Genomic DNA, 922,746 nt, shown 5'->3' with positions numbered 1-922,746 from the left:
AATTTTAATTGTCAAAAAATATTTTCGTTCCTTTTTACCAAAAAAGGCCATCTATGTGATATAATTGTTCACAGATTAACGATTATCGATTATAATATCTGGTTAAGGAGGAACTAATGAAACATTCCATTGTCAATAAATCTCTTTCTGCACAGATTTACGAATCATTGCGCGATCAGATCATAAAAGGGGAACTTCAACCTGGTGACAGGATTGTTGAACTTGAAGTGGCGAAGAACTTTGGTGTCAGCCAGGCGCCCGTTCGTGAAGCTTTCCTAAAATTGGCTGATGAAGAATTGGTTGTCAGCCAAAGAAATAAAGGTACAGTTGTTTCAAATATATCCACAGATGAAATGGACGAATTATATGGCTTTCGTTTAATGATGGAGGAGATGGCCATCAAACGAGCGTTTGAAAGAATGACTGAAGAAGACGTTAAAATACTTGAAGATTTTTATCATGAGATGGTTCAAGCCGGAGAAAATAATGATCTAGACTCGCTTCGCATTGCAGATGTTAACTTTCATTCCAAAATTTATGATATGGCCGATCATAAATTTATGCGGAGTGTATGGGACACGTTAGTATCAAAACTGAATAGAATCTGGTATCTTACCAGTCAAATGTATTTTACCCATCTATCCGAAGTAGCGAGCATTCATGAACCTATTGTTAAGTCATTCAGAGCTGATGATTTAAATGGCTGTATAAAAGCATTTGTTAACCACGTTAATTATGAGAAAAAAATGAGCGGGCTGCGTGCGATTAATTAGTGGATCATTAAAGAAAAAAGGTACTTCCGAAGCTGATCGGAGGCACCTTTTTTTGATTGCAGCGGTCATAAAAACAACGGATCAGAAAAACATCGTGGGCCATACCGCTCTCTCCTTTCCCCTCCTAGAAGATTTACGGCCGCTATGTGGAACGACGGACGGACCGGCATTAGGAAAGCTTGGCTAGCGGCAAGCGTAGCGACGGCGATAGCCTTAGCTGCCCTTATACCGTTTAGGTGCAAACATCTGGGTATCGGGGTGATGGGTGTTCCACACGCTCCATTAGAAAACTAGGTTGCGCCAAGCTATAGTGCAGGCAGCAACCTTAGTTGCGTGTTGACACCTGTCGGCTGATGCAGGTCATGCCGCAACAGAAATTTTGTCAACCGATGTCTAGCACGAAGTTGGTCTTCTTTCGCATCTTCACGGGCACGAACCAGATCCCGAAGGGCTTCGTCTTCATCTGTAGGAACATAAACAGAGGTTAGTTCTCCAGCACGGAATAATTGGGCCAAGCGCAGGGAATCACGCCGATCGGTCTTCACCCGATCACCAGGTCTTTTTGGAATTAAAGAAGGGGCAACCACCACACATTCAATCCCCAGGCTTAATAGTAGACGATACAATCCATAACCTGTTGGACCTGCCTCGTAACAAACTTGAAACTGATCGGGTGTTCCCAGTTGAGCCATTAACTTCTTAATCGCTTCCGGACGATTGGGAATCATGCCCCAATAACGAGGGGCCTCGCGGCCCTCATCGGCAATCGCAACAGCAATTTTTTCATTAGACACGTCTAAACCTACATATTTTGTGTTATCCTGCATAGTATCGGCTCCTTCCGTAATGTAGCTAGGCTTTGGTATTGGTAATACACTAAACAGTGTAACCAAAGTAACCTACGAATTTACGAGTAAGGGGCCGTCCGCGTTCATGATAACTTATGCCGAAAGGTAAAATCGAAACACCTTTCGCCTGGGGGAAAGAAAGGTGCGGACATGCGTCTCATGGTGTTTTTCTTTGGTCTTTCGGGACCGGAGGTCCCATTTAAAAAATCGCTCAAGGTACACTTTATCACATTAAAGCAACATATACTTCCTTTACCAAAAATAAAAAACCCGAATAGCGGGCTGAGTCTCCCATGCCCATTATTCGGGTTACGGTCGATTGCAGGCAAATCCCTAAATCGTTAAGAGAGTTCCGAGTATTGTTCCAATTTATCCCGGTTACGCCTGACGCTTAGCATATCCTCTGCCCTTTCGTTTTTTTCTAAAGTCCCTTGTAAGGGCTTTACAAAAAAGGCAACAGCTAAAGCGCCAATAATGGCCAAACCACCCGCAAGCAGAAAAGCGCTTGTGAACTTGCCCGTATACTGGACAATTAATCCTGTCACAGTCGGACCGATGATACCGGATATATTGGCCAACCCATGAACAAATCCGCTTACCCCGCCGACCTTTTCACCGATTACCGTATCCTGAATGATTGCCCAATAAATAGAGGCGGTCATGTATAAAAAACAAATGCCAAGTGCCATTAAGGTCACGATACTGTTGACGGATGAGACAATTCCTGTTAAACCGACACACACGGCCGAACCCAGTAAACAGGTAACTAACACCACTTTCCGCGAAAACATCAGTTTTCCGGTCTTATTGTAAATATAGTCAGTAATAATACCTCCGCCGATTAAACCTAGTGCACCAACACTCCAGGGAATCATGGTAACCACGCTCATTTTCATAATACTTAAATGTTTGGCCATCGTGAGGTAACTTGGGAACCAGGTCAAGAAGAAAAAGATAATGTAGTTGTAGGCGAAAAATGCAATCGCTGTTACCAAAACAGTAGGCTGTTTGATATAGTGTGACAATGGAAGACTGGCTGAAGAAGAAGATGCTGTTGTCTCCTGTTGCCCTTTCCGAATAACTTGCAGTTCCGCTTTCGAGACTTTTGGGTGATCCTGCGGCCGGTCTGTAACTGTCTTAACCCAAATGACAGTCCAAAGCAATCCAATTAGTGTAATGACGACAAAAGACCATTCCCACCCCCAATGCAGAGCAATCAAACCCACGATAGGCCCTGAGATTGCACCGCCTATCGGAAGCCCGGCCTGATTGATACCAACCGCACGCGCCCTTTCTTTGATCGGGAACCAGTTATTGACCGCTTTATTGGCTGTGGACGAAAACGGCCCCTCACCAATTCCAAACATCAGGCGGACAATAAACAGCGATGTAAAACTAAACGTCATAGCTGTCAGTCCACAAAATATGGACCAAACTGTCATCGATACTGCAAAAACTTTTTTTGGTCCGATAACATCGGAGAAATAGCCGCCAATGAAATTAAACAACGCATAGCCAATAAAGAAACTGCTTAGAATCATTCCCATCTCAGCTGGGTCAAGGTGAAACCGTTTGGATATGAAAGGCATTGCTACGGATAAGGCAGTACGGTCGATGTAATTAATGATCGCTGCGAGAAACAGTATAAACACTATATACCATCTATAGTTCCGAAACATTCTTCCACCTCTTTTACATTCTTGAATTGCAAAACAATCGTAATCGGTACTCGTTTTTTAAAAGCGCTTACAAACTTAAACAAAAACTGTTATGTTATGCAATCCTTACCTGGCTTTAAATTTTAACTTCCTCCTAATCCGTAATATTGATTATCGATAATATATTATTTAAAATATCACCAAAAATAATAATTGTCAAATAACTTTAATAGAAATCTACCATTCTCCCTATTTGTGTTACATCGTATGAGACTATAGGTAAAAATGAGCCGCTCTACCCCTTTTTCATTAACGGGTGAGCAAACTCATTACTAGTTTCGGTGACAGCAGAACTCGGACGGCCCACTCTCCCAAAGAGATAAACACCAAAGGCACTTGCAGCGGTCAGGATTAATGAAAAAAGTGTTTCCTTGCCGCCAATTAAAAAGAAGCTTAAAGGGTACACAGAGGCGTCTACCAGGAAAATGGATGTGCTTAGTGAGTATCCGTATCGCAGGTTAATCATTTTACCGAGTAAGGAACCGCCCCCTAAACTGGCGTTCATTTTAGCAAGAATTCCTAAGGAAATGCCCATCCATAGTCCTCCGACAACACTGCCGACCCAAATATTGTGGATTCCAAACGGAATTAAATAATTCTGTAGAATTCCAACTAACACAGAAAGCACCGTCATACTTATGACAGAATTATAAAAAAGAGGCCGGTAGTAGATAAACGCTAAGATGAATAAAGGCAGGTTAAACAAAAAAAGATTTAAACCAATATTGTTATGAAAAAGATAGTAAACCATTAAGCTTAAACCCGTCATTCCGCCGTTCATAATATGATTAGGAACAGCAAAAAGCAGATTTCCCACTGCAAAAGACAAAATGGCGAAAAACAACTTCACATACCGCATTTCATCACCGTCCGAATTTAGAGTAAATTTATTATATTTTGTGGATAGTATATTACTATATAATATCACACTGAATATTATTTATTTCGAATTAAATTCAAAAATAAGCAGGCCGCGAGTATGATGGTTCCTTGGATCCATCATACTCGCGGCTTAGTTTGTCACATTTATTGATCTACCGGCATATATAAGCGAAGAAAACCAGCGCATACTTATATCAAGGGCTACACACTAATAATTACAATGCGTATTGTACTTGGCAAAGGAAGCACCGTGACGAGACCGTCAACACGGGTTGTATTCGTGTAGATAAAAAATCAAAAACTTACAGGTTCTTATCCGATAAAGGAGATAAATAAGATGAAGAAGTGGTTGAAAATCTGGATGCTGCTGGATCGGTTCTATTTTTCTTGTTCTCGGTTACATTATGTGAATCGGGAAAACAAAAACATCTTTCGCGTTAAACTTATTACTTACCGTGGACGAAAAATCTCTCTTGCCAACGGAAATTGGGTCCAGGCCAACGATCTTATGGTAAAAATACATTTGCACAACTGTTTGCTTATGAGTGAAATCGCCCATATAAAAAGCGGAATAAAACGAGCCTTATATATTTATCAACGTGTTGAATCCTCCCTGCCCGGATTGGCGGATTTTATCGCTAAACATCCGAAATCAGACAGCATTAAAGGTATTCTTGGTGTAACCGTATTGTCGCGGGGAGTTGAACATCTCGGATTCGAGGTAAAGGACATCCCCAATTTGTATTATCAAAAAATGAGACAGCTTTATATGAAACCCCTGTTCATCTTAAGCAGTTCAAACCATATGAAAGAAGCTTGGAAAAAGGATAAATTTGTCCCCAAGTTTCTGGTGATGTCAAAGGACCAGATTTTTAGCAGGTATTTACAGGAAGCATAGCTAGCTGATCAAGTTTTTGGACTATACCGGACATTTCTTACGCAATTTAAGACTCTGGGTAAAATATTGGATTGACGAATATAGCACATAAAAATTAAGACCCATCCTTTCTACTATTGTGGTATATAATGTAATAAGTTTATTCTTTAATAATCGCTATATCATTTTAGAGGAGAAAACAATTGGCCCGTAAAGAAGTTCTTACTATTTCAGACCTTTCAAATAAAAAATATGAGTTTATAAACGGTGCCCGGGGAATGCTGCCGATCGCTATGTCTGGCATTCTCGACGCTTTGGTCTTTGGGTTACTGGCCCGCCAAGCGGGACTGAGCGTTACTGAAACTGTTTTATTTTCGATTTTGGTAAATGCCGGATCATCACAGTTTGCAGCGTTGGGTTTGTTTTCCCAGGGGATTTTTGGTGTTCCTGTTTTACTTTCTACTTTTCTTCTCAACGCCCGGCATATACTGTATGGGCTTTCGCTTGGAACTGCTTTTCGAACCATACCTACATGGAAATTAATGAGCGTAGCTTTATTGTTAAACGACGAGACGTATGCTTTAAAATCGAAATATTTAGAGGAAGGCAAAAAAACAAGCCTTACCTATTTTTTCGGAGCAGGCCTGTTAGATAGCGGAATATGGATTGGAAGCACTTTTGTTGGCGCCATTTTCGGCACTTTCATCAGCCATCCTGAAAGATACGGCCTCGACTTCGCTTATACCGCTACATTTCTCGGTTTTCTTGCAGTAAATCTAAAATCATCTTTCTATATTAAGGTTGCTGTTGGCAGTGCTGTGGCTGCATGCCTTGGATACGCGTTAAACGGTCCTTCCCTTTCCGTTATTCTAGGAACTGCTTGTGCAATCGTACTGGGGGTGCTGTTTCATGAACGATAGAATCTTGATCGTTATTATTTTGATGGCTATTATTACATACCTTACTAGGTTTCCCATGCTGCTGATTAGCGCACGTAAAAGCCTGCCCAGCTGGGTTGAACGGGGCCTAAAGATGGTACCTGTGGGGGTATTTACCTCGCTTACCATTCCCCATATTGTATTTCGTACTTTCAATAATTCATGGAATCCGGATTATGCAATCGCCGGCATGTGTTCACTGATTATGGGCTTATGGAAGAAACAAATTTTCCTTGCCTTGCTTACAGGGGTTGGCGTCATCGCGATATGGAGATTTGCCCTGGAATAAGGATTTCTACTAAGAAAAAAACTTATGCTAATGGATAAAGTATCATCCTTCCTTTGCTCTGGCCTTCCTGATATCATCTTCTTGCCTTCTGCCTGCGTAGTACATCATATCCTTTACTCCTTTATCCTCTTTCGCCGTTACCCTTTCCGGTTGAATACAATAAACGCAAACGGGGCTGCCCATGCCTGAACGGTATTTCTCCACATGACCTTGTGCTAAAGCAGAAGAAAAGTAGCCAGGGACATATTTATCCAGCATAGCCTGCAAAGCACCTGTAGCCTCTTGTAGGTCGATCACCTTATGGACCTTACCGAAAACCATCACGCTCATAAACGAAGCGGAACGACATAGGTCCCTTCATCATCCACTAGTCCCAGATAACCGACATGGGACTGATCTAAAAACGCTTCAATCTTGCTTCGATCTGTAACCTCTTTTGTCGCGCGCCGCATACGACGCGGGTCTGGATGTTTCGGTTGTGTAACATGCTCCATTACTTTGCCTCCAAGTCATCGTCAGAGTATTCGCCATTGCAAATCAATGGCTCTCCCTAGTATAACCGCAATTTTACATAAAATCTATGAGCCAATTTTGCCGCACACAATCAAATGTGCTTATCATTCGGCTGTGCTTCACTCTGGAAGCCACCTATGTCGCATTCTATTTGACCTGCTAACGGTAATGTTTATTATAACTATTATCCTAGTTTATTCTTTAAATCATTGAGTAATTTGGTATAATTTTAGAAGAGAAAATTACACATAGATATTACTAGGGGGAAACTATGTTTTGTATTAAATGTGGACATCAACTGGCAACAAACAGCTAGTTCTGTATGCAATGTGGTACCGAAGTGATACATAGCCAGCAAGAACAAATCCAGAACGCTGAACAAAGCGCGCCAAGTGAGATGCGGGCCCCTGCCGTCTCAAAGAAAATTTGGCTCATCCCGGCAGCTTCCGCTGTAATTGTCGCAGCGGGTTTATTAGCGGATTATGGCTATCAAAGCTACATCAATAACCGAGTGTTTAAACTTCGGCAAAATGCTGAAAGCATGGCCCTTGAAGGAAATATTAAGACTGCGAAACAATTAATCAGCCAATCATTAGCTATGAGGCCAACCCTGGCAGTATTAAAACAAGATAAACAACTACTGGACGATGCCTCTGCCATCGAAAGCAAGGTCAATTCGGCTCAGTCCCTTACAGCCAACCATAAGTATCCCGAGGCCATTACCGCTATCGAACAGGCAAAAGATATGCTCCAAACACGTTCTGGCCCTTTATATACGATGCTTTTAAAGAAAACACAAAATCAAGAGGAAGCCGCCACTGTCTCCCAAATTAAAAGCGAAATGGTTAACAAAAACACGATGACTGATTTAGCACCCCTGCTGACAAAGTTAGATGCTTTTAAAGGAATTGAAGCAACAAAAGCCAAAGACTCGATTACACAAAAAATGTCAGACGTTGCTTATTCGACTGCAGCCAAAGCACTGAAAGATAAAGACTTTGATAAAGCAGACAGTACGATTAAAGAAGCGCTCAAATATGACGAGCAAAATAGAAAACTCGTTTCATTTCAACAGACGATATCATCCCAGCGTAAAAACTTTGAGCAGGCTGAACAACGAAGCATGGAACAAGCGGCAGAAGCTGCAACACTTGAAGATATAAAAAACCGAACGCAGGCTGTTCAAGTATCGAAGATAAGTTATGGGGTTAATAATGTCGGCGACTTTGAGATTCGAGGAGATGTTGTAAACAAAGCAACCCGCCCCATCTCATCCATCATCGTCACTTATCAAATACTGGATGATCAAGGCAATACAGTATCACAAAACTCTACTTATGTTTATCCCTATTACCTGAATGTTGGAGAGACAGGAAACTTTGATGCCACAGAATATTTTGATCCCACTATGAAAACAGCTAAAATTTCGCGCGTGGCGTGGAGCCTAAATTAATTAGAAGGAGAAATTTGTTTATGAAGCCAGTTATGCACAAGGTATTGTCTATCGCGTCTTCATTTATCATTTTATCTGCCGGCGGTTTTGCCTTTTATTATACAAATCTACATGTTACTAATCCTGCGGTAGAAGCAAAGTCAACGCTGGGACAGCCGCCCAAGGCAACCTCAAATAAAAACGCTTTAGATCTTAAACAAATCATTAATTTGAATCAAAAAAAGGTTGTTTCTATCCAGGTCGAAATGCCGGATGGAGTCGGCCAGGGTTCAGGATTTATCTATAATAATATTGGAGATGTAATTACCAATGCGCATGTGGTAGCAAATGCTTCTACTATACGTGTGAAAACGTCGGATACGAGCGTATATTCTGGAAAAGTTATTGGAATGAGTACGGATAAGGATGTTGCTCTGATAAGAATCTCCGCCTTAGCCGGAAAAGAGCCAATGATGATATCCAATACGAAAAATACGGAACTTGGGGATCCTGTAATCGCTTTTGGCAGTCCACATGGTTTGGATAATACCGTGACTACCGGTATAATAAGCGGCCTTAACCGGGACTTTACGATCGGTGATACAAAGTATACAAATGTGTACCAAATTTCAGCCCCCATTGCACCTGGAAATAGCGGCGGCCCTTTGGTCTCCCAAAGTACTGGTGAAGTAATCGGAATTAACTCCGCTGGCGGCAATGATGGAAACATCGGGTTTAGTATTCCATTATCTCAAGTCATATCGATGATACAAGGCTGGAGTGACCATCCAGATGACCAGCTATCCGCAAAATCAACCAGCACAAGCGACCAACAGCTATCAGATACATATACGGCGGATTCACTTTCACAGGATGCGACCTACTTAATTCAATATTTCTATGAGAATTTGAATTCCGGAGACTACGTAACGGCCTATTCCTTATTAGGCAGCGATTGGAGGAATAAACAGTCGTATGAGACCTTCCGCCAGGGATACATTGAGACCAAAAACGTCACACTTAACCATGTGTCCGTTTTATCTTCAACTCCATCATCTGCTGAAATTGAGGGTATTATAGAAGCCCAGGAATCAAACGGTACCGATGGTAAATTGAGTTCTTACAAACTTTTGTACACGGTAGCAATGGAAAATGGCAAGTTAAAAATCATTAAAGGTACCGCAACAAAATTGTAAAAATAATCCCCCCCCTTCAGACAAGGGGGGTTGCTGCATTTATGTCATACGAGGAATTCTCCGATCTTCTCCCCCATTTTAATGGTGGATCCTTCCACTAATCCCTGCCGGATTGTTGCTATCGATTCCTCGAACAACAAAATAACGGTAGAGCCAAACTCGAAAAATCCTATTTCCTCACCTTTTTTGTACTCCAAATGCTTATCCAACGAACGAATTAATTCATTTCCACGATGTTGGTGGTGTACGCTATGCTCATACGAAAGTTGAACACTGCCTACAATGAATGCGCCGACCTTTACTAACGCGACCTGTCCGAAGTCCGTCGTTATATAAGAAGTTAGCCGTTCATTCTTTGTAAAAAGCCCCGGTACGTGATGAACGCCTATCTCATTTACCGGATAAAGCCGGCCAGGGATGTAGTGATAAGATGTGATTTTACCCGAAACCGGCATGTGAATGCGGTGGTAATCCCTGGGGCTAAGATAAATCGTGATAAACGTTCCATTTTGGAAGCAATGCGCTTTTTCTTTTCCTAGCAGTTGCTCGACTGTATAATAAACACCTTTCGCTTGGATAATCGAACCGTCTTTAACTTTTCCCAACTGAGAAACCGTCCCATCTACTGGGCTTACAATGCTGTTGGGATCGAGATCAACAGGGCGGGCATCCCTAACAAGCTTCCTTGTGAAGAACTCATTGAGGTTTTTATACAATTCCACCGGTTTTTCGATATCCGATGTGTCTATCCCATATTTCTGTACATAAAGCCTGATAAACCGTTTGCTGAACGGAGATCGGGTTATTCTTCCTGCTAATGCGGATATCTGATTTTGTGGGAGGAGAGAGATAACGGTTTTAGCTAATCTTTTCATATCACTTTACCCTTCCATTGGTTGGCCCATATTGTGTTCGTTACCTAAGATTAGGATGCACTCATATGAATATGCTACCTCTCATAATACCATCAACTAAGCCATTTGTAATAATCTGCCGAAAAAAAGGGAAAGAACCGCAAAAGCGTCCTTTCCCTTTTTTTAAGGCTAATCTATAAAGCCTGGCGCAACAATTCTTCAAAAGTTTTCTGAGTGGGTACGCGCGGATTGTTACGAATCAAGCGCTCAATTGGAAGAGCGTTTTTGGCGATGTCTGGGATATGACGCTCTTGAATGCCTATCTCAGATAATTTCGTTGGGAGCCCGATTTCTTTTAAGAGACGAAGCACAGCCTCAGATGCTGCGTAAGCCAGTTCCTTTTCCGATCGGTGGTCTGGCTTCACACCAAAGGCCTGCGCGATTTTGGCCATCTTGCTCGGCTCCACCGCTGTGTTATAAGCCATCACATATGGCAGCAATAACCCTGTCACTTCACCATGTGGTGATTTAACAAGCCCGCCGATTGGATAAGCAAGCGCATGGGCTGCAGCTGTCCCCGCATTTGAGAATGCCAGACCCGCTAGCAAGCTGGCAAGCAGCATGTTGGAACGTGCTTCAAGATTACTGCCCTGTTGGACAGCCAACGTCAGGTTGTTCGCAATCAATTCGATGGATTGCATGGCCAGCGCATCACTAATTGGAAGAGATCCCTGGAAGAGGATGGGCCCTTCTGCGGGAATAAACTTAGAACCTTTTGCCGTATACGCTTCCACTGCATGGGCTAAAGCATCGATCCCTGTACAAGCCGTTACATAAGGAGGCAGGCCTAATGTTAATTCTGGATCTAGCAGGGCAACAGCAGGGCGCAAATAGTTGTCTGAAACCCCAATTTTAATGTTGTTCTCCACATCTGTTAGCACAGCAACAGATGTGACTTCCGAACCAGTGCCTGCCGTGGTTGGAATAGCGACCAGCGGAGCGATTGGTCCAGGTACTTTATTTTCGCCAAAGTAATCCGATGGGTGTCCACCGTGGGCCATGAGAAGTGCAACTACTTTAGCCAGGTCAATGCTGCTGCCGCCGCCCAGGCCAATAATTGCATCCGTAGCTGCCTTGTTCTTGGCGAATTCAAAACAATCAAGCGCTGTTTGAATTGGCGGCTCAGGGACTGCCTGGTCATACACGACTACCTCGTACCCGCTCTCGCGCAGAAGACCCTGCACCCGGTCAGCAATTCCTGCTCCTTTAATCCCGGGGTCCGTTACTAAGAAAACATTTTTGGCTTTCAAGCGCTGAAGAATGGCATCAAGTTGATTAATCGACCCATTTCCAAAAACAATACGCTCTGTGGAATAAAATTCCCAAGTGTTTCTCATCTCTCTCTTTCCTCTCTCTACAAATTAATCACAATAATGCGTTCGTCTGTCATTTCTTGAATCGCAAAACGAGGGCCTTCTCGTCCAATGCCGCTATCCTTGACGCCGCCGTAAGGCATGACATCCGCGCGCGTTGTGGACACATCATTAATAATAACGCCGCCAAATTCTAATTCTTGTGTGGCGCGCATCGCCAGCTGAAGATTAGAAGTAAAGAAGCCCACCTGTAAGCCAAAGCACGTATCATTGGCCCAGGCAAAAGCCTCTTCAATATCCTGATAAGGAACAACATTGATAACAGGAGCAAAAATTTCCTGGCACATGACCTTCATTTCAGGCTGTACGCTGGAAAGGATAGTTGGCTCAAAGATGGCGCCGTTCCGTTTGCCACCGAATGCAATATTCGCCCCCTGCTGGACGGCTTCTTCAATCCAGCTTTCCACCCGTTTGGCTTCTTTTTCAGAAATCATGGGACCCACATCTGTGGCTGGATCTTCCGGGTCTCCAACTTTTAACGCTTTTGCAACGTTTACTGCCGCTTCAATGAATTTATCGTATATATCCCGATGAACGTAAACGCGCTGTACGGAAATGCATGCTTGCCCGTTATTGCCAACGCCTCTGGTCACACAAAGCTCAGCCGCCTTCTCTACGTCAGGCGCATCAACGTGCACGATGTTTGGCGAATTGTTTCCCAGCTCCAGGGTAACTTTGCGGATACCGGTTACACTTTTAATATGCCGGCCCACTCCGGGGCTTCCGGTAAAGGTATACATCGCAATCCGCTCGTCTTCTAATAAATATTGGCCCGTTTCCTGGCCAAAGCCATTGACCACATTTAAATATCCGGCGGGCAGCCCAGCTTCCAGGAAGATATCTGCAATCTTACAAGCAATAATCGGTGTCATTTCTGCCGGCTTCAACACAACCGTATTTCCTGCTGCGATGGCCGGCCCAACTTTATGAAGCGTCAAATTAAACGGATAGTTGAAAGGCGTGATGGCGCCGATCACGCCAACAGGCACCCGTACGGTAAAGGCCATCTTACCGTCAAAACCAGGCTGGGATAGTGGAACGCCAATGCCAGCAATGCGTTTGGCCTCTTCTGCAGAAGCGATAAGCGTTTGGATCCCGCGGTCAATTTCTCCCCGCGCATCTTTCAGTACCTTCCCAACTTCCTGGACGATAATGAGTGCCAGTTCCTCTTTTCTTGCTTGAAATAATTCCGCGGCGCGCATAAGGATGTCATACCGCTGGATAGGTGTAAGTTTGTTTGTCTTAAATGTTGCTTGGGCGTCGTTAATCGCGTCCTGTACATCCTGTCTGGACGCTTTGCCAATGCGTGCGATTTCTTCACCTGTATGTTTATGGACGACACTGAATGTGTCGTCTGTTTCTCTCCATGCCCCATTAAACAGTAAGCCATATTGATGAAGTGTTTTTTGGGTGGTTGCCATTTGATATCCCTCCGTCTCCTGGTAAAACGCTTTGATTTCGTTGCCTATTTCGTTACGGGAGTTTTTCCATACCTGCGAACACGCAGCTTCGCCTGTTCAGCGTGGCCGGCGAAGTTTTCTAATTCGCACAGGCGGGCACAATATTCACCTATCGTTGCGCTGGCTTCCGGCTTTACTTTTTGGTATGTGCAGGTTTTTATGAACTTGCCTACCCACAGTCCGCCTGTATAGCGTGCGGCTCCTTTAGTTGGCAGGGTATGATTCGTTCCTATCACTTTGTCCCCGTACGCTACGTTTGTTTCCGGTCCAAGGAAGAGTGCGCCGAAGTTGGTCATGTTGTCGAGGAAGTAGTGAGGATTCTCGGTCAGCACCTCTACATGTTCATACGCCAGTTTATCCGCTTCGATAACAGCTTCTTCCAAGCTGTCCACCAGGATAATAATGCCGTTGTCCTCCCAGGCTACGCGCGCTACATCTGCTGTGGGAAGAGATGCAAGCTGGCGCTCGATTTCAACTAGCGTTTCTTGTGCCAGTTTTTCAGAGGTCGTAATGAGAGAGCAGGGGGAAGTAGGTCCGTGTTCAGCCTGGCCTAGCAGGTCAGTCGCTATCATTTCTGCGTCAGCCGTTTCATCGGCAATAACAAGCGTTTCTGTTGGACCTGCCAGAAGATCAATGCCAACTTTGCCGAACAGCTGCCGCTTTGCTTCGGCAACAAAGGCATTACCCGGCCCGACCAGCATATCCACCGGGGCGATCGTTTCGGTTCCAAGCCCCATGGCTGCCATGGCTTGAACGCCGCCCATAATAAAGATTTCGTCGGCCCCGGCTAACGCCATCGCGGCAACCGTTGCTGCCGGAATCTGTCCGTTAATCGGAGGTGTGCAGGCAATCACTCGCTTGACGCCTGCCACTTTGGCAGTCAATACGCTCATGTGGGCGGAGGCGACCATTGGGTATCTTCCACCCGGAATGTAGCAGCCAACGCTGTTTACGGGGATATTCTTATGGCCCAGCGTTACGCCCGGAAGCGTTTCCACTTCTATGTCACGGAGAGCCGATTTTTGAGCTTCCGCAAATCTCCTTACATTCGCCTGAGCAAACTTAATGTCTTCCAGCGTCTGTTTCGGAATACTCGCCACAATTTCATCAATTTGTTCGCGAGACAGCTGAAGGCTTTCAGGTGACCACTTATCAAACTTAGCTGACAGCTCGCGAACCGCTGCGTCTCCTCTCTCCTGCACATCCGCTAGAATCTGCTGTACCGTTTCCCTTACCTGCGCATCCGCTTTTGCCAGTTCAGACTTACTTTTGCCTACTTTCAGAAATTTTGCCATTCTATTTTTCTCCTCCTATTTCTTCTGTTTTGCATACGTATGCAACATCGGGTAAAAAAATCTATTCAAGAAAATAATATTTATGCAAACGCATTCATTATTAGTAGATTATAGCTGCTGTATTATTTTGTCAAGATCAAAATGGCTCTGAACACTAGCTACTGGATCAGCAGCTAGTGTTTCTGTCTGACTGAACCCCGTTCCACTAATAGGCCTTTGATCCATTTGCACTCAGTTTCACACTGATTTGAGTTTCCGTTGCTATCACCTAGCAATAGATCGATCGTATAGGCAATCATTTCATTGACAGGCTGCTGCCAGGTTGTCAGCGAATACGCCGACCACGCTGCCAGATCAATATCATCAAATCCTACAACGGAAACATCATAAGGAACACGTAAGCCCATTTGCTTCGCGGCATCGATCACACCAAGTGCCATAATGTCATTGGCACAAAATATCGCATCAGGCGGGTCAACGCTTTTTAACAGACGAACAGCCGCTTCACTCCCGCCTTCGTAGGAATAATGGCCGCAATCCGTAATCAGATGATAGCCGTGCTTCACCAGCGCTTCCCGGAATCCCGTCTCTCGCTCCAGGCTTGTGGATGTATTGGGGCTGCCAGCAATGAATGCAAGCCGCCGGTGTCCTTTTGCTATTAAATATTCCCCAATCTCAAATCCCCCGTGCATATTATCACAGCAAACCGTGTGGCACATGGGAATCTGGTTATGGCGGTTAAATAAAACAATCGGAATGTGGTTATCCATAAAATGCGCAGCGATAGACGAGGACAGAAGGGCATCTGTGACAACTACACCCGCAACATTGTACTCTAAAAACTGCAAAACCTCTTCGCTTTGAATGGTATCGCTCTGTGCATTGACTAATAAAACATGGAAACCCCTTTTCCGCAACTCCCCGGAAAACTTGCTCAACACAGCTGGATAAAACGGGTTTTTGGTATCCCCCATTACAAGTCCGATTATATTGGTTCGCTTCGTACTTAAACTCCTCGCCAGTGCATTCGGGCGGTATCCCAATTCTTTCGCCGCCGCAAGCACCCTTTTTCGGGTAGTTTCTGATACGCTTGCACCTGCGGTAAATACCCGGGAAACGGTAGATTGGGAAACGCCCAGATGCTTGGCAACATCAAAAGCCGTCACATTTCTCTCCAAATTTTCCGCCCCCGATCGTTGATTTTTCTTGATTATATCATAACGTAGCATTCATACGTTGAAGGTCCTTTTTTAACCATTCTATTAGTTCCTTCTCGCGTTCCTCATTCATTTTATCGGAGAATTCTTTCGTCCATTTATAAAAGCCCTCGCCGTTTTTCTGCCCGAATTTGCCCGCGTCCACTAATTCTCGCATGGCAGGAAGCGACGCCTGTTCCGTGCTGAGATCCGGGAAAAGATAGCTGCTTATCGAATGGAACACATCGAGGCCACCCATATCAGCCGTCATGAACGGCCCCGTAACAGGCAGGCGGCGCCCTATGCTGTATCGGACAGCTGCATCAATATCCTCCATGGTTGCAACACCCTGCTGGAGAATGTATTGGGCTTCACGGAAAAGCGCATACTGCAGCCGGTTGCCAATTGAGCCTAGGATATCCTTCTTCACTTCAATCGGTCTTTTATTCATTGTTCTTAAAACGGCCAATGCCCGCTCCACGGTGAGATCGGCTGTGTGCTCCCCGCGTACCACTTCGACAAGCGGAATCAAGTGGCCGGGGTTCCAGAAATGCGTCACAACCATGCGCTCCGGATGCCGCATCCGGGCTGAAATGGCCGTCGGGCTCAACCCCGACGTATTGCTTGCAAGAATGACCTTGCGTTCACACTGTTCGTCCAACTGTTCATATAAGTCTTGCTTTAACTCTAGTATTTCGGGAACCGCTTCGATGATAAAGGTGGCATCCCGGATACAATCTTCCATCGCAATGGTGAAGACGACTCTTTCTTTGCTAGCATCCGCTTGCGACTCATGAATGACGTCGTGCTTGCGTAGAATAGCCAACTTTTCCGCTATCCCTTGTTGCCCACGTGCGATATCTGCTTCACTATTTCCCCAAACCGTAACGGACATCCCCGACATCGCTGCTGATAGCGCAATCGAGTGCCCCATCGTTCCCGCACCCAGTATGGACAGTTTTTCAGCTGACATAGCCATCCCCCCAAAATAAAGTTGCTAAATCGCGGTCCAGCCGCCATCTACACGAATCGTTTCACCCGTGACAAAATTCGCCAGGTCGGATGACAGGAATAACACAGCTCCAGTCACATCGGACGGCTGCGCCAATTTTCCAAGGGGAATTCTCCGCAACACATCCTCATAGAATGATTCGTCACTAAACATTGATTTGGTTAACTCTGTTTCAATAAAAGTGGGAGCGACCGCATTGACTTTAATGTTATGCGGTGCCCACTCAATCGCTAACGCTTTCGTTAATTGAACGGCCCCACCCTTGCTCGAGCAGTATGCAGAACGTTTCACGTAGCCCACGAAGGCCATCTGTGACACAATGTTGATAATTTTGCCTCGCTTGTGCGGAATCATATACTTTCCTGCGCGCTGGGAACAAAAGAATGTTCCTTTTAAATTGGTATCGATAATACGGTCCCAGTCTTCTTCTGTGACGTCCATTGCAGGTTTGGCAATATTGATACCTGCGTTATTGACGACAATATCCAACCCGCCTAATCGGGAGAAGGCCTCATCTACCATTTCCTGCACGCTTTGTACCCGCTGCATATCTGCCACCAAATAAGAACAGTTAGGGTTAAGCCGCGTTAGTTCATCCACTGCAGATACGAGAGACGACTCATCCCTGCCGGTTATGAGGACATCCGCCCCAAGCCTGGCAAAAGACACGGCAATATCTTTTCCTATACCTTTGGAACCGCCCGTAACGATTACTTTTTGTCCTTTTATCTCCTCAAAATAAGCCATCCTGTTTCCCCATTTCCCGTCTTGGCATTACGCCGAAAATGTTTTATCTGAAGGACTATTTTTCTTCATAAATTCATTGACGATTGCGTTATCATCACGCACACGATAAAGGATAAAGAATAGGAATGCACATACCAGTGTTACACCTGCAGAGATTAAAATAGCAGGCGTGAAACTATTAAAATACTGGAGAACATACCCCATTAGCAGTGGAGATAGAATTCCCCCGACATTTCCAACGAAATTTACAAAACCGCTGACAAATCCGGCTCCTTTTTTGCCACCCAGTTCGGCCGCAGTTGACCACATTGGGCCGAGGATCGACATGACAAACGCGTATCCGAGCGACATGCAGGTGACAGAAGCATAGATATTATTGATGTATGGTGTTACGAAAAGGGTTACAGTACCCAACAGGAGCCCGAGAGTAATCACGAGTTTTCTCGCAGCAACAGAATCGTGCCCTCTGTTTACCATGCGGCGCACGATTGCACCTGATCCTAAAACGGTAATTAGGCCGAATAGGTAGGGTTCCATCGCCAACACACCCATTTTGCTTAACGTCATATTGTATTTTTGCGTAAGATACGTAGGATACCAGGTTAAAAACATAAAGTTTACAAAATCTAATCCGAAGTTTGCCATGCCAGCAGCCCAGAGAGACGGGCGCTTGACAAGCATTGAAAATAAACCGGCGGGTGCTGGTGAATCATCCTCTTCGACCTCATTGCCATCTTGCTTAATCCACGCCAGTTCATCTTTTGACACGCCGCGGTGATCTTCAGGATTATCCTTGGCATATAAATAAAACACCACACCAAGAACGGCGGCAATGAGACCTGTAATGATAAAGGCTACCTGCCATCCCCATTTAACCAGGATAAAGGCAACGATCGGCGGGGCAATTGCGGCCCCGATTACCAGACCAAGATTTTGCAGTGACATGGCTTGCGAGTATTCAACTTTTGGAAACCAGCGGCTTAACAGAACGGACGCAGCTGGCCATGTAATGGCTTCAGCAATTCCAAATGGAATGCGGAAAATCACCCATGCTCCGTAAGATGCAGCCTGCGTCGTCAGGATAAGCAGAACGCACCAGGACAGCATGCCATACAAATAAGTCTTGCGGGGGCGCAGCCAGTTGGCGAAAATACCCGCAGGGATTTGTGCGATGGCATAAGACCATGAAAACGCACTCAAAATCATCCCTAACTGCACAGGCGAAAGGTGAAACTCTTTTTTAATGACCGGGGCAGCAACAGACAGGTTTGTCCGATCTAGGTAACTGACGGTACTGATCAAGAAAACCAGAAACATCACGATCCAACGTGTATTCGTAGATGGTTTTTTCACAGGATCCTTCCTCCTCATCATATGATCCACATGTAAGTTATAATAATATGAATCCGTTTACATGTATGCTTGCATATTTTCTTGCATGCGTATGCAAACATAGCCTTTTAAAAAGGCATATGCCTATACCTTTTAAAAATTGAAAGCGTATTCATATCTTTCTAAAGCCTATCATAAAAATATTTCACACAATTGTCAAGCTTCAAAAAGCAATACATCCAGCAGATAAATTGAATTTGATTTATACATAACAATCTGGCTGTGAATGTACGGTGACGGCCCTGGTAGTTTTGTATGGATTTACTTAGCCAATCCTCCGCGGACAAAAGTAAGCGTTTCCTCTTTAATTTCTACTATTCTTTAAAAAAAATTGTTTTTTTCTCTTGCCTAGCTTTATAAAAATTGTTATCATATTCAACATTCGATAATTTATTAATCAAATAATTTAAGGAGGATTTCACTACATATGGGTAGAAAATTCATAATCTTTTTGCTAATTTTGCTTCCTATTCTATCCCAGTTGGCGGCCTTGCCTTTTGTCAACGAGATTAAACCGATTATATTTGGGCTTCCTTTTCTCCATTTCTGGTTGTTCCTATGGATAATACTAAGCCCGTTATGCACGTTTGGCATTTATAAGCTTCAAAAATCATCAGGAGGTCTGGATTGATGCACGGTAATAAAACAGCGTTGGCGATCACTATCATTGTAGTGCTTGCCGTGGTACTTATCGGATTTTTATCAGGGAGAAATAAATCTAACCGGAGTTCAGTTGAAGAATGGTCGGTAGGCGGCAGAAGGTTTGGCAGCTTACTTGTCTGGTTCCTGGTCGGCGCAGACCTGTATACAGCCTATACGTTTTTGGGGCTTACGAGCACGGCGTTTAAGGGCGGCAGCACGGCCTTCTTTGCCATCCCCTATTGCATTCTTGCTTATTTTCTCGCTTATTTCTTCCTTCCCAGGCTCTGGAAGGTTGCAAAAGTTCATAAATTTATGACGCTTGCTGACTATGCAAAAGGTCGTTTTAACAGCAAACTCTTGTCTTCACTGATAGCCATAGTAGGCGTGTTAATGCTTATTCCGTATATCGATTTGCAGTTAAGTGGGATTCAGGATACCATCCGGGTAGCCGGAACCGGATTTATTAACGTAAACGTGGTTGTTATTGGTTCGTTTTTCTTAGTTGCCCTGTATACATTTTTTAGCGGTATAAAAGGTCCAACCTATACAGCTGTTATCAAAGATATTCTCGTATGGGCCATTATGCTGTTTATGGTTATTTCGCTCCCCATTATTCATTTTGGCAGCTGGAATCACATGGTTGGAGCTATTTCACAGAAAGCTCCCCAACTTTTAACCATACCAACCTCAGGTCCAAAAGGAATTCCCTGGTTTATTACCGCTTCTATCGTTTCAGCGCTGGCGCTGTTTATGTGGGCCCATGCTGCTACCGGGGTATTCGCCTCTAAAAGCGCCGAGGCACTGCGGAAGAATGCAATGCTGCTGCCGTTATATAACATTGTGTTAATTCTCGTGATTTTCCTTGGCTTCACAGCGTATATGGTGCTGCCAAAAAACACGGACCCGCGCTTCGCCTTCCTTAACCTCATTCAGGTTTCGTACGGAGGGGTACCGCAAGGATTAGCATACGCAACCATAGCACTCGCCTCGCTGATTCCATGTTCAATTATGGCGATTGGCGCTTCCAACTTATTCGCCAATAACATCTACCGTGATCTCATTAATCCGAAGGTGGAAGGCAAAACATTAACGCTGGTAACCCGGCTTATGGTGTTTGTTGTTATCGGTTTAGCTCTGCTGTTTGGTTTACTGTTCCCGACTGCTCTTGTGTCGCTTCAACTGCTTGGTGTATCCGGAATGGTTCAAATATTCCCGGCAATCGTGATCAGTCTATTCTGGCGCAACCAGTCAAAAGAGGCGACAATTATCGGATTGATTGTAGGATTGATTGTAACATTCACCGTTTACGCTACACATTTTACGTTTGGCATATACGAAGGTTTCTGGGGTCTTGTGGCCAACTTCCTGGTTGTATTTATCCTCAATCCGCTGTTCGTGGCCAAAGCTAAGAATGAACACAATTCGGTAATCGATCATTTATTTAACGGCAAAAAGGAATTGGCTCAAATGAAAAAAGGAGCATAGCGTTATACCCTGAATAATTAAATACGTAAAAATACAAGAGCCGGCCAGCGTGCCGGCTTTTAATCAATGCAACACATTTTGGACACGGCTATTGGATATATACGTATAAAATTCAATGTAGCGCTTGGCTGTCTTCACCCAGTCAAATTTTTGCAACGCCAGCGCTCTTCCATTGCGTGCGAGGGAATCTGCAAGATTGGGTGACACAATCAGTTTTAGAATGGCTTTGGCGAATGCTTCCGGGTTCTTATAATCCTCTATTAAGATGCCGCAGTCCTCGTTAATGATTTCGGGAATTCCGCCTCTCTTCGAAGCGATAACGGGCAGGCCTGATGCCATCGCCTCCACATTGACAAGGCCAAACGCTTCAGGCAGTTGTGTGGGACAAACAAAACAGTGAGCAAGCCAATAAATTTGATGCATAGCTGATGGTTTTACTGTTTTAATGAATTGAACCTGAACTTCTGCTTTCTGCGCTTCGTGGTGCAGTCTTGTTTTATACTTTTGGCTAATGCATGGCCCTACGACAAGGAGCCGTACAGCCCGGTGTTTCTTCCTTACTTGCCCTAACGCCCGGATAAGAATGTGAATCCCTTTACCTGGCACGATTCGGCCCGTATAGAGTACGTTATAAGATCGCTTTGGCAGTGTGTTGGCGATCATTTTTTGCTTTTGCCTGCGAGTTGGAGGAGTAAAACGCTTGGTGTCTACGCCCAGATGAAAATAGTGGAATTTATCAGTGTAGGCAGGGAATTCCTGCACATAAGTTTTCATCAAAAAACTGCTGTTGCAGATTATTGCATCCGCTGCCTGCAAAACCTTATCCTTTTCAATTCTATCCAGTTCATTCATATAAACATAGGAATGCAGAACAAGAATAAGCGGTGTGGAAGGAAACTTATTCCGCAGTGAAAGGACATAGCGTGGACGATTCTCGATTTGAATACAGTCATACTTATGCCTTGAAGCATAACTAACGGCCTTTTCCAAATAATTATCTTTACCTGTAACCCTTACTATTTTCAGGTTGTCATTGGTGGAAATTTTAGGCAAATTGTTTCGCTTTCTGCTGAATATTGTAACGTTGTGGTATTTTGCTGTTTGCTTCGCTATCTGGTAAATAGATATTTCCACTGAGCTTCCTGTACCGGCAGAAACCGTATATATGGAAGGTGCGATAATTAATATGTTCAACGCATCACATCCTAACTTCGTTACCGTACTCTTTGGTTCCTTTAAATGCAAGCCAGTTTATTATTATTTTCCGTATACGCTTCTGCCGATGCAAAAGAAGTCTTTTAATAAACAAACTCTCTTTGTGGCGTAAATATCCCCGGGGGACATTTTTAAGTGCGGCATCAATTTCAGAAGATCTAAGGGATTCTATTTTCCGGATCATCGGCTCCAATGCGGAAAAAGAGGATTGAATCCGAAGCAGCCCATTCGGTACATGGTAAAACCGCCACAATTGCTGCCATAATAAACTATTCCAGGCTCCACGCTTCCATTTTCGCGGTGAACCATACAAAGCATGGCCGTGATCAATGAGGTACCAGTTGTACTTCTCATCAGGGTGATCGCGGTAAAGAATGAGGTTTTTACCTAACGCCCGGTCAATATTCGCAATCCATGCATCAAACACAACAAGGGTGCATAATTTCTCAATGTGGTTCAAATACTGCTCAGGCGCACAATGGACCTTCTCATCTGCCTCCCGCCATGTGATAACCTCTTGTGCCGGCACTTCTACAGAAACAACCCCTCTACGAATGACGCCATCTGGTCCGCGTACGGATGCAGTGGTCAATTGTGCCACAGGAAATCCCAACCGGTTAGCAAGAGAAGCCGCTATCCACTCATTTGCAATCATGGGGCCTGAAAAATACCATTGTTTACGTGTTGTAAATTTAAAATAACCGCGTGTACCCTCTTTATTTTTTACAATCCATACCTGGCCTTGGCGCTTCGACTTCCATGCCTTAACAAGCTTCCACCTTTTTTGTTTCAACTGGCCCTCTCCTTTTCTTACAAAATGGAAGTGAACAGACTGTGATACCTTGCTGCAATATTCGGCCACGAATATTGCAAGGCCATTTTTCTCCCTTCCGCTACCCTCCGATTGGTTAGTTCCTCCTGTTTCCACATATTTTCAATGGCCTGTGCGATCTCTTCAGGGCTCACCCGGTGTATGATTTCTGCAACGCTGCTATTTACAAATTCCGCTAACCCGCCTGAGCGGGTTGACACCAGCGGAATATTGTTCGCCAGCGCTTCAAGCGCTACAAGACCAAATGATTCATTCGGACTTGGCACAACTACAACCCCATAGGACGAATAAAGTTGTTGAACCTGCTTCGGCGTTTTAAATCCAAGCCAGCGGATTCGTTCCGTTATCTGATATGTTCGGGCAAGTAAGCGTAAATGCTTGCGGTAAGCAGAGGAACCCGTGCCTACCACATCCAGCTTTAGCTTCGGGTGTTTTTTGGACAAAATAGCCACTGCCCCAAGCAGCTTTTCGATACCTTTAGAGCGAACCAGACGGCCAACGTTAAGCAGATGATGACGCGGGCCGCTGCATCGTTCCCTTTTTACATGGACGCCATTTTCAATCACATGCAATTTATCTTTCAGATGAGGGTACAGCTCTTTCGTTTTACTTTTAAGCCACAGGCTGGGTACGACAACTGCATCGGCAAATGAAAGAAGCTCTTCCTGCTGCCTCGCTACTAAGGACCTGGCCTTGCTGAGTTTTTCCATCCTGACTAAAGAATGGCAAGTGTATACAACCGGGGCGTTAAATTTGAGCTTAAGGTAGCGGGCTGTTTTGGCAAAATGCACGCTGTGGATATGAAGAATCTGTGGCTTTTCATAGCTGTTTTTTGCCAGCCAGTCATCAATAGAATGGGAGCAGAACGTACGGTCTTTGACGGAATAGTACTTTGATGTCGCAGGAAAGCGGACGATGTTCAGATGTTTTTTTCGATTCGTTTGGATATGGGGCTTGCCAGACCGGGAAATGACCGTTACATCCAGCCCGTCTCGGGCAAGAGACCGGGTAAGATGGGTGGCTACAATACCGAGCCCGCCAATGATGAAAGGATTGTATTCATAGGTTAATACCCAGCAACGCATCATGGTCACTTCCTGTTCCTATAACTATCAAGGCGATTCAGAAAAACAGAAATATCCTGTTCGTCTTTTATTGTATTTGCTAGTTTATGCTCCAGACGCCGTCTGTGTTGTTGATTTGCGTGTTCATAAGAGGAAAGCAATTTACATGCCTTATAAGGGAATTGCAGCCACACCCTCAACAAATCATATTCAATAGGTTCCAGCTTTGAAACCGCTTGATAACCGTCTAGAATACAACGCGCAGTATCGATATTCCAGCCGCTGCTTTTGCATGAGAGGCGAATAAGGCGAAACAGGTCATAAGTCCGCAAGTCAATACGCAGTGTTTCAAAATCAATCAGATAATTGCCTTTCTGGCTTAACACAAAATTTTTCGGGCCGCTGTCTCCATGACACAGCACACCTTTATTTGCTGCTTTCCGGCAAAATAAAGCGTAATCAGTTTCATCCAACAGCTTTAAAGCTTTATGCACTCTCTCAGCCAGCCAATCTCCGTGTGTATGAAGAAGCCCAGTAAGTGCAGCACTGCTCTCATTTTTTTCAGCTCTTTGAATGTTTTTAAACAGCATACGGGCCTTATCATTCAGCATGTTGGGCCAGCGGCCGAGCATATTGGGTGCTCCTGCAGTTGAAATCTTTATTTTTTGACCTGCAAGATGAAAGTCAGCCAATGTTGTCGCACAAGTACGCAAGTCTTGGCATGACTCGATGGAAGGCATACGTCCTTGAATCCACGGGGTTAAAATATAGAAATATGGTTGTTTACTCGATCGAACAAATAAAGTTCTGCCGGTTGCCGTGTGCGGCCGCCGCCACGCTACAGTGGCAAAGCCGTGAGTTCGAAGTTTTTGGAGTGTTTGATCCATCCATCGTAAGCGTTCGGAAGAGTATCTCATTCTTTTTAGGCAATAGGGTTTTCCTTTGGCTGACACTACACGGTACACGCCTGTTTTTATTAAAAAAACTTTTTTTGCCTTAAGATTAAATTTTATTGCAGTTTGGATAACCTGTTTTTCAGTGACCATTCGTTTGCTCCGCTCTTCTGTTGGTTTTTTTCATAGCATATGACGGGAGTTTTTTATTGGATATTCACAATTGGCTGTTACAAGGCAAAATTTTGCCAGGGGTACAAATCCAGAGAAAGTGCCGTCTCTGCGTGGTGAATGCTGAAATTTTACATAGCCCTGATAGATGCCGCATATGTAAATGAGTTCAATCATAAGATGTATTAAAAAGGAGTGACAGGTTATTATCGAATTGTGTATTACGTGCGGCAGGGAACTGGTGTCCTGGGAAAAAAATCGGGTGGAATGTATGGATTGCAGAGAAAGAGCAAGCGAAACATACAGCGATGATTTTACGCAAGAGTAGAACGAGGAAAAAAGCAAACCTTTTGGGTTTGCTTTTTTTAGTAAAAACGCTTTTCCTACCACTCTAGCTGAGCCCGATTGAAAAAGGGAAAGTATTACACACCAGTCGATACATTATTTATTATTTAGCATAAAAATAAAGTAGTAATATTTTATGTAAGGGGAATTCTTATGGAGGAAATCAGCAAACTTATTTCAGATGTCACGCTTGATCCTGCATTGCTTGGGGTGATACCAGCACTGCTTGTATTAGGAACAATCCTAAAAATCACACCCAAATGTCCTGATTGGATCATTGCGTGGATTATCTTGTTTGCTGGAATAGCATCTGGGATTGCTACTGTGGGTTTTTCAGTTAGAGGAATTGCGAATGGCATGATTGCCGCAGGATCAGCAATAGGAACCCATCAGCTTTGGAAACAAACCACAAAAAGGCAATAGTCCGATTCAACGGCTACTAGTAGAAACCATGTTTAGGTTGGCTGGGACAATGATCTCGCATCACTCCCCGATAAATCTGAGAACATCGATACTCAAGCTATAAGACGAGAAGAAATGACCGTATGAATAAGCCTTTTGGTGGGGAAATTAAGCTACGGAAGATAGAGTTTTTGCTTGACAATTATGCATAAAAACTGGTAAACAATACGGAGGTATAAAAATCATTATGGAACATACAAAACATCAAACAGAGCATAGCATCCGATTAACCGCACCAGAAATAGCAAATCTTTGGACCAATTACATGAACGACAGTATGGCCATTTGTGTACTTAAATACATGTTGGAAAAGGTTGAGGATCGTGAAATCCGACCAGTTTTTGAATACGCCCTGGAGTTAGCAAAAGTTCATGTCAAAACCATTGCCGGGATTTTCAAGGAAGAAGGCTATCCTGTTCCTTACGGATTCACGGATGAAGATGTGAACCTAAAAGCACCTCGTTTGTTTGCAGATACATTTGGGTTAGATTATTTACTTCAAATGACAGTTCATGGTTTAACTGGATATGCACTTTCATTGACTACCTCAACCCGTTCAGATATTCGTGATTACTATATTCATTGTAATGAAACCTCTATGGAATTGTACCAGAAGTCCATAAATGTTCTACTGTCTAAGGGACTTTACTCAAGACCCCCCTATATTGCAACACCAGAAAAAGTTGATTTTGTTGAACGGCAATCATTTTTAAACGGCTGGTTTGAAGGAAAGAGACCTTTAAACTCGCTTGAAATTAGCCATATCTTCTTCAATTTAAAAAAAACCATCATGACTAGAGCGTTACTCATTGGCTTTAGTCAAGTTGCTAAGTCAAAGGAAGTTCGGGCGTTAATGGTAAGGGGAACTGACATTGGTCTTAAACACATCGATGCTTTTAGTTCCATCTTACATAAGAACAACCTGCCCTCACCTAAACATTGGGAATCAGAAGTAACCAATTCGACGGTTCCGCCCTTTTCAGATAAATTGATGACGTATCATGCACTGTTCTTGATTAATACAGCGGTAGGCTTTTACGGTACTGGAATGTCAGTATCAATGAGAAAAGATTTAGTTGTTCAATACCAACGTATTATTACAGAAACGCAAGTGTATGTCGAAGATGGAGCTAATATTATGATTAATAATGGCTGGATGGAGCAACCACCGCAAGTAGAAGACCGTAAACAGTTAGTACGACTTTGATTAACAGTAAAGTAGAGCTGGGACGGGAATGAAAAAGCACCACGGTATCGAGGTATTGCTTTGGAGTATTGCCTTACCTGGGTTTGGGCAAATTCTGAACGGTAAGTTTTTTAAAGGTCTGTTACTCATTGGCTTGGAATTTCTAATTAATGTCCAATCCCATTTAAATGAAGTTATCATTTCAAGTTTCCACGGTGATATATCAGAAACAATAGCCAATACAAATTATCAATGGTTAATGTTTTACCCATGTATTTATATGTTCGGTATTTGGGATGCATATAAAGACGCAGGGGGTGGTAGTTCACCCTATATTGCTGTTCCGTTCGTATTCGGTGCATACTTTGGAACAATTGGTGTCATATACTCAAGAGATGTATTGGGCGGAATATGGTTAGGTATTTTCGGGATTTTTGTGGGTGTAGGCATTGGATTATTCCTTCTTAAAAGAATAAAAGCTAATAGGGGCAATCCATGAAAGTTGCTCTTTCTTTTTTGTCCAATTTTACCTTCTTGTTCCGAAATTTCAGGCAACCGTTGAATATGTTATGAAAAAACACTTTTCTCAGCGAAAAGTGTTTTTTCTATCTAGCGCCGCGCCAGTCACCAAACGTTTTTGAAATTACCGATGATTTTATGGGCTGGCATAGCCGAAATAAAGGCGTTGCGGTCAACACTCAATACGGTTTGACATAACTCTGTCCATTGAATATTTACAATGACACAAAGGATCACTTTTTTCTCCGTATGTGAGTAGGCACCTAAAGCTTCCCATGATGTAACTCCACGGTGGAACGCTTGATTCAAAGCCTCCGATATTTCCTCTCCCTTATCTGTAACGATCAGCACCGAACTTCTTTCAGCGATATTTAATAGGGATTCATATGTCTTAGCTCCCACATACAATGAAAGAACTGTAAACATAGCCGCCTGTACATCAAAAATTACAGCAGAAACAGCAACGATAATAAGGTTTACAATAAGACCAAATTTGGCAATGGATAAATTTTTATGTTTCGCAATCACTCTGCCTATAATATCCAACCCTCCGTTGGAACCCCCAACACGTAGCATGATCGCTCCCCCTGCAAATGAGACTACACCGCCAAAAACGGAAGCTAAAATCACGTTGTTGGTCCACATAAGATGAATTGGAATCAAGTGAAGAAAAATGGTATCAAAAACAACTGCAAGCACCGTATAAAAGATAAATTTCTTTCCAAGGTGGATATATCCTATGATTAAAAGAGGAATGTTATAAATGAAGTACTGTGTGCCTACTGACCAGCCTAAAAAGTGATATACAATCATGCAAATACCTATGACGCCTCCTGAAAGTAGATTGGATGGAATCAATAAAGTATTTGCGCCAACAGCAAGCAGCAAACTACCAAATATAATACTTATAATTTCAATAAAAATTCGATAATTTTCTCTGTTTACCATAAATCCTCCCCAATCAATTCTCCTGATCATCCTTTCGTTTAATTTCTCTCATGGAAAATTTTTTATCTGTTTTTGCAGTATAACACGCAGGGTTAATGTCAACGAATTCTCATTGGGGGAGCCGTCATGGCTCCCTTCAAATGTTGTGTTTAACGCCTGCCGCCCCGGATGCGCATGAACGCCGGAATATCTAAGTTATCCTCCTGATGTTCCTCAGGGTCCGCCTTCGGCCTTTCAGCCTGTTCTAACATTGGCTTCGTTGAAGATAACAAAGGGTGGGTCACCTGGTCTGGCTGAGACACATTTTGCTCACTGAACCCTGTTGCAATCACAGTTACAACGATCTCATCCTTTAGATTTTCATTTATTACGGAACCGAAGATCATATTCAATTCTTGATCCGAAGCAGCGGCCACAATATCGGCAGCCTCTTGAACTTCATGAAGACTCAAATTGGCACCAACCGTAATATTCATTAAGATATTCTGGGCGCCATCAATGGGTGTCTCTAACAGGGGGCTCGAAATCGCATTTCTCGCTGCTTTTGCGGCACGGTTTTCGCCTTGTGCAATGCCAATCCCCATTAGGGCAGCACCCTTATTAGACATAATAGTCTTTACATCTGCAAAATCTAAGTTGATTAAGCCGGGAACGTTGATTAAATCCGAAATACTTTGTACTCCTTGGCGCAAAATATTGTCTACCTCACGGAACGCTTCAATCATTGGCGTCTTTTTATTCACCATCTCTAATAAACGATCATTAGGGATAACGATCAATGTATCCACCGCATCTTTCAAGGAATCAATACCTTTAGCAGCCTGAGTTGCACGCTTTCTGCCTTCAAAAGAAAACGGCCGTGTGACAACGCCTACGGTTAGCGCACCAAGTTCTTGTGCGATCTGTGCAATAACTGGCGCTGCCCCAGTACCTGTGCCACCACCCATTCCAGCCGTAACAAATACCAGATCTGCCCCTTCTAACACTTCCTGAATTTGACGTTTGCTTTCTTCGACCGCTTTTCTGCCTATTTCGGGATTAGCTCCTGCTCCCAATCCTCTGGTGAGATTGTCACCAATTTGTATTTTGATTTCGGCGTGTGACAATTTAAGTGCCTGGGCATCGGTATTGACAGCAATAAATTCCACCCCTTGCATTCCATGCTGAATCATGCGGTTTACCGCGTTGTTTCCGCCACCCCCAACCCCGATAACTTTTATTGTTACTAACTGATCTGCCATCACATCAAACTCTAGCATGATTACGCCTCCTAAATCGTTCCGTTCTTATAATTTTTTTATTGCGTTGTTAAAGGGCAGAATTCGGCTCTCCCCGTGTTTGTCTTTGTTTCAGGCTCCTTCTTACTTATTTGCTGGATTAATACAATACAACTGTGTCATCAACATATGTACAACTAAACATCACGCATAGGCGCGGTTTAACTATCCAACGTATTCTTTACTGAATAAAGTGATTTTACCATTAATCGGTGTCCTATTTATACCGAATAACAAGAAACCTTCAATGAAATATATTTTCCTGATAATTTTGTGCCCATTCTCCAATCGGATTAGGCCCTAAGACATATAGTTTTCCCTGTGTTTTAGGACCGATTTGTGTGAATATCTTATCAATACTGCGTATCTAAGGAAATGTTATAATAACTTAGATATCATACATTTTGAAAAACTGATAGATTTTATAATCAATGGGGTAACGTCCTTGTGACTGGTAAATGGACGATATGCGAAAGGATGCTGCACAATGAGTGACTTTTTTGATAACTTTAGACATTTCGTTGTCCTTCCCCAGACAGAAGAAGGGTCGGAGGCAATAAATTTTGATCCTGAGCAGTACGAGAAACACTATATTATAACTCTGCTGCTAAACCAGCCGGTGATTTCGAGCTGGCGTGAAGCACCCCATGATGAACTCAATGTTTCGGAAAACCTTCGTATGGCTATTTCGAACTTCAATAAACGGGAAGCTGCCTGTTCTTTTCTGCAACTGCTTGAAATGGAGATGGACAAAAACTATCTGGTTATGGCTCTTTCATATAACCCGCCAGCCATGCCAAATTCCCCCATTGGAGCAGAGATAAACGATGCAGGCGAACCCGATATTAGCCAATACTTAGAATCCACCATAGGATGCTGGCTGTATAACCGTGATCGATGGTACCAACTGGTCAGCCGTGAGGCGCGCTTTAAACGCAAATTATTCGTCATACACGCCAAAGAATATGAAAGAAAAACCGCACAAAACGTGTTTTGATTAAATAATTGCTATTCAAAAATAAAGAACAGGGCACCGCTGCTTCACACGAATGCAAGCGATGTCCTCTTTTTGAGTCCTGCCTTGCAGGATCTCCTCGTTTACAGACACAAAAAACCGCTATCCACAGGGATAGCGGGGGCAAATGAATACTCAGACATATAATATCCAGAATTTTCTGATTTACAATTTAAAGAGTATTCGTTACCTTAGATTAATACATATGCTGGACAGTTACTGTGCAGGGCAATTAAAGGGTGCAACTGGGAAATTGGACTGTTGCAGCGGACAATTAGACTGCTGAACAGGAGTAGTGGAAAGCTGAGCCGGAAGACCATTGCTGTTGTTATTTTTACCAAATAATTGTTGCATAAAGTTATTTAGATTTCCATTGTTAGTGGAGCTGAACGGGCTTGTTACCACGTTAGGCGCAAAATTTTGTGCTCCGTTTGAGAACGGGCAGCTAGTTGCAGCACTTGCGCTACCTACATTGATCGCCAACAGAGATGCACCGAGAAGAGCAGCTGCTAATAACTTTTTCATTCTTGTAATCACTCCTAAGTTAAAGTATGTTGTTCTATCTCTTGTTCTATACTAACATAACCACAAGGCATTTTGGCTGGTAAATGTTCGCATCAAAATGCAGCCCTGTCTTTGCAAAAATTTAAACACCACTTATCGTGGTGTTTAAATATTAATCCATTTTTAAGTTTTTCAATTCTATACGGTACAAATCACGTCGCCTGTCGCGCAGCTGACGGACAGACCCGGAATTTCGAGAACGCCTTAGCTTTTCTAGGTCAACGTCACCGACTACAACCGTGTCAACATTCGCATCACATTCCCCAACAATTCCATCTCTCGCAAACCCAAAATCGGAAGGGGAAAAAATGGCAGACTGAGCATACTGAATATCCATGTTCTCTACGTGCGTCAAGTTCCCTACGGTTCCAGCAATACACGTATAGACCTGGTTCTCAATGGCCCTCGCCTGGGCACAATAACGAACGCGGAGGTATCCTTGTCGATCGTCCGTTGAAAACGGAACAAAAATGATGTTTGCCCCTTTATCGGCGGCCATCCGCGCAAGCTCTGGAAACTCAATGTCATAGGAAATTTGGATGGCTATCCTCCCACAATCCGTGTCAAAAACATGAAGTTTATTCCCCTCTGTAATGCCCCACCATTTGTGCTCATTTGGCGTGACGTGAATTTTAGGCTGTTTCTCAATCGTACCGTCCCGTCGGAAAAGATAAGCAACATTATATACGTCCCCATCTTCAGCTACGAAATGGGACCCGCCGACAATGTTGATGTTGTATCGTACTGCAAGCTCCGTAAATAACTCGATGTATTGATCCGTATAGTTTGCCAGGCGTCGGACGGCCTGATCAGGCCGTTTTTCTTCGAGAAATGATAGCAATTGGGTTGTAAATAATTCGGGAAATAAAGCAAAATCGGAACCAAAGTCAGCTGCAACGTCCACATAGTACTCGACCTGCCTGGTGAAGTCCATCAACGAATCGATTTTTTTCATCATATACTGAACTGCGCAAATTCGTACAGGGAACGACGCACGATATACACGCCTGGACTTGGGAAGATAATCAATGTTGTTCCATTCCATCAAGGTAGCAAAAGCCTCAGAGGCCTGATCATCTGGTAGGTAGCGTGTATTAATTCGCTTGATGCTAAAACCCTCAAGCAGCTGAAATGATAAAACCGGGTCATAAATGTTGTGCTTCTCAACCTCTGCTACATATTCGCGCGGTGTCATTTGCCCTTTATAGTTATGGTAATTCGGGATGCGTCCGCCGATAATGATGCTCTGAAGATTTAATTCGCGGGCAAGTTCCCTGCGCGCCTCATAGAGACGATGTCCAATTTTCATGCGGCGGTATTCCGGATCAACCATCACCTCAATCCCGTATAGATTGAGTCCAGTAGGGTCGTGATTGGTAATGTACCCATTGTCTGTGATAACATCCCAAGTATGCTGATCATCATACTCATCAAAATTCACAATAAGACTTGAGCAAGATCCAACAATTTTGTCTTCATACTCCACACAAAACTGGCCTTGAGGGAAAATCCGAATATGACTTTGCAACTGCTCCCGCTTCCATGGCTCCATGTTAGGAAAACAGCGCGTGCACAATGCGACAAGCTCCTCAACGTCTTCCATGCGGGTATTGCGGACAACAATTTTCTTCTCATATTTTGACATATCAGTTTCTGACACGTTCCCACATCCCTGCTTTAATTGTAATGCCTATGCAAATCTTACCACCACTTCCACCCGAGTCAAGCGGTACCATCCTTTCTATTTAGCGTACCCTGGAATCCCACTTTTTTTCAGAAGCACTCCAGTTTTTTAAGAAAAGCTTTAGTGCGGCATGGTAATGAAAACACACATTTTTTGGGTGAAATCTTCTGTTCCAGGAGAGGATAACACGAAAAAGGAGGATGGAATAACATGAAGGATCAGGATACCTATAGGCAGGAGGAAAACGAGCGGACATCTCAGGCATTGAATCATATGTTGAAAGTTATAAATGCCAAGGGTGATACAGGTGAATTAAAGGAAATCGCCAACCAGAGGAAGGAGGAGAGTTTACTCTGCAGCGATGAGTTGTTTGATAAACAACTCCGGGTCATCGTGGAAGATACGATTCACGAGGACGATTGAAAAGGCAGTCCACACGGACACTTTCAGGATTCGGGCAGATTTGTGTAGAAAATCTGCCCTCACTCCGATAAAATCATTTGCTGATATAATTAAAGCGGCATCACCGTAATTTCCGTTTCAAAATTCTTTTCTTTACCAGGCTCCACTCCCATTAGCCCGGTCGTTTCTGCCGGAAGTTGCAAATTTGGAGCGTTTGTAATCCACGAATACGGCTCAACAGCCACGAAATCCTCTGTCCCTTGCCCATTAAAGACAACCCAGTGTTTAAAAGTATCCCCTACACTGTATACAATCGATATCCCAGTCTCTGGCATGCTTAACACCGCTTTTTTATTGTCTGTCATCACAAAAGCGTCGTCCAGCTTTCTGCCTTCCAGCAGGGCCCCCGCAGCCAGTTCGTTTTGGACGGCAGAGTCCAGCAGTTCCCCTGTTGGGAGCATACGATTGTTAAGCTCCCATTGTTTCCCAACTTCCAATTGCAGACGCGAAGAATGTATGGGAAAGTTAAACGTTGTATGATATCCCAGCCCGACTGGCATCGTCTCCGTTCCACGATTCGCTACAGTAAGGCTTTGTCTTAAACCTTTGTCTGTTAATGTAAAGGAAAGGGTTAATTCGAATGAATGAGGAAATTGCCTAATGATTTCTGGAAAATCTTCCGATCGCAGGCGCGTAATCAACTGATTCTTGTCATCTTCCATAGACACCATATGCCAGGGCTTATTATGCACAAAACCATGGATGTGGTTATTTTCCTTGGCCCGGTTCATTTCAAGATGGTACGTCTTGCCTTTAAAGGTAAATACAGCATCCTCTATTCGATTTGGCGGAAACAGTACAGGTGTCCCGTATAGCATAGGACGCTGTTCGTATTCTTCTCTGTTTTCCGGCGTACGTACGAGTTCCACATTGTGCTTTTTATCATACAGCGAGAGCAAATTGCTCCCCAGCCCGGGGACTACGATTGCCTTAAATTGGTCGCTCTCCATTTCGTAAGCCGGTTCTTTTATAAAAGTAACTTTTCGTATGGCCATTGTATCTTCCTCCAGGAAATCGTTTTGCCCAACATTGTGCATCGAAAGCTAGCCGGACAGCTCTTTTTCCTAGTATACCCTATTTTAGTTTTCATTGGCTAATGGGTGGTCTCGGCACGCTTCCTTTGCCGATAAATGAAAGATGCAATCCGTTTAGCTTGTTTTACAGCCGGTATAAAAAGGTAGAGGTACATCATTTTAGTTGGAGGGATCGGGACTCCCGGGTGCCCAAAATATACAAACTGGGGTATGATAAGGACATAACAAAATTGGCTAAATGGAGTGGTAAAATGTCACAGCAATTAATTTTCTTTGATATAGACGGAACCCTACTGGACCATGATAAGCAATTGCCTGAGTCCACCAGACAGGCCGTTCAAGCGTTGAAGGATAAAGGGCATGAGGTTGCTATCGCAACTGGAAGGGCACCGTTTATGTTTGCGAAACTTCGCAAAGAACTTGATATCCAAACATATGTAAGCTACAACGGCCAATATGTCGTTTTGCAAGGCCGGGTCATACATACCAATCCATTAGATAAACAAGCGCTCCAGGCATTAACGGATATAGCTGTCTTACATAATCATCCGATTGTCTATATGGATCATGAAGATATGAAAGCAAATGTTCCACACCATGACTATATAGTGGAAAGTATTGACACGTTAAAAATCGATAATTTTCCAGCACATGATCCCCATTACTTCAAGGAAAGAGAAATTTATCAGTCTCTATTATTCTGCCAGGAGAAAGAAGAAGACTTTTATGAAGAAAGGTTTAAGCAATTTGACTTTATCCGTTGGCATCCGGTTTCGGTAGATGTGATTCCCGCAGGCGGTTCAAAGGCAAAGGGCATTGCAAAAATAACGCAAAAACTCGAGATTGAACCTGAAAATGTTTTTGCATTTGGCGATGGACTCAATGACATTGAAATGTTAAAGACAGTAAGAAATAGTATTGCGATGGGAAACGCTCATGATTTGGCTAAGAAAGCGGCAAAATACATAACCAGCTCCGTTGATGAGGATGGCATTTTACATGGCCTACAGAAGGTTGGCTTATTAGACTAAACAACCTAAGCCCTCCCTCTTATTTTATCTCGACCGTCAAAATAGGCGAAGTACCGCATATATATTATTGACACGCGTGTTAACTTCCCCCAAATAATTCCTGTAGTGATAGATGCGTTCGAGATGGATAAGAGGAAGGCGGGCATCTTATGAAAAAGTGTTTCAACTTACTACTGCTCTGTATTTTTCTTGTTGTAACTATAGGCTTACCGGTTTATGCTGATGACACTCCTTCGATTGAAAGTGTGGCAGCGATTGTTGTGGATGATAGCAGTCAATCTGTTTTATATCAAAAGAATGCGGATGCTCCCATGTTCCCCGCAAGCATAACCAAAATCGTGACCGCAGTTCTTGCCATTGAAAGTGGCCGATTAAATGACAAGGTCACCATTTCAAAAGAAGCCGCTGATGTAGAACCTACTAAACTTTACATGGTTCCAGGCGAACAGAAAACGGTGAAACAATTGCTCTACGGGTTAATGCTTCATTCAGGCAACGATGCGGCGATTGCGCTTGCTGAACATTTTGGAGGGAGCATTCAAGGTTTTGCCGTAAAAATGAATGCATTTGCTGAAAAAGTAGGCGCTACAACAACCCATTTCGTCAATCCAAATGGCCTGCCGAATGCTTTTCATTATACGACTGCGCGCGATATGGCCAAAATTACAGCCTATGCAATGAAAAACCCTATGTTTAGGCATATCATTTCCACCAAAACGTACTATTGGAAAGGGCTTAAATGGTCAGCTACGCTCACCAATTCTCAGCCGCTGCTCGGAACTGTCCAGGGTGTAGAAGGGGGAAAAACAGGATACACGGATAAAGCGAAAAACACGCTGGTCACTTCTGTCGATCGAAATGGTAAACGATTAATTATTGTTACGTTACAAGCGGATGGCAAAGCGAGAGCGTACGATGACACGCTGAAGTTGATGAATTACGGCTACTCTGTACTAAGCCAGAAACCAAAAAATTCTCCTGTTGTCCAGAAAGCCGCAGCAGATCTACAAATCCCACCACACAAAAGCCTGATAGAAAAGCCTCAAATAGATAAAACCAAAACCGAAAAGTTTCAAACGGTAAATTCCGTAAAATCCCCTGTCCTGCCTGTATGGATAGTAGGTGCACTACCGCTATTACTTTTTGGCCTCATTTACTATATTAGGCTGAAACGCAGAGTGTTCAATTCACCAAATAAAATAGGATTTCCAATGTGATCGCTCTCCAGTGAACGGAGAGCTTTTTACGTAATCGGAATTTCACCTATGTTAAAGGCCCCGAATATACATTAATTAGTGCTTTTGATCCGGGGGAGGGGAATTATGAGCTATCTACGATGGGCAAAGGTGCCATATGCAGGTGAAAAAAAACCGCCTGCGAATCCTGTAGATCCACTGGCTGGAACATGGCCTACTGTATATTTGCAGAATAGGCAAGGGATTTTTCGGGACCTTCGCGGCAACCGCATTCATTTCAACATCAAAGATCCTGAAACGGTTGATTGGGAAGCCCAATTGAAGGAAGTGCAGAAAACTTTACGGGGATTAACCAAGAGACAATCAATCATAGCCAAGTATTGGGGTTCAGGTGTGGCAACCAAGCAATGGACCCCCATCATTGACCGCCTGATTGATACTTATGAGATCAGCCCTCCAGAAGCCGCACGCCTATTATCCATCGTGCAAGCCGGCATTAATGATACGTTTGTCGTCACCTGGCATTATAAATACCTGTGGGATGTGGCCCGGCCCAATCAGTATGATCGGACACTTGCTACACTCCTTTGTACACCCCGGTTCCCTACTTATGTATCCGGCCATGCAGCAATTTCAGGGTGTACTGAGGTCATCCTAAGTTATTTCTTCCCTGCGGAAGCGAAGAAACTAAACAAATTTGCTGAAGAGAATGCGATATCACGGGTATATGCCGGTGTTCATTTTCCCATTGATTCCAGTGAGGGATTAAAACTTGGCAGAAAAATAGGAGGCATTGTGATTGAAGTCATTCGCCGACAGAGAAACGGTGACGGCGAGCCAATCGAAGTTCCCATTCGCAAAAATTTTGATGCCAAACTTCCACCCCCACCTTATAGACAAGTGATACCGTTCCGGTTCAGCAACAGCTGTACCTCAAAAATTATACCGAAAGCAAAGAAGCCTGTAACTTTTAAAAAAGGAATGAAACCATCACAAGCAAAAAACAAGACGGTCAAGCGGAAAGGGATTCACAAAAATAGAAATGCCGATAGTCCTTAAAAGACTATCGGCATTCGTTTTCGTTAAGATTGGACAAATTGTTTAACTTCCGCCTCAGGAATCGCCCCTACCGAACGATTTGTTTCTTTCCCATCGAGGATCTTAATTAATGTCGGGATGCTTAGTACGCCAAACCTTGTTGCTAATTCTGGCGATTCATCTACATCCACGTAGTAAAAATCCACATCTTTTTGCTGCTCAGCAACCATAGAGACCACCGGTCCCAAGTAACGGCATGCCGGTCACCAATCTGCGCCAAATTCGAGAATAACGGGTTTGGCTGCATTTTGCACGAAGGCATCGTACTGGCCAGTGTTTATTTTCTTAGACATTTTCCATTCCTTCTTTAGGCGATTTTTCTCGATTCATCAAATTGCTTTAACACGTTATTAGATGGTTTAGCTGTTAATAAGCTCGCGACATATATTGCTAATAAGTTGGCAGCAAATCCTGGCACCATTTCATACAGATGGTTTTTCAAAAATGGGAAACGAGTCCAAACAATGATCGTAGCTGCGCCAATGATCATTCCACTTAAAGCTCCCCACTTGTTCATTCTTTTCCAGAACAGGCTTAATAGAATAACTGGCCCAAATGACGCTCCAAACCCAGCCCACGCATAGCCAACAAGCGACAAAATCGTGGCGTTTTGGTTAAAGGCAAGCATTGACGCGATTACCGCAACAACCAGGACAGCTAGACGGCCTGCGAAAACAAGTTCTTTATCTGTTGCCTGCCGTCTGAAGAAGGTTTTATACACATCTTCCGTTAGCGAGCTAGATGTGACAAGTAGTTGCGAAGAAATGGTACTCATAATGGCGGCGAGTATGGCCGCAATGATAAATCCGGTTAAAAGAGGTGTAAACAGAATTTTTCCTAATTCAATAAACACCGTTTCTGGATTAGCAATCTTAAGGCCATGCGTTTGATAGTATGCGATTCCGAAAAAGCCGGTCAGCATCGCACCGAGCACTGAAAAGATCATCCAGCTTATGCCAATACGGCGGGCTTTTTTGATTTCCCTAACATTTGTGATCGCCATAAAGCGCACAATAATATGAGGTTGTCCAAAATACCCCAATCCCCATGCAAGCAGCGATATAATTCCCAAAGCAGAAGTTCCTTTAAAGAAATCCATGTAGGACGGATTAACGCGCTGGACAACTTCTAATGTATTCGCTATGCCGCCTGAGTGAGCCAGCGTAACGGCTGGAACCATAATAAGCGATAAAACCATGATTAATCCTTGAACAAAATCCGTTAAACTGACAGCGAGAAAGCCTCCAAAAAGTGTGTAGGCCACCACAACCCCCGCTATTAAATAAAGCCCCGTGTGGTAGTTCATCCCGAACGTATTTTGGAAAAGAACGGCGCCAGAAACAATACCTGCTGACACATAGAACGTGAAAAAAACCATAATAACGATTCCAGAGACTAGCCGAAGCAGATTCGACCTGTCTTCAAACCGATTTTCCAAAAACGATGGAATGGTAATCGAATTTGAAGCAATCTCCGTATAGATCCGTAATCTTGGTGCCACATACAACCAGTTCGCATAACTTCCAAGCGTCAGCCCAATTACAATCCAGGAAGCGCTTAGTCCCTGCGTATACATCGCGCCTGGCAACCCCATCATCAACCAGCCGCTCATATCTGACGCACCAGCACTGAGAGCCGTAACTGCGGGTCCCAAATTTCGTCCACCCAGCATATAGTCCGATAAATCCGCTGTACGCTTATAGGCATAGTAACCGATCCAAAGCATCCCAATCATATATATGGTTATTGAGATAATAAGCTGCATTTCCAATGTCTCACCTTCCTCCTTAATCATTTCATTAGTTTATCACGCATATTCATTCAAGAAAATGAATTTTAAAAATTACACAAAATTCAGACCACACAAAAGAAACCCATCCCGTTTAAGGATGGGTCGTGCATCTATTATTGGGCGGGCTCTTTGGCTCGACGCCCAACCGCTGCTGTTTCCACGCCAAACAAGCGGGACGGATTGCTCACCATCATCGTATGGAGAACTTCAACCGCCTTGAATCCCGAACCGGTCAACGAAATATTAACGCCGTGTGCCAATGTTCTAGCATGATAAGGCAACATCTGTATTGCCGCACATGTGGCCGATCATAATCCGTGCCGGATCTGCCCCCCCCTATGATTTAGCTGTTTTGCTTTGTTCCAGCTCCTGAAGTTTACGCCAGAGAATTTTGCCGCTGCCTGATACAGGCAACGACTCAACAAACTCAATAATGCGTGGGTATTTGTACGCTGCCATCTGTAGTTGGGACCAACGAATGATTTCTTCTTCGCTAATAAGCCCCCGCTGATTTTCCTGCAACACCACATACGCTTTAATCTCTTCACCTTTTCTTTCATCAGGAACCCCAACTACACAGGCTTGTTCAATGGCAGGATGCCGGTATAGAATAGACTCCACTTCAGACGGCCACACTTTAAGCCCGGATGCATTAATCATCCGCTTTACTCTGTCCACCATAAAGAAATAGCCTTCTTCGTCATAGTAGGCAATGTCGCCCGTTCGGAAAAACATCTTTCCGTCTATATTTAAGAAAGCATTCTCATTTTCTTCGGGACGCTGCCAGTATCCTTTGAAAACTTGAGGGCCGTTAATTACAACCTCGCCTTCTTCTCTTACCCCTTTTTCCTCTAACGTTTCCGGGTCAATAATTCGGGCATCGACATCAAATGCAGGGATCCCCATGCACTGCAATTTTGGCCGGTCGATTGGATTGAAGTGTGTTTGTGACATGGTTTCCGAAAGGCCATACCCTTCTACATAGCGCAGGCCGGTTGTCTGGTATAACTTCTCCCCAACAGCTGCCGGCAGCGGGGCTCCGCCTCCATCTATTACTTGCAGTGAGCTCGTATCAAATTCACCCAGGCGCGGGTTCGCCAGGAAATCAACAACCATCGTGCTAATATTCGTCCAGTGTGTACACTTATGCTGCTGAATCAAGGCAGCCGCCGTATTCCGATCCCAGCGGGTCATCACGACCATCGCAGCGCCTGTGTAAACGGGTGCATGCATGCTATGCACCATACCCGTCACATGGAAAAGCGGTAGCGTAGTAAGAGAAACAACGTCAGGTGTCATTGCGCCCCATACTGTGGTAGACACCACATTTGCTTGAATGGTTCTATGCGTATGCATACAGCCTTTCGGTTTGCCTGTGGTGCCTGATGTGTAAGAAAGAACGGCTAAATCATCTGCATGAGTTATAGGCAACTGAGGCGGATCATCCACCTCGGTAAGCGCCTTCATCCATTCGATAGCCGCAGGGGAGGGAACGCTCATTCGCGGTGCTTTTACTACATCCGACGCTTCAGTGGCATCTCCGCTATAATCGGAATAGGTGGCGTTAATCACCTGTTCGAGACTACTGCTCCCGATTAAAGGAGCAATTCGTTCGAACAGTTCCTGCCCAACAAAACCTAACTTCACCGCTCCATCTTGAATATAGTGAGACAGCTCCTCAGTTAAATTCATAGGATTTACAGGCACAACCACTGCACCTGCACGTAAAATGGCATAATAAGCAATAATAAACTGGGGGCTGTTCTGCATATACAGCAAAATCCGATCCTGTTTTCTCACACCTGCCAGATGCAAATAAGCAGCCATTCTGTCCACATCCTGCAGCAGCTTCTGATAGGAAAGCCGAGCCCCGTAATACATCACCGCCATTTTATTTGGATAACGGCGTGCTGTCACTTCCAGATTGTCATACAACGTAGTCTCCGGAACAGAAAGTGAAGTGGGCATGCGGGACGGCCAGTAATTTAGATGCAAACGCATCATAGACATACCTCCCAACTATTTAAATGTCCATTAGTAATATTATATTATTTTAAAGATTCTACCAATTGGAAATATACTCGATTTACCTTCCTTTAAAGGCAGGCTTGCGTTTTTCCTTAAAGGCCCGTACACCCTCTTCATGGTCTTCGGTTGTAACCATCATCGCCTGTGTAATTCGCTCCTGTTCTAAAATATCTTCCAGGCCAGACACCAGTGACTGATCCGCGATTTTTTTCAAAAGCCCGTACGCGCGGCTAGGTCCATTAGCCAACTTCTTCGCGTATTCCATAGCAGCTGTCTGTAGCTCCTCTAGCGGATAAAGCCGATTAACGATTCCCCATTCATAGGCCTTAGCCGCTTCCAGTGGCTCAGCGCTGAATAATAACTCTTTTGCCCGATGGATGCCAATCAAGCGGGGCAAAAAGAAGGAGCCGCCTCCGTCTGATATCAATCCTACCTGGGAAAAGCTGAGCACAAACTTGCTATCTTCCGCAGCGATGATTAAATCACAAGCTAAAGCGAGATTAAAGCCTGCGCCAGCAGCAAATCCATGTACAACCGCAATAATCGGCTTCTCTACCTCTTTCATCAGTTTAATTAACTGGTTCAGTTTGCCAACATGTTCATAGACCTGGCCAGGAGAAGATTCCCCCATTCCTTTTACGTCCCCGCCTGCACTGAACGACCGGCCTGCACCAGAAAGCAGAACTACTCGAATGTGTTCATTGTTACGCGCCTCTTCCAGAGATGCTATTAAACCTTCAATCATAGCTGGGCTAAATGCGTTGAGCGCAGTTGGCCGGTTCAGTTTCAAAGATAGTATCGGTCCTTCAAAGGTAATGAGCAGATCATTATTTTCCATTTTCATCCTCCTAGAAATTTGATGATACTCTCTTCCATCCACACACTAGAGTGGATATGTAGCTTGGTGAATCTGTTGCATGAAGCCTGTCCACTGCAGCTAACTGTATGATAATTACCTTTTCACCATATAATGATAAACAAATATAAAAATTCAGTCAAATATACAATCGAATGCGCTGCAGTTTGAAACGAACTGGCATAATAATTGAAATCCCCTGCAGTTCACTCCTATTATCCTTTAACGGAATAATAATATTTGGAACCACAGGGGGAAAACGCCAAATGACTTCATTTTGTACGATTAAGATCCTTTGGACATTTCGTGTATTTCTTTTATGCGCTTATCAGTAGGAAGTAACCACGTTAAAATGCCCAGAATTGGTAAGTAACTGCATAAAAGCATAATAAACTGAAGGCTGTATACATCAGCTAGTTTCCCGAAAATAACGGCCCCTAGTGCTCCCATACCGAAGGCAAGGCCCACAATTAAACCTGATACCAGGCCGATTTTACCAGGGAGTAATTCTTGCGCATAAACAACGGTCACACTAAAACTAGATTGAATAATAAATCCTATTATGACTAACAACGGTGCAGCAAAAGCAGCAGATACATGTGGCAACAGCAGGGTAAATGGAGCCGATCCAAGCATAGAGAACAGCAAAATGTTTCGCTTGCCAAAACGATCGGCCAATGGACCGCCGAAAAATGTACCCAGCACCCCTGTAATCATAAATAAAAACACATAGAGCTGTGCGGCTTTAATGGAAAAACCAAACTTTTCAATCACATAAAACTGAAAATAATTCAAAATACCTGCCCCATACCAAGAACGGGCAAATACGAGAAAAATCAGCAGACAAATGGCAAAAACCACTTGTTTGCTTAATGTAAGAGTTTCGGAGACTGGCTTCTTTTTCATTTGTTTGCGGAATGCCAGCTCACCTTTATACCAAATAGACACGGTGTACAATACAACAGCTCCAATGACGGCCAATATTGTAAACCAGATCGTTCCAAATTGACCCAGCCCAACAAAAATAAATGCTGTGAAGAGCGGTGCCATAGATTGCCCAGTATTGCCGCCGACCTGGTAGATCGACTGCGCTAATCCTCGTTTTCCCCCTGCCGCCATATAGGCTACACGCGAGCCCTCTGGATGGAAAATCGCCGAACCAAATCCAACAAATAGCACAGATGCGACCACCAAATAAAAATTAGGCGCGATCGCTAATCCAACCATTCCTATCATACTGACACACATAGCAATAGGAAGTAGAAAAGGAGAAGGCCGCTTGTCAGAAAATACGCCAAAAACCGGCTGCATAATGGATGATGTCATGTTAAGTGCAAAAGCGATCCAACCGATTTGCGTGTAGTTGAGCGCCATGGATTTTTCCAGGATTGGAAAGAGCGCTGGCACGACCGACTGCATCGAATCATTTAAAAAATGGCCTAAACTAATGGCAAATAACACGCGATAAATAGTTGTAGGTTGTACTTGTGGTGTTTTAAGCGCTAATTGCATGTGTATAATCCTTCCTTATTTTTCAGTTAAAATCCAATATTTGAATAAAAATCCTCCTTTTCTATCTTAAACAGCGTTGGCTTTGTCCTGCAACATAAAAATGCACATATTATCCTTTTTACTTCTGTTGTTTGTATTCAGAACAATTAACTCGTTTCGATAAGTCAATGTTCAATAGATAGATTATCTTTCTCGCCTACACTCATTACGAAGGCTAATTTTTTAGACCCTTTAACAACTCACTTTATCAGTTACATCATTCTATTTTAAAATCATATAATTATCAACCAATTATAACAACCGGCTTCAGTTTTACCAAGCCGGCTGCTGTCATTTTGATTTATATAATTAAGGGAAAATTTCTGGTGAAATTTAAAAAGCAGCCTCCCTGATAGTGTTCAAGGAAAGCTGCTTTCATCTTTACATTTTTTCTTAATTAAGGAATACTTTGAGGTTAACCCTCTATTCCCAACAGTTGTTCAATTTTAGGTTTCACATTCTTAAATCCTTTGTCTCCTGCCGCCCGGTAAAATAATTTTCCTTCTTGGTCAAATAAGAAAAATGCCGGGAAAAACTGATTCTCGAATGCATCCGCAAGCGCATAAGCGTTATCAACAGCGATCGGCTGCACGATGCCATACTGTTGGATATCTTTTTTTACTTTTTCGATATCCATATCACTTTCCTGCTTTGGCATGTGAACCGCGACCACTTGTAATCCTTTGTCCTTGTATTGATGGACATAAGATACTACTTCATCCATCACTTCATGACAGATGTGACAAGAGACTGCCCAGAAATGAATCAGAGTAGGTTTTCCAATTAGTTGTTTGGGATCGAACCCCTCAGCGTTAAACCATTCGGTTGCCCCTTTTAGCTCTGGCATCGGGCTTTTTAATCTCATTGGCATTTTTCATAAACCTCCTGTTCGGATTCGTCCATAATAGTCTTTTCACGCCTAGTCTGCAGTGCGCAGTGCACACTGTTATATTGTGGCATTTGAAGCCATTGTTTTCAAGTCTGCTTAGCATACAGAAAACTCAAATTCATTACTAATTTCATTTGCCGCCTCTTTAATACCATCAACATACTCATTGAATAATGTATCACTAACCCTTACCATGGGAGCAGATATGGACAAGCCACCTATTAAATCGGTGCCTCTGTATAATATCGGAGCACTGACTGAACAGACACCAAAAACACGTTCCCCATAACTAATGGCATATCCCTTTTGTTTTATTTCCATTAATTCTTCCTTTAGTGACTCTTTATTTGTAATAGTCGACTGGGTAATAGGAGTTAATTCGACTTTTCCAATATAATCTGTTATTTCATAGTAAGGAAGAAAAGCCAGTAACAACTTAGCGGATGCCCCTGCATACAAAGGGGAAGTTTGACCAATGTATGAAATGGTCATTAAATCATGAGTGGCCTCTTCTAAAGCAATACATTTTCGCTGATTGTTTTCAATTATATTTAAATAAACGCTCTCTCCAAACCGATCTCTTAACTTCTTTAAGTAAGGTTTAGCTATAGTTAAAAGATGCGAATGCTCTTCAACAAGTTTACCTAAATAATAGAGTTCTATCCCTAACTTATATACTTTTTCTGTGTTGTCTTTTTCGATAAATCCATTTATGACCAATGTGTTCAATATCCTTTGAAGGCTCGATTTAGACAAACCAAGTCTATGATGAATATCGGCCAGGGAAAGTACTTTCTCATCTTTTGAAAAGCACTTTAAAATCTGAACCGCTCGATTAATTGTCTGCATGGAATTTTCTACACTCACAGCTATCACTTCCAATTCGTTTCAAGTAAGTTTGTCTATTCCTGCGACAATGCAGATTGATGGGTGAGTTGACATTTACGGCTACCCCCGCATTCATTCAAACATTTCTCTATCCCAGATAGGCTTCGATTACCCTTTCATCTTTCAATAAAGAGCTTGATATGCCTGAAAACTTAATCTCACCTGTCTCTATAACATAAGCCCGCTCAGATGCCTCCAGAGCCAGATGTGCATTTTGTTCAACGAGTAACACCGTAATTCCCAACTTTTGAACTTTTTTAATGACATCAAAAACAATATCAACCATTACCGGTGCCAATCCAAGAGATGGTTCATCTAAAATAATCAGTTTCGGTTTTGACAGTAACGCCCGGCTTAACGCTAACATCTGTTGTTCTCCTCCTGACAATGTGCCTGCCATTTGATTCACACGTTCCTTTAAAATAGGAAAGAGGGAGAAAACTTCTTCATAATCCGCTTTCAATTGTTCCTTATCTTTTCTAAGATAGGCACCAATTCTTAAGTTCTCCATTACCGTCATGTTGGTAAAAATCCTTCTTCCCTCTGGAACATGGGCAATTCCACGACTGACGATCTTGTCAGGATTTGAATTTGTTATTTCTTCGCCCTCAAATAGAATGGAACCGGCTTTTGGTCGAATTAATCCCGATATCGTCTTAAGCAAAGTTGATTTACCTGCGCCATTCGAGCCGATCAGTGTGACCGCTTCTCCTTGTTTTACTTCCAGCGACACTCCTTTTAGTGCTTGAACATTCCCATATTGAACGGCTACATTATTGATTTTGAGCATCTTCGTACCTCCTGCCTAGATAAGCCTGAACAACATTAGGGTTGGCGGTCACTTTTTCATAGCTTCCCTGGTCTAGTAGCTGACCAAAATGAAGGACAGCAATTTCATCACATATTCCTTTTACTAATTTCATGTCATGCTCGATAAGAATGACTGTCTTTTTTTCATTTTTCAGCTGCCGAATCAGTTTCATGAGCTCAACAGTTTCAGAAGGATTTAATCCAGCAGCAGGTTCATCAAGGAAAATAACTTCCGCCCCGGTTGCTAAAGCCCTGATTATTTCCACCTTACGCTGTAAACCTTGTGGCAACTCACTGGCAATGTGATCCTGAAATCCTTCCATATCGTATTTTTCCAGTAAGTCTATCACGATTTTTTTTGCGTTCATTTCGTTATCTCTAAATTTTTTTAAATTAAAGAATGCGGAAATGAAGGTGTAATGTAACCTATGATGAGTTGCAAGCAAGAGATTATCGACAACAGAATGGCCTTTAAGCAACCTTATATTTTGAAATGTTCTTGAAATACCTAATGGCGTGAACTCATGAGTTTTCAATGAGGTGATATCTTGCCCTTTAAAAAAGATCCTTCCATCGGTTGGCTTGTAAATACCTGATAATAAGTTGAAAAAGGTAGTTTTCCCTGCACCGTTTGGTCCGATTAGGCCGAATATCTGCCCTTGTTTGATGTGGACACTAACTTTATTGACGGCAATTACCCCGCCAAAACGTATGGTTAAATTATCAGTCTGAAGAATGGGTTGACTCATTCGTTCCAAACCCCCTTTTAAGCAGCAGACTATTTTCTTTTTTTGGGCGTCTCGAAAAGAAAAGTCTTTTGTGAAGCAGCCCGCTAAGCCCTTTAGGCATAAAAATCACAATTAAAACGATAAGTACGCCGTATATCAACATCTGATATTGTGCAAAAGTACGAAGATACTCTGATAGAACGGTAATAAATAACCCGCCGAGTACAGATCCAGGGATACTTCCAATTCCACCAATTAACAGCATTAACAAAATATTAATTGAGGCGGGTAGACTAAAGGTTTCAGGACTCAGAAAAAGGATAAAGTGAGAGTAGGTTGCACCCGCAATACCTGCAATTGCTGCACTTAAAGTGAAAGCAAAAATCTTATAATACGCAATATTTATTCCCATGGCTTTAGCTGTAATCTCATCCGTACGGATAGCCAATAACGCACGCCCCATCTTCGAATGCTTTACCGTTATCGATAGGTAAAGAGCCAAAAGGACAACAACAAGAATTAAATAGTAATAATTTGATTTCAAGCTGAAATCCATGAAGAGGATATTTTCCGGTGTCGGTATACCACTTAATCCCATTGGGCCGCGTGTGACATCAACCCAGTTGTTTAAGACTAAATGAATGATTTCGCCAAATCCAAGCGTAGCTATCGCAAAAAAATGGCCACGTAACCTTAGCACTGGAGAGCCAATTAAAAAACCCAAAATCGCAGCAACCAAACCAGCAGCAGGAATTGCCACCCATACGTTCAATCCTTTCATAGATAACAAGGCAGAAGCATAGGCACCAATACCGAAAAACGCTGCATGACCGAGCGAAATTTGGCCTGCAAAACCGGATATCAAGTTAAGGCTAAGAACTAAAAGTATGTTAATCCCACTCATAATAAGAATCTGAATGAGGTAGTCGTTGCTGGATACCAACGGAACTACGACGCTTATAAGGACAATGAACAACACCAGTATTTTTTTATTCATTTACACCTTCTCCTGTACGCTTTTTCCAAACAGGCCTTCAGGCTTAAATAGTAAAATAAGGATCAGTATGACAAATGCAATTACATCTTTGTATTCTGATGACCAATAACCTGCCGCGTAGGTTTCAACAAGCCCAAGAATAAAACCGCCAAAAATGGCACCCGTGACATTTCCCACACCCCCAAGTAAAACAACCACAAATGCCTTTACAGTAGCCATCACACCCATGGTTGGGTAAACACTAAAGATAGGAGCTAAAAGTGTACCAGCAGTTCCTGCAAGTCCCGCCCCAATTGCAAAAGTAGCAACAATGATAGAATTGGATTTAATTCCCATCAATTTTGTAACTTCCATATCAAAGGCGCAGGCTCGCATTGCGATTCCCATTTTTGTTTTGTGTATAACGAAATAAAGAAAGGAAATCAATAGAGCTGAAACGAAAACAATTACTATCCGCTGCCCATTTAACGCTAACCCGGCCAGATGAATTTGAATGTTGCTAAATGGAGATGCCAAATTCCTTGGATCAGGGCCACATATTAACTGGACGGCATTTTGTAAAATGATAGATACCCCAAGTGAGCTTACTAAAAGGTTAATGCGATCAGAATTATGGAGCGGACGAAAGGCAAAACGCTCCATGACAATTCCTAGAACAGCCACAGCAATCATTGATAAAGGAATCGCAACAAGGTAGGGAACATGCCATCCCATTATCAGCCCGACAGATACAAATGCTCCTGCCATAAGTAGTTCACCGTGAGCAAAATTGAGCATATCCAGCATGCCAAAAATTAACGTTAATCCTAGAGCTGTCAGTACATAACTGCTTCCCATAACCAGGCCATTAATTGTTTGTTGGAGAAATTCAATCATATTTACAAACCCCCCTTTCAAGGATTAGTTGTCCCTGATATCAGGGACAACTTTGTAAATCCCATTTTTCAATTTAAATCAATTAATATCCTTATCCGATCCAATAGGAACGCGTTTTCCGTTTTCAATTTTTACGAATACCAATCCCTTTTTGGCTTGGCCGTTTTGATCGAATGTGGTCGGTCCACAAATGCCTGGAAGATCCTTAATCTGTTTCATTGCATCATCAATTTTTTGACGATCCCCACTGCCTGCTTTTTTTATTGCTTCAGCAAGAATATAGGCTGCTTCATAGCCATTGCCAGCATACATATCCGGCATTTCTCCAAATTTTTTGGAATAGCTTTCAACAAATTGTTTAGAGTCCGGAAAATATTTATAGGCATTTGGTTCAAAGTAACTTATGTGAATCATTCCCTCGGCTGCTCCCTCCGCAAGCTTAGGAAAACTATCATTTGTGAAACCAGCCAGTCCGAGCCATTGTGTTTTAATTCCTAAATCACGTGCTTGTTTCAGAATTTGCGCCCCTTCTGTAGTCACCCCTACCATAAAAATTCCATCTGGATGTAAATCTTTCATTTTGGTTAGCTGAGCATAAAAATCTTTATCACCTTGATTATAAAATTCAACTGTTGCGATCTTCCCGCCCAGTCCTTCAATGGACTTTTTAAAAGCATCAGCTCCTGAACGTCCATAATCTGTGTTTTCAGCCAGTATCGCTATGTTTTTCAGGTTCAATTTTTTTGTGGCGTACATTGCCATCTCCGGCCCTTGAAATGTATTTGGCATAATATTCCTAAACATATAAGGGTGACCTGGTTCTGTTATTGCATCAGCTGTTGACCCTGGGGTTAATTGAACCACCTTCGCTCTTTCTGTAACCGACCTTACTGCTAACGTCACCGATGAATTATAATCACCAATAATCGCGGAAACTTTATCCTGTGTAATTAACTTTTGGGCAGCGTTAACCCCTTCCGCCGGAACTCCTTTGTCATCTTCAAAAAGAAATTTCAACTTACTTCCATTAATCCCGCCTTTAGCATTGATTTCTTCCTCTGCTAATTGCACAGCCTGCTGAAGGCTTTTGCCTGTATATGCTGAACCTCCTGTTAGAGGGAAGGCTGCCCCTATCTTAATAAAGCCGTCATTACTAGTACCGCCCTCACTAGCCGCTGATTTGCTCGTACTTTGTGCGCTGCATCCAAACAGTAGTGTACTTGCTAAAAGTGTCGATGCCAGAAATACCTTAGATAAATTTTTATTTAACAATTTCAATTCCCCCTTTAAGGTTGGTGCTGATCATTACTCTTAGATTTGTCCGAAATCAAGCAGAAAGCGTTTGCATTCACGTTTAATTTTAATTGAATTTCGGTTTGCGTTTATCCATAATTGCCTTTACACCCTCTTGGTAATCCTCGAGTTCAGTAACGATGCCCATTGTGGATGAGATCATATCCAGAGAAGAACGAAGGTCCATTGCAAGTCCTTGATAAACGGCTCTTTTTATAAAACGGAGGACTTCCTTAGGTCCCTCAATCGTCCTTTGAATATAGGCTTCAACAAATTCATTCATTTTTTCATCCGGAATCACATGCGTTACTAAACCTAGCTGTTTTGCTTCTTCCGCAGAGTAAGTATCGCCATGCCAAAGCATCTCTAAGGCCTTATCAACACCTACAATTCGAGGTAAAAAATACGCGCCTCCATCACCAGGAACTATACCTGCTTTTACATAACTTTCTGCTAGTTTAGCGCTTTCGGCCGCTATTCGGATATCGCACATGAGTGCCATATCCAGCCCAGCACCCATAGCCGATCCATGAATGACCGCAATCACCGGTTTATCAATTTCTTGCATAAGAAGAGGAATTCGTTGAACCTTCTTCCATAAACTGTTCTTCCGGGCCAGAGCGGTAGATACAAAATCTTCAGATCCATTATTGTTAGAGAGAAATCCTTCGCCTCTGGCCATCGATTTTATGTCGCCTCCAGAACAAAAAGCCCTGCCATTCCCCGTTAAAACAACTACCCGTATTTCTTCATTGTCCCGGATAGTCTCCAATGCGTTAATCCACAAATGGATCATCTCTGTGCTAAACGCATTCAGTTTATCCGGACGATTTAATGTGATGCGTGCTACCCCATTCTCTACTGCAAAAAGTAAATCACTCATTCCTCTTCTCCTTTTTCTTGGTATTTTATTAGTCTGTTATCTCCCTGTAAGATAGGTCCATAGTCCATCTCTGCCTATTTCTATTAAGTCTGGAGATAACCGTTCTCCCCACACTCTCTCTGTACCAAATTCATCTCTCCACGCCCATAGACGCCTCGTGCTATGATGGAGGCTATGTTCATAAGTAAAACCAATTGCTCCATGCACCTGGTGAGAAATGGCAGCTGCCAATCCTGCAGCTTCGTTAATCCTAATCTTAGCCATAGCAATCTCTTTTGATAGAAGGCCATCCTCATACGCTTTGACAGCATATTCACATGCAACACCTGCCGCCGCCACCTCTCCAGCCAACAGCGCTATTTGATGTTGGATAGCCTGAAAACGGTGGATAGGCCTTCCAAACTGTGAACGCTCTAAAGAATAGGCTAGCGTCTGTTCTAACACTCTATCTAGAGCTCCCGCCATTAACACTATCCGCGCGACGGCTCCGCCGTACCAAAGTTGCTTCTTAACATTCTGCAATGACACAGGAATTACCTGGCAATCCCTGACCAGTCTGTGCTCATATACAACCGTATCCCTTGCTTCACCAGCAAGATTTTGACCTGTTATGATTTTTCCGTCTTCACGTGAAAGTAGTGCTACAACGTGTTGTGAGTTTGTTTGTCCAAATACAAGGATTCGTTTAACATATCTAGCCCATGGTACAAAACTGGCTTGGCCAGAGATGACCCATCCATTGTCTCGTTTATCAAACAAGAAACTCTCATTGTCATATGGAAGGGCAAAAGAGATAGGTTCGTCTGAAACTTGTTGATTTAGATTGGCCAACAGCCAATTTACTAGAAAGGTTTCGGCAAGTGGAATAGGCGCAGAGTATTTACCGGCCAAGCGAAGAATATGTAAGGCATCTGTCACACTCCCTCCGTTTCCACCCAGCTCTTCGGGAATGGCTACCGTTATCATGCCTGCTTCTTTCAATGTAGCCCACAGCGCAGTGGACCAATTCCCTCGTTCCGCTTCATTTATAAGCTCCTTTGTACATGTATCCTTCATGATTTTAGTGGCAGAGTTAATGAGCATTTGTGTGATGTCGTTCAATTTGCAATTACCCCCTTGGCAACAATACCGCGAAGTATTTCAGTTGTTCCCCCACGAAGGGTAAAACCTGGAGCGTGCAGGATGGCCTGTGCAATCAGCTTTTCGAATCGGGAAGGCGAAATTGTAGACGGAGAAACAGAGACGAGCAGTCGTGCTATTTCGGCAACTTGTTGTTCAAACCTGGTTCCCATATCTTTAACCAGTGCAGCTGCTATATCTGGCGTAATCCCTTCCTGCAACATTTGGGCAATACCAATCGACATATGCCGAAGTGTCCACAAACGGGAAACCAATTTGCTAAGTTCACCCATCAACTGCTTGTCAGGCTTTTCCTGCAGTACATTTAACAGTTCTTCCAAAAGAGAGAACGTGCTTAAAAATCTTTCCGGACCGCTTCTTTCATAGGCCAGTTCGGTCATTCCCTGTTTCCACCCATTTCCAACTTCGCCTATCACCATTTCATCCGGAATAAACACATCTTCAAAGATAACTTCATTAAAATGGTGTTCACCTGTCATCAGATGTATCGGACGAACTGTTACGCCGGGTGCAGACAAGTCCACAATGAATTGGGTCATCCCATCATGGCGTCTTTCAGGATTCAACGGAGAAGTTCGACAGAGGCTAATCATATAATGGGCGAAGTGAGCACCGCTGGTCCAAATTTTGCTTCCATTCAGTATCCATCCATTTTCCACTTTGATTGCTCTCGAATTCACTGCTGCTAAATCCGAACCTGCATTTGGTTCACTCAGTCCGATAGCAAAGTAACATTCCCCTATAGCAATTTTCGGCAGGTAAAACTCTCGCTGTTGTTCTGTTCCAAAACGGAGTAATAAAGGTCCGCTTTGCCGATCCGCGATCCAATGGGCAGATACTGGAGCTCCTGCCGCCAACAACTCTTCCGTAACTACGTATCTATCAATGGCAGAACGTTCGTGTCCTCCATAACGTTTTGGCCAAGTCATTCCAATCCATCCGCGTTCTCCCAACTTTCGGCTTAATTGCGGAGAATAACCACTTAACCAACTGTCACACTTTGGTTCAAATGTTCCATTTTCTCGTTGATCGTATATAAATTGCCGTATTTCCCGTCTTAATGACTGCTCGTGTTCCGAAAAATAAACAACAGGTATTTTTAAACTCTTCAATATTAAATTCACCTCACCAGAATTGAAATACTGATTATTTAATTACGAAATTGCTTCAATACAATTTTCCCAATCATCCTACCGCTTTCTAATTTTTTATGGGCCAATTCCATATTAGCAGCGTTTATTGGTGTAAGACATTCGGCCACAGTTTGTTTTATTTTTCCGTGGTCAACTAATTCCGATAAAGCATTAAGAATTTTATGCTGCTCGATCATATCAGCTGTTTGGTAGCTTGATCTGGTAAATACAGCTTGCCAGGCAAAAGTAGCACTTTTGTTTTTAAGTAAGGAAAGATCAACCGGGCAATCAGGATCGACTACGGAACAGATTTTACCTTGTGGAACAATAACTCGAGCCATTTGCCCCCAATATTTCCCTAAACCATTTAAACAAAAAATGTAATCCACGCTTGAAAAACCAATTTCTTTTAATTGAGGGGCAAATAAATGATTATGATCAATAGCAAAGCTTGCTCCATGGGCTGTCGTCCATTTAATAGACTCCTCGCGTGAAGCAGTTCCAATCACATAAAGCCCAGCCAATTTTGCGAGCTGCGTCGCAATAGAACCTACCCCACCAGCAGAACCAATAATGAGAATGCTCTGCTCCTGGTGAGCATCGTTCTGCAGAGAAATACTCAAACGTTCAAAGAGTCCTTCCCAGGCTGTAAGCCCAGTTAATGGCAGGGATGCTGCTTGTGCAAAATCCAAGGTTTTCGGTTTTCTCCCGACTATACGTTCGTCTACAAGGTGGAACTCACTACAGCAACCAGACTGCATAATACTTCCTGCATAATATACCGCATCACCTGGCTTAAAGAGAGAACAGTCCGGCCCGACTTCTACAACAACACCTGCTGCATCCCAACCGAGAACCATTGGGATTTTTTTGACTAAATCGCCGCGAGACCGCATTTTCACATCCAGTGGATTAACAGAAACCGCTTTTACTTCTACAAGTAAATCGCGGCCAGTTGGAAGCGTTTTTTCGATCTCAAATTCCTCGAAAGATCCCCCGTTTATTAATGGGTCACGCAAAAACCCAATTGCTTTCATCTCATTCTCCTTTTTAAAAAGGGTATATCTGACTCCCATGCGGACTAATTCGTACCGCTTACAGGTATACTATGTTGATTAACGGTATTGTAGAATACTAAAAGTTTAAAATTTACGTTATATTTTTTGACCATTTCGTATACAAATATTGTGATAAAAATAGTTAAGTTTGTTACTCTTTTAAAACCGGAGGTGCGGCAGTGAAAAAAGCATTGGATGGAATAACAATTTTAGATTTTTCAAGAGTAATAGCTGGACCCTTTTTCACAATGTTGTTAGGAGATTTCGGGGCAGAGGTTATCAAAGTTGAGTTGCCTGGTGGCAGCGATGATACGAGAGGATGGATACCGCCTGATATAAATGGTGAAAGTGCATATTATTTATGCGCAAATAGAAATAAGAAGAGTTTAACTGTGGATTTGAAAACCGAAGAAGGTAAAACAATTATAAAAGAGCTTGCTAAAAAGGCGGACGTTGTTGTTGAAAATTTTAAAACAGGAACCATGAAAAAGTTTGGGCTCGATTACGATTCTCTTAAAGAGACTAACCCTCGCTTAATTTACTGTTCAATTACTGGATTTGGACAAACAGGACCATACGCTTCTCACCCTGGATACGATTACATTGTTCAAGCCATGAGCGGATTAATGAGTATAACAGGCCCTAAAGACGGAGATCCTTATAAGGTTGGGGTAGCTATTTCAGATATTATGGCCAGTTTATATGCTGGAATGTCTGTATTGATTGCTTTACAGGCACGTAAACATACTGGAAAAGGCCAAGCCATAGACATTTCCTTATTAGACTGCACAATCGCCTCTTTAATTAACATTACGAGTAATTATTTGGCAACAAATAACCCACCACAGCGCCTTGGAAACGATCATCCCAACGTTGTTCCCTATCAAACGTTCAAAGCGAGCGATGATTACCTGGTGATCGCGGTAGGAAATAACCTGCAGTTTAAAAGACTGGCACAATCGATTGGAAGAATGGAGTTAGCAATAGATCCTAAGTTTGAGACTAACGAAATGAGATTAAGGAATAGAGAAGCACTTACTGAAATCCTTAGCTTTGAAATACAAAGAAAGACTGTTCATGAGTGGTTAGAAATCTTCAATAGCAACCAAATACCCTGCAGTCCCATTAATACAATTGATAAAGTGTTCAAAGATCCCCATGTTACTGAACGGGGGCTACTAAAAAAGATGAACCACCCACAACTCGGGGAGTTTGCTTATGTTAATAACCCAATTCGGCTTTCTGATACACCTGCTGGCGTGTATGCTCATCCCCCTATGTTAAGTGAGCAAACGAATGAAATTTTAATAAATTTAGGATATACAATAGAACAAATTAAGCAGTTAAAAGAAAAAAATATTGTATGATTTACTTTCTGTAGTCTAATTTATCTTTGGTAACGAAGCCTGTATCCTTGAAACCTGTATTCTTAATGAACAAACCACTGGTTGATACAGGCTTTTTCTTCAGTTATATTTATAATGTTTTAACATAAAATGTCCCTAATGCATGGGCTACTGCATCACCCTCCTGATCTTCAATGGTACACTGTGCTACTATGGTTGTTCTTCCCCAGTGTAAAAAATGCGTCTTGGCAAATAGTTTATCCCCTTTCCCCCTTTTTAAAAAGTTCATCTCATAATGAAGATTTCCGACCCCAATTTGGCTATTTTCTAACGAACCTTTATAAGCTTGGATTACCCGTTGTATTTCATTTAATTGCTCAGGTGACAATGTCTTTAAATCATGAAGGATCTGATCCATCATCTGCAGCACCTCTTTAATTCCCACTGGGGTTCATTTTATATAGTTTTTATAATTATTCTACACGAAAGTTAGCTTGACCTTCTTGATAAAGGTCGCCTCCATATACATCATTTATGACGATTACCGGAAACTTCTCTACTTCAAGACGATAGATGGCTTCTGTCCCCAGATCCTCATATGCTACAACCTGGGATGATTTAATAGTCTTTGCTATTAGAGCAGCTGCCCCTCCTACCGCTGCAAAATAAACAGCTTGATGTTTAATCATAGAGTCTTTCACTTCCTGATTACGTTTTCCCTTACCAATCATCCCTTTTAGTCCTAGCTCTATCAATATTGGCGCATATTTATCCATTCGACCACTGGTGGTTGGACCCGCGGAGCCAATCACTGAACCGGGTTTGGGAGGAGTTGGCCCTACATAATAAATGGTTTGGTCTTTAACATCTATAGGCAACGCCCCCCCTTCTTCTAACGTTTCAATCATACGCTTATGCGCCGCATCACGGGCAGTATATAATATACCCGATAATTCCACCCTTTCACCTGTACGTAACGCCAGGAGATCATTGTGTACAAAAGGAATTGAAATTTGCTTTGTCGACATCTCGACCCCTCCTACAAGTGTGCCGTTTTATGCCTGCTTGCATGGCAATTGATATTGACAGCAATGGGCAAACCGGCAATATGGGTGGCAAACACTTCGATATGTACATCCAAAGCAGTCGTTGTGCCACCCATCCCCTGTGGCCCTATTCCCAACTTATTGACTTTTTCGATAAGTTCTTGTTCAAGATTTGCTATATCTTCTCTACGGTTTTTTTCGCCAATGGGTCTAAGCAATGATTTTTTGGCCAGATAGGCAGCCTTTTCGAAATTGCCTCCAAGTCCAACCCCTACTACCATTGGAGGGCATGCATTTGGTCCTGCTAATTGTACGGTTTCTAAAACAAATCCTTTAACTGCTTCGATACCATCAGCAGGCTTGAGCATTTTTAACCTACTCATATTTTCACTGCCAAACCCTTTTGCGGTCATGTGAATTTTACATTGTTCTCCCTCTGTAAGTTCTACATGAACGATCCCTGGTGTATTGTCTCCCGTATTTTTTCGCTGCAATGGGTCCTGAACAATAGAGGAACGCAAATAACCATCTCTATAACCTTCACGAATTCCTTCATTAATCGCATCATACAGACTGCCACCTGTAATATGGCATTCCTGGCCCAATTCAACAAAAAAGACGGCCATTCCAGTATCCTGACACATTGGGACTTTTTCAGTTGCTGCTATTTCAGCATTCTGAACAAGCTGATTAAGTACTTCTTTCCCTACTTCGGACTGCTCCTTTCTAATTGCATCCCTAAACGCTAAAACAACATCATTATTTAAATGATAATTGGCATCCATACATAAAATTTTTACAGCATTTACAATTTGCTCATAGGTAACTTCCCTCATAATTGAATCCACTCTCCTATTCCATCGCTTGTATTTATCCAAAACTTCCCTCCATATCTGGTCCGGGGAGATAGCTTTATATTTAAAACTTAAACAATCGTTTCAAGGCCGCTTTGTTCGCATCCCGATTTAGTTGCGCCAACGCCGTTGTTAACGGGATTTCTTTAGGACATACCTGTACACAATTCTGAGAGTTCCCACAATTACTGATGCCGCTATCGCTTGTGACCGCGTCTAAACGCTTCTCCTTTTGCATACTCCCTGTAGGATGCATATTAAAATAATAAGCCTGTACAAGAGCTTGCGGTCCCAAGTATGAGGAACGATCATTAACATTTGGACAGGCTTCCAAGCAGCACCCGCAAGTCATACATGTTGAAAACTCATATGCCCACTGCTGGTCTTCAGGAGAAATTTTAGGACCTGTTCCTAATGGATAAGTTCCATCTATAGGTATCCACGCCTTTACCGTCTTTAAAGCTTCAAACATACTTGAACGGTCTACAGCTAGATCTTTTTCAACAGGAAACGTACTCATTGGTTCCAGTGTAATCGGCTGTTCTAATTTATCAATCAGGGCCGAACACGCTTGTCGAACTTTCCCATTGATTCGCATTGAACAGGCCCCACATACTTCTTCAAGGCAATTATATTCCCATGTAATAGAACGAACCTGCTGTCCTTTTTGATTAATTGGGTTACGTTGAATTTCCATTAATGCTGAAATTACATTCATTCCCGGGCGATACGGCACCTCAAATTCTTCCCAGTAGGGCGAACTCCCTTTCCCATCTTGCCGTTTAATACGTAACTGAATGATTTTAGACTGGCTCATTTTTGCAAAGCCCCCTCTTTAGCAACGTCATAGCGGCGCGCTCTAGGTGGAATTAAACTCAAATCTACCGGTTCATATTCAAAAATAGGACCATTAGGCGTATATCGTGCTTTCGTTGTTTTCAACCAATTCTCATCGTCACGCAAAGGAAACTCCGGCTTATAGTGGGCTCCGCGGCTTTCATTCCGATGATAGGCTCCAAGTGTAATCACTCTTGCTAACTGCAGCATATTCCATAGTTGGCGAACAAACGGAACTGTTTTATTATTCCAGCCCGTTGTATCATCTAACCCGATGTTATGCCAACGTTCCATCAGTTCTTTGAGTTTCTCATCAGTTTTTAGCAATCGATCGTTATAGCGAACAACCGTGACATTCTCAACCATCCAATCACTCATTTCTACATGCAGTCGGTAGGGATTTTCTTTACCATTTTTCGTTAACAATTGAGCGTAACACTTTTCTTGTTTCTTTAATTCTTGATCGAACAAGGTTGTTTTTAAATCCTCTGTCAATTTAGTAAGACCTTTGACATATTCCAGCGCCTTCGGTCCTGCAACCATTCCGCCAAAAATAGCTGAAACTAACGAGTTAGCACCCAGACGGTTAGCACCATGATATTGATATTCACATTCACCTGCTGCGAATAATCCTGGCATGTTAGTCATTTGATTGTAATCGACCCATAGTCCTCCCATAGAATAATGCATGGCTGGGAAAATTTTCATAGGGACTTTTCTTGGATCATCTCCGACGAATTTTTCATAAATATTTAAGATACCACCTAATTTTTGCTCTAATCTATCCGGCGGAAGATGAGAAAGATCTAAATAAACCATGTTTTCACCATTTACACCTAACTTCATGTCAACACAAACGCTAAAAATTTCCCGTGTTGCAATATCACGGGGAACTAGGTTTCCATAAGCCGGATACTTTTCTTCTAGAAAGTACCATGGCCTTCCGTCTTTGTACACCCAGACACGCCCACCTTCACCGCGGGCTGATTCACTCATTAATCGAAGTTTGTCATCCCCTGGAATGGCACTTGGATGGATCTGGATCATTTCTCCGTTGGCATAATAAACACCGTGTTGAAAGGCAATACTGTGGGCACTGCCTGTGTTAATTACTGAATTTGTGCTCTTCCTATAGATCATACCGATTCCGCCGGTTGCCATAATGACTGCATCAGCAGAAAAACTATGTATACTCATATCTTTAAGATTTTGGGCAGTGACTCCTCTGCATCGGCCATCCTCATCTTGAATAATGGAAAGCAACTCCCAATGTTCGAGTTTATCGATAAATCCTTCGGTTTCGTAACGACGCACCTGTTCATCAAGCGCATACAATATTTGCTGCCCGGTAGTAGCGCCTGCAAAAGCAGTGCGAGAATATTTAGCACCGCCAAGACGGCGGAAATCGATGTTTCCCTCAGGTGTTCGGTTAAATTGAACCCCCATTCGATCGAGCATGTAAATAATTTCTGGAGCCGCCTCACACATGGCTTTTACAGGCGGTTGATTGGCTAAGAAGTCCCCTCCGTAAATCGTATCGTCAAAATGCTCCCACGTCGAATCTCCTTCACCTTTTGTATTTACCGCTCCATTAATTCCACCTTGTGCACAAACCGAGTGAGAACGCCGGACTGGAACTAAAGAAAATAGCTGTACATATTCGCCCGCTTCAGCAATTTTAATGGCGGCCATCAGTCCGGCTAGACCGCCACCCACAACAATAAATTTCTTCTTTGACATGTTTATCCCCCTCTAGAAGCTAAATAAAGTCGCAATACCAATGCCACCTAAAATTAAAAAAAACGTATAAGCTAACATGGCTGATTTTTGCTGAGCTTTTGGACCTACAGTAATACCCCAGGTAACAAGCGCGCCCCATAATCCATTTGAAAAGTGAAAAGTTGTTGACATAATACCAATAATGTAAAAAGATAAAATCCATGGATTCGCCAATTGCGTATGTACAACATTGAAATCGATAGGAGTACCAAATAAAAGGTGAGCAATTCGAAAAACCCAAAGATGGTACACAATAAAAATTAAAGTAACCACGCCACTCAATCGCTGGAGAAGAAACATCCAATTTCTAGAGTAAGAATAAGAAATAGTATTATTACGTGCGATAAACGCAAAATAGAGACCAAATACGGCATGGTAGAATAAGGGAATCGCAATAAGGACTATCTCCACTACAGATAGAAATGGAATGCTCTGTAGCCGCTCCACTTGCTGGTTATATTGTACTGCCCCAAACATAGCTACAGAGTTTGAATATAAGTGTTCGATCAAAAACAACCCTAAGGGGAAAATTCCAGCTAATGAGTGTAAACGGGTAAGTAAAAAGTTTCGCGCCATGGTTGTCCCTCCTAACAGTTTCTATCAAAAGGAAGGGGATTATTGTAGGCTCTGTATTTCCCCTTCCTCAATAGAGATTAATTTATTTGGTTAATCCCAAAGGATTTTGTGCAGGATTAATCGCTTTTTTAGAACTGGTTCTGCCTGGTTTAACAAAAATCATGGCAACCATTCCGATAACGGTAGCGACTGTAGCCGCTATAAACATACCCCCGTAACCATTACTCGCAACAAGCGCTCCCGTCAATGTAGGGGCTACAATTGTTGCTATATTTATAATAAAGTGTGTGACACCACTGAAGCTGCCAGCTTTGGAGGGTTCCGTATCAATAATAACCGTCCAATAAATTGAATTTGGCAGGAAATTAAACGCATTACCGATTGCCATTAACAATAGTACACCGGAAACACTATGAACAAACTGCACCAATATAAAGCATATTGCCGTAAGAAATAATGAAACAGCGGCTAACCCAGAACGGGCTACACGAAGACTTCCTGTTTTTCGCCTCAACGCATCCGAGATCTTTCCTCCAAGAACAACTGTGAAACATGCTCCAATCCAAGGAATCATACCCAGATACCACAAAGACCCAAGTTTAAAATGGAAAACATCCTGTAGATATTTAGGTGTCCAAGTTAGAAGGAGAAAATTCACATATTGAAAAGCAAAGAATCCTATTGAATTCATAATCAATGTTGGATTTTTGAAGAAATGGTACCATGGTACCGCTACCTGTTCTGACTCCGTCAGCGTCAATTCAGTATGCAACAAATCTTTTGCTGAACGAATTTCTTCTAGTTCCTCCTTTGAAACCTTCGCGTGTTCTTCTGGACGATTGGTGAATATTTTCGCCCATATAATAACCCATATAATACCAATCAGACCTAGAATAACAAACATTATTCGCCATTGCGTAACCGAAAGTAAAGCAACGGCAATAGGCGCAGTCAACATAGCACCGAGCGGTACTCCGAGCAGTCCGAGTGCAGAAGCAAATCCTCTTTCTTTTTGAGACGCCCAGTTTGCCATTGTACGATTAATTGTAGAGAACACAGGACCTTCAGCCGCCCCAAACAAAATACGAAATATGGCAAACCCTACAAGAGCCGAGCCACCAAGTAAAGCCATCCCAATATCTCCAGCCCATGCAGTAGCTATTTCAAAAACTGACCATGCTGTGCCGGTTAACATCCAAACAAATTTCGGTCCTTTTCGGTCAGCAAGAAGTCCTCCCAAAAAAGCCCCAATCATATACCCATATCCAAAGTAACCCAGTACTTCACCCCACGTCTTTGGATTTAAGTGAAATTCTTTAATAATGGCTTCTTGGGCATAAGCAATTGCACCACGATCGATATAATTGATACCGGTTACAAATGCGATCATAACGATAATTACATAACGATAATTACTCTTCAATTTTTATCCCTCCATATATTGAGCAAATTTAACGTTGTAAACATTTGTAATACCGGTTAGTTTGGTTAGCGTTTTCATTTGATTAAAGAGCTTAAGAATTCTGATTTTTCAATAATCTTTTTTGCGCGTTCAATTACTGGAACATCGACCATTTTCCCTTTTACTTGAACGACACCTATTCCCTCGGATAATGCTTTACCATAGGCCTCGACTATTATTTGTGACTCTTCTATTTCTTGTAAGCTCGGCACAAAAACCTCATTTACAGTTTGAATTTGGTTGGGATGAATGACGAGTTTCCCTTGAAATCCTAATTGTTTTACAAAACGAGTTTCTTTCCATAAACCACCGGTATCTTTTATGTTTAGATAAACGGCATCAATAGGCGGCTCGATACCAGCTGCTCTTGAGGCAATCACTAGTTGTGATCGGGCATATAATAATTCGTTTCCATCCTCTGTCAGTTCCGCATTTATATCGAGTGCAAAGTCAACAGAGCCAAAAGCCAACCGTTGTATACGATCACATGACCGTGCTATTTCATAGGCGTTATATATACCACATGCGGATTCAATTAAGGGCATAATTTCTATTTTTTGTTTTAGATTTTTGTTGCGTTCAAGCTGGTTCATCAAGTAATCGATTAGTAATAACTGTTCCTTATTTTCTGACTTGGGCAAAATTATTCCGGCCAAGCCTTCCCCTACAATGCTATTTATATCTTCTATCAAAAAAGGGGTAAAAAAACTGTTTACTCGAACATATTTTAATTTTCCGTCTCTTGTGTTTACAGCTTCTTTTACTTTGTTCCTTGCTGAACTTTTTTCATTTACAGAAACTGCATCTTCTAAATCAAATATCACAACATCGGCCAATGACTCCCTTGCTTTTTCAATTTTTTTCGAATCAGAACCTGGAACAAACAACCAGCTGCGTAAAACATGCATGGGGACTTCACCCTTTCCTCCTCTAAATAACACCCTGTTCACGCCAGTCATTAATTGTTTCTTTTTCAAAGCCTAATTCTTTTAGAATAAGTTCATTGTGTTCTCCAAGTTCTGGAATTGGCTTCATAACGATTTCCATTTCCTTCATCGTTACAGGAGGAATCAGGGATCTAAGTAGACCAACAGGCGAATCAATGGTCCTCCACCTATTACGGGCCTCAAGCTGAGGATGTTCAAAAAACTCTTTCATTGTATTCATGCGGGCATTTGCAATCTGGGCAGTATCAAGTCGATCAATAATCTCATCCGACGTTAGTTTTTTAAAAGCCGTGTCAATAATAGGTTTCAAAAGATGACGATTTAAGTCTCTGTTCGAATTGTTAATAAACCTGGCATCTTCTTTTAAATTAGGCTGTTGTAATACGTTTTCACAAAAACGATCCCACTCACGTTCATTTTGGATTCCGAGAAAAATTGTTTTCCCATCTCCAGTTGGAAAAGATCCATAGGGATAAATTGTTGCATGGCTCGCGCCCGTTCTTTTGGGGTCATTTCCCCCATACCCCGCATAATACATGGGATATCCCATCCATTCCCCCAGTGCTTCTAGCATAGAAACTTCCAGTATGGTTCCTTTTCCTGATTTAGCCCTTGCAAGTAAAGCTGTCAAAATACCTGAATAAGCATACATCCCCGCACAAATATCTGCAATTGAGATACCAGTTTTAGACGGAGTTTCCTCAGTCCCCGTGATTGAGACAACACCCGCTTCGCATTGTATAAGTAAGTCATACGCCTTTTTATCACGATAAGGACCTGATTCACCGTAACCTGAAATACTGCAGACGATGAGTTCAGGATACCTCTCTAGTAAAGAAGCAGGGCTGTAACCCAGTCGATGGACAGCACCTGGTGCCAGGTTTTGTATGAATACATCAGCCTTTTCGAGAAGCTCATCTAGAACTTGTTTCGCTTCTGGTTTCTTGAGATTAAGTGTCAAAGATTCTTTAGAGCGATTACACCATATGAAGTGACTTGACATTCCTTTAACGGTGGAATCATATTGCCGCGCAAAATCACCAACTTCAGGCCTTTCTATCTTGATCACCCGTGCTCCTAAATCAGCTAATTGTCTTGTAGCAAAAGGCGCGGCCACCGCTTGCTCTAAAGAAACTACTGTAATTCCTTCTAATGGTAGCATCTGTCATACCTCCAGGAGATTACTTTCATCATTTTAAGTGTGTTGGCGAACAATATGATATATGGGATTAACTTTTTTTAATCAACTTTTTCAGTAAGAACGTGGTAACTTTAGTACATGTTCCGCTACGTAGGATAGAATAAGATTTGTAGAAATTGGGGCAACTTGATAAAGACGGGTCTCGCGAAATTTTCTTTCAACATCGTATTCTTCAGCAAACCCAAATCCACCATGAGTTTGCAAAGCCGCATTCGCTGCCTCCCACGAAGCATCTGCCGCAAGTAGCTTTGCCATATTTGCTTGGGCTCCACAAGGCTGGCCCTTATCAAACAACTCTGCTGCCTGATAACGCATTAAGTTAGCCGCCTCGATATTCACAAAAGATCTTGCAATCGGAAATTGAACGCCCTGATTTTGACCAATGGGGCGCTGAAATACAACCCGCTCATTTGCATAATTCGTTGCACGTTCAATGAACCACTTACCGTCTCCTATGCATTCGGCCGCAATCAAAATTCGTTCAGCGTTCATGCCATCAAGAATATATCGAAACCCCTTGCCCTCTTCACCGATAAGATTTTGAACCGGAACCTCTAAATCTTCGATAAATAACTCGGTTGTAGCGTGATTCATCATTGTACGAATAGGACGAATCGTCAATCCGTTCCCTACAGCCTCTCGCAAATTGACCAGCAAAACAGATAAACCATCTGTTCGTTTTTTAACTTGATCTAGAGGAGTTGTACGAACAAGCATAATCATCATGTCAGAATACTCTACACGGGAGATGAACACCTTCTGTCCATTCACCACATATTTGTCGCCCTTGCGAACAGCTGTAGTTTTTAGTTGGGTAGTGTCTGTTCCGGTATTGGGTTCGGTTACACCAAATGCCTGGAGACGTAGTGTGCCGTCAGCTATCTTGGGTAAGTATTGCTCCTTTTGTTGCACTGATCCGTGACGTAGCAAGGTACCCATCGTGTACATCTGTGCATGACATGCCCCGGCATTCCCCCCAGATCGGTTAATTTCTTCAAGTATTATTGAAGCTTCTGTTATACCAAATCCAGACCCGCCATACTGTTCTGGAATTAAAGCAGCTAGATATCCGCCCTTAGTTAATGCTTCGACAAATTCCCCGGGGTAAGCATGGTCTGCATCTAACCTACGCCAGTATGAGTCTTGAAAATCACTACAAATTTTCCGGACTCCTTTTCGAAGTTCTTTATGTAAGTCGTTATCAAACATGTGAGGCCTCCTCAAAAATTTAATAGTGATTAAGCATTAATGTTTGTATTTAAAACTTTGTCGAGCAAATCGCTTGTCGCATCTGGGCCATGCCCGTTCTTATAAACCATAAATGTCCGTTTAAATTCAATAACCACCTTTCCTTCCTGGTTATATCCGGCTGTTTTTACACTTACAATTCCTACATTAGGACGTGTCTTCGATTCACGCTTATCCAGGACCTCGCTAAATGAATAAATCGTATCTCCTTCAAAAACGGGATTCGGGAGTTTTATCTCGTCCCACCCAAGATTGGCCATTACATTTTGTGAAATGTCTGTTACCGATTGACCAGTTACTAAGGCCAAAGTAAAAGTGGAGTCAACAAGAGGACGTCCGAATTCCGTTTTCTCCGAATAAACTGCATCAAAGTGGATTGGATTTGTGTTTTGTGTAAGAAGTGTAAACCAAATATTATCAGTCTGGGTAACAGTTCTGCCTAAAGGATGCGGATAAATATCACCAACTTGAAAATCTTCAAAAAATCGTCCATTCCAGCCTCTTTTAATTGCCATGTTGATCATCTCCCGTATTGTATATGTTATCCTGTATTCTGGATCCAATATTTATTTATATATTAGTCTAACAAGATTAAAGTTGTCAATAATAATCTGAATCTTTATAACCATTATATAATTTGATTAAAGAGTGGATTGACCATAGCTCATCTTTTTATAGACAAAATGTATTGGATTCAATATCCTAAAATGAGTAACAGTTACACGGAGTGCTCTTTAATTCTTCAATCAACAAGTGTTTATCAAGCCATTATGGTGACGTCAGCTTAATGGTAGTATGGAGATAAGAGAGGCCAATGCTACTTATACGCCAAGAACAATACCAGTCATCAATACTGGCTTAATCCATAGTTAGCGAATGAAGGAAGGAAGGATGGAGTATTTAATGAAAAAAAATATAGATTTAAAATTAGAAAGCCGTGATTTGGAAACAGTACATTCAAAAGTATGTCGTGTTTTAAGAGAAGCTATATTACGTGGTGATTTTGAGCCTGGGGAGAGATTGGTTCAGGAGGAATTAGCCAATTCATTAGGTGTCAGCAGGATGCCTGTGAGGGAAGCCTTGCGAAAATTAGAAATAGAGGGACTTATTACAATAGAACCCCATCGTGGAGCAATCGTTAAATCAATATCTGTAGATGACATAGAAGAGATCTATCAACTACGTTCTAAGTTCGAAAAAATCGCCGTCGAGGAAAGTGTTAAACGAATGGACACCTCGTCCATTAATGAGTTGGAACGTCTGGTATCTTTAATGGAACAAGCAGACCAGATTGAAAATTTTGTACAATTAAATATTGAGTTTCACCGTGTACTAATGAGCAATTGTCCCTGGAAAAGGTTGCTTTTTTTTATCGAAACGCTATGGAACGGGTTTCCTCAACACACTCCTCATATGATTACTGGACAAACCGAACAATCAAATAAAGAACATTATGCAATCTTACGAGCAGTCAAATCCCAGGATGCGAACAAGGCAGCAGATCTTGTCTCGGAACACATCAATCGTACCAGAAAAGCGCTTGTGGGTAGTATTCATGGAGATGCGTAGTTACCCTAATGCAGTCATACTCATGAAAACACTGCTGGTTACACCCCACATTGTCACACAGGTATTTAACAATCTAACTTTTAAATGGAAGAACAGATTCGAAAGCAGCTTTCTTAAACAATTTGAAGAAAGCTGCTTCAGTTTTAAAATTGCTACACAAAACACAAAACGCCCCTGCATTGTGGTCCATTACATTATCTGGTGAACGCCTACTCCGATTAGCAAAAAACCTGCCGCTAATGAAGAGTATTTACCGAAAAGTTTTGACACGATTCCAATTCCTATAATATTCCCAAGAAAAATCATAATATAGCCCCAGGCGGCAATACTTATAACTGTTGTCCACAAGGTGGCAGAATTTGCAATGGTGGCACTGAAACCGCTTGCTACGTTTGTGAACGATAAACCAATTCCTAAGAGGACCCCTTGTTTAATTCCAGGCCTATGTAATTCGACTTTAGAAGTACGCTTGTAAATAAGAGGATGTAAGTAAGCAGAATACAAAGTAAATGACCCGATTCCACATAATACAGCACAAGATACGAATTGAGCTGTATTTAGAGAAGTGTAGTGGCTGATGACCTCGCCCATATACGCGCCTAACAGTGCCGTACAAGCTCCGAGCAAATTAATAACCATGTTTATCCTATGCGGAAACTTAATTTTTTGAATTCCATAAGCGATGCCAACACTTGTATTGTCAAGATTTGATCCGATGCCAATTAAATTCGCGATGATAAAAGCATTGAGCCAGTTCATTTTTATCACCTTATCCCCTCTATACGTTTTTCCCCCATCTCAGGAACATCCCTGTTCCCTGTCGGTATCAACATTATTATTTTAGAACACCTTCGTCTTATGCTGGCTTCCAAGCTAATTTTTTTTAAAATTTTGGGGGGATAATAACAAAGAGGTCATGGACATGAAAATCAACTTTAGTAAGCTCCTGTTCCTGGGGCTTGAAACACAAAGAAAACAGACTCAATTATTACCAAAGTAAAAATAAAAAACAGAGGAAACCTACGTTATGTAGGGAGATTACCTACAATTCAAAACGAAGGAGAAACAAAATGAAAAAAATCGCTACCTTAGCTTTATCTGTTTGCGTTATTTGTTCATCAGCTCCTGCTTTTGCCGCTGGTATTCAAGCCGGAGTAAAAGCAGAAGGCGGTAAACAAGGTGTAGGCATACACGGTGGGGTACAAGTAAAAGGAACTCAAGGAACTCAGGGTGCACATGCTAAAAAGGGCACAGCAGGTACTCGAGCAACAACTCCGGCTAAACAACCAGGAACTACTACAGGACAACCTGCAATGCCGAAGACAGGTGCAGGCGGAGCAAGTGATACCGAGTAACCGAAATGGGAAAAGAGGCCACACCTCTTTTCCCTTTTATCTGCCGGGAGCGTAATATGAAACAAAACCTCTTTATGTTTCTATGTTCTGTTCTCATTTTTTTATCAGGATGCTCAGGAACTTCTATTCAACAAGAAAACACACCAAAAAGTGAACAGCCGGTAAAAAGCCAGCAGTCGCAAATCGATCACAAGAGCCATTTACAAACTCAGAAATTAACCGCCACCAAATCCATTAAAAAAAGCGGCATCATGCCTTCCCGCTTGCAGATCCCTGCAATTCATCTGGATACCCGGGTAGAACCCGTAGGTATCCTTAGCAACGGACAAATGGGCGTGCCGGCTTCTTTTAGTACGGTTGGTATTTTAAGCCCATGGACACTGGCAGGCGAGCATGGAAATGCCGTGATAGCCGGGCATTTGGACCACTTCACTGGACCAGCGGTTTTTTATAATTTAAGGAATTTAAAATCAGGGGATAAAGTGATTGTCTCGAATGAAGCCGGAAACAAGCTGATTTTTACAGTAAAAGAAGTAAAGGCATATAAGGTACATGAAGCACCGCTTGAAAAGATCTTTGGAAAATCCGACAAAAGTCAATTAAATCTTATTACATGTGCCGGAAAGTATAACAAAAAAACAAAAGAGCATGCCAAGCGGCTTGTTGTGTTCACTGAACTGGCAACACCAGAAAATCAGCCCCCCCTGCAGAATGGATCAAGAGTGGTACGAATACTGCAGCTGTAATTACGCCATAACAACTCGGCAACAGGTGTACCAACTTTTGGTGCATCTTTTTCCTGTGTTTTCCCCCTTACACTAACTTTGTTTTTATATAATGAACAACATCCACTAATTGTGTGTTATTGCATTTTATTAAATCTTTTTCAGACATCGCAATTCCATGATCAAAAATAAAGTCAGCAACCCGGTATGCCGCATCGGAATTGCTTTCCGCTAAAAAATATTCGTTAAAATTTTTCTCAAAGTTGTCAAAGCTTGAATTCGGATCTTTAATTCTATTGATTATCCTGCGCAAATCTTCAGCTTCAACATCTTTTAGCTCCCTCATTTCATAACCCTTCCTTTCTTATGCTGAATTGTAGTACGCACAGCTCTATATGCTACAATATCATGCAGAATGACGCCCAAAAATGGACTGGTCATCATTTTATCAGAAAACGAAAGGAATTTGCCAGTTGCCAGACCCAAAAACATTAAGAATGCCGAACCTGTCCTAACTATTAGTCTAAACCAATGTTCCTGTTGTAGCTTTCATAGACTTGACGGGCAATTACAGCTGCCGAACCCGCACCATATCCCCCTTCTGGAACCACTACGGCAACAGCTAATTTAGGCCTATCAATCGGTGCATAAGAAATAAAGACACCGTTTGAAGCTGAACCATACTTATACCAGTTATTGGAATCTGTAGATTTAACAAAAATATCTTGATCGGATGTACCTGTCTTTGCCGCGATGTGAAAGGGGAAACCTGCAAACACCCTTCCGGCTGTACCGTTTTTCGACACTCGGCCCATTCCCTCCCGAATGGTTTTCCAATAGATGTCTGGTTCATAAAACCTGCTTAGCACTTGCGGGTTAAATCGTCGTACAGTATTTCCATTTCGATCTACAATGCGGTCTACGATCTGAGGCTGTATACGAATTCCGTTATTAGCCAGCGTCGCCGCATACTGTGCCAGCTGCAGCACTGTATAGTGAGTTTGTTGGCCGAAAGAAGACTGCACCATGGCCGCAAGTGATCCATATACCTTATCCATGGTTAAAAAATCTTGGATGCCCTTGCTTTCAAACGGTAAATCAACTTTGGTTTTTACGCCTAGCCCAAACGCCTGATGGTACGTTTTCATGATGGAGATAGCCTTTTTTCCATATTTCTGTTGTGTTAAATCTCCAATACGTGCAACATAAGTGTTCGACGACTTCTCCAGGGCCTTTTGGGGTGTGAGAAATCCATAAATATCATAGCTATCGTTATGGACACTATCACTGCCCCTTCCATAATGATAATCACCCTGGTCCAGCCACTTATCTTGTGGCGATATAATTTTTTCACCTAAACCCATCATAAGGGTGGCGGGTTTTATAACAGATCCCGTTGGTACCAGAGAACTTGGATGTTTCGCAACCTCCGTTTCCGCATCTTTGCCAGTAAGCGGACGTACATCATAGGGAGCACTACGAATGGTTCCATTTAGGAGCGAATATTGTATTTGATTATAATCATTTGTATCTAACAAGTTTTTCGTCCAAATATTAGGGTCATATTCCGGATAACTAATCATGGCAACAATTTTACCCGTCTTAACTTCCATGGCAACGGCATAAGCGGTCCGCGGGTGGTTGCTTCCTTTATTTTTCAGTGCGGGCAAGAAGCGCTTGATGAAATCGCGTGACTCCAGTTGAACACGTTCATCCAGGGTAAGAAAAAGGCTATTCCCCTGTTGAGGAATAATCTGCCCAATTTCTTTTTGGATTTGCTGATCAGCGGTTATTTGGTATAAATGGGAGCCATTTTTTCCTTGTAAGTATTTTTCATATGAGAATTCAACCCCATCAAAACCCACCATTTGATCGGGCTCTACCAGGTCTGTTTTATCCATATAATCAATAATGCGTGACGTCTGTGCAACTCCGTATTTTCGGACATATCCCACCGTCTGCACAGCAACCTGTTTTTCGTTATAGACTCGAATCGGTTTTACTTCTACATGGACTCCAGGAAAATCCAATCTGTGTTCAGATAAGAATGCTATCTGATGAGGGGAAAGGTCATATTTTAAATCTTTGGTTGAAAACTTAGACATTTGGCGCCCTGTTTCCACCATACATCCATTCTGCATTTTCCAGCCACAATCCATTAGGTTGAGTATTTTTTTGCGGTCCATTCCAAGGACAGGTTCCAGTTTAGTGGCCAATTTCAGGAATTCCACCTTTGTCATCCTATCTGTTTCTTTAAATACCGCCGTATATGTACCTTTACTAGTGGCAATCATATTCCCTCTTCTGTCATAAATATTTCCACGCATAGCCGGAATTACCATTTTGATATTGGATTTCTGGTTAGCTATTTCTGTGTACTGTGAGCCATTTGCAATTTGAATATAAGCAAGCCGCAAAATTATAATAGAGAAAGAAAAAAAAGCTAGAAATAAAAGTAGATTAAATCTTATCGCTAAAAATTTTTGGAAATCTTGCTCCTGCAATGTATTTTTGCTCCTTTGCAGAGGATTTGGAACCAATCTTATCCCTTATCCTCCCCATTTGCCTGGAAGGTATCCCAAGAGCAGGTTTTTTTATGTCACACACTCCTAACCACAAAACCAAACAAGAAGATAATAAACGGGACCAGTATTTTAAAGACCGGGCTGGGACTGACGAAGCAAGGATCCATGTTGTACCGTATGACAAGGAAGGATGGGCGGTGAAAACAGAGGGTAAAGACAAGCCTGATTACATGACCGGCTTAAAGCCAGAAGCGGTGAAGGAAGCCAAACTAATGGCAGAAGAAGCCGGGATCATGGTTCATCGGCATTTACATTTGCACTCTACAATTACGCGTAATAAAAGAACCTATTTTAATTAATGCGATACTTCTCCATAAACACCATGCTCAAGTCCAAACCAACTTCCTCTGTCCTGAATAGTTGGAAGCCCCACTTTTCATACAGAAAAATATTTTTCTGACTTTTGCTGCCTGTGAATACTTCATATCTTATTGCGGTACTGAAAAAGTCTTCTACTTTTTCCATCAACTTTTTACCAATTCCCTGATTCTGATAGTTAGGATGCACAAACAATTTCCCTACATAGCAAGTACCTGCATTGAAATAACCCCTGACTGAACCGATAATAGCATCATCAATGAGAGCCTTAAACACTGCCTGTTCCCGAATTTGCTTTTTGAGACTTTCTAAGGATTGGACGAGTGGTTCAATCGTATAGTCGTTATAGATTTGGGCTTCACTTAAATAAGCCATTTTTTGAAGCACAAGTAGTTCTTTAGCGTCAGATACGATGGCTCTCTGGATTATCATCTCTCCACCTCCAAAACGAGCTTCTCTTCTAATTATAATTATTTACAATTTTGTGACTTATGCATTTATGGGGTTTAGATAGACAAACACAAAATGAAAAAGCACCACAAGGGTGCGTTTAAAGTTAAACAACGGGTGCTTTTTACATACCAGATACTTAAGATAAACCGAATAAATTACCGTCTTTATCAATATCCATATGCAGAGCTGCAGGTTGCTTTGGAAGACCAGGCATCGTCATCATATCACCTGTTATGGCTACAATAAAACCTGCTTCAAGAGAGGGCCTTAATTCCCGTACGGTGATTTCGAAATCACGGGGACGTCCAATTAAAGTAGGATTATCAGAGAAGGAATATTGTGTTTTCGCCATACAGATAGGCAATTTATCCCAACCTAATTTTTGAAAGTTTTCTACTTGTTTTTTGGCTTGATCCGTGAATACGGCCCCTTTCCCTCCATAGACAATCCGAACGATTTTTTTAATTTTATCTGGAATGGAATCATCACTATTATAAAGCGAACGAAAGTGATTTTTATTACTATGTATCGTTGCGATTACTTTCTGCGCGAGACCTATTCCTCCCACCCCTCCTTGTTCCCAGATTTCTGTTAAAGCAAGTGGGATATTTTTTTCTTGACAGAGCGCTTGAAGAGCCTTTAACTCTGCCTCCGAATCTGTCCACTTGCTCTTTATTTATCACAGGGCCAATTCAAGTAGACTCCCTTAAATGGATCTCCCACCTTCAATTCTCGCACAAGCTTTACAAATTCATTCACAAACCAATCGTAAATTTCTTTTTATACAAATACGGGAATATTAACATTTAATATGAGCACTTTAAAAAGGAAACAGGCGAACAAGAACCTTTCTATAGATTCATTTGAGGCTTGACATATAAACAGAGGTGATCTTCTTATGACCCATGTAAAAGTGAAAGATGGTTACTTACATTACATCATCCAGGGAAAAGGAATCCCACTTATTTTTATTCATCCACCCGTCCTTAGTAGTGTCAATTTTAAGTATCAACTCGATGAGTTATCAAAATTTTTTACGATCATTGTATTCGACATAAGAGGCCACGGAAAAAGCCACGCCTCCAAACAGACATTAACCTATCCACTCATTGTCGAAGATATCAAACAAATTATGGACCATCTAAGCGTGGAAAAAGCATTCATATGTGGTTATTCAACGGGCGGTTCTATTGCCCTTGAGTTTTTATTAACCGCTCCTGAACGGGCATTAGGTGCCATTATCGTTAGCGGAATATCAGAGGTTAACGATTTTCGGCTAAAAAAGAGAATGTCGGTAGGGGCTTCACTTGCCAAGATGGGGGCAATTTATACGCTAGCCTTTTCTATTGCTTGGACAAATTCCGATACTTTTGGGTTGTTCTGGAAATTATTAAGAGACGCTAAAAAAACGAACATTAACAATGCTAAAGAATATTATCTATACAGTTTGACCTACAACTGTACAGATCAGCTAAAGGCTATTCCCTTCCCAGTTTTATTGGTATACGGAGCTGAGGATAAAGATTTTCATACTTATGGGATGCTCCTGCATAAAAACCTACCCAATAATGAATTGGTTTGGATACCTGGAGTTAAACATCAGATTCCAACATTGGCTCATCATCAATTAAATAGCCTAATCAAGCAGTTTGTGTTTACCTCCTCTAGTTCTCATGCAAAAACGTAATCACTTCGACTTCACCTGATCCATTTTACTGCCCTGAATAGGATTGCTGCCATCGGTTCTTTTATGCCCAACCAATGTAAACCAGGTTACACCGGCAATCACTAATAAAGTACCAATAATTTGTACTAGGGTAACACCAACCCCGAGTAATACGAATGCCAATATGGCTGTAAAAATGGGATTGAAATTAAGAAATATTCCAGCTCGTGTTGGTCCTACTCCTTTAATCCCAACGTTCCATAGTATTGTAGCGATAACGGTTCCACCAATTACGGAATACAACATGTAACTCCAGAATGTAGCATTGGGATGTATCAGATGAACAGGTAAATTAAAAGGAAGCATGATTACTACGCCAAAAATAGATGCCCAAAGTGTGGACATATAGGGTGAAACGTACTGCATCGCCTTGCGACCAGCCACCGCAAACAGCCCCCAGGTTACCACCGCGGCCAACATCCATAAATCTCCTACATTAAATCGGAAATGAGCCAATCTGGTCCATTGGCCATTGGAAATAACGACAATCACCCCGATAAGCGATATCAACATCCCAATAATTTGTTTTAGAGATAACCTTTCTTTAAAAAACAAGTAAGCAGCAATAGCAATGGCAATCGGATTTATGGCTGTTAACAGACCTACGTCATCTGGTGAGGTCCTTTGTAGTGCTATGTATGTAAAAATGTTGAATAAAGACAGACCAGTGGCTCCCATGACAAAAAGAAATGGAATGCTTCTAAGTGGCGGGAGCAGCTTACGTTCTTTCATCCATACAAGGCCAATCAGCAACGGTATCGCTAAGAGCAATCTAAGGTCTGTAACAGTGAGAGGTGATGTATACCTAACAAGAACCTTTCCAGAAACAAAGTTACCAGCATAAAGTAAACTGGTTAAAAGTAAAAACAAATAGTACAAAATTCTTTAACCTCCCTTTTATAATATTAATTGAAAATTTTGATTTAAGTCCCGGTTTTCCCTAGTTACTACCCACTGATCACTTTAAATCAGGAGTAATTTTCCAATTATAGAACGTAAACAATTCTGTGTCAATTGTGCGTCAGGTTATTCTTCATCGTTGCCTGTATAGTAAGCATGAACCAATCACTTCACTAACTTCCCCATCTTTCATGATAGGTTGTAAAGAAGCTAAATAATAGACTCCGTTTATTTTCCCCTCGTATTTTACATCGAGTTGCCCATCCCATGCTCTTTTATAATATTCCAGTTTCCTATTTGCTTCATGTATTGGTAAAAAATCAAACAATTCTTTGCCAACCACCTGACTTTTGCTTAATCCTTACAATAATACCAATTATATCGGTAACAACCTAAGTAAAATAACATTCCTTTTTTCAGGCATCCTCTCCCAACGTTGGATACATAATAGCAGTGATAACAGCCACTTATCAAGCAGCAGCAAATTTCATATTTTATCAAACGCTCCTCGTCGGCATATGCCTTATCTCCTTTGTGTTTCAAGCGATGCTGGTGAAAATTGTGTTATATTGCCGTTCATTGAGGGAGAAAATAAACTAAGTGAAGCGGCACCGAAAACCCATAAAGTCTTTCCAAAAATGTTGGATGGGGTACATAATAATCTGCATCTGTAGAGGTGTCGAAATTGCAAATAGCTGAACCTATAAAAGATACCTGATAAAAGGAGCTGGATATGTTTGAACGTGATACAACGAATGTGGTCAGGTCCGGTCAGGCGGCGACGAGCACATAGGCTGCAACATCTCGAAATGCTCTACCGGCAGAAACGTAATCATGAAAAATCCCTGGCCACTTTGTACGAAACGATTCCGCAAATTCCGAATTTAAGGATCCGCAAGAAGTTTTCAGACGAAGCGGAGAGCTTAGTGGGTATAATTGAAACGCTCGATAAGGAGATCAAGCTGCTGGAGACGAAATGGAAGTAGAAATGGAAGTAATTCAATATTAAAAACTTTTGGGGTGTCCATAAATAGGCGCCCTTTTTCACAAATTGCTTTGTAGCAAAAAGAAGTAAGTATTCCTCTGCGATTTTTTGACTTACTGTAAAAACCCGATAAACGGTTATATGGCCGAATATCGGGTTTCTGATTAGGAGTTAACTTTATGAGGTCAAATCACTGGAGTCTGCAAAAATCATCATCGGAGGAGTAGGTAGGAATTTCATAAGATTTGACACATCTGCGTATAACGCCTGACCTTCTGGTGATTGGAGAGATTCATTCATTAGTTCTCGATTTTCAAAACCAAACTGGACAACGAAATAGAGTTCAATATCAAAATTGTGTACTTCAAAAGAGCGCATGATCGATACATCCTTAACATTTGGCAGTTTTTCGACTAGTGGTAAATGAATTCCAAAATAATATTCCTCAAACGCTGCCTGGTCATCCGGTTTAGGTAAAAGTACAGTGATTTTTGTCATCTTCAAACTCCTCTTTATAAATTTTTTGTTCTTATTAAACTTACTATATTTTTTATATTTTTAACATTCCATATAACAAAAAGTGTTAATATTAAATATATTCTTATATGAGTTCACCTCTTCCCCATTGGTTATTTTTCATAACAAAGCGGAATAAAATAGTATGAATTAACTATCAAGGAATGTAATTCACAAAAAGACAAAGGAGCGAAGAACAATAGGATGCTTTTTAAAGAAGTCAAATTATTAGGCACCATGCTATTCATTCTATTAGCGGGGTGCCAACATACTACCAGCAATAAACAGCAACCAGCGGGAAATCAAAACACTGTTATTTCCTCTTCAGAATCTTCGCCTAATACATCGGTGACGACAACAAATCAGCAGACACAGGCAGGTGTTACAAATCATTCACACAGCCAAACTACGAAAACACTCCCTCCTGTTAAAAAGCAGTTCCTCAATATCCGAATGGATAAAATCACAGCCTTGAGGCTGGTGAATGCCCGATCGGGATGGGTAGCAGGAGAAGGCTGGATTGCTAAAACAGAAAACGAAGGCAAGACGTGGACAGTACAATATCGACAAGCCGGAACGATCCATCAAGTGTTTGCTTTGAACAGTACAGATGTATGGGCCACCATTTCTTCCAGTTACAATTTGCTCCACTCAACAGACGGAGGAAAACATTGGATTTCGATAGGTAAGGTTCCGAACCATGGTTTTCTACATTTCATTTCGAATAATGAAGGATTCAGCGGTAATGCTGAAACAGTAAATGGAGGAAAAAGCTGGACTGCACTTCCTGTACCTCCTCATGCTGTAGGTTATCCTTATTTCCACGATAAAGATTATGGTTGGATTGTGACGCAAGAAACAGATCAGATACATGTTCAACGAACTAAAGATGGCGGTAAAACGTGGCTCACCGTTATGTCTCGTAAAACCCAGAATCCGATTAATGATGCGCAAGTCCAATCCGCTGGTATAGATGATGCATGGATTAAATTGGTGGGTGATTCAGGAATGTCTCAAACCTCTTACTCTTTATTTCATACCATTAATGGCGGTAAGAATTGGCGTACCGTAATTGCTAACTCGACGGCGGGCGGTGGTGCTGCACCAGGTTTTCCTATGGGTTATATAGAAGGCCCAAAAAATTCTGGTTCTAAACCAGGAGCCATGTACGTTGTCGATTCACGAGTTACATTTATGGGAGGACAATGTGATTCATGTGATAAACCCAATACGATTGGCTGGACAACAGATGGTGGGCAAACCTGGGTGAATGGTAAACAATCATTTGCAGGTTACGGTACACAGCTGATAGGTATGGTTGATGCCAAACATGGGTGGTGGATTTGTACAGATAACGCTAGGCCGTCCGTCATGTATGCCACATCAAGCGGCGGTAATAATTGGAGATTGGTGCACACGTTTGACCAACCAAAACAAACTCAATAATTAGAGGCTAACATGCACTTACAAAATCATAGAATTTCTCCTCAAATCTCCCATTCCAAGTACATAATGCCACAGTTTCACAATAATAAAGTCAATACCAAGTCATTATCTATTTATGTAAAAGATCCCCATAAGTGGTTCAACTGGGGATCTATCCTGATGCACCAGGGTTCCAGTTAGAGAACTAAAAACACCGGGCACAACCACCGCAACGGAAGAAGCCTCCACAACGGAAAAAGAAACCACCGCAACCAAAGCAACCGCCGCAACCAAAGCAACCGGCACAACCGAAGCAGCTAAAAAACCCGAAACCAACACATAGTCGAGTGTCATTAGTTGTATACTGTGTTTCAGCCCTAACAGGAATCATGGGTCCCGCCTGAAATCCAGCTACACTTAATTTCTGAAGTTCTTTTTGGAAATCATCCATCTTATAACCTCCATCTGTCACAAATAAGGTAGGTAGGCATGTATAACCTAAGGGAGCATACATCGAAGACAATTACAAAAAATAAACGGGTAAATCCTCCAAATTTTGAATACTTCCTTGTGACAGCGTATGAAAAAACATGGGCGATGGTTACGGGTTGAAGTTACTTTTCGAAAAACTTCTCAATCGGTAAAAATAAATCATATTGGTTAAATACGATTCAGAGCAACTTAGCTGCAGTCAAGTGAAAACCTCTCAATAAAATATAAAAAGCGCTTAGCTGTATCAAGCGCTTATTTGACTATGTATGAAAGCTGCTTTATTTGGGCAGCAGCCATGCCCCTGCGATCCATACCTTAACCGTTTGCAGTCACGGTCTTGGGAGGTACAATTATTTACTTGCTTTATTTACCCCTAAAGCAATGGTGAGTTAATAATTGTTTTGGGGAGATACAGAGTTATAACATAGTATGCATATTGAACGGACAAGTGTTAGGTTCTTGTCTTTCTTTATGAAATTGTTCGTTTTACTAGGAATTTTTGTCATCATTAATAGACGCTTTACTCAGGCAGCGCCAAAGTTCAAGAAATGTGCAGTAAAGTGAAAAAAACGGATAGGTCTTCACCCATATAAGCCCAAATGAATAACGTGTTTTTCAAGAGACTTTTACTAAATTGGGGGAATCTGTGTGGGGCACTATGTTAGAGTAGAACCAGATGTAAAAATTTATGTGGAAGATATTGAGCCAGGGTGTGGGAAGCCAATTTTATTTATACACGGTTGGCCAGCAAACCACAAGTTGTTTGAATATCAGTTTGATGTACTTCCCACGATGGGATATCGATGTATCGGAGTCGATATCAGAGGCTTCGGTAAATCAGATAAGCCTTGGGGAGGATACTCCTACGATAGATTGGCAGATGACATTCGATGTGTAGTTGAAGCACTTCAATTACAGAACTTTACACTTGCAGGCCATTCCGTGGGAGGAGCGATTGCCATTCGATACATGGCTCGGCATTATGGATATGGAGTATCTAAACTTGCCCTTATTGCTGCTGCCGCTCCTAGTTTTACTAAACGGCCTGATTTCCCATATGGGTTACCAAAAGAAGATGTAAATAAACTCATTATAGAAACATATAATGACCGTCCTAAAATGTTGGAGCGATTCGGGGACATGTTTTTCTTTCAATATGTAACGAAGCCTTTTTCGGATTGGTTTTTCCAAATGGGACTAGAGGCAGCGGGTCACTCCACTGCGGCGCTTGCAGCCTCACTCCGAGATGAAAGCTTGTTTTCCGATGTAGGAACAATATACGTTCCTACTTTAATTCTCCATGCTATTCATGATAAAGTTTCTCTATTTCCACTTGCTATGTCCCTCAATAATGGAATTAAAAACTCCAAACTTGTGACATTTGAAAACAGTGGGCACGGATTGTTCTGGGAAGAACGTGATAAGTTTAACAAGGAATTGATACAATTTATAGGATAGTATGGTAATTCATTCGAAATATTCCAACTGATTTTTTAATAAAAGATTACTTTCGGAAAAACGACCCTATTTATGGACAGTTTTTACAATCGGTATTCCTTCGATTACAGAACAAAAAAGACGTTTCCGAATCAGTAATTGTTACTGATTCGAATGGAAACGTCATTATAAATAAAAACACTCAATCCATACATAGATTCCGATGCAATTAATCACAATTATAGCTGAAACTTCTATTACTATAAATGAAGGTTATGTATCTAGTAATCTAAAAGTGGGCCACCGTAGTCACCGAAAATTCCCCCATTATATAATTAAACCCTACAGATATTATTTCATAATGTGGGGAGCCTGGAGTGTTGATTACGTTGAGAAAGAAACAGGAAGTCTTACTGATGTACTTAAGGGAGGCAAAGTCGCAAAGGGAGATTGCAAGAGAGACAGGGATTGACCGCAAGACGGTAAGCAAATATATAAAAGAATATGAGAATAAAAAGATTGAAGTGGAACAATGTGGTGATTCTGTACATACAGGAGAATTGATCCAGGAACTTGTGGAGGCCCCAAAGTATAAGGTGGGCATTCGTCAAAAGCGAGTGATGACGAAGGAAATAGAACAAAAGATAATACGATACCTTGAAGAAAATGAACAAAAGCGGAAGAAAGGGCTGCGAAAACAACTAAAAAAACCTATTGATATTTTTGAAGCGCTAGAGGCAGAAGATATCGGAGTCAGTTACAGTACCGTCCTTCGGACCATCAGGCAGCTGGAGAAAAAAACAAAGGAAGCATTTATAAAAGGCACTTATCTACCCGGTGATATATGTGAATTCGACTGGGGCGAAGTGAAGGTCAAAATAGCGGGAAAATGGCGTAAGCTGCAGATGGCTGTTTTCACTTCGGCTTTTGGAAATTATCGCATGGCCTACCTGTTCATGACCCAGAAGATGGAGTGTTTCCAGGAAGCACATGCCCTCTTCTTCCAGAACACCGGCGGTGTTTACCAAACCATGGTCTACGACAATATGAGAGTCGCCGTCAAACGGTTTGTCGGAACTGAAAAGGAACCTACCGATGGGCTAATGAAGCTATCCCTGTATTATGGATTCAGACATCGCTTTTGTAATGTAAGGAAAGGAAATGAAAAAGGACACGTTGAGCGGAGCGTTGAGGTCGTTCGAAGAAAGGCGTTTGCTTTTCAGGATAGCTTTGCATCTTTGGAAGAAGCAAATGAATACTTAATGAAAGTCTGTGAGCGGCGAAACCGAAAATCCCAGCCATCCCAACAAAACCATACTGCCGAAGAGTGTCTGGAAATCGAGCAAGATGAATTCCTCCCCCTTCCCCCTCCATTCGATGCCGCACGAATCCAAAACGTGCGTGTCGACAAGTATTCGACGGTAGTAATTGATCAAAGCCATTATTCGGTCCCCGATCATTTGGTTGGCGAAATTGTAAAGGTGAAAGCCTACTCAAACCGGATTATTTTTTTCCACGAAGAAAAAAGAATAGCTGAGCATCTTCGCCTGACAGGATGCCATGAATGGAGTGTGCACTTGGAGCATTATCTTGAAACACTAAAGAAAAAGCCTGGTGCATTAGCTGGTAGCACAGCATTACAACAGGCAGACAAAAAGATAAAATCAATTTATACGACTTATTATAGCAGTCGGGAGAAGGAATTTATAGAGTTGATGCAGTTTTTGAAGGAAGAATCAAGCATAGCCGAGATTGAACAGAGCATCACGAAACTCAAAAAGATCAATGCAAGCCATGTGACGACGGATAAGATAAAGATTCTTTGTGCCAAAAACAGAGAGATAAAGCCTCTTGACTCTGCCCTTTCAAAGGAAACAAAGGACATCAGTGAACAATCGAAAGCACATTTGAAAATGTACGATGCCCTGTTCAAGACGGAAGAAGTAGGGAACAAGGAGGCCATCGCATGAGCAAACAGAAGGAATGGGCGGAAGAAATCTTCAATTACAGCAAGGATCTTAGGCTCCCCATCGTCCGCCAGTGCTTCCAGGAACTGATCAAAGAGGCGAATCAAAAGGATGCGAGCTATGAGGAATTCCTGGCAGCCTTATTGCAAAAAGAGTGGGACTCCCGACAGGATTCCGCGCAATACAACAGGATCCGGAGGGCTGAGTTCCCTTATAAGAAGCATTTGGAGGATCTATCGGTGTATGATTTGCCGGAAGATGCCCAAAAGAAATACAAGCGTTTGAAGACCCTTGAATTCATCAAGGAAGGCAGGAACCTCATCCTAGCCGGAAACCCCGGAACCGGAAAGACACATATGGCAATAGGCTTAGGGATGAAGGCGTGTGTAGAGGGTTATAAGGTTTGGTTCACGACCGTCCCACTATTGATCAACCAAATCAAGGAGTGCCGGTCCGAGAGGACCCTTCGGGCTTTCCAGAAACGCTTTGAGAAATACGACTTGGTCATCGCTGACGAGATGGGATATATCTCCTTCGACAAGGAAGGGGCGGAATTATTGTTCACGCACCTCTCTCTCCGTGCGGGGCAGAAATCCACCATCATCACAACAAACCTATCATTTGAGAGATGGGAGGAAATATTCCAGGATCCCGTGATGACGGCAGCCATGATTGACCGGCTTACCCACCAGGCTTATCTTGTCAATATGAACGGGAATTCCTATCGAATGAAACAAACCAAGGAATGGCTGGAAAAGCAGCAACTGGTGTAGCGGAAACCGAAAGTTGATGAATGAATTACTAACCAAGTTGGAATACTTCCCTTTCTAATGGAAAAATAGACATTCCTGCGCCTAAACGGAAAACTTAGGCGGGGGAATTTTAAATGATTAAGTGGGGGAATTTTGAGTTGACAAATACATATTACTATAAATGAAGGTTAGATACTGGGGCAGTTTAAGATAACGGAAAAGCAAAAAAATTAGTGTAAAGCCGTATTATCTACAGGTACATCTGACACACAGAAGAAGCCTACGTCATAAGTTACTAAAGATTATATAATGGATTATTGCTGAGTAATCCGAAACAAGAAGAGAGTATTCGTACACGACAACCTGCATGTAGGACCAGAACTGATAAATGCACTGCGGAAGGAAAAATGGTCTGTCGTCAAATACCCGGATACTACGGGATATCCAGGCAGTTGTTAAACCCACTGATAGTTACTTTAAACACTTGCAGAATGATGTTTTATGTTTCTAGAATATAATGTTTTTAAGCATAGATTGCACCATTGGGTTTTTTAAAAAATTTAAGATTTGGCTGGGATCCACATTGCCAAGTAAATTATCTAGGAATCCATTTTTCTTACCATTGCTATCTGGGATTATTTCTGAAAGGGAACCCTTTCTGCTTATGTCAGGTGCTTTTTTCCTTTTCAGGTCTGCAGCCGGGGGATTTTCAACACCATCTGTTTCTCCCTTATTACGACGCTTCCTGGACAGTCTCCTGTTTTTTTCGGTTAGATGCTGTTTAACCTCCGCTAATTCTGCCTGGATTTTGTCAAGTTTTTCTCTATTATTCTTTATCTCAATAAAATGGGCTTGTAATTCATGTAGGAATTCTTCAAGTTTTTCCCTATTACTATTTTCCTCCCTAACATGGTCTTCTATTTTATGCAGCGTATTTTTAATTCCTGATAATTGCTGGTTGATGTCAGGCTTTTGTCTTCTCCGGTTTTGATTGTACTTCGTCTTTATGATAAAACACCTCCTTTTCCTTTCATACGACGCGTTTAATACCAGAAAATAGATCGGATTCAATTATCAGAATCAAGTTTTTTCTTGATTTCATCGATTTGATCTGCACTTCCTCCTAGGTACAATAACCTAGATATCGTTGATGCGGAAGAATCCTCTTCAGCAAATTCCCTGAACTGTTGCACAAACTGGTTTAATTGGTCATCCGTAAACGTTTTGCCTGTTCCTTTTGCAACAAGATTAATTAATGCTTTTATGGTTTCATCGTCGTTCAAGCTTTCTTCCGGCACGCTATTAATTAGTTTAATAATCATGTCTATATCCATGTTTACTTTCTCTCCTTTTAATGTAAGGTCAGGTACGATACCCGCACCTTCATTTGTATTCTTGTATAGTCTCGTACATTGTTTTATCTTCTAATTCAAGAAACACATAATCATGTGGTGAGTTATTGGCTTCAAGGATCCACACTTTCCCATTGGTATCCAAACACATATCAAACCCAATGACTCGAGTATTTGGATATTGGTGATGAAGTCGTTCCGCAGCCCATAATGCTACCTCATCTAATTGGGATAGAATCGTTTCGTGTGAGACATGCTTTAAGGACGAAAGTTGGAGTGCGGTTTCAATAGGGAGTATGGTTGCCCCAAGGTTTACATTGGTTATGGCATACCCTGAGCTCGCTAATTTTGCTAGCTTCCCTGTCACTTTCCATGGAGAATCGTTTTTACGCTGAATCATCACTCTAATGTCAAAGGGACGATAATCTATCTTCGCTAAAGGAATTTGACATTGAACAATATATGTTTTAGATAGAATTTTATTTACTTCCCCACTATTGATGTATTGGGCAAACCACCCTAAGATTTCCCGTGTTAGGTAGGAATAAAGTTCATCACTCGTTACGACTTGTTTTGTCGATTTAACCTGAACCCCAAAACACTCGTTTCCTTCAGAAGAGATGGTAACAATACCGCGACCGCCACTACCGCCCGCAGGTTTAAGAATGACTGCACCATATTTTTTGAGTAACTCCCATAGGTGTTCCTCTGTCATGCATCGGGTCTCCGGTACAAAGGAATTGATCCGTTTATCTTCTTTTAGGACTTGAAAAGTTTCTAATTTATTCATCATCTTATCAATCCCCCTAACAACGATACTGAGTTGTACCAAGTTTCTATACTATATTTAAATGGACAAATACATGTGCAAAAAAAAACAGAATTCCACTAATAACTAGAATCTATTATTTATCTAGGGTTTGCTCATTTTTATACTCTATTTATAGTCTTGAATGGTCTCATACATTGTTTTATCTTCTAATTCAAGAAATATATAATCATGGGGTGTGAAATTGGCTTCAAGGATCCACACCTTCCCCTGTGTATCCAAACACATATCAAACCCAATCACTTTAATATTCGGATCTTGGCGTTGAAGCTGATCTGCTGCCCATAATGCTACGTGATCTAACTGGAATAGAAGCGCTTCATGTGAGAGATGATTTAAGGAAGAACGTTGGAGTGCGGTTTCAATAGCGAGTATAGTTGCCCCAAGGTTTACATTGGTTATTGCATACCCAGAGTTGGCCAATTTTGCTAGCTTCCCTGTCACTATCCATGGAGAGCCGTTTTTTCGTTGTACCATCACTCTGATGTCAAAGGGGCGATAATCTATCTCCGCTAAAGGAATCCGATATTGAACAAGGTAGGTTTCAGATAGGATTTCACTTACTTCCCCACTAGGAAAGTATAAAGTGAAATCCCCTAAAATTTCCCTTGTTAAATACGAATAAATGTCTTTACTTGCTATGACTTCTTTTCTCAACTTAACTTGAACCCCAAATGCTTCGTTTGCTTCGGAAGAGATGCAAAAGATACCACGGCCGCCACTGCCTTCTACTGGTTTAAGAATCACTGCACCATATTTCTTTAGTAACTCCCATAGGTGTTCCTCTGTCATGCATCGGGTCTCCGGTACAAAGGAATTGACCCGTTTATCTTCTTTCAAAACATTAAATTTTTCCAATTTGTTCATCGTTTTATCAATCCCCCAATCAATTCCGAAATTTACAATCATAATGACTTGGAATTTCTATACTTTATTTAAATAGACAAGTTCAGGTGCAAAAAACAAAGCGAATTCCACTCTCAACCATTACTCACTACTTATCGGGGTGATAGGTAAAGACGTTCATCTCATCAGCTGCATAACCGGTACTACTTGAGCATATTTCACAGAGTCATTCTTCTCCTTTAAAAAACCATAAAAAACACCCCTATTCAGTGAAAATAGGGGTTTTAGTATGAGTTGCTTCGGGGATATTTCCATATTATTCAGACAGTTAAGGACAAGTGCTAGATTCGTATCTCGCTTTTTAAACCTATGTAGCGCTTCCTAGAAAGTAAGTGTTTTGTAGTGGCCTAATAGGAATGACTACTTTTTAATGTATCCCATACACTAATCATCACACCATACCATTCCTCTTATTTTTTCTGGACGATTCCACAGTTTACGTTCGTTTACGAGTTTATTAAACCAGGCTTTATCCTTTATAGAAAGAGATAAATCGATTAGAGTTGGTAGGTCATCTAGATGTAATAAGATACTTGATTTTAAAATTATGTTTTTACTGACTATAATTTCTCCATAATTAATCGGAATTGTAACAAATATCGTTGCTTTTTTATTATTTATTTCTGTTATAAAGCCTGTTATCTTATTTTTATTATGAACGGTATAGACCCAATCTGATACTTTCAAAATCTTTTACCCCCTTTTGGATAAGTTTTTCAATATTATCCATGGTCATCTGTTTACAATATATGAGCAAGCATTTGGAATCGAACTGGGTAATCCGATTAAAGGGCTACTGTGCTTATCATTACATTGAGGTATGATATAATAAAAAAACACCCGTTTAGAGTGCATACGCATTCTTAACGGGTGTTTATCAAATGAGAGTCCCTAAGCCGGTGGTTCTCAGGTTAGATGTTGTGTCCTTTCTAAATATTGGATCCTGCGTTTCTCCATCATATTTTGCAGGTCCTTCGCCGTTTTCCTGATTGCAAGCTGTTTTTTGGTGACATACAAAATTCTAAAATGCGAAAGACACTGTGTGATAGTTTGATGATTTGATAAATTTATCCGTTTTACGTCGTTTTTTGAACTTTTTTTTATCTCATAGATGGATAGGATTTTATTTACAGCTTGGCAATATGGACAAATTAATTCAATTTCAAGAATGTCTTTAGAATGTCTTTAGAATTTCGTTCGATACCGAGCCAGTCAAAATTTCGTTTACAAACCTTACATCTTTTACTCCCGTACAACACAACTAATTCCACCTCACTATTCATTATATAATTGGACAAAAAGCCTTCTTGCTGGTTGCGTTTTTCACAGAGGAAATTGCCCTGTGTTCTCTGAATTGTATAACCTCCTCAATACGGGAAAAGGCCAGATGATTAGAAAATAATTGAACATTTTCGATAGTAGCGACAATGAAAGGGAAATGTTTGTGGCAGTGTAAAATCTGAACGCCGCGAACAGTTCATACATGCTTCACGCGCTCGCCCTGGGAGTAACTGCACCTGTTGTTGAACACTGTTTAAAAGAAGCGAAAAAAATCTCCTATCAACATGCGCTACAACAAGCAGTAGCTATAAGCTTTTTAATGGGGAAGGGGTATAACTTTTTAACAGCATGGCAAATTGTAGAGTCGTGGTGGAAAGGCAGGGAGCAAGGGCAAAGCTAAAAATAATTCCCGACTATGAAAAAAGGCTCCTTAGGAGTCTTTTTTCTGTCTCTTTTGCAATGGCGAAAACATTTTATGGGTATCTGTGGTTCTAAACAAGGAGTCGGAGATTGCGTCCACTATCTTCTTAACCTGGCCCTTTATACAAGATTTGATTTCCTGGAATTCGAGAAATCCTTGTTCAACCAGTCGGGCTAAAAGGTTCCGACCTGAAACACCGAAAATCTCAGAGATTACATTTTATAATTTAATATTGTAGACCTCTAATACTTTTTGTATCCTATTTTTCTCCGCTGTCTGGTTCTGTTTATTCTTCTAGTTATTATCGTCTGTTCATGTAATTGAGTTTGCAAAAACAGGCTATTCCATTTTAATGATCATGGTATTCGTCTAACACTCGTCCATAATGATCTGCGTAGTATACATTGTAGTTCAATAACTTTAAACCTAGGAGGTCATACTATGGGATTCTTTGGTTGTGGAGAAAGTGGAATTGCGTTCATTCTGGTTCTGTTTATTCTCTTAGTTATTATCGCGTGTGCATGTGAAAATTAATTGCGATAACTAGGAGATAAAGAAAGCCCACCTGAACTGAACTGCCCCCTGTCAAGTAGACATCGGAAATAAATATACGTAACTAGGCGGCTTTAGCCCTGTATTCTAAGGGGCTAAGGCCGTTTAGTCTTTTTTGTAATCGTTCATGATTATAAAATTGTATGTATTCCTCAATGTCTTTTTATAACTCTTCAAACGTACTGTACTTGTTTAGATAATACTTCTCACATTTCAATGTTCCCCAAAATGCTTCCATGGGTCCATTATCAATGCACCTTCCCACCCTCGACATACTTTGCACCATTTGTGTTTTCTCAATTTTCCTTTTAAATGCAGGGGAGGTGTATTGAAATCCCCGGTCACTGTGGAGAAGGGGAGTGGCTCCCGGATTGGCTTCCACTGCTAAATCTAGGGTTTTAAACACCAACGCATTATTATTGGATGTACCTAATACATAGCTTACAATTGACCCATCGTGTAAATCTAAAATCGCACTTAAATAAGCCTTCTGTGAGGCCCCGTACTTCATTTCGGTCACATCTGTTAGCCATTTCTCATTTGGCTTTTCTGCGTTGCAATCCCTGTTCAATACGTTTTCGGCCAAATGTTGCGGGATGCTCCGCTTATAATTCTTACGCTTGCGTCGAATAACCGACTGGATTCCGACGATCCTCATCAGTCTATACACACGTTTATGGTTAATAGGCTTCGATAGGGTACGGTTCAGGTTCATCGTCATTTTGCGGTATCCATATATGCCGTCGACCTTCTCATATAGGTGCTTTATCTCCTTTAGAATTTCCTTATTCCACTGTTCATTCCCGGAGGGGATGCGATGAAGCCACTTGTAATAGGCAGAACGTGAATTCTGGCAATCTCGCACAATAGCACACTGGAGAAATTCTCTTCCTTACGAAGTTCCTGAATGGCTACATATTTATCGGTTAATCGAATCTGACTTAAGGACGCCTCTTGAAACGCCTCCTTTCGAGTTCCTCTAGCTTTTTTAAGAATGCATTTTCTGCCCGAAGACGCTCATTTTCACGCTCCAATCGCTTTAATTCGCGCTGGGTCTTCTCTTCAGGGATTAACTCTGGATCTACCTTACGGTGGCCTCGCTTATCTTTAAGACCGTCTTCTCCTTCTTTCTCGTACTTCTTCACCCACTGATACACCTGTTGATACGTGACATTGAAATGTTCAGATGCCTGATGATAATTTTTCTCGTTTTGCAAACAGTACATAACGATTTCCAAACGTTCTTCCAGTGTGGTGGACCGGCCTTTAATCATAGAGTTCTTCATCCTTTGCGTGTCTTTTAAATCTCTATGATCATTATAAATGTTGATCCACCTTCTCAACACTGAGCCGCTTGAAATTTCATACTTGCGTACAATCTCGGTCTGGGAATAGTTACCGGAAAGGTAATCATGTACGGCAGCCGTTTTTGCCTCTTTGGAGTACCGTTTCCATCCACTGGAACCATGAAGTCCATCCATTCCATACGTCTGAAATCGATAGACCCATTCTTTGATTGTTCTTTTAGATATATTGTATTCACGACAGAAGTCTGGAACCGAGGTTTGTCTGTTCTCATACGCGTCAATTAACGCGTACTTTTCTTGTACAGAATAAGCACTTTTGGCCATACAAATAGCCCCCAATAAAGTAAACAGATTTTTATTATTTCATCTGTCTACTTTATTGGGAGCATATCAGTTTTAGCTGAACCCTTGCAATCAGAGGCCAAAGGGCTTTATTTTTATTAAGCTAACGGTAAATTGATAGCGTATACGCACGTTTCGGTATCCCGTTTTTTGTTGTTCCGCTATACCAGATAATAGGTTGTCAATGTTTCTATATAAATTTCGCAAAAAAATGATAACTACTTAATCGATCATGAGCTTTTGAACAAAGTTGATTATGATATGTGGGGATTCAAATTATAAATGTCCAATGACGCCTTCACATGTCATACGTTTATTACACAACCATGTTTGCGGATATGGGGGCAGAAATAAATAGGTATCATTTTGTATACTCTTGAATACTTTATAAGTACCGGTTCATCTGTCAGATTTTATTGGTAAGCAAAAGGTTGTTCTAACAGAATGGCCTTTCCTGTAGGAGGGAGCTTTTCGGAGATAGCATCTGTCAGATTTAATTGGTAAGCAAAAGGCCGTTCTAATTGAACGGCCTTTTCTTTAGGAGGGAGATGCATGGGTTTTCAGAGATAGCATCTGTGAGACTTACGCATTCTCACTTATACCCATTAGTTTTCGCAACCTTCAGTAATTATGACGAGCAGAACGAAAATAACAAGAATGAAGCGAATGCTTGTAAAGAACATACTATCACCTCCCATGTTCAACGGATTGAACTACACTTCATACGATGGAGAGAAGGATAGACAAGTATTGGATTATCGAAAAAAATGGAGTGGAGCAATTAGTTTTTACTATTTAAAATGTAGTTTCCATATATACTATGTTTGCCTTTTATCTTTGTTGTGGACAAGTGCTCAGTAGACTCATTTTTGGATTTATATCCAATAACATAGCAAAAGCAGGATAGCGAGTAAGGTAAAGTGTACGAGTATGATAATAAATTCGCTGTTACTAATACTGGAAGTCAGGAGATTTCCCTCCCTTTTACATAAGGGATGTATGAATAAACGGGATTGAATGGAGTGGGGGGCATGATAGCCTTATTGGTGAGCTAGCCCTTGATACAGCGGAGGTTTTGGCTCATTAATCATGCCCGTGGAGGCTCTATGTCAAGTTGCAATACTCTGTACTCGTTCTTGCACAACTCTGTATTTTTTGCTTGCAGAAAACAGTTACGGTTAATACTAAGTTTCTAGGCTCCGATCGATAGAGGATGCATCATCAGTGCCTGACTTTGAAATGTTCTTTTTGTTCGGGAGAGATTATTTAGTTCCCATTTTTTTCATAATCTCATCCACTTGGCCCATGGTAACCCCGCTTTGTAAAAGCTTAGTTATCAATGAAAGCGCGGATCCGCCGTTAGAAAAACCTTTAAATTGCTGAACGTATTTGTTAAGTTCGGCATCTGAAAAAGTTTTTCCATCCGCTTTTCCGGCAGCTTTTATTGCATTCTTAATTGTTTTTTCATCGTGCAACTTGTCTATTGGAATCTCCCTCTATAAAATAAGTTTTTCTCTTGAATACTCTTATTTTCTCAGTATTTCTTGCAAGTCAGCAAACGTTATAAAACCAAAACTCTCATGGTTTTTCAGCCGCAACCCTGACATGAAAATCAGGTTTAGCGGCTCTTTTTTTCTCCTACACTGGTAGTAACTAACTCAGGGGTTGATGAATACGTGCTTTTTTATGGTGGCTTGACCCTGGAACCAAAACTGTTTGGAAAGACGTGGAGCACAGCCCTTTGTTAACATCCCTTCGGGATGATTACGGACAGAAAAATATCATTCGTTCCGTCTTTCCAACAACCTCTGAAATTTTGTCATAGGAGTTAAACAGATGGAAACCATTATTACTCATTGTGCAGAATTAGATGTTCACCAAAAAAATATTGTGGTAGCTGTCTTGGCTAGAAAAGAAGATGAAACCCCAGAAACGGAAGTCCGTTCTTTTCCTACAATGACAAACCGATGTCTCCGATGCCGAATGGATTGCGAAATTGTTACGTCATGGCTTAATCGAAAAAAGCTTTGTTCCTTCGGCCGATATCCGTGAATTACGTGACTTAACAAGACTTCGCAAAAAATGGATCGGTAACCTCACAGCGGAGAAAAATAGGATTCAAAAAGTATTAGAGACTTCAAATATTAAATTGTCCAATGTGATCTCTGACATTTTCGGTGTTTCAGGTCGCAACCTTTTAACCCGACTGGTTGAACAGGGATTTCTCGAATTACAGGAGATTGAATCTTGTGTAAAGGGCCAGGTTAAGAAGAAAGTGGACGCGATCTCCGACTCCTTGTTTGGAACCATAGATACCCATCAAATGTTTATGATTCGCCACTCATGGAACCACATTGAATACCTTGAGGAATCCATTCGTCATCTTGATGTAGAAATCGATAAACACCTCGAACCTTACCGTAAAGAAGTAGAAATTATCCAAAGTCTTCCGGGTGTGAACAAGATTACTGCTGCTTGCGTTATTGCCGAAGTCGGAGTAGATATGAATCAGTTTCCTACCGCCCATCACTTAGCCTCCTGGGCAGGAGTGGCGCCTGGAAACCATGAGAGTGCGGGTAAAAAAAAAGCACACGGACCACAAAAGGGAACCCGCATATAAAGGCGGCTCTCTGCGAAGCTGCATGGGCGGCTTCAAAGACAAGGAACACACAGTTTTCTGCAATGTTTTGGCGATTGGCTTCCAAGCGTGGGAAGAAAAAAGCACTGGTTGCATTAGCTCACAAGATGTTGCGGATTCTTTATTTCATGCTTTCTAATCAAGCATTGTACATGGAGATGTTACCCACGGCATAACAGATCATCTTTTCCAAAAAATATAGTGATTAATCAAGGGAATTTAAAAAGATGACCCTTACTTTCGCATTGTCTTCTTTCAAAATGTGTATGTGCAATCATACTTTATCACTTCGTGATTTTCACAGAAAAATTATGGTAGCACAATGGATCTCCACAATAGCCCAGGTGGTGTACCCTCCCATGTCTCACGGGGTCCTTACGGCCCTTACATTCCTTCGTTCTACCTATCCGTGGGGTGGAGGCTGAAAAAGCTCCTTTGCAGGGTCAAATGCCCGAATGGTAAAAAATAACGCTCAGCTTCTCCATGCTTACTTTTTTACAATGATGAATGAGAAAAACTAAGTATGTTCAAGAAAAAGTAGATTACGCAACGTTTATTTTAAGTGCATGTTGAGATGGATTACTCACAAGCGTAGCGTCATATGGCTGTTGTTTGCGCCCTAATGCAAAGAAAATACGAATCAATTTACAACATAAAGCAATAAGCGACTGCTTCTTACGAAGCGGGTTCACAGCTCGGGTAGTAAACTCATGGTGTAGGGCTTTAAACTGCTGATTTTTAGCGACAAGTGGCATCACACATTTAAACAGGAGGGCACGCAGTTTCGGACGACCTCTTTTCGTAATACGGGTTCTGCCTTTATGCTTGCCTGAACTGTTTTCTTTTAAATTAAAGCCAGCTAATTTTTGAATCTGACGAGGGTGAGAGTAACCCATAAGATCCCCGACTTCCGCAAGGAAGCCTGCCCCTGTAACCAGTCCTACACCAGGGATCGTCATCATCTGAGCGGATCCAGGAATCTCTTGAATCAGACACTCGATTTGTTGCATACACGCTTCAAGCTGTCCACAAAGCAACTTGTGTTGGCTCAACAGAGCTTGGAGTCCTTGTCGGGCCATTCTTACTCCGGACTGAAGCCCGATAGACTTCTGAGCCACTTCAATAAGCTGAGAGGCTTTTTTTATGCCAACAGCACGTTTAACCTCAACTCTCCACACTTGGACAATACCTTCTGCATCTCGCTGTACAATATCCTCTGGTAATGGAAAATGACGAAGTGTAGATTGTGCTGCTTTTCCCTCCCAATCTTTAAAGACTGTTAAAAACTCAGGGAAATAGCGATCTAGCCAGCTGTGAATTCGCCCTTTAACTTGCAATAAGTCTTTAGATAGCTGTTCTCGTATGTTCATTCCGACACGAAGTTCGGCATAGATTCCTTGCGGAATCTGAGGTTCAGAGTAACGACCATCTTTCATAAGTTGTGCAATGACACGGGCATCTTTCACATCATTTTTGGTTGGTGAGTTATCATCAAGTTCTTTACTACGCTTAACGTGCAGCGGATTAACCAGAACAACGGGAACGCCTTCGTGACGTAAAAACTGAGCTAGAGGCATCCAGTAGTGCCCCGTCGGTTCCATTCCAAATAAAACGTGAGTTTTACAATGGGCATCCATAAGCGAACGTGTCCATTTCCACAAATGAGTAAATCCAAACCGTGAGTTGTCAAACGTACAAGGTTTCCCAATTTCGATGCCTCGATAATCCTGCGCCCTCGCAACATGTTTGTGCTTGGCGATGTCAACCCCTACCACTAATGTAAACTCATTCATTTGCTCGATACGCTGATTTTGCTTATAATTCATGTTGAGTACCTCCTCTGTTATTTAAGGGTCGCCTGCAGACTGACACCTCGTATGTTAACAGGAGGTACTTTTTTTATCGAACCTCAAATTTTCCCTTAACAGGAATGCTCCTTTTAAAGTAAGGCACGATATCGTAACCTTTATTTATATAATCTATTTCCGCTAAAGGAATCCGATATTAAACAAGGTAGGTTTCAGATAGGATTTTACTTACTTCCCCACTATCAATTAAATTTTTCAATTTTTTCATCAATTTATCAATCCCCAAATCAATTCTAAGGTTTACAAAAAGGTGACTTGAAATTTGTATACCTGATAAAGGCAGAATTGCCTTACAACCATCACTCACTATTTATCCAACTGATGGATCAAAGGTAATTGTTCATCCATATAGGTGCACCTAAGTCGAATGCTCCAAAGTGTGATATTATGCAATAATTCTTGTTATCGATGTGGCTCGTTTCTTGGAATAAACCCAATTTCCCTAAGATAATCACTGAGTGCCTTCAGAAAAGATTCAATATCTTTAGAAGTTATGTTCCCTATGTTGGCAATCCGAAAGGTATTTAAATTTTCCAGTTTTCCCGGATAGATCGTAAAGCCTCTACTATATAAATAGTCATGCATCTGCTCAAAGTCATAACCTTCACAATCAGGTTCCAGAATGGATGTAATAATTTTCGAGTGGTCTTTTTTATCAACAATATGTTTTAATCCAAATCGGGCAATCCCGTTAATTAACGTGTACCAGGACTTTGAATACCTTGCATATCTTTCCTTTATACCTTCCTGCTTTAATTCTTCAATCGCTTTTTTTAAAGCATATAGCGTCTGGACAGGCGGGGTGAATCGCATTTGAAACGTTTCTGAAAAATACTTATACTGTGCATATAAGTTGAGATAATAATTTCTTGTTTTTTGGCATTTCAAGCTTTCCAATTTCGTTTTATGTGCGACGACAAAAGCTACGCCTGCGATCCCTTGAAGGTTTTTGTTGGAGCTCGCCGCCAAGTAACTGATATTCATTTCTTCCATATGAATCGGGATAGCGCCAAATGAACTCATCGCATCAACAATCATATCAATTTGATACCGTCGGCATAATTTCCCAATTGTCTCAATATCATTTAAAAGTCCGGTAGTGGTTTCATTGTGTACAACAGCGAGGTGGGATATGCTGCAGGGTGAGTCACGGATTAGCTTTTCCAAAGCGGTTACATCGAGCGCATCATCTACAGGACTGCTGAACTCAATAAATTTTAAACGAAATGCAGTGGCAATGTCACACATGCGCTGCCCGTATGCCCCATTATTTACAATCACAAGGGTCCCTTCGCCCACTACTGAACTGAGGATCGATTCAACTGCTGCGGTACCCGATCCACCAAACAATATTGTCGTATAATGTTCTAAATCAGAAACCAACCGGGTAAGTTCTGTTGAAATGGACTCCATAATATACCCGAATTCCTTTTCCCGAGGGCAGATATCCGGTACCACTTGAGCATATTTCACAGAGTCAGTCGTGGTTGCCGGTCCGGGATTAAGCAAAATATTTCGCTTTATCGTCCGCATGAGTATCCGCCATCCTTCATCGGTGTAGTATTGTTAATATATCGCTGCAACCGTTCCTTTACTTCACAGGGTTTTATTTTGGGGCGTCCAAGCCCTTTTTTAGAACCTTGTGATATCTTCATATACAGAAACGTTAATTGTTTCGCTTCTTTCCATTCTTGGATGGACGCCTTTAGCTCTTCCAAGTTATGAATATAAATTGATATTGTATAGCCGCTTGCCGCCGCAATGTCAACAAAGTTTACATGGTGTGAAACGGTGTTTTGCCCACCTGTTGATTCATATGAATTGTTGTCCAGTAAAATGTGAAGCATGTTGGGTGGTTTGTAAAAGCCATTTGTAGCTAAACTTCCCATGCGCATCAGCAAAGAACCGTCTCCATCTATAACGATTAAATTCATGCATTTTCTGGCCAATGCCATTCCAAGGCCAAGTGAACTGGCACACCCCATTGAACCTACCATATATAAATTAGCGTTATGATCTTCTATTTCATACAATTCACGACCAGTCTTTCCGGTTGTAGCAATCTGAACAGTTTTGTCATTCTTCAACGCATTTATGAGGGTCAATGCTTCGTATCGCAAGGGCTTTTCGTCAGGATTATTTTTATTTACTTTAAATGGAGTGAAATTAGGAGACCTTAGTTCAGTACGAAGGGACTCTTCGGAAAATGTTCCTTTTCGTACAACGAAGAAAAATGACTTATTTCGCTCAATGTAGGAATTGGCAAGTAATAATTGGCTTTGGGCTTCATTAATTTCACTGGCCAAATACCGCCACTCAATCTGCATCAAATCCAAAAGCTTAGTTGTCATATTTCCCATTAATTCATGCTGTGGCTCATCAGACAACCCCGGCTCTCCTCTTTGACTGACAAAACCGAGTAAAGGGATCTGAAACGGGTAGTTTAGCGATACTAAGGGTGATACTGCATTCGTTAAGCCCGAGTTTTGCAGTAATACGACCGACTTTCTCCCACCGATCATCGCGCCGGATGCAATCGCGACCGCATCGCCTTCATTGGCAGCCCCCACATATTCACACTCATTAATGGCATAATTAATAAGGCTTTTCAAGAAGGAACATGGAACCCCAGTATAAAATGTAAAACCGATTTTTTGCAATTCCTTCCCAAATAATTGAATATTAATCATAAGCTATCATCCGAATCTTTCCCCTGAGGTAAATATTTTATCTCAGCTTCTTTCAACTCTGCAACACCCTGAAGCCTGAATACTTCGTCAACTTTCGCAATATTGCTTTCGACACTAATAAGACTTTGTTCATTAAAGATTTGTCTCGATATTTTTTGCATGGCTGTGATTGATGCTCTTAAATTATGGTTAGCCCAGATAACAACGTTAGCCCCCAATTCGCGGAATTTTTCTGTTGGAGTAGCAAAATATTTTGTAGGCACGATTACTACTGGGATCCTTCCCGCCCATTCTTTCATAAACGACTCTATTTCGGTTATATCCGTTCTTTTGCTGTGTATAAGAATGGCGTCCGTTCCCGCTTTCCGATAGGCTTCCGCCCGCCGCAGCGCCTCTTTCAACCCCCAACCTGTAATAAATGCTTCCACCCTCGAAATGACCATGAAATTTTCATCGCATTGTGTATCTTTCATGGCTTTAATTTTTCCGCAAAACTCATCAATATCAGCCAGCGGTTGTTTATGGCCTTCTATAAATGAGTTGGTTTTCGGAAACAGCTTATCTTCTATACAGACGCCTGCGATGTTTCGTTGTTCGAGTTTCTTCACCAATCGACGTGCATTGTTGAAATTCCCGTAACCGGTATCTCCATCAAGCAATATCGGAATGGATGTGGTATCACTCATGAATTCTAATACGTCCAGCACTTGTGTCCATGAAGCTTCATTGTTATCCCTTACTCCCATGGCTGCGGATATGGATAAACCGCTCGCCCAAATTCCTTTAAAACCTGTCTCTTCCACGATTTTGGCAGCCAATCCATTATGAGCTTCCATCAAAAAATCTAAGCTTGACGAATTAACTAACTCCTTTAATTTGTATGTTTTTTTCATATAAGATTCCTTTCTTTTAAAGGTTCAATAAATTGTTTTGTCATAGCTTATGAATATTTACTCTCAAGCGTCAGAAATGTAATGGTTTTTATGCGATATCCCAAGGCTACTTTAAACCTCTTATGGCTATAGCCACGAGATTTCTAAATCGTATTTGCTTTCCAAAGGATTAAGCTATACCGTTAAACCTCTTAATGCCACGATTAAATAAAGAAAGAATAGGTGAAAAGCGATCACGAAAATATCTCCAACAACAGACATTCAGTTATCGCTTGATATAGGCTAGTAAGGACAGATATAATAGGCGAACATTATGTATGATTATGAATACTTTAAAATTATGGAATTATCTATACTAATGTACTGTTATCCTTTGCCCCTTTCTCCCCCAGCTTTGTGTTACCAAAAGTGGGGCAGGGGATTAAGATTTCCAGATGTACTTGTTATCCTTTACTCCATTAGTGTTCACAGGCTTCTGTAATAATTACCAGGAGTACAAATATAACAAGAATGAAACTAATACTTTCTCCAAAAAATGCTCCCATACAAGCACCTCCTTTCTCCCTGAATCTAATTCCATGTTATTCAGAGAAGTAAGGACAAGTGCTAGATTCGTATCTTGCTTTTTGAACAGTATTTAAAAATAGGGAAGAAATTACTTATGAAAAAGCAAAAAAATTACACGCTCTGCTCCGCTAAAAAACCATAAAAAAAAGACCCTATTCATAGTGAATAGGGGTTCTAAATTTTAATGAAAAAAAGCAATGGTTAGAATCATCCATGGCAAAATTAGCATCTTATTAAATGAAGAAAAAGAATGGAAATAAAAATCGATGGAAGCGTCTAAAACGTCTGAAGCGTCTGAATGGACGTCTAAAGAACTCTTCCCCTTGAACATCTTCTGCTTTAACATCTACGTTCTTCTCAACGAGTTGAGCAGAAGGATGAGTAACCGTATAAAGGTCTGGTAGTAATACTGTAACAGCGTTGTTGCCTACGTTCTCAATTTTACCATAGAAGGCACCAGACTTTGTATGAATCATCGTCCACTTCCCTAAATTTTTAGTCATTTCTTGTCGAAGATTGGCCATCTCAGATTCCTCCTTTCTTATCAATTACTACAAATTATGGAGATTAACAATTACTTGTCCTAGTTGATGGCCTATTTTACTTTAAAGAAGGAATACAATTTATAGCAAAAAAGTACAAAGAACTTTTTTAATACAAAGAAAATCCTATAAAAGAAGGGGATCCATTGTTTTTATTCCTCTTCGTAATTATTTCGTGTGTGTTGAAAATTAATTGATAAGCGAGGATGATAGCCTACACAAAAAAACCTCAGCACATATTCAGTATTTAACAAACGAGAAAATCATTCTTTCTTATAAATAGAGAGGAGTTATACGATGATGTCAAAATCTGCATCAAACCAGAATGATAAAAATTTTTCGAATACGGAAACCGCACGCATCGAACAACTGGAAAATGAAATGATGATCCAGGTGACACTATCGGGATACCACCGCAAAGATATAAGGCTAACAATCTCGAACGACTCTTTATCAATTATGGGTGCATATACTTCGGAAAACATCATAAAAAATATCCAATTACCAGCAAATGCAAATATAGAAAAGACGAGAGCACACTACCGCGATAAAGTGCTTACCGTTACAATTCCACTGAGGGGTCCTGAAGAGATGAAAATACATATTTGGGAACCACGTAACATTCCAATTGAATGAGCATAGAAAACGGAGTGCTCGCAACCAATGTCTTAAACTAAAGAACTAAATACAGTGATGTGGAGTAAAATTCTAACTTGGATATTCGATTTCCCGTACTGGAAAAGGATGCCCGCTTCATGTCACGGTCAACCGCTCCTACCGAGATAACCCAGGGAAAACGAGCCGGGTAGTCGATACTACCACCGCATTCCCCGTCGTTTCCTGCTGAAGCGACGAGAACCATTCCTTTTTGATGCGCTCTCCGTGTTGCGTACTCTAAAGCGGTGTTATGGCTACTGCTTCCAAGGCTCATATTGAGCACCTGTATATTATTATCAATGGCCCATTCAATTCCCCTAATGATATCGCTGATTCGTCTGGTTCCGTTCCGGTCCATTACTTTAATGCCATATAAATGCACACCCGGGGAAACGCCGTACAAGCTACCGGATTTTCTAGCGGCTAAGATTCCGGATACATGGGTGCCATGGCCATTGTCATCCTCAAAGTTTCCGTTATCCGAAATGATATTATATCCACCTGCGATTTAACACGCAAGGCGGGGTGGGAACGGGCAATGCCGGTGTCTAATACACCTACACGGATGCCTTTACCTGTGGATTTATGCCAAACATCTGGTGCATGAACGGCCAGAATATTCGAAGGTACATTGGAAACTAGCTGGTTTTGCACAGAGGAAATTGCCCTGTGTACTCTGTTTTGTATATCCTCCTCAATACGGGAAAATGCCGGAGGGATGAAATGTTCTCCTATCAAAAAGCCAACCGAATTAAACAATGACAAAAGGTACCAGGTTTTATTAGGGCAGTTTATTTCAGAATATATACGATTACCTTGTTCCATATTAAAATTTTCAACAGTAAAATATAGTATCTTCATGAAAGGAGAGAACAGTCAATAGATATAAATAAAATTGTTTAATTATTCAGTATTCGTGAAAAGACAATTAAAACATTGGACCAAATGAATGAGATTAATCATAACAGAAGGCTAAAGATTAAATAATCAAAAGGTGATGATGATGCATCCTCTATCGTCCCTTCGTTACACCGCGATAGGAGACTCTATTACAGCAGGGGCGGGAGCTTTTTATATCTATGGATATGCGCACCAGTATCGAAACCTTATAGAAAAAGATTTAAAGACGCCTGTCACTTTTCATAATTTAGGAAAGTCAGGCTGGACGAGTTATGAATTGTTACAAGCACTCAGACATGACCCTGCCTTTGTCAAATCCGTACAAAAGGCAGATATCATCACATGCTCCATCGGTGGAAACGATTTACTTCAGGCGGGCCGAGTTTATGAAAAAACATTAATGAAAAAAGCAGGAAAAATTGCACTTCAAAATTTTCAGCGAAATTTTTTATCCATCGACCAAAGAATTAAAAACATAAAAAAATCTTCCAATAAACCTTATAGCATCCGCTATATCGAACTCTATAACCCTCTGCCGGAATTTCCTCTAGCTCGGCAGTTGGTAAAAAAATTAAATCAAATTCTCCATAAAGCGGCCGATTCCCATACAAAAATTGCCCCTGTGTATGCTGCCTTTTTACATCACGAAAATAAACTGCTATTTATCGATGGGTTACATCCCAACTATAATGGGCATCGATTAATAGCTCAAACCATTAGAAACTTAGATTATACACCCTAACGCTTCAACTCCGTGCACGTAATATCATCCATCCCTTATTTAAAGAGGAAGAGGATATGGCTTCCGGTATTAATAACAGCGAATGTATATCATCTCATGCTCTTCCCCCTTACTTTTTAACCTGCTTTTGTTATTCTATCGGATATAAATCCAAAAATGAGTCTACTGAGTACTTGTCCAGAACAAAGATAAAAGGGAATCATAGTATGTATAGAAACTACATTTGAACATGGGAGGTGATAGTATGTCATTCTTCGGTACAGGAAACACAATTGGGTTTATTCTTGTCATCTTTGTTCTGCTCGTGATTATTACAGAAACCTGTGAAAACTAATAAGAATAAGTGAGAACACGTAAACCTCACAGATGCTATCTCTAAAAACCCATAGATCTCCCTCCTAAAGAAAAGGCCGCTCAATTTGAACGGCCTTTTGCTTTACTAAGACATTTTCATTTCTAAAAAATGAACTTTTGCAGTGCCCTATGGATTGGCGGCTTTTTTATCATGAATTATGTACCATCCTTTTTCTTATAAAAAAACAAATAAAAAAGATTAAGATGAGTAGTCACTTTTAGAATATATGCGATAACCTCGTTTCATATCAAAAGAATTAACAATAAAATGTAGTATCTTACAGGAAAGGGGAGAATAGCCGAATGGATATAAATACGATTATTAAAATTGTTAAGGAAATTCCATTAGACAAATTGAACGATGAAAAAACAATTAAGAAAGCTATAAAAGCTGCCGGAAAAGCGAATGGAAAAACTTTTTCAGATGCTGAACTTAACAAATACGTTCAGCAATTTAAAGGTTTTTCAAACGGCGGATCGGCGCTTTCATTGATCGCTAAGCTTTTACAAAGCGGGATTACCATGGGACAAGTGGATGAGATTAAGAAAAAAATGGGAACTAAATAATCTCCCGAACAAAAATAACATTTCAAAAGTGAAAAAGTAATCCTTACTCTTTCACTTTTCCCCTTCTTTACCTAACACAGGAAGATATCGCCTTTTTCCAATGGATTTTAAATGATTTAATCATACATCCCTTATGTAAAAGGGGGGGAATTTCATGACTTCTGGTATTAACAACAGCAAATTTATTATCATCCTCGTGCTCTTCACCTTACTCGCTATCCTGCTTTTGCTATGTTATCGGTTATGAATCCAAAAATGAGTCTACTGAGCACTTGTCCACAACAAAGATAAAAGGCAATCATAGTATATATGGAAACTACATTTTAAATAGCAAAAATCAATTGCTCCATTTTTTTCGATAATCCAATACTTGTCTATCGTTATCTTCACAGCCTGGTGTAGTTCACTCCCTGAAAGATGCGAGGTGATAGTATGTTCTTTACAAGCATTCGGTTCATCCTTGTTATTTTCGTCCTGCTCGTGATAATTACCGAAAATTGCGAAAACTGATGGGTATAAGTGAGAATACGTAAATCTCACAGATGCTATCTCTGAAAACCCGTAGACCTCCCTCCTAGATAAGGCCGTTCAATTTGAACGGCCTTTTTGCTTACCAAGTAAATCTGACAGATGCTATCTCCGAAAAGCTCCCTCCTACAGGAAAGGCCGTTCTCTTAGAACAACCTTTTGCTCACCAAGTATATCTGCAGATGAACCGGTACTTACAAAGTATTCATGATTATACAAAATGAGCAATTAACAATAAATCTCGCCATTTCTCATCATGTCGATGAACAGAGAAAGCCTTATTAAAGCGAAACTTTGATTACTATTCACCTTACGTAAGGCATTTAATTTTATCTACGATTTGGAGAGAGAAGATTAAATGGGTACTTAAACAGCACTGGGAGATGCCACTCTAATTATTAACCACTTCATCAAAAACCCATCGATTTCTCTCTTTTTCTAATAACGGTGCCAGTAATTTAACGTTTTGGGAATCGGCATATTCATCCCGAATTCTATCGGCAGCTTCACGACTTTCCCACTGACTAACTACAAGTATGTGTGCAGGATTGTCCTGATCAACGAGCATAGAGTGGGAGCAATATCCCTTAAAACTTTTCATATCGGACCATATTCTTCTAGTTAGTTCTAACCCTTCACTAGCCTTCGAAATTTGCAACCAAGTCTCCCATACTACTGTCACCATTGTAAAAACACTCCTTGTCATAGTTTGAATCACTTATTCTACTTTCTGTTCATTGACTTGTTGCGGCTGGTTATATCATCAACCGAAGCTTTCACGGCATCACTCAGTGAGTACTTTGTCTCAAAGCCTTGTTTTCTTATTTTGCTATCATTCCAAATTCTATTTACAGTAAAAGTCTTCAGTGCAAACGGTGATAGTTTATACTGAAGCATTTCATCATCCGTTAATGTATCTGGTAAATTCACTGTCTTCGAAATCTTACCTGCCGCCTGATCCATTTCTATTTTTAACTGTTTCCAAGTTGTGTCAAATCCTTTGAGTAAATAGATGCCATTGTCATGCTCGGGTTTTTGATACGTTCCTAACCAAACCATTGCACGTCCAACATCACGTGTGTCGACAAAGGAAACCTTAGTCGACACATTGTTTATCATCGGATGTCGATCATTAGCATGCGAGGTAAATAGACGCGAGAAAAATGATGATTTATCCCTAACACCGATGGTACTCGCTGGGCGTAAAATGATGGTTTCGATGCCGGTTTCCGTACCCACTTCTTGGATAACTTTCTCCCTTTCCAGATTTAGTTGTTGAACAGGGTACTCGGGCTGCGTAATATATGATTCATCAATGGGTTCGTTGGTTTGAAAATCATAGATAACTATGGTACTAAGCTGAATAAACCTTTTAGCTCCATGTGAAGCGGCTGCTTCAATAAGATTTCTAGTCAATTTTACTTCTATTTCATCATCTAAAGATTTGGTATCTGCGATGCAATTGTATACGACTTCATTTCCTGCAATCACTCGGCCAATTTCTTTATTGTCAGAATAATCAATTACTTCTATCTTGACCCTCAACCTATCTAAAAATGCTGTGTCACTACTATTCCTAACAGCTGCAGTAACTTGATGACCAGCTAATTGTAATTGTTCAACAACATGACTACCAATAAAACCTGTTGCTCCCAAAACAATTGATTTCATATTTAACGTCCTCTCATTTCAAAATTTTAATGAATTACGTTACACCTTTCAGTATTGAAACAGATGAAGAAATACTTGCACAGTCCCATTTGTAAAGGAACACTCTGCTTTTTGGGTTTACTAAAGGGGCCCTTGTGAACTATACTAATTGAAGTGATATTCATTTTAAAGTACTGATATTTTTTATAGTAACTATAATGTTATATAGTGAGGGGGACATAACATGTCTATAGATAGTGAACAAAACAACAACAAATGCCCCATCGAAAAGACTATTAGTGTAATAGGTGGTAAGTGGACGTTTATTATTCTTCGAGATCTCTTTATAGGTCCTAAACGATTTGGTGAAATCCAAAAATCTTTAAAAGGCATTAGTCCCAGAACGCTATCAATGCGTTTGAAGGAGTTGGAGGAAGAAGGGATAATTAACAGGGTTATCTACTCAGAAATTCCCCCGCATGTGGAATATTCATTGACGGCAAAAGGGAAAACCCTCCGTCCGATATTTGATGCAATGAAAGACTGGGGGAATACTTGGAACATTTTAAAACTGTGAATCATCCCCTGCTGATCGTAATTTTATTAGAAAATTCTAATTTTAACCGCGTTTAATCACGGTGGTTGTTTGTTTATTGTCTTTTACCCGGGTAAATTTCCACGCTTCACGCGCTCGTTTTTCTATCGGATCTTCCACGACATATAATAAATAAGTCGGAATTCAAGCATTATCCCTAGTAGACAAGCATATACTTACCATTATCGTATATGGGGGTGTTAACTATGTCGAAGGTCATTTCGCTAATCGAATATAAGAGAAATAAGAAGAGGAAGGATTCTCTTTATTTGATTGTCATTTTCTCTTTTTGTATTGCCTTTTGTGCAATGTTGGTTTTGGCTGCTCCAAATATTTCTTCTAATATTCCATTGAACCAAAATATAAGTGATCTTCAATTGGATGGAAACAAAATAGCGGAATTGGGACCCCCCTCTCATTAAGATGAAACTCAATTATTACATCTTCTAAATAAAAAAATCCAATCCGAACATTAAGCACATCCAATTTCTAAATTATGATGATTTCTTGACATGTTTTTTGAAAAAGGCGTATACTACCAATTAGTTATCAAGGGTAACTAATTTTTTATAAAAAGGTGGTAGTGAATTGCAAGGTTTTTTTCAGCGTTATCTAGTTCTATACAGACCTCTCATAACGAGATTGAATGAACTCCTGGGTACATATGATCTTTCCTATTCTTTGTGGCAGGTTATCTTTTATGTGAAGAATAATGGCCCTTCTACGCTCGTAGATATTTCTAGCAACTTTAATGTAGAAAAGCCTACTATTACGAGAACGGTCCACCGCTTGGAAGAGACAGGATTGGTGAATCGAATTCCGGGCAAAGACAGGCGTGAAAAAATCATTCAGTTAACGGAATTAGGTGAAGAGGTTTACCAAGCTTGTCGCAAAAAAATAACGGAATTGGAATACCGTGTGATGGAAGGTATTCCGGCAGAAGAACAAAACGCTGCTTTTCGTATACTTCCAAAAATGCGAGAAAATGTAACGAACAAAGAGGGTAATAATAATGAGTAAGTCAAAATTGTGGACAAAGGATTTTTTAATTGTTTCAGCAGCTAATTTTTTTCTATACTTTACCTTTTACTTATTGGTAGCAACCATAACCATTTATGCAACGGAAAAATTTCAAGCATCACCAAGTATGGCCGGACTCGCATCTGGAATTTTTGTCTTAGGGGCACTTATTGCGCGTCTTTTTGCCGGGAGATCCATTGAACAGGTTGGACGGAAAAAGATGCTTTATATTGGCTTTATTTTTATCTTAATTGTCACGCTCCTTTATTTTGCAGTTAACAGTGTGACTTTCCTATTAGTCATTCGATTCCTGCATGGTGTCGCCTTTGGGATAGCTTCCACGGCGACAGGAACGATTGTTGGAAATATTATTCCGGCTGAGCGCCGCGGGGAAGGGATTGGTTATTATGCATTGAGTCTCACCCTTGCTGCGGCGATCGGTCCTTTTTTAGGAATGTTTCTCACTCAACACACTAGCTTTAGCATGAATTTTGTTTTATGTACCCTTCTATTAGCCGTTAGTTTTATTGCCTCGCTCTTTTTGAAGGTTCCCAAGACGGAATTAACCAAACAAGAATTAGGAAGAATGAAGGGATTTAAGTTTAATAGTTTCTTTGAACCTAGCGCCATTCCGATTGCAATCATCACCGCTTTTATTGGTTTTGGCTATTCTAGCGTTCTCTCCTTCCTTACATCCTATTCAAAGGAAATTCACTTAGTGGATGTGGCGAGCTTTTTCTTTATCGTCTACGCTGCTGTTATCTTAGTTTCTAGACCGTTCACCGGGCGCTGGCTTGATTCGAAAGGTGAAAATTTTGTAATGTATCCGGCTTTCCTGTGTTTTTCGATTGGATTACTCGTCCTTAGTCAGGTTCACCAAGGCTATTTCCTTTTAGTGGCAGGGGTCTTTGTCGGTCTCGGCTATGGTACGTTATCGGCTAGTGCTCAAGCCATTTCCATTAAAGGCTCTCCGAAGCATCGTATAGGAATAGCAACTTCTACCTACTTTATTTTCCTGGATGGAGGAATTGGAGTCGGACCATTCTTATTGGGCTTTTTGGTCCCATCCATTGGTTACCGAGGATTGTATATATTTATGGGCATTATTATGTTCACTTGTATCTTCCTATATTATTTCTTGCATGGAAGAAAAGCGGCACTGGGTGAACAGCTTGCGAAGGCTAGCTAGCCGATGGTGCGCTGCACGATAAGCCTCCTCATTGTATCAAAGGCGGGTTATTTGTTTGCATATGTATAGTTACACTAATGGATGTCCACATCTTTCTTCTCGATTGGTCATTATTGCTTGTGCATGTGAAAACTGAAACCGTCAAAGCAGCCTTTCTCCGAGGAAAAAGGCTGCTTTGGTTTCCTCGGTTTTTTATTTTTACAATAAAAAGTTGTTCTGAATGAGGACGAACATGATAAAAAACAACTCAGAATCTTAATGAGGGTGGATTTTATCAACTTTCACTGATAAACGGTTATGCCTAATCTATTTTACTTTTTTGTTATTTTCCACAATGCACCTGTATGCGGCTGGGGATTAGATAGTCTTCCAAAATCAACAACATAGAGTGCCGTACCGTCCGGGCTAAATTTAGCCTGCAAAGGACGAATCGGGCCATGTGTATTTGATTCTGCCATGGGATTTACAAGAAAATCACGGATTTGCCCAGTTTCAGTATTTAACCGTACAACTTTAAAACCTTCCAGCTGTGCAACAAATACCTCTCTTACATGACCAAAAACAGGATTCCTAGAAAAATCAAACTTATTAGAAGAAGTGTGACGTGCAAAACGTGCCATTGGTTGACATGCCAGTGGGGGATGCTTCTTAATCAAAAATGTAGGTTGCGGTTCATCGGCTACATGAAAGTGGGGAAGTATGCAGGGAAGACCGCTAAAAAAATCAGGCCAGCCATACCAGCCGTTTATAGTTATCTCCCAAAAATTATCCCAATCGCGGTTAATCGGACGGCTTCCCCTCTCATCAGCCCCGTTGTCCGTTATATATAATTTTCCATTAAAAGGTGAAAACCGCATTCCGAATGGGTTGCGGAACCCATCCGCTATAATTCGTAAATCGTTACCATCTAAGTCGCAACTGTAAATTACTCCATTCGCAAACAAATTTCCTTTAACAGTTTCACCGTCGAAGCTCGGGACACCAAAAGGTTTATAAGCACCAGTAATATTTATGTTTTGATCGTGTTCAATAATGCGAGGGCTAATAAAATTAGTTCCGTTAAGCACGAAATTCCGAGCTGACGTGTCATGAAAATTAGGATGTAGTTTGCGCCATTCTGTATTATCCGCCCCTACCACAGCTGAATTGGTTGCAGTACCAACTGTAAAATAAAGCTTATTGTTAGGACCAACTTTGATATCACCTGTAAAATGATCACCGCAACTTACTAGGTTGGACACTATTACCTTTCTGCGTCCATCAAGCGAAAACTTTGTTATTTTTCCACCATCTCTATCCCCACCCCCACGATTTCCTTCCGCTGTGTAGAAGTATCCTTGATGCCAGGTAAGCCCTGTAAGCGGACCTTTAAAACCACCCGCAATTTCGGTTAAGGCTCCATTGTTGCCTACGCGTAGTACCCGGCCTTCCCCCGGAGGCGTTCCGTAAGCAAAACCCGATTCTGCAATGTACCAAAAACCTTGATCATCTACTGTAAGAGAAGTAGGAAAAGTTAAATTAGCGACTACTTTTTCTAATTGATACCCCTCCTCAAGCTCAAAGGGGACCGTGGCCTGCGCAATGTTTTGATCATGGTGTTTGGAAATTGCGGACATGTATTTTTTGATATCAATCAGCATGTTAACCTGCTGCATTTTCGTATCAATAAGAGCCTGTAGCAGCAGATCATTTTTCACATCAGCGGATAAAAAATAATAAGCATAGCTTTCATACTCTTGAAGAAGCTGATACTCCCTATCGTAAAGTTCATCAGCTATACTTGAAAATGATTTGTATACTTCAAAATATTTCGGAATTTCTTTCGGGAATGTCGAATGAATAGAAGCAAATCGCTGCAGCAGTGACAACTGCTGTTCTTGCTTTCTGCCTAATTCTAAAGCGAAATTTTTCAATTCGGAATAAGGGTTAATTTGCTGTAAGCGCTCATACAGCTTATAGTTAACGACTTCCAATGTATATTCTTTTTCAATCATTCCACTAGGGATATATGCACTCATCTTCCTCTTCTCCTTTTTTATTCAGATGGGGAGAGATGATATTCTCACCATCATAAGAATTGAAAAATTAGCTCCCCCCAAACGGGAAGAGCTAATCACGAGTGCGACATTCTCGGACAAGTTTACTTTCATTAGTTACTTTCGTTTAATACGCCAAACTGCGCCGGTATCTGAATGAGGAATAAAAGTACCAGGTGTCGCTTCTAAGATTCCGAAATCAACTATAAATAGTGATTCCCCGGAAGGTGAAAAGCGAAGGGCTAATGGTCGTTCAGGCCAGTTTCCGCCTTTTCCGGGATTAAAGTTTATGTAGAAATCACGTACCTGCCCGGTATAGGGATTGGCCTTTACAATTCGATATCCTTTAGGTTCTAAATCATCCGTTGTAATTGGCGGACCACTGCCAAACTGAGCGAAAAAGATCTCATTTATTGTGGAAAAGAGTGGATTTCGGCAATAATCAAACTTTTGGGTTGCTGAATGGGGTTTAAAGCGAATCAATGGCTGTTCGATAATCGGAGGGTGCTCTGCAAGAATAAATTCAGGTTGAGCATTACCCTCTGGTTTGAAATACGGTAATGTAACCGGTAATCCGCTGGCAAAGTCCGGCCAACCATACCAACCAGAATTCACTTCGTAGAAAGGATCCCAATCCCCTTCAATTGGGCGACTCCCCCTGAAATCAAAACCATTCGACGTGGCATACAATTTTCCATCTGGTAAGAAACCTAAGCCGAATACATTTCTCATCCCATCGGCCACGATTTCCAAACCACTTCCATCAGGGTTTGCCCGGTAAATCACACCATTGGCCATTACCTGCCCTTGTGCCACTTCCCCAGGATAGCAAGAAACCCCGAAGGGACGAAACGCTCCTGTCATAGCTCTGGCATTCGGGTTCGTCTTGTCTAACAGGTTGGGACTTTCAAAATTTTGCCCTGCCAATTTGAGATCACGTGCCGGAACATCATGATATTTCTTCTTTAAACCCACCCATCCATTAAGAACGTTATCCATTCCTACTACCGCAGAATTTGTTGTCGTTCCTACTGCGAAATACATTTTCCCGTCTGGACCGAAAACTATTTCTGACGTATAGTGATCTCCTCCACCTCTTAAACCTTGAATAATGATTTCTTTTTCCCCTGTTCGACTCACTCGGTACACTTTTCCATTAAAACTTCCAGTTACCACATAAAAGTAACCCTGATGCCAAGCAAAACCCGTTAAGGGCCCTTCAAACCCGGAAGCAATCTTGCATATCTTCCCATTTTTCCTGATATGAAGAATTCTGGCTTCTTCCACAGCGGGTCCGTAAGAAAAGCCTGCTTCCCCAACATACATCTCTCCATCATCGTCAAACACGATACTTGCCGGGAACGTAAGACCCGAAACGATGCGCTCTAGCTCATAGCCTTGGTTTAACCAGTACCCCCTTTTCATTCCTTTAAGCAGTGCTTCTTCTTTTTTTCCTTTGGAAATTGTTTTTTCCACTCCAACAATAAATCGACCTGCCGGCTGTGTAGTTCTTGTAATGATTCGATAACAGGCACTAAACTAGGAGAGGAACCTAAAAAATAGGAATAGGATTGATAGACGACTTTCAGCTCTATTTGTCTTTCCATTAATTCATTCATAAGAGAATGGGGGTCATGATGATATTGAACGATTCCCTCAGGAAGTGCAGGTTTTAAAAGAGTAAAGGCTTGGATAAGCGTGTTGAGAAGGGTCTTCTTTTGGCGTTGTACATCTAATAACGCCGCTGCGTAAGGATTTTGGCCTCCGACGATTTGATTCAATCTGTGGTACAACTTGGTGTTTACCTTTTCCCAAATGTATTCACGAATCAGTAATTTATTCGGCAGATAAGGCACACATGTCTCGATCATGACTCACCCTCCCTCCCGACAATCTGATCAAGATATTCTTTAAATTGAACCCATTGAGCAAAAAAGTCATGGTCTACTTCGGTTTGGCTCCCAAATGGCGCATAAGGAGATTTAAAAAACATGTTCAAATGGGACATGATTCCCTTTTCCCCTCGGCGGTGAGCGTAATCCATCAAGCGTGCCATATCCAGCAGTATAGGGGCAGCAAGGATTGAATCACTACCGATCCAGTTGACTTTCATACTCATTGGGCTTCCCATCCACCCTTCAAAATCAATGTTATCCCATGCCTCTTTGTGATCACCCCTGGGCGAGTAATAGTCGATTCTTACTACATGATCAAAGTCTTCATACCCTAAAATCTGCTTCAGTCCGGAAGATTTAGATTCAAGTTTGGATCTTGCGTGCTTGTCGTTACGAAGGATTTCCCCATCGTGATTTCCTAAAATATTAGTACTATACCATCCATTAACCTTAAGCTGTCTTGCCTTAAACATGGGTGCAAGAACTGTTTTATACAAGGTCTGGCCTGTTTTACCATCCTTTCCAGCTATTAAGGCGTTCTTTTCGATCGCCAGTTCCTGAAGCGCCGGTACTTCCATACAAATGCTTGGAGTAAAATTGACAAAACCACAACCCGACTGAATAGCTGCGTATGCATAACTTATGCTAGGTGGAATCCGAAAGTCATTTTCTTGAATTCGAGACTCGAAAAAGGGCAGATCCCATTCGTATAATTCCCGTGAAATCATCGGCTCTGTCGAGGAAACATTGATTACTACAGTGAAATCCACATTGTGTTCGTCTTTAAAACATCTGATTTCTTCCATAATGCGTTGGATCGCCTGGTAAAGGGACTCCTGGATATTAGTTGTGAAAGCGCCATATACCTGTTTCGTTATATCGTCCACATTGACCTGTATTCCCTGATAAACCGGTATCGATTGCATTTCCTCCCACAGACAACACAATATATTCTCCGGTATCGTTGCATTTTGTTGAGCAGCCTCGTAAAGATTGCGATTTCGGATATCCCAACCGCCAAATGCAATGTCACTTAATGGGGTATAGTGAACCCCCTTCACAAAATCTGACTCGGTAATTAGTCCGCGAACCGGAACAAGTTTTTTCTTAATCGCCAAAGCTCCGGACATGACAGTCGTAGCAACCGAACCTAAGGCTCCTACAAATAGAACGCCCAACTTTTGTTTCAAAATCTGTCCCCTCCCTCCTTATATTTGATAACCAAGTTGCTCAAGAAGGAAAGCGGGGATTTCATGTGCCTCCCATACCTCTTTGTTGCTCAATGATTGTGACTGGGGTCCCGTGACAATGATACTAACCAGATCCTCGTCCGTAGTTGGAGGGACTCCATGCGACCCTTTGATCAACTCTGCTTTTAAAGGGATGGTTCGTGTTTTAGCATCGAAAAAAAGCTCTACCGGGTCATAGCCAGGTTTGCGGTGAATATCCACCGTATGCGCAAACGAAGGGGCAAATGCATCCTCATACCACCAGTAATATGGAAACCAGGCATCTCTTTCTGCAACAACTACCAATTCGCCCGCGTTAGCATGATCCACCTGCCATTTCCTCTTTCCAATCTGCCCCCACACTTCAGCGATCCCGTCCGTTTCCTGCAGAACTTTTTGCACTTCACTTTTAATATCATCCTGCACATAAATATGCGCGACTTGATGATCTACCAAAGCAAAGGCTTTGCTATGGTAAAGATCCAAGTATTCCTTCCCTCCAATTCGATTCACCTTTAGCCATCCGTAATCCCGCAATGTTCGGTTGATGAACACAGGGCGAGATACTGGTTGAATGGCGTATTCCGAAAGTAAGACGAATGATATGTCTTCCCACCTGCCCATTGCCTGCAAATCATCAACAAACTCCCCTACCAAGACATCGATCTCCTTAACGGATTGCTTAGCCTTTTCGCTGTGAGGACCAAATCGCTGGGCGTCATAATCGAGATTCGGCAGATAAACCATTGTTAATGTGGGATTTGAGGTTTTTATAATGTCTAGTGCTGCCCTGGCGATCCATTCGCTGGATGCAAACGAAGCCAGCGGACCCCAGAAGGAATGAAGATGGAATGGCCCATTTCTTTTCGCTACTTGTTCATACAAACCCGCAGGCTTTGAAAAATACCATTCTTGCATCCCGTCCTCGAGGTGAATCGGAGAGGGAGTGATCACGATATCAGCTGAAGCATATTTGATATACTGCCAGAATAAAATCGCCGTTTTAGCCGCAGGATCATATTGTTTTAATACATCCCAGATCCGGTCCGCTTTAATGGGAGCCCCAGTTTGTTCCCACAGGGTTACTTCCTGTCTGCTTCGGTCATAAAGTCCATTGCTGATAATGCCATGGCGGCCCGGAAGATACCCCGTAACCAATGTGGTCTGTACCGTTCCAGTCACCGGCGGAAATGGAGGTTTTATTTTAGCTACATGTCCCTGAGATGCGATCCGGTTGAGATTCGGTGTTAGTTCTCGATCTTTAAGATGCGATGGTGTTAACCCGACAAGATTCAAAACAATGACTTGCTTAGCAAAACGTGGCAACTTTTTACCCTCCTCCAAATGTCTTATGTCATGGAGAACCAACGAGCAATCAACCATGGAATGATGAATAATGATGCTGTCATCATGGCTTGAAATCCACCACTAAAAATCGCAACTAAGGCCGCATTGAGCAGGATAAGCGATAATAACCCATATTTTACCCCACGGCCAATAAGAAAGGGCTCCGGCCTTCGAATGGCGGGAATTAGCGCAAACCCTTCCCCAAGCAGATATAGCACGATAAAAATAAAGACGACGGAGAGCGAGGCTTGAAATTGAAGGCCCAAGACGAATAAAAGGATGGCTAATCCCATCGGGACAGCGGTTAGAAACAACACGTGACGTTGGGATAAACCCGTGGTTTCTCCCTGACTGAGGGATGTAACGGATACGATATGGAAAAAAGGAAAAGCAAGGAGAAAAGCGTAATGCCATATTTGGTGCGGAGCGATTGAAAACCCCAGCAAAAGATTTATGGATCGACAAAGTCCCATCACGATGGAACCCAACGTATGACTTTTCTTGGCCCACCCATTATAGAAAATAATCGTGCCGACGAGAACAATAGCTATCATAAAGCTAAGAAAACTCGACATCCAGGCAGCGATTAGTCCGCCAATTAACAGGTAGGAAGCTAGTAACGCTGCCCTTTTCCTACTGACCTTCCCGGATGGAATGGGTCGCTCCGGCCGTTGCATTGCATCGATTGCTACATCCACCACATCGTTTAACGCAACACCCCCACTATAGAGAAGGCAAGAGGAAACAATCAACCAAGCCATCGATCCTTGTATAATTTCAGTAATTGCAGCCATAATCCATACCCCAGCCAGAACATCCGCAGCAGATGTTACAATATTGGGTAATCGCAACAATTGAAAATAAGCTTTCATTTTTCCTCACCCTTCGACGAGGTTTCCATTATCCGCTGTAATACGGGACCAATATGTTGCAGAGCCTGATTTGCCGTAGAACTAGAGATTCTTTATAGGGATAAATTTTGATGACGGGCGCAGGGGTCAAGAACGGAATGGGACATCCTGTCATAATAATCCATCAGTCTTGAATATATATGATTATGAAGATTATCCATGAGCGCATTCATGACCATTTTCACTGATTATATCTTTTAAATAAGAAAGGGATCGTTTCGCAGCATCATCTGGGGCATCATTATAGGTATACAGCTCCATCGTGATAAATTGTTGATAGTTTATAGATTTCAACGCATCTAACACTTCCTTAAAATCAATATCTCCATCACCCGGAACAAGATGATAATGCTTACAACCACGAATATCCTCCAAATGTACATTCCAAATTTTATCTGAGAATTTGCTTATGGTTTCTGCTAAAGGTTCCCCTATGACTTGACAATGACCAATATCTAAATTTACTCCTAGATTTGGACAGGGCAGATCCTGAAATAACTGTATTAGTTCAACCGAGTTTTCTATCAATAACCCAGGTTCATATTCGATCCCTACACAAATATCTTTTTTTACTGCGTAATCTAAAACCTCGTTAAGTGAGTGATAAAAATTTCGATAAGCCGTGTGCGGAGGATTTCCTGGAAGAGAACGCCCAGAAGTCACACTAATACAAGTAGCCCCCCATTCTACAGCTAGATCAATACACTGCTTGGTATATTCAATTCTGTTTCTCCTTGTTTCTTCATCGTTACTGCACAAGGAAGGCTCAAATATTACCTCCCCACTTCTAAAGAGGGAAGGATAGAACCCAGTTGCTGTATTTGCGTTAATATTGCTGACTGGTATTCCTGTGTTTTGTAAAACACGGTACACTTTGCTGATTTCTTCGGTAGAAATCGTTGAGGCGAAAGCATGGGGAGCATCTGCCAAAATCTCTACCCCATCGTAGCCATGGGCATGTATTTGTTCAATAGCCTTAACCAAAGGAAAACGAGTAAAGGCATTTGTACCAAATGCGAGATACATACGATATTCCTCCCTTTCTTGTATTAATTTACAATCCATATTTATTAAAGAGATCAATCCTTTATACTCTAACCTTCCAAAAATATCACTGCTTAAAGAAGTCTACTAAGGTTTTTAATGGCTATCAGTTAAAGGAATACACGCTCGAGTTGGTACCCATTTCCACCTTTTAAAAAAGTGACATAAAAAAGACCGGGGCTCCTGCTATTAGGAGCCTCAGCTGAGCTTAAACTAAACGGACATTCTGTAAACCTTCGATGACTCTTGTTACATACCGATAAGCTTCTAAGGAAGCTTCAAAAGCTTGATTTTCATATGGATATAGTTCAATTGTTATACAGCGATCATAACCCGTTTCTTGAATCGCTTTTAACACACGTGGGATGTCGATACTCCCGTGACCAGGTATTAAATGATGATGTACGCGATCCTCTGCTATATCCTCCAGATGGTAATGGTGCGTATAAGGTAATAACTTATCTACCAATTTCACAGGGTCCTCTCCCACACAGAAGAAGTGACCAATATCGAAATTTAGACCAATTGCTTCGGAGGACACAGCTTTTTTTAATTCAAGGAACTGGTCACTTGTTTCGATTAATAAATCTGGTTCTGGTTCTACTAGAATAGTTACCCCAGCCTTTTCCGCATGATCCGCCAATTCCTCCATAGCCGAGATAAAAGCACGATTAGCCCATGATCGATCGACTCCACCCAGCGGTCCTCCTGGTTCTGTAGAGAGGGTCCTTGCCCCTAACCGAACCGCTATTTCTATACAATCATGCGTATGGTTAATTCGCTGTCGACGCTCTCTTTCATCGGCTTCAATAAACGAAGGATGCCAGCAGTCTTGAATTCCATAAAGCATAAAGGCATTGAGATTCGAGATCACCATGTTTCTCTCGATTAATTTTTGTTTGATGGATTGCACTTTTTCCTCTGTCGTATGGGGAGGAAAAGCATGTGGAATATCTAGTAAGATTTCAATCCCTTGGTAACCAATATCAGCCGCCATATCAATGGTTTGTATAATATCAAACTTTTTAAATGCATTACTGCTAATAGCAAGCTTCATTTACGCTTCCTCCAACTCTGCGAGCTTTAACTTACCCGACTGACGATAGAATTGAATTGGATTATCCCACACTAATTTCTCAATAACATCTTCTGCGTATTCTTTGATTCTCATTTCTAAAGCGGTTTTAACAACATTCAAAGGATTCGATGGTCCCCAATCGGCCGCGGTGTTAACCATCATTCGGTCGGTTCCGTAACGAGCAAAAATTTCGATTGCTTGTGCTGGGGAGACCTTAGTCGGATAAATGGTCATTGCACTCCAGCCTCCATAGGCGACAGAGAGATCGATCGTATCTAAATTGTTATGATCGATAATGACCTGATCCGGGTCGAGCCCGACTTCTTTAAGGAGGTGAATCGTACGTTCCGTTCCTTCACGTTTATTCTGGTGCGGAGTATGTACCATTACAAGCATGTTTAACTCTTTTGCTATTTTCAACTGACGTTTCATCACTTCTTCTTCCGCAACTGTGATACGGTCAAATCCGACCTCCCCTATCGCCAGGCAACGGTCATGTAATAAATACCTCTTCAAGCCATCAATCACTTCATGAGCAAGATCAAGATTGTTTGCTTCCTTTGGATTCATCGCAATACAGCAATAGTGATCAATTCCATACTGTTTCGCGCGTTTGGGTTCGAATGACAGTATATGTTCAAAGTAATCGAAGTAAGTTCCTGGATATCGTCGTTCACTACCGAGCCAGAAGGAAGGCTCAACCACGGCCCTTACACCCGATAAACTCATTCGTTCGTAGTCGTCCGTCGTACGGGAATAACAATGGATATGCGGATCAAAAAATTTCATCTGTTCCTCCCTGCTTGATAAAAGAATTGTGTTAGAAGTCTGTCTTTTTTAAATTACATCTAATATTTATTTAACAACGCTATCCTTTATGCTCCACTATCATAATTCCACGAGAAATTCCTGTGACTATTGTTTGCAGATGACCAAATGTTCAAAATATTTTTTCAACTATAATAGAGATGATTGTTGAAAGGACCGTAATAGTTGATTCAAATCTATGTGTGCTGAAAGATTAATTGTAATGGATAAGCACTAATTACTGGTAACGCAAATATGCTACATTAGCCTATATTTGAACATTCGAAAAGAGGGAAACACCCGATAATGTTGATGCTGTTAGAAGGTTAAATGAGGACAGCATTCAACTGGTTTATGGTTTTAGAAACTTTAAAAGGAATCTGTTAATTCTCATCATCAATTGTAAGATACACGGCTTTAACTTCCCCCTTTTAGTCGATCATATTGCTCGTGAAGCCGAATATTTTATGGGTACTCTTCAAAAATTTAATCAGGGAATACTTGAGCCTGTTCAGGATGCCATTAGATGTCCCCGATAAAAACCAACTCCAAAAAATACACCAAACAGGTTGAAGACAACAACAAGGTATATGACGTAAAAAGTGGTTGGTTAAGTCGTCTAACTGGTGACAAAGATTCAGCCATTCCTCGTTATGCTGATCAAAAGTCCCCCATTAAGCATGTGATTTACGTTATTAATGAAAATCGCGACCAGGTATTTGGAGATTTAGGGAAAGGCAACGGTGATCCGAGTTTAACGCAGTTCGGTAAGTCCTTTACGCCAAACCTGCATAAACTCGCAACTCAATTTGTGACTTTGGACAACTTCTATGCAGATGGTGAGGTCAGTGAGCAAGGACATCCATGGATGATTCTGGGTATGAAACCAATGACCCAGTTTGACGCGTCTGCCATTCCAATGCTCAATTCCTTCACCAACCATCCTAACCTCGACCCTTATAAGGTTGAACAATTAACATATCCATTGAATGCAATGAATGGTCAAAATGCACCGATGGCGGCAGTTTCCAAGCAAATGGACTTCTCTAAACCTGATGCTGCAGATTCAAACAAACTTAATCAGGCTATCTGGAAAGCAACAAAAGGAAATCAACCATATCCCATTTCAAAAAAATAAACAATACATTTGAAGGAAATATACGGCCTAAAGATTTTAAAGGCAGGCTTGTTCAATATATTAAAATGAACTTAAAATCTATACAACACAAAGACGTTGAATAAGACAAGCCATATAAAATGCCTACATTAGACAGTGGTAAAACAGAGATTTACAAATCAAAATTAACTTAAATCCGTCTGGCTAAGACGGATTTTTATTTGCTTTTTGTTTTATGTAGCGGGCATCGTTTTCTGAAACAATCAAATACCACACAGGTTATCCCCTCTTGAAAATAAACTACTGGGTTTAAGCTTCCGTCTTTTAAGTTATGCTGGGTAAAATAAAAATAAGGTACAAACGATATGTAAAGGATAAACCGTCGAGATGCAACAGATATAAAAGGAGGGTAACTCTTGGGGTATCTAACAACGTTGATGAACCATTATGGATATATGGTATTATTATTTTCCTTTATATTGGAGCTTATTGCGTTTCCTGTGCCAGGCGAAGTGCTGATGGGTTACACTGGCGTTCTTGTTTTCCAGGGCAAGCTGAATTGGATATTTAGTATATTCACGGCATGGATAGGATGCTGTATCGGAATATCGATTGCCTATTGGATAGGTTTTAAGTTAGGCACCCCATTTTTTCAAAAGTACGGGCATAAGTTTCATTTGGGACCCGAAAAATTAGAAAAAACATCCCAGTGGTTTGAGAAATACGGCAATAAGATGCTGGTTATCGCTTATTTTATCCCAGGTGTTCGACACATTACAGGTTACTTTTCGGGCATAACGAGGATTCGCTACCGCACCTTTGCCTTGTATGCCTATCTAGGAGCTTTATTATATACAGGTACTTTTATTTCATTAGGCAAAGTGTTAGGTCCACAGTGGGAACATTTTCACAACTCCATTAAAAAGTATTTACTTATAGCCGGCATCATTGCGGCGATAGTCGTTGCAGCCGTTTATGGATATAGAAAATTTAAGGAACAGATTAAGGAGAAGATAACAAGTGGTTTAAACAGGGGGATACACTTGTTTCATTCCCTTCGGAGGGTAAGGCTTCTTATACTTGCGATCGCTGCCGTTTTTCTGGAGCTTGTTGTTTTTATGGGTGGTTTAATTCAAGATTATTTAAGCAGTGAATATGAAGAATTTAATTTAGTGGTGTCTGTGCTGGTGCGATTGATGTTTAATAAAACCTGGATGCCATGGATGCATACGTTCGGCTTACTAGCATCCGGAAAGATACTATTGACCCTTAGTATTCTTATTTTTCTATGGATTTGTTTTAAGAAAAAATACCGAGTGATTGAGGGAGCATTTCTGGTTATTGTGATCGCAGGAGGTGATCTCTGGAGAGAACTTCTGCGACATGTATTTATTGTTGTTCACCCATCTCCCATGGAAGGAAGCAACCTTTATGCCTTTCCCAATGAACAAACGCTTATGGCAACCATTGTGTATGGTTTTACTTCTTTTGTGCTTGCACGAAATTCAAGAAAACCATCAATATCAATCGTTGTTTCGTTACTGACATTTCTCGTTTTATTTGTAATTGGTTTAAACGGCATATACTTTGGTGCACAGTCTCCTAGCGGAACAGTTGCAGGGTATGTCTTCGGGGGTGTATGGCTGACCTTAACCATTTTTCTCCTCGAAATTTTCCGCCTGATTAAAAAGAATTTTTAGCATTCATGTAAATCTAAACCTGGCGCTCAGTTTGGTCGGCCGTTATCAGCATCCGGATGGCCGGCACACGGTTCGTATACTGGATTTTTTTGTAAATCCTTTGCGAAATTTAGGGTAAACGCGGACTCAGACATCATATTTCTTGCATATTATAAAATGTTTCTACTAATTTTGATCAAAGGAGAGTCGATTGATGATACACGAGGAACTATCGCGTCAAATAAGTGACATGCAAAAAGATTTAAAGCGAACGTTTCATCCTGCCTTTGACTTGGCGAAAAAAGAAGTACTGGATTTCTCTTTCTCTTTCAAAAAAATGAATCGTGTCGCGGAATTGGGCGGCGTTGGAGAAATCGATTGCGCCTATGGCCTATACGCCATGGAAAAGTACAATCCGAATGAAATGATTATGGTGGATGTGCAATGGCCAAATAGTGCCAAACGCTTATGTGACAAGCATAAGGAAATTTCCACCATGCAGGCTAACTTCGGCAGCCCGGAAATGCCCGAACGCATCGGCCATGTGGATACCATCATCTTGTTCGACGTCCTACTGCATCAAGTAGCGCCTGACTGGGATCAAATTTTGGAGATGTACGCACCGTTTACTCGTTCATTTATTATATGCAATCCACAATTTACTCCATCATCCAGTACAGTAAGATTACTTGATTTAGGCAAAGAGGAGTACTTAAAGAACGTCCCGCATGAACCGACACATCCGAGTTATGTTCAATTATTTTCACATATGTACGAAGAGATTGTGCCAGGCCGCATTTGGAGAGACGCGCCGAACGTATGGCAATGGGGTATTACAAACAATGATCTGATTCGAACCATGGACCGGTTAGGGTTCCAACTCGACTTTTTGAAAAATTATGGACAATGGCACTCGTTGTCTAATTTTGAACACTACTCCTATTTCTTTTATAAGAAAGATTGACCGATCTATTTCTTATCAATTCGGTGGTGAACCATGGAAGGGGCCTTCATCGGTCCCTTCTTTATTTTCCCTTCATCCGCTTGCTAATTTCACAATATATTCGAATGCCAAATTAACAGTTGCTGTCATCACACCCGGTAGTCAACTTTCCCAGAAGCGCCGATCTCCTTTAGTGCTCCTTCAACGGCATTCACACAATACCCACAAGACATGCCTTCTACTTTAAGTGTAATGTTCTTCATTGGTAATTTCCTCCTGCTTATTGTTAAATCATTTCATAAGTTTATTCATTGTGGTCAGCAGTTCATCAATGACGTCATGATCGCCTTCTTGAATCCGTTCAATCACGCAGCTTTTCATATGTCCCTCGAGCAAAAGTTTCCCCACACTGTTTAGTGCGGATTGAATTGCTGCTAATTGATTGAGAACATCATCACAGTAGGCATCTTTTTCAATCATTCCTTTTACCCCTCTGATTTGTCCTTCAGTCCGATTTAATCGGGTCGTTAAATTTGCTTTTACTTTTTCTGAATGGTGACTTTTTCTTCCCTCACCATGCGAACAACTATCCGGTTCGTGCATAGACTTATTTTCTTTCAGGTTGTTCAACTCCTTCCCACTCAGATATACCATACCCCCTTATAGTATGCAAATGGAGCAATGCAAGTTACCAACAACCTCTGTGGATAGATTAGCCGATAATCTGTGATTCTTCCTCGGCTGCCCATAATCAGTATGTAAAACGTAACTTGCATACATATGTGAATAGAGAATACGGAGAGAAACCGATGTTGAAAGAAAAAGACACAGACTTTTGTCTGCGCCAAGTAGAGAGTATTCAAAACTGATGTTCACGATGTTATGCACCTTGACTTTGTCCGAAAGAATAGATTTGACCGTTAGTATACCGTCTCTATTCCATCTGCATCTTTAACAAAAGCAACACTCGCACTGGCACCTATGCGGCTGGCGCCAGCTTTTATCATTGCTTTTACATCATTTAATGTACGAATACCGCCGCTAGCTTTCACCCCGAACTCTAAGCCCACAATCTTCCTCATTAATGAAACATCCGCAACGGTTGCCCCAGCTTTCGAAAATCCTGTAGATGTTTTAACAAAATCAGCACCAGCTTCCTTACTAAGCTTACAGCCAATTACTTTTTCTTCATCTGTTAGAAGGCAAGTTTCAAGAATAACCTTCACAGTTTTTTCTCCTGCTGCCTCTACAACCATTCGTATATCCCGCTTTACACTATCCATCTTACCCGATTTTAAGTCCCCAATATTTATTACCATATCAATTTCAGTCGCTCCATTAGCTATGGCATCCCGCGTTTCCATTGCTTTGATTAAGGTTGTTCCCGCTCCAAAGGGAAAGCCAATGACGGTGGTAATTCCGATGTTAGACCCGTTTAATTCCTTCGATACAAACGGTACCCATACTGGATTTATACAAACGGTGGCAAATCCAAAGGTTTTAGCTTCATTACAAACCTGTATTACTTCATCTTCTGTAGCTTCTGGTTTTAGAATCGTATGATCTATCATTTTTGCTATTTCTTTTAGAGATTTAATTTCGTTCATTGGTAAGTCCCCCCTGAAAAATAGAGGTAGGGTTAGAACCTACCTCCAAATAATTTTAGTCTCTTGTTTTTACTTGATCCACGTTATCCTTTTTAACAATTTCCGCTTTAAGAATTACATCTTTCTCTAGTTTTTTGCCGTCAGATAAATCCTTTGCTGCCTTCACAGCATCTTTCCCTAAGAAATAGGGCGGATTAGCAACCGTAGCGTTTGCTTTTCCCTGTTTAATTAGTTCCTTCATGGGATCTGTATCATCTGTTCCCACTATTTTTACTTTACCTGTTAAGTTAGCTGCTTCTAGGGCTTGCTCTGCTCCAATTGCCATTTCATCATTAGCTGCATAGACCGCATCAATTCTAGGGTTAGCCTGTATAATGTTTTCCATAACTTTGAGGGCTTCTCCACGGTCAAAGTTTGCAGTTTGTTTAGCGACAATTTTAATTCCAGGATTTTGTTTCATTACTTCGTTAAACCCTTTATCTCGATCCTGGGCCACATTGGTTCCCATGATTCCAGTGATTTCAACTACATTTCCCTTTCCCTTGAGCTCTTTTGCCAACCAATCTCCTGCCATCTTTCCTGCCTCGACTGCGTCAAAACCAACATGTGCGACAACTTCTCCACCATTTGCCTTTCGGTCAATAGTAAGAATCGGTATATTTGCTTGATTCGCTTCCTGTACTGCGGGTACAATAGCATCGGAATCAGTTGGGTCGATAATGATTACGTCCGGTTTTTGTTGAATCATACTTTCAACGTTACTCAACTGGGTGCTTACATTATTTTGTGCATCCGTAACAATCAACTCAGCTCCTATTGCTTTTGCTTGAGCTTCTGCCCCTTCCTTTACGGCAACGAAAAACGGATTATTCAAGGTGTTCATGGAAAGACCAATTTTAAGTTTTTTTGTTGCGTTTGTTGAGTTTGGAGCAGAGGTTGATACGGCTTGCTTATCTGAACTTGATTCTTTGGTGCTACTACAACCAGCCAGCGGTGCAGCCATAGCGATAGTCGTCAAGAAGGCAAACGCTAATGCTTTTTTTCCTTTTTTCACTACTTATACCCCCATTTTTTAATATGATAGTGAAGATACTTATTAGTTAAGTATCGTTACTCCCTAGTTGGCTTTGGCTTCTTCAACATTTGCTTCCTTTACATTTGTTTCGGGCTGCGATTTGAATCGAGCTACAGCTATCGATCTGAATTTGTTATCAGTAAAGACAGCTAAGATGATAACCACGCCTTTGACTATGCCTTGATAGTAGGGGTTAATATTCATGAGATTTAAGATATTATCAAGGATCCCCATAATAAAAGCACCTATCAATGTCCCAAAAACTCCACCCTGACCCCCCGCTAGACTCGTTCCACCTAAAATTACGGCCGCAATTGCATCTAGTTCAAGTCCTGTGCCAGCTGTTGGTTGTGCTGAACTTAATCTTGCGGTGTAAATTAGAGAAGCAATAGATGTAAATATTCCGCTGAGTATAAAGGTCGTAATGATAACACGGTACGTGTTAATCCCGGTTAAACGACTTGCTGATTCGTTCCCACCGACAGAATAAATATAACGGCCTAACTTTGTATGCTTAAGTAAAATATGTAATAGCACGAATATTACAACCATTAAAATTACGGGTATAGGAACGCCTAAAATATGACCGTTTCCAATTTCACGAAATGACGAACTGCGAACAACAACTGGATACCCATTTGTTAACACCAAAGTGAGTGCTCTCGCTACCGCCATTGTAGCTAGTGTCACAATAAATGATGGCATCTTCCCTTTGGTTGATAAAAATCCATTAATTGAGCCAAAAAATATCCCGACAATTAAACTTACCAGTATCGCTAACATCACACTGTTTGTCGAAGCCAGAACACCTGCTACTATAGCACCTGAAACAGCAAGCACTGCACCTACTGACAAGTCAATTCCAGCAACTAGGATTACTAATGTCATTCCAGCACCCACAATTGCTGTAATAGAAACCTGACGAGCAATATTTAAAAGGTTTGTTGTTGTAAAAAATGCATTACTCAAAAATGAAGCAATGATTACAATCACCAATAAGACAAACAATGTACGATATTTACTAAGCTGCCCCATTGTTCTCACCACCTGTCGCACAAATCATGATTTTTTCCTGTGTAGCTTCATCCTTGTTAAATTCACCGGTAATACATCCTTCGTGCATTACGAGAATACGATGACTCATACCGAGTAATTCAGGTAACTCGGAAGAAATCAATATAATGGTCACCCCTTGTTCAACCAAGTTCTTCATCAATTGGTAAATCTCTGCTTTGGCACCAATATCAATGCCACGTGTTGGCTCATTTAAAATAAATATTTTAGGATCGGTTTCAAGCCATTTTCCTAAAACCACCTTTTGTTGATTGCCCCCACTTAAAAATTCAACTTTTAAGTCTGCACTCGCTGCTTTAATCTTCAAAGCCTTAAAATTCCGTTCAACTAATTCCTTTTGCTTCTTTTTATCTATGAAAATCGACCGCAACACCGATTTCAAGTTAGCAAGTGTCAAATTTTCCTCAATTGACATTGAAAGAACAATTCCCTCTCCCTTTCTGTCATCCGATACTAAAGCGATCCCCTTCTCAATTGCATCTTTACAATTTTTTAAAAAAACCTTTTCTCCTTCTAAAAAAATGGAACCTTGACGAACTGGAAGAGCACCAAATATTGCCTTGGCTAACTCCGGGCGTCCAGATCCTATAAGACCCGCAATGCCAAGAATCTCACCCTTATAGGCTTGAAATGAAACATCCTTTACGCTATCATCAACACAAAGATCTTTAACTTCCAGCCTTACTTTCTTTTTTGCATTAGGCAAGGTTGGGTAATAGTCAGTCAATTGACGTCCTACCATGAGTGAAATAAGTTGCTCTTTACTGGTATCTACTGTCCGCATACGCTGAATAAATTTTCCGTCACGTAGTACCATAATAGAATCACAGATTTCAAATATTTCTTCCATTCGGTGAGAAATATAAATGATCCCCACCCCGTCTTTCTTTAATTCTTTTATAATATAAAAAAGCTTATTCCTTTCTTCGTCATTTAGAGCAGCAGTAGGCTCATCCATAATAATTACCTTGGCATTGAAGGAAAGTGATTTTGCAATTTCAACCATTTGTTGTTCCGCTACACTAAGTGTACTAACTGATCTTTTTGGATTAACTGACAGGCCCACTTTTTTCAATAACTGCTCAGTATCCTTGAACATCTTGACCCAATTGATAAAAAGATTTCCCGGTTTCATTGGCTCCCGGCCTAAGTAGATATTCTCCGCAACACTAAGATAGGGAATTAAATTAAATTCTTGATGTATAATTGAAATGCCAAGGGCTTGTGCATGGTTTGTATCCTGTATTTTAACTGACCTTCCTTCAATTCGTATCTCACCCTCATCCGGTTGATATACACCTGCTATTATTTTCATCATTGTCGACTTTCCTGCCCCGTTCTCTCCTAAAACAGCTAAAACTTCACCTGTTGTAATTTCAAGGTCCACACCGTCAAGTGCTTTTACACCAAAAAAGGATTTTCTAATTCGATGTAAATCAAGCAAGAATTGATCCATCTCTTCTCAACTCGCTTTCAACATCTAATTGTCATTGTGGAAACTTTTAGTAAACTACTCCAGCAACTAAAATAACATTTGCGTATGATGTAAATTCACCTGAGCGAATTGCTGCTTTTGCTTGCTTAGTTTTTTCTTTAAAGGCTTCATGAGGCATAGTTTCAATAGGTATTCCAGGCAGCAGGTTTACAATATCCCTATACATATTAGGACTTATCTTTTCTGTTTCTTCAGCAAGAATTATTTTTTCGACTTCTAATTCGGTTACTACTTCCCGTAGGACGTCTAGGAATGCCGGTTTCCCCTGAACAAGAGACAAATCTACCCGCTCTATTTCTTGCGGAATGGGTAGCCCCGCATCCGTAACAACCAAAAGATCAGTGTGACCAGTTTCTGCTATCACCCTTGAAAGCTGTGGATTTAGAATGCCTGACCTTTTCATGTGAAATCCCACCTTAATTTTTATTTAATGAATGAGGCACCTGGTGTTTTAAAAAGTTGTTGACTTCATCAATAGAAGGTAAGGAAGACTGTGCTCCGAACTTGGTTACAGCAAGAGTACCGACTAGTCCGCCATATGTAACTGCTTCTTTAATTGACATTCCTTTTAAAAGTCCAACGGCCATACCACCGTTAAAGGCATCTCCTGCCGCAGTGGTATCCACCACTTCGACCTTCTGAGCGGAAACATGGTGGAATTCCATCCCATCTGATAGTAGACATCCATTTTCTCCAAGTGTTATGACAACATTTCTAACGCCACGGTTTAGCAATTCTTTTGCGGCTACTTTTGCAGATTCTATGCTGGTTATTTTAATGCCAGTTAATATTTCTGTTTCGGTTTCGTTTGGTGTTAGATAATCGATATAGGCATATAATTCATCAGGGAGACTTTGTGCTGGTGCCGGATTTAAAATGACTGGTATATTGTGTTTTTTTGCAACTTTTGTTGCATGAAGGACTGTTTTAAGTGGAACTTCGAGTTGAAGCATAAGCAGTGCTGAACGGGAAATAAGATCTTCAACCTCGTTAACATCCAGTTCATCCACATTTGCATTTGCAAGTGGCACAATTATAATACTATTATCGCCTAGTGCATCGACGCTAATATGGGCAATACCGGTAGCAGTTTCGTTATCCGTTTTTATAAACTCGGTAACTACTCCTTCTCTTGCTAAATTATCCAAGATAGAATTTCTAAACAAGTCATTTCCTAACCTGCCCACCATATATGTTTTTGCCCCTAATTTAGCAGCCGTGACTGCTTGGTTTGCACCTTTTCCGCCGGGAACCATGGCAAAGGCTTCTCCCAAAACCGTCTCTCCCTTGATGGGCCTTCTTTGCGTTTTAGCTACTAAATCCATTGTCATGCTTCCTAAAACAGTGATAAATTTTTCTCTCAAAATTACTCACTCTCCAATCTAAACGTTTACATTTTTAGTTTTAAAAAAATTATTTGTTATTGGTGGATTTTCGTATAACTAATTGTGGTAAAAGTACAATTTTCCTAGGTTCTTTAAACTCTGCTCCATTTATTCTTTCGATAAGTAAACTTGCCGCAATTTCCCCCATGTATCGCATTGGACGGGAGACCACGGTTAATGGAGGTTCAATAAATGTAGCAAGATCCAAGTCGTCAAAACCAATAACGGTGATATCTTTTCCTAATTGTAGATGCCGACGTTGAATGTACTTCAATAATCCAAGAGTCATCAAGTTGTTAGCCGAAAAAATTGCTGTTGGTGGCTGACTCATCGCCAACAATTTTTCTCCTAGTCGATAACCGCTCTCTTCTTTAAAGTCTCCTTCCAGAATATACTCTTGGCGAATTGGGATTTCGAAGTCCGTATGGGCTTGTATGTATCCCTTAGTCCGGTCCCTGCCAGGAGTAACATTCGATGGTCCTCCAATGAGGCCAATTTTTGTATGACCTTCGGTAACCAAATGTTTAACAGCAGTGTATGCCCCTCTTGTATTATCAATTACAACCGAATCATAGGGGGATTTATGAATATAACGGTCAAGTAGTACAATTGGGGAACTATCAAATTCAAATTCAACTAAAGGACTGTCTAGTTCACTTGCTGTTGTTACAATTAGTCCATCTACACGTCTTTCTCTTAGTGCACTCAGAATTCTTGATTCTTCATCCACTGATTCATCGCTGTTTGCTAAGAACGTGGTAAAACCATATTCTCTTGCATATTCCTCAATACCTTTAATTACTTCCGGAAAGAAAGGGTTTGCAATATCGGGAACAATCACCCCAATTGTTTGAGTCCTTTTGACAACCATACTCCTGGCTATTACGTTAGGAGAATAATTTAACTCTTCAATGGCCTCCCGTATACGGCTCTCAGTAGAAGGTTTTACCCCTCCTAAACAGTTAATAACACGTGAAACTGTAGCAATTGAAACATTTGCTTTTTTCGCAACATCCTTAATCGTGGACATAATACTCCTTTGCGGTCGCTTACTAAGAGAATATCTAAACGTTTACATTTTATATATTTGATAATAATCTGATTATATCTTGAGTGTCAAATGTTTTTTTTACACTACCGTTTTGCTATTTATTCATCGCCTATTATTTCAGAATTGGTTAGTTAATGAAATACCTATTTAAAACTAAATTTTATGGTATAATAGACTTGAAGCGGAATATGCATTTTATTATCGCGCTTCGTAACACCATTCCGCATGCCATGTCGATTCTTTGTCTAGCATTAAACGAACGTCCCAAATTGTTTAAAATCTCGACCCTTCTTATAGAGTCCATAGCATAAACTGCTATGGACTTTTTTAGTTCCCTTATTGAACATTGCGTGACCATTGTCTGAATACTAACTACCCGTTTTTAACTGGTGCTATAATGTTTTTTGCTAACAAGTAGTATAAGTTAGCACTCCACTCCTTTATGTTTTAACAGACTCCAATTGTTGAAAAACTAGAGTCCATAGTTTTGTTAGCTATGGGCTTTTGTTGTGCCCATTTTACCGAAAAACGGTAATAGGAAAAACTAAGTTGTCATTTTTAATTTATTATGATATTTAACGCAGAGGCAGCTTTAGGCCATCCAACGTAAAAGGCCATTTGTGTTATCAAAGCAATAATTTCGTTTTCGTTAATTCCATTCTTTTGAGCTAATTGTAGATGAAATGGTAGTTGTTCAGTGTTGCCAATACTAATCAAAGCGGAAAGTGTAATTAAACTTCTTTCTTTTGATGTTAAAGTAGGATCTCTCCACACTTTTTCGAATAATACGTTTTCACTGTAATCAACAAAATCGGGAGCAATTTCTCTCATTTTCTTTGGTATATTGGATTCAATACGATCATTCACTATTCCTTTTCCTCCTTCGTATTAACCATTTGTGCTATTCCTTGACCAAATGACCAGTTTTCAGCAGATGTCTCGTTTAATGTAATAAAAATATCAGTTGTGGAGATGTTTAAATCATTAGAAATAGCTTTCGATATGGATTGATATAAATTACTTTTCTGATTCATTGTTCTTCCTGGCCCACATGCAATGGAAACATGTATCATTTTTTCTCTTCTCTTTTTCTTTCCTTCTAACAGGTAAAACGGATCGTAAAAAAATTGATTAGATTGGTAGGGAAAAAACATGTGAAAGTAATCATTTTCCGGAACTTTAAAATGTTCAATTAATGAACGATGAATACTATTGCTCACCTTTTTTAATTTTTCTTGATCCGTTACACCTTCAGGATAATAAACATTAACAAAAGGCATATAGTCTCACTCCCTTTCTTGTAATATTATTTTAATTCGCATACTTCAATTTGTATAATTGAAAATACGTTATATTATTATCAATAAAACCGATAAAGATGAGGTGTGAGATGGATATAAAAGAGTTAAAAACATTTAAAATGATTGTTGAAGCAGGAACTTTTTCACTTGCGGCAAAAAAATTAAATTATGCTCAGTCAACAGTAACGACACATATAAAAAAACTAGAAAAAGAGCTTGGTTTTCTTCTATTTGAACGAGGGTGGGATGCTCGACTAACGGATGAAGGTAACTTATTTGCGGAGGAAGTAGATAACTTGTTAATGCATTGGGATTATTCAATATCTCAAGCACAGCGTATAAGCAGTGAGGAGAAGGGGAAATTAAGAATAGGATTATTAGAGTCTTTTACTAAAAAATTAATGCCGTCTATATTAAAATATTTAAACAATGAGAAACCGTACATACATTGTGATTTTGTCGTGGGAAATACAGCTCTTTTATCAAAAATGATCGATCAAAATCAGATTGATTTTGCTGTATGTGGAAATAACCAAAATATCTCCAACGTCAATTTCACTCCACTTTGTAAAGAACAAGTTGAATTTATAGTAAATAATCCTAATCATCCGGTGTTACAAAAAGAGTCAGTTGAAATATCTGATATAATCAATTATCCTATTTTCATTGGAGAAAATAGTTGTTATTATTACCAATCAGTGAACGCTTTCTTATTAGAAAACAATTTAGCCTTTAAAAGAGTCTATAATTGTAGTTCACTACATCTAATTCCACAAATGGTTGTTGGGGATGCAATAGGCATCATACCAAAGGGAACTGTTTTAAACCAAAATACAATATCATTTAAGGTTAATGGATATGATCCCAAATTTCCTATAGGATTATTAATTTCTTCTAAAAAAAGAAACTATTTAAGCCAAACAAAGCAACAACTTATTAAATTGATTGTATCGTCGATGTAGATTTAGTTTGATTTGCCTTAATTCATATTGGACACTTCCTCTTATATTTCATATTAGAGCGTTAACTAACAAGTGTCCATGAAACTGTACGAATAGTATGAAACCCAGATGAGCTTACATTCCAATGAAGATATAGATAGGGAAGCAGCCGTCTTGATTGCCAAATTGATAAAAAAAGGAATACAGACAGCTTAGTAATGTGCTTACAAATAGAACTCGCATCCTTCCCACGGTGGACTGGATGCTTTTCTTTTATTGCCTGTACAATTAGAACGTCAAGTTTTTGACTAATTTCAATTACATCCGGATGCAGGAAGTTGAAATTATATTTCTCAGCTGTACTTGTCATTAACCTTTTCAGTTCGCTAATTTGTGCATCAACCGAGCAATCCATTAATATTTCATCCCTTTTATGTATAGTAACAACTTAATTAATGTATTATTTTTAAAATTAATAATCAACTGAAATATTTCGCCCTTATTCTACAAATTATGAAACATCAAAGATTTTAAAATACATTGAATTTTTAATTTAATTATTTTATATTTATAGATGCGGCATGCCATGGCAACTTAAAAAATTCATGCATATGAATCTATTCAACATGCGATCATTGATTATAGCACTCGGTTTACGTTAAAGGATCATGTGCTTTATCTAGTTCCGGGAAAAGAGTATACTGTTTTCGAAATCGAAGGGCACTTGTCCTCAGTTGAAATTTGTTATGATATCCGCTTTCCGGAACTAGCAAGGGCCATCGCATTAACAGGTGTGAAAATCTTGTTTATACCAGCTCAGTTTCCGATTCAAAGGGAAGACCATTGGTGAATATGGTAAAACGTTCACGTTTACGATGGTGCTTAGAAGCGAATCGCCGGCTGGCAAGCAAAGGAAAATAAGGCCTCGATAGAAAAAAGAGGGATCTCTCCCTCCTAAATGGGTACCGTTTAAAATATAGCAGCAACATAATACTGTACAGACTGATTCCAGATACTAAAGATGGTTCAGCAACATGAATTACTTTCGCTGATTCACCTATACGAGTTCCTTTTTTTGAGCACGGTAAGCTTGATCCAATAGATTCCGTATCCCAACATCTAAAAGAGAAAAACGCGGATCCTGGGTGTCACCTTTTTTCCAGCGATAATAGATCTGCTGGAGAACTGCAGCAATTTTATAAAATGCAAACGTGAGGTAATAATCAATCTGTGAGAGGTCTCTTCCAGTTTTTTGGGCATAAAGCTCGATAAATTCTCGACGTTTAATAAAACCAGGATTCGCTGTAACGGATGTAAGCCCCGTTTCCGCTTCTCCTTCCTCTGTCCAATAGGCAAGTGCAATTCCTAAGTCCGTTAACGGATCGCCAACAGTGCACATTTCCCAATCAAAAACTGCAACGCCCTGACTTACATCATGAGGAGATAACATCATATTATTTAACTTAAAATCATTGTGGACAATCGTTGCAGAATGTGAAGTAGGGATGTTGTCTATCAACCACTTTTCGATTTCCTGCGCCACATCTATGTGATCCGTTTTTGCATTCTGGTAGCGTTTGATCCAGCCATAAACTTGTCTTTCCAGAAAGCCCTCGGGGCGCCCAATATCTGATAATCCAACTTTTTGATAATCAATTTCATGAAGCTGTATGAGTGTATTCACCACCGTTTCAGAAACGACACGGCAGGTGTTCTTTTCTTGAAATGCCGGTGGTAAGAAATCATCTACTACAACCCCGTGTTTCTTTTCCATGATATAAAAGTGCTTATCCATAATCTTAGGATCTTCACAATATAGATAAGGTTCGGGAGCTAAAGGATAAACGGGATGGATTTTTTGTAAAATGCGGTATTCCCGTTCCATGTCGTGTGCCTTTGGAGGGATTTTCCCGAAAGGTGGGCGGCGAAGTACGCCTTCCCAATTTCCAATCTGGATCAGATAAGTCAAGTTGGAATACCCAGTTGAAAATTTTTTGACCTCCATGCTATCTTGGGTAAGACCATTGTTGTGGAACCGAATATAGCGTTCAATTTCAACCCAGTTAATCTCTTCACCTGAACGAATCGTTAAAAGATCCTCTTGACTCATAAACTACCTCCCTATTTGGAATGCTTTTAAAACCTGCTTCGCCACTACCATGCGATGTACTTCGTCAGCGCCATCATAGATACGTGCAGAACGAGCTTCTCGGTAAAAACCCTCCAGTGGTGTATCTGCTGTAATACCGAGTGCCCCATGAACTTGAATGGCACGATCAATGACATCTTGTAATACTTTTGCGCCAAAAAATTTGATCATCGAAATCTCTTTGCGTGCTTGATCACCTTGATCCATTTTCCAGGCAGCGTACAAAGTCATTAATCGGGCTGCTTCAATTTCAGTTGCCGAGTCCGCAATCATATTTTGTATGGTTTGGAATTCGGCCAATTTTTTTCCTCGGGTTTCTCTACGAAGGGAGTGATCAACCATCAGATCGAAACTCCGTTTAGCTACACCAATCCAACGCATCGCATGTGTAATTCGCCCAGGCCCTAGACGCAGCTGAGCCAATTTGAAACCCTCCCCACGATTTCCAAGCATATTTTCAGCAGGAATACGGCAATCGATATAACGCACCTCACCATGCCCCCCGGTATAATGATCTCCCATGAGCGCGATTTCCCGAACGATGTCAAAGCCTGGATTGTCAGCATCCACTATGAACATACTGAATCGCTCATGAGGAAGAGTATCCGGATCAGTGGCCGCCATGACAATCGAAAAGGAGGCACCAATTGCACCTGTTGTGAACCATTTATGGGCATTTATTACCCAATCGTTCCCGTCCTTTTCTGCACGAGCTAGTAGGGTTGTCGGATCAGAACCAGATACTTCGGGTTCAGTCATGGCAAAACAGGAGCGAATGTCTCCATTGACTAAAGGGAGTAAATATTTTCTCTTCTGCTCGGGTGTTCCGGCATGCCATAGAATCTCAGAATTTCCGGCATCCGGTGCCATGGAACCGAAAATATAGGGAGCGATTGGGCTTCTGCCGATAACTCATATATTTTTCATTGTGATACACATATTCGTCCATAAAAATAGATGCCTTTTCAATCATTTCTTGTTGTTCACCGGTTGAACTAAAATCGAACATACTCATCACTCCTATCAAAAGTTTTAGAAATTTTCTGAATATAATTGTTATTTTTACTCGTGAGAGATAACACTGCTACGAGTAATCAGCAACTGTATAAAGTTTAATTTCTTCTATATGTTCTTCCATTAGTTTTTTCGCTTCGTCTACTTTTTCATTATATAGTGCTGTCAAAATCCTTTTATGCATGTCGTTAGCTTGCAAGGGTCTATCAGAATCTTTCGCAATAATAATTCCAAACCATTTAATTTGCAATTCTAATGTGTTCATAAAGGATATCAACCGTTGATTTTCCGAAAACTGAATAATCGTCTGGTGCAATTGTCTATCAGCCTGAAAAAACGTTTCTGCATTGCCCTTTTTAATTTCTGCTTCAGCATGACCAGCCTCGTTTAACAATGATTCCAATACCTTTTTCGGGATTCTCGGGCTAGCTAATTGAATAGCCTGGCTTTCTAATGCTTTCCGAACATCATAAATCTCTACTATATCCCTCACTTTTGGTATACTGACAAAGGTTCCTGACCTTGGCTTTACTTCAATCAACCCTTCTTGTTGCAGACGATTGACCGCATCTCGTAAAGGCGTCTTACTTACTCCTAATTCCTCTACTAATTCTTCATAATTAATTCTAGATCCAGGCGGTAACTGATTAAGGACAATTTTATCCCGTAAATATATATACACTCGCTCATGTAAGTTGCGATTATCAAACTGAACCTGTTTAAGCATCTAACTAAATCACACTACCTTCCTTTGTTAAATAGATAGGCTGAAGAGCAGACAGATTTAAGACGTTAACTATACTCCATATGCAGTAAGGCCGCCATCGATCAATAATGTATGACCCGTTACATAATTTGCTAAATCAGAAGCCAAATAAAGTACTCCACCCACAACCTCATCAGGATTTCCTAATCGTTTACTCGGTGTTCGAGAAGTTATGGTATGTAAAAACTCTGGATCCTTTATGGCATTGGTAATTAAATCCGTCTTAATGTATCCTGGACCAACCGCGTTTACCTGGATGTTATATTTCGCCCACTCACTTGCCAAGACTTTGGTAAGTAATACAACTCCCCCTTTGCTTGAACTATACGGAGCTGAATTGGTGATCCCTACAACCCCACCTACTGAGGCCATATTCACAATTTTTCCATAACCTTGTTTAATCATTTCTTTCCCTACAGCCTGACACATAAAAAAATATGATCTTTGGTTAAGATCCATAACAAAATTCCAATCCTCTTCTGTCACTTCTGTTGATGGCTTCCTTTTTGAGACTCCTGAATTATTTACTAATACGTCTATCGTGGGGTAATTTTGTTTAATGTTCGCCACAACTTCTTCAATCGTATCTGTTACTGATAAATCTGCTGGAATAACAGCTGCTTTTCCTCCTGCATCTCTTATCCGGGAAGCTGTTTCTTCTAATTGATCTTTGCTGCGGCTAATCAACACTACATTCGCACCTAGCGAACCAAAGCCAACAGCGATATTCTTCCCAATTCCCCTGCTTGCACCGGTTACCACAACAACTTTGTCCTTAAAATCCAATTGGTACTTCATAAATTAAACACCTCCCATGGTTTGGAAAAAAGGGGTAGAGGGAAGGAGAATCGTTCCCTCTTTTAAAAATTCAATACTATGCAAGTTTAGATCGAAGATAAGCTACCAAATCACGATCCTCACTCTTGGTTTGTTCAGTAGATTTAATTGAGTCATTGTTATACGATTTCCACAGTACTCCTACAGGCATGGAAGGTTGGCTAAGGATTCCCACATACTCCTGCGGAGTTTTCGCAGGATTTTCTTGGTAATCAATATTCTCACGATAAAAGTCATAGCCTTGAGTCTTATTAAAAACTACACAAGGACTAAAAACATTGATTAAAGAAAAACCACTATGTCTTATTCCCTGTTTAATGAGATCTTCAAGGTGTTTAGCATCGCCAGAAAAACCCTGGCCAATAAAGGAAGCACCGGAAGACCAGGCCAGAAGCAGTGGATTTATAGGTACATCAGGATTTCCTGAAGGAGTTGTTGAAGATTGATATCCCAAACGGCTCGTGGGTGATGTTTGCCCTTTTGTATTCCCATATACTCCATTGTCCATAACGATATAAGTAATATTTAAATTTCGTCTAGCGGCATGAACAAGGTGACCTACGCCAATACCATATCCATCCCCATCTCCACCCGCTGCAATAACCGTTAAATCTGGTCGGGATGCTTTAACTCCTTGCGCAATCGGCAAGGAACGTCCATGTGTCCCATGAATGCTATATCCGCCGTAATAATGTCCAATCTTTCCGCTACAACCTATTCCTGAAACTAAGACCGTGTCTTCCGGATTAATTTGCAGGGAAAATAATGCGCGCTGCATGCATTTCAATACAGAGAAATCACCACATGCTGGGCACCACGTAGGTGTATTGCCATTCGAATAATCTTTTATAGTAAGTGAATCTGGCATTTACATTACCCCCTAATTAATTCATTATTTGTAGACTTAGTAGTTTTCAAGGCATTTTCAAATTCTTCAAGTGTGTAATGTTCACCATCAAATCGAAGGAGAGATTGTATGTTTTGGTTAACAAGAGCTGATTCGATAATAGAGCGTATTTGTGCTGTTGCATTATATTCAGCAACAATAACTGTTTCTGCATTGGATAAGGCAGCAGATATTTCTTCAATTGGAACTGGATGTAGTTGGCGAAGCAAAATACCGACGTATTTGTCAGGGTGAAGATTAACAATGTTTTCAATGAGCTCTCCCATTGAACCGGTTCCCACAATAGCCACCGAAGCTTCTGTATCGCCTACAATAGATAACGATCGGTTATACTGTATCTGATCTGCCTTATGCAATCGTCTCATGTGCAGCGTGTGTCGTACTTCTTTGTAATCGGGCTCCATAAATCCCCTTACGTCGTGTTCATCTCCGCTAGCAACGTAAGCCCCGCCTTTAATCCCAGGAATCGTTCTCACCGGAGGGGCACCATCAACCGAACGATATCTCACGTAGCCTTCTAAAGGAGCTGATTGGGTAAGAGTCGGACCTCTGTCGACCGCTACACTACGAATGGCTTTCTCTACGGAACACCACGGAATAGAGATCCGTCTTAATGCAAGGTCAAGATCGAGGGCAATAATCACCGGGCACTGGTAATAATCGGCTAGATTAAGGGCTTCTTGAATCACCACAATACAATCAAGGACATTTGTTGGGGAAAGTAAAATTCGTGCAAATTCGCCGTGACCAGCATAGCGAAGATGTAAGAGGTCGCTTTGTTCCGTTTTTGTTGGCATTCCAGTTGATGGGCCCCCACGCTGGTTATCGATAATAACAAGAGGAATCTCAGTAGCACCGAGATAACTAATCCCTTCTGTCATGAGTGCTATTCCAGGACCACTGCTCGCAACAAATGTCCTTTTACCGGCAAAGCTAGCCCCAATCGCAGCATGTATTGCAGCAATCTCATCTTCGACTTGATAAGTTTTTCCACCGACGGGCGGAAGCCATTTGGAGAGGTTTTCCAAGATTTCAGAAGCAGGAGTGATAGGATATCCGAAGTAATGACGAACTTCTCCAGCAATAGCTCCGATGGACAAAGCATCATTGCCCGAAATTGTTACATTACTTAGGGAGGAAGGTTGAAAGATCGGACCCTGTGCTTTAGATTGCCCTAAGAGATAGCCGCGATGGACTAATTTTTGGTTTGATTCGCCACCGAATCGGTCGCTTATAGCATCCTCTATTAGGGAAAATGGGAGCCCGAGATAGCCGGCAATAATTCCAAGACTCCAAACGTTAAATCCTAATTTCGGGGATTCTTCCCGATTTTCTTCAGGTACAAGTGTAGTAGACGATGGCCCGAATAATAGTCCTTTATCTTTTACTCGAGATATGTAACGTTTTGCTCCCTCATCATCCCATACCACTGCAATGTCGATAGCTTCTATCCGTGGAGGTGGGGATTCTTCCCCTTGTTCGGAAATATAAATCTCAAATGCGGTATGCCCACCTCTAATAATAGTGGAGAAGTCTCTCCATGCCCGGTGAGAAAAACCTTGTGATTGCAAAATACTAGATAAAATCTCTCCTGCTGTTTCTATACCTTGCCCTGTCAATCCCATTAGCGCAGCCGTCTTCATTATACATGCCTCCCAATAGATTATATAAAAAGGTCAAAATCTTATTTCTAATATCTGATATATCAGATTAAACATGCTATTACTAATAATCTAGGTGTAATCTTTATCTCGGTGGGAATAACCTTGAGAGCGAATCGCACCTGCTACTTCTATCCTATCTCATTAACGCAGCCATCTACACTACGCTTCCCTCCCAATACATTATATAAAAAAGTTAAAATCTTATTTCTAATATCTAATTCAATTGTATTGAATATTGTTAATATTGTCAATTATCGATCTAACAAGGAACTAAACTGGGTGTATCGACGAACCGACACTTACACCACTTAGGTTATAACACATAGGCTTTCGCTTAGTTAACTTCTTCTGGATAGGTAATCTTTTACTCTCCATTAATTTGAAGGAAACATCTGAAGACTATTTAGAATATACGGTTAATGCCGGCCTTTACACCGATATTAACCGTATAAAATCTAGTAACCGCGTCTACAGAACTAAATCACCAACCATTGGTTGTATGGACCGGATGAAGTCGTTGTGATACCATTTTCCAGCTTTCATTACCCCGACGATTCGTTCTGTTTCTTGTAATATCCTTACATCCTCTAATGGATTCCCTTCAACTACAATGAGATCTGCAAACTTACCTGATTCTAGTGTTCCGATCATTCCTCGTGGTTTCATTGCGGCCCCAGCGTCCCTGGTTGCTGCAAGAAGAACTTCCTTAGGAGTATATCCGAAATACTCGACAAAATTCTGGAGATCACGAGCGTAAGTACCATGGGGTGACCAATTAAAGCCAAAATCGCCACCGGGTAGAACACGCACACCTGCTTCTTTCATTCTTTTAACACTGGAAACGGTTTCATTTATTTCTTCCTGATATCCTGTAGCATCTAGAAATTCTCGTGAAACACCAAACTCTGCCCCGCGTTCGTAAAGCCCTACATGCCATTCAATAGCCGGTACTACAAAGATTCGATCCCTTACACTTCTTAGGAGTTCTACCGTCTCATCATCAAGCACGTTTGCGTGACCAATAATATCCATTCCAGCTTTTACCGCTATCCTTACGGCTTCCGCCTCACGTGCATGACAAACCGCCAACAGACCGCGGCGATGTGCCTCGTCCACAGCAGCACATACCTCTTCTTCGGTATACGTTAATTCACCGGGTTGATCATTATCAAGCATTCCTTCTCCATCGATATAAATCTTAACTACATCAGCCCCACTCTTTCGAATGCTTCTTACTGCTCTTCTTAATTCCCAAGGCCCATCCGCTTTTATTCCTAGCCCTTCCATTCCAAGTTTTAAATAATCAGGATTCCAATCAGGCATGCCTCCCGTTGCAGTAAGATCTCGTCCGCATGCAAGATAGCGGGGACCTTCAATTTTCCCTACCTGAATCGCATCACGTATCGCAACATCTACTCGGGAGATACTTCCGAAACTAATTGCCGACGTATAACCAGAGCGGAGCATGATTTTTGCGTTAAGCATTGCGTTTACTACTGTTTCTTCAACGGGAGAATTGAGATCGAGATCTTGAACGCTGTTTGCCCCAGAATAAGACAAATGAGCATGAGCTTCAACTAGGCCAGGCATAACAAAACGACCACTAAGATCGATACGGGGTACGTCCTCAGTTACCTCCCGCAAAAGGTCTTCTGTGGAACCAACTCTGACAATCTTGTCGCCTTCAACCAAAATGCCACCATTTACAGGATCTCCTCCCCGTCCATCAAAGATAGTCCCATTCACCATTAAAACACGCCTATTTTCCATCAAGATTCCTCCCTGATAAAATTTATAAAGGTCATAAACTAATATCCGATATCTGATATATCAGAATGGCCAATCTGTTTTAAGCGCTTTACCATTAAGCAACCCCTCAATAAATCACCCCTTTTCATATAAACCTTCAATCAATAAACAATTGCAAACACATCTGTTTTCATTTATGTAACCCCTTTCATTTATTTGTATTATACTTGCTCAAAAGATATACCTATTTGAACTTTTCAAGCAAGTAGATAAAGCGAACCAGATATTACACGAAAAATAATGAATTAACTTCAAAGATTTTCTCGTAATATAGATTTTAGTTGGTGATTTCATATTACCATACGTTAAAATATTCAGTCAATTGTGAATTTTATAATAAAATATACTCGATCAATAGAATTACCTGAATCACCGGATGTCGTCGGCATGGCCTTTCACCAAAAAAACTCATACTATCTCCTCCCATAGACAAAGATTCAATTACAATTCCATACTAATATGCTTATGGACTAGTACTAGACGAATGCCCATACTTTAAAAATCCAATAGATCACTGAACACCAATAACCCCTTTTTATTTATAAAGAGGCTTTTGGTTGGGCGGCATATCGTTCGGTTCAATTCTGGTACTCTTTATCCTGCTCGTAGGATACTAACATGCTATGTAGAAGGGTTTAAACGAGCGCTAAGGCACTCCCCTATTTTTACTGTTACTCATAAATGTACGGTAAGCGATAAATACAACGCAAGAACCAGAATGAACGAAAATGCTCGTTCTTCAGCAAAGAATCCCATTGTATGGCCTCCAATGTAAACTCACTGGAACTACCATTTATACTACTCACACAGGTTGAGACCACAGTTTTAAAATGGAAGGGCGTTTACATCTATTTGAAATGACACTGAACGCAACAAACCCCTTTGGATAAAAGAGGTTTGTTGGGAGTGGCATGAGTTTTTCGGTGACATTACAAGTTATGTAGAAGCGTTTCAACTGGTGTCAGGGCTATCTCATAAGATTCGTGCTCGATACTTCTATTTCAAAAACACGCAATAGAAGGCAACCAAATTAAAAAAGCACTTAAAAGTAAAAAGCCCACCTCAACTGATATGCTCCCAATAAAGTAGACAGCTGAAATAATAACAATCTGTTTACTTTATTGGGGGCTTTTTCTATTGCCAAAATTGCTTATTCTGTACAAGAAAAGTACGCGTTAATTGTCGCGTATCAGAACAGACAAACCTCGGTTCCAGACTTCTGTCGTGAATACAATATATCTAAAAGAACAAGCAACGAATGGGTCTATCGATTTCAAACGTATGGAATGGATGGACTTCATGGTTCCAGTGTCTTAAAGATAAGCGAGACCACCGTAAGGTAGAGACAGAGTTAATCCCTGTAGAGAAGACCCAGCGAGAAAATGAGAAATGGCTAACAGATGTGACCAAAATGAAGTACGGGGCCTCACAGAAGGCTTATTTAAGTGCGATTTTAGATTTACACGATGGGTCAATTGTAAGCTATGTATTAGGTACATCCAATAATAATGCGTTGGTGTTTAAAACCCTAGATTTAGCAGTGGAAGCCAAAGGAATACATACAATTTTATAATCATGAACGATTACAAAAAAGACTAAACGGCCTTAGCCCCTTAGAATACAGGGCTAAAGCCGCCTAGTTACGTTTATTTATTTCCGCTATCTACTTGACAGGGGGCAGTTCAAACGGAGTGGGCTTTCTTTATCTCCTAGTTATCGCAATTAGTTTTCACATGCACACGCAATAATAACTAAGAGAATAAACAGAACCAGAATGAACGCAATTCCACTTTCTCCACAACCAAAGAATCCCATAGTATGACCTCCTAGGTTTAAAGTTATTGAACTACAATATATACTACGCAGATGATTATGGACGAGTGTTAGACGAATACCATGATTATAAATATGGAATAGCCTGTTTTTGCCAAATCAGTTACATGAACATGCGATGATAACTAGAAGAATAAACAGAACCAGAACAATCTCGATTCCCCTTTCATAATCACAGTCCATACTATCGCCTCCCCTTTAACAAACTACGCAAGTATGTAGACAGGGTCCTAGAGGGAAACACACATTTTAACTATAGACCTTTAATAAAGGCAATCACCTAACACTTGTCCATATTAATTGGAATAGTATGTATTGCAACTTAATTCGATAATAAAAAGGGATGATAGAATGCCAGATCTGCGTCTAGTGATAAAAGGAAACATGGGGAAATGGACGATAATTCATACTAAGTCCGGTTCTTTCCATGGAAAAATTGAAAGCATAAATAAAAAAGGAATTACCGTATTGCTACCTGATTTTTATAACGTTCAACATCCCTCAATTAAACTCATGGAAGATAACGTAAAAGTAAAAGCAGAAGAGGTTGTAGAAGCGCAAGATTTTTTTAGAGGACGAGGTTTCCGTCGCTTTTTCTTCCCGTTTGCTTTTCTACTTCCATTCCTATTCTTCATTTAAGCTATTTCATCTTCGACTAATATTGTTCAATTTCATCATTTTACCTTGAGGAAATTTCTTGATTTTATGGGTAATCACACTGATTAAATATGTCAGGTAAATCACGTTTCATAATCAAAACCCATACTATCGCCTCCCTTTTGTAAAGGTTGTAAATTTCATTTATTGTACACGGGCAGGTGCGGACGAGTGCTAGACGAATGTATATAGCTTAATATGTTACGGAGAATCTCAGTACAAAATCATTAGCCAAGGTATAATTAGGTACATTATTTATACTTCTGTCTCTGTTATTTGCCCATTGTAAAAAACAAAAAGGCAGTTCTCCTAATCCATTGGAGAGCTGCCTTGTCAATTGATAAATTATCGGATGTAAATTTTATCGGTTTTCAATTGCTCCAACCACTTTTTCTGCTGTACTTCTGCTTGATTGTGGATTCTGCCCTGTTACCAATTTCCCATCACCAACTGAAAAGTCAGACCAATTTTCGCCGGAAACAAAGTTACAGCCCTTTTCAAGCAGCTTTGATTCAAGTAAAAATGGCATATGCCGATCCAATTGCATCTCTCTTTCTTCACTATCTGTAAAGGCAGTTATCGTTTTTCCTTTGACTATTGGTGTTCCATCTTTATATGTTGCATTTACAAGACCAGCGGGGCCATGACAAACAGCGCCAATTACTTTGCCATCCTCTGCGAATTCCTGAAGAACATATTGTAAGGTTTCATTGTCAGGGAAATCAAACATCGTTCCGTGCCCACCCGGTAGGAATATCGCATCAAACCCTTTAGCATCCTCTCTGCTTAATTTTACCGTGTTTTTTAACTCTTCTTCCGCTGCAGCCCAAGCAGCATTTTTTTCTTCTGAAATACTGGTTGGATCCAGTGTAACTTCCCGGCCTTGAATACTGGTCACTTTTACCTTATAGCCTTTTTCTTTAAAAACGTTATAGGGTACAGCAAATTCCTCTAACCAAAGACCAGTTTTATGATCATCCGTAATTTTGGTATGGTTGGTGACTACCATGAGAATCCGCTTATTATCAGCCATCACAAACACCTCCTTTGTTACTACGTATAATTCTTACCCTTTTCATACTCTATGTATGCATTGAATAGCAGCCCTTTACCTTAACTCATCAAACATTTGGTCAGTTCAAAAAAAACTGATGCAAATCTGGATTTAGGTCAGTAACTTGGACACAAAAAAGTTAAGGGTCTTGGTGACAGAATGATCTAAAAAAGTGAAAAAAGGAAAAGCAACCTTGATTTTTAGGGTATGTTGCCCATCCTCCTTCTCGGGGGATTTTACTGAAGAAGGTGAAAAAACAAGAGAAGCAGTGAACAATTGAATTAGAACAAGTAGACTGTTTGACGGTAGTTGCCCTAATGGCAATATAAAAAAACTTTGACATACTGATAAAAATATTGTAGGTTACCAAATGTAGGAATTCATTTGTTTAACTAACTTTTAATCGTCTTTAGGGGTGTATTCATGGAAAATGTGTTTGATTACGAAGATATACAATTGATTCCAGCAAAAAGTGTGGTAAATAGTCGTTCTGAGTGTGATACGACTGTAACCTTTGGCGGTCGTAAATTTAAATTGCCTGTGGTGCCTGCAAATATGCAGACTATTATAGACGAAAAAATTTCAATTTACTTGGCGAAAAATGGTTACTTTTACATTATGCATCGTTTTGAACCAGAGAAGCGGATATCTTTTATTAAAGATATGAAATCACGTGGATTATTTGCATCTATTAGTGTTGGAGTCAAAGATGAAGAATATAGATTCATACAGCGATTAGCAGAAGAAAATCTTTCACCGGAATACATTACGATTGATATTGCACATGGTCATTCCAATGCAGTGATCAAGATGATTCAGCATATTAAGAAATACTTACCGCAAAGCTTTGTTATCGCTGGAAATGTCGGAACTCCAGAAGCAGTGAGAGAATTGGAAAATGCCGGTGCAGATGCTACAAAAGTAGGCATTGGACCTGGAATGGTATGTATCACTAAAATTAAAACCGGATTTGGAACGGGAGGTTGGCAATTAGCTGCAGTACGTTGGTGTGCAAAGGCAGCAAGTAAACCAATTATTGCAGATGGGGGCATTCGAACACATGGTGATATAGCTAAATCAATTAGATTTGGTGCATCTATGGTGATGATTGGTTCATTATTTGCTGGACATGAAGAATCTCCAGGAGAAACAATTCAGAAAGATGGAAAACTTTATAAAGAATACTTTGGTTCAGCTTCGGAATTTCAAAAAGGTGAAAGAAAAAATGTAGAAGGGAAAAAAATATTTGTGGAACATAAAGGGCCTCTAAGAGATACTTTGCTAGAGATGGAGCAAGATCTTCAATCCTCTATTTCTTATGCAGGAGGAAACAAGTTAGAAGCAATTCGTAATGTAGATTATGTGGTAGTTAAGAATTCAATCTTTAACGGTGATAAGGTTTATTAAAAGTTCAGACCAAAACTTACCATCGTATTATAAGGTCAGCCAGTTTTTTCTGGTTGACCATTTTTATTGAAGTGATGTAATTTCGGGAGTCAGTCGCCTTGAAGCCCATCATTTATGATTTTCAATAATCTCCCCGATATAAATATCCGAAGGATTTTCCAATTTGTCGAATGGTGTTGAATCCTTTAGTGCGGTAGAGTAGAATAAAACAGTTGCAAGATTATGCACATCATTGGAGAAAAATACAAGGAGGAGTTATAGATGAAAAGCAACAAACTGGGCCTTTGGCTTCTGACAGCACTGGTTGTCGGGAACATGGTCGGGTCCGGTATCTTTATGTTACCACAATCGCTTGCAAAAGCGGCAAGCCCGACAGGCGTCTTGCTCGCATGGCTTTTGACAGGGGCTGGTGTTTTGATGCTTTCTCTTGTGTTCGGGAATTTATCCATACGCAAGCCTGAGCTAAACGGAGGCGTTCAAATGTACGCCAAAGCACTTTTCCCTGATGGATCGGGTGCTGGAGTGATATCGGGATATGTCGTGTCATGGGGCTATTGGATTGCAAACGTGACAGGTAATGTCGCAGTTCTGACAACATTTATCGGATACCTTTCTACGTTCTTCCCAATCATGACAAGCAATGCCAAACTGTTCACCATCGGCTCTCTGACAGTGAAAGTTGGCGGGTTGATCACCTTCCTCATCTGCACAGCAATGCTTTGGGTGATGAACGCCATTATTCTTCGCGGCGTCGAAGAAACAGGCCGCATCAACTTTGTGGCTACGGCAGCAAAAGTGGTTGGATTTATGATTTTCATTTGCTTCACGCTTTTTGCGTTCCAAAAAACCAATATGTTGCCGCTCATGCAGACGCGTACAGATCAAAGCGGAGCAGCCCTTGGCCTTCTTGGCCAGGTCAACAATGCTGCAGTCTCAACACTTTGGGCATTTGTCGGTATCGAATCGGCCGTCATGTTCTCAAAACGTGCCAAACAACAGTCTCACATCAAGAAAGCGACCGTTCTCGGCCTCATTATTTCCCTCGTCATCTATGTAGGCATTACCATGCTGGTCATGGGAATCCTGACGCAAAGCGAACTGATGAAAGCAGACAAACCACTCGTGGACGCTTTGCAAAAAGTGGTCGGTCACAATGTTAGCTATGTCATGGCGGTTTTTGACCTAATCGCATTAACCGGGACGACAATCGGATGGATTTTCCTAAGTGCGGAAGTGCCGTATCAAGCAGCCAAGCAAGGGCTTTTCCCTCCAGCTTTCTTGAAAGAAAACAAAAAGGGCGTTCCAGTAGCTTCTCTAATCATTACGAACGCGTTCTCCCAACTCTTCCTTTTCTCAACGATTTCGGATACGGTCAGCAACGCATTTAACTTTGTTGTACAAGTGGCGACGCTCGCCTACCTCGTTCCGTATGCAGCATCGGCTATTTATCAGTTGGAGCTGGTGCTTACGGGCGAGACTTACAAAAACGGGGAAGGCCGTTTGGTTGATGGCATCATTGCCGTTCTCGGAACCGCGTACGCGATTTACGTTATCAAGGCGGGCATGTCTGACATGAAAACGTTCCTGCTTGGTGTTGGCTTGTACGTTGTAGGCATCATCCTGTACCCGTTTATGAAGATTCCTAAAACCTCAATGACAAAAACCGAACAACAACTTCAGAAGCAAACCACGTAAAAAGGGCATCCCTCTTAGCTTGTAGAAAAGCCTAACTTTTAGGCAGATCTACAAGCTTTTTTAAGGAGCAGAAAATCACATGCTTTCGAAACATTCGCTCGAAGGACTACATCAAATGAATGTAATTACTTTGGATTTTATGCCCGTGGACCATCTGTTCCGGAAAAACGATGCAGCAATGGCAGCTGATGCTCCCGACTCTAATTTTAAATTATAACCTTGCCGAAGAGGCAAAGTTATGCTTTAAGTAACATTATTTACACAAAATGATTAACGGTAATTGAGAGATTCTATGATAGGTGCCAAATTGTGAGATTTTTATTAACGCTTATTCCGTATGATGATGAAAGTTTAGGGAGCTATCTAATTCGTCTAACTAAAGAAAACAGGTACACCTCAAATTTCTTAATATACAATAAACTAAAATTAGTAAAAGGAAATACTAAAAAATCTGTAAATTTACATTTGATTAACCCCGGGAAATTAGTCTCTCCTTTCTAAGTAATATGACGGGAATACACGAAGCTCATTTATGGAAAATGACACTTTTTAAAGAATTAGGGTACTAAGTAAAGGGGAACAAGAAGATAGTTACATAACTAAATTTGCTTGCCGTTAAAATTTTATGAATTTTTAAATGAGTATATAAAAATATCAAAAACTAGTAACCACAGTGGGCTAAGAAAAGAATTTGGTTAGTTATACAGGATAATTACTGAAATTTCAATTAAAAATAAATATTATACCTTCTTGAGTCAAGCTTTTCAACAATATTCTTAACTGCAACAGTATGTCACCGCCGAAATTTACCAGATTTTAAATAGCTAATAACTACCATATAGTACTAAAAAATATTTTTAATCTATAAATCATAGTGTTACACTATGATAGAGTTATAATTGATCCAGAAAAGGTGTGTGACTAGGTCGCGCCTGGGTTGCTGTAGCGCCTAAGCGGGAGCGCCTACATCCTGCAAATCTTAGGGTAAGGACGGTCAAAATGAGTAACAGACAAACTAGAACAGACGTTATCTTAATTGGCGCCGGAATCATGAGTGCGACTTTGGGGTCACTGTTGACAATAAAAAATCGTTGCTCTTTGGACCGTTTGCCGGCTTCTCACCAAAGTTTTTAAAAACCGGTTCAATATTTGATTTGTTAGGTTCCGTACAACCGGATAATGTCTTAACTATGTTGGCAGCGGGCGCAAAAAACGTTCCATTGACAAAATACCTGATCCAGCAAGTTATGTTATCGAAAGAAAAACGCATGGAAGAGTTACGCGAGTTTATCCCGAACGCCAAAAGCGAGGATTGGGATATAGTGGTAGCGCGCCAACATGTGCAAGTTATCAAAGATACTGCTGCTGGCAAAGGAACGCTTCAATTTGGTACGGAAGTTATTAGTGCCGCTGATGGCTCGATAGCTGCATTGCTCGGCGCTTCTCCGGGTGCTTCTACCGCCGTTTTCGTGATGCTTGAGTTAATTAAAAAATGCTTCCCGCAACATATAAAAGCGTGGGAACCGAAAATAAAAGAAATGATCCCTTCTTTTGGCGTGTCACTATTGAAAAACCCAGAGCTTATCCACGAAATTCATACTTCAACAGCGCAGACGCTTGGCTTAGCGGATAAAAAACAGTACGCATACGCATATAGATGGTCCTTATTTGTCACGACCATGCCGGATACAGGGGGACGGTTCTTCTGTATGTTCAGACATTTCCTTACACTTATATTTATTACGGAAACACAATGTCCATAGGAAGACAAATCAGCAATGCCGTATCAGTAAAATTGGCAAATCCGGAATAACCGAAAAACCCGTACGTGAAAGGAAGCATAAATTGCCGTTTTGGCAAATTTATGCTTCCTTTAGTTTTTTCAAGTACGTTTATTGGTTTAGTCGACAGAAGTCAATTCGATAAATGTTGACGGCTGAAGTGATCTTACAAGCATTTACAAACGCTTATGATGCCCAGAAGCCCGCTGAAGGCTTACTTTTTCACTCTGATCTAGGTTCTCAGTATACAGTGGTCAGTTCATACTTCGTTTATCCCTTGGTATCATGTAATCCTTAAATCAAAAGGGATGCCCTTATGATAATTCCTATATTGAATCTTTTCATGCTATTTTTAAGAAAGAAAAAGTAAATCATACATAGACTATTCTTCTGCCAAACTAGCCATCTATCGGTTCATTGAAAGCTGGTACAACAGAAGAAGATACACAGCAGCTTCGGGTACAAAACCCCACAAGCCATTGAAGATGAAATCAAACAATTAGTATAAAACTTAACTTCTTTGTGTCCAAGATGTTGACCTGAATACAGTCTTACAGCTCTATACGCAAGAATTATGCGAAACGCCCAAATAAAAAACACCAAATAAATTGTTTGGATCTATCCAAACCTTTTCAGGAAAAAATCCATTGTTTCTCACCATATCCTGAAATTCCATTATAGAATACTTATAAGAATTTTCAGTGTGTATAGTTTCACCTTTCGTGAAAGAAATGTTTTCGTTTGCTACTCGTACTGTTTGGTCAGTTAAACTAATTAGATGCATTTCAATACGGCCAAATTCCTTGTTATAGAAAGCATGGTGCCGAAAGTTATCTAAAATAAAATCTGCGTTCAATTCTCGATTGATTCTTCGTAAAAGATTACTGTTAAATTCTGCTGTTATTCCTTTCGCGTCGTTATAGGCGGCATGAAGGACAGAAGGATCCTTCTTTAAATCCACTCCAATAATCATCCCATCCCCTTTTTTTAATGTTCTAGATACCCTTCTTAGAAATTTTTGCGCAGCTAACGGTTCGAAATTACCGATTGTTGAACCAGGGAAAAAAGCGACTTGCCTTGCGGCGTGCTTAATGTCCGGTAAATGTAGCAGCTCTGTGTAATCAGCGCAAACCGCTACGATAGGCAAATTTGGAAAATGATGTGCTAATATTTCTGTAGATTCTTCTAAATACTCTTTAGAAATATCAATAGGCATATAGGCTGTCAAATCTGGTAATTCATCCAGTAAAATCCTTATCTTTTTACTACTCCCGCTCCCGAATTCTATTAAGATGGAATCGATTCCTACCATAGATGCAATTTCCTTCTTATACTGTTCCAATATAAAAATCTCTGTCCTCGTAGGATAATATTCATCTAACATTGTAATTTCTTCAAATAACTCCGAACCGAGTTTATCATAAAAAAATTTAGCGTGAATCTCCTTCTGTGGTTTGCGTAATCCATCCAATATTTCCGTTTTAAAACTTGCGAAAGAAGGATAGAAATCGTAAATCTTCACCGTACTATTAGATTGTGTCATCGTAAATCCTCCGCTAAACGAAATCCACTAAACTGCCAGCGCTTTTCAGGCTGAAAAAAATTGCGATAGGTCAGGCGAATATGAGATGAAGATGTCGCGCATGAACCCCCTCGCAGGACCATTTGATTGCACATAAATTTTGCATTATATTCACCAAGCGCTCCTTCCAAAGGCTTGCTTCCAGGATACGGTGTATATGGACTTTGTGTCCATTCCCACACATCTCCAAACCCTTTGCTTAGGCCTGTCTCCTCAGAATCAACGAAAGAAATCGGTTGATAATAACCAGATTCCACGAAGTTGCCCTCCTGTCTCACATGAGAAAAGGCGTACTCCCATTCAGCCTCAGTGGGTAGCCGCTTCTTAGACCAGCGGGCGAATGCGTCCGCCTCATAAAAACTCACATGACATACTGGTTCATGCAGATTGACTTTCTGGAAACCAGATAAAGTAAAGGAGTACCATTCGTCATCAACTTTTTCCCAGTACAGTGGTGCCTCCCATCCTGTTTGTTTCATTTCGGCCCAACCATCAGACAACCAATTTTTCGCGTCTTTATACCCACCATCTTCAATAAATTCTATAAATTCTCCGTTAGTTATCGGCCGAGAAGCAAGTCGATAAGGTTGTAACCATACTTTATGCTTTGGTCCTTCATTATCAAATGAGAAGTTTGTGCCTTCATATCCAATCTCCACAAGTCCCCCTTCAAAGTCATACCAAGTAAAAGGGATTTCACTATTTTGGAAACTATCCCTTTTTGAAGAGTACACCGGTCTAAGCGGATTAATGAAAAAGTTGTACTTTATATCCGTTAATAGCAATTCCTGATGCTGCTGTTCATGATGTAAGCCGAGTTCCACAATAGATTTAATTTTTCTGTATACTCTTTCGTCTGCACCTTCTATAAAATCAAGCATATGTTCATCCACAAATTCTCGGTATGCAAAAACTTCAGATACAGTGGGACGAGAGAGGTTACCACGGGAATGGCGCGGAAAAAAGTGCCTACTGTTTCATAATAGGAGTTGAAAAGATAGCTGAATGCCGGGTTAAACTCCTTAAAATTTTTCAGATGAGGCTTTAATACAAATGTTTCAAAAAACCAGGTGGTATGCGCTAGATGCCACTTCGGCGGGCTCACATCTTCCATAGATTGAATGACAAAGTCTTCCGTCTCAAGAGGCTTCACAAGCTGTTCTGTGAACTGTCGTATCTTTACATATGTAGAAGTTATCTTTCCGGATAAATTAACCGTAGTGGAACTTTCCCCAACAAAAGAAGACAAATTCATTTCTTACCTCCCTGTAGAATACAAATAAGTTTGGATATTCCTCTCATATTACATTTGGTACACACCAAGATTTTTATTACCCAAAGCCTCCTCATGTTAATCTTACAATTAACTGAGTTCCCTCAGTCTGAATTTTTTCAAGAGCACATTGGTATGCTCGAAGTTCCAAATTACAGTATGGGCACCTACCACCACGATAGAATGAAAGTACAACACTCCTTTTGCAAGTTCTTCATATAAATGCACATTTGCACCAAAGGCGTCTACCCATCACATTGTATTTTTCAGCAATTTCACGGAATTCATCTTGATCAATTTCATACCATTGTTTAATTTGATCTTCACTCACGATATCATCAATAAACATATTTAATTTTTACAATCTGGACACCAAGTTGTTGTGAATTTCATTACTACTAACGTTTCTTGATTAACTCTATTTTGAAACTCTTGTTCAGACAAAATTTTTTGCATTAACCTCGAATCCTTCATGTAAATTTATTTCACGTTTATAAATGTACAATATATATTAACGTATTTATGTAATGTACTTCACAAATGATGTAGTAAAGCTTCGGTAGTCTTTTAGTTATTTGCGCAAATTAATTTCCGCTGCCTCTCACAAGTGAATAAGTTTATAACAAATATCCCAGATCTGAAGTACTGGTAGGATAAGCGTATGTCATTTTTTTAATATCTTTTGTTGTAAGTTAAAGTGAATCGCCGTAGCAAAATGGTTAATAAGTTCATCGGCCTCATTACCTATTAAATGTGCTCCAAGAATATGATCAGTCTTCTTATCGATAATTACTTTAGCTGCTGCATGGTAAAAACAACTGTTGGCATTACTTTATAATCGGGCTTACAGTGGTTTCCTTTCAATAAATTTGAGGCAACGACTTGCGACTCCATCCCAGCAATAGGGGTTAAAGGTAAACCAGGAGTCGCCGGCGCATCTCCCGCCGCATAAACGTTTGAATTGCTAACACTTTGAAGGTAAACATTCACAATAATACCGTCTTTTTCTCGTTCTACATTTCCACGTGCTAATTCCATATCCTCTAATTCCGGGATACGCCCTGCCCCATGAACTATTAAATTGCCTTCTAATTTTATGTCTTCTTTTCCTTTTTGAGCACCTCGTACGATAAATCCATCCCCATGTTTTTCAATCGCCTGCACTTCAGTTTCCAAATGCAAAGTGATGCCGATTTCTTCCGATTTTTGCATTAATAATTCAACCAGGTCTGGATCAAAATGTTCGAGTGGGCGTTGACCGCGATGAACAATATGAATTTCAGAGTCAGCTCTCGCAGCGATATGAGCAAATTCAAAGGATAAAAGCCGCCTCCAATAAAAATGATTTTTTGAGGTAGTTCATCCAATTCTAGAAATTCGTCGCTATAAGTAAGATGTTCAATTCCCTCTATTGGCAAAGGAACCGGTTTAGCGCCAGTTGCAATTAAAATATATTTTCCCTTTAAAATGTCATCCCCTACTTGGATCTGGTCTTCACCGATAAACTTTGCTCGACCATGAAACGTTTGAATACCAGCTTTAATTAAACCATCTTCTCGTTTTTCAGGAACGGGCTCTGTAAAGCTACGTTTAAACTCCATTAATTCATTCCAATCAATACGGCTACCTGATGCCACGTCCTTTCATTCTTTGTATCCAATCGATGGCTTCGGCAGCTCCTACTAATACTTTTTTAGGGTCACACCCTCTGAGCGCACAAGTGCCACTAAACGGACGTGAGTCAATCATCGCTACCTTTTTCTCGATACGGGTGGCACAAGCTGCACAGGTCATTCCCGTTATATTCAGGTCGACATGATCAGCTGTTTCCAGACGACCCGTTGCCTCTGTGAGCATTTGTAAATCCCTCCTTACGTTTAGTATTAGACTCGTTTCATCAAACAACCCGAGTGTTCCTGAGGTTTTTTGGTTAAATTAGCTAACACAATAAATTACTATACCGTAGTAAGGTATATTTTAAAGAAAACAAAGGTGGAATGACTTTTTCGATCCGTTGTCGGTGAACAACATGTATCTATTTCCAACGTTTGATATTCATCTGATACTTCTGATTTCTTAATTCGTTTACTTCCTGAAGTAACGTTTCAATTGTTCAAAGAATGTAATTGTGCGCTAAATCATTTTAACCTTGCTTCCTGTATATTAGGAGATTAACTTGTACTGTTAATTGGATGTTTTTTTAGGAATTACTATCCTGCACAACAAGATAATTTGGAAACGTCCTTATCTAAAGTGAGAGCTGCCAATTTTAATCCTTCAGCCATTGTTAAATAAGGCGCAAGACTGTCCCGAATATCTTCCACGGTTAATCCAACCTTTACAGCCAATGTCGCAGCATATATAACATCTCCTGCATTTTCAGCAACAACGTGAGCTCCTAATATTTTAAGAGTTTTTGCATCTACTATTAATTTAAAAACACCTGTCGTTTCCCGATTAACGAGTGCTCTTGGTACGGAATTTAACGGCAAAACGGATGTTTTAATTTCAAGGCCTTTTTCTCTTGCCTGTTGTTCAGTTATACCAACCGTTGCAATCGACGGAGTAGTAAACGTAACACCCGGAACAACTTCTAAATTTGCCTTTCGTTTGAGTCCTCCGATGGCATTATCCGCGGCAAGCCCACCTTGATAAGCAGCTACATAAACAAATTGTGGACCAAGTGTTACATCTCCAGCTGAATAAATTCGCGCATTAGTAGTTTTGCAATATTCATCAATAACGATTTCACCACGGGAGCCAACTTTAACGCCAGCTTCTGGTAAATTCAAGGTTTCTGTATTCGGTGTTCGTCCTGTTGCAACTAGCAATTGTTCTGCTTCGATAATTCGCTTTTTACCGTTTATCTCAACATAAACTTTTTTAATGTCTCCATCTTGTTCTATTCGTTCATAGGTTACGCCGGTCATTACATTGATACCTTGCTCTGTAAATGCTTGCGTAATGACTTCCGAAACTTCAGGATCGTATTCTTTTAACAGGCGCTCGCTTCTTTGCATCAACGTTACTTCTGCACCTAAATGATGAAATAGTTGTCCTAATTCCATGCCTATATATCCAGAGCCTATAACCGTAAGCCGCTTTGGAACTTTTTTTAATTCCAGCAAAGAAGTGCTTGTTAAATAATCTACATTCTCTAACCCAGCAATAATTGGAACAGATGGAGAAGCACCTGTGGCTATTAAAAATCGTTTCGCAGTGATTTGCTTGCCATTCACTTCCACTGTTTTTTCATCTACAAATCTTGCTTCACCTTTTATTAATTCAAAACCGTACTCATCAATTAAATTCACATACTTTTGATTACGAAGCTCAGTGACCAATTCATTTTTTTGCTTTAGTAAGAGTGCTATATCAGCATCTGATGCTGAGGTGTGTAATCCAATAAACGGATTATTTTTCGCTAAATAATTGATTTCCCCTGCTCTTAACAGGGTTTTAGAAGGAACACAGCCGATATTAACACATGTTCCACCCACCGTTCCACGTTCGATCATCGCCACTTTTGCGCCATATTCCACGGCTTTAATAGCGGATGAAAAGGCTGCACCACCCGAACCAATGATGATGTAGTCATAATCACCTTCATCATCTAACACTACTTTTTCTTGCGATTGTATTTCTTCATCAGCTCCTGGTTGATAATTTGCTTCAGTGATTGCTTTTTTCGCTGTTTCAACCTCTACATCATTTGGTAACTCAAACACAGCTTCCCCGCGGCGAAAATTTGCTTCAATACTCTTTGCACCTATGTTTTCAAGAGCAACAGAAACATGCTCTTCACAACCCGTACAGGTCATTCCTTCAACTTTAACTCGGTATTTTTTCATTTTAAATTCCTCCTTCACTTTATTCCCGTTGTATGTCTTCTAACTTCTTAACCGTGAAGTCATAAATATCACTGCACTTTGCTTCATTCCGATCGATAACACCCAAAAACTTGTCAATTTCACTTAAGTACAAGGTCAATATATATCTTTTTACTGTATAAAAAAACTGAAAGGCTTGCTATAAATATAGCAAGCCTTTCAGTTTACATAATGCTAACTAATTCATCTAAATTAGAAATGATTTGTTTCGGTTTTTGACCCATATAGTCAAACACAGCATTTTTTCGATTTACCCAAGCTGTCTGGAATCCAAAACTAGCTGCACCTGTAATATCCCATGTGTTCGAAGAAAGAAATAGGACTTCTTCTCTTCTGCAGTCTAACTGTTCTAACGCATAGTTATAAGCTGCAGGTGAAGGCTTATACTGTTTCACGTCATCTACAGTAATAACTTGGCTGAAGTATGGGTTGAGCTGGTGATATTCCACTAACGGAAGAAGCATGCTAGGTGAGCCGTTTGACAAAACAGCAAGCTGATAACTGCCTGCTAATTGTTTGAGCGCCTGGGGTACTTCTTCATACGGAGAAAGTTTCAAATAGGCCTGCAGGAGTTCCTGTTCGTTTTGTCCGGTAAGTGACACCCCCAATTGCTCGCAAACATACTGAAGAGCATTTTTTGTAATTTCGTCAAACGGACGGTAGCGCCCGATAATATGCCGTGTAAATGCATAGTCAAGCTGCTTAGTACGCCAAAGCTCGCTAATTTGTTGACCCCGTCCTGGATAAAGCTCCTCACATTTCTGAATGACAGAATGAACGTCAAACAATGTTCCATATACGTCAAAAATAATGGTTTTTACATCTGATATGCTCATTATGAGCCTCCTCAAAGGGTAATAAAGTTTTTTTGCAAGTGTTAGGCTTTTACCCAATTGGGTACGAGGTCCACATTCGCCGCTTTTAGGGTTGTATAAACCGGACAGCGCAAATCGGTTTTTTCCTGGAGTTCTTGTACTCGTTCTTCGGATTCGCTTGTTTTCACTTTTGCATTAATCGTTACTTTTTGAAAGTAAGGTCGAACGTTAGGATCACCCATTAATCCACGCGGGTCAAACTCACCCCGGATATCAAATTCAATGCTTTGTAGATCAAAGTTAATTTCTTTGGCCACCATATTTGCAATCACATTTTCACATCCAGCGAGCGCGCTAAGCAGCGTTCCAAGTGGGTTAGATCCAGTATCTTTTCCGCCCATCGCAGGGGGTTCATCGATAATTAATTCATGATTTTTCGAACGGACTTTTGTTTGCATACCTTGTGAAACAGCAGTCACTCTTTCAATAATTTTTGGCATTTTATATTCCTCCGTGATTCGTACTTTTTACATTTTTATCATGGTTATTCTCTACTTAGTTTATCCCTGCTGATGAAGATAAAAGATTCACACTGATACTTAGTCCAGTACTTCTGAGATGTTTTTCCGGGTAATATTCCAGTGAGATGTGTTCCAATCTTCTATACTATTGATTTCCGTTAATTTCGAACATGCTCATTGCCCTCCTTCTCTCTTATGATAAAACAGTTGTTCGCACTCCTTCTGTAAGATAGATTACAATAGCCCATTCCCTTTCCTCGGTAACTATGATTGACCATTAAAAATAGGAGTGACGACGACGCCATATTTATCCTTTCTTTAAAATCCTCCTGGCTTCCATCAGACGTTGCAATGCCGTAAACAATTCAACAACCAAAAAAATTCCTGTTGTCCATAACAGCCAATGCGGCAGCGATAGAACCGTCCACCGCGTCCAAATATCCGGATATCCAGAGTATAATAAACGCTAGATACGGATGACTTATATAAATTAAGAATCCGGTTGCACCCCAAGCAATAATGCAATCCATGTGACTTGATTTGCCGTCAATCCCAGTTTGATTAAGAATTTGGCTGTTTCTGCAATTATGGGTTGCACCCATTGCCTTGCGTGTGTATCAAGCATTATTCTTCCCTCCTTTCTTTTAGTGAAATTGCGGAATAAAACAAGCTTGCCGGATATCAAAGTGGATCATAATGGAATCCCCTTGATTGGGAAATGAAGCTCCTCCCGGTTTCTCAAGCACGTCGATAATAGTAGAACCTACCACGCTCATGTGGTAAAATCCTTTACGAAACGAAATTTCCGTAAGGGTCCCTTGAAGAGTCCTTAGATTGTCATCTGAAAATTTATCTTTTATGTAAGATAACGCATCATGGGTTACGGCTCTTCCTAGTCATGCGTTACAAACAAAATTGTTATTTTATATTACTGATGGATTCGTTTCACTAATTCCCTCATTTCATCACGTAGACCAGGGTCAAGTGCACTAAATGGTTCATCCATAAGCAGCAATTTTGGTTTAGACACAATGGCACGTGCTAGAGATACCGCTGCTGTTGACCACCACTCAATTCCATTACTTTCAGTAGTGTTGTTATTCCGCATCCGGAAGGACCAAGCAACGCAAAAAATTCCCCTTCCTCTACAGTCAACCTCACCGGCCTTAACGAAAAGAGAGGGGAAGCATCCCCCTTTGTCTTTCCATAATGCTTTTCTATATTAATAATCTCTAAATTCGACACTCGCTTCCTCCCTCCATTAAAAATGGATGATTATTTGTTTACTTATTTTTAGAGGGATTACTCTGTAAGATGGATTACATAACAACAAAATTTTAAATGTAATTTACTTCACAAAGGTTAAAACTAAAAGAAGAGTATAATGATGTATAAAATAAACCTTTATATATGGGTGATCCAAAATGGAAATAAAAATATATGTAAGTGATCACTGCTTTTCATGCAGAGAAGCCATTCAATACTTCTTTGAAAAAGAGTTGAATGTAAAGCAAATTAATGTTACGTACAATCAAGAAGGGTTTAAAGAAATGATTACACTAGGAGGAATTGCCACACCGCTTATCGTGATTGAAAATCAGGTTTTTCACACTTTTGAACGAGCCAAAATAGAAAAAGTACTGGAGGAGAAAAATGAATAAGTTATGGTATTTATCACAAATTAGCCTATTTAATACCCTACCCATGGAAGATCTAATGGAAATTGAAAAGATGGGTCCCATGTCTACTATACAGAGTCATACACTTATCCAAACACCAGAAACCTTCCATGAAGGACTGTATATTGTTAAGGAAGGAAAACTCCGGCTTTATAAAGTTAATGCGGAAGGAAAGCAGTTTACATTAGGTATATTAGGCAAAGGAAACATTTTCGGAGAAATTGACTCCTTTTCATTGGGGACACGGGATATCTATATTGAAACTATGGAGAAAACCTTGTTATGTTCTTTAGGAAAAGAGCAGTTTGAAACGTTTCTAACCTCTCGTCCTAAGTTGGCACTAAATTTTTTGAAATTATTAAGTGAACGCTTAAAAGAACGTGATGCCCTTCTTGAACAGCTTGCTCTGGGAGACTTACGAGACCGGGTACTTCATTTATTAATGAAGTTAGCTAAGCAGTTTGGTATAAAAGATGGCAACTATCATAAGATTGATTTTCCCTTGACTCATCAGGAACTGGCAAATATGGTTGGAGCTACGAGGGAGTCAGTTACAATGATTCTAAAACAATTATCAAAAGAGGAAATAATACGTACAGGACGTATGTCTATTGAGGTAAATGCAAATAAAGCTCAAGAATATATACAGTAAAGCTTGCTACCTGTCATGCGAATTAATTCCAGTGGTTTTTTGTATTTCTAAATAGCCTTTACATTTTTCAAGTTCGATATCATTCAATTTGCCTGTGTACCCCTTTGACTGTTGAATACCTTCTTTGTTGCCCTCCTGTTGCAACAAGTTCCTTCTCCACAACACTAAACAGTGCTAAACCAAGTCATTACAGACACCCCCGGCATAGAAACGTTGTGCTATAGCTCCTAGTTCATCCGCCGTTACCTATTCCACCACTTTCACATTATCTTATAGGATTACAGTGGAAAGGGTTGAAAGTTAGTGTCAGGAAGTATCCTTGCATCCGAGATTGTTACAGCTGTTTGGGAACGAGATCCGTTAACAGGGATCATACAAATTGTTCGTTGGGAATTCAGTTTAAACAAATGACATGATTTGATAATACTTGAACACCCTCATTATCCCCATTTAGTACGAACCAAAGTAAGCCGCTGCCCTTGTGGGTGGTGGTCTCCACTCACTTACGTAAAGCTTCAGCTGTTCTTCCACCTCGCTTCCTAAAATCTTTTAAGCAAAATGCCAATGCCAACCGGTGATTCAGGCCTTACAAACCTTACGGGGTGTAGCCGAAGTCACAGCCGTCACGTTAGTGGCGGAGATTGGACAGTTTTCTCGTTTTATAAATCCACGGCAATTGATGTCCTATGCAGGTCTGGTTCCAAAGGAATATTCCAGCGGATCGAGTCGTTGGCAATGTTCCATTACGAAAATTGAAAATCTCCAGATTCGTCGCCATTTGATGGGAAAAAGGAGCTGGTTTGTGACACATTTATATGTAGCTTGCATTTTCACTTTTATAAGAGCTGTATTAACAATTCCGGCTCCAACTCCTTTGGATTTCCCGGCTCTTTTTTTCACGGCCGGATTTATATGTCGACCCGCTTTTTAACATCCTGTGTGGATATCCGGAATAATAAAGGACTAAATGGACAAACGCCGATACACCCTCTTACTCCTCCGCATATGTATAATTTCGTAACTAAAGAAAAGATTGGGGAGCCAAGAAAATGGGAGATAGGTTAAAGTATCACCTCAAAAAAGCGAAATTGTATGGATTATTAAGGAAAAAATACAAGTATGATAACCCGCAGCTGTATGACCGTTTAAAGCATTCGTATCACACTGTTTGGGAAAGCTCAGGTACAGATGATTGGTCAGATGGAGCATACTCTGCAGCTGGGTGGTCGGGCACCGGTTGGCCAGTAGGCGGTTCACATGGAGCAGGTTGGCAAGGTATGGGGTGGTCAAGCGAAGGTGGACCCGGAAATTAAATACACCTTCTACATTTAAAAATTTAAGGCCTCTTACCAAGTCGGATTAACCCCCGCGTCTTGGACACACACATTCTTGTTCTCGTTTTTACACAAGATTATATTTGAGTAACACACGAACTTCCTTAAAAACGCTTTCTTGATTGAATTTTCACGTAAAAACAACTACTTAAGGGTCTTTTCGTTAGCATTGTTTTTATTCAACGCAGTGGTAAAAGCAATGATGATAGGTGAGCTAATGCTCGAATTAATCACTTTGCTTGCACCGCCCATCAGTCAAAAAGGATTGAATTTCGTCGAAAAAAAGAGCCATAAAATGGCCCTTGATAAATTAATTAAAGTCTTTAAATAGTAAGAATGCACAGCTAGTTTTTTTCCAATGAAACAGACTTACGATTGAGTGGAAGAAAAATTTCAAATGAGGTTCCTTCACCTGGCTTACTTATTATATTTACCGTTCCTTTGTGATTTTTAATAATGTTGTAGCTTACCATTAATCCTAGGCCAGTGCCTTTTTCTTTGGTAGTATAAAAAGGTTCTCCTAATTTTGTGATTTTCTCAGGTGGAATGCCACACCCTTGATCAGTAAAGTGAATGACAATGCCGTTCTCTTGTCTTTTTACTTTTACTGAGATTGTTCCTTCGTTTGGCATCGCTTCCATTGCATTTTTTAAAAGGTTTATAAAGACTTGTTTCAGTTGATTTTCTTCACACTCTATCAGAGGGAGATCGTCATCGTATGCTGTAACAATGTTAATGTTTTTCATAATCACTTGTGTTTCAAATAATGTGACTGTATGTTGAATAATTTTTTGAATAGAATTCTCTTTAAAAATATGTGATTGGGGTTTGGAAAGCATCAAAAATTCGCTGATAATCAATTCGATTCGATTTACTTCATCCAATATAAGATCAAAGTATTGAGTGTTCTTTTTATCTTGTTGTTTGAACAACTGAATGAAACCCCGTATAACAGTTAATGGATTTCGAACTTCATGAGCTACGCCAGCTGCTAGGTTTCCAGCAATAGAAAGAGTATCTGCTTTTCTAAGAGCTTCCTCTGTTCTTTTCCTTTCTGTGATGTTACGACTTACACATAAAGATGCTGGTTCTCCCTCATAAGTAATTGGAATAAAGATTGTTTCCAGGTCGATTACTCTATTATCTAATGTAACAATTTCATGCTGTGATGGTCCGATGACTACTTTTTCTCTTTGTACTTTTTCGATAATACTTTTTATATAGTTTTGGTAATCTTTTGGGATAAAATCGGTTGAATTTTTTCCTATTATTTCCTCAGGTGTTTGTGCACCCATCATAATGGCTCCTTCTTTATTGATAAAGCAAAATCCGTCTTTGTTTAAGACGATGATTTTGTCCAATGAGTGCTCAACTAAAAGACGATAGCGTTCTTCACTTTCTTTAAGTTTTTCTTGTATTTCTTTTAAACTTGTAACATCTAAGAATGTACAAAGAACCTTTCTAGGCGGATCGTTTGCTGTATTAGATATAGGTTCACAATTTGCTAAAATCCAACGATACGGCGATTGTTTGGAAAATTGAACGCCCATTATAAAATTTCGTATACGTTGTCCCGTATGAAGAGCAATCATATATGGGTGCTCATGAATGGGGAGAATAGAACCGTCATGTTTGAAAAATTTCCAGGAGCTAAGATTAGTACCATGAATTTCTTCAGGATCAACTCCAAATATTTTACAAGCTTCTTTATTGGCATGCAAAACGTTTCCTTCAGCATCTTTTAGAATAACTCCACCACTTATTGAATTATAAAGACTTTCATATCGTTGTTCACTTTCTTTTAATTTGCTTTCTGTTAACTTTCTTTCTGTTATATCTCGTGCTGTTACCACAAGTACTTTGGGTTCGCCATCAGAATCAAAAATAGGCACCTTAATCACATCGTAAGTTTTAGAAGTACCGTCTTTTTCAAGAATTTGTTCATAGCGAACACTTTTTTTACTGGTCCAAGCCTCATAATCCGTACGTTCGCAAACAGATGCAAAACTCGCCTTGTCTTTATATGGATTAATGATAATTGCGCTGATTTTGCCTTTATATGAGGAATTGTCTATTTTAAAAAAACGAACAGCCGATTCATTAGCTTCTATCCATTCGCCTTTCTCATTTTTTAAATAAACGAGATCGGGGATATTATTAATTAGTGTATATAGTGTTTTTTGGTTTTCTTCTAACTTTCGGTGAGAAGCTTCGATCTTTTTTCTCTTTATTTTGATAATCCTATAGAGAATTAAACTGCTAATAACAACAAAGAATAGATCTTCCATAAGATGAATAAAACTAAGCAACTTTGGATGTAAGGAATACGCTAGTAACAGTTGGTTTGTAATAATGAAGTAAAAGGACAGCAACAAAAAGTATAATACGAGAGTCTTGTAGGAACTCCATTCCATTTTTGCCCGCTTTCCATTTAACGAGTCAGCCATCTAGTACCTCCATTTAAAATAAGAAAGAATAATATCTTTATGATATCATTTTTTAGCAAAATGTAAGAGTTATATATTGATAATTTGTAATTTTACTATAGTAAATCAGTCATTTTTTGTATTTAACTCTTATATCGGAATAAAGACTACTGTCATTATAATTGAATAATAAAAAATTACTTGTGGGATCTGTAGAGTAGAGAACTGAAATTTCATTGCGGACGAAATTCCACTTTTACTTTTCCAGCACCCTAAATCAAACCGGACGTGAGGTTTTCCCTCATCCGGTTTTCCGATGTTCTTTTTTTTCCTCCGCTTTACAGTACTTTCTCAGACCACAAGTTCCTTTAATCCAGATTTTTGAGCCATGCCCACCAGTCCTAATGTATGATGCTTTTTACGACGATTGAGTTTCTTGTTCCAAAACAGTGTGACTCTCTTTCAGATGTACCAGTCTATTTTATTTGAGAAACTTATTTGCAAACGAGTCCAAGGCATAGTAGTTCCTCCACCCTTGTATACGTGGATTGAGTTCTTCAACCATCTGATTCATTGTCCAGAATAGTCGATGGTCAGTAGCATCGGTTTAATTGATTGAAATAGCATTTTTCCACCTCACCCTAACTATCCTATTGCTTCTTAATGGCATCCACTGAGTTTAGATGGAAGAGAAGTAGATTTAATCCATCGTTCACCACTGAACTTGACCACTGTTTATTTTGGTTGACCTAAACCAAGCAGGAATTGAACTTTTCAAAGCGCCTTCAAAGGATGCTATTTTAGGTAAATCAATCTTTGACAGTGTTCCTCCGGACTACTTATCACTTGTTAAAAAGAGGTCGCAAACAGTCCTTGAACTTAAAAAAGAAACTGAACTTATGGAACAACAAATAAAGTGCTACGACGGAACGATCATTACTGTAGAAACAAATGCCGTACCTATCCACTACAAAGATAAAACTGCGTCTCAGATTGTTTTTCGCAATATTACAGAAAAAAAACAAACTGAACAAGCACTTAAGGATGCAGTAAATGAATTAACTAAACTTCCTGCACCTCTCTTGCCAATTTCGGAAAAGATATCCATACTTCCTCTTGTAAGGTCTATCGATACACACAGGGCTCAATATATTTTAAGTAGTATCCCTGGTAAAGTAGCTGAACAAAATTTCAGTATTTTAATTATCGATTTTTCAGGTATCCATTCACTAGATACCATGGTGGTTGACCATCTTTTCAAAATCAATCATATACTTAGGTTGCTCGGTGTTACATCTATCATAACCGGTCTGCGACCCGACCTCGCCCTTACTGCTGTGAATCTAGGAATAGATTTGTCATCATTACAAACATTCGCTTCTGTAAAACAAGCGTTAAAGAGCTTTAAATTTCAGTCGCCTACTTCACGGTGGCTCTTTTTGTTTCTTACAAGTTTGTCAACCAATCAATGTTTGAACTGTTGGCGATAGGTTGAGTTTTCGATCGTGTGTTGCGCGAGGTGTAGGCTTTTCATCCCCGCCTTTTTTTGCTTTATACTCGTTTATCGCTTGCATGTGTATCGTCCTTTATGCAAGGGTTTCGGGTGCACAGTATCTTCCCAGCCAACTTCGTTCCCCATGGGCATCTCCGGCATTTCTCCAACTGTTGCTTATGCTAATTCTTTTCTGCTCTGGTACGGCGCTTCACATCGTTCTCACCCCTTTCAAGCAAACAAAAAGACCGTCCCACTGGAACGGCCATTCGCTTACTATTAATTGTCACGATTCAATTTTTTAACTTTGTCTATACCCAATGGAAGTAGTGATATATGATACTCATCTATTCCTTTACATTCAAAATTAACGAAGTTCATTTGAGCAAAATATCTATAAGATAAATACGTCTTATCTTTTTTATTTAGCAACACAACTTTTGGCTTTTCGCCATTTTTTAAGTAGTGAGTATATAAGTCTATTAACATGTTTATCCTACTATTTGTTATCCCTGAATGTTGTTTTAACATAAATCATAACTCCTATCTTCCTTTATAAACAGGGATATTTTACTGCAACCTATTGCTTATTTAAAGCTGAAATACGATGAATTACTTTTTTTGCCACAATTTACCCAAGAAAAGACCACTCCTATTTTAGGAACGATCTCTCTTTTTTCTTCCTGCGCCAAGCATAACACTCAGCGTCTTTTATCCGCAAAAAACGTCAAGAATGTAAGGAAACGTCTACCATGTAAACAAAAGTCTAAAATGTAAAGAAAAAATAATTCATTACTGATTATGTTAGCCTCCATCAATGATAATCTTCTATCATATGTTTCGATTATTTCTATATTTTACAATCAATAGATTTATATAATCACAATTGCTATACTTTCCTATGGAAAGGAGAGAAAAATGAATCACTTGAGCAAAAAAGAACTTATTTTACTTAGTTTTATGTTATTCTCAATGTTTTTCGGAGCCGGAAATTTAATTTTCCCTGCATTTTTAGGTCGTTCATCAGGTAGTGAGATTACGGCTTCTGTTGTTGGTTTTATTATTTCCGCTGTTGGTCTTCCAATTCTCGGAGTGATGGCCATTGCAAAAACAGGTAACTTGGACACATTATCAAGGCGTGTTCACCCTTTGTTTGCATTTATTTTTCCATTTGCTATTTATGTTTCGATTGGCCCCGCATTAGCAATTCCACGTGCTGGTACAATTGCATATGAAATGGGAATGAAGCCTTTTATTTCGGAGACGCTTGCTACAAAACCAGTTACGCTAATCGTTTATACCATTATCTTTTTTAGTCTTGTATTATGGTTAAGCTTGTCACCTTCTAAACTTGTTGACCGCTTCGGGAAACTATTAACTCCAACTTTATTATGTCTAATCGCTATCATTTTTGTTAAAAGCTTGTTGACACCAATGGGATCGTTTATAGCTCCTTCTAATGCTTATCGTAGCCATCCTTTTTTCAAAGGGTTTTCAGACGGCTATTTAACTATGGATGCACTTGCATCACTTGCATTTGGTATTGTTGTGGCCACTACGATTCGTGTAAAAGGTATAACTGACAGCAAGAAAATGTCTCAATATATGATAATTGCAGGACTAGGTGCTGGTACATTGCTTGCAACCATTTACTGTATATTGGGGTATCTTGGTGCATCAAGCGCAGCACTGGGGAAAGCGGGTAACGGTGCGGAGGTTTTAACGATGGTTATGAATGCATTGTTTGGCCAAATTGGGATAGTGATGTTAGGCATCTTATTTACACTGGCTTGTTTGTGCGTATCAATCGGTCTTGTTATTTCCTGTAGTCAATATTTTTCAAATGCTTTACCAGTGCTACCTTACAAAGCTTGGGCTGTTGTATTAACAATCTTTAGTGTAATCATTGCCAATTTAGGCTTAAACCAAATTTTAGCCATTTCGGTTCCTATTTTAGGTCTACTTTATCCAATTGCCGTGGTCCTTATTGTACTTGGTTTATGGGATCACTATTTAAATCACATACCATCTGTATATTTTATGAGCACTTTATTCACTAGTATTTTTAGTTTAGCAGATACGATTAATAAAACATTCTTATCAGGAGCATGGGATTCTATTTTAGGAAGTTTCCCTTTGTATGCCGAAGGTATTGGTTGGCTCCTTCCTTGCGTGATTGGTACAGCATTGGGTCTGTGCGTAGGTAAGTTAAAAAGTATATACAAGCAAAAATTAGCATGAAAACTTTCTTCATCGAACCATTCGGTGAAAGATATACAAAGTCTAAAGGCCAGCCGTTAAGCCGGCAGGCCTTCCCTCATGTGGTTTTCATACATATTCCACGCCAGGTTCCGAATCATCGACCGCTTTATCTCATGAATGGTCTACCTGCTCACCAACTCTGTACCTTGCCAATATGTTCACCATGAATTTGGCAGCGCGCTGTTTTTCCCCAAGCTGTTCCCGGACATTTCGAACATACTTTCTCTAAAAACATAAAATTATCCACTAACTATTCCCCCTGCCATGGTAAAATATTCTTGTCAGATAGTAAGCAGGGAACCCCTCACCGGCCCCGAACCGGTAGAGGGGCTTTTTTGTACAATTTATTAACTTTAAGGGGATACTACAATTACCAATTTTTTATTTCTTTCCACTTCCCTTTCCCCCACGTGGAGGGGCTTTTTAGTTTAAGTTTTGAATTTTATGGGAATACTTTAAATACCGACTTAAATCTCTTTTTTACCCTTCTGAATCACGGAAGGGTCTTTTTTGTTTCAGTTAGATAATTACGAGGAATAGAAGTAGGAAAATAAATAACCCTCCTGAATATCAGAAGGGAATCAAGGGAAGTAGTTTCAAAGGTGTCTCTGGAAAGCGTCCATACTGAAGTAATCTCTAACCTTCGAATACATTCCATGGCGTTGCTATGGGCTTTTTTAGTGACTTTTTGAACATTGCGTGACCGTTATCTGAAAACGGACTACTCCATTTGTACTAATGCTATAATGTTTATTGCTAACAGGTAGTAGACGTTAGCACTCAACTCCTTATCTATTTTCTAGTCTCCAAATATTCATAAACCAGAGTCCATAGTATGGGCTTTTGTTTGCTCATTAGTTGATCTGTCCAGCTATTTCAGTGAAAGGATATTCCCACAAGTTTAGCTTTCCTTTTGCCAAAATGGGTTCCTCCAGAACATGGGCATTCACCAGCTCCCTCGCAAACCTTCCTTCACTAAAATCATCAAATTTATACTCATTACCGCTGACGGCATGGCCAGCATCCAATACGGCCGATGCTCCCTCATCTGCGATTACCTTAAAACAATTAACAAGCTCACAAGTTGCAAGTATAACACCAACAGGGAGGTCGCTTTCTGTGTAGCCATGTTTCACAAGGACAGAGGGCGGAACGGTTCTTGTCCACAAACACTTTTGTCGATTTTCTTGCTGGAATGAATGGCCAAAAGGCCGCGATGTGTGGTACTCCAGGACCTTGTTTCGAATCTCTTTTCACCAACTGCAATGAGTGTGGCCCGAGGCTGAATGATTGATATGACCTTCACTCAACCTCATCCTTTTCACGCCACTCTGCCAGGACCTTGGTTGCTTCGTATACCCAATTACTCACGTTGATTGCGATGTCTCCTTTCATATTCCGCTGCAGAGCTGATAGTTGGCTAAGATGTATGATCTTTGCACGGTAATCAGGAGGAGATAAACAAGATGAACCCAGTCAAAGTTGAGTTTATTGTCCGTTGAATCTTATTTTTTTCTGTAAATCTTGATCTTCTCTTGCTTCTTTAGCCATAGCAAAAACCAATTCTGTCCAATACTCCTGTATTAAATACCAATCATGGTTTTCTTCTAACTTTTCATTATCAGGAAGGGCTACTAGCTCGCAGCTTGAAAATTACTACTTTTTTTGCATTGGACCTGTTCCCCATTTGTATTTGTTGCTAGACCTTTATCCTCATCTAGTTCATTTATTTCCTTATGGCTACCTATAGAAGTTCTTTACTTTTGGCCCGGTACGCTTGTTGCATTAAATTGCGTATCCCTATATTTAATTTAGCAAAACGTTGATCTTGGGCCTCTCGTTTTTTCCAACGATAATACATTTGTTGTAGAGCGGTAGCTGTTTTATAGAAAGCAAACGTTAAATAATAATCAATGTTCGACAGGTCCCTTCCACTTTTCATTGCGTAAAGGTGAGCGAATTCTCTGCGTTTGATAAAACCGGGTGTTATTGTAACTGAAGAAAGTCCCGTTTCTGCTTCGCCTCCCTCCGTCCAATAGGCAAGAGAAATCCCAACGTCCGTTAGTGGATCACCAATGGTGCACATCTCCCAATCAAAAACAGCAACAACTTTTCCTGGATCACCGGGAGAAAACATCATATTATTTAATTTGAAATCATTATGAACAATCGTCGGTTGAGGGGAAGAGGGAATATGATTTACCAACCAATCTTCGATTTCATCGACCATCTCGATTTCATCAGTTTTTGTGTTTTTATAACGTTTAATCCAGCCATAAACTTGTCTTTCTAAAAATCCTTCTGGCCTACCGATATCCGATAAGCCTGCCTCTTTATAATTAATTTCATGAAGTTGCACCAACGTTTTCACTACGGTTTCTGAAATCACACGGAAAGTTTCTTCATTTCCTTGATATTCGGGTGGTATTACATCATCCAATAACACTCCTTGCTTTTTCTCCATCACATAAAAATGCTTATCCATGATTTTAGGATCTTCACCGTATAAATATGGTTTAGGTGCTAAAGGATATACCGGATGAATTTTTTGCAGAATAAGAAATTCACGTTTCATATCATGAGCTTTTGAAGGAATCTCCCCAAAAGGGGGCCGACGCAATACTCCTTCCCAATCTCCAATCTGTATGAGATAAGTTAAATTGGAATAGCCAGCCGAAAATTGCTTTACTTGCATAGGATTTTGGCTAAGCCCTTCGATGTGAAACCGAACAAAACGTTCAACTTCGGCCCATTTTATTACTTCACTATTTATTAATTCACTAGAATAGGTAGATAAAAAATCACCTTGATTCATACAATTCCCCCCTTGCCCGGAATGATCTTAGAACTTGCTTTGCCACGACCATACGATGGACTTCATCAGGACCATCGTATATACGTGCAGAACGAGCTTCCCGATAAAAACCCTCCAAGGGTGTATCAGCAGTAATACCAAGCGATCCATGGACTTGAATTGCGCGATCAATGACATCTTGCAACACCTTGGCACCAAAAAATTTAATCATGGATATTTCTTTACGGGCTTGCTCCCCTTGATCCATTTTCCATGCAGTGTATAACGTCATTAAACGGGTAGCTTCAATTTCTGTAGCCGAGTCTGCAATAAAGTTTTGGATCGTTTGGAATTCGGACAATTTTTTCCCTCGGGTTTCTCTTCTAAGAGAGTAATCGATCATCAGATCCAAACTGCGTTTGGCTACACCAATCCAACGCATAGCATGCGTAATGCGTCCAGGTCCCAAGCGCAATTGAGCTAATTTGAAACCTTCTCCACGATTCCCAAGCATATTTTCAGCGGGGATACGACAATCAGTATAACGAACCTCAGCATGGCCACCCGTATAATGATCACCGATGATCGGGATTTCACGAACAATTTGGAAGCCAGGATTATTGGCGTCCACAATGAACATAGTGAAACGCTCGTGTGGAGGCGCGTCGGGCTCAGTGGCGGCCATGACAATGGAATAGGAAGCACCAATGGCTCCGGTTATAAACCATTTGTGAGCGTTGATTACCCAGTCATCCCCATCTTTTTCTGCCCGAGCTTGTAGGGAAGTCGGATCGGAACCAGAAGAATCTGGTTCTGTCATAGCAAAACAGGACCGAATATTTCCGTTCACTAAGGGGATTAAATATCTTCTCTTCTGCTCGGGTGTTCCAGCATGCAGGAGAATTTCTGAATTCCCGGCATCTGGTGCCATTGAGCCAAAAATATAGGGACCAATAGGACTTCTTCCAATAATTTCTGAAAGTAAGCCGAGAGAAACGAATCCCATGCCCATGCCTCCAACTTCTTTCGGCATATGCCCGGCCCACAAGCCTAAATTCTTTACTTTTTGCTGAAGAGGTTTTAAAATATCTTCCGGTAATCCGCGGTGCGGAACCATATATTTTTCATTGCGGTATACATATTCGTCCATAAAAGCAACTGCCTTTTCAATCATATCTTGTTGTTCAGTGGTCGGGCTAAAATCGAACATTATGATCACTCCTATCGAATTTTTAGTTATCAGACAAAGCCGTTAAGTTTAATAAGATACGTTAGGCTTTTGATTATACACACTCAGAAACCTGTGTCTTAAGTACTTATGATAAAGATGCTCTAATGCCATGTTAACTCCTTCAAGTCAAAAAGTATGAATGATTGATTCATTTAAATCCAGTATTCCTGCTTTAACCATGCTGATTACATCTTCAATTGTTTGAGTCGTAAATCCTTGTATGCCTCCTTAATTTTGATTAGATACATATAATTCTTGAAGTTTACGTTTCATCAACTTTCCAGTCGGTGTTTTAGGTATTTCTTCAATAAATTGAACATGCCTTATCACTTTATATCTTGCAAGTTTTGAAAAGCAAAAATCAATAATTTCCTTCTCTGTTAGATCGTGGCCCTTTTTTATTGCAATAAAAGCTTTAGGCACTTCTCCCAGGCGTTCATCTGGAATTCCTATAACTGCTGCTTCTAGTACAGCAGGGTGTTCATAGATGACATTTTCCACTTCGACCGGATATACATTATATCCACCAACGATGATGAGTTCTTTCTTCCTATCTTTTAGAAAAAGAAATCCTTCTTCATCTACATATCCGATATCTCCCGTATGCAGCCATCCATCCTTAATAGTAGACTTCGTGGCTATTTCGTTTTTCCAATATCCACTCATGACACAGTGTCCCTTGACGGTTATTTCTCCTATCTCCCCGTTCAGTACACGATTCCCGTCTTGATCTACGATTTGAATCTCAAGATGGTTCATAGGATAGCCAACGCTCTCAAATTTTCTCCCTTTATCAAAGCGATCTACGCTGATAACGGGAGAAGTTTCAGTTTGTCCATAAGCTTGAATCGTGAAAGTAGAAAACCTTTCTTCAAATTGCTTTCTGATTTCTAATGGCATTTGTGCTCCGCTTGTAATGCAAATATCCAGACAGCTAAGATCATATTCATCTGTTTGCGGTAAATTTAAAAATGAATAATACATAGCTGGGACACCGATAAAAAAGTTGATTTGGTATTTCTTAATTTTCTTCGCAACCGTCTCTGTTTGAAAACGTTCAAATAAATAAAACTTTCCGCCCTTGAGGAAAATCAGATTCAAACCCGCCATAAGAACCAGCAAATGTGAAAGCGGCGTTACAATACAGCCGAAGTGGTTTTCGGTTAATTGGATATGATCTGCATAAAATTCTGCGTTCGTATAAAGGTTGTAGTGAGATAAAACGACCCCTTTCGGCAACCCGGTTGTACCGGAGGTGTACAAAATGGCAGCTCCATGATCCGGCGAAACATCAACAGCGGGATAAGAAAGGCTACCTGACTTTTTTATAGAGTAATACCAACGATATTTGTTGCTTTCCAATTCCACGCTTTGCTGGTGGTCTACAAAGATGACGTTTTCAAGACTCGGAATCGAATCAATCACATTTGTTAAAATCGGTCGTACAGCAGATGTGGTAATTAAGACTTTCACCTCAGCATTCGATAACATATGTGAAATTTCTGTTTCTCTGAATAGCATGTTCATAGGAACAACCAGAGCTCCCAGTTTGAGAATCCCATAAAACGCCCCGATAAAGTCCAATCCGTTTGGAAGCCATATGGAAACACGGTCCCCTTTCTCTACACCTAAACTTTCCAAGGTATAGCTGTACTCGTTAGCCAATTGATTGATGTTATGATAATCATAATGATTGTCTTCGTAAATCACAGCTGTGTTGTTCCCTCGTTTGATCGCTTGTAATTCCAGAATATTAGCTAAATTCAAATCAAGCACTCCCTTCAATAATGAAATAGTCTATAGCAGTCTTAATTCCTTATGAATGATTTCAGCTAAATAAGATAATCTGGCAGCGCCAGATAGCATTTCTATCTTTCGAATTCCCAACGGATCAATCTTTGTTCGTATGAGATGCAATTTTTCGCTTGATGGAGGCTCGGTTATATGAAAATTGTTCGAAAGTTCAAATGAAAAACCAGTGTTTTCTTTCACTTCATCCAGGGATGAGTAAGGATGTAAAGACAATAATTGTGCTCTTCCTTCTACAAACTCAAAGACACATAATTCTGTGATGATTTTTTTGGGGCCATGTTCTGGAAGTCCCATATCTTTGCGCGACAATCCATCCCTTTGCCATCCGAATCCGCTGACAAAATCAACTTTTTCAACCAATGTCTTTTTGTTATGCCTAGGAATATAAAACATGATGTTTTCCAAATAGTTTGTGACATCTGCGATTCCAGCGCAACCAGGTAACCGGATTTTTGGATTTTTATAATTCCCGATTACCACATTATTCGTATTTCCATAAGCATCAATTTGGGCAGGCCGAAAAAACTCAATCCACGGCTTTAAATGATGAAGGTATTGTGTAGCCGCCTCCATAAATGACCACTTCATTAAAGCATTTCCGATTGTCATGGTTTCATAGTTACGCAGACTGATCGGGAGCAATTCTTTTGAAAAGGTATTTCCAACCGTATAAGAAATTGTTAGTTCCGGCGCATGTGTGAGTTTTGCCAGATGATATCCGGCCGACACTAGAGGTGTGGCAATGCCTTGAGCCGCAATTCCTACGGGTGGAATCTCCCTTGCTATGCTGCAGGTTAGCATTTCATCTCTTGTATATTCCGTTTGCATTCGCTCGCACCACCTTATACTCTCAGTTTCTTGTATTGCATTGTTTAACATATTCTAGCAAATATTCATAATCAACAGGATAAAGTGGATAGCACGAGGTAGGATGCGCGCCAGTTGGGGCCACGACGACAACATCCACCGACTCTGCCATGATATCGACTTCCTCCAATTCAGATGTTTCTACAATTTGTTCGGCTGTAATAATGACCTTCTTTGCCGCAAGAGCCAATTCTTTATCCATGCAATACTCCCCATACAAACTACAATTTCCCTGCGAATCCGCCTTCACAGCGTGGATGACCGCGATATCCACATCAATAGCCGGCACCGCAACATAAGATTGATCAGTATAAGGGCAACTTATTGTTTTTAAATCAGGACGAACATGTAAAATATCTGTCCCTTTTAGTGCATGAACCGGCATAAAGCTTAAGCCCGCCAACTTCGCCTTTAATCCGAAGGCCAGAGTTGCCTCGGTTTCTTCAATAATCTCAATTTGATGATGCTTTTTTGTATACATGGGAGCCAATCCAAGAGATTCCAGGCCGAAATAGCAGCTTCTCACTGCATTAATGCTATCCGAGCCCACTAGCAGGTCGCTTTCATACCCTGCCGTGAACGTCATAAGGTTAATTCCGGTAACCTTTTTCTTTACGAGTTCATTCACAAAGGCGACAGGGCGCCGGTACAGGGTCATTCCTCCAAGCGCTAGCCAATCTCCCTGTTTTATAAAGTCGACTGCTTCTGACATCGATACTATTTTGTGATTAGACACAATATCCCACCTATCAGAGACATTTTTAACTATCCTAATGTTTTGTTCTTGCTGAAAAAGGAAAGACTTTTTATATTCATCTTAATTAGCCTATTAAAATTAAATCCCCAACAAATAACAGTGAAAATTCTCTTCAAATGGATTAAACATAATCCTACCTGGTTACGCCCTCAAAGCTTCTCTTCTGTGGTATAGTCATAGAAACCCCTACCGCTTTTTCTACCAAGACGACCACTGTTGACCATCTTCACAAGCAGGGGACATGGCCGGTATTTGCTGTCCCGATAGCCATCCCAAAGCACTTCAAGTACATAGAGAAGGGTATCCAATCCTACCAGATCAGCCAAATAAAGAGGTCCCATCGGATGATTGAAGCCCAGCTTCATTACTTTATCGATTTCTTCTGGCTCTCCTACCCCTTCATACACACAATGAAAGGCTTCATTCATCATGGCCAGGAAAATACGATTTGATATAAATCCGGGGTAATCATTCGCTATTGCCGGTGTTTTCTGGAAGTGAACGACGAGCTTTTTCGTCGCTTCAAGTGTTGTCTCTGAGGTTTCCAGGCCGCAGATGATTTCAACAAGCGGCATCACAGGAACCGGATTCATAAAATGCATCCCAATGACAAGAGAAGGCCTATTTGTGCTTGAAGCGATTTCAGTAATGGATATAGATGAAGTATTGGTGGCAAGAATAACGTCCTCTCTGCAGATCCTATCAAGTTCTTTGAAGATAGCTGCCTTAATTTCCTTCTTCTCGGTTGCCGCTTCAATAACAAAATCCGCCTCGATCGCATCTTCTAGCGAGGTGGATAGAGAAATTCTTTTAAGTATCGTCTCTACGCTTTCACTGATGATTCTTTTGGCTTTTTTCCTATTTATATTCGTCTGTATCGTTTGAATAGCTTTCTCCAGTTGAAACTTAGAGATATCGTGTAGGATCACACCAAATCCGCTTTCAGCACACACCTGTGCAATCCCATTGCCCATTGTACCTGAGCCAATGACCATAATATTTTTCATTTGTTTTTTTGCACTTCCCCTCTATGATTATTCTTCTACTTGTATAAGAATGGCATCCCCTTGTGCTCCCGCCCCACACAAGGAAGCAATACCGAGCGAATGACCCTTTCTTCTTAACTCATAAATTAACGTCATTACAATTCTCGCCCCTGTGACTCCAACTGGATGACCAATGGCAATTGAGCCTACATTCACATTCGTAATTTCCGAGGACAGATCAAGTTCTTTCATGCTACATAATGTGACCGCAGCAAAAGCCTCGTTAATTTCAAAGAGCTGAACATCTTCTTTTTTCAGGTTGTAATCGGTCAGCAATTTAGAGATTGCCCATGCTGGAGTTACTGCCATATCTTCTGGCTTTCCGCCTACTTGTGCATACCCTCTGATGGAAGCTATTTTTCCAACGATACTGGCTTAGATGCGCATATTCATCCTGCTCTTCTCGCGATATATTTCGTTCCTTGGCAGACTTTTCTGCAAATTCACCCATAAGCGTCTTGGTAAAGGGCCATGTTAATCCTTCCTGCAAGTAATCGGTTATGGTTGCATCTCCCATACGAATTCCCCTTCTCATCTGCTTTTGCAGGTAAGGGGTTTGCGTCATGTTTTCCATGCCGCCAGCCAAGACGATCTGTGCTTCACCTGTCTTCAATGCACGGACTCCTTGAATAATGGCTTCTGTGGCTGAACAGCAAGCTTTGTCGATTCCCGAGGTTATCACTCTATCGGGGATGCCCGCCAAAAAAGCTGCCTGACGGGCCGGAACTTGACTTAATCCCCCCGGATACACGGTTCCTAAAAAAACATGCGTCACATGGTCAGGAGTAAGGGGCACCGAGGATAAAACATTTTTTATCGCTAGTGACCCCAGGTCTATAGCTGTGAGCTCGGCATAGCACCCACCAAATTTTCCAAATGGTGTCCTTGATGCACTGACAACGACTACATCCGAATCCCTCAATGACTTTCCCTCCTACGATCTGATTACCATTCACTTTTTAAACGGCTACTGTGCAGTCCATCCACCATCCACAAAAATAGTCTGACCCGTGATATAATTTGCTAAGGGCGAGGCTAAGAATATGGCCGTTCCGGCAATGTCATCAATACTTCCCAGTCGCTTCTGGGGAATCTTATTTAATATATAATTTTGATAAAACTCACTTTTAAATGCCTCACTGTTCATCTCTGTCTTGACGTAGCCAGGAGCCACAGCGTTCACTTGAATGTTATACCTTGCCCACTCTAGGGCAAAGGCTTTACTCAACTGTATGACCCCGCCCTTGCTGGCACAGTAAGGCGAGATGGAAACGTCTGCCACCGCTCCCATGACAGATGCAACGTTGATAATTTTCCCCCCACCTTGATCCTTCATAACGGTAGCCACTGCCTGGCTTGAGAAAAAAACTGACTTTAAATTTGTATCAATGGTGTTCTCCCAATCCTCTTCTGTAATCTCCAGTGCCTTCTTTGGCACGACGATTCCTGCGTTATTTACAAGTACATCGATACGATTTTCTTTTCTTCTTATTTGGAGAACTGATTCATGGATAAAAGAGTTCAAATTGAGATCACCGGCAACATAATCCGCTCTTCCGCCTCTTGCTTTAATGCTCTTAACGTTCGCCTGAAGGAGTTCTTCGCTCCTACTTATGAGGTACACTTTTGCTCTCGCTTCAGCAAACATATCGGCCATACCTTTGCCTAACCCTTTGCTGGCGCCAGTTATAATGACGATCTTATCCGTCATGTCCAAATATCCATTTATATTCATTTTAAACCCCCGCTAAAAATTTCTGGGGACGGTTGCAACCTTCCCTCTGTGCATTTCTGTTTGTCATCTATAAACGGACGGACTAGTCGTTTATGTGTAATGGACTGACTAGTCCATCCGTACCTTATACTATTTCTACATAGAATTTTTTAAAATAGACTATATCGTTTACTCATTTATTATTTTCACCGATGGATGTGCCTACATGGATCATGCTTGCACACCCTGGACAGATGTACTCATCTACATATACGAAAGGAGCAGAATCTCGTCTTTTCACCCACATTCCGAATTTTCCAAGGGCTTCTGAAGCCTCTGTTTGCTTCATTCGTACCCCGTCCTTCCAGTCTAGCATCTCCTCTGCTAATGGATGTCCGCAATCTGCACAGCATACATAGCGCAATTCATTCTCATCTTTCTTAATGTGTAAAGACTCACCGGACGACTTAACATATATTAACTCTTTGGTATCTCCTTTGCATTCTGCCTTCGGCGGTCGACTCATACCCAGCCGTTCCTTCTTCATAGCTGCTCGGAACAATTGCGTGTCCTCCTCAACGAGTTGTCCTTTTCCATCGATGATAACCCCATATGCATTCTTTGCCATTTCTTGTGTGATGTACCCGTCCTGGTGGTCTTGGAGAACAGTTTTAGGGTTTCTCTTCAATGGGTCACCGAGACCTCCGCCGCCGCCTTCAAATTGGACAAAGACGTCATCACGGAGAATAGGAAAACCAGAGTGCTTAGCCGGTAGTAATGCCTTTTCACCTTCTAGTTCACTGAACATCGGTACTTTTCCCTTCTCCATCAATCGATGGACATTGGAATGTTTCACAACCCAATATCCGCTAGTTCCGCCAGGATATCCACCCATTGTTCCACGGGCTGGTACTTGCCAGCAAGCCGAATTCACATGTTCCTGACCACCCGGAATGTCCCAAGGAATCCATGCAAATTCAATTCCTTGTCCACCACGATATTTACCAGGTCCTCCGGAATTAATGTTCAGCTTTCGCCATAAATAAAGAACAGGGAAGGCCAGTTCATTGATTTCAATATCAGGTAGGCCATTGCTCAATTGGGTAAAGCTGGCTGCTGCATCGAGTCCATCCTGATTCGTTTGAGCTCCCCCACCTGCGCCACCGCCATTCATATCTAAGAATACAGTGGGATTCCCTTCACTATCCGATCCGGCAAATGTGCCTGCAATCCAGGCATCATGAAAACAAGCCATGGCATGGCTTCTTACCATCTCTTCCTCGCTTTCCATCATCGCTTGACTGAGCAACTCTGTCAGAAGCTTCGTCATACGCATCCCGGTTTCCATATGTCCGGATGAAACGGGGGCGGGCATTTTGCAATTTACCAATGTGCCCTCCGGAAGAATAAATTCAATGGCTCGAAATATCCCTTCGTTAAATGGTATATCCGGTGTAAGCACGAGCATCACCGGAGTAACCGCACAGCCAATGGCGGCACCTTCGGAAACGTTGACGAACCCATCCGTTTGCGGGGCTGTACCGGTAAAATCGAAGGTAAGGTGTTCTGCATGAATGGTTAACTTGCAGTGAATAGGGAAAAACTGGTTTACATGACCATTGTGTTCTACCCATTCTGTGCCTTCATACGTCTTTTTAGGCAGTTGACTAATTCGCTTTCGAAATGCATTTTCTGTCAGCACTTTATTGAATTCAACATATTCTGAAAATTCATCCAAACCATATTTGTCGATTAAATCGATAATGCGATTTTCACTCACATTGCAAGCTGCGATAAAGCAACGGATGTCATTGAGATTTCGATTAGGAAGCCTGAAGTTTGCTTGAATGAGCTGAACGATATTTTTCAGGAGTTTACCCTGACTTACTATTTTAACCCCCGGAAATCTCAGCGCCTCTGAATAGGCGTCATGGGCACCAATGGCAAAGCCACCGGGAGACATGCCACCAACATCCAGTAAGTGTCCTTCCGCCCAGCACCATGCGACCAATTGGTTTTGATAGAAAATCGGCTTCACAATGCCAACATCTGGGGGATGACAGGCTCCTGTTGTATGAGGGTCATTGCATATAAAGGCGTCTCCCGGTTGAATTTCTTCTTCAGACAAAGTCTGAAGAATATAGCGCACAGCTTGTCGTGCAGGACCCGCATGCATTGTCATATATCCGGAAAAGGAAATAATTTCGCCATTTTTATCAGCAATAAACGTTGAAAAATCTACCGCCTCAGAGATGACTGGATCGCCTGAGGTCCTTATCATTACCGTCCCCATTTCTTCTGCAATGTTGTAAAGCTGCTGACGGAAAATTTCAGCTTTTACTAAACGGGCTGATGATTCGATTCGTTCGGTCATCCATATTTCCCCTTTCCTTTTTACATTTCAAGTAAGTAATTTCGGAAACTATCCATGTAAGCACTTACTTCATTAGGAATGAAAATGGTGGTTTGTGTCCTTTCTATAATTGCAGGCCCAAATAAGGTCGTACCCGGCGTAATATCTTGATCATTGTACACAGAGATATCCTCCCATCTGCGTTCCATCGGCAAATAAACGTTTCTTTGTCTTTTTGGAAGATCTGAAACCATACGCGGTCTGATTTCAAACGATTTTGGTGTAAATTTTTCTACATGACCTATTCCTGTTACACGAACGGTTAGCATAACAACTTCTGAATCAATCCAGGCTGTGTCCGGCCCATATTCCGCTTCATACAAAGGGGCAAAATTTTTCGCAATCTCTTCTAAATCTTTTTCTCCAAACTGTCCCGAAGGAAGCGGCACGGAAAGTTCAAAAATTTGCCCTTCAAATTTAAAGTCTCCAAATCTCTGAATTTGGATGTTGCTCCGTTGAAAGCCACTGTGCACCAAACTGTCCGTTATTTTCTCCTCCATTTCCAATAAAACGTTGTTCACATGCTCGACGCCTTGACCACCTCTCCAAAAGCAAGATTTAATTAGATTCCGTACGTCATCTCCCGCCAGCAGCCCTTGAGCAGAAAAAACAGCAGAGGTTGCTGGTATGACGGCATTTCTTATCCCAATTTCTCGACAAATTTCTGCTGTGAATACAGGCAACGCCCCTCCATAGGAAATAAAGGTAAATTCCTTCGGATCATGCCCACGTTCCACGCTTACGCTTCGAACGGCATTACTCATCGAGGCAATGACGAGCTGGTAAACAGAAGCGGCAGCGTCTGCAACACTCATGTTTAAGGGTGCTGCCAGCAAGTCATGAAAGGCGGATTCGGCAGTTTCCTTGTCAAGCTTCATCCTTCCTCCAAGGAAAAATGCCGGGTCAATAAATCCAAGAATTACATTAGCGTCTGTAACAGTAGGAAGTTCTCCTCCGCGACCATAAGAGATAGGTCCAGGATAAGAACTGGCGCTTTGCGGTCCAGCTTGTGGGATGCCGCGAGAATCAATCCACGCGATGGAACCACCCCCAGATCCAATGGCCGTTACATCAATTTTGCTTAGACCTGTTAAAAATTCCCGTAAATAGACACGCTGAGTTTTGGTATAGTTATTATTCTGAATAATAGAACAGTCAAAGCTTGTGCCTCCCATATCCCCGGTGATCATATTGGATATTCCCAGCGTCTTCCCGAGGAAGTTTGAACCTAACACTCCACCAACAGGTCCTGAATCTACCAGTGTGATTGGAGCTACCCTGACTTCTTCTGAACTGAGGCTTCCACCAAATGATTGAACAAAAACGACAGGAGTTTTAAGGCCTTTTTCTTCTAGCGTTTGCTTGATTACATCGACATAACGTACGACCTTAGGACCCGTGAACGCGTTCAATGTTGTTGTAATCATTCGTTCATATTCTCGCATGACAGGGTATACTTCCGATGAGATCGTTACATAAATGGAAGGGTAGTGTGACTCGATGACTTGTTTTACTTGCTGCTCATGGGCATCGTTCAAGAAAGACCAGAGAAAAGTAACAGCGATGGACTCTACCTTCTGAACCTCAACCAACTGTCTCACTGCCTCTAGTACTTCTTCCTCGTCCAATTTCACCACAACCCGACCGTTCTTATCTATCCGCTCGTTTATCTCAAGAATGGCGTTACGGTCTACAAGTTCCGGCATATTTCTTTGTTTATGATGGTCCCGTTCGGCAGTGCGAGGTGAACGTGCAATGCGCAAGGTATCCTTAAACCCTTTCGTAACTAATAAACCCACCTTGGCCCCCTTTAGTTCAGCAATACTATTTGTCACAATGGTTGTGCCATGTACAAATCGGCTGCACTGATTGAGCAGCTGTGTTTGAGGTACTTCCATTTGATTTGATACATTATTTATACAGTTCATTAGACCTTCAATCAGATTTTCTGGCGTTGTATCTGCTTTATCGGTCCACATTTCACCTCTTTGGTTAATCACTACAATGTCTGTAAAGGTCCCACCCATATCGATTCCAATTTGATATGAATCAGCCATGCGCTTCCCACCTCTCTGGTTTTTAAAGGAATATATACTGATAAATCTCCTGTTACACTTACACTCTGTGGTACCGACTAGTCCGTCTGTTTTACTTTTAGTAAACACTTTTATAGACTTGGAATGTTATGGAGGATCAGCTCCCTTCCGTTCATTCAAATCTACAACTTACAATCATATTATTAAACTTTATTTGTAAGCCCGTCAATGATTTATTTTTGACATTTCTAAATATTATGTAATTATTGATATTTCGCAATGGTCTATTGTCTATTCATCTCTACTAGTATATATTTTACTTGTATATAATATTCTAAAAATATAGAAAACGAGGTTGTTATATTGGATAATCGGGTGAGCTTTAAAAAACTTTTTCAAAAAGAAGGCATTATCGTAGCGCCAGGTTGTCATGATGCATTAGGGGCAAGAATCATTGAACATGTTGGATTTGAGGTCTTGTACATGACCGGTAATGGTGTTTCTGCAAGTTTGCTCGGAAAACCGGATATTGGATTGGTAACCATGTCAGAAATGGTAACCAGGGCTCGAGGAATTGTATCCTCCGTCAAATTGCCAGTTATTTGTGACGCTGATACAGGGTATGGAAACATCAACAACGTGATAAGGACAGTTCAAGAGTTTGAAGCTGCGGGAGTAACCGCGATTCATATTGAAGATCAAATTACTCCTAAAAAATGCGGAGCTATGGATGGACTTCAATATATTTCTATGGAAGAACATGTTTCTAAAATTAAAGCAGCTGTTAAGGCAAGAAAAGATAAAAACTTTTTGATTATCGCCCGTACTGATTCCCGGGTTTCCCTGGGTTTAGAGGAGGCGATTAGAAGGGGAAAGGCTTGTGCCGAAGCTGGAGCCGATATTATTTACATTGAAATGCTTGAATCAGTAGAGGAATTAAGAGAAGTTGCTCGAAAAATTGATGCTCCTCTCATGTATGACATGTTAGAGAATACCAGGGTTCCATATATGAATATAAAAAATATAGAAAATATTGGATATAAGCTTGTCATTTTCCCTTTATCATCAACATTTTTATATGCTAAAACCACGCTTGAATTGATGGCATCATTAAAAGCCACTGGGACAACTTCTGATTTTTTAGATAGAATGATGACGATTCATGATTATGAAATGTTGTTAGGTCTAGATAAAAGAATTGGAGAATGAAATGGTGGAAATGCCTCGTAATTTCCTGAGTAACTTGAAATAGGTAAATAAATTTCCATAGTGTTCAAACATCCAAGACAAGTAAATAATACCGGGAACAGTAAATATCACGGTTCCTGGTATTATCCATTTCTCGCTCCACCATATTCTCTTGCATTTAATAAGTTTCTAACATCATTATTAGATACTCAAGATGGGAATTAGCACACTAATTAAATCGGTTTGTCTCATATACTAACTAATATGTTGCTCTTTGTTAACTAATGGAGAAGTAAGCGTCGTTACTTGTTGTTCTTTAAGAAGGATCGCACATAATGCCGCCACTGCCGAAGTTAGGGCAAAAAATATAAAAACGCCACTGAAATTTTGTGTTCCATTTGTCCCCACTTTTACTAAATAACCCGCTACAAGAGGGGAAACAAAAGAGCCCATTTGACCAATTCCATTAGCTAGCCCGGTAGCACTGCCAACGACTTCTTTTGGATAACGTTTTTGCAAATAAGCATAAGCGGAACCAAAGTTTAAGTTAACAAAGAAACCAGCGAGCAAGAGAAGCGTAAGCAAAAGTCCGGTATTCCCTTTTTCTACCGAACCAAGCATCCATAATACAGGGATACTTCCTATATATCCAATCAAAGCAACTGGTTTCATTCGATAAAGAATCTTATCCATTAGCCATCCCCCGAGCATCATAGCAAAGAAAGCAACAATATAAGGCGCAGATGCGAAAAAACCCATTTGCTTAAGGTTTAATCCATGCTGCTTAACCAAAAAAGTAGTTAACCAGGTTGTAGTTCCCCAGTATACAGCTAATTGACAAAAAAGGAGCAGCGTGTAGAAATAAAAATGAACATCTTTTAGGAAAAGCCCGTAATTTTTTCTTTTCTCTTCCTTTGACATACTTTGTTCATCAGAACGAGTTGGTGCATCAATATCCTGATCCTTATTTAATCTCCCTTTATCAATCATTTCTTTTGGTGTATCTGTTACAAAATACCACAGCAAAAGTATTCCTACCGCACCTGGAATAGCTAGAAGGTAGAATACGGGTCTCCATTCCCCTCCAAATAAGTAGAAAGAGAGTGTAGTGATGATGACCGGTACAATTGCAGGTGCCACTGCCCACGATGTTGCAAAAAATGAAGTTGCTCTTCCTCTTTCTTGAACAGGGAACCAGTTATTTATTGATCGACACGCCGGGGGAAAGTGGTGTCCTTCCCCAAGTCCCAAGCCGATCCTCAATGCTAGAAATTGAGCAAAGCTTTTGACCATTCCTGTTAATGCTGTAACGAAGGTAAATACTACAATTGCAATGTACATAACTTTTTTGGGGCCAATTTTATCAGCAAGAAATCCAGCACTTACTTGAGCAATGGCATAGGCAAAGAAAAACACGGATGCAAGTTGTCCCACTTGCACCGGGGTTAAGTTTAAATCTTTCTGAATGAATGGAAGAAATGTTAACACAGATATCCTGTCAAAATAATTAATGATATAAACCAACCAAAGAATAAAAAGAATGGAATACCGATACCCCCATGCTCTTTGAATAAGTTTAGACAAGTTCATCTCTCCTTTTAATAAGAAATAGAAAAATTACTACCAATATAGAAATGAAAGCGATTGCAAAAATGTTATTTTTAATCTGAATAATCAAAAAATTAACTCCATGGGAAATTTTTGGGTTTCCCTTTAACCTTCTCTTATTAATTCCCTTATTGAAGTTTTTTGGTCAAAAGCAATGTAACAAACCATATAGACCAACTACGTAGATGGACCTGATGAAATTGGTTCACTAGTCTCGGAAAAAGAAACTAGCTTAGTTCAACAATCTTCATAATTCACCCCCCTTCAAACTAACTAGTCAGTTCGGCATGAATACATAACATACCAAAACCAGTCTTTATATCTTATTTTTCAAAAAGAAGGACGCATATATTTCTTTATCTTTTAGATCATTTGTCAAAATGGAATTTATAATAAGATCAACAAAAATATCAGCGATCTGCTCGATGGAATACTTCCCCTCCTTTCGGTACCAAATGTATGTCCAATCAATCATGCCAAAAATAGCCATAGCAAGAATTTTTGCTGGTAATTCACTCCTTATTTCCTTTGAATCGATCCCTTGCTCCAATATATTAAGCATAATTTCAACATATTCATCACGTTTTTTTTCGACAATTTTGTAATTGTTTCCTGTAAGATATCTATAATCTTGAAAAAAAACAGTTACAGATGATTTATACTTATCAATCCCAATTAACAAATCCCTAATCATAGCAGTTAAACGCTCAATTGGGGTACCTTCTCTTTTATAACATTCATAGCCTTGGGTTAAAGTATCTTTTATATATTGGTCGTGAATCGTAAAAAGGAGTTCTTCTTTTGATTTAAAGTTATGATAAAAACCGCCTTTTGAAGAACCGCTTTCTTCAATAATTTCATCAACCGAAACTCCGTGATATCCCTTCTCTTCAAACAATTTGATCGATGCATTTAAAATTCGCTGTCTTGTACTCAGTCGGACTTCTTCATTTACCATTTTCTTCTCCATTTTCTTCTTGTTTTTAGTACAAATCTAATCAAAGAGGTAATCTCAGTAGGATTTTACAGGAAAAGGAGGACAGGGGATGTTGAACTTTACTATAATAACTATTTCTGCACTTATTTTTTTCTACAAATTTTTTCCAAAACTCCCGTTGTCAACTGTTTTGTCATTCTTAGTGTTCCTTACATCTGAAAAAGGTTGATTATAAGACGGACTGGTTCGTCTGTATTTATATTATAGGACTGTTTAGATAGGTGTCAATAAAATTTACTGAAATTTCTAATGTTTTTTTATTTCTTGCAACTTTCTTTCGCGGTAAAGGTGTTTCAACAACATATAATCCGCCAGAAGCGTTTTATATTCAGTTTTTTCGAATTAATTACTGGTTCAAAACTTTTTTGGCACCAGACCTGTGCCTTCTATTTCAACAATTATGAGAAACAAAAAATAATCATTAATAAAAAAAAGCCAAAGAAACATCAATATGGCTACTCCAAATCCGATTTAAATAGCTGGTATATTCTACTGAAACTTCAATTAAAAATAAATATTATAGCTTCTTGTCTCAAGCTTTTCAACAATATTCTTAACTGTAACAGTATGTCACCGCCGAAATTTACCAGATTTTAAATAGCTTATAACTACTATATAGTAGTAAAAAATATTTTTAATCTATAAATAATAGTGATACAATATGATAGAGTTAAAAATTGATCCAGAAAAGGTGTATGATAAGGTTCGCCTGGCTTGTTGTAGCGCCTAAGCAGGAGCGCCTACATCCTTTCTGCAAATCTTAGGGTAGAGAAGGACGGTAAAAATGAGTAACAGACAAACTAGAACAGACGTTATCTTAATTGGTGCCGGAATCATGAGTGCAACTTTGGGAACACTGCTGAAAGAATTAGTACCGGACTGGGAAATTACAGTGTTTGAGAAGCTCCCAAGCGCAGGAGAGGAAAGTTCTAACGAATGGAATAATGCGGGAACGGGGCATTCAGCACTGTGCGAGCTTAACTACACCGTCGAAAAACCGGACGGATCCATAGATAGCAGCAAAGCTATAAAAATTAATGAACAGTTTCAGCTTTCAAGACAGTTTTGGTCTTATCTTGTAAACAGCAATCTGATAAGTAATCCGCAGGACTTTATCATGCCATTGCCTCATTTGAGTTTAGTACAAGGGGAAAAAAATGTAACGTTTTTAAAAAAACGTTTTGAAGCGCTGTCAAACAATCCTCTGTTTGAAGGGATGGAATTTTCTGATGACCCTCGAAAACTGATGGAATGGATTCCGCTTATTATGAAAGAACGTGAATCGAATGAACCTATAGCGGCAACAAGAATCGAATCTGGAACTGATGTCAACTTTGGCGCTTTAACACGCATGTTGTTTACCCACTTAAAGAATAAAAACGTCGATATAAAATTCAACCATAATGTTGATGATATTAAACATACTAGCGATGGCTCGTGGGAATTGAAAGTGCGCAATGTTGATAGCGGTACCGTTGAACGCCATACTGCAAAATTCGTCTTTATCGGCGGCGGTGGAGGAAGCCTGCCGTTACTGCAAAAATCCGGTATTCCTGAAGGAAAACATATTGGTGGATTCCCGGTAAGCGGACTATTTCTGGTGTGTAATAATCCGGATGTTGTAGCGCAGCATCATGCAAAAGTATATGGTAAAGCGAAGGTTGGGGCTCCTCCAATGTCTGTTCCGCATCTTGACACAAGATTTATCGACAATAAAAAATCGTTGCTCTTTGGACCGTTTGCCGGCTTCTCACCAAAGTTTTTAAAAACCGGTTCAATGTTTGATTTGTTAGGTTCCGTACAACCGGATAATGTCTTAACTATGTTGGCAGCAGGCGCAAAAAACGTTCCGTTGACAAAATACCTGATCCAGCAAGTTATGTTATCGAAAGAACAACGCATGGAAGAGTTACGCGAATTTATCCCGAGCGCCAAAAGCGAGGATTGGGATGTAGTGGTAGCGGGCCAACGCGTGCAAGTTATCAAAGATACTGCTGCTGGCAAAGGAACGCTTCAATTTGGTACGGAAGTTATTAGTGCCGCTGATGGCTCGATAGCTGCATTGCTCGGCGCTTCTCCGGGTGCTTCTACCGCCGTTTTCGTCATGCTTGAGTTAATAAAAAAATGCTTCCCGCAACATATAAAAACGTGGGAACCGAAAATAAAAGAAATGATTCCTTCTTATGGAGTGTCACTATTGAAAAACCCAGAACTTATCCATGAAATTCATACTTCAACAGCGCGGACGCTTGGCTTAGCGGGTAAAAAACAGTACGCATACGCATAGAGACGGACCTAATTTGTCACGATCATGATGTATCGGATACAGGGGGACGGTTCTGCTGGATGTTCAGACATTTCCTTATGCTTATATTTATTACGGAAACACTATGTCGATAGGAAGGCAAATTAGCAATCCCGTACCAGTAAAATTGGCAAATCCGGAACAACCGAAAAACCCGGATGTGAAAGGAAGCATAAATTGCCGTGTTGGCAAATTTATGCTTCCTTTAGTTTTTTCAAATACCTTTATTGGTTTAGTCGAAAAAGTCAATTTTGCTTGAGCACCATACCGTTCCTTACTGTCCAGGTGCATTTGTCGGATTTTCTTTGTGAACTATTAATTTTTTCACTCTCACGAGAGGATTCTGTTTTGTGTAGCGACTCTGTGCTACTTTGGCAATATCACAGATGCTATCTCTGAAAACCCATAGACCTCCCTCCTAAAGAAAAGGCCGTTCTATTTGAGCGGCCTTTTGCTTTACCAAAACCTATTGTGTTTAACTGGTTATTAGGCAGCGACTTTCGGAATATATGCGATAACCTCGTTTCCTATCAAAATAATTAACAATAAAATGTAGCCTCTTACAAGAAAGGGGAGAATACAAGCTACATCAGCTTCTGCACAAGCTACATTAGCTGGACAATTATCAGATTTTGTTAAAATTGAACATGATATGCTAAACCATGTAAACTCAAAGGACTTTGCTTCAGCGCATAATGGGGCTGACGATTTGGAACATCAATGGGACACATCGGAGCCTAAGCTTAGAAAAATAGATGGCACAACATGGACTAAAATTGATGGAACGATTGACGTTGTATTAGCAGCAGTTCGTTCAGGAAACCCTGATGCCAGCCATTGCAAATCTGCACTTAACAATTCGCTAAGTATCTTAAGCGGAGCAAATAAATAAAAATGAAAAACGGTCGTCTGTTTTAAGACAACCGTTTTTCGCTTGATTATGACAATATCTAACTTCGCAAAACTGTCAATTGCTTAATAATGATTAGAGAAGCTGAGAAACAAAAGATTCCTTATATGCTTGTAATCGGTGATAAAGAGGTAGAGAACCGATCCTTGGCTATAAGAAAGCGTAAAGGCGGCAATCTTGGTACAATAAATGTTCAAGAAACGATAGAACGATTCAATAGGGAAATAAATGGTAGTGAATAATTCGCATCTAAAGTCCAAAAGTGTTAAATTTCTTTTGGACTTTTCCTCTCAAACATATCGATACGAAGCACCCATCTGCTTAGCAAACAGAGAGGTGTTTTTATTTTTACTTTGCTACACTCATAATTCTGTCTTTATTATCATCGAACAATGTTAACATTCCTTTTTGTGTTGTTTTTACATCGTTAACAAAGTTACTAATGAGAGATTTAATTTGATCCCGCGTTTTTTGTTGTTGTTCAATCAGCCTCTTGAAGGAATCCTCCATCTGCTGCTGTGAGTTGTTTACGGCAGAAAACCCGGCTTTCTCGGGAGTTTCTGAAATTTGATTAATACGGTCTGAAATCTCATTAAGACGTTTATTCCATTCATCAAATAGGTTGCTAAATTGTTCCCCGCCTACAGTTTTTAAATGATTCTGGTAGTCCCGTCTTGCATCTTCAAGGAATCCTTTTACTTCTTGTTGCAACTTATTAGATTTTTCAATCGCAACATTCCAAAGTTCCTTTTGACGTTCCGCCGTTAACAGTACAACTTTTTCGATTTCTTGTTGGTATGCATATACCGTATTTATCCCATTTAACCAGCTATCCCACATGAAATCCACAATATTACCTGCGTTTTGCGTCTGTATTTGCACCACTTTTGTCTCTGTAATTATTTCTTTGTTTGTCGTCATTTGTAAATTCCTCCTTAAAGTAAATAAAAATCCCAATGCCATGATAGACTTCGTTATTCAATTATTTGTTAATTTAACGAATAAAAATAGGCGGAATAATAATCCATATGTGTAATTTACACCTATCGTTATTGCATGTCAATCATTTCCTGGATTGAATAATAAAAAAATTAGTTTTATCGTGTGAACGGTCATTTGCTTTACTAAATGACCTACTGTGTTTAACTTTTATACAGAATATACGCAATAAACTCGTTTCATAACAAAATAATTAACAATAAAATGCAGTATCTTACACAAAAGGAGATATTCGACAAATGGATATAAATACAATTATTAAAATTGTTAAGGAGATTCCACTCGACAAATTGAACGACGAAAAAGCAATAAAGAAGGCAATAAAAGCTGCCGGAAAAGTGAATGGAATAACTTTTTCTGATGCTGAACTTAACAAATACGTTCAGCAATTTAAAGGTTTTTCTAATGGCGGATCGCTTTCGTTGATATCTAAACTTTTACAAAGTGGCATTACGATGGACCAGTGGATCAGATTAAGAAGAAAATGGGAAATAAATAATTTTCGAACAACACAGTACACCGTTTAATTACTGAGTAAAAGAGAGGACAATTTCATGACTTCCGGTATTAAAAATAGCGAATTTATTATCCTCGTGCTCTTCACCTTACTCGCTATCGTGCTTTAACTATGTTATCGGATATAAATCCAAAAATGAATCTGCTGAGCACTCGTCCACAACAAACATAAAAGGCATTCATAGTATATATGGAAACTACATTTTGAATAGCAGAAACCATTCGCTCCATTTTTCGAAATCCAATACTTTCTATTTTTCTCTCATCGCTGAAGTGTAGTTCACTCCATTGTTCATGGGAGGTGATAGTATGTTCTTTACAAGCATTCGCTTCGTTCTTGTTATTTTCGTTCTGCTCGTGATTATTACTGAAGGTTGCGAAAACTAATATGTATCACTGACAATGTGTAAATCTCACAGATGCTGTCTCTAAAAACCTTAGTTACTCCCTCTCCCTCCTAAAGAAAAGGTCGCTCAGCTTGAGCGGCCTTTTACTTACCAAGTAAATCTGACAGATGCTATCTCCGAAAAGCTCCCTCCTACAGGAAAGGTCATTCTCTTAGCTAACCTTTTGCTCACCAAACGAATCTGACAGATGAACCGGTACTTTCAAAGTATTCAGCATGATGCAAATTGATAGCCCATATATTTCTTTTTTATGGACTTTATAAGACAAAAATTGCAATGAAAACCAAACATGTATCTATGCCACTTTCGAGCCCGTCCTCATAGACTAGCAGGAGGTGATGAAAATGGCTTCACCAAGTACAATGGAAATTGGTTCCAGATGTATCTTCAGAGTAAATGGATATTTTTTCTTCTAGCCGAGATCGAGGCAAAAACCACAGGCATTGAAATTGACCAGGACGTTATCATTCGACTCACAAATGCCCAAGCTGCTCGACTTCTTGCTGGTGGCATGAAGTGGTGCCAAATTAGTAGTACGAAACCTACTGCCACGCCATGTACAAAAGTTGAATTTAAATGTATCTTTATCGATGGCGACAAAGCATTCTCTATATTTGAGGTTGAAAGCTGTGCTAGGGACGATGCAGTATTAGTACCTATTACCGTACAACGGGCTAGAAAACTGATTCGACGAGGTGTCCGCCGTTGCACTCTCATACGTAGGACGTTCAAGGAACCATGCAAGTAATGCCATGCAAAAGCCTGCCTCATTGGTGGGCTTGCTTTAGTTCACATTACTGTAAAAATGGGGGAGTGCCTTAACACTCGTTTACACCTTCTACATAGCTTGTTATTATCCTACAAGCAGGATAAAGAGAACCAGAATCTCCCCAAAAAAAACTCACCTCCCACCCAAAACCTCTTTTTAGAGGTTTTTTTGTTTTATTGGTACGGTCCATTTGTAGGTTTCTCACCAATTTTACAAAGTACAAGTATTCGTCCAATCTCGTCCCGTTTTGTCTACATAGGATAAATTACATCTCTTTGGAGGAGGTAATATTATGGGATTCTTTGGTTGTGAAGAAAGTGGGATTGCGTTCATTCTGGTTCTGTTTATCCTCTTAGTTATTATTGCCTGTGCATGTGAAAATTAATTGCGATAACTAGGAGATAAAGAAAGCCCACCTTCCGGTGGGCTTTCTTTACTTTACATTCTGAATGTTATCGGACGTTATCTTCCACTTCTTAATTTTGTTACACTATGCTTGCAATATTTTGATCTGCAGTATGGGGCTCGACAGTATTTGTTGAACTAACAGCATTAAAGTTTTCCATAAAATTAGCCGTATTACCGGAACCTGAACCCGAATTTGTTCTTGAACTACTTTTGGGAGAAATAATAAAGGATTCTTCCAATATTATGAATGAACCGTGGTCCATGGTTAATATATTTAGAAATCCAACGAATAAAGACATAGACATCACCCCTAATAACGTTATTGCGTTATCTTACTTCTTAAATTTTATTACACTACCTCTGCAATATTTTGATCAGCAATATGGGGGCGTTTAGTATTTGTTGAACTAACAGCATTAAAGTTTCTCATAAAATTAGCCGTATTACCGAAACCGGAACCCGAATTAGAAGTTGAAGTGGCTTTGGGAGAAACAAGAATAGATTTTTTCGTAATAATTGATGAACCGTTATCCATCGTTCCTATATTTATACCTCCAATGAATGAAGACATAGACATCACCCTTTGTAACCAGATTTAATAATGTATAATATGATGATATTCCCCAGAAGTTTATGATTCAGTTTAAATTTTACGTTTTTTAATTTGTCTCTTCACCATTTTTTGTGGTGCCGCGAGGCACCGGTAAACTATGTTAGCATCAAAAAAGATGATCACCAGTATCGGTAGAGGTTACTCTATCACACCAGGATCATCCCTTGTCCAGTAATAAGTATCTCTAACTGATAAGTTTTCTATACCAGGTTGGTTTGAGGCTTATTCAGGAACATCAGGGTCATCCCTTGTCCGTCTTTAGCTTATTTTATGGATCCACTCTATGAGTGGTGTTGCACGTTCTAATCCAGTACATTCTAACATCACACGAAGACGAAAACGAGATAAGTTTCGATATCCGTACGCCCTTCGTTTAATGTTTTTGATCTTATGATTTGTGCCTTCAGTGCGGGCATTCGTGATGAAAACATTAAAGTAACCTAGAATTTCATTTTGCCAACGACGAATTGTCTTTGCGACTTTTCTAAAAGACGATAAACCGCTATTTTCAGCCTCTGTTAACCACCTTAACAACAGTTTGCTTGCTTCTTCATAGGAAGAAGCTTTATAGATATTACGAAATGATTCCTTTAAGAAATAGGCTTGAGCTAGCAGTGGGGAAGCATCTAGCATATTATCAAGTTTGTGATGATGTCTCTTTTAACTTCTCCCAGCTTCTTAAAAGGAGAAATCGATGACTCTTTAGCGGATTCTTTGCTTTTTTGGTGCTGCTTTGAAGTTCCTTACGGACTTGATCAAGTGCTTGTGTTACCTTCTGTACAACATGATATTTATCGATAACGATAGTAGCCGCTGGAAATATCATGCGTAATGCTTTATGGAACGGCTCCCACATATCAACAACGATTGTCTGAATGCTAGCCTTTGATAAAATAGCATGATGGCAAAGGAGCTGAGTTACAGAATCGAAGGAACGATCGCGGTTCATTCCAATGACACCACCGTGAACAAGGTGAACTAAAACTGTTTCATACACATGTCCTTTACGGACAGCAATTTCATCAATACCTATAACGGTAACCTCTTCCTTTAATGCAGCCTGGATTTGTAACTCTTTTCGTTGTTTGGCCATCTTTTCTTTAGCTATTGCGTAATAAATTCGTTCAAGCGTAGAGTAAGGGACTTTCTGTTGTTTGCATACTTTTTGTATCGTTGTTCCTTGGCACTGTTCAAAAAGGTATTCCTGATAACGTTTCGTAAAATGTTGGTTAGCTTTTATGGAATCAAAGGATTGAGAAAATACCTCTTCACAGTTTTGACAGCGAAAACGCACGATTTCAACCAGTAAAAATAAAGGCTTCTTTAGGACCGCAAGGTCTCTTACCTTTCTTGTTCGGCGATCGTGGATTCCCAAAGAACAAAAACCACAAGCTGGGCATCTTTCGATGCCACATTGTTTTCTGACCAAAGCAAAATGTGCTTCCTTTTCTGACCACTGATTAACAATCTGAAATTCTGGCAATTCTAAGGGTATGGAAAGCATTTGAGACACCCGCGATTCCTCCTTGGAATGTTTTGGTAGCACTAACATTCTTGCCAGGAACTCGCGGGTGTTTTCATGTTTCCTTTAACTCTCCACAAAAAGTGGTGATGAATCTTTAATTTAAACTGAATGACTAGCTATAATTCAGACTTGAAATCTAAATTAAATAGAGACCAAGTTTTCGGGATTCAAAAGTAAGGCAGTTCTCTAACGATTTGAGAACTGCCTTGTTTACAGTTGACGATTATCGGCGTAGGGGCTCTTCACCCTAGAAAACTAGAAACAACGGGCACAATGACCGCAATGATGAAAACAATGGTGAAAACAACGGAAACAATGATGACAATGGAAGCAATTAAAACAACGGTGAAAACAATGACCACATTGTCGAGCCGCATCATAGTACTGGCCTTGAGTGCTGACAGGAATCATATCGCCCGCCTGGAACCCGGCAACATTTAACCCTTGGAGTTCTTTTTTGAAATCATCCATTTTTACAACCTCCGTTTATTAAATTAATAAGTTGTGCCGGCAGTATAACCACAAAACGGTAAAACGGACAGAACGAAGAGAATCAGAAAAACAACTGCGTAACGGATGTATCCACCAAATAATTTGAATACTCTCCTCGACAAAATATGAACGCTAATGGACTATTGTTACTGATTCAAATTACCAATCTAACGACAACAAAAAAGACAGGAAAAAGAGTATCAGACACAGCAAAGCAACCCATCTAATGTTCAGGTGAGCTGCTTTAGTTTTTGTTATTATTGGACGTCTCGGATAATAGGCAAATGTCCATAACACATGTCTACATAACTTTGTTATTACGTTGCGTTACTGATTTGATTTAAGGGAGGCGATTTTAATGAGTAGAAAAAAAGGTTTCGGGAGAGTTGAAGCCTTTTTGCTATTTGCTATGAAATTCCGTACCTACCCGCATTGCTAAGATGCTTAAAACTGTTTATTTTATGCTCGCCATAAGTAATTTTTTAAAAAGCATACTGAGGTTACTGAACGTAATAGGCACTTGCATAATCGAATGTACATGATTTATTTTTCAGGTTAGCTTTACTTTGCAAATTAGGTTAATACCTAAGACTTATCTAAGCTAATTCCCATAATGTAGACTGTACTAAATCGTTAGATAAATAGGAGGATGAACATGGACGAAAGATATATGCATCATATAGCAAAATCTAAATATCACTATGAGAAATACGTGTATCACATGGAAAGATGCTGGTATTATGCGCCAACAGCTGTATCCCCAGCGTTTGCTCCGCCGCATGCACTAAAGGGTAAAGGTGATAGTAGCAGTTCATAATCTAATAAAATCCGATCTCAGTACTCTTAGATCGGATTTTTACATAAGCGCGATTAGCGGACGCTCCCATTCTCGAATTAAATTCAAAGGGCGTCATTCGCTGACAAGGAAAATAGCCTAGCACTTGACCTGTCTTATGTACATATTATGCTTATACGTTTGTACAAAAGAAAAACTCGCACATAGATGCGAGTTACAATCAGGGTAAGTTAGCTTGAGTAAGGAGGTGGCGCTAACTTACCCACCCCATATGATATATTATGCGAGTCCAATTCCACATTGTACAAGAAATACAGCAGTATTGTGAATGGTAAAGTAAAAGGGACAGTAGATGGCAAATAAAAAGGGATAGTATCCTTCTCCCTCTGTTGGTACAATGACGTAGTCATTCTATCAACAGGGGGGAGAATAAAAAGTATGTTGGGGTGGTCTATGTACAACAAGATACAGCAATACAAAGAGCTGGGCTTTAATAAGTCACAAATAGCTAGAAGGCTAGGAATTAACATTAAAACAGTACGGAAATATTGGGTACTTAAACCAGAAGAAGTGGTAGAAATGAAATACCAAAAGAGGGTTAGTAAGTATTCAGAGTATGAAGGAATCATGCTAGAGTGGCTGCAAAAGTATCCTGATTTGTCTAGTTCCCAAGTGCATGATTGGTTAAGGGAAAGATATACAAGTTATAACGGGAAACCAAGATCCATTAGGAATTGGGTTCAGCAATTACGAAGGAAATACAGTATTGCCAAGACCACAATTCCAAGGCAATACCAAGCGGTAGAAGATCCTCCTATGGGAGGGCAAGCTCAAGTAGATTTTGGAGAAAAGAAAGTTAGGAATGAACAGGGTGAAATTACTAAACTTTATGGATTTGGTTTAGTCCTTTCCCACTCCCGGTACAAATATGTAGAATGGACTAATCAACCCATTACTACAGCCAAAGCCATTGAAATGCACAATCATGCTTTCGAATATTTAGGTGGGATACCAACGGAGTTGGTCTACGACCAAGATCGAGTGTTGGTGGTAAGCGAAAATGCAGGGGATATTTTATACACAGCAGAGTTTGAAAAATATCGGCAAGCCATGGGATTCCAAATCCGTCTCTGTCGTGCGTATGATCCGGAAAGTAAAGGTCGAATTGAGGCTGTCATCAAATATGCGAAGAATCATTTCGCCCATCATCGTACATACAGGGATTTAGCAAGCTTTAATCAAGAATGCAGAGATTGGTTAGAACGCACAGCCAACAGTAGCGTGCATGGTACAACAGAAAAGGTACCAGCTCAAGTCTTCTCCGACGAAAAAGACCACTTGAAGCCGATACCTCCACTCTTTGGATTAAACCCTAATAAGATCGCTTCTGGCATATTACGACATGGCCACTCATCTTCTGATATCTCAACATCATATTCCTTGCAGAATTTAACTTTATCCGAGGCTGTGTTCGCTAAAGCCATCATTGCACCTATCCAACTTGGACCTTCAAGTCCTACATATAGACCAACAATCATTCGACTAAATACATCGATCACAACATAAATTACCGGCCTACCTATAATCCAATTTTTTTTATATTCGGACAGTAGGTAAACATCAGCTACAGTTGCATCGATTTGAAATTTGGATCCTGGACCCATGGCTTCCCTGGTGGATGTTCCAAGAACAGGTCGATACTCCAGGTCGAATTTCTTCGCCCCCTTTCGTTTTTTCAGCTTTTCTTCGATGTTTTCATTCTTTGTCATCCAATAGTGAAATTGCCTGTAGGTCGGTATTTCTCCGGGAGGTGCCAAAATAGGCTTTCGAATACCATTTACAATGGAATAACTTTCAACATAGAACTCCTTAAGCATTAATTCGTAGGCAACTGTATAATCAATCTCCTTTTCTGTAAGGTAATGTCTAGATCGAATTATCCAGAAAATTTTTTTCGTTGCCTCATCGACATTAATTCCTTCTCCCCTGATATGCGGAAATTTCGGTGGTCTGCCACGTTTTTTTCCCCTGCAACCTTTTCTTTACCGTCACCTCCACATTTTCCGAAATCAGGCAATAATGTGTTTATGGTCTTCCCTCTTTGCTAGTATTGTCTAAGGAACTTCCATACGCTCTTATTCGTTACATGATGTTGTTCCATCGCATTCTTTATAAGGTCCTTCCTAATATGATCGTGGTAAATAGCTGGTTCATTTTCAGCAATTGCTATAGATTTAACAATCTCCCAGCGTTGATCCCTTATTTTTATGTCTTTTCCCTTTATCTCGCTGTCATTTAAAAACTTCATATAGGGATCATCAACACACTTGAAGGCGACCTTATTTTCTAAATCCTCCTCGATGTCTTTTAGCCTCCTCATTACTGGTACAGGCTTCTCTGCAAAAATATCGATGGTGAAGGTTACCCATTCATCCATCCAGAGCACTCTTTCAAAGGTTTTTTCATCTTTATCCAAAGAAGAAAAAACAATGATGTCATTTACAAGAATACTCATATAATTGTTTTTTCCTCCTCCACGGCAAACTTTATATTTTCAATCATATCTTGTGGCCTATTTTTTATCACAAACTTGTCATTCATTTTGATTGCTACCTCCTTGGTGGCTATCAGGTGTTTCAATACGAAAAGGAATGTTCCTGCCGGTGCATTTGTCTCCTCATCTAATCTGTTAAGAATTGTCCGCATTGAGCATTTGTCATTCAACAAATGCCTTTTTAAACGATCGGAATAGATGGTTATATTCCCAGAGTCCACTCCATGGGAGCCGTCCAATCTAAGGGCTTGATGAACCCATTTAACATTATTGACAAAAGTTTTGGGAATTTCTTTTTCCGTAACAATTCCCCAATTTATTCCCTTTTCTTCCCAATAAGCGCGCTCGATTTCAAACTTTGCTATTGTTCTTGGGTTATCCAGTTTGTCGGAGGGCTTTATCGTCCTTACCACCACAAATTCCTTGCCGTTCCTGTATCCGCTTAATAAAAAATCACTAGTCATTACTACGGGTGTCTGACTTTTGGTATCAATCGGATGTTTAATACCTTTTGTTTCAGCAATCCGTAGTGTTATTTCACGATCCAAGGGAAACTGCTCTCGAATATCTGTTATATAATCTGACCAGTCCAATAAATAAAAATAATTTGTCTCCAAATCCGACATGAAATGGTGAATTCGATTCGTCGTCCACCCATGTACTCTGGATACTCTGCCTGAGGAAGGAAAGTCCCGTATGGTGAGCCAAGGGGCATATTTACTGCCTTCCCCTTGGCCCCTTCCTTCCTTCAGGTATCGGTTTATTTTATCTTCCGTCCACACCGTCCCTCGCTTAGGCAAAAAAATACCACCTTTCTGAATAATTTAGTATTACCCAGAAAAAGTGGTTATGATACAACTTTTTTGTCTACGATACAACTTTTTTGTTTAAGATACGACATTTTTGTTCAGGATACAACTTTTTTGTATAACGACAACAATATCATTAGCATTGTGCAATTCCTACTCAACTGTCAGCGACTTAGCAAGGTTCCGGGGCCTATCAACGTCGTGGCCCCGTACAGTGCCAGAATAGTAAGCAAGCAGCTGCAGCGGGATAGCGGCTAAGATCGGCATGAGAAATGGATGCGTCGATGGTATATACATCACTTCATCCACAACGCTTTCGACGAGTTCGTCGTCGACCGTTGTTATGCCAACCACAAAGGCTTCCCTTGCTTTTACTTCTTTGATGTTGCTTATGGTTTTATCCAGGACATGCGGCTGGGTTGCTAGAGCGATAACGGGTACACCCGGCGTGATGAGCGCCATGGTGCCGTGCTTCATTTCGCCGGCCGCGTAGGCGTCGGCGTGGATATAGGCAACTTCCTGCAACTTAAGCGCGCCTTCCAGGGCAAGCACGTGGTCAAAGCCGCGCCCAATGAGAAAGAGATGGTCCTGGTCATAAGTTACCTGTGCGAACTGGTCAATCGCATCCTTGGTCATGATTAGAGTCGATTCAACATCCTGTTTTAAGCGGGCGAGTGATCGCAGGAGGTCCGAAACGTCCTTCTCCCCGGCACCCCCGGTTTTATCTGCAAGCCAGATCGTAAGCACCATAAGCAGCGTTATTTGGGCCGTGTACGATTTTGTAGAGGCGACCGCCATCTCGGGTCCTGCTTTGGTTAGAATTGTGCAATCAGCCTTGCGGGTGATCGTACTTCCTGCTGTGTTTGTTACCGCAATAACGGTACAGCCATGCCGTTTCGCTTCGCGCAAGGCTGATAGCGTATCAGCTGTTTCCCCCGACTGGCTTAGAAAGATGACCAGATTGCTTTCTGAGAGAGTTGGATGCTCGTCGTGAAAGTCTGACGAGTAGGACACAGAAACCGGTATCTCCAGCAGGTGATCCATCACTTTTTTTCCTATCATTCCTGAATGGTAGGAGGTGCCGCTGGCGACGATATGGATTTTGCGAACATTTTGCAAGCGTTCATCCGTTAAGACATCTTCCAGCTCAGGGAGACGTACGCCATCCGCGTCCAGCCTATCTTTGAGCGTTTCTTCTACTGCTTTAGGCTGCTCAAAGATTTCCTTCAGCATGAAATGGTCGTAGTCCTGCAGCATCATATCCTGCGGGTTGTATGCAGCCGTAATATGGTTCGGAGACAGGATTTCGCCACAACACGTTTTTATGGTGACTTTATCCGGTGTGAGCAGCGCGATTTCTCCGTTTTTGATCGGATAGAACTCGCGGGTATAAGAAAGAAGGGCCGGAATATCTGATGTTAGAAAAGTCTCCTCCTTTCCAAATCCGATAACAAACGGGTTATCCTGAGAAACCGCAATGATTTGGTTAGGATGGGAAGCCGACATGATCGCAAGTGCGTAGGAGCCTTTAAGCAAAGGCAGTACTTTGCAGACGGTTTCCTCAAAATCCCCCGTATCATTTTCCTCCAGGAGATGGGGAATCACCTCTGTATCTGTGTCTGTCGTAAATGTATGGCCTTTCTTCACGAGCTCTTGTTTAAGGCGCGGGTAATTCTCAATAATCCCATTATGGGCGACGACGAACTGGTTGGTGCAGCCGCCCAGCGGATGCGCGTTGACGGAAGAAGGATTTCCGTGTGTTGCCCACCGGGTATGCCCGATTCCAAGGACTCCCGATTCCATCGGTTCAACTAGAAGTAGGTCACGCAAATCCTTTATCCGTCCTTCTGTTTTTCTAATTTCTATCTGTTTAAGGTCTGATATGGCAAGCCCTGCCGAATCATACCCTCGGTAATCTAACCGTTCCAGGCAGTCAAGCAGGATGGGCTTCGCCTTTCTTTTTCCTATGTAGCCAACGATGCCGCTCAAATAGGTTCACCTCATTCATCTGCATTATGCTTCTCATTGTTTTATTTTACAGTGAATGCCATGAAAATCCTATAAAAACATCGCCGTCAGCTGCTTCAAACTTTTTTGAGGCGTAGATAAATGGATGGCATGGTGTTGAAAAATTAATTTGTAAGCAAAAAAATAAGCCTCGCAGGATTGCTCTCCAACGAGGCGTTACGTAAAGCTTTTTAAATAAAAGGAGGATTCGCGCCTTGTTTATAATGTTTTATCACCAACAAGGCTTTTCCATCATCGAGTTTGGATGAATAATAATCCGCTTCATCAGAACTAAACCCGAGATTCTGTAAGGCGTTCTGAGGTTGATCTCCCTCTTCCTGTATATATTTATCCACGCCATTAATATCGTTCAAGTTTCTTGGGGTATTCGTGTCCTTCGCAAAGATGTACATGTTACCTTCTGTGAATTGCTTATCCTTAAAGTTCTCGATGTCTTCATGAAGTGCGGCCAGGTTCATGTATTCCTTTATAAAAACGTCGTCATTCATGCTGTTTCCACCTTTCTCAATTGGGTTCCAACTTAATAGAAAGCAACCTGCAGCTCTTCCCGAAATAAAGAAGATTCAAGTTGTTATTACCCATTGGGAAGTGAAAATAAAAACATCCAAGGCAAATACTGAGCCTTTTATTTGAGCAGGCTCATAAAACGATTCATGAAACCTGGCAGATCTGGCCAGGCGTGGCCGGACACGAGATTTCCATGCGTGTGCAATGTTTCTTTAATATAAGTCGCACCACACGCGGTTACATCAGGGCTACAGGCGATGTAGGCAGTATACTCTCGGCCTTTCATCAGTTCAGGAACAACGGAGAGAACCTGAGCTGCGTGGCAGATCGCGCCAACCGGCTTATTATTTTCAAAGAAGTGCCGGAGAATGTGGGGAACATTCTCATCAAGTCGAATATACTCGGGTGCACGGCCACCTGGAATGATGAGTCCATCATATTCTTCCGGATTGACATCAGCAAAAGCAAGCTGCGAATCCAGTCCGTAAGCCGGCTTTTCAATGTATGTCTCGGTCCCTTCAACAAAGTCATGGCACACGGTGTACAGTTTTTTCACTGATGGCGATGCGATGGTGACATCAAATCCTTCTTCAAGGCAGCGGTAATACGGATAGAAAACCTCAAGTGCTTCTACTGCGTCTCCTGTAATGATGAGAATTTTTTTGCTCATGCCACATAGCCCCCATTTCGCAATTTTATTGTTGCAAATAAGCTTTCTACACCCTTTTTCCATTTCCTGCTGATCCACACTCAATTTCTTGAGGTTAACACACGCCACTAAGTTGCCAGTTTTGCTTTTAGCTTATCAAGAGCGTACTGGACAATTTCTTCAGCCGGAATCTCGGTAACCGCTCCCCCCTGTGCGATCGCGGCACTGCCCCCACCTTTACCGCCTATAAAAGGCATAATTTCTTTAATCCAGTCCCCTGCAGACAACACAACTTCCGTTCCTCTTGCAGCTACTACCTGTGTACGATTTCCTGTTGAAAACAATAGGACAACAGCGGATGCTTCCTTATCGGCAATCATTTTGGCAAGCTTCTGAAGTTCAGGCAGCGGGCGATTCGAGTAGATCCGTTGAATCCAAGCAGCACCTCCCAATGCGACGGCTGCGGCGATACACGCATCGGCTTCATAAGCAAGCAGTTTATCGTTTGCTTCACCCAGCTGTTTTTCAAGATTTTTACGTTCGGCTAGCACTCTTTCAATGTTGGCTGCAAGCTCTGTCTCGCTGCTTATGAGCAGGCGTGTGGCATCACGCAGAATCCGCTGCTTCTTATCCAACACTTGTAAGGTCCTAGCTCCGCAAACAAATTCGACACGGATATTCCCTTTGTTCTTTTCCCAGCCAAGGACTTTAATCGGCCCCACGTCGCCGGTTCTGGCAGGGTGGGTGCCGCCGCAGGGGTTATGATCAAATCCTTCGATTGTGACGATCCGGATATTCTCTGTTACGGTAGGTGCCTTTCGAAGCGGCAGCTCTTTTAATTCCTCTGATTCTACAAAACGCGGGGTAATGATTCGATTCTCAAAAACAATCCGGTTGGCCAGTTCTTCTGCCTGCCCTGCCAAATCCCACGATAAATCCGAAATGGCCAGATCAATCGTGACAATTTCACTGCCCATATGAAAGCCAACGGTTGCGGCACAAAAAAGCTGTTCAAAGGATGCGGATAAAATATGCTGGCCGGTGTGCTGCTGCATGTGATCCAAGCGGCGTTTCCAGTTAATACGACCGCTTACCGTTTGTGTATGTTCAAGCGGATGCTCAAGTATATGGCGGATTTGGCCGCCGACCTCTTCGACATCAATTACAGCTGTGCCATTAAGCTCCCCCGTATCATACGGTTGTCCACCGCCAGTCGGATAAAAAGCGGTCTGGTTGAGAATCACATACGGTCTGCCATTGTCATCGATGCCCTGGCCGATTAAAGATGCAGTAAATTCGGTTATGTAGGGGTCCTGATAATACAGCTTATGTTGCATGAGGCTTACCTTCCTTATCAATAAATTGATAGCTCTGTTGTCGTACCATATTGATTCTTATACAAAATGAAGACCGCCATGAGGTATTAGGCGGTCATGTGATATTACGAATGTTGCATGAGAGCTGAATAAAGGCTGTCATTACACCTAATTCCTTTGAATTTGAACAAAATCTCCCGGGTGATTACGAATATAATCTGCGATTATTTTTATTGTTATCGGTGCGGCTTCGTGAAGTTGGGCGTACAGAGAGCTTACAGAAGAGCACAATTCAGGGTCATACCTTAGATCCTGAGTCGAAACATCGAAATTTTCTAAATTCCTTGGGTGATTTCTTTCTCTGAGACTTGCTTCGAGATCCTCAAGTAGATACCTTGTGGCGCGATCCCCGAACAAACGAAGCCCGTTTTTTAATGCTGGCCATCTCCCGGGTTGTGCCATAAAATAGGCACTCCACCAGTATAAATCAGCAGCAGATTTCCTTACGTGGGTGTAATAGGCCCGAAATATAAATAATGCTTTTTGTCCGTCAGATAGTCGCTGGTAGAGCCCTGTACTGAAATCGTCTCCTCGAGTCTGAATCTCCTTATAAGCTTGGTTGATTGGCTCGAAACACGCCAATCCGAGTGCTTCATCCTGCAAGGTGTTGAATGCATCCCACTTCATTTTAACCAACAATATATAATCACTCCTTCATGCTAATCATACATCATCGTTACCTTTTTATAAAAGTTCATTTTTTGTTTGGTCAACGCTATCGTTTCATTTAACCTTGCTTTTTGTTCTTCCAATTGCTGCAAATGCTGCTGTAATAGATCAAGCCGGGTTTGCACGGATTCCTTAAGCTCTGCACCTTCATTTCCAACCCTATGCAACAAGCAACCATCCTGTACAAAGTGCGCAATGTGGGTGAGCGGCATGCCGGTTTCTTTTAAGCTTATAAGAAACTGAATAAACTGCAAATCCTCTTCCGTATAAAGCCGGGCACTGTTGGTTCCGCGCCGGCCCACTTCTGGAAGCAGATTGATTTTTTCATAATAGCGCAGCGTGTGGGTGGTTAGCCCAAGACGCTTGGCCGCTTCCCCTATCGTGAACATGCCCATTCCTCCTCATTCGGCATACATTAATCAGAACAGTCTAACGTTATTTTCCCTACCACCTTCGAATGTTCAATGAGGCGGTGAGCCTCTGCCGCTTCTTGCAGCGGAAACGTCGAATGCAGAATCGGTTTAATTTGTTTGTTCAGCAGCATGTCAAACAATGTATGCAAATCCTCCTTGAACCAGTTGGGGTGTTCTTTTTTCCACTGCGTAACACTGTAGGTGCAGGCATGTACGGATTGCATAGCGGATTGTCCCCGGGAAAGCAAGCGCCAATCTTCCTCGATGCGGGCTATGCTTTCTGACTCCGGTTCGTGCGTGAGTGCAGATGTAAAACCGAATCCTATTAAGGTTCCTCCGGGCTTTAACGTCTGAGCAGAGCGATACCAATTGTCTCCTCCAATTGGGTCAAATACGGCATCGATTCCTTCTGGAAAACGATGCCGAACAGCTGCGACAAAATCCTCTGCCCGATAATCAATGGCCGTGGCACCATAGGCAGATACGGCCGCCAACTTAGCTTGCGAAGCCGTTCCGATCATGGTAAGACCAAGCAGCTGACCGACTTGAAGCATTGCTGTTCCAACTCCTCCCGCCGCACCTTGTATGAGGATGCGGCTGTGCGTACCAAGTGCAACAGCTCGATGGAGGAGCTGGTAGGCCGTAACATAGTTTAATACCAGGGATACTGCCTCATGGGAATCAAGCGATTTTGGAACTAACACAACTTCCTCTACCGGAACACACACATAATGTGAATAGCCGCCGACGCCGTCCAGGCAGACAGCCACTCTATCTCCTTCTCGATAACAGGTGATGCTATCTCCAGCTTTTTCAACCCGTCCCACGACGTCATAGCCCGGCGTAAAAGGCGGCCGTGGTCCGCCCACAAACACTCCTCTTCTGCGTAAAACATCGCCGAGCGCGACACCGGCGGCTTCTACCCGGATTAGCAACTCTCCCTGCCCTGGTTGTGGTATAGGTTCTTGAACTATCTTTAAAACGTCCGGGTCTCCATACGCTGTGGCTATTATCTTCTTATTAACGTTCACGTTCATCCTTCCTTTCATAATCGGATGAACTAAGCATACTCGTTAGAGTTAACTCTAAGTCAACCTGAAAATTTGCAGGAAGTGGGCGGCCATCCTATTTCCCTTTTCGGAGCGAAAAAAGACAGCCAGCTTCTGCGCGAAGCCGCTGCCTTTTTCACCCGAGATTTTAGCATATATGTTACAGAAAGGGCTCAGCAACTTTCACAAGCTGCTTTCCAAGGTTCTCACCTCTAAACAAGCCTATAAAGGCATCGGGTGCATTTTGTAATCCTTCAATTATATTTTCTTCGCATTTGAGTTTTCCTTCATTCAGCCAGGCTGCAAGTTGCTTAATGCCCTCAGGAAAGCGCTCCGAGTAGTCAGAAACAATAAAACCTTTCATTAACGTACTACGACCTGCCCCACAACCCCTCCGGTGAGGACATCGTTTAACCGGAAAGGAGCCACGTACGATTTTGCATCGCTCATTCTGCCCCTCATGTAAGGATCAACAGACAGAAACAACGTCCGCACTAACACTTCACCCTCAGATGGTTCGGGAACAGGGCCTTCGACTAATTTAAAATTTCGTTCAACCGGCATACCTTTTGCTCTCCCGGCTAACAGTATCTGGCGGTTTTTTCGGCCATCCTGATTTCCTCCGTTTCATAACTTTTTTTTCGCATTTTAACTGTTGATAACGCCACTTACTTTATACCCTGTTCAGGAGGATTATAACAGGAGCGCTTTACACGCGGAGCAAAAACAGCGATACTAATAGGGATCCATAAAGATTTTTTGCCAAGCGGGGTGACTGCGTTGTATCCGGACGCCTACATTGATTACCTTGTGTATTTTCATGCGGATCGCGATCTGTTTGAATGCCACGAGGTTCTCGAAGAATATTGGAAGCAACTCAGTGAAAAAGAAAATAGCGATATATGGGTTGCCCTCATCCAAATAGCGGTTGGCCTGTATCATCAAAGGCGCGGAAACGGGCCGGGTGCACACAAAATGCTAAACAGCGCCTTGTCCAAGCTAAGGTCAGAGGATGTAGAGGCTTTAGGTTTGGATAAAGCCGAGCTTCTGGCACAGCTGGAAATGAGGCTGATGGATCTTAATGGGGGTAGCACTGAGCTGTATGTGGACTTTAATCTTCCCATTAAATCGCCAGAACTACTTGACGCCTGCCTGATGCGGGCGGCGGAGCGAAAAGTTACCTGGCTTTCCCCCAGCAATCTGGCTAATGAGTACCTAATGAATAAACATACACTGCGTGACCGCAGCGGCGTCATAAAGACGCGGTACGCGCAATTAGCAAAACGGCGCAGCAGAGAAAAGTAAGACAGGAAGGGAATGTTTTGATTGGCTGAATTTCAATCACCACAAAGTGATACTACAGAAGATGCACCGAAAAATCAGCTTATACTGGCTGCTATTTCGTTAATTGCGGGAATATGTGCCGTTGTCTGCCTGGCGTTATTCGCATCTACGTTTCTTATTAAAGCAGAACTGACAATTTTATGGTTAATGCTGGCGATTACACTGTCCTTGTTTGGATTTATGCTCGGTTTGCTTGCCAGGAGGTCGACGAAGGGAGCAAAGCTTGCTTCAGCCGGAATCATCCTCAGCTCCATATCCCTGCTAGTCATGGTAGTTATGCCTGTCTATACGGTTATTTACTATTTTCGTTAAGCACGAAAATCCGAGCAGATTGTCTGTAGAACAAATTGGGGTATTATTAAAAAATAAGGGTCGATAATCGTGTTATTAAGAAGTTATCGACCCATTGCCCTAACACCATTAATTATTTAAAAAAGTAGTTCCTAACCTCTTTCCAGCTGTTCACTCTAACATAGCCGGTTTCATGAATGTTGTGCGGTGCAGTAAACAGAATTCCCTGACCACAAAAACCCTTGAAATTCTTTACGTTGTCATCAATGAGGTAATCTGCATTGATTATACTTTTGTCACCGCAATACACATAGAAAAGGCATCGCAATAACTTCATCCATATCAATTGCAATTTTCCCCTTTTTACTCATTTTAGCACCCTCATTTCTCTATTCCCTTACTCATACTCTTACCTTACAATACTTCATGGCGGATACGGCTGCCCCTGCCAGAAGGCTCAGCAGGTTCCACGATGAGTTTCCGCGGCAGGCGCGCCTGCAGTTCCGGAACGTGGCTGATAATGCCTACTGACAGCCGGCTGCTCTGCAGTTTTTCAAGCGCGGTAATAACCGTGTCGAGCAGTTCCTGATCCAGTGTGCCAAATCCTTCATCCAGGAAAAAGAATTCAAGCGGGTATTCACCGCGCAACTGTATCTGGCCGGAGAGGGCAAGCGCCAGCGACAGCGAAGTGAGGAATGTTTCTCCGCCGGAAAGTGTGGTGACCGGGCGCCTGATCCCGCCGTTCGCATCATCCCGGATAATAAATCCACCCGTTGAATCTACTTCAATGGCGTAACGCTGCCTCGTTAGGCTTGCGAGACGCATAGAGGCCTCGTAGCTGACCTGCATGAGCTGCTCTTCTGCGATATATTCGACAAACGAGTTGCCTTTAAAAACGTTCTGAAGTTTGACAAGCCTGTCAATTGTTTGCTGCTGCTGTACACGCAGTTCTTCTAATTGAGCCCAGCGCGCGTGGCGCAACTCCAAATCTTCCAGGTCGCGTTCCGAGCGGATTTTTTCCTTTGCCGCTAGATCCAGCGCTTCTCTTGCCCGTGTACAGGCAGCATTGGCTTCTTCCCATTCTTCATCGGATACGGTCTCTCCGCTAAGGAGGGAATGAATTCGCTGCAGCTCGTTCTCAAGCTTTTTCTCTTTATCGCGATATCGTTCGATCCGCTCCTGCCAACTTTTTTGCGATTCCAATCCAGCCATCGCCTGCTGAACTTCTTCCTGTGTCTGAAAAGGGGCGGCAGCAACGGCTTTAATCCACGCAGCTTCGGCTTCTGTTTTTCTTGTACTGGCCAGCCTAAGCGATTGCCGCGCTGCACTTTCGTCTTTTTCATTGGCCTGCAGCTGCGTCCGTGCTTTTTCTTCTTTTTCAGTGATGGCCGCTGCCTGCTGCCGCAGATTCTTAAGCAGGTTCTCCGTTTCCTTGTATAGAACAGCTGCCTCTCCTTCTGGCACGATCTGCTTAAGCCGTAACATCTTCTCAGTCAGATTTTTACGGTTAGCTGTGAGTTCTGCTTCTAGGCGAATGCGTTCATGTTCAGTTTTTGTCAGCTGGTTCTGCAGCCTGTCCAATTCTGCTTCCCTTTCGGCTATATAGGGGTAGCTTTTCTCAAGCTTCTGCTGCAGTTCCTCTGCCTCCACATCCAGTGCCTGTATCCTGGCTGCTTCTCCTTCGGCATTTTCGTATACGAGAGGGGCAAATGCTTCGTTCCATTGCTGCAGGCGGGCAGTAATGCGGGACTCTTCCTGAGCCGCTTTCTGGCTGCGCTCCTCCACCGCCTTGCGTTCGTTATCCATCCGGGCGGCCGCTGCAGCTTGCTGCTGTTCAATCAGAGAACCCTTCTTGAGAGCAGAACGCATTGATTCTTCCAGTCTCTGCAGATCATTCTCATATGAAGTTAGCTGTTCCCTTATCTGGCGGCAGCCCTGCTTAATCTGCTCGATCGTTAATAAAAGGTCAGCCTCATCGCTTGCCTGTTCTTGAAGCAGATGCGAATCAAGTGAAGCTGCAGCTCCGTCAGCACCTGAGTTTTCATGCATAAGCCGATCATAGAGCGAAGAGGAAACCTGTTGAAGCCTGGAACTGAGTCTGTCATATTCGTGCCCGGCGGCGGTTAACGCGCGCTCCTCCTCTTCTAATTTTCCAATTCGCTCTTCAATCTGGCTGCGCCCCAAATCGTTTTCCGCCGGTATCGCCGGTGACGGATGCTCAGATGAACCACATACCGGGCATGGCTTTCCATTCTGCAGACTTGCTACAAGCTGTACTGCCAGGTTGCGGTCTATCCATTCTGCGAGCGCACCTCTCTCAGTTGCAAGCAATTGCTCGGCTGCTGACCGGACACCATTTACCCTGTCAATCCCGTCCCGTACCTTCATATACTGCCGTTGCGTATCCTCAAGCAGTTCCTGAAGATGCCTCTGGTATTGTGAACCTGCATCCCGGGCAAGTGCAGCATCCTGTTCCGTCTTCAGGCAGCGCTTCTGGTACTCTTGGATTTCTTGCTGCAGATCCGCAAACCTTTTTTGCTCGGCTTTTATCGCCTGTTTTTCTTGAACAGCCTGGTTAACCTTCTGCCGCTCAGCTGGCGCCACCGATTTCTTCAGGAGTTCTTCCTGTAAAAAAGCCTGCCGCTGTATCGCTTGTTCCCGCATTTTCGCCGACCATTCGTGCGCTTTTTGCGCATCTGCCAGCTGTTCGGCATACACGCTGTACTGCTTTTCTTGAGCTGCAATCGAAGCTTGCAGGACATGCAGTTCATCTTCGAGCTCCTGCGCCTGTTTTAACCTTTCCAAACGCACCGTAAGCCTAGGCTCTTCTTCAGCCAGCTTCTGGCGTATCAACCGCAATTCTTCCTGCGCAGCCCCATAAGCCGTACGGCTGGCGGCAAGCTGTTGCGCGGCCTCGTCTGCTCTCGCCTGCCAGCGAAAAAATTCCTCGCGGCCCTTGGTGAGTTCATCTGTATAGGGCCGAAGAATCTCTGCCTGCCTTGCCAGCGAAAGCTGTTTTTCCAATTCAATTATTTCATGTTCAAGCTGCCGGTGTTCTGCGAGCTGTTTCGCTGTTTTTACTGATTCGGCCTGCAATTCCCATAGTCGTTTCTTTGCTTCCAACAGCTTCTCCGCTTCTGCTGTTCGCGCCTGCTGCACTTGATGGCTCTGCTGCGCCAGAACCACACGTTCCTTAGCTTGCGCTATGGTTTCAACCGAGGCTTCACCTAACCCCTGCTGTTCAGCTGTCAATTCATTAACTCTTGACTTTGCAGTGTCGGTTCGCTTGCGCAGCCTTGTGTTTAATATATCGCCATATTTTTCTAGGTGAAAAAGGCGCTGCAGCATCTGGCGCCTTTCGCTGCCTTTCAAGGAAAGAAATTCTGCAAACTTCCCCTGCGGCAGCACGACTGCGCGGGTGAAATCGTCTACGGTAAGCCCCAGTATATCCTGCACATGCTGGGTTACATCGCGATCCTTATCAGCTAAAACCTTTTCCTCCCCATCTATCTCAACGAAGCGGCAGGTGGCAATTTTTAGCTTTATTTCATCGGTACGCTTATAGCGCCGCTCCACGCGGTACCGCTTCGTTCCAGCCGCATTCCCAAGCTCAAATGTAAAGGACACGGACAGCTGGTCCTCCGCATGGTTCATAATCCCCTGTGTGTTGTTGCTGGCGCGTTCGACCTTACCATAGAGTGCCAGCGTCATAGCATCAAGCAGCGATGATTTACCGCTTCCTGTCGGTCCAAAAATACCGAACACGCCGCCCCCGCAAAGATTTTCAAAGTCTACTTCCTGTTCTTCGCGAAAGCTGTGCAGGCCTTTCACTTTTAATAGGATAGGGCGCACGTTATTCTCCCCTTTCCAGTGTAATATCAGGACTCTAGTTCTGCGTCCAGCTCGTCTTCTCCGATTAGCTCCAGAAACATCCGGACGGTTTCATCGTCCGGTTTGGCCCCGCCGGTTTGGCGTTCATAAAAACTGCGAAACATCTCATCAATCGGCAGACCTGAACGCGAAACGGTTACGCTCTCCAGTTGAGCTGCGGGGTATACGGGTTGTATCGTAATCAGACCTTCATGCGCTTTGCGAAGCTTATGTATATCCTCGATCGGAATCGAATCGGCTACATGCACTTTTAGGTCGATCCACGCGCCGAGATCCCGCCCCTCTTCAATCCAGCCGTGTACCTGCTGGAGGCCTTCTTTCGCCTCCCATCTCACAAGAGGTTTGCCAGAAGACAGGAATATCTCTTCCATGCGGGCAGGTTCACCGGGCTTCACGTCCAATACAGTTACCGATTTGGCATGGCCTGCTTCGCTAAAACTGTACGCGAGCGGTGAACCTGAGTAGCGGGCAAGCGTGGGAGCTTTCGGTACATTCTGCGGTTTATGCAGATGGCCAAGCGCCACATACTGCGCGGCAGCCGGAAGGGTCGTCGCGGACACCGTATACGCTCCTCCTACCTGTATCGGCCGCTCTGAATCGGATTCATAACTGCCCAGCACGTATATATGGCTCATAGCCAGGTTTACCGTATGCGGGCTGAACTTACGGCTTTGCACCTCAAAAATATGGGCCAGTTTCTGATCGTAAGCCTTGCGCAGCACTTCTTCCTCGCTGCTTTCCGCAAGCAAGGCCTGCAGACGTGATTCAGACGGATAGGGAAGCGCAAAAATACGGGCTTCTTCCTGGACCGCCGGAATGGGAATCGATAATACAGTAGGTTCCGGCAATCCAAGCAGGGTGATTCCATGCCGGTCAGCTAGCGGACGGGATGCCGCAACGCGGTCCGGATTGTCATGATTTCCTGCGATAATCACCACCTGGCGTTTTCCGCCGTCTGAAAGTCTCGCGAGGCAGTCATAAAATAGCTGCTCCGCTGCGGCTGGCGGATTCACCGTATCAAACACATCGCCGGCGATCAGAATTAAGTCAATATTTTCCCGGGTAACAATTTCATACAGTTCATCAACAAAAGCCTCCTGTTCAGGCAACCGGCTCCGCCCCTCGAGGGAGCGGCCGAAATGCCAGTCAGCCGTGTGTAAGATTCTCATCGTCTATCACCCCTTCTCTCTACCGATTTACTAGTCATGTCCGCATAGTCATATATCGTCTTAGGCATACTTCGCCGCTTAGACATGGATCGTGCGGCCGCCGTTAAAAAAGTATAGAACTTTCTCCAGCACAGGCTTTTTCACGATCCGTTCAACCGCCTTCGCATACCAATCAAGCTGGGTTTGATAACGCCTTGCCAGCTGTTCATCAGTTAAGCCTTCCGTTTCGTCTGATTTATAGTCTAAGAGAATGCAACCTGTCCCATAATCCAGCAGACAGTCAATCACACCCTGTATGATAATCTTTTCACCATCCGTTTGGGCACCTGCTACTGACTGGATGAACGCTGCTCCCGGTTTGCCGGCATCTGAGTTAAGCCCATTTAATCTCGCTTGCTGATCAAGTTCGTCAGCATTAACAGCGAGATTAAACGCCATTTCTCGGAATACGCGGGGGGCTCTCTTTATCTGTTCTGCAGCCGGAGATGTGAAAAACGCCAGAATCCCTTCCCTGTCAACAGAAGCAGCTTCCGCTTCGGTCAGCTGTTCATTCACAATCATTTGCGCAATGAACGCTTCCAGTTGCCCGGCGTCAGGTACAGGTTCAAATGGAATGGTCTGCATCACCGTATGCATGGCTGTTCCCCGTTCGGCAGCTGTCACTTTTTTTTCACTTAGAAAAAGGGGGCGCTCGGCAGACTCCCGCCTGAAAAGAGGGATGCCATATGCATCTGTCTGCTCCTCAGCGGCCATCTTTTGGCTGCGGCGTTTTATTTCGGAAACTGACTGCTTCGCCATTTGATGAGAAGACTGCCGATAAGCATAGTTCCATTGAAGCTGAGCCGCTACCTTTTCACTAAATGGGCTTTCCATTGTAACGGGGAGCCCCTGTTCTAAGGCCTGTTCAATTTCACTCCGGCTGAGCGAATCTTCTTCCATTGGTTCCACGAATTCTTCCGCCAGGTACGTAAAGATCCGGAAAACGGACGAGTCATTGTACACTTCTGCCACCGCTTGCTCCGGTTCGGCAATATAGCGGAGAAGCGGCGTGGCATTTTTATGCCGGATCAACGCCGGTCCCAGCCAATCAAGGAAGGTCTTTCCCCTGGCCAATTCAAAATCCGGCAGTGTCCAATCCGGCCATGCCAGCGTGTTTGCCCATTTCGCTGCGGCTTTTTCCAGATTGCGCAGGGTGCCAACGAGAATCAGTTTTTCCCTTGCTCTTGTTAACGCTACGTATAACACGCGCATCTCCTCTGCGAGCTGCTCACCCTTCATCCGCCGCTTTATCGCGATATTTGGCAGCGTCGGAAATGTCACACGCAGCTCGGGGTCCACGTGCCGAGGGCCAAAGCCCAGTTCCTTGTGAAGAAGGAAAGAACCCCTTACATCCATAAAGTTAAACGATTTGCCCAGGCCAGCAACAAAGACTATGGGAAATTCCAGGCCTTTGCTTTTATGAATCGTCATAATCCGCACGACATCCTCTTGCTCGCTCAAGGACCGTGCCACTCCAAGATCACTGCCCTGGCCTCGCATCCGTTCAATAAACCGCAAAAAGCGGAAAAGTCCGCGGAAAGAGGTTGATTCATATTGGAGTGCCCGCTCATACAGCGCCTGCAGATTGGCCTGTCGCTGCCTGCCACCCGGCAAACCTCCGACAAAATCGTAGTAGCCGGTTTCGCGGTATATTTGCCAGATAAGCGAAGACAGCGAACCCTGTCTGGCCTCGGTACGCCACCTGTTCAGCCGCTCCACAAATAACATCAGCCTCAAGTGAAGATCTGGGTTAAGCTCCGACGTCATCTCCGCCGCTGTTGATGGATCCTCCTGCTCAGCGATGAAAGCCACTAAAGCCTCATAAAAGCTACCTTCGTTATTCGCGAGCCGCACCTGCGCAAGCTCATCCGCGTTTAGCCGCACAATAGGCGACCGTAAAACGGCCGTCAGGGGAATATCCTGATACGGATTGTCAATGACCTGCAAAAGCGAGGTCATGATCTCTACTTCAGTGGCACTAAAATAGCCTGTTGATACCTCTGCATAGGCGGGAATTCCCTGAAGTTTAAACTCCTCCGCCATCGCTTCAGCCCAACCGCTGGTGGCCCGCATTAAAATAACCATGTCGCGATACTCTACAGGCCGCATCACTTTGTTCTTTTTATCGTAAACAAACTGCCTGCCATGGCCGTCCGCATCCCCTGAAATCATTTGCTTGATCTTACGGGCAACAAGCCTTGCTTCAAGCTGCACATTCTCCAGTTCAGATGCATCCAGCGGCGCAGCATGGGGATCATTTTCAATTTCCACATCAATGGATTGCATGGCACTGTCGTCCTCGGAATCATCCGGATCTTCCTTCTCGACGAACCGATCAATCAACAACACGTCCACTGACATATCAGCGGCTTCCACTTCCGGGTAATCAGCAGCGCCCAGAACCAGTTCAGCGGCCTTATCATAGGCGATTTCACTGACCGTTTCATTCATAATCTGGCGAAAGAAGAAATTGGTTGCGTCGATGACTTCACGGCGGCTCCGAAAATTTCTTGCCAGATCAATGCGCCAGCCGTTCGCTCCACCGCCAGGCGTAAACCGCTTGTATTTGTCCAGAAACAGCTCCGGCTCGGCCAACCTGAACCGGTAGATGCTCTGCTTGACATCCCCCACCATAAAAAGGTTTCCCCTCTGATGGTCATCATGGCGGCTGACAAGTCTCACGATCGCTTCCTGAACCGCATTCGTATCCTGATATTCATCCACCAAGACCTCTTCGAATTGCAACCGGTAATCAAGCGCCGCAGCAGAGGGCTTCAGTTCATCTGCAGATGAATCCGTATCGCTCAGAATTTGAAGCGTAAAATGCTCCAGGTCGGAGAAGTCCACGAGGCCCTTCTCCTTCTTTGCCTGCCTGTAGCGATCTTCAAAAGACAGGACAAGCTGAACAATTTTATTCATAAACGGAGCGTTTTCCTGGACATTTTGCAGATAATCCCCAGGGGCCATCCGAAATAGTTCGTCCTTAATAGCCAGCACGCGCTTTTTTACTTCATCACGAATCGCTTTGACCTGGTCTTTCTTGGCCGCGTCGATATCTTTGCCGCTGCACCTCTTTAAGGTGGAGAACGTGGCTGCCGCAAACGCCTCATACAGCGCGTCCCACGTCTGTTCGGACGCTTGAATAAGTGTGTAAACCAACTGTTGATCAAGATTTAATGTTTCAAGATAAGGCAGCGGGCCTCCTTCTGACTGTGCCAGGATCTCCGCTCTCCGAAGCATCGTAGACAGGCCGCGCAATTCAAGCCGCACGTCATCCTGAATGGCACCAAACCAGGGCAGCCGGTAAAAAGAAACCAAATTATGGACGTGATACATGGCGGCCATATCCGCGAGCCAGCCGTCAGGCCGCGGGTGGCTTCTGGAGAAATGGTACAGGCGCTGGATTAGCGACTGAAGCGCGGCATCGCTGCGGTCACCCGAATAACTGTCGACCAGCCGGAAAAAGGCGGGGTCAGCCAAACCATATTCCTCTTCAAAGAGCTGTTCCATCACGTCCTGGCGCATCAGTTCAGCTTCCGCCTCATCTGCTATCCGAAATCCCGGATCAAGGTCAATTAAGTAGTAAAAACGTTTCAGCACTTCCATGCAAAAGGAGTGCAGGGTCATAATCGACGCCTTGTTCAGCAATGTCAGCTGCCGCCTCAAATGCAGTGAGGATGGATCAACAGCGAGGGCTTTCTGTATGGCCTCCCCGATCCGCTGGCGCATTTCGGAAGCGGCTGCCTTCGTAAATGTGACCACAAGCAGCCTGTCAACATCAAGCGGGCTCTCCTTTTCACTTATCCGCCTGATAATCCGTTCAACAAGGACCGCCGTTTTGCCAGACCCCGCTGCGGCTGCAACCAGGATGTTAGCATCGCGCGCCGCTATCGCTTCCCACTGCTCATCCGTCCAGGTCGCATCTGCTGGTTTCTCAAGCATTCATAATCCCTCCTCCCTCTAGCACGAATTTTTCCCAGAGCGTTTCTTTTGGTTCCTCCCGAAGCACCACATAATCGTTATCCGGCATCTCCCGGTCAAACTGACAGACCGGTTTATACGAGCAAAACGTGCAGGGGGTTTCCTTCCTTTTCCAGTATGGCGCTATGGACACGACGCCATCGGTAATATCCTTTCCGATCTCATAGATCATCCGGCGCGTATGCCCGCGCAACAGGTCAAACTGTTCAAGCGAAGCAACAGCAGCGTTAGAATAAAAGCCATTCTTTCCAATCGCTACCGGTAAAATTTCCGAATAGCCGGATTCGAACCTGGTATCCATCAGACGCACCACCTCTTCATCCTGCAGTACAAGGCCCTTCATTTTAAAGCTTTTTACGATTTCGCGGAATACCGCTTCAGAACTGAAAGGCGGCTGCGTTTTGATGATCGGATTGTGGACGTGGAAGTAAAGGACACCTGCCGGGATCGCTTTGCGTCCAAAGACCAGCTCCGAGTGGGTAACGAGAACATCCAAATACGTAAGCATCTGCAGGGCAAGCCCGAAATAAATGTCGGATAAATTCAGCCCTTTCTGGCTTGATTTATAATCCATTACACGGATTAACAGACCCTGCGACCCTACCGCACCATCAACCCGGTCAATTCGCCCGACAAGTTCCATTTTGCAGCCATTCGGCAGCGTAAAAACGATCGGCGGGATGGGACCGCCCCCGCCAAACGCCATTTCGAGAGCAAGCGGCGTAAACTCGCTGCGGCGGGCGTGTTCACCTAACACTTGCGCGGCACGCCCGACTACGTTTTTCAACTTATAGGCAAGATACTTGTTTCGGTTTGTACTTAACAGCACCTGTTTTTGGAGGAAAGGGGTAAGTCCATCAACCGTTTCAGCCGCAAGCTCGTTCAACTCATCAGTCCCAAGTTCACCCCAGTTAACCTGCTCGTGGCGCATATGTTCCCCAATCATCCGCAGAGCTGCGTGAAACAATTGGCCGATGTCCGGCATTTCAACCCGGTATAATTCCCGCTCTTTTAGTTTCAAGCCGTATGACATGAATTGCGAAAATGGACACGACTTGTACATCTCCATTCGGGAGACGCTCGCCTTAATATGGTGTCCGTAAATTTTCCGGCTGGTCTCCGGTTTCAGGTTGCGCTCCTGGTTATAGTAGAACAAGCTGCCAAGTACATAGCGGCTTTGCACAGGTTCGTGCTGGGCAATCCAGTTGTAGGCGTCCCACCATAGCGGAGCCATTGGGTAGCCGCGCCTCCACTGCTGAATCCGGGCTGCAAGGTAGGATAGCGTCCGCGCCGGATTGGTGATACATGTCAGCTGGGCCTCTACCGGCAGCTCCCCCGGATCCGCAGGTATAAATTGTTCTGTAAGCAACGGGAACATGTCTTTAATCCGCTTAATCAGGCCGGCCGGCTGCTGGGCTTTTCCATCCTCATCCGCAAGCGGATAGCTCAAATAGAGCTGCCGTGTCGGAGACAACAGGGCACGGTATATCATCAATTCTTCTTCGATCAATTTCTGCCCGCTGCCGGGTGAAAGTTCCAGCCCCGCTTCTTTAAGTCGGGCCTTTTCACTGTCGGACAGCATTCCGTCATCCTTCTGCCTGGCGGGTATGACTCCATCGGTCACACCAAGCACCAGCATACAGGCAACATTGCTCGTCCTTGTTCTGTCCAAGCTTCCCACCAGCACTTGATCAACTGCAGGTGGAATCAACGCAAAGCGAAGACTTTCTAGGCCGGATTCGATCATGGACATAAAGTCAGAAATTGAAACGGCCTCATCTCCCATAACTTCCACCAGCTGATCCAGCATATGAATCACTTCCTGCCATACCTGGGCATGCTCACGTGCCCGGTCAAGCTGTCCATCCTCCACCGCTTTACCGCTCCACACCTCTAGCCGCTCCGGTACATCAAGTGAGATAAGAAAGCGGTATAGCGACTCACACATTCCCCGGACAGACCCTGCCTTGTGCAAATCCCGCTGCAGCACCTGAATAGGGGCCGCAATCCGGTTGCGCAGCACATTCATTTCAGCTTCCACTTCCCGTTCGTGCTCGGTAGCAGGGCGATTCGGATTTTCTGCTTCCTGGTCCAGCCCGCGATAGGTTTTGTAATTCCATGGACGTCCTTCTGTCCAACGGTAGCCCTCGATTCCGTAAGCCAGCACATAATTCTCCAACCGGTCTAGCCTATTTCTTAACTCCCGCGTCTTCTCTTCCGGCAGCGGCGCGGGTAGAAAGTCCGTTTTGATACAGCGGAAAACACTTTCATAGCCCCAGTTGTATTCGATTACTTCAAGCACAGACCGGATGAGTTCCGTTAAAGGATGATGAAGCATGGAACGTTTGTGATCGAGGAAAAAAGGAATCTGGTAGTCTGTAAATACGGTTTCGATTAGATCTGCATAACTTTCCATATCCCGCACGAGAACTGCCGTATCGCGGAAACGATAATCCCCGTCCCGCACCAAAGAAAGGATTCGCTGCGCGGCACCCTCTATTTCCGCCCTTTTGTTTGCGGCGCTCTGTACCAAAATCCCTTCCGGGTTTGCTGTAAATTTCCCCGGAGGCCTCGCATTGAATTGGGCCTCAAGGTGGGCAAGCGCCGGATTTTGTAGAAACCTTGGCAAATCCTGTCTGTCAACTGGGAGTGCAACACCCTGTTCAATAGATACCCGGTTCTTCTCCGCCAGGCGCAGAAGCCTGCTGTATGTATGATTTGGCGTATAAAATACATCAAACTCACTGTCGCCTGCATCATGCCTGGGCTTATCCATGCACAGGGTAACCGTAACCTTCCTGGAGCCCTTTAACAGTGCCAGCAGCACGCTGTATTCCTGAGGTGTAAAAGAATCAAAACCATCGATCCAGAAGCTTGCCTCGCTAACAAATGCAGAACGGGGAATACGCTCCGCAAGCAACGGCAGGTAATGTTCAGCATCCAGATAGCGTCCGCTTAGATACGATTCCAGTTCCTCAAAGATAATCGTCATATCGTGAAGTTTATCAGCAAGAAATCCAGAGTCTTCACCCTGGGCCATACTAGACATCATTCGCTCGCGTTCTGCGGCCAGGTCTTGTACCGTTACACAGTGGCGCGCAAGCTCACCGTACATTTCTTCGAGTTTATCCGTAAACCCCGTCTGTGAAGCAGCCCGGCCGAAAACGCGAAGTTCGCTTTTCCGGTTTTGTACAATTTTGCGCAGCACCATTTTAATGCCTGTGCTGTCCACATGAATCCGGGAAAGGCCACCTACCTCCTGGAGAACCTTATAGGCGAGCCTTTGAAAGCTTAGCACCTCGGCCCTCATCATTCCGTTCAGCCCAGTCGACATCGCAAGCTCATTCTCCGCCTGGTAGCTCATCTGCTGAGGTACAATATATACAAGCGGCGCGCCCAGTGGTTCCTTCTCCAGCTCCTGCCGTATTTCTCCCATGCAAAACGTACTTTTTCCACTTCCGGCGCGGCCGGTTACAATACGAAGCGGCATCTCTTCCCCTCCTCCAACTTAAGTCTGTTTCTTTATCTTAACACAGAACAGGCGTTCTTTTGTATGCTGGAATATACTGAGAAAAACATCGCGGGCCATGCCGCTCTCTCCTTTCGGCCTGGGGGAAAAAAGGTGCGAACATGCGCCTCACGATATTTTTCTTGGGTGTTTCGGGACCGGAGGTCCCATTTAAAAAATCGCTCAAGGCACTTCAACACTGTGAAGCACATAAGCTTTCCATATCTACAAAGAGAAAGGGACCTATCGGTCCCAGTAGAAATAACCTTAATACTTTAAAACGAAATAACTTCTTATACGATAAAAAGTCCACGCAGCATGCTCCCTGTAGCGCATGCTGCGGGCTGTGGTTGAACTGAGGGCTAAAATAATCAACCAGCCTTAATCGTTTTGTTTTTCTAGAGCAGCTTTTAGCAAATCGCCCAGGCTTGATGTAAACCCTTCATTGCTGCTGTACTTCTTGACAAGCTCTCGCTCCTGACGCTTGTTAATTTTGCTGCCTCCGCTCTTGTCTTCCAGCATTTCAATCACAGAACAAGATTTGCACTGGAAGTACTTGCCGGCCTTTCCGGTGCGAATTTCCATTTTCTTATGGCATTGCGGACACCGGTGATTGGAGAGCTGTTTTTCTGCGGTGCGTTTGTAGCCACATGATCGGTCAGGACAAATCAGCATTTTTCCTCGTTTGCCTTTAAATTCCTGCAGGTACTGGCCGCAGTCCGGGCATCGTGAACCGGTGACGTTATGCGGTTTATACTCGGTCTCACTTGTCTTAATTGTCTTTACCATCTCAATCGTCTGTTGCCGGATTCCCTTAATAAACTCGCCGCTGTTTCCCCGGCCGCGGGCAATGGATTCCAGCTCTTTTTCCCACTTTGCCGTAAGCTCAGGGGAACGTAGCTCGCCTGCAACCAGGTCCATCAGCTGAAGCCCTTTTTTCGTCGGGAAAAGCCGGCCTCCCTGGCGTTCAATCGTATCGCTCTGCAAGAGCTTCTCAATTATGTCCGCCCGTGTTGCAGGTGTCCCAAGGTTGTTCTTTTCCATCTGCGTGAGAAGCATAGCTTCCGAATACCGCTGCGGCGGCTTCGTCAGCTGGCTGCGCTGGCCGCAAGATTTCGCATGGACAGCCGCCCCTGTTTTAACATCAGGCAGCTCCTGATCTTCCGGTTCGTCCCCGTCTTCTTCCATACTGTCTGCATGGCCGCCACCGTAAACGGCTTTCCATCCGCTATCGCGCACCGTTTTGCCCTGTGCGGTGAACGTTTCTCCCGCTACTTCAACGGTAATCGTCTTGGCATCGTATTTGTATACCGGATAAAAAAGAGCGATAAACCTTCTTACAATCAGGTCATACAGCTTTCGTTCATCGTTTGAGAGCGCCCCAAGGTCAACCCGCTCCTCTGTCGGTATAATGGCGTGGTGATCGGTCACTTTGCTGTCATCCACGATTCTTTTGGTGATTGGCAGCTCCTTTTTTAGGAGGGGGCGAATCAGAGAAGCATACGGGCCGACCGCCGTGATGTCGAGCCGCGCCTTCAGAGTAGGCACCATATCCGTTGTTAAATGCCGGGAATCGGTACGCGGATACGTGACAAGCTTGTGCTGCTCATACAGCCGCTGCAGGACGTTTGAAGTTTGCTTGGCTGAAAAACCATAACGCCTGTTGGCATCCCGCTGCAGTTCAGTCAAATCATAGGCGAGCGGCTGCGGTTCTATTTTCTCGCGTACTTTAATATCTGCAATGTGCGCTTGCGCACCCTCTACCTTTCGCTGAATGGATTCAGCTTTTTGGCGGTCAAACAGGCGTGCCTCATTCGTACCCGCATCCCGCCAGGAAGCAGTAAACGTACCGAAGTCAGCCTGCAGTGTCCAATATTCGACCGGCTTAAAGTTTTTAATTTCATTTTCACGCTGTACCATCATAGCCAGGGTCGGGGTTTGAACACGCCCGGCGGCGAGCTGCGCATTAAATTTGCTCGTCAGTGCGCGGGTCACATTAAGACCGATTAGCCAGTCGGCCTCAGCGCGGCATACAGCCGAATCATACAGCGCATTATAATTTTTGCCGGGTTTTAACTGGGCAAACCCTTCTTTAATCGCTTTATCCGTCTGGGAGGAGATCCAGAGGCGTTTAAAAGGTTTCTTCCAGTTGATGAGTTCCATAATCCAGCGGGCAACCAGCTCCCCCTCCCGCCCTGCGTCTGTCGCGATGATCAACTCGGATAAATCGTTTCGCTTCGCGAGGTACTGTACAGCCTTAAACTGGTGGGACGTTTCTTTTAATATTTTCAGCTTCATGTGTTCAGGAAGTATTGGCAGATCTTCCAGGTTCCACGTTTTATACTTTGGATGATAATCTTCCGGTTCCGCAAGCGTCACCAAGTGCCCCAGCGCCCAGGTTACGACATATTTGGGACCCTCGATATACGCTTTGTTTTTTTGGGTGCAGCCGAGCACGCGGGCAATCTCCCGCGCAACACTTGGCTTCTCTGCTAATACTAATGATTTCATCTGTATGTTATAAACTCCTTATGGTTTTCATTAACTTGTTAAAATAATCGGCAGCTTCTTTCATGTGTGATCCATACCAGGAAAACATCTCGCCATCCACGAGCATCGTTTTCATACCAGGCAGGCGTTGGGCGAATTCTGCCTGATGCTTTTCACCAAACGGAAAAGGCTCAGATGATAGCAAAATGATGTCCGGTTTCTCTTTGGCAAAATCCTCATACGTTACGGTCGGGTAACGGCTATTGTAACCAGCAAACACATTCACAAACCCGCAGCGCTGCATCATTGAATGGATAAAAGTGTTTTGACCAGCTGCCATGTACGGTTTACGCCAGATGAGGTAAGCCGCTCGCAAGCCTTCAAACCCGCTAATTGAGGTGAACCGTAGCTCGGTGTCGCGCACCATTTGTTCGGACTGGCTGATGCATCCGGTAAGCTGCCCCAACTCCCTAATCATGCCAAGTGCATCTGCGTAGTTTTCTACATTTGAGACAAACACAGGATAGTGCTGCGCAAGCTCTTCCACCAGTTCCTTTGGATTCTCTTCTTTCTCCGCAATAATTAAGCCGGGTTCGAGCTTATCCATTTCTTCCATTGAAATCTGTTTCGTGCCTCCCACGATCGTGGCCTGCTCAATTCGTCCGGCTGGATGAATGCAATACCGCGTTCGCCCCACGACTCGATCACCTAAACCGAGCGCATAGAGCGTTTCAGTAATCGATGGACACAAGGATACAATCCGCTGTGGAGGGTATAAGACACTCACACTGCGTCCAAGGCTATCTCTAAATGTTTTCCGTTCCATATGGTTCACCGCCCTGATTAATGGAAGTCTGCTTCCTTTATCATACCATAATCCAGATCCCAGAGTGTTAGAACGATTCTGAGGCAGGAGAGCCGACGCCAGCGATGGTGCTGCTGCGATTTTTGGAAAAAAGTATGGTATGATGGTTACAAAACTTGGGGTTGCAGTTGATTTTTCTCGTCCAATCAGCCCTATTAGGAGTATGACGATAAGATTATTCACAAGGAGACGCTTATGTATAAAATGATTGCGATTGATTTAGATGATACGCTTCTGAACGACGACCTGATGATATCACCCGGTACGGTTAAAGCCATTCAGGAAGCGGTAAAACAAGGTGTGGTTGTGACGATTGCGACTGGCCGGATGTTCCCGGCTGCCCGCCCGTTTGCCAGGCAGCTCGGCCTCAATGTACCTTTAATTACATACCAGGGAGCCCTGATAAAAGATATGGAAGAAAAACATGTGATGTATGAACGTCTTGTCTCTCCCGATATTTCACGGCGGCTCATTGAGATTGCCAGAGAAAAAAATCTCCATATCCAGGTTTATCAGGATGATATTCTATACACACCGTCAGAAAATGACCGCATCCGTGAATATGTCACCATATCCAAAGTTCCTTATACAGTTGAACCGAATCTTGAGCGCCTCGCAGACAGAGGGTTTACCAAAGTACTATTCTTTGAGGATCCTGATTATTTGGAAACCCTGCAGGGGGAATTGACGAAGGAGTTTGGTGCACGCGCACATGTTACGAAGTCTAAAGCTTACTTCCTCGAAATTATGCACCCAGAAGCTAATAAAGGACTTGCTCTCCTCCACCTGGCCAAACAGCTTAATATCTCACAGTCTGAGATCATCGGAATTGGCGACAGTTACAATGATCTCGATTTACTAAACTGTGCCGGTTTAGGTATCGCGATGGGAAACGCCGTAGATGAAGTGAAGGAAAAAGCCGACTATGTATCCCTGACCAACAACAACGAGGGCGTTCGGCATGTCATTCAAAAGTTCATCCTGCAAGCAGGTTCCCCTGCTTCCAAGTAACCTTACATTCACACAACGCTAATAGAAAGCAGGCCTCCAGCGCCAGATCGGAGCCTGCTTTTTTTGTTCAACAGGCTTTATAGGTTTCGTATTTATATGGAATAAAGAGCAGAAGAAAATTTCCACATCTCATAGTAAGAAAATTAAAATAAGTAGGTTTTTATGTTATAATCAGTACAAAAAATTAGTAGTTCTAATGTATTAGAGCTATTCTGCCTATAGTGAGGCATACTGCTCAAACGGAAACATATATAATTTGTGAGGTGAACCAGCAGGTGGATGCTTTAAACGGAAAAGCGATTTATCTGAAAGAAGCCCCTTTTAATTTAGAGGAGGATGGAGAGTTAATATCACGTTTTCTAAGTAACTGGGATGATAATCATTGGTTTATAGAACTCCCCTATAACCCGCTCAATGGAAAAAGTATATATGTAGACAAACCCAGAGTGGTTCGCGTCATTTTTTATGATAATCAACAAGTGAAGAATTACTTTGACACCGTATTGGAACGCGTGTATAACAAACCATTTGTGCTGCGCCTGCATAAAGTTGAGAAAAACAAAATCATGCGGGTACAGCGCAGAAAATATTTTAGAATTGAAGATCAAAAACAGCTTCTTCTGCTGCAGTTTAATAAACACACTCTCAGTGAAAGAACCGAAACGAATGATATCAGCGGCGGTGGCCTTTCATTTACGGTAAAAGAAAATTTTGACGCCCATATTGGTGATAAAATTACTGGCTTTTTGTTTCTGAACGAGAACCGGAATATTATCTTCCACTCCAAGGTCATCCGCATTCTGTTAAACGGCAATCAAACAAAAAATATCGCGGTGGAATTTACAGAGATCGCAGAATCCGAAAGACAATCCATTATCGAACATTGTTATAATTTGCAAAACAAGAAAAAATCAAAAAACAAATAGTGAGGCAATTGCCAGCAGCAGCGGCTTGAGTAGACTATGTTTTGTTTACAAGCGATACATTCAGTCAGCACCCTGTTGTGCAGGATATCCCGATTACTAGGTTGCATTGTGGGGTGCTGAATTTTACCAGCCGTAGACTGTCATGGGTCACATATACTTGGATGAAAGTCCCAATAAAGATTATGGCTAGTAAAACATACACACGCAAAGTCCTACACCCCTCGTCATTTTATCTATACATTTGACCATTTTTTCCCTTTTCCTTTTATATTTGTAAAATGCATTGTAAGATGGTAATAGTACTTAAATACAGTGGTAGTGCATTTATCCGGGCTATTCTAAAAACAGGAAGGTGAAATGATACCATGTATGTATTTGTGTATGGAACCATGCGAATGGGTGAAGCGAATTATTATTATTGTAATTCAGCTGTTTTAATAGAAGAGAATGCATGGGTAAAAGGTGCCTTATTTGATACGGGAAATGATTATGCCGTTATGACCTATGGGAAGGAAATTGTTCGTGGTGAACTGTATTTAATGGACGAGCAGCAGTTCCAGGTTTGTGTGAAACTTGCAGAACAATATAACAAACGAACCCCTTTGCACCAGTACAAACATCAACTTATCACCGTATTTACTCGTGTTGGCGAAGTTGAAGCCATTACCTTAATATATGACACCGCAGCTGGCTTTCAAAAAGTCCCGAATGGCGATTGGATAGCCTATCAGAGAAGCAAAAGCAACGTTAACAATGTCAAATAGTCTCTCATCGATCCCCGCCCTTGATGTATCTTACAAAAAATCTTTGCTTAGTCCACTTTCCCCACTACAATGGAAGCTGCAAAAAACTTTCGCTAAAGTAGAAGGCTCCTGGCATACGATTACCTATCGTTGTTATCCATAATAAAAAGCAGCTCCCCGGGTATCAAGGTTCCCTTTGAAAGCTGCTTTTTATGGTGCATGGGATTTAACACCTGCAATTGGACCTGGGCCCAAGTTCACTTCAACAGTTACACCGGAGTAACAGCCACACGACCTGAAAAGAATGTGGCTCCGCCCCCCATATCAGCAAGCCTATCTGGAGTCAGGGAGTTTACCAGCTGTTTTGTGCCCGGCACATCTGACCAGAGACCCTGAGTTACCACCACACCTGGCAATACGTCATCGCCAACCGAGGCTGTAAGCACACATTCCCCGCGATCATTCCATATCCGCACCTGTATGCCGTCCTCAATTCCGAATTTACCTGCATCTTCTCTGCTGATTGAAAGCCGCGGCATTTTTTCCATGGACGCATGCTTCTGATTATTAGAGAAAGTTGAGTTTAAAAAGTTATGATTAGGAGCAGCTATAAATATAAGCGGATAATTCCCTTCTTCTTTCAGAGGTGTGAAGGCGGGTAGCGGGTCATATCCTCTACGCTTCATTTGTTGAGAATACAATTCAATTTTGCCGCTAGGGGTCGATAGCCTGCCCGGAAATAGTGGCTTGACGTCAGCCTTTACATACTGCTTCTCTACCAGTTCCTCAAAGGTAATATTTTGTATATAGGGATTGCGGGGATTGTCCAGCGCCTGACGGATCATGTCTTCCTCCGTGTCTTTAAACGCTTCGTCTTCGAAACCCATCGCATCCGCTAGCCGGCGGAAGACTTCCACATTGGGCAGGCTTTCACCATAACGCTCGACAACTGGCTGCTGAATCTGGATAAAATGATGCCAGTACGAGGAATAAAAGTCCGTATTTTCAAAAGAAGAAGTCGCAGGCAGTACGATATCTGCATAGCGGGCTGTTTCCGTCAAGAAAAGGTCATGTACCACCGTGAACAAATCTTCACGCTTGAGCCCTGAACGCACGCGGTTGCCGTCAGGAGCCACCACTGCCGGATTGCTATTGTACACGTACAACGAATATACAGGTGGAGCCGTATCCAACAGGGCATCGCCCAGCCGGTTCATGTTGATTTGGCGGGTTCTTTTATTTGCCAGGAGATCCGGTCGCTGCAAAGCGTACTCATTATGGGATAAAAAGCCGCTGTTGCCCTTAATCGCACCGCCGCCCCTGTGCATCCACTGCCCTGTTAAAGCCGGCAGACAGGAAATCGTGCGGATGGCCATCCCTCCATTATCGTGGTGCTGAAGCCCATTCCCAATGCGGATAAATGAAGGGGTTGTCTCGCCGTAGAGTGTCGCCAATTTTTCGATGTTGGCCACTGACACGCCGGTTATTACAGAAACCGTCGCGGGGTCATACTGCGCGACATGCGCCCGTAATTCTTCATGGCCCACGGTGTATGCCTGGAGAAATTCTTCGTCTACCTTTTTATCTCTAAATAACACATGCATAATCCCAAGTGCAAGCGCTGCGTCAGTTCCCGGCCTAAGAGGAATAAACCAATCAGCCCAGCGTCCTGTACGGTTTTTATGCACATCGATGACCACAAGCTTTGCCCCATTCTTGCGGGCCTTTTCTGCGATGGCGACCTGGTGCATGTTCGTGCTGACGGCATTAATGCCCCACATAATAAAAAGCTTGCTATGAAGGGTATCTTCGGGATCGATCCCAAAGCTGCCACCCATCGTATAGCCATAGCCAGCCGTTCCCGCAGACTGGCAGATGGCCCGCTCCAGGCGGCTTGCACCCAACCGGTTGAAGAAGCGCCGATCCATGCCTTCTGTTCCAATGTTGCCCATATTGCCGTAAAAACTGTATGGGAGAATCGACTCCGGTCCGTGTTCGGCTATAAGAGCCTTCCAGGTGGAGGAAATGGTATCGATGGCTTCTTCCCATGTTATCCGCGCAAACCTGGCTTCCCCTTTCGCACCCACACGCTTCATGGGATACTTCAGACGGTTCGGGTCATTAATGCGCTCAGGCATATTTCGCACTTTGTTGCAGATGGCCCCCTGTGTTACCGGGTGGCCAGGATCCCCTTCAACTTTTACAATTTTTCCGTCTTTTTTATGGATTAACAGACCACACTGGTCCGGGCAATCTAATGGGCAGACGGATGGGAATATTCCGTTAGCCTCTTCTGTATAAGATCTCATACTCCTGCTTCTCCTCCCTGCTCATCCTCGCGAATCCTCTCTTTATTCGTCCATTATAGCACACCATAGAGCACAAAAAACCTGCCGTTAATGGACAGGTTCAGATGAGTTTTCCGTTTATTTTTTGACGGTGGCGTGGCCGCCAAACTCATTTCGAAGAGCCGCAACCACCTTTCCATGGAACGTATCATCTTCGAGGGAACGGAAACGCATAAATTGAGACATCGCGATAACCGGTATGCTGGCTTTGAAATCGAGGGCTGCGTCAATTGTCCAGATCCCTTCACCGGATGAGTGCATAACTCCGCGAATATCTTCCAATTTCGGCTGTTTCGCGAAAGCACTTTCCATAAGTTCCATCAACCAGCTGCGGATGACAGATCCATTGTTCCAGACTCGCGCAACCGCCTCATAGTCGTAAGTAAAATCACTCTTATCGAGAATTTCAAACCCTTCACCAATCGCCTGCATCATGCCGTATTCAATGCCGTTATGGACCATTTTCAGGAAGTGTCCGCTGCCTGCCTTTCCTGTCTTCATAAATCCATTTTCCACTGAAATGCTTTCAAATAGCGGTGCAATAATTTCCACTGCTTCTGGATCCCCGCCAACCATCGTACATACCCCGTGGCGGGCCCCTTCCATGCCGCCGCTTGTTCCGCAGTCTGCAAGGTAAATGCCCTGCGCTCTTAATTCTTCATAGCGGCGAAGCGTATCTTTATACATCGAATTGCCTGCATCTATTATGATATCGCCTTTATCCACCAGGCCAGCTAACTCCGAAATCACACTGCCTGTTATCTCGCCGGCAGGAACCAGGAGAATAATCACGCGAGGCTTCTCCAGGCTCTCTACAAGTACAGAGAGGGTGTCCACACCTTCAGCACCCTGGTGCGCAAGCTTCTCTACAGTGGAATGATCACGATCAAATGCTACAACTTCATGTCCCTTATCCAGCATGTTCAAACATAAATTATAGCCCATCTTGCCAAGTCCAACCAATCCAACTTTCATTATGTAACACTCCTTTTTCGTTTATTATGGCCTTGTTTTATTCCAAAAAATAAAGCTTTTGCAAAGACGTCATGGCCGGCAGTTTGTCCCGCTTTAGGGTATGTATAAGCAACCATTTTTAAACGCAGAAAACGCGGAACCATCTATGCTGCCTAGGCATAGGCTAAGGGTGTAGTTCAATGTCGACTGTGCTGCTCATCTTTATCAAGATTGGAGGGAATCAGGTTGAAGATATCTTCAAAAGGTGAATATGCCTTGCGGGCATTGATTGTGCTTGGCCAGAACCGACAGCATGTGGTTTCCATTGGAGAAATCGCAGAGCGGACGGCCGTGCCCGTAAATTATCTTGAGCAGATTCTGCTCCAGTTAAAAAATCACGGATTCGTAAAAAGTAAGCGGGGCGTATACGGCGGCTACACACTTAGCGTTCCGCCGGAAAACATTTTCATCGGCGAAGTGGTTAGAAAGCTTGAGGGCCCGCTGGCCCCAATGGGGTGTGTTAGCGTAAGCTCCTATGAACCATGCCTGCTTGAAAACGGCTGTAAGCTTAAACCGCTCTGGTCCCTGATTAGGGATACGATAGCATGCGTGCTTGATTCTATAACATTGGACGATGTCATAAAAGGGAATATCAAGTCCGTTATAGGGGGAATGAGTCTTGCTTAAAAATTTAAGCCAGGAAAAAATAGATTATATTCTCCAGGCGCTTGAGGCGATAGAGTACGGCTCCATTCTCATTGTTGTCCATGATTCACAGATCATCCAGGTGGAACGAACCGAGAAAAAACGCTTTTCCACCGAGCCGCCGACTCCGAAAAATAGGCGCAGCCAGGCTTCCACCAAAAAAAAGCTGTTTATATAATAATTAGTAATGCGAAGCCGATCAGACGACTGAAGGCTCTTTACCTTACCGGGAAATCCTCATCCAACCTGGTATTTGGTATGGAGCCTTTTATTTTGTCCTTCTATCTGGAATATATCAAAGGGGGAGATTGATATGAACTATAAACGTGTATCTCTACTTGCCATGATAACCTTCCTGCTGGCATCGCTTGTCGGCTGCTCATCCGGCAAACCATCTGCAGCAAGCGCAGGTAACCCAGGAGCCGATGGCGCTGTGCAGTTGTTAAATGTTTCATATGACCCCACAAGGGAACTGTATGATGCCTATAATAAATCCTTTGCAGACTATTGGAAGAACAAAACCGGCCAGCAGGTCACCATCAAACAATCTCACGGGGGCTCCGGGAAGCAGGCCCGTGCAGTTATTGATGGTTTACAGGCCGACGTTGTTACGCTGGCGCTCGCATATGATATTGATTCCATTGCCCAGAAAGGGCTTCTAAACCCTTCTTGGCAGCAGCGGTATCCTTCAAACAGCTCGCCTTACACTTCTACCATTGTCTTTATGGTCAGGAAAGGAAATCCGAAAGGTATAAAGGATTGGAATGATCTCATTAAACCAGGGGTATCTGTCATTACGCCGAACCCGAAAACTTCAGGAGGTGCCCGCTGGAATTATCTCGCTGCCTGGGGATACGCTTTAAAACACAGCAACAACGATGAGGGTAAGGCCAAGGAATTCATGGCCAAACTTTTCAATAACGTACCGGTGCTCGACACAGGGGCAAGAGGCTCTACAACCACCTTTACAGAGCGCGGAATTGGTGATGTCCTTCTATCATGGGAAAGTGATGCCCTGCTTGCCGTGAATAAGCTCGGAAAAGGCCAATTTGAAATTGTCTACCCGCCGGAAAGCATTCTAGCCGAACCCCCTGTGGCGGTGGTTGATAAGGTCGTGGATAAACATGGCAAACGAAAAGTAGCGGCGGCCTACCTGCAGTATATGTATTCCAGAGAAGGCCAGGAAATTGCCGCGCAAAATTACTATAGACCACTGGATCCATCTATTGCAGCAAAATATAAACAGCAGTTTCCCAAAATGAATCTGTTTACCGTCAGCCAGTTGTTTGGCAGCTGGGCGAGCGCACAAAAGAAACACTTCGATGACGGAGGCACCTTTGATGAAATCTACAAGCCGCAGTAAACCGTTTCGCGTGCTGCCTGGTTTCAACCTTACACTCGGCTACACCCTGTTGTATCTAACGGTGCTGGTCCTTCTGCCGCTATCGATTCTCTTTATAAAATCGGCAGCAATGAGCCCGGACAAATTCCTGGCTGCCGCTGCATCCCCCAGGGTGATGCATGCGTATTACATCAGCTTTGGCACATCGCTGGCTGCAGGGTTAATCAATATGGTATTCGGCCTGCTCGTGGCCTGGGTTCTCGTTCGCTACCGTTTTCCGGGCAAAAAAATAATTGACGGACTTGTGGATCTCCCCTTTGCGCTGCCCACCGCAGTTGCCGGGATTGCCTTAACGGCGATTTATTCAGATAAAGGGTGGATCGGAGGGATTCTGGCCTCAGTTGGAATTAAGGCTGCTTTTAATCCCCTCGGGATCATTATCGCACTCACTTTTATTGGGCTGCCCTTTGTCGTTCGGACCGTACAGCCCGTTCTGGAAGATATGGACGCACAAATGGAGGAGGCTGCCCATTCTCTGGGAGCCACTCCCCTCCAAACTTTTCGGCGAGTGATCCTCCCCGGACTGTTTCCAGCATTGTTATCCGGCTTCGCGCTCGCATTTGCCCGCGCGCTGGGTGAATACGGCTCTGTTGTCTTTATTTCAGGCAACATGCCGATGAAAACAGAAATCGCTCCACTGTTAATTATGACGAAACTGGAACAGTTCGATTATGCAGGCGCAACGGCCATTGCCTGCGTGATGCTTGTGGTCTCGTTCCTTCTCCTGTTCCTGATAAATATGATTCAGTGGCGCACCGGCATTAAACAGCACAAAGCATAGGAGGTGCATCCATATGGAGGCTTGGGCCGAACAAAAACCGTCATCCCCCAAAAAAAAGAAAGGCAGGATAAGTGTGCTAGGCATTCTGTTAACCGTTCTGGCACTCGTTTTCCTTACTGTCTTTCTCCTGCTGCCGCTTCTGTCCATTTTCTTTCAGGCTTTTGCGGAAGGTTTTAACGCCTTTCTTTCTGCCGTTTCGGATGAAGATGCCCTATCAGCCATCCGGCTTACGCTATTGATTGCAGGAATTACCGTTCCACTCAATCTAATATTTGGGGTTATTGCTGCGTGGCTCGTGACAAAATTTGAGTTCAGGGGAAAAAATCTTCTTTTAACGTTAATCGATGTTCCGTTTGCTATTTCTCCTGTCATATCCGGTTTGATTTTCGTTCTGCTGTTTGGGGCACAAGGTTTTTTTGCCAACTGGCTGGATGCCCACAACATCACCATCATCTTTGCCCTTCCCGGCATGGTTCTGACCACGTTATTTGTAACGGTGCCTTTTGTGGCACGCGAGCTGATTCCGACCATGCAGGCCTTAGGCAAAGAAGAGGAAGAAGCCGCCCGTTCACTGGGTGCACGCGGCTGGCAGATTTTTTTCCGGGTGACCCTTCCCAATATTAAATGGGGTCTTCTATATGGAGTCATTCTTTGCAATGCACGGGCGATGGGAGAATTCGGTGCGGTATCCGTGGTATCTGGCCATATTCGCGGGTTAACCAATACGATGCCGCTGCACGTTGAAATTCTTTATAACGAGTACAACTTTACTGCCGCATTTGCTGTGGCTTCCTTACTCGCGTTGCTTGCCCTGTTAACGCTTGTGATAAAAAGCCTGGTTGAATGGAAAGCCAGCAAAGATTTATCCGTGACAAGGAGTGATGATGTTGAACATCGAGCTGCTTAACCTATCGAAAAACTTTCACAGCCTTCAAGCGCTGCAGCAAATACAATTTGATATTAAAAAAGGGGAATTAATCGCCCTGATTGGCCCATCAGGCTCGGGAAAAACGACACTGCTGCGCATTTTGGGAGGCATGGAACAACCGGACGAAGGACAGCTTTTATTTGATGGAGCTGACCCGTTTATGAGCCAACAGCACAAACCTAATGTAGGCTTTGTTTTCCAGCATTACGCGCTGTTCAAACACATGAACGTCTTTGAAAATATTGCGTTCGGCCTGCGGGTCCGCCCGCGCAAACAAAGGCCCTCCAAGAAAGAAATTCGCGCCAAGGTAGAAGAACTGCTCCACATTGTAGAGATGTCGGGGCTGGAAAAGCGATACCCCTCACAGCTATCTGGCGGCCAGCGGCAGCGAGTGGCGCTGGCCAGAGCCCTTGCCATTGACCCGGGTATCCTGCTGCTTGATGAGCCATTCGGGGCACTTGATGCGCAGGTTCGGCAGAATTTACGGCGCTGGCTGCGGGAACTGCACGACAGACTGCAAATCACAACGGTGTTTGTCACCCATGACCAGGAGGAAGCGTTAGAGGTTGCGGACCGGGTTGTGATTCTAAACAAGGGCAAAATTGAACAAATCGGCACGCCTGAAGAGGTGTACAGCCAGCCAGCCAATCCTTTTGTCTACAGCTTCCTTGGCAGAGTGAATCAAATCGAGGGGGAAGTAGCCAACGGTTATATTCATGTTGGACCTGTTACGATTAAAGCAGAAAGTACAGCTGCCGCACACTGCGGACCTGCAGTCGGATTTGTCCGGCCACACGAAATTCTCATCAGCCGGCAGCCGAAAGAATCAGGTCTGTTGAGTGCCTTCATCCACCATATCCAGCATGTGGGAGACACAGTTCGCATTGAACTAAAAAGGCACGATAACGATGAGGCATTGGAGGCTGAGATCAGCACCGAACAGCAGCGGTTTACCCAGTACCGCATCGGTGAAGCCGTTAGCCTAACCCTGCAAAATCTCCGCTTCTTTATGCGGGATAACGGGAATGAAAAAAGCGGATTTAAGGAGATAAAAATTCTGTCGGACAAAAAAAAGCCAGCCTTTGATGACCTAAAAGAACCGATACAGGCTACAATATAAAGAAAAAGGGCTCCTATTCGGAGGGAGCCCTTTTTCTGTCTAGCCGTTGTTTTTCTGGAAGTTGCGCATGAATTCAGCGAGCGCTTTGCATGTTTCATAAGGCACTGCGTTATATGCGGAAGCGCGGCATCCGCCAACGGAACGGTGTCCGTTTAGCCCAACAAATCCGGCGTTTTTCGCTTCACCGAGAAACTTCTGTTCAAGTTCTTTGTTCTGAAGTGTAAAGGTGATGTTCATCAAAGAACGGCTGTCAGGCTCAGCGTGGCCTTTGTAGAAGCCCTGGCTTCCATCAATGGCTTCATAAATAACGCCCGCTTTATCCCGGTTCATTTTTTCTAGCGCAGCAAGTCCGCCTTGCTGTTTCGCCCATTTCATCACAAGCCCGAGCATATAGATGCCGAATGTTGGCGGGGTATTGTAAAGGGAATTGTTTTTACTATGTGTATCATAGCGAAGCATAGTCGGCACGTTATCAGATGCCTGCTCCAGCACATCCGGGCGCAGAATGGCAACCGTTACCCCGGATGGTCCGAGATTTTTTTGCGCGCCGGCATAAATCAGGGCAAACTTGCTCGCATCAAACGAGTGGGAGAGAATATCACTTGACATATCCGCGATAAGCGGAATATCCCCGGTATCCGGAAATTCAGACCACTGTGTGCCAAAAATGGTGTTGTTTGACGTAATGTGCAGATATGCTGAATCTTTCTCTATGGACAACTCTTCTATAGAAGGAATACGGTTATAATTGGTATCTTTTGTGGAAGCCGCCTCGTATGTATCTCCGATTAATTTGGCTTCTTTTTGTGCCTTCTCGGACCACGATCCAGTGATCACATATCCTGCCTTCTTTCCCGCAGGCAGAAAATTCATCGGAACCATCGCAAACTGTGTGCTCGCACCGCCCTGCAGGAACAAAACATGGTAATCTTCCGGTATGTTAAGCAATTCCTTTATAAGTGTAATCGCTTCATTGTGTACCTTGTCATACGCGGCGCTGCGGTGGCTGAGTTCCATAACGGACATTCCGGTACCCTGAAAATCGACCAGTTCCTTTTGGGCCTGTTCCAGGACGGACAGAGGTAGCGCTGAAGGACCCGCATTAAAATTATAAGCACGTTTTATTTGCTGAATCATGCTTTTCTCACACTCCTTATCTTTTTCAAAACAAAAACGTTGTAACTATCCTACATCTAAATCAACGAAATGAAAAGACAGGTTTTCAAAATTTATCAAAAAAAGCAGGAAAACGTGTATCTTTTTTTGGCAAACCGATAAAATTGGCCTAAAAAAAGAGAAAAGACGAACATTCCTTTTCTCTTTGCTGTCATTGTTTATAAATTTCACTAAAGAAGACTTGACCATCGCCAAGCCGCAGGCACAGGCGATTCCCTTAGTTGTTCTTATGTAGCTAATAAAGTTATACTTTGTTAGCTACTGAAAAATATTCATGCTCAAGTACCGTTCTCCTGAGTCTGCCGTAATGGCTAGGACCTTCTTTCCCCGTCCCAGCCGTTTTGCTTCCTGCAGTGCCGCATAGACAGCGCCGCCTGATGAAGGACCGACCAGAATCCCCTCCTTGGCAGCTAGATCCCGCATCGTCTGCAGGGCATCTTCGTCCTCACACTGAATGATTTCGTCGTATACCTGTTGATTTAAGATGGGTGGAATAAATCCGGGGCTTGTGCCTACCAGTTTATGCGGACCTGGTTTTCCGCCTGACAGGACCGGCGAGCCTGCTGGCTCTACTACGAGCACCCGAAGATTCGGCAGCCTATCTTTGAGTACTTCGCCTGTTCCGGTAATCGTTCCGCCCGTCCCTGCCGTGGCAACAAATGCATCGAGCTTTCCGTCCATCTGCTGAAGAATTTCAAGGGCGGTTGTACGGCGGTGGATGTCCGAATTACTTTCGTTTTCAAACTGCATGGGGATATAGCTTCCCGGAATTTCGGCAGCAAGCTCTTCCGCTTTGTGAATGGATCCGGGCATTTTTTCATCTGCGGGTGTCAGAACAACATCGGCACCGTATGCTTTCAGAATGCTGATCCGCTCTTTTGTCATATTATCCGGCATAACCAGAATGCACCGGTACCCACGCGCCGCTGCATTCATTGCAAGCCCGATACCTGTATTTCCGCTGGTTGGCTCAATAATAGTTGAACCCCGGCGAAGCTTTCCCTCTTTCTCAGCTTCCACAATCATGTTATAAGCAGCCCGATCCTTAACACTGCCGCTCGGGTTGAATTTTTCTAACTTTATATAGACCTCTGCATCTTCCGGTCCGGGAAGTCTGTTCAGTTTAACAATCGGTGTTTCCCCGATTAGTTCATAAATATTATTTGCAACTTTTGCTTTCATAGCGGTCACCTCGACATCCTTTCCTTTAATCCGAGTATAGCACCTAGTTTTATGGTTTACCACCTGAGAGCCGCCTGCGTATATCGGTTCATGCTTTCGCTCATTTTCTGATACAATAAATCCGAGGAGTGATTAGTGAGATGAAAATAGGATCGCATGTCTCTTTTTCGAAAAAGGGACTATTAAACGCAGTTCAAGAAGCGGTGAGCTATGGCTCCACTTCTTTTATGATTTATACCGGCGCCCCGCAAAATACCCGGCGCAAACCAATGGAACAGCAGTATGTAGAAGAAGGGCTCAAGGTTATGCGTGAGCACGGCATTGACGATATTGTTGTGCACGCCCCTTATATTATTAATCTGGCTTCTTTTAAGAATCATACCTTCGAACTTGCGGTATCCTTTCTGCGCCAGGAAATCGAACGGGCTGAATTCATCGGGGTTAAAAATATTGTGCTCCATCCTGGCGCTTTTACCGAGAAGGACGCTGAATATGGGATCAACCGGATTGCCGAAGGGCTCAATGAAGTGCTCCATTCCGGACAAAAGACAAACATCGCCTTGGAGACGATGGCCGGCAAGGGTTCAGAGATGGGCCGCACGTTTGAGGAGCTTGCCTCTATTATTGAAAAAGTGGAGCTCAATGAGAAGCTAACGGTTTGTTTTGACACCTGCCACACGCATGATGCGGGCTACGATGTCGTCTACGACTTTGATGGGGTCATGGAGCAGTTTGACCGGGTTGTCGGGCTTGACCGGCTGGCAGTTTTCCACATCAACGACAGCAAAAATTTTCGCGGTGCCGCCAAGGACAGGCATGCGCCTGTAGGCTCCGGACTGATTGGCTTTGATGCCATTAACTACATTGTACATCACGAGGCCGCCAGGGATAAACCGGTTATCCTTGAGACACCCTGGATCGGCAAAAACAAAGAAGACCAGTCCCCGATGTATGAAGTGGAAATCGCGCTTCTCCGCGGGAATCTGGAAGAAAGATTCACCACTAATTTTCTCGGTGATGTAGAACAGTTGAATGCCTACTTCGCCAAACAGGGCATTGACCGCAAAGAATTTGTGCAGCTGGTCTGGCAGAAGCTGCTAGACAAGAAGTTTAAAAAAGAAGATCCCCGCGAACCGCTGGAACGTCTTTATGACATGGTGGTTCACGATGAAGTGCTGCCGGATGAATCGGAAGAAGGTATCAATAAGCGGATTACAGCCTGGCTGTCCGGTACCATTAAGTAACCCAGGGATAGGAGATTTTCTCCTATCCTTCTTTTGTAGACCAGAATCTCAGGAAAATATAAGCTCCAAGCAGAATAGAACACAAACCGATTTCCACCGCCCATTCAGCGTACATACTGGCATGGACGACAACCGGGATTGTACTGGCCAGAAAAAGGCAAATAACAGCAAAAACCATCAGAAAAAACGGTTCTTTCACAAAGAAACCCAGCGGAAAAATGGCTCTGTGCTCTTTTAAGATACAGTGAATATTCCAGAGGGCGGCGACCAGATCAACAGACAGGGTTGCAATCGAAATGCCAGAAATGCCAAAGCCGGGAATGCATACTAGAAAATAGGCCAGTACAATCGAGCAAATGGTTCCTGCGAGCAGCCCCACAATCGTCTCTTTTTTTCTATCGATAGCCCACAGCAGCGTTGTGGTAAGCTCACGAACTCCCGCAAACAGTGTGCCAAGACATAACCATCGAATGGCGCTTGCGGCGGTACTCGTTCCGTATATAAGAAGGGATAGCTTATCCGCATAGTAAAAGAAAACAAAAGCAGAGGCCCAGCCCCAGAGCCAAACGGCCTTCAAAGCATGTCTGGACTGCAGCCTAAATCGCGTCTCCTTCTTTTGCTTGTAATCCAGCGTTATTTTAGAGGATAGGATATGCGATAATGCGGCAGAGAAAATGGTGGGAATATAGACGAGCGAGACCGCCATGCCCGAAACAATGCCAAACACCGAAGTGGCCTGCGCAACGGTTAACCCCCCATCCTGAAGCCTGTGCGGGATTATCAGTGCATCGAAAAAATCGGAGACAGGGACAATCAGCCTCGTCAAAAGAAAAGCAGTAGAAGCATACAGAAGTGCAAACAAGCCGGTTTTTGCAGCCTGCCCTTCCCCTGCCCACTGTTTTTCTTGGTTTGTTTTTCGAGCGTAGATCCCAAGAAGGACCACTAAATATACGAGCGCTGCCACCGCTCCGGCAAAAGCACCCAGCATCGCCCCACCGACCGCAGCAGCGGTCCCCTTATGAATTAAGAGAAACACCAGGACAAGCATTGCGATTACGCGAAAAATCTGTTCAATGATTTCAGACAGCGCAATTTGCTCGTACTTTTCTATGCCTTGCAGAACCCCGCGCACAAGCATAAGCAGCGGTACCACCAGAACGGCGGGAGCCAAGCAGCGGATGGCCACCGCCAGCCGCCGATCACCCAGCAGGCTTGCCAGATAGGGAGCCGCATACGATGTCCCCCATCCGAAAATGAAACCCAGTATGACAACGAGAAAAGCCGCTGTTTTAAAAAGAGCCAGCCCGTGTTGTCGGTTACGGGCTGTACTAAGAGAGAGCGCCATGGGAATGCCGCCGGTTGCAACTGTGAGAATCAGTCCGTACACGGCATAAGCCATCTGGTACAAGCCTACCCCTTCTGGTCCCAGCATCCGAAAAAGCGGAATCCGCGCAAGGGCGCCAATCGATTTAACAAGAAAGATGGCCCCTGTCCGGAAAGCCAGCTGCTTAACAATTATCGGCATCTTCATTGCGTCACGTTCCTCACTTTTGGTTGTCCCGTAATACAACGTTATGAGGAAAATAGGCTGTCTATGTCCGTAAGTTGTTTTTTAGCATTGAAAAAAGGACACTATCGAGTGCCCTTTGTCTAGAAAGTCCGCATATCGGAAAATGGGAAGAAGGTGGCTTCAACCTTACCTGAAATTTTACTTTTATCTACAAAAGGTGTGGGCCACAGATGTGAATCATAGCTGTCGTTGCGATTATCTCCTAAGAAGAAAAACTTGCCTTTTGGAACGGTTACTGGTCCGTATTCATAGTTCATCGGTTCTTTAATGTAGGGTTCCTTTATCAGCTGTCCATTCCGGTATAAAGCGTGGTCTTTAATTTGGATAACATCGCCGCCTTTTCCGATAAGCCGCTTCACATAGCGTTCATTCTCCGCCCCTGGAACAGGCGGATAAAACACAACAACGTCACCATAGTTGTAGTTGTCTGGATTTGACATTTTGTTTACTACTAGACGATCTTCTAAGTGAATAGTGGGCAGCATGGAGCCGGTTGGAACCTTTACCGCTTCAGCCACATACGTTCTAAACCCCGTGCTCAAAATAAAAGCCGTGACAAGTATCATACTCCATTCTTTAAAAAACTTACGCATTCATTTCCTTCCCTTCAACGTGTATTCACTTGTAGGCCTTAATTTCGCTCGTCCTACTGGTTCTTTTGATTACCTGTGTATCCGTTATATCCGTTATATCCGTTATTTCCATTATTACCCTGTCCGCTGGCCGCACCGTTCTGACTGGCTGAATTACTTTGATTATCCGTATTCTGGTTTACACCTGAATCCTTTTGAACAGTTTTCTTGGGCCTGCGCGGTACAGTTTCCATAATGGCGGCAAGATGTTGATTTCCGTTATCTCGCAGGGATTTTGCAATTTCCTTCGGATCCGTCCCGTCCGCTACCATTTGATCAATTTTTTGCAGGTCTCCCTGCCTGATTCCATAATTGCGCAGTTGGTTTACTGTGTTTGCATCGAGCCCTTGTCCGGCCTGCGCCGTTGCAGCTGTACCCGCAGCCGCAGAACTTGCTGCGGACTGACCGCTTGCGCCTGATGCATTCGCTGCATTTCCATTATAGTTTTGGGAACTGGCGGCCCCATATCCGCCGTTGCTCTGATCGCTCCCAGAACTGGAGGCGTTGCTGTTGTTATTTATTGCTACATCCGTTTGTGCCTGATCCTTTGTTTTATCAATAGGAGTCATCGTAACCCTGTTATCTAATGTTTGTCCACTTGCCGAACTACTTTGATTGCCTGTACCCGGGAAAGACTGTGCGTTATTGGCAGATAATCCCTGCGCCTGTGAATTCGATTTCCACTTCATTATCATGGCAGTTGAAACCATTATAAGCACTAGAGCAGCTGCTCCGCCCCCAATCACCCAGAACAGCTTCCTGCTCTTCTTACGTGACGGTTGTTTTTTCATATGTATAACTTCCTTCCCTACAGTTTCTGCTGTATCTATCTTCGCATACTACAGCGACTTTTTGAAGGTCATACTTTCACATTTTCAAAAAAAGAGGACCTATTTTTTGCGCGATGAAAGAAAAAAGCCTGGCATCACCCAAGCTTACTTCCAGCCGCACCCTTTTCCTCAAAAATCCAGAAATCCCATAAGAACTTTCCTTCGGGTTTATAAAGAGGACGAATAATTTGTCCATTATGTAAAAAAAAACGGGATGGCAATCCTGCTTCCCGTTTTTTTCTATTCCAGTAGCCTTGATCATGTAGTCGCTAGAGGTAACCGGTCAGCGGACGGTGTCTGCTGGCTCATGCTTTGGCTTGTGACGGCTTGCATTAATCGCTGATTTTCCTGAAAAAGAAGAATGTAGGCTGTATACAGCTGCTGCAGCTGCAGTGCCGTCATGCTTTCCCGCTGTGCCATCTGTTCCAATTGCCGGGCAGTTTCCCTTAGCATGGCAGCATTCTGATCCTCACTATTTCGCATCATCTGAACGGTATTCTGAATCTGGAGATAATCATGCATACAGGTCCCTCCTAGTGTGCTTTCCTTGTTACTATTCCCGGCCAAGGGAAAAATAATTAGGACGGTGTTTCCTTACTATCCTTTAGGAGCCATCTTCGTATAATCGTAGGTAACAGGAGCAAACCAGGCAATCCCGACGCTCTTTCTTCCTGTGAAGTCAGCTGGACTTCGCACGATATCACTGGCTTTCAATTCTTTTGTTCCAATGAAAATGGAGGCTTTGCCTGGATCTGGGACGTAAAAAGTGATTCCTCTTACGTCATCGACTGTAACATGCTGGAAGCCAAAAATCGGGTCTTGAATGCCGTCAATGTTGATCTTCACCAAGTCCCCATTGCGCACGATATGATATTTTAAGAAATCGCGTGCCCGGTTATAGTGAAGGAGGCGACTCGTTCTGGCCACCAGGATATCCCCTTTTCTCTGATATGAAGCAAGCAGGCGAAAGGCATCTGCATTTTTTTTGTTAAAAGGAACCGCACCATTGCCGCCGCCAAAGTGCTGAGCAATCACGACAAGATGCTGTTTGTTGACCAAATCCTGTAGCCGATTGTCCGTTAACTGCAGATAAATGGCGTTGGGACCCCATGTCCAGCCTATCTTTTTATCAGCCGAATAGCGGTGGAAACCCCAAATTTTATGGCCGTCCCGCAGCGCAATCGGGAACAGCACGCTGTTCATACCAAAGGTTGAATCCCCTTTAGAGTTCCAGACATAGCGGACACCATTGTGCAGCAGCAGATCGGTATGATAAAAAGGTGAACCCGGATTATCTCCCTGCTGGTAGCTCGCAAAACCGAATTTGCTATACGCGCCGAAATTTTGCTTGTTCGCTTCATTTCCGTGGTTAATCCAAATATCAGGCGAGATTCCCTCTTCTTTCAGTGCGTCCCACGCTGCTTTGGCATACGGGCGTGTGCAAAGGGCCTGACGCTTATTGCTATGATTAAAATCTCCGTAACCGTGCATAGAGTCAATCCATCCGGCTTTCCAGTAATAAGCGATCATATCTGCATCTTTTTTACTGTGAATATCCAGCCCATTAAAAAATGTCATCACTTTAGGTGCGGTGTCTTTTTGATAGTCAACATAGTGTGGATGTGTATCATCTGTTGCATCGTATATAAAAAAGCTGTCCCCAACGTCAAGCCCCAACCCCTGACCCATCGGTGTCATTTCTTCGGTATTTAAAAAACGGTGGTACTGGACAAATTCCTGTGGGGTAGTTCCATCAATATCAGAAGCAAATGCGACCATCGACCGGTATGGATAGGGAAATTTACGCATTTCTACATTTTCAGCCGCTGAAACCTTTGGATCCGTCCATCTGACACAACCGCTAAGCAAACTTCCGCATATAATAAACAGAACAAGGGACAAAATTGCGACATGTTTTCTCTCTGTTATTCTCATCTATATAACCCCCTATACATCGAGAACTTACCCATTCTTACTGTAAGCCCATTTTATAAAACAAACATAGAGAATACATGAAGGAAAAATGAATTTTGCATGAGAGCACTTAACTACGCTTACAATTCCATGAGCCCTTTTTCTTATTTTAAAAAGGGATTGACAAAAGTAGAATAGGACTCTTTTCGGTAGGGGTAAATATAGTAAGAAGAGTGCAAACAACAGGCGGTCTACTTCGACTTGAGCGTGCGCGTGAGTGGAGCGGGACTGGAGATGATGACATGAAGAAAAACAAATCTTACACCGTTGCTGCAGAATTTGTAACAGGCAGCTATTGGGATAGAGTAGAATTGCTGGAAGGGAAGCGGCCGGAATTTACACAGGAGCGCTTTAATCCTGTAAGTATTCATAATGAAGCAGAGTTAGTGAGCCAATTTGGAACCAAAACGCCGCATTCCCGCTACGCCCTACTGCACTACAAAATCCCAAGAAAAAAATGGGCAAATAATTCGCCGGTGCTACTTGTACATGGCGCCAGCCATTATGCGAAGAAGGCGTGGCTTGGATCGGGTGCAACAGCTGGGTTAGCTCATGCTCTATATGAAGCAGATATCCCGGTGTTCGCCCTCTCTTTCGCCCATTCTCATGGTGATAACTATCTTCAAGGGCTGCAGATCGCTAATGCCCTCTCCCGCATACAGGAGATAACAGATGCCCTCAGCGTCGACATCGTATGCCACAGTAAAGGAGGGGTGCCTGCGCGCCTGTATCTCACTAATCTTCTTGAGCCATACGGTGCAGGTTACGAGGACAATCTCCGAAAGTTTATTATGCTGGGAGCGCCAAACAAAGGCGTAGATTTTCCTTTTCGTAATTTGCAGGCGAACTGGTTTGTGCTGGACAGGAAAATCAACGCCCCTGTGGCGTGCGATTCCCTGTATTTTTACGGCCGTTTTATTGACTGTCTCCACCAGTCTCTTTACAGGGATGGCGGAAATTTTCCCGGCCAATCTCAACTGCTTTACCGCTGGGATGACCAGTATCCTGTACTGGGCAGCGCGAGGACCTTATACGAAGGCGGCCAGGACTTTTACTTTCACTCCAGGGGTATTGACCTTGCGATTCAGGAGGGAGGCTCATTGATTGAACGTTTGCTCAGCCACCCCCTGCCTGAGCCTATCTCCTTGTATGCGCTGGCAGGCACCCGCAATTATTTCGGTGTCATACCAGGAGAATCTTCGGCTCCAAGCGATGGGCTGGTTTTTGTAGAAAGCGCTCTCGCTCTTGAGCAAATGGCTTCAAATCCCAAACAAATCCGTGCCCAAACCTGCCTGCCGCTGAATCATCTGGAGTTGCTCTATGACGAAAAAGCACACGGGTGGGTGTTGGACTGTCTCGCCGACAATCCGTCCCTGCAGACGGGAAGCATCGCTTAGGTACGACCCGGAATGGTTTCCGGGTCTTCCGCTTTAAGCTTTACATAAATTTTTTTCGCAGGTACCACCACATCCAAACCGCAAGCCCAATCATAAAAAACGTGATGGCAAGCGTTTCATAACCGGAATGTTGGAAAGGTATGGGAACATTCATGCCGAAAAATCCAGTGATAAACGTCAAAGGAAGCATGATGGTGGAAATAAGGGTAAGGATGTTTAATTTTTCCGTTGTCTTGGCACTCACAATGGAGTAGTAGGTGTCCAGCGCGCTATTTACCAGTTCCTTAAATGTCTCTGTTGAATCCGCAATCCGTTCCAGATGGTCCTGCAAGTCAATGTAGAACGGCAAATTCTGCTCCTGGATGGGAAAGGGATCCTGTCCGTAGCTTGGGGAGAAAATTCTTTTCTGCGGCAGAATTACGCGCCTGATCAAGATAAGCGTCCGTTTGAGCGCCAGAAACTCCTCGGTAACTTCTTCCATCCTATTGTCATACATTTCATCCTCTATCTCGTCAATCCGAATACTAATGCGATCCAGAATTGGAAAGTACTCATCTGTAATCCCATCCACGATCGAATAAAGCAGATAATCTGCACCTTTATTCATGTAGTCTTTGCTTTTAAGGCTGACTTTTGCGATCTTTCCAATGGAAAGCATGGGCCGTTTATGGATCGTAACCACATAATTCGGGCCGACAAACACATTTAGTTCTACAGTAGTGATCTCTGTATCGCTTTCTTCGTGGTAACGAAGCGCATGAAAAACAAAAAAATAGTAATCCTCATAGTTGTCAATTTTCGCCCGGGGACTATGATGCAGGCAATCTTCAATTGCAAGCGGGTGAAAATTAAAAATGTCAGCTACCATTCGCAGTTCTTGATTGCTGACATTGTATAGGTCGATCCATAGCAGATCCTCGTTCGACCGTAAAAATTCATGGACGTTGCGCAAATCCATATCATGTTCCATTTTTTGTTCGGAATGGTTGTAAAAATAGGTTTTAATCATACCGGTAACTCCCTTTAATCGATACCTCTACTCGATAACAGACAGTTCCATTTTAAAGAACAAGCATTAAGAGATGATTAAAAAACTAAGGATAAATAAAAAAAGGCCCTTTACGCTTGGTAAGAGCCATTGGCCATGCTTGCACTACGCCTCTGTAAGAATATTACGCTGCATGTATCCATGGAAATACCATTCACCGGCAGCCAGGATGAGTGAGGAAACTAAAAATACAGAAGCCGGTGTCGCATAGTTCGCAAAAACATATCGCTCCGTTAACCAAATGGTGAGATACGAAAGTGCAAAATCTGCAATGGATGCGGTTATATTTCCTGACATAGGCAAAATGCCAAGATCCCCCACAATATACGATACGATTGTAACAACAAAGCCTAATACGATGATATTCCAAACGTTCTCTCTAAACAGCAGCATTTGAATCACATAAAGAATAGCGGTTACCAATATATATTTGAGAAGAAGTGCCGTTACATGTCGCACATGTTCCCGTCCTTTCTTTATCTTGTTGTCGGCCAGAAAAATAGCCTTGCGTGTAGCTTTTTCGTTTCTGTGCTCTATTATTCCCAATATATAAATACAGGCAAAAAACTTTTATATTTGTTTGAATATCTTTAAGAAGGGGTTAAAAAAATAAACGGGCATAAGCCCGTCCATAGTTGGATTAAAATTGAAGCATTTGATTGTAAATACGCAGGATATCTTCCCCATATCCTTTTCCTGGAACAGCCCATCGGCCATTCAGGTCCTTCCAATTAGGTGCTATCCCTCTTGTCACATATTTAAATCTGGGGTCCACAAGTTTCTCTGAGGCAGGGAGGCTATGCGTACTGGCATACGCATATAAGTGCTGGATATGAGCCAGCACTCCCTGCTGCATATTTTGGAAAGAGTTACCCTTGTTTGTTTTACTGTTTCCAACCGCACCAATTCCAGCAAAATTGAATTGGTTTGATTGTACGATTCCCCCATACCGCTGATACCCGGTTTCTTTAATCATCTGACAAAAAGCTATGTCGCCTTTAATGCCGTATCTATTGCCTGTTTCTAAGTATAGTTTAGGTAAATCAGCCAGAAATTTAGGATTTATCGACCTCGCAAATGCGAGCATTTGTTGTTCAGTCGCAACAGCATGTCCTAAAATGGAGTTATTATTTTCAAGTCCCTTATAAGCTGAATAGGAAGGATAACTCTGGGAAATCCCCCCCGCATATGCAGCATTTTGATTGCTTAAAAAGAACAAAGAACTTGAGCCCATGACAGCCGCAGCAGCTACACCTAATAAAAGTTTTTTTATCATACGTATGTTTGTACATATTCCTTCTCAATTGTGAGAAGCACTTGTACCCACATCCCCCTTTCGGTTATACGGGCTTTTTGCCTAGTTATAAAATTAGCTGGCACCAATCGTTTAACAAAAGCGGTGAGCCCTAGTTTGATGGATAATCGTGTATCATTTTTTATCCGCTAAAATAATTAGACGCATTACTCTAGTAATAGTTTCTATCAGAGGTAAAAAATTCACTTAGAGGTAAATCATTCACTAGAGCCAAATATTCTTCTATTATACCTGCTACTCTACTATTTCTCTTACAATTCGTGCAGTTTTAATAGTTTTTTAAAACTTTGTTCGCCTATTTTATGTTCTTTTCGATAATTTTTATGGAGAAATCCGTCGAAGCGACGCCAGGTTGCTTTTCAGGTATAATTATATACAAAGATTTTTTGTTAATTAATAGAGAGGTGAAAAAATGGACCGAGTTAAGTTAAGTGAAAACCTGGAGTTCTCCAGATTAACCCATGGCATGTGGAGATTAGCGGAGTGGAACATGTCAGCAGATGCAACGCTGCATTTTATAGAAGAATGCTTGGAGTTGGGCATCACAACATTCGACCATGCCGACATCTATGGAAATTACAGCTGTGAAGATCTTTTCGGAACGGCACTAGCACAAAAACCTTCGCTGCGCAGCAAACTTCAGCTTGTGTCTAAGTGCGGCATCAAACTTATTTCCAGTAAGCATCCAGAACATAAGATTAAATACTACGATACAAGTAAAGAGCACATTGTCACTTCCGCTGAACAATCACTTAAGAATCTGCGGACAGACCATCTGGACCTGCTTTTAATACATAGACCGGATCCCTATATGAATCCGGAAGAAGTGGCGGAAGCCTTTACCCAGTTAAAAGAAGAAGGCAAAGTGATACATTTTGGTGTTTCAAATTTTACGCCCTCTCAATTTAACATGCTGCAATCGTATCTCGGTTTTCCTCTGGTGACCAATCAAATTGAAATTTCAGTGATGGCGATTGAGAGTTTTACCAATGGGACAATCGATCACTGCCTTGAGAAAAGAATCCCGCCTATGGCGTGGTCGCCCCTTGAAGGCGGAAAATTCTTTCATGCATCTGATGAAAGAGGGCTCCGTCTGCGCAGCACAATAGAAGCAATCGCAAAGGATTTACAGGTTGATTCCATCGATCAGATATTGTATGCCTGGCTGCTGAATCACCCGGCTAGAATCATCCCTATTGTAGGCTCCGGAAATATCGATCGAGTTCGAAGTGCCGTCAAATCCGCAGACATTCAGCTTTCCAGACAGCAGTGGTTTGAGATTCTGCAGAGCACAACCGGCAAAGCAGTCGAGTGAAGAAGATTTACATTTTTCGGGGGGCAAGCTTGCAGCCGCCTCCCGGATTGTGTTGATTGCATTGTTCTCGGCATTATTTTTTGAATTTTTCGTCTAATATGTCGAAAAGATGGTATAAAACAAAAGTAAACAGAATATAAAACAATGTAACCCAAAAACCGACCACCGCATATGTTAAAAATATAGAAAAAGGTGGTAAGAAGGTAATACAACTTTTACACCCGGACAACAGCTGGACCTCACGAACCTACATACTATATAACTAGCCAGAATGATTCTCTCCTTCACTATCCATGCTTTTTGTTGAATTTCAACGGGACCGCTAAAAATTGAATGGATAATTTCATAAAGGGGTTGATTCGCGTGATGAAACTTGTCGTACTGGATGATCAACTGTTAGAAAAGCTGGCCACATATTATTCACATCCGTTTGTCCAGATGAATATGCCATGGGTAAAAGAAATGGGATTTGACGCTTTTGTGAATAAGGAGCTCGAGCGTCTGCAGCAGAAGTGCAAGACAACATTGGAAAAGTCCACTTCTTTACAGGTTGTCTAGTGACAAGAAAAGGGAACAGCTGTTTTTGAAAGGCGGAAATCGTTGCCGTACAGTTGGCGATTTTTCCGCCTCTTTTTTGCATACGGCATCATTTGATAGCACTGCATGGTCCGCACTATCAGCTATTACGCTGCATAGCGATCATTATGTTTTATTTCCCCCTTTGATTAGCTTGTAAAGATTGTTTAAAGCTGCGGCAAGAACTTCAATCGTTACGGGCTCTCCCGGTTTATGGTCACTTGTAAAGATGCCAGTGGTTCGGGCTGCGTTAATTTCCCGAATGCGCCAGTCTTCTGGAACAGGCTGCGGTGTTGAATTTACGATCTGTATTCGGTTTTGCTCAATCGCATTTAACTGTTCAGGACTGGCCTCATCCCAATCCCACCAGGAAACATGTCTAAAACCGTTTGATTTACAGAGCTGAACAAACTTAGCCATATCAGAAGGTTTAGCTGTGAGATAGCTCTGGCCTGTAGGCGCAATAGGTTTGTTGTATTTTTTGTAGGAAGTAACAGATGAAAGAAAAGCCACTTCAACCGGCCACTTCATCTCATCCCAATAAATTTGCGGCATAAGAACATCAACATACTTGGCGTATTCAGCAAAAGGTACTTCATCGGTGTGATAATCCGCAATCGCAAAAGATGACAAGCCCGTTACGGTATGGGGATGTTTGGCCCGATAAGCTTGCAGGAATTGGGTAACCTGTGCACCTTTCCCTTTGATTTCAGTTTCCGCATCGAAAACGATCCAGTCAGCCCCGGCTCCAATTGCCTGCGTACAGGCGTCAACTTCACACAAAGGATCGGTTAGGTATTGATAAATCCAGCCACCCACCGTTATGCCAGCGGCCTTTAGCGGCCCTGCATACTTCTTAAAATAATCCATAAAACGCTGGCTTACCTGATCATTGGCAAGCGAACCATTCGCGAATTTAATAATAACACCATCTATTCCTCTCTGTTTGCACGCTGTAATGAGCTGATTCACATCACCGCCGTAGATGTTCCAGGGTTGCCATATCCAGACATGCGTTCCCTCATAAACGGTCATTTTTCTTCCTCCCAGCCTTAAGATTTAACAGGGCGATTTAATCACCCCGCCCTATTATCCCTTGCTCTGAATGATTTCAGGGAAATAAATGAGAAAAACATCGCGGGCCATGTTATGAGGTAATCGTTACAACGGTTCCGATCGGAACTATTTTCGAAAGCGCAAGTACATCTTCATTATACATTCGTATACATCCTTTAGAGACATACTTGCCGATTGACCACGGAGCATTTGTCCCATGGATTCCGTAATGCGGGAGGCTCAGCCCCATCCACATGGCACCAAATGGTCCCCCGGGGTTGGGTGCTTTATTGATAATCGTAAAAACCCCTGTAGGTGTTGCGGTCACCATTTTGCCCACACCTACGGGATAGGTACGGATGACCTGGCCATCTTTCAACAGGTAAAGTTCCCTCTTGCTCACAGATACGGTAATTGAATACACTTGACCACCCTCTATCATGGTAGTGAAACTCACCCACCAAATCAATTTGGAAGGGGAATGCGTGGCTTATTTGCCTCACATTAGGATATTTCCTGTTATATTCTTATGGTAGTACCATCAAATTTGGTAAGAGAGAACCCGAAAAATTTTTCATTGTAAGTCGCCCTGTAATCCCGAATGATTCCGATAGCGACTGCTTCACCTATCTTTAGGCCAATGTAACCGTCAGAGCGCCAGTGAACGCCAGCCGCATCCCGGCCAAGAGCGATGTTAGAGGCAAGTTTATTCAATTCTCCGCCTATCGTTAAAGAAGATTCAGTGTAAGGAAGCAATGAGCGACCATCGGAACTTGCTACAACAGGACTCTGAATCATATACGATTCATTAAAAAATGCTTTCAGCATGGTGACCCCTGCTCCTACCATGCAGGCATGGCCAGCAGGATAGGCAGGATGGGTGGGGCACCCTTCCGGATATGCCTGAGGCAGCAGATATGTGTGATACTTGCTGTACACGTTCAAAATTGCCTGCGAATGAAGCAATTCTGTATTAATGGGATAATTGGCAGCTCGCGTTAAAACGTTATGCACACGCCCTCCAAACTCTTCAGGCCTCAACCTGCGATGGACCAAAAATTTCTGAAACCATGCGGCCTCTAACGCTACCCGGGCTGCCTTAGCTACCAAATCGAGAATATGCGGGGCACCAAAAGTAATGAATCCTGCCTGCGTTCGTGAACGCAGATAAGGATTGGCCGGGTCTAGTGCAGCATCTCCAAAGCTGAAAAGAATTAGACAAGCACAAAGTATCGATTGATAATTAAAATCACGATGAACATATTCGCCTAAATCCCGATTACTTCGGATATAACGAGGGATAGGATCGAATACATTTTTCGTAGTTGGGGCCAATCCGTTTTGGATATTCAACCATTCGTGATAGGAAGTCATATGGTCAACACCAGCCACTGTGGTGCGATACTGTTGGATAATTGTGGTTGCGCCAAAAGGAATATCCTTCGCCAGAAACTGGGAGATATATGGACCCACAAGGTCACCGGGAGTTATTCCGCGAAATAAGGTACCTGGGGTTACAACTCCCTTGACTTTTGGTCCTGCGAAAATAGAAAACGTCGATAAATCAGCCGCAGCCTGCCGAATCAACTGATTGTTGTCGTATTCTAGGAATGGAACATCACGGGTCAGCGCCTGCCAGTACAGTTCAGCCATCTCCCCTGCTTCCCGGTTGCTGCTGAAGGAAGGGGGTGCAGCGATACCAATGTGATGGCTATCAGGGCCCGCCAGATCAAAGGCATAAGCGGCTTGTGGATTGCTAAGTTTAACAACCCCACCTAAAGGTATCGACTCAAAATCGTCTGGATTAGCTGTCTTTAACGAATGAATCCAAGCATGATATGCTTTCAGATTAACTTCACCCAATGAATTATGTGGCAATCCTTTAGAATAGTTCGCAATTTTATTTATGAAATATTTTTCATCGCCGTTACATGGATGCCTCATAAGCGGAAGAGTCTGTTGGAATTTTGCTGCTCTCTGCCGAACCAGATATGCCTCTTGCCGGCGCACTCGTGCATTAACAGGTCCGAGTACGCAGCCTTTCCTAGGCTTTATATTCCTATTTGCCTTTTGATGACGTACAAGTGCGTTTACAAGTTTAGGTACAGAACCTTTTCGACGTTTTATATTCCCACTTGCTTTTTGACGGCGCACAAGTGCATTTGCAGGTGCCAGTACGCAACCTCCCCTGCGCTTTAAATTGCCGTTAGCCTTCTTTCTTGGAATACCTCTTTTTGGAGGCAATCGTTTTTTTTTCATTTTATTTTTCCTTTCGAATGTGATGCTATCTCTTGAAATTTTCCATTTCTAAAGTCGTGTCTATGTTTTTTTCTTATTCCTACTATATTGCGTCACCGTTTGATTAGCTTGGACTCTTTACCTAGGTCATGAACTTTTTTGGTAGTTTCCGGCCTTAACGCTTATTGAACACAGTGACTCTTGGTTTCTTGTCCATACCGCACTCCCTTACTACCAGGAACATTCCGTAAGGGCACTCCGATATAGACAAGCGAAAATACCCATTGTCAGAGAACACTGGGTATTGTTAGCACAACTATAAATTTGGGTGTCATCCTAGGACACCTTTATCTTGTTCAACATACAATATTCCATGGTACATTAATTTTTTTCACATAATAGTTGGGGACGCTTCACCGCCATGAAGCGTTACCCAGCACGTTATTCTTCCTCACATTCAAAGAAATTTCCAGGGACGCGAACTTGCTGATTTTGCAGCACTTTGAGTGTGAGTTCTAGAATCATTTTCTCTGAGAGTTGTGTAAAAGTTCCTTCCTCTATTCTGGTAATTCCAGTCGTTCCAGTTATAGGCATACGGTTCAATGATTCATCCCATTCTGTAATATCCGCGCTGACTAATTCACAGAATACCATTTCGTTGAAAAATTCACTACTTTCCTGATGGAATTGTGAAAGGTCGGTAGACATCAACTCATCTTTTTCAGGGAAACCAATGCCCCCACTAAGAGGTTTAGAAACTAAGAAATCAAATTCTTTACGTTTATTGAACTTGGGCATTAAAGGTTTGGCTAAAAACTTATGAATCGGTGTCACGCACTCGAACGGAACATCCACGGTTAAAGAGTTTATAGTCGATAAGAGTTCAGTAGTCATGGTTGATGGCGTAGGCGGAAGTTCAACCATTGGATTCGCAGCGTATTGGATATTCTTGCGGACAAATCCAGCAATAAAAAGTTTGTTCGTTGGCAATAAGAGACGGCACTGCGTTACTTTTACACGTTTCTTTATTTTCTTAATCTCGAGAACATTTTGCCCCATTGGAAAGTCAATTCTCGCGTGCATATCAATTTGTACATCCAGTTCTGCTAACACGACAGGGACCTTAATGATAACGTCACTTTTGACATGGGTTGGTTCTACAGGTGTGCTCTTGCATTCCGGCTGAGTAGTTGAAGCTGGGTTAAATGGCGTTGAAGACATTTTACTTACTCCCCCTTTAATGGTTAACGATCCTTAACTGCAAACATCAACGAGTTGATATTGTAAAATATTAAAAGACAACGTGGCATTAAGTTGGATACATATTTGTTTCTCTGATTGTATATGCTCAGTAGAGACGACTCGTGTCAGGCGTAAATTGGATATCGAGTGTTCAGAATGAGAAATGATCTGTTCGCGATGAATCATGCTTTCTTGTTCATCATAACTCGGTTTGAAGTTATATTCCCGTTTGTGACATTCAACAGGCAAATTAGGTGGGTATAAAAACTCTACTTTTATGACTTTTTTCCACGGGATATTCACTGTGATCATATTCAAATCTCCTGGAACGTCGTTAGTCGTGTACTGAATGTCAGCTATAAGTACGCCCTTGGCAAAAAAATGCCCGGTAGAGATAAGTAGTTGACTGGTTCCAATGCGGACACGCCAATTCACATCGACAATGGATGCAATCGATTGACGGATATCTATATTTCTTACTAAATCTACATCGATGTCCGGCTGAGCAATTAACACCGGCACCTCGATTTTGGGTCTTCTATAATTATCAATATGTGGTGGGTCTCCTGTTTTGATAGGGGAATGGTTAGGATTCCCCGAAAATGGACTATCTTCAAATCCTTCTGGTTCCATTAATAAATTATTAGAGTTCTGCAGCATCTCTGTATTTTGTACTGGCTCTTTATCTATACCGAATTTATTTTTGTTTTCTGCGTCTTCGTCTTCGTTGACCAAATCTTTTTGCACAAAATGGTTACTTTCTTCTTGTACGTATTCTTCATCGGCTTCAAGTTCTGCTTCAAATAACCTTAACTGTGCTTCGAAAAGATCATTCTCATCATCTTCTGGGTTCCCGTGATCAATTACCGGCTCTGCTCCGGTAATGAACGACTTTTCATCTTTTGAGGAGGCTGCATCCATGGTAAACTCTGGTTCGGGGAAATCACTCTTTTCGCGTTCCAGGTCCTGCTCAACCTCGGCTGGCTCCTCTTCAATCAAAGCGCACTTTTCGTCATCTGAGCACTGACTGTCCACGTTAAACTCTAGTTCATTGAAATGGCTTTTTTCGTCTTCCAGGTCCTGTTCAACTTTAGCTGACTCTTCTTCAATCAAAGCGCACTTTTCGTCATCTGAGCACTGACTGTCCACGTTAAACTCTAGTTCGGGGAAATCGCTCTTTTCGTCTTCCAGGTCTTGTTCAACGTCGGCTGTCTCCTCTTCAATCAAAGCGCACTTTTCTTCTTCTGAGCACTCACCGTCCATGTTAAACTCTAGTTCATTGAAATGGCTTTTTTCGTCTTCCAGGTCCTGCTCAACGTCGGCTGTCTCCTCTTCAATCAAAGCGCACTTTTCTTCTTTAGAGCACTCACTGTCCACGTTAAACTCTAGTTCGGGGAAATCGCTTTTTTCGTCTTCGAGGTCCTGTTCAACTTTAGCTGATTCCTCTTCAATCAGAGCGCACTTTTCGTCTTCTGAGCACTCACTGTCCACGTTAAACTCTAGTTCCGTGAAATCGCTCTTTTCGTGTTCCAACTCTTGTTCAACGTCAACTGGGTCAGCTCCCATTAATAATGGTGCGTCTTCCGGTATATATTCAACATCCGTATCAGTTTCGATCATCAATCGTTTTTCATCTATCGGACCGTGATAGTGATTTGTTTCTTCTTTCATAAGAGTTTTTTTTTCGACATCTGTGTAGTCAGTATATGGAGAGGATTCCGCTGTGAAAAGAAACCTCTCGGCGCTTTCTTGGTTTACAAAGTCCTCAAACGGTTCGTCTCTAATAAAATCTCTTTCATCTTCTGAATATTTATCATTTTCTTCCAGAATATCCTTAACTATGACCATGTTCATACCCGGTAATGCTGCTGAAGAAATTTTTTTCTTACTCTTTTTTTTCGCCGTGGCCGCTTAGGGTATGGACTTTCTTTTATGAAGTTCTGTATTAAAAAAGGCATATCAAATGGATTTTTATCCTTAAGGTTCATAGGTTTAATGGAATTGAGAAATGAGGCTCCTCATATCTCTTCGTTCCTGTTCCCCCCTTTCTAATGGCATGGAGTCTTTTTCAATACTCCTTTCTATGTGAATGCCTATACTTTAAGATATAATCAAAACCTTAAACAGGTTCTCCTTCCTTAAAAAATAGGCCTTCAATTAAATACTAGATGAACCTTAAATTGCTCAGTCTGGGCTGTCTTCTGTGCTAATACCTACTATCCAACATATAAACTGACTCTTTAATATGTTCTTTAAACCTAAAAAATGGGCTTTTAAGTAAATGCGGTATCAGCAAACTTTAAAAACGGCACTCATAAAAAAGGGCTAATCTCAAGTCATAAAGATGACTTGAGATTAGCCCATTGTAAACGAGTGAGCTATTTACGGTGTTGCCATGAAGCGTACTTGTTGATTTTGCAGCACTTTCAGTGTGAGATCTAAGACCATTTTCTCTGACATCTGCGTAAAGGTTCCTTCCTCTACTGCAATGATACCTGTCGTTCCTGGTATAGGCACACGGTTCAATGATTCATCCCATTCAGTAATATCAGCACTGATAAGTTCTACAAATACCTGTTCATTAAAAAACTCTGTACTTTCCTGGTGGAACTGGGAAAGATCTGTTGACATTAAGGTATCTTTTTCAGGGAATCCCGTGCCAAGAGGTCTGGAAACCAGGAAGTCAAATTCATTGCGGGTATTTAAAAACGGGCCAACTGGTGGAGTTAAGAAACTGGTAATAGGAGCCACGCAGTCGAAAGGAACATCTACGGTTAAAGAGTTTATAGTCGATAAGAGTTCAGTAGTCATGGTTAATGGTGTAGGTGGAAGTTCAACCATTGGATTCGCAGCGTACTGAATATTTTTACGTACAAATCCAGAAAGAAATAGTTTTGGTGTACCGATTCCTGTTCTAGGTTGAATAAGACGAGCTTGCGTTACTTTCGTACGTTTTTTAATTGTTTTTACTTCCAGAACATTCTGGCCCATCGGAAAAGTGATTAAAGCGTGCATGGGTACTTGCACGGATACTTCCGCTAAAACGACTGGCACTTTAACCGTTGGCGTGCCGGTAGTAATAACGGGTGTGGGTGTTACAGGGGTTGCCACACATTCACCAATTGCGGTGTTTTGTGCGTTAAATGGGGTTGATGACATTTATTTATTCCTCCTTACTCTTGATGCTTTATTCTATGTAATTAGTCAATTCTAGATTGGACATTCGTCCAATTTTCATCAGGAAATCTTAAAATCAAACGAATGCCTATCCCTCTTACTCCTTGCCACATCAAAGGCCTTTTTCCAAGTTAATAACAAAATCCGCTTAAAAATCATAAAATAGCATGTGATTATCAGATGGACCGCTAAAACTCTTTGATCAAAATTATTGTGTTAGGAAAGAGTCGATCATAATGTACCTTGATCAGCAGCAAATCAAACAAATGGAAGATGGTGGGCAACCATGAGCAATAATTGTTCTGAAGATATAAAAATTTTATTAGGTGCACCTGTAAGAGACAGGGGCTGGATCCTACCGCGGTTTATAAAACATATACAGAATTCCGATTTAACAGGGATTGCGTTAGATACCTTATTTATTGCAAATGATTGTGTTGACGATACGATACCTCTTCTAAAAGGAGCAGGGTTCCATGTAATGGAATACAACAATCTACCCGGAAGAACAGCTGGTTCGGTCCGCGGACAATATAGCTATTCCCACTTGGCCAATCTACGTAATATATTGGTGGAGGAGTTTCTTAAAACAGACAATGAATATTTGCTATCCATCGATACGGATATTTTAGTCCCGCCATTTGGAATTCAAAAACTGGCAAAGGATAACTTGGATATATGTTCAATGCTGCTTTGTAATCAAAAAGGAACGATTGGAAGTCGGGCACACAATATTATGTATCTGGATAAAAAGAGATCAACTTTTTACCATATCTTTCGCTGGAATGAAGGTGAAGTCATACAGGTTGATTTAACAGGTGCTGTATATCTCATTCATCGCCGGGTGTTTGAATCAGGTGTTAGATATTCTAACTATGCCTGGGGAGAAAATGTACCGGAGGATATCATCTTTTGTAAACAAGCTAAAGAAAGAGGATTTAAAATGTATTGTGATACTTCCCTTAAACCTGTTCATGTTATGGAAGCAGGTATTGAATTGATTGGCGGGTGTTGAGGCTCAGTCGAATAACCGCTATCAAATCACGCAAGCACAAACGATTCCAGCCCCCATCGCTAAAGGGGACTCTAACTGTATAGATGCCAGGCAAAAACAAAAGGGCCAGCTTAAACCCCATAAGCTGGCCTCAGTTTCTGTGGTTTACGAAAACACTCCATCAAAGTTTCATTTGACGAATTCGATCTTGGAACCCATCCCAACTGCATTCCTTTTCGATAAATTTAAGCCCCTTCTCCCTAGCATAATTCCATATGGCTTCATTGTTATAACAATGAATAACCTTATTGGCAAAATCAACAGAATCCCTACCAATTAATTCTTGATCCGCTATTCCCAATTGACTTGCTATTAAGGGTGACACGATAGCAGGAAGTCCGAACGAGAAACATTCGAGCATTTTTAACGGTATTCCCGCAGCATATCTCACCGGGGCAATAAAAATTCTACACTCGTTGTAATAATCCCGTATTTTATTGGTAGTACCTGTCACAATAATATTATTTGAAGATAAGTTTTGAATAGAGGGCAGTTGATTGGTTCCTACAATCCAAAGCTTTGCTCCAGTCTGGTCCAATATTGTGGGGTAGATATTTTGAACAAAATACAAAATCGCATCTGAATTAGGAGTAGGGTCAAATAAAAATGTTCCTACGAATAAAATATCTAATCTTTGATGAAATGAGTTTGGCGTTGGGTCTGCCTCAACAGTATGACTTAATATTTGTACATTTTTGGAACAATATTCTTGTATGGTTTTCTTTTCACTCTCTGAAACTGCAACCACAATGTCGGCATGGTTCATCAAGGATATCTCTTCCTTAACCATGCTAATTTTCTGTTCATCCGACAAATAGTTACCGTGGACTTCATTCATTAATATTGTCCTGTTTGAATAAATCGCTTCTGCATCATAAACGACTTTTTGCTGAGGATTGATTCCTTTTATAATACCGATTATCGCTTTCATATTATGTGGTCGGCTTATCCAAATCACATCATAATAACGACTACGTTCAAAATAAAAAGATTGAAAATTCAGCCTTATATCTCCAGAAACCACTTCTATTCCTTCTTGTTGCAAAATGTTCGTATAAGGTTCTCTTTTTTCGGGGAAAATAAGCGGGAATAACGTAACAGAGAAGTTTAGTTTGGCAAGGCATTCTAATATCCTAAAACTTCTCGGATATCCTGCCCCCAATTCTATAGCAGGGATCCTATCTTCTACAAATAAAATTCTTTTTCGCTTGGATCCACGACGCTCTTTTGCAAACAAAACATTTTTAGCACTTGCAGGGTAAAATGAACTAAGTTTATTTTTCCATTTATTTAAAAATTTAATTCTATTAATTGCCATTAATTGACTGGCCATATTCTGTGAACTGCTGCCATACTCGTGGTGAATGACTACTGCAGATGGTTGAAACATGACTTTATAACCTTGTTCCCTTATTTTCATACATAGATCTACATCTTCATAATAGGCCGGCAAAAAGCGTTCATCAAATTTACCAACAAGCTGGAAGAGCTCCCTTTTTACCAATAAACAAGCTCCAGAACAATAATCAACTTCTCTTTCAAAAGAATATTCCGGTTTGTTCGGATGATCTCCTCTTCCATAACCCAAACAACTACCGTCATTCCAAATAATACAACCTGCTTCTTGTAACTTTCCATCTGGGAAAATTAATTTTGCGCCCACTGCGCCACAATCAGTATTTTTTTCTCCGGATTTCAAAAGGGAAGATAAAAGGTAAGGCTTTATTTCAGCATCATTATTTAAAAATAAAATCCAATGTGCATTTGAATATTCTACAGCTGTATTACAGGCATTTAAGAAGCCTACATTTTTTTCATTTTTGATTAAGTGTATATTTTTTACCTTCTGTAATAATACGGGGGTTGAATCGGTTGATGCATTATCTACAATAATCAGTTCAAATGGAACATCAGCATAATCTAAAATGCTTTGTAGGCATCGATAAGTATAGTCCGCTTTATTATGAAGTACAATAATAATTGATATAAATGGTTTTTCATAATGTGGAAACGTTAGAAGGGAATTGGTATCACATATAAATTCGTCAAGTGTTCTCAACAAAGCATCGCCCCTTTATCTTCAATATGAATAGGGGTGAATGAATTTGCATAGTATCACCCCATAGCAGTAGACAACGTAGCTTATGTTTTGTTGGAACTATGATTTCCTATGAAGCGAAGCCAGAAACTGTGGGAAGGCCAAAAAATTTGGTTTTTTCTTATTTTATCTTGTATAACAAGTTATTATTCCTTTTTTTATCAACTTTTAAGTAGATTTAAGCTTACAAATAATTTTCGATGTTCACTACAAACAGATTTTGAGCATATCAAATATGATTTAATAACTCTTCCCAAATCATATATATTCGAACAATATCACTTTCTATCAATTCACTTCCGCTCTGTACTTCAATGAATTCGATGTCAGTATTGGCTTTAATCCCATGCTTGGCTCCGCGCGGGATCTGCAGCACATCACCAGCCTTCACTTTAGACAACTTATCATTGAGGACAAATTCACCTTCCCCACTAATAATAGTCCAAACTTCGCTTCGCTTAAAATGTAGTTGATAACTTAAATTTCTTCCTGCTTTTACCCGAATACGTTTTGTTAGGACTTCATTCCCATTATCAAACTTTGTATAGTCTAAAACCCGGTACCATCCCCAACGTCTTTCTTCGTACATCGGTCTCTGATCAAATTGTACAACTTCTTTTACTCTAGGACTTTCATTTTTGTCAGTAACTAGAATACCGTCTGGACTAGCAGCAACAACGATATCCGACAGCCCTAACACTGCTACAGGAATATCTAATTCGTTCACGATATGAGTATTTCCGCAGTCCCTGCTTAAGATGCCTTTTCCCATTATCTTCGTACCCATTTCTTCCGTTAATGTGTTCCATGTGCCAAGATCTTTCCAATAGCTGTTGTATGGAAGTACAACAATTTTTGTACATTTCTCTACAACCTCATGATCAAAGCTTATGTTTGGTAATTTATTATACTGCTTAATTAACTCATGATATTGAGTTGGAAGGCCTCTTTCAACTAAAAAAGAAATGATTTTTTCTAATTTAAACGCAAAAATACCGCAATTCCAAAATGCCCCTTGTTTAATGAGCTCTTCAGCCATTAATTGAGTAGGCTTCTCTTGAAAATGACTTACGCTTAAAAAGTCCATATTTTTCTTCTCTTTTTGGGGAACAATATATCCATATTTCTCGGAAGGAAAGGTTGGATTAACTCCAATCAGAGCAAGGTCTGCGTTTGAACACATAACTACTTTTTCCAATTTTTTGACATTTTCAAAAAAATTATCTTCCACGTAAGAGTCTACAGGTAGCACAACTAGGGTTTCCTGCAAACTCACACCTTGAATAGAATGGAGATATACTGCTGATAATGCAATGGCCGGAAATGTGTCTCTTCTTTCAGGTTCTATACTTAAAGGCACTGTATGTCCTAATTGACTTTGTATCATATCAACCTGAGATTTACTAGTTGCAATTATTGCGTATTGGGCAAGGTCAACTGATGTTAGTTGCCTCCAGACACGCTGAACCATAGACTCTCTTTCATTATTGTTGTTTTGTAGTACCCTTAAAAATTGTTTGGAACGAGCATCATTTGAAATTGGCCATAGGCGTTTTCCTGAACCACCAGATAATAAGACAAGTTTCATATTACCCACCTTTTAATGTAAATGGTTTTTTCTTTCCAGCGTTGCTTTCAGCCATTTAAAAGCATATAAAGTTGTATGGATAAAGAAATCGCTTGAGTGCATTTTCCAATTTTTTATATCTTTTAACCCTACCCTATTCGGATTTTGTTTTACTCGTCACGGCAGAAAACCATAACTAAAGATCTTTTTTAAATTGTTCCATTTGGTTTTCAGGAACGCATGCATAACTTGTAAGAAGACTGCGTTTGGAGCAGGAGCCAAAAAAAAAAGCCAACGGCTATGTTAACATTTAGTACTTATATCCAATATTTGCTCGAATATAAAAAACAACAGCGTTTATCGGTAATCGATAAAGCGCGGCTCCGTTGTTCATCTCGGCTTTTAATTTTGTTTTTGAATACCTTTTGTTAAACGTTTGCCATTCTCTTAGATAGCTACCACGCTCCATTATTGGTACATTTAAGAAAACAAACAAACTTAACAGGATGGTACGAGACAAGGTGACTGCTACTAAATCAACCCCATTGTTTTAAGCTTTGTTTTGACGACGAGCTTGGCGTCATAGTGTGACCTTATTTTGTTGGAACCATTGATGCCAATCTGCATTGCTTGGTGAAAATTGTTCTTAATCCATTGTAGTATCTCGTTTAAGGTTCTGTTTTCGTTAATTTCAATATAATCCAGACCGCTGGCAAGCACATATCGATCCTGACGAGGATTTGTCGTAACCAAAACGCATCCCGTTGACATGGCATCAGCTGCCGCGGTAGTTGGAAATCCATCGAATGCGTCATGATCCTGTGTGCTGCAGCTAATAAATACGTGAGAAGACTGATAAATAGGCATGATCTGTTCAGGTTGTAATACTCCGTGAAAGGTGTAGTTATTGTTGGTTAATAAATGTAAATAACCCTCCCAATTACCGATAATATGAAGATGAAAACTATTATCAAGCTGATTAAAGGCATTTGCCATAAGAGGGAAATTTTTACGAATACCTTGATGGGCTGAAAAAACTAATTGTATTGGTCTGACATCCTGTTTTCGAGTATATGCATAAAAATCCTTATTAATCATACCCGGGACATATATGCTGTTGGGATATAGGGTACGTATTTCTTGAATGTTAGTAAATATACTGGAAAAATATTTATCTAATTGAAGTAAATTAATTGGAGTGGTGGGAGCCAATCCACCACCCGGATACAGTGTTGTATGCAGCTTAATGTTTTGAACTTGAATAAACGGCCATATGTTTAAGAGGGGATTAGAGCCAGGTACTATAGTACCGTCAGAAAGTTGAGTTCGACCAATGAGGCTGACAGCCAGATTCAAAAAAACATTGTAAACATCGGTTACTCTTCCTGACAAAGCCAATGGAATAAAGTCCGAAAAATTGTATATGTGAGTTGGAAACTCATCCGTGTGTGGATTTGTTGCAAAAAATAAAGTATCTGGGCGTTGCCGAAAAATTTCTTGGTTTTCCCAGTATCTGAACCCGCTTAGTTTCCATGGGAAAACAGTATCAATGACAGCCAATCTTCGGTTTTCTACCAATCCCATGTTACCAACCCCTTTCTTTGTGATTTCTATCAATGCTGTATCCTGCAGGTATTCCATTTTACAAATGACAGCTGTCTCACCAATGTATCCTCCTACATAACAAACTATAAAAATACCCGTGTTAACAGCTCCTTTAATCTTTTCGAATAAGTATGCTCATTTAAAGTTCGATTAAGTCCTCTTAATGCGATTGCATTTCTTTCCTTCTCATGGCGCAGATAATAATCAATCTTTTCAATTAGTTCCGAAGGTGATGAATAAGTTTCCAATTCCTTTCTGGGTAAATAACAACTCGGTAATTCTTGACGAACATCGGTTAATTGAAACGCACCGCAAGCGGAAATTTCGAAAGTACGTGGATTGATTGAATAAGCAAGTAACTTTCTGCTGTTCTTACTGAATAAAGTATCATCATCGTACGCACGATGGTTATTAATTACTATTTTTGATGTATTTATGAGATGTGCTGATTGTTCCGGAGATAACACTTCAAGGCGAATTTTATCCGAGAGCAAATGATAGTTTTGTAGGCGATGCCAATCAGGACCAACGATCAGTGTTTTTTTAGTGGATAAATAAGGAGCTATTTGATCGAATAAAGAGATCCTGTTATTCCATGCCGTCCCCAAAAAACAAACATCTGTATTAAAAGAATGATCTTGCCTGTGATAATGAAATACTCGAGTATTTACAGCAAGCGGTAAATAATGAACTCGAAAACATCCGTATGCATGATAGAAAGAAACACAACTTAACTCTTGTGTAAATACGAAATCATAGTGAGGCGCAAACTGTATGGTTACATCTGTATAATAAGGATCATCGGTAAACCATACTGCCGTTTTAATCCCCATTGAGCGAATAGCACTTACCTGGTCAATATGAAACGTGTCTCCTAATAATACAAGGACAAGGTCTGGTTTTAATTGGGCAACATAGCTGAGGGGATTTTGGTCAACCTGGGCTGTATATACCTCCTTTACCAGACTTCGAAGACCCTCAATAATACCTTCACTAATGACTTTATATGTTCCTCCATGCATGGGAGGTATATAAAGTACTCTTTTGTTCGAAAAATCTACACCCGATACAGCGATGGTGTCCACCCTCTATCTTTTTTGTGTGTTTTAGTTTTTTGTAAATTCCTGTATTATTTATTACTATATGTTTGTGAATTGCCAAATGAAACATTTTTAAACAACCACTTTCTTACCTTAGACCTCATTAAAACAAATTCAAAATTAGCCATTTATTTGAGAAAAAACAGCAAGCAAATGATAAAAGGACACGGAGGTGGCCTGTCCTTTATGAAATATCTGCTGGATAACTTTTTTTGTTTATTTTCGTTAAGATATCAACCAAATATCTGCAGTGAAGGCTAATGCTGCTGGATTTGGCAATCCTAGTGGAACAATATTATAGTTTACGGTTTCGAAGGAAATGACTATTTGAAAGGTATGACCGTTAAGGCCTACAGGTACAGCATCACTTGCATTAGAGTAATGGCGAATGTTTAGCCAGTTAGAGGGGGCTTCATTTGTTGGTCCGCAATTGGGATCCAGATTTCCACCGATAAGATTGGAAGCTGGAGTTAAAGTAGTAAATAGTTTATTATCAGTGGCATCAAAAATGTCGATCCTTGAATCATGCGCATCATCGCAAAACACGCTTAAATCGACGAGAAACTGCTGGCCAGTTGCCAAGGTCACCCCAATCGTTGATACAGCGAAAAATCTCGTTTGGGGAGTGGCCGTAACCGAATCCCAAACATAGGAAGGGGGCGTCGCCGAAAAAACATTGTCAGCTGTATAGGGTAGCAATTGCGGCCATTGTGGCACACGCCCCACGATAGCTGCGACCGTACCAGATCCACTTCTTGCCTGAGCAATTGCTGTAGCTCTATCCACTGAGGATACATAGGTTTTAGAAAATGATGAGTCCCCACTAATAATTCTTTCAAAAGGAAGAATAGGCATTTAAATTCACATCCTAGTAAGTGATGGTTTATTATACGCCTTCTGTATAAATCGGGGTGGGTTTTCCTGTTAGGCATTGGTATAATTTTTATCTTTTGCGCCCAATTTTGGATGACTGTTATAAATCGGGATAATAATCTAGCACTTGTCCTGAACTGTATACATAGTATGTGGTATATTGCACGAAGGGGGTAACCAATTACGAATTTTTTGAAACCGGAAAAGAAGTTGGGCATCTAGCCCACAAGAACGAAATGTTATGAATGGAGGTGCCTTACAATGCCAGTAAATCAACTTCCATTAGTAAGTGTCGTTATACCGGCATATAACAGACCACATTATTTAAAAACAGCATTAATTAGTGTCATCAATCAAACATACCCCAATTTAGAAGTTATCATTTGTGATGATAGCACCAATGATGAAGTGCAAACAATGGTGATTCCTTTTCTGAAAAATTTCCCCTATATCAAATACTTCAAGAATGAAAGGAATTTTTTTATTGAAAATTGGCACAAATGCTTTAGCCTAGCATCCGGGGAATTTATCAATTATTTAATGGATGATGATGTATTTCATATAAACAAAATTGAATACATGATGTCTTATCTTTTAAGCAATAAAGAAATCACTTTGGCTACTTCGTATCGACCGGTAATTGATCAGAATGGCAATAATGGTATTCCGATTGAAGCCACACAAAAAATTGTTGATAACACGACAATATTTGAGGGAAAGCAGCTGGGAAATTATGTCCTCACGAACTGTTTAAATGTTATTGGGGAGCCAACGACAGTCCTGTTTAGAAAACGTGATTTAAAAGAAAAGTTTGGATACTATAAAGGCAAACAATATGTTTGTCTCAATGATGTTGCAACCTGGCTATCCTTATTATCAAAGGGAAAAGCAGTGTATATTGCAGATCCCTTAAGTTATTTTAGAATGCACTCCGGTCAAAATAGCCATTCAGTAGATATCGCATTATACGCAGTCAAGGAATGGCTCGATTTAATTATCGATTCCAGGCAAGATGGTTTTCTAAATAGTGTTCATCTCTTTAAGACAGCACTTCATACCCACCGCCAACATGTTCAAAATTTAATTCCCTATTATCAAGACGCATCATTACAAACAGCAATAACTGAAGTTATACAGCGTATTGATTCTTTGTTGTCAGCTATGTAGAACTTTTGGAATTTTCTATAAAGTAGAGCACCCATTTGACGTACGGCAGATCAGATTTTTTGTTATCACTATATAAAGGAGAGGTGTGTCATTAATATACATGAAGAAAATACCATTTTTACGGCCGAATTTAGTTAAACATGGGACATTTTTGAATTATTTGTCCCAAATTGATCAATCAAGAATATATAGCAATTATGGACCATTGAACACACTTTTTGAAAATCGGATTCTCAATGAGCATTTTGGTAACATTGGCGATGTTACTACGGTTAACAACGCTACAACTGGTTTAATGCTTGCAATTTCACAATGTAAGCGCCCTAATGGTATCTATGCCTTGATGCCAAGTTTCACGTTTTCCGCAACGCCTCTAGCTGCTATCTGGTGCGGATTGGAGCCTTATTTTATCGACATTGATCCAGACGATTGGTGTATCAATGAACAGTTAATCAACGAGGTACTGTATAAATTGGGAGACAAAGTTGCTGTTGTGGTTCCATATGCAACGTTCGGTATTCATTTAAATATAGATTATTATCAACGTTTAGTGGCATCAGGAGTACCCGTTGTAATAGACGCTGCTTCTAGTTTCGGGAATACAGGAAAAAGCGGGCACTTCGGAAAGGGGTTTTTGGGATCGGTGGTGTTTAGTTTTCATGCCACTAAATCATTTGGGCTGGGTGAAGGCGGCTTAATTTATAGTGCGAATAAAAATCTTATTGCGAGCATACGGCAGGCTGGTAATTTTGGATTTTCCATGAAGAGAGAAACAACCGTACAGGGCCTCAATAGCAAGATGTCCGAGTATACTGCTGCAATTGCGCTGTCAACTTTAGATGCCTTCCCCAAAAAAGCTAAGCTACGACAACAAATTCGTCAATGGTATGTAAATAAGTTTAATTTATTAAATTTACACAACGAGGGATGGACTCTTCAAAATACAGATGATAATATAATTTATCAATTTTTACCTGTTTTATGTCCTGAAGGAAGTAGAAATCTTGATTATGTTAATTTGCTTGCACATCAACAAATCGAAGCACGAACTTATTTTTCCCCTGCTTGTCATGAGCAATCTTTGTTCCAATCTTATTCACACACTGCTTTGTCGGTTACGGACAATATTGCTACCCGTATACTTAGTTTACCCGTATGGGAAGAGATGGATGAAGAGGATGTTACACACGTGTTAAGAGGATTGATTAAACGATGAGTGAAATTGTAATTTGGGGCTGTGGCGGGCATGCACGTGAAATGAACCTGCTTTGTGAGCAATCGGGGCACACGGTTATCGGATTCCTTGATGAAAGACGAGAGATGAAAGGAAAGGTCGTAGATGATGTTCCTGTGTTAGGTGATTTGGAGGATATCCATGCACTACAGCACAAAGTTGAAATTGTTTGTGCGGGTGTTGGAGAACCTTCATTAAAGAAACGTTTAGTTGCTAAAACAATTGAAGCAGGCTTTAAGCTTAGCAACGCATTGGTTCACCCTTCAGTCTATGTCTCAAAAAGGAATTCTGTAGGAATCGGGTCTGTTATTTGTGCAGGTTCAATTTTGACGGTGAATATTGAAATCGGAAATTTTGTGATCATCAATCGTGGTTCGAACATTAGTCATGAAAACATAATCGGCGATTTTGTTACAATTGGACCGGGTGTGAACATTGCTGGTAACGTAACGATAGAAGAGGGCGCGAAGATTGGAATAGGTTCTTCAATACGCGAAAAAATTAAGATAGGGCCCTGGTCTGTAATCGGCGGAGGAGCATTTGTAAAGGAAGATGTTCCGCCTAAAACGTTGTACGCGGGTGTGCCGGCCACATATAAGAAAAGTTTAATCTAATCCCCTTACCTCCTATCATAAAAACAATTCAAAGGTCATCAAATGATATTCAATACGCTAACCGAAGCGGGGTCAATCCAGAAGGCATATGAGATGTCTTCTGGATTGACCCCGTTTACAACCTGTTCTTTAATATGCGCTAAACACATTATCCAAATTATTCATTACCCTAGACCAATTATATTTCTGAGCTGTGTTGATTCCATTAGCGGAAATATGGTTTCTGAGTTCGCCGTCCGTTAAAACTCTATAAATGGCGTTCGCTACTCCCTCCACATCTCCTTTATCCACCATAAGACAATTGTATTCGTTAATACAAAATTCCTCGTTCCCTTCCGCCTTCGTGGTAACTACCGGTGCACCACATGCCATTGCCTCAAGTATTGGCATGCCAAAGCCTTCATGAAATGAGGTTTGTACAAAAACCCCGCAGTTCGCATAAAGGTCAGCGACGGTGGTATCGTTAGGCACGGGAAAATGTCTAGTTGGCGCCTGAATTCTATTTGGTGGCTCAGGGCCAAATGTGAACAGTGATATTCTGCTTAATTTTCTGTAAACTATTTCTACAGCTTCAGCTGTGATGCCAAATCCCTTTAGATGTTGGCTATTTCGACTGCAAGCTAGAATACGGAACGGATCGTAATAATAGGTTCTATTTGGTTTGAAAAGATTGAGATCAATTGCGATTGAAACGTTTGTCGCCTGTTTATGAAAACGTTCAGCCAACTGCTGTGTCGTCCAGTCCGCAATCGTTAGGAAATTGACGCTCGTCTTGTATGTCTGGCGTACTTTTTCCTGCATATTAGGTGAATCCGGATAATAACTTTCCTCAATATCTTGTACGAGGTAAAAAGGGATTCCGCGTCCCCCTTGTTGCGGATCGCAACTGGTTAAAACGAGATCCAGTGTCTTCCACCAGGTGGCTACTTTGATGGCATCCATCATCTTTAGTATGTGTAACATTTCCTGATAGTTATTAAACTTCCTTATTTGTACTTTCAGATGGAACCAGTTCGGTTGATAGTCAAGGGCAAATAAATGAACTCTGTAACCCATGTCATGTAAATGGTTGACATGCTCAAAGACGTTTTTAATTCCTCCTGAAACGCCAGTCGCTTCCAATACATAAACAATGTCTTTACGTTTTAAGTATGCCAAAATACTCACTCCATTTCATTTCAAACTGTTTCATAGCTTCAAATTCCTTCTGAGTGTAGTAACTATTTCTAACAAATGCTCCCCTTGTCTTTCCTTCCAAATGAATGGCACTGGCTTGGCCGCAATAAATAATTCTCCAGCCTTTTAAACGGGCTCTATAACAAAAATCAATATCTTCATACGCCGTAAAATAATCTTCAGAGAACAGCCCAATATCCGCAATCACCTCTTGATTTATTAAAAACAGAGCACCTGTTACAGCATGAACATCTTCTACGGCAGCCGCGGACCAAAAATCACCGGGCAATCCGCGATACCTATGACAAAAGCCAGTTCCCTCAGGCGCAATCCCCCCGTGCTGAATGGTTTGATCTGGATAAAGCAGCCTTGCTCCTACAACACCGATGGCAGCTGAACTGTGCATGGCATTTATCATTTTTATCAGCCATTCCCGATCTTGGAAAATGACGTCATTGTTTACCAATAAAACATATTTACCCTTTGCACGTTTTATGCCTTCATTTACGGTTCGACTGAATCCCTCATTGGAACCCTTTAGTACGACTGTCACGTTTTCTAGTCTGCTCCAATTAAGAAGCTGCTGTTGAATATGTTGTTGACTCCCGTCATCAACAACAATTATTTCATATGCAATTTGTGAAACTGTATCTTTAAGAGACTTCACACATTGTTTTACCAGGTCGATTTGATTAAAGGTAGGGATAATGAAACTGACCAAATTTTGAAGATTCATTCTCCATGGTGGGTTTTCAGCTGCTAGAAGAGCCGTGCATTCGGGTGATGTTAAGATGGAGATGAGGACTGAAAGACGGCCACCACCCTGTCTGAGAAAATGCACAAAACTCTGCAATCCTCCCTCATCCGGTTCACGAAACAATAGTTCCCGATAAAGACTCTGAACGTATTGGGTTTCACTCGACTGATAAAACGTCTGTAAAACCTCATTTATTGTTGAATTATTTTTGCTAAGGATTTTAAGAGGTTGATTGAAATCTCTTTCACAGTTTTGTATTAAGGAAGCCACAATGGCTATTTTATTTTGGCCAGCCGGTAAAAAGTCTCGATGGTGTTGTAGCTCCCCAGGAGCTGGTTCCCGATGCATGAGTTCCTTATATAATAAAACAACAAATTCAGATCCGTCTTTTTGGTATATGTCATGTAACCTTTGAATGATTCTCAAACCGCTCCCTCCTGAACATACATGTAGTAAAAATTAGCCGAAAAAAATTTACAGCCAGGGAGGATTAGCAGTAGCAAGAAGTGCATTGCATTCAGGTGATGTTAAAAAATTTAACAGCACGCTTACACGATCTCCCCGCCATCTCAGATAATCTAGATGGGAGTGCAGTCCTCCTTCGTCTGGTTCACGCAATAAAATTTGCCGATAAAGGCTCTGGACATATAGGGTATCATCGGAATGATAAAATGTCCGAAAAATAGCATGAATGGTTTGGCTGCTTTTGCCATGCATTCTAAGGGATCGATCAAAATCCAACTTGTATCTGTGTAGTATGGCGCCCGTTATCGCCATTTTGCTATGGCCAGCTGCTAGAAAATGTCTGAAATATTCAACATCTCTCGGGTTTGGTTCTATTTCTAATAGCTCCCTATATAATTGAATAACAAATTCGGATCCGTCTTTTCTATATAGCTCGTAAAGCCTTTGAATTAGTCTCTCACCACTTATGGAACAAGAAGTAATTTGTGAAGGGTTTTTTCCTCCTATTAGTTGGTTGGCCGCCGTGATAATATCCGTGGCAACCTGGTCATAAGTATGGGTTTGAGCAATGAAGCTTTTTAATTGGGCAGCTTTTGCTGCAGCTTCACCATAATTTTCATAGACGCGTCTCATTGCTTGTTTTAAATGCTCAATAGAAACTTCCGCCCACATTTGTTCAGGCTGGTAACCGTAATAATAAGATTGCGGCTTCACTGGGACAAGTTGGTAGGGAATTAAATAACTGTTTGCTTCATTTAGAAAGTCGGTGTGCCCTCCCCATCCCGTCGCAATCACCGGAAGTCCGCGGGCACCTGCCTCCAGAAAAGGGTAACCTACACCTTCCCCCCTGCTGGCAAGGACAAACGCCTGGCAGCTTCTATATAACCCATCCATTTCAGATTCGTCTCTAAATTGTGTATCAATATAAACCCTGCCCGGGTTACGGTACTTTCGGCTTTCTGCGAATACCAGTTGTTCCACATTATGGCCGCCGATAGCTTTAATAATCAAAACCACATCTTCTGCCGAAGAAAATGCTTCAAAATAGGCTTTAAGCAAACGATCAAAACCTTTTCTTTCAATCCAAGTAGAAATGGATAAAAAGCGAAAAGAGGGGAGTTGATGAACATATGGTGGAATTCTCATTAACGATGCATCTAAAGTTAATGGAGAAAGACAGGGCCTAATTTTAAATAGTGGTACACTTACTCCTGATTGTCGAAATAAATGAAGGTTATGATCACTCGAAACGAAGACCGCATCCATTTGATGACATTTGCTTATCCAGTTATCGGGAATTTTGGATGTTTCCCAGTACGTGAATCCGACCGATGGCCAAGGCTTTTGTTCCCACATATCTGGCGTTTGGTGCTGAATATACAGCGATTGTCCAGAGATGTTTGCTGCCATCATTTGATTGAAAGTTCTTTCTTGATCTGGTGAGAGTGCGTAATGGGGCCAACTGTTCCGAATTAAGTCGAGTTTAACTTTTATCCCTTTAAGGTAAAGGGCTAACAGGCACTCCCTCGAAGCTCTGCTATAACCTGAATGATCAAATACAGAACCTTTCCATACAATTTGTACCACTTATGTCCCCCCTTCCACTTTAGAAGTGTATGATCATTAAACGTTAAATTTCTTGAATCCTATTCAGCATCCTTTTCGCACTTTTAGCCCATGTATAGTTGTTTGTTACCATCTCCTGGGCAATCCTTGCTTTTTGGACAGCTTCAGAAGGGTTCTGATAAACATGTCTCATTAAATGTTTAAGATGTTCTTTATTGGGTTGACTGTAAAATAAATCTGTGTTCCATGCATGTATCTTCTGAAAACCTTGTACTTCTATCAGATAACCATTTGTATTATTGATAAAATCCAGGTGAGCGGACCAATTCGTGGTTATGACGGGAAGTCCCACAGCCATTGCTTCCATTACAGTCATGTTCCAACCCTCACCGTGAGTAGGCAGAACATAACAGTTGGCACTGTTGTATAATTGAGCGAGCCTAGCATCCGTCCAATTTTCTCTTGTAGAAATTAAAATTACTGAGTGCCTTCTAATTCCAGAAATTTCTTCGGCAATCTGATTAATTCTAGACTGTTGTTGAAAAGTTTCTTCTTGACTCGCTACTCGGGTCTTAACTATTAAGCTAACATCTTCGTCCTCTCGAAACTCTTCAAAAAATGCTCGCAATAAGCTCTCAAAGCCCTTCCTGGAATCCCAACTCGAAGCAAGGGTTAAAAACGCAAAATTTCGTTTTCCTTCAATTTCCAACAAAGGTGATTGACGGCGAAAAATATTGGTATCGACGCCCAACGGCATCACTCTAAGCTTGGCAGGCAGGACTCCACTGTCAACAAAAGTATGATAATTAAATGTAGAGGGAACCCAGATCTCATCCATTTGATTACATTTATCTTCCCAGCCTAGTGGGAGCCTGTTACATTCGAACATAGTTAGACCAATATGAAAATTTTTTGGATTATCTTTCATTAAAAAGGTAGGAATGAAATTAAATAATACGATATGGTTATCAGGAAGGGGATTATGATGAAGACTATTTAATAACGACACTGTATCCGAGTCTAAAAAGTCGCTTACAGCCTCTTGAATACACGGGGTGAATTTAATGGATGCCCCCAGTCTGGCCATCTCCAGCATTAAACTGCGACTTACTTTTGCATACCCTGTTGGTTCAAATACAGATCCTCTATAATGAATGTTAATTGGTTTGTTAGTCATCAAGTCTACCATCTTTCAAACAACTATTTTTGTTAGTAATTAACATAATTTCCGATCAACTACGTAAAAAAGGAGAACGATTTTAGTGTGAACCATATTTTTTCAAATCTGCCTCTACCATCATCTCAATCAATTCTTTAAACATGACTTTTGGTTTCCAACCCAGCTTTTTGTTGGCCTTTTCGGGATTCCCTATTAACAAATCTACTTCAACGGGTCGAATGTATTTGGGGTCAATCACCACATAATCCTGCCAATTTAAATCGACATATGCAAAGGCTGTTTCTACCAGCTCCTTAACGGTATGCGTTTCACCGGTTGCGATGACATAATCCCCCGGTTCATCTTGCTGCAGCATTAACCACATCGCTTCGACGTAATCCCCGGCAAAGCCCCAGTCCCGCTTAGGATCCAAATTACCTAAGCGCAGTTGATCTTGAAGGCCCAGTTTGATTCTTGCAACGGCATCCGTTACCTTGCGGGTTACAAATTCAATTCCCCTACGTGGTGATTCATGATTGAACAGAATACCAGAGCATGCAAACATATCAAAGCTCTCTCGGTAATTAACCGTAATCCAGTGCCCATATACTTTAGCTACTCCGTATGGGCTGCGGGGATAAAACGGAGTTCTTTCCGTCTGGGGACTCTCTAGTACTTTTCCAAACATCTCGCTGCTGGAGGCCTGATAAAATTTAATATCCAACTTATTCAAGCGGATCGCTTCCAATAAATTCGTTACGCCCAGACCTGTTACTTGGCTGGTGAGAACCGGTTGATCCCAAGAGCTTCCGACGAATGACTGGGCAGCCAGGTTATAGACTTCATCCGGTTTAGTTTTATGAATAATTTCAGTCAAAGAACCTTGATCCAATAAATCTCCTTCCACAAACTCAATTTCATTTTTTATATGAGCGATATTTTCCACGATTGGAGAACTTGTTCTTCGGCGCATCCCAAATACCTTGTATCCTTTATTTAAAAGAAGTTCAGCCAAATAAGAACCGTCCTGTCCTGTGATACCAGTAATGAGCGCTTTTTTCATGAGCTTCCGAACTCCCCCTATATCTATTGTTTATCCATGTTTTTCTGCAAAATGGTAAAGCTTAGTAATTTTATATACTCGACAAATATTAAAAGCTTTTCTATTATCCTATGTTTAAAAAGCTGATGAGGTAACGGCGTAAGCCTTACTTAGATTAAAAAGCGAATGTTGCCCACATTTCTTCAAATGATTAAAAATGCGAACTATCTATTGCATTTTTATACCAGAAAAGTTCTTTAACGAAAAACTACATCTAGTAACTCTGAAACTCTATGCAAAAAACTATGCTGTTTTTGAATAAGGTTTTGAGCTCTTTCCCCCATGATTTTTCTCTCTTCTTCATATTTAAGATAATATTCAATCTTTTCGATCATTTCATTTGGTGTTTTATATGTGGCAATATCATATCCTGGTGTATAAAACTTGGCTAAATCTTCACGAATATCTGTCAATTGAAAAGCCCCGCATGCAGAAATTTCAAATGTTCTCGGATTAAGAGATAATGCTTGTATATTGTTACTATTAAGCTTTTGAAATTGATCATCATGTGAACGGTGCATATTGATCACAATTTTCGCGCCATTGTAATAGTTGGCTGTTTCCTCGGGGGACATCCAATGATTTAGATTAATTTTCTGCTTTAATAATGGATAGTTGCTAAGGCGATCCCACCACAATCCTGATATGAGGACATTTTTACTCGATAGGTATTCTGCAACCGCATCAAAAAAAGATACACGATTCGAAAAAGCACTGCCAACAAATAAAATATCCTTCCTATACCTCGCATCAACACTTTTTGGCTCAAAAACACTGGGGTCTGCAGCGAGCGGAAGATGAAAAACATTGCGGCACCCTAATGATCTATAATAAGAAATACAATTTATTTCTTGGGTAAACACGAAATCATAATAGCAAGCAATAAGTTTCGTAATATCCGTATGATAAGGGTCATCCGTCATCCAGATTGCTGTTTTAATGCCAGTTTTATTTAAAGATTGTACCTCACTGAGGGGTAATTTATAGCCATTAAATACTACAACTAAATCAGGTTCCATTTTTTGACCGATTTCTGCTATATTCTCATTTGGCGCTGCCACATAAAGTTGTTTAACGACCCCTTTGAAGCCTTCAGCAATTCCCCTATCTAATGGCCAATAAGGAACATCGTATCCAGACTTTACAAATAAAATTTTAAGATCTCTCAAACAAGCCTCCCCTTTTCTTAAATTCACCTACACATCTATGATGGGATGTTCCTGTCATCCCATTTTTGGATTCCTGGACTATTTAAATGGGTTATTTCCATTGTTAACTTTTTAATTGTTTTATTAATTTCTCTAGGGATTCCTTCCAACACGGCAGGGGCTCAAAACCGTTTAATCGAATGGCCATATTATCCATGACCGAATAAGGGGGACGGGGAGCGGGCCTTGGAAATTCGTTAGTAGTGACTGGGCTTACCTTAACATGAGAGATACCCGCTTCTTCAAAAATTGCCTTAGCAAATTCATACCATGAGCAAGAACCTGAATTGGACGCATGGTATGTTCCGTATAAATCTGTTGTTATAAGATTTCCTATGAATCTAGCCAAGTCTACAGTATAGGTAGGGGAGCCAATCTGATCATAGACAACTCTGATTTCATTTCGTTCCTTGGTCATTTTAAGCATTGTTTTTACAAAGTTGGTTCCATGAGCCCCATATACCCATGAAGTACGTACGATAAAATATCTAGAACTAAATTGTCTGACAAATTGTTCTCCTGCTAACTTTGACTTCCCATACACACCTATAGGGGAAGGAGCTTCAAACTCGTTATAAGGCTTTGAACTTTTGCCATCAAACACATAATCCGTACTAATATAGACGAGTTTTCCCCCTATCTGTTCGCAAGCACATGCAACATTCCGGGTTCCGTAGGCATTGATGCGATAAGCTGTCTCTGGCTGTAGCTCTGCGTCATCTACTTTCGTATAGGCAGCTGTATGAAGGACAACATCCGGTTTCACTTGGTTAATAATTTCATATACCTCTTGGTTATCCGTAATGTCTAGTTGTTCGCGCGTACATCCGTAAACGTCGTATCCCACTTTATTTAGGCAGTACACCGAATCCATACCAAGCTGACCTGTGGCACCTGTAACGAGTATTCTCATTTAAGCTTCATCCACCACTCTTGATTATCAATGTACCATTGGATCGTTTCCGTAATCCCTTTATCAAATGTATAGTGGGGTTTCCAACCTAAATATGTGATAATCTTGGTAGGGTCAATCGCATAACGCTTGTCATGACCTGGGCGATCTGTGACAAATGCAATTAGCTCCTTTGATTTCCCTAATTTTTCAAGAATCAATTCAACGACTTCAATGTTTTTACGCTCATTATGACCGCCAATATTATATACTTCACCTGATTTCCCCTGATGAAGAACTAGATCAATGGCTGAACAATGATCTTTTACGTGCAACCAATCACGTATGTTATGTCCTGTTCCATAAATAGGTATGGGTTCATCCTGTAAAGCTTTGGTGATAGTAAGCGGGATAAGTTTTTCTGGGAAGTGATAAGGGCCGTAGTTATTTGAACAGCGTGTAATATTTACATTGAGTCCAAAAGTTTCATGGTAGGCGCGTACCATCAAATCCGCACTGGCCTTACTAGCTGAATAGGGACTATTAGGTGCCAGCGGTGTGTCCTCAGTAAAATAACCGGAATCACCTAAAGAACCATACACCTCATCCGTTGAAATTTGAACATACTTTGCAATTTGGAACTTTTTTGCTATATCTAAAAGTACTTGTGTTCCTATTATGTTGGTTTGCGTAAAAATGTCTGGATTGTTAATACTTCTATCTACATGAGACTCAGCAGCAAAATTTACAATGACATCGATGGCGTATGTTTTCATGACATAATCAACGAGTTGTCGGTTTGTGATATTTCCTTTTACAAATGTATAGTTACTATGACCCTCAATTTCTTTGAGATTTTCTAAATTGCCCGCATAAGTTAATGCATCAAGGTTAATAACCTTATAATCTGTATATTTTTCCAGTATATAGTAAACAAAATTAGTTCCAATAAAACCTGCTCCACCGATAACTAATAAATTCATGTAATCTCTTCTTTCTTATTAAATAATGAGGTCTGCATCTTTTAGTAAAGGATGGTGTTCATCTTTCTTAGAAAGAACTGGATTGGATGTAGGCCACTCTATTCCTATATCCGGATCACTCCATAAAATACCCCTATCATGATCAGGAGAATAATACTCATCGACTTTGTACGCTACTTGTGTATTTGGTGCTAGTGTACAAAAACCATGTGCATAACCCTTTGGGATAAGCAATTCCCTTTTATTCTCCTCACTTAAAATCACACTAATATATTGACCAAAAGTAGGTGAGTTTTTCCTTATATCTACAACCACATCATAAATAACGCCTGTTAAAACCCGAACGAGTTTAGTTTGTGTCTTTGGGTTTAATTGGTAATGGAGCCCTCGAATGGTTCCACAATTTATAGATAGAGAGTGATTATCCTGTAAAAATCTGACATGGAGACCTAATTCGTTAAACGCAGATTCATTATAACTTTCCATAAAGAACCCTCTCCGGTCACAAAACACATCTGGTTCGATTACCAGCACTCCATCTAACTTCGTTTCGTTAATTTTCATGAATATTCGCCCAATCCAGTTTATAATCTTTAAATAGTTCATTTGCTTTTGCTAAAGAAGCATGGGTACCTGCATCAACCCAGCATCCATTTAGCACGTCAAAAGTTAATTTTCCACATTGAATATAAGCATTATTTACATCTGTAATTTCAAGTTCTCCGCGTGCTGATGGTTTTAACGTTTTGATAATGTGAAATACAGTAGAATCGTACATATAGATTCCTGTTACAGCATAAGATGATTTGGGAAGGACCGGCTTTTCTTCAATATTTACGACTTTATTTCTCCCAAGTTCAGCAACTCCGTACCTTTTAGGATCTTCAACCTCTTTAATTAAGATCTTTGCACCGCCACCTTGTGCAAGGAAATTCTTGATATACGGAAAAATTTTATCGGAGAAAATGTTGTCGCCAAGAATGACGGTCATGCAGTCTGTACCAACAAAGGATTCGGCTAAGCCTAGAGCGTGTGCAATTCCACCGGCAAGGTCTTGAACCTTATAGGTGAAGGTTGCTCCAAACTCATGACCACTCCCTAATAAGGAAACAACATCACCTATATGTTCCTTCCCGGTGATTATAAGTATGTCTTTTATTCCTGCTTGTCGTAGTTTATAGATAGAATGATAAATCATGGGATACTGGCCAACAGGTAATAAGTGTTTGTTTATAACCTTAGTAAATGGCAATAGACGAGAGCCTACACCCCCCGCTATAATAATTCCCTTCAAAACTTTCACCTCTCATCTCTATCCTTTAACCGTAAACTCTTTCATCATTCATCATATGGGCCCACTTTGTATCAAAAATTTTTTTGCCTATTCCTGCCCATTGTGCAAGTTTTGAATAATTTTTCGAACTTCCCTGATGATAGTGATAAACAACTGTACAAGGGGTATAGACTACTTTGAAACCTTTATCTCTTGCGTTGTAACAGTAATCGGTCTCCTCAAAATAAAAAGGATATCTTTCATCCAACAATCCAAGTTGCTTAATATTCTCTCTCTTAATCATCATGCAGGCTCCACAAACACTTACGCACTCAATCTTTTCATTATATTTATCTGGAGAATCCGGCTCTAACCATCCTCTTACATTGGGATTAGCATTGGTACCAACCACCCCGCATCCAGTGATCAGGCCATCCTGATTTATCAGTTTTGGCGCTGCTACAGCTACTTTCGGATCCTCTTCAAAAACCCTTATCATACATTGAGCCCAATCGGATTTAATAAATTTAGTATCACTATTGAGAAATACAATGAAGTGATTGTCACCCGCCAATGCTCCTTTATTGCATGCTTTCGCATACCCTTCATTAACCGAATTACGAATAACCGTAACCTCAGGAAACTTTGTTGCAATCATGTCTACCGACCCATCTGTTGATCCGTTATCCACTACGAACAACTTAAATGGAACCGAAGTATGACCTAAGATTGATTTAATACAATCCATTGTTAACTCTCGGGTGTTATAATTAACAATAATAATATCTAACATAAACCAGTTCCCTTTCACTCTTTTTATCCACGTTAGAACACCCTTGACTATCACGGTCAGTTTTGTGAACAAATAGAACGAATTAATTTCTCAAGAAGGTTTGATTGCAACATCAAAAGAAGAGTCGCAGGTTACAATTGCGCTGCATCTGCTTACCATTACAAGTTATGGTACCTTATGGCATTGTACGTAGGATAATTCCTAGGGGTGAATGTTGAGGATGCAAGTTCGCAAAAATAGGGTAGCATATTTGCTTGGACGAAATAAGCAACACAATTCGAAGTTGTAAACTAGAGGGCTCGCTCATTATTTAATAAAAATTTGGATTTGATTGTCCCCTACCCGCTTCATCACTCTATAGCCATTACGGGAAGCTGTTGCCACTCCTTCATCATTTGGTTTACAATATCCATTTGGTTCACATGTTCCATCATCACGCACTAATAATTTACCAACTATACCAACAGCGACCCATTCCGGCCTATGCCTGCGAGGTATATATGTTTGCGAAGGATCGTACGAAGGGTTTAAGATGGGTTCCATTTTTTTAACCTGAGGAGAAATGACATTCCCTTTTTCATCTCTTCTTTCAGGTATAATCACCTCGTTATATTGAACTCTGCCCCAGTCATCTGTTTGGAATAGGTTATGCCAGCGCAAATCACTGGCATCAGCGATCATTGCTGGCCTTGCACTGACCACGCCAAGGATATATTCATCGTGAGCATGGGCTTTTCGTATTTTATCACCCTCACCGTCTAAAGTAACAAAATATCCAGCATCAATTGAATTGCCATCAATCGTTTCAAACATTTCAGCATAGTCCCCAGCAGCAGGAGCGACGACCGTTCCGTCCAGATAGAGATTTCCGGTAGTTCCTTCGATAACAGCCGCGTTTAATGGTGGACCGACGACAAAACCATTTGCTAGATGCCAGGAAAAAGGGAATCTTGTAACGCCATTCTGACCCATAATAGAGGAACCTGTATGAGCGGGATTTACAATAGTATTGACACCCTCAGAATGGGAAAAATTCGCTCGCGCTCGAGTACAGGCACCTTGTGCATGGGAAGCAAATCCACTGGCTGTGGTGCTCTGCCCCTCGGAATGGGAAAAATGCCCGATTGCAAAAGTGCCGGCACCTTCCGCATGGGAAGCAAATCCACTCGAAAGTGTTTGGTGTCCCTCTGCATGGGTTGCCTTACCACTCGCAGTTGTATTAAATCCCTCCGCGTGAGAACCTGAGCCACTGGCTGTTGTTTGTCGGCCTTCTGCATGGGCTCCCTCACCACTGGCTGTTGTACTTTGTCCCTCCGCATGGGAAAAGTCTCCGCTAGCAACGGGACCTAGATACAACGTTATATCCTCAGTACCGCCTTCTGTATGCGAAGCAAACCCACTTGCTGTTGTACCAACACCTTCCGCGTGTGAAGACGATCCACTAGCTAAGTTAGGGGCGGAATTACCGTATGGATCTGCACCCCCGCCCTCTGCATGTGAGAACTCACCGCTAGACGTATTTCCCTCCCCTTCCGCATGCGAAGCAAACCCAGTCGCCATGGTAACATTCCCTTCCGCATGCGAATATGAGTTACTTGCTAATGTACCTAATCCCTCCGCATACGAATTAAATCCATAAGCATTACTGTTTATTTCTTCTGCATGAGATAAACTTCCAGCAGGCTTGGCAATCACAATGTTATCCAAATTTTCCTCACTTGATTCTATATTTTCCCTTTTGAATTCCGAATTTTCCTTATTAGAAAGTGAATTATTCTTATTTGATTTAGAACAGCCAAAGAATTTTTTGTCCCACTCATTACCCATGTTTTCGCATCCTTTACTGAAAGATTGGAGAACGTAAATGGTTAAAATATTAATAGTAGAACTATTGCTCCTCAAAATACTGATTCTCATGCAGTAGGCTCCCTTTCCTTTGCATCTTATGCATCTGCTTTGCAGTTAGAAACAGAAAACTAGAGATACTGTTGTAAAATAGACCAGTGAGAAAAAGAAGTTTTTAAGTGCTTTGCACTCAGAAAAAAAAAAAAAAGCGGAAAACTCCTGGCGTAACAGGAGTTTTCCGCTTCGATTTAGCTATTGAATACCATTTGTTTACATTACGCGCTTGAACATCTTTTCAATATCATAGGTGGAGAAATGAACGATAATTGGCCTTCCATGCGGGCAAGTAAATGGACTCGTTGTGCGACGCAAGCGTTGAATGAGCGCCTCCATTTCCGCATGTGTTAAATAGCGATTGGCTTTAATCGCAGCTTTGCAGGACATCGTAATGGCAGCCGCTTCCCGCAGTTTAACCACATCGATTTCCTTCTTCTGTTTTACAACCATGTCCACCATTTCACGGAGAATCGACTCTTCTTCTCCTTTTGGCAGCCAGCGTGGATGGGATCGGATCATGTAACTGTTGGAACCGAAAGGCTCCAGATAAACCCCTACCCTGCTGAATTTGTCGGTGTTTTCTTCCACCGCAAGCGCCTCCGCTTTCGTTAAATCAAGCGTAATGGGCAGCAGAAGATCCTGGCTTTCTATTGTGTCATCATGCAGTTTGCCAAGGAAAAACTCATAGAAGATCCGCTCCTGTGCAGCGTGCTGGTCAATCATATACATGCCATCCTGGTTTTGAGCCAAAATATAGGTGCCATGCAGTTGCGCCATTGGGTACATTTCTGGCACTCTCAATACTTCTCCGGGTTGCACCTCATTTTCAGTTGAGGCTTGAACTTGCGGAAACTCCTGCACAAGTTGCTCTCGTTCATCCACTTCATACACGTTAGTCTCTTGGGTTTCACGGGATTCCTCTGTTTCCTGTGTTTCCTCTATTTCTCGGGTTTCCTGTGTTTCTAGGGTTTCCTGTGTTTCGCGGGCTACCTGGGTTTGCCAGGTGTCTTCTAACCTTTTTACATAACCGGAAGCTACTTGCTGTTGTTTTGCCTGTGGACTTTTTTGTGTATTAAACGTACTTTGCTCATTGGGCTGTGCCCCAATCTTTGTTGGTGCCTCCGAAGTCATGCTTATTTCAAGGGATGGGGAAGACTTCGACGGAACCAGCAAGGACCAATCAATTGCTTCCTGCTTCTGATTTTTCCACTCGGGTTGGCCACGGCGGACATCTCTGCCAGGCTCAGGAATGAGCCGCTGTCTGCCCCATACACTTCTTACCTCCTGTTCGACAAAGCTATAAAGCTCCTGCTCTTTGCTAAACCGAACCTCGAGTTTGGCTGGATGCACGTTTACATCGACAAGTGTCGGATCCATATCCACCGCCAGCACTACGACAGGGAAGCGGTTGATCGGCAAGAGAGTATGATAACCACGCAATACAGCGTTGGCAAGCCCGATATTGCGAATGTAGCGGCCATTGATAATGGTAGAGATATAGGAACGGTTTGCGCGTGTAAATTCGGGTTTTGCTATAAAGCCGGAAAGGGTATAATCCAGGGATTCCGCTTGTATTGCAACCATATTTTTGGCCAGGTTTAGGCCGTAAATGGCTGAGATGACATGAAGCACTTGGCCGTCTCCGGATGTTTTTAAGATTTGCTTATCATTATGCGTTAAGAGAAAAGCGATTTCCGGATGCGATAAGGCTAACCTGTTAATCACGTCAGAAACATGGCCAATCTCGGTCTGAATGGATTTCATATATTTTAAACGGGCAGGTGTATTAAAAAATAAGTCATATACCTTAATCTCAGTTCCGCGTGGAAAAGCAGCGGGTTCGCAAGCTTCTTCCCGGTCCGCCACCCGAAAAATCCGGGTTCCAGCCGGCGCACCCTCAGCGGTGCTAATGACTTCCATTCGTGAAACGGCCGCAATGCTCGGGATTGCCTCTCCGCGAAAACCAAGAGTGCGTATATGCGAAAGGTCGCGCGCGCGCTTCAACTTGCTTGTGGCATGCCGCTCAAATGCCAGGCGGCAGTCATCCCGGTCCATGCCGATCCCGTTGTCTTTAATTCGGATGGAGGCGAGCCCGCCTTCCTCCAGGTGTATTTCAATGCGGGTACTTCCAGCATCTATTGAGTTTTCCACCAATTCTTTTACTACAGAGGAAGGCCGCTCCACCACTTCGCCGGCGGCAATTAAGTTGGCCAACTGTTCGTCCATTATATGTATCGCAGCCACTAAATCCCCTCCTTTTCACCCTTAATCGTACCATGATTACGGCCAGATGTCAGGTGTGCTACTCCTTGCTAAATATAAGACGCAGTTTCTTTATTCATAAGTCCTTGTTTATATAAAATAAGGTGCTTTATTCTTCGAAATCTATGTAAAACATATGTAAGATGTAAAACGGGTGCTCATGTTTCGCTTTTTAAACTAAATAGTATCTTGTTTAATTAGCTGGTTTCCGTCAGTAAGGAACGTCCAATATGGCTGATATGAAAACAACCTCCCAAAACAATCGGGAGGTTGTTTTCAACTGCATTTTATTATGAACAAACTCTTTGATCGGAAATAGTTGCACCATTATTATTTGCACTTAAGGTAGTCGTTGGGTCGTAGAGTGGACTATTACAAGGAGTGCTAGCAAAAAGAACAATATCGAATTCATTAGCGGGATTATCCCATGAGTTTCCTTGTAATACAAAACTAGCATTATCCACTAAAAATCCACCTTTTGTGTTAAAAACAACATTGTTAGTTATATTACCATTCGTTCCTGGATTTAGATACATTCCAGTACGTAATGAATGGAAATTATTACCTTTTACTATTAAGTTATTTGCATTGTTTGCTTGTGGGACTACGGCTCGATTTACGACCCAATTGATCATTGGTAGTTGTTGTGGAGGACCAAATATTGTATTGTTTAGAATTCTGTTATTGTTGCCTCCAATTTGTATAAATTCCTTTGGAACATCGCTTGTAATAGTTAAATTTTCAAGTGTAATATTGTTTCCTACAACCAGAAATAAAATTGTGTCGGCCGTTAATACGATACGACTACCTGGTAACCCTTGTAACGTTAACGGTATATTGATAACGACTTGCGTAGATTGGTTAATAGTTCCAGGTAATACCAGTAAGACATCATTATTGTGCGCGTCTGCTACAGCACTGGGTATTGTTGGATAAAAAGTGCCTTGTGTTTGGTTAAATACGGCCATTGGTGTTACTGCTGATGACGCAGAAATGTCAGCTACAAAAGCAAGGGCAGCGGGATTGCTAAGGCCGGGATATTGATCATAGTTTAAAGCCGTATAAGAGATAATAATTTTATATCTTCCAGCAGGCAGGGTATCTGTAGAAATTGAATAAAATCGTATATTCTGCCAGTTGTAAGGGAAATACATGTTGTCCAATTTTCGCGCTTTTTGACCAAGACAAGAACGGCAATTAAACTAAGCTAGAAGGCTACGCGACCCAGTATTCATTCGCAAACCTGACCATGTAGAACAAATAAAGCAGGATGCTAAAGATAAAATAAGAGGTCTCCAGGTATCGCATTTTGAGTAAGTACGCCATACAAATGAATCCAGGAAATAGCACGATCACATAGCGTGGCATGCTCATTAATACCCCGCCGCTAATGGAACTCATCGGAATTAGAAGCCCAAAAAACATATACAGCCAATGCTCAAATTCCAATTTCATAAGAGACCACTTATAGTCATGGAAAACGATATTTATTACTTGGCCCGCGTAGCGTGTTAAGTATGGGTATAGCGGGAAAAAGGCGGCACTTTTGTCTTTCGGGTAACCATGGATGGCAATGTTCAAATACCAGTCTGAATTCCATCTGGCAAACCCCTGTATAAGCTTCCGTAATTTACTCACCGGTGACCACGCATGATGCAGCGCGGGAAAGTAAGTTATGCTCATTCCCACAGCTGCAAGGGCAAGAAAGGGTCTACTTCGCTAACTGTTTTTTTAATTCAAAAACGAAATTAATGGCATCCAGTGGCGTCATGGCCATTAAATCCGCATCCTTTAATTTCTTTACTATTTGGCTCTCCACACTGCTTTGTCCGTTCCGTTCATTACTATAGGCTGGCTCTGTTGTGCTAGCCGGCTCCTCTATTGTACCGAATAAATCCAGCTGTTGGGGCTCACTTTGAAATGCCGCGGTTTCGTTTGCCGCCAGGCGATGCGCTCCCCCCTCGGAGCTTCCGACAAATTCTTCAAGCAGATGATTGGCCCGCTGAATTACACGGTCAGGGATACCGGCTATTTGTGCGCAGTATATGCCGTAACTCTTATCCGCCGGACCCGCAATAAGCTTTCGCAAAAACACTACACTATCTCCTGATTCTTCAACAGCCATGTGGTAGTTCTTCAAATTGTCCAGGGTGTCCTCCAGATGCGACAGCTCATGGTAGTGGGTGGATACCAGCGTTTTGCACCCGACATCATCGTGTAAATATTCAATCACAGCCTGGGCGATAGACATGCCTTCGGATGTGGAAGTGCCGCGTCCTAGCTCGTCAATAATGACAAGGCTCCGTGCATTTGCATTCCTTAATGTAACCTCGATCTCCTTCATCTCCACCATGAATGTACTCTGCCCGCCTACCAGGTCATCCGCTGCTCCGATGCGGGTGAAAATGCGGTCCACCGGCGTGATTACAGCCTTCTGTGCCGGGACAAAACTGCCCAGCTGCGCCATGATCATAATGAGTGCCACCTGTCTCATGTACGTGCTTTTGCCTGCCATGTTTGGCCCGGTTATGAGCATCATCTGCTGTCCGTCGGCGAGTAGGTGCGTGTCGTTTGGCACAAAAGATTGCTCAGCTACAACCGTTTCAACAACCGGATGCCGTCCATCTGCGATTTCCACGCGGCCGTCTTCAACGATGGCTGGTTTTGTATAGCTTCTTTCCTGCGCCAATGCCGCCAATGATTGGATAACGTCAACGGCCGCAACCTGCAGAGCTAAATCCTGAAGGCGTTTAACCTGCCCCGCTATTTTGTCGCGTATTTCGACAAACAGCTGGTATTCTAATTCCGTACGCTTCTCATCCGCTTCCAGTATAAGAGCTTCCTTTTCTTTTAATTCAGGCGTAATAAAGCGCTCCGCATTGGCCAGCGTTTGCTTTCTCTCATAGCGACCTTCAGGGAGTGCAGCCAGGTTTGCCCGGGTCACTTCGATATAGTAGCCAAACACTTTGTTATAGCCGACTTTAAGCGATCGGATTCCAGTTGCCTCCCGCTCCTGTTTTTCAAGACTGGCAATCCACTGCTTGCCATCACGGCTTGCTGTGCGGAGTCTATCCAGATATTCGTCATAACCATCTTTGATTAGGCCGCCCTCTTTTAAAGCAAGGGGCGGATCGTCCGTTATCCCCTGGTCAATGATCTCCACAATATCCGGGCACGCATCAAGCTGTGCGGTGATTTCCTGCAGAGAGTTGGACGTTGTGGCGATATCTTCCAGCTGCTGTTTGAGTGCAGGTATGGCCAACAGGGAGGATTTAAGCTGGATCAAATCACGCGCGCTTGCGGAACCGTATGCTATGCGCCCGGCCAGCCGCTCCAAGTCATATACTTCCTTTAGAGCTCGGCGTATCTCTTCCCGCGCCAGCCACTCATGGTAGAGAACTTCAACCGCCTGCTGACGCTTCTCAATGGCTGCCTTTGAAAGCAGCGGTCTGTCTACCCAGCGGCGCAAAAGCCGCCCTCCCATGGCTGTAGACGTCTGATCCAGCATCCAAAGCAGCGAGCCTTTCCTGGACATATCGCGGATCGTTTCAACAAGCTCTAAGTTACGGCGGGTGAACTGATCAAGCACCATATACGCAGCTGGCTCGTACAGCTCAATCCGGTGAAGGTGATCCATGGTACGCTTCTGGGTCTCTTTTAGATAAGCCAAAAGCCCAAGCGTTGCCCGCAGCATGTTGCCAGAGCAATGCCCCGCTCCTGCCACTTCATTGAAATGCCTGGCCAGTTGTTCATCATAATCGACTCCCCCATCTGCTTCGGGAGCCGACACAAACGTTAAAACAATAGGGTGGGGTGCAAGCATGTCCTTCAATGAAAATCGATTGATTTGTGAACAATCGATGACTTCAGAAGGATTATACCGCAGAATTTCATCGAGAAGCGCCGTCTCGCTATCCACTTCTGTCAGATAAAATTCCCCGGTTGAAATATCACAGGCAGCAAGCGCAGCCGCCCCATCCACAGCATAAACCGCCACAAGATAATTGTTCTCTTTATCCGTGAGAAAATTCCCTTCCATTACCGTTCCCGGGGTAATCAGGCGTGTGACTTCACGCTTCACGACACCTTTGGCCTGCTTAGGGTCTTCCATCTGTTCGCATATCGCTACTTTATAGCCTTTGTCAATCAACTGCGCAATATATGTATCGACCGAGTGGTAGGGGACACCGCACATCGGTATGCGCTCTTCCGCTCCCCCGCCGCGTCCGGTCAGTGTAATTTCAAGTTCCTGGGCAGCCTTCACCGCATCCTCAAAAAACAGTTCATAAAAGTCGCCGAGCCTAAAAAATAAGAAGGCGTCTTGATACTGTTCTTTAATGCTTAAATACTGCTCCATCATCGGTGTATGTTTAGCCATATACTTCTCTCTCCTGTTCGGGCATGTTTCCTTCCGTATTATAACACAGTCCGGTGGGAGTGTTTGGGATGTACCAATTGTTATAAGGTGGAAGCTTCCAGGCAAGGCGGATGTCTTCTCCCTCCTCCCAGGCGTCTGCCCCCCATATCTGATGCTTAAACGGGGAGAGATAATCCATATAATCTCCATAAAGAGGGAGCGCTTCTATCTCCTCCCATATATCCGGTATATACCTGGCGATCTCTATTTTGCTTCCAGTAAAAAAGGCACGTTGCACCGAAGGGTAGATAAAAAGATTTTTTTTAAGCGACCTGTAGGACGCTGCAATCAACACGGACAGCGCAAATATGCCGCGGGTAGCTTTCGGCGAGCAAAGCCAGCTGGGCAGGGAACGATATTCGAAGCCCCCATGTTCAGCTTTTCTAAAGTCACCGGGAAATCCATAGCGGGGCCTTCTACTCATAGATCCTTCCCCCTCAAGCATAAAGACCGGCAGAGCCAGGTACGTATCTAAGGCACGGAGCAGCTGTGAATTAGGGGCAATTCCGCTAAAATGAATGTGCCCGCCCAGCGGATAACCAGCAAACGGCATCCCCCCTGCCAACCACACGGCATCGGACGGAGCTGTCTTTTTAATGCCTAACAGCATCGCTCGGTACAAATTGCGAAATAAATCCTTAGGTGTAGCGGCAGGCTCCGGCCTCAATTCGGCGACTGGCAGGGAGTTTGGCGAATTCTGATCTCGCTGTACAACCCGGTCGCAGCCTACCCTACCGAAGCGCGGGAAAAATTCGGAGGCGGACAGCATGCGGCCACTCGAATCCGCAAGCATAAACTCCGGGTCGGCTCCAAATATAATTGTCGTTGACTGATCCTCTGTGTAGCGATTGGCAAAAGCCGCAATGAGCTCTGCCATTCGGACAGCCAAATCATCGTGCATGGAAAAAGCGGGCATCACATCAAGCACACGAATGCCGCCGTCACTGCGCACACCAAACTGTACACACGCGAAATCCAGGCCAAGGCAGTATACACTTCGCACAGCAAATTGCATAATATAGCGTAACTCACGGCTGGATACATTCAGATCGATCTCTTTATATAGTTCGTCCTGCGGAGCCGGCCTGGCATATTCGCGCAGCGATATGCCAGAAGCCTTATAGAGGGCAACAACCTCCTGCTGAAATACAATGGCATGATACCGACGGATCGTGTGTGCCTTCTCCTGCATTCCAAGAACCGGGATTGCATTTAAGGAAAGGAGGCGTTCCCGCAACCTGCAATTCATTGCCAGCCGAATCGCTAAACTTCCATTTAGTATACAGCCAAAAGAACGTGATAAGCCTGCATTGCCCCACTGAACGATAACAGGCGGTGCCTGTTCAGGCAGTTCTGTACCTGACGCGCATCCCAGATGATGGGCCAGCCGCCTGGCTGATGGCTGGCCGCTGTGCAGTACGTAAATCTTCATAATATCCGCACCCTTTCTATGTAGAAGCAAAGAAAGAAAAAGGGAGGGGACTGCCTCCCTTTTATTAGTCAATAAATGCGTCCGGGTCAAACTCGTCAAATTCATCCGGGTCAGCGAACGATTCTACATAGAACTCTTCTTTATAGTCATCGTTGCATTTATCGCAGACAACTACGCAAAGTTTTGTTTCCCCGACTACCTCTACGCTGTACTCCCGCTCCACGATAATGATAATTTTTCCCCCGGCCAGTTTAGCTTCTACGGCGTGAGGTTCCTGCGATACGCGGGCTGTTACCTCCACATCACCGCGGCAGTTGCTGTCATAATAAGACAGCGGAACGGAATCGTTAAATTTCACGGTTTCTTTCTGGACTGTTGTTTCTGTATTGTTGTTGTAGCTGTACCAGATATTGACCTCATACGACCCGTTAACTTCTACCGTTTCCCCGACTTTCACGGCTTTGTAGACATGATTCATGACCCAGCAGCCTAGAATTGTCAGTGAATGATGGGATGGGGTAACGGAGTGCGTGCCAGTAGAGTACTTTCGACCTTTGCCGCAGACAGCTTTGGTGAGAATCTCCCGGCATTGCCTTTGTTTCTCTGTGCTTGAACTCGACATTTTGTTACCTCCTCCATGCTGCATTACACAGTACATTTGTATGCAGGGCACCTGTCACGGGTGCTACTCGTTTATATGATCCCTGCAGCCCATCTATGGGCAAATGCTGATAATTATTCGTATGCAATGCGCATGTAATGGGTGAAAAAAAGCCCGGAAACCTGAGAGGTTCCGGGCTTTCTACCGTTCATGCCGGTTATGCCGTTTTGCTGCTGCTTTTGGTTTTTGCTATCAGTCCCGCTTTGCCCGTGGGGAGTCCGTTTCATTATAAAGGGGGTCTCCACCGGTAGAGACGATGATTTTGTCCGACACGGTGTTTGCGATAACCCTCGTTACCAGCTGGAGAAGTTCATTAATATCTTCCTGCGTCTGCTGAAATTCCTGGACAATCGGAATGGCGTCCAGCTCATCTTGCAGTTTCTGCAGTTCTTTCTCTACCTGAGGAATCAAGTCATAACTGCGCCGATGCTCCAGTGCAACCAGTTGTTTCTGCTTCTGTTTAATCGATTCAATAAGCCCTTGCACTTTTGCATTGCCGTTGACCTTCTGTTCCGCCTGCTTAAAGCGGGCAACTTCTTCAGAATTGGCAATGATGTCGGCGAGCTCACGCGCCTGGTTGAGGACGTTGGCATAATCCGGCGCACTGTCTTTCTTCTCCTCCATAGGATGACTACACCTCCACTGTTGCAAGCAGTTCGCCCTTCAAAGTCCAAGTCTGAGGCTCGGTAATTTTTACGTGGGTAAACTGGCCAATTAATTCCTTCGAGCCTGTAAAGTGTATAAGTTTGTTTGTTCTCGTTCTGCCGGCGAGGACGTCGGGATTATTTTTGCTTTCGCCTTCAACCAACACTTCAACGACCTGCCCGCGCAGCGCTTCATTCTTCTCTCTGCCCAGTCTGTTGACCACGTCCATGAGTCGATACAGGCGATCCTTTTTCTCAGCGATTGGCACATTATCCTCCATGACCGCAGCCGGGGTACCTTCGCGTGGCGAATAAATAAAGGTGTAGGCGGAATCAAAACCAACTTCTTCCACAAGAGACAGCGTCTCCTGGAATTGCTCTTCCGTTTCGCCAGGAAAACCTACAATAATATCTGTGGAAAGCACTACATCCGGGATCGCTGTTTTAATTCGGCTAACCAGATCCAGGTATTGTTCCCGCGTGTATTTACGCGCCATGATTTTCAACACTTCGGAGCTGCCTGATTGCACAGGAAGATGAATATGTTCGACCATGTTACCCTTCTTCGCAAGCACTTCGATCAGGCGATCGTCAAAATCACGGGGATGGCTCGTCGTGAAGCGGACCCGCGGAATATCAATTTTATGGATCTCATCCATTAGATCGCCAAAACCGTATTCGATGTCTTCGAAGTCTTTGCCATACGCATTAACATTCTGACCAAGGAGCGTTATTTCTTTATAACCCTGGCGCGCTAAATCCCGCACCTCTGCAATAACATCCTCCGGCCGGCGGCTTCGTTCTTTTCCGCGCGTGTAAGGGACGATACAGTACGTGCAGAACTTATCACAGCCGTACATAATATTTACCCACGCTTTTAGCCCGTTTTCGCGAACCTTTGGCATGTTTTCTACAACATCGCCCTCTTTGGACCAAACTTCAACGACCATCTCTTTACTATACAGTGCGTCCTTTAAAAGAACAGGCAGTCTGTGGATATTGTGCGTACCAAAAATCAAGTCCACATGGGGATAGCTTTTTAGGATGCGGTTCACTACCGCTTCTTCTTGTGACATACAGCCGCATACGCCAAGAACTAGGTCAGGTTTTTCTCGCTTCAGGTGTTTGAGCCGACCGATCTCCCCAAACACTTTATCTTCCGCATTTTCACGTATCGCACACGTGTTGAAGAGAATAATATCTGCCTGCGCTTCCTCTTCCGTTGGGGTATAGCCCATCTGGCCAAGCAGCCCGGCAATCGTTTCACTGTCATGCTCGTTCGCCTGGCAGCCGTATGTGCGCATGAGGAATTTCTTTCCCCGTCCAATTTTTCTCAATTCATCATCGATTCCGTTAAATTGCACAACTTGAATATCCTGCTTGCCACGTTTTTTGGCCTCTTTTAAGTCAGGCGCAATAAAATAACGTGAATAATCCTTTTCTCTGGCGGATTTAGTGTCCGAAGAGTTCATGGTTGGCTCCTTTTTCATTCTGCAATTTCCTTTCTATTTATCCACACAGGTTATATTAGTTTTTAACTCATTTATTATAGCAGAAGGCACACTAAGAATAAAGAAAACTCCCGCTAGCTTAACGGGAGTTTCCATTGTTTCGGGGTTGTAGTTTTAATCCTGAGTGCTTATGTGAATCATGATTTCATGACTATCGAGTTGAAATGGAATACTGATGAATTGATTTGCCGAGCGAAAACGTGATTGGCCTTCATTTATAATAGGTGGTGTGATATTCACATCGAATCCAAGATTGGATAATTCCGTACAGCAGCCAGCGCCGACCCAGTTTCCAAACTCGGAAAAAGCGCTCCAGCCCATGTCGTCAATTTCACTTATTTCCATCCCGCCAAACATGCGGCCTATAATCATCTTCGTCGTTTCCTGCGACATGCCCAGGATTAAATCGACCTTTATTTTTCCCGTCATCCCAACAATAACCGAAACCTGGCCCGAGAGGACCGGATTTACCTCAAGAGTTGGGTTGCCTGGTTCTACATTCAAGCTTAGATGGCCTTCAAGTACATTCCGGGTGCCATTTAAAATACCATTAATTTGCTTAGCCTGCATACCTTCCCCTCCTTATGTCCTGTTAACTTATCAATCGATAACCTTTTTAATGGCTTCAATAACCCGCTCCTCTTGAAAAGGTTTCACCACAAAATCCCTAGCTCCAGCCTGAATGGCCTGCACGACCATGTCCTGCTGGCCCATCGCAGAACACATGATAATCTTTGCATTGCTGTCGATCTTGCGTATTTCTTTAACCGCTTGAATGCCATCCATCTCCGGCATCGTAATATCCATTGTCACAAGATCCGGGTTTACAGCTTTATATTTGGCAACCGCCTCTTCGCCATTGGCTGCCTCATCTGCCACTTCATAACCATTTTTTGTTAAAAATCCTTTAATCACCATCCGCATAAAGGACGCATCATCCACAATTAAAATTCTTTTTCCCATTTCACAACCTCCTGTTTATGTCAACGGTTTCCTAATCTGTAAATTAAGTATGTATAGCTAAAAAAAACTAATTAACACAGGTGATTATACCTATTAAAGGTAAAGGTTTCAAGTATAAAATCCCTAACGATGCAATCGTTGCACAATCGCCATGCGTATCTTTGGAACCTGAACCGCCTGCAGCAGCGTATGTAAATATTAACACCTGTAGCTCTTGACCTGAAGGATATACTATACCTACGCCCCGAACAACCCTGGAGGTGAATCCCTTGGCCAATCTGCATTTTAGGAACAGAAAGGAACATGACCGGGCTGAGTTTGCATTGGATAATCTCTATAAACTACCCGGTCATCCAAGCCCCCGAGAGGCGCATTTACAGGAAAATCAGCCGACTGGACGCCATAATGCCGGTGTGAAGACAAGTAAAGTTCCATTTCAGCGTAAGATTGGAAAAGCAGGCGGAGGACGGGCATAAAATAAAGGGAGGGATCCGATGGATCCCTCCTTGACTTACAGTTTTATATGCCATTGACCTGTACATATTGATAAACCCAGCATGTTCTATTCAATGGTAATCACCTGTCCGATATCTGCAAGGCTGAGTTCTCCCCTAAATCCCCCTCTCGCATCCTCCAGATAAGCCGAACGCGCAATATCGGGAGATAGATGGGTAATAAGCAGGCGCTTTGCCTTTACGCGCTCAGATAACTCGGTGGCTTCCTTCGCCGTTAAATGCCCCCGCTTTCCGCCAGGAACAATATCGGTGGTAAAAGTGCCTTCACAGATAAGCAGGTCACACTCATCCGCAAAATCTTTCCACTCCGTGTCGGGCCCTGTATCCGCGGTATAAACAATCGTATGCACCCCGTCATTGATTTTCATGGCATAGCATTCCACCGCGTGCTGGGTACGATGAAAAGAAATAGAAACGCCCCCGATCGCAAGCGTGGTCTGTTCATCAATGGGAAGGAATTTGGTATGGGTTTCATACGCCATTCTGTCCGCCCATGCCTGCGGGCTTTGGGGGCCATATACGGGAATGGGTTTTGTAAGCTTTTGCTGGACGGAGGCCATCAGCGCACCGTACTGGAGAATCGGAATGTCACAAACGTGATCATGGTGGTAGTGTGAAACAAGCACCGCATCAATTTTGTGAACCGGGAAGTACTGCATGAGGCGGGCGTAAACCGCACTGCCACAGTCAAGCAAAAGGACGCCACTGCTTGTTTCCAGCAAATACCCGGGTCCGGCGCCACCTGGACCCGGCGCAGGTGTTTGATAGCCCAGAACAGTAATTTTCACAATTATCAACCCCTTGTTTAGCAAACAATATCTGTATTCCATTCTTCCCTTTTTATTTTTCCTTTAAATAAGAAAACACCTGTACCACATAGGCACCAGGTGTTTTGGAAAAACTATTACATAAACTCACTTACTAAATCAGCGAAACGATCTGAATTGAATGAAAGATCCTGCTTAGCCAGGCCTTCTTCACGGAAACCTTTTACAAGTGTTTCATAAGGCTGCTTTTGATTGTTTTGATAGATAAGGCCAGCGACCATACCCTCGTTTTCCATTAAAACGCGCATAGCATTTACGCGGTTAGATGGATCATAGCCTTCGATTTCGCCCAGGTTTTTCACATGTTCTTTGTACCAGTCATAGGTGTTTACTTTGTTGAATGTCACGCACGGACTGAATACGTTGATGAAGGAGAAACCTTTATGTTGAAGGCCTTTTTCAATCAAATCTACCATGCCTTTAATATCGCTTGACAGCGTTTGGGCCACGAAAGATGCGCCTGCGGCCATAGCTACTTCAAGCGGTGAAAGCGGTGCTTCAATCGAGCCTTTCGGTGTTGATTTTGTTACAAAACCAAGCTCAGATACCGGAGAAGTCTGGCCTTTGGTGAGGCCATAAATCTGGTTATCCATGACAATATATGTCATATCGATGTTGCGGCGCATGGCATGAATGGTGTGACTTGTCCCGATTGCAAAGCCGTCTCCGTCGCCGCCGGAAGCGATTACGGTTAACTCGCGATTCGCCATTTTAAGGCCTTGTGCGATTGGAAGAGCGCGGCCATGTACACCGTGCAGGCCGTAAGCGTTGATGTAACCGGAAATGCGGCCGGAACATCCAATTCCGGAAACAACAGCTAATTGTTCAGGTTCGAGTCCAACATTAGCTGCAGCGCGCTGGATAGCTGCCTGTACAGAGAAGTCTCCGCATCCTGGGCACCAGTTTGGTTTTACACTATTACGGAAGTCTTTAAAAGTTGCCATTTTACAACAGCTCCTTGATTTTGTTATAAATTTCGGCAGGCAGGAACGGGTTTCCATCATATTTAAGCATACTGTTGATTTTTTCAGCTGCTCCCACATGCAGTTTAATTTGATCCGTTAATTGGCCTGTAGCATTGTGTTCGATAACGATAACTTTCTTGGCGCTGTCTACAAGCGGTTTCAGATCAGCTGCAGGGAATGGATGAATTAAGCGTACATGAGCCTGGTTGATTTTGACACCTTCAGCTGCAAGGCGCTCTTTTGCTTCCGTAATGGCTCCGCGGATTCCGCCCATGCTAACAAGCAGCACATCAGCCTCAGGAAGAACTTCCCCTACTTTCAGAACGGCGTCTTTTACTTTCAGGTTATCAAGTTTGCGCATGCGTTTATCCATTTGCTTAACGCGGATTACCGGATCTTCTGTAGGGCGTCCTGTCTCGCTGTGCTCAACGCCTGTAACGTGGTGAATACCATTCTTCTGGCCAGGAACCACGCGAGGCGAGATGCCGTCTTCTGTTACTTCATAGCGTTTAAACATTTCGCCTTCTAGTTCAGGCAGTTCTTGTGTGCCAAGATATTTACCGCGGCGAATTTGTACTTTGGTGATATCTAGAGGTTCAACCGTTTGTTTACCAAGAGATAATTGGAGGTCGGAAAGAAGGATAACCGGTACCTGGTATTCTTCAGCAATGTTGAACGCTTCCACAGTATCGTAGAACGCTTCTTCTGCTGTACTAGGCGCCAGAACTACTTTCGGGATTTCACCGTGGGTAGAATAGATCATCGCATTTACGTCAGATTGCTCTTGCTTGGTCGGCATCCCTGTTGAAGGGCCCCCGCGCTGAGTATTTACAATAACGAGCGGAGTTTCTGTAATACCGGCAAGGCCAATCGCTTCAGTCATAAGAGAAAGTCCGGGACCAGCGGAAGCTGTCATGGTCCGAACACCGCCGTAAGCGCCACCAATTGCCATAGTAACAGCCGCGATTTCGTCTTCTGTCTGGATAACGGTACCGCCATACTCAGGAAGTTTTTTAACGAGGTATTCCATAATTTCTGAGGCTGGTGTGATTGGATAGGCCGGCATAAAGCGGCATCCGCCAACGAGCGCGCCCATTGCAATGGCATCGTTACCAATCATAAACATCCGCTTCTGGCCATCTGCCGGTTCAAGCTGGAATTGTTCAAGAGGACCGCCTGATTCTTTATTTACATATTCAGCACCACGGGAAATGGCTTCCATATTTTTGTCAACCACTTTTTGACCCTTTTTGCCGAATAGTTCATTTACCACTTCAATAAAAGAAGATTCTGGCAGGCCAAGCAGCGCACTGGAAGCGCCGATAGCTACCATGTTTTTCATTAGGGAAGTGCCAAGTTCTTCGGCAATTTCGGTTAAAGGTACAGAGAAAAGTCGCACATCCTGACCTTCAGGAGCCTTCGGATTAAATTTTGCATCGGCAATGATAACCCCGCCTTTGCGTAATTCCGGGCTGTTAACATCGATGGTCTCCTGGTCAAACGCCACGAGAATGTCGAGGTTATCAGAGATACCACCCAGCGGTTTTGTACTTACACGGATTTTATTGTTTGTATGACCGCCTTTAATACGGGAAGAGAAATGACGGTAGCCGTACAGATAATAACCTAACCGGTTCAACGCGATAGCGAAAATTTCACCTGTACTGTCGATCCCTTCACCCTGTTGTCCGCCAACTTTCCATGAAAGTTGATTAATCATGAACTCCACCCCTTCAAAGAGACTGCTCAATTTACCTAGTCTAGTGTATCAATTTTTAAACAGACACACTAGTAAATCCCAGCCGGTTAACCCGGCTGCCATTTGGGTCTACATATATGTATCTATTTAAAAATATGAACAAAATGTGTACTTGAAACATGTATCATTGTAGTCCTCCAGACTGTAAAATGCAAGCCTTATCGGAATTTTTATTCATGAAATTTATCGTAATGGCAGGACACTCTCAAAAAGTTCGCGCGGTTGCCCCATAACCATTTGTTTGCACTTTTTTACGTGCGAGGGCGCAGTAGATGGTTTAACTTTTGGTTGGCTTTCGATTGCGTGAAATGTGCAAGCAAGCAGTTTATTGTATCGAAATCATAGCCAGTTGATATGGTATCCTCAGTACCGAATTTTAATAACTGTTCCATATCAAAAAGCAGTTCTGTTCTAGTAGGGTTTATTTTATTCGTAACATAAAGCCGTACCAAAGGAAACGGGATTATATCTGGGCAAATTAGGCGCACACCAGGTGCAAAAAGAAACGAACAAAGCCTGTTTACTCGTATAAACGAATAAACAGGCCAACAAATTCCGTACTTATCAATTCTATCTGGGCTCTACGATGAGCTTAATGGCAGTTCGCTCCTCGCCATCGATTAAGATGTCCGTAAAGGCCGGTATGCAAATTAAATCAACACCGCTGGGTGCTACGAATCCTCGTGCAATCGCAACCGCTTTAATTGCCTGGTTAAGCGCACCTGCTCCAATGGCCTGCAGTTCTGCACCACCACGTTCCCGGAGAACTCCGGCAAGGGCACCAGCAACAGAGTTAGGATTGGACTTTGCTGAAACTTTTAATACTTCCATCAGAAGTTACCTCCTCGGATAGATTGATAATTACCACTTTAACTCTATTCGGCGTTTGCTAAAATAATTCCAAGAAGGGGAACCTTTTCTTGCCTTATGACGATAAAAAAGCCGGTTAAAGCGCTGGGCTTATCAATCCTATCGCTAGAGGATCTACCGGTTACTCCATAAATGGATGATCATCGTCAATTGTAATTCTCTTAATGGCCGTAGCCTGGCCCCTATCTTTTTCCATATCAATAATTACCCCGTTTAACTGAGGTCGAACCATGGCTACTGTGAACCGGACAGGCAATCCTGTGCGAAACTTCTTAATGACGGCTTCTCGCTCCATCCCAAGAATGCTATCGCGCGGCCCTACCATGCCCGCATCCGATAGATAAGCTGTTCCACCGGGCAGGATTCTCTCGTCTGCTGTCTGCACATGAGTATGGGTCCCCACGACTGCTGTTACTTTTCCGTCCAAAAACCACCCCAGCGCCTGCTTCTCTGAAGTAGCTTCCGCATGCATATCGACAAAAATATAAGGGGTTCTTTTTCGAACAAGCTTTACTAGCTCTTCGGCTTTCTCAAAAGGGCAATTGGAGGCAGGCATGAACGTTCTACCCTGCAGGTTAATAACCGCCAATTCGCCGCCCATGGTCCCTTTAACAAAGGTATATCCTCTGCCTGGCACGCTTTCTGGGAAGTTGGCCGGACGTATCAACCGTGGTTCGTCATCAATAAATTCAAGTACGTCTTTATTGTCAAAAGAATGGTTGCCTAACGTGATCACACCCGCTCCCAAATCGAAAAACTGCCTGGCTATTTTTTGCGTAATTCCCCGTCCGGCTGCCGCATTCTCGCCATTTACAATCGTGAAGTGCGGCTGGTATTTTTTCTTGAGGCGTGGCAGCAAATCCTGCAGCATTTCCCTGCCCGGCTCGCCTACAACATCCCCAATAAACATGATTCGCATAGATTAGCGTCCACCTTTCTGTTGTGAAACGAAACTCTTTGACGCAAAAAAGCTTCCGCGTGTATCCCCGCAGAAGCCTTTCTGTTTTACTTGGCATATTCTACTGCTCTTGTTTCCCGGATAACTGTTACTTTAATATGTCCAGGATAATCAAGCTCATTTTCAATTTTCTTGGTAATTTCCCGAGCCAGACGGTGGGACTCTAGATCATCAATCTGATCAGGTTTTACCATAATGCGAACTTCGCGTCCCGCTTGTATCGCATAAGATTTCTCCACACCTTCAAATGATTCGGAGATTTCTTCCAGCTTCTCAAGACGGCGGATGTATGTTTCAAGTGTCTCACGCCGTGCTCCAGGCCTTGCAGCAGATAATGCATCCGCTGCTGCTACCAGCATGGCAATAACTGACGTTGGTTCACAATCACCATGATGAGAGGCAATACCATTAATTACAACAGGATGTTCCTTGTATTTCTTAGCTAATTCAACCCCAATTTCCACATGGGAACCTTCCACTTCATGGTCAATCGCTTTTCCGATGTCGTGCAGAAGACCTGCGCGTTTAGCGAGCAATTGATCTTCACCAAGCTCGGCAGCCATAAGTCCGCATAAATGTGAAACTTCAATGGAGTGTTTCAGCACGTTCTGACCATAGCTTGTACGATATTTCAAGCGGCCAAGAATTTTGATAAGGTCAGGATGAAGACCGTGTATTCCGGTTTCAAAAGTAGCCTGTTCACCGTATTCCCGAATACGGTCATCGACTTCGCGTCGGGCTTTTTCAACCATCTCTTCAATTCGTGCCGGGTGAATCCGACCGTCTGCAACAAGTTTTTCCAGAGCGGTCCGTGCAATCTCACGACGGACGGGATCAAAACCGGATAGGATAACAGCTTCCGGAGTGTCATCAATGATTAAGTCAATGCCTGTTAAAGTTTCAAGCGCACGAATATTTCTGCCTTCCCGTCCAATAATACGGCCTTTCATTTCATCGTTCGGGAGAGAAACAACAGATACGGTGGTTTCCGCAACGTGATCGGCTGCACAGCGCTGAATCGCTGTGGTAATAATCTCACGTGCTTTTTTATCCGCTTCTTCCTTCGCCTGCTGCTCAATATCTTTCGCTCGCATAGCCGCCTCATGACGAACTTCTATCTCTACCTGATTCAGGATAATTTGGCGAGCTTCTTCCCTCGTCAGACTAGAAATCCGCTCCAGCTCTGTTGAATGAGCTTTGAGCAGTTCCTCCGCCTTGCTTTGCATGTCAGCAATTGTTTGTTCGCGTTTATCTAGTTCCGCTTCTTTGCGTTCATACAGCTCCACTTTCCGGTCAATTGATTCTTCTTTTTGAAGAAGACGCTTCTCAAGGCGCTGAATTTCATTGCGCCGTTCGCGTATTTCCTTCTCGGCATCCGTTCTCAGCCTGTGCACTTCATCCTTGGCTTCCAGGATCTTTTCCTTCCGAAGTGCTTCAACATCTTTGTTTGCCGTATCGAGAATTTGCTTCGCCGCTTGTTCCGCGCTTGAAATTTTGGCTTCAGCGAGCGATTTGCGAACAAAGTAACCGATTCCTACTCCGACCGCCAGAGATGCAAGTATAAGCAGAATACTAATACCTAATGTCATTCTTTCTGTCACCTCCTTGCATCTGAGGCTATGTTTTCAATTGTTTCGCTTCTTTAACATTGAATTCACAGTAAAGTATGAGACCCCAACCGATCTCGATTAAAATATACGAAACGAACGTATACACCCGATTAGTGAGAACACGATATTCTCTTAAGTTAAGTGATATACAACTTTATTTTGCCATTATGATGTAGGAATGTCAAGAATGGTGATTCTATCTTTGGCATAGTTCGCTTTTTAGGATTTCTAGCACGCGATTTATGATTTCTAATCCAAATCCTTTTCTTTGGAGAAAAGGCCCGACTTTGTTGCGCATTTCCGCATAGGTAGCAAAACGGACCTTGCTGTACTTCTTCCTTGCTGCCTCCAAACACGCTTCCAACTCGGTATCATGGGCTAAGCCCTCCACTGCGTGCTCAATCGTGTTCTCATCGATCCCCCGGTTTCTCAGTTCCTGTCGAAGCAGATGGCGTCCACGGGGCTTTAAACGCATTCTTTCCTCCACCCACTGCTCCGCATATCTTCTGTCATCCAAATATCCCTGTTTAAGGCATCTTTGCACCACTTCTTCAGCAGCTTCCTCAGGAAAACCCTTGCCCAGCAAATACACTTGCACCTCGTGCACGGTTCTTGGCCTAAATCCAATATAACGCAGCGCATAGTGTTCGGCCCGGTTTTTTTCCTCAGCTTCCAGTATTCCCTGCATCTCTTCCTTATCGATTTGGCGTCCCTTGATAAGCCTGTATTTTACCAGCACATCCTCGTGAATGGCAAACGCATAGGAGTCATCAATATACACATTGACTCTCTCCCTGTTTCTTTTTTGCCGCTCAAGCTTTGTAATCATACCAGGGGCCGGTACTTCCTGTATTTGACCCTCGGACCACTTCTCCCGTTCATCTCGCTCCATACACCGGCTCCTTCTACCATAAGAAAAATAGTGAGAAAAACCACGCTCCATTAGAAAACTAGGTTGCGGCCAAGCTATAGCGCAGGCAGCAACCTAAGTTGCACTTATGCCGAAAGGTAAAATCGAAACACCTTTCGGCCTGGGGGAAAGAAGGTGCGGACATGCGCCTCGCGATGTTTTCCTTGGGTGTTTCGGCACCTGAGGTCCCATTTAAAAATCGCTCAAGTCACTTTAATTAAAGCAAAATACGCTTCCTGTAGAGTAGAGAACTGAAATTTCATTGCGGACGAAAGTCCGCTTTTACTTTTTCCAGCTCCCCCTGCATCAAACCGGACGTGAGGTTTTCCCTCATCCGGCTTTCCGATGTTCTTCTTTCCTCCGCTTTACGGTACTTTCTCAGACCACAAGTTTCTTTAATCCAGATTTTTGAGCCATGATGCCCACCAGTCCGAATTTATGATGTTTTTTACGACGATACAGTTTCTTGTTCCAAAACAGTGTCAGTCTCTTTCGGATGTACCAGTCGATTTTATTTAGAAACTTATTGGCAAACGAGTCCAAGGCATAGTAGTTTCTCCACCCTTGTATGCGTGGATTAAGTTCTTCAACCATCTGGTTCATCGTCCAGAACAGTCGATTTCTCGGCTCTGTGACTTCATGCGATCACGTATAGTAGGAATCCCCAACACGACGTAGTTTCCCGTCGGGCTTCGGTATTTCTTTACGCCGTGCTGGCAACGGGCGATAGATGCCTCTCATGAGTTGGTCACGGATTTCTTCCACCAGTTGCTGTTCTCCATTTTCTTTTATGATAGAGTCAATGGTTATGCCATCCACTCCACCACTACCTCGATTGCCTTTTACTCGTCTCCATGCTTCCCAAAGAATATCTTCCCGGTAAATTTTATCGTATAACGCATGAAACTTGCGATGCGGATTTTCCTTGGCGGCAAGATATAACTTGTTTTGAAGTTCTTGAGCTTTTACTTTGGCGTAGTTAGCAGGATTAACTGCATTCATTGCTCTTACCTCCTCCACTTGCTTGAACAAAGTAGGGTATTGCCTTTCGGCGTCCTTCCCTGCACGAGGTTTTGTTGTCCTCGCTTCCACGGTACTATGACCCCCTCCGACTCCCTTCCCGCAGCTCGCCATTTCACCTTTCGGGCTTATAAGGTCGCTCATTACGAAAAAAAAAAGAAATTTTTTTCCGTGCGGGGGAGGGTCTCCCCAGTTCCAGAGACAACTTTCACAACATACCGATCCCCATACACCGGAGAGTTCTTCCGTGCTGCGCTTCCAAGCTCTTCACACGTTCCTTGGCCTTCGCCCATCATATAAAGGCTCGGCTCTCCCTTGTCCTTTTCAGGTTCTTTTTGGCGATGCGGCAGGATTTACTTCATGTTACGGTCTGCTGTTTTGCTTGCTCCCCTTGCGGGGCTACGTTTTCACAGGGCTTCAACCTTAGGATTTCTCCAGCAGTTGCCTGATAGCTACGAGGCGACTTGGTTCTTACCTCGACCGGACTTTCACCGGCTAGTTGTGCCTAGCTTGGCTGGGCACGCATACGACAAAAAAGGGAGCATCCTGTAGGACGCCCCCCTCTCTACGTTTATTCGAAATCAAGCGCAAATGCTTCGTCCTTTTCATCTTCAGCCTTCACGACGGCCTCTGTGGCACCAGTCAATTCGTAGTGGTCCCGGATTTGCTGTTCAATCGCATGTGCAATATCTGGATTCTCCTTAAGAAACTGCTTGGAGTTCTCACGGCCTTGACCTAAGCGCTCCTCGTTAAAGGAATACCAGGCACCACTTTTGTTCACGATATCCAGATCTGCTCCAATATCGAGCAGGCTTCCTTCGCGAGAAATGCCTTCTCCGTACATAATGTCAACTTCGCATTGTTTGAAAGGCGGAGCCACTTTATTCTTTACGACCTTTATTTTGGTTCTGTTACCGACCATATCATTGCCCTGTTTCAACGTTTCAATCCGGCGGACATCAAGACGCACGCTGGAATAAAATTTAAGAGCACGTCCACCTGGCGTGGTTTCCGGATTTCCAAACATAACCCCGACTTTCTCACGAAGCTGGTTAATGAAAACCGCAATGGTTTTGGATTTATTTATCGCACCGGCCAGTTTACGCAGCGCCTGTGACATCAATCGTGCCTGAAGGCCTACGTGAGAATCGCCCATTTCCCCTTCAATCTCCGCCTTTGGTACAAGAGCGGCAACCGAGTCTATCACGATAATATCAACAGCGCCCGACCGTACCAGGGCTTCGGCAATTTCGAGAGCCTGCTCGCCTGTATCCGGCTGGGAAAGAAGAAGTTCATCTATATTTACACCTAAATTTCTTGCGTAAATAGGATCAAGGGCATGCTCGGCATCAATAAAAGCTGCTGTGCCACCTGTTTTTTGGACTTCAGCAATCGCGTGAAGGGCGACGGTTGTTTTACCGGAAGATTCAGGGCCATAAATCTCAATAATGCGGCCGCGAGGATATCCGCCGATTCCAAGCGAAATATCAAGCGCAATGGAACCGCTGGATACAACCGATACGGTATGCGTGGCGGCCACTTCGCCAAGTTTCATGACCGAACCCTTCCCAAATTGTTTTTCTATCTGGCGTAACGCCATATCTAAAGCAGCTTTGCGATCGGACAAAGCCATCGCTCCCTTCTCTATTTCAAAATATCATGAATGTTTATCCAATCTGTATCTCTATTCTACCTTTTTTCTAGGGATTTGCCAATACATTTTCACGAACATTTATTCGCTTTTCTAATTTTTTTACAGAAATTACCTTTCTAACTTGCTCTGTTGCTTTGCCTTCTTCTGAGAAACACCTTGGGGTAAGGCGCAACAAAAAAGAGGCAGCCTGTTAAGAGGTCCGCCTCTATCTCTCCTTAGGTTCTTTTTGCACGAGGTTTAGCCGGCTCGACATTTACCCGTTTACCTTTAATGCGTGAGTTACGCATTGCTTCGTACACAAACGGCGCGACATCCTCAGATACTTCAATAAAAGTGAAGTTCTCAAAGATATCGATTTTGCCAATCGCCTTGCTCGAGATCCCTACAAGTTCTGTCATTTCTTTAATGAGATCTGGCGGGCGGATATCGAGGCTGCGTCCAATGTTAATGAAGAAGCGCACATATCCCCTGGATGCCCCTGTCTCGCCAAAATCATACGTCTCCGAAGCATCGTCTGCTAAGGTGCTGGAGAAGGCCAAAGAAAGAGCCGCCGCGGCGATTTTGTCCACCGGATAATCTTCGTGAAGGCCATCCACAACCTGCATAAACGGCGCAAGCTCATGCTCCCCGTCCATCAGGCTGACCAGCTGCTGCCTCCAGATGGTTTGCTGGCGTTCTAAGACTTCTTCAATCGAAGGCACGTTGCGGGATTCCAATGTTGATTTTGATACTTTCTCTATGGTGCGAAGCTGTTTCATTTCTCGCGGAGTGACCAGTGTGATCGCAATTCCGCGGCGCCCGGCACGGCCCGTCCGGCCAATGCGGTGGACATAGCTTTCCGGATCCTGTGGGATATCATAGTTGATAACATGGGACACGTTGCCAACGTCAATTCCCCGTGCCGCCACGTCTGTGGCAACCAGCAGTTCGATGGTGGAGTCACGGAATGATTTCATGACTTTATCCCGCTGTGCCTGGCTTAAATCACCATGAAGCCCGCTGGCCATGTAGCCGCGCTCCTGCAGAGCTTCCGTTAATTCGTCTACGCCGCGCTTTGTCCGGCAGAAAACGATGCCAAGTTCAAGCTCTTCACTGTCGATAATCCGGCACAACGACTCAAGTTTGCTGCGTTCAAACACTTTATAGTAGACCTGCTCAATCGTAGGTGCTGTTACCTCTTTGCGGCTAATGCTCACGGTTTGCGGATCCTGCATATATTTGCGGGCAAGACGCAAAATTTCCTGAGGCATCGTCGCCGAGAAAAGAAGCGTCTGGCGATCTGTTGACGTCTCCCGGATAATGGACTCAATATCCTCCTGAAATCCCATGTCAAGCATTTCGTCCGCTTCATCAAGCACAAGCATTTTCACCTGGTCGAGGTGGAGCGTTTTACGGCGCAGATGATCCAGCACGCGGCCTGGCGTACCGATCACTACCTGCACGCCCTGCTTCAGCGCACGAATTTGGTGACCGATCGACTGCCCACCATATATTGGAAGAGTCCGGACTTTTTTATACTTCGCGATTTTACGCAGCTCGCCTGACACCTGTATAGCCAGCTCGCGCGTCGGCGTAAGCACAATAGCCTGCACCGCATTTTGGCCGGTCACTTTTTCAATCAAAGGAAGGCCAAAGGCTGCTGTTTTTCCTGTGCCAGTCTGCGCCTGTCCAATAAGATCTCCTCCTTCAAGAATCTTGGGGATACACTGTTCCTGAATTGGAGAAGGCTCTTCGAATCCCATATCATGGATCGCCTGCTGAATGGACTTATGCAGGGCAAAATCTGAGAAATGTACCATTTAAAAACCACCTTTTTTTATTCGTTCCAGCAGCATAAATATTGCGTATTTCGCTGCGCGCAGCTGTATGCCGGACCGCCTGCCTGATAAGCGGATTTCTTCCACATGGGTATGTGATCCATCGTTTATACCAATGTAAACGAGCCCGACAGGTTTGTTTTCCGACGGATTTGGTCCAGCCTCCCCGGTAATCGATACACCAAAATCACTGTTAAGACGCACTCTCACCTGCTCCGCCATCAGGCCAGCTGATTGGGCGCTTACCGCACCAAACGAGCTGAGTATATCATCCGGTACACCAAGCTGGCTTTGCTTTACTTCATTCGTATAGCAAATGATACTGCCTTTCAGTACCTGTGAACTTCCGGGGATCGCTGTCACCATATGGCTGATAAGACCGCCTGTTATGCTTTCAGCAAAGGCTGCGGTCTTTCCTGACTCCTTCAACTGATCAACGAGCACACTAACAAGCGACTCATCATTATACCCATAAATATAGCGTCCTACCCTGCTTTCAATTTCCCGCTCCACTTCAGCGATTAGCTTCTCCGCTTCATCCTGCGAAGCACTGCGCGCGGTAAGGCGGATCGTAACCTCGCCTTCCTTAGCAAGAGGGGCAATCGTTGGATTGATCTGGTTGTCAATCAGATCCATTAGCGTTTCTTCAAGGGCGGATTCCCCAATGCCAAAAAAGCGGAGAACTTTAGAATGAACGATCTGTTTTTCATTCAGTATGGATAAAAGGTAAGGCACTGCATATGTAGTAAACATTGGATATAATTCACTCGGCGGTCCCGGGAGCATAATAATATGCTTGCCTTGATAAGGAATTGCCATTCCCGGTGCCATTCCATGATCATTTGGGAGAATACTGCTCCCTTCAATAACGAGCGCCTGTTTCCTGTTATTTTCAGTCATTGGCTTGCTGCGCTGTTTGAAATAATCAAGGATCCGTTCCATGGCCTCCCTATCCTCAACAAGCGGCTTTCCAAGTACCTGCCCTACGGTTTCTTTCGTGAGATCGTCTTTGGTAGGCCCCAGTCCGCCGGAAAAAATAATCAGATCCGAACGGTTGAGCGCCAGCTCCACAACGGAGCGCAGGCGCTCATGATTATCGCCAACAGTTGTATGATAATACATGCCAATCCCAAGCTCTGCTATTTTCTCCGAGATAAACTGGGCATTTGTGTTGGCAATCTGTCCCAGGAGCAGTTCCGTTCCGACTGCAATGATTTCAGCCTTCATAAAACACGCCTCCTATTACTGAGAAAGATCAATAACAGCATCACGGTTATTGATCTAGGATATGGGGATGATTTTTTTGTTTTTCATAAAGTATTCCACACCAGATACGATGGTCATAATAACGGCAATCCATACCATAATTTGGGCAAATGGAATACCGAGTGTCTCGAACGGGAAATTCTTCAAGATGAGAGAAGCAACTGCAATGATTTGAAAAACGGTTTTCCATTTTCCGAGCTTGCTTGCTGCAATTACAACCCCTTCCGCTGCGGCAACGAGCCTAAGCCCCGTAACGGCAAATTCACGGCTTATAATAACTACCGCTACCCATGCATCCAATCGCTGCATCTCTACTAATGATATCAGGACAGCAGAAATTAACAGTTTGTCGGCCAGCGGATCCAAAAATTTGCCCAGATTGGTAACCATCTTCCGCGAGCGAGCAATATATCCGTCAAGCCCATCGGTAACGGCGGCAATAATAAAAATAAGTGCGGCAATGAACTCACTATATGTAATATGTACGCCACCTATTTTGATAGCACCAAGCGTATCGAATTTAACGAGCAAAAAGATCATCACAACTGGTACGAGAAAAATTCGTACCAGTGTGATTCGATTGGCCAGATTCAACTAGATAACCTCCCCCGCAAGGTCGAAGTCATACGAGTGGGTAATGCGAACATTGACTATCTCGCCAAGTTTCCCGGTGTGTCCGGTGACAAAAACCTCACCATCTATTTCGGCTGCGTCAAATTGGGAGCGCCCCATATGAACATTGTTATGCCCGTCATATCCTTCAATCAGAACGGGAACAACCTTGCCAACAAAACGGCCATTGCGCTCATTTGCCACTTCCCGCTGAACTTCCATGAGGATGTTGGCTCTTCGTTCAATTACCTCCTGTGGCAGTTGATCCGGGAGGCGGGCTGCAGCTGTTCCTTCTTCCTGCGAATACGTAAACACACCAAGCCTGTCAAAACCGATATCGCGAATAAACGCCTGAAGGTTGTTAAACTGCTCTTCGGTTTCACCAGGAAAGCCAACGATGATCGATGTGCGCAGCGCAACGTCAGGAATATGCCGGCGGATTTTGCCTACCAGCTGGCGAATGTCCCGCTGGCGCCCAGGCCTTAGCATTCTCTTTAACACAGCATCCTCGCTGTGCTGCAGCGGCATGTCGATGTATTTGCAGATTTTCGGATTGGAAGCGAATTCCTCGATAAGTTCATCCGTAAAATAACCAGGATATGCATAGTGAAGGCGAATCCACTCGATCCCATCCACTTCAGAAACGCTGCGCAAAAGCTTATGCAGCACACGTTCACCGTACAGATCAAAGCCGTAATTCGTTGAATCCTGGGCAATCAAGTTTAATTCTTTAACCCCCTGCGATGCCAGCTCCTGGGCTTCCTTGACAATCGATTCAATAGAGCGGCTGCGGAAACCTCCACGCAGCTGCGGAATAATGCAGAACGTACACGAATTATCACAGCCTTCCGCTATCTTTACAAATGCGGAATATGTCCCTTTCTCCACTTTCCGGCGGGATACATTCTCATAGGAGAACACGGGATTGCCAACAAAGACTGGTTTGCGTCCTTCAAGCGATTCCTCAATGATTTGGCTAATTTTGTCGAAGTCACCTGTTCCTACAATCCCGTCGATCTCCGGCATCTCATCCATCAGCACTTCCTTATAGCGCTGCGTTAAGCATCCGGCGACAATCAAGGATTTAAGGCTGCCTGTTTTCTTGAGGTCAGCCATTTCAAGAATGGTATTGACCGATTCTTCTTTGGCGGCATCTATAAAACCGCATGTGTTAACGACAATGACATTTGCTTCTTCCGGATTTTCTACGAGGGTAAACCCCCGCTCATCTATTAATTGCGACATAATGTCGGAATCGACTAGATTTTTCTCGCAGCCAAGCGTAATAATGGCTACCTTTTCTCCTACTGCTGTTTTATTCACTTTCTAGTCCTCCGTCTAGGGACTGTGCCCATTTTTCCAACTACAGTATAATACACGAAAAAATACGTGTCAAAAGAAAACCCCCCATGATGGCTGGGGGTTACTGTCGGGTAATTATGATTTCCTGTGTTCCTCTGCGTTTCGGAGCCGACGTATCAATGGCCTGCCCGTTGACCGTAACGGTAACGTCTTTCACACGGTAAATGCGGAGTTTGGCTACTTTGCCTTTAATATCCCAGGAGTTTGACTTACCTTCGTCTACTGTTGCCTGTGTAATCTGTCCATTTTCATCGGATACAGACAGCCAGTGCGCTCCCGTGTTTGATTTAACAGATACGGTAATTTTATCCGCGCCCGTCAGCTGATAGTTCATTATCGAACTCGAATCCGTAACCGGGGTAAGCTTACCCTGAGCGGGTTTTGGAGCCGGCGGCTGAACCGCCGCTGGGCTTGGGGCCGGTTTCGGTTTGGCAGGCGGCGGTACAACAATTTCACCTGTCGGCGATGAGACTGTAGGTGATTTGGCAATCGGCTGCGCCGGTTCCGCCTGCTTGCCCTTGTATGATGTGACGGCAAAGTACAGCACCACAGCGATCAAAATCGCAAACAAGTAAAGCATGATGCGCGATACCCACTTTCCGCCGCTCCCTTCCTTGCGCGGCTGGCGGTTTTGCCGAAGCGGGGTGGGGCTGTCTTCGACGACCGGGGGCGCTGGCAATTCAGAAGCGTGTTCGGCAATGAGTGCGTCAGCATCAAGCCCGACGGTCTCCGCATAACTTTTTATAAACGCACGGACATAAAAAAGCCCAGGTAAAACATCAAATTGTCCACTTTCGATGGCTTCAAGGTAACGAATTTGAATCTTCGTTGACTCTTGTACATCATAAAGTGTCATTCCCTTATCCTGTCTGGCTCTTTGCAAAGCTCCTCCTAGCTCAGACAAAGAAAGCACCTCCTATGGATTTTCCACGTTTCTTTCCTCAAGGAAGATCAAACCCGGAAAACCCCGTTTCAATATTTTCATATGTAATTTCTTCATCCGGGTCATTGCGCAGTTCAATTATATAATCAAAATCGCTTATGTTATACTCCGTCTCCCTGACAAAAACGTCCGGGTGTTCAATGACCTTGGTATACGGCATCCGCATAATCTCCCGCATCAGCATGGCGTGCTTCTCTGTGCTTCGCATAGTTGAAACAATGCCATCGATTAAATAGACGTGTCCTTCGCCCATCTCGTCTAATGTTAACTGGTTGCGCACCGTCTGGCGAATCAGCGTAGACGAAATAAACGTCCACCGTCTGTTTGCGGATACGCAGGCCGCAACAGTGGACTCGGTTTTACCCACACGCGGCATTCCCCGAATCCCTACCAGCTGATTGCCCTCACGCTTAAAAATCTCCGCCATAAAATCAACCAGCACACCAATCTCTTCACGGATAAAACGAAACGTCCGCTTATCTTCCGAATCTCTTTCTATGTAACGCCCGTGCCTAACTGCTAGCAGGTCAAGAATCGTTGGCTGGCGCAATTTTCGTAAGCTGATACTTTCTACCTTTTCTAATATGCTTCCCAGAAGTTCAATTTTTTTTGCATCATCAGCGCGAATTAAGAGCCCGCGGCGCCTGTTTACTTTGCCTTGAATCGATTCGACACCATTGATTGTCACAATATTAATGGAAAGCATCCCCAGTATAGATGCCACGTCACCTAAGAGCCCGGGTCTGTTGTTATGTACTTCGTATTCCAAATACCAATCCTGCTTTTGATTGCTCATTGTGAAATACGCCCTTTCATCCTGCTTCTTCTTTCTGTAACGACACTATTCTACACTAAAAGATCAAATCGTTCCATTGAAAATAGGCAAAAAATTTTTCCATGCATGAAATCGACAAAAAGCCCTCTTCCAAAAAAGAGGGCTTTCGGGGTAGTGGCACACACCTAAACTTAGCTGGTGCGGTTTTGTCCCTGTACATACTTGACCATAACACCAGCCATCGCACGTTGTTCCTGCTCGTTACCTGCATCCCACAGTTCCTTGAGAAGTCGCTCCTGTTCATTTTTCGGGTCGACATGTGCGGAAAGATAATCGCCGATTTCGTATGCCATATTCTGCATTGCATCTTCACCCACACCGGATGAGGCACTCTGTGTAACACGCTGAGCAAGAAACGATTTCCAATCATTAAAGTTGTTAAGAACTGACATTGGGCTGTCCCTCCTTATAATCATACAGGGTTTTACGCCAAACCCTCTGTTCGTAATATGACTCAAAAGGAGGTTCGCTATACACGGTTTCTAACAATACCATGCCCCGTTCGCGCTAATCACCTGGCCGTTTATGTACCCCGCTTCTTCGCTGGCGATAAATGCAATCAGAGCGGCTATTTCAGCAGATTGCCCCATACGTCCTGCAGGAATTTCTTCAATTATTCCATCTATATCTTCCGCACTGTACTGATCGCGGATCATCTCTGTATCTATCATACCAGGGGCCACTGCGTTAACGGTTATGCCGCTCGGTGCTGCTTCTTTTGCCAGCGCTTTGGTGAACGAGTTTACAGCACCCTTCGCTGCAGAATAAAGAACTTCACAGCTTGCGCCAGCCAGCCCCCATATGGATGATAGCGTGATAATTCTGCCATAACCGCGGCGAATCATATGCGGCAAAGCCTGTTGGGCACAGAAGAACGGCGCACGCACATGAATATTGATCATCTTATCGAACTCATCCGGGGTAACATCCTGGATCACGCCATACTGGCTGATCCCCGCATTCAAAATAAGAACATCCGGGTGGAAAGGGAGCTTCCCGAATAGTTCGTGCGCACCATCAGTCGAGGTTAAATCGGCACAAACCAGATGGACCTCGCTCCCTTCCTTCCGGCACTCTGCTGCTACTGTCTCCGCAAGATTTTGCGATGAGTGGTAATGAAGCAGCAAATCATACCCTTCCCGGGCTAATCGCAGAGCAATTGCGGCTCCAATGCCGCGGCCCGCCCCGGTAATGCATGCCCATTTTTCTTTTCTCCCCATTTAAATCTTTCCCCTGCCGGTTTAGTGTGTTTCTTCTCCAGATGTTACAATGGATACAGAAAGCTGTTCGAAATCCATGTGCTCCCGCATCCGCGTGTTAACATCGTCCAGCGTGACGGCTTCGAGCACGTTCACAATGTTGAATAAGTCCGTTCCAGCAAACCGGTAATTGGTAAATTGGTTGGCGATAAATTCTACTGAATTCAGCGCGCGCAGAAACTCGCCGAGTTTTTTCTTGCGGGAAAGGGTGAAAGCTTGCCTGTCAATCCCCTCGCTTAGGACACGCTGCAGTTCTTCTTGTACCATTCCGACAAGCGCGTCTGGATCCTTCGTATCCCCGCCTATAATGGAGAAGCCATAGTGCGGCTGGTTCGTAAAATCCGCACCGAATCCATCGTTTATCAGCCCTGCTTCATATAGCTTCTGGTACAGCGGCGAACTGGGGCTGAACAGGATGTCAAGCACTAACTCCGTCACAACCTCGCGCTGTAACAGCGTATCGCCAGTGAGTCCCACTGTTTTTTCTTTAAAGCCAAACATGCATTTCGGGATGCCTACCGGCAGATGGACAACAGTACGCTTCTTCGCTATAGCCGCTGGCTCATCCGGATAGCTGCGTTCTATCGGCGCCTGCCTTGTATAATTTTTCCCTGCCTGATTGCGCTTTACAAGCTCCATCATTTCATCCGGATCGACGGCTCCCACAATAAAAAGAAGCATGTTGCTTGGATGGTAAAACGTTTCATAACACTGGTAAAGCAGCTCTTTTGTTATATGGCTAATCGATTCAACGGTTCCGGCAATATCGATTTTTACAGGATGATTCTGAAAGTAATTATCAATCAAGCCGAAGTAGACCCGCCAGTCTGGGTTATCTTCATACATTCTGATTTCCTGGCCAATAATGCCTTTTTCTTTCTCCACATTTTCATCGGTAAAATAAGGATTCTGTACAAAATTAAGCAAGGTTTCCACATTGTGCTCTATGTCCTGTGTGCTTGAGAACAGGTAAGCCGTCCGCTCAAAGCTGGTAAAGGCATTGGCAGAAGCTCCATGCGCTGCAAAATCAGCAAATACATCCCCTTCTTTTTCCTCAAACATTTTATGCTCCAAGAAGTGGGCAATTCCGTCCGGAACTTTAACTTTTCCATTGCCGGGTACGACAAATTCGTTGTCGATGGAGCCATACTTGGTTGTAAAGGTGGCGTATGTTTTACTGAAACCTTCTTTTGGCAGAATATACACGCCAAGCCCATTGTCCAGTTGCTCATGGTATATCGTTTCATTCAAACGGTCATAGTGCTTTTTCATTGGCCATCCCCCTTTCCGCGTAAAAAGTAAATCGTATCAATTTCCACACGGCGGGCAACGGCAGCGATATCTTCTTTCGTCGTTGCATCAATCCGTGCCAGCGTATCTTCCAATGTTCGGGTGCGCCCGTTGAGACGTCCGTTGAAATCCATGGAAATAATAGCGGATGAACTATCCTGGGTTTCACGAATCTGGTTGGAAAGGGTTGCTTTCGTCTGGTTTAATTCAACGTCTGATATTTCGCCTTTTCTCATCATTTCAAGCTGTTCCTTAATAATGGCGACCGCTTTATCATAATTCTGCGATTCAATCCCCGACATGATCATGCAAAGCCCTTTATTGCTTTCCAACTGGGAAACCGCATAATAAGCTAGACTGGCTTTCTCCCGCACGTTCATAAACAATTTGGAATGCGGGAAGCCGCCGAGCACGCCATTGTACATCATGAGGTGGACGTACTCCTCATCCGCATAGCCAATTTGGGTGCGCAGGCCAATGTTCAGCTTCGCCTGGGACACTTTCATTTCGTCGATCACCGTTTTCTCCTGGCCAACGGCTTTCTGGTAGCTATTCGAACCAAGCGGAGCAATATCGGCATCTGCTCTCTTCAGGTTAATATGCTGTTCAATAGAAGAAATGACTTCCTGTTTATTAACGTCTCCGATTACGTAAATATCGATGGGGGCAGTTTCAAGAAGTTCCTGGTACAGTGCATATAAATCCTGCGGAGTAACAGCCGGGATCTGTTCTTTAATACCATATGCCAGCAAACGGTAAGGTTCATCCTTGCACATCTCCTCCGTTACTCTCTGGTTGGCATAGCGCATTTTATCATCAATTAAACCCTCGATTTTTTTTGCTAGCGATTCTTTCTCGAGCTCTACAAACCGGCTACTAAACGCATTATTTTCGAGGAGCGGGCGGGTAAGCACTTCACCAAGAAACTTGATCCCTTCTTCCAGCAGCGGAGTCTGGTCAGACAGGAATTTCTCATTGGCGATTTCCAGGTATAGCTGGATAATTTGCCTTTCACCTTTTTTCATAACATCGGCGCTGAAAATAGCCCCGTAAAGATTATCCAAATGACGCTGCATTTGTCCCTGTGTCGGGTATTTCTCGCTTCCCCGCTGCAGCACATTCGGCAGCAGTGCAGCTCTGGTTACACTTTCTTCTTCCAGCGGGAGGACAATATGTAGGATAATGGTGTTTGTTTTAAATTTATCGGTTTCAAGCACCCTTATGTCCATTCCGCTGCGTTTTTCGCTTGAAAATAGCAACTCCTTCATGCAGCATCTCCTTTGCCATTTATTTCATTTCCTATTTTACCTGATTTGCTCTGAGATACCAATGCCGATCGGTTATTCGGCCGGTCCTATGCCAGCTTGAGCGCCTGCTGATTCTGTTCCAATTTCATTCATTATTTCGTTAAACCGCCCGCAATCTGGCGCCAGGCACAGCATCCCGCTGAGATTGCGGTCTTTATAAGGCATCCCATCTTCACTGCCACAATAATGGCACTTCCACATATAAAATTACTCCTTCCATGTTTGGCTATTTTATAGTCTTTACCTGGAAAGGACTTTTATAAGCGGGGCGACCTGCGCACGTCGAAATCAAATCAACCGGAAAGTGGAAGCGGGTAAGCTCCATTATGAATCAAGAAACCATTGAGTGGGATATTCGTTCTGCGGGAGGAAAGAAGCTGGATGTGTCCTGCTATGAGATTAAGTACGAAGATGTCGGAACCAAATCAAAGGAAGCGTATGTTAAAAACAACTGTGACACAACCATTGTCGTCTCAGCCAAAGTAATAAGCCCGCAAGAGTAAGCATTTCCTGCGGACCGGATTGGCAAATCATAACCGGGATCTAAGCCCGGTTCTTTCTATTTCACTCCTGTTGCAACCGGATTGTCCGGATATGTGATCCAGTCACTCCAGCTCCCCGCATACAGCCTGCCGTTATTATAACCCGCGAGCTCCATTGCATATAGATTGGCACATGCTGTAACCCCTGACCCACAATAGACAATCCACTCCTGATGCTTAGCAAGACCCTTGTAGCGCTCCCGCAACTCTTCCGGGCTTTTCCAGGTTCCATCTTCATTGACCGCTTCCTGCCAGTCATACTGGCAGGCTCCAGGAATGTGGCCGCCAATTGGATCCATCGTTTCATTCTCACCAGTAAACCGGTTCATTGCCCGTGAATCTATGAGGGCAGTATTGGGACTTCCAAGCGCCTCTCTCACGTCTGTTACACTTCGAAGCATGTGCGGCTGTATGTCTGGCACGTAAGAAACAGCCTTGTGGATGGGTTTGCCGTGTGTAACATGTCCGCCTGCTTTCACCCAGGCGCTGTACCCTCCATCAAGCAGGGCAGCCTGTTTATGGCCCAAATACTTGAGAAGCCAGTAGCCGCGCGCAGCCATGCAGCCTTTCTGGTCGTCATACAGTACGACATTTGTTTGCGGGCTAATACCGGCCGTGCCTAGCTTCGCTGTAAGCTCCCCAACATCTGGAAGAGGGTGCCTGCCGCCATGATCGGTTACAGAAGATGACCAATCATCTTCCAGATCAAAATAGACAGCACCTGGTATGTGGCCTTCAGCGTACTCTTCTTTTCCTTCATTCGGCATGCCAAGTGTAAAGCGGCAGTCAATAATAACGGTATTGGGGTCTTTTAGGTGCGCTATGAGCCATTGTGGAGAAACTAGCAGATTCATGCTTATCTCACTCCCTGCTTTTTCCCCCAATTATAACAGAACCGCTGCATCAATTATTGAATCTTTTACTTATTGGCAGGAATACATAGACTTGTCGCGAAAAAAAATAGAGACGGTAGAAATCAGGTTTATTGTTCACAATAACGTCATGCTTTGTTCACACATATTATCCTCGTTTCCCCATATTATGATGGAATACGTTGTATGGTTATATTGGAAATGATAAAACAGGATAGATAAAACGGAGGTGCCGCCGCTTTTCGGCGATTGCTATGGGTCAAAAATACGTCTACTTGTTCAGTGAAGGCAGCGGTGCGATGGGCGATTTACTAGGCCGCAAAGGAGCGAATCTGGCAGATATGATCTCCCTCGGTCTCCCCGTCCCTTACGGATTCACCATTACAACAGAAGCATGCCGGCGTTTTTATGATGAAGGAAAACAAATCCATCCGCTGATAAGCAGCCAGATTGAGGATGGACTGGCAACGCTTGAACAAATAACGGGCAAGGCCATCGGCCATCCAACCCGGCCGTTGCTCGTTTCCGTTCGATCCGGATCGTCTATATCCATGCCTGGAATGATGGACACAATCTTAAATCTGGGCATCAATGATAAAACAGCCGAATCACTCGCCTACCAGACGAATCAGCCTGCTTTTGCATATGATTCTTACCGACGTTTCATCCAAATGTTTGCTTCAATTGTATTGGATGTGGACAGCAGCCTGTTTGAAGAAGAATTACTACGAATGAAGGATATAGCCGGGGTCACGCGTGATTCAGACTTAGATGCAGACCATTTGGCCGACCTGATTAATCGATATAAAAAAATAGTCAGCGAAGAAACGGGGCACTGTTTTCCGCAGGACCCAATAGAGCAGCTCATGAAGGCTACGGGTGCCGTGTTTGACTCGTGGTATAACCAGCGCGCTATGATATACAGGCGGATTCATAAAATTCCCGAACATCTTGGTACTGCGGTAACCATACAGGAGATGGTGTTTGGAAATGCTGGTGTCAATTCAGGCACAGGGATTGCGTTTACAAGGCATCCTTCTACCGGAGAAGCGAGTCTATTCGGTGAATTTTTACTGAATGCCCAGGGGGAAGATATTGTGGCCGGAATCCGGACGCCAAGCCCCCTTTCTCTGTTGCAGGATAATATGCCGGTTGTATACGCTCAACTAAAGAAAACAGCCCACAAGCTTGAAAATCATTACCGCGATATGCAGGACATTGAATTCACGGTCGAGAATAGCCGGCTTTTTCTGCTGCAAACCCGGGCCGCTAAGCGCACCGCAGAAGCGGCGATTAAAGTTACGGTGGATATGGCAAATGAAGGGCTTATTTCCCGCGATGAAGCGCTGCTTCGCATCAACCCCTCAAATTTAAGCCCGCTGCTGCAGTATACCATCGATCCCCATTCAGTATTGGATCTACTCGGCACCGGGCTTGGGGCCAGCTCCGGTGCGGCAACCGGTATCATCGTATTTGACGCCGAAGAAGCTGAACGATTGCATCGTACAGGCCTTTCCGTTATCCTTGTCCGTCCGGAAACCACTCCTGAGGATATACACGGGATGGTGGCAAGCGACGGCGTGTTGACCATTCGAGGCGGGGTTACCAGCCATGCGGCGGTGGTTGCCCGCGATCTCGGCAAACCTTCTGTGGTCGGGTGTGAATCCTTTACGGTTGACCTGGAAGAACGAAGGCTTCATGCGGGTGATAGGACCTTAAATGAAGGGGACGTTATCACCATTTGCGGGTCCAGCGGCCAGGTGATCAACGGGGAAGCACCGCTTGTACCCCCAAGATTTTCCGATGAATTTAAAACGCTGCTCCAGTGGGCCAGAGATCGCAAAACGCTACCGGTTCTCGCCAGTGTGAATTCTCCCAGGGAAGCAGACCTTTCGCGCCGAATGGGAGCAGAAGGAGTTGGCCTCTGCCGCACAGAGCAGATGTTTAAAGATCCGCACAGGCTTGGTATTGTAACAAAGATGATGCTGGCGCATTCAGCTTATGAGCGAAGAAAGTATCTGAACCAGCTGATCCCTATCCAAAAAGACGATTTCTGCGGAATTTTCCGTGCGATGGAGGGAAAGCCTGTTACCATCCGGCTCATCGATCCGCCGCTGCATGAATTCCTGCCGAATGCCGAAGTTCTTTCGCTGGAAATCGAACGTGCACGTGTTGCCGGGGATACCGGGGAGTTAAAGCAAAAAATTGCTTTGCTGGAGCGAATCCAAATCCTGCATGAAAGCAACCCTGCCTTTGGCCATAGGGGATGCCGCTTAGGGATTACCTACCCTGAAATATACGAGTGCCAGACACGGGCGATTGCAGAAGCAGCACTCGATTTAAAAAGGGAAGGCATTCACGTTTATCCAAGAATTATTGTGCCTCTTCTAAGCCATACGAACGAAATGCTGGCTGTCCGGGTTAACGTACTGAATACACTTGAACAGGTGTATACCCAGTACTGTGATCGCATGGATATACCGATTGGAGCCTTTATGGAACTGCCCAGAGCATGTTTAACAGCAGACAGAATCGTAGAGTACGCGGATTTCTTTGTTTATGGCACGAATGATTTAACGCAGTCCACCTACGGATTTAGCCGGGATGACGCGGAAGGCAAATACCTTGCTTATTACCTTGATCATAAAATTCTGCAGGACAATCCATTTGTTGTGCTTGATCAGGAAGGCGTAGGGCAATTGATAAAGATTGGCATTGAGAAAGGCAGGAGCAAGCGTCCCGGTTTAAAGATAGGCGTTTGCGGGGATCATACGAGCGAACAACAATCGGTGCTTTTCTTTCAAAATGAGGGCCTTGATTTCATTTCTTCGCTTCCCCACCGCATCCCTATGTCGTTGTTATCGGCTGCTCAGGCGGCGATTCATACAGAAAAGGCGCCAGTTCCAACAACTAAGCAGAAATAAAAAAGAGGATAAACAGCGTTCAATAGCGCTGCCTACCCTCTTTTTTTATTCGCTTCCTATTCAATTGCTTCTCCATAAGGTAAGGATCATGACAAAGGTTTTATTTCAAATCCTTCTTCAAAAAGTTGATGATATCGGATTTCAGGAAAGGACGTCTCTGTGTGTGTGTAGTATCTCGTATCCATAACAATTCTGCCGTCTTCCGGGAAACCAAGCACAATAAGATACGGCCTGGCCAGAACCAGGCGGCGCTGGATTTCCTTCCACGATTCAAACTGCCAGCAAATCTCAAGTTTGTCGTTAAACAGACTGAAATGAATCCCTGCCTCTGTTAGATAAGGCAACACTCTGGTATGCATAACCTCGCCATTCCAGACAACCACGTCCCCATTTGCCTGAATGATTCCGCGGGCATATTTTTCATCCCGGTATATTTTCTTGACATCCCTGCGCGTAGGATTCGTGCAAATAAATAAATCATCAAGGTTACTCAATTTCCTTCCCCCTTATCGCCTATACGGGAAAGAAGACAGCGGCCTTACGACTCGCTGCCTTCTTCTAACCAATTGTAAAAAGGAAACTCCGGCGGCACATCCCCTGTTGCCGCTTTTGGCATCTGCTGCTGATAAAAATTATTTTTCTGGTAGCGCCGAAACTTCATGCTGTATTCGCGCGCTTCATGAGGCGTGCGGACATTATTGCGGTGCCATTCAAACAAAATCCGATCAATATACCGAAAAAAGAGCTTCCCTGACATCACAGCCTCGCGCAGCGCGGCAATAACCAACTCTTCTGAATAACCGTCTTGATCCAGCCACATCGCCAGGTTTTCGCACTCAATGGGAGATAGCGGACGGCCGAATTCCTCTTCAAAAACGGTATAAAGGCTTTTGCGTATTTCCCCATCGCTTTCAGCTTGCTGAACCTGCTGAATAGCGTCTTCCAGGAAGGCGACAATTTTTTTATGTAGTGGAACAAAACAGTACCATTCAGACCGGACACCCGTTTTGGGGTCAACATCCTCTTCAATAGACAGGTAATTATGCTGAACAAGCCTCTGCATAATCTGAATAATCGTCTGGGAATCTACCGACATCCGGCCTTCGAGTTCGTGTATCGTGGGGAATAAGTTCCCTTCCGCTTTAAAACTGAGCAGGTGGATAACCAGCATCATTTCTTTATCTGTAAGTCCAATACTTACATAGTTCTGCAATACAATATTTGGCAAAGCTGTTGTTCCAGCTTCCAGTGATTTATACAATAGCTCACTCATCGTAAAACCCACCTCACGTACATCCCATTATAGCAGGTGTTATTCGACAAGTTTAGACTTGATATTCAGGAAACACTCGTCCTACGGATAAAGGCGGTTTAACAAACGAGGGAACGGAATGGTTTCGCGGACATGTTCTGTACCGCAAATCCAGGCTACTGTCCGCTCCAGTCCAAGTCCGAATCCGGAATGCGGAACGGAACCATACTGCCTGAGATCTAGATACCACTGGTAGGCTTCCGGGTTTAACTGGTGTTCTTTATACCTCTCATTCATCAATTCGAGGTCATCGATCCGCTGGCTGCCGCCTATTATCTCCCCATAACCCTCAGGAGCAATTAAGTCTGCGCACAGAACAACTTCCGGCCGATTCGGGTCCGGCTTCATATAGAAAGCTTTGATGCTTGTTGGATAATGGGTAATAAATACCGGCCTATCAAATTTCTCTGCAATAGCCGTTTCATGTGGTGCGCCAAAATCTTCGCCCCACTGAATTTCATGGCCTTCTTTCTGAAGCATCTGAATGGCTTCATCATATGTAATACGGGGGAAAGGCGCTTTAATATTCTCAAGCTTTGACACGTCGCGATCCAGGCGTTTCAGTTCAAGCTGGCAGTTCTTCAGCACATATTGGACGACATAGCTGACAAACTCTTCCTGAACGCGAAGATTCTCTTCATGATCGGCAAAAGCCATCTCGGGCTCAATCATCCAGAATTCGATCAAATGCCGGCGGGTTTTGGACTTCTCTGCACGGAATGTCGGCCCAAATGAAAACACGCGCCCCATGGCCATTGCCGCCGCTTCCATGTAAAGCTGGCCGCTCTGTGACAGATAAGCTTCTTCGTCAAAATATTGAGTATGAAACAGCGTCGTTGTCCCTTCCGCTGATGTAGGTGTTAGAATAGGAGGGTCCACTTTAAAGAAACCGCGCTCATCAAAAAATTTATAAACCGCCTGAATGATCGCGGAACGGATGCTCAACACAGCCTGTTGGCGCATGGAGCGTATCCAGAGATGGCGGTGATCCATCAGGAACTCAATCCCATGCTCCTTCGGTGTAATCGGATATTCATGGGCAATCTGTATCGGCTCCACGCCCGTAACCGTTAATTCGTAACCCGACTTAGCGCGTTCATCGGCACGCACTGTGCCGGTTACATACAAGGAACTCTCCTGTGTCAATGATTTAGCTGCTTCCCAAACCTCAGGGGCAACTTCGTTTTTTACAACAACGCCCTGAATAAAACCAGTGCCGTCGCGAAGTTGAAGAAATTGGATTTTCCCGCTGGATCGCTTATTAAATAGCCACCCGCCGAGCCTTACTTCTTCTCCAACATGTTTTCCTATACGTGATATGGTTGTGAGCATTTTCTCAGTCCCCTTGCAAACATGATGTTAAACCTACAGAATTATACTATTGCGCGCCCTATTTTGCAAACTACTCCTTTGCTTGTGCTCTTGTTGTTTTCTTTTCATTCCTGAACATACATTGACCTGGCTGAGGGCAATCTAAATTCGGGGTGTTTCGGGACCGGAGGTCCCATTTAAAGAATGCGCTCAACGCACTTCAACACGTTAAAGCAAAATATACTTTCCTATACGATTAAGAAAGGATAGGGTAACGCATGGAGAAAGCTAAAAACACAAGTTTTATCTCACTCACTACGCTTGCTTTAATTCCGATTGTTATGGTTCTTGGCAATTCGATGCTTGTTCCTGGATTGCCGACGATGGAATCACAACTTGGAATATCAAAATTCCAGAGCAGCCTTATCATATCCGTTTTTTCGTTTGCCGCCGGGATTGTAATGCCCTTTGTTGGATACCTGTCTGACCGATTTGGACGCAAACCAATCATCGGCATTGCATTGCTGTTGTATGGATTAGGGGGAATATTCTCGGGTGTCACAGCCTGGCTCATTAAGGATTCTTATCCGTACATTCTAATCGGCCGGATTTTCCAGGGATTTGGTGCAGCCGGAACGTCTCCTGTTGCGATGGCCCTTATCGGGGACATGTATAAAGGTGGAGAAGAAAGCCGGGTGCTTGGCATTAACGAAGCCGCTAACGGATTCGGAAAAATCATCTCCCCCATTCTCGGTTCCCTCATTGCTTTAATATCCTGGTATGCTGTATTTTTTACTTTTCCGGTCCTGTGTTTCATTGTAGCCGCATTGACCTGGTTTGTTATAAAAGAACCAGAACGGCCGGAACCGGTATCGGTTTCTAAATATGTGCAAAAGATAAAAGGCATTTTTAAGAAAAAAGGAAGCTGGCTTATTTCATCTTTTCTTGTCGGGTCCATCGGTTTATTCATCCTGTTCGGCGTTCTCTTTTACTTATCGAATATTTTAGAAGACGAGTACAATGTGTCCGGTTTTCTGAAAGGGCCGATTTTGGCCATTCCTCTCCTCGGTCTCGTTACAACCTCTTATTTCACAGGTGCTTCAATTAAACAGAACATGAAGCTGATCAGAAAAATCATGGTGCTGGGACTTATCATTTTGACAGCTGCGATGATCATTGTGTCTTTTTTTGAGAATATCTATGTGATTGTTGCCCTTTTAACTGTGGGCAGCATAGGTATTGGCTTAACGCTGCCCTGTGTGAACACCATTATAACCGGCGCTGTCCAAAAATCTGAGCGGGGCATGATTACTGCGCTGTACGGAAGTGTCCGTTTCTTTGGTGTCGCTGTCGGGCCTCCATTTTTCGGATGGCTAATGGATATATCGCACCGCGCACTGTTCTTTACCGTATCGGGCATCAGCCTGGCTACACTAATTGTGAGCTACTTCTTTATTAATCCGCAGAAGCAGAGCGGACCTAAGACTAAACCAAAAGATACAGAAAAAAGGCCTACCCTTAACAGGGTTAAAGCACCAACCTGAGAAAAACATCGCGGGCCATGCCGCTCTCTCCTTTCCCCTCCTAGAAGTTTTTACGGCCGCTTTGTGGAACGACGGGCGGACCGTCATTAGGGAATCTTGGCTAGCGGCAAGCGCAGGCGATGGCCTTAGATTCCTTTATACCGTTTCGGTGCAACATCTGGGTGTCTCAATGATGGAGACAGGTTGCCGGTCTTTTCACCCTCTGTTCCAGACGCTCCATTAGAAAACTAGGTTGCGCCAAGCTATAGCGCAGGCAGCAACCTAAGTTGCACTTATGCCGAAAGGTAAAATGGAAACACCTTTCGGCCTGTGGGAAAGAAAGGTGCGGACATGCGCCTCACGATGTTTTTCTAGTGTGTTTCGGGACCGGAGGTCCCATTTAAACAACGCTAAAGGCAGTTTAACACGGTGAAACACTAATTTTACATATCAACAACCAGAAAGGGACGTATCGGTCCCAACAAAATTTAATACTCAAAAGCGAAATATGCTTTCGATAAAGAAAAGGGCGATCTCTTATCGAAATCGCCCCTGACAACTTTATTTACCCTCAACAAATCTTTTAATCCTTGCAGCCCCTTCTTGAAGCTGTTCAAGGGATGTTGCATAGGATATCCGGATATGGTTTGGCGCTCCGAAACCGGAACCTGGAATAAGCGCTACATACTCTTTTTCCAGCAAATCTTCTGACCACTGATCAACGTCTTTATATCCGCCTTTTTTCATGGCTTCGGCGACATTGGCAAACAGATAAAAGGCGCCTTTAGGGGGCACGCAGTAGATACCATCTATATTATTCATTAAGTCAACGATGGCCTTGCGGCGTTTGTTAAACTCGGCTTTCATTTTCTGCAGCGGCTCTTCGGAACCGCGCAGGGCAGCCAGCGCCCCATACTGAGCAAACGTCGTCGGGTTGGATGTGCTGTGGCTGGACAGGTTTGTCATCGCTTTAATGAGCGCTTCATTGCCTGCCGCATAACCAATCCGCCAGCCGGTCATGGAATATGGCTTAGACATACCGTTAATAACAACGGTATTCTCATACACTTCGCTGCTTAATGTAGCGATGCTAACATGTTCGCCGTCGTAAATGAGCTTCTCATAGATTTCATCGGAGATAATCAGCAGATTATTCTTTAAACACACCTGTGCAATCCCCTCCAGCTCCTCCCGGGAATAAATGCTGCCAGTAGGGTTGCTTGGCGAGTTCAGGATGAAGGCCCGGGTTTTAGATGTCACCGCGGCCTGAATTTGTTCCGGTGTCACCTTAAATTCATTTTCTTCTTTTCCTTCAATATGTACCGGAACTCCTTCTGCTAGTACAACCATTTCCGGATAGCTTACCCAGTATGGAGTGGGGATAATGACTTCCTCGCCTGGATCTATCAGGGCCTGAAATAAATTATAGAGGGCGTGTTTGGCTCCGTTCGTGATTAGAATTTGAGAAGGTTTATATGTAAGCCCGTTGTCGCGGGAAAGCTTATCGCATACAGCTTGTTTTAACTCCAGGATACCGGAAGCGGCCGTATATTTCGTATGGCCCTCTTGCATGGCTTTCACTGCCGCATCGATAATATGCTGCGGAGTGTTAAAATCTGGCTCGCCTGCACCAAGGCCGACAACGTCGATTCCCTGGCTTTTTAATTCTTTCGCCTTAGCGGTAATTGCCAGTGTTTTAGAAGGGGTAACTTTAAGAACACGCTGCGCTAATTTCATAATTAAACCTCCTGTTGATTACTCATTTTAATCTATATCCCATTGTAGCGCGATTGAAAAAAAACACAAGCCGAAGCAGGAAAAAGCCCACAGGTTTATGGAATCAACTTGTAGGCTTGCCTCTTTCAGTTATGCGTTTAAAAGCTGTGTATCAATCTTTTCTAGATTATCTTTTTTGACCATGTTCTTGGCATTAGCGATCATAGCTCGGAATTCGTCACCGTTTAGAACTTCCTCGCGGAGGAGGTGGTCCAATGCATGCTTGAATACCGGGAAGAAACTGCGGAGCACAGCTCGCGTTTCCTCAAGCAGTTCATTGAGAATGCGCTGGCGTTCTTCATGCAGAGCTTCACGTGATACCATATCCACTTTGACAATGCCCAGCCGGGAGAGGCCGGTATCAATCATCGTATTTACGAGGTGAAGCGCCTGCTCAAAGTCGTTGCGTGAGCCCGTACTGCGCCCGCCATAAATGATTTCTTCGGCTACTGCTCCACCTAAAGCAATCATGATTTGCTGTTCGAGATTTTCTACAGTATACAGATAACGGTCCTGTTGTGGGCTCTGGCGGACATATCCCAAGGCCTGCCCACGAGGGCGCAGCGATACCTGGGAAACAGAGAGAGGCCGAACCACTTCAGAGACTATTGCATGTCCAAGTTCATGGTTAGCAACTCTTTCCCGTTCTTCTGCAGTAGACTCACGGTCAGTCTGCTCTCCCATCATAACTTTATCGATAGCGTGGGAGAAATGGCGCTGCGTGATTTCTGTGCTGTTCTCGCGGAATGCATAGATCGCGGCCTCATTGGTTACACTTTCTAACTGAGCACCGGAAAAATTAAACGTATCCCGTGCGATTGCATCAATGTCTACATCATCAGCAAGCGGCTTGTTCTTCACATGAATCTCAAGGATCTGCTTACGTGCTTTTTTATCTGGGAGATCAACGACAATCTGGCGGTCAAAGCGGCCGGGCCGAATCAACGCGTCATCGAGCATGTCGGCACGGTTAGTTGCCGCAACGATAAGAATACGTGGATTTTCAGATGTCGTAATACCGTCCATTTCGGTCAACAGCTGGTTAAGCGTCTGGTCATATTCACGGTGCTGGCTACCTTCACGCTTACCGCCCAAAACATCGATCTCATCAATAAAGATGATGGCGCTGTCCTGGTTGTTTTTTTCAGCCTTTTGCTTCGCTTCTTTAAAGAGATCGCGAATTCGCTGAGCACCAACCCCGACATACATCTCAACGAACTGGGAACCAGACGCGGCAATAAAAGCCGAGTTTGTATAATTAGCGGCAGCCTTAGCCATTAAGGTTTTACCGGTGCCCGGAGGTCCTGTTAAAAGGATTCCTTTTAACGGGCGAATGCCATATTTTTTAAGCGTATCTTTATGGATAAGGAAGTCTAACGCTTCCCTTAGTTCCTTCTTGGCGCGTTCCTGCCCGCCAATGTCATTGAATTTTATCTGTGTTTTAGGCGTGTCCACTGATGTTTTCTTCTGCGTTACAGACATGCCGCCCTGGCGCATGATCACAAACATCAGCAAACTGAGCACAAGCGCCGCGATGATAAATGGCGCAACGTTAACACCAATAAAAACGAGAAACACGATAAGAACGGGAAACGTCCCGAATAAAATCTCTTTACCCAATCCGGTTCACCTCTTTATATCTGGGAAGAACAGCATAGTAGGGGCTCTTTCCATCATTTAAATATATATAAATATTCTGGTCATCCATTTGGGAATATACGTTGGCTAAGTGATATTTATTCTTCATATTCTCAAGTACGAAAGGAATTTTCGAGTAAGTGTGCAGGTCCATTGCTTCAGATATAGCGAAAGAGTTTTGTTCCCATATTTTTTTAAGCATGGCGTCAGGCGAATTGAGTTCGATTTTGACCGGCTTCCCATTTGTTTTGTCCGCAACGATCTTCTGAATTTGTTTATATTTATCAGCAAAGCCGTTCGGATCAGAGAAAGATACATTAACTCCGACAGCATCGCGACCAATCGTTAAATCGTTGAGCTTAATTCCTTTAATAGCCGAAATCTGTGTGGCAATAGGCTTCTTAACAAACTGGCTCTGATAAACGAACCATCCTCCGAACAGTAGAATACTACTGATTACGACGGATAAAAAGATGGGGAATGTACGTACCTTCATCTCTCCTATCCTCACCCTTTCTAGATCATTACAAGTGATATATCTTTGTATATCACGTAGTATATCACAAATAATTAGTTTGTGGATATAACTTTCTAAATGTGACAAAAAAGACAACCTCTTACATTTATGAGGTTGCCTTTTGCAAGCGATACGTTTTCGTCACCTGTCCGCTATAGATGTCAACATAATAATAATTATAATTATCTTCGGAGTCAATAAATAATGCTTCCCAAAATTTCTGGTTCCCGTCTTGGCCAGGGATAACATGAACGATGTAAGCTCCGGGATTTTTCTGTTTAATGGCTGTAATGATTCCGGATTTATTGACGATCCGGTTCATGTCTTCTACGTTTACCTTACTGCCGTTAATCCAGGCGATAAGCGGTTCACCTGTCCGGCTTTTCCCCTGGACGGTAACATAGCTCCGGGTTCCGTTATAGACGTCCACAGCGGTAACCTCGTTGATCGGTGTCTTGGCATGGGCTTCTGCTTTTGCCTGGTCAACGATTGTCTGCTCCTGCCCAGTCACATGAAAATAGATAACCAGGCAGCCCGCCATTATAAACACGATAACTCCCACAATAATTAACCCAAACTGCTTCCAATTCATGATAGTGAGATTCTCCTTTACTTACACATTGAAGTTAATGGGGAGTGTCCTAAAAACTGGTGAACATACGGTTTTCCCCTCAGGAGATACTATTTATAGCGAGGAGGTGAGCGAAGTGCAAATCGAGCACCCTTCGGATGAACTGCCGGCAAAAATTGCGGAACTGATGGACGAGCATAATCCATCGTGGTTATACCTCTCATCGCCGTTTCGAACGGCGCCGGAGCTTCCGTTTGCAGCCTTTCGCCAACCAAATATTTCCTCATGGATTCAGATGGAAGATCCATGAAGTTTCTAGTTAACCATTATTCCCCTACCTATTCCTCTTTCCCCTGCCAGAAAAGCAGGGGATTTTTTAGGCTTTCCGCCTTCTATTTTTGTAATCGGGCAAACATGCGGTTTGCTTCCTTGCTGATCGTTTCTTCATCCATCGAAAGGCATACCCCGTCTTTTATAAGCTGTTTTCCCTTTACATATACATCTTTTACATCCCGCCCGCTGGCCGAATACACTACGTGGGATACGGGGTCATGCTCAGGCTGGTAGAAAACACGGTGGGAATCGATGACGATGAAATCCGCCTGCTTCCCTAGTTCCAGCGATCCGATCTGGTCGCTTAGCAGAAGAGCCTGGGCCCCATAAATGGTGGCCATCCGCAATGCTTCTGTAGCCGGAACGAGCACAGGATTTTTGCGGACCCCTTTATGCAGAAGGGCCACCATCTTCATTTCTTCAAACAAATCCAGGTTGTTATTGCTTGCCGAACTGTCTGTGCCGAGCGAGACGCAAATTCCGCGCTCCATCATCTCAGGTACACGGGCGATGCCGCTACCCAGCTTTAAATTGCTGATCGGATTATGTGAAACTTTAACATTATATTTTGCCAAAATATCCAGCTCTTCATCCGTTAAATGCACGGCGTGGGCGACGAGCGTTGGACGGTTAAATACGCCCAGCTTCTCTAGGTGCAGCACCGGACGCGAACCATAATCGTCCACATTTTGCTGAACTTCCCACTCTGATTCTGACATATGGATATGAATGGGCAGGTCCAATTCCTCCGCTTTGGCCACAATTCGCTGGATGTAGTCTGGCGGACATGTATAAGGGCCGTGCGGTGACATCATCGTCTTAATTCTTCCATCTGCCGCGTTGTTCCAGCGGGCCGCAAACGCACTGGCCTCATCGAGTTTCTGGGCCTGCACATCCGGTGGGCACAGCCCAATAACACCCCTGCATAGGGAAGCACGCATCCCCGAAGCCGTAACCAGCTCAGCTACCATATCCATATGGTCATACATATCAACAAACGTGGTGGTTCCCGTCTTTAGCATTTCTACAATGGAAAGAGATGTTCCCCAGCGCACATGTTCCTCGGTAAACTGCGCTTCAAGCGGCCACATTTTCGTCTCCAGCCATTCTTGGAGTGGCAGGTCATCTGCGTATCCGCGGAGAAGTGACATAGCGGTGTGGCCATGGGTATTAATGAGCCCAGGCATCAGAATCCGGCCTTCTGCGTCAATCACTTCTTCGAAGCCTGCAGGCCCAGACGGAGATGGCCCCACATATGTAATCACACCGTCCTCAAACCCGACTGCGCCATTATAAATGACTTCGTTATCTGGGTTCACTGTAAGAACGGTCGCGTTAATCAATATCGTTTTCATCCAAAGCTCCTCTCGTTCATCATACAAACATTATTTTACCTTTGTACCCGTTTCGTTTCAATCGAGAAATTGCAGGATAGCATCCAGTGACTGCCTACTCGTTATACTTTGCAGGGGTGCAAACAAATCCCCCTGCTTCTCCAGCCGTTCCGGTACGGTATAAATCGTAAAATCCTCCGGGGTGCACCCTTTTTCGATTTCTTCCCAGGCAACAGGCGTTGAGACTGTAGGTGTTTGCCGGGCACGCGTTGAATAAGGAGCCGGCAGCGTTTTTCCAGGTGCATGCTGAACATAATCAATATAAAGCCTGTCTCCCCTGTTCCGCTTCAGGCGTTCCACTGTTAAAAGCCGAGGGTGCTTCTGCACAAGAAATTCAGCGATAAACCGGCTAACCCTGCGCGTGTCGCTATACGTATATCCCAGTTGAATGGGAACATAAATTTGCAAACCGGTAGCACCTGATGTTTTGACATACGGAACCAGCCCAACCCCAACTAACACATCCCGCATAAGGAGGGCTGCTTCTCTAACGTGAGAGAAACCCTCGATAGACGGATCCAAATCAAAGACAAGCTCTGTTGGCTCCTCTTCCCTGCTGTATGTGTTAAATGCGATGTGAAGTTCAAGAGCGGCTTGATTGCCCAGCCAATATAGTGTCTCCCTATTGTTGCAAACAATAAAACGGTCTTGTCCCCGGCTAACCACCTCAACCCACTCAGGCGTGTGCGCCGGTGCGTGCTTCTGGTAAAAGGACTTTCCATCGACCCCTCCAGGGTAACGGATGAGGGTCAGCAGACGGTCTTTCGTATAAGCTGTGACGTAGTCGGCTACGATGTGCAAATACGCTATGTAATCGGCTTTCGTTGTCGAGGTAGACGGCCACATGATTTTATCGGGATTGGTGATGGACATCTTCTTACTCATGGAAGCCCTCCCGCGCATTTTTTTGCTATTCTTTCCTTTAACGAAGAAAAAATAACCTAATGTGTGAGGGGCAATTACAACACCAGCGTGCGTACACTTAGCTGTTTTTCAATGCTAAAAGCCCGCCTAATGCAGACGGGCTGTTGTTGTCCCTTGGTGAGTACGCATTCCAGGGAGATCAGGATTTTATACTGAAATTATACAAGCTTGACGCTCTCAACTTCCACGGTCCAGCCAAACTTATCCTCAATTTCACCATTCTGGATACCCGTAATGGTATCATAGAGTTTTTGGGACAATTCTCCGATTTCACCTTTGTTTAAAATCATTTTATGATCAAGCCAATTTAATTCTCCGATTGGTGAAATAACAGCGGCCGTACCTGTACCGAAAGCTTCTTCCAGCGTACCGTTCGAATAAGCTTCGTACAGCTCCTCGATAGAAATTTGTCTTTCAACAACCGGAATTCCCCAATCCTTAAGAAGGGTGATGATGGAGTCTCTTGTTACGCCATTTAAAATGCTGCCGTTCAATGCCGGCGTCAAGACCTCTCCATTTATCTTGAAGAACACATTCATGCTCCCTACTTCTTCGATATACTTGTGCTGAATGCCATCCAGCCACAACACTTGCGAATAGCCGCTCTTGTGCGCTTCTTCCTGCGCTTTTAGACTGGACGCATAGTTTCCTGCTGTCTTGGCAAAACCGGTTCCACCGCGGACAGCACGGACAAATTCGCTTTCCACATTGATTCTTACAGGCTTTAATCCTTCCGGATAATAGGCGCCTACCGGACTTAGAATGACCGCTAGTAAATAGTTGTGCGCTGCGTGTACACCCAGCGAAGCATCGGTCGCAATAATGAACGGGCGAATGTAAAGCGAAGTTCCCTCTTCAACCGGGATCCAGTCTTTTTCTATTTTCACCAATTCTTTTAAGGACTCAATAATAAAATCCCCATCAACCTGAGGAATGCTGAGCCTGTCATTTGAAATGTTAAGCCTTTCCATATTCTTGTCAGGTCTAAATAAAAGAACCCGGTCATCGGCAGTTTTATAGGCTTTTAATCCTTCAAAAACGGTCTGGCCATAATGAAAGACCATGGCAGACGGATCCAAACTGAATGGGCCATAAGGAACAATTCGGGCATTGTACCATCCCTTTCCTTCGGTATAATCCATTAAAAACATGTGGTCTGTAAAATATTTTCCGAACCCTAAGTTTTTTTGGTCCGGTTTTGCTTTGGGGCTATTTGTTTTCTCTACCAGCAGGTTGTTAACCATCGACCCATACTCCTCTCAAACCTTTTGTATTAGTTGTACCACTCTTTAGTTAATAAATAAAATACATTCTTCCTACCCCAGAAATAGGCAATACCTATACTCCTATTTTATCACATTTGCGAAGTATGCACTTATTGTTTCGCCTTGTAACAGAAACGGGAAATGTAAAAACTGACGTTAGTAAACCCCAACATTCGGCGAAAGGAGATGCCACATGTCAGAAATCAAGAAAGGCAACAGCAGTTTTTTTATTGAAGACAAAGGAGAAAAGGTTGCGGAAATTCATTATGTGCCAAATGAAGCAGGCTTTGAAGTGGACAGCACCCATGTATCCAACGCGCTCAGCGGCCAGGGTGTTGGTGAATCGCTAGTCAGAAGGATGGTTGAATTCGCGCGGGATCAGCACAAGAAAATTGTCGCTACATGCCCGTTCGCTAAAGCACAAATAGAGAAGCATCCAGAACTGCAGGACGTTCTTGCAAAATAAGCAAAAAGTCCATTTTAAGCCTTCGCTCCACCATGTAGCGAGGGTTTTTGTTTTTTACGGTGCACAGCTTATAAAACAACTCATTTAGATCAGACTATAAAAACTGAAGCAACCGGATTTTCGTACCCGGCGCCTTAGATAGAAAAGGAAGAAGGGGTTATTTATGCAGCTTACTCCAATTGTTCCGTTCGAGCCCGTTCTCACTGAGACAATCCCTGAAGGGCATAATTGGATTGCCCAGATAAAGTGGGATGGTGTTAGAATCCTCACCTATTGTGACGGGAAAGAAGTTAGGCTCTTTAATCGCAAACGACACGAACGGACTTTTCATTATCCGGAGTTATCCGATATAAAATCATACTGTCAGGCAGATTCCGTTATCCTCGATGGTGAGGTTATTGCACTGGGTTTGAATGGCAAACCATCCTTTCATGAGGTCATGCGCAGAGACGGAATCCGAAGAATGGAAAAGGTGGCCGCTGCTGAGCAGCAAGTGCCCATTACCTATATGATCTTTGATGTCATATACTGCAATGGGCAGTGGCTGAATATCCTGCCATTGAAGGAAAGAATTGAAATTTTGTCGAACATCATTGTGCCAAACGATAGGGTGCAATTGGTTAGTATTCATCATGATGCCGAAAACCTGTTTGATGTGATGAAGAAGCAGCAGATGGAAGGGATTGTCGTAAAGGATTTAAACAGCAAATACTTTATGAACTCAAAAAATGCCCACTGGAAAAAGAAAAAATTCTACAAAGATGTCATTGCCGTAGTTGGCGGTGTAACGTTTAGCGGAGGCATCGTTAACGCGATACTGCTTGGCCTGTATGATGACGACGGCCAGCTCACGTATATCGGGCATTCTGGAACAGGCAGACTAACAAAAGAGGAGTGGCGTGAATTCACCGATATCATCCAGCCATTAAAAACGGCACAAAACCCCTTTAAAAATGATCACGCCAGGTTTAAAGATGCGGTGTGGCTGATTCCGGAGATAACCGTAAAAATTCGATTCATGGAGTGGACCAGCAACGCGACATTACGCCAGCCAAGCATTCAAAGTTTTATCCCAGTGGACCCTAAAACATGCACCTTTGAGTGAAAATAAGCGGTCTGAGTGCGGGTATTTTATTTTTTTTGGACGACATGATCGGTAGGAGGAACTTATGGAGGAGAAAAAAACATGGGATTTGATTTCGGCTGCCTCAATTCCTCTGGTGATGACCCTGGGCAACTCCATGCTTATCCCTGTACTGCCTATAATGGAAAAAAAGCTGTCGATCTCCCCGCTGCAGGCCAGTATGGTGATTACTCTCTACTCGTTAGTGGCGATTATTTTAATACCCTTCGCGGGATTGCTATCTGACAGATTAGGGAGGAAAGCCATTATTATACCCAGTTTAATCGTTGCAGGGGTAGGAGGCCTGTTGTCCAGCTGGGCGGCGTTTAATGTTGGTCATCCCTATGTGTTGATACTTATTGGCCGGCTCCTGCAGGGAGCGGGAGCAGCCGGCGCGTTCCCTATTGTCATCCCCCTTGTGGGCGACATGTTTAAAAGGAAAAGCGACGTCAGCAGCGGCCTTGGAATCATTGAAACCTCGAACACCTTAGGCAAAGTGTTAAGCCCAATTTTAGGTGCGTTTCTGGCGTCATTTCTTTGGTACCTTCCATTTGCCTCCATTCCGATTTTTTGCTTAATCTCTGTTTTACTTGTTGTTTTCTTTGTAAAAACACCAAAGAAAAAGGAACAACCTAAAGAATTCTCAGCATATAGAAAATCAATCGTGCGGATTTTTAAAAAACAAGGCCGCTGGCTTTACGCCATTTTTCTAATTGGCTGCATCGCTATGCTTGTTTTATTCGGTGTGCTTTTTTATTTGTCGTCTATACTGGAGGACCGCTACGCCATTGACGGCATCATGAAAGGGATGATTTTAGCTATTCCTTTAGCAGCCTTATGTCTCACTTCCTATTTATCCGGGAAAATTATCGGAGAAAATAAGAAGTTAATGAAATGGCTTGCCTTTTCCGCCTTGCTTCTTTTATCGGTGAGCATTTTCTGGATCAGCTTTACGAGAAATTTTTACTTTCTTATTTTTTTGGTATGTTTAAGCGGTATCGGAATAGGGGCATCTTTGCCAAGCCTGGATTCCCTCATTACGCAGGAGTTTGACAAGGAAGAACGCGGAACCATAACTTCTATTTACAGCAGTGCCCGCTTCGTTGGCGTAGCAGCTGGCCCCCCTATTTTTGCGCTTCTGATAAAGTTTTCTCAGCAGACATTGTTTTTTACGATTACAGGCGTATGTTTGGTAGCCGTAATTGTGTGTCTGTTTGCCATCCGGCCCGCCGACAAATCGTACGGCGGAAAAACCCGGGGGTTGCCATCGTTGTTTAAAAAGAAAGAACCAGCGAAATGAGCAAAACATCGCGGGCGATGCCGCTCTCTTCTTTCCCCTCATAGAAGTTTTCACGGCCGCTTTGTGAAACGACGTGCGGACCGGCAAAACATCTGGGTATCTCAGTGATGGAGACAGTTGCCGGTCTTTTCCGCCCCCTGTTTCACACGCTCCACAAGGGGAAAGAAAGGTGCGGACATGCGCCTCACGATGTTTTTTCTTGGGTGTTTCGGGACCGGAGGTCCCTTACAAAATCGCTCGAGTTACTTCAGACTGTGAAGCACAAACCCTTGGCTTATCAACAAAAAGAGCAAGCCAAGGGTTGGCCTGCTCTTTTTTTCAATGTTGCCTACACAGTTGCTGCTTTCTTTTTCCTTCTTGCCGGTGCACGCTTGGCCGGGGCCTTGGCCTTCGTCCCTTTGTTGGCCTCCAGGCTGGCCTGGAGCGCCTCCATGAGATCGACTACGCGTGCCCGCGGAGCTTCCGCAATCTGGCGAACTTCCTGGCCTTCTATTTTGCGGGTGATCAAATCCTGCAGCTGCACGCGATATTCATCTTTGTATGCAGCCGGGTCGAATGGCCTCGTCAGCTGTTCAATGAGCTGTTCTGCCATTACCCGCTCCTTCTCATTTACCTCAATGCCAGCAGGTAGACCGGGTACGTTTTGGACCGACCGCACTTCATCCGGGTAATACAGAGTTTCCATTAGGAGACAGTCGCCAAACACGCGCACACAGGCAAGATTTTGTTTGGAGCGGATGGTGATTTTGGCGATGGCGATTTTTCCTGTATTCTGCATCGCTGAGCGGAGCAGTACATACGCTTTGTCCCCAGTTTCATTCGGGGAAAGAAAATAAGACCTGTCAAAATAAATCGGGTCTATTTCCTTTAAATCCACAAAGTCAAGAATTTCGATAGTCTTTCGCGTGTTAGGGGTGATCGCTTTAAGCTCGTCCTCTTCTACAACGACAAAACGGCCGGGCTCATATTCATATCCTTTAATAATATCTGACGTCGGCACTTCACCTTCACACGATTCGCACGTTTTGACATACCGGATAGGCTCGTGCTTGTCTTTGTGGAGCATACGAAAGCGGATATCCTTTTCCTCTGTTGCTGCAAACATTTTAACTGGAATGTTGACCAATCCAAATGAAATGCTTCCTTTCCACATAGTATGCAAGGAACGCCACCTCCTCCTTTTAGTGTGAGGAAGGTGTGCAGATTCTAAACGGAAACGAAACAAATTCACCGCTTGCAAGCCATGGGTGTTACAGGTAATAGGCAAGGCTGTGCAGTTCCATGGTCACATCTGCATCATGAACCCGTACACCGTCAGGTACACGAATATTAATCGGGGCAAAGTTTAAAATCGCACTGATGCCCGCGTGGGTAAGCGCATCGGCTACCGACTGCGCGGCAGCTGCAGGAACTGCTATGATGCCGACACGTATGTTTTTTTCCTTCACCACCTGCGGCAAACTGGCAAGTTCACAAATTTCGATACCAGCCGTTACTTTGCCAATTTTTGCAGGATCTGTATCCAGTATGGATACAATTCTCATGTTGTCTTTCAAGTATGCGTTATAATTGCTTATGGCGTGCCCCAAATGCCCCGCCCCGATCAGCACCACATTCACCTGCTGATCCAGTTTAAGTATACTTTTTATTTTTTGAATTAAATACTCCACTTCGTATCCGATGCCTTTGCGGCCAAATTCACCGAAGTGGGCCAGATCTTTTCTGATTTGGGCTGGATTCAAATCCAGAGCCTCCCCCAGCTGTTGTGAGGAAACGGTTCTCACCTGCATATTTCTTAAGCTGTTAAGGTAGCGCAAATAAATAGGCAGTCTGCGAATGACCGCATCAGATATTTTTGGCGTTTTCATCACATTGGTCCTTTCCTCAATTCGTCCCTTCTTTAAGCCCTTTGTCTGTATAGATAGAATAATCAGTTCCACTGGTTATCACATGTACCGTGCCTTTTTTCTGCGTTAAATAGATGTCACTCCAATTTTCAGATAACTTTCTGATGACCTCGTTCTGGGAGAGCGTGTGTGTCCCGGTAAAAATAATAGACGCTTGCGGGTCCACCTTCTCAATAAAAGCTTCACTGGTAGCCTCAGGCGCCCCTTCGTCGCTTACTTTCAGTATCTGGGATTGAAGCGATTGGCGGAGCAGCATCTGCTCAGCCTCTTTATGGATAGCACTCGTAAAAAGGATCTTGATTTTATTATACGTCATTTGCAACACAAGTGAATTATCTTCGGCTGCTAAAAACGGCCGCGCCGCCGGGGCCAGAACAGCGAGTTCAATGCCGACCGGCATATGAAGCGTATTCCCTTCCCGAAGCAAAAGGACACCAGGTGAAAAGGGTCCAGCCTGCTGGATAATCGATTTAGCTGTTAACGCCGGCAGTGCGACTTGCTTAACGGCAATACTGTGAATAATTTCACGCGCTCCCCCGCAGTAGTCGCCCAGGCTGTTAGTTAAGATAAGCGCATCCAGTTCCCTGACGCCCTGCTGCTTAAGCTGCTCAACTATTTCGTGTGCACTCTGCTTTGTTCCCGCATCAATAAGTACGGCATGCTGGCTAAAACGCAAAAGGCTGGCTTCGCCTTGTTTAATCCCAAGAAATTCAACATCCAATTTACCCGCTGTATCCGGCAAATCCTTTTCCCATGGATTGCCCGTTATTTCGGCGGGTGAGCATCCCTGCTGGGTGGTAGCGATAAGGCAGGCACACAGGAAGAGTGCAACTATTTTCAATCGCATAGAGATAACCCCTCCCCCACGTGTATGCTTATACGTATGTGGGAGAAGGGTCAAATTATGCTAACCAGTCCTCAATGGCGGGCAGCAATTCTTCTGTTGATTTTTGCATAACCGTCGTTTCTGGCAGAGACGCAAGGAACACCTGTCCATAACGAGCCTCTACAATCCGGCGATCGTATACCAACACGATTCCCTTGTCCTCACGTGTGCGGACCAAACGCCCAAAACCTTGCTTAAACCGGATTACAGCCTGTGGCACAGACAGCTGCATAAATGGATTTTTATTTTGTTCCTTCAGCATTTGGTTGCGCGCTTCAGTTAACGGGTGGTTAGGCGGCACAAACGGAAGCCGGACAATGGCGAGTACCGATAAATCTTTACCGGGAATGTCCACACCTTCCCAGAAACTGCTCGTACCCAGTAGAACTGAAGCATCCAGGGAACGGAACTGTTTCGTCAGTTTGCTGCGGCTGCTGCTGTCGATGCCGTGCCCAAGTACGGTGATATTTTGATCCTTTAACTGATCTTTGAGCGGATCATACACGCTGCGAAGCATTGAATAAGAAGTGAAAAGGACAAGCATTCGGCCTTTTGACACCGTTGCAACGTCCGCTAAAGACTGGACAAGCGATGCGAGAAAATGCGACTCGCTTGCGTCTTTTATATTGGGAATCTCATTTGGGATACAGAGCAGGGTTTGCTTTCTGTAATCAAACGGAGACGGAAGGACAGACGTTACAATAGATTTCTCGGCTTCAGGTCCCGTAAGTCCAAGCCTTTCCAATGTGTAGGCGAAGGATGAATTTACACTCATAGTCGCTGAAGTCAGAACAACGCTTGTTTTTTTATCAAAAAACATATCGCGTACAAGGCTTGACACATTGATTGGTACCCGATTTAAATAGATGCCTTTTCGTGTACTTCTGATATCAAGTTCAACCCAGTGTACATATTCATCATCAATGGACAGCAGCATATCATGCAGCAGCCCGGAATAGGCAAGCGTATCCTTTATCAGGCCATTTAAATCGGTGACCAGGCCGCGGGTTGAAGGCGGAATATCCTCTTCTGCGGACAATTTGGAATGAATGGATTCCATATTTCTTCCAGCAGTGAGAAGCTGTTCGACAGCGTTTTTAACAGCCGAGACAATCGAGCGTCCCCACTTGTTCGAGAGGTCTCCTCCGTTGTAGCGCATAACCGTATGGCCGATCTCCTCGGCTTCGCGCGCCCGCTGGTTCGACCACTGATAAAGCAGCTGGTACATCTCGCGGACCGATTCTTTTGTTTCACGCAGCAGGCTGTAAGACTTCTCAACATCATTTTTAATTTTTTTATATTTGGTGGCATTCCAGGCAGAGACCGACTGCTCCAATTCTTCTAACAGGCCGGCGCCTTTATCTGGAGAAAGCCGCTGGAGCATGCCCTCCAGCTGATAAGATGAAACCTTATCCCCAAGGTGGCGGCTGGCCACATCTTCAAAGTGGTGCGCCTCATCGATAATGGCGTACTGGTACGCTGGGAGAATCCGGTGTTCCGCCCCCACATCAGTAAACAGCAGGGAATGGTTCGTTACGATGACCTCAGCCTGCTGAGCGCTGCGCCGGGCTGTATGGTAATAACAGCGTGAAAACCAGGGGCAGTGCCGGTTCAGGCAGGAGTTGGCGTCACTTTGTACCTGCTTCCAATAGCCCTGGGCTCCGGAGGGCATGTTTAGCTCTTCAACATCCCCGGTCATCGTTTCAGTCAGCCAGACAACCATTTGTGATTTGGCCAGCTGCACATCATAGTTGTCCTGCTCTTCTTCAAGCGAATGGGCAAACTTGCGCAGACATAGGTAGTTGTTGCGGCCTTTTAAAATCGAAACCCGCGGAAGATCCTCCGGAAAAAGCGCCTGCAGAATAGGCAAATCCCGGGTATACATCTGCTCTTGCAGCTGGATTGTTTGGGTGGAAACCACTACAGTCTCTTCCTGCTGCTTGGCCCAAAAAACGGCTGGTATCAGATAGGCGAGCGACTTGCCTGTGCCTGTACCCGCTTCAACCATCAAATGGCGGCCTTCCGAGAAAGATTCATATACTTGTTTCATCATTGAAATCTGTGAAGACCTCAGTTCAAATCCAGGCATATGCTGTTTAAGCAGCCCATCTTCACCGAATAGGCTATCCACATATTCATCAAAGGTTACATCCAGCGGGGCCGCCTGCCCGCGCTTCTCTGCTTCAGCCCGAATCTTAATCGCAATTTGGTTTACAACTTCCAGGCCATCTTCTTCATACGATCCCTCGCGGATTTTACGCTGTTCAATGTCAGTAAGCAGCTGTTCAATGTCCGACTGAAAACAACGGTTTAAGCGCTGTAGCTGCTGAATCGTAATGAGTGGCAGCTCATGAAGCCTGTGAAGAAGCTGTAGCAGTAAAAATGCAGTGGCTTCCGCATCGGAGTCGGCTTGATGGGGCCGGTCATGGCCGATGTCCAAACCTACCGATAAGTCTGAGAGCCTGTAACCTTCCTGGCTGGGCAGAAGCAGGCGGGCCAGTTCTACAGTGTCAAGAATAGAGCCGCCAAATTTATGGTAACCCGCCTCCTGAAGTGCATTCTGCAGGAAGGCAAGATCAAAGAATACATTATGTGCCACAAAAACAGAACCATCGAGCAGTCGCAAAAGTCCCGGAATCGCCTCTTCAATGTCGGGTGCGGTTGCAACCATTGCATCGGAGATACCGGTTAGCTTCTCTATAAAAGGGGGAATCGCCATCCCCGGGTTTACAAGCGTTGCGAAGCGGTCCACAATTTCACCATTTTCTAAGCGCACTGCGCCGATCTGGATGATTTTGTCGCCGTTCTTCGGTTTGTTGCCTGTGGTTTCAAAATCTACTACAGTATACGTGTTCAACTAATTCACCTCAAAAAGCCTCTTTCGCTTATTCGAAAGCAGGGTACTTCTATATTTTGAAGCACCACGTCTCGAAGTGCAAGAAAAAAAGCACCGGCTCTTATTGAACCGGCTGCTTGCCTTTCCATTTCGTATAAGCCTGTGTGTACTCTCCATCCAGGTAATGAAGAAAGCCAGCATACATCTCCGCCTCCCGAATTAATGAGTCGCTGCTTCTGAAATGTTCCCATGCTCTCTTTTTATTGCCGATTAACAAGGCCAGTTTTCCGCATTCGTAATGGCCAAGCGCCTGAATGGGAGGCAACGGGTTATTTAGAAGACGCTCAGCGGTTGCCTGTGCCTCTCGCATGCTATCAGCATCCCCTGGCTGGAGCTGCATAAGCGCTTCAATTTTTCCTGCGCAAGCCACAGCCTGTGTTAACGGGAGTGGATTGCCGGACTCCATACACCTGCACGCTACATGCGAAAAAATCCGGTAAGCTTCATTTGCATGCCCTGTTCTCAGCAGTATCCACGCATAGGAGCAGGCATATTCTGCGCTATCGGGAGCAAGAGACAGAGCCCGCTTAAGATGGAGAAGTGCTTCTTCAGATTTATTATGCTGCCAGAGTGACCAGCCAAGCGCATGCCATATCCAGGCTTCTTTACGTGCAGCGGGCAGCAGGTTTCGGTAGGCTTCAGCCGCCCTCTGAAAAAGGCCCAGTTGTTCATATCCCTGGGCAATTGCCCTTCTGTCGTTTACACTGCTTTTCTTATGTGTTAACTGTTCGGCTTTCTGGAGATGAAATAACGCCTTTCTGCGCTCACCATTGTGCAGCAGGGCACAAAACCGCAGAAGCTGGATTTCGAAATCGTTGTCTTCTTCTTTAAAGTTTTCCAAAACAGTAAGGCATTCGATCCATTCACGAGCATAAAAAAGGGTGAGCGCTTTATTAAAAATGGCATCCTGGAATTGCGGTTCATATTGTATCGCGCGGTCAAACCACACAATCCCTTGATCGCCTCTTTCTTCAAGAACCGAAATACAGCCGAGCGCATTGCAGGCAGCAGCCAGTATCAGCGGTTCCTCTGATGTTTCTGCAAGCATACGGAAATGCCGGTGGGCTCGTTCGAGATCATTCGAGATAAAAAAACTGAACGCCAGAAAAAGGCGGGCGATGGATAAGTCCGGCATTTGTTCGATTAACTGACCAAACGACCGGGCTGACTCCTCGTACATGGATAAATCAAAATAGCCCTGCCCCTTGCGAAACGCTGACGCCATAGGAAGTGTGACATAAACTTCACTGTCGTCTGCATGATACTCATGCTGTTCAGCTGTAATCGGTTGTAAAGCGCTAGGTGCATCTATCGTAAGATCCTGCTCAGCAACACGCTGGATATTGATCAGCTTTTCTTCAAATGTAAGCCATTCTTCAACAAAGGAATCGCTTAATTCCCGCAATTCCAATATCCGGGAGAAATACTTTTCTTTTTGTTCAGTTGTTAACCCGCTCCATTTTTCATTAATCCGGTCGATTTGACCGGAGAGTGTACTGAAATAATCAGAAAGCAAAAGAAAAGCCCCCTTTCTTGTTCCCTTAAATAAAGTGTGTCACAAGAAGGCAGGGCTTATCACGATGTGTATTCGGTAAAAATTATATTACATTACGGTAGCGTGAACCTCTTCGCCAATCAGTTGGGCGATTTTGTTTTTCTCATCCATAATGGCAACTTTTGGCTTGTAAGCATGCGCTTCTTCATTCGTCATCATCGCATAGGAGATAATAATAACCACATCTCCAGGCTGCACCAGCCTGGCTGCTGCTCCATTTAAACAGATGACCCCGCTGCCGCGCTCTCCTTCAATCACATACGTTTCCAGCCGGGCACCGTTATTGTTGTTTACAATTTGCACTTTTTCATTTGGCAGAATATCGACCGCATCGATAATATCCCGATCGATCGTAATGCTGCCCACATAATTAAGATTCGCTTCTGTTACCGTTGCGCGGTGGATTTTTGCTTTCATCATTGTGCGAAACATGCTGCTTCCTCCTTAACCGGTGACAAAACTGTATTGTCAATCAATCGTGTGTTCCCAAACCGAACAGCCAGTGCAATGAGTACTTCCTGGCCGCTGATTATAGCCGCTTCTGTAAGAGAAGGGTAATTGCGGATTTCAACATAATCAATATCTGCCAGCGGACTGTGCGAAATAACGGATACAATCAATTCCTTCAAGGCTTCAGCTGATTTTTCGCCGCCTGCATAAGCATCCTTCGCTTCGTTAATCGCTCTTGAGAGCACAAGTGCCTGGCGGCGCTGTTCTTCATTTAAATAAACATTGCGCGAGCTTAACGCGAGCCCATCCTTTTCCCTAACAATCGGGCAGGGAACAATGGTAACCGGCATATTTAAATCGTCAACCATTTGCATAATGATTGCCACCTGCTGCGCGTCCTTCATCCCGAAAAAGGCGTACGCAGGCTGGACGATGTTGAATAATTTGGTCACAACTGTCGCCACTCCATCGAAATGCCCTGGACGGGAAGCCCCGCATAAAGACTCCGTTACATCGCTTACCGTGACGGTTGTTTTGTTTACAGTCGGATACATTTCCGATACGGAAGGCGTAAACAGGTAATCCACCCCCCGGGCTGAAGCAAGCGCAGTATCCCTTTCCAGATCACGCGGATAGCTGGCTAAATCTTCATTAGGCCCAAACTGGATCGGGTTAACAAAAATGCTCATCACCACAATATCGCATGTTTGTTTCGCCCGATCGACCAGACTCATATGGCCCTCGTGCAGGAATCCCATCGTAGGTACCAGACCGATGGTTTTATTTTTATTTCGCTCACCGCATAGCGCTTCCCGTAGTTCCTTGATGGATTTAATCATCCTCATTGTTTTACACCTTCTCCGTATAATTGCTCGATGAGTTCCTCTTTCATTGTAAAGGTATGGACCTCCTGCGGAAATTGCCTGCTGCGGACCTCTGCGGCGTATCTGGATACCGCGTCCTTTACGTCCACACCAATATCCGCGTACTTCTTCACAAACTTCGGAACATGCCCACCGCTTCCGTATGTCAAGATGTCATGATAAACCAATACTTGTCCATCGCATTCCACTCCGGCTCCGATCCCGATCGTTGGAATGGCAAGCCGTTCGGTAATGAGCTGTGCAAGCTGGCGGGGAACACATTCCATAACGATCATAAACGCTCCGGCTTCTTCCAATGCGAGCGCATCGTCCAGCAGGCGCTGGGCAGCTTCGGGTGTTTTGCCCTGTACCTTGTATCCGCCAAGCTGGTGCACTGACTGCGGGGTTAGGCCGATATGGCCGACCACTGGAATTCCGGCCTGGGTACAGCGGCGGATAAGCGGTACGAGTTCTTGCCCGCCTTCCATCTTCACCGCTTTTGCACCGCCCTCCTGCACCAGGCGGCCTGCATTGCGGAGGCCTTCTTCTACCGTGCCGTGGTAAGTCATAAACGGCAAATCTGTTACAACAAATGCCTGTTTAACACCACGGTTAACTGCTTTCGTGTGGTGAATCATATCCTCCATGGTCACGGGGATTGTTGATTCATAACCCAAAACAACCATGCCCAATGAATCCCCCACCAGAATCATATCGACCCCGGCCTCATCCGCCAGCTTTGCAGAAGGGTAATCATAAGCGGTAAGCATGACAATGGGCTGCCTGTTTTTCTTCATTTCTTTTAAACTTGCCGTTGTGATTGGTTGGGACACGTAAGAAGCCTCCTTTTGTATACCGCATTGAGACCGTTTGGATGGATGCAGAGGTTCGTGAAGACGATCAAAAACGCCTTCTCCGATTGAGAAGGCGTGAAAAAACATGCCACATAGCATGATATCTTCTATTTCCTTCTGTCTCGGTCCTTCTAAACAGGCTCAGAGCAGATTCTGTATTGTTTTCGTTTTCTCTATTCATTGTGGTGCCATTCCCGAAGGATACAGCCCTTAGCTGGATTATACCAGAAAAATCGTATTTAGGCTTGAATTTCTACATCAGCGGAGTAAACTTTTTGAACCGTGCCGTCATTTTTACGGACCAGAAGCACCCCTGTATCGTCAATACCTTCCGCAAGGCCCTCAAGCTGGCCCTGCAGCGTGCGGATAATGACGCGTTTGCCTATCGTAATCGCGTTTGCTTCCCAACGCTTGCGCACTGGAGTAAACCCTTCATTGACATATAGCTGATACAATTCTTCCAGCTTTTGAAGCACGCCCTGTATAAAAGGAACACGTCGTACTTTTTCCCCTTTTTGTATGGCGATGGACGTTGCAATCTCGGAGACACCAGGGGGAAACTCGTGTTGTTCAGTATTAACATTAATTCCCATCCCGATGATCAGCCAGTTTACGTGGTCTGCTTCTGCATTTAATTCCGTGAGAATTCCGCAGACTTTTTTTCCGTGAATCAGTACATCATTGGGCCATTTAATCGCCGCATTAATACTGTAAAGTTCTTTGATCGTCTCCACAATCGCCACCGCGGCAAGCAGCGTAATCTGCGGGCACTGGTCGAGCTCAAGCTGCGGCCGAATCAGCAGGCTCATAGAAATATTCTTACCCGCAGGAGCATGCCAGACGCGGCCAAGCCGGCCTTTTCCCCCTGCCTGCTCATCAGCGATAACCAGCGTACCTTCTGGTGCACCGGCTTTGGCAAGTTCCTGGCACTTATTCTGGGTCGAATCAATTGTAGAATAATAATGAATATGCTGGCCAAAAACTGAAGCTTGAAGTCCAAGTTTGATTTCCTCGGCTGAGGTGATGTCGGGTGAGGACAGGAGGCGGTAACCGGATCTCCGCACGGCTTCAAATATGTAACCCTCTTGCCGCAGTTCTTCTATATGCTTCCAAATTGCCGTTCTGGAAACACCAAGCCTGCGGCTCATCTCCTCCCCTGAAATAAAGGATTCACCCGATTCTTTTAACAATGTAAGCAGCTGCTCACGTATATTCATTAGCAACCATCCTTGCATGCGTCAGCAACAATTCCCGAGAATTTGCCACGCGCTCTTTATTTACGTCAACGGCAAGCCTCAACAACGTCTGGCTAATCCAGCTTCCAGGCTTGCGCTGCAGGCATTCTTGCAAATCCCTGCCTGTCAAAGCCAACTCACCGAGATTTTTAATTTTCATCAAGCTGGAGAGTTGCTTTATCTTTTCTGCTAGCATGCTGTCTTTCGCGCTATAACAATCGTATAAAGATGCTGCAGACAGTAGAATTTCAGCAGGCCGAAGGAGCAGGGCTTTCATTAAATTCTCTTCTATTATTTCCTTTGTTACAGGGCTGAGTGCCAGCGCACGCCAATGAGTGATGAGCTCCAGTATGTTTCGGCACTCATCAATCAGCTTTTTTTCACTCCGCAGGATGCGCATAATGCCGGTGCATTCACTCGACATACCAGTGAGTAGAAACAAAGCACACCAGCGCAGCGCAAGGCTTGGCCAGTTCGACAGCCTGCGGCAATTTGGTACAGCCGTGAGTTTTGTGATGCGGGCCGCTGACTCAGCCTCTTGAAACACCCGCGATAATCCCGGCAGATAAGACGCAGCACCTGTTTGGACCAGCAGAATGAGCATCACGTCCGGCTGTGCGCCCATTAGCAGTTTATTCCACTCCGTGTAGATCCGCTCCACTGCCACATGCTGTATAAGACTGGCATGTGAAGCGATCGCGGTTAACGTGTCCTCTTCAATGGAAAACGAGAGCTGGCTTGCAAACCGAAGCGCGCGAAGCATGCGAAGCGCATCTTCTTGAAAGCGTGTAGCCGGGTCGCCTACAGCCCTGATGACGTTGGTGCGCAGATCGTTTAGCCCGCCAAATGGGTCGACAAGCTTTCCCCGGGCATCCATCGCCATGGCATTCATGGTAAAATCGCGTCTGGCCAAATCCTCTTCAATGGAAGATACGAATGTAACAGAATCCGGCCGCCGAAAATCTTCATACCCGCTTTCCGTTCTATAGGTTGTCACTTCAATGGGCACACCGCCGATGAGCACTGTCACTGTCCCATGTTTGATGCCTGTAGGGATAACCCGTTCAAACAAGGCCATAACTTCTTCCGGCTTAGCTGATGTGGCAACATCTAAATCATGGATCGGGCGGTTCAAGAAATGATCGCGTACATAGCCCCCGACAAAAAAAGCAGTGTGTCCGGCTCGTTCCAGTTGCTCTAAAAGGCAGCGGCCAGCTGATACAAGGTTTCTCATGAAGTTTCCCTCCATCCCCTTCCGTTACTGTCATATGTACTGCCAGTCCCTGTTTGGTTCAGGTGAAAAACACCCGGTACATCACCCTTCCAGCACCCGCCTGTACACCGCCTCATACTGTTCCGTTATAATTTCGTGAGAGAATACGCTGTTCGCCCTCTCCATTGAAGCATGAGACAATCGTTTGTATGTATCTTCGTTTTGGACGAGCTCGAGCGCCTTTTCTGCCATAGCATCAATATCGCCGATCGGCAGGGTGAAGCCAGTAACGCCATGTTCAATGACTTCCGGCAGCCCGCCTGCATTGCTGGCTATAACCGGTTTTCCGCACGCCATCGCCTCAAGCGCGACAAGCCCAAAGCTCTCCTGGCCCGAAGGAAGCAGCATAATATCCGCCATCGACAGCACACATGCAACGCTGTCTTGTTTGCCCAAAAAGATTAAATCATCCGCTATCCCCAGCTCGTATGCCATATCACGCGCTACAGGCAGTTCCGGCCCTTCCCCAATCAGCATCAGTTTAGCAGGTATTTGATCCCTTACCTTTTTAAAAACACGGACAACATCTGGTACCCGCTTGACCTGGCGGAAGTTTGAAATATGTATAAACACTTTCTCCCCGTTCGGCGCATATTCTTTGCGTACATCACACATGTCTTCGTGTGGATAGTAATGTCTTCTATCTATAAAATTATACACCCGATCAATCGGCCGCTTGACTTGAAGCACCTTCCTGGTTTCTTCAATTAGATTATTTGAAACTGCGGTTACCGCATCGCTTTGTTCAATCCCGAAGCGGATAATATCTTTTAAAGTATGGTCGTTTGCAAGTACCGTAATATCCGTCCCGTGCAGGGTTGTTACAACTTTCAAGTGATCGCCGACCATTTGTTTAGCCAGATAAGCCGATATGGCATGGGGTACCGCGTAGTGCACGTGAAGGAGATCAAGTTTCTCGGTTTCCGCTACCTGTGCCATGCGGCTGGCCAGCGTCAAATCATAGGGCGGGTATTGAAACACAGCATAGCTGCTTACATCCACCTCATGAAAATAAATGTTGCGGTAATACTTTCCCAAGCGGAATGGCATGCCTGAAGTAATAAAGTGGACAATATGTCCTTTCTCCGCCAGCAGTTTGCCCAGTTCGGTTGCAACCACTCCCGAACCACCCACTGAGGGGTAACACGTAATCCCAATTTTCATCCGTTTAGTCCTTTCCCGGCAACACCGAAAGCAGAAGAGGCGTCGAAGCGACAAAGCCTTCTGCATATGCCACACTGGCCGCCTGTCCAAATCCATATTCCCTGGCGCGGACTCTCTTGAGGTATCCTTCCGTTAAAGGGGTGGCTACGGAGCCATCGCTGATTTCAAACTGGGAGCGGTACGAGGCGAGAGCCGCCATTTTTGCTTCGATATCTTCACTGATATCCATCATAAATTGAGGTTCTATACTATCATTAATAAAGTAGTGAAAGAGCTGCCCAACCTGGTGTGCTGGCAAGGAATCTATCCCATCCGCTATTTCATATTTTCTTATCTTTGCATTGAAGACTGCCTCTTTGACAAGCGCCGCACACATCTCGTGGTCCGGGTGCCGATCCTTCCAGAATGGTGCGAAGACCGTGGCCGGCCGAAACGTACGGATGACTTGAACCAGTGGCCGAATGTGTTCATCGGACATGCGAAGGCCGCGGTCAGGAAGCCCGAGATTTACGCGTCTGTATATCCCCAACTGCCTGTCTGCTGCAGCGGCTTCCTGCTGCCGGCGCTCAACTGTCCCGTTTGACGATAGTTCAGCCAGTGTCAAATCGCAGATGACAACTTTTTTTCCCTGCCGCGCTAGCTGATGCAGCACGCCGCCCGCACCTATTTCAACATCATCCGGATGGGCGCCAAAAGCGAGTATGTCTACTTCCTCAAATAACTGTGGTGCCATTTGCCCCATTCTCTCCTTTATACTTATCTTTTGTTTCTCTCCAGCCGAAATTCCCCTGCTGGAGGGCACGGATAAGCATTTCAGCGGTGGCAATGTTGGTGGCAAGCGGAATGCTATGGACATCGCAGAGGCGAAGCAGCGCGGTAATATCAGGTTCATGCGGCTGGGCTGTTAACGGATCCCGCAGAAAAATAACCAGATCCATCTCATCCTGCGCGATTAAAGCGCCGATCTGTTGATCGCCGCCGAGCGGACCGGATAGCACTCTTGTGATAGTTAACCCGGCAGCGTCCATGATGCGTTTGCCAGTTGTTCCTGTTGCATAAACCGTATGTTCCTTGAGTATATCCTTGTAAGCAATCGCGAAATTTACCATTTCATTTTTTTTATTATCGTGGGCGATAAGGGCAATATTCATTGTCAACGACTCCTTTATACCATGATTTTTTCTAGGCCATATATAAGTGCCGTACGCTTCATCACTTCTTTCACGGCAAGGTTCACACCAGGCATGAAAGATTCACGATTTATGGAATCGTGGCGAATGGTCAGCGTCTGGCCAACTGCCCCGAAAATAACTTCCTGATGGGCAACCAGGCCCGGGAGACGGACACTGTGAATCCGAAAACCGCCGTAATAGGCGCCACGGGCGCCATCCAGCACTTCTTTCTCGTCCGGGTGTCCCTGTTTAAGTTCCTGTCGGGCTTCCCGAATCATTTCGGCCGTTTTAACCGCTGTTCCGGATGGTGCATCCAGTTTTCGATCGTGGTGCTGTTCGATAATTTCCACATGTGGCATGTACTTCGCTGCCTCCTGGGCAAACTTCATCATAAGTACAGCGCCAATGGCAAAATTCGGCGCGATGATCGCGCCAGTATTGTGGTTGCGGCACAATTCGTCGAGTTCTTTGATATCGTCAGGTGAAAGCCCTGTCGTGCCAACCACCGGACGCACACCGTGACGGATAGCGATCACCATGTTCTCTTTTACGATGTCCGGCGTGGTAAAATCCACCACAACATCTGGTTTATGTATAGCTAATGCTTGTCCAAAGTTTATGTCAATCGGAGCGCCCGCTGGCTGTAAACCAAGTACCTCCCCGATATCTTCACCTTCATGTTTATAATCAATCCCACAGACTAGCTGCAGTTCATCATCCTGTAAAATCATTTTTACGGCTTCCGAACCCATTCTGCCCCTTGGGCCTGCCACTGCTACTCGAATCTTACTCATAATCCCTCTCCTTTTCTCCTGGATAGCTTCCGGGAAAGGCAACCTTGTACATCTGCCTACTCTGTTTCCTCTTTTCGCGTCCAGCGATCTTTATCCCTTGTGTTGAATTTGTGCATCATCGCATGAAAAGCTTCCTCAAGGTTTACACCAAGTGAATTTGCAAAGCAGATAAGGATAAACATACAATCCGCCAGTTCCATATCGATAGTCTTTTCTTCTTCATCTTTCTTTTTTGGTTTTTCTCCATAGTAGTGGTTAATTTCCCTGGCCAGCTCCCCAACCTCTTCACTAAGGCGAGCCATCATAGCCAATGGAGAAAAATAACCTTCCTTAAACTGTCCGATGTAGCGGTCAACGATATCTTGCATTTCCTGGACAGTTAGCTGTTTTTGCTCACTCAAGCTGGCAATGCCTCCTTTGAAGAAACGAAATTGTTTTCTTACCTTATGTTACATCACAGGCAGAAGGTTGACAATTGACAAGGTCCATTTATCGTTCCCCTTTCTAGAAAGAAAAACAAACGTAACCGTTGTGAAGCGCTGCTTCCCGCTTAGACCTGGTATAAATGCCTTATGATATGAAATACTAATAAAAAATCAGATAAGGGGTGCACACAATGAACAGGTTATGGCCTATTATTGCCATCATTTTTATCGCCCATCTTGCTTTATATTACATGCTGGGCACACCGAACTGGATTGGTGTCGCCGCGATGGCAAGCGCATTCTGGGCCCTCGTTCTAATCGGAGTCCGCTACTTGTTACGCTTGCGCCGCAAAGAACGCACTTAACCAGGCTGCTCTGGCGCACATACAATGCATTAGGTATAATAGCAGTCGATACATAATTTTCTAACCCGTTATGCGGAGGCTGCTATGAGATTCCACATTCGCAACATTATTGCCATTATTTTTGGTTCTGCCATTATGGGCTTTGGTGTAAATTACTTTAACATAGCCAACCACCTGACAGAAGGCGGGCTTACCGGGATTACGCTGCTGCTTAAATATATTTTCAACTGGGATCCGGGGATAACCAATCTGATTTTTAATATTCCGCTGCTGATTCTCGGCTGGCGCCAGCTGGGCAAGCAAGCCCTGATTTATACGATTGTCGGCACGTTATCGATCTCGTTTTTTTTAAGTGTTTTTGGCTCATTCCGTCATCCTATTCCGAATGATACGCTGCTCGCGGCCTTATATGCGGGGGTAACAGTGGGAGTCGGCCTCGGGATCGTGTTCCGGTATGGCGGTACAACGGGCGGGTCAGATATCATTGCCCGGCTGTTTAACAAATATTTTGGTTGGAGCATTGGCCGGACTCTGTTTCTCACCGATTTTCTTGTCATTGGCATTTCTCTTTATTATTTAAATTTGAACCTGGCTATGTACACGCTCGTAGCTGTGTTTGTTGCGGCCCGGGTGATTGATTTTGTTCAGGAAGGTACATATACAGCAAAAGCAATCATGATCATCTCCGATCATGCGGTAACCATCTCCCAACTCATCATGAAAGATATGGGACGCGGGGCGACTCTCTTGAAAGGACGCGGCGGCTATACCGGTACGGATAAAGAAGTTCTCTACTGTGTGGTCAGCCGAAATGAGATGGTTCGCTTTAAAAACCTTGTCCATAGCGCTGACCCCCATGCCTTCGTTATTGTGAATGACGTGTACGAAGTGTTTGGCGAAGGTTTTACGCTGGATGAGGAAAAAAATCCGCTTAAGAAGTGATGTACACATTGAGCAAAAGCCGCACTTTGTTTTCTCTTATATAGAGATTAAAAGGGGCTATCCCAAAAGTGGGATAGCCCCTGATCGATTGTCTTCACTGCACTTGTTCTTACATATCGCGTTGGATGATAACGGTTTTGGTTGGGCTGTTCCATGTTACCTTTGCATCTAGATTCTCGCTTACAAAACGCACTGGAACGAACATACGGTTTTGTCTGATTTCAGCCGGAATAGCAAGCGAAACCCGTTTGCCGTTCACATAGGCTGTTTTACTGGCTGCAGTGAGAACCATCTTGTTGTTTCCATCTTGTATCGTCGCCTGGCGTATTTTACCATTCCATGTGACCTTAGCCTCTAATCCTTCCGCGATAAAGCGAATCGGCACAAGAGTTGAGCTGTTTTTAATATAGGGGGCAGCATCCAAGGTTTGTGGTTCCCCATTGACTAATGCGTCTTTGCTCGCGACTGTAAGCTCCACTTCTTTACGAAGCACATGTAAATCATTGACCAGTACGTTATACAGGACGCCGCTCTTGTTTAGCGATCCGACAAACGCTTTCGTATCGATGTTTTGCCCGTCCAGGTACTGGCTTGATATAACCTTTTGTGCCTGGAGCGGTTGATTAATATTCCATGCCTCGTTGTCTACGTGTATATGTAATCCACTAAACCCCTGCGTATCCTTAATATCTGATAGGGTTAGATCTCCCGAAAGTCTGCGTTCATGCAGTTGATCATCAAGTAAAATATCAGCTGCAACCTTACTAGTGTTACCAGCAAATTGGTCTTTGTTTTTTTCTGCTTCCTGCAGCGCAGAGGTCACCTGCTGGAGTCCGTCCTTCACCTGCTGCACAGTTAACGGATTATCATTATTGTCCGGTACATTCTGTGAATTAAGCATAGTCACCAGTTGTGAGATTGCGTCCTGATCCTTGGACAGGTGATCAACAAAAGCTAAAGCAAGATCCACAATTTCGGATCCCTGAATCTCAGCATGAACAATATGGCCGTTTATTGTTTCTCCATGTACCGTATCTTGCTTATCCTGCACGGTAACTGTCTTTGGATTGTCTAGGTTGCGTACGAGTAAAGGCAATATTTTTTCTTGCATATCCTGATAAAGCTTCGCATCAGAAGAATTGGTTTGATCGTTAACAATTCGAATCGGGTGGCTAGCCCCATCCAGACGGAGTACAAGCTGCTTTCCGTCAATTTCCAGCTGGAAAGGAATCGAGCCTTTCTGAAGGAGAATGGTACCTTCAGCTGAAACTGTATCCTTATCTTGCACAATTGTATGCATCTTGATAGTCAAATGATTCAGCAGAGAAAGAACTTGTGCTGCCTGCGGATCATCTATTTGGTTGGGATCGTATGTAAAATCTACAGCCAGAGTTTGTCGGCTTTCCCCGGATTTAATACTGGTACTGTTTAGTATGTATTTATTAAAATCTACACTTCCTACTGCCTGGCACCCGGTTAGCACCAACGGAGCCACCGCGCATGCCGCAATTGCTGTTTTGATACATCTATTCATTCCACATTCCTTCTTCCCCTTTAGATTTACCTCATTTAATAGACGCGACTGAATCTAAAAGGTTCCGAAATTTTCTCATATTTCATTATCCAATTTTTTCCTCATAATTTTTCGGTTGATATTGAAACAGCCCTATCTGGATTGTCCACTTGTTTTACAATATGAAACCCGTCCACAAGCTTCACAACTTTCACAAATATAAAAAGCCTGCCACTGTCCTATATATAGACAGTAGCAGGCTTATTAACGTTATCCCATCATTCCTGCTCTGAAAGCTTTGCCCGAGCCACCTCGTTTTACGATAAATGGCATTCATCCCCTCACTTTAGTGGGGGGATAAAGTCACGGAGCATCCCTTTTTCTGCGGTGGATAACATACTTTTCCCCCTTATACTTCTTCCAGCCCGCATACCCCAAGGATAGCGCAAGGACAGACCCAAGCAGCGTGATCAGCAGGACAGGCGAATCCGGATAAACACCTGGCGCAAACGCCGGTTCATCTTTGCCGATAAACAATTTATCTACGAGAATGTTTAGCTGCTGCAGCACAGTGACCATGGCATCCCAGTTATAATCTGGCTTGCGTACTTCCTGGATGAGAAAGCTATACATAGAAAAGAGCTTTTCCACATCAGTAGCGGATGCCTGCACAGCCAACGCCGGTTTAAGTGTCTGGTAAAGTTGGAGGTTCTGGGTAAATGCATAAGCAAATTCGTCTTTTTTTCGGCTTGCGGCCAGCAGCATCATTTTGCTGATATGCTCTTTATAGGAGTTATAGTAATTTTTCCACAGTGGTTGTTTTTCGTGTGTAAGGCTGTCAATGGTAAGGCGGAGTTGCAGAGCATGCCACAGCAATTTTTGCGGCTGCAGTTTAACCGCTGTGAACGCCCGCTTGGCCTTGACTATGGTATCGGTAATGGCATTTAAGGATTCAATTGGCAGGCCTTTCGGCGGCTTCAACTTTCCAAACTGCACGCCCAGCTCCTCAATTAAATCTTTTGCTTCCCGGTATTTTTCCTGCTTGGTCATCTCATAAATATCCTGGGACAGCCGGTCCAGCTGCTGGTAGGCTGACAGCGATTCCCGCGGCGGATCGATTGGTTTGGCTAAACGGGGACCGTATACAATTCCTGCGGCAATCAGCAACATACTAATGAAGACAATTATCCATTTTTTCACAACTCGTCCTCCCCTTCTACTCCCATATGTATGGGCAAGAAGGAGAGGATATGCGTTCAATTCACCTTTTTGTAATGCCTGGTTAGGGCATAAATAACCCACAGGCTGAACAGGCTTAAGGCAAGTGTAAACCAGCCTACCCTCATATAATAAGGATCCAGCTCTGTGGATAGCCATGGATAGATTTTCAACGGATAATCAAGCAGGTCATTGATCAGTACCCACACGGCCGCATAGCCTATGTGGCGAAGCTTTATGGAATAAAAGCGCGCATAAAGTACTGCCTCGACTGCCATTCCAGCGTGGGACAGCATCAGCATATAATGCTCCCAGTAGAGCGGAGATCCAAGCGCGGCACCGGCAAGGATCACACCGACGCACCACACGCCGTATTTGAAGTTTGCTACCGCCGCGACCGCCTCCAGCCATGGGATGCTGCGGCCTATTAGCATAGCAATCAGAACCAGCGTAAACAGCGAACTCGCCGTCGGACTGTCTGGTACAAATATGCGCAGGATAGCCGGATAGGTCTGATCCATTTGGTCTTTATACCAGTAGAAGCCGTAGATCGAACCGAGCGCATTGATGATAATCATCATCCATAAAAACCAGCTTTTCCGCAGCGAGCCTTTAAACCAGTGCCAAAAATATTCCAATGGATTCCCAACCTTCTGTTCTTGTTTTTATCTACTATTATCTTATTCCAGCCTGCTTAAAAAGAAAAGCCAGCGATTATGGCTGGCACGCGTGAATTTTTTTATGCACGTTTCCAGCCTTCGATAAGTTGCTGGACAATCCGATTTGCCTCAAGTCCCGCCTTATGAACAAAGTTTTTTGTCCGAAACTCTGCAACTGGGGCTGGCAGAAGAACGGCCGCATTCCATCCAAGTTGCCCCACGCGGTCTGCCAGTTCCTGCTCGTTTGTGACAAGCATAGAGAATGGGAAACGGTCTTTCATGACTTCCAGGTTATGAATAAGATAGGGAAGGGTGGTTGTTATGTAGTCATCTGCGCGCGGTACGGAAAGTGGCTGATACATGAATATTCGGCCGGTAAGCTGCTTTTCTGCAGCACCGCATACTTTGTCCAGCCAGATTTGAGTGGCTAGCCATTCTTTATCCCAGGAAGCGGGAGATACGCAAACAGGATACAAAAGCGTATCGATATACTCTTCCATCTCCATAAGCTTTTCCAGATCTTCTGCCTTCCATCTCATCTTTTCATCTTCCCTTCCGTCACTAGTTGGATTGTCCAATTTACCTGTATATGATTTAGCAAAATAAAAACCCGGAATATCCGGGTTATAGCGTAACATATATTACGGGATGTATCTAGTTCACCTTCCGAGGCAGTACCTGCTTTAATTCATCGGTCAATTTCTGAAAGGATTCTTTATCGCCCATTTTAAGAGCTTCGTCTATTTGCTGATACAGATTTTGAACTTTATATGACGTAATCGCTTCATCCAGCACCATTTCGGCCATCAGACTCAGCAGCTGCCTGTTTACAACACCTGGCTTTTGCTTTTCCATTATGGGTTCCCTCCATTCAATTTTTTTACTTCACTTATCTACCGCACATTATCAAAATAATTAGAATATTTATGGTACCAGTGTCAGGAAACTTCGTCTATGTTTTTATTGCTTTCACCTTACTTTATTCTATTCTCGTCCTTCCAAATGGTACTATTTTTTTTTATAATTTTGTGTATTTATTTATTATAAAATTACCCCACACTGAAAGTCGGTAAACAGCAGAGCTACCGTATGTGCCCTTCTGCAAAATGCCGGTGTGGACAAGCATTTTCAATAGGCGACGTTGAATAATATCAGCGAAGCTATCATAATAATACGGCGACACTAGTTCTTTTACGGTTTCAATTAAGGCTGTCTCTTCGGTCCACGATGCCATGCCGCTGAAAAAGGAAAGCAGCCCATTTATCGTAGGGATAGGCCTGCTGTAGGCCGTTTTCCAGTAAATAAATAACGGTTCCGATACATCCTCCAGTGTACCTGAAGCGGAAAGCAAAAGCTTGTGCCCTTCATCCGTTAAATACAGCTGATTTGCATCCTCTTCCTGAATTAAACGGTTGGCATATGCATAGTCATACAGCAGCGCAAAGCGATCAGGGTACTCATTAAATCTCCTGCCATAGCCAAAACGCCATTCCCCTTTTCCAGGCAATTCTTCAGCGACTGACAGCATTCCCATGATCTGCTGCTGGTGGTTGCGGTATAGAACATTTTCTTTAGATAAGGGCGGATTGTTCTTTTTAACAAAATGGAGAAACACAAGCAAGTCTTCTGCAAGAACGTGAGTCTCATCCCGGTACCATTCTGGCTCCGCGCCTGCGAATGCGAGCTGTTCGGCCAGCTTATGAAGGTAGCGCCGCCAGCCCATTCTTATATCATCCGGCATACTGTAGACTTCAGGCTCGTGGCGGGTACGATACAGCCATCCACCTTCCATCGCCCGCAGGATCATGGCGCCGCCAGCCAGCTTTTTCTCTCCTGCCAGGCGCGTTTTTACATAGAGCGCTCCCTTGCCGTATTCCGTTTTTGATTCGCCTGTTAGTTGGAGAAGAAACCGCTTTTCTTCGGCGCTCATGCTGGCAAACCTTTCGGAGAAAAAAGAGCGGCGCGTAAGCCGGACATATAGGCTCTGAATCAGTTCATGTTTAGAATGGGGATTGCACTCACACCGGCAGGCTGCCGCCAGCCCGCTAAGCTGTGAAATATCAAGTCTGCCAAGCGCATCAGAAAGCTTCACATGCATCCTCCTAACTGGAATCGTTTGTTTACCCACCAGTATTGACTTCTGCAATCCCTGCCTATACTTTCTCCTCCATTAAAAAAAGAGACGGAGAAAGCCGAAGCTTATACCGTCTCTTTTAATGGCGAATCAGATGCGAATAGCGCGTAGATGTATCAAAAAGATCTTCCCCGCTGTCAAGAACCCGGCCATAACGTTCAACGGCCATCTCTGTGTCACCCTGTCCCTCTGCTATTCTTCCTTGCCAATACCAGATCGAGGGGTCATCCTCATCGATTTCATCCATATGGTCAATCCAGTCATTCATTTCGTTCCATCTCTGTAGATCACAAAGAAGTTCCATGTAGCGCGGAACAAGTGTATCTTCTTCTACATGGAGGTTGAGCCCCTGGCGGTAAACTTCAGCTGCTTTATCTTTGAAACCTGCCTTGACCAAACATTCAGCCAGCAGAGAATAAGCAGGGATATACTCTCTGTCGACTTCAAGGAGCTTTGCCAGCCTGGGAATCGCCTGCATCCAATTTCCCAACTGGAACGCAACCATTCCATACCCATAAAGCGCCTCTACAGAGCGGTCAGATATTGAAAGTGTCCGATCATAAAGTTGAAGTGCGTCCTCAAATTCACCGTCTTTCGCAACCATCGCGGCCCGCTCAAGGAGGAGACGCTCATCATTGTCGAAACCGTTGATGGATTCCCACTCGCTTAAAGCACGGCTGTGTTCACCTTGCTCGGCATACAATTTGCCAAGTAAGTATCGTATTTCCTCCTGGCTTTCATCCAGTTTGAGCGCCTGCTCCAAATACCTGATCGCCACTTCAGGAAGGCCTTCTATCACAAATACTTCCCCCAGAAGTGCAAATACCCGGTAATCGTCTTTCACCGTTTCCTTCAGGTTCATCAGAATATCAAGGGCTTCACTCGTTTGATCCAGATCCATATAAGTGGAAGCGCGAAAAATTTGCGTTTCGACACGCATTTCTTCATCCTGTTCAAGTTCCAGTTCATCTATTTCATCCAAGATAGACAGCGCCGTCGTATGATGGCCAAGGCTGTGATAAATGCTGACAAGTTGAAGAAGCACCAGTGGCGCATAAAACGCCTCGTCGTGAATTTTCTCCAAGCTGTGCAGACCCTCTTTGATGCTACCTTCTTCAATCTCCTTTACCGCATGATCAAGCCTCTCCTGCCATTGTTCCACTATGCATACCCCCCTGAAAAGCAAGAAAAACATCGCTGGCCATGCCGCTCTCTCCTTTCCCCACATAGAAGTTTTTACGGCCGCTTTGCGAAACGCCGGGCGGACCGGCAAAACATCTGGGTATCTCAATGATGGAGACAGGTTGCCGGTCTTTTCCGCCCTCTGTTCCGCACGCTCCATAGGGGGAAAGAAAGGTGCGGGCATGTGCCTCGCGATGTTTTTCTTCAGTGTTTTGGGACCGGAGGTCCCATTAAAACCGCTCAATATACTTCACCATTGTGAAGCAATTAAACTTTATTATCAACAAGAAAAACCGTTCAATGTGAACGGTCAGTGTTATCGCTTTGGCGTAAAAGCCAACTTATACTAACCACTGTAACAAGTATACCAAATAAAGAAGCCAGCAAACCATAATTCACACCGAAATTATTGTTTTTGTCCTCTGAATGGTACAGGGCAGCGTTAGCCGTACTAGAAACAATGCCATACTGTATTTTTTTAGGGGACGATTGTCCGGCTGTATCGTTTAGTTTGAGTGCACGTGCAGAAAGCAGCGTGTCGGTTGTACTGTTATTGGTGTACGCCAGTGCTCCCTCATTTGAATGATTCCACTGAACAATAAGCGCTACCCAACCGGTAATGAGCATTAAAAGGGTCACGAGGGCTAACGTAATGCGCCGCCTGCGCGGCATGCCCACGGTTATTCCATTTATTGGGTCAGCCCATTTATTTTCCTGCCGGATCCTTTGCATGACAGAGTCACACACCGATACCGATTCATATTCTTTAGAAAGGTGGGCGGGATGGAGGAAAGTTTGTTGTTCGTCTAAAGCAAAATTTATGTAAAAGGAATATTCCGCCTTGCAATCCGGGCATTTATCGATATGTTCCTCCAACTCTACCATTTTGTCTTCAGGTAGATACGGATCATCTAATAGCTTTCGTACAGTTTTACAATCCACTGCCGCTAACTTCCCCTAATTGTTCCGAACGGCTTTCATGAACGTAAGGCTCCAGCTGAAGTTTAATGCCTGCGCGTGCCCGAAACAGCAGGGATTTAACCGAGCTGACCGTCGTATCCAGAATATGCGCTATTTCTTTATAATCTAGCTGTTCGTACTCTCGCAAAACTAAAGCTGTACGCTGCTTTTCCGGCAGCTTATTGATAGCTTGGCGCACAAAATATACGCGCTCGCTCCGAAGCAGCTCTTGCTCAGGCAGCCTGTCCATCTCAACTCGTGCTGATAGCTGGCTGTCATCTTCCAGGTAAATTTCCGTGTTGTGGGTTTTTCGAAGCTCACTGAGCACTGTATTGCGGGCAATGGTATACAACCAGGTTGAGAAGGAAGCTTCCACGTCCCGAAACGATTGAAGGCTCCGGAAGGCTTTATAAAAGGTTTCCTGTGCGAGGTCTTCCGCCATATCTTCCAGATGGTAACTTTTAAGCATATGCACAATAAACGCTAGTATACGTCGCTCATAGCGCTTAATAAGTTCGGCGTAGTAATCAAGATTTCCGTCTTTCACTTCCCGGATTAATTGAGAATCGGTTATCATCGTTGCATCCCCCTTGTTGTTCCAACTCTTTTTCAAATAAGGAACTTGAAAAAAAGACTAACCTTTGTCAATCTCCGGTATGAATATCATGTGGAAAGAAACATTTTCTTTACTTCAGACGACACAACCTATCAAAAAGGTTGCATGACATACTTATTTTTATTTCGTATCCAAAGTACCTTTCTAATCGTAGTCTCATAATTGGCCATTGTAAACCCTTTTTTTACTAATCGAACAAAATTGGACATCCAGCCTATTTGCCTCGCCATGTAAATTGGGAACAATGCTACTCCCAGGTTAAACCTCGAGTCCCTTTTTTTATTTGCTAAAAAATGTCCAGCATAAAATGATAGAACTAGACCGTTGATGGCCCCCATTTTAAACGACAATCACAGGAAATACTAAAGTTTGGTGTTGCAATTTGTCGACGAAATGGGTCTTTTCTCAACATGCGCAGGGTAATACAATGAATCTTGTGATTTTATGATCCATAGGAGGGAAAAACCTTGGAGGAAGAGAGAATCATTAGACAAATAATCACAGAGAAAAGAAAATGCATGCATTTACTGTACAATGAGTCCAACCAGAACTTGCTCGATGAGAAAGTACTAGAAAAAAGCATGGAGATCGATAAGCTAATTAACCAGATCATGAAAAGCCAGCTCGCCCATGCCCATTAAAAAGCGTTTCACCTTTTTTCTGCCATCTAAAAAAGCGTGTAAACCATATAGCGCTGCGCTACCTGTGTTTACACGCTTGCGCCATCCGTGGGCAAAAGGGCAACAGGAGGCCTTTGAAAAAAAAAAAAAAAAGCGCCCGCATCTAGGCGGACGCTATGGGAATAACCCATATATGGATAGGAGTGGAGAGAAACCATACTATGTTTTCTATTATAGGATAAAAATTGGAAAAGTCAACAATAATGACACATAATTTTTACTTTTCTGATGTTATAAACTTAATCCGGCCAGTTTTTCAAAAAACCCGGGGAAAGATACATCGATTGATCCGGGATTTAAGATAGCCGTCTCCCCTTTTGCAACCAGTCCAGCGATAGCTGTAGCCATGCCGATTCTATGATCGCCGTGACTGTCACAAACGGCGCCTTGCAACATGGAAGGCCCTTCAATCACCATGCCGTCCTCGGTCGGATCTATCGAAGCACCCAGTTTTCTTAGTTCACCCACTACTGTGTCTATGCGGTTCGTTTCTTTAACTTTTAATTCAGCAGCGTCTTTAACGATTGTTGTCCCCTCTGCCTGCGTTGCTATGACAGCGATAATCGGCACCTCATCTATCAGTCGCGGAATAATTTCTCCTTCTATCGTTATCCCGTGCAGCGGGGTATACTTGATCTCAATATCAGCCACAGGTTCTCCGTTTACCACCCGTTCATTTTGCAGCCGCAGGTCGGCACCCATAGCCAGCAGAACATCAAGAATACCCGTTCTGCTCGGATTAACACCCACATGTTCAATCACCACATAGCTCCCTGGCACAATAGCAGCTGCAGCGAGAATAAATGCGGCGGACGAAATATCACCAGGCACTTCGATCTCACCGGGGGAAATTAGCTCCTGACCGCCCGTTACGTTGACACCGCCGGCAAACGAATTAACTTCTACCTGAAACGAGCTGAGCATACGCTCCGTGTGATCCCTCGATAGTTCCGGCTCATACAGCGTAGTGATTCCGGCAGCCTGGAGGCCGGCCAGCAGAATCGCGGACTTCACCTGAGCGCTGGCGACGGGAGAATGGTATTCGATACCCTTTAAATTGCCCCCGCGAATCGCAATTGGCGCGAAATTGCCTTCGCCCCGGCCGTCAATCCTGGCACCCATCTGGCGCAGCGGACCTGCAACCCGACCCATTGGCCGGCGCGCAATGGACTCGTCGCCCAGAAGTACGGTGTGAAAAGGCTGTGTAGCTAAAATGCCCATCATGAGACGAATCGTTGTTCCTGAATTTCCAATATCGAGAATCTCAGATGGTTCGGTTAAGCCGTACCAGCCTTTTCCCTGCACCTGCACCCTATCTCCGCTCTGCTCGATTTCAATCCCCAGTCTGCGAAAAGCTGAAATCGTGCTAAGACAGTCAGCGCCGGGCAGAAACCCGCGAATCTGTGTAGTCCCCTTTGCCATTGAGCTAAACATAACGGCTCGGTGCGAAATCGACTTATCTCCCGGTACGCGTAAAGTTCCCTTAAAAGAGGAGACGTGTTGGATTTTTTTCATCGGATTGGCTCCTCCTTTTATTCCCGTTCATATACTTGATATTGCGATTGGCCCAGCACCTTTTTCGCGTTTTCCATATCGTCGATACTGCGGAAAGAGATGCGGAGTACGCCAAGAATATCTTCACGGGTTTCTAAAATTTCAATGTTTGTGATGCTGATTTCATACTGGCCAAGCATGGTGGTGATCTTTCCTATTTCACCCGGATGGTCGGGGATGTCGACATACAGATCGAAATAGTTAGGAAGGGCACCCTTTTGTTTTTCCGGTAGTTGATCCCTAAAAGACCTGGCACTTGCAAAAAAGTTTTCTATACCTGAAGGATCAGCTGTCTCGACAAAAGCCATAATACGGTCCAGTTCCTTCTTCCAATCTTCTGCCAGCTGAAGCATAACAGAGCGGTTATTCAGCAGTATATCGCGCCACATTCGCGGGTTGCTGGAAGCGATGCGCGTAATGTCGCGGAAACCGCCAGCTGCCAGCCGTTGACACCATCCGTTCTCATCGTTATAGCCTGCAACCTGGTTTACGAGGGCAGCGGCAATAATATGAGGAAAATGGCTGATAGCCCCCACAATTCGGTCATGCTCCTCTGCATCCAGCACGATGACTTTAGCATGAGTAGGCTCAAGCAGTTGCTTCATATCCTCGATAACAGGCGCAGGTATGCCGGGGGCAGGGGTTAACACGAAGTAAGCATTTTCCAACAGGCGATCGTTAGAAGCCTCCACCCCTGACTTATGTGAGCCGGCCATCGGGTGGCCTCCAATAAAATGAATTCCCCGTTCGCTGAATCCTTCTGATAACTCCATCACACTTACTTTCGTACTGCCGGTATCTGAAATGATGGTGCCTTTCTTTAGCGGCGTGTAGCGGAGAAATGAGATTAGTTCTTGTAATTTTCCGACAGGCGCGCATAGAAAAATATAGTCGGCGGATGCGACAGCTTCGGCCAGCTGGGTTGTCCCCTGATCGATCACGCCTAACGAAAGAGCCATTCGAAGATTTTCCTCCATCACGTCAAATCCTGTAATATGTATATCCCTGTGTTTTTTTAAGGAAAGGGCCAGTGAGCCTCCTATTAATCCGACTCCCAGAATCGCTACTTCTCTCATTTTTTCTGTTATAATCCTCCACTTATTCATTGTGCCTTTATAGAAAACAGCCGCCCTTTGTAGAGGGCGGTCCTGCCTAATCTGATTTTATCGTTTACTGAACCGTGCGGCCAAGAACAGTTCCAAGAGCGGTAAGCATCTTTTCATTCTGCTCTTTGCTGCCAATGGTTACGCGGATAGCCTGCGGGAATGCGCGGATGATAACGCCGAGTTTCATCATCTCATTAAAGATTTCCCTCGGGTTCGCTTCAGGCATAATATATACAAAGTTGGTTTCAGAAGGATAGTATTTTACACCGATTTCATCCAGTCCGGCATACACCTGGTTGCGACCTGCTTCATTCAAAGCCCTGCAGTCCTGGACAAACTTTTGATCCGAGAGCGCCGCGGTTGCAGCTGTTTGCCCCAGATGGTTTAAGTTAAATGGCTCACGTACCCGGTTCAATTTATCTACAATTTCCTGATCCGCAATGCCATACCCGACACGCAGGGCAGCAAGGCCGTAGATTTTAGAGAACGTACGCAGCGTGATCAGGTTTCGGTATTTCTTGAGCAGAGCAATCGCATCCGGATAAGCCGGGTCGGTTACATACTCACTATAGGCCTCATCTAGTGCCACCAGTACATGGGAAGGAACCTGGTCAAGGAACTTGACAAGTTCAGCTTCCGGGATCATCTTTCCAGTCGGATTGTTTGGGTTGCACACCCATACCACTCGGGTTTTATCATTGATTTGGGCCAGCATGGCGTCCAGATCATGTGCGCCGTCAATGCATGGCACCTCAATGGCCTCTGCCCCTTCAATCGCGGCATTTGTTTTATATACGCTAAAAGTTGGGGAAGCCATAATCGCATTCGTACCCGGCTGTAAATAAGCACGTGAAATGAGCATTACGACCTCATCCGAACCATTTCCAAATATAATCTGGTCCCCGTCTACTCCGAGAAAGGAAGCAAGTATGCCCCGAAGCTCCATGGAGGCCCCATCCGGATAGATCGGGAGGTGCTCAAGCTGCGAAATAAGCGCTTCGCGAACATGGTTGGAATAGCCAAAAGGGTTTTCATTTGATGCAAGCTTAATCACTTCGTCTAATCCGAGTTCCCGCTTGACTTCATCAATCGGTTTGCCCGGCTCATATACTGGCAGGTCTACTATCTGCGATTTTGGAATCATCTCGTCACCCCATTATTGATTACAGTTGTCCTTCATTCCATCATACCGCAGACTGAAGTTGTTTTACAAACGTTTTTACGGCGGCAAGTCCTTCCGCCCGGGTTTCCTCGGCTAACAGCAGCGAGGAAGCTTCCCGTATTTTCTCGATTAGCGCGCTTCCCACAATAAATCCGTCGCTGTATGGAGCGACCTGCTCGGCCTGTTCACGGCTTGCAATCCCGAACCCGACTGCGACAGGCACCGGTGAGGCTTCCCGCACTTCCGAGAGAAAGGAAGCGAGGTGATCACCTAACGAGCTGCGAGCCCCCGTCACACCCAGGGATGATACACAGTATAAAAACCCGCGTGCTCTAGAAGCAATCAGCTTTACGCGCTGGCGGGAGGTAGGCGCCACTAACGAGATGAGAGGGAGGCCATACTTATCTGACAGGGACTCCACTTCTCCTGCCTCTTCAAAAGGAAGGTCCGGAATGAGGATGCCATCGATGCCGGCTTTTTCCATCTCGGAAAACAATTTTTGGGCACCGTACGCCAGCACCGGGTTATAGTAGGTGAATAGAATGATTGGAATCGTAAGTCCCCGATTCCTCATCTCCCCGGCAAGCTCCAGCACACGTCCGATGGTTACACCATGGCGCAGCGCCTCGGCCGATGCGGATTGGATAGTAGGACCATCGGCAAGCGGGTCCGAATACGGTACACCAAGCTCCAGAATATCACATCCAGCTTCTTCAAGCGCAAGCGCGAGCGCCACCGTGCTTTCAGGGTCAGGAAATCCCGCAGTAATAAAGGGGATAAAGGCCTGCCGTTTCTTCGCAAAAGCCTGCTCGATCCGCTGGTTCCCGTTAACAATGGATGGATTCTGCGTCATGCCCGCCCCTCCTGTTCTCTTTCATAAATTTGAACAACGTCCTTATCTCCGCGCCCTGACAGGTTGATAATAATGATAGAGTCCTGCGGCAGGCTAGGTGCAAGGCGCGCAGCTTCTGCAACCGCGTGTGCGCTCTCCAATGCAGGAATAATGCCTTCTGTGCGGCACAGCAGGTGCAGCGCGGAAAGAGCTTCTTCATCCGTAATTGAGCGGTAAACCGCACGGCCTGATTCGTGCAGGTGTGCATGCTCAGGCCCTATGCCCGGGTAGTCGAGACCGGCAGAGATCGAATAAGGCTCTATGATTTGCCCGTGTTCATCCTGCAGTAAATAGGTCATCGTTCCATGAATAACACCGCGGGTTCCGCGTGCAAGTGTAGCCGCGTGTTTGTCCGTATCAATTCCTTCGCCGGCGGCTTCTACGCCTATTAGCTTCACATTCTCATCCTTAAGAAACGGATAGAAGATGCCCATCGCATTGCTGCCGCCGCCAACGCATGCCACGACATAATCAGGCAGCCGCCCTTCGTGCTTCAGAATCTGCTCGCGTGCTTCGTCCCCGATAATCCGTTGAAAATCCCGGACCATCCTTGGGTACGGATCAGGGCCGACTACGGATCCAATCATGTAGAAGGTCGTATCGACTGTGCTTACCCAGTAACGAATGGCTTCGCTGGTGGCATCCTTAAGCGTTCCCGTTCCAGTGCGGACAGGAACCACCTCCGCACCCAACAGTTCCATCCGGAACACATTGAGTTTTTGGCGCCTTATGTCTTCTTCTCCCATAAACACTTTGCAGGCGAGCCCCAGACGTGCAGCGATCGTCGCAGAGGCAACGCCATGCTGCCCTGCGCCTGTTTCTGCGATGATGGACTTTTTCCCCATACGCTTTGCCAGAAGCCCCTGGGCGATCGCATTGTTTATTTTGTGGGCGCCGGTATGGTTTAGATCTTCCCGCTTCAGATAAATTTTTGCACCGCCAAGCTCATTGGTTAATCGCTCAGCATGGTAAAGCGGCGTTGGCCTTCCAGTATATTCGCGCAGGAAAAATGCCAATTCCTGCTTAAAGGCCGGGTCTTCCACCGCTTCCTTGTATGCTGCTTCAAGTTCGTCCAACGCGTTTACCAGCGTTTCCGGTACATACCGTCCGCCAAATGAGCCAAAACGGCCCTTCTTCGTAATCTCCTGATCGGTACTGCTCATCTTCCTCTCACCCTCTCTATAAAACCAGCAATTTTCTGCAAATCTTTAACGCCTTCCGTTTCAACCCCGCTTGATATGTCCACGCCGTCCGGGCCGAACTTCTGCAGCAGTTCCGCTACATTTGATTCGTTGATTCCGCCTGCTACAAGGAGAGGTACATTTCTTGCCCGGCACCAGGCAAGATAAGGGGGAATGTTATCCCAATCAAAGGCTTTCCCGGTTCCGCCTGCCTGTTTCTTTGTGATCGTATCTAGCAAAACATAATCGACTACACCTTCGTACGGATCCAGCTCGAAAGCTTCCGTATCTTGTCCGCCAACCGGAATGCCGAAAACTTTCATCACCTTGCAGCTGTATCGGTGTTTTACGGTTTTGCAAAACGCTGCCGTCTCCGTGCCATGAAGCTGGACGATATCTAGTTCACCGGCAGAGAACACCTCATCCAACTCATTGCGTGTGGGGTTCACGAAAACGCCTGCTTTTTTCTGCTTTCCGGCCGGCACAGCCTTGCTGATTATTTTCCACTCTGCTATAGGCATTTGCCGCTTACTTGGGGCAAACACGAATCCAAACCAGTCTACCTCTAGCTGCCGCTCAATTATTCGATCTATTGTACGGGCATCGGTGAGCCCGCAAATTTTAATGAGAGGCTGGTGCATACTCATGCACGGACACCATACCGGCTGGAGGCAGGGCCTACTAAAGAAAATACTGCTCCTGTTACATCTGGCTGGCGCATAAACGTCTCTCCGACGAGCACGCCGTCCGCCCCGGCTTCTGCAAGCCGTTCAATATCTGCTCTCGTCGCAATTCCACTCTCACTAATTTTAACAATACCAGCTGGAATTTGCTTGATTAATTCAAAAGTCCGATCAAGCGAGGTCGTAAATGTCTTCAAATCGCGATTGTTAATGCCAAGCAAATCGGGTTCAATTGTGGATAGAACCGTTTCTAACTCTTCTGCTGTATGCACCTCTACCAGAATGTCTAATCCAAGGTTCTTCGCCTCATTGGCCATTTCTTTTAACTTTTCTTTCTCCAGTATAGCCGCAATTAAGAGAACGGCATCCGCACCATTTGCCCTTGCTTCATAGAGTTGGATCGGATCAATGTTGAAATCCTTTCGCAGAAGAGGCGTGGAGCTAAGCTGGTGCTTGATGGCTGTCAAATACTGCAGACTCCCCTGGAAGAACTGTTCATCAGTTAGGACGGATATGGCTTCAACGTTTGCATTCCCATAACGCACCGCGATATCCACCGGATCAAAATATTCGCGGATAACCCCCTTTGAAGGGGACGCTTTTTTCACTTCCGCGATAACGCCAACCGGACGATTGCGTTTTAAAAAACGCTCTTTCATGGAGATGCAGGGCGCCATACCTGCGATATGCTGCTCCATATCTTTGATCGACACACGTTCTTTGAGTGCGGCTACTTCACGTATTTTCTGTTCGACTATTTTAGGAAGCACTTCTAACCCCTCCAGTCACTTCAATAAGCTGTTCAAGTTTCTGCCTGGCCTTGCCAGAATCGAGAATTTCCCGCACGTATTTTACACCCTCGCCGATGGTATCGACCTGCTCATTGAGGTAAAAAGCTGCGGCGGCATTAATGGTGACGATGTCGCGGTACGCGCCCTGCTCGCCGCCCAGCACACTCTGGATGATTTCGGCATTGACGGCGGCACTGCCTCCAGCCACCCGCTCAATCGGATGTACAGGAAGGCCAAATACGTCCGGCTCTATCGTGTAACTGCTGATTTTCCCATGATCAAGCTCAACCACGTGGGTGGGGCCGCTGATGCTGATTTCGTCGAGCCCATCTGCCCCGGCTACAACTAATGCCCGCTTAATACCTGTCTCCGAAAGCACTTCCGCTACCTTGACACCTAACTTGGGATCATATATTCCGATGAGCTGCCTGTCAGCTCCTGCTGGATTGGTAAGCGGACCCAGCAGGTTAAATACGGTCCGGAAACCCAACTCTCTGCGTGGTTGTACCGCGTGCTTCATCGCCTGGTGATACAGCGGCGCATATAAAAAGCACAAATCTGTTTCATTCAGGCAGTGAATGGCTTCTTCAGGCGTTAAAGATATGGTGACACCGAGGGCTTCCAGCACATCCGCACTTCCGCTTTTGCTTGAAACAGCCCGGTTCCCGTGCTTGGCAATTCTCGCACCGCCTGCAGCCGCGACAAGTGCTGCCGCCGTAGAAATATTAAAGGAGATTCCGCCGTCTCCGCCTGTGCCGCATGTATCGAGCAGGTTACGGGTTTCTGCCTGTATAGGGGTGACACGACTGCGCATCGTTTCAACAAAACCAACAATTTCATCAACCGTCTCGCCTTTCACCCGCAGGGCTGTTAAAAATCCAGCGATTTGTATCGGAGAAACGTCCCCTTGCATAATCAACCTCATCGCGTCTCTGGCTTCCGCTCTGTTGAGCGATTCGCCGCTGACAACCTGCTCAAGAAATGTTTTAAACATCTGCGCTCATCTCCTCTTTTCTCGTCATGTGCTCGGCTAACTGAATGGCATAGAGCATAGCCTTGGCTTTATTTCTTGTCTCTTCATATTCAAGCGATGGTACAGAATCGGCCACAATGCCGGCGCCGGCCTGCACGTAGGCCTGCCCATCCTGAAAAATAATCGTGCGAATGGTAATGCAAGAGTCTAAATTGCCGTTAAAACTGAAGTAACCAACCGCTCCTGCATAAAGCCCTCTTGCTTCCCCTTCCAGCTCCGAAATAACCTCCATTGCCCGAATTTTAGGAGAACCGGAGACAGTACCAGCCGGAAACGCCGACAACAAGGCATCAAAAGGCTGTTTGTCCTGCGCCAGCGTCCCGCTTACGTGTGACACCATGTGCATCACCCGGGAATAATACTCCATCACCATTTGTTCGCTGACATGAACGCTGCCAGGGGAGGCGACCCGGCCAACATCATTGCGCCCCAGATCAAGCAGCATAAGGTGTTCGGCACATTCCTTTTCATCAGCCAACAGTTCAGCTGCCAGTGCCTGATCCTCCTTAGGCGTTTGCCCGCGCGGTCTCGTGCCGGCAATTGGTCTGACTTCCACCGTTCCCTCTGTAACTTTCACCAGCAGCTCTGGAGACGTGCCGACGACGGCTGTACCGCCTTTCTGGAAGTAATACATGTAAGGCGATGGATTGGTAACCCGCAGAATCCGGTATACGAGGAGCGGGTCGGTCGTGGTGGGCGTGTGAAAACGCTGGGATAGCACGACCTGGAATATGTCGCCTGCCTTTATGTACTCCTTGGCGCGCTCCACTTTTGACTCAAATTCATGCTGGGTCATGTTGCTGTTTACCTCAACGGCAGGTGCTGCATAGGGTATATTTTCAACACGCTGTTCCACTTTAACAGGCCGCGTAATGATGCCAACAATCTCCTGGATGCGGGCGCAGCACCGTGTATATTCCCTGTTTATGTCTTCCGCTCCCGCGCCTTCCGGCAGCTGCATATTTACGATAACTTGCACTTCCTGTTTCAGGTGGTCATACGCGATGATCTCATCAGCGAAATACAAATGGATGTCAGGCAGATTTAAAGGGCTTTCGCCTGCTCGTGGAAGATTTTCGATAAAACCGGCTGTTTCGTATCCGAGAAAACCAACCGCCCCGCCTGTAAAAGGAGGAAAGCCGGGCAGCTTCGGGCTGCGAAACGACTCAAGCTTTGCGCGAAGAGCAGAAAGTGGATTTGCGGTAACAGCTTCCTTTTTGCCAGATCGATATTCAAACTCGGCAACGCCTTCGCCACCCCGCAATGTCATAAAAGGATGCAGCCCAATAAAAGAATACCGGCCCCAGCGGTTGCCACCCTCCACACTCTCAAGCAGAAACGTATTGTCGCTGCGCACCGTTCGATACAGCTGGATTGGGGTAACCTGGTCGGCTAAAAAGGAATAGCGGATCGGAATGAAATTATACGAACGGGGAAGCGAATGGATCTCTTTCAATTCTGGGGTATACATGTAAGGGTCACCTCTCCTTGTTCGGAAGGAGGCCATAGAAGATAAAAAAAAGCCCGGAGCATAGGCTCCGGACGGATTAATCCCGTTCAAAATAAACAGATCGGGCTCTTCCTCTGGCTCTGCTCTTCTCAACTCATACTTTGCTCTTTCAAAAGCTTCGACAGCACTCGTCTTCTACAAACTCTGCTGTCTTCTCTACTAAACATCTCAAACATTCTCGGCTAACCACGTCTGTTTATGGTTGGTTCCCATGATAGGACTATTTCTCAATTCTGTCAACAGTAGCTTTCTCTTTTGTTAAATCAGGACGAAGCGCCGCCGCCCCGCCAAGAAATACATGATGAACCTCATGGATAGATTTGTCCGTGTTAATAAGCATCATAACGCGCACGCATTTGCTAAGGCTGCCGGGCACAGGAATCTCCGTGGAACACATCAATGGAACCAGATCCCACCCTGGCAGCCGCCTGGCGGCGCGCGCAGGAAACGCGGCATCTAAATCATGGGTTGCCGTAATCACTACACTTGCAACATCATCCGCCTGTATTTCGTTAACCTCGATCATTTGCCGGATTAGCTCTTCCGTGCCGTTCAAAATTTCATCCTCACTGTTAGCCGAAACAGTGGTCGCTCCCCGCACTCCTCTTACTGCCATCTATTGTTCCCCTCCTGTCATCTGTTCAAGCACTTCGCGCACCTGAGCTTCCGGTACGTCTTTAACTACTTCAACGCGGCCCACTTCTCTTGGAAGAACAAACACCAGTTTGCCGCCTTCGCCTTTTTTATCACGCCGCATGACTTTTATCATTTCATCTGCATCCAGCCCGTTTGGCAGGACCGTTGGCAGATTAAATCTTTTTAAGAGATTGCTGGTTCTTTCACTGACATGATTAGCCAGCTGTAGTTTCTCCGCGAGCCTAGCGGCGGCAACCATTCCAATGGAGACAGCTTCCCCATGATTGATGCCACCGGAGTAGCCCGCTAACGATTCGATCGCATGGGCAAACGTATGTCCAAGATTTAGAATCGCGCGTATACCATTTTCGCGTTCATCCTGGCTGACCACCGCGATTTTTACGCCGATGGCTCGGTACAGCGCTTCAGGCAGCACATGAGAGTCAAGCCGGGTGAGCTGCTCCACGTTTTTCTCCAGCCAGGCGACAAACGATTCATCCCAGATAAGGCCGTGCTTTACGACCTCTGCGTAACCGGCTGATATCTCGCGGGGAGGCAGCGTTTGGAGCAGGCTTGTATCATAGGCCACAAGTTTAGGCTGGTGGAACGCACCGATGATATTTTTTCCGAGCGGGTGATTGACGGCCACCTTGCCTCCTACGCTGCTGTCATGGGCAAGGAGCGTTGTTGGAACTTGAACAAAATCTACGCCCCGCATGTAAGCCGCCGCCACATACCCGCACAAATCACCAACGACTCCACCGCCCAGAGCAACAAATACAGACTTGCGATCCAGACCCGCTTCAAGCGCCTGTGTCACAATCCCCTCAAACACAGTCAGGCTTTTCGCCTGTTCCCCGGGTTTGACTATTGCATGGGAAACCGGATAGCCCGCCGCTTGAAGCGAGTTTGTAAGACTTTCCAGGTACAGCGGCGCTACATGCTCATCCGTAATAATAAACAGGCAGCGATCAGCGCCAATTCCCTGCTGCGCCAGCAGCGAAGGTAGGGATTGTAAAACCCCTTCGCCAATCCAAATCGGATACGACCGTACGCCCAGGTCTACACCCAGTCGTTTAAAGGTATGTGTCTGTTCCATCAGCTAAAACCTCGCTACATGTTCAAGATATCGATCATAGTTGGCTTTCATCTCTTCCAGAGAGTCGCCGCCGAACTTTTCCATGAAAGCTTCTGCAAGCGTCCAGCAAACTACTGCTTCAGCAACTACGCTGGCAGCCGGAACGGCACAGCTGTCGGAGCGTTCGATGCTAGCCGTGAATGCCTCTTTCGTATCAATATCGATACTGTTAAGCGGTTTGTACAGGGTAGGAATAGGCTTCATCACGCCGCGGACAATGACTGGCAACCCGTTTGACATGCCGCCTTCCAGGCCGCCTGCACGGTTGGTTTTCCTCGTATAATTGCCTTCATCGTCCAGGATAATCTCATCATGAACCTGTGAGCCAGGACGCCCGGCTGCTTCAAACCCAATGCCAATTTCGACGCCCTTAAAGGCCTGGATGCTCATGATCGCCTGAGCTAACCTAGCGTCCAGTTTTCTATCCCACTGCACATGGCTGCCCAGTCCAATTGGCAGGCCTTCCGCCTGAACCTCCACGATACCACCGAGGGAATCCCCGTCTGCTTTCGCTTTATCGATGAGTTCCATCATTTTCCGGGCAGCTTCCTCATCGAGGCAGCGGACAGGCGAGCTTTCAGTCTTCTCGATCAGCTCGTGAATTCCCACATCTATTCGCTTGGCAGTCACTTCTCCTATCTGAAGAACCTGCCCTCCTACTGTGATTTCGAACTGTTCCAACAATTGGCGTCCCACCGCTCCTACCGCTACCCGAATGGCTGTCTCCCGGGCGCTTGAACGCTCAAGAATATTTCGCATATCCCGCTGGTTATATTTTAACGCCCCATTTAAATCGGCATGCCCGGGACGCGGACGTGATACCCTGCGTTTTTCTTCGCCCTCCCCCTCTTGAGGCTCAGGGCTCATAATCTTCTCCCAGTGCGTCCAGTCCCGGTTTTCTACTACGAGACAAATGGGCGCTCCTGTTGTTCTTCCATGCCTAACGCCTCCAACAATGCGCACTTCATCGCTTTCAATCTGCATACGGCGCCCCCGGCCGTACCCCTTCATTCGCCGCTTAAGCTGTTCATTGACTTTTTCAATCGAAATAGGCAGATTACTGGGTACTCCTTCGATTATTGCTGTAAGTTGTGGTCCATGTGATTCTCCCGCTGTCAGGTAACGCATTGAATTCTCTCCCATCCTTTAACGCTTTTATGTGCTATTATAGTATAGCAGACAATAAAATCATAGATGAAACATTAGAAAACTTGGCAAGTGGCAACCTAGTGGCGCTGGAGCTTGCATGTGTTACAATGAAATAAATAGAAAATGCATACTTTTTTATCTACTAAAAAAGCCGCAGCCGTCAGTTAAAACGGGCTGCAGCTTCCTCGTTACGCTTATACTTTTCGGTAAAAAAACGTATCTTCTGGCTCAAAGTTATACTGTGCCGGCTGAAATATTTGCTCGGTGCTGCCTACAAACAGCACGCCGCCAGGGCGCAGCGCAGCGCTGAACTTAAGATACAGCTCATCCTTCGCTTCATCCGTAAAATATATCATGACGTTGCGGCAAACAATTAAATCATGGTTCGCATCAAACCGATCAGCCAGCAAATTTTGTTTTTTAAACTTGATCACCCTTTTTATATCCTCGGTTATGGCGTACATGGGGGGCTCTTTACGAAAATACTTGCTGACTAAATCTTTTGGTGCATCTTGCAGGGAACGTTCCGCATACAGGCCTTTTTTGGCCTTAGCAATGGCACCTTCATCTAAATCCGTTGCCGTTATATCTATCTGCGACAGCGGCATAAAACGCGAAAACAGCATGGCTAGCGAATAGGGCTCTTCACCCGTTGAACATGCGGCGCTCCAGCATTTGATTTTTCCCTTTTCCTTCAACAGCCGCGGGATGATTTTCTCCTGCAACACCTGCCAGCGGCTTGGATTGCGGAAAAACTCCGAAACATTAATGGTCATTCTATCCAAAAATTCATTGAACAGTTCAGGCTGCTTGGTCATCCCTTCAAAAAAACTGGCAAAATCCTTAAATCCCCGCTTCGTATAAAGAGAAGTCAGCCTTCTCTTCATCTGCGCTTCTTTATAAAGAGACAGGTCAATGCCTGTTTTTTGCTTTACCAATTCGATAAACTGGAGAAAGTCTTTGTCTTCCATTTCTATTTTTATCCCCCTTTTCTCCCTTGCACTGTATGAATATTCGCTGCAATAAAGTATATTCCTCCTTAAGTACTAGTAAAAAAAAGAGAAACCGGGAAGGCCTGGTTTCTCTAGTCCTTGTTTTCTACATAATATTTCAGCATCGCAAGTTTATTGTCCCAGAATTGTTCGTAGAAGGATAACCACTGTTTTAATTCCATCAAGGGCTCTGGATGGAGCCTGTACAGCTTTTCCCGTCCAACCTTGCGGCCCCTAATAAGTTCTGCCTCTGAGAGAATTCGCAGATGTTTTGAAACAGCTGTACGACTCATGGGAAAGTGGCTGCTTATTACCGTAATCGGCAATTCCTGATCAGCAAGCAATCTAAGCAGCTGCCTCCTCGTAGGATCAGCAATAGCCTGAAATACATCATGCTTAGGCGCGGCGGACATTATTTCTCAACTGCCTGTTTCAGCCGTACATGGACGATCTTCTCCCAGCCTCCGTTCATTGTGTCACGGATGATTGAGTTCTTCTGCTGCGCTTTAGGCGCAATGGCATCCGGTGCACCCCATCCAGAATGGGTCAGTGTAAACTGAGTTTTCCCGTTTAGATCTTGTAATTCGAACGAAACAACCCATCCTTCTACATCCCAGGCAAAGCTAAGGCGGTTTGGCGGATCAAGCTCCAGTACCTTGCAGGGCGAGGGCCCAAAAGGCGATTGCAAATGAAATTCATAGCCTATTTTAGGCTGAAAATCATTTGGCATAAACCATGCAGCAATCCCTTCTGAAGAGGAAACAGCCTCCCATACTTTTTGGATGGGTGCTTCCAATACAACTTTCTGAACGATATCCTGCAATGTATCCTGATTATTTCCGTGCATCTTTGTGCCTCCAATTTAAAAATAAAATAAAACCAAATGGTTTCGTTTTGATTATATAAAACCTTATGGTTGCATGTCAACACAACGGTTTAAAGCGAAATACGAAAAAAAAGACCCAGAAACGGGTCTTCTCAGTTGAACCTGCCATAGGCTAGATCCATTTGTTGATTGTTTTTTCGTATTCATTAAGCTCGTCTTGTTTGAACCACAGCCCGATTTCACGTTCAGCTGTTTCAGGGGCGTCCGAGCCATGGATGATATTCATGCCCATACTAATTCCATAATCGCCGCGGATTGTGCCAGGGGCAGCGTTAGCAGGGTTCGTAGCACCCATCATATTGCGGGCAGTAGCGATTACATTCTCGCCTTCCCACACCATGGCAAAGACCGCACCGGAAGTAATGAAATCGACAAGCTCCCCAAAGAAAGGTTTTTCTTTGTGCTCAGCATAATGTTCTTCTGCAAGTTCACGGCTTACATTCATAAGCTTGGCACCGATTAAGTGGAATCCTTTTTTCTCAAAACGCGTTACAATTTCACCAACGAGGTTACGCTGTACGCCGTCAGGTTTTACCATCGTAAAAGTACGTTGTTTAGCCATCTTGGAGGTCCTCCATCCATATTCACTATGTATTGATGCGGATATCCGCACAACGAAAATTTTAACAAAACGACCCTATCATTGCAACTGTGTTAGGCCTGTCTGCCGCCAATAAAATGGGCAATCTTTAACAGGGCATCCCTGTTTGCATTGTCAGGCAGCACGTCAAGCGCCTGTGTGGCACGTTGTAAATAGCGGTCTGCCAGCTTATGGGCATAATCAATGCCTTCCCCGCTTCGAATATCGCGGACGGTCTGCTCAAGCAGGCCTGGTGACTGGAATTCTCCCTTTCCAGGCACAAGCCTTTGTTTGATCTCGTCAGCCATCGAGCTGCAGTAATACATATACAGGGCTGGAAGCGTAATGTTTCCCTGTCTCAAATCACTGCCGGCCGGTTTGCCGAGTGTTTTGGCGTCACCGGTGAAGTCCAAAATATCATCCGTAATTTGAAAGGCCATTCCCACATTATACCCATACCAGAAAAGGCTGCGTACCACCGCCTCAGTCGCGTCGGCTGCAATCGCCCCCAATTGGCAGCTGATTGCAATGAGCAGTGCTGTCTTTCGTTTAATGCGGCGCAGATAGCACCTGAGGTTCTGGTTCCAGTTGTTTAAATCCCGAATTTGTTCGATCTCCCCAATGCTCATTTCAACAATGGCATGCGAGAGAATTTTATGGATTTCAGGATTCTTTAGTTCCGTTATAATCGAAAGCGCCCGAGCAAAAATATAGTCCCCGGTATACATGGCTATCCGGTTGTCCCATTTTGCTTTCACAGTCGCTTTTCCACGGCGCAGCTCTGCATCATCGATTACATCGTCATGCACAAGCGTAGCCATGTGGATGAGTTCCAGGGAAACAGCTACATTCTTCAGCCTTTCCAAGTCATAGGTGCCGAATTTACCGCCAAGCAAAACAAAAACAGGGCGAATCCGTTTCCCCCCTGCCTTGAGCAAATGGCTGGATGTTTTCTGGAGTACGCGTTCCTGCGCGTCCACCGCCTGCTCCAGTTCACGTTCAATATAGTTCATATCTGATCGAAAAGGAAAAAAGATGTCTGCTAGTTTCATTCTATCCACCCATTTTATCTTATACTGTAGTGATGCTTTGATGGCAAAATGCTACCTCATAATAAAGTCAATAAAGGTAAAGGCAAAAACGACAAAGCTTAAAACCCCATTCATTGTGAAAAACGCTGTATTTAATTTAGACAAGTCAGTAGGTTTCACGAGGCTGTGCTCATAAACAAGAATTAGGGCAGATATAATGATGCCGGCCCCAAACCAGAATGTGAGGCTGGTTAAGAAAAACAGCGTAATAAAACCGGCAATCGTAAAAACATGAAAAATGCGTGCCACCTTCAAAGCCTTTGGTATGCCAAAATAACTTGGAATGGAATAAAGCCCTCGCTCTCGATCAAACTCGGCATCCTGGCAAGCGTAGATGACATCAAAACCAGCGGACCAAAGGGCTACAGAAACAAAAAGCAGCAGGCTTATGCCATTAATTTCCCCGGTAACGGCTACCCATCCCCCAAGTGGCGCAAGTCCCAATGCAATCCCGAGCACAAGATGGCAGGCCCAGGTAAACCGTTTGGTATACGAATAAAAGACGAGAAAAAATACAGCAATGGGCAGCAGTTTAACCGCCAGCATATTCAGCTGGGAAGCTGCAAGAAACAGCAGAACAAAAGAGGCAACGATAAAAAAGATAACTTCCTTTTCTTTAATAAGGCCGGCAGGGATGGCCCGCATGCTTGTGCGCGGATTCTCCACATCAAACTGCTTGTCAATGACGCGATTCAGCGACATCGCTGCGCTGCGCGCACCAACCATCGCCATCACAATCCAAAAAACCTGACCCCATGTGGGCCACGTACCGTTCACATAAAAACTGCCGAGAATCGCCCCCATAAAGGCAAACGGCAGGGCAAAAATTGAATGTTCAAACTTAATCATTTCAAGAATAATACGAAGTTTTCTCATTGGCTCACCTTCTTTTTTAAATCCGATATGCAGCGCGGACACGCCGCCTGCAAACAATTTCACCTGTACATTCTGAAGACCAGCTTCGCGAAAATCATTGGCAAGCTTGCGGCTATCGGGAAAATGGGTAAGAGATTGCGGCAGCCAGGCATACTCATCGTACTTATTGACGATAAACTTGGCAACTAATGGCAGAATCTTGTAGAAGTATAAATAAAACAGCTTGCGATAAGGGATGAAAGGCGGCTTGCTTACTTCGAGCGACACAACCTGTCCACCCGGCTTGACCACGCGCTCCATTTCACGCAACACTTTCCTGTAATCCGGTACATTGCGCAACGCGAAACCGATGGTTGCATAATCAAACGTGTTATCCGGATACGGAATTTTCATCGCGTCTCCATTGATTAGCGTGATCTGGTTAAGCCCTGTTTGTTTAACTTTCTGAGCCCCGATGTCCAGCATGTTCTGGCTGAAGTCCAGGCCCACTACCTCTCCCTGCGGACCGACTGCCTCTGCAAGGCTAATCGTCCAGTCGCACGTTCCGCAACACAGATCAATTGCTTTCTGGCCGCTTTTGACGCCCATCCGGCGGTTTGTATAATTTCGCCATGCTTCATGCCTGCCGAAACTGATAACCGAATTCATCCGGTCATAATCGCGGGCGATCGATTCAAAAACATTATGTACGAACTCCGCCTTCTCTTCTCCTTTTAGCCTATCATCCATCTGTTACATCTCCTCCGCCCGTGCACTTAAATTATCCAGAACGGATGTACAGTCATCAAGCAGCGATTTTAATTCGCCCTTCCATTCGTCCACAGCCAGTGCCGGCAAAAGCTTGCGGGATTGATGAAGTTCTTTATGAATGCGATGGAGCATGGCTTTAAATCCGTTATACCTACCCTCTTCTCGACTTAGCAGTGTAAAATAGGTGCCATGCAGCTTTCCGTCCTTATATGCTGTGTATTCACCAACCAGCTCTTCAATGGTCAGCATGCACCTTGTGAATTCCGTCCATGCTTCTTTTCGTTCACCGCCGAGCGGATCAATTAAGGATTGAATTAACTGTGATTCAATATATACCTTGTCCTTCAGATAATTCTCTGAGCGGGAGTCCCGGCTCTCATACAGTGCGATTTTGCGTTCGTTCACACGCTGTATTCCTTCTGCAAGACATTGAATAATGCGGGCATCACCGATCTGCGCAAGCATATAATAGTAACGGCTACTGAAAAAATCACCGGCCAATACAGACAACTGTCTTGTACGAATACCGTCCAGCGAATGCTCCTTGCCCAGGCTTACCGTTTCATGCGTATCCAGCCCAAGCTGAATAATCGAGGCTGCAACGATATAACGCTGAATTAAACTTTCAGCCAGCCCAGTCTGTGCAAGAAAGATATATAGCAGGCGAACCCGCAGCAACGATACAACCGGAATCTCGACATATTTGATTAATAGGCTGTTTTCCGTATTTCGCTTAATCAGGTTTATAATTTCCGCTAATTCTTCCTTTACATGTTCATTAAAGAAGTTCATATATGCTATCCCCCATACAAACGTACCACTACGAAAACATACCTACAAAGTATACCACATTGCGGACATTCCTACATATTTTAATCAACTATTTGTTACAGTTCAAGGATGAGAAGAAAAAAAGCAGGCATCTTTGCTAAAAAGAAAGCCTGCTTTTTTTATGTATACGACGGTTATTCATCCACAATCGTGTCCATTTGGCCGTGGCTTGTCTGAACAAAAGCCTTTCCACGGATTTTAATGGCAGACGTATGTTCTGTGAACTGCGCCACCATAATCTCACCCTTATCCAGCTTCTCTGAATGGTGAAACTTTGTTGCTTCACCGCGTGTCAGCCCAATTACATGCACGCCATTTTCCAGCGCTTTAATTACGATAAACTCTGTCGGCTGAATATTGCTCATGGGTTTTCCCCCTAACCTTTGGAAATGCGTACGTGTTTAACTATCCCGCAAAAAGGAAACGCTGTCAATGCTTTTCCTATTATTTTCGAATCAAGCTAAAAACTTCTGCACGGGAAGCCGCATCCGTTTCAAAAATGCCGCGCACAGCGGAAGTCACTGTCATGGCGCCTGGCTTCTTTACCCCTCTCATCGTCATACAGAGGTGTTCAGCTTCTACGACTACAACAACACCATGAGGATCCAGCGTCTCAACGATAGAGTTGGCGACAGTTGCCGTAATCCTCTCCTGCAACTGCGGCCGCTTCGCTACAGCCTCAACCGCCCGGGCAAGTTTAGAGAGTCCTGTGACGCGCCCGCCTCGTGGAATGTAACCAACATGTGCCACGCCGTAAAACGGTACAAGGTGGTGCTCACACATCGAATAGAACGGTATATCTTTAACGAGGACAAGTTCTTCGTGATCTTCGCTGAATACGATGGAGAAATATTCCTTCGGATTTTGCTTTAACCCTTGAAAAACCTCTTCATACATACGTGCCACTCGTGCAGGGGTGTCCTGCAGCCCTTCGCGGTTAGGGTCTTCGCCAACCGCCTCAAGAATCATGCGGACTGCCTGCTGGATTTTCTCGTGGTCTACACTCATATCACAAGTGCCCCCTCTTTTTTAAAAGATGTGAAAAGGAGCCGCACACCCTGGTGTACGGCTCCCCTGCCCCAGCTGGGTAAATCAAGCCATGGCAATATGTACGCCTATTGAATATCTTCCTTTAACGCCTTCCCCGGTTTAAAAGCCGGCACTTTGCTGGCAGAGATTTCGATCTCTTCACCTGTCTGCGGATTGCGTCCTTTGCGGGCGGCACGCTCACGCACTTCAAAATTACCAAACCCGATAAGCTGTACCTTGTCTCCTGCTTTCAACGCTTCGGCGATAGCGTCAAATACGGCTTCAACGGCTTTCGTAGCATCTTTTTTAGTGAGTTCGGCAGTTTCGGAAACTTTAGCGATAAGTTCTGTTTTATTCATGTTCATTCACCTCCTCCCGCACGATTTAACCTTGTTATACGTTGTTTACGATTTGCACAATAATTATACGGCGGTTCCCGAATTTCCTAGGGTGAAGCGGATTACCGCCTAAGACAAGCTAATATTAATATAGAACAGGCTGCAATTCAAGGGATTTTCAACAATCGCTCACTTGAATTGCCGGACAAAAGGGCGGCAATAACATGACTTTTCACGCATAAATAGGAAAAAGGCTCCACCTATTGAAAAGGGAGCCTATAGCAGTAAGCAATTTTACTTGTTTTTTATAAAATAATCGCGATTAAGCCGCCTGAACCTTCGTTTATAATCCGCTCAAGCGTCTCCTGAAGTTTATAGCGCGCATTATCCGGCATCATGGACAATTTAGCGGATATGCCCTCATTGACGATGGAATTCAGTGAGCGTCCGAATATATCCGAGTTCCAGATGGATAGCGGATTTTCCTCAAAATCCTGCATTAAGTAGCGGACCAGTTCTTCGCTCTGCTTCTCCGTTCCAATGATAGGAGCAAACTCAGACTCCACATCTACCCGAATCATATGGATGGAAGGAGCGGTCGCTTTGAGGCGGACACCGAATCTGGAGCCATGCCGGATAATTTCGGGCTCATCAAGCTTCATTTCCTCAAGCGATGGCGGCGCAATGCCGTATCCGGTCTGGCGTACCATTGTAAGGGCACCGGATATCTTATCGTATTCTTTCTTCGCGGTACTGAATTCCTGCATCAGCTGGAGGAGGTGGTCTTTTCCCCTGATCTCAACTCCGACGATCTCCATTAAGATCCGGTCGTATAGCTCATCATCAGCATGCAGGTCAATCTCTGCGATACCCTGCCCCATATTCATATCGGCAAGCGCAGCCCGCTGAATAAACTCGTAATCGGCAAAATAACCAACTACCCGGTCTACATCGCGCAGGCGACGGATGTCTTTAACTGTCTCGCGCACAGCTTCCTCAAAATTCTTGCGCAGCCAATGGTCTTCCCGTAAAACCATTACCCAGGAAGGAAGGTTGACATTAACCTCATGCACAGGAAATTCAAACAAGACTTCCCGCAGAACGGTTAAACCTTCTCGTTCATCCATCGAATCAACACTCATGACGAGAACCGGTACATCATATTTTTCTTCGAGCTGTTCACGCAGCGCAGCAGTTTCCGGCCGGCTGGGCTGAAGCGAGTTGACCACAATCACAAAAGGTTTGCCAACTTCCTTTAGTTCATTTATCACTCTCTCTTCAGCTTCTTCGTATTCATACCGCGGAATCTCCGCAATTGTTCCATCCGTAGTCAGCACCACACCCAGCGTGGAATGTTCGGTAATGACTTTCCGCGTGCCAAGTTCGGCGGCTTCTTCAAACGGAACCGGCTCATCGTACCACGGTGTGGTAATCATGCGAGGTCCGTTTTCGTCCTCGTAGCCGCGGGCGCCGGCAACGGCATACCCTACACAGTCCACCAGTCGGACATTAATTGTCAGGCCATCCGCTACGCGAATTTCAACAGCTGTGTTGGGCACAAACTTTGGCTCGGTGGTCATAATGGTGCGCCCTGCCGCACTTTGCGGAAGTTCATCCGTTGCGCGGATACGATCTGCCTCATGGGTAATATTCGGGATCACAACCGTTTCCATGAAGCGTTTAATAAACGTTGATTTCCCTGTGCGTACCGGGCCAACGACACCGATATAGATATCCCCGCCCGTACGCTCTGCAATATCTTTAAAAATATCTACGCGTTCCACTTCCATACCTCCTCAAGGATTCATATCCAACCTTGTACATATAAGGACACTACTAATCTTATGAGGGATGGCATGAAAATAGACTCTGTTTCTTTTCGTGCGCCACCCTTTACACCCAATATATGCGTAAAGGGGACGAGTCTATGACTATTTCTTATGCGTCCTGTTGCATTTGTTTTAGCAGCTGGGCACGCACCACTGCTTTAAGCGGGCTTTCCGGAACTTCAACGTTCACATGCCCGGTGACCATCGTCTGGCATGCGAGCCTCATCCCGCAGGCTAGGTTTTGTTCGCCAATAAGCCTCACTTCAGCCTCTTTTGGCGGGCTAACGGAGCTATCCTTCCCGACAAAAACCTTGCACATCGTGCAGGCCCCTTTGCCGCCGCACCGCTGGGAGATCACAACCCTGGCCTTAGAAGCCGCACGTAAAATCGTTTCACCCTGACGTGCCTGAATATTTTTATTTCTTGGTTTAAATGTAATGGTAGGCATTCTTAAAACTCCTAATGGATCTATTCTTCCTTCTTTTTACCATCATTATAGCATAGTCATCCCCTGATCGAACCCCTCATGGTGAATAGGCATATGATAAACGGAAAGGTGTATAAGGGAGGGAAGTGCAAAAATGAATGCAACGCGGGCGGTAAATCCGTATGGGGTCCGCAAAAAGCCGAAAAGAAAACCAAATGCGAAAGGAAGCCGGAACGGGAAAGGAACGGCGGGTAAGCCACAGGAACAAAAAGAAGCAGCAACGCAATTGGCGTTCTTAAAGAAAGATTGGATGAACAAAGATTGGATGAAAAACTTTCCCGCAATATTGAGCAAGTCGCCGAAAGAAATGAGGGCCTCTTTAAAAACCGTTAGAGATTGGTCAAGCCAGATGCGCGGCACGATGTCCCAGATGGAAAATACACTGGATACGCTCCACAACCTGATTGGGATGTACGAACGCTGGACAGCACGACAGGCAGCGAATACCACCGAGGTTCAGAGGACGGCAGGCGGAAAAACTGAGAAAGTTCCTTTATCACTTATCAAGACATTCAATAGCATTGACTTTCGTCAGATTATCAATGTGTTAAACTCTCCGCTCCTTCAGGCCTTTATGGAACTTAATGGCGGGGGAGATGACGAAGAAGGGGAAAGAAAAGAAGGATAACGCGAGCGTTATCCTTCTTTTTTGCTGTACCCTGCTTTGTCCTGAGAGCGAGATGTATTGAGAACCCTATATTAATTTATGTGCTCTCCCCATCACCCGCAACTTAAGACACTGCCTATTTTAGGTGTTTCATAAGTTTGGCCAGGTTGCCGATATCTCCACTCTGCAGGTTATGATCCCGGATGTAGGCGACAACCCGGTCCTCCTTTTCGCTATCCATGGATACGCCAGCCAGGAGTGCCAGCTGGCGAATCAGCTGGCGCACTTTTGTTTCATCGGCCAGATCGGACTTCGTCACATTGCCAGCGAGTGATTCGAGTTGGGATGTATCTACATTTTTTCCTTTTAACTTATCAAGAAACTTCTTTGGTATATTTGCCATAGATCAACAGCCCCCTCATAAAAATTGTACACCTACAATCTATGAAGGGGACCTGGAAACGTGCATCTTTTTTGGCTATTTACCGTGGCTGGAAAAATAATCGATCGCAACCTCTTCCATTTCGTGCCTCCGTACGCGGCCCATTAAATCCCCGACAGCCTCGCGCGCGGATTTCCCTTCAAAAAGGACGCTGTACAGCTCGCGCGTAATCGGCATCTCTACATTTCGCTCTTTCGCTATTTTATAGACCGCCTGGGTCGTCTTTATCCCTTCCACAACCATGCCCATTTTTTGGAGAATTTCACTAACTGTTAACCCCTGGGCAATCATCTGTCCTGCCCGCCAGTTTCGGCTGTGCCGGCTTGTAGCTGTAACAACCAGATCGCCCAAACCGGCGAGTCCGGAAAATGTTAAAGGGTTGGCCCCGCTGACAATGCCCAGCCTGCCTATTTCTGCGAGACCCCGGGTTAACAGGGCTGCTTTCACATTGTCCCCAAAACCGAGCCCGTCGCTTAATCCCGCAGCCAGCGCAATAATATTTTTTAAAGAACCGCCAATCTCCACCCCAACAACATCAGGATTTGTATATACGCGGAACAGGCTTGTCATTAAAATGTCCTGCACCTGCTCTGCTATAGATAAATCATCGGCTGCTGCGACAACGGTTGTGGGTGATTTCAAGCCCACCTCTTCCGCGTGGCTGGGCCCCGACACAACGGCGACCCGGGATCGAAGAGCAACGGGAAGTTCTTCTTTAATGACCTCGCTCATCCTTTTAAGTGTGTCGATCTCTATCCCTTTTGTCGCATGGGCAATGATGGCATCTTCCCGTAAAAAAGGCGCCATCGCCCGCACCGTCTCCCTCATGGCATGGGACGGTACAACAAGCAGGATAAATGTTTTATCCTTTAGAGCTTCCGCAAGCGAATCCATGCACACAATCCGGGAAGGCAGTACAACACCGGGCAGATAGCGGACATTCTCATGCTTTTCATTTATTTCCCTGGCTAATTCCGGCCGCCGCGCCCACATGTGGACGGCCGGAAAATTATCTGCAAGTACGGTGGCGAGAGCGGTTCCCCAGCTTCCAGCCCCTATTACACATACATCGCGTTGCTGTTGCTCCATTTTGTTTTCCACCTCTGCTTAGGATTTCCCCAGTTTTCTTTCTTTCCCTTGGAGAAGGCGGCTGATATTTTCTGCGTGCCGGATGTAACCCAGTACGGTTACAAGCAGCGTTCCAAGAATGTATGGAGTGCTCTCTTTCCCTATGTACATGAATATCGGGATAACCGTTACAAACGCAAGCGAGCCGACTGAAACATACCGGGTTGCGGCAATGACCAGGAGCGTCAGCACAATCGCCAGGAGAGTTGGAACCGGTGTAAGGGCAAGCAGCATGCCAATGGTTGTGGCCACTCCCTTTCCGCCTTTAAAGCCAAAAAATACCGGCCAATTATGTCCCAAAATTGCAGCGACACCCGCCAGCACAATACCCCAATCACCAACTCCGAGCGCTTTGGCGAGTAAAACGGCAAAGGCGCCTTTGGCAGCGTCCAGAAGGAGCACGACTATAGCAGGCCCTTTGCCAAGAACACGCAGTGTATTGGTTGCCCCTGCGTTGCCGCTGCCATAGTCCCGTATATCAATTTTCTTCAATTTCTTTGTAACCAAAATACTAAAGCTAATCGAACCAAGCAAATATCCAATGATGATCGCAACTGCTGCCACGGTTTCCCCTCTCTCTCTATTCCGCTTTATTCCTTGCAAGCACGCGGATCGGCGTCCCTTCAAATGGAAAAGCTTCTCTAATTTTATTCTCCAGATAGCGCTGGTATGAGAAATGCAGGAGTTCTGTGTCATTTACAAATAAAACAAAAGTTGGCGGTTTTACTGCCACCTGTGTTGCATAGTTAATCCGCAACCGTCGCCCTTTGTCAGACGGAGGCGGCGTCACCGTTGTCGCTTCCTGGATAATATCGTTTAGCACCGATGTGCTGATGCGCTGCGCATGCTGTTCAGCAACATCGGATACCTTCGGGAGTATTTGCTGTATGCGCTGCTTCGTTTTAGCCGATACAAAGAGAATAGGCGCATAGGAAAGGTACTTAAATTCCTCTCGGATCTCATCTGTGAAACGCTTCATCGTTTTGTCATCCTTTTCTACTGCATCCCACTTATTGACGACAATGATTACGCCCCGGCCAGCCTCGTGCGCATATCCCGCTACTTTCTTGTCCTGTTCGATAATTCCCTGTTCCCCGTCGATTACGACCAGAACCACATCCGAGCGTTCCATCGCCCGGAGAGCCCTCATCACGCTATACTTCTCTGTTGATTCGTATACTTTGCCGCGCTTGCGCATCCCGGCTGTGTCAATTAACACGTAATCCTGTTCATTAAAGGAGAACGGCGTGTCAATCGCGTCCCTGGTCGTTCCCGCAATATCGCTCACGATGACGCGCTCTTCCCCAAGCAGCGCATTCACCAGCGAAGATTTGCCAACATTGGGCCGACCAATAAGCGACACCCGGATCACATCTTCATCATACTCATCATCTACATGCTTAGGAAAATGTTTCACAATTTCATCGAGCAAATCACCAAACCCGATGGCATGCGCGCCGGAAACGGCAAACGGCTCTCCGAAGCCGAGCGAGTAAAACTCATACACATCATTTAGCCGGTTGGGATTATCAATTTTGTTAACGGCGAGTACAACGGGCTTATTGGAGCGGAACAGCATCCGCGCTACTTCCTGATCCTGATCGGTTATCCCGGTTGTTCCATCCACTACAAAAATGATCACATCGGCTTCATCCACTGCCAGCTCAGCCTGGTGGCGGATAGAATCGAGCAAAATATCGTGATCATCAAAGTCGATCCCGCCTGTATCAATCAGGCTGAACCGATTTTCCATCCATTCTGCAGGGCTGTACAGCCGGTCTCGTGTCACCCCTGGAACATTTTCCACAATTGCAAGGCGTTGGCCTACAATTCGGTTAAAAATTGTCGACTTGCCGACATTCGGCCGGCCAACAATTGCTACGACTGGATTTGCCATACTACTGTTTACCTCTCTTAATTAGACATCGTTACTATCATAAGATGAAACGAAGGGACAAGCAAGCGCGGAAGCATGATAATCCTAGCTATCTTCCCGCGCGTTTTTCCTTCTTAAAATTGAGCCACCCTTTATACATACTAAAAGCATGATCATATAGGGAAAGAATAAATGCTTTTCCTACTGCAGACACAAGCGTGGACAAAATCAGGCTGTCTAGAAAAGCCATGCCTCCCAATGCTGCTGAACCAAATAACGTATACTGCCACACCTCATTGAACACTTCAAACGCAAGCGTTCCAAACGTACTGATCAGTATCGCTTCAGGCAGCGTTCTGGCAAGAGTGACAGTCAACGCCAAAGATACGGCCACCTGACAGTAAAGCAGGTCCGCAATTTGCAATACCGGGTCCAGATACAGCAGATAGCGAACCAAAAACAGGCTCGTGCCAACTAGAAGACCTGCCATAAATATTTGGGTTCGCTGGTTTGCTGCCTCACGAGACCACAGATAAAAAAACAAAAAGCCCGCCACTAGAAAGGATAGGTTGATCGACAAAGACGGGCGTACAGGTATATCCCAGGCTCCTGACACCAGTGCGGCAGTAAAACCTACAATAACCTTGCGCGCGCTTTTTCGGACAGCTTCAAGACTACCCATCCAATATAATACAAACAATATAAATAAGCAGAGTGACGCGATGTAGCCTGGATTCATTTCAGGGGTGATTCTCCTTTTTCCATACTGTCTTTTATCCTAGTATGGCCAAAAAAGGCTTTCTTAGTGCCTATCCGGCATAAGAAAGCCTTCTCGATAACTGCATAGAATTCCTGAAGGTCAACCTCTTCTTGCATAGGCGCTGCAATCTATTCCGCGCTGCGAGGCCCAATGGAAGGTTTCGCCGGCTATAACAACCGGAATCCGCTGCAAATCCAGGATCGATCCCGCACCTAGAGCACACAGGATAATATCCAGCTGTTCGTGCAGGCCCCTGACTTTGTCAAGTGCCTCCTCAACCTGATCCTGGACGGCATAGGAGAGGAAGAAACCTGCCATGCCTGTACAATTCGCACCGATCGCGATAGCGCGGGCGATATCCAACGCTGTCTGAAGACCGCCGGTGGCCATCGTGTCGAAATCACGACCGCCCTGCCGCACGTGGATCTTAGCGTCGGCAGCTTCCAGCAAACTGGAAGCTGTCGTCAATCCCCAATTGTTGAGCATGTCGTAGGGAACGGCACGGCGTGCGTTTTCGATCCGTGCAAAATTTGTCCCGCCGCGTCCGCCTACATCGAATACAGATACACCGCATTCTACCAGCCGGATACAGGCTTCCCGAGAAAGCCCGAAGCCTACCTCCTTGACGATGACAGGAACCCCAACAGCGTCAACAATCGCCTGGATTCGCCTAGAAGCACCTGAGAAATCACGGTCTCCCTCCGGCATAAGCAGCTCCTGCATGACATTTAAGTGGATCTGGAGCCCGTCAGCCTCAATCATATCGATGGCACGCCTGGCCATGTCCGGTGTCGCTTCTGCCCCTAAGTTTGCAAACAGGATACCTTTCGGATTTTCCTTGCGCGCTATGCGGTATGTATCCACCAACTCTGGGTTATGAATGGCTGCCATTTGCGAACCAACCGCCATAGCAAGGCCTGCTTCCCGCGCAATAATGGAGAGTATTTGGTTGATCCTGTGAGTTTCTCTTGCACCGCCCGTCATTGCATTCACAACAATCGGCGAACTCAAAGCAAGTCCGCCGATGGTAGAAGCATGTGAAACTGTGGACAGATCCATATCAGGCAGCGCGTTATGGATAAACTTCACATCATCCAACCCATGTTTTCCGGATTGGCCGACAGCCAGCGCCCGGTCAATATGTTCCTTTTTTCGTGAAGTTCTTGACATAGTACCCCTGAATTACTGCTTTAATTTTTTTAGCCAGATCGCCAAACAAGTCGCCTAGGGTTACACCCATTCCGCTTTCATCGGAAGAATATGCGGTGGTTGTCTCCTTCTTGCCTTCCCTTTTTGGCTGTTTTTCGCTGGCGCCTCCCTCAACTTCGCGAATGCTAAGGCTCATACGTTCTTCTTCCGTGTTAATGTCAAGGATTTTTACCTGGACTTCTTCTCCTTCTTTCAGCACTTCACCAGGCGTCGCGATGTGGCGGTTTGCGATCTGCGAAATGTGAACAAGCCCTTCCACGCCAGGCGCTACTTCAACAAATGCACCGAAGCTTACAAGGCGCTTAACGGTACCTTTTACAACATCGCCGATCTTAAACTGACCAGCTGCCTGCTGCCATGGTCCCGGTTGAGCAGCTTTGATGCTGAGACTAATACGTTCATTGGCCGGATCCACTTTGAGAATCTTTACATTAACCTTATCGCCTTCTTTAAGGACATCAGAAGGTTTGTCAACATGCGTGTAGGAAATTTCAGAGATATGAACAAGTCCATCTACGCCGCCTACGTCAACGAATGCGCCAAAATCAGTCAGGCGCTGAACCGTTCCCTCAATAACGGATCCTACCTGAAGGTCTTCTAACACCTGGTTTTTCTTGCGGTTTGCCTCGTCTTCAAGCACGGCGCGGTGCGATAGGATGACTTTATTTTTTTCCTGATCCAGTTCGATCACTTTAACAGAGAGGGTTCTTCCTTTGTAATCGGAGAAATCCTCTACGAAGTGGCGCTCTACATGGGATGCCGGAATAAATCCGCGCACGCCAAGGTCAACCACAAGACCACCTTTTACCGTATCGGCTATCACAGCGTCAAACACTTCACCAGATTCAAATTTATCCTGTAGATCGACCCATGCCTTATCAGCATCGACTGCACGTTTAGAGACGATAAGTTCATCCTTTTCCTGTTCAATTCTCGTTGCTTTTACTGTAATTTGCTGGCCTTCAGAAAGAACATCGCCTACTTTTTCGATATGCAGGCTAGACACTTCGCTGATTGGAAGAATTGCATCTGATTTAAAGCCCACATCTACTAATGCCTGCTTCTCATCAACTTTTGTGATGGTTCCGGTCAGCACATCACCTATTTGTACCTCCTTGCCCATCATTTCACTCTGATTTTCTTCAACCATTGACCATACCTCCTCTGGAATAAAAGCCATTAAAACAATAAACACCTGGGTAAGGCATTTATGGCAAACAGCAACGTAATTTATATTAGCTTACCAAATATTGCAGGCTGATGGCTAGTGTGAAAGGTGTCAAGCCACAATTACTACGCTGCAATTCGAATAAGCATGAAAACGGTAAATGTGCAGCCTACATGCATCATGGACACTGCTAAATAGTTTGCAACAATCTTTCAAATCTCATACAATTCAAGAGTCCACATTAGTTATGTATCTGCTTTAAGCACTTGATCTCCTGCATAATGATATCTGCCGCGTTGTCAAGACGTTCTGCATTGTTTTTACCCATTACACGTTCATTTAAATCGAATGGCTGACCATAAATAATCGTGATAGGACGGAAAATTTTATAAGGTCCTTTTATATACACAGGTACAACTTGCGCTCCGGATTTTAAGGCGATTAAGGCAGCCCCCGGCAAAGCTTTGCCCGGTTCGCCGGTTTTACTCCTTGTCCCCTCTGGAAAAATCCCCAACACCCGATTGTCTTTGGCCAGTTCAAGCGCCCGCCGGATGGCCCGGCGATCGCCGGTTCCCCGCTTAATCGGGAACGTACCGAATGCTGTTACCAGCTGGGATACAACAGGAATCTTAAATAACTCTTCTTTTGCCATAAAATGTACCTGCCGCTCAATTCCAGAGCCTAGCAGCATCGGATCCCAATTGCTTATATGGTTGCAGCACAGGACAACCCCGCCGTCCGGAATGTTTTCCCTGCCGACTACATTCCAGCGGTAGAATACCGCGAAAATGAAGCGAAAGATAGCGCGAAAAAATCGGTAAAGTGTCATGCTTCTGCATGCTCCTTTACTTGAAGATAAAGCGTAACAATGCGGTTAACGACTTCATCGACCGATATTCCCGTTGTATCGAGCAGCACCGCATCGCTGGCCTGGCGAAGCGGTGCGGTTTCCCGTTCTGAATCCTTGCGGTCCCGCTCGGCAATATCCACCGCCAGCTGTGGAAGATCAGCCTCAATGCCGCGATTAACGAGTTCGTGGTATCTACGCTGCGCCCTCTCTTCATGGGAAGCTGTCAGAAAGATTTTCAGTTCAGCATCAGGCAGCACATGTGTGCCGATGTCGCGGCCGTCCATGACAACGGATTTGTTACGCGCCAGTTCACGCTGCAGTTGAACCATTCGCTGCCGAATAGAGGGATAGGCAGATACCTGTGAAACGTTATCGGTTACAACAGGCATGCGCACTTCATTCGTTACATCATGGCCATCGACATAAACGTGCTGTCCGTCTTCCAATGCGTCCAGTGTTATTTGTATCGATTCAAGCAGGCTGTGAAGCCGCTCTTCATCGGTAAGCGGACAGTCTCTATGTATGGCAGCGTAAGTCAGCGCCCGGTACATGGCCCCCGTATCAATGTACAGAAGCTTTAAGCGGCTTGCTACCTGCCGGGCAACCGTGCTTTTCCCGGCTCCTGCCGGTCCGTCTATTGCAATATTCACCTCTTACATCCCACCCTAACTCGATCTCTAACGTGTTCCCGCCGCGTTTCGCATGGGTATATCGAATACCCGCATATACCAAAAAAAGCAGGAATGCCTGCTTCTATGTTAGACTATTCGGTTCCAAAAGACATGCACAACAAAAACAATGATTTCTTACGCGCAGCGGGCAGCTTCTATTCAATTACTTTCATAGTATCATAGCCATTATGGCGATGCAATGCCTTCCAGACGTACCGTTTCGACCGCCCAGCTGCGAAACGATTCATCGCCAAGCAGGGCCTGGCACAAAAAAAGGCTGACCAACCCGACAAGAATTGCAATAAACAGCAGCCTTTCAACCGAGCGTAGGAATCGATTGTAGCGCTCATCATAGGAAACGTACCTTCTTTTCATCTGCACTACCTCCGATAGGGCAGGCGGGTTACCGACTTAGACAAGTACCCGCCTGCCCAACTTCTTGCATACCTCAAATGGAAACCGCTTTAATTTTATCTACCTTTACTTCCTCTCCCGTGCGGGCGTTTACGTAAATCCGGTAATGCTCGTTATTCAGGCTGCCGTAAAATTCATAGCAGAGCACTTCTTGTCCCCGCTCGTTTTCGATGATGGCCCGCCTCGTTTCCTTAACATGGAAAGCGGGACTTACCCGCTTGTGCGCCTGGGCAAGTGATAATTGGTGGGCTGGAATAATGCGCGGCTTGTGATTGAGCAGATAAGGTTCGCTTTGAAAGCCAGTAATTTCCCCATTATCCAGCGCAACCTTAACGGTAACCGAATCCGGGTAGACGCGGACATCCCCCTGCCGGTATACAAACGTGAAGGCGGCCACGCCGGTATAATCAGCGTAGGAAATAGGATCCATCGATTTATACCCGTGTGTGGACAGAAACGTTTCGGCCCGCCTGCGTGCATCCTCGATTTTTATTTGCTGGCGGCCTGTTGGCCGTTCATCCAGAAGCCAAATAACCTGTCCGCCGCGCTTGGCGACATCCAGTGTAATCGGCTCGGACTTTCCTTTCTTCTTAATCCGCACGCTGTACGCTTCGTACTCGGTCCCTTTCTGATTAGGGGTGACTGTTACGCTTTCGATCTGGGAAGAAGGGATGGCGGAGAAGCGGACCGCCCGATCTCTTGCTTCCTGTTCGGAGACAGCGGGTCCTTTCAAATTCTTCATTTTATCTGTTCGCGTATGGTTAAGGCTTGCGATACCGCCGCTTCCAAAATCAATATCACGGTAACCGGAAACGTTTTTGTCGACGGTCTTAAGCCCGTCAATAATCGTATTATCCCTTGGCTTTTCTTCCGATGCCAGCGCTGTTTCGACATCCATCCAGCGAAGATTTTTCTTAATAACGGTGGACTGCAGTTTCATCAAATTAGACTGAATATCTTTGGAATGCGTGTAAAGCGTCTGAAGCGTCTTATGCTCCTGGGGTGTTAATGGCTTTTTATCCAGATCCCTGACGGCGGTTTGGTAGCTGAAGTCGGCTACGTTTGATAAGAACTCTTCTGTCTTGTTAAATGGCAGCAGTGTAAGAGGCAGCTGTCCGACATCATGGTGGGCGGAGTAGGCAAGCCGCCAAACATTGGTAAGGCTAGGTGTGAGCTGGGTTTTACTGTTCATCGCCAGTGTTTTCCCGAGCTCATCTTGCAGCTGGTCCATATGGAAATTTAAATTATGAAAAGAGTTCTGGTACTGGTTTTCGGCTTTAATGAGAATCGAGTTTTTATCCTGGTTTTCCTGGTACCCCCACACGCCGGTTCCGATGAGTCCCAGAGCCAAAACCGGCATGAGGATACCGGATATTTTTCCATACATACTATCCCTCCTGCTTCATAAAGGAATTCTTAAGAAGTAGTGTGAAACAAGCGTGGGAAGAATATGCAACCCTGAACAAAATAAAAAGCCGGGTCTGCTAACCCAGCCTATGTGAAGAAATATGAAAGTTTTCACGGTTATTGCAGATACACTGCTTAAATCCGGTTTCTATGCTGCCTGTTCCTGCCTTGCTGCCGCGAAGGATAAACCGTTCTCCGCATTCAGGGCAATAAATAGTGACCTGGTATCGTTCTTTGTTTTTCATAATTTCTATACCTCCTGGTCATATTTTCTCCCGAAAGCGTAGGAAATAGACATGCGGAGCGCCTGTCTGCTGCGATCCAGGGCAACAATCCACAAAACCGCCATAAATGGAATAATGAGCCAGAGGTAGACATTTTGTCCGCTATTTAAAATGTAGTCGTATGTTCCATGCAGAACAAACGAGACAAGCAGGCTGAGCGTAAGATATAATCTCCGTTTGGTGGCTGTGAGCGAAAACTTGGCTTTGCCCATATAATAGCCCATCATGACACCAAACAACCCATGGCTGGAAACCGGCAGTAAAGCCCGAAAAAAAGCGGTTGAAAGTCCATGCTTGAGAAGGTAAAGAAAATTCTCGACAGTTGCAAACCCAAGCGATACAGCTGCAGCATAAACGATTCCGTCGTATGGTTCATCAAACTCTACATGCTTATATGCTGTATAATAAATCATGGCCCATTTAAAAGATTCCTCGAGAAAACCAGCCAGTACAAATGATTCCATAAATGCGCCGGGTGCAAGTTCTGTGCTGAGGCCGTACTGAACCAGCATGACGGGAAATACAATCAAAATCCCGTAAATAAAAGTCTTGATGACCATTAATAAAGGTTCCATTTCATATTTGTCTTTTAGGTAGAAATAACTTAAAATAGCGATTCCAGGAGCGATGGCAGCTCCCAAGGTGGTAAGCATAACAAGTACTCTCCCTTTTTGTGGTTAAGCTTTTCTTTTATCGTACCACGGAATAGGCGGGAGTGAAATATAATATCTGGAGGTTGTGTAAGCGTGATGGCAGCAAAGCAGGAAAATCCAAAAAAAATTATTATTTTTAATACAGGCGGGACGATTGCGATGGAAGTAGATGAATCAACCGATTCCGTGCGTCCCGGGGAAAAGCAGCCCCTACACACCATAGAACCTATGCTCTCCCGGTATGCCGCATTCGAAATGATCGATTTATTTAATATGCCAAGCCCTCATGTTACCCCGGCTGACATGCTCGCACTGGCCCGGCAAATAAACGAGTATGCAACGAGGCCAGATACATCTGGATTTGTTGTCACACACGGAACAGACACACTGGAAGAGACTGCTTATTTTCTTGATTTGACAATAGCCACCAACAAACCAGTCGTCATTACAGGAGCCATGCGATCAAGCAACGAGCTCGGAGCCGATGGGCCTGTTAACCTTATTCAATCTGTCCGGGTGGCGAGCTCGTCTGAAAGCAAGGGGCGGGGGGCGCTTGTTGTATTTAACGACGAAATACATGCTGCCAAGTATGTAACAAAAACCCATACAAGCAATGTGGCCACGTTTCAATCCCCGCAGGTCGGCCCGGTAGGCACCATAACTAAGAAAACCGTCTCTTACAGCCAGCCGCCAGCGGTGCGAACCCAACCATTCGAGATTCACGCGGCGTCCAGGAACGTACCGTTAATCAAAATGGTAACCGGAATGGATCCGGCATGGTTTTTATGGCTGCTGCAGCAAAAAATAGACGGGCTAGTGGTTGAGGCGTTCGGCGCGGGAAATGTACCGCCCGCCATTCTGCCTATCTTCGAGCAATTAACGGTACAAGGGGTGCCGATTGTCATGGTTTCCCGCTGCTACAACGGATACGTCCAGGATTTATACGGCTATGAAGGCGGCGGCAAACAGCTAAAAAAATTGGGGATTATCTTCTGCAATGGCCTTAATGGGCAAAAGGCCCGCATTAAGTTAATTGTTGCCCTTGAAGCGGGGGTTTCTGAAACGCAGCTAGCTGAGCTTTTTTAACCGCTCTTCAATGTTTGCCGCTAGGACCGCACCATGGTCACGGCCGTTCTCAATGAAGATGGCGTTAGCGTTGTTTCCGGCGGCAATAACCCCCGCGATAAACATATCTGCCACATTGGTTTCCATCGTTTCTGGGTTAAACACAGGCTCACCACTGTCTTCGTTTATTTGCACACCAAGCGATGTGAGGAGACGGCGGTTTGGCCTGTAACCGGTAAGGGCAAGAACTGCATCATTTTCGATTACCACTTCCCGCCCTTCCTGCAGCAGAACAAGCCGATCTGTTTCAATACGCTTCACTTCCGTAGTCCACATCGCTTTAATAACGCCCCGGTTTATAATGGACTCGAACACAGGCCGCACCCAGGCTTTAATAGACGGAGAATAATCAGCGCGCCGATAAATCCATGTTACCTCGCCGCCGGCCCGCTCAATCGCAAGCGCGGCTTCAACGGCATTATTATTACCGCCAATTATGGCTACTTTCTGCCCCTGGTACGGATGCGCCTCCCGGTAATAATGCGTCACTTTCTCTAATTCTTCACCGGGTACATCCAGATAGTTTGGGTTATCAAAATAACCGGTGGCCACAACGATATACCGGGCTTCATACGTTTTTCGTTCGCCGGTGCGCTTTACTGTCCACACGCGAAATCGGTCTGCCCCCTTCTCAACCGTCTCGACCTCCTCATACGTATGGATGCGCACGCCTGTCCGCTGCGCAACGGTTCTATAGTAGCTGAGAGCCTCCTCGCGGGATGGTTTCTCACCCGGCACAATAAAAGGAACATCGCCTATTTCAAGCCGCTCTGAAGTGCTGAAAAATACCATGTTGATTGGATAACCGTATATTGAATTTACAACACACCCTTTTTCAATCAATAAAGGATCGATACCCCTCTTTCTCAGTTCCACTGCAGCTGCCAGCCCGCATGGCCCTGCTCCAACGATAATAACTTGTTCCACTGATAAATCCTCCAATTCTCCTGTTGTATTTCTATCTCTGGAAAACGAAAAATCCTCCACAACCAATCGTAGAGGATTTTGGCCCGGTTCGCAACGCCGGTGACCCATGTTTGCCCACCTCAAATGGATAACTCTGTATGCTACGACTGAAAAGGGATAAACATCGCCTTTTCTTTATCAAAAAGAAAAGCAATCTGTCCAAGTGAACCATTTCGGTTTTTGAACACCCGGATTTGTACTTTTTCCTGCTTTTTTTCAGACTTCTCCTCTTCGGATTCAAGAAGCAAAATAACATCCATTGACGCTTCAACCGTAGGTGACAAGCCATTTTGCAGCCCGGCTTCCCGGGGCGCGGCCACAACTATCGGCACATCCCATTTGCGCGACCACTGATGCAGAAGGTAGGATACGAGCGACATGTTGTTTATCAGTCGTCTCTCTGCATCCCGGATGGGGACACGCTGAATATGATCGATAAAGATGACGGGCACACGTCCCAGCGATTGCGTGATTAGTTCTATACATTCTTCCACATCTGAAAGCGTCGTATCCACCTTACCCTCAATCGTATACAGGTAATTGGCGATCTCTTTGTAAGCTTGATTCGCCCGTTGAATTTCCTCGGGCTCGATATGTCCCGCCAGAACTTCCTGTGTGGATACCTGCAGAATACGCGCCATCGACCGTGCCCACAGTTCAAACATCGTCATATCCCACGAAACATAGACGACCGGGATCTCTTGTGCTGCGATCTGGTCCGCTATCTGGCGCATAAACATCGATTTGCCGCTTGACACGTTGCCGTGGACGAGGTAAAGCCCGCCTCGCAGCCCGCCCAGCAGTTGTTTGTCTAGCGGTGCAAAGCCTGTTTTTATCCCGTTGTATTCATTTTTAAAACGCTGGCTGTATTCCTCCATAAATAGCGTCAGATTTTTCGCATCAGCAGCTACCGGCTCTTTTATCGTTTCTTCTACAGAATCTCGCAGAAGGTCAAGAAACCGCTGCTTGGGGTTTTTTATTTCGGTAAACATATAGTTAATATTCCGAATCCCTTCCGGCAGATAAATGATATACACTTCTTTTGCTACATTGGCCAGCATCGTTTGGATGCGGTTGCTTTCTCTCCGGCTGTTCTCATCATTCGGATAACAAATAAAAACCCGCTTGCCTGCAAGAAGGGCGGCGTGCCCTTCCCGAAATACCTTAAACTCTGGAACACATACCGCACATAGCTCGGCCTGTTCCAATGTGAGAACATCGAACACATCCCGGCAAAGAATAATTTCATCTTCTTCAGTTAAAACTTCCAGGTTGAAAAATGTATCCACGCTGCCAATCAGCGTCTTATTCTGGGGCAGCGGATCCTGGATAGACTGACCAAGTAAATCTACCAGTTTACCATTCGTATCATATATCGGGAAAACCAAATAATTGGTAAAAAAACCGCCAAGTTTTTTTTGACGCGAGCCAAAACCAATCTGTGGCTCTTCAAAACCAATATGGTATTTCTCAACCGTCTCCATTTCGATTCCTTTTCGTTTAAGAAAAGAAATCGCATTTGATGATAGACGTTTTTCATAGTAATGTACCAGATTTTCCAAATCAACTTCTGAAATGCGCTGGGGAAGGTTAACATTATGAGCATCTTCTGCCACTGGTTTATCCTCAACATCGCGAATATTTTGACTCTCTGCAGATTTCAGTTCAATTGACGTTTCATTAAATTTGGTTTCCGCCAGCTTCGCTTCGCTGGTTTTGTTGTTATTGTCCTGCTCCATCTATTTTCACTCTCCCTCGTTTCCTTTCGGCCTCACTGTATTTCAGGTGAATCATCATCTCCTGCCTGCTACAATGTATGTGGTTTCACACAAAAAGCGCTTGTCCTACTCCCTACCACACAGCAGATTCACGAAACGACCAATCAGCCCTAAAGAGCAGACGAAAAAAACACACAGCATCATACTGTGTGTTTCCGGTAAGAGAAGCCTGAAATTATGAAAAATACTGGCAAAGTACTTTGACTGCATCATCCCCGATTACAACGGCTCCGTATTCCTGCAGAACGTATTTCGTTGTAGTAGAAGCTTCACCATATTCAGAAAGAACGGCGATGAAGTCTTCATAATCCTTACGTTCCATTTCTATCTCTTCGAATACGAGGTAGTAGCGGCCGTTATAGGAGTATAAGCTGCCTCCATACAAAAGTTTTGCATTAATACGGTGTGCCAGTTCAAGGAGATCTTCAAAATCAGAGAACGAGTAGATGACATCGTCGCTTTCTTCAAGTGTTACCTGCATTTCATATATATCATCATAGTCCATATCATCAGAACTATCTATTGAATCAGTCTTACCACGTGTAACAATAACTACCATTCCCTGGGCTGGAAGAGAAAATACTTCAACAGCAACCGGACCATTCACACTAAATCCTACTTCTTCATGGGCCTGATCCATCATGTCATTGAATAATTCATGCACTTTAGGGATGTCACGCCACATATCGTCTTTTTCTATGCCTCTTTCTACAAGATCATCAAAGGTTAAGAAAATCCTTATTTTGTCTGTTCCCAGACGTTCAACGCGCATTATGGCCCCTCCCTCCGTATCTCCGGTGGTAGTATTAGAATACGTTCTACCTTGCTGTTTTGTTAAAACTATATTCGCTCATTTTTTAAAGATACCAAGCGAAGTGAGAATGGTACTTTAATGATACCATGTTAAAGGAGCTGTGGACAAGATGCAACTGTTAAAAAGCGCCGCCTGAAACACTGCGGCGCTAAAATTTAAGGCAGGCAAAGGCGAATACAACTGCAGTTCCAATTACCGCTCCAATTATAAAGGAAAGAATCACTCCGGACGCTTCGTCTTTGCCCCTGTGGTCTGCGGTTTTCTGAGCGTTTGTTTTCACCAGGTAGAGCCTGGGCCTCTCTGCTTTATTACGATGCCGCTGCATATACCAGCCTCCTGCGTGTGCGAATAATTTTAGTATAGGCAGAAGACGAGGCTATTATCAAAAGCGCTATTCCTTCACTTCTTGAATTTTAGCCTGAATTGTCCGGTACAGCTGGCGTAAATCCATGACGTCACCTTGCGCACGCAATGCACGGAATTTATCCTGAAAGCCGGTTGCCTCTACTACATAGCCTCGCTGGTATAAATTTTGAATTCCCTGAAGGATGCGGGAAACGGTATTGGATTTAAATTCAAACAACTGCTGGGCATCACGTATTTCATCGCGTATCTCCGACATCTCGGTATCAAGCAAATAAGCAGCCTCAGCCGCCTTGCGCAGCCGTTCCTTTATGTCCTCAGGTATATTTTTCTCATACTTATAGCTAAGCGAATGTTCAATGGTCGCCCAAAAATTCATAGCTAGGGTACGGATTTGAATTTCAGCTAAAATTTCTTTTTCCCCAATTGATGTCTGTACTGGATATCGAATGATAACATGATAGCTGCGGTAGCCGCTTGGCTTCTGGTTGTTAATGTAATCTTTTTCATAAAGGATCGTCATGTCGTTGCCGTTACGCTGGTGAATAAGCTCTACAACACGTCTGATATCCTCGGAAAACTGGCACATAATCCGAATGCCTGTTATATCTTCCATCTCCTCAAGCCGATCCATCGGGATTTGCAGCTTATTAGCCTTCTCGAGAATACTGGATATTTTCTTTATACGCCCTGTTACGAATTCAATTGGTGAATATTCATTTCTCTTCTTTAATTCCTTTCGGATACTCCGAAATTTCACTTTTAATTCCTCAACCGCCTGTTCATATGGTATCAGAAATTGTTCCCACGAACGATCGTCCACGAAACATTGTGCCCCTTTCTTGCTAGACATCCTTTGCTATTTTATCACATTCAAAACAAATTGGAATTATCTGCGTCGCTGCTGCTTACACTTTGCAGAAAGATCGCGACACAACTCCATTATCTATCCTATAAAAAAAACTCACGGGGCATGCCCGCGAGTCAGCTATTTATAGATATTCATTTTCATGTTTGGCTTTTAGACGGCGCCAGCGGCGTTCCACCTCTCCGGCAAAGTCTTGCAAGTATTGTTCGTTTTCTAGTTTGGTCATATGGCGGGTTTTGCCCATTAATTTGAGCCAGTCCTGGACTTCAATGCGTTTTCCTTTTGCTTCCGGATCGTACGTGATAGATGTAATGCCTTGTTCGATTTCATATAGCGGGAAGAAGCAGGAGTTTACAGCAGCTTCAACAATGGATCCGCCCTTTTCATCATCTGATTTCCAGTTAAGCGGGCAAGCGATTAAGATTTTGCCATATACTAGACCCATATGCTGCGCATACCACTGGGCTTTTGCGGCCTTTTTAACCAAATCCTGCGGAAACGCTTCGGTGCCGGTGAATGCATACGGAATGTTGGTAGATGCCATGATCTGCACCGTATCCTTATGATGAAATTTCTTGCCCTGCTGAAATTTTCCCACATTAGAGGTAGAAGTCATGTGCCCCAGCGGAGTCGAATAAGACAACTGGCTGCCTGTATTCATATAACCTTCGTTATCGTACTCTACGATAATCATTTTGTGATTGCGAAGAGCCGTGCCAATTGCAGGCCCCATTCCGATATCCATACCCCCGTCTCCGGTTACCATGACAAAAGTAAAATCTTCGGCTACTTCAATCTCGCCTCTGCGTTTACGCTCAAAAAACATTTCAACAACGCCGGAAAGCGTGGCTGCCCCATTCTGGAACAGGTTATGGATGTAGGATTGTTTATGTGAACTGTATGGATATCCCGTCGTTACGACCATCGCGCAGCCAGTCTGAAACAACACGACGATATCGCCTTCAATACCTTTAAAGAACAACTCCAATCCAGGGAAGATCCCACAGCCCGGACACGCACCGTGACCGGGTGCAATCCGCTTTGGTTTTCCGGTGAGCGCCCGCAGAGGCGGAATTTTAACGTCCAGTTTCCCGGTGTCTTCATTGGGTTTAACCGTAATCAGCCCTGTTTTAAAGGCATCCCCATAAAGCGGTTCAAGCACACGCTTAGGCGCCAGCATGGTATTTCCCGGATTATGTCCAAAATAATCAAACGGGACGGGCGCAAAACCAAGTTCCGCCGCTTCTAGCGCCATGTTAAAGAATGCTTCGGCGTCTTCATGGAAGAAGTCTTTGCCACCTACGCCAAATATCCGGCTGAGCACGACCGTTTCATTTCCTTTGATCTCCTGAAGCGATGATTTGACTTCATGGGTCAAGTTTGCCCCGTGCCCGCCATACGAATCGGCACGTTCGCCAACCAGAATCGCCTTGAGGTTCTTACACGCCTCTTTAATTTCCTCTGTCGGCCATGGACGAATGACATTCGGGCTGATAACGCCTGCTTTAATCCCCTGAACGCGCAGCTTATCGGCAACATCCTTCGCTGTCTCGGCAGCTGAATTGAGAAGAAATACAGCTACTTCTGCATCTTCCATTCGGTATAGATCAAGCGTTTCATATTTGCGGCCAGATATTTTCTCATATTCGGCTGCAATCTCCTTAAACAATTCGCCGGCACGGTATATGGCTTCAGATTGTTGGAAGTTATTATTTATTAAATCCGGGTCATTCATATACGGTCCAATGGTCACAGGATTCGCCGGATCCAGTGCATGGACATAATCAGAAGGCATTTCTCCTACGAAAGCCTGAACCGCCTTGCGGTCTGAAAAGTACTGCACACGCCGCTTTTGGTGAGAGGTAAAGAATCCGTCGTATGCAACCATTACAGGGAGGCGCACATCTTTATGCTCAGCCAGGCGAAGCGCCATAATGTTCATGTCATACACAGCCTGAGGATCGCGCGCCAGCAGAATGGGCCAGCCAATATTTAACCCATAATAGAGGTCCGAATGATCGCCCCGAATGTCAAGCGGCCCGCTGATGGCTCGCGTAACCAGATTAAGCACCATTGGAAAGCGGGTGCCTGACTGAACCGGCAGCTGCTCAAGCATATACAGAAAACCGTTTGCACTCGTGGCATTAAATACGCGACCACCTGCGGCTGCCGCTCCATAGCAGACCCCTGCTGAACCATGCTCGCCGTCAGCTGGTATCAGCACAATATCATGCTCGCCGCGCGTTTTCATGGCATCCAGATACTGGGCAACTTCTGTAGAGGGTGTAATGGGGAAATACCCCATAATATGATAGTTAATTTGTGCAGCAGCCATGGCCGCCATTTCATTGCCGGATTCAAATGTTAAAGTCTGCTCAGGTTTATTATTCTGCCCGGCGATCAGAGTCGCTTTTTCCTGTTCATAATTAATAGACATTTTATAGATCTCCTCCCGCCGCTTAATTAGAGGCCAGCACGAATTTTTGGGGAACTCTGTGGTCTTCCGCATAATCCTGCTCTTCACGAAGGCTTGTGAGCGCGTCAACAGGACAGGCCTGTACGCATTTCAAACAGCCTTTGCAGTATTGGTAGTCAATACCGTTCAAAAACATCTGCGGACGACCTTTCTTATCTTCGCCCTCTTCCCAAACGAAACAAAAGTCCGGGCATACCGTGTCACAGGAAGCACAATGAATGCATTTGTTCGCGTGAAATTCAGGCAGAAAACCCTGTCGGCTGCCGCTGAGATCTTTTAATATGCTGTTTCCGGGGTTGATAATGACTCCGCCCATTGGCTGTGTAGCCCAGCCCAGGTCAGGAATCGACCGCTGATAAGCTATGCCTTTGGCCCCTTCTGGCACTGCGTATGATTTAAACGCAACCTCGTTATATCCGCGGTCAAATGTCCGGATATTCGGTTCGACAAGGTGTGGATACTTCTTTTCAAAAGTTCTGCGGATAACATTGCGCATCTCTTCCGGATCGAGAAAATCGCAGATTTTAAACAGCGCCCCAAGCATCGCAGTGTTGACCTTCGTTTTTTCCTGTACGGCGATTTCAAGAGCATCTATAATGGCCAGCGTTCCATATTCAAGCTGGAGATCCTCACGAACAACGTCAAAATCCCGGGTTGAATTTACAAGCACAATTCCATGAGAATCCAGACCGGAAACCACATTTATTGTCTTGTACAGCGCTTCGTGAAAAACCCCAACAACATGAGGACGTTCAACGGGACTGGCCGCCCGAATATTGGTATCCGGATCGCTAAAGCGAATAAACGCCTTAACAGGAGACCCTTTCTTCTCAGAGCCGTATGAAGAAAAATTCATTCCGTTTAATCCCAGGCCTAATACGCCCGCCTCAGCCAGCATTTTTCCGGCAAGATTGGCTCCCAGCCCCCCGATGGATTCCAACCGTATTTCGTAAAAACCTAGATCATTCTTCTTTGGAAGTATTGACATTTGCTTAACCCTCCCGATCTGTCGTTACTAGAACAGCTCACCCAAAACTCTGATACACGATTTTAACAGCAATTGAATCATCCTAATATTCCAACAACTTCATGTTAAGATATCCAAAACTATGGATAATAATTCCACATCTTTTTTCTTTAGCCACAGTATAACAGCAATTTAATTTGGTAGCAACAGGTTTTTTAAATGGTATCGTTGACCTTCTGATTTATTTTTTAAAACGCTTACTTTGCTGTTAATAAAGGTTTTTTAATTTTTCAACACAGACAAAAATTGACCGAAACAGTTATGCAACAGTTTATAAAAATTATATATAACACAATGAATTTAACATTATTATCACAGTATTAAACTAACATAAAAAAAAAAAAAAACAGTCCGCCAGAAAGCGAACTGCATGAAGATTCTACTGTCATATAACAAAATATACTTGTTGTGACACAGACTACTGTATCAAACTTTTATGAATCCAAATTGCGGCTTGTGCGCCATCACCGATAGCTACAGTTAGAAGCTGCGAGTGGGCCACCACGTCCCCTGCTGCCCAAATATTCGGCACATTTGTCTGCTTGGTTCGGCCATCGACCGGGATATGTCCATTTTCTAAACGTTCAACCCCAAGTTTTTTGGCGATATCCGACTCCGCCTTATTCCCGCCAAAGGCGATAAAGCCCTTCTCTGCAGGGATAGTTTTGCTATTTCGAAGCTCAACATGGGTTAACATATCGATACTGGCGTAATGAATCCGGGCCGCAGGTCCATCGATAATGGATATCCCCTTCTCCTGGCATTTTGTTTGCAACTTAGCTGAAACAGGGCTTTCCTCAGGTTCGTGGTTGATAAACGTAACCCGTTTTGTCCAATACCGGAGTTCACATGCAAGGGAAGCTCCTGGGTTGCCGGCTCCGATTACCACAGTTACACGGTCCTTAATTTCATAGCCATCACAGTCCGGGCATACATACATGGACAGACCGAGAACCTCTTTCATTCCCTCTATACCGTCGGGGATGCGGTCGGTTAATCCTGTGCTGATTAACACTCGCCTGGCTTGTATGGTTTCTCCACCGCCTAATTTGAGATGGAAGCCTTCTCCATTTTTGCTGCCGTCTACGACTGTATCCTCCATAAATTCCACCCCGACCGCCCGGGCCTGTACAGTGCCAAGTTCACGGAGCCTGGGCCCTGAGACACCATCTGGCCACCCCAGGATATTTCTATAGTTACGGGCCAATAAAGATCGGCCCCGATGCCGGTCAATTACAGCAATTCGGTGCATATAACGGCCAAGCTGCAGAGCAGCCTGCAAGCCCGCAATGCCTCCCCCGATAATAACGCAATCGTACATGCCTGTCTCTCCTTTCGATTAGAACGACCTATCCTACCCTTTTTACCTCTCTTAGTTTTAACCGAAAAGACAAATACCGTCATGAAATGTATGACGGTATTCCGAACTTTATTTTATTTACACTGATGCGCGCGCCATTGGGGAAGCTTCAACCTTAGCTTCTACATAAATCTGGTGCCAGAGCATGAAGATAAGCAGCACCCACAATTTACGGCTGTTATCCCGCTTACCGATTCTATGCTCATCAAGCATCGCCTGGACCGCGCTCTTATTAATGTAGCGATCCACCTGAGCATTTGCAATCAATTCTTTGGCCCACCCGTACCACTCACTGCGCAGCCAAACCCGGGTAGGCACAGGAAAGCCAAGCTTTTTCCGGCCTTGCACATCTTGCGGCAGAATGCCTTTCATTGCCTGTCGAAGCGCATACTTTGTCGTGCGCGCCGCGGTTTTATGCCGGGTCGGAATGGACGCCGCCACCTCGAATACCTTTGTATCCACGAAGGGCACTCGAAGCTCAAGCGAATGGGCCATTGACATTTTATCGGCCTTTGCCAGTATATCCCCGCGAAGCCAGGTGTGGATGTCTACATACTGCATTTTGGTGACATCGTCATACATCCCTGCCTCTTCATACAGGTGTGCTGTAACGGAAGATGCCTCTTCGTAAGGCGTTTCCTGCAAGAGTTGATCATGGATAATTTGCTGTTTAGCTTCGTCTGTAAAGATTTTCGCATTGCCGTAAAAGCGCTTTTCAAGCGAGGTTGTACCGCGTTCGATGTAACTTTTCCCCCGCATTCCTTCCGGCAGCCGATCAGCAAAAGCCCGCAGAATCAATCGCAGCCAGCCAGGCATTTTATTAAAATGCCGCAGTCCATGGGGTTCACGATATATATTGTAGCCGCCGAAAAACTCATCGGCCCCTTCCCCGGAAAATACAACCTTAACATGTTCACTGGCCAGCTTCGATACAAAATACAAACCAACCGCGGAAGGATCTGCTACAGGTTCGTCCTGGTGCCACACGATTGCAGGAAGAGCGGCAAGATACTCTACGGCATTCACCTTGATTTCATAATGTTCGGTTCCAAGGAAGTCGGCGGTTTTGCGGGCTAAATCCAGTTCGCTGTAGCCGGGCATTTCAAAACCGACAGAGAAGGTTTTGGTGCCTTCCATCCTGTGGAGCAGCGCTGCAAGGGCACTGGAATCAATGCCGCCTGACAAAAAAGCGCCCCGAGGCACATCGCTGATTCGATGAGTCGAGACAGAATCTTCAAGTACAGCAAGTGTTTCTTCAACAAAATGAGAAAGGGGACGATCCTGTGGGTGAAAAGCTATCGTATAATAAGGTGTGATGGTTAGCACATCATTTTTAACTGTAAATTGTTCGCCCGCCCTCAGTTTATAAATGTTTTGAAACATAGTAGCTGGCTCAGGTACATATTGATAGGTAAGATAATGGTAAAAGGATGTAATATCTACATCTCGCTTAATAGAAGGGTCGGCAACTATGGACTTTATTTCAGAAGCAAAAATAAAACCCTTGTCCGTTTCGGTCCAGTAAAGAGGTTTAATGCCGAAGTGATCGCGGGCGCCAAATAAGATTCCATTTCTCCTGTCGTAAATGGTGAAAGCAAACATACCGCGAAGATACTGGGTACATTCCTGGCCAACCTCTTCGTATAAACGCATAATCACTTCTGTATCAGAAGATGTCCGGAATATCCGACCTTTTTCCTGAAGCCATGCTCTTAGTTCCAGGAAATTATAAATTTCGCCATTAAAGGTCAGGCTGATATCGCCTTCTTCATTGTGAAAAGGCTGAGCACCCTGTTTTAAGTCGATAATGCTTAATCTCCTAAAGCCCATCCCAATATGTCCATCCACGTGAAGCCCTTCATCATCGGGTCCGCGGTGGGCGATAATACGTGTCATCGTTTCAAGCAGATCACTTGAAACTTGTTGCCCACGTTTGTCATATATTGTTACAAATCCACACATGTCATGTCTCCCGATTTTTATTTCACTAATCATTTTCAGTGTACCCATTTATAATGAAAAAACCGTGAGAGTAAAAAAAATCCCGGATTTCTCCGAGATTTAATCGATGTATGTTATCGCTTGGTGGCCCATTTGTTCCCAGGCCTTTTCAAAGGAATCCCGCGGAACTTTCCTGTTCTTTTGATCTGTAAGCGGATCATTGAAATAAACAAAATCCTTATCGTACCCGGTTACAAGTACAGAGTGTTCTTTATAAGTAATCTGGATGGGACCAGACGGTGTTTCCCATGTTTGAAAAGCACTCGCAGGCAGAAGGTCAAAATCAACATTGGCAATGACCCATACAGGCCGCCCCTGTTGCACTTGAACCAGCATGTCCGTAAAATCAGCTCCACTCAGATCCAGAATGCGGCCAGGAAGATATTTCTCCGCTAACTCATCAATAGGTCCGTGGTAAACGGCAAGACCGGGCTTATCAAATGTATCCATCGCTCCCACAAATCCTGTGTTAGGATTGCCGAATGAAACGTTTCCGTCTTCATCTTCTTCATAAGGGGTATCGTCCTTTTTTACCTCGCCTGCAAGCGTCATCTTGTCGACTTGTATGCCTGCAGAAGACAGAAGCATAGACAAACTCGTCACCTCACAGCCGCGCGGCAACTCCGGCATCTGGGCTATCACAGGCACACTCGTTAAGGCACTGGTTTTGAGCGGCTTATCCAGATCGCGGATCAATTTATGCCCGTCTCGCAAATAAATGGCGGTGTGTTTCACCTGATCGGCAGCTTGAGCCGCATCCGCATAGGTGGCGTAATCTCCGAGAATTTTGCTGTCCTGATAGACAAGATAGGCTTTATAATTGTCCCACAACGCTTTTCCATTCGCTGTCCGAACAGAAGCATGGGGAACATTTTTAGCGTATGATACAGCTTCAGATAAACTGATACACCTCTTCATTAGCGCATCCCTCTGGTATACGGCGTAATCCATTGTCGGCGAGCTCTTTACCGTGTGCCGTATCGTATGCGCGTTTCCCGTTTCTTTTCCGATTGCCTGGGCAGCAAGCGTAAGAACTGAATCATTGTTCATCGCATAGACACCTGCCAGAATAATCAGAGCAGAAAGAATAAATAATTTCTTCATAAATGAATCTCCTCCGGTACACTCTCAGATTAATATCGTACCATAAAAATCAGCTCCGTTGTCTTTTTTCTTTTATTTCACATTTATTCCCTCACAATGATCCTCTCCAGGGTTTCATCGATTTTTTTATCGGGTAATTGAGAATATTACTACGTCACTTGTTTTAAAAATAAAAAGAAAACAGGAGATCGTCAGGGTACATCCATCAAGAAAAGCTTCTTAGACTTCCTTTTCTTTATACGGAGGGTGTGAAAATATGAAAGAGGATTGTACATCTTTTAGCTATGGACAGCATGTGCACATAATCAATCAGAAGAATCCCTATTACGGACAACAAGGCGAATTCATTGCTCACCTGCATAAATATGGAAACTATAGAATCAGGCTAAAAAACAGCCGCTATATTACAGTTGGGCCTGGTGATATCGCTTCTCTATTTGATCCGGACACGCTGTATGAAATAACCTACCAGCAATATATCCAGATGCAGGAACTTGCCGTTGAGCTCAACGACCGCGACTGGTTTGAAGAGATAGGCCATAAAATTAAACGTCATCTTAAGAAAGCGAAAAACTGAAAGAGGCGGCAAAAGCCACCTCTTATCCTAAAAATTATTTAATTACAATGGGGTTAACTGGCGCCCCGGTCCCCTGCACAATCTTCAATGGTGCCGCCGTATAAAGGAATGTATATTGTCCATCATCTGCACAGTCATCAGCTAAATCCTCCAACCAGTTGATTTCATTAAAGGAAACACCCAGATTTCGAAGGAGTGCACCATGTAAAGGAAGCGCTGTTCCTGTTACAGCGGAAACCGTTTGCTCGTTAGCAATCGTATCGGTTCCAAAGGCCGGTATTTCCATATCATAGAACCATTGCACAAGCTCCGGCGTGTAGGTTATGCCAGGCTCATTAAACTCCCCTTCATAAAAGGCCGACGCACCTTGATTATAGAAGACGCTTAGCCATCCGGTCCGTATGAGAATAATATCCCTTTTCTGAATCGTAACCCCTTGGGCTGCTGCTGTATTAAGCAGATCATCCAGCGTAATTTGTTCGCCTTTATCCAGATGTTTCTTTCCTTTAAAACGCGCTACATCAAGGAACACACCACGGCCAACAACCCCATGCTCCGCAATAGGCATGATCGAGCATTTTTCCATTCCATCAATCGTTGTATTGGCTGAAAAACCATTATAGACCGCGTCGTCATACCAGACATGCCCAAGAGCATCAAATTGGGTTGTACCTTGAACAGCCATGTAAATCACATCATCCGCATATTGTAGACCCGCTCCAAGAGGTTGAAGTTTGCCGCAGCAGTAAGTACCATGGTCTTGCGTCATATGGTGGCCAGGCTGCGAGCGGCCTGGCCACACAGGGTCACCTTCTTTACGAGCGATCGGACACCCTAATGTAAAAACTTTTCCGCTCTGTACCGAAGCCACTCCGCGCAAAACCTGAAGTTCGTCCAAAAAATTTACTGCCCCCAGTTCATCTTCGGCACCCCAGCGTCCCCAGTTTTTCGGTGCATCCTTTAAAATTTCAGAAATAGATTTCATTTGCGTTGACATCGTATCCTCTCCATTTCTTAAAAATTAGGTTAATCATGATTACTGGCTGTTTACATAACGAAGCTGTGTCTTTATTATTTTGCCATTCGGATTTCTTGGCAACGCTTCCAAAAATTCTACATAAGCGGGCACTTTATATTTCGCCATACGTTCGGCAACCCATTGTTTGACCTCTTCTTCCGATAAACGCTGCCCCTGGCGTGGAACAACATAAGCTTTAACAACTTCGCCATATGTGCTATCCGGCACACCGACAATAGCCGCTTCCATGATTTTTGTGTTCGAATAAAGAACATCTTCTACCTCGGCAGAATACACTTTTTCACCACCGCGATTGATCATGTCCTTAATACGATCCATGATACTCACAAAACCCTCTTCATCGATCATGGCTAGATCTCCAGTAGCAAACCATCCATCTACAATGGCAAGTTTTGTGGCCGCTTCGTTTTGCCAGTATCCTGGTACAACCATCGGCCCCTTAACTAATAGCTCGCCTACTTGCCCAGGAGGCAATTCTTCACGGGTTGCAGGATCAGCCACTTTGACTTCACCGACCGGAACAGGAATGCCAACCGTATTCAGTTTTCTCACCTGATGTTGATGCGGCATGAGGGTTACCGGCGAAGCCGTTTCAGTCAATCCATAGGCGTTATGCAATTCCAAACCCGGGATCCATTTCTGCAACGCCTTTACCGTCTCCGCTGGCATGGGTGCCCCGCCGAATGCGGCACAGCGGAATGAACTTGTGTCATATTGTGTGTAATCTGGCTGCATCAAGGACATGACATAAACAGTAGGTGCTGCAATTACATGGGTAATGGATTCCTCCTGGATAAGCTGTAGGAATTGATCCGCCTTAAACATAGGCATGAGCACAATTTTCCCTCCTAAATAGATAAAAGGAACTAATTGTGCGGCAAACCCGGTAATGTGAAACAAAGGAACAGCAACAAGGGTTTTATCGTCCGAGCTTAAATTAAAGCATAATGCGTAATTTATCGCTGAATGGATGAGATTAAAATGGGTGATTACCGCCCCTTTTGGACGCCCTGTGGTGCCTGACGTGTACATGATGATCGCTGCATCGTGTTCATTTACTTCTTCCCGAACACATCCTGGTGCGGTTTCCTGTGTTAATAACTTATAAGCTAGTGTACCATTTGGGGGCGTGTCACTCGTTACAAAAACATGTTCAACCGGAATAGTTCCAATGATCGGCGAAAGATTCGGCCACCACTCTAAATTGGTGATTATTACCTTAGCCCCGGAATTTTGCAGCATGTACTCCAATTCTGATGTCCTCAGTTTGGTGTTAAGGGGAACCGCTATTGCCCCAATCTGCAGAACCGCAAAAACACCGACGACAAAAGGAATCCCATTCATAAGCAGCAAAGCAACACGGTCACCCTTTTCGACTCCATAACAGTTGCGCAGTTGATAAGCCATGCTCTGCACTTGTTCCTGCAAATTACGATACGTTATACGGTCATTATCATGTACGAGAGCAACTCTATCGGGAAAGCGGGCAACACTGTTCTCGAAAGTCTCGATAAGTGTTTTTGGCCTGTCCCGATATACCTTCATCTCAATTCCAGCAATCACTTCCTCTGTAATGGCGTTTTGTATTTCTTGATCCCAGGCTACGTTCAAGCAAATCTCACCTCCACCAGATTTACAGTAGTTTTAACACCTTTACAAAACAGCAAGAATTATGCCAATATTTAGAACATATAAGTCGGACCGTTTGTTCTTTTCTATTACTAAAAGTGTTTCTTTAAGAAACAAAAGTGTTTCGATTCGTAACGTATGTTTACTTAAGAAACGCCAAGAACAATCGGGCATTACAATAGCCCATACTTTTGCAGCTTCGCATAAAAGGTCTTGCGGCTGATCCCCAATTTAAGGATCGCTTCTGTGCGGTTTTTGCTGCTACAGAGCACCTCTTTAATCCTATCTCGCTCTGTTTTTTCCAGTAATCCATTCAAGCTGTGAGTGCTTTTTGAGTAGTTACCAAGAGGACTCTCTGCAGCCTCCGTTTGCACCTCTGTATTCCGTAAATATTCCGGGATATCATCAGAGGACAAATAAGTTTTGATGCTCACTGCGATCATTCTCTCTAACACATTAGACAACTCCCGGACGTTTCCTGGCCAATCATACTCTACGAAAGCATTTAGGACTTCTGGGGTAATGGTTACGTGTTTTCGATACCGGGCGCAGATTTCAGCCATGATAGTGTTCACCAGGTAAGCGATGTCAACTTTCCTTTCTCTTAGCGGAGGAATGTGGATAGGCACCACGTTTAGACGGTAATACAGATCCTCTCGGAAAATCCCTTGTTTAATCAGCGTACGGAGATCCCGGTTCGTGGCGCAAATGATCCGCACATCAAGTGGATGCCACTGCGTTCCGCCCACTTTTTGAAACGCACGTTCCTGTATGACCCGGAGGATTTTGGCTTGAAGGTTAAGCGGCATTTCTCCAATCTCGTCTAAAAACAGAGTGCCTCCGTTGGAAAGTTCAAATAGACCCTTTTTCCCACCCTTTTTTGACCCTGAAAACGACCCCTCTTCGTAACCAAACAACTCACTTTCGAACAGGGATTCCGGAATCGAAGACATATTTATCGGAATAAATGGCCTGTGCACCCTCATACTTGCCTCATGAATCGCCTTGGCAAATACTTCTTTTCCAACACCTGTATCCCCCTGCAGGAGGACAGTGGCATCTACCGCAGCTACCTTCCGCGCAAGATCCACAGCTATTTTCATCCTTGTTGACTGGCTCTCCAAAAGTGAAAAGCTCTTCCGGTGTAACCTTTTTTCTAGCTGATGTGAGTATCTTTTATAACGATTTAATTCTTCTTGCAGGTGTACGACTTCACTAATACCTCTCATAATGGCAACTGCACCAATCAATTGTTCTTTTTCAATAAGGGGCGTAATGTTTGCACAAACATCCTTTTTTAAGGAATGTACATAGCTATAATCGTTAATCAGCTCTTTTCCATTTTGAAGAACTTGAAGAATGCGGGCTTTCGGCTCGATTTCTGATAGTTTCCTTCCAATTATTTTAGGTGCCGGGATTCCAAAGTGGCGGGAATAAGCCTTATTTACAAATGCGACGGTAGTATCCTTGGAAACAACTAGAACCGCATCATGAATTGACTCTAAAATATCTAAAAAATGATTTTGTAATTTCATATATTTCCTCTTCATCCCCTTCGTTGTAAGAAGAAATAAACAAACATTCTATAAACAAACTATAACAAATCTTATTAATAGATTCAAAATTCGATCTACAATTGACACTGGCACAGTTTATGCAAGATGAAGCTTGCCGTCTTATTGAGACAGCAAGCTTCAGAGAGTCGAGCCATCTATAGTAAGCTTGGCGGTTTTTTCTCACTCTTCGTATACGACCTTGTAGGAATACCCCTGCTCTATCAGAAACATCTGTCTTTTTAAGGCGTACGTTTCCTCCGTCGAACCGGCCGAGACAAGCGTATAAAAGTAGGCCTGGTTGGTCTTCTTCGGGCGCAGTATCCGTCCGAGGCGCTGGGCTTCTTCCTGGCGCGACCCAAACATGCCGGATATTTGGACCGCTACACTTGCATCTGGAAGATCGACCGCAAAATTGGCAACCCGGGACACAATCAGATTGGATATCTCTCCCCTGCGAAATTGGGTATAAAGGGTCTCCCGTTCTGCATTTGGCGTCCTGCCTGTTATCAGTGGAATCCCCAACTCATGCGATAGCTCTTCCATCTGTGATACATACTGTCCAATAATTAAAACCTGCTCACCCGCATGCCGCTGCAGCAGGTTCTTAACAGCCGGGATTTTGCGGGAGTTCTCAGACGCAATGCGAAACTTTTGCCTTTCGCCGGCTTCCATGTAGCGGCTCCGTTCCTGGCCCACCAGAGGGAGCCGGATCTCAGTGCAAGAAGCGCGGGCAATGTACCCTTCTTCCTCCAAAATTCTCCAGGGCAGCTCATATTTCTTTGGTCCAATTAAACTGAATACGTCCTCTTCACGTCCATCTTCACGTACCAGTGTGGCTGTTAAACCGAGGCGCCTTTTGGCTTGTATATCCGCTGTCATGCGAAATACCGGCGCTGGCAGCAGATGGACTTCATCATACAGGATAAGGCCCCAGTTACGCCTGTGGAAAAGATCGAGGTGTGGAAACTCCCCACTAGCGTTTTTATAGGTCATCATTTGATAAGTTGAAATGGTAACCGGGCATACTTCCTTTTCACTGCCTGTATAAATGCCAACCTGATCAGGGGAAAGCGTTGTCCATTTTAAAATCTCAGCCCGCCATTGGTGAACAGATGTCGTATTGCTTGTGAGAATAAGCGTGTCCATTTTAATTCGTGCCATCGTCTCAATTCCGACAATGGTTTTGCCAGCCCCACACGGCAATACCACGACGCCATTGCCTCCATATACGCTTCCTCCTGCATAAAAAGCGTCGACCGCTTCTATTTGGTAAGAGCGGGGCGTAAATCCTTCCTCGTTGTTTAGGGTTACGTCCAGCGGTTCGCCACTTGAATAACCGGATAAATCCCGCACAGGATACCCAAGTTTTAGCAAGGATTGCTTAATTAAACCTCTTAATTGTTTCGGCACGGCCACTGTATAAGGATTAACGACCCGTAGAATATGCCGGGCAAATGAGGGGTAGCTAAGGAGTTCTTCCATGCTGCCATCGTCTTCTGAAACAAGCAGCAAATCATTATTTTCAAAACGCATCATAATCTTCCCAAATCGGGATACCGTATCTTTGATTTCCTGAACCAGCATTCGGGGTATGGGGTATTTAGAATAGCGCTCAAGCGTTTCGATGATTTGCTCGTCCTGCATGCCTAAGGAAGCTGCATTCCAGAGCGATAGCGGTGTGATTCTGTATGTATGAATGTAGTCGGGACTTTTCACAAGTTCTGCAAAGGGGAGAATAGCGCTTCTTGTTTGCTTGTATAGTTCATGATTCACTTCAAGGAGAAGCGTGCGGTCTCCCTGCACAATAAGCGGCCGATTCATCATCATGGCATAACCTCCTCTCCATAGTGTTCCCCAGATAAGAAAAATACGGCAGACATGTCCCGCTTTCCTGTTGCAATGAAAGAAACCACCCTTTTTTAGCGGGGTGGTATAGGTATTTTTAGATAGGTGCCCGTTATCACATTCTCTGCATCCTTGATACCGTTGTAATTGGCAAGATAATATTGATACTGTCCTGTATTGTAATAACGAAGCGAAAGTCTGTACAGCGTTTCCCCGGGCCGTACCCGGTGATAGAGAACCCGGTTTCGCGGCTGCGCCTTCGGACTGGACGCCTGTGACACAGTCGCCGGCTTCTGCTCTGTGCATGTTTTAGAAGCAGCAGGCGGCACAGATGGCGCAGCGGCGTGCACCGCTTTAGCAGACGAACCCGCCGCGTTCGTGGCTGGCGCAGTTTTTGCAGACAGCCCTGTAGTGTTCCTGTCCAACCCAGTTTTCGCTCCCTGCTGTTGTCCACTCTGTGCAGGTGAGCCTGGTCGGACTGAACTTGTCTGATTTACAGGCGAGCTGCCGCCATTCTGCTTGGCTCCAATTGTTTCTCCTTGTTTGCCGTTGTTGGCTGAAGAACCCGTTTTGTCAGCGGGTTGCTGTGAAGTGCTCCCACTTGAAAATGCAGGTGCCACAGGTTTAGACGCTTTATATGCCCAGAATCCCCCGCCTGACAGCACCAGAAGCAGAACAGCCCCTCCCAAAAACAAAGCTGCTCTCGGAGGCGGGGGTTTAGGATGCGCCTGTTTTCGAGGGGGGAGCGAATCCACTGAAGGCACAGAATAGACCGGTGCGCGCATCTGTTCCATCTTGGAACGCAATTCTTCAGCTTGATCGGAATGTTCCATCCTATCTTTATCCATAGATACGCCTCACTATTTATCAGATTATGTCAAAAACAATTCGGCTTTCGTCGCTAAAACCCTTCTTTTTTCCGAATAAACCAATCATTCCGTGAAAAACAACCCAATATGAAATCAATCAGAAAATGAGCGGTAATAACCGACCAGATGGAGCCTGTGCGGTTATACAGCCATCCCAGTAGAAGGCTGACCGTGAGAACCGTCACGAACATCACCCATTTCTTCAGGTAGCGTACGTGGATGAGTGCGAATAGGGCACTGGTTGCCCACAGCCCAAGATTCGGCTGCATAACGCCTCGAAACAGCAGTTCCTCACAGAAGGCAACAACCAGAGCAATAAATGCGATGTGCCAGTACGGCAGTCCTTTAAACAGCAGTTCATTTAGACCGCCGTCGTCGAATGTTTGAGGCGGGAGAACCCTTATCATGGCAGCTTCGGCCGCGACAACGGCCCCAGCGGCTGCGGCGCCCAGCAGAATGGCTGGCCTAATATTCCCGAAGGAGAATAAATCCGTTAACACCATGCCTTTGCGCATGTAGAATACGAAAACGCCTAGCAGGCCGATAACGAATAAAATCCCCTGCGAAATATACACATTCAAAAGAAGTACACGTTGGGAAAGTCCCTTTTCTTGCAGGTCCATTTCTTATCGTCCTCTCCATCCGCCAGTGTAAACCAAGATTACAGGTCGTTTATAGGAAGAAGTGCATCCAATTGTTCCTGCCAGCTCCACAATTGCGGCTCCCTTGGCACGTTAACTTGGCCGGCCTTCTTTTCATAAAGCGCCATTGCAACGCCACAGCGATCACAGCAGCTTGCGCTGGCAGTTCCCCCTATCTGAGAGAAATAGCGACCGATTTCGGCACGCCGGCATGCATGGGACTCAACCCAGTGCTGCATCTTTCTTAATCTATCATACCTTTCCTGGCGGCGCGCCTCTATTTTCGTGAGAAGAGGCTGGTAATTAACGGGAACAGAAGCGTTCACCTCCAGCTGCCAGCCGCTTATCACGCGCTCCGTGTGGCTCAGCCAACCAAGCCTTTCCATATGGTAGAAGGCGATCTCGAGCTGCTGCTCAGTCATTCCCCATTGCATCAATCCAGCGTCTTGTTCCACAATAAATCGCTGTCCAATATGCCTCGCTATGTGACGGCTCAGTTCTGCGATCTGCTTGTCAGTAGGGTATTCTTCTACAATCAGCTGCCTCGGTAGCATCACATCCTCAGGCTGATACAGCAAACAGGTATAGGCAGGCTTGCCATCGCGGCCCGCCCTGCCGATCTCCTGCAGGTAAGATTCTAAATCAGCGGGCAAATGATAGTGAATAATGTAGCGAATATCCTGTTTATCAATCCCCATGCCAAATGCATTGGTCGCAAAAATGATATCCAGCTCGCCATTTAAGAATTGCTGTTGGATTAAGAGCCGCTCTGCCGCCTCCATGCCGGCATGGTAAAAGGCGCATGTCTTCCCCTCTTCCCTCGCAAGCGCACACGCCCGCTCCGCCCCGTTTCGCGAGCGAAAGTAAACCAGGCCGGGTCCCTGCAGGGTCCGGATGAGCGTTTGCAGCCGCTCTTTTTTCTCTGTATCGCTATATACATACTGCACGTCATAACAAAGATTCGCCCGGTTAACTGGCTGCACGACCGTTTGATCCTCCGGTATGTCAAGGAGACGGCGGATATCGGCCTGCACCTCCTCCGTGGCCGTAGCAGTCAATGCGAGTACGGGCGGGCCGCCTAAACGCTGTACGCTTGTCCGCAGCCTGCGGTAGTCGGTCCGAAAATCATGGCCCCATTGGGAGATACAGTGGGCTTCGTCGACCACAAACAACGAGATTGGCAGCTGTTCCAGCCGCTGAATAAAGGATTCCTGCAGAAGCTTTTCCGGTGACACATACAGAATTTTAATTTGCCTCTCCTGAAGCCTTCTCATTTTCTCCCTGTACTCCTGCTGTGCCAAAGAACTGTTAATATAATCGGCCCCTCCGATGCCTCTACTGCGGAGGCCGCGCGCCTGGTCGGCCATAAGGGAGATAAGAGGGGATACGACAACTGTCATGTAGGGAAGGGTAAGCGCCGGAAGCTGGTAACATAGGGATTTCCCCGCACCCGTTGCAAGAACGCCCAGAACCGATTGGCCGTTAAGGACCTTGCTAATGATTTCTTCCTGTCCAGGCCGGAAATGATCATAGGAAAAAAAGTGCTTTAGCGCCTTTGTGATATGTTCCTTCATTATGCCTCCATCCGGCTCCTTGTACACGCAAGCCTAATATCCAGGTATGTGCAGGATTCACCTGCTATTCGCTTAATTTCTCCAAGACGCCGGGTTTGGTGGCTGTGCATAATGGCATGGATAAAGTCAATTTTATCCCTTTCAACAAACCGGGTAATGTCAAACAGGGGAGAGCTAAGCGCGATTTCAACAAGATGGTCTTCGATCGTTCCCCGCTTAAGTGAACGCCTTTTTTGAATCTCCATCAGTGAAAGCCCTTCATCAAGCAAGTTCTTCGTATGCCTGGCGCTTTCACTAAGGGCAGTTTCTTCCGCACAATCATCCAGCAGCCTTAAAACCGAAAAGCCCTCCGTCTGTACGCTATCCATTGTCCTAATCCGCTCTGCACCCATCCGCAGCTGGTGCATCAAAACAAAACCCTCCGGTTTCGCTAACAGCTCACCGATTTGGTTATATGTCTGTCCGGCTTTTTGTTTGCCGCTTAGCCTTAACAAAACAATTTTTTGTTCCCATTCGGATAGATGGCCCATCCATTCGGCTAGTTCTAATTTTAATTGCCGCGCCAATTCCTGCGTGCCATATTGCTTTAAAATACGTCTGACTTCATGCTGAACGTTTCGCTCTTCAATGACAGGCAAAAAACGATGTTGCTGCTGGGTGAGATTGGAGAGTGTTTGCACGAGCAGTTCAAGTCTTTTCCAAAACCGCACCGTGCGCTCACGCGTTTGCACCGTTGAAACAGCCTGCATGCATGCGGAATATCTATATATCTGCTCCCATGCGGCAAGCTGGCCTTTTGCCTCATCAGTGCACAGCAGGATAGCCTTAGACCCTTCCTGCTGTTGCGTTATCCAGTGGAGTTCAAAGAGTTCGCCAACCACGTTTTCAATCTCTTTATTATCCCAGGCTGACAAGAAACCATAGAGAAGTGATAACTGAAACAACGAAGCATCTGAAAGAACCTGATTGTTTTTCCGTCCTTTCATGAGATGTACCAGCGCTCGTGGCGTTCGCTGCCCACTTAACCGCTGCGCGGCAAGTATGAACAATCCGTGCATAAAATCGTCCTGCATTCTGCACCTACTCTTTTCCCATCTATTTTCTTACAGTTATTATACTACATGCACAATTTGTTGGGGTTTGGCGATTTATCGTCCTTTATTTTTTTCACAACCTGCTTGAAATTCAGGCGCATAATGACTAAAATGAGTAACAGAAGTAGACATGAGCTTTTTGCATAAATGTGGAGGTGAAAGAGATTATGATCACATGGGTTGATAAAGACACTTGCATTGCATGTGGAGCATGTGGTGCAACAGCACCTGACGTTTTCGATTATGATGATGAAGGTATCGCTTACAACAAAATCGATGACAATAGCCAAACAGCTGAAATTCCTGACATCCTTATGGATGATGTTCGCGATGCTGCTGAAGGCTGCCCTACAGATTCTATTAAAGTTGAAGAATAATTTTAACTTGCTGCATTTTCGTTCACGGTTGAAGTCTTTCGCATTGTTATAATCCGGTCGAATTCCGGCAATATAATAAATTGTGTCCAAAAATGTAGTTCTAACTGGATGGCAACAGAAGCCTGGTTCCTTTTCATGGAATCAGGCTTCTTTGTTGTTGCCATGTGAATCATCACCTAATACTTTCCGCTGGTAATAGCAAACAAACTGAACAACCTATATATAGCCTTAATTTTCGTCCTAAAGGATTGGTTGCCATGAGAAATTCATTGTTATATAAGCTAATGCTTGTGCTCTTTACATTTATTCTCTCCACATCCCCTTATGCAGCGGAAATTAGCAGTGCGTCCACCAGCAATCAACACATTATACGCCGCGTCCCGGTAAAGAAGAAAATAATTGCCTTGACGTTTGATGATGGTCCTCACCCGGTCTACACGCGTAAAATTATGAAGGTGCTGGACAAATACCAGGCAAAAGCGACGTTCTTTGTCGTCGGGGAGCGGGCCCAGTATTATCCATCCGTTGTGCAAGAATTAAAGCAGAAAGGCCATGAGATTGCGAATCATACATTTTCGCACCCTCGCATAAACCGGATTTCTTCAAGTAAACTGCTTGAAGAAATTCAGAAAACGGATGATATCATCCACTCACTAACCGGTGAATTCCCCGCGCTCTTCCGTTCGCCGGGTGGCATGTACAATCCGATGGTGCTGGACGCTGTAAAGAAAAAACACCTGGTTCCCATCCTATGGTCTGCTCATCAGGATTCGAGAGATTGGGCCAACCCTGGTATCCATCGTATCGTGCGACAGGTAACAGAGAATGCCAAGGCAGGAAATATCATTTTGATGCATGATTCAGGCGTTAATCGGACGCAAACGGTACGGGCTTTGGACCAGATTTTACAGATTCTGAGCCGGGAAGGGTACTCCTTCGTGACGATATCTGAGTTAATATCGCAAAGCGATGAGGATCGCGGTTAGCGGATGCCCACCATGTTCTTAAAAGACCGGGTGGAAGTGGAAGGGTCTATCCCGTAGCGCGGTAGCTCATAAAGCGGCATTCCCTGCTCTACTTTTGCTTGGTAGGTAGTGAATGCCATTTTATAGCCGGCCTTCTGCACAAGTTTTGCCAGCCGCCTGTCATACTCCCCATAAGGATAAGCAAAATAGCGGCACCCCAGCATCTGTTTCGACTCCGCTAAATCCGCCAGCACATCCTCCGGTACCCGCGAAAGAAGGCAGCTTCTGCCCCCATCCTTCCGGTGTAAATATCCCGTATGCCCTTCATACTGAAAAACGTCGGCATGAGCCTGCAATTCCTGCCAGCTTATGAAATTGAGTCCATCAGCAGTAAACACTTCTGGCGACCGCCGAATGTTCCCGGTTATAGCAAAAATAGCCGCTTTGTAATGATAAGCGCGGAGAATGGGATAAGCATATTTAAAATTGCTTAAATACCCGTCATCGAACGTAATTACAACACTTTTATCGGGAATACTTTCCTCCCCGCGGACAAACCGCTCTAGTTCGTTAAGGGTAAGTGTCTTATAACCGTTATCATGCAAGAGCTTCATCTGCGAGACAAACATTTCAGTCGTTATTACGGCATCGTTGTATTTATAGGCTTTGTTCTTTTCTCTCCTGGTTAACAAATGGTGGTACAAAAGGACGGGGACGCTCCTTGTAGAAACATGTGTCGCGGGCTGGCCGGCTGCTGCATAGTGCGGAATAACCAGTAAAGTAAGCAGAAATAGTATCATTACTTTTTTGAACACAATCCCTCATTCCTTTTCCCTTTACTTTTCCGCTATTTGGCTCCCCGCATACTTTAAACAATCGAGGAATTATCCAAAAATTAATGCAAAGTTAACCCTTTTTTCATTTATAAATTGCCATTGTGAGCGTATTATAGTTATGGATTCTATCTGAAAAGGAGTTGAGACGTTTCGATGGGCAGTTCAGGTTCCAGTAATCCCGACCCGTTACCAGAGCGAGTGGGAGTCATAATATTTCTAAAACATCCGGGGCCGAATTGCACACGGTTCGTACCCGACTCTATGTAGCAGGCAGTATTATAGGCTCCCTCCGTGTAGAGAGGAGTTAATAAGTATGAGAAAGAAATTTATTTCAAAACGCAAGGGCTTTATTGAGGAACCACCAGTTATACAGGGGTTCGATATTGAGCTTAATAAAGATGATGCGAAACGCATTGACCGGCTTGTTGACCACTATGAAAAATCGATTCTTACGCACTTAAATGACGCATACGTTCGCAAAACCACCAAGGCTGACCGGCTGGCGGATCAGATATCCGCTTTTGGCGGAAGCTGGCGGTTTATCATCTGTTTCGCCTTGTTTTTAGCCCTATGGATGGTATGGAATACGGTAAGTTTTACCCGCCATTTTGACCCTGAGCCGTTTATTTTGCTAAACCTAATTCTTTCATTTATTGCGGCCTTTCAGGCACCCGTGATCATGATGAGCCAGAATCGCCAGGCGGCCAGGGATAAACAGGAAGCCATTATTGATTTCGCCATAAACTATAAAGCAGAACAGGAAATTGACGATATGCAAAGCCACCTGCACCGGCTGGAAGAAGATTTAAAAGAAATTAAGCAGCTGCTGCAGGCTCGGGATAAATAAGCATCTATTTGCTAACTAGAAAACCTTTCTCCCGTCCATGCAGAGAAAGGTTTTCAACTTCTATGCGATTATTGGGCCGCTGCTGGATCAAAATATTAAAAGTTGCGTTTGCCGATTTTTTCTTCGATAAAAGTTTCAAGCGATTCGTCTAATAGTTCCTCTCGATTCGAGTCTTCATTTCTATCCGAATCCATATCTAAGAGTCGTTGTTCATTCTTTTCCATTTGCTCACCATTCCTTTTCTTATTAATATGATCAAATTGAATTCGTAAAATCCACAATAGACGGCAGCCGACGATAATAAGTTTAATAACTCGCTGCTTTGCGTGCAGTGTCTCCACGGCTGTTATCCGGTGATTATGTAGACCAGGCTTGCAGCTAAGCCTCCAATTATTGAGCCTGACAGGTTCACTACATCGTTTGTGCACCAACTATACCCGTAAATCTTCTCTGCAGCATATCCATGGTGTACTTTCTTTTCCGTATGATTTCCGCACACTACGCAGCGGTACATAACCTGAAGTGTGGCTCCCAGCAAACTATCCGCTAAACTTCCCGCCAGGCCGCCGAACAAGCCGGCAGCGAGTTGCCCGCCATGCCAACCCTGCCCGCTTGCCCAGTCAAAGAGCAGCGCGCATCCACCAATGAACAGGCCGCCGGCGACAGTAGCCGCCATGCCAAGCAGGCTGATTCCACCTGATGTCCCCTTCTCTACCCTTTTCCACGTTAAAATGTGAAACGGTTTTGAGCGGGAAAGGACGCCGATTTCAGTTGCCCACGTATCGGCTGTTACTGCCGCCATAGTTCCAATAAAGAACATATACCACCCTGATTCGTGGCCTGTTGCCCACATACCCAGTAAAGCGGCCAGGCCAATGCCGCCATTTGCCGCTACCTGCAGCCAATCCCGCCGGCCCCCTTTGGCAAACAAATCCTCTACCTTTTTTTTCTTATCCTTCTTCAGATGAGAAAGCATACTGGAAGATATGAAAAAAGCCAGCAGCAGGCCATACCACTTTAGACTCCCCAGCGCAAACAACAGTGTTCCAAGTACGATGGCGGCGGCACATCCACTGCGGGAGAGGGAACCTTTGCGGTACGCTGCTCCGGCAATTGCCCCACTCGCCAACAGCCCGATTGCGATTTTTACGGCCATTTTTGTTTCTCCTTCCCTTCTGTATTTTCTTTCATTATGGCAGCGATCTTGCTATAATAAAGCGTATCGCATGCAAGACATGTTTAAACAAAAGGAGGAACCTCTATGTCTTTTGAAAACAAAGTAGTTGATGTATTTGTTGAAATCCCTACAGGTAGCCAGAACAAGTATGAATACGACAAAGAAGCTGGCGTATTCCGTCTGGACCGCGTACTCTTCTCTCCAATGTTTTATCCTGCTGAGTATGGTTATCTGGATAACACGCTGGCACTTGACGGGGATCCGCTTGATGCGCTCGTGCTTGTAACCAATCCTACATTCCCTGGCTGTGTTATTACAACACGTATTATCGGTGTTCTCGTTATGGCTGATGACAAGGGACAGGATGAAAAGCTGCTTGGTGTACCTGTGGATGATCCTCGCTTCAAAGATATCTATTCACTTTCCGATATTCCGGAGCATATCACCAAAGAAATTTCCCATTTCTTTGAGCGTTACAAGGATCTCGAAAACAAAGAAACAAAAATCGAGGGCTGGGAAGGCGCTGAAAAAGCGGCACAGCTTATTGAAGAGTGCAAAGCACGCTACCAACAAGGCAAATAATTGTTAGCAAGTCATTGTACATATTGCTTTACCTAAATAAACAAGAGGCATCTTCTGTCGGGGGTGCCTCTTGTTTATTTACCCTGTGATGGCCCTATCCGCTATCTATCCTCAAATTGCAACTATCAGCAGGCAGTTTGCTATTTTCAAAATCTTTCTTACCTAACAAAGCGTATAACTCTTTACATCCTATTCATATCTTGGTAGAATAAAAATAATATTTTATAAAAAAAGACGAACATTAACGTCGTTTCAAAGTTTAATGTTAAGTTTTTCTCGATTAACTCTTGACAGTTTTGTCGATTTGAAGTAGATTTATATTATAACACAAACATTTAACACTTAACAGCTAGGAAAGAGAATGTCTGCAGAACGGAACTTCAGAGAGCCGGTGGTTGCTGCAAATCGGTGTTTCTCCTGTATGATAAGCGCTCTTGAGCTGACAGGCTGAAGATTAGTAGGCTTGAACGGGTTCGTCTCCGTTATGGACGCCGGTTTCCTAGACCGGATGAGGCAGTTTCTGAGAAGGCACTGCGAATGAGGGTGGCACCGCGAATCAAACCTTTCGCCCCTCACTACTAATTTGTGGTGAGGGATGGAAGGTTTTTTAGTATATAAGGAGATCAACGTCCTTATATACAAGCAGCAATGCTGCTGTATTTTTCTAGATATAAACGAGTGGGATTGGCCAATTACATGGAGGTGCTTAGAAAAATGTTTAAAGTGCTTGTTAGTGATCCATTGAGCGAGTTTGGGATTCAAAAGCTGCTGGATGCTCCGGATGTGGAAGTTATCCAAAATACGGGACTATCTGAATCAGAATTAATAGAGATTATCGGTGAATACGATGCGCTGCTTGTTCGAAGCCAGACAAAGGTGACCCCGGCGGTAATAGAAGCCGCTAAAAAGCTTAAGGCTATCGGACGAGCAGGTGTCGGCGTGGACAATATTAATCTTCCTGCCGCAACCAATGCAGGAATTGTGGTGGTCAATGCACCGGATGGGAACACGATTTCAACTGCTGAACATTCTTTTGCTATGCTTATGTCGCTGGCCCGCCGAATCCCAATGGCCTATAAGAAACTCGTGGATGGTGAATGGGATCGCAAATCTTTTACGGGTGTTGAATTAAATGGCAAGACATTAGGTATCGTTGGACTTGGGCGGATTGGCGCTGAAGTTGCCAAGCGGGCAAAAGCCTTCAATATGCAGGTCGTTGCATATGACCCTTTCCTTACAGAAGAGAGGGCGAAGCAGCTTGGGGTTCAATACGGCACACTCGATGACGTCGTATCCCAGGCGGATTTTATCACGGTCCACACACCGCTTACTAAGGATACGAAGTATATCATAAACACAAAACAGTTTGAAAAAATGAAAAATGGCGTACGGATTATAAACTGTGCGCGCGGCGGGATTATTAACGAGAAGGCCTTGCTTGAAGCGATTCTAAACGGCAAGGTTGCCGGCGCGGCCCTCGATGTATTTGAGGTCGAGCCGCCATTAGAAAATCCTCTGGTTGGCCTGCCGCAGGTAGTGGTCACCCCTCACCTTGGCGCTTCTACAGTCGAAGCACAGGAAAACGTAGCGGTAGACGTATCGGAAGAGATTCTGCATATTCTGCGTGACGAACCATTTAAGAACGCTGTGAACCTTCCGTCCATACCTGCTAATATACTTGAAAAAGTGAAGCCGTATTTCAATCTAAATGAAAAGCTAGGCGAATTTATCGCCCAGACTGCCGTAGGTGCTTTAAAAGAAGTGATTGTTACGTACTCCGGTGAGCTTACAGAGATTGATACAGCTCCGCTTACTAGAACAACGCTTAAAGGGATACTCTCCTACCATCTTGGTTCCGGCGTCAACTATGTGAATGCGCCAACGCTCGCGAAAAGCCGGGAAATCAATGTAACGGAGCAGAAATCCACATATGGCGGCGGCTTCAACAACCTGGTCACCGTTACACTAAAAACAAGCCAGGAAGAGAAAAGAGTTTCCGGAACCCTTCTCAACGGGTACGGTCCGAGAATTATCAAAATTGATGGATATTCAATCGATGCGACTCCAAAAGGCCATCTGCTTTTAATCCATCATACAGACCGCCCGGGTGCGATCGGCCGGGTGGGTACATTGCTCGGAAGCAATGATGTAAACATCGCCACCATGCAGGTGGGGCGCCAGGATCTGGGCGGGCATGCCATTATGCTTCTGACTGTTGATAAAGAAGTAACCCCGGATGTTCTTGATACCCTGGGTGAACTGAGCGAGATTACAAGCGTTACACAAATTGAATTATAAAACAAAAACGGTAGGTAACAAAGTTATTTTCAAAAAGGGCAGAGATGGTGCATCTCTGCCCTTTTTATCTTTTCCCAGGTCGATGAGATCGACTAGGCAGCTCTAAAATCTTCCTGATTTATAAATCGAATAAAGTAACCAAATAAACATGAGCGACGCCACTACGAAGCCTAGTTCAATCGTTGGTATATGCCAAAGGAATGATGATTGCCTGCCTATAGACGACGCAATAATAAGTCCGACCATAATAATACTGAAGGAAAGCAACACGATGCTGAATGAAAGACGGTTACTAATTTTGTCCAACTTCCGCAGCAAAAGATGAAGTTCAGGCATCGTAATCTCTATACGTACCTTTCCCTGTTGGATTATGGAAGTTAAGGCTTTCATATTTTTAGGCCAATCCCCTAGGAATTCCATATATTCCGCCATAAAGTTCCATACATTGCCTGCCATGTGTTTTGGATTCATGCGATCCTTTAAGAGACGTTGGCCAAACGGTTCCGCAACATCAATAACACTAAACTCCGGATCTAATAATTCAACCACCCCTTCTACAGTTAAAATCGCTTTGCCCACTAAAATTAAATCCGCCGGGATCAAAATGCCATGATGACTCGCAACGCTAAATAGATCATGGATAGCTTTACCTAAGCTCAATTTACTTAATGGGATTCCGTAATATTTCTCTCTCAGTTCATCCACCTCTGACCGTAATCGGACCATGTCCGTGTTCACTGGAATTAATCCCATGCGCGTGATAGCTTTGATTATTCCATTTGTGCTCCCACGCTCTAAAGAAATAACCAAAGACGCAAAATGGTATTTCATGTCCGGGTTTAAACGACCGACCATTCCAAAATCCATCAACACAATCACTTCTCCCGGCAGTACCCAGACATTCCCGGGATGTGGGTCCCCGTGAAAAAAACCTTCTATTAAAATTTGATGAAAAATGCAATGGGATAACCTTTCAGCCACCACTTTACGGTTATAACCTTTCTCCGCTAATTGTTTTAAGTCATTCACCTTTATGCCATCTATGTATTCCATAGTGAGAACTTTTTTGGTTGAGTAATCCCAATAAATATTCGGAATACGGATGGTCGAATCTTCAGTGAATTGAGCCGCGATTTTTTCTGAGTTGCGCGCTTCTATGCTATAATCTAATTCATCTCGTAAGGATTTTGCGAATTCTTCAACCATATCACTTATTTTATATTTCTTCGCCCAATCCAATCGGGACTCCATCATCCTGGCCAAGTCCTGAAGTATTTCCAAATCAGTTTCGATTACCGATCGAATGTTTGGGCGCTGGATTTTAACCGCCACAGGCTGTTTGTTAGGAAGTAAGGCATAATGCACTTGTCCGATTGATGCCGCAGCTAAGGGAGTTTCATCAAATTCGGTAAAAATATTGTCAATCGTTTCCCCTAGCTCTTCTTCAATAATTTCACGGACTTGATCAAAGGGAAAAGGCGGCACATCATCCTGTAATTTTTCCAGTTCCTGAATAATATCCTCAGGAATTACATCGCGGCGTGTGCTTGCAATTTGCCCCATTTTGACGAAGGTTGGCCCCAACTCTTGCAGAAAAGACCGAATTCTTTGCCCGGTTGTTTTGGGTTGAAGCTCGGAATCTGCCTTCCCCTTTTTTTAGGCATCGACATGACATCAGTCAAACCCATTTCCTTTACAATGTAACCAAAACCATTGCGTAAAAATGCACGGATGATTTCTTGATAGCGATTAGCATGTTTCATTTTTCTATTTAACACAGGAATCCTCCTTAAAAAAGATCGGAACTGATAGGGGTACAACCCCAACAAGGATAGTCTAGTCTACTTTTCCCAAATAATCCATGCATTGAGAATAAACATCGCGGACATATAAGTTTCTTTATCGACAAAAAAGAGCATACCTCGTTAAGGTACGCCCTTCTAATTGAAATCGATTATTTAAGGATGGAAAGCACTTCGGCCATATCATCCAAGATAAAATCAGCCTTAAGTTCTTCAAATTTAGCACGCGCTTCCTGGCCCGTCAGCCCTGTTAATACTGCGGCAAACCGGCAGCCAATACTGCGTGCTGCCATATAATCAGCCACGGAATCCCCCACAACCAGCACCTCTTCTCCATTGTCAATAGGCAGCTTGAGAGCAAAACACGCTTCTTCGCTTGTTTCTGTACCGAGCAGACCCTGAATATAGCAGTAGGGTTGAGGTTTTGCCAGAGGAGCCTTCTCAGGGTGCCGCTTCTCTGCTTCCAGCACATCGCTTGCTGTCACAATCCGTTTGGGATCAAAATATTTAAGCAAGCCGAGCGCTTCTAGCGGTACGCGTGTTTCAATCGCAGGCCGGCCTGTTCCGATGCCAAGCACATAGCCCTGGTCCTTAAGAGAATTGAGCACCTCAGCCATTTTTTGCGGCGGTAAAATAGGGATTTCATCCTGCAGAAATCCTTTTTTTCCTTCCTGGTAGGCCGGCCGCCCAATAGATTCGGCCACGAGCTCGTCCCCTAAATACCACTCCTGAAAGGTTTCCTGGCAAAGATCCCAGAGTGCACTTTTACGCCCAAATATATCGGTTTGAATTCCCATTTTCTTATTAACGATGTCATTCAAGTAAAGAAGAAGGGCTTGTTTTTCTGCATTCCCTTGCTCAAACTCAGCGACAAACGCTGCAAAATCAGGTGTGAAATCCGCTTCTTCTGCCAGCCCGCGGATTTGGATGATTGTATCCCGGTTGATTTGATTCTGCAGAATCTCCTCTACTTTCTCCGGATGTTTCTCCTGAAGCGAAGCCAAAAGGCAGATCAACTGATAGGAGAACGCGAGGTAAACCATATCCCAGTTCGCATTAATTCCGCGGGTTTTTACAAAGTCGAGAAAGGAATCATCGGCAAATATCTTTTCGCGGACGCGGCGGATAACGGCTTCCTCCGGGGCCGGATTAAACGTGTCTTGTTTTAACCCAAGATACTTCCCGCTGAACAGCATTTCCCAAACGGTCAATGCTGACGCATCAAAATAGCGTTCTTCACTTAATAAAACACCATCTACATCAAATAATATGGTTCGGATCATGGTGATAGGTCCAACTCCTCTTATGTACATTATAATACGAACATTTTAGCATATTAACGCGGTAATTATCGCTTTTTTCAATGAAAATTTTTCTCCTGCTAATATGTTACAATAGAAAGGCGGCGCAATGCATTCGCCTGCATTTATCCAAGGTTTAAGGAGGAGAAGTCCATGCAGTTTCAGTCCTTACATAATAAAGTAGTAATTGTAACGGGTGCAAGCAAAGGAATTGGGCATGCGATGAGCCTGCTTTTTGCAGAAAAAGGCGCAACCGTTTATGCCGTTGCGCGAAACGTTGGCCTCTTAAAAGCCCTTGCAGCTTCCACTGAAAGCACTGATGGAAGCATCATTGCGGCCCCCTGTGACATTACCAGAAGTTCAGAAGTACAAGCCCTGATCACCCGAGTGATTGAGGAGAAAGGCAAAATAGATATTCTGATAAATAACGCAGGGATCGGACACTTTGGCGCTATCCATGAACTCGAGGAGCAACAGTGGGACGAAATGATGGCTGTTAATCTCAAAGGGACATTTCTTACCACCAAATATACAGTACCCCACCTGATTAGGCGAAAAAGCGGCCACATTATTAATATCTCAAGCGTGGCAGGCACGGTGACGTTCGAGGGCGGCGGCGGATATTGCACAAGCAAATTTGGGTTGATGGCTTTTACGGACGTACTTACACAGGAATTAAAACCCCATAATATTAAAGTATCCGTTATTTGCCCGGGTTCCGTTCAGACGCATTTTGGGGGAACCGAGCCTAAGGATTATGCGCTGGAAGCGGAAGATGTAGCCTATATGGCGTATCAGGTAGCGGCTGCACCAAAGAATGTTATACTAAATCAGATCACCATGCGGCCTGTCGTACCGCAACCTAAATAAACATTGAAGGTAGGTAAAATAATGAAGAAGAGAATCGTTGCCTCTGCTATCGCTCTGCTGCTCCCTCTGTTCGCCGCTGCGTGTTCACCCGGCAACATGAACGCCAACTCTGGAAGCGGCCAAAGTGCCAATAACCAAAATGCGGCGAATAATCAAGGCACAGGCAAAAGCAGCAGCCCGACGCCCGCCGTTAAACAGTGGTCTAAACCTCCTGCGATGCAGATCGATGTGAACAAGCAATACATGGCGCACGTGGACACCAATAAAGGAAGTTTCACGATTGATCTATTCGCCAAAGATGCACCGAAGACCGTAAACAACTTTGTTTTTCTGGCAAACCAGCATTTTTATGACGGAATTGACTTTCACCGTATCATGAAAACCTTCATGATTCAAGTCGGCGATCCATTCGCCAGGGGAGATGTAGCGAATTTAAAAAGCAATCCGAGAATCGGTTCCGGCGGACCGGGCTATACGTTTGAAGACGAATTATCATCGAAATACAAATACGCAAAAGGCATGGTTGCGATGGCTAACGCTGGCCCTAATACAAACGGAAGCCAGTTTTTTATCGGTTCAGGCAAGGATGTAGAAAACCTGGCCGCCCAGCCCAATTACACAATCTTTGGCAAGGTCGTGCAGGGTATGGATACTATTGATAAAATCGCAAATACACCTGTTACCCAGGGCGTTAGTGACCAAAGTGACCCAAGCTTCCCAACTCAGAACGTTTATATCAAATCCATCAAAATTGAACAAAAATAAACAAAATCCCCGGTGTTTACCGGGGATTTTGTATGCTTTCAGTTTTGATTTCCGTCGTCTCTTTTTTCGTTTTAGGCGCATCTTTTTTGACTTGCGGTGGCCCTGCTTTTTCACTTGCCACTGGCAAACCTGGCAGCCAAACCGTAAAGGCTGTGCCTTTTCCTACTTCACTCTCAACCTGAATGGTGCCGTGATGTAGGTCCACCAGTTCTTTTACAATAGCAAGCCCAAGTCCGGAGCCTTTTTCCCTTCTGGACCTCACGCGGTCAACTTTAAAGAACCGATCCCAAATACGGTTCAGGTCATGCTGGCTAATTCCTATACCGGAATCTTGAACCTTGACCTGCACCCCTCCGTTAAAAGTGGAGGCCGCAACTGTCACCGTTCCCCTTTCCGTAAACTTCAGGGCGTTGTTCAGCAGGTTAATAAAAATCTGTTCTACCCGATCTGGATCCCCATTAACAGGCACAAGCGGGCGATCAATGTTGAGTACAAGCTGAAGATCCCGCTTGGCGGCCTCCTCCGTAAAGGCAAACGTTAAGCGCTGTAGGAACGATTCCATATCCAGCTGTCGTTTGACTAAATCCAACTCATGTTTTTCAAGTCTTACCAGTTCCATTAAGTCATTAACCAGGCGGCTCATATGTATGGTTTCTTTATACATCACATCATAATACTTCTGTTTAGATCCTTCATCCACAACCAGGCCATCCTGCAGGGCTTCCAGAAATCCCTGCATGGCGGTAAGCGGCGTTCTCAGTTCATGCGAAACATTTGCTAGAAAGTCTTTACGTGTTTGGTCGTAATCCGCCCGCTCTAACTCTACCTGCTCCAGGGTAGCCGCCATCCTGTTCATCGTACGTGCAAGATCGCCAATCTCATCCTGGGAAGTAATCGTTACCCGCTTGTCATAGTTGCCCTTCTCAATTTCAAGGGCCACCAGGTCAATGCGTTTTAGTGGCCGTGAAATGGTCCAAGATAAATACGAAACCATCGCCATCGTCACAATGACCCCAAGAAGCGTCGCCCAGAGAATCGTCTCCCGCATCACCCCAAGCGTTTCATTAATGCCTTCAATCGGCGCATGCAGCACAATGCCTCCGAAAACATTGTCCCCTACGCCCCACGGTACAACAACGGACATCATCGGTTTCGTCAAACCTTTAAAATCGAGGTTCTGTACGACGTCTTTTCCCTGAAGAACCTGCACCACAATCGAATGCGCCACAGACTTGCCGATAAAAACTTCATCCTTCGTAGACGTTGAAATAATTTGTCCGTTTCGATTGAAAACCCAAATTCGTGTATCGAATGTCTGGTCTAGAAAAGCCAGCATCGACTGTGTATGGGCATCCACTACCCGGCTGTTTTGAATGGCCAGATTGACTTTTTTTGCTTTGCGCAGCAGTTCATCCTTCGTCCCGTTATAGATATAGCTTTTCGCAAAATAAGACATCGACAGGCCGACAGCTCCAAGCCCCAGTAGAACCGTGACCATATAACTGAAAAGAAGCTTGCGGAATATACTCCGGTTTATACCGAGCCAGTTTTTTATGCGGAGCAACTGTCTTCCACCTCAAATTTATAACCAACGCCCCATACTGTATGGATAAACTCGCTGTTGAGCAGGGACAAGTGCTGGCGAATTTTCTTTACGTGGACATCTACGGTGCGAATATCGCCAAAGAAATCATATCCCCAAATTTGTTCTAACAACTGTTCGCGTGTGAATACACTTCCGGGGGATCGGGCAAGAAAAACGAGCAGATCAAACTCTTTTGGACGAAACGGAATTTTTTCCCCGGCAATAATAACCTGCCGGCCGGCTATATCGATTTGCAATCCGCCAAATTCCATCAAACTCTGAAGAGACTCTCGCTCTTCCGCACCAGCTCGCGGCTGCATCCGGCGAAAAATTGCTTTAATCCGCGCCACAAGTTCACGCGGGCTAAACGGCTTCGTGACATAATCATCGGCTCCCAGTTCAAGTCCGAGCACGCGGTCAAACTCTTCTCCTTTGGCCGAAAGCATAATAATCGGTATATCTAGCGATTTACGTATTTCCCGGCAGGCTTCCAAACCATCCATTCTTGGCATCATCACATCTAATATAATGACATCTGGATTCTCTTGACCGGCTAATTCAACGGCCTCTGCTCCATCGCAGGCTTCTACCAGATCAATGTGCTGCTGCGAGAAATAAAGGCGAATAATTTCAAGCACATTCGGATCATCATCAGCCACAAGAACCTTCGTTCCGTTCATTCTCATTCCTCCTAAATCCACGCACTGTTTATTGTAACATAAATCAGGCAGTTGATTGTCCGCGGGACTTGCAGTTCTCCATGAAAATGATTCGTTTAGGCTAGCCGGCTTATGTCCGTTCCATATTGTAAGCCAAATAAAACAGCCGGCATGCAAAATGTCGGCTGTTTTATAGGAAGAAGAAGCGTGAAGCTATATTATTTTATTGTTGTGAAATATGTGTTTGCGTTCAGAAGCGGCATCATAGTGGCTTGATGTCAGGTGTGTGCTCGTTTATTATGTTCCAAGGTGTCATTTCCTGTTGTTAATGCCTGCGCCGTTCTGTGTGTGCTGGCTCACCTCCTTATGGCTCTACTTTACACGGAAAATATAACAAAACTATGTGATAAGTTTGAAGAAATTTGATAAAACTATTATGATTCTGTGTCCATCTGACTAATATGGTTTTTCACCTTTTCTTCCAATTGTTTTTCTGTAAGACCAAAATACTGTTTAACGTATTTATCTGTCAATTTTGTTGTGATCTTCTCCCACTTGTTTTGCTTGCCGCGATGAATGTCGGCGGGGATATCATCGGCTATCTCTGGCCAAGGCGTATCGCTGTAAGACTGCACGAACGCCTTAAACTTCGTTTCGCCGTATGTCGCCACCAAATATTGCACCGTGCAGTAAGAGAATGCGTATTCCTGCTGCTGCTTGTCGCTGTTTACCCCGTATGCTGCCTCCCCAAGCTGCTCACTCGCGGTTAATTTACTTAGGACGATTTCATTTAACCGCTGCTTTCCTACACTACCCCGGAACAGGTACGACTTGTCATCACTACTGTAGTACATCGCCATGCCCTCCAGCAGCCAGACAGGCACATAAGGCGGCAGGTTTGGGAATTGATAGACGTGTACCAATTCGTGTTTTAACGTAGTATAGAAGGAATGGTCATCGGCTGTTTTCTCCAGTGCTTCCATATTGATAGATACATACTGATTCGTTACTTTATAGCCTGCTGCATCCATGTAATATTGGCTGGATGCCGTCGCAACCGTTGGCCCCCCCTGCCACATGCTTTCCCGCGGATACAACAATACGGGGTACGGCGGTTTGCCTTTTAGTTTTAAAATGTTTCCAACTTCTTGATACGCCTTTTCCGTTTCCCCAATTACGCGGTCAATCTGCTGTTCGTTGGGGGCCTGATAGAGATAGACGAAGTGCTGGCTCTTCTTCTCCAGGGTCGGTCCCGTTTCAAAAAACGCCAGAGAATCGACTGGTTGATAGGCTGTAATCTTCCACTGACCGCCCTGCTGCACAAAACTAAAAGAACGAACCAGAGAATACCACTCATCTTGCTTGCCGTCTTTGTAACGGTACTGAATTTCAGCCTGAACATTTTGCAGCATATTCCCAGTGGGGTTCTGCTTTAGTTGGCCGGCCTTTTTAAGTGAGACACGGCTTCCAGCGACTTCTACAGGAGCTTTTGCGAGGTTTTGAATCATCTCTTTGGTCTTGCTATCGAGATTTGCGGTTGCTTCTAAGAGAAGGGCACTGTTCTGCCTGCCGATATTGGCAGCCCACGAGCGGAGCAACTTTTGCACTTCGCGGTGAGCTTTACCCATGTCGGTCGGCTCGAACAGAACACCAATTCCATCCTGTGCAAATACAGATGATAAGGAAGGAAAATCCGCTATATGAAATTCGTTATGGACCATAAAGACAACCAAAAAAACAAACGTAACCAAACCTATAACAAACCCTTTATGCACCTTCTTCATCAGCTTTCACCTCAGTCTTTTCATACCCTTTTCTTACCACCGATGCGCAAGCCGTTAACTTGCTATGGAATCCTCTATTCACACCATGTAAGATAGAATAAAAAGAAACAAAAGGAGAGAGGCCCAATGGAAGCGTCTTTGGAAATTGTCGTTCGGTCCACAGAAATAGATGTCAATGGGCATGTCAACAATGCCAAATACTTGGAATACCTGGAATGGGGCAGGGAAGAGTGGTATGAGAAAGCGAATCTGGATTACCAGATATTCCTCTCAATGGGCATCCAAACGGTAACCGTAAACATCAATGTGAATTACCGGAAGGAATGTCTGCAAAATGACTGTTTAACGATTAAAACCTATCCAGAAAAACTGGGCCGAACCAGTTTCATCCTAAAACAAGAGATTTACAATCAGCATAATCAACTGGTTGCAGATGCGCTCGTAACCAGCGTCACAATGGACAGCCGCGACAGAACAAGCCGGCCTGTTCCCCCGGAATTGGCCCGGTTTTTTTAAACCGAACATCGTCAGTTACATGCTCACCTCGTTCCTATTTCTAGAATGGATGATGTGGGAAAAATTATCCGCAATTAACAATATGAGCATAAGAAAAAAGAGCGGACTGTTGCCTCAACAGCCGCTCTCCTGCATTTATTTATGTTTTTTATTAAAGGGCTTCTTATTATCTTTCGGACGAGCAGCCGCTGGCTTTGCTTCCCTGCTCGCTGCTTTGTGGGGACGGGCGTCAACCAGGCTGCCACGGAGTACGCTTTTCTCCTGCAGCGTAATGCCTAACTGGTCGCCGAATTTACCGGCCATAAATTTTTCTTTTGGTTCAAGTAATGTTACGGCTAACCCCTTCTTACCAACACGCCCAGTCCTGCCTACCCTGTGTATATAGTCTTGCGGATCCATCGGAAGATCGAAGTTAATCACATGGGTAATATCCTCGATGTCTAATCCTCTGGCGAGCAGATCCGTTGTAACGAGACAGTTCACATCCCCATTACGAAACTGGCGCAGGGCAGCTTCACGGTCCAGTTTCTTTGTCTCGCTGTGAATGCCGACGATCTTAACCCCTCTGCCGGCAAGCCAGGATGCTATCTCTTGTACCCTGTGCAGTTTCTTGACAAAAATAACCGCCCGCTCTGGATTTAAAGCCACCAGGAGCCTACGCAATTCCTCAAATTTTTGCCTTTCAGGAACCACAATAAATGCGTGTGAAATCCCTTCCGGAAGGCGGGAGCTGGCCTTGATTCTAACCGTTTGTACCTCCTCAGCCCACCTGCGGCTCCATTCTTCCACTGATTCGGAGATCGTCGCAGAAAACACGGCCAGCTGCCGGTCCCGCGGTGTGCGCATCATTACCGTTTCCATCGCCCGGAGCATTCGTGCTTCCACCAGCTCATCCACTTCATCCACCACTATCATTTTTGCTTCATGCACCTTAAGCTTCCGCTTATCAAGCAAGTCCACCATTCTGCCGGGAGAGCCAATTATAATATGCGGCCGTTCTTTAAGCTTATCCATCTGGCGTTTAATGTCTACGCCGCCGATTATAGCCTGGCTGCGAATATCTGTGCCTTTGCAAAATTCGGCCACTACACCCGCTATCTGCATCGTTAATTCGCGTGTTGGTGAAAAAATAATGGCTTGAACGGTGTCGGCTGACGGGTCGATGCGCTGCAGGATAGGCAGCAAATAGGCTAACGTCTTGCCTGTTCCGGTATGGGACTCGCCTACCACGCTTTTTCCATCCATGAGCAGCGGAATGGCAGCCTGCTGAATGTCGGTTGGTTCCTTAATGTCCTTGCTTTCAAGCGCTTGTTGCAAAAAAGGAGCCAGTGCTGAAAAAATGGCCATATTTATTGTCCTCTTCCTTCCTCTGTAAGCGGCATTTCAATATGAAAGGTTGTACCTTCATTAAGCCGGCTGTGCACACGAATCGATGCGCCGTGTGACTCTACGATGTTTTTTACAATAGAGAGCCCGAGACCGGTTCCCGCCCGGCCTCTTGTCCGTGCTTTATCTGCTTTATAGAAGCGTTCAAAAACAAAGGGGAGATCATCGACTGGAATTCCGCTTCCCGTATCCGCTACCTCAATGATTAGCTTCTCCCCTGATTGGTAGGTGATAAGCTTAACCCTTCCGCCGGATGGCGTATGGCGCAGGGCGTTGTCAATTAGATTGGTCAGCACCTGTTCCATTCGGTCTGGATCAAACAGGAACTCGCGTGTAGTGCCCTCCCGCCAATCCAATTGGAGCTCAACATCCTGTTCTCTGGCAACCCCATTAAACTTGCGGATCGCTTTTTCTTCAAGCTGCCAAATATTATTGTGTTCCAATCTCAGCTGAATATGACCAGCTTCCATTTTAGCCAAATCGAGCAATTCATTAACCAGCCTCGTCATTCGCAGCGATTCGTCATAAATAATGCCAGCCAGCTCTTTCTTCTCTTCCGCTGTCTCCGCGATATCGTCAATAATCGCCTCGCTGTATCCCTGTAGCATGGCTAATGGCGTGCGCAGTTCATGCGAAACATTCGCGAGGAAATCCTTGCGCAGCTTATCGAGCGTGCGTTCTTCCGTCATATCCCGCAGGACGGCGACCGCTCCGCGCACATGCTTCTCATTCTCTTTTCTATCATATAATGGCGTCATCACAACAGAGTAAATGCGTCCCTGAACTTTAATGTCGGACATAACCTCGCCCTCATCCTTTATCACCTGCTGGAGGATCATTTGCATGGAGACGGGAAGATACCTGGTGTCAGATGCATCCGGATCAGCCTGTGCCGCGTCTGCGTTCGCCTGCCTGTGCTCATACGCCCAGGAACGCAGTATTTCTTCACCAGGGGGGTTTACGACGACAATTTCCCCATCTTTGTTCACCTTGAAAACCCCATCGACCATGCTGCGGAGAATGCTCGACAGCTGCTCCTTCTCCCGGGACAGAGCCCGGATTAAGCCGTTTAACCTGCCAGCCATATTATTAAAGGTAGCGGCAAGATCCCCTATTTCATCATTGGACCGTATCGCTATTTGCGTGGAGAAGTCACCGCGGGCATAAGAATCAGCCGCTTTTTTCATGGAACGCAGCGGCTTGGTAATCCGGCTGGATAAAAAGAACGCGAAAAAGGTAGTCAGTATAATCCCAATAATAGCGGCATAAAAAATCAGCCACGTTGTTTGATTTGTGGTCTGCCGAAGTTCATCAAGCGTCTGATAAAGCACCAGAACATTCGAGTCGCCCATGGCGTGAATCGGAACCGCAACAATGAGGTATTCCTGCGGATACCAGATCCCATTGGGGGTCTTCACTTTAAAGAAGGTCCGGGCGACACCGATGTTTCCCGAGAAAGCCTTCTTTATTTGAGTGCTTGCCTGCAGGTCTTTCAACTGAATCTGCGGAAAATCCGGATTAGCCGTGTCAAAATCGGTTTTGGCAACCTCACCGTGGCTTCCTAACACCACCATGCGGGTACCATACACATCCACCAGTTCCCGGGCAATGCGAATAGCCCCGGGCTGATCTTTGGACACCTCGAGTACATTGGAAATTTTTTGTGCCAGATGGGTTAAGTCAGCGCTCCGCTGCGTCTGATAAAATCTATCAAAAGCCTGCATCAGCGTAAGACTTAATACCATGAGCACAACGGCTACCAATCCGATAATTGTAATCCAAAGCTTGCCGACTATACGATTGTAAAACACTTATTTAGGCACCTCTAATTTATAACCGATCCCCCAGACGGTTGCGATCATATTGGCGGCAGCCGGGGAGATTTTGTTTAATTTTTCCCGAAGCCGTTTAATATGGGTATCGACTGTTCTTAAGTCCCCAAAAAACTCATAATGCCATACATCTTTTAGTAAGTCCTCGCGGGAAAAGACCCTGTCAGGATTTTTTGCTAAATAATACAGCAGCTCGTATTCTTTCGGCGTGAGGCCAACCTCTTCGCCGGATACAAGTACACGGTGTGCATCATGGTCTATGGACACCTCAGGGAAGACAAGTACATTATGTGAGCTGTTTGGCGTCGCCAGGAAAGCGGTAGCCGATGAACGGCGGAGTATGGCTTTAACCCGAAACACGACTTCACGCGGGCTGAACGGCTTGACAACATAATCGTCCGTACCTGACTCAAATCCCTGAACCCGGTTGGCTTCTTCCCCTTTAGCGGTTAGCATAATGATTGGCGTCGCTTTCTTCTCCCGAATCCGCTGGCAGACCTCGATGCCATCCATGCCCGGCATCATAATATCGAGCAGAATCACATCATAATCGTTATCAAGTGCCAATTGAAGAGCCTGTTCCCCGTCTTCAGCCTCTTCGATGATGAATTTTTCCCTTTCAAGGTACATGCGCAGTAAACGGCGAATGCGCTCCTCATCATCTACCACAAGTATTCTTGCATTCTGTTCCATTTCTGTTTCCCACCTCTAAATTCCATCAGTCTTTTTAAACCCATATTCCCATATATTTTACTTTGTTCACATAACTTTTACAATTTATTTTAACGCCTATCCCCTGCCACCCATCAATGAACCTTTCCCCGTTCGTATAAATCCAGCCGTATTAAGGGGTGAGAGCGGGATCAACTTGAACAATTTTTAAATAACAACCGGAGAGGTTTTTGCATAAATATTTATTTACATATGTATTTATTCGTTGTAAAATTGATTTTATCCATTAACCAGAGCGAGAATGTGAGGAGTGAGAACCGATGGTGCCATCAGAAACACAGTGGAATGCCCTTCTGCAACGGCATGCTACTATTACGGTCCATATTGATAATCGGAAGATAACCGGTGATCTTTACAACTTGACCAAAAATCAGATTATTCTCATCGTGCCCGACAACGAAGACTTATTTCAAGTGGTCAATCGTTTGGAAGCAACCGATATATCATGGTAACAGTTGCATAAAAATCCACAGGAACACCCTTACAAAAAAAGGGTGTTTTTTATCGTATAAGAGAGTATATTTCGCATTTAAAGTATAAAGTTATTTTCTGCTGGGACCGATAGGTCCCTTTCTCTTTGTTAATATGGAGTCTATATGCCTACAGTGTTGAAGTGCCTTGAGCGATTTTTTAAATGGGACCTCCGGTCCTGAAACACCTAAGAAAAACATCGTAAGGCGCATGTCCGCACCTTTCTTTCCCCCAGGCCGAAAGGTGTTACGATTTTACCTTTCGGCATAAGTGCAACTTAGGTTGCTGCCTGCGCTATAGCTTGGCCGCAACCTAGTTTTCTAATGGAGCGTGTGGAACAGAGGGCGAAAAAGATCGGCAACTGTCTCCATCACCCCGATACCCAGATGTTGCACCTAAACGGTATAAAGGAATCTAAGGCCATCGCCTGCGCTAACGCTTGCCGATAGCCAAGATTCCCTAATGCCGGTCCGTCCGTCGTTCCACAAAGCGGCCGTAAAAACTTCTATGCGGGGAAAGGAGAGAGCGGCATGGCCCGCGATGTTTTTCCCATTTACTACATGGACAGGAGACGCCCTACCTCTTCAGGGGTAAGATGGCGGAACTGGCCGGGAGAAACACCTTGTAGCGTTAGAAAACCCAGTTGAATTCTCCGCAGCGTCACAACCGGGTGGTCAACTCTATCGCACATGCGTCGAACCTGCCGGTTGCGGCCTTCGTGGATGGTGAGGTGAATGACACTGGTTCCCCGCTGCCGATTGAAACGAATGAATGCTGCCTGAGCCGGAGACGTGATGCCGTCTTCTAACTCTACACCGACGCGCAGCCGCTCCAGCGTCTGTTCGCTAATGTGCCCTTTTACTTCCGCCTCGTAGACTTTGTCCAGCTCGTGGCTCGGGTGGGTAATATGATTTGCAAAGGCGCCATCGTTTGTCAGCAGAAGCAGGCCCGAGGTATCATAGTCCAATCTGCCAACCGGGTAAACGCGCTCCTTCATCGTTCCCAGCAGATCAATCACGGTTTTACGGCGTTGAGGATCTGTTACGCTTGTAATCACACCCTCCGGTTTATTGAGTAAAAGGTAGACAGGCCGCTCTTTCTCGATGATCTGTCCATCCACCTCAATTATATCCTGTGACGGATCCACTTTGCTTCCGGGTTCCGTCACAACCATGCCGTTGATTTTCACCCGTCCTGCCTCAATTATTTCTTCACATTTGCGGCGGGAAGCAATGCCCGCTGCCGCCATTACTTTCTGCAATCGCTCCATACACGTCACCTTTAGCTTTTTTGCTTCATTATACCGCTCGCCTCAAGTCTGGGGCAAATAAACACAAAAAATTATATGTTACTCTAAAGCATTAAAGTGATTGTTATTGTTTAAACTGGGGACCGTATGGTTCCCGAAACACGCAAGAAAAACATCGTGAGGTACATGTCCGCACCTTTCTTTCCCCCAGGCCGAAAGGTGTTACGATTTTACCTTTCGGCATAAGTGCAACTTAGGTTGCTGCCTGCGCTTACGCTTGCCACTGACCAAGATTCCCTAATGCCGGTCCGCCCGTCGTTCCACAAAGCGGCCGTACATGCTTCTATGAGGGGAAAGGAGAGAGCGGCATGGCCCACGATGTTTTTCTCATCCGAATACAAGCATAACGACAACGAATGACGCGACTACTCCGATGAAATCGGAAAGCAGGCCGACCGCCAGTGCATATTTGGTATGGCGGACGGCTATTGCACCAAAATAAACAGTTAAAACATACAGAGTGGTGTCTGTGCTGCCCTGGATCGTGCTGGCCAGGCGGCCGATAAAGGAATCGGGGCCATGTGTCGCAATCAGATCGGTAGCTATGGCAAGCGAACCAGAGCCTGTTATCGGACGCAACAGCGCAAGCGGGACAACTTCCGGTGGAAAATTAAACCAGGCTAGCATGGGCTTAAGCGTATTCAAGACGACGTCAAGTGCACCGGATTCACGAAAGACGGAAATCGCTACTAGCATGCCGACCAGGTGGGGCATAATTTTGACGGCTGTACCGAAACCGCCTTTGGCACCTGAGATAAAAGAATCGTATACCGGAACTTTTTTATAAAGCGCATAAGAGAGGACGTAGGCCAGAAGAAAAGGAATTGCCCACATGGATAACTGTGTCACAAGCGCATACATGGCTATCCCCTCCTCCTATCCCGTGCCTGAAACCACTTGTCTATCACAATCGCCGCGCCTGTCGCGATAAAGGTGGCAAGCAGTGTCGTACCGACTATTTCAGCGGGATTAGCTGATTTATAATTCATCCGGATAGCAATAAGCGTCGTAGGAATCAACGTAATGCTAGCAGTATTGAGTGCGAGCAGCGTGCACATCGCCGGTGTGGCCGTCTTAGGATCAGGGTTTAGCTTCTGCAGCTCCTGCATGGCTTTAATCCCCATCGGTGTTGCGGCATTGCCGAGTCCCAGCAGGTTGGCGCTCATGTTGGATAGAATATAGCCGAATGCGGGGTGGTCTTTTGGAATAGATGGGAAAAGCCAGCGGGCGAAAGGGCCGAGAAGCCTGGCCAGCTGATCCAGCACGCCAGCGTCTTCGGCAATCTTCATCACGCCCATCCAAAAAATCAGGATGCTCATCAAACCAAAGCTAACGGCTACGCCGTTTTTAGCTCCTTCAAACACAGCTTTGTTGATGGCTTCCGCGTGGCCTGTTACCGCTGCATAAATGAGCCCGAGCAAAATCATACCGGCCCAAATAATGTTTACCATGCCGATCCCCCTCCCATCATAAATGACCAGAAGGCTTTGCATTCATCTGCCATGCGGCTCATCATGGCCTGGGCAATCGTTTCCTGTACAGCGTTCAACTGTAACCTGCCAATCGTTCTGCCATCCAGGCGGATTTCGAGTACTGGTTCGCCGTTGAACTGGGTGAATTCCTGATGAATGCGCTTTTGCTCATCTTTGGCGAGCGGATAGGCAAATGGCTGGCGCGCATAATACGCTAACACCCCGTCCTTGTTTTTCTCCTGTTTAACCGACTGGTTTGCCCGAATGATCGGAGTAAGCGGATAGGAAGCGAAGCCAAAATCCATCCACTTCATGGAGTCATCCCAGTCGTTTGGAGCATTCAATGTGACGATTGCCAGCTGCTGGCCATTGCGCGTGGCAGAGGATGCGAGGCAGCGCCGGGCCAGTTTGGTATAGCCGGTTTTAACCCCATCCGCCCCCTCGTACAGGCGGAGCATTTTATTCTTATTAAGCAGCTTGCGCGCCCAGCTTTCTCCCTCCCAGGAAATGGTCTTAACCTGCGTGGAGACAATTTTCTGAAACTCGGGGTTGCGCAGCGCATAAGCAGTCAGCTTCGCCATATCCTCTGCCGTCGAGTAATGATCGGGATTATCAAGACCATGCGGATTCATAAAATGGGTGGATTGCATTCCGATGTATTCGGCTTTCTCATTCATCAGCTTGACGAAGCCTTCCATCGATCCGCCTACATGCTGAGCAATCGCAACGGCGGCATCGTTGCCTGAACGCAGCATTAACCCATACAGCAAATCCTCGAGCTTCATCCTTTCACCATTTTTAAGATAAATTGAGGAGCCTTCCGTACCGACCGCATTCGGGGGAGTTGTCACCACATCCTGTATGTTTCCTTCTTCTATGGCGACAATTGCTGTCATGATCTTCGTCAGGCTGGCAATTCTCATCCGCTTGCCGCCATCTTTGGAAGCCAGTATTCTGCCGGATTTCACATCAATAAGGGCAGCGGTTTGGGCTGAAATCGCAGGAGGCGCAAGGACATCATCCGCCATGGATACTGGCGCCATTATTGTAAGTATTCCTGTGCATAGTAATATGAAAACAAGAAGGATGCGTATTGTTTTCATGCAGTTCCCCCTCCAGATAGCCTGTTTTCTACTATCTTATGGGCTATGTCCGCAATGTATGACAGGCCTCCAGGGAACGGGCGCTTATAAGACTTTCCAGTATGCACCCATAGATTAGTTCCGGACTGAGAAAAAACATCGCGGGCCATGTCGCTCTCTCCTTTCCCCTCATAGAAGTTCTTACGGCCGCTTTGTGGAACGACGGACGGACCGGCATTAGGGAAGCTTGGCTAGCGGCAAGCGTAGCGCTACGATGGCCTTAGATTCCTTTATACCGTTTAGGTGCAAACAACTGGGTATCGGGGTGATGGAGACAGTTTGCCGGTCTTTTTCGCCCTCTGTTCCACACGCTCCATTAGAAAACTAGGTTGCGGCCAAGCTACAGCGTAGGCAGCAACCTAAGTTGCACTTATGCCGAAAGGTAAAATCCTAACACCTTTCGGCCTGGGGAAAGAAAGGTGCGGACATGCGCCTCACGATGTTTTTCTTGGGTGTTTCGAGACCGGAGGTCCCATTTAAAAAATCGCTCAAGGCACTTCAACACTGTGAAGCACATAAATTTTCCATATCAACAAAGAGAAGGGGCCTATCGGTCCCAACAGAAAAGAACTTTAATACTTTACAGCGAAATATACTTTCCTATACGAAAAAAAGCCTGTTCTTTCTTAATCCAAAAAGAAAGACAGGCTTCATTAAGGACGTTCCAGTTGGGCTCAGGCTATGCCGTTTCATTCGAGCTCTTGTGTCCAAATAAATATTCATCATCAAACTCTTCTTCAGCCGAAAATTCAGGAGCCGGCGGAAGGTCATCCAGGCTGCGCAACCCGAAGTACTCGAGAAATTCGCGGGTTGTGCCATACAGGATGGGACGTCCTATCGCCTCAGCCCTGCCTGTCTCGCGAATCAGGTTTTTGCTGTTAAGTGTACTTAGTGCATGATCGCATTTGACACCGCGAATTTCTTCAATCTCCATCCTTGTAATCGGCTGCCTGTAGGCGACGATGGCAAGCGTCTCGAGCGCCGCCTGGGACAGCGTAGAATGGGAAGGTGTGCGGGCCATTTTTTCCAGATAATCCGCAAATTCCGGCCGCGTCGTAAACTGGTACGACTGGGCCACTTCGATGATTTGTAAGCCCCTGTTCTGGTCCAGAAAGTTTTTCTTCATTTCATCCATTAATGCGATAACTTCTTCCATATCAAGGTTAAGAATAGAGGCAAGCTGCCGCGCTTCAACGCCCTGGTCCCCCGCAACAAACAAGAGCCCTTCCACAATAGCCTTGAGCCGTTCTACATCAATCATGCCTAATCCCCCTGCAGTGATACAACAATCTCGTCAAACAATCCGTTTTGTTGGCAGTAAATCGTCCGCTTCTTCATAAGTTCTAAAATCGCCAGAAAAGTGGTAACGATCTCGGTTTTGGTTATTTCGGTTTCCATTAATGCGGTAAAGTAAAGAGTGCCTCCGTGGTCCTTGAGCCTCTTCTCGACATCGAACATCTTGTCTTTAATCGATATCTCATCCCGCTGTACTCTCACTGGTTTCCTCTCGGTGTTCAGGGCCCTCTTTAACGTCTTCTGAAGCGCTTCAACCAAATCATACAACGTCACATTTGCGACCGGATTCTCTTCCTCGGGCGGAAGGAAACGTGTTAAATCTTCGGCAGGACGCGTGAAAATCCGGCTCTGCTCGCTTTCCTTGCCACGCAGTTCTGAAGCCAGCTCCTTGTATTTTCGGTACTCCAGCAGGCGCTGCACCAGTTCCTGCCTTGGGTCTTCCGGTTCCTCTTCATATTCGAAAGCATAATCATCGAAAGACTCAACGCTTCGCTGTGGCAAAAGCAGCTTGCTTTTAATGGCCAGAAGGGTGGCCGCCATCACAAGAAATTCACTGGCTATATCCAGCTGAAGCTCCTGCATGATGTAGATCTGGCCCATGTACTGTTCTGTTATTTCAGCGATCGGAATGTCATAGATGTCGACTTCAGCCCGGTCTATCAGATGCAGCAGAAGGTCAAGAGGACCTTCAAACATATCAAGCTTTACATCCAGCGCCATAAGGCCCTCCTCCTTCCCTCACAGCAGCAGCTGGTTGATGAGCTGGCGTGTTATGTAGTAAGGATAATACAGGATGGGTCCTCCCAGCGATGGAAGAAAGATCAACAGCAGAAGCACAAATGTTCCGTACGGTTCAACTTTATCAAAAAAGCTATCAAAACGCCGTGGCAGAATAAACCGTAGTATCTTCGATCCGTCCAGAGGCGTTATGGGCAATAAATTAAAAACGAACAGCGCCACATTGATATCAAAGCACCATTGAATCATATTCGATGTCAGATCAACCGCCCATTTGGGCCAAGTAAGCATCACAGTTGAACTGAATAGCAAAGTACCCACCTTGAAAAAAAGCATAGCCAGCACAAGATTGATCAGCGGCCCGGCCGCTGCCACGAGCACCATGCCCAGCCTGCGGTTGCCTCTGAGATTAAACCCGTTCACCGGTACAGGACGCGCCCAGCCGAACGGCCCGAATAAAATCATCAAAAGCCCAAACGGATCCACGTGGCTTAGCGGGTTTAGTGTAAGCCTTCCCTGGTTTTTCGCTGTGTCATCGCCAAGCCTGTAGGCGACGAAAGCGTGCGCCCATTCGTGCAGCGAAAAAGCGATAACAAATGCGACCACACGGTATAGCAGGGTGTTCCAATCAAAATTGAACAATAAAAAAGCCCCTTTCCAGCTCCATAAAACTGCCTCTTATTTTACCATACCTATCGCAGGCGGCGCGAGTAGATTTATCCCGATTCTGTGAAGGAAATGATAACCAAAACAATCAGAAAAGACAGCCACTCTGCAGCTGCCTTCCCTTGTTGTCCATATTCAATTGAGAGGAGGAGCTATTGACTACGCGTCAACGACTTCAACTTTCTCCATTACATCGCCATTTTTCATTTTCCGAACGGCATCCATGCCGCTCGTTACTTTTCCAAAAACAGTGTGCACACCATTTAAATGAGGCTGCGGCTCATGAACGATAAAGAATTGGCTGCCGCCTGTGTCCTTACCTGCATGCGCCATGGACAGGCTGCCTACTTCGTGCTTATGCGGGTTGCCCTCAGTTTCACACTTAATTGTATAGCCAGGGCCGCCTGCACCTGTTCCAGTCGGGTCTCCACCCTGGCTTACGAACCCGGGGATTACGCGGTGGAACGTGACACCATTGTAAAAGCCTGAATTCGCTAATTTTTCAAAGTTAGCCACTGTATTTGGGGCTTCGTTTGGATAAAGTTCAAACTCAATTTTTTCGCCATTTTGCATCTGTATGTAACCTTTTTTAGCCATTAGATATCCTCCTATAGTGCCCTTTATTGTACAGCCTTTATCTTATCATAAAACTTACCAGAAATGAAAAAAGAGGAGCATATTTGCTCCCCCTTCTAGAACTCCTTCTTGCCGCCTTCTGTACCAGGCGCATCTTTCCTCGCCAGACGGACTGCCTGGGTATCCGTTTCACTTGCATACTCGGAATCCAACTTGCCAGGCGTCGCCTGATTGGTTTGATTGCGCAATCCATCCCTGCCAAAGTTAAACTTCACACGTTTTGACATGTTTTCACCTCCGTCTTCATAAGGTGCCCACCGCCACAGTTGGCAATGCTTCTGGGTTTATTTTTGCAAGTTGCACCAGTAATGAACACCTAAGTACAGATCTGTTCATCGTGTGCCCCGTTTGCTTACTGTTTAATCTTTTTTTAATCAATCTTTCGTATCATTCATGGTATAATTTACATAACATAACTACTTTTCTCTGTTTTTTTCAGAAGCAGCGACTTTACCTGAAAGGACGAAAAAATATGAACGGTTTACTAATCGGTGCGCTTGCCGCCTCCTTCCTCTCCCATTACACGAATGCTCCTGCGCTCCAAAACATAAAATCTGTTGAACAGGTCGTCGATTTAACTTCACTTCAGCAGGCTCTAGACCGTGATTTTAAGCAAATTGAAGCATCACAGGGGAACACAGCCCAGCTCAATCAGGCGCTCTCCGGCCTGATTAATGATCTCAATCAGATAAACGGGGATTTTCCCGTCAATCAGTTAGGCATTAGGCATCTGCATCCACCCAGAACCACCCATAAGCCAAAGAAAATAAACAGCGTTGTTGGGCTGTCCGCGGGCGATAATGGCGTAGCGTCCAGTGACTTGCAAATTGCCGCCCAGACCATTCAAACGATTTCTGTTCCGACATTAAAAGAAAAGCTTGGAATGGCACCGGACAGCAGTACAAATATTGTCCTGTTCTCATCGCCCCAATCGTATGGAACTGCGTTGCTAAATGCAGGCGTTCCCCGCAGCCAAGTTAAGAAAATCGTATCAGAAACCGGCGGACTGACAGCGGGCACCGATATCTGGATTCCGCTGTATGCCCTGCAGGATCAATCAGAACTGGCCAATGTACTTACACATGAGTTGACCCATGCTATTTTCAACCAGAAGGGAATTGGGGACAATCTTCCTGTGTGGATAAATGAAGGGCTCGCCTGGCAGAATGGGATGGCAGCTAAGCAGCAGGTAAGCCTGTCAAAAACCCAGCGCGAAGAGGATGCCCTCAACGCTGATTTACAGCAGGCTGTAGATCAGGGTGTACTCGTATCTCTTGCTTCTGATGAGAGCGCCATTTTATCCGCCCCATACAATGTGGAGTGGGAGGATTACCAGGCCGTTCAAAGCTTAATCCAGAAGTATGGCACGGCCAAAGTGGATGAATTTCTCAAGAACGTTCCAACTGAGGGTGTCAACCAAAGCTTCTTACACGCTTTTGGCCTGCCGATCAAAACTTTTGAACAACAGTTTGATAAATCGCTATCTGCCAGCCAAAACGCTCAATAACCGTGGCTGTTTTCAAACCCACAGTCCCCTTTTACGCATCAAAAGCATTACCAAGTCCAATAGGCTTTCCAATGCAATTAGAAAACTTGGCTGACGCCCAGCCGTAGGCGAAGGTCGACAGCCTTAGTTGCGCTTATGTGGATAGGAAAGCATATACTTTCTTTCCTATCCACCAAAAAAAGATGAGCTTCTGTATCCAGAAGAAGCCCATCTTTTTTTTTCATTGTTACCAAAAGCCAAACACTTGTTTACAGTCCAACATTGGCTTTAAGCGCTGTAATGACGCTTTCTCGGTCAAGCGGAGTGCGAATCCATTTGTCATTACGCGTTATAACGGTACCATCCAGCTCCTTAAGCTCACCCTCAACATGCAGTTTGCCATAACGGGCCGACACTTCTATGTTCAGTACATCTCTGCAGACGGCAGAATCTTCTGCGATGAGCGGCACTAACACTTTTCTTTCTTCCACTACAGTTCCGTCCTGCGCAATAAGCCGGTAGGCGATCTCTTTGCCTTCTATCATTTGGTGGTAGTCGTTGACGAGCCACGACTCTATTAGCACGCGCTGTACCCCGGCTGTTTCATAGATTTCGGCGTGTCCCGCAAAAGAAAGCTGAAGGGGCTCAAACGCTTTTGCTACCGCGTAGTACGCTTTTTTCGGATTGCGGTAATAATCAATGATGGACCAGTCTATAGCAGGCCAGGTGTTTACAAAATGGAATTGGAGCACACCATTAACATTGTTGTACTTCTTGCGGCGAAGCGCTTCAGTATGTTCTTTGTAGAAGGCCACCTGATAGTCCTGCGTCCGATCGATAAGCTCCTGCAGTGTCTGCGGAAATTCTCCGAGCATTAGGTTATAAATGTTGGTTTGAAAACCTTTTGCCCGCCAGGTTTCCCAATCGGCCGGCCACAGGCTCTCATCTCCGATAAATTTGCGCATAGACGCTTCATCAGGTAACGATTGCGAGCCGTATTCCGTAATAAATAGCGGATTATAATATTCAGCATCCTCGATTTTACCCCAGTACCAGCCGACCCAGTGCACGCTTAAATTTGGTGCGATATAGCGGCCGAACTCATCCATGGTGGCAAAATAATCGGGAAGGCCGCCTTCTGCGACGAGCACCGAATTCTTGTGGACAGGCCGGGTTCTATCGATATCCTGCACCGCTTGCACCAGTACGGAATCAAGTTTATTGTAATCGTGGTAGCGCGATTCGCTGTGCGTGCACCATAATACAATCGAAGGATGATTATAGAGCATGCTGACGAACCGCCGGGCCAGATTATTCGCCCTGTTGATAAATTCGCCGTCCGAACGATACCCCCATTGAAACGGAAGATCCTGAAAAATTAAAAGGCCATTTTCGTCGCACAGCCGGTAAAACTCTTTCCTCTCCGCGTGGGCAAACAACCGGGTCATATTCATGTTAGCGCCGAGCATTAGTTGCACGTCCGCCTCATACTTTTCGCTATCCATATTGGATAAGTATTGGTCGGATACATAATTGTTCCCTTTTAAAAAGAGCCGCTTGCCATTCAGGTAGAAGCCCCACTTGTCATCCAGCTTAACCTCTCGGATACCAAACACTTCTTCCCGTGCATCCACAAGGCGTTCATGATCCCACACTTCCACAACCGCTTTATATAAATTGGCCTTCCCGAGCTCCCTGCTCCACCACAATTGGGGCTCCATAATAGAAAGCACAGAGGTATGCGTCATCCGGCCCGGCCGCTGCACCATCGTCCTCGGGGTATCATTCAACACTTCCCCTATAAAATTATGCGGCAATAGGCTTACTTTCAACACAAAATCCTTCTCATCAAGCGACGTGTTATGGAGGACAACGTCAGCATAAATCGATGCCTTCGTGTAGGCATCCTTTAAATAAGAAGTAACCCGGATTTCTTCAATATAATGAAGATGTCTTTGCTCAAGTGAGACTTCCTGCCAAATTCCGCCCGGATTTACCACAGGGCTTGGATACTGGGCGTTTGCGGCGGACGGAACTTCCTCGCAGTTCTCGAGCCCTTGCTGTTTCACAGGCAGGCAGTCCCAGTGGTACAGCCCGCCTTTGATTGTATTTTTTCGCTCCGGATTTTCATCCAGATACGCTTCCACTTTTACGATAAGTTCATTTTCACCATCAAATTTTAAATATTGGCTGACGACATATTCGAATGCGTCGAAATCTCCCTCATGGGCGCCAAGATAGACGCCATTGAGCCAGCTTTCAGAAAAATAATCGACTCCCTTAAATTTCAGAAAATACGCTTTGTCATGATCTCGCTGCGGGGCAAAAAACGATGTTCGGTACCACATCACACCCTGGTGCCCTTCAAAACCTGCTTGCTGCCAGTGAGCTGGCACCTGAATCGGCTGCCAATCCAATGTTTGTGCATGGTAAACCGCCCGGTTCTGGAGCTTTCCTTCCATCTGGTTATCTGTGTCAGCGATGCACAGCCACTTACCGGTTAACTTGTAATTATGACGCATTTGCCTGTCACCTCTGTTTAACCAAAATACTGCTTCTGTCATTCGCCAATGCATCGTGCAGGCGTGCGTGACATCTTCACTAGAATTAATGTAAACCTTTTCTACTCACCCGTCAATGCGTTCCTTACATAGCAAAAAAACCCTGTTATACACAGGGTTTTGGCTATTCGACTTATGTGTTTAATACGTATAAATCCCGGGTAAAATTAAGCGTAATAAGTCCAGGCATTCGGGCGCTTCGCTCCTATATACCGGGGGCCCCAGTAGCTGTTATCCAGACTTGCTACTTTTACACCATGGCTTGATGTAGCTGAAATAAATTCATTATTGCCTACGTATACGCCAACATGGCTTACACCGCCGCCTGTATTGAAGAATACAAGATCACCTGGTTGTGGATTGGAAACGGAATGGCTCTGCGAGTACATTTCACTGGTTGTACGCGGCAGGTTTATCCCATTCTTTTTGTATACATAATTTACGTAGCCGGAACAGTCAAACCCAGAAGCGGTTGTACCGCCCCATCTGTAAGGGACACCTTGAAGGCTTTTTGCTGTACTGATAACCGAACTAGGCTTAGCTGTGCTCAATTTCACCGCATTGTAGCTTGAAGACGATATCTTAACCGTGCGCGAAGAAGACAACGATCCTAAAAATCTCCTTGTGTTCGGACCAACAATTCCATCTGCTGTAATATGTTTAGCGCTTTGCAGGCGCTTTACAGCTGCTTCCGTAATTGAACCAAAATCACCGTCAATCGTATATGAATAATAACCTAAATTTTTAAGGTTTTGCTGTAGTTGTTCGACGGCCGGGCCGTTGCTTCCAATATGTAATGTGGTTGTGCTGGCGGATGCAGTAGCTGTTAGAGCTAATGGAATCGCGCACACCATCCCTGCAGTTAGTAAAGATTTCTTGAGAATTCCCTTGATATTCAAATTTCCTTTCATCCCTTTCTTTCCCTAAAAAAGTAGCTTGCTTTCTCTCTCACAAGTTCTTTAACCATATTACTGGTAAAATATATCGAAACTATGAGGAAAATATTATCAAAGTATTAAAATTGCTGGAAAATGTATATTTTTGTTTCATAATGACATTTTCAGGGTATGATTTACAGGTTAAGGATTTTTCAGGAAAGAAAAGGATATCAATGTACCTCATCATCTCCTTTGACTATACCTTACTTGCACGAACTCATTAACAGCGACTGCTGCTTCAATAGGCAAAACCCTGCGGATTTATGATAAAATAATGGTAATTCAAATGTGAGAGAGGATGATACATATGGCGCACGATCCAAACTGCATTTTCTGCAAAATAATTGAGGGTCAAATTCCATCCGCAAAAGTTTATGAAGATGAGCATGTACTGGCTTTCCTGGACATTAGCCAGGTAACAAAGGGGCATACCCTTGTTATTCCTAAGAATCACCACAAAGACCTATTTGAGCTGCCGGCTGAAACCGCTGCCCATCTTTATTCGGTTGTACCGAAAATCGCCCGTGCTATTCAGACCGTCTTTCAACCGACTGCCCTCAACACGCTCAATAATAATGGACGGGCTGCCGGCCAAACAGTCTTTCACTTTCACATGCATTTAATTCCAAGATATGGGGTTGAAGATGGGTTTGGCCTCATTTGGGAAGTCCACGACAGTGAGTATACGCCTGAGAAGCTGCAGCAGATTAGCGGCGCCATCGCAGGAGCAATTAAAGAAGGATAACCTATACATAAAGGAAGGCCCGAAATGGAGCATACCTCCGATTCGGGCCTTTTGAATTTACTTATTATTTAATTAGCCGCTGAAAGCACGGGAACGTACGCGATCCTTACTGATTAAATCTTCGTATGTTTCTCTTTCCACGACAATCCTTGCTTCTCCCTCTCTCACAAAAACAACGGCAGGGCGGAGTATCCGGTTATAGTTGTTTGCCATCGCAAATCCATAGGCGCCTGTACAAGAAACGGCCAGCAAATCACCGGAAGCCGGCTTAGGAAGCGGGAGGTCCCAGATCAGCATATCACCGCTTTCGCAGCATTTTCCTGCGATCGACACTACTTCGTCTGTATCAGCATTTGCTCTATTCGCCAACATCGCTTCATATTTTGCCTGATACAGCGCTGGGCGGATATTATCGGTCATTCCTCCGTCAACCGCTACATATTTGCGAATTCCCGGTATTTCTTTTATAGATCCAATGCGATAAAGCGTGGTTCCCGCATCACCTACAATGCTTCGCCCCGGTTCAATCCATATAGCTGGCAGCGGATAGTCCATGTCTGTAAATCGGGTCCGCACCTTATTCGTAATCACGTTAACATATTCAGACAAAGGCAGCGGATCATCACCCTCAGTATAACGAATGCCAAATCCGCCCCCTACATTGAGCACCTGCACTTCATACCCTGTTTCCGTACGGACTTCCTTTAGAAAATCGGCCAGCACCTGAATCGCGCCGACAAAGCCTACGGTCTCGAATATTTGAGAGCCAATGTGGGAATGGATGCCGAGCAGGTTGAAGAAGGGCTTATCGAGCGCGCTTTTTACCGCATCAAGCGCCTGCCCGCCTGTTACCCCAAACCCAAATTTAGAATCATCCTGGCCTGTTGAGATATAGTCGTGCGTATGGGCTTCAATTCCGGGTGTGAGGCGCAGCAGAATGGAGACCCGCTGTCCCCGTTCCCTGGCCAGATCATGTAAAACTTCCATTTCATAAAAATTATCGACCACAAAGCAGCCAATCCCTGCTTCAAGGCCCATACTCAACTCTTCAGCCGTCTTGTTATTGCCGTGAAAATGGATGCGGGAGGCCGGAAATCCAGCTTTAAGAGCGGTGTATAGTTCACCGCCTGATACCACATCCAGCGACATCCCGAGTTCGTCAATTAATTCACACATGGCTACACACATAAATGCTTTGCTTGCATATGCTACCTGAAAGTCGAACCCAGTTTTCTTAAATGCTTCCACATATGAACGGCATTTCTCCCGGATCAGCGCTTCATCATATACATACAGCGGCGTACCATACTGGCGCGCAAGTTCAACTGTATCACAGCCTCCAATTTCGAGATGGCCCCATTCGTTAATCCTGCTTGTTCCGTGTAAAAACATGCCGTATCCTCTCCTTGTTCTATCCGATTCAATAAATAAAAAAGCAACAGGTGACGAATGATTACGCCAACTGCTGCTGTAGCTGTCCGGTTCGTAACCTCTATCTCGTCGAGTAGCACACCACTGGGTTACCAGTGACAGTCCGCTGCTTGTTCAGCCCGCGGCCCAATCATACATCCCCGCAAAGGATTGTATAATTTCGGCGATTTGACCTTTCCCCTCCCCTCACTGCCTGCCGGCTCCGGGAAAGTACTAATTCGTATCGCGCCTCTACCCCATCTAAAGATGAGGATATAATTTTTGAATAAGTTTATTTCCTCTACCTTATCATACTCTGCTGTTTTCTACAACATTATATCCGCGGAATATATCCGCTTCTTGCCAGGATCACTTCGACCGCCCGAAGTGTCACCGGACAGCCATTGTATCGATCTTCTTTACCGCGCATTTTTCCGATATCCCCGATTCCAACAATATAGGGAAGCTTGAGCATATTCAGCACATCCACGGTATCCCCGACTATCCAGCACGTATCACCAGGTATTACAATGCCGCTTTTGTTGACCTGGCCGCGTACTTCTCTGCCGAAACGGTCGATACATATGTCCACCTGAACGCCAAGCGCTCCCTGTGTCTGGGAAGCAACCGCTATAGCCCCAAGCACTTCAATATCCGGGTGGGTAGAAACATGGTACAAAGCCTCCTCTGCCCTTCCCATGCGGGCATTTCCGTTGTCATCAAACATCACAAGTACCGGATCGCATTCGGCCTTGCGGATAAGGGAAACAATCTGAGGCCCAGTGAGCGGTGTAGGGTTGCCGGCTCCACGGGATATGCACTGGCCGCCGATTTTACGCGCAATCCCTTCCAAAGTCCTGCGAGCCACACAGTCGCCGTCCGTCACAATGATAATTTTGCGTTTTTTCTTCTGCTGCATCTTCAGAAATCCTTTCGGCCCGCTTTACTTATGAAAAAAAAGCCACTGCATCAGCGAGCCCACCATTTTGCCCAGAGCAAGCGCAAGAATGAACATAGGGAGGTACTGATACATATGCATGCGCTTCGCCAGAATCGGAATGACATTTATGACTTCCGTTAGCGCAGCCGCAAGCAGGCCGATAAATAAACCGGTAAACATCCCCGGCACTAGCAGCCATATTTCTGAGGCATGCAGGTGCACATTGAATAGATCGATTACAGTAAAACAAGAGGCTCCGAGTACAATGGACCACTGAAAATAGAGAAGGTAGCGAGCGGATCTTGTAATTTGCGCAAGGCGGGGTATCAGATCAAGCACAGTCAGGAATGCAACCACCCCGCTTCCCACGATTAACCCACCGCTAATCCCAATAATAATGAGAAGAAGCCACGTCATTCTGTCCGCTCCCTTTTATCCATTTCGTTGGCAAGTACGTATTGATCGATATTCTGCTGGTACAAAAACATTTCAAGTTCTAGCGGGCTTGGTTCATCATTGAAACGCTTTCGAAACAGATGATTAAAAAAGAGAACCATACCGGCTCCAACACCTATTGAGTAAGGAATCTGAATAAGCAGCGGATGCGAATTTTTTCTGCCGGTCATAAGTTCGTATATTCGCTGGTGGGTTTGCTGCATGCTGACATCAATATGAAAATTCATGATGGCAAGACCGGAACCAATGAACAGGATAATCCACACCAATATGACGAGCAGCACATTGGGTTTACGAATGCCCGCTTGCACGTATATGAGTGTCTGCTCAGGCCCCAGGCATTGAACGGTAAGCTGGCTATCGTATTGCTGAACAGCCTTAATCACGTCTAGCGAATGGATCACAAACCTATTTCCGTCGGATAGCTGTAAAGCATGGAGTGAAAGGGTTCGAATTTCATCTTCATCCAGTCTGTTGGATATCATGTCCGCGACATCACCAATGGTTACAGTCTGGTTTGGTAACATGCTGATTTTATTGTGAAGCCTGACATAGATACACTGCTGGCTTTCCATGCTGTATGCCCCCTCTCAGATTGCCGGCGAGAGTTATTTCAATTCCATTTCCTGTTGTGGATAAGCCGGGTAACTACCTAACTAGTAGTATATACGCATCAGGAGGGGTTATACTTTATATGCCTTTGCTTATTGAAACCGATATCTCCTGATATGGATGTTGTTTTCACGTAAAAGTGTTCTGGATTCTTAATTTTTCACTTAGCTGATGCTCCTTTATCCCTTGAGATACTCAACTTTTTTACTATAGAGGGAACAGCCTACATAATTTGTATAACGAAACTTGTATGATGCAATATAATAAATCGTGATCTACAGTAACCACAAATTGTATTTAAAAAAAGGAGTATTGCTATGAATTATAAAAATATTACCGTTGCCGGCAGTGGCGTTTTTGGGAGTCAGATTGCGTACCAAACTGCTTTCAAAGGATAGTTATTAAGAAGCAAAGTAAAACAGAATGTATTGTATATTGCGGAACAAAATAAGTAATTATATCGTATTTGCCCGCCTTTATATAGGGATTGAGTGTTTTATTTAAAATGACTTTTCCATTCGAATCAGTGACAATTACTGATTCTGAAACGTCTTTTTTGTTCTGTAATCGAAGGAATACCGATTGTAAAAGCTGTCCATACATAGGGGCATTTTTATGAAAGTGAGTTGATATTGTATGAATTAGAATCTAAAAGCTTATTTCACTACCTCTGCATGTTAGGACAGCAAATAAGAACGACTGCCGAAAAGCCGTACTTCGTTAACGATTCCCTCATTAGCCCCGTAGAGAAATTGGACACTAAGAGTGGATTTGAATCACACTAATACTGACCAGAGGGGGACGTCAACATGACACGAAAAAAGTATTCATTAGACTTTAAGAAACAAGTGGTGAAAGAAGTAAAGGAAACTGGAAGTATTACCGCTGTAGCTGGCGTCACGAACCATCGGCCAATATGGTCGGACGTTGGAAAAAAGAACTTGAGAGTGGCAGGAACGCAACTGACCGGATTCTGCTACGTGTAGTGGAGAGCGGAACAAAAATAGAAACGCCAAAGCAGTCCCTTATCGAACTAACGATCCACGTTAGCTAAAGAATAATTTCTTAATAATCTTTCAGAACGTCTTAAATTCTGCCTCTATTTATTAATTAATTCTGTACCATATGAGTTATCAATTGCACATAGCCATTCGCCTTCTGAATTTTTCTTAAAAACATATGTCGCCCTTCTATCCATGGAAAATCCCGAATCCTCTTTATCAGCTTCAAGTAGCGTCTGGGATAAAACTAAAGCGCAGTCTCCTGCTTCTAAAATAATCATTTCTCCTTGTGTTGGGACAATACTATTATTGAAGTATTTTGCAATTGCAATAAATGCTTTTTTGATTTCTTCTTTTCCTCGTGCAATCATTCCGGGTTTTACAACTAAAATCGCATCATCGGTATAGTAATTCATCAGTGTCTCAAAATCTTCTTGCTTAATTGCAAGATCACACTTTTCTATAAGCTTTTTTAGTTCGTGTTCCAGATCATTCCCTCCTCATATAAAATTGGATAAATTTTATATTGTAAATATCTGTTAAACTACCCTTTACCTATGAGCTTTCTTGCATTAACCTACCCAATAGCTCATTTGCAACAGAAGGATTCATTCGGAGATAATCTCTAAAGAATAGCCTATCCCATAGAAAAACTTGTTCTTTTGTACCCATATGAATATGGAAAGATTCTTTTTCTAAACCTGTCGGGGAATACCCTTTTACAAACATTAAATGGTTTGTCTGCTCCTTCATCTAGCTATCTCCTTTTATAAGATTGCAGCAGGAAATTCCTGTAATTATAAATTCAACTTCGCATCACCAATACCTTCTTTTTAAACAAACGATCCACGTTAACGAAACAAAAAAAAGCTGCCGTAACCACTAAGAAAAAGCCAACAATAATGGCAGCTGGGAAATTTTTGTAGTTAGATATCATATTGACTTTTAAATTTGAAAATCTCATCAACTGCTTGTTGATACCCACCCGATTTTTGAAAGGATTCCCTAATATTTGCAACAGCTTTATGGAAAGATTGGTGGTTTAATACATGATCTACGGATTCACGTAGTTGATTTGCAGTCAAGGTTTGCATTTGTAATTTAATACCCGCTCCGATATTGGCAACTTGCCCGGCAATTATCGGCTGATCCGCGCTTTGTGGGATTACAATTAGCGGAACCCCGTAATAGAGACCTTCATTGGTACTGTTCATTCCACCATGTGTGATAAATAATTTAGTGTATTTCAGGACCTCAGTTTGTGGAACATAATTTTTTACAATGAAGTTTTTAGGAATCTCCCCCAAATCCGATATTTGAGCTTTTTTCCCAATGGACATGACAACGGTATGATCAGTGTTCCCAAATGCCTTAAAACAAAGCTTATAGAAATCAATTGCTTGGTTAAAGACAGTACCCAGTGAAATGTAAATTGGGCTTTTTCCCTTGATTGCAGTAAGGTGGAAGTTTTCTTGCGTTAATCGCGAAGAGATAGATGGACCTACAAATTTGTATGTTTGGTCAAACGCCTCACTAAAAGGTTGAAACGCTCTAGTTGTATAAACGATTGTAAGTGGTGCAGGATTACAAAAAACTTCGAAAGGAGAATGGATCTCCACATCATATTTTTCCTTCACCATTACCGTCAGGCTTTGAAATTCATCGTATATATGTTTAACTATTTCTGTAGGAATGTTTTTAGAAAGCTGGTCCAACATTTTATCGAATGATGCTTTTGTCTGCGCAAAAGAAGTACAAGAATTAATTGCCGGAAGTTTAAGTATTTGTGCAAGTAAACGTCCACAACCAAACATAGAATCGTGGATGATGTAATCAAAATGCTCTCCTTTGATCTGTTCAAGAACGCTAGGTATGACGATATCTGCCGTAAGTAAAAGACCGTTGATTCTTTCGAGTAAATAATTTCTTCCACCTGAGATAAAGGCTTTTAAAAATTTTTGACCGTCAAATGTTCGTACAGTAGCTCCCGTCTTCTCAATATGCTCTCGAAAATCTTCGAATGTAAAGTACACTACCTCTTCTCCACGCGAAATAAGCTCTTGCACGACTCCAATAGTTGGATTGATATGTCCTTCTGATCCACCATTAATAAATAAAACACGTCCCATTATAAACCACTCCTTAGGTAAAATGTTCTCTAGATTGTGTAAGAGTAAGGGTCACTGTCCCATACCATTGCTCAACTCAAATAATGGAATTAAATTTACCATAGTACAATACTTGAAAATCCCAAACTTTTAATCACACTTGTAATCTAAAATTGATATCGCATCAGCTTGGTTCTCTTAATTTTAGAGATGGATTAGGTGATACATACCCTTCTTCAAACGCATATCGATAAATTGATCGAATAAAGCCAACACGATGAGCCAGACTACTCGGCTTTAGATGTTCTGATTGTTTAGCGAGATATTCCTTCAAAAGGGGTACAGATACCTGACTCAATTCAATATCACCTATTTCCCCGTATGAGAATTTTTAACTGAACAGCATACGCCTTTAGCGTGTATGGACTAAATCCTTGTATTCGTTTATCCGCTGCATATAGCTTCCATAATTCATTCAAATTCATACGGAACCCCCCCAATTTCTTTTAGATTCAGCATGACTTAAATGGGAGGGGTCTTATACATGATATGTTTTTTAGTAGCGATTCCCGTTACTTCTATAATATGAATTTTATCTACCTGTTCTTGGGTAGTAGGGAAACCCGGGATATTTTACTATATACCGTTTTTCCTTTCGCAATGCATTCATTAATTCTGGTCCTACATTTAGGTTCTCCTGTACTAGTTGATGAGGTTTAAGCCCCATCCATTGGTTGAGCGAAACATCTTCAAAGCGGTCACTCCTAAACATCTCCAAAACCCACAGACTTTGTTCACCGGTATTCTGAATATAGTGTCCAAATGCAAACGGTACATATCCCACATCCCCAGCACGATAATCGAAAGTGCGAGCAGTACCATTGGGTGCTAAAACCGTCATGCGTCCCGTGCCTGAGATATAATACTGCCATTCATCGTTGTTGGGATGCCAGTGCATTTCTCTCATCGCGCCCGGATTGATTTCCAACAACGCTGCGGCAATTCTAGTCGAAATAGGAAAGTTGGTTGAATCAACTATACGTACCGTCCCCGCCTATAGTTGGAATCGGCTCTTGTGCAAGTAGTCGATGTGTAAAGGTTTTTGGTACCGTACCGTAGGGGTCTGCTACCTGTTGGCTTTCGAGTGGACCGGGAACGTTTGTTTGAAAAATGTATCGTTGTTGTTTCGGGATATGGGTAAAAGCGCTTGTTGGTACACCAAAATTTGCCGATAGCACATCCTTTGGCGTATGTGCGAACCGAAGCTTACAGTCGACACGTATGAGGTTTGGATATTTTAGTGAATAATGCCGCCGTACAGCCTTACACAAGAAGCATCTTTGACGTTTCAGATGAACAATTGTAGAATACGTTCCGCACCAACATTTTTCCCCTATTTTACATGACGAAAGCGGCATTACCTCATTTAAACCCAGGAAGTTCAATAATCAGCACCGCGTCCAGGGTAGCCTACGAAGGAGATAAAAATGTGATTGACTATTCAGCAACCAAGGGAGCAATGGTCTCCTTCACCCGAAGTATGTCACTTTCCCTCGTTGATCGGTGTATACGGGTGAACAGTGTGGCACCTGGACCGGCGTGGACTCCACTCACAGTAAGCACATATGCGGCAGAACATCAACTGACCTTTGGGACCGACATTCCGATGGGGCGAGCAGTCCAACCCTTCGAACTGGGTCCCGCATATGTTTACCTAGCATCTAATGATTCGGCTTTTGTCACGGGTCAAATCCTACATGTTAACGGGGGCAAGATCCGCTACACATAATCTCCAACCCTCAAAATTAAGAACTGGTTGAGACAAACCATATATGTGAAAAAAGTGGTAAAACGAAATGACCCATTTTATCCCTCTTCCATACTCCTACAATCTGGTCTGGCACCGCAAGCTCTTTAAGATTACTTCATTTCGTTGTGCTGTATAAGAAAGAGCATTAAATATCAAGTTTACGATCACAGAGCCATTTTACGATTTCAGGATCGTTATGTGAAAAGAACAAGCTCTTTTTCGTATCTAACGTAGCAATCGTCTCCATATCCTCCTGGCTTAATTCAAAGTCAAAGATATTAAAGTTCTCGATGATTCTTTCTTTGTGAACAGACTTTGGAATTACAACGACTCCTCTTTGTGTCAACCAACGTAAAATCACCTGAGCAACGGATTTATAATACTTTTCAGCCAGTGATACTAAAACCTCATTCTGGAAGATATTATTTCTTCCTTCAGCAAAAGGCGCCCAGGACTCTATTTGAACATTGTTGTCTTTCATAAATTTAGCACTATCCATTTGCTGGCAGAAAGGATGCGTTTCAACCTGGTTTACGGCAGGAATTACTTTATTATGAATAATTAAATCTACCAAACGATCCATCTGGAAGTTACTGACTCCGATAGCTTTGATCTTACCCTCACGATACAATTCCTCCATAGCACGCCAAGAACCGTATACATCGCCAAATGGCTGATGAATTAAATACAAATCCAAATAATCCACTTGTAATCTTTCCAGTGACTTTGCAAATGCTTTCTTTGTGCTCTCATAACCGGCATCCTGAATCCAGAGTTTTGTAGTAATAAACAATTCCTCTCTTGGCACGCCACTCCGTTTGATTGCTCGACCAACCGCTTCTTCATTTTGATAAGAGGCAGCGGTATCGATCAGACGATAGCCTGCCATAATGGCGTCATAAACGCTTTGTTCACATTCATTTGCATCTTGAATCTGATAAACACCAAAGCCGAGTATGGGCATCTCAACCCCATTATTCAAAATTATTTTTTGCATATGAAATCCTCCGGTTTTTTAAATATTCAGTGTCAAGTCACTCATTTTATCCCATTTACATCTGTTGTTGGGATTTACTATGGAATTCTTACGTGTTATTTACCCGTTCTATTTGCATATTCTGAATCTACTGGATAGCGTTCTCCCGAAATCTCGATCTTCGAGAGCACATCGTTCAAATCACTTAGTTCCTCTGGAGTTAGCTTAACATCCACTGCGCCAAGATTTTCTTCCAGGCGCTCTATTTTGCGCGTACCGGGAATCGGAACAATCCATGATTTCTGGGCAAGCACCCATGCGAGTGCGATTTGAGCCGGCGTTGCATCTTTCCCTGTAGCAATCTTCTTTATCAGTTCGACCAAAACCTGATTTGCTTCAAGATTCTCCGGTTTGAAGCGAGGAACAATGCTGCGGAAGTAGGAGTTAACGAATGTAGCATTTTTATCAATTTTTCCGGTAAGGAAGCTCGACCAAACAAATCAGAGACGTTATCGAGCATATCATGAATAACTATCATCGGCCTTTTCGGATTGAGGAACTTGCGGAAATAGCGAATATGGGTGTTTCTTCGCTCCATAGGCACTTTAAAGAGGTAACCGCTATGAGCCCTATTCAATTCCAAAAACAACTGAGATTGCAGGAAGCCCGGAGCCTGTTATTATCCGAGTCAACAGATGCCGCTGATGTCGCATTCCGGGTTGGCTATGAAAGTCAATCCCAATTCAGTCGCGAGTATTCGCGCATGTTCGGTTTTCCACCTAAAGAAGATATAAAGCGCCTGAGGGAGAAATATGACCAAACGATAAACGTATGAATCCCATGCTCTACGGGGAATGAAATCGCGTATTAAATGTTAGTTACCCGTTTAGTTTATCGTTCAACAAATGACAAATGGTTACAAGCACAAATAAAACAAGGAGCAGATTGCCTAAGGCAGCTGCTCCTTGTTTCGTAGAGGATTACCATCATTTTATTAAGCTATCATGCCCTTTCGTTCAACAAAAAAACGGTGCAATAACCGTTAGCAGTTTTATTATTTATCTATTTAAGATCCAGTATCCCTTTGGAAAGTTCTGTGCCACTTTGGTAATTTCATCTTCGAATCAACGGGGCATTATCAGGCTGCTGTAGTTCAATTGCTTGAGAAACATACCATCTTCTACATTGTTGTGAATCCGTTATTCTCTAACCAAGCCAAAAAGTCTTCCTTACGGAAGGTATAGACAGATGCTGTGGATGCTTATCAGCTCTGCGAGCTGTTCTACAAGGAAGATTTTGAAGTTCACAAACATAGAGGAAACAACTTTTAAATCTTCGTCATTTAACAAGACAATTTGAGTCCTTAACGGATATGTATGTTCAAGCGAAATTGCAGTTCCATGCGGTGTTAGATCAGGTATTCCCTGAATATCGCGGAGTCTTTGGAGATTTATTTTCGAAAATCTCCCTACTATTCTTACGTGAATTTCCTACCTCTGAAAGCAACCTGGGTGCAGGAGAAGCTAAATTAGTAGAGAGAGTTTCCTGTATCTGCACGAGTCGTTCTGAACGTTGGGCTAAGGAAAAAGCACAGCTTATCATGGCTGCTGCAACTCGTAACCCGTTTGAGAAAACATCATATGAAAGCCATCTGGTTAGCTTGAAACTGTATATAGGCTTACTTCTTCAATTTCAAGAGCATCTATCTGACTTGGAAGAGAAGATCGATGCCCTTGCTGTACAAATTGAAGAATATAAGATTGTCCAATCGATTCCCGGCATCGGTAAGAAGATCGCGGCAACGATAAAAGAAAAACCTTCCATTCGCCAATGGAAAGGTTATTTGGCATAGTATAACACTAGTTTTTAAGAATTTTAGAGATAAATATTGACAACTATTAGCTGGTTTTAGCTTAATTCCCTGTTCTCCTTTAATTGAGTGTCTATACTGCAACTTTCTTTTCTTAGCTGGTAATGCGTAAGCCTGTTACACGGTAGTTTGCTTATCCTCTACGGATCACTTTTTTGTTTTTTCCATTTTAAATTATTTGATTGAGTGTTACCTGCGATCCAAAAGAAGTTCGAATGAACGCAAAGTGAGGTAATATCTTAAAGTTTGATTAATTTATTTTCTTATCGAATGTACTTGTGCGAGCCGTCACAGTAGGGCTGCTTTTGGGATAGTCCACAAGTGCAATCATTTAATCCCTTTCCATTGAGAATTTGCTGCATACATTTTTCAACCCTTGACTCCCGAGTTTTGGATTGTTTGGGTGCAGAAAAATAAAGAATGTATGCTCTTTGCCGTCCCGGCGTCAATGCATCAAAAGCAGTTTTCAAGGCAGGGATTTCATCTAATTTATTTTGAAATTCTTCAGGAATTGGTTCTGGATTCTTTTTAAAATTCGCTTTCAAACCGGCTTTTTCCACTTCAATGGCTTCATAAATATAGGCTTTCAAGATGGGTTCCATCTCAACTATTTCTCGAACATTGGTGAACCGAATCTGGCGCCCCGCCTGCGTATTCTCCCCAGGTTTGATTAGAATACCATTGGCATCGTTTAACAAGGCACCTTTGAAAAACCCAAGCGCACAGTATTCTTTAAATCCTTGTATCATAACTATGTTATTTTTCTGAAACGTGTAACAAGGAATACGCCACTTCAATTCTTCGCTCAGCCCACAGTCAAGAATGATCATTCTCAATTTCTCCATTTCCTCCTGCCACTTTTTGGCTTTACTTAAATATACATCAACCTTAGGATTCATTCTTTTATTTGTCATCAAGGTACACTCCTCTTCAATTTTTCGATCTGCTGACAGTCAAGAATGATCATTCTCAATTTTTCCAATTCTTTCTGTCACTTTTCACTATTCTCCCCGTTAACGCCATAACAAAGACTGCCTTTGCATGGCAGTCTTTGTTTGGCTTTTATTTGATTAGCAAAATAAATTAAGCCACTCGAATCACCTAAAGCAACTGCCTCAGTTCTTCGGTCATTTGTTCAACCAATTCAGGTCTTCCATGATATTGAGCGGGAGTATTTTGGAACAGTTTGATACGCCAATATCCTTTGATCTCTTGAACCACTAGCGTGTGATGTGTGTTCACACTCGGATTGATAGGTATAGTGCAGTAACTTTGTTCTGGTTCGCAGATTGTTCCACAGTGTATCCTCCTTAGAAAGCTGTATCTATATTGTAACACCTTGCCTACACTTATTCAGCTAAACTGCCAATCGTCATAATGAATGAAACGGCTCCCATCGCTTAACGTAGATTGCACTTGGTCATAATGTTACTACCAAAAAATAAAAGCCAAGTGTAGTGTTACACTAGGTGGGTGGTCTACATGGATCTGGAGAAATTTAGCGATATTAATTTAGAGTGGCCCTCGCCTATTTAAGTTAATTAACGTTTATTATCTATGTTTTTCTAATTAAATCGCAGTATTTCAGAATTACGTACCCGTTCGGGCACCGTAAGGTGCTTGAAAACAAGTTACTGGTTTACCGCATAAGCCTATGACAGTACGCATTTTACGCATCGGATGGCGTTGAGAAAGTTGTTTTAAGTCTGTAATGGTGATGTGTAGATAAATTTGAGTCGTATTTAGGCTCTTATGGCCTAATAATTTTTGAATGGCCACTAAATGAGCGCCTTCTTGCAAAAGGTGAGTAGCACATGTATGTCGCAATTTATGGGGAGTGACTTTCTTATCGATACCAGCTCGTGCCGCATATTTCTTAACCATAAACTGAATAGCTCGAGAAGTTAGCGCACCTCCCTTTTTGCTGACAAAGAGCTCAGAAATAGTGCTAGTTCTAGAAGTGAGGTAATCCTTAATGACGTCTTCAACGATTGAATCCAGTGGTACATATCGCTCCCGTCCCCCCTTTCCTTGAATCAGAATTCGTTTCTCTTCCCAATGGACATTACGTAGCTGGAGGGAGCAGATTTCACTTACTCGTAGTCCAACTGAGTAGATCAAAGTAAGGATTGCCCGGTCACGGCGGCCTAAAATAGTTGTGGTGTCTGGTTGGGTGAGTATCTGTTGAATTTCTTTGTTTTCTAAGACCACTGGAAGTCGTTCCGGTGTATCGAGAAGTTTCGGCCATTTTTTTCGTTCATCTTGTTTAGGAGTTATTATCTCCATAAGAATGAGATAGTCGATAAATGCTGAAAGGGTGGCCAATTTACGTTGCACAGCAGAAGAACCATTCTTACGGTCAACACGAAGGTAGCGGATATAATCCACAACCATTTTAGCTTTGGAGGGATTGTCCATTTGTGGGTAGTCATTTCTACAAAATGTTTGCCAAACTTTCATATCGATGGCGTAGGCATCGGCGGTTTTAGGACGACAACCTCGAACAAATTGGGTATAGTCGAGAAATTCTCTAAGAATGGCTTCATTATTCATGCTTTTTCTCTCCTGACACGGGTGGAATATTTCTGCGAAGTAGGCTAACGGCTTTTCTGATATCCTCGAAATCGGCGTGAGCATAGGGGGTGGTTTCTTTTAATGACTTATGTCCAAGTGCTTTAGCTATGACTTCTACTCTTCCACCTCGTTGGATAAGATGAGCCGTAAAAGTATGACGAATGGTATGAGGGCTAACAGGCTTTTCAATATGAGCAGCTTCGGAATATTTTCGTATACGCCTTGTTATGGTCCATGGTTTAATACGAGTTCCTTTTTGATTCAATAGGAAAGGGCCCGATTTGGCTTTGCGATAGAGCCCAACATACTTTTTTAAGTCGCCAATAGCTGCTTTAGGAATAGCTGTTTGACGATCACCTGATTTTCCTTCTCGTACATGAATCCAGCCTTCTTTTAGGTCCACATCTTCGATGTTTAGAGCACTCAGTTCTCCGACACGGAGCCCTGTTGCATAGAGTACCAAAAGAGTAATAAAGTCCGTAAAACCTTGGTTAGTTGAGCGATCAGGTGCAGAAAGTATACGTAGCATCTCTTCTTCCGTTAAATAGATTTGTTCTTTCGGTTGTTTGGGTACCATTTTAAGTGCCTCCATCGGATTTTCAGTTCTCCAGCCACGGTCTATGGCGTAAGCCATAAATGAGCGAAGGTGGGATAGATTTTTGTCTATCGTACAAGGAGAGATTCCGGCTTGTCTACGAGCACTAAGCCAGCGAATGATGTCTACGGCACGTAACACCTCAATTCCTTTCTCCAGACAATGTGGACAGCCTACGGCAAATCGAGTAAGACTAAAACGAAATTCCTTTAACGTACCCTTCGAATATTTCTTCATACCCTCTGCAGTTCGAAGGAATTCTTGAATTTGTTCTGCTAATTTTCCTGTAAGAGGTTCAGCTATGGGAGTCATCGTATATTTTCGACGTAGTGGTTTATTTTGGCTAGATACGTTAACAATTTCCAACTTGGGTTTTGATGAACAAGACATTTCGTTGATAGGGTGTGACTCCAGTGTTGCTTCTATCTCTGGGTTTTGAATCCGAGTATAATGAAGGGTTGTTGTCAGCCGTTTATGGCCTAACCAGTCTTTGATTTGTACGATATTGCCTCCTTGTTGATACAGATGACTTGCACAAATATGGCGTAGTTGATGGGGGCGAAGGGATTTTTCCCACATCTCATGATATTTCCTAAAGGTAGCACCTATTAAGTTGTTGTCCATCGCTTCTTTCCGCCAGGTTAAGAATAGCGGTGCGTTAGGTTCAAGATCATTACGCGTAGCTAAATAAATCTGAAGTAATTCTAATATCTCATTAACGACGGGAACTCGCCGTTCTTTTCGCCCTTTTCCTTCTCGAATGATGAGAACTTGTTCTTCCCATAGAATATCTCTGATCTGTAAGTTTGCTGCTTCTCCAGCTCGAATGCCGGAGGCATACAAAAGAGCAAATAAGGCCAGATTACGCTTTCGGATAGGGTCGAATTGACGACGGCTCAAACAACTGTCGATTTGCCTTTTTAATTCCTTTAGGCAATCTTGAATTTCCTCTATTGAAGCGATCTCAGGTAAGGATTGATAAAGATCTAGATTCGTATACCTTAGATGACGAGCAGGATTTTCTAAACGTAATTCTTGCTGCACTAAATAATTAAAAAAAGAACGAAGTTGACTAATGATTACATTTCGGTATCCAAGAGATTTACTTTCTGTACGTTCAATACAGTAGTTCTCCAGGTGAACGAGTTGAACGTTTTGAAAGTTGATGGATAAGTTCTCCAGATATTGAGCTAGCTTTTTGAGTTCCCGCCAAGTAGCTTTCACCACTTTTGGCGTATATCCTCGAATAATGGTTTGATATTCTCGATAATCCTCGATGATAGATTCCATAAGATGTGTACCTCTCTGAAGTTAGTTTACAAGATCTCACGATCTTGTCTAGGGATGATCCTATGGGTCTATCTTATATCGCTAAAGAGAAATTCTTCGACAAAGTGAATCATGACCGGTTGATGAGGAAGGTAGCGGAGAAAGTAGAAGATAAAACGGTTCTTCTCTTGATTCGTCGATTTCTTCAAGCGGGTGTCATGATACATGGAGCTGTCAGAGATTCGGATTAGCTTGATTGTTTTTCCCTACACTAAAAGGAATATCACCTTGTACCGGATGCCCGTCTCCGGAAATGACTCTGTATAGGTTCATCAAACCAAATTTGAATTTTGGAAGGTGCTGACGACAAAACCTGACTTGAAGAAGGATTAGATTTTACAATGTACGCGACCGAACGGCGGCATGAGGCAGTTAGGCATCCCTACCGTGACCTACCGTTTCATTCAACAGGCACTTGCGCAAGTATTGACGCCTCTCTTTGACCCTGGCTTTTCTGACCATAGTTATGGATTCCGCTCTGCAAGGCGTGGACATGATGCCGTAAGGAAAGCGAAGCACTACATGCAGCAGGGATACTGGAATGTAAGCTTAAAACAAGTCTTACTAATGGACTTTACAGCGTTAAGTGGGTCCAAGTCCCAAATGGTGAAGGCAGTAGTAACCATAGCTTAAGGCAAGGGTGTCGACCGTGAGGTCGAATCTGAAGGAAGCCGGCGGCAAACCTCCGGTCTGAGGAACACGTCTTGGATTATGAGCATCGACATGTGCGTCAGCCATATCAACACGATTTCCTTGTTGATCATAAACAGTTAACGAATTAAATAGGGTTTAGAATGAAAAACAAGAATGTCAAAAAAAGCAAAACAAAAATAGGTTTTTGAAAACGAAACAAATTCTCACCTGCTTGTTATAAAGTTCACTTGGTTAACATTTTTGAGTTTACCATTTAATGAATTGTTTCTGTATGGCTCAAGTTAGTCATTTAATGTGTCAATATTTAGAACACAAACAAAAAAAGAGCGACTTACGCTCCCCGGATGTACTCATCAATCTATTTCTTTGTCTGACAACCGCACGTACACGGCCTTCTACAGGTTCTTCGACAGATATTTCTCCATCGAAACAAAATATTCTCTCTACACTCTTTAAAAATACCGCCCATTAGAACCCCTCCGATTTTTCAACTTCTTCTGATGACATCTTTGCAACAATCTTGACAGAATAACATAGCAACCAAAATGAAAGGACACAAATTAAAGTAGTAAATAGTAACAAGACAATAGGAGATGGAGTCATCGCACCGATCATTGGACTCATGAAGCCCATCATGATTCCACTGGAAATTCCGGCAACGATTGTTTGCAGATCTCCTAATGTTCCAAAGAAAATTCCAACAATTATACAAAGGAATGTGCTGACGATGGTAATACTTGTGTAATAATTCGGAAATTGAATCGCTAAAGTAATACCGATGATTAAACCTAAAACTCCAGTTGCAGTCATTGCTATGTTCATTCCCGTGTGGCATTCAATTACTTTTTTGTGCTTTGTTAACGATAGGTAGGCGAAAAAACCAGTAATAAAATTGATAACAAAAATACCCCAAGCTAAAACAGTCATACGTTTCCTCCTTACGTTAAAATTATGCTAAAGTTTATGGGGAGGATTGGACATTTATCCCTATTAGTTGAGATTTAAACAAATACATTAAGACTCCTAGTTTTCTTCAACTAACAGAAAATGCCCTCAGATCGAGGACATTTTTGTTGTTTATGCTAATTACTAAGCTGAAAAGGTATGATCACAATCATTCATCTTTTAACCATTTTTTAAAAAGGAAAGGAACTCCTGCCAGTTTTAACCCTTTCGTATTATGAAGTCAGCCAGTATTTTCTGGTTAACCATTTTTGTTTAAATGGGTTTATTACTGTTTGTAACGCCCAAAAGCCACAGCCGAGATACAGCGAAGTGTTAAACAATCCTAATAAGATTAATGGCTTCCATTCCCGTTTTTTAGGCAGCGGATATTTCCCACGTTTATACCCATAAATATATGAGATTAAGAGAATTCCTGCCAAAAGAAAACGAATAGTCCCCATTGTTAATGGTGGCGATGATAACAAGCCAAACTTCACAGAGACCGCTCCAGATGCCCATAGGAGGGTAAACAAAATACCTAGCGGCACAATATTCCCCCTCTCCACTCTCCCTAAAATATTGCTTACTAAATTATAGCAAAGCAATAATTTAAAAAATATGAAATATTCAAAATATATGCTTCGAGCCGGAATCAAGGTCTCAAGCTTGTGTTTCGGTACATAACAAACGTACGCAGCGAAAAATTTCACTCCTTCATGCGTATAAACAATTGATTCATTGTCTCCTTAATTTCATGTTCAGGTAATTGAACACGATCTCCGTGACCTGGCAAAACCCATTCGAATTTTTCGCATAATAACCGTTCCATTGATTCGCACTGGGCTTGCCAGGAGTACCAGCAATAATCTTCGCTTGCATCAAATTGCCCTCGTTGCCGATCCCATGCCAAATGGTCTCCGGTAAATAAAAACTTTTCACGATACAAGAGAACCATATGACCTTTTGTGTGACCCGGCACCGGAATGATTTGAAAATCCGGCTGCCACATAACAGGTTCTATCCCTTGAATGAGGTGCTCGGCATCGGGCTGCGCATCCTTGTCCCATACATGAATGATTCTCTCAGCTTTAAATTTCTCTGTATATCTCTTTGTGTCCGCTACATCGTCCCGGTGGGTCAAAAAGACATAGTGGATTCCCCCCATCTGTTCGAACTTACTTGCCAATTGGGGTGACCAGCGCGGGGAATCTACCAGCCAATTCCCCTCAGGATGCGTAATGAAATAACTGCTGGCTCCATAAGAGTTACGGGACGTAAATCCGCAATAGTACACATTGTCTTCCACCAAAAGTGGAAAATCGTTGATCGCTTCCGCCAATCCTTCTTTTTGCTCGCTAATGATCGCCCCCGTCGGACAGGACACCATTGCATGAAAGGCTTTGGTACGCTCTTCCTCCCCGTCCGGTTGTTTCGTCACAGCCGAATAACTGCCCACCTCGGAGAAAACATTTCGTGCTAACTGCCTGCACTGGTCACAATTAATGCAGGCATTCGTGACATAAAATTCCCCTCGCACATTCGTTTCCAATCGTTTTCCCGTTGCCATATTGCTCCCCCCAATCAGGCTGAATATATGTACAACTTTATTTATTATTTGTAAAATATGTCATTAATAAGCCTTATTACTATACAATAACCATACGATTAAGATAATTTTGCGTCAATTTTCAAAGGAAACTTTTTAATGCAACCCCCCATCTAAGAAAATCGACCTTTCCCGTTCATTGAACACGACACCTTACTCTTCATCATTACCGTCAGCTAATGTTAGTTGCCACGAAACGCCAAACTTGTCCGCCACCCATCCAAATTTCTTGCTAAACGGGTAGGCCGCTAAAGGCATCAAAACTGACCCATCCTGGGACAAGGTTGCAAAGACAGATTGTAATTCGTCATTCGATTCGCAAGTTACATATAAGGATATCGACGGAGTAAACGTGAAATCGTGCTTGATATTACTGTCAATGCACATAAACTCTTGCCCATGTAGTGTGAATGTAGCATGTTTTACTGTACCTTCTACGCCAGCCTCATTGGCTACATAACGTGAAATGCTTATGATTTCCGAGTTATTAAATATGGACGTATAAAAGTTCATTGCCTCTTCAGCCTTGGCATCGAACATGAGAAAAGTTGTGATTTTTGACATAGAAACGATCCCCCTAAGGTTCCATAATTGTGCACAACTATAACAATCCTATGTTAAAAAATTCTGACCGTTCGCACCACAAATAAAACCGCATATGCCTCGGTTTTCTTTTAACCGTGAATTATGTTCGTTTGATTTTTCTACATAAATGTGGTACTGGGAGAAGTCTTGATTTCCTGAACCGGCAATCATTGAAAACTTTGCGATTTGCCGTATTTTCGTTCGATAAGGAACTCCTTTTACCTGCAATTTGCCAACTATCCTGGCATACTAAGCTGACCCACTTTCCAACCCCTCCAGCTACATCTAAAGGCTCTTACCTAAGTATATTCTGGAAAAGGAAGGTAACTCCTGTTAAGTTAAAGTTAAATGCCTTTATTTCCAAAAAACATTTGACATATATTACGTCAACGATATAATTGACATATATTCTGTCAGACGAATTTTACGTCAGAAAGGTGATAAGTGAAATGGATTCGGTACCATCAATAACCGTTCTCCAATACCTGGCCCTTATCCATCAGGTCACGTATGTGAATGTATGCAAAGATGTTGGAATTACCCCGCAGCAATTTTCTGATTGGGTAAAGAAGCGTCGCCCCGTTCCAAAGGAAAGGCTTCAATCTTTAGCGGAGTATTTTAAGATTGAACCTAATTTGATAATTGATGAAAAGCATTATTTACAAGACCTTACCGCAGAAATGAAGATCGACGTTCAAATTCTGTTCCTTAAGCAAACGTTGGAGAAAGCTGACGACGCTGCTGATATGGAAGCATATCGCGAGAAGCTGATAGCCCTTCAAAATGAAAAAGAGCAACAAGCTCTGATTGGTCGGTTTGATGCCATTGTCAAGCAAAACGATAAGGAAACAAGGCAAATATGCGAAGCGTTCTTAGATCAAATCGAACACGGGAATTTTACTTTACTTCAAAAAATATTAATCAAAAAGGAGTCAGATCGATGAGTACGGCTTTTCATATATTTCAGAATGAAAATAATCTCGTGTGCAAAAATCAAGACATTATTTACGATGGGGCATTCGTGTTTACAAATCAGAGGGGCGTTCGCAAAACGGCTTTGCTAATGCCTCCCGCTACGCCAGCATCTTGGGTTTCAGCGTATGGCAGTTTGACAGTCTCACAGATTGGTAAAGAAAATCCGAATGGTGGAATAAATGAAAAAGGCCTTGTTGTGGAACAAACCACGCTCTGGCAAACTGAATATACCGCTGCTGACGAACGTCGAGCGGTGGCTGAGTTACAATGGATTCAATATATGTTAGATACGTGCACTACGGTTGAAGAAGTATTGGCAGCAGCCTCCACCATTCGAATTGACCAAAGTACATCTAAATTACACTATTTAGTTGCTGACAGCAATGGTGACAGTGCGGTAATCGAGTTTTTAAAAGGAAAAATGTCTTTTTATAAGGAAAACTTTCCACGTTCAATTATCGCAAATTCTTCATACCAGGTTGCGATGAAGGAAATTGAGGCGGGCAAAACGGATTGGTCGGAGTGTGATGAGTATGAGAAGAACTCAATGGAACGCTTATTGACCGTATTCAGTAGGATAAAAGGGAAATTAGATCAAGTTGACATAACTGATTTCGCATTTGAAGTGCTAGCGGCAGCGCGCCGTCCCGATACTGTCTTTAGCCTTGTTTACGATATTAATCGAATGGCAGTTCATGCGAATACGAACCGACATCCTAAGACAAAGACCATACATTTGGCCGATTTTAATTTTTCCAATCGTTCACCATCTAAAGCTGTAGATCTCCAAATCCTTGAATCTGATAATGTTGCCAATCAATTTGTAGCGTACAACACAGAATTCAATTATCAAGCCGTGTCTTCATTTTTTAGAGACCCTACGTTAACTTCTATCTTTCAATGGGAAGTTTCAGAAGAAATGATTCAATTTCTAGCTCGTTATCCTGAATCGTTGATTTCCCCATAGAGATGGAGATTGTCTTGGCTCTCTTGAATATCATGAAACACAAAAAGCAGCTAAGTAGGACGAACCTATTGGCTGCTTCCCTTTAGTTTTCCGGTATTTAAGGACATTGAAGTCAGTCATTATTTAACTATAACTACTCCTTTTCTCTTTTCACTGGACCGGTTCTGTTTCAATTTTTAGCGTATGTAATGTCCTTTTTCCATTCCCCTTCAATCCAAGCCTTTAGTTGTGGCAAAGTCATTCGTGTTATTGTTTTGTCAGAATTAATAATATGGAATATAGCTATGAGGTGAACGAATGATGAATCGTAAGCAGTTAATAAAATTTTTAAGCATGTTTTTCGGTTGCTTAGTCGTTGCCCCTCCCTCTCTACTTTACCGTTATGTTAAGGTTAAGTGTTAAATGGTTCCGTAGTTATTTTTGAGAAAATAGGAACGGGAACGAATACACCTTAGTCCACCGGATTACTAAAAAACTATTACGCCATTTTGGAAGAGGAGTATGGTTTTTCTCATAAGTGGATGTGACTCCACTATGAATTTGAAGATGGTGAAGTTGAAAGAGTCACTATCGATCCCTAATGGTAAAAATAAGGGACAACAATGTAACGAAGCAGTTCCCCATTCAATATGCATCAACTTTATTTCCTCCTTCATTCCCTTCTGCATATCCAAGTTACACTGTGGCTTTGGTTTTTGCCTTTTGGATTTTCATTCCCCCTTCTTTTCCAGTAAAAAATTCAGTTAAATCCACACCGAGGTCAACTGATGCGCCTTCGCCTCCCCCAGTATTAATCCCATGCCAGTATAACAACCTGCTGAAAGGTCAAAATATATAAAACTGAAGGAGTTCGCTTCAAATGCATGGATTAGGACATTAGCATTAGGAATGATCATGTTTTTTCATACTGTCGTAATTGTACAACCGGTGTATTCACAACAGCATGTCAACGAACCTTCTTATGCCAAATGGGGAAGATTTGCAGTGGATGCGGTAAGCAAAAAGTATCCTGGGAAGGTTGTTGATTATCTGCATCTAGGCAGAAAAGTCATTTCACAACATACACACTAAACCCATGATTTTAAATACAAATAAAGACCATAATCTGTCGCAACAGATGCATGACCCATTTGTCGTTACATAGCTGTTATATTACCACGGTGATAGGTTCCATGAGTTACAACATGGGTTACCATAAATAGATGTGAATTTTTTGAATTACATGTATTACAATATAAAAGGAAGGAGATGAGAGGTAATACAACCAAGTATATTCCACATCAATGCATTTACAGACAAGCCCTTTTCAGGAAATCCAGCTGCGATTTGTATATTAGATACACCTCAGGAGAAGCAGTGGATGCAGCGAATGGCACAAGAAATGAATCAGCCGGTTACAGCTTTTATATTTCGAAGAACAAATAATCTGTATGATTTACACTGGTTTACGCCAACAACAGAACTGGACTTATGCGGGCATGGTACATTAGGGAGTGCTCATGTTTTATGGCAACAGGATTATTTAACCCCTGATAAGGGTATTCAGTTTTATACGAAAAGTGGCCTTCTTACCGTTAAACAAGTAAGTGATGGCATTCAACTCGATTTCCCAGCCAACCCACCTGTAGATGCCGAAGTGCCTGCTGAACTTAAACAAGCACTAGGCATTCCTGCAAAGCATGTTGCAAAAAATTCGCTGGGATATATTTTGGAAGTAGAATCAGAAGAAATCGTTAAAAAAATACAACCAAATTTTGAGTTATTGTCTTTCATCCCTGTAACGGGAGTTATTGTCACAAGCCCTTCATCTTATACAGATTTTGATTTTGTTTCACGATATTTTGCTCCCCGAATTGGCATTAACGAAGATCCAGTAACGGGTTCGGCCCATTGCGGTCTTGGACCGTATTGGAGCGCAAAACTTCAAAAGAAAAAATTGATAGGTTATCAAGCTTCCAGTCGCGGTGGAATCGTTAAATTAGAGTTGAGAGAAAACCAGGTATTACTTACTGGACAAGCTATCACCATTTTGGAAGGCAAGGTAGCTTTACCTTTATAAGGGTATAAAAAGACTTCTCTTTGCTAGTCCTTCTAAGTATTTTTTTTCAATATCCCTAAATATTGAGTCCAAGGTCCAACGTCCGCACGATATCTCTCAGCCATTACGCGCACGATTTGAGAAATGTGCGTTAGATCATGCACAACCCACGTAGAAAGCAGTTCCCTTACCTTTACAACACCGAATGCAGGGTGTGAACCCGTGCACTCAAGATGCTGTTGAGGGTCAACGACACTCTTAAGTTTGGTGATGTTTTGTGTTCGAATCTGTTTAAATTCAAGCAACCTTTGTTCAATTGTACTTTCTTCAACTTTTTGATTTAAGTGGGAATAGCGATCAAACTCTGGAAACGGTTTGCTTTCACCTTCCCGAAGTATAAATTCTATTCTTGGTATCCAGTTATTTTTGTCCGCCTCAATGAGGTGTTCAACCACTTCCGTGACACTCCAGGTTCCTTCACCTTCGTTGGATTGCAACCAACCCTCTGATAAACCCGATAAGAAGTACGCCAATGTTTGAGGTGTCCGCTCTAGAACCTCAATAGCTTCTTTCATATTAAAGTTCACATAAACGCTCCTTTCTCTCATTAACCTGAGGTAATCACAAATTACCTTTTTGTTAGTAAATATACCATTAAAACATACTTTCTCTACACTGTGAAAATACCTATCGGAACATGCCGATAGGTATTTTACTCATGCATTTAGTTGACCATAAGGATTGTTACACTTGAACAAAAATTCTGTTATCTTCAACGGTGACATCGTACACTTTCACTCTATACCTATTAGGGTCCACCAGAGACTGCCCTGTTTTAACATCGAACTCCCAACCGTGCCAGGGGCAAATCAGGATTTCCCCATCCATCCCATAAATGTATTCATGCGGTTTGGAATTTAAGGTTGTTCCCGAAAATGTACCTTTACATAATTCAGCTTGTTCGTGTGGGCAGACATTACGAATTGCAAAGTATTCTTTGCCATCGTAATACACACCTATGCTTCGACCCTCAATATTTAGGATCTTGCAGGTACCGTTTTCTATTTCCCCAACTTGCGCCGCTTCATATTTGGTCATACCGCATCACCCTCTTTTACGAATTGATTACTATCGAGTTGATACAACTCAGCTGCATTTTCAAACTGAATGCGCCGGCGAAGTTCCTCGGGCAATTTATTCAGTACAAATGTAGGGGTGTCGTTATCCCAGTGTGGATAATCTGTGGCGAACATAACCGTTTTTTCCGCTCGCATCATACGAAGCATTTGAATAAATTCCTGATTGTCTGGTTCCTCGATAGGCTGAGTTGTAAAGCGGCAATGTTCGATGATATATTCACTAGGCTTCTTTTTCAGCCACGGAACTTCATTTCGCATCCCCCGGAAATTTTTGTCCATTCTCCACATTAAATGCGGAACCCATGCCAGGCCCCCTTCGATGAAAACCACCTTCAAAGATGGAAACGTTTCAAAAACACCTTCACAAACAAGACTATTCAACTGAGACATATGGTGGATAGCCAGGATATTATGGCGCTCGAAGTTCGTTGTTGGCGTACCGACTGCCGAGATCGGCGGATTTATTCCATCCCCTTCGCCACCACCATGAATGGCGACAACCAGATTGTTACGCACAGCGGCCTCATAAATCGGATAAAACCTTCGCTGACCAAAAGGTTCGCGGGATGCAACCGGCAGAATAACTTGAACAACTCTTGGATGCGAACCCAGACGGTCTATTTCACGCGCCGCTAAAATGGGATCCTGCGTAGCCACCAGGATAGAGGCAAGCCACCTATCATCTGTAGGAATCCAATGATCAAGCGTGTAATCGTTGAATGCGGATGCGATGGCTGCTGCATAATCGGGATTATTGTGTGCGGATACCGTTAACAGACTGCCGGTCAATACAGCTTTTGTAATATTGTAGCGATCAAGCGCATCCTTTATCGCATATTGTGGATCAGAGCCCGGCGGAAGACCATCACCAGGTGAGGCGTCGCGCCGTGACAAAGGAATGGGTTTAAATAGGGTTATAGGCAAAGTGGCTTCTGGTGCCTGCAACCGAGGCCACCAAACCCGGGGAAGATAAGGCCTTAAATCCTCATAGCTTTTTAAGGTTTGGTGAAAATCGCAATCAATGGTCTCCAATTTTCGTGGGGATCTTAATTTGCTGGTGGTCGTCTCCATTCTGTCCACCCTTCCTTCCTTATAATGATGAATGATTGCCTTTATTAAAACGGTGGCCAACCATTCTAAAAAATTGAGTTTAACAATTAGTTGGCACGACTGTCATACAACGGTGAATCGCTTGCCAACTTGTTCGTTGCACGGCTTTTCCATAACGGAACCACACAGATGGCGGTTACAATTAACCAGACATCGAGCACATAAAAACCAATGTTAAAGGAGTGGGTTGCATCTGCAATTCTTCCGACTATGGCAGGGCTAAAGCTTCCAACCATGTAGGTAATGCCATTAAACACACCAAATGAAAGTCCCGTCACCGTTGGTGGAGTCAGGTCTTGAAGAACCGCATACATCGGGGCTAATGTGAAAGCTAAAAAACCTACAGCCAAAGAAATCAAGAGAACAGCCATACCAACGGAACCGGTAATAATGCCAAAGTATGAGAGGATGGCAGCTAATACGTAGCCTATCGACCACAAGAAAGCCCTTGATCGGTGCCGTTTATCGCCCACTAATCCACCAACTATCGTTAAAATGGTCGCGGCTACCCAAGGCAGTACTGCAATCAAGCTTGCTGTACCGAAATCCAGGTGCCGTTGCTCTTTCAAGTACGAGGGCATAAACGTACCCACTCCCCAAAATCCTACGGTATAACCGCAGTAGGCAATCACGCCGAGCCAATATTTATAATTGGCAAATACCTTTCTGGCTTGTATCCAGAATCCATCTGTGTCTGTAAATTGTTTTGCAACTAATTGTCCGGAACGAATATATTCAATTTCTGCGGAAGATATCTTAGTATCCTTTTCAGGGGCATCTTTGGTCCAAAACCACATCAGCGGAAGGGCTATAAATAAGCCGATTGCTCCCAGTAAAAAAAAGCTCATTCTCCACCCAAAAGCGGAGACAACCCATGCGATAACCGGATAAGAAAATGCCGGTGCTAAAAACAATCCTGCCAACCACGCTGAACTTGCACGTGCCCGCTCATTATCGGGAAACCATTTCGCTACGATCATGTTACATGCCGGCGTCATGATCGATTCACCTATGCCAAGGATTACACGCAAAGCAATTAAGGCTGTGTAATTACTGATGCAACCCATGATAAACATCGCAATGGTCCAACTTATAATGGATATGGAAACGCCTTTTCGTCCACCTAATTTATCCCCGAGTGGACCGGTAACTAAATTGGCCAGACCATATGGAAACAAAAATGCAGTTAGCAGGAGTCCCTGTGCCACTTTGTTTCCTGCGATGCCAAATGCGTCATTGAATTGTGGATTGGCTATAAGTACCGCGACATTTGTCCGATCAAAATAAGCTACGAAATAGGCAAACGAGATTGCGAGGGCCACTTTAAATCGGCGCTGTGTCCAAAGAGGCGTTGTGGCAGTCAACGTGTTACTTCCCATATACTACCTCCATCAAAATAGATTAGTATGCACGGCCAAAACCAACAATTAAGCGCTTTCAATTTTGTTACTAAATGGCACACCCTACGCCTGAGAATGTCTTTGATAATGGTTCAATTAACGAGACTTCCTGAGATTAAAAGAAGTCCCGCTTCAATCTTTTTTCAGATCGGTAAAACGATTAAAATTTTAAATCTTTAATAGGTAGATTGTTCTCTTCGCAATATTCCATATAACGTTTCAGTTTACTAAAAACATCGTCTTGTAAAATAATGTTATCTTCATCATCCAGATATTGAATACTGCCTTCTAATAAAAATAATGTAATCATATCTTCCTCACCATCGACGACAAGCGTATGAATATCACCCGGTGGCTCATAAACAAAGGTTCCTGGTTTGGCTTCCCATGTTCTTTCTAAGTACCGCCACTCCCCTTGCAGTGTGTAGGCAAGTACGCGCCCGCCTGTATGCCGATGGCGGTTCACTTTTCCACCTGGTTTCACCTTTAGTAGGTTTATCCAGCTGCCTGTTGTTAAATCAAATCGGACCGGCTTAAACCATGAGCGTTCTGTTTGTGGGATCCACGGTATTTCGTTTAAATCGATAGCCTGGTCACCTAATCCAACCATTTCTGTAAACTTGTTTAAAGTGATTTCCATTTTTCGGGCCTCCGTTTTTAAAAAATAAGTACACGCTAATATCGCTTAACAGCTATGAAGCCGGTGGAAACAAAGAAGGATCTCCCGCTAACAATCCTCCATCAATAGGCAGATCAACCCCGGTAATAAAACTGGCATCTTTTGAACACAGAAAATGAATGGCAACAGCCACCTCATCCGGCGTTCCAAAACGATTTTGCGGCGTTTTAGATAATACCCGCTCACGGAATACCGGATTTTGAGTGGCTCCGGAAGCAAGTGGAGTTTCAATGTACCCTGGACTTACCGCATTAACACGAATGTTAAATTGGGCCCAATCCACCGCAAGACATTTCGTTATTTGAATAACAGCTCCTTTGGATGCTGCATACGCTAGCAAATTCTTACTGCCGTAATGGGCAAGCATGGAACCAAAGTTTACAATGGCTCCCCCACCCGATAGACTCATATGGGGTTGAACAGCTTGTGACATGAAAACTGTTCCATTGAGATTAATATCCAGCAATTTTTTCAGCTTTTCCTCTGTTAAATCGACCGATTTTGTGCGGTGTATGATTCCTGCAGCGTTGACCAGGATATCTATACTCCCCAGTTCCTGTTTGATTCGATTGGCGACCTGTTTTGCATTCTCCTGTTTGGAGACATCAGCATGAAAAAAATAGACATTTTTACCCTGATCGCTAAGTTGCTTCGCCATCACTGCCCCTTTTTCTTCAGAGATATCAACGATGGCTACAGCGAACCCTTCTTCAACAAACCGATTGACAACGGCCAGCCCTAAGCCCGAGGCACCACCAGTAACGACAGCGACAGAATTCAAATTCCATATTCACTCCTTTCTGAATAACTGATATATTAGATATTAAAGAAGTTCACCGTAATTGTCAAACATTTTATACTATTAAGAAATTATAAAAGTTTTTAATATGTTTAGAGTTATTTATCATAATTAAAATCATGATTTGCATATGACAAAAAGGGGAACAAACAATGGGTTTTGACAACAGTAATTTACATGACCGGGTTTATTTCCATCTCCGTGATCAAATTATTTACAATGAAATTAAACCAGGTTCCCGCATTGACTATCATCAAATTACAGAAGATTTGGGGGTGAGCAGAACACCGATACGCGACGCATTAAATCGGCTTCAACAAGACGGGCTAATTGAAGTAAAGCCGCGCTCTGGAACATACGTGCGAATACCCCAGGTAAAGGATATAGCCGAAATTTACGATTTAAGAAAAGCATTGGAACGCCAGGCGGTTGAATTAGCTGCGTCTTATATTTCGAAGGAAGATTTAACATCATTGTTGAATGAAGCCGACTATGCAGAGGAAGCCATCCAGCGAGGAGATGTGGCCCCTTTCTTCCAGGCGGACAGAAATTTACACAGAAGTGTTATTCATCATTCTTGTAATCAAAGAATGATCGCGATTATGGATACATTGGAAATCCAGATTCATTGGTACGGGATTATTATGACAAAAAATTTTGACAGACCCTTACAGGCAAACAACATGCACAGAAGAATTGTTCAAGCCTTGTACGATTCCCGCATAAAAGAGGCACAAATTTTAATGGAGGAACATATCGAGGAGATTAAACAGTCTGTGATAAGTGATTATTCGTAAGCGTCCCGGGTCTACCCTTCCATTAAATCATTCCCATCGAATGAAACAAGCCTTCAATCGGTTAGTTGAAGGCTTGTAATAGGAGAGGCGCCGCAGGCTGTGGGACTTGCACAGTCCTACCTTTTGTATAAAAGCGATTCCGCAATGCCAATAAAGTACTCGGATTCCCTGCGAATGTGGTTGAGCACAACAATAGCGGTTTGATTGGTTTTAATTGGCTGGCTGTTGGCCAGGAGATAATTGAGGAATAAAATAAACTGTTGGCTCTGCTCTGCTGCAAAGCAGACTAATTGCATGATTTGTCCGTGCATTTCCGGGCCTACGTGGCTTCCAGAACGGACTACTGCTTCAATGTAGCGTGTGAACAGGCCTTCCGTCTGTGAGAATGCCTGCTCCCACACCTCAAGAGCCTGAACGAACTGGGGTTCCAGGTTGGTCACAAGCGCCCGGATAACCTGTGTGTGTTCCATCTCCTGGCGTTTCCAGAATTGCCCTTCATCCAGAATGCGCAGCGGCATTTTTTCCTCATAAGTAAACAACATACTATCTCCTCCATCCATCTAAGAACGTCTCTCTACCTTATTAAGAGGAAGCCCAGGGCGTGCCTATCCAAAGAAAAAGTCACGGGCGTCGTATCTTTCCGGAAAGGAGGCTTTAACAAACGTATAGGAAGTGGGTATATTATAATAGAGAATAAATATAACCGGAGAATATACAATGCTGACAAATGCTTGGAAAAAAATTGCTACCCTCATAAGTCCCCCTCAACTTTTTGTGATAGGATTTGGAACCCTTATTTTACTAGGGGCATTATTGCTGACCCTGCCTATCTCGACGCGAAATGGGGAAGGGCTATCTTTTGTAAACGCCCTTTTTACAGCGACATCCGCAACGTGCGTAACGGGCCTAGTCGTTGTCGATACAGGTACCACTTTTTCTTATTTTGGACAACTCGTCATTTTAGCCCTCATTCAAATTGGCGGCTTAGGGTTCATGACCGTTGCTTCGCTGTTTGTTTTGATACTGGGGAAAAGAATTTCGCTTCGCCAGAGGCTTCTCATTCAGGAATCGCTTAATCATCTTTCTGTGGGGGGAATTATTCGTCTTATCCGTCACGTGATTGGTTTTACCGTGCTGTTTGAAGGCGTAGGAACGCTTATTCTCGCGCTACGCTGGGCTCCCGATATGGGATGGGGCAAAGCGCTTTACTATGGGCTTTTCCACTCGGTATCCAACTTTAATAATGCCGGGTTTGATCTCGTCGGTAATTTTAAAAGCCTCACCCCTTATGTAGATGATCCCGTTGTCAATATCGTAATTATGATACTTATTATCGCGGGCGGAATTGGCTTCGTCGTTATTGATGAACTCGTGGATTACTTTAAGAGAAAGACAGACAAGCTTTCGCTTCATACGAAGGTGGTTCTCACAACGAATGCAGTATTAATATTCGGGGGAGCCCTGCTGATTTTTTTAATTGAATTCCACAACCCGAAAACACTGCTCCCGCTGAACTGGACAGGGAAAATCCTGGGCTCTCTTTTTCAATCCGTATGCGCGCGTACGGATGGAGCCAATACCTTGCCAATCGGGGATATGCATCAGGCCTCTCTACTTCTGATAATCGTGCTTATGTTTATCGGAGCCTCTCCGGGTTCCACGGGAGGTGGCGTAAAAACCACCACATTTGCTACTTTGCTTGGCGCTATCTGGTCGATGATACGGGGCCAGGGAGACGTGGTGTTTTACAAACAGCGAATTGGGCAGGAGAAAGTATACAAAGCATTAACCCTCGTATTCGCAGCGCTGGTGCTGGTGATCATTGTAACCATGATTCTATCTATTACGGAGAATGCAAACGTCTTTATGATTCTTTTTGAAACCACGTCTGCCTTTGGCACGGTGGGGTTATCAATGGGATTGACCCCCCACCTGACCCCTTTTGGCAGAGTGCTGCTTTCTATAGTCATGTTTGCCGGGCGTGTTGGTCCTCTAACTATTGCTTTCGCGTTAACATGGGATCGCAATAAAAAACATTACCGCTATTCGGAAGGCAAAATTATTATTGGATGAGAAAAACATCGCGGGCCATGCCGTTCTCTTCTTTCCCCTCATAGAAGTTTTACGGCCGCTTTGTGGAACGACGGACGGACCGGCATTAGGGAATCTTGGCTAGCGGCAAGCGTAAGCGCAGGCGATGGCCTTAGATTCCTTTATACCGTTTAGGTGCAACATCTGGGTATTTCAATGATGGAGACAGTTGCCGGTCTTTTTCGCCCTCTGTTCCACACGCTCCACAAGGGAAAGAAAGGTGCGGACATGCGCCTCACGATGTTTTTCTTTGGTGTTTCGGGACCGGAGGTCCCATTAAAAAATCGCTCAAGGCACTTCAACACTGTGGAGCCCATAAACTTTCCATATAAACAAAGAGAAGGGGATCTAGTGGTCCCCATCCCAGAACACTTTAACACCTCAAAGCAACATTTTACCATGAAAAAAGGGACAGCCAGCTGGCTGTCCCTTTTGTGTCCCCTTACGTGTTTGCTTCCTCTACCCCTAATTTTCTGGCGGCATAAGGCGTAGTGCTGGCTTGAAGTAAAATGGTTATCAATATCACGAGAAAGGTAACGGACGCGATTGCATCCGCGTAAGGTACGCCTCTGCCTGCGATCATGCCCGACAGTGCCGCAGGAATCACACCGGTTTCCCGCACCCAGCACATAAATAACATCTCCCGCCACGTCCACTTTGCCTTACGATCCGGCAGAGCGCAGGCGAAAACAGTCACTGGACGCGCCACGAACATCAGGATAATAACAACGGCCAGCCCACCCCATAAATACTTCATAATCATTGCGAAATCCACCTGGCTGCCTAATAGGATAAAGATGAGCATCCGCATAATCACTGTAATATTCTCCGAGAAGTGATGGATTTCCATCTCCTTCTCCTGCATATGAAGCCCGAAATCAGACGAATTGCCCCAGATTAGCCCAGCAACAAAGGTTGCCATAAAGCCGCTCACATGCAGCATGTCCGCTGCCAGATACGAAAGCAGCGCAACAACCAGCATGCCAATAACCGTATAGTCCCGCAGAAAGCCAATCACTACATGAGAAACCAGATAGGCGCCCGCAAATCCGAGGACGGCACCGATCACGATTCCGCCCAGCGCCACTTTTACAAAATCCAGCATGCTTACGCCCACTGAGAGATCACTGGTTCCTACAGCAATTGCCAGCACACTAAAAGTCAGGATAGAACCTGTGGCATCATTAAAAGCCGATTCACTTTCAACCGTTTCGCGCAAAATCGAGCGGATTTTTACTTGTTTAAATACCGGGATTAAAGTAGCCGGGTCAGTGGAAGCAATGATAGAAGACAGTAAAAAGCCAAAAACGAGTGGGATATGTAAGAAGAGATGCGCGGCATACCCGGTAATTATCGCGGTAATAATAACACCAGGAATACTTAATAGGCTTATGGTAGGCCATACCTTCTTTAAAGACTGCAGGCGGATGTTGCGCCCGCCATCAAACAAAATTAAGGTAGCACCCAGAACAAGTATGAACTGATTCATAAATGAGCGGCTGGGTTCAGAGATAAGATGCAGCCCTGGACCAATGAGAATTCCAAGAAGCAAAAACACGGCAACATCCGGGATTTTCACTTTTGCAGCCACTTTTCCGGCTATCATCCCACCGACAAGTATGACAATGAGCAAATAAAGTACGGAATGAATGGCTAACGTAGTCTCTTCCATTTTAAAAACACCTTTCGTTTTAGCGGAATTTATTGTTATTTATAAGTAGTGTACCCCTATTTTAAGGTGTAGAATAAACGATGAAAAGTCTATTTAAGGAGTTGTAGACGGAGATGTCTCAGAAATCGTTCGCAGTAATTGGTTTAGGGCGTTTTGGCAGCAGCGTGGTACACTACTTGCATTCGTCAGGCTATGAAGTAATGGCGATAGACGAAAACGAGGAAAGAGTGCAGATGCATGCCGATAATGCAACCCATGCGGTGCAGGCAGACTCAACAGATGAACAAGCGTTGCAGGAGATCGGCATCCGAAATTTCGATGTGGTGGTTGTAGCCATCGGCGTAGATATTCAGGCGAACATACTTACTACTCTCCTCTTAAAAGAATTGGGTGTTAAGAGAATTGTAGCCAAAGCGCAGAATCCGCGGCACGGGCAGGTCTTATATAAAGTTGGCGCCGACCGGGTCGTATTTCCTGAAAGGGACATGGGAATCCGGGTGGCGCACAACCTCATCTCTCCCAATGTGCTTGATTTTGTCGAACTCTCTCCGGACTATAGTGTAGCCGAGGTCTCCGCTTCGGAAAAAATGGACGGAAAAACGCTTATTGAATTGAATGTACGTGCTAATTTTGGGGTCAATGTAATCGCCATTAAAACGAACCATAAATTTAATATCGCACCAAGTCCTGAAGATACGATCCACAAAGGGGATCTTTTAATTGTCATTGGCCACAATGAGGATCTCAAACGCTTTGAAGAAGAAATCTAAATGAAAATGTAAAGACCAGATTAAGCTAGCGCTCAATCTGGTCTTTCATAGTCCGCAGAATTTTCTTCTCCAGGCGCGATACCTGTACCTGGGATATGCCTAACCTATCGGCTACCTCGGACTGCGTTTGATCCTTGTAATATCTTAAGTATACAATAAGCTGCTCGCGTTCGGTAAGCCTTCCTATCACTTCTTTTAAAGCGATAGAATCAAACCATTTGCTCTCATCCTTATCTGCAATCTGGTCCATCAGTGTGATCGGGTCCCCGTCATTCTCAAACACGGTCTCATGGATAGAAGAAGGCGCGCGATTGGCTTCCTGTGCGTAGACAACTTCTTCAGGCGTAATTTCCAGTTCTTCCGCAATTTCCTTAATCGTGGGCAGGCGGCCGAGTGTTTTAGATAGTTCCTCTTTCTTGCGCCTGACCTTATGCGCGGTTTCCTTTAGTGAGCGGCTGACTTTTACGGTCCCGTCATCCCGCAGGAAACGCTGTATTTCCCCAATAATCATAGGAACCGCGTAAGTTGAAAACTTCACATCGTAATTTAGATCAAATTTGTCAATCGCTTTTAAAAGGCCAATACAGCCAATTTGGAAAAGATCGTCAGCTTCGTACCCTCTATTCATAAAGCGCTGAACGACTGACCATACCAGACGAATATTACTGTTGACCAATGTATCTCGTGCTGTCGCATCTCCGGCCTGGCTCTGGGCCAGCAGTTGTTTAACCTCTTTGTCTTTTAAGTAGGGATGATTCGCATTTCGTACATCGGTTTCCATAGGCGTGTCTCCTAATTACACAACGCTTCATTTTTGGCCAGGTATTTTACCAGGCGGATGCGTGTTCCAAGGTGCAACCCTGTTGAAACTTCCATACTGTCCGTGAAGTTCTCCATAATCGTAAAGCCCATTCCGGATCGTTCGAGCTCCGGTTTCGTCGTGAACAGCGGCTGCCGTGCTTCGTCGAGGTTAGCAATCCCGATCCCATTGTCTTCCACAATAATTTCAATAGCCATGTCGCTGTAAGAGGTCGAGATGGTTACAAGCCCATTCTCATCTTCCTCATAGCCGTGAATAATAGAATTGGTAACAGCCTCTGATACGACGGTTTTAATCTCTTCAATCTCTTCTAGCGTGATATCCAGTCGGGATAAGAAGGCAGCCACCGCGATACGGGCAAAACCTTCATTTTCACTGCGCGCCGAGAATTGGAGGGACATATAATTGCGTTCACTCTTCTTCATTTAAGCCACCCCCAGAACAAGGAGCGCCTCATGCTCGGATTCCTTGATTTTAATAATTTTAAAAAGACCGGATAGCTCAAACAACCGGTAGATGACCGGGTTGATGGAGCAGACGATCATGTCGCCGCCTTTTGCGGTGATCTGCTTATACCTCCCCAGAATCACCCCCAGGCCGGAGCTATCCATAAAGTGGAGGTTCTGCAGGCTGAGAAGAATGTGATACGTCTTATACTTGTCTATAGCGTTTTCCATCTGGGAACGCAGGTCATCTGCTGTGTGATGATCCAATTCACCGTCAAGCCGTACAATTAAAACATCGCCAATTGTTTCCATATCGACTGTTAAACTCATTGGGAAGCCCACTCCTTCACTAAGGTGATAGATGGGTGATTCTACGGCAGAAAGATAGATTCCTGCCCCCCGACAAAACTAGAAAAAAACCGGGAGAATGAGACAGCTTTCCCTTTTCTCCCGATTTATCGCGATTAACCGCCAAACATTCTGCGGGCCGTCCGTGAGAAGATATCCCACCAGTTAGCCCGACCGACCGCATCCGCAGCGACCAGGTCAATGGAGGCCATTGTTCTGCCATCTTTGCGGATGGTTATCTGGCCCAGTTTTTCGCCTTTGGCCACAGGTGCTTTAATATCTTGTTTAATGGTCACGACTCTTTCATAGTGCTCGGCTTTTTGTCCTTTTTTCAGCAGCATGCTGAAGCGGTAAGGAACGATCACATTTACGCTTGCCTGCTTTCCTTTATCCACTTTCACCTGCTGCACAACCTGCTGATCTTTATAAAGGGGCAGCGTCGTGTACTGGTTGAATGCAAAGTCTAACATGGATGAGACTTCCTGATTGCGGACCTTGGAATCTGGTTCACCCATCACAACGGCAATAACCCGCATATTCCCGCGCTTGGCCGTAGCTGTGAGGCAGAATTTTGCTTCACTCGTATAGCCTGTTTTCAGTCCGTCTGCTCCTGTATAGAAGCGTACAAGCTTGTTTGTATTGACAAGCCAAAATGGTTTTTTGGCATCCTTGCGCAGATAATCCTGGTAAATGCCTGTATATTTCGTAATTTGCTCGTGCTTTAAGAGTTCCCTGGACATAATTGCAATATCGTGGGCAGACGAAACATGCCCGGGTACCGGCAGTCCATTACAGTTTTTAAAGGTTGTATCATCCATCCCAAGCTGCTTAGCCCGCTCGTTCATCTTCTGGACGAATGCTTCCTCTGTTCCAGCCATGTGTTCAGCCATAGCAACAGACGCGTCGTTCCCAGAAGCGACTGCAATGCCTTTGAGCATGTCGCTAACCGTCATCTGCTCGCCTGCTTCTAAAAAGATTTGGGAGCCTCCCATGGAAGCTGCATATTCGCTTGTGCGGACCTTATCCGTTAGCTTCATCTCTCCACGATCAATCGCTTCCATAATTAACAGCATGGTCATTACTTTCGTAATGCTGGCGGGCGGCAGAGGCTTATGCCCGTTTTTCTCATAGATGATAGCTCCAGTATCCCGATCCATCAGAACGGCCGATGATGCATTTGGAGCCAGATCTGTTATGTGTATCCCCTTCTGTGCTGTTTTTGGCTTTACTTCAGCGAAGGCTGTATACGGTGACAGGATAAAGAGTGTCGATAGCAGCATGATTAACAGCTTTTTATACATTCGTAGAACCCCTCCATTCAAACTCTTTTTATAGTGTCGCCCGCCCGATTGGTATTATATACATATGCCTTCCATAAAAATGAAAAACGCCGCTGCTTGAAGGCAGTGGCGTTTTTGTGTGTCTGCAAAAGTTGTCATCCATGATGGCCGCAATTTCTATTTTCTCCGATTTTCATTACGAGAAGGCTTGCGTCTTCGATCGCCAGCAATTCATGGTCCTCATGCGGCTTTAAGTGTATAAGCATGCCAGGCGTAAGCCTCACAGCTTCTTCGCCGGCACTGAAAAGAACCTCTCCAGACACCACGGTAACTACCGCGTCGCATGGCGTTTGATGACGGGCAATTTTTTCTCCTGTCTTCACCTGCAGGTTCACGATATCACCCTTATCAAAGGAAAGGACTTTAGCCCGCGCAATTTGTTTTTCTTCAATTAGATTTTTCAATTTAACGACTTGCATGATGGAAGCCTCCTCTAGCTTTATTTGCTCCCATCATACTCCCTGTTTGAATCAGCTGCAGTGATGGTTATCACGTGCGCTTTCAGTTTTCACTTACTGCTTGCTGACAGGGGGTTATGTGGCTGATCGATAAACTTCTCAATCGCAAAGGCTACCCCGTTCTCGTCATTTGTTTTGGTAGTAAAAACCGCGAGTTTTTTGATTTCTTCTTCCGCATTGTGCATGGCAACAGGCACCCCAACGCACTGGAGCATCGATACATCGTTATAATTGTCGCCCAGAGCCATCGTATCTAACAGTGAGATGCCATACTCGTTAGCCAGTCGCTGAACCCCATACCCTTTCTGAGCACGGGTGTCATTGATTTCGATATTGTGGTTCCCTGAGGAAGAGATGCCCAGGCCATAAGGCTGAAGGCTAAGCCCTGCGTCTACGAGTTTTTCTTTGTGGAATGAAAAGGTCAGAATTTTATAGATCTCGATGTCTTCCCTGTTTATCACATCTTCTAAGCGGGCCACTTCTGTGATGCCAGCCTGTTGAAACTGCTTCTGTGCAATGAGGCGCGTCTCCCAATTTTCCAGTTCAGGGTTTGCAGTCTTTAGAATATCGGCCTGAACGGCCAGCATTTTACGTCCACCTTCTTCGGTAAAAGTGGCTTCATTTGTGTATATTTCTGTGTACAGTTCTTGTCTACGAAGAAATTGGATGATATCGAGCGCAAGCTTTTTATCAATCGACACACTGAATACCTGCTCGCCTGCTTCGTTATGTATCGTAGCGCCATTGACCCCGATTACAGGGCAAACAATGCCCGCACGTTTAAGAGGCAATATCGCATCCCGGTACGCGCGCCCTGTTGCAATGGCAAAACGAATTCCTTTGTCACGCGCCCTCTCAATCGCGCGTATATTTTCCTGGCTAATCTCTCCACTGCTCGTAAGCAGTGTTCCGTCCATATCCGATATGATTAACTTCATGCTGCACCGCCTTATTGTTGTTTGAACGTACTCTCCTTGTATTTCCATTTTAATCTTATGCAACCTCGGGAAGCATTTCAAGCAAAGACGGCAGATTTTCACGTATTATGAATGGAAGTCATTAAGAAAGCCTTTACATAGATGAAGAAGAAAAAGCAGGAGCCACAAGCGCTCCTGCAAATTCGATTCAATTTATACACGGCGAACTTTTTCGCCCATAATTTCTTCATTATATAAATGGCATGCCACGAAGTGATTAGGCATCACTTCCTGGAAGGCCGGTTCAACCTTCGCACATGACTCCATTGCATGCGGACAGCGGGTGCGGAAATGGCAGCCGCTCGGCGGATTCATAGGAGACGGCACATCTCCTTCCAGGACGATTCTTTCACGGGTGCGTTCGACCTCCGGATCCGGAATCGGAATCGCTGACAGAAGAGCTTCTGTATAGGGGTGCAGCGGATGCGCGTACAGATCTTCACTGCCCGCAAGCTCGGCTATTTTACCCAGGTACATAACAGCAACGCGGTCACTTATGTGCTTAACCATGGACAGATCATGCGCGATAAACAGATAGGTGAGGCCCATTTTTTCCTGGAGATCCTTGAGCAGGTTCACAACCTGTGCCTGAATGGAAACGTCCAGCGCTGAAATTGGCTCATCGCAGACGATGAATTTAGGCTCGACAGCGAGTGCACGCGCAATGCCAATCCGCTGGCGCTGTCCGCCTGAGAATTCGTGCGGAAACCGGTTGATATGGTCTGGTTTAAGACCAACAAGCTTCAGAAGTTCCTGAATCCGTTCTTTGCGCTTGGCTCCTGATGCCAGATTGTGGATATCAAGCGTTTCCCCGATGATATCCCCGACGGTCATCCTGGGATTTAAAGACGCATATGGATCCTGGAAAATCATCTGCATATCCCGTCGAATCTTTTTCATCTCACGCGATCCGAGTTTGTGTACGTCTTTTCCTTCGAAAAGGACCTTTCCTGCTGTGGCGTCATACAGGCGGAGAATGGTGCGGCCCATAGTGGATTTACCACAACCGGACTCGCCTACCACGCCAAGTGTTTCCCCTTTTTTAATGGTAAAGGATACATCACTTACAGCTTTTACAACGCCTGACCCTACGTTAAAAAATTTATTTAAATGCTGAACCTCAAGGAGATTCTCCTCGCTTGTTTTCATTTTTACAGGGGAATCGGTAGTTTGAACCGCCATTTAAGAGCCCCTCCTTTTTAGATTACTTGGCCTGGGCCATTTTCGCCATTGGGTGGTGCAGCCAGCAAGCCGCTAGGTGACCACCGCCCCTATCTTCCAGTGCAGGGTCATGACTGCGGCACACTTCCATTGCATGTTCACAGCGTGCAAAAAACGGACATCCCACCGGAGGATTAAGCAGATCTGGCGGCGTTCCGATAATAGGGTGAAGAGGTTCATGCTTATTCATATCAAGGCGCGGCACAGATTTTAGCAGGCCCTTTGTGTAAGGATGCTGCGGCTTGTAGAAAATCTCATCCACAGTTCCCGTTTCAATTACCTGGCCTGCATACATAACAACGACCCTGTCACACATATCCGCCACAACCCCGAGGTCATGCGTAATCAGAATAATAGACGTACCTGTTTGATTCTGAAGTTCCTTCATTAATTCAAGTATCTGAGCCTGGATGGTAACATCCAGTGCGGTTGTCGGTTCATCGGCAATAAGAAGCTTCGGTGCACACGCGAGCGCTATCGCAATCATACCGCGCTGGCGCATCCCGCCGGAAAATTCATGCGGATACTGTTTTGCCCGTTTGTCAGGCTGAGGAATGCCAACCATGCGCAGGATTTCAACCGCACGTTTATGTGCATCCCCTCTTGAAAGTCCTTGGTGTTTGATCAAGCTCTCTGCGATCTGGTCGCCTACTTTCATGGTTGGATTGAGCGTTGTCATTGGATCCTGGAAGATCATGCCAACCTCATTCCCGCGGATTTTTTGCATTTCTTTTTCACTTTTTACTAGAAGGTCCTGTCCATTAAAAATGATAGATCCTTGTTTATATACAGCCGGGGGCTGAGGGAGCAGCTGCATGATAGTCTGTGCTGTTACTGACTTTCCGCAGCCGGACTCCCCTACTATTGCAACGGTTTCCCCTTTTTTAACCGTAAAATTAACGCCACGAACAGATTTCACTTCACCCGCATACGTGTGAAAAGAAACATGCAAATCGTTTACTTCTAAAATATTTTCCATAGGTTTTCACCCTTTACATCAGTAGGTTATTTTCTCAGTTTCGGATCAAGTGCATCGCGCAGACCGTCTCCAAACACGTTAAAGGCAAACATCGTAAGCGAGATGAGGAAACCAGGTATTAACAGCTGATAGATGTTGCCAACCAACAGACTAACAAGGCCATCATTTGTCATGGTCCCCCAGCTCGCCATTGGCGCTGGAACACCAAGACCCAAGAAGCTGAGCGTGGCTTCCGCAAAAATAGCGGTCGGTACTGTAAGCGTTACGTTAACAAGTATTGGACCCATCGTATTTGGGATTAAGTGTTTCTTCAAAATCCACCAGGTATTCGCTCCAAGTGCTGTTGCTGCATGCACGAATTCCTGTTCTTTAAGCTGTAAAACCTGTCCGCGTACAAGGCGAGCCATTGGTATCCAGCCGGTTAGCGTCATAGCGATGATGATGGTGAAAAGCCCTTGGCCCATGACAACCATCAACAGAATGACCATCAAGAGGTATGGCACGCCATATAGCACTTCCGCGATACGCATCATAATATTGTCGACGCGTCCGCCTTTCATGCCGGAGATGCCCCCATATATAACTCCAACAAAAAAGTCAATAAACGCGGCCATTAAGCCGATAAACAATGAAATGCGTGCTCCATACCAAGAACGGGTAAACATATCCCGGCCGGATGGGTCGGTTCCAAACCAGAACTGCTTGCCTGGCGGAATATTGGACTTCGTAAAATCCTGGTCATAGTAGGTGTGGCCGCTAATCCATGGTCCGATAATGGCCATTAACGCAAGGATAGCTATTACCCATAGACCTGTCATGGCCAGCTTATTTTGTTTTAAACGGCGCCATACATCCCTCCAGAAAGAGACGCTGGGTCGTTCAATATTTTCCGCATCTTTAAGGTTATCGCTGACACGGCGGAACATATCGGGAGTAAAGTGATCATCCATAATTTGGCGTTCTGGCTGCATTATTTGCTCCCTCCCGTTAATTTAATGCGCGGGTCGATCCATGTGTAGGCAATATCAACAATAAAGATCATAAAGATCAAAATCGCGCTATAGAAAACTGTGGAACCCAGGATGACAGGGTAATCGCGGTTAAAAATGCCTTTAACAAACATTTCCCCCATTCCCGGAATCCCAAAGATATGTTCGATAACGAAACTGCCTGTTACAGTGTTGGCAATTAGAACGCCCATTACCGTTACTACCGGCAGGATGGCATTGCGAATCGTATGTTTGAGTATAATTACGCTTTTAGAAAGCCCTTTAGCTTTGGCTGTTTTGATATAATCTGCATTCAATACTTCTAACATGCTGGAGCGCATTAAGCGGGCAAGAAAAGCCGTTGGCAGCGCTGCAAGTGAGATCGATGGTAGAATCGTATGTTTCCATGTGCCCCATGTAGCTGCCGGAAGCAGGTTCCATTGAACGGCAACATAGTTAATTAATACAGCCGCAAGAATAAAGCTTGGGACCGAAATTCCAATGATTGCAATAATCATAGAAAGGTAGTCAGGCCATTTGTTCTGATACAGGGCGGCAGTTACCCCAAGAACCAGTCCGAAAATAAGCGACATAATTAACGCTTCGATACCTAAGAAAAGAGAGATTGGGAACCCCTGACGAATATAATCATTTACACTCATAATATTTGATTTTAATGAAGGACCGAAATCAAGTACGAGTAGTCTTTTTAGATAGAGAAAATATTGAATATACAACGGCTGATTTAACTGGTAATAATTCATTAAATTTTCAAAAACGCCTGGCGGCATTTTTCCTTCTTTTGCAAAAGGGTTTCCTGGGATGATATGCATCATGATGAATGTTATGGTAATAACAGCCCATAATGTTAATATAGCCCAGCCCAGTCGCTGCAGTGTATACTTAAACACAGTATACCCCCCATTCAATCCATATTTGTAATCTGTATGATAACAGATTTAAAAAGGATGTGGGGTATACCCGAGTTGGGTATACCTCCTGCACATCCAAATCAAAATTATTTCATTTCTACATACTGTAATTGTGGATAACGGTTAACTGGAACATATACGCCAGTTACATTGGATTTCAGCATAAATGGTTTGGTGTATGCATAAATCGGGATAATTGGTTGGTTGTCCATGAACAGCTTCTCAGCTTTGTGCAGGTCATCTTCACGCTTTTTATTGTCGAGTTCATTTTTTGCAGCGGTTATTAACTTGTCATACTCAGGGCTTGTCCAGCCCGTGTCATTTTGTGTACTTACAGAAGTCCACATATCTTCAAACGTCATTGGGTCAACGAAGTCCGAAATCCAGCCAGCGCGTACCACATCATAATCAAGCTTGTGCTCGCGGTCGATGACAACCTGGAAATCAGCGTTTTCAAGCGTTGCATTTATGCCAAGATTTTTCCGCCACATTTCTTGAATCGCTTCAGCAATTTTCTTATGGTCGTCACGCGTATTGTACAGAATTGTAACTTTAGGCATAGAAGTCATGCCCTCTTCTTTCAGACCTTGCTGCAGCAGTTGTTTTGCAGCTGTCACGTCTTCTTTGAAGTATGGCCCGCTTACCTGGTTAAAGTCTTTGCCGGTTGACTTTTCGATGTATCCCGGTGGAACCATACCATACAGAGGTGTTTGTCCACCTTGGGCTACGCTGTCAACAATGGTTTTACGGTCAATTGCCATTGCCAGCGCTTTACGCACTTTTACATTATCAAACGGTTTCTTTTTTGTATTGATACGGTAGAAGTAAGCAGAGAACTCAGGTGAATTATGGAATTCCGGGTTGTTGCTGTTTTTCATTTGGCCAGTTACTTCTGTTGGGAGCGTGTAGGCAAGGTCTAACTGGCCTGAACGGTACATTTGCCATGCGGTGTTTTCATCCTGCAGCATGGCAAAGCTAATGCCGTCAATTTTTACGCTTTGTTTGTCCCAGAAGTTTTCATTCTTCACAACTTTGACATCCTGCTTGTGGTTCCATTCGGAAAGCTTGAACGGTCCATTAGACACAAACGTTTTAGCATCGTTCGCCCATTTTGGATTTGCAGCCTGGACTTTTTTGTCAACCGGATAGTACGTATAGAAGTTACAGAGCTCAAGGAAGTAAGGAGTTGGTCCATTAAGCTCAACTTTCAACGTCTTATCATCAACAGCTTTAACCGCTACAGCATCCTGCAGTGCCTGGAGTTTCTTCGGATCTTTTTCTTTTGTCGTGTTGTATGCCTCTGCGCCTTTTATGTAATACAGCTGGTAAGCGTATTCCGAAGCGGTAGATGGATTCAGCGCATATTTCCAAGCGTATTCATAGTCTTGGGCAGTTACCGGATCCCCATTGGACCATTTAAGGCCATCGCGAAGATGGAATGTATAGGTTTTGCCATCTGGTGAAATATCCCATTTTTCAGCATCACCAGGTACAACTTTCGCATTTTTATCAAATCGGGTAAGCCCCTCGAACGTGTTCTCGAGCACCCAGCTGTCATGTGTTCCTTGTGCTTTGCCCGGCTCAAGCGAGCCCGGCTCTTCAATGTTGTTAACGCGCAGGATTTTGCCGCCTGTAGAACCGCTGCTGCTGCCATTATTTGCTCCGGGTGATGCGCTGTTTCCGCTACCGCTTGGTCCGCAAGCCGTAAGCCCAATGCCACCAGCCATTACAAGACTCATTAAAACTGGAACTGACTTTTTCACTTAAATTGACCTCCTCTAAATTTCTTTTATATAAGCTGGGAATAGACAGGGTTTATCCAACCGTGTCCTCCAGCTCTTCATACCTTACATACGAGAATGAATCCTTATACTGTTTGAGTTCAATTGACACTTCCGCCGACACAATCCCATCAATCGTTGACAGGTCTTCATTGACAAACGAAACAAGCGCGTCATTTGATGGAAAATAAGCTTGAATTATCAAATCATTGCGACCGGAAAATGCTCCGATGAAACGAACCGGCGGCAGCTTGCCTAATTGCAAAGCAACCTGCTCCTGGCTTCCTAACTTGGTAGACATTCCGATAATGGCTTGTACATCCAGCCCTACTTTTTGAGGAACAGTATGGATAATAAATTCGAATACTTCATCTTCAAGCATCCTGTTTATGCGCGCCCGTATTGTGCCTTCACTTACACCTAGCTGGCTGCCCATATCCGTATAAGCACGTCTGGCATCCTCCTGAAGCATTTGAAGAATCTGAAAATCCAAAATGTCCAATTTCTTCAAACCTAGCACCCCCTCCTCTATCTCTACTTTATGAATGACCATTCACCCTGAATAATAAATACGATTATAGCATTATTCTGAAATAAATCTACGTATTTCGAAAATTTATTTCTTACTGAGCATTATTAATATAAAATAGTGTTAAAGATTTGTAAATAGATAAATCTATTGTTAATCTAATGGTAAGCGTTTTCAATGTTAGATAATCTTACAAATTCTTAATAAAAAAGAACCTCTCGACGCTGAGAGATTCGTAATTTAATCCTTAATTACCATGATGTTTAAGCCTTTTCTATTACTTTGGCAATCAAATTTTGCGATATGGGTTGATTTGGCGAAATATGATACGAATTGCGTATAATTTTGCGGGCCTCTTCAAGATTTTCCGTATTATTCACATGAATAGCAGCCAGGGTATCCCCTTTCTCCACCCGATCGCCTACCTTCTTATAGAGCACAACACCTACAGCCATATCAATCGATGATTCTTTGGTTTCACGTCCCGCGCCAACATGCATGGCAGCCAGCCCTACTGATTCTGCTTCAATGGCTGATACATAACCGGCAGAATCGGCTGTCACCCGTTCGATTCTTTCCGCACTCGGCAAAAAGTCATCCGGGCGGTCGATTGCCTCAGGATTTCCTCCCTGTGCTTCGATAAAACGCTTAAAGGTATGGATGGCTTCTCCGCTTTGAATGATCGCCTCCAGTTTGTTCCTTCCTTCCTCGTACGAGCCAGCTTTCCCGCCAAGTACAAGCATATGAGCTCCAAGCGTAAGCGATAAATCTGTGAGATCCGAAGGTCCCTCTCCGCGCAACGTTGCAATCGCTTCCTTTACCTCGAGCGCGTTGCCTACCGCAAAGCCAAGCGGCTGCTCCATGCTGCTTATAACGGCAATCGATTTACGGCCCACCGCCTGCCCGATGTTCACCATAGTCCGGGCTAAATTCTCTGCATCTTCCACCGTCTTCATGAAGGCTCCGCTGCCGTATTTAACGTCGAGAACGATAGCATCTGCACCGGCCGCAATTTTCTTGCTCATAATCGAGCTGGCAATGAGGGGAAGCGAATCCACTGTCGCCGTCACATCACGCAAGGCATAAAGCTTCTTATCGGCGGGTGTCAAGTTGCCGCTCTGGCCAATTACGGAAAGACCGCAGCTATTGACGGCCTCAATAAATTGGTCACGTGTAAGTTCTATGTGGAAACCCGGAATCGATTCGAGTTTATCTATCGTTCCGCCTGTATGGCCAAGCCCCCGTCCGGACATCTTGGCAACTGGCACCCCGGCAGCTGCGACCAGGGGGCCCAGCACGAGTGTGGTCGTATCCCCTACTCCACCGGTTGAATGTTTGTCAACCTTTATACCCTTAATGGCTGACAGATCGATTTTGTCCCCCGATTTTACCATTGCATCCGTCAGGGCGGCTGTTTCTTCCGGCGTCATGCCGCGGAAGAAAACAGCCATCGCCCAGGCGGACATTTGGTAGTCCGGAATTGACCCGTGGGTATAGCCGTTAATAAGACAGCCGATTTCTGCATCGGAAAGGGAACGGCCGTCCCGCTTTTTCTGAATAATATCCACGGCTCTCATTCTGGTTTCATCTCCTTCAATACCGATGTGACGAGCTGGATAAATCGGGGGCGCGTGCGGTTGGCAACTTCGACCACCTGCTCGTGTGTAAGGGGCTCCAGTTCCTCGCCAATAGCCATGTCTGTAACACAGGATATACCAAGCACTTTCATGCCTACGTGCCGGGCTGCAATTACTTCTGGCACAGTTGACATACCCACGGCATCTCCTCCAAGGCGCGCAAGCATAATCAGCTCAGCAGGTGTCATATAAGTGGGGCCGCTGATGCCGGTATACACGCCTTCTTGAATGGTTATGCCAAGTTCCCTCGCCTTCTGTCTGGCCAGCTGTCTGTATTCCGGTGTATAGGCGGTGGACATATCCGGAAATCTCGGTCCAAACTCCTCAAGGTTTTTTCCGATTAATGGATTGCTGCCTGTCAAATTAATGTGGTCAGCGATAATCATCAGATCGCCAGGGGAAAAACTCCGGTTCATCCCCCCGCAGGCATTCGTAATAATGATAGAATGGATGCCAAGCTGGCGCATCACATACACAGGGAATGTTACCTGCTGCATCGAATAGCCTTCATAGAAATGGAACCGCCCCTGCATGGCAGCTACCTGTTTGCCATTTAGGCTTCCAACTACCAGTTTTCCTGCATGCCCTTCAACCGTAGAGACCGGAAAGTGGGGAATCTCGCTAAAATCTATTTTTACGGCATCTTCAATTTCTTCAGCAAGCACACCGAGACCTGAACCAAGAATAAGGCCAATCTCCGGTTTGATTTTGACGCGAGCGGATATAAAATCCGCCACCTCCTGAATTTCTGCCAGTCTGTTTGCCATGGTACAGCCTCCTGTATTTATAAAACTTGGCTGGCGCCCCCTTAGGGTAAGCCATCCGCCTTTTGTACGATTAAGTAATAAAGCCCTGCCCCGACTTAGGGCGGGCAGAGCAGTTTGATTACATCTCTTCAATTATGCCTTTTACCAGCGAAAGGAATTTATTCTTCACTTTCTCGGCTGTTTCCATTACTTCGTCATGAGAAAGCGGTTGGGGCAAAATGCCTGCTGCCATGTTGCTGATGCATGAAATACCCAGGACATCAATTCCACAATGACGGGCTACAATGACCTCGGGGATCGTGGACATGCCAACTGCATCACCGCCAAGTATGCGGATCATGCGGATTTCAGCGGGTGATTCATAGCTAGGCCCTGTCATGCCAGCATACACACCCTCTTGAAGGGAGATGCCATGGTTAGACGCGACTCTCCTGGCCACTTCCCGCAGCTCAGGCGTGTATGCTGTCGACATATCTGGAAAACGAACGCCAAACGCCGGATCATTAGGTCCAATGAGCGGGTTTTGCCCGGTTAAATTGATATGGTCAGTAATCAGCATTAAGTCACCAGGCGAGAAAGTTTCGTTTACGCCACCGGCTGCGTTGGTCACAATAATGCGTTTTACCCCCATAGCTTTCATCACCCGGACAGGGAAGGTGACAGCCTCCATGCTGTAACCTTCATAGAAGTGAAAGCGGCCCTGCATAGCGACCACATGCTTTTCTTTAATGGTGCCAATAACGAGCTGCCCTTTATGGCCTTCCACGGTGGACACAGGGAAGTGCGGAATGTCACGGTATGGAATAACTGTCGGATTTTCTATTTCATCTGCAAGTACCCCCAGCCCTGAACCAAGAATTAAGCCAATTTCCGGGCGTATTTGAGTTTTTCCTTCTATAAAAGTCTGTACTTCTTTGATTTGTGTTTGATTTGGCATAATGGTTCCTCCTGTTTCATCCCCTGAATATCGTACAATTTCAACTTTGCTGCCCTGTAACCTGGGCGAGAAAACTGTTGCCAATCTTCGGCTTTTCTACATGGAAGTTGTCTGCTATCGTCGCCCCGATATCTGCGAAAGTGGAGCGAATGCCCAGACTTTCACCTTGAGTAAGCCCGTTATGATAGACGAGGAGCGGCACGTATTCGCGTGTATGGTCGGTTCCATGGTGGACCGGATCGTTCCCATGGTCGGCTGTAATGATGAGCAGGTCGCTATCCTCCAGGGAATCCAAAATTTCAGGAAGCCGCTTATCGAATGCTTCAATCGCTTCCCCATAACCGATAGGATTTCTTCGGTGGCCATACATCGCGTCGAAATCTACAAGATTCACAAAGCTAAGGCCTTTAAAATTCTCCTTCATTGTCGCAAGCAACTTGTCTACCCCGTCCATATTGGACTTTGTTTTGATTGACTGCGTTACGCCTTCGCCTGCATAAATATCCGAAATTTTCCCGATAGCGATAGATGCAAGGCTTGCGTCTTTCAACCGGTTCATCACGGTTTTGTCTGGTGGTGTAACTGAGTAATCGTGGCGGTTCGCCGTACGGGTAAAGTTGCCCGGCTGACCCACAAACGGGCGGGCGATAACGCGGACTACGGCATGTTCGTCAGAAAGCGTAAGCTCACGGGCCACTTCACAGATGCGGTACAGTTCGTCCAGCGGAATAATTTCTTCGTGCGCAGCCACCTGAAATACGCTATCAGCTGATGTGTACACAATCACATCCCCTGTACGCATATGTTCCTCACCGAGTTCTTCAATAATTTCGGTTCCCGAAGCAGGCTTATTGCCGAGCACTCCACGTCCAATCCGCTGTTTAAAAGGAGCCAGCAGGCTGTCTGGAAATCCATTGGGCCATGTTTTAAACGGCGTCTTAATCTCAAGGCCCATAATTTCCCAATGTCCAGTGGTTGTATCTTTGCCACGTGAAATCTCCCTCATCTTGCCAAAGAATGCCGCGGGCTTATTTACTGCTTCAACACCTTTGAGAGGCTCGATTCGGCCAAGGCCCAACCGGGATAAGTTGGGTACATTGAGGCCGTTCATTCTTTCGGCAATGTGGCCAAGCGTATGGGCGCCTGTATCATTATATTCTGCGGCATCCGGCAGTTCACCGATACCGACGCTGTCCAGCACAATTAGAAAAACGCGGTTAAATTCTTTCATGGTGCTCGTCCTCCTTGAAGTTAAAATAAGGTACTCCGTCTATCCAGGAAGTACCTTGATCTACTACGCTCTAGGATGCGCCTTGGCATACACTTCTTTGAGCCGGGAGCGCGTGACATGCGTATAAATTTGCGTAGTTGAAATGTCCGCATGGCCAAGCATTTCCTGTACGGAGCGCAGGTCGGCTCCATTTTCCAACAGGTGTGTGGCAAACGAATGCCTCAGTGTATGAGGCGTTATCTCTTTATCAATTCTCGCCACCAGGGCATATTTCTTTATGATTTTCCAGAAGCCCTGCCGGGAAAGCCTCCGTCCATGATGATTGAGGAAGAGGGCATTTTCGCCCGCCCTTTTGATCAGGTACGGCCGCCCGCGCTCTATGTAGGATCGCACATTTTCCACGGCCAGTCTTCCTAGAGGAATGATGCGCTCCTTAGAACCTTTGCCCATGCATTTTACAAATCCCATACTCAGGTTAATATCGGTAACCTCCAGGCTCACCAGCTCTGTTACCCGGATACCCGTGGCATACAGCAGCTCAAGCATCGCCTTGTCCCGCTTGCCGGCAGGCACGTCCAATTTTGGCCCATTCAACAGCAGTTCGACTTCATGTACAGACAGCACCTGGGGCAGACGCTTTTCGATTTTCGGAGATTCAAGGTTGACACTTGGATCGTGATCGATAAATTTCTCCCGCAACAAAAACTGGTAGAACGCACGGATCGAAGCCAGATTGCGGGATAAGGTAGCGGTTGCACGCCCTCTCTCCTGCAAATCCAGAAGATAGCTCATGATCTGCATGCGGCTCGTGTCATTCAGGCTGTCAAAACCCTGCCTATGGATATATTCACAGTAGGATGCCAAATCCCGTTCATATGATTCGAGCGTGTTATTCGCCAGCCCTCTCTCCACCGTTAAATAATGGATGAACTGGGTGATCAGACTCTTCATTACAATTCTCCTCAAACTCCCGATAATGTATTCCTATTCAACGATAACTATTCAACACCAAACAGCTGTTTCCTTCTTTATCCTGTGAATTTATTCTCCATTCCAGTAAAACTCGAGCAAACGGTTTTTGGTGCCTTCAAAAGAAAGAACGCTGTCCGAATGGTATTTTACCACTTTTACCGCTTTTCCCTGCGGTTCTTTATAAGGATTCGTTGGCCGAATTTTAGCATTTATGTATGATACAGCGTTATAAAAAATAAAGGTACAGATGAGAAAAAGGCATATATATTTTATTGCTTCCTGTGCTCTGCGGTATGAAATATACATAGGTTTCACCGTCCAGGGTTTTTACTACCCATCCTATTCCCCGCAGCCGAATTTTATACCTTTGCTTCATTGATTTTTGCCCTTCTCATGATAAAATAATTCTTTGTAAACAATATGTTAGCGGGGAAAAAAAATGTATAACCACGAAGATAAAGAAGCGGAACGCTCAAGTAAAGTAGCCCGACGGCTGAACATCCTATTATTTATTGTTTTTTTCGTTTTTGCCCTGATAATTTTTCGGCTCTCCTATGTTCAAATCGTAAAAGGCGAAGAATACTACAACAATGCCTCTAAAAAATCGGATAAAAAAATTCCGATCGCCGCGCTGCGCGGGAACATTTACGATCGTAACGGCGAACTGATCGTTCACAGCCGCGGCTCCTCAACAGCCGTTTTCGCAGAGCAGGACAACATGAAGAAGGAGCAGTATCTTTTTTTAGCCACGCAGCTTGAAAAAATACTTAATATTGACAAAGCTACTCTCCTGAAAGAAATGGATACCGGGTGGCAGCTTAAAAACAACCAGTTAATCTGGGTCGGCCGGCAAACCGCTAAATTTCTGGAAAAGGATCTCAAACATGATTTGTCCGATCAGGAAATTGCTTATCTGGCTGAACACCGAACCCAGCTTCAGGGCATTGATGTAGTGATTAAGCCGATCAGGGAATACAGCAAGAAAGAAATCGCACCGCAGGCAGTGGGCTATGTCCGCCCCTACAACGTAGCGGTCGGCCAGCAGATGAACTACTACATCGATAAAAAAGATACATATCTTCCGGATCAAGTAGTAGGATACGGCGGGATTGAATACGCCTATGAACAATATTTGCGTGGCGAAAACGGGCACCGGACGTATCAGGTTGCGGCAGACGGCTCCGTCTTGAAACAGCTGGACGAAATTCCACCGCAGCAGGGTGATAACGTTTATTTAACCATCGATGACAGAATCCAGCTTGAAGCCCGCAATTTTATCCATGATTTCCTACCGCGTCTTCGCGCATCGAATTGGAAACAGGCAGCTTACGCCCGAACCGCGTATGCAGTGGCCATGGAAGTCAAGACGGGAAAAGTTGTATCCATGATTAGCTATCCCGAATACGACCCGAACATCTGGGTCAACCCTACGCTGAATGCAAAAGACTATGCGGCAATCAGCCCGTACGTGAACAACGGAACGATAAGCAGCGCACCTTGGGACGCTTCCCCTCTTTCCGGGAAAGCCGCTGAGCTGGAGACGGGCAAGCATCCCTCTTCCATCGTGCCTGCCGGATCTTCTGTCAAACCGGCAACGGTAATGATGGGGCTCGGTGAACAGGTGATAACGCCTTACACAGGCTGGAGCGACCCTGGAGCGTACAAATATGGCAGCGGAAACGATGTGGTACATAATGATGAAAACCATAACTATGGCTTTCTAACACCGCAGCTTGCCCTTGAGAAGTCGTCCAACACTTTCATGGCGATGGTTGGTGATGAAATATATAAAAAACACAGAAAAAATTCAGTGAATGTTCTGCAGAGCTATTTCCACGCTTTTGGCCTGGGGGTAAAAACCGGGGTGGACCTGCCAGGCGAAATTACGGGAAATGAAGACTTCATTAATATGAATGATACGTATGGCCCGCTGGCCGCGATGGTTCAGTCAGCATTTGGCCAGCAGGAACGCTACACGGCGATTCAATTAGCCCAGTATGTAACGACTATTGCCAACAACGGAAAGCGGCTGAAACCCCAGCTGGTCGACCGCATCGTCGATACCCACGGCAAAGTCGTGAAGAGTTATCAGCCAACTGCTCTGAGCACGCTGAAGGAGCCGGATATATACTGGCAGACCATCCACGAAGGCATGGGGCTTGTAACAGGGCCGGACGGTACAGCAAGCGGCACGTTTGCCGGATTCCCCTATAAAGTTGCGGCTAAGACAGGTACATCTGACCAGGATATTTATGTGCAAAATCCCGACACGAAGAATTGGTACCAATACGCCCAGGTTGCGAATGGCGTATTTATCTCCTACGCACCTATCGATAACCCGAAGCTGGCTGTTGTTGTGATCGTCCCTGAGGGGGGATATGGTGCAGGTTCTGCCGGTGTGATTGCGCGGAACATTTACGAAACGTATGATAAATATGTAGGTTTAACAACGGACAAACCCTATAAACCTATACCGGAGCCAGGGCCTCCGGCAGCAAAATAAAAGAAAAACATCGCGGGCCATGCCGCTCTCTCCTTTCCCCTCATAGAAGTTTTTACGGCCGCTTTGTGAAACGACGGACGGACCGGCATTAGGGAATCTTGGCTAACGGCAAGCGTAAGCGCAGGCGATGGCCTTAGATTCCTTTATACCGATTAGGTGCAACATCTGGGTATCTCAATGAAGGAGACAGTTGCCGGTCTTTTCGCCCTCTGTTCCACACGCTCCACAGGGGGAAAGAAAGGTGCGGACATGCGCCTCACGATGTTTTTCTTGGGTATTTCGGGACCGGAGGTCCCGTTTAGAAACCGCGCAAGGCACTTCACTCTGTGAAGTAAATAAACGACAAAAAGACTGCCGTAATATAAGCCGGCAGTCTTTTTTTGTTAGATATTAAATTGAGGGTTTCTCCATTCCATGAGCAGCGCATTGTTGCCGGATTTCTCGTCTTTTAGGTAATTGTGTATCACACGAACGGGTTTGCGCCCGCACCTGATCATAAAATTAAAACGTTAAGCAGCGGCCACTGCGGCACAAACAAGGCAGCGATTCGAATGGAATCGGCTGCCTTGTTTACTCAACCATAATGATTTAATTTAATTTCTGGCGGAGAACCCTCTCTTTTAGCTGTTTCCTGACACTTCTGGCATATCCCATGGAAGGTGAGCCGGTGGTCAAGAATATGAAAATTAAATTTATCGTTTACCGCTTTTTCGACTTCGCCAAGAAGGTCCTCATGTATTTCATCAACCGCACCGCAGTGAACACATATTAAATGGTGATGATGGTGTTCCGCACCCTCATTCCGAAATTCATACCGGGATACGCCATCGCCAAAATTAATTTTATGGATAATGGATAATTCACTCATTAATTCAAGTGTTCTATAGACTGTCGCAAGCCCAATGTCAGGCGAGTTTTTTTTAACGAGCAGCCATACATCTTCTGCGGAAAGATGGTCTTGTTCGTTCTCCAGCAGAACTCGTAGCGTTGCTTCACGCTGCGGGGTGAGCTTATAACTGTTGTTATGCAGCTGTTCTTTAATACGTTCAATTCTTTCTTGCATGTTGAACCCTCCCGAGCGTTTTCATCCATACTCTATTATAGATTAGCCGGAAATGGCAGTCAAATATAATAACTATTACATTAGAATTATTATAATTTAATGAGTGACACGGCATGCTTCATAAAGGTTGGCGATACAAAAGCCTCAAATCCGGCAGCCGCGGTCATGACCACCATCATTATCAGCATAAGGAGACTGTATGTCAAAAACTGCTGGTAGATTGGCCTTCCATGCTTAAATCTTGATTGAATAAGTTTAAGGGAAAAAGAAACACCTGCTGTCGCGACCAGAATGACGGATGGAACCACAAGCAGATTCTGTGGCAGCACCGATACAAGAGCAAAGTACATGCCTGTCCACTGCAACTGGCTTACCAGAAACCCGATGGTGAAACCCACCACTACGCCCTTTAGAAAAACCATCACCAGAATAAGCGGAAGACCAATGATGGATAAGCCGAGGAGCCACATAAATCCCACATATTTCAAATAGTGGCCCAGCGAACTCATAAACGCCTGGGAGGCATCTGAAATATTATCACGGGACACTTCATGAAAAAACTGGCTGATATAGATAAACAACTCCTGCTTCTGCGTAAGGGCAATGGAATTAACGATAACGGCGCCAAATCCAACTCCCATTACAAATAAAATAACTGTGAACAAGTAAAGTGATGCATTTTCGCGAATGTTTTTGTGTAGAGTTTGTCCCCATTTACGTCTCACCGGTAACCCTCCTGTCCTTCTCTTGCAAACATCATATGAAAGAAGGAACAATTTTAGACCAGTGAAAATTAAAGTGAGACCTTGCCGTATATCCCCCCGCCCCCTTCGACAAAGGCTACATTCCCGGTACGGCTGCGTTCAATATTGCCCGCCAGTTCCGCTTCGACAGCCTCTGCGAGCTCTTCTGCTGGTACGTGATGCAGGATATTCATCTCGGTCCCGAAACGCTGCAGAAGCTTATTCATCCGTCCGGGGCCCAGCCCGGGCACAAATTCGAGCGGTACCTGATACTTATACGGCGGCCTAAATTCCGGGTGTTCCCCCACCGGGTGGGTAGAAATTTCTTTAAAGCGATCATAAACCCCGTGGGTAATGACTTTTTTGCCTTCTTTTCCGCAATAAGGGCAGCGAGGCACGTCCGGTTGTTCAATGATCTCGTCACAGCTGGCGCAGCGGGAGCGATAGTATTTTCCAAGCTGCGGATGAAGCCCGTAATTGGCTTGCACGCCCCTCCCCTCCTGCCGAGCCAGAGCCAATTTTAGCTCGAAAAAGCTCGGATGGGCAACACGAAGATCCTGATATTCTCTACCTATCTTAGCAATCGAGTGCGCATCAGAATTAGATACATAGGTTGTTTGCCACAGTTCATCAATCCCGTCGGCCAGCGTTGAATCTGAGCTCAGGCCCAGCTCCAGCGCCGCTAATTTCGCCACATCTACCACTTGTGCCAGCGAGTCCACGCAGGCCCCATAGACTCCTTTATACGGTGTGAAAGCATGGGCTGGAATCACGATTCCGCCAAGACTTAATGTTTTCTCTACCAGGTCCGTCAGCTCAACGTACATTCGCTGGGTGCTGAGGTGGACATTCGTAACTTTTGAAGCATACCATTCACGAAATGAAGCAAATGACACCCGGTCAGGCAAGTACACGAGAAAATGGGCCAGGCCATGCCCAACGTGCAATTCTACTTCAACCCCGGCAATAATGGTGATATCCCCCTGCTCGGTTGAATAGCGGTATCCGCCGTCCTCGAGTTCGGACAGGATACCCTGCTTTATCCGCAGGTCGATTTCTTCCTGTACTTCGGGCGAATGACAGTCAATAATTCCAACTATATGCATGCCTTTGCGGCTAAGCGCTTCTTCCATGATAGCGGTAAAAGTAAGATTCCTGGATGCCGTAATTTTTACCGCGCGATTGTACATGGTCCGTCCAATATGAATATGCAGATCGGCGAAGCACTCTTTCATGAAATGCATCTAGCGGACGGATCCATCCAGCTGCCAGGCATAAACAGCCATGATTGTTTTGGCATCCCGTATCTCACCGGACTCGATCATCTGTTTTGCCTCCTCCAGCGAAATATGCAGGAGCTCAACAAATTCGTCCTCGTCAGGTTGGGCTTTTCCCGTCTTTAAACCCTCCGCTCTGTAGAGGTGGATGATTTCATCAGCAAATCCAGGTGATGTGTAGAAGGACGCGATATGTTTCATATTCTCAGCTGTATATCCCGTTTCTTCCGCAAGCTCCCGCACCGCACAGGCTGCAGGGGTTTCGCCAGGTTCGAGCTTGCCGGCAGGAATCTCCACAAGATCGCGTTCGAGAGGTTTTCGAAACTGCCGGACCACGACCATCCGGTTGTCCTCGGTAACAGCCATCACTGCCACCGCCCCCATGTGGTTTACAATTTCGCGGGTGGCTGTCCGGCCGTTCGGCAGCTCTACGGTATCTACCTTGACCTTAATAATCTTCCCGTCGTAAATGGATTCGCTTGCGATTGTTTTCTCATGCATCTAGGCATCCTTCCTTCCCATCCTAAATTTCTTATCTCTTCTATTGAAACATAGATCCCCATTTCAATCCATGTCTCCTATACCTGCTCAAAGGTTACCGGTGATACCAAGCAGGTCACAGGCAAGTGCTGAAGCATAATATACATGCCTAAAGAACAACGGATCCTTTTTATAATTGCGCCCCATTGTGGTTATCGCTTCCGGGTATGAGGAAGCCGCTCTTGTCCATATATTTTCATCAAGTTCAGGATAAATAGTCAGCATATGCCGGTGAGAAGGGGCTCGTTCTGCCCACTGATTCATGAGAACAGGGTTCTTCTCCAACACTGTATGAAGCGGTATGTCGCTTAAGAAACGAAGAACAGTGCTCGTATGGTGGCTGATTCCATAATGCCTGTCTCTTGGTTCATGCAGGCTGACTCTCGGAATTAGAATAGGTCTTCCTTTTAAATGATGGACCGCCTGCAGAATGCTCACCTGCTCCATCCCGCTAAACCCCAGTGCAGTACCCGTACCCACTACTCCTGGTCCTGGAGCGACGATAATGATATCTGCCTGCCAAATGCAAACCGCGGCAACAAGCGCGGAATAAAAAGTGACACACTCGGTGCCGCCGCCAAAAGCATGCCCGTAGGTGATGGTTCCGGTTATAAGGCCGAGCCGTTCCAGGTGGCGGACATGGCGGCTCAGCGCGATCGGAAGAGATGCGCCATCGCTCATAATATAGCAGATGCGCACTGGCTTCTCTGTTATAGAGCGAATAGACAGACACGCTGCCGGAAGCATGCTGTGCAGTTCTCCAACTAAAACCGGTACTCCCTCCAATTCATTCCCTTTCAAATTATGCAATGCATTCCTTAGAGGCCCGTCTTGTTCTTCTTCCACCTCACAGGCAAACTGAGCAGGTGTGTAGCGAAGCTTCATAACAGAAGCTGGAGGAGGATTTTTACTCGAAGCTTCTTCATATGCGCTGCATGAATGAGAACCAGCTATACGATCGCATGCTGCCCTGTCTTTTTCACCTATCCGCCCCATCACATAATGGTAGCCGCCGGTTCCGAGTGAAAGATCAACAGCTGTCGTATTCACCAGGACCGTATCTCCTTTGGATACCCGTCCGCATACAACTGGATAGTTGATAGCTTTTGCTGTTTGTCCGTTTACTATAACTTCGGTGATTTGAATATGAGCTTCATTATGTATGATGTGGTTCACATAGCCCAGTGATGCTGTCAGCATAAAAATTCCCCCTCTGTATTGATGTACGTAGGGGGGGATCTTTTCATGCCGATTCATTCGGTTTAAAGGAGATGAAAAAATGATGTCCTAATCAAAAACAAGTCTTTTATCCCTTTCTGATGAATAGGAAAGGTCTTTACATTCATGGAAAGCCAAATGTTTACAACCTACGCATTCATTTGTTTGGACTTTAGTCAACGCATAATTAATTGCTTCCCCTGTATGATTGAAGAAATGCCTCTCACCAATTTCATCGTATAAATTCGTTTTTTGTAAGGCTTGTTTCAAGTCGGAGGCGACACCCGATACTAAAAGTACACCACCAGAATTCTTAAAACGGTGAACAACGTTCCTTAAACATGTTTCTCCTGTTGAATCCATAAATGGAACTTTTCCCAGGCGTAAAATTAAAACTTTCGGTTTGTACTGAATGGATTCCATGATATTTTGTTCAAAGACTTGAGCAACTCCGAAGAAAAGGGGTCCTTCTATCGTGTAAATGCTAATTTGAGGACAGTCATGTGTATCACTCACTACATGAGGCAGCACCTTCCCATATTTTTGAGTATGATCAGGGAGTACCTTGGCAATTACAAGCCTTTCACTCATACGTTTAGCGAACAAAATTACAGCTAGAATAAGTCCTGCTTCAACAGCTGTAGTTAAACTAGCAAAAACTGTAAAAAGTAACGTCACAAGCAATACAAGGGAATCGCCTGATTTCATTTTAAGTATACGAACAAAATATTTTCGTTCACTCATATTCCACGCTACCATCATTAAAATTGGAGCCATGCTGGCCAATGGAATAGCAGAAGCGTAAGGAGCAAAAAGCATCAAAATCAATAAAACAAATAGACCATGAATAATTCCGGACACAGGGGAAGCGGCTCCACTCTTAATGTTTGTTGCTGTCCGTGCAATCGCCCCGGTTGCCGGAATCCCCCCAAATAGGGGTGTTATAATATTGGCAATTCCCTGTCCGATGAGTTCTCGATTGCTATTATGTTTACTGTGGGTCAATCCATCCGCCACTACAGCCGACAAAAGCGATTCGATCCCCCCTAATATTGCGATAACAAAGGCGGGAGCCAGCAACTTTTTAATATGTTCCCAGGACATCTCTGGCATTTGAAAATGAGGAAGCGAACTTGGAATCGTGCCAAAAGCTGTCCCAATGGTCGTAATATGCCCTGGAAATAGCATGGATGCAAGTACACTTGAAGCGATCAATCCGACTAATGAACCTGGTACTCTTGGAAACAATTTGGGAATGATCAAAATAACAAGAAAACACACCGCCGAAGTAATGACACTATATAAATTAATGGTATTAATATGTACAATAACTTCCTGAATGTTCGCAATAAATTGCTGATGATTTTTTATATGGGTAAGACCTAGAAAATTAGCGATTTGTCCTGTAAAAATAATGACGGCAATCCCTGACGTAAATCCGATGGTTACAGGGCTCGGAATATATTTAATAAGGGAGCCAAGTCTGAAAATGCCCATAAGACAGAGTAGGATTCCAGCTAGAAAACCAGCCAGCAGCAAGTCCTCATAGCCATAGGAAATAACAATACCCAAAAGGATCGGAACGAAAGCTCCCGTCGGGCCTCCAATTTGATACTTCGATCCACCAAATAAAGAGATTAGGATACCGGCAATACATGTTGTATAAATTCCATACTCTGGCTTAACGCCAGAAGCAATTGCAAAAGCCATTGCAAGCGGTATAGCGATTACACCGACAATAACACCTGAAAAAACATCTTTTTGAAAATTCCCAAGGGAATATCCATGCAGTTTCCCACTAAATATACCTCTCACGGCAGAACCCTTCTTTTCTTTTTGAATTGTATGATTTAATATGGATATAAAGGAAAATTAAGTATAATTTCTACATCATTTCACGCTGTGTTTTAAGTTCGTTTCTTCATCGTCCAGTTCTTCCAACATGGAAATGGTATCGATTAAGTGATTATTAAAAATTTCTCGTGCAACAGCCAGCAAGTTGATAATCATCGGATCGCGAAGAGCATACACCACCCTTTTTCCATCTTTGGTACCAACAACGATATTCTTAGCGCGCAGTATGCTTAATTGTTGAGAAACAGCAGAACCTTCGCTATGAAGGCTGCTTTGAATTTCATTTACGCTCTTCTCCCCTTCCGCTAGTAATTCAAGGATACGTATTCGCAAAGGGTGTGATAAGGCTTTAAAAAAGTCAGCTTTAAATTGCCGCATGTCATTTCCCATTCGATCTCCTCCATTTTTACTGATTTAACTTAATGATCTCTAAATATATATATTCAAATATTTGAATATATATATTTATATAATACGTGGCACTGTAAAATATTCAAGAGAAATTTGCTCTGAAGCAGAGCTATTTGTTGAGCAGTTGACAAAATTCCTGGATTTGAGGTGGCTGGCTACCCACATACGCTATCTTGAACATATATGAAAAAAAGCTATTCTTTCTAAATCATAGAAAGAATAGCTTTCGCTGGGGGATGATCGCTTTTTGTTGGCCTGCTGGCTTCTATTATTCTTTAAACGCTCTTAAAAGCTCATGCACTGCCTGAGTGGCAGACATGGTACCGTTGATAATGTTCTGCTCAACGAGCGGACGCAGCTTGCCAACGTTCGGGTCGTTAAAAAAGCGGGTTCGCAGATGCTCCTCTACCATGGCGTAAACCCAATCTAGTGTCTGAGATTGGCGGCGGTGGGCCATTACCCCGGATTCTGTGGTTACCTTATGGAACTCTTCAATGACACGCCATATCTCTTCGATACCATCCCCCATCACAGCAGAAGCGGTATACGCTTTTGTCGTCCACCCCTCGGTAGCCGGCTGCAGATAGTGAAGCAGGTTGTTATACTCGGCACGCGCCGCATTCGCTTTCATTTTGTTATCGCCGTCAGCCTTGTTGATGAGAATTGCGTCAGCCAGTTCCATAATTCCTTTTTTGATGCCCTGAAGGTCATCGCCAGCTCCTGTAATCAAGACGAGGAGGAAGAAGTCCACCATAGAACGGACGGTAATCTCACTCTGTCCGACCCCCACTGTTTCTACAAGTATAATGTCAAAACCCGCGGCTTCACATACAAGCATTGTCTCACGGCTTTTCCGGGTGACACCGCCAAGCGTACCCCCGGACGGAGAAGGCCGAATAAATGCATTCTTTTCTCGGGAGAGCGTCTCCATCCTGGTTTTATCACCCAAAATGCTACCGCGCGTAACACTGCTGCTCGGGTCGACAGCCAGCACTGCTACCCGGTGGCCCTTCTCGCAGAGCATCGTACCGAGGGCTTCAATCAGCGTACTTTTTCCGGCTCCAGGAACACCGGTAATCCCAACCCGGATGGATTTTCCGGTGTGGGGCAGCAACTTTTTTAAGACTTCCTGCGCTATTTCCATGTGGGCGGTTGAATTGCTTTCCACAAGCGTAATCGCCTGCGCAAGAATCGTGCGATTGCCGCCGAGCACCCCCTCCACATAATCATCAACGGTGAGGCGCCTGCGCCGGGGAACAGGGCGGGAGGAGGGAGAGGATTTAGGCTCCCGCTTTTCCATCCCATCATGGCCCCCTTCCACCCCGCCCATTACTCGGCTGGCGAAAGCATTTCCCGCTCCCTCAGGTGCCCATTCCGGTCGTAGGCTTTTCTTCTCATCCATTATTAAATCGCTTCCTCTAAACGTCTGTTAATTTCTTCAATGATGTGCTGGGCTGCCACCGGAATAACAGTACCCGGCCCAAAAATGGCCGATGCCCCGTTGTCCTTCAGGTATTCGTAGTCCTGCGCCGGAATAACACCCCCGGCCACAACCAGAATATCTTCACGGCCCAGTTTTTTCAGTTCTTGCACAAGCTGCGGCAGCAGCGTTTTATGGCCGGCTGCCAGCGAACTCATCCCAACAACATGCACATCATTTTCCACGGCCTGTCTTGCAGTCTCTTCAGGCGTCTGGAACAGCGGGCCCATATCGACATCAAAGCCTAGATCCGCAAACGCAGTAGCGATAACCTTCGCACCACGATCGTGCCCATCCTGGCCCATTTTCGCAACCATAATACGCGGGCGGCGGCCCTCCCTTGCTTCAAACTCATCGGCCATGCGGCGCACATTCGCGACTTCCTCATCTTCGCCGAACTCCGCGCTGTACACACCGGCGATGGAACGGATCACCGCTTTGTGCCGCCCTGCAACTTTTTCATACGCGTCTGATATTTCTCCCAGGCTGGCACGGGCACGGGCGGCTACAATTGCAAGTTCAAGCAGGTTCCCCTCACCGCTTTCCGCAGCCCGGGTTATCGCGTTTAAAGCCGCCTGAACTTTCGCCTCATCCCGGTTGGCGCGAAGCTCTGCCAAACGGCGAATCTGCGCTTCACGTACAGCCGTGTTGTCAACCTCAAGAATCTCAAGCGGATCTTCTTTCGAAAGGCGGTATTTATTCACCCCAATAATGGTTTCTTTGCCGGAATCAATGTGCGCCTGGCGGCGGGCGGCAGCTTCTTCAATCCGCATTTTTGGCAGACCGGTTTCAATCGCTTTGGCCATACCTCCCAGAGAATCGATCTCCTGGATATGCCCCCATGCTTTGCGCACCAGCTCGGCTGTCAATGCTTCCACATAATAGGATCCTCCCCATGGATCCAGCACGTTTGTAAGGCCGGTCTCATCCTGGAGGAACAGCTGCGTATTCCGGGCAATGCGCGCTGAGAAGTCAGTAGGCAACGCAATCGCTTCATCCAGCGCATTCGTATGGAGGGATTGCGTGTGGCCCAGCGCAGCCGCCATGGCCTCGATGCAGGTACGCGCGACGTTGTTGAAGGGATCCTGTTCTGTGAGGCTCCATCCGGAAGTCTGGCAGTGTGTGCGCAAGGCCATGGATTTCGGATTTTGCGGATTAAACTGTTTGATCAATTTAGCCCAGATCAGGCGCGCGGCCCTCATTTTCGCCACTTCCATAAAATAATTCATGCCAATTGCCCAGAAGAATGACAGCCTTGGTGCAAATGCGTCAATATTAATGCCCGCCTTCAAACCTGTCCGAACGTACTCAAACCCATCTGCCAGTGTATAGCCCAGCTCAATGTCGGCTGTTGCACCCGCTTCCTGCATATGATAGCCGGAAATACTAATGCTGTTGAACTTCGGCATATGCTTAGACGTGTACGAAAAGATATCGGCGATGATCCGCATCGAGGCTTCAGGCGGATAGATATACGTATTACGCACCATGTATTCTTTCAAAATATCATTTTGAATGGTTCCCGCAAGTTGCTCTTGCTTCACGCCCTGCTCTTCCGCTGCCACAATATAAAAGGCCATAATAGGTAGCACGGCTCCATTCATCGTCATCGATACGGACATCTTGTCAAGCGGAATGCCATCAAACAGGATTTTCATATCCAAAATGGAGTCAACAGCTACGCCCGCTTTTCCCACATCCCCAACCACACGCGGATGGTCGGAGTCATACCCCCTGTGGGTCGCCAGGTCAAACGCAATCGATAACCCTTTCTGCCCTGCAGCCAGGTTGCGCCGGTAGAATGCATTGCTCTCCTCCGCAGTGGAAAATCCGGCATACTGGCGTACAGTCCACGGCTGCGTGACATACATCGCCGGATACGGCCCCGGAAAATAAGGCGGGATGCCCGCAACATAGTTTAGGTGTTCCATCCCTTCAATGTCTTCTTTCGTATAGAGCGGCTTTACATCGATTTGTTCCATGGTGTGCCAGATCATCTCATCCAGTGATTTGCCTGTTTCCTGCTCGACCTGCCTGCGCCAGCTGGCCAAATCGGCGGCTGAAGTTTGCTTGGTGTATGGTATGGTTGTAAAATCCGGTGATTTATTCATCTGGCAATCCCCTTCACTTTCTGCAGATTTTCAAGCATCTCATAACAATTCGCACGAACATGGATAAAATCATCGACGCCTGCCAATCTATAAGCTTCACCCTGTTCAGCTGCCGGAAGCCCTGCGAGCAGAACCGTACAATCCGGAACGGTTTGTTTTATGCCCGATGCGATTGCGGGAACGGCTTCGGGGTACATATCGTCCATTCCACAGATTATGACAATGGGCGCCCCGGAAGAGATCGCAGCATCGGCGGCCTCTTTCGCTGTTGCAAATCCATTGTTTTTAATGATTTCAAATCCGCCCACTTCAAAAAATCCTGAGGCAAAGTCAGCCCGCGCCTTGTGCTGGGGAATCGAACCCAGATTTGCGAGAAATACAGCCGGTGCTGCGCCTGTTTCTTCTCTATAACGCGCGGCATTGGACCGAAGCTGCTCAAACATGTCTGCTCCACGCCATGCAGGAATAGCCATAACCCGGACCGCTTCCCCCTGTTTTAAAAATGCCGCTGAAACTTCTCCGGCAGTTGCACCGGCTTCGATGGCAGCGATGGCCACTTCTACCATTGATTTTGGTGACTGGCCTTCGTTGCGGTTTATCTTTGCTAGTGCTTCTTTAACCATCGTTTGGTTTGCGTTTTGCCGTTCTTTTCTGACGTTTTCGATGCGCTGGCTCTGCATGAACCTCTGAGCATCCCCATTGTGTACCAGAGGCTTCTCAGACAGGTTCGGATACATATTCGTTCCGACAAATTTATCTTTACGCCGTGCAATATTTTTTCTGCGGGCAGCGGCTACTTCAGCAATTTCAGACTGCGGGAAGCCTTTCACTAAGGCCTGATACATGCAGCCCTGCTCTTCAACCTTCTGAAACAACGTCCAGGCGTTCTGGGCGATGGAATCGGTAAGCGTTTCCACATACCAGGAACCGCCGGCAGGGTCAATGACACGCGAAAGGTTGGCTTCCTGCTGTAAGATAATCTGTGTATTTCGCGCAATCCGGCGAGAGAATTCATCGCTTGGCCGGATGGCTTCATCAAACGGGCTCACATGCAGGCTGTCCGCCCCGCCCACAATTCCGGCGAATGCCTCGGCCGTACCCCGGAGCATATTGACATACGGGTCATGAACCGTCTTCGTCCACGCCGATGTGCGGGCATGAATCCGCATTTTCTGGGCTTCTTCCGCCCCGCCAAACGCCTGCACAATGGTGGCCCAGAGCGAACGGGCAGCCCGGAGTTTCGCGATTTCCATAAACAAGTTTGATCCGATTGAGAAAGAAAACAGGAAACGGGGCGCGATGTCGTCTACCGCCAGACCGCGGGCCTGCAGCTCCCGAATGTACTCAGCACCGGAAGCAAGTGCATAGGCGATTTCCTGCACCGCACTGGCGCCACCATTGTGGTAAGGAGCACCCTGTACCGCAATCGTATGCAGATCAGGAGCATTTTCCAGCGCCCACGCGGTCATACCCGCCAGCCGGTCATAAGCATCTGCAGCAGAGCCGGGAAGCCGTCCCTCAGCAACCAGCGTGCCGAGCGGGTCTTCACCCACGCAGCCATGCAGGTTTTGATAAGGCCTTGTTTCTGCCTTTAGATAAGCAGCCGTTAGCAAGAGAAAGGTAAAAGCCCCTTCACCCTGCACATATAAGGGTATGTTCTGCAGGTCGATGCCGTGCATTGCCGCCCGCATATCAGACAGGCTGGAAAGAGAGAGGCCTGCTGCCCCAACGTCCTCCTGTGGTGCAACGTCTGCATCCCTTCCTGAACGGGTGGCTTTATCCAGGACAATCGTTAATGCCGTCTGGCCTCGTGCTATGTCCTGCTGCGCCGCTTCATTAAACAGCTGCGGAGTTGGAGCGGACAGCTCCTGGGCTACTTCCCATGGCTTCTCGACATGCCCCGTTAGGTTCGCTGAACGAACGTAAGGTGATGATCCGGGAAGCGATGATAAATAAGGCAGGTTTTGAATGTCTTCCATGCGGTACATCGGCTGCAAATCGATGCCTTCATACGTATGCGTTACCAGTTTTCCTTCAAAAGATGCACCCTTGAGCGACTTTTCAGTTAACTCTCGCCATTCTTGATAAGTAGGATGGGGAAAAGCGTTAAATAATTCGTATTCTTCTTCGACGGTTAGCTGTTCTCTTTTTTTCTCTACATTTTCCATAGTATTCGCGGTTCTCTACCCCGCAGCGCGGAGAGCAGAAAGTATCCGCTCACTCCTTTCACCTATCGAATAGATAAACAGGGGCGGAATAGTTAAATCCCAACCCCTATACAACACATAAGATTCGACATTTCCCGCCGTTTCCCTGCCGGCCACAATAATTTTAAACCGTTGGGTTCGAATGGGTGCCGTTATTTGATGGCTTCCTGGCAGATGGCTACTACAAGCTCCGCCGCTTTCACAAGTTCTTCAACCGGAATTTTTTCCTTGGTTGTGTGGATATCCTCGTAGCCAATCGCAAGGTTCGCGGTCGGAATGCCATATCCGGCAATGACGTTGGCGTCACTTCCACCGCCGCTTGACAAAATACGAGCCTGCCTGCCTACTGCTTGAACAGCCGCCATCGCTTTCTGTACCACAAGGTCGCTTTCCGAAAACTTGAAGCCTGGATACATAACTTTCACGGTCACATCCGCCTTCGCTCCGAGCTCTTCGGCAGCTGATTCGAATGCTTTTTTCATTTTTTCCGTTTGCGCCACCATTTTTTCGTGGACAAGGCTTCGCGCTTCCGCCAGAATTTCAACGCGGTCGCAAACGATGTTCGTTGGGCCCGTACCTTCAAAACTTCCAATGTTTGCCGTTGTTTCCTCGTCAATCCGGCCGAGCGGCATGCGCGAAACCGCCTTGCTGGCAACCTGAATGGCGCTAACGCCTGTTTCAGGCGCTACGCCGGCGTGGGCCGATTTCCCATATATAGTCGCCTTGATTTTAGCCTGTGTGGGAGCGGCTACAATAATATCACCGACTTTACCATTGCTGTCCAGCGCATATCCGTATTCGGCCTTGAGCAAGGAGGGGTCCAGTACCTGTGCACCCTGCAGCCCGGACTCCTCTCCTACCGTAATCAGAAATTGAACCGGGCCATGCTTAATATCGCGCTCTTTCAATACCCGGATGGCTTCAAACATCGCTGCGATTCCGGCTTTATCATCGCTGCCCAGAATGGTCGTTCCGTCTGACACCACATATCCGTCTTTAATGCTAGGTTTAATGCCCCGGCCCGGGACCACCGTATCCATATGCGACGTAAAATAAATAGTCGGACCTTCTGCGCTGCCTGGCAATGTTGCAACGAGATTTCCCGCTTCGTGGTCGGTCTTATCGGCCGCATCGTCTTCCACAACTTCAAGGCCAAGCGAAGAAAATTTTTCTTTCAGTACATCGCATATTGCCCGCTCGTGCCTTGTTTCACTGTCCACCTGGACAAGTTCCATAAATTCGTTGACAAGCCTTTCTTGCTGTACCAACAAAAACACCTCCAAAAAGTATGTATCACGAACGTATACCCGTTCATTATACACAATTTTGGAGGCCCAGAACCTCTTACAGCGGAATATTTCCGTGCTTTTTCGCGGGGCGCTTATCCTGCTTATTGCGGAGCATGTCGAGCGCCTCACGCAGTTTTTTACGCGTCTCACGCGGATCGATTACATCATCTACCATACCCCGGCTGGCAGCGACATACGGGTTTGCAAACTTTTCCCGGTACTCCGCAATTTTCTCGGCCCGGGTGGCCGCAGGATCTTCGCTGTTTTCAATTTCTTTGGCAAATATAATGTTAGCGGCCCCTTCCGCACCCATTACAGCAATCTCAGCGTTCGGCCAGGCGTATACCACATCCGCCCCGATAGACTTGGAGTTCAGTGCCACGTACGCACCGCCAAACGCTTTGCGAAGGATAACTGTAATTCTTGGAACCGTGGCTTCCGAATACGCATACAGGATTTTAGCGCCGTGCCGGATGATTCCGCCGTGCTCCTGGTTAATGCCCGGAAAAAATCCTGATACGTCCTCAAACGTAATAAGCGGGATATTAAACGAATCGCAAAAACGGATAAATCTAGACAGCTTGTCAGAAGAGTTGATGTCCAAACCGCCGGCCATGAATTTCGGCTGGTTGGCGACTATGCCAACGCTCCGGCCGTCAATGCGTCCGAACCCGACCACAATATTCTTTGCAAAGTCCGGCTGTACTTCCATGAAGTCGCCATTATCAACAATCCGGTCGATGACTTTGCGGACATCATATACTTTAGTCGTCTGGATCGGGACAATCTCCGCCAGATCCTCGTCCCATCCGTCATCCATCGCTGTTTCAATGATTGGCGGATTTTCGGTATTGTTTTGCGGCAGAAAACTTAAAAGCCTGCGTACATCCTCCAGCACTTCAGGCTCGGTTGGAGCCGTAAAGTGGGCGTTTCCGCTAATGGACGCATGGACTGAAGCGCCGCCCAGCCCTTCCGAAGAAATTTTCTCTCCTGTAACAGCTTCGATAACCTTAGGACCGGTAATAAACATCTGGCTTGTCTTCTCAACCATGAACACAAAGTCAGTAATGGCTGGCGAATACACAGCCCCTCCGGCACAAGGTCCAAGAATGACTGAAATCTGTGGAACAACTCCAGAATAAATGGCGTTGCGGTAGAAGATATGGCCATAGCCATCGAGCGATTCCACGCCTTCCTGAATGCGCGCGCCGCCAGAATCATTCAGTCCAATAATGGGAGCGCCATTCTGGGCTGCAAGATCCATAATGCGGGCGATTTTCAGCGCGTGCATCTCCCCGAGCGCACCGCCAAACACAGTGAAATCCTGGGAGAAGATAAACACAAGGCGGCCATTTACTTTTCCATATCCCGTTACGACACCTTCGCCAGGCCCTTCCATTTTTTCCATCCCAAAACTGGTGGCGCGGTGCTCAATAAAGGGATTCATTTCCACAAATGTATTGTCATCAAGTATGAGATTGATCCGCTCGCGCGCGGTAAGCTTTCCTCTGTTATGCTGCGCATCTATGCGCTTATCCCCTCCGCCAAGCTCCACTTTGAGGCGACGTTCGTATAACTCATCTATTTTTTCATACATGCTGCTCATAGTAGTTAATTTCCTCCTATCCAGGTGCTGCTTCTCTTTTTTGGCTGTGTCCTCGCTACAGCTCGGCTTTCTCACACAGTTCCAGCAGCACGCCATGCGTTGCCTTCGGATGCACAAAAGCCACCATATTGTTATGGGCACCGCGCTTTGGTGTTTCGTTAATCAGCCTCACACCGGCCTCCTGAAGCGCGTTCAGCCGCTGCTGCTGATTATCAACGCTCAGTGCAATATGGTGAATCCCTTCACCCTTTTTTTCGATAAATTTAGCGATCGGGCTATCATCACTGGTGGGTTCCAAAAGCTCGATGTGCGATTCGCCGATGGCGAGAAATGCCACGCGCACCTGCTCGCTTTCTACTGTTTCCGTGCCCAGCCATTTCATGCCAAGCATCTGGGTATAAAAAGCAAGAGAATCCTCGAGATTTTTTACGGCAATGCCTATGTGTTCTATTTTCCTGGGTGATTCCATTAGCGGTTGGCCGCCGCTGTTTTCTTGATGTTGTGTATCCACTGGTTCCCCTCCTTCTGTTTTCTATCTCTATCTTCTCAAAAGTTTCTGAAATTGATGCCTATTACATAATTCGTTTTGGTCCCGCTTTTTCCTGCTGAAATTCGTCATTTTTCTACTTACGCCAAAATAGCCACCCCAGCCCACGGGCGGCTAATCCATCTTTGCGGATCTTATACAGTTACCGCGCTGCTACTCCGCAGGCATGAAATGGCCGACTACTTCCCCATCTTCATACGCTTTGAGCGACTGACGATACACAATGAGGTTGTTTTCCTTTAAAAAACCATCAAATTCCTCTTCCGAAATGAGCCCCACATAGCCTCCACCGTGCTGGGAGAACTGAGCGCGGCCGCGGGTAAGCGAATCAAAATAGAGCGATTGGATGGAATCAGGCAATAATTTCATCTCTATCAATGGACAATGGCCTCCTTACTGGTGAATAAAAAATTTTTTTACTATCGTCTCCTGGCAGAGCCCGATTTATTCTTTCTTTAATTTTTAACGTTTAGTACCTTGTGCAAACTGACTAAATTGTCGTACAATAATAATCCCTCTTACTTACCGCCAAACAAGGAGAAGATGAAATGAAAAAAAACGAGAAAAAAATTCTTTTACTTGATATGGATGATGTAATTGTAGAGCAGTCAGAAACATGGGTTCAGCGCTTGTATGAAAAAACCGGTGTCCTCCACAATCGAGAGGAATGGAAAGAATGGAATCTTAACAATGTGCTTGAACCTGAAATCGTGGATTTGATTTTTGGCGAGATCAATAAGGAACCGAGGTTCTACTACAATCTGCCGGCAAAAAAAGGGGCAATTGAAGGCATACGACAACTCAGTGAGCACTATGATATCGTTTTTGTTTCCGCCAGCGAGCATTATGCCTATGAGGATAAATACTTCTGGATTGAATCACACTTGCCGTTTTTGCCTAAGCCTAATCTTGTTTTGACCCATCGCAAAGATTTGGTCATGGGGGATTATCTGGTGGACGACGGGCCTCACAATCTTGTCAATTCGCCAGCCAAAAGTAAAATTATTTTTGATAACCCATGGAACCGGCACCTGACAGATTATCCGCGTGTGACCAACTGGATGCAGCTGGTTTCCATGCTTTCCCCACAGTATTCTGCAGGTTGATAGGCATTCATTACTTCTACTATTACTACCCCAAGTATTATCCGTACTACTCTTAGATTATCCGTATTATTTGTATTATCTGAATCCGTGCTGCCCTTATATCCTTACTATCCGAATTACTAAATAAATTTAGTTGTTTAGAGGTGCATGGCCGCCTTGGCTTATCCCCGTGCGGCCCGCCGAAACTTTCTTGCATAGTAGGCATTTTCCCCTCCCTCATTTTTCTTAAAAGAAAAATCGTGATACCATTTGCTGTGTGCTGTACACTGACAAAACTTGTTTAGATCGATTAGGAGGGCTCGTTAATGCTTAAGCAACATGTAATCTTTATCGGGGCAGGTGCTATGGCAGAGGCCATGATTGGCGGAATGATTGCCAGAAAAAAGGTGCAGCCCGGCCAAATAACGGCTGTAAACCGAAAAAATGAAGAACAACGTATAAAATTAACCGGGACGTATGGCATACATACCTGTTCATTTTCTGAAGTTACGATCGGAGACGGCGATATACTTATCCTCGCTACGAAACCAGGGGATGCCGCCGGGGTTCTTTCCTCTCTCGCAGCTAAAGTCTCGGCAAACAATCTTATCGTATCCGTTATAGCAGGCTACTCCACCCAGGTGCTCGAATCCGCTTTAGGCGGCAGGATGCCTATTGTAAGGGTTATGCCTAATACATCAAGCTTGGTTGGGGAGTCCGCAACAGCAGTATGCTTCGGTGATTATGTGACGGACAACGACAGAGAGAATGCGGTCGACCTGCTGGAGGGCATAGGGAAGGTATACGAAATCGAGGAAGATCGGATAGATATATTTACCGCAATCGCTGGCAGCGGCCCGGCCTACATGTATTATTTGGTTGAGCATCTTGAAAAGGCAGGGATAGAAGGCGGATTAGATGCCGGCCTTGCTCGGCGTATTGCTGCGCAAACCCTTCTCGGCGCCGGGAAAATGCTCCTTAAGACCGGTGAAAAACCCGAACAGCTGCGTAGGAATGTGACAACGCCAAACGGGATTACCCAAGCGGGTGTAGAGGCATTAGAGAAAAACGGTGCCGGCTTTGCGATGCAAGCAGCTGTTAAAGCTGCAGTCGAACGGTCTCGGGAACTTAACAGCCAATTAAAATGAGAAAAGGCGTCCGTCAATAACTCGGACGCCTTTTATGGTTGAGTTCTCTAATAGATCGATGTGTTTGCGTTGTACGCTTCCATGCGCTGCTTTACCCGCTGAAGGAAGCGGCCGCACACGAGCCCGTCAAGCACCCGGTGATCGAGTGAAAGGCAAAGATTAACCATATCGCGAATAGCGATCATCCCATTGAGGACAACAGGACGCTTCACGATCGACTCTATGCTGATGATGGCTGCCTGTGGCTGGTTTATGATGGGCATCGACTGAATCGAACCGAAAGAACCCGTGTTGTTTACCGTAAATGTTCCGCCGGACATGTCATCCATCGTGAGCTTGCCCTGCCGGGTTTTGTTGGCTAAATCATTTACTGCACGTGCTAGCCCGAAAATACTTTTCTGATCCGCATCTTTAATGACTGGAACGTACAAGGCATCCTCTGTTGCGACTGCGATCGATATGTTGATATTCTTCCTTACAATTATTTTATCGCCAGCCCATGTAGCGTTTAAAATCGGGAATTCTTTGATCGATTCCACGACGGCCTTAATGAAGAACGGCATGAAAGTAAGGTTGAATCCTTCGTTCTGCTTAAACTCTTTTTTCATGGAGTCACGGAATTGAACGAGATTGGTTACATCCACTTCAACCATCGTCCAGGCATGAGGTGCTTCGTGCTTGCTCTGTACCATGCGATTCGCTATCGTTTTACGAATAGAAGAAACCGGAATTTCTGTGTCTCCGGGGTAGATGGCTGCTTGTTTAGCAGATTGGGTTGGAGTGTCCGGCGCGGGTTGCACGGTTTCCGGCGTTCTCACCTCGGGAGCGTTTTGCTGCTGCTGTTCCCCGAATTGCTGCTGTTGCCGCTGCGAAATGGCAGGCTCCTGCTGTGTAGCTTGAGCAGTTCCCCCATTCTCAATAACTGCGAGCACATCCTTTCGCGTGATCCTGCCTTCTCTGCCGCTTCCTGCTATGCGGGAGAGATCCAAATTATGCTCCTGCGCCAGGTGAAGAACCGCGGGTGAGTACCGCTGCTTTTTCACGGCATCCATTCCCCGCCTGACAGCAGCAGGGGACACGGCAGAACCAGCTGCAGGCATTTCAGCTGCTGTTTCCTGTTTGGTTTCCGGAGCTGCCGCAGCTGCTGGAGCAGCCGGCGCTGCCTGTTGCTGTGCAGACCCCGCTTCTGTTTCGATATAACAGATCAGTTGGCCCACCGCAATGGTGTCGCCTTCCTGGGCGATGAGCTCGGTAATAGTTCCTTCAACAGTTGCGGGAACTTCCGCATTTACTTTATCAGTCGTTACCTCACATAGAGGTTCATACTTTTTCACGGTATCGCCAGGTTTAACCAGCCAGCGGGCAATTGTTCCTTCTGTTACGGATTCCCCAAGCTGAGGCATTAACACTTCTGTTGCCATAATAGTAGAAGCCCCCTTTCCAATCGTTGCTTAGAATTCGGCCAGCTCGCGTATAGCCGCCAGCACTTTCTCAGGATTAAGCATGAAAAACTTCTCAAGTGTTGGGCTGTATGGCATAGCAGGAATATCAGGCCCGGCGAGCCGCTTAATCGGCGCATCTAAATCGAACAGGCATTCTTCGGCGATAATAGCAGATACCTCGCCGCCAACTCCGCCTTCTCTGTTATCCTCGTGAATAATAAGCACTTTTCCCGTTTTTCTTGCTGCCTCTGCAATGGCTTCCCTATCAAGCGGATACAGCGTACGCAGATCAAGCACATGGGCGCTAATTCCCTCGTTTGCGAGCTTTTCAGCCGCCTGCAGGGCAAAATGCAGCATCAGCCCGTAGCTAATTACCGTAACATCGGTTCCCTCGCGTTTTACATCCGCTTTGCCGATCGGAACCGTATAATCCTGTTCAGGAACTTCCCCCTTAATCAACCGGTAGCAGCGCTTATGTTCAAAGAAGAGAACAGGGTCATCATCGCGAATCGCTGCCTTTAATAGCCCTTTCACATCATAAGGGGTAGAGGGAGCTACCACCTTCAGGCCAGGCGTGCTGTTAAACATCGCCTCTACGCTCTGCGAATGATAGAGCGCCCCGTGAACACCGCCTCCATACGGTGCGCGGATAACGAGCGGACAGTTCCAATCATTGTTGGAACGATAGCGCATCTTGGCAGCTTCGCTCACAATTTGGTTAACGGCAGGCATAATAAAATCAGCGAACTGCATTTCTGCCACCGGACGCATACCATAAGCAGCGGCACCGATCGATACGCCTGCAATGGCGGATTCAGCCAATGGCGCGTCGATTACGCGTTCCTCGCCAAACTCTTCATATAAACCATTGGTGGCGCGGAATACACCGCCGCGCACGCCAACGTCTTCACCAATTACAAATACGCGCTTATCGCGCTGCATTTCTTCGTGCAGCGCCTGTGTAACCGCATCAATATAAGAAATAATCGCCATAGTAGTCCCCCCTATTCCCCATATACATGGAGCAGTGCGGATTCTGGCTGCGGGTAAGGTGCGTTTTCCGCGTATTCAGTCGCTTCATCCACTTCCCGCGCTGCTTTATCATTGATTTCTTTATCCAATTCCTCTGTAAGCAGCCCAACCTCCGTTAAGTAACTTTTAAAGCGGATAATCGGATCTTTGCTTTTTGCTTCCGCTACCTCTTCACGCGAGCGGTAGGCACGGTCATCATCGTCACTGGAATGCGGCACCAGGCGGTAGGTGACTGCCTCAATTAAGGTCGGACCTTCGCCGTGGCGAGCCCGGTCCACCGCTTCTTTCGTCGCTTTATAAACCTCCAGCGGGTCGTTTCCGTCAATGCTAACGCCTGGGAAACCATAGCCGATTGCTCTGTCTGCCACAGTTTCGCAGGCAATCTGCTTAGACAGCGGTACAGAAATCGCATATTTATTGTTTTCGCAGAAAAAAACAACCGGCAGTTTATGCACGCCTGCAAAATTCGCGCCCTCGTGGAAGTCGCCCTGGTTGCTGGATCCCTCCCCGAATGATGTGAAGACAACCGAATTTTTTCCGTCCATCCTGCCAGCGAGTGCCAGACCAACTGCGTGTGGTACCTGCGTGGTAACCGGGCTCGACCCCGACAGGATGTTATGTTTCCGGCTGCCAAAATGACCCGGCATCTGGCGTCCGCCGCTGTTCGGGTCTTCTGCCTTGGCAAACGCCGACAACATCATATCGCGGGCTGTCATGCCAAAAGCCATTACAAAACCCATATCCCGGTAATACGGGCATGCATAATCATTCTTCCTGTCAAAAGCAAAGGCTGCCCCGACCTGAGCAGCTTCCTGCCCTTGGCATGAAATAACAAACGGGATTTTTCCCGCACGATTTAAAAGCCACATCCGCTCATCCGCTTTGCGGGCAAGCAGCATAATCGCGTACATATCCAAAACCTGCTGATCGCTAAGACCCACTGGCTGGTGGCGATTTTCCGCCATGAAAACTCCTCCTTTATACTTCGCCGTGTTTATTTTACGAGTGAATGGCTTTGCCGTCTACGGCGAGTGCCGCTTCGCCGATGATCTCCGACAGGGTGGGGTGCGGATGGATCGTATGCGCCAACTCCCATGGGGTTGCGTCAAGTACGCGCGCCAGTGCCCCTTCTGAAATTAAATCGGTAACATGCGGTCCAATCATGTGTACGCCAAGCAGATCATCGGTCTCTTCATCTACCACGAGCTTAACAAAGCCGTCATGCTCACCAAACACGAGCGCTTTACCAATGGCACGGAAGTTGAACTTTCCAACCTTTACTTTATAGCCCTTTTCTTTCGCTTCGGCCTCGGTTAACCCGACATTCGCAACTTCCGGGCGGCTGTATGTGCATTTTGCAACCATTGTATAATTGATCGGCTCAGGCTGCCTGCCAGCCATATGCTCAATGGCCGTTATGCCTTCATGGGATGCAACGTGAGCCAGCTGCAGGCCGCCGATTACATCCCCAATCGCATAAATATGCGATTCGCCTGTCTGATACATCGGGTTAACTTTAATGACGCCACGGTCAATTTCTGCTTCAACATTATTTAACCCGATATCTTCAATGTTCGCCTGCCGCCCAACCGAAACAAACAGTTTTTCTCCGGACAGCATAATTTCTTTGCCGTTCTGCATCGCTTTAATGGTAAATGACCGCTCGCCACGCTGCAGCGTTTCCGGCAGCACCTGGGCGGATGTATGTAATGTAATCTTGCGTTTCTTTAGCAAGCGCGCCATTTCTTTGCTGACTTCCTCATCCTCCAGCGGCAGTATACGGTCTGCAAATTCAACGACTTCCACCTTAACCCCGAGATCTGCGAGCAAGGAAGCCCATTCGATCCCGATGACACCTCCTCCCACAATAACAACAGAGGAAGGCAGTTGGGCCAGCTGAAGTGCTTCGTCGCTTGTAATGACCACTGTGCCATCCACTTCTAAGCCGGGAAGTAAGCGAGGACGGGAACCTGTAGCAATCAGAACAAATTTGGGAACAACGATTTCGGAATCCCCATTTGGATATTCGATATTGATGGCTCCTGCCTGAGGCGAAAAAATGGATGGGCCCATAATGCGCCCGGTTCCCTCGTATATATCTATTTTCCCGCTTTTCATAAGGTGCTGAACGCCTTTATGCAGCTGGTCAACTATCTTTTGCTTGCGCTCCTGCATGCGGGTGAAATTAATCCCGATATCAACCGCAGTTATGCCGTATTCTTCGCTATTTTTGAGCGTATGGTACACTTCCGCGCTGCGGAGAAGGGCCTTACTCGGAATGCAGCCCCGGTGGAGACAGGTTCCGCCCAATTTGTCTTTTTCAACTATTGCCACCTTCATTCCCAGCTGCGAAGCGCGGATGGCGGCGACATAGCCGCCGGTACCGCCACCGAGAATGACAACATCATATTCATTTGACATAAAGCCACCTCAATTATTTATGCTAAATCCGTACTAACTCATCTTTTTCGTCTGGCAGAAACATATTACGGGACTTGCGGACTCGTTCAATCCGCTCTTCACACATCCTGTCCGCTGCCCGATACGCAGGAATGTTGTCTCGCTTGGAGATTTTGAGTACCTTCTGGATGTTATCGTAAATCGTCTCAACTTTCTTCATTGCCCGTTCCCGATTGTACCCCTGCAGCTCATCCGCCACGTTAATTAGACCGCCAGCATTAATAATGTAATCAGGCGCATAAACGATACCCATTTCCTGAATGGCATCCCCATGGCGTTCTTCCTTAAGCTGGTTATTTGCAGCTCCTGCAATAACGCGGGCTTTAAGCCTAGGTATGGAATCATCATTAATTATAGCACCAAGAGCGCATGGTGAGAAAATATCACACGCCTGGCTGATAATTTCAGATGGCTCGACTGGTTTGGCGCCAAATTCGTGAACTGCACGCTTTACGTTTTCTTTGTTAATATCTGTAACAATTAACGAAGCACCTTCTTCATGCAAGTGCCGGCAAAGATTGTAGGCGACATTGCCCACACCCTGTACCGCAATCGTCTTTCCGGCAAGATCATCCGTGCCAAATGCTTCTTTAGCTGCTGCCTTCATGCCGCGGTAAACGCCGTATGCCGTAACAGGAGACGGGTTTCCGCTGCTCCCGAAGGCGGGAGATACCCCTGTGACATACTCTGTTTCCATGTGGATTAAATCCATATCCGCTACGGTTGTGCCTACATCTTCAGCAGTAATATACCTTCCGCTTAAACCTTGAATGAAGCGGCCAAATGCACGGAACAGTGCCTCGCTTTTATCTCGCTTTGGGTCTCCGATAATAACCGCTTTGCCTCCTCCAAGATTAAGCCCTGCCCCCGCTGCTTTATAAGTCATGCCGCGGGCCAGGCGCAGGGCATCCACAATCGCATCGTCCTCGGTTTCATATGTCCACATCCGTGTACCACCGAGCGCCGGTCCAAGTGTTGTATCGTGAATAGCAATTATCGCTTTAAGTCCGGAATTTTCATCCTGGCAAAAAACCAACTGTTCGTAATCATATTCCCTCAGATAATCAAAGATTTTCATCGTTTAAAGCCTCCTGTAAGCAACCATTAGTGAAAAACATCTTTCAACTATTGGGTTATGCAAAAGGGATGCCACAAACGATATGAAACCGCTTTCTTTGTTTTTCGCTACTTCAGAAGAAAAAAGGTTATCAAGGGAATAGAAAGTACTGCAAGTTGTTGCACAATAAGAAATTTTTTGCATGCATTCCTATTCACAATTGGTATTTCTCAATTTTATAGTAAAGGTTTCTAATTGACAATCCCAACTGCTTCGCCGCCTGGGTCTTATTCCCGTTACACCTTGTAAGGGCCTCATGGATTGTCTGTGCTTCAACCTCTTCCATTATTTCATTTAGCGGCCTGCCCTCTTCTGGCAAGTGTGTGAGCCAGCGAGCACCGTCAGCTGTATGCGGCCCAGAATCCGCCATACTGAGCTCTGGTAAATGGCGGGGATAAATGATGGTCTCCTGAAACCGCATAGATATAAGGGATCGGCTTATTACATTCTCAAGTTCACGCACATTTCCTGGCCATTTGTATCGCGTTAGCATTTCAAGGGCCTTTTTATCGATATCTGCCACGTTTCTGCCGTATTCAAGATTATACTTTTGGAGAAGATGGTATACAAGCTGGTGAATATCTTCCTCTGTACGGTAGCGCAGCGGCGGAATGACAATCGGCAGCACATTGATCCGGTAATAGAGGTCTTCCCGAAACTCGCCAGTCTGAATTGCGCGCTCGAGATTGACATGAGTTGCTGCAATAATGCGTACATCAACCGAAATGGCCTTTCCGCCACCAATTCTGACAATTTCTTTTTCCTGAATGACACGCAAAAGCTTCGCCTGCGTGCTCATTGATAATTCCCCTATTTCGTCAAGAAAAATGGTGCCCCCGCTCGCTTCCTCAAATAATCCTTTCTTGCCGCCTTTGCGCGCGCCGGTAAATGCCCCCTCATCATACCCGAACAGTTCGCTCTCGAGAAGCGTCTCCGGGATTGCTGCACAGTTAACGCGCACGAACTGATTATACCGACGATTGCTTTCGTTATGAATAGCATGGGCAAACAGTTCTTTGCCTGTTCCTGATTCTCCGCGCAACAGCACGGTAGCCGGTGTCTGGGCAGCTTTTATCCCCTGCTCAATGGCATGAACCATGCCCTCGCTCTGGCCGATGATATCCTCAAACGTATATTTTGCTTCGAGCGTTCGGATGAGCCTGCGGGCCCGTTCAAGCTCATCGGTGAGTTTTTTAATTTCAGATATGTCATGAATAACCCCAACGCTTCCTTTCAGTACGCCATCCACTACAATAGGGGCTACGTTCACCATGATGTCCTTTTTTCGAGGGCCGACTTTAAGCGGCACCCCCCGCACTGGACGCCCGGTACGCAGCACCTGCAAATGCATGCTTTCCCCCTCCGAAATATCAACGTCCGCCGGCTTTCCGATAACATCCTGTTCAGATAGGCCGGTCAGGCGGGTGTAGGCCGGGTTAATCATCAGCCCGTTTCCATTTATATCGACCACAGATATCGCGTCATTGGATGAATGAATAATCGCCTGAAGCAGGCTGTCGTGGGTTGAGTCAAGTATCGTGTCTATTTCCCGCTGCCTTCTGTCCCGCACAGAAATAAGCTGTTCTCTTTCCTCGATTAGTTTTACGATAACCGAGGCAATCATGGCCGGTATAACGACCACCCCAGTTGGTTTGTTGTCTTTTAAATGCTGATGAATCTTGTCCCGGCCGGTCACTTCTATGATGACTGAAAAATTAATGGCGAGAAAGGATTCTATGGAGGTAGCTACAGGAATTCCGCATTGCCTTGCCAGTTCAACCCCGGGGGCATGCTCGTCGATATCCACTATACCCACCACCTGAATGCTTTCCATGCGTGAAAGCACTTTCAAAAGAACGGTGCCTCCGCGCCCTGCACCTACGATTACAACCTTCATACGCTGCTCTCCCATATGAAAAAATTTGCAGACTCTCCCTTAATTTAAGCAGAGATACTTCGGATTGACAACCGTAGACAAACAGGGGATAGAGTAGCAGGTGCTGGCGGCTCCTTAACCTGTGAGGCTTATTCTTGCTGCCTGCCAAGCTGATCGAGGGTGCGCAGCCATTTGTTTTGATCAATAACACGGGTTAAGGATACAGATTCCGCATACATATGGAGGGCAAGAAAGCTTATTGACAGGATCAAGCGGAGGAATAAAGGCAGTGAACTGGCCAGCAGGACACCTGCCGCAAATCCCAGGGTATTTGAGCCGGTATCACCCATCATGGCTCTGCCCGCAAAGTCAATGGATGCCGAAGCAAGTGTGACGGCCAGCGTTAGCAAAAGAAAGGGCTGGTATACCGGGGGGACTTCGCCGATGAAATAGCTGATGGCTATCAGCAGCCAGAATCCTTTTAATGCACGACCAGGCCTCAGATCAAGCAGATTGATCACATTGATGCTTAACGCTATAAGAAGTACATTGACTGTACAACTCCAGGCACTTCCCCCTATTAAAACCGCTGAAAGAAACGCACAAAAAAATCCGGTTACTGCCTTAACCGCACCTGTCGTAACGTTTCGCTCCTTAAAAAAAGCAAGCCAATGGCCTGTAAATCCCTTGACCGAACTGCTGCCATAGTAATCATCCAGCCAGCCGGCAACTGCCACCAATAAGCACAGCATTGCTATGATAAGCAGTCTACTGTCGAACTGTATAAACAACAGAGGAGAGGCAGCAGCAACCGTTCCGGCTAGTATGACAAACGGCATAACAATCCCATATCCCAGTGGCACCTTCTCCTCACGGTAATTAAGGCCTACGCGCCCCCTGCGCGCAAACCCGCGGAAGACGCAGTGTATTAACAGCTTCGAAATTACGAGTGAAACAACAAAAATCCCTGCCTTCACAACCGTCCCTCCTGCCGCTTTTGCCGAATCACACGGCGGATTGCGGCGTATTGACGGCCCCGATGCAAAAAGCCTCCAATCGTCTTGCCCCGTTCCCTGTGTGAAAAGGGATAGGAAACTTCGTACACAGTGAGTCCCGCACGGGCAATGTCTATCGTCATAGCGACTTCAATACCAAATCCACAGTCCCAGTCGGTCACCGCCTGAACCGCTTTTCGGCTAAGTGCTCGTTGTCCGGATAATGGAGCCGCTATTTTCCAGCCAGTTAAATGATAGATGGCTCTGCTTGCCGTCTTTTTTGCCATGCCAAACCCGCTTTTTTGGCCCGGGGGTAGAGCCGCAATAACGAGATCCTTTGTGGTCCCGCGGTATAGCGCCTCGAGCAATGAAGAGCCATAGCGGGCTGTTTCCGCCAAATCGGCATCGAGAAAAAGAAAAAAGTCGGCGTTTGCGGCCTGAATCCCGCGCCACAGTGCATAGCCCTTGCCTCGGTTTTCCGGAAGATGGACCACAGCATCTGCCCAGGATTCCGCGATCCGGGCTGTGTCATCGGAGCTGCCATCGTTAATCACGATAACTTCCTTCGTTCCCGGTACGTCAAACTGCCTGACAGCCTGCAGGGTTGATTGAAGGTACTCACCCTCGTTGTATGCCGGAATTATTATTGCACTTCGCTGAGCCATCGTCGGTCACCCGCCAAACATGCCTTTAAAATGGACCCATATGCTCGACAGCCCATGCCGAAATACCGGGTGGAACATTGCCGTCAGCAGCGCTGGAAATCCCAGGCCTCCCCACATCCGGATCAGCTGTTTGCCATGTGAGTATGGCGGATACAACTGGCTGATTCCCCGGGCGTCTACCAATCGGCTGCCAATTTTCATGCGCACGAGACATGTACTGGCCATTCCCTTCCTGCCCTTTTCCAAGAAATCAATCATGCTGGTATGTGAGCCGATACTAACGATTAAACGTGCATTGTTCTCATAGGCAAGAAGCAGACCCAGATCTTCACTTGTGCCTGGCGCCGCAAGCAAATGATAAGGAAGGTTAAGAGAGCGCAATCGACGTTCACCCGGCGCCTCTCCAGTAACGTAAGCATGCACAACGATATCGGTTGCAGCCTTAAGAGCATCATCGCATACACTATCCATATCCCCCACGATAATATCGGGTTTAAGCCCGTTTTCCAGCAGAATATCAGCACCTCCGTCCACTCCGATCAATGCGGGTTTGACATCATGAATATAGGTGCGGAGCGCTTTAAAATCCTCACAATCATACATGCCGCGCACTACGACTACTGCGTCTCTGCCTTCTAGCCGCGTATTGAGAGGAAGCGTTGGGAGCGGTTTTATAAAATAGGCTTTCTCACGCGAAGCATATTCCAGCGTATTGTCAATGAATGCCGACAGGATGCTCTCTTTCTTTTCTTCGGCCAGCCGCTGCTTTTCCTGCCACTCATAGAGCGTGACTTGCATCAGACGGGCAATCTGCCGGCCCTGGGAATCAAACAGATAGTTGCCCTCTATGGTTACATCATCACCGGTTTGCACGCAAAGCAGCAGGTTTGCGTCAGGCTGGCATTCGTATAACGGAATGTTGTGCTCCAGCAGCACACAGGCCCCACGTGTGCAGTAATTGCCGGTAAACGACGGAGCACAGTTAATTACAGCCTTTACTTTGCGCTGTATCAAGCAGCGAGCCGTCACTTCATCAATATCTGAATGGGAGATAACGGGTATCTCACCGGGTTTAATCTGGCCTATCATCTGTTTGGTAAAAGCGCTGCACCGAACCATCCCTTGAATGATGCCCTTTCTTTTTTTCCATACAGAAAGCATGCTACACCACTCCTTCACTTTCTAGTATGAAAAGTTGAGAGTGTTTCCATACCCCGCCCTCGTCTTAAACAGCAGAAAAAAGCGCCGGATTCTGCCACCGGCGCTTTTTTCTGCTGTTTATTTTTTTACCACTTTGCCTTTCCACTGTTTCATGCCGCCCTTCACACTGTAAATATTCGTGAATCCCTTTTTCCGCAGAACACGGGCCGCCTGCGTAGCGCGAAACCCGCTCTCGCAGATTAGGTAGGTGGCTTTATCTTTCGGAATGCCGTTCACGGCTGTATTGATTTGTGTCAGAGGTATATTGCGCGCCATGTGAATGTGGCCGCTCCTGTACTCATCAGGCTCCCGAACGTCAATAATCTGCTTTCCTTTCGGGTCTTTCGTAACTTCCTGCAGCTCATCAGTGGAAATTCTTTTAATCCCTTTCGGAGGTAGCAGTCGCACAACAACAAAAGCGGCAATAAGTATAAGTAGGATAACCGTAATCCAATCCATTTGTTTCTCTCCTTCTATGTACTCTATTCCGTATTGTACTATTACGGTGTATTTGCTGTAAAGAAAACTTAAGGGTTCCCTCCTGGGAGAAAAATAAAACCTGCCAGGGGAGGCAGGTGAAGAATTGTTCTCTTGGTTAGTGGTTTATCGTGTGTGAAAGCACTGGAAGGAGACGCATTTCCTGGCTCATTGATGAATTGCAAAGAGGGCATGTCGGATTTTGCGAAAAGGAGAAATCTTCGCGCATCCATCCATTGCACCCGATGTTGTCGCAATTCCAAATCCCAACATCCGTTTTTTCCACTTCTTCAACCTGCTGTTTACTGCGCATAAAAGCCATAGAAAACAACCTCCTCAACAACTTCATGTATTTTGATAGTATGCCGGTGCAGCAAAAAAATTATTCGCCAAGTGTCGAAAACCCGAATCCCCACTTCTTTTGATAACCTTTGTCGATGCCCTAGGAAGTTTTCAGTTTTTGGCGTATGCTAATTTACAACGGAATAAAAGCGATGAAGGAGGATTCGTTCGTTATGCAAAGTAGCTCTATCGCCTGGATGGCCTCAAAAGATGTAGCGGTTAAGCTGGATGTCCATGTCCGTACGCTCCGAAACTGGATTGACGCTTTCAGCCCCTATATGGTGCTTCAGAAAAACAGCCAGGGTCACCTTCTTTTAAGTGAACAAGCCTATCAACTGCTGGTGGAAATTAAGAAGAGAAAAGATACTGGCGTTCAAACCCTAAAAGAAGTAGAGGACAGCTTACGCGCTGACGGTCTCCTGCCTGATCGAATGGAAACGGAAGATCTAAACCCGGCCACTGCCCACCAGGAAGTCCCGTCCCAAGCTGCCGCGGCCATTATGGAAAAACTATCTGAGCTCGAGTCAAGCATCAATCAACAGTTTTATGAGTCGCTGCATGAATTTACTGAGGCATACCGCCAAACCGCTTCATCGATGGAACTGGTTGTTCTTGAGGCATCCCGCAGCGAACGTACATCCCCCGCTCCAGCACGCGGCGGTGCCGCTTCAACTGAAATTGAACAGCAATACAAGAATATTATGCGCAAGATGGAAGAAATAGAAGACAAGCAAGAAAATATTCGGCTTGAGATGAGAAAAATGAATTTCGACATCCAAATGCTTGGTGCAACCGATAAATTAAACAAAAAGCACCGCAAGATCAATCTGTTCGGCTCACTCTTTAGAAAAGCCCCCCAGATCTCATCTGATTACCACAGTTGAAAGCAGAGGAGCCGGTCTGCTGCCGGCTCTCCTTTTACTTTATTCGCTTGTTTTTGCAGCGGTTACCTCATCGGACTCATCCGGCACTTCTTCTTCCAATTTCCTCATCCGAAGGCGCACAATTCGTAAATGATCGACCTCTGTAACCGTAAATTCGTAGCCGTGGGAAATAATCTGCTGCCCAACTTTTGGCGGAAACTCCACCTGAGAGAATATCCAGCCGCCAATGGTGTCATAGTCATCAGAATTTAATTCAAGGCCAAATCGGTCATTGATTTCCTCAATGAGCAGACGCCCGTCCACCGAAAAGGTATCATCCAGCTTTTTCTCTATATGCGGTCTTTCTTCATCAAATTCATCCTGTATTTCGCCCACTATTTCTTCTAGGATATCTTCAATCGTGACCAGGCCAGCCGTACCGCCATATTCATCAATGACAATGGCCATGTGCGAACGTTTTCGCTGCATGAGCTTAAGCAGATCACTAATATGAAGCGATTCTGGCACAGTTTCAACCGGGCGGATTACCTGATCCAGTTCGTTCTTTCGGTCGCTCATGTATAACCGGTAAATATCCTTGATGTGCACGAATCCGATGATGTTATCTTTATCTCCCGCTGCAATCGGGTATCGCGTATGCATTTCGTTTAACGCCATCGCGAAGTTCTCCTCAAAAGTTGAATCCTGGAACATTACGACCATATCGGTACGCGGAATCATGATTTCGCGCGCATTGCGCTCGGCAAACTCAAATACGTTATCAACGAGGGTTAGCTCTGTTTGGTCAATCAGCCCGCTTTTATGGCTCTGTTCCATCAGCACCCGTATTTCCTTTTCTGTATGGGCCGCTGTATGGTCCTGGGCCGGTTCAATGCCAATCAGATGCAGAAAAAAAGCCGCCGACCGATTTAACAGCCAGATAAACGGGTACATGACCCTGTGGAATTTGATGAGCAGAGGGGCCGCCAGCAAAGCTGTATCCTCTGCCTTCTGAATCGCTAATGATTTAGGTGCCAGCTCTCCTAATACGATATGAAGAAACGTGATAACCGAGAAGGCTATAATGAAAGAAAGCGTATGGGTCACCGCGTCCGGAACGTGAAGGACTGCAAAGACAGGGCTTAAAACCATTGCAATCGTCGGCTCACCGATCCAGCCAAGTCCAAGTGAAGCAAGTGTAATACCTAGCTGGGTGGCAGATAAGTAAGCATCAAGATTATCTGTTAATGTTTTCGCACGTATTGCCCTTTTGTTACCTTCCAGAACGAGCTGGTCAATCCTTGTATTCCTTACTTTGACTATTGCAAATTCAGCGGCTACAAAAAAACCGTTCAGGAAAACAAGTGCAAGTATTATTAGAAGATACAACACTATCGAAAGTGGGTCATGATTCAACTGGTTCTCCGCTGCCCTTTTGGGCAACAGATACACCTGCCTTTCTGCTATATAATAATGGCCGAACCCATGATAACATGTCTAATTATGTATACCACACGTTATATGGGAGGTAAACGGGAAGTTTACTTCCCGTTATTCATCCCTTCTCGTACCAAAGAATATCCAAATATACTCAAATAACTGGAGAAGTGCCATTAGCGTTGCTGCCACATAAGTAAGCGCGGCGGCACCCAGCATTTTATCTACCCCGTACTTTTCCTCCTGCGTAATCATACCTTCGGCGGCCATTAAGCGCTTTGCCCGCGAACTTGCGTTAAATTCGACCGGCAACGTCACTACCTGAAACAGCACGGCACCAAGGAAGAACAAAATGCCTATTAGGATTAACCCAGACAGTTTAAAGAAAAATCCGCCCATCAACAGAAGTGGGGCAAAGCTTGAGGCAAAGTTTACAACCGGCACCATGTGGTGGCGCAGCGTAAGCATGCTGTAACGTTCTTTATGCTGAATAGCGTGCCCCACTTCATGCGAAGCAATCGAGATAGAAGCTATTGAATTGCCAAAGTAGACATCCTCAGACAAGCGCACAACATTGGATGTTGGGTCAAAGTGGTCCGAAAGCGTACCGCCTATTGGTTCAACCCGTACGTGGTACAGGCCGTTATCATCTAAAATGCGGCGCGCTGCCTGTGCACCCGTTATACCAGAGTAAGCCGGCACGCGGGACCATTTCTCAAAGTTGCCTTTCACACGAAACTGCGCCCACATTGATAAGACAAATGCTGCCAGAATAAACGGCGTTAACGCAGTAAACATAAACATTTTCTTCCTCCTTTATTCCGGTCCGCTGTCTACAGCGGCCCCTCCCCTAACAAAAGCATAATCGCGTGCAGAAGTGATACTCCTTGCAGGGACATCTGCCGAATCATCCGGCGTGCTTCTTCATCGCCAGCCGTGGGCAGATTTGCACGGATTTCTATGACTTTTTGTTCTAAATGCTCCATATCACCCTTTATTTCTTTGAGGACAGATAGGAGCTCCTCCTCATTTCCGTTGCTGTTTTCTTCTTCAGATACGGAACAGAGTCGTTCTTTTATTTCCTCTAGCGTTAGCTTTTCCTTTTTGTAGCATTCTATAAGCCGCAGACGGTCAAGCGTTCCTTCCGGATACAATCTATAATTGGAGTGGGTACGGTCCGCATCGAGAAGTCCCATGTTTGTATAATAGTCTATCGTCCGTCTGCTGACATGCGCTTGTTGTGCAAGTTCACCTATGCGATAGAATTTCCCAATGGACTCCCTCCCTTCCTTAATTATTATTTTACCATATAACGTTTTATGTAGACAGTAAGACGTGATGGTTTCATGGCTTAAAACCACGACAAAGAGCGGGTTAATCAAGAATTACCCCGCTCTTCCTGTCATTATCGTTGATTATCTTTGACATTCGCGATCCCATATCCAGATTAACCGCTGTAAGGATTCAGTACCGCATTTGGGAATGAATCCACAAACAGACGCTTAAGCCTTAAGACCGAAGCATCATCCCACTCGATGTGCTGAAGCGTGCCGCTTCGATAGCCTATTATCGGCAGATACCCTGCGGCAAATGGCTGTTCCTCTTCCGTTTTAAGAAATTCGGCCAGGGACATCAGCAAGCTTGCCAGCGGATTTTCTTCGTCTTCGGACACGTGAACCCCTTTCATCATCCCGCGCAGCGACGGGGTGATCGTAACAGACAGGAGCCGCGTCATACGTCCGTTTCTGTTCTCACCTTCCACTTGACCAACCCAGACAAGAAAAGAAGCATCCCGAGCCTGCGATTTGGGATGGCGGCTCATCATCCAAAGTGCCCGGTAGATTGCACCCATTACGCTTTCCTTTGCCCCTTCTTCGCCGTACTGTTTTTCAAGTGCTGCATAATCCAGATAAAACGAGACGCCACTCGTAAGGAGCATACCTCTATCCAGCGTTTGGCCGCTTATGGTCTCCTGAGGCATTTCACCCTGTTCGGCTTGTGACTCCTCTTTATAATAATAAGCGTTAAGCAGGAGATTCTCTGCTCTGGCTTTGTCCTCGGCTGCGAAATCAATCGCCTCAGAGAAAATGTGCACAAGGTCTTCACCCGCAAAAGCGAGATAATGAATCCAGACCTGCTTCTGTTCCAGGAACCGAACAGCCAAATAACGCTGCTCATCATTCAGAGTATGAAAAGCAATCGGATACCCCAGCGGATCATTAGGGGACATTACGGTCCAGAATACGGCGATCCAGTCGTTTTTATGCTGGTGAAATTCCAGATAAACATCCGCATCGGCCTGCTCACCGAACTGGTCAATCGTATCAAAAAGGATGTAAAGCTCTACATCGCCTTCCCTATCCATGAGTGGAAAACAGCGAGCGCCCTCTTCGTCTGCCACTTTATAGAGATGGGTAAAAACAGTGCGGCTCAGCACTTCACCCATCGTCACGCTTCCCGGGGAAACATGGGTTAACGGTACGGCAATGGAAGGCTTTATAGCACTAAGCGATCGGTTCACGTATCGGATCCTCCCTTCACTCCGGCCTATTTCCGGAAAAGATGCCAGGATTTCATTTCCTTCATAAATTCCCTGTCTGTGGAATCGATATGGATGGGCGTCACTGAAATGAACCCGTCTTTTACCATGCTGTAGTCATTTAAAACGCCCTGTGCTTCCCCGTACTCCCGCTCCAGCCAAAACTCAGCGCCGGCTTTCCCCTGCTTCTCTTTAATTCGATCCTGATAATGATGAATATCGAGACCTGTTATGGCTGTCCCCTTTAATTTATTTATCCTTAGGTGCGGTACGTTTACATTAAGCAGGACATCCAGCGGAATACTGTGTATGGATATCTCCTCCCATATCGGGCGGAGCAGTTTCTCAACCTCGCCGAAATCCCCGGGATAAAGGTAGTTATCATAGGAAACAGCAATCGCTGGCACCCCATTTATTACGGCTTCCCGTGCGGCGCTCACGGTGCCGGAATAGTAAATATCCTTTCCCATGTTTAACCCGGCATTAATACCTGATATGACCAAATCAGGCTTTTCTGCCAGGATTACGTTTACAGCCATCTTAATGCAATCGGCCGGGGTTCCATTAACAGCCCATGCATCGAGTCCCGTGCCATGAAAATCCACTTGGCGAACAGTAAGGCCCTCCCGGACGGTAATCCGGTGCCCTTCAGCACTTCTTTCCTGATCGGGGGCAACCACGACAACTTTTGCCAACCCTGCAAGCGATATGGCAAGTCTATGTATCCCCTGTGCTTCAATTCCATCATCGTTCGTAATTACGATTGTATACATTAGGTTATGATCCCCCACACTTGTGCTGTTTTTTCTCCTCAATTTTACTATTTATCAAATAAAAAAGCACCCTGTACGTCTTTGCATAAAAAGCTGCAAACGCATACTTTTTCTTCACACTTTGTTCGAAATAATTGCTTTGCTATTGGCAAAAAATCCATGTATATTGAGTCTGAATTAACTTATTAAATCCAGTAGACATCCAGGGCTTATGCAGTTTTAATGGATGGAAAGGGACTGAAATCAGATGAACATTTTACCGGAATTCGAGCAGGTCTTTAGGGACCGCGATATTCCTTATACACTGGAAGACAAAGGTGAAGGGCACTATATCTACCGTACAACAGAGGAAATGAGAGATGCAGGCATCACATCCGATACCGTGATGCTTGACTTTAATTTAGATACAAAACACGAAGCCCTGTTTCTTGGCATGATTCGTGTTCCCCATAAAAATCGGGGACAGCATACAGGCAAACAACTTGTCCGCATCTTGAAGGAATTTGCTAAAGAACATCACTGGGTTATCATACTGGAGAGCGCTTCCCGAGAACCTTATTTTCTGGCAGAAGATGCATTTCTCCAGTTTTATGTATGAAACATACGGTTTTTGGATGATGGGCTACGGTGCTAAAAATAAATTTGTATTTAAAGTGAAATGGCTGGATATGAAAAAGCAACTGTACGCTGAAGTTTAAGGGAAAAACATCGTGGGCGATGCCGCTCTCTTCTTTCCCCTCATAGAAGTTTTTACGGCCGCTTTGTGTCACGACGGGCGGACCGGCATTAGGAAATCTTGGCCAGTGGCAAGCGAAAGCGCAGGCGATGGCCTTAGATTCCTTTATACCGTTTAGGTGCAACATCTGGGTATCCCAATGATGGAGACAGTTGCCGGTCTTTTTCGCCCTCTCTTCCACACGCTCCACAGGGGGAAAGAAAGGTGCTGACATGCGCCTCACGATGTTTTTCTTGGTGTTTTGGGACCATAGGTCCCACTAAAAAAATCGCGCAAGGCACTTAACACTGTAAAGCATATTCGTTTTCCATATCAACAAACTTTCTATACGAAAAACAAAAAGGCAGTGAGTTTGAGATACTCGCTGCCTTTTTGTTTTGTTACTTCTTATTCTTCCCGCCCATAATGGGATATTTATGCCGCGAAGGCGTGTGCTGCATCACCATGTACGGTTCAAGTTGACCATTCTCGTACATAAAAGGCATTGGGGTAATGGGAATATTACCGCGCATAGCAAAGTCTGCCGCTAGCTGTGCCAGTACAGACGCCCCCTTGGCATCTGCCAGATCCGCCACGATAAGCACATCCTGGTGAGGAATGGCTACCCCGATCTGCCCCTGGTTTTTTTTAGCCATGTTTGATAAAACGGCAGGGTTTAGTATGCGGCTTGCGCTGTAGCTGTCCTCGTAAGTAAAGAAGTAAAAGGTATTGCCGCCAACCCGGTCTTCTTTTGGCACAGCATCAAGTTTCCTTACGTTATCGATCGCAAGCTGATGCAGCTTCTCCTCGGACCACCCGGCCTTCTCAAGCGCATCCTTTGTGATCAGGGTGTAGCTCCGGCCTAAGTCCAGCGCATATACGACGACTGTTTCCGCCGTATGGCTTCGGTGGACATAAGGTGCCCTCGCGTTTTTTAGAAAGGAAAGGTGACGGATCACCGGAAAGATGTTCGCCTCCTGACCTGTCAACACATGTTCCGTCAGCGCGAGCTCAAGCGTGTCAGAGAGCTTTGAGGTAAAATCTGCAAGTATTTGATCTTCTTCCGCGCTGTTCGCCTCCATGTTAGCCAGAAGCGCATCCAGCTTTATCCTAAGCGGCTGCTTCTGCTGCAGGCTTTCAATGACGAGCATCGGTTTATCTTCTTCCGTAACGTTAATTTGCCAACGTCCAGCCAGCGCATCTTTTATCACTGCGGACACTTTGTTAAGACGAGCGCGATATTCCTGATTTTGTTCCTGATCCATTGTTTGTGTCCTTTTTACTTGTTTGACATAATTAACCCGTCATGCAGGCCTGGACTTCCACTATCAGTTGAAGATGTTGCTTCTTCGATCACCTTGCCTGTATCGACATCAACAAAACGGATTGTTGTGTAAGCCGGAAGCGTTATCCGACCGGCGATATACGGATAGGAGATAACGGCGGCGTAAGCTTTACCAGGATCCGGGCTTGTCTTTTTCACATAAACGGTTGCCTGTTCCCAGTTGGATTCCTGCCGTATGATTTGCAGGCCATACCCGGGGTTGGGGCTCATGCCCCGGGAAATAATATAGAGATTCCCCTGATGGCTGATGCCGGTATTGTGTTTAGCTTTCTCCACAAACGCCTTCTCATCCGGTGTTAAGGATGACTCCGCAATCGGGACAAACACCGGTTCACTCGTGCGCACATTTATCGTCCTTGCGCTCGCGTTCCATTTCAGCTGAAAATTTAATTTCTCTAAGGCCCAGCGTAAAGGAATATAGAGATGATTATCAATCCGCACAGCCGGTTGGTTAACAGCCACCGGCTTACCATCTGCCGCAACTTTATTTAGATCTGTATAAAAGAAAAGGTTGTGCCCGTGTGCATAAATGGCAGTTCCATCAGTCTGTGTATCTATAGTGCCGTTTACAAAAGAGGCAAAATCAGCGGCATCAACCATAGTCCGCCCATTAACCAAACGAGGTTCAGTTTTAAACGAAACCGGTTGGCCTTGCAATTTCACTAGTAAAGGAGCCGCTGGCGAAGCTTGTAACCCTGCCTGCACGGAAAGCGCCATAATCCCGACAAGAACTGCAGTTGCAATTTTTTTCCTACTTATCATGATGCTCATCTCCTTCTATACATCGATCATATATACCTTGACGACGCAAGTAAAGGAATTGTTGCATGAAACTAAAATTTGGCATGCAGTTTGCTTTCAAACTCCCGGACCAATTGTTCACCGTCTTCCCCGGTTAATTCTGCCACACGCTGCAGAGCACTCCCAATAAACGAGGAGAGTTCCGCAAGTTCTTCCTCGTTATAGTGAATTTCTTCCCCTTCAATATTAGCTGTTACAACAAGGGATGTGAGAAACGAAGTCATCGGTACGTATTCGTCGTTTAAGAAGTAGAAAATATGAGGGTACTTCTCGATCAACAGACTTGCCCACGAATTAACGGACCGATTATTCACTAAGTCGTCCACTTCCCCAGCAAATCCGTAAAAGGAAAAAACGATCTTCCCTTTCTTCCGTTCCATTTCTTCTGCTGTCATGGCGTTAAAAAACCGTTCAAATTTATTTATATCTTCGTTCTCTACTTCTTCCCGCGAGATTTGAAAAGGAATCATGTGGGTAAAATCTGGTTCCTGTGCAGCAGTCTCTACGTTTTCCGGTTTCTCTGATAAAGTTTTATTAGCCGCCTGATCCTCTTCGGCCTTATCCAATGAACCCAGCCACACTTCAAAATCAACAAAGTACTGTTGGGGCAGAACAAAACCAAGTGCCTGTGCAAATCTTCGGGCTACAGGCTGGTAATCCCATTCCAGCGCGCCGCACGTGTCATAAATCAGGATGAGCCTGCTCCGGAAAAAATCGTCCTGCTTCTCCGATTGGGAAGGCAGCACAAAATGCTCATAAATCGATACGGTTTCGTCGTCTTCCCAATCTATAAAAGCGGTTAAATCATACGTCTGCTGTTCTAGCTGTTCAATGTATTTGCCCAGGCGCCTGCCAAGAAATTCATCCATCTCATCCACAAGATGAGCGTCCAGCGAAAGGCGGACCCTTCCGCTTCTGCGCAATCCCTGTTCAATGTTTTGAAACACATCAGCAACTAATTGAATCGCTTCTTTGTAGTTATGTTTTTCAATTTTGTCCCTGTTAATTATGAGCGTCAGCGGTGAGTCAAGTGGCCAATCCGGTGCAGTTTGCCCGACAGGTGCAGGTTCATCTGCTCCCGGGCGCTGCCACTCCATTGCATCCTGTTTCTCTATTTTTACGTCTTCCACCATTGCGTCAACAGGTTCATTAACAGCTGCAGCCTCTTCCTCTAATCCTCTTGAAGAGAAAATCCTCCGCAAGAATTGTTTCACCATTGTAAAGTATCCTCCCGTTGCTTTATGGAACCCGGCATCATGATCGACACCAGGACTTTCCTCTAGATGTATTCGACATGTGGAAAGCTATTCCTATCCCATTTTACTTGTGTAGAAAAAAGAAGTAAACGGCGCAGAGCATTTACAAGCGATTGGTTTAAATCACATATGGGTGCGGGTAATAAAGTAAAAGCCAGCCAAGTATCGTAAAAGGAGGGGTTTGCATGCAGACAGCCATATCAATCGGTGTAGTTATCATCGCCATCGCGGTGGTGGTTTTCACCGTTTACATGATCCTTTTCTTCAAAAGTTTAATTCCGCTTGTAAAGCATGCTGACGAGACTGTTAAACATGTTCAATCGAATATCAACCGATTAATGGCAAGCGTAGATGTATCACTGGGTGAAATCAATCGCATCTCAAGCGATATAGCGGAAAAAATGGACAGACTGGATTCCAGCTTCGAGGCCGTGGACTCCATTGGAAGAGGCCTTACTACCGCTTCGGATAGCCTGCAGGAAAAGCTAGAAAAGAGCAATGGTACATGGAAGGATAAACTCCCTGAATGGATTACCGCGGGTTTTAGCATTTATCAAGGCTTCGATAAACTGCGAAAGAATGAAAAAATTAAATCCATGTAACGAGTGTTGTCAGGGCTTTCCCATCAAGGGAAAGCTTTTTTGTATAGGTATGTATTTCACTCTAAAATAATCAAGTAATGACGGCCCGCCGGCGTGACACAAAGCGGCCGTAAAACTTGTATGTGGGAAAGGAAGAGCGGCATGAGGCGCGATGCTTTTCTTATTTCGAATAAAAAAAGCACAACTTCCCATACTAAGTACGGATGGAAATAAATTTAAAAAAGTCAGAATAATAGAGCATACGCGTGAAAATTGGTGATTGTGAGAGAATACGGGACAACATATTGTATAACACAATTTTTATATTGAACATCTGTTATATTACAATAGAAAAAAAGGAGGTAGTCAACCATGAAACCAGTATCAGAATTTTATAACAACCTGCCGAAAAAGCAATGCGCAAACTGCGGAACCGTAATGGATGAACAGGCCGAATCCTACAAGACACAATGCCCTCAATGCGAAGGAAAGGATAATTATCCTGCATAATGAATGCACAAAAACTCAAAAACTATTAAGCACCTCTCTTGCTCGTTTTTATTAAATAACCCTTATTTCTAGGTGAAAATAGAATTTATCTGATTTGATATGAAATGTATAACAAAAATAAAGAGTATGAGCAAAGGGGATGATCCTAACTCATGCTCTTTTCTTTATGACCACATATAAGACCTCTTTTACAACAACATTTCTACAAAATTGTTGCACTAAATTTATTCAGCCTCCGCTGCATGGATGGCTAACGGGCAGTTTAGCCCGTAAGTTCATATAGGAACTTGATCATAACAAACGGAAGCAAAGTATTGTATCCGTTTGTTATGAAGGTTTAATGCTAGTTCACGACTATTTTATTGTTTAATTTCGCGAAAACTTCAACCGATTTTTTGGCTAACGCGAATACCTCCTTTGTTCTATTCCAATGGATAAAGATGGCATTTTTAGATGCCCGGGTGATTGCACAATTAGTCAAAGATGGGAGATATGCTGAACCTAACATTCCGCAAGGAGTGTATGCCGAACTTCACGTGGCAAGAAAAATACGTGATCTTCTATCTGTTGACCTTCAAGCAGTGCACGGGCAAATTCATAATTGGCTGGACCGGTATTTTCCGGAGTTTCTAACGGTGTTTAAAGACTGGGAAGGCAAAGCAGCCCTCCAGCTGTTAAAGCTGGGCTTACTACCAAATGAGCTGGTAAAATTCTCTGATGAAGAGATACTAGCCTATCTTAAAAAAGCCGTAAAACGTGCAGTGGGTCTTGGAAAGGTGAGAGAGATAAAACAGGCAGCCGCTCTTTCGATCGGCAGCCGTGAGGGATCAGAGATGGCAAAAGTAGAGATTAACACACTACTCGATAAGTACCATCTCATTAAACAAAAGTTCGAAGAACTAGAATCTAAATTTGATGTCTTACTTGAACAGATACCTGGTGTTCCTCAAATGGTAGCCATCAAAGGGATTGGTAAAGATACAGTGGCAGGCTTTTTCGCAGAGGTCGGAGACCTAAACAACTATTCGCATCCCCGCCAGATTATAAAGCTGGCAGGACTAAGCTTAAAAGAAAATACATCAGGTAAACATAAGGGACAAACCAAGATTACGAAGAGAGGAAGGAAGACCTTGAGAGCTCTCCTCTTCCGAGTGGTCATGCCCTTGGTCGCCAAGAATTCTGCTTTTAAGGCTCTACATGCATACTATACGAAACGTGCGGATAATCCGTTGAAAAAGATGCAGTCCCTCATCGCTCTGTGCAATAAATTGATACATGTGTTGTTTACCATAGGTAAAAAACAGTGTGAGTTTAGTGAAGAAAGAATGTTAAGGGACATCCCTCATATGGCACTCGTAAAGAACGCAGCCTAATCGTTTGTTTCCTGGAAGTTAATCAGGCATATGGAAGGTTCAAAGATTTAGTAGACATTTGAAGCACGGATTAGTCAGTCATTCAACTATAGTTCGGGCAAGGACCCTGTCGGGCAGCATCATTGACATCCACCTCATGGAAAGGTTGGACGAAGGAATTTTGGAGCGAAGACTCTGTGAGACATGGGAGGGTTGACCTCCATGAGAAATGTGGAGATCCACCAGTGCGACCATAGGTTAACTAAATACCCACTTTTTGGATGAAAGTGGATAGGTAGCTGCAGTTTTTTTTGCCCTCCACCTCCAAAAATATCCTAGGCTTCCTCCCCGTTCCAATGAGAGAACGTCTACTAAATCTAAATAGCTTTGAAATCCTGAGAAAACAGAAGGAAACAAGAGATATGCGTTTTCTTATTGAGGGAGGATAGTTGAATTGTTCAATCATTAGGGACATGAATGTCATAACTTATAGTTAGTACGGATTTATGTCATTTTAAAAAGCAAAAAAACCTTCTGATTTAGCCTAAATCCGTAACTAATACTAATCAATTGATGAAAACACTTCAATTAGCCAATGAAAAGGTTATTTGAAACGGAGTTCTTTATCCATATCTCTGCCCACCTTATTTTTAATTAACATCGGGAGTTCTGTACAACCCAAAACTGCACTATATTTATGCGGCTGTTATATGCCGTTACTCGTATCAGCAAACAACGGATAATATATTTAGGCAAATTCAATTTGAGTCGCATGAGAAGCTAATTCCCCCTTTTGTCAAGGGGGTTTTTATTGTCTGTGCATAGTAAATGAATGGACGTTCTATCAGTCTTTTCTGCTTTCTAAAGAAAAACCAAATAGATATTGCACATTTTTACTTTAATGAATATTTATCTAAGGCATGTTCATCCTTTCCTGCATAGCATGCTACTAGAAGAGACATGTCTTTTTTAGCGGAGCTTTTGGCACTGCTTTGGTTTACATATTCCTTAAAAACAGAAAATAATCTTTCCTGCGGTCACTTCTTGCAAGCACGTAACAGGGCATTCGTTTGAATTTAAGATTTCTTATCAGCATTTGGTAATTCATCCAAGCCAAATAGCATGTCCTACGTACAATAAAGGAGGAAGGAAAATAAATGTCATCAAACACTTTTGACCTAGCCCCAGCATCAATAGGTATGGTTGCACTACCATCGACCCTACTAATCGAAACGGCAGAACTATTATCGACGATAAACTCTTTAACGGTTGATGTTCCTTTCGAGTGTGTAGTGTCTATTACCAGTTTTCTAAACCCTCCAATCGGACCCTTTACTAATGTCCGCGACGAGTTTGATTTCGCAGTTTCCAGACCACTCGGTACCGGCTTTCCTGAAAAAGATCAATTGATGTCAACCGATATTTCGGAATTTCATCAGGAAAGCACCGAATTTTTCAATGAACAGGTATTCTGTGAACTAATCAGAGCTGATATTACCGAGTGGAATGAAGCTTTGAACCGTGTGCCTCTACTGGGGATCATGATAGCAGAAGAAGGAACGTTTACGGAAGTATCACAGAAAATGATTTTAGATCTCACAGTGAAAATACTGCAAAATCAACAAGTCAAGGGCGTGAAAGTATCCGTCGTGTTACAAGAACTTTCTGCTCAAATACCGATGCGTGCAAGGATTGCCTTTCCGGCAGGACAAAATGTTCTCGAAATCAAAACAATCAAAAACCGTACAAAAATAACCCAGTGTCGTCTTATTCAACCTAAAGTTGGTACAACAAGTAAACTGTTTATCGCTGGATTTGTCCGCAAGAATATTCAATACGCCGCTAATCCAACGCCCGTTGTCCCTGCCTGTACCACACCGGACATTACGCTAACAGTTCCTCTAACCATAAACTGTTCGGCTGATATTACAGGTACAGTGAGTTGTTCGGGAGTATCCGTATCGGGAGCAACGGTAAACTTTACTACTTCGGTTGGAACAGGAGCTGTTAAGTTTTTTCCCAATCCCGCAGTAACCGATGTAAATGGTACATTTACAGCTACTCTAACGGCTGCTCAAGGTACGAGTGGAACGGTTAACATTACTGCTTCAGCAACGGTGAATGGGGTTCAGGTTTCAACTATGTCAAGTACAAATCTCAACTGTGGATCTCCTTGTCCACTCTTGGCGTCTCAAAAGTTCTTTTCTAGAGTATCCTCAGGAACGGTTGTTGGGAATGACTTGGTCATTCCGGCTGTGACCTTTACGGACGACGATGGAAATAACATCACTGCTTTTCCATCGGTTTTTCATTATTACAACCTGTTTATCAATGGAATGATTCAACCAAACGGAGTGGTTTTTGTAAGCCCCTCTCAAATACTTATATCAGGCGGAGCTGTTCTCGATAGTGATGATCCCATTGCTCTTGAATTCGTAGTCAACGTTTAATGAAATATGAAAGGAGGTGAGATAAAATGGCTGCTAGTATTGTTTCTCCCAATCTCAAAAGCAATAAATACTTCGCTCCAGCTTCGGCTGGTACAGTGGCTGGCGGAAACTTGACGATTCTCGCTACTGCTTTTGTAGATGACAATGGCAATGCGATTACCGCTTTTCCTAACCATGCCTACTACTCTCTTTATATCAACGGATTGATTCAGGAAAACGGGGTGGCTACGGTGACATCTAGCCAAATCGTCATTTCTGGCGGTGGCGCTCTTGATCCTTCGGATCCCATTTTCGTAGAGCTTGGCATCAACTTCTAGCCAGTGGCTAGTAGGTAGTTGCCATAAGTGCACAGAAAGTAGGTGAAAAAATGGCTGCAAGTATTGTTTCTCCCAACCTTAAAAGTAAAAAATATTTTGCACCAGCTTCGGCTGGTACAGTGGTTGGAGCAGATTTGAACATTGCTTCTACATCTTTTGTAGATGATAATGGCGCTGCAATTACTGCTTTTCCCACCCATGCTTACTACTCCCTTTATATCAACGGTTTAGTTCAGGAAAACGGAGTGGCTACTTTGACGTCCACACAGCTGACAATTGTCGGTGGGGCTTCGCTTGATCCTGGTGATCCAATTTTCGTGGAACTTGGCGTCAACTTCTAAGGTTAAATAACTAAGCGGAAAAAGCATCGTTCAATTGACGATGCTTTTTCTTCATTAAACATGCCCGATAATCCTTCTTTAAATACTTAAAAAAAGGGATTATTCAGAGGCCACTGCAAAAGGGGTACGAAGTACCCCTCAGTTATTAATAAACAACTCCCAAGTTATGTTTTTACATAATTTTGGAAGTTGTTTTGTTTTAAAATTGTTTTTGCTCTCCTTCTTAACTAGAAAAGAGAGCTTTTTCTAGCTTTATCATTCTCTTTGCGTTTACTACAAATGCGGTTAGAATTGCTTGTATTTGCATGCCAAATTGACCACGGTATTTTGCCCTGATCAATCCATGAACGTTCTTCAATTCAGCATTTTTATGTTCAATGCGATTTCGTATTCCTTTTCGGCTTTTATATTCATCCGATGTAAGGTATCTCATTTGTTGTTGATGTTCTTCTGACTTAATCGAAATTGAATATGTTTTTTCTTTTGTCCCTTTGTAACAGCCTTCCCGCAAGGGACATAAATGGCAAAGGTTAGTATCAAAGTAAAAGGTAAGAACTTGATTCGTACCCTGACCCTTCTTTCCTGTTTTTGCCTTGCGAATGCTTGAGTGTCCAGCAGGACAAATGACTTCGTCATTTTCCTTGTCATACTGAAAATGGTTATCCTCCCGTGTGCCATAAACCGCAGGGTTTAAAGGGATCGAGGCTACGATTACTTTTTCTTGTAGATATGTAAGATTTTCTTTAGCTGAATATGCCGTATCTGCCAATACCTCTTTAATTGGAAGCTCTTGTTCCTTGGTGTTGTTTACGAGTTTCTTAAGTTGCTTTCCATCATCTTCGTTTCCTGGTGTTACATGAACTGAAGTAATTATCTCTTCCTCAGTCATTGCAATATGGTTTTTGTAACCATAAAAACTCTTGTTTTTTGATTTCCGGCCAAAACGGGCATCCGGATCAATCGCGGAACTAATACCTTTGTTTGTTAACAGTCTTTCGTCTTCTACAATTTGCTTGGCTATATCTATTTTTTCTTTCAAGCTGCCTTCGGCATCTGGAAGCTTTTCCTGGACCTGATCAGTTAAATCTGATAAGTAATGCAGCAGTTGTTTCGCTTGTTCTTGCTCTGTTCCTTCTAACTTTGGGAATTTTGGCAGTTTCTGATAAAGTTTCCTGTGTTGTTTTTTAACGGAACGGATTATACGATTAGCAGCTTTTTTCAGAACATCTAATGGCTTGTCCTTTGTCGCATTTGCCAGAGTGTGTGTTGAGTCCAAGATAAGAGCGGTTGACTTTATGAGCCCTTTATCAACACATTGTTTTACGATGTGCTCCAGTACTTTTTCAATTTTGTTCACCCCTAAGCGATGGCGACGAAAGCGGCTGAGTTGGGAAGCATTAGGAAGAGGTTCTTCTGGATTCAATCCTAAAAACCACTTATAGGCTAGATTAACTTGCGTGTCTTCAATGACTCTTTCGTCTGAAAGGCCATATAAAAACTGAATGAAGAGAAGGCGAAATAATATCTCTGGCTCATTGGCAGGTCTTCCATAATAAGTACAGTATGAGTCTTTGACCAAGTCATAAATAAAAGAAAAATCAACATGTTTGTTGACTCGTTTTAAAATATGATGTTCAGGAATCATATTGTATAACTCAGCATGAAACGATAAAGAAGATTGACGGTGGTTTAGTAGCATATGTATTTCTCCCCAAGCGACTTGTTCTTTCCTAATTGTAACAAAAAAACGCCCCGTCGGGGCGTTCCTTCCTATAAATGTAAGTGTTTTGCAGTGGCCTCATTCAGTAGTCTCTTTTTGTTCCGCTATTGGACAGTATCCTTCAATAAGTGATAAAAAATTCTCTGGGTTTTAACCGTAATTGATTTTTGCTTTTACTCTCCATTTTTAATGTAAATAGAACATTCCAATTCCCTTACGCCTCCTTGCTTATTATTTTTTCATCCAATCCAATGTATTATTAGAACAACGCATAAGCTAACCGGGATCTTTACTTCAATAAGAAGGCTCTTTGCGGTTTCTTGTTCCGCTAACAGGGATCAATAGATAGCTTTTGAATGAGAATGTTTCATGATGTAACTTTATACATCGTCATAAATTACTTTTAAAATTGCTGATTTGAAATGAAACGTGTCCATCGTTTCTACTCATCTAATTGAACATCGCTTGAACTCAACTTTTACTAAAAATTAACAAATGGCTCTCTAAATATTAAATTTTTGAGCGGATAATTTCTATGTAAATAATTAACGAAAATAAACACTAAAATAAGGAGAACCTCATGAAAAAACATTGGCTTATTTTAGGAATACTCGTCGTATTAGGTGCCATAGGAACTATTGGAGCTATGAATAACGGTAAATACATCCATTCACAAGAAGGACTTAGCAACCCTTCAGTATCAACCGTTAAATCCGGCTAGCCCCTAGGAAACACTGTTGTACCAACTTCAGACACGAATACGACACCTACAACTAAAGGTACCAAAAATACTCGTGCTATGTATGACAAAATTAAGGAAGGCAACCACGATAGGGGTAGCGGTGGAATGACTCTAGTCGAGGTGGAAAAAATCCTTGGAAAAGGTCAGCAGACATCAGAGAGCGAGGCTTTTGGTCATAGGTACGATGACTATATGTGGGTCAACACAGATGGTACAGATTATGGTGCAAACGTTACAATTCATTTTATCGATGGACATGCTTCTGGCAAATAGGAAACATTCATGAAATAGGAGGAAGTCCTGAATAGTTGAAACAATTGTTCACACTTCTTTGAATTGCACTAACGGGAGTCGATAGTTCAACAATATAATGGAATATAAAAAAACAAAAAGGTTGTTAACCTCTTTAATGTAAGGTTACCGACCTTTGAATTAATCTTTCGGAAATGCTCCAAACTGTTCTGAAAGCCAATCTGTAAAATTAAGAGCAATGAATTGCTCTGCTTGAATTAGTTTTTCAATCAACTCATCTTTCGTCATCTGCCGATATCGCTTTCGGACATTTTTAACATCTCGATCCAGTTTTATATCGGTAAAGTCATAGGTCACAGACACTTCTTTTCTAGCTTTACGACGACTGTTCCTTGCTTGATTCTTTTTATACGATAAACTATGTTGGGCGTAATATGCGTGAAGTTCAGGATTCTTAATAGTATTTACGTGAATGCCTTTACCTTCAGGATCGATTTCTTTTGACTTTCTCGATACTGAAGCATAAGTGACATCTTGACCTTGATTAACTAATTCATCTATTGCTCGTTTACCAAGATCAGTTGTACGATTTGTTCTATCCTGTCTTGCCTGATCCAACCAAGGATAGGAACTATTCTTTGGAATTGATTCGGAGTTCTGGCTCATATTGTTCATCCCTCCTGTACTGCTCGATCAACTCAATCTCATACAGTTCCTTATCTGCATCTCTTATGACTGCTTTCATCTTTTGAACTTCCAAAGGTTTGTCGGTTTGCTCGAATAAATCCAAACTTTCTTCAGCCCACTTCTTATACTCAATAAGATCGTCTTTCTTCTCAGGTGTGGGAATCTTACCGCCACATCCTACACAAGCCATTTTCACAGGGCAAAGTGCATCCACGGAGCAAATCCCTCCCACGACTTGGGTAAATGTTCCTACTTTCTGTCTTCGTTCCTCTAAGGCTTTAATTAGTTCTTCACCACCACGGACAACCGAGGAATTTAAATGAATATAAGTAGCCATGATTTGATGAAGTTCATGGGTTTTGACGGCCACTTGGGAGTCTGTTGCTTCCGCATAATACTCTGTTACACCTGTATCTTTTTGGTGTAAAATTTTTGCGATGATATCAATAGGCACCTTTTGTGCATGTTGAAGATGGTTAGCAAAGGCGTGACGTAAAAGATGCGCTTTAATGATGATAGGATTACCTTCTTGATCTTGAAAGATCATTCTATGAAGTAAATAACGCATACATGAGGAAATACCATGACTACCAGTCAATCCTTGTCCATTATATTGAAACAAATAAGGGGCAATCCCATCTTCACCTTTTAAAATCCCGCGATTTCCTTGATATGCAATTCGAGGAATATTTCCGTCTGTATAATGTTCTTTGAGCATCTTTGTCAGATCAGATATCAGTTTGAAAGATTCCTCGGTCATATAAAAGTTCTCATGTTCAGTTCGTCCTTTTGGAATGACTCTAAACAGGTATCTTGTTATTGGCTTTTTACCATCCGTATCATTTGTAATGACCAAACACTTCTTGGTTGGGGTAATTTGAAGAACTTCATTGATTCTAGCTCCTGTTGTGGTGATCAAATCAATCGCAGTTAGACCAAAGGTTGCTGCCACATAAAACGGTTCCGGAGAAAATATTACCCCCACAGATCGCCCTTGGTTCTCCGAGATAAATTTGGGTTGAGAGAGGACACCAGCTACCTGCGATTCAAAAGGTTTTGGGTACGATTCCATTTTATCCTTAACACCGTATCCCCACTTTAGAAGAAACCTCTTTTTTCTTTCTTTGATTTCGGTATCATTTGAATAATAATAAGTACCTAGTACCCCTTCCTTGAGCAATTCTAAAAACCATAAACCTTCTCTGTCTTGACTTTCTTCTAAATCCCCCTTGAGCGGTACAGCTTTTATAAATTCTAAAAAATATTCATTTTGTTCGTAGGAGTATGCTCCGGTTTGTTTTTGCGCGGCTTTAATGGTGTTTTCACTCATCTTTTCTTGATGTGCCAGAACAAATGATCGCTTATCCCACAACCGAAAGTGAAATTGTTCCACATATTTTACATTCTTGTCAGTAGGGTCTTTATCATAATAGTTAAAGTCAAGAGGGAGGGAGAAACCCTTCGTTTGAACTTCCTTCAATACCTTTGTATACTGATCGCGCAACCGTTTCAGTTGATTCCATCTCAGATGGGCTTCAGCTCGAATTTGAGGATATACAGGAACAATAGCATTTGTCTCGTTTTTACGAGTTTCTATCGCCTGATTACGTGCTTTCTTCCTTATTCCTAACTCTTTTGCAGAGTATGTGAAGGATGGGAGTAAATAAGGCATTAGTTTTGATCTTGTTATATCGTCACACTTGGTACGAAGCCAAGATTCAACTATACGTCTGTTGCCTGTGTACGTTGAGTGAAATGATGCTCGCATACTATCCGAGTCTTCCTTTAACACTTCTTTTGTTAGATAATCATACATATGCTTATCAGGGTCGAATTCCTCCATGGAGGATAAGTCGAAAATATCGAATAGGTCTTTCAATCGTGGATGAACAGAATAAATTGAGTTTTGAATCGTTTTATAATCATTGTTATTTAATACCCTTACTACCATAGATAAAGCGAGATGGTTTGCCCAAGGAAACCCAGCACAGTTACGAACGAAATACCATAGGAAATTCTTATCAAGTTTCTCCCATCCTGATCTTCCCTTACCATCGGTAATAGCTAAAATTTCGTCTACAATGTTGCCTTTTAGCTGCTGAAACCATGTTATCTCTCTATCTAATACTACCGACATTACTCGTCCTCCAATCCCATATAAAAGTCTCGAAGTTCTTCATCTTCGATGATTATCTCTTGTTTCTTTAATAGTTCGGAAGGCAAGTGATTCGATTTTGTCTTGCGCTTCCGTTGAGCCTTATGTTCTTCTTCTACTAACTTCATATTTTGATGAAGTTGATCAATTTGCTTTAATTGCTCTTGCTCGTTAAAGTAGTGTTCATACACCTTGAGTGTTTCATCACTTCTCCATTTCATGTACTTGACCAATCCCTCGATACCCGCTGTTTTTTCTTGCTCCGTTTTGGATGTTTCGTAGATCATCCTCATTCGACGGGTGACGTACCAATGCCTCGTTTTGTGAGGATTTACGTCCATTCCGGCTACTTCCATGGCTTTCTTCCAGTGAGCATACCACGCATGGTAATTGTAGGCTGTCCCCCGTTTAGTAAGGAAAATGGGAGCTTCATCGGGTAATTCATCAAAGCATAAACCGTTTGGATCATGTTGTTTTCGCTCTGTATTGAGATACTTCATGAGCAATGTGTAGGTATCATCACTAAACAACAAGAATTTTATTCTCCGACCATGACTCCCTTTGCTAAACGTAGACATTTCACGGATCGAGGTTCTTGCCCGATAATCTCCAATATTGACTTCAATAACCTCGGTTGCTCTACCACCTGTCTCGAATAACATTCGTCCAATGACCTCATCTCTTAATGTCCAACCCACTTTTTTACCCGCTTCAAATACCTGTGAGGGAAGGAAAGGATCATCAATGATAACGGGTTGCCACTCGTCATTTAGAATTTTGAAGAAGTTATCTGTTTCACGACGACGAGTATGAGGTGAAGGTTTTTCTGTACCAGCTACTTGAGGCATACGAGGGCGACCTTTTCTCTCCCCCTCTAAAGGCTCTTGAGCCTCCTTAGAGATGGCTTGGGAATCGATTAAAGGATTTGGGTAAGGATACATCTTTTTTTTAATCATCGCCTTGTAAAACGCCTTGAGAGCAGCCAAAAAACGATTGACTGTATTAGGGCTTTTAACAGTCAGGTTGACAAATTCAAAGGTCTCGTAGGGGCGCACTTTACAATACATTTCTTGCTTTAAGTAATCCGTAACAGCCACTTGGATCGCTTGTACTTCCATGTCCCATACGACACGAGCGTTCTGATAATTGCTGAACTGGTCTAACCAACGAAAGAAGGGTAACAAGATATCTAAGTAATTGAATGCAGAGGAATCAGAAATTCTCCCCTGCTCATGTTTAAAAAAATCGGTAAGGGGCATAAAAGGTTTTCCTCTAGGATTAAAAACCAACACAGCATATTGACTAACTACACCCGTTGGACATCTGTGATAACGATAATTGCCGTTCACGATTCATCATCCTCCAACCAGTTGTAAAAAGGAAAAGGGGTTGATGGGGAATATGAATGAAATTTGAGTCTTTCCTCTAGGTTTTGTCTCTTTCGATCTATTTTTTTAGGTTGGGTGATTGGTGACCACCCTTCTTTTATAGCTCGCTTGATAAACCCTAATGGATTCTTAACAGGTTTTGGAGACTGCCTCATAATCAGCAAAATTTCTAAGGCATGTTTTAAATCTAAAACAGAGAGAAGAGTAACTTCATCCTTTGAAGGTTCAGCAAGCATCGCAATTCGGTAAGCCAAATCAACAATTTCTTCAGTTGATTGTTTGTATTCAGACTTTTCATAGCATAATTGTTGGTTGAAGGACGAATGGGCAATGATATCATGTAAATCTGACTCTGGTATTCTCCATCCTTCTTTATCATTTCGTTTATATGCGTTGGGGAACAACCCTGCTCGTAATCGACGCTTAATCGTTTCCTCACTTTTCGTTAGCTTTACAGCAGTTTCTCTAACCGTTAGATATACCATTATAAATCACTTCCTATTGTCCGCAGCCATCTTCGATGGCGGATGTTTAGCCAGCCGCATTGGCGTAGCCAATGGGATGCAGTCACATTCATTGCCGCTGGCTACTAGTGTGCCGCCTATTTTTGTGTCGGAAATACAAAACGGAGAGGAAAAGATCCCCTCCATTATTGCTCGTTAATGACCCGTTGAATATGAGATTCACCGACAATTTTATTTCCTAACACGCATGCATCTAACAAGCTTTGACTACACAAAGTATTAATTTTTCGAGGTACGCCTTGTGTGAAATGATAAATGGCTCGAAGAGCTTCTTCCGAAAAGATATCGTGTGGTGTTTGCGCAACTTGAAGATGGTGCCGAATATAGGCATGTGTTTCCTTTTCCGTTAACCCAGTAATTTGGTAACGGAGTTGAATTCGCTGGTCAATGGCTTCTAAATGCTTGCTTTTCAATTGGTTTCGCAAACTTGGTTGACCAATTAAAATCAATGACATAGGGGACATGGAATCCTCTTTGAAATTTAAAATAAATCGGAGCTCTTGCAACATATTCTCTGAAAAATGATGGGCTTCATCAAGGGTAATAACCGGAATCTTTTTTTCATTTTCATAAATATCTAGCATCAAGGTTTGAAATTGTCGCTTTGCTTCTGTAGCGCGATAAGCAGGTTGCATACCAAAAAAGTGTAAGACCTCGTGGTAAAAAAGCTTTGGTGTAAGTGCAGAATCACACAGGTATACATGCCGATACTTTACCTGATCGGAATGATAGATAAGAGAACGAACAGCGGTGGATTTGCCTGTTCCCGGGTCCCCTGTAAGAAGGCAACACTGCCGATGATGAGTCGCGTATTCCAGTCGGGCTGAAGCTTCTTGATGCGTTGCTGAACCGAAAAGATGGGCAGGTAAAATTTCGCGTGTAAAGGGAACCTCTTTCATTTCGAAAAACTCTAAGATCATTACTTTTCACCTCGCTTCTTCTCTTTCCATGTGACGAAACTCGGTGTTCCTAACTCTCTACGTTTTTCATCTTCTTGTTCTTTCTTCAGTTTTTCTAGATAATCTGACACCACCGTCGGTGGTGTATCGTTGCCAGAGTCTGTCGGTATCTTAGAGTGTTGTTGATTACGCAGTTGTGCTGGAACGGCATCAGGAAAGCGCTGTTCGTCCTTCCATACCTGGATAAGAGATAAGTCAAAGGGGTTATATCGAATCTTCACTTTCTTCCCTCGAAGAGAGGAATCAACATCATAATTACTTCCTTCTAACTCAATTATCGCCGTTTTTCTTACGGTACGCTCTTCTTCCCACAGAAAGCATTCTTTTACCTTTTCTGCATCAAGATAGCGAACTTCTTCTTTTTTGGCTTCATATCGTTTCTTCGGTGTTTGTCCTGTTCCACGATGAATCCGATTATCGTAAGATTCTAGCCAGGAGCGAAGATATTGATTAAGTTGCTGCAAGTTTTTCAATCTGCCTTCTTGAACTAAAAGTTTTGCCTCACCAGTGAAACTGCTGTCAACATACTGGAAGAACTTTTCAATTTTACCCTTCGACTCCGGTGAGTACGGTTTGGCATGAATGAGTTTTGTTCCGAGTTTGGCACATATAATCTTAAATTGCTTGGCACTATATACCGACCCATTATCGCAATAGAAGATGTGGGGGACACCATATTTAAGTACAGCTTTTTGCATACATCTTTCAAGCCTGGGAGAACGCTCTTCAAAAAAGAACTCAGCATGCATAATACGACGACTATGGTCATCAAGGATCGCAATTAAGTAAGCTTTCTTCCGTCTGGACGGATTATCCGGGTCAGGAAGATGTAAAGTATGTTGCGTATCTGCTTGCCAGCAATCATTTGGCGCATCATGTTCAAACATACGAAATTCTTTGGTAACCGCTCGATGCTTGTCTCGTTTGTTCCAGCCATTCTCTTGAAAATAGCGAGAGAGGGTACGGGATTTTAACACACCGCGTTCTATAACCGCCTCTAATTCAAGAATACGGATGATTTGATCAACGCTGCGACTGGGCAATTCTTTTCTCAATTCGAGAGCTCGTTGTAGAATGGTCGGCTCAAGATGATGCAAGCTTCCTCTCTTTTCCCTAATCTGAGGCTTTAGCGCATCAAATCCCCCACTTTCATAGGCCTGAAGATATCGCTCTAGCGAGCGGATACTAATTTTTGTTTTTTCGCTACATGGAATGGTGTACGTTTGGCCAGCGATTTCCCGCAAAAGGGCATACCTTTCCCCTGGAGCCAGTCTCCTTTGCACCACCGGTGCAATTAAACCAAAGCGAAAAGCGGCAATCTCATTTCGAAGATTGTCATCCATCTCTTTTACTCCTCCTCTATATGAAAAATAAAGCTATGACTAGTTTCTCATACAGAAAAAAGGGGAAGAGAGTGACATATTTTGTTGATACATAATTTGGATATATAGTCATATCGCGTCTGTTTGCCAACCAATCCTAAAGGCTAAACCCTTACCACATTTCCAAATATGGCAGGCGGAGATTCAATGTGGAAAAAAGGGTACCCATTCGGGGGAGGTTACCTGCCTGGTTGAAGAATAGAGAGAGAAGCAGTCGCTGCTCCTGTTTGCTATTCATCCCCTGTCGATACAGAGGAAGTAATCCCTCCCCCTCCTCATATCTAGCCGCTACTATGGCTCTTTGTCTATGCATCCAATTCTGAACCTTCCCCTTTATTTTTGCTTGCCAACGATAGAGCGTCCGTAAAGAAACAATCGATACGTTTTCCGTTGTTAAGCGCACCGGAAGGTGCGCAATAGGTACACCCTCTCGTACCCATAGCCCCATGTATTCTCGTATGTGATTGGCGAATCGTTCATACGGAATGATGAAAGAAGGCAGCAAAGCGTACACTTTCTTACAGTGCCGACACCGCCTTCTAAGAACGGGAATCTCATACACCTTTGTTTTACAGATCACATTCCGCTTGTATCCTGTATGTTTTCTCATCCGTTCTCCGCAACAGGGACAAACCACTTCTATCTCATACCTGTAAATATTTCGAATATACTTCTTGATGCTATGCGTGCATTCTAGTAAAATAATCATAAGTTAGTGAGAGTCATTTGCGATAACCTGGCAGGGTGGAGGCAAATGGCTCTTTCCTTTTATCCATAATAAAAGCCGACACGAAATCTGACTGTCCTTACTCTGTCAAATTCCCTGTCGGCTTTTACTTTCCTTCTTCTACGGCAAAATAACTGGCGAATTCTCGCTCTTTCTCAACAAATAACCTGTCTGCGGACACCTATTTAGTAAAAATTACCGCAAACGCTTGTTCCAATTATAACTAGTACGAAAATAACGTGAAACAACATTTTTCAAATTTCAGGTGATCATGTTGTCGTACAAGAGGTCTATTATGGGGTCATAAAAACAATTAAAAAAAGAAGTAGGATATAACCTTTCAGGTTAAATCTTACTCCTAAAATATAACCAATGTTACAATTCTTATTATTGTGAGATATATAGATAGGTAATCATTAATTAAAGGAATTTAATCTTACTGATTACAGAGAGGTGCTTTATTTTTGTGCCTATATTTTTGGGTATATACTATGTAAACCGATTTACAGGAGGAATAGGCATGCAAAATCAGACCATCGGTTCCCTGCAGAAAGATATCATTGACCAGATCAACCGCTGGTTTCCTGCGTGGCAACCAACATACGAACAGGTTGAAGGATTTATTTATGGATACATGCAGAATTGTGACCGAACTTCTCCTTTATTCGAGAAGAAGTTGTTTGCCAACGAGCTCATTCCCCGTATATATGAGGAACTGCACAGAAAAGATATTATGTAGGGTTGATTGCCCGTCTGTTTTTCGTTATGATAGAAAAAAATTATATCAAGAAGGCTGAGACGAAGAATAGTAAGCAGCAAAGGCGTTACAGAGAGCCGGAGATGGTGGAAACCCGGTACGTACTCCTGTCTGAATGGACTTCTGAGCCCTGCGCTGAATAAGTAAGCGCTGGCGGATTTTCCCGTTACCGTAAACAAAAGCGAGCCGAATCGATCGGCTAATTAGGGTGGCACCACGGTCTCTCGTCCCTTTTCGGATGAGGGGCTTTTTTCATGCAAAAAAATAATTCTACATAAAGGAGCCAAATGATGAAGAAGATTTTTTCAGGCGTGCAGCCAAGCGGAAGTTTTACGATTGGAAATTATATTGGGGCTATGAAGCGTTTTGTTGATCTACAAGACGAGGGTGATTGCCTGTTTTGTATAGTTAACCTGCATTCGCTCACCGTTCCTAAGGATGCTGAGCTACTGCGGCAGTATACGATGCAACTAGCTGCGATGTATTTGAGCATTGGCATTGACCCAAATAAGTCAACCATATTTATTCAATCCCAGGTTCCCGAACACGCGGAACTCGGCTGGCTGATGCAGTGCACCGGCTATATCGGGGAACTGGAACGCATGACTCAGTATAAAGATAAATCACAGGGCAAGGAAGTTGTAACGGTTGGTCTCCTTACGTATCCAGCCCTAATGGCGGCAGATATTCTGTTATATAATACAACTCATGTCCCAGTTGGCGAGGATCAAAAACAACATCTTGAGTTTACAAGGGACATGGCACAGCGTTTCAATAAAAAATATGGTGAAACATTCATCGTTCCCGAGCCTATGATTCAGCAACTCGGCGGCCGAATTATGTCACTGGATGATCCATCCAAAAAAATGAGCAAAAGCAACCCTAACTCCGGCAGCTATATTGCCCTGCTGGACGAACCTAAAGCGATTGAGAAGAAGATTAAACGGGCGGTAACGGACTCTGAAGGCGTGGTTCGCTACGATAAAGAAAACAAACCAGCAGTGAGCAACCTGTTAACGATATATGCAGCCTGCACAGGTGATTCAATCGAGAACATCGTTAAAACGTATGAGGGACGGGGGTATGGTGACTTCAAGAAGGATCTGGCTGAGGTTGTGATTGAAACACTCGTTCCCATCCAGGAGAATTACAAACGCTGGATGGACAGCCCTGAGTTGCACACCATCCTAAAAAATGGCGCACACAAAGCGCATGCGCTTGCATCTGAAACGATGGATAAAGTGAAAAGAAATATGGGGCTTGTTACACTGTAACAGCCGAATGAGCACCCGTGGGCGATGATTTTCCATCATCGCCTGCTTTTTTGTGTTACTCCCCTTTAAATACAGGCTTCCTTTTTTCGCTAAACGCCTGCAGGGCTTCTACACGATCCGCAGTGGGAATGATGACTTCATATGCTTTCGATTCAATTTTGAGACCGGTTTTAATATCTACCTCACAGCCATAATTAATGGCATACTTCGCCTGGATCACTGCCAGCGGCCCATTCTGCATAATTTCTTCAGCAAGCGAAACTGATTTCTGCATCAGTTGCCCGGCCTCCGCCACACCATTAAGTATGCCAAGCTTCTCAGCTGCTTGTGCATCAATCCGTCGGCCTGTTAAAATGAGCTCTTTTGCTTTTCCTTTTCCAATTAAACGCGGAAGTCGCTGTGTTCCGCCTGCTCCGGGTATAATCGCCAGGCTTACCTCGGTCATCCCAATCTTCGCGTGTGCGGCTGCATAACGGAAATCGCAGGCAAGAGCGAGTTCAAAGCCTCCGCCAAAACAGAAGCCGTTGATCGCGGCGATAGTCGGCTGCGGCAGCTCGTCTACCCGGTCAAATACCTGCCTGATTTTATTTACAAAACGCTGAACGTCCCTGGCCGGCATCGTTTTTCTTTCTTTCAAATCGGCGCCTGTACTGAATGAACGATCGCCCGCTCCGGTAAAAATAACAGCCCGAATTTCACGATCCACATGAATATCATCCAAAATCTGCTCCAGCTGGGTAAGCATTTCGTAGTCAAAACAATTTAACTCGTTCGGCCTGTTGAGTGTAACGATTGCGAGGTGTCCTTTTGTTTCCATGAGAATTTTTTCATCGTTCATCCCGATCAATTCCCCTTATTTAGAATGTTTTGACAAGAATAGCTATAGCAAAATTTCGACGGAAAGCTATGGAATCCTGCCTAAGAGAAAAAACCGCAGTCACGATGAACTACGGTTGTTAATCGCTGGAGATGCATTCCCATTTAGAGAGCCACTCAACTCCCTCTAAAATCCACTCTTCGATTTCAAGAACTTTTGAGTCCCGGATCCCCAGGCATTCAGCAATTTGGTATATAGCGGTTCGTTCGCCCTCTATTAAACCGCCATCCATGGCTGCCAGTTTAAACATTTTCCGCGTGAGTGTCAGTTTTTCTGAGTAGGACAAATGAGGACCTACTTCCTGGGCAATCGCCACCGGTTCTTTCGGGTTTTCAATATCATCGTGAAACATCTGTCTTTCCCTAACAGAAAAGCTCTCCAGGTGGACCTGGCGAAAAATATTTTTCTTCTCATCTTCATCTAAATAGCCATCCGCCTGTGCGACACATATCAGCAGGCGGATTTCATATACTTGGGGGTGTTCAGCGGCACTTACCGGTTCTAGCATCACCAAGCCTCCTTTTTTGAAAGCGCTTAATATTATTATAGCACGATTTGCGGCATTATTTATTTATTTTCTTATTAATTATATCTCTATATTTAATTAACATATACCTGCTATTTACACCTATTTTTAAATAATTTGTGAACAAAGAAATACATCGCGTTCCCTGCCACTCTTGCTTTTCCTCGCGGAAGTTGTACGGCAGCTTTGTTCACGCCGGACGAGACCGCCATTAGGGAATCTTGGCCAGTGGCAAGCGTAAGCGCAGGCAATGGCCTTAGATTCCTTTATACCGTTTAGGTGCAACATCTGGGTAGCTCAGTGATGGAGACAGTTGACGGTCTTTTTCGCCCTTTGTTCCACACGCTCCACAAGGAAAAAGCAAAGGTGGCAGTTGTCTCGGATGTATTTCTTTGTAATTTAGGACCACAGGCCCCACGGAAAGAAACCGGAGAAATCTCCGGTTTCTTTTCAATCCGTTATTGCTTTATTAGCTTGATGGTAGCTGCTAAATCACCGATGGAGCGGGTCAGCATTTCTAGCTTCGCTTCGATTCTGATCAATAAATACAGCGTTATGGCAACGGGAAATCCCACGTTAGAAATGATAGAAATCCAATCATTCACGGTGGTTTCCTCCTTTCAAACGCATAGAATAGCTTCAAACTGCCCTTTTATGATATCGCAATGTCTGAAGTCGCGCGTTGAACCAGACGGGCAGATTTTTTCGCTGTAATTGGACCGCCTTTTGTCTCAAAGATATTCGTCGCTATCATTTTGTCCATCACGCGATTAATGTCTGCGGGGTTTACCGGCATAATTGGCTGGGCAACTTGAAAACGAACGATTGAACCCGCAGCCGTTGTAAAGCTAAGTTCTAAAGAAGCTGTCTCCATTATAGATCCCTCCTAAAAGGTAATGTTTTAAAAGATATTAACCTTGTTCAATTTGCGTCTGTACAACCTGCTCCGCACGCAGAAACGACAGTGATTGCAGGGAAGCGATAGCGCTTGCCGTGTCATATACCTCCTGGCTGCTGGCCGCGGCGCGAATTGGACCCAGTTTCCTACGCTTAATGCGGGGGTTGCCTTTCACATCGACCCCATCCTGTAAAACTAAAACAAGCTGAGCTGATTCAGGCGCTGTTACAATACTCATGTATATCCCTCCTTATAAGATGTGAACGAGTTGCCGTCGTTCTGCGCTATTATCCGCCTCTATATCTCTAAACAGGGACATCGTTTTGTTCAATCTTTTAATAGTCGTGTTAACGTTTGGACCTTATAATCATCCTTCAGCTGTCCGCGCGCAGCCGTCTTCAACGTCATACGCGCAAGCTGTTTATACTCATCAAGCAATTCCGGAGCTTTAGCATGTATCGCGTTTATGTGTCCTTCTATGGTTCCGAAATCTCCCCTAACGATAGGCCCCGTGAGGCCCTCCACAGTTCCTCTATCCCTTACGTTTCTCACGCTCCCCTCAATTAACGGCATAAGGGCACGACGTGCTGTTTCTTCGTCAATTCCGGCTGTTTCCATGAGTAGAAAACCATAATCAACAACGCTGACGAGTGCATTTGAAACAATAGACGCTGCCGCATGATACAGGGATTTCTGCGCGGCTGTGATGACAAAGAAAGGATTTTTTAAGTTAGCAAGCATTTCGCCCAGCCATTTTTTGGCCTGCTCTGTACCTTCCAGGCTGAAATAAGCGGAGGATAACAATTCCACCCCTGTTTGCGGGTCACTGAAAGATTGGAGTGGATGAAGAGATGCCGTTTCCGCCCCCTCTTTTGCCAATTCTTTAAGCCTGTCCGAAGATAACGCACCGCTCATATGAAAAAATAACTTCCCTTCCAGGTCAGCCCTGGCTTCCAGCAAGTTAAGTACAACTTCCCCGACTTGGTCATCCCCCGTAGCAATGCCGATCCAATCGCATGTATGGAGCAGATCCTCTACCGTTTCAACCATTATGCCTCCCGCAAGTTCCGCTGCTGCTTTAGCCTTCTGTCCGGTACGATTAAAGAAAGCAACTTTGTATCCGTGTCTCGCCAGGTACACACCAAAGGAAGTCCCCAGTTTTCCCGCTCCAATTATCCCTATCACATTCAATGCAAACACGCTCCATTCAAGTTTTCGGTTATTTCAGTATAGCACGGCCCCCTGTCTGTCTCGCAGTGGCAAGTAGCCAGAACGAATTTTATCTGCTGACTATATCTTAGGATAGAAAAAATATGGGTAATCCAGGATAAGGGTGTTTTCTAAATGACGCCTGCTCTATTTATTAAAAATATAAATTTTACAATGTATATTTTGTAAATATTACTTTTAGATTTCATTAATCGACATGATTTGATAAAATGTTTTTTGTATGACATAAAACTTGGAGGTAGTTCTGCATGATTTTCGCGGCAAAAAAAGACGTTTTCACGGACATGCTCTCAACGATAGCAGACAACGTTATGGAAGCTGCCCAATATTTTGTGGAGTTCAAAATTAAAAGTGAGCAGGATCTGCAAACTTTTTCAAAAACTATGAAGGAGTACGAGACCAAATGTGACGGTTATGTTCACCAAATTATTGTAGCCCTTAACAAAACGTTTATTACCCCTCTCGAGCGAGAAGACATACTTGAACTTGCGATGACGATGGACGATATTCTGGACGGAATGGAACAGTGCGCCTCTCGCTTCGAAATGTATAACATTACCAACCCCGATAAGTATATGGCACAATTTGCAGATATTATTTACGAAAGTACAAAAGAAGTTTCTAACTCCGCAAAGCTGCTTAGCAAGAAAAAGTTAATGGAGATACGTCCTCACTCAATCAAAATCAACGACTTTGAGTCCCAGTGTGATGAACTCCTCCGCGAATCCATAAAAGAATTGTTTAAGAAGGAGAAAGACCCAATTAAAATCATTCAATACAAAGAACTTTACGAAATTCTTGAGCTGGTTTCAGATAGCTGTGAAGATGTGGCAGATACGCTTGAAACTATCATCATGCGCAACGCATAAGGAGCTCTTTTGTTTATGACTATCGGACTAATCATCTTAATCATTGCACTCGCTTTTGCCTTTGACTTTATTAACGGATTTCACGATACAGCGAATGCGATCGCTACCTCTGTTTCGACCCGAGCTCTGAGTCCGCGCATAGCCATCGTAATGGCTGCTTGCATGAATTTTCTTGGGGCTCTTACCTTTACAGGTGTGGCACAGACCGTAACCAAAGGAATCGTGGATCCATTCAAGCTTGAGCATGGCATGACAGTTGTGTTCGCCGCTTTACTATCAGCGATCATATGGAACCTTGTTACCTGGTACTATGGCATCCCGAGTAGTTCATCGCATGCTATTATCGGCTCTATTGCCGGTGCAGCTATTGCTTCTGCCGGCTTCGGCATTATTAACTTTAATGGATTTATCAAGATTATTGAAGCGCTTGTTACGTCACCGTTTATCGCGTTAATTGTGGGATTTCTTATGATGAAGCTTTTCCACGCCGTGTTTAAGAATTTTAGCCTGGGAAAAACCAACCGTAATTTTCGTATATTCCAAATATTTACTGCTGCTATGCAATCATTTTCCCACGGAACAAACGATGCGCAGAAAGCAATGGGAATTATCACGATGGCGCTTATCGCCGGCCACTGGCAGACTACTTCCGACATTCCAATGTGGGTGCGCATTGGTGCGGCTATCTCGATGGGGCTTGGCACATCCATCGGCGGGTGGAAAATTATTAAAACCGTTGGGGGCAAAATTATGAAGTTGCGCCCTGTTAATGGCGCAGCAGCTGATTTGTCTTCCGCCCTTATCATCTTCGGGTTTACGAACTGGCATCTGCCTGTAAGCAGTACACATGTCATTTCTTCTGCAATAATGGGAGTTGGGTCAGCTGAGCGTGTAAAGGGAGTTAAATGGGGAGTCGCCCGGAGAATTGTGATTACCTGGATTATTACACTTCCCGTCTCTGCGCTAATTGCCGCGATTCTCTACAAAATCATTAGCGTGTTTTCATAAATTGTATGATATAAGCCAGCGTGCCAATAACGCTGGCTTCTTTATTTGTTGCATAAGCCTAGTGGCTTGCCATACACAGCTGGATTTTAATATTGCCCACTCCTTCAATCGCGTGGACAACCATAACGCTTAACTTCGCATCATTGGCTTTGTCCTGCAGCTGCTTAACAACAAGAAGCAAATCCTGGTACACGTATGAGAAATCAACATGCCTGGCAGGATATTTGCTCTTCATTTCCTGATCAATGTCTTTGAGCTGTTTACCTGTCTTTAACAGGGATTGGACAATGATAGCCTGGTTTTGCGGTGTTAACTTATACGCTGCCTGGTAGTCTACAATCTCCTTGTAGAGACGAGCCAGCTGATCGACCGTTTCATCTCCTTTTACGGCGCGAAACTCCTCTCTATACTGCTGGGCAAGATGGGCCTGGTATTTCATCACCCCCAGGTACAGCGTGCACACAGCCAGTAGAAACAGCAGGATATTTTTGCTCCATTTTTTGACCACAGCCCTCCCCACATCCCTTCGTTATAGAATCATTTGTACATTTTATTCTTGTCCGGCCCAACTTTATGCGTACAAAATGACAAAAACATCGCGGGCCATGCCGCTCTCTCCTTTCCCCTCATAGAAGTTTTTACGGCCGCTTTGTGGAACGACGGGCGGACCGGCATTAGGGAATCTTGGCTAACGGCAAGCGTAAGCGCAGGCGATTGCCTTAGATTCCTTTATACCGTTTAGGTGCAACATCTGGGCATCTCAATGATGGAGACAGTTGCCGGTCTTTTTCGCCCTCTGTTCCACACGCTCCACAGGGGGAAAGAAAGGTGCGGACATGCGCCTCACGATGTTTTCCTTGGGTGTTTCGGGACCGGAGGTCCCATTTAAAAAAATCGCTCAACGCACTTCAACGCGTAAAAGCAAAATATACTTTCTTATACGATGAAAAAGCCTGTCACTGCCCGGAGGTTTCCAACCGGGTAGTGACAGGCTCAAGGTTATATGCCTGTTCGAAACAGTTCGTACTCTATCGTTCTCATCTGCCGTTCAATAGTAGAGCTGTGATCCTTATGGTGTTTTATTGTGTCTTTGTGGACGTCGGCTTCCTGATCAAGCTGGTAACGCCAACGCCTAATCTCCTGAATTTTACTATCGCAATCATAGATTAGCTTGATTCGATCCATGTAAAAAACAGGAAGTTGGGCAATATCCTTCTTTAATTGCAGCATTTCGTCTACAAGCTTGGCTGAGACTTTTTTCATTTCTCTGTCTGTACTGTGGTCACTAATACTGGCATCAATTTTATTCCAAAGGGAACGCAGAATTCCTTCATCGTCCTTTTCAGCGCCCCTGGGCTTTCGGTCTGCAAGTTGCGCGAGTTTGGCCAGAAGTTTGTTTCCCTTGTCCCCAAGCGTTCCCTCAAGTTTATGTAGATCATGGGGAATGCGCTGGATTAAAGCATCCCTGACTTTTTCTTTTTCATCCACAATCTGATCAAGCTGTTTCTGCAGCGTTTTAATATTTCCTAGTTTTTGGTCAAGCAGTCTTTCTTCCAGGTCAATCTTGTAGGCGTGCTCTTTTAATTTTTGTTCCAGGTGATCGTATATGCCCTTCCTCTCATTCCAAAAAGCAAGAAAGCGTGAAATGCGGCTATCTGAATCCAGACTCTCGTCGTACCACTGGACCATACAGTAGATTACAAACGGGTAGATTTGTTCCCGTAAACGCTGGTTAGAGATAGACTTAATTACAGCGGTACTTCCCTCTATCATCCTGCGCAAATAAGAAACAAGCGTATCCGCTTCAGGTTCAAGAGGCTTCAACATCTCTTCGCCGTGCTTTTCTCTTGCCTTTTCCGTTTTTTCATTGACGTACACAAGCAGATCAATTAAATAATCGCCTTGAAAGCTTTTTTCATCGCGGGATAGAAACGCGATAGCTTTATCGACCAGTTGATTCGTGTTTACAATAAAGTCTTCGCGGGTTAGATAGGAAACGGTATTGTTTTGAATGACGGCGTTCATTTTTAACAAAAAGCTTATTAATAACTCGTCCTCTGTTAACCCGCTCAAGCGGGCTGCGTCCTTCTCCAGCGATGCGGTTAACTTGCCGGAATAAAGTTCAATAGCACTTACCCTCTCCAGCAAGGCACATAAAAGGCGCAGTGCCGGCCCCGGCAGCGAAACGAGTGAATCGGCAAATACTTGCTTACGCATTTTCTCCTCCTCCAGCTACACACCTATCATCGTTATTCTTCTACTATAACACAACTGTTATATACATATGGCGCAGCGAATCAGGATATTCGGCCATCCTGCTAAAGCTCAGGGAGCCCACCCAAAATTTTCGTGTGATGACCATCATAGATTGTGCGCAATGGGAGAGGTATAATAAGAATAGAATAAGAGTCATATTAAAGGAGAAGGTACATGAATTCTGATTTTACCAGTCAAACCCCTTATAAAGCAATTGGCGGTGGGGAAACGATCCGCAAGCTTGTGAATGCTTTCTACTCGAAAGTTGCCAAGGATCCGGTACTCAGCCCCATTTTCCCAGATGATTTAACACTTACTGCTGATAAGCAATTTATGTTTCTTACACAATTTTTAGGCGGTGAAACGCTGTACAGCAACGTGTACGGCCACCCTATGCTGCGCGCCCGGCATATGCCTTTTGCCGTCACACCTAAGCGTGCCGAGCGCTGGTTAAAGCTCATGAAGGAAGCGATGGATGACATCGGCATGCAAGGGTATGCCCGCGAGTTTATGTATGAACGCCTGACACAGGTAGCTCAACATATGGTTAACACGCCTGACGAAGAGGAATAATACAATGGCTTTTGGCATTAAACGTCAAGAACTGGAAGAGTGGAAGCGGCAGGTTGCAGGCGGCCGCATTGCTTTTCTGACGCATTACTGGATCCATCCGCGCGTCCCTGGCATTACAACCGTAACGAAAGCTGGGTGCGCCGATATTGGTCGTCTGATTGAATGGGGTCAAGCGTATGGTTTAAAGGAAGCGTATATTGACTTCCGAGCTGACTACCCGCATTTTGATTTAATTGGCGATAAACAAAAAGCCATCCTGCGCAAGGAAGGAATGTGGGATCAGCTCCGTCGCTTCAAGCTGTTGTAATTCTATAGAAAACGAAAAAAGGGTCCAGCCGTTCGTATCGAATAGTTGCACCCCTTTTTATCGTATAGGAAAGTATATTTTGCTTTAAAGCGTTGAAGTGCATTGAGCAATTTTTAAAATGGGACCTCCGGTCCCGAAACACCTATGGAAAACATCGTGAGACGCATGTCCGCACCTTTCTTTCCCCCTGTGGAGCGTGTGGAACGGAGGGCGAAAAAGACCGGCAACTGTCTCCATCATTGAGATACCCAGATGTTGCACCTAAACGGTATAAAGGAATCTAAGGCAATCGCCTGCGCTTACGCTTGCCGTTAGCCAAGATTCCCTAATGCCGGTCCGCTCGTCGTTCCACAAAGCGGCCGTAAAAACTTCTATGAGGGGAAAGGAGAGAGCGGCATGGGCCGCGATGTTTTTCTCACGCATTAAGCATAGATGTGATTTTTTGGACGTAATTCTGTGTTTCTTTAAATGGAGGAATTCCACCGTATTTCTGGACATTCCCCGGTCCGGCATTATAGGCTGCTAGCGCCAGCGTAACATCTCCATTGTATTGGTCAAGGTAAGACTTCAGCTGCCGGGTTCCACCGTCGATATTCTGGTCAACGTTATACGGATCGCTTATGCCGAGTTCTTTGACATTTTCCGGCATAAGCTGCATTAATCCCATAGCGCCAGCTGAGGAGCGTGAATACGGGTTATAATCACTTTCCTGTTTAATAACCGAAGCGATCAGCTTCTCCGGCACACCATACCGCTTGGCTGCCGCCGCTATTGAATCGGCGATACTTGATGGCGCGCCGGTGTTATTTTTATACGTACTGAGCAATTTGGCGCTAGGCGATAAAACGGATTGCGGATCAGAAAGCGGCTGGCTCAAAATCTGAGCTGGCACCTGAGCCGGCCAACTGCCCTGGTCCAACCCTGTGTTTACTGGCAGCTGGGCTGCCGCTGGAGAAAGACCCAACTGGTTCGCCATCTGGAGTGGACCCAGAAGCGATGCGAGCGAAGAAGCATCCGTCGCTTGCGGATCGCTTGTACCATCATCGCTGCTGGCAGAGAGTGACTTCAGCAGGGCTTGTGTTGCATTATTTTGAAGAGAGGCGGCCAGCACATCGGCAAAAGAGCTTGCCTGGCCGGATAAAGCCTCTTGTCCTATTTGCTTCTGTACTTCAGGATTTTTGTCTGCTGCCTGAATCAGCATATTCTCATACAGCCATTGGGGAGAAGCTACTTCCATGTTTTGATCACCTTCCAGTTTCTTACCTATCTTCTCCATTGTAACCGTTAGCGTTCCAATAAAAAAGGATAATTTTACTCCGCTAGAGAAGGTCTGTATACTTGATGTGAAACTTTCTGTTAACTTGTAGAAAATCAAGGAGGTTATTTCATTTTGCTGGAGGAAATGATAGCAGGGCTGCACTTTGGTAACTTTTATCTTAACAAAGCCAAACCGGATGATACAGCACTTATCTACCGGGATTTTACCCAGACATTCTACGAGATGGATACAACCATCCGCCAGTATTGCGCCCACTTTACAGCCGCAGGATTAAAAAAAGGGGATATCGTCGCGCTAAGCTGCTACAATACGCCTGAATATATCTACAGCTACATGGCCATTACCCAGATAGGCGCTATCGTGGTTCCGCTTAATCTAATGCTTACCATGGAAGAAATTTCTTTTATTCTCAAGGATTCCGGTGCCCAGGCCCTCATTGTACACGAAAAAATTCTGGCCAGGCTAAAAACAGACAGTGCGCGCATTCAAACCAGTCTGGGACTTTCTCATGTCTTTGTTTTACAGAATGAACTTGCCGAAGCCGTTAGCAAGCAAAAACCGGCTAAACCAATTGATCTGAATCCGGATGATATTTGCACGCTGCTCTATACGTCCGGCACAACAGGAAAGCCCAAAGGGGTTATGCTTTCCCATACTAATCTGATGGCCAATACGGTATCCTGTTCCATCACCTTAAATTTAATTGGGGAAACAAACATTTTTATGTGCGTTCTTCCTATGTTTCACACTTTTGGTTTTACGACATCAGTACTGCTGCCTTTATATACAGGTTCGCCCATTGTGATTCACGACGCTTTCCAGCCAAAAGAGGTAATGGCCTCGCTGGTTAAACACCGTGTCTCCGTTTTTTGCGGGGTGCCTGCCATGTATGTGGTGCTTGCTCAGGCTTTAAGGGACGGTAAAGTGGAATTTCCCGACCTTAGGCTTGCGGTTTCAGGCGGGGCGCCTATGCCAGTCGAAATTCTAAACCTGTTTAATAAACAGTATGAAATCCCGCTTGTAGAAGGATATGGCCTAACAGAGGCGGCACCCGTTGTCAGCCTGAACCCGCTTGTCGGCGAGAAAAAGCCAGGTTCTATCGGCAAGCCTTTGTATGGGGTGGAAGTGAAAATTGGCACACCCGGCGAACTCGCTTTGCCAAGCGGTGAGGTCGGTGAACTGCTTATTAAGGGTTTAAACGTCATGAAGGGTTATCTTGGACTGCCGGAGGAAACGGCTGAAGCTCTTAAAGGAGGCTGGCTTCATACCGGTGATATGGCTTACAGGGATGAGGAAGGTTACCTTTTTATTGTAGACCGCAAAAAAGACATGATTATTACCCGGGGCCTAAATGTGTATCCGCGGGAAATCGAAGAACTTCTGTATGTGCATCCCGATATACTTGAGGCTGCGGTCGTAGGGATTCCAGACCCGCTTAAAGGAGAGATTGTTAAAGCATTCGTCGTGCCAAAAGAAGGTGCCGAGCTCGACCGCCGCACAGTACTTGATTATTTAAAACCAAAGCTTGCCTCTTACAAAATGCCACGTCTGGTGGAATTCATCGCAGAACTTCCGAAAAGTGCAACAGGGAAGATTCTAAAAAAAGAACTACGGGCCGTTTCCGCTGATGATATGGAAAAGGATAAAGAGGATTAAACTAATAATAGGGGCAATCCCGCGCCGCATTTGTATGGGAGCGCGCCTCCGTACGAATGCGAGGCTTGCCCTCAGAAGCATGAACAAAAAAATGGCATACAACAAAAGCCCGGTGCCGCCTGCTGTTGTCCATTTGGTCTGCATGTACAGCATAACGCCGCCGTGCACAGCTGCAACGGCCAGAAAAACAAAGCCGAAAAACGGAAAAACCGGCAGGAAAGCTTGATAAAACCGCCGCATGGATGGCAAGCGGGGCAGCCCTTCAGCAAGCAGAAATAAAAACGGAAAAATAGCTGCCACCAGTGTGATAAAGCCGGTAATTCTTCCGGTATAACCATTAGAGATAGGTGTTTCATTCGCTTTTTTTTGATCCGGATTGGCGGGATTAGCCGGGCTAGCCTGCGGCACACGGGTGTTATCGATCTGCCCACTGGGATTTTGTTGTGGATTTGCATCACCAGGTTTTTTCGGTAAATTGGTCCCAGAATCCGGCTGCGGCGGCGTACTTACAGTCGGGCCAACCGAAGCCTTAGGCGGCTGGATTACCGTAATTTTTGTGTTCGGGGAAGGTGTGCTTTGCTGTGTTGGCTGTGCCTGTCCAGTATCGGAACTTGTGTCCGTTACAGGATTCATCACCAGAACGAACAAGAATATACTCAAAATGATAATGCCAAGAAGCAGGATAAACCAGATAATATTTCGCAGCCACATACCTTCATCTCCTTACTTTTTATGTATGCGCTGACAGTAAAAATATGCCCGCTATCCGACTTCCAGTTCGACCATGGTGCATCCCCTTTCTATATTATTTAGCATTAAAAAGAAGTAGATGGATAACGTGCAATACGTTATTATCTACTTCTTTATCGTATAATTTCCGGCTAGGGCCTTTTATCAAAATCTAGTCCAGCATGTCTACCTTCGTTGGGCATGCCTGGTTAATTTTCTGTGCCAGCGCGAAATCTTTTCCGGTTAAGCCGTTGCTGTCATGGGTTGTAAGTCTTAAGGTCACATCTCTGTAACGGATATCAATGTCAGGATGATGGTTGGCCGCTTCGGCATATTCACCGACCTGATGCACGAACTGCATCGCTTCAGGAAAACTTGCGAAATGAATGTTTCTTTTAATGGTCCGGTTCTGGTTTTCCAGCGTCCAACCAGGAATTTTAGAAAGGCTAATCGTAATTTGTTCATCGGACAACTTAGCCATACACTTCACCCTTTCTCTTAAATGAGTATAACTTCTACAATGTATTCATCTAAGGTGAGAAAGTTGCATTCCGAATAGCTAAACATACACTTACCATCCTAAGCATCCGCTTAAAACCTCATTGCCCTCTTCGTTCAGGTCCGTTAATTCGTTATATATGTTTTAATATCATCCATAAATTTCTTTATGCGGACTGGCTTGGTTATGTACCCTACACAGCCGGCGTCAATAGCGGATTTAATATCAGACTTCATGGCTAGAGCTGATAACGCAACAATGGGTATGCCACTAAGCTCCGGGGTGGATTTAATCGCCCTTGTCACGGCAAGCCCGTCCATTTCCGGCATATGGATATCCATTAAGATTAAATCCGGGCGAAACGATTCAAGCATCTCGAGTGCCTGCAAGCCACTTTCTGCTACATGAAGTTCATATTCAGGATGCATACGCAATATCTCAATAAATAAATCCCGATTCGACATATTATCTTCTACTAGCAAAATAAGCTTAGCCATGCCCATTCTCCTTTAAATTGCCGGTCTGAAAAGTTAAGGGGATAAGGTCATCGGCAAGCTGCATAACACGCCCCCGATCAATCAGACGCAGTGTACCTCCCAAGCAGGCAATTAACTGTCCGGCGACATACGGCCTAAGTGCTTCAAGCCAATCTAAGTAAACCTGATTGCAATCAACGCCAGCTAAATATACCGTGTCCGGTATGCTTTCTCCAATTTTAAGAACCATATCCTCCTTTGATTTTACCATAAATATCTCGGCTTGGATGGATTTGTTTTGGATAAAATTATGTAATTCGGAAATATTTTGATTTAAACCCGGTAAATATAGGAAGATCATTCGGTTGCGATCGCACGAAGCAGGTGTAAATGCATGCCTTTCCTCGCTTTTATCATTACCAGGCAGCCAGACGGTAAATACACTTCCTTCTCCAGGCGTGCTCTCCACTGTAATCATACCATTATGCAGTTCAACCAGCTGCTTAGAAAGAGCGAGTCCCAGCCCTGTTCCTTCATATTTCCTGCCAAGGCTGCCATCATTCTGATAAAATTGTTCGAATATTTTATCCAGTTTGTCCGACTGGATGCCTATTCCCTGGTCCATGACCTCAATGGTTACATACCCGCCCCTTTGTTGAAGCGAAATCGTAACCCTGGTTCCATAATTGCTAAACTTAATAGCATTGCTCACCAAATTAAAAAGCACTTGTTTAATCCGGGTTTCATCCAGATTATACACCCATGACGGTTCCTCTGCATATTGAACAACAATTTGATGGTGTTGCGCCGGTATAATTTTTATTGTAGCTTGAACAAGCTCTACAATATCGACCGGGCTGCATTCAATTTCATACTTGCCTGCTTCAATCTTAGAGAGATCCAGTATATCGTTAATCATCGTAAGCAAATGTTCACCGGCCAGCACGATATTTCCCGCGAAATCTTTCTGCTGGTCAGTCAGTTGGCCGCCTGTATCCGCCAACAGTAGTTCACTATAGCCAATGATGCCCGTTAAAGGAGTGCGTAGCTCATGCGACATATTCGCCAGGAATTCAGACTTTAACCGGGTCGACTCCTGTGCACGCTTTGTTTCATCCTTAAGCCTGATATTTGCCTTTGTGAGCTCGCCTACCAGCCCCTGAATACTCACACTCATCTGGTTGAAGGCTTCACCAAGCTCTCCCAACTCGTCCTGATGCCGCACTTTAACATGGGCAGAAAAATCGCCCTTAGACATCTTTCGCACAGCGGCTAGCAGGGATAATATCGGATCGGTCATGTTTTGCGACATAAACAGCGCAAAAAATATGGCAAGCACAAGCGTGCCGCCAATGACCAGATAACTGAGCCTGACTGAAAACCATGCATTCGCAAGTGTAGCCTGATTGGTGCTATTGATTTCTTTTGTTTTTCCTTGCGATAGCTCCTCAATTTCACTCATGAGCGAGGCAGCTTTAGGCTGTGCTTCATTGTTTAAGAGGGCGAGAGCGCCTTCTTTATTGCCAAGCTGGTAGACGGGAATGACGCGATCTTCAAGTATAAACTCCCAATCCTGGCTTCGCTGCACAAACTGGTTTACCTTACCCTGCTCACCGGGGGAGGCATCCCGAAGTAAATTCCCTTCAATTTTAGCTGCTCTTTGGCTTGCCTCCTGAAATTTATGAATAAACGATTCATTGCCGGTTGTAACATAGAGCGTCACAAAGTTAATCCGCTCCATGATATTACTTTTTACTTGAAGTAGCGTCACAAGCTTTGGAACGGAGTGGTTGACGATTTTTTCGTTGTCCTCAACGACGTGAAGCAATTGTACATTCAGCACGGCCATGCTGATACCGGCAAACAACACAATGGCCAGAAAACTGCTAAAAAACTTCAATCGAATCGGGTTGTTTTTCCACCTCTGCAAAAGTTGTATCATTTTACCTGCTCCAGAATTAGTGATTTTGACCTTGAGGGCCGTGACGAAAGTAAAAGAATTGCAGAAAAAAAACCAGATCTAGTAACTAGCTTCTGGATTTTAAGGATTGGCCTGTATATCATATTGTTTAATTTTGTAATAGAGTGTGCGAAGCGAAATATCCAAGCGCTCGGCAGCCACCCGTCGATTACCGTCTACTTCCCCTAAAACTTTTTCGATATGGGCCCGCTCCACCTGTTCAAGTGTAACAGCTGTTTCCTCTTTCATTTTTAGAAATTCGATAGCATTGCGTACCGTTTCACGCAGTTCAGGAAGCTTAAAAGGTTTGCAGACATAATCGAGCGCACCAAGCTTCATAGCCTGAATCGCCGTATCTATCGTTGCATAGGCGGTTACCATTATAATCTGGCAGTTATTATCTATTTTTTTCATCTGCTCAAGAACCTGTATGCCTGTCATTTCCGGAAGCTGAATGTCGAGGAGAACCAGATCCGGCCGGTTATTATCAAACAAAATCATTGCTTCCTTGCTTGAGTGTGCACTAAGAATTTCGATGTCGTCTGATTGGATCGCGGTTGCAAGTAAATAACAGATATCTTTATCGTCATCTACAATTAACACCGTTGGTTTTGCTTCCATTAGCATTCCCCCTATTTTCGCATTATACCACAAAATATACTAATAAAAGGAAGTTTTCTCATAAAATTCTATGTTCTGCTGCTTCCCTGAATCGCTTTTGTATTGCTCAAAATGCCCCGTGCGATTTTAACGCCGCAGGCGCCTGCCTGAGCAAGGCCTCGGGTAATCCCAGCACCGTCGCCACCCGCATATAAACCATGAATTTCTGTTTCAAACCAGTCCGTTAATTTCGGGCGTGCTGAATAAAACTTAGCCTCCACCCCATAATATAGGGTATGCTCACTGGCAAGGCCAGGCGTTACATGGTCAAGCGCTTCGACCATCTCAACCAGGCTTTTCATTGTATTATAAGGAAGCACAAGCCCCAGATCACCTGGAACCGCTTCTTTAAGAGTAGGTTCAATAAACCCTTCCTTAATTCTTTTTTCTGTGCTGCGGCGCCCTCGCATGATATCGCCAAAACGCTGAACGATAACCGAACCGCCGGAAAGATCATTTGCTCGTCGCGACACTTCTTTTGCGTATTCATTGGGCTTGTCGAAAGGCTCCGTAAATATATGGGAAACAAGCAGTGCAAAGTTCGTATTCTCGCTGCCGAGTTTTTTATCTTTGTAGGCATGGCCATTAGCCGTCATCACTCCACTGTGGTTCTCAATTACTACATGGCCGCTCGGGTTCGAACAAAAGCTGCGAATGATTTGATCCGTGGTGGATTTATAAATAAACTTTCCTTCATACAGATGTTTATTGATTTCTTCCATAACTACGTTGGACGTTTCAACCCGAACGCCTACATCCACCTGGTTGTTCATTAATTTAAGCCCATGTCTTTTAAGCATATTGCCAAACCACTCCGATCCATCACGGCCCGGCGCAATCACAACATGGTCGGCATAATACGCTTGTCCTGATTTGCATTCAACTCCTATTATTGAAAGCCCATCCCTACTCTTTTCCGTTAAAATGTCGGCAATTTCGGTTTTAAATTTCATTGTAATACAATGTTCAAGTTCCTGGTAGATGCTTTTGAGAATTTCCAGGTTTTGCTCGGTTCCAAGATGGCGCACATTAGCGCGGAGCAGCTTTAACCCAACCGAAGCACCTTTGCGTTCGATTTCCTTCACATGAGCAGTGGTTGGATCGGTAATATCCAGAGTGGCACCATGCCTGAGGTTGATTTGATCTACATAACGAATGAGGTTAAGTACCTCAGAAGGAGCGAGATAATCTGTTAGCCAGCCGCCGAATTCAGTCGTGATATTGAATTTCCCATCTGAATAGGCTCCAGCCCCGCCGAAACCGTTTGTAATAGAGCAGGCGGGCAAACACCCGCTAAAATCCTTACGGCCGGCTGGCGGTGGGCATTTGGTGATCCTTTTCTGCAGAATAGGACAGTGACGTCTAAAAATATCGTGTCCTTTATCAATGAGTAGAATATTATACGTTTACATTTCTTTTTCCCGGATGCCCAGCAAAAAGGCCTTCCTGAAGGAAAGGCCTTTGCTTTTAATGCACGTACTCTAATGTGTGGAGGCCGGAGACATACAGATCAACCCATCCATTGAGCAGCCTATCCTCATCATCCATCACCTTATCCAAACTTTCAACTTCACCGTATAAGATGACTGCATAAAGCCGGGAAAAGACCGTGCCAAATAGACTTGCGGCTATGGCATAACAATCAACGCCCTCCCGTACTTGTCCGCTTAATTGATAGCGTTCAAAGAAATTGGTAAGCCCCTGCAGAATATTCTGTGTAAAGGAAGCAAGAAACTTCTTTCCTTCCTCCATGCGCCCGGACTCTGCAAGCATTAACCGGATCACGTTTATTTCTTTCTTTAATATCCCCGTAAACGTATAAATAATCGAGCGGACATCGTCTTCTAAATTTCCGCTGAAACAATTTTTGATATGTCTGTTCATATCTGCAAGCAGGGTATGGCGGGTCACCATTTCCTCGAACAAATTCTCCTTGCTTTCAAAATGGCGGTAGACGGTTAGGTCATTCACTTCGGCTAACCGCGCAACTTCCCGGATGGTGGTTCCCTGAAATCCTTTCTCCGAAAAAATTTCAAGGGCGGAGGCAAGAATTTTATCTCTCGTCCTTTGTACTCGCGGCGAATATTTTTTGGTCATTATGTATAACTCCTTTTCCTCAACTACTACCAGTATCCTCCATATACAAGTACGAAACAAGTTACAATTTAGTTGCAGTTATGATGGCAAAAGTTCAGAAAAACTCGCGAGCCATGTCACCCCGAAATCCCTTGTCAACTGAAAAAATGCCCCGTTTTCCATACGGAAAGGAGGCATTTATGTATGTGTGTATGGTGGGCCTAGGCTGACTCGAACAGCCGACCTCACGCTTATCAGGCGTGCGCTCTAACCAACTGAGCTATAGGCCCCTAATTTTTTAACGGGCCCCGCAAAAGTATTCGGAAGTAGCTACGAAGCATCTACTTCACTTTTGTGGATTATGTGGAGCGGGTGATGGGAATCGAACCCACGTATTCAGCTTGGAAGGCTGATGTTCTACCATTGAACTACACCCGCCTATAGGCCTGACCTGTGTTCAAGCGTCTTCTTATTCTAAAAATGGTAGCGGCGGAGGGGATCGAACCCCCGACCTTACGGGTATGAACCGTACGCTCTAGCCAGCTGAGCTACACCGCCATCAAATGATTACACAACTGGCGGAGAGTGAGGGATTCGAACCCTCGCACGGTTTAACCCGTCTACTCCCTTAGCAGGGGAGCCCCTTACAGCCTCTTGGGTAACTCTCCAAAATAATGGCGGACAGAGTGGGATTCGAACCCACGAGACGAGTTACCCCGCCTACACGATTTCCAATCGTGCTCCTTCGGCCAAACTCGGACACCTGTCCATTTCTGAATCGCTCCGGTTGGTCCTTCACTCGGCGACAAAAATTATCTTATCATGCCATCTCCTCTTACGCAAGTATTTTTTCACTCCCTGAAACCACGCACAAAAACATCGCGGGCCATGCCGCTCTCTCCTTTCCCCTCATAGAAGTTTTTTCGGCCGCTTTGTGGAACGACGGTCAGACCGGCAATAACATCTGGGTATCTCAATGACGGAGACACTTTGCCGGTATTTTTCGCCCTCTGTTCCACACGCTCCACAGGGGGAAAGAAAGGTGCGGTCATGCGCCTCACAATGTTTTCTTGGGTGTTTCGGGACCGGAGGTCCCTCCACCTTCTTATAGAAAAAAGCCTGTAAATCCCCCTGCTGGGTATGCAGGAGGCTTTACAGGCTATGAATTAGCAGTATTTATTAAAAGCTTCTGTCAGATTCGCTGCAATCTGCTCGAGCGGGCGGTTCTCAATTTCATGCCTCTCGACCATATGAACCAGCTTGCCATCTTTTAAAAGCGCAAAGGAGGGGGAAGATGGCGGGTAACCTGTAAAATATTCCCTGGCTTTTGCTGTGGCTTCTTTATCCTGCCCAGCGAATACCGTAAAGAGGTGATCCGGCTTTTTATCATTCTGGAGAGAACGAACGGCCGCAGGGCGCGCTAATCCTGCTGCACATCCGCACACGGAATTCACAACAACCAGGGCCGTGCCTTTCATGTCTTTGAATTTAGCTTCTACCTCTTCAGGGGTCCGAATTTCCTCAAACCCGTTAGAAGTTAATTCAGTACGCATGGGTTGTATTACTGATTTCATATATTCATCATAAGACATCATCGTACATATTCCTCCCTAACTAAAGTAAGATTGGCTGCAAAAATGGGGAAAACAAAAACAATCGTTTCCTCCATTATACCTTTTTCTCTTCAGCTAGAAAAGTTTTACTACTATGCTGTTGGTGTTAAGTTTATTATTGACTCGATTAACACAGATTTTGGCTCACCTGGACGGTATAAAATCCTATTTTGAATAGAACAATTTTTCCTTTACGGCGTCTAATATGTGGGGTATGTTTATTACATAGAAAGAGGGGAAAAGACTTGGACCGACCAAAAAAGAAGAAAACACTCATTTGGCTTGCATTGCTTGGCCTTGGCGCCATTATTCAGGTTAACTTAATTTTTTCACATAGCGCCCCAGTATTTTCGGCAACCAGTCTGATCCAGTCGATTTCTGGCGAAGCCCAGCCCTCTACTGTCCAACCTGGCACAAAGCAGGCAAATGAACGCAGCAAGGCAACAGAAACAGAGGCGCAAAAAAATGTTAAACTTACAGCGCTAACCGCTGTTGAAAGTGTACTCCCTCTTGGGAAGATGGTTGCTAAAGTGCCGGCTCCTACTAAAACCGCCTACCTCACATTTGATGACGGCCCCAACCAGCATACGAAAGAGATCGTCTACATACTAGATAAAAACGGAATCAGAGGATCTTTCTTCTGGATAGGCGAAAACGTTAAAGATGAGTATGTGCCCATTGCCAGGCAGATGATTGAGGAAGGCCATGTAATCGGCACCCATACCATGCACCATACAGCAATGAAGCACAAACCGCTCAGCGAACAGGAAAGCATTATAAAAGAGACAACAGTCTTTATCTCTAAAAAAATCGGTGCGCCAATCGTCTATTTTCGTCCGCCATACGGCTCTGTAGATAAAAATACATCCATTGCTGCAATGGAGAACAAACAAACTTTGATCTATTGGGAAACAGACAGCGAAGATTGGAAATATCCGCATAACCCACAGAAAATTCTGTCAAACATTGCGCGTGAAATTAAGCCAGGGGGCATCATCCTCATGCATGAGAAACCGCAGACGGTTGCCCTCCTGCCGCAAATTATTCAAAATCTAAAAAAAGAAGGTTATACTCTGGCTCCCCTGCCTGAACCACGGCTGGTTGAACCCGGCAAACAGGATCAGCTCACACAGCCAGTCCAACAACAGGCCGAACCTGCTAAAACAAAATCATAAACGTGCGAAAAGAGTATCGGATACAGTACCGGTACTCTTTTCTTATGGTCACAAGACATCGCGCCGGATAAACACAGTAAAGGCCACCAGCAGAGCGGCCACTGCCCACACGGCAAGCGTAAGCAGGGAAAAGGGCAGTGTCATGCCCGGAATGGGCGGAACATTCCCGGCAAGGTAATCCGTCAGGTTTAAATTAACCATAAAGAAGTACCTGGCCTGTTCCCACGCTGAAACCATATTGGTTAAAATGGTGCCAGCTACTAAAGCTGCCACCATCACCCCCATTCCTGCGGCAGTACTCCGGATTAAAACAGAGACCATAAAGGAGATACAGGCGACGGCCAAACAGGCATACCATGCCAAACCGTATTCCATAATAATATACATCCATTGCGGAACGGTATGTACAGTGTTTGTCAGCATTTCGGAACCCTTCAATTGAAAACCCGTAAGCACAGGATAGTTCCACCCGCCGTAGCCAAAAACAAGGCCAGAGATTAGATAGGCCATAGCCCCCGTGCAAATAACGATTACAGAAACGAATAAAAGCAGGGCAATGACTTTACTTGCCAGCACTTTCCACCGCATTACCGGACGTGTAAGAAGAACTTTGATCGTCCCGCTCGTGTACTCTCCGGAGACCAGATCAGAAGCGACGATTACGACCAGCAGCGGAATAAAGAGCGTGACAGCGTTGGCCATAAAATCGCGCATAAATGTAACCCCATTAGGTGACGTGGGATTAATATTATGATCGAGGTAGTACTGCAGCTGTTGCACGCGTATCCGCATCATCTGTTTCCATTCTTCCGGAATGCGCGCGCTGCTTAACCGGTTTGTTGTATCGTTAATTTGCTGCCTTACCTGAACACGCCAATCCGATGTACCCATCTGTTTCTGATTGTTTAATGTAACTTTGTACTGAGCATATGTAAAGATCGGTACAAGCACCGCTAAGATAAGCAAAATAACGGCCAGTTTTTTTCGCCGCAAGATCTTGATGCTTTCGTTCATGGTAAGCGAATAAAGGCTACTCATCCATTCCGCCTCCTGTTATGTGGAGGAATAAGTCCTCAAGCGTTGGCTTGCGCCTCTCTATTGAAAAAACAGATACACCTTCAGCGACAAGCTTATGGATTAAGCCGGGAACGAGATGTGCCGCATTGTTCGTGACTATCATATGTTCCGCATCCGGATCCGAAGGCAGCACCGTAACACCAGGGGATGCACCTATAATTACCCGGGCAACATCTATCGGCTGAACATTCCAGTAAGTTTTATCCGCTGTCTCATCCAGCAGTTTATCGACATGTCCAACTTTAATTACCCTGCCATTGTTTATAATAGCGACCCGGTTGCACATCTGCTGGATTTCGCTCAACAGATGACTGGATATAAATACGCTCATGCCCTCCGCCGCCAGATCATGAATAAAGGCGCGCATCTCCTTTATGCCCTGCGGATCCAGTCCATTAGTGGGCTCATCAAGGATAAGCAGGCGCGGGTCGCCCAGCAGCGCCTGGGCGATGCCAAGCCGCTGCCGCATGCCAAGCGAATAATCTTTAACCTTATCATGAATCCGGTCGCTGAGGTCGACACGCTCCACAACTTCGTCTATTTTCTTCCGGGTAACACCGGGGATCATTCTGGCAAAATGCTCGAGATTCTCCATACCGCTCATATAAGAATACAGCTCAGGATTCTCTACGATAGAGCCTATACAGCGAAGCGCTTGATTATGGCTGGTTGCAAGATTATGACCGCAGATGATAACGGAGCCGGATGTAGGCCGGATGAGCCCGACAAGCATTCGGATGGTCGTTGTCTTGCCTGAGCCGTTCGGACCAAGGAACCCAAAAATCTCACCCTGCTGAATGGAGAACGATACGCCATGAATAATCCGCTTTTTGCGTATGTCCTTTACAAGGTCTTTTACTTCCAGCGTGGTAAAGTTGGGTGCATGTTCTGCCATAAACTTCCTCCTACTCAACGGCCTGTGCCATCCGCAGGCCTATTCTTTTATACCCTTCCCGGTTAGGGTGAAAGTGATCGCTTGATAAGTACTTTCTAAGGTTAAGCCGGAACAAATCATCCGTTGCAACAAAAATGTCACGCGGATGTTGATATAAGATAGACTGAGCGCCTTCATTCCATTGCTGCACAACCCGCGAAGTTTCACTTGCATTCGGCAAATCATAAAAGGCATTATACAGTCCCATGTATAGCAGAGTCGCTCTAGGGTTAATCACAGCTAGTTCATCAACTATCCTTTTAAAGCGGGCAAGCGCGGCAGGAACCCGTTTTCTGACGACTGCAGGATTCACTTCATCATGGCTTAGGCTGAATAAGTCATTTCCGCCAATTGTAATGGTGATGATGTCAGCCTGCGCCAGCATGCGCCGAATGTCGGATCTTTTCTGCAGATCTTCAAGCAAGTCCATTGTACGGTATCCATTGATACCCTGGTTAAAAACAAGGACGTTTTTATTCATAGCTTTCTTTATTTCATCCTGTACATTGCCAATATACCCTTTTCCCGAATCATCACCAGTCCCTCTCGTTAAAGAATCTCCAAGGGCCACGATCATAATATTGTTTGGACCACCAATCTTCTCGCCCACCCCCGGGATACCGCCTTCAGGAGGCTGCGCCACAGGGCCGGGCCTGTAGATATCTTTGAGCCCTAAATAGAAGCCAGCTGCCAGTAAGGCGGTCAATATAACGCTGATTATGCTGAATATGTACCAAGCTGTACGTGCAGACACGCGGCTCCCTCACTTTCCTGTTGCTCGTATGGTCTCCTGTTTATTATATACCTATCGTTTCCAATTCGAAAACTTGGCAACACATGAGGCAGGAACAGCCGCCCGACGCCGGCATGCTGCGCATACATTAGGCAAATAAAAAGCGCCTGGCCTGTTTTTTCAAAAAAAAACGAAGCCAAACGCTTTTCACCTCATGAAATTATTGGTATTCATTGTTAGAAGAGTAATTATATCCGCTTTGCTCCTGCATAACGGCTCCCCCAGTAGTATTGGTCATTCAGGTCACTGATGCTGACGCCTTTACTCGTTGCAGCGTGAATGAACTTGCCATTCCCAATATACATACCTGTATGGGAGATGTGTGCTGATGAACGGGAAGTTTTAAAGAATACTAAATCCCCCGGCCGGAGTGATGAACGGGATACAGATTTGCCTTGCTGGTATATCCCATCTGCCGTACGCGGAAGAGATACGTGCTGTTTCTTAAAGATATAGTCAATAAATCCCGAACAGTCAAATCCGCTTGTAGACGTTCCCCCAAATACATAAGGGGTCCCCATTAACGTCTTCGCACTGCTAATTAAGCCAGATGCAGACACAGCTGCAGAAGCCTGTCCTGCCGGTAAAATTGACCCAAAAAGCATAATACTCCCAGTTAAAATACTTGCAACAACCTTTTTTCGCTTCATCTCTATTTTACTCCCTTCGTGCCTACGAGGTTAGTTGACGGGTTGAGAGGATAAGGTCTCTCTCTGCATAGAGCAGATACACCCCAAAGATAAAAATCCCCCGCTCCACAAAAATCGTGGATTCAGCAAGTAAACTTTCTGCCAGCGACACACCTCAACAAATTTGTCATATATTTCTTTACAACGGTTACATTCTATCTAAGTTTATCGAAAAAAAACAGACAAACTCGCCATTGTTCACATTTTCGACACAAACTATTGGCATATCATGCAACATTTTGTCTAACTGTAAAAATAGGCCTTGTTTAATTATCCCACCTATCGGGTAGGAAATAGGTAGCAGGAATTGAAAAACAAGGAGGATGCTAGCGATGAATAATAACAACGATAATAGAAATCATGGAACGAAAAAAGACGACCCCGTGATTACCAATACAATGGTGCCGGATTTTGATGAAGTTAAGCAGGTGGGCGAAGAAATGAAGCACATGAAGACGAATGAAGAGCTAAATAATGAAGGCTTGCATGAAGACCCGCTCCAGGCTACCCCTGAGAGCGCAAGACAGGCAAACGATAAACAATCCCAGGTGAAGTTAAAACGTCCGGAACAATGAGAAAAACATCGCGGGCCATGCCGCTCTCTCCTTTCCCCTCAGAGCCGGAGGTCCCATTTAAAAAATCGCTCAAGGCACTCTTAACCGAAAAAAAAAGACATGGATACAACCCAAGCGGTTTATCCATGTCTTTTTAATATCCCGGAAAAGAGTAGATTATGATAGCTTACGCTGCATGCGTGCCTTTTCCTTTTACAGAGCAGCACAAGTTATAATGATGGTTAAAACGATCATAATGATGCTGCCGCAAAGGTGACTTCTTTCCGTATTCAGGTGTCTCCATTCGTTCAATGACACGTGCGTGATACGCAGCCCAAATCGCATGCCATTTGCCTGAAATCCATTTCATTACGCATCACCTACCTTGCTCTAGAAGTTCAGGATATACGTTATATACCCATCCCCACCTCGAGGCAAAACAAAATCCCCGTTTTTGACGGGGATTTTTAAAAAAATGTTAAACAAAAATGTACGTATGTTTAATCCTGAATTTGAGCAATAGCGGTTATTTGTTCCTCAACAAAAAGCTTGATTTCTTCTGCCGTTTCCATCTCCAGCACTTTCTCAGCGAGTGTTGTTAACTCAGCACGGTTAAGCTTGCGAACAAGAGCGCGAGCAGGCAGCACGGAAGACGCGCTCATGCTGAATTCGTCCAGGCCCATTCCGAGCAGGATTGGAATTGCTGTAAGGTTTCCAGCCATTTCCCCGCACATACCGGCCCATTTACCCGCCTTGTGAGCCGCCTGTATAACCATGTTAATCAAGCGCAGCACAGCTGGATTAAATGGCTGGTACAGGTAGGATACACGCTCATTCATGCGGTCTGCAGCCATCGTGTACTGTATCAAATCATTTGTGCCGATGCTGAAGAAGTCAACTTCTTTTGCCAGCTGATCGGCAATGACGGCTGCTGCCGGAATTTCAATCATCATACCAACTTCCATTTTATCGTTAAATGGAATATTTGCTACGCGCAGTTCATTCTTAACTTCTGCCAGTACTTGGTTTGCCTGGCGAAGTTCCGTGATAGAAGAAATCATCGGGTACATCAGCTTAACATTTCCGAAAACGCTTGCGCGGAGAATAGCCCGCAGCTGAACTTTAAAAATATCCGTGCGATCCAGACAGAGGCGAATAGCGCGATAGCCGAGGAATGGGTTCATTTCTTCAGGCATCTCAAGGTAAGGAAGGTGTTTGTCCCCGCCAATATCAAGGGAGCGGATCACAATCGGGCTTTCCTTGCCAAACTGTTCAGCTACCGCTTTATACGCTTCAAACTGCTCATCCTCTGTAGGGAAGTTATCGCGGCCCATATAGAGGAATTCCGTACGATAGAGGCCAATTCCTTCTGCCCCGTTTCTTTTTGCCCCTACAGCATCCTGGGGGTTGCCAATATTGGAGACAAGTTCGATGCGGTGGCCGTCTGCTGTAATGGAATGTTCATCCTTTAGTTTTTTAAACTCGGCCTGCCGGGCTTCATATTTTTTCTGCTTTTCGTGATAGCTTGCCTTCAGTTCTTCTGATGGATTGATGTAAACCAGCCCCTGGCTTCCATCTACAATTAGATAATCGCCATCTTTTGCAGCATCAACAATTCCCTTAAGGCCAACAACAGCCGGAATTTCCATAGAACGTGCCATAATGGCCGAGTGGGACGTTCTGCCCCCAATATTCGTCGCAAAACCTGCAACTTTATCCCTGTTCAGCTGTGCCGTATCAGAGGGCGTTAAATCATTGGCAATGAGAACAACGGGCTCTGAGAAATTCTCTAAAGACTTCTCTTCAATGCCTGCAAGCCTCTGTAGAACACGTCCGCTAACATCGCGGATATCGGCAGCTCGCTCCCGCATGTATTCGTTATCCATGCTTTCAAAAATCATAATAAAGTTGTCTGTAACTTCCTGAAGCGCGGCTTCCGCGTTAACTGCATCCGACTTGATTTTCTCCCGGATAGCCCCGGTATATTCAGGGTCCTGCAGTACAAGGATGTGAGCGGAGAAAATTTCGGCTTCTTCATCGCCTAGTTTCTGGCGGGCTTTCTCTTTGATGACTTCCAGTTCAGAAATGGCCTGCTGAACTTTGGCATCAAAACGCTTAACTTCCATATCCACTTCTTCAGGCTTAAGCGTACGTTTAGCAACGGTGACTTTTTCTTCCTTTAAAAGGAAGGCAGGCCCCATGGCATAGCCAGAGGCCGCAGCAATTCCCTTCCATTCCATAATCAGCTGTTCATCTCCCTTATTCAAAAACCGTCTCTAGAATTTCTCCTACAGCATTGAGAGCTTCCTGCTCCTGTTCGCCGCTTGTAATGACTTTCAATTGTTCACCCTGTCTGATACCAAGGGACATTACACCCATAATGCTTTTTGCGTTGATGTTTTTATCCCCTTTAACGATGGTGACTTCGCAAGGGAAAGAGCTTGCTTTTTGAACAAGCAATGTTGCAGGTCGTGCGTGAAGTCCTGATGGGTTTTTAACAGTAAATACTTTTTCCATGATAAATGCCTCCTAGAGATATTAAGTAGTTTCTATGGCTGCCACTTCTGTTTGGCCGGCCGTTGCATCCCGGCTTGTCACTTTAACTATCTGATTTTCCTTCAAGTTTGTAAAGACCACAGGTGTAATAGATGATGGGGCGTGAGCTTCGATAAAGGCCAGGTCAATGTTGAGCAGAGGTGTTCCCACCTCAACCCGCTGATTTTCTTCAACTAGCAGTTCAAAACCTTCACCATTGAGTTTCACTGTATCTATACCCACATGCAGAAGAATTTCCACACCGGTGTCCGACATTATACCGACTGCGTGCTTCGTTGGAAAAGCGTTGATGACCTTTCCTTTCACAGGTGATACCAGTTTGCCTTCTGAGGGTTTAATGGCAAATCCATCCCCCATCATTTTGCCCGCAAATACCTGATCGGGCACTTCTGTTATATCAATCACTTCTCCGGTTATGGGGGCCACAATAAATTCGGTTCCCGCCACTGTCATCGGAACATCAGCCGGCACTTGCTCCTTAATGGCCGTGGCCTGTGCTTCCCCAGGATCTTCCCCGCTTATGATCGCTTTCATCTGTTCTTTCAGCGCATCGGACTGAGTGCCATAGATGGCCTGAAAGTTATTTCCCATCTCCAGCACCCCAGTGGCTCCCAGGTTTTTTAATTGCTGTTTGTCTACTTGCTTCGGGTCTTTAACGGTAATACGCAGGCGGGTAATGCAAGCATCAAGGTTTGTTAAGTTATCCTTCCCGCCAAACGCCGCAAGAATGCCCGCAGCCTGGCTGCCTGCTTTGACCGGTCCCCTGTTATCCTGCAACTCTTCTTCCGGTTCCCTGCCTGGGGTTTTAAGATCCCACTTGCGAATGGCAAAGCGGAACATAAAATAGTACAACAAGCCAAACACAATTCCCACAGGTATAATGTAAGCCGGATGTGTCGCTTTTCCCCAATTCAGAATGTAGTCGATGGCTCCGCCTGAGAACGTATAGCCATCACGGACATGCAGCATATCCAGCACAGTAAATGAAAGACCAGCCAGCACGGCATGGACGAAAAATAATGCCGGTGCTACAAATAAGAACGAGAATTCAACCGGTTCTGTAATCCCAGTCAGCATGGAAGTCAGGCCGGCTGAAACAAGGATGCCTGATACGGCTTTGCGCCGTTCGGGGCGTGCCTCGTGAATGATCGCCAGGGCTGCTGCCGGCAGGCCGAATATCATGTAAGGGAACAGTCCCGCCATGAATCGGCCTGCCGTTGGGTCACCTGCGAAGAAACGGGCCATATCACCCGTTACAACCTTATTGGTAGCCGGGTCAAGGTATGTACCCATAGTAAAGTAGAATGGAGTTTGGAAGATATGGTGCAGACCGAATGGAATCAGCAAACGCTGGATAAATCCAAAAAAGAAAGGTCCGGCTGCGGAATGCATAACCCATAAGCTTGCTGCATCAATTCCCTTCTGGATAGTCGGCCAGATAAAGGCCAAAATCACGCCAAGAATCAGGGCAGTAAACGCAGTAACAATTGGAACAAAACGCTTTCCGGCAAAAAAACCAAGCACTGGATGCAGCTTAATATTATAGAAGCGTTTATAAAGAATCGCAGCTGTAAGGCCTATAAGAATACCGCCGAAGACCCCCATGTTGATTAAGTGCTCAGCACCTTTATATGGCGGGTGCAGGTGCATCATTGCCCCCATATTATCTAACGTCTGGGTTAGCACTAGAAAGCCAATTACAGCGGCGAGGGCTGCTACACCATCTCCCCCCGCGAAACCAATGGCGACTCCGACAGCGAAAATCAGGGGGAGGTTGTCGAAAATAACACCGCCAGCGTTCTTTACGACCGGCATATTCAACAGATCCCTGTCACCGAAACGAAGCAGCAGTCCGGCCGCAGGAAGCACTGCAACCGGTGTCATTAAGGCGCGGCCGACCTGCTGCAGGACCTGAAAAGCCTTTTTAAACATGAATAATCCTCCTTCGTGTAACTTCACTCCACTGAGAGTAAAAAAGGCACGAGCAAATGACTTGGTATACGACTTAAGATGTCGCAATAGCAAGCAATTTACTCATGCCTGATCGAATCAGTCACACGAAATCAAGAAGGATCAATATGGTTAACAATCCGCTGAATATGAAGGGTGAGATAACTGACTTCCGACTCGGGAATTTCCACCCTTAATTCATTCTGCATAATCTTTACCAGCTTCCAACTGAGATTATAGCATACCGGATATTCCGTTCGCAATAGACCGCTTAGCGGATGGTTCTCCCCCAGCATCTTCTTGGTTTCGGCCCGTTCTATGGCAAATCGAAGATGCGTAAGAAGCCTCGCATAATCTATAGATGTTTTATCCACTTCAATGTCTAGTTCGGTTTCAATCACATTTATCAGCCGGGCAATGAGCAGAGAATACCGGTTCATCCTGCCAAGTTCCTGGTTCGTACGTGAACTGTGCAAATGAAGGGTAATAAATCCTATTTCATCATCCGGTATATCCATGTTGAGCCTCTTCTCAAGGGTTCGAATGCCCTGCTCGGCCAAACGGTACTCGTGCGCATACAAACTGCGAACTTCATGGAGAAATGGATTCTGTATTTGAATCCCTTGTTTTAACCGTTTAATGGCAAAGGAAAGGTGGTCAATTAAGGTAACCAGAAAATTCTCGGTAAACTTGCGATCGATTTTCTTTTCAATTTCCTGTATAAATTCATTTACGGCCTGAATAATCTCTTCATCGGTTTCCGCAAAAATACGGACCATCTGCTCACGCTTATCCTCTGAAGAAAGAACGAACACTTTCTCGATTTTTGTATCGTGAACAATATATTCACCCTTTTTCTTGTCGAAACCAATCCCCTTGCCAAGCAAAATCACTTCTGCCATCTGCTCATCAAGCGCTACAAGTGAGTTGTTATTCAAGACCCTTTTTATTTGATAACGCTTTCCACTACTCATGAATGTCTCACCCTTTTCTATCAAAGCCCCTCTCAAAAAATACACGTTTACCATTGGAAAATCAAGTTCAAAAGTAACATTTTTAAAGAAAGAAATCCCCCGAGTAGTGAAAAAGCCAGGGAATGGATAACGCACTCCCGGCCTTTGCCTCGTGTATCTGGTTGTCCGTTTTTGTCCCTACTTCTTCAATAACCTATTAACCCGCTCCATCACCTGATCCTGCAGTTTTTCAAGCGAATTTATGCTCTCTTGCAGGCTCCTCTCCTGCACGCCGAAGTAAAATTTCAGCTTAGGTTCAGTCCCTGAAGGGCGAAGGCAGAACCAGGAGCCATCTTCAAGTATGTATTTCAATACATCTGAAGCAGGAAGATCGATCGCCTCATCCTGGCCCATTGTAATAAACGTCCGGATACCTTTTTTATAATCCTCAATGATGGATACTTGTTTACCCGCAATCACAGCGGGAGGCTCAGCCCGGAATTGATTGAGAACAGAGGCGATTTGCTGGATGCCTTCGAGCCCTTTTAAGGTAAGCGACTTCAGGCCTTCTTGATAAAAACCATATGTGTTAAAAATTTCAAGGAGTCCTTCATACAGCGTTAAGCCGCGTGATTTGTAATAAGCGGCGACTTCTGCAGTCAAGGCGCAGGCCTGCACCGCATCCTTGTCACGTACGAAATCACCCACAAGATAACCATAGCTCTCTTCGTATCCAAACAGGAATACTCGTTCTTTGTTCTCCTCAAACTCCTTGATTTTTTCCCCTATGAACTTGAAACCTGTAAGCGTGTCGATCGTCTCAAGCCCAAAACGGGCGGCAATGGTCCGGCCTATCTCTGATGTCACAATCGTTTTAATGACCACACCATTTGCCGGCAGGTCCCCTCGGCCCTGCCGCTGTGTCAGAATGTACTGCAGAAGGAGGGCACCTGTCTGGTTGCCTGTGAGGACCACATATTCTCCGTCCAAATTCTTGACGACAGCCCCCATGCGGTCCGTGTCCGGGTCACAGCCGAGCAAGAGGTCCGCATCGATCTCTTTCCCGTAGCGAATGGCCAACTCGAATGCAGCATGTTCCTCTGGATTTGGCGATGTCACCGTTGAAAAATTCGGATCAGGCTTTTCCTGTTCCGTGACAATGGTTACGTTGGAAAAGCCGAAAGCCTGCAGCGCTTCGCGAACCGGTTTGTTGGACGTCCCATGCAACGGAGTAAAGACGATTTTAAGGTTCTTTTCCGTCTGTTTAATCAGTGAAGGATTAAGCGAGATAGACTTAACTTGTTCAATATAAGCTTCATCGATCTCTCTGCCAATTCGCTTAAGAGAAAAGGCCCTTGTCAGCTCGTCCTCATCCGCAACTTCAATAAGCAGTTCATCTTCCACACTGGCTACATAGCGAATCACTTCATCAGCAGCATCGGGCGGCAGCTGGCCGCCATCCGGCCCATACACTTTGTATCCGTTATATTCAGGAGGATTATGGCTGGCAGTAACGACAATGCCGGCGTATGCGTTTAAGTGGCGTACCGCAAAAGAGAGTACCGGAGTCGGCCGTATATCGTCAAACAGATATGTCTGAATCCCATGCCTGCCTAAAGTTAGGGCTGCTTCAAGAGCAAATTCCCTGGATTTATGACGGACATCATAAGCGATGGCGACGCCTCTGCGCTTCGCCTCCGCTCCCTGGCTTTCTATGTAACGGGCCAGCCCTTCGGAAGCTTTTCGGACGGTATACACATTCATCCGGTTCGTACCCGGCCCGATTTCACCCCGCATGCCGCCTGTGCCGAATTCGAGATTTTTATAAAAACTGTCTTCCAGCTTTTTTTCGTCCCCTTTTAGAGCATGTAATGCCGCTTTCAACTCTTCAGGCAAAGAGGGATTGCTGCTCCATCGTTCGTAGCTTGTTTTCCAGCTCATCGAATGACCTCCTGAATTCTTGATGACAGCCCGTTTTATGGGCTGCTGTTTATCTATTTATTTTACTATCTCGCTAACAAAAGTACGAGAAAAAAACAAAATGAGCGAAAATCCATGTTCAAGATTTTCGCTATAACAAATTTAATCCCTGGGGTACCCATGCGGGTGGCTCTTATGCCAGTTCCACGCGGTTTCAATAATCTCATGTAGGCTATTATAGCGCTGCTTCCAGCCCAGTTCTGCCTGCGCTTTCTCGTAAGATGCAATCAGTACAGCGGGGTCTCCTGCCCTTCGTTGTGCGATAATCGCCGGGATTGGATGTCCCGTCACAGAGCGCGCTGTTTCAATGACTTGCTTAACGGAGAAACCTGTACCGTTGCCCAGATTATAGATGCCGCTTTCCCCTTTTTCACGGAGCCTGTTTAACGCCAGCCAGTGGGCGTTAGCCAGGTCCATTACGTGAATATAATCACGGATGCAGGTCCCATCTTCTGTGGGATAATCTTCGCCGAATACGGAAATGGCTTCCCGCTGGCCTAATGCTACCTGCAGAATAATGGGGATTAGATGGCTTTCAGGTGTATGATCTTCGCCTATCCGGGCGTCTGGGTGGGCACCTGCCACATTAAAATAACGCAGCGCAATGCTTTTCAGTCCATAAGCGCGGTCGCACCACTTCAGCATTTTTTCAATGGCCAGCTTGGTCTCCCCGTACGGGCTGGTCGGATTTGTCGCGTCTGTCTCCACAATCGGCACTTTTTCCGGTTCCCCGTAGGTGGCAGCTGTAGAGGAAAACACGATTTTCTTCACATTATGTTCAATCATCTTCGTCAGCAGCGTATGCGCGGCTATCACATTGTTGTCGTAATACTTAAGCGGCTCCTGGACACTCTCCCCTACTAAGGAATCCGCGGCAAAGTGAACAACCGCTTCAATCTTATTCTCCCGGAATACCTGATCAAGCAGCTCCCGGTCACGGATATCCCCTTTATAAAATACTGGAGTCTGGACCGCCTGCGCATGCCCTTTCTGAAGATTGTCAATCACTACCACTTGTTCACCGTGTGCCAGTAACTCTACTACGGTGTGGCTGCCGATATATCCGGCTCCGCCTGTTACTAGAATTGCCATTCCTGCACCTCTCCTACTTCACGGGCGCCCTCGCCAATTTCACAAATGTAAAAGTCGGGGACGAGCCCTGTTTTCGCTTGATAGCCTGTTTTCACTTTCTCTTTAAAGGCATCCACTGAATCAGCCTGGACAAGACTTACCGTACAGCCGCCAAATCCGGCGTGTCATGCGGGTGCCTATGCATCCCTTAACTGCGCACGCTTCTTCAAAGAGAACATCCAGATGTTCGCCTGTTACCTCAAACAAATCCCGCAGCGATTCATGTGAAGCTAGCATTAAACGACCAAGTTCTACCGTATTGCCCGCTTCGAGGGCCTGTATGGTAGAAAGCACCCTTGCATTTTCCGTTATCACATGATCCAGCCTGCGGCGAATGGTCCCGTCCACTACATGATCGCGAACGCTGCGCCACTCTTCCAGCGTAACATCCCCAAGTGTTTTCGCTTCCGTATAGGGCTTGATGGCTTCAAAACCCGCTTCACATTCGGCGCGGCGCTCGTTATATTTGGAATCCGCGAGCCCGCGTCTTTTGTTAGAATTCGTAATTACCAGCGAATATCCTTCAAGTTCGAGCGGAACATATCGGTAAGCAAGCGAATCACATTTCAGCATCATCGCGCTGCCTTTGCGGCCCATCCCTACAGCAAATTGATCCATGATACCGCAGTTCACACCTACAAAACTATTTTCGGCCATCTGAGCCATTTGCACAAGCTCTATCATTTGGATATTCCATTCTTCCAGGCTATTAATAGCGACCCCAGTGACAAGCTCGATGGAGGCGGAAGAGGAAAGGCCGGCACCATTGGGAACATTGCCGTGAAACAGCATATCGCACCCGCGGGGGACGTATCCCCTCTTCATAAACTGGTTGATCACGCCCTTGGGGTAATTCGCCCAGTCATCCTGTGCACGGTATTCGAAATCGCTTACATTAATTTCTGCTGTGACGTCAAACCCGTTGGAAGCGAAACGGAAAAGCCCATCCTGCCGCGGACGCACCACCGCCCATGTGCCATGCGAAAGGGCGGCCGGCAGAACATACCCACCTGTGTAGTCGGTATGTTCGCCGATTAAATTCACCCGCCCCGGAGCAAAAAATAGGCGGGGTGAAGTTTCACAGTGGCCATAGATTTGATCAAATCGTTCTATTAGCGTTTTCATCCCTTACCCCTGCTTTCTTTCGCCTGATATCGGGTAAATGCCTCCCGGAGTTCCTCGGCCGTTTCCTCAATCGCCTTCGGATTGCAGGCCGCCCAGGCCCCCATTTCGGATGAAGCGTAATATTTAATGCGATTGGCGTCGCGCAGCGGCGGATAAAATTCAATATGAAAATGGTAAAATGCTTCTACATCCTCGCCATTCACCGGCCGCTGATGAATAACCATCATATACGGGAATAAACGGTCAAACAGCGTATCCATTGCACCTGTCATGCTTTTAAGCATTTCTGCCAGGCTACTATTTTCCTCGGCTGTAAAATCGCTGAGTGCTGTTTTATGGGGCTTGCTTACAATAAACAATCCATATGGATAATCGGTAAAAAATGGCAGGTATGCAATGAAATGAGCGTTTTCAAAAATGACCCGCTGTTGGAACGCTTTCTCTTCTCGGTTCATATCGCATATCAGGCAACTGCCCGTCTTACCATGGTGGGCACGGCAGCTATTAAGTTCCGTGCGAATTTTTAGCGGCATTTGGGAATAGGCATAAATTTGTCCATGTGGATGGGGCATGGTAACTCCGCATGCTTGCCCGCGGTTCTCAAAAATCATCACATATTTATTTTTTGGATCTTTGCCGAGCTCAACAAACCGCTCCACCCACAAATCAATAAGCTGTTCGATATGCCCAAGCGACAGCTGCGGCAGCGTGGTGGTATGCTCGGGCTAATACAGAATGACTTCGCACTTGCCAAAAGCTTTGGCTGTTCGGTACAATTCGGAGCCTACCGGGTCCGGTTCAGGCGGGTCAGGCATTAAGGCTGGAAAATCATTATCGTATTTATGAACGGTATACTGGTCAGGCACTTTACCCGATCCCGGACAAAATGGGCAAAAATCCTTCGGCATATTCGGCCGGTTTTGGCGGTGGGAAGCCACCATTGTCCAATCATCAAGAAGCGGATTATAACGCAGTTCAGCCATTCTACCCCTCCTCTATTTATAAAAGCTAACGGGGGAAGATATCTTTATGTAAGTCTAAAACAACATGTACCCCAGCCATTAACATTATTAATTGATTTAATTAATAATACTTCAAATGAGAAGGGGTTATAAACGCTTTTTTCTTTTCTTCGTCTCCATTGGGATATTGGTTGCAGCAGCTGTTATAATCCATGCTGATTATAAAAATTTAAATAAGGGTTGATGCGTATTTGATTTCCCACTTTAATTGGATTTGCAGTGATTCCCAGCTTCCATAAGCAATACATTAAAGAACATTGATCTCTGAGGACAGATCCTCTGTTGAAAGCAGCTTTTTCACTTTTTCCACAATATACTTCGGCATTTTCTTATTCATCATATCGGCCGCTTCAATCAATAAGGAAGACATACCAATTTCCTTAGCTTTCCACGATAAGTATATGGGATCAACCGGGATACAGTGTCCTCCGGCTCCGGGACCGGGGTAAAAAGCGGAAAAGCCAAAAGGCTTTGTTTTGGCCGCTTCGATTATTTCCCATACGTTGACTTGCAGCATGTCACAGAAAAATGCAAACTCATTAATAAAGGAAATATTGACAAAACGATAGCTATTTTCTAAAAGCTTGGTAAGCTCTGCTGCTTCAGGGGTGGAAAATAATGTTACATTTAAGAAAATTTTACGATAGAAATCATAAATGATTTTTTGGCATTTTTCGGTAATCCCACTAACGATTTTAGGAATAACTGACAGAGACAGAGGAGATCCGGGATCAATCCGTTCTGGTGAATACCCTAAATAAAAATCCGTTCCGGCCTTTTTCCCATCTCTTTCTAATAATGGCAGAAGTACATTTCTTGTGGTACCAGGATAAGTTGACGATTCGAGAATAACAAGGGATTGTTGGCGTAAGCGGGCTCCTATTTTATCGCCAGCATCAATTAAGTACTGAAGGTCTGGCTCATCAGATGACGCTAGTGGGGTTGGAACACATATCGCCACGACATTTGCTTTTTCAATGGGTTCATAGCTGCTTGTTACCACCAAACGTTTGGAATCCAGATGATTAGAAATTGTCTTTCCTGAAATACCCTCGATATAACTGGCACCTTTTTTCAAAGATTGAATCTTGATAGGGTCCAAATCAATCCCATAAACTATATGATGCTTATCAGCTAACAGAAGAGCGAGGGGAAGTCCGACATAGCCCAATCCGATGACTGTAACGCGAATAGGATTTTTGTTTGTCATCATCTTAGACCCTCCTTGGTGATATTGATCACCAGCAGCAAACACTTGTTAACATATAATATTTAAACGGGATTTATCATGTGATGAAGGAATGTTGTTTTTAGAGTGGGATTTTCTAACTATGAAGCGCAGTTAAAAGAAATGAATACAATCTTCAAGAAAAGTTTTTCTAAAAGTTAGCACCATATAGCGTAATGGATGCGTCACAAAAAGAGTGTCCCAAAAGGCAAACTTTCGGGACACTCTTTCAAGTTTTCATTTAAAATAAAGCCAGCTTGGTCTCTTTATCAAACTGGTGAATCGTATTGAAATCAAGCGCCAGCTTAATCAAGGCGTCCGCCCATAGATGTGAGCTGGCGTCAACCCTGCTGTTGATATGTTGCGCCTTAGTTTTGGGGTAACTCTTTATTCAATTCATCAATTGCTTCTTTGCATACACCATATTTCTTCCAAACACACCCCTTACATAAAACATCCAAATCATTAGGTTTAACAGTTTTCGATATTCTCGCCAATACAAATGCTTTATTATAAGTATGTTCAGACTGTAGGCCAAGATGATGTAAAATTCGTTGATCCATTTCTCGTAGTTTCTGATCAACGATAGGATTGATTCCACAATTTTTGCCTTTAACAAAAGGACAGCTTCTACAAATCTGATCTGCATGAGATGTGATTTTTATTGGAAAATCTTGATCCGGATCCTGATATTTCATTGACAATTCATCCATCTTCTCAATAAAGCTTGCAGAGTATCCATGTCCTTGGAATCCCAATAAACATAATAAATGATGTCCTCTTAATTGCATATTTTCAACCGCCCATCATAATGTAGGCTTGTTCAGATATTCTGTCTTATCCCTTAATTAGGATTAACTTTAAAATGTTTAATTTGGTTTTATGATATCAAGTATTTGTTATTAATAAAAGAAACAATATCACCCATTCCCTGTATTAAAAGACAAAAACCACTCCGAAGACACACTTGCTTAAGGTTAGGGTCCAAATGAACAAATCAAGCGTTATCTATAATAAAGGATACTTCTGTTGAGAAATGGAGTTCAGACCTACTACTTGAATTTCTATATATTTTAGCGAGGGACAACGAGTCTGAAATAATTATTGATACTTTGATAGAAAAACCAAGCCAATTAATATCTATTGCACAGCACGCAGTCTCTTTTCCAGACCACGATGCAAGGTGGCAGATTGCTTATGGGCTTGGGGAAATAAACGAAAATAGCCAAGAAATACAAACTCTTCTAAGTCAATTTTTACTCGACAAAGTTGAATATGTTAGAAGAAGAGCTTCCATTTCTTGTGATAAAAAATTAATCTAGATGAGGAGAATTAAAATGCTCTACAAAGAGGTTAAATTCCTTTGTAATTTTTTTGATTGTGTCTTTGCATTGTATTGAACTACCTACGTACATATAGTAATCGTATCCAAAATGAACGAAGAACTCGGATTCATATTCTAACTTACACCATAGATGTTCTCTAAGAATTAGTCTAGATAGCAATGGTGTATTTTCTACTGATATTTCATCAAAATCGCCAATTAAATCTCCAATATCATAAAAAGATGTCCATTCTTCCTTTTTATAAATCCCAGTATCATTTCGATATTCCGGATTATATTTTGTAATTCGCCATTGATATTTTATGCTAAACACCTATCCTTCATGCCGTATTGTTCCAATAACTAATAATGCATTAACTCATGGGCAAGGGATGACAAGATAGAGAATGTCGCTTTATTCTTTCCATATTTTAAAAGAAGGTCTTCATAATCCCCTGTTGTGATTCGAATTCAATTTTAGCTTTCATATTTACTCCCTCCAGCTATAGTTGTCCCTTCTCCAACAAATCCAGATAAAGTAACAGTGACGAACTATTTTGTCCAACTAGTGCCTGTTAGGGGGGTTACCATCGTAGAAACCCATTGTTCCATCCTCGTTTTAGCTCTTTCAAAACTGCATTATCTAAAGCATACGTTGTTGCTCACATCAGAAATAAGTTTTGCGCATGCACAAAGTGTCTTTTAAGAATGATTCCCCTTTAGTGACCGACGACGTACTATAGATCGTATCCTGGCAATAAGTTCATCGACTTGGAATGGCTTTACGATATAGTCATCAGCTCCCGCATCCAATCCCTTAATGCGATTTTCAACGTCGTTTCTTGCTGTAAGCATAATCACGGCTTTGTAATATCCGTATACTTAATAAGTTCACCAAGGCGCATATCATCTTCCGCCAAAAGTATGTTCAAAAAAACCACCCCTTACATAAAATTGATTGCTTGAATGATCTAACCGTTTTTTCATCATTCCTGTCTACAGTAATGACTGTTCCAAATAAAACAAGATATTAAAGGAGTGTCACCAATGAAAAAATTGCTTACTCTCGCTTCTGCTGGGGTGGCTGTACCTGAATTGCCCACTCCTTACCGAGTGGGACTTTTAAAAGTTTATTTGTGGGTAAATTTTTTCACCTGTTTTTTTATTTGTATATCCTATTTCGACACACTCCTCCTATGAGACTCAACCGCCCTTTTTGGCAGGATGTTAAATTCTATCTATTTTTCTTTTGTTTGAGCCAACTAGATGCGACATTTATCGTTTGGTCAAAAATTTAGTTATTTTGTTGCACACTCGCATATTTCTTCTCTACATAATTTTTGAAAAAATCTCCAAGTAATTTATTTTTCCTTAGGGGTTTCGGGACCGGAGGTCCCATTTAAAAAATCGCTCAACGCACTTCAACACGTTAAAGTAAAATATCTTTCCTATACGACAAAAAAACCCGCGGCACTTCCGAAGCGGAGGCAACGCGGGCCGGCACAGCAGATTACACGTACTGCCGTTTTCAAAGCAGAAGAACCACGCTCAAGCGGGTATGATCCTAGATGGATAGGCTTTTGCTTATTTCATACATTTCCGTGTCTACAGGCAGTTTTCCATTAAACACGTCATCAAAATCCACGGCAGTGATTTCGTTTTTTGAAATTCCCACCATCTTCCCCGCTTCTCCGGCGAGCAAGAGGTCTACGGCCTTAGCTCCCAGGCGACTGCCCAGCATCCGGTCAAATGCAGACGGAGATCCGCCGCGCTGCACATGGCCAAGTACAGTAACGCGTGTTTCCAGGCCAGATTTTTCTTCGATAATTTTGCCAATTTCAGAAGCGGGGCATACACCTTCGGCGATAATGATAATACTGTGCTTCTTCCCGCGGTGGTGCCCTTCCATTAATCGTTTGACAATGTCTTCTATGTCGTAGTCGACTTCCGGCGTGAGGATGGATTCAGCCCCGCCCGATAAACCAGACCACAGGGCGATATCACCGCGATGGCGGCCCATAACTTCAACCACATATGTACGCTCATGGGAGGTTGCTGTATCCCTGATTTTATCAATGGCATCGATAACCGTATTCACAGCCGTATCAAAGCCCAGCGTGAAATCCGTTCCCGGTATATCATTGTCAATTGTGCCGGGAATGCCGATGGTAGGAAAACCTTTTTGCGCTAATTTCTGGGCGCCCCGGAACGATCCGTCTCCCCCGATGACAACCAGGCCTTCAATGCCATTGGCTTTTAATTGCTCGATCCCCCGCTGCTGGCCTTCCTCCGTTTTAAACTCAAGGCTGCGGGCCGTGTACAGCATGGTTCCGCCCCGGTGGATGATATCTCCCACACTCCCCGCTGTCATTAATTCAATATGTCCATTCATTAAGCCTGTGTAGCCATGGTATATGCCGTATACCTCCATGTTAAGGGAAAGTCCGCGCCGCACAACGGCGCGAATAGCAGCGTTCATTCCTGGAGAATCTCCTCCACTTGTCAAAACCGCGATTTTTTTCATCCTTAGCACCCTTTCCTTTAAGAAGTTTGCAGGCCTGCGTCTACCAGCTTAGCGAGTCCAATCATGCCTGCATCGTTGCCCAGTTCGGCCGGAAAAATAATGTGTTGCCCTTTTAAATGCTCAAATGAATACGCATTGAACCATTTATTGATTAAATCAAATAAAATATCCCCAGCTGCCGCGAGCCCTCCGCCAATTACGATGCGTTTAGGCGCAATAACCATGTAGATGTTAGCAAGCGTGCGGCCAAGATAATAAGCGGCTGTATCTAAAATACGAAGGGAAGCGGCATCTCCCTGCCGGGCAGCATCCACCACATCTTTGCTCGTTACGCTGCCTGTTTTTTCTCTAATCGAGGCAAGAAGCGCAGATTCTCCATCAGCAGCTGCCTTTTCCCCATAATAAGCAAGGGCATTAGCGGACGCCTCTGTTTCCAGACACCCGATTTTACCGCAGTTGCACTGCCGGCCATCCTGTTTAACATGGATATGCCCGATTTCGCCGGCGTATCCACCGGTACCGTTATGAATGCGTCCATTAACAATGACGCCGCCGCCAATCCCCGTTCCAAGCGTAATGCAAAGCAGATCTTTATGGTTCTGCCCTGCCCCCCGCCACATCTCACCGAGTGCTGCGGCATTGGCATCATTAATCACAAAGGATGGATAATGGACGTACTCCGCGAGTTTTTTGCTAATGGGTACGTCATGCCATCCGAGATTGACCGCTTCCGTAATAAATCCCTCTTCCATCTCGACAAACCCGGGAACGCCAAGGCCAATACCCCGTATTTGTTCGGAGTTTATGTTTGTTTCCTGTATCAGCATTTCCGCAATTTCTTTAAACTGCTGGAGAACGCCTTCAAGATTTCCTTCAACCTTTGTCGGAATGTTCTTTTTAATATGGATATTACCTACCTCATCTATAATTCCTGCTTTTATGTTTGTGCCGCCTAGGTCAAAGCATAGATACACAGGAACACCTCCTTATTTCAGTAACCTTCTTGTTCTTAATGTGCCCTACTTTTGCTTGCCTTCACCGCATGCAGCTTTAGAAAACTTAGGTTAGCCGCCGGCTCCAACAATGCTGGCCATGGCCTCAGCTGCAGTCAGGCATAAGCTTAAGCTGCACGTGCTGCTGTTGAAACTAACGGGACACAAAAAGTCCCTTATGTATATTTTCTGTCCCGACAGAGTCAAAATGAAAGGGATTTATTTTCCTTTTCTCTATCATGTTACCACAGATTTTTGCTTTTTCCCATCCGCTAACCGTGTCAATTTCCTAACATTTTCTCACCTGGTTTCCATGTGCTAACGCAAAAGCCGGATATATTTTTTTAATTGTTGCACACTATTTTTGGGTTCATTCCCGAAGCTTCAAAACCAGGGAGGGAAACTGCTATGGCTTATCCGGATGACCGCAGTGACAATGTTGAAAAGCTGCAGGACATGATTCAGAACACCATACAGAACATTCATAAGGCTGAAGAAACGCTAGCCATCGGTGACATGCCTGAATACCAGCGCGAGCGGATCGAGGCAAAAAACGAACGCCGCAGGGAAAGCATTGCCGGAATGAGGGAGGAAGTGCGCGACGAGGCGCGCAATGCACAAAACAGGTAAAAAAAGGAACCGGTTCTGCCGGTTCCTTTTATTCTCGTTTTTTCGTTCGTAGCCTACCGTGGTTCAAAGGAACAAACCCATGATCGTTCCGGACAGAATCGAGGCAAGCGTGGATCCATACAGCAGCTTCATGCCAAATTTTGCGACTTCATCCCCTTGTTTCTCATGCAGAGCCTTGACTGAACCTGTAATAATCCCGACTGAACTGAAATTTGCAAAGCTGACCAGAAACACGGAAACAATGCCCACCGTTCTGGGCGACAAACCGCCGGCGATATTTTTGAAGTCCATCATCGCCACGAATTCGTTTGTGACAAGTTTGGTAGCCATAATGCTTCCTGCTTGTACCGCCTCGTGCCATGGTACCCCCATTAAGAAAGCAATCGGCGCAAATACATAACCTAAAGTTGTTTGGAAAGAGATATGGAATATAAGGCCAAATAGATAATTGATGAGATTCATAAGCGCGATAAATCCAATCAGCATGGCGGCCACAATAATGGCTACCTTTAATCCATCCATAATACTTTCGCTAATCATTTGAAAGAAAGTAAGCCGCTTTTCTTCCCCTTCGACGACCAGCTGATCCTCTTCCTCTTCAATCTTATAGGGATTAATAATGTTGGCGATGATTAAGGCTGATAAAATATTAAGTACAATCGCAACCACTACATACTTGGGCGCAAGCATCGTCATGTAGGCCCCTACAATGGAAATGCTAACCGCGCTCATCGCGGACGTACAGAGCGTATAGAGCCTCCTTTTGGACACAAAACCCAGCTGCTGCTTCGCGGTAAGAAATACTTCAGACTGCCCCAGGATAGCCGACGATACCGCAATATAGTTCTCCAGTTTCCCCATCCCATTTAACTTGTTTAGCGCCCATCCAACATACTTAATAATAAGCGGTAAAATTCGCAGATGATTTAAAATGCCAATTAAGACAGAAATGAAAATGATCGGCAGCAGTACATTTAAGAAGAATGTAGCGCCTGCCTTATTTTCCATTCCGCCGAATACGAAGTTAACCCCGTTAACCCCGAGCTCCATTAGTCTGCTAAACATCTTTGACACAAAACTGATTAAGCCGATTCCAATCTGCGTATTTAGCAGTAAAAATGCTAATACAATTTGTGTGATCAGAAGCGTCGCAATGGGACGGATGCGAATCCCTTTTCGATCGTTGCTTACCAGAATGCCTAATACAAACACTAAAGCTAAGCCTGTTAGTAAAAACACGATATTCATCATAACCCCCGCCAGCTTTTGGAAAAAGCGCTGTAAATTGTACAACAACCGACGATTTTACGCTTTATGCAAGCATTTATTTTAACCGCTTTCATTTCAAACGGAATTAAATATACCAAATTGATCAACGTATGTAAATTACCCGGAAAACAATCATAAAAATCAGATTTTGCATGGGGATCCATTATTATTCCCTATAGCGCCCATGTTATAGCGGATTTAGAGGCGACAGGAAGCTGCGCATACTTTGTTCGTTCTTTTTGGGAAGCGTGCCATCATTTGGATAGGAACATTCGTTTGCATATTCTGCATCCAACTGAGTATACTAATAACAGAACAAATGTTCCTGAGGTGATAGAATTGTTTGATTACAGCACAATGCCTAACCGCTCTATTTTAATGATCGACGCCAGAAGCTTCTATGCATCCGCACATTGTTCGTTACTGGGTTTAGACCCTCTCACTACATATCTGGCCGTAGTCGGCGATCCGGATCGAAACGGTTCCATTGTACTCGCTGCGTCTGTCGCTTTAAAAAGAGACTTTGGCGTAAGCAATGTTTCCCGGTATTTCGAACTGCCAAAAGATCCCCGGATTCAAATCGTTAAAGCCCGGATGTCCCAGTATATGCAAATCAGTTTAGAACTGATGAAAATATTGAACGAATTTGCCCCCTACGATAGCATGCTGCAATACAGCATTGACGAAGGCTGGATTGACATTTCCGGTACGGAAAAGCTGTTCGGCGATAAGTGGCAGACAGCGCGTTCGCTAAAAGAAAAAATCTGGTCAGAACTGAAAATCCCCGTTGTGATAGGCATGGGGCCCAATATGCTGCTGGCGAAGCTGTGCCTGGATATTGAAGCAAAAAAGTCCCCGGAAGGCATTGCGGAATGGCAATATGAAGACCTCCCTGAAAAACTATGGCCTGTTCCCGTAAAAAAAATGTGGGGCATCGGCTCAAGGATGGAGAGAAATCTTCACCAGATTGGGATTCGCACGGTGGGACATATAGCCTACTACGATGCAAAAGTATTGGAAAAACGCTTTGGAATTATGGGCGTGCAGCTGTACAACCACAGCTGGGGAATTGATTTCAGCGAGGTGCGCCCTAATTATGATGTCGATCACAAAAGCTATGGCAATGGCATTACGCTGCTGCGTGATTACACCAAAGCTTCCGAAATCAAGATTGTTATCCGCGAACTGTGCGACGAAGTCTGCAGAAGAGCCCGCAAAGACGGCAAGCACGGCCGAACGATCAGCTTAGGTATAGGCTATTCGCAGGAGGGCCTTTCAACAGGATTTTCCCATTCCACAAGCATCGAGACCCCGACTTATTTTGAAGATGAAATGTATGATGTGTGCCTGAAGCTGTTCGACAAGTATTATCAGCCTGGAGCTGTGGTCCGCAGTGTGTATGTCGCCCTCTCCCATTTATCTTCAGATGATGAAATCCAATTGGATATGTTTAATTATGAAGCAAGATTAAAGAAGGAGCATTTAACCGCTGCTGTCGATAAAATCCGCGAACGCTTCGGCGTACAGGCGATTTTGAAAGCATCAAGCCATGCGGATGGCGGCATTGCCATTGAACGCAGCATGAAAATAGGCGGCCACTATGGATAAGTTTCGCGACAGAGGCAATATCAAATGGACGTCGATGATGCTCACAGAACACCGGGAAGCGTTAAAAGCATGGGGTGAATCGCAAAATGACATAGCCCCGCCGAATAAAACGGAAGATGAACTGGCTGAATTGGCGGAACAGATCGGCCGGGCGATTGCATCGCATTGCGAAGTCCGGCTGACCTATTACCGTGACAAACGCAACCATGAAGCAGTCGGCATCATTACACGGTTTAATCCAGCGATCCAGGCTGTTTATCTGGAGTCGGCCAGCGGGCCCGTTATCATTCCAGTGAATGATCTCGTCCATTGCTCCTTGACTTGAAAACAGGTAGAGTGGTTAAATAACGGGGTTAGTGCAGGACGAATCTTACCGAACAACCCGCATTACATATAGATAAAGGGGGAAAATCCTATGAATTTTAAAACATACGACGAGATTGAAACTGCGATCTGGTCAATCGTTGAGGAAGACATCATCCTATCACCGTTTATGCAAAGCCTCCGCAGCGGAGAATGGAACAGCCGGCAGGTCGCAGAATTCGCGCTGCAGTACAGCTATTACAGCCGGAACTTCCCGCGCGTGCTCGGCGCCGCCATAGCAGCCGTAGAGCCGGAGGATGACTGGTGGGTATCGCTGGTAGACAATCTGTGGGATGAAGCGGGGCGCGGCAATCCAAAATCGTACCACTCCCGCCTGTACCACAGCTTCCTTGTAACTGCCGCACCCGGTATACCGACAGATGATAAATACGTGCCCGACTACCCTGTAGCACCTGGCACACGCGAGGCCGTTCACGCCTTTCTTTCGTTTTTAAGGAACGCTACCTCCCTTGAGGCAATGGCTGCGATCGGCTTTGGCTCAGAGCTGTTTGCAGGAAAAGTCATGGGCTTAATCGGAGAAGGGCTTGCCCATCCAAACTATAATAAAGAGACTAAAATTAATACCAACTTCTGGACCGTACACGCCGATACCCATGAACCCCGCCACTACGAGCTCTGCAAAAACGTTCTTATCCGCTTTACATCAGCTGCGGATTTAGAGCGCATGTATCGGGCAGGTGCCTACATCACACGTTCTGAGGCCAGATTTTATGAATCCATCTATGAAAGAATGAAAAGTCTGAGCTAGCCATATACCCACTTTCTCTTCTCCAGCATAACGTAAAGGTAAAGATGCGGGAAGGAGGAGAGAACGTGTCAGTAAAACAACACCTGGAGCAGCTGATTAGCTGGAGCCAGGATCACGTAGCGTTCATCAAGAAAATACAATCGCTTCGCATTCCCCCGGAAGAAGCGGGCCGCTTACTGGATAATTTAACCCAAATCGAACAAACCACACAGAAATACCTAACATGGGCTGACAAGTTAACGGCTGACTCAGAAGAGGTACGCTCCTTATACGAGCGATCACATAACCTCTTCACTATGCTTTCCGATCTGCTGCAGGAAAACGGCGATGCATTAGAAGCCGTGCATTCCGTTCTGCCTGTAAGCGGCCAGGACGAGGGAATGCGTGGAGAACCTGCGGCGGGAGCCGAAAAGGTGGTACCGATTGGCGGGCATGTCGTCCCACCACTCCCCTACGCCTATAACGCGCTGGAACCGTATATCGATGAGCAGACCATGCGCCTGCACCACGACAAGCATCACAAATCGTATGTTGACGGCCTGAATAAAGCAGAAAAAGAGATGCAGAAAGCACGGCAAACCGGTGATTTTTCGCTTATTAAACACTGGGAGAACGAGGCAGCCTTTAACGGAGCGGGACATTATCTTCACACCATTTTCTGGCACAATATGAGTCCAGAAGGCGGAGGCGAACCGAGTGGCGCGATTGCGGATGAAATCAGCAACACATTTGGCGGCTTTGCTGCCTTCAAAGCCCATTTCTCAGCTGCGGCTGAGAAAGTTCAAGGGTCAGGGTGGGCCATGCTTGTTTGGAGCCCCCGCTCCCACCGGGTAGAAATTCTGCAGGCGGAGAAGCATCAGAATGAATCGCAGCAGGATATGATCCCTCTGCTTGTACTGGATGTCTGGGAGCACGCCTACTATTTAAAATACAATAATAGGCGCAGAGACTACATCGATGCCTGGTGGAATGTGGTAAACTGGAATGATGTTAACCGGCGTTTCGCCCAGGCCCAGCGGGTTCAGTGGGTTCCCTATTAATGCAAAAAAACATCATGGGCGATGCCGCTCTCTCCTTTCCCCTCATAGAAGTTTATACGGCCGCTTTGTGGAACGACGGGCGGACCGGCAAAACATCTGGGTATCTCAATGATGGAGACAGTTGCCGGTCTTTTTCGCCCTCTGTTCCACACGCTCCACAGGGGGAAAGAAAGGTGCGGACATGCGCCTCATGATGTTTTTCTTGGGTGTTTCGGGACCAGAGGTCCCATTCCACTGTGAAGCAACATATACTTACTTTACCAATAACAAAAGGCCTCCGGGATTCCGGAGGCCTCATTATTACCTCTATTACAGAAGGGTATCGTCACCCATGCTGTTTCTCTCGCGCGCAGCTTTTACGTCGTCATTGTCTGCGCGCTTAACGCCTGTCTGGTCTACAATCCGATCCTCCAGCGATCTGTTACCATCATCAAAAACCCGATCCGCAGCATTAGAAGCTGTGTGACCAATTGTTGAATCGTTTGTTCTGTCTACGTACGTGCTTCCTGTTCCGTATCCTGTTGGGTTGGTATCAATGGTCGAATCTACATTTGCTCTGCCCATGGACATATCACTTGTGGCCATGGTGCCGCCTGTATAGTAAGGGGCGTTATACAGGTCAGCATTCAGTGTATGATTGGCCCGGAACGTGTCGTATACACCGAAAGCGCGGTCCGCGTCCGCATCTACCATTACAAGGATTTCCCCTGCATTTAAATAACTTTCATATTCACGTGCATGCTCTTCTGGAATTCCCATGCCAATCAGCGCGCCCACCAAACCGCCTGTACCAGCGCCAATTGCTGCTCCTCCAAGCGTAGCAGCCAGAGGGCCCGCCGCAATGATCGGGCCAATGCCCGGTATGGCCAGTGCGCCAAGGCCGGCTACAAGGCCGGCGACACCGCCGAGAATTCCGCCTGTCGCAGCGCCGGTGGCAAGGCCTTCCTCCATCTTCGTGTCGGTGGCATCTTCTATACCTCTAACATCATCTTTATTTTTAGCAATAATCGAAATATCATCGGAACGGTAACCTTGATCTTTTAAGGATTGAATTGCTCGAATAGCTTGGTCTTCTGTATGGAATACGCCTATGATTTTCTTGTCCATTCTAACATCCCTCCATTGTTAAGATTGTTGTACACACCTTTATTTACCCTCAGAGGACACCCTGCCAAACAACAACTTCTCCAGTCGATGCACATGTATCTATTAAATTAGGAAGCACAAAAATACTATTTGTTCACATAAAAACTATGACTTTTGTAACAGGTGTCGTGATATAATCATGAATGATTGATATAGTTAATACTTTCCGAAAAAATAAATAACGGAAGGGGATAGAGAAATGAAAGACCTTTCATTTAAAGAGCTGCTTGGCAACCAGAGAGGAGCGCTGAATTTTTTGAAAGGGCAAAAAAAACAAGAGCCCCCCTCTTCTTGTCAAAAGCCGCTATCTGCTGGTTCGCATAGAAATATAGAAGATTACTACCAGCAGCTTTTGGCAGGCACAGAAGCCTCAAAGGTTTGCTTTCTAAACCTTACAGCAGAAGATTTGCAACGCTTGGCCAGCATCCGCCCCCTATTTGAAAAACATGTGCCGAGTATAGTGACCTCCTTCTACCAGCGGGTAAATAAGATCCCTGCTCTGGTTGAAATCATTAACAAACATAGTTCTGTTGACAGACTGCGCCAAACCCTGCAACAGTATTTAATGGATATGGTGTCAGGTGAAATCGGGCAAGACTATGTGATCCGCCGAAAAGTTATCGGCAATGTACACAACCGGATCAACCTTTTTCCGGAGTGGTACATTGGTGCCTATAACTTAATTCAGGAGCAAGTATTCACCGTTTTAATCGAGGAGCTTGACGTTCGGGAGGCCCACAGCATTTACACCTCGTTCCAGCGCCTCTGTTCTTTTGATATGCAAATTGCTATTGCTACATACATAGATTCCTACACGTCATCCATGATGCGATTAAATGAAATCGAACGAATCCAGCAGCGTCTAAATGAGTCTTCTGAAGCGCTGGTAGCTACCGCTGAAGAAACAACGGCTTCTATTAATGAAAAAGAAAAACATGTGGCCCAGATGCTTGAAGGAACACAATTGATCGCGCAAAGTTCAGTACAAATGGTCGAGCAGGTGGAAGAGGGAAAGACCGAAATCGAATCAGCTTTGCAGGAAATTGACCGCATTGTTGAAATTATGGAGGAGACGCGGACGAGATCGAAGGAACTTATCGAAAGCTCCAATAAGATTGGTGAAGTGGTACAAGTTATCCATGCCATCTCCAATAAAACAAACGTTTTATCTCTAAATGCCAGCATTGAAGCAGCGCGGGCGGGTGAACATGGCCGCGGGTTTACTGTCGTGGCTAAAGAAGTACGCAATCTGGCCATGCAAACTCAGGCAGCGCTCGACCACATTCAGGAACAAATCACACACGTTCAAACCAACGTGACAGACTTTGAAAACTCTTTTGAACAGATCGCGAAACAAACAAGCAAGTTCAGAGACATTAATACGACCATTATGAAAATTATGGATGGCTCTTCCATCCACGTGCGGGAAAACAGCGAAAAAATCCAGCGAGTCGGCTCCTATATTCGTGATTTCCAGGTGACATTCCGCGAAATTTCCATAGCATCCGAGCAGGTTGCAAAAATGGCAGAAGAGTTGAGCATACTTAGCAATCAATTAAATGATCGATTCACTATAAAATAATAGGGATGAATTACAGCAGAGTGGGGGGAGAAAGTTGAGCAACCATAAATTTTCCTACGAAAATAACATTTTTTCTTCACTGGAAGAAATGACGGATATTCTGCTGCACGAGGCAAATGAACAGATTATCCTCATTGATATAGGAGACATGCCAAACAATGGTCCTGTGCGAAATTATATTAAGTGGCGTCTGTTGCATCTGCAGTACTATTTCAAAGAACAGATACCGAACGAGATTCGATCCACATACAATTCCCTATGGAGCCAACTTTACCGCTTAGAGCACCAGGATGAATACCGTCATCCCTATTTGAAGCAAGTAATGGAGCTTCTCCATGCTTAACTATACGTTCACGCTGCCATCGGGTGAGGAATTGAACAAAAAAATAGAGCCCATAATTAACGAGATCAGTTCCAGTCTAAACATAACAGCAGACAGCATGCTTCGCTATTCACTTTATTTAACGGTATGGGAAATTCTTATCAACATTATGAATCACACGGATCAAACTTGCGGGCGGACCGTTCATATTCGGGCTTGCTGGACGGACAAGGAAATACAACTGCAAATTGACCATGAGAACGGCTGCTTTGATTGGCGGAATGCGATGTCGCCTACCCTCCCTCCCCACGGGGAAACACGGGGAAGAGGACTTTATCTAATTGGCCAAGTAAGTAAGCATTTTTCATATGATGCGAGCGGACGGACGGCTACCATCACTTTTGACCGAGTGTAAAAGAAAGGAGACGGGTGAAATGCTGAAATTTATTGAACATGAGGATTCAGTAACGATTAAATTTAACGGAGATATTAATTTTGAAACCGTACGCCAAATTGAGAGCCATGTAAAGGACTGGAAAATCCCGGAGCATATTAAAACCCTCTATCTGGATCTCCATAATGTCAGATTCATTGACAGTACCGGAGTCGGTTTCCTAATCAGCTGGGTTCACCCGCTGATTTCCCGCTACCAGGCAGAAATTATTCACGCATCGGTACCCGTAAAAAATATCCTGCAAATTTGCAAACTGGACACCCTTTTAAAAATTTCCTAACAATCACTTCAACAGCAAGAGGGCAGATAAATGGGATCTGCCCTCTGGTTTTTAACATGATATCGTCATCGATATTAAGCATACGTCATCCTTCAAGCTGCCCTCTGCCTGATACTCAGCCACCGTTCGCTCGATAACGGTGTGATTGTCTGCCCAATAATGGTCAAGAAGAAACCTCTTAAGGTTTTCAACTGAATCCAGTGTAGGCTCCCCCTCCCTTTCAACCAAACCGTCCGTATAAAGGGCTAACCTAACCCTGTCTATATCCGTATACGAAATGACTCCCTTTGTTATTTCGATAGCTGGCAGGATGCCGAGGGGAATCGTTCCTTCTGACAGCATTTCAAACCGCCCATCTCCAAACAATGCCATTCCAGGCGGATGCCCTGCATTAACATACTCAATCGTTTTACGCTTGCAGTCGACGACGAGGTACAGTGCGGTGAAATACGCAGGCACCATGCCCGTTTCACCTCTGTATAGATTTCTCATATGCCGGTTTAGCTCTCGGGTCACCTTTACCGGATCAGCCAGGCGAGTAATGAGGCCATGCAGCAGGGAGCGAATAGACATACTGATCAAAGAGGCTCCAATGCCATGCCCAACTACATCAAGCAGCATAATCCCGTATCTATCTTCGTCTATTTCATACCAGCAGTACATATCCCTGCCAGTTGCTCTGAGGGAATATAAGCAGCATCAATCTCAATATACCGGGTGACCAGCGAAGGGCTGAGCACACTTTGTTGTACATGTTTGGCAAACTCAAGTTCCTTTTTTAACTGCTGCTCAGCGAGCTTGCGTCTGGTGACGTCTATCTGCAGCCCAACAAAATACAGCAATTTTCCTTCTTCATCAAAAACAGGTGTAATCGAGAGCTCATTCCAGAAAGGCTCCCCGTCTTTACGGTAATTCAGCATTTCGACTGTTACCGGCACACCCTTGTTCATGGCTTCACGCACCTGGTTCACGGTTGCCAGGTCTGTGTTTTTGCCCTGAAGAAAACGGCTGTTTTTCTGCAGCACCTCTTCCTTGGAGTACCCTGTTAGCCGTGTGAAACCTTCGTTGACGTAAATCAGCGGGTTATCCGGAAGCCGGGGATTGGAAATGGTAACACCTGTAGTTGTGTTGGCAACCGCTGAAATCATCTGTGCATTTTTTTCTAATGTCTGCAAAAGTTCAAGGTGGGACTGCTTAAGTTTTGTGATGTCCCGAAAATAGATACACAGGCCATTCTCAATCGGCGAGAGCCGTACAAGGAACCACTTATTTAGTGAGGAAAAATAGTCTTCCAGTTCAATGCTTACCTGCTCTTTTAAAACACGCCGCGTATCATTGGCATATTTTGTACAAAAATCTTCAGGGAATTCTTCCCACATAATTTTGCCAATTAATTCATGACGGTTCCTGCGGATAAATCGTTCAGCTTCCTTATTCAGGTAGGTAAAGCGCCAAGCATTGTCAATAGAAAAAAAAGCTTCTGATATGGATTCCAAAATACTGACAGCCTGTAATGCCGTTTGATCCATCCTATGATCGACCAATCGTATTCCCCCCCACTCGTTCCCGCATTAACTGTGGTTTCCTTCATCTAGTTTACCAAAAATACGCAAATAAACGAACCGCCCTCTGCAATAATTGCAGAGAGCGGTTCATGACATTAGATAAAGTTTTCGTGGCTTTCGGACGCATCTATTAGGACCCGCTTAACTTCTTCTTCGGAGCATTCATATAGCTGCCTTTCGCCAATTTTATAGATACCCAGCTTAAGCAGTTCTTCTACATATGGATTCATTTCTGCCTCTCTCCTGTACAACTTTCTCTATATTTGTTTACATATTATGTTTACCCGCTTTGTTTTGTAGATAAACCGGGAAAATATAGTCACATTCACCTTAAGCTGAATACATTGCATTATGAAGAAAGAGGGTGATCCCAATGAAAAAAGGAAGCCAGGGTTCACTGGCATTGCTAGGTTTGACAGGAATTGGCCTGTTATTTGATTCGATGGACGTTGGTATTCTCGCGTTTGTTCTCGCTGCGATTAAGGGTGAATGGGGATTAAATCCGGAACAGTTAGGACTCATCGGAACGATTAACTTTGTCGGCATGGCGCTGGGAGCAGCTATTGCGGGATTGTGGGCCGATCGATATGGCCGTAAAAACCTGTTTGTTTTCACCCTGCTCATATACAGTTTGGCTACGGGCTTGAATGCTTTTGTGACGACATTTGCGTTATTTATGTTGGTCCGTTTTTTTGTGGGGTTTGGCCTGGGAGGCGAATTGCCGGTCGCTACTACTTATGTGCTGGAAGCTTCTCCTCAACATGAACGCGCTAAATGGGTTGTTTGGCTGCAGAGTTTCTGGGCAATGGGGGCGCTTATCGCGGCGATTATCTCTTATTTCATCATTCCTCAGTACGGGTGGAGAATCGGGCTTTTTCTTGGCGCCATTCCTGCACTATACGCGCTTTATCTTCGCAGGAAACTTCCGGAAACACCGGCCTTTGAAAAAGAAACAAGGCAGACGATCGTCCAAAACATCCGGCTTATCTGGTCCTACCCGTATCGCCGTATGTCCCTGGTGTTGTGGGTGCTGTGGTTTGTCTCGGTATTCTCGTACTATGGCATGTTTATGTGGATGCCATCTATTATGATCTTGAAAGGGTATACACTCTTAAAAAGTTTTCAATATGTGCTTTTTATGACCATCGTCCAAATCCCCGGCTATTTTGCTGCTGCCTACCTTGTGGAGAAATGGGGGAAAAAGAATACACTCGTTACCTTCATGGCCCTATCAGCCGTATTCTCCCTGCTGTTCGGTCTATCTACCAGTCTTCCCATGCTGCTTATTACCGGCGCATGCCTTTCCTTCTTTAACTTAGGTGCTTTCGGTGCAACTTATGCGTACACGGCGGAGCAGTATCCTACCTCGTTTCGGGCAACAGGCACAGGCTGGGCAATGGGATTTGGGCGGATCGCAGGCATTATCGCTCCCTATCTGGTTGGCATTATGATCGGAGCCCATGTCGGATTCTCCGCTATCTTCACAATGTTCTTCGTCATGACCATGCTGTCCGTTATCGTTTTAGGGCTATTAGGAAGCAAATAAAACCGGAGAAGCAGACGCTCTCCGGTTTTCTTAATTTACTGAGCCGTATACCCGCCGTCAATGACAAGCGCCTGGCCGGTAATACTTCTCGACCTATCGCTTGCAATAAACAGCGCGTAATCAGCAATTTCCTGAACGGTTAACAGCCGCTTCTGGGGAACGAGGGGGTAAATAACCTCTTCGAGCACCTTCTCAAGCGGAACATTGCGGGTGCGAGCCAAGTCAATGAGCTGATTGCGGACAAGCGGTGTATCCACATATCCCGGGCATAGGGCGTTAACAGTTACCCCATGCTCAGCCCCTTCTAGGGCAGCAACCTTGGTTAGGCCAATAAGGCCATGTTTTGCAGAATTATAGGCCGCTTTGCCGGCGAATCCAATAAGCCCATTAACGGATGCCATATTGATAATACGACCAAAACCCTGCTTTTTCATCATCGGGAATACATGTTTGATCGCCATGAAAGGCGCCTGAAGCATAACTTTGATCAGCAGTTCAAATTTCTCCGTCGGAAACTCCTCGATTGGAGAAACATACTGGAGGCCCGCATTATTAATAAGAACATCCAGACGGCCATAATGTGCAATGGTTTTATCCAGGGCCGCCGTCAGCTGCCCTTCGTCAACAACGTTGCAGCCAAGCCCAAGGGCGTCAAACCCTGCCCCCTGTAGTTGCTCTGCAGCCTCTATGGCAGCGCCTTCATGAAGGTCGCTGATTGCAACTTTTGCCCCCTCTTTGGCAAATTCCCTGGCAATCTCCAGCCCAATGCCGCTGGCAGCTCCTGTAATAAAGACAATTTTACTCTCTACGAGTCCCATGTTCACGTGCTCCTTGTCCTGCAGATTTTACTGGTTGTTTATAAGTTTGTCAGAAATGATAAGTTCGGCCTCTGTGCAGTCGAGAATATCCTGAACCGTATATCCCGGCACAACTTCTATCAGAACAAGCCCTTTATCCGTTACATCCATCACGGACCGGTCGGTAATAATCCGGTTCACAACGCCTTTACCGGTGAGTGGAAGGCTGCACGTGCGAAGGATTTTGGGCTGGCCCTGTTTGTTGCAGTGATCCATAATGACGATAACCCGCTTAGCGCCATGCACCAGGTCCATAGCGCCTCCCATACCTTTCACCATTTTGCCAGGAATCATCCAATTAGCCAGATCACCCTGCTCTGAGACTTCCATTCCGCCAAGTATGGCCAGATCAATATGGCCGCCGCGGATCATGCTGAATGATTCCGCACTGTTGAATACGCTCGCGCCCGGTATCATCGTAATGGTCTCTTTACCCGCATTAATGCATTCCGCATCCAGTTGATCCTCGGTTGGGAAAGGGCCGATGCCAAGCAGGCCGTTTTCAGATTGCAGGATCACCTGTTTATCCGCCGGGATATAGTTGGCAACCAGTGTTGGGATTCCGATGCCTAAGTTTACATAGTAGCCATCCTCAATTTCCTGCGCGGCACGCTGTGCGATTTGTTCTCTCGTTAACGCCATGCTCTCTCCTCCTATACCCGAACGGTTTTCCGTTCAATGCGTTTTTCATAATTGTTGCAAGCAATAATGCGCTGCACATAGATGCTTGGCGTATGAATAGCATCTGGATCAAGCTCTCCAGGCTGTACAAGTTCTTCAACCTCAGCAATGGTTATGCGGCCCGCAGCCGCCATAATGGGATTGAAGTTCTGGGCTGTCTTGCGGTAGACCAGGTTGCCCAGCGTATCGCCTTTCCAAGCCTTTACAATCGAGAAATCAGCAGTTAAAGCCGTTTCAAGCAAATATTCCTTGCCGTTAAACACTCTTGTTTCACGACCATCCGCAAGCGGTGTACCTACGCCAGCCGGCGTATAGAACGCTGGAATGCCTGCTCCACCTGCCCGAATTCTTTCAGCCAGCGTGCCCTGTGGATTAAGTTCGACTTCCAGTTCACCTGAAAGAAACTGGCGTTCAAACTCTTTATTTTCCCCGACATAGGATGCGATCATCTTCTTAATCTGTTTATTCTGCAGCAGGAGGCCAAGCCCCCAATCGTCTACGCCGCAGTTATTAGAAATAACAGTGAGGTTTTTGACCCCCTTTTCCACCAGGCCCAGAATCAGTTTTTCGGGAATTCCGACCAGGCCAAAACCGCCTGCCATGATGGTTGCCCCGTCTTGAATGCCTTGCAGGGCGTCCGCGATGTTCGTATACACACTCATATTCTCCACTCCTATGCATCATGCAGATTTATGATGAAATCGCTTGCAAGAAAAATTGGCATTTTCATTTAATTTAACAAGCAACAATCATGCCAATTTTTTGTTTGCGTGCTGCAAATTCACGCCCATGCGGTAACAAAGCTCATTTTATGCGATATCCTTCAGCAGCTTCGCTCGATTAAAAAGAAGTAAAAAAAGACATGGACACCCTCCCTATTTCCGAAAATTCGGAAGTGATTTCCGGAAATGTGGAAAGCCCGCAATCCTCTTCTGCGGGCTTATCCAAGGTACAATTTCGCTTCAAAACCTTTAATCGGAAATTTCATATTTCGTTATCTTTTCATACAAGGACGACTTACTTATCCCTAATTGGGCAGCCGCTTCAATCTTGCTTCCCTTCGTTTCTTTTAGCGCACGCCTGATTAACTCCTCCTCCAGCTGTTCAACTGCGAACTTGAGCGTGAGGTGATGTTGCGCATCATATTTTTCAGCCTGCTGATACTGAAACATGCTGTGTGGCAAATCATGCCTCGTTATGGTACTTCCATTCTTGACATATAGGGCGCGCTCCAGCACATTGCGCAGCTCACGAATGTTTCCCGGCCATGGGTAGGCGTATAGCAATTTCTCTGCCTCCGGATTCACGCCTTCCACGGGGATGCCTGTTTCCTTCTCAAGCTGGCGCAGGAAATGGCAGGTAAGGAGCGGAATGTCAGCCTGCCGGTCCCGCAGCGCCGGCACTTCGAGCATGACAACATTCAGCCTGTAATACAAATCATTGCGGAATTTCCCTTCATCAACCAGCGTCTGCAGATTTTTATTTGTGGCTGCGATAATGCGGACATCAATGGATTCAGGCGCCTCGGACCCAAGGGGTTCAATTTCTTTTTCCTGAAGCACACGCAGCAGCTTGGCCTGCATCATTAGGGGCATTTCGCTGATCTCATCCAAAAAAAGTGTGCCATGCTGAGCTGCCGCGAATTTCCCCTTCTTGCCCGACTTTTTGGCACCGGTGAAGGAACCCTCCTTATAGCCGAAAAGTTCAGACTCAAATAAGGTCTCTGGAATGGCAGCGCAGTTCACCTTAATAAGCGGTCCGCTAAACCGGCTGCTTTCCCGGTGGATCGCATGGGCAAACAGTTCCTTTCCCGTGCCGCTCTCTCCCTTGATGAGAATCGTTGTATCATTTTTAGCAACCCGGCGCGCCAGCCGCTTAACTGCTTCAATTTCCGGACTTGTACCCAATATGGAATCAAAGGAATACTTAGCATGGTGCTTTTTATTCCATTCACCTTTATAAAATTCAAGCTCCTTCTTGAGCTTCTCAAAGCGGGAAGTAAGCGCAAATAGATCATCCACTTCCTGAAAAATAACCGTACCGATAACAGCTGACAGCTTCTGCCCGTTAAATACAGGAATGCGGTTGGCAATCATGTTGTGGCCATTAATTTTCTGCATCTGTGCAATTTCGGCTACCCCGGTACGGGCGACAACGTGCATCCGGGTGTTTTCTATCACTTCTGACGCATGCCGTCCCACTAACCCGCTTATGGTTGTTCCGAGAAAACGGGCGTATGCTTCATTCGCCATGATCACCATACCTTCTGCATCTACGATAACGATCCCCTCATAGGCATTATCAAACGCTATCTGGAGCATTTTTTTCTCTTTTTCTGCCGCGCTGGCTTTATCCGCTAGCGAAAGCAGCAGTTTATGCACCCATCCCTCCTGGCGGATAATCATATTCATTCCCCCTGTCTCCTGTGGATTTGTTAAAAAACAGGCAGCTGTTCACCTATCCGGATCACCGCATGTTCCCCGCACAAAGAATTTGTAACATGCGGGTGGCACGTAAACAGTAGAATCTGGTGGGTTTGCGCCACTGCCTGCAAGGCATTAAGTGTTGATCGCAGACGCTGTGCATCAAAATTAACGAATATATCATCCATAATAAGAGGAAGTACACACTGGCTTGCATATTCACCCGCCAGGGCAAAACGTATCGCCAGGTATAGCTGTTCCTTTGTCCCCCGGCTTAAATACCCCGGCTCAATCCGCTGGCCGTCATCCCTTTGGACGAGCAGGCGCTTCTCGCCAAGCGGAGCCAGAACAGCGGTATATTTTCCTTCCGTTATCTGTGAAAAATAGCGGGAAGCATTCCGAATGACACCGGGCTGGCGTTCCTGCTCATATTTCTCACGCGACTGTTTTAACAGTTGTCTGCAGGCAGCGTAGACGCTCCATTCCCGCATTTTATCCTTCAACTCCTGGACAATTTCTTCGTATTCCTGCAGCCTTTCGGAAAGCGTCCCTTCCCTTTCAAGATTGGCAAGCTGCTGGCGGAGAGCACCTCTCTCATCACGCCAACGGTTCACCTTTTGAAGGGACTCTTCCAGGCTGGCTTTGTAGGCGCCGTACCTATCCTGCGCGCCTGGTGCCCTGGCAGCCGAAAGCTCGTGTTCAAAGGTTTGCATCTTGGCCTCTTCACCTAACAACAGGCGGAGCGCATGGGTATGGGTTTGCAATTCCTCAAGTTTTTTCTGCCTCATGCTGCACTGGCGTGCCCGAATGCGAAATTGCTCTTCTTCCACACAATCGGCTGTGCCTAACAGATCATTCAATGCCTGGCTCAACATATTCAGGCTGTCCTCGCATGCAGTAATAGCCTCCGCGTTTTCCTGTTCGTCTTGTTTCAGTTTCTCATACTGAAGATGGGCTGTCAGACTTTCTGCGGCGGCTTTTTTCAGCTCCCGAATCGCATAGATGGGGTCCATCATCGCCGGCATTGTAAGTCCCGCTCTCTCATACATTTCGTTTACCTGTGCACCGTAGTTATCGGTTTCTTCCTGATACGCATCATTTACTTCTTGTAAGCTGCGGATCTGCTGCACAATGTCACAACACGATTCAACCACTACAAACATATCTAGCGCACCCTCCGGTGAAAGCTCACGCGGCAAATTTCTCGCCTCCAGCCAGCTGCGCCAGCGAGGCAGACAGATCGTCACTTCTTCTTCGGCCTCTATAACAGACTGCCTTGCTGCTTGAATTTGCTCATCGAGCGCCGCAATCCTTTTTCTTCTCTCGCTTATTTTTTCACTCAGGCGATACTGATTCTCCAAACCGTTGCGTTTAGCGGCTAGCTCCGCCTCCACGCGGTTTATGATCGCGTAGGTAATGGCAGGCGCGCTCAGCATTTGCCTTTTTGCCTCAAGCATCTGAGACATCTGTATGTATTGTTCACCGATCTTTTCCTGCCTGGCTTTTAATTGGCTGATTTTATTGGCAATGTTTGTGCGGCCTTTCTTTACAGTTTCGTTATGAGTGGACTGTTGGCCTGCTCTCTGCTGCATGAAGAACCAGACGAAACCCAGGATAAACACCATAGTGGCCGCAATTGACCCTGCTAAGGCGTGCTGCCGCCAGATAAACGCACTAACCAGCAGCCCGGTGAACATAGAGCCAGCTATCATACGCGGTGATACGCTTTTACCATGTTCGGCCTCCAATGCGCCCAGGCGATCGGCCTCTTCCTGCAGGTCAGCTATCCGATCATCGATAGATTCCTGCTCTTTGGCGGAAATCTCCATTCTGGCATACAACTCCCGAACCTCTCTTAGCGCACCTTCTTTTCTGCTTAAGTCCTGGGCAAGCGCAGCCACACTGGAAGAATGCCCTTTCGAAAGAGCCTGAATTTCCACTTCCTGATTCATTCTCTCCTGTGCATGCCTTTCTTGTTCCTGAACGGTTTCCCTGGCGCGCTGCTGCAGCGTGTTCAATTTATCCCGAAACGCCCGTACCTCTTCTCGCCGGGCAAGCGAAAGATCAAAACTGAGCAGGGCTTCTTCCGCCCATGTTCCACCGAGTTGCCGCATCTTTTTACCCAGTTCATTACGGTGCTGCTGCATGCGTATCTGGTTTTCTGCGATCGCCTGCCTTCTGTCTGCACACCGGGCGGCCTCTTCAAGTAGGGCTTCTATGCGCGGCTGTGACTCGATTAGTACTGGATTAAAAGATAAGCTGTCGATATCTTGCGTAAGTTTTTCCTGCTTCGCCCGAAGGTTCCGGTGGGTTATTTCAAGTGTGCGTCTCTGGCCAAGGAATTCCTCAAGCCTGCGGATTCCATCTTCAGGAAAAAAGCGAATATCCGGCAGCTCCCAAAGCTCCGCGCGGACGATCTGCAGCCTGTTATAAGTATCGCCCGCTTTTTCTATCATTTCAAAACGGGCAATGCCTTCCCTCAAATTCGTAATATGATGTTCCTCTGCTTCAATCCAACTATTCAGCGCCTCTATTTGCGCCGTGTATTCATTGTATTCGAGCATCAGATTTTTTAGATGGGTAATTTCTGTATCGACAGACTTAATGCGACGAAGCAGTGAATTGATGTCCGGTGCCTGTCCGCTTCTGCGATACAGGCTGAGCATTTTATCGTCGAGCCACTTTTCAGCACGCGTAACAGCCGCGCCCATTCCAGCACTGTATATGTAATCGCTCACTTCATCGCCTTCAATAAATTCAAGCTGCTGCAGTTCGGTTAGGCTGAAGGCAAACAAACTGCGGAAAAGCATAGGCGAAATGCCCCCGAGAAGCCGTTGGAGGTAGGCTTCCCCTTCTGTTGTGCCATCGTCCAAATGAATAGTGACTTTTCCGCCGGCGGGACCCGGGAAACGTTCCACAAGCAACTCTTTGCCGGCATCATCTATAAGCGTGATTGTGCCGCCATGCCGGCCGCCGTTAACCGGTTCGTATCGATCATAAATAGAGGAACGGTTTCTGCTGGCAAAGCCAAACAGCACAGAACGTATAAACGACATGATGGTTGTCTTTCCCGCCTCATTGCGTCCTTCGATCACATTGATTCCCGGTGACAAGCCGGTAATGGTATAATCAGAAACAGCTCCAAACCCGTTAATGTGCATCGATTTAATTCTCATGGGAATCCCCCTCCGGCCTAAGCAGCGTAACTGCTAATTCTTGCGCCTGCTTCAGGATATCCCGGTGTTCAACTTCCGTATACTGAACGTACTTTTTAAGCTGGTAATGTTCCATGACATCGGAGAGCGCCCGGTGCACGAAATCTTGCAATTGGCTGCTGTCTTCTCCGATTGCGGCGCCCTGGCGGAGTAGGTCACCCAGCAGGTCGTCCCCCGACGCCACCTCAATCCGGTCGCCAGCAGCAAGCGTACGATTTTCGATATCAGCAAGATAGACGAAATCTTCTCTGCCCTCTTCCTCTTCATTAAGCGCCTGCAATAGTTGAGAAATGTAACCGTTATCAGCAAGAACCCTGTAGAAAGAGGATGTCCCTTGTATGTTCAACCGCAGAATAACCGGTTTTCCTTCGGCCCTACATCGGATTTCCTCTCTGTGCGCTTCGATTGCTTCGAAAAGCTGTGGTTCGCCGCTCACCTGACTAATATCTAGTACAGCCTCTTCCCAGCGGACGGCATCCAGCGGACGGAAAGCCAGACTCGTTGTACCTTTATCTACCTTTACTACATAGCAGCCCCTCTCACCCGTTTCCACCGCGCTGCGCCCTTGAGTATTGCCGGGGTATACGATATAAGGTTCTTTATTCAGGACCGCTCGCGTATGTACATGGCCAAGAGCCCAATAGTCAAATCCAGCACCAATCAGCTCTTGCTTGGTACAGGGGGCATAATTCGCATGAAGCCCGCTTGCGTCAACGTTGGTGTGGAGCATGGCAATTGAATAAAGCGAATCTGCACGCTTAAAAAGAGAGGCGTAGTTTTCCTCAATCCGGGCTCGAGGGTAGCTGATGCCATAAATGCGGGCGAGTTCTTTTTCCTCTTTACAGAAAAGCATATGGGTCACTTGTTCCGTCTTAAAAAAATGAACGTTATTCGGCCAGGTAATCCTTGCCTGTTTGCCATCATCAGGGTCATGATTTCCGTGTATGACATATACATTAACCCCATGCTCATGCAGTCTGCGCATTCCTTGTCTAAAATAAAGCTGCGCCCGCAGGCTTCTATCGGCCGCATCATAGACGTCTCCCGCGATAAGCAGAAAGTCTGCCTTCTCCGTTATACAAACTTCAATTAAGCGGTCAAACGCTAAAAAGGTAGATTTCCGTACGACATCACGGAATGCCTCGGGCATGCGGCGCAGCCCGGTAAAGGGAGTGTCCAGATGAATATCCGCCGCATGCACAAATGTAAATGAACTCATCGTTATCCCATCCTCCGCCCTGCATACTTGGAAGCCAGCCTGATTGTACAGACCGGTTTCTTCTTTTTTCCATTATAACAGGAATGTAAGGGGAATATCTTGTTTTGTAATGGTTATTAATTGTTTTCGTGTTCGATCACAACCGTCATTTGCCATCAACCGGCTGGCCTGTTGCTGTATGGCTTCTTCAATCGTGCTTCGGGCAAACCTTGCATTACCATGGGCAACAACATCCTGATTTTCACTCAGGAAATACTCCTGCAGTTGTGTTGCTGCCTCGTCTTCTAAATCGTAGCCAAGATTCCGGGCATAGTCGGCCGCAACCTGTACCAGTTCATCCGCCGTGTAGTCCGGAAAAGTAAAACGCTTTTTAAAACGGGATCGAAGCCCCGGATTGCTGTCCAGGAGATCCTCCATTAATTCAGGATAACCAGCCAAAATCACGACCAGGTTTTCATTATGCTTGGTGATTTCTTCCACTAATGTGTCCACGGCTTCCCTGCCATAATCACCTCGTTCGCCTAACAGCGAATACGCTTCATCAATAAATAACACGCCGCCCAGCGCTTCGCGTATTTTTCGCTCGGTTTTTATAGCGGTCTGCCCGACATATTCTCCGACAAGATCCGCCCGGCCAGCTGTCACCAGATGCCCTCTTTTCAAAAAACCCGCTTCTTTTAAAACAGAAGCATATATTTGGGCTACCGTTGACTTGCCGGTTCCGGAGTTCCCGGTAAAAATGGCATGTAACTGTAGAGGAGCAGCAGGCATATCCCGCTCTTTTCTCTCCTGCTGTATCGTTAAAAATGCAAACAACCTTCGTATTTCAGCTTTAATCTCCTGAAGGCCCACCAAACCTTTCAACTGTTCAACAGCAGGACGCACTTCCGGCAGATGGATCTGAAAATCTTCCGGATAAAGAATGGCAAACTCATCCTCGGGAAGCTGCTGACTTGCAGAGAGTTTTCTGCCCTTGGCGATAATGGCGTCCAGTACAATATTTTTAACGGCCCGGGCATTTCCAAACGTCTGGTCGACCCTCTCCTGTTCCAATCGTTCCGACAGACTGGCAAGAGCACTCGCGGTCATGACAAACTGGTTGTCATCCGCTATTGTAACTCCGATTTGCATGAGTTCATCCTGAGAGAAGTCCTCTAGAGTAAAATGGCCGCTTTCGGGAAATCGGCTGCGCAGACCGGGATTCGCTTGCAGGAAGTTTCGCATTTCCTCCGGATATCCCGCCAGCATAACGGCGAATTTGCCTGCATATTCGCCTCCGGTCATAGCGGCAACGAGGGTGTCAATCGCCACCTGCCCAAAATCGTTCTCTGCGCTGCCTGTGCGCTTTAGGCTGTACGCTTCGTCAATAAACAGCACGCCTCCAACCGCCTGCTTGATCACATCCATGACCTTCTGTTCCGTCTGGCCAATGAACGAGCCAATGAGATGTGAACGATCGACTTCGATGATCTTCGGCTGTTCAAGAATGTTAAGTTCGTGGTAGATTTCAGCAAGCAACCGGGCAATGGTTGTTTTCCCGGTTCCTGGATTGCCCATTAGAATGGAATGAAGGCTTACTTGATCCTTCATGGAAAATCCCTTTTCTCTGCGCATTTTAAGATACAGCAAAAAATAGTAAAGTTCATGAATACGCGACTTGATTTCCCTCATGCCAATCAAACGATCCAGCTTTTCTAGTGCGGTGAGCTCACTGGTATGTTCTACCCTATAGGGTGCCAGCAGTTCGTCCCACTCCGCTGCGAGTGTGTTTAAAAGTGAGATCGATTCATTAAATTCTTCCAGCAGTTGACCGGAAGAAAACATTCCCTGAATCGACTCCATATAGGTGCCCCCAGCTTCTTCAGCATCTGGAATTCGCTCGAGTATGGTGTGAACCAGCGAGCGGAGCTTCCTCCAAACATCATTTTTATCCGACTCGGCAGTGGCTTTAATCTGTTCCGCTATGTTTGGCAGCTCCTCCATGCGGAATTTATGAAGCACCTTCAGCAGCCTGCTAATTTCTTTTCGTCTGAACTCGGCAGGGTCTAGTTCACGAATAAGCGAGAGGGGAAAAATATTGGTTAAGCCGGTTAATCCAGCCAGCGTTATGGCGTTCATTAATTGCTGACTTTGCTTGTCATCCGCTTTAACACTAAGCGCCCGCGACAGCCACATCGCAGCACTGCCTTGCCGGCCGGCTTCCCAGCTAGCTTGCCCCAGGATGCGGTAAATAATGGCCTTTCCATGTGTGAGATCTGCTCCGACAGGAAGTGCTGAAGCCATTCTTACTTTTGACAGGAGTTCAGCCGCTTTGGAAGCTTTCTGCCAGCCGTCGGCCATTCTTTCCACTTCACGAATATCATTTATCCAGTTATCCACATTGAGTTTATCCATCGCATTCACCTCATCAACCGCGTGTTAAGCCAGTTCCGGGTTGTCAAATTCAAATCCATACTCGCCAAGCAGCCGATTGTAGGAGAGCGTGCCGCCATTAAAATACCAGAAATCGGCCGGTATAATATAAAAGGTTACGCCTTCAACAGGAAACACAGCATCCTCGTCGGTAATATCTTCCTGTCTGCCTTTGTCAATGGCAAAGAAAAGACCACCGGTACCCGGTCCAGCTGTACGCACATAAAGACGATACACATCGCCATCTTTAAAATCGGCATACTTTCTGTAAGCGTGAACAACTTCCGGATGGATTAGAACGTGAATACTCACAACTATTTCCTCCTTACCTATCTATCAAAAAAACCGCTTCACAAAGAAGCGGTTTTTTAAATATATTGGCGATAAGAAGCGCTATAAGCCAGGTTTTGTGCTTCCGTACTGCGAACGGCTGCCAGCCTCGTACAGGAAGCGATAGTCATCTATCTACGGAATACCATTCCGTTTACCCTTTCGGTTCAATTCCCTCCGGGTAATGCCCCTACCAAAATTTGGGTTGCTCGCTTGCGGGGTTTACCTCGTTCCACTCTGACTGTTTCCAGCCAGACTTCGTCACTGTGGCACTTTCAGGCTATTATCAGCATATCTTTCATACGAAAGACGTAGCTGGGTTCACCGCCGTCAACCGGAATAACCGGCTGCCCTACCTTGCAATAGGCACAAACACTCCGGACATCGCAGTCCGGGCGAGCCTGGACTTTCCTCTGCCTGCATAACAGACAGCGACTATCCGCGCTTCTTATCGTATATCATATTGTAGTGTGGTCAACTTATGCAAGAACTATTATATAACATTGTTGAACAAAAGTAAATAGGGCAACCACCCTTCATAAAATTGTTCATTCTTTCGACCTGCTCCGCTCGAAAAAATTCAGGGCATTTAATCATTTTTTAAGTAAATATGTTTAGCATAGGTTTAAACGGGGTAATATGTCTTAAATAAATTATGTTTAGGTATGAAATCCTTAATTTTTGTTATGCAGGTGAATGAGGAAGGGAGACAATAAAGTTAATGATGAATACTGTATCTTTTTTAAGCATTGGCAAAGTGAACACCATTAAACGACTGACTGAGCGCGAGGGAAAATCCGTTGTAGAAGTCGTATCGGAGCAAGGGACTCAAGTGTTAACCAATATAAAATTCGGCCACAGGGCCAGCGCCAAGCGTTTGTCCGTTGCAGAAAAGCCAGATCAGCAGCACGTGGATGAAAAGTGGTTCCCACGCGTGGAAGTGAATGGGGAGCTCGTATACATTAAAGACGAGGAAGTCCCGGAGGGCATTGCCTCTTTCGAAAGCCGCTATCTGGCCTTGAATTTCGCCCGGCGCTACCTTGCAAAAAAACATAAAGCAAAATCGTTAGCTGTTGCAAAGCTGTAATCGCAATGAACGCGTACAAATAAACGGCCGCTTACTGCGACCGTTTATTTCATTTAAACCCCGGCTTTCCACACCATTGTTCCTCACCGGAGGCCCTCCCACCGTTTCGCCCTGCTGCTTTCGATTCCAAATTGGTCAAGAGTACGCACCGCAATGTGGGTTACGATGTCATCGATCGTTGTCGGTTGATTATAAAAAGCGGGGACAGGCGGCATTATGACAGCCCCCATTCTTGATAAGGCAAGCATATTTTCCAAATGAATGTTATTGAATGGCGTCTCTCTTGTAAGCAGCAATAATTTTTTTCGTTCTTTTAGCATGACATCTGCCGCCCGGCTGATTAAGTTATCTGCCACACCGGTGCGAATGGAAGCCAGCGTTTTCATGCTGCACGGAGCGATGATCATCCCATCGACCCGAAAAGAACCGCTTGATATCGGAGCTGCCTGGTTCTGCTGCGAATAAACAGCCGATGCAAGCGCGACAACTTCTGAAACTTTGTAGGAAGTTTCAAGCTTAATATTGGCCTCTGCCCACTTAGACATAACCAGATGCGTCTCTATTTCTGCGTCACGCAGCAACTCAAGAATGCGTATGCCAAAAATACAGCCTGTTGCGCCTGTAATCGCCACGATCATTTTCATGTTTCTCACCTCTTCATTTAAGACAAAAAGACGGGAATGCTTCCCGTCTTTTTGTTTCTTATTGTGTGTAAAACCAGTTAAACGCCAGATGCTCTATTTCCTGCACCGTGTTGCACACTAATTTCAGATACCCAGTTTGAGGCGGCTTCAGACTCTTGCCAGCGCAGTTCCCATTTGTCAATGAACCTCTCAATGGCTTCGACAAAAGCTATCGTTTGCCGGCGTTCAGCTGCAAGTTGAGTAATAGATACCATATCATTTTCCTGAAAACATTGCCGGACGTCTTCCTCTATCCATTTAAGGTGCACACGCTTATTATCCACAATCGTCCGCAGCCTGTTAAAGCGATGTTCCAGCGTGTCAAGCCCTGCGATTTTATCCATCCTCACTGCCATCCTTATTTACATGGTTAACGTATCAGCGCGTTAAAAATCAAACACTTAGCCGTTGTTAACGAGTCCCATCACATTCTCAAGTGCTCTAACAATGGATTCGCATTTTTCCTTCTCACCAACAAGTTGGGAAATGGCCGCAAGATTGTTGACTTTGAACTGGTCCAGAACTTCCTCTTCCATCTCTTTGATACGGGTCTGCAACTTTTCCACAGAGTCCTGTGCATTCCGTAAAGTATCTTCAAATACGCTTGCTGTTTTTACATCGTTCGCCATTGTAACAGCAACCTCCTCTTCGTGTGATTTAATGGGTAAAAGATGTTGTTCCTCCGCAGACACCGCGGCAGCTTCGATACTCTGCATCTCTTCTTCTGTATAAGATACAATTACAAGTCCTTCAATTACGCGAAAACGCTCGTCCCCTTCCGGAACAAAAACAAATTCCCTGCGGGACATACCAAGTTCATGCTCCATAATCATATAAAGCTGGGCCAGAGGAAACTGCTTCAATTGACGTGCAACAATAAAGTCATATAACTTATCGTTAGCCGGGCTCCAGCGTGCAAGGTACCACAAATCCGATCCTTCAAGCTGTACAAAACGGGGATCTTTATGAAGTGGCAGCTTGCTTGCCGGGAAACTGTAGGAGATAAGATTAAGTCTGCGCAGTTTTTTCAGACATTGGTCTTCGGTGAGCGGAGCTTTATTTTCAAGGAAATAACGCACCATTTCCTCAGCAATATGATCGCGCGGTATTCTTTCCATCTCTATTACAGCATGGGAACTTCCCTCATGAAACGGAGACGTCCCATCTTCAACAGCCCTGTCAATGACATGCTCTGCAGTTACATTCATAGCCTCAAGGCGTGTCCCATATGTATTCTGCAGGCGATCTTGCAATTCCTGCCTGGAGAGCGATCTCTCTCCTTCTCGAAACACCTTTTTCAACATACTGGGTGGCGTGTAGGTTAAACCTTCCATTACAAGACTCCTTTTCTATAGTCTTATCTTATCTATGATAACACGAACTTTTCTTTCATGGAGGCGAAATTTATCATTCCCTACTATTTTATTGTAACCGCTGCTTTTGCTTCGTCCAATCTGCCCACACAGCGGATTTTACGAATTTTGCTATAGACACTTTTTTCGATAGACTGTATATTTATATTTATATACGAATAAATATACAATCATTAGAGGGGACTGCAGGTATGATCATTCGAAAAGCAAAAATTCAAGATCTGGACGGTATGATGAAGCTAATCAACGAATATGCACAACAAGGGCTTATGCTTCCGCGGTCCAAATTATCCCTTTGTGAGACGCTGCACTGTTTTTCCGTCGTAGCAGATGATACCGGTGAGGTAGCAGATCCGGGTTCCATACTTGGGGTCGGCGGGCTTCATATCTTATGGGAAGATCTCGCCGAAATCCGTTCCCTTGCCATTTTACAAAAAGCCGCTGGACGCGGACTTGGCAAGCAGCTCGTAGCGCACCTTGTTGAAGAGGGCCGAGAGCTGGGATTAAACCGTGTAATGGCCTTAACCTATCAACGTGCGTTCTTTGACAAATGCGGCTTTGAGGTGGTTCAGAAGGAGACGCTTCCTCATAAAGTGTGGAAGGATTGCATTAACTGCTCCAAATTCCCAGCCTGCGATGAAATTGCGGTGATTAAGGAACTGGCACCTGTTAGCGTATAGAAGAGAATTGGGCATGCACATAGGCATGCGCCTATTCATACGATAAAGGGAACATTGCTCACCAATAAGGAGGTTCCCTGCTATGTCACAATCGATACCACGTGTCTGTCTGCCTCAGATAGGCGCTAAGGCCCCTGATTTTACCGCACAGACTACCATGGGCTCATTAACACTATCTGACTACACCGGGTCATGGGTCGTACTTTTTTCGCATCCTGCTGATTTTACACCTGTATGTACGACGGAATTTATCGCGTTTGCGCAGTACGCGCCCAGCTTCGAAGAACGAAATACCAAACTCATTGGGTTAAGTGTTGACAGTGTTTACTCACACCTGGGATGGCTGGAGAATATACAACGACATACTGGAGTGGAGATTCCTTTTCCTGTTGTTGCGGACCTCGACATGAAGATAGCTCACCTGTACGGAATGGTTTCGCCCGGAATAAGTTCAACGACAACCGTCAGAAGCGTGTATATCATTGATGGCCAGCAGGTTCTTAGAGCCATTCTGTATTACCCCCAGACAAACGGCCGCAATATCCCGGAGATTCTCCGGCTCATCGAGGCCATGCAGCTTACTGACAAAGAACAGATTTCAACACCGGCTAACTGGATGCCAGGGTACCCGGTGATCGTCCCTCCCCCCAGCACATATGCAGGGGTTAAAGAACGCCTGCAATCCTCTGAACATCCTTGTATGGATTGGTACTTATGCCAGAAGCCCGCAGAGCAATAAAGAGAATTTCGGGCACCGGGATCGTCCTTTCCCCTCTTTGATATGGGATCGCCTCGTGTGGGACACTTTTCAGACAGGGGAAATAACGCAGCATATCAAAAAAAGCGGTCCTGCTAACAGAGCCGCTTTTTTTGTTACGAAATGATGATACAGGATTCACAAAAATAACAGCAAGGTCCCTTGCCTAATCTGTATATTCCTGGTCTTTCACTTTTTACGCATGAAAAGATTTTTAATGACCGCGAGGCGCCGGTTACCAACCAGAGAATCCGCCTTAGCAACCACATCTCTGATGATGGCGATAATATTATCCTGGCCATTCCAATGTTCCTTAATAATACTCTCGTCGACATCAACTAGCATTTTATTCAGGGCCATGACAGCGACGACAATATCGCCGGTGAACCCAATAGGCCCCAGCAGAATCTCAGGTATAAGATTTAGCGGGGAAACAAAGTACCCGATGGCAAGCATCGCAATCGATTTCGATCTTTTGCTTACCCGCTCATCTCTTAGAAGGCGTACAAGTAAAACAAATAAATCTGGAATTAACAAAAGATAAGGAGCCAGCATCGAAGTTTTGCTGGCGCCCACCCGCTCACGTACATAAGCTTCGACACGTGCCCTAAGCCGGTCGTAAAACCTTTGGTATTCCTGTTCATTCCCTAAGGAATAGCTCGCCAGCGGATCATCCTTTGCCAACGACACTTTGTTCTGGCTGGCATACTGAATGTTTTCTGAAATACCAGCCGAGAGTGTATTTAGCAGATCCACTTCTGACAGTGCAGCACCTTCGGCCACCTCAACGTCGAGATGCAGCCCGCTGTTTGTGAAAGCGACGTTCCTCACCGATACATGCTGGAGTTCAGGGTAGGCTTCCAGAAGAGCACTTAACTGAATTGTTATCTGATCTTCTGAAATATGGTACTCATTTGTATTGGTGATCGCATTCATAAGGAGTGTTCGATTGCCAAATTTTCCAGTAAAAACCTTTTCAGCTTCACGCAAAAGCTGCCGGCCGAGCGGAGCGGTTTTCTGTCTGCTGCTGTCTTCCCGGTAGCGAAGTACAACATACCGGCCTTTCGCATCAAATCTGAAGTCCTGAATTTCAATCCTGTATATTGCGCCAATCCAACCCGAACGGAGGCGAATATTTGCTTCCACGGCAGCAAATCCTTCTCTGCAGCGCAGTTGGAGAAAATCAACGTCAGATGATAAAGCATTTAAACGGGGAATTAGTGCTGCGGATAATATTTGTTCTGAAATATACATCGATGATTCTCCTTTCTGGCCTTTACCGTTATCTTACCCTCTTAAACGGATTATCGAACAGAAAATTTAATTGCTTTCCACCTCAAGCCATTTCTTGATGGTGATCGTGGTCCCAATTCCCACCTCGGTTTGCAGGATAAATTCATCCATTAAGCGCTTTGTACCAGAAAGTCCTAAACCGAGGCCCTTGCCAGTCGTTACGCCATCTTTCATTGCTTCTACCACATCTTCAATCCCAGGTCCGCTGTCTTCTACTATTATTTCTAAATAAGTGTCTTTATCATGAATGCGTATTTTGCCGCGATTTGCATAATTTATCACATTGCGTGTTAGTTCCGAAATACTTACCGCAATTTTGGTCTGATCAACAAGGGAAAATCCCATATCCCTGGCAATGGATTTGCCTAAAGTTGCTGCCATAATCACATCTTCTTCCGTTTCAATTGGTAATTGAATCATTCTATCTCTCCCTGCAAACAACGGTTGAACTTATTATAAACGAACAGGCTTATATTCGTCCTGCATTCAGTAGTCATACATCAAAAAAAATCAGGATTCGCTAACATTCCCCGCTTTTCTACGCTATAATAATAATAATAATAATAATAATATATGCTAAGGCAGCTATTAAGAGGTGAGGAATTCGAATGCTGGTTAATTTGTACCGAAAGCTTAAGCTTCAATATTTAAAGCTTCTAAGAGCGAAAGGTGCCCCATCGATCATAGCGCGAAGTTTTTCTCTAGGGATATTTATCGAATTTATTACATTGCCTACTCTTGGGACAGCTTTTTTACTCCTCTACCCACTAAATCTGCTTTTGCGTGGGAACTTCGCTGCCTCACTTATTGGTTTTATCATAGGAAAATTTCTTCTTCCTCTATTTTTTGTTATTAATATGAGTGTAGGAAGCAAATTAATTGGCAGCCAAATCCAGCATCAGGCAAATGCACATATGAGCCATTTCTCGCTTCCTGATCTATGGATGCTGCTTAAACATAAAGGAGCCGCTTTCTTTGTAGGGAGCGCGACAAACGGCATCATTGTATCGCTGCTGTGCTATGCGATTGTGTTTTACGGCCTGAACCTCTACCGAAAGAAAAAACAATCCCGCAGGCTGTCTATGCAATTAAAAAAGAAATTAACGTAATACAAAACCCGTCCAAAAATCAGGGCGGGTTTTTTTGTGTTGTCTGTTTTTTGTGTTGTCTGTTAGGCTAATACCGCACGGTCACTGGCAAACTTCTCTCCACGCAGGCGCTGGAATTCATCTAGCAGCCGTTCAATGGTTAAGTTCTTCTTTTCTTCTCGCGGCACATCGAGAATAATCTTCCCGCTATCCATCATAATAAGACGATTGCCGAGATCGAGCGCCTGCTGCATATTATGGGTAACCATCAGCGTGGTGAGTTGCTGCCTTGCTACAATTTCTTCCGTTATTTCCGTAATACGCTGGGCTCGTGCAGGATCGAGAGCTGCTGTATGTTCATCAAGCAACAGAACCTTAGGTTTGGTAAAAGTTGCCATCAACAAGCTTAATGCCTGACGTTCCCCTCCAGAGAGCAAGCCTACCTTTGCATTCAAGCGGTTTTCTAAACCGAGATGCAGAGATTCCAAATACGTTTGAAATTCCTCGCGCCGCTTTGCCGTCACGCCTCTCCTGAGCCCCCTGCGTTTGTCTCTGGAATAAGCCAGAGCCAAGTTCTCCTGGATAGTCATGGATGGAGCTGTACCTGCCATCGGGTCCTGAAACACCCTGCCAATCATCGGGGCTCTCTTGAATTCGGGCAAATCATTTACAACAACCCCGTCAATTTCTACCGTACCATAATCGGGCACAAGTACACCGGAGATAATGTTCATTAACGTGGACTTGCCTGCTCCATTGCTTCCAATAATGGTGACAAAATCACCCGGTTCCAACGCAAGATCAATATGGTTCAGGGAAATTTTCTCGTCGACTGTTCCTTCATTAAATATCTTAAGAATGTTACCCAGCTTAAGCATTGCTCTTCACCTCACCCGCTTGAGAAGGAGACCCCGATTTCTGCAGCGCCCTTTCAATCGTTTTACGCCGGTTTGCCCGTCGTTTTTTATCCCGGATTCCAGAGGTAATCTTAGGCATGATTAAAGCCGCGATAACGATTAAAGCAGTCATAAGCTTCATATCGGTAGGGGCAAGTCCCTCACGCATCGCCAGCGCCACGACCAGCCGATAAATAATGGCGCCGCCAATGACCGCAAAAGTTGCGCGCACAATGGAACGGTCTCCAAATATCGCTTCACCAATAATGACAGAAGCAAGGCCGATAATGATCATCCCTATACCCATAGAAATATCCGCGAATCCCTGGTACTGCGCATAGATAGCGCCTGAAAGGGCCACAAGCCCATTTGATAAACTAAGGCCGACTATAATGGTTGTATCTGTATTGGCGGAGAAACTGCGAATCATTCTGGGATTGTTGCCGGTGGCCCGAATTGATAGCCCGATTTCTGTGTGAAGAAACCAATCAATAATGAATTTTATAATAAGTACGATAATGGCTAAAGATACAACAAGGCTGAAATTGCCCATAGAAGCAAGTTTGTCCTGAATTTGTGAAATGATTGTATCCTGTCCAAGAAGGGGGATATTGGCCTTCCCCTGCATGATGCGCAGGTTAATCGAATAAAGGGCAATCATGCTTAGAATACCGGCGAGCAGCGGATTTATTTTTCCTTTTGTATGAAGAACTCCTGTGACGGCCCCTACCACAAGCCCAATACCAATGGCAGAAATCGTTGAAACGAATGGTGAGACGCCACCGCTTATCATAGTGGCAGCTAATGCCCCGCCTGTGGCAAAACTTCCGTCAACTGTTAGATCCGGGAAGTCTAAAATGCGAAATGTTAAGTATACACCAAGTGCCAATATGGCAAAAATCAAACCTGATTCAATTGAACCCAAAATGACTACCATGAATATCCTCCTCTTTTTTCCTCGCTGATGTTCGCCAAGAAGTGTGCCGGAAAGAAAGATACGGGAAAGGAGAATCCTTTCCCGGTTTTTGGCTGCTGTTCTATTTACCGTCCAGTATTTCTGGCTTCCATTTATCCATTGCAGCTTTTGGAAGTTTAGCCATATCGATGCCCATGGCTTTAGCCGCTTGCTTATTGATGGTAAGTCTCAGCTGCTTAGGATATTCAACCGGCATATCTCCTGGCTTGGCGCCGTCCTTTAGTATTTTAACGGCCATCAATCCAGCTGCGTGGCCCAGGTCATAATATTCAAACCCGATACCTGCAAAGCCGCCGCTTTTAACCGATTCTTTCTCCCCTACAAAGAGAGGGATTTTATTGGCTTGCGCAACACCAACAATGGATTTAATAGCGGAAACGGCTGTATTATCCTGTGGAATGTAGAGTAAATCAACCTTGCCTACAAGCGATTCAGCCGCCTGCTTAACCTCACTCGTATTGGTAACCGTCTGTTCAACCGGCGTGAGGTTTACTTTTTTCATTTCATCGTCCGCTCTTTTTACATTCGCGACAGAATTGGCTTCCCCGCTGTTATAAATAATGCCGACTTTTTTCGCCTGTGGAAATAAATCGTGCATAGACTGGACCACATTCGCTATCGCCTCAGGCGGCGTATCAGAAGTTCCTGTTACATTGTTGCCAGGTGCTTTCAGATCTTTAACAAGTTTCGCGCCTACAGGGTCAGATACAGCGGTAAACAAAACCGGTATATCCTTCGTATTCTGCAAGGCCGCCTGGGCACTTGGTGTGGAAATGCCAAGAATTAAGTCTTTCTTATCCGCAACAAACCCCTGGGCAATAGTATTGTTTGTTGATTGATCGTTCTGCGCGTTCTTATAGTCAATTTTTAAATTTTTGCCGTCTTCCAGCCCATTTTCTTTCAAGGCATCAATAAACCCTTTGCGGGCTGCATCCAGTGCCGGATGCTCAACAATCTGGGAAATTCCGATGTTGTATATTTTGCCTGATGTGCTGGCAGAACTTCCTGCGCTGGCATCTGCAGGTTTCGCTGTATTCTGTGTACCGGCACTGCAGGCACTTAGAACTAACATGAGCATGGCAACGAAAATACCCAGCCATTTGTTTTTCATTGTGTAGACCCCTCGCTTTTCCCCGTTATTATCTTAATTGCAGGACTTTAAATGTCCCTTTATGTAAGTAGATACATTATAGCATGTTCTCACATACTTTAAAGCCTAATCGCAATAAAAAATTACACCTAAATAAAAATTTTCTAATACTTTAACCCGAGACTCTTCAAAAGAGTCCATGAATTTATCCTCGTATAATCTGAGCCATATCTTCCGGAAGAGGCGCCTCAAAACGCATCGCCCGTTTTAGGCGCGGGTGGGGGAAACTCAATTCTCCCGCATGGAGAGCCTGACGGGATATGAGGGTGCATGGTCCGCCGTACATATCATCGCCAAGCAAAGGGTGTCCGGCATATTGCATATGCACGCGAATCTGGTGGGTGCGGCCTGTATCGAGCTTCAGCCGCAGCCAGGTAAAAGATGCGAATCTCTTCAGCACTTCATAATGAGTGCGGGCAAACTGCCCGTCGCAGCTTACCATACGCTCCATGATCGATTCCGCCTTCCGCTTAATAGGCGCTTCGATCGTACCGCAGTCTTGCTCCACCCGTCCGTCCACAAGTGCTTGATAGTAACGCTGTATCGTTCCTTCCTGCTGGCTTATGGCAAGCTGCTGGTGGGCATACTGGCTTTTAGCAACCACGAGAAGGCCTGATGTATCCTTGTCCAGCCTGTTTACAGGCCTGAATTTGCGGGAAATGCCCTGCTGGTTCCAGTGGTGGACGACAGCATTGCCGAGCGTACCTGTACCGTGAAGCATCGTAGGATGCACACACATTCCGCAAGGCTTGTTCACAACGATTATATCCTCATCCTCATATACAACAGGAAAGTGAATGTTCTCAGGAATAATGTTATCCGATTCTTCTTCTGGTAAGTACAGCTGCACAATATCACCGGTTTGTACGGGGTGATCCAGATAGGTTGGTTTCCCGTTGAGCTTAATTCCTTGCACATGCTTCAATTCCACAAGCAGACTGCGTGAAATCCCATGTTTTTGGCGCAGAAAACTCCGCACATTTTTCTCCCCCTCAATCCCAACGGTGAAGGTGAGAATCTGTGCTGTTTTTCCTTCATACTGTTTCTTCAATTGTATATCACCTCTATCTTCTGCCGTCTTGTGGGCAGTTAACCGTTCTATTATACAGGCAAACGTAAAGCGAAAACACTCTCCAACGAACATTTACTTTAATTTTATACGTTATAATTATTTATTTTTTTATGTTATGATAATTAGAACAAGGTATTTTTATACACACCAGAAAGGGAGAGGTCAATGGCAGAAATCAAAAGATTCAAGAAGATTCTAGTGGCAAACCGTGGAGAGATTGCCATTCGGATTTTCCGTGCCTGTACAGAGCTGGGCATACGCACAGTTGCTGTATATTCGGAACAGGATAACGTTGCTCTTCATCGCTTTAAAGCCGATGAAGCTTACGAAATCGGTGCCGGTAAAGGTCCTATTGAGGCCTATCTGGATATTGAAGCCATCATTGAGACTGCCAAGCGGCATGATGTAGATGCCATTCACCCGGGCTATGGTTTTCTTTCAGAAAATGAAGAATTCGCATCCCGCTGTGAGGAAGAAAACATTGTTTTTATTGGCCCTAAATCCCAGCATATCAGAGTGTTCGGTGATAAAGTTACAGCGCGCCAGATTGCGATTCAGGCCGAGATACCCGTTATCCCGGGTACACCGGAACCCATCAGCAAGTACGAAGAAGCACTGCGCTTTGCCAAGGATCACGGATACCCGATTATCATTAAAGCAGCTTCCGGCGGCGGCGGCCGCGGCATGCGTATCGTCCGCAAAGCGGAAGAATTGCAGGATAGTCTGGAGCGTGCCCGTTCTGAAGCGAAATCAGCTTTTGGCAATTCGGCTGTATATCTGGAGAAATACCTTGAACAACCGAAGCATATTGAGGTTCAAATTCTAGCCGACAGCCACGGCCATACCGTACACTTGTTTGAGCGCGACTGTTCCATTCAGCGGCGTCACCAAAAAGTTGTAGAAATCGCCCCAAGCCTGTCGCTGAGCGAGCGGCAGCGGGAAGACATATGCAATTCAGCGATTCGTTTGTGCCAATCGGTTGGTTATGTGAATGCCGGAACAGTGGAATTTCTCGTTACGCCTGACGGAAAATTCTATTTTATTGAAGTTAACCCGCGCGTACAAGTGGAACATACCATTACCGAGATGATTACGGGCATCGATATCGTTCAATCGCAAATTCGTATCGCAGAAGGGTATGCGCTTGAGGACGTGGAAATTCAAATCCCTTCCCAATCAAGCGTTCAGATGCATGGCTATGCTATTCAATGCCGCGTAACGACAGAAGATCCGCAGAAGAATTTTCTTCCAGACACGGGCCGCTTGCTGGCCTACCGCAGCGCAAGCGGGTTTGGCGTAAGGCTGGATGCAGGGATCGGAGCCCCTGGCGCTACGATAACGCCGCACTATGATTCGCTGCTTGTTAAAATCTCCACGCATGCGAGCTCTTTTGAGAGGGCGGCAAGAAAAATGCTCCGTACCCTGAAGGAATTCCGTATCCGCGGCGTAAAAACAAATATACCTTTCCTAGAAAATGTAGTGCAGCATCCTACTTTCCTAAAAGGAGATTACGATACATCGTTCATTGATTCACACCAGGAACTGTTTGAGTTCCCAAATCGCCAAAACCGCGGAACTAAAATATTGTCCTATATTGCACAGACGATCGTAAATGGTCATCCAGGGCTTCCTAAACAGGACAAAAAACCCTTGTTTAATGAGCCGAGAATTCCATTTACATCTGTGAAGCAACCCTATCCTAATGGTACAAAGCAAATACTGACGGAAAAAGGCCCGGAAGGTGTTGTGAAGTGGATCCAGGAGCAGAAAAAGCTGCTTATTACCGACACAACATTCCGCGACGCACACCAATCTTTGTTTGCTACCCGAGTGAGAACACATGACCTTCTGCAAATTGCAGAGGCAACCGGCAAACTGGCTCCTGATCTCTTCTCCCTTGAAATGTGGGGAGGCGCCACATTTGATACAACGATGCGCTTTTTAAATGAGGATCCATGGGACAGGCTGATGCAGCTTCGGGAAAAAATCCCGAACATCTTATTTCAAATGCTGTTCAGAGGAGCGAATGCCGTAGGGTACACGAATTATCCTGATAATGTGATCAAACAATTTATTAACAAGTCTGCGGAAGCCGGCATAGATGTTTTTCGGATTTTTGACAGCTTGAACTGGGTAGAAGGAATGCGCCTGGCAATCGAGTCTGTGCGGGAAAACAACGCGATTGCTGAAGCAGCCATCTGCTATACCGGAGATATTCTGGACCCTAAGCGTGACAAATATGATTTGAAGTACTACGTAAACCTTGCCAAAGAGCTTGAAAAAGCAGGAGCCCATATCCTTGCTATTAAAGATATGGCAGGGCTGTTGAAACCCTATGCTGGTTATCAGCTAATTAAAGCTCTTAAACAGGAAATTGGCATACCGATTCATCTGCATACACATGATACAAGCGGGAATGGCGGCGCGCTTCTCCTTAAAGCGAGCGAAGCGGGCGTAGACATTGTGGATGTTGCCTTAAGCTCCATGTCAGGCCTCACCTCACAGCCAAGCCTCAATGCGCTTGTTTCGGCTCTAGGGTACGATGAGCGTGCAACAGGCTTTGAAGAGGAGAATTACCAGAATCTTTCCGATTACTGGGAAGATGTGCGTCAATATTACAGCGGTTTTGAAGCCAACATGAAGTCAACCAATGCTGAGGTATATCAACATGAAATGCCAGGCGGCCAATACACGAACCTGCAGCAACAGGCTAAGGCTGTGGGACTCGGCGATCGCTGGGACGAAGTGAAGAAAATGTACGGAACTGTAAATAAAATGTTCGGGGATATTGTCAAGGTTACCCCCTCGTCCAAAGTGGTTGGCGACATGGCGTTATTCATGGTGCAAAACAACCTAACTGAGGAAGACGTCTATCTAAAGGGATTAAATATTGATTTCCCAGAGTCTGTAATCACCTTCTTCCAGGGATACCTTGGACAGCCGCACGGCGGGTTCCCGGATAAGCTACAGCAAGTGATTTTAAAAGGACGGGATTACTTCACCAGCCGCCCTGGTGAGCTGCTTCCTCCTGCTGACTTTAACGCAATAAGAACCACCCTGGAAGAAAACCTAGGAAATCCGGTTACGGATTATGATATCCTGTCGTACATTATGTACCCGCAGGTGTTCCTGGAAATGAAGAAACGCCAGGCGGAATTCAGTGACGTGTCGGTGATTGATACGCCTACATTCTTCTATGGGCTGCGGCTTGGTGAGGAGATAGCAGTCAACATTGAGCAAGGGAAAACGCTTATCGTCAAGCTTGTTTCCATTGGGCAAACAGGACCGGATGGTATGCGAACCATTTATTATGAATTAAACGGACAGCCAAGGGAAATTGAAATCCGCGATCTTTCCGCGAAAGTTACTGTTCAACAGCGTGTAAAAATGGACCCTGCTAACCCTGGGCACATTGGCGCCTCGATGCCTGGCAAGGTGTTAAAAATCATGGCAGAAAAGGGCGATAAAGTGAAGAAGGGCGAACATCTTCTTGTTACGGAAGCCATGAAAATGGAAACCACGATGCAGGCTCCGTTCAACGGGGTAGTAAAAGAAATCCATGTGCGTGAAGGCGAATCAATTGAGTCCAATGATTTGCTTATGGTTATTGAGAAGAAATAAAGCAAAGACCGCTGGGAGAAACCCAGCGGTCTTTATTATCTTATAGGAAAGTATATTTTGCTTTAACGTGTTGAAGTAAGTTGAACGATTTTTTAAACGGGACCACCGGTCCCAAAACACCCAAGGAAAACATCGTGAGGCGCATGTCCGCACCTTTCTTTCCCCCAGGCCGAAAAGTCTTTCGATTTACCTTTCGGCATAAGTGCAACTTAGGTCGCTGCCTGCACTATAACTTGGCCGCAACCTAGTTTTCTAATGGAGCGTGTGGAACAGAGGGCGAAAAAGACCGGCAAACTGTCTCCAACATTGAGATACCCAGATGTTTTGCCGGTCCGCCCGTCGTTCCACAAAGCGGCCATAAAATCTTCTATGAGGGGAAAGGAGAGAGCGGCATGGCCCGCGATGTTTTTCTCACTGCGTATCCATTTCGGTCGTAGTCTGTGTCGTATGTTGTGTTGTCTGCGGCTGAGCGGCAGCCTGCATGCCAGTTGCCTGCATATCAGCAGCCTGTGTAACTCCAACATCCATACCAGTAGTGGCGGGGGAAGTTGCCGCTTGTGCAGCTGTCGTTCCTGCTGCTTCTACACCAGCCGTACCCGCTCCAGTTGCGCTGACACCGGCTGTACCGACTGGAGAAGTACTCATACCAGCACCTACACCGGCCGTACCAACTGGCACAGCGCCCATGCCCGCTGTAGCCATAGGCTGATTGCTCATGCCTGCTGTACCCATAGGTTGATTGCCCATGCCCGCTGTACCCATAGATTGATTGCCCATACCCATCTGTGGCATTGCCTGACCGGTATACTGTTTAAACATGGATTGTATTTTTTCCACTACTGTTGGGGCCAAATCAAGCATACGTTCATAAAGATGCGATTGCCCTTGAAGAGAAATGGAACGCACTCCATCACGCGATACAACAAGAAATGCAACTGGCGTAATCGAGATCCCCCCACCGCTTCCTCCGCCAAACGGCATGTCCGGATTCCCTACTGAAGTTAGATCGGTGACTGTCCTTTTTACTTCTTCATTTGTATCGAACTGGCTGCCCCCTGCGGCAAATCCAAAACCCACTTTAGACACGGGTAGAATGACACTTCCATCTGGTGTTTGGACTGGATCGCCCACAATCGTATTGACATCAACCATTTGCTTAATATTTTCCATTGCGGTTCTCATAAGACCTTCTATTGGATGATCTGCCATTTCACTACCTCCCTTAAAAGTACTCATACTTGATGAAGCAGGTTTTTATACCTTTCTTAGCTTTCCCCGCAACATCATGTTTATACAAAGTGAGGCATTCGCAGATTTTTTTAATTCTGCCTAAACGGATGCCAAACTTAACTTACAGATTGACCAATTTCCTCGCTGGTTTGCACCGCATTTTTTAACTTCTGAAGCATATATCCGATGCCCTTACACCCTTGTAAAGGATAGCGATAAACATAGCCATCCCCAAATACTTGTTCTATGACCCTTTTATATTTTTTCCCGGCAACTACAACAATTTCATCGAAACCACTAAGCTGTTTCTCATCCACCTGCCTTTTTAATTCTTGGACGCTGATTACATCTGGATGATTCATACTAAAAGATACATTGTAATTTTCCGGTACTGGATCTGTTGGGAACAGAAAGCCGTGTTTAGCAGATAGAATCACCCAATCCGTAAAAAAGCGATCCGCGTACGCTTGGCATGCTCTGCCATATGGCCCTATATATGCATTTTTTGCTTCAGTTGGGCCCTGCAGCGGGTTCTTGTCCCATATTTTTGCGGTTCCACACGGGATAATACATAAACGGTTCATTAAATTGCACCTTCTTCACAATAACATTTCGCTATACCTTAGAATGAATTTTAGCCATGCTGGCTTCACTTCCACCCCGCAAATAACTCATAACAATGGGAAAGCCTGTAATGATCGCCGCTCCAATTTTGACTCTTAATGTGCAGGCGAATTTGACGTCGAACTGCTCGCGGTTAAATTCAGGGATTACTTGGAGATGAGGAACGGTCCGGAGTGTGATATAACGCGTAAAAAATCCGACAATTACGCTTTTTATTCCCCATACCATACCGGTGAACACCCCCGTAGCTGGTGCCTCACCCAGACCTACAGTGGTGGTCCATTCCAATTTCTCGCAGCGTAACGTACGCATAACACGTTTTGCAATAAGCCGGAAGTCATGTACGTTATGCATTAACTCCGTCACAGTATCTTTAATCCTATGTACATCCTGCCGTGTAAACTTTCCCCTTTTTTTATCCGTAACATCATTTCCTTCCTCAGTTTCTGCATGCCGGGTAAATGGTATTCCTTTAACCAGGTTTTGAATCTGCAGCATACTTATGGTTATTTTGTAACGTATGAACTTCCATATCGAAAATTTTATTTCCAAATGGTCATTCTCGTTCTCTCTTTTGTATTGAATTTCAATACGTATTGAAGTAAACCAAATCCAAATTATTAGTAAGCACAGTACGATAGCTGCTATAATCCATCCGTTCATAGAGGTTCTATCCACCTTTCCCAACATCTAGTATGGACACTTTCTTGTCCAATCATGCCGTATAGATAGTAGAAACCGCCTTTTCAGCTATGATGAGGCCATTAAACTAAAAAAACCTTTCCACTTATTATGGGAAGGTTTTATCTTCATTAATTAATATAGGAATGGCGGAGGGAGCAGGATTCGAACCCGCGTGGGCTTGCACCCTAACGGTTTTCAAGACCGCCCCGTTATGACCACTTCGGTATCCCTCCGCATATACATAATGCCTGCCGCCAAAATAAAGGCGGGATATTTTAAATGGCGTCCCAGAAGAGATTCGAACTCCCGACACACGGCTTAGAAGGCCGTTGCTCTATCCAACTGAGCTACTGGGACATAGCATGGGGCGATCGATGGGAATCGAACCCACGAATGTCGGAGCCACAATCCGATGCGTTAACCACTTCGCCACGACCGCCATCATTTGAAATTGGCAGGGGCAGTAGGAATCGAACCCACACTGGAGGTTTTGGAGACCTCTGTTCTACCGTTAAACTATGCCCCTAAACTTGGTAGCGGCGGAGGGGATCGAACCCCCGACCTTACGGGTATGAACCGTACGCTCTAGCCAGCTGAGCTACACCGCCAAATTTTTATTCATTAAAAAAGTTAAAATGGTGCTCTCGACAGGGATCGAACCTGCGACCTCATCCTTACCATGGATGCGCTCTACCTACTGAGCTACAAGAGCCTAAATATGGCGGAGAGTGAGGGATTCGAACCCTCGCACAGTTTGACCCGTCTACTCCCTTAGCAGGGGAGCCCCTTATAGCCTCTTGGGTAACTCTCCAAAAAAAACGGCTTGCACCTTCAAAACTGAACTGGAAGTAACAATGCGTTAGGAATTTCTTAAAAATTGGGTTAAGCCCTCGACCGATTAGTATTCGTCAGCTCCATGCGTTGCCGCACTTCTACCCCGAACCTATCTACCTCATCATCTATAAGGGGTCTTACCAGCTTATGCTGTGGGAAATCTCATCTTGAGGGGGGCTTCACGCTTAGATGCTTTCAGCGCTTATCCCGGCCGCACATAGCTACCCAGCGATGCTCCTGGCGGAACAACTGGTGCACCAGCGGTGCGTCCATCCCGGTCCTCTCGTACTAAGGACAGCTCCTCTCAAATTTCCTGCGCCCACGACAGATAGGGACCGAACTGTCTCACGACGTTCTGAACCCAGCTCGCGTACCGCTTTAATGGGCGAACAGCCCAACCCTTGGGACCTACTTCAGCCCCAGGATGCGATGAGCCGACATCGAGGTGCCAAACCTCCCCGTCGATGTGGACTCTTGGGGGAGATAAGCCTGTTATCCCCAGGGTAGCTTTTATCCGTTGAGCGATGGCCCTTCCATGCGGAACCACCGGATCACTAAGCCCGACTTTCGTCCCTGCTCGACTTGTAGGTCTCGCAGTCAAGCTCCCTTGTGCCTTTACACTCTGCGAATGATTTCCAACCATTCTGAGGGAACCTTTGGGCGCCTCCGTTACACTTTAGGAGGCGACCGCCCCAGTCAAACTGCCCACCTGACACGGTCCTCCATCCCGATAAGGGATGCGAGTGAGAAGGCCGGCATAATCAGGGTGGTATCCCAAGGATGCCTCCACCGAACCTGGCGGTCCGGGTTCAAAGGCTCCCACCTATCCTGTACAAATCATACCAGCATTCAATATCAAGCTGCAGTAAAGCTCCATGGGGTCTTTCCGTCTTGTCGCGGGTAACCTGCATCTTCACAGGTAGTATGATTTCACCGAGTCTCTTGCCGAGACAGTGCCCAAGTCGTTACGCCTTTCGTGCGGGTCGGAACTTACCCGACAAGGAATTTCGCTACCTTAGGACCGTTATAGTTACGGCCGCCGTTTACTGGGGCTTCGGTTCACAGCTTCGCGCTTGCGCGCTAACCGCTCCCCTTAACCTTCCAGCACCGGGCAGGCGTCAGCCCCTATACTTCGCCTTGCGGCTTCGCAGAGACCTGTGTTTTTGCTAAACAGTCGCTTGGGCCTTTTCACTGCGACCCCCTCACGCTTATCACGCTAGCGGGGCACCCCTTCTCCCGAAGTTACGGGGTCATTTTGCCGAGTTCCTTAGCAAGAGTTTTCTCGCGCGCCTTAGGATTCTCTCCTCGCCTACCTGTGTCGGTTTGCGGTACGGGTACCTTACTTCTCGCTAGAAGCTTTTCTTGGCAGTGTGAGATCAGGAACTTCGGTACTTAAATTTCCCTCGCCATCACAACCTGGCGTTACAGTGTACGGATTTGCCTATACACACGCCTCATTGCTTGGACAGACATAACCAGCAGTCTGCTTGCCTTACCCTCCTGCGTCCCTCCGTCACTATACCCATGAAAGTGATGAAAAGGCTTTGAAGCAGATTCATTTACTTTCATGGGGCCCCTCATTATATAAAGGGCTGGGCGAAGTAGAGGTAGTATAGGAATTTCCACCTGTTGTCCATCGCCTACGCCTTTCGGCCTCGGCTTAGGTCCCGACTAACCCTGAGAGGACGAGCCTTCCTCAGGAACCCTTAGGCTTTCGGCGGAAGGGATTCTCACCCTTCTTTTCGCTACTTACACCGGCATTCTCACTTCCTGCCGCTCCACCCGTCCTTCCGGTCGAGCTTCACCGCTGCAGGAACGCTCCCCTACCCCTGACACCTACGGTGTCAAGCCACAGCTTCGGTACTTCACTTAGCCCCGTTACATTTTCCGCGCAGAGTCACTCGACCAGTGAGCTATTACGCACTCTTTAAATGGTGGCTGCTTCTAAGCCAACATCCTGGTTGTCTGGGCAACTCCACATCGTTTCCCACTTAGTGAAGATTTAGGGACCTTAGCTGGTGGTCTGGGCTGTTTCCCTTTTGACTACGGATCTTAGCACTCGCAGTCTGACTCCCGGATATCTGTAGCCGGCATTCGGAGTTTGACTGAATTTGGTACCCCGCGAGGGGCCCGCATCCAATCAGTGCTCTACCTCCGGTACAGTAAATCCGAGGCTAGCCCTAAAGCTATTTCGGGGAGAACCAGCTATCTCCGAGTTCGATTGGAATTTCTCCGCTACCCACACCTCATCCCCGCACTTTTCAACGTGCGTGGGTTCGGGCCTCCAGTGCGTGTTACCGCACCTTCACCCTGGACATGGGTAGATCACACGGTTTCGGGTCTACGGCTGCGTACTGAATCGCCCTGTTCAGACTCGCTTTCGCTGCGGCTCCGGCTTCTCACCTTAACCTCGCACGCAACCGTAACTCGCCGGTTCATTCTACAAAAGGCACGCCGTCACACAGTTAATGTGCTCCGACTAGTTGTAGGCACACGGTTTCAGGTTCTCTTTCACTCCCCTCCCGGGGTGCTTTTCACCTTTCCCTCACGGTACTGGTTCACTATCGGTCGCCAGGTAGTATTTAGCCTTGGGAGATGGTCCTCCCAGCTTCCCACGAGGTTTCACGTGTCTCGCGGTACTCAGGGTACGTCTCGGAGAGACGGCCATTTCGATTACAGGGTTGTTACCTTCTGTGACGGGCCTTTCCAGGTCGCTTCATCTATGACCGTCTTTTGTAACTCCATGTGAGACGCCCTACAACCCCGGAAGGCGAACCTTCCGGTTTGGGCTTCTCCGCGTTCGCTCGCCGCTACTTACGGAATCACTATTGTTTTCTGTTCCTCAGGGTACTTAGATGTTTCAGTTCCCCTGGTCTGCCTCTACCTGCCCTATGGATTCAGGCAGGAGTACGATCCCATTACGAATCGTAGGTTTCCCCATTCGGACATCTCCGGATTAACGCTTGCTTACAGCTCCCCGGAGCATTTCGCAGTTCGCCACGTCCTTCTTCGGCTCCTGGCGCCAAGGCATCCACCGTGTGCCCTTCATAGCTTAACCTCTGGTTTCCAATCAAGCGTCTTGATCAGCGTCGATCTTCTGCGTTGCGTTGTCCCTGTGCTGCTCACGTATCAAAAGCATACGCTCCGCTGCTCGGTCCTGCCGCGCCTTGAATCTCTCGCTTCTCATGCCGCTTTCTTTCATGGAAATCCGGTTTCACCTAAAAGGTTTTTACAATTGGATTTTCCTATTGCGCATTGTTTCTTCCATGATTCAGTTTTCAAAGTGCAAAATTGACGCCCACGGATGGGCTAACGTCTACGTTGCAACAGCGACGACCAGGACGGTCTAACATCGTTAACGCAACAGGACGTTGCGCATGTTAACGATGGCACGTTGCGCTTTTAGTAGACGATCCTTTTTTCGGCAAGGTTGCCGGCCTGGCAATGTCCTACTCTCCCAGGGCGTTGCCGCCCAAGTACCATCGGCGCTGAAGGACTTAACTTCTGTGTTCGGGATGGGAACAGGTGTGACCCCTTCGCCAATATTGCCAGACAGCAAGATACTTAGTGTATCTCATTTTGTATTCAATTCCAAGAAGAAGTTCCTGGAAAACTGAACAGTGAAAGTGCCAGTGTGCCGATTCTCCATAGAAAGGAGGTGATCCATCCGCACCTTCCGGTACGGATACCTTGTTACGACTTCACCCCAATCATCTGCCCCACCTTCGGCGGCTGGCTCCTTACGGTTACCTCACCGACTTCGGGTGTTGCAAACTCTCGTGGTGTGACGGGCGGTGTGTACAAGACCCGGGAACGTATTCACCGCGGCATGCTGATCCGCGATTACTAGCGATTCCGGCTTCATGCAGGCGAGTTGCAGCCTGCAATCCGAACTGAGAATGGTTTTTAGGGATTGGCATACTCTCGCGAGTTAGCAGCCCGTTGTACCATCCATTGTAGCACGTGTGTAGCCCAGGACATAAGGGGCATGATGATTTGACGTCATCCCCACCTTCCTCCGTCTTGTCGACGGCAGTCTCCCTAGAGTGCCCAACTGAATGCTGGCAACTAAGGACAAGGGTTGCGCTCGTTGCGGGACTTAACCCAACATCTCACGACACGAGCTGACGACAACCATGCACCACCTGTCACCGCTGTCCCGAAGGAAGCCTCTGTCTCCAGAGGGGTCAGCGGGATGTCAAGCCCTGGTAAGGTTCTTCGCGTTGCTTCGAATTAAACCACATGCTCCACCGCTTGTGCGGGTCCCCGTCAATTCCTTTGAGTTTCAGCCTTGCGGCCGTACTCCCCAGGCGGAGTGCTTATTGCGTTAGCTGCGGCACTGAGGATTGGAGTCCCCAACACCTAGCACTCATCGTTTACGGCGTGGACTACCAGGGTATCTAATCCTGTTTGCTCCCCACGCTTTCGCGCCTCAGCGTCAGTTACAGACCAGAGAGTCGCCTTCGCCACTGGTGTTCCTCCACATCTCTACGCATTTCACCGCTACACGTGGAATTCCACTCTCCTCTTCTGCACTCAAGCCTCCCAGTTTCAGGTGGCCCTCCACGGTTGAGCCGTGGGCTTTCACACCTGACTTAAGAAACCGCCTGCGCGCGCTTTACGCCCAATAATTCCGGACAACGCTTGCCCCCTACGTATTACCGCGGCTGCTGGCACGTAGTTAGCCGGGGCTTTCTCGTCAGGTACCGTCAGACCGGGAGGTCTTCCCGGCGGTTCTTCCCTGACAACAGAGCTTTACGATCCGAAAACCTTCATCGCTCACGCGGCGTTGCTCCGTCAGACTTTCGTCCATTGCGGAAGATTCCCTACTGCTGCCTCCCGTAGGAGTCTGGGCCGTGTCTCAGTCCCAGTGTGGCCGTTCACCCTCTCAGGTCGGCTACGCATCGTCGCCTTGGTAGGCCACTACCCCACCAACTAGCTAATGCGCCGCGGGCCCATCTGTAAGTGTCCGAAAACTTTCCATCCAGAACCATGCGGTTCTGCATCCTATCCGGTATTAGCTTCGGTTTCCCGAAGTTATCCCAGGCTTACAGGCAGGTTGCCCACGTGTTACTCACCCGTCCGCCGCTAACTTTGAAAAGCAAGCTTTCCAAAGTCCGCTCGACTTGCATGTATTAGGCACGCCGCCAGCGTTCGTCCTGAGCCAGGATCAAACTCTCCAAAAAGGTTCGATGCTGTTCGCTCATACGAGCTGGTCTTACTTTTTATCCAGAATTGAATTCTGGGTCAATCGCACATTTGGCATTTCACTGTTCAGTTTTCAAGGAACTCTATCAGTCAATCGCTCAATCAGCGGCGACCTTTATAATTTATCACGAAGTTAACTTCTAAGTCAATACCTTTTCACAAAAAATATAAAAGATCATAATGCTAATAAACATTGAGCCGGAAAAAGCCCTACCGCTTTAACATCAAATGACAAAAAAACAATGCTATGTTACTCTTCCATAATAGAAAAAAATATCATTAGCGGATTCGGATGTTTTTTTCACCTGTGGAGAAACATACGAGGAGGGAACTGTCTGGCCTAACCATCTATGGTTTAATCCGCCATCCTAATTCGTCCAGGAATAACCAAAAACGAGGTTAATCAATCTAAATTATAGAAATAATTTATCAATACTAATTCTTCACTTTACTAATCAACATTTATTTATTACAATCGCCTAAAGAGATACAGAAAACTCATGGGGAGGAAAGAAACACAATAATTCAGAATTTTGTTTTTTATCACCAGTAATTTAAAGTTTAAAAGGCCTATTTATTACATTAATTACTAGCAAGGGGAAATTATTATGAATCTTTTTCGGAAAAAGTCCATTGGGGACTTGATTGCCCATTCGTCACAAAGCGAAAATAGCCTGCGTAAAGCGCTAGGATCATTTGATCTTACGATGCTCGGTATTGGTGCCATAATTGGTACAGGCATCTTCGTTCTTACCGGTGTAGGAGCAGCTGAACACGCAGGTCCAGCATTGGTGTTGTCGTTCATTCTTTCCGGAATCGCATGTGTATTTGCGGCTTTATGCTATGCCGAGTTCGCTTCTACTGTGCCGGTATCCGGAAGTGCTTATACGTATAGCTACGCTGTTTTTGGCGAATTGATTGCCTGGATACTTGGATGGGATTTGATTCTCGAATACGGACTGGCCGTTTCTGCTGTTGCCAGTGGATGGTCCGGCTACTTCCAGGGGCTGATTGCGGGATTTGGCATTCACCTGCCAACGGCAATAACCAGCGCTTATAATCCCGCTAAAGGCACTGTCGTGGATGTACCTGCTATCGTTATTATTTTTATTCTGGCATTCCTCCTTATTCGCGGAGTTAAAGAATCCACCCGAGTTAACAATTTAATGGTATTAATTAAACTGGCTGTTGTCCTCCTCTTCATTTTTGTAGGATTTGGCTACGTAAAGCCAGCTAACTGGACGCCATTTATGCCGTTTGGTTTTCAGGGAGTTGCCACCGGCGCTGCTACTGTATTCTTTGCTTATATCGGCTTTGATGCTGTATCAACCGCAGCTGAAGAAGTGCGCAATCCGCAGCGGAGTATGCCGATTGGGATCATCGCTTCCCTTGTGGTTTGTACTATTCTCTACATTATAGTATCCGGTATTCTGACAGGTATCGTACCTTACAAATTATTAAATGTTAAGAATCCTGTTGCGTTTGCTCTTCAATATGTTCACCAGGATTGGGCTGCCGGCCTTATCTCTCTCGGCGCCATTTTAGGTATTACGACTGTACTGCTTGTTATGATGTACGGCCAAACCCGGCTATTTTATGCAATCAGCCGCGATGGTCTTCTGCCAAAAGCATTGTCTGAAGTAAATCCACGCACCAAGACACCTGTTAAGAGCAGCTGGCTGACAGCTGTCGTTACAGCAATCTTTGCTGGTTTTGTACCGCTCGACAAGCTGGCTGAATTGACAAATTTCGGTACACTGTTTGCCTTTGTTGTCGTTTCTATCGGTATAATTGTTCTGCGGAAAACGCAGCCAAATTTAAAACGCGCTTTTAGAGTTCCAATGGTTCCTCTGCTTCCTATCCTATCCGTTCTTAGCTGCGGATACCTGCTGTTCAACCTGCCTGCTTTAACCTGGGAAGGATTTGCCGTATGGTTTATAATCGGTATCATTGTATACTTCTCATATGGCCGGAAAAATAGCCTGCTAGCTAAGGAAGACAGAGAAAAACAAATTAAACTTAACGCTTAGAAAAAAGTCTCCGGAGATATCCCCGGAGACTTTTTTGATGTACAGGAACTTTATGGTTTGCTGTCCGCATAAGTATAGCTTTGGCTGTCCGCCTTCGCGTGCAGCTTGGTACCAAGTTTTTAAACATATTTAATTCACCTTGCGATCCTTTTCCAGCTGGCGCAGTTCAACCCGGCGAATTTTACCAGAAGTTGTTTTGGGCAAATCTGCGACAAACTCAATCTCCCGCGGATACTTGTATGGTGCTGTTATGTTCTTCACATGCGCTTGCAGTTCCTTAACAAGCTCATCAGAAGATGCGCTGGCGTCACGGAGAATAACAAATGCCTTCACAATGCTTCCCCGAATTGGATCGGGACTTGCTACAACCGCACATTCTTTAACTGCCGGATGTTTCACGAGCGCGTCTTCCACTTCAAAAGGGCCGATGGTGTAACCCGAACTGATGATTATATCGTCGGAACGGCCTTCGAAGAAATAGTACCCATCCTCATCTTCCCTCGCCTGATCGCCCGTAAGATACCAATCTCCGCGAAAAGCGGATGCTGTTCTTTCTGGATCATTCAGATACCCTTTAAACAGCGCCGGCACACTCCGGTGAACGGCAATATCGCCAACTTCCCCTTGTTTAACCGGATTTCCATCCTCATCGATAATAGCAATTCGATTGCCAGGAGCGGGCCTGCCCATTGAACCTGGTTTCACTTCCATTCCTTTAAGCGTCCCGATAATCAGTGAATTTTCGGTTTGCCCGTACCCATCACGGACCGTAAGATTAAAATATTTCTTGAATGTATCAATAACTTCCCGGTTCAATGGTTCGCCGGCACTCACTGTGCTATGAAGATGCTCCAGATTATAATTTTCCAGTCCATCCTCTTTGGCCATAATACGGTACTCGGTCGGTGTACAACAGAGGACGTTTACCTTGTATTTTTCAAGCAGAGATAAGTATTTTTTCGCATCAAATTTTCCGAAATAGGAGAGTCCTGTTGCACCTGAACCCAGTGTAGAGATAAAAGGACTCCAGTTCCATTTCGCCCATCCAGGTCCCGCAGTGGCCCAGACAATATCACCATCATGTACATCCAGCCACATCTTAGCGGCAACAGCCTGGTGCGCGAAAGCCCAGCTATGTGTGTGGATTACTCCTTTGGGATTACCTGTTGTACCGGAAGTATAGTTTAGGAAGGCAATATCATCCCCCCGAGTATTTTCTATTTCGAACCACTCATCCTTTCCATCCACTACACTATTGAATGGCATCCAGCCTTCCTTTTGCCCTCCAACAACAATAAAGGTTTTAAGGGAGTGGAAATCCTGGCGAACTGCATCCACATTATCAGTTGCATCCCGGAAGCAAATGATCGCTTTAACCTGTGAATGGGTTGCCCTGTACAAAATATCTTTTGGCATGAGCATCTCAGAACCTGGCAGAATTATGGCGCCAATTTTAAGTGCTGCCATATAGCTTATGTATGCGTGCTCTAGGCGTGGGAGAATAATCATAATTTTATCGCCCTTATGTATGCCTAATTCAACCAGACCGTTTGCAAGTCTGTTAGAAAGCTTACTTAATTGCCCATAGGTGTATTGCTTTGTATTGCCCGCCTCATCTTCCCATAACAGAGCCAATTTATCCGGCTGCTCTGCATGCCTTTCAATGTCATTAACCATGTTGTAATACTCCGGTGCAAATAATTGTACTTCTGCCATTCCAATTCCTCTCCTTCGATTCTGTTTTTACTTGTACATAGCAATATAAGCTTTATTCTTGCATGCGTGCAGCCTGTTCAGCCCAATTCGCCTATGCCTGCCACTGCCAGGCGATTAAGCTACTGTAAGCGATTACTATTTAAATAATTCGATAAAAAAGTCTTTTTTCCTTTTTGTGAACCAGATATTCTTGATCATGTTTTTACTATTTATGAGGCTAAAAAGATGGCTCACAAACATCAAAAACAGACGGCATATGCCGTCTGAACACAGGTTAAAACTATGTACTAATAAAATGATTCAATGTGATGGCGCCACCATCTGCTGAATAGAAGAATAAAAACAACAAAAAAGAGCGGAACAAGCCAATCCAGATAAGCATATGAAGGAAGGATATATTGCTGCACCATTTCTTCCGACATGACCATCGTACCCGATGTGTAAGACAGCACAGCCGCTCCAATATACACAAGAGAAGGCAGGCGGTCCATTAAATCCGCAATCGTGTTGCTCCCCACCATTAAAAGTGGAATGCTCAGCCCCAGCCCAAGTATAACCAGAAGAAAATTCCCGTGAGCCGCACCTCCAACAGCCAGTACATTATCCAGGCTCATTATGAAATCAGCAACAATGATCGTTTTAACAGCCGATCCAAGGGTAGCAGCCGCCCTAATATCTGAAGCGTTTTCTCCTTCACCGGTAAGAAGTTTAAACGAAATCCATGCAAGCATAAATCCGCCTATTGCCTTTAAATACGGTACAAGAAGAAACCATGTTGCTAAACCCGTCAACACAAACCTGAGGAAAACCGCTCCGAGCGTTCCCCACAAAACGGCTTTTTTTCTATCCCCTTTTGGCAGGCGCCTGCTGGCCATTCCGATCACCACAGCATTGTCGCCACTCAATACAATATCAATGATAATAATATTTACAAATCCAATCCAGAACGCGCTATCCATAAGCCGCCTCCCCATCTTTATGCAATCATTCTATGCGATGGCAGGACACGCTATGACAGCCTTCTTACCGGAAACCGCTTACCTATTGCCGGAAGCCTTCGTAAAAACCTGCATTTGATGTTGATTAGCCGACACTTTAACAACCGAATCTCCATGCTTATAATACGTTAATGCCGTGTAGACAAGGCACCATAGAATGAAAAGCAAAGGAACAATCCACCATTTCTTCTTTGTTTTTTTATCCATGTTTTCCATTTTCTGTGCCCCCTCTTTTATAACGTACTTTCATTATGTCAGGACAAGCGTGAAAAATAAATACAGAAGAAGAAAGAATTTATCGACAATTATCTCCTTTGCCATCTCTTTCATGATTAATGCTGCTGATTTTTACCACTTTATGATGATATGACGGGAATCGAACTCTATTTTCCCTTCTTTCTTAAGCTGACTTATGACCCGGCTGGCTGTCTCGCGTGTGGTGCCAACAAGATTGGCTACATCCTGTTGGGTTAATTCCATATCAATCCGGCATCCTTCCGGATTATCAATTCCATTCGTGCTGGCTAACGATGTAAGGGTATTCATAATTTTGTCTGTCATATCTTTGCTGAGCACATCGGATAGTCTGGATTGAAGGGTTCTGATTTTATCCTCAAAAACACGCAGCATACGTATCCCCAACTCTGGATTGGAAAGGAGCATACGGGTTAATTCCTCAACATTTATCGAATACAGACGGCAATCTTCCATCGCCTCCGCTGTAGCTGGATAGGGGCTCCCGCCAAACATACCCACATGGGGGAACATTTCGCCGTCACTGAGCAGATTAACGATCTGGTCGCGCCCATCCCAAGTGGTTTTATACACTTTTATGCGTCCCGTCTGGATCAAAAAAATAGCACTGCAAGGTTCTCCTTCATTAAATAGAATTTCCCGCTTTTTAATGGTTTTCGATGACATAACAGAAGCTACCTTGTCCCTGTCCTCAGCATGCAATCCTGCAAATAGAGGGACTTCAGCTAAGAATTTTATGATATTTTGATCCATTTCTTCACATGCGCTCCTTTAAGTTTGATGTTGGTTTCAGTGTATCATATTATCTTTTGTTTTGTTTCTTCGCATGAGGGTATATAAAGAGAGAGCATTAGAAAAATTTGAGGTGATAATTCAGTGATTCATTTAATCTGCACAAATTGCAGCAACCATTTCTTTAGTAGGGAAACCAACAAAGAATACAAGTGTCCATTCTGCGATATACAACTTCAGCCTACAAAAGCGAAAGCAATACAGACGTTATCCAAAGCTGCAGCTGCACATGCACAGCAAGCCTGACGATAACAGGTTTTCTGGCTTACTAATTGAATACAAAACAGCGAAAAGCACGGAGAAAAAAGCCCGCGCTTTTTTTTTCTGGTAAAATTGGTTCTTCCATATTACATTATAGAGAACAATTATTAACTAATGTTTAGGAAGAAAGGCTTGATTAAATGCTACCAAGGATTTTGATTGCGGATGATGAAGAGGTTCTGCGTATGCTCATCACAGAAACACTTGAAGTTGCAGACTATGAATTGGATGAGGCACAGGATGGAATGGAAGCCTACGAGAGAATTATAAACCATGAATATGATCTGGTTCTGCTTGACTTAATGATGCCAGGAAAGACGGGTTTGGAAGTGTGCCAGCTTATACGCGCAGCAGGAAAGACGGTTCCTATTGTTATGCTGACTGCCAAAACGCAAGTGGAGGACAGAGAGAAAGCCGATTCTGCCGGAATCAATTACTTTTTCGCAAAACCCTTCAGCCCCATCGAGCTTCTATCTTTTATTCGGGAAATATTTGAGGAAAGAACTGTATGAGTAAAAGCCTTTTAACCCGCCTCCGCATGTATTTACTTATTCCTAAAGCTGCCATTCTCGTATTAGCCGGTATCTTTTGGTTTTTAAACCTGCAGGAATCAAACAATTATAGCGATAAACTGCATGAACTGCTTAATAAAAGGAATATTTTAAACCAAGTGCAGGATAATTTTGAATCAGAAGTTTCGGAACTTCGGGGCTACATAGGCATTCGCTCGCCGCTTTTCCTTCACAATTTCTATGATCGCCAGAGAGACGTGAACCACCACCTCGACGAGTATTCCTTGCTTCCTTTAGACACTAGAGAACGTGCATATATTGCAGATATGAAAAAAGGAATCGGGCGTTATAATAGTGACAATGTACCGCGGGTAATCCGCCTTACACAGGCGAATAACAACGAACAACTACGGAAAAATTCAGATAATGGTGCAACCAATTTTATTAATGGCCTGCGTACGAACCTTGATCATCAAATGGCATCATATACGTACCAGATTAATCAACTGGAGAAGACTCATCAAACCTATCGCACGGATTCACTAGGAGGTTTCTTAGTCATTCTCGCTGTGATTCTCCTTCTTTCCTTCTGGATTGTAAACCGGTTTGGCAAAGACATTGGCGGTCCCATTAGCAAACTTACTAACGCGGCAAACCGCCTAGCCAAGGGTGAATATTTGCCTGTGCCACCGCTCAATCGCAGCGATGAATTGGGACAGTTAGAGCGGGCATTTAATAAAATGTTAAAGGATTTAGAATTCAAAAAAAGCCAGCTTTTGTCCCATAATCAGGAACTAGCTGCCCATCAGGAAGAATTGTATGCACAGCAGCTGGAATTGGAAGAAACGGTTGCAAAGTTAATGGAGAAAGATAGCAGGCTCGGCCGCCGCAACCAGCTCAGCACGTCGCTTGCTACCGAAATCGAAGTGAAAAGCATGCTCGTGCAGATTTTAGACAGTATGCTTTCTCTCACTGCATCGCAGATAGGCATGATTACAACCTTGAAGGGTACACATGTTAGCAGAGGTTTAGCGGATGAACAGGTAAATACAATGCTTACAGGTTTATATAGTGGAATGAGCGGGCGGGCGATAGCAGAAAAGAGCATTCTAGCGCTTGCCCGTCCTTGCTCACCTCTTGAGCAAGATCATCACAATTCCTACAGTGTCAACGATGTATTCGTCCCGCTGAAAAACAGGGAAAATGAAGTAATAGCTCTGCTTGTTCTTACTCGATTAACAGGAATAACGTTTTCTGAATCGGAAATGAGTGAATTGCAGGCACTTGCCCAGCAGATATCGCTGGCCATCGATAATGCTGTAACTTACACCAGGACAAGGGAACAGAGCCGCATCCATCAGAGCATCTTAAACGCTGCCGCTGAGGGAATTGCCCTAATTAATCCGAAAGGTGTGATTACCTCCGTTAACCACGCATGGTGCGATATATATGGTTTTGATTCTCCTGAGGCCTCGATGGCATACAGCAGTATGGAGATTAAGGACATTGTACACAAGAAGATAAAGAATCCAGATGAGGTATTTGCTTTTCTAAACCACGTAATGAGCGGACAAATGAACGAGCTACAAGAAATCGTATTTGAGATGACAGAGCCGAGCCACAGGGTGATGCGCATGTACCACCGGCATGTTCTTAGCGAGAACGGCGATACATTGGGCTGGCTTATCGTTAGCCGCGATATTACAAGGGAGTATGAGATCGACCGTATGAAATCCGAATTTGTCAGCACGGTAAGCCACGAGCTGCGCACCCCGCTTTCAAGCATACTTGGATTTGTCGAGATTATGCTGCAACGAACGCTCTCTGCGGATAAACAAACACGCTTTTTAAATACCATTTATAGAGAGGCACGCCGTTTAACTAACCTAATAAACGATTTCCTTGATGTGCAGCGGATGGAATCCGGCCACCAGGAATATGACAAGTCGATCTATGCTATTCGTGACATTGTAAAAGACGTGATCGACATGCATCAATCACCCTCCCACAAGATTGTAGTGGATTTACAAACGAAACGGGATACGATTCAGGGTGATCGCGAGAAAATACAGCAGGTTATCAGCAATCTGCTCAACAACGCTGTTAAGTATTCACCTGAAGGCGGAGAAATTCGAATTCTTATTGAAAACTGCGAAACAAAGCCGCAGGATCTATGCATTCATGTAAAGGATCAGGGGCTTGGTATACCGCAGAAGTCAATCCCTCACCTATTTGAAAAGTTTTACCGGGTTGATAATTCTGACAGACGCAAAATCGGTGGAACAGGGCTCGGTCTCTCCATCTGTGCTGAAATTGTAAAGGCGCACAACGGGTCCATTCAGGTTCATTCCCAACTCGGTGAAGGCAGCACGTTTACGGTCGTGCTCCCCTCTTACTCAGAGGCCGAGGCAGCTGATTCCCTATCGGACCGGCCCGAGTGGGGCGGGCATCCGTTGTTAAGCGACAGTGCTTACCAAACCGCTGCTGCAGCCACTGAGACTATTTATAAAGGCCATATTTTAATTGTGGAAGACGATGAAAGCCTAAGCATTTTCCTTGCTGAAGAACTTGGTAATTCGCTAACTCAAAAAGGAATCGATATTAAACGCGTGCGGACAGGTGAGGAAGCATTGAAAAGTATTGAAGAGTCGACCCCCCTTTTAGTGATTCTGGATATTATGCTCGGTAATGGTAAAGATGGCTGGGAAATTATTCAGGAAATAACAGCAGAAGAACCACTGCATCCTATGCCAATCGTCATCTCCAGCGCGCTTGAAGAAAAAGAAAAAAGCCTCGGCTTTGGTGTTGCTGATTACCTGATTAAACCTTATCCGGCAGAAAAACTTACAACTACCGTGTGCAACTTGATTGAATCCGCACACAGGGAAGCCCATATTTTCATTCCAGAAAAAGTTACAAATGTAAAGGACTGAGCGCTATTGAATCATGTAGAATCAATGTTTCGAAAAAAATACTATGCCCAGCTTTATGAGGTAAGCTCCCGACTTATGCAGCCCAGCCGTCTTCTCCGGGAACCGAAATGGATGGAGGAAACTCACCTTATCCTTCACTCCCTGAAGGGGACAGCCGGCACCGTCGGCCTTCCCCGTCTTTCTCATATGGCCGAAACGGCTCTTTCGATGTTTACGCGGGATGATGAGTTCAACCTGCCCTTCTATATGCTGGACACGCTGCATGCGCTTATACAATCTATGATCGGAGAACTCCAGTCACCGGATTTTTCGCGCATTGAAAATAATATTGTGGCCGAGATGCAGAAATTTAACGAAGAGGACGGAAGGCCAAAACGGATATTAATTATCGATGATGACGAAACGCTTCTTGCTTCGATGCATGAGATACTATCTTCTGCAGGATTCGAAGTGGAGATTTTATCTAACCCGCAGATGGGTTTAAACATCATGCTGGATACACAACCTGATTGTATTATTCTGGATGTTATGCTGCCTGAAACCACCGGGTTTGATATCATCCAGCAAATTCGCAGCGACGTACAGCGCGAGCTGACCCCGGTTCTTTTTCTCACGGCAAGATCCGATATGGGAGACAAATACAAGGGACTTCAACTAGGGGCAGATGAATACTTAACGAAACCTTTTCATTTTGAAGAACTGATGTTGCGCATTAAAACGCTCATAACGCGCGTTGAGAAGTACCGTACTTTGTCGATGCGTGATCAGCTAACCGGGCTGTACAACAGACGCTATCTGCTCAATCGTCTTGATGAGCTCATCTCTGCTCATGCCCGCAAACCATTTCCGTTATCCCTGGCCATCCTTGACCTTGATTTTTTTAAAAAAGTAAACGACACGTATGGACATCCATGCGGCGATACAGTCCTCAAAACGTTTGCGCAGGTCTTAAATGACAATTTGCGGGAGACGGATATCGTAACGAGATATGGGGGTGAGGAATTTATTATCCTTTTACCTGATACGGATCAGGATGAAGCACTTGCTGTGTTAACCCGGATCCGTGAAAAATTTAGCCAAACTCAAATTAAAGGCACGAAGGCTAGTTTTTTACAAACTTTTAGTGGTGGGATCTCCCAGCTCTCCGAAGGAATCGATACCATTCCAACTTTAATTGAGCAAGCAGACAAAGCCCTCTACCTCGCCAAATACAAAGGAAGAAATACGATATGTCTTGCTTCTGATAAGGATGATACAACGGAGAACAAATCCGCAAAAAAGTGCTGATCGCTGATGACAGCCATTAACGAAGAGCAAACCTGGCGAATAGAAAATAAGTCAGCGCCAGGACAGAGGCACATTGCAAGCTAATAAGCTGTCCGTTCTGTTTACATTAAAAAAGGAAGAGAAGAGCTGAACAAGGCTCCATCTTCCTTTTTTCGTTTATGTAAAAACAATGGTTTTGTTTTTGTGGACGAGGATACGATCTTCCAGATGCCATTTAACGGCGCGGGCAAGTACAATTCGCTCGATATGGCGACCCTCTTTCTTTAAGTTCTCCGCATCGCTCCGATGGTTTACACGGATTACATCCTGCTCAATAATAGGCCCTGCATCCAGCTCTTCTGTAACATAATGAGCGGTTGCCCCTATGATTTTTACACCTCGCGTATAAGCCTGCTCATACGGTCTTCCGCCAATGAACGCGGGGAGAAACGAGTGGTGAATATTAATCACCTTATTCTGGAATGTATCCACAAAGTAAGGCGATAAAATCTGCATATAACGGGCCAGTACAATAAAGTCAACGTTTTCGCTCATCAGCTCCTGCTGTCTGCGTTCGGCCTCCCCCTTTGTCTCACGTGTAACAGGGATATGGTGATAGGGGATTCCCAACGATTCCACCAGATCGCGTGAATGGTTATGGTTGCTTATTACCATTGGAATTTCCGCATACAGATCTCCCTCCTGCCACTGCCATAGAAGTTCACGCAGACAGTGTTCTTCTTTTGAGACGAATATCACCATCTTCTTTGGAGTACTTGCGGATGTCATTCTCCACTCCATATTAAACTGTTCGGCAATCGGCCTAAACTCGTGCTGGAGTTCAGGAAGCTTTCCTTCCACATCTTCTAGAAAAAACTCCACACGCATAAAAAACATTCCGCCATCCGGATCCTGCGTATACTGGTCAGATTGGATAATGTTTGCACCACTATCAACCAGAAACCGGGAGATGGCCGCTACGATTCCGGGCCGATCTGGACAACCAATAAGCATGCGTGCGACCCCCCGGTATTTCTCCTCAAAACCAAGTGATTTCATGTTAATAAATCCTCCACAATGTGTTTTATATTTATATTTTTCACATTATACCATTCCTATGCCTTTCATCCCTCAAAAATTTTCATAGTTTTGCATCTCCTAGGCATCTTTTATCTAACATAGCAAAGGCACCCCTCTGAGGAGTGCCTATAAATGTCGCTTTATGGCTTATTGTTTCTCCAGCAGCCGGAAAAAGCGTTCTTCCTGTTTACCGTTGTCTGTATCAAATACTCCGCGGCGCGCAATGGTTCTCGTTTTGCTGCCAGGCTTTTTAATGCCACGCATGGTCATACACATGTGCTCGGCTTCCACAATGCAAATGGAGCCAACCGGCCTTATAACATCCTCTAATGTTTCAACAACCTGGTTTGTGATCCGTTCCTGAACCTGTGGCCGCCTAGATAAAATATCTACGAGACGCGCGAATTTACTCAATCCCACAATTCTGCCATCTGGTATATAGCCAATATGAACCTTCCCGAAAAACGGAACAAAATGGTGCTCACAAACACTATAAAACGGGATATCCTGAACAATCACTATGTCATTGGTTCCCTCAGCGGGGAACGTTTTGCCAAGAACATCGGCCGGATCCTGCTGCAAACCACTAAATATCTCACGGTACATTTTAGCAATTCGTTTGGGGGTTTCCCGCAGACCCTCGCGTTCTGCATCTTCGCCAATTAATTTTATCACTTCATAGAAATGCTCTTCCATCGGATCAAGTAGCTGTCTACTGGACTTAACTGCTTCTGTGTGCATAGCGCTCACTCCTCAATTGTAAATAGAACAGAAATTTGCAGTGCCAGTGTCTGTTCTGCACTTTCTAAACTGTATTACAATTGTATAAGAGTTGCAAGCTATAAACATTCCCTTAGCACTATGGCTGCCACCATTACCCGCTCCGCTAAATTCGTTTTGATAACTGGACATTTGAAGGAAACCATGCCATGATAACCTTGCATAGAAAGGAGTTGGACGGCCTCATGTTTACCATAACCCGCACTGCGCAGGCAGCGGTCACATCGCTAGGTTACAAGAGAATAAATGTACTTGGCATCCGCGAAGGCGGCTGAAGCTTTTCACTGCGCTTCGCCCTGGTTCAGGGCGATTTAACCGGATCTTTTGAATGCTCTACCCAAGATGAAACCACTTACTGTCTGGATAAGGACATACTCGATATGTACCCTGAGGACTTTATACTCGATTACATTCAGAATCAGGGATTCCGATTATATACACCCAACCAATATATGGCTACTCACCTGCGCGTTTTAAAATCCATTGAACAGGTATAACCAAACCGAAGCAAACTAAGGTAGAATTAAGAAAGAATATACCGTTGGGGGAGACAGATAAGCGAATGCATAAAGATTTACGGAGCTTTCTTACAACACTGCGAAATGAAAAAGATATCGTTGAAATCTCCGCTCCGGTGGACGCAAATCTGGAACTTGCAGAAATCCATCGTCGCGTTATTGAAGAAGGCGGCCCTGCTCTTCTTTTTACCAATGTTAAAGGAAGCGAATTCCCGGTTGTCACGAATTTATTTGGTACGGTAAAGCGGGTTGAATTGGCCTTTGGCCCGCGGCCTGAGCGACTGGTTCGAAACTTGATTGGGGCCATGGACAAGCTGATGCCTCCTAAGCTTTCCTCTTTGTGGGAACACAGGGTCCCGCTGCTTGACATCGCCCGTACTGGGCTCAAAACGATTCCGCGCAGTAAGGCCCCGGTTGCCGCTGTTGTGGAGGACCAGGTGGATCTACATAAGCTCCCTGTATTGACCAGCTGGCAATTGGATGGGGGTCCTTTCTTTACCCTCCCGCTCGTCTATACGGAACATCCGATTACAAAAGAACACAATCTGGGAATGTACCGTTTGCAGGTACAGGATAAAAACCGCACAGGCATTCACTGGCAGATTCAAAAAGGAGGCGGTTTCCATCACCACGAAGCCGAGCTGCGGAATCAGGCGTTGCCTGTAACCGTATTCCTTGGCGGCCCTCCAGCCTTAATTACAACGGCCATCGCCCCCCTGCCGGAATCTGTGCCGGAGCTTCTGTTTACTTCTTTTCTAATGGGAGAAAAACTCGAAATAACAGATGTCGCGGAGCATGTACACAGGCTTATTGCGCAAGCTGAATTTGCATTCAGCGGAGAAGTTCCAGCCCATGTCCGCCATCCGGAAGGGCCATTTGGCGACCATTATGGCTACTATTCCTGGGAACATGATTTCCCTATTTTTAATATCAAGAAGATGTATCGGCGCAAGGATGCGATCTACCCCGCAACCGTTGTGGGTAAACCCCGCCAGGAGGATTACTTTATCGGGGACTATCTGCAAAGCCTCCTCTCTCCTATGTTTCCGGTTGTTATGCCCGGGGTTAAGGCGCTGTGGACCTATGGTGAAACCGGGTTCCACTCCCTTGCAGGAGCTGTCGTACGTGAAAGTTATTACCGTGAAGCGATGGCACACGCCTTCCGAATTATGGGAGAAGGCCAACTAACCTTAACGAAATTTCTTATGGTAACAGATATCCCGTGCGATCTGGCGAATTTCCCGACATTCCTTGAAATTATCCTGGAGCGGTTTAATCCACAACGTGACCTGCTTATCGTACATGATACTTCCATGGATACGCTTGATTATACGGGGCGTAAATTTAATCACGGAAGCAAAGCCATTATGCTGGGCATTGGGGATAAAATTCGTGATCTGCCCCGGGATTATACAGGGGGGCCTATCGCCGGCATCTCAAAAGTAAAACCTTACTGCGGAGGTTGTCTCGTGGTTTCAGGGGGGACTTTTAAATCTGATGAAGATCTTCCGAACCGACTAGTCCAAGCGGCACAGGATAAGCTGCAGGAATGGCCGCTTGTTTTCCTTGTCGATAATGCGGACGATATTACCGATCAGACGACCTTTCTGTGGACAACCTTTACAAGGTTTGATCCGGCGCACGACGTCTATGCTATAAAAAGCGTCCGGCAGAACAAGCTTCAGTTTGAAGGGCCGATTGTTATCGACGCCCGGATGAAACCGTTCTATCCTGAAGAGCTTGTGCCGCGGGAAGATATCGTCGAGCTGGTGGACCGCAGATGGAAAGAATATTTTCCTTCATAAATTGCGCATGGCAAACCGGGCAGATGCCCGGTTTGCCTTTTTCTATAAACGGCTGTGCTCCTTGAGCATGATCGCCGCCTTTTTCTGATAGTGAAGCAGCCGCTGAAACGACACCAGCAAAATTCCGGCTGAAACATAAGCCAGCACTTGAAAATGTGTAATCCACAATATGATCGCGCTACCCCAGGCAAATGCAACAAAAAAGCCTGCAGTTCGCTGCCTTTCCTTATAGTAGATAAGCCAATCCCGGATTTCTTCCCGCTTGCGCTGGTAATGCTTATGTTCAACATCCGAATCAATCCACCGGTTAAACTGACGAGGCAGGTTTGTCAATTCTCTGCCAATATCTCTAGCAAAATTTTTTACGGTATCGCTTATGGTTTTCCGTGTTTCGGCCTTTGTTCGCTGCTCATTAAGCCACTCGCTTACAATAGGCTTTCCAACCTCCAGAAAATCGACATCCGGCAGTATCGTAGTGACCACACCAGCAACCGTGCTGAACGCCCTGCCAAGAAAAGCGTATTCCGCTGGAAGCTGGATGGGCTGTTCGCGTACAAAATCCTGAAGCTGTGTAAGCATAGCCTCAAGCATGTCGTCATCGAGCATCGCGTAATCCCGCTTAAAATACAATTCCAGTCCGAACTGCAGGGCCATCTTTACCTGTTCCCGATCTGCATTAGGAGTCAGAAAGCGAAGACGGTCAAGCGCCTCGACAACCGCGTCATAATCCTTGAGTACAACAGACTGTACAAGATCCTGGATGTACTTGCGTGCTTCCCGTTTTATCTCACCCACCATCCCGAAGTCCAGGAGTACGATGGTTCCATCTGGCTTAATAAAAATGTTCCCGGGGTGGAGGTCTGCATGGAAAAAACCTTCCTTTAGCACCTGCTCCAGAAACATACGTGAGATGCGGGAGACAACATACTTTTTGTTAATGTGGTTGGCTTCCAGAAACTTTTGGCCGGTTACTTTTTCACCTTCAACCCACTCCATCACGAGCGTACGCCGAGTCATAAATTCCTCATAATAATGGGGAATTTCGATGGTAGGGTCTGCCGCGTACATTTCCATGAATCGCTTGGCGTGCGCGTATTCTTTGCGAAAGTCCAACTCTTTGGAGACCGTTCGTTCCAGTTCGCCATACAAAGCATCAAGGTCTGCCATTTTACCCCACCGTGTAAAACGTCTGGCCAACCGGATGACGACCCTTGTGGCCGCAAAATCTGCATCGATTATTCTATCGATGCCTGGACGCTGAATTTTAATCGCTACTTTTTGTCCGTTTTTTAAATAGGCCTGGTAAACCTCACCGATGGAAGCAGAAGCCACCGGACTAGAAGAAATACCGTCAAAGAGAGTGTCAGCAGAATGGTTCCATTCCTCCTCTAATATCTTTTGGCTTTGCTCCCACGGTACTGCCGGTACCCGGTCCGTTAAATCGCTGAGCTCAATCGTAAAAGCGCGAGGCATCACATCGGCACGCGTACTGAGGAACTGCCCCATTTTAATCAGCAGACCTCCAAGTTTGAGGGCCGTTCGCTTGTATTCCCTGGCCTGGCGCCCCATCAATTTCTGCCACTTCTCCTGTATTTCCGACCGACTGCCTATGCGGTGTCTTCGATTAAACCACCACACTTGAAGGAAAAAACGTACGACCATGGAAACAATCACATAAATTCTGTAATATCGGTTCCGAACCATATGAACGCTCCTGTTTGGATTATAATGCAATTATACAATACCCAAAATCACCTTGTATTCTTTTGAGTCTATGGAAAAGTTTTCTTTTGATGCAGGTTAATTTTTAGAATTATGGGGTATATAATGAACATAAGTGTTAACTTCACATAGCTGTATTAATCCACCATGAGATAAATAGCATGAATAACTTTTCAGAAAGGAGGGGGAAGCATGTCTGCTGAGGAATGGAAAGAATGGGAATTTCCAAGCGTATACTGTGTCACTAAATTAATCACTGAAGTATTGGAATCGCAAGCCCAATAAAATCGGAGAATCCTGCATAAATTTACCGACATCTCCCCATCATAATCAGGACCGACTTAAGATGAAGGAGGTGTGGACTAATGAAGCAGGACAATCAAAAAAGTATGATCCACTCTCAAACTGTGGAAAATCAGCTTGAGAAACTCGAAGCGAAAACCACTACGAATGAGAAAAACAAAAAGGGCAGTACAAACGAGATTCAACCGGTCACAACTGAAGATGGCTTAACACAATAAGAAGGCATTAAAAAAGACACGTGATTTGTTCATGTGTCTTTTTTTTGTTTGCCAATAAACAATTTCTGGTTGTCAGATTTTATATCCTTTTTATTTTCTTCATTTTGACGTTCCATGCATTCAAAGCAAACCATTTTTCCTGGTTCCGTTACAACCGCCCCGATAAACCCATCATGACAGTAAATGTTCCTTCCGCATTTAATACAATCCCCAACATACTCCTGCATCTCACATTGCCTCCTTATTATTGGATATCATTAACATTGTTTCACATCCGCATGAATTAGGGTATTTCATAAACATTAATACAATGAAAGGGGATTACAATGGACATGAATCAAAACTTACCAGCAAACAGCTTTGAATGGAAAAATGAAACCACTCCGGTCAATCAAGCGAGTGAAGTCCGAAACACAGATTGGGCAACAGCTGAAAGGAATGCAGGTAAAAAGTCAATCAGTAAACTCCTCTGGGGTACAGTTGGAGGAGCCGTTCTGGGCGCTACCGCTGTTATTCTTGCAGATAAATCGACACGAAGCGACCTGCTCCGGGGTACGGCCAGTGTAAAAGACAAAACAGTCGAGTTTGTAAGCACGACATCCAAAGATTCAAATGGCGTTGTCAGTAAAATGAAAGATACGGTCACGGATGTAATGCAGACAACAAGCCATGTAGTAGACGAGATGAAAAATTCAGGATCCTCATCTGAAATAAGCAGCAACAATCCAACGAATAGCTACTCGAACAAAACAGGACCTTCATCGTCTAACAAATCGGAATAATGTGAGCATAACCTTCGCATATGCGAAATCAAGCACGTTTCCTACTCGATAAGAATAAACATCGCCAAAAAAGATGGAGCAGCCTTTGTGGCTACTCCATTTTCATTATAACAGCCTCTCCCTCTACCACAACTTTTTGATTCTGGTTTACTAGGTTTGTCTTTAGCTTGATTATCTTTTTGTCATCTCTCTTCTCCACAACTTCGGCAATAGCTGTTACAATATCGCCAATTTTTACAGGAGCTTTAAATTTAAGATTCTGGGACAGGTAAATTGTATTCGTACCAGGAAGTTGTGTTCCAAGTACTGTTGATATAAAACTGGCTGACAGCATGCCGTGCGCGATTCGTTCTTTAAACATGGTACGCTGCGCAAAATCATCGTCAATGTGAACCGGATTGACGTCACCTGTTAGCTTAGCGAAAGTTAAAATGTCTTCGTCCCTTATCTCTTTCGTAATCTGGGCTTTATCGCCAACCTGAATTTCACCATACGATTTTTGGGCCACATGTCTGGACTTTTCGAGCAACTCGGCTTTTAAATCCATTTTCCCTCTCCTCTTTAACCATCCCTTGGTTTTCTTCTGTATGGAGAAAAACCCCCTTATACAGGGGGATAAAATTTATTTATTTAAACATGTCGATTGTATTGTTCTTATTAACTTCCACCGTTTCAAGAATGCCCTTCTGAGTCGACTTCAACTGTCCAATAAAGTTGTTCATCAGGGATTGTACTTCTTCCCGGGTCCTCTGTTGCTGTGCGATTAAGTTCTTAATAGCCGTTTCAATTTGTTCACTGGATTTTGTCAGCACGGAAATTCCCGCTTTACCAGGCGTCCAGGTTAACTGCTGAAGGCGCGCTGCGATTTCGTCCAGACGGTTCTGCCAGTCTTCAATTGTCCGGCCAGCTTGTTCGCCCCCAATATTTTTCACGTTATTCTGATAGTTTAATTTAAACTCCTGCAAAAAGCGATTCATTTCTTGTTCCATTTTGTCGAGATTTGCTGTCGTTTTAATCCAAAGTTCTTTTTGTCGTTCAATAGTTTGCAGGGTTAAGTTTTCTACCTCCTGATGGTACGCATACACCATTTTAATACCGTTCATCCATCCATCCCACATTGTATCCACAATACTGCTGCTGTTCTGGTTCACAACTGTTTCGTTTTCTGCCTTTTTTGGAATTGCCATTGAATAATCCTCCTTTTTAGAAAACCACTGTTAGTTTTTATGGTGAGTGCAGCTTGGGCTGCAGCATCCCTGTTAGTCAGGCATTATGCTAAGACATGTTGTTTGTTTTATTTCCAGATAAGTTGGGTGGCATGAACAGTTCTGTATACATATTGAAAAAGCGGTCTAACATCGTCTGATACTGTTCAAGGGAAGAAGCCCACGACTTTAAATACTGCTCTCCAGCATCTGTTAACGAGTAAATTCGTTTGGCTGGCCCTCCTGTGGACGTATCCCACTCCGACTTGACCATGTTGTCTTTTTCAAGTTGCCGCAGAGTGCGGTACACATTGCCTTGGTCGATTGTGGGAAATCCAAACTTAATCAACTGCTGAATCAACTCGTAACCATGCACATTCCAACCGCGAAGCTGCAGCAGTAAAAAAGGAACAAGGAGGTTTTTGGGCATCCCGTTCGGTACCTTATCTTCCTGGGATTTTGTCTGTTCTTCCGCATTCTCCTTCTTCTCTGCCATGTGTATCACCTACAATTTAAGTTCGTCTCTATATGTGTAATTTACACCTACCGACAGCTATTTGTCAATCATTTCAATCCAAGAAATTCCTCAGTGGTAATATAATCCTATTGATCACCCTAAATAACAAATGAAAGCGCATAACATCCATAATTCATCATTTTTTTTAGATTTTTGGATGGAAATGTCATAAAAATATCATAATTTATCGAATAATTTTATTTGAGTTGCAAGCTTTTCTCTACTATAATTTACGTGAAAAAGGCATGTGTGCAGTTCCCGCTCGCTCGGTGCTGCCGGATGATTTCTGAGAGGAGATGAAAGAGTGAACCAGCAAATACCGTTTGACCCGTTTGCCGTGTGGAAGGACATGTATGACAAAACTGAGTCACACTGGAGCAAGTCGATTGATGAGACAATGCGGAGAGAAGATTTCTCCCAGTGGATGGGCCAGTTCCTAAACATGTATCTGCAATATCAAAATATGGTAAGACAATCAACGGACAAAATTCTGGAACAGGTAAATATGCCTTCCAGGGCTGATATTTCAAATCTTTCTGCTTTAATTGTGAACCTTGAAGCAAAAGTAGAAGGGCTTGAAGAACTTGTAGAGGGGGATTTGTCCCACCAGATTAACAACCTGGATACAACCCGGGAAGTAAACCGGCTAAAAATCGACATTAAATCACTCGACAAGAAAATGGATCAGGTTCTCAAGCTACTAAAACAGCAGGAAGAAATGGTATCCTCCTTAAAAGAAACGGCGGCTGCAAAAGAAACAGAAGCCACCAATGAATCAGAAACGCCAAGGAACAATCCGGAAAATACAACCAAGAAAACAGATCCAATCTCTTAACCCAGCAAACATTAGATTTCAGATAGACGATAGTAACTACTTAGAAGTAAGAACATAAAATCGATGTCATGATAAGGGGTGCAGGTGTATGGTTAAATTAGATGGAAAAGTAGCGATTGTAACAGGTGGTTCCCGTGGAATTGGAGCTTCCATTTCAAAAGAGCTCGCCGCAAACGGTGTTAAAGTGGTAATCAACTTTAACACCAGCAGCGAAGCAGCTGAGCAGGTAGTAAGAGATATTGAATCTGCAGGCGGAACAGCCTTTGCCAGCCAGGCGGATGTGTCAGATATTGCGCAATCCCGCGTTCTTGTAGAGGATGCAATCAATAAATATGGACGTATTGATATATTAGTCAACAATGCCGGCATAACAAGAGACCGGACCTTCCGCAAATTGTCTCCTGAAGACTGGAAACAAGTTATCGATGTAAATCTTTCAAGCCTCTACAACATGACGAGCGCTTCCCTTTCGCATATTTTAGAATCAGATGCCGGAAGGATCATTAACATCTCCTCCATCATAGGCCAGGCCGGGGGCTACGGCCAAACGAACTATGCAGCTGCTAAAGCCGGTATCATTGGTTTTACGAAATCGCTTGCTCTTGAGTTGGCCAAAACCGGCGTAACCGTCAATGCAATCTGTCCTGGATTCATTGAAACAGACATGGTAGCCGCTGTACCTGAAGAAATCCGCCAGCAGATTATTGCGAAAATTCCCGTTAAGCGTTTTGGCAAACCGGAAGAAATTGCACGCGGTGTGGTCTACCTCTGCCAGGATGGGGCTTTCATAACCGGACACGAACTCAGCATTAACGGTGGCATGCACATGTAAAGCAGCAACAAAATACATCGAATTTTTAAGTTTTTTTGATCATAACATATAAAATCAAATGCATTGTGGAGGGAACAAACCATATGTCAACCCCGATGGTTAAGGACTGGGAAGATGTCATCGACACATTGCCTCAGGAGGTTAAGCGCACCTACAGGCGTTTTAAACGTGCGACTGAAATTCTTACGACAGAAGCAGAGCCGGAAGTCGGCCTCACACCGAAAGAGATCATCTGGACAAAAAATAAAACGAAACTGTACCGCTTCGCTCCTTCTCAACCAAAAACACACCGCATTCCTTTACTTATTATTTATGCCCTAATTAACAAACCGTATATTCTCGATTTATCCCCTGGCAACAGCCTAGTCGAATACCTTGTAAATCAAGGATTCGATGTTTATATGCTGGATTGGGGAACGCCGGCCCTTGAAGACCGTCACATGAAACTTGACGATTATATCATGGACTATATTCCACGTGCTGTGCGTAAAGTTATGAAAACCGCCGAATCCGATGAAATTTCTCTGCTTGGCTATTGCATGGGCGGCACCATGACTTCGATTTTTGCTGCCTTGCACCCTGATCTTCCCATACGCAATATTATCTTTATGACGAGCCCGTTCGACTTTTCTGATGCTGGCCTGTTTACCAACTGGCTGGATAACCGGTACTTTAATCTCGACAAAATGGTCGATACAATGGGCATTATTCCTCCTGAAATGATTGATTTCGGCAACAAAATGCTGAAACCGGTTGTTAACTTCTGCGGGCCCTATGTAAACCTCGTGGATCGCGCGGAGAACGACTCGTTCGTAAACAGCTGGAAGCTTATGCAAAAATGGGTAAACGATGGCATCCCATTCCCCGGCGAAGCCTTCCGCCAGTGGATTCGCGAATTTTACCAGCACAACAAGTTAATCAATGGCGAATTAGTCATTCGAGGCAGAAATGTCAATCTCGCAAATATTAAAGCCAGTGTGCTGAATATGGCAGCGGAACGGGATCACATCGCCATTCCGCATCAGGTGGAAGCGCTGATGGATATTATATCCAGCCAAGACAAAACATTCGTTCTCCTGCCGACAGGCCACGTTTCCGTCTGTTTCGGACGCCAGGCAATCAACAAAACCTATCCGACGGTTGGTTCTTGGTTGGCTGAGCGGTCAAATTAAATAATCCGACGTACAACAAGTAAAAAAGGAGTTCGCACCCGAACTCCTTTTTGCTTTTAGAAAAATTCGTTTTCTTCTTCGGTTGACGGGTCAATCCAGATGCTCTCCACTCCGTTAACCGCGTCTTCCACAAGTTGTTCAACGTCCAGCGGTGCTTCAAACTGCTCTGCCAACTCAGGCTTTGGCTTTGTAACAGGTGATTTTGGCACAAAAACCGTGCAGCAATCCTCAAACGGCAGAATGGACGTCTCATACGTGCCAATTCGGTGGGCAATTTTCATGATTTCTTCTTTATCCATGGCAACGACCGGGCGAAGTACGGGTGTGTCAATCACACTGTTAATCGTGTACATGCTTTCCATGGTCTGGGAAGCTACCTGTCCAAGACTCTCCCCGGTAGCGATGGCTAGCGCACCATGCTTCTGGGCTAACCTCTCTGTAATGCGCATCATAAAACGCCGCATAATGGTAATGGTGTAATGTTCAGGGCAGTGCTGGCGAATTTGCGTTTGAATTTCTGTAAACGGTACAACATGAAGCTTCATCCCCCCACTGTACTGGGTGAGAATCCGGGATAAATCGACAACCTTTTGCTTGGCTCGCTCTGACGTGAATGGATAGCTATGAAAATGAACGCCCTCTATCCGCACACCGCGCTTCATCGTCATCCAGCCGGCCACCGGACTGTCTATCCCGCCTGATAGCATAAGCATAGCCTTGCCGCTGCTTCCCGTGGGCAGACCGCCCATACCCGCAACGCTTCGGCTTGATAAAAACACCCCATCCGTCCGGATTTCAATGCTGAGCAGGACTTCTGGGTTGTGAACATCGACCCGCAGATCTTCCGTATTACGCAGGATAAATCCCCCCATTAAGTTGTTCATCTCCATTGAACGGTGAGGGAATTGTTTATTCGGCCGTTTTACCGCGACTTTAAAGGTTTTCGGAAAAGGGGTGACATCCTTCATCACCTGCAGAGCCGCATTCTGGATATCTTCCAGCTCAAACGACTGCAGAAAACGGGTAGGGCTGAAGGAATGGATGCCAAAAACCTTCTCCAGACGGCTTTCAATTTCTGAATAGGGTTCTCCGTTTAAAGCTAGATAAAGACGCCCGAACGTGCGAATCACCTGAACACCTGGGTAATCCTTAAGCGCCTTTTTGATGTTGCGGACCAGCTGTGTTTCAAATTCTTTGCGATTGCGTTTTTTTAACGCTAATTCCCCATAGCGTATTAAAATATGTTCATACTGCATACTACACCCTCATTATCTTTGCTAGATTTGGTATCACTTCGTTTAAAGCGGAAATAAAAGCCTTCGCCTGTACCATTGTATTATCCTCAGATAGGCTGACACGCAGTGCACTGGAAGCCCGCGCCTCATCCAGGCCTGCCGCCAGCAATACACGTGAAGGCTTAGATTGCCTCGACGAGCAGGCGGAGCGGGTCGATAGGTAAATCTCTTTTTCCTCAAGGGCATGCACAACTACTTCTGATTTTAGGCCTGGGAAGGAAAAATTGACAATATGCGGCGCCGCGTTCGGACTGCCTTTCCCCGGTCCATTAATGAGACATCCTGGAAAGGACTCTAGTTGCTCAATCAAAAACGTGCGTATGGTAGTCATATGCTTTCGATTGGCCGCTAACGACTGGTGCTGCATGCGCATCGCTTTGGCCATTGCCACAATAGCGGGAAGATTTTCTGTACCAGACCGTTTTCCGTCTTCCTGCCCTCCGCCGGACAGCAGAGGAGAAAGCACAATTCCTTTGCGCATATAGAGCAGACCGATCCCGCGGGGGCCGTGGAATTTATGGGCGGATAGCGACAGAAGATCCACACCCCAGCGGGCAGGTTCTACAGGCAGCTTGCCGAACCCCTGAACCGCATCTACGTGAAAGAAGACTTTGGGAAAACGGGCAAGGATACTGCCTATTTCCGCAACTGGCTGAATCGTTCCCAGTTCACTGTTAACATACATAACGGACACAAGAATGGTATCATCCTGCATGGCTTGCTCGACATCCGCAGGATCGACCCTGCCCGTGGAATCAACCGGTAGATACGTGATCCGAAACCCTAGTCCTTCCAGCTGTTTTCCGGTTTCATACACGGATGCGTGCTCTACACTCGACATAATAATATGCTTTCCGCGGGAACTATACTGCAGGGCAATTCCCTTAATGGCCATATTGTTACTTTCCGTTCCGCCAGACGTAAAGATAATGTCACCAGTGGCCCCGCCTAGCGCTTCGCTGGCAACATGGCGCGACTGGTTAAGCAGTTTAGCGGCAGACGTTCCCAGACTGTGCAGGGAAGAAGGATTGCCAAAATATTTTTGTGCCACATCCTGATACACTTTCAGCACTTCAGGATAGGGCGCCGATGTTGCACTGTTATCGAAATATATCATGGTTTTCACATCCGTATTAAAAGTGGTCCGTATAATTAGGTAAAAAAGTATCAAAATACATCATACCACATTTGCTTTGCTATCATAAATATTGTGTGTTTTATTCCTGAAAACATCCGGCATACAATTGTCAAAAAATTCTTTTTAAATGAAAGCGATTACATTTGAGAAACCTATTTACAAACATCCATAGGCTTGTTATTATAGTTTTCAATAAATTATAAAAATAAAAAGTGTCGACTTGAAATGAGCCACTGCTCATTGAAAAGATTGACCCTAATTTTATCAGAATATTTAATAAATAAAGGAGAGATTACTATGACAGTGACAGTGCAGGTTGAAATGTTAAAGAAAATGGAAGCAGAGATTGCCAGATTGCAGAACCAGATCCGGGCCATGCAGCGTGTTGATGAAGGATTCGATCGCCTGGACACCGACAACTGCTTAAACGAAGTATACAATGGATAAAACCAACTAACATAATTATAAGGGACAGCTGACACGAACTGTCCCTTTCCCTTTGTTATAAACCCATCATTTTCCACCCAAAGGCCGCGGCAATTCCGCCAAGTACGACAAACATCACATTTACCCGAAAGAAGGCAACAATGACAGAGACACTCATTCCGGCAATTGCGGGGCCATAGTCCCCATCTCCTGTCGAGTATATAATACCGGGAAATATAAGGGCACCCAGCGCTGCGAATGGAATAAAGCCAAGAAACCTGTTTAGAAAGGGCGGCATTTGTATATCTTGCAGCAGCACCATAGGAAGCATACGTGGAATGTATGTAACGGCAGCCATTCCCAGAACGAGAAATACCATGCTCATCAATCTTTACCTCCCGGAAAAATGATGGCTCCTGCAGCAGCGGCAAGGATGGTAGATATGATAATACTCCATCCGGTTGATAAACTACTAAATAAAGGAAGCCAATGCAGAATGGAATGGATAGAGACGGAAGCCATTGCCACCATGAGAATGGGCCGTGATTTTTTCATGGACGGCAGAAGAAGGCCAATAAACATCGAATAAAGCGCAATACCCATGCTTGTTTTAATCGAATCCGGAAGGCCTGAAGCCAGAAAAACACCGGCCCATGTTCCCACATTCCATGCCGCAAATGCCGTGAAGTTCAAACCCAGAACAAACTTTCGGCCGAGCTTCGATTCTGCACGCAGGGCAGCAACGGTAAAAGTCTCGTCCGTTACCCCGAAAGCAAGCAAAGCCATCCACTTTTTTGCTGTCCCACTTTCTATGCGTTGGGATATGGAAGCTGTCATTAAAAAATGGCGCAAGTTTAAAATAAATGTAGTTAGAATGATTTCACCAAACGATGCACCCAGCGCGATAAGATTAGCACCGACAAACTGACTGGCTCCTGCAAAAATAAACAAAGACATCAAGAGACTCACATAATTAGGCAAACCGGATGATTTAGCCAGAAGTCCAAAAGCAATGGCGATAGGAACATACCCTACTGCTATCGGAATACCTGCTTTAATCCCTTCATTCAATCCTGCTCTCGCCTGTGTACGCATCTCATTGCCAGGCTCGATATAGATTCCCTCAGCTTTCATGCTTCTCCCTCCTATTTGCAATATTATAGCACAAATCAGAAAAGTTTCGATAACTTGGCTTAAGGCAGGGTGTTGGCAGTTGATGTCCTTTTTGTTCTGCCTGTATACACAGAAATTGTATGTTTTCATAAAAAAAAGACCCAAACCGATTGGGTCGTATAAGAAGATTGCCGGAGTCAAGGTTAATACCAGGGACGTATAAACAGCGGAAGCACCATGGCAGCGATAGCCAAATAAATAGCCCAGCGGCCTGTTGCTTTCCCTCCCCGTTTTGCGGCAAAAAAACCAAGCACAAGACCTGCAACTCCAAACAAATATGGCATGATAAAAAAAGAAAGGATCGATAAAATGAGCGCCACGGTACCTAACCCTTTTCCGCCTGCATCCTCGCGGGGGGTGTCATTTTTTCCGAATTGCACAGGACTTGGCCGATGAGGAGCTAACTCGCTTGCCGTTTCTTCACGGTATTTGTCATCCTGCGGACCCTTATCCATCTGCTGCCCCCTTACCCTTTTTAAAAGCAGGTGAATGACTACTTCTTCTTGAACGTAAGACAGCACGTTTCTCTCGAATGTATAGCCCGGTCCTGGTGAACTTCGCCGGCGATCTCGCCAATTTCTGTATTCAAATTAATGGCGGCATGCTTGTCAATCTCGACTTTAATGGCGTCAGCTGCGCAATTGTTACCCGGTGCATAATACGTGCAGCTTGCAACTGTACACTTTACACCCTGTGGCATACGCTCACTCCTTTTCTCCGGGGACTATGGAGCTTCCCCTTGTTTTTAGAGTGGCTTGCTGGCCCCCAACGAATACTGGTTATTATTTTACTGCATTCTCAGGAGCTGTAAGGTAGTGCACAGCTATGCCTGCGAGCAGCTTGCTTCCCACAGGCAGCATCTCCTCGTCAATGGTGAAACAAGGATGATGGTGGCTGTATTTAGCTGTATCCCCTTTGATGCCCAGAAAGAAATAAGCGCCAGGAATTTTCTGCAGATAATAGGAAAAATCCTCTCCAGCCATGCTGGCCTCAGCGGTGCGTACGTTTCCTTTGCCTACTACTTGCAGCCCAACCTGCTCCACAATTTGATTCATGCCCGCATCATTAATGACAGAAGGGTCACCCGCTACGTATTCCAACTCCCCTTCTGCACCATACGAAGCGCATGTGTTTTTTACCATTCTTTCCATAACCAGAGGGATCTCCTGCTGAATTTCCCGGTGAAAGTAGCGGACCGTCCCCTCGATTAGCGCGGTATCCGGAATAATGTTATACGTGTCCCCCGCATGGATCTGTCCAACACTGATAACTGCCGGGTACAGGGGATTTAGAGACCGGCTGACGACTGTTTGTAGCTGGAGGACAAGCTGCGCCGCCACAACGATGGGGTCCACAGTCAGATGGGGCATTGAACCATGGCCGCCAGTACCCTGAATGCGGATAGTAAAAGAATCTGCTCCTGCCATAATGGGCCCTGAGCAGGTCGCAAGCTGTCCCAGCTCTACGTTCTGCCATAAATGGAGGCCAAAGATAGCGTCGACATCCTCAAGCACCCCGGCTCGCACCAGCTCGGCTGCACCGCCCGGGCATACCTCTTCCGCATGCTGGAAAATCAACTTTACCCTGCCGGGAAATTCTGTTTGGATTTGGGTGAGGGCGCCTGCGGCTCCAAGAAGGATCGCCGTATGGCCATCGTGCCCGCACGCATGCATAACACCTGCAACTTTGGAGGCAAACGGCAGACCCGTTTCTTCCTTAATCGGCAAGGCATCAATATCTGCCCGCAGCGCTACTGTCGGACCTGTTTGCGAACCATCGATGTAGGCGATCACATCTTTTCCTGTGCAGGACAACGGCCTAAGGCCAAGTCTTTTTAGCTTTTCTTGAATGTAGAGTGCGGTTTCAGATTCCTGATGGGATAACTCAGGGTACATATGAAGATGGCGGCGCATTTCGACTAGGTCACCCTGTATTTGTTCAACAGCTTGATTGATCTGGTTCTGCATGACGTTGTATGTGTGGTTTTTCTCATTACTTCCATCCACATTTGCCGCCCCCTTATGTGTTTTTCTTTATAGTAGGGTATACCGGCAAAAAAATAAAGAATTTTTATGCTTGAACTTGTATTTTTATGAGTAAACTCTGGCGGATTTCTCCCCTTATTTCTGCTATGATACAACTACAGTGACTACTTGGGAGGACAAAGAATCATGTTAAAAGGAAAGATAATCGCGATTACAGGGGCTTCCAGCGGAATCGGCAGAGAATTAGCCAGAATGGCGGCAGCTGAAGGAGCCGTGCCCATCCTGCTTGCGCGAACCATCCAAGCACTTGAAGAGCTTAAAGCGGAGCTGATCGCCACTGCTCCGGAATGTGCTGCCTATCCGCTGGACGTTACAGACAATGAGCAGGTGGAGGATACTGTAAAACAAATTTTTGATACATTTGGCCGCATCGATGTATGGGTTAACAATGCAGGATATGGAATTTTCTCTGAATTTACCCTGGCCAGGCTGGAAGACTTCACTGATATGATGGACGTAAATTATATGGGCACCGTTCGCTGTGCCAAAGCCGTCCTGCCTCACATGCTGATACATAATTCAGGACACATTATTAATATTGCTTCAGTTGCAGGCAAAATTGCCACACCTAAATCAAGCGGATATTCCGCCACCAAATTCGCTGTGATTGCCTTTACAAGCACGCTGAGGCAGGAACTCGCAGGAACCGGCGTTAAAGTAACAGCCATTAATCCCGGACCCGTAGAGACCGCGTTCTTTAACCGGGCAGACGCCACCGGGGAATACCGAAAAAATATCGAGAGATTTATGCTTACGCCGCAGCAGGTTGCTGGCGCTATCCTTCAGTCGGTGAAGCGGTACCGTCCGGAAATAATACTTCCTGGCTACATGAAACTGGGGGTGATCATCCAACAGCTTATGCCAGGTCTATTTGACAGGGTGATATCCCCTCGCATCAATAAAAAGTGAACGGATATACTACACGTATGCGTGAGAAAGGAGTTGAAAATATGGATCGTCTTGCCCTTGTTCTTGTTATCATCGGAGCGGTCAACTGGCTTCTGGTGGGGTTATTCCAGTGGGATTTAATCGCAGCCTTATTTAACGGCGAGTCATCTTTTTTAAGCCGGGTTATTTATTCCCTTGTGGGCCTTGCTGGTCTATACTGTCTCAGCTTACTTTTTCGGGACAGAGCCACAGCGAAGTAAGACCGAACACCCCTTTTCCATTATTGGAGGGGGTGTTTTTCATCAGAGGGTTATGTTAAGATTGAACAAAAAATAGGGGCCTATTCATCAAGGGGGACCGGTGTGGTTAACAAGAACAACGCAGCGGGATGGAGTCCGGAAATGGATTACCTGCGCGGCTTCGCCATTGCAGCCGTTATCATCATCCATGTCACTGCCTATTTCGCCTATATTAAATCGATAAACTCGCTGGTTATCGCCAGCATACTACTGGATATCGCTGCTCACTTCGCTGTGCCGCTGTTTATTTTCATATCAGGATTTGTACTTTCGCTAAAGTATAAAAGGCTGCGGTTTTCATCCTTACCTGCATTTTACTTAAAACGGGCCAAATCCATTCTGCCCCAGTATTTACTGTTTACCATTGTATATACCCTATATTTTAACGGTGGATTCTCCGGCGTTACTCCTGCAACAATTGCCCACAATTTCATCTGGGCTGGGGCTGCTTACCATCTGTGGTATTATGCGGTCATTGTTCAAGTATACGTGTTTTTCCCAGCCGTATTGTGGATTTATAATTGGTTTGACTCCAAAAACAAAAGCCGTCTGCTGGTTACGGCTTCGCTTTGTGTGCAGATCGCATGGAATATATACTATATTATATCCCCTACTCCTATTACCATTGCTTTGTCACAAGTGTTCTACCTGGTCCTTGGTATTTATGTAAGCCGAACATACAACACAGTTGCCGGCTGGGTTAAAACCTTTCCATATGCCAACCTAATAACAGCTTTGGGGGTCCTGTTTTTTGTTGGGGCGATATCCACTTTCTGGTTCGCCGGACTTGCCAGGTATCATCTTTTTTACAGTATTCATCCTCGTTATTTTATGGGACCGGCAGTTCTCGAACCTGCCCAGTTCTTTTTGTCCTTTGTTATACTGGCTCGTTTTGCGGTCAAGCTAGCCAGGCGTGATTCCTTATTGTCGACTGTTGTGAAGCAGATAGGGAAGTATTCATTCGGCATTTATCTTATCCATGTACTTGTGCTAAAGCTAGTTGTATCCGGATTGCTTAATAGATTCCATCTTACCGGCTCAAACTGGTTGTTCTATCCGCTTCTCTTTCTTCTTACACTCGGGGGAAGTTATGCTATTATGTACGCACTTAGCTATGTGCCGGCAAGCCAGCACTTGTTCGGGGTTGGTTCAAGAAATAAGCGAAGCCGGGCTAAAGCCAGGGTATCGCAACACACGTAGCCTGTTCTTTTTGAATCGCGTGTAGTAATGTAAATAGGAACGTAAAACTTCTGCAAAGTTTTCATAGAAATAATTTTGATTCCTTTTAATTAATCGTGCTTTGAGGTGGACAATTTGAAAATCGTCATTACGGGCGGAGGTACGGCTGGCCATATCTTCCCAGCAATTAGCGTTGGCAAGTATTTGCAAGAACAGCATGGTGCAGAACTATTTTTCATTGGAAATAAGAATCATATTGAATCCCGCTTAGCGAAAGAAAACAACATCCCTTTCTTTGGGATTCCATCACAGGGATTAGAAGGCAATTATTTTACCTTTTTTACTAAAAATGCGATGGGGGTGTGTGAAGCGCTTAATATTCTGCGTAAAATCAAGCCTGATTATGTGTTTTCGACTGGTGGATTTGTATCGGCTCCCACGATTACGGCAGCGAATATCCTTCGTATCCCTTATGGCATACATGAACAGAATTCTATTATTGGGAAAGTAAACAAATTGTTCCAGCGCAATGCAAGGACATTCTTCTACTCCTTTCCCGCGGAGCAGAGGGAAAATACTTGTTACAGCGGCAATCCCGTCAGACTGAAAGACAAGCTGGCAGTGAACGGCGCCAAGCTTCTTTTTACAGGTGGCAGTGGGGGATCGATTAAATTAAATCAAACCGCTGTTGAATTTGCTAAACAGCATCCCGATATCCCCTGCATCCTAATAAGCGGCCAGAAAAATTACAAGCAACTCGTGGAACAAGGAATTCCTGCAAATCTTGAGGTTCTTCCCTTCGTTTCAGACATGAAAAGCTTATATGCACAGGCAAAAGTAATGGTGTGCAGAAGTGGTTCGGGTACTTTGTTTGAAATGGCCAACTTATCCATTCCGTCTATATTAGTTCCCCTGCCCACCTCTGCGGATGATCATCAGAAAAAGAACGCCCTTTATTTTGCGAAAGAAAACGCCGCTTTACTTGTGGAGCAAAAAGATTACTTTGAAGAAAAATTAACCGGAGCTATTTTAGAATTATGGAATAACGAAACAAAACGGAACGAAATACAGCAAGCATTGGCACAGCTTGCCATCCCAGAAAGTGAAAAAGTGATTGCGCACAGAATTCTAAAAGATATCGGGTATTCCAGCATTTAACAAAAAGAAGCACCAAACGTGCTTCACTAATGGATTTCGTATAACGTTTCTCTTAAAATGTACGTTAGCGATGGGATCGTTTAAGCTAATCTGAACACAATGCCGTGGCCGCCTTTTGGATATTCCCATTTAATGTTCTCATGCGGGCAGCCAATGCGGCAGCTCCCGCATTCATGGCATCCTTCATATCCAACGGCCATACGTGCGCCTTCCCATTTGTATACTTCACCCGGACAAAACAGGGTACACAGCTTATCCGGACACCCTGTGGCACAAATGTCGTGGCTCAGTACATGAAGATGGGACTGCGAATCCGCTCGGAAACGAAGCAAGTACTGCTTTTCTTCCAGCGTATTCGTTTTTTGTACATTACTCATTGTTTCATCACCTTCCTTAGAGGTTTATCCCTTTTTAGGCTGACAACTAACTATATTGGCCACGCCGGCGCCGACTATGTGGTTGTCTGCTTTCCCTGTCTAATTATTCAGTAATTTATCTCTGCCTGGAGGTTGAAACGTGGCCTTACTGTACTTAAATTATTCCATTCACCCCGTCAATCTCCTTCCATTTAAGACAAGAAATTGTTCCTAATTTGTTACGCTGAATGTACCTTAGTAGTTGTATATATGATGAGTAATCATTTATTAGAAGGGGAGAAGTGATAAATTTCACGATGTCACCTTACTAATCATTTTATTATGAGAAATATCAATTGTGCCGAAGTTCACATATTTTTGTGCATAAAAAATCACCCCTTGAAATAACCCAGAGAAGGTTTTAATAACGGGCATGGTAGATTATTTATAACCTCTTACTTAAAAGCATCCACCAGCGGCAAACTTATTGCCACAGCCCGGTATATAAAAGACGGTTATAAAGTGCTTTTTACCGAGTGCTTCATTGAAAATGAGAACGGTGAGATCGTAAGCACAACTTCATTTTACAGATATACCAAGGGGAACACGAAATAGAACGCAGGACAAAAAGCTACAGCTTTTTCAATCGCCTTAGATGAGACTTCCTACCGTAACAAATTCATAACCAATACTATGTAAATAATCAATTATTTGGGGCAGGGCTCTAACCGAACCCTCTAACAACCCTGGTTTCGTTATAAGTGCATGCTGCAGAATGATGGCTCCGGGGGAAACCTCTCTTTTTACGGTAGATAAAATCTGGTCGGCGGTTTGCCCCTGCCAATCCAGGGTGTCAACTGACCACATGATCATCTCATAGCCCAGGTCGTGAACGGTTAGGAGATCGGCCTTGGTAAACAGACCAAAAGGCGGACGAAATAGTGTGGTTCTATAGCCAGCAGTTCTATGGGCCTCCTGTTCTGTCGTTTGTATTTGTTGTATGACCTCACTGGTTGTCAGCCTGGATAAGTCGGGATGACTCCAGCTATGGTTGCCTATCTCATGGCCTTCCTGTGCTATGCGTTTTAGAACAAATGGGATATAGCTTACTTGTGTTCCAACTACAAAGAACGTTGCTTTAACTCCTTTCTCCCTTAGAATATCCAGAATTCGCGGAGTGTATAAGTGATCCGGACCATCATCAAATGTGAGTGCAACCTCCTTCTTGTCTGTAGCCCCGCGATAATAAATAGCTGGTAAGCTCGATGGCACAGTATTCGTATCAATATACGTTCTGATCTGTTGAAAGTCATAGGAAACTCTCATGCCAAGTGTTTCTGCGGTGTATTGCAGTGGAACATAAGTCCCATCCGGAAGGCTTGTTATAATGGTTGGAAGATAGTCACGTTGTTTTTGATTCGTGTCTTTATTATAATATTCCGCAAAATTCTGCCCTGAAGGAAAACTGAGTGTCCGATTATCACTTGTCAATACTACCGATTGGCTATGAAAATCCCAATCTACAAAAACACCTGTATTCTTAAAGAATAAGCCTGGTACCATCAAATACCCATTCTGCAGATAATAGGTTGTGATAACGGGCCTCCGGTCTACATAAATAGATGACTGCGAAACCATCCTGTAGAAAACCTCCCTTTTTTCGATTTTAATTTCGTGCAGTATCGTATTTTATTTGGCTCGCTTAAAAAGATGACCATTTAGCCAGCTTTCCCGGCGAAAATTTATTCCATCTTAACGTTTTGTATTCAAGTTACTTTATGTAACGTGAACAATCGTTCTTTTTGACGGATGAAGTTTCATTTGTACATTTTGTGAAAAGGCCAGTTAGACGTTTGTTACCCCGGTCCTTTTTTGTTATAATTTTATTATTAATAAAGAAGTAACTACCTTTTTTATTGAAAGCCCAATGGTTACAATAAATACATTAGGAATTAATTATTCCAAATCGCTTATAAGGAGTTTGAGGAGATGGATGAACAGCAAGACATTGGCCCGAAGATTGAAAAAAGCTTTGATTTAGTGGGTAAAAGATGGACGGGTTTAATTATTTATGTGTTAATGGGTGGGCCTAAACGTTTTACTGAAATTCATACGATGATTCCCTATTTAAGTAAGCGCATGCTGACAGAAAGAATGAAAGAATTAGAAGAGCAAGGAATAGTAGTTCGCCATGTCTTACCTGAGCGGCCGATTAGGACCGAATATTTGCTGACAAAAAAGGGAACAGAGTTGGGCAAGATTCTGTGCCAGCTTAGCCACTGGGCTGAAAATTGGGTGAAAGAGTAAAAGAAAATGGAAGCGGTTTAAAAATGTGAAAAAACATCGTGGGCCATGCCGCTCTCTTCTTTCCCCACATAGAAGTTTTTACGGCCGCTTTGTGGAACGTCGGACGGACCGGCAAAACATCTGGGTATCTCAGTGATGGAGACAGTTGCCGGTCTATTTCGCCCTCTGTTTCACACGCTCCGAAGGGGGAAAGAAAGGTGCGGACATGTGCCTCACGATGTTTTCTTGGGTGTTTCGGGACCGGAGGTCCCGTTTAAAAATCGCTCAAGCACTTCAGCACTGTGTAGCACATAAACTGCATATCAACAAAAAGCAAGGGACCTAATGACCCAACTCGAAATACTTTATTACTTTAAAGCAACATATATTTTCTTTACCAACAACAAAAACGGGCATTCCGATTCGGAAGCCCTTTTTTTCTTACACCCATTTCTTCTGGAAAGCCGCAATACTCTCATACTCTTCGCCCAAAAGCCGGGAAAGACGAATGAAAATAGGTGTTAATTCTTTATAGATTTCAACGCTTGCCGGGTTCGGCTTATGATAATATGTTGCACCTACCATCTCAGAGACGGCCTGTAATGATTTGATCTCTCCCAGGCTGTACAGGCCAAGAATTGCAGCACCCAGGCAAGAACTTTCATAGCTTTCAGGCACATGCACATCTTGGTTGAAAATATCGGCCATCATTTGCCTCCAGAGCTCTGATCTTGCGAAGCCTCCGGTTGCCTGAATTTTTTTCGGTTCGCCTATTAGTTCTTCCAAGGCAAGCAGCACGGTGTACAGATTAAAAATCACACCTTCCAACACAGCGCGAATGAGATGCTCTTTCTTGTGGTGCAGCCCAAGCCCAAAGAAGGATCCCCGTGCATTTGCATCCCACAAAGGCGCTCTTTCTCCCGCTAAATAAGGGTGAAATAACAATCCGTCCGATCCCGGATTGACCCGGGCAGCTATCTCTGTAAGCACTTCATAAGAATCTTTTCCTAACCGCTTGGCCGTTTCAACTTCTGCAGAACCCAGCTGGTCACGGGCCCATCTGAAAATCATGCCCCCATTGTTGACTGGACCACCAATCACCCAATGATTTTCTGTCAGCGCGTAACAAAAAATTCTTCCTTTAGGGTCTGTCACAGGACGATCCGTGACAGCACGTATGGCACCGCTTGTGCCAATCGTTACGGCCACAACCCCAGGATCGATTGCATCAACACCTAAGTTTGACAATACACCATCGCTGGCACCCACAATAAAAGGAGTAGACAAGCTCAAGTTCATCTCTCTTGCAAATGTTTCGTCCATTCCCGATACCTGATAGGTAGTGGAGACTGGCTGCGAAAGCTGTCCGGCTGAGACGCCAGCCACACGCAATGCTTCTTCATCCCATTGCAAGTCGTTTAAATTAAACATTCCTGTTGCTGATGCGATCGAGTAGTCAATGAGATATACATGAAACAGCTTAAAGAAAATATATTCTTTGATCGAAATGAACTTATACGTACTGGTGAAAAGAGACGGCTGCTCATTTCGAAGCCAGGCCAGCTTTGCAAGAGGTGACATGGGGTGAATGGGCGTCCCGGTACGCAGATATATTTCATGGCCATTCATCTCATTTTTGATTTTTTCCGCCCATTTTGAGCTTCTATTGTCTGCCCAGGTAATACATTTTGTTAGTGGCTGACCCTGTTTATCTACTGCGATGACACTATGCATAGCAGAGCTAAAGGAGACACAAAGAACTTCGCTCGCCTCAGCCTCGCTTGCCTGCATGATGTGCTTGATCGTGTTTACCACTGCCCGGAATATCTCCTCAGGATCTTGTTCCGCTGTATCCGGTGTAGGAGAATACAAGGGATATTCAATTCCATGGCTTGCTATAATCGATCCGTCCATTCCAAACAGAACGGATTTTGTACTGGTTGTTCCAATATCAACACCGATTACATATTTTGCGCTCACAATTTTTTCCTCCTAACTTTAGGCCCAGGCACGCTCGTTTGATGGTATTAAACGAATGCAGAAAGCACTAAAGCCCCTGCAAAAGCGATAAATGAAAGCAACGTCTCCAATACTGTCCACGTTTTAAACGTTTCTTTCACGCTCAGTCCTAAATATTCTTTAACCATCCAGAATCCCGCATCGTTTACGTGTGAGAACATTAACGACCCTGCGCCCGTCGCGATAACTAGCAGTTCAAGATTCACACCTGACATGTGTGCGACAATAGGGGAAACGATGCCCGCTGCAGTCGTTAAAGCGACTGTCGCTGAACCTGTGGCAATTCGGATAAGTCCGGCTATTATAAACGCCAGAACAAGCGGGGACAGAGATAAATGCTCCGACATGTGAGCAATAACTGTACCTACCCCGCTCGCAATAAGGATCTGTTTGAATCCACCGCCGGCCCCAATGATTAAGGCAATTGACCCGATTGGCAGCAGACATTCTTCTGTAAGCTTCTTAATGGCTTCTCTATCCATTCCTTTACGGAAGCCGAGGAAGTAATAAGCTGCAAAACATGAAATCAGAAGTGCAATAAGCGGGCTGCCAATGAACGCGAAAAATTTCGTTATAGCATGCGGCAGCGATAGAAATGGCGCTACGGCTGCTAAGATCATCAAGATAACAGGCAGTAAAATTACAAAGAACGAGATGCCTATGCCCGGCAGACTTTTTGACCGTACATTAATCCGGATTAACTCCGGTTCACCTTCAGGAGTCACGCGTGTATGAATCCACCTGGCAAATAAGGGGCCTGCAATGATGGCTGCGGGAATCGCAATGATCAATGAATAGAGAAGTACTTTCCCAAGGTTCGCGTTGTAAATGCTTATCGCAGCCAGTGCGCCCGGATGCGGCGGCACAAGGCCATGTACGATCGATAAGCCCGCAATAACAGGCAGTGCGATTAATAAAATGTTTTGTTTCGCCGTTTTGTGTATCGAAATTACCAGAGGCAGTACGATCAATATCCCAACTTCAAAGAATACAGGCAAGCCAATGATAAATCCTGAGAGCAGCATCGCCCATGGCAATTTCTTTAGACCAAAGGACCGTACGAAGAAATCGGCCACTTGCATGCCAGCACCTGAATCGGCCATCATCTTGCCTAAAATCGTACCTAATGCCAAAATCCCAATTAAATGGCCTAAAACACCGCCAACCCCTGTTTCATAGGCCGTGACAATTTTGTCCAAGGATAATCCAGACACTATGGCTAAGAATAAACTTGCCACAACTAAGCTCATAAACGCATGCCATTTCCACCAGGATACACCTAAAATAACAATTATAATGGAAACCAGCGTCATTAATAATAAATACGTATCCATATTGAATCCACCTTTCTTTCGTACCGTAACCCCTTTCATAAACATGAAAAAGGTAAAAGAAAACCCTTATCGGCGTTTGGGATGAACCGAGACACCGATAAGAGCTTATCGTCTGATTGCCTGTATGTTATTTAGATAAACGCTTCATCAATTCCGCCTGCTCCGCCTCGAAGCCTGGCTTACCAAGTAAAGCGAACATGTTCTTCTTGTACGCTTCAACACCTGGCTGATCAAACGGATTAACACCCATTAGCAATCCACTAATCCCACAGGCTTTCTCGAAGAAGTAAACCATTTCGCCAAAGGCAAATTCATTTAATTCATCGAGTTCGACGACCATGTTGGGCACGCCGCCATCTACGTGGGCCAGTACGGTTCCCTGAAAGGCTTTTTTATTCACTTCATCCATGGTTTTGCCAGCCAGGAAGTTCAGACCGTCAATGTTCGCCGGATCTTCGCCAATGGTCAGCTCTATTCGAGGTTTTTTAACCTGGACAACCGTCTCAATCAGATCACGCCTGCCTTCCTGCACATACTGTCCCATTGAATGCAGGTCGGTGGTAAAGTCAACAGAAGCAGGGAAAAGTCCTTTTTGATTCTTCCCTTCACTCTCCCCAAACAACTGCTTCCACCACTCAGACACATAATGAAGGGCAGGTTCATAGTTCACGAGCAGCTCGATGGATTTGCCTTTCCGATAAAGGGCGTTACGAACAGCCGCGTACTGATAACTTTGATTAGTAGCAAGCTCTGGGTTGTTGTATTTCTTCGCAGCAGCTGCGGCACCTTCCATCATTCGGTCAATATCCAGTCCAGCTGCAGCAATAGGCAGAAGTCCTACTGCAGTCAGCACGGAATATCTTCCACCTACATCGTCAGGAATGACAAAGGTTTCATACCCCTCTTCATCCGCCAGTTTTTTCAGGGCCCCTCTTGCCTTGTCGGTGGTCGCATAAATGCGTTTTTTTGCTTCTTCCTTGCCATATTTCTTCTCCATGTAGTCACGGAAAATACGGAAGGCAAGTGCAGGCTCTGTTGTTGTACCGGATTTAGAGATAACATTAATTGAGATATCTTTGCCTTCCAGCAGCTCTAACAAATGGGAAACATAGGTCGAGCTAATATTTTGGCCTGCAAAATAAACTTGAGTGGTTCCGTTCATCTGGTTGTGGAATGAATGGGACAGTGACTCAATTGCGGCTCTGGCACCCAGATAGGATCCACCGATCCCAATTACAACCAACGCATTGGAATTGCTGCGAATCCTCTTTGCGGCCTGTTTGATTCGTGCAAATTCCTCTTTATCATAGTTAAGCGGCAGGTCCACCCAGCCAAGATAATCAGAACCCGGTCCTTTTTTTTCATGAAGCATGGTATGAGCTACTTTCACAAATTCGCCCAGATTATCTACTTCACTTTGCTCCATGAATGATAGTGCGTTTGAATAATCATAAGAAATCGTCATACAGCTCTTCTCCTTTGCATCCTTATTATTTGAATGAACTTAGAATTTAGGAGCTTTTGCCCAGTCAGCAGCGAATTTTTCCAGGCCTTGGTCAGTTAATGGATGCTTAGAAAGCTGTTCAATTACTTTATAAGGAACAGTCGCAATGTGAGCGCCAGCCATAGCTACACGGGTTACATGATCCGGGTGGCGGACAGAAGCGGCAATGATTTGCGTATCGAAGTTGTGGACAAGGAACAGCTCAGCAATTTTCTCGACTAACAGTACACCATCCTCAGAAATATCGTCCAGGCGGCCTAAGAATGGAGATACATACGTTGCGCCTGCGCGAGCAGCAAGAAGAGCCTGGTTTACAGTAAAGATAAGGGTAACGTTCGTTTTAATGCCTTTATTATTAAGGTAGTTACATGCCTCTAATCCTGCTAATGTCATTGGCAGTTTGATGGTGATTTTTTTGTCCCCGCCATTAATTTTAATCAGTTCTTCTGCTTGAGCGATCATATCTTCAGCTGAAGTAACGTCAGGTGTTACCTCAGCAGATACCGATTCAACAAGAGGTACTGCCTTACAGATTTCTTCAATGCGATCTTCGAATTTGATGCCCTCTTTCGCGACTAAGGAAGGGTTGGTTGTTACGCCGGATAGAACACCAATTTTATAAGCTTTTTTAATGTCGTCAAGATTTGCAGTGTCAATAAAGAATTTCATGTTAAATGACCTCCGTTTTTTTAAAAATCACTTGCACATTTTTTATTATTTCGTATCTACTGCATGTCCACCAAACTCATTGCGAAGTGCAGCGACTACTTTACCTGTAAATGTATCATTCTCTAAAGAACGGTAACGCATCAACAGTGACATCGCGATAACCGGGGTAGCCGCTTGAAGATCCAACGCTTCCTCAACTGTCCATTTTCCTTCACCGGAAGAATGCATGGTACCTTTAATTGCATCCAGTTTTGCATCCTTAGAAAATGCGTTTTCTGTCAACTCCATTAACCATGAGCGAATAACGGATCCGTTGTTCCATACTTTTGCCACTTTCTCGTAGTCATAGTCAAATCCGCTTTTTTCTAATACCTCAAATCCTTCACCAATAGCTGCCATCATCCCGTATTCAATTCCGTTATGCACCATTTTCAAGTAATGGCCGCTTCCAGCTTTTCCCGCATATAAGTAACCATTCTCTACAGCTGTATCGCGGAAAAGAGGCTCGACCACTTCCCAAGCTTCAGCGTCTCCGCCGATCATATAACAAGCGCCATTGCGGGCCCCTTCCATACCACCGGAAGTACCTGCATCCATGTAGCTTACCCCTAATTCCTTTAATTCATTGTAACGGCGAATGGATTCTTTATAGTGGGAATTACCAGCTTCAATCACGATATCACCTTTGTCTAACAAAGGTGATACTTCACTAAGAACGGAATCAACAACGGAGTGTGGAACCATAATCCAGAGCACGCGTGGTGTTTCCAGTGATTGGACCATTTCCTTAAGGCTGGATGTACCAGCAGCTCCATATGCTTTCATCTCTTCTACAGCATTTGTATTTAAGTCGAATGCTACTACATTATGTTGGTGATCCATTAGATTCTTACCCAAGTTTAAACCCATTTTACCTAAACCGATTAATCCAACTTGCATAATGATTGCCTCCCCTGAATTTCTTTATGAAAGAATGCTTTTTGCCGTTTTCACCACATTTTCTGTGGTAAATCCAAACAGCGCCATTACCTCTGCTCCCGTTCCTGAAGCGCCGAAGGTATCAATAGAGAGTATTTTTCCCTCTGGTCCCACATAACGTTGCCAGCCAAGAGAGATTCCCATTTCCAGTGACACACGCTTCGTCACGGCAGAAGGAAGAACGAGTTCTTTATATTCATCCGATTGCTTATCAAAAAGTTCCCAGCTAGGCATCGCCACGACACGAACGGATACATTTTCTTTTTCCAGTTCGGCCTTAGCATTAACAGCCAGTGAAACTTCAGAACCTGTACCAATCAAGAGGACGTCCGGCTTCTCATTCGTCTGCGTTAGCACATACCCACCTCTAGAGATGCTGTCAATGTTCGCTTTTGTTTCCTCGAACACCGGTAAGTTTTGGCGGCTGAGAATCAAGGCAACTGGACCTTCTGTCTGCTGAAGCGCATAGGCCCAAGCGCTTGCTGTTTCATTTGCGTCTGATGGGCGAATGACTGTAAGGCCAGGAATTGCACGAAGAGCAACCAACTGCTCGACCGGTTCATGAGTCGGGCCATCTTCGCCCACAGCGATAGAATCATGCGTAAACACATAAGTAACAGGCAGTTTTTGTATGGCAGCCAGTCGAATCGAAGGGCGAAGATAATCGTTGAACACAAAGAATGTACTTACAAAAGGCTTCACTCCGCCATGAAGCGCCATTCCGTTGCCTGCAGCACCCATTGCGTGCTCGCGAACACCAAAGTAAACGTTGCGGCCTGCATATGATTCTACTGCAAAAGCAGCTTCTCCCTTGATATCAGTCATCGTGGAGTGGGAAAGGTCAGCACTTCCTCCAAAAATAGCAGGAACGGTTTTTACAAAGTGGTTGATCGCTTCACCGCTTGCAACTCGAGTGGAAACAGCTTTAGCTCTATCAAACGTTAAAATGTCCTGGGCATCGATGAGAACTTCACCTTTAATGGCATTTTGCAATTCGTTTGCTAAAGCAGGGAACGCATCTTTATAAGCATTGAAAACTTGATTCCACTCATTTTCTGCTGCAATACCGCGCTGTTTCAGTTGGTTAAAGTGTGCCCTTACTTCATCTGGAACGAAGAAATCTTCCTCATATTCCCAATTGTAAGCCAGTTTCGTTGCCTTCGCTTCTTCAACGCCAAGCGGGGCGCCATGCGCTTTATTTGTGCCGGCAACTTTCGGACTGCCATAACCAATGATAGTCCGGATCTCAATAATGGTTGGCTGATCCAGGTTCTGTTTCGCTTTTTCAATCGCTTCTGTGATTTCTTTCACATTATTTCCGTCTTCAACCCACAAATACTGCCAGTTAACAGATTCAGCTCTTTTTTGTGTATTTTCAGAGGAAGACAAGTTTAGTTCGCCATCCAAAGAAATATCGTTAGAATCATATAAGGCAATCAATTTTCCTAGTTTCATATGTCCAGCCATTGACATTGCTTCATATGAGATACCTTCCATGAGGTCGCCGTCACCAACAAGAGCGTATGTAAAGTGATCAACCACCGGGTATCCTTCTTTGTTAAACTTCGCAGCTAAATGCGCTTCTGCCATGGCCATCCCTACCGCGGTAGCAATACCTTGTCCCAGAGGGCCGGTTGTTGCTTCCACTCCATGCGTGTAACCATACTCAGGGTGACCTGGTGTCCTGCTGTGTAATTTACGGAAGTTCTGTAAATCTTCAATCGTTACATCATACCCAGTTAAATGAAGTAAACTGTATAGCAGGCTCGAACCATGACCGGCGGAAAGAACAAACCGATCCCGGTTAAACCATTCTGCATGATCCGAATTATGACTTAAGTGATTCGCCCACAATGCATAAGCCATTGGGGCGGCTCCCATAGGCAGCCCTGGATGGCCGGAGTTGGCGCGGTTGATAGCATCAATCGATAAAGTTCTAATGGTGTGAACCGCTAGTGTTTCAATGTCGTGTTTCATATGTTTTGTTCCTCCCAACAATTTTTTCTCTATTAAACGGGTAGGGCTAATTCTGAGAGTTCAGTAGCTTCCTCATCAGAGTCTTTATCCAGCCACCATTTAAAGCCATCTTGTTCTAACAATTGGCGGGACGCCTCTGGTCCATAGGAACCCGATTCGTAGGAATGAAGCGGCACGTCATTTCCTTCAAAAGCATCCAGAATAGGTTGCACCCAGCTCCAAGCCAATTCTACCTCGCTCCAGTGGGCAAAGAAGGTTGAGTCACCACGGAATGCATCGTAGATTAAACGCTCATACGCTTCCGGTACACCGTATTGTTCTGCTGAGAAGTTAATCCGTACAGGCTCGATTTCTCCGCCGTTTAATGCGTTTTTACTGTTTAATTGTAAAGAAACATTTTCATTCGGATTGATTTCGATGATCAAAATATTTGGTGCTACTTTTTCATTCTTTATATTATACAACTCTTTTAATGGGTTTTTGAACTCTAGCACGATACGTGTAGATTTTTCTTTCATTCTTTTTCCCGTACGGATGTAGAATGGTACTCCGCTCCAGAAAGGATTATCGATCCACAGGCGCGCCGCCACGAAGGTATCATTTTGTGAAGTAGCCTCAATGCCCAGTTCATCTTTATAACCTGCAACCGGCTGGCCCGTAATTTTCCCTGGACCATATTGGCCGCGAACAACGTCTAAAGCCACGCTGTCTTTCGTTAAAGGACGAAGTGCCTCCATGACTTTTCTTTTTTCATCGCGGATTTCTTTGGCGCTGATGCGTTTTGGCAGGTGCATCGCTGTCATCATCAACATCTGCAGCATGTGGTTTTGAACCATGTCACGAATGGCTCCTGCATGGTCATAATAACCTGCTCGCTCCTCTACTCCTACCGTTTCACTCGCCGTTATTTGTACATTGGCTATGTACTTATTGTTCCATAGGCTTTGTAGGATTGGATTTGCAAATGCCAAAGCTTCTAGATTTTGCACCATCGGCTTTCCAAGGTAATGATCAATCCGATAGATCTCATCTTCCTCAAAGGCTTTGCTTAGCTTTTCATTTAGAATTCGGGCAGATTTCAAATCATGTCCAAATGGTTTTTCAATAATAAGGCGTTTCCAGCCTTTTGTTAGGCCCAATCCTCTTTCTTTGATATTTAAAGCAATAACATCAAAGAATTCCGGTGCTACGGAAAGATAGAATAGGCGATTTTGCGGAAGATTTAATTCGGCTTCACGTTGCTGAACCAAATCCAGCAGCTTCCGATAGTCTTGAGGGTTTGTTGCGTCTAAAGCCTGGTACCGAAAGGCATCCAGAAACGCTTGCATGTCAGAAGAATCTTCTACTGCCCGTCTGGAAAAGGTTTTTACCGATTGCTTTACATGCGATTGGAAATCAGCATGGGACATTTGCCCTCTACCCAGGCCAATAATGGAAATGGGCTGCGGTAATTTATGATCCAGATATAAATTATATAGTGCTGGAAAAATTTTTCTCTTGGCTAAATCCCCGGTCGAACCAAATAGAACAAAGGTCATAGACTCCATTATTTTATCCACCTCTTTACAAAACTTTGGCTTAAATAAATCTTCTCTCACTCCGCTGCAAAAACCGTCCAAAAAAAATAATCTAAAGCTAAATGCATTTAGTTATTAGATACTTTTTATGATATCGGTTATATTACGTAACCAATAGTAACTCTGAAATTATTGAACGTCAAGTGATTTGTGAACAATTCATGAACTTATTTAGCCCTTATATATAAGCAGAAGTCGATTTTTTTCTGCATTCAAAAATGTAAAACGCTTACTTTTTGAAAAAAAATACAATTGTAATTAAGTTACTTTAAATTACTTGTATCACAATTGATAAGATCACTTAATATTTGCGGTCACAATGAATCAAAAGTGATCATCATTGACCCTATGGTTTGATAATAATGTTATTTATGAACCCTGTTTCTTCATAATAATGTTTTTCTGTTTATCTAACGTAATGACAACGTCTGCCATTTTCACAAATAAACCATTTTCTACAACACCTGGAATCATGTTAAGATTTCGCTCCAACTCTTTAGGATGCGGAATACCCGAAAAGGCACAGTCAAAAATATAATTGCCGTTATCCGTCTTATAAGGTGTGCCATTCGATTGGCGAAGTTGCGGCTGGCATCCTAATCTCGCTATGTGTTTCATTGTCAGTTCAAATGCAAAGGAAATGGTTTCCACCGGTAGGCGCATCGTTCCTAATTCCCCTACCAACTTCGACGGATCAGCCACCACAACAAAAGTTTTCGCCGCTCTGGCAATAATTTTCTCCCTTAAGAGGGCGCCGCCTCCGCCTTTTATAAGATTAAGCTGTGAATCAACTTCGTCCGCTCCATCTATCGCCACATCGATTTGTTCAATTTCCGCAAACTTTGCGAGAGGAATCCCCCATTCTTTTGCTAGTTTTTCCGTTTGAACAGAAGTGGCACATCCTCGAATCGACAGGCCTTGTTTAACTAGCTCTCCAAGTTTACAAATGGTATAAAAAACAGTTGAACCCGTACCAAGCCCAACTACCATGCCATCTTTAACAAACTCTGCCGCTTTTTCTCCGACTATTTGTTTCTCGTTCACATTTGTTCTCTCCTTTTACCGTTCCGATTCACCTTCTTCATGCGGCTGCTGCTTAAGTCACGGACTTGTCTGCCTGTATGGCATTTACACCAGGCAAAGGTTTACTTTTTGCAAGCTCTTAAAAGGAGAATGAATAAGCTGGCCATTTTTCCAGCCAATCATCCCGCCTTTTTGGTTTTCCAATAATAAACGGACAGATAATTCGCCCATCCGGCTGCTCATTATCCGATCGTAAGCAGTAGGTGATCCTCCTCGCTGGATTTGCTCCATGACCATGATCCAGGTATGATCAAAGCCTGTTTTTTCCTTAAACAATCGGTCCATTTCGTTTGCTTGCATGTTCCCTTCCGCAAGTACAACTATGGTGTGTGGATCTCTGCGTTGAAGGCCCTGTCGGATGCGTTCAAACATTTCCACATCATAGTTGTCTGCTGAGGTTACAATGAAACTTGCACCTACGCACTTACCTGCCCGTCGCGCAATGTTTGCGGCATTTCGTCCCATAACTTCAAACACGTAAGTTCGTTCATGAAAAGATGACAAATCCAGGATTCTATCCATCATCTTGACTACGTTATTAACGGCTGTATCGAATCCAATCGTGTAGTCGGTATGGCTAACGTCATTACTAATTGTTGCTGGAATGCCTATTGTTGGAAAACCAAGGGCATTTAATTCTTCTGCACCTATTATGGAACCATTCCCACCGATTACGACCAACCCGTCCATATCTCTTTCCTTCAAAGAGCCAGCGCTTGACGCTGTCCCTCCAATAATTTGAATGTCTCACTGCGTGAACTTCCCAGAATGGTTCCCCCGCGGTGTATCGTATTATCTATGCTTTCCATGTCCATCCGCAAAAAATCACCCGCAATTAATCCTGCATAGCCTTCCCGTACGCCGTGTACTTCTACCCCGTTACGGATTCCGATGCCAACTACGGCTCGAATGGCAGCATTCATTCCTGGTGCTCCCCCGCCACTCGTCAATACTGCAATCTTTTTCACATTTATCCGTCTCCTCTTTTACTGTGTCAGTGCACGCTGCAAGTTAGCGGAATTTAAGCTTGAATTTTCCTTTTTAAGCTATGCTGTCCCTCAATAAAACGAATCGTTCCTGTTCCAGCGCGCATCACAATCGAATGGGTTGTCCCTGTATTTCCTTTATAATGGACCCCTTTTAGAAGCTCACCATCTGTCACAGCAGTTGCAACAAAAAAGGCATCCTCACCTTTCACAATGTCCTCCATCTTTAAGACGCGGTTAACATCTTCTATGCCCATTTTTTTGCAGCGAATCCGTTCTTCTTCTGTTTGAGGCAGGAGTTTCCCTTGAAACTCACCCCCTAAGCATTTTAATGCAGTAGCGGCTAATACACCTTCGGGAGCTCCTCCTGATCCAAGCAAAATATCGACCCCTGTATTTTCAAATGCTGTATGAATGGCTGCTGCAACATCCCCATCTTGAATGAGCTTAATTCTTGCCCCTGATTCACGAATTTCCCGAATGATTTTCTCATGTCTCTTTCGATCAAGAATAGCGACTACTATGTCTTCAATTTTTTTATTTTTTGCTTTGGCCACAGCCGTAAGATTCTCAATCACGGAGGCATTAATGTCGATCTTTCCAGCGGCTTCTGGGCCTACTGCAATTTTTTCCATATACATATCCGGCGCATGCAGCAGGTTGCCGCGCTCTGCTACAGCTATAGTAGCTAGAGAGTTAGATGTTCCTGCGGCAACAATATTGGTGCCTTCAAGCGGATCAACCGCAATGTCAACTTCGGGGCCAGCGCCGGTGCCTAATTCTTCGCCGATATACAGCATCGGCGCTTCATCCATTTCACCTTCACCAATCACAACTGTGCCTTTCATATCAATGGTATTAAACATATCACGCATACCTTGTGTGGCTGCCTCATCTACTTCATCTTTCTTACCTTTTCCCAACCATCTTCCAGCAGCTAAAGCTGCTGCTTCCGTGACCCGGACAAGTTCGATTGATAAATTTCTGTTCATGCTGCATCTCCTGTCCCTCGTTGTTGTAAAATATTTCACAAAAAATTTTTATTGTCTCCACTGTCTTCTAACTTGTTCTTGAGCCAAACGCAAGACTTCTTCTTTTTTGGCCCTTCTATCGACAATAACATTAGTCTGGTAGTCTTCTCCTCTATAATTAACCGTAACTGTTATTTCCACCATCTGTGTTCCACTCCTTTCAATCAGAAAAATGGGCTGACCATAAGCCATATCGGAGGCTTTGAGGTTTGCCGTGCTCAGACCTGCTAAAAACTTGTCGGCGCCAGGCCTTAAGCGTTACCAGCCGAAACCTGCGTTTATATGCATAAGAAAATGTATATTCTTATCTGTCATTTTAAATACTTTTTTAATGTAGGTTATCTAACGTAACCATCATAACTCTAGAAAAATGTGTCGTCAATATGAACATTTTAATTTTTTAAAGGATTAATTTTGTACAACATTGTTATTATAAGTACATTGGATATTTTTAGAGTATTAAGTGTAATTTTTCTTTGATCTCTATATTCGACTAAACTATAGGTTCCGTTACTTTTGAAGGTTCAGGTAAAGTTCCGTGGGGAATGATTACACAGAATTAAATTTAATTACATAGGCTGGTATTAAGTACATATCCTTCCACATAGCGCAAGGAGGAAAAAGGGTGGGATGAAATGCCAAAAACAAGTTGGAGGGTTATAGGTAAAATTTCTCGGCCGCTTGGCCCTGTTTGGGTTGTCATCCGTCGAAAAAGAGGGAAGAAACAAAAGGGTTATTTTAAGTTTGCTACGCGGAAAAATCAAAAACGTGTTGGCCCTTTACTTGCCAATGAAATGATTTCTTATCGTTTAGGGAATTTGCTTAAGTTAAATGTTGCCACTATTCTAAGGGCGAGGATTAAAGGTAAGCAAGGTACTGTTTCCCTTGTTAAGCCAGCTCGAAACCATTACACGTGGAAGCAGCTGGATAAAAAGTTAGAGCATCCTGTTATTTACTACATCAAGAACAGGAAAGAACTTTTAAAAACATTGGTATTTGACATGTGGATTTGCAATCTGGACAGACACGGGGACAATCTTATCGTATATCCCACCGGAACAAAGCTGAACTTTTACCTGATCGATCACGGCCTGGCATTACTCGGGGCTGTGAAATGGAGAAAAGAGGAATGGGATTCTCCTTACTGGAACCATGTAACAAAGTACAATAAACACTATCCCAGCGGGTTAATTCCTTATATTTATAGCTATCGACAATTGTCTCCTTATGTACAGATGATACAAAACACCCCTGTATCTAAGATAAAGCAAGTTGTTAATTCAACACCTGCTTCAATTCTTCCAGCTCGTAGCAAGAGGGTTGTAATAAAGCTTCTTTTGAAGCGACAAAAGAAGTTAGATGTTATCGTTCGCCTATGGTTTAAAGAATATTTTCGAACAAAAAAACCGCTCAAATAAGCGGTTTAAAAATAGCGATCCATTATTTCATGACTTTCCAGGCACGGTACAAATCCTGCACCATGCCAAGCTTACTTTTTCCTTCGGTGAGGGTTTTGAAAATTTTCTTTTGCTTATCACGCTTGGGCGTGCCATCAACGGTGAAGAATTGGCTGGCTGCCTGGTTAATCATCGGAAGATACTCCTTAAAATACTGCGGGTGATTCTCAAAAGTATGGGTGGTGTCTTTGTATTTCTTAAGGTCCTTGCCGACAAAGCTTTCAAGCAGGCGAATGCGGTAAGAATCCAGCATATTCTCCGAGAAATCATTTGCTTCTTTTGCCGTAATAATTGTCTCGGCAGCTATGCGGCCTGCGGTCATCGCCATATTACTGCCTTCCCGGTGAATGGCGTTAACCATCTGGCCTGCGTCTCCCACCACAACCACACCGTTGCCAACAATTTTTGGCATAGAGTGGTAACCGCCTTCAGGAATCAGATGCGCGGCATATTCCATCGATTCGCCGCCCCTGATTAGCGGCCGGATAATCGGATGGGTTTTAAGGTAATCGAGCAGGTCATAGGGACGCATCCGCTGCTTAATCATGCCGGAAAGCGTGGTCCCCACCCCAATATTGATGCTGTCTTTATTCGTATAAATAAAACCAGTTCCCAGCGAACCTTTGGTTGCGTCTCCAAATATTTCGATGGTGGTTCCTTGATTTGGCTCAAGATTAAAGCGATCTTCAATCTTTTCCGATGGCAGATTAATAACTTCCATAACGGCCAATGCCACTTCATCGGGTTTAAACTCCTTATGGAAGCCAAGTGACTTGGCGAGCAAGGAATTCACACCATCTGCCAGCACGACAACATCGGCGTACACGTCCCCATCCGGACGATCTGTCCTGACTCCAATCACGCGTCCGTCTTCCACGATGCATTGTTTTACCACGGTTTCATTGATGAGCAGCGCTCCTTGTTCAACAGCTTTGCTCGCATACCACTGGTCAAACTTGGCACGCAATACGGTAAAATTATTGTATGGCTCCTTCGCCCACTCCAGTCCCTTATAGCCGGAAGTAAAAACTGAATCCTCTCCCAGCATCCAGAAGCGCTGTTCCACAACCGGACGTTCAACGGGCGCTTCTTTATAAAATCCTGGGATAATTTCTTCCATCTGCTTGCGGTAAAGAACGCCACCCATCACATTTTTTGCTCCAGGATATTCTCCGCGCTCGATTAAGAGAACATTTAATCCCGCCTGCGCCATAGTGAAGGCCGCAGAAGTTCCGGCAGGACCGGCTCCTACTACAATTGCGTCAAATTTTTCAGCCATTTATCACTGCACCGCCTTTACGTGCTTTTTGGAACTCCTCTATTAAAAGGGGAACGATTTCGAAGGCATCCCCAACAATGCTGTAGGTTGCAACATTATGAATCGGAGCTTCCGGATCTTTATTGATTGCAATAATGAATTCCGAATTCTGCATGCCTACAATGTGCTGTACGGCTCCTGAAATCGCGATAGCAAAGTAGATTTTAGGGGTGACCGTTATGCCCGTCTGTCCGATTTGGTAATGATGATCGATCCATCCGGCTTCTACAGCATCCCGGCTGGCTCCTACGCTTGCATTAAGCACCTCGGCAAGTTCATAACAGATTTGGAAGCCTCGTTCATCACCAAGCCCCTTACCTCCTGCTACAATAATGTGGGCTTCATCCAGCTTGATTCGCTGGCTGGTATCCCTTACGATATCAAGGACGCGGGTTCTTAAATCACTCTCCTGAAGCCCTATGGGCTCCTCTATAATTTCACCTAACCTGCCTTTAATAGGCTCAATAGCCTTCATCACCTTTGAACGGACGGTAGCCATCTGCGGCCTGTGATTCTTACAGAGAATGGTGGCCATGATGTTACCGCCAAATGCTGGGCGGCTTGCTTCCAGCAAGCGTTGGGATGGATTGACATCAAGCATTGTGCAGTCCGCTGTCAACCCTGTTTTAAGCTCAGTTGCGACAGCACTCGCAAGGTCTTTGCCATTCGAAGTTGCTCCATACAGAATAATTTCCGGTTTATGTTTACGGCATAAATCTGCTACGCCCTTCATGTAGGCTTCGGATCGGTAGTGCCGAAGGATCGGGTCGTCAATCACAAATAATTTATCTGCGCCGTATTCGAAGCATGTATCAGCCAGATCCCGAACGCCATCACCCAGCACAAAACCGCACAGCGGGGTCTCCAGCTTATCGGCGAGCCGGCGGCCAGCACCAAGGAGCTCTAGTGAAACCTTCGCAATAACGCCATCCGTCTGATCGATGAAAACCCACACGCCTGCATGCTCGGCAAACGGATCATTTCTTTCTGCTTTTTTCTCTGGCTTGTTAGCTGAAGTCGCGGCAGGCGCTGAGAAAATTGGGGACGATGGTTCAGCCGAATGTTGTGCGGGCTGAGCTTGGGGCGCTGACGCAGCCGGTTTTGAGGCCACTGAAGCATCTTCTGCAGGAGCAGGAACTTGGGCGGCAGGTTTTTTCGTTGGATTTGGCAGACTGATAGCTTCCGTTGGACAAACAGGGATGCATTCCTGGCATTCTTCGCATTTCGAAACATCGACTTCACATTGATCCGATCCTAAGTAGAGAGCGCCCACTGGGCAGGTGTCAACACATGTGCCGCATGAAATGCAGGCTGCGGAAATGGAAACGGCCATGTTACTTTGTCCCCCCTTCTATCAACAACTCACGCTTTTCTTTCATTAAAATGTCAACAAGTGCCCTTACCTGCTGTTCCGGTTTACCTTCCAGTCTTTTGCCGCCTTCAGGCTTCGGCGGGCTGAACATTTTTCCTACGATGGTTGGCGACCCTTTTAACCCCAGCTGGGCTCGATCCACATCCTCTAAATCGTTGACAGTCCACACTACCGGTTTATAGCGGGCGGCCCGAATCATGTTCGGCATAGGAGAGTACGGAACCTCGTTAATCTCCTTTTCTACGGTAAGCAGGCATGGGACCCGGGATTGCAGCAACTCATACCCGTCCTCAAGCTTGCGGTGCACAAGTATCTCTTTGTTTGCTCCATTAATTTCCTGGACGTTCTTCACGCTTGTTAATGCAGGTATTCCCATGCGTCTTGCTATTCCGGGGCCCACCTGGCCTGTATCCCCGTCGATAGCCATTTTGCCGCAGATCACAAGATCAATCGGTTCTTCTTTCTGAATGCGCTCGATCGCTTTCGACAGAGCGTAACTGGTGGCCAGCGTGTCTGCTCCTGCAAATGCACGGTCAGAAATTAAATAACCCGCGTCAGCCCCGATCTCTACACACTTCTTAATAGCAGCAACAGCCTGCGGAGGTCCCATGGAAAGTACTGAAACTTTTCCTCCGTAACGGGCACGCAGACGCACCCCTTCTTCTACAGCATGGGTATCATACGGATTAAGAATAGCCGGTACTCCCCGCCGATCCAACGTGTTTGTTTTCGGATCAATTTTAATGATTTTCGTATCCGGCACCTGTTTAATACACACCAGAATATGCATGATAACTCCCCCTTTATGCTCAAAATCATATAGATACCGCAACAAAGGTGAATCTGAATCGAAATTTAGCGGACAATCTCGGGTGCAGATTTATGTGTATAAGAAAGTTTATACGTTGGGGCAATAGAAAAAGACATAAACACTATTACAAATATTAATAATGTAATGTTTTTAATTATATTAATATTCCGATTTTTTAAATCAAGCCTTTTCTATTTATTCTTTCTCATCGTATCCACAGAACAGGGCATGTATTACAGTTATTCGATAGTTTTTGCGGTATTCCTTTTGCAGGATGAAAAAAAAGACAGGGCATCCCTGTCTTTTGAAATTCCTTCTTCTGGTTAAATCCATCTAAAACGGGCTTATTTATAAGCAGCTGTAGACTTTAATAGCTGCTCATAACGCTTCTCGTTGCCGTGCAACTGTGAAAAAGCTACGTTAATCATCTCCATATCATTCGTCCGGATAGCTTGGCGGATTAATGCCGGAAGCCGTTTATATCTTTCTATCATGGTCAGGTAATCGTTATACAGCCCAATTAAATCCGCACTGGGTTTTGGTATAGACAGCGCGTGTTTGATGGCCGCTTCATAAGAAGGCATGGTGTTCTCCAGGTTACGGGTCCATTCTTCAGGCTGAAATTGTCCCTGGATTGCACCCTCAAGCTGGGTAACGGCTGTGTTTAAATCATTCATGTATTCGACTTCTTGTATTGCAAAATCCGCGCTGTTTTGTGCCGATTCTATTAATACGGTATCTGCAGCGTCTATTGTTGTCTTGTATACTTTTACCGTTCCATCGCCTGTTTTGTTTTGAAGGCTCTGGGGTAAAGTGGAGCAGCCGCTAGCAAAGCAGAACAATACAATAACCATAGCCACTCTCATTGCGCCGGTTCTTTTCAAAGACAACCCCCTCCTTTAGTTAATAACTATTCGAATAAAAGAAGCGGTATTACCTAATCGTTTCCCACCCACTTTCTCTTTAAGATTTATTGTTGCAATTTATTGCTGCAAAAGTTCACAATAACTAAAGAAGAAAGGTGGATAAAGAATGGAACAATGGGATGTTATTGTTATCGGGGGCGGACCGGCGGGCTTAATGGCCTGCGTCTCAGCTGCCCAGCAGAAGGCCAGGGTTCTTCTGCTTGATAAAGGGGAAAAATTAGGACGCAAACTGATGATCTCGGGAGGCGGGCGATGCAATGTAACAAATGCAAAGCCCCTGGAAGAACTGATTAAAAATATTCCGGGAAACGGGAGGTTTCTTTATAGTGCATTAAACGAGTTTAATAACCAGGATATTATGGCTTTTTTTACGGGAATCGGCATACAGCTAAAAGAAGAAGACAGAGGCCGCATGTTTCCGGCTAACGATAAGGCAAAAACAGTCGTAAATGCGCTTATTCAGGAGGTAAAACGACTGGGTGTCTCCATTCGTACAAACCAGCCGGTCGCACACATTATGTTTGATGAGACATCGGTCCGCCGGGTAGTCCTTCAATCGGGTGAAACGCTCGAATGCAAGTCAGTTGTGATCGCTGTCGGGGGATGCTCTGTTCCTGCCACCGGGTCTACGGGAGATGGGTACTCATGGGCAGAGGCCGCGGGGCATACGATCACCGACTTATACCCTACTGCCGTGCCACTTACAGCATCGGATAACTATATTGCGGAAGGCCGGTTACAAGGCTTGTCCCTGCGCAATGTTGTGCTTAGCTTATATAATCCGAAAGGGAAAAAACTTTGTACAGAAGAAGGCGATATGCTGTTTACCCATATCGGCGTTTCCGGACCTGCTGTTCTGCGCACGAGTCATTACGTCTCCACAGCCAGGAAAAAGTTTGGTGACATACCGTTATCGCTCACCATTGATCTAATGCCGGATAAATCACTCGCTGACGTTAACGAGGAAGCCACACTGCTTCTCAAAGAGGAGCCAAAAAAGGCCATTAAAAACGTGCTTCGGGCCTACCTGCCTGAAAGAATGCTTAAACTTATGCTCGAAATGGCCGTTTTAGATGAAAACATCACATACCATGATCTACCAAAAGATAGGTGGGCATCGTTTATTAAGCTTATCAAGCAATTTCCTGTTACCGTTTCTGGCACCCTCTCTATGGAACAGGCCACAGTTACAGGCGGAGGCGTTAATACAAAAGAAGTGGATCCGAGAACGATGCAATCAAAATGTAAACAGGGTCTGTTCTTTGCCGGGGAGGTGCTGGATGTACATGCCCATACAGGCGGATATAACATCACCGTAGCTTTCACCACCGGACATGCGGCGGGTGAAGCGGCAGCAAAGCAGGCGCTGGGAATTGAGAACAGCTTCTCGCCCCTTAAACTTAAAAAAAGCTGATTCTGGTCCCGGGGAGGCGGACGGTTTTATCGCCGCGCTTACCGGGACTATTTAGGTTCTAATCCATAAGACAGACGAGCATGTACCTATATTTTACAAAAAAAACACTTGAATTTACAGAATATTTTATTATCATTAAGCATACAGACCTATTTATCATAATTTTCTGCTTTGTAAACACTTTTAATAAAAAGGGGGTGCTAGATCAAGTCTTATTGTAATAGAAATACAAAGACCCAAAATACCAGATGTTAGGAGTGAATGTTATGTCTAATCTTGCAAAAAGCAGAAGTTCCAATACGACAAACCGAATCGGCGGGATCGATTACAGCGCGATCGTCCGCAGCGGAAAATTCAGGGAGCTTATGGCTGCCAAGAAGAAATTTATTATTCCATTATGTATTTTCTACTTCGTGTTTTACTTTGCATTGCCGATTATGACATCCTACAGTAAAGTTCTCAATACGCCTGCTTTTGGACCGATTACATGGGCCTGGGTTTTCGCATTTGCGCAGTTTATTATGACATGGTCGTTGTGCAGTCTGTACACTAAGAAAGCTGCAGGTTTCGATAAGATCGTAGAAGACATCGTAGAAGAAAATAATGCAAGGGAGATGAAAGTATGAATGTTACCGCCTTTATTTTCTTTCTGCTAATTGTCGCCGCTACACTTTTGATTACGTATTACGCTTCTAAGAAAACCAATACGACCAGTGAGTTCTATACTGCTGGCGGCGGGTTAACAGGCTGGCAGAACGGACTTGCAATTGCAGGCGATTATATGTCGGCTGCCTCTTTCCTGGGAATTGCCGGAGCGATCGCCCTGACAGGGTTTGATGGTTTCTTCTACAGCATTGGCTATTTGGTGGCGTATCTGGTTGTCCTTTATATCGTAGCTGAACCGCTTCGCAATCTTGGAAAATACACGATGGCTGATATGATAGCCGCCCGCTTTGACGATAAGAAAATCCGTGGGGTAGCAGCTTTTAATACGATTACAATTTCTATTTTTTACATGATTGCCCAGTTGGTCGGGGCAGGCGGACTCATTAAATTACTCCTTGGTTTAGATTATACAACCTCTGTTCTTATTGTGGGCGTCTTAATGACTGTCTACGTTATCTTCGGCGGAATGACCGCCACTAGCTGGGTACAAATCGTGAAAGCCGTTCTGTTAATGGCAGGCACCTTTATTATTTCGATTATGGTTTTCGCTAAATTTCACTTCAGCCTGACGGAAATGTTTGACCATATGAAAACAGCAACACCGCTTGGGCAAAAATTCCTGAACCCGGGGGTGAAGTATAAAGACGGGTTGGATAACATCTCGATGAATGCGGCCCTCGTATTGGGCACCGCTGGGCTGCCGCATATCCTCATCCGTTTCTTCACTGTAAAGGACGCGCAAACGGCCCGTAAATCTGTTGTATACGCCACATGGCTTATTGGTATTTTCTATGTGATGACGATCTTCCTGGGCTTTGGCGCGGCAGCTTTTGTAGGCAATGACAAAATCATCGCAGCTAACAAAGCAGGGAATATGGCTGCCCCGCTTCTGGCGCAGGCCCTCGGCGGCGACCTGCTGATGGCATTTGTCTCGGCGGTTGCTTTCGCTACAATACTTGCTGTTGTGGCTGGCCTTGTGCTCGCTGGAGCCTCAGCGTTTGCTCATGACTTCTACGGGCACATCGTTCGAAAGGGTGAAGCAACAGAGAAAGAACAGATGGTTGCGGCGCGCTGGGCATCGGTCGGCGTAGCTGTGATCTCCGTAATACTGGCTTTGTTTGCCCAGAAGTTAAATGTTGCGTTCCTTGTATCTCTTGCGTTCTGCGTTGCTGCCAGTGCAAACCTGCCCGTCATCATCTTTACCCTGTTCTGGCGCAAGTTTAATACAGCGGGCGCCATTACCGGTATGCTTGTGGGTCTGCTGACAGCTTTAATACTTGTCGTCGTAAGCCCCAACGTATTTGATCCAACGCCTGGCAAAGCGATTCTAGTTGGCACACCGCTGATTAAGCTAACCAACCCGGCCATAATTTCCATTCCGATTGGATTCATAGCCGCCTATCTTGGCACCGTAATCTCCGGCCGCAGAGAAAGCGATGCGAAGTATGATGAAGTCCTGGTGAAGGCAAACACAGGCATACAGGAACCAGCATAAAAATTTTTGGTTTCGGAAAGGTTTAAGCCCGTCCATAAAAGGGTAATATAAAAATGAACCTACTCCCCTTGAATATTGCAACTGACTCTCACACCTCTACTCCCTAAATTGGGCACATCTTATGATGTGTCCCTTTTTTTCGTACAAGAAAGTATATTTCGCTTTAAAGTAGTAAAGTTTCTGCTGGGACCGATAGGTCCCTTTCTCTTTGTTAATATGGAAAGTTTATATGCTTCACAGTGTTGAAGTGCCTTGAGCGATTTTTTAAATGGGACCTCCGGTCCCGAAACACCCAAGAAAAACACTGCCACTGCGACAATAACAGAAAAAAGAGCACCAGCTACGGTGCCCTTCTGTATCAGTTATCAAATCGCTCAGCTGCCAAATGATAAGCCTTATTCGCCAGCTCAAACGCTTCTTCATATTGGCAGTTGCGGAAAGCTTTTTCCGAGTGGCTCAATAATCCGGCTATTTCCCTATCGTAACGGCGAAAACGATTTGTCCGTTGGATCTTTTCTTCTGTCTCCTTGCAGATGCGGATCATCTCTGCCGCATTTTCCAGAAGAGTAATCACCTGATCCCTGGCCTCTTTCATAAAGTGTTCCACCTTCTGCATATTAAGCGGAACTTCTTCCAATCCGTATTCGACTGCAACAATTGAATCACGCGTAATTTTAATCTGATTGCATACTTCCTCCGGTATACCGGGGAGATGAACGCGTTTTAGCTGCAGTTCCACACGTACAACATCCGTCTTAAGTTTGCCGACTGTTTGCCTTGCGGTAAGTTCGCCTTTGCGAAATTCTTTTAATTCGCTCATTACCGTTTCCCTGCGCTCTATCATGACAGCCGCCCGTTCAGATGCCTGCGCAAGCGTTTCCCGGCTCCGTTCGAAACTTGCATCTTCATCGGCAGCTCCCGCGGCCTGAGAAAGTGCATGCGAGATTTCAGCCAACACTTCAGGAATCTGTTGATAATATTGAAAGGCTTCCCCTTCTTCAACCTGATATCGCTGCGATAAATCATCTAATTCAGTTTTCAGGTATTTCTCGTCTTCTTCAAGAACGGACAGCTGATAAGGGAGTTGGTCTAAGTACTTGCGGTACTGCTGCCTGCTTGTTACAATCTCCTCCATTGACTGGTATACACTTTCGATCTGTTCCCGAATACCGGCCACTTCACTTTCCACATCAGAAGTCCTGCCATCTTCAAACAAGGTAGGAAGCTGTTCCGCCCTGGACTTGATTTTAGCAAGCGCAGCAGCAAACAATTCCCCTCGATTTGTATAACCCTGATCCATCATTTCGGTGCAGTCGTCATCCAACTGCCGGATTTCCTGATGCAGATCCTTTTCAATCGTTTGCCTTAAAAAAGGCAGTTTTTGTATGGCTTCAAACAGGTTTTTTTGACCCTCATACAATTTAAGAAGCTTGTCCTTGCAGGGTTCGAACTCTCCCTTCTCCCACATCTGCCTGATTTCAAGAGATTCTTTGGAGAATTGATTGACCTGCTCCTTGATTGCGTGAAAAGAAGCACTATATTGGATGCGGAGCTCGTCCAGCCGCCGTTCAATCTTTAGCTGCTGTTCTTCCACTTCAGCTGTTAGCGAACGAATATCCCCCAGTGTTTCACTTAACTTCTCTGTACGCCTTCCCAATTGAAAAAAATCGTCCTCGATGCGCTGCAGCTTCACTTTGGCTTCCTGAATGATTTCCCTGCCTCTTCTGAAACGAAATTTTCCAAGTGTCTCTTCTGCATCTGCTAGGATTAGCTCTACATCGGCTATGGCATCCTTTTTCATATCATCCAGCGCAGTCAGTATCTGCAGGTAACGCTCCCGAACTTTAAGCGGCTCCTTCTTCCACTCGATTCCTACACTGAAATCATTCAGTTCACCCAGCAGGCGGTCACGCCATTCATCGACTTCATCCAACTGTTTGAGTATGCGGCTTCTCTGTACGTATGCCCATACAACTACAATCGCTGCTGCAATTAACAGGCCAACGGCTGTCATTAACCACATCGGGAGCGTTTCGACGTTGGCTGCCTTTGCAGCCGGCGCAGAAGCGGCAAGGGCACCTATCACCAACCCGCTTGCTTGATTTTCCTGATTGCCTGATATCATGCCGGCGATATCATTCACCGGACTGTCAAGCGGCTGCGCAACAACTGCCGCAAATACGCGTCCGGAACCTATCAAATTTATTAAAAATAATAAAATTATAAAGACAGAGAGTCGCTGGATGTTTCCACTCATCTTACGTATACTCCTTTAGTAGAATGCCATTCTTAATTAATTAGGTGCCGACTTATAAAGTTCCTGCTAGCAGGTGTCACTTTTCATCGAGAAAGCGCCGGCTTTGTCGCCAGGAACAATCAACCGCAGTAAAATTGCACATGTATAATCTATCATCCGTTCCACAAATTGTTCATCAAGCGGCTCCACATAAAATACTTCCCGCAGAATTTGGGGATGGGTGTAAGGATAACTCATAATAGAAAACAAGTGGATAGAGATACTCTCCACTGACAGTTGAACAAATTCCCCCGATGTTACCCCTTCTTCTAAAATGGACGCAAAGTAGTGCTTTAATCTCGCTATGTATGTACTCATAATTTCTCTGCCCAGCATGGATTCAACGGAGAGTTCCCGCTGAATAAGGCGTGTTACCTGGTAGGACTCACATTGAAAACGGATAAAGGCCTCCAGCATGTTTGTAAGAAGTTCATACAAGGTTGTCCAATGACTGTTATACCTGCAGTCATCCAGCCTGTAAAAGAGCCCTTCATAATAAGCCACCATGACGTGTTCCAAGAGCCCTTTTTTATTAGTAAAATAGTAGGAAATAAGTGCAACATTCACATTGGCCTCTGCAGCAATTTGGCGGACCGTTGTGCCGTCAAATCCCTGGGAATCAAAAAGCTTTATAGCTGCTTCCACTATTTTATTTTTGGTCTGCTTCGGTGTTCGTTTAGGCATAACGCACCTCCGGACGACATACGCCCTTTTTATTATAGTGGAAAAACCATATCTGCGCCAACCAAAAAACCTTGCTTTTATGAAAGCAAGGTTGATTTCTTTTTCTTTTTTACATAGTTGATACCGAGCATAAAAACTACCAGTCCGATGCCGATGAGTACAAGCTTTCCTTTATGGGCCTCCCAGTTAATCATGTAATGGCCCAGCACCGATTCAAAAAAAACAGCTGGGATTTTGCCAAGCAGTGTAGCCAGGAGAAACCACTTAAATGGTATTTTGGATATGCCCGCCGCGGTATTGATTGCGCTGGAGGGCAGAACGGGAATCCATCGTGCCAGCAGAATGATGATAAAACCTTTCGTTTCAGCATGCCGGTTAAGATTTTTTACAAATGAATGGTGGCCCATTTTTTTCTCTGCCCAGTCCCTCGCTGCATAGCGGGCAAGGGCAAAGTTTGCAAGCGCAGCCATAACAGCGGCAAACCAGCTAACCCCGAAGCCAACCCATAAACCGAATGCCAGAACATTGGCCCCTGCGAGAAGTACAAACGGAATGACTGGAAAAAAAGTTTGAATGACAACCGCTGCTATTGCAATAAAAAAAGCCACCCAGCCATACGATTGAATATTTGCGGCCACCTCTTGAATATTTCCGGACCGTAACATCTGACCTAATTCGGTCTGCATAAGTAAGACAATTATTACGCCCAGGAAGAGGACTGAAAAAATAATTTTTTTCAACCGGCTGCCTCCTCTACACTTGTGTTCCAACTTATTTGTGCTTCTCATTATATCATTGATTGGTAAAAATTGCTCCCCATTATCCGTGAATTGTTCCAGAAAATTGATAGGAATTTCTTCCTGCTGGATTTATACCAGAGAATACGTGTAGACCCCGTCCCGCTGCTCAATTCGCACACGGCCCTGTGCTTCTAATAAGTCCAGATGCCCCACGGTGTCTGACATGGTGAGGGGCAGTTCTTTTTTATAAATAAGCGGGAAAAACTCCGCTGAAAGCTCATATGCTGTTTTCGGCCCCTTCTCAAGCAATGCTGCTAATTTGTCCGCCCGGTACAAGTTTCTACTCAAGCGGCTGGCGATAAGAGCCCGATAATCCGTAATTTCATCCCCGTGGCCTGAAAACATTCTTGTAATCGGCATTTGTGAAATTTTCCCCATTGCCTCACGATACACCAGAATAGGCCGGGCCCGTTCTGCTTGCCTCTCAAACGGCGGTTCAATAAACGCGTTTGCTGGAACTTCTTTGATAAGAAAGTCCCCCACTATCATAGCGCCATCTTTTTCTCTGTAAAGCGCCAGGTGATCCTGAGTATGCCCGGGTGTAAAAACAGTAAGCCATTCGGATTCCCCTGGCAGCGTAATGCCACCTTCAAGCGTGGTATGGACAGGTGCTGGATCCGTAAACGCATTCATCTGTGTCCGAAACTTTTCCAGAAACCCAAGCAGCTCATTGGGCACGCCATTTTCATGATAGAAGTTGCGAAAAAATGAATCGTGATACGCTAAATACTCATCATCTAAGTTGATCATCGGAACAGCATGGGGATGGGCAATGACACGGGCGTCTGTGTGTTCGAGTATTTCAGCTGTAAGCCCGCAGTGATCCACGTGAGGATGGGTTAAAAATATGTGATCGATATCGCTCCAATTCAGCCCATTTTGCTTAATAAAAACAGCAAGTAATTCACGGGCTTCTTTCGTTTTTGGCCCCGTATCCACCATTGTTACCGTATTTCCTTTAATGATATATACATTTACAGGCCCTACGCTGAAAGGTGTCGGGATACGAAGACAATAAATTTCAGTTGGCGTCTGATTCATAGGTACCTCCCCTGACTGAATAATCATTCATTATTAGTTTAAATGAAAGAGGCTCCCATTGGGAAGCCCAGTTTATTTTTACTTTCGGTTAAGCTATCACAATCTGGTTGCGCCCGTTATTCTTGGCCTTATAAAGAGCTTCATCCGCGCTTTGAAACAGCGTATCCACCGTATTTTTTTCGTCCTTTTCTGACCAGACGCTGATTCCGCTTGAAATGGTTATACGCGGTTCCGTGATTTCCATAACCTTCCTGCGCACTCTCTCTGCAACCGCAAGAGCCGTTTTGATCGAACTGGTCGGCAGATAAAGGGCCAGTTCTTCTCCTCCCCAACGTGCTGCAACATCTGTACCCCGCACGGATTTCTGCAGGATATCAGCTACCTGGATGAGTATTTTGTCACCGGTCTGGTGCCCGTAAGTATCATTTATCGATTTAAAATGGTCTAAATCAATTAATATCAGAGAACCAAATCCATCGTGCTGCATTGAAGACTGAATGTGGTCATACAGATATTTTCTATTAAAGAGGCCCGTCAGATTGTCGGTAATCACCATGCGTTCCACTTCTGCATGCAGAGACGCATTAGCCATAGCCAGGTTCATATGCTGTGCCAGCAGTTCGAGAAGTTTAAAGTCATCAAATGTAAAGTAATGCGGCTTAGAATCCATGACAATAACGGCGCCTTCTACATGTTCACCGCCGAGTAAGAGCGGCACACCCATAAAGGATCGGAAGGTGAAAAGCTGGCACGGCCTCTCGCCAGCCGGCAGGTCCGCCAGAATCACCGATTCCTTCTTCTCGGAGATTTGCCTGAGCCGATTTTGACTGCCATCAATCCGCTCCCCAATATGTTCCTCATTGGTTGCCGCCTGTACGGTAAACACGTCTTCGTTCGGATGTTTTCGCAAGATGCACGCGTACTCCGCATCAAACGTTTCCATTAGCTTTTTTGTAATAAAGCTGAGGACATCTTTCAGCTTGAGGCTTTTGTTTAACTGTTGTGTCACCTCATTAATTAAAAGCAATTCCCGAATGACATTTCTGGATTGTTTGTACAGCTGCGCATTCTCAAATGCATTTCCGGCTGAATCGGCAATCATGGAAATGTATGGGATTTCACGGTCTGAAAGCGCAAACAAATTGTCAGCGTTAAGCTCAAGCACTCCGTAGACGCCCTGATTGCCCCGAAGAGGGGCTGCCAGTGTTAGTTTCTCTCCCTGGGTTACGACAATGGTCTCGGCTTGCATAAATGCTCGCACACTAACCTCGCAATCCTCCGAATAAAAATTAAACTGTTTTATGTGAAGATTGCTGGAGTGTGAATCATGCGAAACCCACAAATTTACACGGAGATCCGGGTAGAGCATCAGCGTATTGTCTACAACAGCCCGAAGTACATCGTCCACATCTATGGAAGAGTGAATTTTTTTGGTGATCTCTAATATTTTGTTTCGCTTTTCTTCATCCTGCTGTATTTTTTGATAGAAGTACATGTTGTTGATGCCAAACGTTGCGCGGCCAATGACTCTTCGGATAAAATCAATCTCAACAGCTGTATAAGGAATATTTTCTGTATTAGAGAACGCAAAGAAGCCTAAAATTCTATTAGCAGAGTAAAGAGGAAATATCCAGTATGTTTGTGCGGGCATCCCCAACTCTACGATAAGAACCTTCTGTGTATCCGACTGCTGCCGGAACGAACACAGCTGGTGATAGATGAGGGAACTATTGTCATACAACGCCTGCTTATTGGACCTGTCTGCATCCTCATTAGAAAACCAACAGGTGAGGATAGAACGCTGGTCGCCATTAAATAGCGCCGCCGCGCAATCTCCTTTACCTAAAAGGACAGCAAGGCGGTGCACAAGCGAACCCATAAGGGAATAGGGGGTACGCTCCTGGCTAATCTCTTCGATTATCCCATCAATTTGCTGTTGCAGAAAATCGCGAAGGCTATAGCGAATCGAATATAGAAGACCGAGAATAAAAGCCGCAATACTGTTGGCATCGTCATCAGCATGCATCAAGGCGCCTATAAATCCATAGTTGATACCATCAACGATGACGGGTTGGCTTAGAACACGAATCTTCTTTATCTCGTCTATATAATTTCCTGCTAATTCAGCTGTTGTTAATGGATAATCGAATTCAAATAAAGATTGCCCGGTTTGTTCTACAGCAACAACTTCTCCGGCAGTGCTGGCAATAAAAAAACACCCATTAGCCAGCGGCATAGAATCCGCACTGTATTCGCTGATACAACTTTGAAATACATGCGCAAGTTTATTTTCAGGAGGACATCCCAGCGTTATCGCACTAGACGGATCTTTTCTCAACTGTCTGCCTTCTTTCTTTTGTCCGCTTACTGTCTCACAAATTATCAAAGAGATGTCTGTCGTCATTTGTTGTATGAACAACCCACCGGCCATTATTGTAACTCACATGATTGATCGCTGTATTGTGAATTCGCGTGATCCCCGGCCCGTGTTTACCTTTGCTCATAAAATGAAGCAGAGCGTTGATCGTGCCGCCATGGCTCACCACCACTATATTTCTTGCATTCGTTTCTTCCATAATCGTGTGAATGCACTGCATGGCTCTTGCCTGCATCGTGTCAAAAGGTTCAACATCATAGCCATCGTTCGAGTCGTGAGCACCAAAATCAGGCATTTGAACGCGGAGCAATTGATAGTCTTGCCCTTCCCATTTACCATAATGGCGTTCCCGCAACTCAGGATATGTATATACAGGCATTCCCTTTATATTCCCAATAATCTTGGCTGTATGGTACGCACGTCCAAGATCGCTTGAGCAAATATAATCAATTTCTTTTCCTTTTAGGCTAGCTGCCAAGCGGTTTGCCTGCTCTCTTCCACGTTCATTCAGCGGTATATCACTGTGTCCTTGAAGCCGGCGCAGTACATTCCATTCGGTTTCTCCATGGCGTATAAGGAAAATATTCCTATCATCTGCATCTAACACAGCTATCTCTACCTACCTTCTTACTAGTATTATTATACAAAAAAATTTCCATTTTTGATGGGAATTATATGACAAAAAAAAGGAGGACTTGCCGACCTGTCCTTCCTGCATAAGCATTGTTGCACCTTCATGGTGTGTCAAATTCTTGTCGTTCAGTTACCTCCCGCCATGCCAGACGGCATAGGGTTTACGATCTACATTGTACAATAACTTGGCATTTTTTATAAGTATGAATATTTAAAAAAGAGAAATCTATACATAACATTGACTTCTGCTGTCAACGAGATATAATATTACTTATGTATGCACAGGGTAGCATTGATTGTAGGTAAAAACGCCAGGTCAAATCTGGTTAGTTTCATCCCGAAAGCCAGCGGCTGAACTGCTTGCGAGGAGCATGCGGCGGAAACGCTACCGTCCGAAGAGCATGTAGCTAAAATAGAAACTAGCTTGGCGGAAGTAAACACCTATTAAATCTTATATAAAGGGGAACGAATAAACATGGCACGTTACACTGGCCCACGCCACAAATTAGCTCGCCGTCTTGGCATTTCTCTCGACGGTACAGGAAAAGATGTTAAACGCAACTTCCCACCAGGACAACACGGCCACGGCCGTCGTAAAATGAGTGAGTATGCGGTTCAATTAACAGAAAAACAAAAGCTTCGTCACATGTACGGCATGATGGAAAAGCAGTTCCGCAAACTGTTTGACGATGCTGGCAAATTAGGCGGCGTTCATGGTGAAAACTTCATGAAGCTTCTTGAATCCCGTCTGGACAACCTGGTATACCGACTTGGTTTTGCAGCGACTCGTCCTGCTGCACGCCAGCTTGTTACACATGGACACATCACAGTAAACGGCAAGAAATTAGACATCCCTTCTTACCGTGTAAAACCAGGTGATGTGATTGGCCTTCGCGAAAAAAGCCGCGGCCTGCAAATCGTTAAAGATTCGCTTGAAGCTCGTGCATTCCTGCCGAACTACCTGAGCTTTGATGATGCTGCAATGGAAGGTACGTACACTCGTCTTCCTGACCGTGAAGAGCTACCAGCCGAAATTAACGAAACACTTATCGTCGAGTTCTATTCTCGTTAGTAGTACGACGCTTTCAGAATACCGTCCCGCTGGGCGGTATTTTTTTATACTTTTGCGGTCCCGTATAAATAACATAGACTTAGAGTGCTTTAAAGTGTCTCTTATTTGCTATTCAATCAAAAAGGAGCCGCCCGATTAGGCAGCTCCCCCACATTATCCACGCACAACCTTAGCAAACTTTCTTTTGCCAACCTGTACGACCATTCCTTCTTCTATTTGAACATGATCATCCACCGATTCCACTTTTACTTCGTTAATTTTAACAGCTCCCTGCTGGACCATTCGCCTTGCTTCTCCGTTCGATGGGCAAAGCCCAAGCGTCACCAGCAGTTTTACGATCCACATCTTCCCGTTTTCCATCTCATCTTCCGCAATGATCTTTTCGGGAATATCAGTGGGTAACGCCCGCCGCTGGAATACGGTCTTGAAGTGGTTCTCAGCTTCTGCAGCTGCCTCTCTGCCATGGTACATCTCCACAAAGGTATGTGCCAGACGCATCTTTGCGTCCCTTGGGTGTACGGTGCCATCAGCCAGTCCTTGTTTAAGATTGCCCAGTTCTTCAAGCGAAATGGGTGTAGCCAGCTCGTAATACTTAACCATTAAATCGTCTGGAATAGACATGGCTTTGCCGTAAATCTCGTTTGGCGGCTCGCTAATGCCAATGTAGTTGCCCAGGCTTTTGCTCATTTTCTGTACGCCGTCAAGCCCCTCTATAATCGGCATCGTCAGCGCACACTGCTGGTTTAACCCGTATTCCTTCTGCAGCTGGCGGCCCATCAGCAAATTGAATTTCTGGTCGGTCCCCCCCAGTTCCACATCGCTTTCCAGTGCTACAGAATCATAGCCTTGCATAAGAGGATAGAAAAATTCATGGATGCTGATGGGCTGATTGCTTGTATAGCGCTTCTCAAAATCATCGCGCTCAAGCATGCGGGCAACCGTTACTTTAGCGGATAAGTTGACGACATCCGCAAAGTCCATGGGAGCTAACCATGTGCTGTTGTAATTAACTTCAACTTTTCCCATATCGAGGATTTTGGAAAACTGCTCCACATAAGTAGCTGCATTCGCTTTTACCTGTTCTTCCGTAAGCTGCTTCCTCGTCTCAGACTTGCCTGTGGGGTCGCCAATACGGCCGGTAAAATCACCGATTACAAGCTGTATTGTATGGCCCAGCTCCTGAAAATGGCGCAGCTTATGCAGGACCACCGTATGGCCGATATGAATGTCTGGCGCGGACGGATCAAGTCCCAGTTTGATCTTTAAAGGCTTGCCTGTAACTACCGACTTCTCGACTTTCTTACGCATTTCATCCTCAGGTACGATCTCTGCAGTTCCCCTTCGGATGATCGCCAACTGGCGTTCGACTTCCCGCAGCTGGACTTCCGTTAGTTTAACGCTACCTTGTTCCATGGCTTGTTCCCTCACTATCTTGTTGGTTTGTTCAGTTAACTTGGTTAACAAAAAAAGACCCATCCCATGCAAGGGACGAGTCTTTGCTCGCGGTACCACCCTAGTTAAGAGCTGCTGCTCTTCGCTCGTTAGATAACGGACCTGTTACGGCCGTCCGCTTCTTCCCATGGAAAGGCGGAATTTGCTCCAGCGCTGTACTTCACACTCTGGAACGGACCGGTTTGCACCTTCCACCGGCTCTCTGTATCCGTTATCAGAATATTACTTGTCGCTTTCCCAGCAAACAAATGATTATAAAAGCATTGATATTTTCATAATAACCAAAAGGAAGCATAACATGCAACATTTATCGTTATACAGCGTCTTTATGATATAATGTTTTTGTTCCGGAAGGGGGAAGTAGATGGGTAAAAAAGATGATTCTGCCAATGGATCAGGCAGGCCTAGAACAAGTTTCTGGTATACTTTTATAAAAATTATTAAAATTATGACACTAATGCTTTTTATGGGTGTTTTATTCACCGGAGGAGCCGCTGCCGGATACGTAGCCTCTCTTGTTAAGTCGGACCCTGTCCGCAGTTATAATGAAATTTATAATAAAATTAATAATAACAATTTAACAGGGTTTGCTTATTTTAGAGATAAGTCGTTAATCGGGCAGCTTCAGACGGATGAAGACCGACAGCTGGTTTCACTTGACCATGTATCCCCCCATTTTATTGATGCCATTACTTCCGCGGAGGATAGATATTTTTACCAGCATCACGGTGTGGTGCCTTCCTCAATCGCCCGGGCCGGAATCCAGCAATTGACCGGTTCATCTGTACAAACCGGAGGAAGCACACTGACGCAGCAGCTTATCAAGCAAACCATACTCTCGCCCAAGCAGACAATGGACCGCAAGTTCAAGGAAATTTTCTTGGCACTCCGCGTGGAACGCATGTTTACGAAAGACCAAATACTCACCGCTTACATAAATAAAATGTATTTAGGGAAAAGTTACCAGGGGTCTAATCTATACGGTATCGAAGCGGCAGCGCAAGGCATTTTTGGCGTCAGTGCGAAGGATTTAAACATTGCGCAGTCCGCTTATCTTGCTGGCATGTTTCAAGCGCCATACAGCTACATACCCTTTAACGACGGAGGCCGCAAAGCAGGAATCGTGCGGCAGAAATATGTACTCAGCCGGATGCTGGAGGACCATAAAATCAACCAGAATGAATATGAGGAAGCCCTGAAATATGATATAAAAGCTCACCTCAATACGAAGCCGAAAGAAAAGGCATTCGATAAGTATCCGTATCTCACCGTAGAAATTGAAGAAAGGGCTGCTGTAGAACTGTTGAACCAGGATCTGGAAAAAAATCCAGACTTGAAAAAACAAAACTACCAAACTTTGTTGGAAGAGAAAAAAAGGAAATTCGGCAGGGTGGCTATCATATCTACACAACGATTGATAAAACACTCTACGATAAAATGCAGGCCATTGGTTCGAATGCGGATAATTTCGGCCCTAATTTATCGTATTACATCGGGAACAAGAAATGGTCCAATCAGCCTGAGCAGGTTGGTGCTGTTCTCATTCAGAATAAAACAGGCGCTATCCTTGGCATGATTGAGGGACGAGGTTTTAAATCGCAGCAGTTCTCCCATGTAACGCATCCCAGACAACCCGGTTCCACAATGAAACCGTTATCCGCTTACGCTCCTGCATTAGAGCTGGGACTCGTGCAGCCTGCCAGCATTATAGACGACTCACCCATTGACATTAACGGCTGGCAGCCAAAAAATGACGATCTTAACTGGCATGGCAGTGTGACAGCTCGGCAGGCACTTGCGTACTCGTACAACATTCCGGCCATTAAAACCTATTTAAAGACTGGAATCAAGGAATCGCTGGCATATGTGAGAAAAATGGGAGTCACCACGCTAACCAATGAGGATAATTATGCGCCGTCCGGCGTTATCGGGGGTCTTACACAGGGGCTTACGGTAGAGCAAATTACGAATGCCTATGCAACGTTTGCCAATCAGGGCAATTTCGTTCATTCCTATATGATTGAACGAATCGAGAACAGCGACCACCAGGTGATCTACCAACATAAAACCGACTCAGCTCCCGTATACTCGCCTCAGACAGCGTGGTTAATTACCGATATGATGCGCTCCGTCGTACATGAAGGAACCGCTTCAGGAATCATACCAAATTATATCGGAAACGAAGATGTGGCCGGGAAAACAGGAACGACTTCCGATAATAAGGATAAGTGGTTTGTGGGCTACTCGCCTGACATATCCATTGGAGTATGGGTAGGCTTTGACCAGCCGTACGCGATTCCACATTATTCGTACTACCGTGCCCAGAAAATCTGGGGAAAAATTTTCTCAACTGTAATAAACACAGAGCCTCAACTTTCCCCTGCGAGCCATAAAATGGCGATGCCAGCCGGCATAGTTGAACGAACAGTAGACTTACGCAACGGCAAGCTTGCATCGGGAAATTCAGGTCCCGTTACAACCGACTATTTCAATGAAAAGTACGTTCCCCAGGAGTACAGCAACGAGCCGAGCCCCGTTCAGGCAAGTGACCTGGGGACTACTGGTAAATCGGCAGTTCCTGCCAACCCGGCAGACCCTGGCAAACAACCAGGCTCCATTACTCCGCCAAATACAGGGGGAGCTGACAACGGAAGCCATTCAGGCACACAGACGCAAAACCAGCAGCCGTCACCTGCCCACCCGAATAAGTCGGGAACAGGAGAACACCAGACACCAAAACATCAGCAGCATACCGGACACGGAAGCCATGCTGCTCATGCCAATCATTAATAACAAGACTCAGGTAACATGCGGCCTAAAGCGTTGGCCAACTTTAGTTTCCAGTGATAAAAACATTCCAGGGATGCCTGGTGAACATCGAATCAAGCAAAGAGGGGATGCATAAGCATCCCCTCTTTATTTTAGCTTAGTTAAACAGCAAAAGAGGGAACTAAACAGTCCCCTCTCATCCTCATTCATTGCTCACCATATTAACCCTGTATTTTTAATCTTCCATGGTGGACAGGTCGCCTGTAGGCAAGCCCAGCTCCCATGCCTTAAGCACGCGGCGCATAATTTTACCTGAACGTGTTTTTGGCAACTTGTCACGCACTTCAATTTCACGAGGAGCAGCATGCGCAGCAAGACCTGTTTTCACAAACTGGCGGATATCTTCCTGCAGCGCCTCTGAGTTCTCATAGCCATCGCGCAGCGCAATAAACGCCTTGATGATTTCTCCGCGTACAGGGTCAGGTTTGCCGATCACCCCTGCTTCTGCTACTGCCGGATGCTCAACCAGTTTGCTCTCCACTTCAAACGGGCCCACTCGTTCACCCGCTGTCATAATGACGTCATCTACCCGGCCCTGGAACCAGAAGTATCCTTCCTCGTCCATATAGGCGGAATCGCCTGATACATACCATCCTTTAAGGCGAAAATATTCTTCATACTTAGCCGGATTGTTCCAAATGCGGCGCATCATGCTTGGCCAGCCAACTTTGATTGCCAGGTTCCCCATCCTATTTGGCGGAAGTTCATTGCCCTGGTCATCCACGATCGCAGCTGCGGTACCCGGGAAAGGCTTGCCCATTGAGCCCGGTTTAACGTCCATTGCCGGATAGTTGCAGATCAGCTGGGCGCCTGTCTCTGTCATCCACCAGGTATCATGGATGCGCTTGTCAAATACCTTCATCCCCCAGTATACTACCTCAGGATTCAGAGGCTCACCTACGCTCAGAACATGGCGAAGGCTGGATAGATCATGCTGCTTCACTAGCTCGTCCCCCGCACCCATTAACATGCGGAAAGCTGTGGGCGCGCTGTACCATACTGTTACCTGGTATTTTTCAATGGTAGAATACCAGTCATGCGGGCTAAAACGTCCGCCCCGGATAACATTGGATGCACCATTTAACCATGGGCCAAAGATACCATAGGATGTACCGGTTACCCAGCCCGGGTCAGCCGTACACCAGTAGACATCGTCTTCCTGTAAATCAAGCACCCATTTTGCGGTCTGGTAATGCTGGATCATTGCGTTATGAACGTGAAGGACGCCTTTTGGTTTCCCGGTAGAACCCGATGTATAATGCAGGATTAAACCGTCTTCACGGTCAACCCATTCGATATCTAAATTAGAGGAAGCCTTTGCCATTTCCTGCTCAAAGCTAATCTGGCCTTCTCCCGCTTCTCCCTCAGCGCCTACGAGAATCACATGCTTGAGCTGCGGGAGTTCTGAGACTGGAACGCGGTGCAGAAGTTCAGGTGTTGTAATGATCGCCACCGCCCCGCTGTCATCCAGGCGGTCACGAACCGCACCTTCCATAAACGCTTCAAAAAGCGGGCCAACAATAGCTCCGACTTTAATTGAACCAAGGACGCTGACATATAGTTCGGGTGTCCGCGGCATGAATACGAAAACCCGATCACCCTTAACAATGCCAAGGTTGCGGAGTACATTTGCAAATTTATTAGAGAGCCTTTTCATTTCTAAGAACGTATATTTCTCATCACGCTTCTGATCGCTGTAATAAAGAGCAATTTTATTTTTGCGCCAGCCTTCAGCGTGGCGATCAATTGCTTCATAAGCCATGTTTACTTTCCCAGTTGTATGCCAGGAAAATTCTTTTTCAGCATCCTCCCATGAGAAATTCTTGTATGCTTCTTCATAGCTAGGCATATTGTAACCGGTGCCGGTCACAGGCAGTCTCTTCTGGTGTAGTGTTTCATTCATACGCTCCAACTCCTCTCCCTATTTATATTTGTTTTGAAAACCCTTTCTTAATTTTATTATAACAAATAGTCAGTCTATTAGGCAAATTTTCCTTGTAAATAATTTTCCCGTTCACCGCATTTTCAAAACTTTTACCCAAATATTCGTGTATAATGAAAAATAAAAAATTTTCACCCATTTGAGGATAAAAGGTGTGACAGGAAATATGGAGCATAGCAAAGCGTTCTACCGTCGTGAAAAAGAGACGAAATACGGTACCCTTATCATTGAAGGCCCGGTAACGGGTGAAAGAATTGCCTCTTTGAACATGCATGAAGGCTTGAAAGCTTTTCGACGCCCGAGGGAACAGCAGCGAGCTATTGCCGAAATTGCGGACCTTCCGGAAGGCCGCGTTATTATCTCGGTACATGATGAGACCATTATTGGCTATGTCACTTTTTTATATCCCGATCCCATGGAACGGTGGTCGCAAGCCAATATGGATGATCTGCTTGAACTCGGAGCGATTGAAGTAAGCAGCGACTACCGGCATCAGCATGTTGCGGAAGATATGCTTTCTGTTGCCTATATGGATGACGCAATGGAAAATTATATTGTTTTTACTACTGAATATTACTGGCATTGGGATCTAAAGAGTACGGGCCTCAGCGTTTGGGAATACCGCAAAATCATGGAGAAGGTAATGGCTTCAGTCGGTCTGGAGTGGTTTGCCACCGATGACCCGGAGATTAGCGCCCACCCGGCCAACTGTTTGATGGCGCGCATTGGCAGCCGGGTCGCAATGGAATCTATCCAGGCATTTGATCGGATACGCTTTCAAAATCGCTTTATGTATTAAGAATCTTTTTCTATTTCGTAGATATAGATCATACAATGGTTGGTATAAATAGAGGTCAACGGGAGAAGTGAAACCTGAGAGGAGGAAGCCAAAATGCTCGTGGAGAATATTATGAAACGGGACATTATAACGGTGAGTCCCACCGATTCCATTCGTCTGTGCTTGTTAAAAGTCGATCAAAATCGGATTCGGCATTTACCCGTCGTCGAAAAAGGAAGATTAGTTGGCATTCTTTCTGACAGGGACGTAAGAGATGCCTGTCCATCCCTCATTGGTGAAAGCCATGAAGATGACAATCAGGTGATGAGTACTCCCATTTCCGTTATCATGCGCAAGGATGTTATTACCTGCCACCCGCTGGACTTTGTGGAAGAAGCAGCTCTTGCCATGTACGACAATCATATCGGTTGCCTGCCGGTAGTTGCAGGCGATGAACTGAAAGGCATTGTGACCGAGACGGATATTTTACATACACTAGTGGAATTAATGGGTGTACATTATCCCAGCTCACATATCGAAGTAGAAGTAGATGATAGACCGGGGCTGCTTGCGGATATCACACAGCTTTTTAAAGAAGCAAACTGTAACGTCACAAGTGTACTTGTCTTTCCCGGAAGGCATTCGGGGAACAAAAATCTGGTGTTCCGCGTACAAACAATTGATCCACGCAAGATCGTTTCCAAAATTGAAGAGGCCGGTTACCGCGTAGTATGGCCCAGCGAATTAGAGGGATCTGTATGAGTAGTAAAGCCGCGTTTATTTACAGTGACGAATACTTAAATTATTACTTTAACGATGACCATCCATTTAATCAAAAGCGCCTAGTAATGACAATGGACTTGCTCCGCGGTTTAAACTTGCTTGCAGAGGAACACATCGAAGCCCCGCGCCAGGCAACGAACGATGAATTATCCCTTGTGCATGATCCGCTGTATATAAAAGCTGTAAAGGAAGCCGGCCATACGGATGGTGAACTGGCTATTGCCGCAAGTTACGGGCTCGGCACAGAAGACACGCCTACCTTTAAAAACATGCACGAAGCGACTGCCTTAATTGTGGGCGGAACAATTCGCGCTTGTGAGCTGGTGATGTCAGGGCAATATAGGCATGCTGTAAATCTCGCCGGCGGCCTGCATCACGGGTTCAGGGGAAGAGCTTCCGGTTTTTGTGTATACAATGACTGCTCGGTAGCCATTGCCTATCTTAGAAAGCATTACGATGCAAAAGTGTTATATATCGATACCGATGCCCATCACGGAGACGGTGTCCAGTGGGCTTTTTATGATGATCCGAATGTGCTGACGCTGTCTTTCCATGAAACCGGAAAATATTTGTTTCCTGGAACCGGCAATATTACCGAGCGCGGGGACGGACAGGGCTATGGGTTCAGTGTGAATGTTCCTCTTGACGCCTTCACAGAGGACGAGTCCTGGCTTGATGCTTATTACAGCGTACTCCCAACCGTGGCCCGGGGTTTTAAGCCTGACGTAATCGTAACGCAGAATGGCTGTGATGCCCACACCTTTGATCCGCTGACTCATTTATCTGCGAGCATGCGAATCTATCAGGAGATCCCGAAGTTAGCGCGAGCGCTTGCTGACGAGCTCTGCGAGGGGAAACTTATCGCCACCGGGGGAGGCGGCTATGACATCTGGCGCGTGGTGCCCCGGGCCTGGAGTCTGTTATGGGCAGAGTTATCTGGCCAGCAGGTAGAACACAATATTCCGGTTCCGAATGACTGGATCAAAAAATACCAGCCGCTCAGCCCGGTCCAGCTTGCCCCCACCCTTCTCGATCCCGAGGGGATTTTTCCTCCCATTCCACGTCGAAATGAAATTACGACGAAAAACAAAAACACCGTGGAAAAAGCACTTCTTTACTGCCCCCGAGGATAATGAGAAAAACATCGCGGGCCATGCCGCTCTCTCCTTTCCCCTCATAGAAGCTTTTACGGCCGCTTTGTGGAACGACGGACGGACCGGCATTAGGGAATCTTGGCTAGCGGCAAGCGGAAGCGCAGGCAGCAACCTAAGTTGCACTTATGCCGAAAGGTAAAATCGATACACCTTTCGGCCTGGGGGAAAGAAAGGTGCGGAAATGCGCCTCACGATGTTTTTCTTCGATGTTTCGGGACCGGAAGTCCCATTTAAAAAATCGCTCAAGGCACTTCAACAGTGTGAAGCCCGTAAACTTTTGATATCCAGAGAGAAAGGGACCTAGCGGTACCCATCCCAAACAACTTTAACACTTTAAAGCAATATATAGTTTATTATACGAATCGAGTAGGAGGGGGTGATTAACCCCCGACCTCTCACACCACCGTACGTACCGTTCGGTATACGGCGGTTCATTATGTACTCCGCAACGAGTCATATCGTTCTGCCAGACTCTTAAGCTGAAGCGATTCGAAGAATCGATTATTCAACGTTCGATCCAGGACAGGACTGTTGGAAATACGCCAGTATCCCTTGCGGGAATTACCCCACTCGAAGGCTTTTGCTTTAGGAACACCTAAAGCGATAAGCCTTTTTACTTTTGTACGGGGAAGTTTCCACTGTTTCCATAGGCACATCCGCAATCGTCTGCGAATCCACATATCAAGACTTTTGAAAACACTTGGCGTATCTGCCAGCGCAAAGTATCCCAACCATCCCATGAGATATTGATTGAGTTCCTCGATTCTATCATCGATAGCCATCGGACTCTTCCGGGACGTGATCGCGCGGATTTTCTGTTTAACTCTTTTCAGAGATTGGGGAGCGATGCGGACTTTCGGATTGACATGGAAGGTAAAGCTAAATCCTAGAAATTTGCGTTTCCATGGACGGTCTACCGCACTCTTTTCCTGATTCACTTTAAGCTTGAGTGTTTCTTCAATAAAGTTGGTCACCGATGCTTTCACCCGTTCTCCCGCTTTACGTGTACGAACGTAAATATTACAGTCGTCTGCATAGCGGACAAACTTGTGTCCTCGCTTCTCCAGTTCCTTATCCAGTTCATCTAATACGATGTTGGAAAGCAACGGACTTAGTGGACCACCTTGCGGCGTGCCCTCTTCCGAATCTCTGACAACTCCATGTATCATGACACCCGCTTGAAGAAATCGACGAATCAAGAGAAGAACCGTTTTATCTTCTACTTTCTCCGCTACCTTCCTCATCAACCGATCATGATTCACTTTGTCGAAGAATTTCTCTTTAGCGATATAAGATAGACCCATAGGATCATCCCTAGACAAGATCGTGAGATCTTGTAAACTAACTTCAGAGAGGTACACATCTTATGGAATCTATCATCGAGGATTATCGAGAATATCAAACCATTATTCGAGGATATACGCCAAAAGTGGTGAAAGCTACTTGGCGGGAACTCAAAAAGCTAGCTCAATATCTGGAGAACTTATCCATCAACTTTCAAAACGTTCAACTCGTTCACCTGGAGAACTACTGTATTGAACGTACAGAAAGTAAATCTCTTGGATACCGAAATGTAATCATTAGTCAACTTCGTTCTTTTTTTAATTATTTAGTGCAGCAAGAATTACGTTTAGAAAATCCTGCTCGTCATCTAAGGTATACGAATCTAGATCTTTATCAATCCTTACCTGAGATCGCTTCAATAGAGGAAATTCAAGATTGCCTAAAGGAATTAAAAAGGCAAATCGACAGTTGTTTGAGCCGTCGTCAATTCGACCCTATCCGAAAGCGTAATCTGGCCTTATTTGCTCTTTTGTATGCCTCCGGCATTCGAGCTGGAGAAGCAGCAAACTTACAGATCAGAGATATTCTATGGGAAGAACAAGTTCTCATCATTCGAGAAGGAAAAGGGCGAAAAGAACGGCGAGTTCCCGTCGTTAATGAGATATTAGAATTACTTCAGATTTATTTAGCTACGCGTAATGATCTTGAACCTAACGCACCGCTATTCTTAACCTGGCGGAAAGAAGCGATGGACAACAACTTAATAGGTGCTACCTTTAGGAAATATCATGAGATGTGGGAAAAATCCCTTCGCCCCCATCAACTACGCCATATTTGTGCAAGTCATCTGTATCAACAAGGAGGCAATATCGTACAAATCAAAGACTGGTTAGGCCATAAACGGCTGACAACAACCCTTCATTATACTCGGATTCAAAACCCAGAGATAGAAGCAACACTGGAGTCACACCCTATCAACGAAATGTCTTGTTCATCAAAACCCAAGTTGGAAATTGTTAACGTATCTAGCCAAAATAAACCACTACGTCGAAAATATACGATGACTCCCATAGCTGAACCTCTTACAGGAAAATTAGCAGAACAAATTCAAGAATTCCTTCGAACTGCAGAGGGTATGAAGAAATATTCGAAGGGTACGTTAAAGGAATTTCGTTTTAGTCTTACTCGATTTGCCGTAGGCTGTCCACATTGTCTGGAGAAAGGAATTGAGGTGTTACGTGCCGTAGACATCATTCGCTGGCTTAGTGCTCGTAGACAAGCCGGAATCTCTCCTTGTACGATAGACAAAAATCTATCCCACCTTCGCTCATTTATGGCTTACGCCATAGACCGTGGCTGGAGAACTGAAAATCCGATGGAGGCACTTAAAATGGTACCCAAACAACCGAAAGAACAAACCTATTTAACGGAAGAAGAGATGCTACGTATACTTTCTGCACCTGATCGCTCAACTAACCAAGGTTTTACGGACTTTATTACTCTTTTGGTACTCTATGCAACAGGGCTCCGTGTCGGAGAACTGAGTGCTCTAAACATCGAAGATGTGGACCTAAAAGAAGGCTGGATTCATGTACGAGAAGGAAAATCAGGTGATCGTCAAACAGCTATTCCTAAAGCAGCTATTGGCGACTTAAAAAAGTATGTTGGACTCTATCGCAAAGCCAAATCGGGCCCTTTCCTATTGAATCAAAAAGGAACTCGTATTAAACCATGGACCATAACAAGGCGTATACGAAAATATTCCGAAGCTGCTCATATTGAAAAGCCTGTTAGCCCTCATACCATTCGTCATACTTTTACGGCTCATCTTATCCAACGAGGTGGAAGAGTAGAAGTCATAGCTAAAGCACTTGGACATAAGTCATTAAAAGAAACCACCCCCTATGCTCACGCCGATTTCGAGGATATCAGAAAAGCCGTTAGCCTACTTCGCAGAAATATTCCACCCGTGTCAGGAGAGAAAAAGCATGAATAATGAAGCCATTCTTAGAGAATTTCTCGACTATACCCAATTTGTTCGAGGTTGTCGTCCTAAAACCGCCGATGCCTACGCCATCGATATGAAAGTTTGGCAAACATTTTGTAGAAATGACTACCCACAAATGGACAATCCCTCCAAAGCTAAAATGGTTGTGGATTATATCCGCTACCTTCGTGTTGACCGTAAGAATGGTTCTTCTGCTGTGCAACGTAAATTGGCCACCCTTTCAGCATTTATCGACTATCTCATTCTTATGGAGATAATAACTCCTAAACAAGATGAACGAAAAAAATGGCCGAAACTTCTCGATACACCGGAACGACTTCCAGTGGTCTTAGAAAACAAAGAAATTCAACAGATACTCACCCAACCAGACACCACAACTATTTTAGGCCGCCGTGACCGGGCAATCCTTACTTTGATCTACTCAGTTGGACTACGAGTAAGTGAAATCTGCTCCCTCCAGCTACGTAATGTCCATTGGGAAGAGAAACGAATTCTGATTCAAGGAAAGGGGGGACGGGAGCGATATGTACCACTGGATTCAATCGTTGAAGACGTCATTAAGGATTACCTCACTTCTAGAACTAGCACTATTTCTGAGCTCTTTGTCAGCAAAAAGGGAGGTGCGCTAACTTCTCGAGCTATTCAGTTTATGGTTAAGAAATATGCGGCACGAGCTGGTATCGATAAGAAAGTCACTCCCCATAAATTGCGACATACATGTGCTACTCACCTTTTGCAAGAAGGCGCTCATTTAGTGGCCATTCAAAAATTATTAGGCCATAAGAGCCTAAATACGACTCAAATTTATCTACACATCACCATTACAGACTTAAAACAACTTTCTCAACGCCATCCGATGCGTAAAATGCGTACTGTCATAGGCTTATGCGGTAAACCAGTAACTTGTTTTCAAGCACCTTACGGTGCCCGAACGGGTACGTAATTCTGAAATACTGCGATTTAATTAGAAAAACATAGATAATAAACGTTAATTAACTTAAATAGGCGAGGGCCACTCTAAATTAATATCGCTAAATTTCTCCAGATCCATGTCGACCACCCACCTATATCCCTGCTGCATGTAGCGCTTCGCTTTCCTTACGGCATCATGTCCACGCCTTGCAGGGCGGAATCCATAACTATGGTCAGAAAAGCCAGGGTCAAAGAGAGGCGTCAATACTTGCGCAAGTGCCTGTTGAATGAAACGGTCGGTCACGGTAGGGATGCCTAACTGCCTCACGCCGCCGTTCGGTTTCGGGATTTCGACCCGACGGACTGGGCTCGGTTTATAGGAGCCCATCTCGATGGAACGGCGAATGTCATGCCAGTGTTCCTTAATATGTGCTCGTAGGAGTTTAACTGACATACCGTCCACGCCATGACTTCCTTTATTCCGTTCCACTTGCTTTAGGGCAAGTAAGAGATTGTTCCGTGACAGCAATTGTTCAATCATAACGTATACTCCTTGCGTGAATGAAAGGCCCAATTTGTGCCGAACGCACACTCCGCCCTTCTGAAGTTCCCCGTGGATTCACCACTTCTTCCTTCAGATAAGTCCTTTCGGATTGTCTGCCTTCATCGCGTGTCTTCGAACGCCTTGTCTTTCATTCTCCATAATGTTCAGCCCTTCCATGGTTTGTCGTCACAACCCATGTACTATGGCTTCTGCTGACTTCTGTCTGTTCAGCTTATCCTCACGGATAAGGTTGCCAAGGGAACTCGGCATGTCAGACAGATCTCCCCGGGTAAGAACATTATCTTCCCCTCCATCTATCTGCCTCATTTACTCTCATTCGCCTTCGGCAGTATGGACTTCGTCTTGTTTAGCAGACTCATCCAACGAATGTTAGCCTTATATGAGGTTCGTGTTCCTCAGACCGGAGGTTTGCCGCCGGCTTCCTTCAGATTCGACCTCACGGTCGACACCCTTGCCTTAAGCTATGGTTACTACTGCCTTCACCATTCGGGACTTGAACCCTATAGATAATGCCCATGCCGGGCGCACTAAAAAAAGCTTGTTGAGCTATTGTCAACAAGCTTTTTTAGTGCTAACCGTATTATAAGTGTGCCAGCATATTTTTAAGGATTTCATAGGACCTGCGGGATGCAAGCTGTGTGAATTCAGCAAAGTTAACGTGTGCGGATCCATCCGCTTTGTCTGACATCGAACGGATAATAACAAAAGGAACACCATTCATATCACAGACCTGGCCAACAGCCGCACCCTCCATCTCCGTGCAGGCCCCTTCCATTTCTTCGTGCAGTTGTTTGACGAGGTTACGGTCAGCCACAAACTGATCGCCTGAGAGTATGCGCCCTGTTATTGTTTTTCCCTCGATGATTTGCTTGCTGGCCTTTACTGCAGCTTCTACAAGCTCCGGATCTGCCGCAAAAACGGATTTAGGTGAATAGGGTATGATCCCGCGATCAAATCCCAGGGCTGTTACATCCATATCATGCTGCTGGCAGTCTGTAGATACAACAATGTCGGCAATTTCCAGTTGGGGGTGCAGAGCACCGGCAACCCCGGTAAAAATCACCCGGTCTACAAAAAAGAGATCGATTAAAATCTGGGTACAAATGCTGGCGTTCACTTTTCCAACGCCCGACTTGCAGAGAACGACATCTACACCCTGCCAATCTCCTTCATAGAAACGAATGCCGGCCTTCTCCTGCTCATGCTGTACATTCATTGCCTCCTTGCAAAGGAAGATTTCTTCATCCATCGCCCCAATAACTCCGATTTTCAAACCAACCGCTCCTTCTCCTTGTAGTTACTCTTCTGTTTCACTGCCACTCTCGGCTTTTTTTGTCGACTCCCGCTCTTCAATCCGGTGCGGCAGAATCACAATATGATTTTCCACTTTTTCGTTGTTCATATATTTCGTTAACAGCCGCATGGCAACCGCCCCAATATCATACATAGGCTGTACGACCGTAGTCAGGCGCGGTCTGACCATTTCGGCAAGCCGGATGTTGTCAAATCCAATGACCTCAATATCCTCAGGAACACGCAGACCGCTGTCTTGAATGCCATGGATCACGCCTACAGCCATCTCATCGCTTGCTGCGAATACAGCCGTTGGCCGCTCGACCAGCGACAGAAATTGTTTGGCAGCTGCTATTCCAGACTCATAGCGGTGGTTGCCATTATAAACATAGCTATCCTTCATCGAAACCCCAATTTCCTCAAGAGCTTTCTTATAGCCCTCGAATCGGCGCATACCGGCAAGCGGATCCCCAAGCGGTGCTGTAACCATCGCTATCCGAGTGTGTCCCTTTTCTGTTAAAAAGCGGGTGGCATCGTAACCGGCATCATAATGGCTGATATCCACCGAAGGAAGCTGGCCTGTTGGATCTTTGGTTCCTGCCAGCACAATCGGCACAGATGCTGTAGTAAATACCTGCATGTGATTCTCTGTAATTTCCCTTCCCATAAAAACAATCCCATCTACCTGCTTTTCAAGAAGAGTGTTTGTTAAATGCAGTTCGCGCTCAACCCGTTCATCCGAGTCGCTTAAAATAATATTATAGCGGTACATGCTTGCTATATCGTCAATTCCACGGGCAAGTTCAGCAAAAAATGCGTTAGAAATGTCGGGAATGATAACCCCTACTGTAGTCGTTCGTTTGCTTGCCAGACCGCGGGCAACCGCATTTGGGCGATAGCCGAGCCTTTCGATTGCGGCCAGCACCTTCTTGCGGGTCGTTGGCTTTACATTGGGATTTCCATTCACAACACGCGATACAGTAGCCATTGAAACACCTGCTTCACGTGCCACATCATAAATTGTTACCGGCAATGTCAATTCCTCCTGCTATATTTTTCCATATTATGGTTTTCATTGATTTTCAAATTTTTTCTTATCATACGATAAAATTCCCGCAGGTGCAATCGGTTTCAGATAATCACATGAGAAAACTTGGCTGCATGCCAAGCAACAGCCAAAGACCCGCAATTGTATTACCTATTATTTGTTTTTAAAGCATATACTTCCTTCCATCAAAAAAGACCGGTAGGATCCTTTGCAGGAATTCGTACCGGTCTCCAATTTATTACTTTTTATAGCTGCCCTGTAAGTGCATTTTCCTTATACAGCCCAGATTCACGCAGTTTTGCCACGAAATCATGGAACGCAGGGATGTTAATTTGCTGTTTAGCGTCGGAGAGCGCCACATCCGGGTCAGGATGGACCTCAACCATTACGCCATCCGCTCCGACTGCTAATGCCGCTTTTGCGGTTGGCAGCAGCAGATCACGACGCCCCGTTGAGTGGGTAACATCGACAAATATGGGGAGGTGCGTCTCCTGCTTCAAAATCGGAACTGCCGAAATATCGAGCGTATTGCGTGTGGCTTTCTCATAAGTCCTGATTCCGCGTTCACAAAGCATAACTTGCGTATTACCGCCGGAAACAATATATTCAGCAGCATGAACAAATTCTTCAATGGTTGCGGACAATCCTCTCTTCAGGAGAATCGGCGTTTTTACACGGCCGGCAGCTTTCAAAAGTTCAAAGTTCTGCATGTTCCGTGCACCAATCTGAATAACATCTAGATATTCCGTTGCCATTTCAATGTCAGCAGGCGATACAATCTCACTTACAACTTTAAGGCCAAGTTCATCTGCTACCCTGCGCAATATTTTAAGCCCTTCTACGCCAAGGCCCTGGAAATCATACGGTGACGTGCGTGGTTTATAAGCGCCACCCCGCATGATTGTAAGCCCGTTAGCTTTGAGTGCCTCCCCTACCTGGCGCACCTGTTCGTAAGATTCCACTGAACAAGGCCCTGCGACAAGAATAGGTTCTCCGCCGCCCACAGCTACGGAACCAAAGTCTACGACTGTATCTTCTTTCTTTCTCTTGCGGCTCACAAGCAGTGCTTTCCGGTTATCATCTTGCTGCAGTTCCAGAGAGGCGCTGAAAATTTGCTTGAAAAGATGCTGGATCGTGCTATCTTCAAACGGGCCTTTATTGTTTTCCAGAATAAGGTTGAGCATTTGGCGTTCGCGTTCAGGATCGAACCGGTTGACACCCTGCTTTAACTTTACCTTTCCAATCTCCTGAACAAGAACAGCCCGCTGATTAATCAGCTCTAATATACTCAAGTTTACCTGGTCGAGCTCGCTGCGAAGCTGCTCTAACTTTTCATTGCTCATCTATTCTCCACCTCTCCTGGCATTTCTCTGGCTGAACCAGATGACTTTATAAAAATATTAAACTCAATTATATCGCATTATTGAAATTTTGTCATTGTATATTAAAAATTCCAACAAAGGATTTTTAGCAGATGCATCGAATTACTTAAGGAGTGCGGCAAGAGTAGGTTTTTTTATCCACCAAAGCGCAGCTAACACTTCTTCTTTAATAGTTTGGCGTCAGCCATGTCTATTTATATGAGGTACATACCCTTTTTTTATTAGGAGTGGGTGCGGTTTGTCTATAAGCAGCTAGTAAGGTGGACTGTTCCTACAACGGACAGGTGTTAAGGAGATGCAAAGATGACAGAGAACAACAAATATATATTCGCTTTAGATATTGGCACCCGCAGTGTGGTCGGGCTGTTAGCGGAGCCAGATGGAGATAAATTCCGGGTAGCCAGCTACGCCCGCGAAGAGCATGCCGAACGCTCTATGCTTGATGGGCAGATACATGATGTTGTGAAAGTAGCCGATGTGATAAACCGCGTTAAAACTCAGCTTGAATTGGAATCAGGAGAGACGCTAACCCATGTGGCGGTAGCCGCGGCCGGGCGTTCGCTTCATACCGACCGGGCACAAACAACTGTGGACATCTCCGCCAGGGGCCAGCTTAAAGAGAACGATATCATTGCCCTTGAGTTAGCGGCTATACAGCAGGCTCAACACAGCCTGGCAAATAAGCGCAATGACCATAATTATACGGAATATTACTGCGTAGGCTACAGCGTAGTAAATTACTTTCTTGACCGAGAAATCATTGGAAACTTAGTGGACCAGCGCGGAAAGGAAGCGGGCGTCGATATTATCGCCACTTTTCTTCCGCGTGTGGTTGTCGACTCATTAATAGCGGCGCTTAGCCGTTCCGGACTGGAAATGCAGGCTCTTACGCTCGAACCCATCGCCGCCATTAATGTGCTCGTTCCGTCCACGATGCGCCGCCTTAATGTGGCACTGGTGGATATTGGAGCGGGAACATCGGATATTGCCATAACAGGAGAAGGCACGGTGAGCGCATATGGCATGGTGCCAACTGCAGGCGATGAAATTACAGAGGCGTTAAGCGAAGCATTTCTGCTCGACTTTCCCGTCGCTGAAACTGTAAAACGGCAGCTTTCTGACCGGGAAGAAGTTACTTTTTCTGACATTCTGGGCATGGAATATACCTGCACAAGAGACGAAATTATTGAGAAGATTGAGCCGGAGATTAACAGGCTCGCAGCGCTTATCAGCGAGCGGATACTTGAATTGAACGGCAGAGCGCCGCAGGCTGTGATGATGATTGGCGGGGGCAGCTTAACGCCTGCCCTTGCCTCCAAAGTCGCTGAACGCCTTGAACTTCCTGCGGCGCGTGCAGCCGTCCGCGGGGCGGAGGCCATTCAATCTTATACAGACAGGGCGGATTTAAATGGCCCTGAATTTGTCACCCCTCTTGGAATCGCCGTTGCGGCAAACCGGCACCCCATTAAATATTTAACCATCGATCTCAATGGTGAGCAGCTTCGAATTTTCGATTTAAAGGAGATGACGCTTGGAGAGGTCCTCCTGTATGGTGGGGTGGATATTAAACGGATGCACGGCCGCCCGGGAATGGCCATGACGATTTCCGTTAACGGCCGAATGAAGATTATTCCCGGGCAGCATGGCACCGCGCCGGTGCTGGTTTTAAATGGGGAACCCGCTCAGTTGGACGCTATCATAAAACCAGGCGACAGCATCACATTTGAAACGGGATGTGACGGGCTGCCAGCTGCGGCAACATCGTCAACCATTATGGAAGAGGTTAGCACACTGGATGTATTCGTAAACGGTACACCGTTTAATCTTCCGCCTTATCTAAAAGTAAATGGTCAAGATGCAGACTGGGACAGGCCGCTATCCGATCGGGATGAGATAGAATTTTTCCTTCCAAAGACGGTACGACAGGTTCTTCAGGCAGCTGAGCTGCTGCACCCGGACATGAACATGGAGAGGCTCTCTTACACAGTCAATGGCAAACCTCATGCGTACCCCTATTCTCTTTATAGCTTCTGGCTTAACGGACATCCCGCAGCGCTTGATGATAAATTGGGTCCGAAAGATGCGCTCACTTATGAGCACCAGACACCAGCCCCGCCAACCGTAGGAGATGTATTGCCAGTGGAGGATTTGACAAATCTGGCTACCCAGGTTACCTTCAACGGGGAAGCCATTCGCATTCCTTGCAGCGAAATGCAAATCCTGCTGGACGGTGAACCTGTGGACACGTCACACCCCATTCATTCAAATGCGACCATCGTCGTTGAGGTCCATTTTAAGCGTGACGCGGTCTTTAGCGATGCTTTCCGGTATGTGAAACAGGAAATTCAATCCTTTGACGCTGGAAAGACCCTGGTTACAACAATCAATGGGGAACCTGCTTCATTTAACGACCCGGTTAAAACCGGCGATATTTTGGAGCTCCGCTGGAAGTAGCGAAAGCAAAAGCGCCGCAGAAGTATCTGCAGCGCTTTTCATTTTACTTAATTTCCTTCGTCAGGTTGCTTTCCGTAATATTCCAGTGCGAAGTATGCCAGGCGACTTTGCCGTCTTTTACATACAGAACTTGCGGGGATTCATGTTTAACGGCGAAACGTTCTGCTATTTCATTGGAAACAGGGCGTGCTGTCTGAACAATCACAAGCGCCCAAGGCTTTACATCTCCCCTGGTGTAAGCCATGAATTCATTATGGGCCTGCGCGCTGATCGGGCAGGTTGTACTATGCTTAAAAAGGATTGCTTCCGGATTTTGACTTAAGAACTGGTCCAGTTCCTCAACGGTTGCGATCTCTGCCATTGCCAACCACTCCTAACCCAAATAGTTTTATTTTCCTTTCTATCTTACCCTTTTCCGTTAGGTTTGTCTTGCTTGAAATGCGAAAGAATTAGCTGCTTTGTCAGCGAAAAAACTGCCGTTTCGACAAACGCATTGAGTTATTCTGCAAAGTAATGCATAATAAATAAGGCTGTATGTCATTTTAACCTACACGAGGAAGAAACATAGATGAGGTGATTATTTTGAATAAGACAGTTGTAGTCATGCAGGGGGACCAAACTGGCCAGGAACTGCTTGACGAATCGCTCCGCGTCCTTCAACCGGACGTAATTGGTCTAGAAATTAATTTTGAAACGTATGATCTGAGCCTTGGAAAACGCCGTGAAACAAAAAATGAAATCGTTCACGAAGCTGCTCGCGCTATGAAAAAGCACGGTTATGGGATTAAAGCAGCTACGATTACGCCTGAACAAAAAGGCGATGTCGGAAGCCCTAACGCGATCCTTCGCCGCGAGATTGACGGGAAAGTAATCGTGCGGACAGGCCGCCGCATTCCTGGCATTCTGCCGGTTGCAGGTGCTTATGCCCCAATTTCTGTCGTGCGCATGGCCGTTGGCGATGCTTACGGTGCAAAAGAATGGCGTGAGGGGGAAGGGCTTAACGAACAGGCATACCGCACGGAAACGATCGACCGGGCAACTTGCCGTGCTGTTGCCGAGTTTGCGTTCCGCCATGCCAAAAAAATCAACGCAAAAGTATTCGGCGGACCAAAATATACGGTTAGCCCTGTGTATGAGGGTATGCTGAAGGAAGAAATGGATGAGGCGCACAAAAAATATCCGACTGTTCAATATGAACCACAGCTGATCGACGCTACATATGCACTCCTTCTTTCTTCTGCGGGTGATGCAATGGTTATTCCAGCTCTAAACCGTGACGGCGACTGCCTGAGCGACATGGTTCTGCAGATGTTCGGATCCATTGCAGGCGCAGAGTCTGTGCTGCTTGGTTTTGATGAATCATTCAACACGGAAACCGTTATGGTTGAAGCACCGCATGGTACAGCACCAAGCCTGTTCGGTAAGAACATTGCCAACCCTATGGCCATGATTCTTGCCAATGCATCCTTGCTCACTTACTTTAACGATCCTAAAGCAAATATGGCTTCCCGTGCTATTTATGAAGCTACCATTGAGGCAGTAAGTTCAGGTATACGCACATCGGATCTGGGCGGAAGCGCAACCACGTCTGAGTTCGTTGATGCCATCATTGACAAAATCAAAACGAAACTTGATGTATGGTCCACTATGCAGAACTTTTAGTCTTCTATAACGTCTAAACTAATAGAAAGTCCATTGCTGAATAAAATAGGTAATGGACTTTTTTTTACCTTTCCGGAAAGGGGATGGCAGTTTGAGACGAGAAAGCAACCTGTTATTTTTTATCGTGGTATTTGTCTTTTGGACGACTTCCGTATCCGCATCCGCAGTTATACCCGTTAAAATGCCACATGAATCTAACCCTTCTTATCACATTGAATTAGCTGGATGGGCATCACTTGTCAAGCCGCAAATCACAACTGAACACTATGAACACGCCACCTATACGCATTACTACTACCGCAGCAGCGGTAGAGAATTCCGCTTAACGACTGCTGCAATCGATAACGGAGACGTTCTCTATTTTGCGCGTAACTTTGATCGGGCTCCGATTAACCAGGTTTTATTGAAAATTACCGCTGCAGATCCCGCAGTCGTTCGGGTAGCACTTCCGATTGCAGGCAAAATAGGCAGTTGGAAAACAGCCCCATCTCTTCCCACAACGATTCATACACCATTATATGTAGACGGCCGCAGGCTTTATTATCGAATTGGAAACGCATCTGTTTTCCATCCGCTGGGCTACACCGTTCTTCAGGAAAAAAAGCAAGCAGAGAAGCCAGCTTCTATTATTCGGAACAACGCTGGCGTTACGTATTCTATTCCACTTCCGTCTTCGCAGACAACACTTGCTGAAACGTGGGGTATCTTATCCGCCAAGCCGCTGGTGAAATGGGATCAAGACGAGGCCGCGTCCCAGGCTATGAACATAGGCTTCGACAATGGCAAAATGCTCAGTCTGGATGGAGCCTACTCTCCCGATGAAACAACGTATACGCCTTACCAACCCGGATCGTTTTACCGCAACCCGGCAAATGGAGAAGGGCTGCACAGTCTGCCCTATCTTAACGCTTCAGATTACGGAACAATCTTTAATGATGTCGCAACCCATCTGGGTTACTGCGCCGTGAAGACGCAAAACACCGAGGGATGCTGGCCGACCTACCCTCGTTCGAACTGGCTGTACAGTGAATATAAAACCAGCTATACATATATAGATAACCGCCGCAACGCCGACAACGCAACGTTTCTCCTGCGCCTGCTTAAAAACAGATCGGATGATGCGATAGCCCATGCGCTCACAAAATGGGATGCCTACCAGAAGAGCTATATACTAAAAACCGGATTAAAAATCGGCTCAGGCTTGCTTATTCCCGATTACGTTGGAGGAGTAAACGCTTCAATTTCCCACACTGCCCTCAACCACCAGGCCGCTAATATGAACTATCTTTACGAACGGTACCTTCAGACTAATGACCCGGATAAAAAGGTTCTCGCTGACCTGCTTCTTAAGGGCATTGAGAACACAGCTCCACGATGGGTTAAGTCCGATCATGATCTCTATTATGCCTTACGGAGAAACCTTTCGCCCCACCCTAACCCCGACTACTATGAATTAACACGGGATGATTTAGATTATTCACAATCCCTTCTGCTGCTCATTAACGGAGTGCCAAGTGAAAAAATCCAGTATTTGATCGACGAGAAAAACACCTGGATAGCTGCCCATCCAGTTCATTAGCAAACGCTAGAAAGGGAGGATCTCCTTATCGGAAAACCTCCCTTTTTGTTAATTGAAAAAATCTTTATTTGCAATTCACCCGTTCAGCCAATTCTCTTTCAATTTCAGCAACCCACATTCTATCTTTTAGCGAAAGAGCCAGCAAGTACAGATCGAGCAAATCATCGATTGAGGCGTAGGATTGCTGGCTGAGGCGCAGCAATAGATCCGAAAAAGGCGAATGGCAAGCAAATGAAATGCATCCTTCGAAGGTATGCATCTGACCTATCTCGTGCAGCAGTTTTTTTAGATCTTCCTTCACATACTCCACAAGCTGATTGTTTTCACATTGTGAACAGGAATAAATGGGCACATGGTCAATTTCCATGTGGTTCATATAGACAACCCTGCGCAATTTCAGCTCCATCAACGCCTGACATTTCATGCATCTTTTTTCCACATGCATTTCTCCTCCCCGAGCACTTTCTGCTACTATCCTATTCGGGAAGGTTGCGCTTCATCACCTTTAATAACGTGCGTTAACACGCTGGCACGCAGGGCAGATAGCGATTCTCTGGGAGCCCCCTTTGGCATCTTCTACTACATAGCCTTGCAAGCCTGATACGCTGGAATCACAGTAAAGGCATTCAGACGAAAAATCCATATCAAAATTTGCCTTCCAGGCAAAAGGTTTAAACGTTTCACCAATGGAAAAATATTCGTTCATTTCACTCATTTCACTCATGATTTCCTCCTGGTTGTTTGGTTACCCTGTATTCTTACCCTTTCTGCCCTGTTTTATACGAATTATCTAAAAATATTGAGGGGTTTCATAATTCACCTTTTGTACATAGAATGAATAAACGGCAAGAAGCGAGGAGGTCATCAATTGAAACGCAAACACAGCTTTACAATTGCCGCAGGACGTCAGCCTTCTTATCTCCATCCGGCCAATTATTTTGTGCCAATAGTTGAAAAGGCAAAGCCCGCTATCATCTCAATCACAACAGAGGATCACAAAGTAAACGATACCATGATGGACGCTCTGCAATCTTTCCTCTTCCCTTCTATGACACCGAGGGGAGAAGTCCGTCGCAGTTTCGGTACCGGGTTTATTATTCACCCACAAGGATACATCCTGACAAGCGAACACGTGATCCAGCATGCCCGCATTATCGAAGTGAAGCTTTCAAACGGAGAAACGAAAAAAGCAAGTGTGGTCTGGACAGACACCAAACGAGACCTGGCTCTCCTTCAAATAAAAAACAATGCTCCCCTGCCGACTCTTCCGCTCGGTTCTTCCCGGGAAGCGCGTGTAGGGGAGCTTGTTATTTCAATCGGCAATCCGCTTGGACTGGAGAATACAGTGACAACCGGCGTCATCTCTGCAAAAAACCGTCCCGTTCGGATAGCCGGGAAAAATTATGAAGATATTATTCAGACCGATGCTGCAATCAACCCCGGCAACAGTGGGGGTCCGCTTATCAACATGAATGGTGAAGCAATCGGCATGAATGCGTTTATTATCCGGGACAACCATGGGCTAGGTTTTGCCATCGGTATTGACAGCATTAAACCGTTTCTCCGGAAATATGTGTAGACAAACAGTGTGGGATTATTCGTAAGAAGTGCTGACAAATTCCACATCAGGGTTCTTTTCTTTGGCCCAACGTTCTGCATAATCATTCTCCAGAAGAACAACAGGGCGCCCTTCCCGGTCGCGTGCCAGCAGGCTCCCGCCATACTGGATAAGGTTGAGTTCCTCCAGTTTGACATCACCCTTCACCCAGCGGGCTAATGAATATCCAAGCGTATGGATCTCTACCTCCACCCCATACTCTGCGCGCAGGCGATGGTCAAACACCTCAAGCTGCAGCTGGCCAACAACCCCAATAATCATATTATCTGCGCCGGGTCCAGCTGTTGTAAAAAGCTGGACGGCGCCTTCCTCCGTCAACTGCTCAACACCTTTATGGAATTGCTTATATTTCATGGCATCCTTCGCCCGAACGCGGGCAAAGATCTCAGGAGAGAAGTGGGGCACGCCTGCAAAGGTGTAGGCGGTGTTCCCTTCTACCAGCGTGTCGCCGATCCGGAATGTTCCGGGATCAAACAGGCCAATAATATCGCCCGGGTAGGCGTCTTCCACGATATTGCGCTCCTGCGCCAAAAACTGCTGCGGCTGCGAGAGTTTGATCTTTTTGCCTGTGCGCACATGCTGCACCGTCATGCCTCTTGTAAACGTCCCCGAGCATATTCGCAGGAAGGCAATCCGATCCCGGTGTGCCGGGTTCATATTGGCCTGAATCTTAAAGATAAAACCTGAGAATTTGTTATTATCCGGGGTTATGACGCCTTTGTCGCTTTCCCGGGGTGCCGGAGCAGGTGCCAGGTCAAGAAAATATTCCAGGAACGATTGAACACCGAAATTAGTCAAGGCGCTCCCGAAAAACACCGGCGTCAGCTGTCCACGGTCCACTTTTTCCTTGTCAAACGGATCACCCGCAATGTCTAGAAGTTCCACATCCTCCTCAAGCTTGCCATACAGCGCATCCCCTATGGTCGATTTCACTTCCTGATCGCCATTATCATTCGTGAAAACGGGAAGGATACGGCGGCTGTTTGGCTCACTCCGCTTAAAAAGTTCAACATGCTGCTTCTCCCGATCATAAATGCCATGAAAATCAATCCCTGAACCAATCGGCCAGTTCATCGGACATGAGCGGATACCCAGCACTTCCTCAAGCTCTTCAAGCAGGGAAAGCGGATCACGGGCGTCCCGATCCATTTTATTGATAAACGTGAAGATAGGAATCCCGCGCATCCGGCATACTTCAAATAATTTAATAGTTTGGGTCTCTACCCCTTTGGCCGCATCGATCAGCATAACTGCACAATCGGCAGCTGTCAGCGTGCGGTACGTATCCTCACTGAAGTCCTGGTGACCGGGTGTATCCAGGATGTTGATATGGTAGCCATTATAGGAGAACTGCATCACACTGGATGTTACCGATATACCGCGCTGTTTTTCAATCTCCATCCAGTCGGACGTAGCCTGCCGTGCAGATTTTTTGCTTTTAACCATCCCGGCCGTATGAATAGCGCCACCGAAATAGAGGAGTTTTTCCGTTAGGGTGGTTTTCCCGGCGTCAGGGTGGGAAATAATTGCAAATGTCTTTCTTGATTCCATCATATATTAATAAACGCCTCCGTTAAACTTAAACAGTCTGCCTTCTATTATAGCATAAAAGAGCGAAGGCCGCTCAGGTGAGCGGCCTTTTGTTTAACGGAATGGAGTGGTTATCGTCCGGCTGATATCGCGGATAAGCAGCGAAATATCCTGGCCTACATTTCGGATGGGTTGTCCGGCGCCCATTTGCGTATTGAGCGTCCTGATTCTCTGATTTAAGCCCGGATCCGCTGTGACATGAATAGCATAACCCGGTTCAGCGCGCTTAAGCGTTTGCTGCACATGACGCTCAAGCATTTTACGATTATGAGGCTGCGCCCCTTCTATTCCTACTACCGCGTCACGGCCATTTACCAGAGCCGTAGCACGGGTGACGCCGTTGATATTAGCAGCAAGCTGCGACATCCGGCGGGCTGTCCGGCTGTTCTCCTGGCCGATAAATGGCTGGGCCCCTGTATGGTTCTTTCGGATTCCCATTTGATTGGAATGCACATTGTCTGTGCGGGCTGTACCCGGCCCGCAGGCGGATAAAGCAAGGCCTAAGAACAATGCAGCAGATAAAACACCAGCGGTTTTTACTCCCCGCATGTTATCCTCCGTTATGCATAGTTGTCGTTTAAGGAAATGTTGGAGAGAGCATCCCCTGCTTCATTCTCATAAATTTCCTCTACAGCAAGGTCTCCGAGGGATACGATACCGTTTAACTGATTATTGTCCACGACTGGCAGGCGACGGATTTGGTGCTGGGCCATAAGGTTAGCCGCCTGATGTACATCCATTTGCGAGGATGCGGTAACGACATTCTTGGTCATAATATTGCTTATCGGGGTATTGCCATCCCTGCCGCTGGAAGTGGCGCGAATGACAATGTCCCTATCCGTAAGCATGCCAACACATTGTCCGTTTTCCACGACAGGAACGATTCCGACATTATACTCGTGCATAATTTTCGCCGCATCCCTAATCGGTTGATCCGGGCGAACGGTTGCTACGACCTTTGTCATAATTTCCTCAAGACGCTGGGTCATACAATCCCCTCCTCTTTCGTATAAATAGTACAGGGGAGTGTTGCTATCCCCATCTTTAATATGTGTTAAAACCACGGACAATACTTCACATGCCTTCGGCCGAAATATGTAAAAAATCCTTCCAACCGATGGGTGAAAGAGGCATAATAGCCTTTGGGTGAAAAAAATGAAAAGAACGTTGTTGTGGTTATTTGCCGCTTGCCTCCTGTTCACAGCATGCGCACCATCCCCTGCGAACAAAACCGGAATGAAAAGTATGTGGGTTTATACTCATTCCCTTCACGGTAAAAGGGTGCTGCTTATTCCTCTCGACAGCAGGCCGGTCAATACAGACTATGTGGCCTTACTTGGACAGATGGCAGGAGCCAGGGTTATTCTTCCACCCTCGGGCCTCGATCACTTCCAAAAAGCCGCAGACTACAGTAAGCTTAAGGCATTCTTGGTAAAAAACATTGCCAGCTGCGATGCTGTGTTTATTGGGATACCTGAATGGCTCAACGGCGGAATCGTACAGGGAAGGCTCATCAATACGTACACAGCAAATATGTACAGGCTGGAAGAGTTAAAAAATATTCTCCTGAAACACCCCGGCAAGAACGTCTACATATTGAACATTATTCCACGGGAAATGCCTGCCTATTTATCCAAAGCCGCTAAATACAATTCCGAGCTGGTGATCTATGGGCGAAGGTACAACCAGCTTTTAAACGCACCTTCCACAGAAGAGGCGGACCGGATTCGCAATATTATGCGCGATATTGAAAAGCTTATTCCCGCTCGATATGTAAAAGATTACATGGGTTTATTCCAGCAAAATCTGCGGGTGCAATACGAACTCATCAACTGGGCAGAAACGGGCGTGGTGCGTGAACTTCTCATCGGGCTCGATGACACAAGCAGCATGGGTATTCCTAAAGTAAGCGAAAAGGCAATTGAATCCCTTATATCTGAAAATCAGCTAAGTAACGTACGGATCATGTCAGGTGCTGACGACCTTACAGCGTTGCTGCTTGCACGCTATAAAAATGAGATTAATCACACCGGCTCCCGGTATGTGGTCACGTTCTCTCATGAACTGGAAAAAGGTCGCGTGCGCGCTTATGATGGAAAGCCGTTGGAAAACGTTATTCATGATAAGATTCAACTGCTACAGCCTGATAACCCGGCATCCATTTCCCCGCCTATGCACATTTATGTCCATTCTTACGACGAATCGATGGACAAAGTAGAGCGATGGGCAAATGAAAATCAAGGATCAATTAAGGGGGTTGCAGACCTTTCCGCCACAGCTAACGGGAATACAACAACATGGACAGAGAATTTTCTCCGGCAGAAACTGTTTACGAAGGTTGAAAGCTACTCGGGATGGAATACCAGCGGCAACGCCCTGGGTCTCCTGCTCGCACACATGGAAATGATACGGGATCAGCCAACCTGGAATGATGCCTATCAGAAGTGGATGCTCACCAGGTATGTCGAGGACTATTACTTCAACAACATCAAACGCGGGGAATATGCAGCCAAATATTCGTCAATCGGCAGACTCACTGCCGGTCAGGAGAAACAAATCGGAGACGACATCACACAAAAAAGCAACCTGTTGATTGATTTGCTTACGTTTGCAACCATGCGCGGCGGGAAGCGAATCGTTGTGAAGCCTCGCTACAGGATCGCCAAAGCTGAATTGCCATGGGATCGCGTTTTTGAAATCAGGTATCATTTTGTGCTCAGAAAAACATCGCGGGCCATGCCGCTCTCTCCTTTCCCCTCATAGAAGTTTTTGCGGCCGCTTTGTGGAACGACGGACGGACCGGCATTAGGGAATCTTGGCTAGCGGCAAGCGTAAGCGCAGGCGATGGCCTTAGATTCCTTTATACCGTTTAGGTGCAACATCTGGGTAACTCAATGATGGAGACAGGTTGCCGGTCTTTTTCGCCCTCTGTTCCACACGCTCCACAGGGGGAAAGAAAGGTGCGGACATGCGCCTCACGATGTTTTTCTTGGAATGTTTCGGGACCAGAGGTCCCGTTTAAGAAATCGCTATAGGCATTTCAACACTGTAATGCACATCAACTTTCCATATTAACAAAGAGAAAGGGACCTTATACTTTCTTCTACGACAAAAAATAACCCGCAGGCTGGCCATTCCACATCAGGGAAGGCCGCTGCGGGCTAATCTTTAGGGCTTAATAAGATTGCTGGCGATTTGTGCGATTGTCATATTGCTGTTTAGGTTATGTGTACCTCGTTTTAAAGAATACATGAGACGATTGTTCACAAAGTATTTAATAAGTATTTTCTTATCCGGAATAACCTTTCCTTTTTCAAGCTGGGAAGCGGCATCTTCCGGTGTTGTTCCCCGGTCCACTTTCAGGCTTATCTTATAAATTGGTTTAGGTTTTGCTGGCTCATGCTGGGCAGTCTGGTTTGGCGCAGCTCCTGCAGCATGCTGGTCTTGCACCCCGGCGCCTAGCTGAGCTTGCAATCCTCCAGCGGCGGATTGCGTGCCCTGCATGCCAGGCTGCACTGGGGCAGCTTGCGTGGCAGGCCTATCTACATAATAGGCGAGAGTCAGCACGCCGGTTGCCAAAATCACACCGGATGCAAATCCTCTTAATGCGCTTCTATTCATAAAACATTCCCCACCTTGCTTATTTCTCTCGTGTTTCTTTAATCATGTCCTGCACTTGGTGAAGTTCCTTTAGGACGCTCATCGAAAAATTCTCTAATTTATGTTCTAGATTGTTATTCTGTTCTTTTTCTTTCGTAAAGCTAAAGAGCAGAACGGCAATCCCGATTACCAGCAGTGTCATAATCGCATATTCCATACCGTTTCCTCCTTCATGATAATCCACACTTTTCTCCCTTTACAGTTATACCACAGTCGCCTAAACAGGCAAAGGAAGATATTAGAAAGGTGGAATGATACAGGCTCTGTTCGCCATATGTTAGTGACAGATTGAGTTGAAAGGAGAACATTTCATGTACACTTACCGGAAGAAATACCGGGTCTTCCACGGTCCATTTGATCCGTGCCCGCCCATGCTAAAAAAAACATACGAAACGCCGCCTGCCCTTTACTTGGGGTACCAGCCTTTTTCTTTGCCCCAGTTCACGCCCCAGGAGGCATTAGCCCATGGCACTTTATGGCCGGCATTGTATGCACCTTACGACAGCCCCTATAAGAATAAGTACGGGAAAGGGGATGAATGAAATCCATGCTAAAGCCTGACGCCAACTATTATGATCAGCTGCTGCAGATCCAGCAGGCTGATTTTGTGTGTTTCGAGCTTAACCTCTACCTCAACACCCATCCTGATGACCAGCAGGCGATTAACCAGTACAACGAATTTGCCCAGCAGAGCAAAATGCTCAAGCAGCAGTTTGAAGCTCAGTACGGTCCACTAATGCATGCAGGACACAGTTTTACTTCAGCGCCATGGGTGTGGACCAATACGCCCTGGCCCTGGCAAGTTTAATTAAAAGGAGGGGTAGTATCTGTGTGGATATATGAGAAAAAGCTGCAGTACCCAGTTCGCGTAAGCAAGTGCGACGTTCGCATGGCAAGGTTATTGCTTGAACAGTATGGCGGGGCGGACGGGGAACTGGCTGCTGCTCTGCGGTATTTAAACCAGCGGTACACCGTACCGGATAAAGTAATTGGCGTGCTAAACGATATTGGGACAGAGGAACTTTCGCATCTCGAAATGATCGCCACAATGGTCTATAAGTTGACGAAGGATGCTACTCCTGAAGAATTGGAACGAGAGGGCCTTGCTGACCACTATGTCAATCACGACAAGTCACTATTTTATCAAAATGCATCGGGTGTACCCTTTTCCGCCAAATACATTCAAAGCAAAGGGGATCCAATCGCTGATTTATATGAGGATATTGCCGCTGAGGAAAAAGCGCGGGCGACTTATCAGTGGCTGATTAATATGACGGATGACGTCGATTTAAAAGACGGTCTAACTTTCCTGCGAGAGAGAGAAATTGTGCATTCGCAGCGCTTCCGTGAATCTGTCGAAATACTTAAGGAAGAAAAAACAAAAAAGAAAATTTTTTAAAAAAGAGTGAGGCGGACTCCTGTCTAATCAGGACCCGCCTCTTTTGCGTATTTCTTCCACAGGAAAAAACACAGCACTAATCCGATCACACACAATGAGATCAAAAGCAAGTTATGGTGGATTATCCCAGCCATTGCAGCCCATCTTCTACCCAGGAATACGCCGATCGCAATAAATGTTGCGGCCCAGATCAGCGCACCTATATAAGCATACAGCGCAAAAACACGCACGCTTAATTTACTCATGCCCGCAGTATAAGCGGTCAAATGGCGCACACCGGGAACAAAGTACCCGAGAACGAGGGCCCAGCTGCCAAATCGCTCAAACCATCGATGAACTTTTTCAAGCCTATCCGGTGTAAGGTGGAGTTGCTTTCCATACTTGTCTATAATCGCGCCGCCAAGCCCTCTGCCAAGCCAGTAACTGAGCGTAATGCCAACTGCGCTGCCCAGAAAAGCTGCAAGCAAGGTTGGCAGAAGGAGCAGGCGGTGGGTATGAACAAGATATCCGGCAAAAATCATGAGAATTTCATCGGGAATGGGCACACCGATAATTCCAAACATAAGGGCAAGAAAGATGCCCATGTAGCCGTAATGTATAACAAAATGAAAAATAGAATCCTTCATAGACGCTCCTTATGATCCCCTACTGCTCCAGCATACGCCGATCCAATCTTATGACAACCATGTTACTTTTTCCTCAACACTCACGCGGGGCCGCTGTGGGACAACGCTTGCAGGTCGCCCAATGTAAATCAGACCCATCATCGTTTCATGTTCGCCCAGTCCAAACTTCTGCCGCATAAGCGGGTGGTAACAAGCTTCTCCGGTGCGCCAGATCGCAGCGTAACCTAAAGCATGAATGGCCAGCAGCATGTTTTGTATGCACGCAGCAACAGCTGCCTTCTCTTCCGGCTCCACAGCCAATCCATTGTCAACAGGTGAACAGGCTACGGCGATGACAGCGGGCGCGCGAAAAGCCTTTTTATATTTGTTCTGATACATTTGTTTCTTATCTTCTTCCGCGGCGTCTTTTCCTTTGTTCAACACTTCAATTTCTCCATATGCCTGGCCTAGCTGGTCTCTGCCATTACCTGTCATAACAAAGAACTTCCACGGCTGGGTATTATAATGGCTCGGCGCGCGGGTGCCAGCTTCAATGATTTGCACGAGTATCTCCCGGGGAACCTCCTGTTCTGTCACCTTCCCGATACTCTGCCTGGATTTAATAACCGCTAATAAGTTTTCCTCCACTGTATTCTCCTGCCTTTTCTTAAAATCTTCAACAGTTTTTTTGTTAAAAACCCTCAATAAATGCCGCCACCTGGTCCGCAAACAAATGAGCAGCAAGTACACCGGCCATGTGTCCAAGCGGACTGTCAATCTCATAGCACGCTGCATGACCGCCTGCCTTATTAATGATGTCAACCACTTCCCAGCTGTACTGGGGAGGGAAAAGCAAATCCGTTTTACATGGAATCATCAGAACCCTTGCTGTAATGCGGCTAAGCGCCTCCTCCATGGAAGAAAACCCATTGGCAATATTGTGCAGCATGGCCGCGCGGGCCGTATATAAGTAATGATTTGCATCGTATGTGTTCATCCGCTGTGCGATGGCTTCCTTAAACTGTGTGAGAAAGGTGGGAGGATTGTTCAAAGACTGATAAGGGGCGATATCGGCCGCGACACGCTTGTAGTTGGCATCATACCAGCCGTACTGATAAGCTCCCAGGTTCATTAACTGCAGCGCAAGGGCCAACCCCTGTTCAGGTTCGGACTCCCCGTAATAGCTGCCTTCTCGCCAGTTTGGATCCAGTTTGATCGCGTCAATCGCTGATTGTAGGTAGGCTAAGGAAGTGAGAATTGGTGATGCCCCCCCACTGATAACAGAAACAACTGCTTCTACGTTATCCGGAAAGTGCACCGCCCAGTTTAATGCCTGCATGCCTCCCGCGGATGGCCCTATTACGGCCACGAGCTTTTCAATGCCCATTTCCGTAATGATTTTAAACTGGATGCCTGCCATATCCCGGTAGGTAAACTGCGGAAAAGCCATCCCGTAGCAATCCCCTGTTTCTGGATTGATTGTACCTGGGCCTGTGGTAATCACATGCGGGTTTTTCAACTGGATATTGCACAGCGTATCCGTACAAATAACAAAATATCGATCCGTATCAATAGCCTTCCCCGGTCCAATAAGCATATCCCACCAGCCTGGCTCTGCATCATCCGGGTGGTATTTTCCTGCTGCGTGGCTGTTCGCGCTGAAAAAATGGCAGACTAATATGGCGTTCTTCCTATCATTGCTCAACTGTCCGTATGTTTCATAGCCAATACGAACGGGGATCGTTTGCCCGCACTCAAGGGTGTAAGTTGTCTCAAAACACCGTTTTGCCACGTTTTGCATAGAAATATCCATATTTAGCCCCCTCTCCTCTTCCTATTATTATACCTGTTGCTGGAGATAAATGAGAACCCGGGTAAAATTTCTGTTATGATTAGAGTAGGTGGTGCAAACAAAATGGCAAAAATTCATTATCCCAATGGCAAAAAAAATCAGTCATTTGCTTCTTTACCCGATCGCATGAAGGCTGAAGAATTCCTTGGAATGTTTAAAAAGAACAGCAGCGCTGCGGGGCGTGGCATGTCGCTTGAAGAAGACGTTAACGAGACGAACGCTTTCTACGTATCCAATGAAATCGCATCCGTACATAAGAAGCCCACTCCCGTCCAGATTGTCAAGGTAGATTATCCGAACCGGTCTGCCGCTGTGATAAGAGAAGCGTACTTTAGGCAGCCTTCAACTACAGACTATAACGGGATATACGAAGGCAGGCATCTCGATTTTGAGGCGAAAGAAACAGCAAACAAAACCGCCCTGCCTCTGAGCAACTTTCATGAACACCAGATTAAGCATATGGGACTCGTGTGCAGACATAAGGGAATCTCGTTTGCCATTATTCGATTTACATGCCATAACGAGACCTATCTGCTTGACGCGGGGCATATTATCTCCTTTTGGGAACAAGCCGACAAAGGAGGGCGCAAGTCTATTCCTTATACATATATTAAAGAATATGGCCACCTCATTCCCTTAGGTCTTCATCCCCGGCTCGATTATCTTAAAGTAATCCGGGAACATTATTAGTGAGGAAATTTTTTCTAATTATTATTGTTTTCTCATTTTTTTCTAATGCTCTGCGCCTATACTTTAGTTGAATTTGTTCCACTATACATGGCTAAGGGAGTGTTTTTTATGAAAAAATTAGCAGCATCTTTAATGCTTACAACCGCACTAGCAGTAGGGTTAACCGGTTCCGCATTTGCGGCCACAGGTGCGCCGGCCAAGGCTCATACAAAAGCAGCAGCAAAACATACGGTGAAGGCTCCAAAACACGCAGTGAAGAAAGCTGCTAAGAAACATGTAGCTAAAAAGAGCACAGCTAAGAAAAAACACGTAGCTAAAAAGACTGCTAAAGCTGCTGTAAAAACGGCTAAGAAGTAATCCACAATCGAGTAGGAGGGGGTGATTAACCCCCGACCTCTCACACCACCGTACGTACCGTTCGGTATACGGCGGTTCATTATGTACTCCGCAACGAGTCATATCGTTCTGCCAGACTCTTAAGCTGAAGCGATTCGAAGAATCGATTATTCAACGTTCGATCCAGGACAGGACTGTTGGAAATACGCCAGTATCCCTTGCGGGAATTACCCCACTCGAAGGCTTTTGCTTTAGGAACACCTAAAGCGATAAGCCTTTTTACTTTTGTACGGGGAAGTTTCCACTGTTTCCATAGGCACATCCGCAATCGTCTGCGAATCCACATATCAAGACTTTTGAAAACACTCGGCGTATCTGCCAGCGCAAAGTATCCCAACCATCCCATGAGATATTGATTGAGTTCCTCGATTCTATCATCGATAGCCATCGGACTCTTCCGGGACGTGATCGCGCGGATTTTCTGTTTAACTCTTTTCAGAGATTGGGGAGCGATGCGGACTTTCGGATTGACATGGAAGGTAAAGCTAAATGCTAGAAATTTGCGTTTCCATGGACGGTCTACCGCACTCTTTTCCTGATTCACTTTAAGCTTGAGTGTTTCTTCAATAAAGTTGGTCACCGATGCTTTCACCCGTTCTCCCGCTTTACGTGTACGAACGTAAATATTACAGTCGTCTGCATAGCGGACAAACTTGTGTCCTCGCTTCTCCAGTTCCTTATCCAGTTCATCTAATACGATGTTGGAAAGCAACGGACTTAGTGGACCACCTTGCGGCGTGCCCTCTTCCGAATCTCTGACAACTCCATGTATCATGACACCCGCTTGAAGAAATCGACGAATCAAGAGAAGAACCGTTTTATCTTCTACTTTCTCCGCTACCTTCCTCATCAACCGATCATGATTCACTTTGTCGAAGAATTTCTCTTTAGCGATATAAGATAGACCCATAGGATCATCCCTAGACAAGATCGTGAGATCTTGTAAACTAACTTCAGAGAGGTACACATCTTATGGAATCTATCATCGAGGATTATCGAGAATATCAAACCATTATTCGAGGATATACGCCAAAAGTGGTGAAAGCTACTTGGCGGGAACTCAAAAAGCTAGCTCAATATCTGGAGAACTTATCCATCAACTTTCAAAACGTTCAACTCGTTCACCTGGAGAACTACTGTATTGAACGTACAGAAAGTAAATCTCTTGGATACCGAAATGTAATCATTAGTCAACTTCGTTCTTTTTTTAATTATTTAGTGCAGCAAGAATTACGTTTAGAAAATCCTGCTCGTCATCTAAGGTATACGAATCTAGATCTTTATCAATCCTTACCTGAGATCGCTTCAATAGAGGAAATTCAAGATTGCCTAAAGGAATTAAAAAGGCAAATCGACAGTTGTTTGAGCCGTCGTCAATTCGACCCTATCCGAAAGCGTAATCTGGCCTTATTTGCTCTTTTGTATGCCTCCGGCATTCGAGCTGGAGAAGCAGCAAACTTACAGATCAGAGATATTCTATGGGAAGAACAAGTTCTCATCATTCGAGAAGGAAAAGGGCGAAAAGAACGGCGAGTTCCCGTCGTTAATGAGATATTAGAATTACTTCAGATTTATTTAGCTACGCGTAATGATCTTGAACCTAACGCACCGCTATTCTTAACCTGGCGGAAAGAAGCGATGGACAACAACTTAATAGGTGCTACCTTTAGGAAATATCATGAGATGTGGGAAAAATCCCTTCGCCCCCATCAACTACGCCATATTTGTGCAAGTCATCTGTATCAACAAGGAGGCAATATCGTACAAATCAAAGACTGGTTAGGCCATAAACGGCTGACAACAACCCTTCATTATACTCGGATTCAAAACCCAGAGATAGAAGCAACACTGGAGTCACACCCTATCAACGAAATGTCTTGTTCATCAAAACCCAAGTTGGAAATTGTTAACGTATCTAGCCAAAATAAACCACTACGTCGAAAATATACGATGACTCCCATAGCTGAACCTCTTACAGGAAAATTAGCAGAACAAATTCAAGAATTCCTTCGAACTGCAGAGGGTATGAAGAAATATTCGAAGGGTACGTTAAAGGAATTTCGTTTTAGTCTTACTCGATTTGCCGTAGGCTGTCCACATTGTCTGGAGAAAGGAATTGAGGTGTTACGTGCCGTAGACATCATTCGCTGGCTTAGTGCTCGTAGACAAGCCGGAATCTCTCCTTGTACGATAGACAAAAATCTATCCCACCTTCGCTCATTTATGGCTTACGCCATAGACCGTGGCTGGAGAACTGAAAATCCGATGGAGGCACTTAAAATGGTACCCAAACAACCGAAAGAACAAACCTATTTAACGGAAGAAGAGATGCTACGTATACTTTCTGCACCTGATCGCTCAACTAACCAAGGTTTTACGGACTTTATTACTCTTTTGGTACTCTATGCAACAGGGCTCCGTGTCGGAGAACTGAGTGCTCTAAACATCGAAGATGTGGACCTAAAAGAAGGCTGGATTCATGTACGAGAAGGAAAATCAGGTGATCGTCAAACAGCTATTCCTAAAGCAGCTATTGGCGACTTAAAAAAGTATGTTGGACTCTATCGCAAAGCCAAATCGGGCCCTTTCCTATTGAATCAAAAAGGAACTCGTATTAAACCATGGACCATAACAAGGCGTATACGAAAATATTCCGAAGCTGCTCATATTGAAAAGCCTGTTAGCCCTCATACCATTCGTCATACTTTTACGGCTCATCTTATCCAACGAGGTGGAAGAGTAGAAGTCATAGCTAAAGCACTTGGACATAAGTCATTAAAAGAAACCACCCCCTATGCTCACGCCGATTTCGAGGATATCAGAAAAGCCGTTAGCCTACTTCGCAGAAATATTCCACCCGTGTCAGGAGAGAAAAAGCATGAATAATGAAGCCATTCTTAGAGAATTTCTCGACTATACCCAATTTGTTCGAGGTTGTCGTCCTAAAACCGCCGATGCCTACGCCATCGATATGAAAGTTTGGCAAACATTTTGTAGAAATGACTACCCACAAATGGACAATCCCTCCAAAGCTAAAATGGTTGTGGATTATATCCGCTACCTTCGTGTTGACCGTAAGAATGGTTCTTCTGCTGTGCAACGTAAATTGGCCACCCTTTCAGCATTTATCGACTATCTCATTCTTATGGAGATAATAACTCCTAAACAAGATGAACGAAAAAAATGGCCGAAACTTCTCGATACACCGGAACGACTTCCAGTGGTCTTAGAAAACAAAGAAATTCAACAGATACTCACCCAACCAGACACCACAACTATTTTAGGCCGCCGTGACCGGGCAATCCTTACTTTGATCTACTCAGTTGGACTACGAGTAAGTGAAATCTGCTCCCTCCAGCTACGTAATGTCCATTGGGAAGAGAAACGAATTCTGATTCAAGGAAAGGGGGGACGGGAGCGATATGTACCACTGGATTCAATCGTTGAAGACGTCATTAAGGATTACCTCACTTCTAGAACTAGCACTATTTCTGAGCTCTTTGTCAGCAAAAAGGGAGGTGCGCTAACTTCTCGAGCTATTCAGTTTATGGTTAAGAAATATGCGGCACGAGCTGGTATCGATAAGAAAGTCACTCCCCATAAATTGCGACATACATGTGCTACTCACCTTTTGCAAGAAGGCGCTCATTTAGTGGCCATTCAAAAATTATTAGGCCATAAGAGCCTAAATACGACTCAAATTTATCTACACATCACCATTACAGACTTAAAACAACTTTCTCAACGCCATCCGATGCGTAAAATGCGTACTGTCATAGGCTTATGCGGTAAACCAGTAACTTGTTTTCAAGCACCTTACGGTGCCCGAACGGGTACGTAATTCTGAAATACTGCGATTTAATTAGAAAAACATAGATAATAAACGTTAATTAACTTAAATAGGCGAGGGCCACTCTAAATTAATATCGCTAAATTTCTCCAGATCCATGTCGACCACCCACCTATATCCCTGCTGCATGTAGCGCTTCGCTTTCCTTACGGCATCATGTCCACGCCTTGCAGGGCGGAATCCATAACTATGGTCAGAAAAGCCAGGGTCAAAGAGAGGCGTCAATACTTGCGCAAGTGCCTGTTGAATGAAACGGTCGGTCACGGTAGGGATGCCTAACTGCCTCACGCCGCCGTTCGGTTTCGGGATTTCGACCCGACGGACTGGGCTCGGTTTATAGGAGCCCATCTCGATGGAACGGCGAATGTCATGCCAGTGTTCCTTAATATGTGCTCGTAGGAGTTTAACTGACATACCGTCCACGCCATGACTTCCTTTATTCCGTTCCACTTGCTTTAGGGCAAGTAAGAGATTGTTCCGTGACAGCAATTGTTCAATCATAACGTATACTCCTTGCGTGAATGAAAGGCCCAATTTGTGCCGAACGCACACTCCGCCCTTCTGAAGTTCCCTGTGGATTCACCACTTCTTCCTTCAGATAAGTCCTTTCGGATTGTCTGCCTTCATCGCGTGTCTTCGAACGCCTTGTCTTTCATTCTCCATAATGTTCAGCCCTTCCATGGTTTGTCGTCACAACCCATGTACTATGGCTTCTGCTGACTTCTGTCTGTTCAGCTTATCCTCACGGATAAGGTTGCCAAGGGAACTCGGCATGTCAGACAGATCTCCCCGGGTAAGAACATTATCTTCCCCTCCATCTATCTGCCTCATTTACTCTCATTCGCCTTCGGCAGTATGGACTTCGTCTTGTTTAGCAGACTCATCCAACGAATGTTAGCCTTATATGAGGTTCGTGTTCCTCAGACCGGAGGTTTGCCGCCGGCTTCCTTCAGATTCGACCTCACGGTCGACACCCTTGCCTTAAGCTATGGTTACTACTGCCTTCACCATTCGGGACTTGAACCCTATAGATAATGCCCATGCCGGGCGCACTAAAAAGAGGCTCAGTGATAATGAGCCTCTCATACTGAAGACAAACTCCCTTGGGATTCTGCTGCCAAGGGAGTTTTTTCACTCTTTGATGAAAAATTAAAAGTTTTTGCCCATCGCAAAGCGGGATTAATCAGGATAGAATAAAGGGGAAAGCCTAAAATTGGGAGCGTGAATCGCTTGTATCACCGGCTGTATGTCGAATATCTGTATTATTTTAATATCGAACAGGACTATTACGAATGCCATGAAGTGATGGAAGAATACTGGCTGGGCCATGGGCGAAACAAGCTGCTCCAGGCTCTCCTGCAGGTCGCCGTTGGCCTGCATCATTTCAGAAATGGCAATAAAGAAGGGGCCGTGCTGCTTTTCGAATCAGCGCTTGCTAAGTCAGAAGAAAGCTGGAGCGGCCAGCTGGGCATTGATGCGCAGCTCCTGTTTACACAGGTGAAAGACTACCTGGTAAAATTAAACAGATATGATAAGGCCCCGTTTCCCTTCTACCCGCTGTACATCAGAATTACGGATTCCGAGCTGCAAAAAGCGGTACAGACGTGTACTCCGCAAGGGGTTGCCGAAGAAGATAAATTTTAAAAAACGCCTTTCCTTCGCACGTGGAATTTAAGCTCTTCTTCCCCTATAACGCAGTGAGAGCCAACCTGCAATGAGCACGCCGGCAGATACAGCTGTCCAATAATAAAGGGACGAACTATCCTCAGCAGAACCCATATAATCTTTGTGCCCGGTGTCGGGTATCTCCCTTTGCGTCAACACAGGACTATAGGCTTGTATCTTACCAGAGGTCGTCTGCACAATAATATGGTGTGGATCTCCGGTATTCACACGAAATTGATCATTTTTGGGTATCGTCGCAAAGAGATTCTTATTAACTGTATAGCGCTCTCCTCGGCTGCTTAACTGCTGGCGCTCCCCCAGAATACGTACCGATTTAAAGTGCGCAAACCCAAAATCCAGGAGCCGCTCTGCATCTTGGTTAATTTCCCTATCAGTGTCTGCTTTCATAAGAACAGCTATGAGGTCCATTCCATTTCGCTTGGCAGATTCCACGAGGGTAAACTTGGCCTGGGTTGTAAACCCGTTCTTAACCCCGTTTGCACCGCTGTAGGTGGTAAGCAGCTTATTGTGGTTCTCAAGCTTACTTTTCCATTCTGTTCCATTCCATGGTTTTTCTTTCGTTGCAACGATTCGGCTAAATATTGGGTTTTGCATTGCATACGCTGCTATCTTAGCCATATCCGCCGCCGTTGTGTAGTGTTGCTTATCATATAGTCCATCCGGGTTGACAAAATGTGTATGGGTTGCGCCAATCTTCTTTACAAAATCGTTCATCCGCCTACTGAATGCCTCCACGCTGCCATCCATATGTTCCGCAATGGCAATAGCCGCATCGTTACCTGAATTCATCAACATACCATATAGCAGATCAATCATAGGCTTCTGTTCACCTTCTGCCAGGTAGATGCGCGTGCCCTCCACATCACGGGCGTTTTTTGAAACTGTCACGATATCATTTAAATGCCCATTCTCTATTGCAAGGATGCCGGTGACAATTTTCGTAATACTAGCGGGGTACTGCATTTTATCGCTGTTTTTCGAAAACAAAACATCTCCTGAATTCATATCAATCAAAATGGCTGATTCACTATGGATATCTGCCGCTGTAGGGTCCGCCGGTTCTGCAACCGGGAAAGATGCAGCCTGCACACTTTCAGGAAGAAGCATCTGCAGGGCCACTATAACTACAAGTAACCATTTCATTTTACATACCTGCCTGTCTGCAATATAGTGACAGTATACCTAATCATAAATTGATGCGTAAAGGGATAAAATTCACCAGTGAAACAATAGAAGTATAGCCCTGACCGTCCATCCCTATTCTCTAGAATAAAGGACAAGTATGAGAATACGGTAAAATTTAAATGGAGCCGAAGGTGTCTGTCTGTTATTCATATTGATTTATCATGTAAGGTAAGTTAACATGTATTCAAAGAAATAATAAAGGACTGCAATTTATAATGGTAATAATTCAGGCATTCACATAGGGGGAAGGCTCGTGACAGATATTACAGTGAGAGATGCTAAAATCGGGGATTTATCCGCTATAGTAGAAATTTATAACTCGACCATCGCAGGCAGAATGGTTACAGCCGACACAGAGCCTGTTTGTGTTGAAAGCAGAAAAAAATGGTTTGATGACCATTCTCCTACTTTTAGACCTCTCTGGGTGGTAGAATACCATGGAGAAATTTGCGGATGGATTAGTTTTCAGTCGTTTTACGGCAGGCCTGCCTATCACGCAACCGCGGAGATAAGCATCTACATACATGAGAATTACAGAGGCAAAAGAATTGGCAAATACATTATGCAACAAGCGATAGATGCGTGCCCGAAGCTGGGAATCAAGACGCTGCTGGGATTTATATTCGGCCACAACAGACCCAGCCTGGATTTGTTTGCCAGCTTTGGTTTTGAAAAATGGGCCCACTTGCCAAATGTGGCAGAATTGGACGGAGTCGAAAGAGACTTAATTATTCTAGGAAAAAGAGTCTCGTGAAAGGAAAAGGCCGCGGATTTGCGGTCTTTTCCTGTATTCCACTTATTTACTCTTCGATGAAAACTCGGCAGCCGGGTTATTGCCCATAGGCTGCGGATCCTCAACATACTCGAATTTGCCGTCTTCATTCCACGGTCCCCTGCTGTCTACTCTCCCCTTTGGAGAGGTTACAATACTTTTTCACAAATTCAGGGGATCCGCTCATGGTACCAGGCATTTGTTCTTCAAGCGTATAAAGAGCTTCCTGGAAATTACGGATACCCTGCTAAATATTGTCGCCTTAGTGAGCCCTGCTCATAGCAATCACCATACTTTCAAACCATTTCAGCAAGTCTAGCATTATCCATTCAGATACTTTAGCTCTACTTATATCATTTTTTCTATTACATGGGGCCTAAATCGAAACGTTATTCGTTTTGCTCCCGAAAGAAGCGGGAAAAGCAATAATGTGTTCGACAATACAAGCATCCCAAAGGAGAGATGAAGATATGGCACGTAACAATAACAATAATAATGACGATAACATGAGCAGAGAAGAACGCGGACGCAAAGGCGGAGAGGCTACTGCTAAATCCCATGACCGTGATTTCTACCAAGAAATTGGACGCAAGGGCGGGGAAGCGACGGCTGAATCCCATGACCGCGATTTCTATGAAGAAATCGGACGCAAAGGCGGGGAAGCGACAGCTGAATCCCATGACCGTGATTTCTATGAAGAAATCGGAGAAAAGGGTGGCCAAAGCCGCAACAGAAATCGTAACCGTGACTAAAAGGTCTCGCTTTTTGTTCCATTAAATAGATAGTCCTTTATCTTCCCTCTATCATTTTTGATAGGGGGCCTATTTTTTTGCCCATCAAAGAGGCATTCCGCATAAAGCGAGATGCCTCTTTCATGTTCAATCACTTATTTTTATCCGTTTAGAACCGTTCCGCCATTAACATGGATAGTCTGGCCAGTAATATAGGAAGCATCATCTGAAGCGAGGAAAACATAGGCAGGCGCAAGTTCTTCAGGCTGTCCTGGCCGTTTCATCGGAACGTCCTGGCCAAACTTTGCCACCTTGTCCTCTGAAAATGTGGAAGGGATAAGCGGTGTCCAGATAGGGCCCGGGGCTACAGCGTTCACCCGAATGCTTTTGGAGAGAATATCCGGATTGTTTGATAATGACCGGGTAAAGGAAACAATGGCACCTTTCGTGGCGGAATAATCCATCAATGTCGGATGCCCCTTGTAAGCAGTGATAGAGGCTGTATTCACAATGGCGCTACCCGCCTGCATATGATCCACAGCAGCCTTTGTTAAGAAGAACATCGAGAAAATATTGGTCTGAAAAGTTCGGACAAGCTGTTCTGCAGTTATATCCTGAATACGGACACATTCATGCTGTTCACCAGCATTGTTAACTAGGATATCCAGCCGGCCGAATTCTTGGATGGTTTGCTGTACAACCTGCTGGCAGAATGCCTCATCCCCTATGTCTCCGGCCAAGGTAAGGCAGCGCTGCCCTTCCTGTTCAACCTGGCGTTTTGTCTCTTCTGCATCGCTGTGCGCTTCTAAATAGGCAACGACCACATCCGCACCCTCTTTTGCATAAAAGATAGCAACGGAACGGCCAATTCCGCTGTCGCCTCCTGTGACAATGGCAACCTTACCTTTCAGTTTTCCGCTGCCTGTATATGTGCTGTCTTCTGCCCTGGGGCGTGGTACCATTTCAGACTGTATGTCCGGTTTTAAATAGCCGTGCTGCGGTTCCTGAGTCGTTGGCTGAGCGTTATTGTTTTCATTGCCAGTAGACAAAACTCATCATCTCCTTATCCGGGTTAATTGTTCACCCTATATTTTCTTCCCGTTTGGTTCAAATATGAATCGCAGGGATGAATTTAAACATTTAAAGCAATCGATAAGGAGAACTGGAACGTTTTTACTTTTTATAGACAACAACCGCCAAAGTAGGTTCAGTTTTCATACCAATCCTACAACCGCTCAAATTTTGTGATAATATTAGCTGTGCGGATTTTCCAACTGCTCAATACGAGAATTAATTTCAGCAATTTGTCGTTCAGTGCGGCCTGCCCGCATATCAGCTAGATCCTGGTCACGTCTTATTTCCTGACGAAGCGCAGCAACTTCTCCATGCAGCTTGTGAACGTCAAGCGAAATGCCCTCCATCTGCGCCTTTAGCTCCTCTTGCCCATCCCGCAAGGCACGAACAATTTGGCCCATCTCTTCATATCGTTGATCCATCTGGTCCAATCGTTGATCCATTCGGTCCATTCGTTGATCTATTTGGTCAAACCGTTGATCCATCTGGTCCAATCGTTCATTTATAGGTTTTAACTCTTCCTTCATCATAGAACGCATCAGCTCAACCAGTTTGTTCTCGTCCATTTCTTTCTTCCTCCTTATTCAAATTCACTATCTATTTAATTAAACCACTCTGGTTGTAGCATGTTAGAAGGTCGCTAAGTTTCTCAATAAGACTCCCTTTGTATTTAAAAACAATTTTCTTTTATTATACAGGCATATCTTTACAATATAACAGAGTAATTGTTAACATTTTTTGGAACTTTACCTGAAGGCCTCCCTCTAAAACGCGTCATTTTAAGAAGTTCTGTTAACTATCCACAGCAGAATTAAAAAAAGAAGCCCGCATCAGGCTCCTTTTATGTTGTTCCTATGTAACTGCTGTTATTTAAGCAGGGCGGTAAATACCGAATCATCCAGCGCTTTCGCCTTCTGCAGATCGTACGTTTTTTCAAATTTCGGTTCCTGAACAATCTTCGCTCCCCAAAACATGCTGTCAAAAATGCCAGTTATCTCGACTTCTATTTTGGCTAGCGGCATCGATACTCCATCCATTTTATCCTCCAGAATAGAGGCCTTACCTACGATAGAAAATACCGATTCAAGCCCGATAAAAGCCAGGGTCACCCCAGGGTTCGCTTTAATGTTGGCTACTATGCGGGAGGAATTGGTAACGGAAAAACGTATTTTCGTTTCTGAATAAGCTTTAACCCATGAGATCGCATTGATGCCGGGCGTGTTTGTTTCTGCATCTACGGTGCTGAGCAGAATGAGCGTTTCTGAGTTGAGCAGATCGGACTGTTCCTTCGTCAGCGCGTTTGGTGCTGCTTTATCGTTTGCCATAAAACCCACTCCTTATAATCATTCTCGTTTTATTGTAGCGTTATTTTTTCATAATTTCTACTTCGATGTGGTTGGCAAACTCTCCGCTTTTTCCCCCTGTTTTAGAAACGAGGTAGGTGGGGCCGATCAACATTTCTTTGTCCATCGCCTTGCACATATCATACACGGTAAGCCCTGCGACAGAAGCTGCCATTAACGCCTCCATTTCCACGCCTGTCTGGCCTTTCGTCTTAACCAGAACCTCAATGTAAAGCGTGTCGGCCCCGTTATCGTGGAATGTTATATCTACTCCTGTAAGCGCCAACGGGTGGCACATGGGAATGAGGCCCGAGGTTTTCTTAGCGGCCATAATTCCGGCTACCTGTGCAACAGCGAGCACATCCCCCTTCCCTATCCGGCCTTCTTTGATCCGGGTAAGTGTCTCCGGCTTCATCATAACCCGGCTGTGAACAATGGCAGTCCGATTTGTTTCTGACTTTTGCGTGATATCAACCATTCGGGCCCTTTGCTGGCCGTTAAAATGTGTAAGCGATTCATCCATAACTAGCTATCCTCCAATCTGCGACATTCGGCGCACAGTAGGTGTATGGGTTTGAGATTCCCGGCTAAGAGCCATCGCCATCTCATGGTTTTCTGGTTTGGCATCAAGCGCCCGCAGGAATAAAGCTTGAATAGCTCTATCATCACCTGCCAGCGGCCGCACATTCCATTCATCATTCCAGTACAGGCACGGTTTAATACTGCCATCCGCCGTTAAGCGCAGCCGGTTGCACGTATCACAGAAATGCTCGCTTACAGGATGGATTAAACCGAATGACCCGGCTCCCCCCGGGATTCGGTAATTCTCGGCCGGCCCATTTCCGTATACGAGTACCTCTGATTCATAGGAAAGCCCCATTTTTTCTACCGCCTCGAAAATAGTATCAAGCGAGATGTATTTCTCCCGCCAGCTGTTATCATCGTGCCCAATCGGCATATATTCAATAAAACGCACCTGCAGCGGCTTCTCCATGGAAAGGCGGATAAAATCCTGAATTTCATCATCATTGATGCCCTTCATCAGCACAACATTAAGCTTTATCGGAGTAAATGCCGCGCGTACAACTGCGTCTATGCCGCGCATAACGCGCTTAATGTCGCCGCCCCGCGTAATCATGGAGAAGCGGTCGGCTTTAAGTGAATCCAGGCTGATGTTCAGGCGGGTCAACCCGGCCTCTCTTAATTTTTCTGCCTTTGATTCGAGAAAAATTGCATTCGTTGTTAAAGCGATATCTTCAATGCCCGGAACAGCGGACAGCATAGCGATTAGTTTTTCAATTTCCCTGCGGACAAGCGGTTCCCCACCGGTTAACCGCAGTTTACGAACGCCCATCTTGGCAACTGCTTTGACAACCGCCTCAATTTCCTCATAGCTGAGAATGCGATCGGATGGTTCAAACTCCATTCCTTCTTCAGGCATACAGTATACACAGCGTAGGTTGCAGCGATCTGTTACTGAAATCCGCATATAGTCATGGATGCGGCCAAATTTGTCAACGAGTTTATTCATCAGCTCGCCCTCTCCTTACCAAGTGTTTTGAACCTCTCACGACTAAAGTCGCGAGATTCCTGCGCTGAACACCCTACCGGGTGAAGGTCAGCAGGCTAGCTCCGTGGTTCCCACGGTTGGCTGGGGCTTTAAGCTAGCGCCAGCAAACGTTGTCCTTCGCGGTCCAGATTCATCGCCGCATTTTCGTCCCGGTCATGGTGTGTGCCGCACGATGGGCAGTTCCATTCCCTGATGTTGAGATTCTTCACTTCTTTGTGGCGGTACCCGCACACGTGGCAGAGCTGGCTCGATGGAAACTGCCTGCCGACAATGCTGACCTTGCGCCGATACCAGCATGCTTTGTACTCCACCATCGAGCGAAACGCCGACCAGCTTGCATCTGAGATGCTCTTCGCCAGCCTATGGTTTTTCACCATATTCTTCACCACCAAATCTTCGAGGCTGATTGTTTGGTTCTCACGAACCAGCCTTGTACTTAGTTGGTGAAGAAAATCGTTTCGGGTATTGAAAACCTTCTCATGGAGGCGAGCCACCTGAAGGCGTGCCTTGTCGCGGTTACGCCCGCCTTTCTTTCGGCGGGATAACGTTCGTTGCCAGCGGGCAAGCTTTTTTTCGTAGCGGCGAAGGTACTTCGGGTTGGCAATTTTCTCTCCGGTGGAGAGAATGGCAAAATCTTTGAGCCCCAAATCCACGCCGACCGTTCGGTCGCAGACAGGCAACGGCTGACTTTCGACTTCACACAGCACCGAAACAAAATACTTTCCGGCAGGTGTCTGGCGTAGCGTGGCACTTAAAATACGACCTTCGACCTCTCGGGACTTCGCAAACCGCACCCACCCGAGCTTCGGAAACTTAATCTTGTTGCCCTCAATCCGAATGTTTCCGTTGGTAAACGCCGTCTGGTAGGATTGCAGAGGATTGCGTTTCGATTTAAAGCGCGGGCGGTCGTTTTGCCTTTTAAAAAACCGCGTGTACGCATCATTTAGGTGACGAAGGCTGTTTTGCAGGGCAAACTTATCGACTTCGGCCAACCAGGGAAGTTGTTTTTTAAGTGCGGTTAACTCCTTTGAACAGGCACTGTACGTTAAGCCTTTGCCTGTTTGTGTATACGTCTGGTTCCACAACGACAGGAAGTGGTTAAACACGAATCGGGCACATCCGATGGTTTTACGCAAAAGAGTAGTTTGGGCGGCATTGGGATAGAGACGAAAACGATACGCTTTGTGTACCAGCATGGACGATCCTCCTTTCCTTTGCGAACGTATATTCTTATTATACGACACAACGAGTGGAAAATCATGGTGTTTTAAAAAGGCGGCTATCTCATGACTAAAGTCACGAGTGTGCGCTGCTTTAATTTATCAAAGTATACCATACAATAAGGTTTTTCATTGTGACATAGCGCACAGCATAGCCGAACCCTCTGGCTGTCCATTTTAGCTTGTGTGCGTTACAATAAAGAAAACCGCAACAACTAAGGAGCATTGTACATGGATACACGATATTCAAGGCAAATCCTTTTTAAGCCAATTGGACAAGAAGGCCAGGAGCGGCTGGGCGCAAGCCGGGCTGTTATCGTAGGTGCAGGCGCTCTGGGCACTGTACTGGCCAATCACATGGTCCGTGCCGGAGTGGGGCACGTGCGCGTAATAGATAGGGATTTCGTTGAACCAAGTAACCTTCAAAGGCAGATGCTTTACGATGAAGAAGACGCAGCCCAGCATCTTCCCAAAGCTGCTGCTGCCTATGAAAAACTGCGCAAAATCAACAGCGGCGTCACAATAGAACCGGTTATCACGGATGTGATCCCTTCCAATGCAGAATCTCTTCTGGCAGACGCTGACATTATACTTGACGGGACCGATAATTTTCAAATCCGTTATTTGATAAACGACGTCGCTGTGAAGCATCGGATTCCATGGGTATATGGAGGAGCAGTCAGCTCTCAGGGTATTTTTGCAGCTTTCCGGCCGGGACAAACGCCATGCCTGCGGTGCCTCTACCCCGACTTTCCTGAAGGCGGGGAAACATGTGACACGGCCGGAGTAATTGGGCCTGTCGTTGACATCGTCGCCTCATACCAGGCGGTTGAAGCACTAAAACTTCTCCTGCATGATGAAGAGCACTACAGTCCGTTCCTTGAAAACCTGGAGGTATGGAACAATACGCATAACCAGACGCGTATTGCTAAAGGGCGCAACCCGGAATGCCCGGCATGCGGCAGAGGATTGTATGAATTTCTTGAGCACACCGGCGAACAGGAGCAAGTGGCCGCTCTATGCGGACGCAATAGCGTACAGATCACCCCCGCATTTGACAGGCAGCTAAATCTGGATCAACTAGCTGAAACATTCGCTGTACTCGGAAAGGTAGAACGCAACAAATTCCTGCTTCGCTTTAAGACGGGTGATTACACACTTGTTGTTTTTCCGAACGGAAGGACTATGGTGCAGGGAACAGGTGACCCTGCGGTAGCCAGAACGCTCTATGCACGCTTTATCGGCGCATAAAAGACAACCTGAAAAACAGGCTTCCGATACGGAAGCCTGTTTCTTGTAAAAAACTATGGGTTCTGCCGGAGAACTTCTATCCCATGGTGCTGCATAAACAGCCGCCAGGACCACGGGCTGTTCTCCTGCTTGCTGCGGTCAAAACTTTTTTCCATGGTTAGTTTAATGTCCGGGGCTTTATCCTTGCTAATGAGCGCATAAGGCCCGAGAAAACAATGAATAAAACCGACCTTTACAACACGGGCAAATATATACTGATCAACAATAAATTCTTTTCGTACAAACTGATCCTGTTTCAGCGTTGCATGGATTTCCACACCGGTCCATAAATCGACAAGACGGTAGCCATCCTGCCACTCTTCGACTACCTTATAGACCGATGGATAGGTGGCCATCCAATAAGCGGCGAGATGAAGTTCCTCTTCAGACAAAGAGGCATGGCGTTCGCTTAAGTATTTCTCTATCATTCGTTCTCCTTTAATATTTTGATATTCCAGCATAAACCAGATACCATATTGTGCTTCCCAGGCAGGGTGCAGAAGAACTTCAGATGAGATATTCACCCGATTGCGAAACAGGTGTTTAGCACGCACTTTTTCACGCAGATTAAGAGATTGGCAGGTAAATTCGAAGAAATCATCCAACAGCTTCTGATGGACATCATCATAAAACCGCTGCTTGGCATGTCTTTCCGCAAGAAAATCTACAAGAACAGGCACTTCCTGATCCTCATGCACGGCAATTCCTCCTTCTCTGCTGCAATCCATCAAATCTATTATATCAAACCTACATAATTGTGTCGAAAAGTCAAATACGGCTGTCGTTTAGAAATAACTCTTCGTATTCACTCTGTGTAAGGAATACATCCCGCGCCTTGCTGCCGGATTGGCCGGATATGAATCCGCGATCGGTCATCATGTCGATAAGGCGGGCCGCACGGTTGTACCCGATATGAAAATTTCGCTGTAGCGAGGACGCAGAAGCCTGTCCGTTCTCGATACAGAATAATACGGCTTCAGCAAACAGTTCATCAGATTGATCTGCCGCAACAATCTGGCTTAAATCTTCTTTCTCAAACAAATAATTCGTTTCCGCCTGGCTTTTGACAAAGTCCGTTACAGCTTCTATCTCATCATCCGATACATAGGGTCCTTGCAGCCTTACAGGCTTCGAGCTTCCGGAGGATAAGTATAGCATATCACCGCGCCCCAGCAGCCGTTCCGCCCCATTCATATCAAGGATAGTGCGGGAGTCCGTCTGGGACGACACAGAAAACGCAATTCGAGTGGGAATGTTGGCTTTGATGAGCCCCGTAATTACGTCCACCGAAGGACGCTGTGTAGCCACCAGCAGATGAATTCCACAGGCGCGCGCTTTCTGGGCTATTCGGCATATGCACTCTTCAACATCCCCGGGTGCAACCATCATCAGGTCGGCCAACTCATCAATAATAATAACAATAGTCGGCAGAATGTATTCTTTTATGTCGGGGTAGCTGCGGCGCATCAACTCATTGTAGCGGCTGATATCCCGTGCCCCCGCTTCAGCGAACTTCTCATAACGCCTGTCCATTTCTCCCACAGCCCACTTCAATGCAGCAGTTGCCTGCTTTGGATCGGTCACAACCGGGGCCACCAGATGGGGCAATCGGTTATAAGGCGCCAGCTCAACCATTTTAGGGTCAATCAGCAGCAGCCGGACTTCATCAGGCGATGCCTTGTACAGCAGACTTACGATGATAGAGTTGATACACACACTTTTCCCTGAACCTGTGGCACCCGCAATCAATCCATGCGGCATTTTCGATAAGTCAGCAATCACCGGCTCACCGCCGATATCAAGACCTAATGCGACCGCAAGCGGAGAAGGGTTGCTTTGAAATGCCTCTGACTCAAAAATTCCGCGAAGATATACCGGAACACTCTCTTCATTAGGCACCTCAATTCCTACAGCGGAACGGCCAGGAATCGGCGCTTCGATTCGGATATCCCGCGCAGCAAGGCTCAGCTTAATGTCGTCAACCAGATTGGTAATCTTATTTACTTTTACCCCGGGAGCTGGCTGTACCTCATAGCGAGTAACTGTAGGACCCTGAACCGTCCCAATGACTTCCGCATGGACATTAAAGTTCTGCAGGGTTACCGCGAGGAGTTCCTGCTGACTATGAACGAAATTTGTGTTTTCTTTATTCACCGCTAATGCCGGATGCAGCAGCGATGTAGCCGGCCTGCTGTAGGACCCTTCCTGTGAAAAGCTTCCGCTTCCTTGTTTATGTACCTGCCCTTGAGCCGCAAAACTCACAATGCGACCAGCCCCAATAGAGCTTTCTGCTCGAAGTGATGACTCAAATTGCTTTGATCGTTCGGCTGGGTGTGATGGTGCTGATTGTGTTTGGTTAAATGATTGTACCGGTTCTACTGCTAGCAATCCTTCTTCCGAATCCGGTTGATCTGCCTGTACACTCTGCTTATCTTCTAATCCAGAGGGCTCCGGGGCATGGGCAGCAGGAAGGCAGGTTTTCTCTAAAGGCCGTTGTTGTTCCCTTTGCTGAACCACTTCGATGAACGGGGAATTTGAGTGCGTTTCTGGTTCCAGTTCCCTGCTGTACTCCCGTTTAAGAATAATAGGCTCTGCCTGAAGGACTGTATCCTGTTCAGTGGTACTGTTATCGGCTGAAGTTTGCAGCCCCGACAAAAACCAATCTGGTTTTTCTTCTTCCCATTCAAGCTGCCTTTCAGTTTCTGTTTGGCAATGTTGTCCCATAAGCTTTTCTGACAGGTCACCAGGACCGGCGCTCTGGCCTGTTTCCTCGCTGTGTACCGGTTGCTTGCTGTGTACCGGTTGCTCGCTGTGGTTCGGTTTTCCAGTGTTCTCTCTTTTCATTTCTTCTTTGGGCTCTGGCCTTTTATACCCATACACAGGGGAAATCACCTCGGTTGGCCGGAATGGCTTCTTTTCTTCACTCCGTGGCCTGTTAACCGGGGCCGCTCCCTCTGTAGCATCCGGAATTCTTCCTGCATCAACATGACGCGTAACGGGTGAAGCCGGTTTCTGTTGTATTCGCTTTTGCGGGCTATGGTCTCCAGCAGTTCGGGGGAAGGAAGGTTTATCCGCCTGATTATCCGGAATTAAAGGAAATCGAAAAGAATTTTTTTGCTGGTTTCTGCCCGCAACTGTGCGGGGTGCAGGAGACGCAAGCGGTACGGAACTAACGTCGCGCTCGACAACATCCCCTTTGGGATATATTCTGGCCGTCCGAATCGATAAGTTTTTATTGCCAGCGGAAGAATACACATCTCTTCGCTCCTGTTTAGCTTCTGCCTCTCCTATTTCCTCGTATTCCTGATTGTAAAATGTTTGCAGCCAGACTTTAAGCCGTCTGAATAGTTCGTTCACTGCTCAACTTCCTTTCTGCCATTTATGACACACGACACCTTATTCCATTTATTTTACCATGTACCTCCTTTGTTTTGTTTTTTTTCGTATAATCTACCAATCAACTTCTTACTTTAGTCCAACTCTCATACCCGGGTCGACTGGCTGGAAAACAGACTTCCATTAATATCACAGGAAAATGACTTTACATAACAGGCGTTTTTCATTATGATTAAGTGGACCTCTACCTATATTAATAGTAAGGGTGTGTATAATGAGCCAAGATTTTATTCGTGTAAAAGATATGGAGGGCACTCTTCTTCTTTCCCACAAGAACGGGAATTTAGGGTGCACGGTTACAACGAAGGAGATAATTTTTCAGCGGCCGCACTGCAGCTATCACATATTATTTAAAGATATTATCAGCATGATTCCTCATAGTTTAAATACAAAACGGATGACATTTATGACATCCAATAATCCTACGGAAAAGGTAAAAACACAGTTTTCATCCAACTACTATAAAATAGTAGCAGATAAAGTCCGCGTCTATCGCAGATCCGGTATTTATGAAAACGGTGAAACTGATTTTATTGTGCCTCTGCATAAACTTTTCCTAAACTATTTCGCCAAATACACCGATCTTACCGTCGTCGGCTGATATTAAAATAATGATAAGGACTTGTTGAAATCAATCAACAGGTCCTTTTTTCATTCTTGTTAATAAGCTTCTCATCCATTCTTAATCTATTTGACCTAATCCGAACACATCTTGCAGATATAATGGTCCTGTTCCAATTAAGAAAGGAGTCTTATTGAATGAATATTTCAAGCACATCATCAACTCAACTGTACCCAACAAGTTATCCCAATCCCCAAAACAGCAGTACAACAGGGCAAAAAGCCCAGCTTCAAGCAGATGGTGCCAAGTCCAATGAAGGCACCGAAGTTAAAAAGGGCCATCATGGACACCATGGGCATCATGCACGGGCAACAAAGGCACCACAGCAAGTTGAAAACACCTCAACTTATTCAGCCACACCCGCTCAAACACAACAAACCGCCTCATCGACATTTCAATCCAGCACCATCGATTTTACCGCCTAGATAAGATAAAAAGCACACACCCAACCATTTTATCAACTTGTGCGTTTTCACTGAGAAAAACTAATTAAATTCATATAATGTTACACATTATATAGTAAAAAATTAAGGATAGATGTAACAGAGAATTATCTAGTTACATCTATCCTTTTTTTGTACCACAATAAGACCTCTTTTACCAATACATGTATTAATTGTTGTATGGATAAAAATAGAGGGGCTTCCACCCCCCTCTATCCTCCAAGGCATTAACAGCGTTTATCGTTAGTCGTGGATTTTGGGAATCACAGATATTGTATCAACTGTTCTGGAGGAAAGTCCAAATTTAAGACCGATTTGGGACTAGCGTTCAGTTTGGGAATCATATACAATTGGTAATACTACATATTCTGTAAATCAGACATACCTGCACAACCCGTTTGCAAATCATGGATGTATAGGTAGAATATCGAGATGAACCGGGAGAAGGTAAATACCGCCCATGCATCATCATGAGAGAAGAGACAGATCCAGAAACAGAAGAAGATGTACTGATGGTTATGCCCATTACAAGTCAGCAGCCGAAATACTACAAAATACGGGGTCGCCGTGGAAAAAGGGTTTGGCTTTTTTGCCCGCCACACGAAAGTTGCAAGATTCCTTTGGTTGAATGGAGTATATCGGGCCTTAGAGAAATGTCATGGGCGCAGCCGAATCGTGTTTTCACAATGCAAGCGTCCCTGCTTCGAAGAAGACGAGGAACGTGCACAGAATTCAGAAAAGTGTAAATTGAGTATGTCGGGTATTTAAAAAACATTACCTAACTAACCAAACCGAAGTCGAAAGAGAGTGATCAGAAATGATCGCTCTTTTTCATGTTGGCTGTGTTATTGATTTTTGACCAAAAGAAAAACCGCTCCTATTTTGAGCAATTAATTGAACTAACGAATCCCGTTACTTCAATAACCATTCTGTTTTTAGGGAAAAGATTCCCGTTAGCCACCCAAGCAGCGAAGCTGCACCACAGTTTAGTTTCATTTAGAATTTTCTTCAAAATGCTTAAAATGGCTTATTAGCATTATTTTTCCACCCTTAATTGCGCCTACATGAAACTTCACAGTTGAATAATTAAAAAACTCCTTGACTAGACAAAAATATTTTTTTGTTTTTTGTTGACTTAAACCATGGTTTAAGTCTTATCATATTCCTGTCGACAATAAAGGGTAAATTTTGGAGGTCTCCAGATGAAGTATTGTTCAATCAGCGAAGCTTCAGCCAAATTCAATATTCCAGAATCAACGTTACGTTATTATGAAAAAAAAGGACTACTACCACTAATCGAGCGTGATGAAGCTGGTAGGCGGTTATTTTCTGAAGATCAAATTGCGCTCCTTGAAATCGTTCTTTGTTTAAAACACACGCACATGCCAATAAGTGATATTCAGCAATATATTGATTGGGTAGTAGAAGGAGATAACACCATTGAATCCCGACTTGAAATGATGAAGAATCACAAGCAAGCTGTGCTAGCTGAAATTTCGTTGATCACAGAATCCTTAAAAGGAATTGACGTAAAAATTACACGTTATACAAAACGTACTCAGGGAAGAAAAGAAGAATGATACGATGAAAAAAGTATTAGTAACTGGCGCATATGAAGGAATTGGCTTTATTGGCTTTGGAATTGCTAAACAATTGAGTGAAAAAGATTTTCACGTTTTGCTTAGCACTTAGTTTAATACAAATCCAGAAAAGAGGAACTCTAATGAAACTTTCAGGAAATACAATACTTATTACAGGCGGAAGTGCTGGAATAGGATTAGCTTTTGCAGAACGCTTTATAAAAGCTGGAAATAAAGTCATTGTTTGTGGACGACGTGAAAATGTACTTCAAAATGCGAAAGAAAAATTCCCTAGCCTTATTACTCGTGTAAGTAATTTGGATATTGAATCCGAGCGTGTAGCCTTGTTTGATTGGGTAACAGCGAACTATCCAGAAGTGAATGTGATAGTTAACAATGCTGGGATCCAACAACGCTTCAATGTGTTAAAAGCGGATGCGAAGAACGATTGGAGTTATTTCAATAAAGAAATCACAACCAACATTGAAGCCCCTTTCCATCTCTCTATGCTGTTCGCTCCATTTTTTGCAACCAAAGAAGAGTCGACGATAATTAACGTGACCTCGGGGTTAGCTTTTACACCGTTTGCGATTGCTCCGATTTATTCAGCAACAAAAGCGGCGCTGCATTCATTTACAATGAGTCTAAGACACCAGCTTTCTGATACGTCTGTAGAAGTAATTGAAGTTGCTCCACCGGCAGTGAATACAGATTTAGGTGGAGCGGGATTGCATATTCATGGAGAACCATTAGATGCCTTCGCAGATGGAATTTTCAAAGGGTTAGAAGAGGGTAAAAAGGAAATTGGATATGGTACTTCTGTCAATCGCTTACGAATGTCACGAGATGAAGTGGACGAATACGTAGAAAATATGTATAAGGCCACGAAAAACACAATTGAATAACTACTGTTACGAAAAAGGTGCTACCATGGTGTAGGTGCTTTTCCGAAATTTAAATCAAAAGAAAGTTGTTTTCACTAGCATTGGCATATAAAAAAGCGAAACTCGCCACAGTGTTGGCGAGTTTTCTTTAATAAGTGATCCATTCCTTATTCAACTAAACTGCCGGTTAGCGGAATAAAATAAGGAATGTCACAACAGCCCTCTTTTGAAGTATAGATCCCCGATAGTTTAGCGAGATCGGGTGAAAACCTTGGTCGCTTGGGCTGTTTTGAATAATCATTTTCCTCCGCAATTGAGGGAGCCGATAGGCGGTCCAGCACAGCATCGATATCGGCCGCCAGAATCTCATTGTTGATCAATGACAGCATTCTGGGAGCAAACATGATTATGAAATGGTTTGTAAAACTCTAACAATCTCTTTTTCAATAACGGAGTCGTCTACCGTATCTAGATATTCAGGTTTAAGCAATTGATACTGTTTCATTTTGTAAAAATCAGTAATTGCTTGTTTCAAGGTGACATCATACTGAATAGAGAATGATGGTTCCATGAATCGCCGCAGTACAGCGTCATCTTGAACCATAAACAGCACAGCATTCATTCTGTTGAAAATTTTCTGCTCCATCCCAGATTCAAAAAAAGTTTGTAAATTTTTATTTCTATTTTGTTGGGCAGCTGCAAGAGTCTCAAAAAGGTGCGGATAAAATTCTTTGAGATCATTCAAGAACAAATCAGATAAATAAATAACACATATCAACGATTGTAGAAACGTTTTTTGAAAGCGCTCGATAAAAGAGACGGATTCATCTTTTACATCGGAATCAACCTCTTGTAGGAAGTTAATAGCATACTGTACAACCTGTTCGATGATTTCATCTTTGGATGAAAAGTGCTTATAAAGCGTTACTTTGCTAATATCCATATATTTTGCGATATCGTCTATTTTTAGTTGGCTGAATTTGATTCTTCTAATAACAGGTTTTATTTTTTCAATATATTTATCTACACTCACGGGTTTCCTCACTACTTAAAGCCTCCTTGTGATACTCATAAATCATATTATATCAAATTCACACACACCACAAACACTGTTGATAAAATTAATAAAGTTAACTAATTTTATAATATTAGTTTACTTTATTAATTTTTGCTTGTATAATCAGCCCTGTACCTAAATATCCCATACCAGATAAACCCAGGAGGAAAGATAAGTATGCGTGTTTTTATCACAGGAGCAACAGGCTTCATCGGTTCCGCCGTCGTCTGCGAACTCATCGATGCCGGACATCAGGTCGTCGGTCTTGCTCGATCAGACAAGGCCGCCGCGTCGCTGACTGTCGCCGGGGCCAAGGTACACCATGGCGCCCTCGACGACCTCGATAGCCTGCATAAGGGCGCCGCAGCAGCAGATGGCGTCATTCACCTGGCCTTCAAGCATGACTTCTCGGACTACGCCGGTGCGTTCGCAGCCGATCTACGCGCCGTCGAGACGATGGGTGCAGCGCTCGAGGGCTCCGGCAATCCATTTGTGATCACATCGGGAACATTGATGCTCGCATGGTCGCTCCCCCCGGGGCGTCTCGGTACGGAGGAGGTCGCGGTCGATGCCGCAGTGCCCCGGGGCGCATCGGAGAACGCAGCGATCGCGCTGGCTGAGCGCGGAGTGCGATCATCGGTCGTCCGTCTCGCGCCGTCCGTACACGGTCCGGGCGAACATGGCTTCGTCCCGAGCCTAATAGGCATTGCTCGCGACAAGGGCGTCTCTGCCTACATCGGCGACGGGTCCAACCGCTGGCCGGCCGTGCATCGCCTTGATGCGGCGCGCCTGTTCCGGCTGGCGGTGGAATCCGCCCCGGCGGGGTCACGGCTGCACGGGGTCGGCGATGAGGGTGTGCCATTCCGTGACATCGCTGGCATTATCGGTCGCCACCTGAACATGCCGGTGGTCAGCATTTCCCACGAAGAGGCAGACGCCCACTTCGGATGGCTCGGCGCCATGGTGTCAACCGACAACCAGACTTCGAGCGCACTGACCCAGGAACGGTTGGGATGGAGGCCAGTGCAACCAGGGCTCATCAGTGATCTCGATCAGGGACATTACTTCAGGACCTGACCTGAACATGACCGATCCGGTTACGAAGACGTCGCTCCACAACACTGATCAACCTAGATTCAGGACTCATTTGGTCAGAGATCGGGTAGTATCAGCGTAGCTGTCACTATCCCTCCATGCAGAAAGGGTTTCGTTATGTATTTCATAACGAAACCCCTTTTGACGAACACGTATCTTGGTTCTATTCTCTAAATAACGTGCTTCACATAACAGGCTGTTTATCGCAATCTTCACATTAACCAATTTTGATAGCAAATGGATTCGTAGGATTGATAATCTTAATAAGTGTTTCTAAAGGCTTTTGTATTTTGAGGATATTCAAATCATTGACTAGATGCCTTTAGAATTTTAAGTCACTCTTTAGGATATTCGAGGAGGTAAACCTTTATAAAATAAAATTATCAAAAAATTATGGATAATTACAACAAAAAATTATACACTATATTAGTCTGAATAATTCATACAGGAGGTGCTATTCATGTTTTTAACTATTGATGGGTTTTTCAAGGCTTGGACGTTCGAAAGCGCTTCAACACAAAAAATTCTTGACGTGTTAACGGATGAATCGTTGAAGCAATCCGTTAAACCTAATGATCGTACCTTAGGTGGCATTGCTTGGCATATTGTCACTTGCCTTCAAGGTATAATGGGACAAACAGGTTTAACCTTTAATGCACCATCCCATGAAACCACCACTCCTACATCTGCAAACGAAATCGCTGCTACATATCGCCAAGCTAGCCAATCCTTAATCCAAGCAATAAAAACACAATGGACAGATGAAACACTTACGGAAACGTGTAACATGTTCGGACAGTTCGATTGGGCAAAAGGATTTAGCCTTTCTATCCTCATAAATCATCAAATACATCATCGAGGACAAATGACCATCCTAATGCGTCAAGCAAACCTAATTGTTCCAGGAGTATATGGTCCTGCTAAAGAAGAGTGGGACAAATGGCATGGAAACTCATGAAATTGAAAAAGGAGTAGCCCTAACATTTGTACGAAGCATTGGGTAATATATATTTCAAGCTAACAAGCCGATTTTTCCTACGTTAAGAAGGAAGAACGGCTCTTTTTTGTTACGCTATAGATTCCCATTAGCAGAATAAAAACTCTTAAAGTGCATTAAGGAGTTTGATCGAAAAATTGCATATGGTGTTTTTCACTTCGGTAGTAGTTTAAGCGATCATTCAAGTTACCTGTATGAAATTCAAATTTATGTCCGTCTGGATCTGTAAAATAAACAGAACGCTTGTCTTTTTCATCTCTAATTCTACCCGGGAGAATGTTTACACCCAATTCCCTCAATTTAGTATACAGGTGGGTGAACTCTTCTTCCTCTACTGAGAAGGCTATGTGGGTGTATGAATGCTGTATTTCATTTCGGGGAATATTCTTTTCAACATTTAAAGCTAACCATAGTCCATTTAAATCAAAGTAGGCTAAATTTCTCCCTTTAACTAATACCCTTGCATCAAACACATCCTCATAAAACTTGATTGATTTATCTAGATCAGAAACTGAAAAAAGTAAATGATTAATGCCTCCAATTTTCAAAACCCTTCCTCCTCCAAATCCGTTGGTAGCTTCTTTAAATACGCTGTGTTAACTTCAGATTCCTGCCCGTTAGCCACCCATGCAGCGCAAGCGCTGCACCACAGACTATGAAAATTTGGTTTTTTTGTTCATACTGATACTACGGCTGGGAGAGGAAGGTCGATCCGCTATGGACGTTCATAAAGACAGCATTACTGCATGTATTATGCCACCAAAAGGAAAGGAGATTCAAACGTTTTCCACTAAAACGGTGTTTCTACTCCATTTAATCGATTGGATTAAGGAGCATGGATGTACCCACGTTACCATGGAAAGTACAGGTGTATTTTGGAAACCGATTGTGAACTTACTTGAAGCTGAAAGTATAGAGTTTTTGGTCGTGAATGCCCAACATATGAAAGCTGTTCCCGGTCGTAAGACCGATGTGAAAGATGCCGAATGGATTGCCCAGCTTCTTCGTCACGGACTCCTCAAAGCGAGTTTCATACCAGACCGAAATCAACGAGAGTTGCGAGAACTGGTTCGTTACCACCGTAGCATCATAGAAGAACGTGCGAGACAACATAATCGGATACAGAAAGTTTTAGAAGGAGCTAACATCAAACTAGGCTCTGTTGTTTCTGATATTATGGGTTTCTCTTCTCGTGACATGCTTCGTGCCATCGGAGATGGCGAAGAAGACCCTGCAAAACTAGCTAACTTCGCTCGACGCTCTATGAAACGAAAAAAGGATGAACTTCAACTTGCCCTCCAAGGCTATGTCAATCCTCACCAACGTCTCATGATAAAAACAATTTTATCTCACATTGACTTTCTAACCGAACAAATTGAGATTCTGGATCAAGAGGTAGCCCAAAGAGTAAGTTCCTATCAAGAAGATATAGAGCGACTCGATTCTATTCCTGGCATTTCCACTCGAATGGCAGAACAAATCTTAGCTGAAATAGGGACAGATATTGAGAAGCAGTTTCCAAGTGCAGCGCAATTGTGTTCGTGGGCAGGACTTGTACCCGGGCATAATGAAAGTGCGGGAAAAAGGAAATCATCCAAAACGAAAAAGGGAAACAAATATCTAAAATCAGCCTTAGTAGAAGCCGCCCATTCAATAAGAGGTTCAAAAAATTACCTTGGTGCCCTGTACAGACGTACATCGGCACGAAAAGGGAAGAAACGTGCAGCCATTTCTGTCGCCCATGCCATGTTGAGAATCACCTATTACCTCTTAACACGTAAAGAAATGGATATCGACTTAGGAGAAGACTATTTTGACCAACAAAAACAACAATCGATTAGTCTGCGTCCTGGAATAGGGTCTTCCGTACCTGCAGTGGATGGCATCCGTGGCTTATCTTTTCTTACTCCCTCTGTATGGCTTCTGTAATCCCTCAGAAGAGCGTTTGCGTCAACCAAGGGATTACGTTCTCCCTGATAATTGCTAAAAGTATCTAACCAAGCAAAAAACGGGTATTTCAAGGGTACGTCTGATGCCAACCAGTGAAAGAATCATTATAATTTCTTCGGTTGGAGTGGTTAAGGTAACAGCTTCGTAAGCTAGTGTTACTAATTCTCTTTCATCGTCATCGTTTTGTATCTCGAGTTTGGAATCAACTAAGTATTTATTCCGAGGGTAAAGTTCCAATAAATCATTTTCTGAAATTCTCCATCCCTCTTTGTCACTGTTTTTGGTTGAGTTGGGAAACTTCCCGGATCGTATCCAACGCTTAATTGTCTCTTCGCTATTGCCTAATAGCGTGGATACTTCCTAAACTGTGAATTGTTTCATGTAAACACCACCATCACGTAAATTCCAATATTTAATCATTGACATATGATAGGTTAATGTTAATCACTACAATAGTTGTTGTAAATAGCTTGCTTGTTGTTGTAGTAATTGTGGTAGTATATGAGGTCATTTAAGAGGTCAATTAATAAAAAAAGGTATATCACATTGATAGTGACATACCTCTTACGAATATATTGTGTAACATTTAATAAAAATACCTTTATACCAATACCCTCATACGTTTTTATATCTTTAATTTTACAGAGTAGGTATGTGCTTTTTAATTTATACCGCTTTTTTCCTTCCATTAGCCGTTACAAAAAGAACGGCGGCAATGATAAGGAAGGCAATGAGAGAAACCCATGGCCCCGCAAGCGTGTTGTCAGACAGTTTAAGACCGGCAGAAACACCAACGGCAATGATAATCCCCATCAATGCTTCTCCCGCAATAAAACCGGATGATAAGAGAATGCCCCTCTCAAGCTTTTCTTTTAGCACATTCTCATTTTTCTCGCGGCGTTCAAGCCACCCGCGAATAATGCCGCCTAGCATAATAGGCGTGCTGAGATGGATCGGGAGATATAGGCCTACCGCAAACGGCAGCGAACCAATCCCCATTAATTCCACAAGTGCGGCACACGCCATACCGATAAAGATAAGATTCCAGGGAAGGTTGCCCTTCATAATACCCTCTACAACCATCATCATAAGGGTAGCCTGTGGAGCAGGAAGGTTTTTCGAACCAAAGCCATAGGCATTATCCAGCAGCATGAGAACGAGCCCAATCGTTAAGCTTGAAATGAACACACCATACATTAAAGCATACTGCTGGTATTTAGGTGTTGCCCCTACGAGAAAACCGGTTTTTAAATCCTGCGATGTATCCCCCGCCATTGCGGCTGCGATACAAATGACACCGCCAATCGTGATGGCCACAACCATGCCAGTATCCCCATGCAGGCCGAAAAGTTTAAGGATAAGCGTAATCAAAATCAGGGCGGCAATCGTCATGCCTGATACTGGATTGGAGGAGCTGCCCACAATCCCAACGATCCGGGAAGATACCGTTACAAAGAAGAAGCCAAATAGCATAACCAGCAAGGCTCCAGGTATGCCGATTTGAATCTTCGGAAAGAAAGCAAGCAGAGCGATAAGGATTATTGCCAACACAATAATAGTCGGCATTGGCATGTCCTGATTGGTCCGCAGGTTGTTCGGGGCTGTATGGGTGCTGCGGCCTCCGGTAAAGCCTTTGAGGGCAATGGAAAAGGATGAAGCGATAGTAGGCAGCGATTTAATGAGGCTGACGATGCCTCCGAACGCTACCGCACCTGCACCGATGTAACGCAGATAATTACTCCAAATATCCGAGTAATTCAGTTTGCTGATTGGATCATGCGCAGGAAATATAGGATGTGTAACAAATCCGCCGAAATAGCTGATGAGCGGGATAATGCCCAGCCATCCAAGCACGGCACCGGCAAGCATATAGCCCGCAATGCGTGGACCAATAATAAAACCCACACCAAGCAGCGAAGGAAGCGTGTCCATGCCAATGGCGGCATTTTTGAAGCCTTTAATTTCCCATTCAATTTCGGATGGAAAAGCTTTAAGTCCGTCTTCAATTAATTTAAAGACAGCGCCAATGCCAAGGCCGCTAAAAACCATTTTGGCAAGCCCTCCGCCTTTTTCACCCGCAATAAGCACTTCGGCGCAGGCTGTCCCTTCCGGGTAAGGCAGCGTGTTGTGCTCATTTACGATAAGAGCTTTGCGCAGCGGAATCATCATAATCACGCCAAGAATCCCGCCCGCCAGTGCGATAATGCCAATCGTAGTTAAGCTGGGATGAAGCTTCCAGATAAAAAGTGCAGGGAGCGTAAAAATGACGCCCGCTGCCAGCGATTCCCCTACTGAGGTAATCGTCTGGACCATGTTGTTTTCAAGGATGGAGCTTCTCTTCATAATTCCCCGAAGAATCGCCATCGAAATAACGGCTGCCGGAATGGATGCACTCACTGTCATTCCGACAATAAGTCCCAGATACGCATTCGCCGCACCGAATAAGATGGCGAGAACTCCCCCTAGAATAATCGTCGTCCAGGTAATTTCCGGACGCGTTTCATGCGCTGGGATATACGGTACAAATTCCTGGTCAGGATTGTTTGGATGTAGTTTATTGCTATCAGACATAATCCCCCACCTTTCTCAACTTTTTATTAACTAGTGTTGCCCTGTTATTCCTTAATACTCAAATATTTACTCCTCTTTACCCGGTTAACTGCTGCCCACTCTATACTTTAATGCAACGATTGGAAAAAGTTTATACATAAACTTAAATTCGTAAGAGGAATAATTTTATGAAATATACAAGCAGACAAAATAGTGCTACAATAGTAAAAATTAAATTATAGTATTTAGATAATTAGCTGGAGGGATAACAATTGGCTGAGTTGCGAAGCAATATGATTAAAAAGGGGTTTGACCGTGCTCCCCACCGCAGTCTGCTGCGGGCTGCCGGTGTAAAGGAAGAGGATTTTGACAAGCCATTTATTGCGGTCTGTAATTCATATATTGACATTGTACCGGGCCATGTTCATTTACAGGAATTCGGTAAAGTAGTGAAAGAAGCGATCAGAGAAGCGGGCGGTGTACCGTTCGAATTTAATACCATCGGGGTCGACGACGGTATCGCCATGGGACATATTGGCATGCGCTACTCCCTGCCAAGCCGGGAAATTATTGCTGATTCTGTAGAAACCGTTGTAGCTGCGCACTGGTTTGATGGAATGGTTTGTATTCCAAACTGCGACAAAATCACGCCAGGAATGATGATGGCCGCAATGCGCCTTAACATTCCAAGCATTTTTATCAGCGGCGGCCCAATGAAAGCCGGCGTAACGAAAACAGGCAGAAAAATCTCCCTCACTTCTGTATTTGAAGGGGTAGGGGCCCATCAGGCTGGAATTATTGATGACGCGGGACTGCAAGAATTGGAGCAATACGGATGTCCAACATGCGGCTCTTGCTCTGGCATGTTTACCGCCAACTCAATGAACTGCCTTGCTGAAGCTCTGGGCCTTGCTCTCCCGGGAAATGGAACCATTCTTGCGGTTGATCCAGAGCGCAAAGAACTGGCGCGCCGCACTGCGCACCAGTTAATGGAGCTCATTAAACTTGACATTAAACCGCGTGACATTGTTACCGAAAAAACAATCGACAACGCATTTGCGCTTGATATGGCGCTCGGCGGTTCAACCAACACTGTGCTCCATACGCTTGCCATTGCAAACGAAGTGGGCGTCAATTACTCACTGGAGCGGATTAACGAGGTAGCGGAGCGCGTTCCGCATCTTGCCAAACTGGCTCCTGCTTCCGATTGGCACATTGAAGACTTGGCCGAAGCCGGCGGGGTAAGCGCGGTGCTCCATGAGCTATCTAAGAAAGAAGGCGCGCTTCATCTGGACTGTCTGACAGTTACAGGAAAAACACTTGGTGAAAACATCAAAGGCCATGAAATAAAAAACACAAATGTCATTTATCCAATCGACAAACCGCACACAGAAAAAGGCGGGCTCGCTGTCCTGTTTGGAAACCTGGCTCCAGACGGTGCCATCATTAAATCGGGAGCTGTGCAGGATGGGATCAAACGCCACGAAGGCCCGGCTATCGTTTTTGAATCACAGGAAGACGCACTTGAAGGAATCGCCAATGGCAAAGTAAAAGAAGGCCATGTTGTCGTGATTCGTTATGAAGGCCCAAAAGGCGGACCTGGTATGCCGGAAATGCTGGCGCCTACTTCACAAATCGTCGGCATGGGGCTGGGAACCAAAGTCGCGCTCGTCACAGATGGCCGATTCTCCGGCGCTTCCCGCGGCTTGTCCATCGGGCACGTGTCTCCGGAAGCGGCAGAAGGCGGGCCGATTGCATTCATAGAAGACGGTGACCTGATTACGATTGATATCGAATCCCGGGAGATCTATGTTCACCTCTCAGACGAGGAGCTTGCGAGCCGTAAAGCGAATTGGAAAGGATTTGAACCAAAAGTAAAAACAGGCTACCTTGCCCGCTATTCTAAACTTGTGACATCTGCGAGCACAGGCGGTATTATGAAAATTTAGTTTTTTTCCGATAATAATAAGGTGCAGGAAGTTCGTGAAACTTACCTGTGCCTTTTTTCTTTCCTTATTGCTGGAGGGGAGTTGGAGATGGGACAAAAGATACTGATCAATACGTTTAAATGGGGAAGCATTCTGCTGCTATTTTTTTACTTTCAGTTCTTTCCGCCTGAGCGTGCGTATGCTCCCGAGGCGGCGTCTTCCCCCTTTTATGAAGTGATTGCCATTCCCGCTGGGAAAAAACCTGACCAGCTTAAATCAGATCTTAAACACTATATCCAAAAGCGGCATTATCCGGGTGGAAGAATTCCGATTATTTTCGCGGTTCCGCAGACGGCGGGGCTGCCTTTATATGAACCACTCCCTTTCTATCAACCTTCTGCGGTTCGGTATATTGCACGCAGCGGCGACTCTATCACTTTCTTCGATCCCTCATGCGCCTGCGGGCAGGAGCTTGAGATAGACAATGCTAAGCGAATGATTTCCCTTCAGCGTACACGTCTGGAAGAGGCACTTGTAGTGCGAAGCGGTTTGTACCACTACTATGTAACAAAAGGCCATCTCCCAGCAAAGCTAGCGGAACTGCTACGGCCTTTCCCGGGGAATTATCTTTCACAGTTGCCATCCGGCAAAGGAAACTTGCTGCAGCAGAAAAACTTGCTACAGGAAAGCGTACAGCTTAAACAGGGTTTTGAATACCGTTCAGGTCTTTTTAATCCTTCAAACCCATGGTTTAGCCTGCAAAAAGCAGTCAGACTATACCAGCTTGAGGAACCGAATGAGCAGCTTGAACCGATTGAAATTAAAATCTATGAGCCTTCCTATCGGCTACTGGTCATGAGCGGACGAAATATTGTTCGATCATACCCGATTGGTCTGGGAGCGGAGAACCGTACGCCAACAGGTGTCTACCAGATTGTACTTAAAGTCAATCAGCCGCTGTCGGTTAGCAAGGTTTACGGAACGCGCGGGCTGGTTTTAAGCGATGAACGGTATGCCATACACGGCACCAATGATCCTGCCTCAATTGGCAAAGCCGTATCCAAAGGATGTATAAGGCTTGATAACCAGGATGTGGAGGAATTGTACAGCCTGATTCCACTGGGTACTAAGGTGACGATTTCAAAAGAGAAAGCTCCTTCTTATACCAGCACAAACCCTTCTCCCCGTTTTATTCTGCCGGTTAGGCCGGATGAGCAAAACCCCCTCCGCGTTTACCATTGGAACAATTGATGGTAGCGATAGGGGGCTTTTTTTACTTGCAAATGCCGTGGCGGTGGGCATAAATCGCCGCTCTTGTCCGATCCTCAACATTAAGTTTGCTTAAGATGTTACTCACATGCGTTTTTACTGTTTTAATGCCGATAAACAGTTCGTCAGCTATTTCCTGATTGGATTTTCCCTGTCCAATAAGCGCCAGCACTTCAAGCTCGCGAGCTGTGCACTGCTCATGCGGCAGCGACTCATGCTGACGGAATCTCGCCATCATTTTTCCGGCCACCTGCGCCTCCAATACCGGCTGTCCTTTGATGGCCTGGCGTATTGCACTTGCGATATCGGATGCACGCGTTGTTTTAAGCAGGTAGCTGAATGCGCCAGCCTCAATAACTGGATACACCTTCTCATCATCTATAAAACTGGTAAGCACAATGACTTTTCCCGCGGGGTGGATCTCCCGGATACGGCGGGTTGCCTCGATGCCATCCATTCCCTCCATAACGAGATCCATTAAGATAACGTCAGGCTTGAGGCTCCTGGCAAGCTCTACACCCTCTTCACCACTGCTGGCTTCGCCTACAACTTCAATATCTTGTTCGGTCGATAGAAAAGCAACCAAACCCATCCTCACCATCTCATGATCATCGACTAATAGTACCTTTATAAGCTGGCTCATTTGGCACCTCCGCATTTTGCTGCACAAGCGGCACAATGACTTCGATCATTGTACCGTGGCCGGGAGCGGATGAGACATTAAAAACGCCGCCAATTTCCGCTACCCTTTCCCTCATTAACCCCATTCCATAGGAAGAAGACTTCTTGCCGTCTTCCATTGAGAAACCAACCCCATTATCTGTTATCCGAAAGTGGATTTTATTCCGAATGATGTTGAGCGTGACCTCTACCTTGTTTGCTTTGGCATGCCGCAGAATATTAGACAAAGACTCCTGCATAATCCGAAAGATGTGGTCTTCAATACCTTTCGGGAGGTCAGGAATTTCACCAATAGAAAGAAGAATATCCATTGACTGCTTCGCTTTGATTTCGTTGAGGAGTTCCTCAATACCCTGGCGAAGCGGCTTTCCTTCCAGCTGCGCTGGCCGGAGATGCAGGAGTAGCGCCCGCATCTCGGACTGGGCTGCAGCCGCCATTTCTTCCACCAGCTCAGCCTGCCGTCCGGCCATTTCAGGTTTCGAAACAATGGTCCTCTTTAATGCGGCCATTGTCATGGAAATAGCAAAAAGCTGCTGGCTTATGGCATCATGCAGTTCCCGTGCCAGCCGTTGCCGCTCTGCTGTCACCGCTGTATGCTTAACCTGCTCGGCCAATTCAGCATTATGAGTGGAGAGCCGCTGCAGGGAGGCCACCTGTTCCTGAAAGCGGGCTGTCATCTCATTCATGCGCATGCCAATCTGCCCTACCTCATCCTCCCCCAGATAAGGAACCCGCGTAGTCAAATCACCCCGCTCCAGCTTCATCGCGGATTGCAGGAGAATCTCCACCCTCTTCTTCATTAGATTCCCGTAGATATAGCCAACAGCTGTACCGATGATGGCGGCAGCACCAGCCAGCAGTACAAGCATAACAAAAGCAAAAAACATTCCGGGAAATGCAGGGATGCTCCACTGCCAGTTATCTGAAAGCCAGCTTTGAACGGAAAGCATCGAACTGCATTCATACCAGGCAAAGAAAAACAGCAGCAAACCTGCAGATACGGCACCAACACATCCCCAGAGGGACTGGCGCATGAACTGCCATTGGATATTCGGTAACTTTTGCTGTGCCATATGCCTCTCCTCTATAAATACATGACATCAATGTCGCCTATTAGGAGGCTGACGATAATACGCACTTTTTTCGTCGCTGTCTTATACCCCGATGTAGAGAGAGTCGTGCTGCGGTTGAAACCGCCCTGCTTATTGCCAAACACATCAATGTCGCCCAAATTTACATTGGCGGTTAATGTGATATTGAGATCATACGGAACATAAATATCGATATCCCCTACCCATCCGTTAATAAACAGAACCGTTTCCCCTTCATGGATGTAAGCGCGGGAAAGGTCAATTTTCACGTCGCCAATTCCATGCCAGATATTCATATCCTGCAGATCCCAACGACTGCCTGTCAAAAACAGGTTGCCGATCAGAGAGTGCTTCGTTTGCGGAGAATCCAAAGAAAACGAAGTAAAGGAAGCGCCTCCGCTATCACCTTCGGGAGCAACCTGCTGTTCATGCTCCTTTTTCAGGGAACCTCTAGGCGCCTCAGAATTCCGGGCCGCTTCCGGTTGGGAATTGGCGGGTTCAACACGGCTGCGTACGGGTCTCTTAAGGCCTGCCGGCGGAAAGGGCAAACCAGGCGTGAACTGGATTTCTTTTTTCTTCCTTCGCATCATGCGATAGCCTACATATATGATAAAGGCTGAGAAAGACAGCCCAATGAGCCTGCCCATGTGAATATTTAGTAGATAGCCGATTAGGTTGAGAAAGTTAATAAATCCCACCAATAACAGGAAAGCACCGAAAATGCGCCTGCCTTTGCTTAACAGCCTGAAGCCGATCAGCAAAAAAATAAACGGTACAACGATCCGGGGGCCCAAATCAGACACGCCTAGGGCGCTGAAAAGGATGGAAAGCCCGATAATAATAATCATAATGCCTGCGATATGCGTAAAAACTCGGGGTTTTTTCACCACTGGTCCTCCTCCCGGCTGTAAACAGGAAGCCATAGCCTCGGCGTGAATTCCAAGCTATGGCTAGATTCAACTATATCATAAAGCAAAACGCTCTCTCAATGTGAAATAGCTAGGGTCCCTTGGTCTGAGTTCAGCTGTTCTACTCTATTGTTTTACTTCGTTGTTCTATTCCTTTGTTCTGCTCGGTTGTTTTACTCGGTTGTTTTAGCGAGATCAAGAGTCTCTGTGTTCGGATTTGTGCTTTTTAGGCGGGCCAATTCCTGTTCTACGCTTTCGCTTTCGCGCATGCCGGTATACCCCGTACCTGTATACTCATATCTGATAGAGCCGTAAGCGGCTCTCATATGAGCACTCGCCTCCGCCTGCATCTCCAACATGCGTACCCGCTCCTCCATCCGCGCTAATCCCTGTGAGGTGGTTTCTGTATCAAAGGATACAATCGCTTGATTCAATCTAACGGATGCCTGCGCCGCGTTCGCCCGGGCAGCCAGCAACGCCTTTTTATTGCGCATTTCTTCGTATTTTTCCTCAAATTCCTTCAGCTGTTCAAGCAGTTGCTGCGTCTGTGCTTTGACTGCGCCGTACTGTTGCCGGTATTCTTCCAGTTTGGCTTCGCAAAATTGTTTATCCGCGATAGCGCGGCGGGCAATTCCTTCCTCTCCATTCGCCACGGCAAGAGAAGCCTGTCTCACTCTCTTCGCAACCCGTTCCTCCATCTCTTGCACAAGCCTCTCCCACTTCTTTTCTGCGGCTACCTGGTGAGCAGCGGCGGACCTGGCATGAAGAATTTCTCCTTCTAAATCCCTGATATATTGGTTAAGCATCGTGATTGGATCCTCTACTTGATCCAGTACCTCATGCAGCGCACCCATCGTAATATCACGAACCCGTTTTAAAATTCCCATGTCTATCATCCTCCTCTTAATTATTGGCTATTGCTTATTGGTAAAAAGCTTATTTTTTCTCCATAGCTTTGCGGAGCCTGGCTTCCCATTTATCCAGGTCATCCTTAACGATTCCGCGCAATGACTTGGTTGTTTGGCCACCATCAGCAAAGGAAACTCCTGCCGAGGTTCTCCGATTTCGCCTGATTAGCTTCCATCCGGCGTAGACGAGGAAGATAGCGGCAGCTATAGCTAACAACACATGCAGCAGGCCCATAAGTGACAGCAGACCCAATAACATCAGGCCGGCTCCAATCAGCTTTCTGAAGTTGCCGCCCAGTCTGTACAATTTCCAACCGCCCGCGATAACCAAGCCGGACAGGATAACCCTCGCTATCCATCCGACATGAATGCCTAACATATTAAGCAGCAGAAGGCCGCCCAGCAGAACAAGCAGTCCTCCAAGAAGAACTGGATTTTTTAATACCCTCATGGTTTTCCCTCCTATAGAAACCCTAGTGATTCCTTTCATGTTTCAATCATAGCCGTTGGTGCACTTTGCAAAAACTGGCTGAGGGTTGGTTTTCGCCTCAGCCTTAAGGTGGAGACAGCAAAATAAAAAAAAGACCGCCAGGCATCATGCCAGCGATCATCTTCTAAAAATTTAATCTACTCATTTAGTCTCCAATTTTGTATCCGGATATCGGGCTGAGAACTCAATCGAATTCGTCGAACAGCCTGACTGGCAGCTGTTCTTAATCGAGCAGCCGGCACACTTGCCTTCTTTGCTTTTGTTAACGAAACGGAACAGCGTCCACCCGGCGTAGCCGAATATGAGAATGCCAATAAGGATATTGAATACCATAACAAACCCCTTCTCTCCGTATGGATTAATGGAATCCAAGCAATTTTCCGCCCTCGAAGACGACAAGGGCGATAATATAAGCAATAACGAGCGCATAACCGATAGAAAACCATGTCCACTTGGATGAGCCGGTTTCCTTTTTAATGACAGCAACCGTTGCCAGGCATGGCACATACAACAACAGAAATACCATAAAACTGTAGGCGGTAAGCGGGCTAAAATAATGCGACATGATGCCCTGCAGCGCCGCCATATCAGGAGCAGCATAAATGATATTCATGGTTGAAACAACCACTTCTTTGGCGAGGAAGCCTGTAAGAAGCGCGGCGCCTGACTGCCAGTTTCCAAACCCAAGCGGAGCCAGAATAGGGGCAAAAAGGCCGCCAATCATCGCGAGAAAGCTTTTATCCATGGGTACATTAAATCCACTCGGACCTGCGTAACTGAGAAACCAGATAACTACAGAGCCACCGAAAATAAAGGTACCAGCTTTCCTCACAAAACCTTTTCCTTTCTCCCAGGTGCTGCGTCCCAATGTCCGCCACTGCGGCACCCTATACGGCGGCAGCTCCACGACAAACATGGAACCGGACTGTTTGAACAGCGTGGAAGAAAAGATTTTTGCCAAACCTAAGGCTACCACGATTCCCATCACATAAAGAGAAAGCACAATAACCGCCTGATTATGCCGAAAGAATGTTCCGACAAACAAGCTGTAAACAGACAAGCGTGCGGAACAGGACATAAGCGGCGTCAGAATAACCGTAAGCAGCCTTTCGTTCGGCTGCTCAATCGTACGCGCCGCCATAACACCGGGGACATTGCAGCCAAAGCCGATAATCATCGGGATAAAGGCTTTCCCGTTAAGCCCAATCAGCTCCATCAGCTTATCCATAACCATCGCCACCCGCGCCATGTACCCCGAATCTTCGATAAAGGAGATCAGGAAAAACAGGATAAAAATCTGGGGGACAAACACGAGCACCCCGCCTACCCCGGCTACGATGCCTTTTAATATGACCGCCTGGATAAAAGGCGAAGCATGCACGGCAAGCAGCGCTACCTGAAGCATATCGGTTAGCGTTCCGTTTATGAATGAATCGAGCATATCCGATAGCGGGCTGCCCACCCAGTCAAAGGTCAGTTTAAAAGTCAAAAACATGAAAAGCAGAAAAATCGGTACACCCAGGAATTTATTCGTTACAATCTGATCCAGCCGATCCGAAAATGTATATTGGACATCTTTTACCTTTGTTACACATTGGTCCAGGATGCTGTGTATATAATCCGTGCGCACGCCGCGGATATAATGCTGGAGTGATTTTGCAGGCGTTTGAGCTGTAATCTTTTTCTCCGTCTCGCTAAACAAATCGGCCAGTTCTTCTCTGCTGATATGCTGCTCCAGAAGCTCACGGACAAGCATATTGCCTTCAAAGAATTGCAGGGACAGCCAGCGCGCCGGTGGAAGCTGCTTCCCTTCGATTTTTGCGGTTAACGACTGAACCGCTTCTTCCAGCACCGGCCCATAATCAATATCGAGTGGCTGTGCAGTGCGTTGCTCCACGCTGGCAAAATCCGCCGCGAGCACTTCGCATCCCTTACCCGTCCGGGCCACAATCGGTACAATTCGGGAACCCATCAGAAGCTGGGAGAGCTTCGTATCGTCGATCACAATCCCCCTGCTTCTCGCTACATCCATCATATTGAGTCCGATAAGCATGGGCTTGCCATACTCAAGAAGTTGAAGAGTTAAGTATAAATTCCGTTCAATTTGCGATGCATCTATAATATTGAGGATTAAAGAAAATTCTTCGGATAATAAAAAGTGAGTTGCGACGCCCTCATCGCGTGAGAGCGGATTAAGAGAATAAATTCCCGGAAGATCGATAAGATGCCCGGCCTTGTTCTTTAGAACGCCGATCTTCTTCTCAACGGTAACACCGGTCCAGTTCCCAACGTATTCATATGAACCTGTTAGAATATTGAACAGTGAGGTTTTCCCGGTATTTGGGTTACCTGCGAGCGCTACATTCATCATGCAGACTCTACCTGAATTTTTTTCGCTTCACAGCGGCGTATTCCGATCCACTGTCCGCTTGCTTCCAGGGCACAAGGACCTCCGAAAGGCAGCATCCGTTTAATGCTAATGATAGAACCTTCCATGATCCCTAAATCAATCAACCGGCGGCGTACCATATCGCTTACAAGCTGCGTATCTATAATTTTCGCTTTGCTCCCAGGTTTAACATCCGTTAGTACCATTTCTCTCACCTCAAGATAGATAACGATAATTATTATCATTTATGGTTCTATTATATGAGATTAATTCTCATTCGTAAATAGGGAGTATACAGTTAGATGTGAACATTTACGTAAAATAAAAAGCGCCCCTGGAGAAGCGCCTATGAATTCCCTGTGGAATTGATGAACTGCTGTTTAGACAACGAGCCTTCTTTAAGCTGCGATTTTATAATCTTGCCGCCCGGGTTTCTCGGCAATGCCGAAATAAATTCCACAGTGGATGGGACTTTGTATTCTGCCAAACGTTCCCGCACAAACTGCCTTACCTCTTCCTCTCCGATTTCAACGTTAGGATTTGGCACAACAAAAGCTTTAGCCGTCTCTCCATATAACTTGTCCGGAACGCCGACCACAGCGGCCTCCAAAATGCCCGGATGGTTATACAGTACATTCTCAACTTCTACCGAAAAAACTTTTTCTCCTCCACGATTAATCATATCCTTCATCCGATCCATAATGAAAACGAACCCATCTTTGTCGATAACAGCTACGTCTCCGGAGTACCAAAAACCGTCGATAAATGACCGCTTGTTTGCTTCCTCGTTGTTCCAGTATCCCTGAATTACCATTGGTCCTTTCACTAAAAGCTGTCCTGCCTCGCCAGGTGCGCACTCCTCGCCGTTTTCGTCGACAACTTTAACGTCTGCAACCGGAATGGGCCTGCCAACCGACTGCAATTTATCGGGAGAAACGTGCCGCGGCATGATGGTCGTAGGTGACGAGGTTTCAGTTGCCCCATATGCATTCTGCAGTTCTGCTGCCGGAAAAGCTTTCCTCAAGCCTAAAATCGTATCCATCGACATTGGGGCTCCGCCAAACGCGAGGGTACGAACGGCATGATACGTATACTTGGAAAAATCAGGGTGAGACATCATCATTACATAGATGGTTGGCACATTAAACAAAAAAGTGATGTTTTCTTCTGCTAACAGCTGGATATATTTATCCGTTTTATATTTGTCCATAAGTACCGAGGTACCCCCGACCTGAACCATATGTATAAGCTGTCCGACAAGCCCTGTGACGTGAAACAGAGGAACAGCAATCAAGGTTTTGGTCTGGTAATTCGTTTTAAGCATGCACTCATAACTTAAGGCCCCATGTATGACGCCCAAATGGCTGGCGATGGCCCCCTTAGGCACACCGGTTGTCCCGGATGTGTACATAATAAACAGCGGATCTGTTTCGAGGATCTCTGACACGGGAGCCGATGCAGGCTGAAGTAAAATTTCATACGGCGTATAGGTATGCATCTCTGTCGCCACGTTTCCAATTAAAAAAAAGTGGTCAACAGTAGTGATGTCCGCTTTTAATGTTTCAACTTTATTGAAGCATTCTCCTTCAAACAGCAAAACTGAAGCGCCAGAATGGTTCAGCATAAACGATAGCTCTTGCGCTTTTAACCGAGTATTAAGGATTACCGCAATTGCACCGATTCGGGCACAAGCAAACACCAGCACGGCAAACTCGATTCGGTTCCCAACCAGCAGCCCAACCCGATCCCCTTTGCGAACGCCGTATATGGTGGACAGATTACCCGCAACATTCTCCACGCGCCCATAGAACTCCCGATATGTCACCCTCTCTTCTGCCGAAACAAAAGCTTCTTTATCCGGAAAGGCGGTCACTGCCCGCTCCAGCATTTCTATGATCGTTTTCGGCCTATTGGCAAATACCTTCAATTGACGGTTAAAGTGCGTTTCCACTGTGATTTTCATCCCTTACCCTCCTCACGTTTATTTATCGCGCTGTCCACCCGCCATCTACATGCAGCACCTGTCCCGTGACATAGGAAGAAGCATCCGAAGCGAGAAATACGACGGGCCCAGATAAATCGGAAATTTCACCGACGCGCTTTTGCATGGTGGCGTTAATGATTTGCTGGTACCGTTCCGGATCATTCATCCAGCCTTCTGTCATCGGCGTGCGAATATATGCAGGCCCGAGGGCGTTGACTGAGATATTATAGGGCGCCAGCTCTTCTGCCCATACTTTGGTCAGCTGGTTAATGCCCCCTTTGCTTGCAGCGTACGACGTTTGATAAGGCATGCCGATCGTTCCCAGGATAGAGGAAATGTTAATAATCTTGCCATAGCGTTGCTTTATCATTTGCTTGGCAACAGCCTGCCCCACAAGAAAAATTCCCTTGAGATTCACGCCCAGCACAAGATCCCAGTCGTTTTCTTCAACTTCAGTAAGCGGTTTGCGGATGTTCATGCCGGCATTGTTTAGTAGAATATCAATCGACCCGAAGCGATCCACTGTTTCAGCAACCAGCCTGTCAATCTGCTGTTTGTCTCTATAACTAAGCAATTTTTATGCCATCGATGGTGATAAACCGTTCAAAACAAATGTGAAATGCTATCTACTTACGACTAAAACAAAAAAGAGAAAAGAATCAGCCTGCCAGCTGATCCTTTGGCTATCTATTAAACTGATTCGAAAGAGAATCACCGATGAATTTTGTAATCGCCTTCACTTAATGCCCAGTTTCTGAATTTTTTTGACGAGGGCGGACTGGCTAATTCCAAGAACTTTTGCCGTTTTACGCGTCGTTTTATGCTCAGCCAATTGCTGTTCAATCATGTCTCGTTCTACGTGCTCCAACAGTTCTTTCAATGTTGTTTTTCTCGAATCTCGCTCGGTTTCAGGCAGTGAAAAGGGAAGATCGGTTATCTTGATTTCCCGGTGATCCACCGTGATGGCAAGCCGCTCAATCAGGTTTTCCATCTCGCGGATGTTGCCCGGCCACGCATACTGTTCCATAAACATGAGAGTTTCTGGATGAAACGTCTTTTCCAACCCGTATTTCTGATTCATTTTATTGAGAAAAAAACAGGCCAGTGGCACAATGTCGCTGCTGCGCTCCCGCAACGGTGGAATTTTGATAGGGACAATATTTAGCCGGTAATAGAGGTCCTGCCGGAATGTCCCCTTTGCTACCATTTCTTCTAACGATTGGTGAGTGGCAGATAATACACGCGCATTCACTTTTATGCTTTTTCTTCCTCCGACTCTCGTAATCTCCAATTCCTGCAGCACCCGAAGTAACTTGACCTGTAAATCGAGCGGCATGTCCCCAATTTCATCCAGAAAAATGGTACCGCCTTCTGCCTGCTCGAACAGCCCTGGTTTTCCCCGGCTGTCTGCTCCTGTGAATGCCCCCTTCTCGTAGCCGAATAACTCTGATTCCAACAAGTGGTGCGGAATGGCAGCACAGTTGACTTTGATGAGTGGACCCTGCGACCGGCCGCTTGCGCGGTGAATGAGTTTAGCAATAACCTCTTTGCCTACACCAGACTCTCCCAACAGCAACACTGTGGAATCCACCCTGGCCACTTTCTCAATAAGATGAAGCACCCGGATCATTTCTTCACTCTGGGCGATAACACCATCTAGAAGGAGCTGCATTTTTTCTTTCATCTTAAACTCTTTAATTTCATTTATATATTTTTGCGTCAAGGCCTTTGATTGCTGCAGTTCCACCTTCAACCGATTCAACTCGGAAATATCCCGTACATTCGTAACGATGTATTCGATCTGGCCCTGCTGGTTGTATACCGGACTACCGGTGGCCAGCACTTCCTTTCCTCTAACCGTTTGAATAATTGTAAGAGGTTTGTTATAGGTGAGCACTTTTAAGGATACAGATTCGGAAATAATACCTTCCCGCACTAAATCCTTTAGATTTTTCCCGATTAATTCTTCTTTCTGCATCCCTGTAATGCGTGTGTACGCTTCATTCACCATCACGCCATTTCCATTCGCATCCGCCACATAAATCCCATCATAGCTGGATTCAAAGATTGAGGTAAACAGCGTATGTAAGTTGCGCATTCTTCTTCACCACCACTTTTCTATCATTCTTGATATGGTTACTATTATAATATAATTTCCGAATATATAGATACTTCGTAATTTTTTATTCAAATGTATATTGATTTGGTTCGGGTTCGCATGCGTAGTGAATTGAAGGCGATAGCACAACCGGTAGTTGGCATTAATTTTGCTTGAATATACATATAATTTTATATCTTAAGGAGTGATTGATATGTTCGAATTCAGCCCCTCGCCGCAACAGCAAGACATGATAGAAAAAGCAACCGCTTTGATGGATGAATACGTGTATCCCAACGAAAAACATATGGTCCCACACCGTGGATTGCCAGAAGAGATATTGCGACCATTGCAGGCTAAGGTCAAAGAACAGGGGCTATGGGCTGGACATATGCCAGAAGAAGTCGGCGGCATGGGCATGGGCTTTGTATCGCTTGGCCTGCTCTCAGAAATCATTGGCAGAAGTCCGATTGGGCCATATGTATTCGGTTCTATGGCGCCTGATGCGGGAAATGGTGAAATTCTATGGAAAGCTGGCACGCCCGAACAAAAAGAAAAGTATCTTGTTCCCCTTGTAAATGGTGAAATCCGCTCCTGCTTCGCCATGACGGAACCGGAAGTATCAGGTTCCGACCCAACGACGCTTCAAGCTCGCGCTCATCTTGACGGAGACGATTGGATCCTCAATGCCCACAAATGGTTTACCACCGGGGCCATCGGCGCCTCATTTTCCATTGTTATGGCAATGACCGACCCGGACGCCCCGCCGCACAAACGATTTAGCATGTTTATCGTTGACGCTGATAACCCCGGCTTTGAGATTGTACGAGAAGTCCCGGTTATCGGTGACCACTATCCCGGCGGGCACTGCGAAGTCCGCTACACGAACTGCCATGTGCCGAAAGAAAACCTGCTTGGAAGACGTGGAGAAGGATTTGCGCTGGCTCAGCTCCGGCTTGGACCGGGCCGCATTACACATGCAATGCGGTGGATCGGTGTAGCAAAGCGCAGCTTTGATTTAATGGTTGATTACGCCTCTCAGCGCATAACGCGCGGCAAACCGCTTGCCCATTTTCAATCTATCCAAAACTTTATCGCCGATTCCGCCACAGAAATCGAAGCTGCCCGTCTCATGACACTCTATGCTGCCTGGAAAATGGATAAAGGCAGTGAGACCCGCAAAGAAATCTCAATGATTAAATTTTACGGTGCCAAAGTGCTGCACGATGTAATTGACCGGGCGATCCAGGTACACGGCGCACTCGGAATTACTGGCGATACACCGCTTGAAGGCTTTTACCGTGAAGCCCGCACAGCCAGAATCTATGATGGTGCGGACGAGGTACACCGCATGGTTGTGGCAAAACAGGTACTTAAGACCTTCAAAGGAGGGGCAAGTGATGGACAAAAGCAGCGTGAAGCAACAAACAACCAGCGTTAAATGGAAGGAAATTGAACGCTACGTCCGCTCATGCATATCCGGCCTGGCAGATAAGCCGATGCAAGTTCAACCGTTTTCCGCCGGTTACTCTAATCTCACGTACCAAATCTCGATTGGGGACTGGACGGCCGTCTTTCGTCGGCCTCCATTCGGCCACATTCCACCTAAAGCACATGATATGAAGCGGGAATACACCATCCTAAAGAAACTGCATCCCGTCTTTTCACTCGCTCCCAAACCGTATTTGTACTGCGACGACCCGGCAGTATCTGACAAACATTTTTATATCATGGAGAAAAAAAGCGGGCTTGTTCTCGATGATACGCTTCCACCTGAACATCAAGGGGATGAAGCATATGCACGTGCAGTCTCCGGAACAGCGGTAAGCACATTGGCTCAGTTGCACAGCATCGATTATGCGAAGGAAGGGCTCGCTGATATTGGGAGACCGGATGGTTATCTGGAACGGCAGGTTCATGGATGGATAAAACGGTATCAACTGGCCAAAACCGAAGAAATTGCCGGGGTGACAGAAATTGAACAGTGGCTGATGCACCATCTCCCGGCATCGCCTGCACCAGCCATTGTTCACAATGATTTTAAGCTAAACAACATGATGCTTTCTCCGGATGATCCGACAAATGCAACGGCTGTATTCGACTGGGAAATGTGCACGATCGGCGATCCGCTTACTGATCTAGGATGCAGCCTAGCTTACTGGACAGAACCGGGTGAAGCGGAAACCGGGCTTGTGTCCGTCACTATCCAGCACGGCTTTCTTAACCGCCGTGAGTTCGCACACCTGTACGCGGCTAAAAGCGGGCGTGATTTATCGAATATTGATTATCATCTCACTTTTGCCTTTTACAAAATCGCGGTCGTACTTCAGCAGCTTCACTATCGCTGGAAAAAAGGGGAAACGAGTGATGATCGCTTTAGCACCCTCAATATTGGCGTTTACAATTTAATGTGCCAGGCCCACCGGGCGCGAAATAAGGAGTTGCTATGAAAGACATCAATATGGATCAGGCGTCGGATGAAAAAACTGCAAAAACACATGGTTGATCAAAATAAGTAAAGATCTGGTTCCCAATGGTGGAGCGAGGGCGCTCCGTATCGTTCTTCACCACTTCATGGTCGGTGGCCCCGTCGTCGGATTTTTTGTTAACCTTAATTTTGGCTCGGTATATGCCGCAATATGCGCCATGCTGCTTAGAGAACAAAAAAACGAACCAGCGGGCAGCCTGCCAGCTCTGCAAACAGGAAATAAAGAAGAGGCTGTAGAAGGTTAATGCTACATTATAGGGAAAAGGGTGTGGCAATATGAAAACTATCCAATCAGAAGCGATTCATAATGCGTGGAATATGCTTAATGAGCAGGAAGCCATTTCATTCCTTCAGGAGCTGGTGCGCATTAACAGCGTCAACCCGCCTGGTGGAGAGAAGTTTGTCGCGGAAGCTATTGAGAGTCGCATGCAGGCGGCAGGCCTTGTTGTTGAACTAGATGAAATAGCAGAGGGCCGTACGAATTTGTTCGTCTCTCTTCCTGCGAATCAGAATAAGCGTATGGAAAATCAGCCAGAGCGGATACTGGCTTTCAGCGGGCACTTAGATACGGTTCCGATCGGCAGCGTGCAGTGGAAACATGAACCGTTTGGCGCAGAACTAGCAGAAAACAAGCTTTATGGGCGAGGAACATCCGATATGAAAGGCGGTGTAGCGGCGATGCTCATGGCATTGGACTGCCTGCACAGGTCCGGGGTTCAGCTTAAGGGCAGCCTTCGCTTCGTTGGAACCGTAGGGGAAGAAGTGGACTGCCTAGGAGCCAAGCATGTTGTCGCTAAAGGACAAATCGACGATGCTACAGCCATGATTATCTCTGAGCCCAGCGCCAATGAACTTTATTGCGCCCACAAAGGCGCGCTGTGGCTAACTATTGATGTGTTTGGCAAGACAGCTCATGGGTCTATGCCGGAGCAGGGGGTGAACGCCATCCGGGTGATGAATGCTTTTATAAATAAAATCGAAAAGCTTTCGCTTGTGTATGAACCGCATCCGCTCCTCGGCGGACCGTCCATTAACATCGGAACCATTGAAGGAGGGATAAAAACGAACGTTGTGCCGGATGCTTGTACGATGACGCTTGATATCCGGACGGTGCCCGGACAGGTACATCAAGACATTCTGGCGCAGCTTCATACCATTTTGGATGCCCTTTGCAAAGCCGCAGGGGCATCGTATCAAATCGAAATTGCAAACGATTTGCCTTCCATAACGACGCCGGAAGATGATGCGTTCACAATACTTGCCGTAGAAACCGCACAGAAGCACCTGGACAGCCAGCTTACTCCTAAAGGTGTCCGTTATTACACGGATGGCTCCATATATGCGCCGCATCTTGAGATTCCCGTCCTGATTTATGGACCGGGCGAACCGCTCATGGCACACCAGCCGGATGAATGGATTGAGGTCGAAAAATACTTGGAATCTATCCGCTATTTTATTGCCCTTGCTGTTGAATACCTGGGAGCCTAACTTGTATCTCATTCACCTCTTTATATCACGGCGTAACCAACGAAAAGCTCCTGATTACCTTACGGTAAACAGGAGCTTTTATGCATTCTTCACCTTTTGCCGTTCCCTGCGCTTGAGTGTGTAGAGGAGATAGACAACCAAGTAAATCACCAGAATAAGGATGGAGTACCGGTACATTTGAGCGTAACTGGTAATCCCCGCAACCGCGCCGAGGAGCATCCCTCCCCCTCCAATGCCTAAATCAAATGCATTGTAGAACGTCGCATTCGCTGCTCCCCGCCGATTGGGTTCTGTCCGGTTAACCGTCCATGCCTGAAGGGAGGGCTGAATGGAACCAAAGCCGATCCCATAGAAGATCGCGGCCAGAATAAGTAGCACCGTAGAAGAGGCGTACGATAACAAAACTAACCCGATTATACTGGCAAAAGCAGCCGGGAAAAGTACCGAGAAATGCCCTTTCTTATCAAAAATTTTGCCTGAAATGGGACGTATAATAAATACACTAAGGGCATTTACCAGGAAAAACCAGCCAACATTGGCAATTCCAGCTTCTTTGCCAAATAACGTTATAAAACTGACAATGCCACCGTATGTTACGCCCAGCAAAAACACAAGACAGGACGGGAATAAGGCCTGCCGCTCTACCAAGCGGGCAACAAACTTCGCTGGCACCTTAGCTGGTTCATTACTCACGCATGCAGAATCCGGAACCGAAACAAATTGAGCCAGCACCATTGAAACGAGCGTACTCAATAAACAGGCAGCAAATAGCCATTCATAGCTGTAGGATTTGGCTAGCCAGATACCAAAGAAAGGCCCTAATGCCATGGCCAGCGTTGTGCCTAAACCGAAGTAGCCCATTCCTTCTCCTCTTCGTGAGGCTGGAATAATATCCGATGCAATTGCGCCATAAGCAGGTGTAGCGATACCCCAGCCCAGTCCATGCAAAAACCGGATCATGAGCAGCGTTAAAACGGTCGCTGTCCAAAAATAGCTGCCCATCGCGGCGAATATGATCAGATTGCCAATAACAAGGATTCGTTTTTTCCCCATTGAATCCAGTCTTATGCCTACAAACGGGCGGACCACAACGGCAGCGAGCGTTAAAATACCAACAACCAGACCTACCTCCGTGTTGCTTCCGCTATGCTCGGCCACAAAAACAGGGAGCGTGGGCAGGAGCATCTGAAATCCAAAAAATAAAAACAAATTGGATAGCGATAAGAAAATAAATTCTTTCGTCCATAACGGCTCTTTGCCTGGCATATCATTCACCCCGAAATAACGCTAATATTGCTAATTATCCGTTAATTTAGCCGCAAAATAGTCCGACTGCTTTCGTGAACAGTCGGGCCTTTGGTTTTATCTATTCTTTTGTCACACCGGACTGCTGCAGCAGCTCTGCAAACACCGCCGCCATGTCGACGTCTTCCTTCTGATGGTTCATGGCTGCACTGTAGCTTTGGTAAGCCGCAGAAGTGGCCGGCAGCACACTGCCATTATCGCGAGCCTGCTCCAGGATAAGTCCGAGATCTTTGTGCATGTGCTTGAGGGCAAAGGCAACCGGGAAATCTTCTTTCAACAATAGATCCTTTTTAAAAGCAAGGAACGGAGAGGCTACCGCTGCCTGCTGCATCATATCCAAAACGGTCGCACGGTCCAGGAAAAACTTTTCGGCTAATACCAGCGCCTCCGAAATGCCCTGCATCGTAATGCCGAGCATGAGATTGATCACTAGCTTGGCTTTGGAGCCGCTTCCACTCTCGCCAAAATAGTAACTGGCTTTACCCATTGCCGCAAAAACATCCTTAAGTGAATCATAAACCTCTTTATTGCCGCCGCCAAGAATCACAAGGCTTCCGCTCTGTGCCGCATTGGAGCTTCCGGAGACCGGTGCGTCAATCATGGTGATCCCCATCTCCTTCGCCACTTCAGAAATTGAAGCAGACGTATCCGGTGAAACCGTACTCATATCCACAAGCACGGTAGGCGCTTCTATGTAATCCATAATCCCATTGTCGCCGGTAACCACTTGCTTAACAGCCGCATCATTTGACAGCATCGTAATGACTGCATCTTTGCCCACGACAGCTTCTGACAGGCTATCTGCAACCATCAGCCCTTGATCGTATAAGCCTGCCAACCGATCCAGCGAGCGATTGTATACGGTAACTTCGAAGCCAGCTTTGAGCAAATTGAGTGCCATAGGAGCACCCATCGTACCCATGCCAATAAACCCGATTCTTCTCAACTTGAATTCCCCTCTCGTTGCTTGAAATTAAGCTCACGCGTAAGCGTTAGGCGCTGCGTGCAGCTCGACTTCGCTTTTATTTGATGATTCATTCAATAATACAATACCATACAAATAGTAGTTATTAGCAAAGAAGGTTATAAATATATTTTTTTAACTCTACAATTCTTGGACTGGATGAATCCAGCGGTTCACTTCCCGTAATGATCAATGGCACAAGCGAATCGGTCGCATGCAGAGAGCCGTGGCTGGCCCCTCCCTGGTGTACCGGGTCATATTTCGTGACAAATTCATATCCCGGAGCAGAAGTAATGACAATGCATGGCGCTTCATTGGCGTAGAGGGCACCGTACAGGCGGGAAAAGACATCCGGATAAGATCCAAATGTTAGGGTGGGCACACCGGAATCAGGTCTTTTAATAACACCATCTATAACCCCTATGTTTCCTTTTATTCGCCAGGCTCTGCCAAACGGATCTAATACCACCCTGGATTCATCCTGTGCCTTATCCTGCTCAACTGGAGAAAAATAGAGCTTGGCGTGACTGTTTCGAATGTAGACGCCTCCCTGTTCTTTCCACGCGACAATGTCTATGCGTTCATCCGGGGAAAGCAGGCGGATAACTTCTTCCTTTATGCCTTCTTTAAATGGGTATATGTAGCACATTCGTTCGTTATTGCAGATAACGAGATCATCCTGCTTGGGATTTACGTTTCCTTTCGGTGAGATTTTCAAATTCCGAAAAAAGGGCTCCAACTGAATGCCAGATTCTTTCACCGATTTAATTTTTGTCTGTCCATGGTCTCCGGTAATGATAAACGCACACTTGCGAAGCGCCTCATCCCAGCCACCCAGTGCATCAATCAGGCGGGTCACTTGCTTATCCACCTTCCCAAGCAAAGCGGCTCCTTGCTCAGGTTTTCGGTGATAGTAATAATCCGTGTCAGGTAAATAGATTCCCGTAAAATCCGGCAGCTGGTTCTCTTTTATCATCCGGCAAACAATATCAACCGCAAAGCTGTCATTCATCCCGTATTTTTTTAGGAACGACTGATTAAAGCTCCAGGGAAACGGCCTGCCATATGACCGAATAAAAATCCCCAGGCTGCAGACGCGTGGCCCACTAACCATCTGATCCCTAACTTTCCCGAGTACCAGCTTCATAAGGCCTGGCTTGTATAGCAAATGCTTCTCGTCCGCACGATGCGCAGCTAAATTGATGGATGCCGCCGACTTGCCGCTCCTCTCAAGCTCCTCGAATAGGGTCGTCACTTGTCTGCTCATGTGCTTTTCATTTAAGTCAATGAGGACGTTTTCTGCACAGCGGCTCAACCCCTGCCGGATAACCGCCTTGTTTCCATTAATGTAATTGACCACAGTTTGTTCTCTGGGGTTGTACCACATCAGCCCTGGCACCATATGCTCATCCGGGTAACAACCGGCAATAAGTGAACAGTCCGCTGAAGCAGACATGGTAGGAAATACGGTGACGCAGTTATCCCAGTATGTACCCTCGTCTGCCAACCTTGAGAGTGCTGGTACAAGTTTTTTTTGCCGGGCCTCCTGAAAAACATGTGGCATAAAGGAATCAATTACAATCAAAATAACTTTCTTGTTCACATCCTCACCCGCTCTCAACGTGATTATTCTCAGGATGTGCAAGTTAGCGATTTTCTATTAAATGCTTGACCGAATGCATTACCTTCGCAAAACATCCAGTTCCTCCTCAGTAAGTTCCCGATATTCGCCGGGTTCAAGATCTGGATCGAGCTGCAGCTCGCCCATAGAAAGGCGTTTTAAGTAGATTACTTTTTTTCCAACTGCTTCAAACATCCGCTTAACCTGGTGAAACTTTCCTTCGTAAATGGTCAGCTGAATTTCACTGATTGCGCCCTGGCTGATAATTTCGAGTTCAGCGGGAAGCGTGACATATCCGTCGTCAAGCTTCACTCCTTTTTTAAAGGCCTCACCGTCTTCTTCCGTCACTCTGCCTTCTATTCTTGCAAAGTACGTTTTCGGAACATGCTTTCTGGGAGAGAGAAGCTCGTGGGCCAGTTTGCCATCATTGGTCAACAGCAGAAATCCTTCCGTATCTTTGTCCAGCCGCCCCACGGGGAAAACATCAAATACATAGTGTTGTTCCGCTAATAAATCCACTACGGTTTCATCATGCCTGTCCTCAGTAGCGGAAATAACCCCTTGAGGCTTATTCATCATTAAGTAAATAAATTCGCGGTACTCAACCGGCATGCCGTCGACTTCAACGGTTTGGGTTTGTGGGTCTACATGCAGGCTGGCGTCTTTAACCTGTTTTCCATCAACTACTACAACGCCATCCCGGCATAGCTTTTTTATTTCTTTCCTCGTTCCAAAACCCATATGGGCAAGAAGCTTATCCAACCGCACTATCGCTCACCTCTATTCAAAATTATTCCGCCCCTCCATCAATCCAGCGCCATCCAGGCGGATACATATTTTTCAGCATACCGCCAGCCCCTTTAGCCCAGCCAAGCGGAAAATTATCTAAGCAAACAAGATTCCACCCTTTATCCGCTTGTATCATCAGAGTTTCCCCTTTCAGATAACGAATAACATTGGGGTCATCAGGGATAAACCGGACAACCTTAACCGCATCCGAAGCGGTTATGCCCATCGCAAACGCCTGCGAAGGTTCAAACCGTTTCTTTTTGAAAGAACCCAGCAGCCACCCCTGCCGGGCGAGCCGGAGGGAATGCAGCGGGGGAGCTTCTGCAGGCGTCAGGAATAGCCGGTCCTCATGCAGCGTAAGCCGCACTCCGGGATCCTTGAAGCCATTCCAATTCGGAAGCGTGTCCTGCACAAACGCATAAAAGTCCTCCAGCTCTCTCTCATTTATGCGCCGTTCCTGTATGTGGGCCGGCTTATCGCGCTGTTCCCGTTGTTTCTGCAGCAGTGCCAGATAATGGCCTTCACCATTGATTTTATGTGGCCACAGCCGAACTGTATTCTTCAGTTGTTTGTTCCCTTCGTTTGTCCACTCCGGCCTTCCCGCATCCCATCCGGCATGCATGGGGATGGGCATCAACGTGAATTCAGGATGGGTTTCCAGGAAACTGGCAATCATCTGCTCGTTTTCTTCCGGTGCAAACGTACAGGTTGAATACAGGAGCCATCCGCCAGCTTTAAGCATCCGGGCTGCATCCTCCAGGATCGGCTGCTGCATCGAGGTGCAGGCTTCTACCGTGGACGGGCTCCAGCTTTTGATCATATCCGGCTCTTTACGAAACATGCCTTCACCGGAACACGGGGCGTCAACCAGAACACGGTCAAAATATTCGCCAAAAACAGCCGCCAGTTTATCCGGCGTCTCATTTGTCACAATTGTCCGGGTCAGTCCATAGCGCTCCACATTTTTAACAAGCGCTTTGACCCGATTTGGATTATTATCATTCGTCACCAGTATCCCGCTATTCCCCAGCGCTGCCGCAAGCTGGACGGTTTTTCCGCCAGGCGCGGCACATAAATCCAGCACCCTCTCACCAGGGCTGGGATTTAATATCACCGCTGGCGCCATGGCGCTCGGCTCCTGTATGTAGTATAAACCCGCATGGTAATAAGGGTGTTTGGCAGGGCGAAATCCCTGAGGATAATAAAAGCCATCCACTGTCCATGCAACAGGAGACAATTCGGTATTTAGCCGTTTCTTCAATTCCGCTGCATCTATTTTAAGCCGGTTAGCCCGCAGTCCCTGCCGGCGCGGCTGATCATAAGAAGCAACAAAAGCCGGGAAATCTCCACCAAGAAGCCTTTCCATTCTTTCTATAAAAGCTTGTGGTAACTGCATCGCACACTCCTCATTGTTGCTAAACCAGGCTATCCGCCTTCGCTGCATTTATGTAACATATTTAATATTATATCTAAAAAAATAAAGGGAGCATCTGCTCCCTTTAAAAATTATTCGTCAGCGCCTACTTCCTCTTCCTGACGCTTCGGTTTTTCGTTTTCATACCAGGTATCAAGAACCTTGGCCTCAAGAACTTTGCATTCAATATAGTGAATCTGATCTTCTGTAAAGCGGTTTTTCCAGTCAATCTCAAGCTCCTTGGCCATGCGCACAATGGTCAGCAATTCCTGCCAGGCGACATATCGCTTATACCAGAAAAACTGGGGCTGTTCAGCCATATATGGATATAGATCGTCAAATTCGGTGTGTTTGCAATCCAGTGCTCGTTCGAAGTGCTGTTTGGCGCGGGCAAGCTGCTCGTCAAAAAACTGGGACATATCCTTGGCAGTCATTTGTAACCCCTCCTATTCTCCTCTTGCATCTATTATAACAAAAGATAAGTGAGTTGCGAATTTTCTTTTTTCACCAGTTTATTGCCCTGTTTGTGGAATTATACCATTCTGCTGTGCGCCGCGGTGGTGTCTGCCATTGGTAACAGCAGGCGTTCCCTGCGTGTTAACGCCACCGTTCTGCCCTCCGGCAGTACCGCCACTTTGGTCTGCGCCTCCACTGTTCTGGTCAGGTCCATTACTTCCCCCGCCATTTGGATTTTGTCCGGACGGATTCGGGTTCTGTCCGTTTTGCTGTTGGTCATTGGGGTTAGGATTCTGGCTGCCCGGTGTTTGGTTACCTGGATTTTGTCCGTTATTATACGGGTTCCCGGAATTTTGCCCCTGATTTCCATTTTGTTGTCCACCATTGGCATTTCCATTATTGCCCGGATTTTGCTGGTTTGGCTGATTACCCTGTGGCCCTTTACTCATTGTGACAGTCGCGATGTTAGACATGGTGCCTTCCTGGCCTGTCGTTTTATCAACGGGTACCACTACATAAGAGTAGGCTTGATTTGGGTCAAAACTATCGGAGTAGCTGGTTCCGCCAGTCTCACCGACCAATTGTTTATTCGCAATAGATCCCGCAAACTTATAGATCCGGTATGTTACATTGCTTCCAGAACCGGAACCGGACCATGAAAGGCTAACCGTAGATCCGTCAGAGACCGCGGATAGTCCGCTTGCAGCCGGCGCTGTATTCTGTTGCTGCGGCTGCTGTGGTGCCGGCGCAGTATCCATACCAGCAGGCTGCTGAAAATCGGTTACAGGTTTGTCTGCAAGAGACTGTGACATAACTTTGTTAAACAGACGGGCCGGGTAGGCACCACCCGTTGTGGTCAAATAATGGTTCGCGTCCGGCTTGTCATATCCCATCCACACAGCCGCTACATAATCAGGTGTATACCCAACAAACCAGACAAACTGGTCCTGGTGGGTTCCGGTTTTACCTGCTAACGGACGCCCAAAATAGGCGGCCTGGCCTGTTCCTTCATGAACAACACCCTGCAACATTTGGGTCATGTAGTACGCTGTTTGCGGGCTCACTACAGGCGTTGGAGCTTTATCTCCCTGAGCGATGACCGTGCCATCCTGGGTCGTGATCTGCTTAATTACATGGCCAGTCGACATGTTACCGTTGTTAGGGAAGGCAGAGTAGGCCTGCGCCATCTGGATGGCAGAGGCGCCGTACTGCATCCCGCCAACTGCAAGTGCCAGGTTGTTTCCCTCGTTGGGCTGAACAGGAATGCCAAATTTCTTCAGGTAGCTTACCCCTTTATCCAAGCCGATTTTATCCAATGTCCATACCGCCGCCGCGTTGCGTGAGTCCACCAGCGCCCTATACATCGAGATGGGCCCCGCATATCCTTCATCCCTGAAGTTCTTAGGCGTGTAATTGTTGTAGGCTTTATACGTCTTCTTCACATCATACACCGTGCTGTCCGGTGTCCAGCCTTCTTCAAGCGCAGGCGCATAGTCCACCAGCGGTTTAATCGAAGAACCAGGCTGGCGCAGGGTTGTTGCGCGGTTAAGCCCTTTGGTTACATAATCACGACCGCCAACCAGCGCTGTAATCCCGCCTGTTTTCGAATCCATGATAACCATGGAGGACTGTACCTTCTGATCCGGTTGCCCAGCCGGGAAGTTATCCGGGTTCTGGTATTCATTGTACATGGCGTGCTGCATAGTTGGGTCCAGGTACGTATAAATTTTGTATCCGCCTTTGTACAAATCACTTTCATTAATGCCAAGCTTATTAGCGGCTTCCTGGCCAATATAATCGAGATACGCGGTATAAGCCGGGTCATTTTTGTCCTGTGTCGGTTTTACAACATCAACCGGTTCCCTCTGAGCTGCGGCCATTTCATCCGCCGTAATATATCCCTGCTTTTGCATCAGGCCAAGTACAATATTGCGGCGCTGCTGGTTTGCGTTTGTTTCGCCGACCTTAGGCGCATACGTGTTAGGCGCTTTCGGCAGAGCAGCCAGCGAAGCAGCCTCAGCCAGAGACACTTTGTCGATAGGCTTGCCGAAATAATACTCGGAAGCCGTCTCGATTCCATAAATGCCTGGTCCTAAATAAATCTCGTTGAGGTACATTTCAAGAATCTGCTGCTTGGAATACTTTCTTTCGAGATTTAGCGCGATCATAATCTCTTTCGTTTTGCGCATATAAGTCTTGTCATTGGTCAAAAATACGTTACGGGCAAGCTGCTGGGTAATGGTACTGGCCCCTTCTGCCTTGCTGCCCGTTGTGATATCCTTGACAATCGCGCGCCCAATGGAGAGCGGATCCACCCCGTTATGCTCATAGAAACGAGAATCCTCTGTCGCAACAAAGGCATTAATGACTTGCTTTGGTATTTTATCATATGAAACTTTCACACGGTTCTGCGTCGCCAGTTTGGCTATTTCTTTTCCGTCAATAGAATATACAGTGGACGCCTGCATGAGGTCGAGTTTTTTCTCATCGATCATGGAGTTGCCCGCCACATACATTGCGGAGCAGCCACCGATACTCAGGACGATAAAAAGGCCGACAAACAAGAAAATGATTTTCCATGGCCCTTTCTTACGCCTTTTCCTGGTTGTGGTGCCGGACTTGCTTGGCGTGTTCTTTTCCATTTTATTTTTACCCCCTAGTTTTTGCAGCAAAGACATCCATACTTAATAATACTACCAAAAAATCTCCGAAAAGGTTCAGGTAGATTATAGTACCCAACTGACTAGCCTATTTTAACCGCTTTTTATGAGAGAAAAAAGAGAAAAGAGCCTTATTCCGGCTCTTTTTTTCTTTTTACCTGTTTTTAAATGACTCTTTCTCGCGTTTGAGAACAGACATAGCGGAACTGAATTCCTGTATTTCCAGAAGCTTTTCCTTGTAGAGTTCACGGATTTCATCTTCCATCATTTCATAATCGCCCATCCGGTCGCCGGTATAGATTGCAATACCAAACCTACGCAGCAGATCTCTCACCTGCAAAATATTTTTAATCTCGCTCATACAAGATTATCCTTCATAACCTTCTTTGCGATATTCAACCGCTACATCGGTACCAAGGCCGCCCCGGGCATTCCAGGTCGCTTCAATCCGCATATAAAGCGGATCACACACATTGACCAGGTCATTGAGTATGCGGTTGGTGGCATGTTCCTGGTAAATGCCTACATTGCGGTAAGATGTAAGATAGAATTTCAACGATTTCATTTCAATCAGCTTTTCATTCGGAATGAGGATAATTCGAATATCCGCAAAATCCGGCAGCCCAGACCACGGACATACGGAAGTGAACTCGCTGGTAGGAATGATGACTTCTGTCTTCTTTCCTACATATTCGTACGGAATGGTTTCTAGAATATCGACCATAATCGCTGTTTCATCCTGGGTGTCAAAACGTATTTTATTATATTTATTATGGTTATGTTCAACATGGCTCACTTTTACTTTCCCTCTCTTCTGCTATTATTTCGTTTTATAAGGAATCGGATCTACTGCCCCTGCATCTGCAAACCCCTTAAGGCGCAGCCGGCAGCTGTCGCACTCGCCGCATGCCTCTTGTCCGCCCTGGTAGCAGGACGTGCTTAATTCATACGGCACGCCCAGTTTAAGGCCGAGCTGGATGGTTTCCTTCTTCGACAGGTGCTGAAGCGGCGCTTCGATCGTCATGCCACTTCCGGCCACTCCCGCTTTCGTAGCCAGCTGTACGGTATCGCTCATGGAACGGATAAATTCCGGTCGGCAGTCGGGATATCCGCTGTAATCAACGGCGCTCACCCCGATGTAGATCTTTTCAGCTCCCACGACTTCGGCATACGCTGCTGCCAGTGAAAGAAATATTAGATTGCGGGCCGGTACATACGTTGCCGGAATTTCCGACTCCGGAATATCATCGCCTGTCGGCACCTCAATGGTTTCATCAGTCAGCGCACTGCCGCCGATCTGTTTTAAGAAGTCGAGTTTTACAACCCGGTGTTCTTTTACCTTGAAAAAGGCGGCCACTTTCTTCGCCTGCTCCACTTCACGGTTGTGGCGCTGACCGTAGTCGAATGTCAGCGGATAGATTTCATACCCGGCATCTTTCGCAATACCCATGCAGGTTGTACTGTCCAGTCCGCCGCTTAAAATTACAACAGCCTTCTTGCTCACCGCACTTCCTCCTATTCATACACCCCGAAGTTCAGGGTCCCAGATCACTTTATGAATTTGCAAATTCAGTCTTGCCCGTCCGTTCTGCGGCCTGGCTTCCAGCAGGAGATTCACCAGCTTATCAGGCGGCATGGTTTCCCATACCGGGCTGAATAGCGCAGTTGCCTGCGTCGGATGGTCCGCCAGAATGTGAATGCCGTGCTCGAAGTCTTCCACACTGCCAACAACGAATTTCACTTCGTCCCTGTCTTCGAGCCGAGCAAAATTGGGGAGGCACATGTTGTCTGTTTCTCCGCTGGCCGGCAGCTTGTAGTCCATCACAAATCGTGCCTTCCGTCCTACATTCTCATCCTCTGAGCGCAGCCGGGCGAATGGCTCAAGATCGATGGCACCATTCGTCTCGATGTGGATATCCCACACCTCTTCGATTTGCGCCAAATGGTAGAGCAAAGCAAGCGATTTATCGCCGTGCATCAGCGGCTCCCCGCCTGTCAGGCAAATCACGCCATGCGCCAGCTCTTGCACCCTGTCTACAATTTCCCGAATGCTTGCCGTAAAAGCAGGTTTCTCCGGGGCATAGCTGTACCGTGTATCACACCAGGTACAGCGAAGATTACAGTTGTACACCCGGACAAACGTTGTAGGGTAACCGGCCATCTTCCCTTCTCCCTCAACCGTCTGGAAGATCTCCACCATCGGCAGTTTTACCGTATCAAGCATTTCCGAATAGCGACCCTTCATTGCATCCACTCTCTTTTCAGTGTGGCATAGCTGGTCGGCGTTTCATACAGAACCAATTCCTCCAGGCGGGTTCCAAGGTCGGTTAAACCCAGCTCATCCAGCCTTGCCGCGATTTGTTCCCAAATCCACACAATCATATTTTCCGCTGTTGTGTTCATGGGCGGCAGAACCTCATTTAAATATTTATGGTCAAGTTTTTGCTTGATCGTCTCTTCGTATATCTTTTTTATATCCGCGAAATCCACACAAATGCCAATCTCATTCACAAACCCGCTGACGGTGACGATCAGCCTGTACGTATGGCCATGAAGGCTTTTGCATTTGCCCTCATATAAATGAAGGTGGTGTGCGGAGTCAAACGTAAATTCCTTGGTCAAAGCCACACGCCGCTTGTGGTAGCGGAGCTGTTCTGGCGCAATATCCACATGAAGGCGCTGGATTTTCTCCGGAATCGTATATTCGGACATGCCACTCACTCCCGTCTATAAAAATAAAAAAATCCCCTGCACCAGGGGATTCACATAACAAGACTCTGGTGGTCTTTTTAACGTTGGTTTATTCCACACAACAACGTCTAACTCGGATATTATACACGCTTCGTGCCTAACAGTTCAAGTACTTTTGGATAAATGTGCGGATTGCCCGCCAGTATGCTGCTCTTCTCACCGAATGGAATTTCCTTGCCATCGAGCCTCGTAATCGTGCCACCCGCTTCTTCAACGAGCAATTTGCCTGCTCCATAGTCCCAGGCATTGAGAGACAGGCTAATATAAGCATCCAATCTGCCTGCCGCCACGTACGCCAATTCCAGGGCCGCTACGCCAAGCACGCGCATGCCTCTCGAACGCAGGGCAAGGTCCTGAATGTTCGCGGCAAGCCCCGATTTCATTGCTCTCCTATTCCAAATTACGCTGCTAGCCAGGAGCAATTCCTCCATCACCATCTGACGAGGCTTAGGCAGCGGCTCGTCGTTTAAGAAAGCGCCATTCCCTTTCTCCGCATAGAAAAGCTCTTCGCGTGTCGGGTCATAAACGACACCTACCTGCGCCTCCCCTTTGTGGTACACAGCAATGGATACACAGTAATTAAGCTTCTGGTGAACAAAATTGGTTGTCCCATCAATCGGATCGATTACCCATATGGTGTCCATGCCGGAGATATCGTCGGTAAAGAGGCCCTCTTCTCCGAGAATCCCGTGATCGGGATATGCTCCAAGCACGGTATTGATCACAAACTTCTCCACCGCTCTATCTACAGAGGTAACCAGATCCGAAGCAGAACTTTTATACATCACTTCAAGCGGCTCTTCCAGCATGCGTTTGATTAACTTCCCCGCTTCAATAGCGCAGTCCCTGGCCAAAACGCCCCATTGTTTTTTTTCCGTGTTTTGCAATACGCTCGCCTCACACTTTCGTCTCAATTAGTATTATCATAAACAAATCTTACCCAAAAAACCACTTTAACGCTGGCCCTAAGTATTCTCATTTTTGTTATCTGCTTGGCGCGGGCTTCTTTTTCGAATAAAGTTAAAGTAACAAAACATGGGGGAGGATTGGGAAATGGGATTCGATTGGCATCAGGCTTGCCAGGAGCAGTGGAATAAGATGTCTGATAACTGGCAGGCAAACAGCAGGGAGATGTGGGAAGAGGGCAGCCGAAAAAATATTATTCCTGTTTTGACGCGCTACATTCAGCCTGCAAAGGGACCCGTGCTGGATGCTGGCTGCGGGGATGGGTATGGCAGCATGCTGCTGGCACAGAAGGGTTTTGAAGTGACAGGGATCGACCTGGCTGGCCAAATGATTGAGAAAGCCAGCGCGCGGATTTCACCGGATATGCGCCTGTCATTCCAGCAGGGGGATGTAACCAGCCTGCCTTTTGATAAGGAGTACTTCCAGAGTATTATGGCGATAAACGTACTGGAGTGGACTTCTTATCCACACAATGTTCTGCTCGAATTAAAGCGCCATCTGAAGCCGGATGGCATACTAGCGATTGGTGTACTGGGGCCCACCGCCGCTCCCCGCCAGCATAGTTACAAACGGCTGCATGGAAAAGAAGTTATTATGAATACCATCATGCCATGGGAATGCGCGAGGCTGCTCGGTGACACAGGTTTCGAAGTTGTCCATCAGGATGGTGTCTATAAGCGCGGAGTCACAGACGATATGACAAGCCGCCTTTCGCTGGAGTTATGCCAGGCTTTAAGCTTTCTGTGGATGTTTTATGCCAGGCCTGCCATCGGATAACATTTCTTCTTTCGGTCAATTTTAACAAATTTCCGCAACTATCTTCGCTGGTACGTGTAAAACTTTATAGCACATTCTTAAAGATAGAAAGGAAACACGCTATGAAAGGCCAGCGTCTAGCAGCAACCCTAGTGGTGGGGACATGCCTGTTAACGGGCACTACAGGCTGTTCCACAACCTCTACACCCGCCGCAAGTGCCATCCAGTCAAGCCCGGCCAAAGCGCAGGTGGGCAGATGGATCCAGGGGCAAATCAAGGTAAAGAATAGCTCTATTGCGAAATGGAAGCGTGCTGCCGCCAATTCAAAAGCCTCCCTGCAGGATCGAAAAATTGCGGAGTTTATCGCTGAAGCTCTTGCGCAAAATTTTCATGAAATAAGCGGGCAATCCAACAACAAAGACGCGCTGCTGAGCCTGCTTCGCAGCGGCAAAAATCAGCACACGGTTTTTAAAGTTGACAACGTAGACTTACCGTCTTTATCATCTGTTGCCATCAATCAGAAAACAGAATTGGATAACGGACGCATGCTGTACCGTATGACGGGGAGCGTCTTCACCACTGTGCCCGGAAAGCTTTACCCGGTACCCATCACCGTCACACTGACGCGGGGCGGAAAAGTGGATCAGTTGCGCGTTGCCAATGGATAAAGGCCAGAAGGATTACCTGCTGGCCTTTTGCTTTTGGTACTATGCTGACGGGGCTTAGCCAGCTAACACGACTCCGGCATCGCAATATAGCGTTTCACCATTTGTGCAGTTTCGGCACCGGCGACGGATCCGCAGCCGAAGCAGACTGGATGCCCAGCGCCGAAACGAGCTGGCCTGACTTCTCAAGCCGCACTGGTTCTGGAAGTACATAAGAAATCAACTCAGCGGTATAGAACGGACGGTCCAGTGACGCAGCCCATCCGAAAAACGACATGGAAGGTGTAAGCTCTTTGACCTTGCGCCCATATACTGCCGGTAGATTTTCCAGCCCCACCAATTGTTCATACGTAACTCTCGGATCTGCATTCGAAATAATGACTGGTGCGTAGAAGGTGCCTTTGTCTGTCTGGACTCCCTTTACTCGCCCTCCTTGCATCAGTATAGACTGCACTTTCGTGGAGCCGACCACTTCTCCACCGTACGACCGCAGGCGCTCTACCAGCTTCGCCGCCAGCACGCCGGAACCACCTTCCGGACGAAATCCCCCTTCAATAAAGTAGCCCATAATGGGGATCATGCTGCTGGCCGGCGTTTCCTCACCCAGGTCACCTACATATCCAGTCAGCATCGAAAGAATACTTCGCAAAAGCGGAGCTTTTATAAAAGCATCCAGCAGCTCACGCCATGTAGATCGTCTCCATCGTAAGAAATGGGGGTGTGCGGCTGCATAGTTCTGTATCTCTTCTTCCGTCTGCGGAACCAATACGGTTATTCTGTCCGCTGCGAAAGCATCATACATTTCGAAGTAGGCGCTTTTTAGTTCATGAAACAATTTGTGAATGCCAGCCGCTTCATCCGGAAAAAGCGAGGCGAGCCTATCCCGCCACTGCCCAAAATCTGCTGGAATAGAATAGGTGTTGTCGCCGCAGCGGAATTGATACGTATTCCTGACCCATTTGATATCATCGAATAGGTTATGCTTTAGTAAAAAATGGCGAACCGGCCCGTTCTGGCCCAGGCCGCTGATTGATTCAACCCCCGCGTCAAATTTAAAACCACCCCTGCGCGTATAGGTTGTGCATGCGCCCCCATACAGGTAGTGCTGCTCCACAACAAGCACGGCAAGCCCGGTAGCGGCTAACTCAACCGCAGCCGCCAGGCCGCCAATTCCCGAACCAATCACAATAACATCAAACATTTTATTCGCTTGAATTTTTTCCACCTGCTCATTGCCCATCGTATCCATTCTGCTTCCCCCTATAAATGTGTTCCGTCCATACATACCGACCAACGGTTTGTTAATCGATAAAAAAATAGGTCCACCCATTTTTGTCAGGCGAAGATATGGGCCTGAATAAAAAATTGAGGATATTAATCCAGGCCGCCAATTACACGGGCCATCATCGCCAAGAGGTCTTCTTCCCCAAACTCTTCCGACAGGGAGGATAAACTGTTTACGACCCGCAACCCGTACGTCATCACCATTAAAAAAATCGCGGTTTTTTTGACATCAAGACTCTCCGAAATTGCGCCACCCTGTTTACCGATATTGAGCCATCTCATTGATGTCTGGATAGAGTATTCAAATACGTTGTGCAGAATTTCTTTGATTTCCGGCTTATCCTGCTGGCTCAGCAGATAAATAAAGATTTGGTTGGTAACACTTTGGGCTTTGGCTGCCTGCTGGAATAAGCCGCTTGAAATCGCACTCAGCGGATTAAGTAAATCACCACACTGGGCTTTCTCCACTGTTTGCAGAAAACTTGCGTTAATCTCTTCAATTTTTTCCTGGAGAATTAAAGCAAACAATTCGTCCTTGCTGCGTACATAATGATAAATAGCACCCTTGGAAAGGCCGGAACGGTTGATAATTTCCTGCAGGGTGGTCTGACGGCACCCCTTTTCCTGAATAAGTTCTTCTGTTGTAGATACAAGCAATTGAAAGCTGGGATTGTCATTATGAATAACCATGTTTAAACTCCTGTCGATGTTCTAACATTAGAACACAAACCGTCGGTCGGTTTGTCAAGAGTTAGAAAAACATCGTGGGCCATGCCGCTCTCTCCTTTCCCCTCATAGAAGTTTTTTCGGCCGCTTTGTGGAACGTCGGACGGACCGGCATTAGGGAATCTTGGTCAGTGGCAAGCGTAAGCGCAGGCAATGGCCCTAGATTCCTTTATACCGTTTAGGTGCAACATCTGGGTATCTCAATGATGGGGACAGGTTGCCGGTCTTTTTCGCCCTCTGTTCCACACGCTCCATAGGGGGAAAGAAAGGTGCGGACATGGGCCTCACAATGTTTTTCTTGTGTACAAAATAGTTTTATTTAATTACCGTTAATCCTTTCAGGACACCGGAAAGACGGCTGTATGTTTCTTCTACATCTTCTGCGGTAATGTGGCGATGGGTGACAAAACGGATAATACCCTCGCCGAAGTTCGAAGCTCGTACGCCGGCCTCTGTAAGTTTCTCCTGAAACGCGTCATTGGAGAGACCCGATGCCGTAATATCGCACATAAGAATGTTGGTTTCCACCGCATCCACATTCACTTGGAGGCCCGGAATGCTGCCCAGATATTGTGCTAGTTTCTTCGCATTGTGATGGTCATCTTCCAATCGGTCCACCATATGTTCCAGTGCATAAAGCCCCGGTGCCGCAATCACACCAGCCTGACGCATGCCCCCGCCAAGCCGTTTGCGCCATCTGCGGGCCTCAGTTATAAATTCCTTGGAGCCGGTCAGCACAGATCCAATCGGTGCGCTTAAACCCTTGGAAAGACAGATTTGCGCCGAGTCCACATACTCGCCATACTCCTGCGCAGATGTACCTGATGCCACAACGGCATTAAAAAGGCGCGCTCCATCCATGTGAACCTGAATGGATCGTTCCCTCGCCAACAGGTAAAGTTCACGCAGTTTCTCCACCGGAATCACGCGGCCGCCTGCTTTATTGTGGGTATTCTCCACGCAAATAAGGCGGGTACGGGGCTGGTGTATGTCGTTCTCATCACGGACGGCTTTTCGAACATCATCTACAGACAAAACACCGGCTGTTCCGGCAACTGTGTGAAGCTGGATGCCGCCAAGCGCAGCAGGGCCTGCACCTTCATACAGAAAAATGTGGGCATCAGCTTCTAAAATAATTTCCTCTCCCACCCGACAGTGCGTAAGCAGCGCTACCTGGTTTCCCTGCGTACCGCTCGTCACAAATAAAGCATCTTCATGTCCCAGCATTTCCGCTGCCCGTTCTTCAAGGCGGCGAACGGTGGGATCTTCACCGTATACATCGTCCCCGACTTCCGCTTCATACATCAGGCGGCGCATTTCCTCAGTCGGTTTGGTCAGTGTATCGCTGCGAAAATCTATCATCTTCATGAGTCTTTTCTCCTTTTTCTAAGCGGTATTTCTTCAGCTGTCCGCGTTTTCACAGGGCGGTAATTCGGGTGTTCCTGGATAACCCGGCGCATGTTATCGAACCATACGCCAATACTCCTAATACGTTCCAAATCCTTATTCGTAAAAATCGTACGCTGAAAATAGGGCTGCAAATCATACATGTGCTCTTCCATGGTCCGGTCAAAATTGTTCCACTTCATCATTTGTGCCACTTCATCATTATGCTTGATAGCTTCCTGTATCCAGTAATAACTGGACTGGCAGTCACGGATCATTTCATAGGCATTCCGCTGATCCGTTGCATAAATCTCCTCTACAGCCCACTTACGCTCCAGTTTGACATGGGCAAAATAGCTAAAGAAATGGCCCAGCGTAACGATCAGCAGGCCGATCGAAAACACCAGCCCGCTAAAGTAATAAGGAAGCGGAATTTGCATCGAGCTCAACAGCCCAAGACCCATATGATAGACCAGCGAAATAACCCAGCAGGTAATGAGCAGCGGATTTGCCCGGAGCGCTTTTCCTTCAAATTTCTTGACAGGCTTTGTTGAAATCACAGTGAAAGCCTGCAAATATAAATCCAGAAAGATAATACTTATAAAAAACAACCCTACTTCAAGCCCCACGCGTATCGAATACTCGGAAGGAACTTTGATATAATCTACCAGTATGTAAAAGATAGCGATGTAAAAGATTGCGAGAGCAATGCGAAAATAAATACGCCCGTCTTTCCGCTTATCTTTGCGCTTCCGGTATTTGTCGACACGTGAAAGAGTGTTCACTTCATCACCTTCTCCATCTTCTTCCCTATCATTATTTCGATTATTTTCGTCGTTTTCCTGTATAAGATGCTTGTTTTTTATTTTTTTGGTAAGATATCTGCAAGCAATGATAAAGGACTGAACGCACATGCTGTTACCCCATTCATTTATGGAACGAATGAGAAAAATGTTGTCTCCTGAAGATTTTACAGCTTTTATGGCGAGTTATGAAAATGAATCTGTACAAGGTTTACGGTTGAATCCGCAAAAAGTTGCGCAGGAAAATTTTACGGTACATCTGCCTTTCCGCCTGGAGCCTGTTCCCTGGTGTCCAACCGGCTTTTATTACGGCGAAGATGACCGCCCAGGAAAACACCCGTACCATGCGGCGGGGCTTTATTACATGCAGGAACCAAGCGCCATGGCTGTGGTAGAAGTGCTCGTACCTGAACCCGGTGATCGGGTGCTGGATTTGTGCGCGGCACCAGGAGGCAAAACGACCCAAATATCCGGCTATCTCGGTAACACGGGAATGTTGCTCTCTAATGAAATTCACCCTGCCCGGGCAAAAATCCTATCGGAAAATGTAGAAAGATGGGGCGCGCGCAATATCCTGGTCACCAACGAACCCCCGGATAAACTGGCTGAACGCTTCCCCTCCTATTTTGACAAAATTGTCGTCGATGCGCCATGCTCCGGAGAAGGTATGTTCAGGAAGCTCAGTGAAGCGGTGGAAGATTGGTCCGAAAACAAAGTCGCACAGTGTGCCGCCATGCAAAAAGACATACTTGATCAGGCGGCAGACATGCTAAAGCCCGGGGGAGTACTTGTCTATTCCACCTGTACGTTTGCACCCTCGGAAAATGAAAGCCAGATAGCTGCATTCCTTAACCGGCGGAAGGATTTTACGCTGGAAGAATCACCACTGTCTGCTTTCTTTGCGCACGGCGTGCCTGAATGGAGCGACGCAAATACTGTTAACCCGTCTGAGCTTGTGGAAACGATGCGGCTGTGGCCGCACCGCTTAAAGGGAGAGGGCCACTATATCGCCCGCATGCGCAAAAGCGCGGGTGACACAGAAACAGCCGTCCCTGCACAAAAAGATAAAAAGCTGACAGCTGACGTACAGAAGTTGTTTGAAGCCTTCTGTAACGATGCCCTCACCATTCTTCCGGATGGCCGGTTTGAGTTGTTTGGGGATCAGCTGTACATCCTCCCTGATGGAATGCCTTCCCTTAACCGGCTCAAAGTGAAAAGGGCAGGGTGGCATCTTGGAACCTTAAAGAAAGGCCGATTCGAGCCTTCCCACGCGCTGGCCCTCTCCCTAACACCCGGGGAGTGGAAACGAAGCGCCGATTTTTCAGCAGATAACGATGACATACTCCGCTACCTCCGGGGAGAATCGTTAATGGTCGACAGCAGCGAAAATGGCTGGACCGTTGTAACGGTGGACGGTTACCCGCTTGGGTGGGGCAAAATCGTCAACGGCCAGCTCAAAAACCACTATCCAAAAGGGTTGCGGTGGGTATGATACGTTAATACAGCTCCGTATAACTCCTACTTTATCTCTCCACCAGTTGCCTGATAGCTATCAGGCGACTTGGTTCTTACCTCGACCGGACTTTTGTAAGGAATTGTTTGGATTACTTTTTGCTAAGACGATACCCCGGTCCCATTTGCTTGCGCTATTGAATATTAACTTTTCCATATCAAATTAGGACTCCAATAATTTAACAATACCTTATGACATAACGCTGGTAGAAAAATAGTTTGACCGAGGAGAGAGGATATCCACTTCGTTTTGCCGAAATAATTCATCCCTGGATCGTCTTGGAGAGGGTGGGCTTATCGTTGAAGGTTGATCGTCATGTGTAAAAAATGATGAGGGGATGAACTTATGAAACAGGTACGCCGGGAAGCTGAAAAAGGTGAAACAATCATCATTACAAACTCAATGTCACCGTATTTCGGAAAAACTTTCACCGTGTCATATTGCGTAAACGGCTGCATCCATGTAAATACCGTCTTATCCTTTGCTCATTCTGAATATGAAATATTGGAACCAGATGTAGACGACACTACCCGACACCTTGAGATCGACTACCAGCTAATGGTCCTTCATCATGCCATACAGCACGGAGATAGGGAACAAATCGAACGAAGTAAACATATTCTCTCACAACTCACTCGATAATTCTGGATACCGAAAAGTAAAAAAGAGAGGCTTAATCGCCTCTCTTATCTTCCATTCTTCTATGCCGGTGTTTTATAATTAGATATAGGTTTTTTGCCGGGCTTAGGTATTAAATTTTTTAGCTTGTTTTTCAAGTAATCCTTTAAAAGGTCACGTTTCTTTTTTTGCCTTGTATTACGATTCTTCATGGGAAGTCACCACCCTTATTTGACTTTAGAGAGCCGGTTTACCTTTACTGAACGTTTTCAGGGCTGAGGAGCAAAGTAGACTTCTTTTAATCTATTATACAGATACTCCACTTCCTTGTCTTCACGGTATTGCCAGTAAAACTTAAATCCAAACATCCCCGCCAAATAAATATCCGGTCTAAAATTTCTAGACAGGATACTTTAATATTGCAGATCATTATTTCAGCTCTCTATGTTCGTTAACCTCCTAAGCAACCGCCGATATTTCAGCAGGGTATCCTCATCTTCAACCTTGCAGCCCGATTTATAATAGGTAACTTGCCCGGTGCCTTCATTTACGCTGTTCCTCTCTTCCAGAATTCGCTTTAAATTTTTAGCTGTCCCAACACCTCCATCTATGATATCAATGTGCCCGGGAAATACTTCTTTTAAGGAATCTTTGAAGTATGGAAAATGCGTACAGCCGAGAACGATGGTTCCATACTGTTTTAAGTCAAAAGAAGCCAGCTGTTGAGTTAAATAAGACGCTACGGCCTCTTTGCGGAATTCAAATTTCTCGGCAAATTCTACAAGACCGGGTAGAGGCAACGTGTCGACAATATCACGATCGTCTATTCTATGCACCAGATTTTGAAACTTTGTTTCATTGAGAGTTAAACGAGTGGCAAGGACTAAAACCCGCTTACTCCTGCCTTCTGTGATTTCCACCGCTGGTTTTACGGCTGGTTCTATACCAATGATGGGCAGCCTGTATTTTTTCCGCAGATCCTCCACTGCCACACTTGTTGCAGTATTACAGGCAATCACTACCGCCTTTACCCCTTCATTAACAATAAAATCAACTGAATCAAAAATATATTGTTTTACCTGTTCTTTCGGTTTTTCCCCATATGGAACATGCGCTGTATCAGCATAAAAAATATAGTCTTCATTTGGCAAAAACTTCAACGCTTGATGAAGTACCGTGATGCCACCTATGCCAGAGTCAAAAAATCCAATCTGCACTACTTTCACTCTTTTCCTTAATAAAGTTAGTTTTATTGTAGCACTTTATCAAGTTAAACATTAATGTCGTTATTTAAAAAAAAATTTGGAGACACTATGAACAAAGTGGTTTTGTAAAATTGTGATAATTTTACAAATAAGTTAAGGAGATGTTTTCCAGATGAAAATATTGTTTCTTTTTTTCTTGTTTTTATTATTAACTATATCTTTTACTATGATGTTGGATCTGATGATGGGAACCACACTTGCCATGTCTCTAAGAAAAATCCAAAATCCATTCTGGGTCATGACGGCACCGGAATACGTTATCGCTTTTGCCTTGCTATCCACCGTGTTTATTCCACCGGTTGTTTCTTTCGTTAAACAACTGATAAAAAGAAAAACGGGTGTAAAGTCCTGATTTAACCTTTATCATCCGTGCTGACATTAGATGAGGAATAGCCAAATCGTTTACGAATTAGATGAACGGTGAGCAACAATAGAGGAAACGCTACAGCAAAAAGGGGCAAATAGGAATACAGTGTAAGTTTCCCTTCCTCCAGGTGCTCTAAGAAATTGCTTGCTATGGATAGCGATGAAAAAAGGACCGTAATTCCAATCGGCCACAACAGATTTTGTTTCTTCTGCACCTTGAATAAATCCGATGCCACGGTCGCTGCCGCATGACAGTAGATGGATATTTTAAAAAAAGCGCCTATAATTAAAGTGAGCAGGGCAATAGCATCGAGACGCTGCAGGAAATTGGCTATGTTGACTTTTGTGATCGTGGTGAATATTGGAAAGGTAGACCGGCCGTACATATCAGCTCCTAGCACAGAGACTTCAACAGCATGCGTGAAACTTAAAATGATGGCGCTAACGGCTAAAGCGGCTATGCCTGTCTTTCTCCCCGATTTTCGCTTATTTAAATAGGGAAAAACCATCGTAAAACAAATCATTTCACCGAATGGAAACATCAATATATTTGGATAAGCTGTACTTAAAATGGGCTTCCATCCTTTTTCCAATATAGGAAGCAGATTTTTAACTTCGATTACGCCGGAAAAAACCAGAAAAATATTCCCTAACGCACCTAATACGATCAGAATCATCAGGTAGATTTCTGCCATTCTCGCCAACACTTCTATACCTTTAAACAATATATAAACAACCGCCAGGGTCATTAAGCCAGCGACCGCCAAGATCGGCGTCTGGGTATAAGCTGTTGTGATGAGCAGGTCACCGGTTTCCCGCAGATCTCTTGCAGCGGTATACATGAAAAAAGGAATATATAACAAACTCAATGGCCATCCAATGTATTTGCCAAGAATCTTCTGGGCATAGCCGCTTAAAGGGAGATCGGGATATTGACGAAAAAGATAATCATAAACGAGAAATAACAGAATCCCTCCAATGGAGGCAATGAGTATCGACAGCCAGGTTCCTTGTTCTGCGGTTAATCCGATTGGTACAACAACCGCGGTACCCATTTCAAACAAAACGATCAAAGCAAACAATTGACCTGCACTAATCCTCTCTTTTTCCATTTGTCGCTGTCCACCCTCTACTGTTTCTTTTGTCCAATAAGTGTGGTTTCATCTGCCGGGAAGCCGAATGCATTCACCTCGACGACTCCTTGCTTGCAGCAAACCTACCCTTTATCATCCGCAGAGATAGTTGATGTAAAAAGGCCAAATCGTTTCCGGATCAGCTGAACTACGAGAAGCAGTAAGGGAAATGCAACAGAAAAAAGAGGTAAGAGAAAATGCAGAACAAGCTTCCCTTCTTGCATGTGCTCTGGCAAGTTGTTTGCTATCATCATCGAAGAGAAAAGGACGATGATTCCAATCGGCCACAGCAAATTTTGATTTTTCTGCACCTTAAATAAATTCGATGCCACAATTATTGCAGCATAACAATAGATCGATATTTTAAAAAAGTCTCCAATAATTAGCGTGAGGAGTGCAATGGCATCCAGACGCTGCAGGAAATTGGCTATGTTCACCTTTGTGATGGTTGTGAATAATGGAAAGGTAGACCTGCCGTACATATCTGCCCCAAGAACACAGATTTGAACAGCATGCGTTAAACTTAATACAACAGCACTGAACACTAAGGCGGCCATCCCGGTTTTCCTCCCCGATTGGTGTTTATTTAAGTAAGGAAAAATCGTTGTAAAACAAATCATTTCACCGAATGGAAACATGAATATTTTTGGATAGGCTGTGCTTAAAATTGGTTTCCACCCTTTTTCTAATAAAGGGAGCAGATTTTTAACATCGATTACACCGGAAAACAGTAGAAAGATATTGCCTAACGTACCTAAAATAATCAGAATCAGCAGGTATATTTCTCCCGTTCTTGCCAATACTTCAATCCCTTTACGCAGTACGTAAACAACCGCAACGATCATTAAGGCGACGATCGCAATGGTCGGCGTCTGGTTATATGCAGTGGTTACCAACAGGTCTCCGGCTTCCCGCAAGTCTCTTGCAGCAATATAAATGAAAAAGGGCACATATAACAAACTCAATGGCCATCCGATGTATTTGCCAAGAATCTTTTGGGCATAGCCGCTTAAAGGAAGGTCGGGATATTGACGAAAAAGATAATCATAAACGAGAAACAACAGGATACCCCCAAATAAAGCAAGTAGTATCGACAGCCATACACCCTGTTGTCCCGAAAATCCAATGGGTATAACAAGTGCGGTACCCATTTCAAACAAGAAGATCAAGGCAAACAATTGACTTGCGCTAATTCGTTCTTTTTCCATTTCTCGCAGTAAACCTCCCTAGTGTTAATCTTGCCTTTGGGTTAGCATACTTGGTTTCGTCTGCATCCCTGGAAGCCGGATGAATGCATCCACATGCACGTCCACTTTACTTTGGGCAAATACCTCGCTCCATTTATTCTTCATTTTCCCCCAGGCTTTTGGGTCTGCACGTCTTACTTCATCCCCAAAACCGAAGATATCGCTTTTCTCACGCTGCGCAACATCGACAGCCTTCATTACTTCTTTCATGGTCTCCCTTTCCCACTCCTTTTCCAGCTTCGTGATTTCTTCTGGCTTACTGATATCGATTGGACATTTAACCTCCCCCACATTGCCTTCTTCCCGTATATGGATATGGATGATGGGTTTCATCGCTTGGACTTCCGCAGTGACGCCCGTTTTGGATCGAATCAGTTGAATGCCAATGGCATCTTTTTTATCTTTACAATCTACATTTACAACTGTGCTTTTCATTTTATTTTGAATCCATAACGTCCCGCGGGCTTTCTCTCCATCCAGCCAGCGCTTTAGCTTTCCGTTCTTAAAAAGCGCAATTCCTTTGATTTCTAACAGGGTTGGCAGCTCCGTTTTTTCTACATTGGATTTACTTCTGCCTTTTTTCGGATCGCCGACAAGTTTAACCCCGCTAATAATGGGCTGACTTCCCTTGCTTGTTAAGGCTTTCACGACATCGTCAATTTTGATGTTCGCACTCTCCGACCACACTTCTGAAGTCCTATTGATTTTTCCAATCAGCGCATTTGCTGGGATTTTTTCCACCGAAGTAAGGGTGCTTAAAATCGACTCCGCATTAGCGCCTCTTGCCACCAGCACCATGGCAGTGGAACGGGCTTCATGGTTCCTATCAAACAAATCGAACAATTCATTGATTCCTTTCCTTGCCAGGTTTTCACCAATGACTAATATTTGAATATGTGCAAAGAAAAGCCGCCGTGGCACCTTTTGCGATGTTTTGCGAATCGCTTCGAATAAATTTTTTCCTGTTCCCGTAAAGACCGTTACCGCTGTAACATTTCCGCCTGTCCCTCCTCCTATCGATGAAGGCGCTACAGCACTAGGATTGACAACTTGAAAAGAGACGCGATACTCGTTTGTTTTTGGCGCCTGGTCTACCCCCATTGCCACAACAACTGCCAATTCTTTAAGATCTCTGCTATCCCAGCACCCTGGCAACAGCAAAACCATCCCAACAAGTAGAACAGTCGGGATAACCCATTTAGTTCTCATTTTTTCCACCCTGTTCTTTTTCTGCATTTTGATCCGAAGGAGGACGCGGTGGATTTGGCTTCAGCCGAATCATATTATTTTGGCTAACTAAGCGCGGACGTGTGAGCAATGACCAAAAGGGCAGACGAAGCACGGCATCCTTATGATCTTCAGGAATAAACGGAGCTAATGGCGCCATATAAGGAATTCCAAAAGAACGCAGGCTGCACAAATGCCCGATCAGCATAATATTACTGATTGCAATTCCATAAAAACCAAATGTGGCCGCAAACACCATGATCAAAAATCGGAATAAACGAATGGAAATCGCCATATTGAAAGCAGGGGTGGCAAAACTGGCGATTCCGGTAATAGCGACCACGATCACCATCGCTGCCGATACAATCCCCGCCTGCACCGCTGCCTGACCGAGGACAAGCGCCCCGACGATCGACACAGATTGACCAACCGCCCGAGGCAAACGAATCCCCGCTTCACGCAATATCTCAAAGCTTGTCTCCATTAACAAAGCTTCAACAAACGCGGGGAAAGGAACAGCTTCCCGCTGGGCCGCCAAACTAATGAGGAGAGGGGTGGGGATCATCTCCTGATGAAAGGTAACCGCGGCGACATAAATGGAAGGGCCCAATAAAGATATAAGAAAAGCCAAATACCGTAACAATCGAATCGCTATAACAATGTCATATCGATGGTAATAATCTTCTGCAGACTGGAAATATTGAAAGAATGTAGTGGGCGCAATGAGGACGAACGGCGTTCCATCTACAAAAATGGCCACTCGGCCTTCTAACAGGTTCCCAGCTACCACATCCGGACGTTCGGTATTATAAATCGTTGGAAACGGGGTAAATGTTTTATCTTGAATCAATTCCTCGATGTAACCGGATTCAAGAATACCATCAATTTCAATAGCGATAAGTCTTCGCTTTACCTCCTGGATTAGTTTATCGTTGGCAATCCCTTTGATGTAGAGAATGGCTACGTCCGTTTGCGTGACATTGCCGATCTTCATCATCTCCAGCCATAGATTAGGACTTTTAATTCGGCGACGAACAAGTGATATATTTGTTCCGATGGACTCGTTAAAGCTATCTTTAGGGCCTCTAATTACCACTTGTGTTGTTGGTTCCGCGACTCCCCGCGATTCCAAACCTCTCGTGCTGCCGCTGATTGCTTCCGTCCAACCGTCAAGCAAGATGACTGTTTCTCCAGATAAGATGGACAGAATAAGCCCATTCCAATCCTTGATGACTTTTACTTCTCCAGTGGTTAGCGCATTATCTTTGACGAAGTCAAATAAATTTTTATCGGGAACCATGTCTTGAAGTTCCACTTCAGCCGAATCGATCATCAAGGAATGCATGACAAAATCCCCGACCATTTTCTTGTCGGCCAGACCATCCGTATAAACGGCCGCAACTTCAACCTGAGATTTTCCAATCTTAAATTGATGGATAACGATATCTGGACTGTTTCCAAACTCCTGCTTAATCTGATGAAGGTTATCCTTTAAAGCGCCATGAAGGGGAAGCTTGCCTGAAACAGATGGCCGTTCTTCATTATTACCGGGTCCTTTGCTGTCGGTTTTTTGAGTAAATCCATTCAAAAAGAACATAATTGCCCCCTTCTTGCTGAACTGGATTTTATGCCCTTTATTAAGTATTGTTATTATTTCTCATCGAAGGTAAATTTTATTCTCTAAAAAGGCGAAAAAAGATAAGTTAACTATATATTTCCTAACCAAAAAATAGGAATCTTCTATTAAAAACTTGGCTGCCCGAAGCCGCAAACGAAGGTCGACAGCGTAGTTGTTTTGACACACACAATGTGTTATAATAACGGTCTGAGCCGATATTTGCGCTACGTCTATTGCAATCGGGTTGTGGAGCCTGAATGGACGTAATGAAGAAAAGAACCCTTTTTTGGAGGGTTCTTTTTGTTATATAGACTTAGCCGTTATGCGGTTGGCTTGTTCTTTTTTTGAAAATGTCCAATTCACAAGAAAAATCCCGATAAAAATCAGAAGCCCTCCTACATAAACATACCATTCTACTACTTCATCCAGTAACAGCCATCCAGATAATACTCCGAAAAAAGGAGCCAAGAATAGAAATGCGCTCGTTTTGCCGGGGTCTCCTTGATTCAACAAATAAAACCAGATGGCAAACTGTACAATTGAGGCCATAATCGCAAGCCACAGCACAATAAAAACCGAAGTGGGATTAATGATCAGCTTAGGCGTCTCCATGGCCGCACTAAATAATAACAAAAGAATGCCACCAAAAAACATCTGATACGCGGTTAGCACCCAGATATTAAAACGCATACCCCATTTCTTAATCAGTATCGTGGCAATAGACCACGAAATCGCTGCTCCAAGCCCAAGCAGAGTTCCGATTCTCAATTGTAAATGAAGTCCCAGTGTAATGAATACACCCATGAATCCAATAAGAACGCCCAGCCAATGCGAAAATTGATACCTGGATCCAAGGAATAAACTGCTCAGTATCACCACAAGCAATGGATTGCTAAACGTTAATATGGACGATTCACCTGCTGGTATGGTCCGCAAGCTTAGGAAGATACACCCCATTACACCCGCAGTCTGAAAAAGACCAATGAGGAATATTTTGCCCCAATCCAGCGGCTGTTTTGGAAAAGGTTTTTTAATGACGACCAGAGCCATCAATACACCTGCCAGGGTAAATCGAAGCCCGATAAGAAGAAGCGGAGACATATAAGCTAAACCAATTTTCCCAACAGCAAAAGATGACCCCATCAGTGAGGTGGTCAGGATGACTAGTATTCCAGCAACAAGTGGGTTCATGTTCCACTCCCTGTCTTTTTGATTATAAGGCAATTTTCCATATCGCTTTTATTGTAGCACAATTTTATCAAAAAATTTTGAATCATGCAGTTTTATAATAACACGTTCAGGTTAAATAAGAATGGCGGGGTAAAACATATTCATGAAGAAAGCCGACCTGATAATCAGATCGGCTTTCTTGCTTTACCAGCATATTACCTGTATAGATCAAATGTAGTCCAGATTGCGGGGGTTTCTGCACCGATGTACCAGGCTGCTATTCCACCCAGATGATACTGGTTGACGATGTTTTGCCGAAGCTGCATAGATTGATTGTCTTCTAACCAGATTTGATGCTTCTGCCCATTCGCAGTGTATTCTACATAGTTCTGGCAAGCTTTATCGTCCCATACTTTGTGAAGCCCTTTATTTGCTATAATTTTTTCGGCTTCAGCCATGGTACGATCGTAGCTTGTGACTTTGTTGGTGGACTGATTGGTTATCCATTCTCTTGTGTAGAAAGGTACGGCAAGCATAATTTTTTGGGCTGGGACGTCTTTCATCAATAATTGTATCCCTTGAGCAGTCCAAGACAGAGAAGCAACTGAACCGGGGGTAGGGTCGCCATCCCAGTGCTCGTCATACCCCATCATAATGATGTAATCAGCAATCATACCCAATTGGTGCCTATCATAGCTGCCAGACCAGAACGGATCCCCATTTTCACGGGTAACATCCACCGAAACAAGAATTTTATAGGGCTGAAGTGCCTGCTTGAGTTCACTAATGAAAAGGACAAAATTCTGCTTATCTTTCATGTCGATGTTTTCAAAATCAACATTAATACCATCACTCTTACTCTTTACGAGAGAATCGCGCAGGGCTGTCACTAGTTGCTGGCGTTTCTGCGGGTTGCCAATGATTACATCTGTTAAAACCGGATCAAACCTGTTTGCCAACAGCGGCCATACTTTTTTGCCCTGTGCGTGGGCAGCCGAAACATAGCGCGCATCAATTGAGGCAGATAGCACACGCTGACTATCCAACACAAACCAGCTAGGCGATACGACCTTTAAATTCGGGCTCCTATTCTGACCAATATAAGTGTCTGTTGTCCCGCCATAGTTCCATCCCATCATCATCCGTTTTTCGTTTTTAATTTGGATACAAGATTTTTTAATCCAGCCTTTTTCACCATTCAATAACTGAATCTGATAGTAGTAATCTGGAATCTTAATTTTTTGGCCGGGTGAAAGCTGGGTTGAACGAAGGTTATTCGCTTTCACAACATCATTGACATTAACATTATACTGCTGGCTAACCTTCCACAATGTATCACCGGATTTTACAGTATATATCGTCATATGCTGCGGAATGGCAATCTTCTGTCCAGGATAAATACTCGTGGTTTTTAACTTGTTGCAGCTGTTGATCTCTTGTATGCTGACCCCATATTGATTCGCTATGATCCATAATGTGTCACCGGAGTCTACGGTGTGCGTGACAGGGGAAGTAGCATCCCCGGCACTCGATGTCAGAAGTGGATATTCTTCTCCCTTGTTAAGGATATGTACGACTTGAGAGCCTGAATTGGGCAGCGCATAGACATTTGCCGTGTTTGCCTGCACCGTTGCAACAGACAAACTATTGCTTGCCGCATGTGCGGCTGTGGGATTTAGCCCCAGAAAAACAAGGCATAAGGCAGCGATACACAGGTAGAACTTTTTCACTTTATCCTCCTAGTAACCTTGATCAATTACTAGGATAGTTTACTATAATAGAGAAAAGCCGGGATACGGGTACATTATGGTAACCAGCGTATAGAGCCTTTGGCTTTACGATAGCTTCTGAGTTTATTTGGCAAAAAGAATAGCAGAGGCCTTTGCAACTAATACCTGTTGATCATTGAAAATCTGGCATTCAGCGTGAACGAGGTTTTTCCCTTCTTTCACCGTCGTTGCGTGGGCCACCAGGTACTCCCCTATAGCTGCGCGCAGAAAGGACACTTTAAGATCTACGGTCACCACCGTTTGAACACCGCTGCCATCACCCTCAGGCACATTACACATCGCGACATCAGCCAGCGAAGATATGATTCCCCCATGAACCACACCTAGACTATTTAGGAATAAAGGTTTTACCGGGAGATAAATATGTACTTGGTTTTCCGTTATTCTTTCGTACTGCAAGGCCATGAATTCATCAAAAGGCTGTTTTATAAACAACTCCACTCCTCCTCGAAGAAATCTATTTTTTCTGTTTGATAATGGCAACGGTACAGCGGGAAACACAAATCAGTTTATCCTCTTCGTCTACAATTTTGATATCCCACACCATTGTTGTGCGGCCTTTATGCAGGGGTGTTGCCACAGCTGTAACAATCCCATCCCGCTTGCCCCGTATGTGATTAGCATTGATTTCAAGCCCAACCGCTGCTTCATTTTCCTGGTCAATCAAATTCCAGGTACCGATGCTGGCCACTGTTTCAGCAAGTACGACCGAGGCGCCCCCGTGCAGAAGTCCAAACGGCTGGTGGGTGGCGGCGTGAACCGGCATGGTTGCCGTAACCCTGTCTGCTGTTATCTCCCCCATTTTGATCCCGAGCACCCCGGCAATTGTATCTTCATAACTCTTCATTTCCATTTAATCTCCCCTCTCTATCCACTTTTCTACCTATTCTGAATATATCATCCGATATTTAAGTTGTACACAAGGGAATTCCAGAACAGGTTATTGAGACGTTAACTGGACTTGATAGGGCAGCCTCAGTATGCGACGGGGAGTTGATTCAAACAATGAAGAGAGGAGTTTGGAATGCTGGAGGTAAAATAACCATAGGAGGATATAAAGGATATAAAAATGACTAAACAGGCAGAACAGCTTCGCATCATTGAACAATTAAAACAGGCGTTCGTAAGCGATAAACCCTCGCTTTGCTTTCGTAGACTTAAAGCTAATGGTGAGTTAGAAGACAAATTTCCGGAGATTTTTGCGCTGGTTGACATGCCGCAGAACTCTGTACACCATAAAGAAGGAACGGCCTTTGAGCATACCATGCAGGTGCTTGATGTCGCTTCCCTCCTTAGCGGTGGCATGGCACAAAACAAGCGGGATAAATTTCTTTTTTCAGCGCTCGTTCATGATGTGGGCAAAGCCGTTACCCTCAAGTACAATGAGAAAACCGGAGAAGCCACGCACCACGGCCATGAAGCAGCAGGGGTGCCGATTGTCCATAAAATGTGTGATCGATTGGGATTAGAAGACTGGAAGAAAGAAGCTGCGTTTATCACAAAGTATCACATGCATATGCACATTTTGCATGTGATAGGGGCAAAGAAAGTTGCGGATTTAATTAGAAAAATTAAAGAAAACGTAGGGTTGGACTGGTTTATTAAGGCAACAACCGCTGATAAAAGAGGGCGCGTGGCTAAAGGGCTCGATTTCGATCAATATGTATCGCTCGCAGAACACCCCAATGCGGAATTGCTCCGCAGGTATACACATGCATACGAATCAAAAGAAAATCCTGTGGACAAAGTTGCTCAAATCCAGCGTTTGAAAACAGCAGGTACGAATTAATCTCATACATAGCTTACAGGGTAAGACGGTGATGGATTATGAATGAATGACAAAAAAAGAGGGAGCAGGCTCTCCCTCTTAGTGGATATTCTTCTTTTTAAAGTTTCCACCCTTTACATTATTAATTGAGCCAACCGCCAGAAAAGCGGAATCATCAATTTCATCGATAATGGAGCGAAGCTTGGCTTCCTCCAGACGGGTAATGACGCAAAAAATCACTTTTTTATCCTCTCCCGTATAGGCTCCTTCTCCGTTCAAATAGGTAACCCCCCTGCCCAGCCGCGCAAGCAGAGCGTCCCCTATCTCCTGATGCTGGTCTGTTATAATCCACACAGCACGCGACTCATCCAATCCCTGAATGGTTACGTCAATCATTTTAAACGCAATGTAGTAGGCGATAAGCGAATACATCGCATGATCCCAGCCAAAAACAAACCCGGCGCTTCCAAGTATAAAAATATTAAAGAACATGACGGTTTCGCCAACGGAAAAAGGGATCTGTTTGTTAAACAAAATGGCCACAATTTCTGTTCCATCAAGCGAACCCCCGAAGCGGATAACCATGCCTACACCAATACCTAAGATAATGCCCCCAAACACGGCCGCCAGCAGCGGATCAGCCGTAAGCCCGGGAACCGGTTTTAGAAACACGGTACCGACAGACATGACGATAACCCCAAACAGCGTTGAAAAGGCAAATGTTTTTCCAATCTGCTTGTAGCCGATAATTAAAAAAGGCAGGTTCAGTAGAAATAGAAGAAGTCCTAAATTGAATCCGGTAAGATGGGAAAGAATAATGGAAATTCCGGTAATGCCTCCATCGATAATGTTGTTTGGCACAAGAAAGATTTCCAATCCTACAGATACGAGGATCGCACCCATCAGGATAAACAAAACCCGCTTGGCAAACTTGGTCTTTGTGAGCCTTCTATGTTTTTTTCTGTGCTCTTCTATGTATTCCAACGAACAACCTCCTCTTCATATGAAATCTTTCTTCTCGATTATACATTATACGTTCCCATGGATTCTTTCAGCTGCAACATACGTCCCAGCGATAAAATCATGAATGGCTCTCTTATCTTTGCGCAGTTCTACCAATATAAGAAACTGGCAAAATAATGGAAAAACGGGTTCCCCTGCCTTTTTCACTTTTTACGATAATTTTCCCGTTTAATCCCTTTACGATGCTGTAAGAAACCATGGTGCCTAATCCGGTTCCTTTTTCTTTCGTGGAATAAAACGGAAATCCAATCCGCTCCACCTCTTCAGCCGTCATCCCTTTGCCCGTATCAATGATTTCAATGATGAGTTCCCCATTTTCCTCGCTGGCATTAATGTGTAACGTTCCGCCGTTATCCATCGATTCGATACCATTTTTTATTATATTGATCAGACACTGCTTTACTTTTGAAGGGTTTGCCGTCAGGTATGTTGATTCCCTTAGCGTTAATGAGGTGGAGATCTGTACATGACTTAACAGGGCAAATGGTGACATTATATTGGCAACTTGATCGATAATATCTATTACATGAACCTGCTCCCGGCCCTCCACTTCGGGCTTAGCAAAAGATAAATAATCAGTAATAATAGATTGCGCCCGTTCTAATTCCGTTAACATAATTTTCGCGTACTCTTTCCGCTTGTTTTCCTCAATTTCACCCTCACTGAACAACTGCATAAACCCATGTACTACCGTAAGCGGATTTCGAATCTCATGCGCCACCGAAGCAGCTAATTCACTTAGGATGTGCATTTTATCTGAACGGTTTCTCTCCTTTTTTAATTCCTTCTTCTCAAGCATGCTCTTAATTAAATACAGAGAGCACCACATCGTTAAGAGATTAATGATGACGTACAGGATGAATTGTATAAGAGAAGCATCGGTAGTATGTTTGTGGATGATCTGATGGCATGTTAAAACAACAACAAAAATAACAGAAGCCAAAAAAGCCAGCAGTATTCCAGCCATCATTTTTCGTTTCTTTAGTAAGTTGGGGCATCTGAAATACAAGCAAACAATGATAAAAATTAAAAGTACATATTGAAGAGTAGCGGGGTAAAAACCAGCTCCACCAAGGTAGCAGCGGTACACAAGGTAAGTCAAACTAACGAAAATCAAACTCCGATATCCACCATACAAAAAGCACAAAATTGTAGGCACAAATCGGAGGTCATAGATGTACCCTCCTGACAACGTGCGCAGTGGGAACGTCATGCACAGTACAACGCAAACAGCGGCCAATAACGTGATCAATCGTTCATTGCGCGTTTCTTTCCCATCTCTGTCCAGCCAAAACACCTGATAAAACAAGATGCAAATAAAAATGATTAAGGTATTTATAAGCAATTCTTTCATAATTTTTTTCGATTCTCCTGTGTCCTTGTTCCTTTTCTTCTTATAGGTATCGTCAAAACCCGATAAAGATGATAGCGTCAAAGCACATACTTTTAGAGAAACGCTTTCATTGGCTTCGAGAAGGCACTTCTTGTTTTTGATGAACACTCCCCCACTTAGTTCCTTCGGACCTCGAAGTCGGGGTTTCTGATCTCACAAGACGAATGGTTTGGGTCGAAGAAAGGGTTGCCTTTCTTCTCACACCTTGCAGTGTGCCAATCCCACCCGCAGAAGCGATCAGCAACACGAACCATCGGTTCGCGGGCCGCAAACCGGGCAGGTTTGCGAAGTAAACCGTTCATCTTGCTTAGATAGTTTAATGCCATGCGCCGCCAGTTTGTAGGCGAGGTAGGCGTACATTCTTCCAAACGTCCACTGGCTCATACGCCGGTTATGCTTACGGGAACGCGGCTGTTTCTTAGATGATTTTTTCTTGCGAGCCGATGTATTGCGCTGAACACCTTCTACATCACCGAAGGTGACATGTTTTATATCTTGTGCGAGTGCCCAGTTTACGAACTGCTTGGTTGTTTTATGCAAAGCTTCATACTTCGGAGTTTGCGTCCGGTAACAATCAAACTTTGGCCGCTTGTCACCACTGCCGCAATTGAGTGAATCTCACCGGGATCAATGGCACAGACGTTAGAACCTGTCGGTTCCGCTTCCTGTTTTCCGTCATCGTAGGAAATCGCAAGTTTCAAACCGCGATCATAGACCAACTCGATTTCTTTCATCCCCTAACTATGCTAATAGCGTTGAGGAAGGGGACTTCTCGCGATCATGTTAAAAAAGTGTTAAACAGAAAACTCAGGGAATAGGATGGTACAGGCATAAAAAATATGCCCAAACATCGGGGGAGGATTGCAAAATGAGTGCACTAATTAGCTACATATTTTTGGGACTGTCTCTGGCCGCGCCCATCGGCCCTATCAATGCAGCACAAATTGATAAAGGAATTAAAAATGGATTCCTGCACTCGTGGCTTGTCGGGGTCGGGGCTATGGTGGCTGACACCCTTTATATGATGCTTGTTTATTTTGTGGAGGTTCGTTTTCTGCACAGTACATTCATGCAAGTTTTAATGTGGTCTTTCGGCTGTTTTATTCTACTCTATACAGGTATAGAAAGTCTGGCAGGCGCCGGTAAAATCATGGCCAGCCATAAAAGTAAAGAGGAATCCCCATGGAAATCGTTTCTTTCCGGTTTTATTATGTCTTTATCGAATCCCCTTACCATTCTTTTCTGGATCGGCATTTATGGTTCTGTTCTCGCTGAAACCGCTCAATCGTATGATTCATCCGAATTAATGATGTACAGTGCCGCCATTATCCTGGGCATTTCAATTTGGGATATTGCAATGGCGGCGCTAGCCAGCAGCTTTAAACGATTTTTGACCAAGCATGTCCTCTCCTGGATTTCCATCGTATCCGGTTTATCCCTAATCGGCTTTGGATTTTATTTTGGCTGGGAAGCTTTTAAAGCCCTGTTCGTTAGCAGGTGACGGATCTTTAGGGTTGCCTTTTCTGCGAATAAACTGCATGATAAACGTCAAAACGCCGATTAAAACAACAAAAATAAAGCTTACATAAAATCCAGGCCGGCTTGTACGATGTGCAAGTGTCCCAATTACTGCAAGCAATAGAAGCGCCATGCCCAAGTAACGTTTAAATTGCCCCCACCCTGTTAGATCCAGCAACCGGCCGGAAGTGACAAGTATAAACAGCCAGTTGTACATAAGAAGTAAGCCGGCCGCTGTGGTGAAATACTCATAAATGCTGCCGGGCATGAATAAAGCCAGCATAATGGACATAACCATGCCTGCTGCGGTAAGCCCAAGGGCAGGAATGGGCCGGTTTCCCATCATTCTTCTGGCGAAGAAAGGGGGAGCGTCCTGATCTTCGGCCAATGTCACAAGCATTGTTGTTATTGCAAACAAGGAGGCAACCATGGTTGAAAAACCAGCAATGATCAATACCCCATTAAAAATTTGGGTCATGTACGGTACATGATAGTTCTCTAAAGCACTAATAAACGGGCTTTTATTCGAATGAAACGCCTTCCACGGGAGAAGCGTGAGAGCCAGGCCAATGGAGAGGACATATACAGTTGTCAGAAGCCCAAGCATCACCTTACCCGCCATTGGCGCTTCTTCAGGTCTGCGCAGGCGAATCGCCATCAATCCAATAATCTCAATCCCGCCAAACGCATAAAAAGCATAAATAAGAGAAGACCATAAACCCAAAACACCTGTTGGGAAAAAAGCTTCAACCGGAAGCCGCGGCTGGTGCGTCCGGCCCTCCAGCACTCCGAACAATGCCAGCGCAGCAATAGCAAGAAACATCAAAATGGCCGCAATTTTAAGGACCGCAAAAAGGTTTTCCAACCTATCAAAACCTTTGGTTCCCGCTAGTAGCACAAGCAGCCCCAGAATGGCATAACCTGTCGCAAATATCCACATCGGAACATTTGCAAACCAGAAGCGGGTGAACAACGACAGTGCGGTGAGCTGGCTGCCCATAATTAAAAGTTCGGAACTCCAATAAACCCAGCCACTGCTGAAGCCCGCCCAGCCACCATACGCCTTCTTCGCGTAAGAGCGAAAGGAACCTTTGATTGGCTCCTCTGCCGTCATTCTCGCCAGCACATCAAATACCACGTAGGTGCCAAAAGCCGCTAACATAAATGATATGAGTACAGCAGGTCCTCCCATTTCAATGGCCAGTCCTGTCCCCAGAAAATATCCGGTGCCTATCGTACAGGCTACACCCAGCAGGGACAGCTGCCACCACTTTAGCGGTTTCTCCGCTTTTTCACCGCTTTTTATGCTGCTCATTGCGCCCTCTCCTTCTGTTCCTTGCCGCATTTTAGCTCCAGTTTATTTTTTTTACCGGCGATTAAATCTATTCGCTCTCTCTTACGCTTAAAATTTGGTAAACCATAATTCCGTAATCACCAATCGATTTATTTTACCGACCCGGACCGGCATACATTTGCGTTTCATTGCGGCTCCCTAGAAGAGAGGCTGGCCTACTAAAAGGAACAAAAAACTCATATGACTTTGTATGAATGAAAAGATCCCGGCTAGGTGCTGCCGGGATCGGGTTTAGAGGTTGTCAACGGGGGGCTGCCAGCCCTCCTTAACATGTACAACTACTTATTTGGCAAAAAAATCGTAAAGGCCGTTCTTAATTCATCAGAGCTGCACAAGATCGTGCCATTTTGCCGCTCGATGATTTTCTTGCAGATATATAAACCGATCCCCGTTCCGAGTTCTTTCGTTGTCACGAAGGGTTCAAAGATAATCGGAAGAAGACTTGCGGGGATAGGCGGCCCGTTGTTTATTATCTCTATTTGTATGCCCGTTTCTTTCTCAGCTGCTTTTAGAAAAATTTTTCGCTCAAGGCTTTTCGTCTGCAAAGATTCAAGAGAATTAACCATCAGATTGATAAAAACCTGGCGCAGTTCATTCTTGTATCCATAAAAGTAAATATCCGGTTCAATTTCTGATACAACTTTAACGTCCCAATCTGCTAAGCCGGGTGAAATAAACGCGATGATTTCACTTAGAATATCGCTCAGCAGGAACTGTTCTTTCTCCTCTTCTAGTACACCCTTTCTGGAAACGAGCAAAAATTGTGTAATCCTATAATTAAGCTGTTGAAGCTCGTGCATGATAATATCAAAGTAGTCTAAGTCCGGGTACTTCTCCATCAGCAGCTTGGTAAACCCAATAACCGCTGTCAACGGATTTCTAAATTCATGCACAAAGCTTGATGATATTTGGCTAAGAATCGTTAATCTTTCTTTATGGGTTTGCTCAACAAATACTTTCATTTCTTCTAAATCTGCGTTCTTCAAATTAATATATCTGGAAAGCGCATTGCTTATAAAGCAGTCAAAACACTCATTTATTTTTTCGATGACAATCTGGAGCTCCTGCAGCGAAAATTCGGAACGGCTAAGATTATTAAAAATCTCACTTCTGCCCAGGTTAATGTTATAGATAAACTCCCCTATGTTTACATCTGCCAGAAGGCGTTCGATCCCTACCTTTTCAGCAAGTGTTTTTACCTGGTCAAGTGAAATCTGAGAACGAAGGTACTGAATGATAAGCTGATACAGCATATTGCCATTATGGTATACTTCATTCTTAAATCTATCGGACTCAGAGATTTTTACTTTCCGCCGCCATTCCGAGACCTGAGTAACCTGATTCTTCTCCAAATAATCAGCAAACCTTTCAATTACCGTACCTGCCACTCTTAATCAAACCTCTCTCATTTAAAACTAAGGTCTCAAAATTAAGCACATTTAGAATATATCATATATTGGTGGGTATAGTTTTATTTTTTTATGTATCATTTCTATGAAGGAGTATAACCCTTTACTAAGAAAATAAATCAGAGTTACATACCCTTTATGCAACAGTTATAAACCTTTCCTTATTGACCTTGCTGCATTGCTTCCATTAAAATAGTCAAGTCATAATAAATTGGGGTAGAGATACATAAGAAATCTGTATATACAGATGGATTTCATCCGATATTATCGGTCATTTAACCCTGCAAGATTTCAGGAAAGGAGATACGCAATGCAAGGCAAAACAAATAGAAGAAATGTAACTATCGCTATGATGGTCGCCACTTTTCTGGCCGCCATTGAAGTAACGATTGTGAGTACAGCTATGCCCAGAATTGTCAGCGACCTGGGCGGTATTAAGTTAATTAGCTGGGTATTCGCCGTGTATCTGCTTACAACATCTGTCACAACTCCGATTTACGGAAAATTATCAGACTTATTCGGACGCAAGATTATCTTTGCGATTGGGACGATCCTTTTTCTCGTTGGCTCGATGCTCTGCGGCTTATCCCAATCGATGCAACAGTTAATCTGGTTCCGCGCAATTCAGGGAATTGGTGCAGGAGCCGTTCTTCCTGCGACATTTACCATTATCGGGGATATTTACTCTTTTGAGGAACGCGCTAAAATTCAAGGCTTCTTCAGCTCGATCTGGGGGATTGCAGGGATTGTGGGCCCTCTCGTCGGAGGATTCTTCGTGGATCAAATTTCCTGGCATTGGATTTTCTATATTAATGTTCCCTTTGGGGTCATTGCCCTCATCATGGTGTGGATCAACCTAGATGAAAAGTTTGAGAAGAAAAAGAATCATATTGATTATGCGGGAGCCGCAGCTTTCACAATTGCGACGACTTCGCTCTTATATGCGCTGCTCACGGGCGGTCAACAGTTTGCCTGGAGCTCCTCGTTTATCCTTGGACTGTTTGCCTTGGTCGTAATTTTTGGTGCACTTTTTGTCTGGATTGAGGCAAAGTCACCGGAGCCAATGCTGCCCCTTTCCCTATTTAAAATAAGAATTATTTCCATCTCGAACATTGCTTCCTTTTTAGTGAGCGCTCTGCTGATTGCGATTAATGCTTATATTCCCATGTGGGTACAAGGCGTTTATGGCGAGGGAGCGACAAACTCAGGATTAATTATGGCTCCCATGTCCATTGGCTGGCCACTCGGCGCTGTATTGAGTGGGCGTTTGTTGCTGAGGCTTGGTGCCCGCACCACCTCACTGCTCGGAACCATCATTCTCCTGCTGAGTTCAGTCTGGCTTGCATTTATAAGCCCGTCAATGCCGCATGTAATGATTGTAATCATTATGTTTGTGTCTGGATTAGGTTTTGGTTTGGCGACAACCGTGTTTACTGTCGTCGTTCAGTCCGCTGTTGACTGGAATCTTCGCGGTGCCGCCACCGCTTCTAACTCCTTTGTAAGAACGCTGGGGCAGACATTTGGCATTGCGGTATTTGGGACGATCTTCAACAGCTCGATGGCGAAGTTCATGTCCGCTCATATACACGGTAACGCCGGTTCACAGAGCCAGGATATGAATCAGCTGTTAAATCCTGAAAATGTGCAGCATATGCCGAAAGCACTTCTGGAACTGATGCGCACGGGCCTTGCTTCAAGCCTGCAAACTATTTTTTACGGACTTATCTTCATTGCGATAGCCGCTCTGCTAGTGGTTCTCTTTTTAGCCCGGCAAGGGAAACAGGAAGAAACAGCACATGCAAAATAGATACGAAATAAAGCCCACATGCTCATCAACGAGCCTAGCGGGCTTTTTTTCATTAACCTTGTTGCTATACTCATTTGTGCTCCTATTAAACCCCCTCACTTTTATCGGTTTTATTTCCCACCGCAACGGAGCGTTTTCCAGGGAGTGCCATACATACTAACAATGCAAGGATGGAGAGACCCAAAACCAAAAGAAATATTTGATGTAATCCTACAGCAACGGCTTCTCGCATGACTTCAAAAGTTCTTTCAGAAATACTTCTAGAAAAGTGAGGATTGAAAAGCTTATTTATATCCACACTCTGTTTCAATACATTATGGTGGGCAGCTAGATAATCGTTTATGTTGTGATTAAATAAGGTACCAAACACAGCAATTCCAACGGTTTGCCCTAATGTACGCAAAAATGTGCTTGAGGCTGTAGCAGCACCCCTCAGTTGCCATCCAACGGCAGATTGGATACATACCGTAAACGTGGTAATGGCAAATCCAAAGCCAAGCCCCATCACGAACATTACGCTTGTAAGCATCCAATACGGCGTATGATTCCCTATAAAGCCTAGCATAAGGGAGCCGATGAACAGAGCTGATATTCCGATAAATGATGTCATCTTTTCTCCCAGCTTCAGCATAATCCTCCCTCCAATGGCAGCTCCCAAGGGCCACCCTATTGAAAGAGGGATGAGCGTTAATCCCGAGCTAGTCGCTCCTTGCCCATGTATGCCCTGTATCCAAAGAGGCAGATAAACCGTAATCGCGATAAGAATGCCACTGACTACAAAACCAGCAAGATTGCATATGGCGATCACGCGGATACGAAATAGAGAGAGCGGCAGCATCGGGTCAGGAGATTTCGTTTGTATTTAGATAAACAGGCTAAGAAAGATGGCTGAAAATAGAAACAAACTTACGATTATGCTTGAACTCCAAGGATATTGGGTGCCACCGGTTAATAGTGCGTAGAGTAATGCCGTTATTCCAAGAGTAAACGATAGAACTCCAGGGTAATCGATATGCTTTCTTTTTATCTCAAACGTTTCAGATGTCCCCGATAATCGTGAAGGTAATCGGAAGAATCGCTCCTGCGCCGATTCCTTGAAATGCTCGAAACCAGATAAGCTGTGTCATGCTGTGGGACAATCCAGAAAGCATGGAACCAAGTAAGAAAAGCATCGTACCTACCGTAAATATGATTTTACGTCCAAAAAGATCGGCCAACTTTCCATAGATAGGGGTTGTTACAGCGGATGTTAACAGATACACCGCTACTACCCAACTAATTAATTGTAATCCGCCAAGTTCACTCACAATGGTCGGCATCGCCGTGCTGACAATCGTACTTTCAATAGCAGCTAGTACGGTTGCAACCATCATAGCAATCGTAACCGTCCGCCTGTTGGCATTCTTCATTTTCATCTTTCCTTTCTCATTTATTAACGGAGGTTAAATCTTGCGTTAATCGGTAACGTTTCACTCATGACAAAGACCTTTTTTTGTACAGACTTAATGATGGACATCTTTGACATCATAGAAATAAGATAAGGGCGGATTTTTTTCATGAAAGGGCTTTGAGACATCTGCATAGCCTCTTGCTTGAGTTGTAATTGATGAACAGTACGAACATCCTCACAACGAATGTCTTGTACTTTCCCTAGCTGATTCAAAGAGAGATCTCCTTTTTGTAATCCTTCGTAAATGACATCCGCAGCAACAATCGCCGTAGCAGTAGATAAGGAAACCCCGATTCCTCCTGCAGGGGACGCGCAATGTGCAGCATCTCCAATTAATAAGCAGCCATCTTTGGCCCACTCCCTCACAAACATCGTTTTTGCCTGCAAAATTGTAAATGATTTAAAATCCCTCAAAGAATCAGTAAATTCTTTAAATGCGGGACTCGCTTCAGCTAATTCCTTGCGAAAATGGGCAATTCCTTTATCCTGTATTTGTTTCCATTCCCCTTTTTTAAAGGTAATGCCTCCTTGAATGGAATCGGGGTACTTCGGTAAAACGAGGCAGAAGTGAGAATCTGTCATTACCAGTTGAATTTGCTTTGGCATTCCTTGGGGCAGCTGAGTAGTAAACCAGGCTACATCGTGATTGTAGTGCTCATATTCCATTTCAAATTGACCGAGCTTCCGGATTAACGAAAACCTTCCATCGGCACCGACTGTAACTTTTGCGTGGATTAGCATCTCTCCCTCTTTTGTTTCAGCTTTGACTCCTACAATGCGTCCTTCTTCTTTCAACAGCTCCTTTACCGAAGAGTGAAACTGTAAATGAAAAGAAGGGTACATTTTCCCTTTATCGTATAGTGCATTCAACAAGATAGGCTGCGGCATCCAAAAGGCATAAGGAAACTCCGGTACTAAATCTGAAAAACGGATGGGCACCAGCACTTTATCCTTGTGGTACAGCCCGCCTTCATCAAGCTTGAGATGAGGATACTGTTCAAGAAACGTCCGCAACCCAATCTGTTCCATCATCTGTACAAATCGTGGATGCATAATCTCTCCTCTGTATTGCCGATCAAAATTCGCACTTTTCTCTAGAACTGTTACATCCACTCCCTGACTTGCCAACAAAAGTCCAAGAATCATCCCTGCTGGGCCCCCACCTACGATACAAACATCGGTATACATGACTTGATCCATCCTATTCATTCCTCCTTATATTATTAGCATGCTAACCAAATAACGCTAAAAAATTTTTCGGTGTTTTAAAAATTCATGTTGTGTAATGCACGTGTTAACAACCGGACTAAAAATAAGCGCTCATCTTCCGTAAAATCTTTAAGTGCCAGCTCATTGACAGCCTTTGCCTCTGGAATCAATATTTCTTCAAGACTTTTACCTTGTTCCGTCAGATACACAAGCATGGCTCGTTTATCGGCCTTATCAACTTGTCTTTGGATGAGCCCGGCTTTTTCCATCCGTTGTAAGATTCCGGTCACCGTGGCCCCTTCCAGCCTCAGTCTTTGCTGAAGTTCTACTTGCGGTATACCTTCACGTTGCCAAAGTACAGCTAAGATGGACCACTGAGAAGGTGTAATTCCATGCACTTTAAATCTTCTCTCCAGTTCATTGGCCATAACGTGCGCCAGCCTGTTCACAAGAAAGCCAGGGCTTTCGAACAAATCCATTTACATCATCCTTCTTAAATTTGTTTCTTTTAACTTGCTTTGCATGCTAATAATATGACAATGGGAAATGTCTGTCAATACAAAGAACCGATTTCCCAATTTTAGTGGAAAATCGGTTTTGTACTTTTATTTACTGCTTCTTTCTTTATAAATGTTCAACGCTTTCTGGATAAAGGTTTGGACTTCATCATCATAAGGCTTGAATTCAGTCGGCATTTGCTCACGATCTGCATACATATTTTGCAGGCTTGCAAGCAAACCTGGATCCCCCTGCGTAAACTCCTCAATTAAAGCAAGCCAGCGTACAGCAAGGTCCTGTGCCTGAGGGCTTGCCGGGTCGCTGTTCACAGCTTGTTTAACCTCTTCAATTAAGTCCTGCCACCTTTTCGTATCCGCTTTCTGCTGTTCAGGTGAATATTCCCGCTTAGCGAGCGCTTCCAGCTGTTCCTCCGAATAATACCTTTTAATCCAGTCTATATTCTTTTCCATTTGAATCACCTCAATAATTTTAATAAATTTTTCCTTGTTGGATTTCAATTCGTGCCGCACACTATCTTCCGCTTCGTTAATGGCTTTAATCACAAGCTCCAGTTGCCGCTTTTTTTCTTCTATAACTTCACGCTGCATCTTTAGCGCTGCTGCAACATCGAAGTCCTCTTCCTGAAAAATTATCCGAATTTGCTCCAACGATAAGCCGATAAATTTAAGTGTGAGGATTTGCTGAAGAAGAACAAAATCCTCTTGACTGTAAAGCCGGTGTCCGGCTTCTGTGTAATGAGAGGGTACAAGCAGCCCGGCCTGGTCATAATATCGAAGTGTCCGAACTGTTACCCCTGCTTTTTGTGCAAATTCACCCGTCTGGTAAAACTGCGTTCTTGCTTCATCCAAGGTATTTCCTCCTTTCAAAAACAGAATAGAGCATGACGTAACGTCATACGCAAGTTATAAAAATCGGCAAGTGAACCTTCACTTTACACAATTCCTTGTGCTAATTTAACAACATATACAACGTGTTTAGATAAAATTACCTATTACCTTCATTTGGTACAGATGGTAAACTGTTTGTTAAAAGAAAATTAATCCCTTTGTAATAGGAGGTGGAACCTATTCTTTGACACATTGACAAATGCTTTGAGCTGAATTATCAATCAACACAAGGAATCTTGTAAACGGATGCATTGCATGACCTGGGGACAATTACAATCAGACAAAGGAATGAAGTGAAAAATGTCATTATTTTCTAAATCATTACAAACAAAGTTAATTATCATTAGTTTACTAATCTTAGCTATCCCTAGTATTATAATCGGCTCGGTCAGTTTTCAAATCTCCAAACAGCAGCTCACTGCCGCAGGAGAAACACAGCTTAAAAATGATACTCGCCTGGTTATAGCAATGATTGATTCATTGCAGGAACAGGTTGCAAATGGGCAGTTGACCATGCAGGACGCCCAGGAAAAGATTAAACAGGAAATTCTGGGAAAGAAGCAGGCCAATGGGCTGCGTCCGGTTAATGCCAGATATGACCTCGGGAAAAACGGGTTCTTTTATGTACTTGACCAGCATGGACAATCACTGGCAAGCCCTACTTCTGAGGGAAAGAATCTTTGGAACGTGACAGCAAAAGACGGTACATATGTGATGCAAAACGTTATCAAAGCCGCCCAGCAAGGTGGAGGATACACGATATATGATTGGCCCTTGCCAAATAACCCCAATAGCTCAGCCTCAAAAATTACGTATTCAGAAGTAGATCCCCATTGGGGGTGGGTTGTTGTGGCAGGTTCCTATCTGCAAGACTTTAATAGCGGGGCTAACCTTGTATTATATTTTCTGATGATTGCACTTGGAATTTCCCTTCTTATTGGAGCTTTCATTATATGGTGGATTGCCCGCAAGATTACACAGCCTATTAAGCAAATAAGCGTACAAGCGGAGAGCGTTGCCAATGGTGATTTGACGATCGAACATCTTGAGTTAAAAAGCAAAGATGAGATTGGCCGCCTAAGTATGAGCTTTAACCGGATGATTGATTCTTTGCGATCCATTGTAACAGAGGTAAATGATTCCGCTATTCTTCTATCCTCTTCATCGGAGCAATTGTCAGCTAGCGCAGAGCAATCCAGCAAAGCGACAGAACAAGTAGCTTATACGATGCAGGAATTAGCGGCTGGAACTGAAAATCAAGCTGCCGGCATTAATCAAACGAATGTAACCATTAAAGAATTAGCGGCGGGTGCCCAGCACATATCTGCAAAATCCGAGGCCGTTTCAACTTCGGCCGTTCAGGCATCTGATACAGCAAAAGAAGGTCATCTATTAATCCAGAAGGTTGTACAGCAAATGGAGTCAATCCGGACCACAGTGAACGACTCAGCACAGGCCATTCGCACGTTAGGTGAGCATGCCAAAACAATTGATAATATCGTTGAGGTCATTACGGGTATCTCTAACCAGACCAATTTATTAGCTTTAAACGCAGCGATTGAGGCAGCCAGGGCGGGCGAGCATGGACGGGGTTTTGCTGTAGTGGCTGATGAAGTGCGAAAACTTGCCGAACAATCTTCTGTATCAGCTAAGCAAATTGGAGAATACACAAAATCGATACAATCAGAAATCCAAAAATCCATGGCCTCCATGGAAACCGGAACACATGAAGTAGCTACCGGCATGCACGATGTCTATTTAACAGGCGAGTCATTTGAAAAAATTCAGGCTGCGGTTGAAGATGTTGCCGTGCAAATTTCTGAGGTATCCGCATCCGTACAACAAATGACTGCGAGTACGGAACAAATTGTCCATTCCATTGATATCGTCACGAAGGCAACGGAGCAAAGTGTGGATGGGGTGCAAACTGTATCAGCCTCAACAGAAGAACAATTGGCTTCCATGGAGGAGATATCCTCATCGGCAATCGCCTTATCCGCCATGGCGCAACAGTTAGATGCATCCATTAATAAATTTAAACTATAGATTCCTTTATACCATTTAGGTGCAACATCTAGGTATCGGGGTGATGGAGACAATTGCCGGTCTTTTTCGCCCTCTGTTCCACACGCTCCATTAGAAAACTAGGTTGCGGCCAAGCTGTAGCGCAGGCAGCGAACCTAAGTCGCACTCATGCCGAGAGGTAAAATCTAAACACCTTTCGGACTGGGGGAAAGAAAGGTACGGACATGCGCCTCACGATGTTTTTCTTGGGTGTTTCGGAACCGGAGGTCCCTTTTAAAAAATCGCTCAAGGCACTTCAACACTGTGAAGCACATCAACTTTACATATAACAAAGCGAAAGGGACCTATCGGTCCCAGCAGAAAATCACATTCATACTAAAGCGCGAAATATACTTTCTGGTCACGACAAAAAAACTGAAACTTTCATGGCGGCCTGCAAGGCCGCCTTACTCATTTCAGCTTTTGCCCTAACTTATGCAGGTTACCCCGCTATCTTATTGTAACGACAATGATTTATCCGATTAGAAGGATAACGGCAGACCCCGAAGGCGATCGATCATCTCATCGATCCGCGGTTCGTCTACCAGAAGCCCAACTCTTACATAACCTTCGCCGTGTACGCCAAATCCCCGCCCGGCAGCCATGACGACATGCGCTTTATCCAGCAGATAATCGGAAAAGGAGACGGAATCGAATCCTTTGGGAATGGGCAGCCAGCAGAAGAATGACCCCTGGGAACGCTGTGCTTCCCAACCGATGGAGGCGAGGCCGTCGTACAGTCTATTGCGCCTGCGTTCATAAAGCTGGGCAAGCTCGCGCACGCAATCCTGTGAAGACGTAAGGGCCGTTACCGCGGCCATCTGGATGCCGCCGTACAACGACACATAGTAGTGGTCCTGGATTTCATTTAGCAGGCGGATTACATCCTTATTCCCCGCCGCAAAACCAACCCGCCAGCCTGCCATGTTGTATGTTTTGGACAGCGTGCAGAACTCGACGCCAACCTCCTTGGCGCCCGGAAGCTCTAGGAAGCTAATCGGCTTATGGCCGTCAAACCCAATTGCGCCATAAGCAAAATCATGGGCAACGACGATATTATGCCGTTCAGCCACCGCGATTGTCTGCTTAAAAAAGGCGTGATTGGCAACGGCACCGGTGGGATTATTCGGGTAGTTTAGAAACATGAGCTTCGCTTTATCAAACGTGGTAGTTGGAATGGCATCATAGTCAGGCAGGAAATCGTGCTCCGCCAAAAGCGGCATCGTAACCATTTCCCCGCCTGAAATAGCCATGCCTGACCAGTAGTCAGGATATCCGGGATCCGGGACAAGTGCGATATCGCCCGGGTTTAACAGGCAAGGGCTGATTTCAACTAAACCTGTCTTGGCTCCAAAAAGAATCGCGACTTCTGTCTCTGGATCAAGGTCAACATTATACTCTTGTTTGTACCAGTGAGCGATGGCCTGCTTAAGTTCAATCCGCCCGGAAAATGGCGAATAGCGATGGTGTTCAGGCTTAAGCGCTTCTTCCCGAAGCCGCTCTACAATGTGGGGCGGGGTCGGCTGGTCAGGATTTCCCTGTCCAAGGTTAATGACATCGTGTCCCTGTGCGACACTCTGCTGCACCTTTCCGACAAGCGTAGAGAAAAACTGGACCGGCAGCCGATCCATCAATGATGAAGGTGTTACTTTTACTGGCATGATACATTCAACCTTTCCGACGGTAAAGATGGATAAACGTGATAGCTAAGGCAAACACAAGAACAACGCCTTTAATAATATCGAAAGCATAATACGGCAAGTTGAGCATCGTCAATCCGTTAAGAAGGATACCGATTAACACCGCGCCAAAGAATGTGCCGATTACGTTCGGTTTTCCCGCGCCGAACACAGAAAATCCGACGAAGACGGCAGCCACGGCTTCCATGAGCAGGGGTGATCCCGCATCAATCTGGCCTGAACCGACACGCGCTGTATACAGGATACCAGCCAATGCTGAGAAGGCTCCAGCCAGTATATAGGCGGCGGTTTTTACTTTGCGGACAGGAACACCCGAAAGCCGGGCTGCTTCCTGGTTCCCGCCTGTTACATAAAGAAACCGGCCCCACCGGGTGTAATTGAGGAAAATATGAACGGCGGCAACCGCCAGAATCATGATAATGACCGGTACGGGAATCCCCGCTAATTTTCCCTGTCCAAGCCAGAGAAAGGATACGTTGAGTGTTCCCGGTGCCGTTGTACCGTCAGGCAAAGGCATGTGGTTATAAACGGAAAAGCCCTGCGTATAGGTTTTATGCACACCGCCAATGATGTACATCGTGCCTAATGTAGCTAGCAGGTCAGGTATCCGGATGTTCACAATCAAGAACGAGTTTAATAATCCGATTACGATACCAACTACAATGGGAATCACAATCACCCAAACAAGCGGCAATTGAAACCATACCATAAGGGACGCCGTAATGACGGTCGTCAGTGATACCGTAGATCCAACTGATAAATCAAACCCATCGACGATGAGCGAAAAAGTAACACCAATCGCAACGAGCGTAACAATAGAAATAGACCGAAGGATATCTGTTAAGTTATCGTAGGTAAAAAAATACGGATCAACAATTGTAAAAAATAGAATGACGGCAATGATAACAGCAAGCGCGCCATATTTATAGGATGCATCCAAAATGCGTGTTTTCAAAGTTGTTCACTTCCCCCGCTGGCGTATAGTAGAATTCTCTCAGCTGTTGCTTCCTCCCGGGATAGCTCTCTTACAATGCGCCCGTCGTACATGACAGCAATACGATCCGAAATTCCCAAAATCTCATTAAGTTCGCAGGAGAAATAAACGACTCCCTTACCTTCCTGCGCCAGCCGGCCAATCAGATTGAAAATGTCCTGTTTGGCGCCAACATCGACTCCCTTGGTCGGCTCATCTAGAAGAAATACATCAGCGGCAGCGTCCAGCCACTTGCTGATGACAACTTTTTGCTGGTTCCCTCCGCTTAAAAAACCTACTTTCTCATCTGTAGTGGGCGTTTTAATGCCTAAATCCTGCACCATGTGCCGGGTGTGTTCCTGTTCCTTTTTTCGGTTAACAAATCCAAGTCTCGTAAATCTCTTTAAAGTAGCAAGCGTGGTATTGGTACGCACGGATTCTTCAACAAGCAGCCCTTCCTTGCGCCTTTCTTCCGGAACCAGCACAATGCCTTTCTCAATCGCATCCTGGGGATTTTTAAGCGCGATCTTTTTTCCATGCAGGTAAACTTCACCGCTTTCCATGCGATCCGCCGCAAACAATATTCGGGACAGTTCACTCTTTCCCGCACCTACGAGGCCGACAACTCCGAGAATTTCTCCCCGGCGGACCGTTAGATTGGCCCCTCGGACACGCGTACCGCGACGCACATTTTTTGCTACAAGGAGAGATTCGCCTAACATGACTTTCTTTTTGGGGATTTCTTCACCCAGTGCTATCCCAAGCATGGCTTCAATAATAGCATCCATCGTAAAATTATCGGCCAAATCATTTTGGACCCGGCTTCCATCCCGCATAACGGTTATCCGATCACACAGTGCAAACACCTCGGGCAAACGGTGTGAAATAAAAATACAACCCACCCCATCCTCTTTCAGCCTCCGTATTACGGAAAATAAGAGGTCAGTCTCCTCGATACTTAGCGGAGCAGTGGGTTCATCAAATATAACAAATTTGGCATTCTGGGCTGCGGCCCGGGCGATGAGAACCATCTGTTTCTCGGATAAAGTAAGCTGTTCGGCCTTTTTTCGAACCGGCAGTGGATAGCCAATGGATTCAAGTACTTTTTCAGCCTCATTGTAGAGGGAACCCCAACCTATCCACTTCTTTCCATGCGGTCCAGCCTGTTGATCCAGCAGGATATTCTCGGCAACCGTCAGCGATGGGACAAGGGCTATATCAACCTCCTGATACACACACTGTATCCCGTAACGCTTCGCTTCAGCCGGCGACTTAATCACAATAGGCTGGCCATCTATATCTAAGGAACCCGAGTCTGCCTGATAGGCGCCAGAAAGTATTTTCATCAGCGTACTCTTGCCTGCTCCATTAGCACCGAGGAGGGCGTGTATCTCCCCTCCCCGGATTTCAAAATGGGCATTTTTCAGAGCCGCAACACCGTTGAACGATTTATTGATTTCATTCATCGTTAACGTGGCCATGGTGTACCTCCTACTTTTTCATCCAGCTAGCGATCCCCTGCTGGCTGCTGCCCCAGTCTTTAATGTAGTTGTGAAGCTGATCGGTCGTTACTTTTTGCTTCGGCAGCTGTTCTCGTGTTATAAGTGATGGTTTAAGCACAATGGTTTGAGGCGTTTGATCCTTGTGGATTTTCTGGTAAACATAGCGAACCTGTACCCGCCCGATATCTTTTGGGTCGACAGCAGCGGAAGCTACCCACGGATTTTTCGGATCCTGAATCATCTGCAAGTCTTCATCACTCATGTCAATCCCATACACTTTGATTTCATTGCGCCCTGCCTGCTGAATCGCACGTGAAGCGCCTTTGGCAAATTCATCCCATGCCGCGAACACTGCAGTGATCTGGCCCTTCTTCGGATATTTCTTGAGAATCGCTTCCATTTGGGACTGCGTATCAAGCGCGGTATTATTAGAGGCTGTGCCGAATGCAGCTACTTCTTTAATGTTTGGATGTTTCTGCTGGAATTGTTTATAAGCAATCTGGCGCCGCTCCATTGGCGCAAAGCCAGCTACCCAAATTTTCACGATGTTACCTTTATCCCCTGAGTCTTTCGCCAATTTCTCAAGTACGGAAGTAGCCATCTGCTTATCGCCCTGTTCAAGAACCGTAACACCCGGCACTTTCAGGTCCGCATCAAACGCCACAACCGGGATACCTTTAGAAACTGCATCCTGCACCCCTTTTTGCAGGGCTTCTGGCGTGCCATGGTCTGTTAAAATGCCGTCAAAATGCTGGGCAACGGCTTGATCAAGGTTGGCCGCCATTTTAGCCAGATCGCCATCAGAAGCAAATACCGTTACCTGGCCCCCGAGTTTGTTCACCTCTTCTTTTACACCGCTGATATATTGCGCAGAAAAGGTGCCAAGATTCATCTGCATGACGAGTGCAATCCGTTTACCGGCCAGTGGTCCACCTGCTCCGGCTGACGCGGTCGCAGAGCCTGACGGCCTGCCGCACCCCGCTACTACCATTCCTGCTAGAAGCAGCAGGCTACTTAAAATAAGCAACGTTTTTTTCTTCATCTTGTATAAGTCCCCCTTTTATATATGAAAAAACCTCTCCTAAAAAAGCAGGAGAGGCCTATCTAACGAAAGAAACCATGGCCTCTCATCTCCCAGGAATCCCTGCAGGAAGTAGCACCTTACCGCGCAGGTTGCGGCAGGTTGCTAAGGCTTCATCGGACCAGTCCCTCCACCTTCTCTTAATGAGAGTTTCAATCTATTTAATTTACTGGTCACCGATTTATTCAGTAAACGCCGGGTCATGAAACGGCTTCGCTACCCAGCCGGCCGGTTCAATAAACAGGCGAACAGCCACAACCTGCCGATTGTCCATTAGCGTAAAGAAGTGCGGGGTATTTTCAGGTACGGAGATGACATCGCCCGCTTCTAATTCCACATCGAAATAGCCTGTTTGCTCATTGCCTTTAATAACGAAAATTCCGTTACCGGCTGCGATAGCGCGCACTTCATCTTCTGAATGCGTGTGTATATCTTTAAATTTAGCGAGAAGTTCTTCAATATTAGGCGTAGCGTCGGAAAGTGAAATCACATCCCACTGAACGTACCCGCGGCGCGCGGCCAGCGATTTAATGTCCTCGTCAAACGCGTTAAGTACTTCCGCTTTGTCATCATCTGTCAGGACAAATTTGCCTTCCAGGTGCTTCGGCAGCTTGCTGCTGTCCCAATGTTCATAGAGCACTTCGAATTGGTCAAGAAACTGCTTAACATTTTCCTCTCCTGAAATCACTTCATTTGTGTTGCGCACTTTAATAACCGCCATGTTTCTCCCATCCTTTCTTATTTGCGTAATAGCTGAAGTTTTATATGGTAATCAAACAAGAACTCGAATGCTTCAAGGTGCCGTTTAGCCGCAAAAGCGCTGTCCCCCCACACATAAATGCCATGATTGCGGATTAACACGCCGGGGACGCGCGGGTCCAGCACCTTGCCGATTTCTTCTGCCAGCGTAGGAATATGGGCAAAATTCTCCACAATTGGAATTGTAATAGACGCATTTTCTTCCCATATATTAAAAGCCTTGATTAGCTCCTGGCCCTGGAAGGTCACGCCTCTATCGTCGCCATACAGCTCTGATACCAAGTTGTTAGCTACTGTGTGGACATGAAACACGGCCTGGCTTTCCAGCACTTTGTTATAAATAACGGTATGAACAAGCGTTTCTGCGGATGGTTTTAAATGGGTCGGTGTTACAGGTCTGCCTGTTAAATCAACCAGCAGAAAATCCTCCGGCGTACTCGCCGCCTTATCCTTACCGCTTGCGGTGATGGCTACCGCTTCTTCCACACGAACCGATAGATTTCCACTTGTCCCCGGAAACCAGTCTCTCCGCGCAAAGTCAGATTTTACGTTGCGCAGCGTGTCAAACGCCTGTTGAATGGATTCAATTCTCATTTTATCTCCCCCCTCGCCGCCTGTTCTGTATGTTGAAGTATCGTAATGACATCATGGAACGTCTCAAACGGCCGGTGCGGCAGGTGTAATTCCTTGCACTTCTGTAGAAGAAAATCCCGGGCAATGGTCCAGTCGGCAAGCCGTGCCCCGGCCAAGTCGGTAATGCTGTCTCCAATGACAATGCGTTCGTACTCCGCCGGATCAAAGGTGCGGATAATAGTGGTTTTGCACATGCCGCAGTCCACATCACAGTGTTCATCGCATGCATGCGGCCATAAAATCTTTACGATCTCACCCGTAAAGTCGCTTCCGTTGCAGTATATATGGTCTTCGGGAATGCCGCACTTCTGCAGTATCGGGTAAACAAAGAAGTCAATGCCGCCGCTTGTTACAAGCAGCCGGATGTTTTCCCGACTACAGAAGTCAATAAAGTCAGAAAATCCTTCGCGAATGCGCACTTGATCAATGGAGAAGCGGACAATCTCTTCTTTCTGTGAGGCTGGCAGGAGAGAAAACATCCGGCCAACCCCTTCCCGGACGCTGATGCGCTGCCCGAGTATGTCGTCTTTTATCGCTTCCCAGCCTGGAGGGTGGAAATGTTTCATGATGCTGATAATGTTGTCGTTCGCTGTAATCGTGCCGTCAAAATCACAGAAGATGACACGCTTTCTGGCGCTGCTCATACCTCGTGCCCTCCCCACTTTTCAATGGCTGCCCTAAGTTCAGGCGAGGATTGTGCCGCTTCTGCCAGCGATTTGCCGGAAACCACCGCAGAAATCGCAGCCGTGAAGGCTTTTCCGCCAGCTTCTGCACCACCCGGGTGGCCATGTACGCCGCCTCCAGCGTTTACAAGCAGATCCGATCCAAAATCGCGGTACAGCAGCGGTACTAATCCCGGGTGGATGCCGGCAGCAGGCGCAGGCAGTGCGGGTTCGTGCACCCCGTTTTCCTCCCGCAGGTTGGAAGCCACCTGCAGCGCTTCATCTTTAGGCATTGCTACTGAGCCGTATGGAGAAGGATAAAGTACAATATCCGCTCCGGCCCAGCGCATTAGTTTCCCCAGCAAAAGCGGCGCTGCTGTACCGTATTCAGGTGATGCGTACATCGCGCCTGTAAATGCCGGATGGGCCATGATCGGAACCGATACATCCGGATCCGCTGCCAGTCGGTGCAGAATGTCAAATCCGTAGGGTGCTACGTTCAGCAGCAGGCAGGATGCGCCGGCTTCTACCATCCGCTTAGCGCGTTCAACAAGTTCGGTCACAGGGCCGGTTAAATTTGGCGCATACAGAACTTTGCGTCCCGTTTTCTCTTCATGTTTTCTGTTATACGCTTCAAAAGCCTTAATCCTATCAAAGATCGGTGCATTGTCATCACGGAAGTAAATTTCATCATCTTTCACCAGATCAACGCCGCCGTTTACCTGCTTTTCATATTCCGCCTGAAGGTCATCCAGTGGAAGGCCAATGCACTGCTTAAAAATGCTCATCAGAAGCGGGCGATTCGGGGCTCCAAGCAGATTTCTCAGCCCTATAATCCCGAACCGAGGTCCTGGAAACTGTTGAAGTATGGGTTCTGGAAGCTCCAGATCAATGAGCCTGATTTTTCCGTCCATCGACAGCTTGCCGAAAACCGTTGTCAGAATGGCGGGAATATCCGCTGTGAAGTTAACCACAGGATACCCGATCCGGATAATGGCCCGCTCGACTCCGTCATCACCCGGCTCAACTTCCCGCACTTCTACTACATGCCCGAGATGTGGCGCCAGCGCCTTCTGCTTCTCAGGGGCGAGCTCAGTCCACGTACCAACTGTGAGGCCGTACGCAATTGCCTGGGCTTTTTTATGATAATCCTGCTTCCCATGTACGAGATAAGAAGCCGTAATATACTCCTCATTCAGGTTTATAGCCTTCAATGCTTTCACCATCCTTGCTGTATACTGAGAAAAACATCGCGGGCCATGCCGCTCTCTCCTTTCCCCGCATAGAAGTTTTTACGGCCGCTTTGTGAACCAACGGGCGGACCGGCAAAACATCTGGGTATCTCAATGATGGAGACTGTTGCCGGTCTTTTTCGCCCTCTGTTCCACACGCTCCACAGGGGAAAGAAAGGTGCGGACATGCGCCTCACGATGTTTTCCTGAGGTGTTTCGGGACCGGAGGTCCCATTTAAAAAATCGCTCAAGGCACTTCAACACGTTAAAGCGAATTATACTTTCTTATACGATCAAAAAGCCCTCTTTTCAGTTCATTCTGAAAGAGGGCATATCACGTCTTGTGTATATCCTTATCTTTCAGAACGTTCACTTCACGTCCTGTAGGAGTTAGCACCTTACTATTTTTTAAATAAAAAATAGCAGGTTGCCGGGCATCATCGGGCCTATCCCTCCGCCGACTCTGGATAAGTATGTCATTTATTCGTGTGGAATTTTTCCGTTGTTGCTAACTGAAGCAATCATAGCGTGAACAAAAGGAAGATGTCAAGAACATTTGCATTTGATAATTTTTATTGACAAAATCAAAAATTCATCATAAATTTTGAAGTATACGCAACGATAACATGCAATCAATTTCAAATCAACTTGCTCTTATCAAGAGAAGGCTGAGGGATTTGGCCCAATGACGCCCGGCAACCTGCCATGATACGTAAAGCGGTAACGCTCCCGATATGGTAAGGTGCTAACTCCAACAGAACACTTTTGTTCTGAAAGATAAGGATTTATGAATGATTTTCGTAAGCCCTCTTTCAGTATGGAAGAGGGCTTTTTGATTTCGTAAGTCCTCAAATAAATTAAACGAGCACGCGAGGAGAGGATTATATGACAGCTTACCGTTCCCTCACAGAGGAAGAAGCCATCGCCTATGCACGCAATATCCCTAATTTATTCCCAGAGGACGCCGATCTCGTAAGCCGCGAAATTGGCGACGGCAACCTTAACCTTGTTTTTCATATTACAGATCGCGGTCCGTCTGGAAAAAGCATTATTTTTAAGCAGGCACTGCCATATGCCCGCGTTGTTGGGGAATCCTGGCCTCTGACACTGGACAGGGCGCGCATTGAAAGCGAAGCGCTGATTCTGCAAAATGAGCTGTGCCCGGGTTTTGTTCCCGAAGTTTACCATTATGATACCGATCTCGCTTTAACCGTCATGGAGGATCTGTCAAGCCATGTCATTATGCGCAGAGGGCTGATTGTTGGTGAGCGTTATCCGGAATTTGCCCGCCATATTGGAACCTTTCTGGCACGCATTCTTTTCCTGACATCCGATCTGGCCCTTAACCCACTGGAGAAAAAACGCAGAGTAAAGCAATTCCTGAACCCTGAACTATGCAAAATTACAGAGGATCTCGTGTTCACCGACCCTTACTTTGATGCGGAAACAAATGAATTTAACCCGCTGATTCGGGATGCAGTAGAAAAGATATGGAACAGCGGCAAACTGAAACTGGAGATTGCTAAGTTAAAGGAGAAATTCCTAACGCAGGCCCAGGCGCTTCTGCATGGTGATCTTCACACAGGAAGCATCATGATAACAAAGGATGACACCAAAATTATCGACCCGGAATTCGCTTATTATGGGCCGATGGGTTTTGATATCGGGGCAGTTATTGCCAACTTGCTGTTAAGCTTCGCCTCCCAGGAAGGGCATATTCAGAACAGCGAGGCACGCGCATCGTACCAGGCTTATCTGCTGCAAACAATTGAGGAGCTGTGGGCCGTTTTTGAACAGGAATTCCGGGATTTATGGCAGGAGAAATCCATTGAACCGAGTTCACATGTGCCTGGCTATGCGGATGATTACATTAGCCGCCTGCTGCAGGACACGGCGGGATTTGCCGGGTGCAAAATGATGCGCCGCGTTATTGGGCTGGCTCATGTGGCAGACCTGGATAGCATTGAAGACTTACAGCTGCGTGCCGACGCAGAAACGCTCGCGCTTTCCATTGGGCAAAACCTGGTGCTCGAACGAACTTCCATAAACAGCATCCACGACATCACCGATCTTGTGCGTCGCATTCAACTGCAGGAGGCCTAAAAAATGAGCCAAACATTTATCACACCCGTAGAATGGCGCGATGATACTGTCCGCCTACTGGATCAGACCCAGCTGCCGGAGAAAACCACATATCTATCTTTATCAACCATTGAGCAGGTATGGGAGGCTATCCGCTTCCTCCAGGTGCGCGGTGCACCCGCAATTGGCATCGCTGCAGCCTATGGTCTCTATTTGGGCGCGCGGACGTTTGACGGCAGCAATTCCGCTGCTTTCGCTGCCCACGTCGAAGAACAGGCTGCGTATCTGGCTACTTCCCGGCCGACTGCAGTCAATTTGTTCTGGGCACTCAACAGACTCAAGCAAGTTGTTACAGCTAAACAGCCGCTTGGATTGAACGTAACTGAGCTTAAACAGGCGCTCTTAAATGAAGCGATTGCGATTCAGCAAGAGGACGAAGAGGTGTGCAGGCAGATCGGCGAGCATGCGCTGACCCTATTTCAAGATGGCATGGGCATTCTCACACACTGCAACCCGGGCAGCCTAGCAACTGCCAAATATGGAACGGCTACAGCTCCCTTTTATTTAGCGAAAGAAAAAGGCTGGGATCTAAAAATTTACGCGGATGAAACCCGGCCGGTACTGCAGGGCGCCCGCCTTACCGCCTGGGAACTCCAGCAGGCGGGAATCGATGTCACGCTCATCTGTGACAATATGGCCGGAATGGTCATGGCAAACGGATGGGTGCAGGCGGTTATCGTGGGGACGGACCGCGTAGCCGCCAATGGTGATGTGGCGAACAAAATCGGCACGTACAGCGTTGCCCTGCTGGCGAAAGCGCACGACATCCCTTTCTATGTAGCTGCACCCCTGTCTTCTATTGACTTGAGCACAGCTACAGGTAAGGAGATCCCGATTGAAGAACGGCCAGACGAAGAAATCACACAAGGATTCGGCAAGCGGACCGCTCCTGAGGGGATTAAGGTATACAACCCGGCTTTCGATATCACGCCTCATTCCCTGGTAACAGCCATTATTACGGAAAAAGGGATTCTTCGCCCGGATGCAGCCGGGTCTTATGAAGAATCATTGAAGAGTCTTTATTAGACGGCCAGCGAAATTTAATTTTTTAAATCCTGAAGCCAAGAAAAAGACCCTCCTGATATGCCAGCAAGGTCAACAAAATATTCATCGGTTAGAAGAACATAAGGAGGCATTCTACCAAACAATACCGAATCTATAATATACTTACAGTAACAGTTTCATGTATAGACTGGAAGGCATGAGCAGCACGCAAAACAATGTCATCCTCGCCATGTCTTCCAACAATCATCATCCCAACAGGCAAACCCTCTGATTTTGCACAAGGAACACTTATTGCTGGGTGTCCTGTAATATTGAATGGTGCAGTATTATAAATCGTTTCTAATGCTCTGGTGACAATTTCCTCTCGTGAGGCATCTGATGAAGGTATTTTTGTTGCCTTCATAGGCGTAGTAGGCATAATCAGCACGTCAAATTCTTGCAGTGCGTTATCATAGGCTTGTTTTAATTTCCGAGCAACATTTTGTGCGATAGCATAATACTTTCCGTTATATTGATCCTGCATATATTGCCCAAGTAACATGGTCATCTTCACTGTTTCTGAATACTCATCTGCTCTTGTTTTGCGTGCCTTTCCATAGGCATCTAGAAGTTTAGTGCTATAGTGTCCCTTCCAATTCGTTCCCATGCCATTTTCTTTGACCATTAAGGACGTAAGACCCTCTATACCAATCCCGTTCCATATGTGAACACCATCACGATGCATGGGAATAGAGACTTCTTTTACCGCTGCTCCACTATCTTCTAAAGAGTAGGCAGCTTGTCTGACCAGATGGTCTACATCCTCCTCGGACAGTCCATCCCAGCCAAAGCCTTCCGTTACGATTCCAACTTTAATGCCCTCAGCATTACCAACAAGTGAATCTGTGTATCGCTTAACTTCTAAACCCGACTGCCTTGGATCTAAGCCATCGTCACCTGCTAGGACTTCAAGCAACAATGCGACATCCTCAACCGTTCTCGCAATAGGGCCGGTGTGATCGATCGTTTGCTCAATGGGAAAAATGCCTGTATAAGGAACAAGTCCATATGTAGGTTTTAAACCATACAAACCAGACCATGAGCTGGGCATCCGAATCGACCCTCCCTGATCACCACCTATTGCCATGTCAACTTCACCCGCAGCAACCAACGCTGCACATCCACTAGAGGAACCACCTGTTGATCGAGTAAGATCGTGTGGATTTAAAACAGGCCCTGTAGCAGAAGTGTGACTGCCTCCAGATAGGCACAAATCTTCGCAAACGGCCTTGCCTACAATTTCCCCACCAGCGTCCAATATCCTGGTTACAATTGTAGCGTCTTCATCAGGTACAAAACCTTCTAGAATAGCTGAACCATTCATCATAGGAACACCTGCTAGACTTATATTATCTTTGAGAACAACAGTTTTTCCAGCTAATTTTCCCGTACTCTTTCCTTGTACGCTCGTTTTCCGATACCATGCATTGTATGGATTTTCTTCGATACTCGGGCGATACCCCGGAGTGCGTGGATATTTTACCGGAAGACTCGGTTCAACCAGCTGATTTAAACGATTATAAGATTCAAGTGGAGCTTTCATCATTTCTTGAAATGAAGATAAATCCTCATCTGTGAGATTAAGATTAAATCCCTCTGCAATCTTTTTTAATTGTTCCATCGTTGGTTTTTTAACAGCCATATATTCTCCTCCTAAATAAAGTGAATTTTAAGAGTACACGCTTACGATCTCTTATTGTTTATTATAAAGCAAATAAGATCTTTATTGAGCAAAATCGTTCGACAGTTCTGATAATTGTCACTAGAAGTTGATAGTATCCTCTTCCAACACGTGATTAATTGGTTTTCCTCAACCATAAGAGGTGCTAATCACCGGGTTCCATTATGAGATATTTTCAATTTGTGCGTTTATTGATTTTTTATTTGTGGTTTTGATGAATATGACCTGGCTCGTAGACTTACTATAGTAAAACAAAGAACTAGAAATAAGAAGCTGGATACTCCTACCATCTCGAAATCAATATTCACCACAGGATAGAAGAACGTAATGGCGTCATAAAAGGAAACCCCGTATGCCAGAACTACAATCACCCATCCTATTGCTCTGGAAGCTGAGTGTCCTATCTTGCCAGATTTGTTGATCATTTGATACGAGAATAGGGAATCAATCGTATCGGTCAACATCATACCGAACATAAAGATTACCCCCACAATTATCGACATATAACCTCCTGAATGAGCCGCTACAAGAGCCCATGCAGACGTTTGAGTCACTGTGTCAGCAGCAAGTGCAAATATACCTCCAATTAGGATAATAAGGAAGGGATTCGCTGTGCCTTTTGCAAACTGCGGAATAAACTTCCCTTTAATTCCGTTAAGCTGAAATTCTTGTTTGCTAGACTTTGTACGCAGGAGATTGTAAATATTCAATGTACCGACAAGAAATAATGAAAGAATAGATACCCAAGTCGAAACGGTATCAAAGTACTGCGGAAATCTAAAGTTCTTGACGAAGATCCCAAGAATGACGGCTACGCCTGCTACAACTAAGCCATGCCCAAACGAAAACAACGCACCTACCCAACGAGCAATTGGACTGCCAACACGCCAATTGTGGCGAATTTGTCCGTCAATAAAGGCTAGATGATCGGCGTCTACTCCATGACGAAGTCCTAATACGAACACAACAAAGATCAGCGATATATTTTCCATGAATCATTCCCTCCTGTGTAATTATACGGTATCTATTGGAATGATTTAGCTTTTGAAATTCCTATTGCCGCTTTGGAAGTGGAAAGAAAGTGTCCATCTTGATATCTATAGATTATGTTAGAGTCCGGAACCACTTGTCCGTTCAAAATGCTGCTTATAAGCTGTTTCCCTATCTCTGGGGTCATATCCTTGTACCATATTCCTTCTGGATAATGAATAACGACACATGCATCTTCACATCTTCCATTACAGCGTGTACGTGTTGTATGAATGAAGGCATCAGCATCAAGATTGGCAATTTGTTCCCGTATGACCTGCGTTACCTCTTCTCCTCCACGTTTTAGACAGCTTGACCCGTTGCATATCAGAAGATGGTGCTTCATACCCTGTAAATTCCATGTAGTCATTCGCTTTCCCCTCCTCTTCCAGGTAAAAACTTTCCTAAAAATAACGGCTTCTTTCTTGGTATGGGACAACGTATTGTTGTCCCATACGTTACATATTTTTATCGTTAATAAAAAACCTCTTCTCGTTCTCCAGTCAGAAATTCATTGGTACGGAGATCAACGTCGTGCTTTTCCACCATACCTGTTTCCATTACAAGTTTCTCCAAAGCTGCTAACCAATGCTCATAGTAGTTCCAGGCAGGGTTATCCTTATGCCCCTTGTTCTCCTTCTCCCACACCGCAATCTCGTGAATTAAGCGAGTTCGGAAATCATCCCATGAGGTATAACGCTTTTGCTCGTACAACGCAAGGGCCATACCAAAAGATCTGCTTTCCCACGGCTCTTCGAATTGTAATTCTCCGTTTTTTCTGGGCGGTGCAGCTTCCTCGGGCATATACGCAAGCACTGATTCAACAGATTTAGTCTCGCAATTTTTCATAGGTTTCCTCCTCATCTCACTGTAGCCGTAGGCGGCTGTACTTTGACGACCCCAATCATGGAGTCTCGCGTAACGATTTGGGCAAGTTCCTCCTCTGTCATTCCTTCAGTACCCTCAGGTCTTTGCGGCAATACCATATATCGCAATTCAGAACTGCTGTCCCATACCCTGATTTCTACTGTATCGGGCAAGTCTAAACCGAATTCTCGAAGTACCTCCCTTGGCTCTTTAACAACCCGGGACCGGTAGGCTGGTTCTTTGTACCATGCCGGCGATAAACCAAGCAGGGGCCAAGGATAGCATGAACATAGTGTGCAAACTACCACATTATGTACAGTATCCGTATTTTCCACTACCTTGATATGTTCTCCCTGCAGACCAAAATATCCCAATCCCTGTAATACAGCCTCTGATTCCTCCAGCAATCTTTGTTTGAAAACAGGATCTGACCAAGCCTTAGCAACGACCTTGGCTCCATGCATAGGCCCAAGATCATGTTCGTAATGTTGTACAACGCTGTCAATCGCATCAGAAGAAAGGATGCCTTTCTCGATAAGCAGTGATTCGAGAGCTTTTGCTCGAGCCGACCAAAATGATTCCGGATGTGGATGGTGATGGGAATGATCATGCTTTTTGTGATCATCAGTCGTCATAAATTTCTCAGTCATAGTAACTCCTCCTCGTAAAAATATTAGTTTGAAGCAGGTTTCAAGTAACTTTCCCAAAGATCGACATACACTGTTTCACTCCGCTTTACTCCCCATAATTCGGTGGCATCAAAACGTACGCGATAGAGATACTGCGGGTTTTCTCCTCTCCCATGAGCGTTATCATCAGGGAAAACATGGGCATCAAACACCGTATCGATGACACCATACTTATCACGCGTATAACGAGGGAATCTTGTATGACCAGATGGATTAAGATTTTTTGTCTTTATTCTTTCCCCCACCTGGAACTTGGGAGAAGACGATACTTTGCGGACTGGAGTCGCGCCAACTTTCATCACTTGTTCTAAAAGATTTACTAATTCTGGATTCTCTCGCCACGGTATTTTAGTATCAGGTTCCATGAGGAAAGTTTGCGTTCGAGTATCGAGTTCTTCTGCGTCCAGTACTCCCTTTTCTACTAAGTTTGTTGCGATGGTCGCAATCCAGTGACTATAATATCCTGAGGTCAGATAATCCACTGGATTCATTCGTTCAATGCCATGTCTGAATTCATCAATGTTAAATAATCCTTGACCCGTCGTTCCAACCATAAGCCCGAAAGCACGCCTTTCCCAATCTTCATAGAAGTAAGGCTCGTTTTCTACTCGAATAATTTCCCCTAATCCATCCATACCTCCAACATCATGGATACCGTTCATTGGTATACCCCCTATATGCGTAATTTAATAGGAATTGGTTCACTCAAGAGATAGTTTCGGAAGAATTTATCTTATTAAATACTCCTTGGAACACTTGGCAACTAATGAATATTGAGTATCTACCATATTTCCAACGTGAAGTTTTCCTACCTGAGTTAACAGTTGATAGGCTTCAATAGGATCAAATCCATAATCTTCCTCCATCCAGAGGATTAACTCCTTGTAAGCTATTCTTGCTGCATCTTCCATTGGGCGAGCGCTGCCGATGACCATAATCTCATCCTTTGATTCAACGCGAGGCCAGGCTACTTTTTTCCCTTTGATTAATTCAATGCGGAATGTCCCTACAGCTGTATGCTCTAGAGCAACTCCACAAAGCTCACCGTCTCCCTGATTTGCATGAGCATCTCCGACGTAAAAATAAGCACCTTCAACGTTCACTGGCAACCAAAGTTTGTTTCCAACACAAACATCAGGGCAATCCATATTTCCCCCATAATTACCTGGAGCTAGTGCAGCAATTTGTTCAATTTCAGGAGCAGTTGCAATGCTACCGTAAAACGGTTTGTATGGAATACCGATCTTATCGTTATACCAAACCTTTCCGTCCTGAATTGGATAAACCCAAACCTTTTCTGGAAGTGATTCATTTAATAGAGCTGTTACATCGGTTCCTGTTAACCCTCCAAAATCCTTAATTAGTGCACTAACGGCAAAGTCTCTAGTAGGCTGAATATCAATGATTTCAACGACAATCGTATCCCCTTTTTCTGCCCCTTTTATATAAAAAGGACCTGTCATCGGATTTAAATAAGGCATATTCAATATTTCACTCGGTACATCCGTCGTTTTTGTGATTTGACTTTCAAAAGCATCTTCTGTATAAACCTTAAAGATCTCTCCCGGTTCAATTTCCGCAATAGGTTTAGAATAAGGTCCGACAGCATAGTTATAAGAACCTGTCTGCTTTAACTCTCGAATCGTTTCAATTTTGCTCATTTTTTTCCTCCTGATTAATTTTTATAGTTTAAGATAACTAATCATCTAAATTTTTAGTTATCATTACAAATGGTTTATTAGACTATTTGACCTCTGATAGCAAATTTTTGGGTTGAGGACCTTCATAAGAATAAGGTGGAACCCAGCTTGTCTTCATATCCGTTGGGAATTTTCTAAAATAATAGCGTCCTCTGGTTCCTGCAGTAATCGAAATGTGTAAAATTGAACCAATAATCATCGATATAAAGGAAGCGTAATAAATAGGGTATACCTCAAATACCCCCATTGCACCAACGATTACAGCAATCAACAAGGAGAGAATACCAGCCGGATTCCAAGAGCGAAGATATTCACGGCGATATTCCACAAAGTCAGATGGAGCTAAATTCATTAGTTTTCGGCAAACATAGTAATCTGTCAAGATTATGAATACCCAAGTATTGGTCAATATTCCGGTAATAGATAAAAATGTACCTGTATATTGCAGGACGTTAAATGCGTAGAAAATAACCCCTATCAGCCAAACTAATAACATCCACCATTGACGTCCAGGACGATAGTTAAATGCCATATCCATCGTATTTGATAAAGCAAGTGAACCAGAATAAAGATTCATTACATTAATTCGAATCTGGGTGATAACAGCGAATACCATTCCAATAAAACCCATTACGAAAGGAAATGCAAACCCTGGATCGGAGGCTAAAGAGTAAGCATTTGTCTTGCCAAGATGCGGAATCAACGTATAAGCCAACATGGCTCCAAACAACATGATAAGAATAGCCGGAACCAGCATACCCAACATAATTGTTGTAGTCCCCTTGTACGTGATGTTTGGCTTAGCAAAACGACCATAATCGGTCGCCATCAGCCCTTGGAAGGCAACTTGGCCATTCGCCATGTTCATAACTGTCCAAATAGAGGCAGCAGTTACCCCATTTTTGGGCATCCAAGATACAGGACCCATAATTGAATAGTTTACTGATAATTCATAAAGACCAATGAGGAAAAGGAGTAGGAAAATTGGAACACCCCATGTTTGTAAAAACTGCATGGAAGTCATCCCTTTCCAAACAAACCATATCGTGATTAAACCAATAGCAGCAAAGATTGCAACACCAGCGGGAGAATTGATCTGGATCCCAGCATAATTTGCAATAGCATGAGAAACGATCGTTCCTTCAAATAAGAAATAGAAAATGTAGTTAACCGCATAAATCAACGATGTAACAGCGGAACCCATGTATCCAAAGCCTAGTCCTCGAGTAAGCAGGCTTAATGATAACCCTTCTTTACTTGCAATCTTCATCGTACACGATCCAATGATCGTTGCCCCAACTAACATGTACAAAATCGGCCAGATAACCGTTGGCCACCCTACCTGATAACTCAAATCCGCACCAAAGCTAAAAAAAAACATAGCTGTGGAATTCCCTAAAAGAACAAGAATTATGGCTGGTATTGGCCAACGATATCGACCCGGTACACGACCAACCGCATAATCTTCAACAGCCTCGGCCTTCGTGATATCTTCTGGGCCTTGAAACCATTCTCTAAACTTGCTCATCATAGACCTCCCTTTTACAACAAATCTACGAAACTGCCTCCTTATTTTGATCAAGCGACATGTTCAATGCGAATGTTCTTTTTGAAATTTAACGCTCATTTCCTTTTGTTCATAAACCTATCCTCCTGTGTATTACATATGTTGCCTCTCCTTTCATATTATTTTTTGAGTTCGTCTCACTTACAATTTGATTATACTTTTTTATTATTTTGATATTAAATGAATATGTAATATTTTCTAACATATTATTCAGAATCGCCAAACATAATAAAACCCGGAAGACGGCTGAATATGGCCGAATTTCGGGTTTTATTAGCTGTTGCTAAAAATTAACATCAACCTTAGTTGAGCGAATCCATTCATTAATTTGTTTTCTAGTTTTATCTCCTTGTTCTGCAAAAGTCCAATCGTATTGCGGATACGCTGCATCTCGGAATGGAGTTAGAGTTCCCATATAAATGCGTAACCCTTTTTCATGTGCTTGTGTAGCAATTTGTTTCATACCTGCAATAATTTGATTTGCATCATAATTATGGGGGGACTTTGCAATATCATTAGTACCTTCCAATAGGATAACATCAATGACACCGGTTTGAGAGAAAACATCTCGATTTAGCCGATCAAGCGCTTTCACCCCGTTCATCGGTAAATCTTGTAATATTCTGTCTTCTGAAATGCCAGCGTTTAAGACAGAAACCGCTTGATTGGGAAATACTCTACAAACGATTAGCGAGGTAATCAGGATAGCGATGGTTTGCATTTAATGTAGAGCGGTCACCATCCGTAATAGAATCACCCAGAGTGACAAAGACGTTGGGCCACTATTTTCTGGTACGTAAACGCTAATCGCTAAATTATCACTATATTTAACGAGGAATGGGATCGGATCACTGAACACCTCTTTACCGACTCGGTTTTTGCTTTGTGTGCATTTTACTCTTAAAGGGACTTTTTAGACAGCCCCATCAAAACTATCAGTGCATTTAGAAGCAAGGGAGCGTTAGTTCCTGCCTATTTTTCAACGAGCCTGTTTTTCAGCTGCCAACAGTGCCTCCATATAGGAAAGTATGTTGGAGCGCAGTTCCGGCCGCGCAATCGCTAATTCTATCGTAGCTTGAATGTAGCCAAATTTATCCCCGACGTCGTAGCGTTTACCCTTAAGTGGAAGTGCCAGCAAAGGGTGATCTTGACATGCTTCCTTCAATGCATCCGTTAATTGAATCTCTGCTCCTTTTCCCGGTTTAATGCGCTCGAGAATGGGAAAAATTGAGGGACTTAAAATATACCTCCCCATGACGGCCAATTGAGACGGGGCTTCTTCTGGTGAAGGCTTTTCCACTAAATCTTGTACCCAATGCGCTTCCATCCCTTTCCATGACACATCCTGCTGAGGGGATACAATGCCGTATTTTCGAACATCCGGCAGCGGTACAGGCTGTACCCCGACTATTTCTGTATCAAACGTCTCATACATATCTATCATCTGCCGGAGCGCAGGTTTTTCCGCTATCATTATATCGTCACCAAGAAGTACAGCAAACGGCTCCTCACCAATAAAATGGCGTGCACAAAGAACGGCATGCCCAAGGCCCTTCGGTTCTTTCTGGCGAATATAATGGATATCCGCCATTTTTGAAATACCTTCCACCATTTTTAGCATGTCTTCTTTTCCACTTTGCGCGAGAGCATTCTCAAGTTCTATAGACTTGTCAAAATGGTCCTCGATCGCCCGCTTATTGCGACCCGTCACCACAATAATACTTTCAATCCCCGACTCGATCGCTTCCTCTATAATATATTGAATTGCAGGTTTATCCACGATAGGCAGCATTTCTTTCGGCAGTGCCTTCGTAGCCGGGAGAAATCGCGTACCGAGTCCTGCTGCTGGAATGACTGCTTTTTTAACTTTCACGTGGTCTTCCCCCTATCGTCTTGTTTTCGGTAAATACCCACAACCGGCTTCCCATGAAATTTACAACCGTACCACATCCTGTGGCTCCTATCTTACTAAGCAAGAGACCCAGCATTAGCCGATCATGCAGCAAATAGAGAAGCCCAAAGGACAGGGATAAGGAAGCGGCATTTATAATCATAAACTTCATAATTTCTGATGGATTGGCCGAATATCCAACCTTGAATGTCCATTTCCGGTTGAGAAAAAAGCTGTTTAACACGCCGGCTGAATACGATCCGATTTGTGAAAGGAGATACGGCAGCCCAATAACTGTCAAAAAGAAAAAGACTGTAAAATCAATGGTGGCATTAGCTGTGCCCACAATGGAAAAACGCAGAATTTGAACAGCATCCCGTTTATTGTTTAACACGCCAGTTCACCTCATCCGGCTGCGGGCGCCCTGCATGTTCCTTATTACGTAGAATATAAAGCGGCCGATTTTTCGTTTCATCGTAAATTCTGCCAACGTATTCGCCCAGAATCCCCAGAATAATGAGGACTACACCGTTTAAGAGAAGCACACATGCCATAACGGATGACCAACCCGGAATGGTATCGGCAGTAAATAACCGCAGAAATAGCGTAACAATCAAATAGACGAAGCTGGAAAAGGAAACGACAAACCCCAGATAGCCGGCTAATTTTAACGGTTTATAGGAAAAGGATGTAATGCCGTCCATTGAGAATCGAAGCATTTTCTTGAGCGGATATTTCGTTTCGCCAGCAAAACGTTCATCCCGGGTGTATTCAATAGCGGTTTGACGGAATCCTACCCAACTCACCAGGCCCCGAACGAAACGGTTCTTTTCCCGAATGCTTCGCATCGCCTCACATACTTTACGATCCATTAGCCGAAAATCACCCGTATCAAGCGGGATATCGATTTCGGCCGCGGCACGCAAAGTACGGTAGAAGAGAGCCGCTGTCCATTTTTTAAACAGCGTTTCGCCTTTTCGCTTTGTTCGTTTTGCATATACAACCTCAAAGCCTTCCTGCCATTTTGCCGCCATTTGCGGGATAAGTTCCGGCGGATCCTGTAAATCTGCATCGATAATCACAACAGCTTCCCCGCAGGCATAGTCCATGCCCGCGGTTATGGCTATTTGGTGGCCAAAATTACGTGAAAAGTCCAGAAGTTTAACACTGTCATCCGCTTCTGCCAATTGTTCAATAATTTGTGCTGTTTTGTCCCGGCTTCCATCGTTGATAAATAATAATTCGTACGGCTCTCCCATTGATTCCATAACTTTCGTGAGCCGCTGATACGTTTCGTTTATGACAGCCTCTTCGTTATAAACCGGAACAATAATAGAATAACGAATCGCTTTTTTCATAGTTAGACCCCTTGCTTCATCATGATCTTTATCATGTTATTTTTGCACATATTCATAGAGGGTTTCAGAGGAATGCCCAAATCCCATCCAGCCCTGGCCGCTGGCTTTTCTAGATTGTGGTTCCATCCACTTGTCAGCCGGTACGATACGGCAGTTGGTCCGGATCCAGTTGGCCACCGCAGTTTGCCGGTTTCCAAAAGAATCTCCTTGTCCCTGGAGCAAGAAATATCGCACCTGGCCGTCCTTTGCCAGTTTTTGCAGTTTCTCAACTGTAAGAACCGGATCCGCTCCCATAAATCCACCCATCGCCATGACTGGCAGATTGGTATCAATCATGATAGGTGCTGCCGACATCGCGTTTAACGTAGCAAGGAAGTATGTGCCTTGCCGATAATTGGCCTTTAAATAGCTTTCAAGTTTAGGGTTTGATACCATTCCATCCCTTTCTTTCTGCATCTTAAGCTCTGGACCCGCAAATGGTTTGGACACCGATCCTCCGTATTGAACCGGCGTCACAGCCCATACCGCTGGAGCTAAGATGAGAGAGAGAATACTCGCGCTGACCGCAAGAGCTGTAATGCCCTTCTTTCCTGTGCCATTTTCCTTCCGCACAGCGAGCATACTAATGAGGGCAATTAATGCCAGTACGCCAATCACCAGCGAAACCATTGTGCCTAATCCCGGATATTTCCATACAACAGATATTGCAAAGCCTGCCGTACATACGAGTGCAGGAGGCAATAACCAGGCTTTTCCTGTGGCTGAAGCGTGCCATTGATTCCACATCTCTTTAAAACCTGCTGCAGCGAGCGCAGCAATACCGGGAGCCAGCATAACCATGTAATAGCTGCTAAATCTGTTTGCAACACTGAAGAAAATGAACATCGTTAAGACCCATACCGTCCAAAAAATGGCCGTCTGACGCTTTCGATCGAGGGGTTCTCTAAGCCGAATACCCCAGAGTAAGGACAAGGCACTAAATAAGACGCCTGGCAATAGCCAGCTTAGCTGCCCGGCCAGTTGCGGGGTCGTAAACAGCCGCAGCAGTCCCGGCCTGCCCGTTTGTCCGCCCCCATTAAAAGCTCCTCTTACATTATGCTGCATCGTTGCGTTCAAATTAGAACCATGGCCGTTCCCGTGTGGCCCCATGGATGATTGGTAGTTGGCATCCGCACCTCTGTGCTCTCCTCCTGCATCCCCTTGTCCGCCTGCCCGATGGTTTTGCTGGGGCCGCATACCGGAAAACCCGCCAACACCACGCTGCTGCCCAACCAATCGATTGATGCCGTTATATCCAATCGCCAGTTCCACCATGGAGTTATTTTGCGTACTGCCTACATATGGACGCTGGTCGGGAGGGGTCGAATCCACAATAAACGACCAGGAAAATGAAACCACAGCGAGCACGACTGTAGCGCAAACTAAGTGAACAATCTTCTTTGTCCAGCTTAAGCGCGGTGAAATCACATAAAAAACATAAAAAGCTGGAAGAACCAGGAATGCTTCCATCATTTTAATGTTGAATCCCAAGCCAACTAGAGCAGCTGCCAACAAGAGCCATTTCAAACTGCTGCGATCCACTGCTTTACTAATGGCCCAGGTAGCAATCAAGGTCGTGAACATTAATAGACTATCAATCTCATTCGTCCTGTCCGCGGCCACGACAATAGGCGTAAGTGCCAAAAACAGTGCCGCCATAAGCCCTGCACCCCGACCGAACACCCGGGCCACAAGATGATAAAGCAAGGCTACCGATAACACACCGGCCAAAGCCTGGGGCAGAAACAAACTCCACCCTTTGAAACCGAAGATGTAGGCACTTAACGTTTGAAACCAAAAACCAACCGGTGGTTTATCAATCGTTATAAACCCTTTTGAATCAAACGAATTAAAGAAAAAATTGTGCCAGCTTTGCAGCATGCTTTTTACCGCTGCAGAATAATAAAGATTTCCATATCCCTCCTGCCCTAATTTGTAGAAGTTAAGAATAATGGAGGTAAGCAGGATCCCCGCCAACGCAATATAATGCCAACTGAATTTAAATTTTCCTTGATTCATAACCCTCTCCTTCATCCATCTTTCATTTTAGATGAAATGACTTTTTCCTTTGTTGTTTCAAGATAAGCATACTCCGGGATTGTGTCAGAATTATGATGTTGAAAATGAAAGCCGATCTCAAACGCGAGATCGGCTTTCATGTAATCTATCTTCTATTTAATAACACCATACTCGATAATTTTCACACTCGGCTTTACCGTAACGGTCGCCTTCGAAAACTCATCCGGCCAGTGATTCTTAACTTTTTTCCACTGCTGATACCTGAAGGCACGCGCATAATCACCAAATCCAACCGGATCAAGTTTCTGTTTCTGCACCTTCGTGATCAGCCCATTTAAGTCCTTTCCGATCTGTTCTGAAATGATCGCAGCTAATTTGTCTTTATTTTTTTTGGTATCCATATTAAATGTACGCTCCGTAATGGATACATCCAGCGTCATCTTTACGTCAAAGGTAAAATGACTGCCATCATGACCCGTTGAAATATTACGGTTAAGTCTAGTGACATCGACCGTTACAAAATCTCTTCCTTTTATGTTTTTAAGAAAATTACTTTTCTTTAATGACGCAGATGGCAGTTGCATGGTAAGGGAAACCGGCAGTTCCTCCTTCTTCTGCAGCATGAGAAGCAGGGCACTTTCCCTGCGATCTAATGATAACTTATAGACCCCTCTATCCGTTAATAGCGCGGTGCCGGTAACAACAAGCTCATCCTTTCCTTTTTTCATTTCTGTGATCGCTGGCGTGATTCCCTCATTGAAGGATTCCCTATGAAATTCATCAATGGTAGTAACATCTGTATGATTGTAACTTTCGTTTACATCGATTAAATTGGTCAAATATTGGGGAAGAATCGGCTTATCTTTAAACTCACTTTGCATAATGGAAGAAACGGACCCCTTTACAGCGATTATACGCATATTCCCCGTATTTTTTGGATCACGATACCATACGTCCATATAAGGCATGGCGCCTTCCTTTTTTAAAAAGTTCTCGCTCAATAAGAGCGCCTGTAATTTTCCCGTTGAAACGATGCCGTTGCTCGAGGCATTGAACACGTCTCTTGCCTGCCTGGTTGTATACACTTTTGATCCGTAGACCTCGTATTTTTTCTTCGCATTCTTACTAAAAATAGGGCTCATCTGATACACAATCAATTGATCATCCCCGTCTATGTCGTACCCGTAAACTAAGGATATCGTTTGCCTCTCAAGTTCACGCTGATCCCAGCAACCTGGCAGGATGAGTAACACACAACAAGCCAGGATGAATGTCACCCATCTAGTCATTTTGCCTTCCTCCCTTTCAAATACGTATAACCCGTTACATATAACAGAAAGACAACCGGAAAAGCATAGGCCACGAAATAACTAGCTACTCCCCACCATTCCCTCAGTGCATCCGTATGCGCTATAGAAGGTGTATAAAAAATTAGAATCAAAACAAAAGAGGCCTGCAAAATAAAAGTAGGTAACTGCCATTTCGTTTTATTAAACAGTTGGTTAATCGCATACGTAGCAGAAAAAACGTAAGGATAAGCTGATGTTGAAAAAACAAAAAGATAGAAAGATAAAAAAACAATTTCGAATCGTTCAAGAAACGGAAAATGAATGGGCTTAACTAGGGTCAGTGTGGGCCATAGAAATTCCGAAATGCCAGTCGGGCTAAAATAAACAAAACAAACCAATGTAATAAGAAGATAAGCCATCAACGTAAGGGTATTGGCGATGACAATTCCTTTCGATGCGGATTGTTTATTTTTGAGATAGGGATAAATGATAAACGCAAGTTCAAATCCGAGAAAAGCAATGCTCGTTGTTTTCACTGCATATAAAACCGGCATCCACCCTTCTTTTAAAACAGGGAGGAGATACACCCAATGGCTATTTTTAAGGGGGATGAGTATCACTACCGCCAACCAAAGCGTAAAGAAAAAGACAAATACAGCATACCGGCTAATGATCCGAATCCCACCGCGAATCAACATATACCCTGGAATGATAAACAAAAGCATGAGTGCATAATCTGGCGTTTTCGGCAAAATCCACAGACGAATAACAAATACGATTGAAAAAGCCAGGGATACAGACGCGAGTAAATAATATAAAATCCAGATAATGATTCCTGCTTTTCCCATCCATTTTCCTGTATAACGTGTTAATAGATCATACAACGTGTCTCCTGGATGCTTGGCCATTAACCGTACAATGCATAGACTTACCAGCGTGGTTATCGCCCACCCGATGATAACCGAAATCCAACCATCGGTACCTGCCACCTGTTCCAATTCTCGCGGAAGCGTAAGCACACCGTATCCGATCTGAGCACTATGAATCGTCAAAATATATTGCAACAAAGAGATTTCATTTTTTCCATCCCTTCTCACGTATTTTCATCCCCAGTTCCCCCATTATTCTCCTGTCGTTTCAACTGTTTAGGCTTAATGGATAAGGGTCGTTTTTTGAACATCCATTGTGGCAACCGAATAAACGTATCCTTCATATCCGAAAGATGCAGGGGCGATATGGGACTGCTATATGGAACACCGAGTGATTCTAAAGACAGTAAGTGAATAACCATAACCATCATTCCAATCATTATCCCAACAATGCCAAATATGGAGGCCAAAAGCATCATGGGAAAACGGAGGAGCCGAATACCCGCCGACATTTCATAGTCAGGAATAATAAAAGAAGCAATCGCCGTTATCGATACGACAATAACCATGACATTGCTCACCAGTCCGGCCTGAACTGCTGCCTGGCCAATGACAATACCGCCTACAACTCCTATGGTCTGTCCAATGGGGGCAGGGAGCCGCACCCCTGCTTCGCGGAGCATTTCGATCACCACTTCCATGCTTATTGCTTCTAATAAAGGTGGGAATGGAATTTTCTCACGCGACTCCCCGAGCGTTATAAGCAATTTAAGCGGTATCACTTCATAATGAAAAGTAATCATGGCGATGTAAAAAGCAGGGGTAAAGATCGCAATAAAAAATCCTGCGTAACGCATGAGACGGATAAAAGAAATAACGAGCGATCTTATACTGTAGTCGTCAATCGTCTGAAAAAAAGTATGGAAGGTCATCGGTCCAATGAGCACACCAGGTGAACGGTCAACTACAACGGCGACTCGTCCCTTAAGCAGATGATGAGCCGTTGTATCCGGACGTTCTGTTACAGAAAACTGTGGAAAAGGGGTAAAAGAGCTATCTTCAATGAACTCTCCCAACTGACCTGTGGTGAGAATGGCATCCACTTTGACGGACTTGATTCGACACTCCATTTCCCGGAGGAATTGTTCATTCGTTACATCAGCCAGATAAAGCATGAAAAGTTTGGAGCTTGCACGCTCCCCAACAGTAAATTCCTTAACTTTTAATTCACGGTTTGGAATAAAGCGACGGATCAGTGCCATATTTTGGCTGGCCGTTTCCGTAAACCCCTGATGAGCACTTTTTAACGATTTTTCTGTCTTTGATTCCTCAATGGCCCGCTGGGGCCACCCTTGTGTTTCCATCTCATGCGCGGTTGGCTCTCCATCAATAAAAAGAATACTTTTCCCATTAAGAAGAGCCTGTTCAACCTCCGACCACGTCTGGACCTTTTTGATTTGGCCAATTGAGACAGCAGACTCCGAGAAATCCTTTTCATTCAATTTTTCGAACATAAGTGGACGAAGAATATCCATATTTATGGAAGTTTTATCTACCAGCCCTTCCATATAAACAAGCGCTGCTTCCTGTCCTGTCTTTAATTGAAATGTCCGTGTAATCAGTTCCGGTATTCCACTGAATAGCACGGATAAATAATATAAGTTTGTGGAATTAGAGGAAGAAATCGTGCTATTTAATACGTTATCAGCCTGTTTCTGCGTAGAAAATGCCTTCCTCCCTCGCAGCCAATTATGAAAAAAACCCATTCGTTCACCCATTTTCTGGTTGTGATTTTATACGGGTTATTATGAGAAATTGGATGTTGGAGTATACGGCAGGCTTATCTGGTAAAATGAAGAAGCACCGCTTCCGGGGAGACTAAACGTGCATCCCTCGGAGCGGTGCTTTTCTTGTTTTCGGTTACTTATTTTTCCTGCGGTAAATTTCTCCGACTTTCTTTCTTCGATTTCTTCGCTGTTCCTTCTCGCGTTCTGCTGCCGCTTTCTTCTTATAACCTGGCTTTACCCGCGGTTTTTTAGCCTGGGCACGCCCGGATTCCTGCCGTTTTTCGCGGTAATCCGCCTTCACATCAGCAGTGGATACGCGCTCATCTTTGGTAGCCTCCCTGGGTCTGCGGGCACGCGGATCGCGTTTGGCGCCGCCAAGAAATTTCTCTTCTGCCCCCCCGCTGATGGCTTTAGAAATCCGGTTAAAAATGATTTTTTGGCGCGGGGACACTAGCGAGATGGCCACACCCTGCTGCCCGGCACGGCCTGTCCGGCCCACGCGGTGGATATAACTCTCCACGTCGGATGGCATATCATAGTTGAAGACATGCGTAATTCCTTCAACATCCAGACCCCTTGCCGCGATATCCGTTGCGACAAGATATTGAAACTTCGCTTCACGGAACCTGTCCATTATCTGCTCGCGCTTTTTCTGGCTCAAATCCCCGTGGAGGGCCTCCGCTTCGATTCCGCTTTCCTGGAGCCGCCGTACCAATTCATTGACGCGCGTCTTTGTATTGGCGAAAATAACCGCTAAATAAGGACGGGAATCCTTAATTAACTGAACAAGCACATCCGTCTTATCGCTCTGGTTGACCACATAGTACGATTCCTTTGTAGTCTCCGCAGTAATTTGCTTTTTCTCTAGACGGACAATCTGCGGCTGATTCATAAAGCGGTGGGCCAGCTTCCGTACGTCATCCGGTATGGTTGCAGAGAACAGAAGCACCTGCTTCTTCTGCGCAGTCTGGATAAAAACTTCCTCAACCTCTTCAAGAAAGCCCATTTCAAGCATTTTATCTGCTTCGTCAAGAACCAGCATCTTAATGCGGCCAAAATGCAGTGTCTCCCGGCGAAGGTGGTCAAGAATCCTGCCAGGTGTTCCCACCACAATATGTATGCTCCCTTGTAACTTGCTGATCTGGCGCATAATATCCTGCCCGCCATGTAAAGATAGCACATTGATATCCATGTGCTTGCTAAGTGCTGTAATATCTTCGGTTATTTGAATGGCCAGCTCCCGTGTAGGTGTCATAACGAGCGCCTGTATATCTTTTTTATCTGCCTCAATCATCTCAAGCATCGGGATGACAAATGCGGCTGTCTTCCCCGTCCCTGTCTGTGCCTGTCCGATTACATCCTGTCCTTTAAGAATTAACGGAATGGTTTCGCGCTGAATAGGCGTGGGTTTTTTATAATACAGGTTTGTGATCCCCTGTAAAACTTCTGGTTTAAGGTTAAATCCTTTAAATGATTCCATTCGTGCCTTCCTTTCTTTAAAAAGCGAACTATGCCTTATTTTACCCGAAATTAAGGTATTAGACTACAAAAAAACCCCTTCCGTGTGAAAAATACGGAAAGGGAAACGTTCACATCTTCGGTGGTTCTTTGCCCATTAATCGCAGTGTCATATTTACCTGCGCAAGATGGTATACCTCATGATCAAATATACGGTGAAGAAGCCAGCCAACTGTCGGGTTTTCTACCGGTTCCCCACGAAATCCATCCGGTATCGTAATCGGCCTCGTAAACTCATCTGCATCTGCTGCGGCCAAATACTCCAGCGTCCCCGCTCTTGTTTCCTGAAGGTACCCCAGTATTTCCGTGATGGTAGGCAGCTGCGCTTTTCTCTTCGGCTGAACATTCCCGCCTTTAAGAAGCCCCTGCACAAACCAGTCCTCCGCCTGGGCGATGTGGCGCAGATAAAAACCAATTGAATTTGGTGAACCCGTGACTTTCTGTTCCAGTTCTTCGGGAGTAAGAGATGCATACGCCGGTAAAAATCGATCCCTCAAATCATTCACAAACGGAAAAAAGGCAATGGCTTTCATCTTTTCCCTCCTGTATGTAACATGATACTCTCCCTTTTATTTTAACATTATTTAGAATAATTAAACTACAACCAAATGTACATGGAGTAGATAAACAATGCGGTTACGAGAATGGCCCCAAGCAGCGGCTTTAAAAGAAGCGACAAGCACACAAGCGAGACAACCCCCACAATTAAACCGATATCCATGAGTACAGGCACCATTTTAAAACTGATTAACGTTTTCATTGTTCATCCCCCACTAATTCGTTTACCTTATAAGTAGATTGTATAGGCAATCGCATTAGGCAGATGTGCCAAAGTTCACACGGTAAAAAAACATCGTGTGCCATGCCGCTCTCTTCTTTCCCCACATAGAAGTTTTTACGGCCGCTTTGTGGAACGTCGGGCGGACCGTCATTAGGGAATCTTGGTCAGTGGCAAGCGTAAGCGCAGGCAATGGCTTAGATTCCTTTATACCGTTTAGGTGCAACATCTGGGTAACTCAATGATGGAGACTGTTGTCGGTCTTTTTCGCCCTCTGTTCCACACGCTCCACAGGGGGAAAGAAAGGTGCGGACATGCGCCTCACGATGTTTTTCTTAGCTGTTTCGGGACCCGAGCTCCCATTTAAAAAATCGGCATTTCAACACTGTGAAGCAACGGCTTTTCTTTTTAACCAAGAGAAAGGGACCTACCGGTGCCTGCAGAAAGGTAAGTTTGATAGCTTAAGGCAAGTGCACTGTGTTCTACCATAAAAAAGAGGAGGCCCATAAAAGGACCTCCTTTCGTACTGGAACTGCTAAACGTGGTTCGCGTTCATTAATGGTTCAAAATTCCCTGCCGTTCTTGTTCATCATTTAGGCCGGTGACAACAATTTCATCGGAGCGTGTCATGAGCGCGTAACGCATACTGTCAAGAAGGGCCTCCCACGAAGCTTCAATAACGTTCGCGGATACTCCTACCGTGCTCCAGTTGTCCTTGCCGTCGGTAGACTCAATCAGTACACGTACTTTAGAAGCCGTTGCATCCTGTTCACTAAGCACGCGCACTTTGTAATCTGCGAGATACATCTCCCGAATCGCAGGGAAGAACGACTCCAGCGCTTTGCGAAGCGCATTGTCGAGCGCATTCACGGGTCCATTTCCCTCAGCAACCGTATGAACGATCTGCCCCTGCACATTAAGCTTGACCGTGGCTTCTGTTGAAATATGATGATCCCCGTGTCGCTCCATCATGACTTTAAAGGATTCAACAGTAAAAATTTCTTCCAATTCGCCCAGGCCTCTTCGCAGCAACAGCTCAAACGACGCTTCCGCCCCTTCATATTGGTAGCCCTGATGTTCCATCTCTTTAATGTGTTGGATAATCTTCCGATTTTCCGGATTGCTCTTATCCAGTTCGATGTTCATCTGCTGGGCCTTAAACAGCAGGTTGCTCTGGCCGGAAAGCTCTGATACCAGCACGCGGCGGCTGTTTCCTACAACTTCCGGCTGGATATGCTCGTATGTTTCAGCTGATTTTAATATTGCGCTCACATGCATGCCGCCTTTATGGGCAAACGCGCTGATTCCCACAAAAGGCTGGGAGTTCGGCGGATTAATGTTGGCAATTTCATATACATAGCGGGAAGTATTCGTCAGATTTTTAAGCTGTTCTTCCGGAACGCATGCGTAATCCATTTTTAACTGCAGATTGGGAATAACGGATACAAGGTTGGCATTTCCGCAACGCTCGCCAAAACCGTTGATGGTCCCCTGAACCTGCGTTGCGCCAGCTGTAACCGCGGAGAGCGAGTTCGCTACCGCCAGTTCACCGTCATTGTGGCAGTGAATGCCGATTGGCACATTTAAATCGCGGCATACGCGCGTGACCACACGCAAAATATCACTCGGAAGTGATCCGCCATTTGTATCGCACAGCGCCACCCAGTCAGCCCCCGCTTGGGCCGCCTTTTGAATCGTAGCAAAAGCATATTCAGGATTGTGTTTATAGCCGTCAAAGAAATGCTCCGCATCGTAAATAACCTCGAGTCCGTTCTCTTTCAAAAAACGAACCGAGTCAGAAATCATGCTTAAATTCTCTTCCAGTGTCGTACCGAGCGCTTCGGTTACGTGAAAGTCCCAGCTCTTGCCGAATATGGCTACCGCTTTTACCCCGCTTTCCAGAATCATGCGAAGGTTGTCATCCTGCTCAGCGGTAACGCCAAAGCGGCGTGTGCTGCCGAACGCTGTAATTTTAGCAGATTGCAGGTTTAACTCTTTAGCCCGAATAAAAAATTCCATATCCTTTGGATTGCTTCCGGGCCAGCCGCCTTCTATATAATGAACGCCCAACGTGTCCAATTTTTTCGCAATTTTAAGCTTATCGTCAACAGACAGGCTTACACCCTCACCCTGCGTTCCATCGCGTAGCGTGGTATCATAAATGGAAATTTGTGTCTTCATGCCCACAGCCCCTCCTAATTTTGTCCCTCTCACTTTTGTAATTGTCAGTCATTTTCTGAATAAGCCATTTTTTCTGGTAAGTATACCACACCCGCTTACACCGTATCCATACCTTGCATAAAATTTGGCTCGTTGTGTTATGATTAAGGGACGATACTCACAACGGAAAGCAGGAAAAACCGCATGACTAGCTTTTATTACGGAACGCCTGAGCCCCTCCACTGGGAAGATGAGATTCTTTTTATTCACTACCTAAAGGACCGGGTTGGCAAAACAATTCACAGCTATGAACATTATTTGATTGATGAAGCCCTCTTGACACCCGTCAACCTGGACTGCTTCAACTGCCATCTGGTCCATGGACAAAATTGTTGTGAAGGCGGCCAGCCCTATTCAATGGAAGGAACGAATCTGGAGGAATTCAGAAAGCACGCTTTCGCAATATTAGAGAGGCACACATCCACTGACAGGATCAGATTAGCACGCCAAAAAGGTTTATTCGAAAAAAGCGCCGCTACCAACTTTTATCCCTCCATCCGCGCCCATGAAGGAGACTGCCTGTTCTTAATTAAAGACAATGGACAGCATGTATGCGCTATTCACCGCTATGCGCTGGAAAACAAATTGGATCCTGGCAGGATTAAGCCCTTCAGCTGCTCGCTTTTCCCGCTTGAACTGATTGAATATGATGGAAAAATCCTTGTAACCGCCTTAACCCCAGAAACCGATTCTTTCAGCAGATGGGGCGATTTTTACCTGGACCGCTATTCGTGTGTGAACCATAAAAACAGGCCGTCCACAGCAGCGGACAGCCATTTTGCAAAAGAAGGGTATACACCTGCCTGGGAATGGAGCAAGGGTTTGCTTCGCTCCTACTGGGGTGAAGAAACCGTCCAGGAGATGGAGAAGGTACTGTATTCGAAACTTCCCCATTGATTGCAATTCAATGTAATCCCTGAGATGGGCTTTAATAGCTTATCCAAGGCTAAATGTTCCCAATATTAATTTCTATTTAGCAAAAACAGCCATTATTTTTTGTAAAGATTCCCTTTTTTAACTGGCTTATTCAAAATAACTATTTCAACGATGCTATTAAAAACTCCCTCTATCGGTGTTGGAACCTTTACGTGGCAACGATATAATTGGTTATTCGGCTCTATTACTCCTATTACCGGAATACAATTTGATGTAAACAAACAACAAACGGAGGATAATTGTATGGATAGAGAGGTGTCAACAGCCTTGTTCAGGTAGCAAAGTGTATAGCAAGAGGCCATCTAACAATATAAAACTGAAAACGATGATTTACCACCGAAAAGTAAAAAATAGTCAATTTAACAAACAAGGTAACTACTTACGTTAATGAATTGTTTAACATTATATTAAAACGGGTATTTACCGACAACTTCCAAAAAGGTGGAAAGTGAGGTGGGACCTGTGAAATATACTGCTAAACAGATTAGGCAAATAAGTGAAGGTAATCCTTCAGAAATTGCCCAGTTTATTACGACCCTTGTTGTACATATTGAAAAACTTGAAACACGCGTAAAAAAGCTAGAGCGACAGCTTGGCTCTAATAGCAGTAACAGCAGTAAACCGCCATCCAGCGATGGTTTCTGCAAACCAAAGAGCCTGCGTACTTCTGGCGGCAAGAGAGTAGGGGTAGTCATCACTGACTACCCCTCTCAATAAACCGTGCATGCGGGCCTACGCACACGGCTTTGACACCACATATTCCTTGCGGAGCATTAATTTCTGGTAAACATCGGTTAGTGTGATAAGACTTCGTTCCTTGAACCACCGTTTATTCATCGCTTTATGCACCATGGGGGAGTTTGAACTTCTCCATTTTCTCATCCTAATGCCCTCAAATTCTCCTTTGTACGAATGTTAGCCTTATATGAGGTTCGTGTTCCTCAGACCGGAGGTTTGCCGCCGGCTTCCTTCAGATTCGACCTTACGGTCGACACCCTTGCCTTAAGCTATGGTTACTACTGCCTTCACCTTCGGGACTTGAACCCTATAGATAATGCCCATGCCGGGCGCACTAACAAAAACGGACGTATCCCAAAGAAATACATCCGTTTTTCACTCACTTACCTGTGATTTTTTTTCTATCCAACTCCCTAGTGGTGTACCATCAATTAAAATATAAGAAGTTGATAATCTTTGATCTGGCTGTATGTACCACTTCTTGTTCATTTTACTTAAAGAATAAATTCTCTTTATTCCTGGATGATTTTTAAATAACACTACTAAATCCAAGTTTGTTTGTGGATTGTTTGGTGGTGGAGAATCCACCTTGACAATTTTTTTCGAATCTAAAATATCTGTAAGACTTGATATAATTTGTGGCTCCTTTGTTTGGACTTCCGCCCTTCCACTGCCAACCAATTGGATGTTAAAAATATTTTCCTTTGTTAACTTCACTGATGGAAGATTCTCTCGTAAATATACATTCTGATCCATTTCATTACGTATAAATATACAATCTTTTGAATTTTCACCTATAATTGCTTTTATAACCTCCCCATTGGAAGTGTAGGCAATTGTTGCACCGGTTTTAGGGTTAGTCAGTGTAAAGGTTGGCGCAGCTTCATAAATTGTACCGTTTAAATTCAGTTTTTTAATAAATCCAGCGGCGGACCAGTCACTTTTTTGGTAGTAAGCTGTTGGCCCGTTGTTACCCGGAAATTTTAGATAGCCCCATATGCCACAACAAATACATAATATTACCAAAAGTGATATTATGAGCCTTGTCTTCAAAAATCCCACCACCTTAATAAAAGTTATGTTAATGGGATACCATAAATTCCTGCTACCGTCTGAAGGTTTTTCTTATTTGTATTAATAGACTTAATAATGCTAGATGGTTCCTTTTTATTTAGCGCGGTTTCTAATTCATCACAGTTACTGTGAATACCATCCGCATATTTTTGCCCTTTTTTGCTGATGATAGCTGGATATATCACTGAATGAAACTCAGCGTGATATTCAGAAAAAATGGTATTGGACTCATCAAATTTCCCGCTTTTCACATCCTGTTCAATAGTAGAAAGTTCTGCCAATGCATGTTGTAAGCTGTCTTTTAGTTGATTATTGATGCTTGAAACGGTCTGCTTTACTGAAGGACTATCGGTACTCTTAGATACGCTAGAATCGGTGTGGGTGTTACTGCACCCGACTAAACCAAGAATTAAGAATGCTCCTAGGATGTTATGTAGTCTCATCATTTTTTCCTCCTGAATTTTTTACGAAAAGTTGAGGGAACGCATAACCATAGCCCTGTTATGCTTAAAACAATCATACAGAAAGCTGATAAGTCTGTGGCCCAAACAAAGGTCAGCCCATCAGTTTTTCCAGAGTGGACTTCAAAGATTATTTGTTGTATTCGAATCTCTAGGGGTGAAGAATATCCAATCCAAGATCGGTGATTTAACAATAATCCTGTAATAGCCATACCGATAATTAAGAACGCACCTATTGTTCCTGTGATTTTATGTGTCACCCTAAGTAGTCTAAACATTTTCTATCCCTAATTTACGATAGGCATAGAAATGCTTGCCGGTTTATTATGTAATAGGTTTTTTAAGTCATTAACAGGTATAGCAAAGTTAATCTGTTCACCGTCATCCAACCCGCCATTCGTAACACCAATTACTTTTGAGTCCAAAGAAAATAATGCACCACCAGATGACCCAGGTGATAAAGGATTAGTTATCTGAATAAAAGACTGACCATCAATTGTCCTTTTGACACTACTGATAATTCCTTGTCCGATTGTTCCTTCCATTCCTTGTGGATTTCCGATACTTACTACTGTTTGTCCATCGCTTAGCTGAGATGAATCACCGAGAACAACATGCGGTAAAGAAACAGCTGGATTAATTTTTAGAACTGTAAGGTCACGAATCGGATCATCGTATAGAACCTCTTGTGAGGTATAAACTGTACCATCAGATAGCTTTATAATAACATTCGGAGATCCTGTTGTAATGTGATGATTTGTAACTATTTCGCCATTAGACGTGAGGATAAAGCCAGAACCGAATTTATTAGAGCTAGAATCATCAGCTGTTGACATAACAAGAACGATTTTATTTTTGTTTGTAGCCACACTCTCTACGTCCAGCTGCTTCGAAGAAAGGATTATTGTTTTAGTGTCACTATTCCATTTGGCAGTTAACCAAAAACTATCTGATAACGGCTGTACTGGAACCATTATTTGATTAGTGGTGGAAAGAAAAGGTGCCTCCACTGTCATTGGTATATCAGTCTTATATAACAGTGTACTTCCTACTTTAAGAGCAATCGTAACATCTTCTTTTGAGATGAATACGGACTTATCTACAACACTCCATTCGACTGATGCTCCAATGGCATTGGCTATAGTTCTTACCGGAACAAAAGCGTGACCTGAGTTATTTATAAATGTGGTTTGATTTGTATAGATTACATTACCATCTAATGTTAAGTTCGTTTTAACTGAGGAAGCGTATCCTGTTTTTGGACATACAAGGGAAAAGATTAGTAATAGAAATACTAAATATCTCATTTTTTACTCCTTGCCTAACAATAATTACTGTTATTTTAAAGAGGACAAAGCTGGGTAAACCCAGCTTTGTTTACTATCATGAATTCCAATTTAATCGTTCATCATGATTTAAGAATGGGAAACTTGAACAATTGTAACCATGATTGGTTGAAATGCCGCGGTAATAATCGTTCGAAGGTTTATTTGAACCATTGTTAGCGTATGTGTCACAGTAAACATTTGCTGTATTTATGCGATCTACTGTATCCATCGCTTCTTGGACACAAAAACTACCATCACTGTAACCAGACAAAAAGTATGGGTCATTATAATAGTCGTAGCCACCAGCAACAGCTTCTTCGCAATCTGAACTGTTCCAAGGGAAATCTGCACCGTAATCCCCTGAAGATTTGTTACAGCTAACATGGTTAGTGTAATCCAAGATTTTCATGTATCCATGGTTAAGGCCTACAAGCTCACCTGGATAATAAGGTCCTACGGTAGCATAAAATTCATGCAGTTTGTTACTAGTATTATTCGTACTTCCTACTAAATTGTGTATGGTTGCAGTGTGTTGAGTACCTGCCATTTGTTGCATAGAGGCGTTACTAGACATGTCCATTCCACTCATACTTTCTGTTTTAGAAGAATTTGACATCCCCGCCATGGAAAATATATCCATATTTTTGTTCATGTTGTCCATCATTTTTGTTGGAGTGGATTTAATCGTAATTGCTAGATTGTTGTCGCCAGCTTTTAAGTTGACATTATCTTCTAACGATTTGGCGCCGTTTTTTTGTAGGATTCTCTTTTGATTTCCCGCATGAGTTTTGGCTGTAAAGTTCCCATCTGCATCGGTTGTTACAATCGTTGAACCGATCGTAAGTTCTTGAAATGGAAGCGGGATGAGAAGATCAACGGAACTGTCAGGATTTGTTTGGAACCTTGAGAGTAATCTATCACGATGTTGCTTCTTTTCGACTTCTGAAACATTTTTATTTGCTTCAGCCTTATCGTATAACTCTAGCATTTTGTTTTTCCAAAAATTTGCTTCGTCATGTGTCATAGCAACGTCTAATTGAGCATGCCCGCTCACATTGGCGCTTTCCGTCACCGATGGAGATGGAACTGAGATGGAATCTGGTGTAGTTGATTGGGCGGATGCTTGGGTCAAAGCAGTTACGAACAATCCAGTAATAACAGATGTGGCCACTAAACCAGTAAATAATTTATTCCTTTTTTTCATTAAACAACCTCCATTAGTAATTTTTGTATGTACATACTTTTTAAATAATTCAATGTTTTCCTTGATATTCCTTTGACGAATACTGTCGAACAAAAAATAAATATATTCTAATAATGCTGAAAAAAGGAAATGATAACCAAGTAGCTAGTATTTAATACTCATTATGTACTCATAATTAAAGCCACAGGGTGGCTGGTAAAATTATTAAAGTGGTATCCCCTTTTTGTCAGAAAGATGAATGTTATCGCTTTCAACTATGTGTGTATTTCTCCTTCAATTTAAAGTCCTCCATTGCTACGATTTTAGGTGTTCGTTGTACATGAACTTGGCGATAATAGAAACAATCAATCTAAAGGAGATCTCAAATGTGCGGTCGATTTACTCTTACAACAGATCTTAATACTATACTTGAAACATCCAATGCGGTCACTGATATTGAAACTTTCACCTCTTGGGTGGGAGCACATTAATTTACTTGCGAATATACCTTTGATACGAAAAAGGTAACAAGTTTAAATTCTCTTCGTCCTCTTATTCAATAAAATGTAGCCGAAAATTCCTTAACGTAGGAAAAATCGGCTTTTTAATTGTCGAAATTTGCTTAGCGTATGTTTTTCGCGTTTTGTTGGTAGGACCCCTTTATAGAATTAATATTGGATAAGCTTTTAGTCCAAGTTTACCTATTCAAAGTTTCTCAGCATTGTGTCATAGTTCTACAGATGAGGCGATTTTTACCTGGACTGCTATTCATGTGTCAACCACATAAACAGGCCGTCCACAGCAGCGGACAGCCATTTTGCAAAAGAAGGGTATACACCTAGCTCATACAGGGCTAACGTTAACGGCGGTCATTTTAAATCCAGGCATTTTACAGGTTGGGTCAAGGTTAGGCGAAACCAATTTATTCACATTTTGCTTATCGCCCCAATGGATCGGAACAAACACAACATCTTCCCGTATCTTCGTTGTGAATTTGCTCCGTAAGACGATACTTCCTCTTTGTGAACTTATCCTTACAAGCGCATCATTTTCAATTTGGTATTTTTGTGCCGTACTCGGATGAATTTCAACAAAGGATTCCGTATTACGCAACGCCAGCGTCTGGCTTCTTCTTGTCTGCACCCCTGTTAGGTAGTGAGACATTACACGGCCTGTCGTTAAATAGAGCGGAAAATCCCCATTGGTTTCTTCCTGCGGGTGGTAGTTTTCCACAGGAACCATAACAGCCCGCCCGTCTTCGTGGGCAAACGAGTCCTCAAATAGCCGCCTGGCACCCGGAAAATCAGGTGATGGGCATGGCCAAAAAACCCCTTGTTCCCTGCGAATGCGTTCATAGGTGATGCCATAATAATCGGCAATTCCGCCGCGGCTGGCGATACGTAATTCGTTAAAGATATCTTCTGATGTTTGATACGGAAAAAATTGAGCTTTTCCAAACACGCTTGCAACTTCACAGAGAATTTGCCAATCATGTTTAGACTTGCCTGGCGGTTTTCTCGCCGCAGGCCGATGCATCACACGGCCTTCCAAGTTCGTGACGGTTCCTTCATCTTCTAAATAGGAGGAGGATGGCAGGATTAGATCAGCTAATTTTGCCGTCTCTGAAACAAACATATCAACGACAACTAGAAATTCCAGTTTTTTAAGCCCCTGTTCAACAAACTCGGCATTGGGATTGGAAACAAGTGGGTTAGATCCCATAAGAAATAACCCGGAAATTTGTTCATTGTGGATTTTTTCCATTAACTCATAGGCCGATACACCTTTTGTTGGGATATCTGCTTCCCTGACCCCCCATACTTTGGCTATATATTCCCGGTGCTGCCTGTTTTCGATAGATCGGTAACCCGGGAGCTGATCCGCTTTTTGTCCATGTTCTCTGCCGCCCTGGCCATTAGCCTGGCCTGTTATGGCACCGAATCCGCATCCCATTCTACCGATTTTGCCTGTTACTAAACAAAGGTTTATAAAATTGTGCACGGTCATCGAACCGTGGGCTTGCTGCTCAACCCCTCTGGCTGTAAACACCATACCTGTCTTTGCTTGCCCAAATTTTGCTGCAGCCTGCCGCATTTGACCGATCGGTATACCGGTGCTACTTTCTATTTCTTGCAGTTCAATGTTTGCAACATGATCCCGCACCTGTTCAAACCCTTTCGTGCGCGCGTTAATAAAGGAGAGGTCGGCATGCCTTTCCTCAATGAGGATCTTTAGCAACCCATTAACGAGTGCAGCATCCATACCGGGTTTTACTTTTAGATGCAAGTCTGCAAGTCTGGCAGTCGCTGTTTCTCTCGGATCGATAACAATGATGAAGGAACCTTTTTGTTTGGCTTTTGTAAAATACGGCAGTATGGTGGGCTGGCATTCCGCAATATTGGTTCCCGCTAAGATAATGCATGCTGCATGCTCGATATCAGCTAACGGCATCGTTAAACCCCGGTCGATGCCAAAAGCCTTGTTTGCTGCAGAGGCAGCCGCTGACATACAGAAACGGCCATTGTAGTCCATGTTTTTCGTCTGTAAAGCAACACGGGCGAATTTGCCTAATAGATATGCCTCTTCATTGGTTAACGATCCGCCTCCATATACAGCTATAGCATCTGCACCCTTTTGCTGTTGTATGGCAGTAAACTTTTCTTTTATCACATGCAAAGCATCCGGCCAGGATATGGGCACAAACTCGCCGTTGACTTGCAACAATGGAGTCTTGATGCGCTCAGCCGTAACAGCATGCTCGTATGCGTTTCTCCCTTTGATGCACAGACGGCCTTCTGATGTTGGATTTTGTGCAGGAATGACTTTATAGGAGATTCGGTCTCCAAGGCGGCTTTCTATCAGCTGCATCTTGCACTGCATACTACAGAAAGGGCATTGTGAATCAAGTATTTTTTCCGTCTCCTCTTTTAGCTGTTTTGACCGAAATTCCTGTAATAAATCATTCATCAAATCACCTTTTTTTCTGATTGTTAAATTCGAAATTAAAGCGTGACGAAAATGTCATTGCCCTCGATCGTTACTTCATACGCCTTAATGCATCCGGTATCTGGCGCTTGCACCACCCCATCGCATAGGGAAATCTTCCAGTCATGCAGGGGGCAAAATACATGGTCTCCCGAAACCATTCCCTCTGATAACGAACCTCCCTTGTGCGGACAGCGGTTCTGCACAGCCCGGACGGTTCCATCTTCCAGCAAAAACAGGGCGATCTCTTGGCCTTGTACGGCAACAGTCTTTCCAATTCTTTCAATTAAGTCTGATTTCTCCGCTACTTTCAATTTCAGCGCTTGCATGTCTCTCATCTCCTCTGCTTAATTGCCGGTGGCAGAAACGGTAATTTTATCAAACATCGAACGTAATTTTTCATCTTCGATATGCTCTTTCCAGGGATCTGTTGTAACCGCTAATGATTCATTCAGCCGTTCAACCAATTCTTGGCGAACAGCGGGATCCGCTAACACTTCCTTAATAGAATCAAGCCCTACACGCTCTACCCAGTGAGAGGTTCTCTCGAGATAGCTGGCATTTTCCCTGTAATATTGCAAAAACGCAGCAGACCATTGCACAACTTCCTCACTCGTCTTCACTTTTACAAACAAGTCTCCGCCTCGCAGGTGAACCCCGCCATTCCCGCCAACATAGAGCTCCCATCCGCCATCAACCCCTACAACGCCGATATCCTTAATCCCAGATTCCGCACAGTTTCTCGGACAGGCTGAAACGGCCATCTTCACTTTATGAGGGGTTTGTAGCCTTTCAAATTTTTTCTCAAGATCAATGCCCATTTGAATGGAATTCTGCGTACCAAATCGGCAGAAATCTGCACCAACACATGTCTTAACGGTCCGCAGCGCCTTACCATATGCATAGCCCGATGGCATATCCAGTTCCGCCCATACCTTTGGAAGATCCTCTTTTTTAATGCCTAACAAATCAATGCGCTGACCGCCTGTAAGCTTTACCAATCTGGCCTGGTATTTCTCCGCGACATTAGCAATTCTGCGAAGTTCTTCCGGATTGGTAACACCGCCATACATGCGGGGAACGACGGAGTACGTGCCATCGTTCTGGATATTCGCGTGGAATCGCTCGTTGATAAAGCGGGAATCGCGCTCTTCCTGATGGTCTTGCGGCCACACCATCCCCAGATAGTAATTCAGCGCCGGCCGGCATTTGGAACAGCCTTCCTTGTTGTCCCAATCAAGTACATGCATCACTTCTTTAACGGCCGTTAAACGCTTGCTCCGGATCGCTTCTACCACTTCATCCCGGCTTAAACGCGTACATGAACAGATGGCATCCTTCTCCGCTGCTTTAAACTGGCTGCCAAGCGTGCGCTTCAATAAATCCTCTACCAGCGGCTTGCAGCCACCGCATGATCGGGACGCGCCCGTGCACCCTTTTACACCGTCTATAGAATCCAATCCCTGCTCGCGTATGGCTTGAACGATGGTTCCTTTCGACACGCCGTTACAGCCGCAGATCAAGTCATCATCGGCCATTTCTGCGACCGTTGTGGCTCCAGCTGTCTCGCAGCTGCTGGTTTGTTTGGCCAATAGCGTTTTACACGCTGATACATCTGCGCCGTCCCGGATCATCTGGAACAATCGGGAGCTGTCGCTTGTATCGCCAAAAAGCACGGCGCCCATAATTTTGTTGTCACGCACTAAAATCTTTTTATAAATGCCATTGAAATCGTCCTGGTAACGCAGTGAACGGGTATCATCCTGATCGATAAATTCACCGGCGGAGAATACATCAACCCCGGATACTTTTAATTTCGTAGAAAGGACGGATCCTTCATACGGTTTCGTTTGTACGCCGCAGATAGATTTAGCTAAAACGGCAGCCTGTTCATAAAGCGGAGCAACTAAACCGTACACCACACCCCGGTGTTCTGCGCACTCACCAACCGCATAGACGTTTGCAATATTGGTCTTAAGCCAATCATTGACCACAATTCCCCGGTTCACCGCTATGCCGCTTTCTTTAGCAAGCGACACATTTGGGCGGATGCCGGCAGCCATGACCACAAGGTCCGCTTCAACGCCAGTTCCATCTGTAAAGCGAAGCGCTTGTACCCGGTCATGGCCCAAAATCTCTTCTGTTTGTTTGTTCATTAAAAACTTCATGCCCTGTGACTCTAATTCCGCTTGAAGCAATTTGCTTGCTGTTGGATCCAGCTGGCGTTCCATTAAGTGATCGCATACATGGACAACGGAAACGTCCATGGACAGGTTAAGCAGGCCGCGAGCCGCTTCCAGCCCTAGCAGGCCACCGCCAATAACCACAGCTTTTTTGTACATTTTAGAAGCGGCAATCATGCTGTTACAATCTTTGATATCCCGGTAAGCGATAACGCCTTCTTTATCCGCACCTGGTACAGGAAGAATAAAGGGATTGGATCCTGTGGCAATAATGAGTTCATCATACGATTCCGATATGCCAGACTCTGTGTAAACACAACGATGGTCTACATCTATGCGGCTGACCCGATGGCCCGCATGCAGCGTAATGTCATTCTCTTTATACCAGTTCCAGTCGTTCAAAATGATATCTTGAATGCTGGAATCACCTGCTAATACATAGGATAATTGAATGCGATTATAGTTAGGATAAGGTTCTGAACCGAAGATGGTAATATCGAATGCGTCACCTGCTAGTTTTGAAATATGTTCGATACAACCCACACCGGCCATGCCATTGCCAATCAACACTATTTTTTTCTTATTCATCGGTGTCACTCCTATGTCTTTGTTTTCTCAATTATAGTTAAATACAGTAAAAATAAAATAAACCATGTCAGGTATCCTGACACGGTTTTTATCGAGCGAGATTTGCCAAAGGAGTATTCAGTTTTGAGCACGGGATAAGACGCCAGAAGTTGGCTGGACTTCTTTTTCTTTGAGGGTAAAGCCTGCAAACGCGATCCTGTTGATGATAAAGCACAATAAACCGAGTGCGGCAAGCAGCAAAAACCCTGGTGAATAACTGTCCATGGTATCCTTCATGAGGCGTAAAACAATCGGGTATATAAATCCACCAACACCTCCCACTGCTCCAACAATTCCAGTAACCGCACCAGTGTTCCCTGATGAAACAACAGACACCATTTTGAACACCGCACCGTTTCCAATTCCGACGATAATCGATAGAACAAAACAGCCCCCTATAAAATATGCAAAATAGGGCGTCGTTACTGCAATCAACAAGCCGCATAACGCCAAACTGCTGAAAACTCCCGCCAGTACTCTGCGGGACCCATATCGATCAGATAAATAACCCCCTACAGGCCTTAACAGCGTGGCGAGAATGACAAATCCCGCCGCTGCAAATCCAGCGTCGATTATTGAAATATGAAAGAGTTCCTGCAGTAAAATTGGCAAATAAACACTAAACGTTACAAACCCACCAAACGTTAAGAAATAAAACAGGGATAGATACCAGGTTTCTTTATACTTCAGGACAGAGAGAGTTTCGTTAAAAGATTTTTTCCCCTCCTGTTTTGTCCCCTCCTGTGTGCCTAACCAGAAAGTAGCAGCTATCAACAGTATAAGAATAGCAAGGCTATAAAATACCGGTATGATGCCCCACTTGTTTGCGGCCAGCGGAATAAAAAAATTCGCAATTGCTGATCCGATATTACCCATACCCACTATACCCAGGACTGTTCCTTGCTTTTCCGACGGGAACCACTTCGAAACATACGTAACGGAAACTGCAAAACTTGTACCGGCCATGCCAATGAACAAAGCGCAGCATACTAATTGAACAAAGGAATGCGCCACGGAACTGGCCAAAATGGGTATTAAAAGGAATAGCAGTAGGTACGTATATACCTTGCGGCCTCCATACCGATCTGCTAGAATCCCGATTGGTATGCGCATTAACGATCCGAGAAGAACAGGAATGGCAATCAGAATGCTCTTCTCCATATTATTTAAGTGATAGATCAATTGTATTTTTGCTGCCAGCGGTGTAAACACTGTCCAAACAATAAACGAGGCGGTCATAGCTATTGTCGATAATACAAGTGCAGCAGTCTGTCCTCTTCTTCTCATATGTTATAACCTCCGTATTCAAAGATGGGGTTATTATAAAAGAAGAAAATAACAGATAGGGCGATTATGTCAGCTTATCTTCCACGAAAAAACCGCATCCTTTAAAAGGACGCGGTTTATTAATGTTGATTATAGCGCATGTGCTCAAGCAGCGAACGCGGGCTTTCATGCGGATGCAGTTTGATTTTTACCCAGATGGTATTAATCAGGAATAGCGTTCCAGCAAGCAGGAACAGACAGTTTATGCCGTAAGCTGCACTTAACACCCCCCCGATGATGGGGCCTAGCAGGTTGCCCAGGAATAGGGCGCTGTTGCTGTAGCCAAATGTGAGGCTTTCCATACCTTGTGGCGCAAACTTCTGAATGAGTGCGTTGACCGATGGAACGAGGCCGCCAAGGCACATGCCCATCAGAAAACGGAAAATCATCAGCGTCCAGATGTCATGTACCACAGCCTGGGGGATAAGGAAAATAGTCGTTCCCAGGAGGCTAAACAACAGAATGTATTTAGACCCCACTTTATCTCCCCATTTGCCGAGCAATGGGGAGAATAACATCGTGGCAATCCCTGAACAGGAAATAACAAAGCCTGCCACCAACGAGACAAACTGCGTGCTATGCCACAGATCCTGCACATACGCAGTCATGAATGGATTCGTACTCATTATGGCAAATTGAATTAAAAATCCTGTCAGAAACAGGGATGGCAAAGGGGAAATCGCCATAATCCGTTTAAAATCGCCGGCTGATTTAACAGCTTTTGTTCCGTTATTAGGGTGAGGTTTGTTGATCTCTTTCACAGTTGCGATGACAAGCACGGTAGCGAAAAACAGCAAAATTCCTGTGACGATAAAGATTTGCCGAAAGCTCATCCATTCCGCAAAAAGCCCTCCGAGCAGCGGGCCGAGAATCGTTCCCGCCACCGCTCCGGATTGCAGAATGCCGAGGGAATAACCGACCCTTTCCTTTGGCGTATTAGTGGAGACAAGAGCAATTGCCGCGGGGATAAAGCCTGCTACCACGCCGTTTAACAGGCGAAGGCCAAGCAGCTGGGCAGGTGAAGTCACTAATCCCATAAACACGGTTACAAGAGCCATCCCAAAACCGGACCGAATGATCATAATTTTGCGGCCTGCGCGGTCGGCAATTTTGCCCCATATCGGGGAGAAGATAAATGCTGTTAAAAAGTTGGCGCCAAAAATTAATCCTGTCCAATTCTGGATTTGTCCGGGGTCCGTCATGCCAAGATCCTGTGCGAGATAAAGCGGCAGAAACGGGACAACGAGGTTCATTGCCGCAGTTGCCATGAATTGAGCAAACCACAAAATATACAGGTTGCGTTTCCAAATCTCCATTCCGACAACATATCCTCTCTGTTTTTTTGTAGATTGCAATACAAAAACAAAAAACCCAAACACGATGTGCAAGGGAAATAATCTGTAACGTTTACTAGATAAAAGCCGCTGCTATTACTTCTTTAACTAAAGTATATAGGAACGGGTACAAAATTTCCAGCTTTTTTGTTAAAATAAGTAAAGATTTGGGTAAAATATACGGGTTGGCTACTAACATACATAGGAGGGGTTTCTATGCCGAAGATAACTGTTGAAGGTTTTGAAACATTCGAAGCGAAGGACGGCCAAAAGCTGGTGCTTGCGCTGGAGGACAACGGGGTACCTATTATGCACCGATGCGGCGGAAATGCACGCTGCACGACATGCAGGGTTGAGGTGCTATCTGGTGATGCAGGTCCTGTGACGGAGGCGGAGAATCAAATTTTAAGCACACGAAATTTCCCGGAACCTAATATCAGGCTATCCTGCCAAGTCCGCTGCCAGGGAGATTTGACAGTCAAACCAGTTATGCTGTCCACCGATTCGGCCACGGATGCCGGCCCTCGGCCACAGGAATAGATGAAGCAAAGCCCACAGCGACGATCAAACCTGTGGGCTTTGTTTCTTTATTTTACCTCTTTTAAATCTTTCAATTCCTTCTTCTCATCGTCCGTAATATCGTCTGTCAGTCCCCGGGTTGACTTCTTAAATTCTCTTAAAGTCTGGCCAAAAGCACGTCCGATTTCTGGGAGTTTCTTAGGTCCAAATACAACAAGCGCTATGATAAGAATGAGAATTAATCCAGACGGTCCGATGTTGCCAAGTCCCATATAAACCTCTCCTTTACTGCCTTTCGATAGATTCATTATAAACGATGCGCCCACCTGGAAATCACAAAAAAACGCCCAAAATGTCACAAATTTAAAAACGTTATTACTTTCCCATCATACAAAGCAGCCCCACATACGCTAAAAACGTGAAGAAAGGGGGCTTCGCGCCGACCATGTGAAATAGGCGATAATGAGCACGCTGCTGAAAAAGAGCGGCTGCTGCCTCGCACTTCTATTAAAAATAAGCTACTATGGATGTGAAACCATGTATTTTATGATCCATTACAGGAGGACCTTGAAGGTGACAGTTGAAGAAATCAAACATTTACTTAATACAGCACGGCACGCCATTTTTACTGGGGAGGCGCTCACGAGCGGAACATCCGCTTTCACCCAGGAAGCGTATATAGAGTTATACGAGGAAAGAACCGAGCGCAACCCTTTAACGGAAAAGAAGTTATTCAGCGATGCCATCTTGCCCCTTCTTCCCCTCTTTCAAAATCAGTGGAGGAAAGCGAATCAGGCAGCCGCTATCATGGACGGCGAAACGGAGGAAGAGCCTGCGGATTTCGAAGATTGGCTGTTGGAGATCTATGATGAAATCAACAGTATAGATACAGAAAAAGAATGGGACTCCTTTGTGCAACGCTTCACAGGAGGAGGCGATAAGAAGTGACACGAAAACGAAAATTATGGACCAGCAGTTTACTGGTTGTAACGCTGCTTCTGTCAGGCCTGGTGGCAGGCTGCTCTTCTTCAAACAGCCAGCTGCCATCCAATGCGGGAAAAATGGTGATGGGCCAAGGTGGAGACAAGCTTGAAACGACGGCCAGTGTGCATCAGCTCCCATCTTTTCTAACCGGTGTGGATCCGCAAATTGTAGAGGTATACAAGACAGCTGCTGCACATCCAAAAGTTCTCGAAAACATGGCGTGCTACTGCAGCTGCGGGCAAAGTGCGGGCCACAAAAGCAACTTAAGCTGCTTTATCCAGCAAATCAAACCGGATGGAAAAGTGGTATGGGATTCACACGGAATCATGTGCAATACGTGCCAGAATATCGCGATGGAAGCGGTTATGCTGCACCAAAAGGATCCTAGTCTGCGCAAGATCCGCCTGCAAATCGACAAAGAGTATAAAGAGGGATACGCCAAACCGACCCCTACGCCGGTACCTGCAGCTTAGTACAAACATCTCATTAGTATATTTCGCCTTAAAGTATTAAAGTCATTTTCTGCTGGGACCGATAGATCCCTCCTTGTTTGTTGACATAGAATTTGATGTGATTCACACTGTTGAAGTTCCATGAGCAATTTTTTAAAAGGGACCTATAGTCCCAAACACCTAAGAAAAACATCGTGAGGCGCATGTCCGCACCTTTCTTTCCCCCTGTGGAGCGTGTGGAACAGAGGGCGAAACAGACCGGCAACTGTCTCCATCATTGAGATACCCAGATGTTGCACCTAAACGGTATAAAGGAATCTAAGGCTATCGCCTGCGCTATGCTTGCCGATAGCCAAGATTCCCTAATGCCGGTCCGTCCGACGTTCCACAAAGCGGCCGTATAAACTTCTACGTGGGGAAAGAAGAGAGCGGCATGGCCCACGATGTTTTTATTGCTTTTTTCCCTGCCAGGTATTTCGATTTCTAAGTTCCGCATCAATGGCGTTGAGCACTTCCCATTTTTTGCGGCTCCACATAGGTCCGATTAATAGATCCGGCGGGCCATCACCGGTCAGACGGTGCACAATCATCTCCGGCGGAAGGATTTCAAGCGCGTCCACAATCAACTTTACATACTCATCCTTTTCTAAGAACCGAAGAAGGCCGGCTTCATACTGCTTAACCATAGGAGTCTTCTTAAGCAGGTGCAGCAGATGAATTTTAATGCCCTCTACATTTGCAGCGGCCACTGCCCTGGCTGTATCCATCATCATTTCATGCGTTTCGCCCGGCAAGCCGAAAATAATGTGGGAGCATGTACGAATGTTATGTTTGCGGAGCTTCTCAACCGCTTCCCAATAGCAATCCGTATCATGCGCCCGGTTGATGAGAGTCGACGTTGATTCATGAATGGTCTGAAGCCCGAGTTCAACCCACAGATACGTCTTTTCATTTAGTTCTGCCAGCAGTTCTACCACATCATCCGGCAGGCAGTCGGGACGCGTCGCAATGGAAAGGCCAACTACGCCCTCCTGCTGAAGAATCACTTCGTAATAATCGCGGAGTACCTCCACCGGCGCATACGTGTTGCTGTACGCCTGGAAATACCCGATATACTTGGCGTTCGGCCATTTCACATGCTGGCGGCCTTTTACTTCATTGAATTGTGTAACCAGGTCATCACGCCGCCAGCCCGCGAAATCACCTGAGCCTCTGGCGCTGCAGAATGTGCATCCGCCTTTGGCAATCGATCCGTCCCGGTTAGGGCAGGTAAATCCCGCATCAAGCATAACTTTAAATACCTTTTCGCCAAATTGGCTGCGAAGATGGTGGTTCCATGTATGATAACGTTTATCGCCCCAGAGGAGAGGCTGTCGCGTGCTGTATGCTGTTTCAATTTGCATGTAGAATAACCTCCATCCTACAGTATAGCTTACTTAAACACATCTGCAAACAGGGCAAGTATGCCTGCGGCAATAAGCGGACCAACCGGAACCCCTCTCAGAAAAGCCACGCCAAGAATGGTGCCCACCATAAGACCGGTCACCACTTGCGGATGAGCAGTCAAAAGCCCCGTTCCCTTCCCCCCAAATAGGCGACAAAAATTCCCATCAAGAGGGAAAAAATCCCCATGCTGCTGGTCATCATGGTTTTTAGATGATCAAGCGTTATTTTGCCAAGCGCAATGGGCGCAAGAAGCCCCGCGGTTAAAACCGTAATCCCAATTTTAAGCCCGTACTGGTTAATCCAGCCAAGTGCGGGTCCTCCAAAAGGTACAGCCCTTAGTATCACAAGAACCAGTGCCGCAAGCCAGACAGATAGATTCTTTGAGAAGAATCCGAGAGCAATAATCACCGCGAGTATAATATACGTATCCATTCATATGCCCTTCCTTTTTTCAGCAGAAACAAGGGGACACGCCTTCATCATCTGAAGTCCGTGTCCCCTGCTAATCAATGCTTATTTTTTTTTGCGTTTATCCCGGTCTTTGGAGCGGAAATCCTTGCCGCCATCGCGGTCCCTTTTGCCGCGGCCCTCGCCTCGTTTGTCACCCCGGCCGTAATTATCTTTATTGCCGCGATAGCCGCCGCCCCGTCCTTCGTCTTTTCTTTTGAATTTCTTCGTGCGAAGTGGCGCTTCAGCTGTGAGAACGATATCCACATCCGCACTTTTCTTGGTCATAATCTTTAGGGCTGCAGAAACAAGAGCAACCGAATCATAATTATCCAATACTTCTTCAGCCAGCCTGCGGTAATCGCCAAGTCCGCCTTCCTCAACAGCTTCGACAAGTTTGTCAAGAGCAAGGCGCTGTTTTCCTTCCAGTGCCTCCACCATTGTTGGAACCTGGCGGCGTTCCATTTTCTTCTTGGTTAGCTGCTCAATACTCTTTTTATGCTCAATTTCGCGAGGCGTGACAAACGTTACCGCTTCACCTGTTTTACCTGCGCGCCCTGTCCGGCCGATCCGGTGCACATAGCTTTCCGGGTCCTGCGGAATATCAAAATTATAAACGTGTGTAACCCCGGATACGTCAAGCCCGCGTGCCGCAACGTCCGTTGCCACAAGCACTTCCAATTGGCCTTCACGGAATTTGCGCATGGCCACATCGCGCTGGCGCTGGCTTAAATCTCCGTGAATACCTTCAGCGAGGTAACCGCGTTTATTGAGCGCATCGTTGAGCTCGTCCACCCGCCGCTTTGTCCGTCCAAAAACAATCGCAAGCTCTGGTGAATCAATATCAAGCAGGCGGCAGAGTACATCAAACTTCTGGCGCTCATGAATCTCCATATAAGATTGCTTAATGTTCGATACAGTCAGTTCTTTAGCCTGAATAGATACATGTTGCGGATTGCGCAGGAATCGTTCCGTAAGCCTTCTGATTGCTGGAGGCATCGTAGCAGAAAAGAATAGTCCCTGCCTTGTTTCAGGAATCTCGGATAGGATCGACTCGATATCCTCAACAAAGCCCATATCCAGCATTTCGTCTGCTTCATCGAGTACGACCATGGAAACTTCGTTTAAACGGATCGTTTTGCGACGGATGTGATCGAGCAGCCGGCCTGGTGTCCCGATGATGATCTGAGGTTTATTCTTTAATGCGCGTATCTGGCGGCTAATATCCTGCCCGCCATACACAGGAAGAACTTTTACGCGTTTGTTTGATGCAAGTTTGCTCAACTCTTCGGATACCTGGATAGCAAGTTCCCGCGTTGGAGCCATAATAAGGGCCTGAACCGCTGGATCTTCCGGATCAACTTTCTCAATAACGGGAATACCGAACGCAGCTGTTTTACCCGTTCCAGTCTGTGCCTGTCCAATTATATCTAGCCCCTGCAGAGCAAGGGGAATTGTTTTTTCTTGTATTGGTGTTGCCTCTTCGAAACCCAAATCACTAATTGCGCGAATTACAGGGTCACTTAATCCTAATTCATGAAAAGTAGCCAATCTGTATATTTCTCCTTTATTTAACAAGTTATTTTACTACAGCGAAACCATGATTTTCTATAGCATTTGTATAGTATACCCCGATTTCGGGAAAATACATAGAAAAAGTTAAAATAATTTAAATAGGTATCTTGACAGTTTTGGTGTATAATCGAAACGTTGGACTTTTTCTATAAAGGAGTTAATTTGATGAAGTTAAGAGAAGATCTTCGCAATATCGCGATTATCGCACACGTTGACCATGGCAAGACCACGCTTGTAGATAAAATGTTAATACAGTCCGGTACTTTCCGTTCCAATGAGAAGGTGGAAGAACGGATGATGGACAGCAACGACCTTGAAAGAGAACGCGGGATCACCATCCTGGCGAAAAATACAGCGGTTAAATATCACGATGTTACCATTAATATCATGGATACGCCTGGACACGCCGACTTCGGCGGTGAAGTGGAGCGTATTATGAAAATGGTAGACGGAGTACTGCTTGTAGTTGACGCATTCGAGGGCTGTATGCCGCAAACCCGTTTCGTCCTGAAGAAAGCTTTAGAACAAAAAGTTACCCCTATTCTTGTTATCAATAAAATCGACCGTGAGAACGCCCGCCCTGCGGAAGTTGTGGATGAGGTATACGACCTGTTTATCGACCTGGATGCAACAGAAGACCAGCTTGATTTCCCGGTTATTTACGCTTCAGGCATTAACGGAACAGCCAGCCTTACACCTGACAAACAGGATGAGGACCTAAGAGTATTGTTTGATACGATTATCGAACACATTCCTGGGCCTGCTGGTGATTTCGACGCGCCACTTCAATTCCAGGTAACGATGCTGGATTACAACGAATACCTCGGCCGTATCGGAATTGGCCGCATGCACCGCGGGACCATCCGCAAAGGCGATACTGTTGCGCAAATGAAGCGTGACGGAAGCGTTAAACAGGTACGCATCAACAAGCTGTTTGGTTTTATCGGCCTAAAACGCGTAGAGATTGAAGAGGCAAAAGCCGGCGATATTATCGCAGTGCCAGGCCTTGATGAAATTAACGTTGGGGAAACGGTGTCCGACCTGGAAGTACAGGAAGCCCTGCCGCTTCTGACTATTGACGAGCCAACGCTGCAGATGTCTTTCCTTGTAAACAACAGTCCGTTTGCTGGGCGCGAAGGAAAACATGTCACATCACGAAAATTGCGCGATCGTCTAATGGCTGAGCTTGAGACAGACGTAAGTCTTCGCGTTGAGGAAGTGACACCTGAATTATATATCGTGTCAGGACGTGGTGAGCTGCACTTATCCATTCTGATCGAGACCATGCGCCGTGAAGGATACGAACTGCAGGTTTCCAAACCGGAAGTTATCGTCCGGGAAATTGACGGTGTAAAAAAAGAGCCGGCTGAGCGGTTAACGATTGACGTACCTGAAGAGTATACAGGTGCTGTTATGGAATCGCTTGGAGCCCGCAAAGCGGAAATGCTAAACATGATTAACAATGGTTACGGCAGCGTCCGCCTTGAGTTCATCATTCCTTCCCGCGGCCTTATCGGTTACCGTACCGAATTCATTACCCAGACGCGCGGTTATGGTATCTTAAACCACTCCTTCGATAGCTATCGTCCGGTTGTCCAGGGTGCTGTTGGCGGCCGCCATGTAGGCGTACTCGTATCGATGGCAAACGGCACGTCTACCACATACGGCATGCTTGGTATCGAAGACCGCGGTACGCTGTTTGTGAATCCGGGAACCGAAGTGTATGAAGGCATGATTGTCGGCGAGCACAACCGCGACAACGATCTTGTCGTAAATATCTGTAAAGAAAAGCATGCAACCAACGTCCGTTCCGCTACAAAAGACGAAACGGTTAAATTAAAAACGCCTCGCATTTTGACGCTTGAAGAAGCGCTGGAATACCTGAATGATGATGAATACTGTGAAGTAACCCCGCAGTCTATCCGCCTGCGCAAGAAATACCTGAACAAATCAGAACGCGATCGCATGGCTAAGCACTCAAAACTTAGCTAATCCTGTTAGCCAATAAAACAATTTTATCCAAATCGAATTGTCCAGTCTATACAAATATGGTATAGTTTATATGTGTACTACACTATATTTCAATGGATTTTCGCAGGAGGTCAACATGACAGGTAAAGTAAAATGGTTTAATGCAGAAAAAGGTTTCGGTTTCATCGAAGTTGAAGACGGAAACGATGTATTCGTTCACTTCTCAGCTATCCAATCTGAGGGCTTCAAATCACTTGATGAAGGCCAAGAAGTTGAATTTGATATTGTAGAAGGCGCTCGTGGACCTCAAGCTGCGAACGTTGTGAAACTATAATAACAAAAATCGACACCAAGCATCGGCGAATTATCGCCGATGCTTTATTTTTTCCATCCACTCAAGCAGATACTGTACTACGCTTTCTTTTTCAGGTTCGTTAAATATTTCATGGAACAAACCGGCCCATTCATAATACTGCTTATCCTCCACCGGAAGACGCTGCGCCCAAGCCCTGGTTGTAAACGCGTTAACAATCCGGTCATCTCCAGCCTGCATAATGAGCGTTGGGCAAGCCTTATACTCTTCTAGCTCCGATAATGCCAGCTGTATTGCTTTTTTAAGCTCTTTATACCATCTCACGCTCACTTTAACAATAATATGGGGATCGTCCCGGTAACGGTCGGCAATAGCGCGGTCTCTGCTTACCGTATCTGCTGTAATCCCTGCTGGCAGGGTGAAGGATGGCGCCAGGCGATTCATGATGGTGGCTGCAGCCTCAAGAACCGGTGAAACTTTTCTCGCCAGGCCAAGGCAAGGTGAAGACAGTACCACCCCATCAATCGCCGGCTTCCTTTGTTGCATATACCTTGTTACGATTAAACCGCCCATGCTGTGCCCAATTAAAATAACCGGACCCGCCTGCCGCTCTGCTACAGACAGCCAGTGATCAACAGCCCCATAATAGTCCTCGAACCTGTCTATATGTCCCCTCTTCCCAAAAGACCGACCGTGGCCGGGCAAATCTCCGCCAATTACAGTAAACCCGGCCTCATTGAGCTTATGGGACAACCACACATAGCGGGCAAAATATTCACCGGCACCATGCACAATCACAGCTGTTCCCTTTTGTTTTTCGGCCTGTAAAATCTCCGTGTACAACGCCATGTCCATGATCTGCATCCATCCCATCCACACACAAAATTATGTAGAAACGAACAGTAAACCCCCCGCTCAAAGCGGAGGGTAAGCGCTTACTATTATGGTCTATCACTTATAATCATACATCGTTAGATAATCTGCCACTTCGGCTAGTTTGCTTTCTGCTGCCCATGAAACTGATTGAGGAACGTCATCCATACCGGTTGTTCGTACAGTGGAAGATCCTGCGACCACGTAAGGGCTGCCCAGCCGTGCAACTCGCTCCCTGCTTAGTTCCTCTTCTCTGAACGGTATGTCAAGAGAATAGGATCTCATGGTTGCCGTATCCTGCATATTGAGGCGAAATACAGGCTCTTCTTTGCTTCCTTTACGCCTAAATCCCTGCTGTGTCAGAACTTCCTCCACAAGACTCATCGGTTTCGAAACACCCGCTATTGCTTTATTTCTCAGCACGGTTTGTTTTCCTCCTTCTTGTTATACAAATACAAGAACCAGAGACAGCATCAATTCATAGGCTATTAAGTTGTGTAGATATAGTACCATATTTATGAAGGATATAGAAACAGAAAATTTACTCATTTTGTGTAATAATTTAACGTTACCTTGCATATTTAGCAGAATTCTAGCTCTTTTTCGCCTATCCTCCACTTTTTCTTCGTAGAACAATGCTGGGTGTTTGGCTATTTTTTTATTTTTGCCAACAAGGTGTTGCACATTGCGAAAAGACATACTATTATTAAGTCATACTAATTATTCTATTAATGACATACTATTTCGTTTGAATATTTCGCCTTTAAAATACAAACACGGGAAGGATAGGAAAAATGGAGACTCAAATGAACAAAGACTTAAAAGAGATTTTGAGATCAGGAAAGGTATTTTTTAATTTGCCGGTAGGTTCACTTGTCGAATGCGCGATCAAGCAAAACGGCGGCAAACTTACTTCTACTGGTGCAATTACCGCAGAAACGGGGAAATATACAGGCCGTTCGCCTAAAGATAAATTCATCGTGGATTCTCCTTCTGTCCACGACAAAATCGACTGGGGTTCGACAAACCAGCCGATTTCTGAAGAGAAATTCGATCGGCTGTATCAGGATGTTCTTGCATACCTCGAAGGCAAAGAACTTTTTGTCTTTGATGGATTTGCAGGTGCCGATAAAGAATACCGTCTGCCGATTCGCGTGATAAACCAGTATGCCTGGCACAATCTCTTTGCCCACCAGCTCTTTGTTCGGCCTACCGCTCAAGAACTGACTACGCATGAAGCCCAGTTCACGGTAGTAAGCGCTCCAGATTTCGAAGCGGATCCAGCTGTTCATGGCACCCATTCGGAAACGTTTATTCTCGTAAACTTCGACAGGAAAATTGTGCTTATTGGCGGAACCAAATATGCAGGTGAAATTAAGAAATCGATTTTCAGCGTGATGAACTTTCTACTTCCAGAGCAAGGTGTGCTATCGATGCACTGCTCGGCTAATAAAGGAAAAGACGGGGATGTCGCTCTCTTCTTCGGGCTTTCGGGGACAGGTAAAACGACTTTATCCGCAGATCCGGATCGCATGCTGATTGGCGATGATGAGCACGGCTGGTCAGATAATGGCGTCTTCAACATCGAAGGCGGATGCTACGCTAAATGTATCAACCTTTCCAAAGAAAAAGAACCGGAAATTTACGGGGCAATTAAGTTCGGCTCCGTGCTCGAGAATGTTGTGGTAAATGAAGAAACACGCGAAGCTGATTATGATGACAAAAGCCTGACGGAAAACACGCGCGCAGCTTATCCCATTGACTACATTGCGAATGCCTTAATTCCGGGTGCCGCCGGTCATCCAAACGTTGTGGTTTTCCTTACAGCGGATGCTTTCGGTGTGCTGCCTCCTATTTCGAGATTAACGAAGGAACAGGCAATGTTTCATTTCCTTTCAGGGTATACAAGTAAACTGGCGGGAACTGAGCGCGGCGTAACAGAACCAGAAGCCACTTTCTCCACCTGCTTCGGCCAGCCGTTCCTTCCTCTATCACCTAGGGTGTATGCTGAAATGCTCGGAGAGAAAATTCAATCGCACAACGCCAAGGTTTACCTGGTCAATACCGGATGGTCCGGCGGTCCATACGGTGTAGGCAAGCGCATGAACCTCCCATACACCCGTGCGATGATTACAGCGGCTCTGCATGGTGATTTAGACAAAGTAGAGTATAAGGCTGACCCGGTATTCGGCGTGCTTGTGCCTGAAAGTTGCACAGGCGTACCCGCTGCTATTCTTGATCCTCGCAATACGTGGGAAGACAAAGCAGCGTATGATGCGCAAGCTAAGAAACTCGCTGAGCTTTTCGTGGCTAATTTCAACCGTTTCGCGGATATGCCCGACTCTATTAAGAGTGCGGCTCCCAAATCGAACTAAACAGCTCGTGTTTACACCCGGCCCAGTGCCGGGTTTTTTTCTGCAAAAGCACGGTACTTCGCTAGCAAGATGTGGTATAATAATAGCAGGGTTATAACCCTTCACAGCATCTTATGTTGGGCACATAGCTACCCGGCAGCATCTTTCCAAACCCGCAATGTTTGAGAATCATCGTTTATGTATGACCAAGACAGACTAAACGAGGTGATGATGTCCGTGGAAACTGTGAAATTAGCAACAATTATCAATACTGTAATGCCCGAAGTACACCATGTCTTAAGAACTGAAGAACTCAATGCTTTTATTGTATTACGGAATGGCATCCAGAACCTCGACAAACACGATGTGCTTGAAATCGTGGAAGCCACCATTAATAATGCTAAAAGAAGCGCCATTTACCATTAGGCGCTTCTTTCTATGAACAGCTAGTCAATCAGGCGATTTTTCCATATTGGCAGTATTGCTTGAGATTATCTCGTCTACACTAGTAATCTAACCAGAAAGAAAGGAATGATAAAGTAAATGAAATGTATAACCGTTTATACGGATAATCTTACCGAATTATCCGATATTCTTCCTGAATTAATTGAAACAACGCTGGAAGAAAATGAAGAAAAACAAATTGACGGCATTACAGTTTCAGATGCTGGTGAAGTACCGGAGGATTATATTGAAAAAATGAAATCGAAGCCAGAAGTTGCCGTACTCCATACGAAGAAACCTCCTATTACTATTTTACAACACCATAATGTTTTTGAATTACTCTTTCTTTAAACAACTCAATACGCACATTTAAACAGCTTACCTTCTTGGAGGAAAGCTGTTTTTATTTTCCCTTGCCTTTTAAAAATGGTTTATGTATAATTTAGTTCGTTATTTCATTACCACACTAAAGCATTTTTTTGCACGGCATCGGAAATGGATATAAAGATGTGGGCATTTTTAATAATTCCCCTTCTTTTTACTTTAAAGGAGGATTTAATAGAAGTTATGGCAGACAAAAAACTAGGCTTCTGGGTGCTGACTGCCCTTGTAGTAGGAAACATGGTAGGCTCCGGAATTTTTATGCTCCCCCGGTCGCTGGCCGAGGTTGCGAGCCCCGCAGGCGTACTGCTCGCGTGGGGACTGACTGGTCTGGGCGTATTGTTAACCGTTCTCGTTTTTGGCAATCTTGCTCTCCGCAAACCTAACATTACAGGCGGGCCTCAAATGTATGCGAAAGAATTATTTAGCCCGGGTTCGGAGAAAGGGATTCTGACAGGCTATCTCGTTTCCTGGGGATACTGGGTGGCCAACTGGGCAGGAAACGTTGCGATTGTTACGACGTTCGCCAGTTATCTCTCCACTTTCTTCCCTGTTATGACGAGTAAAGCTCCACTCTGGAAAATCGCGGGGGTTAACATTGCAGTGGGCAATGCGGTGACATTTGTTGTATGTAGCGTATTGCTATGGGGCATTCATGTTCTCATCCTGCGCGGCATTGAAGGCGCAGGAAAAATTAACTTTATTGCAACTACTGCCAAAGTGCTGGGTTTTATTTTTTTTATCGTGATTACGCTTTTCGCCTTTCAGAAAAGCTATATGCTCCCACTCTACGCACCAAAGACAGACAGTGGGTTACAGGTTGGATTGTTTGGCCAGGTGAACCACGCCGCCATCGCCACACTATGGGCTTTTGTTGGGGTAGAATCATCTGTTGTCTTCTCATCACGGGCAAAACGACAGCGCGATGTTAAAACATCTACTATACTTGGGTTAATTCTAGCGCTCATTATCTACGTCGGTATTACGCTTCTCGTTATGGGGGCGCTGCCTCAGCAAAAATTAATTACGGCAGAAAAACCGCTTGTGGATGCACTCTCTGCTGTAGTAGGCAGCAAAGGCAGCTACATTATGGCCGCTCTCGGGATCATTTGTTTAGCAGGCACTTCCATCGGCTGGATTATGCTTAGTTCCGAAGTGCCTTACCAGGCAGCCAAACAGGGAATTTTCCCTCCACTGTTTCTCAAGCAAAATAAAAATGGAGCTCCTATCAGGGCCCTAACGCTTACGAATATCATGTCGCAGTTGTTTATTTTTTCAACGATATCGCAAACGATGGCTCAAGCGTATGGCTTTCTTATTTTTATCGCCACCCTTTCGTACCTTGTTCCGTATATCATCTCTTCTGTGTATCAGCTAAAGCTGGCGATTACTGGTGAAACATATGAAGGGCAGCGCAGAAACCGAACCATCGACCTTCTTATTGCGTCGCTGGCTACCATCTATTCCTTATGGGTGATTATTGCGGGGACATCCGACATTAAAACCTTCTCGCTGGGCATCGCACTTCTTGCTGCTGGTCTTATTTTCTACCCGTCAGTAAGAAAGAACCGCCTTTCGAAAAATCAGGATAGTGTGCCAGACAAAGTTGGAAAATCAGCCTAAATCAGAAAAACACATGGACACGCAAAAGCCTGCGGCCAGCCTCCCTTCGGGGAAGGCAACCGCAGGCTCTTTTATTTGGTGATAATTGAAGGTGTACCGTGGAAGTAGTTCCACGCTTCATAGATGCCGCCAGCACAGTGGCGGGTTGCACAGTAAATAGCCGGATGATCCTTTACAGCCCTTAGCTCCTCCTGTGCATTGCCAACAATCACTGCCGGATAACCAAGTGTCAGCATTTCTTTGTCGTTACCCGAATCACCTGCAACCAGAATGTTCGCATCCTGCCAGCCGTGTTTTTGGATCAGATACTCCAGAGCGGCGCCTTTGCCACAGCCTGGTGGAAGGATGTCGACATCTATGCCGCTGCTATAGATGAGCTCATGAGGAATCCCAGCCTCGCTGATCCGTTTCGCAAGCTCAGTAACCGGTTCCCGGGAATTTACAGTGAAGGAAACCCGGTGTGCTGATGGTACATGTTGCTGGATCAGGCCATCTATTGTAGACGCAATTTTCTTAATTTCTTCAGGATACCACGACTGCTCAATCTGTTCCTGCCACTGTGAATCAGGTGTTTTTCCACGCTCATAGATTTCCGTTCCAACATCTGTAATTAATATTTCTGGTTGTGGTAGAGCTTCCTGCTCTATAAGTGAAAGGGCGGATGCCAGATGCCTTCCTGTGCTATAGATGAGTGTGATGTTGTACGTTTGGGCTTCAAAATAACGGATGAGTTCACTTAAAGCTTCCGGATCTCCTACCAGCGTCCCGTCCAGATCCGTAGCCAACAGATGTGTCGTCTTGTTCAGCTGTAAGCACCTCCTCATAAAGTTCCGCCATTCGTTTAGAGATGGTCGGCCATTGATAATCACTTTTAGCAAGTTCAACGGCCTGCTTGCCCATTCTTTGGGCGAGTAAATCATTATTGAGCAACGCGACAATCGCAAGCGCGAGATCTTCCGGATTCTTAGGTTCCACCAACAATCCGGTTTCGCCATCCATCACGACATTCTGCAGACCGCCAACCCTGGAGGCGATCACCGGGCTTCCGCATGCCTGGGCTTCTGCCGCAACCATTCCAAATGATTCATAGTATGACGGTACTACGGTCAAGTTCGCTGCATTGAATAAGACCGAAAGCTCTTCCTGGCTTTTGGGTCCAACAAACTCCACTCGATCCTCAATGCCCATTACAAGACTGCGCAGCTTTTCAGGGAGTGGCAGTTTCGTTTCGGGATCGATATCCTCAGCTTGACCACCAGCTAAAACTAGTTTTAAGTTTGGTGATACATCTTCACGGGCGCAAACAATCTTCATCGCCTTAAGCAAGGTTTCAATCCCTTTCGTCTCCTCAAGTCGCCCTGCATACACAAGAATTGGGCCGTTATAGCCAAGGCTTCGACGAAGCTGCGGACGATGAAAACGCGGTTTAAAGGAAGAAGCGACACCTATCGGAATAACAGAAACCTCAGATGGCGCCTGCGCGAATTCATAAATCAATGATTTTTCATTAACGGTTGTCGCTACAATTCGTGCAGCGGAGCTTAACACAGTTCGTTCAGCAGCAAAACGGATCTCATCGCGCTGCCCTGTGGCCATTTCTTTTGAAATACCTAGCGAATGGGAGGTGTGTACAAAAGGAATGCCATATTCTTTTTGTATTGCCTGTCCTAATAAACCGGATAACCAATAATGTGTATGAACAAGAGCATAATTTTTAAGGGAAAGAGAACTCTTTATTTCTTTGTAGAACGCGGGGAGCATCGTATACATTTTATTCTTCGAGACAAAACCTTTATGCCCGGCCTCAATGCGAATGACACGACAGTTATCGCCAAAATGTTCGATGCGTGGCGTATCTTCATCAGACCAATGTGTGACAACGTCTACCCTCCATCCGATGCGATCAAGCGCAAGGGCAAGTTGTCGAACATAATTATTCTGCCCTCCTGATTGCACACCTCCAAGCTTAGCCAACGGGTCGCCATGGTCCGAAATAAACAAGATGTTTTTTCTCAAATTGATTCGGCTCCTTTCTGCCTGAGGTAATCAACGCACTAACGTGTTATAGATTGTTTACCCGCCCTGTTGAAAGAGTAAACCCATTTCATGCGAATAGTCCTGTCATTTCAGGCCTTTATACCCACAAACATAACCTGGCAAAAAAAACAAATGTTAACCCCCCGCGATTAGAGGTAATAGAGAAAAGACGAACTATCTTAACAGAAGGGAGGATTCATGTTGTTAAAAGCATTGCTCATCTTTGGAATGCAGCTCGTGTTGATGCCAATTGTCACGCTTCGTACGATTCTCTTAGTCAAAAATGAAACGAAGAAAGCATCTGCCATAGGTGTTCTTGAAGCTATTATTAACGTATTAAGCCTAGGTATCGTGTTCGCTGATATGTCACATATCATTAATATAGCCGCCTATGCACTCGGCTTCGGCGGCGGCCTTTATTTAGGAGGAATCATCGAGGCCAAGCTGGCGATAGGCTATGTAACCTTGCAGGTAAGCCTGCTGGATAAGAGCGATGAATTGGTCAACAAATTAAGGCAAGAAGGATTTGGCATTACTATTTTTGAAACGGAAGGGATTAATGCCCGGCGTACCCGGCTGGAGGTCGTAGCGAAAAGAACACGGGAAAAGGACGTCCTCAAAATTATTGAAGACATCGCCCCTAAGGCTTTCGTTGTTTCCTACGAAACAAGAACCTTCAAAGGGGGCTACGTGACAAAGGCTATGAAAAAAGGAAAGAGTTCAGACGCTAAGAATGGTTATGTAAGAAAGACCATGGAAAAAGGAAAAGCTTCAGATTAAAATCCAAATCCTAACAGGGTATATACAGGAGCAAATAATCTTGCTAAGTATATACCCTGTTTTCTATATTTCTTAATCTCTCAAGCCGAGATGTGATGTGGGATTTAATGATGCTTGTTACCCACATGAATACGTTTTACAGAGCTATACAACCTGATACTTCGTTACGCAACCGCTTTCATCGGACTCCTGCTCAATTCTACCGTCTGCAACCAGGTAGCTCAAATGGGAGAGCGTTTCACCAATTGCAAACCGTTGTTCATGCACGCTGAGGATTCGTTCGAATAAAACGTTGGATACCTCCCAGGCTGTCATCTTTCCTTTTAATCGACTGAGAATAAAGTGAAGGCGTTCTTCATGATGCAGCAGCAGCTCCTCCACGCGCGCACCTGCGTCTGAAAAAATAGGACCATGGCCGGGCAGTACCAGGTTGATTGGCATGGAGCCTATCTTTGTCAGGGACGATAAATATGAAGCCAGCGGATTCGGATCACCGTACCCGTGGTACGAGACGTTCGGCGTGATCCTGCGGAGCAAATGATCCCCTCCTATCAACACTTTTTCCGTGGCATTGTAGAAGCACATATGCCCCTCCGCGTGTCCCGGCGTATGAATAGCTTGATAATCCAGTTCACCGATCTGATAGCGCTCTCCTTCCTGTATCTCCTGAAAACGGGCAGGAAGCGGATGTACTTTTGGACGGAAGGCGCGATCGTCATCTTGCAATCGCTGTAGCAAATCGGCAGGCATGCCGGCTGACTGGTAGAACGCTAGATTTTTTTCAAGTCTCTCTTCCGTCCAAATTTCTGCGGCGAGCTCCTGCCCCCTCCGGCTTAAACCAACCGAGGCCCCTGTCCATTCCTGAAGGCTTCCCGCGAACCCCAGATGATCCGGGTGGTAGTGGGTCAGAAGAACATGATGAATGTCATCAGGCTTGATGTCAAAATCCATGAACGCCCGCTCCCAACTTTCCCTCGTTCGCTGTCCGTTCAATCCAGCATCGACGATCTTCCATTGATTGCCCTGTCTGGCCAAATAGGCGTGAATATGATTTAGGCGAAAAGGCAGCGGCAAAGTAACCTGGTACAGACCATATTGTTCTGCTTGCTTGTCTAGCATGGTCACTCTCCTCCTATAAGTAATGTTTTTTCTATATTGTAGCTTCAAACGCTAAAAATCGAAATAAAAAGGTAAAAGTTAACTGCACACGAATACATCTTGACCGCGTTTTTGTTCCTTCTATAAGAGGTAATGACATTGTAATGATAGGAGGAGGCGTAAACATGGACATTATGGAAGTCAAAAAACAAATCGCATTGTTTAATGAAGGTGATAACATCCTTCATGAGGAATTCGGTCCCGGCAAGATTATATCAAAGGGAAAAACCGTTGTAGACGCTGATTTCAACGGTGAGACGAAGAAATTAAACTTGGACGTGCTTGTTAAGTCAGGTAAAATTCAAAAAAATGATTAAAGTTCATCGCTACAATTGGTCGTAGTTAAAAGGATAGATTCAAGCAAATCCTTCTGCTTAATCTATCCTTTTTTGTAAAATATATCAGAGAAGCAACCTAACCTTTCTAGACAGTCGAGCGTTCGATCAAGCGAAAGCCAAGTTCCCGCCTTTCGGGAACCTCTCTTTTCTCGGTAATTTGATCGTGTAATATTCGAAAAGCATTACCGCCTAATTGGAACAACTGGTTATCAATGGTGGTCAGATCAAACACTTCGGCTATCGGTTGATTATCAAATCCGATGATAGCCAGATCTTCCGGCACGCTCATACCATTTTTTCTAGCTTCCATGATAATGCCGGCCGCAACCTGGTCACTGCTTACCAGAAGCGCGGTTGGTTTTTCCGACATCGCTAGCAGTTTATGGACCACAGCTGTGCCATCCTTCATGTGATAGCATCGATAAAACATCCACGCCTCACGAATAGGCTGGTGAATGGAGTTTAGGGCATCTATGTACGCGCTTCGCCGCTTAACACTGCTGGTGCTATCTTTCCTGCTTAAGCAAAAGCCAATTTTTTCGTGTCCTCTCTCAATCAGATAGTTCATCCCCAGTTGAAAGCTCGCATAATGGTCTACATAAATGGAAGAGATGGGTGTATCCCCTTCATCTTCACAGGCAACAACAGGCCCAAATTCAGCAAAGGGCTCAATGTCTTCCCACCGAAGCGTTTTTGAACAGATAATAATCCCATCGATCAGCCTCATTTTAAGCCTATTAAGCGTCTTCATTTCCTCGGTTGAACTGTAATTAGTCTGGAACAAAACTAGCTGATAATTCTCACGCAGTGCTTCGCTCGCAATTCCCTCCATTATCCTCGCAAAATACGGGTGGTTAATGCCCGGGAGCATGATACCGATCATATTGGTTTTGCCTTTGCTCAGATGAACCGCATTCATATTGGGTGAATAATTCAGACGCTCAACCGCCTCTAATACAGCTTCGCGCTTCTGTTCACTTACATAAGGATAGTTATTTAATACCCGGGAAACCGTAGACACAGAAACCCCGGCTATCCTTGCAATTTCTCTAATGTTTGACATCGGCGGCATTCCCCTCCATGTCCATTGTAATCCATTTCACTCGCAAAAAAAACTTTGTGATCCTACTTGACTTGAAACGCGTTTCATACAATACGCTGTTACTGCGGGATGAGTTCATACCCGCAAAGGCCGGCGTGATCAGAAACTGAGCGTCACGGCCACATCCATACACCAAACACACTTCCCCAATAGCTGAAAGAGGATAGTCCAATTAAATGGACCATCCTCTCCTTTAACTTTTCGCAACTTCTTTTTATTGCCTAATATATAAACCTGATTTTCTTGTAAGATCAGTCCTCTTGCCATAGTAATCGTTATATGTACGTAAAAGTTGCGAAAAATTTTAAAGGCAGGGAGAAAGCGAAGATAAGGATTTGGAGAATAGAAATGGTGGTAACTGATGATATTATGGTTATTTGCTTAACAAAATAAAGAGTAAATAGGGCATACGTTTAAAAGTAATTTGTACGCACTTAATAATTTAATTAAATTTCATACAGGGCTAACAAGACTAATCTAAGCTTACCGTATAAAAAGCGGTTTATTCGTCACTCCATACACTAAAAATGACGGCTATCATTACGGTAGCCGCCATCAGAATTTCACATTTTAATTATACATTTCATTTTTTCTATTTAAAAATATATCAATATCTGTTTGTTCCTGCTCACCTAATCCATCAAAATGGTTATCAACATTAACTAATTCATAATATCCCCATATAGCAGTTAGGCTTTCACTTTGTCCAAAATGCTTAAAATACCATTTTTCAGGAAGTGAATTTGATATAACAGAAAACAATTCTGCTGAATACCAATTTGGCATTTTAAAGTCATCATAAATAAGGTAGTATATTCCCTCTTCATAAAGAATTATGCCATAAACTCTATAAGTTGTACCAAAAGAAATACCATCATAAGAAGTTAATGTCTCGTTTCCTTCTCTTACGATTTTTGGACTAAACAAATAACCAGTATTTTTCTCACACCGTAATTCCATCTTTAACACATCCCGATTATTTAAACTTAAAATCATCAAACTTTCCAGTTTTAGTATTGTAATTAAAATGAATATTAATGTTACCTTTTGAAGTCTTTACAACCTTTTGCATTTTTACCCATCCTTCTGAACCTAGCCATCTGGGGTCATTCATGTTTTTTGTCGGGACTCTAGTAGCACCTTTTAAAGGATTGGATAATACTTCTTTCATAGCTAATTGTTCTTGCAAACTATTTGCTGTTGTTCTACCAGTTGAACCTCTTCCTAGTGATTTACTCTTTAGTAAACTATTAAGGTTTCCTGTACCCTTACCAAATAACTTTTTAACCCCTGCTGCCGCTTTGCTATAAACAAATTGTGCTAGTTTGATCCCTTTTGTAATGATTGTTTTTGCTACCCCGTACAGAAGACCAGGACTAATATTACCTTCTGGGTCAACAGCATTCACCGGATCATTATTGACATACGTGTAAAGACTTTCATCTGCTGCTCCATCAGGATCTTCACTAAGAAAACGCCCATCCTGAGGATCATAATACCGGTTTACAAGGTAGTAGAAACCTGACTCTTCATCCTGGTAATATCCCCTATAAGTGAATGGATTATATAGGGTTCCTGTTTTCTGTACCGTTTGTCCCCACGGGTCATATGAATAACTGTCTACAACGTTTCCGGTGGAATCCGTCAAACTCACAACGTTGCCTTGGCCATCATAATTGTAGTAGTAGGTTTTGCCACCCTGAGTCTGGCTGGTAAGCCCCCCGCTGCCATCATATGAATACGTAATCGTTGAGTTTGCAACAGTATCGGTTTGGACCAGCAGATGTTGCTAACCCGGTTTTCGTTTTGTCATAACCCATGGACTGTGTGATTGCATCTGCACCAGTCCGTTACGCAGCCGTTAGATTTCCATTGGCATCGTATGTGTTGTCTTCAATGACCGCCAGGCTTGTGGCATCCTCTACCTTCTTCAATTCGTCTGCTGCATCATAAACAAATGAGAGGCTTTTTCCTAATGAGGCAGCAGGTGTGTAAGACGTAACATTTTCATATGCGTCGTACCCGTAATCGATTTGTCTGGTGGTGCCGGCTGACTGGGGCGTAAAATCATTGGTCGCCGTATACTGGTAGTTCGTCGTTTTACTCGTTGCACCTGCCGAATCATCGACAATGGTTACATTGCCATTGGCATCATAATGCGGCGTTAATATATAGGTGCTGTTCGTTGCAGAACCCGACGCCTTCTGGTCCATATGAGTCAATTCGTCCTGCCAGTTGACCCCACCTTAAATTCTTAAAAATCGTGTCTTGACGATGGGGTCCACTTTAGAGGTAATTAATGATGTCGTCTATATGGAAAGGTCTAATCTCAATCTTTACAGTTTTGTTTTTAATAGTCACGTGCGAAAGCGGACACCCGGAAACGACCTACGGAATGAAAGGGAATGCTAATACAGCGGTTAAGACGTTCATTAGTTCTACTATTTCACTAAATAAAAGCGTAATTAACTCAATAGATCCTGTCGTTCTAACACTAAATTTTAAGGCCGATGAAACTATCAACCTAGAGTCCAGCAGACTGGCTGTTTATCCGATTGGAAAACAAGTACCTTCACTATCTGCTCCAATTCCTGAATGGAGTCATATCTCTTTCAACAAAGGGGATGTACGACAAAAAAAAGTAACGATTTTACCTTCTAAGATAGGACTGCGCCCTGGGTATTATGTGGTCAAAATTGAATATTTATTTGATAACACCGCAGCACAAACATCTGCCGATTTGTTGATTCAATATCCCCCTGGAACAATAAAGATTGGAAAAATCAATGTTAACAAAACTGTCCAAAAAGAAGGATATACGCTTACTTTAAAATCGATCACGATGTATAAGGATAAGGTTATTGTTGATACGCACTTTTCTCCTTCAAGTGTAGGTAATTTATTGCCGAATATGAAGTTGGACGATGGGACCGACTTAAAGTGGTTACCAGGTGCAAATTCAACGAAGTTACAAATGAACAATCAGCAATTTACATTTTCTCCTATCCCTAAATCAGCAAAAAAAGTTACGTTTAGTATCCCTGTTATTAATGTAAAGAAAACTAACGGTACATTTGGGATACCTGGCCCATGGTCAATCACAATGAACATTCCTAAATAATTAACTTCGGGGTTGTCTCGGCTGAATTATCACTTTCCGGACAGCCCCATTCTCGAGTAGTTTGTTAAATTTTAAGTAACTAAAATCCCATCAAGCCTCTGAATAAGCTTTTTATCCACGGGTTTTATATAAAAGCTTGCAGTCCAAAACTGGTTATCGATGATTGGAATTTCCTTCTCTTTCAAAATAAGGTTTTTCCCAAATAATTTTTTAAAGTCTGTATCGCTAACTTCATAAATATCACAGGTGCTATTGCTTGCCCCATCAAGCCCTTGGACAAAACGATTGTTAAAATTAATTTGAGTGCTTCTCTTTAAATTAAGTGAGTCATCCATGTTTTCGTTTCTGTTTGGGAATTCAACAGGTTCCACAGGACTTTCTTTTAGGTGTATCGTTCCTTTTATACCATTAAACGATTGAGAATCTACTTTTGTTAATTTTTTCTCGATCAAAACCAATTACGTCTACCTATATCTTTAAAAAATATAACATCTTTGTTATCAGTAAATAATTCATTAAAAGTAACGTCATCCAAATCAAATAATCCAAAATCAGTCATTTTATTTAAGTCACTGATTATCTGTACAGTTGGCAAAAAACTACCCCTCCTTATAATTTTGCGGGTACATTCTTATGCTTTCCTCTTTTGTCCTGAACATCCCAATGTGGAACCCCATGTCTTCCATTACCTTTTGGCTCAACCCATAATTTTCCGTTTTAATCCAAATATCCTGACCGCCCATTTCTGTATACTTTTTTTGCTCCTCCTTTCGGAGGTATAAAAGTACCTGGAAGATTTTTTTCTGTTAATCTATCAGGCCAGCTCTGCGGACCTCTACTTGAAAATATATGACGCGCAGTATTAGCTACGTAATTTCCAAACAACATAGCTTGATGATAGGTATAAAGAGCACCTATTCCTATTATCCCAACTAATGTCATTTGAGGATTATTTCTTGTGATAGCATAATCCCCATTAGGGTATACAAAGAAAAAAAGGAGCCTCATTCCCCTTCTAATCTATGGGAATTTCAAGTGACTTAATTTTTATAATTACTATCTAATGTGATAGCTATATCATCCGGTATTTTATAGTCCTTATAATTAAGCCCAACCCATTCTTTAACAATCATATTATCAATGGTTAGCCAATTCGGGATGTAAGGTAGATATTCACTAACATTTGTATCATTTTTAAACCCTATAACACACACTCCGTTATCCCTTTCCCCCCATATTGCCCATTCCATCGAAGGAGAAATCCATACAATTGTATAAGAGTTATCAATTATTGAATCAGCTGGGCTTTCATCTGGAGCCAAATTTAAAATGTTCATATAATCATCAGAGGATAGTTCAATTGGGAGTTTAGTCCAATTAAAATAATTAAATTCTTTAAAGTAATAGCTTAATGGATCAGGATTTAACACTGCCATAAGAACAAATTTGTCATTTGTTAGCTTTGCTAGTTGTTTAAGATTATCCCAAAATGTTTCATCCATCGCTGAGTAAAATTCCAGGAAGAAAAAATGTTTATAGTCTTTTTGAAATACTCTGTTGGGTAAATGATTATCTACAAAAAATACTTTTTTTACTAGTGCGTTTAAATTTTCATATTCATCCCTTTCTATCAAAAATGCATCTTTAACATTCATTCTATTCTTAGCCTCCTAGTCTAATTTTCAAAGTTGCTTTCTTACTTCCACTTGGATAAAAATCAGCTGTCCAGCCGGTATGACTGTTTGCTTTTCCGCGCAAAGAATATTTTGCGCCATTTTTAGTAAGAATTATTGTTGTTCCATCTTTTGATACATTTCTTTTCCATCCTCGTTTAATAAGATTCTTTTCAAAAGTATCTTTCGAAACACCCGTGCTCCTATTCTTAACACTTCCCGGTTTTGTTATATCTTTATAAGATGAGGTTTTATCAGAACCACTACTATAAGTGATATGGTAATCCGGTAAAAGATTTCCAGACATGTAACCCAATAACCCGCCTACAGCAATAAATAACCAATCATAACCAGAATATCTTGTTAACGCTTTGTCACCTTCTGGATCAACTTTATTTACAGGATCGTTATCCGTATATATATAGTCATTTCCATTAACGGGATAATCTGGATCACGACTTAGAAATCTACCATCCTCCGGATCGTAATATCGATTTATAAGATAATATAATCCAGCCTCATCATCTTGGTAATACCCACGATAGGTGTAAGGATTATACAAGGTTCCTGTTTTATTAACGGTTTGTCCCCACGGGTCATATGAATAACTCACAACGACATTTCCAGTCGCATCTGTAAGAGCTACAACATCCCCTAATCCGTTGTAATTATAATAATATGTTTTACCGCCTTGTGTTTGGCTAATCAAAGTTCCGTTAGGGTCATAGCTATACGTGATAGTTGTATTGGCTAATACATCCGTTTCAGCGACAATATTATTCGTTGCATCCTCATATTGATATTGTAAATCTCTTGTCGTTTTGCCTGTTCCATCCTTGTCAGTTTTTTCTGTACGTCGGCCCTGGGAATCATACGTATATTGTACAATGCTTCCATCCGGTTTGGTGATTTTCGTTATATTCCCATCCGTATCCCAGCCGTACGTACACCCACTTTTACTGATGAGCTCTCCATTATCATTATACTGATAAGAAGCATTTCCTTCTGCTCCACTGCGGCTGATAAGCTGATTAAGCGCATTGTACGTATAAGTTGTAGTGCCGCTCGGAGATGTTTTGCTCATCCGGTTTCCAATATTATCATACGTATAGGTGGTTATTCCATTCGCATCGGAATAGTTAGTTAATTGTCCTGCATTGTCATACCCATAATTTGTCGTTCCGTTGTTATCGGTTACTGAAGTAATCCGACCATTGGCATCACGGGTATATCCAAAGTTGAAAAGTGTGCTGGTTCCTTTGGATACACTCATGTTGCTAAGCCGGTTAGCTTTGTCATAAACCTTGGACTGCGTGATTCCATCTGCACCTGTCCGTTGCGCAGCCGTTAGATTTCCATTGGCATCGTACGTATTATCTTCAATAACCGATTGGCTTGTAGCATCCTTTACCTGCTTTAATTGGTCAACTGCATCGTAACTAAATGAAAGGCTATGGCCTAAAGAAGAAATGGGTGAATACGCCGTAACATTTTCATTTGCATCATACTGATACCCAATCTGTTGAGTTGAGCCTGTTGACTGTGAAGAAATATCATTTGTACCTGTATACCCATAAGATGTACTTTTATTAGTCGTTCCATCTGCAATGCTTTGAACATTTCCATTAGCGTCATAGTGTGGGGTCAACATATATGTGCTGGTTGTTGATGAACTAGACGCCTTCTGGTTCATTTGCGTTACTTCATCTTGCCAGTTATATTGCTGATTGGTGACTTGACCGTTTGGATCTGAAACGGTTGTAACATTATCAGCCCCATCGTATGCCATTGTTGTCGTTTTTCCAGCTGCATCGGTAACGGAGGTTTGGTTAATTCCATTCGCGTCGTATCCGTAGCTCGTTTTATTTCCATTGGCATCGGTTGTGCTTGTTCGGTTACCGTAAGCATCGTACGTATTGCTTGTAACATGGCCTAATGGATCCGTCACAGAGAGCAAATCACCGTTCCCATTATAGGTGGACGTGGTTTTCTTTCCCAACGCATCGGTAGAGCTAGTAGGGTTGCTATAGGCATCGTAAGTGAAAGAAATCGTATGTCCTTCCGGATCCAACGAACTGATCAAGTTTCCGCTGCTGTCAAAGGTATTGTTCGTGACATTTCCATTTGGATCGGTAACCTGTGTCTTGTTATAGTTCGAATCAAGCCCGTATTGCGTAACCCGATTTAAAGCATCCGAAACCTTGGTAACCACATAGTTACTATTACAATTATACGTTGTTTTATGGCCGTTTCGATCCGTAAGCGACGATGTGTAGTTCGGTATATCATAACTATACGTCGTTCCCGGTCGGTTAGCTCCATCAGTCGGCGCCAACACATCCGGTTCCTGCACTTTACTCAGGGCCTCATTCGTGTAGGTAAAATCAGTGTATCGTCCTTTCGGATCAATCACTTGTGTTAAATTATGGCCGGCATCGTAGTTATATTGCGTTCTGCGGTAATTCGTCGAATCGACATAATTGTCGACTGTCATAAGATTGCCACTGGCATCATAGCCGTAAACCGTTTTTCTGCCGGCAAAGTCCGTGACACTCGAAATCTTTCCATTTGTTCCGTAAGCGATCGTCACTTGCCTTCCCGTTGGATCGGTTATAGAAGTTAAGTTATTATTGTTGTCGTAATTATAGGTGATTCGGTTGCCATGTCGATCTTGAATATAGCCAATGTAGGACGTATTTGCATCCTGATTGTACTCACTCGTCGTAAATCGATAATCAAAATGCGTAAGATTGCCGAATTTATCGCGCAAATCATATCCGGTAAGCTGGCCAGTGGCATCCAGGATCTTGGTTAACGATAAATACTCGCCAGGCGGAGAGGAATATGTACCAGTAACCGGGTCTATTGGAAATACATGCGTAGTGCCATCCGCATCTGTTACAAGCGCCTTTGTTGCACCTGCTTGCCGTTCTACAATCGTATCACCGCCGGTAAAGCACCATCCATACCCCATCGCTGTGTTATCCAATGCTTTCGAGTTGTAGGTCCGGGTGAAGTTAATCCCCATTCCGCCTCTGCCTTTGAGGGAAACATCGGTAGCCTGCACGACATTGTTGCCGGTAGTCATGTTGGTATAGCTTTTTCCTCCAGCCACATCATGGGCATCATACGTCCAATATGGCTCAAGCCCCAGCCTGGCCGTAGAATAATAGGTGACGGCGAGCATGGGGTGATAACTTGTCGCTGTCGGCTCATCACTTGAGTAAAACTTCTTGTAGATATTGGTTGTTTCCGAATTACTCTTTAAAAGAATGCCAAAGTTAGAAGAATTTCGATTCTTATCAATAAAGTCAGTGAGATTCCATCTAAAATAATTGGTTTGCGTCGTATTTTCTGTGACCGTTGTGGTACTCAGGGGAGTGGAATTAAAATCGCCGCCTTTATTGGTCCATGCGGTGGTGCCATCTGTTGTATTCCATGTTACCCCGCTTTCCGTCCACTTTTTTGTCACTTGATACGCACTGATATCGATCGGATTGGCGCTCGAATAACTGGAAAGCCATAAACTCAGATCCGCACTTAAAACATACGCATCATTTGGAATCGAAGACAAATTAAAATTTAACAGCGAACGGATGATATTTGATTTGGTCGTATCCTGATACAGGCCAGCACCCAGCTCTGTGTCAGCTCCACCCGTCGCGGTCGGCGTATAACTGCGAATATTGGCATCAATTCCAGAATTATCGACCGGTTGGATGGTAACGATACTTGGATCGATGACAACTGGATAAACCCGCTGCGCATCCATCAGCCACGCTTGATTCGGAATCACGTCAATGTATAACTGGTTGCCTCGTTGCACGGCATTCATCTGCACATCGTCTGATCGCGAACCTTCCGGAATCGCATCAGGTTTGACACTATTAAAACCTGCGGGGATATTCGAATCATACATAAATGGTTTTTCTATGTAGTAAACAGGCGTACCTGTTTTACTATCTGTGAACGTAAGGCTTCCATCCGGCTCTTGTTTATAGTTGAGCCCTTTCATATTCACTTTGAAAGAGTATTGGGTGGGCGAAGTCGCATCCGGTTTCTTATGGATCACCACTTTTTCTTTCACTTTCTGAGCCCCAACCTGATACTGCAAGTCGGTATCCGGATAAATATTTGGGAATGTGATTTCATTTTTATCAATCTTACCCATTCCCGTTATCTTTTTGGTTAAAAATTTAGAGGGAATCGGATCATTTTGGCTGGAAGGCGTGAGGGATAACGAAGTTTGATCCTTACTTACCTGTACAAGATCGTTAGCGGTGTTGTCTTTGCCGAAATGCACGTGGAAATTGTTTGCTTTATTCACAACGGTGTTCGTTGTGCTGTCAGTACTTAGGGTATTGTCGATGGGAACCCAATTGCCTGTAGAATCTTTAAAATGAATGGGATCCTGATAGATTTCCGTTGTAAAAGAACCATTCGGATTTTCGTACGTTTTAGAATTTTGCTTGCGCAATTTGGGAAGCTCTTCACGCTCTTTTTTTACGGTCGTATTCGTTGGCGATGGACCGGAGAGGGAAGCTGCCTGTGCTGTTGCTGCGAATAAAGAAGGAATAGTGGAAGTAATAAGGGCGATAACAAGTGTGACAGGCAGCCATGCTTTGTGTTTAGACTTCATTGTTCATCTCCTCATAAAATTAGATACAAATTGCTTTGGAATTACGAAAATAAACCGCCCCTCCTATAACCAAATTGTAACTCCGCTGTTGATTATCTAACGTTATGCAAATGGATCAATCAATAAACATTTGTAAGAATTACATAATCTTACCCTGCAAACGATGTTTTTTACAATATTACTGCTAGTTAGTTATTTTTAACCAAATAAAGGGTGTCCCGAATTCGGGACACCCTGTCGGTTACGCTGCTTAATAGGTCTGACTGTTGTTCACAGAATTTGTACTGCTTGATGTGGTAGACCCTTCTGAAGAGGAGGTGCTTGAAGATGAGCCGCTGCCTGAGGACATGCCGTTTGCTCCCCTGCTCATTTTACTGGCAGCATTCGATGCTACATCCATGACATCATCCACTGCATCTTTGGCAACGGATAGTGCTTCAGCGGAATGGTCCTTCGCCTCCAACGCCTTGTCCGCAATTTGCTGGATGGATTTGGATGCTTCTTGGGCAATGGAAGAAACCACCTGGGATTTTTCCTGAATTTTATCCACAAAACCCTGCGGATCATTTTTTAAATCTTTGGCCATCTCGAGCGTGAGATCTTT

The 922,746-nt window shown here is 44.7% G+C and carries 873 protein-coding genes, 12 tRNA genes, 3 rRNA genes, 1 other RNA gene, 38 pseudogenes, 5 riboswitches and 3 other annotated features (1 of these 935 only partly in view); of the genes and pseudogenes, 242 read left to right on the top strand and 685 right to left on the bottom strand.

Going from position 1 to position 922,746, the window contains the following annotated elements; translation table 11 throughout:
* Positions 1-116: 116 nt before the first annotated feature.
* Both PP175_RS11090 and PP175_RS11085 read left to right on the top strand, forming a co-directional pair.
* Entirely contained in the window at positions 117-773 is a 657-nt protein-coding gene (locus tag PP175_RS11090) for a GntR family transcriptional regulator (RefSeq protein WP_272442834.1), read from the top strand.
* Between the two features lie 52 nt (positions 774-825).
* A complete protein-coding gene (locus PP175_RS11085; RefSeq protein WP_272442833.1) occupies positions 826-960 on the top strand; it encodes a hypothetical protein in 135 nt (44 codons plus the stop codon).
* 225 nt (positions 961-1,185) lie between these two features.
* Here PP175_RS11085 and PP175_RS11080 read toward each other — a convergent pair.
* The 3 genes and pseudogenes from PP175_RS11080 to PP175_RS11070 all read right to left on the bottom strand — a co-directional run.
* Positions 1,186-1,600, bottom strand: a pseudogene (locus PP175_RS11080) (IS110 family transposase); the annotation flags it as partial.
* A gap of 362 nt (positions 1,601-1,962) precedes the next feature.
* Entirely contained in the window at positions 1,963-3,300 is a 1,338-nt protein-coding gene (locus PP175_RS11075; protein WP_272442832.1) for an MFS transporter, read from the bottom strand.
* Between the two features lie 274 nt (positions 3,301-3,574).
* Positions 3,575-4,198 (bottom strand): YitT family protein, encoded by a 624-nt coding sequence (locus PP175_RS11070; RefSeq protein WP_272442831.1) that lies wholly within the window; start codon positions 4,196-4,198, stop codon positions 3,575-3,577.
* Positions 4,199-4,558: 360 nt separating this feature from the next.
* Here PP175_RS11070 and PP175_RS11065 point away from each other — a divergent pair, with 360 nt between their 5' ends.
* The 3 genes from PP175_RS11065 to PP175_RS11055 all read left to right on the top strand — a co-directional run bounded on the left by PP175_RS11065 (position 4,559) and on the right by PP175_RS11055 (position 6,325).
* Positions 4,559-5,119 (top strand): YkoP family protein, encoded by a 561-nt coding sequence (locus tag PP175_RS11065; RefSeq protein WP_272442830.1) that lies wholly within the window; start codon positions 4,559-4,561, stop codon positions 5,117-5,119.
* Between the two features lie 182 nt (positions 5,120-5,301).
* Positions 5,302-6,018: an AzlC family ABC transporter permease gene (locus tag PP175_RS11060; RefSeq protein WP_272442829.1), complete on the top strand. Its 717-nt coding sequence runs from the start codon at positions 5,302-5,304 to the stop codon at positions 6,016-6,018.
* Complete coding sequence (locus PP175_RS11055; RefSeq protein ID WP_272442828.1) at positions 6,008-6,325, top strand: AzlD domain-containing protein; 318 nt, start codon at positions 6,008-6,010, stop codon at positions 6,323-6,325. The genes PP175_RS11060 and PP175_RS11055 overlap by 11 nt, the downstream gene beginning before the upstream one ends.
* 42 nt (positions 6,326-6,367) lie before the next feature.
* Here the strand turns inward: PP175_RS11055 and PP175_RS29735 are convergent, their stop codons facing one another.
* On the bottom strand, positions 6,368-6,622 hold the full coding sequence (locus tag PP175_RS29735; RefSeq protein WP_334314198.1) for a hypothetical protein: 255 nt from the start codon (positions 6,620-6,622) through the stop codon (positions 6,368-6,370).
* 29 nt (positions 6,623-6,651) lie between these two features.
* Positions 6,652-6,819 (bottom strand): hypothetical protein, encoded by a 168-nt coding sequence (locus PP175_RS29730; protein ID WP_334314197.1) that lies wholly within the window; start codon positions 6,817-6,819, stop codon positions 6,652-6,654.
* A 359-nt stretch (positions 6,820-7,178) separates the two neighbouring features.
* Here PP175_RS29730 and PP175_RS11045 point away from each other — a divergent pair, with 359 nt between their 5' ends.
* The gene (locus PP175_RS11045; RefSeq protein ID WP_272442827.1) at positions 7,179-8,291 is read left to right on the top strand and encodes an FxLYD domain-containing protein; all 1,113 of its coding nucleotides are present in this window, start codon (positions 7,179-7,181) and stop codon (positions 8,289-8,291) included.
* 20 nt (positions 8,292-8,311) lie between these two features.
* Positions 8,312-9,466: a S1C family serine protease gene (locus PP175_RS11040; RefSeq protein ID WP_272442825.1), complete on the top strand. Its 1,155-nt coding sequence runs from the start codon at positions 8,312-8,314 to the stop codon at positions 9,464-9,466.
* 44 nt (positions 9,467-9,510) lie between these two features.
* Here PP175_RS11040 and asd read toward each other — a convergent pair whose 3' ends face one another.
* The 8 genes from asd to PP175_RS11000 form a co-directional block, all read right to left on the bottom strand.
* Positions 9,511-10,341, bottom strand: a complete 831-nt coding sequence (gene asd / locus PP175_RS11035; RefSeq protein ID WP_272442824.1) for an archaetidylserine decarboxylase — start codon at positions 10,339-10,341, stop codon at positions 9,511-9,513.
* A gap of 173 nt (positions 10,342-10,514) precedes the next feature.
* Complete coding sequence (locus PP175_RS11030) at positions 10,515-11,717, bottom strand: hydroxyacid-oxoacid transhydrogenase (protein WP_272442823.1); 1,203 nt, start codon at positions 11,715-11,717, stop codon at positions 10,515-10,517.
* 17 nt (positions 11,718-11,734) lie between these two features.
* Positions 11,735-13,174 (bottom strand): aldehyde dehydrogenase family protein, encoded by a 1,440-nt coding sequence (locus tag PP175_RS11025; protein WP_272442822.1) that lies wholly within the window; start codon positions 13,172-13,174, stop codon positions 11,735-11,737.
* 44 nt (positions 13,175-13,218) lie between these two features.
* A complete protein-coding gene (gene hisD / locus PP175_RS11020) occupies positions 13,219-14,508 on the bottom strand; it encodes a histidinol dehydrogenase (RefSeq protein WP_272442821.1) in 1,290 nt (429 codons plus the stop codon).
* 173 nt (positions 14,509-14,681) lie between these two features.
* Entirely contained in the window at positions 14,682-15,686 is a 1,005-nt protein-coding gene (locus PP175_RS11015; RefSeq protein WP_272442820.1) for a LacI family DNA-binding transcriptional regulator, read from the bottom strand.
* A gap of 37 nt (positions 15,687-15,723) precedes the next feature.
* Positions 15,724-16,677 carry a 3-hydroxyacyl-CoA dehydrogenase family protein gene (locus PP175_RS11010; protein WP_334314196.1) on the bottom strand — a complete coding sequence of 318 codons (954 nt, stop codon included), beginning with the start codon at positions 16,675-16,677 and terminating at the stop codon, positions 15,724-15,726.
* A gap of 24 nt (positions 16,678-16,701) precedes the next feature.
* Entirely contained in the window at positions 16,702-17,463 is a 762-nt protein-coding gene (locus PP175_RS11005) for an SDR family NAD(P)-dependent oxidoreductase (protein WP_272442817.1), read from the bottom strand.
* Positions 17,464-17,490: 27 nt separating this feature from the next.
* A complete protein-coding gene (locus PP175_RS11000) occupies positions 17,491-18,816 on the bottom strand; it encodes an MFS transporter (RefSeq protein WP_272442815.1) in 1,326 nt (441 codons plus the stop codon).
* 466 nt (positions 18,817-19,282) lie between these two features.
* Between PP175_RS11000 and PP175_RS10995 the strand changes: the two genes are divergently transcribed.
* Positions 19,283-19,486, top strand: a complete 204-nt coding sequence (locus PP175_RS10995) for a DUF3311 domain-containing protein (protein ID WP_272442813.1) — start codon at positions 19,283-19,285, stop codon at positions 19,484-19,486.
* The gene (locus tag PP175_RS10990) at positions 19,486-20,982 is read left to right on the top strand and encodes a sodium:solute symporter family protein (RefSeq protein ID WP_272442812.1); all 1,497 of its coding nucleotides are present in this window, start codon (positions 19,486-19,488) and stop codon (positions 20,980-20,982) included. Before PP175_RS10995 ends, PP175_RS10990 begins: the two co-directional genes overlap by 1 nt.
* Positions 20,983-21,045: 63 nt before the next feature.
* Here the strand turns inward: PP175_RS10990 and PP175_RS10985 are convergent, their stop codons facing one another.
* Genes PP175_RS10985 through PP175_RS10970 form a run of 4 tightly spaced genes read right to left on the bottom strand, consistent with a single transcriptional unit; the run spans position 21,046 to position 25,139 of the window.
* Complete coding sequence (locus PP175_RS10985; RefSeq protein WP_272442811.1) at positions 21,046-22,176, bottom strand: glycosyltransferase family 4 protein; 1,131 nt, start codon at positions 22,174-22,176, stop codon at positions 21,046-21,048.
* A gap of 4 nt (positions 22,177-22,180) precedes the next feature.
* Complete coding sequence (locus PP175_RS10980; RefSeq protein WP_272442809.1) at positions 22,181-22,990, bottom strand: HipA family kinase; 810 nt, start codon at positions 22,988-22,990, stop codon at positions 22,181-22,183.
* Positions 22,991-23,007: 17 nt separating this feature from the next.
* Positions 23,008-24,117: a glycosyltransferase family 4 protein gene (locus PP175_RS10975; protein ID WP_272442807.1), complete on the bottom strand. Its 1,110-nt coding sequence runs from the start codon at positions 24,115-24,117 to the stop codon at positions 23,008-23,010.
* 2 nt (positions 24,118-24,119) lie between these two features.
* Positions 24,120-25,139, bottom strand: a complete 1,020-nt coding sequence (locus PP175_RS10970) for a phosphotransferase (RefSeq protein ID WP_272442805.1) — start codon at positions 25,137-25,139, stop codon at positions 24,120-24,122.
* Between the two features lie 516 nt (positions 25,140-25,655).
* Here PP175_RS10970 and PP175_RS10965 point away from each other — a divergent pair.
* From PP175_RS10965 to PP175_RS10955, 3 genes are all read left to right on the top strand, one after another.
* Positions 25,656-25,925: a phage holin family protein gene (locus PP175_RS10965; protein ID WP_272442804.1), complete on the top strand. Its 270-nt coding sequence runs from the start codon at positions 25,656-25,658 to the stop codon at positions 25,923-25,925.
* Positions 25,926-26,151: 226 nt separating this feature from the next.
* Entirely contained in the window at positions 26,152-27,171 is a 1,020-nt protein-coding gene (locus PP175_RS10960) for a DUF3231 family protein (protein ID WP_272442802.1), read from the top strand.
* Positions 27,172-27,199: 28 nt separating this feature from the next.
* Positions 27,200-27,649, top strand: coding sequence for a hypothetical protein (locus PP175_RS10955; protein ID WP_272442800.1), 450 nt, complete (start codon positions 27,200-27,202; stop codon positions 27,647-27,649).
* Positions 27,650-27,774: 125 nt separating this feature from the next.
* On the opposite strand, the gene PP175_RS10950 is transcribed toward PP175_RS10955, so the two are convergent.
* Positions 27,775-28,617 (bottom strand): YitT family protein, encoded by an 843-nt coding sequence (locus tag PP175_RS10950; protein WP_272442799.1) that lies wholly within the window; start codon positions 28,615-28,617, stop codon positions 27,775-27,777.
* A 149-nt stretch (positions 28,618-28,766) separates the two neighbouring features.
* A complete protein-coding gene (gene ftsZ / locus PP175_RS10945) occupies positions 28,767-29,876 on the bottom strand; it encodes a cell division protein FtsZ (protein WP_272442797.1) in 1,110 nt (369 codons plus the stop codon).
* Between the two features lie 505 nt (positions 29,877-30,381).
* Between ftsZ and PP175_RS10940 the strand changes: the two genes are divergently transcribed.
* Positions 30,382-30,891, top strand: coding sequence for a hypothetical protein (locus PP175_RS10940; RefSeq protein WP_272442796.1), 510 nt, complete (start codon positions 30,382-30,384; stop codon positions 30,889-30,891).
* A 234-nt stretch (positions 30,892-31,125) separates the two neighbouring features.
* On the opposite strand, the gene PP175_RS10935 is transcribed toward PP175_RS10940, so the two are convergent.
* A complete protein-coding gene (locus tag PP175_RS10935) occupies positions 31,126-31,434 on the bottom strand; it encodes a hypothetical protein (RefSeq protein WP_272442794.1) in 309 nt (102 codons plus the stop codon).
* A 151-nt stretch (positions 31,435-31,585) separates the two neighbouring features.
* Positions 31,586-33,133 (bottom strand): bifunctional GNAT family N-acetyltransferase/carbon-nitrogen hydrolase family protein, encoded by a 1,548-nt coding sequence (locus tag PP175_RS10930; RefSeq protein ID WP_272442793.1) that lies wholly within the window; start codon positions 33,131-33,133, stop codon positions 31,586-31,588.
* Positions 33,134-33,367: 234 nt separating this feature from the next.
* Between PP175_RS10930 and PP175_RS10925 the strand changes: the two genes are divergently transcribed.
* Positions 33,368-33,580, top strand: a complete 213-nt coding sequence (locus tag PP175_RS10925) for a hypothetical protein (RefSeq protein ID WP_272442792.1) — start codon at positions 33,368-33,370, stop codon at positions 33,578-33,580.
* An 89-nt stretch (positions 33,581-33,669) separates the two neighbouring features.
* Here the strand turns inward: PP175_RS10925 and PP175_RS10920 are convergent, their stop codons facing one another.
* Positions 33,670-34,614 carry an aldose 1-epimerase gene (locus PP175_RS10920; RefSeq protein ID WP_272442791.1) on the bottom strand — a complete coding sequence of 315 codons (945 nt, stop codon included), beginning with the start codon at positions 34,612-34,614 and terminating at the stop codon, positions 33,670-33,672.
* 290 nt (positions 34,615-34,904) lie between these two features.
* Here PP175_RS10920 and PP175_RS10915 point away from each other — a divergent pair, with 290 nt between their 5' ends.
* The 3 genes from PP175_RS10915 (at position 34,905) to PP175_RS10905 (ending at position 37,939) form a co-directional block, all read left to right on the top strand.
* Positions 34,905-35,684, top strand: a complete 780-nt coding sequence (locus tag PP175_RS10915; RefSeq protein WP_272442790.1) for a Cof-type HAD-IIB family hydrolase — start codon at positions 34,905-34,907, stop codon at positions 35,682-35,684.
* A gap of 149 nt (positions 35,685-35,833) precedes the next feature.
* Entirely contained in the window at positions 35,834-36,901 is a 1,068-nt protein-coding gene (locus PP175_RS10910; protein ID WP_272442789.1) for a D-alanyl-D-alanine carboxypeptidase family protein, read from the top strand.
* A gap of 105 nt (positions 36,902-37,006) precedes the next feature.
* Entirely contained in the window at positions 37,007-37,939 is a 933-nt protein-coding gene (locus tag PP175_RS10905; protein ID WP_272442787.1) for a vanadium-dependent haloperoxidase, read from the top strand.
* A 23-nt stretch (positions 37,940-37,962) separates the two neighbouring features.
* Here PP175_RS10905 and PP175_RS10900 read toward each other — a convergent pair whose 3' ends face one another.
* The 17 genes and pseudogenes from PP175_RS10900 to PP175_RS10820 all read right to left on the bottom strand — a co-directional run bounded on the left by PP175_RS10900 (position 37,963) and on the right by PP175_RS10820 (position 54,879).
* A complete protein-coding gene (locus PP175_RS10900; protein WP_272442786.1) occupies positions 37,963-38,166 on the bottom strand; it encodes a thioredoxin family protein in 204 nt (67 codons plus the stop codon).
* 119 nt (positions 38,167-38,285) lie between these two features.
* On the bottom strand, positions 38,286-39,743 hold the full coding sequence (gene putP, locus PP175_RS10895) for a sodium/proline symporter PutP (RefSeq protein WP_272443243.1): 1,458 nt from the start codon (positions 39,741-39,743) through the stop codon (positions 38,286-38,288).
* 240 nt (positions 39,744-39,983) lie between these two features.
* Positions 39,984-40,103, bottom strand: a pseudogene (locus PP175_RS29725) (phosphotriesterase family protein); the annotation flags it as partial.
* Between the two features lie 3 nt (positions 40,104-40,106).
* The gene (locus tag PP175_RS10885; RefSeq protein WP_272442782.1) at positions 40,107-41,774 is read right to left on the bottom strand and encodes a long-chain fatty acid--CoA ligase; all 1,668 of its coding nucleotides are present in this window, start codon (positions 41,772-41,774) and stop codon (positions 40,107-40,109) included.
* A gap of 82 nt (positions 41,775-41,856) precedes the next feature.
* Positions 41,857-42,636: an enoyl-CoA hydratase/isomerase family protein gene (locus tag PP175_RS10880; protein WP_272442781.1), complete on the bottom strand. Its 780-nt coding sequence runs from the start codon at positions 42,634-42,636 to the stop codon at positions 41,857-41,859.
* 303 nt (positions 42,637-42,939) lie between these two features.
* Positions 42,940-44,166, bottom strand: coding sequence for an MFS transporter (locus PP175_RS10875; protein WP_272442780.1), 1,227 nt, complete (start codon positions 44,164-44,166; stop codon positions 42,940-42,942).
* Between the two features lie 454 nt (positions 44,167-44,620).
* Positions 44,621-45,070: a redoxin family protein gene (locus PP175_RS10870; RefSeq protein WP_272443242.1), complete on the bottom strand. Its 450-nt coding sequence runs from the start codon at positions 45,068-45,070 to the stop codon at positions 44,621-44,623.
* 120 nt (positions 45,071-45,190) lie between these two features.
* Positions 45,191-45,961, bottom strand: coding sequence for an IclR family transcriptional regulator (locus tag PP175_RS10865; protein WP_272442778.1), 771 nt, complete (start codon positions 45,959-45,961; stop codon positions 45,191-45,193).
* Between the two features lie 109 nt (positions 45,962-46,070).
* On the bottom strand, positions 46,071-46,772 hold the full coding sequence (locus tag PP175_RS10860; RefSeq protein WP_272442776.1) for an ABC transporter ATP-binding protein: 702 nt from the start codon (positions 46,770-46,772) through the stop codon (positions 46,071-46,073).
* Positions 46,756-47,541 (bottom strand): ABC transporter ATP-binding protein, encoded by a 786-nt coding sequence (locus PP175_RS10855; protein WP_272442774.1) that lies wholly within the window; start codon positions 47,539-47,541, stop codon positions 46,756-46,758. Before PP175_RS10855 ends, PP175_RS10860 begins: the two co-directional genes overlap by 17 nt.
* The gene (locus PP175_RS10850) at positions 47,516-48,517 is read right to left on the bottom strand and encodes a branched-chain amino acid ABC transporter permease (RefSeq protein ID WP_272442773.1); all 1,002 of its coding nucleotides are present in this window, start codon (positions 48,515-48,517) and stop codon (positions 47,516-47,518) included. The genes PP175_RS10855 and PP175_RS10850 overlap by 26 nt, the downstream gene beginning before the upstream one ends.
* Positions 48,518-49,393: a branched-chain amino acid ABC transporter permease gene (locus PP175_RS10845; protein WP_272442772.1), complete on the bottom strand. Its 876-nt coding sequence runs from the start codon at positions 49,391-49,393 to the stop codon at positions 48,518-48,520.
* Positions 49,394-49,471: 78 nt separating this feature from the next.
* Positions 49,472-50,665: an ABC transporter substrate-binding protein gene (locus PP175_RS10840; RefSeq protein ID WP_272442771.1), complete on the bottom strand. Its 1,194-nt coding sequence runs from the start codon at positions 50,663-50,665 to the stop codon at positions 49,472-49,474.
* A gap of 88 nt (positions 50,666-50,753) precedes the next feature.
* Entirely contained in the window at positions 50,754-51,569 is an 816-nt protein-coding gene (locus PP175_RS10835; protein ID WP_272442769.1) for an enoyl-CoA hydratase/isomerase family protein, read from the bottom strand.
* A 36-nt stretch (positions 51,570-51,605) separates the two neighbouring features.
* Entirely contained in the window at positions 51,606-52,670 is a 1,065-nt protein-coding gene (locus tag PP175_RS10830; protein WP_272442768.1) for an acyl-CoA dehydrogenase family protein, read from the bottom strand.
* Complete coding sequence (locus tag PP175_RS10825; protein ID WP_272442766.1) at positions 52,667-53,821, bottom strand: acyl-CoA dehydrogenase family protein; 1,155 nt, start codon at positions 53,819-53,821, stop codon at positions 52,667-52,669. Before PP175_RS10825 ends, PP175_RS10830 begins: the two co-directional genes overlap by 4 nt.
* A gap of 38 nt (positions 53,822-53,859) precedes the next feature.
* A complete protein-coding gene (locus tag PP175_RS10820) occupies positions 53,860-54,879 on the bottom strand; it encodes a zinc-binding alcohol dehydrogenase family protein (RefSeq protein WP_272442765.1) in 1,020 nt (339 codons plus the stop codon).
* A 200-nt stretch (positions 54,880-55,079) separates the two neighbouring features.
* Here PP175_RS10820 and PP175_RS10815 point away from each other — a divergent pair, with 200 nt between their 5' ends.
* A complete protein-coding gene (locus tag PP175_RS10815) occupies positions 55,080-56,267 on the top strand; it encodes a CaiB/BaiF CoA transferase family protein (RefSeq protein ID WP_272442764.1) in 1,188 nt (395 codons plus the stop codon).
* Between the two features lie 109 nt (positions 56,268-56,376).
* Here the strand turns inward: PP175_RS10815 and PP175_RS10810 are convergent, their stop codons facing one another.
* The 11 genes from PP175_RS10810 to PP175_RS10760 form a co-directional block, all read right to left on the bottom strand.
* Positions 56,377-56,667, bottom strand: a complete 291-nt coding sequence (locus tag PP175_RS10810) for a PaaI family thioesterase (protein WP_272442763.1) — start codon at positions 56,665-56,667, stop codon at positions 56,377-56,379.
* Between the two features lie 52 nt (positions 56,668-56,719).
* Entirely contained in the window at positions 56,720-57,274 is a 555-nt protein-coding gene (locus PP175_RS10805; RefSeq protein ID WP_272442762.1) for a Fe-S-containing hydro-lyase, read from the bottom strand.
* Between the two features lie 11 nt (positions 57,275-57,285).
* A complete protein-coding gene (locus tag PP175_RS10800) occupies positions 57,286-58,170 on the bottom strand; it encodes a fumarate hydratase (RefSeq protein ID WP_334314195.1) in 885 nt (294 codons plus the stop codon).
* A 40-nt stretch (positions 58,171-58,210) separates the two neighbouring features.
* On the bottom strand, positions 58,211-58,963 hold the full coding sequence (gene sdhB, locus PP175_RS10795; protein WP_272442761.1) for a succinate dehydrogenase iron-sulfur subunit: 753 nt from the start codon (positions 58,961-58,963) through the stop codon (positions 58,211-58,213).
* A complete protein-coding gene (sdhA, locus tag PP175_RS10790; protein ID WP_272442759.1) occupies positions 58,960-60,723 on the bottom strand; it encodes a succinate dehydrogenase flavoprotein subunit in 1,764 nt (587 codons plus the stop codon). Before sdhA ends, sdhB begins: the two co-directional genes overlap by 4 nt.
* Before the next feature lie 12 nt (positions 60,724-60,735).
* Positions 60,736-61,338, bottom strand: a complete 603-nt coding sequence (locus PP175_RS10785; RefSeq protein ID WP_272442757.1) for a succinate dehydrogenase/fumarate reductase transmembrane subunit — start codon at positions 61,336-61,338, stop codon at positions 60,736-60,738.
* A gap of 82 nt (positions 61,339-61,420) precedes the next feature.
* Entirely contained in the window at positions 61,421-62,728 is a 1,308-nt protein-coding gene (locus tag PP175_RS10780) for an MFS transporter (protein WP_272443240.1), read from the bottom strand.
* Between the two features lie 107 nt (positions 62,729-62,835).
* Positions 62,836-63,777, bottom strand: coding sequence for an HpcH/HpaI aldolase/citrate lyase family protein (locus PP175_RS10775; protein ID WP_272442755.1), 942 nt, complete (start codon positions 63,775-63,777; stop codon positions 62,836-62,838).
* Positions 63,731-64,909: a CaiB/BaiF CoA transferase family protein gene (locus tag PP175_RS10770; protein WP_272442753.1), complete on the bottom strand. Its 1,179-nt coding sequence runs from the start codon at positions 64,907-64,909 to the stop codon at positions 63,731-63,733. Before PP175_RS10770 ends, PP175_RS10775 begins: the two co-directional genes overlap by 47 nt.
* 90 nt (positions 64,910-64,999) lie before the next feature.
* On the bottom strand, positions 65,000-66,157 hold the full coding sequence (locus tag PP175_RS10765) for an acyl-CoA dehydrogenase family protein (protein ID WP_272442751.1): 1,158 nt from the start codon (positions 66,155-66,157) through the stop codon (positions 65,000-65,002).
* Positions 66,158-66,186: 29 nt separating this feature from the next.
* A complete protein-coding gene (locus PP175_RS10760) occupies positions 66,187-66,711 on the bottom strand; it encodes a MaoC family dehydratase (RefSeq protein ID WP_272442750.1) in 525 nt (174 codons plus the stop codon).
* A gap of 388 nt (positions 66,712-67,099) precedes the next feature.
* On the opposite strand from PP175_RS10760, the gene PP175_RS10755 reads away from it, so the two are divergent.
* The gene (locus tag PP175_RS10755) at positions 67,100-67,765 is read left to right on the top strand and encodes a GntR family transcriptional regulator (RefSeq protein ID WP_272442748.1); all 666 of its coding nucleotides are present in this window, start codon (positions 67,100-67,102) and stop codon (positions 67,763-67,765) included.
* Between the two features lie 189 nt (positions 67,766-67,954).
* Here PP175_RS10755 and PP175_RS10750 read toward each other — a convergent pair whose 3' ends face one another.
* Positions 67,955-68,524 carry a manganese efflux pump MntP gene (locus PP175_RS10750; protein WP_272442746.1) on the bottom strand — a complete coding sequence of 190 codons (570 nt, stop codon included), beginning with the start codon at positions 68,522-68,524 and terminating at the stop codon, positions 67,955-67,957.
* Positions 68,525-68,835: 311 nt separating this feature from the next.
* Between PP175_RS10750 and PP175_RS10745 the strand changes: the two genes are divergently transcribed.
* Entirely contained in the window at positions 68,836-69,120 is a 285-nt protein-coding gene (locus PP175_RS10745) for a hypothetical protein (protein WP_272442744.1), read from the top strand.
* 56 nt (positions 69,121-69,176) lie between these two features.
* Positions 69,177-69,866 (top strand): class F sortase, encoded by a 690-nt coding sequence (locus PP175_RS10740; RefSeq protein ID WP_272442743.1) that lies wholly within the window; start codon positions 69,177-69,179, stop codon positions 69,864-69,866.
* A 67-nt stretch (positions 69,867-69,933) separates the two neighbouring features.
* Here the strand turns inward: PP175_RS10740 and PP175_RS10735 are convergent, their stop codons facing one another.
* A complete protein-coding gene (locus PP175_RS10735; RefSeq protein WP_272442742.1) occupies positions 69,934-70,191 on the bottom strand; it encodes a hypothetical protein in 258 nt (85 codons plus the stop codon).
* Between the two features lie 172 nt (positions 70,192-70,363).
* Positions 70,364-72,349 carry a peptidoglycan D,D-transpeptidase FtsI family protein gene (locus tag PP175_RS10730; RefSeq protein WP_272442741.1) on the bottom strand — a complete coding sequence of 662 codons (1,986 nt, stop codon included), beginning with the start codon at positions 72,347-72,349 and terminating at the stop codon, positions 70,364-70,366.
* A 92-nt stretch (positions 72,350-72,441) separates the two neighbouring features.
* Here PP175_RS10730 and PP175_RS10725 point away from each other — a divergent pair, with 92 nt between their 5' ends.
* Positions 72,442-72,729, top strand: coding sequence for a DUF2188 domain-containing protein (locus PP175_RS10725; RefSeq protein ID WP_272442739.1), 288 nt, complete (start codon positions 72,442-72,444; stop codon positions 72,727-72,729).
* On the opposite strand, the gene PP175_RS10720 is transcribed toward PP175_RS10725, so the two are convergent.
* Together PP175_RS10720 and PP175_RS10715 are read right to left on the bottom strand one after the other, a co-directional pair.
* Positions 72,722-73,180 (bottom strand): GNAT family N-acetyltransferase, encoded by a 459-nt coding sequence (locus PP175_RS10720; protein ID WP_272442737.1) that lies wholly within the window; start codon positions 73,178-73,180, stop codon positions 72,722-72,724. The genes PP175_RS10725 and PP175_RS10720 overlap by 8 nt on opposite strands.
* Before the next feature lie 157 nt (positions 73,181-73,337).
* Positions 73,338-73,877, bottom strand: a complete 540-nt coding sequence (locus PP175_RS10715) for a formate--tetrahydrofolate ligase (RefSeq protein WP_272443239.1) — start codon at positions 73,875-73,877, stop codon at positions 73,338-73,340.
* A 222-nt stretch (positions 73,878-74,099) separates the two neighbouring features.
* On the opposite strand from PP175_RS10715, the gene PP175_RS10710 reads away from it, so the two are divergent.
* Positions 74,100-74,888, top strand: coding sequence for an alpha/beta fold hydrolase (locus PP175_RS10710; protein WP_272442735.1), 789 nt, complete (start codon positions 74,100-74,102; stop codon positions 74,886-74,888).
* Here PP175_RS10710 and PP175_RS10705 read toward each other — a convergent pair whose 3' ends face one another.
* Complete coding sequence (locus PP175_RS10705) at positions 74,889-75,806, bottom strand: DMT family transporter (protein ID WP_272442733.1); 918 nt, start codon at positions 75,804-75,806, stop codon at positions 74,889-74,891.
* A gap of 764 nt (positions 75,807-76,570) precedes the next feature.
* Between PP175_RS10705 and PP175_RS10700 the strand changes: the two genes are divergently transcribed.
* A complete protein-coding gene (locus PP175_RS10700; RefSeq protein ID WP_272442732.1) occupies positions 76,571-76,813 on the top strand; it encodes a hypothetical protein in 243 nt (80 codons plus the stop codon).
* 176 nt (positions 76,814-76,989) lie between these two features.
* On the opposite strand, the gene PP175_RS10695 is transcribed toward PP175_RS10700, so the two are convergent.
* Positions 76,990-77,310 carry an EthD family reductase gene (locus tag PP175_RS10695; protein WP_272442731.1) on the bottom strand — a complete coding sequence of 107 codons (321 nt, stop codon included), beginning with the start codon at positions 77,308-77,310 and terminating at the stop codon, positions 76,990-76,992.
* 222 nt (positions 77,311-77,532) lie between these two features.
* Here PP175_RS10695 and PP175_RS10690 point away from each other — a divergent pair, with 222 nt between their 5' ends.
* Entirely contained in the window at positions 77,533-78,774 is a 1,242-nt protein-coding gene (locus tag PP175_RS10690; RefSeq protein ID WP_272442730.1) for a hypothetical protein, read from the top strand.
* A 184-nt stretch (positions 78,775-78,958) separates the two neighbouring features.
* Here the strand turns inward: PP175_RS10690 and PP175_RS10685 are convergent, their stop codons facing one another.
* Positions 78,959-79,204 carry a heterocycloanthracin/sonorensin family bacteriocin gene (locus PP175_RS10685; protein WP_272442728.1) on the bottom strand — a complete coding sequence of 82 codons (246 nt, stop codon included), beginning with the start codon at positions 79,202-79,204 and terminating at the stop codon, positions 78,959-78,961.
* A 689-nt stretch (positions 79,205-79,893) separates the two neighbouring features.
* Between PP175_RS10685 and PP175_RS10680 the strand changes: the two genes are divergently transcribed.
* From PP175_RS10680 to istB, 3 genes are all read left to right on the top strand, one after another.
* Entirely contained in the window at positions 79,894-80,703 is an 810-nt protein-coding gene (locus PP175_RS10680; RefSeq protein ID WP_272442727.1) for an alpha/beta fold hydrolase, read from the top strand.
* Between the two features lie 359 nt (positions 80,704-81,062).
* Positions 81,063-82,652: an IS21 family transposase gene (gene istA / locus PP175_RS10675; RefSeq protein ID WP_272440506.1), complete on the top strand. Its 1,590-nt coding sequence runs from the start codon at positions 81,063-81,065 to the stop codon at positions 82,650-82,652.
* Entirely contained in the window at positions 82,649-83,422 is a 774-nt protein-coding gene (gene istB / locus PP175_RS10670) for an IS21-like element helper ATPase IstB (protein ID WP_272439675.1), read from the top strand. Before istA (PP175_RS10675) ends, istB begins: the two co-directional genes overlap by 4 nt.
* 486 nt (positions 83,423-83,908) lie before the next feature.
* On the opposite strand, the gene PP175_RS10665 is transcribed toward istB, so the two are convergent.
* The 5 genes from PP175_RS10665 to PP175_RS10645 all read right to left on the bottom strand — a co-directional run bounded on the left by PP175_RS10665 (position 83,909) and on the right by PP175_RS10645 (position 87,175).
* Positions 83,909-84,472, bottom strand: coding sequence for a coiled-coil domain-containing protein (locus PP175_RS10665; RefSeq protein ID WP_272442726.1), 564 nt, complete (start codon positions 84,470-84,472; stop codon positions 83,909-83,911).
* Positions 84,469-84,735, bottom strand: a complete 267-nt coding sequence (locus PP175_RS10660; protein WP_272442725.1) for a stage VI sporulation protein F — start codon at positions 84,733-84,735, stop codon at positions 84,469-84,471. Before PP175_RS10660 ends, PP175_RS10665 begins: the two co-directional genes overlap by 4 nt.
* A 49-nt stretch (positions 84,736-84,784) precedes the next feature.
* Complete coding sequence (locus PP175_RS10655) at positions 84,785-85,546, bottom strand: YheC/YheD family protein (RefSeq protein WP_272442724.1); 762 nt, start codon at positions 85,544-85,546, stop codon at positions 84,785-84,787.
* Positions 85,547-85,690: 144 nt separating this feature from the next.
* Complete coding sequence (locus tag PP175_RS10650; protein WP_272442723.1) at positions 85,691-86,449, bottom strand: YheC/YheD family protein; 759 nt, start codon at positions 86,447-86,449, stop codon at positions 85,691-85,693.
* Positions 86,450-86,872: 423 nt separating this feature from the next.
* Positions 86,873-87,175, bottom strand: a complete 303-nt coding sequence (locus PP175_RS10645; protein ID WP_272442722.1) for a hypothetical protein — start codon at positions 87,173-87,175, stop codon at positions 86,873-86,875.
* Positions 87,176-88,631: 1,456 nt separating this feature from the next.
* Between PP175_RS10645 and yjcZ (PP175_RS10640) the strand changes: the two genes are divergently transcribed.
* A complete protein-coding gene (gene yjcZ / locus PP175_RS10640) occupies positions 88,632-88,724 on the top strand; it encodes a sporulation protein YjcZ (protein WP_272442668.1) in 93 nt (30 codons plus the stop codon).
* Between the two features lie 82 nt (positions 88,725-88,806).
* Here yjcZ (PP175_RS10640) and PP175_RS10635 read toward each other — a convergent pair.
* Positions 88,807-90,373: pseudogene (locus PP175_RS10635) on the bottom strand (IS3 family transposase).
* A gap of 1,280 nt (positions 90,374-91,653) precedes the next feature.
* Positions 91,654-91,866 (bottom strand): hypothetical protein, encoded by a 213-nt coding sequence (locus tag PP175_RS10630; RefSeq protein WP_272442721.1) that lies wholly within the window; start codon positions 91,864-91,866, stop codon positions 91,654-91,656.
* 521 nt (positions 91,867-92,387) lie between these two features.
* Between PP175_RS10630 and PP175_RS10625 the strand changes: the two genes are divergently transcribed.
* A complete protein-coding gene (locus tag PP175_RS10625) occupies positions 92,388-93,011 on the top strand; it encodes a transposase (protein WP_272442720.1) in 624 nt (207 codons plus the stop codon).
* Positions 93,008-93,205 (top strand): hypothetical protein, encoded by a 198-nt coding sequence (locus PP175_RS29890; protein ID WP_442870460.1) that lies wholly within the window; start codon positions 93,008-93,010, stop codon positions 93,203-93,205. Before PP175_RS10625 ends, PP175_RS29890 begins: the two co-directional genes overlap by 4 nt.
* 366 nt (positions 93,206-93,571) lie before the next feature.
* Here PP175_RS29890 and PP175_RS10620 read toward each other — a convergent pair whose 3' ends face one another.
* The 5 genes from PP175_RS10620 to PP175_RS10600 all read right to left on the bottom strand — a co-directional run bounded on the left by PP175_RS10620 (position 93,572) and on the right by PP175_RS10600 (position 99,571).
* Complete coding sequence (locus PP175_RS10620) at positions 93,572-94,855, bottom strand: IS110 family RNA-guided transposase (RefSeq protein ID WP_272442718.1); 1,284 nt, start codon at positions 94,853-94,855, stop codon at positions 93,572-93,574.
* 444 nt (positions 94,856-95,299) lie between these two features.
* On the bottom strand, positions 95,300-96,430 hold the full coding sequence (locus PP175_RS10615) for a 2-aminoethylphosphonate aminotransferase (protein ID WP_272442717.1): 1,131 nt from the start codon (positions 96,428-96,430) through the stop codon (positions 95,300-95,302).
* Positions 96,418-97,587: a phosphonopyruvate decarboxylase gene (gene aepY / locus PP175_RS10610; RefSeq protein ID WP_272442716.1), complete on the bottom strand. Its 1,170-nt coding sequence runs from the start codon at positions 97,585-97,587 to the stop codon at positions 96,418-96,420. Before aepY ends, PP175_RS10615 begins: the two co-directional genes overlap by 13 nt.
* Positions 97,584-98,480 carry a phosphoenolpyruvate mutase gene (aepX, locus tag PP175_RS10605; RefSeq protein ID WP_272442715.1) on the bottom strand — a complete coding sequence of 299 codons (897 nt, stop codon included), beginning with the start codon at positions 98,478-98,480 and terminating at the stop codon, positions 97,584-97,586. The genes aepY and aepX overlap by 4 nt, the downstream gene beginning before the upstream one ends.
* A gap of 800 nt (positions 98,481-99,280) precedes the next feature.
* Positions 99,281-99,571 carry a hypothetical protein gene (locus tag PP175_RS10600; protein WP_272442714.1) on the bottom strand — a complete coding sequence of 97 codons (291 nt, stop codon included), beginning with the start codon at positions 99,569-99,571 and terminating at the stop codon, positions 99,281-99,283.
* A gap of 315 nt (positions 99,572-99,886) precedes the next feature.
* Between PP175_RS10600 and PP175_RS10595 the strand changes: the two genes are divergently transcribed.
* Positions 99,887-100,225 carry an Hsp20/alpha crystallin family protein gene (locus tag PP175_RS10595; RefSeq protein WP_272442713.1) on the top strand — a complete coding sequence of 113 codons (339 nt, stop codon included), beginning with the start codon at positions 99,887-99,889 and terminating at the stop codon, positions 100,223-100,225.
* A 37-nt stretch (positions 100,226-100,262) separates the two neighbouring features.
* Here the strand turns inward: PP175_RS10595 and PP175_RS10590 are convergent, their stop codons facing one another.
* Positions 100,263-100,676 (bottom strand): S8 family serine peptidase, encoded by a 414-nt coding sequence (locus PP175_RS10590; RefSeq protein ID WP_334314211.1) that lies wholly within the window; start codon positions 100,674-100,676, stop codon positions 100,263-100,265.
* The gene (locus PP175_RS10585; protein WP_272442712.1) at positions 100,670-100,900 is read right to left on the bottom strand and encodes a hypothetical protein; all 231 of its coding nucleotides are present in this window, start codon (positions 100,898-100,900) and stop codon (positions 100,670-100,672) included. The genes PP175_RS10590 and PP175_RS10585 overlap by 7 nt, the downstream gene beginning before the upstream one ends.
* A 343-nt stretch (positions 100,901-101,243) precedes the next feature.
* Here PP175_RS10585 and PP175_RS10580 point away from each other — a divergent pair, with 343 nt between their 5' ends.
* The 3 genes from PP175_RS10580 (at position 101,244) to PP175_RS10570 (ending at position 102,809) form a co-directional block, all read left to right on the top strand.
* Positions 101,244-101,888, top strand: coding sequence for a GDSL-type esterase/lipase family protein (locus tag PP175_RS10580; protein ID WP_272442711.1), 645 nt, complete (start codon positions 101,244-101,246; stop codon positions 101,886-101,888).
* 244 nt (positions 101,889-102,132) lie between these two features.
* Positions 102,133-102,222, top strand: coding sequence for a dihydroorotate dehydrogenase (locus tag PP175_RS10575; RefSeq protein ID WP_272442710.1), 90 nt, complete (start codon positions 102,133-102,135; stop codon positions 102,220-102,222).
* Positions 102,223-102,545: 323 nt separating this feature from the next.
* A complete protein-coding gene (locus PP175_RS10570; RefSeq protein ID WP_272442709.1) occupies positions 102,546-102,809 on the top strand; it encodes a hypothetical protein in 264 nt (87 codons plus the stop codon).
* Positions 102,810-103,728: 919 nt separating this feature from the next.
* On the opposite strand, the gene PP175_RS10565 is transcribed toward PP175_RS10570, so the two are convergent.
* Together PP175_RS10565 and PP175_RS10560 are read right to left on the bottom strand one after the other, a co-directional pair.
* Positions 103,729-104,022 (bottom strand): putative quinol monooxygenase, encoded by a 294-nt coding sequence (locus PP175_RS10565; protein WP_272442708.1) that lies wholly within the window; start codon positions 104,020-104,022, stop codon positions 103,729-103,731.
* 38 nt (positions 104,023-104,060) lie between these two features.
* Positions 104,061-105,008, bottom strand: a complete 948-nt coding sequence (locus PP175_RS10560; RefSeq protein ID WP_272442707.1) for an NAD-dependent epimerase/dehydratase family protein — start codon at positions 105,006-105,008, stop codon at positions 104,061-104,063.
* A gap of 223 nt (positions 105,009-105,231) precedes the next feature.
* Here PP175_RS10560 and PP175_RS10555 point away from each other — a divergent pair, with 223 nt between their 5' ends.
* The 3 genes from PP175_RS10555 to PP175_RS10545 all read left to right on the top strand — a co-directional run bounded on the left by PP175_RS10555 (position 105,232) and on the right by PP175_RS10545 (position 107,791).
* A complete protein-coding gene (locus PP175_RS10555; protein WP_272442706.1) occupies positions 105,232-105,564 on the top strand; it encodes a winged helix-turn-helix transcriptional regulator in 333 nt (110 codons plus the stop codon).
* A gap of 606 nt (positions 105,565-106,170) precedes the next feature.
* Positions 106,171-106,602: a MarR family winged helix-turn-helix transcriptional regulator gene (locus PP175_RS10550; RefSeq protein ID WP_272442705.1), complete on the top strand. Its 432-nt coding sequence runs from the start codon at positions 106,171-106,173 to the stop codon at positions 106,600-106,602.
* The gene (locus tag PP175_RS10545; RefSeq protein ID WP_272442704.1) at positions 106,595-107,791 is read left to right on the top strand and encodes an MFS transporter; all 1,197 of its coding nucleotides are present in this window, start codon (positions 106,595-106,597) and stop codon (positions 107,789-107,791) included. Before PP175_RS10550 ends, PP175_RS10545 begins: the two co-directional genes overlap by 8 nt.
* A gap of 311 nt (positions 107,792-108,102) precedes the next feature.
* Here the strand turns inward: PP175_RS10545 and PP175_RS10540 are convergent, their stop codons facing one another.
* The 9 genes from PP175_RS10540 to PP175_RS10500 form a co-directional block, all read right to left on the bottom strand.
* Positions 108,103-109,809: a PQQ-dependent sugar dehydrogenase gene (locus PP175_RS10540; protein WP_272442703.1), complete on the bottom strand. Its 1,707-nt coding sequence runs from the start codon at positions 109,807-109,809 to the stop codon at positions 108,103-108,105.
* A 135-nt stretch (positions 109,810-109,944) separates the two neighbouring features.
* Complete coding sequence (locus tag PP175_RS10535) at positions 109,945-111,303, bottom strand: PQQ-dependent sugar dehydrogenase (RefSeq protein ID WP_272442702.1); 1,359 nt, start codon at positions 111,301-111,303, stop codon at positions 109,945-109,947.
* Complete coding sequence (locus tag PP175_RS10530) at positions 111,249-111,698, bottom strand: hypothetical protein (RefSeq protein ID WP_272442701.1); 450 nt, start codon at positions 111,696-111,698, stop codon at positions 111,249-111,251. Before PP175_RS10530 ends, PP175_RS10535 begins: the two co-directional genes overlap by 55 nt.
* Positions 111,695-112,912: an inositol-3-phosphate synthase gene (locus PP175_RS10525; protein WP_272442700.1), complete on the bottom strand. Its 1,218-nt coding sequence runs from the start codon at positions 112,910-112,912 to the stop codon at positions 111,695-111,697. The genes PP175_RS10530 and PP175_RS10525 overlap by 4 nt, the downstream gene beginning before the upstream one ends.
* 18 nt (positions 112,913-112,930) lie before the next feature.
* The gene (locus PP175_RS10520) at positions 112,931-114,277 is read right to left on the bottom strand and encodes an alkaline phosphatase family protein (RefSeq protein WP_272442699.1); all 1,347 of its coding nucleotides are present in this window, start codon (positions 114,275-114,277) and stop codon (positions 112,931-112,933) included.
* 23 nt (positions 114,278-114,300) lie between these two features.
* Positions 114,301-115,170 (bottom strand): UbiA-like protein EboC, encoded by an 870-nt coding sequence (gene eboC, locus PP175_RS10515; protein WP_272442697.1) that lies wholly within the window; start codon positions 115,168-115,170, stop codon positions 114,301-114,303.
* Between the two features lie 192 nt (positions 115,171-115,362).
* Positions 115,363-116,235: a sugar phosphate isomerase/epimerase family protein gene (locus PP175_RS10510; protein WP_272442696.1), complete on the bottom strand. Its 873-nt coding sequence runs from the start codon at positions 116,233-116,235 to the stop codon at positions 115,363-115,365.
* A gap of 226 nt (positions 116,236-116,461) precedes the next feature.
* Entirely contained in the window at positions 116,462-117,310 is an 849-nt protein-coding gene (locus PP175_RS10505) for a sugar phosphate isomerase/epimerase family protein (protein WP_272442695.1), read from the bottom strand.
* Positions 117,311-118,120, bottom strand: a complete 810-nt coding sequence (locus PP175_RS10500) for a TatD family hydrolase (protein ID WP_272442694.1) — start codon at positions 118,118-118,120, stop codon at positions 117,311-117,313.
* A gap of 317 nt (positions 118,121-118,437) precedes the next feature.
* On the opposite strand from PP175_RS10500, the pseudogene PP175_RS10495 reads away from it, so the two are divergent.
* The 4 genes and pseudogenes from PP175_RS10495 to PP175_RS10480 all read left to right on the top strand — a co-directional run.
* Positions 118,438-118,662 (top strand): annotated as a pseudogene (locus tag PP175_RS10495) (DUF2935 domain-containing protein); the annotation flags it as partial.
* A gap of 2 nt (positions 118,663-118,664) precedes the next feature.
* Positions 118,665-119,276, top strand: a complete 612-nt coding sequence (locus PP175_RS10490) for a hypothetical protein (RefSeq protein ID WP_272442693.1) — start codon at positions 118,665-118,667, stop codon at positions 119,274-119,276.
* 395 nt (positions 119,277-119,671) lie between these two features.
* Complete coding sequence (locus PP175_RS10485) at positions 119,672-120,955, top strand: VTT domain-containing protein (protein ID WP_272442692.1); 1,284 nt, start codon at positions 119,672-119,674, stop codon at positions 120,953-120,955.
* 193 nt (positions 120,956-121,148) lie between these two features.
* Positions 121,149-121,898, top strand: a complete 750-nt coding sequence (locus PP175_RS10480) for a hypothetical protein (RefSeq protein WP_272442691.1) — start codon at positions 121,149-121,151, stop codon at positions 121,896-121,898.
* 140 nt (positions 121,899-122,038) lie between these two features.
* Here the strand turns inward: PP175_RS10480 and PP175_RS10475 are convergent.
* The 11 genes and pseudogenes from PP175_RS10475 to PP175_RS10425 form a co-directional block, all read right to left on the bottom strand.
* Positions 122,039-122,140: pseudogene (locus PP175_RS10475) on the bottom strand (copper chaperone); the annotation flags it as partial.
* A 28-nt stretch (positions 122,141-122,168) separates the two neighbouring features.
* The gene (locus tag PP175_RS10470; RefSeq protein WP_272443237.1) at positions 122,169-122,480 is read right to left on the bottom strand and encodes a metal-sensitive transcriptional regulator; all 312 of its coding nucleotides are present in this window, start codon (positions 122,478-122,480) and stop codon (positions 122,169-122,171) included.
* Positions 122,481-122,797: 317 nt separating this feature from the next.
* Positions 122,798-123,484: a deoxyribose-phosphate aldolase gene (deoC, locus tag PP175_RS10465; RefSeq protein ID WP_272442690.1), complete on the bottom strand. Its 687-nt coding sequence runs from the start codon at positions 123,482-123,484 to the stop codon at positions 122,798-122,800.
* A gap of 55 nt (positions 123,485-123,539) precedes the next feature.
* Positions 123,540-124,538, bottom strand: coding sequence for a sugar ABC transporter substrate-binding protein (locus tag PP175_RS10460; protein WP_272442689.1), 999 nt, complete (start codon positions 124,536-124,538; stop codon positions 123,540-123,542).
* Between the two features lie 63 nt (positions 124,539-124,601).
* On the bottom strand, positions 124,602-125,594 hold the full coding sequence (locus tag PP175_RS10455) for an ABC transporter permease (protein ID WP_272442688.1): 993 nt from the start codon (positions 125,592-125,594) through the stop codon (positions 124,602-124,604).
* On the bottom strand, positions 125,581-127,089 hold the full coding sequence (locus PP175_RS10450) for a sugar ABC transporter ATP-binding protein (protein WP_272442687.1): 1,509 nt from the start codon (positions 127,087-127,089) through the stop codon (positions 125,581-125,583). Before PP175_RS10450 ends, PP175_RS10455 begins: the two co-directional genes overlap by 14 nt.
* 46 nt (positions 127,090-127,135) lie before the next feature.
* Positions 127,136-127,531 carry a D-ribose pyranase gene (gene rbsD / locus PP175_RS10445; RefSeq protein WP_272442686.1) on the bottom strand — a complete coding sequence of 132 codons (396 nt, stop codon included), beginning with the start codon at positions 127,529-127,531 and terminating at the stop codon, positions 127,136-127,138.
* Between the two features lie 13 nt (positions 127,532-127,544).
* Positions 127,545-128,492, bottom strand: coding sequence for a ribokinase (gene rbsK / locus PP175_RS10440; RefSeq protein WP_272442685.1), 948 nt, complete (start codon positions 128,490-128,492; stop codon positions 127,545-127,547).
* Positions 128,493-128,541: 49 nt separating this feature from the next.
* The gene (locus PP175_RS10435) at positions 128,542-129,543 is read right to left on the bottom strand and encodes a LacI family DNA-binding transcriptional regulator (RefSeq protein ID WP_272442684.1); all 1,002 of its coding nucleotides are present in this window, start codon (positions 129,541-129,543) and stop codon (positions 128,542-128,544) included.
* Positions 129,544-130,122: 579 nt separating this feature from the next.
* Entirely contained in the window at positions 130,123-130,431 is a 309-nt protein-coding gene (locus PP175_RS10430) for a carboxymuconolactone decarboxylase family protein (RefSeq protein WP_272442683.1), read from the bottom strand.
* On the bottom strand, positions 130,431-130,844 hold the full coding sequence (locus PP175_RS10425; RefSeq protein WP_272442682.1) for a tautomerase family protein: 414 nt from the start codon (positions 130,842-130,844) through the stop codon (positions 130,431-130,433). The genes PP175_RS10430 and PP175_RS10425 overlap by 1 nt, the downstream gene beginning before the upstream one ends.
* 110 nt (positions 130,845-130,954) lie before the next feature.
* Between PP175_RS10425 and PP175_RS10420 the strand changes: the two genes are divergently transcribed.
* Positions 130,955-131,827: a LysR family transcriptional regulator gene (locus PP175_RS10420; RefSeq protein ID WP_272442681.1), complete on the top strand. Its 873-nt coding sequence runs from the start codon at positions 130,955-130,957 to the stop codon at positions 131,825-131,827.
* A gap of 61 nt (positions 131,828-131,888) precedes the next feature.
* On the opposite strand, the gene PP175_RS10415 is transcribed toward PP175_RS10420, so the two are convergent.
* The gene (locus PP175_RS10415) at positions 131,889-132,221 is read right to left on the bottom strand and encodes an aspartyl-phosphate phosphatase Spo0E family protein (RefSeq protein ID WP_272442680.1); all 333 of its coding nucleotides are present in this window, start codon (positions 132,219-132,221) and stop codon (positions 131,889-131,891) included.
* Positions 132,222-132,476: 255 nt separating this feature from the next.
* Between PP175_RS10415 and PP175_RS10410 the strand changes: the two genes are divergently transcribed.
* Positions 132,477-132,656, top strand: a complete 180-nt coding sequence (locus PP175_RS10410) for a nitrilase-related carbon-nitrogen hydrolase (RefSeq protein ID WP_272442678.1) — start codon at positions 132,477-132,479, stop codon at positions 132,654-132,656.
* A gap of 207 nt (positions 132,657-132,863) precedes the next feature.
* On the opposite strand, the gene PP175_RS10405 is transcribed toward PP175_RS10410, so the two are convergent.
* The 8 genes from PP175_RS10405 to PP175_RS10370 form a co-directional block, all read right to left on the bottom strand.
* Positions 132,864-133,916 (bottom strand): phosphotransferase family protein, encoded by a 1,053-nt coding sequence (locus PP175_RS10405; RefSeq protein ID WP_272442677.1) that lies wholly within the window; start codon positions 133,914-133,916, stop codon positions 132,864-132,866.
* A gap of 3 nt (positions 133,917-133,919) precedes the next feature.
* Positions 133,920-134,825 carry an acyl-CoA dehydrogenase family protein gene (locus tag PP175_RS10400; protein ID WP_272442675.1) on the bottom strand — a complete coding sequence of 302 codons (906 nt, stop codon included), beginning with the start codon at positions 134,823-134,825 and terminating at the stop codon, positions 133,920-133,922.
* Entirely contained in the window at positions 134,800-134,964 is a 165-nt protein-coding gene (locus PP175_RS10395; protein ID WP_272442674.1) for a hypothetical protein, read from the bottom strand. The genes PP175_RS10400 and PP175_RS10395 overlap by 26 nt, the downstream gene beginning before the upstream one ends.
* A gap of 75 nt (positions 134,965-135,039) precedes the next feature.
* Positions 135,040-135,696, bottom strand: coding sequence for a GntR family transcriptional regulator (locus PP175_RS10390; protein ID WP_272442673.1), 657 nt, complete (start codon positions 135,694-135,696; stop codon positions 135,040-135,042).
* A 69-nt stretch (positions 135,697-135,765) separates the two neighbouring features.
* Positions 135,766-136,533 (bottom strand): SDR family NAD(P)-dependent oxidoreductase, encoded by a 768-nt coding sequence (locus PP175_RS10385; protein WP_272442672.1) that lies wholly within the window; start codon positions 136,531-136,533, stop codon positions 135,766-135,768.
* 76 nt (positions 136,534-136,609) lie between these two features.
* Entirely contained in the window at positions 136,610-137,440 is an 831-nt protein-coding gene (locus tag PP175_RS10380) for a thiamine pyrophosphate-dependent enzyme (RefSeq protein ID WP_272442671.1), read from the bottom strand.
* A 5-nt stretch (positions 137,441-137,445) separates the two neighbouring features.
* Positions 137,446-139,122 (bottom strand): 2-oxoacid:acceptor oxidoreductase family protein, encoded by a 1,677-nt coding sequence (locus PP175_RS10375; RefSeq protein WP_272442670.1) that lies wholly within the window; start codon positions 139,120-139,122, stop codon positions 137,446-137,448.
* A 489-nt stretch (positions 139,123-139,611) separates the two neighbouring features.
* Complete coding sequence (locus tag PP175_RS10370) at positions 139,612-140,913, bottom strand: metal-dependent hydrolase family protein (protein ID WP_272442669.1); 1,302 nt, start codon at positions 140,911-140,913, stop codon at positions 139,612-139,614.
* A gap of 1,160 nt (positions 140,914-142,073) precedes the next feature.
* Here PP175_RS10370 and PP175_RS29885 point away from each other — a divergent pair.
* Positions 142,074-142,295 (top strand): helix-turn-helix domain-containing protein, encoded by a 222-nt coding sequence (locus PP175_RS29885; protein ID WP_442870438.1) that lies wholly within the window; start codon positions 142,074-142,076, stop codon positions 142,293-142,295.
* Between the two features lie 32 nt (positions 142,296-142,327).
* Positions 142,328-142,592 (top strand): annotated as a pseudogene (locus PP175_RS10365) (IS3 family transposase); the annotation flags it as partial.
* An 82-nt stretch (positions 142,593-142,674) separates the two neighbouring features.
* Here the strand turns inward: PP175_RS10365 and yjcZ (PP175_RS10360) are convergent.
* Positions 142,675-142,767: a sporulation protein YjcZ gene (gene yjcZ / locus PP175_RS10360; protein WP_272442668.1), complete on the bottom strand. Its 93-nt coding sequence runs from the start codon at positions 142,765-142,767 to the stop codon at positions 142,675-142,677.
* Between the two features lie 117 nt (positions 142,768-142,884).
* On the bottom strand, positions 142,885-142,968 hold the full coding sequence (yjcZ, locus tag PP175_RS10355; protein ID WP_272443236.1) for a sporulation protein YjcZ: 84 nt from the start codon (positions 142,966-142,968) through the stop codon (positions 142,885-142,887).
* A 168-nt stretch (positions 142,969-143,136) separates the two neighbouring features.
* Here yjcZ (PP175_RS10355) and PP175_RS10350 point away from each other — a divergent pair, with 168 nt between their 5' ends.
* Positions 143,137-143,424 carry a hypothetical protein gene (locus tag PP175_RS10350; RefSeq protein WP_272442667.1) on the top strand — a complete coding sequence of 96 codons (288 nt, stop codon included), beginning with the start codon at positions 143,137-143,139 and terminating at the stop codon, positions 143,422-143,424.
* Positions 143,425-143,803: 379 nt separating this feature from the next.
* On the opposite strand, the gene PP175_RS10345 is transcribed toward PP175_RS10350, so the two are convergent.
* A complete protein-coding gene (locus PP175_RS10345) occupies positions 143,804-144,475 on the bottom strand; it encodes a type 1 glutamine amidotransferase domain-containing protein (protein WP_272442666.1) in 672 nt (223 codons plus the stop codon).
* 444 nt (positions 144,476-144,919) lie between these two features.
* On the opposite strand from PP175_RS10345, the gene guaC reads away from it, so the two are divergent.
* From guaC to PP175_RS10330, 3 genes and pseudogenes are all read left to right on the top strand, one after another.
* Entirely contained in the window at positions 144,920-145,903 is a 984-nt protein-coding gene (gene guaC / locus PP175_RS10340) for a GMP reductase (RefSeq protein ID WP_272442665.1), read from the top strand.
* A 261-nt stretch (positions 145,904-146,164) separates the two neighbouring features.
* Positions 146,165-147,598 carry an amino acid permease gene (locus PP175_RS10335; RefSeq protein ID WP_272442664.1) on the top strand — a complete coding sequence of 478 codons (1,434 nt, stop codon included), beginning with the start codon at positions 146,165-146,167 and terminating at the stop codon, positions 147,596-147,598.
* Between the two features lie 1,073 nt (positions 147,599-148,671).
* A pseudogene (locus PP175_RS10330) lies at positions 148,672-149,235 on the top strand (malate:quinone oxidoreductase); the annotation flags it as partial.
* Between the two features lie 703 nt (positions 149,236-149,938).
* On the opposite strand, the gene egtD reads toward PP175_RS10330, so the two are convergent.
* From egtD to PP175_RS10280, 13 genes and pseudogenes are all read right to left on the bottom strand, one after another.
* Positions 149,939-150,922: an L-histidine N(alpha)-methyltransferase gene (gene egtD / locus PP175_RS10325; protein WP_272442663.1), complete on the bottom strand. Its 984-nt coding sequence runs from the start codon at positions 150,920-150,922 to the stop codon at positions 149,939-149,941.
* A pseudogene (gene egtB, locus PP175_RS10320) lies at positions 150,919-151,863 on the bottom strand (ergothioneine biosynthesis protein EgtB); the annotation flags it as partial. The gene egtD and the pseudogene egtB, both read right to left, overlap by 4 nt.
* Entirely contained in the window at positions 151,827-152,216 is a 390-nt protein-coding gene (locus tag PP175_RS29720; RefSeq protein ID WP_334314194.1) for a DinB family protein, read from the bottom strand. The gene PP175_RS29720 and the pseudogene egtB, both read right to left, overlap by 37 nt.
* Before the next feature lie 91 nt (positions 152,217-152,307).
* Positions 152,308-152,385: a hypothetical protein gene (locus PP175_RS29715; protein ID WP_334314210.1), complete on the bottom strand. Its 78-nt coding sequence runs from the start codon at positions 152,383-152,385 to the stop codon at positions 152,308-152,310.
* Positions 152,386-152,585: 200 nt separating this feature from the next.
* Positions 152,586-152,690 carry a thioredoxin family protein gene (locus tag PP175_RS29880; protein ID WP_442870437.1) on the bottom strand — a complete coding sequence of 35 codons (105 nt, stop codon included), beginning with the start codon at positions 152,688-152,690 and terminating at the stop codon, positions 152,586-152,588.
* 161 nt (positions 152,691-152,851) lie between these two features.
* Positions 152,852-154,091, bottom strand: a pseudogene (locus tag PP175_RS10310) (dihydrolipoyl dehydrogenase family protein).
* Between the two features lie 353 nt (positions 154,092-154,444).
* Positions 154,445-156,085, bottom strand: a complete 1,641-nt coding sequence (gene merA / locus PP175_RS10305; RefSeq protein WP_272442662.1) for a mercury(II) reductase — start codon at positions 156,083-156,085, stop codon at positions 154,445-154,447.
* 22 nt (positions 156,086-156,107) lie between these two features.
* A pseudogene (locus PP175_RS29875) lies at positions 156,108-156,212 on the bottom strand (Hg(II)-responsive transcriptional regulator); the annotation flags it as partial.
* 76 nt (positions 156,213-156,288) lie between these two features.
* Positions 156,289-156,960, bottom strand: a complete 672-nt coding sequence (locus tag PP175_RS10300) for a haloacid dehalogenase type II (protein ID WP_272442661.1) — start codon at positions 156,958-156,960, stop codon at positions 156,289-156,291.
* 41 nt (positions 156,961-157,001) lie between these two features.
* Positions 157,002-157,439, bottom strand: a complete 438-nt coding sequence (locus tag PP175_RS10295; RefSeq protein ID WP_272442660.1) for an OsmC family protein — start codon at positions 157,437-157,439, stop codon at positions 157,002-157,004.
* A 511-nt stretch (positions 157,440-157,950) separates the two neighbouring features.
* Positions 157,951-158,085, bottom strand: a complete 135-nt coding sequence (locus PP175_RS10290) for a hypothetical protein (RefSeq protein ID WP_272442659.1) — start codon at positions 158,083-158,085, stop codon at positions 157,951-157,953.
* A gap of 19 nt (positions 158,086-158,104) precedes the next feature.
* Positions 158,105-158,236, bottom strand: coding sequence for a hypothetical protein (locus PP175_RS10285; protein WP_272442658.1), 132 nt, complete (start codon positions 158,234-158,236; stop codon positions 158,105-158,107).
* Between the two features lie 155 nt (positions 158,237-158,391).
* Positions 158,392-158,705: pseudogene (locus PP175_RS10280) on the bottom strand (ATP-binding cassette domain-containing protein); the annotation flags it as partial.
* Between the two features lie 179 nt (positions 158,706-158,884).
* Between PP175_RS10280 and PP175_RS10275 the strand changes: the two are divergent.
* Both PP175_RS10275 and PP175_RS10270 read left to right on the top strand, forming a co-directional pair.
* Positions 158,885-159,121, top strand: coding sequence for a glutaredoxin family protein (locus PP175_RS10275; RefSeq protein WP_272442657.1), 237 nt, complete (start codon positions 158,885-158,887; stop codon positions 159,119-159,121).
* A complete protein-coding gene (locus PP175_RS10270; RefSeq protein ID WP_272442656.1) occupies positions 159,114-159,791 on the top strand; it encodes a Crp/Fnr family transcriptional regulator in 678 nt (225 codons plus the stop codon). The genes PP175_RS10275 and PP175_RS10270 overlap by 8 nt, the downstream gene beginning before the upstream one ends.
* A 6-nt stretch (positions 159,792-159,797) precedes the next feature.
* On the opposite strand, the gene PP175_RS10265 is transcribed toward PP175_RS10270, so the two are convergent.
* Entirely contained in the window at positions 159,798-159,938 is a 141-nt protein-coding gene (locus PP175_RS10265; RefSeq protein ID WP_272442655.1) for a hypothetical protein, read from the bottom strand.
* A 424-nt stretch (positions 159,939-160,362) separates the two neighbouring features.
* Between PP175_RS10265 and PP175_RS29870 the strand changes: the two are divergent.
* A pseudogene (locus tag PP175_RS29870) lies at positions 160,363-160,575 on the top strand (transposase); the annotation flags it as partial.
* Positions 160,576-160,840: 265 nt separating this feature from the next.
* Positions 160,841-161,104, top strand: a complete 264-nt coding sequence (locus PP175_RS10260; RefSeq protein ID WP_272442654.1) for a hypothetical protein — start codon at positions 160,841-160,843, stop codon at positions 161,102-161,104.
* Between the two features lie 365 nt (positions 161,105-161,469).
* On the opposite strand, the gene PP175_RS10255 is transcribed toward PP175_RS10260, so the two are convergent.
* Positions 161,470-163,572: a PAS domain-containing sensor histidine kinase gene (locus tag PP175_RS10255; protein WP_272442653.1), complete on the bottom strand. Its 2,103-nt coding sequence runs from the start codon at positions 163,570-163,572 to the stop codon at positions 161,470-161,472.
* Between the two features lie 460 nt (positions 163,573-164,032).
* Entirely contained in the window at positions 164,033-164,125 is a 93-nt protein-coding gene (locus tag PP175_RS29865; protein WP_442870436.1) for a group II intron maturase-specific domain-containing protein, read from the bottom strand.
* Between the two features lie 166 nt (positions 164,126-164,291).
* Here PP175_RS29865 and PP175_RS10250 point away from each other — a divergent pair, with 166 nt between their 5' ends.
* Positions 164,292-165,041 carry an STAS domain-containing protein gene (locus PP175_RS10250; RefSeq protein ID WP_272442652.1) on the top strand — a complete coding sequence of 250 codons (750 nt, stop codon included), beginning with the start codon at positions 164,292-164,294 and terminating at the stop codon, positions 165,039-165,041.
* A 281-nt stretch (positions 165,042-165,322) separates the two neighbouring features.
* Here the strand turns inward: PP175_RS10250 and PP175_RS10245 are convergent, their stop codons facing one another.
* Entirely contained in the window at positions 165,323-165,574 is a 252-nt protein-coding gene (locus tag PP175_RS10245; protein WP_272442651.1) for a hypothetical protein, read from the bottom strand.
* Between the two features lie 387 nt (positions 165,575-165,961).
* Here PP175_RS10245 and brnQ point away from each other — a divergent pair, with 387 nt between their 5' ends.
* Complete coding sequence (gene brnQ / locus PP175_RS10240) at positions 165,962-167,284, top strand: branched-chain amino acid transport system II carrier protein (protein ID WP_272442650.1); 1,323 nt, start codon at positions 165,962-165,964, stop codon at positions 167,282-167,284.
* 875 nt (positions 167,285-168,159) lie between these two features.
* On the opposite strand, the gene PP175_RS10235 is transcribed toward brnQ, so the two are convergent.
* From PP175_RS10235 to PP175_RS10180, 12 genes are all read right to left on the bottom strand, one after another.
* On the bottom strand, positions 168,160-168,474 hold the full coding sequence (locus PP175_RS10235) for a hypothetical protein (protein ID WP_334314193.1): 315 nt from the start codon (positions 168,472-168,474) through the stop codon (positions 168,160-168,162).
* A gap of 575 nt (positions 168,475-169,049) precedes the next feature.
* Complete coding sequence (locus PP175_RS10230; RefSeq protein ID WP_272442649.1) at positions 169,050-170,120, bottom strand: phosphotransferase family protein; 1,071 nt, start codon at positions 170,118-170,120, stop codon at positions 169,050-169,052.
* Positions 170,107-171,309, bottom strand: a complete 1,203-nt coding sequence (locus tag PP175_RS10225; RefSeq protein WP_272442648.1) for an acyl-CoA dehydrogenase family protein — start codon at positions 171,307-171,309, stop codon at positions 170,107-170,109. The genes PP175_RS10230 and PP175_RS10225 overlap by 14 nt, the downstream gene beginning before the upstream one ends.
* Before the next feature lie 249 nt (positions 171,310-171,558).
* Positions 171,559-173,097: a class I adenylate-forming enzyme family protein gene (locus tag PP175_RS10220; RefSeq protein ID WP_272442646.1), complete on the bottom strand. Its 1,539-nt coding sequence runs from the start codon at positions 173,095-173,097 to the stop codon at positions 171,559-171,561.
* Positions 173,098-173,127: 30 nt separating this feature from the next.
* Positions 173,128-173,970, bottom strand: a complete 843-nt coding sequence (locus PP175_RS10215) for a CoA-transferase subunit beta (RefSeq protein ID WP_272442645.1) — start codon at positions 173,968-173,970, stop codon at positions 173,128-173,130.
* Positions 173,971-173,992: 22 nt separating this feature from the next.
* The gene (locus PP175_RS10210; RefSeq protein WP_272442644.1) at positions 173,993-174,745 is read right to left on the bottom strand and encodes a CoA transferase subunit A; all 753 of its coding nucleotides are present in this window, start codon (positions 174,743-174,745) and stop codon (positions 173,993-173,995) included.
* Positions 174,746-174,915: 170 nt separating this feature from the next.
* The gene (locus PP175_RS10205) at positions 174,916-175,773 is read right to left on the bottom strand and encodes a 3-hydroxyacyl-CoA dehydrogenase family protein (RefSeq protein ID WP_272442643.1); all 858 of its coding nucleotides are present in this window, start codon (positions 175,771-175,773) and stop codon (positions 174,916-174,918) included.
* 27 nt (positions 175,774-175,800) lie between these two features.
* Positions 175,801-176,121 carry an acetyl-CoA C-acetyltransferase gene (locus PP175_RS10200; RefSeq protein ID WP_272442642.1) on the bottom strand — a complete coding sequence of 107 codons (321 nt, stop codon included), beginning with the start codon at positions 176,119-176,121 and terminating at the stop codon, positions 175,801-175,803.
* Positions 176,090-176,734: a thiolase family protein gene (locus PP175_RS10195; RefSeq protein WP_272442641.1), complete on the bottom strand. Its 645-nt coding sequence runs from the start codon at positions 176,732-176,734 to the stop codon at positions 176,090-176,092. Before PP175_RS10195 ends, PP175_RS10200 begins: the two co-directional genes overlap by 32 nt.
* Before the next feature lie 45 nt (positions 176,735-176,779).
* A complete protein-coding gene (locus tag PP175_RS10190; RefSeq protein WP_272442640.1) occupies positions 176,780-177,547 on the bottom strand; it encodes an SDR family NAD(P)-dependent oxidoreductase in 768 nt (255 codons plus the stop codon).
* A gap of 172 nt (positions 177,548-177,719) precedes the next feature.
* On the bottom strand, positions 177,720-179,900 hold the full coding sequence (locus tag PP175_RS10185) for a hydantoinase B/oxoprolinase family protein (protein ID WP_272442639.1): 2,181 nt from the start codon (positions 179,898-179,900) through the stop codon (positions 177,720-177,722).
* A gap of 20 nt (positions 179,901-179,920) precedes the next feature.
* On the bottom strand, positions 179,921-181,996 hold the full coding sequence (locus PP175_RS10180) for a hydantoinase/oxoprolinase family protein (RefSeq protein ID WP_272442638.1): 2,076 nt from the start codon (positions 181,994-181,996) through the stop codon (positions 179,921-179,923).
* Between the two features lie 342 nt (positions 181,997-182,338).
* Between PP175_RS10180 and PP175_RS10175 the strand changes: the two genes are divergently transcribed.
* Positions 182,339-183,184 carry an isocitrate lyase/PEP mutase family protein gene (locus PP175_RS10175; protein ID WP_272442637.1) on the top strand — a complete coding sequence of 282 codons (846 nt, stop codon included), beginning with the start codon at positions 182,339-182,341 and terminating at the stop codon, positions 183,182-183,184.
* A 234-nt stretch (positions 183,185-183,418) separates the two neighbouring features.
* Here the strand turns inward: PP175_RS10175 and PP175_RS10170 are convergent, their stop codons facing one another.
* Positions 183,419-184,651: an MFS transporter gene (locus tag PP175_RS10170; protein WP_442870435.1), complete on the bottom strand. Its 1,233-nt coding sequence runs from the start codon at positions 184,649-184,651 to the stop codon at positions 183,419-183,421.
* Between the two features lie 436 nt (positions 184,652-185,087).
* Complete coding sequence (locus tag PP175_RS10165; RefSeq protein WP_272442635.1) at positions 185,088-185,729, bottom strand: TetR/AcrR family transcriptional regulator; 642 nt, start codon at positions 185,727-185,729, stop codon at positions 185,088-185,090.
* Positions 185,730-186,552: 823 nt separating this feature from the next.
* On the opposite strand from PP175_RS10165, the gene PP175_RS10160 reads away from it, so the two are divergent.
* The 3 genes from PP175_RS10160 (at position 186,553) to PP175_RS10150 (ending at position 189,225) form a co-directional block, all read left to right on the top strand.
* On the top strand, positions 186,553-188,055 hold the full coding sequence (locus PP175_RS10160; RefSeq protein WP_272442634.1) for a malate:quinone oxidoreductase: 1,503 nt from the start codon (positions 186,553-186,555) through the stop codon (positions 188,053-188,055).
* A gap of 727 nt (positions 188,056-188,782) precedes the next feature.
* A complete protein-coding gene (locus PP175_RS10155) occupies positions 188,783-188,965 on the top strand; it encodes a hypothetical protein (RefSeq protein ID WP_272442633.1) in 183 nt (60 codons plus the stop codon).
* An 89-nt stretch (positions 188,966-189,054) separates the two neighbouring features.
* Positions 189,055-189,225 (top strand): His/Gly/Thr/Pro-type tRNA ligase C-terminal domain-containing protein, encoded by a 171-nt coding sequence (locus PP175_RS10150; protein WP_272442632.1) that lies wholly within the window; start codon positions 189,055-189,057, stop codon positions 189,223-189,225.
* A gap of 106 nt (positions 189,226-189,331) precedes the next feature.
* Here PP175_RS10150 and PP175_RS10145 read toward each other — a convergent pair whose 3' ends face one another.
* Positions 189,332-189,904 carry a hypothetical protein gene (locus PP175_RS10145; protein WP_272442631.1) on the bottom strand — a complete coding sequence of 191 codons (573 nt, stop codon included), beginning with the start codon at positions 189,902-189,904 and terminating at the stop codon, positions 189,332-189,334.
* A 317-nt stretch (positions 189,905-190,221) separates the two neighbouring features.
* Between PP175_RS10145 and PP175_RS10140 the strand changes: the two genes are divergently transcribed.
* Positions 190,222-190,509: a hypothetical protein gene (locus tag PP175_RS10140; RefSeq protein ID WP_272442630.1), complete on the top strand. Its 288-nt coding sequence runs from the start codon at positions 190,222-190,224 to the stop codon at positions 190,507-190,509.
* A 1,457-nt stretch (positions 190,510-191,966) separates the two neighbouring features.
* Positions 191,967-192,059, top strand: coding sequence for a YjcZ family sporulation protein (locus PP175_RS10135; RefSeq protein ID WP_272442629.1), 93 nt, complete (start codon positions 191,967-191,969; stop codon positions 192,057-192,059).
* A gap of 100 nt (positions 192,060-192,159) precedes the next feature.
* Here PP175_RS10135 and PP175_RS10130 read toward each other — a convergent pair whose 3' ends face one another.
* The 4 genes and pseudogenes from PP175_RS10130 to PP175_RS10115 all read right to left on the bottom strand — a co-directional run bounded on the left by PP175_RS10130 (position 192,160) and on the right by PP175_RS10115 (position 194,631).
* Complete coding sequence (locus PP175_RS10130) at positions 192,160-192,381, bottom strand: spore germination protein (RefSeq protein WP_272442628.1); 222 nt, start codon at positions 192,379-192,381, stop codon at positions 192,160-192,162.
* A 50-nt stretch (positions 192,382-192,431) separates the two neighbouring features.
* Positions 192,432-192,653 carry a spore germination protein gene (locus PP175_RS10125; protein WP_272442627.1) on the bottom strand — a complete coding sequence of 74 codons (222 nt, stop codon included), beginning with the start codon at positions 192,651-192,653 and terminating at the stop codon, positions 192,432-192,434.
* A gap of 300 nt (positions 192,654-192,953) precedes the next feature.
* Positions 192,954-194,199, bottom strand: a pseudogene (locus tag PP175_RS10120) (ISL3 family transposase).
* Positions 194,200-194,475: 276 nt separating this feature from the next.
* On the bottom strand, positions 194,476-194,631 hold the full coding sequence (locus PP175_RS10115; RefSeq protein WP_442870459.1) for a hypothetical protein: 156 nt from the start codon (positions 194,629-194,631) through the stop codon (positions 194,476-194,478).
* A 736-nt stretch (positions 194,632-195,367) separates the two neighbouring features.
* On the opposite strand from PP175_RS10115, the gene PP175_RS10110 reads away from it, so the two are divergent.
* Together PP175_RS10110 and istA (PP175_RS10105) are read left to right on the top strand one after the other, a co-directional pair.
* Complete coding sequence (locus tag PP175_RS10110; protein WP_272442625.1) at positions 195,368-195,529, top strand: hypothetical protein; 162 nt, start codon at positions 195,368-195,370, stop codon at positions 195,527-195,529.
* Positions 195,530-195,961: 432 nt separating this feature from the next.
* On the top strand, positions 195,962-197,074 hold the full coding sequence (istA, locus tag PP175_RS10105; RefSeq protein WP_272442624.1) for an IS21 family transposase: 1,113 nt from the start codon (positions 195,962-195,964) through the stop codon (positions 197,072-197,074).
* 538 nt (positions 197,075-197,612) lie between these two features.
* On the opposite strand, the gene PP175_RS10100 is transcribed toward istA (PP175_RS10105), so the two are convergent.
* From PP175_RS10100 to PP175_RS10055, 10 genes and pseudogenes are all read right to left on the bottom strand, one after another.
* Entirely contained in the window at positions 197,613-198,023 is a 411-nt protein-coding gene (locus PP175_RS10100; RefSeq protein ID WP_272442623.1) for a hypothetical protein, read from the bottom strand.
* The gene (locus PP175_RS10095; RefSeq protein WP_272442622.1) at positions 198,020-198,688 is read right to left on the bottom strand and encodes a TnsA endonuclease N-terminal domain-containing protein; all 669 of its coding nucleotides are present in this window, start codon (positions 198,686-198,688) and stop codon (positions 198,020-198,022) included. Before PP175_RS10095 ends, PP175_RS10100 begins: the two co-directional genes overlap by 4 nt.
* Positions 198,689-199,024: 336 nt before the next feature.
* On the bottom strand, positions 199,025-200,860 hold the full coding sequence (gene glmS, locus PP175_RS10090; RefSeq protein WP_272442621.1) for a glutamine--fructose-6-phosphate transaminase (isomerizing): 1,836 nt from the start codon (positions 200,858-200,860) through the stop codon (positions 199,025-199,027).
* Positions 200,861-201,069: 209 nt separating this feature from the next.
* Positions 201,070-201,387, bottom strand: coding sequence for a general stress protein (locus PP175_RS10085; RefSeq protein WP_272442620.1), 318 nt, complete (start codon positions 201,385-201,387; stop codon positions 201,070-201,072).
* A 137-nt stretch (positions 201,388-201,524) separates the two neighbouring features.
* Complete coding sequence (locus tag PP175_RS10080; RefSeq protein ID WP_272442619.1) at positions 201,525-202,076, bottom strand: DJ-1/PfpI family protein; 552 nt, start codon at positions 202,074-202,076, stop codon at positions 201,525-201,527.
* Positions 202,077-202,183: 107 nt separating this feature from the next.
* Entirely contained in the window at positions 202,184-203,392 is a 1,209-nt protein-coding gene (locus tag PP175_RS10075; RefSeq protein WP_272442618.1) for an alanyl-tRNA editing protein, read from the bottom strand.
* Positions 203,393-203,539: 147 nt separating this feature from the next.
* On the bottom strand, positions 203,540-204,070 hold the full coding sequence (locus tag PP175_RS10070; RefSeq protein WP_272442617.1) for a hypothetical protein: 531 nt from the start codon (positions 204,068-204,070) through the stop codon (positions 203,540-203,542).
* A gap of 20 nt (positions 204,071-204,090) precedes the next feature.
* Positions 204,091-204,489 carry a MerR family transcriptional regulator gene (locus PP175_RS10065; protein WP_272442616.1) on the bottom strand — a complete coding sequence of 133 codons (399 nt, stop codon included), beginning with the start codon at positions 204,487-204,489 and terminating at the stop codon, positions 204,091-204,093.
* Between the two features lie 26 nt (positions 204,490-204,515).
* The gene (locus tag PP175_RS10060; protein WP_272442615.1) at positions 204,516-205,544 is read right to left on the bottom strand and encodes a medium chain dehydrogenase/reductase family protein; all 1,029 of its coding nucleotides are present in this window, start codon (positions 205,542-205,544) and stop codon (positions 204,516-204,518) included.
* Positions 205,545-205,722: 178 nt separating this feature from the next.
* Positions 205,723-206,126 (bottom strand): annotated as a pseudogene (locus PP175_RS10055) (hypothetical protein).
* A gap of 216 nt (positions 206,127-206,342) precedes the next feature.
* Between PP175_RS10055 and PP175_RS10050 the strand changes: the two are divergent.
* The gene (locus tag PP175_RS10050; protein ID WP_272442614.1) at positions 206,343-206,867 is read left to right on the top strand and encodes a DUF309 domain-containing protein; all 525 of its coding nucleotides are present in this window, start codon (positions 206,343-206,345) and stop codon (positions 206,865-206,867) included.
* A gap of 21 nt (positions 206,868-206,888) precedes the next feature.
* A complete protein-coding gene (locus PP175_RS10045; RefSeq protein ID WP_272442613.1) occupies positions 206,889-207,218 on the top strand; it encodes a hypothetical protein in 330 nt (109 codons plus the stop codon).
* Positions 207,219-207,330: 112 nt separating this feature from the next.
* Here PP175_RS10045 and PP175_RS10040 read toward each other — a convergent pair whose 3' ends face one another.
* The 7 genes from PP175_RS10040 to PP175_RS10010 all read right to left on the bottom strand — a co-directional run bounded on the left by PP175_RS10040 (position 207,331) and on the right by PP175_RS10010 (position 223,101).
* Entirely contained in the window at positions 207,331-207,534 is a 204-nt protein-coding gene (locus PP175_RS10040; RefSeq protein WP_272443235.1) for a 5' nucleotidase, NT5C type, read from the bottom strand.
* A 77-nt stretch (positions 207,535-207,611) separates the two neighbouring features.
* The gene (locus PP175_RS10035; protein WP_272442612.1) at positions 207,612-211,049 is read right to left on the bottom strand and encodes an AAA family ATPase; all 3,438 of its coding nucleotides are present in this window, start codon (positions 211,047-211,049) and stop codon (positions 207,612-207,614) included.
* Positions 211,050-211,075: 26 nt separating this feature from the next.
* The gene (locus tag PP175_RS10030; RefSeq protein ID WP_272442611.1) at positions 211,076-212,257 is read right to left on the bottom strand and encodes an exonuclease SbcCD subunit D; all 1,182 of its coding nucleotides are present in this window, start codon (positions 212,255-212,257) and stop codon (positions 211,076-211,078) included.
* Between the two features lie 78 nt (positions 212,258-212,335).
* Entirely contained in the window at positions 212,336-216,238 is a 3,903-nt protein-coding gene (gene addA / locus PP175_RS10025; RefSeq protein WP_272442610.1) for a helicase-exonuclease AddAB subunit AddA, read from the bottom strand.
* Entirely contained in the window at positions 216,231-219,767 is a 3,537-nt protein-coding gene (gene addB / locus PP175_RS10020; RefSeq protein ID WP_272442609.1) for a helicase-exonuclease AddAB subunit AddB, read from the bottom strand. The genes addA and addB overlap by 8 nt, the downstream gene beginning before the upstream one ends.
* A gap of 399 nt (positions 219,768-220,166) precedes the next feature.
* The gene (locus PP175_RS10015; protein ID WP_272442608.1) at positions 220,167-222,296 is read right to left on the bottom strand and encodes a DNA topoisomerase III; all 2,130 of its coding nucleotides are present in this window, start codon (positions 222,294-222,296) and stop codon (positions 220,167-220,169) included.
* Positions 222,297-222,303: 7 nt separating this feature from the next.
* Complete coding sequence (locus PP175_RS10010) at positions 222,304-223,101, bottom strand: helical backbone metal receptor (protein ID WP_272442607.1); 798 nt, start codon at positions 223,099-223,101, stop codon at positions 222,304-222,306.
* A gap of 234 nt (positions 223,102-223,335) precedes the next feature.
* On the opposite strand from PP175_RS10010, the gene PP175_RS10005 reads away from it, so the two are divergent.
* From PP175_RS10005 to PP175_RS09995, 3 genes are all read left to right on the top strand, one after another.
* Positions 223,336-224,151 carry a Cof-type HAD-IIB family hydrolase gene (locus tag PP175_RS10005; protein ID WP_272442606.1) on the top strand — a complete coding sequence of 272 codons (816 nt, stop codon included), beginning with the start codon at positions 223,336-223,338 and terminating at the stop codon, positions 224,149-224,151.
* 275 nt (positions 224,152-224,426) lie between these two features.
* The gene (locus PP175_RS10000; protein WP_272442605.1) at positions 224,427-225,077 is read left to right on the top strand and encodes a flagellar brake protein; all 651 of its coding nucleotides are present in this window, start codon (positions 224,427-224,429) and stop codon (positions 225,075-225,077) included.
* 365 nt (positions 225,078-225,442) lie between these two features.
* On the top strand, positions 225,443-225,841 hold the full coding sequence (locus tag PP175_RS09995; protein ID WP_272442604.1) for a gamma-glutamylcyclotransferase family protein: 399 nt from the start codon (positions 225,443-225,445) through the stop codon (positions 225,839-225,841).
* Between the two features lie 248 nt (positions 225,842-226,089).
* Here PP175_RS09995 and PP175_RS09990 read toward each other — a convergent pair whose 3' ends face one another.
* Positions 226,090-228,129 (bottom strand): molybdopterin-containing oxidoreductase family protein, encoded by a 2,040-nt coding sequence (locus PP175_RS09990; RefSeq protein ID WP_272442602.1) that lies wholly within the window; start codon positions 228,127-228,129, stop codon positions 226,090-226,092.
* A 117-nt stretch (positions 228,130-228,246) separates the two neighbouring features.
* The gene (gene gnd / locus PP175_RS09985; protein WP_272442601.1) at positions 228,247-229,143 is read right to left on the bottom strand and encodes a phosphogluconate dehydrogenase (NAD(+)-dependent, decarboxylating); all 897 of its coding nucleotides are present in this window, start codon (positions 229,141-229,143) and stop codon (positions 228,247-228,249) included.
* A 225-nt stretch (positions 229,144-229,368) separates the two neighbouring features.
* Here gnd (PP175_RS09985) and PP175_RS09980 point away from each other — a divergent pair, with 225 nt between their 5' ends.
* The 6 genes from PP175_RS09980 (at position 229,369) to PP175_RS09955 (ending at position 234,058) form a co-directional block, all read left to right on the top strand.
* Positions 229,369-229,809, top strand: coding sequence for an RrF2 family transcriptional regulator (locus tag PP175_RS09980; RefSeq protein ID WP_272442600.1), 441 nt, complete (start codon positions 229,369-229,371; stop codon positions 229,807-229,809).
* Positions 229,802-230,005, top strand: a complete 204-nt coding sequence (locus PP175_RS09975) for a YezD family protein (protein ID WP_272442599.1) — start codon at positions 229,802-229,804, stop codon at positions 230,003-230,005. Before PP175_RS09980 ends, PP175_RS09975 begins: the two co-directional genes overlap by 8 nt.
* Positions 230,006-230,140: 135 nt before the next feature.
* Positions 230,141-231,190: a sulfate ABC transporter substrate-binding protein gene (locus PP175_RS09970; protein WP_272442598.1), complete on the top strand. Its 1,050-nt coding sequence runs from the start codon at positions 230,141-230,143 to the stop codon at positions 231,188-231,190.
* Positions 231,168-232,010: a sulfate ABC transporter permease subunit CysT gene (gene cysT / locus PP175_RS09965; protein ID WP_272442597.1), complete on the top strand. Its 843-nt coding sequence runs from the start codon at positions 231,168-231,170 to the stop codon at positions 232,008-232,010. The genes PP175_RS09970 and cysT overlap by 23 nt, the downstream gene beginning before the upstream one ends.
* Positions 232,011-232,023: 13 nt before the next feature.
* Positions 232,024-232,917 (top strand): sulfate ABC transporter permease subunit CysW, encoded by an 894-nt coding sequence (gene cysW, locus PP175_RS09960; RefSeq protein WP_272442596.1) that lies wholly within the window; start codon positions 232,024-232,026, stop codon positions 232,915-232,917.
* On the top strand, positions 232,898-234,058 hold the full coding sequence (locus PP175_RS09955; RefSeq protein WP_272443234.1) for a sulfate/molybdate ABC transporter ATP-binding protein: 1,161 nt from the start codon (positions 232,898-232,900) through the stop codon (positions 234,056-234,058). The genes cysW and PP175_RS09955 overlap by 20 nt, the downstream gene beginning before the upstream one ends.
* Positions 234,059-234,097: 39 nt before the next feature.
* On the opposite strand, the gene serC is transcribed toward PP175_RS09955, so the two are convergent.
* Both serC and cysK read right to left on the bottom strand, forming a co-directional pair.
* Positions 234,098-235,195: a 3-phosphoserine/phosphohydroxythreonine transaminase gene (serC, locus tag PP175_RS09950; RefSeq protein WP_272442595.1), complete on the bottom strand. Its 1,098-nt coding sequence runs from the start codon at positions 235,193-235,195 to the stop codon at positions 234,098-234,100.
* Positions 235,196-235,492: 297 nt separating this feature from the next.
* Complete coding sequence (gene cysK, locus PP175_RS09945; RefSeq protein WP_272442594.1) at positions 235,493-236,416, bottom strand: cysteine synthase A; 924 nt, start codon at positions 236,414-236,416, stop codon at positions 235,493-235,495.
* Positions 236,417-236,556: 140 nt separating this feature from the next.
* Between cysK and PP175_RS09940 the strand changes: the two genes are divergently transcribed.
* Positions 236,557-237,660 (top strand): deoxyribonuclease IV, encoded by a 1,104-nt coding sequence (locus PP175_RS09940; RefSeq protein ID WP_272442593.1) that lies wholly within the window; start codon positions 236,557-236,559, stop codon positions 237,658-237,660.
* A gap of 22 nt (positions 237,661-237,682) precedes the next feature.
* Here the strand turns inward: PP175_RS09940 and PP175_RS09935 are convergent, their stop codons facing one another.
* From PP175_RS09935 to PP175_RS09915, 5 genes are all read right to left on the bottom strand, one after another.
* Complete coding sequence (locus PP175_RS09935; protein WP_272442592.1) at positions 237,683-239,191, bottom strand: polysaccharide biosynthesis protein; 1,509 nt, start codon at positions 239,189-239,191, stop codon at positions 237,683-237,685.
* 119 nt (positions 239,192-239,310) lie between these two features.
* Positions 239,311-239,823, bottom strand: a complete 513-nt coding sequence (gene lepB, locus PP175_RS09930) for a signal peptidase I (RefSeq protein WP_272442591.1) — start codon at positions 239,821-239,823, stop codon at positions 239,311-239,313.
* A 53-nt stretch (positions 239,824-239,876) separates the two neighbouring features.
* Positions 239,877-240,653, bottom strand: a complete 777-nt coding sequence (locus PP175_RS09925) for a hypothetical protein (protein ID WP_272442590.1) — start codon at positions 240,651-240,653, stop codon at positions 239,877-239,879.
* A gap of 297 nt (positions 240,654-240,950) precedes the next feature.
* Positions 240,951-241,214: a hypothetical protein gene (locus PP175_RS09920; RefSeq protein ID WP_272442589.1), complete on the bottom strand. Its 264-nt coding sequence runs from the start codon at positions 241,212-241,214 to the stop codon at positions 240,951-240,953.
* Between the two features lie 75 nt (positions 241,215-241,289).
* Entirely contained in the window at positions 241,290-242,627 is a 1,338-nt protein-coding gene (locus PP175_RS09915) for a hypothetical protein (protein ID WP_272442588.1), read from the bottom strand.
* A gap of 281 nt (positions 242,628-242,908) precedes the next feature.
* Between PP175_RS09915 and PP175_RS09910 the strand changes: the two genes are divergently transcribed.
* Positions 242,909-244,063, top strand: a complete 1,155-nt coding sequence (locus tag PP175_RS09910) for an esterase/lipase family protein (protein WP_272442587.1) — start codon at positions 242,909-242,911, stop codon at positions 244,061-244,063.
* A 40-nt stretch (positions 244,064-244,103) separates the two neighbouring features.
* Here PP175_RS09910 and PP175_RS09905 read toward each other — a convergent pair whose 3' ends face one another.
* From PP175_RS09905 to PP175_RS09895, 3 genes are all read right to left on the bottom strand, one after another.
* Complete coding sequence (locus tag PP175_RS09905; RefSeq protein WP_272442586.1) at positions 244,104-245,072, bottom strand: magnesium transporter CorA family protein; 969 nt, start codon at positions 245,070-245,072, stop codon at positions 244,104-244,106.
* Between the two features lie 144 nt (positions 245,073-245,216).
* Positions 245,217-245,570, bottom strand: a complete 354-nt coding sequence (locus PP175_RS09900; protein ID WP_272442585.1) for a DUF2512 family protein — start codon at positions 245,568-245,570, stop codon at positions 245,217-245,219.
* 181 nt (positions 245,571-245,751) lie between these two features.
* Complete coding sequence (locus PP175_RS09895; protein ID WP_272442584.1) at positions 245,752-246,387, bottom strand: glucosaminidase domain-containing protein; 636 nt, start codon at positions 246,385-246,387, stop codon at positions 245,752-245,754.
* A gap of 451 nt (positions 246,388-246,838) precedes the next feature.
* Here PP175_RS09895 and PP175_RS09890 point away from each other — a divergent pair, with 451 nt between their 5' ends.
* Together PP175_RS09890 and PP175_RS09885 are read left to right on the top strand one after the other, a co-directional pair.
* A complete protein-coding gene (locus PP175_RS09890) occupies positions 246,839-247,741 on the top strand; it encodes an aldo/keto reductase (RefSeq protein ID WP_272442583.1) in 903 nt (300 codons plus the stop codon).
* 363 nt (positions 247,742-248,104) lie between these two features.
* A complete protein-coding gene (locus tag PP175_RS09885; RefSeq protein WP_272442582.1) occupies positions 248,105-248,299 on the top strand; it encodes a hypothetical protein in 195 nt (64 codons plus the stop codon).
* A gap of 144 nt (positions 248,300-248,443) precedes the next feature.
* Here the strand turns inward: PP175_RS09885 and PP175_RS09880 are convergent, their stop codons facing one another.
* The 6 genes from PP175_RS09880 to PP175_RS09855 form a co-directional block, all read right to left on the bottom strand.
* A complete protein-coding gene (locus tag PP175_RS09880; protein WP_272442581.1) occupies positions 248,444-249,352 on the bottom strand; it encodes a hypothetical protein in 909 nt (302 codons plus the stop codon).
* 112 nt (positions 249,353-249,464) lie between these two features.
* Complete coding sequence (locus tag PP175_RS09875; protein ID WP_272442580.1) at positions 249,465-249,815, bottom strand: L,D-transpeptidase; 351 nt, start codon at positions 249,813-249,815, stop codon at positions 249,465-249,467.
* A gap of 77 nt (positions 249,816-249,892) precedes the next feature.
* On the bottom strand, positions 249,893-251,632 hold the full coding sequence (locus PP175_RS09870; RefSeq protein ID WP_272442579.1) for a vanadium-dependent haloperoxidase: 1,740 nt from the start codon (positions 251,630-251,632) through the stop codon (positions 249,893-249,895).
* A gap of 420 nt (positions 251,633-252,052) precedes the next feature.
* Positions 252,053-252,832 carry a CsxC family protein gene (locus PP175_RS09865; RefSeq protein WP_272442578.1) on the bottom strand — a complete coding sequence of 260 codons (780 nt, stop codon included), beginning with the start codon at positions 252,830-252,832 and terminating at the stop codon, positions 252,053-252,055.
* A 33-nt stretch (positions 252,833-252,865) separates the two neighbouring features.
* Positions 252,866-254,707 carry a hypothetical protein gene (locus tag PP175_RS09860; protein WP_272442577.1) on the bottom strand — a complete coding sequence of 614 codons (1,842 nt, stop codon included), beginning with the start codon at positions 254,705-254,707 and terminating at the stop codon, positions 252,866-252,868.
* A gap of 528 nt (positions 254,708-255,235) precedes the next feature.
* Positions 255,236-256,012 (bottom strand): CsxC family protein, encoded by a 777-nt coding sequence (locus PP175_RS09855; protein ID WP_272442576.1) that lies wholly within the window; start codon positions 256,010-256,012, stop codon positions 255,236-255,238.
* Between the two features lie 304 nt (positions 256,013-256,316).
* Here PP175_RS09855 and PP175_RS09850 point away from each other — a divergent pair, with 304 nt between their 5' ends.
* Positions 256,317-257,045: a glycosyltransferase gene (locus PP175_RS09850; protein WP_272442575.1), complete on the top strand. Its 729-nt coding sequence runs from the start codon at positions 256,317-256,319 to the stop codon at positions 257,043-257,045.
* A 160-nt stretch (positions 257,046-257,205) separates the two neighbouring features.
* Here the strand turns inward: PP175_RS09850 and PP175_RS09845 are convergent, their stop codons facing one another.
* From PP175_RS09845 to PP175_RS09825, 5 genes are all read right to left on the bottom strand, one after another.
* Positions 257,206-259,143, bottom strand: a complete 1,938-nt coding sequence (locus PP175_RS09845) for a glycosyltransferase (RefSeq protein ID WP_272442574.1) — start codon at positions 259,141-259,143, stop codon at positions 257,206-257,208.
* Between the two features lie 268 nt (positions 259,144-259,411).
* Positions 259,412-260,770, bottom strand: a complete 1,359-nt coding sequence (locus PP175_RS09840) for a sugar phosphate nucleotidyltransferase (RefSeq protein WP_272442573.1) — start codon at positions 260,768-260,770, stop codon at positions 259,412-259,414.
* 510 nt (positions 260,771-261,280) lie between these two features.
* On the bottom strand, positions 261,281-262,333 hold the full coding sequence (locus PP175_RS09835; RefSeq protein ID WP_272442572.1) for a glycosyltransferase: 1,053 nt from the start codon (positions 262,331-262,333) through the stop codon (positions 261,281-261,283).
* A 104-nt stretch (positions 262,334-262,437) separates the two neighbouring features.
* Positions 262,438-263,439, bottom strand: coding sequence for a CgeB family protein (locus tag PP175_RS09830; RefSeq protein ID WP_272442571.1), 1,002 nt, complete (start codon positions 263,437-263,439; stop codon positions 262,438-262,440).
* Between the two features lie 240 nt (positions 263,440-263,679).
* Positions 263,680-264,309 (bottom strand): hypothetical protein, encoded by a 630-nt coding sequence (locus PP175_RS09825; protein ID WP_272442570.1) that lies wholly within the window; start codon positions 264,307-264,309, stop codon positions 263,680-263,682.
* Positions 264,310-264,588: 279 nt separating this feature from the next.
* Here PP175_RS09825 and PP175_RS09820 point away from each other — a divergent pair, with 279 nt between their 5' ends.
* The 3 genes from PP175_RS09820 (at position 264,589) to PP175_RS09810 (ending at position 267,342) form a co-directional block, all read left to right on the top strand.
* Positions 264,589-265,494 carry a glycosyltransferase family 2 protein gene (locus tag PP175_RS09820; RefSeq protein ID WP_272442569.1) on the top strand — a complete coding sequence of 302 codons (906 nt, stop codon included), beginning with the start codon at positions 264,589-264,591 and terminating at the stop codon, positions 265,492-265,494.
* Positions 265,495-265,594: 100 nt separating this feature from the next.
* Positions 265,595-266,710: a DegT/DnrJ/EryC1/StrS family aminotransferase gene (locus PP175_RS09815; protein WP_272442568.1), complete on the top strand. Its 1,116-nt coding sequence runs from the start codon at positions 265,595-265,597 to the stop codon at positions 266,708-266,710.
* Positions 266,707-267,342, top strand: a complete 636-nt coding sequence (locus PP175_RS09810; RefSeq protein ID WP_272442567.1) for an acetyltransferase — start codon at positions 266,707-266,709, stop codon at positions 267,340-267,342. The genes PP175_RS09815 and PP175_RS09810 overlap by 4 nt, the downstream gene beginning before the upstream one ends.
* Before the next feature lie 129 nt (positions 267,343-267,471).
* On the opposite strand, the gene PP175_RS09805 is transcribed toward PP175_RS09810, so the two are convergent.
* The 22 genes from PP175_RS09805 to PP175_RS09700 form a co-directional block, all read right to left on the bottom strand.
* On the bottom strand, positions 267,472-268,500 hold the full coding sequence (locus PP175_RS09805; protein WP_272442566.1) for a glycosyltransferase family 4 protein: 1,029 nt from the start codon (positions 268,498-268,500) through the stop codon (positions 267,472-267,474).
* Positions 268,481-269,701: a glycosyltransferase gene (locus PP175_RS09800; protein ID WP_272442565.1), complete on the bottom strand. Its 1,221-nt coding sequence runs from the start codon at positions 269,699-269,701 to the stop codon at positions 268,481-268,483. Before PP175_RS09800 ends, PP175_RS09805 begins: the two co-directional genes overlap by 20 nt.
* 48 nt (positions 269,702-269,749) lie before the next feature.
* Positions 269,750-271,327 carry a glycosyltransferase gene (locus PP175_RS09795; RefSeq protein ID WP_272442564.1) on the bottom strand — a complete coding sequence of 526 codons (1,578 nt, stop codon included), beginning with the start codon at positions 271,325-271,327 and terminating at the stop codon, positions 269,750-269,752.
* A 43-nt stretch (positions 271,328-271,370) separates the two neighbouring features.
* Positions 271,371-272,483, bottom strand: a complete 1,113-nt coding sequence (locus PP175_RS09790; protein ID WP_272442563.1) for a glycosyltransferase family 4 protein — start codon at positions 272,481-272,483, stop codon at positions 271,371-271,373.
* An 82-nt stretch (positions 272,484-272,565) separates the two neighbouring features.
* On the bottom strand, positions 272,566-273,528 hold the full coding sequence (gene gmd, locus PP175_RS09785) for a GDP-mannose 4,6-dehydratase (protein WP_272442562.1): 963 nt from the start codon (positions 273,526-273,528) through the stop codon (positions 272,566-272,568).
* Positions 273,529-273,764: 236 nt separating this feature from the next.
* Positions 273,765-274,736, bottom strand: coding sequence for a CgeB family protein (locus PP175_RS09780; RefSeq protein WP_272442561.1), 972 nt, complete (start codon positions 274,734-274,736; stop codon positions 273,765-273,767).
* 103 nt (positions 274,737-274,839) lie between these two features.
* Positions 274,840-275,688 carry a dTDP-4-dehydrorhamnose reductase gene (gene rfbD, locus PP175_RS09775; protein ID WP_272442560.1) on the bottom strand — a complete coding sequence of 283 codons (849 nt, stop codon included), beginning with the start codon at positions 275,686-275,688 and terminating at the stop codon, positions 274,840-274,842.
* Positions 275,685-276,650: a dTDP-glucose 4,6-dehydratase gene (gene rfbB, locus PP175_RS09770; protein ID WP_272442559.1), complete on the bottom strand. Its 966-nt coding sequence runs from the start codon at positions 276,648-276,650 to the stop codon at positions 275,685-275,687. The genes rfbD and rfbB overlap by 4 nt, the downstream gene beginning before the upstream one ends.
* A gap of 18 nt (positions 276,651-276,668) precedes the next feature.
* Positions 276,669-277,214: a dTDP-4-dehydrorhamnose 3,5-epimerase gene (gene rfbC, locus PP175_RS09765; RefSeq protein WP_272442558.1), complete on the bottom strand. Its 546-nt coding sequence runs from the start codon at positions 277,212-277,214 to the stop codon at positions 276,669-276,671.
* Positions 277,204-277,944, bottom strand: a complete 741-nt coding sequence (locus PP175_RS09760; protein WP_272442557.1) for a sugar phosphate nucleotidyltransferase — start codon at positions 277,942-277,944, stop codon at positions 277,204-277,206. Before PP175_RS09760 ends, rfbC begins: the two co-directional genes overlap by 11 nt.
* Before the next feature lie 25 nt (positions 277,945-277,969).
* Positions 277,970-278,716, bottom strand: coding sequence for a glycosyltransferase family 2 protein (locus PP175_RS09755; protein ID WP_272442556.1), 747 nt, complete (start codon positions 278,714-278,716; stop codon positions 277,970-277,972).
* A 306-nt stretch (positions 278,717-279,022) separates the two neighbouring features.
* Positions 279,023-280,543 (bottom strand): peptidase G2 autoproteolytic cleavage domain-containing protein, encoded by a 1,521-nt coding sequence (locus tag PP175_RS09750; protein ID WP_272442555.1) that lies wholly within the window; start codon positions 280,541-280,543, stop codon positions 279,023-279,025.
* 288 nt (positions 280,544-280,831) lie between these two features.
* Positions 280,832-282,862, bottom strand: coding sequence for a DNA mismatch repair endonuclease MutL (gene mutL / locus PP175_RS09745; RefSeq protein ID WP_272442554.1), 2,031 nt, complete (start codon positions 282,860-282,862; stop codon positions 280,832-280,834).
* A gap of 308 nt (positions 282,863-283,170) precedes the next feature.
* Positions 283,171-284,034, bottom strand: a complete 864-nt coding sequence (locus tag PP175_RS09740; protein ID WP_272443233.1) for a right-handed parallel beta-helix repeat-containing protein — start codon at positions 284,032-284,034, stop codon at positions 283,171-283,173.
* A 61-nt stretch (positions 284,035-284,095) separates the two neighbouring features.
* Positions 284,096-284,563, bottom strand: coding sequence for a hypothetical protein (locus tag PP175_RS09735; protein WP_272442553.1), 468 nt, complete (start codon positions 284,561-284,563; stop codon positions 284,096-284,098).
* Positions 284,564-284,591: 28 nt separating this feature from the next.
* Complete coding sequence (gene mutS / locus PP175_RS09730) at positions 284,592-287,258, bottom strand: DNA mismatch repair protein MutS (RefSeq protein ID WP_272442552.1); 2,667 nt, start codon at positions 287,256-287,258, stop codon at positions 284,592-284,594.
* Positions 287,251-288,729 (bottom strand): putative amidoligase domain-containing protein, encoded by a 1,479-nt coding sequence (locus PP175_RS09725; protein ID WP_272442551.1) that lies wholly within the window; start codon positions 288,727-288,729, stop codon positions 287,251-287,253. The genes mutS and PP175_RS09725 overlap by 8 nt, the downstream gene beginning before the upstream one ends.
* Before the next feature lie 64 nt (positions 288,730-288,793).
* On the bottom strand, positions 288,794-289,351 hold the full coding sequence (gene cotE / locus PP175_RS09720; protein WP_272442550.1) for an outer spore coat protein CotE: 558 nt from the start codon (positions 289,349-289,351) through the stop codon (positions 288,794-288,796).
* A 231-nt stretch (positions 289,352-289,582) separates the two neighbouring features.
* Positions 289,583-290,014, bottom strand: a complete 432-nt coding sequence (locus PP175_RS09715; protein WP_272442549.1) for a YlbF/YmcA family competence regulator — start codon at positions 290,012-290,014, stop codon at positions 289,583-289,585.
* Between the two features lie 7 nt (positions 290,015-290,021).
* Positions 290,022-291,524, bottom strand: coding sequence for a tRNA (N6-isopentenyl adenosine(37)-C2)-methylthiotransferase MiaB (miaB, locus tag PP175_RS09710; protein WP_272442548.1), 1,503 nt, complete (start codon positions 291,522-291,524; stop codon positions 290,022-290,024).
* 135 nt (positions 291,525-291,659) lie between these two features.
* Positions 291,660-292,115, bottom strand: a complete 456-nt coding sequence (locus PP175_RS09705; protein ID WP_272442547.1) for a chemotaxis protein CheX — start codon at positions 292,113-292,115, stop codon at positions 291,660-291,662.
* Positions 292,116-292,145: 30 nt separating this feature from the next.
* A complete protein-coding gene (locus tag PP175_RS09700; protein WP_272442546.1) occupies positions 292,146-292,508 on the bottom strand; it encodes a response regulator in 363 nt (120 codons plus the stop codon).
* Between the two features lie 269 nt (positions 292,509-292,777).
* On the opposite strand from PP175_RS09700, the gene PP175_RS09695 reads away from it, so the two are divergent.
* Positions 292,778-292,984 carry a hypothetical protein gene (locus PP175_RS09695; RefSeq protein ID WP_272442545.1) on the top strand — a complete coding sequence of 69 codons (207 nt, stop codon included), beginning with the start codon at positions 292,778-292,780 and terminating at the stop codon, positions 292,982-292,984.
* A gap of 86 nt (positions 292,985-293,070) precedes the next feature.
* Here PP175_RS09695 and PP175_RS09690 read toward each other — a convergent pair whose 3' ends face one another.
* From PP175_RS09690 to PP175_RS09590, 21 genes are all read right to left on the bottom strand, one after another.
* Positions 293,071-293,811, bottom strand: a complete 741-nt coding sequence (locus tag PP175_RS09690) for an MBL fold metallo-hydrolase (RefSeq protein WP_272442544.1) — start codon at positions 293,809-293,811, stop codon at positions 293,071-293,073.
* 116 nt (positions 293,812-293,927) lie between these two features.
* Complete coding sequence (locus PP175_RS09685; RefSeq protein ID WP_272442543.1) at positions 293,928-294,794, bottom strand: 2-oxoacid:ferredoxin oxidoreductase subunit beta; 867 nt, start codon at positions 294,792-294,794, stop codon at positions 293,928-293,930.
* Position 294,795: 1 nt separating this feature from the next.
* Entirely contained in the window at positions 294,796-296,535 is a 1,740-nt protein-coding gene (locus tag PP175_RS09680; protein ID WP_272442542.1) for a 2-oxoacid:acceptor oxidoreductase subunit alpha, read from the bottom strand.
* Between the two features lie 609 nt (positions 296,536-297,144).
* Positions 297,145-297,405, bottom strand: a complete 261-nt coding sequence (locus tag PP175_RS09675) for a stage V sporulation protein S (RefSeq protein WP_027417884.1) — start codon at positions 297,403-297,405, stop codon at positions 297,145-297,147.
* 160 nt (positions 297,406-297,565) lie between these two features.
* Complete coding sequence (locus tag PP175_RS09670) at positions 297,566-298,363, bottom strand: TIGR00282 family metallophosphoesterase (RefSeq protein ID WP_272442541.1); 798 nt, start codon at positions 298,361-298,363, stop codon at positions 297,566-297,568.
* A gap of 86 nt (positions 298,364-298,449) precedes the next feature.
* Complete coding sequence (gene rny / locus PP175_RS09665; protein WP_272442540.1) at positions 298,450-299,991, bottom strand: ribonuclease Y; 1,542 nt, start codon at positions 299,989-299,991, stop codon at positions 298,450-298,452.
* A gap of 217 nt (positions 299,992-300,208) precedes the next feature.
* The gene (locus PP175_RS09660) at positions 300,209-300,904 is read right to left on the bottom strand and encodes a RecX family transcriptional regulator (protein WP_272442539.1); all 696 of its coding nucleotides are present in this window, start codon (positions 300,902-300,904) and stop codon (positions 300,209-300,211) included.
* Between the two features lie 396 nt (positions 300,905-301,300).
* Positions 301,301-301,537: a group II intron maturase-specific domain-containing protein gene (locus PP175_RS09655; protein ID WP_272443232.1), complete on the bottom strand. Its 237-nt coding sequence runs from the start codon at positions 301,535-301,537 to the stop codon at positions 301,301-301,303.
* Between the two features lie 30 nt (positions 301,538-301,567).
* A complete protein-coding gene (locus PP175_RS09650) occupies positions 301,568-301,924 on the bottom strand; it encodes a reverse transcriptase family protein (RefSeq protein WP_272442538.1) in 357 nt (118 codons plus the stop codon).
* Positions 301,925-302,513: 589 nt separating this feature from the next.
* A complete protein-coding gene (recA, locus tag PP175_RS09645) occupies positions 302,514-303,569 on the bottom strand; it encodes a recombinase RecA (RefSeq protein WP_272442537.1) in 1,056 nt (351 codons plus the stop codon).
* 242 nt (positions 303,570-303,811) lie between these two features.
* On the bottom strand, positions 303,812-305,395 hold the full coding sequence (locus PP175_RS09640) for a DEAD/DEAH box helicase (protein WP_272442536.1): 1,584 nt from the start codon (positions 305,393-305,395) through the stop codon (positions 303,812-303,814).
* Complete coding sequence (locus PP175_RS09635) at positions 305,396-306,640, bottom strand: competence/damage-inducible protein A (protein WP_272442535.1); 1,245 nt, start codon at positions 306,638-306,640, stop codon at positions 305,396-305,398.
* 54 nt (positions 306,641-306,694) lie between these two features.
* Positions 306,695-307,273 carry a CDP-diacylglycerol--glycerol-3-phosphate 3-phosphatidyltransferase gene (gene pgsA / locus PP175_RS09630; RefSeq protein ID WP_272442534.1) on the bottom strand — a complete coding sequence of 193 codons (579 nt, stop codon included), beginning with the start codon at positions 307,271-307,273 and terminating at the stop codon, positions 306,695-306,697.
* Positions 307,274-308,614: a 30S ribosomal protein S12 methylthiotransferase RimO gene (rimO, locus tag PP175_RS09625; RefSeq protein WP_272442533.1), complete on the bottom strand. Its 1,341-nt coding sequence runs from the start codon at positions 308,612-308,614 to the stop codon at positions 307,274-307,276.
* 100 nt (positions 308,615-308,714) lie between these two features.
* Entirely contained in the window at positions 308,715-309,557 is an 843-nt protein-coding gene (locus tag PP175_RS09620) for a helix-turn-helix domain-containing protein (protein WP_272442532.1), read from the bottom strand.
* A 37-nt stretch (positions 309,558-309,594) separates the two neighbouring features.
* Positions 309,595-310,392: a DUF3388 domain-containing protein gene (locus PP175_RS09615; protein WP_272442531.1), complete on the bottom strand. Its 798-nt coding sequence runs from the start codon at positions 310,390-310,392 to the stop codon at positions 309,595-309,597.
* 170 nt (positions 310,393-310,562) lie between these two features.
* Complete coding sequence (locus PP175_RS09610; RefSeq protein WP_272442530.1) at positions 310,563-310,823, bottom strand: DUF3243 domain-containing protein; 261 nt, start codon at positions 310,821-310,823, stop codon at positions 310,563-310,565.
* A 90-nt stretch (positions 310,824-310,913) separates the two neighbouring features.
* The gene (gene ymfI, locus PP175_RS09605; RefSeq protein ID WP_272442529.1) at positions 310,914-311,651 is read right to left on the bottom strand and encodes an elongation factor P 5-aminopentanone reductase; all 738 of its coding nucleotides are present in this window, start codon (positions 311,649-311,651) and stop codon (positions 310,914-310,916) included.
* Between the two features lie 21 nt (positions 311,652-311,672).
* Positions 311,673-312,962, bottom strand: a complete 1,290-nt coding sequence (gene yfmH / locus PP175_RS09600) for an EF-P 5-aminopentanol modification-associated protein YfmH (RefSeq protein WP_272442528.1) — start codon at positions 312,960-312,962, stop codon at positions 311,673-311,675.
* The gene (gene yfmF / locus PP175_RS09595) at positions 312,959-314,248 is read right to left on the bottom strand and encodes an EF-P 5-aminopentanol modification-associated protein YfmF (RefSeq protein WP_272442527.1); all 1,290 of its coding nucleotides are present in this window, start codon (positions 314,246-314,248) and stop codon (positions 312,959-312,961) included. Before yfmF ends, yfmH begins: the two co-directional genes overlap by 4 nt.
* 72 nt (positions 314,249-314,320) lie before the next feature.
* Complete coding sequence (locus tag PP175_RS09590; protein ID WP_272442525.1) at positions 314,321-314,488, bottom strand: hypothetical protein; 168 nt, start codon at positions 314,486-314,488, stop codon at positions 314,321-314,323.
* 125 nt (positions 314,489-314,613) lie between these two features.
* On the opposite strand from PP175_RS09590, the gene PP175_RS09585 reads away from it, so the two are divergent.
* On the top strand, positions 314,614-314,790 hold the full coding sequence (locus tag PP175_RS09585; protein ID WP_272442524.1) for a hypothetical protein: 177 nt from the start codon (positions 314,614-314,616) through the stop codon (positions 314,788-314,790).
* A gap of 56 nt (positions 314,791-314,846) precedes the next feature.
* On the opposite strand, the gene PP175_RS09580 is transcribed toward PP175_RS09585, so the two are convergent.
* Entirely contained in the window at positions 314,847-315,683 is an 837-nt protein-coding gene (locus PP175_RS09580; RefSeq protein WP_272442523.1) for a sulfurtransferase, read from the bottom strand.
* A gap of 272 nt (positions 315,684-315,955) precedes the next feature.
* Between PP175_RS09580 and ppdK the strand changes: the two genes are divergently transcribed.
* On the top strand, positions 315,956-318,625 hold the full coding sequence (gene ppdK / locus PP175_RS09575) for a pyruvate, phosphate dikinase (protein ID WP_272442522.1): 2,670 nt from the start codon (positions 315,956-315,958) through the stop codon (positions 318,623-318,625).
* A gap of 86 nt (positions 318,626-318,711) precedes the next feature.
* Here the strand turns inward: ppdK and PP175_RS09570 are convergent, their stop codons facing one another.
* From PP175_RS09570 to asnS, 3 genes are all read right to left on the bottom strand, one after another.
* Complete coding sequence (locus PP175_RS09570) at positions 318,712-319,119, bottom strand: hypothetical protein (RefSeq protein WP_272442521.1); 408 nt, start codon at positions 319,117-319,119, stop codon at positions 318,712-318,714.
* A 44-nt stretch (positions 319,120-319,163) separates the two neighbouring features.
* Positions 319,164-319,898 carry a DnaD domain-containing protein gene (locus tag PP175_RS09565; protein WP_272442520.1) on the bottom strand — a complete coding sequence of 245 codons (735 nt, stop codon included), beginning with the start codon at positions 319,896-319,898 and terminating at the stop codon, positions 319,164-319,166.
* A gap of 81 nt (positions 319,899-319,979) precedes the next feature.
* Complete coding sequence (gene asnS, locus PP175_RS09560; protein ID WP_272442519.1) at positions 319,980-321,269, bottom strand: asparagine--tRNA ligase; 1,290 nt, start codon at positions 321,267-321,269, stop codon at positions 319,980-319,982.
* A 257-nt stretch (positions 321,270-321,526) separates the two neighbouring features.
* Between asnS and PP175_RS09555 the strand changes: the two genes are divergently transcribed.
* Positions 321,527-322,792 carry an MFS transporter gene (locus tag PP175_RS09555; protein ID WP_272442518.1) on the top strand — a complete coding sequence of 422 codons (1,266 nt, stop codon included), beginning with the start codon at positions 321,527-321,529 and terminating at the stop codon, positions 322,790-322,792.
* Between the two features lie 540 nt (positions 322,793-323,332).
* Here PP175_RS09555 and PP175_RS09550 read toward each other — a convergent pair.
* From PP175_RS09550 to PP175_RS09535, 4 genes are all read right to left on the bottom strand, one after another.
* Positions 323,333-324,508: a pyridoxal phosphate-dependent aminotransferase gene (locus tag PP175_RS09550; RefSeq protein ID WP_272442517.1), complete on the bottom strand. Its 1,176-nt coding sequence runs from the start codon at positions 324,506-324,508 to the stop codon at positions 323,333-323,335.
* Positions 324,509-324,637: 129 nt separating this feature from the next.
* Complete coding sequence (locus PP175_RS09545) at positions 324,638-326,167, bottom strand: AAA family ATPase (RefSeq protein ID WP_272442516.1); 1,530 nt, start codon at positions 326,165-326,167, stop codon at positions 324,638-324,640.
* Positions 326,160-326,681, bottom strand: coding sequence for a hypothetical protein (locus PP175_RS09540; protein ID WP_272442515.1), 522 nt, complete (start codon positions 326,679-326,681; stop codon positions 326,160-326,162). The genes PP175_RS09545 and PP175_RS09540 overlap by 8 nt, the downstream gene beginning before the upstream one ends.
* A gap of 127 nt (positions 326,682-326,808) precedes the next feature.
* Entirely contained in the window at positions 326,809-327,294 is a 486-nt protein-coding gene (locus PP175_RS09535; RefSeq protein ID WP_272442514.1) for a cell wall elongation regulator TseB-like domain-containing protein, read from the bottom strand.
* Between the two features lie 115 nt (positions 327,295-327,409).
* Here PP175_RS09535 and PP175_RS09530 point away from each other — a divergent pair, with 115 nt between their 5' ends.
* Positions 327,410-327,583 carry a hypothetical protein gene (locus tag PP175_RS09530; protein WP_272442513.1) on the top strand — a complete coding sequence of 58 codons (174 nt, stop codon included), beginning with the start codon at positions 327,410-327,412 and terminating at the stop codon, positions 327,581-327,583.
* Between the two features lie 82 nt (positions 327,584-327,665).
* Here PP175_RS09530 and PP175_RS09525 read toward each other — a convergent pair whose 3' ends face one another.
* The 3 genes from PP175_RS09525 to PP175_RS09515 all read right to left on the bottom strand — a co-directional run bounded on the left by PP175_RS09525 (position 327,666) and on the right by PP175_RS09515 (position 331,168).
* Complete coding sequence (locus tag PP175_RS09525) at positions 327,666-328,961, bottom strand: amidohydrolase family protein (protein WP_272442512.1); 1,296 nt, start codon at positions 328,959-328,961, stop codon at positions 327,666-327,668.
* Positions 328,962-329,018: 57 nt separating this feature from the next.
* A complete protein-coding gene (ligD, locus tag PP175_RS09520) occupies positions 329,019-329,885 on the bottom strand; it encodes a non-homologous end-joining DNA ligase (RefSeq protein ID WP_272442511.1) in 867 nt (288 codons plus the stop codon).
* A gap of 197 nt (positions 329,886-330,082) precedes the next feature.
* Positions 330,083-331,168: a branched-chain amino acid aminotransferase gene (locus PP175_RS09515; RefSeq protein WP_272442510.1), complete on the bottom strand. Its 1,086-nt coding sequence runs from the start codon at positions 331,166-331,168 to the stop codon at positions 330,083-330,085.
* A gap of 214 nt (positions 331,169-331,382) precedes the next feature.
* Between PP175_RS09515 and PP175_RS09510 the strand changes: the two genes are divergently transcribed.
* The 3 genes from PP175_RS09510 (at position 331,383) to PP175_RS09500 (ending at position 334,078) form a co-directional block, all read left to right on the top strand.
* Positions 331,383-331,655, top strand: coding sequence for a GNAT family N-acetyltransferase (locus PP175_RS09510; protein ID WP_272442509.1), 273 nt, complete (start codon positions 331,383-331,385; stop codon positions 331,653-331,655).
* Between the two features lie 163 nt (positions 331,656-331,818).
* Positions 331,819-332,760 (top strand): ATP-dependent DNA ligase, encoded by a 942-nt coding sequence (locus PP175_RS09505; protein WP_272442508.1) that lies wholly within the window; start codon positions 331,819-331,821, stop codon positions 332,758-332,760.
* A gap of 64 nt (positions 332,761-332,824) precedes the next feature.
* Positions 332,825-334,078, top strand: coding sequence for a bacillibactin exporter BcbE (locus PP175_RS09500; protein WP_272442507.1), 1,254 nt, complete (start codon positions 332,825-332,827; stop codon positions 334,076-334,078).
* A 328-nt stretch (positions 334,079-334,406) separates the two neighbouring features.
* On the opposite strand, the gene ku is transcribed toward PP175_RS09500, so the two are convergent.
* The 15 genes from ku to PP175_RS09425 all read right to left on the bottom strand — a co-directional run bounded on the left by ku (position 334,407) and on the right by PP175_RS09425 (position 349,495).
* Positions 334,407-335,231 carry a non-homologous end joining protein Ku gene (ku, locus tag PP175_RS09495; RefSeq protein WP_334314209.1) on the bottom strand — a complete coding sequence of 275 codons (825 nt, stop codon included), beginning with the start codon at positions 335,229-335,231 and terminating at the stop codon, positions 334,407-334,409.
* A gap of 97 nt (positions 335,232-335,328) precedes the next feature.
* Entirely contained in the window at positions 335,329-335,967 is a 639-nt protein-coding gene (locus tag PP175_RS09490) for a redox-sensing transcriptional repressor Rex (protein ID WP_272443231.1), read from the bottom strand.
* Positions 335,963-336,832 (bottom strand): ComEC/Rec2 family competence protein, encoded by an 870-nt coding sequence (locus tag PP175_RS09485; protein WP_272442505.1) that lies wholly within the window; start codon positions 336,830-336,832, stop codon positions 335,963-335,965. Before PP175_RS09485 ends, PP175_RS09490 begins: the two co-directional genes overlap by 5 nt.
* 55 nt (positions 336,833-336,887) lie before the next feature.
* On the bottom strand, positions 336,888-339,728 hold the full coding sequence (dinG, locus tag PP175_RS09480) for an ATP-dependent DNA helicase DinG (protein ID WP_272442504.1): 2,841 nt from the start codon (positions 339,726-339,728) through the stop codon (positions 336,888-336,890).
* Positions 339,729-339,828: 100 nt separating this feature from the next.
* A complete protein-coding gene (locus tag PP175_RS09475; RefSeq protein ID WP_272442503.1) occupies positions 339,829-341,283 on the bottom strand; it encodes a tetratricopeptide repeat protein in 1,455 nt (484 codons plus the stop codon).
* A gap of 87 nt (positions 341,284-341,370) precedes the next feature.
* The gene (panD, locus tag PP175_RS09470; protein ID WP_272442502.1) at positions 341,371-341,754 is read right to left on the bottom strand and encodes an aspartate 1-decarboxylase; all 384 of its coding nucleotides are present in this window, start codon (positions 341,752-341,754) and stop codon (positions 341,371-341,373) included.
* The gene (gene panC / locus PP175_RS09465) at positions 341,739-342,617 is read right to left on the bottom strand and encodes a pantoate--beta-alanine ligase (protein WP_272442501.1); all 879 of its coding nucleotides are present in this window, start codon (positions 342,615-342,617) and stop codon (positions 341,739-341,741) included. Before panC ends, panD begins: the two co-directional genes overlap by 16 nt.
* On the bottom strand, positions 342,614-343,468 hold the full coding sequence (gene panB, locus PP175_RS09460) for a 3-methyl-2-oxobutanoate hydroxymethyltransferase (protein WP_272442500.1): 855 nt from the start codon (positions 343,466-343,468) through the stop codon (positions 342,614-342,616). The genes panC and panB overlap by 4 nt, the downstream gene beginning before the upstream one ends.
* Positions 343,469-343,728: 260 nt before the next feature.
* Positions 343,729-344,706, bottom strand: coding sequence for a biotin--[acetyl-CoA-carboxylase] ligase (locus PP175_RS09455; protein WP_442870434.1), 978 nt, complete (start codon positions 344,704-344,706; stop codon positions 343,729-343,731).
* Positions 344,693-345,958 (bottom strand): CCA tRNA nucleotidyltransferase, encoded by a 1,266-nt coding sequence (locus PP175_RS09450; RefSeq protein WP_272442498.1) that lies wholly within the window; start codon positions 345,956-345,958, stop codon positions 344,693-344,695. The genes PP175_RS09455 and PP175_RS09450 overlap by 14 nt, the downstream gene beginning before the upstream one ends.
* Positions 345,959-346,039: 81 nt before the next feature.
* Positions 346,040-347,161, bottom strand: a complete 1,122-nt coding sequence (gene bshA, locus PP175_RS09445) for an N-acetyl-alpha-D-glucosaminyl L-malate synthase BshA (protein ID WP_272442497.1) — start codon at positions 347,159-347,161, stop codon at positions 346,040-346,042.
* A gap of 4 nt (positions 347,162-347,165) precedes the next feature.
* Entirely contained in the window at positions 347,166-347,894 is a 729-nt protein-coding gene (gene bshB1 / locus PP175_RS09440) for a bacillithiol biosynthesis deacetylase BshB1 (RefSeq protein WP_272442496.1), read from the bottom strand.
* A complete protein-coding gene (locus PP175_RS09435; protein ID WP_272442495.1) occupies positions 347,875-348,312 on the bottom strand; it encodes a methylglyoxal synthase in 438 nt (145 codons plus the stop codon). The genes bshB1 and PP175_RS09435 overlap by 20 nt, the downstream gene beginning before the upstream one ends.
* A gap of 14 nt (positions 348,313-348,326) precedes the next feature.
* Entirely contained in the window at positions 348,327-349,127 is an 801-nt protein-coding gene (gene dapB / locus PP175_RS09430) for a 4-hydroxy-tetrahydrodipicolinate reductase (protein ID WP_442870433.1), read from the bottom strand.
* Positions 349,128-349,183: 56 nt separating this feature from the next.
* Complete coding sequence (locus PP175_RS09425; RefSeq protein ID WP_272443229.1) at positions 349,184-349,495, bottom strand: nucleotide pyrophosphohydrolase; 312 nt, start codon at positions 349,493-349,495, stop codon at positions 349,184-349,186.
* Positions 349,496-349,743: 248 nt separating this feature from the next.
* Between PP175_RS09425 and PP175_RS09420 the strand changes: the two genes are divergently transcribed.
* Positions 349,744-349,917 (top strand): hypothetical protein, encoded by a 174-nt coding sequence (locus tag PP175_RS09420; protein WP_272442494.1) that lies wholly within the window; start codon positions 349,744-349,746, stop codon positions 349,915-349,917.
* Between the two features lie 84 nt (positions 349,918-350,001).
* The gene (locus PP175_RS09415; protein ID WP_272442493.1) at positions 350,002-350,859 is read left to right on the top strand and encodes a YitT family protein; all 858 of its coding nucleotides are present in this window, start codon (positions 350,002-350,004) and stop codon (positions 350,857-350,859) included.
* Positions 350,860-350,968: 109 nt separating this feature from the next.
* Here the strand turns inward: PP175_RS09415 and PP175_RS09410 are convergent, their stop codons facing one another.
* From PP175_RS09410 to PP175_RS09370, 9 genes are all read right to left on the bottom strand, one after another.
* On the bottom strand, positions 350,969-352,393 hold the full coding sequence (locus tag PP175_RS09410) for a copper amine oxidase N-terminal domain-containing protein (protein ID WP_272442492.1): 1,425 nt from the start codon (positions 352,391-352,393) through the stop codon (positions 350,969-350,971).
* Between the two features lie 342 nt (positions 352,394-352,735).
* On the bottom strand, positions 352,736-353,572 hold the full coding sequence (locus PP175_RS09405; RefSeq protein ID WP_272442491.1) for a sporulation protein YpjB: 837 nt from the start codon (positions 353,570-353,572) through the stop codon (positions 352,736-352,738).
* A gap of 56 nt (positions 353,573-353,628) precedes the next feature.
* Positions 353,629-354,228 (bottom strand): DUF1405 domain-containing protein, encoded by a 600-nt coding sequence (locus PP175_RS09400; protein ID WP_272442490.1) that lies wholly within the window; start codon positions 354,226-354,228, stop codon positions 353,629-353,631.
* A 101-nt stretch (positions 354,229-354,329) separates the two neighbouring features.
* The gene (locus PP175_RS09395) at positions 354,330-354,788 is read right to left on the bottom strand and encodes a hypothetical protein (protein WP_272442489.1); all 459 of its coding nucleotides are present in this window, start codon (positions 354,786-354,788) and stop codon (positions 354,330-354,332) included.
* Positions 354,789-354,903: 115 nt separating this feature from the next.
* Complete coding sequence (locus tag PP175_RS09390) at positions 354,904-355,104, bottom strand: IDEAL domain-containing protein (RefSeq protein ID WP_272442488.1); 201 nt, start codon at positions 355,102-355,104, stop codon at positions 354,904-354,906.
* A gap of 163 nt (positions 355,105-355,267) precedes the next feature.
* A complete protein-coding gene (locus PP175_RS09385; protein WP_272442487.1) occupies positions 355,268-356,341 on the bottom strand; it encodes a hypothetical protein in 1,074 nt (357 codons plus the stop codon).
* Positions 356,342-356,462: 121 nt separating this feature from the next.
* Positions 356,463-357,545: a tetratricopeptide repeat protein gene (locus PP175_RS09380; RefSeq protein ID WP_272442486.1), complete on the bottom strand. Its 1,083-nt coding sequence runs from the start codon at positions 357,543-357,545 to the stop codon at positions 356,463-356,465.
* 317 nt (positions 357,546-357,862) lie between these two features.
* The gene (locus tag PP175_RS09375; protein WP_272442485.1) at positions 357,863-358,507 is read right to left on the bottom strand and encodes an anti-sigma factor family protein; all 645 of its coding nucleotides are present in this window, start codon (positions 358,505-358,507) and stop codon (positions 357,863-357,865) included.
* The gene (locus tag PP175_RS09370; RefSeq protein WP_272443228.1) at positions 358,497-359,099 is read right to left on the bottom strand and encodes an RNA polymerase sigma factor; all 603 of its coding nucleotides are present in this window, start codon (positions 359,097-359,099) and stop codon (positions 358,497-358,499) included. The genes PP175_RS09375 and PP175_RS09370 overlap by 11 nt, the downstream gene beginning before the upstream one ends.
* A gap of 509 nt (positions 359,100-359,608) precedes the next feature.
* Between PP175_RS09370 and PP175_RS09365 the strand changes: the two genes are divergently transcribed.
* Positions 359,609-359,782, top strand: coding sequence for a Spo0E family sporulation regulatory protein-aspartic acid phosphatase (locus tag PP175_RS09365; RefSeq protein WP_272442484.1), 174 nt, complete (start codon positions 359,609-359,611; stop codon positions 359,780-359,782).
* Positions 359,783-360,052: 270 nt separating this feature from the next.
* Here PP175_RS09365 and aroA read toward each other — a convergent pair whose 3' ends face one another.
* The 25 genes and pseudogenes from aroA to PP175_RS09240 all read right to left on the bottom strand — a co-directional run bounded on the left by aroA (position 360,053) and on the right by PP175_RS09240 (position 382,306).
* A complete protein-coding gene (gene aroA / locus PP175_RS09360; protein WP_272442483.1) occupies positions 360,053-361,336 on the bottom strand; it encodes a 3-phosphoshikimate 1-carboxyvinyltransferase in 1,284 nt (427 codons plus the stop codon).
* Between the two features lie 17 nt (positions 361,337-361,353).
* The gene (locus PP175_RS09355; RefSeq protein WP_272442482.1) at positions 361,354-362,451 is read right to left on the bottom strand and encodes a prephenate dehydrogenase; all 1,098 of its coding nucleotides are present in this window, start codon (positions 362,449-362,451) and stop codon (positions 361,354-361,356) included.
* A gap of 94 nt (positions 362,452-362,545) precedes the next feature.
* Positions 362,546-363,625 (bottom strand): histidinol-phosphate transaminase, encoded by a 1,080-nt coding sequence (gene hisC / locus PP175_RS09350; protein ID WP_272442481.1) that lies wholly within the window; start codon positions 363,623-363,625, stop codon positions 362,546-362,548.
* Positions 363,626-363,665: 40 nt separating this feature from the next.
* On the bottom strand, positions 363,666-364,496 hold the full coding sequence (gene trpA, locus PP175_RS09345) for a tryptophan synthase subunit alpha (RefSeq protein WP_272442479.1): 831 nt from the start codon (positions 364,494-364,496) through the stop codon (positions 363,666-363,668).
* Positions 364,493-365,698 (bottom strand): tryptophan synthase subunit beta, encoded by a 1,206-nt coding sequence (gene trpB, locus PP175_RS09340; protein WP_272442478.1) that lies wholly within the window; start codon positions 365,696-365,698, stop codon positions 364,493-364,495. The genes trpA and trpB overlap by 4 nt, the downstream gene beginning before the upstream one ends.
* Complete coding sequence (locus tag PP175_RS09335) at positions 365,695-366,363, bottom strand: phosphoribosylanthranilate isomerase (protein WP_272442477.1); 669 nt, start codon at positions 366,361-366,363, stop codon at positions 365,695-365,697. The genes trpB and PP175_RS09335 overlap by 4 nt, the downstream gene beginning before the upstream one ends.
* Entirely contained in the window at positions 366,360-367,169 is an 810-nt protein-coding gene (gene trpC / locus PP175_RS09330) for an indole-3-glycerol phosphate synthase TrpC (protein ID WP_272442476.1), read from the bottom strand. The genes PP175_RS09335 and trpC overlap by 4 nt, the downstream gene beginning before the upstream one ends.
* Positions 367,159-368,184, bottom strand: coding sequence for an anthranilate phosphoribosyltransferase (gene trpD, locus PP175_RS09325; RefSeq protein ID WP_272442475.1), 1,026 nt, complete (start codon positions 368,182-368,184; stop codon positions 367,159-367,161). The genes trpC and trpD overlap by 11 nt, the downstream gene beginning before the upstream one ends.
* Positions 368,177-369,694 (bottom strand): anthranilate synthase component I, encoded by a 1,518-nt coding sequence (gene trpE, locus PP175_RS09320; RefSeq protein ID WP_272442474.1) that lies wholly within the window; start codon positions 369,692-369,694, stop codon positions 368,177-368,179. Before trpE ends, trpD begins: the two co-directional genes overlap by 8 nt.
* A 259-nt stretch (positions 369,695-369,953) precedes the next feature.
* The gene (aroH, locus tag PP175_RS09315) at positions 369,954-370,349 is read right to left on the bottom strand and encodes a chorismate mutase (protein ID WP_272442473.1); all 396 of its coding nucleotides are present in this window, start codon (positions 370,347-370,349) and stop codon (positions 369,954-369,956) included.
* Positions 370,350-371,468, bottom strand: a complete 1,119-nt coding sequence (gene aroB, locus PP175_RS09310; protein ID WP_272442472.1) for a 3-dehydroquinate synthase — start codon at positions 371,466-371,468, stop codon at positions 370,350-370,352.
* A gap of 3 nt (positions 371,469-371,471) precedes the next feature.
* Positions 371,472-372,635: a chorismate synthase gene (gene aroC / locus PP175_RS09305; protein ID WP_272442471.1), complete on the bottom strand. Its 1,164-nt coding sequence runs from the start codon at positions 372,633-372,635 to the stop codon at positions 371,472-371,474.
* Between the two features lie 215 nt (positions 372,636-372,850).
* Positions 372,851-373,627 (bottom strand): CheR family methyltransferase, encoded by a 777-nt coding sequence (locus PP175_RS09300; protein ID WP_272442470.1) that lies wholly within the window; start codon positions 373,625-373,627, stop codon positions 372,851-372,853.
* A 113-nt stretch (positions 373,628-373,740) separates the two neighbouring features.
* The gene (locus PP175_RS09295) at positions 373,741-374,064 is read right to left on the bottom strand and encodes an ArsR/SmtB family transcription factor (protein WP_272443227.1); all 324 of its coding nucleotides are present in this window, start codon (positions 374,062-374,064) and stop codon (positions 373,741-373,743) included.
* Entirely contained in the window at positions 374,061-374,495 is a 435-nt protein-coding gene (locus tag PP175_RS09290) for an SRPBCC family protein (RefSeq protein ID WP_272442469.1), read from the bottom strand. The genes PP175_RS09295 and PP175_RS09290 overlap by 4 nt, the downstream gene beginning before the upstream one ends.
* 151 nt (positions 374,496-374,646) lie before the next feature.
* The gene (gene ndk / locus PP175_RS09285) at positions 374,647-375,096 is read right to left on the bottom strand and encodes a nucleoside-diphosphate kinase (protein ID WP_272442468.1); all 450 of its coding nucleotides are present in this window, start codon (positions 375,094-375,096) and stop codon (positions 374,647-374,649) included.
* A gap of 92 nt (positions 375,097-375,188) precedes the next feature.
* Complete coding sequence (gene hepT, locus PP175_RS09280) at positions 375,189-376,166, bottom strand: heptaprenyl diphosphate synthase component II (protein WP_272442467.1); 978 nt, start codon at positions 376,164-376,166, stop codon at positions 375,189-375,191.
* Positions 376,167-376,217: 51 nt separating this feature from the next.
* A complete protein-coding gene (locus tag PP175_RS09275) occupies positions 376,218-377,081 on the bottom strand; it encodes a UbiA-like polyprenyltransferase (RefSeq protein WP_272443226.1) in 864 nt (287 codons plus the stop codon).
* A gap of 15 nt (positions 377,082-377,096) precedes the next feature.
* Positions 377,097-377,810, bottom strand: a pseudogene (locus tag PP175_RS09270) (demethylmenaquinone methyltransferase); the annotation flags it as partial.
* A gap of 3 nt (positions 377,811-377,813) precedes the next feature.
* Positions 377,814-378,623: a heptaprenyl diphosphate synthase component 1 gene (locus PP175_RS09265; protein WP_272442466.1), complete on the bottom strand. Its 810-nt coding sequence runs from the start codon at positions 378,621-378,623 to the stop codon at positions 377,814-377,816.
* Between the two features lie 173 nt (positions 378,624-378,796).
* Positions 378,797-379,027 (bottom strand): trp RNA-binding attenuation protein MtrB, encoded by a 231-nt coding sequence (gene mtrB, locus PP175_RS09260; RefSeq protein ID WP_272442465.1) that lies wholly within the window; start codon positions 379,025-379,027, stop codon positions 378,797-378,799.
* A gap of 79 nt (positions 379,028-379,106) precedes the next feature.
* Positions 379,107-379,670 carry a GTP cyclohydrolase I FolE gene (folE, locus tag PP175_RS09255; RefSeq protein ID WP_272442464.1) on the bottom strand — a complete coding sequence of 188 codons (564 nt, stop codon included), beginning with the start codon at positions 379,668-379,670 and terminating at the stop codon, positions 379,107-379,109.
* A gap of 107 nt (positions 379,671-379,777) precedes the next feature.
* A complete protein-coding gene (locus PP175_RS09250) occupies positions 379,778-380,050 on the bottom strand; it encodes an HU family DNA-binding protein (protein ID WP_272442463.1) in 273 nt (90 codons plus the stop codon).
* A gap of 284 nt (positions 380,051-380,334) precedes the next feature.
* Complete coding sequence (spoIVA, locus tag PP175_RS09245) at positions 380,335-381,813, bottom strand: stage IV sporulation protein A (protein ID WP_272442462.1); 1,479 nt, start codon at positions 381,811-381,813, stop codon at positions 380,335-380,337.
* A 154-nt stretch (positions 381,814-381,967) separates the two neighbouring features.
* A complete protein-coding gene (locus PP175_RS09240; RefSeq protein WP_272442461.1) occupies positions 381,968-382,306 on the bottom strand; it encodes a 2Fe-2S iron-sulfur cluster-binding protein in 339 nt (112 codons plus the stop codon).
* Positions 382,307-382,439: 133 nt separating this feature from the next.
* Here PP175_RS09240 and PP175_RS09235 point away from each other — a divergent pair, with 133 nt between their 5' ends.
* Positions 382,440-382,973, top strand: a complete 534-nt coding sequence (locus PP175_RS09235) for a hypothetical protein (RefSeq protein WP_272442460.1) — start codon at positions 382,440-382,442, stop codon at positions 382,971-382,973.
* Between the two features lie 115 nt (positions 382,974-383,088).
* On the opposite strand, the gene PP175_RS09230 is transcribed toward PP175_RS09235, so the two are convergent.
* The 13 genes from PP175_RS09230 to prsW form a co-directional block, all read right to left on the bottom strand.
* Positions 383,089-383,355 (bottom strand): stage VI sporulation protein F, encoded by a 267-nt coding sequence (locus tag PP175_RS09230; RefSeq protein WP_272442459.1) that lies wholly within the window; start codon positions 383,353-383,355, stop codon positions 383,089-383,091.
* Positions 383,356-383,430: 75 nt separating this feature from the next.
* Positions 383,431-384,483, bottom strand: a complete 1,053-nt coding sequence (locus tag PP175_RS09225) for an NAD(P)H-dependent glycerol-3-phosphate dehydrogenase (protein WP_272442458.1) — start codon at positions 384,481-384,483, stop codon at positions 383,431-383,433.
* 18 nt (positions 384,484-384,501) lie between these two features.
* A complete protein-coding gene (plsY, locus tag PP175_RS09220; RefSeq protein ID WP_272442457.1) occupies positions 384,502-385,086 on the bottom strand; it encodes a glycerol-3-phosphate 1-O-acyltransferase PlsY in 585 nt (194 codons plus the stop codon).
* Between the two features lie 16 nt (positions 385,087-385,102).
* Positions 385,103-386,419, bottom strand: coding sequence for a ribosome biogenesis GTPase Der (gene der / locus PP175_RS09215; protein ID WP_272442456.1), 1,317 nt, complete (start codon positions 386,417-386,419; stop codon positions 385,103-385,105).
* Between the two features lie 88 nt (positions 386,420-386,507).
* Positions 386,508-387,137: a YphA family membrane protein gene (locus PP175_RS09210; protein ID WP_272442455.1), complete on the bottom strand. Its 630-nt coding sequence runs from the start codon at positions 387,135-387,137 to the stop codon at positions 386,508-386,510.
* A 120-nt stretch (positions 387,138-387,257) separates the two neighbouring features.
* A complete protein-coding gene (fni, locus tag PP175_RS09205; RefSeq protein ID WP_272442454.1) occupies positions 387,258-388,328 on the bottom strand; it encodes a type 2 isopentenyl-diphosphate Delta-isomerase in 1,071 nt (356 codons plus the stop codon).
* Complete coding sequence (rpsA, locus tag PP175_RS09200; RefSeq protein WP_272442453.1) at positions 388,294-389,517, bottom strand: 30S ribosomal protein S1; 1,224 nt, start codon at positions 389,515-389,517, stop codon at positions 388,294-388,296. The genes fni and rpsA overlap by 35 nt, the downstream gene beginning before the upstream one ends.
* A 259-nt stretch (positions 389,518-389,776) precedes the next feature.
* The gene (locus tag PP175_RS09195) at positions 389,777-390,364 is read right to left on the bottom strand and encodes a lysophospholipid acyltransferase family protein (RefSeq protein ID WP_272442452.1); all 588 of its coding nucleotides are present in this window, start codon (positions 390,362-390,364) and stop codon (positions 389,777-389,779) included.
* On the bottom strand, positions 390,361-391,035 hold the full coding sequence (cmk, locus tag PP175_RS09190; RefSeq protein ID WP_272442451.1) for a (d)CMP kinase: 675 nt from the start codon (positions 391,033-391,035) through the stop codon (positions 390,361-390,363). The genes PP175_RS09195 and cmk overlap by 4 nt, the downstream gene beginning before the upstream one ends.
* A 207-nt stretch (positions 391,036-391,242) precedes the next feature.
* Positions 391,243-391,431, bottom strand: coding sequence for a hypothetical protein (locus PP175_RS09185; RefSeq protein ID WP_272442450.1), 189 nt, complete (start codon positions 391,429-391,431; stop codon positions 391,243-391,245).
* Between the two features lie 73 nt (positions 391,432-391,504).
* A complete protein-coding gene (ypeB, locus tag PP175_RS09180) occupies positions 391,505-392,857 on the bottom strand; it encodes a germination protein YpeB (protein ID WP_272442448.1) in 1,353 nt (450 codons plus the stop codon).
* Between the two features lie 97 nt (positions 392,858-392,954).
* Positions 392,955-393,122, bottom strand: a complete 168-nt coding sequence (locus PP175_RS09175) for a hypothetical protein (protein ID WP_272442446.1) — start codon at positions 393,120-393,122, stop codon at positions 392,955-392,957.
* Positions 393,123-393,127: 5 nt separating this feature from the next.
* Positions 393,128-393,814, bottom strand: a complete 687-nt coding sequence (gene prsW, locus PP175_RS09170; RefSeq protein WP_272442445.1) for a glutamic-type intramembrane protease PrsW — start codon at positions 393,812-393,814, stop codon at positions 393,128-393,130.
* Positions 393,815-393,910: 96 nt separating this feature from the next.
* Between prsW and PP175_RS09165 the strand changes: the two genes are divergently transcribed.
* The gene (locus tag PP175_RS09165) at positions 393,911-394,900 is read left to right on the top strand and encodes an asparaginase (protein ID WP_272443225.1); all 990 of its coding nucleotides are present in this window, start codon (positions 393,911-393,913) and stop codon (positions 394,898-394,900) included.
* On the opposite strand, the gene PP175_RS09160 is transcribed toward PP175_RS09165, so the two are convergent.
* The 10 genes from PP175_RS09160 to PP175_RS09115 form a co-directional block, all read right to left on the bottom strand.
* Entirely contained in the window at positions 394,883-395,974 is a 1,092-nt protein-coding gene (locus PP175_RS09160; protein WP_272442444.1) for a YpdA family putative bacillithiol disulfide reductase, read from the bottom strand. The two genes, PP175_RS09165 and PP175_RS09160, sit on opposite strands and share 18 nt — an antisense overlap.
* A gap of 32 nt (positions 395,975-396,006) precedes the next feature.
* Complete coding sequence (locus PP175_RS09155; protein WP_272442443.1) at positions 396,007-397,644, bottom strand: bifunctional DNA primase/helicase; 1,638 nt, start codon at positions 397,642-397,644, stop codon at positions 396,007-396,009.
* Positions 397,645-397,858: 214 nt separating this feature from the next.
* Positions 397,859-398,455 (bottom strand): genetic competence negative regulator, encoded by a 597-nt coding sequence (locus PP175_RS09150; RefSeq protein WP_272442442.1) that lies wholly within the window; start codon positions 398,453-398,455, stop codon positions 397,859-397,861.
* Positions 398,456-398,645: 190 nt separating this feature from the next.
* The gene (locus tag PP175_RS09145; protein WP_272442441.1) at positions 398,646-398,822 is read right to left on the bottom strand and encodes a hypothetical protein; all 177 of its coding nucleotides are present in this window, start codon (positions 398,820-398,822) and stop codon (positions 398,646-398,648) included.
* 66 nt (positions 398,823-398,888) lie between these two features.
* A complete protein-coding gene (locus PP175_RS09140; protein ID WP_272442440.1) occupies positions 398,889-399,683 on the bottom strand; it encodes a GTP diphosphokinase in 795 nt (264 codons plus the stop codon).
* 169 nt (positions 399,684-399,852) lie between these two features.
* Positions 399,853-402,165, bottom strand: a complete 2,313-nt coding sequence (locus tag PP175_RS09135; RefSeq protein WP_272442439.1) for a thiamine pyrophosphate-dependent enzyme — start codon at positions 402,163-402,165, stop codon at positions 399,853-399,855.
* A gap of 22 nt (positions 402,166-402,187) precedes the next feature.
* Positions 402,188-403,192 (bottom strand): 2-oxoacid:acceptor oxidoreductase family protein, encoded by a 1,005-nt coding sequence (locus tag PP175_RS09130; protein WP_272442438.1) that lies wholly within the window; start codon positions 403,190-403,192, stop codon positions 402,188-402,190.
* Positions 403,193-403,649: 457 nt separating this feature from the next.
* Positions 403,650-404,552, bottom strand: coding sequence for an NAD(P)/FAD-dependent oxidoreductase (locus PP175_RS09125; protein ID WP_272442437.1), 903 nt, complete (start codon positions 404,550-404,552; stop codon positions 403,650-403,652).
* A 117-nt stretch (positions 404,553-404,669) separates the two neighbouring features.
* Positions 404,670-406,553 (bottom strand): asparagine synthase (glutamine-hydrolyzing), encoded by a 1,884-nt coding sequence (gene asnB / locus PP175_RS09120; protein ID WP_272442436.1) that lies wholly within the window; start codon positions 406,551-406,553, stop codon positions 404,670-404,672.
* A gap of 99 nt (positions 406,554-406,652) precedes the next feature.
* Entirely contained in the window at positions 406,653-407,696 is a 1,044-nt protein-coding gene (locus PP175_RS09115; RefSeq protein ID WP_272442435.1) for a C39 family peptidase, read from the bottom strand.
* 256 nt (positions 407,697-407,952) lie between these two features.
* On the opposite strand from PP175_RS09115, the gene PP175_RS09110 reads away from it, so the two are divergent.
* Positions 407,953-408,273: a hypothetical protein gene (locus PP175_RS09110; RefSeq protein ID WP_272442434.1), complete on the top strand. Its 321-nt coding sequence runs from the start codon at positions 407,953-407,955 to the stop codon at positions 408,271-408,273.
* A gap of 34 nt (positions 408,274-408,307) precedes the next feature.
* Here the strand turns inward: PP175_RS09110 and PP175_RS09105 are convergent, their stop codons facing one another.
* The 8 genes from PP175_RS09105 to PP175_RS09070 all read right to left on the bottom strand — a co-directional run bounded on the left by PP175_RS09105 (position 408,308) and on the right by PP175_RS09070 (position 418,499).
* Positions 408,308-409,270 (bottom strand): cyclase family protein, encoded by a 963-nt coding sequence (locus PP175_RS09105; protein ID WP_272442433.1) that lies wholly within the window; start codon positions 409,268-409,270, stop codon positions 408,308-408,310.
* A gap of 39 nt (positions 409,271-409,309) precedes the next feature.
* Entirely contained in the window at positions 409,310-410,923 is a 1,614-nt protein-coding gene (locus PP175_RS09100; protein WP_272442432.1) for a class I adenylate-forming enzyme family protein, read from the bottom strand.
* A 191-nt stretch (positions 410,924-411,114) separates the two neighbouring features.
* Positions 411,115-412,476, bottom strand: a complete 1,362-nt coding sequence (locus PP175_RS09095) for a sigma-54 interaction domain-containing protein (protein ID WP_272442431.1) — start codon at positions 412,474-412,476, stop codon at positions 411,115-411,117.
* A 201-nt stretch (positions 412,477-412,677) separates the two neighbouring features.
* A complete protein-coding gene (locus PP175_RS09090) occupies positions 412,678-414,324 on the bottom strand; it encodes a DNA repair helicase XPB (protein WP_272442430.1) in 1,647 nt (548 codons plus the stop codon).
* 92 nt (positions 414,325-414,416) lie between these two features.
* Positions 414,417-415,190 carry a LysM peptidoglycan-binding domain-containing protein gene (locus PP175_RS09085; RefSeq protein WP_272442429.1) on the bottom strand — a complete coding sequence of 258 codons (774 nt, stop codon included), beginning with the start codon at positions 415,188-415,190 and terminating at the stop codon, positions 414,417-414,419.
* 53 nt (positions 415,191-415,243) lie between these two features.
* Positions 415,244-415,834, bottom strand: a complete 591-nt coding sequence (locus tag PP175_RS09080; protein WP_272442428.1) for a CPBP family intramembrane glutamic endopeptidase — start codon at positions 415,832-415,834, stop codon at positions 415,244-415,246.
* 38 nt (positions 415,835-415,872) lie between these two features.
* Positions 415,873-417,426 carry a RecQ family ATP-dependent DNA helicase gene (locus PP175_RS09075; RefSeq protein WP_272442427.1) on the bottom strand — a complete coding sequence of 518 codons (1,554 nt, stop codon included), beginning with the start codon at positions 417,424-417,426 and terminating at the stop codon, positions 415,873-415,875.
* Positions 417,426-418,499 carry a helix-turn-helix domain-containing protein gene (locus tag PP175_RS09070; RefSeq protein ID WP_272442426.1) on the bottom strand — a complete coding sequence of 358 codons (1,074 nt, stop codon included), beginning with the start codon at positions 418,497-418,499 and terminating at the stop codon, positions 417,426-417,428. The genes PP175_RS09075 and PP175_RS09070 overlap by 1 nt, the downstream gene beginning before the upstream one ends.
* Positions 418,500-418,687: 188 nt before the next feature.
* Here PP175_RS09070 and PP175_RS09065 point away from each other — a divergent pair, with 188 nt between their 5' ends.
* A complete protein-coding gene (locus PP175_RS09065) occupies positions 418,688-418,897 on the top strand; it encodes a ferredoxin (RefSeq protein ID WP_272442425.1) in 210 nt (69 codons plus the stop codon).
* 2 nt (positions 418,898-418,899) lie between these two features.
* Here the strand turns inward: PP175_RS09065 and PP175_RS09060 are convergent, their stop codons facing one another.
* Positions 418,900-419,061 (bottom strand): hypothetical protein, encoded by a 162-nt coding sequence (locus PP175_RS09060; RefSeq protein WP_272442424.1) that lies wholly within the window; start codon positions 419,059-419,061, stop codon positions 418,900-418,902.
* Positions 419,062-419,154: 93 nt separating this feature from the next.
* On the opposite strand from PP175_RS09060, the gene PP175_RS09055 reads away from it, so the two are divergent.
* The gene (locus PP175_RS09055; protein ID WP_272442423.1) at positions 419,155-419,883 is read left to right on the top strand and encodes a polysaccharide deacetylase family protein; all 729 of its coding nucleotides are present in this window, start codon (positions 419,155-419,157) and stop codon (positions 419,881-419,883) included.
* Here PP175_RS09055 and PP175_RS09050 read toward each other — a convergent pair.
* Positions 419,880-420,677: a polysaccharide deacetylase family protein gene (locus PP175_RS09050; RefSeq protein ID WP_272442422.1), complete on the bottom strand. Its 798-nt coding sequence runs from the start codon at positions 420,675-420,677 to the stop codon at positions 419,880-419,882. The genes PP175_RS09055 and PP175_RS09050 overlap by 4 nt on opposite strands.
* A 334-nt stretch (positions 420,678-421,011) precedes the next feature.
* Here PP175_RS09050 and PP175_RS09045 point away from each other — a divergent pair, with 334 nt between their 5' ends.
* Complete coding sequence (locus PP175_RS09045) at positions 421,012-421,545, top strand: DUF1003 domain-containing protein (RefSeq protein ID WP_272442421.1); 534 nt, start codon at positions 421,012-421,014, stop codon at positions 421,543-421,545.
* A gap of 95 nt (positions 421,546-421,640) precedes the next feature.
* Here PP175_RS09045 and PP175_RS09040 read toward each other — a convergent pair whose 3' ends face one another.
* Both PP175_RS09040 and PP175_RS09035 read right to left on the bottom strand, forming a co-directional pair.
* Entirely contained in the window at positions 421,641-421,886 is a 246-nt protein-coding gene (locus PP175_RS09040; protein WP_272442420.1) for a hypothetical protein, read from the bottom strand.
* Positions 421,887-421,891: 5 nt separating this feature from the next.
* Entirely contained in the window at positions 421,892-422,701 is an 810-nt protein-coding gene (locus PP175_RS09035) for a DUF92 domain-containing protein (protein WP_272442419.1), read from the bottom strand.
* A 105-nt stretch (positions 422,702-422,806) separates the two neighbouring features.
* On the opposite strand from PP175_RS09035, the gene PP175_RS09030 reads away from it, so the two are divergent.
* Positions 422,807-423,304: an inorganic diphosphatase gene (locus PP175_RS09030; RefSeq protein WP_272442418.1), complete on the top strand. Its 498-nt coding sequence runs from the start codon at positions 422,807-422,809 to the stop codon at positions 423,302-423,304.
* Between the two features lie 342 nt (positions 423,305-423,646).
* Positions 423,647-423,880, top strand: a binding site (T-box leader).
* 138 nt (positions 423,881-424,018) lie between these two features.
* Entirely contained in the window at positions 424,019-425,602 is a 1,584-nt protein-coding gene (gene serA / locus PP175_RS09025) for a phosphoglycerate dehydrogenase (RefSeq protein WP_272442417.1), read from the top strand.
* A 102-nt stretch (positions 425,603-425,704) separates the two neighbouring features.
* Here serA and PP175_RS09020 read toward each other — a convergent pair.
* Both PP175_RS09020 and PP175_RS09015 read right to left on the bottom strand, forming a co-directional pair.
* Positions 425,705-427,380, bottom strand: a pseudogene (locus PP175_RS09020) (ABC1 kinase family protein).
* A gap of 176 nt (positions 427,381-427,556) precedes the next feature.
* Positions 427,557-428,687: an HAD family hydrolase gene (locus PP175_RS09015; RefSeq protein WP_272442416.1), complete on the bottom strand. Its 1,131-nt coding sequence runs from the start codon at positions 428,685-428,687 to the stop codon at positions 427,557-427,559.
* Positions 428,688-428,858: 171 nt separating this feature from the next.
* On the opposite strand from PP175_RS09015, the gene PP175_RS09010 reads away from it, so the two are divergent.
* Both PP175_RS09010 and PP175_RS09005 read left to right on the top strand, forming a co-directional pair.
* Entirely contained in the window at positions 428,859-429,575 is a 717-nt protein-coding gene (locus PP175_RS09010; RefSeq protein ID WP_272442415.1) for an SDR family oxidoreductase, read from the top strand.
* Between the two features lie 21 nt (positions 429,576-429,596).
* Positions 429,597-430,340, top strand: a complete 744-nt coding sequence (locus PP175_RS09005) for a peptidylprolyl isomerase (RefSeq protein ID WP_272442414.1) — start codon at positions 429,597-429,599, stop codon at positions 430,338-430,340.
* Between the two features lie 16 nt (positions 430,341-430,356).
* Here PP175_RS09005 and PP175_RS09000 read toward each other — a convergent pair whose 3' ends face one another.
* The 3 genes from PP175_RS09000 to PP175_RS08990 all read right to left on the bottom strand — a co-directional run bounded on the left by PP175_RS09000 (position 430,357) and on the right by PP175_RS08990 (position 434,368).
* Positions 430,357-431,904: a sensor histidine kinase gene (locus PP175_RS09000; RefSeq protein ID WP_272442413.1), complete on the bottom strand. Its 1,548-nt coding sequence runs from the start codon at positions 431,902-431,904 to the stop codon at positions 430,357-430,359.
* Positions 431,892-432,605 carry a response regulator transcription factor gene (locus PP175_RS08995; RefSeq protein WP_272442412.1) on the bottom strand — a complete coding sequence of 238 codons (714 nt, stop codon included), beginning with the start codon at positions 432,603-432,605 and terminating at the stop codon, positions 431,892-431,894. Before PP175_RS08995 ends, PP175_RS09000 begins: the two co-directional genes overlap by 13 nt.
* Positions 432,606-433,018: 413 nt before the next feature.
* Positions 433,019-434,368, bottom strand: coding sequence for a gluzincin family metallopeptidase (locus PP175_RS08990; protein WP_272442411.1), 1,350 nt, complete (start codon positions 434,366-434,368; stop codon positions 433,019-433,021).
* Between the two features lie 126 nt (positions 434,369-434,494).
* On the opposite strand from PP175_RS08990, the gene PP175_RS08985 reads away from it, so the two are divergent.
* Positions 434,495-434,884 (top strand): acyl-CoA thioesterase, encoded by a 390-nt coding sequence (locus PP175_RS08985; RefSeq protein WP_334314192.1) that lies wholly within the window; start codon positions 434,495-434,497, stop codon positions 434,882-434,884.
* Positions 434,885-435,019: 135 nt separating this feature from the next.
* On the opposite strand, the gene PP175_RS08980 is transcribed toward PP175_RS08985, so the two are convergent.
* From PP175_RS08980 to PP175_RS08970, 3 genes are read right to left on the bottom strand one after another with little or no spacing between them, the layout of a single operon-like run.
* Positions 435,020-436,231, bottom strand: coding sequence for a DEAD/DEAH box helicase (locus PP175_RS08980; RefSeq protein ID WP_272442410.1), 1,212 nt, complete (start codon positions 436,229-436,231; stop codon positions 435,020-435,022).
* Between the two features lie 2 nt (positions 436,232-436,233).
* Positions 436,234-438,081 (bottom strand): ATP-binding protein, encoded by a 1,848-nt coding sequence (locus tag PP175_RS08975; RefSeq protein ID WP_272442409.1) that lies wholly within the window; start codon positions 438,079-438,081, stop codon positions 436,234-436,236.
* Positions 438,082-438,795 (bottom strand): response regulator transcription factor, encoded by a 714-nt coding sequence (locus PP175_RS08970; protein ID WP_272442408.1) that lies wholly within the window; start codon positions 438,793-438,795, stop codon positions 438,082-438,084.
* Between the two features lie 299 nt (positions 438,796-439,094).
* Between PP175_RS08970 and PP175_RS08965 the strand changes: the two genes are divergently transcribed.
* Positions 439,095-439,286 carry a hypothetical protein gene (locus tag PP175_RS08965; protein ID WP_272442407.1) on the top strand — a complete coding sequence of 64 codons (192 nt, stop codon included), beginning with the start codon at positions 439,095-439,097 and terminating at the stop codon, positions 439,284-439,286.
* 575 nt (positions 439,287-439,861) lie between these two features.
* On the opposite strand, the gene PP175_RS08960 is transcribed toward PP175_RS08965, so the two are convergent.
* The 9 genes from PP175_RS08960 to PP175_RS08920 all read right to left on the bottom strand — a co-directional run bounded on the left by PP175_RS08960 (position 439,862) and on the right by PP175_RS08920 (position 446,791).
* On the bottom strand, positions 439,862-440,575 hold the full coding sequence (locus PP175_RS08960) for a pseudouridine synthase (RefSeq protein ID WP_272442406.1): 714 nt from the start codon (positions 440,573-440,575) through the stop codon (positions 439,862-439,864).
* Between the two features lie 366 nt (positions 440,576-440,941).
* Positions 440,942-441,475, bottom strand: a complete 534-nt coding sequence (locus PP175_RS08955) for a spore maturation protein (protein WP_272442405.1) — start codon at positions 441,473-441,475, stop codon at positions 440,942-440,944.
* A gap of 2 nt (positions 441,476-441,477) precedes the next feature.
* Positions 441,478-442,065, bottom strand: coding sequence for a nucleoside recognition domain-containing protein (locus tag PP175_RS08950; RefSeq protein ID WP_272442404.1), 588 nt, complete (start codon positions 442,063-442,065; stop codon positions 441,478-441,480).
* Complete coding sequence (locus PP175_RS08945; RefSeq protein ID WP_334314208.1) at positions 442,059-443,129, bottom strand: D-alanyl-D-alanine carboxypeptidase family protein; 1,071 nt, start codon at positions 443,127-443,129, stop codon at positions 442,059-442,061. The genes PP175_RS08950 and PP175_RS08945 overlap by 7 nt, the downstream gene beginning before the upstream one ends.
* A 778-nt stretch (positions 443,130-443,907) precedes the next feature.
* Positions 443,908-444,486: an SMC-Scp complex subunit ScpB gene (scpB, locus tag PP175_RS08940; protein WP_272443224.1), complete on the bottom strand. Its 579-nt coding sequence runs from the start codon at positions 444,484-444,486 to the stop codon at positions 443,908-443,910.
* A 5-nt stretch (positions 444,487-444,491) separates the two neighbouring features.
* A complete protein-coding gene (locus PP175_RS08935) occupies positions 444,492-445,244 on the bottom strand; it encodes a segregation and condensation protein A (RefSeq protein WP_272442402.1) in 753 nt (250 codons plus the stop codon).
* 18 nt (positions 445,245-445,262) lie between these two features.
* A complete protein-coding gene (locus PP175_RS08930; RefSeq protein ID WP_272442401.1) occupies positions 445,263-445,904 on the bottom strand; it encodes a site-2 protease family protein in 642 nt (213 codons plus the stop codon).
* Positions 445,905-446,087: 183 nt separating this feature from the next.
* On the bottom strand, positions 446,088-446,525 hold the full coding sequence (locus PP175_RS08925) for a peptidylprolyl isomerase (protein WP_272442400.1): 438 nt from the start codon (positions 446,523-446,525) through the stop codon (positions 446,088-446,090).
* Between the two features lie 95 nt (positions 446,526-446,620).
* Positions 446,621-446,791, bottom strand: a complete 171-nt coding sequence (locus tag PP175_RS08920) for a hypothetical protein (RefSeq protein ID WP_272442399.1) — start codon at positions 446,789-446,791, stop codon at positions 446,621-446,623.
* Between the two features lie 245 nt (positions 446,792-447,036).
* On the opposite strand from PP175_RS08920, the gene PP175_RS08915 reads away from it, so the two are divergent.
* The gene (locus PP175_RS08915) at positions 447,037-448,071 is read left to right on the top strand and encodes a peptidase MA family metallohydrolase (RefSeq protein ID WP_272442398.1); all 1,035 of its coding nucleotides are present in this window, start codon (positions 447,037-447,039) and stop codon (positions 448,069-448,071) included.
* 248 nt (positions 448,072-448,319) lie between these two features.
* Here PP175_RS08915 and PP175_RS08910 read toward each other — a convergent pair whose 3' ends face one another.
* Both PP175_RS08910 and PP175_RS08905 read right to left on the bottom strand, forming a co-directional pair.
* Positions 448,320-450,572, bottom strand: coding sequence for a glycoside hydrolase family 2 protein (locus PP175_RS08910; RefSeq protein ID WP_272442397.1), 2,253 nt, complete (start codon positions 450,570-450,572; stop codon positions 448,320-448,322).
* Between the two features lie 206 nt (positions 450,573-450,778).
* Entirely contained in the window at positions 450,779-451,522 is a 744-nt protein-coding gene (locus PP175_RS08905) for a C40 family peptidase (protein ID WP_272442396.1), read from the bottom strand.
* A gap of 334 nt (positions 451,523-451,856) precedes the next feature.
* On the opposite strand from PP175_RS08905, the gene PP175_RS08900 reads away from it, so the two are divergent.
* Positions 451,857-452,294, top strand: a complete 438-nt coding sequence (locus PP175_RS08900) for an HIT family protein (RefSeq protein WP_272442395.1) — start codon at positions 451,857-451,859, stop codon at positions 452,292-452,294.
* A gap of 72 nt (positions 452,295-452,366) precedes the next feature.
* On the opposite strand, the gene lysA is transcribed toward PP175_RS08900, so the two are convergent.
* From lysA to PP175_RS08880, 4 genes are all read right to left on the bottom strand, one after another.
* Positions 452,367-453,686, bottom strand: a complete 1,320-nt coding sequence (gene lysA, locus PP175_RS08895) for a diaminopimelate decarboxylase (protein ID WP_272442393.1) — start codon at positions 453,684-453,686, stop codon at positions 452,367-452,369.
* 105 nt (positions 453,687-453,791) lie between these two features.
* Positions 453,792-453,967: riboswitch (Lysine riboswitch) on the bottom strand.
* Between the two features lie 71 nt (positions 453,968-454,038).
* Positions 454,039-454,623: a stage V sporulation protein SpoVABEA gene (locus PP175_RS08890; protein WP_272442392.1), complete on the bottom strand. Its 585-nt coding sequence runs from the start codon at positions 454,621-454,623 to the stop codon at positions 454,039-454,041.
* A 24-nt stretch (positions 454,624-454,647) separates the two neighbouring features.
* Complete coding sequence (locus PP175_RS08885; RefSeq protein ID WP_272442391.1) at positions 454,648-455,061, bottom strand: stage V sporulation protein AB; 414 nt, start codon at positions 455,059-455,061, stop codon at positions 454,648-454,650.
* Positions 455,058-455,675, bottom strand: a complete 618-nt coding sequence (locus tag PP175_RS08880; protein ID WP_272442390.1) for a stage V sporulation protein AA — start codon at positions 455,673-455,675, stop codon at positions 455,058-455,060. The genes PP175_RS08885 and PP175_RS08880 overlap by 4 nt, the downstream gene beginning before the upstream one ends.
* An 846-nt stretch (positions 455,676-456,521) precedes the next feature.
* On the opposite strand from PP175_RS08880, the gene PP175_RS08875 reads away from it, so the two are divergent.
* Positions 456,522-456,698: a hypothetical protein gene (locus PP175_RS08875; RefSeq protein WP_272442389.1), complete on the top strand. Its 177-nt coding sequence runs from the start codon at positions 456,522-456,524 to the stop codon at positions 456,696-456,698.
* 113 nt (positions 456,699-456,811) lie between these two features.
* Here the strand turns inward: PP175_RS08875 and PP175_RS08870 are convergent, their stop codons facing one another.
* From PP175_RS08870 to PP175_RS08850, 5 genes and pseudogenes are all read right to left on the bottom strand, one after another.
* Positions 456,812-457,201: a YybH family protein gene (locus PP175_RS08870; protein ID WP_272443223.1), complete on the bottom strand. Its 390-nt coding sequence runs from the start codon at positions 457,199-457,201 to the stop codon at positions 456,812-456,814.
* Positions 457,202-457,268: 67 nt separating this feature from the next.
* On the bottom strand, positions 457,269-457,466 hold the full coding sequence (locus PP175_RS08865) for a GrpB family protein (protein ID WP_272442388.1): 198 nt from the start codon (positions 457,464-457,466) through the stop codon (positions 457,269-457,271).
* Positions 457,467-457,639: 173 nt separating this feature from the next.
* Complete coding sequence (locus PP175_RS08860; protein WP_272442387.1) at positions 457,640-458,842, bottom strand: macrolide family glycosyltransferase; 1,203 nt, start codon at positions 458,840-458,842, stop codon at positions 457,640-457,642.
* Positions 458,843-459,005: 163 nt separating this feature from the next.
* On the bottom strand, positions 459,006-459,155 hold the full coding sequence (locus tag PP175_RS08855; protein WP_272443222.1) for a phage integrase SAM-like domain-containing protein: 150 nt from the start codon (positions 459,153-459,155) through the stop codon (positions 459,006-459,008).
* A 258-nt stretch (positions 459,156-459,413) separates the two neighbouring features.
* Positions 459,414-460,080: pseudogene (locus PP175_RS08850) on the bottom strand (cupin domain-containing protein); the annotation flags it as partial.
* A gap of 29 nt (positions 460,081-460,109) precedes the next feature.
* Between PP175_RS08850 and PP175_RS08845 the strand changes: the two are divergent.
* Positions 460,110-460,610: pseudogene (locus PP175_RS08845) on the top strand (SDR family oxidoreductase); the annotation flags it as partial.
* A 166-nt stretch (positions 460,611-460,776) separates the two neighbouring features.
* On the opposite strand, the gene PP175_RS08840 reads toward PP175_RS08845, so the two are convergent.
* The gene (locus tag PP175_RS08840) at positions 460,777-461,628 is read right to left on the bottom strand and encodes an aldo/keto reductase (RefSeq protein WP_272442386.1); all 852 of its coding nucleotides are present in this window, start codon (positions 461,626-461,628) and stop codon (positions 460,777-460,779) included.
* 95 nt (positions 461,629-461,723) lie between these two features.
* Entirely contained in the window at positions 461,724-462,035 is a 312-nt protein-coding gene (locus PP175_RS08835; protein ID WP_272443221.1) for an aldo/keto reductase, read from the bottom strand.
* Positions 462,036-462,088: 53 nt separating this feature from the next.
* On the opposite strand from PP175_RS08835, the pseudogene PP175_RS08830 reads away from it, so the two are divergent.
* Positions 462,089-462,442 (top strand): annotated as a pseudogene (locus tag PP175_RS08830) (helix-turn-helix domain-containing protein); the annotation flags it as partial.
* Positions 462,443-462,722: 280 nt separating this feature from the next.
* Positions 462,723-463,414: pseudogene (locus PP175_RS08825) on the top strand (IS110 family transposase); the annotation flags it as partial.
* Between the two features lie 326 nt (positions 463,415-463,740).
* On the opposite strand, the gene PP175_RS08820 reads toward PP175_RS08825, so the two are convergent.
* The 4 genes and pseudogenes from PP175_RS08820 to PP175_RS08805 all read right to left on the bottom strand — a co-directional run bounded on the left by PP175_RS08820 (position 463,741) and on the right by PP175_RS08805 (position 467,936).
* Positions 463,741-464,391 carry a DUF1801 domain-containing protein gene (locus PP175_RS08820; protein ID WP_272442385.1) on the bottom strand — a complete coding sequence of 217 codons (651 nt, stop codon included), beginning with the start codon at positions 464,389-464,391 and terminating at the stop codon, positions 463,741-463,743.
* 187 nt (positions 464,392-464,578) lie between these two features.
* Positions 464,579-464,731 (bottom strand): annotated as a pseudogene (locus PP175_RS08815) (SgcJ/EcaC family oxidoreductase); the annotation flags it as partial.
* Positions 464,732-465,067: 336 nt separating this feature from the next.
* Positions 465,068-466,030 carry a site-specific tyrosine recombinase/integron integrase gene (gene xerA, locus PP175_RS08810; protein WP_272439344.1) on the bottom strand — a complete coding sequence of 321 codons (963 nt, stop codon included), beginning with the start codon at positions 466,028-466,030 and terminating at the stop codon, positions 465,068-465,070.
* Complete coding sequence (locus tag PP175_RS08805) at positions 466,023-467,936, bottom strand: tyrosine-type recombinase/integrase (RefSeq protein ID WP_272442384.1); 1,914 nt, start codon at positions 467,934-467,936, stop codon at positions 466,023-466,025. Before PP175_RS08805 ends, xerA (PP175_RS08810) begins: the two co-directional genes overlap by 8 nt.
* Before the next feature lie 62 nt (positions 467,937-467,998).
* Here PP175_RS08805 and PP175_RS08800 point away from each other — a divergent pair, with 62 nt between their 5' ends.
* Both PP175_RS08800 and PP175_RS08795 read left to right on the top strand, forming a co-directional pair.
* Positions 467,999-468,166, top strand: coding sequence for a hypothetical protein (locus PP175_RS08800; protein WP_272442383.1), 168 nt, complete (start codon positions 467,999-468,001; stop codon positions 468,164-468,166).
* 157 nt (positions 468,167-468,323) lie between these two features.
* Positions 468,324-468,527: pseudogene (locus PP175_RS08795) on the top strand (reverse transcriptase domain-containing protein); the annotation flags it as partial.
* 570 nt (positions 468,528-469,097) lie between these two features.
* Here PP175_RS08795 and PP175_RS08790 read toward each other — a convergent pair.
* The 4 genes from PP175_RS08790 to PP175_RS08775 form a co-directional block, all read right to left on the bottom strand.
* Complete coding sequence (locus PP175_RS08790; protein ID WP_272442382.1) at positions 469,098-469,556, bottom strand: hypothetical protein; 459 nt, start codon at positions 469,554-469,556, stop codon at positions 469,098-469,100.
* Positions 469,557-469,807: 251 nt separating this feature from the next.
* Entirely contained in the window at positions 469,808-470,122 is a 315-nt protein-coding gene (locus PP175_RS08785) for an EamA family transporter (protein ID WP_272442381.1), read from the bottom strand.
* Positions 470,123-470,280: 158 nt separating this feature from the next.
* Positions 470,281-471,141, bottom strand: a complete 861-nt coding sequence (locus PP175_RS08780; protein ID WP_272442380.1) for an MBL fold metallo-hydrolase — start codon at positions 471,139-471,141, stop codon at positions 470,281-470,283.
* A 192-nt stretch (positions 471,142-471,333) separates the two neighbouring features.
* Complete coding sequence (locus tag PP175_RS08775) at positions 471,334-471,744, bottom strand: VOC family protein (protein WP_272442379.1); 411 nt, start codon at positions 471,742-471,744, stop codon at positions 471,334-471,336.
* A 470-nt stretch (positions 471,745-472,214) separates the two neighbouring features.
* On the opposite strand from PP175_RS08775, the gene PP175_RS08770 reads away from it, so the two are divergent.
* The 3 genes from PP175_RS08770 (at position 472,215) to PP175_RS08760 (ending at position 474,778) form a co-directional block, all read left to right on the top strand.
* Positions 472,215-472,709, top strand: a complete 495-nt coding sequence (locus PP175_RS08770) for a hypothetical protein (RefSeq protein ID WP_272442378.1) — start codon at positions 472,215-472,217, stop codon at positions 472,707-472,709.
* Positions 472,706-473,707 carry a linear amide C-N hydrolase gene (locus tag PP175_RS08765; RefSeq protein WP_272442377.1) on the top strand — a complete coding sequence of 334 codons (1,002 nt, stop codon included), beginning with the start codon at positions 472,706-472,708 and terminating at the stop codon, positions 473,705-473,707. The genes PP175_RS08770 and PP175_RS08765 overlap by 4 nt, the downstream gene beginning before the upstream one ends.
* 894 nt (positions 473,708-474,601) lie before the next feature.
* Positions 474,602-474,778: a DUF3889 domain-containing protein gene (locus tag PP175_RS08760; RefSeq protein ID WP_272442376.1), complete on the top strand. Its 177-nt coding sequence runs from the start codon at positions 474,602-474,604 to the stop codon at positions 474,776-474,778.
* Between the two features lie 68 nt (positions 474,779-474,846).
* Here PP175_RS08760 and PP175_RS29710 read toward each other — a convergent pair.
* Positions 474,847-474,909: pseudogene (locus tag PP175_RS29710) on the bottom strand (DinB family protein); the annotation flags it as partial.
* 56 nt (positions 474,910-474,965) lie between these two features.
* On the opposite strand from PP175_RS29710, the gene PP175_RS08750 reads away from it, so the two are divergent.
* Complete coding sequence (locus tag PP175_RS08750) at positions 474,966-475,766, top strand: PhzF family phenazine biosynthesis protein (RefSeq protein ID WP_272443220.1); 801 nt, start codon at positions 474,966-474,968, stop codon at positions 475,764-475,766.
* Positions 475,767-475,798: 32 nt separating this feature from the next.
* Here the strand turns inward: PP175_RS08750 and PP175_RS08745 are convergent, their stop codons facing one another.
* From PP175_RS08745 to PP175_RS08720, 6 genes are all read right to left on the bottom strand, one after another.
* Positions 475,799-476,332 (bottom strand): DinB family protein, encoded by a 534-nt coding sequence (locus PP175_RS08745; RefSeq protein WP_272442375.1) that lies wholly within the window; start codon positions 476,330-476,332, stop codon positions 475,799-475,801.
* A gap of 157 nt (positions 476,333-476,489) precedes the next feature.
* Positions 476,490-476,843, bottom strand: a complete 354-nt coding sequence (locus tag PP175_RS08740) for a Rieske (2Fe-2S) protein (RefSeq protein ID WP_272442374.1) — start codon at positions 476,841-476,843, stop codon at positions 476,490-476,492.
* On the bottom strand, positions 476,840-477,955 hold the full coding sequence (locus PP175_RS08735) for an amidohydrolase family protein (protein WP_272443219.1): 1,116 nt from the start codon (positions 477,953-477,955) through the stop codon (positions 476,840-476,842). Before PP175_RS08735 ends, PP175_RS08740 begins: the two co-directional genes overlap by 4 nt.
* Positions 477,956-478,041: 86 nt before the next feature.
* Positions 478,042-479,373 carry an MFS transporter gene (locus PP175_RS08730; protein ID WP_272442373.1) on the bottom strand — a complete coding sequence of 444 codons (1,332 nt, stop codon included), beginning with the start codon at positions 479,371-479,373 and terminating at the stop codon, positions 478,042-478,044.
* A gap of 181 nt (positions 479,374-479,554) precedes the next feature.
* The gene (locus PP175_RS08725) at positions 479,555-480,034 is read right to left on the bottom strand and encodes a 2,4'-dihydroxyacetophenone dioxygenase family protein (RefSeq protein ID WP_272442372.1); all 480 of its coding nucleotides are present in this window, start codon (positions 480,032-480,034) and stop codon (positions 479,555-479,557) included.
* Positions 480,035-480,086: 52 nt separating this feature from the next.
* Positions 480,087-480,854 carry an SDR family NAD(P)-dependent oxidoreductase gene (locus PP175_RS08720; protein WP_272442371.1) on the bottom strand — a complete coding sequence of 256 codons (768 nt, stop codon included), beginning with the start codon at positions 480,852-480,854 and terminating at the stop codon, positions 480,087-480,089.
* A gap of 170 nt (positions 480,855-481,024) precedes the next feature.
* Here PP175_RS08720 and PP175_RS08715 point away from each other — a divergent pair, with 170 nt between their 5' ends.
* Positions 481,025-481,669, top strand: a complete 645-nt coding sequence (locus PP175_RS08715; protein WP_272442370.1) for a GntR family transcriptional regulator — start codon at positions 481,025-481,027, stop codon at positions 481,667-481,669.
* 116 nt (positions 481,670-481,785) lie between these two features.
* On the opposite strand, the gene PP175_RS08710 is transcribed toward PP175_RS08715, so the two are convergent.
* Complete coding sequence (locus PP175_RS08710) at positions 481,786-482,211, bottom strand: DUF2935 domain-containing protein (protein WP_272442369.1); 426 nt, start codon at positions 482,209-482,211, stop codon at positions 481,786-481,788.
* A gap of 175 nt (positions 482,212-482,386) precedes the next feature.
* Here PP175_RS08710 and PP175_RS08705 point away from each other — a divergent pair, with 175 nt between their 5' ends.
* Positions 482,387-483,742 (top strand): TrkH family potassium uptake protein, encoded by a 1,356-nt coding sequence (locus PP175_RS08705; RefSeq protein WP_272442368.1) that lies wholly within the window; start codon positions 482,387-482,389, stop codon positions 483,740-483,742.
* A 460-nt stretch (positions 483,743-484,202) separates the two neighbouring features.
* Here the strand turns inward: PP175_RS08705 and PP175_RS08700 are convergent, their stop codons facing one another.
* Positions 484,203-485,432 (bottom strand): cation:proton antiporter, encoded by a 1,230-nt coding sequence (locus PP175_RS08700; RefSeq protein ID WP_272442367.1) that lies wholly within the window; start codon positions 485,430-485,432, stop codon positions 484,203-484,205.
* 113 nt (positions 485,433-485,545) lie between these two features.
* On the opposite strand from PP175_RS08700, the gene PP175_RS08695 reads away from it, so the two are divergent.
* A complete protein-coding gene (locus PP175_RS08695; protein ID WP_272442366.1) occupies positions 485,546-486,202 on the top strand; it encodes a potassium channel family protein in 657 nt (218 codons plus the stop codon).
* Between the two features lie 25 nt (positions 486,203-486,227).
* On the opposite strand, the gene sigF is transcribed toward PP175_RS08695, so the two are convergent.
* The 18 genes from sigF to PP175_RS29860 form a co-directional block, all read right to left on the bottom strand.
* Positions 486,228-486,983 carry an RNA polymerase sporulation sigma factor SigF gene (sigF, locus tag PP175_RS08690; RefSeq protein ID WP_272442365.1) on the bottom strand — a complete coding sequence of 252 codons (756 nt, stop codon included), beginning with the start codon at positions 486,981-486,983 and terminating at the stop codon, positions 486,228-486,230.
* 11 nt (positions 486,984-486,994) lie between these two features.
* On the bottom strand, positions 486,995-487,447 hold the full coding sequence (gene spoIIAB / locus PP175_RS08685; protein WP_272442364.1) for an anti-sigma F factor: 453 nt from the start codon (positions 487,445-487,447) through the stop codon (positions 486,995-486,997).
* Complete coding sequence (spoIIAA, locus tag PP175_RS08680) at positions 487,448-487,798, bottom strand: anti-sigma F factor antagonist (protein ID WP_272442363.1); 351 nt, start codon at positions 487,796-487,798, stop codon at positions 487,448-487,450.
* Between the two features lie 134 nt (positions 487,799-487,932).
* Positions 487,933-489,117, bottom strand: coding sequence for a D-alanyl-D-alanine carboxypeptidase family protein (locus PP175_RS08675; RefSeq protein ID WP_272442362.1), 1,185 nt, complete (start codon positions 489,115-489,117; stop codon positions 487,933-487,935).
* Between the two features lie 134 nt (positions 489,118-489,251).
* Positions 489,252-489,575, bottom strand: coding sequence for a cupin domain-containing protein (locus PP175_RS08670; RefSeq protein ID WP_272442361.1), 324 nt, complete (start codon positions 489,573-489,575; stop codon positions 489,252-489,254).
* Between the two features lie 89 nt (positions 489,576-489,664).
* Positions 489,665-490,552 (bottom strand): Cof-type HAD-IIB family hydrolase, encoded by an 888-nt coding sequence (locus PP175_RS08665; protein ID WP_272442360.1) that lies wholly within the window; start codon positions 490,550-490,552, stop codon positions 489,665-489,667.
* Between the two features lie 192 nt (positions 490,553-490,744).
* Positions 490,745-491,773 (bottom strand): ABC transporter ATP-binding protein, encoded by a 1,029-nt coding sequence (locus PP175_RS08660; RefSeq protein WP_272442359.1) that lies wholly within the window; start codon positions 491,771-491,773, stop codon positions 490,745-490,747.
* 22 nt (positions 491,774-491,795) lie between these two features.
* Positions 491,796-492,791, bottom strand: coding sequence for an ABC transporter ATP-binding protein (locus tag PP175_RS08655; protein ID WP_272442358.1), 996 nt, complete (start codon positions 492,789-492,791; stop codon positions 491,796-491,798).
* A gap of 26 nt (positions 492,792-492,817) precedes the next feature.
* The gene (locus PP175_RS08650) at positions 492,818-493,762 is read right to left on the bottom strand and encodes an ABC transporter permease (RefSeq protein ID WP_442870432.1); all 945 of its coding nucleotides are present in this window, start codon (positions 493,760-493,762) and stop codon (positions 492,818-492,820) included.
* Positions 493,762-494,691: an ABC transporter permease gene (locus PP175_RS08645; protein ID WP_272442357.1), complete on the bottom strand. Its 930-nt coding sequence runs from the start codon at positions 494,689-494,691 to the stop codon at positions 493,762-493,764. Before PP175_RS08645 ends, PP175_RS08650 begins: the two co-directional genes overlap by 1 nt.
* A gap of 107 nt (positions 494,692-494,798) precedes the next feature.
* A complete protein-coding gene (locus PP175_RS08640) occupies positions 494,799-496,475 on the bottom strand; it encodes a peptide ABC transporter substrate-binding protein (protein WP_272442356.1) in 1,677 nt (558 codons plus the stop codon).
* Between the two features lie 52 nt (positions 496,476-496,527).
* The gene (locus PP175_RS08635) at positions 496,528-497,004 is read right to left on the bottom strand and encodes an Lrp/AsnC family transcriptional regulator (protein WP_272442355.1); all 477 of its coding nucleotides are present in this window, start codon (positions 497,002-497,004) and stop codon (positions 496,528-496,530) included.
* A 281-nt stretch (positions 497,005-497,285) separates the two neighbouring features.
* Positions 497,286-498,599, bottom strand: coding sequence for a pyrimidine-nucleoside phosphorylase (locus tag PP175_RS08630; protein WP_272442354.1), 1,314 nt, complete (start codon positions 498,597-498,599; stop codon positions 497,286-497,288).
* Complete coding sequence (locus tag PP175_RS08625; protein ID WP_272442353.1) at positions 498,596-499,426, bottom strand: purine-nucleoside phosphorylase; 831 nt, start codon at positions 499,424-499,426, stop codon at positions 498,596-498,598. The genes PP175_RS08630 and PP175_RS08625 overlap by 4 nt, the downstream gene beginning before the upstream one ends.
* 118 nt (positions 499,427-499,544) lie before the next feature.
* Positions 499,545-500,363, bottom strand: a complete 819-nt coding sequence (locus PP175_RS08620; RefSeq protein WP_272442352.1) for a purine-nucleoside phosphorylase — start codon at positions 500,361-500,363, stop codon at positions 499,545-499,547.
* Between the two features lie 40 nt (positions 500,364-500,403).
* Positions 500,404-501,594 (bottom strand): phosphopentomutase, encoded by a 1,191-nt coding sequence (deoB, locus tag PP175_RS08615; protein WP_272442351.1) that lies wholly within the window; start codon positions 501,592-501,594, stop codon positions 500,404-500,406.
* Between the two features lie 63 nt (positions 501,595-501,657).
* Positions 501,658-502,545: a site-specific tyrosine recombinase XerD gene (xerD, locus tag PP175_RS08610; RefSeq protein ID WP_272442350.1), complete on the bottom strand. Its 888-nt coding sequence runs from the start codon at positions 502,543-502,545 to the stop codon at positions 501,658-501,660.
* A 90-nt stretch (positions 502,546-502,635) separates the two neighbouring features.
* A complete protein-coding gene (locus PP175_RS29860) occupies positions 502,636-502,872 on the bottom strand; it encodes a DUF4227 family protein (protein WP_442870431.1) in 237 nt (78 codons plus the stop codon).
* Between the two features lie 133 nt (positions 502,873-503,005).
* Between PP175_RS29860 and PP175_RS08605 the strand changes: the two genes are divergently transcribed.
* Positions 503,006-505,069 (top strand): peptidoglycan D,D-transpeptidase FtsI family protein, encoded by a 2,064-nt coding sequence (locus PP175_RS08605; protein ID WP_272442349.1) that lies wholly within the window; start codon positions 503,006-503,008, stop codon positions 505,067-505,069.
* Positions 505,070-505,643: 574 nt separating this feature from the next.
* Here the strand turns inward: PP175_RS08605 and fur are convergent.
* The 14 genes from fur to PP175_RS08530 form a co-directional block, all read right to left on the bottom strand.
* A complete protein-coding gene (gene fur, locus PP175_RS08595; RefSeq protein ID WP_272442348.1) occupies positions 505,644-506,132 on the bottom strand; it encodes a ferric iron uptake transcriptional regulator in 489 nt (162 codons plus the stop codon).
* Between the two features lie 89 nt (positions 506,133-506,221).
* Positions 506,222-506,857 carry a stage II sporulation protein M gene (spoIIM, locus tag PP175_RS08590; RefSeq protein WP_272442347.1) on the bottom strand — a complete coding sequence of 212 codons (636 nt, stop codon included), beginning with the start codon at positions 506,855-506,857 and terminating at the stop codon, positions 506,222-506,224.
* A gap of 68 nt (positions 506,858-506,925) precedes the next feature.
* Positions 506,926-508,110, bottom strand: a complete 1,185-nt coding sequence (locus tag PP175_RS08585; protein WP_272442346.1) for an endonuclease Q family protein — start codon at positions 508,108-508,110, stop codon at positions 506,926-506,928.
* Positions 508,111-508,119: 9 nt separating this feature from the next.
* Entirely contained in the window at positions 508,120-508,653 is a 534-nt protein-coding gene (locus PP175_RS08580) for an NUDIX hydrolase (protein WP_272442345.1), read from the bottom strand.
* Between the two features lie 87 nt (positions 508,654-508,740).
* Complete coding sequence (locus PP175_RS08575; protein WP_272442344.1) at positions 508,741-509,892, bottom strand: DUF3866 family protein; 1,152 nt, start codon at positions 509,890-509,892, stop codon at positions 508,741-508,743.
* An 87-nt stretch (positions 509,893-509,979) separates the two neighbouring features.
* Positions 509,980-511,725 carry a SulP family inorganic anion transporter gene (locus PP175_RS08570; RefSeq protein ID WP_272442343.1) on the bottom strand — a complete coding sequence of 582 codons (1,746 nt, stop codon included), beginning with the start codon at positions 511,723-511,725 and terminating at the stop codon, positions 509,980-509,982.
* A 75-nt stretch (positions 511,726-511,800) separates the two neighbouring features.
* Positions 511,801-512,154 carry an ArsR/SmtB family transcription factor gene (locus tag PP175_RS08565; protein ID WP_272442342.1) on the bottom strand — a complete coding sequence of 118 codons (354 nt, stop codon included), beginning with the start codon at positions 512,152-512,154 and terminating at the stop codon, positions 511,801-511,803.
* Positions 512,155-512,443: 289 nt separating this feature from the next.
* Positions 512,444-513,577 (bottom strand): methylmalonyl Co-A mutase-associated GTPase MeaB, encoded by a 1,134-nt coding sequence (gene meaB / locus PP175_RS08560; RefSeq protein WP_272442341.1) that lies wholly within the window; start codon positions 513,575-513,577, stop codon positions 512,444-512,446.
* A gap of 2 nt (positions 513,578-513,579) precedes the next feature.
* On the bottom strand, positions 513,580-515,766 hold the full coding sequence (scpA, locus tag PP175_RS08555) for a methylmalonyl-CoA mutase (RefSeq protein WP_272442340.1): 2,187 nt from the start codon (positions 515,764-515,766) through the stop codon (positions 513,580-513,582).
* Positions 515,763-517,934, bottom strand: coding sequence for a methylmalonyl-CoA mutase family protein (locus PP175_RS08550; RefSeq protein ID WP_272442339.1), 2,172 nt, complete (start codon positions 517,932-517,934; stop codon positions 515,763-515,765). Before PP175_RS08550 ends, scpA begins: the two co-directional genes overlap by 4 nt.
* A 191-nt stretch (positions 517,935-518,125) precedes the next feature.
* On the bottom strand, positions 518,126-519,241 hold the full coding sequence (locus PP175_RS08545; protein WP_272442338.1) for a M20/M25/M40 family metallo-hydrolase: 1,116 nt from the start codon (positions 519,239-519,241) through the stop codon (positions 518,126-518,128).
* A gap of 76 nt (positions 519,242-519,317) precedes the next feature.
* Positions 519,318-520,868 carry an acyl-CoA carboxylase subunit beta gene (locus PP175_RS08540; protein ID WP_272442337.1) on the bottom strand — a complete coding sequence of 517 codons (1,551 nt, stop codon included), beginning with the start codon at positions 520,866-520,868 and terminating at the stop codon, positions 519,318-519,320.
* Positions 520,869-520,923: 55 nt separating this feature from the next.
* Entirely contained in the window at positions 520,924-521,337 is a 414-nt protein-coding gene (gene mce / locus PP175_RS08535; RefSeq protein WP_334314207.1) for a methylmalonyl-CoA epimerase, read from the bottom strand.
* A gap of 231 nt (positions 521,338-521,568) precedes the next feature.
* Complete coding sequence (locus tag PP175_RS08530) at positions 521,569-521,793, bottom strand: hypothetical protein (RefSeq protein ID WP_272442335.1); 225 nt, start codon at positions 521,791-521,793, stop codon at positions 521,569-521,571.
* A 170-nt stretch (positions 521,794-521,963) separates the two neighbouring features.
* On the opposite strand from PP175_RS08530, the gene PP175_RS08525 reads away from it, so the two are divergent.
* Positions 521,964-522,521 carry a 5' nucleotidase, NT5C type gene (locus PP175_RS08525; protein WP_272442334.1) on the top strand — a complete coding sequence of 186 codons (558 nt, stop codon included), beginning with the start codon at positions 521,964-521,966 and terminating at the stop codon, positions 522,519-522,521.
* A gap of 305 nt (positions 522,522-522,826) precedes the next feature.
* Positions 522,827-523,648, top strand: a complete 822-nt coding sequence (proC, locus tag PP175_RS08520; RefSeq protein WP_272442333.1) for a pyrroline-5-carboxylate reductase — start codon at positions 522,827-522,829, stop codon at positions 523,646-523,648.
* A 47-nt stretch (positions 523,649-523,695) separates the two neighbouring features.
* Here proC and PP175_RS08515 read toward each other — a convergent pair whose 3' ends face one another.
* The 11 genes from PP175_RS08515 to PP175_RS08465 all read right to left on the bottom strand — a co-directional run bounded on the left by PP175_RS08515 (position 523,696) and on the right by PP175_RS08465 (position 535,234).
* Complete coding sequence (locus tag PP175_RS08515; RefSeq protein ID WP_272442332.1) at positions 523,696-525,069, bottom strand: dihydrolipoamide acetyltransferase family protein; 1,374 nt, start codon at positions 525,067-525,069, stop codon at positions 523,696-523,698.
* A 30-nt stretch (positions 525,070-525,099) separates the two neighbouring features.
* Positions 525,100-526,083 (bottom strand): alpha-ketoacid dehydrogenase subunit beta, encoded by a 984-nt coding sequence (locus tag PP175_RS08510; protein WP_272442331.1) that lies wholly within the window; start codon positions 526,081-526,083, stop codon positions 525,100-525,102.
* An 11-nt stretch (positions 526,084-526,094) separates the two neighbouring features.
* A complete protein-coding gene (locus PP175_RS08505) occupies positions 526,095-527,087 on the bottom strand; it encodes a thiamine pyrophosphate-dependent dehydrogenase E1 component subunit alpha (protein ID WP_272442330.1) in 993 nt (330 codons plus the stop codon).
* A gap of 34 nt (positions 527,088-527,121) precedes the next feature.
* A complete protein-coding gene (gene lpdA / locus PP175_RS08500) occupies positions 527,122-528,543 on the bottom strand; it encodes a dihydrolipoyl dehydrogenase (RefSeq protein WP_272442329.1) in 1,422 nt (473 codons plus the stop codon).
* 22 nt (positions 528,544-528,565) lie between these two features.
* A complete protein-coding gene (locus PP175_RS08495; protein ID WP_272442328.1) occupies positions 528,566-529,660 on the bottom strand; it encodes a Leu/Phe/Val dehydrogenase in 1,095 nt (364 codons plus the stop codon).
* A 193-nt stretch (positions 529,661-529,853) separates the two neighbouring features.
* On the bottom strand, positions 529,854-531,611 hold the full coding sequence (locus PP175_RS08490) for a sigma-54 interaction domain-containing protein (protein ID WP_272442327.1): 1,758 nt from the start codon (positions 531,609-531,611) through the stop codon (positions 529,854-529,856).
* Positions 531,612-531,724: 113 nt separating this feature from the next.
* Positions 531,725-532,552, bottom strand: coding sequence for an MraY family glycosyltransferase (locus tag PP175_RS08485; RefSeq protein WP_272442326.1), 828 nt, complete (start codon positions 532,550-532,552; stop codon positions 531,725-531,727).
* A complete protein-coding gene (locus PP175_RS08480; RefSeq protein WP_272442325.1) occupies positions 532,549-533,235 on the bottom strand; it encodes a glycosyltransferase family 2 protein in 687 nt (228 codons plus the stop codon). The genes PP175_RS08485 and PP175_RS08480 overlap by 4 nt, the downstream gene beginning before the upstream one ends.
* A 6-nt stretch (positions 533,236-533,241) precedes the next feature.
* Positions 533,242-534,396 carry a putative cytokinetic ring protein SteA gene (gene steA, locus PP175_RS08475; RefSeq protein ID WP_272442324.1) on the bottom strand — a complete coding sequence of 385 codons (1,155 nt, stop codon included), beginning with the start codon at positions 534,394-534,396 and terminating at the stop codon, positions 533,242-533,244.
* 117 nt (positions 534,397-534,513) lie between these two features.
* Positions 534,514-534,894, bottom strand: coding sequence for a rhodanese-like domain-containing protein (locus tag PP175_RS08470; RefSeq protein WP_272442323.1), 381 nt, complete (start codon positions 534,892-534,894; stop codon positions 534,514-534,516).
* A gap of 136 nt (positions 534,895-535,030) precedes the next feature.
* The gene (locus PP175_RS08465) at positions 535,031-535,234 is read right to left on the bottom strand and encodes a cold-shock protein (RefSeq protein ID WP_272442322.1); all 204 of its coding nucleotides are present in this window, start codon (positions 535,232-535,234) and stop codon (positions 535,031-535,033) included.
* A 193-nt stretch (positions 535,235-535,427) separates the two neighbouring features.
* Between PP175_RS08465 and PP175_RS08460 the strand changes: the two genes are divergently transcribed.
* Positions 535,428-536,138, top strand: a complete 711-nt coding sequence (locus PP175_RS08460; RefSeq protein WP_272442321.1) for a hypothetical protein — start codon at positions 535,428-535,430, stop codon at positions 536,136-536,138.
* Positions 536,139-536,177: 39 nt separating this feature from the next.
* On the opposite strand, the gene PP175_RS08455 is transcribed toward PP175_RS08460, so the two are convergent.
* From PP175_RS08455 to surE, 5 genes are all read right to left on the bottom strand, one after another.
* Positions 536,178-537,560: a hemolysin family protein gene (locus PP175_RS08455; RefSeq protein WP_272442320.1), complete on the bottom strand. Its 1,383-nt coding sequence runs from the start codon at positions 537,558-537,560 to the stop codon at positions 536,178-536,180.
* A 108-nt stretch (positions 537,561-537,668) separates the two neighbouring features.
* Entirely contained in the window at positions 537,669-538,352 is a 684-nt protein-coding gene (locus tag PP175_RS08450; protein WP_272443217.1) for a zinc metallopeptidase, read from the bottom strand.
* A gap of 35 nt (positions 538,353-538,387) precedes the next feature.
* Positions 538,388-538,936, bottom strand: a complete 549-nt coding sequence (locus tag PP175_RS08445) for a MerR family transcriptional regulator (RefSeq protein ID WP_272442319.1) — start codon at positions 538,934-538,936, stop codon at positions 538,388-538,390.
* Positions 538,937-539,001: 65 nt separating this feature from the next.
* A complete protein-coding gene (locus PP175_RS08440) occupies positions 539,002-540,075 on the bottom strand; it encodes a hypothetical protein (RefSeq protein WP_272442318.1) in 1,074 nt (357 codons plus the stop codon).
* A 26-nt stretch (positions 540,076-540,101) separates the two neighbouring features.
* Positions 540,102-540,866, bottom strand: a complete 765-nt coding sequence (gene surE / locus PP175_RS08435) for a 5'/3'-nucleotidase SurE (RefSeq protein ID WP_272442317.1) — start codon at positions 540,864-540,866, stop codon at positions 540,102-540,104.
* Positions 540,867-541,113: 247 nt separating this feature from the next.
* Here surE and PP175_RS08430 point away from each other — a divergent pair, with 247 nt between their 5' ends.
* Positions 541,114-541,464: a hypothetical protein gene (locus tag PP175_RS08430; RefSeq protein ID WP_272442316.1), complete on the top strand. Its 351-nt coding sequence runs from the start codon at positions 541,114-541,116 to the stop codon at positions 541,462-541,464.
* A gap of 518 nt (positions 541,465-541,982) precedes the next feature.
* Here PP175_RS08430 and PP175_RS08425 read toward each other — a convergent pair.
* The 3 genes from PP175_RS08425 to PP175_RS08415 form a co-directional block, all read right to left on the bottom strand.
* Positions 541,983-542,846, bottom strand: a complete 864-nt coding sequence (locus PP175_RS08425; protein WP_272442315.1) for a DUF1444 family protein — start codon at positions 542,844-542,846, stop codon at positions 541,983-541,985.
* Positions 542,847-542,860: 14 nt separating this feature from the next.
* Positions 542,861-543,688 (bottom strand): stalk domain-containing protein, encoded by an 828-nt coding sequence (locus PP175_RS08420; RefSeq protein WP_272442314.1) that lies wholly within the window; start codon positions 543,686-543,688, stop codon positions 542,861-542,863.
* A 71-nt stretch (positions 543,689-543,759) separates the two neighbouring features.
* Positions 543,760-544,944 carry a hypothetical protein gene (locus PP175_RS08415; RefSeq protein ID WP_272442313.1) on the bottom strand — a complete coding sequence of 395 codons (1,185 nt, stop codon included), beginning with the start codon at positions 544,942-544,944 and terminating at the stop codon, positions 543,760-543,762.
* 224 nt (positions 544,945-545,168) lie between these two features.
* On the opposite strand from PP175_RS08415, the gene PP175_RS08410 reads away from it, so the two are divergent.
* The 6 genes and pseudogenes from PP175_RS08410 to PP175_RS08385 all read left to right on the top strand — a co-directional run bounded on the left by PP175_RS08410 (position 545,169) and on the right by PP175_RS08385 (position 550,534).
* Positions 545,169-545,585: a DUF948 domain-containing protein gene (locus PP175_RS08410; protein WP_272442312.1), complete on the top strand. Its 417-nt coding sequence runs from the start codon at positions 545,169-545,171 to the stop codon at positions 545,583-545,585.
* Between the two features lie 351 nt (positions 545,586-545,936).
* Entirely contained in the window at positions 545,937-546,074 is a 138-nt protein-coding gene (gene yhfH / locus PP175_RS08405) for a protein YhfH (RefSeq protein WP_272442311.1), read from the top strand.
* 452 nt (positions 546,075-546,526) lie between these two features.
* Positions 546,527-547,447 (top strand): annotated as a pseudogene (locus PP175_RS08400) (transposase); the annotation flags it as partial.
* Between the two features lie 1,136 nt (positions 547,448-548,583).
* Positions 548,584-549,876 carry a DUF4183 domain-containing protein gene (locus PP175_RS08395; RefSeq protein ID WP_272442310.1) on the top strand — a complete coding sequence of 431 codons (1,293 nt, stop codon included), beginning with the start codon at positions 548,584-548,586 and terminating at the stop codon, positions 549,874-549,876.
* A 26-nt stretch (positions 549,877-549,902) separates the two neighbouring features.
* Positions 549,903-550,193: a DUF4183 domain-containing protein gene (locus PP175_RS08390; RefSeq protein WP_272442309.1), complete on the top strand. Its 291-nt coding sequence runs from the start codon at positions 549,903-549,905 to the stop codon at positions 550,191-550,193.
* Between the two features lie 50 nt (positions 550,194-550,243).
* Entirely contained in the window at positions 550,244-550,534 is a 291-nt protein-coding gene (locus PP175_RS08385; protein ID WP_272442308.1) for a DUF4183 domain-containing protein, read from the top strand.
* Positions 550,535-550,757: 223 nt separating this feature from the next.
* Here the strand turns inward: PP175_RS08385 and PP175_RS08380 are convergent, their stop codons facing one another.
* Positions 550,758-552,233 carry an IS1182 family transposase gene (locus PP175_RS08380; protein ID WP_272442307.1) on the bottom strand — a complete coding sequence of 492 codons (1,476 nt, stop codon included), beginning with the start codon at positions 552,231-552,233 and terminating at the stop codon, positions 550,758-550,760.
* 601 nt (positions 552,234-552,834) lie between these two features.
* On the opposite strand from PP175_RS08380, the gene PP175_RS08375 reads away from it, so the two are divergent.
* A complete protein-coding gene (locus tag PP175_RS08375) occupies positions 552,835-552,975 on the top strand; it encodes a hypothetical protein (RefSeq protein WP_272442306.1) in 141 nt (46 codons plus the stop codon).
* A 126-nt stretch (positions 552,976-553,101) separates the two neighbouring features.
* Positions 553,102-553,269 (top strand): hypothetical protein, encoded by a 168-nt coding sequence (locus PP175_RS08370; protein ID WP_272442305.1) that lies wholly within the window; start codon positions 553,102-553,104, stop codon positions 553,267-553,269.
* Positions 553,270-553,428: 159 nt separating this feature from the next.
* On the opposite strand, the gene PP175_RS08365 is transcribed toward PP175_RS08370, so the two are convergent.
* The 7 genes from PP175_RS08365 to PP175_RS08335 form a co-directional block, all read right to left on the bottom strand.
* Complete coding sequence (locus PP175_RS08365; RefSeq protein WP_272442304.1) at positions 553,429-553,914, bottom strand: hypothetical protein; 486 nt, start codon at positions 553,912-553,914, stop codon at positions 553,429-553,431.
* A complete protein-coding gene (locus PP175_RS08360) occupies positions 553,880-556,072 on the bottom strand; it encodes a site-specific integrase (protein WP_272442303.1) in 2,193 nt (730 codons plus the stop codon). The genes PP175_RS08365 and PP175_RS08360 overlap by 35 nt, the downstream gene beginning before the upstream one ends.
* Complete coding sequence (locus tag PP175_RS08355) at positions 556,072-557,439, bottom strand: tyrosine-type recombinase/integrase (protein WP_272442302.1); 1,368 nt, start codon at positions 557,437-557,439, stop codon at positions 556,072-556,074. The genes PP175_RS08360 and PP175_RS08355 overlap by 1 nt, the downstream gene beginning before the upstream one ends.
* Positions 557,436-557,963 carry a helix-turn-helix domain-containing protein gene (locus tag PP175_RS08350; RefSeq protein WP_272442301.1) on the bottom strand — a complete coding sequence of 176 codons (528 nt, stop codon included), beginning with the start codon at positions 557,961-557,963 and terminating at the stop codon, positions 557,436-557,438. Before PP175_RS08350 ends, PP175_RS08355 begins: the two co-directional genes overlap by 4 nt.
* A 164-nt stretch (positions 557,964-558,127) precedes the next feature.
* On the bottom strand, positions 558,128-558,901 hold the full coding sequence (locus PP175_RS08345; RefSeq protein WP_272442300.1) for an ExeA family protein: 774 nt from the start codon (positions 558,899-558,901) through the stop codon (positions 558,128-558,130).
* A gap of 20 nt (positions 558,902-558,921) precedes the next feature.
* Positions 558,922-560,304 (bottom strand): DDE-type integrase/transposase/recombinase, encoded by a 1,383-nt coding sequence (locus PP175_RS08340; protein ID WP_272442299.1) that lies wholly within the window; start codon positions 560,302-560,304, stop codon positions 558,922-558,924.
* A 151-nt stretch (positions 560,305-560,455) separates the two neighbouring features.
* The gene (locus tag PP175_RS08335; RefSeq protein ID WP_272442298.1) at positions 560,456-561,052 is read right to left on the bottom strand and encodes a DUF6431 domain-containing protein; all 597 of its coding nucleotides are present in this window, start codon (positions 561,050-561,052) and stop codon (positions 560,456-560,458) included.
* A 538-nt stretch (positions 561,053-561,590) separates the two neighbouring features.
* Here PP175_RS08335 and PP175_RS08330 point away from each other — a divergent pair.
* Together PP175_RS08330 and trpS are read left to right on the top strand one after the other, a co-directional pair.
* Complete coding sequence (locus PP175_RS08330) at positions 561,591-561,809, top strand: hypothetical protein (RefSeq protein ID WP_272442297.1); 219 nt, start codon at positions 561,591-561,593, stop codon at positions 561,807-561,809.
* A gap of 47 nt (positions 561,810-561,856) precedes the next feature.
* Positions 561,857-562,062: a binding site (T-box leader), on the top strand.
* A gap of 55 nt (positions 562,063-562,117) precedes the next feature.
* Positions 562,118-563,101, top strand: coding sequence for a tryptophan--tRNA ligase (gene trpS, locus PP175_RS08325; protein ID WP_272443216.1), 984 nt, complete (start codon positions 562,118-562,120; stop codon positions 563,099-563,101).
* Between the two features lie 55 nt (positions 563,102-563,156).
* Here trpS and PP175_RS08320 read toward each other — a convergent pair whose 3' ends face one another.
* From PP175_RS08320 to PP175_RS08295, 6 genes are all read right to left on the bottom strand, one after another.
* Positions 563,157-563,939 (bottom strand): enoyl-CoA hydratase-related protein, encoded by a 783-nt coding sequence (locus tag PP175_RS08320; RefSeq protein WP_272442296.1) that lies wholly within the window; start codon positions 563,937-563,939, stop codon positions 563,157-563,159.
* A gap of 118 nt (positions 563,940-564,057) precedes the next feature.
* Entirely contained in the window at positions 564,058-564,486 is a 429-nt protein-coding gene (locus tag PP175_RS08315) for a DUF533 domain-containing protein (RefSeq protein ID WP_272442295.1), read from the bottom strand.
* Positions 564,487-564,962: 476 nt separating this feature from the next.
* Positions 564,963-565,109: a YvrJ family protein gene (locus PP175_RS08310; RefSeq protein ID WP_272442294.1), complete on the bottom strand. Its 147-nt coding sequence runs from the start codon at positions 565,107-565,109 to the stop codon at positions 564,963-564,965.
* A gap of 47 nt (positions 565,110-565,156) precedes the next feature.
* Positions 565,157-565,378 (bottom strand): DUF2922 domain-containing protein, encoded by a 222-nt coding sequence (locus PP175_RS08305; protein ID WP_272442293.1) that lies wholly within the window; start codon positions 565,376-565,378, stop codon positions 565,157-565,159.
* Positions 565,379-565,415: 37 nt separating this feature from the next.
* Positions 565,416-565,640: a DUF1659 domain-containing protein gene (locus PP175_RS08300; protein WP_272442292.1), complete on the bottom strand. Its 225-nt coding sequence runs from the start codon at positions 565,638-565,640 to the stop codon at positions 565,416-565,418.
* 89 nt (positions 565,641-565,729) lie between these two features.
* A complete protein-coding gene (locus PP175_RS08295; protein ID WP_272443215.1) occupies positions 565,730-566,587 on the bottom strand; it encodes a Rossmann-like and DUF2520 domain-containing protein in 858 nt (285 codons plus the stop codon).
* A 293-nt stretch (positions 566,588-566,880) separates the two neighbouring features.
* Between PP175_RS08295 and PP175_RS08290 the strand changes: the two genes are divergently transcribed.
* Complete coding sequence (locus tag PP175_RS08290; protein ID WP_272442291.1) at positions 566,881-567,501, top strand: DUF47 domain-containing protein; 621 nt, start codon at positions 566,881-566,883, stop codon at positions 567,499-567,501.
* Positions 567,502-567,516: 15 nt separating this feature from the next.
* Entirely contained in the window at positions 567,517-568,509 is a 993-nt protein-coding gene (locus tag PP175_RS08285) for an inorganic phosphate transporter (protein ID WP_272442290.1), read from the top strand.
* Between the two features lie 58 nt (positions 568,510-568,567).
* On the opposite strand, the gene PP175_RS08280 is transcribed toward PP175_RS08285, so the two are convergent.
* Positions 568,568-569,017, bottom strand: coding sequence for a hypothetical protein (locus tag PP175_RS08280; protein ID WP_272442289.1), 450 nt, complete (start codon positions 569,015-569,017; stop codon positions 568,568-568,570).
* 491 nt (positions 569,018-569,508) lie between these two features.
* Positions 569,509-570,726, bottom strand: a complete 1,218-nt coding sequence (locus PP175_RS08275; RefSeq protein WP_272442288.1) for a hypothetical protein — start codon at positions 570,724-570,726, stop codon at positions 569,509-569,511.
* 213 nt (positions 570,727-570,939) lie between these two features.
* On the opposite strand from PP175_RS08275, the gene PP175_RS08270 reads away from it, so the two are divergent.
* Positions 570,940-571,338 (top strand): globin domain-containing protein, encoded by a 399-nt coding sequence (locus PP175_RS08270; RefSeq protein WP_272442287.1) that lies wholly within the window; start codon positions 570,940-570,942, stop codon positions 571,336-571,338.
* 4 nt (positions 571,339-571,342) lie between these two features.
* Positions 571,343-571,645, top strand: a complete 303-nt coding sequence (locus tag PP175_RS08265; RefSeq protein ID WP_272442286.1) for a hypothetical protein — start codon at positions 571,343-571,345, stop codon at positions 571,643-571,645.
* 415 nt (positions 571,646-572,060) lie between these two features.
* On the opposite strand, the gene PP175_RS08260 is transcribed toward PP175_RS08265, so the two are convergent.
* The gene (locus tag PP175_RS08260; protein ID WP_272442285.1) at positions 572,061-572,882 is read right to left on the bottom strand and encodes a lytic transglycosylase domain-containing protein; all 822 of its coding nucleotides are present in this window, start codon (positions 572,880-572,882) and stop codon (positions 572,061-572,063) included.
* A gap of 153 nt (positions 572,883-573,035) precedes the next feature.
* Here PP175_RS08260 and PP175_RS08255 point away from each other — a divergent pair, with 153 nt between their 5' ends.
* On the top strand, positions 573,036-574,580 hold the full coding sequence (locus PP175_RS08255) for a long-chain-fatty-acid--CoA ligase (protein ID WP_272442284.1): 1,545 nt from the start codon (positions 573,036-573,038) through the stop codon (positions 574,578-574,580).
* On the opposite strand, the gene PP175_RS08250 is transcribed toward PP175_RS08255, so the two are convergent.
* The 13 genes and pseudogenes from PP175_RS08250 to PP175_RS08190 all read right to left on the bottom strand — a co-directional run bounded on the left by PP175_RS08250 (position 574,533) and on the right by PP175_RS08190 (position 582,575).
* Positions 574,533-575,291, bottom strand: a complete 759-nt coding sequence (locus tag PP175_RS08250) for a hypothetical protein (RefSeq protein ID WP_272442283.1) — start codon at positions 575,289-575,291, stop codon at positions 574,533-574,535. The genes PP175_RS08255 and PP175_RS08250 overlap by 48 nt on opposite strands.
* Before the next feature lie 190 nt (positions 575,292-575,481).
* Positions 575,482-575,790 (bottom strand): 4a-hydroxytetrahydrobiopterin dehydratase, encoded by a 309-nt coding sequence (locus tag PP175_RS08245; RefSeq protein ID WP_272442282.1) that lies wholly within the window; start codon positions 575,788-575,790, stop codon positions 575,482-575,484.
* 143 nt (positions 575,791-575,933) lie between these two features.
* Positions 575,934-576,305 carry a response regulator gene (locus PP175_RS08240; RefSeq protein ID WP_272442281.1) on the bottom strand — a complete coding sequence of 124 codons (372 nt, stop codon included), beginning with the start codon at positions 576,303-576,305 and terminating at the stop codon, positions 575,934-575,936.
* Entirely contained in the window at positions 576,298-578,226 is a 1,929-nt protein-coding gene (locus PP175_RS08235; RefSeq protein ID WP_272442280.1) for a sensor histidine kinase, read from the bottom strand. The genes PP175_RS08240 and PP175_RS08235 overlap by 8 nt, the downstream gene beginning before the upstream one ends.
* Before the next feature lie 99 nt (positions 578,227-578,325).
* Positions 578,326-578,865 carry a response regulator gene (locus PP175_RS08230; protein WP_272442279.1) on the bottom strand — a complete coding sequence of 180 codons (540 nt, stop codon included), beginning with the start codon at positions 578,863-578,865 and terminating at the stop codon, positions 578,326-578,328.
* A 68-nt stretch (positions 578,866-578,933) separates the two neighbouring features.
* A pseudogene (locus PP175_RS08225) lies at positions 578,934-580,301 on the bottom strand (NAD(P)/FAD-dependent oxidoreductase); the annotation flags it as partial.
* A 70-nt stretch (positions 580,302-580,371) separates the two neighbouring features.
* Complete coding sequence (locus PP175_RS08220; protein ID WP_272442278.1) at positions 580,372-581,001, bottom strand: TetR/AcrR family transcriptional regulator; 630 nt, start codon at positions 580,999-581,001, stop codon at positions 580,372-580,374.
* A 192-nt stretch (positions 581,002-581,193) separates the two neighbouring features.
* Positions 581,194-581,270: transfer RNA gene (locus PP175_RS08215), tRNA-Ile, on the bottom strand.
* A gap of 74 nt (positions 581,271-581,344) precedes the next feature.
* A tRNA-Gly gene (locus tag PP175_RS08210) sits at positions 581,345-581,418 on the bottom strand.
* 43 nt (positions 581,419-581,461) lie between these two features.
* A tRNA-Met gene (locus PP175_RS08205) sits at positions 581,462-581,538 on the bottom strand.
* A gap of 18 nt (positions 581,539-581,556) precedes the next feature.
* Positions 581,557-581,648 (bottom strand) — tRNA-Ser (locus tag PP175_RS08200).
* A gap of 7 nt (positions 581,649-581,655) precedes the next feature.
* A tRNA-Ser gene (locus PP175_RS08195) sits at positions 581,656-581,749 on the bottom strand.
* A gap of 397 nt (positions 581,750-582,146) precedes the next feature.
* Positions 582,147-582,575: a BrxA/BrxB family bacilliredoxin gene (locus tag PP175_RS08190; protein ID WP_272442277.1), complete on the bottom strand. Its 429-nt coding sequence runs from the start codon at positions 582,573-582,575 to the stop codon at positions 582,147-582,149.
* 263 nt (positions 582,576-582,838) lie between these two features.
* Here PP175_RS08190 and PP175_RS08185 point away from each other — a divergent pair, with 263 nt between their 5' ends.
* Positions 582,839-583,768: a polysaccharide deacetylase family protein gene (locus tag PP175_RS08185; protein ID WP_272442276.1), complete on the top strand. Its 930-nt coding sequence runs from the start codon at positions 582,839-582,841 to the stop codon at positions 583,766-583,768.
* Between the two features lie 48 nt (positions 583,769-583,816).
* Here PP175_RS08185 and PP175_RS08180 read toward each other — a convergent pair whose 3' ends face one another.
* From PP175_RS08180 to PP175_RS08165, 4 genes are all read right to left on the bottom strand, one after another.
* Entirely contained in the window at positions 583,817-584,806 is a 990-nt protein-coding gene (locus PP175_RS08180) for an ABC transporter permease (RefSeq protein WP_272442275.1), read from the bottom strand.
* Positions 584,799-585,740, bottom strand: coding sequence for an ABC transporter ATP-binding protein (locus PP175_RS08175; RefSeq protein ID WP_272442274.1), 942 nt, complete (start codon positions 585,738-585,740; stop codon positions 584,799-584,801). Before PP175_RS08175 ends, PP175_RS08180 begins: the two co-directional genes overlap by 8 nt.
* 10 nt (positions 585,741-585,750) lie before the next feature.
* On the bottom strand, positions 585,751-586,533 hold the full coding sequence (locus tag PP175_RS08170; protein ID WP_272442273.1) for a GDSL-type esterase/lipase family protein: 783 nt from the start codon (positions 586,531-586,533) through the stop codon (positions 585,751-585,753).
* A 227-nt stretch (positions 586,534-586,760) separates the two neighbouring features.
* Complete coding sequence (locus PP175_RS08165) at positions 586,761-587,222, bottom strand: C40 family peptidase (protein WP_272442272.1); 462 nt, start codon at positions 587,220-587,222, stop codon at positions 586,761-586,763.
* A 5-nt stretch (positions 587,223-587,227) separates the two neighbouring features.
* Positions 587,228-587,360, bottom strand: a riboswitch (cyclic di-AMP (ydaO/yuaA leader).
* A 233-nt stretch (positions 587,361-587,593) separates the two neighbouring features.
* Between PP175_RS08165 and PP175_RS08160 the strand changes: the two genes are divergently transcribed.
* Complete coding sequence (locus PP175_RS08160; protein WP_272442271.1) at positions 587,594-587,836, top strand: hypothetical protein; 243 nt, start codon at positions 587,594-587,596, stop codon at positions 587,834-587,836.
* Positions 587,837-588,002: 166 nt separating this feature from the next.
* Here the strand turns inward: PP175_RS08160 and PP175_RS08155 are convergent, their stop codons facing one another.
* The 15 genes and pseudogenes from PP175_RS08155 to PP175_RS08085 all read right to left on the bottom strand — a co-directional run bounded on the left by PP175_RS08155 (position 588,003) and on the right by PP175_RS08085 (position 604,582).
* Positions 588,003-588,185, bottom strand: coding sequence for a hypothetical protein (locus tag PP175_RS08155; protein ID WP_272442270.1), 183 nt, complete (start codon positions 588,183-588,185; stop codon positions 588,003-588,005).
* 130 nt (positions 588,186-588,315) lie between these two features.
* Positions 588,316-590,055, bottom strand: a complete 1,740-nt coding sequence (gene ptsP / locus PP175_RS08150; RefSeq protein ID WP_442870458.1) for a phosphoenolpyruvate--protein phosphotransferase — start codon at positions 590,053-590,055, stop codon at positions 588,316-588,318.
* Positions 590,056-590,074: 19 nt separating this feature from the next.
* Positions 590,075-590,332, bottom strand: a complete 258-nt coding sequence (locus tag PP175_RS08145) for an HPr family phosphocarrier protein (RefSeq protein WP_272442269.1) — start codon at positions 590,330-590,332, stop codon at positions 590,075-590,077.
* A gap of 21 nt (positions 590,333-590,353) precedes the next feature.
* Positions 590,354-592,303 (bottom strand): glucose-specific PTS transporter subunit IIBC, encoded by a 1,950-nt coding sequence (gene ptsG / locus PP175_RS08140; RefSeq protein WP_272442268.1) that lies wholly within the window; start codon positions 592,301-592,303, stop codon positions 590,354-590,356.
* 131 nt (positions 592,304-592,434) lie between these two features.
* On the bottom strand, positions 592,435-593,295 hold the full coding sequence (glcT, locus tag PP175_RS08135; RefSeq protein ID WP_272442267.1) for a glucose PTS transporter transcription antiterminator GlcT: 861 nt from the start codon (positions 593,293-593,295) through the stop codon (positions 592,435-592,437).
* A gap of 177 nt (positions 593,296-593,472) precedes the next feature.
* On the bottom strand, positions 593,473-595,215 hold the full coding sequence (locus PP175_RS08130; protein ID WP_272442266.1) for a phospho-sugar mutase: 1,743 nt from the start codon (positions 595,213-595,215) through the stop codon (positions 593,473-593,475).
* Positions 595,216-595,356: 141 nt separating this feature from the next.
* The gene (gene galE, locus PP175_RS08125) at positions 595,357-596,346 is read right to left on the bottom strand and encodes a UDP-glucose 4-epimerase GalE (protein WP_272442265.1); all 990 of its coding nucleotides are present in this window, start codon (positions 596,344-596,346) and stop codon (positions 595,357-595,359) included.
* Positions 596,334-597,510, bottom strand: a pseudogene (locus PP175_RS08120) (galactokinase). Before PP175_RS08120 ends, galE begins: the two are co-directional and overlap by 13 nt.
* Positions 597,507-598,493: pseudogene (gene galT / locus PP175_RS08115) on the bottom strand (galactose-1-phosphate uridylyltransferase). Before galT ends, PP175_RS08120 begins: the two co-directional pseudogenes overlap by 4 nt.
* A gap of 286 nt (positions 598,494-598,779) precedes the next feature.
* Positions 598,780-599,745 carry a nucleotide sugar dehydrogenase gene (locus PP175_RS08110; protein ID WP_272442264.1) on the bottom strand — a complete coding sequence of 322 codons (966 nt, stop codon included), beginning with the start codon at positions 599,743-599,745 and terminating at the stop codon, positions 598,780-598,782.
* A gap of 383 nt (positions 599,746-600,128) precedes the next feature.
* Entirely contained in the window at positions 600,129-600,551 is a 423-nt protein-coding gene (locus PP175_RS08105; RefSeq protein ID WP_272442263.1) for a DUF1284 domain-containing protein, read from the bottom strand.
* A gap of 522 nt (positions 600,552-601,073) precedes the next feature.
* Positions 601,074-601,418 (bottom strand): hypothetical protein, encoded by a 345-nt coding sequence (locus PP175_RS08100; protein ID WP_272442262.1) that lies wholly within the window; start codon positions 601,416-601,418, stop codon positions 601,074-601,076.
* A 395-nt stretch (positions 601,419-601,813) separates the two neighbouring features.
* Positions 601,814-601,960, bottom strand: a pseudogene (locus PP175_RS29705) (response regulator); the annotation flags it as partial.
* A gap of 688 nt (positions 601,961-602,648) precedes the next feature.
* Entirely contained in the window at positions 602,649-603,608 is a 960-nt protein-coding gene (pfkA, locus tag PP175_RS08090; RefSeq protein ID WP_272442261.1) for a 6-phosphofructokinase, read from the bottom strand.
* Positions 603,609-603,625: 17 nt separating this feature from the next.
* Positions 603,626-604,582: an ROK family glucokinase gene (locus PP175_RS08085; RefSeq protein ID WP_272442260.1), complete on the bottom strand. Its 957-nt coding sequence runs from the start codon at positions 604,580-604,582 to the stop codon at positions 603,626-603,628.
* Positions 604,583-605,008: 426 nt separating this feature from the next.
* On the opposite strand from PP175_RS08085, the gene tlp reads away from it, so the two are divergent.
* Complete coding sequence (gene tlp / locus PP175_RS08080) at positions 605,009-605,230, top strand: small acid-soluble spore protein Tlp (RefSeq protein WP_272442259.1); 222 nt, start codon at positions 605,009-605,011, stop codon at positions 605,228-605,230.
* Between the two features lie 63 nt (positions 605,231-605,293).
* Here the strand turns inward: tlp and PP175_RS08075 are convergent, their stop codons facing one another.
* Positions 605,294-606,478, bottom strand: a complete 1,185-nt coding sequence (locus PP175_RS08075) for a NupC/NupG family nucleoside CNT transporter (RefSeq protein ID WP_272443213.1) — start codon at positions 606,476-606,478, stop codon at positions 605,294-605,296.
* 279 nt (positions 606,479-606,757) lie between these two features.
* On the opposite strand from PP175_RS08075, the gene PP175_RS08070 reads away from it, so the two are divergent.
* The 4 genes from PP175_RS08070 (at position 606,758) to PP175_RS08055 (ending at position 610,279) form a co-directional block, all read left to right on the top strand.
* On the top strand, positions 606,758-608,107 hold the full coding sequence (locus tag PP175_RS08070) for a Y-family DNA polymerase (RefSeq protein ID WP_272442258.1): 1,350 nt from the start codon (positions 606,758-606,760) through the stop codon (positions 608,105-608,107).
* Entirely contained in the window at positions 608,100-608,432 is a 333-nt protein-coding gene (locus PP175_RS08065) for a YolD-like family protein (RefSeq protein ID WP_272442257.1), read from the top strand. The genes PP175_RS08070 and PP175_RS08065 overlap by 8 nt, the downstream gene beginning before the upstream one ends.
* Positions 608,433-608,522: 90 nt before the next feature.
* A complete protein-coding gene (locus PP175_RS08060; protein ID WP_272442256.1) occupies positions 608,523-609,239 on the top strand; it encodes an iron-containing redox enzyme family protein in 717 nt (238 codons plus the stop codon).
* 65 nt (positions 609,240-609,304) lie between these two features.
* Entirely contained in the window at positions 609,305-610,279 is a 975-nt protein-coding gene (locus PP175_RS08055; protein WP_272442255.1) for a superoxide dismutase, read from the top strand.
* A gap of 309 nt (positions 610,280-610,588) precedes the next feature.
* On the opposite strand, the gene PP175_RS08050 is transcribed toward PP175_RS08055, so the two are convergent.
* Complete coding sequence (locus PP175_RS08050) at positions 610,589-611,386, bottom strand: YflT domain-containing protein (protein ID WP_272442254.1); 798 nt, start codon at positions 611,384-611,386, stop codon at positions 610,589-610,591.
* A 238-nt stretch (positions 611,387-611,624) separates the two neighbouring features.
* Between PP175_RS08050 and PP175_RS08045 the strand changes: the two genes are divergently transcribed.
* The 4 genes from PP175_RS08045 to PP175_RS08030 are packed head-to-tail and all read left to right on the top strand — an operon-like array spanning position 611,625 to position 614,063.
* On the top strand, positions 611,625-613,007 hold the full coding sequence (locus tag PP175_RS08045) for a globin-coupled sensor protein (protein WP_272442253.1): 1,383 nt from the start codon (positions 611,625-611,627) through the stop codon (positions 613,005-613,007).
* Between the two features lie 34 nt (positions 613,008-613,041).
* Positions 613,042-613,350, top strand: a complete 309-nt coding sequence (locus tag PP175_RS08040) for a hypothetical protein (RefSeq protein WP_272442252.1) — start codon at positions 613,042-613,044, stop codon at positions 613,348-613,350.
* Positions 613,343-613,744 carry an ATP-binding protein gene (locus tag PP175_RS08035; protein ID WP_272442251.1) on the top strand — a complete coding sequence of 134 codons (402 nt, stop codon included), beginning with the start codon at positions 613,343-613,345 and terminating at the stop codon, positions 613,742-613,744. Before PP175_RS08040 ends, PP175_RS08035 begins: the two co-directional genes overlap by 8 nt.
* A 19-nt stretch (positions 613,745-613,763) precedes the next feature.
* Positions 613,764-614,063, top strand: a complete 300-nt coding sequence (locus PP175_RS08030) for an STAS domain-containing protein (protein WP_272442250.1) — start codon at positions 613,764-613,766, stop codon at positions 614,061-614,063.
* Positions 614,064-614,114: 51 nt separating this feature from the next.
* On the opposite strand, the gene PP175_RS08025 is transcribed toward PP175_RS08030, so the two are convergent.
* The 3 genes from PP175_RS08025 to fbpA form a co-directional block, all read right to left on the bottom strand.
* Positions 614,115-614,726 (bottom strand): PP2C family protein-serine/threonine phosphatase, encoded by a 612-nt coding sequence (locus tag PP175_RS08025; protein WP_272442249.1) that lies wholly within the window; start codon positions 614,724-614,726, stop codon positions 614,115-614,117.
* Positions 614,705-615,607 (bottom strand): PAS domain-containing protein, encoded by a 903-nt coding sequence (locus PP175_RS08020; protein WP_272442248.1) that lies wholly within the window; start codon positions 615,605-615,607, stop codon positions 614,705-614,707. Before PP175_RS08020 ends, PP175_RS08025 begins: the two co-directional genes overlap by 22 nt.
* A gap of 116 nt (positions 615,608-615,723) precedes the next feature.
* A complete protein-coding gene (gene fbpA / locus PP175_RS08015) occupies positions 615,724-615,858 on the bottom strand; it encodes a Fur-regulated basic protein FbpA (RefSeq protein WP_272442247.1) in 135 nt (44 codons plus the stop codon).
* Positions 615,859-616,001: 143 nt separating this feature from the next.
* Here fbpA and PP175_RS08010 point away from each other — a divergent pair, with 143 nt between their 5' ends.
* Complete coding sequence (locus tag PP175_RS08010; protein ID WP_272442246.1) at positions 616,002-617,174, top strand: MFS transporter; 1,173 nt, start codon at positions 616,002-616,004, stop codon at positions 617,172-617,174.
* Between the two features lie 35 nt (positions 617,175-617,209).
* Here the strand turns inward: PP175_RS08010 and PP175_RS08005 are convergent, their stop codons facing one another.
* The 9 genes from PP175_RS08005 to rnpB form a co-directional block, all read right to left on the bottom strand.
* On the bottom strand, positions 617,210-617,992 hold the full coding sequence (locus PP175_RS08005) for a 3-hydroxybutyrate dehydrogenase (protein WP_272442245.1): 783 nt from the start codon (positions 617,990-617,992) through the stop codon (positions 617,210-617,212).
* Positions 617,993-618,019: 27 nt separating this feature from the next.
* Positions 618,020-618,673 carry a CoA transferase subunit B gene (locus PP175_RS08000; RefSeq protein WP_272442244.1) on the bottom strand — a complete coding sequence of 218 codons (654 nt, stop codon included), beginning with the start codon at positions 618,671-618,673 and terminating at the stop codon, positions 618,020-618,022.
* 11 nt (positions 618,674-618,684) lie between these two features.
* Positions 618,685-619,374: a CoA transferase subunit A gene (locus PP175_RS07995; protein WP_272442243.1), complete on the bottom strand. Its 690-nt coding sequence runs from the start codon at positions 619,372-619,374 to the stop codon at positions 618,685-618,687.
* A 309-nt stretch (positions 619,375-619,683) separates the two neighbouring features.
* Entirely contained in the window at positions 619,684-621,123 is a 1,440-nt protein-coding gene (locus PP175_RS07990; protein ID WP_272442242.1) for a sigma-54 interaction domain-containing protein, read from the bottom strand.
* Positions 621,124-621,146: 23 nt separating this feature from the next.
* Complete coding sequence (locus PP175_RS07985; RefSeq protein ID WP_272442241.1) at positions 621,147-624,311, bottom strand: AAA family ATPase; 3,165 nt, start codon at positions 624,309-624,311, stop codon at positions 621,147-621,149.
* Complete coding sequence (locus PP175_RS07980; protein ID WP_272442240.1) at positions 624,301-625,569, bottom strand: metallophosphoesterase family protein; 1,269 nt, start codon at positions 625,567-625,569, stop codon at positions 624,301-624,303. Before PP175_RS07980 ends, PP175_RS07985 begins: the two co-directional genes overlap by 11 nt.
* Positions 625,570-625,641: 72 nt before the next feature.
* On the bottom strand, positions 625,642-627,963 hold the full coding sequence (locus tag PP175_RS07975; protein WP_272442239.1) for an AAA family ATPase: 2,322 nt from the start codon (positions 627,961-627,963) through the stop codon (positions 625,642-625,644).
* Positions 627,964-627,987: 24 nt separating this feature from the next.
* Positions 627,988-628,293 carry an iron-sulfur cluster biosynthesis family protein gene (locus PP175_RS07970; RefSeq protein WP_272442238.1) on the bottom strand — a complete coding sequence of 102 codons (306 nt, stop codon included), beginning with the start codon at positions 628,291-628,293 and terminating at the stop codon, positions 627,988-627,990.
* Between the two features lie 79 nt (positions 628,294-628,372).
* An RNA gene (gene rnpB / locus PP175_RS07965) (RNase P RNA component class B) lies at positions 628,373-628,758 on the bottom strand.
* A 274-nt stretch (positions 628,759-629,032) separates the two neighbouring features.
* Here rnpB and PP175_RS07960 point away from each other — a divergent pair.
* On the top strand, positions 629,033-629,398 hold the full coding sequence (locus PP175_RS07960) for a hypothetical protein (RefSeq protein ID WP_272442237.1): 366 nt from the start codon (positions 629,033-629,035) through the stop codon (positions 629,396-629,398).
* Between the two features lie 83 nt (positions 629,399-629,481).
* Here the strand turns inward: PP175_RS07960 and PP175_RS07955 are convergent, their stop codons facing one another.
* From PP175_RS07955 to PP175_RS07945, 3 genes are all read right to left on the bottom strand, one after another.
* Complete coding sequence (locus PP175_RS07955) at positions 629,482-630,042, bottom strand: non-oxidative hydroxyarylic acid decarboxylases subunit B (RefSeq protein WP_272442236.1); 561 nt, start codon at positions 630,040-630,042, stop codon at positions 629,482-629,484.
* Between the two features lie 77 nt (positions 630,043-630,119).
* Positions 630,120-630,425, bottom strand: coding sequence for a hypothetical protein (locus PP175_RS07950; protein ID WP_272442235.1), 306 nt, complete (start codon positions 630,423-630,425; stop codon positions 630,120-630,122).
* A gap of 57 nt (positions 630,426-630,482) precedes the next feature.
* The gene (locus tag PP175_RS07945; RefSeq protein WP_272442234.1) at positions 630,483-631,415 is read right to left on the bottom strand and encodes a hypothetical protein; all 933 of its coding nucleotides are present in this window, start codon (positions 631,413-631,415) and stop codon (positions 630,483-630,485) included.
* Between the two features lie 230 nt (positions 631,416-631,645).
* Between PP175_RS07945 and PP175_RS07940 the strand changes: the two genes are divergently transcribed.
* Entirely contained in the window at positions 631,646-632,134 is a 489-nt protein-coding gene (locus tag PP175_RS07940; protein ID WP_272442233.1) for an N-acetyltransferase, read from the top strand.
* Between the two features lie 82 nt (positions 632,135-632,216).
* Complete coding sequence (locus PP175_RS07935; protein ID WP_272442232.1) at positions 632,217-632,873, top strand: peroxiredoxin; 657 nt, start codon at positions 632,217-632,219, stop codon at positions 632,871-632,873.
* Between the two features lie 207 nt (positions 632,874-633,080).
* Here PP175_RS07935 and PP175_RS07930 read toward each other — a convergent pair whose 3' ends face one another.
* The gene (locus PP175_RS07930; RefSeq protein WP_272442231.1) at positions 633,081-634,145 is read right to left on the bottom strand and encodes a YkvA family protein; all 1,065 of its coding nucleotides are present in this window, start codon (positions 634,143-634,145) and stop codon (positions 633,081-633,083) included.
* A gap of 66 nt (positions 634,146-634,211) precedes the next feature.
* Positions 634,212-634,604, bottom strand: coding sequence for an ATP-binding protein (locus PP175_RS07925; RefSeq protein WP_272442230.1), 393 nt, complete (start codon positions 634,602-634,604; stop codon positions 634,212-634,214).
* Between the two features lie 188 nt (positions 634,605-634,792).
* Here PP175_RS07925 and PP175_RS07920 point away from each other — a divergent pair, with 188 nt between their 5' ends.
* On the top strand, positions 634,793-635,293 hold the full coding sequence (locus PP175_RS07920) for a DUF2062 domain-containing protein (protein ID WP_272442229.1): 501 nt from the start codon (positions 634,793-634,795) through the stop codon (positions 635,291-635,293).
* Between the two features lie 62 nt (positions 635,294-635,355).
* Here PP175_RS07920 and PP175_RS07915 read toward each other — a convergent pair whose 3' ends face one another.
* The 4 genes from PP175_RS07915 to PP175_RS07900 form a co-directional block, all read right to left on the bottom strand.
* Positions 635,356-636,150, bottom strand: coding sequence for an ABC transporter ATP-binding protein (locus PP175_RS07915; protein ID WP_272442228.1), 795 nt, complete (start codon positions 636,148-636,150; stop codon positions 635,356-635,358).
* The gene (locus PP175_RS07910) at positions 636,143-637,105 is read right to left on the bottom strand and encodes an ABC transporter permease (protein ID WP_272442227.1); all 963 of its coding nucleotides are present in this window, start codon (positions 637,103-637,105) and stop codon (positions 636,143-636,145) included. Before PP175_RS07910 ends, PP175_RS07915 begins: the two co-directional genes overlap by 8 nt.
* 100 nt (positions 637,106-637,205) lie before the next feature.
* On the bottom strand, positions 637,206-638,255 hold the full coding sequence (locus tag PP175_RS07905) for an ABC transporter substrate-binding protein (RefSeq protein WP_272442226.1): 1,050 nt from the start codon (positions 638,253-638,255) through the stop codon (positions 637,206-637,208).
* 184 nt (positions 638,256-638,439) lie between these two features.
* Positions 638,440-639,345 carry an RluA family pseudouridine synthase gene (locus PP175_RS07900; RefSeq protein WP_272442225.1) on the bottom strand — a complete coding sequence of 302 codons (906 nt, stop codon included), beginning with the start codon at positions 639,343-639,345 and terminating at the stop codon, positions 638,440-638,442.
* Positions 639,346-639,531: 186 nt separating this feature from the next.
* On the opposite strand from PP175_RS07900, the gene pyc reads away from it, so the two are divergent.
* Positions 639,532-642,987, top strand: a complete 3,456-nt coding sequence (gene pyc / locus PP175_RS07895; RefSeq protein ID WP_272442224.1) for a pyruvate carboxylase — start codon at positions 639,532-639,534, stop codon at positions 642,985-642,987.
* An 810-nt stretch (positions 642,988-643,797) separates the two neighbouring features.
* On the opposite strand, the pseudogene ytfJ reads toward pyc, so the two are convergent.
* The 13 genes and pseudogenes from ytfJ to PP175_RS07830 form a co-directional block, all read right to left on the bottom strand.
* A pseudogene (gene ytfJ, locus PP175_RS07890) lies at positions 643,798-644,196 on the bottom strand (GerW family sporulation protein); the annotation flags it as partial.
* A 137-nt stretch (positions 644,197-644,333) separates the two neighbouring features.
* Complete coding sequence (locus tag PP175_RS07885; protein ID WP_272442223.1) at positions 644,334-644,801, bottom strand: DUF6884 domain-containing protein; 468 nt, start codon at positions 644,799-644,801, stop codon at positions 644,334-644,336.
* A 31-nt stretch (positions 644,802-644,832) separates the two neighbouring features.
* Positions 644,833-645,504 carry a DUF2953 domain-containing protein gene (locus PP175_RS07880; RefSeq protein ID WP_272442222.1) on the bottom strand — a complete coding sequence of 224 codons (672 nt, stop codon included), beginning with the start codon at positions 645,502-645,504 and terminating at the stop codon, positions 644,833-644,835.
* Positions 645,505-645,669: 165 nt separating this feature from the next.
* A tRNA-Ser gene (locus PP175_RS07875) sits at positions 645,670-645,758 on the bottom strand.
* Positions 645,759-645,805: 47 nt separating this feature from the next.
* Positions 645,806-645,882: transfer RNA gene (locus PP175_RS07870), tRNA-Arg, on the bottom strand.
* Between the two features lie 6 nt (positions 645,883-645,888).
* Positions 645,889-645,964, bottom strand: a tRNA-His gene (locus PP175_RS07865).
* Between the two features lie 13 nt (positions 645,965-645,977).
* Positions 645,978-646,051 (bottom strand) — tRNA-Trp (locus PP175_RS07860).
* A gap of 5 nt (positions 646,052-646,056) precedes the next feature.
* A tRNA-Met gene (locus PP175_RS07855) sits at positions 646,057-646,133 on the bottom strand.
* A 28-nt stretch (positions 646,134-646,161) separates the two neighbouring features.
* Positions 646,162-646,237: transfer RNA gene (locus PP175_RS07850), tRNA-Thr, on the bottom strand.
* A 7-nt stretch (positions 646,238-646,244) separates the two neighbouring features.
* Positions 646,245-646,336: transfer RNA gene (locus PP175_RS07845), tRNA-Ser, on the bottom strand.
* A 67-nt stretch (positions 646,337-646,403) separates the two neighbouring features.
* A 23S ribosomal RNA gene (locus PP175_RS07840) occupies positions 646,404-649,417 on the bottom strand.
* A 378-nt stretch (positions 649,418-649,795) separates the two neighbouring features.
* Positions 649,796-649,912 (bottom strand): 5S ribosomal RNA (gene rrf, locus PP175_RS07835).
* Positions 649,913-650,010: 98 nt separating this feature from the next.
* Positions 650,011-651,545: ribosomal RNA gene (locus PP175_RS07830) — 16S ribosomal RNA — on the bottom strand.
* The 16S, 23S and 5S rRNA genes sit together here with 7 tRNA genes alongside, the layout of an rRNA operon.
* A gap of 630 nt (positions 651,546-652,175) precedes the next feature.
* On the opposite strand from PP175_RS07830, the gene PP175_RS07825 reads away from it, so the two are divergent.
* Positions 652,176-653,597, top strand: coding sequence for a branched-chain amino acid transporter BcaP (locus tag PP175_RS07825; protein WP_272442221.1), 1,422 nt, complete (start codon positions 652,176-652,178; stop codon positions 653,595-653,597).
* Between the two features lie 129 nt (positions 653,598-653,726).
* Here PP175_RS07825 and mbcS read toward each other — a convergent pair whose 3' ends face one another.
* The 4 genes from mbcS to PP175_RS07805 form a co-directional block, all read right to left on the bottom strand.
* Complete coding sequence (mbcS, locus tag PP175_RS07820) at positions 653,727-655,313, bottom strand: acyl-CoA synthetase MbcS (protein WP_272442220.1); 1,587 nt, start codon at positions 655,311-655,313, stop codon at positions 653,727-653,729.
* 287 nt (positions 655,314-655,600) lie between these two features.
* On the bottom strand, positions 655,601-656,272 hold the full coding sequence (locus PP175_RS07815) for a TerC family protein (protein WP_272442219.1): 672 nt from the start codon (positions 656,270-656,272) through the stop codon (positions 655,601-655,603).
* Between the two features lie 78 nt (positions 656,273-656,350).
* Complete coding sequence (locus PP175_RS07810) at positions 656,351-656,527, bottom strand: hypothetical protein (RefSeq protein ID WP_272442218.1); 177 nt, start codon at positions 656,525-656,527, stop codon at positions 656,351-656,353.
* 132 nt (positions 656,528-656,659) lie between these two features.
* Positions 656,660-657,319 (bottom strand): Crp/Fnr family transcriptional regulator, encoded by a 660-nt coding sequence (locus tag PP175_RS07805; RefSeq protein WP_272442217.1) that lies wholly within the window; start codon positions 657,317-657,319, stop codon positions 656,660-656,662.
* A gap of 440 nt (positions 657,320-657,759) precedes the next feature.
* Between PP175_RS07805 and PP175_RS07800 the strand changes: the two genes are divergently transcribed.
* Genes PP175_RS07800 through PP175_RS07790 form a run of 3 tightly spaced genes read left to right on the top strand, consistent with a single transcriptional unit; the run spans position 657,760 to position 662,351 of the window.
* A complete protein-coding gene (locus PP175_RS07800) occupies positions 657,760-658,131 on the top strand; it encodes a response regulator transcription factor (RefSeq protein ID WP_272442216.1) in 372 nt (123 codons plus the stop codon).
* Complete coding sequence (locus tag PP175_RS07795; RefSeq protein ID WP_272442215.1) at positions 658,128-661,064, top strand: ATP-binding protein; 2,937 nt, start codon at positions 658,128-658,130, stop codon at positions 661,062-661,064. Before PP175_RS07800 ends, PP175_RS07795 begins: the two co-directional genes overlap by 4 nt.
* Positions 661,065-661,070: 6 nt before the next feature.
* Positions 661,071-662,351: a diguanylate cyclase gene (locus PP175_RS07790; RefSeq protein WP_272442214.1), complete on the top strand. Its 1,281-nt coding sequence runs from the start codon at positions 661,071-661,073 to the stop codon at positions 662,349-662,351.
* A 156-nt stretch (positions 662,352-662,507) separates the two neighbouring features.
* Here PP175_RS07790 and purU read toward each other — a convergent pair whose 3' ends face one another.
* Together purU and folE (PP175_RS07780) are read right to left on the bottom strand one after the other, a co-directional pair.
* Positions 662,508-663,389 (bottom strand): formyltetrahydrofolate deformylase, encoded by an 882-nt coding sequence (gene purU, locus PP175_RS07785; RefSeq protein WP_272442213.1) that lies wholly within the window; start codon positions 663,387-663,389, stop codon positions 662,508-662,510.
* Between the two features lie 168 nt (positions 663,390-663,557).
* Positions 663,558-664,151, bottom strand: a complete 594-nt coding sequence (gene folE / locus PP175_RS07780; RefSeq protein ID WP_272442212.1) for a GTP cyclohydrolase I FolE — start codon at positions 664,149-664,151, stop codon at positions 663,558-663,560.
* Between the two features lie 188 nt (positions 664,152-664,339).
* Between folE (PP175_RS07780) and PP175_RS07775 the strand changes: the two genes are divergently transcribed.
* Positions 664,340-664,465, top strand: coding sequence for a hypothetical protein (locus tag PP175_RS07775; RefSeq protein ID WP_272442211.1), 126 nt, complete (start codon positions 664,340-664,342; stop codon positions 664,463-664,465).
* A gap of 287 nt (positions 664,466-664,752) precedes the next feature.
* A complete protein-coding gene (locus PP175_RS07770; RefSeq protein WP_272442210.1) occupies positions 664,753-666,513 on the top strand; it encodes a UbiD family decarboxylase in 1,761 nt (586 codons plus the stop codon).
* A 42-nt stretch (positions 666,514-666,555) separates the two neighbouring features.
* Here PP175_RS07770 and PP175_RS07765 read toward each other — a convergent pair whose 3' ends face one another.
* Positions 666,556-668,217, bottom strand: coding sequence for an ABC1 kinase family protein (locus PP175_RS07765; RefSeq protein ID WP_272442209.1), 1,662 nt, complete (start codon positions 668,215-668,217; stop codon positions 666,556-666,558).
* 383 nt (positions 668,218-668,600) lie between these two features.
* Between PP175_RS07765 and PP175_RS07760 the strand changes: the two genes are divergently transcribed.
* Complete coding sequence (locus PP175_RS07760) at positions 668,601-668,756, top strand: hypothetical protein (RefSeq protein ID WP_272442208.1); 156 nt, start codon at positions 668,601-668,603, stop codon at positions 668,754-668,756.
* A 29-nt stretch (positions 668,757-668,785) separates the two neighbouring features.
* Here PP175_RS07760 and PP175_RS07755 read toward each other — a convergent pair whose 3' ends face one another.
* Positions 668,786-668,983: a hypothetical protein gene (locus tag PP175_RS07755; RefSeq protein WP_272442207.1), complete on the bottom strand. Its 198-nt coding sequence runs from the start codon at positions 668,981-668,983 to the stop codon at positions 668,786-668,788.
* Between the two features lie 105 nt (positions 668,984-669,088).
* On the opposite strand from PP175_RS07755, the gene PP175_RS07750 reads away from it, so the two are divergent.
* Entirely contained in the window at positions 669,089-669,538 is a 450-nt protein-coding gene (locus PP175_RS07750) for a YtxH domain-containing protein (RefSeq protein ID WP_272442206.1), read from the top strand.
* Positions 669,539-669,629: 91 nt separating this feature from the next.
* Here the strand turns inward: PP175_RS07750 and PP175_RS07745 are convergent, their stop codons facing one another.
* The 3 genes from PP175_RS07745 to phaQ all read right to left on the bottom strand — a co-directional run bounded on the left by PP175_RS07745 (position 669,630) and on the right by phaQ (position 671,239).
* Positions 669,630-670,085 carry a MaoC family dehydratase gene (locus tag PP175_RS07745; RefSeq protein ID WP_272442205.1) on the bottom strand — a complete coding sequence of 152 codons (456 nt, stop codon included), beginning with the start codon at positions 670,083-670,085 and terminating at the stop codon, positions 669,630-669,632.
* A 79-nt stretch (positions 670,086-670,164) separates the two neighbouring features.
* On the bottom strand, positions 670,165-670,725 hold the full coding sequence (gene phaP / locus PP175_RS07740; RefSeq protein ID WP_272442204.1) for a polyhydroxyalkanoic acid inclusion protein PhaP: 561 nt from the start codon (positions 670,723-670,725) through the stop codon (positions 670,165-670,167).
* Between the two features lie 88 nt (positions 670,726-670,813).
* Positions 670,814-671,239: a poly-beta-hydroxybutyrate-responsive repressor gene (gene phaQ / locus PP175_RS07735; protein WP_272442203.1), complete on the bottom strand. Its 426-nt coding sequence runs from the start codon at positions 671,237-671,239 to the stop codon at positions 670,814-670,816.
* Positions 671,240-671,564: 325 nt separating this feature from the next.
* Between phaQ and phaR the strand changes: the two genes are divergently transcribed.
* The 3 genes from phaR to phaC all read left to right on the top strand — a co-directional run bounded on the left by phaR (position 671,565) and on the right by phaC (position 674,099).
* Complete coding sequence (phaR, locus tag PP175_RS07730) at positions 671,565-672,095, top strand: polyhydroxyalkanoic acid synthase subunit PhaR (protein ID WP_272442202.1); 531 nt, start codon at positions 671,565-671,567, stop codon at positions 672,093-672,095.
* 88 nt (positions 672,096-672,183) lie between these two features.
* On the top strand, positions 672,184-672,927 hold the full coding sequence (gene phbB, locus PP175_RS07725; RefSeq protein ID WP_272442201.1) for an acetoacetyl-CoA reductase: 744 nt from the start codon (positions 672,184-672,186) through the stop codon (positions 672,925-672,927).
* Positions 672,928-673,022: 95 nt separating this feature from the next.
* Positions 673,023-674,099 (top strand): class III poly(R)-hydroxyalkanoic acid synthase subunit PhaC, encoded by a 1,077-nt coding sequence (gene phaC, locus PP175_RS07720; protein ID WP_442870457.1) that lies wholly within the window; start codon positions 673,023-673,025, stop codon positions 674,097-674,099.
* A gap of 56 nt (positions 674,100-674,155) precedes the next feature.
* Here phaC and thiI read toward each other — a convergent pair whose 3' ends face one another.
* The gene (thiI, locus tag PP175_RS07715) at positions 674,156-675,355 is read right to left on the bottom strand and encodes a tRNA uracil 4-sulfurtransferase ThiI (protein ID WP_272442199.1); all 1,200 of its coding nucleotides are present in this window, start codon (positions 675,353-675,355) and stop codon (positions 674,156-674,158) included.
* A 1-nt stretch (position 675,356) separates the two neighbouring features.
* Positions 675,357-676,511, bottom strand: a complete 1,155-nt coding sequence (locus PP175_RS07710) for a cysteine desulfurase family protein (protein ID WP_272442198.1) — start codon at positions 676,509-676,511, stop codon at positions 675,357-675,359.
* Between the two features lie 318 nt (positions 676,512-676,829).
* Here PP175_RS07710 and PP175_RS07705 point away from each other — a divergent pair, with 318 nt between their 5' ends.
* Positions 676,830-676,979, top strand: coding sequence for a hypothetical protein (locus tag PP175_RS07705; protein ID WP_272442197.1), 150 nt, complete (start codon positions 676,830-676,832; stop codon positions 676,977-676,979).
* 55 nt (positions 676,980-677,034) lie between these two features.
* Here PP175_RS07705 and PP175_RS07700 read toward each other — a convergent pair whose 3' ends face one another.
* The 5 genes from PP175_RS07700 to PP175_RS07680 form a co-directional block, all read right to left on the bottom strand.
* Positions 677,035-677,343, bottom strand: a complete 309-nt coding sequence (locus tag PP175_RS07700) for an AzlD domain-containing protein (protein WP_272442196.1) — start codon at positions 677,341-677,343, stop codon at positions 677,035-677,037.
* Complete coding sequence (locus PP175_RS07695) at positions 677,343-678,092, bottom strand: AzlC family ABC transporter permease (RefSeq protein WP_272442195.1); 750 nt, start codon at positions 678,090-678,092, stop codon at positions 677,343-677,345. Before PP175_RS07695 ends, PP175_RS07700 begins: the two co-directional genes overlap by 1 nt.
* A 182-nt stretch (positions 678,093-678,274) precedes the next feature.
* Positions 678,275-678,586 carry a DUF4190 domain-containing protein gene (locus tag PP175_RS07690; RefSeq protein WP_272442194.1) on the bottom strand — a complete coding sequence of 104 codons (312 nt, stop codon included), beginning with the start codon at positions 678,584-678,586 and terminating at the stop codon, positions 678,275-678,277.
* 38 nt (positions 678,587-678,624) lie between these two features.
* The gene (locus tag PP175_RS07685; RefSeq protein WP_272442193.1) at positions 678,625-678,831 is read right to left on the bottom strand and encodes a DUF1540 domain-containing protein; all 207 of its coding nucleotides are present in this window, start codon (positions 678,829-678,831) and stop codon (positions 678,625-678,627) included.
* Between the two features lie 82 nt (positions 678,832-678,913).
* The gene (locus tag PP175_RS07680) at positions 678,914-680,137 is read right to left on the bottom strand and encodes a M20 metallopeptidase family protein (RefSeq protein ID WP_272442192.1); all 1,224 of its coding nucleotides are present in this window, start codon (positions 680,135-680,137) and stop codon (positions 678,914-678,916) included.
* 165 nt (positions 680,138-680,302) lie between these two features.
* Between PP175_RS07680 and PP175_RS07675 the strand changes: the two genes are divergently transcribed.
* The 4 genes from PP175_RS07675 (at position 680,303) to PP175_RS07660 (ending at position 683,700) form a co-directional block, all read left to right on the top strand.
* The gene (locus PP175_RS07675) at positions 680,303-681,085 is read left to right on the top strand and encodes an SDR family oxidoreductase (protein ID WP_272442191.1); all 783 of its coding nucleotides are present in this window, start codon (positions 680,303-680,305) and stop codon (positions 681,083-681,085) included.
* Positions 681,086-681,126: 41 nt separating this feature from the next.
* Complete coding sequence (locus PP175_RS07670) at positions 681,127-681,324, top strand: DUF378 domain-containing protein (RefSeq protein ID WP_272442190.1); 198 nt, start codon at positions 681,127-681,129, stop codon at positions 681,322-681,324.
* A gap of 102 nt (positions 681,325-681,426) precedes the next feature.
* Positions 681,427-682,563 carry an acyltransferase gene (locus tag PP175_RS07665; RefSeq protein WP_272442189.1) on the top strand — a complete coding sequence of 379 codons (1,137 nt, stop codon included), beginning with the start codon at positions 681,427-681,429 and terminating at the stop codon, positions 682,561-682,563.
* 114 nt (positions 682,564-682,677) lie between these two features.
* Positions 682,678-683,700: a UDP-N-acetylglucosamine--N-acetylmuramyl-(pentapeptide) pyrophosphoryl-undecaprenol N-acetylglucosamine transferase gene (locus PP175_RS07660; RefSeq protein ID WP_272442188.1), complete on the top strand. Its 1,023-nt coding sequence runs from the start codon at positions 682,678-682,680 to the stop codon at positions 683,698-683,700.
* A gap of 80 nt (positions 683,701-683,780) precedes the next feature.
* Here the strand turns inward: PP175_RS07660 and PP175_RS07655 are convergent, their stop codons facing one another.
* Complete coding sequence (locus tag PP175_RS07655; RefSeq protein ID WP_272442187.1) at positions 683,781-684,077, bottom strand: ferredoxin family protein; 297 nt, start codon at positions 684,075-684,077, stop codon at positions 683,781-683,783.
* A 630-nt stretch (positions 684,078-684,707) separates the two neighbouring features.
* Positions 684,708-685,694, bottom strand: a complete 987-nt coding sequence (locus PP175_RS07650; RefSeq protein WP_272442186.1) for a polysaccharide deacetylase family protein — start codon at positions 685,692-685,694, stop codon at positions 684,708-684,710.
* Between the two features lie 351 nt (positions 685,695-686,045).
* Between PP175_RS07650 and PP175_RS07645 the strand changes: the two genes are divergently transcribed.
* Complete coding sequence (locus PP175_RS07645; protein ID WP_272442185.1) at positions 686,046-686,363, top strand: winged helix-turn-helix transcriptional regulator; 318 nt, start codon at positions 686,046-686,048, stop codon at positions 686,361-686,363.
* Positions 686,364-686,783: 420 nt separating this feature from the next.
* On the opposite strand, the gene gntK is transcribed toward PP175_RS07645, so the two are convergent.
* The 11 genes and pseudogenes from gntK to PP175_RS07590 form a co-directional block, all read right to left on the bottom strand.
* Complete coding sequence (gene gntK, locus PP175_RS07640) at positions 686,784-688,325, bottom strand: gluconokinase (RefSeq protein ID WP_272443212.1); 1,542 nt, start codon at positions 688,323-688,325, stop codon at positions 686,784-686,786.
* A gap of 44 nt (positions 688,326-688,369) precedes the next feature.
* Positions 688,370-689,695, bottom strand: coding sequence for a GntT/GntP/DsdX family permease (locus tag PP175_RS07635; protein ID WP_272442184.1), 1,326 nt, complete (start codon positions 689,693-689,695; stop codon positions 688,370-688,372).
* 127 nt (positions 689,696-689,822) lie between these two features.
* Entirely contained in the window at positions 689,823-691,160 is a 1,338-nt protein-coding gene (locus tag PP175_RS07630; RefSeq protein WP_272442183.1) for a glucose-6-phosphate isomerase, read from the bottom strand.
* 39 nt (positions 691,161-691,199) lie between these two features.
* Complete coding sequence (fsa, locus tag PP175_RS07625; protein WP_272442182.1) at positions 691,200-691,868, bottom strand: fructose-6-phosphate aldolase; 669 nt, start codon at positions 691,866-691,868, stop codon at positions 691,200-691,202.
* Between the two features lie 45 nt (positions 691,869-691,913).
* Positions 691,914-692,807 (bottom strand): phosphogluconate dehydrogenase (NAD(+)-dependent, decarboxylating), encoded by an 894-nt coding sequence (gene gnd, locus PP175_RS07620; protein WP_272442181.1) that lies wholly within the window; start codon positions 692,805-692,807, stop codon positions 691,914-691,916.
* A 24-nt stretch (positions 692,808-692,831) separates the two neighbouring features.
* On the bottom strand, positions 692,832-694,823 hold the full coding sequence (gene tkt, locus PP175_RS07615) for a transketolase (protein WP_272442180.1): 1,992 nt from the start codon (positions 694,821-694,823) through the stop codon (positions 692,832-692,834).
* A gap of 32 nt (positions 694,824-694,855) precedes the next feature.
* Entirely contained in the window at positions 694,856-696,370 is a 1,515-nt protein-coding gene (zwf, locus tag PP175_RS07610; protein ID WP_272442179.1) for a glucose-6-phosphate dehydrogenase, read from the bottom strand.
* Between the two features lie 399 nt (positions 696,371-696,769).
* Positions 696,770-697,444 carry a ribose-5-phosphate isomerase RpiA gene (gene rpiA, locus PP175_RS07605; RefSeq protein ID WP_272442178.1) on the bottom strand — a complete coding sequence of 225 codons (675 nt, stop codon included), beginning with the start codon at positions 697,442-697,444 and terminating at the stop codon, positions 696,770-696,772.
* Positions 697,445-697,528: 84 nt separating this feature from the next.
* A pseudogene (locus PP175_RS07600) lies at positions 697,529-698,406 on the bottom strand (ATP-dependent 6-phosphofructokinase).
* A 98-nt stretch (positions 698,407-698,504) separates the two neighbouring features.
* The gene (glpX, locus tag PP175_RS07595; protein WP_272442177.1) at positions 698,505-699,461 is read right to left on the bottom strand and encodes a class II fructose-bisphosphatase; all 957 of its coding nucleotides are present in this window, start codon (positions 699,459-699,461) and stop codon (positions 698,505-698,507) included.
* 48 nt (positions 699,462-699,509) lie between these two features.
* Positions 699,510-699,644 (bottom strand): BA3454 family stress response protein, encoded by a 135-nt coding sequence (locus PP175_RS07590; RefSeq protein ID WP_272442176.1) that lies wholly within the window; start codon positions 699,642-699,644, stop codon positions 699,510-699,512.
* Positions 699,645-700,135: 491 nt separating this feature from the next.
* Between PP175_RS07590 and PP175_RS07585 the strand changes: the two genes are divergently transcribed.
* Positions 700,136-700,918 carry a hypothetical protein gene (locus PP175_RS07585; RefSeq protein WP_272442175.1) on the top strand — a complete coding sequence of 261 codons (783 nt, stop codon included), beginning with the start codon at positions 700,136-700,138 and terminating at the stop codon, positions 700,916-700,918.
* A 22-nt stretch (positions 700,919-700,940) separates the two neighbouring features.
* On the opposite strand, the gene PP175_RS07580 is transcribed toward PP175_RS07585, so the two are convergent.
* From PP175_RS07580 to PP175_RS07560, 5 genes and pseudogenes are all read right to left on the bottom strand, one after another.
* Positions 700,941-702,236, bottom strand: a complete 1,296-nt coding sequence (locus tag PP175_RS07580; RefSeq protein ID WP_272442174.1) for an FAD-dependent oxidoreductase — start codon at positions 702,234-702,236, stop codon at positions 700,941-700,943.
* Positions 702,229-703,230 (bottom strand): electron transfer flavoprotein subunit alpha/FixB family protein, encoded by a 1,002-nt coding sequence (locus PP175_RS07575; RefSeq protein ID WP_272443211.1) that lies wholly within the window; start codon positions 703,228-703,230, stop codon positions 702,229-702,231. The genes PP175_RS07580 and PP175_RS07575 overlap by 8 nt, the downstream gene beginning before the upstream one ends.
* 234 nt (positions 703,231-703,464) lie before the next feature.
* A pseudogene (locus PP175_RS07570) lies at positions 703,465-703,608 on the bottom strand (4Fe-4S binding protein); the annotation flags it as partial.
* Between the two features lies 1 nt (position 703,609).
* A complete protein-coding gene (locus PP175_RS07565) occupies positions 703,610-704,440 on the bottom strand; it encodes an electron transfer flavoprotein subunit beta/FixA family protein (protein WP_272443210.1) in 831 nt (276 codons plus the stop codon).
* A gap of 362 nt (positions 704,441-704,802) precedes the next feature.
* On the bottom strand, positions 704,803-705,342 hold the full coding sequence (locus PP175_RS07560) for a hypothetical protein (protein WP_272442173.1): 540 nt from the start codon (positions 705,340-705,342) through the stop codon (positions 704,803-704,805).
* A 148-nt stretch (positions 705,343-705,490) separates the two neighbouring features.
* Here PP175_RS07560 and PP175_RS07555 point away from each other — a divergent pair, with 148 nt between their 5' ends.
* From PP175_RS07555 to PP175_RS07545, 3 genes are all read left to right on the top strand, one after another.
* Positions 705,491-706,798 (top strand): BaiN/RdsA family NAD(P)/FAD-dependent oxidoreductase, encoded by a 1,308-nt coding sequence (locus PP175_RS07555; RefSeq protein ID WP_272442172.1) that lies wholly within the window; start codon positions 705,491-705,493, stop codon positions 706,796-706,798.
* A gap of 266 nt (positions 706,799-707,064) precedes the next feature.
* A complete protein-coding gene (locus PP175_RS07550) occupies positions 707,065-707,424 on the top strand; it encodes a DUF485 domain-containing protein (protein WP_272442171.1) in 360 nt (119 codons plus the stop codon).
* Positions 707,421-708,959, top strand: a complete 1,539-nt coding sequence (locus PP175_RS07545; RefSeq protein ID WP_272442170.1) for a solute symporter family protein — start codon at positions 707,421-707,423, stop codon at positions 708,957-708,959. The genes PP175_RS07550 and PP175_RS07545 overlap by 4 nt, the downstream gene beginning before the upstream one ends.
* 358 nt (positions 708,960-709,317) lie before the next feature.
* Here the strand turns inward: PP175_RS07545 and PP175_RS07540 are convergent, their stop codons facing one another.
* The 6 genes from PP175_RS07540 to PP175_RS07515 form a co-directional block, all read right to left on the bottom strand.
* The gene (locus PP175_RS07540; protein WP_272442169.1) at positions 709,318-711,216 is read right to left on the bottom strand and encodes a septation ring formation regulator EzrA; all 1,899 of its coding nucleotides are present in this window, start codon (positions 711,214-711,216) and stop codon (positions 709,318-709,320) included.
* A 66-nt stretch (positions 711,217-711,282) separates the two neighbouring features.
* The gene (gene refZ, locus PP175_RS07535; protein WP_272442168.1) at positions 711,283-711,939 is read right to left on the bottom strand and encodes a forespore capture DNA-binding protein RefZ; all 657 of its coding nucleotides are present in this window, start codon (positions 711,937-711,939) and stop codon (positions 711,283-711,285) included.
* A gap of 77 nt (positions 711,940-712,016) precedes the next feature.
* Positions 712,017-712,679: a TVP38/TMEM64 family protein gene (locus tag PP175_RS07530; RefSeq protein WP_272442167.1), complete on the bottom strand. Its 663-nt coding sequence runs from the start codon at positions 712,677-712,679 to the stop codon at positions 712,017-712,019.
* A 129-nt stretch (positions 712,680-712,808) separates the two neighbouring features.
* On the bottom strand, positions 712,809-713,780 hold the full coding sequence (locus PP175_RS07525) for an MBL fold metallo-hydrolase (protein WP_272442166.1): 972 nt from the start codon (positions 713,778-713,780) through the stop codon (positions 712,809-712,811).
* An 88-nt stretch (positions 713,781-713,868) separates the two neighbouring features.
* Entirely contained in the window at positions 713,869-716,118 is a 2,250-nt protein-coding gene (locus PP175_RS07520) for a sensor domain-containing diguanylate cyclase (RefSeq protein WP_272442165.1), read from the bottom strand.
* Positions 716,119-716,152: 34 nt separating this feature from the next.
* Positions 716,153-716,764, bottom strand: a complete 612-nt coding sequence (locus tag PP175_RS07515) for a histidine phosphatase family protein (RefSeq protein WP_272442164.1) — start codon at positions 716,762-716,764, stop codon at positions 716,153-716,155.
* Between the two features lie 501 nt (positions 716,765-717,265).
* On the opposite strand from PP175_RS07515, the gene rpsD reads away from it, so the two are divergent.
* Positions 717,266-717,862, top strand: a complete 597-nt coding sequence (gene rpsD / locus PP175_RS07510) for a 30S ribosomal protein S4 (RefSeq protein WP_272442163.1) — start codon at positions 717,266-717,268, stop codon at positions 717,860-717,862.
* Positions 717,863-718,015: 153 nt separating this feature from the next.
* Here rpsD and tyrS read toward each other — a convergent pair whose 3' ends face one another.
* Positions 718,016-719,275, bottom strand: coding sequence for a tyrosine--tRNA ligase (gene tyrS, locus PP175_RS07505; RefSeq protein WP_272442162.1), 1,260 nt, complete (start codon positions 719,273-719,275; stop codon positions 718,016-718,018).
* 68 nt (positions 719,276-719,343) lie between these two features.
* Positions 719,344-719,562 (bottom strand) — a binding site (T-box leader).
* 116 nt (positions 719,563-719,678) lie between these two features.
* Here tyrS and PP175_RS07500 point away from each other — a divergent pair.
* Complete coding sequence (locus PP175_RS07500; protein WP_272442161.1) at positions 719,679-720,890, top strand: transglycosylase domain-containing protein; 1,212 nt, start codon at positions 719,679-719,681, stop codon at positions 720,888-720,890.
* Entirely contained in the window at positions 720,887-722,104 is a 1,218-nt protein-coding gene (locus PP175_RS07495; RefSeq protein ID WP_272443209.1) for a transglycosylase domain-containing protein, read from the top strand. The genes PP175_RS07500 and PP175_RS07495 overlap by 4 nt, the downstream gene beginning before the upstream one ends.
* Positions 722,105-722,318: 214 nt before the next feature.
* Here PP175_RS07495 and acsA read toward each other — a convergent pair whose 3' ends face one another.
* Positions 722,319-724,046, bottom strand: coding sequence for an acetate--CoA ligase (acsA, locus tag PP175_RS07490; protein ID WP_272442160.1), 1,728 nt, complete (start codon positions 724,044-724,046; stop codon positions 722,319-722,321).
* A gap of 205 nt (positions 724,047-724,251) precedes the next feature.
* Between acsA and PP175_RS07485 the strand changes: the two genes are divergently transcribed.
* The 3 genes from PP175_RS07485 (at position 724,252) to PP175_RS07475 (ending at position 726,779) form a co-directional block, all read left to right on the top strand.
* Positions 724,252-724,884 carry an N-acetyltransferase gene (locus PP175_RS07485; protein ID WP_272442159.1) on the top strand — a complete coding sequence of 211 codons (633 nt, stop codon included), beginning with the start codon at positions 724,252-724,254 and terminating at the stop codon, positions 724,882-724,884.
* A 93-nt stretch (positions 724,885-724,977) separates the two neighbouring features.
* Positions 724,978-725,625 (top strand): acetoin utilization AcuB family protein, encoded by a 648-nt coding sequence (locus PP175_RS07480; protein ID WP_272442158.1) that lies wholly within the window; start codon positions 724,978-724,980, stop codon positions 725,623-725,625.
* Positions 725,622-726,779, top strand: coding sequence for an acetoin utilization protein AcuC (locus tag PP175_RS07475; RefSeq protein ID WP_272442157.1), 1,158 nt, complete (start codon positions 725,622-725,624; stop codon positions 726,777-726,779). The genes PP175_RS07480 and PP175_RS07475 overlap by 4 nt, the downstream gene beginning before the upstream one ends.
* Before the next feature lie 455 nt (positions 726,780-727,234).
* Here PP175_RS07475 and PP175_RS07470 read toward each other — a convergent pair.
* A pseudogene (locus tag PP175_RS07470) lies at positions 727,235-728,080 on the bottom strand (reverse transcriptase domain-containing protein); the annotation flags it as partial.
* 86 nt (positions 728,081-728,166) lie between these two features.
* Here PP175_RS07470 and PP175_RS07465 point away from each other — a divergent pair.
* On the top strand, positions 728,167-730,080 hold the full coding sequence (locus tag PP175_RS07465) for a tyrosine-type recombinase/integrase (RefSeq protein WP_272439478.1): 1,914 nt from the start codon (positions 728,167-728,169) through the stop codon (positions 730,078-730,080).
* The gene (gene xerA / locus PP175_RS07460; protein ID WP_272439344.1) at positions 730,073-731,035 is read left to right on the top strand and encodes a site-specific tyrosine recombinase/integron integrase; all 963 of its coding nucleotides are present in this window, start codon (positions 730,073-730,075) and stop codon (positions 731,033-731,035) included. Before PP175_RS07465 ends, xerA (PP175_RS07460) begins: the two co-directional genes overlap by 8 nt.
* Positions 731,036-731,119: 84 nt before the next feature.
* Here the strand turns inward: xerA (PP175_RS07460) and PP175_RS07455 are convergent.
* The 5 genes and pseudogenes from PP175_RS07455 to PP175_RS07435 form a co-directional block, all read right to left on the bottom strand.
* Positions 731,120-731,545 (bottom strand): annotated as a pseudogene (locus tag PP175_RS07455) (reverse transcriptase domain-containing protein); the annotation flags it as partial.
* A 189-nt stretch (positions 731,546-731,734) separates the two neighbouring features.
* A complete protein-coding gene (locus PP175_RS07450; protein ID WP_272439345.1) occupies positions 731,735-731,875 on the bottom strand; it encodes a hypothetical protein in 141 nt (46 codons plus the stop codon).
* 274 nt (positions 731,876-732,149) lie between these two features.
* Positions 732,150-732,842, bottom strand: coding sequence for a 5'-methylthioadenosine/adenosylhomocysteine nucleosidase (locus PP175_RS07445; RefSeq protein ID WP_272442156.1), 693 nt, complete (start codon positions 732,840-732,842; stop codon positions 732,150-732,152).
* Between the two features lie 24 nt (positions 732,843-732,866).
* Positions 732,867-733,895: a catabolite control protein A gene (ccpA, locus tag PP175_RS07440; RefSeq protein ID WP_272442155.1), complete on the bottom strand. Its 1,029-nt coding sequence runs from the start codon at positions 733,893-733,895 to the stop codon at positions 732,867-732,869.
* A gap of 260 nt (positions 733,896-734,155) precedes the next feature.
* Positions 734,156-735,253 carry a bifunctional 3-deoxy-7-phosphoheptulonate synthase/chorismate mutase gene (locus tag PP175_RS07435; RefSeq protein ID WP_272442154.1) on the bottom strand — a complete coding sequence of 366 codons (1,098 nt, stop codon included), beginning with the start codon at positions 735,251-735,253 and terminating at the stop codon, positions 734,156-734,158.
* 342 nt (positions 735,254-735,595) lie between these two features.
* Between PP175_RS07435 and PP175_RS07430 the strand changes: the two genes are divergently transcribed.
* The gene (locus tag PP175_RS07430; RefSeq protein ID WP_272442153.1) at positions 735,596-737,746 is read left to right on the top strand and encodes a cell division protein FtsA; all 2,151 of its coding nucleotides are present in this window, start codon (positions 735,596-735,598) and stop codon (positions 737,744-737,746) included.
* A 43-nt stretch (positions 737,747-737,789) separates the two neighbouring features.
* Here the strand turns inward: PP175_RS07430 and ytxJ are convergent, their stop codons facing one another.
* Complete coding sequence (ytxJ, locus tag PP175_RS07425) at positions 737,790-738,107, bottom strand: bacillithiol system redox-active protein YtxJ (RefSeq protein WP_272442152.1); 318 nt, start codon at positions 738,105-738,107, stop codon at positions 737,790-737,792.
* A 218-nt stretch (positions 738,108-738,325) separates the two neighbouring features.
* Between ytxJ and PP175_RS07420 the strand changes: the two genes are divergently transcribed.
* Positions 738,326-739,408, top strand: coding sequence for an isocitrate/isopropylmalate family dehydrogenase (locus PP175_RS07420; RefSeq protein ID WP_272443208.1), 1,083 nt, complete (start codon positions 738,326-738,328; stop codon positions 739,406-739,408).
* 91 nt (positions 739,409-739,499) lie between these two features.
* Positions 739,500-740,987 carry a hypothetical protein gene (locus tag PP175_RS07415; RefSeq protein WP_272442150.1) on the top strand — a complete coding sequence of 496 codons (1,488 nt, stop codon included), beginning with the start codon at positions 739,500-739,502 and terminating at the stop codon, positions 740,985-740,987.
* A 64-nt stretch (positions 740,988-741,051) separates the two neighbouring features.
* Here the strand turns inward: PP175_RS07415 and PP175_RS07410 are convergent, their stop codons facing one another.
* Together PP175_RS07410 and PP175_RS07405 are read right to left on the bottom strand one after the other, a co-directional pair.
* Positions 741,052-741,426 (bottom strand): hypothetical protein, encoded by a 375-nt coding sequence (locus PP175_RS07410; protein WP_272442149.1) that lies wholly within the window; start codon positions 741,424-741,426, stop codon positions 741,052-741,054.
* A gap of 66 nt (positions 741,427-741,492) precedes the next feature.
* Positions 741,493-741,711 (bottom strand): hypothetical protein, encoded by a 219-nt coding sequence (locus PP175_RS07405; protein ID WP_272442148.1) that lies wholly within the window; start codon positions 741,709-741,711, stop codon positions 741,493-741,495.
* 144 nt (positions 741,712-741,855) lie between these two features.
* On the opposite strand from PP175_RS07405, the gene PP175_RS07400 reads away from it, so the two are divergent.
* Complete coding sequence (locus PP175_RS07400) at positions 741,856-742,566, top strand: S1C family serine protease (protein ID WP_272442147.1); 711 nt, start codon at positions 741,856-741,858, stop codon at positions 742,564-742,566.
* 15 nt (positions 742,567-742,581) lie between these two features.
* Here PP175_RS07400 and PP175_RS07395 read toward each other — a convergent pair whose 3' ends face one another.
* The 3 genes from PP175_RS07395 to PP175_RS07385 all read right to left on the bottom strand — a co-directional run bounded on the left by PP175_RS07395 (position 742,582) and on the right by PP175_RS07385 (position 745,184).
* On the bottom strand, positions 742,582-744,159 hold the full coding sequence (locus tag PP175_RS07395) for a peptide chain release factor 3 (protein WP_272442146.1): 1,578 nt from the start codon (positions 744,157-744,159) through the stop codon (positions 742,582-742,584).
* 90 nt (positions 744,160-744,249) lie between these two features.
* The gene (locus tag PP175_RS07390) at positions 744,250-744,744 is read right to left on the bottom strand and encodes a YhcN/YlaJ family sporulation lipoprotein (protein WP_272442145.1); all 495 of its coding nucleotides are present in this window, start codon (positions 744,742-744,744) and stop codon (positions 744,250-744,252) included.
* 11 nt (positions 744,745-744,755) lie between these two features.
* Positions 744,756-745,184, bottom strand: coding sequence for a CBS domain-containing protein (locus PP175_RS07385; RefSeq protein WP_272442144.1), 429 nt, complete (start codon positions 745,182-745,184; stop codon positions 744,756-744,758).
* Positions 745,185-745,350: 166 nt separating this feature from the next.
* On the opposite strand from PP175_RS07385, the gene PP175_RS07380 reads away from it, so the two are divergent.
* Complete coding sequence (locus PP175_RS07380) at positions 745,351-746,958, top strand: DUF4127 family protein (protein WP_272442143.1); 1,608 nt, start codon at positions 745,351-745,353, stop codon at positions 746,956-746,958.
* 405 nt (positions 746,959-747,363) lie between these two features.
* On the opposite strand, the gene PP175_RS07375 is transcribed toward PP175_RS07380, so the two are convergent.
* Both PP175_RS07375 and PP175_RS07370 read right to left on the bottom strand, forming a co-directional pair.
* A complete protein-coding gene (locus tag PP175_RS07375; RefSeq protein ID WP_272442142.1) occupies positions 747,364-747,816 on the bottom strand; it encodes a hypothetical protein in 453 nt (150 codons plus the stop codon).
* 19 nt (positions 747,817-747,835) lie between these two features.
* On the bottom strand, positions 747,836-748,012 hold the full coding sequence (locus PP175_RS07370; protein ID WP_272442141.1) for a hypothetical protein: 177 nt from the start codon (positions 748,010-748,012) through the stop codon (positions 747,836-747,838).
* 154 nt (positions 748,013-748,166) lie between these two features.
* Between PP175_RS07370 and PP175_RS07365 the strand changes: the two genes are divergently transcribed.
* Genes PP175_RS07365 through PP175_RS07355 form a run of 3 tightly spaced genes read left to right on the top strand, consistent with a single transcriptional unit; the run spans position 748,167 to position 749,254 of the window.
* Positions 748,167-748,397 carry a spore coat associated protein CotJA gene (locus PP175_RS07365; protein ID WP_272442140.1) on the top strand — a complete coding sequence of 77 codons (231 nt, stop codon included), beginning with the start codon at positions 748,167-748,169 and terminating at the stop codon, positions 748,395-748,397.
* A 5-nt stretch (positions 748,398-748,402) separates the two neighbouring features.
* A complete protein-coding gene (locus PP175_RS07360) occupies positions 748,403-748,663 on the top strand; it encodes a spore coat protein CotJB (protein WP_442870456.1) in 261 nt (86 codons plus the stop codon).
* Positions 748,664-748,684: 21 nt separating this feature from the next.
* Complete coding sequence (locus PP175_RS07355) at positions 748,685-749,254, top strand: manganese catalase family protein (protein WP_272442138.1); 570 nt, start codon at positions 748,685-748,687, stop codon at positions 749,252-749,254.
* A gap of 23 nt (positions 749,255-749,277) precedes the next feature.
* Here PP175_RS07355 and PP175_RS07350 read toward each other — a convergent pair whose 3' ends face one another.
* The 3 genes from PP175_RS07350 to PP175_RS07340 are packed head-to-tail and all read right to left on the bottom strand — an operon-like array spanning position 749,278 to position 751,660.
* Complete coding sequence (locus PP175_RS07350) at positions 749,278-749,880, bottom strand: DedA family protein (protein ID WP_272442137.1); 603 nt, start codon at positions 749,878-749,880, stop codon at positions 749,278-749,280.
* A gap of 48 nt (positions 749,881-749,928) precedes the next feature.
* On the bottom strand, positions 749,929-750,564 hold the full coding sequence (locus tag PP175_RS07345) for a nitroreductase family protein (protein ID WP_272442136.1): 636 nt from the start codon (positions 750,562-750,564) through the stop codon (positions 749,929-749,931).
* Positions 750,551-751,660 carry an alpha/beta fold hydrolase gene (locus PP175_RS07340; protein ID WP_442870455.1) on the bottom strand — a complete coding sequence of 370 codons (1,110 nt, stop codon included), beginning with the start codon at positions 751,658-751,660 and terminating at the stop codon, positions 750,551-750,553. Before PP175_RS07340 ends, PP175_RS07345 begins: the two co-directional genes overlap by 14 nt.
* A 114-nt stretch (positions 751,661-751,774) precedes the next feature.
* Between PP175_RS07340 and recU the strand changes: the two genes are divergently transcribed.
* Together recU and PP175_RS07330 are read left to right on the top strand one after the other, a co-directional pair.
* Positions 751,775-752,401: a Holliday junction resolvase RecU gene (recU, locus tag PP175_RS07335; RefSeq protein WP_272442134.1), complete on the top strand. Its 627-nt coding sequence runs from the start codon at positions 751,775-751,777 to the stop codon at positions 752,399-752,401.
* 108 nt (positions 752,402-752,509) lie between these two features.
* Complete coding sequence (locus tag PP175_RS07330) at positions 752,510-752,758, top strand: hypothetical protein (protein WP_272442133.1); 249 nt, start codon at positions 752,510-752,512, stop codon at positions 752,756-752,758.
* Between the two features lie 79 nt (positions 752,759-752,837).
* On the opposite strand, the pseudogene PP175_RS07325 reads toward PP175_RS07330, so the two are convergent.
* Positions 752,838-753,683, bottom strand: a pseudogene (locus PP175_RS07325) (reverse transcriptase domain-containing protein); the annotation flags it as partial.
* 86 nt (positions 753,684-753,769) lie between these two features.
* On the opposite strand from PP175_RS07325, the gene PP175_RS07320 reads away from it, so the two are divergent.
* Both PP175_RS07320 and xerA (PP175_RS07315) read left to right on the top strand, forming a co-directional pair.
* Positions 753,770-755,683: a tyrosine-type recombinase/integrase gene (locus tag PP175_RS07320; RefSeq protein WP_272439478.1), complete on the top strand. Its 1,914-nt coding sequence runs from the start codon at positions 753,770-753,772 to the stop codon at positions 755,681-755,683.
* Positions 755,676-756,638, top strand: a complete 963-nt coding sequence (gene xerA / locus PP175_RS07315) for a site-specific tyrosine recombinase/integron integrase (RefSeq protein WP_272439344.1) — start codon at positions 755,676-755,678, stop codon at positions 756,636-756,638. Before PP175_RS07320 ends, xerA (PP175_RS07315) begins: the two co-directional genes overlap by 8 nt.
* Positions 756,639-756,722: 84 nt before the next feature.
* On the opposite strand, the pseudogene PP175_RS07310 reads toward xerA (PP175_RS07315), so the two are convergent.
* A pseudogene (locus tag PP175_RS07310) lies at positions 756,723-757,148 on the bottom strand (reverse transcriptase domain-containing protein); the annotation flags it as partial.
* 189 nt (positions 757,149-757,337) lie between these two features.
* Complete coding sequence (locus PP175_RS07305; RefSeq protein WP_272439345.1) at positions 757,338-757,478, bottom strand: hypothetical protein; 141 nt, start codon at positions 757,476-757,478, stop codon at positions 757,338-757,340.
* Between the two features lie 390 nt (positions 757,479-757,868).
* Here PP175_RS07305 and PP175_RS07300 point away from each other — a divergent pair, with 390 nt between their 5' ends.
* Entirely contained in the window at positions 757,869-758,291 is a 423-nt protein-coding gene (locus PP175_RS07300) for a DUF309 domain-containing protein (protein WP_272442132.1), read from the top strand.
* Positions 758,292-758,318: 27 nt separating this feature from the next.
* Here the strand turns inward: PP175_RS07300 and PP175_RS07295 are convergent, their stop codons facing one another.
* Positions 758,319-759,476, bottom strand: coding sequence for a D-alanyl-D-alanine carboxypeptidase family protein (locus PP175_RS07295; protein WP_272442131.1), 1,158 nt, complete (start codon positions 759,474-759,476; stop codon positions 758,319-758,321).
* 295 nt (positions 759,477-759,771) lie between these two features.
* Between PP175_RS07295 and PP175_RS07290 the strand changes: the two genes are divergently transcribed.
* Complete coding sequence (locus tag PP175_RS07290) at positions 759,772-760,272, top strand: GNAT family N-acetyltransferase (RefSeq protein WP_334314190.1); 501 nt, start codon at positions 759,772-759,774, stop codon at positions 760,270-760,272.
* A 488-nt stretch (positions 760,273-760,760) separates the two neighbouring features.
* Positions 760,761-761,042 (top strand): KGG domain-containing protein, encoded by a 282-nt coding sequence (locus tag PP175_RS07285; protein WP_442870430.1) that lies wholly within the window; start codon positions 760,761-760,763, stop codon positions 761,040-761,042.
* A gap of 140 nt (positions 761,043-761,182) precedes the next feature.
* On the opposite strand, the gene PP175_RS07280 is transcribed toward PP175_RS07285, so the two are convergent.
* The 6 genes from PP175_RS07280 to tnpB all read right to left on the bottom strand — a co-directional run bounded on the left by PP175_RS07280 (position 761,183) and on the right by tnpB (position 766,204).
* Positions 761,183-762,070 (bottom strand): SDR family oxidoreductase, encoded by an 888-nt coding sequence (locus tag PP175_RS07280; RefSeq protein WP_272442130.1) that lies wholly within the window; start codon positions 762,068-762,070, stop codon positions 761,183-761,185.
* Between the two features lie 204 nt (positions 762,071-762,274).
* Positions 762,275-762,661, bottom strand: coding sequence for a hypothetical protein (locus PP175_RS07275; RefSeq protein WP_272442129.1), 387 nt, complete (start codon positions 762,659-762,661; stop codon positions 762,275-762,277).
* A gap of 300 nt (positions 762,662-762,961) precedes the next feature.
* The gene (locus PP175_RS07270; protein ID WP_272442128.1) at positions 762,962-763,420 is read right to left on the bottom strand and encodes a pyridoxamine 5'-phosphate oxidase family protein; all 459 of its coding nucleotides are present in this window, start codon (positions 763,418-763,420) and stop codon (positions 762,962-762,964) included.
* Between the two features lie 40 nt (positions 763,421-763,460).
* The gene (gene moaC, locus PP175_RS07265; RefSeq protein ID WP_272442127.1) at positions 763,461-763,961 is read right to left on the bottom strand and encodes a cyclic pyranopterin monophosphate synthase MoaC; all 501 of its coding nucleotides are present in this window, start codon (positions 763,959-763,961) and stop codon (positions 763,461-763,463) included.
* Between the two features lie 6 nt (positions 763,962-763,967).
* Positions 763,968-764,969 carry a GTP 3',8-cyclase MoaA gene (moaA, locus tag PP175_RS07260; protein WP_272442126.1) on the bottom strand — a complete coding sequence of 334 codons (1,002 nt, stop codon included), beginning with the start codon at positions 764,967-764,969 and terminating at the stop codon, positions 763,968-763,970.
* Positions 764,970-765,097: 128 nt separating this feature from the next.
* Positions 765,098-766,204 carry an IS200/IS605 family element RNA-guided endonuclease TnpB gene (gene tnpB, locus PP175_RS07255; protein WP_272442125.1) on the bottom strand — a complete coding sequence of 369 codons (1,107 nt, stop codon included), beginning with the start codon at positions 766,202-766,204 and terminating at the stop codon, positions 765,098-765,100.
* 255 nt (positions 766,205-766,459) lie between these two features.
* Here tnpB and PP175_RS07250 point away from each other — a divergent pair, with 255 nt between their 5' ends.
* Complete coding sequence (locus PP175_RS07250; RefSeq protein WP_272442124.1) at positions 766,460-767,479, top strand: ThiF family adenylyltransferase; 1,020 nt, start codon at positions 766,460-766,462, stop codon at positions 767,477-767,479.
* A gap of 53 nt (positions 767,480-767,532) precedes the next feature.
* Here the strand turns inward: PP175_RS07250 and PP175_RS07245 are convergent, their stop codons facing one another.
* Both PP175_RS07245 and PP175_RS07240 read right to left on the bottom strand, forming a co-directional pair.
* Positions 767,533-768,216 carry a hypothetical protein gene (locus PP175_RS07245; RefSeq protein ID WP_272442123.1) on the bottom strand — a complete coding sequence of 228 codons (684 nt, stop codon included), beginning with the start codon at positions 768,214-768,216 and terminating at the stop codon, positions 767,533-767,535.
* Between the two features lie 70 nt (positions 768,217-768,286).
* Entirely contained in the window at positions 768,287-770,875 is a 2,589-nt protein-coding gene (locus tag PP175_RS07240; RefSeq protein WP_272442122.1) for a DNA translocase FtsK, read from the bottom strand.
* A 253-nt stretch (positions 770,876-771,128) separates the two neighbouring features.
* Between PP175_RS07240 and PP175_RS07235 the strand changes: the two genes are divergently transcribed.
* The 5 genes and pseudogenes from PP175_RS07235 (at position 771,129) to PP175_RS07220 (ending at position 774,464) form a co-directional block, all read left to right on the top strand.
* Complete coding sequence (locus PP175_RS07235; protein ID WP_272442121.1) at positions 771,129-771,515, top strand: hypothetical protein; 387 nt, start codon at positions 771,129-771,131, stop codon at positions 771,513-771,515.
* A gap of 158 nt (positions 771,516-771,673) precedes the next feature.
* Complete coding sequence (locus tag PP175_RS07230) at positions 771,674-771,961, top strand: hypothetical protein (RefSeq protein WP_272442120.1); 288 nt, start codon at positions 771,674-771,676, stop codon at positions 771,959-771,961.
* 473 nt (positions 771,962-772,434) lie between these two features.
* Positions 772,435-772,725: pseudogene (locus PP175_RS29855) on the top strand (hypothetical protein); the annotation flags it as partial.
* A gap of 456 nt (positions 772,726-773,181) precedes the next feature.
* Positions 773,182-773,559 (top strand): MerR family transcriptional regulator, encoded by a 378-nt coding sequence (locus tag PP175_RS07225; protein ID WP_272442119.1) that lies wholly within the window; start codon positions 773,182-773,184, stop codon positions 773,557-773,559.
* Positions 773,560-773,702: 143 nt separating this feature from the next.
* Positions 773,703-774,464, top strand: a complete 762-nt coding sequence (locus PP175_RS07220; RefSeq protein ID WP_272442118.1) for an SDR family oxidoreductase — start codon at positions 773,703-773,705, stop codon at positions 774,462-774,464.
* A 146-nt stretch (positions 774,465-774,610) separates the two neighbouring features.
* Here the strand turns inward: PP175_RS07220 and PP175_RS07215 are convergent, their stop codons facing one another.
* Entirely contained in the window at positions 774,611-774,823 is a 213-nt protein-coding gene (locus PP175_RS07215) for a hypothetical protein (protein ID WP_272442117.1), read from the bottom strand.
* A 26-nt stretch (positions 774,824-774,849) separates the two neighbouring features.
* Positions 774,850-775,488 (bottom strand): TetR/AcrR family transcriptional regulator, encoded by a 639-nt coding sequence (locus PP175_RS07210; protein ID WP_272442116.1) that lies wholly within the window; start codon positions 775,486-775,488, stop codon positions 774,850-774,852.
* A gap of 189 nt (positions 775,489-775,677) precedes the next feature.
* Between PP175_RS07210 and PP175_RS07205 the strand changes: the two genes are divergently transcribed.
* On the top strand, positions 775,678-776,577 hold the full coding sequence (locus PP175_RS07205) for an SDR family oxidoreductase (RefSeq protein ID WP_272442115.1): 900 nt from the start codon (positions 775,678-775,680) through the stop codon (positions 776,575-776,577).
* A gap of 478 nt (positions 776,578-777,055) precedes the next feature.
* Positions 777,056-777,553 (top strand): DinB family protein, encoded by a 498-nt coding sequence (locus PP175_RS07200; RefSeq protein WP_272442114.1) that lies wholly within the window; start codon positions 777,056-777,058, stop codon positions 777,551-777,553.
* Positions 777,554-777,708: 155 nt separating this feature from the next.
* Here the strand turns inward: PP175_RS07200 and fosB are convergent, their stop codons facing one another.
* Entirely contained in the window at positions 777,709-778,140 is a 432-nt protein-coding gene (gene fosB / locus PP175_RS07195; RefSeq protein WP_272442113.1) for a metallothiol transferase FosB, read from the bottom strand.
* 169 nt (positions 778,141-778,309) lie between these two features.
* On the opposite strand from fosB, the gene PP175_RS07190 reads away from it, so the two are divergent.
* On the top strand, positions 778,310-779,521 hold the full coding sequence (locus tag PP175_RS07190; protein ID WP_272442112.1) for an IS110 family RNA-guided transposase: 1,212 nt from the start codon (positions 778,310-778,312) through the stop codon (positions 779,519-779,521).
* A gap of 84 nt (positions 779,522-779,605) precedes the next feature.
* Here the strand turns inward: PP175_RS07190 and PP175_RS07185 are convergent.
* Both PP175_RS07185 and PP175_RS07180 read right to left on the bottom strand, forming a co-directional pair.
* Positions 779,606-779,866: pseudogene (locus PP175_RS07185) on the bottom strand (helix-turn-helix domain-containing protein); the annotation flags it as partial.
* Between the two features lie 342 nt (positions 779,867-780,208).
* Positions 780,209-782,113 carry an OPT family oligopeptide transporter gene (locus PP175_RS07180; protein WP_272442111.1) on the bottom strand — a complete coding sequence of 635 codons (1,905 nt, stop codon included), beginning with the start codon at positions 782,111-782,113 and terminating at the stop codon, positions 780,209-780,211.
* Between the two features lie 251 nt (positions 782,114-782,364).
* On the opposite strand from PP175_RS07180, the gene ilvD reads away from it, so the two are divergent.
* Together ilvD and PP175_RS07170 are read left to right on the top strand one after the other, a co-directional pair.
* Positions 782,365-784,041, top strand: a complete 1,677-nt coding sequence (gene ilvD / locus PP175_RS07175; protein WP_272442110.1) for a dihydroxy-acid dehydratase — start codon at positions 782,365-782,367, stop codon at positions 784,039-784,041.
* Between the two features lie 87 nt (positions 784,042-784,128).
* On the top strand, positions 784,129-785,271 hold the full coding sequence (locus PP175_RS07170) for a L,D-transpeptidase (protein ID WP_272442109.1): 1,143 nt from the start codon (positions 784,129-784,131) through the stop codon (positions 785,269-785,271).
* A gap of 22 nt (positions 785,272-785,293) precedes the next feature.
* Here PP175_RS07170 and PP175_RS07165 read toward each other — a convergent pair whose 3' ends face one another.
* From PP175_RS07165 to PP175_RS07115, 11 genes are all read right to left on the bottom strand, one after another.
* The gene (locus tag PP175_RS07165; protein WP_272442108.1) at positions 785,294-785,932 is read right to left on the bottom strand and encodes a response regulator; all 639 of its coding nucleotides are present in this window, start codon (positions 785,930-785,932) and stop codon (positions 785,294-785,296) included.
* Positions 785,898-787,043, bottom strand: a complete 1,146-nt coding sequence (locus tag PP175_RS07160) for a HAMP domain-containing sensor histidine kinase (RefSeq protein ID WP_272442107.1) — start codon at positions 787,041-787,043, stop codon at positions 785,898-785,900. The genes PP175_RS07165 and PP175_RS07160 overlap by 35 nt, the downstream gene beginning before the upstream one ends.
* An 11-nt stretch (positions 787,044-787,054) precedes the next feature.
* Positions 787,055-787,948 (bottom strand): cell wall-active antibiotics response protein LiaF, encoded by an 894-nt coding sequence (liaF, locus tag PP175_RS07155; RefSeq protein WP_272442106.1) that lies wholly within the window; start codon positions 787,946-787,948, stop codon positions 787,055-787,057.
* A gap of 194 nt (positions 787,949-788,142) precedes the next feature.
* Positions 788,143-788,856 (bottom strand): PspA/IM30 family protein, encoded by a 714-nt coding sequence (locus tag PP175_RS07150; RefSeq protein ID WP_272442105.1) that lies wholly within the window; start codon positions 788,854-788,856, stop codon positions 788,143-788,145.
* A gap of 49 nt (positions 788,857-788,905) precedes the next feature.
* Entirely contained in the window at positions 788,906-789,328 is a 423-nt protein-coding gene (locus PP175_RS07145; RefSeq protein WP_272442104.1) for a hypothetical protein, read from the bottom strand.
* A 180-nt stretch (positions 789,329-789,508) separates the two neighbouring features.
* Positions 789,509-789,700 (bottom strand): FeoB-associated Cys-rich membrane protein, encoded by a 192-nt coding sequence (locus tag PP175_RS07140; RefSeq protein WP_272442103.1) that lies wholly within the window; start codon positions 789,698-789,700, stop codon positions 789,509-789,511.
* A gap of 25 nt (positions 789,701-789,725) precedes the next feature.
* Complete coding sequence (feoB, locus tag PP175_RS07135) at positions 789,726-791,738, bottom strand: ferrous iron transport protein B (RefSeq protein ID WP_272442102.1); 2,013 nt, start codon at positions 791,736-791,738, stop codon at positions 789,726-789,728.
* Positions 791,735-791,962 carry a FeoA family protein gene (locus PP175_RS07130; RefSeq protein ID WP_272442101.1) on the bottom strand — a complete coding sequence of 76 codons (228 nt, stop codon included), beginning with the start codon at positions 791,960-791,962 and terminating at the stop codon, positions 791,735-791,737. The genes feoB and PP175_RS07130 overlap by 4 nt, the downstream gene beginning before the upstream one ends.
* A gap of 140 nt (positions 791,963-792,102) precedes the next feature.
* Positions 792,103-793,719: a class I adenylate-forming enzyme family protein gene (locus PP175_RS07125; protein WP_272442100.1), complete on the bottom strand. Its 1,617-nt coding sequence runs from the start codon at positions 793,717-793,719 to the stop codon at positions 792,103-792,105.
* A 22-nt stretch (positions 793,720-793,741) separates the two neighbouring features.
* Positions 793,742-794,314, bottom strand: a complete 573-nt coding sequence (locus tag PP175_RS07120) for an SDR family NAD(P)-dependent oxidoreductase (protein WP_272442099.1) — start codon at positions 794,312-794,314, stop codon at positions 793,742-793,744.
* Between the two features lie 162 nt (positions 794,315-794,476).
* Entirely contained in the window at positions 794,477-795,838 is a 1,362-nt protein-coding gene (locus PP175_RS07115) for a sigma-54 interaction domain-containing protein (protein ID WP_272442098.1), read from the bottom strand.
* Positions 795,839-796,052: 214 nt separating this feature from the next.
* Here PP175_RS07115 and PP175_RS07110 point away from each other — a divergent pair, with 214 nt between their 5' ends.
* Genes PP175_RS07110 through PP175_RS07095 form a run of 4 tightly spaced genes read left to right on the top strand, consistent with a single transcriptional unit; the run spans position 796,053 to position 799,814 of the window.
* Positions 796,053-797,279, top strand: a complete 1,227-nt coding sequence (locus tag PP175_RS07110) for an acyl-CoA dehydrogenase family protein (protein ID WP_272442097.1) — start codon at positions 796,053-796,055, stop codon at positions 797,277-797,279.
* Complete coding sequence (locus PP175_RS07105) at positions 797,239-798,288, top strand: phosphotransferase family protein (protein ID WP_272442096.1); 1,050 nt, start codon at positions 797,239-797,241, stop codon at positions 798,286-798,288. The genes PP175_RS07110 and PP175_RS07105 overlap by 41 nt, the downstream gene beginning before the upstream one ends.
* A 52-nt stretch (positions 798,289-798,340) precedes the next feature.
* A complete protein-coding gene (locus PP175_RS07100) occupies positions 798,341-798,571 on the top strand; it encodes a hypothetical protein (protein ID WP_272442095.1) in 231 nt (76 codons plus the stop codon).
* A 31-nt stretch (positions 798,572-798,602) separates the two neighbouring features.
* A complete protein-coding gene (locus PP175_RS07095; protein ID WP_272442094.1) occupies positions 798,603-799,814 on the top strand; it encodes a M20 family metallopeptidase in 1,212 nt (403 codons plus the stop codon).
* A 78-nt stretch (positions 799,815-799,892) separates the two neighbouring features.
* On the opposite strand, the gene PP175_RS07090 is transcribed toward PP175_RS07095, so the two are convergent.
* From PP175_RS07090 to PP175_RS07030, 13 genes are all read right to left on the bottom strand, one after another.
* A complete protein-coding gene (locus PP175_RS07090) occupies positions 799,893-801,080 on the bottom strand; it encodes an MFS transporter (protein ID WP_272442093.1) in 1,188 nt (395 codons plus the stop codon).
* A gap of 100 nt (positions 801,081-801,180) precedes the next feature.
* Positions 801,181-802,065, bottom strand: a complete 885-nt coding sequence (locus PP175_RS07085) for an NAD(P)-dependent oxidoreductase (protein WP_272442092.1) — start codon at positions 802,063-802,065, stop codon at positions 801,181-801,183.
* A 124-nt stretch (positions 802,066-802,189) separates the two neighbouring features.
* Positions 802,190-803,686, bottom strand: coding sequence for an alkaline phosphatase family protein (locus PP175_RS07080; RefSeq protein ID WP_272442091.1), 1,497 nt, complete (start codon positions 803,684-803,686; stop codon positions 802,190-802,192).
* Positions 803,687-803,764: 78 nt separating this feature from the next.
* A complete protein-coding gene (locus PP175_RS07075; protein WP_272442090.1) occupies positions 803,765-804,472 on the bottom strand; it encodes a pseudouridine synthase in 708 nt (235 codons plus the stop codon).
* A gap of 22 nt (positions 804,473-804,494) precedes the next feature.
* Positions 804,495-805,889, bottom strand: coding sequence for an RsmB/NOP family class I SAM-dependent RNA methyltransferase (locus PP175_RS07070; protein WP_272442089.1), 1,395 nt, complete (start codon positions 805,887-805,889; stop codon positions 804,495-804,497).
* Between the two features lie 110 nt (positions 805,890-805,999).
* Positions 806,000-806,341 carry a hypothetical protein gene (locus tag PP175_RS07065; RefSeq protein WP_272442088.1) on the bottom strand — a complete coding sequence of 114 codons (342 nt, stop codon included), beginning with the start codon at positions 806,339-806,341 and terminating at the stop codon, positions 806,000-806,002.
* Between the two features lie 78 nt (positions 806,342-806,419).
* Entirely contained in the window at positions 806,420-809,005 is a 2,586-nt protein-coding gene (locus PP175_RS07060) for a transglycosylase domain-containing protein (RefSeq protein WP_272442087.1), read from the bottom strand.
* A gap of 172 nt (positions 809,006-809,177) precedes the next feature.
* Entirely contained in the window at positions 809,178-809,384 is a 207-nt protein-coding gene (locus PP175_RS07055; protein WP_272442086.1) for a YqgQ family protein, read from the bottom strand.
* Between the two features lie 6 nt (positions 809,385-809,390).
* Positions 809,391-809,819, bottom strand: a complete 429-nt coding sequence (gene queF, locus PP175_RS07050) for a preQ(1) synthase (protein ID WP_272442085.1) — start codon at positions 809,817-809,819, stop codon at positions 809,391-809,393.
* A 24-nt stretch (positions 809,820-809,843) separates the two neighbouring features.
* On the bottom strand, positions 809,844-810,527 hold the full coding sequence (gene queC, locus PP175_RS07045; RefSeq protein ID WP_272442084.1) for a 7-cyano-7-deazaguanine synthase QueC: 684 nt from the start codon (positions 810,525-810,527) through the stop codon (positions 809,844-809,846).
* A gap of 15 nt (positions 810,528-810,542) precedes the next feature.
* Positions 810,543-811,268, bottom strand: a complete 726-nt coding sequence (locus PP175_RS07040; RefSeq protein ID WP_272442083.1) for a 7-carboxy-7-deazaguanine synthase QueE — start codon at positions 811,266-811,268, stop codon at positions 810,543-810,545.
* Positions 811,265-811,735: a 6-carboxytetrahydropterin synthase QueD gene (gene queD / locus PP175_RS07035; protein ID WP_272442082.1), complete on the bottom strand. Its 471-nt coding sequence runs from the start codon at positions 811,733-811,735 to the stop codon at positions 811,265-811,267. The genes PP175_RS07040 and queD overlap by 4 nt, the downstream gene beginning before the upstream one ends.
* A gap of 119 nt (positions 811,736-811,854) precedes the next feature.
* On the bottom strand, positions 811,855-812,661 hold the full coding sequence (locus PP175_RS07030; protein WP_272442081.1) for an inositol monophosphatase family protein: 807 nt from the start codon (positions 812,659-812,661) through the stop codon (positions 811,855-811,857).
* A gap of 166 nt (positions 812,662-812,827) precedes the next feature.
* On the opposite strand from PP175_RS07030, the gene PP175_RS07025 reads away from it, so the two are divergent.
* Entirely contained in the window at positions 812,828-813,517 is a 690-nt protein-coding gene (locus PP175_RS07025; RefSeq protein WP_272442080.1) for a class I SAM-dependent methyltransferase, read from the top strand.
* 101 nt (positions 813,518-813,618) lie between these two features.
* Entirely contained in the window at positions 813,619-814,164 is a 546-nt protein-coding gene (locus tag PP175_RS07020; RefSeq protein WP_272442079.1) for a hypothetical protein, read from the top strand.
* A gap of 94 nt (positions 814,165-814,258) precedes the next feature.
* Here the strand turns inward: PP175_RS07020 and PP175_RS07015 are convergent, their stop codons facing one another.
* The 4 genes from PP175_RS07015 to PP175_RS07000 form a co-directional block, all read right to left on the bottom strand.
* Positions 814,259-815,410, bottom strand: coding sequence for a phytoene desaturase family protein (locus PP175_RS07015; RefSeq protein ID WP_272442078.1), 1,152 nt, complete (start codon positions 815,408-815,410; stop codon positions 814,259-814,261).
* A 125-nt stretch (positions 815,411-815,535) separates the two neighbouring features.
* Positions 815,536-816,135, bottom strand: a complete 600-nt coding sequence (locus PP175_RS07010; protein WP_272442077.1) for a TetR/AcrR family transcriptional regulator — start codon at positions 816,133-816,135, stop codon at positions 815,536-815,538.
* 351 nt (positions 816,136-816,486) lie between these two features.
* Complete coding sequence (ltaE, locus tag PP175_RS07005) at positions 816,487-817,539, bottom strand: low-specificity L-threonine aldolase (RefSeq protein ID WP_334314189.1); 1,053 nt, start codon at positions 817,537-817,539, stop codon at positions 816,487-816,489.
* A complete protein-coding gene (locus PP175_RS07000) occupies positions 817,536-818,471 on the bottom strand; it encodes a DUF502 domain-containing protein (protein WP_272442076.1) in 936 nt (311 codons plus the stop codon). The genes ltaE and PP175_RS07000 overlap by 4 nt, the downstream gene beginning before the upstream one ends.
* Between PP175_RS07000 and PP175_RS06995 the strand changes: the two genes are divergently transcribed.
* Positions 818,470-819,852: an RsmF rRNA methyltransferase first C-terminal domain-containing protein gene (locus PP175_RS06995; RefSeq protein ID WP_272442075.1), complete on the top strand. Its 1,383-nt coding sequence runs from the start codon at positions 818,470-818,472 to the stop codon at positions 819,850-819,852. The genes PP175_RS07000 and PP175_RS06995 overlap by 2 nt on opposite strands.
* A 366-nt stretch (positions 819,853-820,218) precedes the next feature.
* The gene (locus tag PP175_RS06990; RefSeq protein ID WP_272442074.1) at positions 820,219-820,515 is read left to right on the top strand and encodes a hypothetical protein; all 297 of its coding nucleotides are present in this window, start codon (positions 820,219-820,221) and stop codon (positions 820,513-820,515) included.
* A gap of 410 nt (positions 820,516-820,925) precedes the next feature.
* Here PP175_RS06990 and murI read toward each other — a convergent pair whose 3' ends face one another.
* On the bottom strand, positions 820,926-821,708 hold the full coding sequence (gene murI / locus PP175_RS06985; RefSeq protein WP_272442073.1) for a glutamate racemase: 783 nt from the start codon (positions 821,706-821,708) through the stop codon (positions 820,926-820,928).
* Positions 821,709-821,868: 160 nt separating this feature from the next.
* Here murI and PP175_RS06980 point away from each other — a divergent pair, with 160 nt between their 5' ends.
* On the top strand, positions 821,869-822,108 hold the full coding sequence (locus PP175_RS06980; RefSeq protein ID WP_272442072.1) for a YczF family membrane protein: 240 nt from the start codon (positions 821,869-821,871) through the stop codon (positions 822,106-822,108).
* Between the two features lies 1 nt (position 822,109).
* On the opposite strand, the gene PP175_RS06975 is transcribed toward PP175_RS06980, so the two are convergent.
* The 8 genes from PP175_RS06975 to PP175_RS06940 all read right to left on the bottom strand — a co-directional run bounded on the left by PP175_RS06975 (position 822,110) and on the right by PP175_RS06940 (position 831,160).
* On the bottom strand, positions 822,110-823,234 hold the full coding sequence (locus PP175_RS06975) for a GerAB/ArcD/ProY family transporter (protein WP_272442071.1): 1,125 nt from the start codon (positions 823,232-823,234) through the stop codon (positions 822,110-822,112).
* A 104-nt stretch (positions 823,235-823,338) separates the two neighbouring features.
* Positions 823,339-824,463, bottom strand: a complete 1,125-nt coding sequence (locus tag PP175_RS06970) for a GerAB/ArcD/ProY family transporter (RefSeq protein ID WP_272442070.1) — start codon at positions 824,461-824,463, stop codon at positions 823,339-823,341.
* A gap of 24 nt (positions 824,464-824,487) precedes the next feature.
* Positions 824,488-825,711, bottom strand: coding sequence for a Ger(x)C family spore germination protein (locus PP175_RS06965; protein ID WP_272442069.1), 1,224 nt, complete (start codon positions 825,709-825,711; stop codon positions 824,488-824,490).
* On the bottom strand, positions 825,701-827,326 hold the full coding sequence (locus tag PP175_RS06960; protein ID WP_272442068.1) for a spore germination protein: 1,626 nt from the start codon (positions 827,324-827,326) through the stop codon (positions 825,701-825,703). The genes PP175_RS06965 and PP175_RS06960 overlap by 11 nt, the downstream gene beginning before the upstream one ends.
* A gap of 324 nt (positions 827,327-827,650) precedes the next feature.
* On the bottom strand, positions 827,651-828,538 hold the full coding sequence (locus PP175_RS06955; protein WP_272442067.1) for a DMT family transporter: 888 nt from the start codon (positions 828,536-828,538) through the stop codon (positions 827,651-827,653).
* Between the two features lie 194 nt (positions 828,539-828,732).
* Positions 828,733-830,247 carry a LysM peptidoglycan-binding domain-containing protein gene (locus PP175_RS06950; protein WP_272442066.1) on the bottom strand — a complete coding sequence of 505 codons (1,515 nt, stop codon included), beginning with the start codon at positions 830,245-830,247 and terminating at the stop codon, positions 828,733-828,735.
* Between the two features lie 123 nt (positions 830,248-830,370).
* Positions 830,371-830,748, bottom strand: a complete 378-nt coding sequence (locus PP175_RS06945; protein ID WP_272442065.1) for a PaaI family thioesterase — start codon at positions 830,746-830,748, stop codon at positions 830,371-830,373.
* 16 nt (positions 830,749-830,764) lie between these two features.
* The gene (locus PP175_RS06940; protein ID WP_272442064.1) at positions 830,765-831,160 is read right to left on the bottom strand and encodes a hotdog fold thioesterase; all 396 of its coding nucleotides are present in this window, start codon (positions 831,158-831,160) and stop codon (positions 830,765-830,767) included.
* 216 nt (positions 831,161-831,376) lie between these two features.
* Here PP175_RS06940 and PP175_RS06935 point away from each other — a divergent pair, with 216 nt between their 5' ends.
* Positions 831,377-832,096, top strand: coding sequence for an HD domain-containing protein (locus PP175_RS06935; protein ID WP_272442063.1), 720 nt, complete (start codon positions 831,377-831,379; stop codon positions 832,094-832,096).
* 78 nt (positions 832,097-832,174) lie between these two features.
* On the opposite strand, the gene PP175_RS06930 is transcribed toward PP175_RS06935, so the two are convergent.
* From PP175_RS06930 to PP175_RS06915, 4 genes are all read right to left on the bottom strand, one after another.
* A complete protein-coding gene (locus PP175_RS06930; protein WP_442870454.1) occupies positions 832,175-833,050 on the bottom strand; it encodes a YitT family protein in 876 nt (291 codons plus the stop codon).
* Between the two features lie 121 nt (positions 833,051-833,171).
* Positions 833,172-834,452, bottom strand: coding sequence for an ATP-binding protein (locus PP175_RS06925; RefSeq protein ID WP_272442061.1), 1,281 nt, complete (start codon positions 834,450-834,452; stop codon positions 833,172-833,174).
* Between the two features lie 276 nt (positions 834,453-834,728).
* Positions 834,729-835,031, bottom strand: a complete 303-nt coding sequence (locus PP175_RS06920; protein WP_272442060.1) for an IS200/IS605 family accessory protein TnpB-related protein — start codon at positions 835,029-835,031, stop codon at positions 834,729-834,731.
* Positions 835,004-835,210, bottom strand: a complete 207-nt coding sequence (locus PP175_RS06915; protein ID WP_272442059.1) for a hypothetical protein — start codon at positions 835,208-835,210, stop codon at positions 835,004-835,006. Before PP175_RS06915 ends, PP175_RS06920 begins: the two co-directional genes overlap by 28 nt.
* Before the next feature lie 149 nt (positions 835,211-835,359).
* Here PP175_RS06915 and PP175_RS06910 point away from each other — a divergent pair, with 149 nt between their 5' ends.
* The gene (locus PP175_RS06910) at positions 835,360-835,992 is read left to right on the top strand and encodes a LysE family transporter (protein ID WP_272442058.1); all 633 of its coding nucleotides are present in this window, start codon (positions 835,360-835,362) and stop codon (positions 835,990-835,992) included.
* Here PP175_RS06910 and PP175_RS06905 read toward each other — a convergent pair.
* Complete coding sequence (locus PP175_RS06905; RefSeq protein WP_272442057.1) at positions 835,930-837,324, bottom strand: amino acid permease; 1,395 nt, start codon at positions 837,322-837,324, stop codon at positions 835,930-835,932. The genes PP175_RS06910 and PP175_RS06905 overlap by 63 nt on opposite strands.
* A 317-nt stretch (positions 837,325-837,641) precedes the next feature.
* The gene (locus tag PP175_RS06900) at positions 837,642-838,751 is read right to left on the bottom strand and encodes a histidine kinase N-terminal domain-containing protein (protein WP_272442056.1); all 1,110 of its coding nucleotides are present in this window, start codon (positions 838,749-838,751) and stop codon (positions 837,642-837,644) included.
* Positions 838,752-839,082: 331 nt separating this feature from the next.
* Here PP175_RS06900 and PP175_RS06895 point away from each other — a divergent pair, with 331 nt between their 5' ends.
* Entirely contained in the window at positions 839,083-840,579 is a 1,497-nt protein-coding gene (locus PP175_RS06895) for an MDR family MFS transporter (RefSeq protein ID WP_272442055.1), read from the top strand.
* Between the two features lie 85 nt (positions 840,580-840,664).
* Here the strand turns inward: PP175_RS06895 and PP175_RS06890 are convergent, their stop codons facing one another.
* The 5 genes from PP175_RS06890 to PP175_RS06870 form a co-directional block, all read right to left on the bottom strand.
* The gene (locus tag PP175_RS06890; RefSeq protein WP_272442054.1) at positions 840,665-841,417 is read right to left on the bottom strand and encodes an MFS transporter; all 753 of its coding nucleotides are present in this window, start codon (positions 841,415-841,417) and stop codon (positions 840,665-840,667) included.
* A gap of 199 nt (positions 841,418-841,616) precedes the next feature.
* Positions 841,617-841,994, bottom strand: coding sequence for an MFS transporter (locus PP175_RS06885; RefSeq protein ID WP_272442053.1), 378 nt, complete (start codon positions 841,992-841,994; stop codon positions 841,617-841,619).
* Positions 841,995-842,011: 17 nt separating this feature from the next.
* The gene (locus PP175_RS06880; protein ID WP_272442052.1) at positions 842,012-843,229 is read right to left on the bottom strand and encodes an FAD-dependent monooxygenase; all 1,218 of its coding nucleotides are present in this window, start codon (positions 843,227-843,229) and stop codon (positions 842,012-842,014) included.
* 65 nt (positions 843,230-843,294) lie between these two features.
* The gene (locus PP175_RS06875; RefSeq protein WP_272442051.1) at positions 843,295-843,717 is read right to left on the bottom strand and encodes a MarR family winged helix-turn-helix transcriptional regulator; all 423 of its coding nucleotides are present in this window, start codon (positions 843,715-843,717) and stop codon (positions 843,295-843,297) included.
* A gap of 126 nt (positions 843,718-843,843) precedes the next feature.
* Positions 843,844-844,605 (bottom strand): MerR family transcriptional regulator, encoded by a 762-nt coding sequence (locus PP175_RS06870; protein WP_272442049.1) that lies wholly within the window; start codon positions 844,603-844,605, stop codon positions 843,844-843,846.
* A 339-nt stretch (positions 844,606-844,944) separates the two neighbouring features.
* Here PP175_RS06870 and PP175_RS06865 point away from each other — a divergent pair, with 339 nt between their 5' ends.
* A complete protein-coding gene (locus PP175_RS06865; protein ID WP_272442048.1) occupies positions 844,945-846,690 on the top strand; it encodes a methyl-accepting chemotaxis protein in 1,746 nt (581 codons plus the stop codon).
* Positions 846,691-847,190: 500 nt separating this feature from the next.
* Here PP175_RS06865 and PP175_RS06860 read toward each other — a convergent pair whose 3' ends face one another.
* The 8 genes from PP175_RS06860 to PP175_RS06825 form a co-directional block, all read right to left on the bottom strand.
* Complete coding sequence (locus PP175_RS06860; protein ID WP_272442047.1) at positions 847,191-848,369, bottom strand: pyridoxal phosphate-dependent aminotransferase; 1,179 nt, start codon at positions 848,367-848,369, stop codon at positions 847,191-847,193.
* A 7-nt stretch (positions 848,370-848,376) separates the two neighbouring features.
* Positions 848,377-849,363, bottom strand: coding sequence for an ABC transporter permease (locus tag PP175_RS06855; protein WP_272442046.1), 987 nt, complete (start codon positions 849,361-849,363; stop codon positions 848,377-848,379).
* On the bottom strand, positions 849,360-850,862 hold the full coding sequence (locus PP175_RS06850; RefSeq protein WP_272442045.1) for a sugar ABC transporter ATP-binding protein: 1,503 nt from the start codon (positions 850,860-850,862) through the stop codon (positions 849,360-849,362). Before PP175_RS06850 ends, PP175_RS06855 begins: the two co-directional genes overlap by 4 nt.
* Before the next feature lie 10 nt (positions 850,863-850,872).
* Positions 850,873-851,925, bottom strand: coding sequence for a sugar ABC transporter substrate-binding protein (locus tag PP175_RS06845; protein ID WP_272442044.1), 1,053 nt, complete (start codon positions 851,923-851,925; stop codon positions 850,873-850,875).
* 82 nt (positions 851,926-852,007) lie between these two features.
* Positions 852,008-852,114: riboswitch (SAM riboswitch) on the bottom strand.
* A gap of 31 nt (positions 852,115-852,145) precedes the next feature.
* A complete protein-coding gene (locus PP175_RS06840; protein ID WP_272442042.1) occupies positions 852,146-852,685 on the bottom strand; it encodes a 1,2-dihydroxy-3-keto-5-methylthiopentene dioxygenase in 540 nt (179 codons plus the stop codon).
* Positions 852,686-852,702: 17 nt separating this feature from the next.
* Positions 852,703-853,317, bottom strand: a complete 615-nt coding sequence (locus PP175_RS06835; RefSeq protein WP_272442041.1) for a methylthioribulose 1-phosphate dehydratase — start codon at positions 853,315-853,317, stop codon at positions 852,703-852,705.
* Entirely contained in the window at positions 853,314-854,000 is a 687-nt protein-coding gene (locus PP175_RS06830; RefSeq protein ID WP_272442040.1) for a 2-hydroxy-3-keto-5-methylthiopentenyl-1-phosphate phosphatase, read from the bottom strand. The genes PP175_RS06835 and PP175_RS06830 overlap by 4 nt, the downstream gene beginning before the upstream one ends.
* A complete protein-coding gene (locus PP175_RS06825; protein ID WP_272443205.1) occupies positions 853,997-855,217 on the bottom strand; it encodes a 2,3-diketo-5-methylthiopentyl-1-phosphate enolase in 1,221 nt (406 codons plus the stop codon). Before PP175_RS06825 ends, PP175_RS06830 begins: the two co-directional genes overlap by 4 nt.
* A gap of 383 nt (positions 855,218-855,600) precedes the next feature.
* Positions 855,601-855,724: riboswitch (SAM riboswitch) on the bottom strand.
* Between the two features lie 177 nt (positions 855,725-855,901).
* Positions 855,902-856,034: riboswitch (SAM riboswitch) on the top strand.
* Between the two features lie 101 nt (positions 856,035-856,135).
* On the opposite strand from PP175_RS06825, the gene mtnK reads away from it, so the two are divergent.
* Both mtnK and mtnA read left to right on the top strand, forming a co-directional pair.
* Entirely contained in the window at positions 856,136-857,353 is a 1,218-nt protein-coding gene (gene mtnK / locus PP175_RS06820; RefSeq protein ID WP_272442039.1) for an S-methyl-5-thioribose kinase, read from the top strand.
* A 3-nt stretch (positions 857,354-857,356) separates the two neighbouring features.
* Positions 857,357-858,418, top strand: a complete 1,062-nt coding sequence (gene mtnA / locus PP175_RS06815; protein ID WP_272442038.1) for an S-methyl-5-thioribose-1-phosphate isomerase — start codon at positions 857,357-857,359, stop codon at positions 858,416-858,418.
* A 130-nt stretch (positions 858,419-858,548) separates the two neighbouring features.
* Here the strand turns inward: mtnA and PP175_RS06810 are convergent, their stop codons facing one another.
* The 21 genes from PP175_RS06810 to cimA form a co-directional block, all read right to left on the bottom strand.
* On the bottom strand, positions 858,549-860,078 hold the full coding sequence (locus tag PP175_RS06810) for an amidase (RefSeq protein ID WP_272442037.1): 1,530 nt from the start codon (positions 860,076-860,078) through the stop codon (positions 858,549-858,551).
* A 227-nt stretch (positions 860,079-860,305) separates the two neighbouring features.
* The gene (locus PP175_RS06805) at positions 860,306-861,109 is read right to left on the bottom strand and encodes a HoxN/HupN/NixA family nickel/cobalt transporter (RefSeq protein WP_272442036.1); all 804 of its coding nucleotides are present in this window, start codon (positions 861,107-861,109) and stop codon (positions 860,306-860,308) included.
* A 32-nt stretch (positions 861,110-861,141) separates the two neighbouring features.
* Positions 861,142-861,516, bottom strand: a complete 375-nt coding sequence (locus PP175_RS06800; RefSeq protein ID WP_272442035.1) for a (2Fe-2S) ferredoxin domain-containing protein — start codon at positions 861,514-861,516, stop codon at positions 861,142-861,144.
* 104 nt (positions 861,517-861,620) lie between these two features.
* On the bottom strand, positions 861,621-861,995 hold the full coding sequence (locus tag PP175_RS06795; RefSeq protein WP_272442034.1) for a nitrile hydratase accessory protein: 375 nt from the start codon (positions 861,993-861,995) through the stop codon (positions 861,621-861,623).
* 11 nt (positions 861,996-862,006) lie between these two features.
* Positions 862,007-862,663: a nitrile hydratase subunit alpha gene (nthA, locus tag PP175_RS06790; RefSeq protein ID WP_272442033.1), complete on the bottom strand. Its 657-nt coding sequence runs from the start codon at positions 862,661-862,663 to the stop codon at positions 862,007-862,009.
* 23 nt (positions 862,664-862,686) lie between these two features.
* A complete protein-coding gene (nthB, locus tag PP175_RS06785) occupies positions 862,687-863,364 on the bottom strand; it encodes a nitrile hydratase subunit beta (RefSeq protein ID WP_272442032.1) in 678 nt (225 codons plus the stop codon).
* A gap of 66 nt (positions 863,365-863,430) precedes the next feature.
* Positions 863,431-864,363 carry an acetamidase/formamidase family protein gene (locus PP175_RS06780; protein ID WP_272442031.1) on the bottom strand — a complete coding sequence of 311 codons (933 nt, stop codon included), beginning with the start codon at positions 864,361-864,363 and terminating at the stop codon, positions 863,431-863,433.
* 82 nt (positions 864,364-864,445) lie between these two features.
* Positions 864,446-865,933 (bottom strand): purine-cytosine permease family protein, encoded by a 1,488-nt coding sequence (locus PP175_RS06775; protein WP_272442030.1) that lies wholly within the window; start codon positions 865,931-865,933, stop codon positions 864,446-864,448.
* A gap of 319 nt (positions 865,934-866,252) precedes the next feature.
* Positions 866,253-866,690, bottom strand: coding sequence for a GDSL-type esterase/lipase family protein (locus PP175_RS06770; RefSeq protein ID WP_272442029.1), 438 nt, complete (start codon positions 866,688-866,690; stop codon positions 866,253-866,255).
* A gap of 258 nt (positions 866,691-866,948) precedes the next feature.
* The gene (gene galU / locus PP175_RS06765) at positions 866,949-867,842 is read right to left on the bottom strand and encodes a UTP--glucose-1-phosphate uridylyltransferase GalU (RefSeq protein WP_272442028.1); all 894 of its coding nucleotides are present in this window, start codon (positions 867,840-867,842) and stop codon (positions 866,949-866,951) included.
* Positions 867,832-868,254 (bottom strand): GtrA family protein, encoded by a 423-nt coding sequence (locus tag PP175_RS06760; RefSeq protein ID WP_272442027.1) that lies wholly within the window; start codon positions 868,252-868,254, stop codon positions 867,832-867,834. Before PP175_RS06760 ends, galU begins: the two co-directional genes overlap by 11 nt.
* The gene (locus tag PP175_RS06755) at positions 868,241-869,218 is read right to left on the bottom strand and encodes a glycosyltransferase family 2 protein (RefSeq protein ID WP_272442026.1); all 978 of its coding nucleotides are present in this window, start codon (positions 869,216-869,218) and stop codon (positions 868,241-868,243) included. The genes PP175_RS06760 and PP175_RS06755 overlap by 14 nt, the downstream gene beginning before the upstream one ends.
* Before the next feature lie 36 nt (positions 869,219-869,254).
* Positions 869,255-871,276, bottom strand: a complete 2,022-nt coding sequence (locus tag PP175_RS06750) for a glycosyltransferase family 39 protein (protein WP_272442025.1) — start codon at positions 871,274-871,276, stop codon at positions 869,255-869,257.
* An 11-nt stretch (positions 871,277-871,287) separates the two neighbouring features.
* Entirely contained in the window at positions 871,288-871,416 is a 129-nt protein-coding gene (locus PP175_RS06745) for a hypothetical protein (RefSeq protein WP_272442024.1), read from the bottom strand.
* A gap of 12 nt (positions 871,417-871,428) precedes the next feature.
* Entirely contained in the window at positions 871,429-872,565 is a 1,137-nt protein-coding gene (locus tag PP175_RS06740) for a Ger(x)C family spore germination protein (RefSeq protein ID WP_272442023.1), read from the bottom strand.
* A complete protein-coding gene (locus tag PP175_RS06735; protein WP_272442022.1) occupies positions 872,562-873,662 on the bottom strand; it encodes a GerAB/ArcD/ProY family transporter in 1,101 nt (366 codons plus the stop codon). The genes PP175_RS06740 and PP175_RS06735 overlap by 4 nt, the downstream gene beginning before the upstream one ends.
* The gene (locus PP175_RS06730; RefSeq protein ID WP_272442021.1) at positions 873,659-875,200 is read right to left on the bottom strand and encodes a spore germination protein; all 1,542 of its coding nucleotides are present in this window, start codon (positions 875,198-875,200) and stop codon (positions 873,659-873,661) included. Before PP175_RS06730 ends, PP175_RS06735 begins: the two co-directional genes overlap by 4 nt.
* 154 nt (positions 875,201-875,354) lie before the next feature.
* The gene (locus PP175_RS06725; RefSeq protein WP_272442020.1) at positions 875,355-876,701 is read right to left on the bottom strand and encodes a DEAD/DEAH box helicase; all 1,347 of its coding nucleotides are present in this window, start codon (positions 876,699-876,701) and stop codon (positions 875,355-875,357) included.
* A 109-nt stretch (positions 876,702-876,810) separates the two neighbouring features.
* On the bottom strand, positions 876,811-877,272 hold the full coding sequence (locus tag PP175_RS06720; protein WP_272442019.1) for a DinB family protein: 462 nt from the start codon (positions 877,270-877,272) through the stop codon (positions 876,811-876,813).
* 65 nt (positions 877,273-877,337) lie between these two features.
* On the bottom strand, positions 877,338-877,499 hold the full coding sequence (locus tag PP175_RS06715) for a hypothetical protein (RefSeq protein WP_272442018.1): 162 nt from the start codon (positions 877,497-877,499) through the stop codon (positions 877,338-877,340).
* A gap of 573 nt (positions 877,500-878,072) precedes the next feature.
* On the bottom strand, positions 878,073-879,698 hold the full coding sequence (gene cimA / locus PP175_RS06710) for a citramalate synthase (protein WP_272442017.1): 1,626 nt from the start codon (positions 879,696-879,698) through the stop codon (positions 878,073-878,075).
* Between the two features lie 183 nt (positions 879,699-879,881).
* Between cimA and PP175_RS06705 the strand changes: the two genes are divergently transcribed.
* On the top strand, positions 879,882-880,634 hold the full coding sequence (locus PP175_RS06705) for a DUF3109 family protein (RefSeq protein WP_272442016.1): 753 nt from the start codon (positions 879,882-879,884) through the stop codon (positions 880,632-880,634).
* 492 nt (positions 880,635-881,126) lie between these two features.
* Positions 881,127-881,390: a DUF6444 domain-containing protein gene (locus PP175_RS29850; RefSeq protein WP_442870429.1), complete on the top strand. Its 264-nt coding sequence runs from the start codon at positions 881,127-881,129 to the stop codon at positions 881,388-881,390.
* Between the two features lie 396 nt (positions 881,391-881,786).
* Here PP175_RS29850 and PP175_RS06695 read toward each other — a convergent pair whose 3' ends face one another.
* From PP175_RS06695 to PP175_RS06655, 9 genes are all read right to left on the bottom strand, one after another.
* Entirely contained in the window at positions 881,787-882,464 is a 678-nt protein-coding gene (locus PP175_RS06695) for a hypothetical protein (RefSeq protein ID WP_272442015.1), read from the bottom strand.
* A gap of 23 nt (positions 882,465-882,487) precedes the next feature.
* Complete coding sequence (locus PP175_RS06690; protein WP_272442014.1) at positions 882,488-882,931, bottom strand: hypothetical protein; 444 nt, start codon at positions 882,929-882,931, stop codon at positions 882,488-882,490.
* Between the two features lie 302 nt (positions 882,932-883,233).
* Positions 883,234-884,253: a trypsin-like peptidase domain-containing protein gene (locus PP175_RS06685; RefSeq protein ID WP_272442013.1), complete on the bottom strand. Its 1,020-nt coding sequence runs from the start codon at positions 884,251-884,253 to the stop codon at positions 883,234-883,236.
* 76 nt (positions 884,254-884,329) lie between these two features.
* Positions 884,330-885,478 (bottom strand): hypothetical protein, encoded by a 1,149-nt coding sequence (locus PP175_RS06680; RefSeq protein ID WP_272442012.1) that lies wholly within the window; start codon positions 885,476-885,478, stop codon positions 884,330-884,332.
* A gap of 822 nt (positions 885,479-886,300) precedes the next feature.
* The gene (gene nasC, locus PP175_RS06675) at positions 886,301-888,427 is read right to left on the bottom strand and encodes an assimilatory nitrate reductase catalytic subunit NasC (protein ID WP_272442011.1); all 2,127 of its coding nucleotides are present in this window, start codon (positions 888,425-888,427) and stop codon (positions 886,301-886,303) included.
* Positions 888,428-888,459: 32 nt separating this feature from the next.
* Positions 888,460-888,780 carry a nitrite reductase small subunit NirD gene (nirD, locus tag PP175_RS06670; protein ID WP_442870428.1) on the bottom strand — a complete coding sequence of 107 codons (321 nt, stop codon included), beginning with the start codon at positions 888,778-888,780 and terminating at the stop codon, positions 888,460-888,462.
* A gap of 9 nt (positions 888,781-888,789) precedes the next feature.
* Complete coding sequence (nirB, locus tag PP175_RS06665; RefSeq protein ID WP_272442009.1) at positions 888,790-891,213, bottom strand: nitrite reductase large subunit NirB; 2,424 nt, start codon at positions 891,211-891,213, stop codon at positions 888,790-888,792.
* A gap of 117 nt (positions 891,214-891,330) precedes the next feature.
* Entirely contained in the window at positions 891,331-892,539 is a 1,209-nt protein-coding gene (locus tag PP175_RS06660; RefSeq protein WP_272442008.1) for an MFS transporter, read from the bottom strand.
* A gap of 119 nt (positions 892,540-892,658) precedes the next feature.
* Positions 892,659-893,894, bottom strand: coding sequence for an MFS transporter (locus PP175_RS06655; protein ID WP_272442007.1), 1,236 nt, complete (start codon positions 893,892-893,894; stop codon positions 892,659-892,661).
* A gap of 234 nt (positions 893,895-894,128) precedes the next feature.
* Here PP175_RS06655 and PP175_RS06650 point away from each other — a divergent pair, with 234 nt between their 5' ends.
* The gene (locus tag PP175_RS06650) at positions 894,129-894,452 is read left to right on the top strand and encodes a 2Fe-2S iron-sulfur cluster-binding protein (RefSeq protein WP_272442006.1); all 324 of its coding nucleotides are present in this window, start codon (positions 894,129-894,131) and stop codon (positions 894,450-894,452) included.
* A gap of 47 nt (positions 894,453-894,499) precedes the next feature.
* Here PP175_RS06650 and PP175_RS06645 read toward each other — a convergent pair whose 3' ends face one another.
* Complete coding sequence (locus tag PP175_RS06645; RefSeq protein WP_272443204.1) at positions 894,500-894,703, bottom strand: twin-arginine translocase TatA/TatE family subunit; 204 nt, start codon at positions 894,701-894,703, stop codon at positions 894,500-894,502.
* Positions 894,704-895,004: 301 nt separating this feature from the next.
* Between PP175_RS06645 and PP175_RS06640 the strand changes: the two genes are divergently transcribed.
* Together PP175_RS06640 and PP175_RS06635 are read left to right on the top strand one after the other, a co-directional pair.
* Positions 895,005-895,379, top strand: coding sequence for a hypothetical protein (locus PP175_RS06640; protein ID WP_272442005.1), 375 nt, complete (start codon positions 895,005-895,007; stop codon positions 895,377-895,379).
* Entirely contained in the window at positions 895,376-895,888 is a 513-nt protein-coding gene (locus tag PP175_RS06635) for a PCYCGC motif-containing (lipo)protein (protein WP_272442004.1), read from the top strand. The genes PP175_RS06640 and PP175_RS06635 overlap by 4 nt, the downstream gene beginning before the upstream one ends.
* Positions 895,889-896,316: 428 nt before the next feature.
* On the opposite strand, the gene PP175_RS06630 is transcribed toward PP175_RS06635, so the two are convergent.
* From PP175_RS06630 to PP175_RS06620, 3 genes and pseudogenes are all read right to left on the bottom strand, one after another.
* Positions 896,317-897,270 carry a tRNA modification radical SAM protein MnmL/YtqA gene (locus PP175_RS06630; protein WP_272442003.1) on the bottom strand — a complete coding sequence of 318 codons (954 nt, stop codon included), beginning with the start codon at positions 897,268-897,270 and terminating at the stop codon, positions 896,317-896,319.
* Positions 897,271-897,299: 29 nt separating this feature from the next.
* A pseudogene (locus tag PP175_RS06625) lies at positions 897,300-897,745 on the bottom strand (DUF441 domain-containing protein).
* A gap of 81 nt (positions 897,746-897,826) precedes the next feature.
* Entirely contained in the window at positions 897,827-899,311 is a 1,485-nt protein-coding gene (locus PP175_RS06620) for a degradosome RNA helicase CshA (protein ID WP_272442002.1), read from the bottom strand.
* 189 nt (positions 899,312-899,500) lie between these two features.
* Here PP175_RS06620 and typA point away from each other — a divergent pair, with 189 nt between their 5' ends.
* Both typA and PP175_RS06610 read left to right on the top strand, forming a co-directional pair.
* On the top strand, positions 899,501-901,327 hold the full coding sequence (gene typA, locus PP175_RS06615) for a translational GTPase TypA (RefSeq protein ID WP_272442001.1): 1,827 nt from the start codon (positions 899,501-899,503) through the stop codon (positions 901,325-901,327).
* A gap of 115 nt (positions 901,328-901,442) precedes the next feature.
* Complete coding sequence (locus PP175_RS06610) at positions 901,443-901,640, top strand: cold shock domain-containing protein (RefSeq protein ID WP_272442000.1); 198 nt, start codon at positions 901,443-901,445, stop codon at positions 901,638-901,640.
* A gap of 30 nt (positions 901,641-901,670) precedes the next feature.
* On the opposite strand, the gene PP175_RS06605 is transcribed toward PP175_RS06610, so the two are convergent.
* Complete coding sequence (locus tag PP175_RS06605) at positions 901,671-902,483, bottom strand: alpha/beta hydrolase (protein WP_272441999.1); 813 nt, start codon at positions 902,481-902,483, stop codon at positions 901,671-901,673.
* A gap of 87 nt (positions 902,484-902,570) precedes the next feature.
* Positions 902,571-902,915, bottom strand: coding sequence for a hypothetical protein (locus PP175_RS06600; protein WP_272441998.1), 345 nt, complete (start codon positions 902,913-902,915; stop codon positions 902,571-902,573).
* Positions 902,916-903,286: 371 nt separating this feature from the next.
* Here PP175_RS06600 and pckA point away from each other — a divergent pair, with 371 nt between their 5' ends.
* The 4 genes from pckA (at position 903,287) to PP175_RS06580 (ending at position 907,294) form a co-directional block, all read left to right on the top strand.
* Positions 903,287-904,867 carry a phosphoenolpyruvate carboxykinase (ATP) gene (pckA, locus tag PP175_RS06595; RefSeq protein WP_272441997.1) on the top strand — a complete coding sequence of 527 codons (1,581 nt, stop codon included), beginning with the start codon at positions 903,287-903,289 and terminating at the stop codon, positions 904,865-904,867.
* A gap of 216 nt (positions 904,868-905,083) precedes the next feature.
* Complete coding sequence (locus PP175_RS06590) at positions 905,084-905,272, top strand: hypothetical protein (protein ID WP_442870427.1); 189 nt, start codon at positions 905,084-905,086, stop codon at positions 905,270-905,272.
* Positions 905,273-905,389: 117 nt separating this feature from the next.
* Entirely contained in the window at positions 905,390-905,641 is a 252-nt protein-coding gene (locus tag PP175_RS06585; RefSeq protein WP_272441996.1) for an NAD/NADP transhydrogenase alpha subunit, read from the top strand.
* A 216-nt stretch (positions 905,642-905,857) separates the two neighbouring features.
* Complete coding sequence (locus PP175_RS06580) at positions 905,858-907,294, top strand: amino acid permease (protein ID WP_272441995.1); 1,437 nt, start codon at positions 905,858-905,860, stop codon at positions 907,292-907,294.
* Between the two features lie 71 nt (positions 907,295-907,365).
* Here the strand turns inward: PP175_RS06580 and PP175_RS06575 are convergent, their stop codons facing one another.
* Together PP175_RS06575 and PP175_RS06570 are read right to left on the bottom strand one after the other, a co-directional pair.
* Positions 907,366-908,079: an HAD-IIB family hydrolase gene (locus PP175_RS06575; RefSeq protein WP_272441994.1), complete on the bottom strand. Its 714-nt coding sequence runs from the start codon at positions 908,077-908,079 to the stop codon at positions 907,366-907,368.
* Positions 908,027-909,310: a glycosyltransferase gene (locus PP175_RS06570; RefSeq protein ID WP_272441993.1), complete on the bottom strand. Its 1,284-nt coding sequence runs from the start codon at positions 909,308-909,310 to the stop codon at positions 908,027-908,029. Before PP175_RS06570 ends, PP175_RS06575 begins: the two co-directional genes overlap by 53 nt.
* 222 nt (positions 909,311-909,532) lie before the next feature.
* Between PP175_RS06570 and PP175_RS06565 the strand changes: the two genes are divergently transcribed.
* On the top strand, positions 909,533-910,111 hold the full coding sequence (locus PP175_RS06565) for a DUF5698 domain-containing protein (protein WP_272443202.1): 579 nt from the start codon (positions 909,533-909,535) through the stop codon (positions 910,109-910,111).
* 144 nt (positions 910,112-910,255) lie between these two features.
* Here the strand turns inward: PP175_RS06565 and PP175_RS06560 are convergent, their stop codons facing one another.
* Positions 910,256-911,230, bottom strand: coding sequence for an MBL fold metallo-hydrolase (locus PP175_RS06560; protein ID WP_272441992.1), 975 nt, complete (start codon positions 911,228-911,230; stop codon positions 910,256-910,258).
* Positions 911,231-911,394: 164 nt separating this feature from the next.
* Here PP175_RS06560 and PP175_RS06555 point away from each other — a divergent pair, with 164 nt between their 5' ends.
* Positions 911,395-911,586: a hypothetical protein gene (locus tag PP175_RS06555; RefSeq protein WP_272441991.1), complete on the top strand. Its 192-nt coding sequence runs from the start codon at positions 911,395-911,397 to the stop codon at positions 911,584-911,586.
* A gap of 106 nt (positions 911,587-911,692) precedes the next feature.
* Here the strand turns inward: PP175_RS06555 and PP175_RS06550 are convergent, their stop codons facing one another.
* The 4 genes from PP175_RS06550 to PP175_RS06535 all read right to left on the bottom strand — a co-directional run bounded on the left by PP175_RS06550 (position 911,693) and on the right by PP175_RS06535 (position 914,922).
* Positions 911,693-912,670 carry a LacI family DNA-binding transcriptional regulator gene (locus PP175_RS06550; protein ID WP_272441990.1) on the bottom strand — a complete coding sequence of 326 codons (978 nt, stop codon included), beginning with the start codon at positions 912,668-912,670 and terminating at the stop codon, positions 911,693-911,695.
* A 609-nt stretch (positions 912,671-913,279) separates the two neighbouring features.
* A complete protein-coding gene (locus PP175_RS06545) occupies positions 913,280-913,669 on the bottom strand; it encodes a phosphoribosylaminoimidazole synthetase (protein WP_272441989.1) in 390 nt (129 codons plus the stop codon).
* A gap of 16 nt (positions 913,670-913,685) precedes the next feature.
* On the bottom strand, positions 913,686-914,363 hold the full coding sequence (locus PP175_RS06540) for an RHS repeat-associated core domain-containing protein (RefSeq protein ID WP_442870426.1): 678 nt from the start codon (positions 914,361-914,363) through the stop codon (positions 913,686-913,688).
* Between the two features lie 196 nt (positions 914,364-914,559).
* Positions 914,560-914,922: a hypothetical protein gene (locus tag PP175_RS06535; protein ID WP_272441988.1), complete on the bottom strand. Its 363-nt coding sequence runs from the start codon at positions 914,920-914,922 to the stop codon at positions 914,560-914,562.
* Between the two features lie 182 nt (positions 914,923-915,104).
* Here PP175_RS06535 and PP175_RS06530 point away from each other — a divergent pair, with 182 nt between their 5' ends.
* Positions 915,105-915,830: a hypothetical protein gene (locus PP175_RS06530; protein WP_272441987.1), complete on the top strand. Its 726-nt coding sequence runs from the start codon at positions 915,105-915,107 to the stop codon at positions 915,828-915,830.
* Positions 915,831-915,901: 71 nt separating this feature from the next.
* On the opposite strand, the gene PP175_RS06525 is transcribed toward PP175_RS06530, so the two are convergent.
* The 5 genes from PP175_RS06525 to PP175_RS06505 form a co-directional block, all read right to left on the bottom strand.
* Complete coding sequence (locus PP175_RS06525) at positions 915,902-916,288, bottom strand: hypothetical protein (protein WP_272441986.1); 387 nt, start codon at positions 916,286-916,288, stop codon at positions 915,902-915,904.
* Positions 916,279-916,425 carry a hypothetical protein gene (locus PP175_RS06520; RefSeq protein WP_272441985.1) on the bottom strand — a complete coding sequence of 49 codons (147 nt, stop codon included), beginning with the start codon at positions 916,423-916,425 and terminating at the stop codon, positions 916,279-916,281. The genes PP175_RS06525 and PP175_RS06520 overlap by 10 nt, the downstream gene beginning before the upstream one ends.
* Before the next feature lie 445 nt (positions 916,426-916,870).
* Positions 916,871-917,485, bottom strand: a complete 615-nt coding sequence (locus tag PP175_RS06515; protein WP_272441984.1) for a hypothetical protein — start codon at positions 917,483-917,485, stop codon at positions 916,871-916,873.
* 7 nt (positions 917,486-917,492) lie between these two features.
* A complete protein-coding gene (locus tag PP175_RS06510) occupies positions 917,493-922,142 on the bottom strand; it encodes a DNRLRE domain-containing protein (RefSeq protein ID WP_272441983.1) in 4,650 nt (1,549 codons plus the stop codon).
* A gap of 250 nt (positions 922,143-922,392) precedes the next feature.
* A protein-coding gene (locus tag PP175_RS06505; protein ID WP_272441982.1) for a hypothetical protein crosses the window boundary here: on the bottom strand, positions 922,393-922,746 show its 3' portion. 147 nt of this gene lie beyond the right edge of the window; 354 of the gene's 501 nt are visible here — the last part of the coding sequence; the start codon falls outside the window, past its right edge; it ends in the stop codon at positions 922,393-922,395.

The organism is Aneurinibacillus sp. Ricciae_BoGa-3 (assembly GCF_028421645.1).
Taxonomy (GTDB): domain Bacteria; phylum Bacillota; class Bacilli; order Aneurinibacillales; family Aneurinibacillaceae; genus Aneurinibacillus_B.
This window is presented reverse-complemented; position numbering and strand designations above follow the sequence as displayed.

Bases quoted from the DNA above. Each gene is read 5' to 3' on its own strand.
- PP175_RS11090 (WP_272442834.1), top strand. From the start codon at position 117: ATGAAACATTCCATTGTCAATAAATCTCTTTCTGCACAGATTTACGAA.
- PP175_RS11075 (WP_272442832.1), bottom strand. From the start codon at position 3,300: ATGTTTCGGAACTATAGATGGTATATAGTGTTTATACTGTTTCTCGCA.
- PP175_RS11070 (WP_272442831.1), bottom strand. From the start codon at position 4,198: ATGCGGTATGTGAAGTTGTTTTTCGCCATTTTGTCTTTTGCAGTGGGA.
- PP175_RS11065 (WP_272442830.1), top strand. From the start codon at position 4,559: ATGAAGAAGTGGTTGAAAATCTGGATGCTGCTGGATCGGTTCTATTTT.
- PP175_RS11055 (WP_272442828.1), top strand. From the start codon at position 6,008: ATGAACGATAGAATCTTGATCGTTATTATTTTGATGGCTATTATTACA.
- PP175_RS29730 (WP_334314197.1), bottom strand. From the start codon at position 6,819: ATGGAGCATGTTACACAACCGAAACATCCAGACCCGCGTCGTATGCGG.
- PP175_RS11040 (WP_272442825.1), top strand. From the start codon at position 8,312: ATGAAGCCAGTTATGCACAAGGTATTGTCTATCGCGTCTTCATTTATC.
- asd (WP_272442824.1), bottom strand. From the start codon at position 10,341: ATGAAAAGATTAGCTAAAACCGTTATCTCTCTCCTCCCACAAAATCAG.
- PP175_RS11030 (WP_272442823.1), bottom strand. From the start codon at position 11,717: ATGAGAAACACTTGGGAATTTTATTCCACAGAGCGTATTGTTTTTGGA.
- PP175_RS11025 (WP_272442822.1), bottom strand. From the start codon at position 13,174: ATGGCAACCACCCAAAAAACACTTCATCAATATGGCTTACTGTTTAAT.
- hisD (WP_272442821.1), bottom strand. From the start codon at position 14,508: ATGGCAAAATTTCTGAAAGTAGGCAAAAGTAAGTCTGAACTGGCAAAA.
- PP175_RS11010 (WP_334314196.1), bottom strand. From the start codon at position 16,677: ATGTCAGCTGAAAAACTGTCCATACTGGGTGCGGGAACGATGGGGCAC.
- PP175_RS11005 (WP_272442817.1), bottom strand. From the start codon at position 17,463: ATGGCTTATTTTGAGGAGATAAAAGGACAAAAAGTAATCGTTACGGGC.
- PP175_RS10995 (WP_272442813.1), top strand. From the start codon at position 19,283: ATGGGTAGAAAATTCATAATCTTTTTGCTAATTTTGCTTCCTATTCTA.
- PP175_RS10990 (WP_272442812.1), top strand. From the start codon at position 19,486: ATGCACGGTAATAAAACAGCGTTGGCGATCACTATCATTGTAGTGCTT.
- PP175_RS10975 (WP_272442807.1), bottom strand. From the start codon at position 24,117: ATGATGCGTTGCTGGGTATTAACCTATGAATACAATCCTTTCATCATT.
- PP175_RS10970 (WP_272442805.1), bottom strand. From the start codon at position 25,139: ATGGTCACTGAAAAACAGGTTATCCAAACTGCAATAAAATTTAATCTT.
- PP175_RS10965 (WP_272442804.1), top strand. From the start codon at position 25,656: ATGGAGGAAATCAGCAAACTTATTTCAGATGTCACGCTTGATCCTGCA.
- PP175_RS10960 (WP_272442802.1), top strand. From the start codon at position 26,152: ATGGAACATACAAAACATCAAACAGAGCATAGCATCCGATTAACCGCA.
- PP175_RS10955 (WP_272442800.1), top strand. From the start codon at position 27,200: ATGAAAAAGCACCACGGTATCGAGGTATTGCTTTGGAGTATTGCCTTA.
- PP175_RS10950 (WP_272442799.1), bottom strand. From the start codon at position 28,617: ATGGTAAACAGAGAAAATTATCGAATTTTTATTGAAATTATAAGTATT.
- ftsZ (WP_272442797.1), bottom strand. From the start codon at position 29,876: ATGCTAGAGTTTGATGTGATGGCAGATCAGTTAGTAACAATAAAAGTT.
- PP175_RS10940 (WP_272442796.1), top strand. From the start codon at position 30,382: ATGAGTGACTTTTTTGATAACTTTAGACATTTCGTTGTCCTTCCCCAG.
- PP175_RS10935 (WP_272442794.1), bottom strand. From the start codon at position 31,434: ATGAAAAAGTTATTAGCAGCTGCTCTTCTCGGTGCATCTCTGTTGGCG.
- PP175_RS10925 (WP_272442792.1), top strand. From the start codon at position 33,368: ATGAAGGATCAGGATACCTATAGGCAGGAGGAAAACGAGCGGACATCT.
- PP175_RS10920 (WP_272442791.1), bottom strand. From the start codon at position 34,614: ATGGCCATACGAAAAGTTACTTTTATAAAAGAACCGGCTTACGAAATG.
- PP175_RS10915 (WP_272442790.1), top strand. From the start codon at position 34,905: ATGTCACAGCAATTAATTTTCTTTGATATAGACGGAACCCTACTGGAC.
- PP175_RS10910 (WP_272442789.1), top strand. From the start codon at position 35,834: ATGAAAAAGTGTTTCAACTTACTACTGCTCTGTATTTTTCTTGTTGTA.
- PP175_RS10905 (WP_272442787.1), top strand. From the start codon at position 37,007: ATGAGCTATCTACGATGGGCAAAGGTGCCATATGCAGGTGAAAAAAAA.
- putP (WP_272443243.1), bottom strand. From the start codon at position 39,743: ATGCAGCTTATTATCTCAATAACCATATATATGATTGGGATGCTTTGG.
- PP175_RS10885 (WP_272442782.1), bottom strand. From the start codon at position 41,774: ATGATGCGTTTGCATCTAAATTACTGGCCGTCCCGCATGCCCACTTCA.
- PP175_RS10880 (WP_272442781.1), bottom strand. From the start codon at position 42,636: ATGGAAAATAATGATCTGCTCATTACCTTTGAAGGACCGATACTATCT.
- PP175_RS10875 (WP_272442780.1), bottom strand. From the start codon at position 44,166: ATGCAATTAGCGCTTAAAACACCACAAGTACAACCTACAACTATTTAT.
- PP175_RS10870 (WP_272443242.1), bottom strand. From the start codon at position 45,070: ATGAGATTAAAAAGCCCGATGCCAGAGCTAAAAGGGGCAACCGAATGG.
- PP175_RS10860 (WP_272442776.1), bottom strand. From the start codon at position 46,772: ATGCTCAAAATCAATAATGTAGCCGTTCAATATGGGAATGTTCAAGCA.
- PP175_RS10855 (WP_272442774.1), bottom strand. From the start codon at position 47,541: ATGAGTCAACCCATTCTTCAGACTGATAATTTAACCATACGTTTTGGC.
- PP175_RS10850 (WP_272442773.1), bottom strand. From the start codon at position 48,517: ATGAATAAAAAAATACTGGTGTTGTTCATTGTCCTTATAAGCGTCGTA.
- PP175_RS10845 (WP_272442772.1), bottom strand. From the start codon at position 49,393: ATGATTGAATTTCTCCAACAAACAATTAATGGCCTGGTTATGGGAAGC.
- PP175_RS10835 (WP_272442769.1), bottom strand. From the start codon at position 51,569: ATGAGTGATTTACTTTTTGCAGTAGAGAATGGGGTAGCACGCATCACA.
- PP175_RS10820 (WP_272442765.1), bottom strand. From the start codon at position 54,879: ATGAAAGCAATTGGGTTTTTGCGTGACCCATTAATAAACGGGGGATCT.
- PP175_RS10810 (WP_272442763.1), bottom strand. From the start codon at position 56,667: ATGATGGATCAGATCCTTCATGATTTAAAGACATTGTCACCTGAGCAA.
- PP175_RS10805 (WP_272442762.1), bottom strand. From the start codon at position 57,274: ATGTCGACAAAGCAAATTTCAATTCCTTTTGTACACAATGATCTCCTG.
- sdhB (WP_272442761.1), bottom strand. From the start codon at position 58,963: ATGAGCCAGTCTAAAATCATTCAGTTACGTATTAAACGGCAAGATGGG.
- sdhA (WP_272442759.1), bottom strand. From the start codon at position 60,723: ATGTCAAAGAAGAAATTTATTGTTGTGGGTGGCGGTCTAGCCGGACTG.
- PP175_RS10785 (WP_272442757.1), bottom strand. From the start codon at position 61,338: ATGGCGCGAAACTTTTTACTTACCCGTTTACACTCATTAGCTGGAATT.
- PP175_RS10780 (WP_272443240.1), bottom strand. From the start codon at position 62,728: ATGATCGCATTTGTAACCGGTATCAATTATATCGATCGTGGTGCAATT.
- PP175_RS10770 (WP_272442753.1), bottom strand. From the start codon at position 64,909: ATGCTACCATTAGAAGGAATTACAGTAGTTTCTTTAGAGCAAGCGGTG.
- PP175_RS10765 (WP_272442751.1), bottom strand. From the start codon at position 66,157: ATGTTTGATAACGACTTACATAAAGAACTTCGAAAAGGAGTCCGGAAA.
- PP175_RS10760 (WP_272442750.1), bottom strand. From the start codon at position 66,711: ATGGCAATTAAAAGAGGCTGGAATGGACGATTTTTTGAAGATTTTCAA.
- PP175_RS10755 (WP_272442748.1), top strand. From the start codon at position 67,100: ATGAAAAAAAATATAGATTTAAAATTAGAAAGCCGTGATTTGGAAACA.
- PP175_RS10750 (WP_272442746.1), bottom strand. From the start codon at position 68,524: ATGAACTGGCTCAATGCTTTTATCATCGCGAATTTAATTGGCATCGGA.
- PP175_RS10745 (WP_272442744.1), top strand. From the start codon at position 68,836: ATGAAAAAAATCGCTACCTTAGCTTTATCTGTTTGCGTTATTTGTTCA.
- PP175_RS10740 (WP_272442743.1), top strand. From the start codon at position 69,177: ATGAAACAAAACCTCTTTATGTTTCTATGTTCTGTTCTCATTTTTTTA.
- PP175_RS10735 (WP_272442742.1), bottom strand. From the start codon at position 70,191: ATGAGGGAGCTAAAAGATGTTGAAGCTGAAGATTTGCGCAGGATAATC.
- PP175_RS10725 (WP_272442739.1), top strand. From the start codon at position 72,442: ATGTCACACACTCCTAACCACAAAACCAAACAAGAAGATAATAAACGG.
- PP175_RS10720 (WP_272442737.1), bottom strand. From the start codon at position 73,180: ATGATAATCCAGAGAGCCATCGTATCTGACGCTAAAGAACTACTTGTG.
- PP175_RS10710 (WP_272442735.1), top strand. From the start codon at position 74,100: ATGACCCATGTAAAAGTGAAAGATGGTTACTTACATTACATCATCCAG.
- PP175_RS10695 (WP_272442731.1), bottom strand. From the start codon at position 77,310: ATGACAAAAATCACTGTACTTTTACCTAAACCGGATGACCAGGCAGCG.
- PP175_RS10690 (WP_272442730.1), top strand. From the start codon at position 77,533: ATGCTTTTTAAAGAAGTCAAATTATTAGGCACCATGCTATTCATTCTA.
- PP175_RS10685 (WP_272442728.1), bottom strand. From the start codon at position 79,204: ATGGATGATTTCCAAAAAGAACTTCAGAAATTAAGTGTAGCTGGATTT.
- istB (WP_272439675.1), top strand. From the start codon at position 82,649: ATGAGCAAACAGAAGGAATGGGCGGAAGAAATCTTCAATTACAGCAAG.
- PP175_RS10660 (WP_272442725.1), bottom strand. From the start codon at position 84,735: ATGGATATAGACATGATTATTAAACTAATTAATAGCGTGCCGGAAGAA.
- PP175_RS10655 (WP_272442724.1), bottom strand. From the start codon at position 85,546: ATGATGAATAAATTAGAAACTTTTCAAGTCCTAAAAGAAGATAAACGG.
- PP175_RS10650 (WP_272442723.1), bottom strand. From the start codon at position 86,449: ATGAACAAATTGGAAAAATTTAATGTTTTGAAAGAAGATAAACGGGTC.
- yjcZ (WP_272442668.1), top strand. From the start codon at position 88,632: ATGGGATTCTTTGGTTGTGGAGAAAGTGGAATTGCGTTCATTCTGGTT.
- PP175_RS10620 (WP_272442718.1), bottom strand. From the start codon at position 94,855: ATGAATTATAAGCAAAATCAGCGTATCGAGCAAATGAATGAGTTTACA.
- PP175_RS10615 (WP_272442717.1), bottom strand. From the start codon at position 96,430: ATGCGGACGATAAAGCGAAATATTTTGCTTAATCCCGGACCGGCAACC.
- aepY (WP_272442716.1), bottom strand. From the start codon at position 97,587: ATGATTAATATTCAATTATTTGGGAAGGAATTGCAAAAAATCGGTTTT.
- aepX (WP_272442715.1), bottom strand. From the start codon at position 98,480: ATGAAAAAAACATACAAATTAAAGGAGTTAGTTAATTCGTCAAGCTTA.
- PP175_RS10600 (WP_272442714.1), bottom strand. From the start codon at position 99,571: ATGGCCAATCTTCGACAAGAAATGACTAAAAATTTAGGGAAGTGGACG.
- PP175_RS10595 (WP_272442713.1), top strand. From the start codon at position 99,887: ATGATGTCAAAATCTGCATCAAACCAGAATGATAAAAATTTTTCGAAT.
- PP175_RS10580 (WP_272442711.1), top strand. From the start codon at position 101,244: ATGATGATGCATCCTCTATCGTCCCTTCGTTACACCGCGATAGGAGAC.
- PP175_RS10575 (WP_272442710.1), top strand. From the start codon at position 102,133: ATGTCATTCTTCGGTACAGGAAACACAATTGGGTTTATTCTTGTCATC.
- PP175_RS10570 (WP_272442709.1), top strand. From the start codon at position 102,546: ATGGATATAAATACGATTATTAAAATTGTTAAGGAAATTCCATTAGAC.
- PP175_RS10565 (WP_272442708.1), bottom strand. From the start codon at position 104,022: ATGGTGACAGTAGTATGGGAGACTTGGTTGCAAATTTCGAAGGCTAGT.
- PP175_RS10560 (WP_272442707.1), bottom strand. From the start codon at position 105,008: ATGAAATCAATTGTTTTGGGAGCAACAGGTTTTATTGGTAGTCATGTT.
- PP175_RS10555 (WP_272442706.1), top strand. From the start codon at position 105,232: ATGTCTATAGATAGTGAACAAAACAACAACAAATGCCCCATCGAAAAG.
- PP175_RS10545 (WP_272442704.1), top strand. From the start codon at position 106,595: ATGAGTAAGTCAAAATTGTGGACAAAGGATTTTTTAATTGTTTCAGCA.
- PP175_RS10540 (WP_272442703.1), bottom strand. From the start codon at position 109,809: ATGAGTGCATATATCCCTAGTGGAATGATTGAAAAAGAATATACATTG.
- PP175_RS10530 (WP_272442701.1), bottom strand. From the start codon at position 111,698: ATGATCGAGACATGTGTGCCTTATCTGCCGAATAAATTACTGATTCGT.
- eboC (WP_272442697.1), bottom strand. From the start codon at position 115,170: ATGAAAGCTTATTTTCAATTGTTGCGATTACCCAATATTGTAACATCT.
- PP175_RS10510 (WP_272442696.1), bottom strand. From the start codon at position 116,235: ATGTATCTCGCATTTGGTACAAATGCCTTTACTCGTTTTCCTTTGGTT.
- PP175_RS10505 (WP_272442695.1), bottom strand. From the start codon at position 117,310: ATGAAGCTTGCTATTAGCAGTAATGCATTTAAAAAGTTTGATATTATA.
- PP175_RS10500 (WP_272442694.1), bottom strand. From the start codon at position 118,120: ATGAAATTTTTTGATCCGCATATCCATTGTTATTCCCGTACGACGGAC.
- PP175_RS10490 (WP_272442693.1), top strand. From the start codon at position 118,665: ATGTCCCCGATAAAAACCAACTCCAAAAAATACACCAAACAGGTTGAA.
- PP175_RS10480 (WP_272442691.1), top strand. From the start codon at position 121,149: ATGATACACGAGGAACTATCGCGTCAAATAAGTGACATGCAAAAAGAT.
- PP175_RS10470 (WP_272443237.1), bottom strand. From the start codon at position 122,480: ATGCACGAACCGGATAGTTGTTCGCATGGTGAGGGAAGAAAAAGTCAC.
- deoC (WP_272442690.1), bottom strand. From the start codon at position 123,484: ATGAACGAAATTAAATCTCTAAAAGAAATAGCAAAAATGATAGATCAT.
- PP175_RS10455 (WP_272442688.1), bottom strand. From the start codon at position 125,594: ATGGGGCAGCTTAGTAAATATCGTACATTGTTTGTCTTATTGGTGATT.
- PP175_RS10450 (WP_272442687.1), bottom strand. From the start codon at position 127,089: ATGGATCAATTCTTGCTTGATTTACATCGAATTAGAAAATCCTTTTTT.
- rbsD (WP_272442686.1), bottom strand. From the start codon at position 127,531: ATGAAAAGGTCAGGCATTCTAAATCCACAGCTTTCAAGGGTGATAGCA.
- PP175_RS10435 (WP_272442684.1), bottom strand. From the start codon at position 129,543: ATGTCCACGATTAAGGATGTTGCGAAAAAAGCAAATGTTTCAATTGCT.
- PP175_RS10425 (WP_272442682.1), bottom strand. From the start codon at position 130,844: ATGCCTTTTGTTAATGTTTATTATCCTGAAGGTGTAACGGATCAAGAA.
- PP175_RS10420 (WP_272442681.1), top strand. From the start codon at position 130,955: ATGGATATAAAAGAGTTAAAAACATTTAAAATGATTGTTGAAGCAGGA.
- PP175_RS10415 (WP_272442680.1), bottom strand. From the start codon at position 132,221: ATGGATTGCTCGGTTGATGCACAAATTAGCGAACTGAAAAGGTTAATG.
- PP175_RS10405 (WP_272442677.1), bottom strand. From the start codon at position 133,916: ATGAGTCAAGAGGATCTTTTAACGATTCGTTCAGGTGAAGAGATTAAC.
- PP175_RS10400 (WP_272442675.1), bottom strand. From the start codon at position 134,825: ATGGCACCGGATGCCGGAAATTCTGAGATTCTATGGCATGCCGGAACA.
- PP175_RS10395 (WP_272442674.1), bottom strand. From the start codon at position 134,964: ATGTTCGATTTTAGTTCAACCGGTGAACAACAAGAAATGATTGAAAAG.
- PP175_RS10390 (WP_272442673.1), bottom strand. From the start codon at position 135,696: ATGCTTAAACAGGTTCAGTTTGATAATCGCAACTTACATGAGCGAGTG.
- PP175_RS10385 (WP_272442672.1), bottom strand. From the start codon at position 136,533: ATGAAGTACCAATTGGATTTTAAGGACAAAGTTGTTGTGGTAACCGGT.
- PP175_RS10380 (WP_272442671.1), bottom strand. From the start codon at position 137,440: ATGCCAGATTCACTTACTATAAAAGATTATTCGAATGGCAATACACCT.
- PP175_RS10375 (WP_272442670.1), bottom strand. From the start codon at position 139,122: ATGAAGACGGCTGCGCTAATGGGATTGACAGGGCAAGGTATAGAAACA.
- PP175_RS10370 (WP_272442669.1), bottom strand. From the start codon at position 140,913: ATGGAAAATAGGCGTGTTTTAATGGTGAATGGGACTATCTTTGATGGA.
- yjcZ (WP_272442668.1), bottom strand. From the start codon at position 142,767: ATGGGATTCTTTGGTTGTGGAGAAAGTGGAATTGCGTTCATTCTGGTT.
- yjcZ (WP_272443236.1), bottom strand. From the start codon at position 142,968: ATGGACTGTGATTATGAAAGGGGAATCGAGATTGTTCTGGTTCTGTTT.
- PP175_RS10350 (WP_272442667.1), top strand. From the start codon at position 143,137: ATGCCAGATCTGCGTCTAGTGATAAAAGGAAACATGGGGAAATGGACG.
- PP175_RS10345 (WP_272442666.1), bottom strand. From the start codon at position 144,475: ATGGCTGATAATAAGCGGATTCTCATGGTAGTCACCAACCATACCAAA.
- guaC (WP_272442665.1), top strand. From the start codon at position 144,920: ATGGAAAATGTGTTTGATTACGAAGATATACAATTGATTCCAGCAAAA.
- PP175_RS10335 (WP_272442664.1), top strand. From the start codon at position 146,165: ATGAAAAGCAACAAACTGGGCCTTTGGCTTCTGACAGCACTGGTTGTC.
- egtD (WP_272442663.1), bottom strand. From the start codon at position 150,922: ATGACACAATCTAATAGTACGGTGAAGATTTACGATTTCTATCCTTCT.
- PP175_RS29720 (WP_334314194.1), bottom strand. From the start codon at position 152,216: ATGAATTTGTCTTCTTTTGTTGGGGAAAGTTCCACTACGGTTAATTTA.
- PP175_RS29880 (WP_442870437.1), bottom strand. From the start codon at position 152,690: ATGCAAAAAATTTTGTCTGAACAAGAGTTTCAAAATAGAGTTAATCAA.
- merA (WP_272442662.1), bottom strand. From the start codon at position 156,085: ATGAAAAAATACCGAGTTAAAGTTGAAGGAATGACCTGTACGGGTTGT.
- PP175_RS10300 (WP_272442661.1), bottom strand. From the start codon at position 156,960: ATGAGCATATCAGATGTAAAAACCATTATTTTTGACGTATATGGAACA.
- PP175_RS10295 (WP_272442660.1), bottom strand. From the start codon at position 157,439: ATGCCAAAAATTATTGAAAGAGTGACTGCTGTTTCACAAGGTATGCAA.
- PP175_RS10290 (WP_272442659.1), bottom strand. From the start codon at position 158,085: ATGCTTGATACACACGCAAGGCAATGGGTGCAACCCATAATTGCAGAA.
- PP175_RS10285 (WP_272442658.1), bottom strand. From the start codon at position 158,236: ATGAGCGTGGTAGGTTCTACTATTATCGACGTGCTTGAGAAACCGGGA.
- PP175_RS10275 (WP_272442657.1), top strand. From the start codon at position 158,885: ATGGAAATAAAAATATATGTAAGTGATCACTGCTTTTCATGCAGAGAA.
- PP175_RS10270 (WP_272442656.1), top strand. From the start codon at position 159,114: ATGAATAAGTTATGGTATTTATCACAAATTAGCCTATTTAATACCCTA.
- PP175_RS10260 (WP_272442654.1), top strand. From the start codon at position 160,841: ATGGGAGATAGGTTAAAGTATCACCTCAAAAAAGCGAAATTGTATGGA.
- PP175_RS10255 (WP_272442653.1), bottom strand. From the start codon at position 163,572: ATGGCTGACTCGTTAAATGGAAAGCGGGCAAAAATGGAATGGAGTTCC.
- PP175_RS29865 (WP_442870436.1), bottom strand. From the start codon at position 164,125: ATGAATCAGATGGTTGAAGAACTCAATCCACGTATACAAGGGTGGAGG.
- PP175_RS10245 (WP_272442651.1), bottom strand. From the start codon at position 165,574: ATGTTAAAACAACATTCAGGGATAACAAATAGTAGGATAAACATGTTA.
- brnQ (WP_272442650.1), top strand. From the start codon at position 165,962: ATGAATCACTTGAGCAAAAAAGAACTTATTTTACTTAGTTTTATGTTA.
- PP175_RS10230 (WP_272442649.1), bottom strand. From the start codon at position 170,120: ATGAATCAAGGTGATTTTTTATCTACCTATTCTAGTGAATTAATAAAT.
- PP175_RS10225 (WP_272442648.1), bottom strand. From the start codon at position 171,309: ATGTTCGATTTTAGCCCGACCACTGAACAACAAGATATGATTGAAAAG.
- PP175_RS10215 (WP_272442645.1), bottom strand. From the start codon at position 173,970: ATGCAAACGGAATATACAAGAGATGAAATGCTAACCTGCAGCATAGCA.
- PP175_RS10205 (WP_272442643.1), bottom strand. From the start codon at position 175,773: ATGAAAAATATTATGGTCATTGGCTCAGGTACAATGGGCAATGGGATT.
- PP175_RS10200 (WP_272442642.1), bottom strand. From the start codon at position 176,121: ATGGCAGTAACTCCAGCATGGGCAATCTCTAAATTGCTGACCGATTAC.
- PP175_RS10190 (WP_272442640.1), bottom strand. From the start codon at position 177,547: ATGAATATAAATGGATATTTGGACATGACGGATAAGATCGTCATTATA.
- PP175_RS10185 (WP_272442639.1), bottom strand. From the start codon at position 179,900: ATGACCGAACGAATCGAATCATCAGCCCGTTTAGTAAAAGCTGAAATT.
- PP175_RS10180 (WP_272442638.1), bottom strand. From the start codon at position 181,996: ATGGCTGATTCATATCAAATTGGAATCGATATGGGTGGGACCTTTACA.
- PP175_RS10165 (WP_272442635.1), bottom strand. From the start codon at position 185,729: ATGGTAAATGAAGAAGTCCGACTGAGTACAAGACAGCGAATTTTAAAT.
- PP175_RS10160 (WP_272442634.1), top strand. From the start codon at position 186,553: ATGAGTAACAGACAAACTAGAACAGACGTTATCTTAATTGGTGCCGGA.
- PP175_RS10150 (WP_272442632.1), top strand. From the start codon at position 189,055: ATGATTAGAGAAGCTGAGAAACAAAAGATTCCTTATATGCTTGTAATC.
- PP175_RS10145 (WP_272442631.1), bottom strand. From the start codon at position 189,904: ATGACGACAAACAAAGAAATAATTACAGAGACAAAAGTGGTGCAAATA.
- PP175_RS10140 (WP_272442630.1), top strand. From the start codon at position 190,222: ATGGATATAAATACAATTATTAAAATTGTTAAGGAGATTCCACTCGAC.
- PP175_RS10135 (WP_272442629.1), top strand. From the start codon at position 191,967: ATGGGATTCTTTGGTTGTGAAGAAAGTGGGATTGCGTTCATTCTGGTT.
- PP175_RS10130 (WP_272442628.1), bottom strand. From the start codon at position 192,381: ATGTCTTTATTCGTTGGATTTCTAAATATATTAACCATGGACCACGGT.
- PP175_RS10125 (WP_272442627.1), bottom strand. From the start codon at position 192,653: ATGTCTTCATTCATTGGAGGTATAAATATAGGAACGATGGATAACGGT.
- PP175_RS10115 (WP_442870459.1), bottom strand. From the start codon at position 194,631: ATGATTCCTGTCAGCACTCAAGGCCAGTACTATGATGCGGCTCGACAA.
- PP175_RS10110 (WP_272442625.1), top strand. From the start codon at position 195,368: ATGGACGAAAGATATATGCATCATATAGCAAAATCTAAATATCACTAT.
- istA (WP_272442624.1), top strand. From the start codon at position 195,962: ATGTACAACAAGATACAGCAATACAAAGAGCTGGGCTTTAATAAGTCA.
- PP175_RS10100 (WP_272442623.1), bottom strand. From the start codon at position 198,023: ATGAGTATTCTTGTAAATGACATCATTGTTTTTTCTTCTTTGGATAAA.
- PP175_RS10095 (WP_272442622.1), bottom strand. From the start codon at position 198,688: ATGTCGGATTTGGAGACAAATTATTTTTATTTATTGGACTGGTCAGAT.
- PP175_RS10085 (WP_272442620.1), bottom strand. From the start codon at position 201,387: ATGAATGACGACGTTTTTATAAAGGAATACATGAACCTGGCCGCACTT.
- PP175_RS10080 (WP_272442619.1), bottom strand. From the start codon at position 202,076: ATGAGCAAAAAAATTCTCATCATTACAGGAGACGCAGTAGAAGCACTT.
- PP175_RS10075 (WP_272442618.1), bottom strand. From the start codon at position 203,392: ATGCAACATAAGCTGTATTATCAGGACCCCTACATAACCGAATTTACT.
- PP175_RS10065 (WP_272442616.1), bottom strand. From the start codon at position 204,489: ATGTTCACGATAGGGGAAGCGGCCAAGCGTCTTGGGCTAACCACCCAC.
- PP175_RS10040 (WP_272443235.1), bottom strand. From the start codon at position 207,534: ATGAAGTTATTGCGATGCCTTTTCTATGTGTATTGCGGTGACAAAAGT.
- PP175_RS10030 (WP_272442611.1), bottom strand. From the start codon at position 212,257: ATGAGAATCTTACACACGGCTGACTGGCATTTCGGCCGCTCCCTCGAG.
- addA (WP_272442610.1), bottom strand. From the start codon at position 216,238: ATGCTTGAGAAACCAGCAGATGCGACCTGGACGGATGAGCAGTGGGAA.
- addB (WP_272442609.1), bottom strand. From the start codon at position 219,767: ATGCCGCTTCGTATTGTAACCGGCCGCGCCGGAAGTGGAAAAAGTACG.
- PP175_RS10015 (WP_272442608.1), bottom strand. From the start codon at position 222,296: ATGAAATCATTAGTATTAGCAGAGAAGCCAAGTGTTGCGCGGGAGATT.
- PP175_RS10010 (WP_272442607.1), bottom strand. From the start codon at position 223,101: ATGGAACGGAAAACATTTAGAGATAGCCTTGGACGCAGTGTGAGTGTC.
- PP175_RS10005 (WP_272442606.1), top strand. From the start codon at position 223,336: ATGTATAAAATGATTGCGATTGATTTAGATGATACGCTTCTGAACGAC.
- PP175_RS09995 (WP_272442604.1), top strand. From the start codon at position 225,443: ATGTATGTATTTGTGTATGGAACCATGCGAATGGGTGAAGCGAATTAT.
- PP175_RS09990 (WP_272442602.1), bottom strand. From the start codon at position 228,129: ATGAGATCTTATACAGAAGAGGCTAACGGAATATTCCCATCCGTCTGC.
- gnd (WP_272442601.1), bottom strand. From the start codon at position 229,143: ATGAAAGTTGGATTGGTTGGACTTGGCAAGATGGGCTATAATTTATGT.
- PP175_RS09970 (WP_272442598.1), top strand. From the start codon at position 230,141: ATGAACTATAAACGTGTATCTCTACTTGCCATGATAACCTTCCTGCTG.
- cysT (WP_272442597.1), top strand. From the start codon at position 231,168: ATGAAATCTACAAGCCGCAGTAAACCGTTTCGCGTGCTGCCTGGTTTC.
- cysW (WP_272442596.1), top strand. From the start codon at position 232,024: ATGGAGGCTTGGGCCGAACAAAAACCGTCATCCCCCAAAAAAAAGAAA.
- serC (WP_272442595.1), bottom strand. From the start codon at position 235,195: ATGATTCAGCAAATAAAACGTGCTTATAATTTTAATGCGGGTCCTTCA.
- cysK (WP_272442594.1), bottom strand. From the start codon at position 236,416: ATGAAAGCAAAAGTTGCAAATAATATTTATGAACTAATCGGGGAAACA.
- PP175_RS09940 (WP_272442593.1), top strand. From the start codon at position 236,557: ATGAAAATAGGATCGCATGTCTCTTTTTCGAAAAAGGGACTATTAAAC.
- PP175_RS09935 (WP_272442592.1), bottom strand. From the start codon at position 239,191: ATGAAGATGCCGATAATTGTTAAGCAGCTGGCTTTCCGGACAGGGGCC.
- lepB (WP_272442591.1), bottom strand. From the start codon at position 239,823: ATGCGTAAGTTTTTTAAAGAATGGAGTATGATACTTGTCACGGCTTTT.
- PP175_RS09925 (WP_272442590.1), bottom strand. From the start codon at position 240,653: ATGAAAAAACAACCGTCACGTAAGAAGAGCAGGAAGCTGTTCTGGGTG.
- PP175_RS09920 (WP_272442589.1), bottom strand. From the start codon at position 241,214: ATGCATGATTATCTCCAGATTCAGAATACCGTTCAGATGATGCGAAAT.
- PP175_RS09915 (WP_272442588.1), bottom strand. From the start codon at position 242,627: ATGAGAATAACAGAGAGAAAACATGTCGCAATTTTGTCCCTTGTTCTG.
- PP175_RS09910 (WP_272442587.1), top strand. From the start codon at position 242,909: ATGAAGAAAAACAAATCTTACACCGTTGCTGCAGAATTTGTAACAGGC.
- PP175_RS09905 (WP_272442586.1), bottom strand. From the start codon at position 245,072: ATGATTAAAACCTATTTTTACAACCATTCCGAACAAAAAATGGAACAT.
- PP175_RS09895 (WP_272442584.1), bottom strand. From the start codon at position 246,387: ATGATAAAAAAACTTTTATTAGGTGTAGCTGCTGCGGCTGTCATGGGC.
- PP175_RS09890 (WP_272442583.1), top strand. From the start codon at position 246,839: ATGGACCGAGTTAAGTTAAGTGAAAACCTGGAGTTCTCCAGATTAACC.
- PP175_RS09880 (WP_272442581.1), bottom strand. From the start codon at position 249,352: ATGACCGTTTATGAGGGAACGCATGTCTGGATATGGCAACCCTGGAAC.
- PP175_RS09875 (WP_272442580.1), bottom strand. From the start codon at position 249,815: ATGATAGAGGGTGGTCAAGTGTATTCAATTACCGTATCTGTGAGCAAG.
- PP175_RS09870 (WP_272442579.1), bottom strand. From the start codon at position 251,632: ATGAAAAAAAAACGATTGCCTCCAAAAAGAGGTATTCCAAGAAAGAAG.
- PP175_RS09865 (WP_272442578.1), bottom strand. From the start codon at position 252,832: ATGTCTTCAACGCCATTTAACCCAGCTTCAACTACTCAGCCGGAATGC.
- PP175_RS09860 (WP_272442577.1), bottom strand. From the start codon at position 254,707: ATGAACATGGTCATAGTTAAGGATATTCTGGAAGAAAATGATAAATAT.
- PP175_RS09855 (WP_272442576.1), bottom strand. From the start codon at position 256,012: ATGTCATCAACCCCATTTAACGCACAAAACACCGCAATTGGTGAATGT.
- PP175_RS09850 (WP_272442575.1), top strand. From the start codon at position 256,317: ATGAGCAATAATTGTTCTGAAGATATAAAAATTTTATTAGGTGCACCT.
- PP175_RS09840 (WP_272442573.1), bottom strand. From the start codon at position 260,770: ATGAAACTTGTCTTATTATCTGGTGGTTCAGGAAAACGCCTATGGCCA.
- PP175_RS09835 (WP_272442572.1), bottom strand. From the start codon at position 262,333: ATGGGATTGGTAGAAAACCGAAGATTGGCTGTCATTGATACTGTTTTC.
- PP175_RS09825 (WP_272442570.1), bottom strand. From the start codon at position 264,309: ATGCCTATTCTTCCTTTTGAAAGAATTATTAGTGGGGACTCATCATTT.
- PP175_RS09820 (WP_272442569.1), top strand. From the start codon at position 264,589: ATGCCAGTAAATCAACTTCCATTAGTAAGTGTCGTTATACCGGCATAT.
- PP175_RS09815 (WP_272442568.1), top strand. From the start codon at position 265,595: ATGAAGAAAATACCATTTTTACGGCCGAATTTAGTTAAACATGGGACA.
- PP175_RS09810 (WP_272442567.1), top strand. From the start codon at position 266,707: ATGAGTGAAATTGTAATTTGGGGCTGTGGCGGGCATGCACGTGAAATG.
- PP175_RS09790 (WP_272442563.1), bottom strand. From the start codon at position 272,483: ATGACTAACAAACCAATTAACATTCATTATAGAGGATCTGTATTTGAA.
- gmd (WP_272442562.1), bottom strand. From the start codon at position 273,528: ATGAAAAAAGCGCTCATTACTGGTATCACAGGACAGGACGGTTCTTAT.
- rfbD (WP_272442560.1), bottom strand. From the start codon at position 275,688: ATGAGAATACTCGTTACAGGTGCCACAGGTCAGCTTGGTATGGATTCG.
- rfbB (WP_272442559.1), bottom strand. From the start codon at position 276,650: ATGAATTTATTAGTTATCGGTGGAGCAGGTTTTATTGGAACTAATTTT.
- rfbC (WP_272442558.1), bottom strand. From the start codon at position 277,214: ATGAAAATTAACGAAACGAAGTTAGATGGAGTGCTGGTAATCGAACCA.
- PP175_RS09755 (WP_272442556.1), bottom strand. From the start codon at position 278,716: ATGTTAGATATTATTATTGTTAATTATAACACCCGAGAGTTAACAATG.
- PP175_RS09750 (WP_272442555.1), bottom strand. From the start codon at position 280,543: ATGGGTAATGAGTGGGACAAAAAATTCTTTGGCTGTTCTAAATCAAAT.
- PP175_RS09740 (WP_272443233.1), bottom strand. From the start codon at position 284,034: ATGTATTTCCCTTACAACTGGCAGAATATACGATTTTATTCAATTTCT.
- PP175_RS09735 (WP_272442553.1), bottom strand. From the start codon at position 284,563: ATGAGCATAACTTACTTTCCCGCGCTGCATCATGCGTGGTCACCGGTG.
- mutS (WP_272442552.1), bottom strand. From the start codon at position 287,258: ATGGCTAAACATACACCGATGATGGAGCAGTATTTAAGCATTAAAGAA.
- PP175_RS09725 (WP_272442551.1), bottom strand. From the start codon at position 288,729: ATGAAGATTTACGTACTGCACAGCGGCCAGCCATCAGCCAGGCGGCTG.
- cotE (WP_272442550.1), bottom strand. From the start codon at position 289,351: ATGTCGAGTTCAAGCACAGAGAAACAAAGGCAATGCCGGGAGATTCTC.
- PP175_RS09715 (WP_272442549.1), bottom strand. From the start codon at position 290,014: ATGGAGGAGAAGAAAGACAGTGCGCCGGATTATGCCAACGTCCTCAAC.
- miaB (WP_272442548.1), bottom strand. From the start codon at position 291,524: ATGAAAAAGGAGCCAACCATGAACTCTTCGGACACTAAATCCGCCAGA.
- PP175_RS09705 (WP_272442547.1), bottom strand. From the start codon at position 292,115: ATGCAGGCTAAGCAAATTAATGGTATTTTAAATGGCACCCGGAATGTA.
- PP175_RS09700 (WP_272442546.1), bottom strand. From the start codon at position 292,508: ATGGGAAAAAGAATTTTAATTGTGGATGATGCGTCCTTTATGCGGATG.
- PP175_RS09685 (WP_272442543.1), bottom strand. From the start codon at position 294,794: ATGGCAACTTTTAAAGACTTCCGTAATAGTGTAAAACCAAACTGGTGC.
- PP175_RS09680 (WP_272442542.1), bottom strand. From the start codon at position 296,535: ATGATTAATCAACTTTCATGGAAAGTTGGCGGACAACAGGGTGAAGGG.
- PP175_RS09675 (WP_027417884.1), bottom strand. From the start codon at position 297,405: ATGGAAGTATTAAAAGTTTCAGCAAAGTCCAATCCTAACTCTGTTGCT.
- PP175_RS09670 (WP_272442541.1), bottom strand. From the start codon at position 298,363: ATGCGAATCATGTTTATTGGGGATGTTGTAGGCGAGCCGGGCAGGGAA.
- rny (WP_272442540.1), bottom strand. From the start codon at position 299,991: ATGACATTAGGTATTAGTATTCTGCTTATACTTGCATCTCTGGCGGTC.
- PP175_RS09660 (WP_272442539.1), bottom strand. From the start codon at position 300,904: ATGGAGCGAGATGAACGGGAGAAGTGGTCCGAGGGTCAAATACAGGAA.
- PP175_RS09650 (WP_272442538.1), bottom strand. From the start codon at position 301,924: ATGAATGCAGTTAATCCTGCTAACTACGCCAAAGTAAAAGCTCAAGAA.
- PP175_RS09640 (WP_272442536.1), bottom strand. From the start codon at position 305,395: ATGGTACATTTCTCAGATTTTGCCCTGCATAAGTCCATTCAGCAGGCG.
- PP175_RS09635 (WP_272442535.1), bottom strand. From the start codon at position 306,640: ATGAAGGCTGAAATCATTGCAGTCGGAACGGAACTGCTCCTGGGACAG.
- PP175_RS09615 (WP_272442531.1), bottom strand. From the start codon at position 310,392: ATGAGCAATCAAAAGCAGGATTGGTATTTGGAATACGAAGTACATAAC.
- PP175_RS09610 (WP_272442530.1), bottom strand. From the start codon at position 310,823: ATGTCAGTTCTTAACAACTTTAATGATTGGAAATCGTTTCTTGCTCAG.
- ymfI (WP_272442529.1), bottom strand. From the start codon at position 311,651: ATGGGGAGAAAAGAAAAATGGGCATGCATTACCGGGGCGGGCCGCGGC.
- yfmH (WP_272442528.1), bottom strand. From the start codon at position 312,962: ATGAAAAAGCACTATGACCGTTTGAATGAAACGATATACCATGAGCAA.
- yfmF (WP_272442527.1), bottom strand. From the start codon at position 314,248: ATGAAGGAGTTGCTATTTTCAAGCGAAAAACGCAGCGGAATGGACATA.
- PP175_RS09590 (WP_272442525.1), bottom strand. From the start codon at position 314,488: ATGTGGAAGTGCCATTATTGTGGCAGTGAAGATGGGATGCCTTATAAA.
- PP175_RS09585 (WP_272442524.1), top strand. From the start codon at position 314,614: ATGAATCAAGAAACCATTGAGTGGGATATTCGTTCTGCGGGAGGAAAG.
- PP175_RS09580 (WP_272442523.1), bottom strand. From the start codon at position 315,683: ATGAATCTGCTAGTTTCTCCACAATGGCTCATAGCGCACCTAAAAGAC.
- ppdK (WP_272442522.1), top strand. From the start codon at position 315,956: ATGGGTCAAAAATACGTCTACTTGTTCAGTGAAGGCAGCGGTGCGATG.
- PP175_RS09565 (WP_272442520.1), bottom strand. From the start codon at position 319,898: ATGAGTGAGCTATTGTATAAATCACTGGAAGCTGGAACAACAGCTTTG.
- asnS (WP_272442519.1), bottom strand. From the start codon at position 321,269: ATGCTCACAACCATATCACGTATAGGAAAACATGTTGGAGAAGAAGTA.
- PP175_RS09555 (WP_272442518.1), top strand. From the start codon at position 321,527: ATGGAGAAAGCTAAAAACACAAGTTTTATCTCACTCACTACGCTTGCT.
- PP175_RS09550 (WP_272442517.1), bottom strand. From the start codon at position 324,508: ATGAAATTAGCGCAGCGTGTTCTTAAAGTTACCCCTTCTAAAACACTG.
- PP175_RS09540 (WP_272442515.1), bottom strand. From the start codon at position 326,681: ATGAAGGTACGTACATTCCCCATCTTTTTATCCGTCGTAATCAGTAGT.
- PP175_RS09535 (WP_272442514.1), bottom strand. From the start codon at position 327,294: ATGAATTGGAAGCAGTTTGGGTTAATTATTGTGGGAGTTATCGTGTTT.
- PP175_RS09525 (WP_272442512.1), bottom strand. From the start codon at position 328,961: ATGAAAACGATATTGATTAACGCGACCGTTCTTACAGTGAACCCAGAT.
- ligD (WP_272442511.1), bottom strand. From the start codon at position 329,885: ATGAGTAAGAAGATGTCCATCACCAATCCCGATAAAATCATGTGGCCG.
- PP175_RS09515 (WP_272442510.1), bottom strand. From the start codon at position 331,168: ATGGTTAACAACCTGCTGGTAGAGAAAACAAATAGCCCCAAAGCAAAA.
- PP175_RS09510 (WP_272442509.1), top strand. From the start codon at position 331,383: ATGTCAGAAATCAAGAAAGGCAACAGCAGTTTTTTTATTGAAGACAAA.
- PP175_RS09505 (WP_272442508.1), top strand. From the start codon at position 331,819: ATGCAGCTTACTCCAATTGTTCCGTTCGAGCCCGTTCTCACTGAGACA.
- PP175_RS09500 (WP_272442507.1), top strand. From the start codon at position 332,825: ATGGAGGAGAAAAAAACATGGGATTTGATTTCGGCTGCCTCAATTCCT.
- ku (WP_334314209.1), bottom strand. From the start codon at position 335,231: ATGTGGAAAGGAAGCATTTCATTTGGATTGGTCAACATTCCAGTTAAA.
- PP175_RS09485 (WP_272442505.1), bottom strand. From the start codon at position 336,832: ATGCGATTGAAAATAGTTGCACTCTTCCTGTGTGCCTGCCTTATCGCT.
- panD (WP_272442502.1), bottom strand. From the start codon at position 341,754: ATGTTTCGCACAATGATGAAAGCAAAAATCCACCGCGCAACGGTAACA.
- panC (WP_272442501.1), bottom strand. From the start codon at position 342,617: ATGAGGATGATTAAATCCATCAAGGAACTACGGGAAGCGCTATGCGGT.
- PP175_RS09455 (WP_442870434.1), bottom strand. From the start codon at position 344,706: ATGAATATACGTGAGCAGCTGCTTACATTGTTAAAAGAATCGGGTGAA.
- PP175_RS09450 (WP_272442498.1), bottom strand. From the start codon at position 345,958: ATGAGAAACCTTGTATCAGCTGGCCGCTGCCTTTTAGAGCAACTGGAA.
- bshA (WP_272442497.1), bottom strand. From the start codon at position 347,161: ATGAAAATTGGGATTACGTGTTACCCCTCAGTGGGTGGTTCGGGAGTG.
- bshB1 (WP_272442496.1), bottom strand. From the start codon at position 347,894: ATGGCACCACAGTTATTTGAGGAAGTAGACATACTCGCTTTTGGCGCC.
- PP175_RS09435 (WP_272442495.1), bottom strand. From the start codon at position 348,312: ATGAATATTGCCCTTATCGCCCACGATAATAAAAAAAATGAAATGGTA.
- dapB (WP_442870433.1), bottom strand. From the start codon at position 349,127: ATGAGTAAGATTCGAGTAGCAGTGGCAGGCCCAAGGGGCAGAATGGGT.
- PP175_RS09425 (WP_272443229.1), bottom strand. From the start codon at position 349,495: ATGCAAGATATCGTTGACCGCTACATCGGACAGTTTAAGGAAGGTTAT.
- PP175_RS09420 (WP_272442494.1), top strand. From the start codon at position 349,744: ATGAACAGGTTATGGCCTATTATTGCCATCATTTTTATCGCCCATCTT.
- PP175_RS09415 (WP_272442493.1), top strand. From the start codon at position 350,002: ATGAGATTCCACATTCGCAACATTATTGCCATTATTTTTGGTTCTGCC.
- PP175_RS09410 (WP_272442492.1), bottom strand. From the start codon at position 352,393: ATGAATAGATGTATCAAAACAGCAATTGCGGCATGCGCGGTGGCTCCG.
- PP175_RS09395 (WP_272442489.1), bottom strand. From the start codon at position 354,788: ATGAGATGGAAGGCAGAAGATCTGGAAAAGCTTATGGAGATGGAAGAG.
- PP175_RS09390 (WP_272442488.1), bottom strand. From the start codon at position 355,104: ATGGAAAAGCAAAAGCCAGGTGTTGTAAACAGGCAGCTGCTGAGTCTG.
- aroA (WP_272442483.1), bottom strand. From the start codon at position 361,336: ATGAAAAAAATCCAACACGTCTCCTCTTTTAAGGGAACTTTACGCGTA.
- PP175_RS09355 (WP_272442482.1), bottom strand. From the start codon at position 362,451: ATGAGAGAAGTAGCGATTCTGGGAGTCGGATTAATAGGAGGCTCACTG.
- hisC (WP_272442481.1), bottom strand. From the start codon at position 363,625: ATGATTCCAAAATCGCAGATAGTAGACCTGCCAGTATATGAGCCGGGC.
- trpA (WP_272442479.1), bottom strand. From the start codon at position 364,496: ATGACGCAGAATCCATCCATTGTTAACGGGAACCAGCGGATCGAGCAG.
- trpB (WP_272442478.1), bottom strand. From the start codon at position 365,698: ATGAGCAGTACCGATCAGGAGATTACGAAGAAGGGCCGTTTTGGCTCA.
- PP175_RS09335 (WP_272442477.1), bottom strand. From the start codon at position 366,363: ATGAGTATGCACCAGCCTCTCATTAAAATTTGCGGGCTCACCGATGCC.
- trpD (WP_272442475.1), bottom strand. From the start codon at position 368,184: ATGTTTAAAACATTTCTTGAGCAGGTTGTCAGCGGCGAATCGCTCAAC.
- trpE (WP_272442474.1), bottom strand. From the start codon at position 369,694: ATGTATACCCCAGAATTGAAAGAGATCCATTCGCTTCCCCGTTCGTAT.
- aroH (WP_272442473.1), bottom strand. From the start codon at position 370,349: ATGGCAGTAAGAGGAGTGCGGGGAGCGACCACTGTTTCGGCTAACAGT.
- aroB (WP_272442472.1), bottom strand. From the start codon at position 371,468: ATGGAACAGACACATACCTTTAAACGACTGGGTGTAGACCTGGGCGTA.
- aroC (WP_272442471.1), bottom strand. From the start codon at position 372,635: ATGCGTTACCTGACAGCGGGAGAATCACATGGACCACAACTTACAGCA.
- PP175_RS09300 (WP_272442470.1), bottom strand. From the start codon at position 373,627: ATGGAAGACAAAGACTTTCTCCAGTTTATCGAATTGGTAAAGCAAAAA.
- PP175_RS09290 (WP_272442469.1), bottom strand. From the start codon at position 374,495: ATGCACGGAAATAATCAGGATACATTGCAGGATATCGTTCAGAAAGTT.
- ndk (WP_272442468.1), bottom strand. From the start codon at position 375,096: ATGGCTAAACAACGTACTTTTACGATGGTAAAACCTGACGGCGTACAG.
- hepT (WP_272442467.1), bottom strand. From the start codon at position 376,166: ATGAAACTAGCAGACATCTTTTTTCCTTTTCGATCAGATATGAACTAT.
- PP175_RS09275 (WP_272443226.1), bottom strand. From the start codon at position 377,081: ATGAGAAAACTTCGTATTATTCTTGAAATGATTAAGTTTGAACATTCA.
- PP175_RS09265 (WP_272442466.1), bottom strand. From the start codon at position 378,623: ATGAACTTCTTTAATGAACATGTAAAGGAAGAATTAGCGGAAATTATA.
- mtrB (WP_272442465.1), bottom strand. From the start codon at position 379,027: ATGAGCAATATTCAGCCGACAGAGTTTATCGTAATTAAAGCGCTGGAA.
- folE (WP_272442464.1), bottom strand. From the start codon at position 379,670: ATGAGTGTAGACCACGAGAAAATCCAGCAGGCAGTCCGCATGATTCTT.
- PP175_RS09250 (WP_272442463.1), bottom strand. From the start codon at position 380,050: ATGAATAAAACAGAACTTATCGCTAAAGTTTCCGAAACTGCCGAACTC.
- PP175_RS09240 (WP_272442461.1), bottom strand. From the start codon at position 382,306: ATGCCTACCATTACATTTAAACCAAGAAATAAAAATATTCAGGCACGT.
- PP175_RS09235 (WP_272442460.1), top strand. From the start codon at position 382,440: ATGAATGCAACGCGGGCGGTAAATCCGTATGGGGTCCGCAAAAAGCCG.
- PP175_RS09230 (WP_272442459.1), bottom strand. From the start codon at position 383,355: ATGGCAAATATACCAAAGAAGTTTCTTGATAAGTTAAAAGGAAAAAAT.
- PP175_RS09225 (WP_272442458.1), bottom strand. From the start codon at position 384,483: ATGGAGCAACAGCAACGCGATGTATGTGTAATAGGGGCTGGAAGCTGG.
- der (WP_272442456.1), bottom strand. From the start codon at position 386,419: ATGGCAAATCCAGTCGTAGCAATTGTTGGCCGGCCGAATGTCGGCAAG.
- PP175_RS09210 (WP_272442455.1), bottom strand. From the start codon at position 387,137: ATGAATCCAGGCTACATCGCGTCACTCTGCTTATTTATATTGTTTGTA.
- fni (WP_272442454.1), bottom strand. From the start codon at position 388,328: ATGTCAAGAACTTCACGAAAAAAGGAACATATTGACCGGGCGCTGGCT.
- rpsA (WP_272442453.1), bottom strand. From the start codon at position 389,517: ATGGTTGAAGAAAATCAGAGTGAAATGATGGGCAAGGAGGTACAAATA.
- PP175_RS09195 (WP_272442452.1), bottom strand. From the start codon at position 390,364: ATGACACTTTACCGATTTTTTCGCGCTATCTTTCGCTTCATTTTCGCG.
- PP175_RS09185 (WP_272442450.1), bottom strand. From the start codon at position 391,431: ATGAAAAGAAGGTACGTTTCCTATGATGAGCGCTACAATCGATTCCTA.
- ypeB (WP_272442448.1), bottom strand. From the start codon at position 392,857: ATGTATGGAAAAATATCCGGTATCCTCATGCCGGTTTTGGCTCTGGGA.
- PP175_RS09175 (WP_272442446.1), bottom strand. From the start codon at position 393,122: ATGAAAAACAAAGAACGATACCAGGTCACTATTTATTGCCCTGAATGC.
- prsW (WP_272442445.1), bottom strand. From the start codon at position 393,814: ATGCTTACCACCTTGGGAGCTGCCATCGCTCCTGGAATCGCTATTTTA.
- PP175_RS09165 (WP_272443225.1), top strand. From the start codon at position 393,911: ATGGCAGCAAAGCAGGAAAATCCAAAAAAAATTATTATTTTTAATACA.
- PP175_RS09160 (WP_272442444.1), bottom strand. From the start codon at position 395,974: ATGGGTCACCGGCGTTGCGAACCGGGCCAAAATCCTCTACGATTGGTT.
- PP175_RS09155 (WP_272442443.1), bottom strand. From the start codon at position 397,644: ATGGAGCAGGACAATAACAACAAAACCAGCGAAGCGAAGCTGGCGGAA.
- PP175_RS09150 (WP_272442442.1), bottom strand. From the start codon at position 398,455: ATGCGCGTTGAACGTCTGGGAACAGACAAAATAAGGATTTTCTTAACC.
- PP175_RS09145 (WP_272442441.1), bottom strand. From the start codon at position 398,822: ATGCAGCGGCATCGTAATAAAGCAGAGAGGCCCAGGCTCTACCTGGTG.
- PP175_RS09135 (WP_272442439.1), bottom strand. From the start codon at position 402,165: ATGTCTATTAATTATGAACAGGAAAAAGCGACTCTGATCGCCGGGCAG.
- PP175_RS09130 (WP_272442438.1), bottom strand. From the start codon at position 403,192: ATGTCAATACTTCCAAAGAAGAATGATCTAGGTTTTTACGAAATACGG.
- PP175_RS09125 (WP_272442437.1), bottom strand. From the start codon at position 404,552: ATGTACGATTGCGTTATTATCGGGGGAGGCATTGCGGGCTTGCAGGCT.
- asnB (WP_272442436.1), bottom strand. From the start codon at position 406,553: ATGTGTGGATTTGTAACAATATATGACAAACGTGGGCAACAAGTTTCA.
- PP175_RS09115 (WP_272442435.1), bottom strand. From the start codon at position 407,696: ATGAAGAAATTATTTATTCTTTCTGCTCTGATTATTCTGGCAGGTGTC.
- PP175_RS09110 (WP_272442434.1), top strand. From the start codon at position 407,953: ATGAAAGAGGATTGTACATCTTTTAGCTATGGACAGCATGTGCACATA.
- PP175_RS09105 (WP_272442433.1), bottom strand. From the start codon at position 409,270: ATGTCAACGCAAATGAAATCTATTTCTGAAATTTTAAAGGATGCACCG.
- PP175_RS09095 (WP_272442431.1), bottom strand. From the start codon at position 412,476: ATGAAATTACAAAATCATTTTTTAGATATTTTAGAGTCAATTCATGAT.
- PP175_RS09090 (WP_272442430.1), bottom strand. From the start codon at position 414,324: ATGATGATGAATCGGCCGCTTATTGTGCAGGGAGACCGCACGCTTCTC.
- PP175_RS09085 (WP_272442429.1), bottom strand. From the start codon at position 415,190: ATGGATAAAGATAGGATGGAACATTCCGATCAAGCTGAAGAATTGCGT.
- PP175_RS09080 (WP_272442428.1), bottom strand. From the start codon at position 415,834: ATGGACCTGCAAGAAAAGGGACTTTCCCAACGTGTACTTCTTTTGAAT.
- PP175_RS09075 (WP_272442427.1), bottom strand. From the start codon at position 417,426: ATGAAGGAACATATCACAAAGGCGCTAAAGCACTTTTTTTCCTATGAT.
- PP175_RS09070 (WP_272442426.1), bottom strand. From the start codon at position 418,499: ATGCAGGACGATTTTATGCACGGATTGTTCATACTTGCCGCGCAGCGG.
- PP175_RS09065 (WP_272442425.1), top strand. From the start codon at position 418,688: ATGATCACATGGGTTGATAAAGACACTTGCATTGCATGTGGAGCATGT.
- PP175_RS09060 (WP_272442424.1), bottom strand. From the start codon at position 419,061: ATGGCAACAACAAAGAAGCCTGATTCCATGAAAAGGAACCAGGCTTCT.
- PP175_RS09055 (WP_272442423.1), top strand. From the start codon at position 419,155: ATGAGAAATTCATTGTTATATAAGCTAATGCTTGTGCTCTTTACATTT.
- PP175_RS09045 (WP_272442421.1), top strand. From the start codon at position 421,012: ATGAGAAAGAAATTTATTTCAAAACGCAAGGGCTTTATTGAGGAACCA.
- PP175_RS09035 (WP_272442419.1), bottom strand. From the start codon at position 422,701: ATGGCCGTAAAAATCGCAATCGGGCTGTTGGCGAGTGGGGCAATTGCC.
- PP175_RS09030 (WP_272442418.1), top strand. From the start codon at position 422,807: ATGTCTTTTGAAAACAAAGTAGTTGATGTATTTGTTGAAATCCCTACA.
- serA (WP_272442417.1), top strand. From the start codon at position 424,019: ATGTTTAAAGTGCTTGTTAGTGATCCATTGAGCGAGTTTGGGATTCAA.
- PP175_RS09015 (WP_272442416.1), bottom strand. From the start codon at position 428,687: ATGATCCGAACCATATTATTTGATGTAGATGGTGTTTTATTAAGTGAA.
- PP175_RS09010 (WP_272442415.1), top strand. From the start codon at position 428,859: ATGCAGTTTCAGTCCTTACATAATAAAGTAGTAATTGTAACGGGTGCA.
- PP175_RS09005 (WP_272442414.1), top strand. From the start codon at position 429,597: ATGAAGAAGAGAATCGTTGCCTCTGCTATCGCTCTGCTGCTCCCTCTG.
- PP175_RS08995 (WP_272442412.1), bottom strand. From the start codon at position 432,605: ATGAACGGAACGAAGGTTCTTGTGGCTGATGATGATCCGAATGTGCTT.
- PP175_RS08990 (WP_272442411.1), bottom strand. From the start codon at position 434,368: ATGAAGAAGGTGCATAAAGGGTTTGTTATAGGTTTGGTTACGTTTGTT.
- PP175_RS08985 (WP_334314192.1), top strand. From the start codon at position 434,495: ATGGAAGCGTCTTTGGAAATTGTCGTTCGGTCCACAGAAATAGATGTC.
- PP175_RS08980 (WP_272442410.1), bottom strand. From the start codon at position 436,231: ATGGCCATTTTTTCAGCACTGGCTCCTTTTTTGCAACAAGCGCTTGAA.
- PP175_RS08970 (WP_272442408.1), bottom strand. From the start codon at position 438,795: ATGGAACAGAATGCAAGAATACTTGTGGTAGATGATGAGGAGCGCATT.
- PP175_RS08965 (WP_272442407.1), top strand. From the start codon at position 439,095: ATGGTGCCATCAGAAACACAGTGGAATGCCCTTCTGCAACGGCATGCT.
- PP175_RS08960 (WP_272442406.1), bottom strand. From the start codon at position 440,575: ATGGAGCGATTGCAGAAAGTAATGGCGGCAGCGGGCATTGCTTCCCGC.
- PP175_RS08955 (WP_272442405.1), bottom strand. From the start codon at position 441,475: ATGTATGCGCTTGTGACACAGTTATCCATGTGGGCAATTCCTTTTCTT.
- PP175_RS08950 (WP_272442404.1), bottom strand. From the start codon at position 442,065: ATGGTAAACATTATTTGGGCCGGTATGATTTTGCTCGGGCTCATTTAT.
- PP175_RS08945 (WP_334314208.1), bottom strand. From the start codon at position 443,129: ATGGCGCCAGTATCCATGGCGGATGATGTCCTTGCGCCTCCTGCGATT.
- PP175_RS08935 (WP_272442402.1), bottom strand. From the start codon at position 445,244: ATGGCGCTGGATGTAAAGCTTGATATGTTTGAAGGTCCTCTTGACCTT.
- PP175_RS08925 (WP_272442400.1), bottom strand. From the start codon at position 446,525: ATGGCTAAAAAAGGTTACATACAGATGCAAAATGGCGAAAAAATTGAG.
- PP175_RS08920 (WP_272442399.1), bottom strand. From the start codon at position 446,791: ATGTCAAAACGTGTGAAGTTTAACTTTGGCAGGGATGGATTGCGCAAT.
- PP175_RS08915 (WP_272442398.1), top strand. From the start codon at position 447,037: ATGAACGGTTTACTAATCGGTGCGCTTGCCGCCTCCTTCCTCTCCCAT.
- PP175_RS08910 (WP_272442397.1), bottom strand. From the start codon at position 450,572: ATGCGTCATAATTACAAGTTAACCGGTAAGTGGCTGTGCATCGCTGAC.
- PP175_RS08905 (WP_272442396.1), bottom strand. From the start codon at position 451,522: ATGAAAGGAAATTTGAATATCAAGGGAATTCTCAAGAAATCTTTACTA.
- PP175_RS08900 (WP_272442395.1), top strand. From the start codon at position 451,857: ATGGCGCACGATCCAAACTGCATTTTCTGCAAAATAATTGAGGGTCAA.
- lysA (WP_272442393.1), bottom strand. From the start codon at position 453,686: ATGTTTTTACACGGAACAAGCAGGATTAACGAATGGGGCCATCTCGAA.
- PP175_RS08890 (WP_272442392.1), bottom strand. From the start codon at position 454,623: ATGCAGCAGAAGAAAAAACGCAAAATTATCATTGTGACGGACGGCGAC.
- PP175_RS08885 (WP_272442391.1), bottom strand. From the start codon at position 455,061: ATGACGTGGCTTCTTCTCATTATTATTGGGATTAGCGGTGGGTTAATC.
- PP175_RS08880 (WP_272442390.1), bottom strand. From the start codon at position 455,675: ATGGAAAGCCAGCAGTGTATCTATGTCAGGCTTCACAATAAAATCAGC.
- PP175_RS08875 (WP_272442389.1), top strand. From the start codon at position 456,522: ATGACACGAAAAAAGTATTCATTAGACTTTAAGAAACAAGTGGTGAAA.
- PP175_RS08865 (WP_272442388.1), bottom strand. From the start codon at position 457,466: ATGAAGGAGCAGACAAACCATTTAATGTTTGTAAAAGGGTATTCCCCG.
- PP175_RS08860 (WP_272442387.1), bottom strand. From the start codon at position 458,842: ATGGGACGTGTTTTATTTATTAATGGTGGATCAGAAGGACATATCAAT.
- PP175_RS08840 (WP_272442386.1), bottom strand. From the start codon at position 461,628: ATGCAAAAAATAATTTTGAATAATGGGGTTGAGATGCCCATACTCGGC.
- PP175_RS08820 (WP_272442385.1), bottom strand. From the start codon at position 464,391: ATGACAAATAAAAGAATGAATCCTAAGGTTGATGTATATTTAAGTAAA.
- xerA (WP_272439344.1), bottom strand. From the start codon at position 466,030: ATGAATAATGAAGCCATTCTTAGAGAATTTCTCGACTATACCCAATTT.
- PP175_RS08805 (WP_272442384.1), bottom strand. From the start codon at position 467,936: ATGGAATCTATCATCGAGGATTATCGAGAATATCAAACCATTATTCGA.
- PP175_RS08800 (WP_272442383.1), top strand. From the start codon at position 467,999: ATGGGTCTATCTTATATCGCTAAAGAGAAATTCTTCGACAAAGTGAAT.
- PP175_RS08790 (WP_272442382.1), bottom strand. From the start codon at position 469,556: ATGACTGTTTTAGCTTGGGGTATTTTTGTTATCAATTTTATTACTGGT.
- PP175_RS08780 (WP_272442380.1), bottom strand. From the start codon at position 471,141: ATGGCAACGGGAAAACGATTGGAAACGAATGTGCGAGGGGAATTTTAT.
- PP175_RS08775 (WP_272442379.1), bottom strand. From the start codon at position 471,744: ATGTCAAAAATCACAACTTTTCTCATGTTCGATGCCAAGGCTGAAGAG.
- PP175_RS08770 (WP_272442378.1), top strand. From the start codon at position 472,215: ATGGATTCGGTACCATCAATAACCGTTCTCCAATACCTGGCCCTTATC.
- PP175_RS08765 (WP_272442377.1), top strand. From the start codon at position 472,706: ATGAGTACGGCTTTTCATATATTTCAGAATGAAAATAATCTCGTGTGC.
- PP175_RS08760 (WP_272442376.1), top strand. From the start codon at position 474,602: ATGTTTTTTCATACTGTCGTAATTGTACAACCGGTGTATTCACAACAG.
- PP175_RS08740 (WP_272442374.1), bottom strand. From the start codon at position 476,843: ATGACCAAATATGAAGCGGCGCAAGTTGGGGAAATAGAAAACGGTACC.
- PP175_RS08735 (WP_272443219.1), bottom strand. From the start codon at position 477,955: ATGGAGACGACCACCAGCAAATTAAGATCCCCACGAAAATTGGAGACC.
- PP175_RS08730 (WP_272442373.1), bottom strand. From the start codon at position 479,373: ATGGGAAGTAACACGTTGACTGCCACAACGCCTCTTTGGACACAGCGC.
- PP175_RS08725 (WP_272442372.1), bottom strand. From the start codon at position 480,034: ATGGAAATCACTTTAAACAAGTTTACAGAAATGGTTGGATTAGGTGAC.
- PP175_RS08715 (WP_272442370.1), top strand. From the start codon at position 481,025: ATGGGTTTTGACAACAGTAATTTACATGACCGGGTTTATTTCCATCTC.
- PP175_RS08710 (WP_272442369.1), bottom strand. From the start codon at position 482,211: ATGTTGTTTACTTATGAGGAAAAAATGCCGCTGCGCATTCTGGATGAA.
- PP175_RS08705 (WP_272442368.1), top strand. From the start codon at position 482,387: ATGCTGACAAATGCTTGGAAAAAAATTGCTACCCTCATAAGTCCCCCT.
- PP175_RS08700 (WP_272442367.1), bottom strand. From the start codon at position 485,432: ATGGAAGAGACTACGTTAGCCATTCATTCCGTACTTTATTTGCTCATT.
- PP175_RS08695 (WP_272442366.1), top strand. From the start codon at position 485,546: ATGTCTCAGAAATCGTTCGCAGTAATTGGTTTAGGGCGTTTTGGCAGC.
- sigF (WP_272442365.1), bottom strand. From the start codon at position 486,983: ATGGAAACCGATGTACGAAATGCGAATCATCCCTACTTAAAAGACAAA.
- spoIIAB (WP_272442364.1), bottom strand. From the start codon at position 487,447: ATGAAGAAGAGTGAACGCAATTATATGTCCCTCCAATTCTCGGCGCGC.
- spoIIAA (WP_272442363.1), bottom strand. From the start codon at position 487,798: ATGAGTTTAACAGTCGATATGGAAACAATTGGCGATGTTTTAATTGTA.
- PP175_RS08675 (WP_272442362.1), bottom strand. From the start codon at position 489,117: ATGTATAAAAAGCTGTTAATCATGCTGCTATCGACACTCTTTATCCTG.
- PP175_RS08670 (WP_272442361.1), bottom strand. From the start codon at position 489,575: ATGCAAGTCGTTAAATTGAAAAATCTAATTGAAGAAAAACAAATTGCG.
- PP175_RS08665 (WP_272442360.1), bottom strand. From the start codon at position 490,552: ATGAAGTTAATCATATCGGATATGGACGGAACACTGCTTACGAGCAGT.
- PP175_RS08660 (WP_272442359.1), bottom strand. From the start codon at position 491,773: ATGGCGGTTCAAACTACCGATTCCCCTGTAAAAATGAAAACAAGCGAG.
- PP175_RS08655 (WP_272442358.1), bottom strand. From the start codon at position 492,791: ATGGAAAATATTTTAGAAGTAAACGATTTGCATGTTTCTTTTCACACG.
- PP175_RS08650 (WP_442870432.1), bottom strand. From the start codon at position 493,762: ATGCAGCCAGAACGCCAAATTATGGATGATCACTTTACTCCCGATATG.
- PP175_RS08630 (WP_272442354.1), bottom strand. From the start codon at position 498,599: ATGAGAGCCGTGGATATTATTCAGAAAAAGCGGGACGGCCGTTCCCTT.
- PP175_RS08625 (WP_272442353.1), bottom strand. From the start codon at position 499,426: ATGGCAAACAGACTGGCAGAAATTCAGGAGGTGGCGGATTTTATATCC.
- PP175_RS08620 (WP_272442352.1), bottom strand. From the start codon at position 500,363: ATGCCAAATCAAACACAAATCAAAGAAGTACAGACTTTTATAGAAGGA.
- deoB (WP_272442351.1), bottom strand. From the start codon at position 501,594: ATGAAAGAATTTAACCGCGTTTTTCTAATTGTGCTGGACAGCGTCGGT.
- xerD (WP_272442350.1), bottom strand. From the start codon at position 502,545: ATGAAGAGTCTGATCACCCAGTTCATCCATTATTTAACGGTGGAGAGA.
- PP175_RS29860 (WP_442870431.1), bottom strand. From the start codon at position 502,872: ATGTATATTTCATACCGCAGAGCACAGGAAGCAATAAAATATATATGC.
- PP175_RS08605 (WP_272442349.1), top strand. From the start codon at position 503,006: ATGTATAACCACGAAGATAAAGAAGCGGAACGCTCAAGTAAAGTAGCC.
- fur (WP_272442348.1), bottom strand. From the start codon at position 506,132: ATGCAAGAAAGAATTGAACGTATTAAAGAACAGCTGCATAACAACAGT.
- PP175_RS08585 (WP_272442346.1), bottom strand. From the start codon at position 508,110: ATGAAAGAGTGCTTCGCCGATCTGCATATTCATATTGGACGGACCATG.
- PP175_RS08580 (WP_272442345.1), bottom strand. From the start codon at position 508,653: ATGCATGAGAAAACAATCGCAAGCGAATCCATTTACGACGGGAAGATT.
- PP175_RS08575 (WP_272442344.1), bottom strand. From the start codon at position 509,892: ATGCTGACAGCATCACTGGGCTATGTGAACCACATCATACATAATGAA.
- PP175_RS08565 (WP_272442342.1), bottom strand. From the start codon at position 512,154: ATGGGAAATGACATGCGGCAATTTAAAGCTGACTTTTTTAAAGCCTTA.
- meaB (WP_272442341.1), bottom strand. From the start codon at position 513,577: ATGGATGAGAAGAAAAGCCTACGACCGGAATGGGCACCTGAGGGAGCG.
- scpA (WP_272442340.1), bottom strand. From the start codon at position 515,766: ATGAATAAATCACCGGATTTTACAACCATACCATACACCAAGCAAACT.
- PP175_RS08550 (WP_272442339.1), bottom strand. From the start codon at position 517,934: ATGGAAAATGTAGAGAAAAAAAGAGAACAGCTAACCGTCGAAGAAGAA.
- PP175_RS08540 (WP_272442337.1), bottom strand. From the start codon at position 520,868: ATGAGCAGCATGTATGAAAAAATAGATGAGTTATACGAACGTCGCCTC.
- mce (WP_334314207.1), bottom strand. From the start codon at position 521,337: ATGGAATCACCCAGGAAAATAGAACACATAGGCATTGCCGTAAAAAAT.
- PP175_RS08525 (WP_272442334.1), top strand. From the start codon at position 521,964: ATGAAAAAAAACGAGAAAAAAATTCTTTTACTTGATATGGATGATGTA.
- proC (WP_272442333.1), top strand. From the start codon at position 522,827: ATGCTTAAGCAACATGTAATCTTTATCGGGGCAGGTGCTATGGCAGAG.
- PP175_RS08515 (WP_272442332.1), bottom strand. From the start codon at position 525,069: ATGGCAACAGAAGTGTTAATGCCTCAGCTTGGGGAATCCGTAACAGAA.
- PP175_RS08510 (WP_272442331.1), bottom strand. From the start codon at position 526,083: ATGGCGATTATTTCTTATATTGATGCGGTTACACAGGCGCTGCACGAA.
- PP175_RS08505 (WP_272442330.1), bottom strand. From the start codon at position 527,087: ATGGCGGAAAATCGCCACCAGCCAGTGGGTCTTAGCGATCAGCAGGTT.
- lpdA (WP_272442329.1), bottom strand. From the start codon at position 528,543: ATGTCAAATGAATATGATGTTGTCATTCTCGGTGGCGGTACCGGCGGC.
- PP175_RS08495 (WP_272442328.1), bottom strand. From the start codon at position 529,660: ATGAAAATCTTTGATTATCTGAGGGAATATGATTACGAACAGTTGGTT.
- PP175_RS08490 (WP_272442327.1), bottom strand. From the start codon at position 531,611: ATGGGAGAGCAGCGTATGAAGGTTGTAATCGTAGGTGCAGGGCGCGGA.
- PP175_RS08480 (WP_272442325.1), bottom strand. From the start codon at position 533,235: ATGGCTCAGCGAAGTGCAATAATAATTCCGGCATACAACGAGGGTGAG.
- steA (WP_272442324.1), bottom strand. From the start codon at position 534,396: ATGCTTTCTGTATGGAAAAAAAGAAAGGGCATCATTCAAGGGATGGTT.
- PP175_RS08470 (WP_272442323.1), bottom strand. From the start codon at position 534,894: ATGGATTGGATTACGGTTATCCTACTTATACTTATTGCCGCTTTTGTT.
- PP175_RS08465 (WP_272442322.1), bottom strand. From the start codon at position 535,234: ATGGCTTTTATGCGCAGTAAACAGCAGGTTGAAGAAGTGGAAAAAACG.
- PP175_RS08460 (WP_272442321.1), top strand. From the start codon at position 535,428: ATGCAAAGTAGCTCTATCGCCTGGATGGCCTCAAAAGATGTAGCGGTT.
- PP175_RS08450 (WP_272443217.1), bottom strand. From the start codon at position 538,352: ATGTTTACTGCGTTAACGCCGTTTATTCTGGCAGCATTTGTCTTATCA.
- surE (WP_272442317.1), bottom strand. From the start codon at position 540,866: ATGTATACAATCGTAATTACGAACGATGATGGAATTGAAGCACAGGGG.
- PP175_RS08430 (WP_272442316.1), top strand. From the start codon at position 541,114: ATGAACATTTTACCGGAATTCGAGCAGGTCTTTAGGGACCGCGATATT.
- PP175_RS08425 (WP_272442315.1), bottom strand. From the start codon at position 542,846: ATGGATCAGGAACAAAATCAGGAATATCGCGCTCGTCTTAACAAAGTG.
- PP175_RS08420 (WP_272442314.1), bottom strand. From the start codon at position 543,688: ATGATAAGTAGGAAAAAAATTGCAACTGCAGTTCTTGTCGGGATTATG.
- PP175_RS08415 (WP_272442313.1), bottom strand. From the start codon at position 544,944: ATGGTGAAACAATTCTTGCGGAGGATTTTCTCTTCAAGAGGATTAGAG.
- PP175_RS08410 (WP_272442312.1), top strand. From the start codon at position 545,169: ATGCAGACAGCCATATCAATCGGTGTAGTTATCATCGCCATCGCGGTG.
- yhfH (WP_272442311.1), top strand. From the start codon at position 545,937: ATGAAACCAGTATCAGAATTTTATAACAACCTGCCGAAAAAGCAATGC.
- PP175_RS08395 (WP_272442310.1), top strand. From the start codon at position 548,584: ATGTCATCAAACACTTTTGACCTAGCCCCAGCATCAATAGGTATGGTT.
- PP175_RS08390 (WP_272442309.1), top strand. From the start codon at position 549,903: ATGGCTGCTAGTATTGTTTCTCCCAATCTCAAAAGCAATAAATACTTC.
- PP175_RS08385 (WP_272442308.1), top strand. From the start codon at position 550,244: ATGGCTGCAAGTATTGTTTCTCCCAACCTTAAAAGTAAAAAATATTTT.
- PP175_RS08380 (WP_272442307.1), bottom strand. From the start codon at position 552,233: ATGCTACTAAACCACCGTCAATCTTCTTTATCGTTTCATGCTGAGTTA.
- PP175_RS08375 (WP_272442306.1), top strand. From the start codon at position 552,835: ATGAAAAAACATTGGCTTATTTTAGGAATACTCGTCGTATTAGGTGCC.
- PP175_RS08370 (WP_272442305.1), top strand. From the start codon at position 553,102: ATGACTCTAGTCGAGGTGGAAAAAATCCTTGGAAAAGGTCAGCAGACA.
- PP175_RS08365 (WP_272442304.1), bottom strand. From the start codon at position 553,914: ATGAGCCAGAACTCCGAATCAATTCCAAAGAATAGTTCCTATCCTTGG.
- PP175_RS08360 (WP_272442303.1), bottom strand. From the start codon at position 556,072: ATGTCGGTAGTATTAGATAGAGAGATAACATGGTTTCAGCAGCTAAAA.
- PP175_RS08350 (WP_272442301.1), bottom strand. From the start codon at position 557,963: ATGGTATATCTAACGGTTAGAGAAACTGCTGTAAAGCTAACGAAAAGT.
- PP175_RS08345 (WP_272442300.1), bottom strand. From the start codon at position 558,901: ATGAAAGAGGTTCCCTTTACACGCGAAATTTTACCTGCCCATCTTTTC.
- PP175_RS08340 (WP_272442299.1), bottom strand. From the start codon at position 560,304: ATGGATGACAATCTTCGAAATGAGATTGCCGCTTTTCGCTTTGGTTTA.
- PP175_RS08335 (WP_272442298.1), bottom strand. From the start codon at position 561,052: ATGATTATTTTACTAGAATGCACGCATAGCATCAAGAAGTATATTCGA.
- PP175_RS08330 (WP_272442297.1), top strand. From the start codon at position 561,591: ATGCAAAATCAGACCATCGGTTCCCTGCAGAAAGATATCATTGACCAG.
- trpS (WP_272443216.1), top strand. From the start codon at position 562,118: ATGAAGAAGATTTTTTCAGGCGTGCAGCCAAGCGGAAGTTTTACGATT.
- PP175_RS08320 (WP_272442296.1), bottom strand. From the start codon at position 563,939: ATGAACGATGAAAAAATTCTCATGGAAACAAAAGGACACCTCGCAATC.
- PP175_RS08315 (WP_272442295.1), bottom strand. From the start codon at position 564,486: ATGCTAGAACCGGTAAGTGCCGCTGAACACCCCCAAGTATATGAAATC.
- PP175_RS08305 (WP_272442293.1), bottom strand. From the start codon at position 565,378: ATGGAGACAGCTTCTTTAGAACTTAGCTTTACAACGGCTGCGGGTTCA.
- PP175_RS08300 (WP_272442292.1), bottom strand. From the start codon at position 565,640: ATGAGTATTGTAACAGCGCCTGAATCAGCTCAGCTTGTTTTAGTTTTA.
- PP175_RS08290 (WP_272442291.1), top strand. From the start codon at position 566,881: ATGATTTTCGCGGCAAAAAAAGACGTTTTCACGGACATGCTCTCAACG.
- PP175_RS08285 (WP_272442290.1), top strand. From the start codon at position 567,517: ATGACTATCGGACTAATCATCTTAATCATTGCACTCGCTTTTGCCTTT.
- PP175_RS08275 (WP_272442288.1), bottom strand. From the start codon at position 570,726: ATGCGTAAGCAAGTATTTGCCGATTCACTCGTTTCGCTGCCGGGGCCG.
- PP175_RS08270 (WP_272442287.1), top strand. From the start codon at position 570,940: ATGAATTCTGATTTTACCAGTCAAACCCCTTATAAAGCAATTGGCGGT.
- PP175_RS08265 (WP_272442286.1), top strand. From the start codon at position 571,343: ATGGCTTTTGGCATTAAACGTCAAGAACTGGAAGAGTGGAAGCGGCAG.
- PP175_RS08260 (WP_272442285.1), bottom strand. From the start codon at position 572,882: ATGGAAGTAGCTTCTCCCCAATGGCTGTATGAGAATATGCTGATTCAG.
- PP175_RS08250 (WP_272442283.1), bottom strand. From the start codon at position 575,291: ATGTGGCTGCGAAATATTATCTGGTTTATCCTGCTTCTTGGCATTATC.
- PP175_RS08245 (WP_272442282.1), bottom strand. From the start codon at position 575,790: ATGGCTAAGTTGTCCGATGAACAAATTACGATTAGCCTTTCTAAAATT.
- PP175_RS08240 (WP_272442281.1), bottom strand. From the start codon at position 576,305: ATGGCTAAGCTTATTTTGCTAGTAGAAGATAATATGTCGAATCGGGAT.
- PP175_RS08235 (WP_272442280.1), bottom strand. From the start codon at position 578,226: ATGATACAACTTTTGCAGAGGTGGAAAAACAACCCGATTCGATTGAAG.
- PP175_RS08230 (WP_272442279.1), bottom strand. From the start codon at position 578,865: ATGGAAGCAAAACCAACGGTGTTAATTGTAGATGACGATAAAGATATC.
- PP175_RS08220 (WP_272442278.1), bottom strand. From the start codon at position 581,001: ATGACCAAAAAATATTCGCCGCGAGTACAAAGGACGAGAGATAAAATT.
- PP175_RS08190 (WP_272442277.1), bottom strand. From the start codon at position 582,575: ATGATGTCTTATGATGAATATATGAAATCAGTAATACAACCCATGCGT.
- PP175_RS08180 (WP_272442275.1), bottom strand. From the start codon at position 584,806: ATGAGTAGCCTTTATTCGCTTACCATGAACGAAAGCATCAAGATCTTG.
- PP175_RS08175 (WP_272442274.1), bottom strand. From the start codon at position 585,740: ATGGCAGAACATGCACCCAACTTTACCACGCTGGAAGTAAAAGACCTT.
- PP175_RS08165 (WP_272442272.1), bottom strand. From the start codon at position 587,222: ATGAAGCGAAAAAAGGTTGTTGCAAGTATTTTAACTGGGAGTATTATG.
- PP175_RS08160 (WP_272442271.1), top strand. From the start codon at position 587,594: ATGAATAATAACAACGATAATAGAAATCATGGAACGAAAAAAGACGAC.
- PP175_RS08155 (WP_272442270.1), bottom strand. From the start codon at position 588,185: ATGAAATGGATTTCAGGCAAATGGCATGCGATTTGGGCTGCGTATCAC.
- ptsP (WP_442870458.1), bottom strand. From the start codon at position 590,055: ATGGAATGGAAGGGAATTGCTGCGGCCTCTGGCTATGCCATGGGGCCT.
- PP175_RS08145 (WP_272442269.1), bottom strand. From the start codon at position 590,332: ATGGAAAAAGTATTTACTGTTAAAAACCCATCAGGACTTCACGCACGA.
- ptsG (WP_272442268.1), bottom strand. From the start codon at position 592,303: ATGTTTAAAAAGGCTTTTCAGGTCCTGCAGCAGGTCGGCCGCGCCTTA.
- glcT (WP_272442267.1), bottom strand. From the start codon at position 593,295: ATGAGTAGTGGAAAGCGTTATCAAATAAAAAGGGTCTTGAATAACAAC.
- PP175_RS08130 (WP_272442266.1), bottom strand. From the start codon at position 595,215: ATGAGCTGGAAAACAAGCTACGAACGATGGAGCAGCAATCCCTCTTTG.
- galE (WP_272442265.1), bottom strand. From the start codon at position 596,346: ATGGCAATTCTAGTAACAGGCGGAGCCGGATATATCGGCAGCCACACC.
- PP175_RS08110 (WP_272442264.1), bottom strand. From the start codon at position 599,745: ATGATGACAAACAAAAATCCTATTCGCGTTACAGTCATCGGATTGGGC.
- PP175_RS08105 (WP_272442263.1), bottom strand. From the start codon at position 600,551: ATGCAATTAAGAGGACATCATTTATTATGTTTATTGGGATTCCAAGGA.
- pfkA (WP_272442261.1), bottom strand. From the start codon at position 603,608: ATGAAAAAAATCGCGGTTTTGACAAGTGGAGGAGATTCTCCAGGAATG.
- tlp (WP_272442259.1), top strand. From the start codon at position 605,009: ATGGCTTATCCGGATGACCGCAGTGACAATGTTGAAAAGCTGCAGGAC.
- PP175_RS08075 (WP_272443213.1), bottom strand. From the start codon at position 606,478: ATGAATATCGTGTTTTTACTAACAGGCTTAGCTTTAGTGTTTGTATTA.
- PP175_RS08065 (WP_272442257.1), top strand. From the start codon at position 608,100: ATGGATAAGTTTCGCGACAGAGGCAATATCAAATGGACGTCGATGATG.
- PP175_RS08060 (WP_272442256.1), top strand. From the start codon at position 608,523: ATGAATTTTAAAACATACGACGAGATTGAAACTGCGATCTGGTCAATC.
- PP175_RS08050 (WP_272442254.1), bottom strand. From the start codon at position 611,386: ATGGACAAGAAAATCATAGGCGTATTCCATACAGAAGACCAAGCTATT.
- PP175_RS08045 (WP_272442253.1), top strand. From the start codon at position 611,625: ATGAAAGACCTTTCATTTAAAGAGCTGCTTGGCAACCAGAGAGGAGCG.
- PP175_RS08035 (WP_272442251.1), top strand. From the start codon at position 613,343: ATGCTTAACTATACGTTCACGCTGCCATCGGGTGAGGAATTGAACAAA.
- PP175_RS08030 (WP_272442250.1), top strand. From the start codon at position 613,764: ATGCTGAAATTTATTGAACATGAGGATTCAGTAACGATTAAATTTAAC.
- PP175_RS08025 (WP_272442249.1), bottom strand. From the start codon at position 614,726: ATGTACTGCTGGTATGAAATAGACGAAGATAGATACGGGATTATGCTG.
- fbpA (WP_272442247.1), bottom strand. From the start codon at position 615,858: ATGAATCCATATGTAGAAGAACTGCTTAAGCTGGGTATCTATAAAATT.
- PP175_RS08010 (WP_272442246.1), top strand. From the start codon at position 616,002: ATGAAAAAAGGAAGCCAGGGTTCACTGGCATTGCTAGGTTTGACAGGA.
- PP175_RS08005 (WP_272442245.1), bottom strand. From the start codon at position 617,992: ATGGGACTCGTAGAGAGTAAAATTGTCTTTATTACAGGAGCTGCCAGC.
- PP175_RS08000 (WP_272442244.1), bottom strand. From the start codon at position 618,673: ATGGCGTTAACGAGAGAACAAATCGCACAGCGTGCCGCGCAGGAAATT.
- PP175_RS07995 (WP_272442243.1), bottom strand. From the start codon at position 619,374: ATGAGTGTGTATACGAACATCGCGGACGCCCTGCAAGGCATTCAAGAC.
- PP175_RS07990 (WP_272442242.1), bottom strand. From the start codon at position 621,123: ATGAATATGATTATCCGCCAGGAGGGATGGGTGCATAAACTGCTGCTT.
- PP175_RS07985 (WP_272442241.1), bottom strand. From the start codon at position 624,311: ATGAGAATTAAATCGATGCACATTAACGGGTTTGGAGCTGTTTCTGAT.
- PP175_RS07980 (WP_272442240.1), bottom strand. From the start codon at position 625,569: ATGAGTTCATTTACATTTGTGCATGCGGCGGATATTCATCTGGACACT.
- PP175_RS07975 (WP_272442239.1), bottom strand. From the start codon at position 627,963: ATGGATAAACTCAATGTGGATAACTGGATAAATGATATTCGTGAAGTG.
- PP175_RS07960 (WP_272442237.1), top strand. From the start codon at position 629,033: ATGATGAATACTGTATCTTTTTTAAGCATTGGCAAAGTGAACACCATT.
- PP175_RS07955 (WP_272442236.1), bottom strand. From the start codon at position 630,042: ATGAAAATGATCGTGGCGATTACAGGCGCAACAGGCTGTATTTTTGGC.
- PP175_RS07950 (WP_272442235.1), bottom strand. From the start codon at position 630,425: ATGGATAAAATCGCAGGGCTTGACACGCTGGAACATCGCTTTAACAGG.
- PP175_RS07945 (WP_272442234.1), bottom strand. From the start codon at position 631,415: ATGGAAGGTTTAACCTACACGCCACCCAGTATGTTGAAAAAGGTGTTT.
- PP175_RS07940 (WP_272442233.1), top strand. From the start codon at position 631,646: ATGATCATTCGAAAAGCAAAAATTCAAGATCTGGACGGTATGATGAAG.
- PP175_RS07935 (WP_272442232.1), top strand. From the start codon at position 632,217: ATGTCACAATCGATACCACGTGTCTGTCTGCCTCAGATAGGCGCTAAG.
- PP175_RS07930 (WP_272442231.1), bottom strand. From the start codon at position 634,145: ATGTATATTTCAGAACAAATATTATCCGCAGCACTAATTCCCCGTTTA.
- PP175_RS07925 (WP_272442230.1), bottom strand. From the start codon at position 634,604: ATGATTCAATTACCAATTGAAACGGAAGAAGATGTGATTATGGCAGCA.
- PP175_RS07920 (WP_272442229.1), top strand. From the start codon at position 634,793: ATGCTGGTTAATTTGTACCGAAAGCTTAAGCTTCAATATTTAAAGCTT.
- PP175_RS07915 (WP_272442228.1), bottom strand. From the start codon at position 636,150: ATGCTTAAGCTGGGTAACATTCTTAAGATATTTAATGAAGGAACAGTC.
- PP175_RS07910 (WP_272442227.1), bottom strand. From the start codon at position 637,105: ATGGTAGTCATTTTGGGTTCAATTGAATCAGGTTTGATTTTTGCCATA.
- PP175_RS07905 (WP_272442226.1), bottom strand. From the start codon at position 638,255: ATGAAAAACAAATGGCTGGGTATTTTCGTTGCCATGCTCATGTTAGTT.
- pyc (WP_272442224.1), top strand. From the start codon at position 639,532: ATGGCAGAAATCAAAAGATTCAAGAAGATTCTAGTGGCAAACCGTGGA.
- PP175_RS07885 (WP_272442223.1), bottom strand. From the start codon at position 644,801: ATGAACCGTTTATGTATTATCCCGTGTGGAACCGCAAAAATATGGGAC.
- PP175_RS07880 (WP_272442222.1), bottom strand. From the start codon at position 645,504: ATGAACGGATGGATTATAGCAGCTATCGTACTGTGCTTACTAATAATT.
- PP175_RS07825 (WP_272442221.1), top strand. From the start codon at position 652,176: ATGAATCTTTTTCGGAAAAAGTCCATTGGGGACTTGATTGCCCATTCG.
- mbcS (WP_272442220.1), bottom strand. From the start codon at position 655,313: ATGGCAGAAGTACAATTATTTGCACCGGAGTATTACAACATGGTTAAT.
- PP175_RS07815 (WP_272442219.1), bottom strand. From the start codon at position 656,272: ATGGATAGCGCGTTCTGGATTGGATTTGTAAATATTATTATCATTGAT.
- PP175_RS07810 (WP_272442218.1), bottom strand. From the start codon at position 656,527: ATGGAAAACATGGATAAAAAAACAAAGAAGAAATGGTGGATTGTTCCT.
- PP175_RS07805 (WP_272442217.1), bottom strand. From the start codon at position 657,319: ATGGATCAAAATATCATAAAATTCTTAGCTGAAGTCCCTCTATTTGCA.
- PP175_RS07800 (WP_272442216.1), top strand. From the start codon at position 657,760: ATGCTACCAAGGATTTTGATTGCGGATGATGAAGAGGTTCTGCGTATG.
- PP175_RS07795 (WP_272442215.1), top strand. From the start codon at position 658,128: ATGAGTAAAAGCCTTTTAACCCGCCTCCGCATGTATTTACTTATTCCT.
- purU (WP_272442213.1), bottom strand. From the start codon at position 663,389: ATGAAATCACTTGGTTTTGAGGAGAAATACCGGGGGGTCGCACGCATG.
- folE (WP_272442212.1), bottom strand. From the start codon at position 664,151: ATGCACACAGAAGCAGTTAAGTCCAGTAGACAGCTACTTGATCCGATG.
- PP175_RS07775 (WP_272442211.1), top strand. From the start codon at position 664,340: ATGATAACCTTGCATAGAAAGGAGTTGGACGGCCTCATGTTTACCATA.
- PP175_RS07770 (WP_272442210.1), top strand. From the start codon at position 664,753: ATGCATAAAGATTTACGGAGCTTTCTTACAACACTGCGAAATGAAAAA.
- PP175_RS07765 (WP_272442209.1), bottom strand. From the start codon at position 668,217: ATGGTTCGGAACCGATATTACAGAATTTATGTGATTGTTTCCATGGTC.
- PP175_RS07760 (WP_272442208.1), top strand. From the start codon at position 668,601: ATGAAGCAGGACAATCAAAAAAGTATGATCCACTCTCAAACTGTGGAA.
- PP175_RS07755 (WP_272442207.1), bottom strand. From the start codon at position 668,983: ATGCAGGAGTATGTTGGGGATTGTATTAAATGCGGAAGGAACATTTAC.
- PP175_RS07750 (WP_272442206.1), top strand. From the start codon at position 669,089: ATGAATCAAAACTTACCAGCAAACAGCTTTGAATGGAAAAATGAAACC.
- PP175_RS07745 (WP_272442205.1), bottom strand. From the start codon at position 670,085: ATGGATTTAAAAGCCGAGTTGCTCGAAAAGTCCAGACATGTGGCCCAA.
- phaP (WP_272442204.1), bottom strand. From the start codon at position 670,725: ATGGCAATTCCAAAAAAGGCAGAAAACGAAACAGTTGTGAACCAGAAC.
- phaQ (WP_272442203.1), bottom strand. From the start codon at position 671,239: ATGGCAGAGAAGAAGGAGAATGCGGAAGAACAGACAAAATCCCAGGAA.
- phbB (WP_272442201.1), top strand. From the start codon at position 672,184: ATGGTTAAATTAGATGGAAAAGTAGCGATTGTAACAGGTGGTTCCCGT.
- phaC (WP_442870457.1), top strand. From the start codon at position 673,023: ATGGTTAAGGACTGGGAAGATGTCATCGACACATTGCCTCAGGAGGTT.
- thiI (WP_272442199.1), bottom strand. From the start codon at position 675,355: ATGCAGTATGAACATATTTTAATACGCTATGGGGAATTAGCGTTAAAA.
- PP175_RS07710 (WP_272442198.1), bottom strand. From the start codon at position 676,511: ATGATATATTTCGATAACAGTGCAACATCGGCGCCCTATCCTGAAGTG.
- PP175_RS07705 (WP_272442197.1), top strand. From the start codon at position 676,830: ATGACAGTGACAGTGCAGGTTGAAATGTTAAAGAAAATGGAAGCAGAG.
- PP175_RS07700 (WP_272442196.1), bottom strand. From the start codon at position 677,343: ATGAGCATGGTATTTCTCGTTCTGGGAATGGCTGCCGTTACATACATT.
- PP175_RS07695 (WP_272442195.1), bottom strand. From the start codon at position 678,092: ATGAAAGCTGAGGGAATCTATATCGAGCCTGGCAATGAGATGCGTACA.
- PP175_RS07690 (WP_272442194.1), bottom strand. From the start codon at position 678,586: ATGGATAAGGGTCCGCAGGATGACAAATACCGTGAAGAAACGGCAAGC.
- PP175_RS07685 (WP_272442193.1), bottom strand. From the start codon at position 678,831: ATGCCACAGGGTGTAAAGTGTACAGTTGCAAGCTGCACGTATTATGCA.
- PP175_RS07675 (WP_272442191.1), top strand. From the start codon at position 680,303: ATGTTAAAAGGAAAGATAATCGCGATTACAGGGGCTTCCAGCGGAATC.
- PP175_RS07670 (WP_272442190.1), top strand. From the start codon at position 681,127: ATGGATCGTCTTGCCCTTGTTCTTGTTATCATCGGAGCGGTCAACTGG.
- PP175_RS07655 (WP_272442187.1), bottom strand. From the start codon at position 684,077: ATGAGTAATGTACAAAAAACGAATACGCTGGAAGAAAAGCAGTACTTG.
- PP175_RS07650 (WP_272442186.1), bottom strand. From the start codon at position 685,694: ATGGTTTCGCAGTCATCTATTTATGTAGACCGGAGGCCCGTTATCACA.
- PP175_RS07645 (WP_272442185.1), top strand. From the start codon at position 686,046: ATGGATGAACAGCAAGACATTGGCCCGAAGATTGAAAAAAGCTTTGAT.
- PP175_RS07635 (WP_272442184.1), bottom strand. From the start codon at position 689,695: ATGGATACGTATTTATTATTAATGACGCTGGTTTCCATTATAATTGTT.
- PP175_RS07630 (WP_272442183.1), bottom strand. From the start codon at position 691,160: ATGACGATTTCTTATGATTATTCAAACGCACTATCATTCATGGAGCAA.
- fsa (WP_272442182.1), bottom strand. From the start codon at position 691,868: ATGAAATTCTTTATTGACACTGCAAATCTTGACGACATTAAAAAAGCT.
- gnd (WP_272442181.1), bottom strand. From the start codon at position 692,807: ATGCAAGTTGGATTAATCGGTTTAGGTAAAATGGGTTTAAACTTGGGT.
- tkt (WP_272442180.1), bottom strand. From the start codon at position 694,823: ATGAAACACGACATTGAAACACTAGCGGTTCACACCATTAGAACTTTA.
- zwf (WP_272442179.1), bottom strand. From the start codon at position 696,370: ATGGAGTCTATGACCTTTGTTCTATTTGGTTCGACCGGGGATTTAGCC.
- glpX (WP_272442177.1), bottom strand. From the start codon at position 699,461: ATGAACAGAAATTTATCAATCGAACTTGTCCGGGTCACGGAAGCAGCA.
- PP175_RS07590 (WP_272442176.1), bottom strand. From the start codon at position 699,644: ATGGTGGAAATAACAGTTACGGTTAATTATAGAGGAGAAGACTACCAG.
- PP175_RS07585 (WP_272442175.1), top strand. From the start codon at position 700,136: ATGCCAAAAACAAGTTGGAGGGTTATAGGTAAAATTTCTCGGCCGCTT.
- PP175_RS07580 (WP_272442174.1), bottom strand. From the start codon at position 702,236: ATGGCTGAAAAATTTGACGCAATTGTAGTAGGAGCCGGTCCTGCCGGA.
- PP175_RS07555 (WP_272442172.1), top strand. From the start codon at position 705,491: ATGGAACAATGGGATGTTATTGTTATCGGGGGCGGACCGGCGGGCTTA.
- PP175_RS07550 (WP_272442171.1), top strand. From the start codon at position 707,065: ATGTCTAATCTTGCAAAAAGCAGAAGTTCCAATACGACAAACCGAATC.
- PP175_RS07545 (WP_272442170.1), top strand. From the start codon at position 707,421: ATGAATGTTACCGCCTTTATTTTCTTTCTGCTAATTGTCGCCGCTACA.
- PP175_RS07540 (WP_272442169.1), bottom strand. From the start codon at position 711,216: ATGAGTGGAAACATCCAGCGACTCTCTGTCTTTATAATTTTATTATTT.
- refZ (WP_272442168.1), bottom strand. From the start codon at position 711,939: ATGCCTAAACGAACACCGAAGCAGACCAAAAATAAAATAGTGGAAGCA.
- PP175_RS07525 (WP_272442166.1), bottom strand. From the start codon at position 713,780: ATGAATCAGACGCCAACTGAAATTTATTGTCTTCGTATCCCGACACCT.
- rpsD (WP_272442163.1), top strand. From the start codon at position 717,266: ATGGCACGTTACACTGGCCCACGCCACAAATTAGCTCGCCGTCTTGGC.
- tyrS (WP_272442162.1), bottom strand. From the start codon at position 719,275: ATGGAACAAGGTAGCGTTAAACTAACGGAAGTCCAGCTGCGGGAAGTC.
- PP175_RS07500 (WP_272442161.1), top strand. From the start codon at position 719,679: ATGGGTAAAAAAGATGATTCTGCCAATGGATCAGGCAGGCCTAGAACA.
- PP175_RS07495 (WP_272443209.1), top strand. From the start codon at position 720,887: ATGATTGAGGGACGAGGTTTTAAATCGCAGCAGTTCTCCCATGTAACG.
- acsA (WP_272442160.1), bottom strand. From the start codon at position 724,046: ATGAATGAAACACTACACCAGAAGAGACTGCCTGTGACCGGCACCGGT.
- PP175_RS07485 (WP_272442159.1), top strand. From the start codon at position 724,252: ATGGAGCATAGCAAAGCGTTCTACCGTCGTGAAAAAGAGACGAAATAC.
- PP175_RS07480 (WP_272442158.1), top strand. From the start codon at position 724,978: ATGCTCGTGGAGAATATTATGAAACGGGACATTATAACGGTGAGTCCC.
- PP175_RS07475 (WP_272442157.1), top strand. From the start codon at position 725,622: ATGAGTAGTAAAGCCGCGTTTATTTACAGTGACGAATACTTAAATTAT.
- PP175_RS07465 (WP_272439478.1), top strand. From the start codon at position 728,167: ATGGAATCTATCATCGAGGATTATCGAGAATATCAAACCATTATTCGA.
- xerA (WP_272439344.1), top strand. From the start codon at position 730,073: ATGAATAATGAAGCCATTCTTAGAGAATTTCTCGACTATACCCAATTT.
- PP175_RS07450 (WP_272439345.1), bottom strand. From the start codon at position 731,875: ATGAGGCAGATAGATGGAGGGGAAGATAATGTTCTTACCCGGGGAGAT.
- PP175_RS07435 (WP_272442154.1), bottom strand. From the start codon at position 735,253: ATGAGCAATGAAAAGTTAGAGCAGCTTCGCAGCGAGCTCGACCAGGTA.
- PP175_RS07430 (WP_272442153.1), top strand. From the start codon at position 735,596: ATGACAGAGAACAACAAATATATATTCGCTTTAGATATTGGCACCCGC.
- ytxJ (WP_272442152.1), bottom strand. From the start codon at position 738,107: ATGGCAGAGATCGCAACCGTTGAGGAACTGGACCAGTTCTTAAGTCAA.
- PP175_RS07405 (WP_272442148.1), bottom strand. From the start codon at position 741,711: ATGAGTGAAATGAGTGAAATGAACGAATATTTTTCCATTGGTGAAACG.
- PP175_RS07395 (WP_272442146.1), bottom strand. From the start codon at position 744,159: ATGATGGAATCAAGAAAGACATTTGCAATTATTTCCCACCCTGACGCC.
- PP175_RS07390 (WP_272442145.1), bottom strand. From the start codon at position 744,744: ATGCGGGGAGTAAAAACCGCTGGTGTTTTATCTGCTGCATTGTTCTTA.
- PP175_RS07385 (WP_272442144.1), bottom strand. From the start codon at position 745,184: ATGACCCAGCGTCTTGAGGAAATTATGACAAAGGTCGTAGCAACCGTT.
- PP175_RS07380 (WP_272442143.1), top strand. From the start codon at position 745,351: ATGAAAAGAACGTTGTTGTGGTTATTTGCCGCTTGCCTCCTGTTCACA.
- PP175_RS07375 (WP_272442142.1), bottom strand. From the start codon at position 747,816: ATGAATAGAAGCGCATTAAGAGGATTTGCATCCGGTGTGATTTTGGCA.
- PP175_RS07370 (WP_272442141.1), bottom strand. From the start codon at position 748,012: ATGGAATATGCGATTATGACACTGCTGGTAATCGGGATTGCCGTTCTG.
- PP175_RS07365 (WP_272442140.1), top strand. From the start codon at position 748,167: ATGTACACTTACCGGAAGAAATACCGGGTCTTCCACGGTCCATTTGAT.
- PP175_RS07360 (WP_442870456.1), top strand. From the start codon at position 748,403: ATGCTAAAGCCTGACGCCAACTATTATGATCAGCTGCTGCAGATCCAG.
- PP175_RS07350 (WP_272442137.1), bottom strand. From the start codon at position 749,880: ATGAAGGATTCTATTTTTCATTTTGTTATACATTACGGCTACATGGGC.
- PP175_RS07340 (WP_442870455.1), bottom strand. From the start codon at position 751,660: ATGCAAAACGTGGCAAAACGGTGTTTTGAGACAACTTACACCCTTGAG.
- recU (WP_272442134.1), top strand. From the start codon at position 751,775: ATGGCAAAAATTCATTATCCCAATGGCAAAAAAAATCAGTCATTTGCT.
- PP175_RS07330 (WP_272442133.1), top strand. From the start codon at position 752,510: ATGAAAAAATTAGCAGCATCTTTAATGCTTACAACCGCACTAGCAGTA.
- PP175_RS07320 (WP_272439478.1), top strand. From the start codon at position 753,770: ATGGAATCTATCATCGAGGATTATCGAGAATATCAAACCATTATTCGA.
- xerA (WP_272439344.1), top strand. From the start codon at position 755,676: ATGAATAATGAAGCCATTCTTAGAGAATTTCTCGACTATACCCAATTT.
- PP175_RS07305 (WP_272439345.1), bottom strand. From the start codon at position 757,478: ATGAGGCAGATAGATGGAGGGGAAGATAATGTTCTTACCCGGGGAGAT.
- PP175_RS07295 (WP_272442131.1), bottom strand. From the start codon at position 759,476: ATGAAATGGTTACTTGTAGTTATAGTGGCCCTGCAGATGCTTCTTCCT.
- PP175_RS07285 (WP_442870430.1), top strand. From the start codon at position 760,761: ATGGCACGTAACAATAACAATAATAATGACGATAACATGAGCAGAGAA.
- PP175_RS07275 (WP_272442129.1), bottom strand. From the start codon at position 762,661: ATGGACGAGAACAAACTGGTTGAGCTGATGCGTTCTATGATGAAGGAA.
- PP175_RS07270 (WP_272442128.1), bottom strand. From the start codon at position 763,420: ATGGCAAACGATAAAGCAGCACCAAACGCGCTGACGAAGGAACAGTCC.
- moaC (WP_272442127.1), bottom strand. From the start codon at position 763,961: ATGGATGAATCGCTTACACATTTTAACGGCCAGCAAAGGGCCCGAATG.
- moaA (WP_272442126.1), bottom strand. From the start codon at position 764,969: ATGAATAAACTCGTTGACAAATTTGGCCGCATCCATGACTATATGCGG.
- tnpB (WP_272442125.1), bottom strand. From the start codon at position 766,204: ATGCTGGTACACAAAGCGTATCGTTTTCGTCTCTATCCCAATGCCGCC.
- PP175_RS07250 (WP_272442124.1), top strand. From the start codon at position 766,460: ATGGATACACGATATTCAAGGCAAATCCTTTTTAAGCCAATTGGACAA.
- PP175_RS07235 (WP_272442121.1), top strand. From the start codon at position 771,129: ATGAGCCAAGATTTTATTCGTGTAAAAGATATGGAGGGCACTCTTCTT.
- PP175_RS07230 (WP_272442120.1), top strand. From the start codon at position 771,674: ATGAATATTTCAAGCACATCATCAACTCAACTGTACCCAACAAGTTAT.
- PP175_RS07225 (WP_272442119.1), top strand. From the start codon at position 773,182: ATGAAGTATTGTTCAATCAGCGAAGCTTCAGCCAAATTCAATATTCCA.
- PP175_RS07220 (WP_272442118.1), top strand. From the start codon at position 773,703: ATGAAACTTTCAGGAAATACAATACTTATTACAGGCGGAAGTGCTGGA.
- PP175_RS07205 (WP_272442115.1), top strand. From the start codon at position 775,678: ATGCGTGTTTTTATCACAGGAGCAACAGGCTTCATCGGTTCCGCCGTC.
- PP175_RS07200 (WP_272442114.1), top strand. From the start codon at position 777,056: ATGTTTTTAACTATTGATGGGTTTTTCAAGGCTTGGACGTTCGAAAGC.
- PP175_RS07190 (WP_272442112.1), top strand. From the start codon at position 778,310: ATGGACGTTCATAAAGACAGCATTACTGCATGTATTATGCCACCAAAA.
- PP175_RS07180 (WP_272442111.1), bottom strand. From the start codon at position 782,113: ATGTCTGATAGCAATAAACTACATCCAAACAATCCTGACCAGGAATTT.
- PP175_RS07170 (WP_272442109.1), top strand. From the start codon at position 784,129: ATGGGACAAAAGATACTGATCAATACGTTTAAATGGGGAAGCATTCTG.
- PP175_RS07165 (WP_272442108.1), bottom strand. From the start codon at position 785,932: ATGAGCCAGCTTATAAAGGTACTATTAGTCGATGATCATGAGATGGTG.
- PP175_RS07160 (WP_272442107.1), bottom strand. From the start codon at position 787,043: ATGGCACAGCAAAAGTTACCGAATATCCAATGGCAGTTCATGCGCCAG.
- PP175_RS07150 (WP_272442105.1), bottom strand. From the start codon at position 788,856: ATGGGAATTTTAAAACGGGTTCGTGATATTACGATGGGTGCGCTGCAT.
- PP175_RS07145 (WP_272442104.1), bottom strand. From the start codon at position 789,328: ATGAGGGTATTAAAAAATCCAGTTCTTCTTGGAGGACTGCTTGTTCTG.
- PP175_RS07140 (WP_272442103.1), bottom strand. From the start codon at position 789,700: ATGGTATTCAATATCCTTATTGGCATTCTCATATTCGGCTACGCCGGG.
- feoB (WP_272442102.1), bottom strand. From the start codon at position 791,738: ATGATGAATGTAGCGCTCGCAGGTAACCCAAATACCGGGAAAACCTCA.
- PP175_RS07130 (WP_272442101.1), bottom strand. From the start codon at position 791,962: ATGGTACTAACGGATGTTAAACCTGGGAGCAAAGCGAAAATTATAGAT.
- PP175_RS07125 (WP_272442100.1), bottom strand. From the start codon at position 793,719: ATGAAAATCACAGTGGAAACGCACTTTAACCGTCAATTGAAGGTATTT.
- PP175_RS07115 (WP_272442098.1), bottom strand. From the start codon at position 795,838: ATGCGCAACTTACATACGCTGTTTACCTCAATCTTTGAATCCAGCTAT.
- PP175_RS07110 (WP_272442097.1), top strand. From the start codon at position 796,053: ATGTTCGAATTCAGCCCCTCGCCGCAACAGCAAGACATGATAGAAAAA.
- PP175_RS07105 (WP_272442096.1), top strand. From the start codon at position 797,239: ATGGACAAAAGCAGCGTGAAGCAACAAACAACCAGCGTTAAATGGAAG.
- PP175_RS07095 (WP_272442094.1), top strand. From the start codon at position 798,603: ATGAAAACTATCCAATCAGAAGCGATTCATAATGCGTGGAATATGCTT.
- PP175_RS07090 (WP_272442093.1), bottom strand. From the start codon at position 801,080: ATGCCAGGCAAAGAGCCGTTATGGACGAAAGAATTTATTTTCTTATCG.
- PP175_RS07070 (WP_272442089.1), bottom strand. From the start codon at position 805,889: ATGCAGTTACCACAAGCTTTTATAGAAAGAATGGAAAGGCTTCTTGGT.
- PP175_RS07065 (WP_272442088.1), bottom strand. From the start codon at position 806,341: ATGACTGCCAAGGATATGTCCCAGTTTTTTGACGAGCAGCTTGCCCGC.
- PP175_RS07060 (WP_272442087.1), bottom strand. From the start codon at position 809,005: ATGGAAAAGAACACGCCAAGCAAGTCCGGCACCACAACCAGGAAAAGG.
- PP175_RS07055 (WP_272442086.1), bottom strand. From the start codon at position 809,384: ATGAGCGAGATTAAAAATATTTTGCAGGTGAGAGATCTGCTGCGTAGG.
- PP175_RS07040 (WP_272442083.1), bottom strand. From the start codon at position 811,268: ATGAAGGGTCGCTATTCGGAAATGCTTGATACGGTAAAACTGCCGATG.
- queD (WP_272442082.1), bottom strand. From the start codon at position 811,735: ATGTCCGAATATACGATTCCGGAGAAAATCCAGCGCCTTCATGTGGAT.
- PP175_RS07025 (WP_272442080.1), top strand. From the start codon at position 812,828: ATGGGATTCGATTGGCATCAGGCTTGCCAGGAGCAGTGGAATAAGATG.
- PP175_RS07020 (WP_272442079.1), top strand. From the start codon at position 813,619: ATGAAAGGCCAGCGTCTAGCAGCAACCCTAGTGGTGGGGACATGCCTG.
- PP175_RS07015 (WP_272442078.1), bottom strand. From the start codon at position 815,410: ATGGATACGATGGGCAATGAGCAGGTGGAAAAAATTCAAGCGAATAAA.
- PP175_RS07010 (WP_272442077.1), bottom strand. From the start codon at position 816,135: ATGGTTATTCATAATGACAATCCCAGCTTTCAATTGCTTGTATCTACA.
- ltaE (WP_334314189.1), bottom strand. From the start codon at position 817,539: ATGAAGATGATAGATTTTCGCAGCGATACACTGACCAAACCGACTGAG.
- PP175_RS06995 (WP_272442075.1), top strand. From the start codon at position 818,470: ATGCTGTTACCCCATTCATTTATGGAACGAATGAGAAAAATGTTGTCT.
- PP175_RS07000 (WP_272442076.1), bottom strand. From the start codon at position 818,471: ATGTGCGTTCAGTCCTTTATCATTGCTTGCAGATATCTTACCAAAAAA.
- PP175_RS06990 (WP_272442074.1), top strand. From the start codon at position 820,219: ATGAAACAGGTACGCCGGGAAGCTGAAAAAGGTGAAACAATCATCATT.
- PP175_RS06980 (WP_272442072.1), top strand. From the start codon at position 821,869: ATGAAAATATTGTTTCTTTTTTTCTTGTTTTTATTATTAACTATATCT.
- PP175_RS06975 (WP_272442071.1), bottom strand. From the start codon at position 823,234: ATGGAAAAAGAGAGGATTAGTGCAGGTCAATTGTTTGCTTTGATCGTT.
- PP175_RS06970 (WP_272442070.1), bottom strand. From the start codon at position 824,463: ATGGAAAAAGAACGAATTAGCGCAAGTCAATTGTTTGCCTTGATCTTC.
- PP175_RS06965 (WP_272442069.1), bottom strand. From the start codon at position 825,711: ATGAGAACTAAATGGGTTATCCCGACTGTTCTACTTGTTGGGATGGTT.
- PP175_RS06960 (WP_272442068.1), bottom strand. From the start codon at position 827,326: ATGTTCTTTTTGAATGGATTTACTCAAAAAACCGACAGCAAAGGACCC.
- PP175_RS06955 (WP_272442067.1), bottom strand. From the start codon at position 828,538: ATGAACCCACTTGTTGCTGGAATACTAGTCATCCTGACCACCTCACTG.
- PP175_RS06940 (WP_272442064.1), bottom strand. From the start codon at position 831,160: ATGGAAATGAAGAGTTATGAAGATACAATTGCCGGGGTGCTCGGGATC.
- PP175_RS06935 (WP_272442063.1), top strand. From the start codon at position 831,377: ATGACTAAACAGGCAGAACAGCTTCGCATCATTGAACAATTAAAACAG.
- PP175_RS06925 (WP_272442061.1), bottom strand. From the start codon at position 834,452: ATGAAAGAATTGCTTATAAATACCTTAATCATTTTTATTTGCATCTTG.
- PP175_RS06910 (WP_272442058.1), top strand. From the start codon at position 835,360: ATGAGTGCACTAATTAGCTACATATTTTTGGGACTGTCTCTGGCCGCG.
- PP175_RS06905 (WP_272442057.1), bottom strand. From the start codon at position 837,324: ATGAGCAGCATAAAAAGCGGTGAAAAAGCGGAGAAACCGCTAAAGTGG.
- PP175_RS06895 (WP_272442055.1), top strand. From the start codon at position 839,083: ATGCAAGGCAAAACAAATAGAAGAAATGTAACTATCGCTATGATGGTC.
- PP175_RS06890 (WP_272442054.1), bottom strand. From the start codon at position 841,417: ATGCTGCCGCTCTCTCTATTTCGTATCCGCGTGATCGCCATATGCAAT.
- PP175_RS06885 (WP_272442053.1), bottom strand. From the start codon at position 841,994: ATGAAAATGAAGAATGCCAACAGGCGGACGGTTACGATTGCTATGATG.
- PP175_RS06880 (WP_272442052.1), bottom strand. From the start codon at position 843,229: ATGGATCAAGTCATGTATACCGATGTTTGTATCGTAGGTGGGGGCCCA.
- PP175_RS06875 (WP_272442051.1), bottom strand. From the start codon at position 843,717: ATGGATTTGTTCGAAAGCCCTGGCTTTCTTGTGAACAGGCTGGCGCAC.
- PP175_RS06865 (WP_272442048.1), top strand. From the start codon at position 844,945: ATGTCATTATTTTCTAAATCATTACAAACAAAGTTAATTATCATTAGT.
- PP175_RS06860 (WP_272442047.1), bottom strand. From the start codon at position 848,369: ATGCCAGTAAAAGTAACACCTTCATCATTGATGGATCGGCTGCCGGTC.
- PP175_RS06850 (WP_272442045.1), bottom strand. From the start codon at position 850,862: ATGGCCACGTTAACGATGAATGAAATCAATAAATCGTTCAACGGTGTT.
- PP175_RS06845 (WP_272442044.1), bottom strand. From the start codon at position 851,925: ATGAAGAAAAAAACGTTGCTTATTTTAAGTAGCCTGCTGCTTCTAGCA.
- PP175_RS06840 (WP_272442042.1), bottom strand. From the start codon at position 852,685: ATGGCGGTTATTAAAGTGCGCAACACAAATGAAGTGATTTCAGGAGAG.
- PP175_RS06835 (WP_272442041.1), bottom strand. From the start codon at position 853,317: ATGAGAATTGAATCCATTCAACAGGCGTTTGACACGCTGCGCAACGTA.
- PP175_RS06830 (WP_272442040.1), bottom strand. From the start codon at position 854,000: ATGAGCAGCGCCAGAAAGCGTGTCATCTTCTGTGATTTTGACGGCACG.
- mtnK (WP_272442039.1), top strand. From the start codon at position 856,136: ATGACAGCTTACCGTTCCCTCACAGAGGAAGAAGCCATCGCCTATGCA.
- mtnA (WP_272442038.1), top strand. From the start codon at position 857,357: ATGAGCCAAACATTTATCACACCCGTAGAATGGCGCGATGATACTGTC.
- PP175_RS06810 (WP_272442037.1), bottom strand. From the start codon at position 860,078: ATGGCTGTTAAAAAACCAACGATGGAACAATTAAAAAAGATTGCAGAG.
- PP175_RS06805 (WP_272442036.1), bottom strand. From the start codon at position 861,109: ATGGAAAATATATCGCTGATCTTTGTTGTGTTCGTATTAGGACTTCGT.
- PP175_RS06800 (WP_272442035.1), bottom strand. From the start codon at position 861,516: ATGACTACATGGAATTTACAGGGTATGAAGCACCATCTTCTGATATGC.
- PP175_RS06795 (WP_272442034.1), bottom strand. From the start codon at position 861,995: ATGAAAAATTGCGAGACTAAATCTGTTGAATCAGTGCTTGCGTATATG.
- nthA (WP_272442033.1), bottom strand. From the start codon at position 862,663: ATGACTGAGAAATTTATGACGACTGATGATCACAAAAAGCATGATCAT.
- nthB (WP_272442032.1), bottom strand. From the start codon at position 863,364: ATGAACGGTATCCATGATGTTGGAGGTATGGATGGATTAGGGGAAATT.
- PP175_RS06780 (WP_272442031.1), bottom strand. From the start codon at position 864,363: ATGAGCAAAATTGAAACGATTCGAGAGTTAAAGCAGACAGGTTCTTAT.
- PP175_RS06775 (WP_272442030.1), bottom strand. From the start codon at position 865,933: ATGATGAGCAAGTTTAGAGAATGGTTTCAAGGCCCAGAAGATATCACG.
- PP175_RS06770 (WP_272442029.1), bottom strand. From the start codon at position 866,690: ATGCAAACCATCGCTATCCTGATTACCTCGCTAATCGTTTGTAGAGTA.
- PP175_RS06755 (WP_272442026.1), bottom strand. From the start codon at position 869,218: ATGAAAAAAGCGATTCGTTATTCTATTATTGTTCCGGTTTATAACGAA.
- PP175_RS06750 (WP_272442025.1), bottom strand. From the start codon at position 871,276: ATGAATCAAGGAAAATTTAAATTCAGTTGGCATTATATTGCGTTGGCG.
- PP175_RS06745 (WP_272442024.1), bottom strand. From the start codon at position 871,416: ATGAAAGCCGATCTCGCGTTTGAGATCGGCTTTCATTTTCAACATCAT.
- PP175_RS06740 (WP_272442023.1), bottom strand. From the start codon at position 872,565: ATGACTAGATGGGTGACATTCATCCTGGCTTGTTGTGTGTTACTCATC.
- PP175_RS06730 (WP_272442021.1), bottom strand. From the start codon at position 875,200: ATGGGTTTTTTTCATAATTGGCTGCGAGGGAGGAAGGCATTTTCTACG.
- PP175_RS06725 (WP_272442020.1), bottom strand. From the start codon at position 876,701: ATGGAATCATTTAAAGGATTTAACCTTAAACCAGAAGTTTTACAGGGG.
- PP175_RS06720 (WP_272442019.1), bottom strand. From the start codon at position 877,272: ATGAAAGCCATTGCCTTTTTTCCGTTTGTGAATGATTTGAGGGATCGA.
- PP175_RS06715 (WP_272442018.1), bottom strand. From the start codon at position 877,499: ATGAAAACGTTAATCAGTTTTAAAATGGTGCCTGTACTCATGGATATC.
- cimA (WP_272442017.1), bottom strand. From the start codon at position 879,698: ATGAAGACACAAATTTCCATTTATGATACCACGCTACGCGATGGAACG.
- PP175_RS06705 (WP_272442016.1), top strand. From the start codon at position 879,882: ATGACTAGCTTTTATTACGGAACGCCTGAGCCCCTCCACTGGGAAGAT.
- PP175_RS06690 (WP_272442014.1), bottom strand. From the start codon at position 882,931: ATGATGAGACTACATAACATCCTAGGAGCATTCTTAATTCTTGGTTTA.
- PP175_RS06685 (WP_272442013.1), bottom strand. From the start codon at position 884,253: ATGAGATATTTAGTATTTCTATTACTAATCTTTTCCCTTGTATGTCCA.
- PP175_RS06680 (WP_272442012.1), bottom strand. From the start codon at position 885,478: ATGAAAAAAAGGAATAAATTATTTACTGGTTTAGTGGCCACATCTGTT.
- nirD (WP_442870428.1), bottom strand. From the start codon at position 888,780: ATGAGAGACATGCAAGCGCTGAAATTGAAAGTAGCGGAGAAATCAGAC.
- nirB (WP_272442009.1), bottom strand. From the start codon at position 891,213: ATGAATAAGAAAAAAATAGTGTTGATTGGCAATGGCATGGCCGGTGTG.
- PP175_RS06660 (WP_272442008.1), bottom strand. From the start codon at position 892,539: ATGAGAAGAAGAGGACAGACTGCTGCACTTGTATTATCGACAATAGCT.
- PP175_RS06655 (WP_272442007.1), bottom strand. From the start codon at position 893,894: ATGGAGATTTGGAAACGCAACCTGTATATTTTGTGGTTTGCTCAATTC.
- PP175_RS06650 (WP_272442006.1), top strand. From the start codon at position 894,129: ATGCCGAAGATAACTGTTGAAGGTTTTGAAACATTCGAAGCGAAGGAC.
- PP175_RS06645 (WP_272443204.1), bottom strand. From the start codon at position 894,703: ATGGGACTTGGCAACATCGGACCGTCTGGATTAATTCTCATTCTTATC.
- PP175_RS06630 (WP_272442003.1), bottom strand. From the start codon at position 897,270: ATGCAAATTGAAACAGCATACAGCACGCGACAGCCTCTCCTCTGGGGC.
- typA (WP_272442001.1), top strand. From the start codon at position 899,501: ATGAAGTTAAGAGAAGATCTTCGCAATATCGCGATTATCGCACACGTT.
- PP175_RS06610 (WP_272442000.1), top strand. From the start codon at position 901,443: ATGACAGGTAAAGTAAAATGGTTTAATGCAGAAAAAGGTTTCGGTTTC.
- PP175_RS06605 (WP_272441999.1), bottom strand. From the start codon at position 902,483: ATGCAGATCATGGACATGGCGTTGTACACGGAGATTTTACAGGCCGAA.
- pckA (WP_272441997.1), top strand. From the start codon at position 903,287: ATGGAGACTCAAATGAACAAAGACTTAAAAGAGATTTTGAGATCAGGA.
- PP175_RS06585 (WP_272441996.1), top strand. From the start codon at position 905,390: ATGAAATGTATAACCGTTTATACGGATAATCTTACCGAATTATCCGAT.
- PP175_RS06580 (WP_272441995.1), top strand. From the start codon at position 905,858: ATGGCAGACAAAAAACTAGGCTTCTGGGTGCTGACTGCCCTTGTAGTA.
- PP175_RS06560 (WP_272441992.1), bottom strand. From the start codon at position 911,230: ATGCTAGACAAGCAAGCAGAACAATATGGTCTGTACCAGGTTACTTTG.
- PP175_RS06555 (WP_272441991.1), top strand. From the start codon at position 911,395: ATGGACATTATGGAAGTCAAAAAACAAATCGCATTGTTTAATGAAGGT.
- PP175_RS06550 (WP_272441990.1), bottom strand. From the start codon at position 912,670: ATGTCAAACATTAGAGAAATTGCAAGGATAGCCGGGGTTTCTGTGTCT.
- PP175_RS06545 (WP_272441989.1), bottom strand. From the start codon at position 913,669: ATGGAATTACGGTGTGAGAAAAATACTGGTTATTTGTTTAGTCCAAAA.
- PP175_RS06535 (WP_272441988.1), bottom strand. From the start codon at position 914,922: ATGGACCAGAAGGCGTCGGGTTCTGCAACGAACAGCACCTATATATTA.
- PP175_RS06530 (WP_272441987.1), top strand. From the start codon at position 915,105: ATGAAAGGGAATGCTAATACAGCGGTTAAGACGTTCATTAGTTCTACT.
- PP175_RS06515 (WP_272441984.1), bottom strand. From the start codon at position 917,485: ATGAATGTTAAAGATGCATTTTTGATAGAAAGGGATGAATATGAAAAT.
- PP175_RS06510 (WP_272441983.1), bottom strand. From the start codon at position 922,142: ATGAAGTCTAAACACAAAGCATGGCTGCCTGTCACACTTGTTATCGCC.